Origin of the sequence: Micromonospora rhizosphaerae (assembly GCF_900091465.1) — a bacterium.
GTDB lineage: Bacteria > Actinomycetota > Actinomycetes > Mycobacteriales > Micromonosporaceae > Micromonospora > Micromonospora rhizosphaerae.
In genome coordinates this window covers 1,009,979-1,911,834 of sequence record NZ_FMHV01000002.1, presented here as the reverse complement: position 1 = coordinate 1,911,834, position 901,856 = coordinate 1,009,979, and the positions used below count along the sequence as shown (strand labels likewise).

Sequence of the window (901,856 nt, the reverse complement as noted above, 5' to 3'; positions counted from 1 at the left end):
GGCAGCCTCGGCCGGTAGGTCGAGGGCTGTGACAGTCCCATGGGTTGCTGTACTTCTGTCTGTACGGCGACCAGGCTGAGCTGGAGCTCGACCCCCGCCGGGGGGAGGGAACCGAATACATGCTGTCGACGAGTGAGGTTCAGCGCTGAGCCGCGCTGGTGGGCATCTGCTGCGCGCCGTTGGTTGACAAGCCGCCACAGTCACCGCCAAGGCTTTCACAGCGCCCTTGCTGCCTCGGCCTCGTTCCCCTGGTTGGGGCGATGGCAAGGGGTTTGACAGGTACATGCCCTGCCCAATGGTCGTTGGATCAGCCCTCCGGGCCGATCACCCGCTCCCGGCGCAGCCAGTCGGCGAACCCGCACCGTCGACACCCGGCGGCCCGCCACGACGTCCACATCGCCACCACCGCCACCAGCACAAAGCCCAAGGGCGGCACGAAGAAAACGAAGAACTCCAATAGCCCAAGGCCGCGCCGCACAGGTTAAAGATCAAGCTAGTTGCGGCCGCGTTCCGGTGCCTATGATCTCCGCTGCACAGCTTCGAGACAGGAGTCGGCAGTGACGCAGTTGTGGATCGCGGGCCAGCACGTCGCGGGGACCGGAACCTCGGTTACGGTGATCAACCCGGCGACCGAGGAGGTCGTCGCCGCCGTCGGATCCGCGGTTCTTGAGCAGGTCGACAGCGCGGTCCGTGCTGCCCGCGACGCCGCCGACGGCTGGCGGCGTACCCCCGCGGCCGAGCGGGCCGACCTTCTGCACGGGATCGCCACCTGGCTGCGTGAACACTCCGACGCCCTTGCGCGGCAAATGTCGATCGAGGGCGGCAAGCCACTGATCGAGAACTCCGACGAGGTCGGCTGGTCGGCGGCCTGCTTCGACTACTACGCGGAGCTGGGCCGGCACGAGCGGGGCCGGGTGCTGCCGCCGGTGGAGGACGGGCAGCTGGCGCTCGTCCTCAAGGAGCCGCTCGGCGTGGTCGCCGCGATCGTGCCGTGGAACTATCCGCTGCTGCTGCTCGCGTGGAAGCTCGCTCCGGCGCTTGCTGCAGGGAACACGGTCGTGGCGAAGCCCTCGCCCTACACGCCGTTGTCGACGCTGATGCTTGCCGGGGCCTTTGCCGAGCTGTCGCCGGGTGTTGTGAACCTGGTGACGGGTGGTGCCGAGGTCGGGGAGGCCCTGGTGGTGCACCCCGGTACGGATCTGGTCGCCTTCACCGGTTCCACGGCCGCCGGGCTGCGCATCGGCGAGCTGTGCGCGCGTCAGGTCAAACGCACGCACCTGGAGTTGGGTGGCAAGGACGCCTTCATCGTCTGCGAGGACGCCGATCTCTCGGTCGCGGCGCCAGGTGCCGCGTGGGCCGCGTACCTCAACGCCGGGCAGGTCTGCACCTCGGCCGAGCGGTTCTATGTCATGGACTCCGTCTACGACGAGTTCGTCGAGCGGATGGTCGCCGAGGCGGCCGCGGTCCGGCTCGGCGATCCGTTGGCGGCCGGGACCGACATGGGCCCGATGATCGCCGAAGTGCAGCGGGCGAAGGTGGAGGGCCAGCTCGCCTCGGCCCGTGACGGTGGCGCCCGCATCCTGGTCGGCGGCGATCGGGGCGGGTTCGAGCGCGGCTGGTTCCTCTCTCCGTCCGTCGTCGTGGACGCCACCGACGACCTGCCGCTTATGCGGGAGGAGACATTCGGGCCGGTCGCGCCGATCGTGCGGGTCTCCTCGCTGGACGAGGCAATCGCCCGCGCCAACGCGCTGCCCTACGGTCTGGGCGCCAACGTCTACACCAATCGCACCGACTACGCGTATCGCTGCCTGGACGAGTTGAAAGCAGGCACGGTCTGGATCAACGATCCGCTCACCGACAACGATGCCGGGCCCTTCGGCGGCATGAAGGCGTCGGGCAACTCCCGTGAGCTGGGCCCGGAGGGTCTGGAGGCGTTCCGAGAGACCAAGCACGTGCATTGGGACACCCGCGCCGAGCGCAAGCCCTGGTGGTACCCCTACGCGTAGGGAATTGCGCTACGAGCCACCACGCTGCGCAGGCCGGTCTCGATTACGTGCCTCGATCTCCTACGAAAGCAGTTCACTGTGGCAACGTCGGCCATCGTCAACGGCGGCGTCTCCTTTTGGTCTGCGGCGCTGGGGATGCCCACCCCGCGTCCGCGATCAGGGCGGTGCCCAGCACGAGCGCGACGATGCCTGTGACCCAACCGATGAGCATGCCCAGTCCGAGGCTGCGATCCCCGCGTATGACCATCACACTGCCGCGCGAGCCTGCCGAGATCCGCCGCTGGCCTGATCGACTGCTACACGCTTCTTATCCACTCGCTGACCCTGGGCACCGGCATTCGACTGTTCGAAGGCCCCGCCCCACTGACCGAGTTCGACCTGACCGAGAGCGCCACAACCACCAAGGGCGTGATCATCGCCCGCTACACCCGCCTATGTGGCAGGGACTGCTAAACGTCCCGTCATGCCGCGATCACTCACCCCGAATCAAGTTTGAACCAGTTCACGCCGGCAGCCTGTCGTACTCCGCTTGATCCGTGACAGGTTGGCTTCAGTTGATGGGTGACACTCCGCCGAGTGCTGGTCGAGTTGACCATGCTGGCCAGGCGCGAGCGGGATGAGGGCCTGGACGGGTTGGCAGATGTCGCACGCGCGCATGCTCATCGCGCCAGCCGAGAGGTCGAAGTGGGGTATCTGCGACCTGCGCCGAAGTCATGCGTGGTGGCCAGCGGCGGCTGCCGGGTTAAGTGTGAATCCGGACCTGCCGGATGTTGGGCGAACAAGATGGGCCTATGAGGCACATCTTCCGGGCCGGGGCGCCGGTGCCGACCGAGGAAACCCATCGGACCACGCCGTTCGAGGTGTTCTTCGACCTGGTGTTCGTGTTCGCCTTCATCCGGGTGGAGACGTTCACGGCACGGGCGCCGACGCCACTCGGGCTGGCGCATAGCCTTGTGCTCCTGCTGCTGCTGTGGTGGCCGTTCACTAACTACGCTTGGTTGGCCAACCAGGTCCGCGCCGACGTGGGCCTGGTCCGCGCCGGAAACTCCGCTGTGATGGCCGCGATGTTCGTGGCCGCCCTGGTCCTCCCCGAGGCGTGGCGGCACGGCAACCAGTCACTGGCCGCGCCCATGACTCTGGCCCTCGTCTACATCGTCGTCCGGGCGGTATATCTGGCCCTCGTCTGGCACATATCGGCCGGTAACGCGCGGCTACGCGCTTCGCTGCGCTTCCGGGTCATCCCGGTCTCGGTGGGCTTGATTGCGCTGGTGTTCGGCGCGGTGTTCGGCGGCGCCGCGCAGACGCTGTTGTGGGCCGCAGCGTTCCTCATCGACTGCATCGGCGGCCTATTCATCGCGGTCTATGCCGGACACGCTCTGTTGCCCAGCCCCAGCCATTTCGCCGAGCGGCACGGCCTGATAGTAATCATTGCTCTGGGCGAGTCGCTGATCTCGGTTGGCGTCGGCGCCGGATCGGCGGTCACTCGTTGGCCGGTCCTGATCGCTGCGCTGCTCGCCCTGACCACGGCGCTGGCCCTGTGGTGGCTGTACTTCGAAAACACCGCCGCACCTGCCGGGCAAGCCCTGGCGCGGATCCCCGCTCCGGACCGGACTCGGACCGGCAGCATCGCCTACAGCTTGGCTCACTTCGTGCTCATCGCCGGGATCATCTACCTGGCCCTCGGCATCAAGGTGGTCCTCGCCAACATGGCCCAACACCCACTCCAGCAGCCCGCTGGGACCCCGCTGGACTGGTCTTCGACCGCAGCTCTGTTCGGCGGCCCCGCCCTCTACCTCATTGGTCGGGCTCTGTTCCTCCGACTTACCGTCCGGCACACCCCACCCGCCCCGATCCTCGCGGCCGGCACCATCCTCGCGCTGGTGCCCGTCGCCCGACACCTTCCCGCCCTCGCTGCCCTCGCTCTAGTCGCCATCATCTTGATCGCCCTGGTCTGCTATGAACGGATCAGTTGGCAGCCAACCGCCGCGGCGAAATGACTACGTATCCAGGCCTGCCGAACCCCCGAAGACCGGCAATCTGGCCAAGCTTCGTTCTAGCCGGAGTCGTCACGCATCATGTGGCGTTAATCTGTCACGGATCAAATGGAGCCGGACATCGCGCCGGCAGCCGGCCGGATCGAACGTGTGTTCGATTAAGCCGCTCCGGGTGGTGCTGCGTGATCGCAGGTGGAATGAGGCACGGGCCGCGGCGGCGGGACATCTGGGTGGCGATCGGTCAGACGAGGCGCGGTGCCGCGCCCGTTCCGACAGACTGCGCTGAGGACGTCACGATTCGATAATCGAGGAGTCACGAATGCGCCTGACCAAGTACGGCCATTCCTGCATACGCATCGAGCATGACGGGGGAGTGCTGGTCATCGATCCGGGAGTGGTCAGCGAGCGGGAGGCCCTGGACGGCGTGGACGCCGTGCTGATCACCCACGAGCACACTGACCACCTGCACGTCGAGGCGCTGACCGCGCAGCGCGAGCGGCGCCCGTTCACCCTGCACGGGCCGGCGTCGCTGACCTCCACTCTGGACGGCCTAGCCGACCTCTTCGAGCCGGTGGAGCCGGGCTCGGGGTTCGCCGCCGCCGGCATCCCGGTGCGGGCCTACGGCGGGCGGCACGCCGTGATCCACCCCGACATCCCGGTGGTGGACAATCTGGCGTACCTGGTCGACGACCGGGTCTACCACCCCGGTGACTCGCTGGTCGTGCCGGACGATGTCCAGATCGACACCCTCTTCCTGCCCATTCACGCCCCGTGGACGAAGTTCTCCGAGTCGCTGGACTTCCTCCGGGCGGTTGGCCCGCGCCGGGCCTACGCGCTGCACGACGGGTACCTCAACGACAACGGGCTGGGCGTGCTGAACGGCAACTTCAGCCGGCTCCACGAGGGGGAGTACCGCTGGCTCGAACCGGGCACCCGTGTCGACGCCTGACCCGGCGATGCCCGGCCCACCCCGAGAGCTGGTGCAGCAGCTCTACCGCACGGCGCCCGACCAGTTCGTCGCCGCCCGCGACACGGCGGTCGTCGATCGATCGAACGCCTGTTCGAGTATGCTGCGACTGGTGGAGGTACGCGGTCGCTGGTGGAACAGGTCGTGGGGCCGCATGGCCCGGCGGGACATCTGGCTGCTTTCCGACGATCGGCTCTGGCGGGTGCGTGGCCGGTGGTGGACAACCTCTGATGTAGCGGCGCACCTCGGTGTCAAGGTCGCGACCGTCAGGAACTACCGGAAGCGGGGTCAGATGCCCGAGCCGGACGCGACGGTCGGGCGCACTCACATGTGGCGCCCGAGTCGGGTCGTGTCTTGGCACGAGAGCCCTCCACGCCCAGGCGTCGGCGGTCGCCCACGGCAAGCAAGCGGGGGCGGAGACGGCAACGGCGTCAGCTCGCGCTGAGGGCTCGCACCTCATCGAGATACGAGACGGCCTCCGGCTCCTTCGGATACCGCTCCCGCAGCAGTGTTGCCAGCTCCTTCGAGCACATCAGCAGAGATGGGAGAGATTTGCGATCCCCCTCTACTTTCCGCCTCGGAACGACAAAGGGCGTCCGTCATGACTGACGAACGCCCTGATCGTGAAGGGTGGAGCCGAGGGGACTCGAACCCCTGACCCCCACACTGCCAGTGTGGTGCGCTACCAGCTGCGCCACGGCCCCTTGCTGTCGTCCCCGGTCGCCCCGGGCACGCAGGCAACTATACACACGCCGACCGGCATGGTCATATCGCGGGGGTCCCCGCCGTGGGGCTCAGTTCAGGGTCACGTCCGGGGGGAAGTGGGCGATCGCCGCCATCATCCCGCCCTGCCGGCGCAGCACCATCGGCCAGAGATCGTCCGGCCGGTCGACGAAGGCGTCCCCGGGGAGCGCGTCCAGGACGAACCAGGACCCCTCCTCGATCTCCCGCTCCAGCTGCCCCGACCCCCAGCCCGAGTAGCCGGCGAAGACCCGGATACCGCCGATGGAGTCCCGCAGCCGCTCCGGGTCCACCGAGAGGTCGATCGTGCCCACCGCGCCGGAGATCCGCTGGAAGCCCTTCATTGGCTTGATCGGGTGACGCATCCGGGCCAGGCAGATGGCCGAGTCCGGCTGCACCGGGCCGCCCTCGAAGAGCACCGCCGGGTGGCGGGCCAGGTCGCTCCAGTCGCCCAGAACGTCGGCGACCGGCACCTCGGTGGCTCGGTTGAGCACCACGCCGAGGGCGCCGCCGGGCTCGTGGGCGACCAGCAGCACCACCGTACGGTCGAAGTTGGGGTCCTTCAGCGCCGGAGTCGCGACCAGCAGCCGTCCGGTCATCGACTCCATGGCTCGGCCACCGATCGCCTGTCCTTCTCCCTGCATGTCGAACATCCGTCAGCCGTGCGCCGCGACACCGACGCCGTGGACCATCCACGCTGTGAACGCCATGCCTGGCACCATAGCCTGCGCCCCGCACGCTGGCTAAGGTCTGACGGGCGGGGAAGCGAACGGGATCGAGGGAGGGCCGATGGGGCCAACGGCCGACCTGGCGGTGATCGGTGGGTCCGGGCTCTACGCCCTGCTCGACAAGGCCACCGAACACGTGCTCGAGACGCCGTACGGCCAGCCGTCGGACCCGGTCACCATCGCCGAGATGGGCGGCCGCCGGGTGGCGTTCCTGCCCCGGCACGGGCGCGACCACCGGTACCCGCCGCACCTGATCCCCTACCGCGCGAACCTGTGGGCGCTGCGCTCCCTCGGCGTACGCCAGATCATCGCCCCGTGCGCGGTCGGCGGCCTGCGCCCGGAGCTGGGCCCGGGCACGTTCGTGGTGCCGGACCAGCTCATCGACCGCACCAGCGGGCGGGCCCAGACCTACTACGACCGGGGCGCGGTGCACGTCTCCTTCGCCGACCCGTACTGCCCCGTCGGCCGCCGTACGCTGCTCGCCGCGGCGGCGGGCCGGGGCGTGCCGGCGGTCGACGGCGGGACGGTGGTGGTGGTCGAGGGGCCGCGCTTCTCCACCCGCGCCGAGTCCCGCTGGTTCGCCTCGATCGGCGGGACGGTCGTCAACATGACCGGCCACCCGGAGGCGGTGCTCGCCCGCGAGCTGGCTCTCTGCTACACCTCGATCGCGCTGGTCACCGACCTGGACGCGGGGGTGGAGGGCGGCGACTCGGTCACCCAGGAGGAGGTGTTCCGGGTCTTCGCGGAGAACACCGACCGGCTGCGCGGGGTGCTGCTGGACGCCGTCGCCGCGCTGCCGACCGAGCGGGACTGCCCCTGTGGCCACGCGCTCGACGGGATCAAGCTCCCCTTCCCGCTGCCCTGACCGTCGCCGACGTCGCCGCGCTGGCCGGTCCCGTCGCGGCGGCGCAGCAAAGCGCCCGAAAAGCCCGGCTGGCCCCGATAGATTCAGCTGGTCGGGGACTGATCGCGAGCCGTCTCCGGCGCAGGGCAGCAGACGGAGGCAGTCGGCCATGGCAACGGTGCGGGAGACGACGTACGACCTGCTCCGCGACCTGGGCCTGACCACCATCTTCGGCAACCCCGGCTCCACCGAGGAACCCTTTCTCCAGAATTTCCCCGCCGACTTCTACTACGTGCACGCCCTGCAGGAAGCGTCGGCGATGGCCATGGCCGACGGCTACGCGCAGGCCACCGGGCGGCCCGCGCACGTCAATCTGCACACCGCCCCGGGCACCGGCAACAGCATGGGCAATCTGGTCACCGCCTGGCACAACAAGACCCCGCTGATCGTCACCGCCGGCCAGCAGAACCGGGAGATGCTGCTGATCGAGCCCCGGCTGGCCAGCGTCCGCCCGGCGGAGCTCACCCAGCCGTACGTGAAATGGAGCTATGAGCCGGTCCGCCCGCAGGACATCCCGGCGGCGCTGATGCGGGCGTACGCGACGGCGGTCCAGCCTCCCGCCGGTCCGGTCTTCCTCTCCCTGCCGATGGACGACTGGGACCAGCCGGCGGACCGCCCGCCGCAGGTGCGCCGGGTGGCCACCCGGTTCGCCCCCGACCCCGAGCGACTGCGCGACTTCGTTGCCGCCCTGGCCGGCAGCCGCGCCCCAGCGCTGGTGCTCGGCGCGGCGGTGGACCGGGCCGGCGCCTGGTCGGCAGCGATCGCCCTGGCCGAGCGGCTGGCCGCCCCGGTCTGGGCCGCCCCGGCGCCGGAGCGGGCCGCCTTCCCCGAGGACCATCCGCACTACCGGGGCGTGCTGCCGTACGCGATCGGACCGCTCGCCGAGGCGCTGCATGGGCACGACACGGTGCTGGTCGTGGGCGCGCCGGTGTTCCGCTACTACCCGCACGTGCCGGGCGACTACCTGCCGGCCGACGCGCGGCTGCTGCACATCACCGACGACCCGGACGAGTCGGCCCGGGCCCCGGTCGGGGACAGCCTGCTCGGCGACGCCGGACTGGCGCTCGCCGCCCTGCTGGAACTGCTGCCGCCGGCGGACCGGCCGCCCCCGCCCCCGCGCCCCGACCCGCAGCCACCGGAGGAGTCGAGCCCGCCGAGCGCCGACGCGCTCTTCGCCGCGCTGGCCCGGCACTGGCCCGGCGAGGGGGTGCTGGTGCAGGAGTCACCGTCCAACCTGGCCGCGTTGCGCCGCCGGCTGCGGGTGACCCGGCCGGGGTCGTACTTCACCATGGCCAGCGGAGGTCTCGGCTTCGGCCTGCCGGCGGCGGTCGGGATCGCCCTGGCCGAGCGGGACACCGGACGCCACCGGCCGGTGGTGGCGGTGGTCGGCGACGGCTCCTTCCACTACTCGGTGCAGGCGCTCTGGACCGCCGCGCAGCTGCGGCTGCCGCTCGCGGTGGTCGTGCCGGTCAACCACCAGTACGCCATCCTCAAGGCGTTCGCCGAGCTGAAGCACACACCCGGGGTGCCCGCCCTCGACCTGCCCGGGCTGGACGTCACCGCGATCGCCCGGGGCTACGGCTGCGCGTCCGCCGTGGTGGACCCGCTGGACCGGCTCGGCGAGGCGCTCGACGCCGCGCTGGCCGCCGACCGGCCGACGGTGCTGCCGGTGCCCATCAGCACCGAGTTGCCCCGGATCCTCTAGTCGGCGGTCGGCGCGGATTCAGCGGCCGCCGACGGCGAGCGGCCTGCCGGTGAGCACGTCGAGCACCGGCCGGGCACCCAGCGGGGCCTTGAGCGTGACGGTGACCGGTTCGAGTTTCAGCAGGGCGATGCAGGGGCTGGTCGACCGGGTCACCCCGCCGCCGACCACCACCACATCCTCGCGCTCCAGCACCAGCGGGGTCTTCCCGGTGTCGCACGCGCCGACCCCCAGCCGGTAGGTCAACCGTGCCCCCTCGACCGGCGGGACGAGATCCTGCGCACCGACCACGCCGTCGGGCGCCGGCCGGGTCGGCGCAACCCCTCGGGTACGGCGGTGGTCGCGCTCGCCGCGACGGCGAGCCGGGCGACGGGGGCGGTCAACCCCGCCACGGTGAACAGCCAGGCCGGCACCTCGGCCATCCCCCGGCTGGTATGCACCGAGGCGGTCCCCAGTTTCACCGCGGTGACGGTGAGCGGGATGCAGGCGGTCTGCACCGGGCTGCTCACCGGACCGTCCGGCCCTGGCTCGATCGTCGGGCCACCGTCCTTCGGTCGACCCGGCCCACCCGTCGGCCCGGGTTCCTGGGGCCGGCCGTCGCACGGCGGCGGGTCGCCCTGGTCGAGCTGCGCGTACGCCTCGGCGGCGCTGACCAGTGGCACCCGCAGCGTGCCGTCGGGAAAGCGGATGCTGCCGTCCGCCGGCTTCGCGCTCGGCATCTCGATCTGGTCGCGGTACCAACCGGCCCGGAATGCCGTCTCGGTCTCGGGGTTGAAGCCGGGGTCGCCGGTCAGCACGGTGGCTTCCTGGAGCGGGACGTATCCGCTGGTCCAGGCCGGACCCGGGCGCCAGGCCTCGGCGACCTCCACGGCCCGCTGGTCGAACGCCTCCCACCGGTGGCCGGGGCTGCCGGCGGACGGGCCGGAACCGGCCGGGGCGCAGCCGACGGCCAGCAGGAGTAGCAGGCCCAGCGGGGCGATCCTGCGACGCATACCCCTTGGACGCGTCGCCCGCCCCGCCGGTTCCGCGGCCGCGTCGCACTGCCCGCCGGGGGGCCGGCTGAGGGCGAGGGGCTGGGCGTGTCGGCGCCGGCCATAGGCAACGGGCCCGCGAGCCACCCAAGCCGTGACAAGGCGGGCGGGGACGAGCCGAACCGAAGCTCAGGTCTCCCCGCCGAGGTCGGCCTGGTACGCCTCCCAGAGCAGGTCGGCGCCGCGCTGCCGGTGCCGGGAGAGCGCCCGCAGCAGGTGCCCGGCCCGCCCGCACAGCTCCTCGGCCGGTACGCCGGGCAGCTCGGCGGCGTGCTGGAGGGCGGCGATCGCCGCGGCGATGGCGCCGTGCTCCCGGGTCAGCAGTCCCACCCTCCGGTGCAGCCGCGGTGCCTGGTGGAGCAGCTCCGCGTAGAGGCCGGTGGGTCCCTCGGTGAGCTGGACGTGCTCGGCGAAGCCCTGTCGGACCGGGTCGAGGTGGAGGACCAGGCGCTCCCGCCAGTGGGGCTCCCCGGCCGGCGCCATGAGCGCCCGGAGGAGGGCGTGCACGTCGGCCAGGAGGTTGGGCCGGTGCTGGCCCGCGACGGACGGACGGGCCGTCGCGGCGACGGTGGACGGCTGCTGGATCGGACCGGTGACCATGGGCACCTCCCGCGCTGCTGCGCTACCGCGTACAGCGATGGTGGACCCCGGCGAAAAGCCTGTCCAGGGCTCAGGCGCGGCTCATCAGGCACATCTACCCCAACAGCCTCCCCAGTCTCATCCGGCTCACCCGCCCAGGGGATTGCCGGCCATCGTGCGGAGCCGGCCGGCAAGGGCGTGCGCCTCGTCGTGCCGGCCGCCGGTGGGGCGGCCTGCGGTGATCGCGTCGGCGAGCGCCCGCAGCTCGTGCGGCGGCAGCGTGGCCAGCCCCATCCCCCGCAACGGGATGGTGACCCGGCGGCCGGTGCCGGGGTCACGCGCGACGAGGGTCGGCACCCGCACCACGGCTTCGTCCCCGGCCCGGTACCCGACAGCCCCTGCGGTGACCTCGGCGGCGGCCAGGTCGACCGCGCGGGTGCCGAGCACGCCCCGGACGTGCGCCCGGGTGCCCTCCAGCCATGCGGCGGTGCGCAGCACCCGGAGCACGAGATAGAGACCAAGCAACGCGAATGGGATCCCGCAGAGCCCGACCAGGCGGCCCGGTCCCAGCCCGGCGCTCGGGGAGCCGCTCAGGTCCGGCGGGAGCATGCCGGGCGGCAGGTCCCGCGCATCCTCGTACGAGGGCAGCGGATCGCCGAAGCCGGTGATCCGGCGCAGCAGGCCGTCCGCGAGCATGGGGAGCAGCACGAACGCCGCGCCGATGGCGGTGAACAGCACCCCCACGATCGCCGCGAAAACGCGTTGACCGGGTGAAGCGCCCACCGACAGCGGCAGCTTCTCGTTCGTCACACGCGGCAGCCTAGATCGCCTCGGCAACGGGGGCGAAAACGACTGTGCGCCCCGGTCCGGGTGGACCGGGGCGCACAGGTCAGGTGGTGGAGGTGCCGGGAATCGAACCCGGGTCCTTCGCCGCCTTGTCAGGGCTTCTCCGAGCGCAGCTCGCTGTGCCTCTACTCGGCCCCTCCGATCACGCGAGCGAGTCGGTGTGACGGGCCCAGTCGCTGATTGATCTCGCCGCACGGACCCCGCGACCGGGTCCGATTGGCCAGCCCTCTAGCTGATGCCGGCTAACTGGGTCGAAGGCGCTCCCAGGCCGACAGACTTGCTACTCGCCTCAGGCGGCGAGAGCGAAGTCAGCGCGATTGTTCTTGGCGCTTATTGGTTTCCGACGAACGATTCTCGAGACGACGTCGGCTTCCTCGGCTCGCTTCCCCTGCCGCAACGTACGAAGTCGAAACCTGTCACCCCCTCGATGGGCTGCCGCTGTTGGCAGCACCATCAAGCCTAACGCCTGCCGCAACCGGATTCATCCCCGAGCCCCGGCCGATCATGGAACCGGTCAGTCCGGGACGAATCAGTCTTCCATCCCCTTGCCGCGCCGGCCGGCCACACGGGCCATCTCCCGCTCGGCGTCCCGCTTGGCGAGGTCCTGCCGCTTGTCGTACGACTTCTTACCCTTGGCCAGGCCGATCTCCACCTTGGCCCAGCCGTCGGAGAAGTAGACCTGCAGCGGCACCAGGGTGAGCCCGCTCTCCCGGGTCTTGCCGATCAGCCGGTCGATCTCCAGCCGCTTGAGCAGCAGCTTGCGGGTACGCCGGGGCTCGTGGTTGGTCCAGGTGCCCTGGGTGTACTCCGGGATGTGCATGCCGTGCAGGTAGAGCTCGCCGTTGCGCTCCTGGGCGAACGCGTCGACCAGCGACGCCCGCCCGGCCCGCAGCGACTTGACCTCGGTGCCGGTCAGCGCCATGCCCGCCTCGTACGTGTCGAGGATGGCGTAGTCGTGCCGCGCCTTCTTGTTGGAGGCGACCACCTTGCGACCCTTTTCCCGTGGCATCGGCGCCACCTCCTTTCCGAACGATCCGCGACCTCCGGCCGCAGGGCGGAGATCATGCTACCCGAATGACAAGGGCCCTCCCGCGCCGTTTATTCCGGCGCGGGAGAGCCCTCGGAGAGCCGCCGCGGTGACTAGACCCGCAGGTAGAAGCGGAGGGTGAACCAGGCGGTGACGGCGCTGACCAGGCCGCCGACGCCGGCCATGACCGGGAACATGAACAGGATGTCGCCCCAGCTGACCGGGGAGAGGAGGCCCTGCAGGGCCTTGAGCGAGCCGTCGAAGAGGAGGAACTTCGCGGCGACCAGTGCGCCCAGGCCGAGCAGCGAGCCGATCAGACCGGCAACGACGGCCTCCAGCACGAAGGGCGCCTGGATGAACCAGTTGGACGCACCGACCAGCTTCATGACCGCCACCTCGCGCCGCTTGCTGTAGGCGGCCACCTGGATGGTGTTGGCGACCAGCAGCAGGGCGGCGATCGCCATGACGGCCGCGGCGGCGAGAGCGATGTTCTGGATCGAGGTGAGGATGTCGAAGATCTTGTCGAGCAGCCGGCTCTGGTCGACGATCTCGTCGACGCCCGCGGTGTCCTTGTACTGGTTGTAGATGGTCTTGTACTGCTCCGGGTTGACCAGCTTGAGTCGGTACGACGGCGGCAGGCTGTCCGGCTTCACGGCGCTGATCAGGTCCGGCGCGTCCTGGAACATCTCCTGGAACCGCTTGTACGCCTCCTGCTTGTCGACGTACACGACCTTCGCCACCAGCGGGTCGCTCTCCAGCTTGGCCTGCAGCGCCTGCCGCTCCGGCTCAGCGACGTCCGTCTTCAGGAAGATCGAGACTTCGATGTTCTTGTAGTAGAGGTCCTTCATGTCGCCGACCTGGCGATACATCAGACCGCTGGCGCCGAGCATGGTGAGCGACACCGCCATCGTGATGATCATCGCGACGGTCATGGTGACGTTGCGCCACAGTCCGACCAATACCTCGGACAGGACGTACTTCATCCGCATCGGGAATTCCTCCGGCTCTCCGGCGTGAGGTGTTCGTCGTCAGGATGTACGGCAGGGGTGGAGCGTCGGCTCACCCGTAGACGCCGCGGTGCTGGTCGCGCACGATGCGGCCGCTCTCGATCTCGACGACGCGGCGGCGCATCTGGTTCACGATGTTGGAGTCGTGCGTGACCATGACGACGGTCGTGCCGGTGCGGTTGATCCGATCCAGCAGGCGCATGATCTCGATCGAGGTGTCCGGGTCCAGGTTTCCGGTCGGCTCGTCCGCCAGCAGGATCAGCGGACGGTTCACGAACGCCCGGGCGACGGCGACCCGCTGCTGCTCACCACCCGAGAGCTCGTGCGGGTAGCGGTGCTCCTTCCCACCGAGCCCGACCAGCTCCAGCACCTCCGGCACGACCCGGCGGGCGACCGCCTTGGTCTTCCCGATCACCTCGAGGGCGAACGCCACATTCTCGTAGGCGGTGCGGTTAGGCAGCAGCCGGAAGTCCTGGAAGACGCAGCCGATGGAGCGCCGGAAGTGGGGTCGCTTCCAGGAGCGCATCGAGGTGACGTCCTTGCCGTTCACGATGACCCGCCCCTTGTTGGGGCTCACCTCGTGCAGCAGCATCTTGATGATGGTGGACTTGCCGGAGCCGGATGGGCCGATGAAGAAGACGAACTCGCCCTTCTCAATGCCGACGGACACGTTGTCGAGCGAAGGCCGGGACGCCTTCGGGTACGTCTTCGTCACTTGCTCAAGCTGAATCACGGGTCGAGAGTCTACGCGGTGTAACCGGAGAGCCAAGCCCCCCGCCCCCACCGGAACGAAGCGCGTCATTCAATTAGTGCGTGATGCGGAGATCAAGGACGCGCTCCGCCCGCGGTCGATTACGCAGCGCTTTCCGCGAGCTGCTGCTGCTTGCGCCACCGGATCCCGGCCTCGATGAAGCCGTCCAGTTCCCCGTCGAAGACCGCGGACGGATTGCCCGTCTCCTGCTCCGTTCGCAGATCCTTCACCATCTGATACGGGTGCAGGACGTACGAGCGCATCTGGTCGCCCCACGAGCCGGCAGCCTCGGTCTTGAGGCCCTGGAGCTTGGCCTGCTCCTCCTGGCGCTTGCGCTCCAGCAGCCGGGCCTGGAGCACCCGCAGCGCGGAGGCCTTGTTCTGCAGCTGGGACTTCTCGTTCTGGCAGGTGACCACGATGCCGGTCGGGATGTGCGTGATCCGCACCGCCGAGTCGGTGGTGTTGACGCTCTGCCCACCCGGGCCCGAGGAGCGGTAGACGTCGATCCGCATCTCGTTCTCGGGGATGTCGATGTGGTCGGTCTGCTCGACCACCGGCAGCACCTCGACGCCGGCGAAGCTGGTCTGCCGGCGGCCCTGGTTGTCGAACGGGCTGATCCGCACCAGCCGGTGGGTGCCGGACTCGACGCTGAGCGTGCCGTAGGCGTACGGGACCTTGACCGTGAAGGTGGCGGACTTGAGGCCGGCCTCCTCGGCGTACGAGGTCTCGTAGACCTCGGTCGGGTAGCCGTGCCGCTCGGCCCAGCGCAGGTACATCCGGAGCAGCATCTCGGCGAAGTCCGCCGCGTCCACGCCGCCGGCGCCGGCCCGGATGGCGACCAGCGCCTCCCGGGAGTCGTACTCGCCGGACAGCAGGGTACGAACCTCCATCTCCTCGATGGCCTTGGTCAGCCCGGCGATCTCCGTCTCGACCTCGGCGAGCACCCCCGGGTCGGACTCCGCCTCGGCCAACTCCAGCAGGACACCGGCGTCGTCGAGCCGGGAACGGAGGCTGCCGAGCTTGTTGATCTCGCCGTTGACGTACGACAGCTGCGAGGTCACCTTCTGCGCCTTGGCCTGGTCGTCCCAGAGGTCCGGCGCGGAGGCCTCCTGCTCCAGCCGGGCCTTCTCCTCGTGCAGCTTGTCAAGGTTGAGGACGGCCTCGATGTTGCGCAGGGTGGCGTCGAGTTCCTTGAGCTGTTCGGCGTAATCGGCAGCGGTCACGACAAACAAGCGTACTGCGCGGGCGAGGAGTGAGCTTGCGAGCCCCGCAGTCCCGCGCGAAACGTCCGCGCTGCGCGTTCCGCGGGCTGCTCAGGTCACCTGGCCGAGTCCGGTCAGCCGCCGACCGGGGCGGTCTTGAGCCAGGACAGGGCGGCCTTGTGGTAGGCGACGGCGAACTCCAGCGCGCTGGCGTCGTACGTCTCCCCCTCCTTCTTGGCGTTCTTCACCTGCTCCCGGACCCGCGCCAGCGCCTCGGTGTGGTACTCGTTCGCCGTGGTGTACAGGTTCTTCAGCTGATTCGGCGAGTGCAGCTCGCCGAAGGCCATCCGCAGCGCGATCGGGTTGCGGATGGTGTCCCGCCCCGGGTTCTCCGCCAGCCACTTGGTAAATGTCCGTTTTCCGGCCGCCGTGATCGCGTACGGCTGGCTCATCCGCGGCCCCGGCTTGCCGAGCCGCACCAGACCCTTCTCGGCCAGCACCGGCAACTCGCGGTAGACCTGACTGCGGGTCATCGACCAGTACGGCGCCAACCGGCGCTCGGCGGCGGCCATCAGCTGGCCGCCTGTCATCGGGCCCTCGTGCAGCAGGCCCAGCAGGGCCGCCGCCGTGGGGTTGACTCCGGATTCCGCCATGCCCTCTAAGCTGCCACTTTGCCGACCCGGCGTCCAGGATTTGCCGTTTTCGCCACCCGGTAGGGCTTCCAATGTGCACTGTCGGCGGACGACTGTCCGCCGGGGACCATCCGTGCCCTCAGCCGGACGTCGGCCGGCCGGGTCAGAGCCGGCTGCGCAGCTCCCACAGCTCCGGATAGAACCGGGTCTCCACCCGCGACCGCAGGTAGGCGCCGCCGGCCGAGCCGCCTGTACCCGGTTTGGTGCCGATCTGCCGTTCCGCCATCAGCACGTGCCGGGCCCGCCACAGCGAAAATGCCTGGTCATGGGCGACCAGCGCCTCGGCCAGGTCCCAGAGCGGCCCGTGCCGCTCCCGGTCCGCGGCGATCCGCTGGTACGCCCCGAAGCGCGCCTCCGGGTCGGTCACGTCGAAGCCGGCCCGGCCGAGCACGGCGAGGAAGCCGTCCCAGAGGCTCGGCTCGGCCAGCCGGCGCTCCAGCCGCTCCCGCTCGGGGCCGGACAGGCCCCGGAACCGGCGCAGGAAGTGCGGGTCCTTCAGCCCGGAGAGGAACTCAATCTCCCGGAACTGGACGGACTGGAAGCCCGAGGCCGGGGCGAGCTTGGTGCGGAAGACCAGGAAGTCCTGCGGGGTCATCGTGTCGATCACGTCGACCTGGCCGACCAGCACGCGCTCCACCACATGGCAGCGCTCCAGGCGCATCCGGGGCAGGTAGGTCTCCCCCGCCAGCATCCGGTCCCGGGCGTCGGTCAGCTCCGCGAGCAGCAGCTTGAACCAGAGCTCGTAGACCTGGTGGATGGTGATGAAGAGCAGCTCGTCGTGGGAGGCCGGGTCGGACTCCGGCACCTGCGCGGCGAGCAGGTCGGCCAGCCGGAGGTAGTCGCTGTAGGTGAGCTGGCCGCCCTGCTCACCGAACCGGGCATCGGGCGCGGGGGTCACCTCGGTCACGCTGGTCACGCTACCGCCGGGCGGACACCCCCGCCGCCCACCGGTTAGGAGGGGCCCCCTCCTATACAGAATCCGTTAACAGGGGGCCCCTCCTTACACCTCAGCCCATGTGCGGGTACGTGTGGTCGGTCGGCGGGACGAAGGTCTCCTTGATCGTCCGCGGCGACATCCAGCGGACCAGGTTGTGCCAGGAGCCCGCCTTGTCGTTGGTGCCGCTGGCCCGGGCGCCGCCGAAGGGCTGCTGCCCGACCACCGCGCCGGTCGGCTTGTCGTTGATGTAGAAGTTGCCGGCCGCGTACCGCATCTTCTCCGCCACCGCGTCGACCACCTTGCGGTCGGTCGCGAAGATCGACCCGGTCAGCGCGTACGGGGCGATCGACTCGGCCTGCGCGACGACGTCCTCGAAGCGGGCGTCGTCGAAGACGTGCACGCCGAGGATCGGCCCGAAGTACTCGGTGGTGAACGTCTCGTGCGCCAGGTCGGTGCACTCGAAGAGGGTCGGGCGGACGAAGTAGCCCACGGAGTCGTCGGCCGTGCCGCCCGCCAGGACCGTGCAGGTCTCGTCGTCGCTGATCAGCTCCAGGGCGGCGGTGTGCCGGCTGTACGCCTTCTCGTCGATCACCGCGCCGCCGAAGTTGCTGAAGTCGGTGACATCGCCGTAGCGGAGGGCGTCCGTGGTGGCGGCCAGCCGGTCGCGCAGCCCGCCCTCCCAGATCGACCGCGGGACGTACGCCCGCGACGCGGCCGAGCACTTCTGGCCCTGGTACTCGTAGGCGCCCCGGATGAGCGCGGTGTGCAGCGCGTCCACGTCGGCGCTGGCGTGCGCGACGACGAAGTCCTTGCCGCCGGTCTCGCCGATCAGCCGCGGGTAGCCCCGGTAGCCGGCGATGTTCTCGCCCACCGTCCGCCAGAGGTGCTGGAACACCTTGGTCGAGCCGGTGAAGTGGATGCCGGCCAGGTCCGGGTCGGCGAGCACCACGTCGGAGACCTCCTCGCCGCGCCCGGTCACCATGTTGATCACACCGGGCGGCAGGCCGGCCGCCTCGAAGAGCCGCATGGTGAAGTGCGCGGCGAACTGCTGGGTCGGGCTCGGCTTCCAGACCACGGTGTTGCCGAGCAGGGCCGGGGCGGAGGGCAGGTTGCCCGCGATCGCCGTGAAGTTGAACGGCGTGATCGCGTAGACGAAGCCCTCCAGCGGGCGGTGGTCGAACCGGTTCCACACCCCGGGCGAGGACATCGGCTGCTCCTCCAGCAGCTTCCGCGCGAAGTACACGTTGAACCGGAGGAAGTCGATGAACTCGCAGGCCGAGTCGATCTCGGCCTGGACCACGGTCTTGGACTGGCCGAGCATGGTGGCCGCGTTGAGCGTGTCCCGCCACGGGCCGGAGAGCAGCTCGGCCGCGCGGAGGAAGATCGCGGCGCGCTCCTCGAACGGCAGCGCGCGCCACATCGGGGCGGCGTCCTTGGCGGCCTTGACGGCGGCGCGAGCGTCGTCGTGGGTGGCGTGGCCGGTGACGCCGAGGACGTGCGCGTGCTTGTGCGGCTGGCGCACGTTGATCGAATCGCCGCCGGCCATCCGCTGTTCACCGGCGATGGTCATCGGCAGGTCGATCCGCTCGGCGGCCAGCTCGGTCAGCCGCCGCTCGAGCCGCTCCCGGTCGGCGCTGCCCGGCTCGTAGGTGTGTACCGGCTCGTTGCGCGGCTCGGGTACGGAGAACACGGCGTCCATCACAGGCTCCTGTGCGATCTCGACGGCGGTGGCGAAATCGGACCCGCGGGCACCGACCGGACGGCCGGACGCCGGACACCGCGCGGTGGACCGGTCGCGGCGGCGGGACCTCGGCCGATTCTCCCATGCGGCACCCCGCACGCCACCCCACCCCGGCCCCACCGCCCGCCGGCCGCCGCGCTGCCGGACAAGCAGGGGGACGGACCACCACACAGCGGACCTTCGGTGGACGCTGGGGTGGACCCGGTCAACCGTCGGCCGGGTGGATTTCACGCCTGCGATTCGTCGGCCCCGGCGAGGCGCCGGGTGACGGTCGCGGTGGGTGGCTCCGGCCGACGCGTACGCTGGAGGGCCGTGACCCGCCCGGCCCGTGGCGGCCGATCCGGCGTTCCGTCGAAGGGGAGACGATGAGCAACCAGCCCGGCAGCTCCACGGCCGCGGAGCCGGACCAGCCCGAGGCCGCCGCGGTCGACGACGAGGCTGGCCGGGCGGACGTGGCCGCGTCGGCCGACGTGGCCGGCCGAGCGGCCGACGTCACCGACCCGGCGGCCGACGGGCGGGCGCCGGGCGCGGCGGCGCTCGCGCTGCTGGCCGTCGCCTGGCTGGCGGCGATGCTCTGGTCCACCCGGGCCGCCATCAGCTCCGCCGCGGCCGGTGTCACCGCGATCAGCCTCTCCGCGTTCGCGCTGCCGGGCGTCATCTCGGCCGCGCTGGTCGCCGGCGCCGGGGTCGCCCTGGCGGTCACCAACGTCCTCGCCCGGCGCACCGACCGGGCCACCGTGCGCTTCCTCGCCGCCGTCGGCGCCGGCCTGCTGGTCGGGCTGGTCGCTGCGGTGGCGATCAACCTGACCTACGCCGACAACGCGACGACCAACACGATCGCCGGCACCACCGCCGCCGCGGCCATCATCGGCGGCGCGGCGGCCGGCGCGCGCAACGCCCGGGTGGTCGGCGCGATCGTGAGCGCCGCCCTGGCCGCGCTGATCTTCGTGGTGGCGTTCAGCCGCGCCCGGGACCCGCTCTCCGACCTCTTCGGGGCGGGCGACACCCAGGAGTCCGTGATCAGCGCCGCGAAGTGGGTGTCCCGGACGGAGTCCCTGCTGGCCGGACTGATCGCCGGGCTGGTGGCCTTCGGCTACCTGACCTGGGCCCGTCGGCGCGCGGTCCGGCGGGAGCCGGCCGCCGCGGAGCCGCGCTGGCCGGCGTACCTGCTCGCCGGGGCGGGCCCGGGCCTGCTCCTGCTGCTCACCGAGGTGATCATCCGGGTCGGCGGCCGGTCGCTGCTCGACCTTGCCGCCGCGCTCAGCGAGGCGGACGCCGTCGCGCAGACCTCGCTCGGCACCTCGCGAGTGGACAACGGCATCTGGGTGCTCTTCGTCGGGGCGCTGGCCGCGCTCATCGCGTTCGGCCGCACCCTCGGCCCGGCCGCCGGCGCGGACGAGGCGGAGCCGGCCGAGGACGAGCCGGAACGCTGACCGCCCGGCCCGGCGGATGGGGTCAGGAGACCGAGCGGAGCAGCAGGTCCAGCTCGGTCACGTCGTACCACTCCAGCTCGTGGTCCTCGGCGCTGTCGACGGTGAACTGGGCATCCGGGTCCCCGGCCTGCGCCTCCGCGACCACCTCGGCGGCGGCGGCCACGTCGTCCGCGGCCTCCGCGCCGTCGACGTGGATCGCGGCGACCGCGCTCACCGGCACCGGCTCGGTCAGCCGGACGGCGCTGGACCCGAGCTCCCCGTCGACCCGGCCGACGGCCCGGGCGGGCAGGTCGACCGATACCACGACCCGGCGCCGGGGCGCGCTCGGGTCGGCCCGGAGCAGCAGCAGCGCGTCCTGGGCGGCCCGGGTGAAGGCGACGTACTCCAGTTCCTCCTCGTCACCCTCGGCGTACCACTCGCGCAGGGTCGGGGTGACCGCGTGCGCCTCGCCGGCGGTGAGTCCCTGCTCGCGTAGCCGCGACAGCATGGGGACCGTCGCCGGTACGTACACCCGGACAAGCTCGTCGGTCACCGGTGTCTCCCCTGCTCAGGCCCGGACCGGCGGACGCCGGCCCCGGGCGCCGATCATGCCGTACGCCGTGACCGTCATACACCCAGCACCGGTCTCGGGAAAGTTCCCGGCCGGTGTGTCCCTCCGCCGAGCTGTGCCCGGGGCGAACGGACACCGCTGGGTTACGTCAGCCAGTGATGGCAAACTGAGGCAAACGACGCCAACCCCCGGGAGTTCACCGTGGAGCCGAGGTTCCTGCTCCTGTCCGACGTGGCCGCGGAGCTCAACGTGTCGGACTCGCAGGTCTACCACATGGTGCGCAGCGGAGAGCTGCCCGCCATCAAGATCGGCGGGCGGGGACAGTGGCGGGTCGAGCGCGCCCGGCTGGAGGAGTACATCCAGCAGAAGTACGCGGAGACCGCGGAGTGGGTACGCGGCAACCCGCTCAGCGATCGCGACACGGAGTAACCCGACCGTCCCCGACGGCATTGACGGTGGGCGCTGCCATGTCGGAGGATGAAGCCTGTCGGAGGCAAACGAAGGCAAACGAAACGAATAGGGGTTGATGATGGTCGACACCCGTCGCCCGCCGGCGCCGCGTCCCCCGGTCCGTCTCCGTCCCGCGCCGCCGATCGACCCGCCCTTCGCCGACGAGGGCGATCCCTGGTTCCGCCTCAGCCCCGACCAGCTCACCCTCGACCTCTTCGACCCGCGCCGCCGCGATCCCGGCCGCCCCGCCGGGCGGCACGTCGACGTCCGACCGACACCGACGGGGCCGGGCCGCCACGGCTCCGCCCCACCGCCGAGCGCCCTGGTCACGGCAACGCCCGAAGCGGCCCGGGCGGCGCACCGGTTCGTCCGGACCTGCCTGGAGATCCTCAACGGCTACCGGCCGCCGGGGCAGCTCAGACCGTTGAGCCATCCCGGCAGCGCGACCGAGGTGGCGGCCCAGCTGGCCCGGGCCGCCCAGCGTGTCGGCCCGGTACGCCGCCGGTCGACCCGCCCGACCGCCCAGCTCCGCCGGCTGCGCGTCTGCGAACCCCGGGCCGGCGCGGTGGAGGCGGCGGCCGTGCTCGCCGGTCCGGCCGGTGCCAGCTGGGCGATGGCCCTCCGCCTGGAGCACCGCCGCGGCAGTTGGCTCTGCACCACCCTCCAGGTCCTCTGACGCCGACCCCGCCGGCCCGCGTCCGGCTGGCGGGGTGATCGACTCTGTATGCGGCACAACGGGCCATTCCGGTGGCGCGACAGCCCCAGTTTGCGCAAGCGGTGTGGATCGTGTGAAGCCCGACGGGCCCCGGCCGAGCGTGGCCGGGGCCCGTCGAGCTGGCGGGAAAGGGCTGGTCAGGCGCCGTTGTTGGGGGCGCCGTGGCAGCGCTTGTACTTGCGGCCGGAGCCGCACGGGCAGGGGGCGTTGCGGGACGGGCCCTCACCGGCGTCCACCTGGCCCGGCGCCGCCCGCCGGGCGGTGCTCGCCGCGACGGCCTGGCCGTTCATCCCGGCGGCCGCCGGGCGCCGCGGGGTGCCGGACGGGGACGGGGCGGCGGGCCGGGCGGTCTTCTCCGGGCGGCCGATGCCGAGGGCCGGCGCCTGCTGGTCGGCCCGCTCGACGGCGACCGCGCCGCCGCCCGCCTCACCGTCGATGGTGGGCGCGGAGTACTGCAGGCCCTGCTGCTGCGGCGCGCGGTTGAGGCCCTTGGCGCGGATCTCCACCGGCTTCTCCAGCAGCTGCACCTCCTCGGCCTCCGGCTCGGCCTCCTGGATCTGGACCTCCAGGTTGTAGAGGAAGCCGACCGTCTCCTCCTTGATGCCGTCCATCATGGTGGAGAACATGTCGAAGCCCTCGCGCTGGTACTCGATCACCGGGTCGCGCTGGGCGTACGCCCGCAGGCTGATGCCCTCCTGCAGGTAGTCCATCTCGTAGAGGTGCTCACGCCACTTGCGGTCGATGACCTGGAGCAGCACCATCCGCTCGAGCTGGCGTACCGCCTCCTCGCCGAGCTGCTCCTCGCGCCGGTCGTACGCGGCGTGCGCGTCCTCCTTGAGCCGGGCGAGCAGGAAGTCCTGGTCGAGGCCGGCCCGCGAGCCCACCTCCTCCTCCAGCTCCTCGACGGAGACGCCCACCGGGTAGAGCTGCTTGAGGCTGGACCAGAGCTGGTCGAGGTCCCAGTCCTCGGCGTAGCCCTCGCTGGTGGCGCCCACGACGTACGCGGTCACCACGTCGTCGATCATGTTGCGCACCTGCTCGGAGAGGTCCTCGCCGTTGAGCACCCGGAGGCGCTCGGCGTAGATCACCTGGCGCTGCTTGTTCATCACCTCGTCGTACTTGAGGACGTTCTTGCGGATCTCGGCGTTCTGGCCCTCGATCTGCGCCTGCGCGCTCTTGATCTGACGGGTGACCATCTTCGACTCGATCGGCACGTCCTCCGGGATGTTGAAGCGCTCCATCACCGCCTCGACCGCACCGGCCCGGAAGCGCCGCATCAGCTCGTCCTGCAGGGAGAGGTAGAAGCGGGACTCGCCCGGGTCACCCTGCCGGCCGGCCCGACCGCGCAGCTGGTTGTCGATCCGGCGGGACTCGTGCCGCTCGGTGCCCAGCACGTAGAGGCCACCGGCCGCGGCGACCTCCTCGGCCTCGGCGTCGCAGGCCTGCTTCCACGTGGGCAGGACCTCCTCCATCGCCTTGGCGTACTCCTCCGGCTGCTCGACCGGGTCGAGGCCGCGCTGGCGCAGCTCGTTGGCGGCGAGGAACTCGGGGTTGCCGCCGAGCAGGATGTCCGTACCACGGCCGGCCATGTTGGTGGCGACGGTGACCGCGCCCTTGCGCCCGGCCTGGGCGACGATCTCCGCCTCCTTGGCGTGGAACTTGGCGTTCAGCACGGAGTGCGGGATGCCCCGGCGGCGCAGCAGCTGGGAGAGGATCTCGGAATTCTCCACCGAGACGGTGCCGACCAGCACCGGCTGGCCCTGCTCGTGCCGCTCGGCGATGTCCTCCACCACGGCGTTGAACTTGGCCTTCTCGGTCTTGTAGATGACGTCCGCCCGGTCGAGGCGGATCATCGGCCGGTGCGTCGGGATGGTCACGACGCCGACCTTGTAGACCTTGTTGAACTCGCTCGCCTCGGTCTGGGCGGTACCGGTCATGCCGGAGAGCTTCTCGTAGAGGCGGAAGTAGTTCTGGAGGGTGATGGTCGCCAGAGTCTGGTTCTCCTGCTTGATCTCCACCCCCTCCTTGGCCTCGATCGCCTGGTGCATGCCCTCGTTGTAGCGCCGGCCGTGCAGGATGCGGCCGGTGAACTCGTCGACGATCAGGACCTCGCCGTCGCTGACGATGTAGTCCTTGTCGCGCTTGTAGAGCTCCTTGGCCTTGATCGCGTTGTTCATGTAGCCGACGAGCGGGGTGTTGACCGACTCGTAGAGGTTGTCGATGCCGAGCCGGTCCTCGACCTTGGCCACACCGCGCTCGGTGACCGCGATGGTCCGCTTGGCGTGGTCGACCTCGTAGTCACCCTCGCCGTCGGTGCCCGGCTGCATCCGGGCCACCACGCCGGCGAACTCCTGGTACCAGCGGGCGGAGTGCTCGGCCGGGCCGGAGATGATCAGCGGGGTCCGGGCCTCGTCGATGAGGATCGAGTCGACCTCGTCGACCACCGCGAAGTTGTGGCCGCGCTGGACCAGCTCGTCCTTCGACCAGGCCATGTTGTCGCGCAGGTAGTCGAAGCCGAACTCGTTGTTGGTGCCGTAGGTGATGTCGCATTCGTAGGCGGCACGGTGCTCGCTGGCCGGCCGGTTGGGCAGCACCACGCCGACGGTCAGGCCGAGGAACTCGTGCACCCGGCCCATCCAGGCGGCATCGCGCTGGGCCAGGTAGTCGTTGACCGTGACCACGTGCACGCCGTTACCGGAGAGCGCGTTGAGGTAGACCGCCATGACCGAGGTGAGGGTCTTGCCCTCACCGGTCTTCATCTCGGCGATGTTGCCGAAGTGCAGCGCCGCGCCGCCCATCACCTGGACGTCGTACGGGCGCTGGCCGAGCACCCGCGCCGCCGCCTCGCGCACCGTGGCGAAGGCCTCCGGCAGCAGGTCATCGAGGGTCTCACCATCGGCGAGCCGCTCGCGGTACTGCTCGGTCAGGCCGCGCAGCTCCTCGTCGGTGAGGTTGACGTAGTCGTCCTCGATCGAGTTGACGGCGGCGGCGATGGCCTTGAGCCGGCGCACCATGCGGCCCTCGCCCGCGCTAAGGACCTTTTCCAGAATCGACACGGATCAACGCTCCCCTAGACAGTCTCGAACCATCGTAGGCGCTCCAGCGCGGCAGCGGTCACTGGTGGCGGCGGTCCGGACCGGCGAAACCGACATAACGCACGGCACGGGCGATGACCGGCGGTAATCGGGTTACGCCCAACGCGAACGATCCGGCACGATGGCTCGGGTGGAGCCTGTGGAGATCACCGAGGACGGCCTGCTGCTGCGACCCTGGCGGGCGGCGGACGCCGACGCGGTGCACCGCGCCTGCCAGGACCCGGACATCCAGCGCTGGACCACCGTACCGCGCCCGTACCTGCCCGAACACGCCCACGACTTCGTGACCGGGAAGGCTTCGGCGGCCTGGGCGGACGGCACCGGGGCGCCGTTCGCGGTCTGTGACGCGGCCACCGGGGAGCTGCTCGCCTCCTGCGGCCTGGTCTCGATCGACCGGGGCCTGGGCTCCGGCGAGGTGGGCTACTGGACCGCTCCCTGGGCCCGCGACCGGGGCGTCGCGGTCCGCGCCACCCGGGCGGTCGCCCGCTGGGCCTTCGACGCGCTCAAGCTGCGCCGGCTGATCTGGCAGGCCGAGGTCGGCAACCACGCCTCGCGACTGGTCGCGCTCCGCGCCGGTTTCCGGATCGAGGGCGAGCTGCGGCTCGCCCATCCGGCCGTGAACGGTCGCCCGGAGGGCTGGATCGGCTCGCTCTTCCCCGGCGAGGTGCCGGCGGTCGGCGAGCCCGGCCCCGCCGGCCGGGGCACCCTGGAGGCCCGCCGGGCCGCGGTCTTCGGCCGGCCGCAGCCCACCCTCTTCGCCGCTGCCGGCGCCATCGAGCTGCGGCTGCGTCCGATGGAGGAGCGCGACCTGGACAACATCGTGACCACCTGCCGCGACCCGCAGACCATCGCCTGGACCACCGTGCCGGCCCCGTACGAGCGGGAGCACGCCGAGGGGTTCAAGCGGGACTTCGCCGAGGCGGCGTGGGCGCGCGGCACCGGCGCGTACTTCACCATCGCCGACGGCGACGACCGGTACGTCGGCTCGGTGGACCTGCGAATCTCCAAGGCCGACCCGCTGAACAGCGATGTCGGCTTCATGACCGCCCCGCACGCCCGCGGCCGGGGCTACCTGCCGGCCGCGCTCGGCGCGCTCACCGCCTGGGGCTTCACCACGCTGGGCCTGGCCCGGATCGAGTGGCGGGCGCTGGCCGGCAACACCGCGTCCCGGCGGGTCGCCGAGAAGGCCGGCTTCGCCTTCGAGGGCACCGCCCGGGGCGTTCTGCCCACCCGGGACGGCCGGGGCGACGCCTGGGTGGCCGCGCTGCTCGCCGAGGACCTGGCGTGACGCCCGAGCTCGTCGAGGCGTACGGGGTGCGACTGCGGCTGTTTCGCCTCGACGACGCGGCCGACACCGCGGCGGGCTGCGCCGACCCGGTCACCCAGCGCGGAATCTCCGGCATGCCGTACCCGTACACCGAGGAGACCGCGCGGTGGTGGATCACCGAGGGCGCGCCGGCGGCCTGGGCTGCCGGCGGCGCCGCGTACGCGATCGCCGATCCGGCCACCGACCGGCTGCTCGGCGGCATCGGCCTGAGCCAGGTGGTACCCGCCCGCGGCCAGGCGGAGATCGGCTACTGGGTGGCGCCCTGGGCGCGCGGCCGGGGCGTGGCCACCGCCGCCACCCGGGCGCTGGCCGAACAGGCGTTCGCCGCCGGCACCGCCCGGCTGGAGCTGCTCACCAACGACGAGAACACCGCCAGCCAGCGGGTCGCGCTGGCCGCCGGCTTCCGGCACGAGGGGGTACGCCGGGCGGCGAACCCGAGTCGGGGCGGCGGCCGGCACGACCTGATCGCCTGGGTACGCCTCGCCGACGACCCGCCCGGGCCGACCGCGCGGCTCCTGCCGGACCTGCCCGGCGGGCGGCTCACCGACGGCGTGGTGACCCTGCGCCGGATCGCCCCGGGCGACGCCGACGTGATGTTCCGGCTGCACACGCTGCCGGAGGTGGTGGCCAACCAGGCGCCCCCGGTGCCGCCGACCCGGGCCGCGATCGACCGGCGCTGCCGGCTGGCGGAGACCGCCTGGCTCACCGGCAGCCTGGCCCGGCTGCTGATGCTCGACGCGGCCACCGGCGAACCGGCGGGCAGCTGCGGGCTGTCCTACAGCGATCCGGCGGCCGGCGAGGCGAGCGTCGGCTACGCGCTGCTGCCCGCCTGGCGCGGGCGCGGGTACGCCTCCCGGGCGGTACGGCTCCTTGCCGTCTGGGCATTCGGCCTGCCCGGGATCACCCGGCTGGTCGCGGGGACCCTGCCGGACAACACCGCGTCGCACCGGGTGCTGGAGAAGGTGGGCTTCCGCCGGGAGGGGCTGCTGCTCGGCCGGCTGCCCGGACTGAACGGCGGCCGGATCGACGACCTGGTATTCGGGCTGCTCGCGGCGGATCTGCGGGCCGGGCACTGAGCCGGGCGGCACAAACGTCGCGGGAAACGGGACTGGAAACGGCGAGGAGCCGCGGTGGTCGCCCACCTCGGCTCCTCGGCTGGTGTCACAGGGATGGTCAGGGGTTGGTGTCGAGCGAGATGATCCCGTAGTCGTATGCGTGGCGGCGGTAGACGACGCTCGGCCGGCCGGACTCCTTGTCCTGGAACAGGTAGAAGTCGTGGCCCACCAGTTCCATCTGGAACAGCGCGTCGTCGATGGTCATCGGCTCGGCGGGGTGCACCTTCTCCCGCGCGATGTGCCACGGCTGGTCGTCGTAGTCGTCGAGTGTTTCCTCGGGGCGTTCGGCGACCGCGGTGGCCGTCCGATGGCCGTTGGCGAGCGCGGCCAGCGGTGGCTCGCCGAGGTCGGCTACCGGCAGGCCGGCAGTGGCGGCGGCGACGGAGAGCGGCGCGTGCCGCCCCCGGTGGACCCGGCGCCGGTCGGCCAACCGGCGCAACCGGGTGTCCAGCTTCGCGATGGCCGTGTCCAGTGCGCTGTAGAAATCACTCGTGCAGGCCTCGGCCCGGATCACCGGGCCCCGTGAGACGCAGGTGATTTCCACCCGCTGGCAATGATCGGCCTGGCGCGGATTGCGCTCGTGGAACAGCTCGACATCGACACGAATGAGCTTCTGGTCGTAGCGTTCGATCTTCGCGAGTTTCTCGGCTACGTGCACCCGGTAATGGTCCGGAACCTCGACGTTACGGCCCTTGACCACGATATCCACGTGACCTCCCTTGTTCGGACGGTCGTTCGGTCCGGTCATCCCGGTCGGTACGCCCTGGGAGATCCCCTGCTCGGCGTCGACCGGGTCAGTACGGCTACGCCTCCTTTCACCGCCGGGGGCGGGTGGGACACCTCGTACCCCCGACACGAGAAAGCTAACTCCTGTCCGCCCGGCAGTCACCCCTCGTTGTCGGGACGGCCCAGGAATTTTCACAGCTCATACACCAAGGGGTGAAACGGAAACACGAAGCGTTACCAATGGCGTCGTTTTTGCGTTGCGGCGAGCACCGCCGCGGCCTTTGGCGGCATTCCCGCGGCGTGCAAGACCCGGCTTACCGCGGCCAGCGTCACCCCGGTGGTGACGATGTCGTCGAGCACCACCACGGCGCTGTCCCGATCGGCCAGGGACGGCCCGCCGAACCGGCGCAGCCGGAAGGCCGCGTCCGCCGCCGCGGCCCGGCCGGCGCTGTCCAGGGCGACCGAGTCCGGCCGGGGCAGCGCCCGCAGCGGTCGGAGCACCCGGACCGGCCAGCCGGCCGCACACAGCCGCGCGGCCGCGTGGGTGGCCAACCGGTCGAGGTGGTCGCCGTACCGGGCCCGGGCCGCCGGTGCGGTGTCCGGAACCGGCACCAGGGCCACCGGCCGGGGTGGGCCTGGGACCGCCGCCGCCACCACCTCCGCGAGCAGTCCGCCCAGCGGCCGGGCCAGCCCGTGCCGGCCCCGTTCCTTGTACGCCAGCAGCGCCTCCCGCAGCGCACCCGCGTACGGGCCGAGGGCCACGCAGGGCGGCAGGGCGGGCGGGACTGGGCTGGGGCGGGCGGGACCGGGGCGCAGCGACTCCAACTCGCGGACGCAGCCGGGGCAGAACCCCTGCCGGGCGCCCGACGTCCGCTCCCCGCACCCGGCACACCCGGCCGGCAGCACCAGGTCGGTCAGGTCCGCCCAGAGCCCGCCCAGGTCCCGCACCGGCGCCTCAGTAGAGGAAGAAGGGAGCAGTCGGGTTGGAGGCGCGGACCCCCGCCGCCGGCGCCGTCACGTTCAACACCTGGTCCCGCTTGATGGTGTCGAACGGGTTGCTCTGGTAGGCCACCTTGTTCGCTTCGTACATGTACGCACCGGTGGGCAGCGGCCCAACCGAATCGGCGGCGTAGGCGGACAGGTGCGTCACCCGGGCACCGATGTCCTGCTTGCGCGGCGACTCCTCGGCGCCGTCGACACCCGTCTCGTAGATCGCGGGCCGCCCCTCGTAGCCGGCGATGATCAGCTTGTTCTCGCCGCTCCAGTCGACCGCCGAAAGGTCGGCCAGCTTGGTGACCAGCCGGCGGGGCTGGCCGACCGCCACCACACCGCCGTCGAGGCTCACCGCGGCGACGTAGAGGGCGCCGTCGACGATCAGCGCGATCCGGTGCCCGTCGAGGGAGGCGGCCACCGCGGAGACCGTGCCGGAGACGGCGAGCGACACCTGGCTCATCCCGCCGTCCCCGTCGAACCGGTAGAGCCGCCCGTCGGCCACCACCAGCCCGTACGGTTGCCGCGGATCGGTGGACCGGAGCCAGGTCGGCCGGCCGATCGAGCCGTACCAGCCCTCGCCCTTAGGCTTCGAGACCGGCTGCGGCCCGTGGCCGACCACCAGCCGTTGCTTCCGGTCGGCCCGGGTCACCACCAGCGCGGCGAGGATCCCGTCGCCCGCGCGGCTGAGCGCCGCCGAGACGACCGCCTTGTTCGCGGCGGCGGCCAGCGGCACGCTGCCCCTCGGCTCGCCGGCGAAGGAGAGCGCGTGGATCGCGCCGTCGTAGACACAGAAGCGCTGCGGGCTCCCGCTGGTCGGATACGCCGGATTGGTCAGCCGTTCCTGCTCGAGGTCGACCGTACGCCGGCTCTGATTCCCGATCTTGAGATCGAGCTGCTTGGCGAACTCCGGCAGCGACCAGGCGAGCTGGGTGGCGAGCCGGGTGAGCCGTTTGTCGTTGGCGCCCGGCATGTTGAGGTTGATCTCCCACCGTCCGTCGTCCGACCCGGTGGCATTGTTGATCAGGGAGGTGCTGTCCGGCAGCCGGGTGACGCCCGGGGCCAGCCAGTCGGGCGGCCCGCCGGCGAGCCACCTGACGATCTCGGTGACCCGCCGCTCGGCGGGCACCACCACTGGCAGGTAACGCTGGTCGGGCACCAGGCGGGTCTGGTCGGAGTTCCAGAAGTAGATGGTGTGCGTGCCGTAGTAGTACTGCAGCGCGTCCTCGCTGAGCAGCAGCACGTTCTGCGGGGTGGTGAGAAGCAGCCCCGGGTCGCCGGTGTCGGCCGGGCGCAGCTTGAACAGGTACTGGGTCTCGGTCAACACCGGGGGCGCGAGGGTGCCATCGGCGCGGAGCACACCGACCTGCTGGACCTTGACCCGGACGTCGCTCGTGCCGTCGCTGTTCGCCGTGTCCTCCGGGTTCTCCCGGAGCCGGACCACGTGCAGCGTCACCTCGCTGCCCTGCTTCTCCCGGACCCGGCTCCTCGCCTCGGGCGCGATGAACTGCTTGACCCGTTCGTACGCCCCATCCCGCTCCCCGGCTGCCGCGGCCAGGTAGTTGAGGACGAACTGCTTGGGATCGTCGCTCGCGGTCCGGGTGGGCGGCTGCGCCGCGGCGCCGGCGTACGGCCCCGACTCCACCGCCGGGCCCTGGCCGTCCATCTGGACGCCGGAGCTGTCGGGAATGCCGCAGCCGGTGAGCCCGGCGGGCAGGAGCACGCCGCCGAGCACTGCGGCCAGCAACCGGCGCCTCACGACGAAACCTCCGCCCGGTCGCCCCCGGTCGGGGCCGGGCCGATGGCCAGGGTGCCGCCGTCACCGGGACCGATGGCCAGCAGGCCGCCGTCGCGGGGACCGCCGAACGGCAGCTTGGCGTCGGCCGGCACCAGGCGCAGCGGGGAGGTGGTGAGCCGGTCGCCGGCCCGCGCCGGCAGGGTCAGCCGGAACTGGGCGCCCTGCCCGGGTGCCCCCCACGCCTCCAGCCAGCCGCCGTGCAGTCGCGCGTCCTCCAGGCTGATCGACAGGCCGAGCCCGGTGCCGCCGGTCTGCCGGGCCCGGGACGGGTCGGCCCGCCAGAACCGGTTGAAGACCAGCTTCTCCTCGCCGGGCTTGAGCCCCACCCCATGGTCCCGGACGGTGATCGCCACCGCGCTCTTGTCCATCGCGAGCGTGATCAGCACCGGCTTGGCCTCGCCGTGCTCGACCGCGTTGCCGACCAGGTTCCGCAGCACCCGCTCGACCCGGCGCGGGTCCACCTCGGCGATCACCGGCGTGGCCGGCACGTCCAGCTCGATGGTGACGCCCACCCGCTCGGCCAGGCCGGCGAGCCGGTCGGCCACCCGGTGCACCACCGGCACCAGGTCGGTCGGCTCGGCGTCCAGCATCGCGAACCCCGCGTCGAACCGGCTGATCTCCAGCAGGTCGGTGAGCAGCTCCTCGAACCGGTCCAGCTCGGCCTGGAGCAACTCGGCGCTGCGGGCCACCGCGGGATCGAACTCGTCGCGCTCGGCGAAGATCAGGTCGGCGGCCATCCGGACCGTGGTCAGCGGGGTGCGCAGCTCGTGGGAGACGTCGGAGGTGAACCGCCGCTGCAGCCGGGACATCTCCTCCAGCCGGAGGATCTGCCGCTGGAGGTTGGTCGCCATCTGGTTGAAGGAAGCCGCGAGCAGGGCGAGGTCGTCCTCGCCGTTGACCGCCATCCGCTGGTCGAGCAGGCCGGCGGAGAGCCGCTGGGCCGTCCGGGCGGCAACCCGGACCGGGGTCACCACCATCCGGGTGACCAGGGCGGCGAGCAGGCCGAGCAGGAGCACCAGGGCGACGCCGGTGGCGATCACGGTGGCCCGGGCGTCGGCGGCGGTGGCGTCCTGCCGGGCCAGTGGCAGGAAGTAGTAGAGCTCGACCTGGCCGAACCGGGTCGGCACCGGCGAGCCGTAGACGAGGTATTTCGTGCGCTCCCCGGTCAGTCGGCCGGTGCCGATCTGGTGGGCGATGTTGCCCTCGGCGACCGCGGTCCGCAGCTCCCGACTGATCAACGGCCGGACGTCCGCGTCCGGCGCCGTACGCGGCTTGATGATGCCGGGGTAGTTGTCCGCGGTGATGGCGACCACCACCCCGCTGGTCTGCGCCGGGTCGCCGCCGGCCAGGTAGTTGACCGTGCCGTCGATGGTGTCCTGGAGCTGCGCCTCCTGCGGCTGGCTGTACAGGGAGAACTGCTTGGCCGCGTAGTCGCTGCCGCTGGAGAGGCGCAGGCGCGCGTCCGTCACGGCGTTCTGCACCAGAATGCTGGTGATCTTGTCGGCGATCAGGTAGGCGAACCCGCTGACCAGGAGGCTGGACGCCACCAGGGTGATGGTGACCACTCGGACCTGCAGCGACCGGCGCCACGTCTGGTGCAGGCCGGCGACCAGCCGGGCGGACCGGCCCGCCAGCATGCGCCACAGCGCCCGCACGGCCTGCAGCCAGCGGTACGCGGTGGTCGGCGAGTCGGGGCGCGGGGAGGTCACCACAGTGCGACCAAGGCTATCCGGTACCCGCCTTGTAGCCCACGCCCCGAACGGTGAGGATGATTTCCGGTCGCTCCGGATCCGGCTCGATCTTGGCCCGCAGCCGCTGCACGTGCACGTTGACCAGGCGGGTGTCGGCGGCGTGCCGGTAGCCCCAGACCTGCTCCAACAGCACCTCGCGGGTGAAGACCTGCCGCGGCTTGCGGGCGAGCGCGACCAGCAGGTCGAACTCCAGCGGGGTCAGCTTCACCTCCTCGCCGTCCCGGCTCACCGTGTGCGCCGGCACGTCGATGGAGATCTGGATGCCGGGCGGCCCGATGGTGAGCATCTCCGGCGCCACGTCCTCGCCCCGGCGCAGCCGGGCGCGCATCCGGGCCACCAGCTCCTTGGGCTTGAACGGCTTGACGACGTAGTCGTCGGCCCCGGACTCCAGGCCGAGCACCACGTCCACCGTGTCGCTCTTGGCGGTCAGCATGACGATTGGCACGCCGGACTCGGCCCGGATCGCGCGCGCCACGTCGATGCCGCTCATGCCGGGCAGCATCAGGTCGAGCAGGACGATATCGGGCCGATTGTCACGGAAAGCGGCCAATGCCCGTTCCCCGTCCGCGACGAATGCGGGCACGAAGCCCTCGCTGCGCAGGACGATGCCGAGCATCTCGGCGAGCGCTGGGTCGTCGTCGACCACCAGTACCCGGGCTCTCATGGGGTTTATCGTTCCATCCCCGTTCGGTTAGGAGGGTTCGGCGTTATCACGGCACGGTACTGCGGCGGGCGACCACACACCACAGCTGACGGGCCGGACGCTGCGCGTGGCGCGGCCCCCCTGCGGGTCCACCGGATCGGACCGGCCGTGTCACGATGATCCCTCGGGGGCGCCGCCGCCCGCCACCACCGCTCGTCCGCCAGGGAGTACGCGTGTCCGACGCCGGCCCGACCGCCGTGCTCCCGCGCCGCCCGCTGACCGTGGGCGAACTGCTCGACTCCGCCGTCCTGCTGCTGCGCGGCCAGGCCCGGCTGCTGGTCCCGCTCGCCGCCCTGCTGGCACTGGGCGAGCAGCTGCTGCTCCACCCGCTGCGGACGCTGGCCGGCACGCACCCGCCGACATACTGGTTCAACGACGATCGGCTGGGCTGGTACTGGCTGCTGCTCGCGGTGGGCGCCGGCACCGAGGCGACGATCATCGCGCTGCTCGGCAACCCCGCCGCGCGGGGCGCGGGCGCGGCACTGCTCGGGCGCCGGGCGGGGCCGCGCGAGCTGCTCCGACCCGCCGGCGCCCGATGGGCCGCCACCGTGTCGCTCGCGCTGCTGGCGGGCCTCGTCGTCCTGATGGCGTCGCTGTTCGGGCCGGCCTGGTTCGTCGCCTACGGGCTGCTCGGCGCGCTCACCCCCGCATTGGTGGTGGACCGGCTCCCCGCGCCGCGGGCACCATTGCGCGCGCTCGGGCTCGCGGTCCGCTCGGGGGGCCGGGCGGCCGGCATCCGGCTGCTCGGTTACCTCGGCTGGTGGCTGATCCGGCTCGGGATCGGGTTGGGCCTCTTCTACGGGCTGGCGTCGCTGGACCTGCTCGACCTGGGTGACCTGAGCTGGGCCCTCCCGGTCGCCACGGCCGCCTGGGTCGCCGTGAACGCGGTCGCCTACCCGGCGCTGGCCTGCCTCGACGCGGTGCTGCACCTGGAGACCCGGATGCGGACCGAGGGCCTGGACATCCGGCTCTCCCGGGCCCCGGCCGGCACGCCGGAGCCGGTCCTGCTGGCGGTCGAGCGGTGAGCCGGTGGTGGACCGAGGCGGTCGCGGCCCTCGGCGACGTGGTACCGCTGCCACTCGCCACGCTGCTCCTGCTGCTCGTCGCGCTCCTGGTCGCCCTGGGCTGGTACTTCTTCCCCGCCTGGGTGCCCCGGCGGCTGCCCCGGCTCCCGCGGCTGCGGTTGCCCCGGTTCCGGTTCCCGCGGCTGCCCCGCTGGCGGCTCCCGCGGCTGCGCCGGCTCCCCCGCCGCCGACGGCGCCCCAGGACGACCGCCGAGGCGCCGACCGTGCCCGCACCCCGGGCCGGCGCGCCGGAGCAGCCCGCCGCCGCGCACGCCTCGCTCGCCGACCGGCTCGCCGCCGAGGGCCGGTACGCGGAGTCGGTCCGGGAGCGGCTGCGCGACATGATCCGTGAGCTGGTCGTCGGGCGGGTGGTCGAGCACCGCCCCGGGATGACCGTCGCGGAGCTCACCGCGGCGGCGGCCCGGGTCCGGCCCCGGGTGCACCCGCCCCTGCACGCCGCCGGCACGATCTTCTCCGACCTCTGGTACGCCCAGCGCCCGGCCACCCCGGAGCACGACCGGCGGATGCGCGAACTCGCCACCGACCTGCACCGGGAGCTCTCCGGTGACCCCGAGGACGGTGAGCGCCGGTGACCAGCACCATCGAGGCGACGAGGACGGTCCCGGAGCGGCCGCGCCAGGCCCGCCGTCGTCGGCACCGGCTGCTGATCCCGCTCGGGCTGGCCCTCCTGCTGATCGCGGTCACCCTGGTGGCGCACGCGGTCGACCAGCCCGACCCGGCCGACCGGGGCTTCCTCTCCCCCGTCGCCACCGATGACGACGGGGGCAGCCGGCTCGCCGCGGCGCTGCGCGGGCAGGGCGTGCCCGTACGGCGGGAGACCGACACCCTGCGGGCACTGCTCGCCGCCCGGCCCGGCCCGGCCACGCTCTTCGTGCCGGCTCCGGAGCTGGTGCACCCGGACACCGTCGCCGCCCTGGCCGACCTGCCCCTCGGCAGTCGCCTGGTGCTGGTCGACCCGTCCCGCCGGGTGCTGGAAGGCCTCGGCGCGCCGCTCGTGCCGACATCGCGCCGCTGGGCCACCCGGGCCATCGCCCCGGACGCCGACGGCCAGCCGTGCACGCTGCCCGAGGCCCTCGGCGCCGGGACGGCCGCCGCCGACCGCCAGCGCTACGCCGGCCCGCCCGGCCGGGCCGTCGTCCCCGACCGCTGCTACTCGGGTGGACTGTTCCGGGTGTCCTGGCGGACCGAGGTGGTGGTGATCGGGGCCAGCGACCCGTTCCGCAACGACCGGATCGACGAGCTGGGCAACCGCGCCCTCGCCACCGGCCTGCTCGGCGGCCCCCGTCCGCTGGTCTGGCTCGACCTGGACGGCCCGGCGCCCGCACCGAGCTTCGGCACCGGGCCCGACGGCGAGCCGGGCTGGTCCCCCACGCCGGGCGGCTCCACCCGCGGGGAGAACGGCGGCCGGCCGGGACGCGACGGGACGCCGAGCCGGGGCTCCGACGGGCAGGACGAGGCCGGCGGCCGGTCACCGCAGAATCCGCTCTGGACCGCCTTCCCCGTCTGGTTCTGGGCGCTGCTCGCCCAGCTCGCGCTGGCCGGGCTGCTGGTGGTGCTCTGGCGGGCCCGCCGACTCGGCCCGCCCGTGTTGGAACCGCTGCCGGTGACCGTCCGCTCCGCCGAGACGGTGCTCGGTCGGGCCCGGCTCTACCGGCGCGCCGGCGCCCGCGGCCCGGCGGCGGCGACCCTGCGCGCGGCCGCGCTGGACCGGCTGCTGCCCCGGCTCAACCTGCCGCCGACCACGCCACCGACCGAGGTGGCCGCCCGGGTCGCCGCGCGCGCCGGCATCGGCTCCGACCAGGCCGAACAACTGCTCTACGGCGACGAGCCGGCCACCGACCAGGAGCTGCTGGAGCTGGCCCGCGCGCTGGACCGGGTGGCCCGCACGGTCGCCGCCCGTCCCGACCACCCGACCGAAGGAGATCTCCGGTGACCGGACCCATGACCGTTCCGTCGGCCGTCGACCAGCACGACGCCCGCGCCGCCCTGCACCGGCTGCGAGCCGAGGTGGCCAAGGCGGTCGTCGGGCAGGACGCCGTGGTCACCGGGCTGGTGATCGCCCTGCTCTGCCGGGGGCACGTGCTGCTCGAAGGCGTGCCCGGGGTGGCCAAGACCCTGCTCATCCGCACCGTGGCCACCGCGCTGGACCTGGAGTCCAAGCGGGTCCAGTTCACCCCGGACCTGATGCCCGGCGACGTCACCGGGTCGCTGATCTTCGACCCGCACACCGCCGCCTTCACCTTCCGGGAGGGGCCGGTCTTCACCAACCTGCTGCTCGCCGACGAGATCAACCGGACGCCCCCGAAGACCCAGTCGGCGCTGCTGGAGGTGATGGAGGAGCGGCAGGTCTCCGTCGAGGGCGAACGGCGGGTGCTGCCCGACCCGTTCATCGTGGCGGCCACCCAGAACCCGATCGAGTACGAGGGCACCTACCCGCTGCCGGAGGCGCAGCTCGACCGGTTCCTGCTCAAGCTGACCGTGCCGCTGCCCAGCCGGGACGAGGAGCTGGGGGTGCTCCGCGCGCACCACGCCGGCTTCGACCCGCGCGACCTGGGCGCCGCCGGCGTACGGCCGGTGGCCACCGCGGCCGACCTCGCCGCGGCCCGGGAGGCGGTCCGCCGGGTGTACGTGGCCGAGCCGCTCTTCGGCTACATCGTGGACCTCTGCCGGGCCACCCGGGCCACCCCGGCGCTCGAACTGGGCGCCTCGCCCCGCGGCGCGACCGCCCTGCTCAACACGGCCAAGGCGTGGTCCTGGCTGGCCGGCCGCGACCACGTCACCCCGGACGACGTGAAGGCCGTCGCGCGGCCCACCCTGCGGCACCGGCTCCGGCTGCGCCCCGAGGTGGAGCTGGAGGGGGTCGGCGTCGACTCGGTGCTGGACACGGTGCTGGCCACCGTGCCGACGCCGCGATGACCTGGCGGGCGGCGCTGCTGCTCGGGGCGGGCGCGCTGACCCTGCCGGCCTGGCCGGCGCCGTTCGTCGGCGTGGCGGCGATGACCGGCCTGGTGCTGCTGCTGGTCGCCCTCGACTGGTCGCTGGCGGCGCCGCTGCACGCGCTCACCGCCACCCGGACCGGCGACCGGGCGGTCCGGCTCGGCGGCACCGCCACGGTCACGCTGCACCTGGCCAACACCTCCGCCCGTACGCTGCGCGCCCAGGTGCGCGACGCCTGGGTGCCCTCGGCGGGCGCCCGTCCCGACGTACCGCCGCGGCGGCTGTTGCTGGTCGAGCCGCGCGGCACGGCCACGCTGCCCGTACGGCTCACTCCGTCGCGCCGGGGCGACCGGCCGGCGGTGGCGCTGACCGTACGCTCCTTCGGGCCGCTGCGGCTGGCGTTCCGGCAGCGGGCCGGCCGCCCCGACACGCCACCGTGGGCGCTGCGGGTACTGCCCCGCTTCGACTCCCGGCGGCACCTGCCGGAGAAGCTGGCCCGGCTGCGGATCATCGACGGCATACAGGTCACCCGGGGTCGGGGCCAGGGCACCGAGTTCGACACCCTGCGCGAGTACGTGGTCGGCGACGACGTGCGGTCGATCGACTGGCGGGCCAGCGCGCGCCGGTCCGACGTGCTGGTCCGCACCTGGCGGCCGGAGCGGGACCGGCGACTGGTCTGCGTGCTGGACACCGGTCGCACCTCGGCGGTACGGGTCGGCGACCAGCCCCGGTTGGACACCGCGATCGACGCGGCGCTGCTGCTCACCGCGCTCGCCGCCCGGGCAGGCGACCGGGTCGACCTGCTGGCGGCGGACGCCGTGATCCGGGCGCGGGTGACCGGCAGCGGCCGGCCGGCCCTGCTCTCCCGGCTGGTCGACGGGGTCGCCCCGCTCCACCCGGCGCTGGTGGAGACGGACTTCGAGCTGATCGCCGGTGAGGTGCTGCGCCGGGAGCGGCAGCGCAGCCTGGTGGTGCTCTTCACCGCCCTGGAGGCGGGCGCCCTCGGCGAGGGCCTGCTGCCGGTGCTGCCCCGGCTGGCCGCCCGACACAAGGTGGTGATCGCCGCGACCCACGACCCGGTGCTGACCGGGCTGACCGTCGCCCCGCCCACCGGCCCGGAGGACGCCTACGCCGCCGCCGCGGCCTGGCGGGCGCTGGCCGAACGGGACCGCGTCCGCGCCGCGCTGGCGAGACACGGGGTGACCGTGGTCGACGCCCCCGCCGACCGCCTCGCCCCCACGGTCGCCGACACCTATCTCCGCCTCAAGTCCCTGGGCCAACTCTGACCCACCACCGCGCCCCCGCGGCTCCGGCCCGCGCTAATTCACGGATCAGTGGCTATTCCGCGCCGAAAAGGCCCTCATTCCGTGAATTTGCGGTCACGGGAGGAGGCGGGGGCGCGGACGAGGGCGGCGATGTCGGGGAGCGGGCGGCGTGGCGGCCGAGGAGGAGGGCGTACGAGAGGAAAGCGAGCCACACGGCGGCGCCGACCGCCACGCGGACCGGGACCGGCACGGGCGCCGGGGTGACGAACGCCTCGAGCAGGGCGGAGACGGCGAAGAGCCCGACCAGGCCGACGGCGACCACGATGGACGAACGGCCCGCCTCGGCGACCGCCCGCCCCCGGCTGAGGTGGGCGGGCGGCGAGATCCACGCCCAGCCGGTACGCAGACCGACTCCGGCGGCCACGAAGATCCCGGTCAGCTCCAGCAGCCCGTGCGGGGTGATCAGGCCGAAGAAGACGTCAGCCCGGCCGTAGGAGACCATCACCCCGCCAACCACGCCGATGTTCAGCGCGTTCTGCCAGAGCAGGTAGAACACCGGCACGACCAGCACCCCGGAGGCCAGGCACTGGGCGGCGATCCAGGCGTTGTGCGTCCAGAGGTGGAAGGCGAAGGTGGGCGCGGCGAACTCGGTGTAGTAGCCGGCGAAGCCGGAGTCGACCAGGTCGGCGGCGGCCTCATTGCCGATGAACGCGGCGGCGGTGTCCGGGTGGCCGGCGACGAACCAGATCAGGAAGCCGCTGAGCGCGCCGAACCCGGTGGCCACCCCGCACCACCAGGGCCACGCCCGGTAGAGGGCGGCCGGCAGGTCGGCGGTGAGGAACCGCCGCAGCGCGGCCCAGGACGCCCGGGGGCGGCCGGTGATCCGGGCCCGGGCGGCCAGCACCAGGTGGGAGAGGCGGTTGACCAGCGCGGGGTCGGGTGAGCGGCTGCGCAGCACGGAGAGGTGGGTGGCCGCCCGCTGGTAGAGCGCGACCAACTCGTCGACCTCGGCGGCGTCCAGACGACGGCGCCGGGCCAACTGCTCCAGCCGTCGCCACTCGCCGCCGTGCTCCGCCACGTACGCGTCGAGATCCACTCATCCTCCCCCGTCCGGCGCTCATAGTGTTCACTGTCGGAGTGAGAGCGCAACCTCCCGCACCGGCGCACGGCGGGGACCGGTGGGCCGACGCCGGTCTGGTCAGCGGCGAGGCGGTGGAGTTGGATGTCCGAGCCGCCCGGCTCGGCTCCCGGGTGCTCGCCCTGCTGATCGACCTCCTGGTCCAGGTGGGCGTGGCGATGCTGCTGTCGATCGGGCTGTCGCTGCTGCTGCTGGTCCTGCCCGCCGGGGTGGTGGACGGGGCGCTCGAGGGCGCGTTGCAGACGGTCCTGCTGGTCCTCGTGCTGGTCGGCTACCCGGTGCTGATGGAGCGGTTCGCCGGCGGCCGGACGGTCGGCAAGCTGGTCGTGGGACTGCGGGTGGTGCGCGCCGACGGCGGCCCGGTCGGCGTCGGCCAGTCGCTCACCCGGGCCCTGGTCGGCGTGGCGGTGGAGTGGCCGGGCCTGGTGCTGCCGCTGTTGAGCTGGGCGGCGAGCGTCACGGTGATGCTGACGGACCCGCGCGGGCGGCGCCTCGGTGACCTGGTGGCCGGCACGATGGTGGTGCACACCCGGGGCGCCGGGGTGTGGCGGCCCGCTCCGCTGGCCGTGCCGCCGCTGATGGGCTGGGCGCAGACGCTGGACCTGACCCGCCTGGACGACGGGCTGGCCCTGGCCGCCCGGCAGTACCTCGCCCGGGTGCACCAGTTCGTCGAGCCGGAGCGGGGCCGGCTGGGGCGGGCGCTCTGGGCCCAGATGGCCGCGGTCATCTCCCCGCCGCCGCCGTGGCGCGCGCCGGAGGCCGCCTACCTGGCCGCCGTGCTGGCCGAGCGGCACCGCCGGGCGGTGCACCGGCTCGGCCGTACCCGGGGCGTCACCGCGACGCTCTGGCCCGAGCTGACGCCGGCGCCTCCGCCGCCGGCCGCGCCGCCGCAGGCACCGCCGGCGACCCCCGCCCCGCTGCGGCCCGCCGCCCCGGCGATCGCCGTCCCCACCCAGGCCGATCCCACGGCGGTACGCCCCGGGCCCGCCGCGATCAGCGCCGAGCGCCCGCGCGGCTGACCACCGGCGCCCCGCACCACCGATGTCCCGTGCGGGCCGGCCGCTGTCGCGGGCTCAGGCGAACAGCGCGCGGCCCCAGAAGTCGGCGGCGTCGCGTACGCCGGGCGGGCAGGCGAACAGCGCGCTGGAGACGTGCCGCAGGTACTCGTTCATCGCGTCGTTCCGGGAGAGCCCGGTCTGGATCGGCACGAACTGCTTACGCGGGTCCCGCTGGTACGCGATGAAGAAGAGCCCGGCGTCGAGCCGGCCCAGCCCGTCCGAGCCGTCGACGAAGTTGTAGCCGCGGCGGAGCAGGCGCGCGCCGTTGTTCTGACTCGGGTGGGCGAGCCGGACGTGCGAGGTCTCGGCGATGACGGGCTCGCCGCCCTCGCCCTTCGCGGCGAAGTCCGGCTCGTCGAACTCGTCGCCCTTACCCAACGGCGCGCCGGCGCCCTTGGACCGGCCGACGATCTGCTCCTGCTCGGCCAGGGGGGTGCGGTCCCAGGTCTCGATCAGCATCCGGATCTTGCGGCTGACCAGGTACGACCCGCCGGTCATCCAGTCCGGCCCGTCGCCCGGGTGGGCCCAGAGGTGGTCGCGGAGCAGGCCGGTGTCCTCGGCCTTGAGGTTGGCGGTGCCGTCCTTGAAGCCGAAGAGGTTGCGCGGGGTGGCCTGGCCCCGCGAGGTCGACGAGGTACGCCCGAAGCCGAGCTGGGACCAGCGGACGCTGACCACACCCATGCCGATCCGGGCCAGGTTGCGGATGGCGTGCACCGCCACCTGCGGGTCGTTGGCGCAGGCCTGGACGCAGATGTCGCCGGCGGAGATCTCCGGGCGCAGCGCGTCCCCGGCGAAGTGCGGCAGGTCGGCCAGGGCGGGCGGGCGCCGGTCGGCGATGCCGAACCGGTCCCTGCCCTGGGCGTCGCGGAAGAGCATCGGGCCGAAGCCGATGGTGAGAGTGAGCTGCGCCGGGGGCAGCCCGAGCGCCTCGCCGGTGTCGTCCGGCGGGGCCTCCGGCATGCCGTTCACCGCGCCGATCAGCCCGGCGTCCCGGCCGGCGGTCATCCGGGCGGCGGCGGCCGTCCACTCCTGCAGCAGCGCGACCAGCCGGGCCCGGTCCTTGGTGATCACGTCGAACGCGACGAAGTGCAGCCGGTCCTGGGCCGGGGTGGTGATGCCGGCCTGGTGCTCGCCGTGGAAGGGCACCGCCCCGGCCGCCACGTCGTTCGCCGCCGCGTGGTCCGCGCCCCGGACCAGCGCGGTGGCGCCGGCGGCGACCCCGGCCACCCCGGCGACCCCGACGCCGGCGAGGGTGATGGCCCGGCGCCGGGACAGGCGGCTGCCGTCGGCGGGCGCTGCCTCGATGTTCTGCTCGCTCATCGGCTCTCCTGCGGGATTCGTCATCGCGCGACGACCGCGGCGACCTTGCTGATCGGCTCGGCGAGAGCGTTGATGCTGTCCGAGAGCTCCTTCAGCTCGGTCTTGCTGAGCGCGGTGTGCAGCTTCCAGCCGTCGCCGTCGCGGTGCTTGCCGAGCGTCTTCTCCACGTTGGCGAACTCGGTGTCGAGCTGGGTGACCAGCTCGGGCGAGCGCTGCTCCAGCGCCGGGCGCAGCGCGGCCATGGCGGCCTTGGAGCCCTCCAGGTTGGCGCTGAAGTCCCACAGGTCCGTGTGCGAGTAGCGGTCCTCCTCGCCGGTGATCTTGCCGCTGGCCACCTCGTCGAGGAGCTCCTTGGCGCCGTTGGCGAGCTGCAACGGCGAGAGCTTCTCGGCGTTGGCCTTGGCCACGATCTCCTTGACGTCGGTGAGCAGCTGGTCGGCGATCGGCCCGTCCTTGCTGATGTCGCCGGTCGTCCAGAGGTCCTTCTCGATCCGGTGGAAGCCGGTGAACTGCATCCCCTCCTCGACGACCTCCTCGCGGCCGTCGATCTTCGGGTCGAGGTCGCCGAAGATCTCCGCGACCGGCTCGATCCGCTCCCAGTAGGTGCGGGCGACCGGGTACAGCGCCTTGGCCTTCGCCGCGTCGCCGGCCTTGACCGCGGCCACGAACTCCTCGGTCTTGGTCAGCAGGGCGCCGGTCTGACTGGTGACGTAGCGCTGGTAGCTGGCGGTGGCCTGGCTCAGCGCGGCGTCCGGGGCGGCGCTCGCGGCGGTGCCGCTGACCTTCAGCGCGCCGCGGATGCCGCGGCCGCTCATCCCCGGCTTACAGGCCGTCTCGTACGTCCCGGCGGGCAGTTCGACCCGCAGCTCCCGGCTCAGCCCGGGGGCGATGTTCTCCACCTCGCCCATCACCCGGTCACCGGCGGCGTACACGTAGAACTCGTTCACCTTGGTGCCCGCGTTGGTCACCTTGAAGGTGACGTGGCCGGCGTCGACCTCGGTGGTGCCGACCTCGCAGGCGCTGTCGGTGGCCTTGACCGCGATCGGCCCTCCGGCGGCGTCGGCCTTCTTGTCGTCGCCGCCACCGCAACCGGCCAGGCCGGACACGGCGAGCAGACCGGCAGCGGCGGGCACCAGGAAACGGATGGTACGCATTCGGTTCTGTCTCCTCGGAGAAGGTGGGTCAGGCGCTCTGGGGGGCGGAGGTCGGGGCGTCGTCGGTCGCGGTCGTCGGATCGCTCGACGTGTCCGTGGCGGCCGGCTCGGGGGTGGCGGCCGCCGGCTTGGCCGGGACAGCGGGCTTGGCGGGGGCGGCCGGCTTGCGGAGGAAGAGCAGCAGCACCGGCACCGCGTAGGCGACCCAGGCGACCATCTCCAGCACACTCGGGGTGGCGGTGATGTTGAACATGCCGCCGAGCAGGGCGGCGTACCAGGTACTGGGGTCGAGCACCGAGGAGATGTCGAAGGCGTGCTGGCTCAGGCCGGGCAGCACGCCGGCCTCCTGGAAGTCATGCACGCCGTATTTGAAGATGCCGGCGGCGACCAGGATGAGCAGCGCGCCCGTCCAGGTGAAGAACTTGCTCAGGTTGATCTTCAGGGCGCTCTTGTAGAGCAGGAAGCCGATCACCACGGAGGTGGCGATGCCGCCGATCAGCGCGAGCAGCGCTCCCCGCCCCGCGCCGCCAGCCGCGCTCTGCGCGGCAGAGTAGAAGATGAGCGCGGTCTCCAGCCCCTCCCGGATCACCGCCAGGAAGGACATCCCGAGCACCGCGAGGGAGCCCACGGCGAGCGCCTCGCTGAGCTTGCCCCGCAGCTCGCCGGCGATCGTCCGGGCCGCCTTGCGCATCCAGAAGATCATCCAGGTGACGAAGACCACGGCCGCGACGGAGGTGACCGCCTCGAACAGCTCACGGTCCTCGGAGCGGGCGAGCAGCGAGGTCGAGGTGTACTCGATCAGCCAACCGAAGAAGACGGACAGCGCCACGGCAAGGCCGACCCCGGCCCACACCTGCGGCAGCCGGTCCCGCCGCTGCGACTTCACCAGGAACGCGACCAGGATGCTGACCACCAGGGTCGCTTCCAGGCCCTCCCGCAGGCCGATCAGGTACGTGGCGAACATCGGTACTCCGTGATCAGTTAGGCACGCCTTAGTTAACTTAGGGCAGCCATACCTTCCTCCTGATCCGGCACCCAGTCAAGTCGTTCACGAGAACTTCACCCGGCCCCGCACCGGCCTTTAGCGACGGGCGCGGGGGCCTCCGGCGCGCCACTCCTGTGGCAGGATCCGGCACACGCCCCCTCGTCAGACAGGACGGCCGTGGCCGACGACCTCTTCACCCCCACCATCACCCCCGCCGCGTACGAGCAGCGACGCCCACCGTGGCGGCCCGGGTCGCTGCTCTACCCCGCGGTCTTCGGCGGGGTTGCGGCGGTCACCGTGCTGGCGCTGATCAACTCCACCCGGCTCCGCCTGCCCGGCCGGGCCGTGCTGGCGATCGTCGGGGCCGGGCTGGCCGCCCTGGCCGCCCGGGTGCTGGTCACCCTCACCCTCCTCGACGGCCAATCGGGCGGCGCGGCCCGCCTGGTCGGCGCGCTCGCCGGGGCGCTGGTCTGGCTGGTGGCCAACCTGGTGCAGAAGGGACGGTTCCGGGCGTACCAGCTGCGGGGCGGGACACCGGCCTCACTCTGGGGGCCCGGCGTCGCCGCCGTGCTGCTCTTCGGGTTCGCGGAGGGGTTCCTGATCCTGCTGGCGGCCGGCTCGTGAACGGCGTCGGTTCCGCCGCAGGCCGACCCGATCGACCAGTTGTCGACCGCGCCTGCGCCGGGAGCGCCCGGTGACCGCGCCGGATCGGCAGCTCGACCGGGTGGCCGCCCTGCTCGACCTGAACCGGCCGGAGCAGGCCCTGGAGGAGCTCGGGCGGCTCTCCGGCGGGGTGGCCACCAGCCGGCAGGCGTTCCAGCTCCGGGCGGCCGCGCTCTCCGCCCTCGATCGGTGGTACGCCGTCGCCGACGTGGCCCGGCAGGGGCTGGCGGAGACCGGCCCGGACGCGGAGCTGTTCGGCCGGCTCGGCCTCGCCCTGCGGCACCAGGGCGAGCTGGCCCCGGCGGAGCGGGCGCTGCTGGACGGGCTGGCGATCGAACCGCAGCACCCGTGGCTGCTCTGCCAGTACGCCGACCTCTGCTCGGCCGTGGGCCAGACCGACAAGGCCGCCCGGCTGCTCGCCCGGGCCGCCGAGCTGGCCCCGGAGTCGCCGGCCGTCTACGCCGGCCGCTTCCAGCTCGCGTACGCCCGCGGTGACGACCGGGAGGCCGAGCGGGTGGCTCGGGAGTTCCTCGGCCGCTGGCCGGAGCACCCGGCGGCGCTGGCCCTGTACGGCAGCATGGCCTCCGAGCGGGGCCGGGTCGGCGAGGCCCGTCACTCCTTCGGTCGTGCGGTGGCGCAGGACCCGGGCGACCCGGACTACGCCGAGGCGGCCTGGGAGGCTCGGCTGTACGCCCACCCGCTGCTGGTCCCGCTCCGACCGTTGTTCCGGCTGGGCGTCCTGCGCACGTGGCTGATCGCGGTCGGCACCATCGCGGCGCTCAACCTGGCCGGCTTGAAGGGGCCAGCGGCGCTGGTCGGGCTGGCCTGGGTCCTCTACTGCGTCTATTCATGGATCGCCCCGCCGCTGGTCCGCCGGGTGGTGAGCCGCCGGTGGCAACGTTGAAGGGCCTGCTGCCCTGGCTGGCGGTGCTGGCCCTGGTGATGCTGCTCAGCGCGCTGCGGCTGCGCCTGCTGGCCACCGCCGTTTCGCTGGCCTGGCTCGCCTGGTGCGTCTGGACCTGGATCCGCCCGACCCGCCGCCGCTCCCGCCCGGACTGACCCGACCACGGTCCGCCTCGCCTCACCGCCGCTTGCCTGCGGAGCGCGCCCTGACCCGCCTGCTTCAGCCCCTTTGCTCTGCTGCAGTCCAGGCAACACCGAAGCGCTCCCAGTGTTGCGTCTGCTGCAGCAGAGCAAAGCGGGTCGGCCGGCCCGCGAAGGCGGAACCGGGCCGGCCGCGGGGGCGGCCGACCCGGTTCCGGGGTGTCGATCAGTAGCGGTAGTGCTCGGGCTTGAACGGACCCTCCTGCGGCACGCCCAGGTAGGCGGCCTGGTCCTTGGTGAGGGTGCTCAGCTTGGCGCCGAGGGCGTCCAGGTGCAGCCGGGCGACCTTCTCGTCCAGGTGCTTGGGGAGCACGTAGACGCCGACCGGGTACTCCTCGGTCTTGGTGAAGAGCTCGATCTGGGCGATGGTCTGGTTGGAGAACGAGTTCGACATCACGAAGCTCGGGTGCCCGGTGGCGTTGCCCAGGTTCAGCAGACGCCCCTCGGAGAGCACGATGACGGCGTGGCCGTCGTCGAACTTCCAGAGGTCGACCTGCGGCTTGATGTTCTCCCGGGTGACGTCCGGGCGCTTGGCCAGGCCGGCCATGTCGATCTCGTTGTCGAAGTGCCCGATGTTGCCGACGATGGCCTGGTGCTTCATCCGGGCCATGTGCTCGTTGGTGATGACGCTGAAGCAGCCGGTGGCGGTGACGAAGATGTCCGCCTGCTCGACCACGTCGTCGAGGGTGGACACCTGGTAGCCGTCCATCGCCGCCTGCAGCGCGCAGATCGGGTCGACCTCGGTCACCACGACCCGGGCGCCCTGGCCGCGCAGCGACTCGGCGCAGCCCTTGCCCACGTCGCCGTAGCCGAGCACGACGGCCATCTTGCCGCCGATCAGCACGTCGGTGGCCCGGTTGATGCCGTCGATCAGCGAGTGGCGAGTGCCGTACTTGTTGTCGAACTTGCTCTTGGTCACCGAGTCGTTGACGTTGATGGCCGGGAAGAGCAGGGTGCCGGCGCGGTGCATCTCGTAGAGCCGGTGCACACCGGTGGTGGTCTCCTCGGTCACGCCCTTGATACCGGCGCCGATCCGGGTCCAGCGCTGGCCGTCCTCGGCGAGCGAGCGGTGCAGCAGCTTGAGGATGACCGCGTACTCCTCGGAGTCGGCGGACTCGACCGGCGGGACGACCCCGGCCTTCTCGAACTCGACGCCCTTGTGGACGAGCAGGGTGGCGTCACCGCCGTCGTCGAGGATCATGTTGGGGCCCTGGCCGTCCGGCCAGGTCAACACCTGCTCGGTGCACCACCAGTACTCCTCCAGGCTCTCGCCCTTCCAGGCGTACACCGGGACGCCGGCCGGCGCCTCGGGGGTGCCGTTGGGGCCGACGACGATCGCGGCGGCCGCGTGGTCCTGGGTGGAGAAGATGTTGCAGGACGCCCAGCGGACCTGCGCGCCGAGCGCGACCAGGGTCTCGATCAGGACGGCGGTCTGGATGGTCATGTGCAGCGAGCCGGTGATCCGGGCACCGGCGAGCGGCTGCGCGTCGGCGAACTCGCGCCGGAGTGCCATCAGGCCGGGCATCTCGTGCTCGGCGAGCCGGATCTCCTTGCGCCCGAACTCGGCGAGCGACAGATCCGCCACCTTGTAGTCGCCCTCAGCGAGGGTGCTCGGCCGGGCCTCGGACGGCGCGCCGCTGGGGGCAGCCGGGAGGGTGCTGGTCATGGAAGCTCCTGTCGAACGATGTGCTGCGCAGCCTTCCACCTTACGCTCGCGGGCTGACGGAGCACGGCCCGGTCGGCGGACAGCGCACGGGGCGGTCGGTCGTGAACGGACTTTCCGTCCAGCAGCCGGCCGCCCCGTGCATCCCCCCGGTTTGGTTCCCCGCGCGCTCTCGGACCTTCGTCGCGACAACGCTGCGTACCCATAGAGTCACACTGAGCGAGGGTGGCGTCAAGTCATTTCGGGAAAGTCGGACTTGCGCTGCGAACCGGTCCCGCAGCTCAGCGGCCGCAGGTGGCGACGTACGCCTCGCCCTCGCCACCGATCACCAGCGCCCCACCGGAGGCGGTGCCGACGGCCGCCTGTCCCGGCCCGAGGGTGACCGTGCCCACGCCGTCGTCGATGGCGAGCTTGCCGGCGCAACAGAGCACCACCCGGGGACCGGGCAGCGCGAGCCGCACGGCGGCGGTCCCCGCCTCCACCGTCACCTCGTGCAGCGCGAAGTCGTCCACCGGCACCGGCCAGGTCACCACGCCCGGCGCCACCGGGACCGGCGCGACGACCGGCTCGTGGAGCACCTCGAAGCGCAGCACCCGCAGCAGTTCCTCCACGTCGACCCGCTTGGGGGTCAGTCCGCCGCGCAGCACGTTGTCGCTGGCCGCCATGATTTCCACGCCGGTGCCCCGCAGGTAGGCGTGCAGGTTGCCGGCCGGCATCCAGATCGCCTCGCCCCGTTCCAGCTGTACGTGGTTGAGCAGCAGCGCCACCAGCACCCCGGGGTCGGCCGGGTAGTGGACGGCCAGCCCACGGGCCAGCAGGGCGTCCGGGCCGGCGACCTCCGCCGCCAGCATCTCCGCCACCAGCCCGGCGCGCTCCGTCGCGGGCCAGCTCAGCAGCAGGCGTACGGCCTCCCGCAGCCCCGTCGGCCCGGCGCGCAGCGCGGCCACCACCGGTTCCAGGGCGGGTACGCCGAACGCGGCGAGCGCCGCGGCCGACGCCGCCGGGTCGCGGAACCCGCAGAGTGCCTCGAACGGCGAGAGCGCGACCAGCAGTTCCGGCTTGTGGTACGGGTCGACATAGTTGACGCGTTCGGCGTCGGCGGCGTACCCGGCCCGGGCCTGCTCCGGGTCCGGATGGGCCTGCAGGCTCAGCGGGGCGTCGGCGGCGAGCACCTTGAGCAGGAACGGCAGCCGGGTACCGAACCGGCCGACCAGCCGTTCGCCCAGCCAGTGCGCCGGCTCGGCGACCAGCAGGTCGGTCAGGCTGACCGGGGTGCCGTCCCGGTCGACCGTGGCCGGGGCGCCCGGGTGGGCGCCCAGCCACAGCTCCGCCTCCGGCCCGTCGCTCGGCACCGGACGCCCCTGGAGCTCGGCGATCGCCGACCGGGAGCCCCAGGCGTAGTCGCGGATCCGACCCTGCAAGAGCTCCACGGTCAGCTCCCGGGCCGCCCGGCGATCTGGCCCGGCTCGGTCTCCGACTCGGGCACGGCGGTGTGAGCGGCGCTCCCGGTGCCCGCCTGGTCGGCGGCGGCGCTGTAGATGTCCGGCTCCAGGTAGATGACCCGGGCGTGCGGCACGGCGGTGCGGACTCGGGCCTCGACGGCGTTGATTCCCCGGGCCACCTCCTCCGCGTAGTCGCACGGCGGCACCGCGATCTTCGCCGCGACCATCAGCTCGTCCGGCCCCAGGTAGAGCGTCTTCATGTGGATGATCCGCTCGACCTCGGGGCCCTCGGTCATCGCCTTCTCGATCGCCGCGACCTCGTGCGCCTCCGCGCCCTCACCGAGCAGCAGGCTCTTGGTCTCGATGGCGAGGATGATCGCGATGGTGACCAGCAGCACGCCGATCGCCGCGGTGCCGACCGCGTCCCACCTGCCGTCGTGGGTGATCAGCGTCATGCCGACGCCGAAGAGCGCGAAGACCAGACCAACCAGGGCGCCGAGGTCCTCCAGCAGCACCACCGGCAGCTCCGGAGCCTTGGCCCGGCGGACGAAGTGCACCCAGGACTGCTTGCCCCGGGTGTGGTTGGACTCCCTGACGGCGGTCCGGAAGGAGAACGCCTCCATGACGATCGCGATCACCAGCACGGCGACCGGCACCCACTGCCAGTTCTCGATGGGGTGTGGCTCGGCCCACTTGTGGTACGCCTCGTACAGCGCGAAGAGACCACCGACGCTGAACAGCACGATGGAGACGATGAACGCGTAGATGTAGCGCTCGCGGCCGTAGCCGAAGGGGTGCTGCGGGGTGGCCGCCCGCTTGGCCCGCCGGCCACCGAGCAGCAGCAGCCCCTGGTTGCCGGAGTCGGCGACCGAGTGGATCGCCTCCGCCAACATCGACGACGAGTTCGTCAGCGCGAACGCGATGAACTTGGTGACGGCGATGCCGAGGTTCGCCAGCAGGGCGGCGATGACCGCCTTCGTCCCCCCATTAGCGCTCACTGGTTTGCCAGCTCCTTCATTTCCGTGATGGCCGGAACCGCCATGGGGTCCAGTCCGTGCGCGAGTGCGAGGTAGATCGAGGCGAAGTCTGGCACGGCGATCAGCGAGGCGAGCCGTTCCAGCGCAGAACCCCCCTCGGCGGTGACCACGTCGCAGCGCACCCCGCGCCGCTCGGCGAGGGTCTGCACGGCCTCCGCCCGGCGCTCCTCGACCACCAGCGGCTCGTCGGTGTCGTCCTCGGCGTTGAGCCCGCCGTCGCGAAGCAGAACCAGCCGCAGCCGGGTGGCGCCGCCGTCGGTCTCGTCCGGGTCGGCGAAGATGTCCCGCTCCCCCTCGGCCAGCCCGCCGAAGACGCCGTCCAGCAGGCCGACGCGACCCCGGCCGGCCTCGCCGAGCGCCCCGGCGACCACCGGGTAGCGGGCGTTGGCAGACAGGGTGTCACCGAACCGCCGCGCGGCCACGGTGGCGAGCGGGGACGAGCCCCAGACGATCGGGATCGAGCCGGCCAAGCCCAGGGCCAGCGACTTGGCTGGGTTGACGAAGGACTCGGCGGTCGGGCGGCACCGGTCGGCGTCCGCGTCCAGCCGGGCCGCGGTCTCGGCCAGGTCCGCCTCGTTCACCTTCACCAGCCCGAGCGTACGGGCGGCGAGCAGCACGGGCACGGTAAGCGCCCAGAGACTCGCCCGCGCCGGGGCGCGCCGCGGCACCGGGATGAACGGCGCCCGGGCCCGCTCGGCCACCGACTGGAGCTGCGAATCCGGGGCGCCGACGGCGACCAGCCGGGCGCCACGGCGGTGCGCCGCCTCAGCGGCGCCGAGCGCCTCGGGGCTGCGACCGGAGGCGCTCACCGCGATCACCACGTCCGCCGCACCGACCCAGCCGGGTACGCCGGCGCTGCGGTGCGGGATGACCGGCACCGGGCAACGCGGCCCGGCGACGGTGGCGAGGATGTCACCGGTACGCCCCGCGGTGCCGATGCCGGCGATGACGACCGCCCGCGGACGCCCCTCGTCGGCGAGGATGCTCAGGTTGGCCTCGGCCGCCAGGGCCGCCGACTCGCGCACCTGGGCGCCCGCCGATGCGGTGAACCGGAGCATGCCGCCCGGGTCCTGCTCGTTGAGCGCGTCCGGGTTGTCCAGGAACGACTCGTCGGCGTACCGGTGCCCGCTGACCCCGGCCGTACCCTCCATCACCGCTGCGACGCGGAGCCGCCGCGCGGGTTCTCCGCCGCGGGCCCGCCGCGCGCCTCATCCAGCAGGAGCACCGGCACGTCGTCGCGGACCTCGAAGATCCGACCGCACTCGGTGCAGGTCAGCGTCTGCGACTGCGCGTCGTAGTCGAGCGGGGCGTGGTGTGTGTCCGGACAGGCGAGGATCTCGAGCAATTGCGGGTCCAGGGCCACGGCGCGGCTCCTTCCACGTATGCGGTCTCACCGTCGGCGGTGCCGACCGGCGCACGCGATCTTATCGGCGAACCCGGTCGGACACCTTATGACGCATCCCGGCCCGGCGGCCGTCACGTCTCCACCACGGGCCGTCACCGCACCTGAGCCTAACGGAGCGGCTTGCTCCGTCCCGGCTCAGCCGGGCAGGCGGGGCATGACCGTGGTGTCTCCGCCGCCGGCCGGCGCCGGGGGCTCGCCGCCGGCCGGGCCACCGTAGACGTTGCCGGTCGGGCCGGACGTCGGCGTCCCCCCGTAGACGCCGGGGGTGGGCGTACTCCCGTAGACGCCGGGGGTGGGCGGCTGCTGCCCGTACAGGGTCGGCGTGCCGGAGCGGTAGGTGGTGCCGCCGGGATTGCTCGCCAGCGGTACCTCCGGGTAACCGGCGGCGCTGTCGTCGACCTTGTCCGCGCGGTTGTTGCGGACCAGCAGGACGATCAGGGCGATGCCGACCAGCACCAGCGCGATGCCGAAGAACATGATCGGGGAACCTCCAGAGGACTCTTCGGCGGCGCGCTGCCCGGTGGCCGGGAGCGCGGCGCCCACGGCGGATGCGTCGGCGCTCGCCGGCTCGGTCACCACGGCGCTCGGCGTCGGCGATGGCTTCTTCGTCGGCGTCGGCGAGGGCGCCTTCGCCCCGCCGACCACCCGGGACGTGTCGGCGGCCCGGCCGAGCAGCCGGCCGCGAGCGGTGACCGCCTCGCCCACGACCGTCAACCGACCGTCGGGTGCGCCGGCCAGAAAGGCGATTCGGTAACGGACCGTGATGCCCTTGCCCTTGCAGAGGGTGGGGTTGGCCGGCGAGGTGTAAGCGGTACTCACGGTGCCGCTGTCACCGGAGACCCCGACCGGCCACCACCGGCCGCCGGCGTTGACCTGCGCCTGGACCTGGTTGGCCTGGAGGCCGTCGAGCCGCAGGCCCAGCCCGGTCCGCAGCAGCACGCAGCCGTCGGTGCGCTTGCGCACCTCGATCGCCACCGTGCCGGGCGATCCGCCGGCCGTGAAGCTGCTCGCCGCATGCACCTCCACCCGGTCGTCGTCGGCCAGCGCCGGAGACGCTCCGACGGCCACCAGGCCGCCCAGCATCGCGCCGACCATGGCCAGCCGTGCCGCGTGCCGCCGAACCGACATGTCCACCTCACCGTTTCTTCCCCGCCGGGGTCCGCGGGTAGGTTACTACCGGGCCAGGGTGACTCCCGCTCATTGAGCGCTCCCCATGTGTGCAGCGCCACCCGGCGGGTGGGCTCCGCCTGTGCGGCTTGATCCACTCCGTACAGCGTATGTAGGTGTCCCGGCGCCCGGACACCGCCACGTCGCGCACCTGGTGTGGATCAACCGCGCGCCGCGCTCGCTCCCGCGGCCCCCCGCAGCCCGGTGCTGGCTGGCGGCGAGGGCGGTCGGGGGTGTGTCAGCGCGGCCGGGCCGCCAAGGCGGCCCGGCAGAGCCGGTCGGCGGTCCGCGTGGTCTCCGGCAGCCGGTAGCGCGGCGTCAGCGCGAGCACCCGGTCGACGGCGTTGTCCAGGCTCATCCGATGGCCCACGCTGACGAAGACCGGCTTCACCCCGTCCCGGGTACGCAGCACCCGACCGACCACCTCGCCGCCGTCCCGCAACGGCGTCGACGCACCCCGCCGCGGGCCCGGCTCGTCCCACTGGCCGACCAGCGGCGTCTTGCCCACCCCGATCGACGGCAGGCCGGTGACCACGCCAAGGTGACAGGCCAGCCCGAACCGGCGCGGATGGGCCAGCCCGTGCCCGTCGCAGACCAGCAGGTCGGGCCGGACGGTCAGCCGATCCAGGGCGTCCAGCAGCGCGGGCAGCTCGCGGAAGGCGAAGAGCCCGGGCACGTACGCGAAGGCGGGCCGACCGACGCTGACGGCTTCGTCGACCACGGCGAGGGTCGTCGCGTCCAGCACGGTGACGGCCGCCGCCAGCCGGTCACCGCTCTCCGCGTACGCGACATCGAGGCCGGCCGCCGTCGCGGGCGCCGTCGGCCCCGGCCCCACCAGGTCCACCAACGGCCGCAACTCATCCTGTATGCGCAGCGCCTCCGCCACACTCCCCGGGCTCCGCCCGTTGATCATGAAGTTATTGTCGGCTGGTCCGGAGTGTTGCGACAACAATTTCATGGTCATCGACAACTACTGACCTACCCGGCCGTCGATCCGCTCGCGCAGGAGGTCGGCGTGGCCGCAGTGCCGGGCGTACTCCTCGACCATGTGCAGCAGCACCTCGCGCAGCGAGATGGTCCCGCCGTCACGCATACGCCCCCGGACCCCGAGGTCGGGCGATTCGGCCACCAACTGCTCCGCGAACTTCACCTCGGACCGCCAGGTGTGCCACGCCTCGGCGACCACCTCCGGATCGGCCGCCGCACCGTTGAAGTCCCCGTCCGAGTCCTCCTCGGTGGCGTAGATCCTCGGCGCGTCCTGTCCGGCCATCACCCGGCGGAACCAGTTGCGCTCCACCTCGGCCAGGTGGCGTACCAGCCCGAGCAGCGACATGGTCGACGGCGGCACCGAGCGGCGGGCCAGCTCCTCGGGCCCCAGCCCGGAGCACTTCATCTCCAGCGTCAGGCGATAGTCGCGCAGGTAGCCGATCAGCATGCTGCGTTCGTCGTCGTAGCTCTCAGTTGAGCGCGGGTCCTCGTCGGGGTGGACGAACATGTCGGACCAGCCGAACTGGCGGGCGGGCTGGTCGTCGGTGTCTGCGGTCGTACGCGCGTCAGCCATGCCGGGACCCTCGTCCACCCCTCACCCGCCCCGCAACGCAATTACGCCGGGCTCGGTGGCCGGTAGAACGTGCTCTGGCCACCGAGGCGGATGGTCACCAACCCGGCTTTGAGGTCTGCCTCGGAGTACTCCCCACCGTCCTGCTCGGAGACCTGTAGGCGGTAGCGGTCATGCCCGGCCGGTACCTCCCTGACGGCAAACCAGAACCGGCACGTCCCGTCGGTAAGGAACCGTCCGTCGGTCAGCTGACCGACGGCGGAGTCTCGATCATCAACGTAGATGACGACCGGCGCACCGTCGCGGATGTTGGCGTAGTCACCCCCGCCGGCGCAGCCGCCGCGCCCGTCGCGGCTGAACGACTCGCCACTGGTGTCGGCGATCACCACGGCTCCGGACACGACAAACCTCGGGCCAGCGAGCGGGCCCGGACCTGTGCCGGTCGCAGCTTGTCCGCCACTGATGAGGACGGCGCTGATCGCGCCGGGCGTGAGTGCCAGAGCCGCTGCGACGGCCCAGTGCCATAGCCGGCGTCGTGCCGGGACGCGGTCGGCCTCCTCGATCATGACGGGAGTCTCGCACAGGTCCCGAGAACCCGGCTGCCACTGCCCCGCCGGCTAATCTGCCTGCTCAGATCCGCCGCCGCCGGAACCGTGGCCGCTCGCCGGCCAGGTGGCGCTCCGTGTGCTGGTGGACCTGCTCGTCGCCCCGCACCCACCCGACGAAGCGCTGATGCAACTGCCCGGCCGGCACGCCGACCAGGTCCTCGGCGGCCCGCACAAAGTGGGAACTCATGTAGAGGGCCAGCGAGACGGGCGCATCCTCGAACTCAGCCCGCAGCTCGCGCCGCCGCGTCGGGCAGGGCCATCCGACGCCGCAGCCGGCGCAGTTCCACAGCGGCGGCACCGGCGCATGGGCGGTCACCGGAGGCCGCCGAGAAACCGCGCGGTGATCGCTCGCGCCTGCCGGCTGGTCGCCCAAAGGACCTGCCAGCAGGGGTACGGCGACAGCCGCGACCACCACAGCCTGCACCCGACGCACGTGCCGTCGATGGCCCGAACGTGGGCCGCGAGGATCGCCCGCACCGACTCGTCGTTCACTGCTCCTCCCCCGACCAATGGCCACGATTGATCGGGACCGAATGCCGCGCTCGGCAGGGCAGTTCCTCGCCGCAGCGGCAGACGCGCCGCCACCGCCGCCAGCACCAGACCGGCCGATGTCGCCGCGCCAGGGTCAGCGCGACCGCGAGCAGGTACTCCTCGTACGAGACGCGCCGCATGCCACCTCCCGCCGAGTCGGGACGGTGCCGCGGGTGCCCGCCCGGGACGGGGGTTTCCAGGTCAGACACCCACGGCGGGGCGTCTGGCCGCCAAGCTCAGGAGCCCCACGAGCAACATAGTGCACATAGTGCGCCGCATCAACATTAAGTACATTGCGTTGTAGGTGAGCCGCCTCGTGTGGTCTCCTTGGTCCCAGCCGCCAAGCTGGGAGCACCACCTGTGTCCGAACCTGCGTACCTTCAGGTCGCCCGAGACATCCGCGAGCAGATCAGCTCCGGGAAGTTGAAGCCGGGCGACAAGTTGCCGTCTTTCAGCGCCCTGTGCGAGCACTACGGCGCCAGCAGCACCGTCATCAGGTCAGCCATGCTCGTGCTGAAGGCTGAGCAGTTGATCGACGGTCGCCAGGGCAAGGGCGTCTACGTCGCGGACCCACTGCCCAAGCACTAGCTGCTCGTGGGGTCGAGGATCTCGGCCAAGGACTTCTTCGAGCCGGGCGAGGCGGTGCCCGCGACCTCGTTCGGGCACGTCATCGGTGACGGGTACGTCATCGTCAACTACCGGCCGGACCTGACCGCCGAGCAGGTTGCCCAGGTGCGCGCCTTCGTCACCGACTACGTCTCGGGCCGGGTCGTCGGCGGCCCCGCTCCCGGTCAGAGCGAGGCGGTCAAGGCCGTGCACGCCTACCGGACGGTCGCCTGCGACACCGTCGACATCGACGCGGTCCGCCAGTTCACCCGGGACTGGTTCGCCGACCCGCGCTCCAAGCCCATCGAGTAGCTCAGTCGTGCTCCGGCCTGCCGGTCACCCGGTGCGACGCCGCGTGCATCACCTCGGTCACCAGCCGGCGCACATGCCCGCCCTTGGCGCGATAGAGGGCGCGGCGGCCCTCACGTCGTACGCTCACCAGCCCGGCCAGCCGGAGCTTGCCAAGGTGCTGAGACACCGCCGGCCGGGCCATGCCCACCGCCGCCACCAGCGCGGTCACGTCGTGCTCGCCTTCGCTGAGTAGATACATCAGCCGCAGCCGCGTCCCGTCGGCCAACATCCGCAGCATCTCCGTCGCCGCCTCCACCTCCGGCCCGCCAGGAAGGCGTTGTTGCAGGTCACTGGCATCTGCAACGTTGTCGCGTGCGTACATGAGCACATATTATCGCCGGTAGCCGGGGTAAACGGACCGTCCGTGCGGCCGGGAAGGCTGGGGGAGCGGTGAAGAGCCACGATCACGAGCACGGTCACAGCCATGACCACGGCCAGGACCACTCGCACGATCACCACGAACACGAACACGACCACCACCACCGCGGCTGGCTGGCGAGCTTGTGGCACCGGCTGAGTCACGCTGTCGTCCCACACTCGCACGACTCCCAGACCAAGATCGACCCCGCGCTGGAGACCTCCCGCGAAGGGCTACGCGCCCTGTGGATCTCGCTGGTCGGCCTCGGGATCACCGCCCTCGCCCAAGCGATCATCGTCGTGCTCTCCGGCTCGGTCGCCCTGCTCGGCGACACTCTGCACAACGTCGCCGACGCCCTGACCGCCGTACCGCTCGGGATCGCGTTCCTCCTCGGCCGGCGGGCCGCCACCCGCGCCTACACCTACGGCTACGGCCGCGCCGAAGACCTCGCCGGCATCATCATCGTCGTCGTCATCGCCGCGTCCGCCGTCGCCGCCGCCTGGACCGCCATCACTCGGCTGCTGCATCCCGCAGAGGTGACCCACGTGCCGTGGGTGGCAGCCGCCGGCCTGGTCGGATTCCTCGGCAACGAGCTCGTCGCCCAGTACCGCATCCGCGTCGGCCGACGCATCGGCTCCGCGGCACTGATCGCCGACGGCCTGCACGCCCGCACCGACGGTTACACCTCCCTCGCCGTCCTCGCCGCCGCCGGCGGCGCAGCCCTCGGCTGGCGGTGGGCCGACCCGGTCATCGGCCTGGTCATCGCCGCCGCCATTACCTTCGTCCTCAAAGACGCCGCCCGCGAGGTCTACCGACGCCTCATGGACGCCGTCGACCCCGCCATCGTCGACCAGGCCGAAACCGCCCTACGTGCCGTCGAAGGCGTCCAAGACGTGGCATCGGTCCGGCTCCGCTGGATCGGCCACCGACTGCACGCCGAAGCCGAACTCGTCGTGGACGCCAACCTCACCGTCATCGCCGCACACGAGATCGCGGCCGACGCCGAGCATCAACTCACCCACGCCGTGCCCCGGCTGACCAGCGCTACCGTTCACACCGACCCTGACAGCCATCCCGGCCGGCATCACCACACCGACCTGTCCCACCGGCGCCGCCAGCCCTCCCGTCGATCGAAGCGGGTGGCTTGATCGCTTCGATCGAACGCGGGCACGGCGCATCAGCTGCTGTGATCCATCGTCATAGTGCCCGGCTTACCGTGGCCGCTCAGGGTGCCGGCACCGGGCGATGGGCTTTGATCAGGAGACCCGCGGTAGGCCGCTTCACTCGTGATGCGTCGCTGGCGCCTGGCCCATCGCCTCGGCTACGGAGGTCATCCCGTAGCGGTGAGCGAGAGTTTTCAGGACTTCCCCTTCGGTCCGGACGGGACCTGTCCTGCCGGATCGCGCCCTGAGAGCGGCGACCGCAGCCGTACGTGCCTTCCAGCCCTTCCCAGCCCTTGATCTCCGCGTCGTCGAAGCTGCGCCGCATCTGCTCAATGAGGTGCGAGGCTCGCCGGACCGCCTCGACCTCGTCCACGCCCCGCCTGATCCACTTCGCCCTTTCCTCGTACTCCAGCTCATCGAGGACGACCGAACTCCACACAGGTCGGTACATGCCTTCGACCGCAAGCGAGAGAAGGAAATCACGCTGAAGACTGGGCCACAGGACACATGTGTCGAGGAGGGCTGTGAACACCGCGTCATTCTGTCAGGCCCCTGCGACGGCGCCCGATCGCTCGACGCGCGTCGCGGAGCTGTTGCAGCATCGCATCGAGGTCCTCTTCGTCGTCGACGCTGACGGATGTCGCCTCAAGCGCGGCGTACTGGTCGGCGCGGCGCTGTTCCCGGTACGCAAGCAGGTCCGGTAGCAGTACCCGGCGGTGAGTCCCCACGCGTTCGAATGGGATCTTGCCTTCGTCGAGGAGCTTGACCACGGTCGGCCGACTGACCCCGAGCAGATCGGCGGCCTGTTGGGTCGTGAGCGTCAGGGTACGGGGTGCCACAGTCACCGCAAGGCCTCGTTGCAGCGCTTCGACCACCTGTCGAAGCGCCGCGTACAGCTCAGCCGGAAGCTCAACTTGGTCTCCTGGCTCGGCTCCGGACAGGAAATAACGTGGCTTCAACGGTCCGAGTCCGGCCTCCTCGTGAGCTCTCACGAAGTCGTACACCCGGGCGAGCTGCTCCCGACCATCCGGCAGGTAGGTCTCTTCCCTCAGCACAGCCGCGGCCATTGCCTCTCCTTGCGGAACGTTTGGAGCCGGTAGTCTGAACGAAGGTATCGTAACTCCCTTCGTTTCTTGCGTCTATCGGGACGTTGAGGTGAGAGGAAGATTTTGCGCCGCTAGGGGGAGCCGAGCTGTCGTGCCGCGTCCTGGTAGAACGACACCAGCTCGGCCAGCGGGACAGCCTTCCGGGACACCAAGCGTGCCAGGGGAGGGCTTAGAGCGTCACCCCGGTCAGCACCAACACCCGCGGTTCGGTGTAGTCCTCCATCGCGCTGCGCAGCCCTTCCCGCCCGACGCCACTCCCCTTCACCCCGCCGTACGGCATCTGGTCGGCGCGGTACGACGGCACGTCCCCGACGATGATCCCGCCGACCTCAAGGGTCCGCGCCGCCGAGAAGGCCGTCTGCAGGCTGTGCGTGAACACCCCAGCCTGCAACCCGTACGCCGAATCGTTGACCTCGGCGAACGCGGCGTCGTCGCTCTCCACCGGGCCGACCACCAGCACCGGCCCGAAGACCTCCTCGGTGCAGACCTTGGCGTCCTTCGGCACGCCGCTCAGGACGGTCGGCGGGTAGGTGGCACCCTCGCGCCGGCCGCCGACGTGCAGGTTGGCCCCGGCGGTCACCGCCTCGTCCACCCACTCCTCCACCCGGAGCGCCGCCTCCTCCGACACCAGCGGCCCGACATCCACATGCGAGTCGAAGGGGTCACCCGTCCTGAGCGCCTCGACCGACGCGATCAGGCGGGGCAGGAAGCCGTCATACACCCACTCGTGCACGTACACCCGCTGCACCGCGATGCAGGACTGCCCGGCCTGGTAGTTGGCGAAGGTCGCGATCCGGTGTGCGGCGAAGGTCAGGTCCTCGTCGGAGATCCAGTCCTCGCAGATCACCGCCGCCGCATTGCCGCCCAGCTCCAGCGTCACGTGCTTTTCCGGCACGGACCGGCGGATGGCCGCGCCGACCGGCCCGGAGCCGGTGAACGACACCACCGGCAGCCGCGGGTCGGCGACCAGTTCGGCGGCGCGCTCGTTGGGCAGCGGCAGCACCGAGAACATCCCCTCCGGCAGCTCGGTCTCGGCCAGGATCTCGCCGAGCAGCAGCGCGGACAGCGGGGTGGCCGGGGCCGGCTTCACGACGATCGGCGCGCCGACCGCGATGGCCGGGGCCACCTTGTGGGCGACCAGGTTGAGCGGGAAGTTGAACGGCGCGATGCCCAGCACCGGCCCCCTCGGCACCCGCCGGACCAGCGCGATCCGCCCGGTCGCGGCCGGGTCGGTGTCGAGGCGCTGCAGCTCGCCGGAAAACCGTCGCGCCTCCTCGGCCGCCCACCGGAACGTGGACACCGCCCGACCCACCTCGGCCCGCGCCCACTTGATCGGCTTGCCGTTCTCGGCCGTGATGAGCTGGGCGACCTCCTCGGCCCGCTCGCCGAGCCGCCGGGAGACGTGGTCCAGGGCCGCCGCCCGGACGTGCGCGGGCAGGGCCGCGGCCTCCGCGGCCACCCCGGCCGCTGCCGCGACGGCGGCCTCGACCTGGTCGGCCGTGGCAAAGGTGGTACGCCCCACCGTCCGGCCGTCGTACGGGTGGGTGACGGTCAGCTCGCCCTCGCCGTGTGCGGGGCGGCCGGCGACGAAGAATTCGGTCGGCTCCACACCTCGGCAGCGTAGACGACGTCCGCCCGCGCGGAAACAGTTGCTCAAGGCCTTGTCTGCCGCGAATTCAGTAGCCAAGATGGCAGTCAGATTGCGATAACCTCCGCTGACCTCACCCCCGGCCATCCCTCGGAGACTTCTGATGAGCGACCAGCAGCAGCTGCGCAACTTCGTCAACGGCGAGTACGTCGACCCGGTGGACGGCGGCTACGCCGACCTGATCGACCCGTGTACCGGCGCGGTCTTCGCCCAGGCACCGGTCTCCGGCGCGGCGGACGTGGACGCGGCGATGAAGGCCGCCGCCAGCGCCTTCGAGACCTGGCGGGACACCACCCCCGCCGAACGGCAGAAGGCCCTGCTCAAGCTGGCCGACGCGGTCGAGGCCCGGGCCGCCGAGCTGGTCGACGCCGAGGTACGCAACACCGGCAAGCCCCGCCAGCTCACCGCCGACGAGGAGCTGCCGCCGGCCGTCGACCAGTTCCGCTTCTTCGCCGGCGCCGCCCGCCTCCTCGAGGGCCGCTCGGCCGGCGAGTACATGGCCGGCCACACCTCGTACGTGCGGCGGGAGCCGATCGGCGTCTGCGCCCAGGTGACGCCCTGGAACTACCCGCTGATGATGGCGGTCTGGAAGATCGCCCCGGCCCTGGCCGCCGGCAACACCGTGGTGCTCAAGCCCTCCGACACCACCCCGGTGTCGACGCTGCTGCTGGCCGAGATCGCCTCCGAATTCTTCCCGCCGGGCGTGTTCAACGTGGTCTGCGGCAACCGGGACACCGGTCGCGCCCTCGTCTCCCACCCGACCCCGCAGCTGGTGTCGATCACGGGCTCGACCCGCGCGGGCATGGAGGTCGCCGCGGCCGCCGCGCCGGACCTCAAGCGGACCCACCTGGAGCTGGGCGGCAAGGCCCCGGTGGTGCTCTTCGACGACGCGGACATCGCCGCGGCGGCCGAGGCGATCGCGATCGGCGGCTACTTCAACGCCGGCCAGGACTGCACCGCCGCCACCCGCGTGCTCGCCGGCCCCGGCATCTACGACGACTTCGTGGCCGCCCTCGCCGACCAGGCCCGCAACACCAAGACCGGCGCGCCGGACGACGAGGACGTGCTCTACGGCCCGCTGAACAACGCCAACCAGCTCGCCCGGGTGCGCGGCTTCCTGGACCGCCTGCCGGACCACGCGAAGGTCGAGACCGGCGGCTCGCAGGTCGGCGAGCGCGGCTACTTCTACTCCCCGACGGTGGTCTCCGGCGTGCAGCAGGCCGACGAGATCATCCAGGACGAGGTGTTCGGGCCGGTCATCACCGTGCAGCGCTTCTCGGACGAGGACGAGGCGGTGCGCTGGGCCAACGGCGTCGAGTACGGCCTGTCGGCCTCGGTCTGGACCAAGGACCACGGCCTGGCGATGCGCATGACCCGCCGGCTCGACTTCGGCTGCGTCTGGGTGAACACCCACATCCCGTTCATCTCGGAGATGCCGCACGGCGGCTTCAAGCACTCCGGGCACGGCAAGGACCTCTCGGTCTACAGCCTGGAGGACTACACCCGGATCAAGCACGTCATGCACAACATCGAGGCCTAGTGAAGCGCGAGGAGTGAGCCGGGTTTGCGAGCCCCGCAGTCGCGAACGAAAGAAGGCACAGTTCATGGCATCGTCTGAGGAACTGCACAAGCGGCGCGGGGCGGCGGTCGCCCGGGGCGTCGGCAGTGTCATCCCGTCCTACGTGGATCGGGCCGGCGGCGGCACCATCACCGACGTCGACGGCCGGGAGTGGATCGACTTCGCCGCCGGCATCGCGGTGACCAACGTCGGCAACTCCGCCCCGCGGGTCGTCGAGGCGGTGAAGGCGCAGGTCGAGCGCTTCACCCACACCTGCTTCATGGTCGCCCCCTACGAGTCGTACGTGGCGGTCTGCGAGCAGCTCAACGCGCTGACCCCGGGGAACTTCGAGAAGCGCTCGGCGCTGTTCAACTCCGGCGCCGAGGCGGTGGAGAACGCCGTGAAGATCGCCCGGCACGCCACCGGGCGGCCGGCGGTGGTGGTCTTCGACCACGCGTACCACGGTCGGACCAACCTGACCATGGCGTTGACGGCGAAGAACATGCCGTACAAGCACCGGTTCGGACCGTTCGCCGGGGAGATCTACCGGGTGCCGATGTCGTACCCGCTGCGCGACGGCGGCCTGTCCGGCGCGGACGCCGCCGCGCGGGCCATCGAGATGGTGGAGAAGCAGGTCGGCGCGGAGAACGTCGCCGCGCTGCTGATCGAGCCGATCCAGGGCGAGGGCGGCTTCGTCGTACCCGCAGAAGGGTTCCTGCCGGCGCTGCGCACGTGGGCGACGGCGGCCGGGGTGGTCTTCATCGCCGACGAGATCCAGACCGGGTTCTGCCGGACCGGCGACTGGTTCGCCTGCCAGCACGAGGGCGTCGAGCCCGACCTGATCACCCTGGCCAAGGGCATCGCCGGTGGCCTGCCCCTCGCGGCGGTGACCGGGCGGGCGGACCTGATGGACGCGGTGCACGTCGGCGGCCTCGGCGGCACCTACGGCGGCAACCCGATCGCCTGCGCCGCCGCGCTGGCCGCCATCGAGACCATGCACGAGCTGGACCTGGCCGCCGCGGCCCGGCGGATCGAGTCGGTGATGGGCGCCCGGCTGCGTGCCATCGCCGAGCGCGACCCGCGCGTCGCCGAGGTACGCGGCCGCGGTGCGATGCTCGCCGTGGAGCTGGTGCAGCCCGGCACCCTCATCCCCGACCCGGCCGCCACCGCGGCGGTCTCGGCGGCCTGCCACGCCGCCGGCCTGCTCACCCTCACCTGCGGCACGTACGGCAACGTGCTGCGCTTCCTGCCCCCGCTGGTCATCTCCGACGACGACCTGGCCCGCGGACTGGACATCCTGGACGCCGCTTTCGGCTGAGTCGAGCGGACCGACGGGCGTCGCGCCGGCACCGCGCGGCGCCCGTCGCCGTTCCACCCTCGTGCGACCCGCCTGGGGAATCCGGCCGGTGGAACGCCATGGGTGTCTCCCGTCCTCCGTGACACCCATCGCGTGCCACTCACCGCCGTCGCCGGGGGCGGATCGCCGCCCACAGCGCCGCGACCAGCACCGCCGGCTCCACGTTCGACCGTATGCCCTTCCCTGACACGCCAGGTCGTTGACAGAACGGCTCCGCCCCGCCATGCTGCCCCATAGTCTTACTGTCGTAGGACAATAGAGGGGTTGGTCCTGGGTGATCGAGTTCGTGCTGGACGGCCGGTCCAAGGTGAACACCTACGTGCAGCTGATCCAGCAGGTGAAGCAGGCCCTGCGGGTGGGGCTGCTGGCGCCCGGCGACCAGCTGCCCAAGGTCCGCGACGTCGCGCAGTCGCTGGCCATCAACCCCAACACGGTGCTGAAGGCGTACCGCGAGCTGGAGATCGAGGGTCTGGTGGAGGGGCGCCCCGGGGTGGGCACCTTCGTCCGCCGCACCCTCGCCGGTTCGTCCCTGGCCGATCAGGCCGAGCTGCGCGAGGAGCTGGTGGCCTGGCTGCACCGCGCCCGGGCCGCCGGTCTCACCCCCGAAGACGTCACCGCCCTGGTCGAGACCACCATGCGGGCCGCGCCGGCCGCCGAGACGCCGCGCGCCGAGCCCGCCTCAGCAGGATGAGAGGACACCCGATGGAGATCGCGTTGGAGGCCGAGCAGCTCGGCAAGCGGTACGGGAGAACCTGGGCGCTGCGGGACTGCTCGCTGCGCCTGCCCGCCGGGCGGATCGCCGCCCTCGTCGGCCCCAACGGCGCCGGCAAGAGCACGCTCCTGCATCTCGCCGTCGGCCTGCTCCGGCCGGACGCCGGCGCGGTGCGCGTCTTCGGCCAGTCGCCGTACGACAATCCGGCGGTCCTGCCGGAGATCGGATTCGTCGCTCAGGACACCCCGCTCTACCGCGACTTCACCGCCGCCGAACTGGTCCACCTCTGCGGCCGGATGAACAAGCGCTGGGACGCCGCGCTGGCCCGCAACCGGCTCGCCCAGCTCGGCATCCCACCGAACCTGCCGGTCGGCAAGCTCTCCGGCGGCCAACGCGCCCAGGTCGCGCTGGCGCTCGCGCTGGCGAAACGGCCCCGGCTGCTGCTGCTCGACGAACCGGTCGCCAGCCTGGATCCGCTGGCCCGTCGGGAGTTCCTGCAGTCGCTGATGGGCAGCGTCGCCGATTCCGAGACGACGGTGCTGCTCTCCTCGCACCTGCTGGCCGACCTGGAACGGGTCTGCGACTACCTGATGGTGCTGCACGCCGCTCGGGTGCAGCTCGTCGGCGCGGTCGACGACCTCGTGGCCGGGCACCGGCAACTCGTGGGCCCCCGCAACGGCGGCCGTTCGCCCAGCGGAGTCGAGGCCGTGGTCCGGGAAAGCCACACCGACCGTCAGTCGACGCTGCTGGTCCGTACGGGCGGCGCGATCGACGATCCCTCCTGGTCCGTCCGCGAGGTCGGCCTGGAGGACATCATCCTGGCCTACCTGGCCGACGGCGACACGACGTCGCGTCACACCGAGTGGGGGGTGCCCGCGTGATCTGGCTGGCCTGGCGGCAGCACCGCAAGCAGCTTCTGTTCACCCTCATCGGGTTCGCGGCCCTGGCCGCCCTGATGATCCCGATCGGCCTGTCGATGCGGCACACCTTCACCGAGCTCGGGCTGCCGGACTGCGTCCGCCAACTGGCCGCCACGGACGTGACCCCGGCGACCGTTGACGGCTGCGAGGCAGGCTTCCGCCGATTCACCAACCGGTACGGCAGCCTGAACCTCGTCGCCGTCCTGCTGCTCGTCCTGCCGATGCTCGTCGGCCTGTTCTGGGGTGCCCCGCTGGTCGCCCGGGAGGTGGAGCACGGCACGCACCGGTTCGCCTGGACCCAGAGCGTCGGCCGGACGCACTGGGCCGTGGTGAAGCTCGGGCTGGTCGTCGCGGTCACCGTGACCGCAGCGGTCTGCTACGGGCTGGGCATGTCGTGGTGGGTCAGCCCGCTGACCCACGCCGCACGCGAGGGCCGGCTCGGCTTCATCGTCTTCGACCTGCAGGGCGTCGCCCCGATCGGCTACACCCTCTTCGCCGTGGCGCTCGGCATCTTCGCCGGCACGCTCTGGCGCCGGATGTTGCCCGCCATGACCGTCACCCTGGTCGGGCTCATCGGCGTACGCGCGGCGGTGGCGATCCTGGCCAGGCCGCACTACCAGCCCGCCCGTACGCTCACCTTCCCCATCGAGGGGACCGAGCTGCTGAGGGAGAGCCGGGGCGACTGGATCCTCGCCAGCGGGGTCCGCGCCGCCGACGGGAAGATGGTGGCGGCCGACACCCAGATCATGTGTCCGCCGGGTGCTCAGGGGCCGGGCGGCGGTGCCTGCGGCGCGGAGCTGGGTGTCGGACCGGGCGCCTACAACTGGCAGCTCTACCAGCCGGCGGATCGGTTCTGGCTGTTCCAGGGCATCGAGACCGGCATCTTCGTCGCCCTGGCCGCGCTCCTGCTCTACCTCGCCTTCCGCCGCATCCGCCGCATCGCCTGACCCCGCCGCCTGGGCGGGTCCGCGCCCCCGACGCTCCGACCGCGAGGCCGCGTCGCCGCGACCGGCGCGCCTCGGTGGAACAACATGGGTGCCACAGCGCCAGGAGACACATGGTGTTCCACCCAATGCCCCGCGCCGCCGGATGGCGGGCGGGTGTGGCGCACGGCGCGACACCCGCCCGCCTCCGGCTCAGCGGAGCAGCTCCACCACGTTGCGGCGGATCAGGTTCTTGCCCGGCTCGCGGACGAGGTCCATCGCCGTGGCGTTGAGCAGCACACAACTGCCCGAGGGGCCGGTCACCGTCACCGTCACGGCCTTGCCGTTGTCCAGGTTGGTCACCCGCAGCCGGGTCCCCACCGGAAACCGGTCGCTGGTCGCGGCCGGCGCCCCACCCTCGCCCGAGAACGTGATTGCCCCGGCACACACGCTGCGCCCGGCCGCCCCGCCCGCCTGCCCGCCGCCCTGGGCGCCGCCCGACTGCCCACCGCCCTGGGCGCCGCCGGCCTGGGCGCCGCCGGCCTGGGCGCCGCCGGCCTGGGCGCCGCCCGGCTGCTGCGCGTTGCCCGGCCGGGCCTGCCCGCCGGCCTGCGCTCCGCCGCCCGGCCGGGCCGCTCCACCGGGCTGCGCCGCGCCGCCGTCCAAACGTTCCACCAGGTTGCGCCGGATCACGTTCTTCCCCGACTCCCTGACCAACTCCATTGCGGCCACGTTGAGCAGCACGCAACTGCCCGACGGACCGGTCACCGTGACGGTCGCCGCCTTCCCGTTGTCCAGGTTGGTCACCCGCAGCCGGGTCCCCACCGGGAACCGGTCGCTCGTCGCCGCGGGCGCCCCGCCCTCCGCCGAGAACGTGACGGACCCCTGGCAGGCGCTCGGCCGGGTGGGTGTGGTGTCGGCGAAGCCGAACCCGGTCCCGACCGCCACCACCGCCGAGGCGACCACCGCCACCCCCGCCGCCAGCACGTGCTTCCGCTGTACCTTCACTGCGCCTCCAGTCGTCCGACGATCTCGGTCCGACGTCTGGTACGGACCGGGAGCACCGTCCGTTCAGTGGCACATCCCACGGTAGGCAGCCAGGCACGCTCCGGCGCCACCGCTCCCACCACCCTGGATCGCCAGGTCACGCTGACCGACGATCCAGCCCGGTCACCGCTACCGGCGGATGCCCAGGGTGCTCTGCGTGGGCAGCATTCCGGAGGCGACCACCGCCCGGGTGACCGGCGCGACCAGCTGGGCCAGCCGACCGGCCGCCGGGCCGAGCGCCCGCCACGGTGCCGCGGCGAGTTCGTCCGTACGCCGCTCCACCTCGTCGCGCAGCCGGTGACCCTCGGGGGTCGCCACGCCGGCGGCGTCGACCAGGCCACGGGTGGCGAGCCGATCACGCGCGGCGGCCCACTCCTCCTCGGTCCAGCGGCGGCTGGCGAAGACCTCGACCGGCGCGGCCCCGACGGCGGCGAAGGAGACCAGCGCCTCGGTCGGGTCGAGCCCGGCGGTCAGCAGGGCGGCCACGTGCCCGTCGCCGCGGTGCTCGCGCAGCACGGTGGCGGCCTGCCAGAGCACCAGGTGCGGCGCGTCCGGCCAGGGCAGGTCGGCGTTGGCGGCGGCCAGCGGACGCCCGGCGACGTCGGCGGCCTCGGCGGCCCGGCGGGCCAGCGCGGCGGCCTCGGCCAGCTCCGGCGAATGGACCCGGTCACCTAGCAGGGCGCGCAGCGCGCGGTCCACCCCGGAGAGTCGCGCGTCGAGGACCTTGGCGGGATCGGCGGTCGACCAGATCGCCGGCACGTACTCGGCGACCATTCGGGGGCTGAAGCTGTAGTAGGTGGCCGTGACCAGCTGCGGCCCGGCCGGGCCGAGCGGGGCGGACCGCCAAGCGAAGTAGCTCGGCCACCGCTCGTCGGTCGGCAGGCCCAGCGCGGCCGCCTCCTCGGTCAGCTCCGGCGCGTAGTAGAGCAGCGCGTGCACCGGCTCGATGAGCTGCCACATCTGCCGGACCATCTTCGGTTCCATCTCGACCTCCCCGAGCCTCATCTTGTCATCGTCAAGTTAGCGGAGCGGCCGCAAACTTGTCAATGCCTAGATCGGCGCGCCTCACCCCCGTCCGCGATCTTGCAGTTTGGGTTGCCCTTTTGCGTTGTACTTCCTTTATGTGGCCGCCAAAACTGCAAGATCGCGGGGCACTGGTGGATGAGGTCAGGGAGTTAGGGCGGCGCGGATGGTGGCGACTACGTGGCTGGGGCGGCGGTAGAGGTCGCGGTCGGTGAAGTAGCGCATCGTCCAGCCCTGGGCGTCGAGCCAGTTGGCCCGGTCCCGATCGTGCCGTAGGCGATCCCGGTCGAGGTGGGAGACGCCGTCGTACTCGATGCCGATTCTTTTGGCCCGATAGCCCAGGTCAAGCCGGTACCGGCCGACTCCCTCTGAGTCGTACACCCAGATCTGAGGCTCGGGAGCAGGTAGCCCACCATCGAGGAGCACCAACCGCAGCTGGCTCTCCTGCCGGCACTCAGCCCTGCCATCGGCGAGCCGGACGAGTTCCCTGGCCTGGCGGACGCCCTTGAGCCCACCATGTCGGCACACCTCGGCCTGCAGGTCGTCCGGATGTGCCAGCCCCGCCCGCAACACCGCGTCGAGCAGTGGCAGGGCATCCGGTCGCCGGACCGCTCGCGCCAAGTCCACTGCGCACCGGGCCGGCGGGACGCAAGGCACTCCCCGCAGCATCACGGGCGCCGTCACCGGCAGAACACCGTGATGGACCACGAGTCCTGGCAACCGAGGGCGCGCGATGTTCGGAGGCAGATGAACGTGAACCCACCCGTCGCCCGGGAGCGGGATCCCGTAGCGCCGCAGGGCGGACCCGCCCGTCAGCAGTGCCTCAGGAGGAAGGCAGAGAAACAACGCGCGCAGGCAGTCCTCGTCATCAGGCACAGCTGCGGCGTAGATGCCGCGTCGGACGCGTACCAGGTCGCCGCCAGCCGCTCGCGTCCGTACCGCCTGCCGACTCGATCCGCTGATCAGATCGGCACCGCGCCAAAGCTCCTGCCCCATGCCGGCACGGTGCCCTGCCGCACCACCAATCCAGAGCGCCCCCCAACCGCCCTGTGCACAACACACCCTCCTGTGGAAACCCCCCACCCAGCCCCGTGATCTGCTAGCGCCAACCACCCGACGCACCCGCGATCTTGCAGATCTGGTTAGCCATTTATCCCTTTTGGCCGCAAAAATTCCCACCACAACTGCAAGATCGCGGGGGAAAGGGGGCGCGGTTAGCGGGCGTCGAGGAGGGGTTGGTGGGGGTTCCAAGGGGGGTTGCCGGGGGTGGCGTCGTGGCGGCGGCGGGCTATGGCGGAGAGGGCCTCCAGGACCACGCGGTTGCCCAGGTACGCGGTGATGTCGGCGTGGTCGTAGGGCGGGGCGACCTCGACCACGTCCACTCCGACCACCGGGAGTTCGTAGCAGACCCGGCGGACGGCGTCGAGGAGCTGGCGCGAGGTGAGGCCGCCGGGCTCGGGGGTGCCGGTGCCGGGGGCCATGCCGGGGTCGACGACGTCCACGTCGACGGAGAGGAAGACCCCCTCGCACTCGTCGGTGGCGATCTCGAAGGCCTCGGTCAGACACTCGTCCAGGCCACGCGAAACCAGCTCGGTCATCTCGTACGACCGCATCCGCTGTTGAGCCATCCAGGTCAGGGTTTCCGGGCCGGGCCAGTACCCGCGCAGGCCGATCTGGAGGAAGCGGTCGCCGCGTACCGCGCCGGACTCGATCAGCCGGCGCATCGGCTGGCCGTGCCCGTGCAGCGAGCCGAACTCGATGTCCCCGGTGTCCGCGTGCGCGTCGAAGTGCACCAGCGACACCCGGCCGAGCCCGTGCTGGCGGGCCACCCCGGTGGCGTCGGGCAGGGCGATGGAGTGGTCGCCGCCGAGCACGATCGGGATCGCCCCGGCGCGCGCCACCGCGAAGACGGCCGATTCCAGGGACGACAGGGACCGCTCGATGTCGCCCGAGAACATCTCCACGTCACCCGCGTCATAGACGCGCAGGTCCTGCAGGCCGTCGACGCGCAGGGCGAGGGACGGGCGGGAACCGTCGTGCGGCAGGTAGCAGGCCTGCCGGATGGCCGACGGGCCGAAGCGGGTGCCCGGCCGGTGCGAGGTGCCGCCGTCGAACGGCGCGCCGACGATGACGATATCGGCGTCCACGTAGGTGGAGGGCTCCTCCAGCGTGCACCGCGGAACCCCGAGGAACGTGATGTCCGGGCCGAACATCGGGCCGTAGCGGTTCACCGCTCCTCCATCCCCCACGGCGAGCCGTAGCTGGTCAGCAGGTCGAGGAAGGGCTTCGGGGGCAGCGCCTCGGGACCGAGGACGCCCGCGCCGGACCAGGCGCCGGTGGCGAGCAACTCGAGGGCGACGACCGGGTTGATCGCGGTCTGCCACACCACCGCCTGGTGGCCGTACTCCTTCATGGACCACTCGTTGTCGACCACGTGGTACAGGTAGACCTTCCGTGGCCGGCCGTCGACCCCGGTGCCGGTCACGAACGTGCCGGCGCAGGTCTTGCCGCGCATCCTGTCCCCCAGCGTCGCCGGGTCGGGCAGGCAGGCGGCGACCACGTCGCGCGGGGAGACCTCAACGCCCCGGACGCTCACCGGCGTCGTCGAGTCCAGGCCGAGCTTGTGCAGGGTCTTGAGCACCTCGATGAACTCGTCGCCGAGGCCGTACTTGAAAGTGACCCGCCCGGCCCGCACCCAGCGCGGGATCAGCAGCACCTCCTCGTGCTCCACGTTGACGCACTCGACCGGGCCGATCCCCTCCGGGAAGTGGAAGACCTCCGGCTCGGAGAAGGGCGCGGTGGTGTACCACCCGCGGTCCGACTCCCAGATCACCGGCGGGTTCAGGCACTCCTCGATGGTGGTCCAGATGGAGAACGACGGCGCGAAGTCGTAGCCGTCGACGGTCAGGTTGGCGCCGTCGCGTACCCCGATCTCGTCGATCTCGGCGAACAGTTCGTCCGCGGCGTAGCGGGCGAAGACGTCCGACAGGCCCGGCTCGATGCCGATGCCGCAGAGCGCCAGCCGCCCGGCCTCGCTCCACCGCTCATCAGCAGCGAACTGGTCGTCGCCGAGCTTCACCCCCGTCTCCTCGTACGGCCGCGACGGGTGCGGGTGGGAAAGGGACATCGCCATGTCGAGGTAGTCCGCCCCGGCGGCGAACGCACCGTCGAAGATCGGCATGACGAAGCGCGGGTCGACCGCGTTCAGCACGTGGGTGATCCGGTGCTCCCGGCAGAGCGCGGCGACCGCGTCGGCCGAGGAGGCGTCGACGTGGGCGGCGACGAAGCGGGAGTCATGCTCGGCGATCGCCCGCGACGCGCGGCCGAGGTCGTAGTCGGCGACCACCATGGTCTCGAAGAAGGAGCGGCGGGCGGCGATGGCGACGGCGGCCGAGCCGACACCGCCGGCCCCGACGAGCAGGATGCGCATCAGGAATCAAACCCCAAACCAAAACGATCAAGAGTACGGAGCCAGAGGTTGCGCCGGCCCTCGCGCGCGTCGGCGCGGGCGAGCGACCAACGGGTGAGGTTGATGCCGGCGGCCCGGAACGGTTCCGGCGGGAACGGCAGCGGCTTGCTGCGCACCAGGTCGAGCCGGGTCAGCGGGGTCTCCTCCCCGCCCAGCAGGTCCAGCATCACCCGGGCGCCGAACCGGGTCGCCCCGACGCCGAGCCCGGTGAACCCGGCGGTGTACGCGAGTCGCCCCTCGTACGCCGTGCCGAAGAACGGGCAGAACCGGGTGCAGGTGTCGATGACCCCGGCCCACCGGTGGGTGAAGCGGACATCCGAGAGCTGCGGGAACGTGGTGAAGAAGTACTCGGCGAGCGCGGTGAAGGTGGCCCCCCGCTGTTCCAGTTCCGGTGCCATCCGGTTGCCGTAGTGGTAGACGGCGTCGTACCCGCCGAACAGGATCCGCCCGTCGGCGGTGATCCGGTAGTAGTGGAACTGGTTGCCGGTGTCCGCGAGCCCCTGCCGGTTGCGCCAGCCCACTGCGTCCCGCTGGGACGGCGACAGCGGCTCGGTCATCAGCGCGTAGTCGTAGACCGGGACCAGCCAGGCGCGCAGCCGCCGCAGCAGCGGCGGAAACGCGTTGGTGGCCAGCGCGACCTGCCGGGCACGAACGGAGCCCGGTGCCTCGCCCGGACCGCCGACCGTCAGCGCCCGCAGCGACCCGCCATCCCGGCCCAGGCCGGTGACCCGGGTGTGCTCGTGGATCCGCACGCCGAGCGCCAGGCAGGCCCGCCGCAGCCCCCAGGCCAGCCTCGCCGGGTCGAGCATGGCCACCCGGTCCCGGTCCCACATCCCACCCAGGTACGTCGGCGAGTCCACCTCGGCGCGCACCTCGTCCCGGTCGAGCAGACGGACGTCGTGGCCGTATCGCCGGGCCAGGTCGGCGTCCTCAGCCAACCCGGCGAGCTGGTACGGCTCGACCGCCACCGCCAGCTCACCGCTGCGTTCGAGGTCGCAGTCGATGCCGTACTCGTCGACCGTGGCGGCGATCGCGTCTAGGTTCTCCCGGCCCAACCGTTCCAGCACCTCGATCTCGCCCGGGAAGCGGTCCACGCCGTTGGCCAACCCGTGAGTGAGCGAGGCGGCGCAGAAGCCGCCGTTGCGCCCCGACGCCGCCCAGCCGCAGGTGCCGGCCTCGACCAGGAGCACGTCCCGATCGGGATCCGCCCGCTTGGCGAGCAGGGCGGTCCAGAGCCCGGCGTACCCGCCGCCGACCACCAGCAGGTCGGTGCTGTCGGCACCGGTCAGCGGCGGCAGCGGGTCGGGGCGTTCCGGACGGTCGAGCCAGTACGGCACGGGCGCCGCGTCGGCCAGCGCCCGGCCGGTATGCGGGAGGTTCATGACAGGCGCTTCGCCCGTCGCCCACGCAGCGAGCTGACCCCGACCAGCAGCACCGCGATCACGAACATGGCCGTGCCGATGACGTTCACCTGCGGCGGGATGCCGCGCTGGGCGGCGCCCCAGACGTACATCGGGAAGGTGACGGTGGTACCGGAGTTGAAGTTCGTGATGATGAAGTCGTCGAAGCTGAGCGAGAAGGCGAGCAGCGCGGCGGCGACGATGCCGGGCAGCACGAGCGGCAGGGTGACCCGCCTGAACGTCTGCCACTCGTTGGCGTACAGGTCCATCGCGGCCTCCTCCAGCCGGCTGTCCATGCCGGCCAGCCGCGCCTTGACCGTCACCACCACGAACGACACGCAGAACATCACGTGCGCGATCACGATGGTCCAGAAGCCCAGCGGCACACCGGCGGCGACGAAGAGGGCGAGCAGCGAGGTGCCCATCACCAGTTCGGGGGTGGCCATCGGCAGGAAGATCAGCAGGTTGATCCCGGACCGGCCGGAGAACCGGTGCCGGACCAGCGCGAACGCCATCAGCGTGCCGAGCACGGTGGCGACCACGGTGGCGATGAAGCCGATCTGCACGCTGCGGACCACCGCGTCGCACATGTCCGAGCTGGCGCAGGGGTGCCGCCAGTTGTCCAGGGTGAACTCGTTGAAGTCGTAGGAGAGCCGGCTGGCCGGGCGGTTGAAGGAGAGCCCGGCCACCACCAGGATCGGCAGCGAGAGGTAGCCGAGCACCAGCAGGGCCACGCCCATCACCCAGCGGTCGGCGATCCACCGCGACAGTCGGGTCATCAGAGCCCACCTTCATTCGCGACTGCGGGGCTCCGCTTCGCTGCACTCCTCGCGCTCATCAGAGCACCTCCTCCGTGCCCGCCTTGAGCAGGTAGACGAAGACCACCAGGAGGATCGCCGCCATCAGCAGGAACGACAGGGCCGCGCCCTGCGGGTAGTCCAGCCGGACCAGGAACGCCGAGTCGATGACGTTGCCGATCATGTATTCGTTCGGGGTGCCGAGCAGCTCGGCGTTGATGTAGTCACCGGTCGCCGGGATGAAGAAGAGCAGCGTGCCGGCGATCAGGCCGGGCATCGACAGGGGCAGGGTGACCTTCTGGAACGCGCGCAGCGGGCTGGCGTAGAGGTCGCTCGCCGCCTCCAGCAGCCGGTGGTCCAGCCGCTCGAGGCTCGCGTACAGCGGCAGCACCAGGAACGGCAGGAAGTTGTACGTCAGGCCGAGCACCACCGCCACCGGAGTGGCCAGCAGCCGGCCGTCGGGCCCGAGCAGGTGCACGTCCCGCAGCAGCCCGACCAGCCAGCCGTTGTCCGACAGGATGGTCTTCCAGGCCAGGGTGCGCACCAGGAAGCTGGTGAACATCGGCGCGACCACGCAGACCAGCAGCAGGTTCTTCCACCGGCCGGCCTTCTGCGCGATCGCGTACGCCAGGGGGTAGCCCATCAGCAGGGCCAGCACCAGCGCGATCGCGGAGTAGACGAACGACCGGAGGAAGTGCGGCCAGTACGCCTCCAGCGCCGTGGGATAGTTGTCGATCGCCCAGGTCATCGCGTACCCGGTGGAGAGCGAGCCGCTCGGGTCGTAGAGGCTGGCCGCGGCGAGCTGGAGCAGCGGCACGGCGAAGAAGAGCAGCAGCCAGGCCGCGCCCGGCAGCAGCAGCAGGTACGGCAGCAGCCGATGCCGCCCGCGCCGGGGCGCCGGCGGTGCCGCCGACTGCCCCGATCCGGTCGGTACGTGCGCGAGAGCGGTCATGACGCCACGACCACCGTCGGTTCGTCGAGCAGCGGGGTGGTGCGGTCGTCCTCGCCCGGCTCTCGGCGCAGCAGGAAGGCGTGCCGCGGGTCCCAGTGCGCCACCACCGGAGCGCCCACGGGGAGCTGCCCGCCGAGGCCGCTGTTCGCCGCGAACGCCGACAGCTCGCTGCCCCACGCGGTGCGGACCAGGTACTGGGTGCTCACCCCGACGTAGGAGGCGTCGGACACCACGCCGCCGATGTGCTGGTGCCCGGCCGGCACCTCGCCGGTGCTGGCGACCAGGTGCAGCTTCTCGGGGCGTACCCCGAGGAAGACCGGCCCGCGGCCGACGCGCGCCCGCCTGGTGGGGACCGAGAAGCGGCCGCCGTGCGCGGAGACCAGCACGTCGGAGCCGCTCGTCCCGCCGGCCTCGCCGGCGAGCAGGTTGGACTGCCCGAGGAAGTTCGCCACGAACGCGCTGGCCGGGAACTCGTAGATTTCGGCGGGGGCGCCGAGCTGCTCGATCCGCCCGGCGTTCATCACCGCGACCGTGTCGGCCATGGTCATGGCCTCCTCCTGGTCGTGGGTGACGTGCACGAAGGTGATGCCGACCTCGGTCTGGATCCGCTTCAGCTCGATCTGCATCTGCCGGCGCAGCTTCAGGTCGAGCGCGCCGAGCGGCTCGTCCAGCAGCAGCACCTGCGGGTGGTTGATCAGGGCGCGGGCCAGCGCGACCCGCTGCTGCTGCCCGCCGGAGAGCTGGGCGGGCCGACGCCGGCCGTAGCCTTCGAGCTGCACCAGCGCGAGCATCCGGTCGACCTGGTCGGCGACCTTGCGGATGCCCCGCCGGCGCAGCCCGAAGGCCACGTTCTCGTGGATGTCCAGGTGCGGGAAGAGCGCGTAACTCTGGAACACGGTGTTCACCGGCCGCTTGTACGGCCGCAGCCGGGCGATGTCCCGGTCACCGAGCAGCACCTGCCCACTGGTCGGCTCCTCCAGCCCGGCGATCATCCGCAGGGTTGTGGTCTTGCCGCAGCCGGAGGCGCCGAGCAGGGCGAAGAACGAGCCCTGCGGAATGGTCAGGCTGAGGTCGTCGACCGCGGTGAAGCTCCCGAACCGCTTGGTCAGGTTGGCCAGCCGCAGATCGCCGGCCGGTGCATCGTGTCCCATCGTTCTCACGCCCCGATGACCTGCTGGAACTTGGCCTCGTACTCCTTCTCCTGCTTCTCGTCCAGGGCCATGAAGACCTTGGACTTCGACAGCATGTCCTCGTCCGGGAAGATCAGCGGGTTCTTCGCCAGGTCGGGGTCGATCTTCTCCATCTCGGCCTGGGCGCCCTTGACCGGGCAGATGTAGTTCACGTACGCGGCGAGCTTCGCGGCCACCGCCGGGTCGTAGTAGTAGTTCATCAGCTCTTCGGCGTTCGCCTTGTGGGTGGCCTTGTTCGGCACCAGCATGTTGTCCGACCAGAGCATCACGCCGGACTCCGGCACCACGAACTTGATCTTGTCGTTGTCGAAGCCGAGCTGGATCACATCGCCCGACCAGGCGATGCAGGCGGCGATGTCGCCCTTGTTGAGGTCCTGGGTGTAGTCGTTGCCGGTGAACTTCCGGATCTGTCCGGAGTCGACGGCCCGCTTGAGCTTCGCCAGCGCGTCGTCGAACTGGGCGGTGGTGAAGTTCGAGGGGTCGTGGCCGTTGGACTGCAGCAGCAGGCCCATGGTGTCCCGCATCTCGGACAGCGCGGTCACCTTGCCCTTCAACTCGGACTTGGTGAGCAACTCGTCGATGGTCTTGATCTCCTTGGCCACCTTGCCGTTGTAGGCAATGCCGGACAGGCCGGACTGCCACGGGATGGCCAGCTGCCGGTCCGGGTCGAAGGAGCGGTTGCGCAGCGAGCCGAGCAGGTTGGCATCGACGTTGGGGAGCTTGGCCTTGTCCAGCTTCTGGATCCAGCCGAGCCGGATCATCCGGGCCGCCATCCAGTCGGTGAGGACCATGATGTCCCGCCCGGTGGGCTGGCAGCCGGCGAGCTGGTTCTGCACCTTGCCGAAGAACTCGTTGTTGTCGTTGATGTCCTCGGTGTAGGTGACCTGGATGCCGGTCTTCTTGCCGAAATCGTCGACGGTCGGCCGCTTGGACTCGTCCTTCTCGTCGACGTCGATGTACTGCGGCCAGTTCGAGAAGGCCAGCTTCTTCTCCGTCGCGGAGAGATCGTCGCTCTTACACCCGGCCTCGGTCTGCTGGGCGCCCTTCGTGCCGCAGCCGGCGAGGGTGCCTGCGGTGGCGAGCAGCGCGGCCGAGCCGAGGGTCCCGGTGAGCAGACCGCGGCGGGTGAGGGACCGGAGGGTACTTCGCATATGACGACTCCTAGGGGGGTCATCGTCGGCGGCGGGACGGGGATGGCGCGCCGACGGGAGGGTCAGTGGCGATGGACGACTGATCCTGACATGGAGTGACCTGCCTTACAAGGGATTCCGTTGCGGGATTAGCCATGGGCCACGAAATACGCCACACTGCGCCGGAACACTACGCTCAGCGGCAAGGAATCGGACATGGGGAGCGGAAGATGAACAACCGGCACGTGGAGAGCGGAAACGGCTCACGTCGCGTCACCGTGCGTGAGGGTGCGAGTCACGCTCTGCTCGACGACGTGGCCAAGCAGATCATCGAGCAGCTCCAGGAGGACGGCCGGCGGCCGTACGCGGCCATCGGCAAGGCCGTCGGTCTCTCCGAGGCGGCGGTACGGCAGCGGGTGCAGCGCCTGCTCGACGCCGGGGTGATGCAGATCGTCGCGGTGACCGATCCGCTCCAGCTCGGGTTCCCCCGGCAGGCCATGATCGGCCTACGCACCGACGGCGACCTGGAGACGGTGGCCGACCGGCTCGCCGAGTTCGAGGAGATCGACTACGTGGTGATCACCGCCGGCTCGTTCGACCTGCTGGCCGAGGTGGTCTGCCGCAACGACGCCCACCTGCTGGAGATCCTGCAGCGGCTGCGCGCCGTCGACGGCGTGCTGGCGACCGAGGCATTCGTCTACCTGAAGCTGCGCAAGCAGACCTACAGCTGGGGCACGGCCTGATACGGATTCCGTTGCATTAACAAACGCTCCGTGCTGATTCCGTCGCCAAAGCCGCCGGAGACTTGCCTTCTTCGCATCCCTTGTGCGATAACCGTTGGCAGAGCGGCCGGTGTCACCCCTGACCGGCCCGAGACCCGATGGGGCTGACATGGCCAACGCCACCGACCACCTCTGGATGCACTTCACCCGGATGGCCAGCTACTCGGCCGGCGAGGTACCGACCATCGTGCGCGGCGAGGGCACGTACGTCTGGGACTCCCAGGGCCGGCGCTACCTGGACGGACTCGCCGGGCTCTTCGTCGTCAACGCCGGCCACGGGCGCACCGAGCTCGCCGAGGCGGCCGCCAAGCAGGCGGGCGAGCTGGCCTACTTCCCGCTCTGGTCGTACGCCCACCCGAAGGCGGTGGATCTGGCCGAGAAGGTCGCCGCGCTCGCCCCCGGCGACCTGAACCGGGTCTTCTTCACCACCGGCGGCTCCGAGGCCGTCGAGGCGGCGTGGAAGCTGGCCCGGGCCTACTTCAAGCGCACCGGCCAGCCCAACAAGTACAAGGTGGTCAGCCGCTACATCGCCTACCACGGCACCTCGATGGGCGCGCTGTCGATCACCGGCCTGCCCGGCATCAAGAGCGACTTCGAGCCGCTGGTGCCCGGCGGCATCAAGGTGCCGAACACCAACTTCTACCGGGCCCCCGAGCACGGCGATGACCCGGAGGCGTTCGGCCGCTGGGCCGCCGAGGAGATCGGCCGCGCGATCGAGCGCGAGGGGCCGGACACCGTCGCCGCCGTCTTCCTCGAGCCGGTGCAGAACTCCGGCGGCTGCTTCCCGCCGCCGCCCGGCTACTTCGAGCGGGTGCGGGAGATCTGCGACGCGTACGACGTGCTGCTCGTCTCCGACGAGGTGATCTGCTCCTGGGGCCGGCTCGGCGAGTACTTCGGCGCCACCCGGTACGGCTACCAGCCGGACATCATCACCACCGCCAAGGGCCTCACCTCCGGGTACGCCCCGCTGGGCGCGATGATCGCCAGTGACCGGCTGATGGAGCCGTTCCTGACCGAGACCGCCATGTTCGCGCACGGGGTGACCTTCGGCGGCCACCCGGTCTCCTGCGCGGTGGCCCTGGCCAACCTGGAGGTCTTCGCCCGGGAGGACCTGGTCGGCCACGTCCGAGCCAACGAGGGCGCCTTCCGGTCCACCCTGGAGAAGCTCAACGACCTGCCGATCGTCGGCGACGTCCGGGGCGACGGCTACTTCTACGGCATCGAGCTGGTCAAGGACAAGGCGACCAAGGCGACCTTCGACGAGGCCGAGTCGGAACGGCTGCTGCGCGGCTTCCTCTCCACCGCGCTCTTCCAGGCCGGGCTCTACTGCCGCGCCGACGACCGGGGCGACCCGGTGGTGCAGCTCGCCCCGCCGCTGATCGCCGAGCAGCAGCAGTTCGACGAGATCGAGCAGATCCTGCGGGCCGTACTGACCGAGGCATGGGCACGTCTCTGACCGGTGGGTCAGGGTCGACGCCCGACGGGGCCGGTCCCCGGGACACCGGGGACCGGCCCATCACGGTCGTCGTACCCGCCACCGGCGACACCGGGGACCGGACCGCGAGCACCGAGGCCATCACGGTCGTCGTACCCGCCACCGGCGACACCGGGGACCGGACCGCGAGCACCGAGGCCATCGGTGGCACGCCGCGCACGCGGATCCGCCGGCTGCCCGACCTGGCCGTGCACAACCGGGCCGCGCTGCACGCCGTCCTCGACGCCGGCCGGGTCGGCCACCTCGCCATCGCCGACGGCCACCAGCCCTTCGCGCTGCCAGTGGCGTACGCCCGCGACGGCGACCGGGTGCTGGTGCACGGCTCCACCGGCAGCCGGCTCTTCCGGCACCTCGTCGCCGGCGCGCCGGCCTGCCTGACCGTGACCCTGCTCGACGGCCTCGTCCTGGCGCGCAGCGCCTTCGCGTCCTCGATGAACTACCGGTGCGCCATGGTGCTCGGCGAGCTGACCCGGCTCGACGGCGAGGACAAGCTGGCCGCCCTGGAACGCCTCTCCGAGCACCTGCTGCCCGGCCGCTGGGCGGTGATCCGGCCGCCGTCGGCCAAGGAGCTGGCCGCCACGCTGGTGCTCGCCCTGCCGCTCGACGAGTGCTCGGTGAAGATCAGCGCCGGGCCGCCCGACGACCCCGAGGACGACCTCGACCGGCCGGTCTGGGCCGGTGTGGTGCCGGTCGTCGAGTCCCTCGGTATCCCGCAGCCCGACCCGCGGCTGCGCGTCGACCTGCCCCCACCGGAGTGGTGATGCGCTACCAGGAGCTGTCGTACTGGCTGTCCAGTCTGGACGAGCCGCTGACTCCGCGTCCGGCGCTGTCCGGCGACGCCGACGCCGACGTGGTGATCGTCGGGGCCGGCTACACCGGGCTGTGGACGGCCTACTACCTCGCGGTGGCCGACCCGACGCTGCGGATCACGGTGCTGGAGAAGGAGATCGCCGGGTACGGCGCCTCCGGGCGCAACGGCGGCTGGTGCTCGGCGCTCTTCCCCACCTCGCTGCCCGCGCTCGCCCGCCGCTACGGCCGGGACCCGGCGCTGGCGATGCAGCGGGCCATGCATGAGACCGTCCGCGAGGTCGGCCGGGTGGTCGCCGCCGAGGGCATCGACTGCGACTGGCAGCGCGGCGGAACGGTGGTGCTGGCCCGCACCGAGGTCCAGCTCGGCCGGGCCCGGGCCGCCGTCGCCGAGGCTCACCACCACGGCCTCGACCCGGCGGACCTGGTGCTGCTCGACGCCGCCGAGGCCGCCGCCCGCTGCTCCGCCGAGGGGGTACGCGGTGGGACGTACACCCCGCACTGCGCCGCCGTGCATCCGGCCCGGCTGGTCCGCGGGCTGGCCCGGGCGGTCGAGCGCCGCGGGGTGACCATCTTCGAACGTACGCCGGTGACGGCGGTCCGGGCCGGGGCGGCGGTGACCCCGGCCGGGGTGGTCCGGGCGCCGGTGGTGGTCCGGGCCACCGAGGGGTTCACGCCCGCCCTGCCCGGGCAGCACCGGACCGTCGCGCCGGTCTACTCGCTGATGGTGGCCACCGAGCCGCTCCCCGAGGAGACCTGGGCCCGGATCGGGTTGGCCGAGCGGGAGACCTTCTCCGACTACCGGCACGTCATCATCTACGGCCAGCGCACCGCCGATGGCCGCCTCGCCTTCGGCGGCCGGGGCGCCCCGTACCACTTCGGCTCCCGCGTCTCCCCCGGGTACGACCGGGAGCCGCGGGTCTTCACGGCGCTGCGCCGGGTGCTCGGCGAACTCTTCCCGGTGCTCGGGCCCGAGGTGCCGGTCAGCCACACCTGGGGCGGACCGCTCGGGGTGGCCCGCGACTGGGCCGCCTCGGTAGGGCTGGACCGGGCATCGGGACTCGCCTGGGCCGGCGGCTACGTCGGCGACGGCGTCGGCACCAGCAACCTCGCCGGCCGTACGCTTGCCGACCTGATCCGGGGCGTGGAGAGCGACCTCACCGCGCTCCCCTGGGTCAACCACCGCTCCCCCAGATGGGAGCCCGAGCCCCTGCGCTGGCTCGCCGTCAACGCTGGCCTCAAGCTCATGTTCTCCGCCGACGAGGCCGAGGCGCGCTCGGGCCGCCCCTCCCGCCGCGCCGCCGCCTTCTCCCGCCTCCTCGGCCACTGATCCCCCGCCTGCCGCCTCCTGCCCCCACAGCCGGTGGCCCCGCCGCCGACGACGCGGTAGCCCGGTTCCGCGGCGTCGGCGTTGATCATGAAGTTGTTGTCATGACACGCCGATCCGGCTGGTCATAACTTCATGATCAACCCCAGCTCCGCGGCGGGAGGGTGGCAAGGGGCGGGGGTCAGTGGGTGGGGGGGATTACCCGGAGGTGGCCGCGGCGGCCGGTCGGCTGGGGGTGGTGGAGGTCCTGGTCGTCCTCCGGGGGGCGGGGGGCCACCGGGCGGGCGGCCTCGCGGACCGCCTCGGCCAGGGCGACCAGGTCGTCGGTGGTGGGCGGCGGCGGCTCGAACTCGCCCTCGTGCCGGACCACGTCCCAGCCGCGCGGTGCGGTCAGGTTACGGGCGTGCGGCTCGCAGAGGTCGTAGGTGTGCGGCTCGGCAAAGGCGGCCAGCGGACCCACCACGGCGGTGGATTCGTTGTAGACATAGGTCAATGTGGCGACCGCTTGCCGGGGGCAGCCGTTACGGGAGCAGCGCCGTGGTGACCTCACGGCCGCAGGGTATCTCCATTACCGGCTCCGGCGCACTGCTTCGCGCTGCGACACGCCCGTCATGGTGATCACAATTCGTCCGATCGGATCACCGGCACGCCGCACCAGCAGCGCAGCGGCGGTCGGGCCGGAAGCGGGGGCTACTCTCTTCCTCATGACGAGCCCGGAAAACCGTCGCCCCGGCTCCGGCCGGCGCACCAACCGCGACCGCCACGGTCGAGGGCTGCGCGGGCGGCTGGTGCCGGCCACCGTGCCGCTGGCGCGGACCAAGGCGGAGGTCTTCGACGACCTGGTGCTGGACACCGTGGAGACGCTGGAACGACGCTTCGCCAAGGAGTTGGCCGGCGTCGAGTTCGCGGTCGAGGACGTCCCGCCGGAGCTGAACGTCTACGACTCCGACGTACTGGAGGACGGCGAGGTGCCGCTCGCCCGGCTGCTGCCGGGTCGCCCGGGGCGGCAGGAGGTGCCGCCCCGGATCGTGCTCTACCGCCGACCGTTGGAGTTCCGTGCCATGGACCGCGAGGACCTCGCCGATCTCGTGCACGACGTGATCATCGAGCAGGTGGCGAACCTGCTCGGGGTCGATCCCGACGAGCTGGCCTGAGGGCGGGATTCCCGCCACACAGACCCTCGCCGCGCCGCCGGCCCGGCCGGCCCCCACCGGAGCTGTGGGCCCGCCCCGGCCGGCCCCCACCGGCCGAGCTATCGGCCCGAACCCGGCGGCCCCCACCGCCCTGGCCCGGCACCGCTTCAGGCGGCGACCCGCCGCTTGAGCTTGCGCCGCTCCCGCTCGGAGAGCCCGCCCCAGATGCCGAACCGCTCGTCGTGGCCGAGAGCGTATTCCAGGCACTCCGTCTTCACTTCGCACCGCGAGCAGATGCGCTTCGCCTCGCGGGTCGAGCCGCCCTTCTCGGGAAAGAACGCCTCCGGGTCGGTCTGCGAGCAGAGCGCCCGCTCCTGCCACTCCGGCGCGTTTCCGAGCAGGTCGGCCACCTCGAGCTGGCCGTCCATCAGATGCCTCCTTGTCGCGCACCGGCGTCATCGCCGCTGCAACCCCCCACGCGAAAGGCGTGCTTGTCCGTCCGGTCACAATTTGTTGCGTTCCGCGCGAACAACCCCATTCAAATTACACGCGTGTAATGCGTGCGCCGTCAAGCCAAACTTGATAATGGAGTCGCCCTCCCGACACGTTCCGGCCGGCCATCCGAGCCGCCCGAGCCTCGCAACCTGCCCTATCGATTCAGACCCCGAACGAGTAACGCCCTTCCCGGCGAGTTGCCCGAGTTTTCTGCCGTGGCGGGCATGGCATCGACACCGTCCGCGGCCCCCGGTGGAGGCTTCGGCGGGCCGTACCCCGGTGGCCGGAGCGGCACCGTCCAAGATCAGGATTGTGGTGGAGCAAAGGTTAACCCGAGTCCGGAGCAACCGCCCGTCGAGCGGGAACCCGCCGACGGCGCCCCGTCCAGATGGTGGACGGAGCGCGGTGGCCGAAGAGGGTCGGTGGGCTCAGTTCGCCGCCCGCGGCCCACTGGTCGGCCAGACGAACTCGGCGATCGCGCCACCCCGGACGGTGACCGCTCCGGCGGGCGTGTGATCGTCCCACCAGACGGTATAGAGCCCCGCCTCCAGGTCCGGGTACACGGCGCTGTGAAGGACGCCGTCTCGGACGTGGCGCTCCCGTACGGCCGAGTGGCTGCGCGGCCCGGCCGCCCGGTCGGCCCGGCTGATCTCGATCTCCCGGCCGCGCAGCTCCCGTCCGGTGTAGATGATCAGGGCGCCCGAGTTTCCGCCGAGGTGCAGCAGGACGCTGCCGCTCTGCGACGGCCCGTGGCCGTGACGCGCGTGCACGGCCCGCTCCTCAGGACGACGCCGGCGGGTTGTTGAACCCGTCGTACGGGGTGCCGAGGAAGGGAAAATCGCCGAGGAACGACGCCGTCACATCCGCGGCGCTGAGCCCCGGGGTGACCGCACCCGCCGCCGCGTCCGGGCTGAACTCCTTGTCCACCAAGGGCACCGTGACTCCGGCGATCGCCCGCAGCGCGATACTGACCACGTCATCGCCGACCCGGCGGCCGTTGGGAAAGCCGGCCAGGTCGCCGCCGAGCACCCCGAACCGGTTCGGCTTGCGGTTCGGCCTGATCGCGGTGTTCAACCGCAGCATGTCGGCCGGTACGTCGCCGGTGGCGTTGGTGAAGCCGTCGATCAGGCCGGCCGGGATTCCGGTCAGCAGGATCGCCGCGAGGTCGGCGCGGGGCTTCCTGGACTTGTTCAGCGTGTCCAGGTTGGGGAAGACCCCCGGGTAGAGCGCCGGTAGCAGGGCGGCCAGTTCGGGATGCTCGACGAACTGGGCGAACCGCTTGTCCTCCGACGGCGGCAGCGAGTTCCACAGGTCCTTCTTGGACATCGGGACGATGACCTCGTTGAACAACGGGTTGCCGAGCCGGGACACCTGCGTGAACGGTCCGGCCGGGGTGTCCGCGGCGGCCCGGTCGCCGAGCACCCGGACCTGCTGGCGGGACGCGGCGGTCCACACCCCGATCACCGAGGCCCGGTCGCCGGAGCCGTACCGGCTGGCGTTGTGGCGCACCCGGGTCAGCGGCACCTGGACGGCGATGCTGTGCACGTTCATCCGGTCCAGCGCGTTCACCGGCTCCCCCTCGGCCTTGAAGATCTTCTTGCCGGCCACGTGCAGCTGCTGGAACGGCCGCAGCGTACCGAGGTCGAAGATCGAGCCGAGGTCGACGAAGAAGCCGTCCGCCCGCTGCCCGGCAAAGACCTTCTCCCCGGTGGAGAGGCGGTAGGTGGCCTGCCGGACCAGGTCCTGGTATTTCGGGGTGGAGAGCGGGCCGACGTTGCACGGCGGGCAGGGCAGTTTGTGCGCCAGCACGCGCTCCTTGCCGTCGGCCACCCGGGTCAGCCGGTAGAACTGCCGCCGGTTCCAGTTCTTGCTCTCCAGCGACTCGATCGGACCGGTGTTGTAGAGAAAACTGTTCGGATTCCTGATCTCGGTGGTGAATTCAAACCGGTAGGTCACGTCGGGATAGCCGTCGCCGTCGTTGTCGATATGAATCTCGTACCGCACGTCGTCACCGAACTCGAAGAAGTTCGGCCCGCCCGAGGGGAGTTGCACCGGCACGTAGTTGGCGATCAACGTGACCGTGTCCGGATGGTCGGGACTGACGAACGCGTACAGGTCGGAGCTGTCGGCGACCGGATCCTTGGCTATCTCCGGGGCTTCACGATGGGAGGACATGGCGCACCACCTTCGCGTCAGGGGATCGGGAGTCGAACGGGATCGCCGGCGCCGAGAGCACGCGCCGGTCAGGGTCGCGCCGCCGGGCGGCGCGGGCGGGTCAGCGTCGACCGGCGGCGCGCCGCAACCGGTCCGCCAGGGCGCGGTCGCGTACCTCGATCCGGGACGTGCCGACGAAGACGTCCATGGCGCCGGAGGCCGCGTCGCGCAGGTGGACCACGATCGGGTCGTCCCGGCGGCCCGCCGAGGGGGTGTTCTGTGCGGCCGAGAGGCCCGGCACGGTGAGGGCGGCGGCGCCGAGGGTGGCGCTCGCGGCGGCGGTCAACGTCTGCCGGCGGGTCAGTCGCGGCCAGGGCCGCTTCCGCTGATCACTGGTCATGGGCAACCTTTCCGGACCGGCGCGTCAGCGCCCGCGGTGGTCGGGAGGCCCCGTGCGCTGCGCCGTGGCGGGGCGCCGCCGGGTCCCCCACGGGGGCTGCCGGCGGCGGTCCTCGCCACAACCGCCGCCGGCACGCACTGGTACGGCCGGCGGCGGGGAAAGGTTCGACGCTACGAGCCGGCGTGACCGTACGCGGTCGTCCGCTTGCGGGCCGGTCTGCCCGCCGCCGCCGCGATGCTCCGCAGCTGCTCCTCCGTACGCGCGGAGCCGTTGGCCGAGCCGGCCATCCGGGAGATGGTCTCCTCCATCAGCGTGCCGCCCAGGTCGTTGCAGCCGCCCTTCAGCATCGCCACGGTGCCGGAGTCACCCAGCTTGACCCAGGAGCACTGGATGTTGTCGATCCGGCCGTGCAGCAGCAGCCGGGCCATCGCGTGCACCGCCCGGTTCTCCCGCCAGGTCGGCCCGGGCCGGGCGACGCCGGCCAGGTAGATCGGGGCGTTTGTGTGCACGAAGGGCAGCGCCACGAACTCGGTGAAGCCGCCGGTGCGATCCTGCACCCCGGCCAGCACCCGGAAGTGGGCGAGCCACTGGCCGGGGTGGTCGACGTGGCCGTACATCATCGTGGAGCTGGACCGGATGCCCAGCTCGTGGGCCGTGCTGACCACCTCGACCCAGGCGGCGGCCGGCAGCTTGCCCTTGGTGAGCACCCAGCGCACGTCGTCGTCGAGGATCTCGGCGGCGGTGCCCGGGATGGTGTCCAGCCCGGCGTCGCGGAGCTGGATGAGCCACTCCTTCACCGGCACCCCGGCCTTGGCCGCGGCGGTCACGATCTCCATCGGCGAGAAGGCGTGCACGTGCATCCCCGGGACCCGCGTCTTGATCGCCCGGACCAGGTCGGCGTAGCCGGTCACCGGCAACTTCGGATCGATCCCGCCCTGCAGGCAGACCTCGCTCGCGCCGGCCGCCCACGCCTCCTCGGCCCGGTCGGCGACCTGCTCCACGGAGAGGCGGTACGCGTCGGCGTCCCGTTCCCGCTGCGCGAAGGCGCAGAAGCGGCAGCCGACGTAGCAGACGTTGCTGAAGTTGATGTTGCGGTTGACCACGTAGGTGACGTCGTCGCCGACCGCGTCCCGCCGGACGTCGTCGGCGATCCGGCAGAGCTCGTCGAGCGCCGGCCCGTCCGCGCCGAAGAGCGCCAGCGCGGCGTCGGCGTGCCGGGGCTCCAGCAGCGCCGCCGGATCGTCGGCCGCCAGCCGCAGCCCGGCCCGCAGGTCGGGATCGGTCCCGCTCGGCGCGGCGGGCGCCGGGGCGGTGGTGAGCTTGCCGGCCACCTCCGACCAGTCGCCGTAGACGCTGTCGAAGTCGCCGCGCCGGTCGCCGGTACGCCCGGTGGTGTCGATGGTGGCGTGCAGGTCGGTACGCCCGCCGAAGACCTCCTCCGGCTCCTGCCACGGGCGGCCGACCGGGCGGGCCGACTCGACGGCGAGGCCGGTCTCCGGGTCGGCCAGCGCGGTCACGTGCGGCAGTAGGCGGGGATCCAGCCACGGGTCGCCGGCCCGGACGTACTCCGGGTAGATGGTGAGCCGCTCGCGGAGGGTGAAGCCGGCCTTCGCGGTGTGCCGGGCCAGCTCGTCGAGCTGCGGCCAGGGGCGTTCCGGGTTGACGTGGTCGGGGGTGACCGGGGAGACGCCGCCCCAGTCGTCGATGCCGGCGCGCAGCAGCAGGTCGTACTCGCCCTCGATGAGGTTGGGCGGGGCCTGGATGCGGGCCCTCGGGCCGAGCAGCACCCGGGCCACCGCCACCGTGGCGGCCAGGTCGTGCAGCTCGGCGTCGGGCATGCCGCGCATCGCCGTGTCCGGCTTGGCGCGGAAGTTCTGCACGATCACCTCCTGGAGGTGGCCGTACTCCCGCCCGGAGCGGCGGATCGCGAAGAGCGCGTCGACCCGCTCGGCCCGGGTCTCGCCGATGCCGATCAGGATGCCGGTGGTGAACGGCACCCCGACCCGGCCGGCGTCGTCGAGGACCCGGAGCCGGACCGCGGGCTCCTTGTCCGGTGAGCCGTAATGCGGGCCGCCCGGCTCCGACCAGAGCCGGGTCGCCGTGGTCTCCAGCATCATCCCCATGCTCGGCGCGACCGGCTTGAGCCGCTGCAGCTCCGACCAGGACAGCACGCCGGGGTTGAGGTGCGGCAGCAGCCCGGTCTCCTCCAGTACGGCCACCGCGCAGGCGCGCAGGTAGTCCAGGGTGGAGTCGTAGCCGCGCTCGTCCAGCCACCTCCGGGCGGCCGGCCACCGCTCCTCCGGCCGGTCGCCGAGGGTGAACAGGGCCTCCTTGCAGCCCTGGGCGGCGCCCTCCCGGGCGATGGCGAGGACCTCGTCCCGGTCCAGGAACGCCGCCGGGAGCCGGTGTGGCACGGTGGCGAAGGTGCAGTAGTGGCAGCGGTCCCGGCAGAGCCGGGTCAACGGGATGAAGACCTTCTTGGAGAAGGTGACCACGCCCGGCCGGCCCGCCTCGCGCAGGCCGGCGTCGCGTACCTCACCGGCGATCCGGAGCAGCTCGTCCAACGCGTCGCCCCGGGCGCTCAGCAGCGCGGTCGCCTCGTCGACGTCCAGCGCCCGCCCGGTGGCGGCCCGGCGCAGCGCCCGCTGGACGCTCGCCGTGGTCGGGGCGGACTCGGTGCGATCAACCATCCGCCCAGCCTATGCGCTCACCCGCCCGCCCCGACCGCACGCCCGGATCGCCCGGATGGCGGAGCCGCAGTTTCACGGAAAGAGTGGCCTCCCGACGGTGGAAGGCCACTCTTTCCGTGAAGTTGTGCCCGCGGAGCGCCGGCCGTCAGCGGGGGTAGTTCGGGTCGTCGCGGTGGAAGCGCCGGGTGCGGTCGTCGTCGTGGGGAGTCGGGTAGCCGTAGTCGGCGGGCTGCCGGGGGACGGCCTGCGTGGGATCCGCGGAAGGCGGCTGGCCGAACGGCGGGGCGGCGTGCGGATCGCCGTACGGCGGGGCCGACTGGGGGGCGTTGCCGTACGGCGGGTTCGGCTGGCCGTACTGGCCGGGCGGCGGGTAGCCGCCGGCGGCGGGGTAGCCGCCCTGGCCGGGGGGCGGGTAGCCGCCGGGCTGGCCCGGGGGCGGGTAACCGCCGGGCTGACCGGGGGCCGGGTAGCCGCCGTGCTGCTGCGGCCAGCCCTGCTGCGGCTGGCCGTAGACGCCGGCCTGCGGCTTGGGCTTCGGGGTGTGGTAGAGCGTCCGCCAGATCCGGTTTACCAGGTACCCGGCGACCGCGAAGACCGCCAGCCAGGCGACCCGGGTCAGCATGCCGAGCAGGGCGTCGAGCAGCTCGCCCTCGGCGAGCCGGCCGACCAGCCAGATGAGGAAGGTCAGCGCGCCGAAGAGCGCGCCGGCGGTGTACTCCCCGAGGGCGACCTGGGTGATCAGCCGAGCCTTCGGCACCACCGGTCGCAGGTGGGTGGCGAGCAGTACGGCCAGCAGTGGCAGCACGGTCGACTCGACGCCGACGAAGGCGAAGAAGGTGCTCCCCGCCCGGTCGGTGAAGGTGCCGAATCCGTCCGCCGGCACCAGCAGCCGGATCAGGCCGACGAAGAGGAGCACGGCGTTGGCGCCGAGCAGGACGAGCGCGGTCAGTTCGCGCAGCGGCTTGGTCACCTGGCTGGCCTGCGTCGCGTCACCGGACGCACGCTCGGCGGGGCTGGTCACGAGATCCCCCTAGGGATGAAAACGAACAGTTGCCGACGTGAGCCTAGTCTGCTTCCTACTGGTTGCTCGTTTTTGAGCGGTTCGGATGGTTCGCTCTCCGCTCGGCGGTGGCCGGGCTGGAGTCCTGGACCGGCAGTCTGGTCCGGTGGCGATCGGTCCTGTCCCGCAGGATCTGCTTCACCCTGTGGTGCGGGGTGTGCAGGGCGATGTCGGGGTCGTCAGCTCGGTGCAGGATGTTGATCGCGGCGTTCACGTCGGCCTGCCACACCACCCCGCACCAGGTGCAGTGAAACCGGTCCCCGCTACGGCGACCCAAGCCGGCGCAGCGGCCTGAGACCGGATTGTCAAGCATCTAGTGGGAATAGATAGTCACAGCTTCCCGTCCACCCGCCGACCGACGGCGGCGGGTGCGGAAGGATGGACGCCATGCGCATCGTGGTTCTGACCGGCGGGATCGGCGGCGCCCGGTTCCTGGTCGGCGTCCGGGCGTACGCCCGGGAGGTGGGGGCCGAGGTGACCGCCGTGGTCAACGTCGGCGACGACCTGCTGCTGCACGGCCTCAAGGTCTGTCCCGACCTGGACAGCGTGATGTACACGCTGGGCGGGGGCGCCGACCCGGAGCGGGGCTGGGGCCGGGTGGGCGAGACCTGGACGGTCAAGTCCGAACTGGCCGCGTACGGCGCCGAGCCGACCTGGTTCGGCCTCGGCGACAAGGACATCGCCACCCACCTGGTCCGCACCACGATGCTCAACGCCGGCTACCCGCTCTCCGCCGTGACGCAGGCGCTGACCACCCGCTGGGAGCCGGGCCTGGACCTGCTGCCGGCGACGGACGACCGGCTGGAGACCCACGTGGTCGTGGACGGGGACCAGGGGCAGCGGGCGATCCACTTCCAGGAGTGGTGGGTGCGGTACCGGGCGGACATCCCCACCCACCGGTTCGTCTTCGTCGGCGCGGAGACCGCCAGGCCGGCACCCGGCGTGCTGGAGGCGATCGGCTCGGCCGACGTCGTGCTGATCGCACCGAGCAATCCGGTGGTGAGCATCGCCCCGGTGCTGGCCGTGCCGGGGCTGCGGGACGCCGTCGCCGACGGGCGGGCCCCGGTGGTCGGTGTCTCGCCGATCATCGGCGGCGCGCCGGTCCGCGGCATGGCCGACCGCTGCCTCGCCGTGGTCGGCGTGGAGTGCAGCGCGGCCGGGGTGGGCGGGCTCTACGGTGGGCGGTCGGCGGGCGGGCTGCTGGACGGCTGGCTGGTCGCGCCGGAGGACGAGGGCACCTTGGTGCGGGAGGTGACGGTACGGTCGGCGCCGCTGCGGATGACCGACGAGGCCGCGACGGTGGAGATGGTGCGGGCCGCATTGGAGCTGGTGTGAGGCTGGAGATCCTGCCGGTGCCGGGCATCGGCGACGTGACCGAGGGCGACGACCTGGCGGCGCTGATCGCCACCGCGGCGCCCTGGCTGCGCGACGGCGACGTGCTGGTGGTGACCAGCAAGATCGTGTCCAAGGCGGAGGGCCGGCTGGTCGACGTACCGGCGGACGGCCCGGAGCGGCTCGCCGCCCGGGACGAGGTGCTCGCCGCGGAGACCGCCCGGGTGGTGGCGTCCCGGGGGGCGACCCGGATCGTGCAGACGCACCACGGCTTCGTGATGGCCTCCGCCGGGATCGACGCGTCCAACGTCGACAAGACGCGGCTGGTGCTGCTGCCGAAGGACCCGGACGCGTCCGCCCGGGCGCTACGCGCCGCGCTGCGCGAGCGCCACGGCCTCGACGTCGCGGTGATCATCAGCGACACGATGGGCCGGCCGTGGCGCAACGGCCTAACCGACGTGGCGCTCGGCGTGGCCGGGATGCCCGCCATCCGGGACCACCGGGGCGAGATCGACCCGTACGGCAACGAGCTGCAGCTGACCCAGATGGCGGTGGTCGACGAGCTGGCCGGCGCCGGGGAGCTGATCAAGGGCAAGTGCGACCAGGTGCCGGTCGCGGTGGTCCGCGGCTACCCGGGCGTCGCCCGGGCCGACCACGGCGAGGGCGCCCGGGCGCTGGTCCGCGACGCCGCGCTGGACCTCTTCTCGCTGGGCACCGCCGAGGCCACGGCGGCCGGGCTGCGCGCGGCCGCCACCCTGGCCGACGGGCCGGGGCCGGCGCCGGCCGACCCGGCCGCGGTCGAGCGGGCGATCGCCGCGGTCGCCGAGGTGGTCGCGCCCGACACGGTCTTCACCCATGTCACGGACGAGGAGGTACGCGCCGGCATGGTGGCGGCGGTGCCGGGCTGGCCCGAGCGGGCCACCGGGCTGATCCTCGGCGCTCCGCCGGCGCCGGTCGACCAGGCGGACCTGGTGCGCTTCGGGGCCGACCTGCAACGGCTGCGGACCGCGCTGGCGGCGGAGGGCATCTCCTCCGCGCTCCTGCCGCCCCCGCCCGGCAGCCCCGCCAGCGCCGCCCTGGCCATCTGACCGTTGCCTCTCCCTCCCACCCCCCAACCTCACGGCATTCCCGGAAAGAGGGGCTGTTCCGCGGCGGATGGCCGCGCTTTCCGGGAAAGAGGGCGGGGGCCGGTCAGGCGTCGAGCATGGCGCGGCCGAGTGGGGTCAGGGTGTGCAGCACGGTGTTGCGGTCCCGCTGGCTGACCAGCAGCCCGGCGTTGCGCAGCACGGTGGTGTGCTGGCTCGCCGCAGCCGCCGAGATCTGCAGCCGGCGGGCCACCTCACCGGTCGTGGAGCCCTGGTCGGTGGCCTCGAGCACGGCAGCGCGGGTCCGGCCGAGCAGCGCGGCCAGCGCCTCCCGGTTGGTGCCGTCCGGCACCGGCCCGGCGCCCCGGCCCGGCTCCCGGAGGAGCCCGCCGAGCCGGTCGACCGGGTAGACCAGCACCGGGGGCAGGGCCGGGTCGAGCAGCGCCACCGGGGTCCGCGCGCAGAAGAAGGACGGGACCAGCAGCAGGCCACGGCCGTCCAGGTGCAACTCCCGGGTGTCCGGGTAGTCGAGCACCTCGAGCACGCCGGCGTCCCACCGCATGGCCGGGCGCAGGCTGGTCAGCAGCCCCTCCACGCCGCCGTCGAGCAGCGCCCGGGCCCGGCGGGTCCGGTCGGCTTCCACGGCGGCCTGGATGCGCGGCCAGTACGGCGTGATCGCCAGCGTCTGGTACTGGACCATCGAGTCGGTGAGGTGGCGCAGCACCTCCGGCTCGCCCCGGGCCAGCGCCGACGCCGAGGAGGGCAGCTCGTTCTCGCCGGCCAGCACGGTCAGGTCCCGGTGCAGCGTCTCGGCCGGCATGCCGCGGAGCGCCTCCAGCCCCGCCTCGAAGCCCTGCAGGCTCTGATACGGGGTGAGGAAGTCGGGGAAATAGCCCCGGGGCGGGTTCAGCGCGAAGAGCAGTCGAAGCCGGTCGGAGGCGCTGTCCTGGTGCAGGCCGCGGGCCACCGTGCGCCGCCAGTTCGCCATCAGCGGATCAGCGCTGCGGCCCTGCAGCAGGTGCAGGCTGAGGACCAGTTCCCAGACGGGGTCCGCGGCGGGGGCCATCCTGGTCCGAAGGATGTCCTCGCTCGAGAAAAAGATCCTTAGCATGGAGCGCTCCCGGGGGCGGGCCGAGGGAGTGCCCGCCGACCACTCGTACTCTACCCGCCGGTAGTTACCTCCATCTTTAAGCGTGGGCTGAAAAACCTCGACGGAGGCCGGGCCGGTTGGGCATGCTTCCCTTGCCCGTCAGGCGCCGGGACGTCGGCGACGTCGCCAACGCCCGGGCGACCGGGGGGCCGGGGAAACGGCGACCGGGGCGGCACCACGAGGGTCTGCGGCCCATGTTCCGCAGAGGTGTCACCCGGTCGTCCACCGGTACGTCCGAGGTGTCAGCCCACCCAGAGCGCCACCCGATGGTCCTCGTCGGTGACGTAGAAGCAACGCCCCTCCAGCTCGGCCAGGCCCTCCACGTGGTGGAACGGCGCCAGCTCGGCCACCAGCTTTCCCGCCACCCGCGCGTCCGGCGTGATGTCGAGCCGGAACCGGACGTGGCGCGAAGTGACCGCACCGCCCGCGGGATGGTCGTCGAGCAGCACCGAACCCTTGCCCAGCGCGTCGATCGAGCCCACCACTGCCGCGTACCCGCCGTCGGCGGTCGGGGCGATCGCCCGGAAGCCGGTCAGCGCGCCGGGCGGCGTCACCCCGGTCAGCGCGTACGCCCCGACCGCCCGGGGCCAGCGCGGGTCGGCGGAGAACATGTCGGCCACGCCGGCCAGCTCGACCAGGATCGGCTCGCCCTCGGCGGTGACCGGGAACCGGAGCCCGAGCAGCACCGTCCCGGTCGGCGTGAAGACGGCCGCCTCGACGTTCAGCGGCAGGTCGTCCTCGGCCAGCCGGCTCACCCAGCTCTTGGCCCGGGCGGTCCCCCGGGCCAGGGTCTCCACGATGAACCGGTGTCGGACCCGGTCGCCGGGCGGCAGCGGGGTCAGCGGCGCGGCGGCGAGCGCGTCGTTGATCGCCCGGTGCAGCCGGAATCGGTTGCGCACCACGTGCAGCGGCACCGTCCCCGTCGCGGCGTCGTCCTCCCGGAACCGGGCCACGAACGCCCGCCGCGGCCGCAGCGGCCCGGCCTTCGACCCGAAGTGCGAGCCGAAGACGTACACCCAGCCGTCGTGGTGGGCGAGCGCCTCGCCGTCCTCGGTCCGGCCGTTCTCTTCCCCGGCGTCGGCGGCCACGTGGTGGGCCACCCACTCGCCGTCCTCACGTTCCAGCAGCAGCGCGAGGCACCGTTCCACCGGGCCCTCGTCGAGGACGGTCCAGAAGCCGCGCCGGGCGCGGTGCGCGCGCAGCAGGGCCGACGAACGGACCGGCAGCAGGTCGCTGGCCTCGTTGCCGGCCACGACGAACTCGACGAGTCGCAGGGTCACCGAACCAGGGTACGGAGGCGGCGCTCGTAGAGTGTCGGAGTGCCCGACGCCTCGACCACCGCCGCGACCCCCGATCTCTCCCGGTACGCCGACCTGTACGCCGACGCCACCGCCCTGCTGACCGGCTGGACGCCGACCGGCCCGGCGGCCGCGGCGGCCCGGAACCGCACGCTGGAACTGCTGAGCGCGGGCCCGGTGGCGATGAGCCGGAGCCACCGGGCGGGCCACGTCACGGCCAGCGCCCTGGTGCTCGACGCCACGGGCGGGCGGGTGCTGCTCTGCCTGCACGGCAAGTTCCGCAAGTGGGTGCAGCTCGGCGGGCACTGCGAGCCCGGCGATCGGACGCTCGCCGGCGCGGCGCTGCGCGAGGCCACCGAGGAGTCCGGGATCACCGACCTGGTGGTCGATCCCACGCCGATCGACGTGGACATCCATCCGGTGGCCTGCCAGGGCGGCTCGCTGCACTACGACGTCCGGTTCGCGGTCTTCGCGCCGGCCGGCGCGGTGGAGCGGGTCAGCGACGAGTCCGAGGCGCTCGGCTGGTTCCCGGCGGACCGGCTGCCCGAGCCGCTGGCCGACGCCACCGCCCAACTCGTCGCGCCGGCCCTGGCCGCCCTGCGCCGGGCCGGCCGCTGAAGCCCGGCTGGTCGCTGGAAGCCGGGGCGGACCCGCTCGGCCGGAGGTCCGGCGGGCCGTCCGGGGAGCGGTCAGACGTAGCCTTCCTCGCCCCGCTCCTTCAGCTCGTCGACCAGCTTCTTGACGTCCTGGGCGCGGTCGCGGGGACAGACCAGCACCGCGTCCGGGGTGTCCACCACGATCAGGTCGTGCACGCCGAGGACGGCCACCAGCCGCCCCGACTGCGGCACCACCACCAGACTCTTGCTGTCCCGCAGCAGGACGCCCGGCTTCCCGTCGACGCCGAGCACGACGTTGCCGCACGCGTCGGCCGGGAGCACCTCGCCGAGGGTGTGGAAGTCGCCGACGTCGTTCCAGCCGAAGTCGCCCGGCACGGTGGCGACCCGGCCGGCGGTCGCCGCACCCTCCATCACCGCGTAGTCGACGGAGATCTTCGGCAGCGTCGGCCAGACCGTGCCGAGGATGTCGTCCTGCTCCGGCGTGCCCCAGGCCGCGGCGATCGCGGTGATCCCGGCGTGCAACGCCGGCTGCTGCCGGGCCAGCTCGGCCAGGAACACGTCCACCCGCCAGACGAACATGCTGGCGTTCCAGAGGTGGCGACCCGAGCGGAAGTACGCCTCGGCGACCTCGGCGGCCGGCTTCTCCTTGAACTCGATCACCGGGCGCAGTGGACCCTCGCCGACCGGCTCACCGGTCTCCAGGTAACCGTAGCCGGTCTCCGGCCGGGTCGGGGTGATCCCCACCGTCATCAGCAGCCCCTGCTCGGCGCCGCGGATCGCCTCGCGCACCGTATCCGCCCAGCGGGCCGGGTCACCGATCAGGTGGTCGGCGGCGAACGAACCCATCACCGCCTCCGGGTCGCGCAGCGCGATCACCGCAGCGGCCAGCGCGATCGCCGCGCAGGAGTCACGCTGCGAAGGCTCGACGAGGATGTTCTCCTCCGGCAGGCCAGCCAGTTGCCGGGCCACCGCCGCGACGTGCGCGGCCCCGGTGACCACCAGCGTGCGCTCCGGGGTGGTCAGCGGCTCCAATCGGTCCACCGTGGCCTGGAGCAGCGAGGCGCGGGTGCCGGTCAGCGGGTGGAGGAACTTCGGATGGCCGGCACGGGACAGTGGCCACAACCTCGTGCCACTGCCACCCGCCGGGATGACGGCGTAGAACATCAGCACATCATGCCCGAACCGCCATGGTACGGACGCTCGGTCGGCCGAACCGGCGGCGGGTTGTCAGGAACGCGCCCGACTCCACGCCGCGATGTGCACCTCGGCACTGGACTCCCAGGTGAACTCCTTGGCCCGGTCGAACCCGGCCTTGGCCAGCGAGAGCCGACGGTGCTCGTCGTCCAGCAGGGCGGCCAGGTCGATGGCGATCTGGGCCGGATCCTCGCTGGTGTAGGCCACCGCGTCGCCGCCCACCTCGGGCAGGGAGAGCCGGGGCGTGGTCAGCACCGGCGCCGCGCAGGCCATCGCCTCCAGGATCGGCAGGCCGAAGCCCTCGCCGTACGACGGGTAGGCGGCGACCAGCGCGCCGCCGAGGAAGCCGGGCAGGTCGGCGTAGCGCAGGTAGCCCGGGCGCAGCAGCCGCAGGTGCGACGGAACCTCGGCCACCGCGCGGTCGATGTCGTCGTCGTGCCCCTGGCCGCCGGCGATGACCAGGGCCGGCGGGTCGGTCCGGTCGGCCACCGCGCGGGCCCAGCCGCGGATCAGGTTGGGTACGTTCTTCCGCGGCTCCTTGGCGCCGAGGAAGGCGATGTAGCTGCTGCTGCCCAGCCCCAGCCGGGCCCGGACCCGGGCCTTCTCCTCCTCGCTGGGCGCGTGGAAGGCGGCCTGGTCGACGCCGTGGTAGGCCACGTCGATCCGGGTCGGGTCGGCGTCGAGCAGCCGGATCAGCTCGTCGCGGGTGGCCTTGCTCGGCACGATCACCCGGTCGGCGCGACGCAGCGAGGTCTTGATCGCGCTGCGGAAGAACGTGCGGCGGGACTTGTCGTAGTGCTCCGGCTCGGTGAAGAAGGTCGCGTCGTGCACGGTGACCGTGACCGGGCAGCCGGCCCGCAGTGGACACGTGTAGAAGGGCGAGTGCAGCACCTCCGCGCCGACCTGCTGGGCGAGCAGCGGCAGTCCGGTCTGCTCCCAGGCGAGCCGGGCGGGACGGTGCGCGACCGCCGCCGGGGCGGGGATGACCTCGGCCCCGGGCAGCATCCGGGTGTAGCGCTCCAGATCGGTGCGGAGGCTGACCACGGCCAGGTCCACGCCGGAGCCGCACACCTTGCCGAGGGCGCCGAGCAGGCCGTCGACGTATCTACCGACGCCGCCACGGTCGGCGGGGACACTCGTGGCGTCGATGAGCACGCGGGGCGGGCTACCGGGGGTCACGGGGCGACTCCTCAGGCTGGCGGGTCTGTGGCAAGCAACACTGTCGGCAAGCCTACGCCGGGGCGGGGTTCCGACGCTGACTGCGACCCGACGGTACGCCGACTTGTCGTTGTCTTCGAGTACGGGTGCCGGAGGCGTATCGTTCGCGCCGATGGCCGACAACATTGCCCGGGTTTTCGCCGACGCGATCGCGAGCGACCCGACCCGACCGCTGCTGACCTGGTACGACGACGCCACCGGCGAGCGGACCGAACTCTCCGGCGCGACGCTGGCGAACTGGGTGGCCAAGACGGCCAACCTGCTCGTCGACGAGGTCGCGCTCGCCCCCGGCGACACCGCCGGTGTGCTGCTCCCGCCGCACTGGCAGACCGCCGCGGTGCTGCTCGGCTGCTGGTCGGCCGGGTTGGCCGTGGTCGACACGCCGGGTGACGTGGACGCGCTCTTCGCCGCCGCGGACCGGGTCGCCGAGGCGGACGCCTGGTCGGCCGGCGAGCGGTACGCCCTCGCGCTCGCCCCGTTCGCCGCCCCGCTGCGCCAGGTGCCGCCCGGCTTCGCCGACTACGTGGTCGAGGTACGCGGCCACGGCGACCAGTTCACCGCGTACCCGAAGGGCGGCCCGGCCGACGCGGAGCTGCTGGCCCGCGCGGCCGACCGGGCGACGGAGCTCTGCCTCGCCGCCGGCGACCGGGTCCTGGTCGACGCGGCGGTGCACCCCGACCCGGTCGACTGGCTGCTGGCACCGCTTCGGGCCGGCGCCAGCATCGTCCTCTGCGGCAACCTCGATCCGTCCCGCCTCGACGCCCGCATCGCGACGGAGAAGGTCACCCGCTCCCTCACCTGACCGGGCGCGGGCCGCCCTCAGCCGGTGGGTGCCGACTCGTCCTCGGTGGCGCGGCGCTGGGCGAAGGCGGCGAAGGCGGTCAGGGACTCGGGGTTGGCCAGCGCACCCTTGGCGGCGGCCGAGTCGACCGGGGTGCCGGTGAGGATCTTCTTGACCGGGACCTCGAGCTTCTTTGCGGACAGGGTGCGCGGTACGGCGCGGACCTGGTGGATCTCGTCGGGCACGTGGCGCGGCGACAGGGCGGTACGCAACTCGCGGCAGATCTTCTTCCGCAGCGCGTCGTCCAGCTCCAGCCCCTCGGCCAGCACCACGAAGAGCAGCAACTCGCCCGCGCCGCCCTGGTCGTCCTCCAGGTGCACCACCACCGAGTCGAGGACCTCGTCCAGCCCCTCCACCACCGAGTAGAACTCCGCGGTGCCGAGGCGGACGCCGCCCCGGTTGAGGGTGGCGTCCGAGCGGCCGGTGATCACGCAACCGCCGCGCTCGTTGACGGTGATCCAGTCGCCGTGCCGCCACACACCCGGGTAGAGCTCGAAGTACGCCTCCCGGTAGCGGGTGCCCTCCGGGTCGTTCCAGAAGCCGACCGGCATGCTCGGCATCGGCTCGGTGATCACCAGCTCGCCCAGCTCGCCGATGACCGGGGTGCCGTCGGCGGAGCGAGCCTCCACCTTGGCGCCGAGCGCCCGGCAGGTGATCTCCCCCGCGTGCACCGGCAGCAGCGGCACGCCGCCCACGAAGCCCGTGCAGACGTCCGTGCCGCCGGAGAGCGACTGGAGTTGGAGGCGGTCGCCGACGTTCTCGTACACCCAGGTGAAGCCCTCGGCGGGCAGCGGGGCGCCGGTCGAGCCGACCCCGCGCAGCGCGGCGAGGTCGGCGATCTCCGCGGGCTTCAGGCCGGCCTTGCGGCAGGCCAGCAGGAACGGCGCGGAGGTGCCGAAGTACGTGGTGCCGGCCTCCTCCGCCATCCGCCAGAGCGCGCCCAGGTCGGGGTGGCCCGGGTTGCCGTCGAAGAGCACGATGCTCGCGCCCACCGCCGGCCCGGAGACCAGGAAGTTCCACATCATCCAGCCGGTCGTGGTGTACCAGAAGAACCGGTCGGCCGGGCCCAGGTCGTGGTGCAGGGCGAGCATCTTCAGGTGCTCCAGCAGGATTCCCCCGTGGCCGTGCACGATCGGCTTGGGCAGCCCGGTGGTGCCGGAGGAGTAGAGCACGTAGAGCGGATGGTCGAACGGCACCGGGGTGAAGGTCAGCGGCTCGTCGGTCTCCGCCGCCAACTCATCCCAGGAGATCGCGCCCTCCGGCGCGGCCTTCATTCGGTCCGGAGCGCCGCCTAGCGGCGCGAAGGCCGAATTATGGCCGCCAGTCCCGGTGGGGTCGAGGTACGCGATGCCGACGGTGTGCTGGAGCGACGGCAGCGCGGCCCGGATGGCGGCCACCTCGCCGCGCCGGTCGACCGGCTTGTCGCCGTACCGGTAGCCGTCGACGGCGACCAGGACCTTGGGCTGGATCTGCTGCCAGCGGTCGGTGACGCTGCGGGTGCCGAACTCGGGCGCGCAGGAGGAGAAGATCGCGCCGAGGCTGCTGGTGGCGAGCAACAGCACGAAGGTCTCCGGGATGTTCGGCGCGTACGCCGCCACCCGGTCGCCGGGGCCCACGCCGAGCCGGCGCAGCCCGGCCGCGACCCGACGGACCTGCTCGCGCAACTGCGCCGCGGTGAGCGTGGCCGGCGGCCGGGTCTGGCCGTGCGCGATCACCACCGGGTCGTCGTCGGCGCGGCCGGGCATCCGCAGCACGTTCTCGGCGTAGTTGAGGGTGGCGCCGGGGAACCAGCGGGCGCCCGGCATCGCCCGGTCGGTCAGCGTGGCCGTCGGCGGGGTGTGCGCGACGACCTCGAAGTAGTCCCAGATCGACCGCCAGAACGCGTCGAGGTCAGTGACCGACCAGCGCCACAGCGCGTCGTAGTCGGCGAACTCCAGCCCCCGGTGCTCGGCCAGCCAGTGCAGGTAGTCACCGATCCGGGACCGCTCGCGCACGTCGGCCGGCGGCGTCCACAGCACGTCACCCACTGCTCCACCCTCCCTCGGGCCCGGTCACGACACTGTGCATGGGCCGTGGCGCCATCTTGCCCTACCTCGCAGCGCCATTGTCCGCACCGGGTGCCGGTCAGGGGGCGTGCCCTGCCCACACCCCCTGGCCGCCGGCTATGTGGATGGGGGTAAGGAAGGGCCCCTTGTTAACGCCTGGCGTTGTAGAGGGGCCCCCTCCTAACACCTCAGCCGGCGCGGTGCGCCTGGATGGCGCGCCGCCTGGCCAGCCGGTGCGCGCGGCGGATCTCCGCCTCCCGGTAGCGACGCTCGTCCTCCGAGGTCTCCGGCAGCACCGGCCGGACCGGCCGCGGGGCGCCGCCCACGTCCACCGCGACGAAGACCAGGTACGCGGTGGCGACCGCGACCGGCTCGTCCTCGGCCGAGTCCCAGCGCTCGGCGACCACCTTCACCCCGACCTCCATCGAGGTGTTGCCGGTCCAGTTCACCTGGGCGTGCGCGTGCACCAGGTCGCCGACCCGGACCGGCTCGGAGAAGACGATCTCGTCGATCGACGCGGTGACCGCGGTGCCGCCGCTGTGCCGGGCCGCGGCGGCCCCGGCCACGTCGTCGACGAACTTCATCAGCACCCCACCGTGCACGGTCCCGTACAGGTTGACATCGACGGCGGTCATGATCCGGCTCAGCGTGACGCGGGAGTACGAGGTCGGCTTGCCGGCCGACACGGTCGGGGGATGATCTGTCATGTCAAAAACGGTACGGTGCGCGGATGCGACATCTCTGGAGCTTCCTCGCCGGGTTGGTGGTGGCGCCGCTCACCTGGGCGCTCGTCACCCTCGGTCAGGACGGGTCTGGACGCACCGTTCACCGCTGGGTGGAGATCGGTACGTACAGCACGCCCAACCTGATCGAGCCGGCCGTCTACCTCTGCGTCGCCGGCATCCTGCTCGGCCTGCTCGGCACGCTTCGCTTCTCGCCGCTCGGTCCCATCGTCGCCGGACTGCTGCTGATCACCCCGTACGTCGGGATGTTCGTCGCGCCATTCACCGTCCGTGACTGGATTCCCGAGAGCTGGAAGGCGCTCGGGGACCCGATGCCGCTGCGCCAGCCCGTGGAGAACGGCACCCTGTTCCTGATCGGCGTGCTGCTGCTGATGGCCGCCCTCAGCGCGCAGCGTTGGCGGCGGTGGCCGAACGAGCCGGCGGCCGAGGCGGAGCTGACCTCGACCGACAAGCCCGTCGAGAACACCTTCTCGCTCAGCGACTGGCCGCCTTCCGGCGCGAAGACCGAGCGGGAAACCGCCCCCATCACCGTCGGCTATTCCGCCGACCAGACCTCCGCCGAACCCCTGCCCCGCCGTACCGGCGAGTCGCCGTGGTCCGCGCCGCCCCGCGCCACCACCCGACCGGCCGGCACCACCGGAGCCTGATGACAGCCGCGGGCGGGCCGGAAACCCCGGCCCGCCCGCCTGACCGCGTCCGCCGCGTCAGCCCTTGAGCAGCTGGCGCGCCATGACGACGCGCTGGACCTGGTTGGTGCCCTCGTAGATCTGAGTGATCTTGGCGTCCCGCATCATCCGCTCGACCGGGTAGTCGCGGGTGTAGCCGTACCCGCCGAGCAGCTGCACGGCGTCGGTGGTGATCTCCATGGCGGCGTCCGAGGCGAAGCACTTCGCGGCGGCACCGAAGTAGGTCAGGTCCGCGTCGCCGCGCTCGGACTTGCCGGCCGCGGCGTAGGTGAGCTGCCGCGCCGCCTCCAGCTTCATCCCCATGTCGGCGAGCATGAACTGGATGCCCTGGAAGTCGGCGACCGGCTTGCCGAACTGCCTGCGCTCCTGGACGTACCCCTTGGCGTAGTCCAGCGCGCCCTGCGCGATGCCGACGGCCTGGGCGGCGATGGTGACCCGGGTGTGGTCCAGGGTCCGCATCGCGGTGGCGAAGCCGGTCCCCTCGGCGCCGATCATGCGGTCGGCCGGGATCCGGACGTTGTCCAGGTAGACCTCGCGGGTCGGGGAACCCTTGATGCCCAGCTTCTTCTCCGGCGCGCCGAAGCTGACCCCGGCGTCGGACTTCTCCACGACGAAGGCGGAAATGCCGCGCGAGCGGGCTGTGGGATCGGTCACAGCGAAGACGGTGTAGTACTCCGACACCCCGGCGTTGGTGATCCACCGCTTCACGCCGTTGAGCACCCAGTGGTCGCCGTCGCGCACCGCGCGGGTGGTCATCGAGGCGGCGTCGCTGCCCGCCTCCGGCTCGGAGAGGCAGTACGAGAACATGGCGTCGCCGGCCGCCACCGGGGTCAGGTACTTCCGCTTGAGCTCCTCGGAGCCGGCCAGGATCAGCGGCATGGTGCCCAGCTTGTTGACCGCCGGGATGAGCGAGGACGAGGCACAGGCCCGGGCCACCTCCTCGATCACGATGGCCGTGGCCAGCGCGTCCGCGCCCGCGCCGCCGTACTCGACGGGGATGTGCGGGGCGTGGAAGTCGGCGGCCCGCAGCGCGTCGTACGACGCCTTCGGGAACTCACCGGTCTCATCCGCCTCCGCGGCGTGCGGAGCCACCTTCGCCGCACAGACCTCACGGACCGCCTCCCGGATCGCCTCGTGCTCCTCGGGCAATCGGTAGACGTCGAACGACTGCTCTGCGGCCATACTGGCCCTCCCCTTCACCGCTATCATGCGCAGTCTGTAGCGACTCCCTGAACCGCCGGCCGCGCCGACTGAAGGATAGCGACCGGGGTTATGGGTCTCCTGACCGCCGCGTAGGCTCGTGCATGATGGGCGTCGACGCCGACCGGCGACCACAAGAAGACAAGTCCCCCACCGGTGCCCGGCCAGGCGCCGCAGCCGATTGCGACGCAAGGAAGCGCCGCCAGCGCGAGCGGAGAAGACAGGCGTGACCATCCCGTACCCGAACACCCAGCCGATGCCGGCCATCGCCGCGGTGACCCCGCCCTCCGGCGCGGCCCGGCCCCGGGTGACCTTCCTGGGCACCGGTTACCTCGGTGCGACGTACGCCATCTGCTATGCGGAGCTTGGCTACGAGGTGCTCGGCTTCGACGTCGACGCGGACAAGATCGCCAAGCTGAACGCCGGCGAGGTGCCGATCCACGAGCCGGGCCTGGACGAGCTGCTCCGGCGCAACCTGGCCGCCGGCCGGCTGCGCTTCAGCACCGACATCGCCGAGACCGCCGAGTTCGGCGACGTGCACTTCATCTGCGTCGGCACCCCCCAGCGCGCCGACGGCATGGGCGCCGACCTGTCGTACGTCGAGGCGTCGGTGACCAGCCTGGCCCAGCACCTGACCCGCAAGGCGCTGATCGTCGGCAAGTCGACCGTGCCGGTGGGCACCGCCGAGTGGGTCGAGCAGCTGGTCGACAAGCACACGCCGGCCGACCTCGGCATCGAGGTGGCGTGGAGCCCCGAGTTCCTTCAGGAGGGCTTCGCCGTCGACGACGTGTTGCGGCCCAACCGGATCGTGGTCGGCGTCAAGAGCGAGTGGGCCAACGGCATGCTCTACGCCGCCCACAAGGGCGTCTTCGACCTGGCCGCCACCGAGGACCGCGAGGTGCCGCTGGTGGTCACCGACTTCGCCACCGCCGAGCTAGTCAAGGTCGCCGCGAACGCCTTCCTGGCCACCAAGATCTCCTTCATCAACGCGATGGCCGAGGTCTGCGAGGCGGCCGGCGGCGACGTCACCCAGCTGGCCCGCTCCATCGGCTACGACCCCCGGATCGGCAACCGCTTCCTCCAGGCCGGTCTCGGCTTCGGCGGCGCCTGCCTGCCCAAGGACATCCGGGCCTTCCAGGCCCGCGCCCAGGAGCTCGGCGCCGGCGAGGCGTTGCGCTTCCTGCACGAGGTCGACCTGATCAACCTGCGCCGCCGGACCCGGGTGGTCCAGCTCGCCGCCGAGCTGCTCGGCCGCCGGTCCGGCCCGGCCGGCCCGGACCTCTCCGGCACCCGGATCGCGGTGCTCGGCGCCACCTTCAAGCCGAACACCGACGACGTCCGCGACGCCCCGGCGCTCGCGGTCGCCTCGCTGCTCGGCAAGGCCGGCGCGGACGTGCACGTGTACGACCCGCAGGGCACCGAGAACGCCCGGCGGGCGGTACCCGAGCTGACCTACGAGGAGAGCATGAACGACGCCGTCAGCGGCGCCGATCTGGTCTGCGTGCTCACCGAGTGGGCCGAGTTCCGCAACGCCGACCCGGTCGCCCTGGGCGAGCTGGTCGACGGCCGCCGGGTGGTCGACGGCCGCAACTGCCTCGACTCCACACTGTGGACCCAGGCGGGCTGGGAGTACCGCGGCATGGGCCGCCCCTGACCCCGACCGTTTCGGCTCGGCGCGGCTGACGCCGCGCGCGACCCGGAACCGGTCGGCCGCACGTAGCGGCCGGCCGTGGCACTCCCGCCACGGCCGGCCGCTTCCATTTGTCGCCCCGAACGCGCCGGCAACGGTCGAAATCCGCGCCTGCTCAAGGCATGCTGCGACAGTGGAGGTCCACAGTGCGGGCCGGCCGGACGGAGGGGTGTCGTGCAGAGCTACAAGTGCGCCTCGTGCGGCCAGGAGATCAAGCCGGCCGCCCAGTGCCCGCACTGCGGCGCGGACCAGCCTCAGTGGATCGAGCACGTGGCGGAGATCGAGCGCTCCATCGCCGAAATGAAGGCCCGCGAGGCCGCCATCCTCGCCGAGCAGCGGCAGATCGCCGCCAAGATGCAGGCCGCCCTCTTCCAGCGGGACATCCTCGCGCACGCCGGTGAGGAGCGGCTGAAGCAGACCACCCGGCCCCGCCGGGTGTTACGCCGGCGTCCCGGCCGGCGCCCACCGACGGCCGCCACCGGCGCGCCGCCCCGGGTGCCCCGGCAGGGCACCGCGCCGCCCGGCCAGGAGGATGGCCCGCCACCGCCGCCCCGGTCCACCGCGCACTGGCTCGACGTCGACGACCCGGAGCACCCGCCGGAGGCCTCCTCGCGAGAGGTGCAGAACATCCCGCTCGGGCTCGGCGCGCTGCTGCTCGGCGTCGCCGCGGTGGTCTTCGCCGCGGTCGCGACCAGCTCGATGGACGCGCTGGCCCGGCTCGGCGTGCTGCTGGTCGCGACGGTGCTGATGCTGCTCGCCCCGCCGGTGCTGGCCCGGCGGGGGCTCACCTCGACCGCCGAGACGATCGCCGCGGTCGGTCTGCTGCTGGTACCGCTGGCCGGGTACGCGCTCTGGGCGGTCGACCGGGTCGGCGGCGCCGCCTCGGGCTCGGTCTTCGCCGGGTCCATCTTCGCGGCGACCACCGTGGTGGCCTTCGGGTACGCCCGCTGGACCGGGCTGCGCGCACCCCGGTTCGCCACGGTGCTCGCCGCCCAACCGGTGCTGCCGCTGCTGGCGTACGACGGGATCGCCGGGCCGGCCGGCTGGGCGCTGGTGCTGACCGTGGTCGCCGTCGTCGACCTCGGCCTGGCCCGCTCGACGGTGGTCGTCGAGCGACCGGTCCGCCAGGACCTCCCCGCCCCACCACCGGCGCCGACCCCGCCCCGGCAGCGCTCCGCCGAGGGCCGGCCGGAGGCGGATCCCGAGGAGGCCGACGAGGTGCTCGCGGCGGACGCCGCCGATTCGACGCCCGAGCCGGCCCGCCCGGTGCCCTGGCTGCCCGAGCTGACCTGGGTGCTGCACGGCGGGATGGTCGCCGTCGCCCTGGCGTACGCGGTCACCGCGCTGCTGCGCGCCGACACGGTGCCGGCCGCCGCCCGAGCGGCTGCCGTGCTGCTGCTCGCCGCACTGGTCGGGCTGGCCGGCACGCTGGTGCTACGTCGACCGCCGCTGCCCGACGTCGGCGCCGGCATCGTCACCCTCGCCGTCATCGGCGCGCTCGGCCGGGTCGCCTCGGTCGCCCTCCCCGGCCGGTCCCTGCTGCTCATCGCGGCCGTCATCACGCTCACCGGGGTGGCCGTGCGGGCCGTACCGGAGTGGGCCCGGCGCGGGCCCCAGCTGGCCTCGGCCGTGGCGCTGACGGTCAGCGGCCTGGTGGTCGCCGGTGGCGCGCTACGGGCCGGGCTGGCCCCGGTCCGCGCCGCGCTGCCCGCCTGGGCGGCGGACCTGGACCGGTGGCACGCCGTACTGTCGGCCGCGGTCGGTCCGGCCGCGTGGCAACTGGCCGCCAGCGCCTTCCTGCTCACCATCGCCGCGGTGCTGGCCCTGCCGCCGGAGATCCGTCGGGACTTCGCGGTGGTCGGGGCGGCGTTGACCGCGCTCGCCGTGCCGGCCTCCCTCGGGCTGGGCTGGGCGACCGCCCCCTGGCCGATGCTGCTGACCGCGGTGGGCATTGGCCTGCTCGGGCTCTCCGTGGGCACCGAACGATCCGCGCAGGTGCACGCAGTCACCGCGGCCGCGCTGGGCCTCGTCGGGGCCGGGGCGGCGCTCGCCCGCCCGGCGTTGACCACCGCCGCCCTGGTCACCCTCTTCATCGCCGGCGCGCTGATCTCGCTGGCGCCCCGGGCCCGGCCCGCACCGAGCCCGGCGGACGCGCTCTCCGGCTGGGCGGCCGGCGGCGCGGCGTTCGCGCTGCCGGGGGCGGTGGCCGCGTTCGTCGCCGCCACCGTGCCGACCGACCCGACGCCCACCCCGGCCAGCCTGCGCGACGTCACCGTCGCGGTGCTGGCGGCGAGCTTTCTCGGGGTCTGCGTCACCCTCGGGTACGCCGCCATCCTCCAGGTGGCGGAGCGGCACATCAGCCTGCCGCACGCGGTCGGCACCGGGCTGGGCGCGCTGGCGGTCGCCGCGGCCGCGTTCGGGGCCCCCGGGACCACCACCGCCGACGCCTGGGTGGGTGCGCTGCTGCTGGTTGCCGCGGTGCTGCTCTTCCTCGCCCCGTCCATCGACCGGGGTCGCCGCTCCGACCTCACCCTGGACGGCTCCGACCTGGCCGCCGCCGCGACCACCGCGGCGCTGATCGCCACCCTGGTCCGGATCGCCGCCGTGCTGGCCCCCGGCGGTCAGCTCGTGGTGGCCGCCGCGCTGGTCCTGGTGGTCACCGTGGCGGTCCGGGCGCTGCCGCAGGAGTGGCGGCGCGGACCGGTCCTCGGCACCGCGATCGGCGCCACCCTGATCGGGCTGATCGCCGGCTGGAGCGCGCTGCGCGGCGGGGTCGGGGTGCTCGCCACCCCCGGTCCGATCTGGGCGGGCGACCTCACCGGCTGGCCGGCCGCGCCGACCGGCGGGGAGACCTGGCAGGCCCCGGTCGCGCTGGCGCTGCTGGCCGTCGCCGCCGGCATCCTGCTGCCGCCACCGTGGAAGTATGACGTGGCCGGCGCGGCCGTCGTGCTGGCCACCATCGGCACCCCGGCCGCCTTCGACCTGCCCTGGTGGTCGCCGGTGCTGGTGGGGGCGGCGGTCGCCACGGTCTACGGCATGGCGGCGGTGGCCGCGGTCGATCCCCGGGCGGCGCTGTCCCGGGCCACGGTGGCCGGGGTGGTCGCCCTACACGCGACCGGCGCCGGGCTGGTCCGCCCGTGGACCACCGCCCTGGCGCTCGGCAGCATCGCGCTGATCGGGGTGGTGGTGGCCGCCCTGGCCCGGGTGCTCGCGCCGCCGCTGGTCGAGGATATCGAGACCGAGGGGATGCCGCCGCACCTGGTACAGGTCGGGGGTGCGGCCGCGGGCGCCGCCCTGCTCGCCCTTCCCGGCGCGGTCGCCGCCCTGGCCGCCGAGTCCGGCCGCTCGGCGGAAGTGGTGCTCACCGCCGCGCTGGCCGCGTCCAGCCTCGGCCTGGCCGTGGTGGCGGTGGTCCGCCGTCAGGTCCCGGCGTATCTCCCGTACGCGAGCGCGGCCGTGGTCGGCGCCGCGACGGTCAGCGCGCTGGTCGCCATCGGCACCGGCCTGCCCGCCGGGGTGTATGCGGCCGCCGCGGCGCTGCTGGGCGTGCTCGCCGAGCTGGTCCGGGCCGTCACCACGCCACCCGCCGGCTCCGCCCAGCCGGTCCGGCGCTGGTCGGTGCTGCTGGACGGGGCGCTGCGCCGGCTCCCGGACGACGGCACCCAGCTGCGCTGGCGGGTCAGCCCGGCCGCCGGCGCGCTGGCCGCGGCGGTGCTGCCCACCGCCCTCGCGCTGGTGTCGCTGGCGCCACCGCTGGTGGTCGCCCTGGTCGAGCCGTTCCGGTCGCTGTCCCGGATCTGGCAGGGGCCGCCGCCGGAGCTGCTCACCCCGCCGGCCGACGCCGTCGGCCGGACGCACGTGCTGACCGCGCTGCTGCTCACCGCGACCGCCGCGCTCGCCGCCACCGGGTTCAGCGGCGGGCGACGGTCCCGGGCCGTGCCGGTGGTGCTGCCCGGCGCGGCGGTCACCCTGCTGATCACACCGGCGGCGCTCGGTCACGGCTGGCCGGAGACTGTGCTGGCCGGGCTGGCGGTCTTCACCATCTCGATGCTCGGGCTGGCCCTGACCCCACCCCCGCTGCTGGTCGAGCCAGCCCGGTCGTTGCGGGTGACCCGGGTGCTGGTCTTCGCGATCGGGCTGGCCGCCGGGGGCGCCGGGCTGGCCGGCAGCCTCGCCACCCGGGAGCTGACGCTGTTCACCCTGGGCGGGGCGGTCGGCGTCGGCACGGTCGCCGCGCTCTTCGGCACCACCCAGCGGGCCCGCATCCTCGGCTGGCTCTTCGCCTCGCTGATGGCCGAGCTCTTCGTGCTCACCCTGGGCCTGGTGGCCGGGCTGGCGGCGGTCTGGTCGGCGTTCGGGGTGCTGGCGGTCGGGGCGGCCCTGCAGGTCTTCGCCGCGACCCTGCCCCGGCTGCGCCAGCCCGAGGCGTACCGGGAGGCGGCCACCGTGGAGTGGAGCGGCTACGCCGCCGCGCTCATCGCCCTGGCCCTCGCGTTCGACTCGCCCCGGCACATCGCCGCGCTGCTGGCCGCCTGGGGCGCGGTCCTCGGGGTGGCCGCCAGCCGGCCGGGCCGACGGCCCGTGGAGCGGCGGATCCTGTTCTGGGCGGTGGTGGGATGCGAGATCAGTGCCTGGTGGATCCTGATGCGGGTGGCCGACGTGGCGCTGCCCGAGGCGTACACGCTCCCGTTCGCCGTGCTCGCCCTGCTGGTCGGGCTGCTGGAACTGCGCCACCGGCCCGACCTGTCGAGCTGGGTGGCGTACGGGCCGGCGCTGGTCGCCGCGTTCCTGCCGACCCTGGCGATCGTGCTGGCGACCGACACCAGCATGCTGCGGCAGGTGCTGCTGCTGCTCGGCGCCGTAGCGGTGCTGATCTTCGGCTCGACGAGCCGGCAGCAGGCACCGGTGATCGTCGGCGCCACGGTCACCGCGATCGCGGCGGTGCACGCCCTGGTCAGCCTCGGGCCGTGGCTGGTGCTGATCCCGTTCGGCTTCCTGCTGCTGGTGCTCGGCGCCAGCAACGAGCGCCGCCGCCGGGCCCAGGAACGCCTGCAGACGGCGCTGCGCGGCATGAGGTGAGAACGGAGGGTCATTGGACCACCGTCGCGGTCGGGCAGAGGGGTCCGGCTACGAGCGTGACCGCCGGCAGAGGGGTCCGGCTGGTTGAGCTGCCTCCGCAGCTCACTCCGCGGGTCCGCGCCTGTCACTGTCGGTGTCGGCCAGGGAGGTAGTCAGCCACCTCGTACCGCCCTTTGCTCTGCTGCAGCCCACGCAACAGCTACCGATGGTGAACGCTGCCCCCGCGCCTCGGCTTCTGAACGAACAGGAAACACGAGCTCAGGGGATGTGTTGCGTGGAGGGCAGCAGAGCAAGGCGGTATGGGAGGCTCGGGGTGCCGACACGCCGACCACGATGAGTAATTCCGCCACCGATGTCACTCACGTCGCGAGCCCCGCCGAGTCGCAGTCCCGCCGCCCATCCCGCGGCCCCCCGCCCGCGCAGGCGGCGGGGGACAGCCTCAGCCGAGGGTGGCGCGCAGGGCGGCGTCCTTCTCGGCGACCAACTCCTCCAGGCTCGCCTGGTACACGGCCATCCGCTCGAGCAGCGCCGGGTCCGAGGCGGCCAGGATGCGCACGGCGAGCAGCCCGGCGTTGCGCGCATTGCCGATCGACACGGTGGCCACCGGGACGCCGGCCGGCATCTGCACGATGGACAGCAGGGAGTCCATCCCGTCGAGGTACTTCAGCGGGACCGGCACGCCGATCACCGGCAGCGGGGTGACTGAGGCGACCATGCCGGGCAGGTGGGCGGCCCCACCCGCCCCGGCGATGATCACCTTGACGCCCCGGCCGGCGGCGGCACGGCCGTACTCGATCATCTTGACCGGGGTCCGGTGCGCGGAGACGACGCCGACCTCGTAGGGCACCTCGAACTCGTCCAGCGCCTCCGCGGCGGCCTTCATGACCGGCCAGTCGGAGTCGCTGCCCATGATGAGACCGACGGTGCTCACCGGGCCCGCCTTTCGTTCGCCGACTGCGGGGCTCGCAAGCTCACTCCTCGCGCTCACCGGGCCCGCCTCTCGTTCGCGACTGCGGGGCTCGCAAGCTCACTCCTCGCGCTCACCGTCACCCTCCCGGAGCCGGCGGGCGGCTCGCGCGGCCCGCGCCCGGACGTCCGCCAGGTCGTCGCCGAGCACCGTGACGTGCCCGATCTTGCGGCCCGGCCGCACCTGCTTGCCGTACAGGTGCACCTTGGCACCGGGCTCGGCCGCGAAGAGGTGGTGCAGCCGCTCGTCGATCGACATCCCGCCCGGCTCGCCGCCGAGCACGTTCGCCATCACCACGACGGGCGCGGTCAGCGAGGTGTCCCCCATCGGGTAGTCGAGCACGGCGCGCAGGTGCTGCTCGAACTGCGACGTGCGGGCCCCCTCGATGGTCCAGTGCCCCGAGTTGTGCGGGCGCATCGCCAGCTCGTTGACCACGATCGCCGGCCGGCCGGTCGCGTCGGTCACCTCGAACAGCTCGACCGCGAGCAGGCCGACCACGCCGAGCGCGGTGGCCAGGTCGATGGCGAGCTGCTGGGCGGCGACCGCCAGCTCCTCCGACAGGCCGGGGGCGGGGGCGAGCACCTCCACGCAGATGCCGTCCCGCTGCACGGTCTCCACCACCGGGTACGCCGCCACCTGCCCGAACGGCGACCGCGCGACCTGCACCGCCAGCTCCCGGCGCAGCGGCACCCGCGCCTCCACGATCAGCGAGGTGCCGCCGGCGAGCAGCGTGCCGGCCAGCTCGGCCGCCTGCGTCGCGTCCTCGACCATCCAGACGCCCCGGCCGTCGTAGCCGCCCCGGGCCGCCTTCAGCACCACCGGCCAGCCGATCTCGTCGCCGAAGCCGACCAGGTCGGCGGGCTCGGTGACCGGCCGCCAGGCGGGGTTCGGGGCGCCCAGCTCACCGAGCCGCTCCCGCATGATCCGCTTGTCCTGCGCGTGCAGCAGCGCGTCGGCCGATGGGAAGAGCTTCACCCCCTCGTCGGCGAGGGTGCGGAGGTGCTCGGTCGGCACGTGCTCGTGGTCGAAGGTGACCACGTCGCAGCCCTTGGCGAAGGTGCGCAGCGCGGCCAGGTCGGTGTGGTCGCCGTACTGGACGTCGGCCGCGACCAGCGCGGCGCCGTCGTCCGGGGCGAGTGCCAGCACGCGCAGCGACTGGCCGAGGGCGATCGCGGCCTGGTGGGTCATCCGGGCCAGCTGCCCTCCGCCCACCATGCCGACAACAGGCAGTCCGGTACGGGAATCCATAGCGGCCCCAGACTATCCGGGAAACCGACGCCCACCGTCGGCGAGGGCCGGACCGGCCGCCGACTGGCACGACGGTAGGACGGGCAAATCCTCGATGGTGGCCGGCTTCGCCGGACGCCGACCGACCGTCCCGGCGCTCCCGGTGATCGTCCGGCGTCCGCTGCGGGTCAAGCCGCGCGGAGCATCTTGACCGCCGCGGCGGCACCGTGCTCAGCGATCAGATGCACGACCGACGGGTTGCTGAGCCCTCGGCCGGTGCGCGGCGCCGTCCAGCGCTGGATCTCGATTTCGACGCCGGCGCGCCGGAACGCCTCCTGGTCGAGGTACGTCGCCCCTGGCTCGCCGGTGACGTATCGGGTGCCGCCGACCCGCTGGACGAGCTCCAGCATCAGCTCGCCCTTGGCCGAAACCGGATTGAGCGTCGAGCTGCGCACTACCCGCGTGGGATTCCCGAAAAGCTTCGTCACCTGCTCGAAGCTCCGCCAGCACACCTCCTCGATACGGCTGACCTCCGAGCCGTACACCGCGTCCATTGCGGGCTCGAGCTCGTGCCAACCGATGGCCTTGCCGTAGCAGTGGCGCATCGTGAGACCGTGTTTGCGCCACCCGTCGTTAAGGCCCGCATCCCGCCACGGCACGTTACGCGTGCCCCGCAGCGGCAGGCGCAGGCAGATGGGCTCTCCGGCGCGCGACTCCACGACCGTGCGGTCCTCCCACTTGGTGCGCGACCGCGCGAACTGCACATGATCCAGCCAGACGAACACATCGGCGTTCAGGTAACGGTTCCAGAAATGGCACCGGGCCCAGTACGTCGGCTGGAGAATCATCACCCGCACGGCGCCACCTGGCGTAGCACCCGGAATCCCTCGGCGAAGGGGAGTCCCACGGCCTCGCCGCGCAGACGCGCCCACGCGTCCACCACCTCCCGGGTCACCATGTCCCGGCCCTGCTGCGACCGTTCGTAAACGGTGATTGCATCCAGCTTGAGCTTGTGCACGCCGGTGGTGTCGACGAAGTAGTTCAGCTCCGACTCGCGCCCGCTGCGGCTCCACGCCGAACCGGGATACTCGTACGTCGCCACAAACGGCGCGGTGTAGCCGCGGCGCGACAAGGGACGGGTCGCGGCGATGCCGCACTCATACACGGTGACGTGGTCCTGGTGATAGGACGGCTCGGGGATCAGCACCTGCTGGGGTCGTTCGTCGTGCAGCACGTCCTCGAACCGGCGGATCAGCTCCGACCGGTCGACCTGCTGCAGTCTGGAGTCGTACTCCTTTTCATAGAGCACCTTGTAGCGGAAACCCAGCAGCTGTGCGACCTCGTCGATGTCGCTGTCGGGCACGTTCGTACGGACGGCGAAGACCACAAGGGGGTCGCTGGCGAGCGCGAGGAGACCGCCACAGCCGAGCGTCTCGTCGTCCATGTGCGGAGCCAGAATCACGAGATCGGACAACGTTCCTCCATCAGGTCTGATGCGCTGGGTGAGCTGCGGGTCGGCGATGCGACCTCGTCGCCACAATACCCGCAATTCGCGCAGAACCGGACGGAAAGCCCATCAGGCCCTTCTCGGGCGCAACCGCAGCTCGGCTGTCAGCCGGCTTCCACTACGACGCGGCGGGGGCCGCGGGTCACCTCACGGGCGGTCCGGCGGGCGATCAGGACCGAGCCGATCACGGTGGGCGCCAGCCAGGCGACGGGGTTGCCGTCGGTCATCTGCACCGCGAACCCGGTGACGAAGGCGATCACGGTGCTGCCCATCAGGTTGAGGTGCCAGATCCGCCAGCCCCGGCCGCCGAGGCCGCGCGGGCGGCGGCGGGCGAACCAGAGCCCGCCGACCAGCCAGCCGAGGGTCAACGCACCCAGGAGGGCCAGCCCCCAGAGCCGGGCCGGGTCGAAGGCGAAGAGGCCGAAGGCGCTCAGGCTCAGGCCGACGGCGGCCCCCGCGTAGACCCGGCCGAGCAGGGTGTGCCGGCCCCGGCGCTTCGGGGCGAGCAGCACCGGCAGGGCGAGCAGCAGCCCGATGGTGCCGCTGACGGCGTGGATCAGGACGAGAACGGTGTGCATGACGCCCTCCCCTGACATCCCACTGTGGGAGGTCGATGCGTTTCATCCTCCAACCTGACACAATGGGATGTCAAGTGAAATCGAAGGAGTCCGCCATGACCACCCGGCCGTTGAACGCCACCGCCGCCTCGCTGCTCGGCTTCCTGCACGACGGTCCGATGACCGGGTGGGACCTGGTGGCGGTCGCGGAGCAGCGGATCGGCGCGTTCTGGTCGCTGACGCAGAGCCAGGTCTACCGGGAGCTGGCCGCGATGGGCACGGCCGGACTTGTCCGGGCGGGCGAGCGCGGCCGCCGCGACCGGCAGCCGTACGAGATCACCGACGCCGGCCGGGCCGCCTTCGCCGAATGGGCCGCCCGACCGCCGGCCGAGGAGACCATCCGGTTCCCCCTGCTGCTCACCGTGCTCTTCGGCCGGCACCTGCCGCCGGGCCGGCTGGCCGACTTCCTCGCTCAGCACCGGGCCGCCCATGCCGAGCGGCTGGCCGGGTACGAGCAGGTCGCCGCCGCGCTGCCGGCCGACGCGGCCGCCGTCGACCCGTACTCGGTGGCCACCCTGCGCTTCGGCCTGGCGTACGAGCGGGCGGCGCTCGACTGGTTCGACGCCCTGCCACCCGCGCTGCGCGGCCCGACGGCCGCCCCCGAGGATGCTCGGAGCGACGCCGCAAGCGGACCGGCGGCCGACGGCGGCAACCCGCGCCGAGGCGAGCGGAGTCGGCGGCTGGGATGATCGTGGGATGATGACCACCCGCGAGATGCTTCGCGCCCTGCCGGTGCTGGCCCAACAGATGCCCTCCTTCGACCCGGCCACCGTGCCGGCGGAGCCGACGGCGCTCTTCGCCGACTGGCTCGCCGAGGCCGTGGCCGCCGGCGTGGACGAACCGCACGCGATGACCCTGTCGACCGTCGACGCCGACGGCGCGCCGGACGCCCGGGTGCTGATCCTCAAGGACCTCGACGCCACGGGCTGGCACTTCGCGACCAGCTCGGTCAGCGCCAAGGGACGCCAGCTCGCCACGAATCCTCGGGTCGCGCTCAGCTTCCACTGGCGGGAGCAGGGCCGCCAGGTCCGGGTACGCGGCACCACCGTGCCGGCCGACCCGGACGTTTCCCGGCAGGACTTCCTGGCCCGGCCGGAGGGCTCCCGGATCGCCACCCTGGCCGGTCGGCAGAGCGCCGTCCTCACCGACCGGGCCGAGCTGGACCGGGAGCTGGCCGACGTGCGCGCCCGGCTGGCCGCCGAACCCGGCCTGGTCGCCGAGTCACACACCGTGTACGCGGTGGCGCCGGAGACGGTCGAGTTCTGGCAGGCCGACCCCGAGCGCCGGCACGTCCGGCTGCGCTACCGGCGGACCGACCACGGGTGGGAGCGGGAGCTGCTCTGGCCCTGACCCCCGGATCAGCGCAGCTGCGCGACCAGGTCGTCGACGGAGGTCACCGGCCGGTCGCAGACGAAACCCCGGCAGACGTACGCGGTGGGCCGGTCGTCGAGGGTCGGCCGGTCGGCGAGGAGCGGCACCCCCGGCTGGTCGGTCCGGCCCGCCACGACCACCGCCCCGGGCGGCGCGTGCCGGTGCGCCGCGGCGACCAGCGGATCACCGGCCGGATCGTCGGTGACCACGGCGATCTCGTACGGCCCGGAGAGCAGTGCCTCGCCGACCGCCGCCGCGTACCCGGTGAACCGGGCGTGCCGGCTGACGAGCGGCGCCACGGTCGACAGGGCCGCCTCGGCGGCCTCCCGGTAACGCACCTGCCCGCTCAGCGCCGCGTACGCGACCAGCGCCGCCACGATGGCGGAGCGCCCCGCGGGGGTGGCGTTGTCGGTCGGGTCGGCCGGCCGGGTGACCAGCCGCTCGGCGTCGTCGGCAGTGTCGAAGAACCCGCCGTCCGGGGCGGCGAACCGGGCCAGCGCGACCTCGAGGAGCTGACCGGCCAGTTCCAGCCAGCGCCCCTCGCCGGTGAGCTGGTGCAGCGCGCAGAACGCCTCGGCGACGCAGCCGTAGTCCTCCAGCACGCCGGCCGGCTCGCCGACCGCCTTGTCCCGGGAGACCCGGCGCAGCCGGCCGTCCACGATGTGCACCCCCGCCAGATGCTCTGCCGCGTCCCGCATGGCGCCGTCGGCGACGATGGTGACGCCCTCCATCAGGTTCACGTCCTCGTCCTCGGGCGACGCGTACAGGGCGACGACCTGCTGGAACTCGGCGATCGCGGTGATCGCCAGGCCGTTCCAGGCGGCCACCACCTTGTCGTCGCGGGCCGGCTGGGGCCGGTTGTCCCGCGCGGCCAGCAGCCGGCCGACGACGTCCTGCCAGCGCCGACGCACCGCCGGGTCGGCGTCGTCGATGTCCCGAGCCAGCCGCAGCACGCTGGTGCCGCCCTCAAAGCTGCCCTCGTCGGTGACGGCGAAAAGGTCGGCGGCCCACCGGCCGTCCTCCTCCCCCAGCACCTCGACCAGCTGGGCCGGCGTCCAGACGTAGGTGAGCCCCTCCACGCCCTCGGTGTCCGCGTCCAGCGCCGAGGCGAAACCCTCCCCGGGCCGGTGCAGCTCGTCGGCGAGGAACCGCGCGGTGTCCCGAGCCACCCGCCGGGCCAGCGGGTCGCCGGTGAGCCGCCAGAGCTGGGTGTAGACCCGCAGCAGCAGCGCGTTGTCGTAGAGCATCTTCTCGAAGTGCGGCACGGTCCAGTGCGCGTCCACGGAGTAGCGGGCGAAGCCGCCGGCGAGCTGGTCGTGGATGCCGCCGCGGGCCATCGCCTCGCAGGTGTGCCGGACCATCTCCAGACTCCGCTCCGAGCCGGTGCGCTGGTGGTGGCGGAGCAGGAAGAGCAGGTTCATGTGGGGCGGAAACTTCGGCGCCCCGCCGAACCCGCCGTTGGTCTGGTCGTACTCCGTGGCGAGCTGGCCGGCCGCGGCGTCGAGCAGGTCGGCGGTGAGCGGCGCGGTCAGGCCCCCCACGGCCTGGGCGCCGCCGATCGCCTCGACCACCGCGGCGCCCTGCCGGAGCACGTCCTCCCGCTGGTCCCGCCACGCGGTGACGACCGAGCCCAGCAGCCGGATGAAGTTGGCCCGGGGGAAGTAGGTGCCGCAGAAGAACGGCGTGCCGTCCGGGGTGGCGAAGACGGTCATCGGCCAGCCGCCCTGCCCGGTCATCGCCTGGGTGGCGGTCATGTAGACCGCGTCGACGTCCGGCCGCTCCTCGCGGTCCACCTTGATCGACACGAAGCTGTCATTCATCAGTTCGGCGACGCCGTCGTTCTCGAACGACTCGTGCGCCATCACGTGACACCAGTGGCAGGCCGCGTAGCCGATCGAGATGATCACCGGCACATCCCGCCGCTTCGCCTCGGCGAACGCCTCGTCGCACCAGGGCCACCAGTCCACCGGGTTGTTGGCGTGCTGAAGCAGGTAGGGCGAGGTGGCGTTCGCGAGTCGGTTCACCCGACGACCATAACCAGCAGCAGGCGTCCCCGCCGGGCGCTCCAGGGGTCGGCGGCGGGTCAGGAGGCGCCGTCGGCGCGAAGCGGGAAGACGTTGCCCTGGGCAGAGTCGAGCAGCGACCCCAGCACCGCGCCGATCTTGTCCGCCGGCATCGGCTTGAAGAAGTGGTAGCCCTGGGCGGCCGTGCAGCCCAACTCGGCCAGGGCGGACCGCTGCTCGGCGGTCTCCACCCCCTCGGCCACCACCCGCAGCCCCAGCTCATGGGCGAGCCCGACGGTGGTCCGGACGATCGCCGCCGCCTCCGGCGAGTCGACCATCCGGATCACGAAGGAGCGGTCGACCTTGAGCTCGTCCACGGCGATCCGGGTCAGGAAGGTCAGCGACGAGAACCCGGTGCCGAAGTCGTCGACCGAGAGCCGCACTCCCATCGACCGAAGCGTGGCGAGCACCTCGTCGATGATTTCCAGTTCGCTCATCACGACGGTCTCGGTGATCTCCAGGACCAACCGGCGCGGCGGCACCTGGTGCCGGCGCAGCGCCTCGGCAATCTCCGCCGGCAGCCGGGGATCGAGCAGGCTACGCGCCGAGAGGTTCACCGAGATCGGCACGTCGAGCCCCTGACGGGCCCAGTCGGCGGCGACGGCGAGCGCCTTGTCCAGCACGTACCGGGTGAAGGCGCCGAGCTGCTCGCTGTTCTCCACCGGCCGGATGAAGTCGGCCGGGCCGAGCCAGCCACGCCGCGGGTGCCGCCAGCGGATCAGCGCCTCCACCCCGGTCGGGGCGCCGGTGGTCAGGTCCACCGCCGGCTGGAGGGCCAGCACGAGCTGGTCATCGGCATCCAGGGCCTCCCGCAGCTCCGCGAGCAGCGCCAGCTGGTCGGTACTCGCGGCGTCCCGGGAGCTTTCGTACGCGGCGACGCTGCCGCCGCCCTCCTTCGCCTGGTACATCGCGATGTCGGCCCGACGCAGCAGCTCGGTCAGGTCGGCGGTGCCGGCGTCGGCGACCACCACCCCGACGGAGACCTCGACGGACATCCGCACCCCGGACACCTCGGTCGGTGCGGCGAGCCGCTCGGCGATCTCCCGGGCCTGCCGCAGCGCGTACGCCATCGGGGCGGTCCGGTTGCCGACCACCGGCACCGTGGTCAACAGCAGGGCGAACTCGTCGCCGCCGAGGCGCGCGAGGAGGTCCCCCGGGCGGGCGAGCGCCCGCAACCGGCTGGCGGTCAGCCGCAGCAGCTGGTCACCGGCCGCGTGCCCGAGCGTGTCGTTGACCTCTTTGAACTGATTGATGTCGAGGAGCAGCAGCGCGACCGGGTGGTTGTGGGCGAGCTGCCGCAGCGCCTGGTCGCCCTTGCTCAACATGGCGGCCCGGTTGGCCAGCCCGGTGAGCTGGTCGTGCACCGCCTCGTACGAGGAACGCGCGGTGACCAGCCGCAGCTCGCGGTGGGTCGCGGCGTCGTGCAGCGCGGCGGCCAGGGCGTCCCCGAAGGCGGCAACGGCGTCCCGTTCCCGGGCGGTGGGCGGGGCGGACCGGGGAAAGTGGACCCGCAGCTCGCCAACCACGACGCTGCCCACGGTCAGCGAGCGGACCAGCTCGTGCTCGCTCGGCTCGGTACGCCCCGGCGCCTCCACCTCACGGTCGCGCACCTGACCACCCAGGTCTGCCCGGTAGCACCGCCACCGGCCGTCGCCCCGGGCCACGTCCACATCGACCAGATCGGCGCCGAACAGGCTGCGGGCACCGGTGACGGCGGCGGTGGCGACCCGACGCTCGTCGAGCTGGTTGAGCGCGGCCGTGGCCTCCGCGAACGCCTGCCACGTGCGCCGCTCCTGGTCAGCCCGGAGCCGGTGGCGGTAGGTCTGCTGAAGCAACCAGAGCGGCGGCGGGAGCAGCAGCAGCCAGCGGGCGTCGATCTCCAGCAGCGCGACGACCACCAGGCCGACGGCCACGTTGCCGACGAACATGAGCAGCTTGCCGCGGAGCGCGGCGAGCAGCGGCGGTCCGATCGGGACGCCGTGCCGCAGCGCCAGGGACGCCCCACCGAGCCAGGCGGTCGCGAGCAGGTACGTCACCGAGCCGGCGCTCAGCGCCAGCGCGAGCGCCGGGGTCGGCGCGGCGAGCAGCGGCTGCCCCAGCGCGCCGGCCACCGCGACGGCGAGCGCGGTGGCGGCGGTCAGCGAGGTGGCGATGCGGACGAGTTCGACCACGGGCCGACGGTCCGCGAGCAGGGACATGGCCGTCCAGGCGATCCCGGTGCCGAGCAACGCCGCCGCCGGCAGCCAGCCGGCCGGCACCAGGTAGAGGCAGATGATGAGGGCAGCCTCGCCCCAGGTGATGCTGACCATCCCGGCCGCGGTGCGAAACTGGAGCCGGGCGAGCTGGGCGGCGGCGAACACGGCGACGGCGACGCCGAAGCGGGCGGGCGCCGGGAGCGGGTCGTCCGGGGGGAGCGACACGGGAACGGTCAGGCCCACCACGGCGGCCGCCAGGGCGGCGACCGTGACGACGGCGGTCAGCAGGAGCACCCGGGGCGGGGTCCCCCGCAGGCCCAGCCGATCGGGCGGATGGTCGTCGCCGCCGGGGGTCACGGATCCACTCCGGCTGCCGACGGTGCGAGCTCACGGCGGGGGGCCGCGGTCACGATGGTCATCGGCGCCCCCTTCCGCGCACGGCTCGGGGACTTTTGGTCCCCCGGCGGAAGGCTAAGCCAAAGCCGGTGGTCGCAACAGGGGGCGACGACCGGCTTCGACGTGAATCATGCGTTGACTACCCGTTTCGGCGCTGCTGGGAGCCGTTGGGAGCGTTGGTGGGTGATTCCTGCGACGCGGTCCCGTCTGCCGGATCGACGACCGCCGCCTCGGTCCGCCCGCCGTCGGCCGGAGCGGCCTGCTCGGGGAACCGGTCCGGCAGTCGACGCAGCCGGGCGTTCATGTTGCGGATCAGCAGGACGGTGGCGGTGCCCAGCAGCAGGATGAGGAAGAGGCCCATCGGCCCGGCCAGACTACCCGTGCGGGTGTCACCGAAGTTGTTCTCCGCGAGCACCTGGGCAGCGGTCAGCATGGCGTTCCTCCGATGTGCGGTTGTCCACCAGCGTAGCCCGGCCGCCGATCAGCGGGCATGGCACGTCTCGCGGACGCCGGCGAACAGGTCCGACTCCGGCAACGGGCTGTCGACCAGCGAGCGGGCGAGCTGGAAGTCCTCGGTCGGCCAGGCGCGCCGCTGGAGCTCCATCGGGACGTGGAACCAGAAGCCGTCCGGGTCGATCTGGGTGGCGTGGGCGCGCAGGGCGTCGTCGCGGACCGGGAAGTACTCCGCGCACTCGACCCGCGTGGTGATGCGGGGCCCCTTGTCGGGACGGTCCTCCCAGCGCTCGAGCCACTCCTCGTACGGCGAGGCGAGACCGGCGGCGAGCATGCCCTCGTGCAACGCCATGATCTTGCCCTTGGAAAAGCCGATGTCGTAGTAGAGCTTGAGCGGCTGCCAGGGCTCGCCCAGCTCCGGGTAGCGCTCCGGGTCGCCGGCGGCCTCGAAGGCGGCGACGGACACCTTGTGGGTCATGATGTGGTCGGGGTGCGGGTACCCGCCCTCCTCGTCGTACGTGGTGACCACGTGCGGGCGGAACTGCCGCATCAGCCGCACCAGCGGACCGGCCGCGACCTCCACGTCCTGCAGGGCGAAGCACCCCTCGGGCAGCGGCGGCAGCGGGTCGCCCTCGGGCAGCCCCGAGTCGACGAATCCGAGCCAGGCCTGCTCGATGCCGAGGATCGCGCGGGCGGCGTCCATCTCGGCGCGGCGGATCTCCGCGATGTCGGCCCAGACCTCCGGCCGGTCCATCTTGGGGTTGAGGACGCTGCCCCGCTCACCGCCGGTGCACGTCACGACCAGGACATCCACCCCCTCGGCGACGTATTTCGCCGTGGTCGCGGCGCCCTTGCTCGACTCGTCGTCGGGATGGGCGTGCACGGCCATGAGACGCAGTTGCTCTGCCACCTTTGGCGCTCCTCGTCTTTGCCCGCCGGCGGACCCGAGGGTCGGGTCGACCGGCTGACCTGCCGGAATCTCCCCCGCGCCCGGAAATCCCCGTGCTGACCTGTCAACGTCACCGCTGACCTGCCATCCTTGGCTCAGCGCCGGGCTGGGAAGATGGACTCTGCCATTCTTGCCGATGCCGCCGACAACAACGCCAGGAGATACCCGCCGGTGACCGAGACGCACGCCACAGTCGCACCGGGTGCGCCGATTTTCCCACCCGGTCGGTACGGTCGCCGCCGGGAACCGGGACGCCGCCGCCCGCTGCTGGCGGCGCTGCTGGCCGCCGTCCTGGTGGCGGCGCTGGGGCTGCTGACGGTCAAGCTCTACACCCAGTACGGCGACCCCGAGTACGACGCCCAGGTCATCACCTACACGGGGATCACGGACACAGAGGTGCTGGTCGACTTCCGGGTCACCGTGCCCGAGGGCGGCTCGGCGACCTGCGTGCTGCGGGCCCGCTCCGCTGACGGCGCCGAGGTGGGCCGCGAGGAGGTCACGGTGACCGCGCGCCCGGGCGAACGGCAGGTCACCACCCGGCACCGGCTCGCCACCAGCGCCCGCCCCTTCATCGGCGAGGTGCTGCGCTGCCGGCCGGCGGCCTGACCTGCCCGGACACCGCCACCACCGGTCCCGTCACCGGCATCGCGGCGTGATCGGCGACACCTGGACACGTCCCGCACTGGTAACTTGGTAGTTCACCTGTCAGCCAGTCCCGCACAACCGAGGAGACCGCCTGTGTCCACCAATGACAACGAGGCGCCCGCCACCTGGCTGTCCCAGGACGCGTACGACCGCCTCCAGGCCGAGCTCGACGAGCTGATCGCCAACCGGCCGGTCATCGCCGCCGAGATCAACGCCCGGCGCGAGGAGGGCGACCTGCGGGAGAACGGTGGCTACCACGCCGCCCGCGAGGAGCAGGGCAAGGCGGAGGGGCGCATCCGCTACCTCCAGGAGCTGCTCCGCACCGCCAAGGTGGGCGAGGCCCCGAAGGCCGATGCGGTGGCACCCGGGATGGTGGTGACGATCTACTTCGACGACGACAAGGACGACACGGAGACCTTCCTGCTCGGCTCGCGGGAGATCGCCTCCACCACCGACCTGACCGTCTACAGCCCGGAGTCCGCGCTGGGCAAGGCGATCCTCGGCGGCCGGGCCGACCAGACCTGCACCTACACGGCCCCGAGCGGCGCCGACATCAAGGTGACCATCGTCAAGTTCGAGCCCTTCTCCGGCTGAGCCCGACCCGGACCCGTGCCGACAGGCCCGGGTCCGACCCCGACCGAGGCTGACAGGCCCGTCGGACCCAGCTACACCGCCCGCCCCGGCCGTCGTACGGCCCGGGGCGGGCGCGTGTCCAGGCCCGCCGGTCGGCGCCTCGGCGCTCTCGCAGCCTCACCCCTCGCCGGCGAAGACCACCTGGTAGCCGCTGGCCCGCAGGGCACTGATCAGGGTGTCGGAGTGCTCCACGCCCCGGGTCTCCACCGACAGCGCCACCTCCACCTCGCCCAGGCGCAGGTGCGGGTTGGCCCGCTGGTGCTCCACGTCGACCACGTTGGCCCGGTGCTCGGCGATCTCGGTGAGCAGCGAGGCGAGCTGACCCGGCCGGTCCGAGCACCGCACGGTGAATCGCAGATAGCGGCCGGCCGCCGCGAGACCGTGCTCGATCACCCGGAGCATCAGCAGCGGATCGATGTTGCCACCGGAGAGCACCGCCACCGCCGGGGCCGCCACCTCGACCGCGCCGGCCAGCAGCGCGGCCACCCCGACCGCCCCGGCCGGCTCCACCACCTGCTTGCCCCGCTCCAGCAGCATCAGCAGCGCCCGGGAGATGTCCTCCTCGGAGACGGTGACGATGTCGTCGACGAGCTTGCGGACGTGGGTGAAGGTGAGGTCGCCGGGACGGCCGACCGCGATGCCGTCGGCGATCGTCGAGAACGAGGGCAGGCGGACCGGCTCGCCGGCGACCAGCGAGGGCGGGAAGGCCGCCGCGGTGGCCGCCTGCACCCCGATCACCCGTACGTCGGGGCGAAGCGCCTTGGCCGCCACCGCGATCCCGGAGATCAGGCCGCCGCCGCCCACGCCGGTGACGATGGTCTTCACGTCCGGACACTGTTCGAGGATCTCCAGCGCCACCGTGCCCTGGCCGGCGATGACGTCCGGGTGGTCGAAGGGGTGGATCAGCACCGCCCCGGTCCGCTCGGCGAAGGTCTGCGCGGCGACCAGCGACTCGTCCACCGTGTTGCCGACCAGCTCGACCTTGGCGCCGTATCCCTTGGTGGCGGCGACCTTGGGCAGCGGCGCGTTCACCGGCATGAAGACCGTGGCGTGGGTGCCCACCAGCCCGGCGGCGAGCGCCACCCCCTGCGCGTGGTTCCCGGCGCTTGCGGCCACCACGCCGCGCGCCCGCTCCTCGTCGGAGAGCCGGGAGATCCGCACGTACGCGCCGCGCACCTTGTACGACCCGGCGCGCTGCACGTTCTCGCACTTCAGCCACGCCGGGCCGCCGAGCGCCGCGCTGAGCGGCCGGGAGGGCTCCAGCGGGGTGGTACGGGTGACGCCGGCGAGCAGCTCCCGCGCGGCCTGTACGTCGGCGAGACCGACCAGTTCAGTCATGCCCCGATCGTGCCACCCGAGGCCCCGGGTGCCGGCGGCGACGCCACGGTCCCGCCTGCCGACACCTGCGGCGACGACACGGTCACCGGCTGCGGCGCCTCAGTCGAAGTCCTGCGCCTGGTCGGCCAGCAGCAGGTCGGCCTTCGCGGCCGCGAGGCTGGTGAGCAGGTCCGTGACTACGAAGGCCAGCCAGGCCAGCCACCAGACGGCGACCAATGCGCGCAACCGGACGCGCCCGAGGCTGTCCCGGACGATGCGCGCCATCACGACGAAGGGCACGACGAGGCTGGCCACGGGCACCCACCAGCCGGTGATCGCCCAGTGGGCGGCGAGCTGCGATCGCGCGCCCGGGAAGGCGTCGGTGTTCTTCCGCGCCCGGAACATCCAGATCATGACCAGCGCCCCGGTGGTCAGGTAGACCGCCAGGTGCGCCAGGGACAGGAGACCGCCGGCCAACGCGGTGACCGCCGTCAGCTCCGGGTCGTCGGCCGTCGCGCCCCGCCGGGCCAGCACCGCGGCGACGGCCGGCGAGAGCGCCTGCAGCACGTACAGCAGCATGGTGAGGCCGAGGCCGATCGCCGCGGCGAGCCCGATGCCGCGTACCGAATAGGTCGCGATCCCCGGCCGACACGGCCGGCGGGTCGTGCGGGGTACCGCAGTTCCGGCAGTCGCCGAAGACCTGAGCGACGTCGGCCCCGCAGTTGGTGCACCGCATGTGTGTCCCCCATGTGCGCGTGAGAAGGTGCGCACACGGGGGACGATCATGCGGCGGCCGGCGAGCCCGTTCCGACCCGGGGGTAGCCGGGGGCGTGCCGCTGCCAGGGGGCCTGCAGCTCGAACTGCCCGGCGATGCCGAGCAGCAGCAGCTCCGAGCCGGGCGGGCCGACCAGCTGCACCGCGACGGGCAGGCCGTCCGGGCGCCGGCCGACCGGCACCACGACGGCCGGCAGGCCGGCCATGTTCCACGGCGCGGCGTACGGGGCGTATCGCATGTTGGCCTTCATGTTCGCCGCCCAGGACCGGCCCGACCAGCCGGCTGCCTCGGGCGGCGAGCCGGCCAGCGCCGGGGTGAGCAGCACGTCGATCGAGTGGTCGGCGAAGAAGTTCACCGACCGCTCACGCCACACGGTCCGGTCCGCCTCGCGGACGTACCCCCGCCGCTGCGCCCACTCGCCGAGGGCGACGTGCCGGCGACTGCGCCGCTGCAGCCCGCGCCGCTCCACACCGGCGGCCCGCAGGTCGGCGGCGGCCGCGGCGAACCAGGTGGCGACGACCTGGAGACCGAGCGGGACCGGGTAGACCGGATCGGCGGGAAGGGTGTCGTGCCCGGCGGCGGCGAGCAGCCGGCCGGCTGCGGCGACGGCGTCCCGGTTGGGTGCGTCCGGCGAGACGCCGGGGAGCGGCGAGCGCAGCGAGACGCCCACCCGCAGCCGCTGCGGCGGGACCAGCTTGTCGGGGCGGCGGCCGGCCAGCACCGCGAAGCCGACCGCCGCGTCGGCGACCGTGGTGGCCAGCATCCCGTGCTCGGCGAGGCCGAACCAGTCGTCGGCGCCGAGCTGGTAGGGAATCACCCCGCGGCCGGGCTTGAGCCCGACCAGGCCGCAGCAGGCGGCCGGGATGCGGATCGAGCCGAGCCCGTCGTTGCCGTGCGCGATCGGCACCAGGCCGGCGGCCACCGCGGCGGCCGCGCCGCCCGAGGAGCCGCCGGAGGTACGCCGGAGATCCCACGGGTTCCGGGTCACCCCGGTCTCGTCGTCGGTGATCGCCCAGAGGCCGAGCTCGGGCATCCGGGTCACCCCCAGGATCACCGCGCCGGCGCCGCGCAGCCGCCGGACCACCTCGTGGTCGGCCTCCGCCACCGGGGTACGCATGGCGGCCGACCCGTTCCAGGTGGGCAGCCCGGCCACGGCGGTGTTCTCCTTGACCGCGATCGGCACCCCGGCGAGCGGGAGGTTGGCCAGGTCCTCCTGCTCGTCGACCTTCTCCGCCTCGGTGATCGCCTCCCCGCCGCGTACCGTGCGGAACGCGGCGAGATCGGCGTCGACCTGGGCGATGTGGTCCAGGTGGTCGGCCACGACCTGGGTGGCGGAGACGTCACCCCGGCGTACGGCCCGGGCGATCTGCCTGGCGGTCGCCCCCACCCAGGTCGGCATGATGTCCTGCACGGCCACCCTCCCCAGCCAGCGGTCAGCCCAGCGCCTGCTCCAGATCGGCGAGCAGGTCGTCGACCGTCTCGATGCCGACAGACAGTCGCACGAGATCGCCGGGAACTTCAAGCGGTGAGCCGGCAGCACTTGCGTGTGTCATCCGGCCCGGGTGCTCGATCAGGGATTCCACGCCGCCGAGCGACTCAGCGAGCACGAACAACCTGGCCCGGTTGCAGATCTCCACGGCGTGCTCCTCGCCCCCGGCGGCCCGGAACGAGATCATTCCGCCGAACCGGCGCATCTGCTTGGCCGCCACCTCGTGCCCTGGGTGCGCGGGCAGGCCCGGGTAGATGACCTGGCCGACCTTGGCGTGCCCGTCCAGGTACGCGGCGATCCGCTCGGCGTTGTCGCAGTGCCGGTCCATCCGTACGCCGAGGGTCTTGATGCCGCGCAGGGTGAGCCAGGCGTCGAAGGGTCCGTTGATGGCGCCCATCGCGTTCTGGTGGTAGCGCAACTCGTCGCCGAGCCCGGCGTCGGCGGCGATCAGCGCACCACCGACCACGTCGGAGTGTCCGCCGATGTACTTGGTGGTGGAGTGGACGACCACGTCCGCGCCGTGCGCGATCGGCTGCTGCAGGTACGGCGAGGCGAAGGTGTTGTCGACCACCAGCAGCGCGTCGGCGTCGTGCGCGACGGCGGCCAGGGCGGCGATGTCGGCGATGCCGAGCAGCGGGTTCGTCGGCGTCTCCACCCAGACGATCTTCGTCCTGCCGGGGCGGATCGCGGCCCGCACCGCGACCGGGTCGGAGACCTTGGCCGGGGTGTAGTCCAACCCCCAGCGCTCGGCGACCCGGGCGAAGAGCCGGTAGGTGCCGCCGTACGCGTCGTCCGGGATCACCACGTGGTCGCCCGGCCTGCAGACGGTGCGCAGCAGGGTGTCCTCGGCGGCCAGGCCGCTGGCGAAGGCGAGTGCCACCGGGCCGCCCTCCAGCGCGGCGAGGCATTCCTGCAGGGCGTCACGGGTGGGGTTGCCGGAGCGGCTGTATTCGTAGCCCTGCCGCGGCGCGCCGACGGCGTCCTGGGCGTAGGTGCTGGTCTGGTAGATCGGTGGGATCACCGCGCCGGTGCGGGCCTCGGGGTCCTGGCCGGCGTGGATGGCGAGCGTCTCGAAGCCGTGACTCATTCCCGAGACGTTAGTCCGCCGCCGTACCGGGCCGGGCGGAACCCGGCGGGCATCACATCAGTCGGCGTGTCGGAGGGTGGGCCATACTGGCCGGGTGACATCGCCCGCGCCCCTACCATCCCGCTTGATCGGAGCGGCTGACCGGATCCCGGTCGCACTCGCGCTGCTGAGGGGGCCTGGCCACGGAAGGGTCAGTCTTCCGGTGCGGCTGGCTTGGTCAGGCGTAACAGAATTCGACGTCAGCGATCCTCGTGAGCGGCTCACGCTCTACTGCCTGCTGCTCGACTGCGGCCAACGAGACGACATCATCCGGTACGTCAACCCCGGGCTGCTCCGGCGGGACTGGCCCCGCATTCGGCGGCTGACCGCTCGTCGTCTTATCGCCCTATGGGAGCGCCGGCTGCCTGAGCTGTCCGCCAGCTGATGGATGCCCTACATCGCCGGCTCCTCGAGGTCGGCTTCAATGCGGGTGATGATCTCGGCCTGGTGCTGGCAGGCGGATATGCCATGTGCGCGCACGAACTGGGTTGAGCATCGGCCCGGTTCTCGCGTTCGAAGACGCGGTCGGGCTCAAGGTGCGGGCCCTGCACGACCGGGCAGCGCATCGGGATTTCATCGATATCCACGCGGCGAATACCCAGCTCAGCTGGATCGAGCTGGAGACTCTCGGTGCACGTCACACGGCGGGATTCTCTCTGGAGGAGCTGGCCGATCGGCTTGGTGCGATCGGCGAACGCGATCCTCGCGCCTTCTTGTCCTATGGGCTTAGCGAGTCGGACATCGACGAGCTGCGTAGCTGGGCATGGCGGTGGGAGTCGGACATCCGGACGCGGCTCGCAAGCGGCGAGACTGGTCCCGAGGGCCCACCGGAGGGCGAGTGGGACAGCTACCTCGACGAGCTTTAGTCGGGCGGGCGTACCCGGACCGTCGGTACTAGCCTGTGCCCGATGAACGGGTGCGTGTTCTGCGGGATCGTGGCGGGCGAGGTGCCGGCGTTCCGGGTGGTTGACGAGCCGGACGGCGTCGCGTTCCTGGACACCCGGCCGGTCTTCAAGGGCCACGTGCTGGTGGTTCCGCGGACTCACCTGGTGACGCTGGCGGACCTGCCCGCCGATGCTCTTGCCGGCTATTTCGGGCTGGTCCGGCGGCTCGCCGCGGCGGTGGAGACCGGGCTGGGGGCCGGAGGGACCTTCGTGGCGATCAACAACAAGGTGTCTCAGTCCGTCCCGCACCTGCACACGCACGTCGTGCCCAGGACCAAGGGAGACGGCCTGCGTGGCTTCTTCTGGCCCCGCACCCGGTACGCCGACGACGCCGAAGCCCGGGAGTATGCCGACCGCATAGCCGCCGCTCTCCAACCCGCCTGATCCATCCCGAGCAAGACGGGCGCACGGATGGCGCAGCTCCAAAGGAAGGCAGGGAGATCCTGAGCCCCCGAGCGGCAGCCTGAGTGCGGTCTCTGCGGGTAAGGAAACGGGGACCGGCGGTGTTGCAGGCGGGGAGAGGCAAGAGAGGAGTCCCACCGTGTTCCTTCGCCGTATGAAGGCCGAGCTGCCCACCCCCGACCAAGCCCTGCCGGGCCGGCCGATCGCGATGCCGATCGGTGACCGGCACGAGGTGCTCCCCTCCTCGCTGAAGGGCCCGTTCCCGGCGGGCTCGCAGGTCGCCGTCTTCGGGATGGGCTGTTTCTGGGGTGCCGAGCGGCTGTTCTGGACCCTGCCGGGCGTGATCACCACGTCGGCGGGTTACGCGGGTGGCATCACCCCGAACCCGACCTACGAGGAGGTCTGCTCGGGGATGACCGGGCACGCCGAGGTGGTCCAGGTGGTCTACGACCCCAAGCAGATCAGCTACGAGGACCTGCTCAAGGTCTTCTGGGAGAACCACAACCCGACCCAGGGCATGCGCCAGGGCAACGACGTCGGTACGCAGTACCGCTCCGCGATCTACACGACCACCGACGAGCAGCTCGCCACCGCGCAGGCGTCCCGGGACGCGTTCGCGCCGATCGTGGCGCGGGCCGGCAAGGGTGAGATCAGCACGGAGATCGCCCCGCTCGGCGAGTACTACTTCGCCGAGGACTACCACCAGCAGTACCTGGCTCCGACCAAGAACCCGATGGGTTATTGCAACCACGGGCCCAACGGCATGACCTGCCCCGTGGGCGTGGCGAAGATCGCCTGACCTTGCCGAACCCCTGGCGTGGGTCCGTGGATCCGCGCCAGGGCCGTCGGACGTCGCGTCGGACGCCAAGATTTTTCAGCCCGAGGTGTCGCATCGGCCCGACGCCGTTCGTAGCGAAGATAGGGGCGAACAGAGGGTCCGCCCGAGACGAGGGAGCAGACATGGCCGAGTACCTCATCTACTTCAACCAGCAGTGGGTTGGTGACCACACCGAGGAGTGGTTTCGCGGGCGCGGGCCACTCGCCAAGGCGGTCGTGGACGAGATCAAGGCGGCCGGGGCGTATGTGTTCGCCGGGGGCCTGGAAGAGGACGCCCCCGTCTTCAGTGCCGACGCCACGAGCGGCACATTGATGTTCACCGACGGGCCCTACGTCGAAACCAAGGAGTGGCTGGGCGGGCTGACCGTTGTGGACGTGGCCGACGAGCAAACGGCCCGGATGTGGGCCGGCAAGCTCGCGGAAGCCTGCGGCTGGCCTCAGGAGGTCCGACGGTTCGGGTCGCAGCCCGCAACCCAGTGATGAGGTGAGTGGGGAGTCGGCCGTCCCAGCGGCTAAGTACTACACCCTGCGCGAGAGTCCAAGAACCCGAACGGCTACTGCAACCACGGCCCGAACGGGCTGAGCTGCCCGGTCGGCGTGGCGTACCGCCGGCTGACCCCTCGATGTCCGTTTCCGGGCCTGCGGTGTTATTCACACCGCAGGCCCGGTTCAATTCGGGCATCCCGCCGACCCGGGGCAGGATTCCCGCCCGGCGCGGCCGGTTCGGCTAAAGGTTGCGCATGCTAGCAAACGCGTAACCCCGGAACATCAGCTCAACGGGCGAACTCCAGCAGGCTCTGGCAGCATGGCGTGGCATGTGCGGACTGGCTGGGGAGTTCCGTCGGGACGGCTCGCGCGCCGACGTCGCGGCGGTGGAGCGGATGGCGGCCACGATGAGTGACCGGGGACCGGACGGCAGCGGGGTCTGGTCACAGGGCGCCACCGCCCTGGGACACCGGCGCCTGAAGATCATCGACCTCTCCGCCGCGAGCGGTCAGCCGCTGGTGGACGCCGCCTCCGGCCTGACCGGCGTCTTCAACGGCTGCATCTACAACTACCGCGAGCTTCGCGAGGAACTGCAGGCCAAGGGCCACCGCTTCTTCTCCTCCGGCGACAGCGAGGTCGTGGTCAAGGCGTACGCCGAGTGGGGGCTGGACTTCGTCGACCACCTGTTCGGCATGTTCGCCGTGGCGATCAGCGAGCGGGACACCGGCCGGCTGGTGCTGGCCCGGGACCGGCTCGGCATCAAGCCCCTCTACCTGGCCGAGACCCCGGGTGCGGTCCGCTTCGCCAGCACCCTGCCCGCCCTGCTGGCCGGTGGCGGCGTGGACACCACCATCGACCCGGTCGCGCTGGCCCACTACCTGAGCTTCCACAGCATCGTGCCGCCGCCGCGGACCATCCTGCGGGGCGTCACCAAGCTGCCCCCGGCCACCGTGCGCGTCTACGAACCGGACGGCTCCAGCCACGAGCGGGTGTACTGGGACCCGTCCTTCACCCGCGCCGCAGAGCGGGCCGACTGGTCCGAGCAGGACTGGCAGGACGCGCTGCTGGAGTCGCTCACCACCGCGGTGCGCCGCCGAATGGTCGCCGACGTCCCGGTCGGCGTGCTGCTCTCCGGCGGACTGGACTCCAGCCTGGTCGTCGCCCTGCTCGCCGGGGAGGGACAGCGGGGCCTCGCCACCTTCTCCATCGGCTTCGACTCGGTCGGCGGCCGGGAGGGCGACGAGTTCGTCTACTCCGACCTGGTGGCGAAGACCTTCGACACCGACCACCACCAGATCAAGGTGCCGACCGGCGACCTGGTCCCGCCCCTGGAGGCGGCGGTAGTCGCGATGAGCGAGCCGATGGTCAGCCACGACTGCGTGGCGTTCTACCTGCTCAGCCAGGAGGTCGCCCGGCACGTCAAGGTGGTCCAGTCCGGCCAGGGGGCGGACGAGATCCTGGGCGGCTACCACTGGTACCCGCCGCTCGCCGAGGTCGACCGGGAGCGGGCGCTCGAGACGTACGCGAAGGCGTTCTTCGACCGGGACGCGGCCGGCCTGGCCCGGGTGCTCAACCCGGCGTGGCTGGCCGACGGCGACCCGGCGCGGGAGTTCGTCGCCGCGCACCTGGCCCGGCCCGGCGCCCAGACCGCGGTCGACGGGGGCCTGCGGATCGACACCCAGATCATGCTGACCGACGACCCGGTGAAGCGGGTGGACAACATGACCATGGCGCACGGGCTGGAGGCCCGGGTGCCGTTCCTCGACCACCAGTTCGTGGAGCTGGCCGCGAGCTGCCCGCCGGAGCTGAAGCTGGCCCAGGGCGGCAAGGGCGTGCTCAAGGAGATCGGCCGCCGGGTGCTCCCGCACGAGGTGATCGACCGGCCGAAGGGCTACTTCCCGGTGCCGGGCCTCACCCACCTCGAGGGCAAGCTCCTCGACCGGGTACGCGACGCGCTCTCCGCGCCCGAGGCCCGCCATCGCGGCCTGTTCCGCACCGACTACGTCGGCACGCTGCTCGCCGACCCGAACGCCGAACTGACCCCGTTGAACGGAAACAAGCTGTGGCAACTGGGACTCCTGGAAATGTGGCTCCAGAGTCACGGAATCGACTGACCGTGACCGACACACTGGCGACCGGCACCGCGCGTACCGACCGGGAACGGGTGCTCGGCCGACGCCGGGAACGGGTCGGCCCGGGCGGCGACCCGGTGGCGCCCGGCGCGACGGAGGCGACCGCCGCGCCGGACGCCGGCGTGGTGCTGGACTGCGGCTGGGGGCGGCTGGTCTTCGGCCAGACCTTCGGCGACCAGGCGGCGGTGGCCGCGGTGCTCCGCTCGGAGGCGGCCGGGGCCCGGGACATCTGCATCTACCTCCGGGACCCGCACGTGCTGGTCGCCCGGCTCCCCGACGAGCTCTTCATCGACCCGTCGCTGACCTACCGGCTGCCGCTGGGCGACCGGCCCCGCGATGAGCAGGCGGAGATCCCGGGGCTGCGGATCCGGCGGCTGCGCGACGCCGAGGACGCGGACGCCGTGAACCGGATCTACGCCCGCAACGGCATGGTCACCGCCCCGGTCGACGTGCTGGTCGCCAACGCCCGGACCGACGGCTTCCTGCACCTGGTGGCCGAGGCGGCGACCGGGGAGATCGTCGGCACCATCACCGGCGTCGACCACGTGGCCGTCTTCGACGACCCGGAGAACGGCGCCAGCCTCTGGTGCCTGACGGTCGACTTCAACGCCGCGCCGCCCGGCACCGGGCAGGCGCTGCTGACCGAGCTGGCCGCCCGGCTGACCGCGCGCGGCCGGGCCTTCGTCGACCTGTCGGTCCTCGCCGAGAACACCGGGGCGATCCGGCTGTACGAGCGGCTCGGCTTCTACCGCACCGCCACGCTCTGCGTGAAGCGGAAGAACCCGATCAACGAGCGGCTCTTCCTGCCCGCCCTGCCTGAGGGGTACGACCAGCTCAACCCGTACGCGAAGATCGTCGCGGACGAGGCGATGCGCCGGGGGATCCGGGTGGAGGTGACCGACCCGCGCTGGGGCGAGCTGAAGTTGACCAGCGGCGGGCGGAGCATCCACACCCGGGAGTCGCTCTCCGAGCTGACCTCGGCGGTGGCGATGAGCCGCTGTGACGACAAGCGGGTCACCCGCCGGATCCTCGCCGACGCCGGCTTGTCGGTGCCGAGCGGGCGCACCGCCGCCGGCGACGCCGACGACGTCGCCTTCCTGGCCGAGGTGGGCCAGGTGGTGGTCAAGCCGGCCCGCGGCGAGCAGGGCAACGGCATCACGGTCGGGGTACGCACCCCCGAGGCGTTGACCGCGGCCGTCGAGCTGGCCCGCCGGTTCTGCCCGGACGTGCTGATCGAGGAGCTGCGTACCGGCGAGGACCTGCGGGTGGTCGTGATCGACCACGAGGTGGTGGCGGCGGCCGTCCGCCGCCCCGCCCAGGTCACCGGCGACGGGGTGCACGACATCGCCGAGCTGATCGAGCGGCAGAGCCGCCGCCGGGCCGCCGCCACCGGCGGCGAATCCCGCATCCCGCTCGACGACATGACCGGCGAGGTGGTCGCCGAGGCCGGGTACGAGCTGCACGACGTGCTGCCGGAGGGGACGGTGCTGGCCGTCCGGCGGACCGCCAACCTGCACACCGGCGGCACCATCCACGACGTCACCGGCGAGCTTCATCCGGCGATCGCGGAGGCGTGCGTGGCGGCCAGTCGGGCGCTCGACATCCCGGTCACCGGGCTGGACCTGCTGGTGCCCTCCCCTGAGCGGCCCGAGCACGTCTTCATCGAGGCCAACGAGCGGCCCGGCCTGGCCAACCACGAGCCGCAGCCGACCGCCGAGCGCTTCGTGGACCTGCTCTTTCCGGGGACCCGGGCACCGCAGCGGCTCTGGTCGCCGGCGGGTGCGGGAGATGCCGGGTGAGCCCGAAGCCGTTGGCCATCGACCTGGACTACCTCCGGCAGGTGCTGGTGGAGCTGCTGGAGATCCCGAGCCCGTCGGGGCGTACCGACCACGTGCAGCAGTACGTCGGCGAGCGGCTCTCCGCGCTCGGCATCTCCTCGACGCTGACCCGACGCGGCGCGCTCAGCGCCTGCCTGCCGGGCCCGAGGGCGACCGGCGCGGACCGGGCGATCGTGGTGCACACCGACACCATCGGCGGCATGGTGAAGCGGCTGAAGGAGAACGGGCGGCTGGAGCTGAAGCCGATCGGCACGCACAGCGCCCGGTTCGCCGAGGGCGCACACGTGCGGATCTTCACCGACGACCTGGACCGGGTGATCACCGGCCAGGTGCTGCCGCTGAAGGCCAGCGGGCACCGCTACAACGAGGGCGTCGACCTCCAGGGCGTCGGCTGGGAGCTGGTCGAGGTACGGGTCGACGAGCCGGTCTCGGACATCGCCGGGCTGCGGGCGCTCGGCATCGACGCCGGCGACTTCGCCGCGCTGCTGCCCCAGCCGACCATCACCCCCGCCGGGTACGTCAAGTCCCGGCACCTGGACGACAAGGCGGGCGTGGCGGCGGTGCTGACCGCGTTCAAGGCGATGGTCGACGCCGGGGTGACCCCGGCGGTCACCGCGCATCTGCTGGTCACCGTGACCGAGGAGGTCGGGCACGGGGCCAGCCACGGCCTCGACCCGGACGTCGCGGAGATCGTCTCGGTGGACGCGGCGGTGGTGGCCCCGGGGCAGCAGTCCCGGGAGGACGCGGCGACCCTGGCGATGGGCGACGGGGTGGGCCCGTTCGACTACCACCTGACCCGCAACCTGGCGTCGATCGCCCGGGAGCACGGTCTCGACCTGGTCCGGGACGTCTTCGACTACTACCGGTCCGACGTGGCGGCGGCGGTCGAGGCGGGCGCGCACGCCCGGGTGGCGCTGCTCGGCTTCGGCGTGGACGCCACCCACGGGCACGAGCGCACCCACCTCGACGGGCTGCGCCACCTGACCCAACTGCTCTGCCTCTACCTCCAGAGCGACCTGGTCTTCCCCGAGTGGGACGCCGAGCCGGAGGGCGACCTGGCCGACTTCCCGTCGCTGGCCGTCCAGCCGGCCTCCGAGGAGGGCCCGCGCGAGGGCCCGATCGGCCTCGAGTGACCCGATCGCATTCCCACCGCCCTGTGATCGAAATCCGTTGCCCGGCCCGTCGAGAAGTGGATAGCGTGGCGGTACACGGGAAAGGAGGTGGTCCAGACTTGTATAGCAATCGGACTCGTGAGGTGGCTGTCCGCTAGCCGCTGTCCTCGACAGTAATCCCCGTCCGCCGCGAGGCGGGCGCAGGCACAATCGTCGAGACCGTGTGGCAGCGGTGCGGCGAATCCACGACAGCCACCCGACCCCCGGGGTGCCGGCCCAGTCCAGCCGGCCCCGCGCGCGAGCGCGGCAGCCCCGGGGGTCGCTTCATATCCGGCGGAGGAGACTCGTGTCGATGCGCGAGCTGGTGGTGCTCGGGACGGCCAGCCAGGCGCCGACCCGGCACCGCAACCACAACGGCTACCTGCTGCGCTGGGACGACGAGGTGCTCCTCTTCGACCCGGGCGAGGGCAGCCAGCGGCAGATGCTGCACACCGGGATCTCCGCCACCGACCTGACCCGGATCTGCGTCACCCACTTCCACGGTGACCACTGCCTGGGCCTGCCGGGCGTCATCCAGCGGCTCTCCCTCGACCGGGTGCCACACCCGGTGGCGGCTCACTTCCCCGCCGGCGGCGCAGAATACTTCGCCCGGCTGCGGCACGCGTCGAGCTTCTACGAGACGGCGGAGCTGCGCCCCGAGCCGGTGGACGCCGACGGGCAGCGGTTCGCCACCCGGGTCGGCACCCTGGAGGCCCGCCGACTGCGGCACCCGATCGAGACGTACGGCTACCGGCTCATCGAGCCGGACGGCCGGCGGATGGTGCCGGAGAAGCTGTCCGCGTACGGGATCGCCGGGCCGGCGGTGGGCGAGCTGCTCCGCGTCGGCCACCTCGACCTGGACGGGCGCCGCGTCACCCGGGACGAGGTGAGCGTGACCCGGCCCGGGCAGCGGTTCGCGTTCGTGATGGACACCGGCCTCTGCGACGCGGTGTACGCGCTCGCCGAGCTGGCCGACCTGCTGGTCATCGAGTCGACGTTCCTGGAGTCGGAGGCCGCGCTCGCCGCCGATGTCGGCCACCTCACCGCGGCGCAGGCCGCGCGGGTGGCGGCCGAGTCGGGGGTACGCCGGCTGATGCTCACCCACTTCTCCCAGCGGTACGCCGACGCCGGCCGCTTCGCCGACGAGGCCCGTCAGCACTTCGACGGGAACCTGGTGATCGCCGAGGACCTGATGACCGTCCAGGTCCCGCCCCGGCGGGTAGCCTCGGCCGCGTGACGGTCACCCTGCGCCCCGCCACCGAGGCCGACCTGATGCCGGTCGGCGCCCTGCACCAGCGGTCCCGGGTCGCGGCGTACTCGTCGTTCCTGCCGCCGGAGGCGCTGGCCGAGCCGACGCCGGAGGCGCTGGGGCGGTACTGGGTGGAGCGGTGGGCCTGGGAGCGGGACGAGCACCGGATGACCGTCGCCGAACGGGACGGCCGGCTGGTCGGGTTCAGCTACCTGGGCCCGGACGACGAGGGCGATCCGGCGACCGGCCTGCTGAACGCCATCCATCTCGACCCGGACGAGCGCGGCCGGGGCACCGGACGCGAGCTGATGATCGACGCGCTGGCCGCGATGCGGTCGCGCGGCTGGTTCCGGGCGGTGCTCTGGGTGCTGCGCGAGAACGCCCACGCGCGCGCCTTCTACGAGCGAGGCGGCTGGACGCCGACCGGCGCCGAGCGGGACGAGAACATCGGCACCGCCCGCGCCGCCCAGGTCCGCTACAGGCGGGAGCTGTAAGGAAGGGCCCCCTGTTAACGCCTTCGGTAGAGGAGGGGCCCCCTGTTAACACTCGAGTGGCGTTCGCTGTGAGCGGATCCGGGCATGCCCGTCGATCCGCCGGCGTTGTCCGGGTCATGGACATCGAGCACACCGAGCGGGCGGAGGACGCCGCTCTGGACGCGTACTCCCGGGTGGTCACCGGCGTGGCGGCCCGGGTGCTGCCCAGCGTGGCCGCCCTGTCGGTGCGGACCGCGCGCGGGGCCGGCGCCGGCTCCGCGGTGGTCGTCGGTGCGGACGGCCTGCTGCTGACCAGCGCGCACGTGGTGCAGGGCGCCCGGGACGGCTCGGCCGCCTTCGGCGACGGCACCGAGAGCCGGTTCCGGGTGGTCGGCGCCGACCCGCTGTCGGACCTGGCGGTCCTGCGGGTCGAGGAGGCGCCCGTGCCGCCGGTGGAACTGGGCGACGCCGACGGCCTGCGGATCGGCCAGCTCGTGGTGGCGGTCGGCAACCCGATGGGGCTGGCGGGCTCGGTCACCGCCGGGGTGGTCTCCGGACTGGGCCGGTCGCTGCCGGCCCGGGACGGACGGCTGGTCCGGCTGATCGAGGACGTCATCCAGACCGACGCCGCGCTCAACCCGGGCAACTCCGGCGGCGGGCTGGCCGACTCGGCGGGTCGGGTGGTCGGGGTGAACACGGCCGTGGCCGGGTACGGGCTCGGGCTGGCCGTGCCGATCAACGCCACCACCCGGCAGATCATCGCCGACCTGACCACCGACGGCCGGGTCCGCCGGGCCTGGCTAGGCGTGGCCGGCGTGCCGGTGCCGCTGCCGCCGGAGATCGTCGAGCGCACCGGCCAGCGGCGCGGGCTGCGGGTGGTCGAGGTGGTGCCGGGCAGCCCGGCCGGCGTTGCCGGGATCTACCTCGGCGACGTGATCCTCTCCGCGGGCGGCCGGCCGGTCAGCGACGGCCAGGGCCTGCAACGGCTCATGCTGGGCCGCGCCATCGGCACCCGGCTGCCGGTGACCGTGCTGCGCCGCGGCGCCTTCGTCGACGTGGTCGCCGTCCCGACCGAGCTGACCCGCTGAGGCATCGCGCCCGGCCCGGTGTTAAGAAGGGCCCCCTGCTATACGCGAGGCGTTAACAGGGGACCCTTCCTTACAGCTCAGCGGGCGCCGAGGTGGGCGAGCAGGTCCTGTCGGGTCAGCACGCCCTTGGGCTTGCCGTCGACCAGCACCAGGGCCGCGTCGGATTTCTCCAGCAGGGCGACCGCTTCGCTCACCGGCTGACCGCCGCCGATCATCGGCAGCGGGTCGGCCATGTGCCGCTCGATGGTGTCGTGCAGGTGCGCCTGCCCGGTGAAGAGTGCGTCGAGCAGGTCCTTCTCGGCGATCGAGCCGGCCACCTCGCCGGTGACCACGGGCGGCTCGGCCTTGAGCACCGGCAGCTGGGAGACGCCGTACTCGCGCATGTAGTCGATCGCGTCCCGGACCGTCTCGGTGGGGTGGACGTGCACCAGCTCGGGCAGGCCGCCCGGCTTGCCGGCCAGCGCCTCCGCCACCGTGGGCTCGGAGCCGGAGTTGTCCAGGAAGCCGTACCGGGCCATCCACTTGTCGTTGAAGATCTTCGACAGGTAGCCCCGGCCGCTGTCCGGCAGCAGGACCACGATCACATCGTCCGGGCCGGCCTTGCGGGCCACCTCCAGGGTGGCCACCACGGCCATCCCGCACGAACCGCCGACCAGCAGCCCCTCCTCGCGCGCCAGCCGCCGGGTCATCTCGAAGGACTCCTTGTCGGAGACCTCCACGATCTCGTCGGCGACGCCCCGGTCGTACGTCTCCGGCCAGAAGTCCTCGCCGACGCCCTCGACCAGGTACGGCCGGCCGGTGCCGCCGGAGTAGACCGAGCCCTCCGGGTCGGCGCCGATGACCTTGACCCGCCCCTCGGAGGCATCCTTCAGGTAGCGGCCGATGCCGGAGATGGTGCCGCCGGTGCCGACGCCCGCGACGAAGTGGGTGATCCGACCCTCGGTCTGCTTCCAGATCTCCGGACCGGTGGTCTCGTAGTGCGAGCGGGGGTTGGCCGGGTTGCTGTACTGGTTGGGCTTCCAGGCGCCGGGGATCTCCCGGGCCAGCCGGTCGGAGACGTTGTAGTAGGAGCGCGGGTCCTCCGGCGCCACCGCGGTCGGGCAGACCACCACCTCGGCGCCGTACGCGCGCAGCACGTCCTGCTTGTCCTGGCTGACCTTGTCCGGGCAGACGAAGACGCACTTGTAGCCCTTGAGCTGGGCCACCAGGGCCAGCCCGACGCCGGTGTTGCCGCTGGTCGGCTCGACGATGGTGCCGCCGGGCTTGAGGATGCCCGCCTTCTCGGCGTCCTCCACCATCCGCAGCGCGATCCGGTCCTTCACCGAGCCGCCCGGGTTGACGTACTCCACCTTCGCCAGCACGGTCGCCTGGATGCCCTCGGTGACGTTGCGTAGCCGTACCAGCGGGGTGTTGCCGATCAGCTCGACGACGTTGTCGTAGTACTGCACCTCGTTGTGCCCTTCTCCTCCGGCGCCGCCGGTGGCGGCCGGGCAGACGTTCATTCGATGCCCAGGGTACGTGCCGTCAGGGCACCACATGCCCGGGGATGACGGAGCTGCGACGTGCCTCCCACTCCAGGAAGCGCTCCGTCTCGGCGAGCACGCTCCCGGCCAGCCAGGTGACCATCACCGCGTCGTCGGCCAGGCCGAAGACCGCCAGCGGCAGCTCCGGGAGCAGGTCGATCGGCGAGACGATGTACGCCGTGGCGGCGGTCATCAGGGCCAGCCGGAGGCCGCCGTCGTACTCCCCCCTGGCGGTGGCCCGGATCATCCGGGGCAGCGCCGCCAGCCGGGCGCCGAGTGACGGCCCGCCCCGCGCGCCCGCCATCAGCGCCCGGGCCAGCGCGGTGAAGGCCGCGCTTCGCTTCAATGTCTTCCCCATCTCCGGTGCCCCTTTCCGCTTGACCAGGGTGCCGCCCGGGCGCAAGCCCGACCCGACGGACGCCCCCGCGACGGCCCGTCGGGAGTGGTACCCAGAACGCGTGTCGCGCAGCCCTGGAGCGGCTGCCACGACGAGCGCGGCGTGTCGCGCCGGCGCGATAATGTCGCTTCATGGGGGACGCTGGTTCCGTCGTACCGGCCGGCTGGCGACGCGCCCGGCGGATCGCCCGCCTGGCGGCGATCGGCACGGGCGCCACCGTGGCGGCCACCGCCGCGACGGGTGGCGTGCTGCTCGGCCAGGCCCGCCAGGCCCGGCGCACCATCCCGATGGCCGAGGCTCCCCCGCCGCGCTGTGACGGGGTGTACGGCGCGAAGTTCCCCGGCCCGCCGATCACCATGGTGATCCTCGGCGATTCCTCGGCCGCCGGCTACGGCGTGCACCGCCGTCGGGAGACCCCCGGTGCGCTGCTGGCCACCGGCCTGTCCCGCCGGCTGCACCGGCCGGTCCGGCTGTGCCGGTTCGCCGTGGTGGGCGCGCTCTCGGCCGGGCTCAAGCCGCAGGTGGAGTCGGCCCTGGAGAGCGAACCGGACGTCGCGGTCATCCTGATCGGCGGTAATGACGTCACCAACCGCACCCCGCCGGCGGTCGCCGTGCGCTACCTGGTCGAGGCCGTCCGCTCGCTGCGCGCGGCCGGCTGCGAGGTGGTCGTCGGCACCTGCCCCGACCTGGGCGCGATCCAGCCGATCCAGCCGCCGCTGCGCTGGCTGGCGCGGCGCTGGAGCCGGCAGCTGGCCGCCGCCCAGACGGTGGCGGTGGTCGAGGCCGGCGGCTGGACGGTGTCCCTCGGCGACCTGCTCGGTCCCCGGTTCGCCGCCGAGCCGGCCCGGATGTTCGCCTGGGACCGGTTCCACCCGTCCGCCGAGGGGTACGCGGTGGCCGCGGCGGCAATGCTGCCCACCATCCTCTCCGCGCTCGGCGCCGGACCGGAACGCCGGCCTACGCTCGCCCGCGGCGAGGGGGTACGGTCGCTGCCGGAGGCGGCCCACGAGGCGGCCCGGCACGCCGGCACCGAGGTCAGCGGCACCCAGGTCAGGGGCCGTGACCGGGGGCCGGGCGGTCGCTGGGCGCAGCTGCGGCGGCGCGCGTTCTTCGGCGTCGGCGCGGTGCCGCAACCCGGCCCCGCCGCCGACTCACCCACACTGGAGGGACTGGCATGAGCGAGCCCAGCGAGCGAACCGAGCGCAATGACCTCGTGGTCCGGCTGGGACGGGCCGCGGCGCTGTCCCTGGTCGCCGGCACGGTGGGCGGGGCCGCCGTCCTCGCCGGCCAGGCCATCGCCGCCCGCAACCGCCGGTACGCCCAGCCGGAGCTGGGCCTGGCCCTGCGTGCCACCGTCGGCCGGGCGGGCGCCCCGCCGCTGCGGCTGGTGCTGCTCGGCGACTCCTCGGCGCTCGGGGTCGGCGTGGAACGCTTCGAGGAGACCATCGGCGGCCAGCTGGCCCATCTGCTCGCCGAGGGCCCGACCGGTCGGCAGGTGCACCTCTCCAGCGTCGGGGTCTCCGGCTCCCGCTCCACCGACCTCGCCACCCAGGTGGCCCGGGCACTGCTCGGCGAACGTCCCGACGTGGCGGTGATCCTGGTCGGGGCCAACGATGCCACCGCGCTGGCCCGCCCGGGCGACGCGGCGGCCTACCTCGGTTCGGCCGTCCGTCGGCTGCGCGAGGCGCACGTCGAGGTGGTCGTGGGCACCTGCCCGGACCTGGGCGCGATCCGCGCGGTGGCGTCCCCGCTGCGGCACGTGCTCGCCTGGTCGGGGCGGCGAATCGCCCGCGCCCAGATGGCGTCCGTGCTCGACGCCGGCGGCACCGTGGTCGACCTCTGCACCGAGGCCGGTCCGGTGTTCCGGGCGGACGCCGGGACGCTCTGCCACGACGGCTATCACCCCTCCGCCGACGGCTACCGGGTCTGGGCGCACGCCCTGCTACCGGCGGTCGAGGCGGCGGCGAAGGTGGCCTTCCGCCACCACTGACCGACCCGGAAGGCAGCCGCGGTGGGGTGACATTTCCCGCCGTCCGCGCTGCTTCCGCGCCAAGTTACCCGCGGGTTAACGTTGGTTCATGCCGATTGAGTCGTCCCGCGACGCCGTCATCGTCGCCACCGCCCGGTCCCCCATCGGCCGCGCGTTCAAGGGTTCGCTGCGTGAGGTCCGCCCGGACGACCTCGCCGCCACCATCATCCAGGCCGCCCTGGACAAGGTCCCCCAACTGGACCCGACCGAGATCGAGGATCTCTACCTGGGCTGCGGCCTGCCCGGCGGCGAGCAGGGCTTCAACATGGCTCGGGTGGTCGCCACCCTGATGGGCCTGGACGGCCTGCCGGGCGCCACCCTGACCCGCTACTGCGCCTCGTCGCTGCAGACCACCCGGATGGCCATGCACGCGATCAAGGCCGGCGAGGGCGACGTCTTCATCTCCGCCGGCGTGGAGACGGTCTCCCGGTACGCCCGCGGCAACTCGGACACCCTGCCGCCGGAGGCGCAGGCGCTGGTCGGCGGCGGCTGGGAGAACCCCCGCTTCGCCGAGGCCCGCAAGCGCTCGGCGGCCCGTGCCCAGGGCGGCACGGAGGTGTGGACCGACCCACGCGAGGACGGCCGGCTCCCCGACATCTACCTGGCCATGGGCCAGACCGCGGAGAACCTCGCCCAGGTGTACGACATCACCCGCGAGGACATGGACGCCTTCGGCGTGCGCAGCCAGAACCTGGCCGAGAAGGCGATCGCCGACGGGTTCTGGGCCCGGGAGATCACCCCGGTCACCACGCCGAACGGCACCGTGGTCAGCAAGGATGACGGCCCGCGCCCCGGGGTGACCCTGGAGGCGGTCGCCGGCCTGAAGCCGGTCTTCCGGCCGGACGGCCGGATCACCGCCGGCAACTGCTGCCCGCTCAACGACGGCGCCGCGGCCGTGGTGATCATGAGCGCCCAGCGGGCGAAGGACCTCGGGCTCACCCCGCTGGCCCGGATCGTCTCCACCGGCGTCACCGCGCTCTCCCCGGAGATCATGGGCCTCGGCCCGGTCGAGGCGTCCAAGCAGGCCCTGAAGCGGGCCGGGATGACCATCGACGACGTCGACCTGGTCGAGATCAACGAGGCCTTCGCCGCCCAGGTGATCCCCTCCTACCGGCAGCTCGGCATCCCGGAGGAGAAGCTGAACGTGATGGGCGGCGCGATCGCCGTCGGCCACCCGTTCGGCATGACCGGGGCCCGGATCACCGGCACCCTGCTCAACGCCCTGGAGTGGCACGACAAGACCATCGGCCTGGAGACCATGTGCGTCGGCGGTGGCCAGGGCATGGCGATGGTGCTCGAGCGGCTGAGCTGAGCAGCGGTTCGCCGGTGGCACCCCGGGGTACCGGATCATCATGGCCAGCGTCGTGGAGCGGGAGCGCAAGTACTCCGGGGGCGAGGGGTTCCGACTGCCGGACCTGACGGGCTGCGGTGGCGTCGCGACGATGTCGGACGCCACCGCGCTCGATCTGGACGCGGTCTACCTGGACACCGCCGACCTGCGGCTGGCCCGCAGCGGGTTCGCGCTGCGCCGGCGTACCGGGGGGCATGACGCCGGCTGGCACCTCAAGGTCGGCGCAGCCGGCGGCGACCGGACCGAATACCAGTTCCCGGCCGGGGCGGACGACGCGGACCCGCCCGCCGAGCTGGCCGCGCTGTTCCGGGCCGCGTCCCGGGGCCGACCGGTCGCCCCGGCGGCGCGGATCACCACCCGCCGGATCGAGCGCCGGCTGCTCGACGAGCAGGGCCGGGCGCTGGCCGAGGTCGCCGAGGACACCGTCGAGGGGCGGGACCTGGTCACCGGCGAGCGGCAGGCGTGGCACGAGATCGAGGTCGAGCTGGTCGACGGCGACGACCGGCTGCTCGACGCGGTGGACGCGCGGCTGCGCGACGCCGGCGCCCGCCCGGTGCCCGTCTCCAAGTCGCACCGCGCCCTCGCCACCCGGCTCGCCGCCGCGCAGCTGGAACGCACCACCGATCCGGGGGCGGCACCCGTCCTCGACTACGCACGCGCCCAACGCGACGTGCTGATCGCCAACCATCCCGGCGCCCGGGACGGCGACGAGGAGGCGGTGCACGACATGCGGGTCGCGGTCCGCCGGCTGCGCGCCACCCTGCGGACGTTTCGTGGCCTGTGGGACCGGCGGGCGAGCGAACCGCTCCGCACCGAACTCCGCTGGCTCGGCGGCCAGCTCGGGCCGATGCGGGACGCCCAGGTGCTGGCCGCCCGGCTGGCCGAGGCGGTGCACGCCGAGCCTGCCGACCTGGTGCTCGGGCCGGTCGCCGCGCGGATCGCGGAGCGCTTCGCCGCCGACGAGGCCACGGCCCTCGACGGGCTGCGCCAGGCGCTCGACTCCGACCGGTACATCGACCTGCTGACCCGGCTGGACAAGCTGCTCGAGGGGCAGACCGCGCGGACGGTGGACGCGCGCTGGGTCGCCCGCCGGGTGCGCCGGGCGGTGGCCAGGGCGGACGATCGGCTGGACCGGGCCCTGGACGGGCCCGGCGAGGAGGAGGCCGTCGCGCTGCACGAGGCGCGGAAGGCGTACAAGGCGGCCCGGTACGCGGTCGAGGTCCGTGAGCCGGCCGCCGGGAAGCCCGCCGCCGCCCTGGGGGACCGGCTCAAGGACCTCCAGGACCTGCTCGGCGCGCACCAGGACTCGGTGGTCACCCGCGAGGTGCTGCGGCGGCAGGCGCTGCGCGCGAACGCCGACGGCGAGAACACCTTCACGTACGGGATCCTGCACGCGCGGCAGGCCGCGGCGGCCGACCGGGACCTGCGGGGCCTCGGCCGGGCCCGCGACCGGGCCCGGCGGCGGAAGGTGCGGCGCTGGCTGAAGGGATGATCGGTCAGAGCGCGGAGCGGGTCGCCGCCACCGCGGCCGCGGCCCCGGCCAGCACGGCATCCGGCGGGCCCGCCGCCACCAGGTCGGCGGCGACCACCCGGAGCTGGTCGGGCAGGGCCAGGTCGTTGTCCAACCGGGGTACGTCCCGGCGCGGCTCACCCTCGACGTCCGCCGCGAGGTTGGCGATCTCCTGCACCAGCTTGTGCACCAGGTCGGCGCGGGACACGTTGCCGCCCTCGGCCGCGGCGGACCAGCGCGGCTGCTGCCAGTGCCCGACCTGACGGACCAGCAGCTCCACCGCCCGGTCCAGTTCCACTGCACTCATCGCCGCCGAGTCTAGGGGCCGCCCCTCACCGGCGCAGGTAGCTGAGCAGGCGGAGGATCTGCCAGTACAGGAAGATCAGCCCGACCAGCAGGCCGAACGCGCAGAACCAGGCGTAGCGGCGGGGCAGGCCGGCGCGGACCGAGCGCTCGACCAGGTCGAAGTCGAGGATGAAGCTGAACGCACCGGCGATGATCGCGACCACCGAGAAGGCGTACGGCAGCCAGCCGACCTCGGTGGTGAGGCTGTAGACCTCGAGCCCCTGCCGGCCGGTGAGCAGGTAGGTCACCAGGTTGACCAGGCTGATCGCGACGATGCCGATCAAGGTGCCGGTGACCAGCCGGGCCAGCCGCGGGGTGGCCCGGATCAGCCGCGCCCGGTAGAGCAGGGCCATGCCGAGGAAGACGCCGAACGTGCCCGCCACCGCCTGCACCACGATCCCGGGGTAGATCATTTCGAAGGCCCGGCTGGCCACGCCGAGCAGCAGACCCTGGAGCACGGCGTACCCGGCGATGAGCAGCGGGTTGGTGATCTGCTTCAGCGAGATGACCAGCACCAGCACCAGACCGGCCAGCGCGGTGCCGGCCAGCGCCGCCGAGATCCACACCGCCTGCGGCACGACCGCCCAGGTGACCCCCGCGGTGACGCCGGTGAGCAGCAGCAGGCCGACCGTCCGGACCACGACGTCGTCCACGGTCATCGCCTCGGCGGCCCCGACCGCTGCCATCTGGCGTTCGGTCCCGCTGACGTCGTCCAGTCGGGTCAGCACCGGGTTGGCACTTTGCACCGCGACCTCCTCGCCGACGTACCCGGGGTCCACTCTGCCCCGGACGGCTCGGTGGGGACGGGAAAACGACGGCGCCCGCCGCCGCTGTCGCGGAGGCGGGCGCCGGGGTCGTACGGCGAACCGGTCAGTCGTCGCCCTGGAAGTAGCTCAGCAGGCGCAGGATCTCCAGGTAGAGCCAGACCAGGCCGACCACGATGCCGAAGGCGGCGGTCCAGGAGTAGCGCTGCGGGAGCCCCATCCGGACGCCCTCTTCGATCTCGTGGAAGTTGAGCACGAAGCTCAGCGAGGCGACCACGATGCAGACCAGGCTGAAGCCGATGGCCAGCGGGCTGCCGTCGCGCAGGTGGGTGTTGATGCCGAAGAGCGCGAGCACCAGGTTGATCAGCATGGCCGCGAAGAGGCCGACCATGATCGAGATCATGATCCGGGCGAACCGCGGGGTCGCCCGGATAACCCGGGCCTTGTAGATCATCGCCATCAGGAAGAAGACGCCGAAGCTGGCCACCACGGCCTGGAGCACGATGCCGTCGTAGAGCGACTCGAACGCCTTGCTGACCATGCCGACGAAGACGCCCTCGACGATCGAGTACGCCACGACCAGCGCCGGGTTGGCCATCCGGGAGAACGAGATGATCAGACCGAGCGCCAGGCCGACGACCGCGGCGCCGATCCAGGCGACGCTGACCAGGGCGTCCGGCACGAGCACCCAGGCGGCCGCGGCGGAGGCGCCCAGGATGCCGAGCAGCATGACCGTCTTGACGACGACGTCGTCCAGGGTCATCGGGGTCACGGTGGGCGGCGCCGCCGGGTAGCCGCTCGCCGTCGGGTACTGCGGCGGGGCGTAGCCGCCCGTCGGGTACTGGTACTGCTGGGGGTAACCGGGCTGTCCGTACGGCCCGGGCTGGGCGTACCCCGCCGCCCGCTCGCGCTCGGCCGCCTGGCCGAGCCGGGCGAGCACCGGGTTCGTGGTCTTCACTTCTCAGGCCTCCCTCAGGGGGTCAATGCACGTCAACGTGCATCCTCCAGGGTAAACGGGGCCGCCAGCCCCGCGCTGAGCGCAAAGCTGTGCAAAGGCTGAGAGTCTCGGTGCCCGGGGCGGGGGTCGAACCCGCACGCCTTGCGGCAGCCGCTTTTAAGGCGGCCGTGTCTGCCGTTCCACCACCCGGGCGGGTGACACCGGCGCGCCGACACGCGGCGGTGCCGTCTCACCGTAACCGTTGTGCGCCAACCCGGCGTACCCCGAGGTGTTCCCGCCACTAGGGTCGAGGCCGTGACCACCACAGCCCGCACGGCCCCCGGGCCCGACCCGGAGCGGGCTGTCCGCACCGAGCCGGCGGTGGTCCGCCCGTCCTGGTTGGCCCGGCTGCTGGCCACCGCGGTCCGCTACCGCGCGGACCTGCTCGTCGGGCTGGTATTCGTGCTGCTCGCCTGCTGGCTCACCGAGGGGCTGTGGCCGGCGCCGGCGCAGCGGATGCTGGCGCTCAACCCCGAGGACCAGACCCTCTACGAGTGGTTCCTGGCTGTGGACTCGCGCGCCCTGCTGGGCGACTTCAGCCTGCTCACCGACCGGCTCAACGCGCCGGACGGGGTCAACCTGATGACCAACACCACGGTGATCGCGCTCGGCGTGCTCTTCGCCCCGGTCACCCTGCTGCTCGGCGCGCCGGTCACCTTCGCGCTGCTGGCCGCGGCGAACCTGGCCGGCACGGCGGTCGCCTGGTATCTGCTGTTCACCCGGACGCTCCGGGCCCGCCGGCTCGCCGCCGGCCTCGGCGCCGGGCTCTGCGGCTTCGGGCCGGGAATGGTCTCGCAGACCAACAGCCACCTGCACATGACCGCGCAGTGGCTGGTCCCGGTGATCGTCTGGCTGGTGGTCCGGCTGCTCCGGGCCGCCGACCCGGACGCCACCCCGGGCGGACCTGACCGGCTCCGGCTCGCCGCCGCGGCGGTCGGGCTGGCCGCCGCGGTCACCGTCCAGGTGTTCATCGGCGAGGAGGTGCTCTTCCTCGCCGCGGCCGCCCTGCTGGTGATGGCGGTCGCGTACGGGGCGACCGACCGGGCCCTGCTCCAGCGGGCCCTGCCCGCGTTCGGCGGCGGGCTGATGGTCGCCGCCGGGCTGGCGCTCGTCGTGCTGGCGTACCCGCTGTGGTTCCAGTTCGCCGGGCCGCAGGGGGTGGCGGACGGGATGTTCAGCCCGTACTACTTCTCCGCCGACCTGAGCAGCTGGTGGACCATCTCCCCGCTCTCGGTTTTGGGCAGCGACTCCTCGGCCCGGCTGACCACCGGCCCGGCCGAGTACAACACCTTCCTCGGCTGGCCGCTGCTGCTGGTCACCGTCGGCTGCGCGGTCTGGCTCGGACGCCGCCGGCTGGCCGTCGCCTGCGTCGCCGCGGCGCTGGTGATGGGCGCGCTGTCGCTGGGCCCCGAGGTGGTGATCGGCGGCGAGCGGACCGCGCTGCCCGGCCCGTACGCCCTGCTGGCCGGCCTGCCGGTGGTGGACGGCGCGCTGCCGATGCGGTTCGCCCTCGCGGTGCTGCCGCTGGCCGGCACCCTGCTGACGCTCGCGGTGGACCGCGCCCTGCGGGAGCGCGGCCGGGCCCGCCGGCTGGTCCCGCTGGCCGTCGCCGCCGCGCTGCTGAGCGTCTTCCCGGCGCCCCTGCCGACCACCGACCGCCCGTCGGTCCCCAAGTTCATCACCGCCGGGCACTGGCGGCAGTGCGTACGCCCCGGCGGGGTGCTCGTCCCGGTGCCGCTGCCCACCCCGCAGGATCCGTGGCCGATGCGCTGGGCGGCCGCGGCGGACGCGGAGTTCGGCATGCCCGAGGGCTTCTTCATCGGCCCGTACGGCCGGGACGGGTCGGCCACCATGGGCACCTACAAGCGCCCCACCTCGTCGCTGCTGGCCGATGTCGCCAAGCGGGGCATCCAGCCGCCGGTCGGCGACGAGCAGCGTCGGCAGGCCGCCCGGGACGTCCACTTCTGGGGCGCGTCCTGCCTGGCGCTGACCGACGACGCACCGCACGCGCAGAGCCTGCGCGGGACGCTGGAGCAGCTCTACGGCCCGGGCACCCGGATCGCCGACGCCTGGATCTGGCGTTTCTGAAAAGGGCCCTTCCCGTCCGGGAAGGGCCCTTCACGAAGCTCAGCTCAGCCGCGAAGCGCGCCGACCGGCTGGGAGGCCTCGGCGAACTCCTCGCGCGGGTCGTGCAGCTGGCCCAGGGCCACCACCTCACGCTTGAGGAAGAACGCCAGCGACCAGTCGACCACTACCCGGACCTTGCGGTTGAACGACGGGATCCGCGACATGTGGTACGTCCGGTGCATGAACCACGCCGGCCAGCCCTTCATCTTGATCCCGTAGACCTGGGCGACGCCCTTGTGCAGGCCGAGGCTGGCCACGCTGCCCGCGTGCTTGTGCTGGTAGTTGACCGGCTCGCGGCCGCGGATCACCTGCACGATGTTGTCGGCCATCCGGGCGGCCTGCCGGACCGCGTGCTGGGCGCTCGGCGAGCAGAAGTTGCCGGGCTCCTTGGTCAGGTCCGGCACGGCGGCGCAGTCGCCGGCGCTCCAGGCGCCCTCGACGACCCGGTCGCCGTCCACGATCTGGAGGGTGGGCAGGCAGGTGATCCGCCGCCGCTCGTCGCGCGGGAAGTCGGTCGCGTCCAGCATCGGCGACGGCTTGACGCCAGCCGTCCAGACGATGGTGTCGGCGCGGAAGCTGTCCCCGTCGGAGAGCTTGACCACCCCGTCGACGCAGGACTCCAGCCGGGTGTCCAGGCGGATGTCCATGTTCCGCTTCAACAGCTGCTGCACCGTGTAGGCGCCCATGTCCCGATCGACCTCGGGCAGCACCCGCTGGGTGGCCTCGACCAGGACCCAGCGCATGTCCTCCGGCTTCAGCTCCGGGTAGTAGCGCAGCGCGTCCCGGGCCATGTCCTCCATCTCGGCCAGCGCCTCGATGCCGGCGTAGCCGGCGCCGACGAAGACGAAGGTCAGCGCGCGGCGGCGGACCTCCGGGTCGGTCGTGGCGGCCGCCACGTCGAGCCGGTCCAGCACGTGGTTGCGCAGGTAGATGGCCTCGCCGATGGTCTTGAACCCGATGCCGTGCTCATGCAGGCCAGGGATGGGCAGCGTACGGGACACCGAGCCCGGGGCGACCACCACGTGGTCGTACTGAATCTCCCGGGTCGGGCCGCTGATCGGCTGTACGATCGCGGTCCTGCGCCCGTGGTCGATCCGGGTCACCGCGCCCGCCACCACCGTGCACCTGCGCAACTCCCGTCGCAGCGGCACCACGGAGTGCCGGGGCGAGATGTTGCCGGCCGCCGCCTCCGGGAGGAACGGCTGGTAGGTCATGTGCGGCTGCGGGTCGACGACGATGACCTCGGCCTCACGGGAGCTCAGCTTCTTGGACAGGCGCAGAGCTGCGTACAGGCCGACATGCCCGGCACCCACGACAAGGATCCGCTTCGGATTCACGTCATCTATCTTTCCCCGGGCGGCTCGGCTAATCCCGATCGAGACCCCCTTCTGTGACCGAGCACAACCGCTGTGACCTGCGCAACGTGACCGCGCGTTCCCGCTATCGACGACGCAGCAGCCAGCCCAGCAGCGCGCTCAGCGCCACGGCGACCAGCAGTCCGGCGACCGTGGCCGCCTGGAAGCCGCGGTCGGTGCCGGCCCCGCCGACCTGCACGAGCAGGATGCCGAGCACCGCGCTGGCGAGCACCACCGCGCCGGCCCGGCTCAGCCAGCGCACGATCAGCTCCGGGTCGACCACGGCGTCGAAGGGCAGCACCGCGGCGAGCGTACAGAACGTGTGCGCCAGATAGAGCAGCGTCGCCACGGCGAGCAGCCGCCAGAGCGCGATCGGCCGGTCGAACCCGGCCGTGGCGAGCAGCCAGCCGCCGACCGTGACCAGCGCCGCGACCGTCGGCCACACCCGGCGCGGTCCGGCCGCCGGCAGCACGGCCACGACCGTCAGGGCCAGCAGCGACCGCCCGTTGAACACCTCCACGGGGTACGCCAGCAGCAGGCCGACCAGCACGGTGAGGAAGACGCCGACCCGGACCAGCAGCGGGGTCAGGCTGACCCGGTTGGCCGCGTACCGCACCGCCCGGACCCGTTCGGTCAGCCCCTCGAGCAGCTCGCTCATCGGTGCTTGCCTTCGTTCGCGACTGCGGGACTCCGCTTCGCTGCATTCCTCGCGCTCACGGATGCCCGCCTTCGTTCGCGACTGCGGGACTCCGCTTCGCTGCATTCCTCGCGCTCACGGATGCCCGCCTTCGTTCGCGACTGCGGGACTCCGCTTCGCTGCATTCCTCGCGCTCACCTGGCACCGACCCTCGGGGCGGTGGCCAGCCGGGCCACGTCCCGGAGCACCTGGTCGAGGCTGCCCGCGCCGGCCCAGCGCACCACCGGCACGCCGTGTTCGCGGAGCTGGCCGATCATCGTGTCCCGGTCCAGCCGCCACAGCCGGTACGCCACCTCGGCCCAGCCCCGCTCCGTCGGCGGGCTGAGATCGGCCGGCAGGGTGTCCACCGCCACCACGAACCGTCCGCCCCGGGCCAGCCGGGCCAGCATTTGCGCCGACCGCTCGTCCAACAGCGGGGTGAGCACCACGACCAGCGCGTCGGCGGACAGCAGCTGCGGCCCGAAGACCTGGTCGTACGGCTCGTGCGGGGAGGACTCGGCCTGGACGTCGAGCAGCCACTCCAGCACGGTCAGGTACTGCCGGCGGCCGGTGGCCGGGCGGAGCCGGCGGGCGGCCGGGCCGTACTCCAGCATCGCCACCCGATCGCCGCGGTGCAGGTAGTGCTCGCCGATCGCGGCGGCCGCCCGGACCGTGGTGTCCAGCACCGACGCGGCGCCGTGGACGCCCCCCGATCGACCCGCCTCGGCCAGCACGTCGAGCAGCACAACCACCTCGGCGTCCCGGTCGGAGAGGGTGGCCGCGACGTGCAGTTGCCGGGCCCGCAGCGAGACCCGCCAGTCGATCCGGCGCAGCCGGTCACCGGGGGCGAAGATCCGTACACCGGCCAGCTCGCCGCCCTCCCCCGGCCGGCGCGAGTGGTGCGCGCCGACCAGCCCGGCGGCCCGGGGCATCGCCTCCACCGCCTCGAAGGGCTCGGTCATCGGGTAGACGCGCATCCGCACGGGTTCGGTGATCACCGCGCGGGAGACCAGCAGTCCGTCCGCGGCCGCCACCCGGACGCCGGCCGGGCCCACCGGATGCCGCCCCCAGCGCAGCGCTGTCCCGGCCAGTCCCAGATCGACGGCCGAGCCGGTCGGCACGGAGGTCGCGAACGGGCGGTCGGCCCCGGCGCGGCTTAGGTCCACGCCGACGCCACCGAAGGCGACCTTCTCCACCCGCAGCCAGGGCGACATCCGGGTCCGGACCACGGCCACGTCGTACGAGACGGTGTCCGGGTTGCCGACGGTGATCGTGGAGCTCATCGCGCCGCCCTCGACCAGGTGCGCGTCCTCCGTGGTGATCTCCAGCAGCGGGCTCGCGGTGGGGCGGCGATGCAGCGCGTACGCGGTGCCGACGGCGAACGGCGCGGCCAGCACCACCAGGTCGATCCGGCCGAGCAGCACCGCGGCGATCAGCAGCAGCCCGGTGAGCAGCACCGCCCGGCCGAGCGCCCAGGTGGGTGCCCAGCCGGCGGCCAGCCCTTCTTCGGTGGGCACGGCGATCAGAACCCCGACCCGCCGGCCGCGTAGCTGGGCAGCGCGCCGCTGGCCGGGGCGGGTGTCTGCTCCAGCACCTCGCCGACCACGAAGGACGGGTCCACCCGGCGCAGCCACATCTCCGGGCGCAGCGTGATCCGGTGCGCCAAGGCGGGCACCGCCACCTCCTTGACGTCCTCCGGCACCACGTAGTCCCGGCCGTCGAGGACCGCCCGGACCCGGGCCAGCAGCAGCAGCGCCAGCGAGCCGCGCGGCGAGGAGCCGACCAGCGCGGACGGGTGCTCCCGGGTGGCCGCGGTCAGCGCGACGATGTAGCGGCCGACGGAGTCCTCGACCACCACGTCCTCCAGCGCCGCCTGCATCGCGCGCAGCGTGGCTGCGTCCACCACCGGCTTGATCTCGGCCTCCTCGCGGCGGCGGGCCATCCGCCGGCGCAGCACCTCCCACTCCTCCTCGTGGTCCGGGTAGCCGAACGACACCCGGAGCAGGAACCGGTCCAGCTGCGCCTCCGGCAGCGGGTACGTCCCCTCGTACTCGATCGGGTTGGCGGTGGCGAGCACGTGGAACGGCTCGTCCAGCCGGTAGGTGACGCCCTCGACGGAGACCTGTTTCTCCTGCATCGCCTCCAGCAGCGCCGACTGGGTCTTCGGCGGGGTCCGGTTGATCTCGTCGGCGAGCAGCAGGTTGGTGAAGACCGGGCCGGCCCGGAACGAGAAGTCGCCGCTGCGCTGGTCGTACAGGAAGGAACCGGTGACGTCGGCGGGAAGCAGGTCGGGGGTGAACTGGAGGCGGCGGAAGTCCAGCCCGAGGGCCTGCGCGAAGGAGCGCGCGGTCAGCGTCTTGCCCAGCCCGGGCAGGTCCTCCAGCAGCACATGTCCGCCGGCCAGGATGCCGGCGAGGACCAGCTCCAGGGCCTCCCGCTTGCCGACCACGATCGCGCCGACCGCGTCCAGCACCGCCTGGGCCAGCCGGCCGACCTCGGCGGGGGGCATGCTCGGGTCCACGTCGTTCATCACAGCTTCTCCAGTTCGGCGACGATCGCCGCGAGGTCGCGCGGCGACGGGGGGCGGCGGGAAGGCGTGCTGAGGAACGTCCACAGGGGCTCCCCGAGCAGGATGCGGGCCCGGGCCGGGTCGGACTCGCGGGTGACGCCGTGCTTCTGGCGCAGGCGCTCGTCGGCCAGTTCGCCGATCCGGGGCAGGATGCGCTCGGCGAACCGCTCCGGACGGCCCGAGGACCAGTCCAGCGGGCGTTCCCACCCGTTGATCGCGGCACGCAACGCGTCCCGCGCCGCCCAGTTCCAGATGCTCGGCTCCTCGCCGGCGGGCGCCCGGTTGCCGGCGTGGGGCGGCGGCGGGGGTGACAGGGCACGGGTCACGCGACGGACGGCGAGCAGCGCGAGCACGCCCGCCACGATGATCCAGAGGGAGACCTGAAGGCCGACCACCCGCAGGCCGGCGACGACCACCACGACGATCGCCGCGGTGACGGCGAGAGTACGCAGCACCCCGCGCACCGGCCCGCCCCGGTCCGCCGCGGCCCGCGCGGCCGGCTCCTCCTCGAACGTGAGCAGGTCGTCGATGCTGGTGCTCATGACGCCACCTCGTCGGTGGCGGCGAGGGCGGTGAGTTCACCGCGCAGCCGGCGCAGCGCCGCCCGGGCCTGATCGCGCATCCGCTCGTCGACCGTGTGCGTGGCGTACCGGGCCTCGCGGTAGACGTGCGCGAACCCGTCCAGCACGTCGGCGCTGGCGATCGCCGGGACGCCGGCCGCCGGGTCGCCGCGCAGCAGCCGGCTGACCAGGTCGGTGGGGGTGTCGCCGGCGAGCCGGGGCACGCCGGTCTCCTCGGCCGCCTCCTCCAGGCGGACCCAGCAGGCGATCACCGCTCGCCGCGGGTCGGTGTCGCGGTCGTCCAGCTCCACCAGGCCGGCGTCGAGCGCGGCCACCACCTCCCGGGCGGTGCCCTCGGCGGTGCGCCGGGTCCGCTGCGCCGGGACGGCCCGGGTGGTCCGGCGCAGCGCGCCGCGGACCAGCGTCCAGATGACGTACCCGATCGCGACCAGGCTCGCCAGACCGAGCACGACGATGGCGACGGCGGCGATCCACTGGGGGATCTGGGCCTGGGTGGCCTCGGCGCCGTCGCGCGGCTCGATCGGGATGGAGGGCGCGGGCTGGGCCGAGGGGTATTCCGGCACGTAGGGGATGTTGTCCGCGGCGGGTGGGATCCGGCTTGCCCCGATCGAGGAGTGTCCGGCGGCGAGCGCGGCGACCGCCAGCAGGATGGTCACCGCCGCGAGGGGCCACCACCTGCGCAGCACGCCGAGGTCCATCCCACCGCCCCACGCATCCTCAGTCCACTCCGGCCAACTGCTTCGCCCGGGCGAACACGTCGTCCAGCATTCCTGGTGTCAGCCGCCCGGTAAAGGTGTTCTGCTGGCTGACGTGGTAGCAGCCGAGCAGATCCGGAGCGGACCCGCCGGACCAGTGTGCCCCATGGCCGAAGACCGGGCGCGGACTGGGCGGGCGCACGCCGTACACGTCGCGCAGGACCGGCCACCACCCGGCCCAGGCAAAGGACCCGAGCGCGACCACGACCCGCAGGGTGGGCCGGATCAGCGCGACCTCGCGGTGCAGCCATGGCGCGCAGGTGTCCCGCTCGGCCGGGGTGGGCTTGTTGTCCGGCGGCGCGCAGCGCACGGCGGCAAAGATGCGGGTGTCCCGCAGCGACAGCCCGTCGTCGCGCGCGACGCTGGTCGGCTGGTTAGCCAGGCCGGCGCGGTGCAGCGCGGCGAAGAGCACGTCGCCCGAGCGGTCGCCGGTGAAGATGCGCCCGGTGCGGTTGCCGCCGTGCGCGGCCGGCGCCAGACCGAGGATGGCGATCCGGGCGTCGGCCGCGCCGAAGCCCGGCACCGGCCGACCCCAGTAGTCCTGATCCCGGAAGGCCGCCCGCTTCGTGCGGGCCACCGCCTCCCGCCACTCGACCAGCCGCGGGCAGGCGAAACAGTCACTGATGGCGCCGTCGAGGTCGGCCAGGTCGGTCGCCCGCGCGGCGCGGGCGACCACCTCCTCCGGGGTACGGGGCTCAGCCAAGCTTGGCCCGGAAGAGTTCCAGGGTGCGGGCCCAGGCGGTGGCGGCGGCCCGCTGGTCGAAATTCTCCGGCCGGTCCTCGTTGAAGAAGGCGTGCGCGGTGCCCGGGTAGTCGTAGAGGGCGCAGCTGCCGCCGGCCTCCTCGATCGCCGAGCGGGCGGTCTGCACGCCTTCGCTGGCGGACGTGCCGTCTGCCTCCGCGCAGTGGATGACCGTGGCCTTGCCCGCGTAGTCGGGCCAGTCCCGACGCATGCCCTCCCACGGGAGCCTGGGGTAGAAGGCGGCGGTGGCGACGATCCGCTCGGAGCGGGTGGCCGACCAGAGGGCCAGGCTGGCACCGGCGCAGAAGCCGGCACAGCCGACCTTGCCGGTGACCTCGGGCCGCCCGGCCAGATAGTCCGCCGCCGCGGCGATGTCCATCGCCGCGTCGTCCATCTGCGGGCCGTTCAGCATCTGCCGAGGCTCGCTCGGCTTGGCGGCCGGTTGGCCGTGCCGGAAGTCCGGGGCGAGGGCGACGAAACCGGCCTCCGCGAAACGGTCCACGACCGCCTGGACGTGAGGGACCAGCCCCCACCAGTCCTGAATGACGATGACCGCCGGGCTGGCCGCACCGCCGGAGGGTATCGCGAGATACCCCTCGCGCGTCCCTCCGTTGCTGGTGAAGCTCACCATCTCGCCCATGGCCTGTCCTCCTAGCGGTCAGTCATCGTTGGCTGGTCGCACAGTGGTCCTACGTGCCGGTAGCCTGCCACGCCGCCACCGCACCGGGGAAGACGCGAGAACAGTGGCATTCACCTCCTGTTCACTGGCACCGGACACGCCGACGGCGGCGCGGATCTGCACCGCGCCGCCGTCAGCGGTCGTCGTCCGGCCCGTCAGGCCTTCTTGGTCAGGCAGAGCAGGTAGTACTTGCTGCCGGCCCGCTGGGGACCGGAGAAGACGTAACCGTCTTCGCCCTCCTTGAAGTACTGGTTGCACGCGTCGCCGGACTTGGCCTGGGCCTCGGTCTGGTCGTTCACCCGGCCGACCACGGTGAACGCCGCCTCGGTAGAGGTGCACTCCACGACCTTGGCGCCGTCGACGTCCTTCTGCTCGCCGTCGGCCACCTCCGGCAGCTGCGCGATGCAGTCACCAGCCTTCGCCTCAACGGTCTCATCCTGGTTCAGGAACGACTTGAGGCCGAACTTGAGCCCGGCGATCACGATGACGGCGACGATGATGCCGATGATGCCCAGCACCTTGCGGCCACCGGACTTCTTGGCCGGGGGCGGCGCCTGGACGGCCGGCTCGGGCTGGCCGGGGTACGGCGCGGAGGGCGGTGCGACCTGCTCTGACACGGGTGTTCCTTCCGAGGGGTTGTTGAGCAGACGACACCATAATGATCAACCTCGGTGGCCGCTACCCCGAGCCCATCATCCGTTCAGCCAATTCCCAGCTTCAGTGCCATGCGGGGCTCCCCGCCGGTCGGCGGAAGCCCCGCATTCCGCTCAGCGGGTCGGGCTCGGCACGGGCGCCGCTCCGGTCGGTGCCGGCGCCGCCGTCGCCGTGGGCGTGGCGGCGGTGGTCGGGGACCCGCTTGCCGTCACGCCCGGCGGCGCCGGGGTCGAGGCGGGCGGCCGGGGCTGGAACGGCGCGAGTTCGGGGCAGTACGGATAACCCTGCCGTACGCTGCGGTAAGCGCTCGATTGGCGCGGGTCTGCGCAGACGGGGTAGCCGAGCCGGATCGGTACGCCGTTCTGGTCGAAGAGCTGGGCGTTCTCCACCAGCCGCCCCTCGCTGTCGTAGACGAAGACGTCCTCGACGCGGTCGTACGGGTTGCCGACCGACACCTCCTGGTAGCCGAAGTCCTCTGAGCTGGCGTGCTGGTCCACATTGACCAGCATGGCGAAGGAGAAGAGCACCAGCGCCGCCGTGCCGAGGCGCAGCAGCCGCCGGGGCCAGCCGCGCAGCCGCTCCGAGCGATGCCCCAGCCAGATGGAGGCGAGGACGCCGCCGACGAGCAGGAACAGGCCCGCCACCGCACTGTCGCCGAGCCGGGGCAGCAGCCCCGACGGCTCACCGAGCGCGGCGGAGACCAGCAGCGCCGCCAGCCAACCGCGCAGCACCCACCAGGCCGGCCGGAGCAGGCGGAGGAAGTCGGTCGTCGAGGCGTACCCGAGGAGGGGGCCCAGCCGGGTGTCGAGGGCACGGAGCCGGGCGCCGAGCCGGACCCGGGCGGCGGCGAGGCGCCGGTTGCCGGCGGGCGCGTCCGCGCCGGCGGCGGCCCGCAACTCGGCGGCGTACGCCTCGGGCTCGCCCAGCCGGTCGACCAGAGAGCCGTCCGCCTCGGCGGCCACCTCGGCGAGGTGCTCCGGCAGGTCCTCGGTCAACTCGTCGCGGACGGCGGGCGGCAGGTCGGCCAGCGCGGCCCGCACCCGGTCGACGTAGTCCGCGATCTCCTGCCCAGTGACGGTCATGCCGCCATCCCCCGATCGTCGAGCAGTGCGTCCATGGTGGTGGCGAAGGAGCGCCAGACCTTGCCGGAGCGGGCGAGCTGGTCCCGACCGGCGGCGTTGAGCGCGTAGTACTTACGGTGCGGGCCGGACTCGCTCGGCACGACGTAGGTGGTCAGCAGGCCGGCGGCGAAGAGTCGGCGCAGCGTGCCATAGACCGAGGCGTCGCCGACCTCCTCGAGACCGGCCTCGCGCAACCTGCGCAGGATGTCGTAACCGTAGCCGTCCTCCTCCTTGAGCACGGCCAGAACGGCGAGGTCGAGCACGCCCTTCAGGAGCTGCGTCGTATCCACGCTTCGACGCTACTGTGCGATGCGTAGTACCGTCAAGCGCATACTAGCGATCGACGGCCCCGTATCCGGGCCGGTCGTAGGGTGGACGCATGTCGTGGAGCAGCTACGGGTCGTTCCTGGTCTTCGCCACGGTGCTGATCCTCATCCCCGGCCCGGACTTCGCGGTGGTCACCCGCAACACCCTGGCCGCAGGTCGACGCCGCGGCGCGTGGAGCGCGATCGGGGTGAGCGCCTCGAACGCCGTGCAGGGCGTGGCGGCGGCCGCCGGGCTGGGCGCGCTGATCGTCCGCTCCCAGCCGCTGTTCGAGACGATCCGCTGGGTCGGCGTCGCCTACCTGACGTACCTCGGCGTGCAGGCGTGGCGCTCGGCGCTGCGCGGCCGGTACGCGCCGCTTGCGGACGATGCCGCCACCCCGCCCGGCCAGGCGCTGGCCGGCTTCCGGCAGGGATTCCTGTCCAACATCACCAACCCCAAGGTCCTGGCGTTCTACCTGGCCGTGCTGCCGCAGTTCGTCGGCGGCTCGGCGCCGCTGGCAGTGCTGCTCGTCTTCGCGCTCAGCCACGCGGTGCTGTCCCTGGCGTACCTGCTGGTGCTGGTCGGGGCGCTGAACCGGGCCCGGGAGCTGCTGTCCCGGCGTCGGGTGCGGCGCTGGCTGGACGGGCTGACCGGGGTGGCCCTGCTCGGCTTCAGCGCCCGCCTCGCCACCGAGCGGGTCTGAGCGCAACTTCTCCAAGAGCATCCACACCGCCAAGGTTTAGCAATCGCTATACTCCCCACATGGCCGGTGGCGAGTGGGAGATCTACGTCGTCGACGAGGTACGCCAATGGATCAAGACGCTCGACGAGGCGACCTTCGCCCGCGTCGTGCAGGCGCTCGACCTTCTGGCCGAAGTCGGGCCCGGCCTCGGACGGCCGCTCGTTGACACCATCCACGGATCGTCGGTCGCCAACTTGAAGGAGCTGCGGCCCGGCACGGTACGTATCCTCTTTGCGTTCGACCCGTGGCGATCCAGCATCCTCCTCGTTGCCGGCGACAAGTCGGGGCAGTGGAATGCCTGGGTATCGCGAGGCCATCCCGCTCGCGGAACACCGCTACGAGCTCTACCTGAAGGAACGGACACGACAGGAGGGGGGAGCAGGATGAGCGACTACTCGCGCTGGAAGGACATCCGCGCCGAGCACGTCGCGCGTGCCGGCGGCGAGGAGGCAGTCGAGGCGGGCAAGCAGGAACTGCTCGCCAAGGTCATCGGACACCGGCTGGCCGAGGTACGTAGGTCGCGCGGCTTGACCCAACAGCAGGTGGCCGACCGAATGGGCGTCACCAAGGGCCGGGTTTCTCAGATCGAGCAGGGCAAGATCTCCGGTCAGGAGATCGTCGCGCGCTTCGCTGCGGCCTTGGGCGGCCGACTTCACCAGGCCATCTACTTCGACGACGGGGACATCGCCGCAATCGCGTGACCCGGTTTCCTGACGCTCGTGGCGGTCGCCTGGCCGCAGGCTCCGGATCCTTCCGGCGAGGTCACGACCGGGACTTAAGCCGGTCCACCCCCAGCTCTAGTCGCCCGCACACGTAACGAGCTCGCCGAGGCAGTAGTCGAGGGCATCCTCCAGGGTCTTCGCGTCGGTGCGGATGAGGCCCCGCTCGCCGAGGCCCGGCCCGGACGGCAGCATCGTCCAGGGCTTGCCGATGAAGTCCGCCGTCCGCTCGTGGTCGACCTTGAGCAGGACGGACACTCCCGCCCGCCCCAGCTCGTCCATCAGCAGCTCGACGTCGATCACCTGGTCGATTCTCAGGCCAGGCTCCAGGCGATGCCGTCCGGCATCTGCGACAGAATTTGCGCGATGGATCAGACGTAGAGCTTGCGGAGCTCGCGGGCGATGTCAGAGACCTCGGTGAGGGTGCCGCTGGCCACCGACATCACCAGAGCCTCGGCCTGATCAACGTTGACATCCTGGATCTGCACCTCATTGAGGGCCAGAAACACACGCGCCGCCGCCCAGGCGAGACGCTTGTTTCCATCGATCAGGGCGTGGTTCATGCAGACCGAGTGCAGCAGCGCGGCGGCCTTGCTCCAGAGATCGGTGTAAGCCTCCTGGCCGAACGCCACGGTGGCCGGGCGGACCACCGCCGACGAGAGCAGACCGAAATCACGGACCTGCGGCGTCTCACCCAACACGATCGAGGCGATCTCCACGAGGTCGTCGACCTCGAGATAATTGATCACTCCGCCAACCGCCGCAGCAGCTCGGCGTCGCGCTCGGCAACCTCCCGCGCAAGATCCCGCACACGGGCACGGTGACTGCGGGCCGAGACATACTCCTCGACCGCCACAACGATGGTGGCATTCATCGACCGGTGCTCCTGCTCGGCGAGCTGCTTGAGCCGCTCATGCAGCCCATCAGGCAGATTGACCGTGGTGACCATATGGAAATCATACCGCCCATACGCAGGGAAAACCAACCTATCCCGAGGTCTCCGCAAGGCTCCAGGCGATGCCGTCGAGGATGTCGTGCTCGGAGGCGATCACGGACGACATTCCGGCGCGTTCCATGATCACTCGCAGCACCAGGGCGCCCGCGCCGATCACGTCGGCCCTGCCCTTGTGCATCACCGGGATGGCGAGCCGCTCCTCGCAGGTCTTCGCCAGCAGGTCGGCGGTCACGTCGGCGACCTGCTCGTACGACACCCGGGCGTGGTGGATGCGCTCCGGGTCGTACTCCTGGAGGCCCTGAGCGATGGCGACCACGGTGGTGACCGAGCCGGCGAGCCCGACCAGCGTGGCGGCCTCGCGGCCCGGCACGGCCGCTAGCGCCCGGTCCACCGCGACCGCGATGTCGGCCTGGGCGGCGGCGGTTTCGTCCAGGCTCGGCGGATCGCCATGCAGGTGCCGCTCGGTCATCCGGACGCAGCCGATGTCCATCGAGACCGCGGCCTGCACACCGCCCTCGCGGGTGCCGACCACGAACTCGGTCGAGCCGCCGCCGATGTCGACCACCAGGTACGGCGGCTTGGCGTCGGCGGGCAGCCCACGCACGGCCCCGGTGAAGGAGAGCCGGGCCTCCTCGTCGCCGGTCAACACCTCGGGCGTCACGCCGAGGGTCTGCTCGACCATCGCCCGGAAGTCGCCGGCGTTGGCGGCGTCCCGGGTCGCCGAGGTGGCGCACATCCGCACCCGCTCCGCACCGAACTTCTCGATCTCGGCCGCGTAGTCGGCGAGCGCCACCCGGGTGCGCTCGATCGCCTCCGGGGCGAGCCGGCCGGTCTTGTCGACGCCCTGGCCCAGCCGGACGATCTCCATCCGCCGGCTCAGGTCGACCAGCGGCGCCGTCGGGCCGGCGGACGGGTCGGGCAGGTCGGCGACCAGCAGTCGGATGGAGTTGGTCCCACAGTCGATGGCGGCCACGCGCGTCGTCACGGCAGCAACCATACGGCAGCCAGACGGTCCCGCCCCGCGGTACAACCTGACCCGCGCCCGGGAGACGGTGACCCATGGAGCGATATGCCTACGAGTCATAAATATGACCGACAGGCATATCCCTCGTGAGCGTCATGTCGCCGGCAGGTCGACACGGCGAATGCCGAAGCGGCGCAGCTGGGGGCCGGGCCGCTCAGCACTCGGGACGGTCGGCAACTGCGGCACCGGGGAACTCGCCGAGCAGGTGTGCGCCGAGCGGTGTCAGCCGGTGCTGGACCGCCGCGCCGGTGCGGTCGGTGGTGATCAGACCGGCGGCCCGCAGGGCCGTCGCGTGCTCCGAGGCCGAGGAGAGGCTGACCCCGACGGCGCGAGCGAGCGCGGTGGTGGTGTGCCGTCCGGGCTCGGCGAGGCGACGCAGCACCGCCGCCCGGGTGCCGTTCAGCAGGCGACCGAGTGGCTCGGCGGCCGGGTCGGCGGCCCGCCGCGGCATCGCCACGGGGTAGACGAGCAGGACCGGCCGGCGGGGCTCGACCAGCACCCGCGGGAGCGGACCTGCCAACGGCGAGGGCAGCAGCACGAGGCCCTGGCCGGTCCCGGCCATTTCCCCACCCCACCAGGTCCGCACCTCCAGCACGGGTGGCCGCCAGCGGATCGCCGGGTGCAAGCCACGAAACAGGCCCTCCAGTCCGCGCATCGCCAACCGGTGGGCTGCTCGCCGCGCCGGATGCGGGCCTGGTGGCCACCGACCTGATCTGGGACTTCTTCGCGGCCCACCCCCGGCGGGCCTGACGCGGCGGCGGTGGTCGCACCTGGCGTCAGAGGCGCAGCAGCATGCGGGTGTTGCCGAGGGTGTTGGGCTTGACCCGTTCCAGGTCCAGGAACTCGGCCACGCCCTCGTCGTACGACCGGAGCAGCTGCTCGTAGACCGGATGCGGCACCGGCGCGCCGTCGATCTCGCGGAAGCCGAACGAGCCGAAGAACCGGGTCTCGAAGGTGAGCACGAAGATCCGGGCCACGCCCACCTCCCGGGCCGCGTCGATCAGCTCGCCGACGATCCGGTGGCCGATCTTGCGGCCCCGCCAGGTCGGGTCCACCGCGACGGTGCGGATCTCGGCCAGGTCCTCCCACATCACGTGCAGCGCGCCGCAGCCGACGACCGTGCCGTCGGGCGTCACCGCGACCCGGAACTCCTGCACGTCCTCGTAGAGGGTGACGGTGGCCTTGCTGAGCAGCCGCCGGTCGTCGGTGTAGGTGTCCACCAGCCGCCGGATCCCACGTACGTCGCTCGTCCGGGCCCGGCGGACCACGATCTCGTCCCCGGTCACTGCTCCGCCGGGACGTCCACGCACGGGCCGGTGGCCCACCACTTCTCCACCAGCGCCAGCGTCTCGTCGCCGAACGGGTTAACCCCCGGGCCGGCGGCGAGCGCGTGCCCGAGGTGCACGTGCAGGCACTTCACCCGGCCGGGCATGCCACCGGCCGAGATGCCGGAGATCTCCGGCACGTGGCCGATCGCCTCCCGGCGGGCCAGGTAGTCCTCGTGCGCCGCCCGGTACCGGGCGGCCAGCTCCGGGTCGGCCGCCAGCCGGTCGGCCATCTCCCTCATCAGCCCCGCCGACTCCAGCCGGCTGCACGCGGCGGTCGCCCGCGGGCAGGTCAGGTAGAACAGCGTCGGAAAGGGCGTGCCGTCGGCCAGCCGCGGGGTCGTCTCCACCACGTCGGGCAGGCCGCAGGGACAGCGGTGGGCCACCGCCCGGGTGCCCCGGGGCGGGCGTCCGAGCTGCGCGGCCACCGCGGCCAGGTCGGCCTCGGTGGCCGGTTGCCGCTCCGGCGGGGGTACGGAATCCGCCGCCGGGTCGGGCGGGGGTACGACGGTCACGGTGCCCATCTCTCGTTCGGTGCTGGGGTGATGCTCACTTGTCGGGCTGATCGGCGTTGGCCGCCTGCACGCTCGACCACAGGGTGCCGTACCAGGGATCCGGCCCCTTCGGCGGCGCCGGCATGGCGCCCGCGTCCTTGGCGGCGCCCTCCGGGTCGGAGAGCACCACCAGCAGGGTCTCCCCGGGCTTGCCCATGAAGAACCGCTCCCGGGCCTGGCTCTCGATGTACGCCGGGTCCTGCCACTTGGCCGCCTCGGCGGAGAGCTCCTCGATCCGCTTGCGCTGGTCGGCCTGGGACGCTTCCATCCGCTCGATGTCGGCCTGCTGGTCGAGGTAGACGCGCACCGGGTAGGTGTACGCCAGGGCGAGGGCGATCAGCACCGCGAAGAGCACGGTGGCCCGCCCGGTGAGGCGCCGGGGGTGGGGTGCGACGAGCCGCTTGACGGTGCCGCCGGCCGCGGTACGCCGAGCGGCGGCGGGCCGGCTCGCGGAGCGTACGCCCTCCGCGCCGCGGGCCGCGCCGGGCGACCGGCCGGCGGCGCCGCGCGGCTCGGCGCGGACGCCACCCACCGACGATCGGGTCCGGGCCGCACCCGCCGTCCGGCCGGCCTGACCCGGCCGGCGGGCGGGACGCTGACCACCCGGTGTGCGGCGCTGCTGCATCGTCACACCCCTCCCCCGGAGCTTCGCGCGTCAGGCGGAACGGTAGCGCGGGAAGGCGCTCGCGCCGGCGTACCGCGCCGCGTCGGCCAACTCCTCCTCGATCCGCAGGAGCTGGTTGTACTTGGCGACCCGGTCGGAGCGCGCCGGGGCACCCGTCTTGATCTGGCCGCAGCCGGTGGCCACCGCCAGGTCGGCGATGGTGGTGTCCTCGGTCTCGCCGGAGCGGTGGCTCATCATGCACTTGAAGCCGGCCCGGTGGGCCAGGTCCACCGCGTCCAGGGTCTCGGTCAGCGAGCCGATCTGGTTGACCTTGACCAGCACCGCGTTGGCGGTCTTCTCGGCGATGCCGCGGGCGATCCGCTGCGGGTTGGTGACGAAGAGGTCGTCGCCGACGATCTGGATCCGGTCGCCGATGGCGGCGGTCAGGGTGGCCCAGCCGCTCCAGTCGTCCTCCGACAGCGGGTCCTCAATGGACACGATCGGGTAGTCGCCGACGAGCTTGGTGTAGTAGTTGCTCATCTCCTCCGCGGACTTGGTCGCGCCCTCGAAGGTGTAGCTGCCGTTGTCGAAGAACTCGGTGACGGCGACGTCGAGGGCGAAGACGATGTCGGTGCCGAGCTTGTAGCCAGCCTTCTCCACCGCCTCGGCGATCAGGTCCAGCGCGGCGGAGTTGGTGGGCAGGTTCGGGGCGAAGCCGCCCTCGTCGCCGAGCCCGGTCGAGAGGTCCTTCTTCTTCAGCACCGACTTGAGCGTGTGGTAGACCTCGGCGCCGGAGCGCAGCGCGTCGCGGAAGGTCGGCGCGCCGATCGGCGCGATCATGAACTCCTGGATGTCGACGTTGGTGTCGGCGTGCGCGCCACCGTTGAGGATATTCATCATCGGCACCGGCAGCAGGTGCGCGTTCGGGCCGCCCAGGTAGCGGAAGAGGCTCAGCTCGGCGCTACCCGCGGCAGCCTTGGCCACCGCCAGCGAGACGCCGAGGATGGCGTTGGCGCCCAGCTCGGACTTGGTGTCCGTGCCGTCGAGGTCGATCATCTTCTGGTCGATCAACCGCTGCTCGCTGGCCTCGTACCCGATGAGCTGGTCGACGATCTTGTCCTCGATGTTGGTGACCGCCTTCTCCACGCCCTTGCCCTGGTAGCGGTCGGCGTCACCGTCGCGCAGCTCGAGCGCCTCGAAGGCGCCGGTGGAGGCGCCGGACGGCACCGCGGCGCGGGCGATCGTGCCGTCGTCGAGCCCGACCTCGACCTCGACCGTCGGGTTGCCTCGCGAGTCCAGAATCTCCCGGGCGACGATTCCCTCGATGGTTGCCACTGAGTCGCTCCTCGTTTGTGTGTTCCGGTCCGGCATGGGCCGCGACGGTGCGGCTGGGGCAGGTGTTGAACGCAGCGTATCGGGCGACGGCTGGGCGCACGTCGTGGCCCGGCGCGCTGGGCCAGGACGACCTTCGCCGCCTCGCCACGACGGACATTCCCGAATTCTCGTACGTCAACCGGCAACGAGTTTGCACGACGTTGCCCCGATCAACGAGGCTGGGCGGCATGCCCGCCCCCTCGACCACTCTCCGCGTGCTCGCCGCCTCGGTCATCGCGTCGCTCACGGTCACCGGGTGCCAGGCCCTCGACGACGCCGGACAGGCTCTCGGGCGGGCCGACCTGGTCAACGACCTCGCCGCCCGGATGGACCGGGCGCTGGAGCAGACCTGGGCCGCCGACTACCAGCTCGCCGGTGGACGGACCGCCTCGATCGCCCAGACGCGGGACCCGCTCCAGTCGGCGTACAGCTGGCCGGACGGCAAGATCGTGGTGACCCAGCAGGCCCTGACCCGGTGCGAGACCGCCACCGGGCACACCTCCTGCACGGTGCTGCCGCCGGTGCTGACCGCCGGGCGGCCCTCGGTGATCGTCTACACGGAGATCGGCAGGCACGGGCTGGTCACCCCGCCGGCCGTGATCCGGCTGCTGACCGACGCCGCCCTCGATCCTGCGGCGACCATCATGCAGAGCGACACCACGCTCGCCGGGCACCACGCCACCTGCGTCGACGTCACCCGGTCCGGCGACAGCTTCACCGCCTGCGTCACCACCGAAGGTGTGCTGGGCAGCTTCACCGGGACTCTCGACGGCAAGCCGGCGGAGGCGGCCCTGAGCCGCTACACGGAGACGGTGGACCCGGCCGCCTTCGACGTGCCGCCCGGGGCCGGCGTCGTCGACCGCCGCTCCCCGACCCCATGACCGAGCCGTCGCCCGATTCTCGCGGAGGCCCCGCACCGGGCGCCCCCGCCCGCCCGGTGGCTGCCGCCCGCGGGTTCGTCCCCGGCGCGGCCGCCGGTACACCGCCGGCGCCGACCGACATCGCCCTGCCGGTTGCCGGGCGCAAGCTGCTGACCGGACCGGACGGGCACTTCCCATGGGTCGGCGACCTGCCGGCGGGGACCGACTGGGTGCCGGTCGGCACGCTGGACGGCGTACCGGCCTGGGCGGCCGAGGTGGCGGACGCCGAGGATCTGCCGGGGCGCTGGCGGAGCTGGCGGGCGCTCGCCGCCGAGCTGCCCGAGCCGCCGGTGACGCTGGCCGGGCGGGCGTTGGCGGTGCTGACCTGGCGGCGTACCCACCGGTGGTGCGGGGCCTGCCGGGCGGAACTGGCCGACGTGCCCGGCGAGACGGCGCGGCGCTGCCCCGACTGCGACCTGTACGTGCCGATGCAGCTCTCCGCCGCGGTGCTGGTCGCGATCACCCGCCCCGGCCGTGGCGGCCCCGACGAACTGCTGCTGGTCCGCCACGCGTACGGCCCGACCGGGCTGTGGGCCCTGGTGGCCGGCTTCGTCGAGGCGGGCGAGTCGCTGGAGGCGGCCGCCCACCGGGAGGTCGCCGAGGAGGTGGGGCTCGCCATCGCCGAGCCGACCTACTTCGGCAGCCAGCCCTGGGCGATGTCCGGGCCGGGCACCCTGCTGGCCGGCTTCACCGCCACGGCCATCGAGCCGAGCGCCGAACCGGTGGTCGACGGTAGGGAGCTGGCCGAGGCCCGCTGGTTCCCGCTGGACGCGCTGCCGGCGGAGCTGCCGCCGGCGTACTCCATCTCGCGCTGGCTGATCGACGCGGTCGCCGTCCGCCCGCGGCGCTGACCGCCGCCGTCCGCGCCCGGCGGGGTGTTGACAGGGGACCCTGCTCTACGGGGGGCGGCCCTTACCCGCCCAGCAGGGTGCGCAGGTGGCGCGGCGGCGGGCAGTCGTGGGCGAGCATCGCGTCGTGCCACTCCCGCATCGAAACCCCGTCGGGGCGGGCGGCGGCGATGTCGGCCATCTCGCTCCAGCCGACGAAGTAGGTGGAGAGCTGGGTCGAGGTGAGCAGCGCCCGCCGCCACTTGCCGGCCGCCTCGCCCTCCTCCTGGAAGCCGCGCCCGGTCATCAGCGCCATCGCCTCGGACTCGGGCAGCTCCTCGCAGTGCACCAGCCGGTCGAGGAGCGCGTTGATGGTCATCCGCAGCTGCATCTTGAGCTGCTGCAGGCGCACCGGCAGGCCGCCGAAGCCGACGCCGGCCATCAGCTCCTCGGCGTAGACCGCCCAGCCCTCGACGAACACCCCGGACTCGGTCAGCGGGCGAACCCGGGTCGGGCCGGTGTGCCGACGGGCGTGGGCGAGCTGGAGGAAGTGGCCCGGCATCGCCTCGTGCACGGTCAGGTTGCGGATCATGTGGTCGTTGTACTCGCGGTAGAACGACTCGACCCGGTGCGCCGGCCAATCCGCCGGGGTGGGCGCGATGCAGTAGAAGGTCGGCACGTTCGCCGTCTCCAGCGGGCCCGGCGAGTCGCAGTACGCCACCGCCACGCCCCGGGCGAACTCCGGCATCTCCTGGATTACGCAGGGGTCGTCGACCAGGGTGATCAGATCGTGGTCGCGGACGAAGTCCGTCGCCTCGTCCAGGGTGATCGAGGCGAGGTCCACGATGGACTGGTCGTTCGGATGCTCGGCGGCCAGCAGGTCCAGCGCCCGGCGTACGGTCTCGTCGTCGGCCGGGCCGCCGACCAGCTCGACGGCCGCCTCGCGGATCTCCGCGGTGACCCGCTCCAGGTTGGCCCAGGCGCGGCGCTGCACCTCGGCGGCGCCCAGCTCGGTGTCGAGGGTGTGCCAGAGCCGTGCCTCCCAGCGGGGCCGGCCCAGCCGGGGGTCGCGCCCCGGCCCGGCGTCGGCGGCCAGGCCGATCCGCAGCCAGGCCACGAACTCCTCGAGCGCGGCGATCGCCGCGGTCGCCGCCGGCTCGACCCGGTCGTACAGCCCGGGCGCCTCGTTCAGCAGCACCGACACCTCGTCGCGGATCAGCGCGGCCGTGCCGGTGAACTGCCCGACCGCCGTCTCGGCGTGGATCCGCGGCATGTCGCGCAGCGTCGCGCGCGCGGTCGCCAGGGCGTCCGGTACGGCCGCCAGCCGCCCGGCCAGGTGGGTCAGCCGCACCTCGGCCGGGGCGTACGGGCGGGCGAGCAGGGCGTGCAGCAGCGGGCCGGGGTTGTGCCGCAGCGGGTCCCACTCGTGCGCGCGGATCTCCGTCGCCTCGAACAGCTCCCGGTCGACCATGCTGCTGAGCAGCGCATGGTCGACCTGCTCATCGACGTCGAGAGAGTCCGGGTCGATCTCCGAGAGCGCGTCGGCCGCGTCCTTGAGCATCGCCTGGTCGGCGGCGAGGGCGTCGGCCGAGAGGTCGGGCAGCCGATCGTCGTACCGGTGGTCGCCCGCAGACGACGCGAGCCCCGGCCGGCTTTCCAGCAACGCCTCCACGATCCGCTCGGCGAGCGGCACGAACGACTCCATGCCCAGACCCTACCGATCTCCCCACCCGCCGAGGCCCCGCCGCAGCCTGCGGTGATCAAAGAAGTTAGCGTCAGCGAAAGCACGTCTCCCGACGCAAACTTCTTGATCAACTCGGCTGGTCGGGGCCGGAGGGCCGGAGGGCGCGTTCGGCCGTGCGGATGGCGTCGGCGTGGGCGAGGGTGGCGCGGCGGAGGGCGGCCTCGGGGTCGAGGCCCTCGTTGCGGGCCGCCGCGACGGTGGCCAGGAGGGTGGCGCCCAGTCTCGCCGCGGCGTCCGGCTGGGCGTCGGTCATCGGGAGGGGCACGGCCAGGTGGACGCGGGCGGCTCGGTCCAGGATCTTGGCGGCCAGGGCGAGCGCCGGCTGGCTCAGCGCGATGCCGTTGAGCACCGACTCGCGGGCCTTCTCGGCCCGCTTGATCCGCTCCCAGTTCGCAGTGATCTCCTCCAGCGTGCCGGCCTGCTCCCCCGCGAAGACGTGCGGATTGCGGCGGACCATCTTGTCGACCAGGCCGCCGGCCACGTCGTCGACGGTCCACCGCTTGCCCTCGGGCAGCTCCTCGGCGAGCCGGGCGTGCAGCAGCACCTGGAGGAGCACGTCACCCAGCTCCTCGCGGAGCGCGTCGGTGTCGTCGGCGCTGATCGCGTCGTACGCCTCGTAGCACTCCTCGAGCAGGAAGCCGGCCAGGCTGCGGTGGGTCTGCGCCCGCTTCCACGGGTCGCCGCCCGGCGAGGCGAGCCGGTCCATCACCTCGACCGCGTCGAGCAGCCGGGCCCCGGGCGGATCCCACGAGCCGTACATCAGCTCCAGCTCGGCCAGGCCCGGCTCGCGGGCCAACCGCAGCCCCAGCTCCCGGGCCAGCGCCTCGTCGCCGGTCGGCCCGGCCAGCCAGACCGCCGTGCCGTGCGCGGCGGCCGCGTCGAGCAGCGCCTGGGTCGCCCCGCTCGCCACCAGGGTGACCTCGGCGTCCGCCGCGCGGATCGCCGCACTCAGCTCGCTCTCCGAGCCGGCCAGCACCGGGGCCTGGCGTACGACGTCCCAGGCGGCCGCGGTCAGCAGGCCGGCCGGCAGCCGGGGCGAGGTGACCAGCAGGACGATCCGCGCGGTCATGCTCAGGAGGCGGCCGGACCGGTCGGCTCGGTGGCCACCGGCTCCGGGGTGGAGATGTCGGTGACCTGCCGGTTGCCCTCGACGTACGGCAGGTCGTACTGGCGGAAGCCGTTCTGGGTCTGCAGCAGCGCCGGAATCTCCAGGGCGGGGAACCGCGGGTTGACCGTGACGTCGAGCTTCTTCACCTCGTCCTGGAGCGCCGCGCTCACCGCGGAGACCTGCCGGGTGAACGCCGCCTGCTCGAACTGCTTGGCCTGCTCCTCCGCGGACCAGCCGGCCGGGGCCACGCCGGCCTTGACCAGCGCGTCGTAGAGCTTGCCGCGCGAGTCGTCGGTCAGCTCGGCCGGCGGCAGGCCGGCCTGCAGCGCCAGGTAGATGTCGTACCACTCGGCGGCGAGCTTGGCGTACTCGGTGTTCGGCACGCCCAGCTCCCGGCCGAGCTGCTCGGCACTGAGCTGGTCCTGCACCTGGACCTGCTTCTCGGCGGCGATCCGCTTACCCAGGTCGATGCCGACCAGCAGGTTGAGGATGTCCTGCCGGTCGACGTTCAGCCGGAGCTGGTCCGGGCTCGGGGTCAGCCCCCGCTGCTGGGCCTGAGTCCGGACCGAGTCGGCGTACGTCGCCTGGGCCTCGTCGTGGATGGCGTCCACCCGGTCGACCGAGTAGGTCGTGTCCCCGACGTACGCGGCGACGTTCGGCGCGGACCGGCCGCAGGCGGCGAGGGAGAGGACAGCGAGGGCCGCGACGCTGGCGGCGGCGATGAGACGGCGAGCACGCATGCCGGCAACTCTCTCACGCCCCGTCGCGGCCTGTGGCGCCGCCCACCACGCCGCGCCGCCCCACGCCGAGGCGAGCCGCCCCGCGCCGATGATCATGAAGTTGTTGCCGGCCGCTCCGGCGTGTCGCGACAACAACTTCATGATCAGCCGGCGGTCGGGGGTCAGCGGGCGGCGGCGACGGCCGGCTCGACCGGCGCCGGGTCGCCGAGGACGTCGGAGAGGAGCTGGGCGCACCACTCCAGCAGGGCCTGGTCGCGCAGCGGCTCCCCGCCGATCCGGCGGCTGCTCGGGCGCGGGACGCTGACCTGGTCGAGGGCCTGCTTGTAGACCGAGTCCGGGTGGTAGCGCTTGAGCCGCAGCTGCTTGGAATCGGGCAGCGGCAGCGGGCTGAACCGGAGGTGCTTGCCCTGCATGGACACGTCGGTGAGGCCGTACCGGCGGGCCAGCAGCCGGAACCGGGCCACCGCGACCAGGTTCTGCACCGGGACGGGCGGCTCGCCGTACCGGTCGGTCATCTCGGCGACCACCTCCCGCAGCCGCTCCTCGTCGCGGGCCTCGGCGAGCTTCCGGTACATCTCCAGCCGCAGCCGCTCCACCCCGACGTAGTCGTGCGGCAGGTGCGCGTCGACCGGGAGGTCGATCTTGACGTCGACCTCCTCCTCGGCACGCTCGCCCTTGAACGCCGACACCGCCTCGCCGACCATCCGCACGTACAGGTCGAAGCCGACGCCCTCGATGTGGCCGGACTGCTCGCCGCCGAGCAGGTTGCCGGCGCCCCGGATCTCCAGGTCCTTCATCGCCACGTACATGCCGGCGCCCAGCTCGGTGTGCTGCGCGATGGTGGCCAGCCGCTCGTGCGCGTTCTCGGTCAGCGGCTTGTCCGCCGGGTAGAGGAAGTACGCGTACGCCCGCTCCCGGCCCCGGCCGACCCGGCCCCGGATCTGGTGCAGCTGGGCCAGGCCGAGCAGGTCGGCCCGCTCCACGATCAGGGTGTTGGCGTTCGGGATGTCGATGCCGGACTCCACGATGGTGGTGCAGACCAGGACGTCGAACTCCTTCTCCCAGAAGCCGACCATCACCTTCTCGAGCGCGTCCTCGCTCATCTGGCCGTGCGCCACCGCGACCCGCGCCTCGGGCACCAGCTCGCGGAGCTTCCGGGCCGCCTTCTCGATCGACTCGACCCGGTTGTGCAGGTAGAAGACCTGCCCGTCGCGGAGCAGCTCGCGGTGGATGGCGGCGGCCACCTGCCGCTCGTCGTACGCCCCGACGGAGGTGAGCACCGGGTGCCGCTCCTCCGGCGGGGTGGCGATGGTGGACATCTCCCGGATGCCGGTGATGGCCATCTCCAGCGTCCGCGGGATCGGGGTGGCCGACATGCTCAGCACGTCGACCGAGGCCCGCATGGTCTTCAGGTGCTCCTTGTGCTCGACCCCGAAGCGCTGCTCCTCGTCCACGATGACCAGGCCCAGCGACTTGAACCGGGCGGCCGACTGGAGCAGCCGGTGGGTGCCGATGACGATGTCGGCCGTCCCGTCCGCGGCCATCGCCAGGGTCTGCTCGGCCTCCTTCGGCGTCTGGAAGCGGGAGAGCTGCCGGATGGTCACCGGGAACTGGCTCATCCGCTCGGCGAAGGTGTTGTAGTGCTGCTGCACCAGCAGCGTGGTGGGCACCAGCACCGCCACCTGCTTACCGTCCTGCACCGCCTTGAACGCGGCCCGGACCGCGATCTCGGTCTTGCCGTACCCGACGTCGCCGCAGATCAGCCGGTCCATCGGGACGGTCTGCTCCATGTCCCGCTTGACCTCCTCGATCGCGGCGAGCTGGTCCGGCGTCTCCTGCCACGGGAAGGCGTCCTCCAGCTCCCGCTGCCACGGGGTGTCCGGGCCGAAGTTGTGCCCCTTGGACGCCTTGCGGGCCGCGTAGAGCTGGATGAGCTGTGCGGCGATCTCGCGGACCGCCTTGCGGGCGCGCGCCTTCGACTTCTGCCAGTCCGAACCGCCCATCTTGTGCAGCGTGGGCTGCTCGCCGCCGACGTACCGGGAGAGCTGGTCGAGCTGATCGGTCGGGACGAAGAGCCGGTCGCCGGGCTGGCCGCGCTTGCTCGGGGCGTACTCGATGACCAGGTACTCCCGGGACGCGCCGTTGACGGTGCGCTGCACCAGCTCGACGTACCGGCCGATGCCGTGCTGCTCGTGCACTACGTAGTCGCCGGCCTTGAGCTCCAGCGGGTCGATGGTGTTGCGCCGCCGGCTCGGCATCTTGCGCATGTCCCGGGTCGAGGTGCCCCGGCCGCCGGTGACGTCGTTGCCCGTGAGCAGCACGAACCGGGAGGCCTCGTCGACGAAGCCGGCGGTCAGGCAGCCGCAGCTGACCAGCAGCTCACCGGGGGCGGGCGCGGTCGGCACCTCCTCGGTGAGCCGGGCGCCGAGGCCGGCGTCGCGGAGCACCTCCACCGCCCGCTGGGCCGGACCGTGCCCCTCGAAGACCAGGGCGATCGACCAGCCCTCGCCGGCCCAGCGCTTGAGGTCGTCGACCACCCGGGCGGTCTCGCCGTGGTACAGCGGGGCGGGCTGGGCGGCCAGGGTCACCGCAATCGCGTCGTCGGGGGTGACGTCGACCTCGGTCGGCTCGTCCTCCCAGGGCTGCCGGGCGGGAGCAGCCTCCGCCTCGACCAGCCCGAACGGCGACAGCGTCCACCAGGGCTGGCCCAGGGTGCGGGCCGCCGCGCGTACGTCGGCCAGGGTCTTGAAGGCGGCGGCGCCGAGGTCGACCGGGGCCTGGCCGCCGACGGCGGCCGCGGCCCAGCTGGCCTGGAGGAACTCCTCGGAGGTACGGACCAGGTCGTGCGCCCGGGTCCGGATCCGCTCCGGGTCGCAGAGGAGCACGTGGGTGCCGGCCGGCATGGCGGCCAGCAGCAGCTCCATCGAGTCCGGGCCGATCAACGCCGGAGCGAGCGACTCCATCCCCTCGACCGGGATGCCCTCGGCCAGCTTGTCGAGGATCTCGGCCAGCTCCGGGTGCTCCTGGGCCAGCGCGGCGGCCCGCTCGCGCACCGACGGGTTGAGCAGCAGCTCCCGGCAGGGCGGCGCCCAGAGCTGGGGGACCAGCTCGATGGTCCGCTGGTCGGCGACGGCGAAGGTGCGGATCTCCTCCACCTCGTCGCCCCAGAACTCGACTCGGGACGGGTGCTCGTCGGTGGGCGGGAAGATGTCCAGGATGCCGCCGCGGACGGCGAACTCGCCCCGCTTGGTGACCAGGTCGACCCGCGCGTACGCCATGTCGGTGAGCCGGCGGGCGACCTCCTCCAGGTCCGCCTCGTCGCCGGCGGCGAGCTGGACCGGCTCCAGGTCGCCCAGCCCCCTCAGCTGCGGCTGGAGCAGCGACCGGACCGGCGCCACGACCACCCGCAGCGGACCGCTGCGCCCGTGCGCGTCGGCCGACTCCGGATGCGCCAGCCGGCGCAGCACCGCCAGCCGCCGGCCCACGGTGTCCGAACGCGGGGAGAGCCGCTCGTGCGGCAGCGTCTCCCAGGACGGGAAGACCGCCACCTGCTCGGGCGGGAGCAGGCTGCCCAGCGCCGAGGCGAGGTCGTCGGCCTCGCGGGTGGTGGCGGTCACCGCGAGCACCGGCCGGCCAGCGCCCCCGCCCGGCCTGCCGTCGGCGCCGGCCTCGCCCGGCTCGGCCGCGACCGCGGCGACCGCGAAGGGGCGCAACGCCGCCGGAGCGGTCACGTCGAGCCCGTCGACCTGGGCGGCACCGGAGCGCGCCAGGTCACGCGCCCGGGCCAGCCCGGGGTCGGCCAGGGCGGCGGAGAAGAGTCCGGTGAGCATGTGTGATCACTTCCAGGGAGGTCGCCGGTGTGGGGCGGGGCGCACGACAGATACCCCGCGTCCGGCCGGACGGGGGGTGCACGCCCACCAGCCTATCTCCGCCCACCGACCTTCTCCCCCTTCCCGCCCCCGCTCGTCCGCCACCCACCGCCCCGCCGCATGCCGCCCGGCGCGGTCACCCGGCGCGCGGGGCCCGGGGCGCCTGGGGCGTCCGGGGCGCGCGGGGCGCGCGGGCCCGGGGCGCCCGGTCGCGGGGCCCGACGCGGCCAGCAAATTCAGGGAAGGCGTGGCCTCGGGGCGCGGAGTGGCCACTCTTTCCGTGAATTTGCGTGGATCTTGACGTGATGACCCGCCCATGATCGGGTCGAGGGCATGGCAGCAGAGGAGTGGCGGGCGCTGTTCGACGCGGAGGTCAGCTTCGCCAACGGTGGCGGGCTGCGGACCGAGGGGTTCCGGCTGGACATCCCGGGCCCGGAGATCACCGACGAGGAGTTGGCCGGGCTCCTCGTCCGGCATCTCGGGCTGCTGATGGTCGCCGAGGTGCGGATCAGCGGCAAGACGATCGTCGCGGAGCCGCACAAGGGTGGCCGGGGCACCGGCCGGCCGCGCGCCACCGAGCCGGCCGGCGAGACCGGCGCCGGGCATGTCCGGGGTCGGGGCGGCGCACCGCCTCGACGGCTGCTCGAGTTGAGCCACGTGATCACCAATGGGATGACGACCCTGCCCGGCTGGCCGGCGCCGCGGATCAGCGACTGGTTGACCCGGGAGGCGTCCCGGGCCAACTACGCCCCGGGCACGGAGTTCCACGTCGCCCGGATCGACATGATCGCGAACACCGGCACCTACCTCGACACCCCCGCGCACCGCTGGGCGGAGGGCGCGGACCTCGCCGCTACGTCCGTGGACCGCCTCGCCGACCTGGCCGGGCTCGTGGTCCGGGTGCCGCCCGGCACCCGCGCGGTGGACCGGCTGATGCTCGCCCCGTACGACGTCGCGGGGCGGGCGGTGCTGCTGCACACCGGTTGGGACGCGCACTTCGGCACCGAGCGGTACGCCGGGCATGAGGCGCCCTACCTGACCGGCGACGGCGCGCGGTGGCTGGTGGAGGAGGGGGCCGCCCTGGTCGGCATCGACTCGATCAACATCGACGACATGAGCCCGGCCGCCGCCGGCGAGCGCCCGGCGCACAGCACTCTGCTCGCCGCCGGCATCCCGATCGTGGAGCACCTGACCGGCCTGGACGCCCTGCCTCCCGACGGCGTCCGTTTCACCGCCGCCCCGCCGATGGTGGCCGGCATGGGCACCTTCCCGGTCCGCGCCTTCGCCGTCGTCGACTGAGCCTCCCGCCGCCGACCGCCCCGCTAGGAGGGCAAGGTCCACTCCGCTTGCGGCATACGGCGGGTTCCGGCGCGCCTGGACACCGCGACGTGCGGCAACCGGAGTCGATGTTGCGACTTGAGGAGCACTCAGGCGGCCCGAACCGACCCCGGGCCGAGCTGGCGCACCAACCGGCGGGACAGATGGGCCAGGGACCGGGACTGGGCCAGGTCGATCGGCCAGCGTTCGACGTCACAGCCGGCGGAGAGTTCCAGCAACAGGCCGGATGGCGGGGTCGGACCCACGTCCATCCGCCACAGGCCGATCCTGGCCTGGATCACCTCGTCGCCGCGGACGGCCGTGCCGATGAGGCGGGACAGGTGCAGATCATTCGGACCGGCGCAGGCGGGGCCCTGTGGACACCAGGGCGGATGGACCGAATTCGGTAGGTTGCTCATGGGCCGGGGTCCTTTCCCGGTCAAGGCCCGGGGAGCGGAGTGCCACCTCCACCCCCGGGCCGCCGTGTTGAGTTGAGGGGACCTGCCACGGCCACCCCGCTGCAACCTACGACTACCTGTCATGCCAGGTCAATACCTGCCACCACATTTCATTGACGCTCCGCCTCCACCCGTGATCACATGGGCGTACCTGCCACGGAAGTCAGCCCATGCCTGCGTACACCAAGAAGCAACGTCTCATCGACACCCTGACCCAGCGCATCGAGTCAGGTGAATACCCGCCTGGCGCGAAGCTGCCCTCCGGTACCGAACTCTGCGCTGAGTTCGACGTGTCCCGTCAGGTGGTGCGTTCCGCCATCGACTGGCTCAAGGCACGGGGCCTCGTCGAAGGCGCGCCGGGCGCCGGCGTCTTTGTACGGGCTCAGGATCCCCATTAACACTCACTGCCTCGGCACGTGTCGGTGGAACGCCATGGGTGTCAACTGGCCCAGGTGACACCCATGGCGTACCACTGAGCGGCGGACTCGCTCACCAGCCGAACTGCTCCGGGCCGAGCAGCGCCCCGCCGGCCACCGCCGCCAGCCACTCCGCCCGCTCCCGCTCGCCGGCGCCGACGTGCACGAAGACGGTGTGCCCATCGGCGGGCTCGGTGGCCCAGATGTCCGTGGCGTTGAGCACCAGCTGGACGTACGCGTGCTTTGCCTGCCGGCCCAGGTCCCGGCACGGCACGGCCGGCCAGGCGTAGTGCCACCAATCCAGCCGCGCCTGGTCGGGCCCGACGGTCTCCGCCAACCGCCCCTCCACCAGGCCGAGGCCGCACACCAGCACCTCGACGTCGACCAGCGGATCCGCCGGGTCCTGTGGACCGGTCTCCTTCTCGCACGCCACGTCCACAAACATCCGGTCGTCGCCGTCGGCCCGCAGCCAGTGGCCGTACGCGTCGAGGTAGCGCGGCAGGCCCGAGTGCCGGCCTGTGCGCGCCCAGAGCTGCACCTCCGTGTCTCGCAGGTCGGCCACGCTCAGCAGGTGGCCGACGGCGTGCAGCGCCCGGCCGACATCCGGCGTACGCAGGACCGGGTACGCCCGCGAGTTGCTCATGTCAGTACCGCACCGAGATGCGACGCTCGACGGCGTCGACGCGGATCTCGCCGCCGTACGGGATGATCAACTGCGGGTCGGTGTGGCCGAGGTCGACGTCGAAGACCACCACGGCGTCGGGGTTGTAGGCGGCCAGCGCCCGGGTCACCGCGTCCCGCTGCGCGTCGGCCCACTCCCGCCGCTGGTCGAGCGTGTGCGGGCGGTCGAACTCCCACGCCTTCGCCCGGCCGACGAGCACCGCCGGAAGGCCGGCGAGCAGGCCGCGCTCCCCCATGTTGCGCAGGATGCGGAAGACCTCGGTGGCCGAGGGCAGCTCCTCCGAGGTCTCGATGATCAGCACCTCACCCGCGTGGTCCGACACCGCACCGACCCGGTCGGCGGCCATCAGCCAGTGCAAGATCTCCAGGTTGCCGCCCCAGGTACGCCCCTGCACCACCCTCGCCGGACCCTGCCAGCGCCAGCCCTCGCCGGGGAACATCACCGGCTCGTGGGCCAGGGTGGACGGGTCCCGCCAGTCGTTCGGCTGGTCACCCCATTCCTCGGCGGGGGTCAGGTCGTACCAGCCGGAGGTGAAGAGGGCGGCGCGCAGCGAATCGAAGGTCAGTGGGTGCGGCTTCCCGGGGCGGCCGAGATGCACCAGCACCGATCCGCCGTGGTACGCCACCATGCCCAGCCGGTACAGGTGGTTGAGGACATTGGTGTTGTCCGAGTAGCCGAAGTACGGCTTCGGGTTCGCTCGCAGCACCTCGTCGTCCAGGTGCGGGGTGACCGTGATCAGGTCGTCCCCGCCGACCGTGGCCAGCACCGCGGTGATCGTCGGGTCGGCGAACGCGGCGGTCAGGTCCCGCGCCCGGTCCCGCGGGTCCGCGCCCATCACCCGGGTGGTCGGGTACTCCACCGGCTCCAGGCCGAACTCCTCGCGCAGCCGGCGCAGCCCCAGCTCATAAACGTGGGGGAAGAGACCCGGCAGTCCGGCGGAGGGAGAGACCACGGCCACCCGGTCGCCCGGCCGCGGCTTGGCGGGATAGTTCAGCGGCGTCATGATCCGAAGCTATCGGGCGGGGCCAACGGGTTTTCAGACGGTCTGGCCGACCTCGATCAGGTGCCCGTCCGGGTCGCGCAGGTAGCAGCGGATGCCCTCGGTCGGGATCGGCGGGCCTTCGCGCGCCATGCTGCCAGCGTGGCACCGCCACGAGCGGAGGGCGGCGAAACCCCACAACCGGGGCGAATCGCCGCCCTAGGCTGGCCACGTGGACGACGAGGCGCAGCTCGCGGTGCGCGACTGGCTGCCGCGTACCGCAGCGCTGCTCGTCGGCACGCTGGTCCTGGCCACCGCGTTCATCGCGGCCTACGTGGGCGCGCTGCACCAGCCCACCCCGCGCGACGTACCGGTCGGGGTGGTCCTCGGCGACCAGCGCGCGCAGGCGGTGATGACCGCCCTGCGCGCGCGGACCGACAAGATCGAACCCATCGAGTACGACAACCCGCAGGCCGCCGACGACGGCCTGACCGCCCGCGAGGTGTACGGGGTGCTCGCCTCCCGACCGGACGGCGGGTTGCGCCTCACCACCGCCAGCGCCGCGGCGCCGGCCGCCACGGACGTGGTCGCCCAGGTGCTGACCCAGGCCGCGCAGCAGGCCGACCTGCCCCTTCAGGTCACCGACGAGGTGCCGGTCGCGCGGAGCGACCCCCGCGGGCTGGTGCCGTTCTACCTGGTGGTCGGCTACGTGCTCGGCGGCTACCTCGCCTCCACCGCCCTCGGGCTGAAGACTGGCACCGCCCCGGTGAGCCTGCCCCGGGCCGGGCTGCGGATCGCCGCGTTCGCGGTCCACTCGATCGTGCTCGGGATCGTCGGCGCGACGATCGTCGGCCCGGTGCTGGACGTCTGGCACCACGACGTGCCGGCCGTCGCCGCGGTCGGCGCGCTGACCGTCTTCTCCGCCGCGATGGTGGCCTCCGCCGTGCAGGCCTGGCTCGGCCTGCTCGGCACCGGCATCGTGATCCTGCTGCTGGTGGTGCTCGGCAACCCCGGCTCCGGCGGCATCTACGCCCCCGAGTTCCTCCCGGACTGGCTGCGCGGGATGCACCGCTGGAACGTGCCCGGGCTGGCCACCGATCTGATCAAGTCGGCGGTCTACTTCGACCGTCGGTCGATGGGCTGGACGGTGACCGGTCTCGCCCTCTGGACGCTGCTCGGGGTGCTCGGCCTGGTCACCGCCACGATCTTCCAAGGCCACCGGCGGTCCGTCCGCGCCACCCGCGCCGCCGCCGACCGTCCGGAGCCGCCCGCCCCGGCCCTCTCGGACAGATGAGCCGACCGTCGGGGGCCCGCGCCCTGGAAGGGGATCACGCGGGGCCCCTCCTTACCCGGGGGGCAGCGCGGATACGATCCAGAGAGTCGGACAGCGCTGTCCTTCGTACTCACGTAAGGAGCGCACCGTGACCGACCAGCACGACCACGACGGCCCGGACGCCGCGCTGCGGGCCGACATCCGCCGCCTTGGCAGGCTGCTCGGGCAGACCCTCGCCCGGCAGGAGGGCCGACCGCTGCTCGACCTGGTCGAGGAGATCCGAGCCCAGGTCCGCTCCGATGCCCCGGCCGCCGCGCAGCGGCTCGGCGGGCTCGACGTGACCACCGGTACCAAGCTGGCCCGGGCCTTCTCCACCTACTTCCACCTGGCCAACATCACCGAACAGGTGCACCGGGCCCGAGACCTGCGCCGCCGCCGGGCGATCCACGGCGGCTGGCTGGACCAGGCGGCCAGGATGATCGCCGAGCGTGGAGTGCCGGCCGAGGAGATCGCGGGGGTGGCCCGCCGGCTCGCGGTACGCCCGGTCTTCACCGCGCACCCCACCGAGGCGGCCCGGCGATCGATCCTCTCCAAGCTCCGGGCGATCGCCGACGAATTGGACGCCGAGACCACCAACGCCATCCTCTACGGCGCCAGCGACGAGGGGCCGGCGAACCGGCGCCTGGCCGAGCTGCTGGACCTGATGTGGCAGACCGACGAGCTGCGGCTGGACCGGCCGGATCCGACCGACGAGGCCCGCAACGCCATCTACTACCTGCGGGATTTGTACTCCGAGGCCGCCCCGCAGGTCCTCGACGATCTCGCCGACACGCTGCGCACCCTCGGCGTGGAGACCTCCCCGACCGCCCGGCCGCTCACCTTCGGCACCTGGATCGGCGGCGACCGGGACGGCAACCCGTTCGTCACCCCGGCGGTCACCCGCGAGGTGCTCCATATTCAGCACGAGCACGGCATCTCCGCCACCGAAAAGGCGATGGACCACCTGATCAACGAGGTCTCCGTCTCCCGGCGGCTGCGCGCGGTATCGCTGGACCTCTCCGCCAGCCTCGCCGCCGACCTCGACGCGCTGCCCGAGGTGGCGCCCCGGTTCCGGCGGGTCAACGCCGAGGAGCCGTACCGGCTCAAGGCCCGCTGCGTGAAGGCCAAGCTGGCCAACACCCGGCAGCGGCTGCGTCAGGGCACCGCGCACGTGCCGGGGCGGGACTACCGCGGCTCGGCGGAGCTGATCGCCGACCTGGAGCTGCTGCGCGCCTCGCTGGCCCGCAACTCCGGGCAGCTCACCGCCGTCGGCCGGCTCGCCTCCACCATCCGTACGGTCTCCGCGTTCGGCCTGCACCTGGCGACCATGGACGTACGCGAGCACGCCGAGGCGCACCACGCGGTGCTCGCCCAGCTCTACGCCGCCGTCGGCGAGGTGTCGGACTACCCGTCGCTGACCCGGCTGGAGCGGACCAAGCTCCTCGCCGACGAGCTGGCCGGCCGCCGGCCGCTCTCCACGCTGGACACGCCGCTGACCGAGAACGCGCGGAAGACGTTCGACGTGTTCGCCACGATCCGCGAGGCGCAGGACCGGTTCGGCGTCGAGGTGATCGAGTCGTACATCATCTCGATGACCCTCGGCGTGGACGACGTCCTCGCCGCGGTGGTGCTGGCCCGGGAGGCCGGCCTGATCGACGTGCACAGCGGCCGGGCCCGGATCGGGTTCGTGCCGCTGCTGGAGACCCCGGCCGAGCTGAACGCCGGCGGGGAGCTGCTGGACGAGCTGCTGTCGCTGCCCGCGTACCGGGCGCTGGTGACGGCCCGGGGGGACGTGCAGGAGGTGATGCTGGGTTACTCCGACTCCAACAAGGAGGCCGGCATCACCACCAGCCAGTGGTCGATCCACCGGGCGCAGCGGGCGCTGCGCGACGTGGCCGCCCGGCACGGCGTGCACCTGCGGCTCTTCCACGGCCGGGGCGGCACGGTGGGGCGCGGCGGCGGTCCCACGCACGACGCGATCCTGGCCCAGCCGTACGGCACCCTGGACGGCGCGATCAAGGTCACCGAGCAGGGCGAGGTCATCTCCGACAAGTACACCCTGCCCGCGCTGGCCCGGGAGAACCTCGAGCTGACCGTGGCCGCGGTGCTCCAGGCGACGCTGCTGCACACCGCGCCCCGGCAGCCGGCCGAGATGCTGGAACGCTGGAACGCCACGATGGAACTGATCTCCGAGGCAGCGTTCCGGTCGTACCGGTCGCTGGTCGAGGATCCGGACCTGCCCGCGTACTTCTGGGCCTCCACCCCGACCGAGCTGCTCGGCGCGCTGAACATCGGCTCCCGGCCGGCGAAGCGGCCGAACACCGGGGCCGGGCTGGCCGGCCTGCGGGCCATTCCATGGGTGTTCGGCTGGACGCAGACCCGGCAGATCGTGCCGGGCTGGTTCGGGGTGGGCTCCGGGCTGGCCGCCGCCCGGGCGGCCGGGCTGGAGGACGTGCTCGCCGAGATGCACCGCAACTGGCACTTCTTCCGCACGTTCCTGTCGAACGTCGAGATGATGCTGACCAAGACGGACCTGAACATCGCCCGTCGCTACGTGGAGACCCTGGTCCCGAAGAAGCTGCACCCGATCTTCGACAAGATCCAGCAGGAGTACGAGCTGACCAAGCAGGAGGTGCTGGCGGTCACCGGCTCCCCCGCCCTACTGGAGAACTCGCCGGTGCTCCAGCGCACCCTGGCGGTGCGGGACACCTACCTGGAGCCGCTGCACCACCTCCAGGTGGCGCTGCTGCGCCAGTACCGGGAGTCCGGCGCCGCGGGTCGGGCGGTGGCGACCGCGCCGGGTGGCCGCCGCGCTCCCAGCGACGGTACGGCTTTGGAGCGGGCGCTCCTCACCACCGTCAACGGCATCGCCGCCGGCATGCGCAACACCGGCTGAGCGGTAAGGAAGGGGCCCCTTGTCATCGCATTTCGCGTAACAAGGGGCCCCTCCTAACGCCTGCGCCGGGCGCGGACCGGCGTCACCAGTCGCCGCCGCCGCCGAAGTCCCCGCCGCCGAAATCGCCCCCACCGAAGTCGCCGCCGAAGTCACCGCCGCCGTAGTCACCGCCGCCGGAGAAGTCGGCGCCCTGGTCCCCGCCGAAGTCGCCGCCGTCGTTGTTGTCGCCGTAGTCGGCGCCGTCCTGGAAGCCCTCCTGGTAGCCGGCCTCGTAGCCGTAGCCCGGGTCGGCGAAGGCGGGCGAGAAGAGCGCGTCGGCGATCAGCATGCCGCCGAGGACCCCGGCCCCGGCGCCGAGCGCGGTCTTCCACCACGGGGTCGAGTACCAGCCGGCCGGGACCGGTCGGCCCTGCCAGTTGCCGCCGGGGTAGTAGTAGGGCGTCCGGTCGCCCGGCTGCGGGCCGGCCCGGTAGGTCTGCCCCTGGACGTTGACCTCGCGCTCCTTGGTGAGCATGCCGGCGCCCCGGGCGGCGGCCAGCGGCGGCAGCTCGGGGCCGGGGTCGATGCCCATCGCGGTGCGGGCGGCCCGGATGTAGGCCAGCCCCTCCAGCGCGGTCTCCCGGGCCAGCGCGAACTGGTGCGGGGTGCGGGCCTGCTCCAGCTGGGAGCCGGCCGCGTTGTAGCGCTCACCGGCGTCGGCCAGCGCCTGGCGCACCGCCGGCGCGTCGCCGTGCAGGTTCATCAGCTGCCCACCGAGGCGCTCGTACCAGCGCTGCGCCTCCGCGCGGGCGTCGGCCAGCTCGGTGGCCTTCCGCGACCTGCTCCCCCACCGCCAGAACACGTACACACCTCCGAGCATCAGCACCAGGACGAGCCAGAGCGCAATTTCCATGACTCGACGGTACCCACCCGGGTCACGTCGCACCCATTTGGCAAGCTGCGGTGATGAGCTTCTCGACGCTGGCCGTGGTGGTCGTCTGTCTCGCCGCGGGCGGCGCACTGGGCTGGCTCGCCGCCCGGTCCCGCTCGGCGGCCGAGATCGCCCGGCTGGAGGCGACGCTGCAGGCCACCCGGGAGGGCGAGGGGCGGCTGGAGCAGTCGATGCGGGCGCTGAGCTACGAGGCGACCGCCCAGTCGCAGGAGGCGGTGGCCCGGGCGGTGGCTCCGCTGCACGACACCCTGCGCCGCTACGAGCAGCGGGTGGCCGAGCTGGAGCGCGACCGGGTCGACGCGTACGCCGAGCTGCGGGAGCAGGTCCGGGCCATGAGCACGGTCTCCGGCGAGCTGCGCACCGAGACCAAGCAGCTGGTGGCCGCGCTGCGCGCGCCGCAGGTGCGCGGCCGGTGGGGCGAGCACCAGCTCCGCCGGATCGTCGAGGCCGCCGGCATGCTGGAGCACTGCGACTTCAACGAGCAGGTCACCGCCGCCACCGACCACCAGGGGGTACGCCCCGACCTGGTGGTCCGGCTGCACGGCGGGCGCACGGTGGTGGTCGACGCCAAGGCGCCCTTCGACGCGTACCTGACCGCGATGGAGGCGCGCGACGAGCGCGGTCGAGACAGCCACCTCGACGCGCACGCGAAGCACCTGCGGGCGCACGTGGACGCGCTGGCCGCCAAGTCCTACTGGGCGGCCTTCGACTCGGCGCCGGAGTTCGTGGTGCTCTTCGTGCCGGCCGACCCCTTCCTCGACGTGGCGCTGCAGCGGGACCCGGCGCTGCTGGAGCACGCGTTCGCCCGCAACGTGGTGCTGGCGACGCCGGCCACCCTGGTGGCGCTGCTGCGCACGGTCGCCTACTCGTGGCGGCAGGAGGTGCTGGCCCGCAACGCGGTCGCGGTGCACTCGCTGGCCCGCGAGCTGTACGGGCGACTGTCCACTCTCGGCGACCACGTCGGCAAGCTGGGCGCCTCGCTCGGCGGGGCGGTGACGGCGTACAACCGGGCGGTCGGTTCGCTGGAGGCGCGGGTGCTGGTCAGCGCGCGCAAGCTGGCCGAGCTCGGCGTCTCCGACCAGGAGCTGGTGACGCCGGCCCAGGTGGAGCTGGCGCCGAGACAGCCGCAGGCGCCCGAGCTGACCGGAGATGCCTTATCTCCAGCACTTTCGGAGTTCCGCCATGATCGTCCGGCTTGACGCAATCGACGTCCTTATCAGCCGATAGGACGGGTCGGAAGTAGACGATCGACAGGCGGTTTCGACTGAGCTCTATTGCCGTCGCGCAACTATCTGGGCCATTGTTACGGGGCCGGTCGTCTACGTCACGACCCGGTCACAAACGATCGCTGGAGTAGTGACAGCGGCGCGTGCGACCCGAAAGATCCCGTCACATGCGCCCCCGGCACGTCCAGGGCACCCCTTGCTCTCCCCACGGAGGACAGAGATCGTGAGCAAACCCCCCAGCCGGAGTCTGCGCGCCTCGGCGGTGCTGCTGACCTCGGCCCTGACCGCCACCGGCGCCTTCTGGTTCGCCACCGGCGGCACCGCAACCGCGAACGCACAACCGGTATCCGACGCCCAGCGGCTCAAGACCACCCCCGCCGACACGCTGGGTTCGCACGACATGGAACTGCTCGCCAAGGCCAAAGCCGCGGGCGAGACGAACGTCACGCTCATCGTCGCGACCGAGAAGGGCCAGGCGCACGCCGTCGCCGCGAGCCTGAAGAAGCTGGGCGGCAAGGTCGTCAAGCAGTTCGACGAGGTGGGCTACGTCCGGGTCAGCGTCCCCACCAGCGCAGTGGTCAAGGCGGCGAAGCTGCCCGGCATCATCGCCGTCGACCTCAACGAGACGCTCACCATTCCCGATCCGCGGCCGCAGTCCGCCGCGGGCGCCGACGCGACGGCAACCGTGGCCGGCCCCGGCGCGGACACCCCGGCAGCGAACGCCTACATGCCGACCAACGAGACCGGCGCGGTCGCCTTCAAGGAAGCCCACCCCGAGTGGGACGGCCGCGGCGTGACCATCGGCATCATGGACACCGGCATCGACCTGGACCACCCCGCCCTGCAGAAGACCACGACCGGCGAGCGCAAGATCGTCGACTGGGTCACCGCCACCGACCCGATCTACGACGGTGACGGCAGCTGGCGCGCCATGCTGACCAAGGTGAGCGGACCCACGTTCAGCTACGCGAACGGCACCTGGACCGCGCCGAAGGGCAGCTGGCTGGTCAACCGCTTCTCCGAGTCCACCACGGACGGCGGCAACCCGCCCGAGGTGGCCGGCGACGTCAATCGGGACGGCGACAAGACCGACGTCTTCGGCATCCTCTACGACCCGAACAGTCACGACATCCGGGTCGACGCCAACCAGAACCGTGACTTCACCGACGACCCGGTGATGCGGCCGTACGGCGAGAAGTTCCAGGTCGGCCACTTCGGCAAGGACAACCCGGACACCGGCGTGCGCGAGCAGATGGCGTTCGTGGTCGAGTACCGCGAGGACGTCGACCTGAGCCCGTACGGTGGCGCGTACGTCGGGCAGAAGGCCGACTTCGTAAACATCGGCATCGTCGCGGGCGCGCACGGCTCGCACGTCGCCGGCATCACCGCCGCCAACGACCTGCTCGGCAACTCCAACTTCGACGGTGCCGCTCCCGGCGCCAAGCTGGTCTCCTCCCGCGCCTGCGCGTTCAACGGCGGCTGCACCGCCGCGGCGCTGACCGACGGCATGGTGGACCTGGTGGTCAACCGCAAGGTCGACGTGATCAACATGTCGATCGGCGGCCTGCCGGCCCTCAACGACGCCAACAACGCCCGGGCGCGCCTTTACGACCGGCTGATCAACGACTACGGCGTCCAGATGTTCATCTCGGCCGGCAACTCCGGTCCCGGCCTGAACACCGTGGGTGACCCGTCCGTCGCCACCGACGTGGTGAGCGTCGCGGCGAGCGTCAGCAAGGAGACGTGGCTCGCCAACTACGGCTCCGAGGTGTCGAAGGCGAACAACCTGTTCAACTTCTCCTCCCGTGGTCCCCGCGAGGACGGCGGACTGAAGCCCAGCATCTCCGCACCGGGCTCGGCCATCTCCAGCATCCCGATGTGGCAGGCCGGCAGCCCGGCCGCCGAGGCGGGCTACTCGCTGCCGGCGGGCTACGGGATGTTCAACGGCACCTCGATGGCCGCACCGCAGGCCACCGGCGCCGCCGCGCTGCTGCTCTCGGCCGCCAAGGCCAAGGACGTGGGTATCACGCCGGCCGCCCTGCGCCGGGCGATCCACACCTCGGCGAAGCCGATCGAGGGCGTGCCGACCTACGGCCAGGGCTATGGCATGTTCGACGTGCCGGGCGCCTGGAAGCTGCTCGACCAGGACGTCAAGACCCGCGACTACACCTCGGTCGCGCCGGTCTGCACCGAGCTCTCCGGTTACCTGGCCACGGCCGACCGGGGCACCGGGCTCTACAACCGCTGTGGCGCGGACAAGGGCGGGCAGAAGGTTGGCGAGTCGAAGACCTACACGGTCCAGCTGACCCGTAAGAGCGGGCCTGCGACGGCGATCACCCACGCCATCACGCTGCGGGGCAACGACGGCACGTTCAGCGCTCCGGCGCAGGTCGTGCTGCCGCTGAACAAGACCGTCTCGGTGGAGGTCACCGCCAAGCCGACCTCGGCCGGCGCGCACGGCGCCATCATGACGATCGACGACCCGGCGACCTCGGTGATCGACTTCGAGGTGTCCACCGTCATCGTCGCCTCCAGCACGGTCGAGAAGCCGGATTACGCGTTCTCGACGGAGGGATCGGTCCAGCGCAACTCGTTCACGTCCTACTTCGTGAACGTTCCGGCTGGCGCGTCGGCTCTGCAGGTGAATCTGTCGGGCGTCGCGGCGGGGTCGCAGACCCGGTTCATCGCCTTCAACCCGTACGGCGTCCCGGTGGAGAGCACCTCCAGCCTGGGCTGCTTCACCAACTTCTCCAACCCGGCGACCTGCAAGCCGGAGGAGCGGGACTACCAGAACCCGATGCCGGGCGTCTGGGAGATCGAGGTCGAGTCGCGGCGCACCTCGCCGCTGCTCGACAACCCGTTCCAGCTGACCGCCCGCGTCCAGGGTGTCAAGGTGGAGCCGGCCGTCGTCGAACTGCCGAGCGTCACCGCGGGTCAGGCCACCCCGGTGACCTGGACGGTGACCAACGAGTTCGGTCCGGTCACCGTGTCGGGCAAGGGTGGCCCGCTGGGCAGCGCGGCGGTCAAGCGCCCCACCATCGCCAACCACGAGGTGCTCACCTACGAGGTGACGGTGCCCGAGGGCGCCACCAGGCTCGACGTCGCGATCGGCAAGACCAGTGACCTCGGCGCCGACCTGGACCTGTACGTGCGCCGCGGCACCACCGAGGTCGGCCGCTCCGCGGACGGCGACTCGGAGGAGGCGGTCTCGCTGGCAAACCCGGCGGCCGGCGTCTACACCATCGAGATCGACGGCTACTCGGTTCCGGCTGGCACCACCGAGTTCGACTACCGCGACGTCTTCTACTCCGCGTCGCTGGGCTCGGTCTCGGCGCCGTCCACCACGCTGACGCTGGCCAACGGCGGCACCGGCACCATCACCGGTTCCGTCACCGCGGACGCCGCTCCGGCGGCGGGTCGCCAGCTCTTCGGTGAGCTGCTCGTGGTGACCGACGAGGGCGCGACCGTCGGTCGCGGCAACGTCTCGGTCGGCGCGGTCAACTGATCAACCGCTGAAACGGCAGGAGCCCGTCCCCGGTTCACGGGGGCGGGCTCCTGTCCGTCTGACTTCCGGTCGGCCGGGCATGGCCGCCGACCCGCCGGCGCAATGTGGACGCTGCGGCCGGGTTGTTGCGCGGTACCGCCGCCGCCACTCACGCCGGTCTTGCGGTCTCCACCACGAACGGGGTGCCCTGCTGGCAGGTGGTCATCAAGTCCGGCTGCGAGCGACCGGTGACGATGACCCGGGCACCGGGCCTGAGCACGTCCCGCGGGCCACCGAGCAGCAGGTTCCCGTCGAGCAGCAGGCAGTTCGGCTCCACCCCGGCCTGAATGGTGCCGGTGAGCGTGGTGGCGCCGGCCGGGGGCGGCTTGATCGGCCCGGCGGTGCCCTTCGGCGGCGCGGTCGGCATCGGGTCGACCGGGTTGACCGGGTCGCTCGCGGTCGGGTCCGGGCTCGGTTGGCTGGTCACCGGGGCAGCTCCCGTCGGGGTCGCGGCGCCGTCCGAAGCACCCTGGCCGCCGCAGGCGCTCAGCGCCGCACAGACAATCAGGGCGGAGGCGGCGAGCCGAATGGTCCTCATACCGGTCTCAGACGTACGACGGCGGCGGCCCGTTCCCACCAGGCCGCTCAGCCGCGCGCGGCCGCCGCGGCGGCCTTCATGTCCCGCTTGAGCTCCTGCGGCAGCGAGAAGGTCAGCCGCTCATTGGCGGTGGTGACCTCCTCGACGTCGGTGAAGCCCCGCCCGGCCAGGTGCGCGAGCACCTGCTGCACCAGCTCGTCCGGCACGCTGGCGCCGGAGGTGACGCCGACCGTGCCGGCGCCGGCCAGCCAGGCGTCGTCGATCTCGTGGGCGAAGTCGACCAGGTGCCCGGCGCGGGCCCCGGCGTCGAGGGCCACCTCGACCAGCCGCACGGAGTTGGAGGAGTTCCGCGAGCCGACGACGATCACCACGTCGCACTCGGGCGCGATCTCCTTGACCACGTGCTGCCGGTTGGAGGTGGCGTAGCAGATGTCGTCGCTGGGCGGCGACTGCAGCAGCGGGAGCCGCTGCTTGAGCCGGGCGACGGTCTCCAGCGTCTCGTCCACGGAGAGGGTGGTCTGGGAGAGCCAGACGACCTTGTTCGGGTCGCGGACGGTGACCTTGTCCACGCTCTCCGGGCCGTCGACGAGCTGGATGTGCGCGGGCGCCTCACCGGCGGTGCCGATGACCTCCTCGTGCCCCTCGTGGCCGATCAGCAGGATGTCGTAGTCCTCGGCGGCGAACCGCTTGGCCTCCTGGTGCACCTTGGTGACCAGCGGGCAGGTCGCGTCGATCGCCTTCAGCGAGCGGGCCCGGGCCTGCTCGTAGACCTCGGGGGCCACGCCGTGGGCGGAGAAGATGACTGTCGCGCCCTCGGGCACCTCCTCGTTCTCCTCCACGAAGATCGCGCCCTTGGCCTCCAGCGTCTGCACCACGTGCCGGTTGTGCACGATCTGCTTGCGCACGTAGATCGGGGCGCCGTAGAGCTTCAGCGCCTCCTCGACGGTCTGCACCGCCCGGTCCACGCCCGCGCAGTAGCCGCGGGGCTTGGCCAGGAGCACGCGCTTGCCGGTCCGGGGAGTCGTCTCAGCCTGAGTCACCCGCCCATCGTACGTGCCCGGTTTTCCGGCGGCAGCGCCTGCAACCCGTACCACTGTCGGGGCACCGGGCTGCAGAATGGGCGGACCGGCAGCGCGCGGGGCCACCGGGAGACCCCCTTTTCGGGTACGAGAGGACGCGCGCCACGGTGATCCAGAAGAATCCCGACGAGATCGAACTGGTGGCCGGGCCGGAGCCGTCCTGGCCGAGGTGCACGAGGTGCTGGCCGAAGCGGTCGGTACGCCGCGCTGTGGCGGGGCATCTGGCCTGACCCCCCTCGTTGATCATGAAGTTGTTGCCTGTGACACGCCGTCAGGAGGGCAATAACTTCATGATCAGCGGGCCCGGGGCGGGGGGCCGTAGGGTGGGCGGGTGAGTACGGGCGAGGTGGGGCGGAGCACGTCCGAGGAGCCGTGGCCGGTCCGGGTGGTCAGCCAGAAGGTGGGGGCCTGGATCGCGCGGCTCGGCTGGGTCTGGGTGGACGGGCAGGTCGCGCAGATCAGCCGCCGGCCCGGGGCGAGCACGGTGTTCCTCACCCTGCGCGACCCGTCCGCGGACCTCAGCCTGACCGTCACCACCAACCGGGACGTGCTCGACGCCGGCGCGCCGGAGCTGCGCGAGGGCGCCCGGGTGGTGCTGCACGCGAAGCCGGAGTTCTACGCCGCCCGGGGCACGCTGAGCCTGCGCGCCGACGAGATCCGCCAGGTCGGGCTCGGCGAACTGCTGGCCCGGCTGGAGAAGCTCAAGAAGCTGCTCGCCGCCGAGGGGCTCTTCGACCGGGCCCGCAAGCGTCGGCCACCGTTCCTGCCCGGCCGGATCGGGCTGATCACCGGCCGCGCCTCGGCCGCCGAACGGGACGTGCTGACCAACGCTCGGCGCCGCTGGCCCGCCGTGGAGTTCCGCACGGTCAACGTGGCGGTGCAGGGGCCGAGCGCGGTCCCGCAGATCATCGACGCGCTGAAGGTGCTCGACGCCGACCCGAGCATCGACGTGATCATCCTGGCCCGGGGCGGCGGCAGCATCGAGGACCTGCTCCCGTTCTCCGACGAGGCGCTCTGCCGGGCCGTCTTCGCCTGTCGTACGCCGGTGGTCAGCGCGATCGGCCACGAGACGGACGCGCCGCTGGTCGACTACGTCGCCGACGTCCGCGCCTCGACGCCGACCGACGCGGCCAAGCGGATCGTGCCCGACCTGACCGAGGAGGTACGCCTCATCGGCCAGGCCCGGTCCCGGTTGGAGCGGGCGGTACGCAACCTGGTCGACCGGGAGTCGCACCGGCTCGACCTGCTCCGCTCCCGCCCGGTGCTGGCCCGTCCGCAGGTGATGGTCGACCAACGGGCGGCCGAGGTGACCGCGCTGCGCGACCGGACCGGACGCTGCCTGGACCACCGGCTCGGCGCCGCCGCCGACGACCTGCGACACACCCTGGCCCGACTGCGCGCCCTCTCCCCCGCCGCCACCCTCGACCGCGGGTACGCGATCGTGCAGCGCGCCGACGGCCACGTGGTGCGCGCCGCGTCGGAGGTGACCAAGGGCGATCCGCTCCGGGTACGCCTCGCCGAGGGCGAACTCGCCGCCACCGTCGATGGCTGACCCAGCCGACCCTGCGGCCGCCGGGTGGTCCGTGGCGTGAATCGAATGTGGTGGGATGGTGGCGATGACTGAGGAGATGAAGGCCGGGCCGGACGAGCGGCTCAGCTACGAGCAGGCCCGTGCCGAGCTGGCGTCGGTGGTCGAGCGGTTGGAGGCCGGCGGCACCTCACTGGAGGAGTCGCTGGCGCTGTGGGAGCGCGGCGAGCAACTGGCCGAGATCTGCCAGCGCTGGCTCGATGGCGCCCGGGCCCGGATCGACGCCGCCCGCCAGCGCGCCGAGGACTGACCGCCGGGGGACACCGAGCCGGGCCGGGGAAACGGCGGGCGGGGCGGCCGGAGCCGCCCCGCACCTGCTCGTTTCGCTCACTTGAACAGGTTGTAGAACTCCGGCGGCGCCTCGACGACCTGGTCCGCCGGCGGCTTCTGCGCGGGCGTGGCGTTGCCGTAGTCCGAGTAGGTGATCTTGATGTCCTGCGCGGCGTTCTGGCCGGCGGCCGGGACCTGGATCACCATCTCGCTGAGCCGACCCTGCGGGTCCAGCTTCGCGGTGAACGGCACGGACTTCGCCTGTCCGCCCAGGGCGGTGATCACTGCGGGGTCCATCGAACCGGCCTCGGCCGCCTTCGACACGTCGAGCGTGCCGGCGTACGTGCCCTCGCCGGTCTGCCGGACGTCAGTGATGCCCTGCGTCAGCACGTCGCTGCCGGCCGGGTCGACCTGGTCGAAGCCGAAGCCGAGCGACCGGTTGCCCTTGATCCGGGTCTGGTCCAGGTGCTGGTACTTGCCCAGGTTGAGCTTCTGCACGCCCGGGATGCTGCCGGCCGACCTGCCGCCGAGCTCAAGCTTCACCCAGCTGTCGGGCTTGAAGTGGATCAAATCCAGCTTCATCATCACGTCGGAGGACGGGTCACCGATCGTCATCCGCATCTCCGCGCTCTGGCTGGGCTCGTGCACCTGTCCCTCGGCGGTGGAGCCCGCCCCGGACATGGTGAACCGGAAGTTGCCGTTCCGGATCTCGTTCGTGGAGTTCAGCAGGGCCTGCTTGGCGTCGCCGGTGCCGGGCGAGCCCGGGGCGACGCTGCCGGAGACCGTCGGGGACGCGGAGGCCCCCGCCTCGCCGGTCCCGGTGCTGTTGCAGGCGGCCAGACCAGATGTGAGCAGCGCTGCGGCGAAGGCTGCCGCGCTGAAGCGTCGAATCGTCATGTGAATCTCTCCAGGTGGGTCATCCGGCCCACGGCAGGCGCCGGAGGCGTGGCGCCGCAGCCCTGACGCCGGCTCCGGCGCACGAGCCGCCTCCGGCCGACGGCGCGACCCGGCGAGCTCGTGCACCCTTCTGTTCCCTGAAGCGGCCTTCCGCAATCCCTGTCCCCGGATCGGCCCGGACGCGTCAGGCGTCCGGGTGAAGCGAGCCGGGGCGGCCCAGCGGAAATGCCCGGGGTCGGGAGGGGACGCGGGTCAGCGGAGCGCGCCGGCGAGCTGGCGCAGCTCCCGCTCCCGGGCGTCACCGACCACGATCACCGTCCGGCTCGGCTCGAGCAGCACGAGCGCCTGCTCGTTGCCCCGGGCGGTGTAGCGCTGCCAGCTCTCCCCGGCCAGGTCGGCCGGGCCCTGCGGCTGCCCGCCGCTCAGCTCGGCCGGCAGCAGCCGGTCGGCGGGCAGGTTGCTCTGCACGAGCTGCACGCCACGCCCCTCCGGGGTCAGGTAGCCGATCCGCAGCGTCGACCCTCCGTCCTGCGCCTGGTAGTGGGCGCTGACCGTACGCCAGTCGGAGCCGAGGCCGTTCGGCTGGCTGACCGGGAAGGCGTTGGCCGCTCGCGCCTGCTCCACGGCGGGCGTCGGGTCGACGGTGGAGGGCTGGTCGCCACCGAGGACGCCCCGGTAGAAGGCGAGCAGCAGCGCGATCGGGACCAGCAGCACCAGCAGCGAAAGCGCCATGTCCTTCGGCGACCGCTCGGAGCGTTGCTTGTCCAGGCGGGCGGGCGGCGCGGGGTAATCGCCGGAAAGCCCCGGGTCGATGCTCGCCCCAGCCCGGGCCGCTCCAGGGACCGGCTCGACCTGCGCCGGCTCACCCGCCCCGGCGCGGGGCGCCGGCTCGCCGCCGGTGGCTGGAGCCGTGGGCTCCACCAGTGCCGGCTCCCCGGCCGGCGGGGCCGGCTCGGCGACCGGCCGGACCGGCGGCTGGCCGTCCGGCGGGGTGGTGTCGGCGGGCTTGCGGTCGGCGGGCTGTGCGGGTTCCACCCGCCCATTCTCGCAGCCCCCGATCGGCGGCCAGCGGGCCACCGCCGCGGCCGGCGAGGGCGCCGCGGCGATCGCCTGGAGGAGCACGCTCCCGCGGCCGCCCGGTTGGCGGGAACCGGGCGATCCCCGCCCCGGCCCAGCGCTACGTTGGCCATCGTGTGAGGATCAGCGACAAAGCCGGCAGCGGCGACGGCCGCATCCTGCCGGTCCACCCCGCATCGTCGCGAGGAGGAAGCCGTCATGACGAACACCAGGACGCGGATCCCCCAGGATCTCGACCGTAACCTTGCCCTCGACCTGGTCCGGGTCACCGAGGCCGCGGCGATGGCCGCCGGCCGGTGGGTCGGCCGCGGTGACAAGGAGGGCGGCGACGGGGCAGCCGTCGACGCCATGCGCAAGCTGATCAACTCGATCCCGATGCGGGGCGTGGTGGTGATCGGCGAGGGCGAGAAGGACAACGCCCCGATGCTCTTCAACGGCGAGGAGGTCGGTGACGGCACGGGCCCCGAGGTGGACGTGGCGGTCGACCCGATCGACGGCACCACGCTGATGAGCAAGGGCATGCCGAACGCCCTCGCGGTGCTCGCGGTGGCCGAGCGCGGCGCGATGTACGACCCCAGCGCCGTCTTCTACATGGAGAAGCTCGCCGTCGGCCCGACGTACGCCGACGTGGTCGACATCAACGCCGGGGTGGCGGAGAACCTGCGCCGGATCGCCAAGGCCAAGGGGACCGACGTCTCCGAGGTCCGCGTCTGCGTGCTGGACCGGCCCCGCCACGCCGACCTGGTCAAGGAGATCCGGCGGACCGGCGCGGGGATCCGCTTCATCACCGACGGCGACATCGCCGGCGCCATCGCGGCGGCCCGCGGCGAGTCCGACGTTGACGTGCTGATGGGCATCGGCGGCACCCCGGAGGGGATCACCGCGGCCTGCGCGCTCAAGTGCATGGGCGGCGCCATGCAGGCCAAGCTCTGGCCGCGCGATGACGAGGAGCGCGCCAAGGCCATCGCCGCCGGGCACGACCTGGACCGGGTGCTCTCCACCGACGACCTGGTCACCGGGGACAACTGCTTCTTCGTGGCGACCGGGATCACCTCCGGCGACCTGCTGCGCGGCGTGCGCTACCGGGCCGGCGGGGCGTACACCCAGTCGATCGTGATGCGCTCCAAGAGCGGCACCATCCGGGTGATCGACTCGTACCACCGGCTGGAGAAGCTGGCCCTCTACTCGGCGGTCGACTTCGACGGCCGTCCGCTGGCCGAGCAGGAGTGAGCGCGACCGGGATCGCGGCACCCCCCACGCTGCCGACCGCGCGGCGGATCGCCGGCATCGGGCTGGCGACCGTCTCCGGGGTCGCGGTGGCCGTTCAGTCCCGGATCAACGGCGAGTTGGGCGTACGGCTGGCCGACGGGATCGCCGCCGCGGTGGTCTCGTTCGGCCTGGGCCTGCTGTTGCTGCTGGTGCTGCTCCCCGCCACCCCAGGCGGCCAGGGGGGCCGGCCGCCTGCGGGGGGTGCGGGCAAACGGGTCGCTACGCCCGTGTCAGTGCTTCGGCGGGGTCTGGGCGCAGGCCCGCGATGGTCTCCGCGAGGGCGTCGTCCAGCGGGGTCGGCTTGATGCCGAAGGCGTCGGTGGCGGCGGCGGAGTCGAGCACGAACGGCCGGTCGAACTGGTAGGCCATCTCCCGCATCTCGCGGGCGGTCGGGTCGAACAGCCCGGCGAGCCGGAGCGCCGCCGCCGGCATCCGGGACAGCTTCGGCGTCGGAGCACCCGCCAGCTCCGCCGCCCGGGCCGCGATCGCGCGCGGCGACACCGCCGGTCCGGTCGGCACGTGCCAGGCCCGCCCGTGGGCGCGCTCGTCGCCGGCCGCGGCCACCACGGTCCGGGCCACGTCACCGACGTACGTCCAGCTGTGCGGCGCGTCCAGGTCCGCCGGCACGAAGGCCCGCTTCCCGGCGAGCACCCGGGGCAGGACGAGGACGGTGACGACCGACTGGGCGCCCGCGCCGAGGTAGTCCGAGCCGCGCACCTCGGTGACCCGCACCCGCCCGGCCCGGTGGGCGGCCAGCGCCTCCTGCCACATCCGCACCCGCACCTGCCCCTTGACGCTGCTGGGGCGCAGCGGGGTCGCCTCGCTCATCGGCACGTCGACCGGGCCGTACCCGTAGAGGTTGCCGACGGTGGCGAGCACGGCGCCGGTCCGCTCGGCCGCGGTGAGCAGCGCCCCGGCGAGCGGCGGCCAGTCGGTCGGCCACCGGTGGTACGGGGGGTTGGCGCAGTTGTAGAGGGCAGCTGCGCCCTCGGTCAGCGCGGCCAGCTGGTCCGCGTCGGTGGCGTCCGCGGCTACCCGCTCGACGGCGGGGTGCTCGGGTCCGGCGCCCCGGCGGGTCACCACCCGCACCCGCTCGCCCCGCTCGACGAGCAGCCGGGCGGTGGCGGTGCCGACGGGTCCGGCGCCGACGATCACGTGCAGAGCCATGGGAGGCCCACCTTCCAAAGCAGGGATCCGATTCGAGAGCACTGCTCTCGTTGCGACGGCATCAGCATGACGGTCGAGGCGCCGCCAAGTCAAGAGCGGTGCTCTCGGTTTTGATTGGCGCTCTCAAGCATGGCAGAGTGGGTGCATGGTCGCCCACTCCCTCCGCGCCCGGGTCCGCGCCGGCATGATCGACGAGATCAAGGCCGTGGCCCGCCGCCACCTGGCCACCGACGGCGCCAACCTGTCGCTGCGGGCGGTCGCCCGGGACATGGGCATGGTCTCGTCCGCGATCTACCGCTACTTCTCCAGCCGGGACGACCTGCTCACCGCGCTCATCCTCGAGGCGTACGAGGCGCTGGGCGCGGCGGTGGAGGCGGCCGACGCCGCTCTCGACCGGCGCGACCTGCGCGGACGCTGGCATGCCGCCTGCCGGGCGGCCCGCGCCTGGGCGCTGGCCCACCCGGCCGAGTACGCCCTGCTCTACGGCAGCCCGGTGCCCGGCTACGCGGCCCCCGAGGACACCGTCCGGCCAGCGCAGCGCCCCCCGGTTGTGCTGGTCGGCATCCTGAACGACGGATTGGCCAGCGGCCAGCTCACGCCGCCCGACGACGACCTGCCCGAGCCGGTCCGCGCGGACCTGGCGGAGATCGCCGCCGGCTTCTTCCCCGGCCTGCCCGAGGCGGTGCTGGCCCGCGGCATGGCCGGCTGGACCCAGCTCTTCGGGCTGATCAGCTTCGAGCTCTTCGGCCGGCTCAACCGCTCGGTCCCGCACCGGGACGAGTACTTCGACCACCAGACCGGCCTGATGGCCGACCTGATCGGCCTGCCCTGAACTCAGGTCAACGGGCCGGTTCCTCCGGCACCGCGGGCCGCACCGGGTACGACGGGTCGGGGGTCGGAGCGGGCGGTCCGATCGCGAGCCCCGGCGGGTACGGCGGATCGGGGGTCGGGGCGGATGGCCCGACCAGCCGGGCGGCCCGCCAACCGAGCATCAGCCCCGGCACCGTGGCCAGCGCGGCGAGCGCCACCGCGGTCGAGGCGTACGCCGGACGACCGTAGAGCCACCCGACGAGCGGCAGCCCGGCCAGCACCAGCGTGAGCGCGGCGGCCAGCAACACCTCGGCGGTCCATCGGCCGGACCAGTGCCGCACCCAGTTCGGGACCAGGGCGAGAAACGGCGCGCCGAGCAGCAGGACGACACAGCCGAAGACCGCCGCCACTGTCGGGAGGTCGTCGCTCAGCCAGACCGCAGCCAGCAGCGGCACGGTGACGACCGTGACCGCAGCGAGCAGGGACGGCAGCCAGACACCGTTCCCGACCGCCTGCCCGGCCCGCGCACCCGACACGACGAGCACCAGTTCGGCCAGGGCGAGCGTCAGCAGCACGGCGCGGAGCGGATCGGAGTGGCGGTCCGCGGGTGCGCTCGTGCCGAGCGGCGGTGGGCTGCCGCTGAAGGGGTGGTCGGCCACGGGGGCGCTGGGGAAGCCGATCCGCCGCCAGTCGCCGTCCGGCCCGCGCACGGCGAAGCCGTCCCGGCCGTTCGCGACCAGCACCACGTGCCGGCCACCGCCGACGTCCAGCACGGCCACGTCCTGGCTGGCGATCCGCTCCCCGTTCGGTCCGGCGTCCTGGTACTGCCGGTTCAGGATCGCCCGCTGCTCCTCGGTGACCTCCCAGGCCGGTCGCCAGGTCCGGCCGGCGTCGTCGCTCTCCTCCACCCGGATCCGCCCCGGCACCAGGCGGTAGCAGCGCTGCGGCGTTGCGGCCGAGCAGTTCTGCCGGGCCGGCAAGGAGGGCAGCATGGAGGGCAGCGCGGACGGCGGCGTAACGCCGGGCGACGGCGAGAACGGCGGGTTCAGGACCTGCTCCTCGGCGGGTGTCGGATCCCGCCACGTCTCGCCCCCGTCGTCGCTCACCCGCCAGGCCTCGACGGGCGACACGTTGTCGGCATCCCAACTCGACCCGGTACCGGCGGCCAGCCGGCCGTCGACCACCGTCGCCCGCAGCGCGTCGGGATACCAGATCGGGCTGGTGGCCGCCACGGCGAGCGTCGCCGCCGGCAGCAGCACCAGCAGCCGGACCAGCCGGGCCGACCGGCGCCCCACCGGATCGCGCCGGGCCCGGCGCCAGCTCCACCCGGCCAGGGCCAGGGCCGGCAGGGCGAGCAGGTCGGTCCGGTCGGCCCGGACCAGCGATGGCCCGCTGACCGCGCTCCACGCCGCCGAGGCGGCTGCCGCGGCGTACCCGCTGGTCTTGACCACGGTGAAGCCGACGCCGACCAGACCCAGCCCGAGCCCGACAGCGGCCCGGGCCGGCAGCCGGGGCACGGTCAGCGCGACGAGCGTCGCGACCAGCGGCGGGGCGAGCACCAGGCCGGCGACGTCGCTGAGCTTGCCGGTGAGCCAGCCGGGCTGGGCGGCCTTGAGCACGTGGTCGTTGAGCACCAGCACGACCAGCGCGAGCACCGTGACCGGATGGCCCAGCCAGGCCAGCGCGACGCGGGCGGCATCGGGCCGTCGTTCCGGTCGTTCCATCCGTCCACCGTGGCAGCGGCCGGTCTCGATCCGGCCACGCTCCGGCCTGGATCGGGGCTCAGCTGGCGTCGGAGGAGTGGCCGGGGAAGAGGTGGGCGCTCGGGTCGATGGCCACCGCCGCGTTGTTCACCGCGGTGGCGGCCTCGCCGAAGCCGGTCGCGATCAGCCGGACCTTCCCCGGATATTCGGTGATGTCGCCGGCGGCGAAGACCCGGGGCAGGTTCGTCGCCATCGCGCTGTCGACCACGACGTGCCGGCGGTCCAGCCGCAGCCCCCATTCGGCGAGCGGCCCGAGGTCGGCAGTGAACCCGAGGGCGGCGATCACCGTGTCGACCGGCAGAAGCTCGGCTGTGCCACCCCGGATGGTGATCTCCGCGCCGGTCACCCGATCGTCGCCGTGCAGCCGGGTCACCTCGGCGTTGACCACCACCCGGACCGGCAGACCCAGCACCCGGGAGACGGTCGACGCGTGGGCGCGGAACTTCTCCCGACGGTGCACCAGGGTCACCGAGCGGGCCAGCGGCTGGAGCGTCAGCGCCCAGTCGAAGGCGGAGTCCCCGCCGCCGACGATCAGCACGTCCCGGTCGGCCAGCTCGGCCGGCTGCGGTACGAAGTAGACGATCCCGGTGCCGGCGAAGCTGTCGGCCACCGGCAGCGGCCGGGGCGTGAAGCTGCCCAGCCCACCGGTGATGATCACCGCCCCGCAGCCCAACTGCTGCCCGCCGGCGAGGCCGAGCACCGGCCGCCCGTCGGTGTAGGAGAGCTTCTCCGCCCGGGTGCCGAGCAGGTAATCCGGCGCGAAGGGCGCGGCCTGGGCGACCAGGTTGGCCACCAGATCCCGCCCCTTGATCGTGGGGAGGCCGGCGACGTCGAAGATCAGTTTCTCCGGGTACATCGCGGTGATCTGACCGCCGGGCTCGGGCAGCGCGTCGACGACCGCGACGGAGAGCCCGCGGAACCCGGCGTAGTACGCGGTGAAGAGCCCGGCCGGACCGGCCCCGATCACGGCGACATCGACCTCGCGCATGACGTACCGTCACTTTCGCCTCACGGATCAACGCGTGCTGATGCCGACGGTAGGCGGGCGGGCGACCCCGGGCAAGCATCTCCGACCTGTTCGGACGTGGCGCGGGCCCGGCGTCAGAGCAGGGTGAGCGGGGACTCCGACTGCTGGGGCGCGGCCAGCTCGGGCCGGCGCCGGCGAAAGAGGATCGCCGACACCACCCCGCCGAGCAACCCGAACAGGTGCCCCTGCCAGGAGATGCGCTCGTCGGTGGGGAGGATGCCGAACAACTGCCAGCCGTAGAGCAGGCCGACCAGCAGGACCACCGCGAAGTTCCACCAACTCCGCTCGACGATGCCGCGGGTGAGCAGGATGCCCAGATAGCCGAAGATGACGCCGCTGGCGCCCACCACCACCGAGTTGGGCGAGCCGGTGAACCACACCCCCAGCCCGCTGACCAGAACGATCACCATGGTCGACCAGAGGAACCGGCGGGTGCCGGCGGCGAGCACGAAGGTGCCGAGCAGGATCAGCGGGATGCTGTTGCTGTAGAGGTGGGTGAAGTCGGCGTGCAGGAACGGCGAGAAGATGACGCCGTCCAGCCCCTGGATCCGGTGCGGGATGATGCCGGCGGCCAGGTCGAGGTTGGCGTGCAGCCCGACGTCGAGCGCCTCGATGAGGAAGAGGACCGGCACCACCGCGCACATGGCGACGAAGGCCCGGCCGAGCGAGGCGTAGAACGCCTCGGTGCCGAACCGGTGGGGGTCGTCGCCCGTCGGGCCACTGCGCCAGGTCACTTACTAAGAGCTATCAGCAATCGCGGCCGCCCGCCACTTGTCGTGCCGCGCCACACCGCGACACGACGACGGCGGGGTGTGCATTCCACACACCCCGCCGTCGTCGACGTCAGGTCAGTACCAGCCGCTGCTCTGCGAGTGCTGCCAGGCGCCGCACGGGTCGTCGTACCGGCCCTCGATGTAGCCGAGGCCCCACTTGATCTGGGTGGCCGGGTTGGTCTTCCAGTCGTCGGCGACCGTGGCCATCTTGCTGCCGGGCAGGGCCTGCGGGATCCCGTACGCGCCGGACGAGGCGTTGTAGGCCTTGTGGTTCCAGCCGCTCTCCTTGGTCCAGAGCTTGTCCAGGCACGGGAACTGGTCGATGCCGAAGCCCGCCTCGAGCATCAGCGCGCAGCCGATCTGCCGGTTGCCGCTGTACTCCTCACAGGAGGTGGGGATCGGGCCGTCGTACGGCTTGGTCGCCGCGTCCGCCTCGCGCGCCTTCTTTCGGGACGCCGCGGCGGCCTCGGCCTCGCGGGCCCGCTCGGCGGCCTCCTTCGCCGCCGCGGCGGCCCGCAGCTTCGCCTGGTACTCGGCGGCCCGCTGCTTGGCCGAATCGATGCGGTGGTCGGCCTGCCGATCACGCTGGTACGCGTACTCCGCCTGGTCGACCTCCAGGCCGACCTGCGCGGTCAGGCCCTCCTGCTGAGTCTGTCGGTCTTCGCCCAGGTAGAAGCCGCCGGCAACGCCCAGGGAGAGCAGTGCGACAGCGGCCGTGCGGGCGCCGAACCGGCTCCACAGCCGACTCACGAAGTGGTCCCTTCGTCGGGGGCAAGGACACGACGCCAGGCGTGGCCGTCCGTGGCCGCGCCGCCGCCGTGAGCGCCCCGACCCACGGTCGCAGCCGACGCACTGGCGCTCGCCGATCTTCGTCATCGTGTGACGAAACGACCGTCAACGATCTTGCCGGTGCGTGGGCGCTCGTTGGACACCATTGCGCACAGTGAGGCTGATGGGAAACCAAGAGGCCCTTTTGTGACCTGCGTCACAAAGTGAACACCCGCAAATGCGGACAGAACTGACACGGTTTGGGTGTCAGAGCGGAATATCCTCCAACAGATCCGTCACCATCGCGGCGATGGGTGACCGCTCCGAACGGCTGAGCGTGACGTGGGCGAAGAGGTGATGGCCCTTCAGCGCCTCGATCACCGCGGTCACCCCGTCGTGCCGCCCGACCCGCAGGTTGTCCCGCTGGGCGACGTCGTGGGTGAGCACCACCCGCGACCCCTGGCCGATCCGGGACAGCACGGTGAGCAGTACCCCGCGTTCCAGCGACTGCGCCTCATCGACGATGACGAAGGCGTCGTGCAGGCTCCGGCCCCGGATGTGGGTGAGCGGGAGCACCTCGAGCAGGCCCCGGGAGGTGACCTCCTCCAACACGTTCTCGTGCACCACCGAACCGAGGGTGTCGAAGACCGCCTGGGCCCAGGGCGACATCTTCTCGGACTCCGAGCCGGGAAGGTAGCCGAGCTCCTGACCGCCGACCGCGTAGAGCGGACGGAAGACGATCACCTTCCGGTGCCGGCGGCGCTCCATCACCGCCTCCAGCCCGGCGCAGAGCGCCAGAGCCGACTTGCCGGTGCCCGCGCGCCCGCCGAGCGAGACGATGCCGATGGACTCGTCGAGCAGCAGGTCGAGGGCGATCCGCTGCTCGGCCGAGCGGCCGTGCACACCGAACGCCTCCCGGTCGCCGCGGACCAGTCGTACGGTCTTGTCGGGCAGCACCCGGCCGAGCGCCGAGCCACGGGGCGAGTGCAGCACCAGCCCGGTGTGGCAGGGCAGGCCGGCCGCGTCGTCCAGGTCCACCTTCTCGCCCGCGTAGAGCTGGGCGATCTGCTCCTCACCCAACTCGAGCTCGGCCATCCCGGTCCAGGTGGGATCGCTGGCCTGGCCGTGCCGGTACTCGTCCGCCCGCAGGCCCACCGCGGCCGCCTTCACCCGTAGCGGCATGTCCTTGCTGACCAGGGTGACCTCCCGCCCCTCAGCGGCGAGGTTGAGCGCCACGGAGAGGATCCGGGCGTCGTTCGAATCGGTGCGATAGCCAGGGGGCAGCACTCCGTCGTCGGTGTGGTTGAGCTCCACCCGGAGCGTGCCGCCCAGATCGTTGGCGGGCAGGGGCCGGTCCAGCCGGCCGTGCTTCACCCGCAGCTCGTCGAGCATGCGCAGCGACTGCCGGGCGAACCAGCCGAGTTCGGGGTGGTGCCGCTTGCCCTCCAGCTCGGAGATGACCACGAGGGGCAGCACCACCTCGTGCTCGGCGAAGCGGTGGAACGCCGCAGGATCGGAGAGGAGGACCGACGTGTCCAGGACGAAGGCCTGGCCGCCTGGTCGGGGCTCCTTCGTGCCGGCCGACGCGGCGGCCGCCGTGCGGCGGCTCCGGGTGGTCCGGCGGGTCGTGGAGGTCGCGGCCGGGGTCTGGTCGGTACCGGCGGGGGTACGGCGAGTCGTCACAGGCCTGCTCCGCGGATGGGCACCCGGCCACCCGTGTTCCGCCTCGTCCGGTGCCCGGTGGACACGGGGTCGGATGCGGGCCCCGTGCGCGAGGTCGCAGGTCCGGGCTGTCCGGCTGACCCGGGAAAACCCCGTGCCATGCCTAGACGCTAGTGGCACGGACGCGCCTCGGCTAGTGCCGACTCTGTAGCGATCGACCGGAGCGTCGTCGTAGCCGTCGGCGATCAGGGTGGTGACGTCGAAGAGCGCCGGGTCGAGCACCGGGCCCAGTTGCGCCGCCACCCGGCCGGGATGACGTGCAGGTGTCCGTCGGGGCCGCAGCTCTGCCGGATCACAGCGTTCGCGGTGGCGGGCTCGATTCTCGCCCGGGCCGCAGCCGGAGCCGGTGGCTTCGACGGTGACGCGGTCGCCGGTCAGCAGGGTGAGCGTGGCGGAGGAGGGCGGCGGCGTGGCCGGGGCACCCCAGTGACCCAGATCACTCGGGATGAACTTTCACCCGCCGGTCACGTCCGGAGCACCCGGAAACCTCTCGCTTTCCTCCAAGGAGAATGATGAGATCAGTTCGCAAGATATCGGCGCTGGCACTGCTGGTGCTGGGCGTCTCGGCGGTGGCTCCGGGCGGTTCGCCGGCGTCGGCGCAGCCCCGGGCCGCGAAGCCGGCGACCACACCCGCGGTCGCGTCCGCGAAGCCGGCGACCACACCCGCGGTCGCGTCCAAGCCCCGGACGGTCACTCTGCTCACCGGCGACACCGTCCACGTCAGCACTGTGGACGGCCAGACGGCAGTCGACGTCGTGCCGGGCAAGGGACGGGAACGGATCCCGTTCATCACCCACAGCGCCGGCGAGGACGTGCGGGTCATCCCCGCCGACGCCGTCGGCCTGCTCAACCGGGGCAAGCTCGACGAGCGGCTCTTCGACATCTCGACGCTGGTCGGCTTCGGCTACGACGACAGCCGGGCCACCCTGCCGCTCATCGTCCAGCACGGCAGCGCTGCCCCCGCCCGCATCGCCGGCGGCCGGACCACCCGGGAGCTTCCCGGGGCAAGCGCGGTCGCGGAGAGCCGCGCGGACGCGGTGTCCTTCTGGAACACCATCACGTCCGCCGCGAGTGGCACCGAGCGGCAACTGCGGGCCGGGGTCGACAAGATCTGGCTCGACGGCCTGCGCCACCCCACCCTCGACGTGAGCGTCCCGCTGACCGGCGCGCCGCAGGCCTGGCAGGCCGGCTGGACGGGAACGGGGGTGAAGGTCGGCGTGATCGACACCGGCATCGACCAGACCCACCCCGACCTGGCCGACCGTGTCGCCGCCGCGCAGAACTTCACCTCTGACCCGGACACCCTTGACCGGGTTGGCCACGGCACCCACGTCGCCTCGACCATCGCCGGCACCGCGGCCGCTTCGCAGGGCCGTTACAAGGGCATGGCGCCCGGCGCGACCCTCTACAGCGCCAAGGTCTGCGTCGAATACGGCTGCCCGGAGTCGGCGATCGTGGCCGGCATGACCTGGGTGGCGCAGCAGGGCGTCAAGGTCGCCAACATGAGCCTCGGCGGCCCGGACAGCCCGGAGACCGACCCGATCGAGGCGGCCCTGGCCGACCTCACCCACCGCTACGGCGTGCTCTTCGTCGTCGCCGCGGGCAACAGCGGCGAGGCCGGCGAGTCCACGGTGAGCTCGCCCGGCGACGTGGAGGAGGCGCTGACCGTGGGCGCCGTTACCAAGACGGGCGAGCTGGCCGAGTTCTCGAGCCGGGGACCGCGCACGGCCGACGCCGGCATCAAGCCGGACATCACCGCGCCCGGCGTCGGCATCGTCGCCGCCCGTAGCTCGACCTCCGACCGGTTCCCGTACCCTGAGAATCCGCAGTACACCAGCCTCTCCGGCACCTCGATGGCGACTCCGCACGTGGCCGGCGCGGCGGCGATCCTGGCCCAGCAGCACCCGGACTGGGCGCCTGAGCGGATCAAGTCCACGCTGATGGCGGCCGCGCAGCCGAGCGACGCCATCGGTGTCTACGAGCAGGGCGCGGGCTTCCTCAATGTCGCCCGGGCGATCCAGCAGCCCGTCACGGCGAGCCCGGTCAGTGTCGCCTTCGAACGGACCACCGCTGCGCAGCAGCGCACGGTCACGTACGCGAACAGCGGCTCTTCTGACCTCACCCTCGCTGTCTCCCTCGACGCCAAGGACGCCGACGGCGCCCCGGCGCCGGCCGGCCTGTTCAGCCTCAGCGCCTCCTCGGTGACGGTGCCCGCCGGCGGCACGGCCACCGTGACCGTCAACGTGCAGGCCGGCGGGGACCTGCCCGACCGCTACTTCGGCGGTGAGGTGACCGCCACCGGCGGCGGCGCGCAGGTGCAGACCCCGGTGGCGCTCGACGTCGCTCGCCACGAGCTGGCCCTCAAGCTCGTCGGGCCGGACGGCGGAGCGCCCACGGCCGAGCAGGGCTGGGTGACTGTCCTGCTCGACCTGGACCGGCAGACCATCCTGGTGCTCGGCGACCCCGCGGCCACCAGGTACCGGGTCCGCGCGGGCCGCTACCTGGTCCAGACCTACATGGTGAGCGGCGACCCGCTCCATCCGGACATCACGTCGCTGGTGCGCCCGAGCCTCGACCTCACCACGGACCAGGCGCTCACCATGGACACCCGCCTGGCGAAGGCGATCGCGGTGTCGGTGCCGAACCCGAAGGCCACCGCGGTCTGGCAGGAGTCCGGCTGGACGATCCGGACCGAGCAGCCGCAGATCTGGGGCAGCAACGACCCGTACGCCGTGCTGATGAACGTCCCCTTCGACCGCGTACGGACCGCGCAGATCGGGGCCGGCAAGACGCCCGGCTTCGTCTCCTACGTCCACGGGATGTGGGGCCAGGTGCGCCAGGGCAGCCTGCACAACAGCCCGTACGCCTACCGGGTCTACCTCTACCAGCCGGAGGAGATGATGACGGGGCTGACCCGCAAGCTGGGCGTGGGCGACTTCGCCACGGTCCGCTCCCAGATCAGCGCGGACGTGGCCGGGGTGCCGGTTGCGCGGACCGCGGTCGCGCACGCGCCCGGCAACTCGCCGATCTACCGCGACGAGCGCAACGTCCCGCCCTGGTTCACCTATGACGTGCCGAGCACCATCACCGAGTACTACAACCAGGACAAGCAGGCGGTGTGGCAGTCGACCTCGGCCCAGCCGAGGTACACGTACTACCAGTCGGCGTGGACCAGCTTCCAGCCCGGGCGCACGTACAACGTGAAATGGGCCAACGCGGTGGCCGGGCCGGTCTTCCCGGAGCCGAACTTCGGCCAGCAGTTCGCCACCCGCTACTGGGGCGACAACATCGGCGGGCCGGGGCCGCTGCACGGCGACGGCACCGGGCACATGGGCTTCCGGTTCGCTCGCGGCGGCAGCGTGCAGGTGAACCTCTACCGCAACGGGGTCAAGGTCGGCGACGCGAACCAGACCCCCTGGGTGTGGAACGTGCCTGCGGAGACGGGTGACTACCGGCTGACCGCGACCTTCCGCAGCGACCCGGCGTTCACCCTGTCGACGGTGGTCGACGCGGAGTGGACCTTCAAGTCCGGGCACGTCAGCGACGGTGAACTGGTGAAGCTACCGATGACGGCGATCCGGTACACCCCGGAGCTCAACATCAACAACCGGGCGCCGGCCAACCAGCTGTTCGCGATCCCGGTCTCGCTCGACCGTCAGATCGGGGCGGAGCCGGGCCAGGCCACGAGCTTGACCGTCGAGGCGTCCTTCGACGACGGCAAGACCTGGCAGCAGCTGACCGTGCAGCGGTCCGGCGAGAAGGCGGTCGTCTGGGTGCACAACCCGGCCGGCACCGGCTTCGTCTCGCTGCGCGCCGCCGCGACGGACACCAGCGGTAACACGGTCAAGCAGACCATCATCCGCGCCTACCGCTACTGAGGGTGGGCCCCGGACGCGGCGCCCACCGGCGCCGCGTCCGGGTCACCGGTGCCAGAGCAGCCGGTCGCGGATCCGCCGGGCCAACGGCGAGTCCGTCCCGTCGAGCTCGGCGAGGGCCTCGCTCCACGCCTGCCCGGCCACGGCCGGGTCGCCGTTGGCGGAGTGGAAGTCGCCGATGGAGACCAGCACCTCCGCAGTGTGGTAGCGGGCCCGGGCGCCGCGGAAGGTGTCGATCGCCTGCTGCCAGATCGCCAGCGCGTGCGGCACGTCGTCGATCATCGAGTACGTGTGTGCCAGCCAGGCCTGGCTGGTACCCACCCCGTGCAGGTCGCCGAGGGCCTCGAACTGCCGCCGCGCCTCGGCGAACATGCCCAGCGCCTCGGCGTGCCGGCCGAGCCAGCCCTGTGCCCGCGCGATGGCCAGCAGGGCGTTGGTGGCGCCCCGCACGTCGCCCTCGGCGCGAAAGAGCGCCCGCGCGGCCTCGGCATGCTGGATCGCCTCGTGGTAGCGCCTCTGGTCCAGCCGGATCTCGGCGATGTTGTTCTCCACGTGGCCCTGCTCGGTGCGCCGGCCGAGCCGGTCGAAAAGCGCCCGGGCGTGCTGCAGGTGCGACAGCCCGCGGTCCAGATCGGCCAGGAAATAGCAGGCGCCGGCGAGGCTGCGGTGCAGCAGGGCCTGGGCGGCGCGGTCGTCCCCGGTCGCGGCGAGGCCGGCGCTCACCACTGCCGCCCACTGCTTGAACTGTGCAGTGTCCTGGAAGAAGTTCTGCAGGGCCAATGCGATCTGCCAGGCCGTGCGAGGTCGGCCGCGCTCCTTGGCCCGCGCGACGATGTCGGTCAGCACCCGCTGCTCGACGGCGAACCAGGCCATCGCGTCGGCCCGGCCGGTGAAGCCGCGCCCGGTGACCCCGCGCTCGGACGGCTCCGGCTCCGGCAGCGGCACCTGCGGCTGCAGTGGCAGGTGCGCCGCGTACGCACTGAGCTGGTAATAGTCGTAGACCCGCTCGATGGCAGCGTCCCGCTCGGCCGCGTCGTCGTGCTCCTCCCCGAGCTCCACGGCGTAGGCGCGCAGCAGATCATGCATCCGCCACCGGCCGTCGCCGGGCTGAACCAGCAGCTGCGTCCCGAGCTCGACGAGCAGGCCGCGGGCGGAGCGCAGGGACAGGCCGCCCAGGGCGGCCGCCGCTTCCGTGCTCAGCTCCCCGGCCGGGTGCAGGGGCAGCAGCCGGAAGAGCCGGGCGGCCTCGGGAGTCAGGGCCCGGTAGGACCAGGAGAAGATCGCCTCCAGATCGGCGCGGGCGTCCCCGAAGCCGGCCAGCCGGCCGTCGGCCTCGGCCAGCTCACCAGCGACCGCGGACAGGCTGAGACCGGGCCGGCCGACGGTGCGGGTGGCGACCAGCGCCAGGGCCAGCGGCAGCCGGCCGCACCGCGCGATGATCTCGTCGACGGCGGCCGGGTCGGCGGCCGCCGCGTCGCCGAGCCGGCGGGTGAGCAGCTCGCGGGCCTCGGCGTCGGTCAGCAGGTCGAGGTGCAGCGGGTGGGCGCCCGCCGGGCCGGCCACGCCGGTGATCCGGCGGCGGCTGGTGGCGATGACGAGACTGCCACCGGTGCCGGGCAGCAGGTGCCGGATCTGATCCCAGTCGCGGCAGTTGTCGAGCAGGATCAGCATCCGGCGCTCGGCCAGGATGCTGCGATAGAGGCCGGCCTGGGCGTGCAGCTCGGCCGGGATGGCGGCCGGCGCGGCCCCGAGGGACCACAGGAAGCCGCGCAGCGCCTCCGCCGGTGTCATCACCGACTCGCCGGAGCCGAAACCGCGCAGGTCCGCGTACAACTGCCCGTCGGGGTAACGGGCGGCCAGCCGGTGGGCCAGGTGCACCGCGAGGGTGGTCTTGCCGACGCCGGGCATTCCGTCGATGACCAGCGCGGTGGTCCGTCGGTCTCCGGCCAGCAGCTCTTCCGCGGTGGCCATGACGCCGCGGCGGCCGGTGAAGTAGCGGTGGTCGGCCGGCAACTGCGCCGGCGGCTCGGCCCGGGTCGACTGCGACAACTCCAGCTCGGCTGGCGGCCATAATTCGGCCTCCGCGCCGCTAGGCGGCACTCCGGACCGAATGAAGGCCGGGCGGCCAAACCCGGCCTCCGCGCCGCTAGGCGGCACTCCGGACCGAATGAAGGCCGGGCGACCAAACCCGGCCTCCGCGCGGCTAGGCGGCACTCCGGGCCGAATGAAGGCCGGTCTGACGCCGCGCCGCGACCTGGAGCCGTCGGCCGGGGCGTCGTGGTCGAGCAGGCGGTCCCGGGCCGCGCGCAGCTCGCCGCCCGGCTGGATGCCGAGCTCGTCGGCGAGCCGGTGCTCGATGTCGGCATAAGCCTTGAGGGCCTCGGCCCGCCGGCCGTCCGCGGCGAGCGCGAGCAGCAGCCGCGCCTGCAGTGCCTCGTCCAGCGGCTCGTATTCGGCGGCCAGCCGGATCGCGGGCAGCACCGCGTGGACGCACCCGGCCCGCAAGGCGGCGTCGGCCGCCGCCCGGACGGCCGCAAGCCGCTCGCCGTCGACAGCGACGAACTCCGGATGGGCCCGGCCGCCGGCCTGCAGGCCCGAGGCGCACCGGTCGCGCCACAGCGCCAGCGCCTCCCGGTAGAGCTCGACGGCCGGCTCGCCGGAGCTGCCACCGGCCTCGGCGACCAGGCGCCGGAAACGCAGCAGGTCGAGCGACTCCCCGTCGATCCGCAGCCGGTACTCGGCGCCGTCGCGGATCAGCACCGAGCCCGCTGCCCGCGTCGGCAGTCCCGGCTCGAAGCGCCGCCGGAGCATCCCGACGTGCCGCTGCACCACATTGACCGCGCTGGGCGGGGGGTCGGACTCCCAGAGCAGGTCGACGAGCTCGGCGACGCTGACCGCGCCGCCGGCCCGGGCGAGCAGCAACGCCAGGATCAGCCGCTGCTGCCGGGTGCCCGGGTCGATTTCGGACTGGCCGCGCCAGGCCCGCACCGGGCCGAGAACGGCGAAAGAGAGCGGGCTCGTCATCTTGATGCGATCCATGAAGGGCTGGTTGCCACGATCGCCATAGCATGCCAGGGCCCCGGACGCGCGTTGCGGCAAGGTGAGCTTCGGCTCAGCGGCCGGATCGCCGGCCGGGCGGAGTCGTCCCTGCTCAGGCCGCCTCGAGGCCGGTGCGCAGGGCGCGCAGCGCATAGTGGGTCCGGGACTTCACCGTGCCGATCGGCACTCCCAGCCGGCCCGCGACCTCTTCCGGTGACCGCCCGACCAGGTAGACCTCGGAGAGCAGACTGCGCTGCGCCGGGCTCAGCCGGCCGAGCGCGTGCCGAATGGCGTGCGCCGCCAGCGCGGTGCCGGTGGTGTCGTCACCAGCGGGAATCCAGGTCATGTCGACGAGATGGACCTCGGCCGGGCGGCCCCGCCGCAGCCGAACGCCGTCGATGACGAGCCGCCGGGCGACGGTGTAGAGCCACCGGCGGGCGGCATCGGGCTCGGCCGGCACCGAGTCGAGGTGCCGCCAGGCCCGCAGCATCGTCTCCTGGAGCAGATCCTCGGCGGTCTGCCGCTGCTCGCGGGTCAGCACGAGCAGGAGACGCAGCACGGCACGGGCGTGGTCCGCATGCAGCGCGGTCATGCGCTCGGCCCGGCCGGCCGGTGATCCGTCGGGTGCCCGCAGCACGATATCTCCCCACAGGCAGGAGCAACGGTGACTGAGGCACGAGCCTAGGGACGATCGATGCGAATGGACTGACAGGTAAGTGCGGATCGAGTGCCGTCGCCGATCGCAATCGGTCACGGACGCGACGTGACCGCCGCGAGCAGGCCGGCCAGCCGCCGGCCGGTCCGGGTCTGCGCGTACGGGATCAGGGCCAGCGCCTCCTGCCACGCCCGCACCGCGGCGTCCTGGTCGCCTGCGGCGGCGAGGGCATCGCCGAGCAGCGCCAGCACCTCCGCGGCCGGCGCCGACGCCGAGGCCTCCTGGTATGCGACGGCCGCCTCGCGCCAGCAGTCGACCGCCTTGCCGAGCTCCCGGCGGGCGGAATGCACCTGGCCGAGCACCTCCCACGCCTCGGCGATGCCCAGCCTGTACTGCGCTCCGCGCGACAGCGCCATCGCCCGCTCGGCGCAGCGCACGGCCTCTTCCTCCCGGCCCAGTTCGGCGTTGCTCGCAGCCATGATCACCAGGGCGTCCGCCAGCAGTTTGTCGTCTCCGGCCGCCCATGGCCCCAGCGCCGCGGAAAGCGTCCGGACGACCTCCTCGTGTCGCCCCTGGGCGCCCAGGATCATCGCCCGGTTGATCCCGGCCCGGGTCATCTCGTCGTGCAGGCCGAGCCGGGCGAGCAGCTCGAGCGCCTGGTCGAGATGCCCGACCGCGGTCTCGTGCTCGCGCCGGAAGTAGGCCGCCCCGGCCAGGCTGCGGTGCATCCGGGCCTGCCCGACCAGGTCGCCGCCCGCCCGGGCGGCCTCGAGGGCCACCTCGCCGGTCGTCGTCCAGTCGGCCCACCGGCCGCTGCGGTCGAAGAAGTGCTGCATGCCCAGGGCGAGCTGCCAGGCGTCGGTGTGCCGGCCCTGCCGGGCGGCCCGGCCGACCAGCGCGATCAGGACCTGCCGCTCGGCGGTGAACCAGCGCATGGCGTCGCCGTGGCCGGCGAAGCGCAGCGGGGTCTCGCCCGGCCCCGGCTCGATCATCGGATGGTACTCGGAGGCCAGCAGCCGCCGGTCCGCCTGATAGCAGGTGGCCCGGTAGAACTGCAGGCAACGCAGCTCCGCGGCGGCGCGCTCGGCCGGGCTGTCGTGCTCCTCGCCGAGCTCCGTGGCATAGGCCAGCAGCAGGTCGTGGGTGCGGTAGCGGCCCGGCAGGTCCTCGCTGATCAGGTGCGCGCGGCTCAGCTCGCCGATCAGCGCCCGCCCGGTCCGCAGCGGGACGCCGGCCAGGCCCGCCGCCCCGGCGATCGAGATGTCGGGGCCGGGATGGATCGGCAGCAGCCGGAAGAGCCGGGCGGCCGGGGCGGAGAGTGCCTGGTAGGACCAGGAGAAGACGGCACGCAGGCCGGTCTGCGGGTCGTCGCCGTCGAAGCCGTCCAGGCTCCCGGGCGCCTGGGCCAGCTCGGCGGCGATCTGCGCCGGTGGCGTCCGCGGCAGGCTCGCCGCGCGGGCGGCCACCACGGCCAGCGCGAGCGGCAGCCGCCCGCAGCTGGCGATGATGGCGTCGATCGCGGCCGGGTCCGCTGCGACGCGGCCGGCGCCGAGCGGCCCCAGGAGCGCCGCGCGGGCCTCGTCGACGCTCGGCAGGCCGACCGGCAACGGGTGGGCGCCGGCCGTGGTCAGCAGGGTGCTGAGCCGGCTGCGGCTGGTAACGATCACCAGACAGCCGGGGCTGCCCGGCAGCAGGTGCCGGATCTGCTCGGCGTCCCGGCAGTTGTCGAGCACGATCAGCAGGCGCCGGCCGGCAAGGCTGCTGCGGTACATGCCCGCCTGGGCGTGCAGCTCGTCGGGAATGCCCTCCTGGGGCACCCCGAGCGAGCCGAGGAAGCCGCGCAGCGCCTCGGCCGGGCTCATCGCCGGCTCCCGCCCGTCGTATCCGCGCAGGTCGACATACAGCTGCCCGTCCGGGTAGCCGGCGGCGAACTCGTGGGCAAGGTGGACGGCGAGGGCGGTCTTGCCGATCCCGGGCATGCCGTCGATCGCGAGCACCGCCGGCCCGCCCGGGCGCGCTACCGCCGCGCGGGCCTCGGCGATGAGGTCGTCCCGGCCACTGAAGAAGGGCAGGTCCGGCGGCAGCTGCACGGGCCGGGGGAGTGGCGACGGCGACTCGGTACGCGCCGGCCGGGTGCGCTGGTGCAGCACCCGGTCGTACGCCTCCCGCAGCTCCTCGCCCGGATCGATGCCCAGATCGTCGGCGAGCCGGCGGCGCACCACCCGGTACATCTCGACGGCTTCCGCCTGGCGGCCGTCGGCGGCGAGCGCCAGCAGCAACCGGCTCTGCAGCGACTCGTCGAGTGGGTGCTGCTCGGCGGCCTGCCGCAACGACACCAGCACGGCGCTCAGCCGGCCGCAGCGCTCGGCGGCGTCGGCGGCCTCGCGCACGGCCTGGGCGCGTTCGGCCTCCACGGCGAGGAACGCGGGATGCCGGCGGGAGGCCGGTTCCAGGCCCGCGGCGCACCGGCCGCGCCACAGCCGCAGCCCGTCGAGGGAATGCCGCAGCGCCGACTCCGGGTCGCCGTCCTGCAGGCTCCGGCCCGCCAGCCGGCTCAGCGACCGGAACTTCAGCAGGTCGAGGGACTCCTCGTCGGCGCGCAGCCGATAGCCGGAGAGCTCCCGGAGGATGTGCCGGCCCGCCGACCGAGTGGGCAGGCCGGGCTCGAGCAGCCGCCGGAGCACCCCGACGTGCCGGTGCACGACGTTCGCGGCGCTGGCCGGGGCGTCCTCGTCCCAGAGCAGGTCGACCAGCTCGGCCAGGGAGACCGGGGAACCGGCCCGGGCCAGCAGCAACGCGAGCACCAGGCGCTGCTGGCGGGCGCCCAGATGCAGCTCGGCGCCGGCGCGGACGACCCTGATCGAGCCGAGCACCGAGAAACGGATCGTCTCTCCCGCCGCCGCTCGCACACCGGCAACGGTAACCGGCCGATCCGCCACCGGAGCTTGCGGCCACAGGCCCAGGGGCGAGACTGGGTCTCCGGGACGGCGACGGGAGAGGCAGGGCCGATGACGACGGTGGTCAGTTCGATGGCCGAGCGCGTCCGGCAGGGCGTCGTCGGCGAGGTCGGCCTTTTCGACGGGCCGTACGGTGTGTTGGAGGTCAACGCGTGCCGGCGTCGCCGCAGCGACGCGGCGCTGGTCGGCTGTCAGGAGTTGTGCCGCGAGTTGGCCGCGTCCGGGTCGGGCACGCTCGCCGAATAAGTGAACGAGGCGCGGCGGACCGGCCGGGATGCATGCCCCCTGCGCGCATCCCGGCCGGCGGGACCAGCGTCACCGGTCTGACGTGGCCCCGACGGTGCGTGTCCGCCGCGGACGACGCACCGTGTCCATGGTGGACCTCAGCCCTGCCGGCGGACCAGGGTCCCGGTCGGGTGTCGCCCGCTGATCGTGCCGACGGAGGCCGCGAACGAGGATCCGGTGTAGGTGGTGCCCTGCCGAGCGCCGGCGCCGCCGAGTCTGGCCGTCGCGCCGCCGCGCGCCCCGGGGCCGGGCGATCCGAAACCGGGCGTGGCCGGGTTGCCGCGCGACACGGGGGCCGACGTCGCCGTGCCGCCGACCCGCACCGGGGCCGACGTCGCCGTGCCGGTGAGCGGCACCGGGGCGGGGTGCGGCGGAGCGGCGACCGGGCCGGCCCCCGCCGAGGCGATGACGGCCTGGGCGTCCCGGCGACGCCGGTTCCAGGCGCCCCGGTCGCCGTCGAAGTAGCCCTGGCGGTAGCCGAAGCGGTAGCCGATCCGGTAGCTGAGCTGGCCGTGCAGCCGACCGGCCGCGTAGCTGGTCGAGGCGAGGACGAGAACGAGGACGACCGCGAGGAACGGGCTCATCCGGCCGCTCCCGCCGGCGCGGGCACGCCGGGCCGTACCGCGGTGGCGCGCTGGGTCATCGCTCCTCCGGCTCGACCGAATCGACGACCAGCAACCGCTCCAGATCGGCCGTGCTGACCTCCTCGACCAGCTCGACGCTGATCCGGCAGCCGCCCAGCACGACCTCGGCGACCGAGGAGCGCCGGATCTCGCCGCCGGCGTCGTAGACCCGGACGCTCAGTTCGGGACAGCCGAGGTGGGTACGCCAGGCGTTCCACTCTGCCCGGTCCCCGACGCTCAGCGACAGGTAACGACAGCCCCGGGCGAGATAGAGGCGCCATGGCGCGCTGAGCCCGGCGGCCACGCCCTCGGCGATCAGCCCGAAGGCCTGGGCGCGGGTGGCGAGTTCGGTCACCGCACCCTCCCGGCACTCGCGGAGTGACGCATATGAGCACTGATCGTCTCATGCACGTGACACACCGTAAGTTGTCTCATGAGCGTGACAGTATCAGCTTTTCGTCTGTTTGCTGCCGTACTCGCGGGCATCTATTCTGCCCGGGTGACACCCCTCAGGAACAGCGCTGGATCGTTAGCCGGAAGTTCGGTCGCCCCGTCACGTAGGCGTGACAGTGGCGTCCCCGGCCATCCCGGGACGGGCGACTGGTCGTACCGTCACGGGGTGACCGAGACCGCCAACGCACGGAAGATCGCGTTCGCCACCTTCGTCCGCCGGGCGCTCGACGACGCCCGGGCCATGCGGGCCTGGAGCGGCACCGAGGTCTCCCGACGCACCGGCGTCTCCCGCCAGACCATCAACCGCTGGGTCCGCGGCGACTGGGCCAGCGATCCGGAGGTCGAGCGGGTGGTCGCCTTCTGCGACGGGCTCGGGCTCAATCCGGCCACCGCCTTCACCGCGCTCGGCTGGGACCGGACGGCTCCGCCGCGCAGCGCCCCGCACCCCCCGCCGATGGATCCGGACGTCGAGGCGCTGCTGCGCCGGCTGGTGGACCCGAACGTCTCGGACGCGGAGAAGTTCCACATTCGGGAGACCATTCGCTACCTCGCCTACCGTCCGACGATCCCTCTCGATGCCGGAAAACGAGGCAGGCGGGCCGGGTAGTAGGCAAGCCGGGCAGTTCCTCAGATGGCGAAAGAACGGTAGGACAGACCCGGCAGTTCCGCTCCGGGGCCGGAACGGGCGCGCTAGCGTCCGTATCCGTACTGCTTGGGCTCGTCTTCGGCGGGGGGACGGGACAAGGCCGAACCAGCCCTGCGGGACAGAAGGAGGGGTCGTTCATGACCCTGAAATGGTGGGCCGTCGTGGTCGCGGTGGTGTCGGTGACATTCTGCGTGACCGGCAACGTGGTGGCCGGCGTGGTCGACGGCGGGCAGCTTCCTCTGGTCGTCAATCTCTTCGCGCTCACCATGGCCGGCACCGCGGTGGTCCTCGCCGTCGTCGCCGAGCTGCACGACCGGCTCAACGACCGGGTCAGCGCGCTCACCGAGTTCCTGGTGGCCCGGCTGAACGAGATAGAGGCGCACACCGGCGACCGGAACACCGGCTTCGTGGAGGGCTACCTGCTCAGCCAGGGCCAGGAGGCGGCGGTGCTGCCGTTCGGCCGCCGGGGTCGGGGAGCCGCCGAACGGTGAGTCGCCGCGGCGGCTGAGCGTCACGTCTCGGCCACGATTGAGCGACCTCGCCCGGGGTACGCTGTCGCGCGTGCCGCCGTTGAATCTGGGGAACCAGCCGCCGAAGACCCCGTTGGACGTCGAAGACGCGTGGCGCGCCACCGCCGAGCGGGCGGCCGATATGGTGCTCTCCTTCGACTTCGACGGCACCCTCGCGCCGGTGGGCGACGACCCGACCGCGGTCCGGCCGGCCCCGAAGGTGCTCGCCGCGCTGCAGGCGCTCGCCCCGGTCGTAAGCCGGATCGCCATCGTCTCCGCGCGACCGGTGGAGTTCCTCCGCGACCAGTTCGGCGGCCTCGCCGGGATCGACCTGTACGGACTCTACGGCCTGGAGCACAGCCACTCCGGTGGCGAGACGGTGACCGAGCCGGCCGCCCTGCCCTGGGTGCCCACCATGGCCGAACTGGCTGACCAGGCCCGGGCCGAGCTGCCGCCGGGCGCGCTGGTGGAGTTCAAGCGGCTCTCCGTCGCGCTGCACTGGCGGACCGCGCCGCAACTCGGCGACCTGGTGCAGGAGTGGGGCCGCGCCCAGGCCGAACGGCTCGGGCTGCGCTGCCAGGCCGGCCGGATGGTGCTGGAGCTGAAGCCCCCGGTCGACCGGGACAAGGGCATGGTGATCGGCGAGATCGTCCGGGAAGCCGGCGGCGCCTGGTACTTCGGCGACGACGTCTCGGACATCAAGGCCTTCGCCGCGCTGCGCGCCCGGGCCGCCGCCGACCCGCACTTCATCGGCGTCTGCGTCGCCGTGGCCAACCCGGAGACCGGTCACGAGGTCGCCGACGCCGCCGACCTAACCCTCGACTCCCCCGCCGCCCTAGGCGACTTCCTCACCCGAGCCCTCCCCCACCTAGCCTGACCGCCCCACCACCCTCCCGTCCCCGCGATCTTGCAGTTTCGGTGGGGACGAAAGCGGCGAGGCCCACAAAAGGGCAACCCAAAGTGCAAGATCGCGGGGGGCGGGGGGTGGGGGGTGGGGGGTTGGTCAGACGCCGAAGCGGCGTTGGCGGGTGGCGTAGGAGCGCAGGGCGCGGAGGAAGTCGACCCGGCGGAAGTCGGGCCAGTTCAGCTCGCAGAAGTAGAACTCCGAGTGGGCGCTCTGCCAGAGCATGAAGCCGGAGAGACGCTGCTCCCCGCTGGTCCGGATGATCAGGTCCGGGTCGGGCAGGCCCTTGGTGTAGAGGTGCTCGGAGATGTGGTCGACGTCGATCGAGTTGGCCAGCTCCTCGATGGTGCCGCCGCCCGCCGCATGCTCCAGCAGCAGCGAGCGGACCGCGTCGGCGATCTCCCGCCGGCCGCCGTACCCGACCGCGATGTTGACCTGGGCGCCGCCGCTGCGCCCCCGGGTGCGCTCCTCGGCGGCCTTCAGCGCGGCCGCGTGGTGCGCGGGGAGCACGTCGAGCGCGCCCACCATCCGCAGCCGCCAGGGGTTGCCCTCCTCGGCCAGCTCCGTGGTGAGGTCCTCGATGATCTGGAGCAGCGGGTCCAGCTCGGCGGCCGGCCGGGACAGGTTGTCGGTGGACAGCAGCCAGAGCGTGACGTGGCCCACCCCGGCGGCGTCACACCAGCGCAGCAGCTCCTTGATCCGCTCGGCGCCCATCCGGTGGCCGTCGTTCGGGTCGACGAAGCCCATCTCCCGGGCCCATCTGCGGTTGCCGTCGCACATGACGCCGACGTGCCGGGGCACCGGCTTGCCCGCGAGCTTCGCCGTCAGCCGGCGCTCGTACACGGAGTAGAGGAGTTTCCGCAGAGTCATCACCTTGCAGGGTAGCGACCCCGGTTGAAGATCAGCGCCGCGGTGCTTGATCCCGCATCGGGAGACCGATGCCGATCATGGCGAGGGTCCGCGCGTCGAGCCGCCCGTCGCCCAGGCCCAGCTCGACCACGTTCCGGTAGACCCGGTCGTCGCGGCGGGCCGCCCGGACGGCCGCGTCGACCACTCGCCGCCGCCGGGCCAGCCAGGCCGCGACCGTGCTGTGCCGCAGGTGCGTGCCGAGCCGCCGGCGCAGCGTGTCGGCGTACCGGCGGGCCGCCTGCCCCGGGGCGCCGGCCGCCGCCGCGCCAGCCAGTGCGCCGGAGCGCAGCGCGTAGAAGATCCCCTCGCCGGTGAACGGATTGATCAGCGAGAACGCGTCACCGGCCAGCACCACCCGGCCCCGCCCCGGCGCCGGCCGGTGCGTGGAGAGCGGCAGGTGGTGGGCGCGCAGCCCGGTCACCGCGGCCAGGTCCGTGCCGGGGAGCAGGGCGGCGAGGCGGTCCAGCAGGTGCGCCCGGGTCAGCGGCTCGCCGCGCAGCACCTCCCCGTACCCGACGTTCGCCCGGCCGTCACCGATCGGGAAGGACCAGGCGTACGCCGGCCAGCGCGCCGCCGAGGTGACGATGAGCTGCTCGGGCGGGCCGGCCAGCGCCGGAGCGTACCCCCGGATGGCCAGCGCCAGGTGGCGGTCCGGGTTCACCGGCTGGCCGAGCGCCCGGCGGACCACCGAGCCGGCGCCGTCCGCGCCCACCACGGCCCGCCCGGACAGCTTCCCGTCCAGCACCACCCGGTCTTCGCGGACCTCCAGCCGGCGGACGGTGTGCCGGCGCAACTCCGCTCCGGCAGCGACCGCCGCCGCCACCAGCCGGGCGTCGAAGACCTCCCGGGGCACGGTGTACGCCGGCCGGGGCAGCGCGCGGGCCACCGCTCCGCCGCCCGGCCCGACCAGCCGCAGCGCGGGCAGCGGGGCGTAGCCGGCGACCGCGTCGGTCACGCCCAGCTCGGCGAGCACGTCGAGGGCGTGCGCGGCGACGCCGTCCCCGCAGGCCTTGTCCCGAGGGAAGTCGTCCCGGTCGAGCAGCAGCACCCGGGCTTCGGCCCGGCGGGCGGCGAGCGCGGCGGCCGACCCGGCCGGCCCCGCCCCGACCACGATGACGTCGAACTCGTCGCCCACGAAGCACTCCCTCCGCGGCCGCCGCCGCGCGCCCGGCTCCTGATCGCCCACCCCGGCCCATCCTCCCCCGCCCACGCTCACACACGCCGATCCCCCACCGGACCGCCCCACCGCCAGCCCCGCCCGACGGGTTGATCAAGAAGTTTGCGTCTTTGACCGACCAGGATCGCGACCAAAACCTCTTGATCAGCTCGCGGTCCGCGCGGGCAGGCGCAGGCGGCGGGTCGGGCGCGGGGGTCGGGCTAGGCGGGCACCGGGGGAGGCTCGGCGGCGCGGGCGGCCCGCCGGAGGCCGTACAGGGCGAGGGTGGCGGCGGCGACCAGGGGGCCGCCGTCGCGGATCAGGCCGTCGAGGCCGAGCAGCCACCAGCAGAGCGGCAGGTCGACGGCGAGCACACCGAGCGTGACGGCGACCAGCATGGTGCGCGCCCAGGCCCGGCCGCGCATCAGGAACAACGTGCAGAACAGCACCAGGTAGCTGACCGCGATGCCGGCGACGAACCAGAACAGCACCGCCGGCACCGCGCTGAGCCGGCCGTCCAGGATGGATCCCCCGGCCACCAGGGCCGGGACCAGCATCAGCGGGCTGTAGGTGAAGGCGGCGACCCGGCTGGTGAGCAGCCAGCCGGTGACCGGCGGCCGCTTCGGCGCCGACTCCCGCCAGGAGATGGTGCCGCCCTCCACCACGAGCGTCTTCCGGTGCCTGACCAGGTGCCCGCCGACGGCGTCGGAGCGGTAGAGCAGCGCGACCACGGCCACGCAGAGCGCGGTGAGCAGACCGAAGCCGAGCAGCCCCGGCAGCGGCGGCACGCCCTGCCGGGGTACGACCAGCCGGCCGACCGCGAAGACGGTGGTGACGGCGAGGATCAGCCCGAACGGCCTGGCACCGGTACGACCGCGGTTGACGTGCCCGATCAGCACCAGGAAGCCGAGCGAGCGCAGCATGGCCCAGCCGGTGCGTACGGCCAGGCCGAACTCCTGCTCCGGGGCGTACCACCAGTTGAGCAGCTCGACCACGACGGTGGCCGCCGCCGTGACCGCGAGCAGCGTGGTGAGCGCCCGGACGGCGGACGGCCGCCGGACCTCGGTGGTCTCGGCGGCCGTCCTCATGGGATCCGATGATGCCCGGTCCGGGCTCGGATCACACCTGTCGCTGTGGCTGCTCCGCGTCGAGCCGGGCGCGCAGCGCGTCCAGCTCCGCCCAGAGGACGCCGGGGAGCTTGTCCCCGAACTTCTCGAACCACTCGGTGACCAGCGGCAGCTCCCGGCGCCACTCCTCCGGGTCGACCTTGAGGGCGATCCGGACGTCCTCCGCCGTCATGTCCAGACCCTCGACGTCGAGCGAGTCCTGGGCCGGGACCATGCCGATCGGGGTCTCGACGGCCTCGGCGCGCCCCTCGAGCCGCTCGATGACCCACTTGAGCACCCGGGAGTTCTCGCCGAAGCCCGGCCAGAGGAAGTTGCCCTCCGGGTCCTTGCGGAACCAGTTCACGTAGTAGATCCTGGGCAGCTTCGCCGCGTCGCCGTCGGCGCCCTTGCCCATCTCGATCCAGTGCCGGAAGTAGTCGCCGGCGTGGTAGCCGATGAACGGCAGCATCGCCATCGGGTCGCGCCGCACGACGCCGACCGCGCCGGAGGCCGCCGCGGTGGTCTCCGAGGAGAGGGTGGCGCCCATGTAGACGCCGTGCACCCAGTCGCGGGCCTCGGTCACCAGCGGGACGGTGTCGCGGCGGCGGCCACCGAACAGGATCGCGTCGATCGGCACCCCGTTCGGGTCGTAGTAGTCCTCGGCGAGGATCGGGCACTGGATGATCGGGGTGCAGAACCGGCTGTTGGCGTGCGAGGAGAGCTCCCCGCTCTCCGGCGTCCAGTCCCGGCCCTTCCAGTCGATCAGGTGGGACGGCGGGTCACCCATGCCCTCCCACCAGACGTCCCCGTCGTCGGTGATGCCGACGTTGGTGAAGACCGAGTTGCCGCGCTCGATGGTGCGCATCGCGTTGGCGTTCGTCTTCCATCCGGTGCCCGGCGCGACGCCGAAGAGGCCGTACTCCGGGTTGATCGCGTAGAGCCGGCCGTCGGGGCCGAACCGCATCCAGGCGATGTCGTCGCCGATGGTCTCGACCTTCCAGCCGGGGATGGTCGGCTCGAGCATGGCGAGGTTGGTCTTGCCGCAGGCCGACGGGAACGCGCCGGCCACGTGGTAGACCTTGCCCTCCGGCGAGGTGATCTTGAGGATCAGCATGTGCTCGGCGAGCCAGCCCTCGTCCCGCCCCATCACGCTGGCGATGCGCAGCGAGTAGCACTTCTTGCCGAGCAGCGAGTTGCCGCCGTAGCCGGAGCCGAAGGACCAGATCTCCCGGGTCTCCGGGAAGTGCGAGATGTACTTCGTCTCGTTGCACGGCCACGGCACGTCCTGCTGGCCGGGGGCGAGCGGGGCGCCGATCGAGTGCAGTGCGTGCACGAAGTCCGCGTCGTCGCCCATCGCCTCAAGAATCTTGGCGCCCATCCGGGTCATGATCCGCATCGAGGCGACCACGTACCCGCTGTCGGTGATCTCGACGCCGAACATCGGGTTCTCGGCCTCGGTCGGGCCCATGCAGAACGGGATGACGTACATGGTGCGTCCGCGCATCGAACCGCGGTACAGGTCCGTCATGGTCCGCTTCATCTCGTCCGGCGCCATCCAGTTGTTGGTGGGGCCGGCGTCCGCCTCGTCCGCGGAGCAGATGTAGGTGCGCTCCTCGACCCGCGCGACATCGCCCGGGTCGGTACGCGCGTAGAACGAGTTGGGCTTCTTCTCGGGATTCAGCCGGATCAGGGTGCCGTTCTCGACGAGCTCGTCGGTGAGGCGGCGCCACTCCTCATCGGACCCGTCCACCCAGACGACCCGGTCGGGGGTGGTCAGTTCCGCGACCTCTCGGACCCAGGCGAGCAGTTTGGGGTGGGACGTCGGGGCCTGTTCGATACCCCGAACCGTGGCCGGAGCAACCATGTCACATCTCCTTGTGGTCGACGCTGACCTATCTATGGGATGCACGAGTTCTGGCGAGCGAGTCAGTCGCCGTCGTGAAAACCTGGGATTGGGCTCAGCGTAAACCGGGCTGCCTCGCCAGTCAGTGGGACTGGTTGTGAAGAACTGCACAAGGTACGGCCACGCTGCGGCATCGCGAGCTAATACCCGCTTTCGCGCGCAGTTTCACGCAAATCCTGTGGGCAACCTTCGGCGGGCACGCTCGTGCCGACCCGCTGCCGGTGCACCATGAGCGGAAGAGCGCGCCGGTGCCGCGACCGACGATTCGGCGATCCGGCCCGCAATCCTCCACAGTCGGTTACGCTCTGCTCACGGGAGACCGGAACGGCGCCACGCCGCTCGGGCGGTCGGCGGTCGCACGCTGTCACTGGACGGGAGGCGCTCGGTGTCCACGGCGCGCGCCAGCCGGATCCGCTCGTGACGCGGGCGATGTCCGCCCGTGGTTGGTACCCGTCCCGCGCGCCGACACCCGGTAGGCTCGGCGGGTGGCCGCGACGATGACCGGGGACAAACCAACCCCTTCGCAGACCCGCCCGGGTCTGGTCCGCTCCCTCATCGACCGCTTCGGTCATCTCGTCCGCGAGCTGAGCAAGTTCGCCACGGTGGGTGGGCTCGCGTTCTTCGTCGACTTCGCGCTCTTCAACTACCTGGCCAGCGTCCAGCACGTCCCGCCGCTCGCCGCGAAGACCATCTCCACGGTGGTCGCCGCGACCATGGCGTTCCTCGGCAACCGGTTCTGGACCTGGCGGCACCGCCAGCGCTCCAACCCGGCCCGCGAGTACGCGCTCTTCTTCTTCTTCAACGGTGTCGGCCTGGGCATCGCGGTCGCCTGCCTCGCGATCAGCCGGTACGGGCTCGGCAGCATCTGGCCGGGGGTGTTCCAGACCCCGCTGGCCGACAACATCGCCAGCTTCCTCGTCGGCACCGGCCTCGGGACGCTGTTCCGATTCTGGTCGTACCGACGGTTCGTTTTCGTGGAAGCGGGAACTCCCCCCGCTCCGGGAACGAGCCACGACCGAGACTCCGGGGCGTGACCTACCGCCCAACCCGTCCCGCCGGGCCGAGCCGGCCCTGCCCGCTGCCCTAAGGTGTTCCGCATGCGTCTTGTCCGTCTGCTGCCCGAGCGCTGGCAGAAGTTCATCCACGAGGCGCTCAAATTCGGCATCGTCGGCGGCATCAACACCGTCATCAATTACGCGGTGTTCAATGCGCTTGCACTCACCGTTTTCCGCAACGGCCAACTGAAGGCGACGGTGATCGCGACCATCGTGGCCACGATCACGTCGTATCTGATGAATCGGCACTGGACGTACCGGGACCGACCCAAATCCGCCCTGCGGCGCGAGTACGTCCTGTTCTTCCTGTTCAACGCGACCGGCCTACTCATCGAACTCGGCGTGCTGGCGGCGGCCAAGTACGGCCTCGGCGTGACCAGCCTGCTCGCGCTGAACGTGGCGAAGACCGGTGGCGTGCTGCTGGCCACCCTTTTCCGCTTCTGGTCGTACCGGACCTTCGTCTTCCAGCCGGCTCCCGCGCACGCCGCCAAGACCTGGCACACCATTCCCCGAGACGAATGGGACACCATGGCGGAGATGGACCCGGTGGCGGAGCTGGCCGAGTCGATCAGCGAGCTGGAGGAGGTCCAGCCGCAGCCCGGCGAGTTGCGCACCCGCGCGAACGGGTGGCGGGGGGCCGCCGACTACGGTGCGCCGAGCCAGGGCCGCCCCGCCCCGGCGGACGCCGGGCTGGGCCGCACCCTGGGCGACGACCTGGACGCGGAACTCGCCGCGGAACTCCACGCCGGCACCACCCGCCGCTCCCCCCGCCGCTGATCGGGGCCGGGCCCGCCCGTCGACCTGATTCGGAGGCTTGCGCCCTCGGATCGGGCGCAACCCTCCGAATCAAGCAGAAGGTCAGGAGGTGGGGTCGCGGAGGGGTTTGCCCTCACGCATGTCGGCGAGGATCTCGCGCATCTCGCCGTCGCCGAGGGAGTGCTTGTCGTGGTGGGCCTCCACCAGCTCGTACAGCTTGGTCTGCACCCGGTCCACCCGGGGGACGTCCCGCAGCACCGACTGGCCCCGCTCGCCGGCCGACTCGATGGTGAGCGTGCCGCAGCCGAGCAGCCGCTCGACGAAGCGCTGGTGCATCGAGTGGTCGTTGATCCGGGTCAGCGGGAGGTCCCGCCGGTTACGGGAGAAGACGCCCTCTTGGAGCAGCACCCGCTCGTTCGTGAAGAGGTAGTGCGTGGTACGCCAGAGCAGGAACGGCCAGAGCCCGAGCCAGAGCGTCAGGACCAGGCCGAGGGCGGCGATCGCGTAGAGGGCGATCGTCCCGCCGTCGCCCTCGGGCAGCAGGATCCAGCCCGCCACCACCAGCGCGACGGCGAGCACCAGCACCAGGATCGGCCGGATCAGCGCCTTCCAGTGCGGGTGCAGGTGCAACACGACATGCTCGTCCTCGGAGAGCACGTCTTCGGGGAACGCCACGGAAACCTCCTCGCAGAACAGGACGCGCTGACCGTAACCGGTCAGCGCTCGTCGGCGGATCAGCCGCGCGGCGGGTGTTGTGACCGGGCTCCTGCCGTCACCGCAGGTGCAGCACGTCGCCGGCGGCCAGGCGGAGTTCACCGTCGGCGGTGTCGACCAGGAGCTGACCGTCGAGGTCCACTCCGGTGGCGGTGCCGGTGAGCTGCCGGCCGTCCGGGAGCAGCACCCGGACCTCGCGCCCGACCGTGGCGCAGGCGGCCAGGTAGGCGTCGCGCAGGCCGCTGACCTCCGCGTCCCCGCCGGCCGAGCGCCAGCGGTCGTACCAGTCGGCGAGCGAGCGGAGCAGGGCGCGCAGCAGCGGGTCCCGGTCGGTCGCCGCGGCTCCGGCCAGTTGCAGCGAGGTGGCCGGCAGCCCGGTCGGGTTCTCCGGCAGCTCGTCCGCGCGGAGCGTGACGTTGAGGCCGATGCCGACCACGATCGCCGGCGGTTGAGCCGGGGACGTCCCGGGCAACGCCTCGGCGAGCACCCCAGCGCACTTGGCGCCGTCGATCAGCAGGTCGTTGGGCCACTTGAGGCGGGCCTCCAGCTCGGCGAGCCGGGCCACCGCCTCGACCAGCGCCACCCCGGCGAGCAGCGGCAGCCAGCCGTACCCGGTGGGCGGGACGGGCCACCAGTCGCGCTCCGGGACCGCCTCGCCGGGCCGGAGCAGCACGCTGGTCGCGATGCCGGCCTGCGGCGGGGACTGCCAGACCCGGCCGCGCCGGCCCCGGCCGGCGGTCTGCCGCTCGGCGACCACCACCAGGCCCTCCGGCTCGCCGGCCCGGGCGGCCTCGACCACGTCGGCGTTGGTGGAGCCGGTCTCCGCGCGCAACTCCAGCCGCCGCCACGGGCCGTGCGGGGCGACCAGCGCGCGCCGCAGCCGGGCCGCCGACAGCGGCGGGCGGTCCAGATCGGTGTACGGCGAGCCGGGCATCCCGCCAGCCTACGGCCCCGCCCCGGCGCGTCGGGCGGATGCCGCCGACTGGTGGCGGGCGGCGGCCGCGGCGCACTGAGGCGAACTGCACAGCGGCGCCCACCTGAACCATCGTTATATTCCCTGGGTGACTACCGAGACCGGGATCAACATCCACAGCACCGCGGGCAAGCTGGCGGACCTGGAGCGCCGGGTCGACGAGGCGGTGCACGCCGGGTCGGCGCGCGCGGTCGAGAAGCAGCACGCGAGGGGCAAGAAGACCGCGCGGGAGCGGATCGAGATGCTGCTCGACGAGGGCTCCTTCGTCGAGCTGGACGAGCTGGCCCGGCACCGGTCGACGAACTTCGGGCTGGAGAAGACCCGCCCGTACGGCGACGGCGTGGTGACCGGCTACGGCACGGTGGACGGCCGGCAGGTCTGCGTCTTCGCCCAGGACTTCACCGTCTTCGGCGGCTCGCTCGGCGAGGTCTTCGGCGAGAAGATCATCAAGGTGATGGACCTGGCCATGAAGATCGGCTGCCCGGTCATCGGCATCAACGACTCCGGCGGCGCCCGGATCCAGGAGGGTGTCGCCTCGCTCGGCCTCTACGGGGAGATCTTCTTCCGCAACGTGCGGGCCAGCGGCGTCATCCCGCAGATCTCGCTGATCATGGGCCCGTGCGCGGGTGGCGCGGTCTACTCCCCGGCGGTCACCGACTTCACCGTGATGGTCGACCAGACCTCGCACATGTTCATCACCGGCCCCGACGTGATCAAGACGGTCACCGGCGAGGACGTCGGGATGGAGGAGCTGGGCGGCGCCCGGACCCACAACTCGCGCAGCGGCAACGCACACTACCTCGGCACCGACGAGGAGGACGCGATCGAGTACGTCAAGGCGCTGCTGTCCTACCTGCCGTCGAACAACCTGGACGAGCCGCCGGTCTTCGAGGCTCCGGCCGACCCGACGATCACCGACGAGGACCGGGAGCTGGACACGCTGATCCCGGACTCGGCCAACCAGCCGTACGACATCCACCGGGTGATCGAGCACGTCCTGGATGACGGCGAGTTCCTCGAGGTGCAGCCGCTCTACGCGCAGAACCTGGTGGTCGGCTTCGGCCGGGTCGAGGGGCGTCCGGTCGGCGTGGTGGCCAACCAGCCGATGCACTTCGCCGGCACGCTGGACATCGCCGCCTCCGAGAAGGCGGCCCGGTTCGTGCGCACCTGCGACGCCTTCAACATCCCGGTGCTGACCTTCGTGGACGTGCCCGGCTTCCTCCCCGGCACCGGGCAGGAGTGGGACGGCATCATCCGCCGCGGCGCCAAGCTCATCTACGCGTACGCCGAGGCGACCGTGCCGAAGGTCACCGTGATCACCCGCAAGGCCTACGGCGGCGCGTACGACGTGATGGGTTCCAAGCACCTCGGCGCGGACCTGAACTTCGCCTGGCCGACCGCGCAGATCGCGGTGATGGGCGCGCAGGGCGCGGTGAACATCCTCTACCGCTCTGAGCTGGCGAACGCGGAGGACCCGGCCGCGCTGCGCGCCGAGCTGATCACCGAGTACGAGGACACCCTGGCCAACCCGTACATCGCCGCCGAGCGCGGCTATGTCGACTCGGTGATCCCGCCGCACGAGACCCGTACCCAGATCGTCCGCGCGCTGCGCGTGCTCCGCACCAAGCGCGAGACCCTGCCCCCGAAGAAGCACGGCAACATCCCGCTCTAGGAGTCCGCCGAGGGATCCCCGCGTCCGCCGCGGACGCGGGGATCCCTCCTCAGCAGGGCGGGTTCGCCGCCGGGCACATCCGACCCGCGGCGGTCCTGCCCAGCGCTGCCAAGTCGGCGTAGCTCAGGCCGGGGCCGCGTCGGGGGCCGTCGACCGTGTCCTCGAGCGTGTCCGGACCGGTCGCGATCACGGTGACCAGGTCGCCGACCCGCACCACCATGCTGACCTCGATCGGCGGGGTCGCGGCCACCGTCGTCCCGTCGGCGCGGCTGCGGGGCGCGAGCGACACGTGGCGCAGCATCACCGACTCGTCACCGGCGAAGTTGGTGATCGGCGTCTCCCACCGGTGCGTGCTCACGGTCGGCACCGTTCGGCCGGCCAGGACCACGGATCCGGTGTGCTGCCACTCGGCACAGGCGTCGAGCAGCAGCGAGACGGTACCGAAGAGCAGGCGGCTCCGGTCCGGATCGATGCGGTAGACGTCCTGGGTGAGGACCGGGCCCGGTGCCGCCGTCCGGTCGGCCGCCGCCCGCAACAGGGTCTGCGACCGTGAATAGCGGGAGGTGGGTTCGGTCGACGGCACGCCCCGGTCGCGGCCGCACGACTCCAGCACAGGGTCGACCCGTACCGTCTCCCCCAGGCCGGTCTCGCCGAGTCGCACACCGGTCTTCAGCGGCACGTCCCGCGGGATGAGCAGGGCCTCCTGCGGGATCTCGGCCGGCGCGGCGGTCACCGTCGACGCGGGCGTGGCGGCGACCGGCGGTGCCGGCGTCGCCGACCGCCCGGCCGCCGCGTACGCGGAGCTCGACACCACGGCGAGCACGGCGGCGGCGGCCGCCACCACCGCACGCCGGGTGCGGCGGCGGGCCCGGGCCCGGATCTCGGCCGGCTCGGCCCAGCGGACATCCCGCAGGTCCCGGCGCAACCGTTCGGCGAACGTCAGGTCGTCACGCATCGGCGGCCTCCTCCAGATCAACCACCGCGAGCAGTCCGGCGAGCGCGGCGCGCCCCCGGGAGAGCCGGGCCTTCACCGTGCCAACCGGGGCCGCGGTCTCCCGGGCCACCTCGGCGACCGGCATGCCGAGCAGGTAGTAGAGGGCGATGGCGACGCGCTGCTCCTCCGGCAGCCGACGCAGCGCCGCCACCACCTCAACGGTGTCGGTGCTCGGGGCCGGGCTGATCTCCTCGGCCCCGTGCCGCAGGTAGGCGCGGGCCCGACTGCGCAGGCTGCGCCAGCGGCTGACCGCGATCCGGCTGGCCACCACCCGCACCCACGCCTCCGGGTCGTCGTACCCGCTCACCGTCGACCAGCGCTGCCAGGCCCGGATGTACGCCTCCTGGACCGCGTCCTGGGCCTCGGCGAGGTTCCCGGTGAGCACGTAGACGAAGCCGAGCAGCCGTTGCCGGCTGCCCCGGTAGAACTCGTCGAACCCGTCGACGTCCGGCACCTGCTACCTCCCCCGTGGCGGTCGCAGGGGACACGCCTGATGTCGTGGCCCCGGTTGCCGCTCAGCCGATCATTTTCTCCAGCTCCACCAAGGGGAAGCCGCCGGCGGGGATCCGCTCACGTGCCGCCCGGCGGACGGCGAGCTGGACGGCCGCGTTCGCCGGCGTCGGTACGCCGTGCAGCCGGCCGAGCAGCACGATCTCGCCGTTGAGGTGGTCGGCCTCGGCCGAGCCGGTGCCCCGGGCCAGGCTCTGCCAGGTGGACCCGCCGGCCCGCTCCTCGCCGTCGACCGGCCGGTGTCGCACCTTGTCGCCGCGCTCGGCCGCCTCCTCGTCGGGCGAGGTGTGCGCGATCCCGGCCGCGGCGAGCGCCGTCACGCCCTCGGCCCAGACCCGCTCGGCAAGCGACTCCGGGATGTCCTGGCCGAGCAGCGCCTGGAGTCCGTTGCCGAGGTTGCTCAGCAGCTTGCCGTACTTCCAGCGCATCACGTCGTCCCGCACCGGGGCGACGAACCCGGCGGCGGTCAGGTCGGCGCCCACCGCCCGGCTGGTGTCGTCCGATCCGGACGGATAGCGGCCCAAATGCAGCATCCCCGGGTGCGGGTGGCCGCTGGCGACGACCACGCCGGGCTCCAGGTGGGTGGCGGGCAGCCACACGCAGACCGGGTGGACCCGGGCGAAGAGCCGCAGCGCGGCCCGCTCGTTGGATACCCCGTTCTGCGCGGTGAGCAGCGGCAGCCGCTCCCCCGCCGTCCCGCCGCCGTCGACCGGGGCGTCCGCCCAGGCGGCCAGCGCGGCGGCGGTGTCCTGCGACTTCACGGTCAGCACCAGCACGGCGTCGGCGGGCAGCGGCCGGTCGTCCGGTCCGGCCACTGCGGGCAGCCGGGCGGTCACCGTACCGTCCGGGGAGCGCAGGGTGAGCCCACGCTCGCGGATCGCGTCCAGGTGCGCGCCGCGGGCCACCAGCGTGACGTCGCGGCCGGCCTCCGCCAGCCGTACGCCGATGGTGCCGCCGACCGCGCCCGCTCCGATGATCACGTATCGCATGCGTCCGATTCTGCCGGGTCGGTGAGGGTGGCCAGGTGAACCAGCCACGGCTGACCACCGGGCGAGACGTACCGCTCCCGTCGCAGCGGGGTGAATCCGGCGTCGGCGAGGAGGCCGTGGACTCGTCGGGGTCGTAGCGGGCGAAGAACCGGTCGACGTCCTGGCCCGGCCATCGGGTCCAGATGTCAGACGCTCAGGCCGGCGTCGGTGAGGATCGGCCCGGCCAGCAGCGCGGCGCCGACGACCAGCGCGAGCAGATTCATCAGGAAGAAGACGGCCACCCAGAACAGGGCCGGGAACGGGGTCAGCCGGGCGAGCTGGTCGGCATCGGACTGCGGCATCCGGCCCCGGCCGCGCAGGCGTTGCAGCTCCACCACGGGGCGTACGCCGCCGAGGAGCAGGAACCACACCGAGGTCCAGGCGAAGGCGGCCTGCACCTGCGGCGAGGCGTACCAGGAGACGGCGAGCACCACGCCGCCGGTGATCAGCAGCGAGACCACGCCGAAGACGTTGCGGATCATCACCAGCATGGCCAGCAGCAGCGCCACGGCCACCCAGAGCAGCAGCGTGATCCGGTTGCCGCCGAGCAGCCAGGCCCCGGCGAGGCCGACCAGTGAGGGGGCGACGTAGCCGGCGAGCAGGGTGAGGATCATTCCCGGGCCGGTGGGACGACCGGCGGAAAGGGTGAGGCCGGAGGTGTCGGAGTGCAACCGGATGCCGCGCAGCCGGCGGCCGGTCAGCAGCGCCATGAGGGCGTGCCCGCCCTCGTGGGCGATGGTGACGGCGTTGCGGGCGATCCGCCAGGGCAGCCGGGTGGAGACCACCACCAGCGCGACCACGGCGGTGAGCAGGACCAGCAGCGGCGGCGGATCGGGCTGTGCGCCGAAGAGCTTGTCCCAGAGGGTGGTCAGGCCGTCGATCAGGGGCATGGGGCGCGAGCCTACCGGCCCCCGCCGCGCCGGTCAGCACCTGTCGCACCGGCCCACCGCGGTTACGCTGAGCGTCATCGATCGATCAATGTCATGACGGCGAATGTCTATGAAAAGTTCTTTAGGACCTCTTGCGATCTAGGGCAGTTAACTCCAAAGATAGTCGTCAATCAATTGACGTCCCTGGAGGCATCAATGGCCCGTACCAGACTCCCCGTACGCCGACTCCTCGCCGCCAGCCTCACCATCGTCGCCACCGCGGCGGCGGCCCTTGTGGCCACCGCCGGACCGGCCGCGGCGGCCACCACCCCCGGCATCGACGTCTCTCGCTACCAGGGCACCATCAACTGGACCAGCGTCCGCAACGCCGGCATCCAGTTCGCCTTCATCAAGGCCACCGAGGGCACGAGCTACAAGGACCCGAACTTCAACAGCAACTACACCAATGCCTACTACGCCGGGGTGATCCGGGGGGCGTACCACTTCGCCCGGCCGAACATCTCCGGCGGCGCGGCCCAGGCCGACTACCTGGCCAGCAACGGTGGCGCCTGGTCCGCCGACAATCGCACCCTGCCGGCCGCGCTCGACCTGGAGGCCAACCCGTACAGCGGGGGCTACTGCTACGGCAAGACCACCTCGGGGATGCGCACCTGGATCAGCGACTTCCTCAACCGCTACAAGTACCGCACCACCCGGTACGCGGTCATCTACACCACCACCAGCTGGTGGAACCAGTGCACCGGCAGCTGGACGGGCCCGTGGGCCAACCACCCGCTCTGGATCGCCCGCTGGTCCACCTCGCCCGGTACCCTGCCGGCCGGCGCGCCGGTCTGGAGCTTCTGGCAGTACACCAGCACCGGGACGGTCTCCGGGATCAGCGGCAACGTCGACCGCGACTACTGGAACGGTGACCGGACCCGGTTGCTCGCCCTGGCCAACAACACCCCCTGACCCGCCCGGGGAGACAGGTCGGCGGCAGCGGGACCGACCATCACCGTACGGTCGATGGTTGGTCCGGCTGCCGCCACCGTCTGTCGTACGCGGGTCAGGCCCGCCGTCGCGCGGCGACCGGCCCGGGCATCCTGCCCTCCCCGGCCAGGGCGGTCCGCCGCGCCAGGCGCCAGGCCGCCACCCCCGCGACGGTGACGGCCACGACACCGATCAGCGCGACCAGCGCAGGGACGCCGGCGCTCACCAGCAGGAGGACGATGTCGCCGAGCGCGACCAGCATCCACAGTGCCAGCCGGGGTCGGCCGTCCTTGCACCGGTAGCCCATGTCGTACCTCCTTCCGTCGTCGAGGGATCAATTACCCCGTCCTACGGAAGGCCATGCGGATCACTTCCGCGGTGGCGGAATTTCCGGTCTCAGTTCACCCGATCCGGCTTGAAGCCCTTGGTGATGACGCCCCAATTTGCCACGTTGGTCTCCCAGTCCTTCACCGGCACCTCCCAGCGGAGGGCGTAGCCCCGGTTGCTGGCGGTGGCCATGCCACGGTTGCGGACGTGGATCCGGGTGCCGTCCCGGTCCTCCAGCCAGTCCCAGTCCGCACAGGTGCGATAAGCGTCGCAGCGGGTGATGCCGAGGTACTCGTAATTGCTCACGTAGTTGCGGCGGTACGGCTCCTGCGCCTTCCAGTCGGCGTACGCGTCCTTCTTCGGCGAGTCGGTCCACTGGACGTACAGCCTCCGCAGGCCGCCCGGCTCGGAGAAGGTGACCGAGTTGCGGCCGTTGCTGCTCCGCCAGCCGTCCGGAAGCGGGACCCGGAAGCCGTTCGGGCCCCGGTAGTAGCGCCAGCCGGCGGGCAGGGCGCTACCGGAGGAGGCGCTGGCCGAGGGCGCTTGGCTCGAGGGCTCGATGATCGGTGGCGGAGCGGCCGGCTCGGAAGTGGGCTCCGCCGCCGACGGCTCCACCGAGGCGGTCGCATGGGTCTGCTGACCGCCCTCGTCCTGCGGATCGTCGCCGCTGTTGAGCAGCGGGACGGCCACCACCAGCCCGAGCAGCAGGAGCGCGACCAGCCCGGCGATCAGCAGGTTGCGCCGGTTGCGGTCCGGCCTCGTTCCCGGGACGACGGCGGCCCGCCCGGCCGACGGCGCCGGGCTGCCCGGGGCCGGCATGACGGAAGTCGGGTTCGGCTTTTGCGGCGGAGGCGCGTCGACCCGGGTGTCGTCGACGGCGGCCGGCTGCGGGGCGTCGACGCGGGTCTCGTCGAGGGCGGGCGTCGGCGTGCCGACCTTCGCCGTCGCGTCGGCGTCCGGGGTGGACACCGACGGCTCGACCGTGGCGGGTACGTCCGATTCGGCCAGCCCCTTGGCAGCCGCACCAGCGGCGGCACCCGTACCGACGTCGGGCTTGCGCGGAGCCGGCGCCGCGGTCCGCCGGCCCGACCCATCCTCGGCCGGGCGTGGCGCGGGCACCAGCGGCGGGCGCGGTACGCGGGGACCGTTCGGACCCGGCCGGCGTACCCCGTCCAGCAACGGGATCCCCCTGGTCCGCTTGCCGCTGGCCCGGCGGAGCAGGCGCTCGGCCACCTCGGCGGTGATCCGCTCGGCCGGGTCCTTGCGCAGCAGGCCGCTGAGCACGGGCTTGAGCGGCCCGGCGTTCTTCGCCGGCGGCAGCGGCTCGGTGGCCAGCGCAGCCAGGGTGGCGATCGCCGACGGCCGAGCGAACGGGGCCTTGCCCTCCACCGCCGCGTAGAGGGTGGCGCCGAGCGACCAGAGGTCGGCCTCCGGCCCGGCCGTGCCGTCCCTGGCCCGCTCCGGCGCGATGTACGCGGGCGAGCCGAGCACCATGCCGGTCCGGGTGACGGTGGGGTCGCCGGGGACGGTGGCCAGCCCGAAATCGGTCAGCACCACCCGGCCGTCCTTGCCGAGCAGCACGTTGCCCGGCTTGATGTCCCGGTGCATCACGCCAGCCTTGTGCGCGGCCTTCAGTGCGCCGAGCACGCCGAGCCCGATCTCGACCGCCTTGGCCGGCGACACCGGCCCGTCTTCGGCGAGGGTGTCCTGCAACGACTTGGACGGCACGTACTCCATCACGATCCACGGATCGCCGTCGGTGCGCAGCACGTCGAAGATGCGGACCACGTTGACGTGGTTGAGCCGGGCGATGGCCCGGGCCTCCCGCAGCGAGCGTTCCCGCATCTCGCGGCGCTCCTCGGGGGTGAGGGTGGGCGGCGGGACGAGTTCCTTGATGGCAACGTCCCGGTGCAGCACCTCGTCGCGCGCCTTCCACACTCGACCCATGCCGCCCTGGCCGAGCGGCGAGATGAGCCGGTATCGGCCAGCGACGAGTTGGGGAAGCGCGTTCGACATCGCTGAGACGGTACCCGGGACCGCCGACCGTCACACCGTCGGCACGCCACTGTGCGGCGAAGGTCAACTTCTCGGCGCGTACGCTGAGGCCATGTCTGCCGAAGAGCCGCTGGTCCGGGTCGTCCGGGGCGTGCCGACCGCCGAGGAGCTGGCCGCGCTGGTCGGCGCGATCGTCCTCCGGTCCCGCCCGACCGCCGCCCCCGCCCCGGTCGCCGTTTCGACGTGGGCGCGCAGCGCTCGCCCGGCGGGCGCGACGCCCGTCGCCGGTCCGGGCGCCTGGCGCGCCTCCGGCCTGCCGCGCTGACGCTCCCGGGGTACGACACGCCTGAGCTGGGGCGGGGTCATCAGGACTGCCCACATCGCGTCGCAGCCATTAACCTCACTCAGGGAAACCGTGCGGTGACTGGCAGGGAGGGTCGATGATCCCCGAGGAGAACCGGCCAGCGGGCTGGTTGCGTGGCTACGGCGGCATCGAGGCCGACATCCGACAGATGCGCGAGTTCGCCGATCGGCTCCAGGCGGAGGTCGAGCGGAACTACACCCCCCACCTGTCGTACATCGCGGACGACCTGACCGCACCGATCCCCAACCCGGCCGACGCGTTCGTCGAGCTGGTCCACTTCCTGCAGGCACACCACGAGACCCAGAAGGCGACCGCCGAGGTGGTCTGGGGCGTCGCCGGCGCGACCGGCCGGCTGGCCGGCGCGGCGGGCCGGATCGCCGACGACTACGCCCACTCCGACGCGTTCTCCTCAGCCCGGGTCGCCGACGTCGAGCGCGCCCTCGCCGATCCGTCCCCGTCCGCGTCGCGCCCCCTGCCGGTGCTGCCGGATCAGGCGGGGCCGGAGAGCGGGCGGGTGGTGCTGCCGTGATCGAGCGGGGCAGCGGCCGGACCTCCGGCCTCACCGACTGGCAGCTGATGGACGTGCTCAGCATGTGGGCCTGCCTCCAGGACCACGACACCACGGGGCATTGGAAGCAGGTCGCCGGCTGGCGCAAGGTCGGCGACCTCGCCCTCACCCACCTGAGCCGACTCCAGGAATATCGCCGCGGGCTCGCCGAGGCGTGGCCGCCGGAGACCAACGCCGCCGCCCGGGCCTACATCGGCGAGCTGGACCAGCTGATCGAGAAGGTGCAACGCACCCACGACGCGGCCGCCGCGAACTACGACGCGCTCGCCGCCGCCACCCGCGCCATCAGCAGCACCCGCGCCGAGCTCAAGCCGATCTACGACCAGTACGCGGCCAAGCTCCAGCAGAAGCAGGCGTACGAGGCGACGGTCGCCGACCCCAAGGCGGTGGCGGGGAGCCGGCTGCCCGACCAGCCGCCGGTTACCGACGACGACCTGGAAGGGCTCAACATCCAGGCGCGCAGCCTGATGACGGGCCTCAGCAGCGAACTCCAACAAGCCCAGGTAATGCTGCAAAAACCGCCTGCAATGCGGCCTTCAGTGCACTCGGGTGACCCCGACGTCTATGGCAATAGCGCTGCCACAGCTCCAGTCATCCCGCCGATTGTGCCGGTTCCGATGGCCCCTTCCGGCGGTGTACGGTCGGTGCGCCGGTCTGCGACGCCGGCGCCGGTACCCACACCGACCACCCAAGGGGTCGGCCCAATCCTTGGTGGGGTTGCCACCGGGCTGGCACAGACCCCCGCCAACCCCGGCCTTCACGGCGCCACGCCGGCCGTGCCACCAGCGTCGCCACCCGGGATGGGGCTGACACCGACCCTGCCAGCCATTTCCGGTTCACCGACTCGGCCCGGCACGCCCAGTACGCTACGGAAGCAACCGGGACCGGTGGGCCGCTCGGTCGGCGATGGTGTGAATAGGTCGCTGCACCCCACTCCGCCTCGACCGATGCCGCCCGGCGGCTTGATCGGCGGCACCCCGGCGCTGGGGCTCGGTCCTCCGGGCGGAGCCACGCCTCCGCGTCGGGTCAACCCCGTCGGCGGGATAATCGGAGGTGGCGGCGCTGGCACCGCGCCGACGGGCGCGGCCGGCTCACGTCCAGGTGCGGGGCGTGCTTCGCAAACTGGCGGGATGCACGGCATGTCGCCGATCGGCGGCGCCCCCGGTTCGGGCAGCACCTCAGGTCTTGGCAGCCCACCCCGACGGCCAGGTTGGCAGGAACCCGGGGATTCCGAATCGCGCCGTTGGGACCCAGACCAGCCATGGAAGATCGACGAGGGGGTGCCTCCGGTGGTGCGCCCACTCGAGGGGGAGGGGCCTATCGATCCGGGGCCCGCCATCGGCTTCGACCGGTGACACGGCCCGGCAGCCGGGCAGCCTTGGCCGCTTTGCTCCTATCAGCGGCAGCCCTGCCTCCGGTCGCACCTGCCGCAGCTGAATCGCAGCCATCTGGGCCCGATCGAATCCGAGTTGATCAATGGCACCTGCGTTATCTGAAGGTCGACGAGGCGCATCGACTCAGCCAGGGTGACGGGATCATCGTCGCAGTGCCGGACACTGGCGTAGACCGCCACCCTGATCTCCGAGGCAACCTTCTTCCCGGCACCGACATTATTTCTGGCGGCAGCGGCGACGGCCGCCAGGACCGGGACAGCCACGGCACCGCCATGGCTGGCCTGATCGCCGCTCATGGCCGAGACGACGGCACAGGGGCCCTCGGTATTGCCCCCAAAGCCAAGATCCTGCCGATCTTCGCCTCTCCTCCACGTGGCGACGGTGATCCCGATGCCCTGGCCGAGGGCATCGAGTACGCCATATTGCACGGCGCCGATGTAATCAGCATTTCGTCTGTTGGTGGACGCAGTTCGCGACTCACTCAGGCGGTAGACAGTGCCCTCAGCGCGAACATCATCGTTGTCGCGGGCGTAGGCAACCGCCCACGCGACCAGATAGTCGGCTATCCCGCCAGCCACCCCGGCGTCATAGGCGTCGGCGGAGTCGACGAGACGGGCGAACATGCCTCTATATCGGTCAAGGGCCCCGAAGTCGATGTCGTAGCGCCAGCAGTGAATATTTTCAGCACCAGCTTTGACGGCAATTACTCAAAGGCCACCGGCACATCCGACGCCACTGCGATCGTCGCCGGGGCCGCCGCATTAATCCGGTCCAAGTACCCCTACCTGCCCGCTCAGGAGGTCGCCCACCGGCTCACCGCCACCGCCATCGACAAGGGCCCACCCGGCCGCGACGACGAGTACGGCTACGGCGTCATCGACCTGGTCGCGGCGCTGACGGCAGACGTACCTCCGCTGGGTTTCGAATCGGCGACGGCGAGCGCGCCGACGACCGCGGCGGCGGAGCCGGCGGGGGGCGACGGCGAGGACGATGGCGCGACAGCGCGCGGGCTGGCCACGCTCGGCGTGCTGGTGGTGGCCGCCGGCGGCTACCTGCTCGTCCGGCGGCGTCGACGTGCCACCGACCCGCCGCCTCGGATCAGCCGGTAGCGTCAGCGACGTGCTGAACTCCGTACCGCTGCGCCTCGTGCTCGCCTCCCAGAGTCCTGCCCGTCGCAAGCTGCTTGAGGCCGCCGGAATCGAACCCGACGTGCTGGTCAGCGGGGTCGACGAGTCGCAGGTGGTCAGCGACCGGGCCGAGGACATCTGCCTGGAGCTGGCCCGGCTCAAGGCGCAGGCGGTGCTCGGCCGGCTGCGCCCCACCCCGGACGAGCGCACGCTGGTGCTCGGCTGCGACTCGGTGCTCGCCTTCGATGGCGAGATTCTGGGCAAGCCGGCCGATGCGCCGGACGCGACCCGGCGGTGGGAGCGGATGCGCGGGCGCAGCGGCGTGCTGCACACGGGGCACTGCCTGATCGACGCGACCCGCGAGTCGCGGGCGGAGGCGGTCGCTTCGACGACCGTGCACTTCGCCGACATCAGCGACGACGAGATCGCCGCGTACGTGGCCACGGGCGAGCCGCTGGCGGTGGCCGGGGCGTTCACCATCGACGGCCTGGGCGGACCGTTCCTGACCGGGATCGAGGGCGACCCGGGCACGGTGGTCGGGCTCAGCCTGCCGCTGCTGCGCAACCTCCTCGGCGAGCTTGAGCTGAGCATCACCGATCTGTGGACGAAGGTCGCGCCGGGGGGCCAGGAGATCGAGCACCTGGGTTAGCGTCCATAGATGACCACCAAGTCGCTGCCGCTCACCCCGGAACTGCACGCGTACCTCGTCGCGCACGGCTCCGCGCCGGACGAGGTCGTCCGTGAACTGGCGGAGGAGACCCGGGCCGCCCTGCCCGCGCAGGCCGGCATGCAGGTGGCGCCGGAGCAGGCCGCGTTCCTGACCTTCCTCACCCGGCTGCTCGGGACGCGGCAGGCGGTGGAGGTAGGCACCTTCACCGGGCTCTCCGCGCTGGCGATCGCTCGGGGGCTGGCCGACGGCGGCCGGCTGACCTGCTTCGACATCTCCGAGGAGTACACGAGCATCGCCCGCCGCTACTGGGTCCGCGCGGGCCTGGAGGATCGGATCGAGCTGCGCATCGGCCCGGCCGGGGAGACGCTGCGCGAGCTGCCGCGGGAGCGGTACCTGGACTTCGCCTTCATCGACGCCGACAAGGTCGGCTACCCGGTCTACTGGGACGAGTTGGTGCCCCGGATGCGGCCGGGCGGGATCATCGCGGTGGACAACACGCTGCGCGGTGGCCGGGTGCTCGCCCCGCAGAACGCCGACGACCGGGCGATCGCGGCGTTCAACGACGAGATCCTCGCCGACGTCCGGGCTGACGTGGTGATGCTGCCCATCGCCGACGGCCTGACCCTGGCCCGGGTGCACTGACCGGCCGCCAGACGGCCGCGGCGCCTCGATTTGCGGCATGTCGGCGCTTCGGCCGGGCGGGAAAGGGCAACATGCCGCAAGTCGAGCGACCAAGGGGCAAGCGCCGCGTCGGTCAGGCGGGAAAGCGCAACATGCCGCAAGTCGGGCGGCCAAGGGGCAAGCGCCAGCCGGGCGGGCGGGCGGAAAGCACACGATGCATCAGGCCGGGCCCGGCAAGCCCAAGACCGGGCGGGACGGGGCCAGGCGCGGTCAGGCGGCCACGGTGGCCGGTGTGCGGCCCTCGGTCGGGCGGGGCGCGCGCAGGGCGCGGCCGAGCCGCACGGTGAGCAGCACGGCCGCCGTGATCAAGCCGGGCAGCAGCAGGAAGGCCAAGTGCGGGCCCACCCCGTCGGCCACCCACCCCAACGCGACCGGCGCGATCCCGAAGCCCACCCCCATCGAGTACGACGCCCAGCCGGCCGCCCTGTCGGCGGCCGGCCCGGCCACGGCGAGGGCGATGGAGATGGCCAGCGGGTAGTGCAGCGCGTTGCCCAGCCCGAGCACGACCAGGCCGGTGACCGCGAGCCAGCCGACCGGGGCGGCCCAGAACAGGCCGAACCCGACCAGCGACACGGTCAGCGCGGCCAGCAGCAGCGGCACCGGCGGCCAGCGCAGGGCGAACCGGCCGCCGACCAGCCGCCCGACGAACATCCCGCAGACGATTGCGGCCACCGCCGCGGAGGCGCCGCCGGCGCTCAACCCGGCGTGTGAGCGGAGCACGTCGGCGGTCCAGAGCGACAGGCACACCTCGATCGAGCCGGTGACCGACATCAGCACCCAGGCGATCCAGTACGCGCCGGGCAGCCGGTGCGCGGCGGCGCGAGGGTGCTCCACAGGGGTCACCTCGACGGGGCCGGCGGCAGCCGCGGCAGCGGGGGCGGCCTGCGGGAGGCGTACCCGGAAGGCCAGGGCGGCGAGGGCGACCAGCGCGATCAGCCCGACCTCGACGGCCATCACCGGCCGCCAACCGAGGCCGGCGTCCACGGTCGCGCCGATGACCAGCGGGGCGAGGATGCCCATGCCGGCGCAGGCGGCGTTGGCCTCGGTGAGCGCGGCGGGCGCGGCGGGGCCGTGGTGGGCGGTGAGTACGACGCTGACCCCGCTGATCACCATCATGCCGAAGGTGGCGATCACCGCGACCGCGGTGATGGTCGCGGGCAGCGGGTGCAGGGTGCTGAGCGCGGCGACGCCGGCGGCCACCCCGGCAAGGCCGAGCCAGATGGCGGGCCCGCGGCCGAGGCGGCGGGCGAGGGGTGCGAAGAGCGCGCCGCCGAGCAGCGCGCCGACGGCGATGCCGGTGCTGTGCAGGCCGGCGACGGCGGCGCTGGTGCCCTGCTCGTCCCGGAGCAGGGGTACAACCGGGCCGAAGCCGTAGAGGAAGAAGCCCCACAGCCCCAGCTGGGCGTAGGTCAGCCAGGTGATCTTGTCATGGGTGAGGCGGGGCACTGGCCTTACGCTACAAGCGGGTGGCCGGTGCCCCGCCTCAGGTGAGGGGCAGGTCTCTTCTCAGCGGACGCTGCGGGCGAACTGCCGGGCGGCCCAGACCACGCCGGCAACGGCGAGCACCGCGACGATGGTCAGCCCCTGCCAGACCTTGTCGTTGCCGAGGTCGCCGGCGAAGAGCGCCCGGGTGCCGTCAACCGCCCAGGAGAACGGGTTCCAGTCGGCGATGCCCTGCAGCCAGCCGGGGGCGAAGGTGAGCGGCAGCAGGATGCCGGAGAGGAGCAGCACCGGCTGGGCGACGGTGTTCATCAGCGGGGCGAGCGCGTCCTCGCTCTTGACCTTGAGCGCGACGCCGTACGAGACGGCCGAGGTCATCAGCGCGATCAGCGCGAGCATCAGGTACGCCAGCAGCAGGTCGCCGATGAACACGCGCAGGTCGAACAGGAGCGCGAGCAGGGTGATGATGGCCGCCTGCGCGATCAGCGAGACGACGTCGCGCAGGGAGCGGCCGAGCAGCAGGGCGAGCCGGCTGACCGGGGTGACCCGGGAGCGTTCGATGACCCCGGCGCGCAGCTCGGCGATCAGGCCGAAGCCCTGGAACAGGCCGCCGAAGATGGCCAGCAGCACCAGCAGGCCGGGCACGAAGATCTTGTAGGCCTCGGCCTGGGTGGGCGCGTTCAGCGCCGGCTTGAGCAGCGGGGCGAAGAGCAGCAGGTACATCACCGGCTGGAAGACGCCGACGAAGACCCAGACCGGGTTGCGCAGCAGCAACTGGATCTGGCGCTGGAAGATGAGCCAGGTGTCGCGGGCGAGTTTCATGATCTGTCTCCGGAAGGTGGTCAGGACTCGCGCAGCGAGCGGCCGGTCTTGGTGAGGAAGACGTCGTCGAGGCTGGGGCGGTGCAGCTCGATCGAGGAGAGCGTGAGCCCGGCGCCGTCGAGGCGGCGCAGGATCTGCGGGATGGCGGTGGCGCCCTCGTCGACGTAGAGGCGCAGGCCACCCTCGTCGGCGGTCTCCAGCTTGTTGACGGACGGCTCGCCGTCGAGCAGCTGCGCGGCCTGCGGGGTGGTCGCCAGGTCAAGGCCGACCAGCACCACGTCGCCGGAGATCTCGCGCTTGAGCTCGGCCGGGGTGCCCTCCGCTACCACCTCGCCGTGATCCATGATCGCGATCCGGTCGCAGAGCGCGTCCGCCTCGTCGAGGTAGTGCGTGGTGATGAAGACGGTCATCCCCTCGGTGCGCAGCCGGCGGATCTCCTCCCACATGTGCGCGCGGCTCTGCGGGTCCAGGCCGGTGGTCGGCTCGTCGAGGAAGACGATCTTCGGCTCGTGGATGATGCCGAGGGCGATCTCGACGCGCCGCCGCTGGCCGCCGGAGTAGGTCTTGCACTTGCGGTCGGCGTACTCGCTGAGCTGGAAGGCGTCCAGGGCATCGGCGGCGCGCCGGTGGGCCTCGGCCTTGGAGATGCCGTACAGCCGGGCCTGCAGGACCAACTCCTCGCGGGCGGTGGACTCGTCCCAGGTGCTGCCGCCCTGGGCCACGTAGCCGATCCGGCGCCGCACCTCGGCCGGGTCCGTGCGCAGGTCGGCACCGGCGATGGTGGCCTCGCCGCCGTCCGGCTCGATGAGCGTGGCGAGCATCCGCAGGGTCGTGGTCTTGCCGGCGCCGTTCGGGCCGAGGAAGCCGAAGATCTCCCCCTCGGCGACCTCGAGGTTGACGCCCCTGACCGCGTCCACCGTCTTGGTCTCGCGGCCCGCCCGTGAGCGGAACGACTTCCGCAACCCCCTGGTCTCGATCATGTCTGCTCCTGGTCGTCCGGGCCGGACGTGACCGGCCGCCGTTCACGCATGGAGGAGACGCGCTACTCCCCCCCGTTCACGCTGAGGCTAACGCGATATAGCTCTTGTGGTCAACGTTGATTATTGCGTGTGACTGTCGGGTTTCCGGCCCTCCGCGGTGCGCTCCCGCCACTCGGCCCAACCCTCCGCATCCGTCAGCTCAGCAGGCAGGTACGACACTCCCGACTCGACCCGCTCGGCGATCCGCTCGCACCAGGCGATCTCCGCCTCCGCCCGGCCGGCCCACAGCTCGAACATCCAGCCCACGTACACAGGCCGGGTGGTCCGCAGCCACTCGGAGTCGAGCGCCGCCCGGATCGACTCCACAGTGGCCCGGAGCAGCATCGCCCGGTTGCGCAGCGCCGCGGCCGCCTCCTCACGAGGGAGCGCCGGCAGGAAGGAGAAGGCCGCGGAGAACGGGTCGGTCCGCTCCTCCAGCCTCCACCACAGGCCCCGCAGCAGCGTCTCGAACTCGTCGACGCCCTTGTCGGTGATCTCGTACGTGGTCCGCGCCGGTCGCCCACCGACCTGTTCCGTGGCGACGGTGCGCAGCAGCCCCTCCTCGGTCAACTTCCGCAGCGCGTGGTAGATCGAGCCGGGTTGCACGTTGGCCCATTGATCGGCCTTCCAACTCAGCAGCTCGCGACGCACGTCGTAGCCGTGCACCGGCTGCATCCACCTGACCAATCCGAGAATCATCATCCGGGTTGCCGACACCGGACAAGCGTAATAAACAAATTTGACTAGAGCCGGGTGTGGCAGTGCGGCATCCCACACTGAGCGATCGTTAGGGCGACGAGGGCGGCCGATACACTCCCGGCATCGACCTCCCGGGAGGAGCCACCAAGGTGCGCAAGGTACTCATCGCCAACCGCGGCGAGATCGCCGTCCGCGTCATCCGCGCCTGCCGCGACGCGGGCCTGGGCAGCGTCGCGGTGTACGCGGACTCCGACCGGGACGCCCTGCACGCCACCCTCGCCGACGAGGCGTACGCCCTCGGCGGGGACACCGCGACCGAGACGTACCTGCGGATCGAAAAGCTGATCGACATCGCCGGGAAGTCGGGCGCCGACGCGGTCCACCCGGGCTACGGCTTCCTCGCCGAGAACGCCGACTTCGCCCACGCCGTCATCGACGCCGGGCTGACCTGGATCGGCCCCACCCCGCAGGCGATCCGGGACCTCGGCGACAAGGTGACCGCCCGGCACATCGCCCAGCGCGCCGGGGCGCCCCTGGTCCCCGGCACCCCCGACCCGGTCGGCAGCCCGGACGAGGTGATGGCCTTCGCCGTCGACCACGGCCTGCCGGTCGCCATCAAGGCGGCCTTCGGCGGCGGCGGCCGCGGCCTCAAGGTGGCCCGCACCATGGAGGAGATCCCGGACCTGTTCGAGTCGGCCACCCGCGAGGCGGTGGCCGCGTTCGGCCGGGGCGAGTGCTTCGTCGAGCGGTACCTGGACAAGCCCCGGCACGTCGAGGCGCAGGTCCTCGCCGACCAGCACGGCAACGTGATCGTGGTCGGCACCCGGGACTGCTCGCTGCAGCGCCGGCACCAGAAGCTGGTCGAGGAGGCCCCCGCGCCGTTCCTCACCGAGGCGCAGCGCGCCCAGATCCACGTCAGCGCCAAGGCGATCTGCCGGGAGGCCGGCTACCACGGCGCCGGCACGGTGGAGTACCTGGTCGGCGCGGACGGCACCATCTCCTTCCTGGAAGTCAACACCCGGCTCCAGGTCGAGCACCCGGTCACCGAGGAGACCGCCGGCATCGACCTGGTCCGCGAGCAGTTCCGGATCGCCGACGGCGAGAAGCTGCGGTTCAGCGAGGACCCGACCCCGCGCGGGCACTCCATCGAGTTCCGGATCAACGGTGAGGACCCGGGCCGCAACTTCCTGCCTGCCCCGGGCACGGTCACCGCGCTGCGGCTGCCCACGGGCCCCGGTGTCCGGGTGGACACCGGCATTTCGGCCGGCGACGTGATCGGCGGCAACTTCGACTCGCTGCTGGCCAAGGTGATCATCACCGGCGAGACGCGTACCGAGGCGATCGAGCGGGCCCGCCGGGCGCTCGACGAGATGGTCGTCGAGGGCATGGCCACCGCGCTGCCGTTCCACCGGCTGGTGGTCCGCGACGAGGCGTTCACCGCCGAGCCGTTCACCGTGCACACCCGGTGGATCGAGACCGAGTTCGACAACACCGTTCCGCCGTTCACCGCGGCCGCCGGCGCCGCCGAGGCGCCGGCCGAGCGCGAGACCGTCGTGGTCGAGGTGGGTGGCAAGCGGCTGGAGGTCACCCTCCCCGCCGGCCTCGGCGCCGGTACGACCACCGCCGCGCCGGCCGCCAAGAAGCCCGCCCGCCGGGGCGGCGGGGCCAAGGCCGGCGCCGCGGTCAGCGGCGACGCGCTCACCTCCCCCATGCAGGGCACCATCGTCAAGATCGCCGTCGCCGACGGGGACACCGTCGAAGAGGGCGACCTGGTCGTGGTGCTGGAGGCGATGAAGATGGAGCAGCCGCTGCACGCGCACAAGGCGGGCACGATCAGCGGACTCTCGGCCGAGGTCGGCGCGGTCATCACCGCCGGCGCGGTGATCTGCACCATCGCCTGACGGCGGCGGGTGGGGTGGTTTGGGCCACCAGCGGCGGCGGGACCGGGCGGGAGCAGGAATGATGTCCGGGTGCAGTTCCTTCATGGCGCGGTTCCCGCGCACGACCTGACCTACAACGACGTCTTCATGGCGCCGGCCCGCTCCGAGGTGGGCTCACGGCTCGACGTCGACCTGGCCACAAATGACGGCACCGGTACCACCATCCCGCTGGTGGTGTCGAACATGACGGCGGTGTCCGGCCGACGGATGGCCGAGACCGTGGCCCGGCGCGGTGCCATCGCGGTGATCCCGCAGGACATCCCGATCGAGGTGGTGGCCAACGTCGTCGCCTGGGTCAAGGAGCGACACCTGGTGCACGACACGGCGATCACCCTCGGCCCGACCGACACCGTCGGCGACGCGATCCACCTGCTGCCGAAGCGGTCGCACGGGGCGGTGATCGTGGTCGACGAGGCCGGCCGGCCGGTCGGCGTGGTCACCGAGGCGGACACCGTCGGCGTGGACCGCTTCGCCCAACTGCGGCACGTGATGTCGACCGAGTTGCACACCGTGCCGGCGGACGCGGACCCGCGTACCGGCTTCGACCGGCTCTCGGCCGGACGGCGGCGGCTCGCCCCGGTGGTGGACGCCGAGGGCCGGCTGATCGGGGTGCTCACCCGGCAGGGCGCGCTGCGGGCCACGCTCTACAAGCCGGCCGTGGACGACAAGGCGCGGCTGCGGATCGCGGCTGCGGTGGGCATCAACGGCGACGTGACCGGCAAGGCCGCTGCGCTGCTGGAGGCCGGCGTGGACACGCTGGTCGTGGACACCGCGCACGGCCACCAGGATCGGATGATCTCCGCGCTGCGGGCGGTCCGCGGGCTCGACCCGGCGGTGCCGGTCGCGGCCGGCAACGTGGTCACCGCCGAGGGCGTACGCGACCTGGTCGAGGCGGGCGCCGACATCATCAAGGTCGGCGTGGGCCCGGGCGCGATGTGCACCACCCGGATGATGACCGGCGTCGGGCGGCCACAGTTCTCCGCGGTGCTGGACTGCGCAGCGGCGGCCCGGGCGCTCGGCCGGCACGTCTGGGCCGACGGCGGGGTACGGCACCCCCGCGACGTGGCGCTGGCGCTTGCCGCGGGCGCGTCCAACGTGATGATCGGCTCCTGGTTCGCCGGCACCTACGAGTCCCCCGGTGACCTCTACACGGACCCGGACAGCCGGCGGTACAAGGAGAGCTTCGGCATGGCGTCGGCTCGGGCGGTCAGCGCGCGTACCGCCGAGGACAGCGCGTACGACCGGGCCCGGAAGGCGATCTTCGAGGAGGGCATCTCCTCGGCCCGGATGTACCTGGACCCGGCCCGCCCCGGCGTCGAGGACCTGATCGACGAGATCATTTCCGGGGTGCGCAGCGCCTTCACCTACGCCGGCGCCCGCAATCTGGAGGAGTTCCACGAGCGGGCGCTGGTCGGCGTGCAGAGCACGGCCGGCTACACCGAGGGCATGCCGCTACCCACCAGCTGGTGAGCTGACCGACGGGCCGGTGGCACACCGGCCGACGACGCCTATGGAGCTGCCCGCACGGACGGGGCGCGGACGCGGCGTTGCCCGCATCGGCGGGGCAGGTCCAATGGACGTCACCGGCATTCCGCCAGCCCTCACGGCGGCGCGGGCTCCAACCGCACGGAGGCCGCGGGGGCCGGACCGCTCCACCCGGCCCTCACGGCACCGGCGCGGGCTCCAACCGCACCGAGGCCGCGGGGGCCGGACCGCTCCACCCGGCCCTCACGGCACCGGCGCGGGCTCCAACCGCACCGAGGCCGCGGGCGGCCTCGACCGCTTTGGTCGGGCGGTAGGGAGCGCGAGGCTGGCGAGGAGGCCGAGCAGCGGGAAGCCGGCCGGGTTCACTCGAAGAGCCGGCGGATCACCGAGCGCGCGACGACCTCCGGGTCCCGGCCGGTGCCGGCCGGGAGGGCGCCCGCCAGCCAGAGCGTCGCGAAGCCGTGCACGATGGACCAGGCGGCGAGCGCGTCCCGGTCGGGTTCGGCGGCCGACCGCGCCGGCAGGGCGGACAGGCCCCCGCGCAGCGCCTCCCCGGCCCGCGTACGCGCGGCCACCACCTGGGGATCGTCCGCGCGGTAGAGCTCCGGCCGGAACATCACCTCGAAGTGGGCCTGGTGGTCCACCGCGAACCGGACGTAGGCCACCCCGATCTCGAGCAGGTCGTCGCCGGCCCGCCCCAACGCGTCGGCGAGGAGGTCGAAGCCCTCGACGGCGAGCGCGGTGAGCAGACCGGCCTTGTCGCCGAAGTGATGTGCCGGGGCGGCGTGCGAGACGCCGGCCCGGCGGGCCAGGTCGCGCAGGCTCAACGCGGTCGGCCCGGACTCGCCGATCGCCTCGACCGCGGCGCCGAGCAGCGCCCGCCGGAGGTCGCCGTGGTGGTAGCCGCGCATCGCCATGCCGGCGAGCATATCTTGCCAACGACAAGATTAAGAGTCCGGGAAATAGTTTGGCCCCTGACGGTCCGGGGGCTAAGTTCAACTCCGTGCAGATGGAACCACTGGCCCGCTTCCCCGACGTGCTGCGCCACGCGCCACTCGGCCGGCTGCTCTCCGTCGCCGGCAAACTCGTGGAGCAGCGCTGGGGGCGCTATCTGGCTGAGCACCACGGCCTCACCTCGGCCGGGATGCGGGTGCTGTTCATCCTGTCCGGGATGGGCGAGACCACCCACCGGGACGTCGCCGAGCGTTGCTTCGTCCGACCCGCCACCCTCACCGGGATCGTCGACACCCTCGAACGCGACGGCTTCGTCGAGCGGCGCCGGGACGCCGCCGACCGCCGTACGGTGCGGGTCGCGCTGACCGACAAGGGCCGCGAGCACGCGCGGGCGCTCACCGACCTGATCCACAGCGACAACCCGCTCACCTCAGTGGACGCCGACCCGGCGAAGAAGGCGGTGATCCGGGAGTTTCTGATCGAACTCATCACGACCATGTCCGACGGGGACGTCGGCAGGTTGAACCCAGACCAGGAATCCACCGACGAGACGACACCGGGGGGCCGTCCGTGCTGATCCGCCTGTTGCGCACCTATCTGCGCCCGTACCACCGGCTGTTGGCGGCCGTGGTGGCGCTCCAGTTCGTCGGCACCATGGCCTCGCTCTATCTGCCGAGCCTCAACGCCGACATCATCGACCGCGGCGTCGCCGTGGGCGACAGCGGTCAGATTCTGCGTACGGGCGGATGGATGCTGCTGGTCAGCCTGCTCCAGATCGCCTGCTCGGTCGCCGCGGTGTACCTCGGCGCGAAGACGGCGATGGGGTTCGGGCGGGACGTCCGCGCGGCCATCTTCGGCCACGTCAACCGGTTCTCCGCGCGCGAGGTCGCCCGGTTCGGGGCGCCCTCGCTGATCACCCGGAACACCAACGACGTCCAGCAGGTGCAGATGCTCGTCCTGCTGAGCTGCACGATGCTGGTGGCCGCCCCGATCATGAGCGTCGGCGGGGTGGTGATGGCGCTCCGCGAGGATGTCGGGCTCTCCTGGCTGCTGCTGGTCAGCGTGCCGGCCCTGGCGGTCGCGCTGGGCCTGATCATCCGGCGGATGGTGCCGGGCTTCCGGCTCATGCAGACCCGGATCGACACCGTCAACCGGGTGCTGCGCGAGCAGATCAGCGGGATCCGGGTGGTCCGCGCCTTCGTCCGCGAGCCGTACGAGACGGAGCGCTTCGGCGTCGCGAACGCCGACCTGACCGCGACCGCCCTGCGCGTCGGCCGGCTGCAGGCGCTGATCTTCCCGACCGTGATGCTGGTGCTCAACGTCTCCAGCGTCGCGGTGCTCTGGTTCGGCGCGGCGCGGGTGGACGCCGGTCAGATCCAGGTCGGCGCGCTCACCGCCTTCCTCCAGTACCTGATGCAGATCCTGATGGCGGTCATGATGGCCACCTTCATGCTGATAATGGTGCCCCGGGCGGCCGTCTGCACCGAACGCATCGTCGAGGTGCTGGACACCAAGTCGTCGGTTGTGCCGGCAGCGCAGCCGGTGACCGAGGTGTCGGGCCACGGCTCGCTCGAGCTGCGGGGCGTCGGCTTTCAGTACCCGGGGGCGAGCGCCCCGGTGCTGCACGACATCTCGCTCCGGGCCGCCCCCGGCCAGACCACCGCGATCATCGGGTCGACCGGTGCCGGCAAGACCACCCTGCTCACGTTGATCCCCCGGCTGGTCGACCCGACCGCCGGCGCGGTGCTGGTGGACGGGGTGGATGTCCGCGACCTCGCGCCGGACGAGCTGTGGCGCCGGATCGGGCTGGTGCCGCAGCGGCCGTACCTGTTCACCGGCACGGTGGCCAGCAACCTCCGGTACGGCAACCCGGACGCCACCGACGCCGAACTCTGGGCGGCGCTGGAGATCGCCCAGGCCCGGGAGTTCGTCGCCGAGATGCCCGGCGGGCTGGACGCCGCGATCGCCCAGGGCGGCACGAACGTCTCCGGCGGTCAGCGGCAGCGGCTGGCGATCGCCCGCGCGCTGGTCCGCAAGCCGGAGATCTACCTGTTCGACGACTCGTTCTCGGCGCTCGACCTCGGCACCGACGCCCGGCTGCGGGCCGCGCTGAGGCCGGTCACCGCGGACGCGGCGGTGGTGATCGTGGCCCAACGGGTCTCCACGATCGTCGACGCCGACCAGATCATCGTGCTCGAAGACGGAGGCGTCGTCGGGATGGGCCGACACGAGGAACTGCTGGAGACCAGCCCGACGTACGCCGAGATCGTGGCGTCGCAGCAGACCGCGGAGGTGCCGGCGTGACCGCGCAACCCGTACCCCAGCAGAAGCCCGCCGCCGAAGCGCGGACGCCGAAGCGGCTGCCGCCCGGCGGCCAGCGCGGGGGGCCGCCGTGGATGGGCGCCGGGATGCCCGCCGAGAAGTCGATGAACTTCGGGCCGTCGGCCCGGCGACTGCTCGGCCGGCTGCGGCCGCACCGCCCGCAGCTGGTCGCGATCGTCGCGCTGGCCGTGGTGAGCGTCGGGTTCAGCGTGACCGGCCCGAAGATCCTCGGCCACGCCACCGACCTGATCTTCAGCGGGGTGATCGGCCGGCAGCTTCCCGCCGGGACCACCACCGAGCAGGCGGTGGCGGCGGCCCGGGCCGCGGGCAACGACAACTTCGCGGACATGCTCGCCCGGATGGACGTGGTGCCCGGCGTCGGGATCGACTTCACCCGGCTCGGCCGGGTGCTCGCCCTGGCGCTGGCGCTCTACCTGGCCGCCAGCCTGCTGTTGTGGTGGCAGGGCTGGCTGCTCAACGGCGTGGTGCAGCGGACCGTGCTGCGACTGCGCGCCGAGGTGGAGGAGAAGCTCAACCGGCTGCCGCTGCCCTACTTCGACCGGCAGCCCCGGGGCGAGCTGCTCAGCCGGGTCACCAACGACATCGACAACATCTCGCAGACCCTGTCGCAGACGCTGAGCCAGCTGCTCACCTCGCTGCTCACCGTGGTCGGCGTACTGGCCATGATGTTCTGGATCTCACCGCTGCTGGCGCTGGTCGCGCTGGTCGCGGTGCCGCTGTCGGTGATCGTGACCGGTCAGATCGCCAAGCGGTCGCAGCGCAAGTTCATCGCCCAGTGGACCCACACCGGCGAGCTGAACGGGCAGATCGAGGAGGCGTTCACCGGCCACGAGCTGGTCAGGGTCTTCGGCCGGCAGCGCGAGGTGGAGGCGGCCTTCCACGCCAAGAACGACGAGCTGTTCGAGGCCAGCTTCGGCGCCCAGTTCATCTCCGGGATCATCATGCCGGCGATGTTCTTCATCGGGAACCTCAGCTACGTGGCCATCGCGGTGGTCGGCGGGCTGCGGGTGGCGTCGGGGGCGATGAGTCTCGGCGACGTGCAGGCGTTCATCCAGTACTCGCGGCAGTTCACCCAGCCGCTCACCCAGGTCGCCTCGATGGCCAACCTGCTCCAGTCCGGCGTCGCGTCGGCCGAGCGGGTCTTCGCCGTCCTCGACGCCGAGGAGCAGACCCCGGACCCGGCGACGCCGGCCCGGATCGTCGACCCGCACGGCCGGGTCGAGTTCGAGCACGTCTCCTTCCGGTACGCCCCGGAGAAGCCGCTGATCGAGGACCTGTCGCTGGTGGCCGAGCCGGGTCATACGGTGGCGATCGTCGGGCCGACCGGCGCCGGCAAGACCACCCTGGTCAACCTGATCATGCGGTTCTACGAGCTGGACGCCGGCCGGATCACCCTCGACGGGGTGGACATCACCACGATGCGCCGGGACGAGCTGCGCGGCCGGATCGGCATGGTGCTCCAGGACACCTGGCTCTTCGGCGGCACCATCCGGGACAACATCGCGTACGGACGGCCGGACGCCACGGAGGAGGAGATCATCGCCGCCGCCCGGGCCACCTTTGTGGACCGCTTCGTGCGCAGCCTCCCCGACGGGTACGACACGGTGATCGACGAGGAGGGGAGCAACGTCAGCGCCGGCGAGCGGCAGCTCATCACCATCGCCCGGGCGTTCCTGGCCGAGCCGTCCCTGCTGATCCTGGACGAGGCGACCAGCTCGGTGGACACCCGGACCGAGGTGCTGCTCCAGCGGGCGATGGCGGCGCTGCGCTCGGACCGGACCAGCTTCGTCATCGCGCACCGGCTCTCCACCATCCGCGACGCCGACCTGATCCTGATGATGGAGCACGGCCGGATCGTGGAGCAGGGCACCCACGAGGAGCTGCTCGCCGCCCACGGCGCGTACGCCCGCCTCTATCAGTCCCAGTTCACCGCGGCGGTGGTCGACGACGAGGTCGACCCGCTGCGCCAGCCCGCCGCGGCGGGAAACTGACGGTGAGCGGCGCGACCGCCCCGACGCCGGGCCCCGTCCGCGGAGGACGGGAGCCGGTGCCGGGGCGGTCCTCGCCGGGGCGGCGCGATCCCGGCGAGGCCGCCGGTTCAGTCGGCCGGGAGGAGGTCGGCCGAGCGAGCGGCGACCACCGCACCGACCAGCCCGAGGGCGTCCGCGACGGACATCGGGGCGAGCGACCGACCGTCGCGCAGGCGCAGGGAGAGCGACCCCTCGGCCGCCTCCCGGGGGCCGATCACCCCGACGTACGGGATCTTGCGGCCGGCCGCGTTGCGGATCCGGGCGCCCAGGGAGCCGGCCGAGTCCACCTCGGCCCGCAGCCCGGCCGCCTCGGCCCGCCGGACCAGCTCGACCGCCGGGCCGAGCTGCCCGTCGTCGACCGGGAGCACCACCAGCTGCACCGGGGCGTACCAGGCCGGGAAGGCGCCCGCGTGCACCTCGATCAGGTACGCGAAGAGCCGCTCCATGCTGCCGACCAGGCTCCGGTGCACCATCACCGGCCGCCGCCGCGCCCCGTCCGAGTCGACGTACGACAGGTCGAGCCTCTCCGGCTTGTCGAAGTCGAGCTGGATGGTGGAGATGGTCGACTCCCGGCCGGCCGCGTCCACGATCTGGATGTCGATCTTCGGGCCGTAGAAGGCCGCCTCGCCGGGGCCCTCGGTGTAGTCCACCCCGTCGAGCGCGGCGCGGAGCAACTCCTCGGCCCGCGCCCACTGCGCGTCGTCACCGACGTACTTCTCCCCCGGCCCACGCAGCGACAGCCGGAACCCGGCCGGCCGTACGCCGAGCGCGGCGTGCGCCTCGCGGATCAGCCGGAGGATCTCCCGGACCTCGTCGCCGACCTGGTCAAGGGCGCAGAAGTTGTGCGCGTCGTTGAGCGAGATGGCGCGTACCCGGGTCAGCCCGCCGAGCACGCCGGACCGCTCCGCCCGGTACATCCCGCCCAGCTCGGCGATCCGCAGCGGCAGCTCCCGGTAGGAGCGGCCGCGGGCCCGGAAGACCAGCGCGTGGTGCGGACAGAGCGCCGGTCGCAGCACGAACTCGTCGTCGGCGCCCAGCCGCATCGGCGGGAACATGTCGTCGGCGAAGTAGCCGAGGTGGCCGGAGAGCTCGAACAGCTCCCGCTTGCCCAGCGGCGGCGAGTAGACGTGCCGGTAACCGGCCCGGCGCTCCAGGTCCCGGACGTACTCCTCGACGGCGTGCCGGGCGGCGGCGCCGGCCGGCAGCCAGATGGGCAGGCCGGAGCCCGCGAGGGGGTCGGAGACGAACAGCTCCAGCTTCCGGCCGAGCCTGCGGTGGTCGATCATGTCGCTCTCCTTGATCGGGTACGACCCGGAGGCGAGCTGGCCCGGAACGCCGCGAGGCCCCGGGGCGGTTCGCCCCGGGGCCTCGTCGACGGATACGTCAGTGCGGCGCGCCGGGGATTCCCGGCGTCGTGGTCACCACCGCGCTGCGCATGCGGCAACGGTATCCGCGCACCGTCGCGGCGCGCACCCGGATTTGGGGCGGGTCGCCGGCACGGGACCTGCCGACGACCCGCGGCGGCCCGGGTCGCCAGGAACGGGGGACCCGACGTCCATGGGGCCGCGCAGCGACAACGGTACGCCGACCAGCGCCGATCCGCCGCCCGCCACCGTGCTCGGCGCCACACCGACGTCCCGTCACATCCGGCGTCGTCGTGTCGTTGACATCCAGTGGCCCTGCCGTGTCAGCGGTCACCACCGGCCAGGGCTCTGCCCGGTGACGCCGGACACGCCGTCAGGCTTGGTGCAGGCTATCGGGGGGCGAGGTGGCAGTCGTGCCCGAACTTCTCACTGACGTCACGTCGCCGACGTGGGCGTACCTCGCGCTGCTGGGGCTGCTGGTGGCCGACGCCTTCGTGCCGGTCATCCCGACACAGCTGGTCATGATCACCAGCGGTGCGCTCACCGTCTACGGCGGACTGAGCCTGCCGCTCACCATCGCCGTGGGTGCGCTCGGCGTCTTCGTCGGCGACCTTACCTGCTACCTGCTCGGCCGGGGCGCGCCCGACCGCCGGGCGGGGCGGCACGCCGAGTTCGGGCGGGCGCGCCGGGTGGCCGGCCGGGTCACCCGGGGGCTGCGCGAGCCGGGGCCGCTGGTGATCCTGCTCTGCCGGTTCGTGCCCGGCGGCCGGATGGCGGCCTGCTTCTCCGCCGGACGCCGCCGCTACCCGTACCGGCTCTTCCTGAGCTACGAGGCGGCCGCGGCGGCCGGCTGGGCGACGTACGGGACGCTGGTCGGACACCTGGGCGGTACGGCGCTGACCGAGTCGGCCTGGCGGTTGGCGGTGATCGGGGCGGCTGCGGCGGCCGGGTTCGCGGCGGCCGGTTGGGCGATGACGGCGATCAGCGCCCGCGCCGCCCGCACCGAGTTCCCATCGACCGACGACGTGGACCGGGTGCCGCTGCGGTCGTCGTCGGGGCAGCGGGAGACGCACGCGCGGAACCGTTCCCTCTAGGGGTGGTCCCGGGGATCGAAGTCGGTGGCGCTCCCGGATCCGCTTCGGGTGGCCGCGGCGACAGGCTGAGGCATGCCTGGAACCCGGAAGAGTGGACTGCTGGCCCTCGGCGGGATCGCCCTGGCGGCGGTGCTGGCCGTGCTCGGCCACCTTGAGGTGAACGACGACCTGAGCCCCTGGTCGCTGACCGTCAGCGACTTCGCCGTCTCCGACCGGGGCGGCCTCATCGACACGGCCATGCTGGTGCTCGCCGCCGCCACCGCCGTACTCATTCCGGCCCTGCGCCGGCCCGACGCTCCGGTTTCGGCCGGGCCGGCCGGGTCCCGGCCGTCGACCGGCCGGGGCGGGTCGGCCGGGCCGGGCGCCGGCGCCCGGGGGTGGGCCATGGTCCTGCTCGCGGCGTGGGTCGCCGGGCTGGTGACCGCCGCCGTGGTCCCGACCAACGAGCCCGGCCTGCCCATGGACACCGCCGCCTACCTGCACCGGTACGCCTCGGTGGTGGCCTTCGTCGCCCTGCCGCTCGCCGGCTGGCTGCTGGCCGAGCCCCTCGGCGGACGCGCCGCCGGCTGGTTGCGCACGCTCACCCTGACCAGCCTGGCCCTGGCCGGCGCGATGGTCTGGTCCGCCTACCCCGGCGACCGGGTCCTGCTCGGCCTCGCCGAACGCCTGCTCATCCTCTCGGAGGTCGCCCTGCTCACCGTCGTCGCCGTCCGCCTGGCCGGGACCGGCGATCATGGAGTCATGGCGCCGCACGACGGGCTCGAACCGGTACGGGGCGGGCGCCACAACTCCATGATCGGCGCGTGACCTGGGGTTACTCCAGCTCGTGGAGCATGAGTTGGCGGGCCGCTTCGGTGACCGAGCCGGAGAGGCTCGGGTAGATGGTGATGGTGTGGGCCAGCTCGTTGACGGTGAGGTTGTTCTCCACCGCCATGGTGATCGGAAGGATCAGCTCGCTCGCCTTCGGCGCCACCACCACACCGCCGATGACCTGGCCGCTCGCCGGCCGGCAGAAGAGCTTGACGAAGCCGTCGGCCAGGTCGTCCATCTTCGCCCGGGCGTTGCCGGAGAGCGGCAGCATCACCTGGCGGGCCGGAACCTTGCCGGCGTCCACCTCGTTCTGCGAGACGCCGACCGTGGCCAGCTCCGGGTCGGTGAAGGCGTTCGCCGCGACGGTACGCAGCCGCAGCGGCCGGACCGCCTCGCCGAGGGCGTGCCACATCGCGATCCGGCCCTGCATGGCGGCGACGCTCGCCAGCGGCAGCACCCCGGTGCAGTCGCCGGCAGCGTAGATGCCGGGGACGTTGGTCCGGGACACCCGGTCGACCGTGACGTAGCCGCCCCGGGCCAGCTCGACGCCGTACTCGGCGAGGCCCAGGTTGGCGGTGTTCGGGATCGAGCCGACCGCGATCAGCGCGTGTGAGCCGTACACCTTGCGGCCGTCGGAGAGCTCGACCTCGACGCCGTCGTCGGTCCGGCGCACCGCCTCCGCGCGGGAGTTGTTGAGGATGCTCATGCCCCGGTTGCGGAAGACCCGCTCGATGGCCATCGCGGCGTCGGCGTCCTCGTGCGGCATCACCCGGTCCCGGCTGGAGACCAGGGTGACCTCGACGCCCATCGCCAGGTACGCGCTGGCGAACTCGGCGCCGGTCACGCCGGAGCCGACCACGATCAGCTGCTCGGGCAGCTCCGGCAGGTCGTACACCTGGCGCCAGGTCAGGATGCGCTCACCGTCCGGTACGGCGGTGGGGAGCCGGCGCGGGGTGGCGCCGGTGGCGATCAGCACGGTCGACGCGGCGATCGAGTACTCCTCGCCGCCGTCGGCCGGGGTGACGATCACCCGGTGGGTGTGACCGAGGGTGTCCTCGCCGAGCCGGGCGGTCCCGGCCACGAAGGTCACGCCGGCCTTGATCAGCTTGGCGTAGACGTCGGCGGACTGCGCCAGGGCGAGCCGCTTGACCCGCTCGTGCACCGCCGGGGCGTCGACGGTGATCGCCTCCAGCCCGTCGGAGTGCACCCCGAACTCCTCGGTGTCCCGATACCCGGTGACCACCTGGGAGCTGGCGATGAAGGTCTTCGACGGGACGCAGTCGGAGAGCACGCAGGCGCCGCCGGCCCCCTCGGCCTCCACCACGGTCACATCAGCGTCCAGTTGGGCGGCGACCAGCGCCGCCTCGTACCCGGCCGGCCCCCCGCCGATGATCACGATCTGGCTCACAGCGCTCGCCCCTCGTCAGTGCTCACAGTGACTTTCTTCTCCCATCGCGCTCGACACGCACCGTCGTATTCTCCCCCACCCGCCGGCCGGGCTATCGTCATCGCCGTGCGTCATTACGCCGCTTACGGCTCAAACCTGGACCCCGCCCGGATGCGCGCCTACTGCCCGCATTCGCCGATGGTGGGCACCGGCTGGCTGGAGGGGTGGCGGCTCACCTTCGCGGGCGAGGGCGTCATCGGCTGGGAGGGCTCGGTCAGTACGGTGGTCGAGTCCCCGGGCGACCGGGTCTTCGTGGCGCTCTACGACATCCACCCGTACGACGCGGCGCAGCTCGACGAGATCGAGGGTGTGACCGCCGGGACGTACCGCAAGCTCACCGTCCGCATCTCGACCCTGGACGGCGACGTGACCGCCTGGGTCTACGTCTTCGACGGGTACGAGGGTGGCCTGCCGACGTCGTGGTACCTGTCGGAGATCGCAAACGCGGCCGAGAAGGCGGGCGCGCCGGACGACTACGTCACCGAGCTGCGGTCCCGCCCCACCGGCACCGCGTCGGCGTAGCGCGTATCGCACGCATCCAGTCTCCTACCAGGCCCGCGCCGCCACCCGCCGGGCCCGGTCCGGGTCGTCCATCACACACCGGCGGCCGGCACGATCCGTTCGCACATGTCGGTCCAGCGCACCTCGCGCAGCCCCACCGAACGGTAGAGGGTCACCGGGGCGGTCGGATTGGTCAGGTCGACGCCGAGGCCGGCGGAGCTGCGGCCCTTGGCCGCGTAGGTGGCGAAGGCGCGGCGCAGTAGGGCCGCCCCCACCCCGCGCCGCCGATACGCGGGCAGCACCGACAGGGTGCGCACCCAGCCCATGTCCTGCTCCAACGCCTGGTCCGAGGACTGCAGCGCGCCGGCCGGCTCGCCGTCGACCTCGGCGACGAACCACTCGTCCCAGGTCTTTCCATACGGCGGGAGCTCCTGCCGCCACCGGTCGAAGCCGACCGGTTCGTAGTCCGGGGTGTCCCGGAACGCGATGTCGAAGATCCGGTAGAACGCCCGCAGGTCGGCCTCGTCGTCGGCGCGCAACGGCCGGACGGTGACCCCGGGCGGGGGCGGCGGCTCGGCCGGCAGGTCGGCCAGCGGGCGGGTCATCCGCACGTACCGCTTGATCCGGGTGAAGCCCGCCTCGGCCAGCTCGGCCGCCCATTGGGTCTCCGGGGCGAAGACCGCGCAGCGGACGGTCAGCGCGGGCACCCCGCGCTCGGCTGCCCGCTCGGCGACCCGGTCCAACTGCCGGGCGAGCAGCGGGGCGCGCAGGTCGGCGCCGCGGTCGGGGTCGACCAAGACCTCGACGAACTCCCGGCCCACCCCGGTCGGGTTGTCCAGGATCGCCCAGGCGACCGCGGTGTCGTCCTGGTCGGTGACCAGCCACGAGTCCCGGGCCGGGTCGACGAAGGGAGCGGTCAGCGCGGCCCGGACGTCCTCGGCGTCGAAGTCCGGGTACCCGAGGGCGAAGGTGTCGGCGGCGTGCACCACCTTGAGGAGCGCCGGAACGTCGTCCAGGGTGGGTCGGCGGGCGGTCCAGCCGGCGGGAAGCGTCACGCCGCAGATCCTGGCAGGCCACCCGCCCACCGCGCCGCCCATTTATCGCCACCCGGCCCGCAGGCGAGTGCCGTGCACGGCTCCGGCGGGCTCAGCCGGCCGGGACGGGGCGGCGCAGGTGCAGCCGGGCGGCGCTGAGCAGGTCGAGGAGTTCCTCCCCCTCGCCGGGGGCGAGCGCCCGGAAGGCGGCCGAGGCGAGCCGGTCGGTCACCGCCTCGGCCCAGAGCCGCCGCCGGACCAGCGGCCCGACCGGCGGGTACGGCGGCGGCCAGCCACAGGCGGCGGCGCCCGCCTCCCCCTCCGGTCCGGCCAGCACCGCCTCCAGCGGGTTCATCCCGCTGGCCCGGACCGCGAGCAGGTGGGCGCCGGCGAAGTGCTCGCGGAGCAGGAGCAGCCCGACCGCGAGCCGGGCCCCCGGGGACCGGTCCGGCACCGGCATCGCCCGCCAGGCGGCGAAGAGCGGCATACCGCTGGCGTCCGCCGCATCGACCGTCCGTTCCACCAGTGCGACCAGCCGGGTCACCGCCGGCGCGTCGTCGAGGTGCTGGGCCCCCCAGCGGCAGCACTCGACCAGGTTCGCCGCGGCCACCTCGACCGGCCGGACCGTACGGGCGGCGCCGTCCCAACCGTCGGCCACCGCGTCCGGGGCGATGAAGCCGAGGGCGGCCGCCACCGTTTCGGCGCGCACGTCGCCGAGCGCCCCGGCCCGACCGGTGATGTAGAAGGCCCAGCCGGAGATGCCGAGCAGCCGGGCCCGGCGCAGTGTCCCCGGGCAGCGGCTGAACGCCTCGCCGAGCTCCAGCACGAGCGGTTTGCTGGCGGCGGCGACCTGCTCCGGGGTCATCCGGCCGCCCGTCCACCGTGGTCGTCCATTCCGGTCAGTCTGCCCGCCGGCCGCCCTCGGCGGCATCCCCCTCTTCGGCGTCCAACGCCTCCACCGCGGCCTCGACCTCGCCGGTGCGCCGGCGGGCCGCGGTGAGCGACCGCTCGGCGGAGCGTCGGGCCAGCTTGGCGCGGCTCAGCTCCTGCTCGGCGACGGCCCGTCGACGTTCCAGCTCGGCGAGCTCGGTCTCGATCTGGTCCAGCGTCGCCGCACCGTCCTGTTCCGACCGCGCCGCGTCGGTCAGCTCCGACTCGGCCCGCTCCTGGTCGGCCCGGGCCTTCGCCAGTTCGCGTTCCAGGGCCCGGCGGCGCTTCGCCCGTTCCGCGCTGGCGGCCCGCTCGGCCGCCCGCTCGTCGCGCGCCCGCCGGGCGTCGGCCCGCTCGACCTGCTGCTCCGGTACGGGCGCCTCCTCGGCTCCCCCGGTGACCAGCCGCAGCTTCGGCCGTGGCACCTCGCCGAACCCGGCGTAGTTGGTGGCCCGCAGCACCCGGCCGGAGCGGACCTGCTCGGCCACCTCGGCGTCGGATAGCGCCGCGTTGAGGGTGGCCTCCACCTCGGCCAGCGGCAGCTTCCCGGCCGACGGGGCGCCGTCAATTCCGGCCGCCAGCTTCCGCACCTCCGCCACCAGGCCGCCGACCACGGCCCGCCGCTGCGCGGAGAGCTCGCGCAGCCGGGGGCCGCGCAGCTCACGCTGGGCCGAGCGGAGCGCCTCGGAGAGCTGCGCCAGTTCGGCGACCAGTTCCGGCCGGCGGATGGCCAGCAGGTTGACCAGCCAGGCCGCCACGGTCGGCCGGCGTAGTCGGGCGATCTCCCGGGCGGTGGCCCGGTCACCCGCGCCGCGCGCCTCCTCGGCGGCGGCGTCCCGGGCCGCGACGAACCGGTCCGGCGGCGTCGCGTAGAGCCGCTCGACCAGGTCGCGGGAGGGGTGGGCCACGGGGGTCAGACGTCGAACCGGGTGCCCGGTTCGAGCCGCTGGTACTCGGTGTTGGACAGCGCCGTGTACTGCCGGTCGAGCACGGCGAACCCGTTGCTGTTGAGCAGGCCGTCGTGCAGCGCGTACGCGCGGCGCGGGGCGACCGCCCGGATGAAGTCGACCACCTCGGAGAACTTCGACCAGGGCGCGTGGATCGGCGCGAAGAGGGTGTCCACCTGCTGGACGTCCTCGGGGACGACCAGCGAGTCCCCCGGGTGGTAGACCACGTCGTTGATCAGGTAACCCAGGTTCTCGATCACCGGGATGTCCGGGTGGATGACGGCGTGCTGGCCGCCGTACGCGCGAACCGGTACGCCGGCCGCGGTGAACGACTCGCCCGGCCCAACCACGGTGAGCGCCTCGCCCGCGTCACCGAGGACGCCGGCGAGCGAGGCCGGACCGTTGATGGTGAACGGGCGGCGCTCCAGCGCCCGGGCGAGCGCCTCGGCGTTCACATGGTCCGGGTGCTGGTGGGTGATCAGCACCGCGTCCGCCCCGTCCAGCGCCTCGGGCTCGCTGTACCCGCCGGGGTCGATGACGAGCACTCCCCCGTCGTGCTGCACCCGAAGGCAGGAGTGGGCGTACTTGGTGACCTGCATCGTGACTCCTCGATTATCGAATCGTGACGTCCTGAGCGCAGTCTGCCGGAACCGACGCGGTGCCGCGTCGCGTCCGACGTATCGGCCCCGGAGCGGGCCACGAGGATCGGAGCGGGGATGAGCGTACGAGAAGGACGTCGTCGGGGCGTACCCCTGATGGCGGTGGGGTTGGTCGCGGTGCTGCTCGCAGGGGGTTGCGGCGCGGGAGGTTCCAACGGCGGCCGCGGTACGGCCGCCGAGGCGCCGGCCGGCGGGGCGGCGGAACGGGACCAGGCGGCGCCGGGCCAGGCCGGCGCGGGCGCGCCGGACCTTCGGGTGGATCAGCGGTCGATCATCTACACCGGAACGATGCAGGTCCAGGTGGACGACGTGGAGCGGGCGGCCCGGGACGCGATCGCCACGGTCACCGCAGCCGGCGGGTTCGTCGGCGGCGACCAGCGGCGCAGCGAGGCGGCGGACGCCCGGGCCGAGCTGGAGCTGCGGGTGCCGGCGGCGAAGTTCACGGCGGTGATCGACGAGCTGGCCAAGCTCGGTCGGCAGCAGCGGCGCGAGGTGCACACCCAGGACGTCACCGAGGAGACGATCGACCTGGACGCGCGGATCACCAGCCAGCGCGCCCGGGTGGAGAACGCGCGCAAGCTGCTCGACCGGGCCGGCTCGATCAGCGAACTGGTGTCGCTGGAGGGTGAGCTGGCCAAGCGGGAGGCCGACCTCGCCTCGCTGGAGGCGAAGAAGCGCCGGCTGGGCGACCTGACCACGCTCTCCACCATCACGGTGACCTTCGTCGGGCCGGACGCCTCGACCGCCGAGGAGAAGACGGAGATCGGCTTCCTGGTCGGGCTGCGGGGTGGCTGGGAGGTCTTCCTCGCCTCGATGACCGTGCTGCTCACCGTGCTCGGCGCGCTGCTGCCGTGGCTGGTGGCGCTCGGCGTACCGCTGGTGCTCCTGGTCCGGGTGTGGCGCCGGCACCGCCGGCGGCGGACGCCGCCGGCCGGTCCGGCGCCGGTCGGCGCGCCGCCGGTCGGTCCGCTGCCGACCGGCCCGCTGGGTGGCCCGTCGCCTACCGCGCCGCCGCCAGTGCCCGCAACGCGGTCTGCACCATGAGGCGTACGCCGACCGGGATGGCGCGCTCGTCCACGTCGAACGAGGCCCGGTGCAGGTCCACGTTGGGACCGGCCCGTCCGACGCCGAGGCGGGCGAGCGCGCCGGGCACGTGCTCGAGGTACCAGGAGAAGTCCTCACCGCCCATGCTCTGCGGGGTCTCCGCGATCCCCTCGGGGCCGAGCGCGGCCGCGGTCGCGGCGGTCAGCACGCCGATGGCGCGGGCGTCGTTGCTGACCGGCGGGCGGCCACGGAGGTATTCCAGGTCGACGGTCGCGCCGGTGGGCGCCATGACGTCCTGGACCACCTGAGCGACGATCTTGGGGGCCTGCTCCCAGGTGTCGCGGTCCATCACCCGCAGGGTGCCGGCGGCGCAGGCCTCGGACGGGATGACGTTGTAGCGGGTGCCGGCCGAGGCGTGGCCGAAGACCAGCAGCAGCCCGCTGTTGGCCGGCACCCGGCGACTGACCAGGGTCGGCACCTCGGTGACCAGCCGGCCGAGCGCGTCGACCAGGTCCACGGTCAGGTGCGGGCGGGCGGTGTGTCCGCCCGGGCCGGTGAGCCGGACGGTGACGTTGTCGGCGGCCGCGGTGATCGGGCCGACCCGCAGGCCGATCTTGCCGACCGGAAGGTTCGGGTCGCAGTGCAGGGCGAAGATCTGCACCACGTCGTCGAGGCCACCGGCCTCGATGACCTCCAGCGAGCCGCAGGGCAGGATCTCCTCGGCCGGCTGGAAGATGAGCCGGACCCGGCCGTCGAGCTGGCCGAGGTCGGCGAGCTGGGCCAGCAGCATGCCGACGCCGAGCATCACCGCGGTGTGCACGTCGTGCCCGCAGGCGTGGCAGACGCCGTCCACCGTGGATCGGTACGGGACGTCCTTCGGGTCGGTCAGCGGCAGCGCGTCGATGTCGGCGCGGAGCGCGATCACGGGGCCGTCCGGGCGCCCGTCGATGTCGCAGATGACGCCGTTGCCCTTGGGCAGCAGGCGCGGGTTCAGCCCGGCCAGGGAGAGTTCCCGGGCGATCAGGGCCGCCGTCTCGAACTCCTCACCGGAGAGTTCCGGGTGGGAGTGGATGTGACGGCGGGTGGCGATGAGGCCGGGTACCCGGAGGGCGAGCAGATGGTCGAGCTCGAAGGGCAGGGGCTGGGACCCGGATGGCGCCTCCGGCCAGGACGACGCCAGCTGGCTGCCCGCGGGCAGCGTCAACGCACTCGTCACGTCGAATTCTCGATCACTAGTGATGGATGGATCTTCGGGAAGAACAGCAGACAGCCTAGACCTCCGGCGGTGACGCTGCGCAACATCTTTCCTGTAGCGGTCGGACCGCACAGCGTCACGAATGCCCAGGTAAGGGGGCTGCAATATCTGCGGGACAGCAGGTAGATCGCGGTCGAACGCCGTCATCTGCCCCACACCTCCTACAACGCGTAACCGATTCGGCGGTCACGAAATCAGCGTCGGCACCGGAGCCGTCGTTCCGAATTGTCGCATTAGTCGCTTCGATTAACTGCCAGTCGGGCAATTAACCGACGACGCTCGGCGGCCGGGCGACTCCCGAAGGTGACATGGCAGCCTCGCGCGCGATCGCACACGCTGTCCGTCCCGTTCACCCGGACGGGTTACCCGTAAACCCGAGGGGCACACGCAACGTGCGGCGGGCCGCGCTGCCCCGGACCCGGCGGACTCGGCCGGGCGACGTCGCCCGGGAGGTCCGGCCGGTAACCACCGCTCCGCTGAACGTGCGGGGAGACCATCGACTGTAGCGCTCCCGAGCGACGTCCGGCGAGGCCGTTCCCGCAGCTCAGCAAGCGGACGGCGGCCTCGCGCCGGCGCCGTCGCGGGCACCGGCGTCCGGCCGCCGTCGGCGGGACGTCAGAACCGGTCGCTCGGCCGGTACGTCCCCCACACCTCGCGCAGCGTCCCGCAGACCTCGCCGACGGTGGCCCGGGCCCGCAGCGCCTCCTTCATCGGGTAGAGCACGTTCTCGGTGCCCGAGGCGGCGGTCCGCAGCTCGGCGAGGGTCCGCTCCACCGCGGCGTTGTCCCGCTCCGACCGGAGCCTGGCCAGCCGCTCCGCCTGGGCCGCCTCGATCGCCGGGTCCACCCGCAGCGGCTCGTACGGCTCCTCCTCGTCGATCTGGAACCGGTTGAGCCCGACCACCACCCGCTCGCCGGAGTCGATCTCCTGCGCGATCCGGTACGCGGACTGCTCGATCTCCCGCTTCTGGAACCCGGCCTCGATGGCGTCCACCGCCGAGCCGTGGTCGAAGACCCGCTGCATCAGGTCGTCGGCGGCCGCCTCGATCTCGGCGGTCATCGCCTCCACCAGGTACGACCCGGCGAACGGGTCGACGGTGGCGGTCAGGTCGGTCTCGTACGCCAGCACCTGCTGGGTACGCAGCGCCAACCGGGCCGCCTTCTCGGTGGGCAGCGCGATCGCCTCGTCGAAGCTGTTGGTGTGCAGCGACTGGGTGCCGCCCAGCACCGCGCCGAGCCCCTGGATCGCCACCCGGACCAGGTTGACCTCGGGCTGCTGGGCGGTGAGCTGCACGCCCGCGGTCTGGGTGTGGAACCGCAGCATCATCGACTTCGGGTCCTTGGCCCCGAACTCGTCGCGCATCAGCCGGGCCCAGATCCCCCGGGCCGCGCGGAACTTGGCGACCTCCTCGAGCAGGGTGGTCCGGGCGACGAAGAAGAACGACAGCCGGGGCGCGAAGTCGTCCACGGCCAGCCCGGCGGCGAGCGCGGCGCGGACGTACTCCACGCCGTTGGCCAGGGTGAAGGCGATCTCCTGCGCGGGCGTCGCGCCGGCCTCGGCCATGTGGTAGCCCGAGATGGAGATGGTGTTCCACTTCGGCACCTCCTTGCGGCAGTAGCCGAACGTGTCGGCGACCAGGCGCAGCGAGGGCTTCGGCGGGAAGATGTAGGTCCCCCGGGCGATGTACTCCTTGAGGATGTCGTTCTGGATGGTGCCGCTGAGGGCCGAGCCCGGCACCCCCGACTCCTCGGCGACGAGCTGGTAGAGCAGGAGCAGCACCGAGCCGGGCGCGTTGATCGTCATCGAGGTGGAGACCTTGTCCAGCGGGATGCCGTCGAAGAGCAGCCGCATGTCCTCGATGGAGTCGATGGCGACGCCGACCTTGCCCACCTCGCCGTGCGCGATCGGGTCGTCGGAGTCGTAGCCCATCTGGGTGGGCAGGTCGAAGGCGACCGAGAGGCCCATCGTCCCGGCCCGCAACAACTGGTGGTACCGCGCGTTGGACTCGGTGGCGGTGCCGAAGCCGGCGTACTGCCGCATCGTCCACGGACGGGAGGTGTACATGGTGGGGTAGACCCCACGGGTGTACGGGAACTCGCCCGGGGCGCCCAGCCGGGAGTCCAGGTCCTCCGGAAGGTCGGCCGCCGTGTAGACGCCCTTGATCGGAAAACCGGACTCGCTTGACCGCCGTTCGCTCATTACCGGATGGTAGGACGCGGCGAGGCGTCGATGGGTGAGGGATACCGCACACCCACGTCGACAGAGATCGACGAGCGGTCAACACCTGACGACGTACCGTCCAGTAGGTGAACGTCGGCCGCGTCGGGTTTCGCTTCGGCCGTTGGAACCAGCAAGATAGGGGGGTTGTGTGCCAGCCCCCTCGACATCCCCCGGTGGCCTTTCTGTGACTCAGATCCCGACGTGGAACGGCGGACCAGTCAGTCCCCCCAACGGACGCGCGGCACCCGGCACCACCATCGGTGGTCGCTACTCGCTGCGCTCGGCGGTCGGCAACGGCGGCATGGGCACGGTCTGGCGTGCCACCGACACGCTGTTGCGCCGCGATGTGGCGGTCAAGGAGGTCGTCCTCCCCCCGGGGCTGGCCCCGAGCGACCGCGACGCGATGTACGAACGCACCCTCCGCGAGGCCCGCGCGGCCGCCGCGATCCAGCACCCCGCCGTGGTCCAGGTCTACGACGTGGTCACCGAGGGTGGTCGGCCGTGGATCGTGATGGAGCTGCTGGACGCCCGCAGCCTCGCCGACATGGTGATCGAGGACGGGCCGATCGCGCCCCGCGTGGTCGCCAAGATCGGCATCGCGCTGCTCGGCGCGTTGGAGGTGGCGCATGCGATCGGCGTGCTGCACCGCGACGTCAAGCCGGCCAACGTGCTGATCTGCTCCGACGGGCGCTGCGTGCTGACCGACTTCGGGGTGGCCCGGATGCCCACCGACGTGCAGCTCACCACCCCCGGCATGGTGCTCGGCTCGCCGCACTTCATCTCCCCGGAGCGGGCGATGGGCCAGGATTTCGGCCCGCCGAGCGACCTCTTCTCGCTGGGCGTCACGCTCTACACCGCCGTGGAGGGGCGGCCCCCGTTCGACAAGGGCGACCCGATCGAGACCATGCATTCCGTGGTCGAGGACCCGCCGGCCACGCCGCAGCGTAGCGGCCCGCTGACCCAGGTGCTGATGGGGCTGCTGGAGAAGGACCCGGCCCGCCGGCTGGACGTGCACACCGCCCGGGGGATGCTGCGCGAGCTGCTGGCCGGCCCGCTGACCAGCACCGCCACCGCGGTCAACTCGGTCACCGACCCGTACGCCGTGGTGCCGGCGCAGCGGCTGTCCGCGCCGCCGCCCGTGGCCGCGGCGGAGCCGAAGCCGACCGGCCAGATCGGCGGTCGGGCCATGATCGCCCCCGGCGAGTCGCTGACCGACCGGCTGGCCGCGCTGCGCCGGGGCGAGCGCCCCGAGTCGGCGGCCGCGGGTGCCGCCGCGCTCGACGAGACCAGCGCGGACGCGCTGGCCGGTCCCCTGCACACCCCGACGGGCGCGATGCCGGGACGCGCGGGCGCGCCCGCCGCGACCCAGCGGATCGCCCCGGACGTGACCCAGCGCTTCGGGCAGGGTGCGGCGGCGGAGGCCACCCAGCCGGTGTACGGCCGCGCCGCCGAGGCCACCCAGCCGGTGTACGGCGGCGGCCAGTGGTCCGTGCCGGGCAGCGGGCAGCCGTGGACCTCGCCAGCCACCGCGCCCGGCTCGGCCAACTCGATCGGCGCGGTGAAGGGTGCCGGCGGGCGGCTGGTCGGCACGGTGAAGGGCTGGCCGCGCAAGGCCAAGCTCGCCGCGGCCGGCGGACTGGGTGTGCTGCTGCTGGTCGCCGCGGTCGCCCTGTTCAGCGACGGTGGCCAGCCGAACCGGCCGATCGTCACCACGCTGCCCACCGCGACCGCCCCGGCCGGGCCGGGCGTGGAGATGCAGGAGCACTCGGCCAAGGGCGTCACGATCCAGGTGCCGAAGGGCTGGGAGCGCAAGAGCGCCGGCAACTGGGTGGACTACATCGACCCGGAGGACAGCGGCCGCAAGGTGCGCATCCTCGCCGAGCCGTGGTCGGGTTCCTCGGAGCGCTGGGCGGAGTCCGCCTCGAAGAATCTCAAGGACCGGAGCAAGTCCTGCGCCGAGCCGTACAACCAGCTCTCCACGTCGCAGCCGGAGCTGGCCGGCGAGCCGGCGGCCGAGTTCGAGTACACCTGCGGCGAGGGCGACACCATGCGGCACGGGGTGTGGCGCGGGGTGGCGCACGACGGCAAGATCTACTCGTTCTACCTCACCTCGACGGACGCCAAGTTCGGCGACAGCAAGCCGATCTTCGACGCGATGGTGAAGTCCTTCCAGTTCACCGCGGCCAACTGAGCCGAGGGCAACGGACCGTGGTGATCCGCCGCCGTGCTATCAAGAGGCCATGGCGGCGGAAACCACTGACCTTGACGAACTTCGCGAGCAGGCCCGGCGTTGGCTCGACGACGACCCGGACCCGGCCAGCCGGGACGAGCTGCGGGCGGTACTCGACGAGCTGCCGGCCAGCGCGCGGGAGCTCGCCGACCGGTTCGCCGGGCCGCTGAGCTTCGGCACCGCCGGGCTGCGCGGCCCGCTGCGCGCCGGGCCGAACGGGATGAACCTCGCGGTGGTCACCCAGGCCGCCGCCGGGCTGGTCAACTGGCTCGCCGACCAGGGCGCCACCGGCCCGCTGGTGATCGGGTACGACGCCCGGTACGGTTCCCGGGCGTTCGCCGAGCGCACCGCCCAGGTGGCCACCGGCGCGGGCCGACCCGCGCTGCTGCTGCCCCGGCCGCTGCCCACCCCGGTGCTGGCGTACGCGGTCCGGCACCTCGGGGCGGTGGCCGGCGTCATGGTCACGGCCAGTCACAACCCGCCCCAGGACAACGGCTACAAGGTCTATCTGGGCGCACAGCTCGGCGGGGAACTCGGCGCGGGCGCGCAGATCGTGCCGCCGGCCGACGCCGGCATCGAGGCCGCGATCCGGTCCGTCGGTCCGCTGACCCAGGTGCCGCTCGGCCCGGCCGGCGAGGTGCTCGGCGACGACCTGGTCGCGTCCTACGTGGAGCGGGCCGCCGCGGTGATCGCCCCGGACGGGCCGCGGGACCTGAAGGTGGCGTACACGCCGCTGCACGGGGTGGGCGCCTCGGTGCTGACCGCCGCCTTCGCCCGGGCCGGTCTCGCGATCCCGGGCATGGTGCCCGAGCAGGCCGAGCCGGACCCCGCCTTCCCCACGGTCAACTTCCCCAACCCGGAGGAGCCGGGCGCGGTGGACAAGCTGGTGGCGCTGGCGGACTCGACCGGGGCGGACGTCGCCATCGCCAACGACCCGGACGCGGACCGCTGCGCCGTCGCCGTGCGGGACGCCGGCGGGGGCTGGCGGATGCTCCGCGGGGACGAGGTCGGCGCCCTGCTCGCCGACCACCTGATGCGCCGGGGCGTCCGTGGCCTCTACGCCACCACCATCGTGTCGTCGTCCCTGCTCCGGGCGATGTGCGCCGCGCGGGGCCTGCCGTACGACGAGACGCTGACCGGGTTCAAGTGGATCGTCCGGGCCGGTGGCGGCGCCGAGCCGCTGGTCTTCGGCTACGAGGAGGCGCTCGGCTACTGCGTCGCGCCGGACCACGTCCGGGACAAGGACGGCATCACCGCCGCCCTCATGGTCGCCGAGCTGGCGGCGGGCCTGAAGGCGCAGGGGCGCACCCTCACCGACCGGCTCGACGAACTGGCCGCCGAGTTCGGCGTGCACCACACCGACCAGCTCTCGGTCCGGGTCGAGGACCTGCGGATGATCGCCGGGATGATGACCCGAATCCGGGCGGCCACCCCGCGGACGCTGCTCGGGCAACCGGTGACCGAGTCGACGGACCTGCTCCCTGAGGCCGACGTGGTGATCCTGCGGACCGAGGCGGCCCGGGCGGTGATCCGACCCTCCGGCACGGAGCCCAAGCTCAAGGCGTACCTCGAGGTGGTGGAGCCGGTCGCGGACGGCGACGTGGCCGCGGCCCGGCAGCGGGCGACCGCCGCGGTCGCCGCCCTCCGCGCGGAGACCGCCACCGCCCTCGGCCTCTGACGTACGGTCCGGGGCGTGTCTCGGCGCGCGCGTCCGGGCCGCGTCCCCGCACACGCCCCGGGACGCCGTCCCCGCCCGCGTCCGAGACGCTGACCCCGCGCACGTCCGAGACGCGGCACGGTTCCGCGGGATCAGTCCCGTCTGCCGAGCGCGGCGTCCACCGCCTGACCGAGGGCCGCGACGACCAGGCCGACGGACGGGCGGACCACCGAGTCGTCGAGGCTGATGTTGCCGGCGAAGCCGGCGCCGCCGGCGATCTCCTCCAGCCGGCGGCGGGCGTCCCGGGCGTCGTCGCCGGTCAGCCCGAGCGCCGGCTCCATCCGCAGCACCGCGACCAGGGTGGCCAGCGCGGCCGTCCGCTCGTCCGGCAGCTGGCCGCTGGTGAGCGCCTCGGCCAGCCGGCGGCGGATGTCCGCCTCGACTGAGGCGTCGGCGACCGGGTAGCGGTGGACGTGGATGAAGCCCAGCTCGGTCTCGTCGACGTCCCGAACCACGCCCTGCCGGCACAGGTCGCCGAGGATCCGGTCGCGCAGGCCGTGCCGCAGTCGCTGTACCCAGGACGACGGGGTGTGCGGGGTGTCGGCGGCGATCCGGGCGAGCACCTCGTCGGCGACCGGCTCGCCGATGGGCGTGGGGTCGGTCACCGCCAGGGATCCCTCGGCGTACGCGATCCGGCCGGCCAGGGCCAGCTCGATCAGCACCGCGGCGGCCATCCCCAGGTCCAGGCTGATCCGCGGCATGGTCGCCTTGCCGGTTTCGTCGTCATAGGCGAGGAGCAGCAGCTCTTCGGCGAGCGCAACACCAGTCATGGCCCGAGACGGTAGCGCCTGCCCGCGCCCCCTCGCACCGACTCGCCCACGAGCCGGCCCGGGCTCGACTGATTCACGGAATGAGGGCGCATCCCCCGCGGAATGGGCCCTCATTCCGTGAATCTGCCCCGCCGAGAGGCGGCGCGGCAGGCGCCCCGAGGGGCCGCGGCGGGTCAGAAGCGGGGCATGCCGCCGAACTGACGGTCACCCGCGTCGCCGAGGCCCGGGACGATGAACATCCGGTCGTTGAGGCCCTCGTCGATCGAGGCGGTGACCAGCCGCAGCGGCAGGCCGGACTTCGCCAGCCGCTCGATGCCGACCGGCGCGGCGAGCACGCAGAGCACGGTGATGTCGGTGCAGCCACGGTCGGCGAGCAGCCGGCAGCTGTGCTCCAGCGAGCCGCCGGTGGCCAGCATCGGGTCGAGCACCAGCACCGGCAGGCCGGTCAGGTCGCGCGGCAGCGACTCCATGTACGCGCGCGGCTCGAACGTCCGCTCGTCGCGGGCCAGGCCGACGAAGCCCATCGACGACTCGGGCAGCAGCGCGAGGGCGGCGTCGGCCATGCCGAGACCGGCCCGCAGCACCGGCACCAGCAGCGGCGGGCTGGCCAGCCGGGTGCCCTCGGCGGCGGTGACCGGGGTCTGGATCGAGTACTTCTCGACCGGGAAGGAGCGCGCCGCCTCGTACACCAGCATGGTGGTGAGTTCGTGCAGCGCGAACCGGAACGACGCGGAGTCGGTCCGGGCGTCCCGCATGGCGGTCAGCCGCGACTGGGCGAGCGGGTGGTCAATGACGTGTACGTCCACGATCGCTCAACCTACCGGTCCGCACCCGTCGGCACCGCCACTGCGGGGTCACCAGCGATGCCGCTCACGTGTGGCGCTTCACGGAGGTGACCGTGATCAAGATCACTCGTCCGGAGGATGCGTAGTATTCGGAGCATGACGGCGACAGCGACGTCGGCCCGGTCGGAACTCTCCGAGCTGGGACGATCCGAGACCGCTCTGCGGACCTTCCTGCACGGCCTGCCCGGCGTGGACCAGGTCGGCGCGGAGCAGCGGGCGGCACAGCTCGGCACCCGCTCCATCAAGACCACCGCCAAGGCCCAGGCCATCGACCTGGCCATCCGGATGGTCGACCTGACCACCCTCGAGGGCGCGGACACGCCCGGCAGGGTGCGCGCGCTCGCTGCCAAGGCGCTGCGCCCCGACCCGGCCGACCTGAGCTGCCCGCACGTCGGCGCGGTCTGCGTCTACCCGACGATGGTCCCGTACGTCGCCGAGGTGCTGCGCGGATCCAGCGTGCACCTGGCCAGCGTGGCGACCGCGTTCCCGTCCGGTCAGGCGCCGCTGGAGGTCAAGCTCGCCGACACCCGGGCGGCCGTCGAGGCCGGTGCCGACGAGATCGACATGGTCATCAACCGGAGCGCGTTCCTGGCCGGCCGCTACAAGGAGGTCTACGACGAGATCGTGGCCACCAAGGAGGCGTGCGGAGACGCCCATCTCAAGGTGATCCTGGAGACCGGCGAGCTCGCCACGTACGACAACGTGCGCCGGATCTCGTGGCTGGCCATGCTGGCCGGCGGCGACTTCATCAAGACCTCCACCGGCAAGGTCCCGATCGCGGCCACCCCGCCGGTGACCCTGGTGATGCTGGAGGCGGTCCGCGACTTCCGCGCCGCCACCGGGCGGCAGGTCGGCGTGAAGCCGGCCGGCGGCATCCGGACCACCAAGGACGCCATCAAGTACCTGGTCATGGTCAACGAGACGGTCGGCCCGGACTGGCTGGACCCGGACTGGTTCCGGTTCGGCGCCTCCAGCCTGCTCAACGACCTGCTGATGCAGCGCACCAAGCTGAAGACCGGCGTCTACTCCGGTCCCGACTACTTCACCCTGGACTGACAGCGATGTTCGAATACGCACCCGCCCCTGAGTCCCGCTCGGTGGTGGACATCAAGCCCTCGTACGGGCTCTTCGTCAACGGGGAGTTCGTGGACCCGACCGACGGCGGCAGCTTCAAGTCGATCAACCCGGCCTCCGAGGAGGTCCTGGCGGAGGTCGCCGAGGCCGGCCCGCAGGACGTGGATCGGGCGGTCCGCGCCGCCCGCGAGGCGTACCAGAAGGTCTGGGGTCCGATGCCGGGCCGCGACCGGGCCAAGTACCTGTTCCGGATCGCCCGGATCATCCAGGAGCGCTCCCGCGAGCTGGCCGTGCTGGAGTCGCTGGACAACGGCAAGCCGATCAAGGAGTCCCGGGACGTCGACCTGCCGCTGGTCGCCGCGCACTTCTTCTACTACGCGGGCTGGGCCGACAAGCTGCCCCACGCGGGCTTCGGCCCGAACCCGCGGCCGCTCGGCGTGGCCGCCCAGGTCATCCCGTGGAACTTCCCGCTGCTGATGCTGGCCTGGAAGATCGCCCCGGCGCTGGCCGCCGGCAACACGGTGGTGCTGAAGCCGGCCGAGACCACCCCGCTCACCGCGCTGCTCTTCGCCGAGATCTGCCAGCAGGCCGACCTCCCGGCCGGCGTGGTCAACATCGTCACCGGCGCCGGCGACACGGGCCGGGCGCTGGTCGAGCACCCGGGCGTGGACAAGGTCGCCTTCACCGGCTCGACCGAGGTCGGCCGGGCCATCGCCCGCGCGGTCGCCGGCAGCCGCAAGAAGCTCACCCTGGAGCTGGGCGGCAAGGCCGCCAACATCGTCTTCGACGATGCCCCGGTCGACCAGGCGGTCGAGGGGATCGTCAACGGCATCTTCTTCAACCAGGGGCACGTCTGCTGCGCCGGCTCCCGCCTGCTGGTTCAGGAGTCGGTCGCCGACCGCGTACTGGAGTCGCTCAAGCGGCGGATGGCCCAGCTCCGGGTGGGCGACCCGCTGGACAAGAACACCGACATCGGCGCGATCAACTCGGCCGCCCAGCTGGAGCGGATCCGGGAGCTCTCCGAGGCCGGTGCCGCCGAGGGCGCCGAGCGCTGGTCGCCCCCGTGCGACCTGCCGGACCGGGGCTTCTGGTTCGCCCCGACCATCTTCACCGGGGTCACCCAGGCGCACCGGATCGCCCGCGAGGAGATCTTCGGCCCGGTGCTCTCCGTGCTCACCTTCCGCACCCCGGCCGAGGCCGTGGAGAAGGCCAACAACACGCCGTACGGGTTGTCGGCCGGGATCTGGACCGACAAGGGCTCCCGGATCCTCTGGATGGCCGACCGGCTCCGCGCCGGGGTGGTCTGGGCCAACACGTTCAACAAGTTCGACCCCACCTCGCCGTTCGGCGGCTACAAGGAGTCGGGCTACGGTCGCGAGGGCGGCCGGCACGGGCTGGAGGCGTACCTCAATGTCTGAGCGGGTCGCGGTACGCAAGACGTACAAGCTCTTCATCGGCGGGAAGTTCCCGCGCAGCGAGTCGGGACGGTCGTATCTCGTGCAGGACTCCAACGTCGTACTGGCCTCCCGCAAGGACGCGCGGGACGCGGTGGTCGCCGCCCGGGCCGCCGTGAAGGGCTGGGCCGGGGCGACCGCGTACAACCGGGGTCAGATCCTCTACCGGGTGGCCGAGATGCTGGAGGGCCGGCGCGACCAGTTCGTCGGCCTCGGCGTCCCTGGTGACGAGGTCGACGCGGCGATCGACCGCTGGGTCTGGTACGCCGGCTGGTCCGACAAGCTCCCCCAGGTCTACGGCGGCGCCAACCCGGTCGCCGGGCCGTACTTCAACCTCTCGGCGCCGGAGCCGACCGGCGTGGTGGCCGTGGTGGCCCCCGAGCAGCCGGCGCTGCTCGGCCTGGTCAGCGTGATCGCCCCGGCGATCGTCACCGGCAACACCGTGGTGGTGGCGGCCTCGCCGTCGCAGCCGCTGGCGGCGGTGACCCTGGCCGAGGTGCTGGCCACCTCCGACCTGCCCGGTGGCGTGGTCAACCTGCTCACCGGGAAGATCACCGAGACCGTGCCGACGCTGGCCGGGCACATGGACGTCAACGCGATCGACCTGACCGGGGTGACCGACGCCGAGCTGGCCGCGGAGCTGGAGGTCAAGGCGGCGGAGAACCTCAAGCGGGTGCTGCGTCCCGCCCCCGCCGACCACGACTGGTTCGCCGACCCGGGCATCACGCGGATGACCACCCTCCTGGAGACCAAGACCGTCTGGCATCCCAAGGGGGTGTGAGTCGCCTCGGAAGAGGTTCTACTACGGGGGGTAGGATTGGGGCGTGACGCGGCTTGGGGATCTTGAACGTGCGGTGATGGACGTGCTGTGGGACTCGGTCCCGAGCACGTCGAACGGGGTGACCGTGCGGGAGGTGGCCGACGCGTTGGCCGGCCGCGAGCTGGCGTACACGACGGTGATGACGGTGCTGGACCGGCTCGCCGGCAAGGGCATGGTGCAGCGCGAGCGGGAGGGGCGGGCCTGGCGGTACCGGGCAGCGGCCAGCCGCGAGGCGCACATCGCCCAGCTCATGCTCGACGCGCTCGATCTCGGCGGCAGCCGCGACGCGGCGCTGGTGCGCTTCGCCCGCTCGGTCACCGGCACCGAGGCGGAGGTGCTCCGGGCGGCGCTGGGCGCCGAGGCCGGGCTGGCCGGCTCCGGGCCGGCCGACCGCCAGGCCGGGCCGACCGACCGGGTCGAGACTGAACTGGCCGACCGCATCGAGTCCCCTCGGGCCGGGCGGGCGGCGCCGGCCGACGAGGCCACGGACCGGTAGGGCGGCCGCCGTGGCGTACGCCGTGCACTTCGCCGCGACCATCCTGGCCTGCTGGTTGACCGCGCTGGTCCTCGCCACCTCCACCTGGACCTGGCGCGCTCCCCGCGTGGCGATCGTCTGCTGGCAGGCGGTCGGACTGGCGCTCGGCCTCTCCGCGATGGGCCTGCCGATGGCGCTCGGCCTCACCGCGTACGACCTGCCGACCGGGAGTGCGCTGCTCGCCCTCGTCAACGACCTGGCCCACGGCAGCCTGCCGGCCGGGCTGGGCGCGGCGCACCTCGGCCTGGTCGGGGTGGGCTTCGGCATCGGCGCGGTGCTGCTCACCACGACCGTCCGCAGCATCCACGGCACCGTACGCGCCCAGCGCCGGCACCGGGACCTGCTCACCCTGGTGGCCCGTCGGGACCCGACCGTGCCCGGCGCGCTGGTGCTCGACCATCCGAGCGCCGCGGCGTACTGCCTGCCGGGGGTGAAGCCCCGGGTGGTGGTCAGCGCCGGGACGCTGAGCCTGCTGGACCGGGCCGAGCTGGCGGCGGTGCTGACCCACGAGCGGGCGCACGCGCAGGAGCGGCACGACCTGGTGCTGCTGCCGTTCACCGCGCTCCGCCGGGCGCTGCCCTGGCTCCGCTGGGTGCGCGCCGCACAGGAGCGAGTGGCGCTGCTGGTCGAGATGCGCGCCGACGACAAGGCCCGCGAGCTGCACGCCGAGGAGCCGCTGGCCGGTGCGCTGCGCCGGTTCGCCGCGGCCGGTCACCGGATCACGCCGGCCTGCGCGCTCGGCATGGGCGACGGCGACCTGGACGTGCGGGTGCAGCGGCTGCTGGTCCCCGACCGTCCGCCCCGCCTGATCGGCGGCGCCGCGCTGACGGTGGCGACCATGCTGGTCGCGCTGCCGATATCCCTCTTCCTGAGCTGATTCACCCGGGCTTCTACTACGTCATGTCGTAGTCTTTAATACGACAGAGCGTAGTAGGTATAGGTAGATAATCTACGTGTAGGCTCGCTACGAAAAGCGAGCCAACCGTTGGAGAGCGGCCATGGACACCCTGCTCCTCGCCCGTCTGCAGTTCGCCACGACCACCTCGATCCACTTCCTGTTCGTGGTGGTCACCCTGGGGCTGGTCACCCTGCTGGTCGGGCTGCAGACCGCCGGGTTCCTCACCGGCAAGCCGGTCTACGAGCGGCTGACCCGCTTCTGGGGTCAGCTCTACGTGATCAACTACGTGCTCGGGATCGCCACCGGCATCGTGATGGAGTTCCAGTTCGGACTGAACTGGAGCGGGCTGTCGCGCTACGTCGGGAACGTCTTCGGCGCGCCACTGGCGATCGAGACCCTGGTCGCGTTCTTTCTGGAGTCCACGTTCCTCGGCATGTGGATCTTCGGCTGGCACCGGCTGCGCCGGGGCGTCCACCTCGCGCTGCTCTGGGGCGTCGCGCTCACCGCGTACGCCTCGGCGTTCTGGATCATGGTGGCCAACTCCTGGCTCCAGCACCCGGTCGGCTACGAGCTTCGCGACGGCGTCGCCCACCTGACCGACTTCGGCGCGCTGCTCACCAACCCCACCCTCGGCTTCGCCTTCGGGCACGTGGTCGCCGCCGCGCTGCTCACCGGCGGGATGCTGATGGCCGCCGTCAGCGCCTGGCACCTGATCCGGCGTACCCCCGACTTCGACCTCTTCCGGAAGTCGCTGCGGATCGGGCTGGTCACCGCGGCGCTCGCGGTCACCCTGGTGCAGGGCTTCGGCTTCGCCCAGTTCGGCCCGGTCGGGCAGGTGCAGCCCACCAAGTTCGGCGCCGGCCCCGAGCGGGACGCGCTGGTCGCGGAGTGGACGGCGCGGTTCGGCCCCGGCGACTACACCCCGCCGGCCCTCGCGAACGTCGGCCTGGGCTTCATGATCCTCATCGGCTTCACCCTCGGCTGCGTGTGGCTGCTGCTCCCGCTGGTCTGGCGGGACTGGGTGATCCGGCTGCGCTTCCCGCTCTGGCTGATCCTGCTCGCCGTGCCGCTGCCCTTCGTCGCGGTGATCCTCGGCTGGATCGCCCGGGAGGTGGGCCGCCAGCCCTGGGTGGCGTACGGCCTGCTCCCCACCGGGCAGGCGGTCTCCCCGGTCGGCCCCGGGGTGATGCTGACCTCGCTGATCGGCTTCAGCCTGCTGCTCGGCACGCTCGCCGTCACCAACTGGGTCCTGCTCGTCCGGCACGCCGCCCGGGGCGCGCATGATCCCGCCCTCGGCCGCCCGCCCGAGCCGGAGACCGACCCCCGTCCCCGTACCGTCTTCGCCTGAGGGAGCCCGCCGTGGAACTCGCCTGGTACGCCCTGCTCGGCCTCTTCTTCGCCACCTACCTCGTCCTCGGCGGCTACGACTACGGCGTCGGGCTGCTCCTCGCCCGGCGGGACAGCCCCGCTGCCCGACGGGCCGCGCTCAACGCGGTGGGACCGTTCTTCCTCGGCAACGAGGTCTGGCTGGTGGCCGCCGTCGGCATCCTCTTCGGCGCCTTTCCCACCCTGGAGGGCGAACTGCTCTCCGGGCTCTACCCGGCCGTGATCGGGGCGCTGGCCGGGGTGGTCCTGGTGACCGCCGGCGTCCAACTGCGCAGCCGACCGACCGCCGAGTGGGCGCGGGCCGGCTGGGACCGGGTGGTGGTCGCCGGCAGCGCGCTCGCCGCGCTGGGCTGGGGCGCGCTGCTCGCGGGCCTGCTCCAGGGCGTACCGCTGCGAGCCGACGGCCACGTGGACGGGGTGACCCACCTCTTCACCCCGTTCGTGGCCGCCGCCGGGCTCGCGATGGTGGCGCTGGTCGCGGCGCACGGTGCGACCTTCCTCACCCTCCGGCTGCCGGCGGCCGACGCCGCGCCGGTCGCCCGGCTGGCCCGCCGGCTGGTGCCCGTGGCGGTCACCGCGGTCGGCGCGGCCACCGTCCTCGGCCTGCTCTCCGACCGGGTACGCGGCGCCGCGCAGCAGCCGCTGGCCGCCGTACTCCTGCCGTTGCTGCTGGTCGCGGCTTTGCTGGTGGCGCGGACGGCGCTCGGCCGGGGGCGGCCCGGGCTGGCCTTCGCCGCCACCAGCGCGGCGCTGGCGCTGCCGGTGGCGCTGGTCGGAGCGGCCCTCTGGCCCTGGGCGCTGGTCTCCACGGTCGAGCCGGCGGGCGGCCTGACCGTGGCCGACGCCGCCGCGAGCGGGCCCACCCTGCGGCTGCTGGGCTGGCTTGCGCTGCCGCTCCTGCCGGCACTACTAGGCTTTCAGGCGATGTGCTGGTGGGTGTTCCGGGGACGGATCGACGGCAGGGCACCGGTGTACTGGTGAACCGCCGCCCGTTCGACCCGCGTCTGCTGCGCCGGGTCCCCGCGGCCCGGCGCGACCTCGCCGTGCTCGCGGTGCTCGGCGGGCTGACCGCGCTGCTGGTCGTCGCGCAGGCCACCGCGCTGGCCACGCTGCTGGCGACCGCGGTCGACGGGCAGCTGCACCGGCCGGCGCTGGCCGGCTTCGTCGCGGCGGTCGCCGCTCGTGCGCTGGTCAGCTGGGCCCAGGGCACGGTGGCGGCGCGGGCGGCGGCGACGGTGAAGGCGGCGCTCCGCGCGGACCTGCTCGGCGCGGTCGGCCGGCACGGCCCGGGCTGGGTCGCCGGCCAGCGGGCCGGGCAGCTCGCCACCCTGGCCGGGCGCGGGCTGGACGCGCTGGACGCCTACTTCACCGGCTACCTCCCCCAACTGGTGCTCAGCGTCACCGTGCCGCTCGCCGTGCTGGCCCGGATCGTCCTCGCCGACTGGAGTTCGGCACTGATCATCGCGCTGACCATCCCGCTCATCCCGGTCTTCGGCGCCCTGCTCGGCTGGCAGGCGCAGGCCGCCACCGAACGGCAGTGGCGACGGCTGTCGCTGCTCGGCGGGCACTTCCTCGACATGGTCGCCGGGCTGCCCACGCTGCGAGCGTTCGGCCGGGCCCGGTCGCAGGTCGACGTGGTCCGCCGGATGGCCGACGGCCACCGGGTGGCCACCATGCGGACGCTGCGGATCGCCTTCCTCTCCGCGCTGGTGCTGGAACTGGTCGCCACCCTCTCGGTGGCGCTGGTCGCGGTGCCGGTGGGCATCCGGCTGCTCGGCGGCGGGATCACCCTCTCCACCGCGCTGCTGGTCCTGCTGCTCACCCCGGAGGCGTACCTGCCGCTGCGGGCGGCCGGCAGCCGGTTCCACGCCAGCATGGAGGGGCTCACGGCGCTGGACGAGGCGCTCACGATCTCCGCCCCTCCGGCCGGCCCCGCGCGGACCCGCGAGCCCGTTCCGGCACCCGACGGCCGCCGCGAGATCCGCTTCGAGTCGGTGACCGTCGAATACGAGCGGACCACCGCGCTGCGGGACGTCACGCTGACCATCCGCCCCGGCGAGCGGATCGCGGTCATCGGGCCCAGCGGCGCCGGCAAGAGCACTCTGCTCGGCCTCTTGCTCGGCTTCGTCACGCCGACCGGCGGCCGGGTCACCGTGGACGGGGTGGACCTCGCCGAGGTCGACCTCGAGGCCTGGCGTCGCCAGGTGGCCTGGGTGCCCCAGCGGGCGCACCTCTTCGCCGCCTCGCTGGCCGACAACATCCGCCTCGGCGCCCCGGACGCCCCCGACGCCGCCCTGGCCAGGGCGGTCACCGATGCGGCGCTGGACGAGGTCGTCGCCGCCCTGCCTGACGGGCTGGCCACCGTGCTCGGCGAGCGCGGGCACGGCCTCTCCAGCGGCCAGCGGCAGCGGGTCGCGCTGGCCCGTGCCTTCCTCCGGGACGCCCCGGTGGTGCTGCTGGACGAGCCGACCGCCCGGTTGGACACCGCCAGCGAGGCCGTCGTGCTGGCCGCCACCCGGCGGCTGGTCGCCGGGCGCACCGCGGTGCTGGTCGCGCACCGGCCCGCGCTGCTGGAGGACGCCGACCGGATCCTCCGCGTCGAGGACGGCCGGGTCACCGAGCTGACCCCGGCGCCGGCCGGAAGGGCGAACCGATGAGCACCGGACCAGCGCGCCCGGACCCGTCCGAGCCTGGGACCGCCGGACGCGCCCGGGCAGCGACTCCCGGGGGCGGTGGCACGGCCGCCGAGCGGATCGTGCTGCGGCTGGCTCGGCCGTACCTGGGCCGGCTGGTCGGGGCAGGCTTGCTCGCCACCGCCACCGAACTCGCCGGGCTGGCCCTGATGGCCACCGCCACCTGGCTGCTGATGAGCGCCGCCGGCCGGCCGCCGCTGGACCGGTTGACCGTGGCGATCGTCGCGGTCCGGGCGCTGGCGATCAGCCGGGGCGTGTTCCGCTACAGCGAACGGCTCGCCGGACACGACGCCGTGCTCCGCATGATCACCGACGTGCGGGCCCGGGTCTTCGGCACGCTGGCGGTCCGGCGAGACGCGGCGATACAGCGTTCCGGGGACGCGCTGAGCCGGCTGGTGTCCGACGTGGAGACGGTCCAGGACCTGCTGCTGCGGGTGCTCGTACCAGGCGCGGCCGCCGCGCTGGTGGGCGTGCTCGCGGTCGGCGGGGCCGCGCTGATCTCGCTCCCCGCCGCCGGCGTGCTCGCCGTCGGGCTGCTGCTGGCCGGCGTGGCGCTGCCGATCCTGGCCGCGGCGGTGACCCGGCGCAGCGCCGACGAGGTGGCCCCGCTGCGCGGGGCGCTCGCCGTGGACGCCATCGACCTGACGCACGGGGCCGCCGACCTCGCCGCCTTCGGCGCGACCGGCCGAGCCCTGGCGGCCGCCGACCGCCGGGCGCAGCGCCTGGCCCAGCTGGAACGTCGGCTCGCCGCGACCGGCTTCGCGGTCGACGCGGCCGGCGTGCTGGTCGCCGGGGCCACCGCCGCCGCCGTGGTGCTCGTCGCCCTCCGCGCCGGGGTCGACGGAGTGCTGATCGGCGTGCTGGCCGTCGGCACCCTGGCCGCCGTCGAGATCGCGCTGGCCCTGGTCGGCGCCGCCCGGCAGCGGACCCAGCTGCGCGCCGGCCTGAACCGGGTCGCGGCACTGCTCATCGAGCCCGCCCCGGCTGCGGTGTCGGAGGCCGGACCGGCGACGGTGCGTCCCGACCGGCCGCACGACGTGCGCTTCGACCAGGTGAGCGTGCGCTACCGCGAGGGGGCCGCGCCGGCCCTGGACCGGTTCAGCCTCGATCTGCCGGCCGGCCGCCGGATCGCCGTGGTCGGCCCGAGCGGCGCCGGCAAGAGCACTCTGGCGGCCGTGCTGACCGGCGCGGTACGCCCCGACGCCGGCCGGGTCACCCTGGACGGGATCGACCTGTCCGCGTACCCGGCCGAGGAGGTGCCCCGGGCGATCGGCGGACTGCTCGCCGAGGCGTACGTCTTCCACGCCTCGGTCCGGGACAACCTGCTGCTAGGCCGCCCCGAGGCGGACGAGGAGGAGCTGGCCGCCGCGACCCGCGCGGCGGGGCTGCTGGACTGGGTACGCGCCCAGCCGGAGGGCTGGGACACCGTGGTCGGCGAGGAGGGCGGGCAGCTCTCCGGCGGCCAGCGGCAGCGGCTCGCGCTGGCCCGCGCGCTGCTGGCGGCGCCCCCGGTGCTGGTGCTGGACGAGCCGACCGAGGGGCTCGACCCGGCGGCCGCGGACGCGGTGCTCGCCTCGGCGCTCGCCGCCACCCCGACCGGGCACTCCGTGCTGCTGATCAGCCACCGGCTCAGCGGCCTGGCGGAGCTGGACGAGATCGTGGTGCTCGACGCCGGCCGGGTGGTGCAGCGCGGTCGGCACGCCGAGCTGGTCGCCCAGCCCGGCTGGTACCGGGAGCAGTGGCTGCTCCAGGAGGCGGCAGAGCGCGGCTACCTGGCCCTGACCCCCTGAGCAATGTTTCTCGGGGATATTCCCGGACGCGTCGCCCCGGCCGCGGATGGCAGGGTGGGGCCATGCGGGGGTTCGACGACGTGCTGGTGGAGGAGCGCCTGAGCGAGTTGGCCGGCCGCCTGCGTGGGCCGGCCCGGCTCAAGGCGGACCTGCTCACCGAGGCGCGGCACGCGCTGCTGGACGCCGCCGAGGCGTACCGGGAGGGCGGGCTGCCGGCGGCGGAGGCGGAGCGGCGCGCGGTGGCGGAGTTCGGCAGCGCCGCCCAGCTCGTCCCCGGCTACCAGACCGAGTTGGCGGCCGCGGCCCTGCGCGGGCTGGCGCTGCGCGCCCTGGCGGTGGCCTTGGCGCTGGTCGCCGCAGGCGACCTCACCTGGCGTGGGTCGAGTTGGAGCGACGGCCCCCGGCCGCCCGCGATCTACCTACTGCTCTCCGCGTCGCTGAACTGGATCTGGCTGGCCGTCGCCGGGTTCGCCCTGGCCAGCCTGGTGCTCGGGACGCGGGCGGCGCGACGAGGCGAGATCGGCGCGCCCACCGCCGCGCGCGTGCTGGGGCTGGGCCTGACCGGCGCGCTCGCCCTTGGCTCGGTCGCCGGGGTCGCCCTCTTCGCCTGGTCGGTCGCGCTCTGGGACGCCGCCCTGACCTGGCCGCCGATGATCGTCGGCGCGGTGTTGGTGGGGGCTGCCTATTTCTCGCTGGGACGCGCCGCCCGGTCCTGGCTCGCCACCACTCGCTGACCCAGCCCGCCGGCGGCACCGCCGACCCCCGGCCCGGCCCGGCCGGGCCCGGCCCGGCTGGGCTGGCTGGGCTGGGCTGGGCTGGGCTGGGCCCATGATCGTCTGCACTCCTCCGAGCGTCTCGCCGGCGTGTCGTGGCGGGGAAGTGCAGACGATCTTTGCGATGGGTGGGGCGGGGGTGCGATGTGCGCGGGACACCGGGCAGGGTCAGGCCGGTGCGGTGGGTGGCTGCTCAGGGCCGAGGAAACGGCCGACGGTGGCGCTGAACTCCTGCCAGCCGGCCCGCTCGCCGGCCAGCGCGCGCCCGCCCGCCTCGGTGAGCTGGTAGGTCCGCCGCTCCCGCCCGCTGACCGTGCTCCACGAGCTGGTGACGTACCCGGCCCGCTCCAGCCTGCGGAGCGCCGGATAGATCGTGCCGGTGGGCAGGTCCAGCGTGCCGCCGCTGCGCGCCCGGAGCGCCTCGATGATCGCGTAGCCGTGCAGCGCGCCCTGCTCCAGCACCGCCAGCAGCAGCGCGTCCAGGTGTCCATGCAGCGCCTGGGCCTTCATGCGTAGCAACGCTACTTGTCCGCCGGACGGGACGCCACCGGGGTGCGGTCCCGGCCCCGGTGGGTGGCCCACTAGGGTATGTGCCCAGAGTCACTCGGCGGCCGAGGCGTCGCCGGGTGGGCAACCCGACAGCACACGGAGGTCAGCGTGGCCCGCCAGTCGCCCCAACGGCCCGACGCCGACGAGCCCGAGCTCGACGACACCACCGAGCCGGCCGCAGACGAGGTCGACGCCGACCGCTCCGCGGCCGCCCGCGCGCTCTGGGACGAGCTGCGGATCGACCCCGTGGAGATCGCCCTGCCCGCCGGGACCGGCCTCACCCTCCGGGCGTACCGGCCGGCCCGGGAGCTGACCCCGACCGACGTCACCGAGCGCGACGAGGAGGACCCGTTCCTGGCCCGTCGCCAGGTCGTCGAGGCCGAGGAGGACGAGGAGGTGGTGATCCTCGACGAGGAGTTCGCCGCCCTGTCCGCCGAGGACGAGGAGGAGCGGCGGGAGGGCCGCCAGCGCGCCGAGGCCGAGGAGGAGGAAGACGAGGAGGCCGAGGAGGCGGCCGGCGACGAGGAGGTGCCCGTCTTCCTCAGCCAGCGGGGCCGGCTGCTGCTGTTCAAGACGCCGGAGTCGCTGGTCAGTTTCATCCGATCCGGTGCGCCCAACGACCTGTCTCAACTGGACAGTTGGAGTGAACTGTCCGAACGGGTGGAACCGGCCGACATCGCCCCGCTGGACGAGGACACGTACGAGCTCGACCTGGTGGTGGAGAACCTCCGCGGCGGCCACGACACGTGGGATCCCACGCTCCTGATCGAGGCCGGCGAGATCGCCCGTGACGTTGCGTACGCACTGCGCCTACCAGCCGTGCTGGACATGCTCTCCGCAGGCTCCAGCCTGGACGACCTGGACGAGGCGCTGCGGGCCACTGTCAACGGCGGAATCGGTGGTTTCCTGGGCCGGCGGCGCCTGAAGAAAATCGGGGCACAAACCGCAAGTTTGGGTTGGCGCACCATTGTCGGCAAGATCTCTGCCGTCGTGGACTGGCGCGACTGACCCGTAGCGGGGAGCATCAGTCTCTGGCAGAGAAAGCCCTGTGTCCCGGGAGGAGGACGACGCCGTGGCGCTCGTGCGCGTGTACTGCGGTCTGGCCTCGGCGGATCCGGCCGACCGACCGGCTTCGGCCGGTTCGACGCTGACGTCCGCTGTGGTTGACGACGCAGGCCGTCTGCTGCATGTCTGCGAGGTCGGCGACGACCCGGCTGGCTATGCCCAGCTGGTCGCGCTGCTCGTGGAGCGGTCGGGCGGGCCGAGCGGTGCGGCGATCGCCGCCGACAGCGACGACCACACGGTCACCTCACTGCTCAGCGCCGCGGGCCGTCCGCTGGCGATCGCGGACGACGACTCGGTCGACGACTTCGCGGAGCGCTTCGCCGACGACGACTCGCTGGAGGAGATGCAGTCCCCGCCGGCCGAGCGCCGGGCGGTCGGGCTGGCCCGAGCCCTCCAGGCCGGCGCGCTCTCCGCGGTCACCCTCCCGGCCCCCCGCAACCTGGCCGGCTACAAGCAGGTCCTCGCCGCGCACGCCGCGCTGGCCAGCGGGCGCCACTCCGCCGCGGTGGCGCTGCGCGAGGTGCTCCGCGAGCTCTACCCGGCCGCTCTGCGGGCCTACCCGGACCCGGCCGAGCCGGTCTCGCTGGCCGTGCTCGACGCGTTGCCGGAGCCCGGCATGCTCAGCGGCGGCAACGGTCGGGGCCGGGGGGTCCCGGCCGCCGCGGACACCGTCGCCGCGCGCCTCGCCGCCGAGGGGGTCGCCGGCGCCGACGAGATCAACGACGCGGTGACCGCCCTGCGGGTCGCCATCTCCGAGACGCCGCTGCGGGCGGCGGTCAACCAGGCACTCACCTCCGCCGTGGCGGAGACCGTCCGGCAGGCGGTCGCCTCCGTCCGGGCCTGCGACGCCGGTTGCGACTCGCTGGTCAACGCGCTCACCGCCCGGGCCAGCACCCCGGCCCCTGGTCGCCGGGCCGCCGCCCGGCGCGGCGAACCGGTCGGCGAGCTGCCCGGCCCGAACAGCAGCGGTGCCGGGCTGCGGGCGGTCCGCTCGGCGGAGCCCGAGCCGGTGGGCCGCCGCGGTCGTCCGGAGCCCGTCTCCGGCGGGCCCGCGCCGCTCCCGCCCCGGCCGCTCGGTCCGCCACCGGTCGCCCCGGCCCCCGTCGCGCCGCCGCCGGTCGCCCCGGCGCCGGTCACCCCGGCCGCCGCGAACGGCAGGCCCATCTCCGCGCCGCCCTCGCGGGGCGAGCCGATCACCCCGCCCAGCAACCGTCCGGTCTCCGCGCCGCCTCCGCCGCCGCCCGGGATCACCCCGATCGCCCCGGCGCAGCGGGGCACGGTGCCACCGGCCGAGGCCGGCGAGCCGTTCCGGCCCACGCTGACCACGGCGGCCATCAACAGCGCCCGTGCCGAGCGGCAGCGGAGCATCATTCCGCCACGGCCCAAGACCACCACCGAGAAGGCGCCGCCCACCGGAGGCTTCAGCGCGACCGACCTGAGCATCCCGGTGCCGGCGCCGCGCCCCGGCCAGCAGTCCGCCCCCCCGGGATCCCGGGCCAACTGGCCGCTGGTCAACAACAGCGACGACCTCGCCGACAGCCCGGCCGACGCTCCGCCCGCCTACCCGTACGGTGACCGGGGCGGGCGAAAGGTCGACGCGCCGACCGATCCGGGCGCGGGTCGGGTCACTCCACCGTGGCTCGCCGACGACCTGCCCCAGGAGCCGCCGATGCTGCGGCTCGTCGAGCCACCGCCGCTGGCCGACCGGGCGCTGCGGGACAATCTGAACCCGCCGACCGACCCCGGCCTGGACACGCCGCCGTTGCGGCTGGTCGAGCGGGAGGAGGCCCCCCGCAACGGCCGGCCGGTGTCCCGCGCCGAACTCCCGATGCCGGCGGAGCGCCGACCCGCGCCGAAGGAGCACCGGCCGCCGCCCGTCTCCGACGAGGGCGATGGCGACCTGCTCATCTTCGCCGCGGCCAAATCCGCCTGGTTCATCGGGCACGACGACTCCGACCTGGACTGGTCGACCACCGCGGACACCGGCTGGCAGGCCGCCGAGCAGGCCGCCCGCCCGTCGGTGGGCGAGGCGACGTCGGCGGGTCTGCCGAAGCGGGTCCCCCAGGCCAACCTGGTCCCCGGTTCGCCGCTGCGCGAAGAGCGTCCACTGCGGATCGTCCGGAACGCGGCCAGCATCGCCGAGAACACCACCGGCTACTTCCGCGGCTGGCGCCGGGGTCAGGAGATCGGTGGGTTCGCGGTCGGCGGCCGCCCCGGCCGGGAGTCGGCCGGCGGCTGGGACTTCAGCCGCGACACCGGCGATCGGGACGACGACCGGGAGTACGAGTACCGCTCCGCCGGCTACCGTTCCTGACCGTCGCGGAGACGCCTTCCAGCTGCGTGTTCCTGCCCACACCCGGATAACTTGACGCCGGGTCGTGGCGGCCGGAGACCTTCCGGCGGTACAGCCGGCGGCGGGCGTCGCCGGGGTGGGAAGGCGACTCCTGATGGCGACCGGCGATCGATTCCTCCGTGCTGAGCCGTCGGGTTGTCCTCGCCGCGGCGACGAGCACCCTGCTGCTCAGCGCCTGCGGGTAGGGCCACCACCCGGACGACGCGCCGGAAACGCCAGGACCGGCAGCACGGCCACGACCCAACGGCAGCTGGACCCTGTACTCCTGACCGTCCACCCCGGTCGGTCCAGCGTGGTCGCCACGGCGGACGGAGCGACGGCGGTGCGTCCACGCCGGGGCTGGACAGCGAGAAGCGCCCGGTGACGGCCGAGGCTGTCACCGGGCGCGGGCGGCGCCGATCAGGCGGGCGCGACCGCCCGGGAGCGACGCATCGTGAGCACGTACTCGACCAGCGAGATCAGCACGTGCTTCGTCGACTCCCGGTTCCGGGCGTCGCAGGCCACCACGGGGACGTCGCTGGAGATCGCCAGCGCGTCCCGGACGTCCTGCGGATCGTGGTACTGCATGCCGTCGAAGCAGTTGATGGCCACCAGGTACGGCAGCCGCCGGTGCTCGAAGAAGTCGATCGCGGCGAAGCAGTCGGCCAGCCGGCGCGTGTCGACCAGCACGATGGCGCCGATGGCACCACGGACCAACTCGTCCCACATGAACCAGAACCGGGTCTGACCCGGCGTACCGAACAGGTACAGGATCAGGTCGCGGTCGATGGTGATACGGCCGAAGTCCATCGCCACCGTGGTGGTCGTCTTGCCCGGCACCTGCCGGTTGTCGTCGACGCCCACGCCGGCGGAGGTCATGATGGCCTCAGTCGTCAGCGGCGTGATCTCCGAGACCGAGCCGACCAGCGTCGTCTTCCCGACGCCGAATCCACCGGCGATAACGATCTTCGCCGACGTCACGCGCCCGCTCGGGGTCGGCGGCCGGTGCGACATGTCAGAGCCTGCGAAGTCCACTCAGCACCCTCTCCAGCAGTTCAGTGCCCACCGCGTCGTCCGAGTCGTCCAAAATGGTCGGCTCGTGGACCGCGACCAGGCCGTCCGTCGCCATGTCGGCGATGAGCACCCGGGCCACGCCGAGCGGAAGCTGCATCCGCGCCGCGATCTCGGCGAGCGACTGCACGCGCCCGTCGCATAGCGCGGCGATGTACTGGTGCTCCCGGCCTTGGCCGCCATTGCCATTGGCAGCGGCCCGACCGCGCACCGTCGTCTCGACGAGCGCCTCCAGGGCGATTTCGAGTCGGGGACGGGTACGACCACGGGTAACGGCGTATGGACGGACCAACGCGCCGGTCGGCTCGTCACGATCGGCCATGTCGCCGCTCACCTCCTTCGTACCCGGCACCGGCTCGCCCCGGCGGAACCCGTCGTTGTTGTTGTTGCCGCTCCTGACCCACCGGCCAGCGCGTCGATCAGCCCATCATCCCGACAGCCGTCCGCGGCTGCGGGGTCAGTGCCTCGCCCACCCGGTCGACGAGCAGGGCCATCTCGTAACCGACCTGGCCGACGTCGCAGCTGCGCGCGGCCAGGACCGCGAACGACGAGCCGTCCGAGATGGACATCAGGAACAGGAATCCATTGTCCATCTCGACGACCGTCTGCAGCACCGCTCCGCCCTCGAAGCAGCGGGCCGCACCCTGGGTCAGGCTGACCAGACCGGACGAGATCGCGGCCAGCTGGTCGGCCCGGTCCCGCGGAAGGTCACGAGACGACGCGAGGAGCAGGCCGTCCGCCGAGACGGCGACCGCGTGCGCGACACCGGGCACCCGGTCGGCGAAGTTGGCCAGCAGCCAACCGAGATCCTGCGTAGTAGTCATCCTTGTTGCTCCTTCTGCCCGCTCCCGGCCACCGGGCCTGAGCCAGACTGCGAGGACTGCTGCCCGCCCGGAGTCGCCTCCGAGCCGGTCGAGTTGCTGTCGGTCGGTTGGTTACGCCCCCGCTGCACGCCCCGATGGTAGGCCGAGAGCAGGCCCCGCACCGCCTCCGGCGTACGCCGCTGTACCGAGGTGGTCGGCTTCTCCACGCCGCCGGGAACCAGCTGCGCCATCGGCGTCCGCTTGGGCAGCCCCTTCTGGGTGGTCTCCGCCACCGGGACCTCTGTGGCGGCGGACGCGGCGCGCCAGCCGTCGTCGGCCGCGGTCTGCCAGCCGCCGGTCGGCTGCTGGGTAGGCCGCCGGTTGGGCAGAGCCTCGGCGTAGCCGGGGTGGCCGCCCCCGTTCGTCGTCGGCCCGTTGTCGCGCGGCGCTCCGCCGGCCGTCGGAGTGTGTGCCATCGGTGCGTTACCTGTCGTCCCGGGTGGTGTCTGCTGGACGGCCCGACCGGCGGCGTCAACCCTGGCGAACTGCTGGGTCGCGGCACCGCTCGCCGCCCCGGCCTGCGTGGCGGCCGCCTCCTCCGGACCCGGCCGACGGGTGCGGAACCAGGCCGACTCGAGCTCCCGGAAGATCGGCAGCTCCATCGTCTCGTCCGCGTACCGCTGGCGGTTCGCGGCCTGCTGCGGCGGCCGGTTCGCGGCCGGCGCCGGCGGCCGGCTGCCGGCCGGCGGCGTGGCGGCTGCGGCCGGCGGCCGGCTGACGGCCGGCGGCGTAGCGGCCGGGGTGTCCGTGCGCGCGACCCGCGGGAGCTCGCTGGTCATGTCCAGGGCGGCGGCGAACCGCTCCGGCACCGGCGGGGTAGCCGCTTCCCGGTCTGGCGCGGCGACCGGCGGCCAGACCGGCGGCGCGCCGGCGCTCGGCGCGGGGGCCGGTGGAGCCGGATACGGCGGCGTCTGGCCGGTAGGCGGTGCGGAGACCGGCTGGCCCGGAGCGGGCGCGGCCGACATCGGATGACCCGAGATCGGCGCGGCCGATACCGGATAGCCGGACACCGGCGACGAGGACACCGGGACGCCGGAGACCGGCGGCAGTGGCGGGGCCGACATCGGCGGCGGGTTGTAGGGACGCGCCTCCGGGCTGCTCGGAAGCTGCCGCGGGACGGGTGGCTGCTGGCCGGTGCTGGCCGGGTCGCCGACGCCGGGGGCGCGGCGCTGCGGCAGCGGGTCGATCGGCTGGCCGTTGGAGCTCCGGGGCGTGAACGAGTCGCCGCCGTTGACCCCGCTGGCACCGGTGAGGTCCGACCAGGCGGGCATCGAGCGCATCGTGCCGGCCGAGGCCGGGGTCCCGGCGCCGTTGCGCGGCTCCGGGTCGAAGGGGCGACCGCCGAGGGTCACCTGGTTGCCGGACTCGCCGGGACGCGGGGCCGGCGGGGTGGCCGGACCCTGGCCCAGGGCCGCCAGGGCGCCGAAGGCGGGCGCCGGGCCCGCGTGCTGCTGGCCGGTGGTCGCCGCCGGGAGGGCCGGCGCCTGCTGTACCCGACCGGCGAGGGCGCGCGGCACCAGGACCGAGGGGGGCAACGTGACGTCGGCAACGGTGCCCCGGTCGGCGCCGGGCCGCAGCTCGGCCTTGACGCCGTGCCGGGCGGCCAGCCGGGCGACCACGACCAGGCCCATCATCCGGGAGACCGCCACGTCCACCTGCGGGGGCGTGGCCAGCCGCTCGTTGAGCTCGCGCAGCTGCTCGCCGCTGATGCCGATACCCCGGTCCTCCACGTAGAGCGAGGCACGGTCGCCAACCCGGCGGGCCTCCACGGTGACGTGCGAGTCCGGCGGGGAGAAGGCGGTGGCGTTGTCGAACAGCTCGGCGACGAGGTGCACCAGGTCGTTGACCGCGTGCGCGGCGACCTCGATGTCCCGGTCGATGACGCCGAACTCGATCCGGGTGTAGTGCTCGACCTCGGACTGAGCGGCGCGCAGCACGTCGATCAGGGCGGCCGGCTCGCGCTGCACGCGGGTGGAGTCCGCGCCGGCGAGGACCAGGAGGTTCTCGTCGTTGCGGCGCATCCGGGTGGCGAGGTGGTCGAGCTGGAACAGCTCGGCCAGCCGGTCGGGGTCCTCCTCGCCGCGCTCGAGCCGGTCGAGGTGACCGATCAGCCGGTCGACCAGGATCTGCGAGCGGCGGGCCAGGTTGACGAACATCGTCGCGACGGACGCCCGGAGCGCGGCCTGCTCGGCGGCGGTGCGGACCGCCTCCAGGTGGACCGCGTTGAACGCCTCGGTCACCTGGCCGAACTCGTCCTTGCTCCGGACCGGCAGCGGCTCGGCGATCTGGTTGGCCAGCTGCACCGGGGAGAGCTGCCCGGTGACCTGCGGGTCGCGGAGCCGGGCCACCGCCTGCGGCAGGCCGTACTGGGCCACGGAGAGGGCGCCCTGCCGCAGATCACGCAGCGAGCGGGCCATCGACCGGGCGACCAGGTAGGCGAAGAGGATCGCCAGCAGCAGCATGCTGAGCAGCAGGCCGGTCTCCAGGAAGACCTGCCGCTGCACGTTCGACCGCAGCTTGTCGGCCTGCTTGACCACGTCGCCGTCGAGCTTCGACTCGACGGTACGGATCAGCTTGGCGTTGCCGACCATCGCGGTGTCCCACTGGTCCGGCCCGAACGAGAGGGTCGTCAGCTCCCCGGTCTCGTTGCTGTTGATCTGGCCCTGGTAGGACAACACCTCGCGCAGGTCGCCCCCGGCGACAGTCTGCTGGTAGAACTCGGCCTCGGACCGATTGGCGATGGCGGTGAAGGCCTCCTGCGCCTGCTGCTCGGCGGTGACGCTGGCGATGTAGTCCTGGCGCAGGCTCGGGCTGAGCTGGCCGAAATCAAATGCGCGGTGCACGACCACCCGGCGCTCGGAGAGGAACTCCTTGGTGCGGGCGATGGCGGCGGCGGCGCGCATCCGGTCACTCAGGTCGCTGTCGCCAGCGAGCTGGGTGCTCGAGTCGCGGACCGCCAGCAGGTCGCTGATCAGGCCCTCGTACACGTCGGTCGCCCTGCTGGTCGCGATCTTGCCGTTGAAGACCTGACTGCGGGTGCCGGGCAGGTCGGTGAGGTTCTGGTCGATCCCGTCGAGGAGTTTCTGCAGCGTGGCGGGCAGGTTGTCCAGCTCGACGCGCTGCTGCAGGTACCGATCCTTGGCCTTGTCGGCCTCCTGGTTCACCTGGTCGTACGCCTCGGTGTACCGCTTCTTGACCTGCGAGGTGTCGGCACTCAGCAGCAGCACGGCGGCGGTCCGCTCGTCCTGCAGCCGGTCGACCAGGTCACCGGAGTAGCCGATCAGGTTGGCCAGGTTGCCGGCCCGGTTGGCATTGTTGAGTGTCTGCAAATGGTCGACCAGGCCGGTGCTGCCCACCACGACCGTGGCGATGGTCGGCACGATCATGATCAGACCGAGCTTGGACCAGATCGGCATGTCGCGGAGCCGGCTGGCTGGCCGGCGCAGCCACGACAGGGAGGAGCCCGCCGTCTTTGGCCGTTTGCTCACGTCACCGTCCTCGCATCACAGCGTCCGCGCGTTGCGCTGGGCAACGCCGAGCGACCGACCCGGACGGGTCGGACCTCCGAGATTCCATCACGCCGCTCCGCAAAGAGAAAGCCCAGGTTCTGCCTTGCCCAAGGTGTGATGAGATGTTGATGCAATTTGATAGCAATCCGTCTGTCCGGAGTCACCCAAAGTAATGGAACACCGTCACCACGTCGTCCTGCTCGCTGGCCCTTCCGGCTCCGGAAAGTCGTATATCGCGCAGCGAACCGGACTCCCTGTCCTCTGCCTCGACGACTTCTACAAGGACGGCGACGACCCTACGTTGCCACGTCGCAACGGAGAGGTGGACTGGGAGTCACCCCAGTCCTGGGATGCCGAAACGGCGGTGGCAACGATTACCCGACTCGCCCGGCACGGCAAGGCCGATGTGCCGGTTTATGCGATCGGCGCGGACCGCCGGGTGGCCAGCCGGCCATTCGATCTGGCCGGATCGCCACTTTTCGTCGCCGAAGGGATTTTCGCCGCCGAGATCGTCGAGGAGTGCCGCCGACGGGGGCTCCTCGCCGGGGCGTACGCGCTGCGCCGGCCGCGGGGGGCGACCTTCCTCCGTCGACTCGCCCGGGACCTCGCCGAGCAGCGCAAGGCACCCAGGGTGCTGATCCGGCGCGGGCTCACGCTGCTGCTGGCGGAGCCGGCGGTGCTGCGCCGGCAGACCGGGCTGGGCGCCGAGGCGGCCCGGGCCCGGGAGGTGCTGCGCCGGGTGGCGGCTTTGCTCGCCGGCCACCCGCAGCAGCAACGGTGATCAGCCGACCAGCTTCGCGTACGCCGGCTTGATCACCTCGTCGATGATCGCCAAGCGCTCGTCGAACGGGATGAAAGCGCTCTTCATCGCGTTGATCGTGAACCACTGGAGTTCCTTCCAGCCGTAGCCGAAGGCCTCCACAAGCAGCGCCATCTCCCGGGACATCGAGGTACCGCTCATCAGCCGGTTGTCGGTGTTCACCGTCACCCGGAAGCGCAGGTCGCGCAGCAGCCCGATCGGGTGTTCGGCGATCGACGCGGCCGCGCCGGTCTGCACGTTCGAGGAGGGGCAGAGCTCCAGCGGGATCCGCTTGTCCCGGACGTACGCGGCCAGCCGGCCGAGCACCGGCGGCGGGCCGGGCGTGATGTCGTCGACGATCCGGACCCCGTGGCCGAGCCGGTCCGCGCCGCACCACTGAATGGCCTGCCAGATCGAGGGCAGCCCGAACGCCTCCCCGGCGTGGATGGTGAAGTGGAAGTTCTCCCGCTGCAGATACTCGAAGGCGTCCAGGTGCCGGGTGGGCGGGAAGCCGGCCTCGGCACCGGCGATGTCGAAGCCGACCACCCCGGCGTCCCGGTGCCGGACGGCCAGCTCGGCGATCTCCTGTGAACGGGCGGCGTGCCGCATGGCGGTGAGCAGGGTGCCGACCCGGATCGGGGTGCCCGCCTCGGCGGCCAGCGCGCTCCCCTCCACGAAGCCGGCGACGACCGCCTCGACCACCTCGTCCAGGGTCAGGTCGCGTTCCAGGTGCTGCTCCGGGGCGAACCGGACCTCGGCGTAGACCACCCCGTCGGCGGCCAGGTCGAGCGCGCATTCCTTGGCCACCCGGTGCAATGCCGGCGCGGTCTGCATCACCGCCACGGTGTGCGCGAAGGTCTCCAGGTAGCGCTCCAGCGAGCCCGAGCTGGCCGCGTCGACGAACCAGCGGCCCAGCGCCTCCGGGTCGGTGGTGGGCAACTCGTGGCCGATCTCCGCGGCCAACTCGACGATCGTCGCGGCCCGCAGGCCGCCGTCGAGGTGATCGTGCAGCAGCGCCTTCGGAACCTTGACGATGTCCTCGTACCGGATCGCGACCATGCTCAGACACTAGTCAGCCGGGGTCGGGCGCGGCGACGGGCCCGGCCGGCGTTCGTCACGGCCGCCAGCCGTACACCCGCGCCACGGAAAAACGGATCACCAGGCGGCGGTCGGCGACCATCGCCGCCCGGTAGTCCGCCCAGTCGGGGTGCTCCCCCCGGATCCGCCGGTAGACGTCGACCAGCTCCTCGACGGTCGCGTCGTCCACGGCCGCGGCCGGCGGGGTGAGCGTCACGGTCCCCTCCGCCACCGCGTACGCCCCGCCGTCCGGGGTGCTGACGTGGAAGCTGGCCCGCGGATCCCGCCGCAGGTTGCGGACCTTCGCCCGGTCGCTGGTGGTGGAGCAGCGGATCAGCCGCGGCTCGGCCAGGTAGTCGACGTTGGACAGCTGCGGTCGGCCGTCCCGGCGCAGGGTCACCAGCACCCCCCGTCCGCGCTCGCCGAACAGCTCCCACAGTCTCGTTGACATGTCATCGACCGTAGGGAGACTTCGATGACATGTCAACCAACCGGTAGGATCGGCGCATGGACGCACCGCGCTGGCTGGACGAGCGGGAGGACCGCGCCTGGCGGGGTTACCGCCGAATGCGCCGGCTGCTCGACCTGGAGCTGGCCCGGGAGCTGATGCAGGACGCCCGCCTCTCCGAGCCGGACTACGACGTGCTCTCCGACCTCTCCGAGACGCCCGACCAGCGGCTGCGGCTCAGCGAGCTGGCCGACCGGATGCTCTGGTCGCGCAGCCGGCTCTCCCACCACCTCAGCCGGATGCAGCAGCGCGGCCTGGTCACCCGCGAGGAGTGCCCGTCGGACGGGCGCGGTTCGATCGTCGTCCTCACTCCCGCCGGTCGGCAAGCCATCGAGGCGGCCGCCCGCGGTCACGTGGCCGCCGTCCGCCGGCACCTGATCGACCTGCTCACCCCCGACGAGGTCGAGGCGCTCGCCGCGCTGACCCACCGGGTGGTCGACCACCTCAACCAGCCGGACCGGCCCGGTGACGACCGCCGCCGCGCCGCTCCGGGGGCCTGACGTGGACGCCCGCATCCTCGACCGGCTGCGCTGCCCGGTGTGCGGGGAAACCCTGGCCGAGACGACCGCCGGCACCGCGCGGGCGCTGCGCTGCCCGCGCCGGCACAGCTTCGACATCGCCCGGCAGGGGTACGTGAACCTGCTCGCCGGCCGCGCCCCACACGCGGGGGACAGCGCCGAGATGGTCGCCGCCCGCGCCGACTTCCTCGCCGCCGGGCACTACGACATCATCGCCGCCGCCCTCGCCGCCACCGCCGAGGCCGTCGTGCCCGTCGGGGCGTACCCGCTGGTGGTGGATGCCGGGGCCGGGACCGGGCGGTATCTCGCCGCGGTGCTGGCGGCGCTGCCGGACGCCGTGGGTCTGGCCCTGGACGTCTCCAAGCCGGCGCTGCGCCGCGCGGCCCGGGCCCACCCGCGCGCGGCAGCCGCGCTCGCCGACACCTGGCAGCGACTGCCGCTGGCCGACGCCTCCACCGCCGTGCTGCTCAACGTCTTCGCCCCGCGCAACGGCGCCGAGTTCCGCCGGGTGCTCGATCCGGCGGGCGCGCTGCTGGTGGTCACCCCGGCCGAGGACCACCTCGCCGAACTGGTCGACGCCCTCGACCTGCTGAAGGTGGACCCGGCCAAGGCAGAGCGGGTGGCGGGGAGCCTCGCCACGCACTTCACCGAGGAGTCGGCGACCGTGCACCGGGCCCGGCTCGCGCTCACCGGGCCGGAGGTCGCCACCCTGGTCGGCATGGGCCCGAGCGCCTGGCACACCGACCCGGCCCGGCTCGCCGAACGGATCACCGCACGGCCCGAGCCGGTCCCGGTGACGGTCGCGGTCCGGCTGAGCGTGCACCGACCCCGCTGAACGTCAGGTGGAGAGGTCGACCTCTTCCCAGCCCGGCGGCTCATCGTGGTACGGCCCGCGGAGGATCACCGCCCACTCCAGCGCCCACCGGCGCTGCCCGATGGCGTTCGCGTCCACCAGCCCGGGCGGCCTCCGCCCGGCCCGCTCCGTCTCCAGGTACGCCCAGTCCAGGCAGTAGTGCAGGTCGAGCAGGGCCGCCGCGTCGGCCGGGTGCTGCGGGGCGGCCAGGATCCGGGACCGCCACGCGGTGAAGGTCTCGCCGGCCGCGAGGTGGGGCATCCGCTCCACCAGCCGCTCGTCCACCGGCACCGTGGGATCGAGTTCCTTGGTCAGCCCGAGCACCCAGGCCAGCGAGAACAGCGCGTCATGATGCAGCACGAACGACCGGTGGTCCCCCTTGCCGCCCATCACGAACTGCCACTCCGGCGGGGTGACCGTGTCCACCAGGCGCGAGCCGAGCAGCCAGCCCATCGCCGCCTGCGGGGGCATCCCGAAACAGCGGGCCAGGATCACGTGCAGCACCGCGATCCGGGCCTCGATCTCGGCGGTGGGCCGCAGCTCGATCTCGTCGCCCGGCTCCCAGACGAGCGGGAACTGGGGCGGCGGCAGCGGCAGGCCCAACCGGGACAGCTCGTCGAGGCTCGCCTCACGAACGTCCCGGGGGTTGGGGGCGGATACACGCACGGCTCAGGTCCCTGTCTCCTCGCATCGGCTCAGCGCCGGTCGGTCATCCCGCGGCAGGGAGGATAGCGGCTCGCGGGGACCAGCACCACGGCACCGCAAGACCGGAATTGATCAGCCGATCCGCTCGATGACCAGCGGCATCGCCGCCGGCTCGTCCGGCGCGATGCGGACCGCGCGCGCCGCCTCGGCGAGCGCCGCCGGGATCCGCGCCGCCTGCTCGGCGCGCAGCTCGTAGAGGGGTTCACCGACCCGGACCCGGTCGCCCGGACGCTTGTGCAGCACCACGCCGGCCGGGATGCTCACCGGGTCCTCCTTGCGGGCCCGCCCGGCGCCGAGCCGCCACGCGGCCACCCCGATGGCGTACGCGTCGATCTCCGCGACGAAGCCGTCCTCGGCGGCGCAGACGATCTCGACCTCGTTGGCCGTGGGCAGCGGGGCGTCCGGGTCGCCGGCCTGGGCCCGGATCATCGTCCGCCAGACGTCCATCGCCCGGCCGTCGCGCAGCGCCGCCTCCGGGTCCGCGTCCGGCAGCCCGGCCGCGTCCAGCATCTCCCGCGCCAGGGCCAGGGTCAGCTCCACCACGTCGGCCGGGCCACCGCCGGCCAGCACCTCGACCGACTCGAGCACCTCGACGGCGTTGCCGACGGCCAGGCCGAGCGGGGTGGACATGTCGGTGAGCAGGGCGACCGTCTTCACGCCCTGCGCGCCGCCCAGCTCGACCATGGTCCGGGCCAGCTCGCGGGCGTCGTCGACGGACTTCATGAACGCGCCCGAGCCGACCTTGACGTCGAGCACCAGCGCGCCGGTCCCCTCGGCGATCTTCTTGCTCATGATCGAGCTGGCGATCAGCGGGATCGCCTCCACCGTGCCGGTCACGTCGCGCAGCGCGTACAGCTTGCGGTCGGCCGGGGCCAGCCCCTCGCCGGCCGCACAGATCACCGCGCCGACGTCGCGGAGCTGGGCGATGAACTCCTCGTTGCTCAGCGCGGCCCGCCAGCCCGGGATCGACTCCAGCTTGTCCAGGGTGCCGCCGGTGTGGCCGAGCCCGCGCCCGGAGAGCTGCGGCACGGCGGCGCCGCAGGCGGCGACGAGCGGGGTGAGCGCCAGGGTGATCTTGTCGCCGACTCCGCCCGTGGAGTGCTTGTCCACCGTGGGGCGGGCGACCGAGGAGAGGTCCAGCCGTTCCCCGCTGGCGATCATCGCGGCGGTCCACCGGGCGATCTCCGGCCCGGTCATGCCGCGCAACAGGATCGCCATGGCCAGCGCCGACATCTGCTCGTCGGCCACCAGCCCCTTGGTGTACGCGTCGACCACCCAGTCGATCTGGGCGTCGCTCAGCACACCCCCGCCCCGCTTGGTCCGGATGACGTCAACCGCGGTGAACTCACTCATTCATGTTCCTTCTCAGCCGCCCCAACGGGTCGGGATCTCCATCGGCGGCTCGCCCTCACCGGCCCAGAAGATGGTGCCCGCCGCGTCGACCACCACCACCCGGGGCGTACGCGCGAGCCCCCAGGTGATCGCCTCGGCCGGGTCATCCCAGGTCGGGCCCTCCTCCAGCACGCCGGTCTCGGCGCCCTCGGTGTCCCCGGCGGACCGCTCCCAGTACGCCGTCCAGACCTGCTGACCGGCGGAGAGGTCCGGGTGCACGAAGACCGTGCCGCGCCCCCGCCAGGCGGCCAGCCGCTCCGGCACCACCGGCACCGGCGTCTCGCCGACCACCGCCTCCAGATCCTCGACGCCGAACGCGTGCGGCAGCAGCTCGGCCATCCGCAGCGGGCCGCCCTTCGCCTCGACCAGGCACTCCGGGCCGCCGTTCTCCCAGAGCAGCTGGCGGCACCGGCCGCACGGCATCAGCGGCTCGCCGGTGGCGTCCACGCAGGAGAGGGCGACCAGCCGACCACCGCCGGTGGCGTGCAGCGAGGAGACCACCCCGCACTCGGCGCAGAGCACCACGCCGTACGCGGCGTTCTCCACGTTGCAGCCGACCACCACCCGGCCGTCGTCGACCAGGGCGGCCGCCCCGACCGGGAACTTCGAGTACGGCACGTACGCGTGCCGCATCACCTCGGTGGCCGCGGCCCGCAGCCGGGCCCAGTCGATCTCCATGAGCTTCCCCCATTAGCCCTTGATGTACGGCTTGCCGTCCGCCGCCGGCGCCCGGACCCGGCCGACCAGCCCGGCCACCGCCAGGATCGTCGCCAGGTACGGCAGCATGGCCAGGAACTGGCTCGGGATGATGCTGTTGATCGCGCTGAGGTACGTGCCGAGCTGGTCGGCGAAGCCGAAGAAGAGCGCCGCGAGCAGGGCCCCGGTGGGGCTCCAGCGGCCGAAGATCAGCGCGGCCAGGGCGATGAAGCCCTTACCGCCGATCATGTTCTTGGTGAAGGAGTAGAGCGCCAGCGTGTAGGAGGCGCCACCGATGCCGGCGACCATCCCGGCCACGATCACGTTGCGGTAGCGCAGCGCCTGCACCCGGACGCCCAGGGTGTCCGCGGCGGTCGGGTGCTCGCCGACCGAGCGGGTCCGCAGGCCCCACCGGGTGCGGAACAGCCCGATGTGGATGACCAGGACCAGCAGCAGGCCGAGGTAGAGGAAGATGTTGCCGCGGAACAGCGCCGGCCCGACCACCGGGATGTCCTTCAGCAGCGGGATCTCCCAGTTGGAGAACCGGGGCGCGCTGTTGTATCTCTGTGCGTCCGTCTGCATCAGCCGCTCGTAGAGGAAGCCGGTGATGCCCACCGCGAGCAGGTTCAGTACGACGCCGATGACCACCTGGTCGACCAGGTAACGGATCGCGAAGACCGCCAGCAGCAGCGAGATGAACGCGCCGCCGAGCGCCGCCGCGACCAGGCCCACCCACACGTCGCCGGAGATACTGCCGAAGAGTGCCCCGGCGAAGGCGCCCATCAGCAGTTGCCCCTCGATGGCCACGTTGACCACGCCGGTGCGCTCGCAGAGCACGCCGGCCAGCGCGCCGAAGATCAGTGGCAGGGCCAGGATGAAGGTGCCGCGGACGATGTTGACCAGCGGCATGAAGTTGCGGCCCGCGGGAGCGGCGGAGACCTGCCAGCAGAGGAAGCTGAGCACGAAGGCGACGAGGCCGACGCCGAGCACCAGGGTGAACCAGCGCTTCGACAACCCCGCCAGCAGGGCGGCGCCGGCCGCGGCGGTGATGATGCCGAAGGCGATCGCGCCGGTCGTGCCGTTGACCGACAGCGCCGCGCCGCCCTCGGTCTCGCTGAGCGTGAAGCGGGCCTGCTGGTTGGTGGCGAGCGCGCCGAAGAGCACCGCGGCGAGCACGCCCAGCGCCAGCAGGAACGCGCCGACCTTGCGGGTGCGGTTCCAGAACCCCTCATCGACCGGGGCGACGGCGACGTCCGGGACAGCCATGGTCGACATCCGTTACCAGCCCTTCGCCAGGCTCGTCTGCAACCGGGCGGCACGCGCGGCCCGGAGCTGGAAGATCGCCTTTACCAGGGCCGGCGCGGCGATGAAGATGACGATCAGCGCCTGGAGCACGGTCACCAGCTCCAGCGAGATCCCCGAGTACGACTGCATCCGGTTGCCGCCCGCCTGAAGCGCGCCGAAGAGCAGCGCGGCGAGCAGAACGCCCCACGGCTTCACCCGGCCGAGCAGGCTGACCATGATGCCGTCGAAGCCGATCTGCGCGATCACCAGCGGAGTGAGCGCGTTGGCCGTGGAGCCGAGGACCATGTTCGAGCCGCCCAGACCGGCGAGCAGGCCCGAGATCACCATGATCAGCACGTACGTCCGGGTCACGCTGATGCCCGCGGTCCGCGCGGCGCTCGGGTTCTCGCCCACGGCGCGCAGCTCGAAGCCGATCGTGGAGCGGTTGAGCAGCCAGGCGACGGCCCAGGTGACCAGCACGGCCAGCAGGATGCCGGCGTGCACCCGCAGGTTGTCGCCGAGCAGCCGGGGCAGCTGGGACGAGGACTCGACCGGCTTGCTGATCGCGTCGGCGCGGTTCGGGTTCTGCACCCCGTTCTGGACGATGAGCCAGGCGAGGAAGTAGACCGCGACGTAGTTGAGCATGATCGTGTTGATCACCTCGTGGGCGCCGGTGCGCGCCTTGAGGATGCCCGGGATGAAGCCCCAGATCGCCCCGCCGACCGCGCCGGCGATCAGCGCGACGAGCAGGTGCAGCCCCGAGGGCAGCGGCAGCGCGAAGCCGACCAGCGCGGAGAGGATGGCGCCGATCGTGGCCTGGCCCTGCGCGCCGATGTTGAACAGGCCGCCCCGGAAGGCGAGCGCGACCGACAGGCCGGTGAAGGCCAGCGGGGCGGTGTACGTCAGCGTCTCGGAGATCGGGCCGAGCGCCCCCTGCCAGCCGGTCGCCGCCGGGTCGTAGATCGCGCCCTTGAACAGGTTGGCATACGCCTCGCTGACCACGGACCAGCTGGAGGTGATCGCGTCCGCCGGCCGGGCGGTGAGGTAGCCGTAGGTCGACAGCACCTCCGGGTCCGAGACGATGATCAGGATGGCGCCCACGATCATCGCGAGGACCAGCGCGAGCACCGTGACGGTCACCGTGTTGGCGGCCCAGAGGTTGTCCAGGAAGAGCCGGCCCAGCGAGGGCCGCGGCTGCGGCTCCGGTGCGGTCGCCGGGGCGGCCCGGTCGGAGTTGCCGGCGGCTATCCGCGCCGCCTGCGCCTCGGTCGCCGGCTCCTTCTCCGGGGAGCCCGACACCGGGTTGGGGTTGGTCATGCCTCGTCCTTGCTGGCTGGGCCCTCGGCGGTCGGGGCCGCGCTGCCGGGGTCGCTGGTAGTACCGGTGCCCGTCGCCGGGGCCGCGCCGGCCGAGTCGGGGGTGATGCCGGCCATCAGCAGGCCAATCTCTTCGCGCGGGGTGTCCGGGCCGACGATGCCGATGATCCGGCCGCGGTACATCACCGCGATCCGGTCGGCCAGGCCGAGCACCTCGTCCAGCTCGCTGGAGACGACCAGGACGGCGGTGCCGATGTCCCGCTCGCGGATCACCCGGCTGTGGATGAACTCGATCGAGCCGACGTCGACGCCCCGGGTGGGCTGGGCGGCGACGAAGAGCTTCAGCGGCCGGGAGAGCTCCCGGGCCACGATCACCTTCTGCTGGTTGCCGCCGGACAGGGTGCCCACCGGCGCGGCCGCGGAGGAGGTACGGATGTCGAACTGCTCGATCCGCTCCTTCGCCGACTTCGCGATCGCGTCCGGCTTGAGGGACAGTCCCCGGCCGAATGGGGGCCGGTCGTAGATGTCCAGCACCAGGTTCTCCGCGACGGAGAACTCCTTGACAAGGCCGTCGACGCTGCGGTCCTCCGGCACGTAACCGACCCCGGCGCGGAGCACCTTCTTGGTCGGCCAGCCGTGCACGGCCTCGCCGTCGACGGTCACCGTGCCGGCGAGCGTCGGCCGCAGGCCCATAATCGCCTCGATCAGCTCGGTCTGGCCGTTGCCCTGCACGCCCGCGATGCCGAGGACCTCGCCGGCGTGCACGGTCAGGTCCACGCCGTCGACCGCGCGAACCTGCCGGTCGTCGTCCACGACCAGCCCGGAGACCTCGAGGATCGGCTTGCCCGGGGCGGCCGGCTTCTTGTCGACGGTCAGTCGGACGTTGCGGCCGACCATCAGGGCGGCCAGTTCGTCCCGGCTGGCGGTCGGCGAGGCGGTGCCGACCGTCTTCCCGCGCCGGATCACGGTGATCCGGTCGGCGATCGCCTTCACCTCGCCGAGCTTGTGGGTGATGAAGACGATCGACTTGCCGGCGGCCTTGAGCGACCGCATGACCGCGAGCAGCTCCTCGGTCTCCTGCGGGGTGAGCACCGCCGTCGGCTCGTCCAGGATCAGCAGGTCGACCTCGCGGGTGAGCGCCTTCACGATCTCCACCCGCTGCTGGACGCCGACCGGCAGGTCCTCGATCACCCCGTCCGGGTCGACCCGAAGGTTGTACCGCTCGGAGACCTCGGCGACCTCGCGCCGCGCGCGCCGCCGGTCGAGGAAGCCGGCGATGCCGCCCTTCACCCGCTCGTCGCCGAGCATCACGTTCTCGGCGACAGTGAAGACCGGCACCAGCATGAAGTGCTGGTGCACCATGCCGATCCCGGCGGCGATCGCGTCCGACGGGCCCCTGAGCTTCAGCGGCTTGCCGTCGACCAGGATCTCGCCCTCGTCGGGCTGGTAGAGCCCGTAGAGCACGTTCATCAGGGTCGACTTGCCGGCGCCGTTCTCGCCGAGCAGGGCGTGGATCTCTCCAGGCTCCACCGTCAGGTCGATGTGGTCGTTGGCGACCAGGTCACCGAACCGTTTGGTGATGCCGCGCAGTTCGAGTCTCAGCGCAACCTCCTGGAGTGCGAGCGATGGTGCAGCCTAGCCGCTGTCGCGCCGGGCACCGAGCCGGCCCGGGGTGGAGCGGATCGGCCGCCCCGGCGGCACGGGTGGTGTCCCCGCGTACGCCGAGGCGGCCGGATCGTCATGCGTGGTGCCCGCCGGCCTCCGCTGTCGATGATCTCACCGCGGCGGCCGGCGGACCGGTCACTTGGTCGGCTGGGCCTTCGAGGTGACCGTGATGGTGCCGGCGGCGATGTCCGCCTTGATCTTGTCGACCTCGGCCTTCAGGTCCGCCGGGACCTTGCTGTCGAAGTCGTGGTACGGGGCGATCGACACACCGTTGTTGGCCAGGGTGCCCACGAAGCCCGGCTTGGCCTGGAGCTTCTCGCCACCAGCGGCCTTGAGCACGGCCTCCTTGACGGCGTCCGGGATGTTCTTGACCACGGTGGTCACCAGCGTCGGGCAGTTCGGGGTGCTCTCGCAGCCGTCGACGTCCACCCAGATGACCGAGTACTTGCCGTTCGAGGCCTGGGCCGCGGCGGTGGTGCCGAGGCCGGCGCCGCCGGCGACCGGCATGATGATGTCCGCGCCCTGGGCGACCAGGGTGTCGGAGACCTTCTTGCCCTCGTCCTGCTTGACGAAGTCGTTGGTGAAGGAGCCCTTCTGGGTCGCCTTGTCCCAACCGAGGACCTGGACGTTCTTGCCCTTGGCCTTGTTGTAGTACGCGACACCGTCGGCGAAGCCGTCCATGAAGATGGTCACCGGCGGGATCGGCAGACCGCCGTAGGTGCCGACCTTGCCGGTCTTGCTCATCCCGGCGGCCAGGTAACCGGCCTGGAAGGCGGCCTGCGCGGTGTCGAACTGCATCGGGTAGACGTTGTCCACACCCGGGTTCGAGTCGACGATGGCGAACTGCTGGTTCGGGTTGGCCTGGGCGGCCTTCTTCGTGGCGTCGGACATCAGGCCGCCGACGGCCAGGATGAAGTCGCACTTCTGGTTGACGAACCCGGTCAGGTTGACCTCGTAGTCCGCCTCAGCCTTCGACTGGACGTTCTTGATGTCGATGTTGTCGTTGGCCTTCTTGGCCTCCTGCAGGCCCTTCCAGGCCGAGGTGTTGAACGACTTGTCGTCGATGCCGCCGACGTCGGTCACCATGCAGGCGCTGTACTTCTTGGCGGCGGTGCCGCCGCCCTTGTTCTCCTCGGGGGCCTTACCGCACGCGGCGGCGCCCAGCACGAGCCCACCCACCGCGAAGACGGAGGCGATCCGCATCCCACGCACAGAGCGCAAGACGTCTCCTTCCCATTGCTCACCGCTCCATGTGCGGTGGCAGCCCATAAGCCGGCCTGCACGGTGCCGCCGGCTTGTCCCACGTTACGGACGGGAGCGTACGCCCGCGCCCACCGACCGGCCGACAATCGTGCACGACTGTTGAGTGGCTGTTACCCGCATGTAACCCTTGGGTGGGACAGATCACTATCCGTGCTGCCAGCCAATCGGCCGGGCGAGGCGAAACGCTTGTTTCCCGCGGCCCTCCCCTAGTCCGGACGTTACCGCCAGAAGACCGCCACCGCCGCGTTCAGCAGGGTCAACCCGATGATGGCGAGGAAGTGGCCGCGGTTGACCGACTCCCGCTTCCGGGAGAAGAAGACCATGACAAAGATCAGCAGCGCGAGCACCAACTTGGTAACAAGTTTGGCGGGTGCCGGCTCGGGGCCTTCGCGCAGCGGCGCGGAGAGACCGATGCCGGTCAGCAGGCCGATCACCGAGCCCCACAGCATGGCCGCGTTGATCCGCAGTCGGCCGCCGACGTACTGGGCGACCGCGCCGCCGAGCAGCAGCGCGAACCCGATCAGATGGACGTAGAGAAGTACCAGCCGAAGAGCTTCCACGCCGACATCCTCCCCCATCAACGACGCCGCGTAGTAGGCGGCTCGCCAAGCGAGCTCATACCGTGATCTCGGCCGGCCGCCGCTCCGGCACCGCCGTTCCCACCTTCCCGGCCGGCCGGAACCGGCCGACCAGGACCAGGACCAGCCCGACGGCGGCGTAACCCGCCAGCACCGCGAGCGACCGGGTCGCGCCGGCCCCGCCGAAGAAGGCCGCGGAGCGGAGCAGGGTGCCACCGGCGCCGACCGGCAGGAACTGCCCGACCGTGCCCCACGGCCGCGGCAGCAGCTCCGGCGCGGCGCTGACCGCGGAGAGCGGGTTGCCGACCAGGAAGACCAGCAGGGCGCCGAGGCCGATCCCCGGACCGCCGAGCAGCGCCCCGAGTCCGCCGACGATGCCCGCCGCGGCCAGCGCGAAGAGGCCGATCGCCCCCGCCTCCCGCCAGAGGTCGCCGTCCAGGACGCCGAGCCAGCCGTGCAGCACCGCCGCGCCCACCAGGCCGGCGAGGACGGCGTAGCCGAGCAGCCCGAGCAGCCGGGCGCCCCGGTGCGCGACCAGGAAGGTGAGCAGCGCCCCGGCGAGCATGCTGGTCAGCGCGAAGGGCAGGAAGCCGGCGGCGAAACCGGCGCCCCGGGGGTCGTCCGGGTCGGCGGGGACGACCTGCACCACGGGCACCGGACGTCCGGCGGCGAGCTGGGCCGAGGCCTCGGTGAGGAGGGCGGCGACCGTAGGGCTGGCTGCCGGGGCGGTGTGCAGCGCGATCCCGTCCGGGCCGGCGACGAAGGCCGCGTACACCTCGCGGTCGCGCAGCGCCCGGTCGGCCGCCGCTGCGTCGGGCAGCGTGGTCACGTCGAACGCGCCGGGCCGGGCGGCGGCCAGCCGGCCGGCGAGTTCGGTGGTCGCGGGCGCCGGCCCGGCCACTGCGACCGGCAGGTCGCGCGGCGCCAGGTGGGCCGCCGGCGCCGCGAACAGCGGTACGAGCAGCGCCTGCACCCCCGCCGCCAGGGCGGCGAGCAGCACCGCGAGCAGCCAGGGCGATCGGGTACGGGTGCCTTCCATCTCAACTCCTAAAACGAACGCTCGTTCTCTTGGAATGAGAGTGCGCCCCTGCCCGATCGCGAGTCAAGAACGAACGTTCGCTTTAGAATGTGGGTCGTGCCACGCGTATCGGACGAACACCGCGCCGCCCGCCGCCAGCAGATCCTCGACGCGGCCCGGCGCTGCTTCCTGCGTGACGGCTTCCACAACACCTCGATGCAGGACGTGATCGCCGAGGCCGGCCTCTCGGTCGGCGCGGTCTACCGCTACTTCCCGAGCAAGAACGACCTGATCACCTCGATCGCCGAGTCCGTGGTCGGCCGTGCGGAGGAGGTCTTCGCGGAACTCGCCCGGCACGACCCGCCGCTGCCGCTGATCGAGGCGCTGGACCGCGCGCTGGCGTACGTCGACACCCAGACCGGCGAGGACGGCGTGCTCCGCCTCGCGATCCAGGTCTGGAGCGAGGCGCAACGCGACCCGTCGCTGGCCGAGTTCGTGGCCGCGACGTACACGGGGCTCCGCCGGCACTACGCGTCCGTCGTGCGGCGGGCGCAGCAGGCCGGCGAGGTGCCCGCCGACGCCGACCCGGAGGCGGTCGGGGCGGCGCTGTTCGGCCTGGTGCCGGGCTACTTCATGCAGCGCATGCTGACCGGCTCCCCGGACCGGGAGACCTACCTCGCCGGCGTCCGGACGCTGCTCGCGGCCCACCACCCGGCACCCCGCTGACCCGCCCGCCCCGGCGCACCGGCGGACGAGCACCAACCCCCGCCAAGATCGCGCTCGACCAATGAGTAGCGGCCTCCGAAGCGCTGGGAGTCCACTACCTCCCGGTTCGAGTGTGATCTTGAGACGGTCGAGCGGTCAGCCGAGGCGCCAGACCTGGAACGTGGGGCCGTCGGCGGGCAGGGTGACCACGCCGTCGGCGTCGGGGCGGAGCGCCGGCGCACCGCCGTACACGTTGTCACCGGCCGGCAGGCCGGCCAGCCGGACCGGGGCGGCGGCCGCGCGCCGGGCCAGGACCAGCACCGTCCCGGTCGGCGCCTCGCGGAGGAAGACCAGGGTGTCGGCGTCCGCGTGCACCCAGCGCAGGCCGCCGTGCCGGAGCGCGGGCTCGCCGCGGCGCAGCGCGAGCAGCCCCCGGTACGCGGCGAAGGTCCCCTGGTCCCAGCTCTCCGGCCGGTGCCACGGCATCGGCGTACGCGACCCCTCCCCGTTCGTGCCGGTCAGCCCGAGCTCGTCACCGGCGAAGATCACCGGGGTACCCGGCATGGTGGCGAGCAGGCCGGCGGCGACCTCCTGCCGCGCGGCGTCGCCGACCACCGTCCGGATCCGGGCCGAGTCGTGCGACCCGAGCAGCTGCCACGAGTGCACGTACGACCGCCAGGAGATCAGCGACCGGTAGGTGTTCATGGTGGCCAGCACCGCGCCCGCGGCCCGCCGGGGCACCCCGCCGGGGGTGCCCAGGAAGTTCGGCACCGGATCGTCGCCGTGCCGCAGCCAGGACCAGACCGGGTCGGTGAAGCCGACGTAGTTCATCGTGCCGTGCCAGCCGTCGCGGTCCAGATCGCCGGTGTGGTCGTGGCCGTGCTCCGCCAGCAGCAGGCCGTCGGGGCGGGTGTCGGCGACCACCTCGCGCAGCAGCTTCGCCACCTCGTGGGTGTACCCGTCCGCGCCGCGCCGGCCGGTCATGTTGGCCACGTCGACCCGCCAGCCGGCCAGCCCGTACGGCGGGCGCAGCCAGCGGCGCAGCAGCGAGTCCTCGGCGGTGGCGAAGCGGCGACGCAGCTCGGTGCTGCCCCAGTTCAGCTTCGGCAGCGACTTGACCCCGTTCCAGGACTCGTACGACGGCTCCAGGTCCCAGCGCGGCGTCAGACCGGCCTTCATTCGGTCCGGAGCGCCGCCAAGCGGCGCGGAGGCCGAATTGTGGCCGTCAGCCGAGCTGGAGTTGTCGCAGCCGGTCACCTCGTCGAAGTAGTACAGCTCCCGCTCGGCGGCGTGCACGTCCGCGGCGGCGGTGGTGAACCACTCGTGCGCGTCGCCGGTGTGGTTGCTGGTGATGTCGCCGAGCAGGCGCCAGCCCCGGGCGCGGACCGCGTCGGCGAGCCGCACCAGCGCGGCGTCCCCGCCGAGCAGCGGGTCGACCCGGTCGAAGCTCGACGCGTCGTACCGGTGGTTGGAGCGGGCCGGGAAGATCGGGGTGAGGTAGAGGGTGTTCACGCCGAGCCGATCCAGGTGGTCCAGCCGCTCGGTGATGCCGTCCAGGTCGCCGCCGTAGAACTGGTACGGCGTCTCCGGGCCGCGCCCGATCACCGGGGTGTCCCAGTCGCACGGGATGGCCCAGTCCGGCCCGGTCCGGCCGTCGGCGGCGGCCGAGCGGGCGAACCGGTCCGGGAAGATCTGGTAGATCAACGCGTCCCGGGCCCAGGCGGGCGGCGGGGCGTAGCTGACCAGCTTGAAGTCGCCGTTGTCCGGCACGTCGTGGTCGACCAGGCCGGCGGCGTTCAGCCAGCGGTAGCCCCGCGCCCCGGAGAGCATGAACCGGTAGTTGCTGACCGGGTTGCGGACCTCGACGTCGGCCCGCCACCACACGTCGCCGCCCTCGCGGCGGTCGACGGTGGCCTCGGCGAAGCGCGGCTCGCCGTCACCGGTGGTCCGCACGTGCACCTGGCGCACGTCGGCGCCGGCCGGTACCCGGACGAAGACCGGGACGGTCTGTCCGAGCGCGGGCTCCTGCTCCGGGACGTAGGTGGCGGATCCGTCATGGTGCGGCTGCAACGACATGGTCATCCCTTGACCGCCCCAGCCGTGAGGCCGGAGACGATGTAGCGCTGGAGAAGCTGGAACACCAGCACCGTGGGGATCGCGGTGAGCAGGGTGCCCGCCGCGAACATCCCGAAGTTGTTGTTCCGCTCGCCGGCCACCATGCCGAACATGCCGACCGCGAGCGTCTTCGACTCGGTGTCGGTGAGGAACACGTTGGCGATCATGAACTCGTTGATCGTGCTGATGAAGGAGAGCAGCGCGGTCACCGCCAGGATCGGCGCCACCAGCGGCAGCATGATCCGGAAGAAGATCTGGGCGTGCGTGGCGCCGTCCATGGTCGCCGACTCGTCCAACTCGCGGGGCAGGGTGTCGAAGAAGCCCTTCATCAGCCAGGTGTTCACGCCGAGCGCGCCACCCATGTAGAGCAGGAACAGGCCCCACGGGGTGTTGAAGCCGATCGCCGGCCACAGGTCGGTGACCGTGGTGAAGATCAGGAAGATCGCCACGATCGCCAGGAACTGCGGGAACATCTGGATCAGCAGCAGAGTGAGCAGCCCGAACCGCCGTCCGGCGAACCGCATCCGGGAGAACGCGTACGCCGCCAGCGCCGACAGGAAGATCGATACGAAGGCGGCGGCCCCGGCGATCAGCAAAGAGTTGAGGAACCAGTGGCCGAAGGCGAACTTGTCGAACAGGTTGGTGAAGTTCTCGAACGACACCCCGCCGGTCGGCACCAGGTCCGTCGAGGAGAGGGTGCCGAGCGGGTTGAGCGCCGCCGAGAGCACGAACAGGATCGGGAACAGGCTGAACACCACCGCCAGCATCCCGACCAGGTGCCGCCACCCCACCCGGGCGAACCAGCGGTTGCGCCGCTGGCGGGTGGCGTTGCGGCTGGCCACGGGGACGTCCGCGTGGGTCGTCACGAGTACACCTCCTCCAACTGACGGGTGCGCCGGAAGCTGATCGCCGACACCGTCGCCACGATCGCGAAGATGAAGATCGAGACCGTGGCGGCCATGCCGTACTCGGCGCCCTGGGCGCCGAAGGCCAGCCGGTAGGTGTAGGTGATCAGCAGGTCCGTCGCGCCGTTGGTCGGGTTGTCCGGCGCGAACGGTCCACCCTCGGTGGTGAACCAGATCGCGTTGATGTTGTTGAAGTTGTACGCGAACGACGCGATCAGCAGCGGGGAGAGCGCGACCAGCAGCAGCGGCAGGGTGACCGTCCGGAACGACTGCCACGGGGACGCCCCGTCGACCGAAGTGGCCTCGGTCAGCTCGCGCGGGATCGCCTGGAGCGCGCCGGTGGTCACCAGGAACATGTACGGATAGCCCAGCCAGAGCTGCACCAGCAACACCGCCGCGCGCGCGGTCCAGTCCTCGCCGAACCAGTCGACCCCGAGCCCGAACAGGTTGTTGACCAGGCCGAAGTCGGTGTTGAACATGTCCCGCCAGACCAGCAGCATCGCGAACGACGGCATGGCGTACGGCAGGATCAGCAGCACCCGGTAGAAATTGGTGCCGCGCATCCGGGGCGAGTGCAGCGCGAGCGCGATGGCCATGCCGAGCAGGAAGGTGAGCCCGGTAGAGCCGATCGCGAAGGCGAAGTTCCAGAGGAGCGTGCCGAAGAACGGGCCCGAGATGTTCGGATCGGTCAGCACCCGGTTGAAGTTCTTCAGCCCGAGGTTGACCTTCCACCCCTGGGCCAGCCGCTCGCCGTCGGCGGCGACGAAGGAGCCCGTCGCTTCGTCGGCGGTCCAGGTCTTGCCGGTCTCGCTGTCCTTGATGCAGTCGCAGCCGGCGTCGTACGCCCGGACCGCCTTGCCTTCGTAGGCGCGGGTGAGGCCGGTGGACCGGATCGCGCCGCCGGAGGTCGGCACGACAAGGTCCGTGATCTCCTTGCTGCGGAGGCTGGCCTGACCGATGTTTAGCACGGTGTAGCCGTCGGCCGCGGTGACCTTGCCGCCCGGCGCGACGGTGACCGAGCTGGCGTCGAGCTGGCGGAGCCCCTCACTGTCACCGGCGGAGACGGTGCCGGTCTTCGGGTCGGTGACCAGGAAGACCAGCGGCGCGGTGGCCGGGTCGCCCTTGGTGGCGATGGAGAGGGTGTACTCGGTGGAGCCGGGCACCTGCTTCACCGAGGAGCTCTGGATGGCGACGATCGCGTCGTCCCTGCTGCCACGGTGGCCGTCGCCGAAGTTCGTGAACGCGGTGCTCGCCGTGTAGAGCACCGGGAAGACCTGGAAGGCGATCAGGAAGAGCGTGCCGGGGACCAGGTACTTCGCCGGGATGTGCCGGGGGGTGAGGTAGAGGTAGAACAGGCCGGCGGTGGTGACCGCCAGGATGGCCAGCCCGACCCACATCTCGGCCTCGATGAGCGGGAAGGCCGCCCAGATCGCGATCCCGGCCACCAGGCCGAGCAGGATCACCTTGATGACGAGGCCGGTCGCGGTGATCGGCGCGGGGTTCCGCGCGTTACGGGACGTGCGCGGGAGCCCGGAGCGAACGAGCTCCCGGCCCGGGGCCTGCGTGGCAGACCCCGGACCGGACAGCGACCTGCTCATCTACTTGATCTGACCGGCGATGGTCGTGCCAGCGGCGGTGATCGTCTTGGCCGGGTCGGCGCCACCGATGATGTTGGCCTCCGCCTTGCCGAACGGGTCCCAGATCGCGGCCATGGCCGGGATCGCCGGGAGCACCTGGCCGTTCTTGCCGGCCTCCTGGAACTTGGCCAGGTCCGGGTCGGTGCCCTTGACCTGGTCGAAGGCGGCGGTCAGCGCGGGCGGACGGGGCTCGGCCTGGTACAGGGCAACGGCCAGGTCGGGCTTGGTCACGTAGTTCGCGACGAACTCCTGGGCCAGGGCCTTGTTCTTGCCCTTGGCCGCCACGTAGAACGCCTGGACGCCCACGAACGGCTGGGCCTCCTTGCCACCGGCGAAGCCGGGGACCGGGGTGATGTCGTACTTGATGCCGGCCTTCTTGGCGTCGGCGATCGCCCACGGGCCGGAGACCAGGAAAGCGCACTTCTTGCCGGTGAAGGTGGCGATGGAGTTCTCGCCGGTGATGGAGCGCTTCAGCGCGCCCTCGCCCTTCTCACCCAGCTTCGCGATCTTCTGGAAGGCCGCGATCGACTCCGGCTTGCCCACGCCCAGGTCCTTCGGGTCGTAGTCGCCGCTGGCGGTGGTGCCGAAGAGGTAGCCGCCGCCGGAGGTGTACAGCGGGTAGATGTGGTACGCGTCGCCGTTCTGGCCGGACTGCAGGCAGAGGATCTCGCTGGCCTTCTTCTCGGCCTTGAGCTTCTTGCCGGCGGCGACCAGGTCCTCAATGGTCTTCGGCGCCTCGGGGGCCAGCTCTGTGTTGCGGATCAGGGCGACGTTCTCGGTGGCGTAGGGGACGCCGTAGAGCTGACCGTTGAAGGTCACCGCCTTGATCGCGGTCTCGTTGAAGGCGCTCTTCTGCTCGGCGGCCAGCTGCACCGGATCGATGGCGCCGTTCTGCACCAGGTTGCCGATCCAGTCGTGCGCGCCGACCACGACGTCCGGGCCGCTGCCCTGCTGGGAGGCGGTGACGAAGTTGGTCTGCAGGTCCTTGGAGACGGCCTGCACCTCGACGGTGACGCCGTTCTCCTGGCCGAACTTCTCGGCGAACGGCTTGAGGACGGCCGTGCGCTTGTCGTCGGCCCAGATCACCAGCTTGCCGGTGGCCGCCTTGGCGGACTCCTTGGCAGCCGGCTTGTCGCTGTCACTGCCGCCGCAACCCGAGGCGGCGAGCGCCAGGCCGAGGACAGCGACCACACCCGCGGTACGGATGCGCATCGGTACTCCTGTCGTCATGGCGGGTCCGCGGGGGAAGGACGGCCCGCCAGTGGAAACCTCTGAAAGTTCTTGCCAACCGGCGCTAGGGTGCCGCGCCGCTGATCACGCGTGTTGCGGGGACGTTAGCAAGACGTTGCAGAGAATGGAAGAGATTGCAGGAGTGTACGAAAGAACTTGCCGGTGAGCTAAAGTGCCGCCATGCGCGCTCGACTGTCCGACATCGCCCAGCAGGCCGAAGTCAGCGAGGCCACGGTGTCGCGGGTGCTCAACGACCGCCCCGGCGTGGCCCCCGAGACCCGGCAGGCCGTCCTGACCGCCCTTGACGTGCTCGGCTACGAGCGCCCGGCCCGGCTGCGCAAGCGCAGCGCCGGGCTGGTGGGCCTGGTGGTGCCGGAGCTGGACAACCCGATTTTCCCGGCCTTCGCCCAGGTCATCGAGTCGACCCTGGCACAGAGCGGCTTCACGCCCGTGCTCTGCACCCAGACCCCAGGCGGGGTCACCGAGGACGAGTACGTGGAGATGCTGCTGGACCGGCAGGTGTCCGGGATCGTCTTCGTCTCCGGCCTGCACGCCGACACCGCCGCCAACCACGACCGCTACCGGGCGCTGATCGCCCGGCCGCTGCCGATCGTGATGATCAACGGATACGTCCCCGGCATCGCCGCGCCCTTCGTCTCCTGCGATGACCGGGAGGCCGCCGAGCTCGCCGTCGCCCACCTGGTGGCCCTCGGGCACCGCCGGATCGGTCTGATCACCGGTCCGGACCGGTTCGTGCCGGTGCAGCGGAAGGTGGCCGGCTGGAAGGCCGCGATGAGCCGACTCGTCGGCGCGACCGAGAGCGAGCTGGCCGAGCTGGCCGAGCTCTCCCTGTTCGGTGTGGAAGGCGGCGAGGCCGCCGCCGGCCGACTGCTCGAGCGCGGGGTCACCGGCGTCGTCTGCGGCTCCGACCTGATGGCGCTGGGCGCGATCCGGGCGGCCCGCCAGCGCGGCCTGGCGGTCCCCGCCGACCTGTCGGTGGTCGGCTACGACGACTCCCCGCTGATCGCCTTCACCGACCCGCCGCTGACCACCATGCGCCAGCCGGTGATCGCGATGGCGGTCGCCGCGGTGCGGGCCCTGGTCGACGAGATCAACGGCCACGCCGCCCCGCACACCGAGTACCTCTTCCGCCCGGAGCTGGTGGTCCGCGGCTCGACCGCGGTCGCCCGGCAGGCCACCACGCCGCCGGCCGCCGGCGGGCCCGAGCCGGGGCGCCCCGCCCCGCCCGCGCTCGCCGTGCCGGCATAGCGGCTCGACCCCGGGTGACGGCCGTCATTCCTTGCGCAAGGACTGCTTGATTCTTGCAGCATGCCGGCGGCATTCTGCTCAGACACCCGCGCCTCTCACCCACGCACACGCGCAGTGCCGCCGTCCCAGAGAACGGGGATCGTCACCGATGACCGCCGCCATCAACCGCACGCCGCTGGCCTCCGACGACGACTGGTGGCGCTCCGCGGTCGTCTACCAGGTCTACGTCCGCAGCTTCGCCGACGCGAACGGCGACGGCGTCGGTGATCTCCAGGGCATCCGGGAGCGCCTGCCGTACCTGCGCGAGCTCGGCGTGGACGCGCTGTGGCTGACCCCCTTCTTCACCTCGCCGCAGATCGACGGCGGGTACGACGTGGCCGACTACCGGGACGTCGACCCGATGTTCGGCACGCTCGCCGACTTCGACGCGATGATCACCGACGCGCACGCCCTGGGGCTGCGCATCATCGTGGACCTGGTACCCAACCACACCTCCAGCGCGCACCCGTGGTTCCGGGCGGCCCTCGCCGCCCGCCCCGGCTCGGCCGAGCGGGAGCGCTACCTCTTCGCCGACGGCAAGGGCGAGCAGGGCGAGCTGCCCCCGAACGACTGGGAGAGCATCTTCGGCGGCCCAGCCTGGACCCGGGTGGCGGACGGCCAGTGGTACCTGCACCTGTTCGACCCGGCCCAGCCGGACCTGAACTGGCGCCACCCCGAGGTGCGCGCCGAGTTCGAGGACGTGCTGCGCTTCTGGCTCGACCGGGGCGTGGACGGGTTCCGGATCGACGTGGCGCACGGCATGATCAAGGCCGAGGGGCTGCCGGACGTCGGCTTCAACTCGATGACCACCGGCCGGCGCCAGTCCGAGCTGCTCGGCAAGGGCCGGCTCCCCTACTTCGACCAGGACGAGGTGCACGACATCTACCGCGCCTGGCGGCCCATCCTGGACAGCTACCCGGGTGGCCGGATGGCGGTGGCCGAGGCCTGGGCGGAGACGCCGCAGCGGCTGGCCCGCTACATCGGCCCGGACGAGCTGCACCAGGCGTTCAGCTTCGACTTCCTCGACGCCACCTGGTCGGCGGACTCGTTCCGCAAGGTGATCGACACCGCGCTGGCCGAGTCGACCATCGTCGGGGCCCCGACCACCTGGGTGCTCTCCAACCATGACCGGCAGCGACACGTCACCCGGTACGGCGACGGCGAGGTCGGCCTGCGCCGCGCCCGGGCCGCCGCCCTGCTGATGCTGGCCCTGCCCGGCTGCGCCTACCTCTACCAGGGCGAGGAGCTGGGCCTGCCGGAGGTGCTGGACCTGCCGGACGAGCTGCGTCAGGACCCGGCCTTCCTGCGTACCGGGGAGAGCCGGGACGGCTGCCGGGTGCCGATCCCGTGGAGCGGCGAACTGGCCCCGTACGGCTTCAGCCCGGAGGGCTGCGAGCTGAGCTGGCTGCCGGCCCCGGCGACCTGGCGTGCCCTCTCGGTGGCCGCCCAGACCGGCGTGCCGGGCTCCACGCTGGAGCTCTACCGCGCGGCGCTGCGGATCCGGCACGAGCACCCCGCGCTGGCCGGCACCGCCGGCGCCGTCACCTGGCTGGAGGCCGGGCCGGGCGTGCTGGCGTTCCGCCGCTCCGCCGGCGACACCGTGCTGACCTGCGCGGTCAACGTCAGCGGCGCCGAGGTGGTGATCGACGGCTACGGCCGGCCGATCGTCGCCAGCGCTGAGCTCACCGAGCAGGGCGGCGGACATCTCCTGCCGGTTGACGCAGCTGCGTGGTTCGAACGGCGCTGAGCCGGGTAACCCGCCATTGACCTGGTCGTCCGTTGTGCCCCGCGCCGACGGGCGGCTGGGCAACCGACCCCTTGTGGTGGGGGGTGAGGTGGCACCGGCGCCTCGGGGAGCGGACTCCCCGAGGCGCCGGCGTCCATCGGGGACGCTGCCGTCACCGCGGCGCCGGACCCGACCGCCGGGGTCAGCCTTCCTTGCTGGTCAGCAGCTTGGCGATCCGGGCGAAGCCGGCCCGCAGCTCGGCCTCGGTCGGCGCGGGGAGCGGCTCGGCCACCGGCTCCTGCTCGGCGGCCAGCTCCAGTTCCTCGTCGATGGTGTCCTCGAAGTCGCCGTAGAGGTCGGCCTGGTCGATCCGGGCCTCCTCGTCCTGGGCGGCGATCTGCGCGGCGGCGATCTCGCTTCGGATCTCGTCGGCCGACAGCGCCGGCAGCAGCGGCTCGACCACCGCCATCAGCTGCTCCTCGGCGACCACCGCCTCGGCCAGGGCCAGCGCATGCGGCCGCTCGTACGGCCCGCAGACCACCGGCTCCCACTCTTCGACGTCGCCGAGCGGCCCGAAGGTGATGATCCACGGCAGGCCGAGCATCGGCGAGTCTTCCGGCAGGTCCAGTGTCACGAGTGCGCCCACGAGCTCATCATGGTCGCTCCCGTCCTCGAGATGGGTGACATTCGTCCCAAACGCCGCATCTCCAGCTGTCACGCTCATCGCATCCCCTCGGGATCTGCCGGGTCAGGTCGGGTGGGTGGCGTCGAGGGCGGCGCGGACCAGGGCCAGCGCCCGGTCGGCCGGCACTCCGAGCCGGACCGCCTCGGCAGCGTACTCGGCGGCCGCCCGGTGCAGCCGGTCCGTCGCGTCGTCGCGACCCGGGGCCACCACGGTGCCGTGCCGACCCCGGGTCTGCACCAGGCCGGCCCCCTCCAGCTCCCGGTACGCCCGGGCCACCGTGTTCACCGCCAGGCCGAGGTCGGTGGCGAGCTGGCGGACCGGGGGCAGCCGGGTGCCGACCGGCAGCCGACCGGCACCGATCATCCGGGCGAGCTGCCCGCGCACCTGCTCGTACGGGGGCACCGCCGAGGCCGGGTCGATCCGGATCTGCATGTCAGCCCGCCCCTCCCGGCGTACCCGGCTCGATCTCGTCGTCAAGCTCCACGTCCACCTCCGCGGCGGAGGGGCCCTCGGCCAGGTCCACCACCCGGCCGTGCCGGCTGGTCGCCGCCAGCGCGGCGCCGAAGAGCACCAGTTGGTTGAGCAGGTAGAGATAGAGCAGCAGCCCCACCGCGGTCGCCACCACCGTGTACGCCGGGTTTCGCTCGGTACGCACGACGTAGTAGCGCCCGACGGTGTTGAGCAGGGTGATGCCGACGGCGACCACCAGGACGGCCGGCCGCAGCCGGCCGCGGCTCATCCGCAGCCGGGGCACCGCCACCAGCAGCGCGGCGGCCAGCACTGCGTTGACCAGGACGCTGAGCAGCGCGCTGACCGTGATCAGCCCGACCGACCCGGTGCTGCGCAGCAGGAAGCGCAGCAGCGACTCCAGCGCGTCGACGGCCGCCACCGAGACCCCGAGCAGGACGAAGATCGCCACCAGCACGCCGAGGTCGACCAGACGCCGCACCACCAGGTTGCCGGGCTGCTGATTGAAGCCGTACACCAGCCGCTGCGAGGAGCGGATCGCCTCCACCCAGCCGATCCCGGTGAAGACCAGGATGATCAGACCGATCACCCCCACGGTGTTGCTGCTCTGCGCGATCTGCTGTGGATCGATGAAGGGCAGGTTGTTCCGGAGGAAATCGGCCGCCGCCCGGCTGACCTGATCGTTGTCCTGGAGGATCGCGCCGAAGATCCAGTACGCCACCAGGGCGAGCGCGAAGACGGCGAAGAAGCCGTAGTAGGCGATCGCCGCGGCGAGCCGGCCGCCCAGCACGTCGGTGTAGCGCGTCCCGGCCCGCCACAGGTGGTCGAAGGCCGGCGATCGGCGACGCGCGGTGTCCACCCGGCGGCCGAGGGCGGCCTCGATCCGGCCGATCACGTTCACCACGTCATCCTCGCCGATCCGGCGCCGGGGCGCGGGGAGCCGGGCCGTGGGCAGCCCCCGCCTCAGCTCGGCCTGCGCGGCCGCCCGTCCCGATCAGCTCAGCCGCCGAGCCGGAAGTCCCGGCGCGGCTGCCACCGCGTCTGCCCGCTGTGCGAGAAGAGGGTGAAGGACTCCACCTCGAACAGCGCCGAGAAGTCGGCCAGGTCCTCGTACGCCTTGTCCAGCGCCTCCGGGGCGACGTCCTGCGCCACCGTGACGTGCGGGTGGTAGGGGAAGCGGGTCTCCCGGCGCAGCTCCGGCGCGGCCCGGATGGCACCGGCCAGCAGCTCGCACTCGCTGATCCCGGCCGCCACGGCGACGAAGACCACCTGGGTCACCGGCCGGAACGTGCCGGTGCCCCGCAGGTGCAGGGTGAACGGCAGGTGGACCGCGGCCACCGCGGCAAGGTGCTTCTCCACGGCCGGCAGCGCCGTCACCGGGATCTCGGTCGGCCCGAGCAGCGTGACGTGGGCCGGGACCGCCTGCGGGTCACCGGCCTCGATCCGGCGCCGGGTGAGCATCCCGCCCCACGGCTCGGGGATGTCCACCGCGATCCCGATCTGGACGGTGTCGCCGGCGTCCGGCGCCCCTTCCCTGCGATCCACGCTCCGCGCCACCCCTCCGGCCACCGACTGCGTCCCCACCCGTCGCGTCCGGACCGCTACTGGAAGCGGACCGGCGGGAAGAACCCGACCCGCTCGTACGCCGTCCGCAGCGTCGGCGCGGCCACCGCGCGGGCCTTCTCCGCACCGTGGGCGAGCAGCTTGTCCAGCTGGGCCGGGTCGTCGAGGTAGGTGCGGGTGCGCTCCTGGATCGGGGTGACGAACTCCCGGACGACCTCGGCGAGGTCCTTCTTGAGGTCGCCGTAGCCCTTGCCCGCGTACGCGGTCACCAGGTCGTCGATGCTGCGGCCGGAGAGCGCGGAGTAGATCGTGAGCAGGTTGGAGATGCCCGGCTTGGTCTCGGCGTCGAAAACGATCTCCCGGCCGGTGTCGGTGACCGCCGAGCGGATCTTCTTGGCCGAACGGGCCGGGTCCTCCAGCAGGTCGATGATGCCGGCCGGCGAGGAGGACGACTTCGACATCTTGGCCGTCGGGTCCTGCAGGTCGGTGATCTTCGCGGTGTCCTTGACGATGTGCGGCGCCGGCACCGTGAAGGTCTGGCCGAACAGCGAGTTGAACCGCTGGGCCAGGTCCCGGGAGAGCTCCAGGTGCTGACGCTGGTCCTCGCCGACCGGCACCGCGTTGGCCTGGTAGAGCAGGATGTCGGCGGCCTGCAGGATCGGGTAGGTGAAGAGGCCCACGCTGGCGCGCTCGCCGCCCTGCCGCTGCGCCTTGTCCTTGAACTGGGTCATCCGGCTGGCCTCACCGAAGCCGGTGATGCAGCCGAGCACCCAGGCCAGCTGCGGGTGCTCCGGCACCTGCGACTGGACGAAGAGGGTGCTGCGCTCCGGGTCCAGCCCCACCGCGAAGAGCTGCGCGGCGGCCACCCGGGACCGCTGCTTCAGCACCTTCGGGTCGTGACCCGCGGTGATCGCGTGCAGGTCGACCACGCAGTAGAACGCGTCGTGGGTCTCCTGCAGGGCCACCCAGTGCCGCACCGCGCCCAGGTAGTTGCCGAGGTGGAACGAGTCGGCCGTCGGCTGGATGCCGGAGAAGACACGGGGGCGGGCGGGAACGTCGGACATGCCGGCAATTCTGTCAGCAAGGCTCGGCGTACGTCATGACGGGCCGGGGGGTCGCCGCTCCGCCGGCGCCGCCGGGGCGGTGATCTCGCGTCGCTGCTCGGGCAGGCGCACCGCGGAGACCGCGAGCCGGGACACCCGCCGCCCCTCCAGGGCGAGCACCCGCAGCAGCCAGCCACCGAGCGGGTCCTCCGGATCGGGACCGCCCACGCCGTCCGGCGCGGGGGCCACCGGCACCTCGTCGCCGGCGACCGGGAGCCGGCCCAGGGCGGCCATCACGAAGCCGCCGACCGTCTCGTACGGCCCGACCGGCAGCGGCACGCCGGTGCGTTCGGCGAAGTCGGCCAGGTTGAGCCGGCCGTCGACGACGGCGGGCAGGCCGGCGTGGGCCGGGTCGGGCGGGGCGTCGTACTCGTCGTGGATCTCCCCGACCAGTTCCTCGATCAGATCCTCCAGCGTGACGATGCCGGCCGTGCCGCCGTACTCGTCGACCACCACGGCGAGGTGGTGCCCCTCCCGGCGCATCTCGGTCAGCGCGGCGAGCACCCGCTTGCTGCCGGGCAGCCGCTTGACCTCGCGGGTCAGTTCGCCGACCGTGATGCAGGGGTCGAGGTCCGGCCGGAGCAGCACGTCCCGCAGGTGGACGAAGCCGACCACGTCGTCGTGGGTGCCGTCGACCACCGGGTAGCGGGTGTGCGTCTCAGCGCGGACCAGCCGCTCCGCCTCGGCGATGGTCAGCCCGGCGGAGAGGAAGACGACCTCGATGCGGGGCATCATCACCTCGCGGACCAGGCTCGCCCCGGCCACCAGCACCTCGTCGATGATCCGGCGCTCGTCCGGATCGAGCACCGTGTTGGCGGCGACCAGGTCGCGCAGCTCCGCCTCGCTGATCCGCTCGCGGCCCTCCGCCGGGCTGGCGCCGAGCAGATCCGTGACCAGCCTGGTGGCCCCGTCGGCGGCCCGGACCACGAGCCGGGCGACGGCCCGGGCGATGGGGCCCGGTTCGCGCCGCGGCCGCCCCGACGGTCGTCGCCGGAGCCCGGGACCGCCTCCATCCCGCATGACAAGGATGGTAGACAGCACCGTCCGCACGCCCGCTCGGATGTGCGGGTCTGTTGAATAATGGCCGATTATGAGGGAGTGTCGGTGACGGCGAGGCGAGCCGGTCCCCCGCCCCATCGCCGTAGGGTTCAGCAGAGGGCCGCGCCGCCGGCCAGGTAGGAGGAACCCGACGTGAAACTGCTCGTCACCGGAGGCGCCGGCTACATCGGCAGCGTGGTGACCCGGATGCTGCTCGACAACGGCCACGACGTGACGATCCTGGACGATCTGCGGACCGGCCACCGGGAGGCGCTCGCCCCCGAGGCCACCCACGTCGAGCTGCCGGTCCACGAGGCCGCCCGGGTGCTCACCCCGGACGCCGGATTCGAGGGCGTGCTGCACTTCGCCGCGCTGATCGCCGCCGGCGAGTCGATGGTCAAGCCGGAGCTCTACTGGCACACCAACGTGGTCGGCTCGCTCGCCCTGATCGACGCGGTCCGGGCCGCGCGGGTGCCCAGGTTGGTCTTCTCGTCCACCGCGGCCGTCTACGGCAACCCCACCGAGCTGCCCATTCCGGAGACCGCGATCAAGGCTCCCACCAGCACCTACGGGGCTACCAAGCTGACGGTGGACATGGCGCTGACCTCCGAGGCGATCGCGCACGACCTGGCCGCCGTCTCGCTGCGCTACTTCAACGTGGCCGGGGCCTACCTGCACGCCGGGCGGGCCATCGGCGAACGGCACGACCCGGAGAGCCACCTGATCCCCATCGCGCTCCAGGTCGCCGCCGGCCGGCGGGAGAAGCTCCAGCTCTTCGGCGACGACTACCCCACCGTCGACGGCACCTGCGTGCGCGACTACATCCACGTCGAGGACCTGGCCCGAGCCCACCTACTGGCGCTGGACGCCGCAGTCCCCGGCCAGCATCGGATCTACAACCTCGGCAACGGTAACGGCTTCACCAATCGGCAGGTGGTCGAGGTGGTCCGGGAGGTCACCGGGCGCCCGGTGCCGGTGGAGGTGGCACCGCGCCGCGAGGGCGACCCCATCGAGCTGGTCGCCTCCTCCGCACTGGCCCGCGCGGAGCTGGGCTGGGTGCCGAAGAAGCCGACCCTGCACGACATGGTCGGCGACGCCTGGGCCTTCTACCGCACCCATTTGCTGGAACGGCCGTGACCGGAGCGACCATGGGCGTCGCGACGCCGACCGCACCGGCGGGCGACGTCGCGGCCCGCGCCACCGCCGGCTTTCGGCAGTGGTACGGCGCGGAGCCGGCGGGCCGCTGGGCGGCGCCCGGCCGGGTCAACCTGATCGGCGAGCACACCGACTACAACGACGGCTTCGTGCTTCCCTTCGCGCTGCCGCTGCATACCGTGGTCGCCGCCGCGCCGCAGGACGGCGAGCGCTGGACGGTCTGCTCGGAGCACTCCGACGCACCGATCGAGTTCGGGGCCGCCGAGGCCGACGAGCCCGGCCGGGTCACCGGCTGGGCCGCCTATGTCGCCGGGGTGGTCTGGGCGCTGCGCGCGGCCGGTCACGCCGTGCCGGGTGCCCGGCTGGCCATCGCCTCCGACGTGCCGCTCGGCTCGGGGCTCTCCTCCTCCGCCGCGCTGGAGGCGGCGGTCCTCGCCGCCCTGGTCGACCTCGGCGGGCTGGACCTGCCCGCCGAGCGGCGCCCCCGGCTGGCCCAGCGCGCCGAGAACGACTACGTCGGCGCGCCGACCGGGATCATGGACCAGTCCGCTGCGATCCGCTGCCGGGCCGGGCACGCGCTCTTCCTGGACTGCCGCACCGAGTCCGTCGAGCACATCCCGTTCGACCTGGACGCCGCCGGGCTGGCCGTGCTGGTCATCGACAGCCGCGCCCCGCACCGGCACGCCGACGGCGAATACGCCTCCCGCCGGAAGTCCTGCGAGCGCGCCGCCGAACTGCTCGGCGTGCCGGCGTTGCGCGACGTCTCCGCCGACCACCTCGACGAGGCGTTGGCCCGGCTGGACGACCACGAGACCCGCCGCCGGGTCCGGCACGTGGTCACCGAGGACCAGCGGGTGCTCGACACCGTCGCGCTGCTCCGTGCCGGCCGGGTACGCGACATCGGGCCGCTGCTGACCGCCTCGCACGTCTCGATGCGCGACGACTTCGAGATCACCGTGCCCGAGATCGACACCGCGGTCGAGGCGGCCCTGGCCGCCGGGGCGTACGGCGCTCGGATGACCGGCGGCGGGTTCGGCGGCTGTGTCCTCGCCCTGGTCGACGCCGACGCCGCCACGACGGTGGCCGCCGCCGTGACGGCCGCCTACGCCGACCGGGGCTTCCCGCCCCCCACCCACGTCACGGTCATCCCGGCCGCCGGCGCCCACCGCCTGGACTGACCCCTCGCGCACCCCCGGTGCCTCATTCACGGAAAGAGTGGCTATCCGCGCTCGGATAACCACTCTTTCCGTGCATCCGCGCCGGATCGGGCGACCGGGGGGCGGGGGCGTGGGGTCAGCTGGCCTCGACGATCATGCCGGCGCCGACGGTGCGGTTGGTGGTCTCGTCGATGATCACGAAACCGCCGGTGGTGCGGTTCCGGCGGTACTCGTCCGCCAGCAGCGGCACCGTGGTCCGCAGCCGGACCCGGCCGATCTCGTTGAGCTTCAGCTCACCGGCCGTCTCGTCCCGGTGCAAGGAGTTGATGTCCAGCCGGTAATGCAGCCCACGGACGATCGCCCGCGCCGCCCGGGTGGTGTGCTTGATCGCGTACTTGCCGCCGACCTGCAGCGGACGGGTCTCGTCCATCCAGCAGACCATCGCCTCGATGTCCTGCGCGACCGCCGGGGCGTTGTTCGGCCGGCAGATCATGTCGCCGCGGGAGATGTCGATCTCGTCGGTCAGCCGGACGGTCACCGACATCGGCGGGAACGCCTCGTCGACCGGCCCGTCGGCGGTCTCCACCGAGGCGATTCGGCTGGTGAAGCCGGACGGCAGCACCATCACCTCGTCGCCCGGCTTGAGCACGCCGGAGGCCACCTGACCGGCGTAACCCCGGTAGTCGGTGACGGTGGTGGACTGCGGCCGGATCACGTACTGCACCGGGAACCGGACGTCGACCAGGTTGCGGTCGCTGGCGATGTGCACGTGCTCCAGGTGGTGCAGCAGCGACGGCCCCTCGTACCAGGGCATGTTCTCCGAGCGGGCGACGATGTTGTCGCCCTTGAGGGCGGAGATCGGCACCACGGTCAGGTCCGGCACGTCCAGCTTGGCGGCGAACGCGGTGAACTCGTCGGCGATCCGCTCGAACACCTCCTGCGACCAGTCCACCAGGTCCATCTTGTTGACGCAGAGGACCAGGTGCGGCACCCGCAGCAGCGAGCAGAGGAACGCGTGCCGCCGGGACTGCTCCACCAGGCCCTTGCGGGCGTCCACCAGGATCAGCGCCAGGTCGGCGGTGGAGGCGCCGGTGACCATGTTCCGGGTGTACTGGATGTGCCCCGGGGTGTCGGCGATGATGAACTTCCGCCGGGGGGTGGCGAAGTAGCGGTACGCCACGTCGATGGTGATGCCCTGCTCCCGCTCGGCCCGCAGGCCGTCGGTGAGCAGCGCCAGGTTGGTGTATTCGTCGCCCCGCGCCGCGCTGACTGCCTCGACCGCGGCCAGCTGGTCGGTGAAGAGGGACTTCGTGTCGTACAGCAGCCGACCGATCAGGGTGGACTTGCCGTCGTCGACGCTGCCCGCGGTGGCGAACCGCAGCAGGTCCATCGGCCGCCCCTCGGCCGGCCGGGTGTCGGCGGCCGGGGCCGCGGTCTCGACGCTCATCAGAAGTAGCCCTCCCGCTTGCGGTCCTCCATGGCGGCCTCGCTGACCCGGTCGTCGCCGCGGGTCGCGCCGCGCTCGGTGATCCGGGTGGCGGCGACCTCCTCGATCACCTTCTCCACCGTGTCGGCGTCCGACCGGACGGCGGCGGTGCAGGAGGCGTCGCCCACCGTGCGGTAGCGCACCTGCGCCTTGAACGGCTCCTCGCCCGCCCGCGGGCGGAAGAACTCGTTGACCGCGTAGAGCATGCCGTCTCGCTCGATCACCTCGCGCTGGTGCGCGTAGTAGATCGACGGCAGTGGGATCCGCTCCCGGGCGATGTAGTGCCAGACATCCAGCTCGGTCCAGTTGGAGAGGGGGAAGACGCGGATCGACTCGCCCGGGTGGTGCCGGCCGTTGTAGAGCGCCCACAGCTCCGGACGCTGGTTCTTCGGGTCCCACTGGCCGAACTCGTCGCGGAAGCTGAACACCCGCTCCTTGGCCCGGGCCTTCTCCTCGTCCCGGCGGGCGCCGCCGAAGAGCGCGTCGAAGCGGTGCTTCTCCACCGCGTCGAGCAGCACCGGGGTCTGGATCCGGTTACGCATCCCGTCCGCCGACTCGCGGACCAGCCCCTTGGCCAGGGCCGCCGGCACGCTGGCCACGATCAGCTGCAGGCCCAACTCGGCGACCCGCTGGTCGCGGTACTCCAGGACCTCCGGGAAGTTGTGGCCGGTGTCCACGTGCATGACCGGGAAGGGGATGTTGGCCGGGGCGAACGCCTTCTGCGCCAGCCGCAGCATCACGATCGAGTCCTTGCCACCGGAGAAGAGCAGCACCGGGCGCTCCATCTCGGCGACCACCTCGCGCATCACGAAGATGCTCTCCGCCTCAAGCGCGTCGAGGTGGGAGACCTGGTAAGCGGCGGCCGCGGTCATGACACGGGCTCGATTCGCTCGGATCCGCACATGGGATTCCAGACCTTTCCGGTCGGACTCGTGAAGAAGAACGCTCAGGCTACCCGGAATGCCGCTGCAGCGCTGCAAGCAACCGACTGGCGAGATCCTTGCGGCAGACCAGCAGGTCGGGCAGGCGCGGGTCGGCCTCGTTGTATTTCAGCGCAGAACCGTCGATCCGGGAAGCGTGCAGGCCGGTGGCCGTCGCCACAGCGACCGGAGCGGCCGAATCCCACTCGTACTGACCGCCCGCGTGGATGTACGCGTCGACCTCACCGGTGACCACCGCGGCGATCTTCGCGCCCGCCGAGCCCATCGGGACCAGATGAGCGCCGATGTCCTCGGCCAGATCGGTCAGGAAAACCGGCGGACGGCTACGGCTGGCCGCCAACCGGATGGCCCGCACGCCGCCCGAGGTCGCCGCCTCCACCGTCATCGGCGGGTACGCCGGCGGGTAGTCCGTGGCCAGCACCCGGTGCTGCGCCGGCAGTGCCACGGCGCCGGCGACCAGGCCGTGCGGGGTCGGCGCGTTGCGCGCCCAGAGCGCCACGTGCACCGCCCAGTCCGAGCGCCCCTCCTCGGAGAACTCCCGGGTGCCGTCCAGCGGATCGATGATCCAGACCCGGTCGGCGTTCAGCCGGGACACCGCCTCGGTGGTCACCTCCGCCGTCCAGGCCAGCCGGGAGCCCTCGTCCTCCTCGGAGAGCACCGCGTCACCCGGGCGCCACTGCGCCAGCTGCGTCCGGATCAGGTCGTGCGAGACCTTGTCCCCGGCCGACTTCAACGCCCCCGGGTCCGCGAAGCCCATCTCCGACCGCAGGTTGACCAGCGCCTGCCCGGCCCGCGCCGCCAGCCACCGGGCGAACGCGCCGTCGATCATCGGAGGATTGCCCATACCGCTCTCCCGTCGCCTCGCCGCGACCCGCGTCGTCGGCATCCGCCACGCCAGAAAGGCGCAGACTACCCGCCCGGATCAGCCCGTTCCGGTACGCCCCGCCCGGCTCAGGCCCCGTGGTAGAGGTTCTGCGTCGGCTCCACCCCGCGGGTGACCACCGACTCCACCATGTCCGCCGCCCGGTCCACCAGGAACTCCAGCTCCTTGCGCTCGACGGAGGAGAAGTCCGACAGCACGTAGTCGGCCGGGTCCTGCCGCCCCGGTGGCCGCCCGATACCGAACCGTACCCGGACGTACTCCTTCGTCCCGAGCGACTTCGACATCGACCGCAGGCCGTTGTGCCCGCCCTCGCCGCCACCGCACTTCACCCGCAGCTGCCCGTACGGGATGTCCAGCTCGTCGTGCACGGCGATCACCCGCTGCGGCGGGATCTTGTGGAACTGCGCCAGCGCGGCGACCGGCCCGCCGGAGAGGTTCATGTACGTCAGCGGCTTCACCAGCACCAGCTTCGGGCCGCCGAACCCGAGCCGCCCCTCGGCGACCTCTGCCACCGCCCGCTTGTGCCGGCCGAACTTCGCGCCCAGCCGACCGGCGAGCAGGTCCGCCACCATGAAGCCGACGTTGTGCCGGTTACCCGCGTACTCCCGACCGGGGTTGCCCAGGCCGACCACCAGCCACGGCCCCGCCTCGTCCGTCACGCCACGCCCCTCCCGCTCTCAACCGCGCCCGCGCCGACGGGCGGACGCCGCCGCCTCCCGGCGGCCGTCCCGATACGCCGACAGGCGCCCCCGACCAGCCGGGAGCGCCTGTCGCACGAACTGCGGACCGATCAGGCCTGGGTCGACTCGGTCGGGGTCCCCTCGCCCTCGGCCGCAACGGCCTCGGCACCCTCGGCGGTGGTCTCCTCGCCGACCTCGGCCTCGGCCTCCTCGGCGGCCTCCTCGACCTCGGGGAGGGTGGCCTCGAGCTGCTCGGCGGTCGGCGCGGCGGTGACCGTGGCGACCGGCAGCTCCGGGTCGGCGGCCAGCTCGACGCCGCTCGGCAGCTTCACGTCGGCGGCGGTGACCTGGACACCCGGCACCGCGCCCTCGATCGAGGCCTCCAGGTGGTCCGGCACCCGGGCGGCGTCGGCGGTCACCGAAAGGGTGTCGTGGTCGTGCACGATCAGGGTGTCCCGGACGGGCTCGCCGGTCAGCTCGACCGGGACCTCGACGGTGACCTTCTCGCCGCGGCGGACCAGCAGCAGGTCGACGTGCTCGAAGGTGTCCTTGATCGGGTCACGCTGGATCGCCTTCGGCAGCGCCAGCACCTGGGTGCCGTCGCTGACCTCGATCGCGAAGAGCTGGTTGGCGCCGCCCTTGCGGATCGCGGCGGCGAACTCACGCGCCGGGAGCGCGATGTGCTTGGGCTTCTCGCCGTGGCCGTACAGCACGGCGGGCACCTTGCCGGCCCGGCGGGTACGACGGGCACCACCCTTGCCGAACTCGGTACGGGGCTCGGCGCTGATCTTTACCTCGGACACGGGGAAACTCCTGATGCTTCGCTGCGGCGGCTTGTCGTCTGGCGGTGCTGGGGCGAGGGGCTCGCTGGGGTCATGCGTCGTGAACGACTGCCCGGAGCACCGCGTCGATAACGGCGCCTCCGTGCGGTGCTTTTCAGCGGCCCGCCGGGCACCCTCGCCGTGGCAACCGCACCAGTCTACCCGAGGGGAATTCGAGCTTTCCGGCAGTCCCCGGATCACCGTTCCCGCCGGCGCCCAGGCCGGCGGGAACGAGCGTCCCAGGGTGCTGCGGAGGTCAGCTCAGGCCGCCGAAGAGGGTGGTCACCGAGCCGTCGTCGAAGACCTCCCGGATCGCCCGGGCCAGCAGCGGCGCGATCGACAGCACGGTGATCTTGTCGAGCTGCTTCTCCGGCGGCAGCGGCAGGGTGTTGGTCACCACAACCTCGCTGATCGGGCTGTTCTTCAGCCGCTCGGTCGCCGGGTCCGACATCAGGGCGTGGGTGGCGGCGACGACGATCTCCGCCGCACCGGCCTCCTTGAGGATGTCGGCGGCCTTGGTGATCGTGCCACCGGTGTCGATCATGTCGTCGACGACCAGGCAGACCCGACCCTCGACCTCCCCGACCACCCGGTTCGCCACCACCTGGTTCGGCTTCATCGGGTCACGGGTCTTGTGGATGAACGCCAGCGGGCAGCCGCCCAGCCGGTCCGTCCAGCGCTCGGCCACCCGCACCCGGCCCGAGTCGGGGGCGACCACGGTCATCGGCCGGCCCGCGTACCGGTGCTCGACGTACTCGGCCAGCGTGTCCATCGCGAAGAGGTGATCCACCGGGCCGTTGAAGAAGCCCTGGATCTGCGCGGTGTGCAGGTCGACGGTGAGGATCCGGTTCGCGCCGGCGGTCTTCAGCAGATCGGCCACCAGCCGGGCCGAGATCGGCTCCCGGCCGCGGTGCTTCTTGTCCTGCCGCGAGTACGGGTAGTACGGCAGGACCACGGTGATCCGCTTCGCCGAGCCGCGCTTCAGCGCGTCGATCATGATCAGGGTCTCCATGACCCACTTGTTCACGCCGTGCGTGACGGACTGCACGACGAAGGCGTCAGAGCCACGAACGGAGTCCTTGTACCGCACGAACAGCTCGCCGTTCGCGAACTCGTATGCGGAGGTGGGCGTCGGCGCGACGCCGAGCACCTCACCGATCTCCTTGGCCAACTCTGGAAAGCCACGTCCGGAGAAGAGCATCAGGCTCTTGCGGTTTTCGGCGACGATGCTGCCCATGGGCGCGTCTGCTCCCGTTTGTCGGTGGTCCCGGCGGCGGTGGGCCGGAGGTTATTCAGTTGCAGTATCCCCCGAGCCGGACGCCGGTCCCGCCGTCTCGGCGCTCCCGTGCGGTGGCTCACCTTCCCTTGCGGTAGCGGCCCCGCCCGACGCACCCTCGGTGGCCTGCCGTGCCCGCTCGGCCGCCTGCGCGGAGGCGGTGCCGGCCCGCTTCCGGGCCACCCAGCCGTCGATGCTGCGCTGCGGGGCCCGGGTCACGCCGAGCGCGCCCGGCGGCACGTCCTGGGTGATCGCGCTGCCGGCGGCCACGTACGCCCCGGCGCCCACCTCGACGGGGGCGATCAGGCTGGTGTCGCAGCCGATGAAGGCCGCCTCACCGACGGTCGTGTGGTGCTTGTTCACCCCGTCGTAGTTCACGAAGATCGTCGCGGCGCCGATGTTCGCCTTCGCGCCGATCGTCGCGTCACCCACGTACGACAGGTGGGGCACCTTGGCACCCGCCCCCAGCTCGGAGTTCTTCACCTCGACGAACGTGCCGACCTTGGACTTCTCGGCGAGTCGCGCGGCCGGCCGCAGGTAGGCGTACGGGCCGACGCTGGCGCCGGCGCCGACCTCGGCGTTCACCGCGTGGCTGCGCAGCACGGTCGCGGCCGGGCCGACCACCGTGTCGATCAGCGTCACGTCCGGCCCGACGACCGCCTCGGCGCCGACCACGGTCGCCCCGCGCAGCTGGGTGTTCTGGTCGATCACCGCGTCCCGCTCGACCGCCACCGTCACGTCGATCCAGGTGGTCTGCGGGTCGAGGATGCTCACCCCGGTCCGCATCCAGCCCTCGTTGACCCGGTCGCGCAGCAGCCGGCGCAGCGCCGCCAGCTCCACCCGGTCGTTGCAGCCCAGGGTCTCCACGTAATCGGCGGCGACGTGCACGGCCACCGGCTCGCCCGCGTCGTTGAGCAGCCGGAAGACGTCGGTGAGGTACTCCTCACCCTGCTCGTTGTCCGTGGAGAGCTTGCCCAGCGCCTCGCGCAGCCGCGCCGCGTCGAACGCGTAGATGCCGGCGTTGATCTCCCGCAGCGCCCGCTGATCGGGAGTGGCGTCGCGCTCCTCGACGATCCGCTCCAGCCGCCCGGCGGAGTCCCGCACGATCCGGCCGAGGCCGGTCGGGTCGGGCACCTCGGCGGCGAGCACGGTCGCCGCCGTGCCCGCGTGCTCGTGCGCCTCGACGAGCGCGGCGACGGTCTCGGACCGCAGCAGCGGCACGTCCCCGTTGATCACCACGACGGTGCCGGTGGCGTTCGGTGCGGCGTCCAGCGCGATCCGCACCGCGTGGCCGGTGCCGAGCTGCTGGGCCTGGAGCACCGGGGTGGCGTCCGGGGCGATCTCGTCCAGGTGGGCCCGGACCTGCTCGGCGCCGTGGCCGACCACCACCACAGTGCGGTCCGCGCGCAGCGGCGCGGCCGCGGCCAGCACGTGGCCCAGGAGGGTACGACCGAGCAGCGGGTGCAGCACCTTGGGCAGGGCCGACTTCATCCGCTTGCCCTCACCGGCGGCGAGCACGACAACGGTGCGGGGGTGGGGCTGGGACACGACGTGGCTCCCGTCGGGACGGCGACAGTCTCGCCGTCATGCTAACCACGCGGCCGCAGGCAAACAGCAGAAGCTCCCGGGAGAGGATTCGAACCCCTATAATCAGGACCAAAACCTGACGTCCTGCCATTAGACGACCCGGGACGGTCGAAAACGGGCAAAAGACACCCGCTCGGCGGTTGCCTACACTTTACCGTTCCCGACGTCGGTCCTCATCGGCCATTCCCTTCATGATCCCTTCGATCTTCCAGTAGAGCCGGCTCGACCGGAGGACGTCGACGGTTAGGCAGCCGTGATAGTCCTGACCGACGTTCTGTCGCGTGGTCACCGGCCGATGCCTCTTCAGCGAGGTCCGCTGAAACTGCTCCGGCGGCACGCCGACCAGCTCAGCCCACCAGCGCACCGCCTCTGGCACGTCGGCGCTCTCGTGGATGCTCACCCGGAATCGCAGCGCCGCGCGCGGAACTCCGAGCGCGTCGAGGAAGCGCAGAAAGAGGGTCACCAGCAGCGGGTCGCTGTTGATGAACTTGACCCGGCAGTCGTGCGGGCGCCAGGGCTTGGCCTTGCCCCCTTCGCACCAGTAGATCGCCGCACCCAACAGCACGAGCTCCCGATAGCGGAGCCGGCGGACCCATGCGGCCGTGGCAGCGACGGTGGCGGCCCGGGCGGCGTCGCGGGCGGCACGGTGCGCGCTCCACTGCGCATCGGTCATGGCCCGCGAATGGGACCGCCGCCGCTCCCGGACAAGTTCCGGATCCAACGGCAGATGTCGCGTCCACAGGTAGGCCGTCGACTTCGATACCCCGACGCGCTCGGCAATCTCCCCAACTGGGCGACCCTCTCGGCGCAAGGCGAGAGCCTTCTCGTACAGGTCCGGCTTGCGCCCTCGGTAACGGCGGACGCCGTCGGGAGGAACGTCGGAGGCGGCAAGGGAATCGGTCACGGCCAGCAGGTTAGAACGCCCGTACGACAGCCTCGTCCATCCACGATCGGAACTGTCCCATGCGATCTCCGCATCCCTAAGTTACGGTGACGTAGGCGTAACTGCGTCCCGCTGGGAGATGCCATGTCGACCGCCCTCACCGACCCGAACGCCGCCGGACCCAAGCCGCTGACCCAGGGCCAGCAGTCCCGGGGCATCTTGATCGCCCTCTGGGCGTTCGTCGTGATTCCGTTCCTCGCCCTGCTCGCCGCCGTCCCGGTCGCCTGGGGCGGTTGGCTGGGCTGGACGGACATCATCATCGCCGGCTTCTGGTACGTGCTGTCCGGGCTCGGCATCACCGTCGGCTACCACCGCTACTTCACCCACGGCTCCTTCAAGGCGAAGCCGTGGCTGCGGGTGGTGCTGGCGGTGGCCGGCTCGTTCGCGGTGCAGGGCGAGATCATCCAGTGGGTGGCCGACCACCGCCGGCACCACGCCTTCTCCGACCAGGAGGGCGATCCACACTCGCCGTGGCGGTTCGGCGAGAGTGTCGGGGGGCTGGCCCGCGGTCTGTTCCACGCCCACGTCGGCTGGCTCTTCAACCGAGAGCTCTCCAACCGCGAGCGGTTCGCCCCGGACCTGCTCGCCGATCCGGCCACCCGTCGGGTCGACCGGCTCTTTCCGCTGCTGGTGGTCACCTCGGTGCTCGGGCCGGCGCTGATGGGCGGGCTGCTGACCTGGTCCTGGCAGGGCGCGCTGACCGCGCTCTTCTGGGGCGGCCTGGTCCGGATCGCGCTGCTGCACCACGTGACCTGGTCGATCAACTCGGTGTGCCACGTCTACGGAGAGCGCCCGTTCGCGGTCCGCCAGGGCGACCGGGCGTCGAACTTCTGGCCGCTGGCCGTCCTGTCGTTCGGGGAGAGCTGGCACAACCTGCACCACGCCGAGCCGACCAGCGCCCGGCACGGGGTGCTGCGCGGGCAGATCGACATCTCCGCCCGGGTGATCTGGCTCTTCGAGAAGATCGGCGCGGCCTGGGCGGTGCGCTGGCCGAAGCCGGAACGGATCACGGCCAAGTTGGTGAAGCCGGTCGCGGAGCGGTAAACCGGTCAGTGTCACCCGCGGTCGCCTGGCAGGATGGCCGGGTGACCGAGCGGAGCGGAAGCATCGGACGGCTCGGGGGCACCGCCTCCCGGCGCCACGCCGGTACGGTCGGACGGTGCGGCTGTGCCGGTGAGGTGACGACGTGAGCAAGCACATCCCACGGCAGGGCGTCACCGACCACCAGCGAGGTGACGAGATGACCGACGGCAACGACGCCAGCACCGCCCGGCGGCGGGCGGTCGCGGCGGCCAAGCCGTCCTCGCGGGTACGGATGTCCGCGACGCAGCGCCGCGAGCAGCTGATCTCGATCGCCCGGCAGATCTTCGCCGAGCGCGGCTTCGACGCCACCTCGATCGAGGAGGTGGCCGCCCGGGCCAAGGTCTCCAAGCCGGTGGTCTACGAGCACTTCGGCGGCAAGGAGGGGCTCTACGCCGTGGTGGTGGACCGGGAGGTCCGCTCGCTGCTGGACCGGATTACCACGGCGTTGACCGCCGGGCATCCCCGCGAGCTGCTGGAGCAGGCGGCGTTGACCCTGCTGACCTACATCGAGGAGGAGACCAGCGGGTTCCGGGTGCTGGTCCGGGAGTCGCCGCTGATGTCGGCGACGGGCAACTTCAGCAGCGTGATGAACGACGTCGCGCACCAGGTGGAGCACATCCTGGGGGCGGAGTTCTCCAGCCGGGGGTACGACCCGAAGCTGGCCGAGCTCTACTCGCAGGCGCTGGTCGGCATGGTGGCGTTGACCGGGCGCTGGTGGCTGGAGGTGCGCAAGCCGCGCAAGGAGACGGTCGCCGCCCACCTGGTCAACCTGGCCTGGAACGGGTTGTCGCACCTGGAGGCGAAGCCGGGCCTGATCACGGTCCGCAAGCCGGGCTGACCGACGGGGTCCGGCTGGGTCAGCGGGTGCCGGCCTCGGAGATGGTGTGGTTACGGTGGCGCCGCTCGTCCTCGGCGTGCTCGGGCGGGCCGACCTTGTCGTACAGGCCGGTGCCCAGCAGGATCAGCCCGAACAGCATCGACACGATGACGGTCGACATCGAGAAGTTGAGGAAGTTCGCCGTGGTCTGCAGCACGGCCATCATCAGGATGGCGGTGAGCAGGAAGACGCCCCCGGCGGTCAGGTTCATGTAGTGGCCGAGGTTGGTGCGCCGGGTCGCCCCGATCAGCAGGAAGGCGCCGAACACCACGGAGACCAGCGAGAACGCCAGGTTGGTGCGGAGCCCGAGCACCCAGTCTCCGTCCCGCGCGAAGAGCCCGTCGCCCCAGGTCAGGAACGTCCCATACACGCCGAAGACCAGGATGTAGAGCCCGATGAGTCCGGAGAGGACCCGGTAGAACGGGCGCGCGGGGTGGTTCACCGGAAAGTGCGGCATGAGCTTCTCCGTCCAAAGGACCGATTTCGCCACATTGTCACTTGACCCGGACGACGTTGTCCCCAAAACGCCGAAGGCCCGGCAATCAGCCGGGCCAGAGCGCGATCAGAGGTCAGAGGACGAGCCGGGCCTTCTCGAAGGCCTCCTGCTCCTTGTCGGTGCCGACCTTGCCGTACATGCCGACCATCAGCAGCACCAGGGCGAGGACCAGGAGCACGATGTCCGTGGCGATGCTGAAGTTGAAGATGTTCGCGTCGGTCCGCATGAAGGCCAGCTCGGCCAGGCCGAGGACGATCAGCGCGTACGCCAGGAACTGGTTGATCGCCACGTCGAGATTGCGGCCGATGGTGATGCCGGCCAGGATCACGATCCCGAGCAGGACGGCGAACAGCGAGTAGCCGAGGTTCGTGCCCTGGCCGAGGATCTTGGTGTCGTCCTGGGCGAGGAAGTCGTTGCCGGCGCTCCCGATGCTGCCGAGCACGCCGAAGACCACGAAGTACAGACCAATGAGCCCGCCGATCGCCCGGTAGATCGGCCGCGCGGGGTGGTTGACGGGGGTGTGGGCCATGTCTGAGTCTCCAAGACCGTTCGGGTGAGGGGTCGCCCGCGATTGTCCCGCATGCCGGGCTGTGACGCCGCACACCCCCACCCGTGGCGAGGTCAGCCCGTCGGCAGCTCCTCGGCGAGAGTGAGCCAGGTCTCCTCGGTCCGCTCCCGCTCGGCCCGCAGCTCCTTGAGCTGAGCGTCGAGCTCGGCGACCTTGGCGTAGTCGGTGGCGTGCGCGGCGAGCTGGTCGAGCAGGGTGGCCTCCTTCTGCTCCAGCTTGCCGATCTGCCGTTCCAGCTTGGCGAGCTCCTTCTTCGCGACCCGGACCTCGGCGGCGGACATCCCCGCCGGCGTGGCGGTCGCCGACGCTGCGGCGGGCGCGGCCTCGCCGCGCGCCGCGCCGGGCCGGTCGGCGGCGGCCTGCGCCAGGTACTCGTCGACCCCGCCGGGCAGGTGCACCAGCCGTCCGTCGCCGAACACCCCGTACACCGAGTCGGTGACCCGTTCGATGAGGTACCGGTCGTGGCTGGCCACGATGATCGTGCCGGGCCAGGAGTCGAGCAGGTCCTCGAGCGCGGCGAGGGTGTCGGTGTCCAGGTCGTTGGTGGGCTCGTCGAGGAGGAGCACGTTCGGCTCACCGGCGAGCAGCCGGAGCATCTGGAGGCGGCGCCGCTCGCCGCCGGAGAGGTCGCTGACCGGGGTCCAGAGCCGGCGGTCGTCGAAGCCGAAGATCTCGGCGAGCTGGGCGGCGGAGATCTCCCGGTCGCCGAGCTGCACCCGGCGGGCGACCTCCTCGACGGCTTCGAGGACGCGCAGGTGGCCGGGGAGTTCGGCCAGCTCCTGGGAGAGGAACGCGGGCCGGACGGTGGAGCCGGCGGCGAACCGCCCGCCGTCGGGGCGGGTGACCTGGGCCAGCATCCGCAGCAGGGTGGTCTTGCCGGCGCCGTTGCGGCCGAGGATGGCGATCCGGTCGCCGGGGCCGACCTGCCAGGTGACGTCGTGCAGGATCTCCTTGGGGCCGGCGTGCAGGGTGACCTGCTCCAGGTCGTACACCTGCTTGCCGAGCCGGGCGGTGGCGAGCCGCTGCAGCGACATGGTGTCGCGCGGCGGCGGCACGTCGGCGATGAGCGCGTTGGCGGCCTCGATCCGGAACCGCGGCTTGGAGGTGCGGGCCGGCGCGCCGCGGCGCAGCCAGGCGATCTCCTTGCGGAGCAGGTTCTGCCGGCGGGCCTCGGTGGCCGCGGCGACCCGCTCCCGCTCGGCGCGGGCGAGCGTCCAGGCGGCGAAGCCCCCCTCGTACGCCCGGACGGTCTGGTCGGCGACCTCCCAGGTGGTGGTGCAGACCGCGTCGAGGAACCACCGGTCGTGGGTGACGACCACCAGCGCGCCCTTGCGGTTGACCAGGTGTTTCGCCAGCCAGTCGACGCCGCCGACGTCGAGGTGGTTGGTGGGCTCGTCGAGGATGAGCAGGTCGGCGTCGCGGACCAGCAGGGCGGCGAGCGCCACCCGGCGGCGCTCGCCGCCGGACATCGGGCCGACCGGCTGGTCGAGGCCGAGGTGCGGCATGCCGAGGCCGTCGAGGATGGCCCGGACGCCGGCGTCGCCGGCCCACTCGTGCTCGGCGCCCATGCTCTCGCCGAGCCAGGCGGTGCCGAGCACCACGTCGCGGACGGTGGCGTCGGGGGCGAGCGTCAGGCTCTGCGGCAGCCAGGCGACGCGCAGGTCGCGGCGGTGGGTGACCCGGCCGTCGTCCGGCTCCTCGGTGCGGGTGAGCAGCCGGAGCAGGGTGGACTTGCCGGCGCCGTTGAGGCCGACCACGCCGATCCGGTCGGCGTCGTCGAGGCCGAGCGAGACGTCGGTGAGCAGTGGCCCGGCGGCGCCGTAACCCTTGGACACCCGGTCCAGGTTGACGATGTTGGCCACGACCTCACCTCCCATGATCAAGGCGTCCCGGTGCTGGGGCACGTGGGACGCCTGCGACGTTTCAGGGTACGCGGGGCACGCTGGCGTCCGGCCCGGCGTCGCACCCGTGTCGGTCAACCGGCCCAGACTCCCGCTTGTTCCGTCCCGGCCGCGGCGGACCGGCTCAGACGACGCGGACGGGCCGTGACCGGGCCCGGGCTGGCCCCTCGATCGGCCCAGACGACGCGGAGCACCGCCGTAACCGGGCCCAGGATGGCCCTCGGCCGGCTCAGACGACGCGGGCGCCGGCGACCGGGCCGTGCGCCACCCGCGCCTCCCGGCACACCCCGGCGGCCGCAAGATCGGCGGCGACCCGGCCGGCGTGCGCCTCGTCGGTGGCGAGGAAGACGCAGGTCGGCCCGGAGCCGGAGACGATCCCGGCGAGCGCGCCGGCCTGCTCCCCCGCCTTGAGCGTCTCGGTCAGCGACGGGCGCATGGTCAGGGCCGCGTCCTGGAGGTCGTTGCCGAGGGTGGCGGCGAGCACCCGGGGGTCGCGCTGGCGCAGCGCGGCGAGCAGCGCGTCGGTGCTGCCCAGCGGCTCGCCGGCGGTGCCGGCGTCGCGCAGCCGGTCGAGCTCCCGGTACGCCGCCGGGGTGGAGAGGCCACCCTCGGCGATCGCCACCACCCAGTGCCAGGAGGTGGGGCGGGCCAGCACCGGGCTGACCGCCTCGCCCCGCCCGGTGCCCAGGGCGGTGCCGCCGTGGATCAGGAAGGGCACGTCGGAGCCGAGGTCGGCGGCGATCCCGGCCAGCTCGTCGCGGGACAGCCCGGTGCCCCAGAGCGTGTCGCAGGCGACCAGCGCAGCGGCGGCGTCGGCGCTGCCGCCGGCCAGCCCACCCGCGAGGGGGATCTGCTTGCGCAGGTGCAACCGGGCGTGCGGCGGCACCCCGGCGTACCCGGCGAGGGCGTGGGCGGCCCGGATCACCAGGTTGGAGTCGTCCAGGGCGAGCTCGCCAGCGCCCTCCCCCTCCATGGTGAGGGTGAGGGTGTCGCCGCGCCGGGCGGTCAGCTCGTCGTAGATCGAGATGGCGTGGTACACGGTGTTCAGCTCGTGGTAGCCGTCGCGGCGCAGCGGGCCCACCCCGAGGTGCAGGTTGACCTTGGCGGGCACCCGTACCTTGACCGGCCCGCTGGCCCCCCGCCGCTGCTGCTCCTCCTCCTCGTCCGGTCGCCAGGCCTCGGTCACGGGGTGATGTCCCGGACGCGCAACCGGATGTCGAACGGCTTTTCCACGATCAGCTCCTCGGCGGAGTCGGCGGCCAGCTCGTACCGGCCGTCAACCAGGTCGTACGCGTACACGTGCACGGGATTCTGCTCGATCCGCCAGTAGTGCGGGATGCCGGCGTCGGCGTAGTCCGCCGGCTTCTCCAACCGGTCCCTCCGCCGGGTACCTGGCGAAACGACCTCGGCCGCCAGGATCACCTGCTGGGCGTCGAAGTAGTGGCGATCCCCCGACACGGGGCGTTTGAGCAGCACGACATCCGGCTCGAAAGTGTTCCGGTGGTCGATCGCCACGCCGACCGCGGTCGCCGGCGCCAGGTCGGTCGGCGCATGCTGGTGCAACCACATCCAGAGCAGGTTCCCGATGTTCTGGTGGCCGTAGGTCGGGGAAGGGACCACGACGAGCACTCCGTCACGCAGCTCGACGCGCGGGGCTTCGTCGGGCAGGGTTAGCACGTCCTCGATGGTGTAGTCGGCGAGGCGCTGACGGACCGGATCGGGGTACCACATGCCTGCGGCGGCGGGGTCGATCGGCTGCGCGGTCACTCGTACACCTCCTCGGCGGGCACGGCGTCAGCCTACTGCTCGGGAGCCGCGACGGTCGGAGCCGACGCGGTGATGGCGGCGAACTGCTCGACGGTGAGCGACTCGCCCCGGGCGCCGGGATCGACGCCGGCGGCGGTCAGCGCGGCGGCGGCCCGGTCCGCGCCGCCGGCCCAGCCGGCCAGCGCGGCGCGCAGGGTCTTGCGCCGCTGCGCGAACGCCGCGTCCACCACCGCGAAGACCCGTTCCCGGGGTACGTCGTGGCGGGGCGGCTCGCGGCGGGTGAAGGCGACCAGGCCGGAGTCGACGTTCGGCACCGGCCAGAAGACGTTCGGCGGCACCCGGCCGGCGGCCCGCGCCCGGGCGTACCAGGCGAGCTTGACCGACGGGACGCCGTACACCTTGGAACCGGGACCGGCGGTCAGCCGGTCGGCGACCTCCTTCTGCACCATCACCAGGCCGTGCCGGAGGCTGGGCAGCTCGGCGAGGAGGTGCAGCACCACCGGCACCGCCACGTTGTAGGGAAGGTTGGCCACCAGCGCGGTCGGCGCGGGGTCGGCCAGCTCGGCGGCGCGGACCCGCAGCGCGTCGGCGCGGTGCACGGTGAGCCGCCCGGCGTCCGGGCCGACGAACCGGGCGGCGGTCTCCGGCAGCGCGCCGGCCAGCGCCGGGTCGATCTCCACGGCGTGCACGTGGGCGGCCACCGGGAGCAGGGCCAGGGTGAGCGAACCGAGCCCGGGGCCGACCTCCAGCGCCACGTCGTCCGGGGTCAGCCCGGCGGCGGTGACGATCCGGCGGACGGTGTTCGGGTCGTGCACGAAGTTCTGGCCGAGCTTCTTGGTGGGGACGACGCCCAGGCGGGCGGCCAGTTCCCGGATCTCCGCCGGGCCGAGGAGACCGGTCATACGGTGCAGCGTAGCCGCGCGGCAGCGGCCTTCCCGGTTCCGGGCGCGGGCCCGGTCACCACGGGCCGAAGACGCGGTCGCCGGTCACGGAGATCGCCGCGCAGAGCTCGTCGAGGTCCGCGCCGGTGGTGCCGGCCAGCGACCGGACCGTCAGCGGGATCAGGTAGGACGCGTTCGGCCGTCCCCGGTGCGGCATCGGGGTCAGGTACGGGGCGTCGGTCTCCACCAGCATCTGGTCGATCGGGGTGACCGCGGCGGCCTCGCGCAGCGCCCCCGCGGTGCCGAAGGTGACGGTGCCGGCGAAGCTGAGCAGGTAGCCCCGGCGGACGCACTCGGCGGCGAACTCCGCGTCGCCGGAGAAGCAGTGCAGCACCACCGTGTCCGGGGCGCCCTCGTCGTCGAGGATGCGCAGCACGTCGGCGTGCGCGTCCCGGTCGTGGATGACCAGCGCCTTGTCGTACCGCTTGGCGATCGCGATGTGGGCGCGGAAGCTCTCCTCCTGCGCGGCTCGCCCCTCGTCGCCGGTACGGAAGAAGTCCATCCCGGTCTCGCCGACGCCCCGGACCCGGTCCCGGGCGGCGAGCGCCTCGATCTCGCGCAGCGCCTCGTCCAGGTCGGCCAGCCGGGGCGCCTCGTTCGGGTGCAGCGCGACGGTGGCCAGCACCGCCGGGTACTTCTCCGCCACGTCCGCGCTCCACCGGGAGGACTCCACGTCGACGCCGACCTGGACCAGCCGGTCCACGCCGACGCCGGCGGCCACCTCGATCGCCGCGGCGACCGGGTCGTCCGCGCTGCCGCCGCCCGGGACTCCCGCCTCGCTGACGGTGATGTCCAGGTGGGTGTGGCTGTCCAGCACGGGACGGGGCAGCGGCTCCGGGGCGGGCGGGAACTCCCCGGCCCGGCGGGCGGCCCGCTGCTTGCGTGATTCGTTCGGCTCGGTCATCGCGGCCAGCATCACACACCGCCGCCGGACCACGTCTCCGGACCGCCATCGACTGTTCATCAGTTCGGCACCTGTAGCGCTTAGTGTGCCGGGAGTGAGCGTCACCCCTCGGGCCAACGGCACCGCGTCGGAGCGGACCGGGTTGCATGTGACGTACGACGGCCGCGTCCACCCGGCGGAGGAGATCGCCCGGGGCGCGGCGTACGAGCTGTTCAGCGCCGATGAGGCGCCGGGTTTCGAGTGGGCGCCCCGGCCCGGTGTGCCGCTACCGTGGCGCAAGTTCGTGCACGTCACCGAGGTGACCGCGGTGCACGGGGCGGCCGAGCCGGTCGAGGAGGCGGACGCGCCGCTGCTGGTGCCGTTGCACCGGGAGCGGGGCTGGCCGCAGGTGCACCAGCTGAGCCAGCAGCCCGGGGCGGCCGCCGACCCCATGCTCGCCGCGGTGCGCGTCTCGGCGGTGATCCGGCCGGGCACCCGGATGGTCAAGGTGCTCTCCGCCCGCCAGCTCTCCGGGTACGTGCGGGGCTGGCTGCCGCACGGCTTCTGCTACCGCGAGCACGACGTCGCGCACCTGCGTACGCCCGCCGCGATGGCGGTGCTGCGGGGCGACGGCGAGGGCGGCCGGGACGGCACCGACGTGACGTACGCGCTGCGCTGGCGGGCGGTCCACCCGGCCGACTACGACGTGCCGGTCGGCGCGGCGCACCGGGGCCTGACCACGCTGCCGCCCCGGGACCGGCTCGGGCCGCCGGTGCTGGGCACCGGGTTCGTGCCGAGCAACGCCCAGCTCATCCCGGAGTTCGTCACCCGGGACTTCGCCGACCTGCCGATGCCGGCGAACGCCACCCTGCTCGCCTACCCGGCAGAGGGGGTGGAGGTGGTGCTCTACAGCTACCAGGCGGAGCAGCGGGGCTGGCTGCGAATGGTCGGCCCGCAGTGGCGGCACCTGCTGGCCGCGGTGCCGGGGCTCTCCCCCGACCAGGAGTACGTCCCCACCGGCGACGCCCCGCGCTCCACCCAGCTGGTCGGCAGCTACAACGGCGCGGAGTACGAGGCGGTGGCCGACCTGCCCGGCGGGTTCCGGGTGCTGGCGATGACCCGGGCGGCCCGCTACCCAGTGGACGCGGCGGCCCGCCGGCTGCGCCACGGCACCTGGCGGGGCGTGCCCTGCCTGGTCCTCCGGGAGGAGGCCGGCTGGCTGCGGTTGCGGCTGCGCCGACCGGATCCGGACGCCGTGCTCGCGACCGGCGCGCAGTGCCACGAAAGGGGCGTCTACGAGGCCTGGGCGCCGGGCGCCGAGGTGACCGACGACCGGGTGGTCGACCTGCCGTATCCGCTGGCATAACAGGGGACTTGTCGGGAAAGCGCGGGCGTCCGAGACGCCCGCACCAGGAGACGAGCATGCCCTTCATCACCGTGGGGACGGAGAACTCCGCGCCCATCGACCTGTACTACGAGGATCACGGTTCGGGTCAGCCCGTCGTGCTGATCCACGGCTTCCCGTTCAGCGGGGCCACCTGGGAGAAACAGGTCCCCGCCCTGCTCAGCTCGGGATACCGGACCATCACCTACGACCGGCGCGGTTTCGGCAATTCCGCACAGCCGGCGGCAGGGTACGACTACGACACCTTCGCGGCCGACCTCGACGTGCTGATGACGGAGCTGGACCTGCGCGACGCGATCCTGGTCGGCCACTCGATGGGCACCGGCGAGGTGACCCGCTACCTCGGCAGATACGGCTCGGACCGGGTGAGCAGGGCGGTGCTGCTGGCGCCGCTCGCGCCGTTCCTGCTCAAGACGGCGGACAACCCGGAGGGGGTCGACCAGAGCCTCTTCGACGGGTTCAAGCAGGCCATCCAGCACGACCGGTTCGCCTTCCTCACCCAGTTCTGCAACAACTTCTTCAACTGGGAACAGAACAAGGGGAAGCTGGTCACCGAGGAGGCGTACCGGGCGCACTGGCAGATCGGTGCACGGGCCTCGGCGATCGGGACGTTGCAGAGCGTGGACGCCTGGCTGACCGACTTCCGGGGCGACGTGTCCCGGATCGACGTGCCCGTGCTGATCGTGCAGGGCACCGAGGACAATGTGCTGCCGTACCCCGCGACCGGGCAGCGGTTGCAGCCGCTGCTGGCCGGCAGTCAGTTGATCACGCTGAACGGGGCGCCGCACGGCACCCCGTGGACGAACGCCGCCGACGTCAACCACGCGATCCTGGAGTTCACCGGCGCCCCGGCGATGGCCCGGGCCTGACCGCTTACCGCGGCGCGGCCCCGGAAATGCCCCGGGGCCGCGCCGACGTGCGTGCCGTCAGCCGGCCAGCCGGGCCAACTCCTCCTCGACGATGGACGGGTCGAGCTTGCGGAACACCGGCTTCGGCGCCGCGAGCGCCCGACCCACCTCCAGCGGTACGGACTCCCAGCGCGCGCCCTGGGTGTAGTCCCCGGTCAGCACCGGGTACGCGGGCCCGCCGTCGAGGTCCTCGACCTCGACGATCGACGGCATGGGGGCGTGCACCCCGGTGCCGCCGAGCAGCTCGTGGATCTTCTGCGCGGAGTGCGGCAGGAACGGGGTGAGCAGCGTGTTGGCGTCGCTGACCACCTGGAGGGCGACGTGCAGGATGGTGCCCATCCGCGGCTTGTCGGCCTCGCCCTTGAGCTTCCACGGGGCCTGCTCGGAGAGGTACCGGTTGGCCTCGGCGACCACCTTCATCGCCTCGCCGATCGCCTGCTTCTGCCGGTGCCGGGCGATCAGGTCGCCGACCGCGGCGAAGCCGGCCCGGGCGGTGGCGAGCAGCGCCTCGTCGGCCTCGGTCAGCCCGGCCGGATCGACCGGCGGAATCACGCCGAAGTTCTTCGCCGCCATCGAGACCGAGCGGTTGACCAGGTTGCCCCAGCCGGCGACCAGTTCGTCGTTGTTGCGGCGGAGGAACTCGGCCCAGGTGAAGTCGGTGTCGTTGCTCTCCGGGCCGGCGACCGCGATGAAGTAACGCAGCGCGTCGGCGTCGTACCGCTCCAGGAAGTCCCGGACGTAGATGACGATCCGGCGGGACGAGGAGAACTTGCGCCCCTCCATGGTCAGGAACTCGCTGGACACCACCTCGGTGGGGAGGTTGAGCCGGCCCAGCTCGCCCGGCTCGCCGTCCCGGCTGCCCTCGCCGGAGTAGCCGGAGAGCAGCGCCGGCCAGATCACCGAGTGGAAGACGATGTTGTCCTTGCCCATGAAGTAGTAGGCCCGGGCGTCCTTGCCTTCCCCGTCGGCGGACCACCATCTCCGCCACGCCTCGGGGTCGCCAGAGCGGCGGGCCCACTCGATGGAGGCCGACAGGTAGCCGATCACCGCGTCGAACCAGACGTAGATCCGCTTGTCCGGGCGGTCCCGCCAGCCGTCCAGCGGGATCGGCACCCCCCACTCCAGGTCGCGGGTGATGGCCCGGGGCTGGAGATCGTCGAGCAGGTTCTTGGAGAAGCGCAGCACGTTGGGCCGCCAGCCTTCCCGGGTGTCCAGCCACTGCCGCAGCGCGTCGGCGAGGGCCGGCAGGTCCAGGAAGAAGTGCTCCGTCTCGACGAACTTGGGCGTCTCGCCGTTGATCTTCGACCGGGGGTTGATCAGGTCGATCGGGTCGAGCTGGTTGCCGCAGTTGTCGCACTGGTCGCCGCGGGCGCTGTCGTAGCCGCAGATCGGGCAGGTGCCCTCGATGTAGCGGTCGGGCAGGGTCCGGCCGGTGGACGGGGAGATCGCCCCCATCGTGGTCTTCGGCACGATGTAGCCGTTCCGGTACAGCCCCAGGAACAGCTCCTGCACCACCGCGTAGTGGTTGCGGGTGGTGGTCCGGGTGAACAGGTCGTAGGAGAGCCCGAGGCCGTGCAGGTCCTCGACGATCACCCGGTTATACCGGTCGGCCAGCTCGCGGGGGGTGACGCCCTCGGCGTCGGCCTGCACCTGGATCGGCGTGCCGTGCTCGTCGGTGCCGGAGACCATGAGCACGTCGTGGCCGGCCATCCGCATGTATCGGGCGAACACGTCGGAGGGAACGCCGAAACCGGAGACATGGCCGATGTGGCGCGGGCCGTTGGCGTACGGCCAGGCCACCGCCGCGAGAACGTGACTCATGACCAGCAAGCCTAGTGACCGCTCCCGGGTACCCGCGAACCAATACGCGCCGCGGGGCGGTGGGTCACGTCCCGGGCCGGCGGCACCCCGTCCGATTTGTCGCCGACACGCGGACAGAGTTGCCCGGCCCCTCCCCCGTGCCGGTGTCCAATGAACGTCGTGACCAGCAGACCAGCGGCACGCCCGCCCGGCCCGTCCGGCGGGTGGACGACCCGCGGCGGCCGGCGGCGGGGCCTGGTCGGATCGGCCAGCGGTCGATCCCTCGCCCCGCAGCCCCGGCTGGTCCCGCCGATCGAAGAGGTGCCCGGCACGCCACCGCGCCGACCGGAGCGGTCGCCGGGTCGCCGCCCGGCCACCCCGCGCCCGCCCCGCCCGCCGGAGCCGCTGCCCGGGCTGGCCGCGCTGGTGACGTTGAGCCTGCTGGCGACCTTCTTCGCCTGGGTCAGCGCCGGACCGTTCTGGCTGGCGGTCGGCCACTCCACCGCCGGCACGGCGGTGATCGCGGAGTGCACGGGCGGCGGGCTGACCCAGCGCTGCCGGGGGAGCTTCCTCGCCGACGGCGGGCGGTACGTCGCCCACGGCGTGCGGATCAGCGGGGTGCCGGCCGAACGCACCAGCACCGGCACGGCACTGCCGGCGCAGATGACCGGGGCCGACGCCGCCACCGCGTACGCCGACTTCGGGGCCGGCCGGCACCTGCGCTGGCTGCTCGGGCTGCTGCTGGTGCTGGCCTGCGGCGCCGGGATCGCCCGGTGGACCGGTGCGACCCGGCTGTCGGATCGGCGGGGTCGCCGCTGGGCGGTGAGCGGTGCGCTGGCCGGGCCGCTGCTGATCGCCCTGGGCTTCCTCGCCGCCGCCTGGTGATCCGCCCGGCGCCGGTCAGCCGTGCACGACGCTGTAGACCTCGCGGCGGCGCAGCCCGTACTCGGTGGCGACCTCGGTGATGGCGTCCCGCCGGGACAGCCCGGCGGCCTCCCGCTCGGCCACCGCCGCGCGCAGCGTGTCGTCGTCGGGCCGGGCCGCGGCGGTCGGCGACGCGCCGGCCACGACCAGGGTGATCTCGCCCCGGGGCTCGCCCTCGGCGGCCCACTTGGCCAGCTCGCCCAGCGGCCGGCGGACCACCTCCTCGTACGTCTTGGTCAGCTCCCGGCAGAGCGCGGCGGGCCGGTCGGCGCCGAATTCGGCGGCGAGGTCCGCCAGCGCGCCGGCGATCCGGTGCGGCGCCTCGAAGAGGACCAGGGTGCGTTCCTCGGCGGCCAGCGCGCGCAGTCGGGACCGGCGGGCGCCGGCCGTGCGGGGCAGAAAGCCCTCGAAGCAGAACCGGTCACTGGGGAGCCCGGAGAGGGCGAGCGCGGTCGTCACCGCGCTCGGGCCGGGGGCGGCGGTGACCGGGACACCCGCGTCGAGCGCGGCCCGGACCAGCCGGTAGCCGGGGTCGGAGACGCTCGGCATGCCGGCGTCGGTGACCAGCGCGACCACGTAGCCGGCGGCGAGCACCTCGACCAGTTCCGGGGTACGCCGCGCCTCGTTCCCCTCGAAGTAGGAGACGATCCGGCCGCCGATGGTGACGTCGAGGTCCCGGGCCAGCCGGGTGAGCCGGCGGGTGTCCTCGGCGGCGACCACGTCGGCGGTCGCGAGCACCTCGCGGAACCGGGCCGAGGCGTCGGCGGGGTTGCCCAGTGGCGCGCCGAGCAGGATCAGGCGCCCAACCTCGGACATTTCACCCACGGGAATCCGCTCCTTCATCGACGGCGGTGCCGGTTTCGGAGACGACGGACGCCACCCGGCACCTTCGCAGCCTACGATCGCCGGGTGACGAGTGCCTCGACAGCACAGAGCGCGAGCGCGGGCCAGGTCGGATGGGAGCGGACGACGACCGGCGACCCCACCGACCAGGCCCCCGACACCGCGGCGACGAACGGCGCCAGCATCCCGGCCATCGTCCGCCGCCGGCTGGCCACCGTCGACGCCCGGCTCGACGTGCACGCCTGGCTGGCCACCGCGGTCGTGGTCGCGATCGCGGCGATCCTGCGGTTCGTCGGCCTGAGCGGCCCCAAGGGCAAGATCTTCGACGAGATCTACTACGCCCGCGACGCCTACGGGCTGATCGACCGGGGCGTCGAGTGGAACTACAAGGACAACGGCCCGTCGTACGTGGTCCACCCGCCGCTCGGCAAGTGGCTGATCGGGCTCGGCGAGTGGGCCTTCGGCTACCAGGACGCCGAGACGAAGATCTCCGTCCCGGGGCACCTGATGACCACCGCCCCGGAGTTCGGCTGGCGCTTCGCGGCGGCCGTCGCCGGCACGCTGTCGGTGCTGCTGCTGGTCCGGATCGGGCGGCGACTGTTCCGTTCGACCACGCTGGGCTGCGCGGCCGGTCTGCTGCTCGCCCTGGACGGCTTCCACCTGGTGCTCTCCCGCACCGCGCTGCTCGACATCTTCCTGCTGCTGTTCGTGCTGGCGGCGTTCGGCGCGCTGGTGCTCGACCGGGACGCCCGGCGCCGCCGCTGGGCCCGGGCGCTGGACGCCGGGCTGGACCCGGCCCGCCCCGGGCGGGCCGGGCGGCCGCCGTCGGGCTGGCGGGACTGGCCCTGGTGGCGGCTGGCCGCCGGGGTGCTGCTGGGCTGCGCCTGCGCGGTGAAGTGGAGCGCTCTCTACTTCGTGCCGGCCTTCGCGCTGCTGGTGATCTTCTGGGAGGTTGGCGTCCGTCGCTCCGCCGGCGTACGCCACCCGTGGCGGGACGCCCTCCTCGATGAGCTGCCCTGGCTGGTGCTGGCCGGGGCGCTGATGGTCGGCACCTACCTGGCCACCTGGTCGGGCTGGCTGCTCAGCGACGACGGCTACTACCGCCTGGCCAGCCGGTACCCGAACACCCCCGGCCTGAGCGACACCCCGGTCATCGGCGCGCTGATCAACCTGTTCGAGTACCACAAGGCCGCGTTCGACTTCCACACCCAGTTGGACGACCCGCACAAGTACCAGTCCTGGCCCTGGCAGTGGCTGCTGCTCGGCCGGCCGGTCGCCTTCTACTGGTCCGGCGAGGGCAACTGCGGCGCGCCCAGCTGCGCGTCCGAGATCCTGCTGCTCGGCACGCCGGTGCTCTGGTGGTCGTTCCTGCCCGCGCTCGGGGCGCTGGTCTGGCTCGGCGCGGCCCGGCGGGACTGGCGGGCCGGGGCGATCCTGCTCTCCGTGGCCGCCGGCCTGCTGCCCTGGTTCTGGTTCGCCCTGGACGGGCGGACGATGTTCTCCTTCTACGCCGCGCCGGCGCTGCCGTTCCTGGTGCTGGCGGTGGTCTACGTGCTCGGCGCGATCATCTCGCCGGCCACGGCCGGCGCGGCTCGGGACGAGGACGCCGCCGACCGCCGGATGGTGGGCGGCATCGTCGCGGGCGCGTACGTGCTGCTGGTGGGGCTCTGCTTCGGGTACTTCTACCCGATCTTCGTCGGCCGGCTGATGCCCTACGCGGACTGGTCCGCCCGGATGTGGCTGGACGGGCGCTGGATCTGACCGACGGAGCGGACAGAAAAGCACGCCCCGATCGCCTGCCACGGGGGAAGCGGGCGATTGGGGCGCGCAACAGAAAGCTTAGCCACCCCGCAGCACAGGCACAACGGGTCGTCCCCGGTCAGATTCGCGACGGATGCATCCTCGCGGATCGGTTTACGTCCGACATCTAACCCACCGTCATTCGTCCGGGACATTACGAACGTCCTACCGCCTCGGCCGTCCGGCGCCCCCGATCGGCGAGGCGATGATCAGCAACTGCGAGCCCGGGGCATTGGGGATTTCGGCCCTATGCCCATTAAAGACTGGATGTGCGGATGGCGAAATATCCGCGGACCAGCGCCCGCCCCGGCGCGGGATCGCCCGGGGAAGGCACTCGTACCACCCACCGGCGCCCCGGCCGAGGGCACGTCGGCCGATACGATGCGGCGCAACGACGTGACGTCGCGACGGTGACCTACGAGCACCGGCGGCTGCCGGGCGGAGGTGGCGCGGATGACCGCACTCGAACGGCTGCAGGCGATCTGTTCGGCGCTGCCCGAGGTGACCGAGCGGCCCAGCCACGGCGCGCCCACCTGGTTCGTCTGCGGCAAGAAGGCCTTCGTCATGCTGCACGCCGACGGCCACCACGGGAACGAGTTCCCGCACCTGTGGTGCGCCGCGCCGCCGGGCGGGCAGGAGGAGCTGATCGCGGTGAACCCGGGCCGGTTCTTCCGCCCGCCATACGTCGGCGGCCGGGGCTGGCTCGGGGTACGCCTCGACGGCGAGGTGGACTGGGCCGAGGTCGCCGAACTCTGTCAGGACGCCTACCGGGTGATCGCTCCGAACCGGCTGGTGGCGCTGCTGGAGTGAGCATTCGGACCCGGCGCGACCACCTCCCCAATGATCACCAGAGGTCGCCGCTCCACACGGGCGAAGCAGCCCCGGGGCCTACCGGCTCAGTAGGCCCGCCGGCTCCGCGGCACCCAGCCGATGAACCGGTCCTGGAGCGCCGACACCGGGGCCGAGCGCAGGTCCTGCGTGGCGGCGGCGAGGCACGATCCGAGATAGACGCTGAGCGAGGCCCGGTCCACCTGGAACTCGCGGAGCAGGCGGCTCCGCTTCGTGGCGCACGGCCACTCCTCACCGCAGGAGCCGCAGGTCCAGTCGGGGGTCACCGGAGCGTGTTCGTCCGGCCGTGACCCGGACGGTCCCCCACCACCCGTCATCGCATTCCTCTCCCAGCTCCCCGACGGCGAGGTGCGAGGCAGCTCACGCCGTCAACTGTCGATGACCGTCGACTCCCCAGTGACGCCCCAACAGCGCTCCGGAACGCTCCGGCGTTACCTCGTTGCGGTACGTTCCCCACTCATGGCCGTCTGGAATCTGACCGTAGACCAGGTCCTGGCCTGGCGGGAGAGCGTCAGGGCGGCCCGGCTACGCCCGCGCCGCCGATGTGGACGAGCTTGCCGGTCGTCCGGCTCTGGCCCGAGTCGCCGCCGGTGCCGGCCGACCAGCTCGACGCCGAGACGGCCCGGCTGCGTTCGTACCTGAAGCAGGCCACCGCACTGCACTGACGCCGTCGCCGGGCGGCTGCCCCCCATCGACGTCCACGGGCAGAAGCGGCCGAATCCCGGACCAGCTCCTGCAACCCGGCCCTTCGATCCACGATCAGCCCGGCACGCCGGCCAGGTCGTCGGCGTACCGCAATGCCTGATCGGTGGTCTTCGGCGCGGCGGGCAGGAGCGGCAGGCGTACGGCCGGGGTCGGGATGCGGCCCTGCGCGTGCAGGACCGCCTTGACCACCGAGGGGTTGGGCTCGGCGAAGAGCGCCGCCGAAAGGGCGGCGAGCCGGTGGCCGAGGGGCCGGGCCCGGGCGAGGTCGCCGGCTCGCCACGCCTCGATCAGCGCGACGAAGTCGGCGGTGGCTACGTGCGCGGACGCGAGGATGCCGCCGTGTGCGCCGAGGGCGAGCAGGGGTGAGATGAACGCGTCGTCGCCGCCGAGCACCGCGAAGCCGGACGGGACGTCGGCGAGGAAGGCCACCGTCTCCGCGTCGATCCCGCCCACGGCGTGCTTGATCCCCGCGAGGCCGGGCAGCTCGGCCAGCCGCCGCAGGGCCGCCGCGGAGAGGGGCTGCCCCGTGCGGTACGGGACGTGGTACGCGACCAGCGGCACCGGAGCGGCCTGGGCCAGGTGGGCGAAGTGGGCGAGCGCTCCGGCCTCCCCCGGCCGCACGAACGGCGGCACCAGGCAGAGCGCGGCGCCCACCTCGTCGCCCAGCGCCCGCAGCGACTCCACGGTGCTGGCCCCGACCAGCAGGTGCGCGCGGCGTTCCCGGCAGACCGAGGCGACGACCTCGACCACCGCGCGTCGTTCCGAATCGTCGAGCGCTGTCGGCTCCCCGGTGGTGCCGAGCGCGACCAGCCCGGCGGCTCCGGCGTCCAGCACCTGGTGGGCGAGGGCGGTCAGCGCATCAAGGGCGACCGCCCTGCGCTCGTCGAACGGCGTGATCAGCGGGACGTACAGGCCGGTGAGTGTCATGACTCCAGCCTCTGACCCGGGACCGTGAAGAACCAGTTCAGCTTCCTCAACGGATACCTAAGCTGAACTGATGCTTGACGTCCGCCGCCTGCGCCTGCTGCGCGATCTGGCCCGGCTGGGCACGATCGCCGCGGTAGCCGAGGCGCACACCTACACGCCCTCCGCCGTCTCCCAGCAGCTCGCGGCGCTGCAGCGGGAGGCGGGCGTCCGGCTGCTGGAACGCGCCGGCCGCCGGTTGACCCTCACCCCGACCGGGGCCGCGCTCGTCCAGCACGCCGAGGTGGTCCTCGCCGCCCTGGAGGCGGCGGATGCGACGCTGGCCGCCGCCCGGGGCGGGCTCTCCGGCCGGGTACGCATCGGCGCGTTCCCCAGCGCGGTGCGCACCCTGCTGCCGGCGGCCCTGGTCGCGTTGGCGCGGGATCATCCCGCGCTCGACCTCATGGTCACCGAACTGGACCCGGTCGACGTGCCCGCCGCGCTGCGGGACCGGCGACTCGACGTGGCGCTCCTGCACGACTACGACATCGTGCCGGCCGAACCGGATCCGGCGCTGGATTCGGCACCGCTGCTGGACGAGACGGTGTTCCTCGCCCTGCCCGCCGGCACCGAGCCCGAGGGCGACCAGATGCATGCCGCGCGCGACGCGGACTGGATCGTGGGCAGCCCCGGCACGCTGTGCCATTCGGTGGCCCTGCACGCCTGCGAGCTGGCCGGCTTCCGGCCGACCGTGCGGCATCACGCCGACGACTTCACCGCCATGCTGGCCCTGGTGGCCGCCGGTCAGGGGGTCGGGCTGGTCCCGGAACTCGCCGTCGGGGAGCCGCCCCTCGGGGTACGCCTCGTCCCGCTCGCGCTTCGCCGGCGTACCCGGGTCGCGTACCGGAGGGGCGCCGGCAGCCATCCGGCGGTGGCCGCGTGCGTCGCGGCGCTGCGCGCCGCCACCCGCGACCACCCTCGCGGACAGCTACCGAGCGGGGTGGCGTGGTCCGGTCAGGTCAAGCATGATCGCTGAATGACCTCCTCCCCTCGCCTGGCACTGGTCGGAGATCGCCTGCTCGATGCCGCGGCACAGGAGCCGGTCGCCCGTGCCGTCGCCGCGCTGGGCTCGCATGTGGAGGCCACCTGGATCCCGACTACCGCGGTCGACGCGTCGCTGGCGGACTTCGACGGGGTGTGGCTCACCGGGAGTCCTTACGAGAGTGAACCGGGGGTCGTCACCGCCGCGGGCATCGCCCGTCGGGCCGGCGTACCACTCCTGGGCACGTGCGGTGGTCTGCAGTTGGCGGTCACCGAGTTCGCCATCCAGGTGGCCGGCCTGGCCGAGGAGGACGTGCTGGTTCCGCTCTCCTGTTCGTTGGGCGGCGACGAGTGCGTCGTGCTCGCGACCGAGGGCTCGCTGTTCGAGCGGGCGCTGGGTGCCGAGCGGACCAGGGAGCGGTACCACTGCTCCTACGGGCTGAACCCGGCGACCGTGCAGGTGCTGACCGACCACGGCCTGCGGTTCACCGGATTCGACGACGAGGGCGTCGTACGGGTCGCGGAGCTGCCGGGGCACCCGTTCTTCCTCGGCACCCTGTTCCAACCCGAGCTCGCCGACGGCCCCGAGCCGCACCCGATCATCCGGGCGTGGGCAGCTGCCGCCGAGGCAGCGAACCGGACGACGAAACCTTCCCGATAGGACTCGTCGGGGGACCCGCGGACCTGTTTGGACCATTGGCCTGCGGTTCTTCGGTTCATACGGTTCCGGCATGGCGTACCTCGACGGGCTGGTCGTCGACTGGGAGTCGATGTACAAGGTGTCCGACACCTACAAGGGCCGCTACGACCTCGGCTTCACCGCGGTCCACGGGGCCGGGATCAGCCCGGCTCCGCCGGTGGGCGGTGCCGTCCTTGACCTCAACGCAGGCGTCGGGCTATGCGGCGAAGTCGCGCCGCGGGTCGAACAGGCTGATGGGGTGTGCGGTCGAGCCGCTTGTCGCCAGGTCGGCGAGGATCTCCCCGACCACGGGGACGAACTTGAAGCCGTGGCCGGAGAATCCGCAGGCGACGGTGGCCTGCGGGTGCTCCGGGTGCGTCGCAATCACGAAGTGCTGGTCCGGTGTGTTGGTGTACATGCAGGTCGCGGCCCGCAGGAACCGGCCCGGAAGGGCGGGCAAAAGTTCCGCCGAATGTTCCCGCATGTCTCGGATCTCCTCCGGGTGCACCTGCCGATCGATCGTCTCGGGGGTGCAGACCTGACCGCCGCGGCGGAAGAACGCCACCTTGGCGCCGCCGTGGGGCCCGTCGATGGCCGGGAAGCCGTAGATCTGCGTGCCGGCGCCGTCCTCGTGGATGTAGATGGGATGCCGCTCGGGCTGGAACGGGCCCACCCCTGTCTCCGGCTGGAACCAGTACATGATCTGCCGTTCCACAGTGAACGGCACACCGAGGTCGGCGAGGAGTTCCGGCGCCCAGGCCCCCGGGCAGATCACGATCCGCTCGGCGGTGTAGGAAGCCTCCCCGGTCGCCACTCGCACGCCCCCGTCGGGCAGCGCCTGCCAGCCCAGTACCGGCTCGCCGTAGCGCAGGTCGGCGCCGTGCCGGGCGGCGAGTTCGAGGTGAGCGGCGACGGTCGCCTCGGGGCGAACGAAGCCCGCCTTGGCCTCGAAGAGCGCTACCTCGTCGTCACGGGGACCGAACGTCGGGAAGCGGCGGCGCAGTTCGTCCGCGTCGAGGATCTCGTGCGGCAGGTCCCACTCGCGCGATGCGCGCAGACTGCCGGAGAAGGTGAGGCTCTCGGGCCGGCCGACAAAGACGCCACCGGTGAGCGTAATGATCTCCCGTCCGGCGTCGCGTTCCAGCTTCTCCCACAGCTCGTACGCCCGAAGCAGGAGCGGCACGTATGCGGGGTCCTCGAAGTAAGACTGCCGGATGATGCGCGAACCGCCGTGGCTGGACCCGCGGTCGTGCGCCGGCCCGAACCTCTCCAGACCGAGCACGCGCTGCCCCCGCGCGGCCAGGTGATAGGCGGCGCTGCTACCCATCCCACCGAGCCCCACGACGATGACGTCATAGACCGCCATCTCTACCGCCTCCAGCCTTCGGGCATCGTCGGCCAGAACGCTGCACGCCTGGCCCGCCGCTGCCGTACGAGGCGACGCGTCGAGGGGCCCTGGGGGCGGCGGGCGAGCCACACGGCCTTCACCCGACGCTAATAAACCTAGCACGGGCTGATGATTCCCGGTATCGGCCGGCCGACTGATTACAAGTCAGTGCAACCTCGCTAAATTCGCCGAGCTAGTCGGACGGAAGGATCCCAAATTCGTGCAGGCCCTGCGAAGTCACAAAGCTAGTCAATCTTTCGGACGAGAGCCGGTCGACAACGAAGGGCGAGAGCGATCGACGTTGGTCCGACGCGGACTGATCCCTGAGACGCGTCCGCAGCGGATTCTCGCGTTGGCGACGTTCGTCAACATGATTGGCAGTGGCGTCTTCATGGTCAGCGCCGCGCTCTTCTTCACCCGCGTCGTCGGTCTCCCATTAGCACAGGTCGGACTAGGAATGGGCGGCGCGGCTGCCGTTGGCCTTTTTGCCGGCGTACCGGTCGGACATCTCGCTGACCGACGAGGGCCGCGAGAGATTTACCTGTGGATGCTCGTCATGCAGGGTCTGGCGATGGCCGCGCTGGTACTCGTGCAGTCGTTCTGGCTGGTCCTGGCGGCGCTCTGCCTGGGTGAACTAGCCCGTTCAGCGGGGGGAGCGGCGCGTGGCCCGCTGGTTCGCGGAATCGGCGGTGCCGACCTCAGCAGGTACCGCGCTTACCTGCGCTCGGTCGCAAATCTCGCCGGGAGTTGCGCCGCCATGGCTGCCGGCTTCGCCGTGCAGTTGGACACGCGTCCGGCCTACCTGGCCCTGGTGCTGGGTAATGCGCTCAGCTTCGTGGCCAGTGCCGCCATCATTGCCGCGCTGCCGTCACTACCGCCCGTGCCCGCGCCGCCAAGGGCCGACCGCTGGCAGGTGTTGAAGGACCGGGGGTACGTTGCCATCACCGTGCTTGACGGCATCATGTCGATTCACCATCAGGTGCTGCTATTCGCACTGCCACTCTGGATCGTGGGGCACACCGGCGCACCCCGGTGGCTGGTTGGCGCGGCAGCACTGGTCAATACCGTTCTTGTGGTGCTGCTCCAAGTCAGGGCCAGTCGAACGGTCAATGACAGCGCCAGCGCCGGGAAAGCGATGCGCCGTTCGGGTGTGGCGTTCTTCGTCGGCATGGCCGCGATTGCCGCAGCGGCAGGACTTCCCTCGTGGCTCGCGCTCATCGGCATCGTCGTCGGCATCTTTGTCCACACCATCGGTGAACTTTGGCACACGGCGGGCTCGCTGGAACTGCGATTCAGCCTCGCTCCCGCCCACGCGCAAGGGCAGTACATGGGGCTGTTCGGGTTCGGGGCCGGCCTGGCCAATGTGGTGGCTCCCACCGTACTGGCACTGTTCTGCATCACCTGGGGAGTGCCTGGTTGGCTCCTGCTCGGCGGCGTGTTCGTCGTAGCGGGTCTGGTGACGCCGTACTTCGTGCGGTGGGCGGAGCGGACGCGCCCGTACGCGGAGCAACCCGCCCAGCTGACCTAGGCGATTTGGACCCCTGACCCCCTCGATGCGAGAGTTGACACGCCGACGGGGCGGCGTACGCCGACGCGGTGTCGGAGTACGCCGCCGTCGGGCGGGACGAGTTGCGGGAGGCGCCCCGCGCTGTCATGGCGGTTACTTCGGGTCGCGGTTGAACTTCGAGGTCGACCAGAAGTAGCCGAGCACCGCGAGACCCAGGCACCAGACGACCGCGAGCCACCCGTTGTGGCCGATCTCGCTGCCGAGCAGCAGGCCCCGGAGGGTTTCGATGGCGGGCGTGAACGGCTGGTACTCGGCGATCGGCTGGAACCAGCCGGGCATGGCGTCGACCGGGACGAATGTGCTGGAGAGGAGCGGCAGCAGGATCATCGGCATCGCGTTGTTGCTGGCGGCCTCGGCGTTCGGGCTGATCAGGCCCATGCCGACCGCGATCCAGGTGAGCGCCATGGCGAAGAGCACGAGCAGCCCGAACGCCGCCAGCCACTCCAGGACGCCGGCATCCGTAGACCGGAAGCCGATGGCCACGGCGACTGCGCCCACGAGGACCACGCTCATGATCGACTGCAGCACGCTGCCGACGACGTGCCCGACGAGCACCGCACCGCGGTGGATCGCCACCGTGCGGAAGCGGGCGATGATGCCCTCGGTCATGTCGTTGGAGACGGACACCGCGGTCCCGATCACGGTGCTGCCGATGGTCATCAGCAGGAGGCCCGGGACGACATACGCGATGTACTCGGAGCGGTTCGCACCGGCGCCGCCGATGCCCGAGCCCATCACGTCGCCGAAGACGTAGACGAAGAGCAACAGCAGCATGATCGGGGTCAGCAGCAGGTTCAGGGTGAGGGACGGATAGCGCCGCGCGTGCAGGAGGTTGCGGCGCAGCATCGTGGACGAGTCGCGTACGGCCAGGGAGAGGGAGCTCATCGGACGGCCTCCTTGGGCTGGTGGGGGACGCCGGCGCCGCCGGTCAGGGCGAAGAACACGTCGTCGAGATCGGGGGTGTGCACGGTCAGCTCGTCGGCCTCGATGCTGGCCGAGTCCAGCCGGTCGAGGATGGAGCGAAGCTCGCGCTGGCTGCCGTCGCTGGGGATCCTCAGCGCGAGGGACTCGTCGTCGCGGGTGGCGTCGCGAAGCGCGAAGGCCGCGGACTGGTACGAGGCCGGGTCGGTGAAGCGGAGCCGGACGTGCCCGCCGGGGATGAGCCGCTTCAGCTCCTCGGCGGTGCCCTCGGCGGCGATCTTCCCGTCGTTGAGCACGGCGATACGGTCGGCGAGCTCGTCGGCCTCCTCCAGGTACTGGGTGGTGAGGAAGACGGTGGCGCCGTCGGAGACGAGCTCGCGGATGATCTGCCACATGTTGTGGCGGCTGCGGGGGTCGAGGCCGGTGGTCGGTTCGTCGAGGAAGATGATCCGCGGGTTGCCGACCAGGGTCATGGCGAGGTCGAGGCGGCGCTTCATGCCGCCGGAGTAGGTGGAGGCGGGCTTCTTCGCGGCGTCGGTGAGGTCGAAGCGTTCCAGGAGCTCGGCGGCGGTGCGGCGGCCTTCGCCCTTGGACAGGTGGTGCAGGTCGCCCATGAGGAGCATGTTCTCCTCGCCGGTGATCAGGTTGTCGACGGCGGAGAACTGGCCGGTGACGCCGATCGCGGCGCGGACCGCTTGGGGGTCGGTGGCGAGGTCCTGGCCGCCGACGCGGATGTCGCCGGAGGCGGGGTCGGGGGAGATGAGGGTGGAGAGGATCTTGACGGCGGTGGTCTTGCCGGCGCCGTTCGGGCCGAGCAGGGAGAAGATCGTTCCTTCGGGGACGGCCAGGTCGACGCCGTCGAGCACGACTTTGTCGCCGTAGGACTTGCGCAGCCCGTTCGCCGCGATGGCCAGGTTGGTCATGATGGGTGCTCCTCAGAGGCTGCGGGCGACGATGTCGCCGTGGGCGGTGGTCGCGTGGATGTTCAGGCCGGCGGCGCCTTCGGTGTTCTTGAGCGCGTTGTGAATCCGGCCGTAGGTGGTGCCGGCGTCCAGGGAGGCGGAAACTCCGTGGGCGGCGCCGACCGACACGTCGCCGGCCTGGGTGCGCAGCACGACCGTGCCGCGCACGGCCTCGGCGATCCGGATGTCGCCCTTTGCGGTGCTGATCTCCGCGGGGCCGTTGAGGCGGCCGACCGAGACGTCACCGGCGAGGGCGGTGAGGCGGACGCTCGCGGCCTCGTCGAGCTTGATCGCGCCGTGCGCGCCGTCGACGGCGACGTCGCCGAACCGTCCGACGGCCCGGAATTCGGCGCTGGCCGCCTTCACCTTGACCCGGGAACCGGCGGGCAGCTGGACCGTCACCTCGATGGATCCGGAGCTTCCGAGGATCTGGTTCTTCGCCGAGGCCTCGATCCGCAGGACGCCGTCGCCGTATTCGACCCTGGTCTGCTCCGCCACCTTCACGTCGCGGCCCTTCGAGGCGTCCGCGGGCAGGACCTCGACCGTGGTGTCGGCCCGGTCGGCGGCGATGAACTGGACGCGCCCCGCGGGGATGTCGAGGACGGCGGAGATCGGGGTGGGGGTGTCGAACTTCTGCATCGTGCTCTCCTCCTGCGCTTGTTGTTTCTGACGCCGGAAACGCTACGTTGCGTTCGACAATCGCGCAACAAGCTCGTTGCATGTAGTCGGCGTTGATGCAGGTAAAAGGCCAGTTATCGTTGCAACGGTATTAGTTTTAACGCAACGGCGGGCACCCGGTTCGTTGCATTGGCTGGGGAGTGAACGCTATGCTGGAAGGCAGCAAGGGAGCATGAAGGGAGATCGCGATGCCGGGAGGCAGGCTCACTCAGCAAGAACGCCAGCAGATCGCGCTGGGGCTGGCCGACGGGCTCGCCTACGCGGAGATCGCCAGACGTCTCGACCGCCCGACCTCGACGATCACGCGTGAGGTGATGCGGAACGGCGGCCCCACCGCCTACCGTGCCGACCTGGCCCACCGCGCCACCGAACGCCGCGCCCACCGGCGCAGGCAGGCTCCCCGAGGGCCGCAGGCGCCCCCGCAGGCCCACGGACGCGACGCCGAGGCCGTGCGCGAGTACGAGGAGATGTTCACCACGCTCCTCGTGCAACAGGGCCTGCCCAAGATGATGTCCCGGGTGCTGACCTGCCTCTACACCACCGACGCGGGCAGCCTCACCGCGTCCGAACTCGTCCAGCGCCTCCAGGTCAGCCCGGCGTCCATCTCCAAAGCGATCACGTTCCTCGAAAGCCAGGGCCTCATCCGCCGGGAACGCGACGAACGCCGCCGCGAGCGCTACGTCGTCGACGACGACGTCTGGTACCAGGGCATGATCGCCGGCGCCCGATCCAACGCCCAGCTCGCCGAGACCGCACGGCAGGGCGTCAGCATCCTCGGCCCCGACACCCCGGCCGCCGCCCGCCTCGAGAACATCGCCCGCTTCGTCGACTTCGTCGCCGAGAGCATCACCCGCGCCGCGGAGCAGGCCCGCGAGATCCTCTACACGAAAACCGAAGCGACCTCAGGCGGCACTGCCACGCCAAGTTCAGATCGCGGATAGACAGCCGTCTTGATGGTCACAGCTAGTGGTGCCCGCGCCGGTTCCTTCAACCTGAGCCGACCCCATCGCGCGCCCGCCAGGCGGCCTCGTTCCTGCGGGTCGGTGAGGTCGGCAAAGTCCTTCATCGCAGCCGAGTCTTCGGACGCCAACCTGCCCCTGCCGGCCATCTGCGCCACCGCCCTACGCTCCCGCCAGGAAGATCAAGAGCGCATGAACATCTACAGCGAGGCCACCTCGGAAGCCGCCCAGACGGCGCTCAAGCGCCTCGGCGAGCAACTACACACACCTGAGCTGCTGTACGGCGCTGCTGTACAAGATCGAAAAAGCCGTCCCCCAACACCGGGAGACGGCTTTTGAACTGGGTGGAGCTGAGGGGATTTGAACCCCTGACCCCCTCGATGCGAACGAGGTGCGCTACCGGACTGCGCTACAGCCCCTCCGCCGGCGAGCCGGCATCGGTCCCACCCGGCATACACCGGGCGGGCCGGCGACAAGGCTAACAGGTAACCCGCCCCCGCAGCGAATCACCCCACCGGCTCACCCCTTGCAGCCGCCGATCATGGAGTTGTGCCTGCTGACGAGGCGGACATACAGGTGCTGAACGGTCACGACAACTTCATGATCGATGCGAGGCAAAGGCAGGTCAGGCCGTGTGGGAGCCGCGGCCGGCCTCGTAGGCGCGGCCGCGGAGGCCGCCGGCGCGGCGGTAGGAGACCGAGACCCCACTCGCGGCGGGGTGGTCCAAGCCCATCGCCGTACGCCGGACCGCCTCGCGCTGGGCCGCCAGCCGGCGCTGCGCCTCCCGCCGGGCCGCCGCCCGCCGCGCCTGCTCCCGCCGCACCTCGGCCTGCCGGGCGGCCAGCCAGGCCGCCTCCCGGGCCTCCGCCCGCCGCCGCCGGCGTTCGGCCAGCGCCCGCTGCCGCAGGTGTACGACGTACGCCACCAGCAGCGTCCCGGTGACCGAGAAGCCGATCCAGAACCCGGGGCCGACCACCGCCACGCCGATCAGCTCGACGCCGTTGAGCAGCAGCAGTGCGGCAAGCACCCGGCGGCGGCGGTAGATCGCCGGGGTGTGCTGGCGCCGCTTCGGCGGGTGCCGCCGACGGGACCGGTTCGGGCCGGGGGACACCGCCCGCAGCCGGTTGGTCCGGCGGGAGGCGGGCGGCGCGGAGACCGGGGCGCGCAGACTCCCCGTGGCCAAGTCTTCACTGAAGGTGACGACGAGGGTCCGGGGCGGATTGATCGGCCGCCGTCCCGGCACAGTCCGGCGCCGGCGGCGGCGCTGGAGCACCCGCGCCGTCGACTGCGCCCGCTCCGCCACCAGCCGCTCGGTCGCGTCGTACCGGCGAACCAGCGCCGGCGCGAGGGCGAGCAGGCCGGCAGCGGCGAGGACGGCGAGGAGCACCGAGGTCGGCACCCTCACCCCTCCCGTCACCGAATTCGGGGCATTCGCCGGCCGGCCGCAGGATCTTCCACGGAACGTGGTCCACGGCGCAGATCTTGCGGGCGGGCGGCGCTTGCCCGAGCTTGCAGTTACTTGAGGTTACGGGCCGCCAACCGTGATGCCGGCGCGCCGCGCCGATCCCGCCCGGGGGACGGCTCACCCGGCGGAGCGGATCCGGTGCCAGCGGGCCAGCAGCCCACCCTCGGCGGCCACGTCCTCAGTGGTCATCGCGTATCCGATGTGGTCCCGCCAGGCGCCGTCGATGTGCATGTAGCGGACGTGGTACGCCTCCTCGCGGAAACCCAGCTTCTCCACCACCCGCCGGGACGGCCGGTTCTCCGGCCGGATGTTCACCTCGACCCGGTGCAGCCCGCCCGGGCCGAACGCGTGGTCCACCGCGAGCGCCACTGCGGTGGGGATGATCCCGCGACCGGCCACCCGGGAGTCCACCCAGTAGCCGACGTACCCGGAGCAGAACGCCCGCCGGACGATGCTGCCGATGTTGATGTGCCCGACCAGCCGCTCCCGGCCGTCCTCGCGCAGGCAGACGGCGAACGGCATGCCCTCACCGGTGCGCGCGGAGCGCCGCTGGTCCTTGTGGACGAAGCGGAACGACGCCGGGGAGTTGAGCTCATCCCAACTGCCGGGCAGGTGCGACTCCCACGGGGAGAGCCAGGCCTGGTTGGCGCGGCGTACCTCCGACCAGGCGGCGGCGTCCGAGCGCCGGTACGGCCGCAGCACCACCGGACCGTCCACCAGCACCGCCGGCCAGCCCGGCGACCGTCCCGACCCGAACAAGCTCACCGAGCCTGCCTTTCGCTCGCGACTGCGGGGCTCGCAAGCTCACTCCTCGCGCTCACCGAGCCTGCCTTTCGCTCGCGACTGCGGGGCTCGCAAGCTCACTCCTCGCGCTCACCGAGCCTGCCTTTCGCTCGCGACTGCGGGGCTCGCAAGCTCACTCCTCGCGCTCACCGACGCCGGTCCAGCAGGAGGACGTCGACCGTGGAGCCCGCCGCGGCGGTGGTCACCCGCTCGCCGAGCACCAGCAGGCCGTTCGCCTCGGCCAGGCCGGAGAGGGTGAAGGGCCCGCCGCTGAGCGGCTGCACGGTGTAGCCGCCGCCGCGCCGCTCGGCGACGTGCGCCGGGCGGAACTCGCGCAGCCCCACCGGGGACGAGATCGTCTCCAGCAGGTGTGCCCGGACGCCGGGCCGGAACACCGGCTCCGCCCCGGCCAGCAGCTGGATGACCGGGCGGGCCAGCACCTCGAAGCCGATCATCGCCGCGCCGGGCTCACCGGGAAGACAGACCACCGGCACCTCCTCGGCGCCGACCGTACCGAATCCGAGTGCCGTGCCGGGATAGAGGGCGACCTCGGTGAAGGCCACCGGTCCGGCCCGGCCGCCTTCCCGTCGGGACAGGATCCGGCGGACCATGTCGCCTGGCCCGGTGCCGGTGCCGCCGGTCGTGATGATCAGGTCGGCCCGCAGGGTCTGGTCCTCCAGCAGGCCGCGCAGCGCCTCCGGGTCGTCGTCGCAGATCCCGACCCGGTACGCCAGCGCGCCGGCCTCGGCCGCGGCGGCGGTCAGCGCGTGCGAGTTCGTGTCCACCACCTGGCCGGGCTGGCTGCCCCGGCCAACGTCGACCAGCTCGTCGCCGGTGGCCACGACCACCACGCGGGGGCTGGGCCGGACCACCACGTGCCCGATCCCGGTGGCGGCGAAGACGGCGACCAGCGCCGGCGAGACGTACGTGCCGGCACGGGCGAGCAGGGTACCGGCGGGCAGTTCCTCACCGGCTCGGCGGACGCCGTACCCCCGATTGGGGGCGCGGAAGATCTCCACCGCGGCCATGCCCTGGTCGGTCCACTCCACCGGGACCACCACGTCCGCGCCGATCGGCAGCGGCGCCCCGGCAGCGACCGAGAAGCACGAGCCCGGGGTGAGCCGCACCGGTCGCCAGCTCGCCGCGCCCAGGTCGCCGACCACGTTCAGCCGGATGCTCCGCCCACCGGGCGTGCCGGAGGGGGCCGGGACGTAGCCCTGGCCCCGGCTCCCTCCGGAGATGTCCTCCCAGCGCGCGGCGTACCCGTCCACCGAGGCCTGGTCGAAGGCGGGGAACAAGTGCGGCGCAACGACGTCCTCGGCGAGGACGTTGCCGTACGCCTGGGTGAGGTCGAGGTCGAGCGGAGGCAGCGCACGTAACCTGCGCAGCACGCTGCCCAGGTAGTCGGCGAGGGGCGTCAACTCGTTCGCGGCCGCCTCGGCGTCGGCCGTCGCGGTCATCTACTGGAACCGCCCGACAGGTCCGTGTTGACGAACTCGACCAGCCACTTGCGGAACTCGGGGCCCAGGTCCTCGCGCTCGGCGGCGATCTGCACCACCGTCTGCAGGTAGCCCAGCGGCATGCCGGTGTCGTAGCGGGTGCCGCGGTAGACGATCGCGTGCACCGGCGTGCCCTCGGTACGCAGCAGCTCCATCGCATCGGTCAGCTGGATCTCGCCGCCGCTGCCCGGCTTCGTCCGCCGGATCGCATCGAAGATCGTCCCCGGCAGCACGTACCGGCCGAGGACGGCCAGGTTGCTCGGCGCGTCCTCCGGCTTCGGCTTCTCCACCATGCCGGTCACCTTGACGACGTCGCCGATGTCGTGCAGCTCGGGCTCGGCCGGCGCCACCGAGGCGATGCCGTAGCGCTTGGTCTCGGCCGGGTCGACCTCGAAGAAGGCCAGCACGACGCCGCCGGTACGCGCCTGCAGCTCCATCATGGCCGGCAGCAGCGGCTCGTCGAGCTTGACGAACTCGTCGCCGAGCAGCACCGCGAAGGGCTGGTCGCCGACGTGCGACTCGGCGTACCCGACGGCGTGGCCGAGCCCCAGCTGCTCGGGCTGCCGGCAGGTGAAGATCTCGGCCAGCTCGCTCTGGCGCTGCACCGCGGCCAGCAGCTCGGGCTTCCCCTCCAGCTTGGCCTCCAGGTCCGGGCGGCGGTCGAAGTGGTCCACCATCGACGTCTTGCCGCGGCCGGTGATCAGCAGCACGTCATTGATCCCGGCCTGGGTGGCTTCCTCGACGATGTACTCCAGCACCGGCCGGTCGACCACCGGCAGCAGCTCCTTGGGTACCGCCTTGGTGGCCGGCAGGAACCGGGTGGCCAGGCCAGCGGCCGGAATGACGGCCTTGACCGCGCGCGGACGGCCGGTCGCGGCGGCCGTTGAAGGATTCGCTGAGTGCTCCGACATGCCGCGAGACTATCGGCCACGGCTCTGCCGTGGCGGGTGAGGACCGGAAGACGCGCCACCCGTGGCCCCACCCGCGGTGTCCGGGCCGCCGGCCCGGGCCGGTCCGTCCGGCGGGCTCGCCGCCCCGGCCGGCACCGGGATCTCCCGCGCCGGCGGCCGGCTCCCCACCTGGGCCACCCGGTAGCCGTCCCGGCCGGCGGCCTTGGCCGCGTAGAGGGCGTCGTCCGCCGCGTCGAGCACCTGCTGCCCGCTGGTGGCGTGATCGGGGTAGACGGCGATGCCGATGGAGACGGTCACCGGCACCCGCACCGGCTCCTCCGAGTGCCCGTTCACCGGGACCGGGCTGTCCCGGACCACCGCGCCGAGCCGCTCGGCCACGATCGTCGCGCCGCGGGCGTCGGTCTCCGGTAGCAGCACCACGAACTCCTCACCGCCCTGCCGGAAGGCCAGGTCCACCTCGCGGATCTCGCCGCGTACGCGGCGGGCGAACTCCACCAGCACGGCGTCGCCGGCGGCGTGGCCCCAGGTGTCGTTGACGTCCTTGAACCGGTCCAGGTCCAGCGCCAGCACGCTGAGCATCCGGCCGAACCGGTTGGCCCGCTCGACCTCGCGCCGGATCGACTCGCGCAGGTAGCGGTAGTTCCACAGCCCGGTCAGCGGGTCGGTCAGCGACAGCCGCTGCGCCTCCTCGTGCACCCGCACGTTGTCCACCGCCACCGCCGCGTGCCCGGCGAAGGTCCGCAGGGTGACCAGATCGTCGTCGTCGAACTCGTCGGCGCCGAGCCGGTCGTAGAGGGCCAGCACGCCCAGCGCGCCGCCGCCGGCCGTGCCGCCGTCGCCGTCCCCGCCGGCCGGCGGATGCCCGGGCCGGTCGGCACCGCCGCGCCCGCCCAGCTCCGCCGCCCGGGGCGCGGCGAAGGGCACCGCGATGTACGTCTCGCACTCCGGCTCTCCGGTCGGGGTCGCCGAGGGCGCCCACCGGCCGCGTCGCGGCTCCCCGGTGGCCACCACCGCGCCGATCACACCGGCGCCGACCGGCACCCGCAACGTCGCCGGGTCCGACGGATCGCCGCTGGGCCAGCGCCCCTCCAGCCCCTCGGTGCACTGGCCGACCAGCACGCCACCGGCGTCGAGCAGCAGCACCGCCCCGGCTCGCGCGCCGGTCGCCGCGATCGCGCTGTGCAGGATCAGCCGCAGGATGCGTTGCAGGTCGTGGGTGCTGGCCAGGGTGTCGCCGAGCACCGCAAGGTGCCCGCGCAACTGGTCCCGGCTGCTGGTCAGCGCCGCAACGTAGCTGCCGGTCTCCCGGGTCATCCGGTTGAACGCACTGGCCAGCCGACCGATCTCGTCCCGGCTGCGGACGGGCACCCGGGCGGTCAGGTCGCCGTCCGTCACCCGGTCCACCGCCCCGGCCAGCTCGACCAACGGCCGGGTGGTCACCCTGGCCAGCCGCCAGGCGGCGAACACGGCGAGCAGCGCCGCCAGCACCACCGCGCCCAACAGCGCGGCGTTGAGGCCGGGCGGTCGCTCCCCGGGGACCGAGAGCACCAGGGGCAGCGGAAGCCCCGGGAACGGGCCGACCCGGCGGACGTACCGGCCGTCGGCGGCCTCGGTGACCCGGTCCCCGTCGACCGTGCGGGCGGCGGCGAGCACCGCCTCGCGTTCCTCCCGGTTCTCGGTGGTGTGGGTGACCCGGTCGAGGTGGTCGCCGTCGTCGAGCAGGGTGACCGCCACCCCGGTCACCGCGGCGAGCCGGGCGACGAAGGCCGGGTCGACGGGCTGGGCGGCGGAAACTGTGCCCAGGTCGGCGCCGGTGGGGTCGCGGAGCTCGACCCGGGCGGCGAGCGCCCGGACCGGGCCGGTGGCCGGCGGGGGGCCGGAACAGTCCTGCCAGGGAGCTGCCGGCCCACCGGCCGTGGCGTGGACCGTCCGGCCGGCGGTGTCGCTGACCAGCACGGCCGCGGCCAGGCCCCGGCCGACCACCTGAGCGGCCGCGCCGGGCCGGGCGGCGGGCTCGGCGACGAGCGCGACCGCGTCGGCCGCCGCGCGCAGCTGCTGGCAGAGGGCGTCCACCGAGGTACGCACACCGGCGGCGGCCAGCCCGAGCCGTTCGATGGAGCGGCTGCGATCGACGGCGGCCATGGTGGAGCCGACGAAGAACGCGCCGAGCAGGACGGGGCCGAGCACCACCGTGAGGAAGGCCGCCGTCAACCGCACGCGTAGCGTCAAGCTTCCCCCCGGAAGGTCCGCGCTCGATGCAGCGATGCTGACACAGAGCGACGGGGAGGCAAGCGTTGCGTCAGGAGTGTTGCGTGCCGGAATTTTCTGATGAAGCGGAAGTGACCCATGAGGCGAAGCGGGACGTCCGGATCGCGCTGCTCGCCCACCGCCGGTCGCTCCCCGCTCCGCGCCGGGCCGAGGCGGCGGCGCGCGTCCAGGCCGAGCTGGTCTCCCTGGTACGCCGGCTGCGCCCCGCCCGGATGACCGCGTACGTCCCGGTCGGCTCGGAGCCCGGTGGCCCGGACCTGCCGGCGGTGCTGCGGTCGGCGCTCCCGCCGGAGGCCGAGCTGCTGCTGCCGGTGCTCCTCGACGACCTAGACCTGGACTGGGCGCCGTACACCGGGTCGGAGTCGCTGGTCGCGGCGGGCCGGGGGCTGCGCGAGCCGACCGGCCCCCGGCTGGGCCGGGCGGCGGTGGCCGAGGCGGAGCTGGTGGTCGTCCCGGCGCTGGCGGTGGACCACCGGGGGTTCCGGCTGGGCCGCGGCGGCGGCTCGTACGACCGGGCGCTGGCCCGGGTGCCCGCGACGACCCTGACCGTGGCGCTGCTGCACGATGGGGAGCTGGTCGAGATGGTCCCCGCCCAGCCGCACGACCGCCCGGTCCGCGCCGTGATCACGCCCGCCGCGGGGCTGCGTACCCTGGCCGGGGCGTCCGGTGTCTGACGGCACACTTCCGCTGGACGAATGCTCGCCGATGACGCACCATTGGCACTCGAAAGCGTCGAGTGCCAACCGGCCGTGCCAGATCCGGAGGAGAACGTGCCCACGTACCAGTACGCCTGCACCGCGTGCGGCCACCAGCTCGAGGCGGTGCAGTCCTTCTCTGACGAGCCGCTGACCGAGTGCCCGGCGTGTGAGGGGCGGCTGCGGAAGCTCTTCAACTCGGTGGGCATCGTGTTCAAGGGGTCAGGCTTCTACCGCACCGACTCGCGCTCGTCCGGCTCGGACAACGCGACCAGCACCGCGAGCAAGCCGGCGAAGGCCGAGTCGTCGAGCAACGGCTCGTCCAACTCCTCGACCGGGTCGAGCAACGGCTCGTCCGCCTCGACCAACGGCGGGTCGACCAAGGCCCCGGCCGCCAGCGCCGCCTCCTGACGCCCACCGCAGCGTGCGCCGACGGCCCGGTCGGCTCGCGGACCCTGCGTAGCAGACTTCGACGCCGAGCGGGCGTTGTCCACGGTGAGATGCTTCGTCCCGCCCGGTCGGCCATGATCGTCGTGCTCCCGGCGCTGGTCTGACTCTTTATCCACCTGGCGCCTCGGCTGCCCTTCGCCTGATTTGTCGGCCGCGCCGGGTGCACGCGCCGAACGGACGGGTGTGACCTGACAGGAGCCTGTGCAAGAGGTCCCATCACCGTGCTGTCCGTCCGCCCGACGGTGCGTGCTGCCCCGGTTGGTCACCTGGAAGGACAGCACTCCCACCATGACAGATCACCAGTTCGAAGTCATCGGCGGCGTTGACACCCACGCCGATACCCACACCGCCGTGGTCATCGACGAGGTCGGCCGGATGCATGGCCATCGCCAGTTCCCCACCACGGTGGCTGGCTACCGGGCGCTGCTGGCGTGGATGAGCGAACACGGTCCGGTGCGGTCGATCGGGATCGAGGGCACCGGCAGCTACGGCGTCGGCCTGGCCCGCTACCTGCGCGCCCAGGGCGTGCATCTCGTGGAGGTCGACCGGCCCAACCGCAAGATGCGCCGTCAGCGCGGCAAGTCCGACCCGATCGACGCCGAAGCCGCCGCTCGGGCGGTGCTGGCCGGCACCGCGTCCACCACCCCAAAGAACCGAGACGGGCAGGTGGAGGCCATCCGGGTCATCCGCGTGGCCCGCACCTCAGCGGTGAAGTCGCGCACCGCGGCGCTCAACGCCCTGGTCGGCATGGTCCGCACCGCCCCGGAACCGTTGCGCACCCAACTGCTGGACCTGCGCAACTCGGAGCTGATCATGACTGCTGCCGCGTTGCGGCCGGCCCTGGACATCGCCGACCCGATCGCGGCGACCAAGACCGCGATCCGTCGGCTGGCGCGTCGCATCATCGACCTGGACCGCGAGATCCGGGCCGCCGACGTCGACCTGCAGGTGCTGCTCAAGCAGGCCGCCCCGCAGCTGCTGGAGTTGCCCGGAGTCGGCCCTGAAGTCGCCGCGCAGCTGCTCATCACCGCCGGCGACAACCCGGAGCGGATCCGCGACGAGCGGGCGTTCGCCGCACTCTGCGGGGTCTCACCCATCCCCGCCAGTTCCGGTCGCACCGACCGGCACCGCCTCAACCGAGGCGGGGACAGGATGGCCAACAGGGCGCTCTACATCGTGGCGGTCAACCGGATGCGCTGCCATCCCGAGACGCAGACCTACGTCGAGCGCCGACGCGAGCAAGGACTGAGCAACAAAGACATCTCCCGATGTCTGAAGCGGTACATCGCGCGTCAGGTCTACCCGCTGATCTTGGAATCCCTGCGCATCCGGCCCCCGTCATCCACAGCCCTCGCAGAGCTCTGACCAGCCCGGCTTGCATTACAGGAGCATCAGGCAGGCCGTTTGTCCACAGCTCGCCCGCCAGCGCCGGCGTTGCCGGCGTCCAGCCCCCTAGCCTGCTGACCGGGCGTCGGCACGCGGGTGCCGCGCGGCCGCCGAGGCGGGGAGGCACGGGTGACGGCGAGCGAGGGATCACTGCGTCCGGTGCGCTGGCGGGGACTGCCCCGCAGCGGGACGCTGCTGCGGGCGGCGCTGGTCGCCATGCTGCTCGGCCTGGCCGCAGCCGTCCTGCAGACGCCGTCCGACTGCCCGCCCGGCGCGACGCCGGTCACCCCGCCCCCGACCGCACCGGCCAGCGGTGACGGCAGGCCGCCGGAGAACGGTGCTCGGGGCGAAGCGCTGCCGCTGCCCAGCGGCTCGGTGGGCGTACCGATCCGGCTGGCCGAGCCGGCCGCGCTCGCGGTGCTGCGTCCGGGTGCCCGGGTGGACCTGCTGGTCGTACCGCCGGGTAGGGCGACAGCCGAGATCGCGCTCCTCGCATCCCGGGCGCTGGTGCTTGACGTCGTCGGCGCGGAGGCGCCGGATGGATCGTCCGCGCTCTACCTGGCGCTCGCGCCCGAGCAGGCACAGCGCGCCGTCGGATTACCCGAGGGAAGCCGCTTCGCGGTCGTCGTCCGCGGCTGAGCCCTCCAGGCCGAGGCCCTGCGGGCTCCCGGAAGTCACTGACAGGGCCTCTGTCCGCCGTCGCGGGCGATATTGCAACCCAGAGTGATCGGCTCACCGTGGAGGCCACCGTTGTTGCCACGGCACCTGCCCGGCACACGGGCTGTGTGTCCCGGGGGTGGCAGGGATGACGCGGGGGATCCGGCCGATGCGCGGGACGGACGGGACGAGCAACGTTTCGGTGGAACGCCACGAGCGGCGGCAGCCGGACCTCAACCCGCATCCGTCGCCGGCCCGCGGACCGGACTGAGGGCATCCGCGCCGACCGCCGGCCCGGGCGGCCGGCAGCAGGCAGCGATGGCAGGTCAGTCCCAGTGCGGGGGACGCTCGGCGAGCAGCCAGTCGTCGTTGCTGCCGTTCCGCTCCCCCCAGCCACGGTCGGTGTCGTCCGCCGTCTGCTCGGGCAGCACCACGAAGTCGTCGCTGAGGTCGATCGTGCGGTCGTCATCGCCGCGCATACTCTGCGTGCCGGGGTCCACGGTGCTCACGAGCGGCAAGAATACCGTCCGGTCCGGCCCCACCCCAGCGATCCGGCCGCCCGGCAGACCCCTCGCAACGGCTGCCCGCAAGGCAAGGGTCCCGGGCAGCGCCCGCACGCCGGGCCCGATCGCCTGTCGCGTCGAGCCGCCGGTGGGCCGAGGCGTTGGTAGCGTCGGACGGCGTGACGACGCCCAGCGGTGCCAGCTCCGAGGACGACTTCTGGCGACGCCCGGCGCCGGACCAGCCGACCGGCGGGGCGCCCGGCCAGCCGAGCGGTGGCGCGTCAGACCAGTCCACCGGTGGCGCACCCGGCCAGCCGACCGGCGGCCCCGGCTACGCCGGCCCGCCGCCCACCACTCCACCGCCGCCCGGCTGGCGGCCCCCGGTGCACCTCCAGCCGGCGCCGCCGCGACAACTGCCGCCGCAGGACATGGCCGGCATGGACGCGGCGGAGCAGCGGGCTCAGCGGCTCACCTACAGCTTGGGAGCGGTGGCCGGGGTGGTCCTGGTGATCCTGCTCTGCCTGCTCTGCTCCCGGGTGCTCTTCTGAACCGTCCTGCCACCACCCCGCGCCCGGCCGGTCAGACGATGTCGCTCCAGACCATCCTCGCGCCGGTGTCGCCGGTCTTGTAGACATAGACCAGCGCGAACAGCGCGAGGACGGCGACCACCAGCGTCAGAGCCGGGGCCGGCCAGGAGGGCAGTCGCCGCACCCGTTCGTGGCCGCTGGTGAGCACCAGCAGCAGCAGCGCCGCCACGGCGAGGCCGATCGTGAACCAGAGCAGCGTGCCGCCGTACTCGGAGTGCTCCTGGATCTTGCGCAGGCCTTCCGGGGGGTAGCCCCGCCCCTTGAGCACCGCCTCCAGTTCTTCGCCCGACTCTTTGGCCACGAAGGTCATGATCGGGGTCAGCACGGCGAGGACCGCCACCGCCCACCCGAAGCGGGTCCGCCACGGGGGCAGCACCCCGTACGCGACGGAGAGCAGCGCCAGCAGCGGCACCAGCACCACGACGGCGTGGATGACCAGGACATGACCGGGCAGTCCGTTGATTTCCCTGAACACCGACACCTCCGGCAAGTGGGGTGGGTAGCGGCAGTCAGCGTACGACGGGTGCCGTCGTCGCCGTTCGTCGATTCGATACACGCGGCTGCCCCGGATCCGGTTCACCGCACGCCCGGGCAGGTCACTCGGCCGCTGTGTCGCGGGCCACCCGCTCCCGAGCTAGCTTGTCGCTCCCGTGGCGTCGTGCTGTCATTAGCTCATGTCCAGTGGCGAGGAACTGCTCCGGTCGAGGGGCCTGCGGGTCACCCGACCGCGCCTCGCCGTGCTGGACGTGCTCGCGGCCGGCGGCCACCTGGAGGTCGACGAGATCACCCGGCGGGTCCGCGAGCGCCTGGACTCCGTCTCCACCCAGGCTGTCTACGACGTGCTCGGCGCGCTCTCCCGGGCCGGGCTCTCCCGCCGGATCGAGCCGGCCGGCAGCCCCGCCCGGTACGAGGCCCGCGTCGGGGACAACCACCACCACGTGGTGTGCCGGGGCTGCGGGGAGATCGCCGACGTCGACTGCGCGACCGGCAACGCCCCCTGCCTCGACCCGAACACCGCGCACGGCTTCGAGGTGGACGAGGCGGAAGTGACCTTCTGGGGCCTCTGCCCCGCCTGCCAGGCCCGCCGCTCCACCGACGACTGACCCCGCCGCCGACCGCGCGACGGCCCGGGCCGCCACCCCTGCCGTGGCACTCTTGGGCGGTGGACTCCGATGACCTCGGCCTCTTCGGTCCGGGATCGGTCACGTGGAAGGTGCACGGGGAGCCGATCCTGTTCGTTGCAGGCCTGCGTTCGCTCTACCTCCAGGCGCTGCATCCCCGCGCGATGGCCGGGGTCGCCCAGAACAGCAACTACCGCACCGACGCCTGGGGTCGCCTGATCCGCACCGCCACCTACGTGGCCACGACGATCTACGGCACCACGGCCGAGGCCGAGGCGGCGGGCCAGCGGCTGCGTACGCTGCACGCCCGGATGCGGGCCACCGACCCGTTCACCGGCGAGGAGTTCCGGGTCGACGACCCGGAACTGCTGCGCTGGGTGCACGTCGCCGAGGTCGAGTCCTTCGTCAGCACCGCCCGCCGGGCGGGTCTGGCCCTGACCGATGCCGAGGTGGACGGCTACTACACCGAACAGCGCCGGGCGGCGGCCCTGGTCGGGCTGAGCCCGACCGAGGTGCCGGGCACCGCCGACGAGGTGGACGACTACTACCGGCAGGTCCGCGGCGACCTGCGGATGACGAAGGAGGCGGCCGAGACGGCCCTGTTCCTCACCGCTCCACCGATCCCCTGGAAGCTCAGCCTGCCGGCCCGGCTCGGCGTGGACCTCGGGCCGCCACGCTGGGCGTACCTCGGCATCGCCGGCACCGCGCTGGGGCTGCTGCCGGCCTGGGCCCGGCGGCTGTACGGCGGCCTCGGGCTGCCCACCACCGCGCTCTCCGCGGACCTGAGCGTCCGCGCGCTCCGGCTCGCCCTCGCGGCGCTGCCCCGGCGCTACCGGGAGGGCCCGAGGCAGCAGGCGGCCAAGGAACGCGCCGCCCGCCGCACCGCCGCCGCCGGCTGAGCCAGCCTTGGTGGTGAAGACCGACGCGGGTTGCGGCAATCCAGGGCGTCCGGCCGCCCGGATTGGCCGCATCCCACGACCGCCGGCCGACCGCCGACCGCCGGTCGGCCACGACGACGAGTGCCGGACGTGGTCAGTCCTGGTCGGAGATGGTCTCGGCCGGTAGGTCCACGGCCGCCCACGGGTCCTTGCCCGGAGTCTGCGCCCCGGTCGGGCAGGTGCGGCGGTAGTCGCACCAGCCGCAGCGCGGCCCGGGTGTGGTCGGGAACGCCTCGTCCGGGTCGGCGCCGTCGGCGACCGCCCGCTCGGCGGCCATGATGTCCCGGGCGGTCTCCTCGGCCCGGGTGACCTGCCGGGCCAGCGACTCGGGGGTGTGCTCATGCGCGGCGACCGTGCCGGTGGGCAGGTGGTGCAGCTCGACCCGGCGGCACGGCCGGCGGAACACCCGCTCGGCGGCGTACGCGTAGAGCGCGAGGGCCTGCGAGCCGCGCGCGTCGTCGGCGTCCAGGCCGGTGCGGCCGGTCTTGTAGTCCACGATGACCAGCTCGGGGCCGTCCGGGCCGGGCCGGGCGTCGATCCGGTCGGCGCGGCCGTTGAAGGCGAGCACCGCGGTCTTGACCGCCACCACCCGCTCCACCCCGACCGGCTCGACGCCGGGCTCGAGGCCGGCGACGTACGACTCCAGCCAGCTCAGGGCCCGGCGGTAGGCCTCCCGCTCCTGCTCGTCGTCGCGATAGCCCTCGCGCACCCAGGTGCCCTTGAGCAGCGTGGCCAGCGCCTCCGGGCGGCGGCGCTCCGGGGCGAGCGCGTACCAGTTCTTCAGGGCGGTGTGGACGCTTGCGCCGAGCGAGTTGTGCGCCCACGGCGGCCCCTTCGGCGGCGCGGGACGGTCGACGTACGAGTAGCGGTAACGGCGCGGGCAGTCCGCGTAGGCCCCGAGCTTGCTCGGCGTGCAGACGAAGAGCCGCTCCGGCATGCCCTCGAAGCCGAGCTGCTCGGCGCGCGGGTGGGGGGCCCGGCCGCCGGCGGCCGGTCGTCCGGTCGGGGAGGGTCGTCGCACGCCTGAGATCCTGCCACCCCGGTACGACACCCCGCGACGACGGCGGGCCGGGCGAGGAGGCGGTCAGCGCATGCTGACGTATTGGGTGACGAAGGCGGCCACCGCGTCGGCGATGAGCTGCACCGCGATGGCGGCCAGCAGCAGACCGGCGATCCGGGTCAGCACCTCGATGCCGGCCGGCCGGAGGATCCTGACGATGACTCCGGAGAAGCGCAGCACGATCCAGACCGCGACCATCACCGCGATGATCGCGGCGGCGATGGCGACGTAGTCGGTCAGCCCCTCGGCCCGCTGGACGAAGAGCATGGTGGCCACGATGGCGCCCGGGCCGGCCAGCAGCGGGGTGCCCAGCGGCACCAGCGCCACGTTGGACGTCACCTGCTGCTTCGGGTCGTCGGACTTGCCGGTCAGCAGCTCCAACGCGACCAGCACCAGCAGCAGCCCTCCGGCCGCCTGCAATGCCGGCAGTTTGACGTGCAGGTACGCGAGCAGGGTCTGCCCCGCCACCGCGAAGATCACGATCACCCCGAGCGCCAGCGCGACGGCCTGCCAGGCGGCCCGGTTCCGGTCGCGGGCCGGCAGCGGCCCGGTCAGCGCGACGAAGATGGGCATCATGCCCGGCGGGTCGGTGATCACCAGCAGGGTCACGAAGACCTCGCCGAAGAGCTTGAGATCCACCCGCACACGGTAGCCGCGCCCCCGGAGCCGGAAACGCGGATCAGCCGGAAGCGACCGGGGTCACCCCACTGGACGCGGCGACGATCCGCTCGTACGCCTCCGGGTCGGTGGTGTTCGCGCCGAGCTGGACGGTCTTGTGCGTGCCGTGGAAGTCCGACGAGCCGGTGACCAGGAGACCCAGCTCGGCGGCGAGTCGGCGTACCTGGGCCCGCTCGGCGGGCGAGTGGTCCTCGTGGTCGGCCTCCAGGCCGGCCAGCCCCGCCGCCGCCAGCTCGACGATCAGCTCGTCCGGCACGATCCGTCCCCGCCGGGTCGCCCGGGGATGGGCGAAGACGGGCACCCCGCCGGCCGCCCGGACCAGCCGCACCGCCCGGAAGACGTCGATGTCCTCCTTGGGCAGTCGGTACCGCTCCCCCAGCCAGTCCGGCCCGAACGCCTCGGTGGTCGTCGCCACCAGCCCGGCCCGGATCAGCGCCTGGGCGATGTGCGGCCGGCCGACCGTCCCGCCGCCCGCCCCGGCGAGGATCTCCCGCCAGCTCACCTTGATCCCGTCGGCCTGCAGCAGCCGCACGATCCGCTCGCCGCGCTCCTCCCGGGCGAGCCGTACCCGGGCCAGCTCGGCGACCAGTTCCGGCTCCTCCGGGTCGAAGAGGTACGCGAGCAGGTGCAGCGGGATCGCCGGCTCGACGCCGTACCAGCGGCAGGAGAGCTCAGCGCCGCGGACCAGGCTGAGCCCGGGCGGCAGCGCGCGTACCGCCTCGGCCCAGCCGCCGGTGGTGTCGTGGTCGGTGATCGCGACGATGTCCAGCCCGACAGCGGCGGCGGCGCGGACCAGCTCGGCCGGGTTGAGCGTGCCGTCGCTGGCGGTGGAGTGGGCGTGCAGGTCAATCCGGGCGGTCGCGGCGGTGGTCATCGTCCGACGCTACCGGGTCCCGGTGACCCGACGGGGACGGTGCACGGCCCGGGTGGTCAGGAAGGTGGGTCGCTCACCACGACTGGGCGGTCGCCCGGCGCGACGCCGTCCACCGGAGTCGGCTTCGGCCGCTCGCCGGCCAGCACCCGGTCGACCCGTACCCGGACCAGCCGGCCGGCGCCGTCGACGTGGAGCGCCGCGCCCGGAGTCCAGGCCACGGCGCCGCTCACCGCGGTACCGGCGGGCCGGGCCGACACGCCCGAGTCGAGCGTGGTCAGGTCGACCAGTAGGGCGTCCTTCTTCGCGCCGTTCACCAGCAGCCAGCGTCCGTCCGCCGAGACCGCGCCGCGGCCGTCGGTGCCCAGCTCCGGGCCGCAGCCCGTCCGCACCGAGGCCAGGCCGTGGGCCGCGTCGAGCACGGCCAGGCAGGGCCGGCGGGGCGTGCCCGCGGAGACCTGCCCGACCACCCGGCCGTCGGGCAGCACGCCGTACACGTTCAGGACGTTCCGCTCGGCGGACGGCGGCAGCGCACCGATCGACCGCCGCCAGACGGTGAATCCGCCCTGCTGGGGCTGCCGCACCAGGACGGCGTCGTTGCCGGCGAAGCCGACCGGCACCGCCCCGTCCGGGGCGGCGGTCCGGGCGGTCGCGATGAGTTGGCCGCCGACCAGGCCGGCGGCGAAGATTTCCCCGCCGTCGCGCCAGGCGACCTGCCGTCCGTCCGGCGCCAGCGCGATCGCGTCCGCGCCGGCGAGCAGGATCTGGGAGGGGCTGCCGTTGGGCGGCAACCACCAGAGGGTACGGCCGGCCGCGGTGACCGCCGAGGTGATCAGCCAGCCCCCGTCGTCGGGGACGCGCTGTGCCCGGTCGACCTGCCCCACGCCGGTCAGCTCCCGCCGCTCGCCGCCGCTGGTGTCGATCCAGGAGCCGATGATCAGGTCCACCTCGGCGCGGACCAGCCCGTTCGCCGGCGGCCCGGGCAAGGGCGTGGTCGGCAGCGGCGACGCCGACGAGCCGCGTGGGTCGCCGAGCACCACCGTCGGGGTGCCGTCGCGGGTCGGCTGCTCGCCGAGCCGGGCCATGCCGGTGGTGACCAGCACCGTGGCCACCCCCGCCAGGGCCAGTCCGGCCAGCGCCCGGCGGCGGACCGTCCGGTTTGCCTGCCGGATGGCCACGCCGGCCGGGTCTGCGGCGAACGGCCGCGGCACGGCGACCCGACGGGCGAAGCTCTCCCGCAGTGCCCGCTCCAGCTCGTCCTGCGTCACGGGGAATGGACGCTCCGGACCGTCCGTCTGGTTGTCGCAGGCCGTCTGGTTGTCGCAGGCATGGTGCGTCCGGCTCATCGGGTCTCCGCCGCGACGGCGGCGGCCGGCCGGGCAGTGGCCGGGCCGCGGGAAAGGGGGGCTGGGCGGACCGCCGGCGCGCGTTCGACCGGTGGCACCGGGGCGGCCGCCGGGGCCGGGGACGCCGCGGGTCGCGGGCGGACCGGGGTACGGGCGGCCGGCCGGGCCGAGGGCGCCTCCTGCTCCGTCGGCAGGCCGAGGGCGGCCTCCGAGCCCAGCCGGCGGCGCAGCGTGGACAGGGCCCGGGAGGTCTGGCTCTTCACGGTGCCCGGGGAGATCTCCAGCAGGGCCGCGGTCTGCGCCTCCGACATGTCCTCGTAGAAGCGCAGCACCAGCACGGCGCGCTGCCGGGCAGGCAGCGCCCTCAGGTGCCGCCAGAGCGCGTCCCGGTCGAGCTGCTGCTCGATCTCGTCGACGCCGGCCCGTTCCGGCAGCACCTCGGTGGGACGCTCACCGTGCCAGCGGCGGCGCCACCAGCTCGTGGAGGTGTTGACCAGGACCCGGCGGGCGTACGGCTCGATGGCCTCGATCCCGCCGAGCCGCTTCCAGGCCAGGTAGGTCTTGGTCAGCGCGGTCTGGAGCAGGTCCTCGGCGGTCGCCCAGTCCCCGGCGAGCAGATAGGCGGTACGCAGCAGGGCACCGGAGCGGGCCGCGACGAACTCGCGGAACTCCTCCTCCAGCGGGTCCCTCCTCGCCACCGTTCACCTCCACACCCGTTCTCCCTGGCAGGCTGCCATGACCGGGGAGGTCCGGTCGACGGCAAAAGGTGCGCCGTTCATCCGATGTTCGGACAAAAAGTTTCACGCACCGTCGTCGGCCTTGGCCTCGTCCGCCTCCTTGCCCAACCGCGCCTCGACCGCCTGCGGCTCGTACATCTCCTCGACCACGCGCAGGTAGAGCTCGTTCGGTCTGGGCAGACTCTTGATCTCGCGCAGCGCCTGCTCCTGACCGGCCGATTCCAGCACGAAGGTGCCGTAGTTGAGCGCCCGCCCGGCCGGTGACTGCTCGTACTTCATGTCGGTGACCCGGACCAGCGGCATCATCGCCACCCGCCGGGTGATGATGCCGTCCACCACCATCACCCGCTTGTTGGTGAGGATGAACCGGTTGTACCACCATTCGGCGACCTGCCACGCGACCCAGCCCATCAGCAGGAACCAGAGCAGCACGGCGACGGTGGTCAGCGAGCCGACGTCGCGCCCGGCGAGGAAGCCGGAGAGGTACCCGAGGACGAAGGTGGCAAGGATGCCGATGAGCAGCGGCTTGGCGATGTAGATCCAGTGCCGCTTCCACTCGCCCCGGAACCGCTCGGTGGGGAACAGGTAGCGCGCGGCCAGCGGGCTCGGCTCGTCGTCGAGGGGCATTACCCGCCGGGTGCCCGTCGGCATGCCGGAGGCGTCCACCCGCAGGCCGGCCAGCTCCTCCTCGGTGATCTGCGGCTGCTGGTAGCCGGCCTCGGGGTCGCGGACCCAGGCCCGGCCGGACCCGCCCTCGCCCGCGTAGCCGGGGCCGGGGCCGTAGCCGACGTCGTCCGAAAGGGAGGGACCGTCGCCGAGGCCCGCGCCGCGGCCGAAGCCGGGACCGTCGTCGGGCCCGATCGGAGGGATCGGCTCAGTGTCGCGCTCCCGGCGCTCCCGGTCGGGGTCGTCGGGGTCGAAGGGGGGACCGGCGGGGCTGCCCATCGACGGCTAGGCGACCAGGCTGGTGAAGAAGTCGCCGAAGCCCTGAGCGATGTCCATGATGCCGCCGCCGAGCGACTTGGCGACGTCCGCGGCGGAGTTGGGCCGGTAGGCGATGAAGAAGATCAAGAACGCGACCAGGGCCCAGGTGAGGAGCTTCTTGACCATGGTGGGCCATCCTCTCGCGTGGCGCCGGGTCCCATTATGGCCGGGGCACCCAGGGTATCAGCATCGTGTCGTACAGTGAATATCCGCGCCCCGTTCCCCGACCCGCCCGGCGGGCCGGTCAGGCCTTGCCGTGCAGATACGGAGATGGTGCGCCGTACACGAGTTCGGGCGGAGTCCACTCGGTGAGGTCGTGCAGCGCGACTTCTTCCGCGAGGAGGTGACCCGCACTCGCCGGCCAGGCTATCGCATGGAGCCACATACCCCGAGCCTCGCCCGCGTACGCGCTTCGATCCCTCGGAGAATTCACCAACCACAGTGGAGTGGGGTGCCCGCCCACCCGGATTTTGGCGTGCGGCAGGCGTTCGGGGTGACCTGGGCCGGGATCCGTCAACGCCTCCTCGAGCTGCGGTCCCGGGTCCGGGCCCGGCACCCCCGCGAAGCGGTTGCCCAGGCCGACCCCCGGCTCCTCGGCGACGAAGAGCAGGTCCGCCGGTCCACCGTCGAATGGGGCCGGACCGGCGCAGGCGGCCGCGGTGGCCCGGATGCCGCCCCGGTCGTCCCCGGCCCACGCCACCCCGGTCAGGGTCCAGCCGGGCGGCAGGGGCCATGGGCACCACAGCGGGACGCCCGGCCGCTGGGGCGGGTCGGCGTCGGCGGCGATCCGCTCCACCACGCTCGCCACGATCTCGGCGCCGATGTGCTCGGGCACGTGCAGCGGGGGGACCGGGCCGCAGCGCAGGCACCGTGACTCACTGTGCATCAGGTCCGGCTCCCGGATCGGGCCCGCGCACCTCGGACAACTCACCGCGACACTCACATCTTTACCGTCACCCCGCACCGTCGGCCCGTCAAGCGGAGCGGACGGACCGGGGCGGATTCAGTCGGGCGGCGGACCGGCGTGGGCCCGGACCCAGGCGTGCATCGCGATGCCGCTGGCCACTCCGGCATTGATGGAGCGGGTCGAGCCGTACTGGGCGATGGAGAAGAGCTGGTCGCACGCGGCCCGCGCCGGGTCCGACAGGCCCGGGCCCTCCTGGCCGAAGAGGAGCGCGCAGCGGCGCGGCAGGGTGGTGGTCTCCAGCGGCCTGGCGCCGGGCAGGTTGTCGATGCCGACCACCGGCAGCCGCTGCGCCGCGGCCCACTCGACGAACTCCTCGATGCTCGGATGGTGCCGGACGTGCTGGTAGCGGTCGGTCACCATGGCGCCCCGCCGGTTCCACCGGCGCCGGCCGACGATGTGCACCTCGGCGGCGAGGAAGGCGTTGGCGTTGCGGACCACCGTGCCGATGTTGAAGTCGTGCTGCCAGTTCTCGATCGCCACGTGGAAGTCGTGCCGACGCCGGTCGAGGTCGGCCACCACGGCCTCCCGCCGCCAGTAGCGGTAGCGGTCGACCACGTTGCGCCGGTCGCCCTCGGCGAGCAGCTCCGGGTCGTACCGTGGGTCGTCCGGCGGGTCGCCGGGCCACGGCCCCACACCCACGTCGAGCTGCTCACCGGTCACGGTTTCCAGAGGGTACGGCCCCTCCGCGCCGCCTCGGCCGGGACCCGCCCCGCCGCTCAGCGCAGCCCCAGGGCACTGCCGACCCGGTCGAGGAAGCGCCGGTCGGCCGGACTCGAGTCGGCGACGGAGGCTCGACAGACCCGGGCCGCTACCGACTCCACCCACTGCCGGTACGCCGCCGAGTCGGCCGGATCGGCCCGCCGCTGGAGCACCCGCACCGCCGCGCGGCAGGCCGCCAGCAGGTCCACCATGTCGGTGAGGCGCTCGTACCGCGCCGAGGCGCCGTCGTGGCGGGCGTAGATCGCGGCGACCACGGCCCGGACCAGATCGCTGTCGAAGCCCCGGCCGGCCGCCACGGCGTCCAGACCGGCGAGCCCGGCGGCGACCCCACGGGACGGGCGCCCGGGCCCCGGCGAGGCGGCGGCGACGAGGACCCGGCCCGGCAGGTCGGTCAGCAGGTCCCACTCCGCGGCGGAGTAGACGGCGGTGGTCGGCGGTGCGGAACGGCGTCCGGCAGAGGGCGGCTCTCCGGCGACGGAGTGGCTCATGGGGACCTCCGGCGTCAGCATATGCCCCGGGTCACGGAAAGGGCCCCTTCCCCACCAGAACACGGCGGGCAAGGGGCCCTCGTCCCACGACGGGCCTCAGCGGGGCTCGGGGAAGCTCGGCCGCTCCGGGTCGACGCCCTCGGGCACGGCGGCGGCCGCGTACTCCTTCTTGGGGACCATGACCTTGCGGCGGAAGACGCAGACCAGCGTGCCGTCCTGGTTGTAGCCGCGGGTCTCCACCGCGACCACGCCGCGGTCGGGCTTGGAGGAGGACTCGCGCTTGTCCAGCACGGTCGTCTCGCCGTAGATGGTGTCCCCGTGGAAGGTCGGGGCCACGTGCCGCAGCGACTCGATCTCCAGGTTGGCGATCGCCTTGCCGCTCACGTCCGGCACCGACATGCCGAGAAGCAGTGAGTAGATGTAGTTGCCGACCACCACGTTGCGCTTGAACTGGGTCGCCGACTCGGCGTAGTGCGCGTCCATGTGCAGCGGATGGTGGTTCATGGTGAGCAGGCAGAAGAGGTGGTCGTCGTACTCGGTGACCGTCTTGCCCGGCCAGTGCCGGTAGACCGCGCCGACCTCGAACTCCTCGTAGTAGCGGCCGAACTGCATCCTTGTCCCCTTCGACGGGCGGCGATGGAGTTCGGCACAGCATGCCTTACCGCTTGTTAAGGAGACGACGGGGGCGCTGGTGATGAGGAAATGTCACATCGGCCACAACCGAGGGCAGACGCAATGAGCGGCGGGGCCCTCCCCGGCACCCGCCGCCCACGCTCTGATGGAAGGAATTCTGCCGTACGTCCATACTGCTCGGACAGAGACCGGCGTCACATTTATCGTTTTGTAACAACACGCAGAGTGACGAGCACGGGGCCGGCAAGCGATCTCTGCAGCTGAAGTCGGTCCTTGTCAATAGGTAAGTTACCGGTTCGTAGCGGTCGGCCCCGACGATCTCCTTGGAAGCGCTCCCATTACGGTCCGATCACGTCGACCACTCGTGGCCCGAGCGTCGCGGCGCGGAGACGCAGATTCCGCTCGATGGATCTGAGCGTGACCGGAGCGCTGCGCAGCGTTTCGGGGCGCTCCCCTCGGGAATTGAAGGGCACCCGCCCTGGTTTCCAGTGAAGACAAGCAATGCGCGCTGATCGGAGAGTGCAATGGCAACGGTTGAGGTGACCACGGCCAACTTTGACGAGGTGACCGAGAAGGACGGCACGGTGCTGCTCGACTTCTGGGCTGACTGGTGCGGCCCGTGCAAGCGGTTCGCCCCGGTCTACGAGCGCTCGTCCGAGAAGCACCCGGGCATCACCTTCGGCAAGATCGACACCGAGGCGCAGCCGGAGCTCAGCGCCCAGTTCAACATCCGCTCGATCCCGACGGTGATGGCGATCAAGGACGGCGTGATCGTCTACAACCAGCCGGGTGCACTGCCCGAGTCCGCCCTGGAGAACCTGATCGAGCAGGTCGAGAAGCTCGACATGGACGAGGTGCGCAAGCAGATGGCCGAGCACAAGCACTGATCCACCACCGCTCCGGCGCCGGCCGGGTCCCCGCTCGGGGGCCCGGCCGGAGTCGTCTCCGGATGCCCCGGCGCTCGTCCCCTCGGCCACGGCCGCGAGCTACCCGGTCGGCGAGGAGTGGACGACGGAATGGCACCGCTGGGCTGCCCAGATCCCGTATCGTCACCAGCCGATGGAGACCTTGACCAGCCGCGGGCGCGCCGTGCGGCTCGCCGCCACCGCGCTCGGGTTGGCGCTGTTGCTCGCCGGCACCTTCCGAGGCACCGACGACGACTTCCCGTTCGGGCCGTTCCGGATGTACTCCACCTCCGACCCGCCGGACGCGCCCGCCCCGGACACCCGCGTCGAAGGCGTCGACCGCACCGGCACGGTGGTCGATCTCGGCCAGGATGCCACCGGCATCCGCCGCGCCGAGATCGAGGGCCAGCAGAGCCGCTACGTCGCCGACCCCGCACGCCTGCGCCAGGTCGCCGACGCGTACGCCGAACGGCATCCCGCCGGCCCCGACCTGGTCGAGGTCCGCATCGTGATCCGCTGGTACGACATCCGGGGTGGACGCCCGACCGGCCGGTGGACCGACGAGACCGTCGTGAGCTGGCAGGCGACCCGATGAGCGGCTGGCTCACCGAGGCCGTCCCCCGCGGTCGGGTAGCCGCCTTCCGCACCCTGGTCTACCTCTTCGTCGCCGCCGACCTCGTCGTCTTCACCCCCTGGGTACGCACCCGGGTGGCCGTGCCCGGCGAGCTCTACCAGCCGCTACTGATCGGCCGGCTGCTCCCGCTGCCGCCCCCCACCCCCGCGCTGGTCGGCGTGATCTTCTGGGCCCTGCTGCTGCTCGCCCTGCTCGCCGCGACCGGCCGGGCGCCCCGGCTGCTCGGCTTCGCGGTCTTCGCGCTATACCTCGAGTGGATGATCATCGCGATGAGCTACGGCAAGGTCGACCACGACCGGTTCGGGCTGCTCGTCGCGCTGGCCGCGCTCCCCACCGCCGGCCGCGCCCGGCACGGCGATCCCACCCGGACCGAGGCCGGCGGCTGGGCCCTCCGGGTCACCCAGATCGCGGTGATCTGCACCTACTTCCTGGCGGCCTGGGCCAAGCTGCGCTTCGGTGGCCTGGACTGGGCGACCGGGTCGGTGCTGGCCAAGGCGATCATCCGGCGCGGCACCGAGCTGGCCGACCTGATCGCCCAGGTCCCGCACCTGCTGATCGTCGCCCAGTTCGGCATCCTCGCCTTCGAGCTGCTCAGCCCGGTGGTCTTCGTGCTGCCCGAACGGTGGCGGCTGGCGGCCGTCGGCTTCTTCTACTCGTTCCACCTGGTGACCATCGCGACGATCACGATCTCGTTCGCTCCGCACCTGGTGGCGATGACCAGCTTCCTGCCACTGGAACGCGTCCGCCCGGTGGTGTGGGCGCGCCGCCTGCTCGGTCGGCGTCCCGACGCGCCAGGGCGGAACCACGACGACGCCACACCGGCGGCTCCGCTCACCGGCCCCGAGCCGGTGGTGGGCCCGGCCACGCCGTAGCCGGACGGTCAGGCGTTGGTGGTCGGGCGACCGGCCGGGCCGTAGAGGCGTTCCCGGGCCTCCTGGGGAAGCGAGCACGCGGCGGTGCCGCCGGGCAGCCGGTGCCGGTTGCGGGCCACCCAGCGGTACGCCGGCCGGGCGGCCGCCCGGACCGGCGGGAAGCGCAGTCCGGCACCGGCGACCCGCCAGAGCGGCGAGCTGCCGCCGAGCAGCCGGGCGATCGCGTCCGGCCCCGACGCGCGGGAGCCGTCGGCGCCGACCCACTGCACCGCCTCCTCGCACTCGGCCTCCGTCAGGCCGAGCGCCCCGAGGTCGGCGAACTGCCAGGGCACCACTCGCGCACCGGTCGGGATCCGACGCTCGATGAACTCGGCGCAGCGGCTGCAGAAGGCGCAGTCGCCGTCGTAGACGAAGGTCGACGTCTCCATGCCTCCCATCCTCCACCTGCCGGGCGCGCTCCGGGCACCGGTGTCCGGCGGGTCACTTGCGCTCTTCTCGTACGCATGTTCGAATGATGGCCATGCGCTGGGACAACCTCTCCGCTCCCCCGGACGAGGGGATTCCCGACGGGGCAGCGCCAGCGACTCCACCCCTGCCGCTGGCGCTCCCCGGCGCGATCGCCCGCACGTTCGACACCCCCGGCTTCGCCGGGATGACGTTCTACGAGGTGCGCGCCAAGTCGATCATCAACCGGGTGCCCGGCACATCCCGCGTCCCCTTCGAGTGGACGATCAACCCGTACCGTGGCTGCAGCCATGCATGTAAATATTGCTTTGCAAGGAACACTCACACCTACCTCGATCTCGATGCAGGGGCGGACTTCGACCGGAAGGTGATCGTCAAGGTCAACGCCGGCGAGCTGGTCCGCCGCGAGCTGGCCGCCCCGCGCTGGCGCGGCGCGCACATCGCCATGGGCACCAACGTGGACTGCTACCAGCGGGCTGAGGGGCGCTACCGGCTGATGCCGCCGATCATCGAGGCGCTGCGCGACTTCGCCAACCCGTTCTCGATCCTGACCAAGGGCACGCTGATCCTGCGGGATCTGCCGCCGCTGCGCCAGGCCGCCGAGGTCACCCGGGTCGGCATCTCGTACTCGGTGGGATTCGTCGACGAGGAGCTGTGGCGGGCGGTCGAGCCGGGCACGCCCAGCCCGCGCCGTCGACTGGACGCCGTCCGGCAGCTGACCGACGCCGGGTTCGAGGTGGGGGTGCTGATGGCGCCGATCCTGCCCGGGCTCAGCGACGACGACGAGTCGATCGACGCCACCGTGGCCGCGATCGCCGCATCGGGGGCCACCAGCGTCACCCCGCTGGCGCTGCACCTGCGCCCCGGCGCCCGGGAGTGGTACGCGCAATGGCTGGCCCGGGAGTTCCCGCAGCTGGTCCCCCGCTACCGGCAGCTCTACCGGGCCGGGGCGTACGCGCCGCAGGCGTACCAGCGGGAGCTGACCGCGCGGGTGCGGATGGCGGCCCGCCGACACGGGCTGGACCGGGGCGAGCGGGGCGACAACCGGCGGCTGCCGGAGCCCCCGTCCGCAGCACCGGCCGAGCAGCTCACCCTGCTGTAACGGCGGCCCGGCGCTACAGTCGCGGGGTGCGTACCGCTCAGCAGATCCTCGCCGACTCCGCCGTGATCGCCGTCGTGGGCGCGTCCCGCGACCCGGGCAAGGCCGCGCACCGGGTGCCGCTGGAGATGCAGCGCCACGGCTGGCGGATCATCCCGGTGAACCCGACGGCGGACGAGCTCTTCGGCGAGAAGGCGTACCCGTCGCTGGCCGACATCCCGCACCCGGTCGACCTGGTCGACGTGTTCCGTCCCGCGCGGGACGCGGTCGACGTGGTCCGGCAGGCGGTGGCGATCGGCGCGCCGGCGGTGTGGTTGCAGCTCGGGATCTTCTCGGCGGAGGCACGGCGGATCGCCGAGGAGGCGGGGATCGACTACGTCGAGGATCGTTGCCTGATCGTGGAACGGGCGGCCGCCGGGCTGAGCCGGCTCGGCTGACCGGGCCGGTCAACTTCCGGGCGCCTCGGGCCCGAGGACCAGGTCCAACTGGGCGTCAAGCGCGCCGAGGGCGGTCTCCGCAGGGATGTGTCCGCCGAGCAGGTACATCCCGAGCCCTTCCATGACAGCCAGCAGACCTACTGCGGCGCGGTCCGGGTCGACGCGTCGGTCTGCCGTACCTGCCAGTTGGCCGGCGCGGACCTGCCCGGCGATGAAGGCCAGCATCCCGGCCGTCTCCTGGTGCAGCGCGGCGGCGACGGTTGGGCGTACCGCCGTGTAGGCGAGGAAGGCCAGCGCCACCCGACCGTCCGCCCGGCGCACCTCGTCGAGGGGCAGCAACTCGGCCAGCATGGTCCGAAGGAGCGTGCGCGGGGAGGGGTCGTCACCCAGCGCCGCGACTGCCCGGGTCACCCGGGCCTCGCTGTGTTCGCGGACCACGGACAGCGCGAAGGTCATCATCTCGTCCTTGGTGCGGAAGTAGTGCTGCACCATCCCGGAGGAGACGCCGGCCTCCGTCGCCACGTGACGCAGGCTGACCGCTTCCAGCCCGTGTTCGGCGGCCACCCGCATCAGTGCGTCGGCGATCAGCCTGCGGCGCTCCCGGTGATCGACCCGTTTCGGCATGGCCCCATGCTTTCACAATGCGACTGCATTGACACCCTGCCGCCAGTCGGTTACGTTGCAACTGCAATGTAAAGGACCTGGAGGGCAAGGTGACCGTGCGGAAGCAGAGTCGCCCCGTCGCGTTGCTGCGGCGCGCGGTCGTGTACGAGGTGGGCATGTGGCGCAGCCTCTTCCGCTGGCTCCTGCGCCGGCCGCTCGTGCTGCCGCCCGGGGCCGAGGCGTTCAGTTACATCGGTGTGGTGAAGCCGATCCTGGTTACCTTCATCGTCCTGTCGGCGATCGAGATCCCGATCTTCGACTTGATCATCCGGCACACCGTGCCGTGGCCGTCGGTGCGGGACGCCGCGCTGGGGCTCGGCATCTGGGGCCTGTTGTGGATGATCGGCCTCTTCGCCAGCCTGCGGATCCACCCGCACGTCGCCGACGCCGCCGGTCTGCGCGTCCGCAACGGCTTCTCGGTCGACTTCATGGTGCCCTGGGCGGCCGTCGCACGGGTCGAGGCCCGCTACCGCTCCCTGCCCTCCAGCCGAACCGTCCAGCTCGAGTTGGACGACGCGGGAGCGGTGCTGAACGTCGGCACCGGCAAGCAGACCAGCGTTGACGTCGTCCTGCGCGAGCCGCTCTCCGTACGGCTCCCCAAGGGCCCGAGCGAGCCGGTCCGCGAGATCCGCCTCTACGCCGACGACCCCGCCGCGCTGGTGGCCCTGACGCGCCGGCATCTGGCGGTACGGCTTCCCGGCTCGGACGTTTAGGCGGGCCCGGAACCGCCGCCTCACCGTGGAGCTGCCGCCACGGCCTCCACCCGGCTCGGCTCACCGCTCGTTGGGCGGATGGACCAGGGGCTAGGGGCGGCCGGTCACCGCGCCGGAGCCGGCCGTCGGGCCGGCCGCCGCGTGACCGGCGCACACCGTCAGAGCTTGTACTCCTTTAGCAGGCCTCGGGAGATGATGGTCTTCTGGATCTCCGAGGTGCCCTCGCCGATGAGCAGGAACGGCGCCTCCCGCATCAGCCGCTCGATCTCGTACTCCTTGGAGTAGCCGTAGCCGCCGTGGATGCGGAACGCCTCCTGGACCACCTCGGCGCAGTACTCGGAGGCGAGCAGCTTGGCCATGCCGGCCTCGACGTCGTTGCGCTGGCCGGCGTCCTTGAGCCGAGCGGCGTTGACCATCAGGGCGTGCCCGGCCTCGATCTTGGTGCCCATCTCGGCGAGCTTGAACGCGATGGCCTGGTGCTTGGCCAGCGGCTGGCCGAAGGTGCGGCGCTGCTGGACGTACGCGACGGCCAGCTCGAAGGCGCGGATCGAGATGCCGCAGGCCCGGGCGGCCACGTTGACCCGGCCGACCTCGATGCCGTCCATCATCTGGTAGAAGCCGCGGCCGAGCTTGTCGGCGCCGCCGAGGATCGCTGACTCGGGGACGATCACCCCGTCGAGCACCATCTCGGTGGTCTCGACGCCCTTGTAGCCCATCTTGTCGATCTTGCCGGGGATGGTCAGGCCGGGCGCGGTCTCGCCGAAGCCGGGCTCCTTCTCCAGCAGGAAGGTGCTCATGTTGCCGTAGACGGAGTCGGCGCCGGTGTCGGTCTTGACCAGGGTGGCGACCACCGAGGAGTACGCCCCGTTGGTCAGCCACATCTTCTGGCCGTTGATGACGAAGTTGTCGCCGTCGCGGACCGCCTTCGACTTGATCGCCGAGACGTCCGAGCCGCACTCCGGCTCGGACATCGAGAAGGCACCACGCACCTCGCCGGTGGCCATCCTCGGCAGCAGCCGGGCCTTCTGCTCCGCCGAGCCGTGCTGGGAGATCAGGTACGCCACGATGAAGTGGGTGTTGACGATCCCGGAGATCGACATCCACCCCCGGGACAGCTCCTCGACCACCAGGGCGTAGGTCAGCAGGGACTCGCCGAGCCCGCCGTACTCCTCGTCGATGGTCAGGCCGAAGAGCCCCATCTCGCGCATCCCGTCGAGGATGTCGGTCGGGTACTCGTCGGCGTGCTCCAGCCGCTGGGCGTGCGGAATGATCTCCTTGTCGGCGAACTCCCGGACGGTTTCCAGGATCGACCGCTGCACATCGGTCAGGCCGGGCGTCTGGGCGAGTCGGGCCATCTCAGCCTCCGGGGGGATCGGCGCATTACTCATGGGTAACTGAACGCTCGGTCAGTATCGGTCCCGCGACCGGCGAGGCCAAGGTGACCAGTCCACACAACCGCTGTGAAAAGGTTCACCGCTGCGGGTAGCGTCCGCAAGAGAGGGGCCGTTGACCTGCGACGGAGGGGGCGAGCGGGCGTGAGCCAACCACCACCCAGGGAGCCGGATCAGCCGCCGTCGCCGTACGAGCCGCCCTCCTACGGCCAGCCGTACGGGCAGCAGCCCGGCCCGCAGTACGGGCAGCAGCCGCAGTGGGGGCAGCAGCCCTCGTACGGGCCGCAGCCTCCGTACGGGCAGTACGGGCCGCCGGGCGAGGGGCCGCGACCGGGCGGCACGCCGAACGTGCTCGCCATCCTCTCGCTGGTGTTCGCTTTCGTCTTCGCCCCGGCCGGCATCGTTCTCGGGCACCTGGCGAAACGGCAGATCCGGCAGACCGGCGAGGGGGGTGACCAGCTCGCCACCTGGGGCCTGGTGCTCAGCTACATCTTCACCGCGATCGGCTTGCTCGCCTGCTGCGGCTGGATCGCCGTGGCGTACTGGGCCAACTCCCAAGGCGACACCTACAGCTGACCGGGACCGGCTCCCGCCCGATCGGCGAAGGCGGCCCCGGCCGACTCAGCGGAACTGCGCCTCCCGGACGCTGTTGCCGCCGTCGACCACCAGCATCTGGCCGGTGATGTACGAGGCGGCCGGCGAGCAGAGGAAGGCGATCGCCGCGGCCACCTCGTCCGGGGTGCCGGGGCGGCCGACCGGGGTGCCGAGCCCCTGCTTGATCTCGGACCAGGTGGACGCCGCCGTATAAATGGTGCCGGGCGCGACCGCGTTGACGGTCACCCCGTCGGCGATCATCTCCATCGCCAGTGCCCGGGTCAGCCCGACCACGCCGGCCTTCGCCGCCGCGTACGCGGCCTCGGTGGGCAGGGCGTTGACCGGACCGGCGGTCGCGGCGAGGTTGACGATCCGGCCCCAGCCGCGCTCGGCCATCCCGCTGATGAACGCCCGGCTGCACAGGAAGGCGGTGGTCAGGTTCCGGTCGATCTCGCCGCGCCACTCCTCGTAGCTGAGCTGGGCCACCGGCCGCAGCACCTCGGGGCTGGCCCGGCTGGCCAGGCCGGCGTTGTTGACCAGCACCTCGACGTCACCGAGCTGCTCGGTCACCGCGTCGGCGAGCGCGCCCACCTCCGACTCGTCGGTGAGGTCGGCGACGAAACCGGTGACGCCGAGCTCGCCGGCCCGCTCATGGATGCGCCGGGTGGTGGAGACGATGGCGACCCGGGCGCCCAGGTCGGCCAGTCGGCGGGCGGTGGCGTACCCGATGCCGTCCGGACTGCCCGCCCCGGTGACCAGCGCGACCCGCCCGTCGAGCCGCATGGTGACCGGCTCGGCCAGCGGCTGCGCCTGGTCGTGGTCGGCGGTCAGCGTGGCGGCCGGGAACGGCTCGCGGGTCAGACCCGGGCGGCCCGGTCTCGATCGGCTGCCGGAGCGTTCCTCGGGGCGCGCGTCGGTTGCCATGCGCAGATCCTGCCCCCTCCGGCGAGTCCGGGCAATCCGGCACCCGGTATCGCGGGACGCCAGTTTTCGCCCGCCGTGGCTACCCTGGCGGCGCACCCGCACCTAACGGAGATGAAACCTGATGACCTATCCCCCACCGCCCGGTGGTTGGCACGACCCGTCCGTGCCCGGCCAGCAGTCGACGCCGCCGGCCGACCCGACCCAGGGCGGCAACCCGATCCCCGCCCAGCCGACCCCCGCCGACCCGTACGCCGCCCCCGGCTACCCGCCGCCGACCGCCGACCCGTACGCCGCCGCAGGCTACCCGCCGCCCATGGGCGACCCGTACGCCGCGGCCGGTTACCCACCGCCGGGCTACCCGGGATACGCCTACCCGGCGTCCGCGAAGACCAACACCCTGGCCATCGTGGCACTGGTGCTCTCGCTGGTCGGCTTCGCCTCCTGCATCACCGCGCCGATCGGCGCGATCCTCGGCCACGTGGCACGCAAGCAGATCCGGGAGACCGGGGAGCAGGGCGAGGGCATGGCGAAGGCCGCCATCATCGTCGGCTGGATCCTCACCGGCCTGCTGGTGCTGCTGATCGCCTTCTACGTCGTGGCGATCGTGTTCGCCATCAGCCAGAGCAGCTCCGGCAGCAGCTACTGAAGACGAAACGGGCCGTCCCGTTCGGCCGGGACGGCCCGACGCCGCCCCGGCGAGGCGGCCTCCGCTCACTCCGAGGGCGGGGTGAAGCTCGACGTGCGGGTCATGCCAGCCGCGCGCCCCTTGGCGGCGATCACCAGGGCCATCTTGCGGGACGCCTCGTCGATCATCTCGTCGCCGAGCATCACCGCGCCGAGTCTCCCGCCCGCCTCAGAGGTGGAGTAGTCGTACGCGTCGAGGATCAACTCCGCGTGGTCGTAGTCGGCCTGGGCCGGCGAGTAGACCTCGTTCGCCGCCTCGATCTGGCCCGGGTGCAGCACCCACTTGCCGTCGAAGCCGAGCGCGGCCGAGCGCTTGGCCACCTCGCGGAACGCGTCCACGTCCCGGATCTGCAGGAACGGACCGTCGATGGCCTGCTTGTCGTGCATCCGGGCGGCCATCAGGATCCGCATCAGGATGTAGTGGTAGGGGTCGCCCGGGTAGTCCGGGATCAGCGCCCCGACGACCAGCGACTTCATGTTGATGGAGGCCATGAAGTCGGCCGGTCCGAAGATGATGGTCTCCACCCGGGGCGAGGCGGCCGCGATGGCGTCGACGTTGACCAGGCCGGCGGCGTTCTCGATCTGCGCCTCGATGCCGATCCGGCCGACCTCCAGGCCGAGGGTCTTCTCGATCTGGGTGAGCGTCAGGTCCAGCCACTGCACCTGGGCGGTGTTCTGCACCTTCGGCAGCATGATGCAGTCCAGGTTGGCGCCGGCACCCTCGACCACCTCGATGACGTCCCGGTACGTCCATGGCGTGGTGAGGTCGTTGACCCGGACCACCCGGGTCTTGCCGGCCCAGTCACCCTCGTTCAGGGCGGCCACGATGTTCTTCCGCGCGTCGGGCTTGGCCAGCGGGGCGACCGCGTCCTCCAGGTCCAGGAAGACCTGGTCGGCCGGCAGGCCCTGGGCCTTGCCGAGCATCTTGACGCTGGAGCCGGGTACCGCGAGGCAGGACCGGCGGGGGCGACCGACAGCGGCCATGGATGCGCTCCTTCCAGCGTCCGGCGACACGCCGACGCCACCTGACATGAAACCGAGAACTTAACGATCCCAAAGGGATTTGTGACGCCACGGTAACCTCGTGCCGTGACCGGGGTGAATGGACCTGTGGAAGATCTCACTGAGCGTCGGACCGTGGTGGTGACGGGCGCCAGCTCCGGCATCGGACTGGCCGCCGCCGTCGACCTGGCGCGCCGGGGTGACCGGGTGGTACTGGTCGGCCGGGACCCGGCCCGGCTCCAGTCCGCCGGGGACCGGGTCCGGGAGGCCGCCGGCGAGCGGCCCGAGCTGTTCCGGGCCGACTTCGCGGTCCTCGACGACGTCCGGCGGCTCGCCGACCAGCTGCGCGCCGCGTACGACCGGATCGACGTGCTGGCCAACAATGCCGGCGCGGTCGTGCTGCAACCGGTGACCACGGTCGACGGTTTCGAACTGACCATGCAGGCCAACCACCTGGCCCCGTTCCTGCTCACCAACCTGCTCCGCGACCGGATCGGCCGGATGGTGGTCACCGCCTCCGGCGCGCACCGCAGCGGCGCACTCGATCCGGACGACCTCAACGCCGCGCTGCGCCGCTACCGGCCGATGCGCGCGTACGGCACCAGCAAGCAGGCGAACATCCTCTTCGCCGCGGAGGCGGCCCGGCGCTGGCCGGACGTGCCGGCGTACTCCTTCCATCCCGGCGTGGTGCGGACCCGGTTCGGCAACGAAAGCCGACTGGTCGCCCTGGGCATGCGGCTGCTGCCGTTCCGCAGCCCGGAGAAGGGCGCGGAGACGCTGGTCTGGCTGGCCAACCAGGATCCCTCCCGGCTGGTCGACGGCGCGTACCACCACGACCGGCGGCTGCGCCGGCCGCTGCCCAAGGCGGCCGACCCGCAGCTCGCCGCCCGGCTCTGGACGGCCAGCGCCAAGGCCGTCGGCACCGGCGAGTGACGGGTTTTCCGGTGGCGTCCCGCCGCGGCCGGGTGCCACACTCCGCGCCATGACCACGGGGAACGACACCGGGACCGGCAGCGCAGACCCGGGCCGGGCCGACGGCGCGACCCTGCGGGTGGGCGGCGCGGACGCCGAGCTGGAGGCCCGGATCGGGCGGGAACTGACCGCGTTCAACAACGCCGCGACCGGCGCCGACGACGAGGCCGACCTCTCGGTACGGGTCACCGACGCCGACGGCGAGCTGGTCGGCGGGCTGACCGGCTGGACCTGGGGCGGCCGGGCCGGCATCAACACCATGTGGGTGCGCGCGGACCAGCGGCACCGCGGCTGGGGCGGAAGAATGTTGGGGGCCGCCGAGGAGGAGGCCCGCCGGCGCGGCTGCACCGAGATCTCGGTGGCGTCGTTCTCGTTCCAGGCGCCCGCGTTCTACCGGCGGCACGGCTACACCGCCACCGGGATCCGGGACGGCATCCCGGGCGGCCACGTCGACCACCAGTTCTGGAAGTCGCTGGTCGACGACCCGGCGGGGGTGCTCCGGCTGGTCGCCCTGGTCGACCTGCGCGCCGACCCCGAGGCCGGTCGGCGGTACGAGGACGCGGTGCTCGCCCTGCTCGGACGGCACGGTGGACGGCTGGAACGGCGGCTGCGTACCGGGGACGGGCGGACCGAGGTGCACGTCATCCGGTTCGCCTCGCGGGCGGGTTACGACGGGTACCTGGCCGACTCGGAACGGGCCGCGCTCCGGGCCGAGCTGGGCGACGTCGCGCCCACCGCCCGGGTGCTGGAGGTCCACGACATCTGACCGGCCCCTCCTCCTGCGGGTTACGTCTTTGTCGGCAGCCGGAGCTTCTCGTGCTCTTGCTGAACTGTCCACGCTTCAGTCTGGTTCGGCCACGGCCCCGGCGATTCCGCGGGGCCGACCTGCCCGTGCCCACAGCCGGTAGAACACCGCGGCGACGAGCAGTGCGGCGGCCAGCGACGCGATCGGGTAGCCGCGGGCGAGGTTCACCGCCAACGTGAAGGAGACCCCGAGAGCACCTACGAGGCTGACCGCGAGCTGCACGGGCCGCCGTTCGCGACGGAAAAATACCGCCATGGCGGCCAGACCGGCCAGGAAGCTCAGGAACACCGCGACGGCGTAGAAGACCACCAGACGCTGCTCACGAGCGTCGACGGCGACAGTCACGACAGCCGACATGGCGATGAACAGCAGTAGACCCCAGAAGGGCGTGTGGTGAACGTTGGTACGTCCCAGCGGGGCCGGCAGGATCCCGGTCGTCTGGCCCTCGGACAGAGTCTGGCGAGCGAGTGCCTTGAGCAGCCCGGGTCCGGCCTGGAAGGAGGAACAGGCGGCAGCCAGGAGCAGCAGTGCGGTCATCAGCTGGAAGGCGGCGAACAGCGGGCCGGGCGCGGCGACGCGGGCCAGCTCGGCGATCTGGGTCGTGTTCTCGTGCGGCTCCCCGATTCGTAGTCGGCTGGCTTCGATCGTCAGGCCGAGGGTGATCGTGCCGACGATGCCGAGAGTCAGCCACAGCGTGATTCGCCCGAACCGGCGCCGTCCGGCACCGACGAGCTGGCCGAGCTGGGCGATGGCCGAGGAGGGCGCTTCGACTCCGGTGGCCAGGGCCATGGCGACCGGGAACGCCAGCGCGATCGCCACCGGCGGCGGGTGCGGTGCGGTTCGGCTGACAGTGCCGGTGGGGTGAGGTTGGGCTACCGCCCCGTAGACCAGCACCAGCAGGGCCGCGGCGATGAATCCCACCGTCATGGCCGCGAACACTGCCCGGCCGAGGTGCCCGAACCAGGTCAGGCCGGCGACGGCGACGATGAGCGCGAGCGTCAGGGGTACCCGCCACGGCGCCAGGGCCGGCAGGTAGGCGATCAGCGCGGCGGCCGCCGCGGCGCAGCTGATGGCGATGGTGAGCACGAAGTCCACGATCAGCGCGCCCATCGGCACGAACGCCCAGGCCTCGCCGAACGCGTCCCCCGCCGCGGCCGCCGCCCCGCCGCCCTCCGGGTACCGGGCCACCAGCTGGTGGTAGTTGAGGATCACGAGGGCGATCAAGCCCAGGACCAGGCACATCGTCGGCAGGAGCAGCGACAGGTCGCCGTTCAGTGCCCGCAGCGCGGCTTCGATGGCGTACGCCACCGAGGAAACCGGGTCGGCCATGATCGCGAACGCGAACGCGAACAGAAGGACGGGACGGCTGTGCAAACCCATCAGACGGCGCGGAGGCTGCCGCAGTCTCCTGGCACTGCTGGACACCGGAACCTCCGCCGGCCGCGAACAGGACTCGTCCAGACTTCCCAGGACGCCGAGCCGTAGTCCGCTCGAGCGGCTGCTCGTCCCTGACCGCCCGGCCTGCAGATACTCCTCACCACGCGATATTGAGCAACGTCGACTGCTGTTCAGTGTTGTGGAGTGCAGTTGGCGGGGGTTCAGACGGGAACTTCAGCACTCAGGACGATGGTGCGTTCGTCTGGCAGGTGGAGAAACTCGGCTTGACTGGCGGCGTTGTGGGCGAGGCCGATGAACAGGCGCTTGCGCCAGATGGCCATACCGGGGCGGCGGGTGCAACGCAGGGTGATCCTGGAGACGAAGTAGGAGACCTGGTCAAGGGCGATTCCTTCGGCGAGGGGGTGGGTGGCGGCGTGGCGTAGGACCTCGGGGAAGTCGGTGGGGTCCTGGAAGCCGAAGACGGCGGTGATGTGGACGATGCCGTCGTTGGGGTCGCCGAGATCGTCGATGGTCAGTCGCTGGTCCCAGGGGATGTGCGGGACGTTCGCGGTACGACCGGTAATGATCACAATTCTCTCGTGCCGGACGTGGTTGTGCGCGACGTTCGCGCGCAGTGCCAGCGGCGTCGTCTCCTTGTTCGGATGCGGGAACACCGCGGTGCCCGGCACGAACGGGATGTTGGCGGCGTGCAGGTCGTTGATGAAGGCCGGTAGTGGGCCTTCCCGTTCGATCCGTCGCGGGGTGACCAGCTGGGCTCCGCGCCGCCACGTCACCAGGATCGTGAACACGACGATCGCGATGAGCAGGGTCAACCAGCCACCGTGGCTGACCTTGGCCAGGTTCGCGGTGAAAAAGATCAGCTCGATGCTGCCGAAGACGACCCCGAACAGCACCACGCGCCGGGTGGACCAGCGCCACAGTGCCCGCGCGACGACCAGGAACAGGGTCGTGGTGATCAGGAATGTGCCGGTGACCGCCACCCCGTAGGCGGCGGCAAGTTTCGTGGATGACCCGAACGCGAACACCACCAGCAGGACGGCCGCGAACAGGCTCCAGTTCACCCCGGGCGCGTAGATCTGCCCGTACTCGCGGTGGGAGGTCTGCCGGATGCGCAGGTGCGGCAGGAAACCCAGCCGCATCGCCTCCCGGGACACCGAGAACGCCCCGGAGATCACCGCCTGGGACGCGATCACGGTGGCCACGGTGGCCAGGACGACCATCGGCAGCCGCGCCCAGCCTGGCAGCAGGAGGAAGAACGGATTGGCGCGGCTGTCCGGTGTCCGTAGGATCAACGCGCCCTGGCCGAGGTAGTTGAGTGTCAACGCGGGAAACACGATCGCGAACCAGGCCCGGCGGATCGGGGCGCGGCCGAAGTGGCCCATGTCGGCGTAGAGCGCTTCGGCGCCGGTGATCGCCAGCACCACCGCGCCCATCGCGACGAACGCGATCACCGGGTGGTGCACGACGAACAGGGCCGCATACGTCGGTGACAGCCCGGCCAGGATGCTCGGGTGACGTAACACCTCGGCCGCGCCGGCGACGCCCAGGCAGGCGAACCAGAACAGCATGATCGGCCCGAACACGGCTCCGACCCGTGCGGTACCCCATCGTTGGACGGCGAACAGCAGGGTGAGGATCGCCGCCGATACCGGCAGCACGACCACCGCCCACTGCGGGGAGGTGACCTCCAGTCCCTCCACCGCCGACAACACCGAGATCGCCGGGGTGATCACGCTGTCGCCGTAGAACAGGGCGGCGCCGAGCGCCCCGAGCGCCAACACACTGGCGGCGCGCCTTCCGTTGGTGTTGAGCAGCGCCCGTCGGGCGAGGGCGGCCAGGGCCATCACGCCGCCCTCGCCGTCGTTGTCGGCCCTCAGGATGAAGATCACGTACTTGATTGACGTGATCAGGGTGATCGACCAGAAGACCAGCGAGATCACGCCGAACACGTCGCGGGCGTTCGGTTCCAGGTTGCGGTCAAGGGTGAAGACCGTCTTCAGCGCATACAGCGGGCTGGTGCCGATATCGCCGTACACCACACCCAACGCGCCCAGAAGCAGCGACAGCCCCGCCGCCTTCCCCGCCGTCGGGTGACCCGTCAGCGGTGTCTGGGACGCCGTTCCACCGTCCTCCGTCGGCCCGTTGCCGCCCACCGAAGGCTGCTCGTTGTTCGCTTGCTCCCACACCCCACAGGCATACCAACCCGCACGCCGCTCCGTACACCCGATCTCCGAAGCGCGCCGACCGCCCACATAGCCAGCGACGGCTGGTGGCGCCATGGCGACGATACGTGGCGTACCTGTGACGCTCACTCGGCGAGGTGGACTGGGACGCTGGTGACCACCACGCCGGGCAGGGCTTGCAGGGCCTTGCGCAGCCGCTGCTCGGCCCGGCTGTGCAGCGGCCGGTGCCAAAGCCGGCGCAGCACCACCTCCGGCACGATCACGGTCAGCGTCAGATCCGTCCGGGAGGCGTGCAGCGCCTCCAGGTAGTGCGCCAGCGGCCCGATGACCGCCCGGTACGGCGACACGATCGTCTCCAGCCGCACGTGGTCGCCCCATGCCTCCCACTGCTCCCGGAACCGGTCGGCTTCCTCCTCCTCCGGCGCGATGTGCACGGCGAGCGTCGGCTGACCCAGCGAGGACGCGTACGCCAGGCCGCGCAGCGATGCCCGGTTCAGCCGGGCGACCGGCACGATCACCAGGTGGCGTACCTGCTGGGGTAGTTCCTCGACCTCGGCGGGCGCGGTCTCCGGCGCGGACCCGGTCGGCGCCGCTCCCGGCGCGGACCCGACCGGGGGCGGCGCGGGGCCGGCCCCCGGCGGCGGGCGCAGCGCCAGCGTCCGGTGCAGCGCGGCGTAGTGCTGGTGGATCCGGCGGAAGAGCAGGACGAGCAGGGCCACCGCGACGACCACCACCCAGGCGCCCTCGGTGAACTTCCCGATCGCGGCGGTCAGCAGGACCACCGCGGACATGGCGGCGCCGATCGCGTTGATCGCCAGCCGGTGGTGCCAGCCGGACCTTCGCCGGCGCCACCAGTGCACCACCATGCCGGCCTGGGAGAGGGTGAACGCCAGGAACACGCCCACCGCGAAGAGCGGGATCAGGGCTTCGGTGTTGCCGCGGAAGGCGACGAAGATGACCGCCGCCGCGACGGCGAGCGCGACCAGCCCGTTGGTGAACGCCAGGCGGTCCCCCAGGTGCAGGAACCGGCGGGGTGCGTGCCCGTCCCGCGCCATGAAGAAGAGCAGGCGGGGAAAGTCGTTGAAGGCCGTGTTCGCGGCCAGCAGCAGGATCAGCGCGGTGGCCGCCTGGATCAGCCCGTACCACGGGCCGGTCGGGAACGTGGCGCGGGCCAACTGCGACAGCAGGGTCTCGCCGGGCCTGGGCACCAGGCCGGACAGGTGGATCAACCCGACCAGGCCGGCGAAGAACACCACCAGCATGCTGACCATCCAGACGAGGGCGGTCCGGGCGTTACGCCACTCCAGCGGCCGGAACGCCGGCACCGCGTTCGACACCGCCTCAATGCCGGTCATCGACGTCGCACCGGAGGAGAACGCGCGCAGCACCAGCAGCAGGCTCAGTCCTTCGACGGCCGGCATCGGTGGCGGGGGCAGCGGCGCGAAGCCCCGGCCAGCCGCGCGGAGCCAACCGACCGCCAGCAGCGCGACGAGCGCGACGATGAAGGCGTACGTGGGCAGGACGAAGATGTTGCCGGCGGTGCGTACCCCACGCAGGTTTCCGGCGAGCAGCACGGCGATCACCAGCACGCCGAGCGGCACGGTCTCCGGGGCGAGGCCGGGCAGCGCCGAGGTGACCGCGTGTACCCCCGCCGCCACCGAGACCGCCACGGTCAGGACGTAGTCCATCATCAGCCCGGCCGCCGCCATCAGCCCGGAAGCGGCGCCGAGGTTGTCGCTGGCCACGATGTAGGAGCCCGCGCCGTGCGGGTAGGCGGGGATGGTCTGCCGGTACGACAGGCCGACCGCCACCATCAGGACGACCAGCGCGGCCCCCAGCGGCAGCGACAGGTGCAGGGTCGCGGTCCCGGCGAGCAGCAGGACGGCCAGCATGGCCTCCGGCCCGTACGCCACCGAGCTGAGCAGGTCCGAGGAGAGGATCGGCAGGGCAACCAGCTTGCGCATCCGCTCGTACAGCACGGCGGTGCTGCTCAACGGCGGGCCGAAGAGCGCTCGACGGAGCCGGCTGAGGCCCCGGCCGAGCCGGGAGCCGGGCTGGTGGGCCGCCTCGGTGGCGACCAGCTCGTCCTGCTCCTCGACCATGAACATCTCGATCGGCGCGAGCCGGCCGAAGCGGGTGGGGGCCGGCCGGCGCCGGTTCCGGCCCAGGGTCGGGTCCACGGGCAGCTCGTCCCCGCCGGGGCAGCGCGGGGTGCGCCACCGTTCGCCGATCCGGCTCAGCGCGGCCAACTCGTCCGGGTCGAGCGGGGGGAACTCGGCCGAGGGCGTGACGACGGTGCCCCGCTCGGCCTCGTCGTCCTCGCCTCCACCCCGCCGCCTCATCCCACCCCCTCCTCCGCACTTTCACGGAAAGTGGACCCTCCGGCTGCGGAATGGCCACACTTTCCGGGGAAGTGCGCGACCGGCTCAGTCGCCGAAGGGGGCGGGGTCGGCGGGGAGGGGGACCGGTTCGGGGCGGCGGGCGGTGCGGGCGCCGCCGAGGACCACCACGGCGACGCCGGCCAGGAGCAGCGCGAGCCCGGGCAGGGCCAGCGGGCGGGGCAGCTGGCCCAGCCACGCCCAGCCGATCAGGGCCGCGCCGGGCGCCTCCAGCAGGATCAGCACGCTGACCGTGGTGGCGGAGATCCGCCGCAGCGCGTAGTTGAACATCGAGTGGCCGAGCAGTTGGGCGCCGGCCACCAGGGCGAGGATGGCCAGCCAGGTGCGGCCGTCGTAGCCGTGCAGGCGTACCCCGCCGACCAGGCAGACCACCAGCAGGATCAGCGCGCAGACGCCGTAGCAGATGGTGGTGTAGGTGGTGGTGCTGATGGTGGCCCGGGCCCGCTCGCCGAACGCGGTGTACACGGCCGCGAACATGCCGCCCGCGACGGCGAGCAGGTCACCGGCGAAGGCCCGGCCGGAGACGGCGAAGTCGGCGCCGGTGGCCAGCACCGCGCCGAGCACGGCCACCGCGATGCCGGCCCAGACCGCGAGCGGCAGCCGCCGCCCCTGCCAGCGGGCGATCAGCCCCTGCCAGACGGGCTGGGTGGCGCCCAGCGCGGTGGCGGCGGCGACCGAGGTGAGCTGCGCGCTCGGCATCCAGGTGGCGAAATGCGCGGCCAGCGCCACCCCCGACAGTACGCAGTGGAAGCCCTCCCGTCGGCCGGCGCCGACGGTCAGCGATCGGAACTCGGCCCGCCGCCGGGCCAGCGAGACCGGGCCGAGCAGGGCCACCGACAGCAGGTTCCGCCAGAAGGCGATGGCCAGGGCCGGGGCGGCCGCGAAGGCGACCAGTGGGGCGGACGACGAGACGGCGGCGACGGCGACCACGACCACGCCGACGGTCAGCGGGTCCAGGGGCGGGCGGTGCGGAGCGGAGGACACGGAGAGCAATCCTCACACGAGACGGGTCAGCACGGATCGTCAGTGCTCCGTTACCATCAGCGCGTCCCCGCCGGCGACCCCCTCGACGCCCGGAGGCGCTCCCCCATGCCCACGTTCCAGGCGGTGCTGTTCGACTTCTTCGGCACGCTGACCCGTTCCGTTCAGCGCGGCTCGGGCCACCGCTCCACCGCGGAGCTGCTGGGCTGCCCGAGCGAGACCCTGGTGGAGGTGCTCGACCGCACCTACTACCAGCGGGCCACCGGGCTGCTCGGCGACGCCGAGGCGACCCTCCGGTGGGTCTGCGCCCAGGCCGGCGTAAACCCGTCGGACGCGGCGATGCGGGCCGCCGTCGCCGCCCGGCACCGGGCCGTACGGGCCGACACCCGGCTGCGGGCCGAGGCGGTGCCGGTCCTGTCGGCGCTGCGCCAGCGGAACGTACGGACCGGGCTGATCAGCGACTGCACCCACGAACTGCCGGCCTTCCTGCCGCAGTTGGCGGTCGCCCCGCTGCTCGACGTACGGGTCTTCTCGGTGCAGGTGGGACGCTGCAAGCCGGATCCCGCGCTCTACCTGACCGCGTGCCAACGGCTCGGCCTGGTCCCGGCCGACTGCCTCTACGTCGGTGACGGCGGCAGCCAGGAACTCACCGGCGCGGCACGGGCCGGGATGACCGCGGTGCGGCTGGCCGCCCCGGACCTGGCCGAGCACATGGTCTTCAACGCCGAGCCGGCCTGGGCGGGGCCGGTGTTGAGTTCACTGACCGAGGTACTGGAGCTGGTCGAGCCGGTCGACTGCCCCGCCCCGTGAGCCACCCGGGTCAGCGGCGGCGGACCTTGTGCAGCCGAAACGGCTTGCGGGTGGCGCGCACCACGGGCGCGTCCCGGGGAACCTCCGCCAGCGAGTCCGCCGGCAGGTCGGAGCCGGACACCGGGGTCCCCGCCGGTTCCAGCCGGTTCAGCGCGCAGCCCTCGGCCGCCCACCGTTCGATCAGGTCAGCGCTCGGCCCGGGGGCGTTGAGCCGCTTCGCCGCGACCAGCGGCGCGGTAGCGTTCCACTCCTCGGTGCCGGGGGTCAGCCGCGTCACCCGGGCCTGCCAGGTGACGATCCGTCCGCCGTGGTCGCCCCGGAGGGTGACCTGCGCCTCGGTGGCGTCCGCCAGCCCGGGCGCCGACTGCTCGCCCGGGCCGGTGACCACGAGCAGCGCTCCCTCCAGCGGCAGACACCACAACGCGTACGCCGGCCCGCCGGCCACCGCCACCCAGGCGACGGCCGCCTTCTTCACCGCCTCCTCCACGAGGGGCGGGGTGATCCGCTCGTCCACCTCGTCGCTCACCCCGGCATCCTCCCGCATTCCTGCCGACCAGTGCCGACCGGCTGTCAACAGGGGCCCCCAGCGCTACCGGAGGCGTTAAAGGGGGCCCTTCCTTCCACCTCAGCCGACGAAGGGTGGGACGGCGATCTCGCCGCGGGCCACCGGCATCACCTGCCCGGCGACGGTCGCGCCCACGGCCACCCCACCCGCCGCCGTGACCGTGCAGGCCAGCGAGGACGGGCGGTTGATCTCGACGCCCTGACGGACCGCGTACGCCGAGCGGCCCTCGCCGGGCAGCAGCCCGCTGGCGACCAGCCATACCCCGAGCCCGAGGGCGGCGGAGCCGGTCGCCGGGTCCTCAGGTACACCGAGCCCCGGTACGAAGACCCGGGCGTGCGCGGTTTGCGTGTCGGCGTCCCAGGAGAAAACGCTGACGTGCTCCACGCCGTACCGCTCCGCAGCCGCCGGGTTGACCCGCGCGCGGGCCACCGCGTCGGGGCGTACCGGAAGGTAGGGGAACTCCAGGCCGCAGCCGGCGACCCGCGGCGGCGGGCCGGCGTGGTCCGCGACGGTGAGGCCGGCCATTTCCAGCAGCGGCTCCGGGTCCAACTCGGGGCCGAGGGTGGGGGCGCCGCCGGTCAGCGTCGCGCCCGTGGCGGTGATCTCGACCGGGAGCACCCCGGCGCCGCACTCCTGGGTGACGCTGCCCACGCCGAACATCCCGCGTCGGCTCGCGGTGACGGCGGCCCCGACGCTCGGATGGCCGGCGAACGGCAGCTCCTCGACCGGGGTGAAGATCCGCGCCCGGTACGTCGCACCGACCTGCGTGGGCGGCAGCACGAACACCGTCTCGGACAGGTTGAATTCAAGGGCGAGCGCCTGCATCTGCTCGGTGGCCAGCCCTTCGGCGCCGAACACCACGGCCAGCGGATTGCCGGCGAACGGGCGGTCGGTGAAGACGTCCACGATCTCGTAGGCCAAGGTCGACATGTTGATAAACACTAGGCCTTTAGGCTGGTGCCCGTGAGTACGCCGAACCGGGTCTACATCGCCCGGCTCGCCGGAGTCGCCGTCTTCGACCCCAACGGCGACCAGGTGGGCCGGGTTCGTGACGCGGTGGCCCGGATCCGGCCGGCCCAGCGCCCGCCCGAGGTGGTGGGCCTGGTCGCCGAGATGCCGATGCGGCGACGGATCTTCCTCTCCATCAACCGGATCACCTCAATCGACGCCGACGCCGTCGTGCTCGGCACCGGCACCCTCAACCTGCGCCGCTTCGAGAAGCGCCCGAACGAGGTGCTGGTGCTCCAGGAGCTGCTGGACCGGCGGGTGCAGGTGGAGCCGGACGGCTGGCCAGGCATGGTCGTCGACGTGGCGATGGAGCGCAGCCGCAGCGGCGAGTGGTCGCTGACCCGGGTCGCCGTCCGCGAGCAGACCGGTCGGCTCACCCGCCGCGGCCACCTGCAGCAGGTCGAGTGGGACCGGGTCCGGGGGCTGAGCGGCATCAGCGACAAGCGGGGTACGGCCAACCTGCTCGCGGTGCTCGAGGAGATGCGCCCGGCCGACCTGGCCAACGCGCTGCAGGACCTGCCCGACGCGCGGCGCAACGAGGTGGCGGCGGCGCTGGACGACGAGCGGCTGGCCGACGTGCTCAGCGAGCTGCCCGAGCACGACCAGGTGGAGATCCTCGCCGCGCTGGACCGGGAACGCGCCGCCGACGTGCTGGAGGAGATGGACCCGGACGACGCCGCCGACCTGCTCAACGAGCTGCCCCCGCCGGAGCAGGACGTGCTGCTCGACCTGATGGAGCCGGACGAGGCCAACCCGGTACGCCAACTGCTGCGGTATGCCTCCGGCACGGCCGGCAGCGTGATGACCTCCGAACCGGTGATCCTGCCCCCGGACGCCACCGTGGCCGAGGCCCTCGCAAGGATCCGGGAGCCGCAGCTCTCCCCCGCCGTGGCCGCGCAGGTCTTCGTGACCCGCGCGCCGATGACCACCCCGACCGGCCGCTACCTGGGGATGGTCCATTTTCAGCGGCTGCTCCGCGAGCCCCCGGCCGACCTGCTCGGCGGGGTGGTGGTGAACGACATCGATCCGCTGCGGCCGACCACCCCGCTGCCGGAGATCACCCGTCGGATGGCCACCTACGACCTGGTCGCCATGCCGGTGGTGGATCGGACCAACCGACTGGTCGGCGCGGTCACCGTGGACGACGTGCTGGACCATTCGCTGCCCCGTGACTGGCGGGAGCGGGACGCCGTACCTTCCCCGGGCCCCGCCGACGAGGCGGTGGGTGGCGCCGATGGCTGACCAGCGACGGGCCGAGCGGCTGGACCAGCCGCGCGAGCCTGGGGGCGTCAAGCTGCCCCGGTTCGACCCGGAGGCGTTCGGCCGGTGGTCCGAGGGGATCGCCCGGGGCATGGGGACGGCGAACTTCATCGTCTACATGACCGTGGTGATCACGGCCTGGTTCGTCTGGAACACCCTCGCCCCGGCCCAGCTGCAATTCGACCCGTACACCTTCACGTTCCTGACCCTGGTGCTCTCCCTCCAGGCCTCCTACGCGGCGCCGCTGATCCTGCTCGCGCAGAACCGTCAGGCGGATCGGGACCGGCTGGCGTTCGAGGAGGACCGGCGGCGGGCGACGGCGCAGAAGGCCGACACCGAGTACCTGGCCCGGGAGATCGCCGCGCTGCGGATCGCGATGGGCGAGGTGGCCACCCGGGACTTCGTCCGTTCCGAGCTGACCCGGCTGGCCGAGGAGCTGGACGAGGCCGCCCAGCGCCGGCAGAAGTTGGAGCGCCGGCAGCGGGAGAAGGCAGCCCAGCGCTCCGGCGGTGGCGAGCCGCTGGACGAGCCGCGGGACGACCTGGACGGGGACCTGGCCGGGGACCGCCGTCCGGAGGGCTGAGTCCGCGGGCCGGAACGTCTGAACGCCGCTCGCCTCAAGGGGCCAGGCGGGCGGCGTTCGCGTCGATCGTCCCACTTCGTGGCGTATCCTGTCCATCCCTCGACGGCGGGCCGGCGGCGTCATCGATTCGCTCACACCGGACCCGCCAGCGGCGGCCGCCGATGACCACCGACGTAGCATTGCGGGCATGTCAGCACCCGTCAGCACCGTCTCCGACGCGATCCAGGCCGCCCTGGCCACCGTCAACGACCCGGAGATCCGTCGGCCGATCACCGAGCTCGGCATGGTCCGTTCCGCCGTGGTCGGCGACGACGGCGTCGTCCGGGTCGAGCTGCTGCTCACCGTGGCCGGCTGCCCGCTGAAGGACAAGCTGCGCACCGACATCACCGCCGCCGTGGGCGCGGTGCCCGGCGTGACGGGTGTCGAGATCGAGTTCGGCGTGATGAGCCCGGAGCAGCGCCAGGAGCTCCAGTCGAAGCTGCGCGGTGGCGGTGCCACCGCCGAGCCGGTCATCCCGTTCGCCCAGCCCGGCTCCCGTACCCGGGTGTACGCGGTGGCCAGCGGCAAGGGCGGCGTCGGCAAGTCGAGCGTCACGGTCAACCTGGCCGCCGCGCTGGCCGCCCGGGGCCTCTCCGTCGGCGTGGTCGACGCGGACATCTACGGCCACTCGGTGCCGCGGATGCTCGGCGCGGACGGCCGCCCGACCCGGGTCGAGGACATGATCATGCCGCCGCAGTCGCACGGCGTGAAGGTGATCTCGATCGGCATGTTCACCGCCGGCAACGCCGCGGTGGTGTGGCGTGGCCCGATGCTGCACCGGGCGCTGCAGCAGTTCCTCGCCGACGTCTACTGGGGCGACCTGGACGTGCTCCTGCTGGACCTGCCCCCGGGCACCGGCGACGTGGCCATCTCGCTGGCCCAGCTGCTGCCGAACTCCGAGATCCTCGTGGTGACCACGCCGCAGGCCGCGGCCGCCGAGGTCGCCGAGCGGGCCGGCGCGATCGCGCTGCAGACCCACCAGCGGGTGGTCGGCGTCATCGAGAACATGTCCTGGCTGGAGCTGCCGGACGGCTCCCGGATGGAGCTCTTCGGCGCGGGCGGCGGCCAGACGGTCGCCGAGTCACTGAGCCGGACGATCGGCGCGCAGGTGCCGCTGCTCGGGCAGATCCCGCTGGACACCCGGGTCCGCGAGGGCGGTGACGCCGGCACGCCGATCGTGCTGGCCGAGCCGGCGGCCCCGGCCGCGAAGGCGCTGAACCAGGTCGCCGACCGGCTGGCCCTGCGGCGCGAGTCGCTGCTCGGCAAGCCCCTGGGCCTCAAGCCCGCCAGCCGCTGACCCCGGCCGCGCCCCACACGCTCCCACCGACCCTCCCGGCCCGAACCCGGGAGGGTCGGTCTCGTTGATCATGAAGTTGTTGTCATGACACGCCGACGCGCCGGACAACAACTTCATGATCAGCCGCCGGAAGGACGGGCTGGAGAGGGCGGGTGAGCCGGGTCCGTCAGGTGGCGTCGTCGTAGCTGGGGCGGGGGGCCGGGGCGGGGGCGTTGGCGGTGGTGGGGTGGGTGCCGTTGGACCGCAGGTCCGCCGCCTTGGCGACGTCCTTCAGCTCGTCGTGCACGCCGGTGACGTCCGACCGCAGGTTGTCGTACATGCCCTGCAGCGGCTTCCGGATGGCCTGCTCGTCCTCCTCGCTCAGCAGGTGCTTCCGGATGAACGCCTTGGGGTGCAGGTCCTCGAGCTGGATGTCCGTGCCCAACTCGCGGCTCAGGTCACCCGTGGCGTTGCGGGCCATGTTGCGCAGGTTGCGGACCATCCGGAGGCCGTCGTTGATCACCGCGGGCAGCCGGTCTCCGAAGATCAACAGCGCCAGGAGCAGCAGCGCGCCGACCTCCCACACGTTCAGGTTCTCGAACACGCCCTCGGCCTCCTCGTCGGCTTCAGGCCAAGACTACGCACGTCGGAGCCCGGTCCGGGAGGGGGTGACCGGTGCTCACTTGGCGTCTGCGGCGAGCGTCACCGAGGCGTTCTGCCGGCTCGACCCCCGCCGGTACTCCACGGTCACCACCGAGCCGGGGGCGTACTTGCGGACCAGCGCGACCAGATCGGTCGGCTCGGTCATCGGCCGGCCGTTCAGCCGCAGGATCACGTCGCCGGCCCGGAGCCCGGCCGCGGCCGCCGGGCCGGACGGCTCGACCGCCGACAGGCGTACGCCGGTGCCGTTGGTCGCACCGCCGACCTCGGCGCCGATCACCGTACGGCGGGCCTTGCCAGTGCCGATGATCTCCTGGGTCACCCGCTTGGCCTGGTTGATCGGGATGGCGAAGGCGAGCCCGATGTTGCCGGCCTCCTGCCCCTCGGCGACCAGCGACTTGATGGTCGAGTTCACCCCGACCACCCGGCCGGCCCCGTCGACCAGCGGGCCGCCGGAGTTGCCGTGGTTGACCGCCGCGTCGGTCTGGATCGCGGCGTAGTAGCGCACCGGCCCACCCGGCTCACCGGCCTGCATGGTCCGGTCCAGGGCGCTGACGATGCCCGCGGTGACCGTGTTGGCCAGCGAGAGCGGCGAGCCGATGGCGAGCACCGGGTCGCCCACCGCCAGCGCATCGGAGTCGCCGAACTCCACCGGCTTGAGCCCCTTGCGGGACACCTTGATCACCGCGATGTCCGACTCCGGATCCTGCCCGACCACGGTGGCCGGTGCGGTAGTGCCGTCGTTGAATACCACCGACGCCTTGCCGGTGCCGCCCGTGACCACGTGGTCGTTGGTGATCACGTGCCCGTCCTCGCTGACGATGAAGCCGGAGCCCTCGCTGGTCCCGCCGAGGCTGCTCACCCGGACGGTGACCACGCTGGGCAGGACCCTCTCGGCGACGCCGGCGAGTGACTCGGGCTTGCGCTGGGCCAGCGCGGGGCCCTCGGCGGGGCGGGCGCCCAGCACCGTGGCCCCGGCGCCACCGCGCAGGAAGGCGTAGGTCAGCGCGCTACCGAGGGACCCGGCCAGCAACGCCGTGACCAGCGAGATCAGCAGGATCTGCCGCAGCTTCGGGCGGCCGGGGGCGTCCGGGTCGCTGACCGGCTCCGGTTCCGCGCCGCCGGTGGAGGCGGCCGGGATCACCACTGCGGCGGGAGCGTACGGGTCGCGCCACGGGTCGGCGAGCGCGTCGGACCACCAGGGCGAAGTCGTGCCGCTCGCGGCACCGTGCGGCGTCGTCCGCGGTGACCCGGACACCGGCCGCTCCGCCGGTTCCGGAGTTCCACCGGGCTGGCGCCAGTCCCAGCCGTCGGTCACGTCGGTGCCTCCCAGTCCGTCCCGCCTCCCGCGCCGCGATCCGGCGGAACCGAGGCGATCACGCCGCGCGGGATACCGTCCAGGATTGCACGGATGCCGCGCGTGGAGTCAGCGGTTGCCGGCCGTGATCGACCAGTGGCGGACTCGCGGCTGCGCCCCTCGGGTCCCGCCTCTAGGCTCATACCGCCAACCCGCCCCCCGCTACCACTCCTCGCCGCCCGGAGGTGTCCCATCGCCACGGTCGCCAGTTCCGGCAACTCGATGGCCCAGGCTCTGCAGTTCGCCGAGTCGTACGTCACCGAGGATCTCGTCCTGCGGACCGCCCGCAGCCTCGCCCGGGAGGTCGGCGTCGACGCGGTGACGCCCGGGGCCGGTGCCGCGCTGCGGCTGCTCGCCGCCGCCGGGAACGCCCGCGCGGTGGTCGAGATCGGCACCGGCACCGGGGTCAGCGGCGTCTGGCTGCTGCGCGGCATGCGGGCCGACGGGGTGCTCACCACCATCGACGTGGAGGTGGAGCACCAGCGGATCGCCCGGCGGATCTTCGCCGAGGCGGGCTTCCCGTCGGGGCGTACCCGGATCATCACCGGCCGCGCGCTCGACGTGCTGCCGCGGCTCGCGGACGGCGCCTACGACCTGGTCTTCGTCGACGCGGAGGCGACCGGCTTCACCGCCTGCGTGGACGCGGCGCTGCGGCTGCTGCGTCCCGGCGGGGTGCTCGCGCTCAACGGCACGCTGGCCGGCGGGCGGATCGGCGACCCGGCCGCCCGGGACGTCGAGACGGTCACCGTCCGGGAGACGATCAAGGCGATCCGCGAGTCGGAGCAGTGGATCCCCGCCCTGCTCCCGGTGGGCCACGGCCTGCTCGCCGCGGTGAAGTGCTGAGCCGGCCCGGCCGGACGCGCCGATAGGTCCGCCGGGCGCGAGCCGGACCCGGGCGGTCAGCCCAGCGTGCCCAGCCAGCGCAGCAGCCCGCGTACGCCCCAGCCGGTCGCGCCCCGGGTCAACTCGGCATCGTCGCCCTCGGCCCAGGAGGGGGCGGACATGTCCACATGCACCCAGCGGTTCCGCAGGTCACCGGTGAATTCACGCAGGAAGAGCGCGGCGACCACCGAGCCGGCACCCCGATCCGGCGAGCTGTGCAGGTCGGCCAGGTCGCTGCCCAGGTACTCCACGTAGTCGGCCGGCAGCGGCATCCGCCAGGCGGACTCGCCCGCCGCGTCGATCGCGGTCAGCAGGTCGGTGGCGAGTTGGTCGTTCTCGCTGTAGAGGGCGCCGTGCCGCTTGCCCAGCGCGACCGCGTTCGCGCCGGTCAGCGTGGCGAGGTCGACCAGGAGGTCGGGCGACAGCTCCTGGGCGTACGCCATCGCGTCGGCGAGCACGAGCCGCCCCTCCGCGTCCGAGTTGGTGGTCTCGCTGGTCACCCCGCCGTAGTGGCGGACGACGTCGCCGGGGCGGAACGCCGCCCCGCTGACCATGTTCTCCGCGAGCGGCGCCAGGGTGGTGATCCGGACCGGCAGCCGCAGCGCGGCAGCGCCCAGCGTGGCGGCCACCACCGCCGCCGCCCCGGCCATGTCCTTGCGCATCAGCTTCATCGCCGGCACTGGCTTGATCGAGATGCCGCCGGAGTCGAAGGTGATCCCCTTGCCGACCAACACCACGTGGGTACGCGCGTCGGCCGGCCGCCAGTCCAGCTCGACCAGCCGGGGGCCGCTCGCCGAGCCACTGCCGACGGCGAGGATGCCGCCGAAGCCCCCGGCCTCCAGTTCCTCGGGCTCACGGACCCGCAGGTGCAGGTCCGGCTGGCCGGCCACGGCCGCCTCGACCTGCTCGACGAACCACTGCGGGTTCTTGACGGAGGAGGGGGTGTTGGTGAGATCCCGGGCCAGCCGGGTCATCGCGGCCGTGGTCCGGGCCGTCTCCAAGGTCGACGTGAGCCGGTCCGGGTCGCTCACCACGACGTCCACCTCGGTCAACGCGGGTGCCTCGCCGTCGTCGGCCATCCGGAACCGGTAAGACCCCAGCAGCAGGCCCTCGACCAGACCACGCAGCGCCCCGGCCCCGTCGGCCGGCAGCGCCACCGTGACGTGCATCTCAGCCTTGGCGGCCCGCGCCAGCGCCGCGCCCGCCGTCCGCCAGCCCCGCTCGTCGCCGTCGCCGACGCCGAGCAGCAGCAGCCGAAGCGGGGTGCCCGCCGGCCGCAGGTGCTCCCGCACCTCGCCGGCACGCCCGGTCAACCGGGCGGCGGGGACCAGCGCGGTCGCCTCGGTCAGCACGTCGCCGGGAGGTGCCGGTGTGGTCGGGACCAGCGCGACCGGGGCGTTCGGCCCCTCGGCCGGTCCAGCGGGACGGATGGGCAGGACGAGGGTGTCGAGCCGCTCGGGCTCAGCCACCAGACGGATGGCCAGCACGCTGGACCGTACCTCCAGAAAAGATCACGAAGCGGGACGCACCGCCGCTTCCAGGGCTATGAAGGCCCTGAGCCACCGGCGGTGCCGGTGGCTCAGGGAAGGACGAACCACCCGCGCGGCTTGCGCCGCTCGGACCGCTCCTCGATCAGCCGGCGGCTGCCTTCAGCGCGTCACCGAGCGCGTTGGCCTCGTCGGGAGTCATCTCGACGACGAGCCGGCCACCACCCTCCAGCGGGACCCGCATGACGATGCCCCGGCCCTCCTTGGTGACTTCCAGCGGACCGTCGCCCGTCCGCGGCTTCATCGCCGCCATGTTGTCTCCCCTCAGACCTACACCAGGGTCGGTGGGTTGCCCCACAGCCTCTTCGCCTAACCACCGCAGCGTTTCACTGGGGTGTCGACCAACGATTTTCCCTGATGAACACCGCCGGACCCAAACCCAGGCAGCATTGATGTAACAGCATCTAGCTTATCTTGGGTAGGCCTGTCACAATGTGCGGTCATGCAGGCACGGTCGGCACTCTTCGACCTGTACGGCGACCACCTCCGGGCCAGGGGTGGTCGCGCACCAGTCGCCGCCCTGGTCAAGCTGCTGGCACCGCTTGGCATCGCGCCTCCGGCCGTGCGGACCGCGGTCTCCCGGATGGTCCGCCAGGGGTGGCTGGAACCGCTTCGGCTGGCCTCCGGACCGGGATATTCGATCACACCGAAAGCCGCCCGACGACTAGACGAGGCGGCCGCCCGGATTTACCGGACCGGGCGGATCAGCTGGGACGGGCGCTTCGATTTGGTGGTACTGGAAGCCCCCGCCTCGCGGCGGGAACGCCAGCGGCTCGCCGCGAACCTCACCTTCCTCGGCTACGGCGCACTCGACGACTGCAACTGGGTGGCGACCCGGCCGGGCGAGGACGTGGACGTCCTGCTCAGCGAGGCGGGCGTGCGCTACGAGCGGTTCGGCGCCGCGCACGTCGCCGGCACGCCGGGCGCCATGGGGGTGGTCCGCCGCGCCTGGGACCTGGCCGAGATCGGTCGGGCGTACGAGCGGTTCGTCGCCGAGCAGAAGCCCCTGCTGGCCGGGGTGACCGTGCGCAGCAGCGACGAGGAGGCGTACGCGGCCCGGTTCCGGCTGGTGCACGCGTGGCGTACCTTCCTCTTCCGGGACCCGCAGTTGCCCCCGGCGCTGCTCCCCGAACGCTGGCCGGGCACCAGCGCGGCCAGTTTCTTCGACCGGCACGCGGCCCGGCTGCGGCCGGCCGCCGACCGGCACGTCGAGCACTGCCTCGACGCCAACAACCGCCACGCCCGACAGAAGGGTCGTTAGAAACGTGACCGAGCCGCTGCTCGTCGACCGCACTGACGCCGTCGTCACCCTGACGCTGAACCGTCCGACGGCGATGAACTCGCTCGACGTGGCGCTCAAGGAGGCGCTCCGGGACACCCTGGTCGAGCTGGAGACCGACCGGTCCTGCCGGGCGGTGGTACTGGCCGGGGCGGGCGGGTCGTTCAGCGCCGGGCAGGACCTCCGCGAGCACGTGCAGACCCTCGAGTCGGCCGACGCCGACCCGCTGGCCACCGTGCGGGCCCACTACAACCCGATCGCCGCCCGCCTGGCCAACCTGCCCAAGCCGGTGATCGCCGCGGTCCGGGGCATGGCCGCCGGCGCCGGCGCCTCGCTCGCCTTCCTGGCCGACTTCCGGATCGGCGGACCCAAGACCCGCTTCCTGATGGCCTTCGCCGGCGTCGGGCTCGCCGCCGACACGGCGGCCTCCTGGACGCTGCCCCGGCTCGTCGGCCACGCCAAGGCCGTCGAGCTGCTGATGCTCGCCGAGCCGGTGGGCGCCGAGGAGGCCAGCCGGCTGGGCCTGCTCACCAAGCTGGTGGACGACGACGAGCAGGTGCTGCCGACCGCACAGGAGCTGGCCGCCCGGCTCGCTGCCGGTCCGACCGTCGCGTACGCGGCGATCAAGCGGCAGCTCTCCATCGCCGACGCTGGCACCCTCGCCGACGCGCTGGCCGCCGAGGCGCAGGCGCAGTCGATCTGCGGGGCGACCGCCGACCACCGGTCCGCCACGATGGCCTTCGTCAACAAGCAGAAGCCGGTCTTTGAGGGCCGCTGATCGGACCGGCTTACTGCGCGGGGCGCGGAGGGATCAGCGGGCGACGTAGCCGCCGTCGATCGGGATGGTGTGGCCGGTGATCCAGGCGGCCTCGTCGGAGGCGAGGAAGGCCACCACCCCGGCGATGTCGTCCGGGGTCGGGATGCCCGGCTTCGGGTTGAACGACTCCATCTGCCGCCGCATCTGCCCCGGGTCCGGCGCGCTGTTGATGAAGTGCTCGACCAGCGGGGTCATCACCACCGTCGGGGCGACCGCGTTGACCCGGATGTTGCGGGCCGCGTACTCGATGGCCGCCGAGCGGGTCAGGCCGACGATGCCGGCCTTGGTGAAGGTGTACGGGGAGATGTTCTCCTGGGCGGCCAGCGCCGTGGTGGACGAGGTGTTGATGACCGCGCCGCCACCGCCGCGCAGCATCGCCTCGATGCCGTACTTGAGGACGTGGAAGACCCCGTCACCGTTGATCCGGCGGACCCGCTCCCAGTTCTCCACGTCCATCTCGTGCAGCGGCTGCTGCTGCCCGTCGATGCCGGCGTTGTTGAAGATGATGTCGATCCGGCCGTACCGCTGCATCGCGTCGGCGATGCCCTGCTCGACGGAGGCGGCCTCGGCGGTGTCCACGACCACCGGGTACGCGTCGGGCAGCGCGCCGGCGACCCGCTCGGCGCCCTCGGGGTCGACGTCCGCGATCACCACCTTCGCGCCCTCGGCGGCGAAGCGCCGAGCGGTGGCCTCGCCGATCCCGGACGCGCCGCCGATGACGAATGCGACCCTGTCCTGGAACCGCATCGAACCCCCTCGGGCGGCCGGCCGGCACCGGCCCTCCCCGGCACCGTAACCGCACGGCCGTTCGTCAGTCGTCCTCTTCCGGATCCTGGTTGGCCTCCGCGCCGAGCACGAACGCCTGCATCGCCAGCTCGTTGCCGGCGGGGGAGACGAACGCGGGCAGCTCGCGCGGGCCCAGCTCCTGCACGTACGACCAGAAGAGCCGGACCGCGTCGGCGGCCGACGCCGCCTCGATTGGCAGATCCAGGCTGACCAGCCAGGAGCGGCGCGGCGGCGGTGGGCCGAGCCGGTCGGCCAGCTCCCGCCAGGCGGCGACGTCCAGGGCGGTGACCGGCCCGGCCAGGGTCAGCCCGTGCGCCGGCGCCGGCTCGTCGAAGGCCCGCCGGGTGTACGTCACCACGAGCTCCCTCGGACCGACCTCCGACTGCGGATCGTCCGGATCCTCCCGGATCTCCGCCGTCGCCCTGGCGATCCGGCCCAGCGCCACCACCCGGGGCGGCTCGTCGACCAGCACCGCGACCGGCTCACCGGGCCGGGGGCGGGCGGCGCCGTCCAGGCCGGTCAGCTCGAGGGTGTCGTGGTGCACGAGCCGCTCGGCCTCGTACCGCTCGGCGGGCAGGAGCACCGCCCAGGCCCCGTGCCCGCTGCCGGCGTCGATCGTCCCGCTCGCGCGGAGCTCGGTGTCGGTCATGGGGCAATCCCATCACGCCGCGCCGGCGCCGGTCCCGTCACGTCGGCCGGAGGGCGCCCGCGTCACGTCGGGTCGACCGTCACATGGCAGCCGGCGAGGTGGTCGTCGACCATGCCGGTCGCCTGCATGAGCGCGTACGCGGTGGTGGGGCCGACGAAGCGGAAGCCACGCTTCTTGAGCGCCTTGGCCATCGCGGTCGACTCGGGGGTGAGCGCCGGCACCTCCGCGAACGACCGCGGCCGGGCGGCCCGGGGCGGTGGCGCGTACGACCAGAGCAGAGCGGAGAGCCCGTCGGGCAGCTCCAGCGCGGCCCGGGCGTTGGCGATCGCCGCCTCGACCTTGGCCCGGTTGCGCACGATGCCGGCGTCGGCGAGCAGCCGCGCCACGTCGGCCTCGCCGTAGCCGGCGACCTTTTCGATCCGGAACTCGTCGAAGGCGAGCCGGAACGCGGGGCGCTTGCGCAGGATGGTCAGCCAGGAGAGGCCGGACTGGAACGCCTCCAGCGTCAGCCGCTCGTAGAGCGCGTCGTCGCCGCGCAGCGGCCGGCCCCACTCCCGGTCGTGGTAGGCGGCGTAGTCCGGGGTGCTCGCACCCCAGGCGCAGCGGGTCAGCCCGTCGGGGCCGGTCACCAGGTCAGTCACGGCCTACACGGTAGGGCAGCCCACCGACAGCGGGCCGCGGCCGGCCGCGCCGGGCACGGTAGTCGGCCCGCGGCGGTCAGGGCAGCCGGCCCTGCTCCACGAGCCGGGCGAACTTCTTCAGGGCCTGGGTGAGGCTGAACTTCGAGCCGGGCCAGAGCAGCGGCCAGGCCACCCGGCCGGCGGTGCCGCCGGGCAGGTGGAACCACTCGTGCCAGACCACCTGGGTCCGGTCCCGCTCTATCGGGGTGCAGCGCAGCACGCCTGGGCCGCGCAGCAGCCGCCCGCAGTGCACCACGCCGACCTCGTACGGCGCGTCGACCCGGACCACCCGCATCTCGTCGCGGATCACCGCCGGGCCGAGCGCGGTGATCGCCTCGACCAGAGTGCCCTCGCCACCGTCCCCCTCCACCACCCGGACGGTGGTCAGCGGGATCCAGTCGGACTGCCGTTCCCACGCGGTCAGCGCCGCGAAGACCCGCTCGGCCGGGGCGTCGACGATCACCGTCGCCGTCACCTCGCCAGCACCCGGTTGGGCCGCCTCGACCAGGTCGTCCGCGCCCTCCGGCTCGGTCACGCCGACTCCGAGCGGACCACCGCGCCGGGCTCCCGGGCCCAGCCCTCCTCGCCCTCCGCGTCCCCGGACGCGGCCTCGGTGCCGGCCCGGCCGTTCGCCGCCGACTCGGCGTCCGCGGCCGTGGGGTCCGTGGCCGGGGAGAAGGTGGGATCGGCGGGCGGGCGGAGGGTGGCGTCCGGCTCGCCGGCCTCCGGCGTGGTCGCGGCATCGGTCTCCGGCCGCGCGGTCTCCGGCGCGCCGGTCGGCGCCGGGGGCCGGTCGGCGGCCGGCTCGCCCTCCGGGGAGGTTTCCTCGACGGCGGCCGGGCCGATGCCGGCCGCCTCCGCACGGGCCCGGCGCAGCGCCTCGGCGTCGGCCGTCCGCCCCTCCCGCAGGGCGCGGACCTCCGCTTCGAGCACCCCGATCAGCTCGGACTTGTAGCCGATGTCGTAGGCCGCCCGGCGCATCGCCTGGTCGACCTGGGTCATCCGGTAGCCGCGCAGCGCCGTGTCGAACCGGACCTCGGCTAAGTCCGACTCCTCCAGTGGGCGGGTGCCCGGCAGTGGTACGGCCCGTCCGTCCGGCTCGGCCGGCGCCAGGCCGGGATCGCGCCCGGAGACCAGCACCGTCACCCCGAACACCACCGCCGCGACGGTCAGCGCCACCACCAAGAGGAGCAGAACCTCACCCATGGGGAGATCGTGGCATGCGGACCGGCCCCGAGCGAGCCCACCACCCGCTCCGATCATTGAATCGCAACCGGCCGTACCGGCCGGGCCGGCCGGCGACGGACGGGATAGCGTCGGCAGCGGCCGACGGCGGGCGGAGATCAGGAGGTGGGCATGGCCGGGGCGCTGCGGCTCGGTGGGCGGACGTTCTCCCCGGGCGAGCTGGTGGTGATGGCGATCGTCAACCGCACGCCTGACTCGTTCTTCGACCGGGGCGCCACGTTCGCGGCCGACAGCGCGCTGCGCGCGGTCGAACGCGCGGTGACCGAGGGCGCGGAGATCATCGACATCGGCGGGGTGAAGGCCGGGCCGGGCGACGAGGTGGACGTGGCCGAGGAGATCCGCCGTACGGTTGCCACCATCGCCGCGGTCCGGGCGGCCTTCCCCGACGTGGTCATCTCCATCGACACCTGGCGGGCGGAGGTCGCGGTGGAGGCGGTGGCCGCCGGCGCCGATCTGCTGAACGACACCTGGTCGGGGGCCGACCCCGCGCTGGCCGGGGTCGCCGCGGAGACCGGCGCCGGGCTGGTCTGCTCGCACGCCGGCGGGCTCATCCCGCGTACCCGGCCGCACCGCGCCGCCTTCGACGACGTGGTGGCCGACGTGATCGGGACCGTGACCGGGCTCGCCGAGCGCGCGGTCGCCCTCGGCGTACGCCCCGACGGCATCCTGATCGATCCGGCGCACGACTTCGGCAAGAACACCTGGCACTCGCTGGAGATCACCCGCCGGCTGGCGGAGCTCTCCGGCACCGGCTGGCCGCTGCTGGTCGCCCTGTCGAACAAGGATTTCATCGGCGAGACACTCGACCTGCCGGTGCCCGAACGCCTCGAGGGCACCCTGGCCGCGACGGCCGTCTCGGCGTGGCTCGGGGCCCGGGTGTTCCGCGCCCACCAGGTCCGCGAGACCCGTCGGGTGCTGGACATGGTCGCCTCGATCAAGGGCGACCGCCCGCCCACCGCGACCCGCCGCGGCCTGGCCTGACGGCAGCGGCCGAAGCGGCGCGGACCGGGTCAGGTCCAGCGGAGGATGTTCTTCCGCCAGGCGTAGAGGATGCCGAGCGCCACCACGGCCACGAAGATCGCCATCTCAACCACGGTGGTCACGCCGAACCCGGGCCGGTCGAAGACCAGCGCCCAGGGGAAGAGGAACACGGCCTCGACCGCGAAGAGCACGTAGAGATACGCGTAGACGTAGTAGCGGATCTGCATCTGGGCCCAGTCGCCCCCGACCGGGTCGAGCCCGCACTCGTAGCTGGTCCTCTTGCCCCAGGGATCGGCCGGACGGCCAGGACGTAACACCCGATTGGCCGAGAACGCCGTAACGAAGAAGAGAACGCTGGCGAGCAGGAGGAGACCGAGCGTGGCGTACGAGCCGAGGTAACCGGTCACGATCGGTCAGCCTACCGGGTCGGCCCTCATCGCCGTACCGGACACGTTACGGACTTGTTTCTTCCGGGACTAGTGCCGCGCGACAACTATTACCGAATAATGAGAGCTCACTGATCGTCACGGAGGACAGATGGCCCGCCTGCCCGTACGCCCCGATCGGCGGGTCGCTGACCGACGTACCTCCGTACTGCTCGCGGCGTCGCTCGCCGCCGGTCTCGCGGCGGCGGTCGCGCTGGCGCCCGAGTGGGCGGCCGCGTCGCCGACGGTCACCGGCGTGGTCACCGCCGCCACCGATCCGGCGGGTGAGTCCGGCACCGACCCGACGGATCCCACGCCCACAGTGGATCCGCCGGAACCGGCGCCAACCACGGCGCCACCGACCGAGAGCGCGCCGCCGGAGACGACACCGCCGGCGCCGCCGACGACCGAGCCGGCGCCGGCCACCACCGCTCCCAACCCGGTCCCGACCACGACGGCACCAACCGCGTCGGCCCCCGCGCCCCCGCCCCCGGCCAGATCCGGGGCCGGCCAGCCGCCCGCCGGTCAACTCGGCGTCCGGGTGACCACCGAGGACATCTCGCTCACCCCGGCCTACTGGAACGCCCGCAGCACCGTGACCACGCTGCGGGTCACCGTCACGAACACCGGGACCGCACCGGAACGGCTCCGCCTCCGGTACACGCTGCCGGCCGGGGTGAGCGACGCCGGGACCGCCGGATGCGCGGCCGCCGGTGGCGGCAATTACCGCTGCGGCGAGTGGACCACCGCCCCGGGCGCCCGGTTCAACGCCTCAATCCGGGTCCGGGTCAGCGGGACCGCCTGGCGTTCCATGCCGCTCAGCGGGTCGGTCCGGGTGACCGCGACCGCCCCGGGCGTCACCGGCTCGGCCGAGGACGGCGAGGGCTTCGCCGTGCTCTTCCCGCCCGGCCCGCCGGTGCCCGGCATCTCGCTCCGCGCCGACGAGGTGGTCTTCGACATCAACGGCGGCCCGAGCAGCCTGGCCGTGCGCCTCGGCAACACGGGCAAGATCCACGCAGCCGGCCGGGTCGAGGTGACCCTCCCCGACGGGGTGACCGCGTCCAGCCCGCCACCGGGCTGCGTCGCGGTGACGCCGGAGCGGACCCGGTGCGACCTCGGCACCGTGCCGGCGGGACGCGACGCCACCCTGCGGCTGCCGGTGACCGCGACGCCGGAGGCCCAGCGCCGGGCCCCGCTGGCCGGCGCGGTCGTCGGCCGGTTGGATCCGCGCAGCGGCCGGAGCCGACAGGTGCAGATGAGCTTCCGGATCACCGCGGCGGCGGCGCTGTCCACCCCGCCGATCGGCACCCCCGTCCCGACCGGCTCCCAGGGTGTGCTCGCCGTCGCCGAACAGGGTGCCGAAGACGACGGCCTCAGCTCGGTGCAGCGGACGGCGATCACGCTGATCGCGGTCTCCGGACTGCTGGTGGTGCTCGCGCTCGCGCTGGCCACCATCTCGCTGCGCCGACGGATGACCGAGCCGGCGCCCGACCCGGCCGCGGGGCCCGCCAGCTCGGAATGATCCGCGTCCGCCCGTCCCGTCCTCCCCGGCCGACCAGGTCATTCGGGCGTGCGGTGATCTGGGTTACGGCTGCTGGTACTAAACACCACAAAGCCGGGCATACAGCGGCCCGATGGGGTCTCATACGGCGGACCTCCACCAAGGTCGCCCTAACGGACCGACGTAGGCTCTGACGTGAGGAATCGAGCGGGCCGGACGGGCTTCGGATGGCCGGCGGCAGCAGCGTGTCAAGGAGGTCACGTGGCCGGGCAAGGCGGGGTCACCAACATGTTCAGCCACCCGTGCGACGGCGCTGAGCGAAGCGAGGTGGGGGCGTGACCAAGCAGATCCGTCAACTGGACCGGGTGGTTATCCGGTTCGCCGGCGACTCGGGCGACGGCATGCAGCTCACCGGTGACCGGTTCACCTCCGAAACCGCGCAGTTGGGCAACGACATCTCGACGTTGCCGAACTTCCCGGCCGAGATCCGGGCGCCCGCAGGCACCCTCCCCGGCGTGTCGAGCTTCCAGGTGCACTTCGCCGACTACGACATCCTGACCCCGGGTGACGCCCCGAACGTGCTCGTCGCGATGAACCCGGCGGCACTGAAGGCCAACCTGACGGACCTGCCGCGCGGCGCGGACATCATCGTCAACACCGACGAGTTCACCAAGCGCAACCTGGCCAAGGTCGGCTACGCGGTCAGCCCGCTGGACGACGACTCCCTCACCGGCTACGTGGTGCATCCGGTGGCGCTGACCTCGATGACGGTCGGTGCGCTGGCCGGGCATGACGTGTCCAAGAAGGACGCCGAGCGGGCCAAGAACATGTTCGCTCTCGGCCTGCTCTCCTGGATGTACTCCCGGCCGTACGAGTCGACGCTGCGCTTCCTGGAGCGCAAGTTCGCCGCCCGGCCCGAGCTCGCCGCGGCGAACGTGGCCGCCTTCCGGGCCGGTTGGAACTTCGGCGAGACCACGGAGAACTTCTCGGTCCGCTACGAGGTCAAGCCGGCGAAGATGGTGCCGGGCACCTACCGGAACATCACCGGCAACGCGGCGCTCTCGCTCGGCCTGGTGGCCGCCGGGGTCCGCTCCGGGCTGCCGGTCTTCCTCGGCGCGTACCCGATCACCCCGGCCTCGGACATCCTGCACGAACTGAGCAAGCACAAGCGGTTCGGCGTGATCACCATGCAGGCCGAGGACGAGATCGCCGCGGTCGGCGCCGCGCTGGGCGCCTCGTACGGCGGTTCGCTCGGCGTCACCACCACCAGCGGCCCCGGCGTGGCGCTGAAGAGCGAGACGATCTCCCTGGCGGTGGCGTTGGAGCTGCCGCTGGTGATCGTCGACGTGCAGCGGGCCGGGCCGTCCACCGGCATGCCGACCAAGACCGAGCAGGCCGACCTCAACATGGCCCTGTACGGCCGGCACGGCGAGGCCCCGGTCGCGGTGATCGCGCCGAAGTCCCCCGCGGACTGCTTCCACGCCGCCCTGGAGGCGGCCCGGATCGCGCTCACCTACCGCACCCCGGTGATCCTGCTGTCGGACAACTACGTGGCCAACGGCTCCGAGCCGTGGCTGCTGCCGGACGTGGAGTCCCTGCCCGACCTGCGGGTCGAGTTCGCCACCCAGCCCAACGGCGAGGACGGCACGACCTTCCTGCCCTACCTGCGCGACCCGGAGACCCTGGCCCGGCCGTGGGCCATCCCCGGCACGCCGGGCCTGGAGCACCGGATCGGCGGTCTGGAGAAGGCCGACAAGACCGGCGACATCTCGTACGACCCAGCCAACCACGACTTCATGGTGCGGACCCGGGCGGCCCGGATCGAGACGATCCCGGTGCCGGACGTCGAGGTGGAGGACCCGGACGGCGACGCCCGGGTGCTGGTGCTCGGTTGGGGCTCGACGTACGGGCCGATCGGGGCGGCCTGCCGCGGCCTGCGGCAGCGCGGCTTCTCCATCGCCCAGGCGCACCTGCGCCACCTGGCTCCGATGCCGGCCAACCTCGGCACGGTGCTGCGCTCGTACGACCGGGTGGTGATCCCGGAGATGAACCTCGGCCAGCTCGCCCACGTGATCCGGGCGAAGTACCTGGTCGACGCGATCGGCTACAACCAGGTCCGCGGCCTGCCCTTCACCGCCGCGGAGCTGGAGACGATGCTGGAAGAGGTCCTGAAGAATGTCTGAGCCCGTCGCCCTCAAGCTCACCGCCAAGGACTTCAAGTCCGACCAGGAGGTGCGCTGGTGCCCCGGCTGCGGTGACTACGCGATCCTGGCCGCCGTCCAGCAGTTCATGCCGGAGCTGAACATCCCGCGGGAGAACATCGTCTTCGTCTCCGGGATCGGCTGCTCGTCGCGCTTCCCGTACTACATGAACACCTACGGGATGCACTCGATCCACGGCCGCGCCCCGGCGATCGCCACCGGCCTGTCGGTGTCCCGCCCGGACCTGTCGGTCTGGGTGGTCACCGGTGACGGCGACGCGCTCTCGATCGGGGGCAACCACCTGATCCACACGCTGCGCCGCAACGTCAACCTCAAGATCCTGCTCTTCAACAACCGGATCTACGGCCTGACCAAGGGTCAGTACTCCCCGACCTCCGAGGTCGGCAAGATCACCAAGTCGACCCCGGTGGGCTCGGCGGACGCGCCGTTCAACCCGCTCTCGCTGGCGCTCGGCGCGGAGGCGACCTTCGTCGGCCGGACCATCGACTCCGACCGCAAGCACCTGCAGTCGGTGCTGCGGGCCGCCGCCGAGCACCAGGGCTCCGCGTTCGTGGAGATCTACCAGAACTGCAACATCTTCAACGACGGCGCGTTCGACCAGCTCAAGGAGCCGGCCACCCGCGACGACTTCCTGATCCGGCTGGAGCACGGGCAGCCGATCACCTTCGGCAAGGACGGCCAGTTCTGCGTCGTCCACCCGCCGGGCGGGTTCGGCCTGGAGGTACGCGAGACGGCGACCACCCCGGCCGAGGAGATCGTCGTGCACGACGCCACGGTCGCCGACCCCGCCTACGCCTTCGCGCTGTCCCGGCTGCCCGGGCACGACCTGCGCAACACCCCGATCGGGGTGTTCCGCTCGGTGACCCGCCCGTCGTACGACACGGTCGTGCAGGAGCAGGTGACCACGGCCCGGTCGACGGTCACCGAGACTCAGGAGCAGCAGCTTGCCGGCCTGCTCGCCAGCGGCGACACCTGGACGATCCTCTGACCCGTCGCTGCGCCGCTCATCGGAAAGGGTGGTCACTCCGTGCGGAGTGACCACCCTTCCGTTCGTCTCAGCGCGGTCAGACCGCGGCGGAGGCCGGCAGCCAGAGCTGGTCGATCTCCCGCTCGGCCGTGGCGAGGCTCGCCTCGTGCAGGGGGATCAGCTCGGCCATGGCCGGGTTCACCGGAGCGAGCGTCAGCTCGGCGGAGATGAAGCGCGGCTCCAGACCGGTCATGGAGATGCCGTGCGGAAGCCATGGCTCGGCGTGGTCCCAGCCCTCGCGCGGCGTGCCGGGGCCGTAGCCACCACCCCGGCTGGCCAGCACGATGAACTCCCGGCCACCCAGCAGACCCGTGCCGGTGCCCGGGTCGTACGCGATCCCCGGCGCGATGAGGTGGTCGACCCAGGCCTTCACGCTGCTCGGTGTGCCGTAGTTGTAGAGCGGGAGGCCCAGCAGGACCGTGTCGGCCCGCTTCACCTCGTCCACCAGGTGCTCACTCAGTTGCCAGGACGCGCGCTGCGCCGGCGTGTGCTGCTCCGGCGGCACCATGCGCGCCAGGCCGCCCGCCTCGTCGAGGTGCGGCAGCGGCTCCCTGCCGAGGTCTCGGTAGGTGACCGTGCCACCCGGGTGGGCGGCCCGCCAGGCTGCGGCGGCGCGGGCGGTGAGCTGCCGGCTGACCGAGTGCTCGCCCCGGATGCTCGAATCGATGTGCAACAGGTGTGGCATTTGGCTAATCCTCCACGGATCGTTTGTGTAGCGCCAACCATTTATAGCAGGCCCATGTTCTGCGGTCCGGGTAAACTGGGTCACATGCCTGCCGTGCCGGTCGACCAGTCGGAGCGCCGCTCCGGGGCGCTGCTCGACTACCTCGCCCGGCGTATGCGGCTGCGGTCGGAGTCGGTGCTGGCGCCGCTCGGCCTGCGGCCCCGGCACCTCGTCGCGCTCACCGTGCTGCGCAGCGCGGGCGACATCAGTCAGCAGGCCCTGGCCGGCACCCTGCAGATCGACGGCACGAACGTCGTCGGGCTGCTCAACGACCTGGAGGCGGCGGGCCTGGTCGAGCGGCGGCGCTCACCCGAGGACCGTCGCCGGCACGTGGTGAGCCTCACCGAGACCGGTGCGAAACGCCTCAACGAGGCGGAGTGTGGCCTCGCCGCCGCCGAGGACGAGGTGCTCGGCGCACTGGATCCGGCCGAGCGCGAAACGCTCTACGAGCTGCTCCGGCGGGCGGCCAGCGGGTCGCCGGTGACCTGCGCCGACGCGTCGGCGGCCTGCGCCGGTGCGATCACGGACGACCGGGAGCCGGGCGCCGCCTGCTGAGTGCCCGCGCCACCCCGGCGCTGCGCCGGCGGCGAGCGGACGCTGCGGCGCGCCGGCCGGCCCGGCAGCGGATCGGGACGGTCAGATGACGGGTGTCGACTGGGGACGGTCGTCGCGGACGTGCACCAGCATGTCGCCGGTCTCGATCATCGCACCGGCCTTTTCGTTGAGGGTGACCACCTTGCCCCGCCGGACCAGGGCGATGACCAGCGCATCCAGCTCACGAGGGGAGCGCCCCACCTCGTCACGCTCGGCGGAGCGCATGGCCAGCGCCATGCCCTGCCCCGGGGTGAGCAGATCCTCCACCACGTCGATCAGCGGCGGGGCGGAGGTGGAGAGGCCGAGCAGGCGGCCGGCGGTGGCGGAGGAGACGATGACGTGGTGCGCGCCGCTCTGCTTGAGCAACGGTGCGTTCTCCGCCTCGCGTGCCGCCGCGATGATCCGGACCTGGCCGGCGGTGAGCTGCCGGACGGTCAGCGCCACCAGCACCGAGGCGTCGTCGCTGTCGGTCGCGATGATCACCGCCTTGGCGGTCCGGACGTGCGCCTCCTCCAGCACTGAGGAACGGGTCGCCGAGCCCTCGATGGCGACCAGACCGGCCGAGGTGGCCTGGCGCAGGGCCGCGCCGCTGCGCTCCACCACCACGATCCGGGACCTCTCCAGCCCGTTCTCCAGCAGGGCGGAGACCGCACTGCGGCCCTTCGTGCCGTAGCCACAGATGATGACGTGGTCCTTCACGGTCCTCCTCCACCGCGACAGGCGACGGCCGGTCCGGTACTGCTCGGTCAGGACTTCCAGGGTGGTGCCGACCAGGATGATCAGGAAGAGCACCCGGGCCGGGGTGACGAACAGGACGTTCACCAGCCGCGCCGAGGGCGCCGCCGGGGTGATGTCGCCGTACCCGGTGGTGGAGAGCGAGACCACCGCGTAGTAGAAGCAGTCGAGGAGGGTCAGCCCGTCCTCGTTGACGTCGCGGTAGCCGTCCCGGTCGATCCAGACCACGGCGACCACGGCGAAGACCAGGGCCAGGGCGGCGAGCAGGCGCAGACTGAGCGCGCCGAGCGGCCCCCGCCGTTGCGCGGGAAAATGGATCACCGGCGGTCCTGCCCCGACTCCGTCGTCGCCTGCACGAGCACAACATAGCGGGTACGGCTCGTCTGGCGATGAGCGCGGCCGGCCCGGGCACACGGGATTCGGCCGGGCCGGTGCACCGCGTGCGTACGCGGCATGATGGACTCCCAGGACGAGGACCGCGAGGAGGCCCGCATGTCGTTGCTGCGACGGGTGATCGGCGGGGTGCTGCGGCGGGTGCGGCTGCGGCAGGGCCGCACGTTGCGCGAGGTGGCGGCGGCGGCCGGGGTGTCGCTGCCCTACCTGTCAGAGGTGGAACGCGGCCGCAAGGAGGCCTCCTCCGAGGTGCTCGCGGCGATCTGCCGGGCGCTCGGGCTCAACCTCTCCGACCTGCTGGAAGAGGCCCGCGACGAGCTGCGCCGGGTCGAGCGGCGGGTCCCCGCGACGTCCGGGGTGAGCCTGGCTCGGCTCGAACGGGTGCCGGCCGCCCGGGCCGACGCCGCCGGTCCGCGCCTGCGGATCGGCTTCCACCCGGACGGCTCGGCGCCGCAAGTGGACGCGGTGACGCCGCACGTGTGCGGCCTGAGCCTGAACGCGGGCGACCGCCTGCTCCGGGTGGGCGACGCAGGCGGGCGCTCGCGCCACGTCGGCGGGCCGAGCCTGGGCATCGGCGAGCCCGTCCTGTCCGTGGGCGGGGCAGCGCCGCACCTGGGGCCGTCGCTCGGCGGGGTCGGCCTGCGCATCCGGCTGATCCCCTCCGCACCGGCCGGGCGCCCCCGACCGCGTACTGCGAAGGCGCTGGCCCGCAGGCGGGGCCGGCCGGGCCGACGGCGGCTGACCGCCGCGTAGCCCGGCCGGGTTCTGCCCACGGCCGATCTGCCGCAGGCAGAATCGCTGGGCCCGTGACCGACGCCCGCCGGAGGCTGGAGACCGCCGGTTCCCCGGGCGGTCCGTCGCCCGCCGGCAGCGTGGGAGGGCGGTCGCGATGATCGGGTACGACATTCGGATGCTGGACGGCGGGCAGCAGTCCTTCGGTGACCAGGTCTTCGAGCGGTTGCTCAAGGAACGCATCATCTTCCTCGGCACCGAGGTCACCGACGCCACGGCGAACCAGATCTGCGCGCAGATCCTGCTGCTCGCGGCCGAGGACCCCAAGCGGGACATCTTCCTCTACATCAACTCGCCGGGCGGCTCGGTCAGCGCGGGCATGGCCGTCTACGACACCATGCGTTACGTCAAGAACGACGTGGCCACCCTGGCGCTCGGGCTCGCCGGCTCGATGGGGCAGTTCCTGCTCTGCGCGGGGGCGGCCGGGAAGCGCTTCGCGCTCCCGCACTCGCGGATCATGATGCACCAGCCGTCGGGCGGGATGGGCGGCACGGCCGCCGACATCACCATCCAGGCGGAGAACATGCTGCACGTGAAGCGGACGATGCAGCAGCTGATCGCCGAGCACAGCGGCCGAGCGCTGGACGAGATCCAGCGCGACTGGGACCGGGACCGGTGGTTCACCGCCGAGCAGGCCCGCGAGTACGGCCTGATCGACCAGGTCATCACGCACGCCGAGCAGATTCCCGGCTGACGACGCGGGTCCCGCCGGCCGGCACGGGGGTGGCCGGCGGAGTGGGAAGCGAGCCCGGACACGACGGCGGCCGTCGCCGCCGAGCTCGCTGTCCCGGGTCAGCCACTGCTGCTGTGAGCCGTTGATGGTGATGCCGTCGACCTTGGAGTCGGCGATGTAGCCGCCGCTGGAGTAGCCGCCGTTGCGGGGCTCCAGCCAGAGGATGCCCCGGATGGGCACCCGGCGCATCGGCGAGGCCTGGGAGACCGCCCACTGGTTCGACCAGTCCTCGTCGGCGTCGGGCGGCGCGGCCGAGGCCGGCGCGGGCGCCAAGGGGATGGGCTGTTCCTACCCCGTCGGCATCGATCGCGCCAGGTGCGCGAAGTCCCTCAGCGGGCGTCGTAGCGGGCCCGGGCGGCTTCCACCTCGCCGAGGTGGGTGGTCGCCCACGCCTCCATGCCGGCGACCAGGTCGAGCAGGCTTCGCCCGAGGTCGGTCAGCGCGTAGTCCACCCGGGGCGGGACGCTGGCGTGCACCGTCCGGGTGACGATCCCGTCGCGCTCCAGACCACGCAGGGTCTGGGTGAGCATCTTCTGGCTCACCCCGTCGATGCGCTGGGCCAACTCGCCGTAGCGCTGCTCGCCGTGCGCGAGGGCGAGCACGATCAGGACACTCCAACGGTCACCGATCCGGTCGATGACCTGGCGGCTGCCGCAGTTGCGGTTGAACGGGTCGGCCTTCACCTGTTCACTCTCCATCAGTGCGTGACAAACTTCAAGGTGCCTACTCTCCAACGGGAAGTAACGCTGCGATGTTCCCGTTGCTGTGCGAAGACAGTTCTTGTACGCGACCACCGGGAGTCCCCATGTCCATCGTCGTCACCGGCGCCACCGGCCAGCTCGGCCGCCTGATCATCGAGTCGCTGCTCCGCCGGGGCGTATCGGCCGACCAGATCGTGGCGGTCGGCCGGGACATCGACCGCCTGGCCGACCTTGCCCAGCGCGGGGTGGTCACCCAGCGGGCCGACTACGACGACGCCGAGTCGCTGCAGGCCGCCTTCGCCGGCGCCGAGAAGCTGATGTTCGTCTCCGGCAGCGAGGTCGGCCGACGCGTGGTGCAGCACGGCAACGTCGTCACCGCCGCCAACGAGGCCGGCGTCGGGCTGATCGTCTACACCAGCATCGCGAAGGCGGACACCTCCAGCCTCGTGCTCGCCGCCGAGCACAAGGCGACCGAGCAGCTGATCCTGGACTCCGGCCTGCCCTACGCCTTCCTGCGCAACAGCTGGTACCTGGAGAACTACACCGCCCAGCTCCCGACGTACCTGCAGCACGGCGTCGCGGGCGCGGCGGGTGACGGCCGGGTGAGCGCGGCCACCCGCGCCGACTACGCCGAGGCCGCCGCGGCGGTGCTCACCACCGAGGGCCACACCAACCGGGTCCTCGAGCTGGGGGGCAACCCCTTCACGCTGACCGAACTGGCCGCCGAGATCTCTCGGCAGACCGGCACCGCGGTCTCGTACATCGACCTGCCGGTCGACAAGTACACCGAACTGCTGGTCGCGGCCGGCGCGCCCGAGGGGTACGCGGCCGTGCTCGCCGACGGCGACCGCGGTCTCGCCCAGGGCGAGTTGGAGGTCGGGGACGACCTGGCGAAGCTGCTCGGCCGCGCGCCGACGACGCTCGCCGAGGCGATCCGCGCCGCGCTCTGACGTCCTAACACCGCCCGCCCCGGGTCCCTGACCCGGGGCGGCGCTCGGCGTTCGGCGGGCTAGGCGCGGTCCGCGCGCTGCTTGACCAGGTCGTCGACGAGAGCCTCGACGTAGTCGGCGGTCTCCTGCCAGCAGGTGACGGCGAAGCACTGGATGCCCATCGCCTTGACCGGGTAGTCGTTGCCGCCCTCGTCCAGCCGGTCGCCGACGAAGAGCACGTTGTCGAGCTTCAGGTCCAAGCACTCCAGCAGCTTGCGCATGCCGTACGCCTTGTCCACGCCCTTGCGGGTGACGTCGATCGACGTCGAGCCGCCGCCGCGCACTTCGAGGTCGGGGAGCTTCGCCGCGACGGCGTCCCGGAGCCGCTGCTTCTTCGTGCCGTCGGGGTCCCAGCCGTACTTCTCGGCCGGCGGCGCGGACTGGCCCAGCGCCGAGAAGGTGATCTGGCTGCCCCGGTCCTCGATCACGTCACCCCAGGTCTTCGTCTCCCAGAGGTTCAGCGCCTTCGCCGACTCGGTGAGCACCTCCACTACCCGGGCCTTGTCCTCGGCGCTCAGGTCCTCCGCGTACACCTGCCGCCAGGCCGAGCCCTGCCAGCGGTAGTAACGGGTGCCGCAGGTGGGCATCAGGTGGAGCCGGCGCCGCTGCTCCTCGGTGAGGTCCAGATGTGCGAGCACCTGCGTCTCGAACTGCTCGAAACGGCCGCCGGAGATGATGCAGACGTCGACTTCGGCGAGCAGGTGGGCGAGCAGATCGGCCATGCGACGATCGATCTGGGACTTGGAGACAGCCAGGGTGTCGTCCAGGTCGAACGCCACCACTCGAAGATCGCTCATCAGGTACCACCATGTCGTCGTACGAAGGCCGGGACCTAGCAGGGTACCGACCGTGCGGGTCAGGCACCCGGAAGGCCCGAGCCGGCGGCAGGCCGAGGGCGGATCATCACGCTCCGCAGCCCTTCCCGACGGAGGGTAACAGCCGGACATGCTCCGTTCGTGGCGGGTCGGCAATCTGCCGCCGTGACCGTCCCTCGACGAGAGGCACTTCTACGAGCGGGACATGGCGCCGACGCCCTTGCCGGTCTGGCGGGCCTCGAAGCGCTGCCGCCGCTGGAGGCCCGGCCGGTCATCGGCGCGCTCGGCGACGACCCGGACGGGCCGTATGCGGGATCGCCGCCAGGACCGGCGCCTACCTCGACGAAGTGCGCGCAGCCGCGGCTCGCTCGCCCGGCGGGTGACGCCGTCCGGGAGGCGCTGGCGGGCGCGCCGTAGCGGCATCGTCCTACAAGGAGGGTCCTTGCCGCCGCTCTCGGTCGCCCAACTGGCGCCGGCCCGCAATCAGCGTTACGGCGGCGCTCGCCGGCCTGGTCGTGCCCACACTCGAGATTGCCGCCAACCGGCGTCCGGCTGGGAGAGAAATGCCGGCACCCGGGCGGCGAGGACGGGTCCCAGGCCGCGCCGGGAGCGGTAGATCTCGACTGGTGCTCACCCGCACCGGTACGAGATGCCACGCCCGCTGCACGAGGAGGCCCACGGCGCGCTAGACGACGGCGTGGCCGACGTCGTCGCATTCGCCGAGGCGTGCCTCGCCAACCCCGACCTGCCGAGCCGGATCGCCCGCCAGGGCCCCTACAACCAGCCGGACCCGACCACGTTTTACGGCGGTAATACGGGCTACACCGACTACCCGTTCCTGAAGAACAGCCCCGAGACGTGAAAGGTACAGGACAATGCGCGGACTCAAGGACAAGGTTGCCATTGTCGCCGGTGCGGCGCCCGGCAACATCGGCGGCGCGACAGCGGTCCGCCTCGCCGAGGAGGGCATGCTGGTCGTCGCGGCGGATCTGAACGAGGCCGCCGCCCAGGCCGTGGTCGAAGGGATCACCGGCTCCGGCGGAACGGCCGTGGCACGCGGCTTCGACATCGCCGACGAGGGTTCGTACCGAGACCTGGTCACCTTCACCGTCGAGCGGTTCGGTGGCCTGCACGGCCTGTTCAACGTGGCCGCGGACCTCTCGCCGCGAACCCTAGGGCGGGACACCGACGTCACCTCGGTGCCGGTCGATGTGTGGCAGCACACCATCGACGTCACACTCACCGGCTACATGTACGGCGTCCGGCACGCCCTGCCGATCATGATCAAGCAACGCGTGGGCTCCATCATCAACACCATGTCGAGCTCGGTGTGGATGGGTGAAACCGAGCGGGTCGCATACCAGGCCGCCAAGAGCGGCCTGGTCGGGCTTACCCGGCACACCGCGACCCTCGGTGGCAAGCACGGCGTCCGTACCAACCTCGTGTCGCCCGGCGTGATCCTCACCGGGGCCGCGCTCAACGCCACCACGGTGGAGTGGCGCGACCAGATTCTCGCGACCGTACGCTCGCCGCGACTGGGAAAGCCGGAGGACCTCGCCGCCATGGTGGCGTTCCTCTTCTCCGACGACGGCGCCTACATCAACGGCCAGTCCCTGCTCGTCGACGGCGGCGCCAACTTCACCTGATCCCCTATGGTTCACGATCCTGGAAGCCTCAATCGCGGCCGTTCTCCTCTACGCGCTGAGCCTGTTTGTCCTCTACTGGGTGATCCGACTAGCTGTTCGGCACGCGATCCAGGACACCGACAAGCGCCGGTCACGGGAGTGGGTCGTGAACGTCGGAGCCCGCTTTTCACGCGAGCGTCGGATCTGAGCCCAGGACCTCAGTTTGGAAGAGCGCGCTCGACCGGTCGTGCTGCCCGAAAATGCCGCTCGCGACGGCTGGCCCGCTAACAGCTCGTGGCCGCTCGTGACCTCTGGGCCTCGTAGCTACTGGCCCGTGAACGGCCCACGGTCGAGGGCTGTGATAGTCCCATGCGTTGCTGTACTTCTGTGCTGTACGGCGACCAGGCCGAGTCGGAGCTCGACCCCCGCCGGGGGGAGCCGGAGCGACGTTGTCAATAGCTGCTGTCCGGCAGCAGGAAGCGTTGAGACGCGCAGCTCATAAGGGGCGCCTCAGGCTTCGTCCGGCGTCGGCCACAGTCCGCGTAGTGGCTGCATGCCATCGTCGACGTATTTTGCGATCGGGTCGGCGCCACCGTCCAGGTACCACTGTTCGAGCGCGGCGAAGTAACCGAACACCAATGCGTTTGCGGCCACACGCGCCTGCGTCGTGGTCATCCCACCACTGGTCACCAACATCGGCGCGATCCGCTGACTTGCTCGGTCGAGCGCCGCACACGCAGCCATGCGCACCGATGGCACCTTGAAGAAGTACCGCACTCGACGTTGGGGTGTCTGCTCCGCTGTCGCTTCGTACTTGACCACGGCCCGTAGCAGGCTGCCGACCGGATCGTTCACGTCCAAGATGCCCTCGAGCGTCTCTTGGCTCATGCTGTCGAACTCGTCGGCGACGAGAAGCCCTTCCTTCGTTCCGAAGTAGCGGTACACCGAAGACGGGGACACCTCGGCTGCGGCAGCGATCTCCTCGATGGTGACGGCGTCGAACCCTCGCGCGTCGAAGAGATCGAGCGCCCGCTCTTGGATCGTGCGCATGGCATTGATCCGCCAGCGTTCACGGAGCCCGTTACCCATGCGCCGAGGCTAGCAGACAGCCACATGCTTCAGAGAGTGACTCTCTAAATGCTCTTGACTCTCAGATCCGGTGTTCATAGAGTCACTTTCTATGAGACAGTCACTATCCGAAAACGAGAGGGCCGCCCCTGCCGCCCGCGCCGTGTGGGTGGCGGCCGCGCTGTCCGCCGTCCTGGCGGTGGCGGCGATGATCGACCAGCTCGGCGTGCACAGCCTCACCGATCACGCGAACGCCATGTACGAGCCGTACGGCAAGCGGCCGGATCCGGGCCTGTTGTACGGCCTCGTGTACGCCGTTGCGGTAGTGGGGGCATTGTTGTGGCTGCCCGTGATTCGGGTCGTGCGGTCACGCAGCCGGCTGGCTCCGGTCCTGGCCGTCGTGGTGATCACGGTCACGGCCGCCCTTGCCGTGCTCCTGCTCGTGTCGACCGAGTACGACGCACAGATCTTTCCGCCCCTGTGGGGCACCCTGGCGATCCTGCCGCCCGCCGTCGGAGTCCTCGCGGTCGTGCTGCTCTTTCGCCGCGCCTCCGGACATGTCCAGTAACCAAGCACGAGACGTGGGCGACCTGCTGCACCGGTACAGCGTCGATGGCCTGCTGCTCGAGCCGCCCCACCCGATGACCGACTGGTCCCACCGGCCCCTGGACGAGATCTACGCCGCGGTCAACGCCGCCGCGGCCCGGGGGCGTTCGACGACCTCGCGGACAAGTGGGGTGGACGGTATCCGGCGGTGATCAGGTTGTGGGACAACGCCTGAGCCGAGTTCCCACCCGTCACGGTCTGCGGCCCGGATCCACCCACCGCCCACCCGGTGAGCTCCGGTAGCCCTGTCCCCGCTTGGCCGTCAGGTCGGTAGGGCGTCACCGATCGGATCGTGCAGTGAGGTCGGGGAGAGCAACGGCTGGAGTGGGCCGTCGTCGACGATCCCCGGCAACCGCCGGGCCACCCCGGCGAGCAGGTCGGCAACTTGGACGCGCGGATCGTCCCGGGAGTCGACCATCACCAGCCCGGCCAGCGGCGACCCCCCGGCCGGCGACAGTCCGGCGCTGTCGGCCAGTACCTGCTGGAGGCGACGCAACCGGTCGGCCGTGAGGGCGCTCTGCTCGTCGTGGATCACCAGCACCCGCCGCCCCCCGCCGCTCCAGAACAGGACGGTCTCGGCCAGCGCCGGCAGCATCGGCTCCAGCGGTGGCGGGATCGATCGGTCGTCGTCGCTCAGCCTGGCCAGGATGATGCAGACCCGGGTCCGGCTGAGTCCGTAAAGGATAGCCTCGGCCTGCGCGCCCAGCCCGTGTCGTACCAGCGCATCCCGTGCCTGGAAGAACCGTTCCACGGTCCGCTGATCCGGCCGGTGTCGCCGCTTGATCCGGAGCATCTCGACGAAGGCCGCGAGGAAGACCCCCCAGTCGGAACCGGCCGAACGTCTGGCCCGATACAAGGCGAGGGCGGCCGAACGGTGTTCCTGGGTCAGGCGGGTACCGGCCGCGTACGACGGCTCGGTCAGCAGCAGGTCGACGATGCGGGTGACGAGGAAGTACTGCTTGTCGACCAGGTGGACGTGCGCCCGGCCGCGCAGCGCCGCCAGGAACCACTCCAGCACCTCACCCGCTTCGGGCCGGCGGAGGAACTGCCGGGACTTGAACTCGTTCGGCGAGAATCGGAAACCGGACCGCAGTGTCGCGATCAGCCCAGCCGCCTCCCCGCCGCGCAGCTCGACACTCGCGTGTGTGATCACCGGAGTGGCTGGATCGAGCAGATTGGTGCCGGAAAACCCCGATTCGTCACAGGCGATCTCCACGACTGTGCCGGCCACCGCATCCACCGGCGGCAGCCCGCCCTGAAGCGGCAGCCTCATGCCCGGTCCCTTGCCATGTCGACTATGGTCGCCGACCCATCCCGATTGGACCACCCAGTTAGGCCCCACGGGCTTGCGCAGGATGCCGCGTTGGCCGCGGCACGTGGGGCGTACTCGACCTGGGCGTCGAAAAGGACAACCCATGGGCACGGGCGCTGTATGAACGGCTCGGCTTTACGGTGACCGGCGAGACAAGCAGCGAGTTCGGATGCGATGGACGGACAGTTGACGGCGAGCGTAAGACGAGATGAGGCCGTGGTCGGGATGCGGTGCGTGTTGTGGTCGGGCAGGCCGGGGCCTGCCCGGTGGTAACCGGCCCGAGGTCGCAGAGGCTCCGGGGTCAAGGGCGGCCCGTAGGGTCGTCGCGGAGCGACCAACCGCCGGCAGACTCGCTAGGTGCCTGTCGATCATGGGAGCCAGATGATGGCAGCGATGAGGACCCCGCTGGGTCGGTAGCGGAATGCCCGTTTGGCGTATCGGGTGGCCAGGTGACGCCCCTGGGCAGGCGATCGGCGATACGGTCACGTCGACCGCCGGCGACAAGCAGGCCACGGCACGGTGGGTGGTGAGCCTGTTTCCTGCACCAGCTCGCGGAGAGCTACCTCGTTCCAGCAAGGAGACGACAGTGCGGATTTTCGTCGCGGGGGAACAGGGGTCTTGGGTCGGCCCCTCGTTGAGGCGCTGGTGGACCGGGGTCACGAGGTCACGGCCAGCACCCACCGGAGTGAGAACTTCTCCGTCATAGACGCACTCGGGGCGCGGCCGGCATTGATGGACCGGCTGGACGAGGCTGCGGTGCGTCAGGCGGTCCTCGAGGCCGAACCGGAGGTGATCATCAACGAGATCACAGCGCTGTCCGCGCCGTCTCGTGACTACGGGAAGTGGCTGGAGGTGACCAACCGGCTGCGGAGCGAGGGAACGAAGACACTGATGATGGCGGCTCGTGAAGCTGGCACCCGTCGGGTTGTTGCACAGAGCGCCAGCTTCATGACCCAGCCGGTCGGATCGGGGCTCACGGACGAGTCGACGCCGCTGTATCTGGATGCCCCGGAGCCGATCCGAAGCCACATACAGGCGAACATCGCGGCCGAGACACTGGTGTTGGGCACACCGGGGATCGAAGGCGTCGTCCTTCGATACGGCTTTCTCTACGGTGAGGGCACCGCGATCGGGCCGGGTGGAGAATGGGCAACAGGGGTCAAGTCGGGCGACGTGCCGATTGTCGGCGAGGGCGCGGGCCGGTATCCGTTTGTTCACGTCCGCGACGCGGTGTCGGCCACTGTGCAAGCGGTCGACAGGGGAAGCCCCGGTATCTACAACGTCGTGGGGGACGAGCCCGCCCCGCAGGCTGAGTGGCTGCCCTATCTGGCCGAGACCCTGGACGCCCCTCCGCCGCGGCGCGTCTCTGAGGAGGAGGCCGAGGAACAGATCGGCGTTCAAGCCGTGTACTACGGTACCCAGCTCCGCGGCCAGCAACGCCAAGGCCAAGTCCGCGCTGGGGCTGAACCTCGAGTACCCGTCGTGGCGGGCGGGGTTCCGAGAGCTGTTCAGTTGATCGCGCCGTGGGGGTGGGCCGGGAGCCCGGGTCGGGGTCGGCGCGGGGAGAGGAAGGCGGGCGCTGGAGTCAATGAGCCCGCCACCTCCGGCTCGGTAGCCGCCGGACAGCTTCATATGCCGATGACCGGCGAACGGGTGCCTCAACCGCCTCAGCAGTGGCGTGACCTTGCCACCGGATACGCCAAACGGCATTCCTCTACCGACCCAGCCTCGAGGTCTTCCCTGGTCCTGGTCGTCCATCAGCGTGGCCGGTCGGCCCGGCCGATGCCGGCCTGAGGTCGCCAGCAGGCCGGGGCCGGGCCGCCGCGGCCCGCCTGCGGGCCGCCGCCGCTGGCGCATGACAGAATGCTCCAAACTGGGCAAAACCGGCAGGACGGGCGAGCCGATGACGACGAGCAAGGCGGCCGAGCTGGTGCGGAGAGCCGGGGATCCACAGCGGGCTACGTTCCTGGAACTGTTCTTCGACCTGGTGTTTGTCCTCGCGCTCGCTCAGCTCTCGCGCGGCCTGGCTGAGGATCTCGGGTGGAGCGGTACCTTCCGGACGCTGGTGCTGTTGGGGGCCATGTGGTGGGTCTGGTCCAGCACCGCGTGGCTAACCGACCGGACGGACCCGCAACGACCGGTAATCCAGGCGCTGGTCATCGCGACCATGGTCGGCAGCCTGGTGATGGCGGCCGCGGTGCCCGAGGCATTCGGCGACACGGGCCTGATCTTCGCGGGCGCCTACGTCGCCATCCAGCTCGGCCGCGGGCTCGTCCTCGTGGCCGTTCTGCGTGGCCACGAGCTGCAGCGCACCGGCGTGCGCGGGCTGTTCTGGTACGGCCTGTCGGCGCTGCCGTGGATCGCGGGGGCGCTCGTGGACGGTACGGCGCGCGGTGCGTTGTGGGCATTCGCGGTGGTCCTTGACCACACGGCAGGCAGAATCGGCTTCCCCACCCCGGGGGCTGGTCGTACGCCCAGCGAAGACCTTGTGATCTCGGGCGAGCACCTGTCCGAGCGCTACCGGCAGTTCTTCATCATCGCGCTCGGCGAGCTGATCCTGGTTACCGGACTGGCGCTGAGCAGCAGCGGCTTCGCGCCGGACGGGGTCGCCGCGTTCGGCGTGTCGATGGCGACCACCGTGCTGCTGTGGCGGATCTACATATACCGCGCTGGGCAAGTCCTGGCGGAAGCGATTGCCGTGTCTGCAGACCCGGTCCGCCTCGCCCGATCGGCGTCATACGCCCACCTGGCCATGGTGGCCGGCGTGGTCGCTGCAGCCGTCGGCGACGAACTTGTCATCGCCCATCCATTCGGGCACACCCCACCGGCCTGGATCGCCGTCATCCTCGGCGGACCCGCGCTGTACCTGGCCGGGCGTGCCAGCTTCGAGTACGCGGTGTTCGGCCGCGTGTCCCGGTCCCGGCCGATCGGCGTGCTTGTGCTGGCCGCCCTGACACCGGCGATGCTCCCCCTGCCGCCAGTCGTGGTCGCCGCCGCTGCTGCCCTCGTCCTGACCGGGATCGCCATATCCGACGCAGCCCGCGCCCGAGGACGCCCACCCGAGCCGCCCTCACCACCTGGCTAGTGTCCTGAGTCGTTAATTCGGCGGCAGATAGTAGGCTGTGGGAGTGGCTGGTCGTCCGCGTGGTGTGGTGGAACTGACTGATGACGAGCGTGCGTGTCTGATCCGGTGGGCGCGGCGGGGCAAGTCGTCGCAGGCGTTGGCGTTGCGGTCGAAGATCGTCCTGTTGTGCGCCGACGGCCTCGTGAACATCCATGTTGCGGAGCGGTTGGGCGTGTCACGGGACATGGTGGGCAAGTGGCGCAGGCGGTTCCTCGCGCGCCGGTTGGAGGGGCTGGTCGACGAGCCGCGGCCGGGGGCGCCTCGCCGGATCACCGATGACCGGGTCGAGGAGGTGATCGTCAAGACGTTGGAGCAGCAGCCGGCCAACCAGGACAGTCACTGGTCGACGCGGTCGATGGCGAAGGAGACCGGGCTGTCGCAGACGGCGGTGTCGCGGATCTGGCGGGCGTTCGGGCTGAAGCCTCATCTGGTGGACACGTGGAAGCTGTCGGCTGACCCGATGTTCGTGGAGAAGGTCCGTGACGTGGTGGGCCTTTATCTCGATCCGCCGGTCAAGGCGATGGTGCTGTGCGTGGACGAGAAGTCGCAGATGCAGGCCCTGGAACGGACCCGGCCGATGCTGCCGATGATGCCCACGGTCCCCGCCCGGCAGACCCATGACTACGTCCGTCACGGGGTGGCGAGCCTGTTCGCCGCGTTCGACCCCGCCACCGGCCAGGTCATCGGGCAAGTGCACCGCCGGCACCGCCATCAAGAGTTCCTGAAGTTCCTGAAGGTCATCGACGCCAATACCCCCGCCGAGGTGGATCTGCACCTGGTGCTGGACAACTACGCCACCCACAAGACCCCGGCCGTGCAACGCTGGCTGGCCGCGCATCCCCGTTTCCACCTGCACTTCACCCCGACCTCGGCGTCCTGGCTCAACCTCGTCGAGCGGTGGTTCGCCGAACTGACCAACCGCAAGCTGCGCCGATCCAGCCACCGCAGCCTCGCCGACCTCGAAGCCGACGTAGGGGCCTGGATCGAGGCGTGGAACAACGACCCGAAGCCATTCGTCTGGACCCGAACCGCCGACGAGATCCTGAACAGCCTCGCCACATACTGCGGCCGAATTAACGACTCAGGACACTAGTATTCCAACGTCACTTGGTTTCGGCGTTGGGCGTGGCGTGGGCATGAGGACGGCCACCGCGTTGATCATCGATGGTTTGTGAGGACGACCGAAGATCGTGCGATGGCCGTGGGCCACAGCGTAGACCCTGCCGGCTGGCGGGTCATCCTCGATGAGGCGCAGACGCGTGTCGCTGACCGATTCGCCCGCGTGGAGCCGCGTCGGACCGCGGCGGCGTTCGTCGGACCGACACACCGCTGCACACGGCACTTCATTGGCGCAGAGCTATACACCCTGTTCATACTGCAATTTCGCTGATCTTTGAGGTGCCCCCGGCAGGATTCGAACCTGCGACACACGGTTTAGGAAACCGTTGCTCTATCCCCTGAGCTACGAGGGCGCGAGTGCCCAGCTTACCTGCCACCCGATACCAACGAGCGCCCAGGAGTTCCGGTGCTCGTCAAGACCGGAGTGGGTGGCCCGGGCGTGGAAAAGCGGCGGCTGGGTGGGTGGCTCGTGGCCGCTCCGGCCGGCGGTCGTAGGGTGGTGGGATCATGGCAAATCGCCGCACCCACAACCTTCGTGCCGTTCTCGCCGTGCCCGCGTTCCGCCGGCTGCTGGGAGTGCGGCTGGGTGGGCAGTTCTCCGACGGGGTGTTCCAGGCGGCACTGGCCGGCAGCGTGTTGTTCAACCCGGACCGGCAGGCGACCCCGACGGCGATCGCGCTGGCCGCGGCGGTGCTCGTGCTGCCGTACTCGCTGGTGGGGCCATTCGCCGGGGTGTTGTTGGACCGGTGGAGTCGCCGGTCGGTGGTCGTCTGGACGAACCTGCTGCGGGCAGTGCTGGTGCTGCCGATCGCCGCCCTGGTCCTCGCCGGTGACGAGGGCGGGCTGTTCTTCGTCGCGACGCTGGTGGTGATCGGGCTGGGGCGACTGCTGCTGTCCGGCCTGTCGGCGGCGACGCCGCACGTGGTGGCCGACGAGCGCCTCGTCACGGCGAACGCGGTGGCGGGCACGGCCGGATCGGTGGCGTACTCGGTCGGGCTGGGCTGCGCGCTGGCGTTGCTGCGGACCGTCTTCCCCGCCGGGGACAGCGGGTACGGCGCCCTCGCGCTGCTCGCTCCAGCGGGGTACGTGGCCTGCGCCGTGCTGGCCCGGGTCTTCTTCGCCCGAGCGCAGTTGGGTCCGGACGAGGTGGTGCCACACCGTCCGGGCCTGGCGGGTGAGGCGATGGCGGTGTTGCGCGGGATGGTCGACGGGGTGCGGCATCTCGGGTCGGCGCGCGGTGCCGCGTACGCGATGGCGGCGCAGGCCGGATTCCGGGTGCTGTTCGGCGCCCTCGCCCTGGCCTTGCTGCTGCTCTACCGGAGCGCCTTCCGTGCCGACGACCTGACCGGGGTGTCGACGCAGCTGGGGTTGGTGTTCACCGCGGGGGCGGCCGGCGTGCTGACCGCCGCCGCGATCACCCCGCCAGTGTCCCGGCGGATCGGGGGCTGGCGGTGGGTGGCCGCGCTGCTCGCAGCGGTCGCGGTGGCGATGCCGGTGTTCGGGTTGCCCCTTTCGCCCCCGCTGCTGGTGCTGCTCGTGCTGGTGGTCAACATCGCGGGGCACGGCATCAAGATCGTGGTCGACACGATGGTGCAGCACGAGTGCGCCGACGCGTTCCGGGGCCGGGTGTTCGCGGTCAACGACACCGTGTTCAACCTCGCCTACGTGCTCGGCATGGTGGGCGTGTCGGCGGTCCTGCCCGCGGACGGACGATCACCGGCGCTGCTGATCGGCTCCGCCGCCGGCTACGCCTGCCTCGCCGGCGGCTACGCGGTCGCCGCCGGCCGGTGGGCCCGCTCTGTCGGCGACGACATCTCCGAGCCGGGACGCCTGGCGGTGGTCGCGCACCACTGATCCCCCGCAGCGACACCTGTGCCGTCCCGCTGCCATCGAACACCGCCTTCACCAACCGCAACACGAGCACCAGTGCGCGCCCGGGCGGCCCGCCGCCCGTCCAGCGCCTCCTCGTCCGGACCTTCGGAAGCGATCAACGTAGCCCCACCCGCACATCGGGGCATTCCCGCCGCCGATCTGGGAACCACCCGCCGGTGCCCGACCTGACCGCCCCACCCTGGCCGCTGGCCTGGAGTGTCGGCGTGTTCCTGCTCGCCGGTGCGGTCACCGTCGCCGGCAGCGTCCGCCTCGCCGGCCTCGGTGACGCCCTCGCCGACCGTACCGGCTGGGGCGAGGCGCTGTTCGGCGTGCTGTTCTTCGGCATCGTCACCGGCCTGTCCGGCATCATCATGACCGTCGTCGCCGCCGCCACCGACCAGCCCAGCCTCGGCTACAGCAACGCGGTCGGCGGTATCGCCGCCCAGACCACCGCCGTCGCCCTCGCCGACGCCTTCCACCGCCGTGCCAACCTGGAACACGCCGCCGCCTCGCTGTCGAACCTGCTGTCGGGCTGCCTGCTCATCGCCCTGCTCGCCCTCGCCCTGCTGGCCAGCTACATCCCCGAGACCACCATCGCCGGCGTCGACCCGATGTCCGCCGTCCTCGTCGCCGCCTACGTCGGCGGGCTGGTCCTCATCCGCCGCGCCGGCGCCCAACCCATGTGGCAGGCCATCGCCACCGCCGAAACCCGACCCGACGTCCCGCACAACGAAAACCCGCTCAACCGGCATCCGCTCAGGTGGTTGTGGAGTCGCTTCACCGTGATCGGGCTACTGGTCGCCGCCGGCGGGTGGCTCGTCGCTCGCGCCGCCGAAAGCCTTGTCGAAGTCACCGGACTCACCGCCGGATTCGTCGGCGGGGTGCTCATGGGCGTCGTCAACGCCCTCCCGGAAACCGTCACCGCGATCGCCGCCGTACGCCGCGGCGCGCCCACCCTCGCCATCGCCGCCGTCCTCGGCGGCAACATCCTCGACGTGCTCACCCTCGTCGCCGGGGACCTCGCCTACCGGCACGGGTCGATCTACCACACCGCCGGGAGCCAGGAACTGCTCGCCACGACCACCAGCCTGTTCATGGCCACCACCCTGCTCGGCGGCCTGCTCATCCGCCAGACCTGCGGCTGGGGCCGCCTCGGCTTCGAAGGCGTCCTGCTCCTGGCCAGCTACGCCGCCATGACCGCCATCCTCGCCCTGTAGCGCGGGCAACGCCCGCGAGAGGTCATGGACGCGCCGCAACCGCAGCTGCGACAGCGCCCACGGGAGTGCGGGAGGACATTCATGCCGCGGTCGTTGGCGCGGCTTCCCGCCCGTGTCCGCAGACGTCGGTTCGACCCCAGCGGCCACGGACGTCCAGCAGCCCGAGCCAACCGATCTTGGGCGGTAGCACCGGGTTGACGGTCAACCGGTCACCATACGGCTCCAGGCCGAGCATCGTCCGCAGCAACAGCAGCGGAGCGCCAGTGGAGTAGGCCTGCGGGCTGGACGCAGCCGGGTACGGGACCGGGTACTTGGTCAACCGCCGTTCGTAGCCGCCGAAGGCCTCGGGCAGCCGACCGTCGAAGAACTGGGCCGCATCGAGGAGGCCCTCGGCGATCCGCGCCGCCTCCGGTTGCCGGTTGTAGCGCGTGAGTCCCCAGGCGATGAACGAGTTGTCGAACGGCCAGACCGTGCCGACCTGGTGCCCGATCGGGTTGTACCTTGCCTCGCCCACAGCCAGCGTGCGCACCCCCCAGCCGGAGTACAGGCGCGGTCCGAGCAGGTGTTGCGCCACCTTTCCGGCTCGGGACTGGTCGACGATGCCGCTCCACAGCAGGTGCCCCATGTTGGACGCCAGCGCGTCCACCTGCCCGCCGTCGGCATCGAGCGCGAGCGCGTAGTATTCCCCGTCCGCTATCCAGAAGTCGCGGTTGAAACGCTGCCTGAGGTCGGCCGCGTCCCGCTCCAGCCGGTCGGCCAACCCGGGGTCAGACCAGAACTGACGGGCGAGGCGGGCGCCGCGCAGCTTCGCGTCGTACGCGTAGCCCTGCAGTTCGCAGGTCGCGCGGGGCAGGCCGGGCAGCCGGCCGTCTCGGTAGGAGATCGCCTCTCGTGATTCCTTCCACGACTGGTTGACCAGGCCGGTCGTCTCGTTGCGGCTCAAATACCAGAGGTAGCCGTCCTCCATGACGTTGCCGTAGCTGTCGATCCAGTCCAGGGCGGCTCGCGCCTCGCACTCGAGCAGGCGCACCAGGGCGGCGTCGCCGGTCCAGCGCTCGTACTCGTCGAGCAGGATCACAAAGAGCGGGGTGGTGTCGGCGCTGCCGTAGTACGGCGAGTGGGGCCGCTCCTCGAACGCGGAGGTCTCGCCGTAGCGGAACTCGCGCATGATCTTGCCCGGCTCCTCGTCACGGAAGTCGTCCAGCCGGGTGCCCTGCAGCGCCCCGAGCACGCGCAGCGTCGTGACGGCGAACTCGGGGGCGAACGGCAGCACCTGCAAACTGGTGAGAAGGCTCTCCCGGCCGACGATCGTCATCGACCAGGGCACGCCGCCCGCGGGCAGGTATCCCGTGGGGAACGTCATGGGGGAATGTCGTAGCGCGGCGAGGTCGACCAGGCTGCGCCGATAGGTCGTCGACATCGGCGCCCAGTCGCAGCTCAACTGGGGCATCCGGGCGAGCCATTGGTCGAGGTCCTGCTCGATCTCCGCCTTTTTCCGCGAATGGAAGCCCTGGACACTCTGGCGGAAGTCGCGCTCGTGCGGCCCGATAACCACGGCGTCGACATGCAGGTCCGCGATCCACTGCCCGTTGGGTTCGACGCGGACCGAGTACGTCAGTCCATGCTCGTCGATCCGGGCCGGCGCGCTCGTCGAGACGATCGTCTCGCGGCGGAAGTTCTTCCGTCGGTAGCCGAGCCGCAGGCTCTTCTCCTCGACCTCCGCGTAGTGCTGTCCCACCCGTGCCCCGTCGCCCTGCTCCCGCAGAGCGATGATCTCGACCGCGTCGGCGAAGTCGCTGCCGACCTCCAGTCGAATGGTGAAGTCGATCGCCTCGTCGTCGTAGTTGAATACGGTCAACCGTTCAGCCATGCTGCGGCCCACGTAGCGCTCACGGACGACCGAGACCTTCGCCTCCACGTAGTGCGTCCGGGCACCGGGCACCAGCAACAGGCGCGTCTCGAAGTACTTGCTGTCGTCGACCGCCATCGCCTGCATCCGCTCACCGTTGACGGTCAACTGCCACCTGGACAGGAAGCGGGTGTCGAAGGAGAACAGCCCGTGCTCGGCCGAAATCGAGGAGTCCAGATCGCCCCGGTCGTCGCTGATCAGGAACGTGTTCCCGTCCAGGATCTTGATGAGGCCACTCTTCATGGCTGCCGCCTCCGTTCGCGCGCCACGTCCCGCGGATCTCGCGCCCCCGGTGGCCCAGGAAGCAGCCGCTCGAACATGATGAACAGCGAGAGCTTTCCCTCGACCCGTATGTCGTTGCGCACCATCGCCGTCAACGGCTTGGCCTCACCGGCCACAACCCGCCCGAAAAAGTCGCGATCGGAGTAGAGGACGCAGTCGGCGTCGCGCGCCTCCCGGGACACGCTCAGGTCCCCGCCGTCGATCGCCAGCACCCAATGTTCGACTTGCTCCCCACACGCCAGGTCGAAACGCATAATGCCGCTGCGCTTCTCAAGCCGACGTTCGTGCCCACGCCGGTAGAGCCCGTCGAAAAACTCCGCTATCGGATCCGTCATGAAACACCTACCCCGAGGTGCAGGGTCGCGCGGACTGGTGGGTGCTGGCATCACCCCCGGAGGATGAACTTCATTGCCGCACGGCCTTAGTCGCTGGTGAGGATGTCGTACGTACCGGCCACCCGCATCTGCCGCGCCACGAATTCGCTGGGGTGGCGCACCACGAACGAGATACCGAGCCGCCGCGCGTCGCGGTACGCGGCAAGGAGGGTGTTCAGACCCGTCGAATCGAGAAAGGTCACGTGCAACATGTCCACGACGAGCCGTGGTGGTCGGCGGCGGGTGACCTCGTCCACGAGGGCGGAAAGCAATGCATCGCAGACCGAGACGTCGATTTCGCCGCGGAGGGCGACCACTGTTGTACCGTCCGCCAGAACGGACGTACTGATGGTCAGGTTACCCACGGGTCGCGTGCTCTTTCCCCTGAAGCAGGCTCCTCGACCCGCCTGTTTTTCACACCATAGCCTCCGCAGCGGCCGCGCCACCCGGTTCCGCGCGTGGTTTGCCTGGCGCGGGGCACGGGAAGGCAGGCAGTTCCGACGGGAGCTGTCCGGTTCCCACAGCAGACACGGGGAGGTCGACATGGCCGAACGCAAGGAACTTCACGACCTGCGCCAGCAGGGCCACCAGGCCGGCATCGGCGGCAGCTCGAAAATGACCGAGCCCCAGCTGCGCGAAGCCCTCAAGCAGGTCGGCAAGGGGGCCGACCCCCAGAGGGCGAAGCAGGAGGCCAAGGCCAGACGGTGACGCCCAGCACCGACGCCAGCACCCGACCGGGTGCTGGCGTCGGTGCCTGGCCAGTTGACGGTGAGCAGCGGGTCGCGGCCGCGCCGCGGACGAAATTCGGTTTGTGAGAGACGTGGCGAGGCCTAGCCTGGCGGCACGTCCGTCCCGATGAGCCGAAGAGGGTGTTTCTGTGCTGGTGCCGAGCGTGCTGATCCGAGCGGATCAGCGTCAGCCCCACCTCACCCCTGCTTCGACCGTCGGGAGTCACCGCCGTGGATCTGCCACGTAGCTTCGTCATCCGCGAGGGCGACCTTCGCATCCTCAACCCGTTCGACGCAGAGAAGTTGGCCGCCCTTGGGCGGGCCGTCAAGCTACGCCCCGGCACGTCGATCCTCGACCTGTGCAGCGGCAAGGGCGAGCTGCTCTGCACCTGGGCGCGCGACCACGGCACTGTCGGCACCGGGGTGGACATCAGCACCGCCTTCACCGCCGCCGCGCGGGAGCGGGCCGCCGCCCTCGGGGTGGCCGACCAGGTCCGCTTCGTGCACGGCGACGCCGCGGTGTTCGTAGCCGATCAGCCCGTCGACCTGGCCGCGTGTGTCGGCGCGACCTGGATCGGCGGCGGCGTTCCCGGCACCCTCGAGATCCTCGAACGCAGCCTGCGCCCCGGCGGCATGCTGCTCGTCGGGGAGCCGTACTGGCGGCTGGACCCGCCGGACCAGGAGACCGTCGCGGCGTGCCACGCTCGGTCGAGGGACGAGTTCCGGGACCTGCCGGGGCTGGTGGGGATCTTCCAGGAATGCGGCTGGGACCTGGTGGAGATGGTCCTCGCCGACCAGGACAGCTGGGACCGGTACGCGGCCGCGCACTGGCTGAACCTCCGCCGCTGGCTGGACGACAACCCTGACGACGAACTCGCCGGCGAGCTGCGCCGGGAGCTGACCGAGGACCCGGTTCGCCACGTCCGCTACCAGCGGGAGTATCTCGGCTGGGGGGTCTTCGCGCTGATGCGGCGCTGACACCCACCGTGTCGCCCGCTGTCCGGAATGGACGGATAACGTGGGATGGTTCCGCTCAGCGGACGGCTGCGCAGGGTAGAGCAGGACCATGGGACAGCTGCGCACGTCGCCGCCACCTCCGCGGGCCACCGAACTCGAGACGTGGCAGCTCGGCACCGCCAAGGAACTGCGCGGCCTGCGGGCCTCGCTGCGCGCGGCGTTGAACCGGTACGGCCTGGTCCAGGGCACATCTGGGCCTCGTTCCCCCGCTGACCGGTGCACCGGCATCTGGGGTCGGCGGTGCAGGCCGCCTTCCCGCCGGGCACGCCCACCCACATCGATATCCGTCTCTCGCGGCGCCCGGTGGTGCACGCAGGAGCGCGGACGCCGGGCCCGGTCGGTTGCCCCGGCGGGGACGGAATCCCGGCCGATCATCGGCCGTGAGGGCGCTCACGGGTCGTCGCGCCCGGCATGCCGGTAGCGTTCCGGCGGGTGAGCGGCCCGCCGCCCGGGGAACACGCCGGTCGCCCGCACCGGAGCGACCGTGGAGAGGGGAAACCGCCCGTGCCGGACGCCGAGGACCTGGTCGCCGACGCCCTCGCGGCGGCGCGCGGCACCGACGTACGCGAAGCGGAGCGGGCGCTGGACCGGCTCGTGATCGGCGCCGGCCCGGCGGTGGACGCCGCCCTCCTCGCCCGCCTGGTCCGCGGCATCGGCCGCCTCTGGCCGCGCGGCTGGCAGCCGGTCGACCTGGACCGGATCGCCACCCGGCGGCTCGACCCGCGCGCCGCCCGGCTGGTCGGGGACGCGGTGGCTGCCCAGCGACGCGACCAGCCCGGCCCGGTGCCGCAGTGGTTCGACGACCAACTCCGCGAGCTGGACGCCCGGTGGGACGGCGACGCCGGCTGGCTGGGCCGATGGGCGACCCGGGAGGGGGTGGACCGGATCACCGCGCTGCGCGACGCGGTCGACGCCCTCGTCCTGGTCGAGGGGCTGCCGCCGATCGCGGTGCTCCGCCCGCCCCCGGGCGGTCCGGCCGCCGCCCCGCGGGTCACCGCCCCGGCGTCCGGGTCCCGGATGCTGGACCGGGTCCGGGCGCTGCTGGCCAAGGCGGAGTCGACCACCTTCCCGGCGGAGGCGGAGGCGTTGACCGGCAAGGCCCAGGAGCTGATGGCCCGGCACAGCATCGACCGGGCGCTGCTCGACGCGACAGCCGAGCGGCCCGACCAGCCGGGCGGCATCCGGCTGAGCACCGACGCCCCGTACGCGGCGGCGAAGGCACTACTGGTGCAGGAGGTGGCGGCGGCCAACCGGTGCGAGTCGGTCTGGTCCGACGACCTCGGCTTCGCCACCGTGCTCGGCTTCCCCGCGGACCTGGCGGCGGTCGATCTGCTGCACACCTCCCTGCTGGTGCAGGCCACCGCCGCCATGCTGCGCGGTCGGGGCGAGCGGCGGACGAAGGTCGCCGGTCGGCGCACCCGCGGGTACGACGAATCCTTCCTGAACGCCTTCGCGCTGCGGATCGGCGAACGCCTCCGGGCCGCCACCGAGGCGGCGAACCAGGAGGCCGCGGCGGAGCGGGGCAACGACCGGCTGCTCCCGGTGCTGGCGGCCCGTTCGGACGCGGTTCGGGAGCGCCTGGACTCGCTCTTTCCCGGGGTGACCCGGGAGCGGCTCACCGTCCGCGACGCCGAGGGCTGGGCTTCCGGCACCTCGGCCGCCGACCGGGCCTCCCTCGACGCCGGCGGCTCCGCCCGCAAGCCGGTACGCCGGGGCCGGTGACCCCCTTTTTCGGAGTTGCTCGGGCGAGGATGTCGGGAACGGCGCCTCGGCTCCGACCCGTCACCGAGAGGCGCCGCAGCCGTGGCCCATACCGCGAGGAGTGCACCGTGAAGTACATGCTGCTGATCTGGAACCGTCCTGGCTTCGTAGCGGAGCTGTCCGAGCAGGAGCGGAACGCCCTGTTCGGCGAGGTCGACGAGATCATGAAGGAGCTCACCGAGTCCGGGGAGCTGGTCGGCGGCCAGGCGCTGGCCGACCCGTCGCAGACCCGTACCGTCCGGTCCGTCGGCGGGCGGGCGGAGATCACCGATGGCCCGTTCATGGAGAGCAAGGAACAGTTCGCCGGCTACCTGATGGTCGACTGCGACAGCTCGGACCGGGCCGCCGAGATCGCCGCGCGCTGGCCGGATGTCCGGATGGGCTTCGGTGTGCTGGAGGTGCGGCCGGTGATGGACGAGGCCGGGACGGAGATGTGACCGGTGGCGACCGGAGTGTCGAGGACCTGCTGCGCGACCTGGCGCCGCAGGTCCTCGGCGTCCTCGTCCGACGGCACGGCCAGTTCTACGCCTGCGAGGACGCCGTCCAGGAGGCGCTGCTCGCCGCGGCCGTGCAGTGGCCGGAGCAGGGCCTGCCGGAGCACCCGCGCTCGTGGCTGGTCACCGTGGCGAGCCGCCGGCTGACCGACGAGTGGCGCAGCGAGCGGGCCCGCCGGGACCGGGAGGTCGCGGTGGCGGTCCGGGAGCCGGCGTACGCGACGGTGGCGCCGCCCGCCGACGAGGAGCCGCCCACCGGGGACGACACGCTGAAGCTGCTCTTCCTCTGCTGTCATCCGGCGCTGACTGTCTCCGCCCAGGTCGCGCTGACCCTGCGCGCGGTCGGCGGTTTGAGCACCGCGCAGATCGCCCGGGCGTACCTGGTGCCGGAGGCCACGATGAGCCAGCGGATCCGCCGGGCCAAGCAGCGGATCGAGGCGGCCGGGGCCCGCTTCGTCATGCCCTCGCCGGGCGAACGCGACGAGCGGTTGCACGCCGTGCGGCACGTGCTCTATCTGATCTTCAACGAGGGCTACACCGCGTCCAGCGGCGCCGACCTGCACCGCGCCGAGCTGACCGGGGAGGCCATCCGGCTGGCTCGGGAACTTCACCGGCTGCTCCCCGACGACGGCGAGGTGACCGGGCTGGTGGCGCTGATGCTGCTCACCGACGCCCACCGGGCCGCCCGGACCGGGCCGACGGGCGAGCTGATTCCGCTGGCCGAGCAGGACCGCAGCCGCTGGGACCGGGGCGCGATCGAGGAGGGGATCGCCCTGGTGACCGAGGCGCTGACCTGGTCGCCGCCGGGCCCGTACCAGCTGCAGGCGGCGATCGCCGCGGTGCACGCCGAGGCGCCGTCGGCGGCGGAGACCGACTGGCGACAGATCGTCGCGCTCTACCGGCTGCTCGCCCGGGTCGCGCCGAACCCCATGGTCACCCTCAACCAGGCCGCCGCGGTGGCCATGGTCGACGGTCCCCGCGCCGGACTCGCGCTGCTGGCGCCGCTGGACTCCGACGAGCGGACGGCCGGGCACCACCGCCTCGCCGCCGTCCGCGCCCACCTGCTCGAGCTGGCCGGCGACCAGGAGGCGGCGCGGGCCGCATACCTGACCGCCGCCCGGGGCACCACCAGCCTGCCGGAGCGGCGCTATCTGGAGGTACGCGCCGCCCGGCTGAGCGTCCACCGATGAGTTCACCCGCCGAGGAGAGTCCACCGGACATGGGAACCGTGAGCAGTCAGATGTCGATGTCGCTGGACGGGTTCGTGGCGGCGCCGGGCCAGAGCCGACAGGATCCGCTGGGCCGGGGAGGCCTGCGGCTCCACGACTGGTTATTCGCCACCGAGAGTTGGCGCGCCCAGCACGGGCAGGTCGGCGGTGAGCGCAACGCGGACGCCGACGTGGTCGACGAGATGACCCGGGACATCGGGGCGTACGTGATGGGGCGCCGGATGTTCGGCGGCGGCGACGGGCCGTGGGACGAGAGCTGGACCGGCTGGTGGGGGGACGACCCACCGTTCCACGTCCCGGTCTTCGTGCTGACCCACCATCCCCGGGAGTCGCTGAGCATGCGCGGCGGCACGCAGTTCCACTTCGTCACCGAGGGGATCGAGGGCGCGCTCGAGCGGGCCCGGGCGGTGGCGGGCGACCGGGAGGTCTCCGTCTCGGGTGGGGCGAGCGCGGTGCGGCAATACCTCGCGGCCGGGCTGCTGGACACGCTCTGGCTGCACCTGGTGCCGATCGTCCTGGGTGGCGGCACCCGGCTCTTCGACGGTGTGGGCGAGGTACGGCTGGAGCCGGTGAAGGTGGTCGCGGCGCCGACCGTCACCCACGTCAAGTACCGGGTGCTGCGCTGATCGGAACAGCGGGCGAGAGTGGACGGACGCCGGTCAGACGCGGCACTCCTTGGCGAGCCGTTGGGGGATGCCGACGAACGTCGAGTTCAGCCACTTGACCGGGCTGGAGGACTCGGCGCCGGTGTCGATCCGGTCGGCCGTCTCGCCGATCAGCGCCTTGATCTGCGGGTCCTGCGCCCGGGCGGCCTGCCCGCGTACCTCGTCGGCCAGGTCGGCGAGGTTGCCCTTGAGCTGGGCGTTGACCTGTTCCGGGGTCAGCTGCCGGCGGGTGGCCGCGGCGGAGTCCTGGACGATCTCCTGACTGCCCGCGATGATCAGCTTGTCCACGGCGGCGCACACGGCCGCGGTGTTCGCCGCCGTCACCGGGGACGGCGAGGCGGAGGGGGTCGGAACGGCCTCGGCGGAGGCGCTCGGTGCGGCGAAGGTGCCGGCCGGTGACGAGTTCTCCTCGTCCGTCGGCTGACAGCCTGCGCCGAGCAGGGTGAGCGCCCCCAGAGCGGCGACCCGGATCACTGTTGTACCGGACATCGTTCTCCCGTGGAGTCGTCGGCCGTCGACGGACGGCCGTGGTCGAGCTGGGCGTGGCTCCGGCGCTGCCGCGCCGCGCGCCCCGGGAAGAACGAGCGGCGACAGGTCGTCCAGCCTACGAGATGGCGCTTCAGCGGCACACGCGCGCCCGGGCGAGGGCTGCCCTGGGCGCGCGGCGCCGGGCCGGCTCCTGCCGGCCCGGCGTGGGCAAGCCGTAGGTCAGCTCTTGAAGGCGTCCTTGACCTTCTCGCCAGCCTGCTTGAGGTTGGCGTTGGCCTGCTCATTACGGCCCTCGGCCTCGATCCGCTCGTCGTCGGTGGCCCGGCCCAGGCCCTCCTTGATCTTGCCGGCGGCGTTCTCCGACGCGTTGTCGATCTTGTCATCGATACCCATTGGAACCTCCACTCAGCAGCTTCGTTACCGCCGTGGATGTACCCCGCCGTCCGGTTGCTCAACCGTCTGTCACCAGTGGTGCTCACCGACGGTGATGCCCGTGCCGCCGCTCCGGTCCGGACAGTGCCGCCGGCCCCGGAGGTACCGGGGCCGGCGGCGTCGTCGTCGGATCAGCCGACCGGGCGGAAGCGGCGCAGCCGGAGGCTGTTGGCCACCACGAAGACCGACGAGAAGGCCATCGCGGCGCCGGCGATCATCGGGTTGAGCAGGCCGGCGGCGGCCAGCGGCAGGGCCGCCACGTTGTAGGCGAAGGCCCAGAACAGGTTGCCCTTGATGGTCCCGAGGGTCCGCCGGGAGAGCCGGATGGCGTCCACCGCGGCCATCAGGTCGCCCCGGACCAGGGTCAGGTCGGACGCCTCGATCGCCACGTCGGTGCCGGTGCCCATGGCCAGCCCCAGGTCGGCCTGGGCCAGCGCAGCGGCGTCGTTGATGCCGTCGCCGACCATCGCCACGGTCCGCCCCTCGCCCTGGAGCCGCTTGACCACGTCCACCTTGTCGGCCGGCAGCACCTCGGCGATCACCTCGTCGATGCCGACCTCGGCGGCCACCGCCCGGGCGACCGTGGCGTTGTCGCCGGTGAGCAGCACCGGGGTCAGCCCCAGCTCGCGCAGCCGCGCGACCGCGGCCCGGCTGCTCGGCTTGACCACGTCGGCCACCGCGAGGACGCCGCGGACCCGGCCGTCCCAGCCGGCGAGCACCGCCGTCCGCCCGGCGGCCTCCGCGTCGGTCACCGCCCGCTCGATCTCCTCGGGTACGTCGAGACCCCGCTCCCGCAGCAGCCGGAGCCGACCGACCACCAGCTCCCGCCCGTCGACCGTGCCGGTCACGCCGAGCCCCTCGAGGTTGGCGAACCCGGTCACCGCCGGCAGGGCACCCGCCTCGGCCGCGCCGGCGGCGATCGCCTGGGCGATCGGGTGCTCCGAGGCGGCCTCCAGCGCGCCGGCCAGCCGCAGCAGCTCGTCGGCATCCTGGCCGGCGGCGGGAAGCACGTCGACCAGGGTCATCTTGCCGGTGGTGACGGTGCCGGTCTTGTCCAGCACCACGGTGTCCACCTGACGGGTGGACTCCAGCACCTCCGGGCCCTTGATCAGGATGCCGAGCTGGGCGCCTCGGCCCGTGCCGACCAGCAGCGCGGTCGGGGTGGCCAGGCCGAGGGCGCAGGGGCAGGCGATGATCAGCACGGCCACCGCCGCGGTGAAGGCGGCGGTCGGCCCCGCTCCGGCTCCGAGCCACCAGCCGAGCGTGCCGGCGGCGAGAGCGATCACGATCGGGACGAAGACTCCGGAGATCCGGTCGGCGAGCCGCTGCACGGCCGCCTTGCCGGTCTGCGCCTGCTCGACCAGCTTGGCCATCTGGGCGAGCTGGGTGTCCCCGCCGATCCGGGTGGCCCGGACGACCAGCCGACCGCCGGCGTTGACGGTGGCGCCCACCACCGTGTCGCCCGGCCCGACCTCGACCGGCACCGACTCGCCGGTGAGCATGCTGGCGTCGACCGCCGAGGTGCCCTCCTCGACCACGCCGTCGGTGGCGAGCTTCTCGCCGGGCCGGACCACGAACCGGTCGCCGACGACGAGCCGGTCCACCGGCACCCGGGTCTCCACCCCGCCGCGGAGCACCGCCACGTCCTTGGCGCCCAGCTCGAGCAGGGCGCGGAGGGCGGCGCCGGCGGTCCGCTTGGAGCGGGCCTCGAAGTAGCGGCCGGCGAGGATGAACACCGTCACCCCGGCCGCCGCCTCCAGGTAGATGTTGCCGGCGCCGTCGGTGCGGGTGATGTCGAACCGGAACGGGTGGGTCATCCCCGGCATCCCGGCGTCGCCGAGGAAGAGCGCCCAGAGCGACCAGCCGAACGCGGCCAGCGTGCCCAACGACACCAGGGTGTCCATGGTCGCCGCGCCATGGCGGAGGTTGATCCAGGCGGCCCGGTGGAACGGCAGCCCGCCGTAGCCCACGACCGGGGCGGCGAGGGTCAGCGACAGCCACTGCCAGTAGTCGAACTGCCAGGCCGGCACCATGGCCAGCAGGATCACCGGCACGGCCAGCGCCACCGACACCCACAGCCGGGTACGCAGAGCGCGCAGCTCGTCCACCGGCTCGGCGGTGGCCTCGGTGCCGGCCGCGGTCGGCCGGGGCGGCACGACGGCGGTGTAACCGGTCTTCTCCACCGTGGCGATCAGATCGTCCGGGGTGACCTCGTCGGCGTACCGGACGGTGGCCTTCTCGGTGGCGTAGTTGACCGTGGCGGTCACGCCGTCCATCCGGTTGAGCTTCTTCTCGATCCGGGCGGCGCAGGAGGCGCAGGTCATGCCGCCGATCGCGAGTTCGATCTGGTTCGGCGCGACCGGCAGGGACTTGGCGGTCGATGTCATCGCTGCACCTCCTGTCAATTGTGCCCGTGACCCGGGGTGCCATGACCGGCGTCAGGGGTCGGGGAGCTGGTGGCGGCCGGCGCGCTGGTCGCCGCCGGGACGCCCGGGTCGCCCGTCGGGGCCGGGGAGCCGGCCACGACGGTGAACGCCGCGGTGTGCACGGCATCGCCGTGCCGGAAGTCCAGGAAGAGGCGGTAGCTGCCGGCCGAGGGGATCTCGGCGGCGAAGGTGATCGCCGGCCCGGCCGGGGTCCGCCCGTCGCCGGGGGCGCCGTCCGGGTGCACATGCAGGTACGCCAGGTCGCCCTGTCGCAGCGCAACCAGGTGCCCGTACGCCCCGAGGTAGGGCTGCAGGTCGGTGACCGGCCTGCCGTCTCGGCTCACGGTCAGGGTCAGCTCGGCGGTGCGGCCGGACTGCGGGGCGCCGGTGAGGGTGACTGTGTAGCCGTCGACGGTGGTGCTGGCGGCCGGCTCGGGCAGCGGCCGGGCGTCCAGCGCGCCGGGGACGGTCACGTCGACGCCGAGGGTCAGCGACTCCCCGCCGGTGGGGGTGAAGTCGGCGAACGCCCGCCAGACGCCCGGCCCGGCGAGTGGCGAGGCGACCCGCCAGGTGCCGTCGGCGGCCATCTCCGGGTGCACGTGCCGGAAGCCGGAGAGGTCGCGGCGGGCGACGATCAGGTGCATCCGCTTGTCGTGCTCGATCTCGTACCCGGTGACCGGCCGGCCGTCCGGGCCGGTGATCCGGAAGGCGAACCCTCCGGCCGGGGCGGCCATCGGTTGCATCGTGTAGCCGCGGTCGGAGACGAGCAGTCCGCCGGGCAGGTGGGTGGCGGCGCCGGCCTGGTGGCCACCGTCGGAGTGGCCGGCGTCGGTGGGGTCGTGGCGGGTCTCGGCGGCGGGTGCGACGGGGCCGGCCACCTGGCCGACCCCGTACGCCGCGCCGAACACCGCCGCGAGGCCGAGGGCGAAGCCGCTCAGCTTCGTCGCCGTGTTCATCGTGGTACCTCAGTTCTCCGGTTCGTCGGACCCGTCACGCCCCAACGAGGTCGTACCCGGCCTCGTCCACGGCGGCGCGCACGGTGTCCGTGTCCAACGGGCTCTCACTGGTGACGGTGACCCGGCCGGAGGCCAGGTCCACCTGGACGTCGCTGACGCCCGGGAGCGCGCCGACCTCGGCGCTGACCGAGTTGACGCAGTGCCCGCAGGTCATGCCCTGCACCTGGTACGTGGTGGTGACCATCGCAACTCCCCTCTCGCGGCCATCCTATACCCCCCGGGGTAGCAGGAAGAGAGACCGCTGCCATTGTCGCCACCGTTACCCGGTGGGGGTATCGGCCAGCAGCAAGGACCGTACCATACCCCCGAGGGGTACGCTATCCTGGATTTCATGACCGCACCGACGACCCCCACCCGGGGCTACACGGCCAGCAAGGACCAGCTGCTCGCGCGGCTCCGCCGTATCGAGGGCCAGGTCCGCGGCATCGAGAAGATGGTCGAGGACGACCGTTACTGCATCGACGTGCTGACCCAGATCTCCGCGATCCAGGCCGCCCTCGACAAGGTCGGCCTCGGCCTGCTGGACGGGCACGCCCGGCACTGCATGCACGAGGGCGCCGCCGAGGGGCGCGCCGACGAGATGGCCACCGAGATGATGGCCGCAGTCGGCCGGCTGATGAAGCGCGGCTGACCACCGGCAGCCCGGGCCCGCGTCGCGGGCCCGGGCACCGGCGCGCCGGCCTCAGAGCCGGGCGAGGATCTTGTTCATGGTGTCGATCTCACCCTGCTGAGCGGTGATGATCTGCTGGGCCATCGCCTTGGCGTCCGGGTTGACGCCCTTGGCCACCTCGTCCTTCGCCATGGTGATCGCGCCCTCGTGGTGGGCGATCATCATGGTCAGGAACTGCTTGTCGAAGTCGGTGCCGGACGCCGCCTCCAGCTTGGCCATGTCGGCGTCGGACATCATGCCGGGCATGCCGTGCGCCATCCCCGGCATCCCGTGACCGGTGCCGGCCGACGGGGCCGGCCGGCCCCAGGCGGCGAGCCAGCCGGTCATGGTGGCGATCTCCGGCGCCTGGGCCGCCTTGATCTGCCCGGCCAGCTTCTTGACCTCCGGGTCGGCGGCCCGGGTATCGGCCAGCTCGGCCATCCGCACGGCCTGCCGGTGGTGCGGGATCATCATCTGGGCGAACATCACGTCGGCGTCCCCGAAGGACGCGGAGGCGCCCGCGGAGGGCGCGCCGGTGCCGCCCATGCCCGGCATGTCGTGGCCGGAGCCGGACGTCGAGTGGTCGGAACCGCCGCAGGCGCCCAGCGCGAGCGCGGCGACGGCCGTCACGCCGGCCAGGGCGGCACGACGCGCGATGATGCGAGTGAACACGAAGAAGACCTTTCGGTGTCGGAACGTGCGCAGACGGGATTCAGGACGCGGGTGACCGGACGTTTGCCGTCCACCCGCGCCGGGGCGTCCTATCTGCGCAGCACCGACGCCGTCGCCAGGCGCAGTCCGAACGGCCGGGGCGGCGGGGCCCGCGGCCCCGCCGCGAGCCGGAGCGCCCCGCGGAGGGCCGGCCCGACCACGCGCGACCGGGCCCGCAGCAGCACGGCGACCAGCAGCGCCACCGCGAACGCGCCCAGCACGGCCAGGCAGACGGTCCAACCGGACGGGTCGTCGCCGAGGTCGCCCAGCGGCAGCACAGCGGCGTGCCGGCAGTCGTCGGCCGCACAGCCGTCGGTCATCCCGACCTCGTCCGGCGCGGCGGCCGGCCGGGCGCCGTGCTGCGCCTCCGCGTGGCCCGCCGAATGCCCGCCGGGCGCGTGCGCGCCGTGGCCGAGGGTGTGCATGGCGGCCAGCCCGACCAGGGTGCTGAGCAGCAGCAGGAGCCGGACCCACCGCCCGGTCGACACCGCCGCCTGCACACCCACGCCACCACGCTAGCCCGCCCGCCGTACGGGCCGGGCCCGGTCCCGACGTTAGGTGCGAATCGCCGCTGCCACGGCCCGCGTCGCCTGCGACCGCGAGCCGTGCTCGCTACCATTCCGGCGACGACCCTCCGGCCACCGCCTCACCGCGGCGCCTCCCGGCCCGGTGAACCGACCGGCCCGGTGACACGTACCCGCCTGAGAATCGTTGGGAGACTCACCTTGGGCGCCGACCATTCCCGTCCCGCTCCGTCCGCCCCACCCCGGGTACGACGGATCCTCCTCGCGACCGTGGTCCCGCTGTTCGTGATCACCGTGCTGGCCACGCTGGTGCTCTGGCCTCGGGACACCCCGGAGCCGGAGCAGGGCCCCGACGTGCCCCGCTACCACGGCACGGTCACCCGGGTGCTGACCGAGCCCTGCCCGCCCGCGGCGGAGGTGCCCGAGGGCACCCCGGGCGGGTCGCGGGGGCCCTGCGGGACGGTCACCGTCAAGGTCGAGCAGGGCCCGGACGCCGGCCGCCAGGTGGAGGCCCCCGTCCCCGCCGGCCCCGGCGCGCCCACCGTGCAGGTCGGCGACAAGATCATCCTGGTGGAGCTGGTCGACCCGGCCGACCCCGCGGCGAAGAGCTACAACATCGCCGAGCACCAGCGAGGCAAGCAGCTGTTCTGGCTGGCCGCGCTCTTCGCCGTCGCCATCGTCGCGTTCGGCCGCTGGCGCGGGCTGGCCGCGCTGGCCGGCCTGGCCGCGAGCTTCGCCATCCTGCTGGGCTTCGTGTTGCCGGGTATCGGCGCCGGGCAACCGCCGCTGCTGGTGGCGATCGTCGGCTCGGCGCTGATCATGTTCGTGGTGCTCTACCTGACCCACGGGATCACCGCGCAGACCTCGGTGGCGGTCCTCGGTACCCTGGGCAGCCTGGTGCTGACCGGGGTCCTCGGCACCCTGGCCACCGCCGCCACCCACCTGACCGGGTTCGGCAGCGAGGACGCCACCACGCTGTCGATGTTCCAGCGCGACGTCGACCTGCACGGGCTCCTGCTGGCCGGGATCATCATCGGTTCGCTCGGCGTGCTGGACGACGTGACGGTCACCCAGGCGGCCACCGTCACCGAGCTGGCGCACGCGAACCCGGGGCTGTCCCGGGTGCAGCTCTACCGGGCGGCCACCCGCGTCGGCCGGGCACACATCGCCTCCACGGTCAACACCATCGTGCTCGCGTACGCGGGCGCCTCGCTCCCCCTGCTGCTCCTGCTCGTCGCCGACTCGCGCGCGGTGAGCGAGATCCTCACCACCGAGTTCATGGCCCAGGAGATCGTCCGGAGCGCCGTGGCCACCCTCGGACTGATCGCCGCCGTACCGCTCACCACCGGTCTGGCCGCCCTGGTGACCACCGCCGGTCGGGGCGGGGTCGTGGCCGACCGGCCGACGGCGCCGACCTCCCGGCCCCCTGCGGACCGGGACGACGCGCTGGAAGCGCTCAGCGGCCGGGCAGGAAACCCGCCCCCGCCCGCCCCCGCCCGGTGGCCCGGACCGGAAACGAGCACGGACGTCGCATGGTGACACTCCGCAGCGTGACCGCTCAGGTCGAACGCGACGCCGGTCACGAAGCACCATGGCGAAATCACGCCTTTGGTCGGCTTCCCGACGTAGCTCGCGGGGAGGACTCTCGGGTAACCTCGCTGCCGGTCACCGCCGAAGGCGCGCAGCGGCGCCTGCGGTGCCGCCGCCCAATCGCCGCACGGCGAGCCGGGGAACCAGGTACCTGGGGTGAATCCGCGCCAGCGGTAGGGGCCACTTCCGTCCCGAACCCGGCAGCTAACCCGGTCGGCGGTCGACGGAAGGGAACACTGTGACGCCACCCCTGCGCCGCTGGTTGACACCCGTGGTGGCAGTGCTCACCGCGTTCGCCATCGTCACCGGCCCCACCCCGGCGACCGCGGCGCCCTCGACCCCCACCCCCTCCGGGCACGGGGAGGACAACGACCCTCCACTGATCACCGACGTCATCGAGGCCGCCAACCGCGGCTACGTCCAAGCCAAGGCGAAGCTGGCGAAGTCCAAGCAGCGCCAGCTCCAGCTGGCGCTCGAGGTGAACGCGGCGCAGAACCAGCTGGAGGCCCTCCGCCCGCAGGTCAACCAGATCGCGGCGCAGTCCTACCGGACCGGCCGGATCGGGCCGGTGACCATGCTGCTGGAGAGCAACACCCCGGACTCGTTCGTCCTGCGCGCGGCCGCGCTCGACGAGCTGAACATGGTCAACGCACAGAAGCTCGCCGAGGTGAACGCGGCCAAGCGGCGCGCCGAGCAGGCCAAGCTGGCGGTCGAGGCCGAGCTGCGCGAGCAGCAGAAGCTGACCAACGAGATGGCCCGCAAGAAGCGCGACGCGGAGAAGTCCCTCGCCCTGGTCGGCGGGCTGGGCTTCACCGGCGGCCTGGTCTCGGCCACTTCGCCGGTCGCCCGGATCGGCCCCGGCCGGACGGCCGACGGGGACTGGCGTCCCCAGTCGTGCAGCGAGAACGACCCCACCACCTCCGGCTGCGTCACCCCGCGCACGCTGCACATGTACAAGGAGGTCAGGCGGGTCGGCTTCAACCGCTTCGCCGGCTGTTACCGGCCCAGTGGCCCCTGGGAGCACCCGAAGGGTCGCGCCTGCGACTGGTCGTTGCAGAAGAGCGGGTTCGCCCCCTGGCACAACAACGACACGCGCATGTACGGCAACAACCTCGCCGCCTTCGTGATCCGCAACGCGGACCGGCTCGGCGTCTACTACGTGATCTGGAATCGGCAGATCTGGTTCCCGGCGACCGGCTGGAGGTCGTACAGCGGGCCGTCGAACCACACGGACCACGTGCACGTGTCGATGCTCTGACCGACGGCGTACCCGATCGAGGGGCCGTCCCGCCGACGCGCGGGACGGCCCCTCGTCCGTCCGGGGGTGTGGTGGCCGCGGTCAGCCGGCGACGGCGGCGGATCGGTCGGCCGGCGCGGCCGGGCCGGGCAGCGTCGCGGTCCGGCCGCCGGCCGGCACGGTGGCCACCGTCCGCACCTCGCCGGCGCTGAGCCGGTACGACATGCCGACCACCGCGCACCGCCCGGCGGCCACCTGCTCGGCGAGCACGGTGGAGTTGGCCAGCAACGCCTCGACGGTCTGGGCGATGTGGATGTCGACGATGCCGTCGATCTCCTCGACGCCCTCCTCGGCCGCCCGGCGCAGGCTGGGCACGACAGCGTCCACCACCGCCCCAAGGTGACCGGCGGGGGGCGTGCCGGTGGCCACCGCCTCCCGGGCGGCCTGCACCGCCCCGCACGAGTCGTGCCCGAGCACCACCACCAGCGGCGTGCCGAGCACCGTCACGGCGTACTCGACGCTGCCGAGCACCTCCGGGCCGACCGTGTGACCGGCGGTGCGGACCACGAAGAGGTCACCGAGGCCGCGGTCGAAGATGATCTCGGCGGCCAGGCGCGAGTCGGAGCAGCCGACCATCACCGCGAAGGGGTGCTGCCCGTCCGCGACCGCCGCCCGGTGTCCGGCGTCCTGGTTGGGGTGGCGCGGGACGCCGGTGACGAAGCGCCGGTTCCCGGCGTGCAGCTCGGCGAGCGCCTGCTCCGGAGTGGTCGGGGTCATCCCCTCACCTCGTCCCTCACGCGAAACGACCTGGTCAACCCGGCCGGCAGCGGAGGCGGCCGCGCCACTCACCGTCACACGAAGCCCAAGGCACGTCAAGATTTACGTGATATACATTTCATGCTTCGGATGCCCATGTGGTCGAGCCGAGCCGCGCCGGGCATCGCCGACACGGCCCGGAACCGTCGGCGCGAGGGGACGGCCGGAAACCCGACAGGTGGTCATACGATGACGGACATGGCGACGACAGCAGGCGAGAACGGGAGCAGCCGGAACTGGACGTTTCTCACCAACCACGGGCACGTGCTGCTCGCCATCGCCCGCAACCCCACCACCCGACTGCGTGACGTCGCCGACGAGGTGGGGGTGACCGAGCGGGCCGCCCAGGCGATCGTCGCCGACCTCGAGGCCGGCGGCTACCTGCGCCGGACCCGGGTGGGCCGGCGCAACGAGTACACGATCAACCCGAGCGGTCACTTCCGCCACCCCGCGGAAGCCGACCAGCAGGTGGGCGCCCTGCTCGCTCTCTTCACCGGCGAGCCGATCGGCAACTCCACGGTCAACTCCTGACGCTGGCCGGGCCGGACCGGTCCGCCGCCCGGCGCTGACCGCGCGCCTCCGGCCATCGGCCCGCGGAACCCCGGCATCGGCGACGGCCGATCTGACCCGGCGCTCCCGTCACCGCACGGCCGGCCAGGCGACGGTGAACGCCCCTACGCCACGCCGTCTGGTTCGGTGCAACGGAAGCGGCCGACGGTGAGCAAAGGGGTGCGGTCCCGAAAGCGTCTGTCCACACCGCTGCGTGGGCGGCGTCACGCCGACCAGTGTGGTCAAGAGCCTGCACGAGGCGGATCGGACCGATAGGTTGAAGTGGTGCAGTTCGAAGCGCTCGCCCCACATTTCTGGGCGGCGATGCTGCGCACCCTGCGGAAGCTGACCCGCCTGGCGGTCACCGCCCTGGTGCTCGCCGTCGGTCTCGGCGCCGTGGCAACCCCTCCGACCACCACCGCCCTCCGGCCGGCCGTCGTGACGAGTCGGGTGGCCGAGCTGCGCGTCGACCGGAGTCCGGTCAGCGAGCGCGCCGGCCACGCCCCGACCGAGCCGGTGTCCGGGGCCCCGATGGGGCGGACGGGCCGAGGTGAGCTCCGTCCCCGGCCGACGACCGCGGTCCCGGTGGCCCTCGCCGACCCGGGCCGGGACGCCGCCGGCCGACGCGGTCCCCCGCGGGTCTGATCCGGCCGGCCGCCAGCGCGCCGCCCGGATGATTCCCCGCCGGCCCGATGGGGTACGGCCTTGCGGACCGCTCCGCATCACCGTCGCGTCGCGCGAACCCCGCCCGTCGACCGGGCCACGACCGTCCGATCCGAACGCTCCATCACGAGGTGCTGGTGATACAGACCGTCTTCTCCACCGTCCTGCCCGACGTACCCCAGGCCGCCGGGATCTGGCTGGCCCTGCTCGCCGTTGCCGCGTTCGCCGTCGCCGGGCTGATCGTCTTCCCGGCCCGGTTCCGGTCGGTGTTCGGCGACCGGATCAGCGAGGCCGCCATGCCGAGCAGCCTGGAGCTGGCCGAGGAGGACCGGGAGCGGGCCCGCTACGCGCAGGAGGTGGCGGTGGCCGCGAAACGCGCGGCGAACACCGCGGAGCGGCGCCGGGCCGAGTGGCTGGCCGCCCAGGAGGAGGTCGAGGAGGCGTGGCGGGCGTACGAGGCGGCCGAGCAGGACGTTCGCCGGCTGACGGCCGCCGCCGCACTGCCCCTGCCGCGAACCGCCCGGACGCCGGCCGAGTACGCCGACCGGGAGCGCTGGCTGCACCGGGCGGCACGGGACGCGCAGCGGTGTGGGGAGATCACCGTGCGGCAGCTCAAGGACATCCTGAGCCACCGCGGCTGGGACCCGCGCCGGCACCCGGTGGAGCAGGAACTGCTGCTGCGGCGGCTCGTCCGGGACAACCTGCTCGCCCGGCAGCAGACCGCCCGGGAGCGGGAGCAGACCGCCTGGCGGGCCGCCGAGCTGGCCACCGCCGCCGCGCGCAGCCTGCGCGACGAGGCGTACGCGGCCACCGGCCGGGTGCCGGAGGCACGGTCGCTGCTCTCCACCGTGGACCTGCCCGGTGCGGCCATCGAGAACCGGGAGAGCACGGCGGCGGCCCGGGGAGCGACCGAGAACACCCGGGAGACCGCGACCGTGGCCCGCGGCCGGGCCGTTCCGGCGTACTGACACCGGCGGCGAACGGGCCGTCGCTCCGCCGGCGGAGGGTGGCCGGCGGGGGTGGCCGGGCTCGGCTAGCGTTGCGGTGTGTCCCGGGAGATGTGGATCCTGGTCGTGCTCGTCGGCATCGTCGCGCTGGCGACGCTGGTCGGTGCCGTGCTGCTCGCGGTCCGGGTGGTCCGCACCCGCCGGCTGCTTGGCGCGCTGGGCGTGGGCGGCAAGGTCGCCTTCTACGGGGCGCTGATCTACACGATTCTTCCGGTCGACATCCTCCCCGATCCGATCTATTTGGACGACATGGGTGTTCTGGCCGGTGCGCTGATCTACCTCACCCGACTCGCCCATGAGCACCGGGCGGCACAGCGACGACTGTCCGACCAGCTAGGTCGCGGTGACCAGGCTTTCGGGCGGTCTGGCACCGACCGAATCTTCTGACCGGACCGACTGACGCGAGTTCTGTCCGGTTCCGACCCGGCCGCCCGGATCGGCGGTGACCGACGGCATCCGACGGGCGGAATCGGGCCGCTCCCCCAGGTCGTTTAACCCTTCGTAGACGGAGGAGCTGGCCGGGCCGCGGGCCCGGCGCCGGAATGACGGTGAGCCCCCGGCCGTTGCACCACCCGATGCCGGGTCACCCGGCCCCGGCGAAATGCCGGGCGGGGCCGGGCCGTTGACACCCCGGTACGCCGCAGGGACCAGCCGCGGCGATCCCCGTGAACAAGCCGAGCGCCTTCCCGGTGCTTGCACGTCTCCGTACCCCGGAGACGTCAAACCCCCCGAATGGAGCTTCGACATGAACACGATCTTCCATAAGAGCATGCTGTCGGTCGCCGGTCTGGTCATGTCCGGCGGTGTCATCGCCGGTCCGGTCGTCGCCGCGCACGTCGCCCCGGCCGAGGCCAAGCCGGTCACCTCGGTGACCGTCGACAAGGGCAACGGCAAGGGTGCGGAGAAGAGCAACAACCGGGCCAACTTCGAGTACCAGGCCCAGCCGAACTACTTCTACTGCGGCCCGGCCTCGACCCGGATCGCCCTGTCCGCCGAGGGCAAGGCGGTCAGCCAGGACGAGCTGGCGCAGAAGCTCGGCACGACCGAGAACGGCACCGACTCGGCCATCGACATCACCCGGGTGCTCAACGAGTACACCGGCGGCAAGTACAAGACCACCGAGATCCGTGACGACGTGGCCACCAAGGAGCAGGTCGAGCGCCTGCGGGCCGACGCGAAGGCCGCGGTGGACCAGGGCCGTCCCGTCGTCGCCAACATCCTGGGCGGTGCGGTTGACGCCGACGGCGTCGAGCACAGCTACCCCGGTCACTACCTGACCGTGGTGGAGTACAAGGACAACGGCAACACCGTGAAGATCGCCGACCCGGCCGACCCGGCCGTCCAGGAGTACTGGATGGACGTCACCGAGCTGGCCAACTGGATCGCGGGCCGCGGTTACAGCTCCTGATCCAGCCGGCATGACCGACGAGGGCCGGTCTCCCCACAGGGGAGGCCGGCCCTTCGTCATGTCCGGCTCCCGGTTCCGGCCTGGGCCACGTCGTGGTCAGGCCGGGCGCCAACCGCTACCCACCGGTCCGGCGCGGTAACATCCGGCGATGCCGGTTCCGGTGATCTTCGATCTCTTCCACACCCTGATCCACGGCGCGGACGCCGAGCGCGACCGGGTCGTCGCGGAGATGGGCGCGATGGTGGGGGTCGACCCGCCCGCCCTGGTCGCGGCCTACCACGCAACCTGGCGGCAGCGACTCGTCCGGTGGAACGTGGAGGAGACCGTCCGCCTCCTCGCGGGGAGACTCGGCGGCTCACCCTCGAACGACCAGATCGCCCGCGCCGGGGCGCACCGCCACGCACTGGCCCGCCGGGTACTCGCGGCCGCCGCGCCGTCCACTCTGGACGTACTGGACGCACTGCGCGCCGACGGCCACCGGCTCGCGCTGGTCAGCAACGCCACCTCGGAGACGGCCGAGGCGTGGCCGCACAGTGCCCTGTCCCGGCGCTTCGACGTCGTGGTTTTCTCCTGCGAGCTCGGCGTGGCCAAGCCCGACCCGGCCATCTACCGCGCGGCGGCGGACCGGCTCGGCGTCGCACCGACCGGCTGCGTCTTCGTCGGCGACGGCGCGGACGGCGAACTCGCCGGCGCGGCGGCGGTCGGCATGACGGTGATCCGGACGACGGAGCACAACGACACGGACCCGACCTGGGACGGCCCGATGGTCGCCGCCCTCGGCGACCTGCCGGCGCTGCTCCGCGAGGCGGAATCGGCTGGCCGGCCCTGACGGCGACGGCTAGCGTCCGGGCATGATGCCGCACCATCGAGCCGAGATGGCGAGGGCGGATCGGCTGGGCGCGCAGGCTGTACCTGACCGGAGAGCTGCACGTCCGGATCGAGGGCGAGTACGGCCGGCGCAAGTACGCCGAGGTGCGGTGGGGTCGCTGAGCGGACCTTCTGCTCAGCGACCCCACCCGAAAGCGAGGCGACCTCAGCGCTTCTGGCCACCCTCGCCGGTGCGCTGCTTGGCCGTCTCGACGCCCTTCTTGATCTGCTCCTCGTACTTGCCGCCGGTGCGCCGGTTGGCCGTCTCCCCGGCCTTGTCCATCGCCTGGTCGACCTGCTTCTCGTACCGGTCGGCGAAACCCTTGGCCTTGTTCATGAAGTCACGCACGTCGTTCTCCCCTCACCTCGGATCCTGATACCTTCCCGAGGTCCGTAGGCACAAACGCCCAGCCGTCCGGCCCGCCTCCACGGGAACACGCCGACGCGGGTGTCGGATGGACCCGGGCCGGGTACGGTGCGCCGGGATCGAGGAGGGCCGACGTGGGCGAGGACGGTAGCGGGCGGACGCCCGAGCTGACGACAGAGCGCGCCCGTACGGCGGGGCCCCGTCAGGCCTGGGCCGGCCTGCCCTGGCCGGTCCAGACGGCGGTGACGTGGAGCGCCTGCCTGGTGGTCGTGGTCACCGGGCTCTGGCTGCTGGGCAAGATCGCGGTACTGCTGGCGCCGCTGGCCATCGCGCTGGCTGGCACCCTGTTCCTCACCGCGCTGCTCGACCCGGTGCTGCTCCTGCTGCGCCGGCTCCGGGTACCGGCCGCACCCGCGGCCCTGCTCACCATCCTGCTGCTGCTCGGCGTCCTGGTCGGGGTCGGCGCACTGGTGTGGAACCTGACCGCGAGCCAGTTCGGTGAGCTGAGCCAGCAGCTCGACCAGGGTGTGGAGCGCAGCCGGGACTTCGTCACCTCCACCCTGCCGGTCACCGAGGCCCAGTTGGACAGGTTGATTCAGCAGGCCCGGCAGGGGCTGAGCGGCGGTGCCCCCGACCCGATCCGCGGCGCCCGGACCGCCGCCGAGGTGGCCGGCTCGCTGCTGTTCGCGCTCGTGCTGCTCTTCTTCCTGCTCAAGGACGGCCGGTCGATGTGGCGCTGGGTGCTGCGCCGGATGACCGGCCCGAACCGGGCGGTCACCGCCGAGGCCGGCCGGGTGGGCTGGCGGACGCTCGGCTCCTACAGCCGGGGCACGATGATGATCGCGGCGATCGACGCGACCGGCATCGGTCTGGCGCTGGTGGTGCTCCGGGTACCGTTGGCCCTGCCGCTCGCACTGATCACCTTCCTCGGCGGGTTCGTGCCGATCATCGGGGCGACGGTGGCCGGTGCGGTGGCGGTGCTGGTCGCCCTCGCCGCGAACGGCCCCACCACCGCGCTGCTCACCCTGGCGGCGGTGATCGCGGTCCAGCAGATCGAGGGCAACCTGCTGGAGCCGCTGATCATGAAGCGCCAGGTGCAGCTGCATCCGGCGGTGATCCTGATCGTGGTCACGGCCGGCACGCTGATCGCCGGCATCGCCGGCGCCTTCGTCTCGGTGCCGATCGCCGCCGTCACCTGGCGGGTCATCGACACCGTCCAACGCCACCGCTCCCCCGCACCCGCCTGACGGTCACGCGGCGCGGTGCACGGGCACCAGATGGCGGGAGAACCAGGAGGCCGCCTGGTCGGCGACCTGTTCAAGGGTGCCGGGCTCCTCGAAGAGGTGGGTGGCGCCGGGGATGATCCGCAGCTCGGCCACGTCCCCCTGCTCGCCCCTGGCCTGCTCGTTGAGCGCGATCACCTGCTCGTCGAGACCACCGACCAGAAGCAGCGTCGGTGCCCGGACGGACGACAGGGCCGGACCGGCCAGGTCGGGCCGGCCGCCACGGGACACCACCGCGCGGACCCGTTCCGGACGGGCGGCCGCGGCGACCAGGGCGGCGGCGGCACCGGTGCTGGCCCCGAAGAGACCGACCGGCAGCGGGGCCAGCATCTGCTCGGTGCCCATCCAGTCGACGATGGCGGCCAACCGGTCGGCGAGCATTCCGATGTTGAAGCGCAGCTCGGCGGTCACCGCGTCGACCCGGTCCTCCTCAGGGGTGAGCAGGTCGACCAGCACGGTGGCGAGCGACCGGTCGTTGAGTTCGTGGGCGACGGCGACGTTGCGCGGACTGTGCCGGGAACTGCCGCTGCCGTGCGCGAAGAGCACCACCCCTTGCGGGTGGTCCGGAAAGTTCACGTCGGCCGGTAGCCCACCGTCGGCCACCGGGATCGTCACCTCGCGTATCTCCATCTCCGCCCTCCGCAACCGCCGGGTACGCGCCGGCTACGCCCGGCATACCCGGTTGGTGACCGCGCTCACCTGTTGCGTTGACGCCGGCGACAACGTTTAGCGTGGCGGCGAGGGCGGGCGAGGGAGGTCCGGATGCTGATCGGTGAGCTGGCGGAACGAGCCGGGACGAGTACCCGGACCCTGCGGTACTACGAGACCCACGGGCTGGTACGACCGCGCCGTTCCGCCAACGGCTACCGGATTTACGACGAGGCGGAGCTGCGGGTCGTGCACGAGATCCGGGCCCTGCTCGCGGTGGGCTTCGGGCTCGACGACATCCGGCCGTTCGTGGCCTGCCTTCGCGCCGGCAACAGCTCCGGCGACGTCTGCCCGGACTCGGTTGCCGTCCTGCGCCGCAAGCTCGCCGAGGTGGACGACTACCTCGACCGGCTCGGCACGGTACGGCGGCAGCTGCACGCCCAACTCGCCCGCGCGATCGCCCATCGGGAGGAAACATGCCTCAGGACACGGAACAGGCCCGGCTGACCACGGTCACCGACGGGACGTTCGCCGCGACCGTGCTGGCCAGCGCCCGGCCGGTGGTGGTGGACTTCTGGGCGGAGTGGTGCCCGCCCTGCCGGGCGGTCTCCAAGCACCTCGCTGAACTCGCCGAGGAGTTCGGCGACGCAATCCTCTTCGCCACGCTCAACTCCGACGAGAACCCGGTGACCACCCGGGCGTACGGGATCATGTCCATGCCCACCCTGCTGGTCTTCCGGGACGGCGAGGTGGTCGGCTCGATCGTGGGCGCCCGGCCGAAGAACCACCTCCGGCTGAGCTTCGGCCGGCACCTGGAGGCGTGACCCGCCGGGCCGTTTGCCGCGGGGCCGATCGGGAAGGCGCAGGGTGACCGTAGATCGGCGCAGCCGCGCCCCGACGGATCGCGAGGGTCGTCATGGCGAAGAAGGACAGATCCCGGCAGCAGGCCACCGAACAGGAGCAACGCCGCAAACAGGACATGAGCCGCTCGCCTGAGTGGGCGGACCGCGCGGCGTTGGCACGTACCGCCGACGACTCGCGGGCGACGGCCCCCCGGGACACCGGTGGCCGTCCATCCAACGGCCGCCAGTTCTGACCGTACGACGCGTCCCGGCCCGCCCGGGCCGGGACGCGTCGGCGTTCGGCGGCGTCCCAAGGCGTCAGCCGGACTCCTCCGGCAGGTGCAGCAGTGGGGACCGCCCGGGCGGCTGCTCCGGCTCCGGGGCGGACGGCTGGGCCGGCGGCACCGGCACGGTGACCGGCTGGTTCCGGGTGACCCGGACCGGCTCGCCGTGATGGCGCAGCTCCACCACCGCGTCCGGCCCGTCGTGGCGCACCGTGTACGTCGTCTGGTGCGGCCGGACGTCCACCCGCAGCCGGATCGACCGCCACTGCAGCGAGAACTCCAGGCGGCTGAGCCGGCTGGAGAGCCGGGGTGAGAAGGACAGCGTCCCGTCGTGATCGCGCAGGCCGCCGAAGCCGGCCACCAGGGCGATCCAGGCGCCGGCCAGCGAGGCCATGTGCACACCGTCGCGGGTGTTCTCGTTGAGGTCGTGCAGGTCCATCAGCGCGGCCTCGCGCAGGTAGCGGTGGGCCAGTTCCGGGTGGCCCACCTCGGCGGCCATGACGGCCTGGCTGCAGGCGGAGAGGGAGGAGTCCCGGACGGTCCGGCGCTCGTAGTAGTGGAAGTTGCGCACCTTCTGCTCCGGTGCGAAGGCGTCCCCCCGCCAGTGCATGGCCAGCACCAGGTCGGCCTGCTTGACCACCTGCTTGCGGTACAGGTCGAAGTACGGGTAGTGCAGCAGCAGCGGGTACTTGTCCGGCGGGGTGTGGTCGAAGTCCCACTCCTGCAGCCGGGTGAAGCCCTCCACCTGCTCGTGGACATCGATCTCCTCGTCGTACGGGATGTGCATGGCCCGGGCCGCGTCCCGCCAGGCCGCCGCCTCCTCCTCGGTCACGCCGAGGTCGAGCGCCTGGTCCCGGCGCCGCATCGCACACTCCGCGGCGGTCAGCAGGTTCCGCTGCGCCATCAGGTTCGTGTAGACGTTGTCGTCCTTCACCGCGGTGTACTCGTCCGGGCCGGTCACCCCGTCGATGTGGAACTGGCCGTGCCGGTCGTGGTGGCCCAGCGAGCGCCACAGCCGCGCCGTCTCCACCAGCAGTTCGAGGCCGATGTCCGTTTCGAGCTGGTTGTCCCCGGTGACCAGGAGGTAGCGCCGCAGCGCGTCCGCGACGTCGGCCGCGACGTGGAAGGCCGCCGTCCCGGCCGGCCAGTACGCCGACGACTCGGGGCCCTCGATCGTCCGCCAAGGGAAGGCGGCGCCCTCCAGGTTCAAGGTCCGGGCCCGCTCCTGGGCCAGGTGCAGCGTGCTGTGGCGCCAGTGCAGGGCGTCCCGGACCGCGGTCGGCTGGGTGTAGGTGAGCACCGGCAGCACGAACATCTCGGTGTCCCAGAAGGCGTGCCCGTCGTAGCCGGGTCCGGTCAGGCCCTTCGCCGAGATCGGCCGGCGCTCGGCCCGGGCGCCGGCCTGGAGCACGTGGAACAGGCCGAACCGCACCGCCTGCTGCACCTCCGGGTCGCCCTCCACCCGGACGTCGGCGGCGTCCCAGAATTCGTCGAGGTACTCCCGCTGGGCCCGGCGGAGCCCGTCCCAGCCGTCCAGCTGGGCGGCGGCCAGCGCCGCGCCGACCTGGTCGCGCAGCGCCGGCAGCGACCGCTTGCTGGACCAGCCGTACGTCAGGTACTTGACAACCCGCAGCGTCTCGCCCGGCTTGACCACGCACCCAACCGTGGTACGGACCCAGTCCTGGTACCCCTCGGACTCGATGGTGGTGCGCCCCGGGGCCTCCACGTCGTGCGCCATCGCGGCGGCGATCCGCAGCCCGCTGACCTTGGTTCGGTGGATCAGCAGGCCGCCGTCGTCGGTGGTCAACTCCTCCTCGGCCTGCAGCGGCGACTCCAGCACGGCGGCCACCCGCGGGTCGCGGCTCTGCGCCGGCAGGGTCTCGTTCGCCACCAGTTCCGACTGCAGGATCAGCCGGAGCGGCCCGTCGACCGCTTCCACCTCGTAGTTGATCGCGGCGGCCGCCCGCTGGGTGAAGGAGACCAGCCGGGTGCTGCGCACCTTGACCTCCCGGCCCGCCGGGGAGCGCCAGTGCAGCTCCCGGTGCAGGGTGCCGGCGCGGAGGTCGAGGACCCGCTCGTGGGCGAGGAGTTCGCCGTACCGGACGTCGAGCGGCTCGTCGTCGACCATCAGCCGGATCAGCTTGCCGTTGGTGACGTTGACGATGGTCTGGCCGGACTCGGGGAAGCCGTAGCCGGCCTCCGCGTACGGCAGCGGCCGCAGCTCGTAGAAGGAGTTGAGGTACGTGCCGGGCAGGCCGTGCGGCTCTCCTTCGTCGAGGTTGCCGCGCAACCCGACGTGCCCGTTGGAGAGGGCGAAGACCGACTCGGACTGGGCGAGCACGTCCATGTCGAGCCGGACCTCCCGGACGTGCCACGGTTCGACTGGATAGGCGCGTTCCCGAATCATGTCGTCCGCTCCTCGAGCAGCTCAGCCAAGTCGTTGACCACGATGTCGGCGCCGTGTGCGCGCAGTTCCTCGGCCTGGCCCACCCGGTCGACGCCGACCACGTACCCGAATCCGCCCGCCCGGCCGGCGGCCACCCCGGCCTGCGCGTCCTCGAAGACGGCGGCGTTCGCCGGCGGGACGCCGAGCAGCTCCGCGCCGGCGAGGAAGGTGTCCGGGTGCGGCTTGCCGCGCAGCCCCTGCGCCCGGGCGACCAGGCCGTCGACCCGCACCTCCAGCAACCGGTCCAGCCCGGCCGCGGCGACCACCTCCCGGCAGTTGGCGCTCGCCGAGACCACCGCCCGGCGCAGCCCGGCCGCGGCCGCCGCCTCCAGGTAGGCCACCGAGCCCGGGTAGACGTCCACCCCGTCGGTGTGGATCCGCTTCAGCAGGATGGTGTTCTTCCGGTTGCCCACCCCGTGGACCGTGTCCACGTCCGGCGGGTCGTCGGGCGCGCCCTCGGGCAGGGTGATGCCGCGCGAGGCCAGGAAGGAGCGCACCCCGTCGGCCCGCGGCTTCCCGTCCACGTACCGGTTGTAGTCCGGCCCCGGGTCGAACGGCCGGTACGGCTCGCCGGTGGCGTTCGCGTGTGCCCGCAGGAACGCGTTGAACGTCTCGGTCCAGGCGGCGTTGTGCACCTTGGCGGTCTGCGTGAGCACACCGTCCAGATCGAAGAGACACGCGGTCACGGGAGCGGGTAGGCCCAGCACAGTTCGAATCTATCCGTCGGGCCGACCGGGCAAACCCGATTCGCTCCGGGCGTCAGCGGTTCGGGCGCAGCGTCCAGATCACGGTCATCGCCGAGGTGGGCGTGCCGTCGGAGGTGGTGATCTCCACCTCGACCGGGAACTCCGGCCGATCACCGGCCTCCAGTTCGGCGATCACCTCGGCGGGCGGCCGGCCCAGCCGCGCGGTCGCCAGGACCGGGCCCAGGGCCAGCTTCCGGTACGCGATCTGCGCGGAGACGGCCAGCGGCACCGCCCGGTCGAGCAGCTGCCCGAACGCGGCCAGCACCACCGCGCCGGAGGCGGTCTCGCCGAGGGTGAACATCGCCCCGGCGTGCGGGCCGCCGAGGTGGTTGTGGGTGGCCGGCGAGTCGGGCAGCCGGACGACCGCCCGGACCCCGCCCTGCGCCTCGGGAGCGACCTCGACGAATTCGATATCGAGAGTGCGGGCGAACGGCACGGCCTCGAGGATCCCGGCCGCCACCTGGCGTGAGTCGATGGACATGCCCAGACGCTACTTGCCGGTAACTTCCCCGGCAAGACCCATCCGCCCCGGGCCTCACCGCCAGCCGATGTCGATCCGGTCACCGCGCTCGTTGAAGAAGTGCAGCGCGTCCATGCGTACCCCGACCGCCAGCGGGTGACCCGCGGAGACCGCCGGGTACGGGGCGAGCCGGACGGCCAGTTCCGCCGGGCGGCGGTGGTGCCGGCCCGGGTCGTTGAGGACGCTGGTCCGGCTGCCGTCGGCGCTCGACACGGCGGCCGGCGCCTCGCCGGCCCGACCGGCCAGCCGCTGCATGACCTGGCCGAACCGGCGCAGACCCCGCTGGCCGCTGACGCCGGTCTCCACCGGGCCGCTCATCTCGTCCACCACGATCGAGGTGGCACCGATGTCGAGGAAGGCGAGCGACTCGTGCCCATGGTGCTCCAGGTAGCGGATCCGCCCCTGCAGGACGTCGCCAGGGGTGTCCGGGGCGACCGGGGTGAGCGCCTCGGCCCGCATCCCGACCACGATCCGCTCGCCGTGGTAGTGCGCCACTGCCCGGCTGCGGAGGTCGTCCCAGGGCAGGTAGAGCGACTGCTCGCCGAGGTTGAGCGTGACGTACCGGTCGAGGTGGACGTAGACCGAGGCCTCCAGCAGGTTCATCCGGGGGCTGCCGAGGAAGGCGGCGACGTAGAGGGTGGCCGGGCGTCCGTACACCTGGGTCGGGGTGCCCACGTCCTGGAGCACGCCCCTGCGCATGATTGCGACCCGGTCGGCCATGGTGAGCGCCTCGGCCTGGTCGTGGGTGACGTAGATGGTGGTGACGCCCAGCTCGCGGGTCAGGCCGGAGATCTCGGCCCGCAGCTCGGCCCGGAGCCCGCTGTCCAGATTGGACAGCGGCTCGTCCATCAGGAACAGCCCGGGTCGGCGCACTATCGCCCGCCCCATCGCCACCCGCTGCCGCTGGCCGCCGGAGAGCTGGTTCGGCTTCCGGTCGAGCAGTTCGCCGATGCCCAGCGCGCTGGCCACGTCGGTGACGCGCTCGCCGCAGGGCGTCGGCTCCACCCCGGCCAGCCGGAGCGGGAAGGCGATGTTGTCGCCTGCGGTCATGTGCGGATAGAGCGCGAAGTCCTGGAAGACCATGGCGACCTTCCGCTCCCGGGGCTGCAGGCCGTTGGCCAGCTCACCGTCGAGCATGATCGCGCCGGAGGTGGGATACTCCAGGCCGGCTACCATCCGCAGCACAGTGGACTTGCCGCAGCCCGACGGGCCGAGCAGCACCATGAACTCGCCGTCGTTGACGTCCAGATTGAGGGTGTCGACCGCGACTGTCCCGTCCTGGAACATCTTGGTGACATCCTTGAGCGCGACGGTGGTCACCGTCTCCTCCCCAGCTGGTCGACCGAACCCGGGAATGACTGTGACGAGGATCACGCCGTGAGCACATCGGGTAAACGTGCCATGTTCAACTCGTGACAGCCCTGTTACGTGTCATCGGCCGGTCACGGCGGTGCTCCGAGCCGGCGGGGGCGGGCCAGGCCGGCTCGTCGAGAAAGACCCGGCGGACCACCCGCTCGGCGGCGTGCCCGTCGTCCAGCGCACAGAACCGGGCCCGGAACCGTTTCCGGGCCTGCTCCGCGCGCTCCGACCGGACCGCGCCGGAGCGGAACAGGTCGAGCAGCGCGGGGAAGTCGAGGGCCACCTCGCCCGGGGGCTCCGCCGTCAGGTCGAAGTAGACACCCCGGGCCAGCCGGTACGCCTCCCAGTCCGGCGCGTAGACGACGATCGGCCGATCCAGGACGGCGTAGTCGAACATCGCCGACGAGTAGTCGGTGACCAGCACGTCGGCCGCGAGGTAGAGATCCTCGACGCGGTCGTGCGCGCTGACGTCCAGCAGCCGTCCCGCCGCCGTCCCTCGGGGGCGTCGGTCCCGGTCCTCGAAGTAGTGGCTGCGCATCAGCAACCGCCCGGACGGACCCAGCACGTCGAGCAGCCGGTCCGGGTCGAACGGCGGCCGGTAGCCGGGCAGGTGCTCGCGGTGGGTCGGGGCGTAGAGCACCACCCGCTCGTCCGGGCCGATGCCCAGCTCCGCCCGGACCTTTTGGACCTCGCCCGCGGTGGCCAGCACCAACCGGTCGTTGCGCGGGTAGCCGACCTCCAGCGTGGTGTACGCGGCCGGGTAGGCCCGCTCCCACATCTGGGTGGAGAAGCTGTTCGAGCTGACGCTGTAGTCCCACCGGTCCACCCGGCGCAGCAGCTTGGCGAAGTCCATCCCGACCGCGCCGACCGGGTAGCGCTGCTGGTCCAGCCCCATCACCTTCACCGGCGTGCCGTGGTGGGTCTGCAGGTGCACCGAGCCGGGCCGCTTGCGGACGAAGTCGGGGAAGTTGACGTTGTTGACCAGCCAGCGGGCCCGGGCCAGGGCCCGGTAGTAGGCCCGGCTGCCGGCGACGACGTACTCCACCCCGGGCGGGAGCGTGTCGACCCCGTCCCGCCGGACGATCCACACCCCGCGTACCTGCGGCGCCAGGCGACGGGCGGCGGCGTAGATGGCGGCCGGGTTGCAGGCGTACCCCCGGTACCAGTAGGCGGCGTAGACGGCGAGCGTCGGGTCGAGCGGCCGGCGCAGTTCGGCCCGGTAGTACTCGCGCAGCACCGCCTCCCGGGTCACCCCGGCGGTGACCCGGGCCACCGGCAGCACCCGCCGGCCGGCCCGCCGCACCGAGCGCCGGGCCGCGTCGCGGGCGTGGCTGGCGCTGCGCAGGACGCTGAAGGTACGCCACCGCCCGGCCGCCACCAGCCGGTGCTTCACCCCCTCGACCCCGGCCGGGACGGGGTAGCCGACCGGCGGCCGAAACTGGACGTAGTCGGCGTGGATCTGGGCGAAGAAGGCGGGCCGCAGCTCAGGGGCGATCCGCCTGCCGTTGCCCAGCACCGTCAGGTAGTGCCAGATCATCCGCTCGAAGACGGCGGGGCGTAGCTCCTCGACCGCCGGTCCCCACTGATCCATCAGCCGGAACACCCGGTGCCACTGGGCGAACACCTCGAAGTGCCGGTCGCCCCGGGTGCGGGTGATCGCCCCCGACCGCCGCTGGCGGTAGTTGAGGCAGACCCAGTCCAGCACGCCGATCCGCTCGGCGGCCATCAGGACGGGGTAGCTGAACGAGACGTCCTCGTACCAGCCGGGTTCGAACCGCACCCCCAGGCCGGCCAGGAACTGCCGGCGGACCAGCCGGTTCCACGCGGTGTGCAGCAGCCGCATGGTCTCCGGCCGGTCCCGCAGCCGGAACGTCGCCTCCCCCGGCGGCTCCGGGAACATGTCGGCCATCACGCTCGGGGTGCCGAGGTTGTTCCAGTGCGCCCGGATGTGGTCGACCATCAGCACGTCGGGCCGGGTGGTGAGCAGGCGCTCGGCCACGTGCGGCAGGCAGCCGGGGACCAGCCAGTCGTCGCCGTCGACGAACCAGACGTACTCGCCGACGGCCCGGTCCAGCCCGATGTTGCGGGCCGGACCGAGGCCGACGTTCTCCGCCAGGCGTACCGGGCGGACCCGGGCGTCCCGGCCCGCGTACTCGGTGAGGATCTCGCCGCTGCCGTCCGGCGAGGCGTCGTCGACTCCGATCACCTCCAGGTCGCCGAACGGCTGGCCGAGGATCGAGTCGAGACATTCCCGCAGGTAGCCCTGCACCCGGAAGGCCGGTACGACGAAGCTGATCAGAGTCATCCGGCTGGCCCTCCGTCAGCCCGGGACGCGGTCACCTCCGCCCACTGTGGGCGGCGTCCGTCGCGTGCGGGCCGGCAGGACCACCCAGGCCAGCACCACGCTGGCGACGAAAACCACGAGAAGGTACGTACCGAGTGTAGCCATGCCGATACTGGCGAATCCGGCGAATGACGCCACCGCGAGGAGCGCCGACCGGCCGTCCCAGCCGAACGTGGCGGCGTGCAGCGGCGGCGCCGGCTGCCGCTTCTCCAGCCGGGCGGTCAGGTCGTAGTGGTGCAGGGTGAGCACGAAGACGTACCCGAAGATCAGCCAGGCGGGCACGCCACCGGCGAGCCCGAGCGCGATCGCGTACAGGTACTCCCCGGCCCGCAGCGCGGCCGGCACCAGCCAGTCCAGCGGTCCGTCGTGTGCCGCCCTCGCCCCGAGCCCGGCGGCGAGCAGCACCAGCAGCGCCAGCGGCACCGCCCAGCCGGGCGCCGCCTCGTCGGCCCGGGCCGCCAGCAGCCCCTTGACCAGCAGCGCCGCCCCGCCCAGCACGCCGAGCACCGCCAGCGGCAGCGGACCCGGCCGCCGCAGCGGCGGCAGCCACCGGACCAGCGGCCCGTCGTCGCGGTGCAGCGTGGCGTCAACCGTCGACATCACCGGCACCCGCATCCACCGGGCCCGCAGGGTCCGCAACGCGCCGGTGTACGCGAACGCCAGCACGCCCCAGACCAGCACCGCGCACAGCGCGACCCGCTGATCGAAGAGCGCCACGGTGAGCGCGATCAGCGCCCACCGTTCGCCGATCGGGAAGACCACCGTCCGCTTCAGCCAGTACGACACCGAGCCGGTGTCCGCCTGCACCCGGGTCGACGCGGCGTTCAGCCGCCCACCGAGGCCACCGGCGTCGGTGGTGGCCGCGCGGGGCCGCCGAGCCGCCTCGTCGTGCAGGACGCCGTACCAGGTGTCGGTCATGTGCCGGACGGTCTGCAGGGTCATCGCGGCGATCGCCAGCGCCCAGCCGTACCGGAACCCGGCGTGCGTGGCCCCGTAGCCGAGGCCGGCGTAGACCAGGTACTCCTTGGCCCGGTCGGCCATCGTGTCCAGCCAGCCGCCCCAGGCGCTGAAGCGGCGGGTGTAGCGGGCCAGTTGGCCGTCCACGCAGTCCAGCACGAAGCCGAGGTAGAGCAGCGCCGCCCCGGCGACCAGCGCGGGCCGCCCGTCGACGCCGAAGAGCACGGCGGCGGCCACCGCGAAGAGCACCGAGATCATGGTGACCGCGGTCGGGCCGAGCCCGAGCCGGGCGGCGGTCCGGGTGACGTACGGCGACCAGGTGCTGACGAAGAACGTGGTGAAGAAGTCGTCCCGCTCCTTCACCGAGAGCCGCAGTTCGGCCTTGTCCTCGTCGACCGCGGCCACCGCCGCCTCCGCGGCGGCCAGCTCCGCGGGAGTGGTGACCCGGTGCGCGACCAGCAGACGTACCCGGTGGGCGAAGGTCAGGGTGCCGCGCGCCGTGAGTTCGGCGAAGAGCCGGTCCACGGCGGAGCCGTCCGCTGCGGCGGCGGCTGCGCGGGCGGCGGCCGCCAGCGCCGGGAGGTCGGCCGGGCCGACCCGGAGCGCGCCGCCGAAGATCCCGGTCGCCGCCTCGCCCAGCTCGCCGGGCGGCCCGGCGGCGACCACCTGGCCGCGCTCCTCCCGGACCGCGACCTGCCCGGGCGCGGGCGGGTCGGTGAGCACCAGCGCCACCGTCGGACCGACCGGGCTGGTGGCCAGGTGCTTGAGGACGGCGGTGTGCGCGACCAGGTCCGCGCCGCTGACGATCACGGGCCCGGTGGCGGCCGCCGCCAGCGCGGCCAGCTCACCCGGGTCGGCGGCGACGCGGACGTCGGCCACGCCGGCCCGGCGCCACTGCCCGGCCAGCCGGTCGGCCAGGCTCTCCCCGCCGCCGGTCCGCAGGCTCGCCGCCGGCTCGCCGGCGAGCACGATCGCGAGCGTCACGACTGCGCCGCGCCGGCGTATGCCTGCAGCGCCTCGTCGATCGTCCCGTCCACGGTCAGCCGCCCGGCGTCGAGGTAGAGCCCCCGACGGCAGAAGCGGGTCAGATCCTTTTCGTTGTGTGACACCAGCACCAGCGTGCGCCCTTCCGCGAGAAGTCGCTCGATGGTCGCATAGCACTTCGCGCGGAATTCCGCGTCCCCGACCGCGGTCACCTCGTCCACGAGCAGGATGGGGTGCGGCAGGTGGGCGATGACGGCGAAGCCGAGCCGGACCTTCATCCCGGACGAGTAGTGTCGGACCGACGTGTCGATCGAGCGCTCGATCTGCTCGCCGGCGAACGAGACGATCTCGTCGAAGTGCCGGCGCAGGTAGCCGGTGGAGAGCCCGTGCAGACCGCCGACCAGGTAGAGGTTCTCCCGGCCGGTCAGGTCGTTGGAGAAGCCGGCGGAGAGCTCCAGCAGCGGGGCTACGTCGCCGTTGACCCGGATCCGGCCCTCGTCGGGGATCAGCACCCGGGCGATGAGGCGCAGCAGGGTGCTCTTGCCGCTACCGTTGCGGCCGACCACCCCGACGGTCTCGCCCGGCTCGATCCGGAACGACACGTCGCGCAGCGGCCAGAACTGGCCGGCGGCGAGGTTCCGCCGGCCTCGGTGGATGAGCAGCTCCCGCAGCCGCAGCTGGCGGCGCCGGTTGCGGACGAACCGGATGCCGAGGTCCTCCGCCTCGATGATCACCGACATCTACAGTTCCTTGAGCACCGCGGGTTCGAGCCGGCGGAACGACCACCAGCCGACCGCCAGCACCAGCAGGCTGCCCAGCACGCTGGTGGCGAGCAGCCGGGCGTCCGGGAACTCGTCCGGGTACCAGATCGCGTGCTGCAGCTGGAAGATGCCGACCAGCGGGTTCAGCTCGTAGCCGACCTTGACCCAGGTCGGCATTCCGGAGTCCCGGACCAGGCTGAGCGGATAGATGATCGGGGTGGCGTAGAAGAGCACCCGGATGATCAGCCGCATGAACCGCTCGATGTCCCGCATCAGCACGTTGAGCGCCGACAGCAGCAGCGAGATCCCCACCAGCAGGATCAGCTGCACCGCGACGGCGAGCGGCAGCGAGAACAGCGTCCACCCCGGATGGATCTTCCCCTGCGCGGCGTACACCGCGGCGATGCCGATCAGGATGGGCAGGCCGGCGGCGTACTCGGCGAACCGGCCGGTGACCCGGCCGATCGGGAAGACCTGGCGGGGCACGTTCATCGTGGTGATCAGCCGGGCCTGGCCGGTCAGCGCGTTCGTCGCCTCGCTGATCGCCGAGCTGGCCCACATCCAGGCGAAGATGCCGGTGATGAGGAAGAGCGGGTACGAGTCCGCCGCGTCCCCCAGGTGCCGACGAGTGTCACCGGAATAGAGCACGCCGAAGACGAACCAGTAGATCGCGCCCATGCCGAGGGGCTCGATCAGCGACCAGAGGTAGCCCAGGACGGACTGCTGGTACTTGACCGCCAGATCCCGCTTGACCAGGATGCGCAGCGGGTGGCGGGCCGACCAGAGCGCCCCGACGCCTGACGTCACCGCCCCTCCTCGCCGACCTTTGGGGTGCGAGAGGGTCACCCCGGCGGGCTCAGCACTCGATCACGTTGACCGCGAGGCCGCCCCGCGCCGTCTCCTTGTACTTGACCTTCATGTCGGCGCCCGTCTCCCGCATGGTCTTGATGACCTTGTCCAGCGAGACGGCGTGCACCCCGTCGCCGCGCAGCGCCAGCCGGGCCGCCGTGATCGCCTTGATGCTAGCCACCGCGTTCCGCTCGATGCACGGGATCTGCACCAGGCCACCCACGGGGTCGCAGGTGAGCCCGAGGTTGTGCTCCATGCCGATCTCGGCCGCGTTCTCCACCTGCTCGGGGGTGCCGCCCAGCGCCTCGGCAAGCCCGGCGGCGGCCATCGAGCAGGCCGAGCCGACCTCGCCCTGGCAGCCGACCTCGGCACCGGAGATCGACGCGTTCTCCTTGAACAGCACGCCGATCGCCCCGGCCGCGAGCAGGAAGCGGACCACCCCCTCGTCGGAGGCGCCCGGCACGAACCGGGTGTAGTAGTGCAGCACGGCCGGGATGATCCCGGCGGCCCCGTTGGTCGGCGCGGTGACCACCCGACCGCCGGCCGCGTTCTCCTCGTTCACCGCGAGGGCGAAGAGGGTGACCCAGTCCATCGCCCGCAGCGGGTCGGGTGTGCCGGCATCCGCCTCCAGGCTGCGGCGCAGCTCGGCCGCCCGGCGCCGCACCTTCAGCCCGCCGGGGAGTACGCCATCCCGCTCACAGCCCCGCTCGACGCACTCCCGCATCACCCGCCAGATCTCCAGCAGCCCGGCCCGCACCTCGCCCCCGGTACGCCAGGACAGCTCGTTGGCGAGCATCACCTCGCTGATCGACAGCCCGTTGCCGGTGGTGACCGCCAGCAGCTCCGCGCCGGTGAGGAACGGGTACCGCACCCGGGTGGTGTCCGGAGTGATCCGGTCCGCCCCGGCGGCCGCCTCGTCGACCACGAACCCGCCGCCGACCGAGTAGTAGGTGCGGCCGCGCAGCTGCTCGCCCTTGCCGTCGTACGCGACGAAGGTCATCCCGTTCGGGTGGTACGGCAGGGAGCGGCGGCGGTGCAGCACCAGGTCCCGGTCCGGGTCGAAGTCGATCTCCTGGGCACCGAGCAGGCTGATTCGTCGCTCGGCCCGGATCCGGGCTACCCGCGGCCCGACGCTGTCGGTGTCGACCGTCTCCGGCGCCTCGCCCTCCAGCCCGAGCAGCACCGCCCGGTCGCTGCCGTGGCCGTGCCCGGTGGCGCCCAGCGACCCGAAGAGCTCGGCCTGCACCCGGGCGGTGTCGGCGAGCAGCCCGTCGGCCTTGAGCCCGGTCACGAACGTCCGGGCGGCCCGCATCGGCCCCACGGTATGGGAGCTGGACGGCCCGATGCCGACGCTGAAGAGGTCGAAAACACTGATCATGGCTGCACTTCCTCGCCGTCATACCCATTGTGCGGGTCCGGCCGGGTCGCGACCGCCCTGGTCGGAACGGTCGTCGGGAGCCGCCGCCCGGGGTGTGGGCGGCGCCGACCGGCGAGCCTACCCGCCGCGGTGAGCGCCTGTCCCCCGGACGGGGTAAGTCCCTACGGGTCCGATGGTCGCCGATCCTCCTCGGGACCGAGGGCGCGGTGGGCACCCCTTCCTACCGTTGATTCCAACGCGGCGGATCGCCGCAGAGTGGGAGATCGACGATGAGTCGCAAACTGGTCCGGCCCCGCCAGGGGCGCATGATCGCCGGCGTCTGCGCCGGCCTGGCCCAGCGGTTCGGCGTGTCGGCCGGCATGGTCCGGCTGCTGTTCCTGCTGTCGCTGCTGCTGCCCGGCACCCAGGTGATCGTCTACCTGATCCTCTGGGTCCTCATGCCCAACGAGGACCGCTACCCGGCCACCCGCTACTGACGCACCGCCCCGCGCCCGCCCCCGGGTCTTCCCGGCGGGCGCGGGCGCGTACGGGGTCAGGGGGCGGTGTAGCTGACGGTGATCTTTTCGTAGCCCAGGGAGCGGAGCAGTCCTTCCAGCATCTTGCGGGTGTTCTCCTCGGCGCGAGCGGTCAGCCCGCTCTCCCGGGCGGCGGCGGTGATCCGCTCCTCGGCCAGCCGGTAGACCTGCTGCTGCCGGTTCGGGTCGCCGGCCACCAGGTCGCTCAGCCGGTTGAGCAGGCCGCGCTGCTCGGCGAAGACGTAGCTCTTCTCCAGGTCGAGGTTGGTCTCGCCGAGCTGCGGCGCGGGCAGCTTGATCTCCACCGACTTCCCGTCGGGGGACACGACCACCGCCCCGTCGGAGATCCTGGCGAAGTCGACGTACGCCTCGATCGTGCCCGCCCCGACGAAGAGCGTCCGCTGGTTGAGCAGGAACTCCGGCACGTTGTTGCGGTCGTGCTGCAGGTCGACCACCACCTGGAAGTTGCCCTCGGCGGCGACGTAGCGGCTGAGGTCGCGGATGGACTTGAGCAGCGGCGGCTGGCTCCGGTCGGTCTGCTGCTTGGCGAACGGGTTGCGGAACTCCGGCAGGATCCCGGTGGCCTGCACGCCGAGCAGCACCACCACCGCCAGCGCGACCGCGCCGAGCACCCCGAGCAGGCCCCGGGCCGGCCCGCCCGACGCCGGAGCGCCCGGCGCCGGCTCGGGGGTGACGTCTTCCGACCGGGCCCGCACCGACTCACCGGTCGGGTAGCCGGGGAACTCCCTGGTGGGCTCGTTGATCTCACCGTCGCGGGCCATGGCCCTCACCGTCCTCGTCAGAACGTCGCCTGATGATGACGGTACGTCCCCGGTACGACGCGCGCGCGGCGAGCGATCCGCAGCGATGAAAGCGCAGGTCAGGCGAACGCCGAGAGCCCGGTCAGCCGCTGCCCGATGACCAGCTGGTGGATCTCCGAGGTGCCCTCGTAGGTCAGCACGCTCTCCAGGTTGTTGGCGTGCCGCATCACCGGGTACTCCCCGGAGACGCCGTTGGCGCCGAGGATCGTCCGGCACTGCCGGGCGATCGCGAGCGCCTCCCGGACGTTGTTCAGCTTGCCCACGCTGACCTGCTCGGGACGCAGTCTGCCGGCGTCGGCGAGCCGACCCAGGTGCAGCGCCAGCAGCAGGCCCTTGTTCCACTCGACCGCCATGTCGGCGAGCTTGGCCTGGGTGAGCTGGAAACCGGCCAGCGGCCGGCCGAACTGGGTCCGCGTGGCCGCGTACGACAGGGCGGTCTCCAGGCAGTCGCGGGCCGCGCCGAGCGCGCCCCAGACGATGCCGTGCCGGGCCTCGTTCAGGCAGCTCAGCGGCGCCTTGAGCCCGATCGCCTCAGGCAGCCGGGCGTCGGCCGGGAGCCGGACGTCGTCGAGGGCGATCTCGCCGGTGACCGACGCGCGTAGCGACATCTTGTGCCGGATCTCCCGCGCCGTCACCCCGGGCGTGTCCATCGGTACGGCGAAGCCGCGCACGCCCTCTTCGGTACGCGCCCAGATCACCGCGACGTCGGCGATCGGCGCGTTGGTGATCCACATCTTGGTGCCACTGAGGATCCAGTCGTCGCCGTCCCGGCGGGCCCGGGTGGCCATCGAGGCCGGGTCGGAGCCGTGGTCCGGCTCGGTCAGCCCGAAGCAACCGATCGCCTCGCCGACCGCCATCGTCGGCAGCCAGCGCTGCTTCTGCTCCTCGCTGCCGTACCGCCAGATGGCGTACATGGCCAGCGAGCCCTGCACCGAGACCAGCGAGCGGACGCCGGAGTCGCCGGCCTCCAGCTCCAGGCAGGCCAGCCCGTACGCGACCGCCGAGGCACCGGCGCAGCCGTACCCGGTCAGGTGCATGCCGAGCAGGCCGAGCTTGCCGAACTCCCGGGCCAGCTCGCGGGCGGGCACCTGGCCCTCCTCGTACCAGCCGGCGACGTGCGGGCGTACCCGATCATCGACGAGCTGGCGCACGACGGCGCGGATCTGCCGCTCCTCCTCGCCCAGCGACGCGTCGATCTCCAGCAGGTCAAGGGGTGCGGTCATGGGGGCCACCTTAACGATTCTTCAGGCGGTCGTCACTCGGCGTCGCCGCTGAGCACCAGGACCCGGGCGTGGATCTGGTTGCGCTGCTGGAGCGCCGCGCGCAGCGCCCGGTGCAGGCCGTCCTCCAGGTAGAGGCCGCCGTTCCACTGCACCACGTGCGGGAAGAGATCACCGTAGAAGGTGGAGTCCTCGGCGAGGAGCTTGTCCAGGGCCAACTCCCGCTTGGTGGTGATGAGCTGGTCCAGCCGCAGCGGACGCGGCGGGATCTCCGCCCACTGCTTGAGCGTGAGGTTGTGCTCCGGGTAGGGACGCCCGTCCCGGACCGCCCTGAAGATCACGGCACGCTCCCCTCCCCCTGGCCCGGCCGGCCCCGAACGCCGCGCCGGGTGATGGCGTGGCGCCGGGGCTGAAGATGTCCGTGCCAGCCTAGCCGCCCTCGCCGCATCGCGTTTTACTCCCTCATGTCTGGTTCCCTGAGCCGGCACTCAACGGCGGTCCGGCCCGAACCGGGACCACCCGCCGCCGATCAGCTCCACCGCCCCCGCCGGACCACCTCGCCGACCGGCCGCCGCCCACGCCGCAGCGACGGCGATCGGTGGTCGGGAGCCCGGTAACCCACCGTCACCGCGCCGATCGGCTGGTACTCCTCGGGCACCCCGAACGCCGCCCGGTAGGCGTCGATCCGGTGCGGGGGGATGCCGAAGAAGCACGCCCCCAGCCCCTCGTCCACGGCGGTGAGCAGCATCAGCAGGGCGGCGAAGCCGGTGTCGACGTACCAGTAGGGCACCGGCCAGCGTTCGGTCGACCGGTCCGCCCAACCCTTGTCCGGCTCGGCGTACCGATCCAGATAGGCGGAGCGATTCGCGTGCGGCACGACGATCAGCGGGGCCTTCCGCATCCCGGCCAGCCAGCGCTCCCGCCCGCCGCCACCCGGGGTGGCCGCCGTCCAGAACCGCTCCCGGTCCTCCGGAGTCTCCAACACCAGGAAGCCCCAGCCCTGAGCGAAGCCCGCCGACGGCGCCCGGATCGCGTGATCCAGCAGCCGATCCACCACGTCGGGCGGGACCGGGCGGTCCGGGTCGTAGTTGCGCACCATCCGGCGACGCCGGACCACCTCGGCGAACTCCATGCCGCCCCCCGCGCCGCTCAGGCCCCGGGCCGGACGCCCCAGGCGCCCCGCCAGGTGTCGCCCGGCTTCAGGATGATCAGGTCCTTGCCCGAGCGGAACGCGTCCGGCGGGCAGGTCATCGGCTCGACCGCGACCGAGCGGCGGCGCCGCTCCCCGCTGAGCGTGTCCCCGCTGAAGACCTGCCACCACCCGAACTCCCGGTCCGCCCAGACGCGCACGGCGGCGGAGTTGTCAAGGGCGGTGAGGGTCACCGACGAGCCGCCGTCGTCGTCCCGGATCACGTCGCCGAAGGCCGTGTCGAGCACCGCGGGGCCGACCGGGCGGGGTTCGGTGAAGTCGTACTCGGTGCCGGCGACCGCGGTGGTGCCGATCGGCAGCAGCCGGTTGTCCACCAGCACCCGGCTACGCCCCGGCACCCGCATCGACAGGTCGTTCACGGCGACACCGGGCAGCCGCAGGTACGGGTGCGTCGAGTAGCCGAACGGGCAGGGCTCGTCGCCGACGTTGGTCGCCTCCTGCTCCGCGCGCAGGCCCGCCGGCCCCACGCTCCACCGGGTACGCAGCCGCAGCGGCCACGGGTAGCCGGGGCTCGGCGGCAGGTCGTAGCCGACGGTGACGGCGTCGGCGGACCGCTCGACCAGGTGCCAGGAGACCCAGTTGACCAGGCCGTGGATGGCGTTGTGCCGGGCCGGCTCGCTCAGGTCGAGCTGCAACGACCGCCCGCCGAAGGTGTACGCGCCGTCGCGGATCCGGTTCGGCCACGGTGCCAGCACCTGCCCGGCGCAGCCGGGGCAGATCTCGTCCGCCGCGTACCCGTCGACGTAGTCCACCCCGTCGTGCCGGTACGCCCGCAGCCCCCCGCCGACCTCGACGACGACCGCCTCGTGGCCGTGGCCCGCGATGGTCCACTGAATCCCCGAGGGTGACGGCTGCACGGCGCTGTCCATGCCGGCGACCTTAGTCCGTCGCCCGCACCCCACGCTGAACCCGGCGACCCCGCCTCCCCGCCGGCCGGGCGGCGCCGGGCCCTCCGGCATCCGGAGCCGGATCAGTCCCGGCTGGCGGACGGGTGGCGGCGCGGTAGCGCAACAGCGCCGGGAAGGCCACCACCAGCAGCACGGCGAGGACGGCGGAGACGAGGCCGCCGCCGACCCAGGCGACGGTCGTGCCGAACCCGGCAGCCACCATGCCGGCCCGCAGGTCGCCGAGGCGCGGGCCGCCGGCCACCACCACCGTGTTGACCCCTTGCAGCCGGCCGCGCATCCGGTCCGGTGCGTAGACCAGGAGCATCGACTGCCGCAGCACCGAGCTGACCAGGTCGGCCGCCCCGGCCAGGGCGAGCAGCAGCACCACCAACCAGAGCTGGCGGGCCAGCCCGGCCAGGGCGATCGCCACACCCCAGCCCACCACGGCCACCACCAGCGCCAACCCCTGCCTCCGGAGCCGGCCGATCCACCCGGAGGTGAGGCCACCCACCATCGCCCCGATGGCGATGGCGCTGTAGAGCCAGCCGACCGCTCCGCCACCGCCGAGCCGCTCCTGCGCCACCTCCGGGAAGAGCGCCCGGGGCATGGCCAGGATCATCGCGATCAGGTCGATGGCGAACGAGAGCATCAGCACCGGCGTGGTGGCCAGGTAGCGGAAGCCGTCCACGATGCTGGCCAGCCCCGCCCGGTGCGGAGTGCCATCGCCCTCCGGGTCCGGCTCCGGCGGCATCGCCGGCAGCCGCAGGGTGGCCCAGAGCGAGACGGTGAAGAGCAGCGCGTCCACCGCGTACGCGATCGGCAGTCCGACGTCGGTCCGCCAGGTGGCGAAGATCAGGCCCGCGGCCAGCGGCCCGAAGACGGAGGTCGCGGTGAACGTGGTGAAGTTCAGCGTGCTGGCCGCCGGGACCAGGTCGTCCGGCACCAGCCGCGGCAGGATCGCGCTGCGGGCGGGCGAGGTGATCGCGAACGCGATCGACTGCACCGCCACCAGGGCGAGCAGCAGCACCGGGCTGCCCACCCGGAGCAGGGACTGGGCCAGCAGCGCCAGGGTCGACGCCCAGAGCAGCGCGCCCCCCGCCAGCAGCACCCGGCGCCGGTCCCGGGCGTCGGCGACCGCGCCGCCCCAGAGCCCGAAAACCAGCAGCGGCAGGAACCCGGCCACGCCGAGCAGACCGACCCAGAACGACCCCCCGGTCAGGGCGAACATCTCCACCGGTACGGCCACGGCGGTGAACTGGAAGCCGAACATCGCCACGCCGTTGCCGAGCCAGACCCGCCGGTAGGCGGGCACGCCCAGCGGGCGCAGATCGATCGCCCAGCGCCGTGCCCCGCGCGGCCGGGCCTCCTTGACTCCGGTCACGGCGCCAGCCGCTCGGTGACCCAGTCGCCGTGCTCGGTGCGCCGGAACCGCAACCGGTCGTGCAGCCGGCCGACCCGGCCCTGCCAGAACTCCACCGACGCGGGGCGTACCCGCAGCCCACCCCAGTGCGGCGGCGGGGGGATCTGGTCCACGTCCGCGAAGCGCTCCGCCACCGCCCGGTAGGCGTCGTCCAGCGCGGCCCGGTCCGGGATCACCTGCGACTGGCTGCTCGCCCAGGCACCGAGCTGGGAGCCGCGGGGCCGGGTGGCGAAGTACGCCTCGGTCTCCGCCCGGTCGATCCGCTCCACCCGGCCGGCGACCACCACCTGACGCTGCATTGGGAACCAGGGGAAGACCAGGCTGGCCCACGGGTTGGCGGCCGCCTCGGCACCCTTGCGCGAGCCGTAGTTGGTGAAGAACACGAAGCCGTCCGGGTCGTAGCCCTTGAGCAGGACGGTGCGGCCGCTGGGACGGCCGGCGGCGTCGGCGGTGCCGACGATCATCGCGTTCGGCTCAGGGAGGGGGAAGGCCACCGCGTCGGCGAACCAGCGGTCGAACTGGGTGTACCAGTCGGCTGCCAGGTCCGTCTCGGAAAGGCCCTGGTCGGCGGCGTACTCGTTACGCATGGCCGCAGGCGCCGGTGTGTCGCCGGTCACGTTCCTTCTCCCCCTCGCCGGGGCGCCCGCGTCCCCCGACGCTGGCCAGACCCCACCGCCCAGTCTGGCCGAGAGGGTGAGCTTGTCCACCCGCGGGGATGTCACGTGCAGCACAGTCGCGGCGGGTCGCGCACTCGGTTACCTGCCAGGCAAGATGTCACGAACACATCCCTGTGGGTCGCCCAAGGTTCGGCCGGAGGAGGCCGCGGCGGGCGTACCGAGCCGGAAGCCAGGAGACGACATGTCCGACTTCAAACCGGGCCTCGAGGGCGTCGTAGCCTTCGAGACCGAGATCGCCGAACCGGACCGCGAGGGCGGCGCGCTGCGCTATCGCGGTGTCGACATCGAGGATCTGATCGGCCAGGTCTCCTTCGGCAACGTCTGGGCGCTGCTGGTCGACGGGCGCTTCGGCCCCGGCCTGCCCCCGGCCGAGCCGTTCCCGGTCCCGGTGCACTCCGGCGACATCCGGGTCGACGTGCAGTCCGCCGTGGCCATGCTCGCCCCCTACTGGGGGCTCAACCAGCTCCTCGACATCTCCGACGAGCAGGCGCGCGAGGACCTGGCCCGGGTGTCGGTCACCGCGCTCTCCTTCGTCGCCCAGTCCGCCCGCGGCCTCGGCCTGCCGGCGGTGCCGCAGAAGGAGATCGACAAGGCGGAGACGATCGTCGAGCGCTTCATGAAGCGCTGGCGGGGTGAGCCGGACCCGCGGCACGTCAAGGCCGTCGACGCGTACTTCATCTCGGCCGCCGAGCACGGCCTGAACGCCTCCACCTTCACCGCCCGGATCGTCGCCTCCACCGGCGCCGACGCCGCGGCCTGCATCTCCTCCGGCATCGGCGCCCTCTCCGGCCCGCTGCACGGCGGCGCGCCGTCCCGGGTGCTCAACATGCTCGAGGCCGTCGAGCGCAGCGGCGACGCCGAGGGGTACGTCAAGGGCGTCCTCGACCGGGGCGAGCGGCTGATGGGCTTCGGCCACCGGGTCTACCGGGCCGAGGACCCGCGCGCCCGGGTGCTCCGGCGGACCGCCAGGGAGCTGGGCGCGCCGCGCTTCGAGGTCGCCGAGGCGCTGGAGCGGGCCGCCCTGGCCGAGCTCCAGGCCCGCCGCCCGGACCGGGTGCTCGCCACCAACGTCGAGTTCTGGTCCGCCGTGGTGCTGGACTTCGCCGAGGTGCCGGCGCACATGTTCACCTCGATGTTCACCTGCGCCCGGATGGGTGGCTGGAGCGCGCACATCCTGGAGCAGAAGAAGCTCCAGCGGCTGGTCCGCCCGTCGGCCCGCTACGTCGGCCCCGGCCCGCGGAAGCCGCAGGAGGTCGAGGGCTGGGACGCCATCCCGCACGGCGTCTGATCCGCGTACCCGGCGAGGGGTCCCGTCCGCGCGGACGGGACCCCTCGCGCGTCCTGTGGCGCACGCCTCACCGCGGGACGTGGGACCAGCCGTCGGGCAGGCCGACCAGGGTGCAAGGATGAAGGCCGGCAGTGTCGCCGGACCGGGCCCGGATCCCGGCCGCGCCGTGTGCCCGCACGCGTCCGCCGTCGATCCGCGCCCGCTGAACTGGCCCGCCCTCGCCATGCGGAAGGATCTCGACAACCGTGGCTGACGCACCGACCATCCGGATTCCCGACGACATCAAGCCCGCCGACGGGCGGTTCGGCTGCGGGCCGTCCAAGGTCCGTCCGGCGGCGGTCTCCGCCCTCGCCGACGTGGCCACCAGCTACCTGGGCACGTCGCACCGGCAGAAGACGGTCCGCGACCAGGTGGCCCGGCTGCGCCGCGGCATCGCCGAGTTCTTCTCCCTTCCCGAGGGCCACGAGGTGATCATCGGCAACGGTGGCACCACCGCCTTCTGGGAGGTCGCCACGTTCGGCCTGATCCGCGACCGGGCCCAGTTCGCCAGCTTCGGCGAGTTCGGCGCCAAGTTCGCCAAGTCGGTGAAGGACGCGCCGTTCCTCGGCGAGCCGACCATCCGCAAGTCCGAGCCGGGCACCGCGCCGGCGCTGGTCGCCGAGGCCGGGGTGGACGCGTACGCCACCCCGCACAACGAGACCTCGACCGGTGTCGCCGTGCCGATCAGCCGGGTGGCGGGCGCCGACGAGGGCTCGCTGCTGCTGGTCGACGCCACCTCCGGCGCCGGCGGCCTGGAGGTCAACGTCGGCGAGACCGACGTCTACTACTTCGCCCCGCAGAAGTGCTTCGGCTCCGACGGCGGTCTCTGGCTGGCCCTGATGTCGCCGGCCGCGCTGGAGCGGGCCACCGAGATCAAGGCGTCCGGCCGCTACATCCCGGCCTTCCTCGACCTGGTCACCGCGATCGACAACTCGCGGCTGGAGCAGACGTACAACACGCCCGCGCTGGCGACCATCTTCCTGGCCGCGGAGCAGACCGACTGGATGAACTCGCAGGGCGGCCTGGCCTGGGCCGCCAAGCGCACCGCCGAGAGCGCCGGCATCGTGTACGGCTGGGCCGAGCGGTCCGAGGTGGCCACGCCGTTCGTCGCCGACCCGGCGCTGCGCTCCAACGTGGTCGCCACCATCGACTTCGCCGACGGGGTGGACGCCTCGGCGATCGCCAAGGCGCTGCGCGCCAACGGCATCGTGGACACCGAGCCGTACCGGAAGCTCGGCCGCAACCAGCTCCGGGTCGCGCTCTTCCCGGCGGTCGAGCCGGCCGATGTGGAGGCGCTGACCGCCTGCATCGACTACGTGGTGGCGCGACTCCAGTAACCCGTCACGGTGGGTGTCCGTCCGAGCCCCGGCGGCCACCGACCGTGATCATCGCCGCAGCTCAATCGCGACATGCCGGGTGTCGCATCCCCCACCTCCGGGCAGATGCGCGTACGGTGGTGCGAGACGCCCGGGTGGCCGGCTCGTGGCGTGACGGCCAGCGAAGCGGGACGGAGGCAACGCCATGCGCCCAGTACGCTTCGTCGCCCTCTCCGAGGACGGCCAGGCTCTGGTGCTCGCCGACGAGGTCGGGCGCCTGCTCGCCCTCCCCATCGACGAACGCGTCGCCTCGGCGATGCACGCCGAGCCCGGCGCGGCACCGCTCGCGGTGGTGCCGGCCCCCGCCGGTCCGGCGCCGTCACTCTCCCCACGGGACATCCAGCACCGGATCCGCTCCGGCGAGTCCGCCGAGGACGTCGCCCGGATCGCCGGCGTCCCGGTCGACCGGGTCCTGCGGTACGCGGGCCCGGTGCTCCAGGAGCGGGCCATGCTGGCCCAGCACGCCCGGCGCGCCCGGCTCAAGGGCGCGGAGAAGCCCACCCCGCTGGCCGACGTGGTCAACGGTCGGCTGGCCCAGCACGGGATCGACACCGAGAAGATCTCCTGGGACGCGTACCGGCGCGACGACGGCACCTGGCGGATCATCGCCACCTGGCCGTCGGGCAAGGCCACCGCGCAGGCGGTCTGGGATCTCGACAAGACCCGGCAGAGCGTCGCCCCGCACGACGACATGGCGCAGTACCTCTGCGTCGAGCGTCCCACGCCGATCCTCGGTCAGGAGCCGGCGCCGGAGCGGGGCGGCCACGCGCTGCCCGGCCCGTCGCGCGGCGAGCCGAGCCGGGGCGGGCACGGCCTGCCGGCCGCGGCCGAGCACGCCCGTCCGGGTCGGGACCCGATCCGCGCCGGGCGGGACGCCCTGCTCGCCTCCCTGGACCGGCCGGTCGGCTCCACTTCGGGCCGTGGGCTGGACCCGCGTACGCCGGCCGCGCTGGCCGGCCCGGAGGCACCCCGGCAGCGGGCGGTCGGCGGCGGCGCGGCAGCGCTGCTCGGCGGCGGTCAGGGCTCGGCGTTCGACGACGACTCGGACGCGCCGAAGGAGGTCCCGGCCGTGCCGTCGCTGGCCGTGCTCCGGCCGCGCCGGACGGGCGCCGCGGCGGCCGCCGGTGGCGGCGAGTCGACCGACGCCGCCGGCAAGCCGCGCAAGCGGCTGCCGAGCTGGGACGACGTCCTCTTCGGCAGCGGCCCGGCGGCCCGCGAATCCTCCTGATCCAGGGCACACCCTGGCATGGCGCGACGGCTCCAGATCGCAGCGCGGCGCCAGACCGGCCTTCATTCGGTCCGGAGCGCCACCAAGCGGCGCGGAGGCCGAATTGTGGCCGTCAGCCGAGCTGGAGTTGTCGTGAGGCACTCTAAGTGCCCGCGTGCCAGGGTGGACCCATGGAGTACACGAACCTGGGACGCACCGGTCTCTCGGTGAGCCGGCTCTGCCTCGGCACGATGAACTTCGGGCCGCAGACCAACGAGCCGGACAGCTTCGCCATCATGGACCGGGCGCTGGAACACGGGATCAACTTCTTCGACACCGCGAACGTCTACGGCTGGAAGCTCGGCGAGGGGGTCACCGAGCAGATCATCGGCCGCTGGTTCGCCCAGGGCGGCGGCCGGCGCGACAAGGTCGTCCTGGCCACCAAGGTCTACGGCAAGATGAGTGACTGGCCCAACGACCAGGGCCTCTCCGCCCGGCACATCATCCGGGCCTGCGAGGAGTCGCTGCGCCGCCTCCAGACGGACACCATCGACCTCTACCAGATGCACCACATCTCCCGGACCACCCCGTGGGAGGAGATCTGGCAGGCGATGGAGACCCTGGTCGCCCAGGGCAAGGTCATCTACGTCGGATCGTCCAACTTCGCCGGTTGGCACATCGCCCAGGCGCAGGCGGCGGCGGGCCGGCGCAACTTCCTCGGCCTCGTCTCCGAGCAGTGCATCTACAACCTGATGACCCGGCACGTCGAGCTGGAGGTCATTCCGGCCGCACAGCACTTCGGGCTGGGCATCATTCCCTGGTCGCCGCTGCACGGCGGGCTGCTCGCCGGGCTGCTGCGCAAGATGGCCGAGGGCAGCGCCGCGCGGGGCGCCAGCGGCCGCGCCGCCGACGCGCTCGCCGAGCACCGGCCGACCATCGAGGCGTACGAGAAGCTCTGCGCGGACCTCGGCCACGACCCGGCCGATGTGGCGCTGGCCTGGCTGCTCTCCCGCCCCGGGGTGACCGCCCCGATCATCGGCCCGCGCACCCTCGACCAGCTCGACCGCAACCTGGCCGCCCTAGAGGTCAAGATCGACGACCCCACCTCGAAGCGCCTGGACAACCTCTTCCCCCCGCTCGGCACCGGAGGCCCCGCCCCCGAGTCCTGGGCCTGGTAACCCCACCCCCCGCTCGCGCCGATCTTGCACTTGTGGCGAGGGGTTCGCACCCTGTGCACCTTTTGTCGGCACCACAGGTGCAAGATCGGCGCGCTGAGGGGTGGCCGGTCAGATGGGCCAGGCGGCGAGGCGGTCGTAGGTGGGGCGGGGGCCCTGGTGGCTGCGGACCAGCGCCAGCTCGGTCGCGGGCCACTCCGGGCCGAGGTATTCGGCCAGGGTCTCGCGGTCGGCGAGCACGTCGGCCCGGTCGATCCGGTCGCCCGGCCGGGCGATGGTCAGGTGGGCCCGGAACGGCCGCTCGTCGTGCGGCAGCCGGGCCCGGCGCAGCCCCATCCGGATCAGCCGGGACAGCGTCGCCAGCGCCTCGACCTCACCCCGCAGGTCCACCCAGAGCACGGTGAACCGCCCCCGCCCGAAGCTGCCCCCGCCGCCGAGGCGCAGCCTCGGGGAGCTGTCCCGGCCGTTCCGGAACGTCTCGGCGGCCAGGCCGAGCGCGCTCTCCACATCAACCAGCCGATCCTCCTCGACCTCGCCGAGGAATGCCAGGGTGAGGTGCGCCTTGGCCGGGTCGGCCAGCCGTACGTTGGTCCCGGCGGCGGACGCGAGGCCGACCTGGAGCCGCGCCACCTGGAGGGTCAGGTCCTCGACCGCCGCTGGGGGCGGATAGACCGCGACGAAGAGCCGCACCCGGTACGCCGTTCAGCGGTGCCGCTGGCGGTGCCCGGCCCGGGCGGCGGGCAGGGTGAGCCCGGCGGCGTGCAGCAGCCCCTCCACCCGCACCCGTTCGATCTCCCGGTCCACGCCGTCCAGCTCGGCCAGATGCTCGGCGATGCCGAGCGCCCGACAGGCGGCCCGCAGCCGCTCGTCGTACGCGTCGATGACCGCCCCGTGCCAGATGACGGAGCGATCGGAGGCGGCGAGCCGGTGCCCGCCGAGCCGCCGCAGGTCGACGGCGATCTGTTCCAACGGGCGCCGGCCGTCCCGGTCGAACTCGGTCAGGTCGATGTCGCGGGTGAGCGAGTCCGCCTCGATCGCCCGGTCCAGCCGGGCGACGGTGCGTCGTTCGCGGCGTCCCTCCCGCCACTCGGCCCAGCGACAGGCCACCCGGTCCAGGATCTCGTCGGCGCAGAAGAGCAGCGCGAAGACGGCGGGCAGGCAGCAGACGGCGACGATCGCCAACACCAGTAGCAGCCCCCGTCCGACTCCCATGTATCGACGCTACGGCCGAAGGTGGCGCGCCGCCACAGGATTGCCGGTATTGGGAGGCCGGGAAACGGAATGGCCGGCCTCCGGGGACGGAGACCGGCTTTCCCACCCGGGTCGCGCCCGCGACGTCACTCCGCGGTCGGCGAGACCACGTAGAAGCGCGGCATGGGCAGCATCCGCAGCCGGAGCCGGGCGCCGGAGCGGCGCAGCTGCCAGGTGAGCGCGAGCAGCGCGGCGGCCAGCGACATCAGTCCGCCGATCCAGATGCTGGCTCCGGCGCCGAAGGTCTCCGCCACCCAGCCGATCACCGGTGCGCCCACCGGGTTGGTGCCGAGGAAGACCAGCACCCAGAGCGCCATCACCCGGCCACGGAAGGCGGCCTCGACGCCGAGCTGCACCCGCTGGTTGGCCGCTTGGGCGAAGAACACCATGAAGAACCCGGTCGGCAGCAGCAGCGCCACCACCAGCCAGTACGTCGGGGCGAGCCCGACCAGGGTGCCGAAGGTGGCGCACCCGACCGCCGCGCCGAGCACCAGCCAGATCGAGGGGCGGCTGCGCCGCCCGGTGCCGGCCAGCGCCCCGACCAGGGCGCCGACCGCGAGCGCGGTGGTGAACAGGCCGAACGAGGCCGCCCCGGTGCTGAAGACGGTCTTGGCCAGCGCGGCGAGGGTGAGCTGGAAGTTGAACAGGCTCATCCCCATCACCGACATCAGCGCCATCGGCAGCAGCAGGTCCGAGCGGCGCCAGACGTAGCGCAGCCCGTCGATCACCTTCGCCTGGTCGCGCTGGCCGACCGGCGGGAGGCCCTTGCGGTGCAGCTCGGCCGGGCGCATCCGGACCACGTTGACCAGCGGGGCGATCGAGCTGAGCGCGGAGACCAGGAAGACCGGACCGACGTCGAAGGCGGCGATGGCCAGGCCGGCGACGGCCGGCCCGATGATCCGGGCCGAGTTGAAGGTGGCCGCGTTGAGCGAGAGCGCGTTCGGCAGCAGCGACACGCCGACCAGCTCGGAGACGAAGGCCTGCCGGACCGGGGTCTCCACGGCGTTGGCCACGCCGAGCAGGGCGGCGAAGGCGAAGACGTGCCAGAGCTGGACCAGGCCGGTGATCACCAGGACGCTCATCGCCAGCGCCAGCACCGTCCAGAAGGCGTTGGCGGCGAAGAGCAGCAGCCGCTTGTCGTACCGGTCGGCAAGGCGGCCGGAGAGCAGGGTGAGCAGCAGTACGGGGGTGAACTGGAGCGCGGTGACGACGCCGAGCGCCGTGGCGGAGTTGTCGGTGAGCTCGAGGACGAGCCAGTCCTGGGCGATGAACATCATCCAGACGCCGATCAACTTGATCAGCTGTCCGGTGGCGAAGAGTCGGTAGTTGCGGACTCGTAGGGACTGGAACATCGTGCTCAGCTTCGCCTGCACTCTTGGTGCGCCTCCTTGCGGTCGTACGCGTCATCGACGTCGGACGGCGCGGACCCGGTGGCGCGGGCGTGGCTCAGGCGTGGGCGAGCTGCTGGAGGATCTCGGCGGCCCGCTGCAGCGTGTCGCGTTCCTCCTCGGTGAGCGCGGCCAGGCGGCTGGCCAGCCACTCGTTGCGGGCCCGCTCGAACTGGTCGAGCACGGCCCGTCCCCCCTCGGTCGCCGCGAGGATGACCTGCCGGCGGTCGGTCGGGTGGGGGGTGCGCTGCACGAGGCCGCGCTCCTCCAACTTCGCGACGATCTTGGTCATCGTCGGTGGCTGCACCCGCTCGATGTCGGACAGCTCCCGCGGCGTCAGCGCGCCCGCCAGCTTGAGGCTGGTCAGCGCGGAGAGCTGGGTGACCGTGAGGTCGCCGACCGGGCGGGCCTGGCGGACCCGCCGGTTGAGCCTTGTGATCGCATCACGCAGCTGGGGTGCCAGCTGCGCCGGTGGCACGCGTTTCGCCGTCACCGTCCGCTCCGTCACGATAGTTAGCTTAACTAATGAGCCTGGCTAACGACATGCGATATGACCACGCTCACGAGGAGTTCGCCCCGGCCAGGCCGGGGATATCCGGTTCGACCCCCCGGCCCCGTGTTACGAGTCCTACCGCAGCGCGGACTCGATCGGCCCGCGCAGGAAGTACAGGATGAAGAGCACCGCCACCCCGTACAGCAGGGGGTGGATCTCCCGAGCCTTCCCCCTCGCCAGCTTGAGCACCACATAGGTGATGACGCCCGCGCCGATGCCGTTGGAGATGGAGTAGGTGAACGGCATCAGCACGATGGTGAGGAACGCCGGGATGGCGATCTCGTAGTCGGTCCAGTCGATGGTCCGCACCGCGGTCATCATCAGGAAGCCGACCACCACCAGCGCCGTCGAGGCCGCCTCGAACGGCACCACCAGCGACAGCGGCGCCAGGAACATGGCCAGCAGGAACAGGCCGCCGGTGACCAGGTTGGCCACGCCGGTGCGGGCACCCTCCGCGACACCGGCCGCGCTCTCGATGTACGACGTGTTGCTGGAGACGCTCGCCGCGCCACCCGCCGCGGCGGCGATCGAGTCGACCAGCAGGATCTCCTTGGCCCTCGGCGGGGTGCCGCGCTCGTCGAGCATGTCCCCCTCCTGGCCGATGGCGACCATCGTGCCCATCGTGTCGAAGAAGTCCGTGATCAGCAGGGTGAAGACGAACATCAGCGGGAGCAGCCAGCCGGCCCGGCTCCAGGAGTTCAGCACGTTGAAGTGGCCGAGCAGGGAGAGGTCCGGGATGTCCACGATCTTCTCCGGCAGCGTCGGCACGTTCAGCGCCCAGCCCTTCGGGTTGGGCTTGCCGTTCACGAAGGACGGACCGATGTGGCCGATCGCCTCCACGATGATCGCGATGACGGTGGAGACCAGGATGCCGATCAGGATCGCACCGCGCACCCGGCGTACCACCAGCACCAGCGTCAGCAGCAGGCCGACCACGAAGACCAGCATCGGCCAGCTGACGAGCTTGCCCCCGATGCCCAGGCCGACCGGGACGGTGGTGTTCGCGATGTCCGGCACCCGCCGGACGAAGCCGGCGTCGACGAAACCGATGATGGTCAGGAAGAGCCCGATGCCGACGCCGATCGCGGTCTTCATCTGGGTCGGCACCGAGCGGAACACCGCGGTACGCAGGCCGGTGAGCACGAGGATCGCGATGATCACACCCTCGATCACCACCAGGCCCATGGCGTCCGCCCAGGTCATCTCCGGGGCGATCTCGAACGCCACCAGCGCGTTCACGCCCAGGCCGGCGGCGAGCGCTATCGGGAACCGCGCGACCACGCCCATCAGGAGGGTCATCAGACCGGCCACCAGCGCGGTAGCGGCGGCGATCGCGGGGATCGAGAGCTTACTGCCGTCCCCGTCGACGGCGCTACCCAGGATCAGCGGGTTGAGCACCACGATGTACGCCATCGTGAAGAAGGTGGCCAGGCCACCTCGTACCTCGCGGCTCATCGTGGAACCGCGGGCGGAGATCTCGAAGAAGCGGTCGAAACCGGTGCGGGGCTGGGCGGGCGGAGTGCCGTTGTCCGGCGGCGGAGCGATGGCCATCGGGTCCTCGCAGGTGATCGTCCGTCTGTAGCACGCATCGTCCCAGATCACCGGCCGACAGCGAAAGTGGATCGCGTACGCTTTGCGGGTGCCACAGGAGCAACCGCCGCGGCCGGAACCGCTTGATCCCCCGATGGTGCCGTTCGCCGTCGTCGGGATGGTCGCCTGGGCGGTGGTCGGGCTCGTCCTGCTGCTCTTCTTCCGCGATTGGCTCACCGAGCACGGTCACCAGAACTGGCTCTGGACCTGCCTGGCCGGTTTCCTGTGGGGCTTCCCCGGTCTCGCGGTGATGATGCGGCACGACGCCAACCGGCGTCGCCGACGGGCAGCGGCCGAGCGCCGCTGACCTCGGGCGACCGGCTCAGTCGTCAGGAGTGGCCGTACGGCTCCGCCGGCTCGGCGGACTCCACCGAGCCGGGGGCCCGGCTCACCGACACGGCCTCGACCGCGCTGTCGTCGTAGACGGTGGGCAGTTCGTCGACCGGGGTCTCGGCCGTCTCGACCAGGGTCTCCGAGTGAGCGCCGCAGCCGTGGTCGGCGCTCACCACCCGGCCGTCGTCGGGGGCGTAGAAGTTGCCGCAGGCACCGAAGGCCTGCCGCATCGCGCCGGCCAGCGGCAGGTAGAAACCGCAGGTGCCGCAGCGGGCGGCGGCCGGCGCGGCCACCGAGATCGGGGCGGCGGGGCCGTGGTCGCCGTCGTACCAGCGCTGGGCGGCCTCGGAGCGACCCTCGCGGGAGAGCACCCGGGGCCGGCCCAGCCCGAGCTCCCACGCGGTCTCCTCCACAGCCGGGTCGTCGGAGAGCACGTAGCCGGGGGCGAGCCGCTCGTCGTCCGGCGGGGTCGGCAGCAGGTCGCCGGGGCCGAGGTCGCCCGGCTTGAGCCGCTCCTGCCAGGGCACCCAGGTCGGGGCGAGCAGCGCGTCCGGGCCGGGGAGCAGGACGGCCTCACAGATGGTGACCTTGCGGCTGCGCGGCGCCCGGGTCACCGTGACCGCCCAGCGCCACCCGTGGTAACCGCCCAGCCGGCATTCGAAGTAGTGCGTGACGAGCCGGTCGCCCTCGGCAACGGCCTTCAGGTGGTCGCCGACACCGGCTGGGTCCACCTCGGTGATGCCGTCGCGGGCCTCCTCGACGGCGGCGGCGCAGACCTGGTCGAGACGGGCGGCGCGGGCGGAGACGGGCCTGGTCACCCGCCCATTGTTCCCCATGCCGGCGGTGGGCACACAGGCACTCCCCGGAGTTGTTTCTCACTGGGTGCGGCGGCACCGGTGGATCAGATGGGCGAGGATGGTGCACATGCCGCTGTCCTCCCGCTCCGGGCGCTCCGTCCTCGGGCGGACCGTCGGCACGGGCATCCGCGCCACCCGCCTGCTGCTCAGGGGCTCGATCAGCAGCGGCCGCTGGATGACCCGGCGGGCCGGGAGGGCCCGGGCGCGCAGCGCCGGCAACGAGGTCGGCATGGTCCGCCTCTTCGACCTGCACGCCCTCTCCTGCGCCGGGGACACGCTGATCGCGATCGGCCTGGCCGGGACGATCTTCTTCGACGTCCCGCTCGGCGAGGCCCGCAACAAGGTGGCGCTCTACCTGCTCGTGACGATGGTGCCGTTCGCCATGCTCGCCCCGGTGGTCGGGCCGCTGCTCGACCACTTCCGGCACGGGCGGCGGTACGCGCTGGCGGCGACCATGCTCGGCCGCGCCTTCCTGGCCTGGTTGATCTCCGACTACATCGGCGGCTTCGGCCTCTATCCGGCCGCGTTCGGCGTGCTCGCCCTGTCCCGGGCGTACGGGGTGGCCCGCTCAGCGGCCGTGCCCCGGCTGCTGCCCGAGGGGCTCGGGCTGTCCCAGGTCGGTGCCCGGGCCAGCGTCTACGGCACGGTGGCCGGCGCGCTGGTCGCCCCGATCGGCCTGGCCGCGTTCTGGCTCGGGCCGCAGTGGCCGCTCCGGGTGGCGTCGCTGATCTTCCTGGTGGGCATGGTGATCTCGCTGCGCCTGCCCCCGCGGGCCGACTCCGAGCCGCCGGAGCGGGTGCCGCGGCCGCTCCGGGCGCTGTGGCGCCGGGACGGCGAGCGGCCGCTGGGCCGTGGCCACCCGGCCGGCCGACTGGTGATCGCCACGCTGATCGGCGCGGCGGCCCTGCGCGGGCTCTACGGCTTCCTGCTGCTCTTCCTCGCCTTCGCCCTCAAGGCGGGCGACCTCACCACCGACTTCTTCGGGCGGAACCTGGCCGCTGAGGGCGCGCTGGGCCTGATCGGCGGCGCCCTGGCCGTGGGGAGCTTCCTGGCCACCGCCGTCGGCACCCGGCTGCGCATTCACCGGCCAGCCGCGCTCCAGTCCAGCGGCACCGTCATCGTGGCCGGCGTCGCGGTCCTCGCCGCGGTGAAGTTCTCCCTGCCCATGGTTGCGCTGCTCTGCCTGGTGACCGCCCTGATCAGCGGGATCTCCAAACTGGCGGTCGACGCGTCGATTCAGGAGCGGATCCCGGAGCGGCTGCGGGCCAGCTCGTTCGCCCACTCCGAGACCGCGCTGATGCTCGCCTTCGTGGCCGGCGGCGGGCTCGGGCTCGTACCGTTCGACGGCCGGATCGGGGTCGCGGTCGCGGCCGGCGTGGCCGCCCTGGTCGCTGCGCGGGGCGTGGTGGTAGCCGGTCGGCTGCGCACCGAGCGGCTGGTCGGCCGGGCGCTCGGCGATGACGAGATGGCCGCCGAGCAGACCGAACGGCTGGGCACCGAGCAGACCGAGCGCCTGGGCCCCGAGGCGCCGGACGCGACGCGCCCGTTCGCGCATCTGGCGCCCACCTCGCCGGCCCCACCCCACGGCGGTACGCCGGCACCCGTCGACGACGATCGGCTCGCGCCGCCGGGCTACCACATCTACCGTCCCTCGTCCGCGGTGCGCGGCTCGGGCGGCGGCGCCGAGGACGAGAACAGCCGGGAGCACCGGGGACCGGTCGGGTGAGCGGTCTGCTGGTGGTGACCGCGGTGCCCGCCGAGGCGGAGGCGGTGCGGGCGGGCCTGACCGATCCGACGGTCACCGTGACCCCGATCGGGGTGGGCCCGGCCGTTGCCGGCGCCGCCACCGCCCGGCTGCTGGCGTTGGCCGAGGCGGCCGGCCGGCCGTACCGGGCGGTGGTCAGCGCGGGCATCGCCGGCGGCTTCCCCGGTCGGGTGGCGATCGGTGGGACGGTGCTGGCGACCCGCAGTGTGGCGGCGGACCTGGGCGCCGAGTCACCGGAGGGCTTCATCCCGGTCGACCAGCTGGGCATGCCGCCGGAGCTGCTGGGCGGCGGCACGGCGGTCCCCGCCGATCCCGGACTGCTGGGCGCCCTCCGCACGGCCCTGCCGGACGCGGCGGTCGGCGCGGTGCTCACGGTCAGCACGGTGACCGGCACCGCCGCGAGCACCGAGGCGCTGGCCGACCGGCACCCGGACGCGGTGGCCGAGGCCATGGAGGGGTACGGCGTGGCCGTCGCCGCCGCCCAGGCCGGACTCCCCTTCGCCGAGCTGCGCACCGTGTCCAACCCGATCGGCCCGCGCGACCGGGGAGCGTGGCGGATGAAGGAGGCCTTCGCCGCCCTCACCGCGGCTGCTGCGGTGCTGCGCTGACCGGTGGATCGAGCCGGGGCGCTGCGCCGGCCCGGCGATCGAGCCGCAGGGCCGCCGGCCGGCTGGCCTGCAGCCGGTATCCGCACGCGATCAGGAACCCGATACCGCCGAACTCCGCGACGGCATGGGCCGTGGTGACGCCCGCCCGGTCCATCTCCGCGGAGAGCGCTTCGACCAGCCGACGTCCGATGCCGAGCTGACGGTATGCCCCGGCCACGAGGACACCGTCGAGCACGATCTCCCGCCCGCCGCCCACGTCATGCCCGAGCAGCAGGTCGACGCCGCGCTCGTGCGCCCGCAGCTCGCCGACCAACTCGCTGTCGGGCAACTCCGCCACGAACCGCCATGACGTGGAGGGCAGACCATCCCCCGTGTACCGCCGAATCCGGACCTCGCGCCGCACCCGTTCGCCGCGCCGGCGCCGATCCCGCTCGCCGCGATCCCGCACGTACGTCGCGGCGGGTAACGGGACCCGCCACCGCTCGGGTGGCAGGTCGTACCAGCGCGCCCACCAGGCGCCCGGCCAGTCCCAGGGCTGGCGCACCTCTCGCGCGTCCAGATGCGCGGGGCAGTGCCGCCCCGCCGCGTCGCGCACCTTTTCGTGCGGTACGGCGGGCAGTGAGCAGGTGGCATCGGCAGCGGCCTGCGAGGTGTGCCCGGCGACGGCGATCGTGATGCGGCCGGCCACGGCACCCACCAACCGTTCGACGGTCCGGAAGTTCGGATCGCTGGTCTTCCCCGACTCGATCCGCGCGATCGTGGCCTGGGGGACGCCGGACTTCTCGGCCAGTTCCCGCTGGCTGAGGTCGGCCGCCCGGCGCAGCGCCCGCAGCGTCGCACCCAGCTCGATCCGGGGCATGGACTCGGTCACGCCACCATGCTCGGCGTGACCGAGGGCCGTCCTCAACACCCGCCGCCAACCTGTGGACAACCCTGTGGAGAACGTCCCGGGCTGGGGATGAAGACCGGTGAGAGACGCTACGAATCTGATGACGTGAACGAATCACTCACCCACCCGGGTCACTCCCCGAAGCCGCGCATCGCCCGGATGGTGAATGAGCGACGCCCGATGTCGTGCTGCTGGATCGCACCGGTGGAAACGAGGACCGGCGTTTACGCCCCCGACGACGGTCGGGGTGAGCACCGACCACGGCTGCGGCGCCCATGGTCCATGCCGTCGCCACCGACCCGCATGTCCCACGCGAATGCGCGCCCTGATCCACTCACGTCATCAGACTCGTAGCCCCCTGCCCAGACGCGGCCTGCTTGCGGCCCGGCCGGAACATCCGCAGTCGGGGAAGGCGCGAGCCGGGCGGCGGGCAGGCTCACAGTGACGTGGGCGCGGCGCGGCGGTCGATCGGGGCGGGGTTAACGTGGGGGTGTGGCGCTCTCCCTGGCGATCTCGCCCTGCCCCAACGACACGTTCGTCTTCGACGCCCTGGTGCACGGGCGGGTGCCCGGCGCACCGCCGGTCGAGGTGACCTACGCCGACGTGGACGTCACCAACACCGCCGCGGAGCGGGGGGCGTTCGACCTGGTCAAGGTGAGTTACGCGGCGCTGCCGTGGCTGCTTGACGACTACCACCTGCTGCCCTGCGGCGGGGCACTCGGCCGCGGCTGCGGCCCGCTCGTGCTCACCCGCGGCGACCGGGCCGGTGGGGCCGACCGGGCCGGACGGCCGGACCGGGCCGGCCTCACGGGCCCGGACCGGACCGACCTCACGGGGGCGACCGTGGCGGTGCCCGGCGAGCGGACCACGGCGTACCTGCTCTTCCGGCTCTGGTCGGCGGAGCGGCCGCCGGCGCGGATCGAGGTGGTGCCGTTCCACGAGATCATGCCGGGCGTCGCCGCCGGGCGGTACGACGCCGGGCTGGTGATCCACGAGGCCCGCTTCACCTACCCCCGGCACGGGCTGACCGCCCTGGTCGACCTCGGCGAGTGGTGGGAGGCCGACACCGGCCTGCCGATCCCGCTCGGTGCCATCCTGGCCCGCAAGGGCGCGGTCGACCCGGTCGAGGCGGCCGGCTGGATCCGCGAGTCGGTACGCCAGGCGTGGGCCGACCCCGCGGCCAGCCGGGAGTACGTCCTCTCCCACGCACAGGAGATGGAGCCCGACGTGGTGGACCGGCACATCGGCCTCTACGTCAACGAGTTCACCGCGGACCTGGGGGACGCGGGAATCGCCGCCGTCGAGGCGTTGCTGGGCCGGGCCGCCGACGCCGGGCTCGTGCCTCAGACCTCCAGCTCGCGGGCGACCGCGTGGACCAGCTGAGCGATCTTCTGCGCGGTCTTCCGGTCCGGGAAGCGACCCCGGCGCAGGTCCGGCTGGACCTTCGCCTCGAGCACCTTGATCATGTCCTCGATCAGCCCGTGCAGCTCCTCGGCCGGCCGGCGGCGCAGCTCCGCCACGGACGGCGGGGCCTCCAGCAGCTTGACCCCCATGGCCTGGGCGCCCCGGCGGCTGTCCACCACGCTGAAATCGACCCGCTGGCCGCCCTTCAGGTCGCTGACGCCCGCCGGTAGCGCGCCCTTGGGCAGGAACACGTCGCCACCCTCGTCACTGGTGACGAACCCGTATCCCTTGGCCGCGTCATACCACTTCACTCGACCCGTCGGCACCTGAGAACCTCTGTTTCGCTTGAGACGTCTACTGCTCCAAGGCTAGCCGGATGATCCGGTCCAGCGCCGCCGGGAATTCGGTGAGGTCGTCCAGGACCACGTGCGCCCCGGCACTTTTCAGCTCCTCGTGGGAACACGGCCCGGTGGCCACCCCCACGCCCGGGACCCCCGCGGCCTCCGCGGCCACCATGTCCGCCACGTGGTCCCCGACGTAGAGCGTGGCCCCGTGTTCCCGCAGTGCCGTCGCCTTCTCCTCCGCGAACAGGTCGCCGGCCAGTTCGTCGACCGCCAGCCCGAGGTGGTCCAGGTGCAGCTTGGCCAGCCGGCCGATCTTCGAGGTCACCAGCATGACTCGGCCGCCGCCGGCGTGCACGGCCTCGATCGCCGCGAACGCGCCGGGCATCGGCACGGTCGGGGTGATCGCGTACGCCGGGTAGAGCTCGCGGAACACGCGTACCCCCTCCTCCACCCGCTCCGGCGGGAACCAGCGGGCGATCTCGGTGCGCAGCGGCGGACCCAGCCGGGACACCGCCGCGTCCGCGTCCACGTGCACACCGGTGAGCTCGGTCAACGCCCGGTACGTCGCGGCGATGCCGGGACGGGAGTCGACCAGGGTCATGTCGAGGTCGAATCCGACCATCAGAAGGGGCATGCGGAGAACGTACCCGCCCAACCCCGGCCGAGCCGGGCGTCCGAGGGGCGGGACGGCCCCCCGCCGGGCTAACTTTGAACGACGATGACCACCTCACTCGCCGACCATCTGCGGACCCTGCCCGACGAGTCCCTGGCCGCCCTCCTCCAGCTGCGGCCGGACCTCGTCGTGCCGGTACCGGCCGACCTCTCCGCGCTGGCCATTCGCGCCCAGTCCCGGGTCTCCGTGGCCCGCGCCCTCGACGGGGTGGACCAGTTCACCCTCCAGATCCTGGACGCCGCCCGGCTCACCCGGGACCCGGCGGAGGGCGGCACCTCCGTCGACGCGATCCTGGCCATGGCCACCGCCGGTCCGCGCCCGCCCGCCCCGACGGCCGTCCGCGGCGCGGTGAACAAGCTGCGCGCGCTCTTCCTGCTGTACGGCCCGGAGCACGACCTGCACGTGGTGGCCGGCGTCGACGAGGTGTCCCCGTACCCGGCGGGGCTGGGCCGACCGGCGGCGGAGCTGGACCCGCGGACGGCGGCGCTCTGCGCGGACCCGGCGAAGCTGCGGCGGACCCTGTTGGCCGCTCCCCCCTCAGCCCGGGCGATCCTGGACCGGCTCGCCGCCGGGCCGCCGGTGGGGAGCGTGCCACCGGGTGCGCTGCAGGCGCCCGCGGTCGGCGCGGAGGACACCCTCCCCTCGGACGCCACCAACGGCGGCGCGCCCACCGGTTCCCCGGTGCGCTGGCTGGTGGACCACCGGCTGCTCGTCCCCGTCCCGACCGGCAAGGGCGGCGGCGCCGGCACGGTCGAACTCCCTCGCGAGGTCGGCCTGCTGCTGCGCCGGGACAGCGGCCCGCTCGGTCCGCTGCGCACCAGCCCGCCGCTGGTGGCCAGCCCGCCGCGCGAGGCGAAGGCCGTCGACTCCGCCGGGGCCGGGCAGACCATGGAGGCGGTACGCCACACCGAGGCGCTGCTGGAGAGCCTCGCCGCCGACCCGGTGCCGGTGCTCCGCTCGGGCGGCGTCGGCGTACGTGACCTGCGCCGGCTGGCCAAGGGCCTCGGGCTGGACGAGCCGACAACCGCGCTGCTCTTCGAGGTCGCGTACGCGGCCGGACTGATCGGCGAGCTGGACCTGACCGGCGCCGCCAGCACCCGGTACGGCGGCGACCAGCAGGTCCTCCCCACCGGCGGGTACGAGGTGTGGCGGGCCAGTTCGCTGGCGCAGCGCTGGGAGCAGCTGGCCCGGGCATGGCTGACCATGACCCGGCAGACGGGCCTGGTCGGCCAGCGGGACGACCGGGACCGGCCGATCTCGGTGCTCTCCGCCGAGGCGGAGCGGGCCGGCGCGCCGGCCGCCCGACGGGCGGTGCTCGAGGTGCTGGCCGGCCTGGAGCCGGCCACCGCGCCGACCCTGGAAGAGGTGCTGGAGCTGCTCGACTGGCGGGCGCCGAGGCGCAGCCGGGGCCGGGAGGCCGCGCACCAGGAGGTGCTGAGCGAGGCGGCCCAGCTCGGCGTGACCGGGCTCGGCGCGCTCACCTCGTACGGGCGGCTGCTGCTGGCGGACGTCACCGAGGCCGACGATCGGGGCGCGGACGACCCGCTGGGGCTGCGCGCGGACGCCCAGTCGGGTGAGCCGTCCACCGCCATCCGGGCGCTCGACGCCCTGCTCCCCGCCCCGGTCGACCACTTCCTGGTGCAGGCCGACCTGACCGTGGTGGTGCCGGGCCCGCCGGACCCCGCCCTGGCCGGTGAGCTGGAGGTGGTGGCCGAGCACGAGTCGGCGGGTGCCGCCAGCGTGCACCGGGTGACCACGGCCAGCGTCCGGCGGGCCTTGGACGCCGGCTACTCGGCCGACGACCTCCACGCGCTGTTCCGGCGCCGGTCGCGTACCCCGGTGCCGCAGGGGCTGACCTATCTGGTGGACGACGTGGCCCGCAAGCACGGCGGGCTGCGGGTCGGCTCCGCCGGCGGGTACGTCCGCAGCGACGACGAGGCGCTGCTCACCGAGGTGCTGGCCGACAAGCGGTTGGAGCCGCTGGCGTTCCGCCGGCTGGCCCCGACGGTGCTCTCCACCCCGTACCAGGTGGGGCGGATGCTGACCGCGCTGCGCGACGCCGGGTACGCGCCGGTGCCGGAGGACGCCAGCGGCGCGACCGTGCTCTCCCGGCCGAAGACCCGGCGGGCTCCGGCGCGGGGCCCGGTCGCCACCCGGACCCTCGATCCGCTGGCGGCACCGAAGTTGCCCATGCCGCGGCTGCTCGGCGTGGTGGAGCAGATCCGGCGCGGCGAGGCGGCGGCGCGCGCGGCCCGGCGGGCCCCGGCGGTGGTCCGCCCCGGCGCGGTGCGGACCGGTCCGGTGCCCGCGCACAGCCACAGCGACGCGCTCGCCGTGCTGCAACAGGCGGTCCGGGACAAGGCGCTGGTCTGGGTCGGGTACGTCGACGCGCACGGGGCGACCGCGTCCCGGCTGGTCCGTCCGGTGTCGATGGGGGCGGGTTACCTGCGGGCCGAGGACGAGCGGACGGAGATGCTGCACACCTTCGCGCTGCACCGGATCACCGCGGCGGTGCTGGAGGACTGAACGGCGGCGGTCGGGGCGGCGCGGGCGCGGGTCAGCGGCGGCTGCGGCGTACCGTGCCGATGATCGAGACGGCGAGCAGCAGGGCGAACCCGGCGCCGGCGGACTCGCCGACCGAGTCGACGAAGCCCTGCCGCTGCACCAGCAGCCCGAAGAGGAACCAGCCGACCAGGCCGGCGGCGGCGACCGCGTAACCGACCAGGGCGGCCGTGGAGACCTCGTCGGCCGGCTCCGGATCATTGTCCGGGATCACCTTGCGGTCGACCGTCATGCCCAGCCCCTCCCGCCCGTCCGGACCTGGACCTCCAGCGTGTCACCCGAGGGACAGGGGTGACAGGGGATAAACCCCTGATCCGGTCGCGCCGGGGCGGCTCAGGTGCCGGGGCGGCGGCCGAAGACGACCACCCGGGTGCCGATCCGCCCGAGCTCCCAGAGCCGGACGGCGTCGGTGTGCAGGAGGTTGACGCAGCCGTGCGAGCCGATCGAGCCGTTGTGCAGGTAGGTGGTCGTCTCGTGGAAGCCGATGCCGCCGTTGAACTGCTGCCAGTACGGCAGCCAGACCTCGTACGGGTTGGACCACTCGCGGAGGTTGCGGCCCCCGACCCGGTAGGTGCCGGCGGGTGTCGCGTACCCGGCCATGCCGGTCCGGGTGACCGTCGGCTTCATGACCACCGTGCCGTCGCGCATCGCCCAGACCGTCTGCCGGGTCAGGTCGACGCAGAAGGTGGTGCCGGAGCCGGCCCGGCAGCGGTGCACGTCGGTGGTGGCCAGCCGCTTCGCCACCTCGTACGTGCTGGGGCCGGCGCGGCCCTCGGCCGGGCTGATGCCGTACCGGCGCTGGAACTTCTTGATCGCCTTGCAGTCGGCGGCGGACTGCCGGCCGTCCACGGTCACCGTGCCGAACCCGCCCAGCCGGGCGAGGTACGTCTCCACGGCCCGCTGGTGCTGGCCCTGCGGGCAGCCGACGGCCGCCGGCGAGGTGGGGGCGCTCGGTCGCGGGGTGGTGCTCGTCGTCGGCTTCGGCGGCGCCGTCCGGCTCGGCGTCGGCGACGCGGGCCCGCTCGGCTGGCCCGGCGTGGGCGTGCCGCTCGCCCCCGTTACCTGCTCCGCCACTCCGACGGGCGCCGGCGCGCCGCCGCCGGCACCCTCCGATTGCGGATCGAACGTACAGGCACCCACGCCGACCAGCATGACCACTGCCAGGGCGACCGCCCGGACCGTCGACCGGACATGCTTCATTAAGCCCCTCCCCCGCACAGTTGTCGCTTTGCTAGACGCGTGCGGGCGCCATCCCGTTGCGTCGGCTGTGCGACTTTTCGGTAACAACCTTTCTCGTGCAACACTGGATGGTCCGCCTTCGGCAGGTCAGCCGGCGGTCGGGCGACAGATCCGGCAAGGGGAGAGGGTGCTGGCGTGAGCGGTGGACCACTGATCGTGCAGTCGGACAAGACCCTGCTGCTGGAGGTCGATCACCCCGACGCGCAGGCCTGCCGGATGGCGATCGCCCCCTTCGCCGAGCTGGAGCGCTCTCCCGAGCACGTGCACACCTACCGACTCACCCCGCTCGGGCTGTGGAACGCCCGGGCCGCCGGCCACGACGCCGAGGGCGTGGTGGACGCGCTGATCAAGTACTCCCGCTACCCGGTGCCGCACGCGCTGCTGGTCGACGTGGCCGAGACCATGGACCGGTACGGCCGGCTCCAGCTCGCCAACGACCCGGCGCACGGCCTGGTGCTGCGCGCGCTGGACCGGGTGGTGCTGGTCGAGGTCGCCAAGAGCAAGAAGCTCGCCGGCATGCTCGGCGCGAAGATCGACGAGGACACCATCCAGGTGCACCCGTCCGAGCGGGGTCGGCTCAAGCAGGCGCTGCTCAAGCTCGGCTGGCCGGCGGAGGACCTGGCCGGGTACGTCGACGGTGAGGCGCACCCGATCGAGCTGGCCGAGGCGGGCAAGGACGGCCGCAAGCCGTGGAAGCTGCGGTCGTACCAGCGGGAGGCCGTCGATTCGTTCTGGGCCGGCGGGTCGGGCGTGGTGGTGCTCCCCTGCGGCGCGGGCAAGACGCTGGTCGGGGCGGCGGCGATGGCCGAGGCGAAGGCGACCACGCTGATCCTGGTGACCAACACGGTCGCCGGCCGGCAGTGGAAGCGGGAGCTGATCGCGCGCACGTCGCTGACCGAGGAGGAGATCGGCGAGTACTCGGGCGAGCGCAAGGAGATCCGCCCGGTCACCATCGCCACGTACCAGGTGCTCACCTCGCGCAAGAAGGGCATGTTCACGCACCTGGACCTGTTCGGCGCCCGCGACTGGGGCCTGGTCATCTACGACGAGGTGCACCTGCTGCCCGCGCCGATCTTCCGGTTCACCGCGGACCTCCAGGCCCGCCGCCGGCTCGGCCTGACGGCGACGCTGGTCCGCGAGGACGGCCGGGAGGGCGACGTGTTCAGCCTGATCGGCCCGAAGCGGTACGACGCGCCGTGGAAGGACATCGAGTCGCAGGGCTGGATCGCCCCGGCCCAGTGCACCGAGGTACGGGTGACGCTGACCGACGCCGAGCGGATGGCGTACGCGACGGCGGAGGCCGAGGAGCGGTACCGGATGGCGGCGACCGCCCGGACCAAGCTGCCCGTGGTCAAGGCGCTGGTCGACCGGCACCCGGGCGAGCAGGTGCTGGTGATCGGCGGGTACATCGACCAGCTGCACCAGCTCGGCGAGTACCTGGACGCCCCGATCGTGCAGGGCTCGACCACCAACAAGGAGCGGGAACGCCTCTTCGACGCGTTCCGCTCGGGTGAGCTGCGCACCCTGGTCATCTCCAAGGTGGGCAACTTCTCCATCGACCTGCCCGAGGCGGCGGTGGCCATCCAGGTCTCCGGCACCTTCGGCTCCCGCCAGGAGGAGGCGCAGCGCCTCGGCCGGGTCCTCCGGCCGAAGGCCGACGGCCGGCAGGCGCACTTCTACACGGTGGTCTCCCGGGACACCATCGACACCGAGTACGCCGCCCACCGGCAGCGCTTCCTCGCCGAGCAGGGGTACGCCTACACCATCATCGACGCCGACGACGTCCTCGGTCCCAAGCTCCCGAGCGTCGACTGAGGCTGACCGCCCGGGTGCCCGCGCCGAGGGCTGACGCCGCTCGTGCGGTGGGCCGCCCCATCCGGGGCGGCCCGCCGCGTCAACGCCTGGTCAGGAGAAGTTGACCAGGAAGTAGTAGTTCGTCGTGTCGGTCCATGCCCCGTCGGCCGTACGTCCGCGCACCACCATGGTGTGCGAGCTCGCCGAGGTCGGCGTGTAGCTTGCGGTGGCAACCCCGGCGGCATTCGCCGCCACCATCACCGGCTGGCCGTCATCGACCGTGTACTCGAACTCCACCACGCCCGGACTGCCCTGGGTGAAGGTGAACTCACCCGGCACGCCCACGCCTCCGGCCCACTGGTTGGCCGGGTAGGTACTCGACGAGACCAGCGGCGCCGTGCCGACCAGGAAGGGGTAGTCCGTCTGTGGCGTGTACTCGCCCGCCGCGGTTCGGCCCCGCACCGAGAAGACGTTCGCGCCGTTGCGATCCATGGTCACCGAGATGTCGGTCACCAGCGCGTCGGGAGTCTTCGGCACGCTCTGCCAGGCGCCGCCGTTGAGCTGGTACTCGAAGGTCGTCACCTCGCCGATCTCGGTGTAGACCCCGAACCTGCCGATCGCGCCGATCCCGCCACGGGGGATGTACTCGTCGTACGCGCTAATCACATTCACGCGCGGGTCGCGTACGCGGAAGTAGTACCGCCGCTCCGCGCTAACCGTGCCATCGGCCGCCCGGCTGGTTACCGTCAACAGGGTGTACCCGGGATGCGTCGGCGTGATCTCGATCGTTGCCTTACCGTCCGTTCCAGCGGCCACAACCTGCTCTTCGCCGCTGTACTCCAGCACGTAGCGGTACTCCATCACGTCGGAGCGGCCCGGGTTGAAGGTGAACCGACCCGGCTGGCCGGGCTGACCGGCGGCGTCGTTCTCGGGGTAATCGCTGGACGTCACCACCGGTGCATCGCTGACCTCAAAGGTGTAGGTCCGCGTCGGCGAGAAGGACCCGTCCAGGAAACGCGTACGTACCGTCAGCGTGTTGCTGCCGGAGCGGTCAGGGGCGAGCGTCACCTGAGCCCAGCTGTACTCCGGGTCGGCGATCTGCTCGGGCCCGTCGTTGAGCCGGTAGAGGTAGACGTCCACGTCCGGCATCGCGGTGTCGAAGTTGAACTCGCCGGGGATGCCCACGCCGCCCCACGCGCCGTACTCGTAGTACGTGCTGGAGTAGACGGTGGGTTTGGTATCGATGACGTTGAACTGGTACTGCTCGATCTCGGAGACGGTGCCGTCGGCGCTGATGCTGCGCACGTTCAGCACGTACCAGTTCGGCTCCGTCGGCGTCCAGCGCAGCACCGCGGTACCGTCTGCTCCCGCCTCGATACGTTGCATGTCCTCGTAGAGGAACGCGTACTCGTACGCCACCACCCCGGCGCGGCCGGGCCGGAAGGTGAAGCTGCCCGGACGATCGACCACACCGTCGTGGTCCGGGAATGCGAAGTCGGCCGACTCCACGAACGGGGTGTCGCGGACCGACACATCCTCCGTGTGCGCGCCGACGAGCTCGGTTCCGGCGTAGCTGCGCACCTGGAGCTTGATGGAACCAGGCTGCGTGAACACCACCGGGACTTCCGCCGTGCCATCGGCGCTCGCCGGGACCCTGACCTCGTCGCCGTCGCCGATCTTGTAGCCGAACTCGGTGACCCCCTCGACATTGGTCGAGATCGCCAGCTGGCTGGGCAGTCCGACACCACCCACCGTCACCCGCACCGCCGGTGCCGTGGATTTCACGTAGAACCGGTACTCGGTCACCTCGGAGGAGTTCGAGGCGCTGTCCACGCTGCGCACGCTCAGGTACTCGACGAACGAGGTCGGCGTGTATTCAAGCGTGACGTCTGCGCCCGGTGCGGGCGCGGGGATGTAGTTGTACGTCTCGCCGAAGCGCCCCCAGTAGTAGCCGACCACGTCCGGCGATCCGTTTGCCGTGAACGTGAACGTGCCCGGAACTCCCGTACCGCCATGCGGCTGGCCGTCATTCGGGTACTTGGCCGAGGCGACCACGGGTGCGGCCGGCGGCTGGCCGTCCACCTTCACGTAGCACGGCTCGGCCCACGTCGAGTAGTCGTGACCGTCGTAGGCACGGGCGGTCCAGGCCACCACGGTGCCGTGCGGGTACTGCGACATGTCCCAGCCGACCTTGGCGAGGGTGCGTCCGTAACTCGATCCGAACCGCTCGGAACGCTGGTCCTCATGGCCGACCGGCCAGGCGGCGAACTGCCCGTTGAAGTTGGAATCGTTGCTGTCCGCGTCCGCGCCCCGGAGCATCAGGCTGTAGTAGCGCGGCCCCACGGGCTGCGGGTTCTCCTTGGAACCGCAGGACCACGACGGAAACTCGAGCCCGATCTGCTCCACCGTCGGTGCGTGGTTGGCCACACTGTGGATCACCGGGAACGGGCGGAGCTTACGGCCGTGGGAGAGCTTGCCTTCGTAGCCATGCGGCACGCGGATCTCGATGGTGAGGGTCTGCTCGTCCTGGTTTGCCAGCTTCTGCAACGCGGGCATGATGTCCCACACCAGATAGCCGGGGCAGGTGGCCGCGCCGCCGGCCTGGACGGTGCCGAGCAGCTCACGGTGGCGCGGGGTTGACTCCCAGCTCGTGGTCGCCTTGATCGGATCAGTGCGCCAGAGCTCGACCGGCTGGGCCGACGCGCAGTCAGCCGCCGATCGCTCCGCGATGACGAGGTCCGCCTTGTGGATGACGGCTCCACGGAAGCGCGAGATGTCGAAGGTGAAGTAGGACCGGGACTTGTGCTTGTTTCCGCCCGCATCTGCCCAGGCGCCGATTGGCGCGTCTCCGGAGGGGTTGACGAACGACTGGTCCGGCAGGTGAGAGTCCGTGTAGGCCCAGCCGGACTTGCCCACGTCCCGCTGCTCGTAAGCCTGTGCCGGCATGGCGATGACGCTGACGACACCCGCACCAAGCATGATCCCGAGTGATGCGGCCAGCAATCTTCGTGCGCGCACGAACAATGCACCTCCCCCGTAGGCGACGGCGTGCTTCGCCATCGAGGTGCCCGAGCATATCGAGGTACGGCAAGGTTCCACGTACCCGATTTCGCGTTGCCTCCGACCGTCGCCCGACGCTGAGGAATGACTGAGGTCTCGCCGGGTACGCGGGCTGCGATACCGGCGAAGGATCAGGCCGATGGTCCCCGCGCCGCAGCCAGGCTGGGCCGTGGCCCGGCGCGGAATCGCGATGGCCGATCTGACATACGGGAGAAGAGAGGCATGCGATGAGGGACAGGATCCTCCAAGGGTTGAAGAGGCGGACAAAGTCAATCATGGTGCGCCGCAGGGGCAGGGATTCCATCATCGCCAAGCGGGGCCGCTCCAGAAGGCCCGGCAGGCGTTTTCAATAAGCGCCTCGGTTCGCGGATACGAAAGGGGTTGACGAGCCGCTGGCCGCGGCCCGTCAACCCCGACTGCCCATCAAGGCCTGGTTACTTGACGCCTCCGGCCCGGAATGCCAGCCAGGCGTCACTCATCCGGTCCGCCTGTCCTGCGGTGAACATGTCCATGCAGGAGTCCTGCGTGTAGTCCATGAAGTTGTGAATGGGGTCCAGCCCGGGTGCGGTGCAGGTGTCCGCGCCCACCGGGCAGTTGAACTGCGGCGCCGCCTCCCGCGGAGTGTCCGCGACGTAGTCGCCGGAAGCGGAGCAGCCGTGCGCGAAGGTGTGCTCCAGCATCAACCAGTGCCCGACTTCGTGCGTCAGCGTGTCACCCAGGGCGTACTTGCCCGCCGTTCCGCCCGGCATCGACTCATCGAGCATCACCACGCCGTCGATGTAGTCGCGGCCGTTGTTGTAACCCTTCGGGAAGTACGCCCAGCCGAGGAGCCCGCCGCCGATGTTCGCGGCGTACACGTTCAGGGTGCGGGAGTCGCCGGTGTACAACGCCTGCTTCATGTCCCGCTCGTTCTTGCCCGGCACGACCGTGTACCAGTCGCTGTTCACCGTCCATGTGGTGTCGGCGAGCGAGAACCGGAACGGCGTGTCGGAGGCGTTCGCGGACGTGCGGCCCGCGAACGAATCGTTGAGCACCGTCATCTGCGCGGCGATCAGGGTGTTCCACCGGTCCGTCTCGGCCGCGCTGAAGGGGTGGTCGGAGATCATGTGGAAGATCGTGGGCACGGTGACGCTGCCGTTGGGCAGCCGCGGCGAATCCTTGATCACGCCGTAGGCGTTTGCCTCATTCTTGGAATACAGCTCCGGCTCCTGTGCGGTGGCGCCCTCGCTCACCCGCGCCGCGCTGTGCCCTTCGGCGCCCGGCCCACACGCCGCGACACCCGCGGAGGAGGTCACGGACGCTGCCGTGCCCACCGCCGCAGAGGCTCCACCGGCCGCAAAGAATGTCGCAGCGGTGGCGGTCAGGACTGCCAGTTGGAACGTCGGTCTCCTGTGCATCGTTGCACCTTTCACGCATGGGGGATGGAGGCGGAGCGGGATGGACGAGGGTCTCCGCAACAAGGCCAATGACGTGGTCGTCTCGGTATAAGAACACGCCATTGGCGCTGACAACAGACCCCAGGAGAGGGAACGCATCCCAGATCGGGATCGCCGCCGAGCGGATGGCGTACCCACCATCATCGACGACGCCGACGATGTCCTCGGCCCGAAGCTCACGACAAGTGGACTGACGGCTGACAGGTGGCCTAGAAATCATGTGCCGCAAAATCCGAGGGGCATCGGCATACTCAGCGCATGTCGTTTGAAGCTGGCCAGACGGCGATCATCGTCGCGGTGCCGGAAGCGGGCCACCTGGTGGATCGATGGCGACAGCTGTACGACAGCTCGGCCCCGCTAGGAGTCCCAGCCCACGTCACCATCCTGTACCCGTTCCTGGAGATCGGCCGAATCGATGAGTCGGTGGTGGAGCAGCTTCGCCAGCTGTTCGCTCGTCAGCCGGCGGTTCAGGTGAAATTTCACCGCTGCGGCAGGTTCCCGGACGTCCTGTACCTGGAGCCGGAGCCGGCTGACACGTTCAAGAGTCTTACCGCCAGCATCGTCGAGCACTGGCCGGAGGCTCCCCCGTATGGCGGGGCCCATGACGAGGTTGTTCCCCACTTGACCGTTGCAGGCGGCATCGATGAGGAAACCTTGGCGCTGATTGAAGGTGACGTTGCCGCCCGGTTGCCGGTGCAAGCGGCCGTTACGGAAGCCCGCCTCATCGCATTCGACGGCAGCCAGTGGGCAACCCGCACCCGGTTCCCCTTCGCTCGCCGGTGACCGACTGTCCATCACCGTCGTGGACCGAGGCTGACCGTTGTCACCGCTGCCGTCGGGTGGTGCGAGGGCGAGCTGCCGGCCATGCAGTCGTCGTTCTTCACCACCTTCAACGCGTACGACCCAATGTGGCCGACCAAGCCGCTCTTCGGAGTCGGTGGTGCGTTCGACATCGCCTCCCTCAGGAGGTGGCGGAGGCGTTCCTCAGCGGCCTGCCGGACAGTGCACGCCGAGAGTGGCATCGCTACGTGCACGTGTTCAGGGTGGTGGCCGAAGAGAACGGCCGCCGACGGCGGCACAGCCTGGCTGTCTTCCTTACCGAGTCGGACGCCGAGGTGGCGAAGCGGCTGGTCGAGCCCCACGTGGCCAGCGACCGGCCGAACTAGCGTGTTGGGCACACAAAGTGACCGGAGGCTTACCCGCGAAGGCCCAATGTCGACTTCTCCCGCCTGATGTCGACCGATCGTCGGATCTAGATCGGCCTCCGAGTCATTACAATCGGCGCGATTCGCGGCCAAGGAACGGAGACGCAGTGCAGCAGAAGCTTCAGACCCGTGCGTTCGAGCAGGTGACGCCGATCCTGCAGTCCGGTGAGCAGCCGGTCGTGGCGACGCGGGCCATGGTCGGGAAGTTCTCGTCCAGTCGACTCGGGACGGTCGTCAGCCAGGCGGTCAGGCTTGAGGGTGGCGGAGCGTTGTTGGGGGCGGCGCTGGCATCGACCCGTAAGCAGTTCGTCGTGCTCACCAACCGTCGACTGATCTTCTTGCCGCAGACGTTTCTGGGGGGCCCCGGAAAGAAGGTCCTCGGTGAGGTGCCCCGTGAACACGTGTCGCTGGCCGAGGCCAAGATGGGCGTCGTGAGCCTGCTGCGCCTCGCGTTCGGTACTGCGGGCGACGGCGTGGCTCTCACCTTCCCCCGGGTGGACAAGAAGAACGCCGAGGCGCTCGCGGAAGCCCTGCGGCAGGCTCCGGCCGCCTGATCACCGGGCCTGTCCGCTGCCGGCGTGTCGCCTCTCAGGACGTTCGTGACAGAACAGTCTCGGGACGTGGGTGGCACTTTCCGGCTAGCCGGGTGGTGACGGCGGCTCGGGTGGGCGTCCGCGGGCGCGTGCTGCGTCGGCGATGGCGATCCCGGTGAGGACCGCGATTGCGGCGATGGCGGCCAGTAGCGGCGGCAGGAGGAGCATCGGCGGTGTCAGGGCGACCAACACGAGCAGCCCGATCACCCGGTCCCGGGACACGCGGCTGAACACCGCGTACTCGAAGAAGGAACGCCCGACCAGGAACAGCGCGGGCCCGCCGAGGATGACGGCGACCCAGGCCGGCCGTGTGTGCCCGAGTGGATGGGCGATGACGAGTTCGTCGCCCACTGCGGTCGCGACGATGCCGGCCATCATGAGCAGATGAGCGGTTAGCGCCGACACGCCTAAGCGGTCTGGGTGGGGCGCCGCTGCGATGGCAGCCGGCAACAACTCTCCCGAGCGGTAGATGTAGATCCGCAAGAACAGCGCCGTGCCGACGAACGACACCACGAACGCGCGGTCCGATCAGCCGCGAAGCCGCTGCCACTGAGGGTCAACGCGATGTCCAGGATCAACTCGCCGAGCGCGATGACGAAAAGCTGCCGGTACCGCTCGGCCAGATGCTCGGCCACGATCGGGAACTCCGACTCGGGCGAGCGACCCAACCCCGGCGTGGGGAAGCGGAATCCGCGTGCCGTGTAGTCCACGGCCACCGCCAGCGTCCACAACGCCCCACGCGCCGCACCGTGCGCGAGCGCCCCCGCGATCCACGGCACCGCCGACACACCAAACCAGAACAACACCCGCACGCTTCTGCGCTGCAATTCATGGCCACGCAGAGTGAGGACGAGGAAGATCTGGCGGCCGACATGGATGGCGGCGTACATGCCTGCGAAGACCAGACCTCGCTCGCCGAAGGCATCGGGCAGCGCGACCACCATCACCAGACTGCCGAGCATGCTCGCGGTCACCAGCAGCTGTATCGCCGACCGCTGCGGGTCGTATAAGTCGGTTACCCACGCCGTGACGGACCAGACCCACCACATCGCCAACAGCAGCACCAGCGTCTGGAAAGCGCCGCTCCACGTGAGATCCTGGACCAGCCCGTTCGAGAGCTGGACGAGCGCGACGACGAACACCAGGTCGAAGAACAGCTCCAGGAAGTTCGCCCGCCGCGGCTCCTCGGGTCTTCGCAGCAGCTTGGCACCGCTCGTCGTCATCAACCCGCCCGTTCTGCCTGCTTTGTCTCAGGCTTGAAGCATTCGTACCACGCCGCAGCGCCGGTGAATTCAGATACGCGGCCCTGGCCTGGAACCGGGCGGCCCCCGCTGCACGGGCGGCCTCGGTCCAGGCGGCCACTTCTTCCTTCTACCCGCCACCGCCGGTCCGGATCAGCTCGTCGACCATGGCGGTTACAGTCGGTGACATCTGAGCGCCTGCGGGTGCACTCACATGCCGAGTTGAGTGCGCTGCCTGACGTCGAGATCGCGGCAGGTTCAGCCAAGCTGGAACCGCTGTAATCCAGTGCGGCCGAGAAGGGTGCCCGTCGCTTCGGCCATCGCCTGAGCGGCCGGACCGATGCGGTAGCCAGTAAGCCGTCTGCCATTCTGATCTTTGATGCGAGCCGGACGAGTGGTGGCTATCAGCACCGACCGAACCGCCCGTGTTTGCCGCAGGAGGACCTGGTGTGTGTCGGCACCGACTTCGTCCTCGAACCAGCTAGCGGCCAGCCTGCCGGCATCAAAGTACGCACCGCCTTCCGGGTGCTGGTACCCGGCGTCGTGATCGCAGTACGTACCGCCGGAGTCATGTCGGCGCGTCGAGCGCAGGAGTTGAACAATGGCAGCGACCGGTGGCCCGTCCGGCAGTGGGACGCCGTCGGCAAGCGTGACGGTTGATGGCAGGCTTGCGCCGATCGGCAGGTGCAGGAACGCCTGAACTCCCCGGCCGCCGCAGGCCATCGCGTTTGCCAGCGAGCCGTGCAGGTGGACTGGGTGAAGTCCCAGCGGTCCCGGTTGCGAGCACCGCCACGCGGCGCCAGGAAACGCGTCGCGCAACGCCAGGTCGAACGCGTCTTCGTCCTCGGGCAGCAACCAGGTTCCGACATTTATGGTCCGGGAGCCCGCGTACGCCATCACCAGACGGTATGTCATGCCGATCGCCCATGATTCGGTGCACTCTCATGCCGCGATTCGAGCGCTACGTAGCGTCACGCCGAGTTGGCCCGGTTGCCGTCCGGAGGTGCCGAGCAGAGGATGCGGTGAGCGGCACGAGTTGCGGTCGTCCGGGCGCGCAGGAAACCGTCGGAGTCTTGTGTATGCCAATACGACCGCACCAGCCGCAACCGCCTTATTCGATCGGCGCTGTCCGGACATCGGGCGTCGCGGCCAGCAGGAGCGCCGACACGGCCCCGAAAGCGGCCGCACCGACGAAGACCCAACCCGGTGATGCGTACGCCAGCGACCACCCGAACGCCGCACCGGCCGCAACCGGCACCACGGTCTCCGCGACGGCGCCGATTCCGGTCAGCGCGCCCTGCACGGTCCCCTGCTCGTTGGCCCGGACGCTGCGAGAGATCCACGACTGCGCGGCCGCACCGCCGACCGAGCCGAGCACGCCGACCGCCTGCAGGACGTAGAGCATCCACGGCACGGACACGAACGCCGTACCTACCAGCGACGCGACGCCGAGCAGGCTGCCGGCCACCGCGGCACGCTTGTCGCCGAGCAGGCGGACGACCGGGCCGACGGCCCGGGCCTGGAAGACCGCGCCAGCGAGCGCGCCCGCCGCCATCACGACGCCGATGTGCGCGGTGCTCCAGACGAACTGGTACGTGAGGAAGAACGTCCAGATCGACTGGTGGGTCATGCGGGCGACGTCGGCGCAGAAGCGGGCGTACGCGAGCCTCCCGAGCACTGGCCGGCGCAGGACGACGGCGAGGGAGCCGACCGGGTTCGCCATCCGCAGGGTCAGCGGGGTCGTCCGGTCTCCGGGCCGCGACTCGGGAAGAACGAACCAGCCGTACGCGACGTTGGCGAAGGACAGCGCGGCCGCGGCGAAGAACGGCAGGCGTACGTCGACGGCGCCGAGCAGGCCGCCGACGGTCGGGCCGGCGACGAAGCCGAGCCCGAACGCTGCGCCGATCAGCCCGTACGCGCGAGCCCGCGACTCGGGTTCCGTGACGTCCGCGATGTACGCGTTGACCACGGTGCTCGTACCCGCGCACGCACCGGCGAGGGCGTGGAACAGCAAGAGGGTCCAGGGGCTGGGTGAGATCGCGTGGGCCAGCCAGTCGACGCCGAGGCAGGTCAGCGACGCGAGCAGGATGGGACGCCGGCCGTACCGGTCGGAGAGCCGTCCGAGCAGCGGCGAGACGACGAACTGCAGCAGGCCGTAGATCGAGCCGAGCAGGCCGGACCAGCGGACAGCGGCGGTGGCGTCCTCGGTGACGGCCGTCATCAGGGCGGGCACGATCGGCACGATCAGGCCGAGCCCGAGCATGTCGAGGAAGACGGTGACGAGGAGAAAGGAGAGGGCGGGCGCCCGGCGCATTGCGGCTCCTGAGTGTCGAGAGGGCAGGGCCCCCTCGCGACTCACGGTCCGCCGGAAGTACGGAGGATCAGACTATCGCCGCTGTCAAATCGTTTTTCACCATCGCACTGCGGGCGCGCCCGGTGACAACGAATCGGTCATTATCATGTTGCGGTGATTCGACGGTGCTGCGGTGAACGGCCTCCGGTTCGAGCCGCCCAGCCGATGACCGGCATCCGGATCTGGCCGCTGACAACGCGTCGAGACGACCAGATCTGCCGAAAGTAGAGCGACGCCCCAGCTCGGGTGTGTGGTGTGGCGGGGCGGTCAGTCGCGCCGCAACTGGCGGGCACCGGCGGCGGCGATGGTGGTCACAACAGCAGCCCGGCGGCGATCAGGGCGTAGGCGAACCAGACCGACGCCCCAACTGGGTGGAACGCTGACTGCTGCCCGAGGTCGATGACCGGCAGGATCAGGTCCAGCGTGTATATGGACGCGACGAAGTCGGGCGCCTTGCCGGGCTCGACGGCCCGGGGTGGATTCAGCCCGAGCATCGTGGTGCCAACGACGAGCAAGGCCGCAAGCCATCCGGCGGCCCGGACCGGTCGGTAGCCGTATCCAACGGTCAGGTCCTGCAGACCCCCCCAACAACCGTCCTGGCAGGGCAAGGATGTCACGCCGGTGGCGCTCACCGGCGAGCAGCACAGTACGCGCAACGTCGTCGCGGCCCACGCTGCGATATACCTGCGCCAACTGCGTGTACGCCTGAGGCCGGAATCCGTGTGGGTCCAGCCGCAGCCACCGCAGCCGGTCAGCCCCGTTGTCGAGCTCGGCCAACGTCTCGTACGTCAGCCCTCCAGGTGCAGGGCCGACGGCCAGGTCGCCGGGTCGTCACGCAGCAGCCCGATCCGCGCATGGCTCAGATCCACGACGCCATCGGGTGGCTCAGCGGGCAGCAACACCAGCTCCCGGGCGACGACGTGGCGGCAGTCCAACGCGGTCCTCCCGACGGGGACGGTCAACGTGGCCCGCTCGAAGCACAACCAGCTGTTGATCTCGGCATAGCGCAAACGGACCGCCCCGTTGGCGCTGAACCCGTCACACAGGTCGGCGTTCGCGCCGACCCGCAGGTCCTGACCGGAGAGTGCGGCGCCATCGGGATTTTCGAGGACGGCGCCTTCCCAGCGGAGAGAACCACCGATCTCGGCGTTGTCGAGCCGCAACGCCCCCCGGCAGGTGAAGCCGTCCTGAGCGAGCACGTCGGTGCCAGCACGGAGCCAAGTGCCATCGAGCGCCGTCACCGGGCCGGTCAACTCCGCCCCGTTAAGGAACAGAGCACCGCCGATCCGAGCGCCCACCAGACTGATCTCGCCGGTGCTCTGGCCGGACCGGCCAGCCGAGCCCGACGCGACGCACTGTCATGCTCGTCACGCAAGGTAACCAGCTCACGGGTGCACGCATCCGGACGTGCCGATGACAGGACGTCTCGGATGCCGCCGGGGTGCGGGCCGCCGTTGGTCAGCTGCGGATCATGATCTGGAACTCTCGCATCTGGTCATTTATGAGAACGGCTGTGCCCTGCCGGGCCGTCTATCGGGGCCGTCAGGCTGATCCATCCGCCCCATCGAGAGGGGCCCGGACCGGTGGGGTCGCGTGACCAACCGTCGGGAGTTCCTTTGGCATGATGGCAGTGGCCGGGTGTGTTCATCGGGGCGCGGCGGGCTGTAGGTCGTTCCGGCCTCAGCGGCTCACGGCGGTCTCCCGCTCCACACGCGACAGCTTCTCGGGATTGCGCACATGGTAGAGGCCGGTGACGCATCCGTTCTCGACCCGCACCGCCAGCACGCCGTCGATCTCTCCATTGACTCGGACGAGCAGCCCCGGGCCACCATTGACCTGTACCGGCTCGACCGACCTTTCGACGCCGCGCTTGTACCAGCCGCTAGCCAGCAAGCGAGCCACCTTGCCGGCCCCCACGACGGGCCGCAGCAGGGCATGTCTGACTCCGCCGCCGTCGCTCAGGGCGACGACATCTGGCGCGAGGATGTCGAGCAGGGACTGCAGGTCGCCGGTTTCGACCGCTCGTTGGAAGGCCTGGAGCGCGGCTCGGGTCTCGGCCGGGGAGACGCTGACGCGTGTTCGGCGCGCGGCGACGTGTGCCCGTGCCCGGTGGGCGATCTGGCGTACGGTGGCGGGGGTCTTGTCGACGGCCTCGGCGATCTCGTCGTACTCCAGATCGAACACCTCGCGCAGCACGAACACCGCCCGCTCGATTGGCCCGAGCGTCTCCAGCACCAGCAGCATCGCCATCGAGATGCTGTCGGCCAACTCGACGTCCTCGGCCACATCAGGCGCGGTCAGCAACGGCTCGGGCAACCACGGCCCGACGTAGGACTCCTTACGCCGATCGAGCGCGCGCAGCCGGTCCAGCGCCTGCCGAGTGACGATCCGCACCAGGTAGGCACGCTGCTCCCGCACGGTGTCGAGATCGACGCCCACCCATCGCAGCCAGGTCTCTTGCAGGACGTCTTCGGCGTCGGTGGCCGAACCGAGCATCTCGTAGGCGACGGTGAACAGCAGGTTGCGGTGGGCAACGAACGCCTCGGTGGCGGAGTCCACGCGGTCGGCACGATCGAGCGGCTCGGCGGTATCCGTAGTTCCTTCGCTGAGCTCGCTCATGCCCGGCTCCTGCCTGCTCGCTCTAAGCCCTGCCTTACCAAGACGCCGGTCTCGACCGCTGTGTGACACCCCATGATCGGTGGCCCGCATCACACGATCACAGCTGTCACGGGGATCGGGTCGCCGGCGTCTCGTGTTTGTCCGGCCGCCGCGCGAACGATCCGGGCGGCAAGCAACACCACGAGTGAGATTGAGAAGGGAAGACCTCGCCATGTCCACATCCACGACGACCGACACGACGACTCGCTCCGGCTGAGGCTCGGCATGGGCGACATGGACGGCCAGCCAGCCGGTCAGCTTGCCGGCGACCGCGACCGAGCACTCCCGAAACAGCCTGTCGTGAAAACGTCACCCAGGTACATGCCCCTGTTCTCGGAGGTGCTGAGCTGGCCGTACGTCACGGCCTGGCCCTCGTTCTCGCAAGCTCACGGCCCAGGAGCATCCGAGAACAAGGTCTCTCGGAACCTCGCCGACCTCGCCCAACGCCAGATGATGCGGCGTGAGGAGTCGCGGACGAGTACATCGACCGCCTGGTCGACGAGGTCCTGATGTCCAGCCTCGCCCGTCTCAATCGGCGCTGAGCGGCAACGCCGTCGCCGACGCGCCGCACCGTGCCGCAGTGCGGTAGCGACCCACTGCGATCGACCCGAATCGACCCCGAGCCCACACGTAGAAGGTAGCCCGATACATGGCCGACATAGCCCTGCCCGAAAACGGGCCAGAACGCCCCGTCAGCATCGACATATCACTGGGCAAGGGGGGAGCCGCCCCGCCGCCCCCCGACCCCCGCCGCTGGTGGGGCCTGGTGGTCATCGCCCTCGCCCAGCTGATCGTGGTTCTGGACATGACCATCGTCAACATCGCCCTGCCGTCCGCCCAGCAGGACCTCGGCATGACCGACGGCAACCGGCAGTGGGCCATCACCGCCTACACCCTCGCCTTCGGTGGCCTGCTGCTGCTCGGCGGACGCCTCGGCGACCTGTTCGGACGCAAGCGCAGCTTCATCATCGGCCTGATCGGCTTCGCCGGGGCCTCCGCGCTCGGCGGCGCTGCCACCGGCCCCGGCATGCTCTTCGCGGCCCGAGCCCTGCAGGGCGTCTTCGCCGCGCTGCTGGCCCCCGCCGCGCTGTCCCTGATGACCACGACCTTCACCCACCCGCGCGAACGCGGCAAGGCGTTCGGCGTGTTCGGCGCCATCGCCGGCGCCGGCAGCGCCATCGGCATGCTGCTCGGCGGCTTCCTGACTGAGTACCTGGACTGGCGGTGGTGCCTGTACGTCAACGCCCCGGTGGCCGCCCTCGCGGTGATCGGCGCGATCGTGATGCTCAAGGACCCGGGCCGCAGGACCGGCGCCCAGCTGGACATCCTCGGTGCCGTGCTGGGCACCGCCGGCGTGCTGTCCATCGTCTACGGCTTCAGCGAGGCCGGGTCCCGCGACTGGGACGACACCCGGGTACTGACCCTGCTGATCGGCGGCGTGGTGATCCTCGGGATCTTCTGCCTGTGGCAGACCCGCGCCCGGACGCCGCTGCTGCCCCTGCACATCGTCAAGGACCGCCAGCGGGCGGGCGCCTACCTGACGATGGCCCTGGTCACCATCGCCATGTTCGGCGTCTTCCTGTTCCTGACCTACTACCTGCAGGGCATCAAGGGCTGGTCGCCGCTGAAGACCGGTGTGGCCTACCTGCCGATGACCGCCTGCATGATCATCGGTTCCACGCAGATTTCGGCGCGGCTGCTGCAGAAGGTGCCGGCCCGGGCGCTGATCATGCCCGGTCTGACGCTGGCCGCCGGCGGCTTGGCCTTCCTGGCCTCCATGGACGTCGACGCCACCTACCTCAGCCACGTCCTGCCCGGAATCTGCATGATGGGCCTCGGCATGGGCGCCACCTTCATGGCGGCCATTTCCACGGCCACCAGCCGCGTCGCCGCGCACGAGCAGGGGGCGGCCTCGGCGACCCTCAACACCATGCAGCAGGTGGGCGGGTCGGTCGGCACCGCACTGCTCAACACGATCGCGGCCAGCGCGACCACGGACTGGCTGACGGACCACCGGGTCAACCCCGCCCAGCAAACGCTGCAGGCGAAGGCGGCACTGGCCGAGGCGACGGTGCACGGCTACTCCGTGGCGACCTGGATCTCCGCGGGCATCATGCTGCTGGCCGCGGTGGTCGCGGGCGTCTTCATCAACGCCAAGGCGCCTAGCCGGCAGGCCGGCGCGGCGGCGGCCGGCCCGGCGGGCGGTGACCGCGAGGCCGGGGCCGTCGAGTCGCTGGTCCACGCGGGCTAGCCGCCGGCAGGTCCCGACCATGTGGGGCCCGAGTCAGGCCCCGGCCCTTCTTCTGGCGCCGGGGTCAGTACTTGGGCTCCACATGCGCATCCATGAGCACGATGGACGCTTTTCGGGCGACGGAGACGCCGTTGCCCAATCCGCGGGATCAGCACGGACGCGGGATCGTCGGCCGACCGACCAGGGTGTTCCTCGCGGCCGCGGGGCGGCTGTCGGAGCCGAAGCCGATTAGGGCAACGGAGTCCATCGCGCCGAGGACGGGACTGAACGTGGGCAGCGGACCGCGAGCCTGGTCCAGCATCCAGTCACGGAGACGGCGTCCAGCTCGCCCGCCCAGCCATCCGAGGAGTAGAACTGGACGAAGTCTTCCGGCAGCGCCACACCCACGGCGTTGAGGCTTGTGTTGAGACGGGTCAAAACGCTGACGTTGTCAGCGTTGTGCTGTCCCCGATCGCCAAGCCAGCGGAAGCCGCCGAGAGCGTCAAATACGGGAGGCACGCTGTTGAGCGGGTACCGCTCGTAGGTGTACCGGCATGGGCGGTAGACCCCGAGATCTGTCGCACACCAGGAAGACGCCAACTCCACCGACACGCAACCATCCTAAAGATCCTTACTCCACCGGCTAGGCTGCCCGAGCCGCCGAGGTTAGCGTCCGCACATCAGCGTAAGTCGTTTTGTGTCAAGCTTCTGGTCGGTGCCTCGGCCGTCGTCTGTCCCTGCATAGCGGTGATGGGGTTGGTCCCCAGCAACGTGTAATCGGGTTGATGGGACGACGGGCCGGGGCTGCCCATGATGTGCGTCGAGATCAGGTTGTGTCTCAATGCCGCGTAGGGCTCGCCCCGACCGTCGGCTTGAACGCCGCACGGCAGAGTCAGGCGGCCAGAGCCAGCTGCCGGCGGCCGTTTGCACCGTGAGTTGCGATGTGGGGATCCCAGGCCTGGCCGGTGGTGATCACGGCGTGCAACTGGCGCAGGATCGCCGCGGCGATCACGGTCTGGGCTTGGGTTGCGGTGAGCCTGTTGGTCTCCCGCGTCGTCAGATGGTGGTAGCGGGCCGCGTAAACGGCGTTGCCGCGCTGGGCGCCCCAGACCGCCCGCCAGGCGGCCAGACGCAGCGCGGGCCGGCCCTGGCCGGTGAGTTTGGTGCGACCAACGAACGTGCCCGACAGCTTCTCCCGCGGCGCGAGGCCGGCGTGCTTGACCAGGGCACGGGCGGTGGCGAACCGGTTCGGGTCACCGGTCTCGGCGAGGATCGCCGCGGCGCCGACGGCCGATAGGCCGGGGATGGAGGTGACCAGTTCGGTCAGCTTGAGCTCGTCGAGGACGTCGGTCATCCGGGTCTCGGTGTCGGCGAGCTTGTCGGCGGCGGCCTGCCAGTCCTGCAGCAGGAACGCGACCCGCTCCAGCGCGCCGGGCCGGTGGGCGGTCACCCCGGTGGGGTCGGTCAACGCGGTGAACAGGTGCCGCAGGATGCGCAGCGAGGGCTTGCACCCACCCCGGCGGGTGATCTCACGGCGCACCGCCTGCTCGAACCGGGCCGCGCCGAGGCGTCGGGTGCGGGCGAGGTCACCGCCGTCACGATCGCAGATCACCGTCATCGCCGCCGCCCAGGTGCGGGAGCGGAACGGCTGCTTGGCGGTATCGAGCGCGGCGGGCCAGACGCACTCCAGCAGCGCGCGGATCTGCTGGATTTGGCTGACCATCTCGATGACGAGCTGTTCGCGGCGGGCGCCCAGATGCCGCAGCCGGCCCCAGGTCTCATCGACCGGCTCGGGTACGTAGCAGCGCAGCTGCGCGGTCAGCCGGGCGATCAGCACCGCATCCTTCTCATCGGTCTTGTCCGAGGTCAGGTCCTCACTGCGCCGCGCCCACGACGTCAGCATCGGCTGCACGCACACGAACGGCATCGCCCGGTCCGCGGCCAGCTGCCCGAGCACCCGCCACCGGTGCCCGGTCGGCTCGCACGCCACCGTCACCCCCGCCCAGCCTTTCACCGCGGCCCGCTCAGCGGCCCAGTCCAACGCCGCACCCAGATCCCACGCCCGACACCTGAACGTCTTGCGCGCCAACACCTTCGAGTCATGATCGGTAACCACGACCATCTGCTTCTTATCTGCCAGATCAATGCCGACGATCGCGTTCGTGGCCGGGACCAGCACCCGCAACCGAGCAAGCCGCGCGTTGCGGTTGCGGTCACCCCGGGACACGCCGCTACCGTTACCCATGAACGTCCTCCTCCTGCGATGGGACACCAAGCCCGACAAGCGCATCAGGGGGACGTTCCTACGTCCTGCATCGACACGCAGAACGTCTTTCTATGCCGCTGATCGGGCGCTGGTCGCGCCGGACATGGTGCACGGTCATGCCGATGACAGAGCGTTGGGTGGGCGATGGTAGACCGCCAGCTGCGGCATCATGGTCGCCGTGACTCCGTTCGAGGAACTCATCTCCGCATTGGAAGATGCGGGGCTGTGGTCGGGACATCGCTGAGGATCACAGGTGCGCCTTGATGCAGGCCCTGTCCTCCGGCGAAGACGTGATGTGGACCGCTGGGGGTGCGTGGCGCGCGGATGGTGAGGACCTTGCCGATGGGGAGGTGGATGCGTGGCTAGGCGGCATATCGGCCGCGCTCAATGACTGCGGCGTTGAGCTGCATCTGGCTACGGTCACCGGACCCTTCGACGAAGACTCGGCCGGTTATGCCTTGGCAGTGAACGGCACGCCCCGCTATCTCTACATGTATGCCGCGGATGAGCCTAAGGTGCCCGCAACAGAGGATCCCTGGATGGAGTGCTCCATCGCCCCTGCCGCTGAGGTCAACCGACTCCTTGAGGTGGCCGGGAGTAGCCGTCGTTTGGCGTTGTTCTGGCCCGGGGGCAATGACGGGTTCTCAGTACTCGGCGAGGAGAGTGTTCTTCGGCGTGCCGGCGAGCGAGGCCTGACCTCGGGCTCCTGGGACTGCGTCATCCCGTAGCCTCGCGCTGCGTGATCACCTAGCGGTAATCAACGCTTCGGTCTCCGAACGCACGGACATGCCGCGAAGCGCTCGTCACGGAAGGTAACCGGATCGCGAATGCCTGCATCCGGACGTGCCGATGAGAGTGCGCCGTGCGGCGCTATTGCAGAGCCTCTGCCCCATGCCTGCACGTCAGTTTGGGGGCCGCCGGAATACGGCAGAAAGGGGCCGCGGGGGCGATCGGCGCGTGGTCGACGCCCAGCTCGCCGACCCGCCCCTCAGTGCTCGGCACCAGGACAAAAATGGGTGGTCTCGCCAGCCCGCCCCGCCCTACCTTGTAACTGGATCTTCTTCTCCGACCTCACGAGAGGACTTCACCCCGCGTGACGCCGCCTGCTCTTTAGACCTGACACCTTCCCCGTGCATCGGTCGCCGACGTCGCCGTCGGCTCTTTTCCCATGCCTTCCGTCAGGTCTTCAGAGAGATCATGTCTACGCGTCCTCATATCGTTCTGTCCTGGACCGTTCGGCGCACGCGCCTTCCCCTGCTCGCGTTCCGCTGCGTCCACTGCCATTCCGGCCTCGCCAGCACCGGCGACGGGAAGTTCCGCGTCGATGCCAACGGCAAACTCCTCGACATCTGGCTCCTGGTCGCCTGCGTTTCCTGCGACCGCAGCAGCAAAATCACCGCTCACGATCGCGTCCCGGTCCAGTACCTGGATCCGATCCTTCTGGAGGGCTGCTCCGGCATCTTCTCTGCCCTCGTCGCCCGCGTCCTTCTCGACCCGCTGATCGCCCGGCGCAACCGGTTCGCCCTGGAGTGGGACTCATGCCGGGAACTGCTCGCCCCGTCCCCTCCCGAAAGCCCCTGGCCCATCCAGGTTTCGGTCATCTTCGACGAGCCCGTGCCCCCTTCGCCCCGAACGGCTCATCGCCCAGGGGCTGGGCATCAGCCGCGGGGAGATCGCTCGCCCCGTCAAGATCGGCGTTCCGCTGAACCGCAGAACTCACAGGGACTTCTCATTCGTCCTGCAATGAGCCGCCGCCGTGGGCCTGAGCCGGGGCGAGAGGCACGGTGGCCTTGCCCCGGACTGCATCACGCGGCGGTCCGCGCGCGGTCGCTCATGACCGGGCGCGAACGAAGGTCAGGGCCGGCCCGATACCGGCGACGAAGGTGAACGCCCCGACTCCATCGTCGACCCTGACGGGGTCGGGCCACGGATCGGGGGTTGAGACTGACTGGCAGGCTCCGTTGATCGAGTAGTCGGAATTCACCTCATCAACGCCGTCAGAGTGACGCTCTGTCACGGGCCGAGACCTGCGCCGTCCGCGCCGAGCATCCGCATCTGCCGATGACAGTGCATCCGATCCTGCGGATGACAGCGTGAGCCCGTGGTGCAGCTTGAGCGCTGATTCGGGATGATCGATTCCGCGAGGTTGACCGAGTTGTGGAACTTCGGTGGCGGCCCGCTGGTGTCAGGCGTCGTTGGGTACGGCAGCAGCGTGACCTCGTGCGTAGGCACCCGAGCGCCGAGGCCGTGACTGTCGATTAGGAGGGCTGTGGGCTCTTGGCTATGCCCGGGTGACGGGGGCCGAGATCGTTAGGACTAATCGTCTTCGCAACCTCGCTCAGGTCATTGTCCAGCTGGTGATCGCGCCCGGGCAGCCGGTGCAGCTGTGCATGCGGGATGGCGCGGGCGTACAGGGCAGCATGCGACGGTGGGGCAGTCTCGTCCTGGAGCCCATGGAACACATGCACCGGCACGCCTTGCGGCAGCCTCGCGCCGAGGTCGTGCGGCAGCTCGAACTCGTCGCCGGGCCAGCCGCCCGCACCGACGAACGGAGCGGCGATCAGCACGATTGCCCTGAGCTCCGGCTCCGGTGGCCGCTCGGCGAGCGCGTTGATGAGGATCGTCGCGCCCACCGAATGGCCGGCGACGACCGCGCCGTCGTCCAAGGCCGTCATCTCACGCCGGATGGCCGCGCTCCACCTGGCGTAGCTCGGGTCGTCCTCGTCGGGCATTCGCGGGTAGCGGACCTCGTACCCGTCCCCGAGCTCCCGCTTCAGGCTGTCGAACAGCTTGTCGTCCCATTCGTCGTGCGCGCCCGCGCCGCCGCCCTGGATGAACAGGATCTGCCGGGTCCCTGCCATGACGATCCTCCTTCGCGCCCTCATGACGATTCGGTTCGATACCCGCTGCCGGCCCGTGCGAAGCCCGGCGACCCACCGGGCCCGTTCCAGCCGCGCCCAACCTATGCACAAGGTCCCACTGCTGCCGCGCTCAGGCGGCGTTGATGCCCTCATCTTGCCTGACGGGTCCGATAGTCTTGCGGACTTCGTCCTCGAGGTGGGCCTGGGCGGCCAGCGCGGGGTCGGCGTCGTAGGCCCTCAGCCGTGGCGTCGTCCATCGGGATCCTCTTGCCATGGCGACGTCAATTGTCCATCGGCGATCCTCTCCGCCAGCGCAGGTTCGATCCGCAATTGGGACGACCGGATTTGCCGCTGGTCGGGTGCCCCATGTCGCGGGCGTGCTGCATCGGGCAACGCGGGCGCGGAGTCCAGAGAAGGCGGATGAGCATTCAGAGCAAGCGGCGGCTCGACTGATCATGCATCGATGGCGCCCGACATGCTGAGCACAGCACCAGGCATGCTTGGCTTGTGAGCGACTCGTACATCCGCCTGATCCCGACGAACCCGGGCTGGCAGCCCGCCCACGACGCGGCCGCCGCCGTTGCCTACGTTGCGAGCTTGTTCTCGGGCCACGACGACGCCGTCGACGAGGTGGAATACAAGTTCTACGACCGGATGACCCTCATCGACGCCGGCGAGAACACCAGCCAGATCACGTGCTCGCGCTGTGGTCGGGATATCGGTCTGGACTGGCTCGGGGACGTCGTCAGGGCAAATGGCAGCCTGAGCTTCGACCACCTGGACGTGACGGTGCCCTGCTGCGGTGCGGTCGTACCCGCTGAACAGCCTGCACTACGACTGGCCCATCGGTTTCGCACGGTTCGAGGTGAGCGCCATGAACCCGACTCGATCGCAATACGAACTCGACGCAGAGGAACTCGCCAAGACGGCTGATCTCCTCGGCCACCCAGTTGCGCAGATCCTCGCTCACTACTGACCGCAAGGCCAAGAGGCAGCCGGCGCTGCCGTCGCACGTCCTTAGCAGCGGATGCGCGCATCTGCCGCTGAGTGTGCGCGGAACTGCCGATGAGCGCGCACCTGATCCGGGCGCTTTCCGGTCTGGTCGGTGATGCAGACGTCCGTGTTGGTCGTTGTCAGAGCCACGGTGTGAGCGCATGTCGCGCTGCCGATGTTAAGTTCGCCAGCATGACGGTGCAGATCACCGCTGGGCGATTCCACGCGGCCGACGGTGTCGAGGACTGGCGCTCTCTCTACCATGTGGTCTCGGCCTACTTCCGGACCGGCACGCTGGCCCTCGGCATCGCGCTCGTCAATGAAATCGGCCGACTCGTCGGCGAAGCCGAGCAGCAGTACCTCAACGTCGACCTGCGCTACGCCGGCGTTACGGTGTCCCTGTCCCGGCGCGACATCGCGCTGGCTCGACGGATCTCGGCCGCCGCCAAGGCACTGCACATCCCAGCCGACCCGACCGCTGTGCAACTCATCAACATCACCCTGGACGCACTCGTCGGCGCGGACGTGCTGCCGTTCTGGCGGGCGCTGCTTGGGTATCACCAGATCGGTGACGATTACTTGGCTGATCCGGCGCGCCGCGGCCCCAGCTTCGGTTTGCAGCCAATGGAGGAGGCGCGCCCGGAGCGTAACCGCATGCACCTCGATGTCGCCGTTCCGCACGATCAAGCCGAGGCTCGCATCACCGCCGCCCTGGCTGCCGGCGGCCGCCTCGTCTCCGAAGCGCACGCGCCGATGTGGTGGGTTCTGGCAGACGCCGAGGGCAACGAGGCGTGCGTTGCCACCTGGGTTGGCCGCGAATAGGGCTCTGCTCGCACCCCAAGGATGATCGTGCTTACATGTCCTCCGCCGGTTCCCGGCCGCACGGGCATCCGGATCTGCCGCGTTCCGCTCGCCCGTACGGAACGTCATTCCGCTGCGCCCCGGCCTTGGCACTCAAGTCGGGCGCGGACGTCTCGGTCACCGTGCGCTTGGACGCCAAGGTCAAGACTGCGATCTCCTCGATCCCCGAGGACGCCTGGACCACGATGGAGTACACCGACTGTCTACGACGAACAGACCAGCCGTTTTTCCCGCTCGATGTCACATCCGCGGCCCGGCCGGTGTCTCCATGGCGTGACGACCTACCAACCCGTCGGCACAGCCACCGACACAGCCACCGACACAGGAGGAGACATGGAGCACACGACCCGCATCCCCCCGGCCGAGATCACCGGCGTCAAGGGAGCGCTGATCAAGCGGATGATCGAGAAGAAACTGGGCAAGGTGCCGACGGCGGTGGGCGTCTACTGGCACAACCCGAAGGTGCTGTTCGCCAGCTTCGGCCTCGGCGGCAAGCTGCAGAAGTGGGACGCCTGCGACGAGGGCCTGAAGTCGTTCGCCCACATGGCGGTCGCGTCGCTAGTCGGCTGCACGTGGTGCCTGGACTTCAACTACTTCGAGACCCGCAACAAGGGGCTCGACGTGGAGAAGGCGCGCGAGATCCCGCGGTGGCGTGAGGCGGACGTCTTCACTCCGCTGGAGCGGGACGTCCTGGAGTACGCCGAGGCGATGAGCCAGACACCGCCGACCGTGACCGACGAGCTGGTGGACCGGCTGCACGCCGAGCTGGGACCTCCCGCCGTGGTCGAGCTCACCTCGGTGATCGCATTCGCGAACATGAGCACGCGTGGCAACGTGGCGCTCGGCATCGAGTCCGACGGCTTCGCCGCCGCGTGCGGCTTAAAGCCGCTGGCCGAGCGACCGGGAGTAGCGTCCGCGTCATGAGCGAGGACCCCTTCGTCGTCCACCGCAGCCTGCTGTTCACCGTCGCCTACGAGATGCTCGGCTCGGTCGCCGACGCCGAGGACGTGGTGCAGGAGACCTGGCTGCGGTGGGCAGCCTTGGTCGACGGCGAGCGCTGCGAGGTCCGGGACCCCCGGGCGTACCTCGTGCGGATCGTGACCCGGCTCTGCCTCAACCGGCTGCGCACGCTCGCGCGGCAGCGCGAGGAGTACGTGGGCGAGTGGCTGCCCGAGCCCCTGCTGACCAGCCCGGACGTCGCCGAGGACGTCGAGCTCGCGGAGAGCGTGTCGATCGCCATGCTGGCGGTACTCGAGACGCTGCTACCGACGGAGCGCGCGGTCTTCGTGCTCCGCGAGGTCTTCGACGTGCCGTACGACGAGATCGCCGAGGCGCTGGACAAGTCGCCGGCGGCGGTGCGCCAGATCGCGACGCGGGCCCGCAAGCACGTGGCGGCGCGCCGGCCGCGGATGTCGGTGAGCCGCACCGAGCAGGAGCAGGTGGTCGAGCGGTTCCTCGCCGCGCTGACCACCGGCGACGTGCCCGGACTGCTCGAGGTGCTGGCTCCCGACGTGCTCGTCGTGGGCGACGGCGGCGGCCTGGCCCCGACAATCCCGAAGCCGGTCCGCGGGGCCGCGAAGCTCGCCCCGGTGATGGCCCGCTTCGCCGAGGTCGCGCCCGGCGCCACGGCTTTCATCGTCGACCTCAACGGCGGCATCGCGGCGCGCATCGACCCCGGCGGCGAGAACGACACGGCCGTGTCGTTCGTCATCGACGACGGCCGGATCACTCAGATCTACGCGATCCGCAACCCGCACAAGCTCGAGCGGCTGGGCGAGGTGGCCGAGCTTCGACGGTGAGTCGCACGTGGGTCACCTCGCGGTCGATCTTTCCCGATCCGCGGGCGCCAGCCAACGTATTTGCCCGTGACCCGTGCCGCCGATCGGGTCGCCGTGGTGTGCACGCTCACTGCGCAGACTCTTCCTGTCGGCGGTCTCGTCGGGCACCGTGTCTGGTGCCGGCGATCTCGGGTCGTCGGCGCACCTGGTCTCCACCGGGCCACCGCCTTGCACGCTTGACCGTCAGAGGTCCGGCATGAGTTCCGCGGGGCCCGGTGGTCCCAGGACACGTATGACTGGCGACAGGGCTGAGCGCCGTCGAGCGCCGATCAGTGAGCGACCGGCTTCCGTGTCCTGAGACCACTGGGTGCCCACCTGCTGCTGCAACAGCAAGGAGGACACTATGAGTGTCGGACACGACTCCTCGATGCGTCGACCCACTGCGGGCATCGACTGGGCCAGTAGTGAGCACGCCCTCGCGGTCGTTGGCCCCGACGGTGTTGAGGTTCAACGGATGCTCGTCGAGCACACCGCTGCGGGGCTGCGGAAGCTGCTGCGATGCCTGCAGCAAGCCGCTGTGCTCGAGGTCGGTATCGAACGCCCCGACGGGCCCATCGTCGAGGCCCTCCTCGATGCGGGGCTCACGGTCTTCGTGATCGCCCCGAACCAGATCAAGCACCTGCGCCGCCGCTACGGCGCAGCCGGCAACAAGGATGACCGCTTCGATGCCTACGTCCTGGCCGACACCGTCCGCACCGACCGCCATCGCCTGCGTCCCCTCACCGTCGACTCTCCCGCGACACTCACGTTGCGGATGACCGTCCGCGCCCGCAAGGACCTCATCGCCGCCCGTGTCGCGATGGCCAATCAGCTCCGCGCCCACCTCGAACACGTTCTGCCCGCCGTGATCGGGCTGTTCCGCGACATCGACTCCGCGATCACCCTGAGTTTCCTCACCCGGTTCGCGACTCAGGACAAGGTCGACTGGTTGTCGCCACGCAGACTGCAGAACTGGCTGCGCAGCGTCTCCTACCCCAACCCGGCACGAGCCGGGCTGCTGCACGCCCATCTGCGTGCGGCTACCCGCGGGACCACCGGTCCTGAAGCCACCGCCCGGGCGCACGTCACCGCTGCGTTGGTGGCTGGGCTTACCGCCCTGCGGGAGCAGATCAACGCGCTGGAAGAGCAGATTGAGCTCCAGCTGCTGCAGCATCCCGACGCGGCAGTGTTCACGTCCCTGCCCCGGGCGGGGATCGTGCGAGCGGCCCGGCTTCTGGCTGAGATCGGTGACGCCCGCGGCCGCTTCCCGACGCCCGAGGCACTCACCTGCCTGGCCGGCGCCGCGCCCTCGACCAGGCAGTCCGGGAAGGTGAAAGTCGTCAGCTTTCGCTGGGCCGTCGACAAACAACTCCGTGGAGCAGTCATCGACTTCGCCGGCGACTCCCACCACGCCAACCCCTGGGCCGCCGACCTCTACCGGCGGGCCCGGGCTCGAGGCCACGACCACCCCCACGCCACTCGAATCCTCGCCCGCGCCTGGCTGCACGTGATCTGGCGCTGCTGGCAAGACCGTGTCGCCTACGACCCCACCCGCCACCGAGCTCTGCAGGCCGTCCTCGCCCCTCCCGCTTGACACAGGGCTACTCATGCCGCACTGCGCGCTCGTGCCGAGATGAGTATGTAGTAGATCGTTGCTCTAGCGAAGATATCGCCCGCCATAGAAGCGACAAGCAACAGCAGTATGTTGATAGTGCTCTGGGGCGACAGACCGGCCTGTGGTGCGGTCGCAAGGCTGCTTAAGGACCTGCCGCATCGGCGGTCGATCTCATCGATCCCCACCTAGGGGTTGCAACCAGGGTAAGACTCCCAAACCAAAACGAAACGGTACTAGACGTATCGCCCAGTACGGTGGACTGGCGGAGCCATAGCCCTTATATGACACGCTCCTTCCTGTAGCAGGTCCCATGCTTTTAGCGGTAGGGATGGTCGAGGAGGCCGTCAGCGTCACTACGCGCGTGTAGGTAGTCGGCGAAGGTGACCGTGCCGCGGTCACCATCGGCGAGCAGGTGGCCGCCCACGCCGAACCCCGCGCCCAGCCTGCCCCACAGGGGGATCTTGATGACTGGGCGGCGGCGCTGTGCATCGGCGAGATAGGCACGCATCAGGTCCGCCATCGACTCGACCTTCGGCCCGCCGAGCTCGCGAACGCGGCCTGCCGCAGGCCCCATGACGAGTTCGGCCATTCGCTCGGCGACATCGCCCACGTCGACTGGCTGGAACAGTGACTTCCGCGGCACCACGGCGGCCGGACCTTTGGAGAGTCGTGTCAAAAACATCAGCATCAGATCATGGAACTCGGTGGCCCGCAGGATCGTCCATGGCAGGCCGGAGTCTTCGACGAGCCGCTCGGTGTCTAGCTTGGCCTGGAAGAACCCGAACCGAACCCGGTCCACTCCGACGATCGAGACATACACCAGGTGCGGCCGCGCTCCACCTGTCGCGTCGAGGAGCTGCCGGAGCTGGGTCACGTCCCGTTGCGGTCGCCGGTAGTCGGCCGCACTCGCGCAGTGGGCGATCGTATCCACATCCTCGACCGCTGCGGCCAGGCCCTCGCCGGTCTCGAGATCACCCTGGACGAACCCAGGTCCCTGAGATGGGCGACGGCTCAACACCCGCACCTCGGTCCGATCCTGGAGCCGACGTACCAGCTCGCGACCCAGCACGCCGGTACCGCCAGTGACGAGCACCCTTCCTGGACGTGTCATAGCCCCCTCCTCACCCTGGAACGGCTGGGCCAGTGGGTGAAGGCGGTGATGCGGTGGCCGCGGCGAACGCCTAGGTTGAGGATGTGGCGGCCGGTACGGCCCGTCGAGTCGAACACAGTGATGGTCATTGGAGTCTCCACCGGTTGTCGTCAGGCATTGGATTCGGCCGCGGTGGAGCGATGCGCGGGGCCGCGTTCGCCTTGTTCACGGCCCTTAGACAGGCCGCGGTCCAAGACGAATACCAGCGCATACGCCTCGGCGAAGGCGCATACCGCCCACATCGCCCAGGCCACGACGCTGAGGTTCACGGGCTGGTGCAGCACGTTGAATGGGCCCATGAGCTCGGCGAACACGGTGCCCAGCCACACGATGAGGCCGAGCCGCCATGCCCTGCTGTGCAGGCCCGTCGTCCACGCAGGAGCGATGGACCGGTAGACGAAGGCGTAGCCGATCCCGAACGCGAGTATCCCGCCGAGGATGATCAGCGGATTCTCCAGAATCCGTGGAAGTGGCTCCAGTTCCTTCCACACGGTGATGACCTTGGGATGCTGGGTGTCGGGGTCGAACAACAACCCTTCCGCGCCTAGACGTGAACCGCCGAGCAGGCGGAATGTGACGAACGTGCCTAGCACGAACGCGATGCCTCCGGCGAGGCCGGCAGCGAGTGTTCGCCAGATCGAGATGGTGTGTCGCATCGCTCTCCTTCCTGAGTTGGGGTGCCGTGAAGGAAGCTGCTACCAAGTGTCACGTAGCGCTGCGTGACTGAATGCCTGCTGAATTGGCGCTCGCCGGTAAGTCTGCGGCTGAGGGTAGCTACCCGAGCAGGAGGCTGGGGCGGACGCGTACGGCGCGCTGGAACTTGGTGCGGCGGTCTTCAGGCAGACCCGAACGCGCGCGTATTCGCCGCGGTCAGGCGGTCAGCCGGTCAGCCGGTGCGGCGGGAGCGGGCCCGAGCCAGCCCACCAAGGACCATGGCGATCATCCCCAGCGCCAGGGCCAGGTAGCCACCGGCGATCCCGTTGCCGGTGCCGAGACCACCGTCGGCGGTGACCACCACCAGCCCGCCATTGACCACGGCGATCAGCCCCGCCACCAGGGCCACGATGGCCCCCCTTCCCCCGTCGCCGTTGCCGATACGACCGGCGGATCGGGCCAGAGCCAGGCCGCCGATGACCACGCCAACCAGCGCTAGTAGCGCGGCCGCAGAGCCCCAGATTCGCTCGGGGGTCCAGCCGTAAGCACTGGCCGGCTGGGCCAAGACGTGCGCGGCCGCTGGTGTGGCAGGGCCGAAACCCACGAGCAGTGCGGCGGCGGCTGCGGTAAGCAGGCGACGGACGGACATGAGGTTCTCCGTTTCTTCCTACGACTGGACGTCGTCTGATCCTGTCCGCCGGACTCACCTCCTGTCGTCCTGCTGACGTGGGCACTTCACGCTGCCGCAAGCGGCGCATCCGGCTGCTGCGGATGCCGCAGAAGCTGGGAAGGTACCGCGTGTGCGGTAGGCGGCCGATCGTCCGCGCGCATGAGTCCCCCGGGCAGAAAGCCGGTTAGGGTGCGCGCATGAGCAGGGGACGCATCGGTGTCGAAGACTGGGCGATCGCCGCCGGCGTGGCGGTGATCCTGCTGGTCACCGGGCTGTCTGGGCAGCACGCCGCCACCACTCTCGACCTGCTCGGCTACGCGCTGCTGGCGGCCGGCGGCCTGGCGCTGGCCGCGCGCCGCCGCGCTCCGGTTCCCGTGCTGGCCGTCACCGGGCTGTGCGCGGTGGGTTACCAGGCGGTCGGTTTCGATGTGCCTGCCGTCGCGTACCTGTTCGCGGTGTATGCCGCCGTGCGGGCGGGACACCGCAGTATCACGGTGGCGGCGAGCGTGATTATGCTGGCCGCTCTCCCCCTCGCGGCCATGGCCTCGGGCCTGCACGATACGGGCGAGGCGTTCGCGCAGGCCCGAGGTGTCCTCGAGCTGGCCTGGCTGATCGCCGCCGGTGCGGCGGGTGAAGCGCTGCGGCAGGCCGAGCGCCGGGCGGATGAGGCCGAGCGCACCCGGGAGGAGACCGCACGGCGCCGTGCCAACGAGGAGCGGCTGCACATCGCGCGGGAGTTGCACGATTCGCTCACCCACCAGATCTCCGTCATCAAGGTGCAGGCCGAAGTCGCCGTCCACCTGGCCCGTAGGCGGGGTGAACAGGTGCCGGAGGCCCTGTTGGCGATCCGGGAGGCCGGTCGCGAGGCGGCCCGGGAACTGCGGGCGACCCTGGAGGCGCTGCGCGACGACGACAAGAACCCGCCGCATGGGCTCGACCGCGTCGCGGAACTGGTGCAACGGGCTCGGACGACTGGCCTGGACGCGACGCTGACGATCGAGGGACAACGACACGATGTGCCGGCTGCGGTGGACCGGACCGTCTACCGGATCGTTCAGGAGTCGCTGACCAACATCGCCCGTCACGCCGCCGCCGCTACGGCGTCGGTCCGGATCGACTACCGTCCCGACGCCCTGGCCGTACGGGTCGATGACGACGGCAAGGCCACGCCGGACACCGCGCCGGTGCCCGGCGTCGGGCTGCTCGGGATGCGCGAACGAGTCACCGCCCTCGGAGGTCACCTGCGGGCGGAACCACGCAGCGAGGGCGGCTTCACCGTCCAAGCCGAACTTCCCGTGGATCAACCGTCATGATCCGTGTCCTGCTGGTTGACGACCAGCCGCTCCTTCGCAGCGGATTCCGCGCGCTCCTCGACGTCGAGGACGACATCGAGGTGGTGGCCGAGGCCGCCGACGGGAAGGAGGGCCTGGCTCTCACCAGGAAATACCTGCCCGACATCGCGCTCATCGACATCCAGATGCCGGTCATCGACGGCATCGAGGCGACCCGGCGCATCGCCGCCGACCCGACCCTGGCCCGGGTGCACGTCGTCATCCTCACGAACTATGGATTTGACGAATACGTCTTCAACGCGCTTCGCGCCGGCGCCGCCGGATTCCTCGTCAAAGACATCGTGCCGGAAGACTTCTTGCACGCCGTACGTGTCGCCGCGCGCGGCGACGCCCTACTCGCACCGTCGATCACCCGCAAGCTGATCGACCGGTACGTCACCGAGCCGCTCCACACACGCGCCGACACAGGGCTGAAAGGGCTGACCAACCGCGAACGCGAGACCGTCGCCCTGGTCGCGCAGGGCCTATCCAACGACCAGATCGCCGAACGCATGGTGATCAGCCCAATGACCGCCAAAACCCACATCAACCGGGCCATGGCCAAGCTCCATGCCCGGGACCGCGCCCAACTCGTGGTCCTCGCCTACGAATCCGGCCTGGTAACCCCACGCAACCGCTGACATCGATACGGCGGCGCGGCCGGATCCAAGATCAGGTGCGCTCTTCTGCCGCCGTCCGCGCTTGCCGATCGATCACGAGCGATCACGGTCAGTAGTTGGCGTCTGAGTCGAGCGGGCATCCTGAGCTGTCGATGTGCGGACGTTATACCGGGCGCAACGGAAACGCAGCCTCGGCGGCTGCGGACGCCCGACCGGGCCAGTAGCGCAGGCCGAAGCAACCCGAATCTCTTGCCTCCGCAGTTGCCAGTACGGCAACACGTGGGGGTCGTGTTGGACTCCGCACGTGCTGTCCTGGGGTCTTCACCTGAAGGCGCGTCGGCCTCGGTGCATCAGCCGCGGTGCAGTGTCCGGCCATCGGGCAGCGCGCGGCCGCTCAGAAGTGCCACCAGCGAACCGCTGTCGGCGCGAACGAGCTGGCCGCTTCCCCAGCTCCAGTCGGTGTCGATGGCCTCGAGCCTGACACCGGTCAGGTCGATCCCGAACCAGGTGCCGTTGGCGGCGGTGAGCTGGTCGAGGACGGCGATCGCAGCCTCTCTCGGTGCGACCGCAGGCCGGTCGAGCGCGATCGTCACATCCAGGGAGTGGATGACGGCATGGCTCAGTGCACCGGCAGCACCGCCGCCCGGCGGCTGCCACGCGTGCAGTCTCGGCGATCGGAGCTGCGAGGGAGGTGAGGAAGCCGGCGCGGGCCTCGGGCATGCGCATCGCCTCGGGCACGGACCGCTGATGGATGACGACCGCGGTTCTGCCGTCGCCGAGGTCGGTGAGCGTGCTGGTGGTGTGCATACCGCTCGCCGGCTCGACCCAGGCGAGCCGCTCGGGCGGGACGACGTCGGTCAAGGTGGCGACCATCCGGTGGCTGCCGTGCTCGCCGAGCATCAGGGTCTCGAAGCGGCCGCCGGGGTGGAGTTCGACAATGATGCCGTCGATCGGGGTGGCCATGCCGCGCGGGCCCCAGAAATGCGCGAGCTCGGCGGGCTCGGTGAGGCACCGCCACACCAGCTCGCGCGGCGCGCGGAAGACCCGCCGATAGACGAGCTCGTCGTCGTTCACTGGTTCTCACGCTTCTGCAAGCAGGCGAGGTGCGTCTCCAGCCGGTCCATTCGCTCTGACCACGTGCGCCGGCTCTCCTCGATCCACGAGACTGCGGCCTCGAGCGCCGCGGGTTCGAGCCGACACGGCCGAGTTTGCCGGTGCCGCCCCCGGCTGATCAGGCCGGCTGCATGGACGTCTTTCTGCTCTGAGGCGTACGCCAGGCCAAGACGAGGTGAAAAAAGACGGGACCGTCTGTGCCGCGCCTGCCCGCGCCAGCCGTCGGCGGTCAGCGCCGGGTGGACTCCGCAACGAAGACCCCTCGACCCGGGCGGCCGACCAGCACGCCCTGCTCCCGCAGAGTCGCGATCGCCCGCTGGATGGTTGAGTGCGAGACGTCGTAGGAGGCGGCGAGCGCGCGACCTGAGGGCAGCTGGGTGCCCGGCGGATAGGTCCCGTCCTCGATCTTGCTTCGCAGATCATCTAGCAGCTCGTCCATAGTGGGCGGAATAGGCACGATGCGGCCCCTTGCAGTCGGTTGGCCCACCCAGTATTGATCCACACTCTCGAAGTAGGCAACGCATCTACTGAAAGAGGTGACAGCGGTGACATAGCTGATGGTGATGATGGTTCGGCATAAGACGAAGGAGCGGTACTTGACGTAGGTGATGCTGCATCGGTAGCGTCGCTCTCGGTGATGCGGTGCCGCTGCGGTCGGTTGGCGCCTCTCGTACCGGTCTCGCATCGCCGCCGAGACCTCACCCTCCGCGCTCCCCCGGCGCGGCCCTGCTGTCGTACCCGCCGATCGAGGCTGCGCTGGCAGGGCGGGCGGTCTTCGCCGACAAAACCGGCAGGAGACCGCCCCTTCCACCTCGACCCGATCCGACGAAGGGCGGGCACCCGTGCGCAACCTGGTCCGTCGGCTGGCGAGCCGACGCGAGGAACGACGTCCCACGGAAAACGCCGGCCCACCCCAGGGTCGGTCTCCCCTCCGGCCCTGGCAGATCCGCGACCGGTGCTTCAATGTCCGCCGGCGCGGCCTCGACCCGGTCGAGATCCGCGCCTTCCTGCACCGCGTGGCCGACGAACTCGCCGTCGCGCAGACCGCCCTGGTCGCGGTGCAGGAAGAGAACGTACGGGTCAAGAACGCCCTGCGTGCGTGGCAGAGCGCCCAGTCGGCCAACCATCACTACCGATGACCGACCGCTGGGTGATCCACCTGCCGATCACCGCTCCGGACCTGCACCGCGCCCGGATCTTCGCCCGTACCGCCGCTCGGGTGCTGGCCCGGCTCAGCGCCCGCGTCGAGCCGGGCGGGGTGACCGTCTCGGCCGAGGACCAGCAGAACGTACGCCACTGGGTCTTCTGCGACCGGCTGCTGCCCGACGGCGGCGGGCGATGTGCGCTGCCGGTCGACCACACCTCGCCCTGCGCGCGGCGCGCGCCGTGGCTCAACCGTCGGTGAAGACGGTCGTCCACAGTGCGGGCAGGTGGGCCTCGGTCATGGCCAGGTCGCCGCGCGCCCAGGCCCGGGCGAGCTCGATCGCCCGCCCGGGCTAGTCGTCGTCAGGGCGTTCCGTCGCGGGGCAGGTCAGCCGTCACCGCATGCGGACCTGCACCGCACGTATCGGCGACTCCGCGCCGGTGTACGCCGTGGAACCGGGGTAGATCCACTGGTAGTCGGTGCTGGCGCTCGGCGTGTGACTCAGCGACACATCTCCGGTGCTGCTGCTCGTCGCCGTGCCGACCAGCGACCAGATGGTGAACCCCTCTCGCCGCGCGTACAACTGCACCGATGCCCCAGGGATCGCCGCCCGGGTGTCCGACCGGGTCAACCGACCGGTGACCGACACCGGGCTGCCGTAGTTCACCGTCTTCGAACTGCTGGAGATCGTCACGGCCGAGCCGGGCAACGTCACCGTGCTGGCGGTGCTCAGCTTGCCCGACCGGTCCCGCACCCACGCAGCGAACGTGTACGTCACCCCCGCGGTCAGGCCGCTCGCCGTCACGCTCGACCCGGAACCCGCGTACACGGCGGTGCCCGACGTCACCGATGAGGGTGCCGTCGTGCCGGTGGCCATGCGCACGATCACCTGATCGAAATCCGCGATCGGCGGCACGGTCCACGACAGGGTGGCCTCCCGCATCGCCCCGGTCGCCACGAAGTTGCTCACCGGATCCGGCGCCGTGTCCACGGTGCTGAACGTGCTGGTGAACCGCTCGGTCTGGGTCTCGCCCGTGGTGTCCCGCACCCCCTCCACCACCAGCCGGTACGGGGTGTCGTCCTGCAGCGCGACCGCCGGCGTCACCCGCGCCGTGTGCGACCCGGCGTCGTACGACACGGTCGCCGCCACCGCCGCCCCCGTGCGGCCGTTCAGCAGCCGCACCGTCGACGACGACACCGACTCCGCATCCACGGCACGCTGGAAGGTCACCGACGGGACCGCCGCCGACGCCACCTCAGATGCGAAATCAGCGGGCGCGACATCCCGCACCCACATCTGCGGCCCACCCCGCGTCGGGCCGTTGTTGTTCCGGAGCACCACCAGGCCGTCGTTGTAGTCGGCCATGACCGCGTCCGTACGCCCGTCGCCGTCGATGTCGCCCAGCGCAAGGCCCTGCGTGGTGAAGCTGGACGCGCTCGCCCTGGTGTCGGTCCTGACCGGCGCGCCGAGGGTGCCGTCGGCAGTCTGCGGCAGCACGCTCAGCGCTGCCCATCCCCCGTGGACGGTGACCGCGTCGAGGCGGGAGTCACCGGTGACATCGGCCGCCTCGATCGGCTCGGGGATGTCCCAGACCGGGTAGAGCGCGGGGGTGTCGAAGCCACCGGTGGCATTCTGCCGGAGCACGCTGACCTGCGAACTCGGCTTGTTGCCGCCGAACGTGGCGAGGATGTCGGCGCGACCGTCCCCGCTCACGTCGGCGACCTCGATGCCGCTGACGGTCTCCGGCGAGGTCATACCCGTCGGATGGTTGGTACGCGTCCAGCCGGCCTCGGTGGGGTGGTAGACGTAGATCGGCGCGTTACCGAGGTACACCGGCGGCGCGGCGACGATCTCGATCTTCCCGTCACCGTCGACATCGCCCACCTCCACCTCGCCCACGTCGTCGGTGGTGACGGCGGTGGGCGTGAAGGTGCCATCGTCGCCCTGCGTCAGCAGGGTGGTGCCCACGCCGGAGGCGGTGGCGACCAGATCGCTGTCGCCGTCGCCGTCCATGTCCCCGGCCACCGGGCAGCCCTTGGTCGGTAGCAGCCCCGCGCTCTCCAGCGTCCCGGACGCATTCTGCCGCAGGACGTTGATCCCGCTCACCGTGTTGATCGCGACGTCCTGGCGACCGTCGCCGTTGGTGTCGAGCACCGCGAAGCATTGGTGGGGGACGGCGTCGGTGCCGTAGCGCACCGGCGGGGCGAGCGTGCCGTCCGGCCGCTGCGCGTAGACGAAGAGCTTGTCGCCGTTCTCCGAACCGGTGGAGTAACTCGTCGCGAGCAGGACGTCCTCGCGGCCGTCACCGGTCACATCCGCGATGTCGACGGTGCGTGCCTCCGCGCCGATGTCGGTCTCCACCGGCGGCTGGAACAGGGAGGCCGTTCCGGCGCCGACCGCGAGGGTGTACGAGCGGCTGTCGGCGGCTCCGTTGTAGTTGCTGACCGCGACGTAGTAGGTGCCGGTGTCGGCGACGAAGCTCAACGTCTCCGCGCCACCCCGGCCCGCGCTGTCTACCCTGCCGATCAGCCGCAGGTCCCGGTCGTACACCGCCAGGATCGGGTCGGCGTTCTGAGCGATGTTGGTGTCGCGTGCCGGCGGCGTCACCGTCACGTCGACAGCCTGCTGTCCGGCCGAGTCGAAGCGGTACCAGTCGACGTCGCCCTCGGCCGCCAGGGTGCCGGTGACCGAGGTGGCGACGGCGGTCGCCCGGGCCGGCGCATCGTTCGGCTCGTTCGCACCCAGAGCCCGCGCCGGGAACTCGCCACCCGGCGTGCCGCCCACCGCGTGGTACGCGTCGAGCACCCCGTACCCGTAGTACGAGTCGATGCCCCGCGGGCCGGCGTCCCGGGCCGTCGCCCGCAGCCGATCGATCACCTGCTGCGGGGTCCATGACGGGTTCGCCGTACGCACCAACGCCGCCACGCCGGAGGCGATCGGCGCCGCGAACGACGTCCCGTCGCCCACGACGTACGTCTGATCCCGGCCGGTGGACACGATGTCGAATCCGGGCGCCGCCACGTCGATGTGGTCGCCCCATGAGCTGAAGTCGGTCAAGTTGCCGGCCTTGTCCGTGGCGCCGACGGCCAACACCTCGGGGTATGCCGCCGGATACAGCGGTAGCCCGCTCCCGTAGTTGCCGGCCGCCACGACCACCAGGGCACCCTTGCCCGTGGCGTACGTGACCGCATCGTGCAGCAAGGGGCTGTCGGCGGGGCCGCCCAGCGACAGGTTCACGATTGTGGCGCCGTGGTCGGCGGCCCACGTGATCCCGGCGGCGATGTCGGAGTCGTAGCCGCTGCCACTGACACCGAGCACCTTGACCGGCATCACCCGTGCGGTCCAGGCCGCGCCGGCGATGCCGATGCCGTTGCCGGTGTTGGCCGCGGCGATACCGGCCACCATCGAGCCGTGACCGTTGTCGTCCGAGTTCGTGCCGGCCGCGACGGCCGCCCCCGTGATGGCGTTGTAGCCGTCCACCGTCACGCCCTGCAGATCAGCGTGCAGACCGTCGACGCCGGTGTCCACCACCGCGATGATCTGGCTGGTCGAGCCCTTGCTCAGGTCCCAGGCCTGCTGCAGGCGCACCGTGTCCAGATACGACTGGCTGCCCGCGAAGTACGGGTCGTTCGGCAGGGCCGCCGTCCGCCGCTGGTAGTCGAGCGACACCTCGGCCACCGCCGGGTCGTTGCGCAGCCGGCGCAGCAGGTCCGGCGCAGCTCCCTTGGCCCGCACCTCGACGTACCCGGTGCCGCGCACCTCGCCGACCCGGCTGGCGCCGCGGCTCGTCAACGCCCGATCCTTCGCCGCCGCGGAGGCGCCGCTCTTGAACCGGACGAGAACCGAGTGCGGATCGAACTCGCGATCCTTGACCTCGCGCGGCCGCTCCGGCCTCGGTAGATGCTTGGCCGCGTCCTTGACCGCCGACATCTGGTTCGACTGCGCCGCGTGCGCGACCGGGACCCCCGAACCGAGCAGCACCAGTGTGGACGCGGCGACGACTGCGTTACGAAATCGCATTGATCCCCCGTCGTTGATAAGTACGACTTGGGGAGTCTGCCAGAAACGCGCCGTCCCAACAGACCCGACCAATAGATAGCTATCGTTGGACTGATCCATTTCCCGGGCGTCGCGGCGGGCAGGGTCGAGGTTGGCGGCGCAGGTGTTCGGGCAGGTGGCCGCAGCTCAGGCGAGTGCGATCACGCGCTCGCGTACCGGTGGCAGGCAGGTGCTCGCGCTGCACGCGCCGTACGTCACCACCACCTCGGCCGGACCGTCCGCCGTGGACCGGATCGGCAGCGTGACGGTGACCGGGCCGTCCGGATAGACGGGCAGCGTCACGTTCAGCTCCTCGATCCGCAGCTCGTTGACCGGCTTGTCGGCACTGGGCGTACCGATCGCGTCGAGGCTGCCGCGGACGGCGACGACCGTTGGGATGCCGAGCCCCTGCACCCCGTCCGGTGGCAGGTCGATGCTGTACACGTGGAATCCGGGCCGCTGCGGGCGAAAGGTCGCCCGCACCTGCCCGTCCGCGAGGACAGCCTCCACGGTCACCCCGCCGGCCTCCAGCCGGCCGCTGCGTTCGGCCGCGGGCGACGGCTCGGCGGAGCGGGCGCATGCTCCGGCGAGGAGTACGCCGGCCAGCGCCGCGACCAGCAGCGCACCGCGACCGGTCAAGGCTTCGGCGCCCACTTGGTGAGGAACGCGTTGACCTGCTCGCTGTCCATGTTGCGGGCGTTGCCGAAGGAACCGTCGTTGGTGGCCACCCGCACCTTCCCCTCGGGGGTCAGCACCACCAGCGCGGGGATGCCGCTGCGCTCCAGGTTGACGTACTTCCCGGCGAACTTCAGGTTGTGATCGAACTCGCCGACGTCCACCGCCAGCAGGTGGTAGTTCTGCTCCAGCAGCGGCTTGGTCTCCGCCGACTGGAACAGCTCGTGCAGCACGTGGCAGTCCGGGCACCAGTCCGCGCCGAAGTCGATCAGCACCGCCTTGCCGTCCGCCTTGGCCAGCGCGAGGGCGGCCTTCAGGTCGGCGGCGGGGTTCCGCTTCGGGTCGTACCGGTCAGGCAGCGTCACCTTGGGGGCGGTCGGGGACGCGGCGGGGGTTACGGCCGCCGTGGTGGGTGCCGCACCCTGCGTCGTTGGGGCATCCTGGCCGGCGCAGGCCGTCAGGAGCAGTGCCATACCGGCCACGGCCGCGACACCGACGCGTCGCAGCATCACCACAAGTCACCCCCGTGAACTGGTCAGGCGCCGGAGGATAGCCCACCGCAGCCTCGTGCCGCTGCCCCGACGGTCAGAAGGTGGAACACTCCGTGATCATGGAGGGCGGGGCCATCGTCGGCGGTCACGAGCGGCGGCGCAGGTAGCGAGCGCGGCGGCCGGCGTCGCGGAAGCCGAGCCGCCGGTACAGCGCGGCGGCCGGGTTGTTGTCGTTCACGCAGAGCCACGCCTCCCGGGCACCATCCGCGGCCAGCGACCGCAACGCGGTCGCCACCAGGTACGCCCCGACCCGTCGGTGCCGCCAGCCGGGGACGACGCCCACCTGGTCGACCCAGTTGTCGATGACGTTGAGGAAGCCGATGGCCGTGCCATCCGGACCGCGGGCGATCAGCGACAGGTCCGGCCGGTACTCGGCGTCCTCCCGCAGCTCACCCAGCCAGTCCTCGGCGCTGGGCTCGGCGAAGCCGGGTCGGTCGGCGAAGGACGCGCGGTAGGTCTCAAACAGCTCGGGTCCGATCTCCCAGGTCACCGGCTCGATGCGTACGCCGTCGGGGCGCACGATCTCCGGGAGGGCGGTGAGGTCGTGCCGCAGTACCCACTCGGCGAAGGTCCGCTCGAAGCCGAACGCCGTGAAGAGGGCCTCCGCGCCCGGAGTCCAGGACTCGGTGGTCAGGAGCAGGTCGGCGTCGGCCTGCTCCTCAACCCAGCTCAACAGCCGGCTGCCGAAACCCCGCCCCCGCCAGGCCGGGTGCACCAGGCCGGTGCTGGTGGCCAGTTGCCCGGCGGTGCCAACGCCCACCGCCGCGACCAGGCCGCCGTCGTGCCAGGCGCCGAGGGTACGGGTCTGGAGCAGCCGCGCCCGCAGCAGCGGAGGTTGGGCGAACAGTGGCAGCCCACCGTCGGCGGCCAGGCACGCCTCGGCCAGTTCCATCAGCTCCGCGAGGTGCCCCTCGCCGAACTCTTTCCAGGTGAGAGCGTCCCCGCCCGGTTCCGTCCGGTCCACCATGATCCTTTGCCCCTGTCGCCTGCTGCCGATCGCACGTCGTCCGGCCGGGCCGGCTGGTGCCGGGCCGGCGCGACGGCACCCGGTCGGCTAGTAGGCACGCCGACCCGGAGCAGCGTCAACTGGTTTCGATTCCGTCGACGGCGAGACCTACGAGACGTCGAACAGGCGCAGCCCGTCGTACTCGGCGAAGTCGGCGTAGTCCTTGCTGTTGAAGGTCGCCAGGGGCAACCGGTCGACCAGGCAGCAGGCGGCGATCCAAAGCCCGCGTCCTGCACGTGGTGAGCCGACACGCCGGCAAGGTCGCCCCCGGACCGAAGGCCGCGGCGGCGGAAGACTCACCGCCCTCAGGCCGGCCCGCGGCTGTCGGCCCCGGCCGAGTACGGTTGCGTCGGTCAAGAACGTCAGACTTGCAACGACGAGCGGCGACAATGGACTCCCGGCTGCCCGCGCCGGACGCCTCACAGGACCCGGGTGACCTGCTCGGCGGCGACGCGGGCGTCCCGGCGGGCGGGGGCGAGGTTCGCGCAGATCACCACGGACGCGCCCGCGGCGAGCGGGGCGAGCAGCCACTTCAGCGGCTGCTCGTGCTCGACGGCGTCGATCAGCAGCCGGTCGCCGGCGCGCAGGTCGAGCTGGCCGGCCATGGCCCGGGCGACCCGGCCCCACTCGTCGTAGCTGGTGCCGTCTGGGCTGGCCGGGTCCGACGGGTGGATGGCCTGGTAGTCGGGAGTGGCGTCGGTGTGCCGGAGCACCTCGGTGGACCAGTCGAGCCAGCCCGGGGGCACCTCGGCCAGCGAACCGGGGTTGGTGCCGACCAGGTAGCGGTGCGTCCCCTCCGGCACGTCCTCCAGCCAGTCGTCGAGGCGTTCCGGGGTCACGAACACCGCGTCGTACGGCCGATCGCCGCGCGGTTCGAGGACCGGCAGCCCGGCGGTGGCCCGGGGCCGGAACGACACGGACATCCCGACCGCCCAGGCGCCGAGCAGCACCGCGGCGGTGCGCCAGTGTGGCGGCAGCAGCACGGCGACCCGGTCACCGGCGCGCAGTCCGCAGTCGTCCCGCAGCAGGCCCGCGCTGCGGGCCGCCCAGCCGCCGAGCTGGTGCGCGGTCAGCTCGGTCCGCTCCCCGGTCGCGTCGTCGTAGTAGGTGAGCAGCGGAAGGTCGGCCTCGCGTAGCGCATCGGCCGGAACGGGTTCGGGCGTGTGGACAGCCATGGGGACACTCCTCCTGCCGGTCCGCCCACCCTAATCGCCCATCGGCCGCGGACCGGTCAGCCGGCGAACCGGTCCACCAGGAGCGCCAGCCGCCGATCGTGGTCCGCACGGCGGAGCCGGCCGCTGCGCATGAGCGTGACGAGGCCGTGCAGCCCGCTCCAGAAGGTCTCGGTGAACGTCTCCAGGTCGTCGCCGCCGGCGATCGGTCGCAGGGTCTCGGCCAGCTCGGCGAAGGCCCGGGCCAGGTCGACCGGTACGTCCTGGCTGGCGAACGGCAGATCGACCGCGAGGGTGAACATCGCGTCGTAGAGCGCGGGCCGCCGTGCGGCGAAGGCGGCGTAGGCGGCGGCGACGTCGGCCACCGCCTGCCGCTCGTCGGATGCGGCGGTACGGGCCGCGGCCCCCGACTTCGACAGGTCCGTCATCGTCCGCGCGGCCGACGCCTCTCCACCCAGCGGGTCACCCTGACCGACGGCGCGGACGGTCCCGCCGCAGAGCCTGCTGGAAGTGCAGGAGCTGTACGACACGTACGCAGCAGCGCCGCCTGGGACGCCGCCCGCCGCTGATCCTCGGACCCGCACTGCCCCGACGGCTGCGCCAGCTGCTCGGCGCGACCGCCCTGCTGTGGCGCTACGGGCGTCGGTACGCTCCGCCGGGCGGTGGCGGTTTCGGTGTGCTGGGGCGGAAGCGCCAGGAGATGGTGTCCGAGGCGGCGATCGCGGTAAGGATGACAACGGCCACGACGGCGATCAGGATCGGTGACAGGAACGCCACCACGGGTGACAGGACGACGAGCAGGAGTAGACCGATCACTCGGGACACGGCGACCTTGCTGAACGACAGGTAGTCGAGCCGGGCACGGCCGGCCAGGTAGATCGCGGGCCCGCAAAGAATGACGGCGGACCAGACCAGGTTGGCCTCGGCGAACGGGTGGTTGATGACGATCTCGTCGCCAACCGAGCTGAGTACGATGCCGCCGGCCATGATTAGGTGGGCGTACGAGGCGGACCGGCTGAAGACTGCCGGCGCGGCGCTGGCCGCGATCGCAGCTGGGAGGAGCAGGCCCGCGCGGTAGAAGTAGATCCGCCATAGCAGCGTGGTGATGGCGAACGCCAGCACGAACGCGATCAGCCGGTCCCGTTCGAACCCGAACGCGGCGAACTGCCCGCCTGCTGCCAGGATCGTCTCACCGAACGCGACGATCATGATCTGCTGGTAGCGCTCGGCGAGATGCTCCGCGGAGATCGCCTGTGTGGTGATCCGGGCCGGGCCGAGCTTGGGCAGCCGGAAGTCCAGCCTGCTCATGGTGTAGCCAAGGACCGCCGCGAGGAGCCAGATCACTACCCGGCTGGTGCCCTCGGTCAGTGCGCCCGCGATCCACAGCACTCCTGCGAAGCAGTTCCAGATGAGCTGCTGCAGCGAGCCGATCGCCACCTCCGGCCGGCGGCGCATCGCGGATGTGACGATGAGGGCCCGGCCGACCTGGATGATCACGTATGTGGCGGCGAAGATCATGCCATCCCCGCCGAATGCAGTGGGCGCCGCGCCCGCCATGATCAGGGTGCCGAGCATGATGGGGATGATCACGACCTGGATCGCGGGCTGGGCAGGGTCGAGGCGGTCCGTGGTCCAGGTGGTGAAGACCCAGACCCACCAGAACGCGGCGAGCAGGATCACGGTGTGCAGGGCGCCGAGCCAGGTGAGGTCGGTGAACAGGGTGTGCGACAGCCGGGTCAGCGCGAAGACGAGGATGACGTCGAAGAAGAGCTCGACGTAGGTGGCGCGCTGCGGCTCGGCGCGATCCCGCAGCAGGTCGCTCGTGTTGCCGGCGGTCATCGGCGCGCCCGTCCTGTCAGTTATGCCGCATTTATGCCGTCAGTCGTACCACGCGCCCCGCAGCCCGAGACCCCCTGCGGGGAATCCAAGCGGGTCGACACGCCACGAACTGGCCGCGCCGCCGGGCATTCCACTGCGGGCGCCGCGCCAAAAACCGGCTGTCGTCAGGATTCGGGGAGTTCGGGGCCTCCGTCCAGCAGCGGGGCGAGCAGGTCCCCCTGCTTCTCCACCCGCTTGAGCACCTCGCCCGCCGGGTACGGCTTCGTCGACGGCCGCTTGCCCGCCGCGCCCGCCTTGACCTCGTCCCAGGTCAGCGGCGTCGAGACCGACGGCACCGCCTGAGCCCGCAGCGAGTACGGCGCCACCGTCGTCTTCGCCGCGTTGTTCTGACTCCAGTCGATGAAGACCTTCCCGGGCCGCAGGTTCTTCGCCATCTTCGACACGATCAGCTTGGGATGCGCCCGCTCCAACTCCTGCGCGATCCGCTTCGCGTAGGCCGACACCTCGTCCGAGGACTGCGTCCCCGCGATCGGGCAGCAGAGCTGCATCCCCTTCTTCCCCGACGTCTTCGGGTACGCCTCGATCCCGTCGTCGGCCAGCCGGTCCCGCATCAGCAGCGCCACCTCGCAGCACTGCTTCAGCGCCGCCGGAGCCCCCGGGTCCAGGTCGACGACCATCATGTCCGGGTGCTCGCCGACCTTCCACTGCGGGGTGTGCAGCTCCAGCGCGGCGAGGTTGGCCAGCCAGACCAGCGTGGGCAGTTCGTCGGCGACCACGTAGTCGATCGTCTCCCGGCCCTTGGTCGACCCAGGTGCGGGCAGCGTCTCGACGCGTACCCAGTCCGGCGTCGAAGCGGGCTTGTTCTTCTCGAAGAACGAGCCACCGTCCACCCCGTTGGGGTAGCGGATCCGGGTCAGCGGGCGGTCCCGCAGGTGCGGCAGCAGCACCGGGGCGATCCGGGTGTAGTAGTCGATCACCTCGCCCTTTGTGAAGCCGGCCGCCGGATAGAGCACCTTGTCCAGGTTGGACAACTCCAGGGAGCGGCCCTCGACGGTCACCTTGAGCCGGTCAGCCGGCATCCTCGACCTCCTCCGGCGGCTTGTCTGGGCGCAGGCGCAGGATCCGCGGGAACCGCAGCCGCCCGTCCGGCGTGCGCTGCCCGTACTTCACCTCCACCACGACCTGGGGAGTTACCCAGATCGCGCCCCGGGCATCCTCGCGCGGCACGTCCCCGGCGAACGGCGACGCGCCGGAGCGCAGCGGTTCCAACTCGCGCAGCAGCTCCCGTTCGAGGGCAGCGCCGATGCCGCCGCCGACCCGCCCCCGGAAGGTGAGCCGTCCGTCCGGCCGGGGCACCCCGACCAGCAGCCCGCCGATCTTCCGGGCGCCGGGCCGCCAGCCGCCCACCACGAAGTCGCCGGTCACCTCCAGCTTGACCTTGAGCCAGTCCGCCGAGCGCACCCCGGGCCGGTAGATCGAGTCGGCCCGCTTGGCCATCACCCCCTCCAGCCCGTGCTCGCCGGCCGCCTCGTAGGTGGCCGGCCCGTCGAGGAAGGCCGGCGGCACCGCCCACCGCGCGGCCCCCAGCCCGAGCGCCTCCAGGGCCGCCCGCCGCTCAAGGTAGGAGTGCCGGGTCAGGTCCTCGCCGCGCAGGCGCAGCAGGTCGAAGATCATGTACGTCACCGGGGCGGTCGCCGCCAGCCGGGCCGCCTTCACCGGGTCCCGCACGTGCATCCGCTCGGCCAGCGCGGTGAACGACGGCTGCCCGGTCGCGCCGAGCAGCACCACCTCGCCGTCGAGCAGCGCGTCGTCGACCTGGTCACCCAGGGTGATCAATTCTGGGTACGCTACGGTGATTTCCACGCCGGAGCGGGCGTACAGGTGCTGGCGGCCGCCGGAGATGTCCGCGAGCGCCCGGACCCCGTCCCACTTGAACTCGTACGCCCAGCCGGCACCCGCCGGGAGCTGCCCGGTCATCGCGAGCATCGGCTTCAACGGCGCGCCGGGCACCCTACGACTGTAGTTGGCGACGGAAGCGCGTGCGTCCGCTTCGATCAAGTGCAATTCTGGTCAGAACCGGGGAGAGGAGCGCGGGATGCGGGCCATCTGGAAAGGAGCAGTGTCGTTCGGGCTGGTCTCGATCGGGGTGAAGGTCTACTCGGCCACCGAGGAGAAGGACATCCGCTTCCACCAGGTGCACCGGGACGACGGCGGCCGCATCCGCTACAAGCGCACCTGCCAGGTCTGCGGCGAGGAGGTCAGCTACGACGACATCGCCAAGGGGTACGACATCGGCGGCGGCGAGATGGTGATCCTCACCGACGAGGACTTCGCCGACCTGCCGCTGGCCACCTCGCACGCCATCGACGTGCTGGAGTTCGTCCCGGCCGAGCAGGTCGACCCGATCCTCTACAACAAGGCGTACTTCCTGGAGCCGGAGGGGGCGGCGACCAAGCCGTACGTGCTGCTGCGGGACGCGCTCGAGGACTCGGAGCGGGTGGCGATCGTCAAGGTGGCGCTACGCCAGCGTGAACAGCTCGCCACCCTGCGGGTACGCGAGGGCGTGCTGCTGCTCAACACCATGCTCTGGCCGGACGAGGTGCGTACCCCGGACTTCGGCTTCCTGGACGAGGACCTCAAGGTCCGCGCCCCGGAGCTGGCGATGGCCAGCTCGCTGATCGACTCGATGGCCGGCGATTTCGAGCCGGACGCCTTCACCGATGACTACCGGGCGGCGTTGCAGGAGGTCATCGACGCCAAGGTCGAGGGGCGCGAGGTGGTCCAGCCGGAGGAGGTGGAGGCCGCGCCGGCCGCCGCGGTGGACCTGATGGCCGCGCTCAAGGCATCGGTCGAGCGGGCCCGCGCCGCCCGCGGCGAAGAGCCCGCCGGGGGCGCGGCCGAGCCGACTCCGATCACCTCGGCGCGGTCCGCCCAGAAGGCCGCCAAGGCGGCCAAGACGGCGAAGGCGCCCGCGAAGAAGGCGCCCGCGAAGAAGGCGGCCCCCGCCAAGAAGGCCGCGGCCAAGAAGGCGGAGCCGGCGAAGAAGGCGGCCGAGAAGAAGACCGCGGAGAAGAAGGCGGCCAAGGCCCCCGCGAAGAAGGCGGCCGAGAAGAAGGCCGCCCCCCGCAAGACCGCCTGACTTCCCCTCAGCCGCGGCCGAGCTTCTCGGTGGGGGTGATCCGGACGATGACCCGCTCCTCGCCCGGCCGGCGGAACGGGTAGGTGTCCTGCCCGAGGTACTTCTTCGCCATCCGGTCGATGTGCTCGTCGGCCCCCTCGGTGGCGAGTTCGGCGGTGCCCTTCACCCAGAGGGTGCGGAAGTCGTTCGCCTTGTCCACCACGGAGACCGCGACCACCGGGTTGCGGGCGATGTTGACGTACTTCTGCCGGCCCTTCGCGGTGTTGAACACGATGTGCTCGCCATCGGTGTCCACCCACACGGGGGTGACGTGCGGGGTGCCGTCGGCCTCGACGGTGGCCACGTGGGCGAGCTGCGGTTCGGTGAGCAGGGCCAGGTCTTCTTCGGTGAGGATCGCCATGGTCGAGAACCTACTCCCGAAAAGTGACACCTACCGGCGGGTGTCCGATCCGCGCGGGCGAGGGGGCGCCGAGGGCGTTCCGCCGGGGTACCGTGTGCGCTGGTCTCGGCAGCGGCCGCCGGGCCGCACCCACCACCCAGCAGGGAGTCGACGTGAGCGAGCGCACGCAGAACCGGTCGGGCCAGGGCCCGGGCACCAAGGCGGAGCGGCGGCTGGCCGCCCAGCTGGCGGCGAAGAAGGCCGCCGAGGCGAAGCGCCGCCGGCAGTCGCTGCTCGGCGCGCTCGCCGGTGTCGCCGTCGTCGCGGTGCTGATCGGCGTCTTCGTCTGGGTGAACGGCGGGGACGACGACGCGAAGAAGGCGGCCGGCACTCCGTCGGCCGGCGCCAGCGCCCCGGCGGCCGAGCCCACCGCGCCCGCCGCCCCGCAGCTCCCCGAGGGCACCGACCCGGCGCTGGCCACCAGGCCGCAGGTCGGCCCGGGCAAGGGCGAGCTGACCAAGCTCACCGTGACGACCCTGATCAAGGGCAAGGGCCCGGCGGTGAAGGCCGGCCAGCAGATCACCACCAACTACGTGGGCGTCTTCTACAAGGACGGCAAGGAGTTCGACGCCTCCTGGAACAGCGGCCAGCCGGCCACCTTCCCCATCGGGGTCGGCCAGGTCATCCCGGGCTGGGACCAGGGCCTGGTCGGGGTGACCGTGGGCAGCCGGGTGCAGCTCGACATCCCGGCCGAGCTGGCGTACGGCAACGACTCCTCCGGCGGCCGGCCGGCCGGCCCGCTGCGCTTCGTCGTTGACGTGCTGGCCGCGCAGTAGATCACACTCGTCTTCCTTCCCGCCGCCTACCCGCAGTAGGTTCAACGTCACCGTGGGCGGTCCGGCCCCCACGGTGATCTGCCCACCGACGCGGAGGTGCACGTGGCGGCGCTGGACGACCCCGGGCTCGCCCGGGTGATGTGGACGCACTTCGAGCCGGTCCACGCGGTGACCTACTTCCACCCCCGCGCCCGGGCCGCGTACGAGGCGGTCGGGCTGCGCGGCTACTGGCGGGGCTACTTCGCCGGCCGGGCCGCCCCGCTCGGCCCGACCGACGCCCCGCCGGTGATCGCGGCCTTCTTCAGCTTCGCCCCGCGGATGGTGGCCCGGGCACTGCCCTCCGTCTGGCGGCTGGCCACCCCGCAGGAGGCGCTGCGCGCCCGGCTCACCGGCGCCGTCCAGGCGCTCGCCGAGTTCACCTACGAGCTGCCCGAGGCGCATCTCGCCGAGGCCGCCGACCTGCTGGAGGCGGCCGCCGCCCGGGTCGAGATCGCCGGCCGGGTGCTGGGCGCGGTCAACGCCGCCCTGCCCGCCGGTGAGTACCCGCTGGCCCGGATCTGGCAGGCCGCCACCACGCTGCGCGAACACCGGGGCGACGGGCACGTCGCCGCGCTGGTCGCCGCCGGGCTCGACCCCGTGGAGGTGCTGGCCTGGCGGTGCCGGACCGACCAGTCGCGCGAGTTCCACCAGCCCGCCCGGGGCTGGACCGACGAGGAGTGGACCGCCGCCGAGGAGCGGCTGGTCGAGCGGCGCTGGCTGACCGCCGACCGCGAGCCGACCGAGCAGGGCAGCACCGCGTTCCGGGCGGTCGAGGAGGCCACCGACCGGGCCGCCCTCGGCCCGTGGCGGGCACTCGGCGCCGAGCGCACCGAGCGGCTGCGCGAGCTGCTCGAACCGGTCGCCCGCCGCTGCCACACGGTCATTCCCCGGCAGAGCCCGATCGGCCTGCCGGTGGCACAGTCGAACTGATCCCATTGCGGGTGTCGAGGTCGTCCGGGTCCGGGAGTGGGCTCCCTTCCTGACCTGATTCCGGCCCGGGCCGGTCGCCCCGGCCGGCCCGACGGCGGCCGGTGGTTCGGGCAGGATGGGGTACGTGGTGGACGCGGTGCTCTTCGACCTGGACGGCGTGATCGTGGACTCCGAGCCGGTCTGGGAGGAGGTCCGGCGGGCGTACGTGGCCGCGCACGGCGGGACCTGGCAGCCCGACACCCAACGCCGGCTGATGGGGATGAGCACCGGCGAGTGGGCCGCCTACCTCAGCGGTGAGCTGGGCGTCGACCGGAGCGCCGAGCAGGTCGCCGCGGAGGTGGTGGCGGAGATGACCCGCCGGTACGCGGAGCACGTACCGCTGATCGACGACGCCGACGCGGTGGTGCGCCGGATGGCCGCGCGGTGGCCGCTGGGGCTGGCCAGCTCCTCGCCCACCCGGCTGATCGAGGCGGCGCTGGCCGCCACGGGCCTGGCCGACGCCTTCGGCGCGACGCTGTCGACCGAGGAGACCGCCCGGGGCAAGCCCGCGCCGGACGTCTGGCTGGGCGTCGCCGCGCGGCTCGGCGTCGACCCGACCCGTTGCGTCGCCATCGAGGACTCCTCCAACGGCGTACGCTCGGCGGCCGCCGCCGGCATCCGGGTGATCGCGATACCGCACGGGTCGTACCCGCTGGACCCGGACGCCGAGGCACTCGCGGCCGTGCTGCTCCCCTCGGTCGACGCGCTCACCCCCGAGGTCGTGGATCGGCTGGGCTGAACCGGCTTCTGCCTTTGCGTGCCCGGTTGTACGGTTTCCGAGGGGATCGGAATGATCAGGGACCGGCCGGGTACCGCAGGCCGCGGTGCGGCCTCGGGCGTGAAGGAGACGGGATGAAGGCGATCGTGTACGAGCGCAACGGCGACCCGTCGGTGCTCGAGCTGGTCGACCGGCCGGTACCGGAGCCGGGCCCCGGCGAGGTGCTGGTGCGGATGGCCGTCTCCGGGGTCAACCCGACCGACTGGAAGGCGCGCCGGCAGTGGCCGCTCCCGGCCGGCTGGCAGATCCCCGGGCAGGACGGCGCCGGGGTGGTCGAGGCGGTGGGTGAGGGTGTCGACCAGATCCTGATCGGCTCGCGGGTCTGGCTCTGGGAGGCCGCCTGGCAGCGGCCCTGGGGCACCGCCGCCGAGTACACAGTGGTCCCGGTCCGGCACGCGATCCGCCTCGGCTCCGCCTCGTTCGACCTGGGCGCCTGTCTCGGCATCCCGTTCATGACCGCGCACCGCTGCCTGACCGCCGGCGAGTACATGCCGAGCCGGCTGCACGCCGGCGCGCTCGGCGGCCACGTGGTGCTGGTGCAGGGCGGGGCCGGCGCGGTGGGCAACGCGGCGATCCAGCTCGCCCGCTGGGCGGATGCCTGCGTCATCGCCACGGTCAGCAGCCCGGAGAAGGCCCAGCTCGCGGCGGCGGCCGGCGCCTCCCATGTGATCAACTACCGGGAGCAGGACGTGGTCAAGGAGGTCCGCAAGATCGCGCCCGACGGGGTGCACACGATCGTCGAGGTCTCCGCGGCGCGCAACGCCGCCACCGACGTCCAGGTCCTCATGAACGGCGGCGCGGTGTGCGTGTACGCCGACGACGGGGGCCCGGAGGTCACCCTGCCGATCCGGCCGCTGATGGTGCCGAACGCTCGATGGCAGTTCGTGCTGATCTACACCGCACCGAAGGCGGCCAAGGCCCAGGCGGTGGTCGACCTGCAGGCTGCGGTGAACCAGAACGCGATCCGAGTGGGCGAGGAGGCGGGTCTGCCCCTGCACCACCACCGGCTCACCTCGGCGCAGGGCGCACACGAGGCGGTGGAAGCCGGGGCGGTCGGTAAGGTGCTCATCACCACGAGCGAGACGTAAGAGCGCGAAACGGATTTCTCCGTCAACGGGACAGAGGCGAACAACTTTCGCGACAATGACGGTGCGGGTCGCCCCCGCAATGGAACGGGCGGCCCCGGCGCGGTGCGAACGCCGGGGCCGCCCCTGGGGAGGGATGTCCACAGGGATCAGTCCCTACCCATTGCAGCGACAGTACGTCGGAAAGTGTTACGACGCCGTCAGTTCCCGCACCTCCAGGCCACCCTCCGCGTACCGGGAGCGGACCACCTTCTTGTCGAACTTGCCGACGCTGGTCTTGGGCACCGCGTCGATGAACGCCCAGCGCTCCGGCAACTGCCAGCGGGCCACCGACTTCGACAGGAAATCGCGCAGCTCCTCGGCCGTCACCGAGGCGCCCTCCCGGACCACCACGGTCGCGAGCGGACGCTCGTCCCAGCGCTCGTCCGGCACGCCCACCACGCACGCCTCCAGCACCGCCGGGTGCGCCATCAGGGCGTTCTCCAGCTCGACGGAGGAGATCCACTCGCCGCCCGACTTGATCACGTCCTTGGCCCGGTCGGTGAGGGTGATGTAGCCGTCCGACGAGAGCGTGCCGACGTCACCCGTGCGCAGCCAGCCGTCGCGGAACTTCTCCTCGTCCGGGGTCTCGTCCCCGACGTACCGGGCGGTCACCCACGGCCCACGGACCTCCAGCTCGCCGACGGACGTCCCGTCGGCGGGCAGCGGCTCGCCGAGCGGGCCGACGATCCGCGCGCCCACCCCGGCCGGCACCCGGCCCTGCGTGTAGCGGTAACGCCAGGCATCGTCGCCGGTCGCGCCGGCCGGCGGCCGGGAGACCGAGCCGAGCGGGGACATCTCGGTCATCCCCCAGGCGTGGATGACGTCGATGTGGTGCCGCTCGTGGAACGCGTGCATCAGCGCCGGGGGGCAGGCCGAGCCGCCGACGATCACCTCCTTGAGCGAGGAGGTGTCCACCTCGTGGCTGTCCAGGTACGCCAGCAGGTCGGTCCAGATGGTCGGCACCGCGCCGGCCAGGGTCGGCCGCTCGGCGGCGATCATCTCGGCGATCGGGGCGGCCTGGAGGAACCGGTCCGGCATGATCAGCGACGCCCCGGAGAGGAACGCCGCGTAGGGCAGCCCCCAGGACATCGCGTGGAACATCGGCACGATGGCCAGCTCGCGGGCATGGGGGCCGAGCCCGAAGCTCTCTGGCATGCACACCTGCAAGGAGTGCAGGTAGATCGAGCGGTGCGAGTAGCCGACCCCCTTGGGGTTGCCGGTGGTGCCGGAGGTGTAGCAGAGGGCGGCGGCGTCGCGCTCGTCCACCTCGGGCCAGTCGTACGAGTCCGGGCGGTCCGCCAGCAGGGCGTCCCAGTGGTGTACGGCGATCCGGTCGCCGGCCGCGGCCACCAGCGGGGCCGGGTCTCCCCCGCCGACCACCACCACGTGCCGCACCGTGGTCATCTCGCCGATCACCCGGGCCAGCAGCGGGATCAGCGTCGTGTCGACCAGCACCACCCGGTCCTCGGCGTGGTTGGCGATGTAGGCGACCTGGTCGGGAAAGAGCCGGATGTTGAGGGTGTGCAGCACGGCGCCCATGCTCGGCACGGCGAAGTAGGTGACCAGGTGCTCGTTGTTGTTCCACATGAACGTGGCGACCCGCTCGTCGCCGGTCACCCCGCACTCGTCGCGCAGCGCGTGGGCCAGCCGGGCGGCGGTGCGGCCGACCTCGGCGTACGACATCCGGCGGGGTTCGGCACCGGTCCAGGTGACCACCTCCGCCGTGCCGTGCACGGTGGAGCCGTGTTCGAGGATCCGGGCGACCTGGAGGGGGGCGTCCATCATCGTGCTACGCATGGGTAGCAAGTTAGTGTCGCCGGTCACACCTTGGGAACCCCCGGAAAGCCGGTCCGCCCCGGCGAACCTGCGTAAATTGTCCGAGTGAGCATCTCTTGGGCCGACTCGTACGTGGGCCAACTGCGCGCCCTCGCCGGTGACCGCACCCTGATGTTCGTCGGCGCCCGCGCGGTGGTCCGGGACAACGCCGCCCGCGTGCTGCTGATCCAACGCTCGGACAACGGGCACTGGGCGATGCCGGCCGGCGCGATGGAGCTGGGCGAGTCGATCGCCGACTGCGCGGTCCGCGAGGTACGCGAGGAGACCGGGCTGCGCGCCCTGCGGGTCAGCGCGTTCGCCCTCTACACCGGGCCGGACCGCACCCACACCAACATGTACGGCCACACCTACCAGATCTTCACCACCGCGTTCCGGGTCGACGAGTGGGACGGCGAGCTGCTCAGGGTCACCGACGAGACCACGGACGCGGACTTCTTCCACCCGGAGGAGCTGCCCGCCCCGCTCTCCGCCAGCGTCCCCGAGACCCTCGCCGACCTGGACGTCTTCGAGCAGACCAACCGCCTGATCCTCAAGTGACGGCGCCGACCCCCGCGGGCCGCTCGCTGGGCACCCCGGAGTCGTCGCCCCGCCCGGCGGCTGGCCGGGCGCCGGACCGTTCCGCGCCGATCCCGGCGACCACCACGAAGGCGATGCCGGCCACCGCGCCGACGCCCGGCACCTGACCCAGCGCGACCAGGCCGACGACCAGGGCGATGGCGGGCTCCAGGCTCATCAGCGTGCCGAACGCGGCGGCGGTGAGCCGGCGCAGCGCCAGCAGTTCCAGCACGAACGGAACGACGGGCAACAGGACGGCCAGCCCGAGGCCGGCCAGGAGCACCTGCCAGGTCAGGTTGCCGAACGTCGAGGGACCGACGACCAGGGTCGCGACCACGGCGGCCACCGGCATGGAGACCGCCAGGCCGCGGATGCCGGAGACCTCGTCGCCCACCCGCTGGGTGAGCAGGATGTACGCGGCCCAGCAGGCCGCCGCGCCGAGCGCGTACGCCACCCCCACCAGGTCCGAGCCGCCGTGCCACGGCTCGGTGAGCAGCAGCACCCCGACCGCCGCGAGCGCCGGCCAGAGCTTGGTGCCGCCCCGACCGCGGGCCACGGCCACGCCCAGCGGCCCGAGGAACTCCAGCGCGCTGGCCGTACCGAGGGGCAGCCGGGCCACCGCCGCCATGAACAGGATGGTGACGCCGGCCGTCACCACGCCGAGCGCCAGGCAGGCCCGCAGGGCGGAGCGGGTGAAGGCCGACAGGCGGGGCCGGACCACGACCGCTAGCAGCACCCCCGCCCAGGCCAGGCGCAGCCAGGCGGCGCCCGCCGGACCGACCCGGTCGAACAGCCCGACCGAGGCGGCCAGCCCGAGTTGGACACACGTCATCGAGGCGACCGCCATCGCGGTTCCGGCACGGGCAGAGGTCGCGGTGGTCATGCGGATAGTAGAGCCGCTGGGGACCGTTCGCGTCCACGTTCCATTTCTGGACGAAACATTCGGCGATCGTGAACAATAACCCTCGTGGACCTGCGTCGCCTGCGCCTGCTGCGCGAACTGGCCCGGCTCGGCTCGATGCGCCAGGTCGCCGACGAGCTGCACGTCACCACCTCGACGGTGTCGCAGCAGCTGGCGGCGCTGGCCCGGGAGGTGGGCACCGAGCTGGTCGAGCCGCACGGTCGCCGCGTCCGGCTCACCCCGGCCGGCCGCCGGCTGGCCGAACACGCCGTGACGATCCTCGCCGCGGTCGACGCGGCCCGGCTCGACCTGGACCCGCGGGCCGAGCCGGCCGGCACGGTACGCGTCGCCGGCTTCGCCACCGCCGTCCGGCGCTCGCTGCTGCCGCTCACCGCCCGGCTGGCGACGGACCACCCGCGGGTGCGCCTCCGCATCCACGAGCACGAGCCGGCCGAGGCGTACGCGCTGCTCGCGGCCGACGAGGTCGACCTCGCGCTCACCTACGACTACAACCTGGCCACCCTGTCCGCGGACCAAGCGCTGGAGGCCACGTCGCTGTGGTCGGTGGCGTGGCACCTCGGGGTGCCGACCGACGCGGCGCCCGGCCCGGCGGAGGACGCCCCGACGGTCTTCGACCGGTTCCGCGACGAGGACTGGATCGTCAACTCGCGCAACACCGCCGACGAGGTGGTCGTCCGCACCATCGCCTCGATCGCCGGCTTCGAGCCCCGGATCGTGCACCGCGCGGACAGCCTCGAACTGGTCCAGGACCTCATCGTCGCGGGACTCGGCGTCGGTCTGCTCCCCGGCGACCAGCCGACCGTGCCCGGCGTGCGCCTGCTGCCCCTCACCGGACCGCAGGCCCTCCTGCGCGCGTACGCCGTGACCCGCCGCGGTCGGGCGGCCTGGCCGCCGCTGGCGCTGATCCTCGACCTGCTCACCGCCCACCCGGATCCGCCCCAGGAGGTCCCTCCCGGAAGGACTGCTCCGCCTGCTCGCTTCACGGGAAGGTGAACCCGCGATCAACGGCGGCCGGTCAGAGCATCGTCTGGGACTTCGCCTCCATCTCGGCAGCGGCCTCCTCCTTCGACTCCCTGGTCAGCGGCTTGCCGCCGGGGGCGGCCGCCTTGCCGCCGAGCGGGTCTGCGCCGCCGGTGGCCCCCTGCGGGCCGGCGCCGCGCAGCTTGTCGTTCGGCAGGGCCAACGTGACCAGCACCGCCAGGATGGCGATCAGCCCGGCGGTCAGGAAGACCAGGTGCAGCGACTCGACGAACGCGGCCTGGATGGCGGCGCGGACCGGGCCGGGCAGGGCGAGGATGGTCGCCGGGTCGTTGATCGAGATGTTCGCCCCGCCACGGGCCGCCACCGCAGCCCGCTGATCGGGCGGAAGCTGCGCGATGGCGCCCGGCAGCCGGTCGGCGAGCTGGCCGGTGAGCTGCGACGACAGCACCGCGCCCAGGATGGCCACCCCGAAGGATCCACCCAGCGACCGGAAGAAGGTCGCCGAGGAGGTGCCGGCGCCCAGGTCCCGCGGGGCCACCGCGTTCTGCACGGCCAGGATCAGCGACTGCATGCAGAGGCCCAGCCCGACGCCGATCACCACCATGAAGCCGAAGGCCACCCAGAGCGAGGTCTCCACGTGCAGGCGGGTGAAGAGCAGCATGCCGGCGAGCAGCACGACCGAGCCGGTCACCGGGAACCACTTGTACCGCCCGATCTGGCTCATCGCGCGGCCGGTGAGCACCGAGGTGAAGATGATGCCGGCCATCATCGGCAGCATCAGCAGACCGCTGCGGGTCGGCGAGGCGCCCTTGACGATCTGCAGGTAGAGCGGGATGAAGATGATCGACCCGAACATCACCAGACCGAGCACGAAGCCGGCCAGGTTGGCCAGCGTGAACGTCGCCTGGCGGAACAGCCGCAGCGGCAGGATCGGCTCCGGCACCCGGGCCTCCTGGAGCACGAAGAGCACCCCGAACACCGCGCCGGCCACGAAGAGCCCGATGATCACGCCGGAACTCCAGGCGTACCGGTTGCCGCCCCAGCTCAGCGCGAGCAGCAGGCAGCTCACCCCGGCCACCAGCAGCCCCGCGCCGAGCCAGTCGATCGCGTGCTCGCGCCGCTCGAACGGGATCAGCCGCATGACGTGGTAGCAGACCACGATCGCCAGGATCGCCAACGGCACGTTGATGTAGAAGATCCAGCGCCAGTTGGTCTCCGCGAAGTAGCCGCCGACCAGCGGGCCGGCCACCGACGAGATGCCGAAGACCGCGCCGAAGAGGCCCTGGTAGCGGCCGCGTTCCCGGGGCGAGACCACGTCCGAGATGATGGTGAACGCCAGCGTCATCAGGCCGCCGGCGCCCAGCCCCTGCACGCCCCGGGTGACGATCAGCTGGGTCATGTTCTGCGACAGGCCGGCCAGCAGCGAGCCGAGCAGGAACGTGCCGATCGAGAAGATGAAGACCGGGCGGCGCCCGTACAGGTCGGCCATCTTGCCGTACAGCGGGGTGGACGCGGTGGAGGCGAGCAGGTACGCGGTCACCACCCAGGAGTAGTGGTTGATGCCGCCCAGTTCGCCGACGATCGTGGGCAGGGCCGTACCGACGATGGTCTGGTCGAGCGCGGCCAGCAGCATCCCGGTCATCAGACCGAACATCAGCAGGCGGATCTGGCCGGCGTGCAGCGCCGGCCGGGCATGGGCTTCGGTCGTCACCCCGCCTTCTTTCCCGCACCGGCCGGAACATGCCCCCGAAGCCGGTTGATCATGAAGTTGGCGGCGATGTCGATCTCGGCTACCGCCGCCAACCTTATGATCAACGAGGTCAGACGGGGCGGTGCTTCCCCTCGGCGAACTCCTCGACGATCTTGGCACAGAAGGCCGGGAGGTCGTCGGGCTTGCGACTGCTGACCAGGCCGTTGTCGGTGACGCACCGCTCGTCGACCCAGTTGGCGCCGGCGTTGGTCAGGTCCGTGCGCAGGCTCGGCCAGGAGGTCAACCGCCGGCCCCGCACCACGCCCGCCTCGATCAGCGTCCACGGCCCGTGGCAGATCACGCCGACCGGCTTGCCGGCGTCGAAGAACGCCCGCACGAACCGGACCGCGTCGGGGTCGGTGCGCAGGAAGTCCGGGTTGGCCACCCCGCCGGGCAGGACCAACGCGTCGTACGCCCCGGCGTCGGCCTGGGCCACCGTCACGTCCACGTCGTACGTCTTGCTCTGGTCGAGGTGGTTGAAGGACTGGATCGAGCCGGGCCGGAGCGAGACCAGTTCGACCCGGGCACCGGCGTTCTCGACCGCCTCGCGGGGCTGGACGTACTCGACCTCCTCGACTCCGTCGGCGGCCAGGAAGGCGATCCGCTTGCCCTGCAGCGTCGCTGCCATGGTTTTCTCCTTTCCGGGGGGTCAGCTGAACCCGTTCCCGACGCCAAAAGCCCGAAACGCACGGCCGGCGTGGGCGGGCGGCGAGCGGGCAGGTTTGGCCCGGGAGCCTCGGGGGACCCGGGAAGGCATGGCAGGAGCAGCAGCGGAAGAGCGCCGGCTCGCCACCGTCGTGGAGAGCTGGCTGGGGCGTCCCGTGCTGGTCGTCGGCGACGCCATGCTTGACGAGTGGCGGTTCGCGGAGTCCGAGCGGCTCTGCCGCGAGGCACCCGCCCCGGTTCTCACCCTGCGCCGGCGCATCTCCGCCGCCGGCGGGGCGGCGAACACCGCCGTCAACCTCTCCACCCTCGGCGGCCGGGCCGTGCTGGTGGCCCCGGTCGGCGCCGACGCGGCCGGCGACGAACTGCACGACTGCCTCGACCGCGCGGGCGTCTGGGACCGGACGGTCAACCAGCCCGGCCGGCCGACCCCGGTGAAGCGCCGGATGCTCGCCGGCAACCAGATCCTGCTGCGCGAGGACTCCGGCGAGCCGGAGGAAGCGCTCGACGAGGACGGGGTAGCCCGGCTGATCATCGCCCTGGACTGTGCGACCGAAGAGCTGAAGGCGGTCGCCGACGGGGCCGCGCCCACCCTGGTGGTCTGCGACTACGGCCTGGGCGCGCTCCCGGCGGCGGTAGGCGCCTGGCTGGTCGCCAACCGGGACCGCTACGCGACCGTGGCACTCGACGCGCACGATCTGGTCCACTGGCGGGGCCTCAACCCGACGGTGGTGACCCCGAGCTTCGCCGAGGCGGCCCGGCTGCTCGCCCGCGCCGCGGCCGGCTTCGGCGCGGCGCCCCGCCCGGCCGGACGCGGCGGCAGCGGCCCCGACCTGCACCTGGACCACCCGGTCGCCGACCCGGCCGACGGCCCGTCCGAGCTCACCGTCGGCGCCGCACCCGGCGGCGCCGGCGAGTGGTCGGCCGGGCCGGACGGTTCCGACCTCGGCGCGGCCCCAGAGGGCGAGCGCGGCCAGGCCGAGCAGGAAGGCCACCCGGCCGGCCAAGACGCCAACCTCGGCCCGCTCGGCGCGGGTTTCCCGGGGGCCGGCGGCCCCACCGGGGAGCCGACGCCCGGGGAGGACCGGGTGGCGATGACCGGCGACGGGCTCACCGTGACCGGCAGCGGCGTCACCGTGAACGCGACGGCCGGCGAGGGCGTGGACCGGGCCGAGCTGGCCGAGTCGCGCCTGGCCGAGCTGCGGGCGCACACCGGCGCCGACGTGGTGGCGGTGACCCTGGACACCGAGGGCGCGGTGGTCGGCGGGGCCGACGGCGAGCCCCGGCGCAGCCACAGCACCCCGGTCCCGGCCAGCCACGCCGTCGGCGCCGGGGACGCGTACCTGGCCGCGATGACGCTGGCCCTGGCGGCCGAGGCGACGCTGCCGACCGCCGCCCAGCTCGCCCAGCTCGCCGCGACCATCACGGTCTCCGACACCGGCACCTGCGTGTGCCGGCGGGAGGACCTGCTCGGAGCGCTGGGCAGCGGGCCGGACGAGACCGGGCACCCGACCGTGGTCGACGCCGAAGAGCTGAGCGCGATCGTCGACGACCACCGGCGCGCGGGCCGCTCGGTGGTCTTCACCAACGGCTGTTTCGACGTGCTGCACCCGGGACACGTGCGCTACCTGACCCAGGCCCGCGCGCTCGGCGACCTGCTCATCGTGGCGGTCAACTCCGACGACAGCGTACGGCGGCTCAAGGGGCCGGACCGCCCGGTGAACCCGGTCGAGGACCGGGCGGCGCTGCTCGCCGCGCTGGAGTGCGTGGACCACGTGGTGGTCTTCGAGGAGGACTCCCCGAGCCGCCTGATCGAGGCGGTCCGCCCCGACGTCTACGTCAAGGGTGGCGACTACCCGCCGGAGATGGTCCCGGAGGCGCCCCTGGTCCGCCGGCTGGGCGGCCAGGTCCGCACCCTCGGCTACGTGCCGGACCGCTCCACCTCGGCGATCATCGAGCGGATCCGCGCGCAGTCGGTTGCTCGGCCCGGCTCGGCGCCGAAGAGCTCTCCCGCCACCGGCAGGCCGACGTGACTCGACCGCTCGACCCCGGCGCACCCGAGCGGTTCCGCCGGCCCCGGCAGCTCGACGTGCTGATCCCGACCCGCAACCGCCCCGCCGAGCTGGCGGTCACCCTCTCCGGGTTGGCCGCTCAGGAGGGCGTACCGGACTTCGGGGTCGTGGTCAGCGACCAGTCCGACGACGAGCCGGCGTACGCAGATCCGGCGGCGGCCACCATGGTCCGGGTGCTGCGTCACCGGGGGCACCGGGTGCTGCTGACCCGGCGGCTGCCCCGGCGTGGCCTGGCCGAACACCGGGCCTACCTGCTGGATCGGTCCGTCGCCCGGTACGTGCTCTGCCTCGACGACGACGTCTGGCTGGAACCGGGCACGCTGTCCCGGCTGGTCACCGCGATTCGGGAGCTGGGCTGCGGGTTCGTCGGCAACGCCGTGCACGGCCTGTCCTACTCGGACGACGTGCGGCCGGAGACGCACGGGCACTACGAGGAGTGGAACGGCCCGCCCACCCCCGAGCTGGTACGCCCCGGCACCCCCGCCTGGGACCGGGCGCAGATCCACCCGGCCGCGAACCTGCTGCACGTCACGGAGAAGCTGCGCCTGCCGGCGGGCGCCTGGCGGGCGTACAAGATCTCCTGGATCGGTGGCTGCGTGCTGTACGACCGGGTCAAGCTGGTCGACGCGGGCGGTTTCGAATTCTGGCGCCGGCTGCAGGAGCGGCACCAGGGCGAGGACGTCGCCGCGCAGCTCGCGGTGATGGCCCGGCACGGCGGCGCGGGCATCCTGCCCAGCGGCGCCTACCACCTGGAGTCGCCGACCACGGTGACCGAGCGGGACGTGGAGGCGTGGGAGGTCGTCCTCGCCGACTCCGACACCCCGCAGCCCGCCTGAGCTCAGCTCACCCCTGCAGCAGCTCGCGGGCGGCCTCGAGCACCTCCACCAGCGGGACGTCGGTGACGAACGACTCGCGGTGCGGGCACTCCCCGTCCCCAGGGCGGTGCGGATAGATCCCCGGGGTGCAGTCGACGCCACAGACCGGGCAGTGGGTCGTCCACGAGGCGATCGGTCGGTGCCGGGCGCGCAGCGGGGTGGCCGCGTTGATCAGGTTGCCGACCCAGAAGATCCCCACCGTCGGGGTGCCGACCGCGGCGGCCAGGTGCACCGGGCCGGAGTCGTTCGAGACCAGCAGCTCACAACCCTCGAGGCAGGCCGCCAGCCCGCCCAGGCCGAGCGTGCCGACCACTGGGCGCACTCCCGCGCCGGCCGTCGCGACCACCGTCTCCACCACCTCGCGCTCGGCGGGCATGCCGGTCACCAGCACCTCGTACCCGTCGCCGACCAGCGCACGGGCGACCTCGCCGAAGCGGTCCGGGGGCCACCGCCGGCGGGTGTCCGTGGCCCCGGGGTGCAACACCACCCGCGGCCGGTCCGGCTCGCCGAGCACCTCGCGCGCCTCGGCCCGGTCGGCGTCGGTGACGGCCAGCCGCGGGGTGATGGTGGTGGCGGGCGCCCCGACCAGCCCGGCCACCTCCAGGGCGCGGATCACCTCGTGCTGGTAGTAGACGTACCGGATCCAGCGGTCCAACGGCGGGGCGTCCTCGGCCCGCAGCCCGGCGGTGACCCGGGCGCCGAGCCCGGAGACGACCGGGTTGGAGTTGCCCCCGCCGCCGTGCACCTGCAACGCCAGGTCGAAGCGCTCCTTGCGGGCCGCAGCCAGGAAGTCGTCCATCGAGGACTCCGGTTCACCCGGGTCGGGGCCCCGGATGCCGGGCGCGGGCGGGACCACCAGCACCCGGTCCACCGGGCCGGGCCGGTCGCGCCAGAGCTTCGCGTGCCAGGGCGCGCCGAGCAGCACGATCTCCGCCAACGGGTACGCGGCCCGCAGCGCCTCCAACGCGGGCAGGACGAAGATGAAGTCGCCGAGCGCGTTGGCCCGCAGCACGGCGATCCGCTCGACGTCGGGGACCGGCTCGGCGACCGGGCCGAGCGGGGACGCGGTGACCACCCGACCCGCTACAGCCGGTCGATCTCGTCGGCCGTGGTGTCCGGGTGGTGCATCTCCCGGTCGGCGGCCGGGTCGGCGAGCCTGGGCGTACCGGGGCGGGCGGGTCGGGGGCCGGCGCGGCCGACGGTGATCGTACGCGGCGCCGGCCGGGTCGCCCGGGGTAGCCGGACTCGCAGCAGGCCGTGGTCCATCACCGCGTCGATCCGGTCCGGGTCCACCCGGGACGGCAGGTCGATCCGGTACTCGAAGCCCCGCGTCTCGAACCCACCGGGGATGCCCTGGTCGGCGTTGACCTCGGCCTCCGAGCGGGCCCGGACGCAGAGTTCCCGGTCGTTCAGTTCGACGGCCACCTCCTCCGGCGCCACCCCGGGCAGCCGGACGATCACCTCCCACCCGTCGGCGGCCTCGGTGAGGTCGACCTCTGGCGCGCCGGCGCGGCCACCGACCAGGCGGCTCAGCTCCGAGCGCAGCGACTGCAGCTCGCCCATCGGGTCCCAGCCCTGCTGCCGGCCGCGCCAGACACGGCCGAAGCCACCACCTCTGGACTGTTCCGTCATCGCACCTCTCCGATCCGCTGGGTCGCCGCGGGGGGTCGCAGCGAGCTGGGCGCGTCCAGGCCGGCCTCCGGGTCGACGCCGACGCCGAGCCGGTCGACCAGCTCACCGCCGAGCCAGGCGCTGACGCCGAGGATCGCCACGGCGACCACCTCGATGGCGATCAGGGCGCCCCCGGCGGCCCGGGAGTCGGCGTTGAGCCGGACCACCCAGACCGCGGCGAAGAGCAGGATCACCGCGAGGTTGGCGGCGGCGTGGGTGAGCCCCACCCGCTTGGCGCGGGTGCCGGTGGGGATGGCGAGCAGGTCGACGGCGCCGGCCGCCGCGGCCAGCAGGCCGCCGATCAGCCCGACGGTGATGTTCCAGTACGCCACCTCGCCGAGGAAGTCCGGCCCACCGACCGTGTCCACGATGTCGAAGATCACCGCGGTGACCAGGAGCGCCACCGGGAACATCACCAGCATCGGGTGCACGGGGTGACCGAGCAGCTTCAGTCGGCTCTCCATCTCCGGCCTCCATCGGTCACATCCGGCGCGCTGCGTGTGAGGCGGTACCCCACGGACCTGTGGGCAAACCTCGCGTTCGACGCGCTCTCCTAGGCTGGCGGTGGCGAAGTCCGGGCCACTGCTCTGGCACCGGCCGCCACCCGGCTCAACGGACGGGAGAGGATCACGTGACGGCGGAGATCACTTCGCACGAGGAACTGCGCGAGCTGCTGGGGACGCCGATGCCCCGGGCGGTCGCCAAGGAGCGGACCGCGCTGCACGAACGGGACCGGCAGTGGCTCGCCGCCTCGCCGTTCTGCCTGGTCGCCACCGCGGGCGCGGACGGCAGCTGCGACGTCTCGCCGAAGGGCGACCCGCCCGGCTTCACGCTGGTGCTGGACGACCGGACCATCGCCATCCCCGAGCGGCCGGGCAACCGCCGCGCGGACGGCTACCGCAACATCCTCGACAACCCGCACGTCGGGCTGATCTACCTGATCCCGGGCCGCACCGACACGCTGCGGATCAACGGCCGGGCCCGGCTGGTGCGGGACGCGCCGTTCTTCGACCACATGGTGGTCAAGGGGCACCGGCCGGTGCTGGCCGTGGTGGTGGAGATCGAGCAGATCTTCTACCACTGCGCGAAGGCGTTCCTCCGGTCCCAGCTGTGGCAGCCGGAGACCTGGCGGCCGGACGTGCTGCCGTCCCGCGCCCAGCTGATCAAGGAGGTCGAGGCGCCGGCGGAGAGCCTGGCGGAGCTGGAACGCCACTACGGCCCGGAGTACGTCAAGACCATCTACGCCTGATCCACCGGTCCCGATCCGGTCTGGTCGTTCGCTGCATCGGGGTCCGACCGGCGCTCTGGATCGCCACGGCCGGGGCGCTCGGCGGCCTGCTCTGGGTGGCCTTCTCCCCGGTACGCACCCTGCACGACCTGCCGACGGAGGACGCCTGACGTTTGGGCGGTCGGCTGAGGGTACAGATCAAGGGACGGCCCACCGCGTCATGCGGCGCTGTAACCCCTGGACACGGGTCGAGGAAGGATGATGTTCGATGCCCACGAAGAGCAACTCGGGGCGCGGCAGCGGCTCGACCGCGACCAAGAACCCGCCGGGCAACCAGACCCCGAACACCCCCGACATCAACGAGAGCGAGATCGCCCGGCTCAAGGTGGACGAGCTGCGCGACCGGCTTCGCCGGCGCGGTGTCACCGACACCGCCGACATGCGTAAGGACGACCTGGTCAAGGCCTTGGTCAAGAGCATGGGCGACGGTGCGAAGAAGAGCACCTCCGCAGGCGCCGGCCGGTCAACAGGCGCTAGCCGGTCAACAGGCGCTAGCCGGTCAACAGGCGCTAGCCGGTCAACGACCAAGGGCGGCATCCGCACCGGCGCGCACAGCTCCAGGTCGGTGAAGTACTCCCAGGAGATCACCTCGGTCGACGACGAGCCGGAGCGCGCTGGGCGCAGCCTGGTCACCACCGACCACGACGTGATCCGGCGGTGGGCCGAGGCGCGCAAGGGCGTGCCCTGCACGGTCGACGGCAGCGAACACGACGGGCACCCCGGGGTGCTGCGCTTCGACTTCCCGGCCAACGGCCGCGAGCAGCGGCTGCGGGAGATCGGCTGGGAGGAGTGGTTCCGCGCCTTCGACGAGCGCCGGCTCAACTTCATCTACCAGGAGGAACGCTCCGACGAGAGGCAGAGCAACTTCTTCCGGCTGGAGAGCCCGGACCGCGAGGACGGTTGAGCTTCCTCGTACGAACGGAGGCCCAGGTCAGCGTTGACCTGGGCCTCCGGCACGTCATCCGACGGTCTCCTCCAGCCGGATCCGCCGCGCGCCCCATCGATCATCATGTTTATGCAGGTGACGGGCTGGATATCAGGAAGCTCTTCAGCGATTCACTTTGGAGGGTCCGATGAGTCAGCCGTCGTACGCGGAGCACCCGCAGACCGCCGCCGCCCCGGCGCCCCAGGTCCGCGGCACCAACGTCATGGCGATCCTGTCCCTGGTGTTCGCCTTCGTCTTCGCCCCGGTCGGTATCGTTCTCGGTCACATCGCCAAGAGGCAGATCCGGCAGACCGGCGAGCAGGGCGGCGGACTGGCCACCGCCGGCCTCGTGCTGAGCTACATCTTCACGATTCTCGGCATCCTCATGTTCGTGTTCGTGTTGATCCTTGCCGCCAACTCCGGCAACACCGCCGGCTGATCCCACGTCGGCAGTGCGCCGAGGGGCAGGAGAGGGATCCGGTCGTCGGGGGCCCGTGATCGAGGAGACTCGACGCGGGCCCGTCCCTTGTGCACGGGTCCTTGTGGTTAGGCGCTCTTTCTCCGGGTAGGAACTCTGATGACCGAGGAGAGCCCTCCTGAAGACGACAAGGATGAGGAGTGCTGATGACCACCAAGGTCGAGAAGACCATCGAAGTCAACGTTCCGGTGAGCACCGCGTACAACCAGTGGACGCAGTTCGAGGAGTTCCCCCGGTTCATGGGGGGCGTCGAGGAGGTGCGCCAGCTCGACGACAAGCGGATGCACTGGGTCGCCGAGATCGCGGGCGTGAAGCGCGAGTGGGACGCCAAGATCCTGGAGCAGGTGCCGGATCGGAAGGTCGCCTGGGCGGCCACCGACGGCGCGACCAACGCCGGCGCCGTCTACTTCCAGCCGGTCGACACCGACCGCACCCAGGTCCGGCTCTCGCTGGAGTACGAGCCCGAGGGGCTGGTCGAGAACGCCGGCGACAAGCTGCACATCGTGGAGAAGCGCGCCGAGGCGGACTTGGAGAAGTTCAAGTCGTACATCGAGGGCCGGGGCGTCGAGACGGGCGCCTGGCGCGGCACGATCCACGAGGGTCGTACCCTCGGCACGCCCGGCGTGGAGTACGCTGCCTCCTCGATGGGTGACGACGGCAAGGCCGGCGTCTCCGGCACGGCTTTCCCGGCCGATCCGGCCGACCCGCGCCGCAACTTCTGACGCACGTCCTCCCTGCCGAAAGGCCCGGCGGGCGCGGCCCACATCCTGGGCCGCGCCCGCCGGGCCGCTTGAGATCCCCACTAGGCCGGGCGGCGTACGCCGGCTGGCATACCGAGGATCCCCGGCAGGGAGACGGATTGGTCGTCGATGTTCGCCGGGTTGACGCTCCAGGCGCCCCGCCTAGTCCTCCTATCGCGGGCCAACCGACATCGCATCCGGGTCCGGGCGGTCGAGCTTCGAAAGCTGCACCTCGGTCGGCCAGTCGGCGCGCTGCGGGTCGTTGACAGTAGGGCGGGACTCCTCATTGCCGGCGAGCGGTCGAGGGAGGAAGAACCGTGCTCTGCCCTCTTCAGCCAGGGGCGCCTGGCGGACTTCTGCCAGCGCGCTACGAAGCGTCGCGCGCACCCACCGCATACCGGGCCGCTCGATCAGCCGGTGCACCATCCATGCAATGAAAAGCATGGCGGCGACGAGACCCAGCAGCAACAGAGTGGGAGGAACCATGCCCTCGAGGACCCGGATCACCTCCCAGCCGATGTATTCGTGCAGGAGGTAGAGGGGATACGTGAGAGCACCAGCAACCGGAAGCCATCGCCATCGCACCCAGGACAAGCGGCCGGTCGCGACCAGCGCCATGATGAGGAAGAAGGCGACGACAAGGACGAGGACGGGCCAGTCCGGGACGTCATAGCCGATGTTCCGCTCCGCGCGGCCCTGCTTGATGAGGGCGAATCGTTGGGCGGCGAGGAAGCACCCGGCCACGATGCCGACCAGTAGCGCTGTGGGACGGAACCGGTACATCAGGAAGAAGGCGATCCCGGCGATGAAGTACCAGCAGATGTCCGGCATGAGCAACTGCTTCAGCGGGCTGTCGTCGTACTTGGTCATGATCATCGCCGCGGCCGCCCAGAGGAAGCAGAACATGACCGCGCGGCGGTACGTCAGGCCCCGCCACACCACGAGCGCGAAGAGCAGATAAAAACGGATCTCAGCCCACAGCGTCCAGTAGACGGCATCGACGTCCTTTGCATTGAGCGGCTGCTGGAGCATGGTGAGGTTGACCAGGACGTCGCGGACGGGCTTCGGACCGATCCCTCCCGGCACGAGGAACACGATCGCGGTCGTGGCGAGAACGGCGAAGAGGTAGGCCGGGAAGAGGCGAGCGACCCGTGACGTGAAGAACTCGCCGAGCGACCGACCCCAGCAGCTCATGCAGATGACGAAACCGCTGATGAGGAAGAACAGCTCCACACCGAGCCAGCCGTACGCGGCGGGCAGGTGTGCCGTCGGAAACACGTCCTGCACCGGCGCGGCCCAGCCTCCGCCGAAGGCGATGTAATGGTAGGCGACGACCATAAGCGCGGCGAGAAGCCGTAGGCCGTCCACCACACGGATCCGGTCACCGCTGACGGTGACGCGGGGGGTTGCTCCGGTGCGGCTGTATGTGAGAGCGGGAGATTCGGCAGGCACGGCGGCCACCCTAGCGGCCGGTCCACGCCACCGGGGGGCCTCCCCGACCCCGCAACCGGCGCTGGTCCTGCTGCGCGCGCGAATTTGGCTAACCACCTCCGGTATATGTCGTACTTACGACGGCGACACCTTTCGGAGGAGGCACTCATGGGCGAGCGCGGTGGCCTCGATTCGTTCCTGACCGGGCTGGACAGCCCGATGTTCATCGTCACTACCGTCCATCCGCGGTCTGGTGAGCGTGCGGGCTGCCTGGTGGGATTTGCCTCGCAGTGCAGCATCGAACCCGACCGGTTCGTGGTCTGGCTCTCCCAGAACAACCACACTTACCGCGTCGCCATGGCGGCTGAGCTCCTGGCCGTCCACGGCCTGGCCGACGACCAGCGCGAACTAGCTGAGCTGTTCGGCACCCGGACCGGCGACGAGGTGGACAAGTTCGCCCAGTGCACCTGGCAACCGGACCCGTCCGGTGTGCCGATCATCGGCAACTGCCCACGCCGGTTCGTCGGCAGGATCCTCGACCGGACTGCGTGGGGCAATCACACCGGATTCCTGCTCGAACCGATGTGGGCTGCAGGGGAGCCGGACCCGCCACCGCTGATGTACTCCGCCGTCAGGCACCTTCGTGCCGGCCACCCGGCCTAGAACCCATGCGGCTCGATGGTTATCGCTGTTCCCAGAGGTCCTGGAGCGCGAGAGCGCGAGCCTCGATGAGACGCATCCGAGGCATCCACTCGCTCGGCTTGGTCCAGTCGGCCTGGCCGGTGATCTGGTCCGGATGCCTGCGGTAGAGCAGGCCGGGTTCGCCGATGAAGTAGCCATCGGCGATCACGGACGCGCCGAGCAGCAGACCAGTGTCCTCGCCACCAGGAAGAGCCGTCCAGCCGCCGAGCGCCAGCACCAGTTGCCTGCGGATGCACAGTGTGGCGGGGTGGACCGGCAGCCGGTAGTTGTTCTGCTGGAAGTAGTTCAGGATGTGGGTGCGGGTGAACTGACCTTCGGGCGGGTCCGCGCGTTCCCATCCGACCGTCGAGCCGTTGCACGCGCAAGCGCCATATTGCGGGTAGTCCCGGCGCCCCCCTTCCGTCCCGTGTCGGCGGATATGCGCGGGTCCTCTGGCAGTACTGCCGAAGCCGCTCCAATCCGGCCATCCTCCTGCACGACCCACTGCCATGCCCAACCTGCTGGCATCTCCTGGGACGCAAGCGATTCGTAGGCGTCCACCAGGTGCGGCACACTGGGCGGGTGCACCGGAGTGATCACGGATATCACGTTTGTCACGGTGGTCACTGGTTCAGCTAGGTGGTGTTGTCGAACTCCGTGCGATCCGCCGGTATCACCACGTCAGACAATTCGACGCTACCGCTGCCGCCCGCGCTGTTGGCGGCCTTGCTTCAAAGCGAGCATCAAGAGAAGGCTCAGGTCATGATCGCGGCGTGAACATTGCGATCCTCGGGGAGTTGGCCGAGCCGTCGCTGGTGGTGCGCGTGGTGCTCGGCGTCGGCCCAGGTGGGGTACCAGCCGAGTTCGACGCGTACGGCGAGGATTCGTCGGCACGGGTGCGCGCCGAGCGACTCGACGAGGCGCTGACCGTTCTCTCCGCGCTCTGGTCGGGCTCCCCGGTCCACCACCGCCGGCAGCACTACCGGGTAAACGGGGTGACGCGGGCGCCTCCCGGTGCAGCGGCCACGGGTACCAGTCTGGATCGGCGGTAACAGCCGCGCCGTACCTCGGGGAATGCGGTGGGACGGGGGCGGTCGCGCTGGTCGGCTCGTCCCGGCCGTCGGACGGGGCAATGGTCCGCGGCTACGCGAAGCCGGGCGCGACATGGTGGCTGGAACAGCGAGATCGCGGGCGCGTCATGGCCGAACACGTTAAGCCCAAGCCGAGTCGCACCCCCTTCCCGTGCCACCGCCTCTACGGCCGCAAGGATCGCTCTCCCATACCCGGATCGCCGGTAGGGCTCTCCCACACTGATGTCGTGGAGCCAATCCCTGCGGCAGATAATGATGCTGGTTCCTCGAGTAGGCGTGTGGTCCTTCTTATCCGTAAATTCCCAAGACCGCTTTCAGGCCGTCCATCATTGTTGTGCCGTCGGATGCTGCGCTGTTCTACTCCGCCCGTGGAACCACAGGATCAACCACATGACGCTGGAGACGATGCCCGCAGCGGCGAACACCGTTCCTACGAGGAACATGAGGTCATCGCCCTTGCTTCTAGGCTCGAAGAGGACATCGCTGAGGGCCATGGTGGCGAAGAACAGCCCGAGGCACAGATGGAGGCAGGCAAAGAGCCGCGGTGCGACCAGGCGCTGCCCTCGCCAGCGAATCGCCCCGGGCTGGTGGCGGCTGCGCACCAGCATCGCAACACCGACGGCGACGTTCAGGCCGGCAACGACGCCGGCGCCGACGGCGAAACCTACGTCCAGCGCCTCCATGGCTGCAGGGTATGGCACCACCACGACGAGCGGCACCTGCCGGTGGCACGCGCGAACGCCTGAAAGCAGCGACCTGACCCCGCACGCTCGTACTGGTTCTGGAGATCCACGGACCGTATGCTTCGGGCGTGTCACAGCCGGGATCCCGTTTCGTCGCGGCGCGGTTGCTCGTGGTCGGGCAGCTTTCGATGGTTGCGCTCTATCTGGCGGGCGCGGTCGTCCCCTACCTTGTGAGGTTCACCTTCCAAGGGACCGATCACTGCTCGCTGACGACCGGATGCCAGGCGCCCGGCGACGTATTCGGCGGGCCGATGTTGGTGCTGCTGATTCCAGCCATGGTCATCACGATTGTGGGACCGATGACCGCGGTCCTCTTCCTGCTGATGTCGTTCACCTCGCTGGCCAGGTGGCGTCGGGAGATGTCCGACGCGCTGCGGCGCTGGGTGTTCGGGGCGGCCGGGCTCACGCTGGCCTTCCTCGTCTTCACACTGCTGCCGCCGGGCCGGCTGCTGCTGAACTGGGTGCTGGACTGATGACGAACGGACTGTGGCGCACACAGCTGGCCCTGGTGTGGGCTTTCGGGCTCGCGGTTTTCATCTTCCTCTTCGGGCTCCTAGGCGGGCCGCACGGCGGGAACAGCAACAGCGTGTACGACATGGTGTACGCGCCGCTGGGTGAGGGGCAGTCGGTGCGCGGCTCCCTGGCTCATCCGTTCGCCTGGTTCACCATGCTCGCCATGGCGGTGGCCTGGCTGGCCCCGCTGTTCGCAGCGTTTCTTGCCTGGCGGGGCCGGCGCGCGCTGAGGGACGAGGGAGAGCAGGCACTGCGGGACCGGATCGGAGCCGGCACTGTCGCAGCATTCGTCATCGTGGCGTCCTACCTGACGCCGGTCGGCTGGACGCTGGTCTACGGGCTAACACGCTGGACGATCATGAACATCTGGGGCGAGGGCCCGGACGCGGCACAGTTGGGCTGAGCGGACTTCCCCGGGAAGCCCTGCCGGAACTGAGAGAGGGCATGATGCCAGTCACTCTCATCCCTCCGACCGTAAGGCGAGCGGCCTCGCGGATCGGGCTCGTCGCAGCCGTAGTCGCGGTGGCCTACGCAGCGGGCGTCATACCGACGCCCGCTCGGGTCGCAGTGGACCACTGCTACGTCACCTACGACCAGTTGGAGAGGCAGCAAAGTCGGTGCGTGGGGCACTGGAGCCGGGTGGGTCTGATCGCTTCAGGACCGGTGCACGGCTCGCCCGTCAGCACACGGTGGCAGGTACTGACCACGGATCCGGACGAAAACTACGAATGGGAAGTCACCGTCCCCGAAACCTCGCGTCATCACACCGCCCTCACTGTTCTGAGGATCGCATGGGTTACCCCGTGGTCCATACAGGTCCTGCTCACGGCTCTCACCGTCACGGCAGTTGCCTATCTTGCTTGGACAACCGTCGGCCGGCTGCGACGACTGCCCGGTGCCGGCCGGTCCCGGCGTGACCCCCGCCGCCCACCCCGGGCGGCGCGAGGATCGGTTGGCCCGCGGAGGCCCGCCACACCACCCAGTGGGGAGTCGCTCGCCCGAACGGCGAGGATCCACAACACCCACCGCAAACCTGGTGAACGTTAGTGGACACCGCACTGGACATGATCGTCTCGCCATTGCTACCGGCGTGGGGATGCCAGGAGCGGGTCGGAGGACCGTCGCATCAACTGCGATCGTCCGACTTCCTCCGTGAAGCCCCATCGTCGGTAGAACGGCAAGAGCTCGGGCTGGCAGACAAGCTCGATGCTGCGCACCTGGGTCAACCGGGGGGTCGTTGACGATCGCGTCGAGCAGCATGCGGCCCACACCCGAGTCTCGGGCATGCGACGCAACGATCACGTCGAGTACGACTGCCAGGTAGACGCCATCCGTGAGAACCCGGGCGAACCCCACGAGCCGATCGGCTGACCGCTGGACCAGGGCGAAGACCAGATCGGAGGCCGTCAACATCGCCGTCACGTCGTCTGGGCTCCGCTCTGCGGTCCACCATTCCGAGGCGAACAGCTCCATCAGCTGCGCCAGGCGGTCCCCCTCGACAGCGTCTCTGACGTCGAGGTCCGAACGATCCACGGCGACAGCTTGCCAGGCTGATGACGACTCGGGTATCTAGGCCGGCCATCAAGCATGTCCTGGGAGGATTCACTGTCAAGCATGTGGTGGGACTAATGGCACGTGGATGGCACGCAAGTTCTAGCCCGGATCGAGTGGGCTGTGTCAAGGATCTTGGACAGTGCCTCGTGGGTTTGCTGGTCAGGCTGCGATGCGGGTCTGGGATTCGGTGAGGGCTTCGGCTGGGGTGCGGTAGTCGAGCGCTGAGTGCAGGCGCTGGCGGTTGTAGAAGATTTCGATGTATTCGGCGACGGCGAAGCTGGCGCGGGCGCGGGTGTCGAAGCGTCGCCGGTGGTACATCTCGTTTTTGAGGGTGGCGAAGAACGATTCCGCGGCGGCGTTGTCCCAGCAGACGCCGGTGCGTCCGACGCTGGTGCGTATCTTGTTGGCGGTGCAGAACCGGGCGAACTCGGCCGAGGTGTATTGGGCGGATTCAACTGGTCGTCGCAACACCTTGTCGGAGAGGTGAAGCGATGGCGTATGGGCTGGGGCAGAAGCGGGTTCGGGAGTATCGGGGTCAGATTCCTTCGCCGGGACGGCCGACGGTGGCGTGGCGTGAGGACCGGGTCAGGTTCTGGGCTGCGATCAGTCGCGGTGTGATGACCGAGGACGCGGCCGCGGCGGCGGGCGTGTCCTCGCCGGTCGGGTTCCGGTGGTTCCGGCACGCTGGCGGCGTGAATCCTGCGTTGCCGCCGAGGGTGTCGGGCCGCTATCTGTCGTTCAGCGAGCGCGAAGACATCGCTCTGTCGCGGGCGCAAGGCATGGGCGTCCGCGAGATCGCACGCCAGCTCGGCCGGGACCCGTCGACGATCTCGCGGGAGTTGCGGCGCAACGCCTCGACCAGGACGTACCGCCTGGATTACAAGGCTTCGACTGCGCAGTGGCATGCTGAGCGTCGAGCCCGCCGGCCGAAGACCGCGAAGCTGCTGGCCAATGAGCGGCTTCGAGAGTACGTCCAGCAACGGCTTGCGGGTGCGATCCGGACAGCGGGCGGCCGACTGGTCGCTGGGCCGCAGGGCCCGCAGTGGAAGGGCCGCAACAAGCCTCACCGTGGTGATCGGGCATGGACTATCGGATGGAGCCCGGAGCAGATCTCCCGCAGGCTCAGGGCCGAGTTCCCGGAGGATGAGTCGATGCGCATCAGCCACGAGGCGATCTACCAGGCGCTCTACGTCCAGAGCCGCGGCGCCCTCAAGCGCGAACTCGTCACCTGCTTGCGGACCGGGCGGGCGCTTCGCGTTCCCCGGGCACGCGCGAAGCAACGCGCGTGGGCGCACGTCACCAGCGACACGCTGATCAGTGAACGTCCCGCTGAAGTCGCGGACCGTGCCGTGCCCGGGCACTGGGAAGGGGATCTGATCATCGGTTTGCAGCGTTCCGCGATCGGGACACTGGTCGAGCGGACGACGAGGTTCACGATGCTGATCCACCTGCCTCGTGAGGACGGCTGGGGTGTGATCCCGCGGACGAAGAACGGGCCGGCTCTCGCCGGCTATGGGGCGATCACGATGAGCAAAGCCCTCGCCGCGACAATCACCCAACTGCCCGAGCAGCTCCGCAGATCGCTGACGTGGGACCGCGGCAAGGAGTTGTCTGCGCACGCACGCTTCACGGTCGAAACCGGCGTCCCGGTGTTCTTCGCCGACCCCCACAGCCCCTGGCAACGCGGCACCAACGAGAACACCAACGGGCTGCTGCGGCAGTACTTCCCGAAAGGCACCGACCTGTCCAGATGGAGCGCCGACGAGATCAACGCCGTCGCCCACGCCCTCAACAGCCGACCCCGGAAAACCCTCGACTGGAAGACCCCAGCCGAAGCCCTCGACGAACACCTACGATCGCTCCAACAACCCAGTGTTGCGACGACCGATTGAATCCGCCTTGACAGCCGCGATCGCTGTGGAACACGGCGCCGGGGCGTAGATGTCCGTGTCGTTTCGCCATGGCGAGGGCGTCGATGACGAGGCTGGCGCGCATGTGGTCGGCGGTCTGCCAGCCGACGACCATGCGGGTGGCCAGGTCGATGACGGTGGCCAGATACAGCCAGCCCTGCCCGGTGCGCAGGTAGGTGATGTCGCCGACGAGCCGGGTGCCGGGCTGGACGGCGGTGAACTCGCGGGCGATCAGGTCGGGGCTGGAGACCGGCTGCTGGCCGGGCACGGTGGTGCGCTTGTAGGCGCGTGGCTGGCAGGCCTGCAAGCCGAGTTCACGCATCAGGTCGGCGACCAGCCCGACGCTGCAGGCGATGCCCTCGCGGTTGAGCGCCGCGGTCACCCGCCGGCACCCGTAGGTGCCCCGCGAGGCGTCGAACACCCGCCGTACCTGCTCGGCCAGCTGCCGCCGGCGGGCCGTGGTCGCGGTCTCGGCCCGGTTACGCCAGGCGTAGAACGTCGAGCGGGGCACGCGCAGCATCCGGCACATCCACGCGACCGGGTAGGTGGCCTTCTCCGCGTCGATCAGCGCGCACCGCACCGCTACGGGTGCGTCCGGGCGAAGAAGGCCGCGGCTTTTTTTAGAAACTCGTTTTCCATCCGCAGCCGGCGGATTTCTTCTTCCATCTCCTTCACGCGGGCACGCTCCGTGGGGTTGACGGGCTGGTCCGGCTCCGGGTGCTCACGGCGCCACGCGTTCACCCAGTTGCCCAGGGTGCCGTCATGGATTCCGAGTTCACGAGCGACCACGGCGATCGGTTTCCCGGTCTCGATCACCATCTGCACGGCCTCGGCCTTGAACTGCGGACTGAACCGACGACGCTGCTCGGGCATGGACTCATCCTCTCAAGTCGGAGGACATGTCCAAGATCCTTGGTACACCTCAGAGAAGACCGGGGAGTCCTTCTATGGGCCGTACACGCCGGTCGAGGAGCAGTGGGCGGCCGAGTACCCGGCCGGGACAGACTCGTCGGATCCCACGGCCACGCTGCACCCTGTCGGTGATGGCACTCTGTGCGGTCATCGATGAGACCAGGTGACGGTTTACCGGCACCAATTCGACCCAGCCCGGAAGCGTTGACCAGCACGGGTGACATTGGTCGACCTCTGCATGACGGGGAAGTTCACCGCGCTGGGAGGGCTGCGCGCATTTGGCTGAGCCCGGCGTCAGCTCGTCGTCGGCTTCGGGTTCCTGGCTGAGGATTCCGCGGTGACCACCACCTGCGAGACATCGATGTGCACGGCTTCGGCGGTCCGTGCGCGCAGCAGGTCGAAGGTGGCGCGGTCGATGGCCGGTCCGACGTACGTGGCGCGTACCCAGTTGACCCAACGTTTCTGTGCGTCACGGTGCCGCCCGCTGGCGGAGCCGTTGAGGCGTATCCCCTCGAGGTCGATGACCGGTGGCATTCCGTTGCCGGAGACGGCGGGGCCGGTGGCCGACACGGTGAACCACAGGCCGGGCACCTCGACGACCCGCGCGTCTTGCACGCCGTCGAGCTTGCGCAGGTTCGCGGCGGCGTGCTCCAACTCAGCTCTCGTGACCGACTGATCGATGGCGATGGCCGGGCCACCGACCGGAGCGTCGGGAAAGACCGTCCGCAAATCGTTGAGCTGGGAGAAGTCGTGATCCCCCGGGCCAAGCGCGGAGAACACCGCCGTAAGGAACTCGTTCGTGGAAGACACGGCCGACGCCGTGCGTCCCGCGTCAGGCGTCCAGGTCAGGATCGGGATTTCTGTCCAGTACTCGCGCAACGACGGGTCGAGGGCGGTGGCCGACGCGGCCGGCCGCGGGCGGTCCTCGTCCCGGTCAGGCCCGGCACCGGTGACGGCCGCCACCCCGATCGCCAGGAAAAGCACGACCCCGAACACGCCGGCCGTCGCGACCTTCGCGGTACGGCGGCGCCGTGCCAGACCCTGGACCAGGTCGCACGGCGGCACGATCGCCCGGCGCGTCGCGTCGTCGGCCGCGTCCCGGAGCATGGTGTCCAGGCCGGGCAGCGGGCTTTCCAGGGCAGGCTTCCCGGCCACGGGGCTTTCGAGCTCGCGGCTCTCTCGGTCGGGGTATTGGCGTTCAGGCATGACGACGCTCCAAGGTTATGATGTCGTCCGATCGGTCGGACCGGCCCGGCGTGCCGGCCCGCGGCTCGCCCGCGAGGGGCGTGGAGCCGGAGTCCGGCCGGCTCCACGGATGCGAGGCATCCGCCTCGTCGAGGATCTGTCGCAGAGCGGACCGCCCGCGCGACAACCGGGCCTTGACCGTTCCGGCTGGCACCCCCGTCTCTGCGGCGACTTGATCGACGGACCGATCGCACAGGTGGTGCAGCACGATCGCGCGCCGCTGCTCCTCGGGCAGACGTTGCAGGGCCGCCACGATCAGCGGAGTCTCGACGCCGGGCGCAGGCACGTGTGGAACCGGCCCGTGGCGCCGCCACGCCGCCAACCCGGACCGTGCGGAGCGCCAACGGCTGACCGCGATCCGGCGGGCGACGGTTCTGATCCACGCCTCCGGCTCGTCCCCGTCGGCGAACCGGCGACGTCTGCTCCAGCCTCGGACAAACGCCTCTTGAACGGCGTCCTGCGCCTCAGCAAAGTCGCCGGTCAGCAGATACACCTGACCGACCAACCGCGCGAACGCCGATGCGTAGAAGGCCCGGTAGTCCTCCTCTGTCACGCCGACCCCACTCTCCTCGGTGGCTGCTCCTCCCACTCACGCAGCAGAGCGACGCCACGGTTGCACCGGATCGAGAAAATGTCCGGGGGCTGGTTCACCCCGGGTTGACGATGCTTGCCTGGGGAGGGGGCGGGTTGATGATCACCCACTCCCATGCCGGGTGGGCCGTCGTGCCAACTGACGCGCATCGCTGCCATCCGGTCTGCCGTCGGCCCGCCCACCCGTGGGAGCTGGCCGGCGACATCTCGCTTACCAGGCGCTTTCGGCGAGAGTCGGTTGCGTCCGCTGACGTCCATTGGGTTCGGGCCGGAGGCGACAACCTTACGCAATCGTGCGGAACGGGTGAGCGCCATTTTCGCGGCTAGCAGCGAGCTGGCTCGGCTGCCTGCCTTTCTCTAATCATCGCCCCTGCCGCTGTCGGTGCGTGTTACGACGACTGCACCAAGGCATCAAGCGGACGGGTGATCATGTGGAACAGTAGCCTCGCCGAACCGAAGCCCGCCGGCGCTCATCCGAAACAGGCGACGTTCCTCGAACTCTTCTTCGATTTGGTGTTCGTGTTCGCGCTGACCCGGATCGTCGCGCGGGCGTACGAGAACCTGGCCATCGAGCCGGGCGGAAGCGCGCTGTCTCGGGCGCTGCCCGGCGCCGGCAAAACCCTTCTGCTGCTGCTCGCGCTGTACGCCCTCTGGCAGGGCACCGCCTGGACGACCAGCCGCTACGACCCGGACTCGACGGCCATTCAGGTGGTGGTCATGGTGGCGCTCGGAGCCGGCCTCGTGATGGGCGTGACCATCCCGCGGGCCTTCACCGGGTACGCGGAGGCCTTCGCGTTTGCCTACGTCATCGGCCACCTCACCCGGCCGCTGGTGCTCCTGCTCGCCCTGCGGGACCGGCAACGCCGACTGCTGAAAGTCCGGATGCTCATTACCTACTGCGCCACGGGCGTACTCTGGATCGTCGGCGGGATCATCAACGGCCTGAGCCTCATCCCACTATGGATACTAGCCCTCGGAGTGGAGTACGCCGCTGGGCGCTTCGGCTGGCCGACGCCGCGGCTGGGCCGCTCCACCATCTCCCGCTGGGATATCGCGGGCGAGCACCTCGCCGAGCGGTACCACCAATTCTTCCTCATCGCCCTCGGCGAGACGATCCTGGTAATCGGCCTGACCTACAGCACCGGGCCCTTCGACCGGGACCATACGGCCGCCTTCGCCGCCGCCGCGTTCACCTCAGTGCTCCTCTGGAGAATCTACTTCTACCGCGCGGGCCACATCCTCTCTGAGGCGATCACCAAATCGAGCAACCCAGCCCACCTCGCCCGGTCAGCCGCCAACTCACACCTGGTCATGATCATCGGTGTCGTGGTCACCGCCCTCGGGTACGAGATCACGATTGAAGACCCCTTCGGCCACGCTCCGCCAACCTGGATCGCGCCCATCCTGCTCGGCCCGGCCCTATTCATCGCTGGCCGCGCCCGCTTCGAATACGAGGTGTTCGGTCGGGTCTCCCGCGCGCGCGTCGTCACGCTGATCGCGCTGATCCTGCCCTACCCGGCACTGCTACCCGCCCCACCGCTAGCCGCCACGATTGTCACCGCCGTCGTGCTTGCCGGAGCGGCGGCCGCCGACGCCCGCCGCGCGTGGAACCTGCCCCCGGAACCCGCTAAACCACCCATTTAGGCATGTTCGGGTCGGTGTCGCGTCGGTGAGCTTCGGCTGCTCGTTTGGCTGCTCGGCCTCGCGACGGCACGAAGAAGGCCCAGGTCGTGATCGGCGATCAAGCCGGTGACCTGGGCCTTCCAATGGAGTCGCCTGACGGAATCGAACCGTCGACCTACGCATTACGAGATCAAGATGCCGCCTCCCATGACCTGGACGCATGGGGTTCTACGCGAAGGAGCTGCGACCCCGCCCGGGGGAGTCGGCGTCAGACGATGATGAACTCGCCGACGAGCCCGAACGCTGAGAGCAGGCCGACGACGGTGAGGCCGACCGTCGCCGCGGCCGCGGTGCCGGTCCACCAGCGCCGGTCAGGCCCGGGGCCCAGCGCGATCCAGGCGAGTCGGCGAAGCCGAGTCCCTCCAGCAGGAACCAGGGTTCGTTGAACAGCAGGTCCTGCAGGTCGGTGGTCCGAGTGTTGATCGAGGCCCAAACCGACGCCCGATACTCGATGTGCAGCAGGCCGGGCAGGCTGAGGATCCGCTGGGTGGCGTTGATCAGCGCATGCATGACGCAACCAACTGCGACCGTCCAGCACAGCCCGAGCGCCGCCCGCCACACCACCCCCCGCCGTTGCCACAATGGCAGGATCGCGAACGGTGTCACGGCGGCGACGACCAAGATGATTACCGCGGCGGCGTTGATGAGCCGAAACTGAGCCGGGTCGGCTGGCCGACCGGGGAGGAACCAGGTACCGCCGGCCGCGTAGTAGCCGCGGTATCCCGTGTAAAACAGGCTCCATAAACTCACTGCCGTGCTGGCCAGCACGAGCCGGCGGCTAGGAGCGCTACCCACGTGGCCGGATGGCTGCGTACGATGCACCGCCCGAACGTACTCAGGTGCAGTGGCACGCCTACGCCACCTTGCTGGTCACCGACGGCATCCCGGCCAACCTCGCCCCCTGTGTGCCCACACCGCCGGGCCGTCTCGCGGCGTTGGCCCCGTCGCGGTCACTGCTGTGTGCCGCTCGCCGTGGCGTCGCTGACGGCTTCGACTTCCGGGTCGCCGTGCGTCGAGGATACGGAGCTGTTGCTGGGCGATCCCGTCGTGCCCGATGAGGTCGTGCGGTCGCGGTGACCGTTCAGCCGCGGCGGCGGCCGTCGCCCGCGCGGGAGCGGGGGAAGGGCGGGCCGACCGTCTTCACTGACCGAGCTTTGCGACTGTCAGCAACACCACCGCGTCCTCGTGGGCGACCAGGCGGTGCCGCTCCGGTGGCACGACGATCAGGTCCCCCTGGCGTCCGGTCCAGCTTGCCGCGGAACCGATCAGTTCGACCCGCCCCCGTAGCACCAGCACTGTCGCCTGGCCCGGGTTCTCGTGCTCGCTGAGCTCGACCCCGCGACGCAACGCGAGGATCGTCTGTCGCAGCATCCGTTCATGTCCGCCGAAGACAGTCTCGGCGCTGCGACCGGACCCGGATGCCGCCGCCCGCTCGCTATGCTCGCGGGCCAGCGCATCCAGGCTGAGTTTCTGCACCTGTCGCCCACCTGTCTGTTCAACCGGAACGACGCCACCGCCTCGGCGGATGCCGGAACGTCGTACCTGACGGCGTCGGATAGGGCGAGAATACCGATCTCGAGCCGCCAGCCGGTGTGGTCGGCGGAAGTCGTCAGCGCAGCCGTAGGGGCGCCGTTGCATTATCGGATCGACGGACGTGTTGAACCTGTGCCGGGTCTGCGGTCAGATCGCGTGGGTGAGTTCGGTGAACGCAGCGGCGACCCGCAGAGCGGGCGGGGTGTCGACGGCGAGTTTTCGTAGTGTCCGCGTCGGAGGTTCTGCATGAACGCGTTGAGCTGGCTGTGATCAGCCTCGATCGGGTTGGTCGCGTACTGCTCGACGTGAGGCTACGCGGACGGGATCAGCTCATCCAGCACCCTGGGGTAGACCGCGACGGCGTCGGTGACCACCTCCGCGGGTGTCACCTTCAACGCCGACAATGCTCGTCGGACGAACCGTCGGGCCGCGCCGGCGTCCCGGCGAGCCGACACCAGCACGTCGATGACCTGCCCGTACTGGTCGACCGCCCGGTACACGTATCCGGCGGGGTCCGTCCGTGTCTGCGACCTCGGGCGACCGTCCGCGCCCGGCGGCCGGCGGCTGCCCACGTCCCGGCCCGCTGCTGTCACGGTTGCTGTCGACAGCAGGTTTGGCTGCTCGACCTCGCGACGGCACGAAGAAGGCCCAGGTCGTGATCGGCGATCAAGCCGGTGGCCTGGGCCTTCCTATGGAGCCGCCTGACGGAATCGAACCGTCGACCTACGCATTACGAGATCAAAACACCCGCGCCGCCGACCTGGGCAGATGGGCGTCTAGCAGCGGAAACGCTTCTCGATATCTCCCACCACTCCCCCGCTGTCGGTCGGCCTCTTGCGGACTAGATGCGGACTGCGCGGGTCGGGCGGCACGGAGCGTCAGTTTGGAAGGACGAAGATCATCGCCAGCTATCACGAGGTGGTCCAGGTCACGGCGGGAGGCGTGTGACCGTTCGTGCCCGCGGGTGACCATCGGGGGTACCGGCTACTGGCACGAGGATGGCACGGTGACCGGAATTATGAGATCAAACTGTCCGTCCCGCCGACCTGGGCGCGTGGTGGTCTAGCAGCGGAATGTCCTCCGTACTTTTCACCGCTCCCTCACCGTCAACGGGCCTCTTGCGGACTGGATGCGTACCGTTCCGTTGACGCGGCGACCCGCAGCATTCAGTGAATTGCCCATACATCCAACTGATGATCCAGACGACGGCGATGCCGGCCGCCGCTATGTAGACTGCGGCGATCAGGAGCAGATCAGGACTGAGCAGTTTGCTCACGGATGCCTCCAGGGCAGGGGGCTACGGATGGTGGCGGCGAGCGGAGGGTTAACAGTGACGAAACGGTGCCATGTGCACGGCACCGTTTCGATCAAACTCACAGCGTACGAATCAGCCCGTGCGTGATTCCGTCGAGTTCTCAGCCTCCGGCGACGCATCAAACGGCGGCGACCCTGGGGTTTCGGTGTTCATGGAGGCGGTCGGGAGGGGCCCGCTGAGGGTTGAGCGGTCGACGACGCAGCGGGGGCCCGGCTGCTGATACCGAACGAAATTAAGCGTCGGCTCACTCGCGCCATCGGTCAGTGTGGATCCGGGAACTAGGATCAGCACTTGTCCGGCGGGGATCAGTGCGGGTCGGAGCTTCACGAAATTGTCCGGAACTGGCGGGTCGACGTCGAGATAGCTACGCCCTGACACCACGCTGTACGCGCTACTGAGACTCTCAGGAAGGACTGTGCCTCGGTCCTCAGCCGGGCAATCAGCAGCGGGCGTGGGTAGCATGATTACGGCCGGTACCCCGGCCTGACGGAGAGTTTCGTTGGCGGCCGCGGGGTCATCGAGGTAGTTGACGGTCACCGTGATGGTTCCGTCCTGACCTTCACTCACCGCATAGGCGGGTGAAACCGGCTGAGCCAGGGTCACTGCGATTGCGCTGACCGCGGCTGCCATCGTGAACGCCCCTGCCATAACCAGCCGCCGGTGCGTCGTACGGCGTTCTGCCATCACCGGACTGCTAGTTGCCTTGCTATGAGGAAGCTCCTCGGCTCGCTGCGCCACATTCTGCCGCAGTTCCATCAGGAGCCGATCTTCGAAACGCGCTGCCTCGAAATGCTGCTGCTTCATGATTCCACCTCAAGAGCGAATGCCAGCTGGGAAGGGTGTTCGTCACCACGCACGGCTAGTTGATCGCGAAGGAAACGGCGTGCTCGATAAAGCCGTACCCTGGCAGCAACACCGCCGATTCCGAGTGCTCGCGCGGCCTGAGCCACGGTCAGCCCGTCGAGGGCAACAAGCTCAAGCACCGCTCGTTCGCCATCCGAGAGCTGGTCCATCGCCCGATAGAGCACACGCGACTGCCGTTCGGCGTCGATGCGGTGCTCCAGCCGGGCATAGTCCTCGTCATCGACGAACCGACGGCCGGCCAATCGATCCGCGGCCCTACTCTCGCGTTCGCTTCGGCGGTACTCCGACGCGGCAGCTCGCCGCGCGATTCCATACAGCCAGGCAATGGGCGTCCCCCGATCGGGGTCATAGGTTGACGCGGAGTCAATCGCAGCCAGGAAGACATCAGCGGTAAGGTCTGCCACGAGATACGGGCCTGAGACGCGACGTGCCAGGAAGCTTTGCACCGCATCGATGTGCTGCCGATAGAACGCCTCAAACACGGCTGGATCGATGCCGACACGCGTCACGTCGATCTCCTGCCCGGATGGATCATCAACCACTCGTTGCCACCTCCTCTCGTCATGCCGAATTGGTATACACCCGTACTTGGTCGGAGCCGACAAGACTGTTACCTGAAGATCCACATCCGGGTCGCCGAACCAGACGAGCCATGCGACAAGAGCGCCCCCAGGGGTAGATGAGGTACGGCGGAGCGGATCTCCTCGTCGGGCAGTCGTAGACCGTCCAGCCTCCCCAGACCGGGACAAGGTGGAGCGCCTCACCAGCCGAACGACCTTGGCCCGGTCTGGGGAGGCTGGTAGCCCTTGTGGTGCCCGATGAGGGGATCCGCGGCGGCATCTCTGAGGAGGGCCGGGGTTCGGGGCGGAGCCCCGAGGTCTTCAAAGATCCTGCGTCTGTCAGCGTGGCCGGCCGGTCCGGCCGATGCCGGCCGGAGGTCGCCAGCAGGCCGGGGCCGGGCCGGCGCGGCCCGCTTGCGGGCCGCCTTGATCGACCCCGCTCGGGCGCGGGTGACCGTGGGCGCCTGGGCGGCGCAGTGGATGGCCGCTCAAGTGCAGCTCAAGCCGTCGACCCGTGCCCGGTACGAGTTGGCGCTACGGCGGCAGATCCTTCCGACCTGGGAGGACATCCCGCTTTCGGCAGTCTCGTACGCGGAGGTAGCGGCCTGGGTGCAGCGGCTCACCGCCTCCGGCCTCGCCCCGGCAACGGTCCGGTACGCGCACCGGGTGCTGTCGCTGGCCCTGGCGCACGCCGTGCGGGACGGCCGGATGTCCCGGAATCCGGCAGATGCCGTCCGGCTGCCTCGGGTCGTGCGGGAGGAACCGGTGTTCCTTGACCACGACCAGGTGGCGAGGCTCGCGGAGGCGTGCGGGCGGTACGGGCTGCTGGTGCGGTTCCTGGCTTACACCGGGCTGCGGTGGGGTGAGGCGTCGGCGTTGCGGGTGTCGCGGCTGGATCTGCTGCGGCGTCGGGTGACGGTGGCGGTGGCGTTCGCGGAGGTCGGCGGGGAGCTGGTCGAGGGCACACCGAAGAACCATCAGCGCCGGTCGGTGCCGATTCCGCGGTTCCTCGTCGACGAGCTGGCCGCGCACGTCGCCGGCAAGCGTCGGGACGCGCTGGTGTTCACCGCTCCGAACGGCGGGCCGCTGCGTAACACCAACTTCCGGTCGCGGGTCTTCGCGCCGGCGGCGGCGTCGGTCGGGCTGGCTGGGCTAACTCCGCACGACCTGCGGCACACGGCGGCGAGTCTGGCCGTGGCGGCGGGTGCCAACGTCAAGGCGGTGCAGCGGATGCTCGGGCACGCCTCGGCGTCGATGACCTTGGACGTGTACGCGGGGCTGTTCGGTGACGACCTGGACGCGGTCGCCAACCGGCTGGATGAGGCGGTCAACGCACGGGACAAGGACTATTCAAGGACTCGGCCCGCCAGCGGCGACGTGATCGACCTCGGGAAACGGCGAAGCCCAGGCCGGTGACCTGGGCTTCTGTACCGAGCCGCCTGACGGAATCGAACCGTCGACCTACGCATTACGAGTGCGTCGCTCTGCCGACTGAGCTAAGGCGGCAACGATCGTCAAGTGTACGGCACACCCCGGCCTCCGGCCGAACCGGATCCCGGGGACGGGGATCCGGGCATCGAGGAAGGTTTGGTACGTTCGCGGGACACCGCTCGCACTCGGCCCGGACTACCCTGCCCGAGGTGAGCGATGATCACGTACCCGAGGAGCCCGCACCGATCCCCGAGGCGCACCCGGGCGAGCGGGCGGTCCGCCGGCCACTCAGCACCGATCCGCTGGAGCTGGGCTTCACCCCCCGCAAGCCGGTCCCGTGGCTCGCGCCGTTCCTGCTGATCAGCACCGGCATCCGTACGCTGCTGGCGATGCTGTTCGGGGCGTACCTGGACAAGCGGGAGCTGCAGGGCGCGCTGGACTCGAAGATCGGGAAGCAGGTCGGGCCGGACGGCGGGCTCTGGCTGGACTACGTCGCCGACCTGGGTGACGGCTTCGACGCCACGTACTCGATCGCCTACCTGGTCGCCCAGCCCGAACTGGAGGTGGACGGGCACCGGCTGCCCCGGGCGCAGACCCTGGTGATGGGGGGCGACCAGGTCTACCCGTCGGCGGCCTACGAGGCGTACGAGGATCGGTGCAAGGGGCCGTACCAGGCCGCGCTTCCGGTGGCGCCGCCCGAGCGGCCGACGCTCTTCGCGGTCCCCGGCAACCACGACTGGTACGACGGCCTCACCGCCTTCCTGCGGCTCTTCGTCCGCTCCCGGGACCGGCACTTCGCCGGCTGGAACACCGGCCAGTCCCGCTCGTACTTCGCCATCGAGCTGCCCGCCGGCTGGTGGCTGCTCGGCCTCGACGACCAGTCCGGGTCGTACCTGGACGACCCGCAGCTCGCCTACTTCGACGCGGTGGCCCGCAAGCTCACCCCGCAGTCCCGGATCATCCTCGCGGTGGCGGCGCCGACGTGGGTCAAGGCCGTCGACCACCCCACGGCGTACGACTCGATCGACTATTTCATCCGTACGATCATCGCCCCCACCGGGGCGCAGGTGCGGCTGCTGATCTCCGGCGACCTGCACCACTACGCCCGCTACACCGGCCCGGACCGGCAGCTGATCACCTGCGGGGGCGGCGGCGCCTATCTCTACCCGACGCACAAGCTCCCGGAGCGGCTCGAGGTGCCCCCGCGGGACACCCTCGCCCGCCGGGCCAGCCGCAGCCGCCCGTACGACCTGGCGGCCCGCTACCCGGACAAGGCCCGCTCCCGGCGCTACGGCTGGGGTATCTTCGCCCGGCTGCCGTTCCGCAACCCCGGCTTCACGACCCTGCTGGGCACACTGCACACGCTGCTGATGCTCGCCATGGCGGGGGTGGCGGCGAACCGGGTGGGGACCACCGAGCAGCGGCTGCTCAGCGTGCCGCTGGTGATCATGCTGGTCGTGACGCTGCTGGGCGCGGCGTTCTTCGCCAAGCCGCCGAGCGCCGGCGGGAAACGGCACTCCCGGCACTGGATCCTCGGGGTCGGTCACGGGCTGTCGCACGTCGCCCTGGCCGCCGCCGGCACCTGGGCCTGGCTGGGGCTGCCCTTCTACGACTGGCCGTGGCCGCTGCCGGTGGCCGCCGCGGCGGTGCTCTACGGGCCGGTGATCGGCCTGGTGTCCAGCCAGGTGGTGGCGGCGTACCTGCTGATCGCCGGGGCGTTCGGGGTGAACGTCAACGAGCTCTTCGCCGGCCAGGGCATCGAGGACTCGAAGGCCTTCCTCCGCCTCCGCATCGACCCCGACGGCACCCTCACGATCTACCCGATCGCGCTGGACCGGGTCTCCCACGCCTGGCAGCTCAACCCCGACCAGTCCCCCACCACCTCCTGGCTCACCCCCAAGCGGCCTCTCACTCCCCGCCTCGCCGAACCCCCCATCACCCTCACCTGACCCGACCGCCTCCCGCCCGCGGGGCGGGGCGTGATGCGGGCGGGGGAGTCAGGGGGTGTAGTGCTGGTCGTGGGCCTGGCGGGGGGCGCAGACGGAGGCTCGGCTGCAGGAGCAGCGGGAGCCGTCGGCGTCCAGGCGGATCGTGACCGAGTCGCGGGGGACGCTGTGGCCCACCACCCTCCCGTCGCCCTCCGGCGTGGAGACGCGGGCGCCGATCGCCGGGGCGGACTCCTGGAACCTTTGGTAGAGCGGGTGCTCGTACTTGAGGCAGCACATCAGCCGCCCGCATGCGCCGGAGATGCGTAGCGGGTTGAGCGGCAGGTCCTGGTCCTTGGCCATCCGGATGGTGACCGGTTCGAAGTCGTTGAGGAAGGTGGCGCAGCACAGGTCGCGGCCGCAGGAGCCGATCCCACCCTGCACCCGCGCCGAGTCGCGGGCGGAGAGCTGCCGCAGCTCGACGCGGCAGTGCAGGGTGGCCCCGAGGTCGCGGACCAGCGACCGGAAGTCCACCCGGTGCGGCGCGGTGAAGTAGATGGTGGTCCGGTCACTGCCGGCCTCCGGGACGCCGAGCACGTGGTCGACGGCCACCACCTTCATCGGCAGGCCGTGCTCGCGGATCAGCCGCTTGGCGGCGACCTTGGCCTCGGCCTTGCGCCGGCGCAGCAGCTCGTCGCGGCGCAGGTCCTCCTCCTGGGCCAGCCCGGCCAGCTTGGGAAAGCCGTCGGTGTCCTCGGAGACCCACTGCGCGGCCCAGACGCACTCGGCCACCTCGGGTCCGTCGCCAGTCGGCACCAGCACCCGGTCGCCCACCTGCGGGCGCAGCTCGCCCGGGTCCAGGTAGTAGAGGCGCCCGTACCGGTTGAAGCTGACCGCGCAGAGCATGCCCATGCCCTTCACCCTACGACGCGACGCGGTTCCCGGCCCGGCCGGGCGTTGCCGGATCGTCACCCGGCGCAGCGATTCACGATCGTCGAATCGTCCGACCCGCCCCCACCCGTCGTGTCGTTGATCCTCGCCCATACGGCTGAATCGTCGCCGGCACGGAGGACATTCGCCCTCCGGGGGCGTTGAGTGGAGGCAGACCTGCGGGGGGTGCAGGGGATGGCTACGGCGTCGCCGCCCGGTCGGCTCCCACCGACCGCGGAGCGGCGACGCCGTGGCACACCCGGCGCCGTCGAGCCCTGAAGCCCCCGGGTGCCAGGCCCGGACTGAGCAGGTCAGCCGATGCGGAGCGAGGCGTCCTGGTGGGACCCGCCGCCCGTCCGCTCCCGCCACGTCGACTCGGCCAAGCCCGGCGACCAGTGCCGCAGCAGCGTCTCCGCGCCGTCGTACGCCACCCCGAGCACCCCCAGCACCCGTACCGCGATCTCGGCCGCCGCGAGCACCCCGGCCGAACCGGTCTCGCCTCCCCGCGGGGCGGCGGCGAGCACGGTCACCGCCTCGGCGGAGCGCAGCACCTCGGCCAGCGCCCGCGCCAGGGCGAGTCGGCTCCCCGCCACCCAGTCGGCCAGCGCGTCGGCGTAGCCGGCCGTCGACTCCAGCCGCCCGACCAGGCTCTCCGGCCCCTCGTCGAGGTGGCGCAGCAGGGCCGCGCGGGCCTCGTCGTACGCCGAGGCGGCCGGCCCGGACCAGGCGACCGGAGCGGCCAGCGTGGCGCAGGCGTCGTCGTACCGCCGGACGAGCCGGCGCACCGCGTGGCCGGCGGTGGCCAGCGGCGCCGGGTGCAGGTCGAGGAACTCGCGCACCGCGTCGCCGGGGAGAACCTGCATGCGGCGCAGCAGCGGCCAGATCCGGTGCCCCTCCGGGACGCCGGCGGCGAGCAGCGTGTCGACCCGGACGAGCAGGTCGAGGCCGGGCTCGGCCAGGCGGTCCAAGGCGTCCATCAGGCCTCCCGGGCCAGCCGTCGCCGGGCGGCGTCGTCGGTGCTCGCGTAGCGGTCGGCGGCGCCGCGCAGGGCGGCCGCGGCGGCGGCCAGCCGGGCCGCGGCGGCGCCGGCCTCCCGGGCCCGGTCACCGGTGGCGGTGGTCCACTGCCGATGCAGGGCCCGGCCGATCTCGCCGGGTCGGCCCGTCGCGTGGGCGCCGAAGGCGGGGTGGGCCGGGTCGCCGGCGGTCACCGTGTGGGCGAGGGTGGCCAGTGTGGCGCTCGCCTCGTCGAGCCGGGCGGCCAGGGCGCGGAGCGGGTCCATGTCACGCCCCCGCCAGCGGCCGGTACGCCGCGAACGTCTCGTTGTGCAGCTTCTCCCGGGCCCACTGCGCCGCGTCGGCCGCGGCGGTCACCGCGGCCTGCACGGAACCGGCGACGTCCCGGGGGTTGCGGGTGTGCAGCGGGCCGAGGAACCGGACGTCGGTGATCCGCCCACCCGCGGTCACCACCACCTCCACCAGCCCGTCGGGCGAGCGGACGGTGACCTCGACCGTCGCCACCGCCCGATCGAACTCGGCCTGCAGCGACTCGATGCGGCGGTAGCGCCGCACCGCCTCCTCGATCCAGGCCTCGTCGATCTCCCCGTGCGGCATCGGCGGACTCCTCCCGGCAGACCCCTCACTGAGCGTGCCGCCACCGTCACCGCGGCACACCGGACCGTACCGCACACCAATCGCGCGTGTCGATGCCCTGTGGACAGCGGCCAACCGCCCGCGGAGTCAGCCCTTCCAGAGGGCGAGCATCATCGCCTCCACCGCGATCCGCGGCTTGACGTTCGCCTCGATCGCCGTCCGGCACTCCAGCACGGCCTCCAGCCGGCGCAGCGCCCCCTCGGCATCCCACTTCTGCGCGCCCGCCTCGGCGAGCGCGGCGGTGTCGGTGTGCACCGGCGCGACCGGCGCCCGCAGCGCCATGGTGAGCGCGTCCCGGTAGAAGCCGGCCAGGTCGACCAGGGCCCGATCCAGGGCGTCCCGCTGGGCCCGGGTGGCCCGCGACTTCTGCCGCTTCTCCAGGTCCTTGAGCTGACCGGCGGCCCCGCGCATCACCCCGGCCGCGCCCCGGCCGGTGCCACCCGCGCCGAGCGCGGTCTGCAACGCCGCCCGCTCGGCCGCGTCGACCTCCGCCACCGACGCCTCGGCCTCCGCCTCGGCCGCCTCGATCAGCGCGGCGGCGGCGTCGAACGCCGCGCCCACCCCGGTCAGCCGGCGGGGCACCGCGAGCACCGCGTCGCGGCGCTGCCGGGCCTCCGGGTCGCGGGCCAGCCGCCGGGCCCGGCCCACGTGCCCCTGCGCGGCCGCCGCGGCCCATTCCGCCACGTCGGGCGCGATCCCGTCCCGGCGGACCAGCACCTCGGCCACCGCGGCGGCCGGCGGCTGCCGCAGCGGTACGACCCGACAGCGCGACCGGATGGTGACCGAGATGTCGTCCGGGTGGGTGGAGGGGGCGCAGAGCAGGAAGACGGTCCGCGGCGGCGGTTCCTCGACCGCCTTGAGCAGCGCGTTGCCGGCCGCCTCGGTGAGCCGGTCGGCGTCCTCGATGATGACGATCTGCCACCGCCCGCCGGACGGGGTGCTGGCCGCCCGGAGCACCAGGGCGCGCATCTCGTTGACGCCGATGGAGAGCCCCTCCGGCACCACCAGCCGCACGTCGGCGTGGGTGCCGGCCATGGTGGTGTGGCAGCCCGGGCACTGCCCGCAGCCGGTGCCGTGCACGCACTGGAGCGCGGCGGCGAAGGCGCGCGCCGCCACGGACCGGCCGGAGCCGGGCGGCCCGGTGAAGATCCAGGCATGGGTCATCCCCGCCCCGGGGTCCACCCCGGCCCCGGCCGCAACCTCGCCGCCGACCGGGCGCTCGGCCTCGGCCTCGGCCTCCGCCGCGAACGCGTCCAGCTCGTCGTCGTCGCCGGTGGCGGGTCGGCCGGTGCCGGCCGGGATCGCGGCGGCCGAAGCGCGCAGCAGGGCGGCGGCCGAGGCGGCGGCGCGACGCAGCGTCGCGACCGCCTCGTCCTGCCCGACCAGATCGGCGAAGACGTCCGGCATCAGGTGCGGTGCTCCATGGTCACCAGCTCCTCGTCGGATAACTCCGGCTGGACCGTGGTGTCCGGCCCGTGGGCCGGGCGGGGGTGCACGATGCCGGCCGGGTCGGTCAGCAGCTCCTCCACCCGGTGAGCGACCGCCTCGGCGATCTGCTCGGGCGGGCGGGACGCGTCGAGCACCAGGTAGCGCTTCGGGTCGGCGGCGGCGAGGTCGAGGAAGGCGTACCGGACCCGCTCGTGGAAGGCGATCGACTCGGCCTCCAGCCGGTCGGCGCCGTGGCTGCGGGACTCGACCCGGGACAGGCCGGTGTGCGGGTCGACATCGAGGAGCACCACCAGGTCGGGCTTGAGCCCCCCGGTGGCCCACGAGGAGAGCCAGGAGACCTCCTGCACCGGCAGCGTACGACCGGCGCCCTGGTACGCCAGGGACGAGTCGACGTACCGGTCGCTGATCACCACCGCGCCCCGGGCCAGCGCCGGCCGGACCACGGTGGCCACGTGATGCGCCCGGTCGGCGGCGTACAGCAGCGCCTCGGCACGGGGGGACGGCGCCTCCACGCCCTCGGTCTCCAGCACCAGCGAACGGATCCGCTCGCCGACGGCGGTGGCGCCCGGCTCCCGGGTCACCACCACGTCCCGGCCCTGCTCGCCCAGCCGCTCGGCGAGCGCCGCGAGCTGGGTGGACTTGCCGGCGCCCTCGCCTCCCTCGAAGACCACGAAGAGACCGCTGGAGACGAACGGCTCGGCCGGCGTCAGCGGACGACCCCGGATCGAGCCCCAGAGGTCGGCGAGGACCGGCACGCCCTTCTTGTCGTCCATCTGACCGAACGCGCTGATCCCGGCGAAGATGCCGGCGGCGCCGGCGGCGAGCAGCAGCAGCCGGGTCGAGGAGACCGAGATGCCGAGGTCGGCGATGGTCAGCTTGCGCGAGCCGCCGACGCCGACCAGGAGACTGCTCAGCGCGATGGCCAGGATCAGCACGAGCCGGGTGCCGATCTGCACCACCGCGAAGACCCGGCCGCGCACCTCGTCGGCGACCTCGCCGCCGAGCAGCGTGGTGCCGGCGAGGAAGGCCATCCCGGCGCCCGCGCCGACCAGGATCGCGCCGAGCATCGCCATGGACAGGTGGATGGCGAAGGCGAGCACCAGCACCGAGGCGCTGGCCAGCACGATGCTCATGCCGAACCAGCGGCGCCGGGACATCTCCCGCACGATCATCGGGCCGAGCCCGATCCCGATCGCCAGACCGATGAAGATGGCGCCGAAGAGCAGGTAGAACGCGGCGTCACCGGCGCCCAGCGAGGCGGCGAAGAACTTGGCCGTGCCGATGACGATGCCGCCGCCGGCGAACGCGCCGAAGATGCCGAGCACCAGGCCGCGGACCAGTGGGGTCTGCCTGATGAACTTCCAGCCCTCGGTGAACTCGCGCAGCATGGTCTGCTCGGCGCGCTCCCGCTCCCCCTTGTGCGCCCGGCTGATCTCCTTGATGCCGAACGCCACCACCAGCGCGGTGGCCAGCCGGGAGGCGGAGTTGAACCAGAGCGCGAGCTGGGCCGGCTCGGCCCACGAGGGCACCTCGCCGTCGGTCAGCCCGCGGACAGTGCGGTCGAGCACGGAGAGGCTGATCGCGGCGAGCACCGGGGTGAGGCCGTACGTGGTGATGAGGGTGAGCTGGTTGGCGGTCTCGAGCCGAGCGCGCGGGATCAGGTTCGGGACCGCGGCCTCCTTGGCCGGGATCCAGAGCAGGGTGATCGTCTCGATCAGGAAGGTGGCGACGGCGGCCCAGCTGACCACCAGCCCGCCGCTGGCCCCGGTCAGCGCGAGCAGCGGGATGGAGGCGAAGAGCAGGAAGCGCAGCAGGTCGCAGATGACCATCGTCCAGCGCCGGTCGAACCGGTCGGCGAAGACGCCGGCCAGTGGGCCGAGCACCAACGCCGGCAGCAGCCGGACCGCGATCAGGCTGCCGAAGGCGGCACCCTTGGCGGTGCTTCCCTGCACCTGCGCCGCCGCGAAGACCGAGGTGGCGAGCAGGCCCAGCCAGTCGCCGAAGGACGCCGCGCCGAGCACGATCCAGAGCCGGCGGAACGGCCGGATGCGCAGCACGGAGCGGATCGCGGCGGCTCCAGACCGGTCGCCCTGGCTGGCGGCCGACGACACGCCGGACGACTCGCCGTTCTTCTGGCTTTCGATGGCCGTACCTCCACGTGCCGGCCCAGAGCTGGGCATCCCCGATGGAACACTCTAGTCCCGGCGGGGAGACACCCCGGCCGCGACATTCCCCTGCTCGCCGAGCCTAGGCCGCCAGCGCCACCGCCGGCAGCTCGGACAGACGCGAGGGTATTTCGCATTGGCGCCCAGACAGTTAGCGTGCAGACGTGGCCACCGAAAGTGACAGACTTCGCGACCGCCTGGATCGGGCGACCGTCCACCTGGACCCGCCCTACGCCGTGGTCGACCTCGCCGCCTTCGACGCCAACGCGGCCACGCTGGTCCGCCGGGCGGCCGGCAAGCCGCTCCGGCTGGCCAGCAAGTCGGTCCGCTGCCGGGACCTGCTGACCCGCACGCTCGACCGGCCGGGCTGGCGGGGCGTGATGGCGTTCACCCTGCCCGAGGCGATCTGGCTGGCCCGCACCGGCGGCTGTGCCGACGTGCTGGTGGCGTACCCCACGGCCGACCGGGGCGCGCTGGCCGAGCTCGCCGCCGATCCGGTGCTCGCGGGCGCCGTGACGCTCATGGTGGACGGCACCGAGCAGCTCGACCTGATCGACGACGTGTGCGCCCCCGGACGCCGCCCGGAGCTGCGCGTCTGCCTCGACCTGGACGCCTCCTGGCGGCCCCTGCGCGGGCGGGTGCACGTCGGTGTGCGCCGCTCCCCGGTGCACAGCGCCCAGGCGGCCGGCGCCCTCGCCGCCGCCATCGCCGGCCGGCCGGGCTTCCGGTTGGTCGGCCTGATGGCGTACGAGGCGCAGATCGCCGGCCTGGGCGACGCGCCGCCCGGGCAGGCGGTGCTGGGCACGGCGATCCGGCTGGCCCAGCGCGGGTCGTACCGGGAGCTGCTGGCCCGGCGCGGCGCGGCGGTGGCCGCGGTACGCGAACACGCCGACCTGGAGTTCGTCAACGGCGGCGGCACCGGCAGCGTGGCCGCGACCAGCGCAGATCCCGCGGTCACCGAGGTCACCGCGGGATCCGGCCTGTACGGGCCCACGCTCTTCGACGCGTACCGTGCCTGGCGCCCCACCCCGGCGGCGTTCTTCGCCTGTGCGGTGGTCCGCCGGCCGGCGCCCGGGCTGGCGACCGTGCTCGGCGGCGGCTGGATCGCCTCCGGCCCGGCGGCCGACGGCCGGCTCCCCCGCCCGTGGCTGCCGACCGGGTTGAAGCTGCTCGGCACCGAGGGCGCGGGCGAGGTGCAGACCCCACTCGCCGGCGCGGCGGCTGCCACCCTCCGGGTCGGCGACCGGGTCTGGTTCCGGCACGCCAAGGCCGGCGAACTCTGCGAGCACGTCAACGAGTTGCACCTGGTCGACGGGGACGCCGTCGTGGCGACCGTGCCCACCTATCGGGGCGAGGGCCGCGCGTTCCTCTGACGCGTGCCGCCCGGTCGCACCCCCCGGGCGGCCTGGCTGGTCAGCTCGGCTGCCCCGCCTCGGCCCGGGCGTCGACCTGCCGGTGCAGGTACTCCCGGATCAGCGCCTTCGCCTCGGCCAGCACCCGCTCGTCGCCCTCGGGCTGCCGCCGGAAGGCGAGCTTGATGAGCGCGTCGGCGGCCTCGACCGCGATCTCCAGGCAGAACCGCAGGCGCGGCTCGTCGGCCATGCCGAACCGTTCGGTCAGCACCCGGGCCAACTGGTCGGCGATCACGCCGTTGTTGTCCCGCTGCTCGTCGAGCAGGTGCAGGTCGACCACGTCGCCGAAGTGCAGGGTGCGGAACCCCGGGACGGTGCGGTGCATGGTGATGTACTCGTCGATGCCGGCGTCGACGCCGTCCCACCAGTGGGTCAGGTCGTCGGAGGCGAACCGCTCATTCAGCCGCTGGAGATACGACTCCATCGTGCGCAGGGTCAGCGCCTGCACGATCGCCCGCTTGTCCGGGAAGAACTGATATACGGACCCGATCGCCACCTCGGCGCGCTCGGCGAGCAGGGTCGTGGTCAATCCCTCGTACCCCACCTCGTCGACGAGCTCGGCACACGCGTCCAGCATGCGCTGGACCCGCGCGACGCTTCGACCCTGAACCGGCACCCGGCGCAGCGGTCCGGCTGTGGCGGCTGGTGTGGACACTCGGCGCCACCCCCCTTCGACCGATCAACATATCTGCAGGTCACTAAACCGTGACTACCGGTACTAACGAGCAGATCGTGAACTGGGTGTTTACCGTCCATAACGATCCTGATATGAAGGTGGCTCATATTCATCTTGAGGAGCGCCGATGGCCGGTACGGTAGTCACCTGGTCCAACTGGGCCGGCAACCAACGCGCTACCGCAACCGACTTGTCGCGTCCTCGGACGGTCGACGAGGTCAGCGAGGCGGTGCGCGCCGCGGCCGCGGCCGGCGGGCGGATCAGGGCGGTCGGCAGCGGTCATTCGTTCACCGACGCCGCGCTCACCGACGGGCACCGGATCGAACTGGCCGAACTGGACACCGGGGTCACCGTTGACGCCGCACGCCGGCTGGTCACCGTGCCCGCGGGGATGACCCTGCGCGCGCTCAACAACCTGCTCGCCGGGCACGGCCTGGCCCTGCCCAACCTCGGCGACATCGACGCGCAGACCGTCGCCGGCGCGATCTCCACCGGCACCCACGGCACCGGCGCGCGCCTCGGCTGCCTCTCCACCTTCGTCACCGCGCTGACCCTGGTCACCGGGACCGGCGAGGTGCTGCGCTGCTCCGCGGACGAGCACCGGGACGTCTTCGCCGCCGCCCGGGTGGGGATCGGCGCGGTCGGGGTGCTGGTCGAGGTCACACTGCGCTGCGTCGACGCCTTCGTGCTCCGCGCGCACGAGCGGCCGGCGCCGCTGGACCCGGTGCTGGCCGACCTGCCGGCACTGGTCGAGGGGCACGACCACGTCGAGTTCTACTGGTTCCCTTACACCACTCGGGTGCAGGTCAAGACGAACGACCGGGTGCCGGCCGACGACCGGCCGCTGCCCCGGTGGCGCGGCTGGCTGGACGACGACTTCCTGGCCAACACCGTTTTCGCCGGCGCCTGCCGGCTCGGCCGGGCCGCCCCGGCGCTGGCCCCGACCATCAGCGCGGTCTCCGCCCGGGCGCTCACCGAACGCACCTACACCGGCCGCTCCGACACCGTCTTCTGCACGCCGCGGCGGGTCCGTTTCGTGGAGATGGAGTACGCCCTGCCGCGCGCCGCCCTGCCGGAGGCGCTGGCCGCGCTGCGCCGCATCGTCGCGGGGCTGCCGTTCAAGGTGCTCTTCCCGGTCGAGGTGCGGTTCACCGCCGCCGACGACATCTGGCTCTCGCACGGGTACGGCCGCGACTCGGCGTACATCGCCATCCACCAGTACGTCGGCATGCCGTACGAGCCGTACTTCCGGGCCTTCGAGGAGGTGGCGACGGAGCTGGGCGGCCGCCCGCACTGGGGCAAGCTGCACTACCGCGACGCGGCCTCGCTGGCGCCCGCGTACCCGAGGTTCGGCGACTTCCTGGCGGTCCGCGACCGCCTCGACCCGCACCGGGTCTTCACCAACGCCTACCTCGACCGGGTCCTCGGCGGCGCTCAACCGCCCGGCGTCACCACCTGATCCGCACCGAGGGCCCGCACGTAGCCCAGGACCCGCTCGTACGCGGCCCGGTAGTCGCGCCGCGCGCCCGCTGCGGTGGCGGGGTCGGCCAGCGCCGCCGCCAGGTCGACCAGCCGGAGGTCCGGCGAGAGGTCGGTCCAGGTCGGCAGCGCCTCCATCCGGGTCACCGTCCAGTGGCCGGGCGCCACCTCGGTGAAGGTGGCCCGGGCCATCACCCCCTCGCGGTTGTCGTTGATCGGCTCGGCGTGCCGGGCCAGCTCGTTGCCCATCCCGAAGACCACCCACTTGTCCCCGAAGCGCTGGAACGGCTGCACCGCGTGGGCGTGGTGCCCCAGGATGAGGTCCACGTCGGGCGAGGAGATCAACTGCCGTGCCCAGGCCTGCTGGTCGGCGTCGGGCAGGTGCCGATACTCCGTACCCCAGTGCATGCTCAGCACGACGATGTCGGCGCCGGCGGCCCGCGCCCGGTGGGCGGCGGCGAGGATCTCGGGCGGGTCGATGAGGTTGGCCAGCCACGCCTGGCCGGGCGGACGGCTCAGCCCGTTGAAGTTCAGGCTGTACGCCAGGTGGGCGACGCGGACCCCAGCGACCTGATAGATCCGGGGGGTGCCCGCCTCGGCGGCGCTCCGGGCGCTGCCGGTGTGGCCGAGCCCGGCCGCGTCGAGCGCCCGGATGGTCCGGACCACCCCGTCGGCGCCCTGGTCGAGGGTGTGGTTGGAGGCGGTCGAGCAGCCGTCGAAGCCGGCGGACCGCACCCCGGCGAGCACCTGCGGGGGCGCGTTGAACGACGGATAGCCGGCGAACGGCCCGGCCGGGTCGGCCAGCGGCGTCTCCAGATGACACAGCGCCAGGTCGGCACGGCTGACGGCCGGGGCGACCCCGGCGAACATCGGAGCGAAGTCCAGGCCTCCCGGCCGGCCGGACCGGACGGCGTCCCGGCGGGCCTGCGCGGTGACCTCCGGATGGACCAGGACGTCACCCGCCGCGACCAGCCGCAGGACTCGCCGGCCGGCCGGATCCCGACCGGGCGCGGGGGGTGACCCGGGGGCGAGAGTCTGCTGCTGGACCGGTGACGGGCCGGTCTCCGGCGGCGGCGCCGGGCCCAGCGCCTTCGCGCCGAGCGCGGCGAGGGCCAGCAGCACCAGGGTCGCGGCCGCGCCGAGCAGCACCCGGGGCCGGCGCCAGGCTGCGGATACGGACATGCCGTCACGGTAGGCGGGCAGCGCCCACCGACCGGGGGTTGAAACGCGCAGTTACCCCGTTAGGGGCGCGCTGCGGCACGTCCCGCCGCGGTCCGCGCGCACCGCGGCGGCCTGCGCCGCCGTCGACCCGTCACCGCCCGGCTCTGGATCCGCCCGGTCGGTCACTCCTCCGCGGCGCTGCCGGTGGCGGCCTTCCTCGGGGCCGCCTTCTTGGCCGCGGCCTTCTTCGCCGTGGTCGCCTTGGCGGTCGTCGTCTTCTTGGCCGCCGTTGACTTGGCGGCCGCCGCGGTCTTCTTCGCCGCCGCCTTCTTCGCCGGGGCGGCCTTCTTCGCCGCCGCCTTCTTCTTCGGGGCCGGACCCTTCGCCCGCTTCTCGGCGAGCATCTCCGAGGCCTCTTCCAGGCTCAACGCCTCCGGGGTCTGCCCCCGGCGCAGGGACGCGTTGGTCTCTCCGTCGGTGACGTACGGCCCGAACCGGCCGTCCTTGATCACCAGTGGCTTCTCGGTCAAGGGGTCGGCGCCCATCTCCCGCAGCGGAGGCGCGGCGGCCCGCCGCTGCCGGGTCTTCGGGGCGGCCAGCAGGGCCAGCGCCTCGTCCAGCGTGACGGTGAACATCTTCTCTTCCGAGTCCAGCGAGCGGAACTCGTCACCACGCTTGACGTACGGGCCGTAGCGGCCGTTGTTGGCGAAGACCTCGTTGCCCTCGGGGTCGGTGCCGATCAGCCGGGGCAGGCTGAGCAGCTTCAACGCCTCCTCGAAGGTGAGCGAGTCGGGCGACTGCGAGCGCAGCAGCGAGGACTTCCGCTCCCCGCTGGCCACGTACGGGCCGAACCGGCCGGACTTGAGCACGATCGGCTCGCCGGTCGCCGGGTCGTCGCCGAGCTTGCGCTCGCCCCCGCCACCGAGGAACAGCTCGTGCACCTTCTCCGGGGTCAGCTCGTCGGGCGCCAGCCCCTCGGGGATCGGCGCCCGGTCGCCCGGGGCGCCGCCCTCCTCGCCCTCGGCCTTCGGGGCCGGCTGCTCGCCCGGCACGGTCCGCTGAAGATACGGCCCGAACCGGCCGACCCGGACGACGACCTCGCGCCCCTCGTCGTCGGTGAAGAGCGGGATCGAGTTGACGCTGCGGGCGTCGATCTCGCTGAGGTTCTCGGTGACCAGCTTCTTCAGCCCCCCGGAGCGGGCGATGGTCCGGTCGCCGGCGCCGTTGGCGCTGCCGAAGTAGAACGAGGTGAGGAAGTCGGTCGCCGCGTGCTCACCGCCGGCGATCTCGTCCAGTTCGTTCTCCATGCTGGCGGTGAAGTCGTAGTCGATCAGGCGCGGGTAGTGCCGCTCCATCAGCCCGATCACCGCGAACGCCAGGAACGACGGGATCATCGCCTGGCCGCGCTTGAAGACGTACCCGCGGTCCTGGATGGTCTGCATGATCGACGCGTACGTCGAGGGGCGGCCGATGCCCAGCTCCTCCAGGGCCTTGACCAGCGACGCCTCGGTGTAGCGGGACGGGGGCTGGGTGTGGTGGCCCTGCGCGGCCAGCTCCTCGGCGGTCAGCGGCTGGTCCTTGACCAGCGTGGGCAGCCGGCGCTCGGCATCCTCGGCCTCGGCGTTCTCGTCGTCGCTCGACTCGACGTACGCCCGCAGGAAGCCCGGGTCGGTGATGGTCTTACCGGTCGCGCCGAAGTCGGCCTCCTCCTGCGCGGAGGAGACCGCGCGGATGCGGACCGAGACGCTGGAGCCGACCGCGTCGGTCATCTGCGAGGCGATGGTCCGCCGCCAGATCAGCTCGTAGAGCTTGAACTCCTCGGCCGACAGCTCCTTGGCCACCTCGCCCGGGGTGCGGAAGTTGTCCCCCGCCGGACGGATCGCCTCGTGCGCCTCCTGCGCGTTCTTCACCTTGCCGGTGTAGCGGCGCGGCTCCGGCGGCACACAGCGCTCGCCGTACAGCTCGATGATCTGCCGACGGGCCGCCGCGATGGCGGTCTCCGACAGGTTCACCGAGTCGGTACGCATGTAGGTGATGTAGCCGCTCTCGTAGAGGCGCTGCGCGGTGCGCATCGTCTGCTGGGACGAGAACCGCAGCTTGCGGGCCGCCTCCTGCTGGAGCGTGGAGGTGATGAACGGCGCGTACGGGCGACGGCGGTAGGGCTTCTCCTCGACCCGGGTGACGGTGAAGGGTCGCCCCTCCAGCCGGGCGGCGAGCCCGCGCGCCCCGCCCTCGTCGAGGTGCACCACGCCGGCGCCGGCCTTCACCCGACCCGTGGTCGGCTCGAAGTCCTTGCCGGTGGCGATCCGGTCGCCGTTCACCGCGACCAGCGTCGCGTTGAAGTTGCGCGGCCCCTCGCCGCGGTTGGCCACCGCCAGCGTGGCCAGGATGTCCCAGTACTCGGCGGTGCGGAAGGCCATCCGCTGCCGCTCCCGCTCGACCACGATCCGGGTCGCCACGGACTGCACCCGACCCGCCGACAGCCCGCTGCGGACCTTGCGCCACAGCACCGGGGAGACCTCGTAGCCGTAGAGCCGGTCCAGGATGCGCCGGGCCTCCTGGGCGTCCACCAGGTCCTGGTCGATCTCCCGGGGGTTGGCGACCGCCGCCTGGATCGCCGGCTTGGTGATCTCGTGGAAGACCATCCGCCGGACCGGCACCTTGGGCTTGAGCGTCTCCACCAGGTGCCAGGCGATCGCCTCGCCCTCGCGGTCCTCGTCGGTGGCGAGGAAGATCTCGTCCACCTCCTTGGCCAGCGACTTCAGCTTGGTGATCTGCTTCTTCCGGTCGGGGCTGACCACGTAGAGCGGGGCGAAGCCGTGGTCGACGTCCACGCCGAGCCGGGCCCACGGCTTGTCCTCATATCCCTGGGGCACCTCGGCCGCGTTGCGCGGGAGGTCCCGGACGTGGCCGAAGCTTGCCTCCACGACGTACCCCGGGCCGAGGTAGCCCGAGATCGTCTTGGCCTTCGCCGGTGACTCGACGATGACCAGACGGGTGGTTCCAGCATTGCTCGGCACGTCTCTCTCCGACCTCACTCCTGCTACATGCCCGTTTCAGGCCGCGTTGCACCCGCCGGACCCGCCGATCCGGATGTCCAACGTAACGCGCCGCCCGCGTTTCGGGTTTCGGGGGCGGCAAACCGATCAGTTGTGGCGACCACCGGCCGGCCCGCGCGGATCTCCCGCCGGACGGCGCCACCGTACACCGTGGGTAGGGCGCCGAGCGGGCCACTGTGACGATCGCAAACCCTCGGCCGAGGGGACACCCGGCCGTTTTCCCGCCCAAACCGCCGGACCGCGTGTCCAGGATCGGACAGCCGGCGGGGGTTGCCCCGGGGCCGTCGCGGGAGTGCCGGGCCAGTCGCGCGCGGGGCGCTCAGGCGGGGGTGCCGGGCCGGGTGCGCCGGGGCGCTCAGGCGGGGGTGCCGGGCCAGTCGGTGGCGGGCGCGGCGGGTGGCCGGTCACCCACCAGCTCGGCCAGCCGGGCCAGCCGCCGCCGGCCGATGATCCGGTACGCCGGCCCGCCCGCCTCCGGATCGAGGAGCGCCCCGGGCAGGCCGACCGCGGCCAACGCCGCCCTGACCTGCGCCCAGCAGGGCTGGTCCGTCGCGCCGAGCCGGAGCAGGAAGCCGGGTGGGTCGGCGGCCCCGGCGGCGGCGAGCCAGAGCCGCAGCCGGCGCCCGTTGAGGTGGAACGCGGGCGGCGGCCGCTTCGCCGTGCCGCGCAGCCAGGCCACCGCGAGCGGGGCCAGGGTGCTGGCGTACGCGGTGCGGACCAGATGCCGCCCGTCCTCGGTCGGCTCCCAGCTCGCCGCCACGCCCCGGGCGGCCAGCTCGGCCACCAGCACGTGCACCCGCCACGCCGCGTCCACCACCACCGACAGCCGGGCCGTGCCGCCCATCCGGACCACCTCTCCCGGCCCGGCCAGCAGGCCGGCAAGGTCCGCCAGGGACGGGTCGGCCGCCTCGGTGCCGAACAGCGAGAGCTGACGGACCGGGTCGGGGGAAGGGGGCGTCAGCGACACTCCGGGACCTCGTCGAAGGCCTGTTTGAGCTCTTCCGAGTTGAGCCTGCTGGTGTCCAGCGCGCTCGCGTCGTACTCCTTGTTGAGGGTGTCCACGGCGGCCCGGACCCCGTCGTAGAAGGCAGTGGCCTGACCGGTGTCCAGCCCGTCGATGGTGTCCCGGGCCTGCCCGTAGGCGTCTCGGACCTTGCTCAGCGAGGCCCGGAAGCCGGCGGAGATTTCCTCGCCGTGGTCGGTCTCCGGCACGCCGGCCTCCTCCACCTCGCGCCGGGCGGTCTCGCTGGCCTGCTCCGCGCCGGCGAAGAGCCGGACCAGGTTCTCCTTCGCCTGCGCAGGGGTGGTCTGCGCGGTCATCTGCTGCTGGGTGCTGCTGGTCAGCTTGTTGATCTCCGCCCGCCACGGGGCGAGCGCCTCGCAGACCGACGCGGCCCAGGCCCGGGGGCTGGGACCGCCGCAGCCGGCGACCACGAGGACCAGCGTGGCCAGGACCACCGTGAGCTTTCCGGCGGTTGCCGCCCGGCGCGTACGCATGCGAAGCAGCGTACGGCCTTCCGGTGGAAGTGCCACCGGTCAGGTTTCGCCGGACAGGCCCCGGACGGCACGGTTCCCGGCCGGCGCGTGCCGACCGGGAACCGCTGCCAGTTCAGGCGCGCTCAGGCCGTGACCGGCTCCGGGCGCTCCTCCTCCTCGGGGCTGCCCGCGCCGGTGCCGGCGCCGGAGTCCGACATGGCGACACCCTTGCGCTTGCTGAACACCACCGCCGCCACGATGACCAGCGCGGCGACGATCGCGATCGTCACCCGCAGGCCGGTGTTCTGGTCGTCGCCCACGCTCCAGGCCACCACGGCCGGCGCGATCAGCAGCGAGACCAGGTTCATCACCTTGATCAGCGGGTTGATCGCCGGGCCGGCGGTGTCCTTGAACGGGTCGCCGACGGTGTCACCGATGACGGTCGCGGCGTGCGACTCCGAGCCCTTGCCGCCGAACGCGCCGTCCTCGACCATCTTCTTGGCGTTGTCCCAGGCGCCACCGGAGTTGGCCAGGAAGACCGCCATCAGGGTGCCCGCCCCGATCGCACCGGCCAGGTAGGACGCCAGCGCACCGGGGCCGAGGCCGAAGCCCACCGCGATCGGCGCCATGATGGCCAGCAGACCGGGGGTCATCAGCTCGCGCTGCGCATCCCGGGTGCAGATGTCGACGACCTTGCCGTACTCCGGGCGCTGGGTGCGGTCCATGATCCCGGGCAGCTCGCGGAACTGCCGGCGGACCTCCATCACGACCGCGCCGGCCGAGCGGGAGACCGCGTTGATGGCCAGGCCGGAGAAGAGGAAGACCACCGCCGCGCCGACGATCAGGCCGACCAGGTTGCGCGGGTTCGCCACGTTCAGCAGGTCGGCGATCGCGGCCTCGACGTTCTGCACCTTCGCGTCGCCGTACGCGTTCTTCAGCGTGTCGGTGTACGAGCCGAACAGCGCGGTCGCGGCGAGGACCGCGGTGGCGATCGCGATGCCCTTGGTGATCGCCTTGGTGGTGTTGCCGACCGCGTCCAGCTCGGTCAGCGTCCGCGCGCCGTGCTCGTCGATGTCGCCGGACATCTCCGCCACGCCCTGGGCGTTGTCGGAGATCGGGCCGAAGGTGTCCATCGCGACGATCACGCCGACGGTGGTGAGCAGGCCGGTGCCGGCCAGCGCGACCGCGAAGAGCGAGAGCGTGATGGAGCTGCCGCCGAGCAGGAACGCCCCGAAGACGCCGGCCCCGATCAGCAGCGCCGAGTAGACCGCCGACTCCAGGCCGACGCTGATGCCGGCGAGGATGACCGTGGCCGGCCCGGTCTGCGAGCTCTTGCCGATGTCCTGCACCGGGCGCCGGTTGGTCTCGGTGAAGTAGCCGGTCAGCGCCTGGATCGCGGCGGCCAGCACGATGCCGATCAGCACCGCGCCGATGGCCACCAGCCGCGGGTTGCGGTCGATGCCGGTCAGCCCGCCCTCCAGCTCGGCGAAGGTCGCCGGGAGGTAGGCGAAGGCCGCGATCGCCACCAGCACCGCGGAGATCAGCGCGGAGAGGAAGAAGGCCCGGTTGATGGCGGTCAGGCCGTTGCGGTCGGAGGCGCGCAGCCGGGTGATGAAGACGCCGACGATCGCGACGAGCACCCCGATGGTGGAGATGATCAGCGGGAAGACCAGACCGGTCTCGCCGAACGCGGCGCGGCCCAGGATCAGCGCGGCGACCAGGGTGACCGCGTACGACTCGAAGAGGTCGGCGGCCATGCCGGCGCAGTCGCCGACGTTGTCGCCCACGTTGTCGGCGATGGTGGCGGCGTTGCGCGGGTCGTCCTCCGGGATGCCCTGCTCGACCTTGCCGACCAGGTCGGCGCCGACGTCGGCGGCCTTGGTGAAGATGCCGCCGCCGACCCGCATGAACATGGCGAGCAGCGCGGCGCCGAAGCCGAAGCCCTCCAGCACGGTCGGGGCGTCGCCCTTGTAGAGCATGACGACCAGCGCCGCGCCGAAGAGGCCGAGGCCGACGGTGAGGAAGCCGACCACGCCGCCGGTCCGGAAGGCGATCTTCATGGCGCCCTCGCGGCCGCCCTCGCGCTCCCGGGCCGCCGCGGCGACCCGCAGGTTGGCGCGGGTGGCCAGCCACATGCCGGCGCCGCCGATGAACGCGCTGAACCCGGCGCCCACCACGAAGAAGGCCGACCGGCCGATCTTCACCAGGGTCTCGCTGCCGTCGGTGTCGTGCACCGGCAGCAGGAACAGCAGCACGACGGCGATGACGACGAAGATCGCCAGGGTCCGGAACTGCCGGAGCAGGTACGCCGACGCGCCCTCCTGCACGGCCCCGGAGATCTCCTGCATGTTGGTGGTGCCCTTACCGGCTGCCAGCACGGCCTTGGTCAAGGCGGCGGCGAAGACGAGCGCCACCAGCGCGATGACCGCGGCGATGACGACGTACGTCAGGTTTCCTCCGGAAAGGGACAGTGCGCCGCCGTCGGCGGCCAAGGTCCCGGACATCTATGTCCTCCTGTACCGAACACTCGCGCCGGTCCGTGGAGACGCACGGGCCGACGCCTGGATGCGGACTCGCCAGCGCGCCAACCCGCCCCGGCGGACCAGCGACCCGTTCCCGCTGGCTGCGGGAAGGATCACTTGCTGACAACCCGCGTACTGTAGCCCCACGCAGTGTTCGAGGTCACACCGAGGGTGCGCCCTGCCCGGATGATCTTCATCGCTGTGATATGAGGAGAAATCTGATATAAAGGCCGGTCAACACGATGAGGCCGCGTTCCCGGGGCGGGAACGCGGCCTGCGCGGATGAGACTCAGGTCAGCGGCCGACCGGCCAGACCATCCGGACCTCGGTGCCGATGCCCTCGTCGACCGGACGGACCTGCAGGTCCTCGACGAAGCCGGCGAGCAGGGCGAAGCCGACGCCGGTGGTCAGCGCGTCCTCGCTGAGCGACTCCTTGGCCAGCTCGTCCGGCGGCAGCGCGGCGAGACCGATGCCGGCCTCGATCGGGGCCCGGTCCACCACCCGCACCGTATACGCGCCGGTGTCGGACATCTCCACCAGCACCGGATCGGGCAGGCCGTACTGCCGGTGCAGGGCGACCGCCCGGGTGCACGCCTCACCGATGGCCAGGCGGACCTCGTCGAGCAGATCCTCACGTACGCCGGCGCGGCGGGCCACCGCGACGCCGACCAGGCGGGCGGTGCGGACGTGCACCGGGGCGGGCGAGAAGGAGAGCCGGACCGTCGCCATCACGCGCCGGTGCCGGTCGGGTCGGCGCTGACCGCCGCGTCGACCGTCGGGTGCAGCGGAAAGACCTGGTCCAGCGCGGTGATCCGGAAGATCTTGAGCAGCGGCTCCTTGTCGCAGACCAGGGCGAACGAACCGCCGGCGGCGCGGAGCCGCTTGAGCGCCCCGACCAGCACGCCGAGGCCGGTCGAGTCGAGGAAGTCCACCCGGCCCAGGTCGACCACGACCTGGCGGGCACCACCGTCGATCAGTTCGAGGAGCCGTTCCCGGAGGCGCGGCGCGGTGTAGACGTCCACCTCACCGCCGACCTCGAGCACCGTGTGCTCCCCCACGGCGCGGGTCGCCAGCGACAGCTCCATCGGTCCCTCCTCGAGCCGTAAACTCTCCTGGGCATCTAACCATCCCGGCCGATGACCCCCATGGCCACCGGCGCAGGCTTCCCATATCCACGCCCCCCGGGTTTCCATCTCCGAACACCAGTGCGAGAGTGCAGGACGTGACCTCCGACAGCTTCAGCTCGACGCGTCTATCGCCGCGCCGCGAGCTGAAGCCGTCGTCCGCAGCCACCGTATCCGCCGGCGCCGGCCCCGGCCGACCGCCGGCCGAGCTGCTTCGTCGGCTGCGCGCCCGGCACCACGGCGCCGACCCGGTCACCCACGTCGAGCGGGTGCCGGCCCGCGCCGGCGAGCCGGCGCCGTGGCCGGAGTGGGCCCCCGAGGAGCTGCGGGCGGCGTTCGCCCGGCGCGGCGTGGTCGCCCCGTGGCGGCACCAGGCCGAGGCCGCCGAGCTGGCGTACGCCGGGAAGCACGTGGTCGTGGCCACCGGCACGGCGTCCGGCAAGTCGCTGGCGTACCAGCTCCCGGCGCTGACCACCCTGCTCGCCGACCCCCGGGCCACGGTGCTCTACCTGGCGCCGACCAAGGCGCTCGCCGCCGACCAGTTGCGCGCGGTCGCCGCGCTGGAGCTCGACGGGGTACGCCCCGCCTGCTACGACGGGGACACCCCGCGCGCCGAACGGGAGTGGATCCGCCGGCACTCCCGGTTCGTGCTGACCAACCCGGACATGCTGCACCACGGCATCCTGCCGGGCCACGCGCACTGGTCCGGCTTCCTGCGCCGGCTCGCGTACGTGGTGATCGACGAGTGCCACACCTACCGGGGCGTGTTCGGCTCGCACGTGGCGCACGTGCTGCGCCGGCTGCGGCGGCAGTGCGCGCGCTTCGGTAGTACGCCGGTGTTCGTGCTGGCCTCCGCGACGTCGGGCGACCCGGCGACGGCGGGCGGCCGGCTCACCGGCCTGCCGGTGAGGGCCGTCACCGAGGACACCTCGCCGCGCGGCGGGGTGACCTTCGCGCTCTGGGAGCCGCCGCTGCTGCCGCATCCGGCGATGGACGAGGCCGCCGATCTGGCGCCGGTGCGTCGATCCGCGCTGCGGGAGACCGCCGACCTGCTCGCCGACACGGTGGTCGAGGGGGTACGCACGCTCGCCTTCGTCCGCTCCCGGCGCGGGGCCGAGGTGGTGGCCGCGACCGCCCGGCGCGCGCTCGACGAGGCGGTCCCCGGGCTGGGTGACCGGATCGCCGCCTACCGGGCCGGCTACCTGCGGGAGGAGCGGCGCGAGCTGGAACGTGCCCTGCTGGACGGCGAGCTGCTCGGGCTCGCCTCGACCAACGCGCTGGAACTCGGCGTCGACCTGGTCGGGCTGGACGCCGTGCTGATCTGCGGCTGGCCGGGCACCCGGGCCTCGCTCTGGCAGCAGGCCGGGCGGGCCGGGCGCTCGGGCGACGAGGCGCTGGCGGTGCTGGTGGCGCGGGACGACCCGCTCGACACCTACCTGGTGCACCACCCGGAGGCGCTCTTCGGGCGGCCGGTCGAGGCGACCGTGCTCGATCCGGCCAACCCGTACGTGCTCGTCCCGCAGCTCGCCTGCGCCGCGGCCGAGGCCCCGCTCACCCCGGCCGACCTGGACCTCTTCGGCGACGGCGCCAAGGAGGCGGTCGAGGAACTGGTCGCGGCCGGGGCACTGCGGCAGCGGCCGACCGGCTGGTACTGGCGGCACCGGGAGCGGCCCGAGGTCGACCTGCGCGGCGAGGGCGGCGCGCCGGTCTGTGTGGTGGAGGCGTCCACCGGGCGGCTGCTCGGCACCGTCGACGGTGGCTCGTCGCACTTCCTCGTCCACCCCGGCGCCGTCTACCTGCACCAGGGCGTCTCGTACGTGGTCGACTCGCTGGACCTCGAGGACGGGTGCGCGCTGGTGCATGCCGAGGAGCCGGACTGGTCCACCCACGCCCGGGACGTCACCTCGCTGTCCGTGGTGTCGGTGCGGTCGTACGTGGACGCCGGGCCGGTCGGGCTCTTCCTCGGCGAGGTGGACGTGACCAGCCAGGTGGTGTCGTACCAGCGGCGACGGATCGCCTCCGGCGAGGTGATCGACACCCGGCCGCTCGACCTCCCGGCCCGGGAGCTGCGCACGGTGGCGGTCTGGTTCACCGTGTCGCCGGAGTCGCTGGCTCTTGCCGGGGTGGCGCCTGCCGACGTCCCGGGCGCGCTGCACGCCGCGGAGCACGCCGGGATCGGACTGCTCCCGCTGATGGCCACCTGCGACCGCTGGGACATCGGGGGCCTGTCGACCGCCGTCCACCCGGACACCGAGGCGCCGACCGTCTTCGTCTACGACGGGCACCCGGGCGGGGCGGGCTTCGCCGAGCGGGCGTACGGGACGGCGGCGGCCTGGCTGCGGGCCACCCGGGATGCGATCGCCGAGTGCGGCTGCGAGTCGGGCTGCCCGTCCTGCGTGCAGTCCCCGAAGTGCGGCAACGGCAACAACCCGCTCTCCAAGCCCGACGCGGTGAAGGTCCTCGACGTGGTGCTCGCGAACCTCCCGTCAGAGGCAGACGCCGATGAGGGGCGGGGGCCGGCGCTGCCGCGCCAGGACGAACGGGCGGCAGCCGCCAGCTGATCAGGGCCTGGACGAGTTGTCGAGGGCGGACAATAACGCCCGAGCTGTGCGAGACTCCGGCGTTCCCCTTCGAAGGAGATCCCATGCAGCTCGACAGCCTGCAGAGCCAGCACCAGTTCCTCATCCGGCAGCGGATCCGGATGATGGTCAACCAGTACGAGGTCCATGCCGTGGCGCCGGACGGCTCGGAGGGCGAGCTGCTCGCGTTCGCGCAGCAGAAGCGGCTCGCCTTCAAGGAGCAGGTGACGATCTACACCGACGACTCGAAGCAGCACCCCCTGCTCGGCTTCAGGGCCCGGCAGCGGCTCGACCTCGGCGCCACGTACGACGTAACCGACCACGCCGGCAACCCGATCGGGCTGTTCCGCAAGGACTTCGCCCAGTCGCTGCTGCGGTCCACCTGGCATGTCGAGCAGCCGGGTCTGCCGCAGATCACCGGGCAGGAGCGCAGCCTGCCGGTAGCGCTGCTGCGCCGGTTCGTCGACTCGCTCTCCTGGCTGCCGTACCACTTCGACTTCGTCGCCGGGGGCCAGCCGGTCTTCTCGGTGGTCAAGAAGTGGGGCCTGCGCGACCGGTACGTCGTCGAGATCCAGAACCCGCAGATCGACCGGCGCCTCGTCATCGCCATGGCCGTCGGCCTGGACGCCCTCCAGGCCCGCTGATCCCGACCCCGGTCGGGGCGCGGCACCTCGCTCGCGCCCCGACCGGCTCCGTCCGCCCTGCGGTCCCGGCTCCGTCCGCCCTGCGGTCCCGGCCCGGTCCGCTCGCGCACTAGACCCGCTCCGCCCGCACGCGCCCGACCCGCGCTGCCCATACGCGCCGGACCTGCTCCCCACGCAGGCCGATCCGGTACGCCGGCCCGGGCCCCGTTCATATCCGTCAGCCGCGAACCGGGCCGGCGCGGGACGTGGCGCTGGCGGTGCGGCTCAGCCCGGGCAGGGGGTTGACCGTGACCTCCGCCGTAACCACGACGTCGAGCCCGTCGAGCCGGCAGGCGGACAGCCGTGCGCCGTTGGCGCGGGCCAGCTCCCCGGCGTCTCCGCAGGCCGTCGCCTGCCCGTCGAGCGCGCGACCGGCACCGGCGAGCGCGCCGAAGTCCGCCGCGACCCGGGCCTGCTGCCGGGCCACCCGGACCGCGCCGAGCGCCGCTCCGAAGAGGCCGACCAGCACGAACACCAGCCCCACGGCGAGCAGACAGATCGTCGCGCCGCCCCGGTCAGCGGTCGACCTCGCCCGCGTCGAGCCGACCCGATCGAGCCGCGTCATGGTCGTGGTCCCGGCGCACCGGGCTCGACCGCCGCGACGGCGGTGGCGGACACGGTGATCCGGGGCAGCCGCGCGCCCAGCGTGCGGACCGGCACCCGGACGGTCGCGGTGACTCGCTCGCCGGCGACGGTGACCGAGACATCGGCGCCGGGCGGGGCGTAGCGAGCGCCGGCGGCCGTACCGGCCTCGCCCCGCGAGGCGGCGAGCGCCGCCTCCCGGGCCGCGTCCAGGCAACCGGCCCGCGCGGTCACCGCGTTGACCGCGGTGAGGCCGGCGAACAACAGCAGGACCAGCGCCGGCAGGCCGGCCGCGAGCTCGGCGGTGAACGAGCCACGGTCGCGGGCGAGTCCGTGTGGCCGACGGCCAGGCCGGACCACCGCGTCTCGCTGGTCCGCTGGCCTGCCGACCCGCTCGGCACCACGGGCACCGCCAGCTGTCAGCGACGGGGTGCTGGAGCCGTGGCGGCGGCCGACCCGCCGGCGCCGGGTCACTTCAGCGCCCGGTCGATGACGGCGGTCAGCGCGGACTGCACGTTGCCGGAGGTGAGCACCTTGAGCAGGATGCCCGCGAACGCCACCGCGGCCAGCGTGCCCACGGCGTACTCGGCGGTGTTCATCCCGGCGTCGCCGCGCAGGCGGGCGATGAGTTTGCGCATGTCTTACCCCTTCTCGTTGGGTCAGAGCACGTCGCCGAGGACGGCGACGATCACCGGCACCAGACCGGCGAGAATGAAGGCGGGCAGGAAGCACAGCCCGAGCGGCAGCACGATGAGGACCCCCGCCCGCCGGGCCGCCGCCTCGGCGGCGGTGGACCGGTCGGCCCGCAGGTCGTCGGCGAGGCGGGTGAGCGCGCCGGCTAGGGCCGCCCCGCTATTGGCCGAGCGGAGAGCGGCGGCCACCAGGCGGTCCGCGCCGGACACCGCAAGCAGGTGTGACCAGGCCTCCGCCGGCTCACCGCCGAGCAGCATCGTCCGGCCGACCCGCCCGAGCCGGTCGGCCAACGGCCCGCCGAGTGCCTCCGCAACCGCCAGCACCGAGCGGTCGACCGGCGCTCCGGCCCGGAGGGCCGCCGCCAGCAGGTCGGCGGCGAGCGGCAGGTCCGCGGTCTCCCGCAGTCGCCGGTCCCGGACGGCGCGCGGTTCGATCCGGCGCAGCAGGCGGTCCGCCGCGAATGCGGTCAGCGCCCCGGCGAGGAGGCCCGCCGGGCCACCGACGACGACCACGGCGGCGAGACCGGCCAGCCCTGCGCCGAGCCGGATCCGGTCCGGCCACCAGGACGGCCGCGTCCGCTCGGCCGTCTCCTCTGACGGAGGCCGGAGCCGGCGGAGGCGCCGGCCCGGTCGGGTAGCCGGCGCGCCAACCGCGACGACGAGCAGCGCCGCCCCGACCAGGCAGCCCGCCGCCAGTGCCTGCGGGAACATCAGTCGGCCCATCCGGGCGACGCGCCGAGCCGCTCCGCCCAGAGCAGCCCGCCGATCTGCAGCGCGACGGCCAGCACTGCGCTGCCGCCCCCGATTGGCGTGTGCACCAGCACCGCGACCGGGTCCACCCCGATGGCGTAGCCGAGCGCGATGCCACCGAGTGGAAGGGCGGCAAGCAGCCATGCCGTCGCCCGCGCCCCGGCCGCCTGCGCGGCGGCCGCGGCCAGCCCGCGGTCGGCCGCTCGGGCGTCGGCCTCGATCCGCTCCAGCAGCTCGGCCAGGGGCGCCCCGGTGTCGTCGGCCAGGCGTACGGCGGCCCGGGCCAGGTGCCTGATCCGGGCCGGGCCGTCCGACGGGGTGAGCCCGGGACCCTCGGCGGACGAGAAGCACGGCTGGCGCACCGGGCGGGCGCGAGCCGACCCGTCGACCGGGCGAGAACCCGGCCCGCCCGCGTGCGACCCGTCGACCGGCCGGGACTCGGGTTCGCCCGCCAGCGGCCCGTCCACTGCGGCCGTGACCGGTAGCCCCGCCCGCAGATCGGCGGCGAGGGCGCAGAGCTGGTCCAGACTCTGCCGGCGGGCCCGGTCAGCCCGCCGGCCGGCCTGACGGCGCAGGACCGCCCGGACCCCCAGCGCGGCGTAGGCGCCGAGGACGACCGCGGCCACCGGGCCGGCCAGTGCCCCACCGATCCCACCGCCCACCAGGGCGACCAGCAGCAGCGTCCGCCGCGCGGAGCCCGCCCCGATCGGGGCGAACCACCGCCGCCCTCCCTCGAGCCCGTCCGGATGAGCCGACACCGACCTGACGGACGTCCCGGAACGGACCCCGACCCGAGCGCCGGCAGCCGGTACGGGAAGCAGCGCACCGGACGGGCCCGGGTTGACCAGCAGGGCACCGGGGGCACTGCCCACGGCATGGTCGAGAAGCAGACCCGGAGCGGCACTGCCCGGCGTCGGCTCGAAAATCGGCGCACCGGCTGCAAACACCGGGCCGAGAAGCGAGGCTCCGACCGGACGGGACGGGTCGACCCGCCCCGGCGGCCTCGTCGGCAGCGGCCTGGCGACCATCCCGAAGGGACCGCCGTGTCGACCGCCCGCCGCGTGTCCCAGCGGGATCGCCCGCACCCGCGCTCGAGTCACCAAGCGCCCCTCGGCACCGGTGCGTGGGGTGGCCCATGTCCGCCCCCGACGCACCGTCGTGGCCGCATCGGGAGCGGGCCGGCGCGCCCACCCGAGGACCGCGCGACGCCGCGTCCGGCCGCTCCGCGCCGGCCAGGCCACCATCGCCGCGGCCGTCGTCAGGAACATCGTCACCAGCCAGGCCGTCCCGGTCACGACGGACCGGCCGAGCCAGGCCACGCCGCACAGAGGATCGGCGGCACATCGACACCCCGGTCCCGCAGCAGCGCCCCGAGCGCCCGGGCGGCGAGACCCAGCCCGCGCCCGCGAATCCAGGCCGGTACCACGGTCACCAGTCGATCCGGCCCTTCCGGCAGCAACAGGCTGATCGACTCCAGGACCCGCCCCTGGGCGCCGCGGCGCACCTGGAGCAGCACCTGCAGCGCGGCGGCGACCTGGGCGTGCAGCGCCGCCCTCGGCAGGCCGCCCAACAGCCCGAGCGCCTCCAGCCGGGCCGGTACGTCCGCCGGGGCGTTGGCGTGCAGCGTCCCTGCGCCACCGTCGTGGCCGGTGTTCAGCGCGGCGAGCAGATCGACCACCTCCCCGCCCCGGCACTCCCCAACCACCAGCCGGTCCGGGCGCATCCGCAGCGCCTGCCGGACCAGGTCGCTGAGCCCGACCGCGCCCGAGCCCTCCACGTTCGACGTGCGGGCCTGGAGCCCGACCACGTGCGGGTGCACCGGATGCAGCTCGGCCGCGTCCTCGACCAGCACGATCCGCTCGGTGGCCGGCACCAGCCCGAGCAGGGTGTTGAGCAGCGTGGTCTTGCCGGAGCCGGTGCCACCGGTGACCAGATACGCCAGCCGGGCCGCCACGACGGCGGCGAGCACCGGAGCGACCGGCCGGGGCACGGTGCCCTGCCGCACCAGCTCATCGAGGGTGAACGGCCGTTGCCGGAAGGTGCGCAGGGACAGGTAGGGCCCGTCGGTCGCCACCGGAGGCAGCACGGCGTGCAGCCGGGTCCCGTCGGGCAGCCGGGCGTCCGCGTACGGGGAGGCGTCGTCCAGCCGGCGCCCGGCGGAGGCGGTGAGACGTTGCGCCAGCCGGCGTACGTCATCGGCCGAGCCGAGCGGCACCGCGACCTGGTGCAACCCCTGCCCCCGGTCGACCCAGACCCGGGTGCCGTTCACCAGTACGTCGGTCACCTCGGGATCGGCCAGCAGCGGGGCGAGCGGACCGGCGCCGACCAGGTCGTCGTGCACCTGGTCGGCGATCCGCAGCAGGGCGGTGTCGCCGAGCACGGCGGCGGCCGGCTCGGCCCGTACGGCGGAGACGATCGCGGCCGGGGTGACCGGGGTGGCCGCGGCGGCGAAGCGTTGCCGGACGCGCACCGCCAGCTCTCCGGCGTCGGCGGGGCCGGTCATGCCGCACCCGTTGCCGGTAAGCCGGTCAGCTCGGCGACGATCCGCTGACAGAGCGCGGCGAGCGGACCCCGACCGGCGGCGGCGGGCGCCTCGCCCCGTTCCAGCCCCCGGCAGAGCGCCGGCTCAGGGCGGAGCGTGCCGGCGAGTGGCAGCCCGAGTGCCCGCGCCACCTCGTCGGCCTTGAGCCGGCCCGGCGCCGGACCGCGGACGATTACCGCCAGGTCGGCGCAGTGCGGCGCGGCGTTGGCCACCACCCGGGCCGCGGCGGCGGTGGCCCGCAGCTCGGCCGGTACGACCACCAGGGCCCGATCCGCCGCCTGCAACGCGACCACGGCCGCGTCGTCCAGCTGCCGGGGCAGGTCGACGACCACGAAGTCGCGGCCCCGGCGCGCGGCGTCGACCGTGGCGGCCATCGCCTGGGCGGGCAGGTGCAGCAGGTCGCCCCGGTCCCAGGAGAGCACCACCAGATCGCCCCGGCTGGGCAGGGCGCGGACGAGCGACGGGGGGTCGACCCGACCGTCGGCGTCGGTGAGCGCGGGCCAACGGAGCCCTTCGAGTTGCTCCCAGCCGAGCACCAGGTCAAGCCCACCGCCGAGCGGGTCGGCGTCCACCAGGAGGGTGCGCAGCCGAGCGCGAGCGGCGGTGACGGCGAGACCGCCGGCGAGCACGCTGGCGCCGGCGCCGCCCCGACCACCGAGCACCGCCATGATCCGTGCCGTCCCGTCGGACGCGCTTGACACGCACTCGGCGAAACGGTCGACCAGCCACGGCTCGGCGGCGGGCAGCGTCGCCACGTGCTCGGCGCCGATCAGCTCGGCGATCTCCGCACCGGGGTCGAGCTGGCCGGAGCGGGCCACCAGCACCATCCTGGACCGGCGCGGCAGCCGGGCCCGCAGGCAGGCCTGCGCCTGGTCGCTGCCGACGAGCACCAGGGGCGCCGGCAGCCAGCGGGCTCGGGCGGCGGCCGGGTCGGCGGCGAGCTCGACCTCGGTGCCACCCGCCGCGGCCAGCCGGAGCAGCTCGTCGAGGAGGTCGCCGTCGGCGGTCACCAGCAGGGGGAGCCGGCGGTGGGGTGGAAGCGGGGTACGGGGCGGCATGGCGGCCTCCAGCGGTCGGGCTCGGGTGCTGGCGGTGAGCCTGCTGCCGGTCGCGCCCGATCCGCCGCCCGCCATTCGCCGGCTGTGGACAACCGCGCCCGCTGATGCTCCTGTAATGCAAGCCGGGCTGGTCAGAGCTCTGCGAGGGCTGTGGATGACGGGGGCCGGATGCGCAGGGATTCCAAGATCAGCGGGTAGACCTGACGCGCGATGTACCGCTTCAGACATCGGGAGATGTCTTTGTTGCTCAGTCCTTGCTCGCGTCGGCGCTCGACGTAGGTCTGCGTCTCGGGATGGCAGCGCATCCGGTTGACCGCCACGATGTAGAGCGCCCTGTTGGCCATCCTGTCCCCGCCTCGGTTGAGGCGGTGCCGGTCGGTGCGACCGGAACTGGCGGGGATGGGTGAGACCCCGCAGAGTGCGGCGAACGCCCGCTCGTCGCGGATCCGCTCCGGGTTGTCGCCGGCGGTGATGAGCAGCTGCGCGGCGACTTCAGGGCCGACTCCGGGCAACTCCAGCAGCTGCGGGGCGGCCTGCTTGAGCAGCACCTGCAGGTCGACGTCGGCGGCCCGGATCTCGCGGTCCAGGTCGATGATGCGACGCGCCAGCCGACGGATCGCGGTCTTGGTCGCCGCGATCGGGTCGGCGATGTCCAGGGCCGGCCGCAACGCGGCAGCAGTCATGATCAGCTCCGAGTTGCGCAGGTCCAGCAGTTGGGTGCGCAACGGTTCCGGGGCGGTGCGGACCATGCCGACCAGGGCGTTGAGCGCCGCGGTGCGCGACTTCACCGCTGAGGTGCGGGCCACGCGGATGACCCGGATGGCCTCCACCTGCCCGTCTCGGTTCTTTGGGGTGGTGGACGCGGTGCCGGCCAGCACCGCCCGAGCGGCGGCTTCGGCGTCGATCGGGTCGGACTTGCCGCGCTGACGGCGCATCTTGCGGTTGGGCCGGTCGACCTCCACGAGATGCACGCCCTGGGCGCGCAGGTAGCGGGCCAGGCCGACGCCGTAGCTGCCGGTGCCCTCGATCCCGATCGACCGCACCGGACCGTGTTCGCTCATCCACGCCAGCAGCGCCCGGTAGCCAGCCACCGTGGTGGGGAACTGGCGATGGCCATGCATCCGGCCGACCTCGTCGATGACCACGGCGGTGTGGGTATCGGCGTGGGTGTCAACGCCGCCGATGACTTCGAACTGGTGATCTGTCATGGTGGGAGTGCTGTCCTTCCAGGTGACCAACCGGGGCAGCACGCACCGTCGGGCGGACGGACAGCACGGTGATGGGACCTCTTGCACAGGCTCCTGTCAGGTCACACCCGTCCGTTCGGCGCGTGCACCCGGCGCGGCCGACAAATCAGGCGAAGGGCAGCCGAGGCGCCAGGTGGATAAAGAGTCAGACCAGCGCCGGGAGCACGACGATCATGGCCGACCGGGCGGGACGAAGCATCTCACCGTGGACAACCCTCGCCGAGGGAGTCGATCTGTTATGGACGAACCGCTGGCAATCGGAGTGTGCGCGCGGCGTAGAGGTTCGGCGGGGCCGCCCGGGTAGCGTGTGATCATGACGGCGGAGGACGCGGGCCGACACTGTCGCCGACCAGCGGGCATGGCATGACGCCGACGCGGCGACCTGACGTTCACGCCGCCGCAGATCTGACCGCCACCGGTGCAACTTAAGCCCGCCCGAGTCGGCGCCCGTCGCCACGCGTACAGAAGTAGGCCGAGGCAGGCGCCGAGTCCGACGACGACCAGCCACCGCCTCGCAAGCCAAGCACTGGTCGACGTAGCGTGAACTTCGCTGCGGTGCATTTGCCACTGTTGGCCGCAGTCCGCCGTATCACCGGGCACGATCGGGCACTGGTGCTGGCTACACTGTCGCGAATGTCAGTCAGTTATCCGGTGTTTCTCGTCATCGTTGGCGGCATGCTCTTCGCCGGGGTGTTCGCGATACCTACCGGCGTTCTCGCCATCCGCTTCGGCGCCGCCCGCGGCATCAAGGTCATCGGCACGATGATCATGCCGGTGGTGGGACTTGGCGCGGGCACCGGACTGCTTTGGGTGAACCCCATCGAAGGCGAATACAAGGTGGGGATCTGGTTCCTTCTCCTGGGCGTGCTCGGACCCTTCGCCGCCGTCTATGACCTGCGCCGGGTATTCGAACACCGGCGGGAGGCGCGAGCGGAGGCGGAGCGTGCGGCGCGGCGCCCATCCTACGAGCTGAGCAAGGTGAGACTGCCGCCCATGGACTGATTGGTAGATCGGGGCCCCAGTTGATGGTCACGCGGGCCTTGAGCATGCCGGGCACTGAGCCTTTCCGCGCAACCGGTTGATGCCGTTGAGTGGTCAGGTAATTCGGTCGCGCAGACGTGCCGACGAAAGCTGTGAGCACCTGCCGCTCACGTGTGTTGTTGCAGCAGGGCCTTTGACCTGCGGTGATTGCTCAAGGTCCAAGAGGGCTGCTGCAGGTGCGTGGACCGACGTGCTCGGCGACCGATTGAGCAAGACCTGGCTCGCTTCGCGATCTTCGCAGGCAGGGTCAGCGCGGGACTCCGGCCAGGTCGGCCATCAGGGCCATGTGGTGGTCGAAGTACTCGGCACGTGTCTCGATCGTGCCGTCCAGGCGGCCGAACACCTCAAAGTTGATCAGGCCGAACAGGTGGGTCCAGCCGACGAACACGCGGTCGAGCCGTTCCTCCGGCAGGTCGCCCGGATGTTGGTCGATCAGACGGCGCAGGTCGGCGCGGACAGGTTCGGGGACCGGCGACGACACTGGCTCCAATTGTTCAGAGCCATCGATGACGACGTCCACGAGCAGGGATACCACTTTCGCTGCCAGCGCAACGGTCCTCTGCGGCGCGGCGTAACCGGGTACTGGGCTGCCGTAAAGCAGGCCGTCCTCGGCCGGATGCGAGAGCGCCCACGTACGCGCCGCGCGGCAGACGGCTAGCCACCGGCCGCGTAGGTCGTCGCGAGGCACGCCCGATTCGGCTTCGGTCGCCGCCGTGCCCAGCGCCTCGTACGCGTCGATGATCAGCGCGGTGAGCAGGGCGTCGCGGCTCGGGAAGAGGGTGTTCCCCGCATGTCCCTTCACGTCATCATCGGAGCCGGGCCGGTCGGCTTGGCCACCGCACGGTTGCTCGCTGGTAAAGGCGAGCGAGTCCGTCTTCTCACCCGTAGTGGTGCCGGGCCGGAACAAGATGGGATCGACCGGATCGTCGCGGACGCCAATGACTCCGACGCTCTCGCCCGGCACGCCGAAGGCGCCATCGCGCTGTACTGCTGCGCAGGCCCGGCATATCACCGCTGGTCCGCCGACTGGCCGCCCCCCGGCGCGGCACTCGTGCGTGCCGCGGAGGCGAGCGGGGCAGTGCTCGTCACCACCGGTAACCTCTACGGCTACGGCCAGGTCGATGGCCCGATGACCGAACAGCTGCCGCTGCGTCCCAACTCGGTGAAGGGCGAGGTGCGGGTCAAACTGTGGGCCGACGCACTGGCAGCGCACGAAGCCGGGCGGATCCGGACAGCCGAGGTCCGCGGATCGGACTACCTGGGTGCGGGCACGGTCTCCTCGTTCAACGTCATGGTGCTACCCAAGGTGCTCGCCGGTCAACGCGGTTCGGTGCCCGCCGACCTGGACGCGCCGCACAGCTGGACCTACGTCGGTGACGTGGCCCGCACGCTGGTCGCAGTCGCGGCCGACGAGAACGCGTGGGGCCGACCGTGGCATGTGCCCACCGCGCCGCCGCTGTCCATCCGTGCGCTTGCCACCCGTGCCGCCGAACTGGCGAAGGCGCCAGTCGCCCAAGTGGCCAAGATGCCCAGCTTCGCACTCCGCCTCGCAGGGTTCTTCAATCCGGCTGCGCGGGAGATGCTTGAGGTCCAGTACCAGCTACAACGGCCTTTTGTACTCGACTCGTCCGCCGCCACGGCCGCCTTCGGGATCGAACCGACCTCGACCGACGAAGCGCTGCGGGAGACCATCGAGGGCTTGCGCGCACAAGCTGCGCGCTGACTCGAGCGCAACGACCAACTGAGCCTCTCCGCGTGACCATTCCGGCGCGTAGGCAGTCAGCCGGGTCGGGCGGTTGGACACGCCGGATCCGTCGCGGTGCAACGAAAAGACGCAAAACCCGGTATGAAGATGGTCCTCTCACCGACCAACTTCACAGGGCCCCGCGTCGCCATGAGTGTTGTAAACCGCGCCACCCTGTCCGTGCGCGAGGAGATCGTGCTGCTCGTCTCGGGTCTACTCAACGCCGAGCGCCTCCGCGGGACCCGCGCCGGCACCCGCTCCCTGAGCAAACGGCTGAGCACGGCAGCCGTATCGACCGTGACGGTTCTCTACCTACTGCTGGCGACCGTCTTGCTGCCTCCTGGCTGCCTCGCCTCCATTTCTAGGCTCAGAGGCCGCTCGGTGTGCCCCCATCACTACCGAAAGGCCAGGCTGTCGCTGCCCATGGGATGTCTGTCACCGTTGCTAATGAGAGCCACCCGGCTCCTAGTGTCGACTGTGGTGCGCCGGCCACAGTACCTGCGCGTACACAACGACGCGGTTCGTGTGGACCGCTTCCGCCAAATCGATCGCCGCCAAGCTCCGCCGTGGACGTTTTGCGCTCGAACAAGTGGTCCGTCAGAACTCGGACAGGGACACCGGCTCCGCACGCATCGATCACGAAATGTCAGCTCTCCTGTCCTTTCCGGCTTGGCGATGACAGGATAAACGGGGTGGAGGCAACCTTCTCTTAGGTTCGCTATGGAGGCGCAGCATGGAGCAGAGCAAGCGGGGTCCATTGTGGATAGGGCTTCTGCTTGCAGTGTTCGCGCACTCACTAATTGTTGTCACTGTCGACATGGTTCCGCGTGCTAGCGACATGTTTATCGCCTGGTTTGCCTGGTACCTGATGCTAGCTATCTTTCCCCTAGTGGTGACTCTGGTGGCTGGTTTCATCGTGAGCTTCCGGAAGGGCGCCCGGCACTTCGGGACTGGTCTCATCATCGGAGCCCTTGCCGCGCCTGCACTATGGGTTGCCGGTGCTGCGATTCAGGCCGCCGCTTGGCGGCAATAGCTTTGTACCTAATGCCCGTCGGCGCTGCGATGGATCATCGACAACCTGGCTAAGGAGCGGGCGGCGCAGCCGGCATCCCATCACGACGCCTCGGCGAGCTGGACCGCAAGGATTCAACCCGCATCACGCTCTCCGGTAGAACGGCCCCATGACACCTCACGGGCCGCCCAGTCGCTCCTTCCCGTCCGTCAACGTCGAATAGCGGCGTGTCTGCTGACTCGCTGCTGACTCCGCCTACAGGTTGACGGACCGCTATACGCACTCGACCCGTGACCGGGATCGCAGGGTGCTCGCGTCGTTGCTGCCTTCTCGCTGCCTTCGAGGGAGTAGATAGATCAGCGGGCGACATCTCTGCAGCACATGCGCCACCCCGCTACGCCCGGCTGGTCACTCGGCGGTAGGGGGCGGCAATACGGCCGGTGCGGAAGCTAGGTCCTGCTGGACCCGCTCGCGGACCGCGGCCGGATCGACGCCGAGGGCGCGCAGGATTGCAGCGGCCTCGCCGGCGTCGTCCTCGACCAGCGAGAGCAGGAGGTGGCTGGTACCCGTATCACGGTGCCGGTAGGCCAGTGAGATCTCCCTGGCCCGATCCAGGCCGGCGGCGACCTCGGCCCCCTCGAACGGGTCGCTCTCGATCGGATCACCCTGGCCGCTGCTCAAGAACTGGCCCACCTCGGCGTGACCGCCAACGCCATCGATCCGGGTCCAACCGATACCGGCTGGATGACCGCAGAGATCAAGGCTGCCGTCCTACGGTCCACGCCGCTCGGTCGCCTCGGGCGCCCACAGGACTGTGCGAACCTCGTCGCGTTCCTGTGTTCACCCGACGGGGGCTGGATCAACGGCCAACTCTTACGCAGCGACGGCGGCATCTCCTAACCAAACGTTGCGCCTTCGAAGTTGGCAGGGCGTCAAGCGTCCAGCGAGGCCGTTTCGATGCTCCTATGGATCGTCAAGTGGTCATGAGGGCTGGCCCCTCGCTGGTCCGTGCCGGGCTGCTCGGCCAGGTCGTCACGACCGGTCCGCATCGGTTCCGCGCGGTCTGGCCTGATGGCGAGGGCATGGAGTGGTCGGCGGAGTTCACTCACCACCGAGCGGGAGGCGGTCACGTGCGTGGCTGCCAAGGCCGTCGGTGGGATGCGGTTCCATGACCTGCGGCACGCCTACGCCACGTGGCTGGTCACCGACGGTGTCCCGATCAACCTGGTACAGCGGGTCATGGGCCACGAGCAGGCGTCCACCACGCTCAATCGTTATACGCACACCCCGGACGACTATGCCGCTCGGATCTTGGATGCCTTCACGCTGTCTGCTGACGATTTGCTGACTCCGGGCCAGGAAGCGCCGGCGGGGAAGGCCCTAGACGAGGACGAGGAGGGCCTGTGACCTGCGCCGGAGCAGTACCCCACAAAGGGACGACCCCCGCCGGGGGGAGACGGGGGTCGTCGGGAGGTTCGGCTCCGGGGGGTCGAGCCGAACCAACTCAGCGGTCACGGGGGGTGCAACCGCCGAGAGCCTGTCGGGTTGATGAGACATGAACACCTGCCGCGAGCACAAGCATGCCGCAGCGGACCCTTATACGTCGAGTGGTCTGCGCTCTACCCACCGCTAATTTGTGTTCGTAGAGTGTGATCACCTTCACTCTGCGCAGCGGTGACCTGAGGGGTGATCGTGACCAGGGCCCCGGGGACCCGCCCGCCACGGCCGGTCGGGCTAGACTTTCGCGCCGTGGGCCGAAGTGCCGCTTTCTTCGATCTGGACAAGACCGTCATCGCCAAGTCCAGCGCCTTGGCGTTCGGTCGGCCGTTCTACCGGGACGGCCTGATCACCCGACGGGACGTGGTCAAGTCGGCGTACGCGCAGCTGATGTTCCGGCTGGGCGGCACCGACGAGCAGACCATGGCCCGGACCCGGGACTATCTCGCCACGCTCTGCAAGGGCTGGCAGGTGGAGCAGGTCCGCCAGATCGTCGCGGAGACGCTCCACGAGCTGATCAACCCCTACGTGTACGCCGAGGCCGCCGCCCTCATCGAGGAGCACCAGGCCGCCGGGCGGGACGTCGTGCTGGTCTCCGCCTCCGGCGAGGAGATGGTCCGCCCGATCGGCGAGCTGCTGGGCGTGACCGACGTGATCGCCACCCGGATGGGGGTCGAGGACGGCCGGTACAGCGGCGAGGTCGAGTTCTACGCGGCCGGCCCGAGCAAGGTCGACGCGGTCGGCAAGCTGGCCATCGAGCGCGGCTACGACCTGGCCGACTCGTACGCCTACTCCGACTCGTACAGCGACCGGCCGCTGCTGGAGTGCGTCGGTCATCCCACGGCGGTGAACCCGGACCGGGCGCTGCGCAAGCTGGCGGTGGAGAACGCCTGGCCGGTGCTGGAGTTCCGGCACCCGGTCCCGCTGGGCCGGCGGCTGCGTCAGCGTCCCGCCGTGCCGGTCGCGGCGGCCGCGCTCGGTGTGGGTGTCGGGGTGGCCATCGGCATCGCCTGGTATGGCCGCCACCGCCGCACCCGCGACGCCAGCACCGCCCCTGCCTGAGCGCCCCGGTCAGGAGGCGGCGAGGACCTCGTCGCCGATCACCGTGAGCTGGTCGGCGCCGATCTCCACCGCCGTCATGTAGTGCCGGAGCCAGGAGCGCAGCCCGTCCGGGGTGCCGGTGGCGAAGGCGCCGGCCGACCCGACGTACTCCGGTTCCCGCTCCCGGTGGCCGACGTCGACGGCGACCAGCCCGCGCGGGTCGGAGCCGGTGGAGAGCAGCACCAGCCGGGCGGCGGCCCGGGCCACCACCCCGGACGGCCCGGCGAACGGGCGCAGGTTCAGCAGCTCGCCGTGCACCACCGCGGCCAGCACCAGCGGGGAGACCTTCGTGCCGCCGGCGACCAGGCCGGCCAGCGTGTCGAGGCGAGCCGCGACCACCGGATCGGCCACCGGCCGGCCCAGCTCCGATTCCGCCACGACGTCCCGCGCAGCGAGCACGTGCAGCCTGGCGAGGGCCTGCCGGGGGGCCTTCGGCCAGAGCTCGGTCAGCCCGGGCAGCGCACCGGCGACCCGCAACGCGCCCTGTAGCAGGGGGTCGGTGACCGTGCCGGCGCGTACCGCCTCGAGCTCGTGCGCGCGCCCCTCCAAGGCGGCGCTGGCCACCGCGGAGCGGAGGCTGACCTCGGCCGCGACCTGGCCGCCGTGCCGGCGCAGGGCCCGGTGGCGGTGGGCCTGGTCGACCCGGTCGCGGGCGCGCTCGACGGCGGGCGCGATGTCGGCGAGCGCGAGCAGCGGGGCGAGCGGGTCCGTCGTCACCCCGCCACGCTATCGACCCGTGAACCCCGGCCGCCCGGCACCCGCCCGAAGGGGGACCTGCGCCACCGCCCACCTACCCTGGACTCGAGATGCGGTATCTCGGTCCGTCGCGCGCCCCGGACACCGCGACATGCCGCAACCCGCGTGGTGCGGGCGAGGGGCGCCACCCCGGGACGCCGGGCGAGCCGCGCCACCCCGGGGCGCCGGGCAAGGGGCGCGCCACCCGGCGCGTGCTGGGGGCCGCTGGGCGCGCAGTGGGTGACCGGGTTGTCGCGGGTGGCTGGCCGCGCGACTAACCTCAGCCGAGTAGGAGACGCAGGTCACGCGACGAAGGAGTCACCGCATGAGCGAGGCATTGGCCAACTTGCTGAACGAGACGCGCCAGTTCCCGCCGCCGGCCGAACTCGCCGCGCAGGCCAACGTCAAGGCCGACGCGTACGCCGAGGGCGAGCGCGACCGGCTCGGTTTCTGGGAGCGCCAGGCCGGGCGGCTGAGCTGGGCGAAGCAGTGGGACCAGGTGCTCGACTGGTCGACCCCGCCGTTCGCCAAGTGGTTCGTCGGCGGGCAGCTCAACGTCGCGTACAACTGCCTGGACCGGCACGTCGAGGCCGGCCGGGGCGACAAGGTGGCGATCCACTGGGAGGGCGAGCCGGGCGACACCCGCACCCTCACCTACGCCGACCTGCACAAGCTGACCTGCCAGGCGGCGAATGCGCTGACCGAGCTGGGCGTCACCGCGGGCGACCGGGTGGCGATCTACCTGCCGATGATCCCGGAGGCGGCGGCCGCCATGCTGGCCTGCGCCCGGATCGGCGCCACGCACAGCGTGGTCTTCGGCGGCTTCTCCGCCGACGCGCTGACCAACCGGATCCAGGACGCCACCGCCAAGGTCGTGATCACCGCCGACGGCGGCTACCGGCGGGGCAAGCCGTCGACGCTGAAGCCGACCGTGGACGAGGCGGTGGCGAAGTGCCCGTCGGTGGAGCACGTGCTGGTGGTCCGCCGCACCGGCCAGGACGTCGCCTGGTCGGAGAAGGACCACTGGTGGCACGAGACGGTGGAGACCGCCTCGCCGGAGCACGCCGCGCAGCCGTTCGACGCCGAGCACCCGCTCTTCATCCTCTACACCAGCGGCACCACCGCCCGGCCGAAGGGCATCCTGCACACCACCGGCGGCTACCTGACCCAGACCTCGTACACCACGCATGCGGTCTTCGACCTCAAGCCGGAGACCGACGTCTTCTGGTGCACCGCCGACATCGGCTGGGTGACCGGCCACTCCTACATCGTCTACGGCCCGCTCTCCAACGGCGCCACCCAGGTCATGTACGAGGGCACCCCGGACACCCCGCACAAGGGACGGTTCTGGGAGATCGTCGACAAGTACAAGGTCACCATCCTGTACACCGCGCCGACCCTGATCCGCACCATGATGAAGTGGGGCGAGGACATCCCGGCCGGCTACGACCTGTCGTCGCTGCGGCTGCTGGGCAGCGTCGGCGAGCCGATCAACCCCGAGGCGTGGATCTGGTACCGGCAGTACGTCGGCCGGGGCGAGCTGCCGGTCGTGGACACCTGGTGGCAGACCGAGACCGGTGCGATCATGATCTCGCCGCTGCCCGGCGTCACCGAGGCCAAGCCCGGCTCGGCAATGACCCCGCTGCCCGGCATCGTCGCCGACGTCCTGGACGACCAGGGCCAGTCGGTGCCGAACGGCGGCGGTGGCTACCTGGTGCTCCGCGAGCCGTGGCCGTCGATGCTGCGCACCATCTGGGGCGACGACAACCGGTTCATCGAGACGTACTGGTCGCGGTTCGGCGCCGGCGCCGGGGGCGGAGACGAGTGGATCTACTTCGCCGGCGACGGGGCGAAGAAGGACGACGACGGGCACATCTGGCTGCTCGGCCGGGTCGACGACGTGATGCTGGTGTCCGGGCACAACATCTCCACCACCGAGGTGGAGTCGGCGCTGGTCTCCCACCCGTCGGTGGCCGAGGCGGCGGTGGTCGGCGCGACCGACCCGACCACCGGCCAGGCGATCGTCGCGTTCGCCATCCCGCGCGGCAGCGCCGAGACCTCCGGCGAGGCCGGCGAGCAGCTCATCGCCGACCTGCGTAACCACGTGGCGAAGACGCTCGGCCCGATCGCCAAGCCCCGGCAGATCATGCTGGTGCCCGAGCTGCCGAAGACCCGCTCCGGCAAGATCATGCGTCGGCTGCTCAGGGACGTGGCGGAGCGCCGGTCACTCGGCGACGTCACCACGCTCCAGGACTCCTCGGTGATGGACCTGATCGCCTCCGGCATGGGCGGCGGCAAGTCCGACGAGGACTGACGACAGGCGTACCCATCGGTGGGTGGCGGTCCGCACGGACCGCCACCCACCGTCGTTTCGGTGGACGTCCGCCGACCTGATCGGATAGTCACCGCGGCCCACCTCTTGTCATTCGACAACTTTCTGATTTACGTTCACGCAGGTCGAACCCGAGCGGACAACTCCGCCGTCCCGCGGGGGCCGGGTTTCGGCATTTCCCCCCATGCCCCGATGAATTGGAGTGGCATGCAAAACGCCGTCCCTCGAACAGGGTCGCGCCGGCGCCTACTCGTCGCGCTACCCGCCATCGCGCTCGCGGCCACGACACTGACCGTGTCGAGCAGCGCTGCCGCACAGAACGCTGGTCCGATGCAGGCCACCATCGGATCGGACGAGTACTACATCAACTACTCCGAGCCTGCGGTGCAGCCGGACAACAAGCGCCCCGAGGTCAAGGGCAAGGACGGCATCTACACGTCGGCGGCCGACGAGGCGCGCGCGTTCGACCGCAAGTACGCCGGTGGCAACCCGGTGACCGCCAAGCAGCTGGCGAAGCTCGAGGCCAAGGCGATCAAGACCGGGCAGAACCCGCGCCAGATCAAGCAGGCCAAGGGCACCCAGACCGCCAAGCTGCTGACCCTGCTGGTGGAGTTCAACGACCAGGCGAACGACGACTTCACCAACGTCATGGTGCCCAAGACGGTCTTCGAGGACCGGGCCTGTGTCCCCGGCACCGTGCAGAACGGACCGCTGCACAACAACATCCCGAACCCGGCGAGCCTGCCGCACGAGGACAACAACTCGATGTGGGTACCGGACTTCTCGCCGCAGCACTACGACAAGATGCTCTACACCAAGGAGGGCATCACCGAGCGGGTCCGCACGGACCTGACCGGGCCGGACGGCAAGCCGGGCATCAGCCTGGCCGGCCGGACCATGCACAACATGTACCTGGAGATGTCGAAGGGTGCGTACACGGTCGACGGGCAGGCCAGCCCGTGGATCAAGGTGCCGCACTCCGAGGGCTGGTACGCAGCTTCCCGCTGCTTCCAGGACGAGGACGGCAACTGGGTCGCCGGCCGCATGCAGTCGATGAACGGACACCCGGACAACCCGCTCGGCGCGGGCAAGCTGGCGACCGACGCGATCGACACGCTGGCCAAGATGGACCCGGACTTCCCCTGGGCCGACTACGACATCGAGGACCAGGGCGACCGGGACAACGACGGCAACGTGTTCGAGCCGGACGGTGTGATCGACCACCTGGTGCTGGTGCACGCCGGCCAGGGCAAGTCGCGCGGCGGCGGTGACCAGGGCGTGTACGCCGTCTGGGCGCACTCCTCGGCGGTTGCCGGCGGCTACACCATCCCGGGCACCCAACTGAAGGTGTCGAACTACATCGTGCAGCCGGAGGACGCCGGCGTCGGCGTCTTCGCCCACGAGTTCGGCCACGACCTCGGTCTGCCGGACCTCTACGACACCTCCGGCAACGCCGACTCGGACGTCGACTTCTGGGACCTGATGGCCTCGGGCTCGCACTCCGGTGAGGTCTTCCAGGCGCTGCCGACCCACATGGGCCTCTGGGACAAGTGGGTGCTCGGCTGGGCCGACCCGCTGAACGTCAACCCCGGCTCGGACCCGCGGGACGTGCAGCTGGGCCAGACCTCCCGTACCCCGGTGGGCACCAGGGACGGCATCAAGATCAACCTGCCGAACAAGGTGATCACCATCGCGCAGCCGCACAGCGGCGGCAACATGTGGTACGCCGGCGCCGACCAGGACTGGGCCGATGTCAAGCTCACCCGCGAGGTGGCCGTCCCGGCCGCGGCCGACGCCAAGTTCTGGATGTGGAACAACTACGTCATTGAGGAGGACTGGGACTACGGCTTCGTCGAGGTCTCGACCGACGGTGGCGCGAACTGGTCCGAGCTGAAGGTCTACGACGCCAGTGGCAAGCTGGTCAGCACCGACGACGGCTACTCCGACCCGAACGGCCGGATGGCCGACTACGGCAAGGGGGAAGGCCGGGAAAGCAAGAAGTACGGCCTGACCGGTGACAGCCACGGCTGGCGGCACGACTACGTCGACCTGTCGGCGTACGCGGGCAAGACGGTACAGCTGCGGCTGCGCCAGGCGACCGACGCCGGCTTCCTGGAGCGCGGCTGGTTCGCCGACGACTTCTCGGTCACCGGCGGCGGGGCCACCACCTGGAGCGACGACGTCGAGAACGGCGCCAACGGCTGGACCCAGACCGGCGGCACCTGGACCGACACCACCGGGGCGGGTTGGCACATCGACTCGGGCACCTCGGTGAAGGCCCACTACTACCTGGCGGAGTGGCGCAACTTCGACGGCTTCGACAAGGGCCTGAAGTACGCGTACGACACGGTGTACTCGCACGAGGCGTGGAAGGTCGACAAGCTCTCCTACAACGCTCCCGGCATGCTGGTCTGGTACCGGGACACCACGTGGGGCAACGTCAACCACGCCACCGCGCAGCTGACCGCGCTGCCGAGCTACGGCGCCAAGGGTGGGCTGATGATCGTCGACTCGCACAACCAGCCGCTGCGCCGGCAGGGCGCGGCGGCCGAGAAGGACCCGGAGATTCGGGACAACCTGGACAGCCGCCCGCAGTCCTCCAACGCGGCGTTCTCGCTCAACTCGACGTACCCCTTCAAGGAGTGCCTGGAGGCGGCGGGCGAGCCGTACAGCGAGTACTGCACCAGCTTCGCGTCGCTGCCGGGGGTGCCGGCCTTCACCGACGCCAAGGGCTGGTACCCGGGGCTCGAGGTGCGGACCGTCAACGGCCAGCAGCGGCTCTACGCCCGCGACGCCGACGCCTCGGTGGTGATCCCGTCGCAGGGCAACGCGCCGTACACCACCCGGATCACCAACCCGGACGGCACCCCGGCCACGGGCCTCTACGGCACCGACCTCGGGTTCACCGTGCTGGGCTCGGGCGACCCGGGCGACCAGAACGTGGCCTACGGCGTCACGATCACCATCCTGAAGACCGCGAAGGACAACTCGTACGCCACGGTGCACGTCACCGCGGCGACCCCCTGACCTGAGCGGCCCGTCGGGCACGACGGGACACCCGGCGGGGCCCGTCCGGAGCACACTGCTCCGGGCGGGCCCCGTCGTTTCTTACACCGCGGATATCCGGTCGACATCCCGTGTGACATTTTCTCGGCCCCGGACGCTCCCTGACGGGGACTCCATAATCACCGTCACGCTATGTGATCGTGACTGAAACGTGACGTGAATGGCCCTTCGCCCGGCTCACCCATTGATCCTGATTTGTCGGTGAAAGATGGAAGATCGTTCAGTAATTGACCCGTGACAACCATGCAAACCTCTGCCATTGTGAGGGACGCATCACATGACAGTCCTCGCTCCGGCCTGTCCTGTCATGTAACAGATCCACAAAGGAGGAGGACCTTTGAGGAGACGAGTCACAGCCGGCCTGGCTTCGGCCGCGGCCGCGCTGCTGGCGGCGGGAGTCGTTGCGACTCCGGCTTCCGGCGCCCCGGATGCCGGGACGGCCCCCGGTTCCGACAAGGGGAAGCAACAGCGCAAGGACAACCTGCCTGACCCGCTCGCGGATCAGCAGCGGGAGGTCAAGAAGCAGGCCATCGCCGACCTGCTCCAGGGCAAGGCCAAGCTTCAGACGCGCAACGGCTCGAAGGTCATCCAGGTCAAGGACGACCTGTTCGTCGAGTACCAGCAGGCGCCGAAGGTCGACCCGATCTTCACGATCCTGGCCAACTTTGGCGACAAGACCGACCCGCGTACCGGCGGCACCCCCGGGCCGGCGGTCAACCAGATCCCCGAGCCGGACCGCAACTGGGACGGCAGCTCCACCGACGACAACAGCACCCTGTGGCGCTCCGACTTCAGCCGGCAGCACTACATGGACATGTTCTACGGTGAGGGCGAGGAGTCGTTCCGGGACTTCTACCTGAAGCAGTCCGGCGGGCGGTACACGGTCGGCGGCGACGTCAGCGACTGGGTCACCGTGCCGTACAACGAGGCCCGGTACGGCAGCAATGCCATCCCCGAGTCCGACGGTGCCTGGAACTTCGTCGGGGACAGCCTCAAGGCGTGGTACGACTCCCAGGTCGCGGCCGGCAAGAGCCTCGACGAGATCAAGCAGTACCTCACCCAGTTCGACAAGTGGGACCGGTACGACTACGACGACGACGGCAACTTCAACGAGCCCGACGGCTACATCGACCACTTCCAGGCGGTGCACGCGGGTGAGGGCGAGGAGGCCGGCGGCGGTGCCCAGGGTGCGGACGCCATCTGGTCGCACCGGTGGGCCGTGATGACCCCGGGCGGCCCGTCGTTCAACAAGAACGGCGGCGTGCAGATCGGCGACACCGGGTTCTGGATCCGTGACTACACCACGGAGCCGGAGAACGGCGGTCTGGGCGTCTTCGCCCACGAGTACGGCCACGACCTCGGTCTGCCGGACCTGTACGACACCGCCGGTGGCGACAACGGCGTCGGCTTCTGGAGCCTGATGGCGTCGGGTTCGTGGCTCGGCCACGGCACCGATGACATCGGGTCGACCCCGGGTTACATGGACCCGTGGTCGAAGCTGTACCTCGGCTGGCTGAACCACTCGACGGTCGACTACAAGAGCGGCACCACCCAGGTGACGCTCGGGCCGGCCGGCGACAGCGACGGGCCGAAGGCCCAGGCCGTCGTGGTCAACCTGCCCTCGCAGGAGGCCACGGTCGACTACAACACCCCGTACTCGGGCTCGAACGAGTGGTGGGGCGGCAGCGCCGACGACCTGAACAGCCGGCTCACCCGCTCGATCGACCTGACCGGGGCGACGGCGGCGTCCATCACCGCCAAGGCCCAGATCGACACCGAAGAGGACTACGACTTCTTCTACGCCGAGGTCTCGACCAACGGTGGTGTGGACTGGACGCAGCTGGGCAACTCGCTGATCGACGCCGGCGAGAAGGGCATCGACGGCGCCACCGGGCGCAAGTGGATCGACCTGACGTACGACCTGTCGGCGTACGCGGGGCAGAACGTGCTGTTCCGCTACCGCTACGAGACCGACGGTGGCATCCACTTCAACGGCGTCTTCCTCGACAACATCTCGTTGGTCAAGGACGGCGTCACGGCGTGGACCGACGACGCGGAGACGCAGTCGCCGGAGTGGACGACGACCCGCGGCTGGAGCCGGATCAACGGCTCCGTGCACGGCGTCTACCCGCGCTTCTACATCGCCGAGAACCGGACGTACTTCGGGTACGACGACACGCTGCGTACCGGCCCGTACAACTTCGGTTTCAACAACACCCGGCCGAACTTCGTGGAGCACTTCCAGAACCACCAGGGTCTCCTGGTCTGGTACGTGAACTACGCGTACGGCGACAACAACACCTCGGCGCACCCGGGCTACGGCCTGAACCTGCCGGTCGACGTCCGGCCCGGTTCGATCAAGGTCAACGGGGTGGGCAGCCTCACCAACCGGCGTAACGGCTACGACGCCACGTTCAGCCTGTACGCCAAGCCGGCCCAGACGTTCCACCTGAACGGCAAGCCGGTGACCGTGCCGCAGCTCGCGCCGGTGCCTGTCTTCGACGACACCCGGGCGAACAGCTACTGGACCGGAGAGAACAGCTGGAACTCGGTGAAGGTGGCCGGCCTGGGCACCCGGATCGAGATCCTCCAGCAGGGCACCACCCCGACCAGCGACATGGTCGTCAAGGTCACCAACTGATCGGGTAACACAACAGGTCCGGAGGGGCCGGTGGCGGAGACGCCACCGGCCCCTCGCTTTGCGCAGGCGATCGATCGGTGCGGATGTGACGCTGAGCAGCGATTCCGACAAGGATCTGCAACAAAATCGCCGCAGCCGTCTTCACACCCGTCGCAAGAGTGTCTATCTTCACCAGTGGCCCCACAGTGGACCGTCCGCCGGCCCGTACCCCCGTTGGGCCGGCTCCCCTCACACCGGAGGTACTCACGTGCGCAAAGTCGCAGTGGGTCTGCTCGGGCTTTCGTTGACGGCGACGGGACTGGTGGCGGGCACGACCGCCAGCGCCGCGCCGCAGTCGACGTTGCCGGCAGCCGCCCCGTCGGTTGCCGAGCAGGCTCAAGCGGACCACGATCTGCCGGACAAGCTCGAGGACAAGCGCCGCGCGCTGCGGCAGGAGGGCCTGAGCGAGGTCCTGTCCGGCCGGGCGAAGCCACAGAAGATCAACGGCAGCACCGTCGCCAAGGTCGGCGAGACCGCCGGCGGCGCGGCGGCCGCGGCCGGCGCCCGGACCGCAGCACCGGGCAGGGCAGGCAAGAAGGACCAGTACGTCGAGCTGGCCCGGGAGCGGACCGACCGGATCTTCGTGATCCTCGCCGAGTTCGGCGACGAGCGGGACCCCGCCTACCCGGACAAGGACATCGACCCGGACACCCCCGGCCCGACCCGGTTCGACGGGCCGCGGCACAACGAAATCCCGGCGCCCAACCGGGCGGTGGACAACTCCACCGTCTGGCAGGCCGACTACAGCCCGGAGCACTTCCGGCAGCTGTACTTCGGCACCAAGCCGGGCGACGAGTCGCTCAAGCAGTACTACGAGGCTCAGTCGTCCGGGCGGTACACCGTGGACGGCATGGTCACCGACTGGGTGAAGGTCAAGTACAACGAGGCCCGGTACGGCCGCTCGAACGACCCGATCCCGGACGACCAGCCCGACAACCCGGCCAACGACCCGGCGGTCTGCGACAGCATCGTCTGCCAGAACACCTGGGACCTGGTCCGGGACGCCGCCAACCAGTGGGTCGCCGACCAGAAGGCCAAGGGCCGCACCGACGCCCAGGTCAAGGCCGACATGCAGTCGTTCGACCGGTGGGACCGGTTCGACTACGACGGCGACGGCAACTTCAACGAGCCGGACGGCTACATCGACCACTTCCAGATCGTCCACTCCGGCGGCGACCAGGCCGACGGTGACCCGCACCAGGGCGAGGACGCCATCTGGAGCCACCGCTGGGCGGCGTACAACACCTCGCAGACCGGTCCGGCGAACTTCCCGATCGGCGGCACCGAGATCGGGAACACCGGCGTCTGGATCCGCGACTACACGATCCAGCCGGAGAACGGTGGCCGCAGCGTCTTCTACCACGAGTACGGGCACGATCTCGGCCTGCCGGACGACTACAACATCCTCAACGGCGGGGACAACAACAACGAGCACTGGACCCTGATGGCCCAGAGCCGGCTCAGCGGCAAGAACGACGGCGGCATCGGTGAGCGCGGTGGCGACCTGGGCGCGTGGAACAAGCTCCAGCTCGGCTGGCTGGACTACGAGGTGGTCAAGGCCGGGCAGAAGCGCACCATGACGCTCGGCCCGCAGGAGTACAACTCCCGCAAGCCGCAGGCCGCCGTGGTGGTGCTGCCGCAGCGGGAGTACACCTTCAACAACGGCAAGCCGTTCGAGGGCACCAAGCAGTACTTCTCCGGCAACGACGACGACCTGGACAACACCATGACGAGGACGCTCGACTTCACCGGGAAGTCGGCGGCGGCGCTGTCGATGAAGGGCCGCTACTCCATCGAGTCCGGCTTCGACTACCTCTTCTTCGAGGCGTCGCTGGACGGCGGCAAGACGTGGAGCGCGCTCCCCGGCACGGTCGACGGCAAGGCCCTCCCGCCGGTCTCGACGTCCGACCCGCGGCCGGCGCTGAGCGGCAGCAGCGGCGGCAGGTGGGTGGACATCAACATCCCGATGGATGCCCTCGCCGGCAAGGTCGTGCAGTTCCGGTTCCACTACCTCACCGACGGCGGGCTCTCCGCCGGCGGCTTCTTCGGTGACGCCATCACCGTGACCGCCGACGGGCAGACCCTGCTCAGCGACGGCGCGGAGAACGGCGCCGGCGACTGGGCGCTCACGGGGTGGAGCATCGCCGAGGAGACCTACACCCGGCTCTTCGACAACTACTACATCGCCGGCAACCGGACGTACGTCTCGTACGACCAGTACCTCAAGACCGGCCCGTACTACTTCGGTTACCTGAACAGCCGGCCGGACTGGGTCGACCACTACGCGTACCAGCAGGGCCTGCTGATCTCGTACTGGAACCTGCGGTGGGCGGACAACGACACGTTCGAGCACCCGGGTGAGGGTCGCAACCTGATCATCGACGCGCACCCGCGGCCGATCTACAACCTGACCGGCAGCCCCTGGCGGGCCCGGGTCCAGGTCTACGACGCGCCGTTCAGCCTGCGGAAGGCGGACTCGTTCACGCTGCACATCAACAGCCAGCCGCAGTACATCCGCGGCCAGGCCGGGCAGCCGCTGTTCGACGACACCCAGCAGTACTGGTACCCGGAGCTGCCGAACCACGGCGTCAAGCTCCCGGCCACCGGCACGAAGATCCGGGTGCTGGAGCAGAACGGCACCTCGGTGAAGGTCCGCTTCTCCTGACCCGATGTCGGATCAGCAGCAGGTGATGCCCGGGCAGGAGTCCTGCCCGGGCATCACCGCTTCCGGCCGCGGGCGACCCTGACCCGCGTCCCGGACATTCCCCTGATCCCCGCCACCTGCGAGGTCGTGGTCGGGACGCCGGGCCCTAGGCTGTGGCACATGACCGAGCGCCGTGGCGGACCTGCCGACGAGTCCTGCGTCCTGACCGAGGGGCCGTGGACGCACCGGTTCGTCGGCGCCAACGGCAGCCGGTTCCACGTCGTGGAGGCCGGCACCGGCCCGATGGTGCTCTTCCTGCACGGCTTCCCCGAACACTGGTGGGCCTGGCGGGAGATGCTGCCGGCGGTCGCCGACGCCGGCTTCCGGGCGGTCGCGGTCGACCTGCGTGGTTACGGCGCCAGCGACAAGCCACCCCGGGGGTACGACGGTTACACCCTCGCCGCCGACGTGGCCGGCCTGATCCGGGCGCTCGGTGAACGGTCGGCGACCGTGGTCGGCACCGGAGCCGGCGGCCTGATCGCCTGGACGGCCGCGTCGTTCCACCCCACCCTGGTCCGGCGGCTGGTGGTGCTCGGCGCGCCGCATCCGCTGCGGTTGCGCGCCGCCATCTTCGCCGACCCGCGCGGCCAGTTCGCCGCCGCCACCCCGACGCTGAAGTTCCAGCTACCCCGCTACGAGCATGTGCTGACCCGGAACGGCGCCGCGGAGGTGGAGGCGATCCTGCGCCGCTGGGGTGGGCCCCGCTGGGTGAACGGCCCGGATTTCGAGGCGTACGCCCGGTGCTGCCGGGAGGCGATGCAGATCCCGCAGGCGGCCTTCTGCGCGCTGGAGGGCTACCGCTGGGCGTTCCGGTCGGTGCTCCGGCTGCACGGCTACCGCTTCGTCCGGCTGATGCAGAGGCCCCTGGTCACGCCGACCCTCCAGCTGCACGGCGCGCTGGACACCGCCTCCCTGGCGCGCACCGCGCAGGGCTCCGGCCGGTACGTCACCGCCGCCTACGAGTGGCGGCTGCTCGACGGGGTCGGCCACTTCCCGCACCTGGAGGCGCAGGACGTGGTGCTCGGCGAGATCCTGCGCTGGACGAAGTCCTGACTCAGACCCGCTGCTCGCGCAGGTCGGCGACCTGATTGGCCGGCGCCCAGCCCTGGTAGACGCCGAAGTCGAAGGCCTCCAGGCCCATCTCACGGACGACCGGCCACCGTCCGCCGGTGTACTCCACCCGCAGCCAGCCCTCGTGCTCGCCCAGCACGATGAACGGCTGCCCCTGCCAGGTGCAGGTGGTCCGGACGTACGCCAGGTCGTCCACCTCGGACGCCGGCACCACCCGGACGTACCGGCCGGGGCGTACCTCCTCGAAGCCCTCGCCCGGCTCCGACTGGTAGAGCCGGACGTCGTCGCCGTCCGGGCTGGCCTGGTATTCCCGCCCTTGCCAGCGGGCCACGAAACCGTCGCGCATCACGCCTCACCGACCTGTCGCCAGAGCAGCGCGTCGCTGTCCAGGATCGCGATCACCCGCTCGGTGCCGTCCGCGCCGATCCGCCAGAGCTGCGCCCCGTGCGGCAGCCGGGCGCTGTCCACCTTGAACTCGGCGACCACGTCGCTGCTCTCGCCCGGGGCGAAGCCGTTGCCCCGGAACGGCGGACGCTCGATGACCCAGCCCTCCATCGCGCGCATCGCGGCCTCGTTCTGCCCGCCGTAGGGGATGCGGTAGAGGCTCGGCCGGTGCGCCGGCCAGCGGATCACGTAGATCTCCTCGGCGTCCCGGGAGAAGGGCGAGTCCGGGTGGCCGAGGCCGAGCGCGTCGTACAACTGCTCCGGGGTGGTGAGGTGGGCCAGCTCGCTGGCCCGGTGCACGAAGCCGGAGACCCGGTCGTAGCCCCGCTCCAGGTAGTAGGCGAGCTGACTCGGGGCGACCGCCTTCTGCATGGTCACCGGACGGGTCGGATCCGGGGCCGCCGCCGGTTGCCGGGCGCTCGCCGGCTCCGCCGCGGCGGGCGGCTCCGGCTCGCTCTCCGGGTCGTCGCCCAGCCCCACCTCGGCGGCCCAGTTGGCCAGCCCGATGATCTGCTCGCCGGGGTACTTCGCCCCGACCGGGGTGCCCGGGTTGACCGCGAACGACCAGGTCTCGTCCGGCCAGCGCCGGATGAGCTGGACGAACTTGACCCGCACCGTCTCGACCGGCCCGTCGGCCCGTTCCGCGAGCCGCTCCGGCGAGGTGTAGACCACCACGTACGGCTCGCCGTCCAGCTCCTCGGTCCGCCAGACGAAACCGGGTTCGCCGGGTCGGCTGCCCGGCGCCGAGTCCGGTGCGATCGGCAGCAGTACCCGGGCCAGCAGGAGCGTGGAGAGGAAGCTGTCGGTGCTGCCGCTGCCCGCCGCGCCGAGCAGGTCCTCCTCGACCTCGTTCGCCGGCACGAAGTCGGCCGGCGCCGGTTCCTCCCGCCCGCTGCTCCCGGCCGCAGGGGTCGGGCCGACGGCGTCGGCCGACGCGGGACGGGCGGCCTCGACCGGCACCTGCTGGCCCGCTCGGGGCGTCGCGGGCACGTCCCGCGCGGCCAGCGACACCGTCCGCTCAGCACCCAGCGACACCGTCCGCTCAGCACCCAGCGAGACGGTCTGCTCGGCGGCGGGCAACACGGTCGCGGCAGAGCCGGCCTGGGGGGCGGTGGGCTCCTCGTCGACCGGCGACGCGGTCGGCGTCGCCGAGGCCGCCGACTGGGCGGAGGCCGCGGGGGCGGTCGGCACCGCGGACGGCTCGGGGGCCACCCCGTCGGTGCCCGCCGACCTGGTGCGGGGCGGCCGCTCGGCCCACGGCGTACGAGCGGCGGGGCGAACCGCCTCGGTCTCGGTGAGGTCGCGGGACTCGATGACCGTGCCCTCGATGACGATCGGCGAGAAGGTGCGCCGCTGCGCGGGTGGCCCGGAGACCGGCTCGGCGATCGACGGGGGCAGCTCCTCCGGCTGCTCGGGGGCGGCGAAGTGCGCGGTGCGGCCAGACGGACCAGGCAGCTGCTCGGTCCGTTGGTCCGCCTCGGGCACCTCGGCTGACGGGGGGCGACGGCGGGGCAGCGCCTGGGTGGCCTCGTCGCCGGCCGCCGGGCCGGTGACCCGGATCGCCCTGGTCGGCTCCTCTGAGACGGGCTCGCGGCGCGGCGGGGCCAACGCCCGCGTCGTCTCCTCGGCCGGCGCGTCGACCCGGATGGCCCGGGTCGGCTCCTCGGCGAGCGACTCGGGGCGTGAGTGCGGAAGCGCCTGCGTCGTCTCCGCTGCGGGAGGGTCGAACCGGAACGCCCGGGTCGGCTCCTCCGGCACCGGCTCGTTCAGCGGTCGACGGCGCGGGAAGGGTTGGCCGCCCCGGCCGAGAAGGGACGGCGGCACGGCCCGTTCACCGGCCCGGTACGGCTGGTCGAGCGGCGACCCGCGGCGGAGAGAGCCCCCCGACGCGGGCTCGAAGAACGACCGGCTCCCGCCCCGCTCGGCGGCGGGCAGGCTGGTGCCCGGCCCGCCGGGCCGGCCGGCTCCGGTGTCGATGGCCGGACGGGGCGGGGCCGCATCGACCTCGGCCGGACCATCCGCCCGGCGGGCGGGCACGGCGTCCCCGACGCCCTCGGTCGGGCGGATGGGCGTCACCCGGGCGGACGCCGGCACGCGCAGGGGCTGGTCGGCCGCCGGCGGATCCGGCTGCCGTTCTGCCGGGGTCGGAGGCCGGGTCGGCGCGGCCGCCGCAGGAGGAAGCGACGGTGGGGTCGCCGTGGGCTGGACCGGGGACCGGGCCGGCGCGGTAGGGGCCGTCGGGGGCACGGTCGACGGCTCCCCCGGCGCAATGGGGACGGACCGACCCGGGGCCGGGACGACGGGCGCGCCCGGGGCCGGCGCCGGGTCCTGACCGGACGCGGTGGTGCCGGCCTGGGCCCGGGCGGCCGTCTCGGCCCGTGCCAGGCGGGCGCGGGCGCCCATGGTGCGGCCGGGCAGCCGGACGTCCCCCCGGGAGAGCTGCGCGACGAACCACGCGGGCAGGTAGCCCTCGATGGGCAGGCCCGGGTTGACCGCCAGCCACCATTCGTGGTTGGGCCAGTCGGCGGCCAGGTCGGCGAAGGCGATGCGGCGGCTGGTGCCGGCGCTCTCACCGAGGCAGGCACGCAACGCGGTGGCGGAGGTGAATGCCAGCACGTGCGTCCGCCCGCCAGTGGACCAGGTGCCCCACCCCATCGGCGCCTGCCCGGCGAGCGCCTGGGCGGAGACCGGCAGCAGCAGGTCGACGCGGGTCAGGATGCGGAAGTAGAGCTCCTGGTCCTGGGCGCGCAGCGCGTCCCGCATCGCCACCTCGGCCTCGGTGGCCGGCTCCCATCCGGTCACGGCCACCTCTCCTTTCGCGAACAGGCCACAGGCATCGCGTACAACCTACAAGGTGGTGACAAGATCATGGCTGGCCATCGGCGGTCCACCGGCCCGCGAATGAGGCGATAACATCCCGTTCCGGAGTCGACACGATACGGAGGCGGTCGATGCCCCGGCCCACCGCGCGCCCAGCCCTGGCCGCCCTGGCGGCGGTCCTCGGCGTCCTGCCGGCCGCGCCGTCGGCGGCCCGGGCGGCACCGGCCTGCTCCGCGCCGCCCGCGCCGGCTCGCCCGGTGGCGGACCAACCCTGGCCGCAGCAACGGTACGCCCCGGACCGGCTCGCCCCGCTGGCCACCGGGTCCGGAACGGTGGTGGCGGTGATCGACTCGGGGGTGGACCGTCGGCACCCGCAGTTGGCCGGACGGGTGCTCCACGGCACCGACTTCCTCGACCCCGGGGGTGACGGCACCCGGGACTGCGCCGGACACGGCACCGGGGTGGCGAGCATCATCGCGGGGGCGCCGCGCCCCGGGGTCGCGTTCCAGGGGCTTGCCCCGGACGCCCGCATACTGCCGGTACGGGTCAGCGAGCAGCAGGTGCTCGAGGGGCGGGAGTCGGGGCGTACGGTCGACGCGGCCGACTTCGCCCGGGCGATCCGCTGGGCGGTGGATCACGACGCCGATGTGCTCAACCTCTCCGTCGTGCTCTACGCGGACCGCCCGGCAGTCCGGGAGGCGATCGCCTACGCGGCGCGCCGGGACGTGGTCGTGGTGGCCGCCGCGGGCAACCTGCACGACAGCGGCGACCCCCGCCCGTACCCCGCCGCCTACGACGGGGTGCTCGGCGTGGGCGCGATCGGGGCGGACGGCAGCCGGGCCCCCTTCTCCCAGACCGGCCCGTACGTCGACCTGGTCGCGCCGGGCAGCGACGTGCTGATGGCCGCCCCGGAGCAGGGGCACCAGCGGGCGGAGGGGACGAGCTACGCAACGCCGTTCGTGGCGGCCACCGCGGCGCTGGTCCGGCAGTACCGCCCGGGGCTGACCGCGGACGAGGTGGCGCGGCGGATCGTCGACAGCAGCGACCCGGCCCCCGGGCACGGCGGCTACGGCTCTGGGGTGCTGAATCCGTATCGCGCGGTCACCGAGGCGCCGGGGCGGGTGGCCGGCGGGCCGCGCCGGGCAGCGGCCCTCGCGGTGGACCGCGTCGAACCCGCCGCCACCGCGCAGCAGGCCCGGCGGGAGAAGGCCCGGCAGCGAGCGCTGCTGGTGGCCGCCGCCACCGGGGCCGCTGCGACGGTCGCGGTGTTGCTGGCCGTGGTGCTGCCCAAGGGGCATCGCCGGCGCTGGCGCCCGGCCTGACCTGGGCGGCCTGGCCGGACTCACCTGACCCGGACGCGCCGGGCCACCGGAGACGTGAGCAGCGGCGGCGCGGCCGGGAGTCGTCCGGTACCGCCGCCGCGCGGGCCTCACTGGAACAGGTTGACGTTCTTCTTCTCGGTGTCGAGGTAGTCGGCCGCGGAATCCTCCACCGCCAGCTTGATGTCGCGCAGCATCGACTGGAGGTCCTGCGAGGCGGACCGCCACCGTGCCTGCCGCTGCTCGTACGCCTGGCGGGCCTCACCGGCCCAGCTCGCCACCAGAGGCGCGGCGTCCCGCTCCAGCTGGCCGAGCTGGCTGTCGAGGGTGTTCAGCGCCTTCTGGATGTCCGCGCTGGCCTGCTGCAACGCGGCGAAGTTGACGACCAGCACACCGTGGTCCATCGGATCTCCCCTCCCCGTGGGTCAGAGCGGCAACTGCATGCCGCGGTCGGTGCCGGCGACCCGGCTGGCGGCCTCGGTGTCCGAGACGTCGTACTGCTGGCCGGCCGTGCGGATGGCGCTCGCGGTCTCCCGCAAGGCCCGCTGCAACGCCGCCTGGTCTGCCGCCCACCGCTGCTTGACCTGCTCGAACGAGCGCCCACCGGCGCCCCGCCAGGCCTGCTGCAACACCTCCAGCTCGGCCATCAGGCCGCTCAGCATCGCCTGCAACGACTGGTCCACCTGCTCGAACTTCGCTGCGGTCTGCTGCATCACCGCGGCTTCTGCCTGGGTCTGGGACACCCGGACGTCACCTCGTCTCCTCGGTCGTGGCTGGCCGCCGGAACGACCATCGTGGACGGGCCGTGGCGCGGGGCCGGCGTCGTGGGACGCAACGGCGGCGCGCTCGGCGGAACTCGTCGCTGACGGTAGCCGCCCGATCCCCGTTGTGCTACCCCCCGCCCTCCCCTGTGGACAACCATTCCGTCGCCGCACCATTACGATGAGCCATGCCAGCGTGACGATCGGCGGAGGAGGCGCGGTGACGGCGATCACGACCGGACGCCCGGCCGCAGCGGCCACCCGGCAGCCCCTCCCTCCACAGTTGAGGTCGGCCGGCTCGCGGCCGGGACCGGGGGTGCGGGCGGGTCAGGTGGTGGCGGCGCAGGTTGCCGTAGCGCTGCTCGCCGCGGCCGTCGGCCGGGGTGTCGCCGCGACCGTCGGCGCCCTGCTGCTGGCCGCCCTGCTGCTGGCTGGCGCCTGGGTGCGGGTCCGCGGCCGTTGGCTCTTCGAGTGGCTGGCCGTCGGCCTGAGCCACCTCACCCGGCGGCGGGGCCTCCCGCCGGCCGCCGCGCCGGCCGCGCTGCTGGGCCTGGTGGACCCTGGGGCCGCGGTGCGCTCCGCCGAGCTGGCCGGCCGTCCGGCCGCAGTGGTCGACGACGCCGCCGGGATGACCGCCCTGCTGGAGATCGGCGATCCCAGCGACCTGCTGGGCGACGGCCAGCGGGCCCTGCCGTCACCGCTGGCCCTGCTGCCGACGCCGGGTCCGGAGAGCCCGCCGGTCCGGATCCAGCTCCTGCTCTCCGCCTCGCCCGCGCCGGCGCCCGCCGCCGCGTCCGGCACCGCCGGGACGTCGTACCGGCAGCTCACCGACGGGCGGCTGGCGGGCAGGCAAGGGGCCGTGCTGGCCGTCCGGGTGCTCCGGCTGGACGGCTGGTCGGACGAGGAGTTGCGCCGCACCCTCTCGGGCACGGTCCGCCGGATCCTCCGCCGGCTCGGGCCGCTGACCGGCCGCCCGCTCGGCGAGCCCGCGGCGCTGCGGGCGCTCGCGGAACTGGCCCACCACGACGCCGGCGCGCCGACCCGGGAGTCCTGGCAGACGGTGCGGTCCGGCGGGCTGCTGCAGGCCACCTTCCGGCTACGGCGCTGGCCGGACCCGCGCACCGACGCCGGGCGCCGGCTGGTGCCGCGGCTGCTCGCGCTGCCGGCCACCGCCACCACGGTCTCGCTCTGCGTCGGTCCGCGCGTCGGCGCCGACCCCGCCCCGGTGCCCGCCGAGCTGACCGTACGACTGGCCGCCTGGACGGCCGGCGAGCTCTCGGTCGCCGACCGGGCGCTGCGCCGGCTCGTCGCCGACCTCGGCGGTGCGCTCCGCCGCCTCGACGGCGAGCAGCTGGCCGGCCTGGCCGGCACCCTGCCGCTCGCGGTGGCCCGGGCCGGCAAGGTGCCGGGCGGGGAGGCGTTGGACGCGCTGGAGCTGACCCTCGGCGAGGCCGGGCTGATGCTGGGTGCCAACCGGCACGGCGACGCCGTCACGGTCCGGGTGTTCCGCCCCGAGGCGGCGACCCGGCTGATGCTCGTCGGCGGGGTACCGGCCGCTCAACTCGTCGCGCTGCGCGCGATGGCGCTCGGCGCTCGGGTGGTCGTGCAGACCGCCCGGCCGCGGGTCTGGGAGCCGTTCGTCCGGGGCGTCGGCACGGTCCCGCTGATCCCGCCCGGGCGGCCGGTGGGCGGGGTGGCCGCCTCCCCGTTGCAGCCGTTGCTGCTCGTCGTCGACGCCCTGCCGGCCGCGGCCGTACCGGGGCCGCCATGGCAGTCCACCCTGGCTGTCCGGGACGAGCTGACTCCGGCGGACGTGGCCGCCCTCGCCCGGGTCGATCTGGCGATCCTGCAGCCGCTCGACGCGGGCGAGGCGGCGTTGGCCGGCGCCGCCCTCGGGCTGGGCGAGTCGGCGGTGTGGCTGACCCGGATCCGGGACGACATGGTCGCCGTGGTCAACCGCCGGGCGCTGCGCTGGGCGCTGCTGTCCCCGACGCCGATCGAGTCGCACCTGGTGGGCCGCCCCGCCCGCCGCTGAGCCGCAGATTCGTCGATCTTCACGGGTTCCGCCGGTCGACGGTCCGTGGCACGATCCCCGCCATGGGTTTTCTGAAGGGCCTTCTGATCCGGCTCGCCTCGACGGCGGTGGCCTTCTGGCTGGCAACTCTGGTCATCCCGGGCATCTCACTGAACTCCGAGTCGGTGACCGAGACGGTGACCACCCTGGTGCTGGTCGCCGCGATCTTCGGCGTGGTCAACGCCGTGCTCCAGCCGATCATCAAGACCGTCGGCTGCGGCTTCTACCTACTGACCCTCGGCCTGATCGCGCTGGTGGTCAACGGTCTGCTCTTCCTGCTCACCAGCTGGATCGCCGGCGAGGCGGGGTTGCCGTTCCACGTGGACGGCTTCTGGCCGGCCGCGGTGCTCGGCGCGCTCTTCGTCAGCATCGTCACCTGGATCCTCGGCGCCATCCTCGACCGCGACTGACCACCGCCCCGCCGATTCCCGCCCGCCGGCCCAGGCCAGTGGGCGGGAATTGGCTGGTGAGGCCAGGTTGAGCCGCAACTAGGGTCGAAGGCGTGTTCACCCTGACCCGCGCCGACGGCTACCAGCTCAGCACCGATCCCGCCCGCATCGACCTCGACCGGGTGCACCGGTGGCTCTCCACCGACGCGTACTGGGCGATCGGGCGGGACCGGGAGACGGTCGAGCGCTCCTTCGCCACCTCCATCGGGTTCGGGGTCTACCGGCCCGGGGACGGCCGCCAGGTGGCGGTGGCTCGGGTGGTCACCGACCGGGCCACCTTCGGTTGGCTCTGCGACGTCTACGTCGACCGTGGCGAGCGCGGTCGCGGGCTGGGCACCTGGCTGGCCGGCACGGTCCGCGATCACCTGGCCGAGCTGGGCGTACGGCGGATCGTGCTGGCGACCGAAGACGCGCACGGGGTGTACGCCAAGGTCGGCTTCACCCCGGTCGAACCGGACCGGTGGATGAAGTGGGCTGGGCCGGTGAGCCAGGTCACCGGAAAGGAGCGAAGGGCCGCTCCACCACTTACGGTAGAGGCGTGAACGAGATCCGCCTCGGCTACCTGTACGGGCTCGGCGCGTACCTGCTGTGGGGCTTCTTCCCGCTCTACTTCAAGCTGCTGCGCCCGGCCGGGCCGGCGGAGATCCTCGCCCACCGGATCGTCTGGTCGGTGGCCTTCGTGGCGCTGCTGCTGGCCGCCGCGCGCAACATCGGCTTCCTCCGCACGCTGCTGCGCCGGCCCCGGGCCCTGGCGGGCATCGTCGCCGCCGCTGCGGTGATCGCGGTCAACTGGGGCACCTACATCTACGGGGTGAACTCGGACCGGGTGGTGGAGACCGCCCTCGGCTACTTCATCAACCCCCTGGTGTCGGTGCTGCTCGGGGTCCTCGTGCTGCGGGAGCGGCTGCGCCCGGCCCAGTGGGCGGCGCTGGGCGTCGGCGCGCTGGCGGTGGCCGTGCTCACCGTCGACTACGGCCGGCTGCCGTACCTGGCGCTCACCCTGGCCTTCAGCTTCGCCGGGTACGGGCTGGTCAAGAAGCGGCTCGGGCTGCCCGCCGCGGAGGGGCTCTTCGTCGAGTCCGCGGTGCTGGCGCTGCCCGCGCTGGCCTACCTGGGATGGCTGGTGTGGCGGGGCGAGTCGACGTTCGGGCACGTCTCGGCCGGGCACACCGTGCTGCTGGTGCTGGCCGGCGCGGCCACCGCCATCCCGCTGCTGCTCTTCGCGGGCGCGGCGAACCGACTGCCGCTGTCCGCGCTGGGCATGCTGCAGTACCTCGCCCCGATCCTCCAGCTCGGCTGCGGGGTGCTGATCTTCCACGAGCCGATGCCGCCGGCCCGGCTGGCCGGCTTCGCCCTGGTCTGGCTCGCGCTGATCGTCTTCACCGCCGACGCCGTCCGCCACGCCCGCCGTACCCGCGCCGAGGCACGCACGCGGACCCCGGTCGCCGCCGGCGCCCGCTGATCGGGGATCAGCGGGCGTCGTAGGCCAGCACGGGGGTGTTGTCCCCGCGGAGCAGTTCCAGCCGGACCAGCTCGCCGCCGGTGAAGCGGGTGGCGCCGGTGAGTCGGACATCCTCGCCGGGGGCGGCCAGCCAGGAGCCGACCTGCTCCGTCGCGCCGTCCGGGCCGTGCGCCACCAGCCGGAAGGTCCACGCCTGGCGGCGGCCGCCCCACTGGTCGTAGCCGCAGTGCATGGTGACCTGGGTCCCCCAGTCGGTGCGGGTCAACCCGATCTCGGCGTGTACGGGCACCGTGCCGGCGACCGGCCGCATGGCCACCATCGGTACCTCCGCAGGGGTGGCGGCGTCCGGACGGGCCAGGGTCACGCCGACCCCCACCAGCACGGCGAGCACGGCGGCGGCGAGCGCGGTCAGGGCGTACCGCCGACGGGACCTGGACCGCTCGCGGCGCCGGCGGTCTCCGGCGGCGGCGAGCAGCGCGGGCAGCCGCGAGGTCTCCGACGCGGACGGTAGGAACTGCTCCAGCCCGGCCGGGTCGAGCCGGCCGAGGAGCCCGGGCAGCACGGCGATCTCGGCCACCGCCTCCCGGCAGGCCGCGCAGCCGGCCAGGTGCCGCTCGTAGGCGGCGCGCTCGCCGGGAGCGAGGGCGCCCAGCACGTACGCGCCGTCGTCGTGCGCGAACTCGCACCGGGTCATCGGGTCACCCCCATCTCGGCCAGGACCAACCGTAGTGAGCGCAGCGCGTAATGGGTGCGCGACTTCACCGTGCCCGGCGGCACGCCCAGCCGGGCGGCCGCCTCGGCCACCGACCGCCCCTGGTAGAAGCACTCGACCAGCACCTCGCGGTGGGTCGGGCTGAGCTGGTTCAACGCCTCGGCCACGGTCCACGCCTCCACCGCGCGCTCCGTTTCGTCGACCGTGTCGGCGGGCTCGGGCAGCTCGTCGGTGTAGACCTCGCCGACCCGGGTCGACCGGCGCCGCCAGGCGTCGATCGCCAGGTTCCGCGCGGTGGTGAAGAGCCAGGCGCGGACCGAGCCGCGCGTGGGGTCCAGCGCCTCCGGGTGCCGCCACGCCCGCAGCAGCGTCTCCTGCACCAGGTCCTCGGCCCGTGACCGGTCGCCGTTGACCAGCCGGAGGGCGTGCGCGAAGAGCGCGTCGGCGTGCTCGTCGTGCAACGCGCGCAGCAGTTGGGCGTCGTGGTCGCTGATGGCGCTCTCCTCCCTCGCTACGTCGACTCCGGCAGGCGGTGCGGTCGTGAGTGCATACGTGCGGTTACGCCGATCGGTTCAGCGCAGGTCAGGCCGTAGGTGTTCAGATCCGGTTGACGTCCCCGCCGAACGTACTCACCGCGCCCGGGCAGCGTCCGCCGGTATGCGCGGGCGTCAGGTCTCGGCGGCAATGCCGTCGGCGACGGCCCGGGCGACGGTGAGCAGCTTGGCCCGGACCACCCGGGCGGAGGTCATCATCTCGCTGGCCGGCAGCGCGCAGGCGAGCACCACCCGGCGCTCGATGTCCTTGTCCGGGGTGACCAGCACCGCGGCGCAGGCCACCCCCTGCCGGAACTGCCCCAGCTCCAGTTGCATGCCGCGCCGGTCACCGGCGGCGAGGTCGGCCTCGATCGCATCCACAGTGGTCAGCGTGGCGTTGGTGAACGGGCGCATGCCGTACTCCCGCAGGTAGCGGAAGCGCTGCTCGGGGGTGAGGGTGGCGAGCAGGCTCTTGCCCAGCGCGGTGGCGTGCGCCCCCTCGTCGAAGCCGGGCACCAGATCCTCCAGGTACGGCGTACGCGGCCCCTCGGCGACCGCGGTGACCGCCACCTGGCCGCCGACGAAGCGGCCCAGGAAGTGGCTGTAGCCGGTGTCCGCCGCCGCCCTCCGCAGGCTCTCGCCGACGGCGGGCGGGCCACGGAACGCGGTCACCAGCTCGCGGTATCGGTCGGCCACCTCCAGCCCGACGATGTACGTGCCGTCCTCGCGGCGGATGACGTAGCCCTCGTACGCCAGGGTGCGGACCAGGTGGTAGGTGGTGGCCACGGTCAGCTCGCAGCGGCGCGCGATCTGTTTGACGGTCAGGCCCCTTGGTGCACGGCCGACCGACTCAAGGACTCGAAGCGCACGGGACACGCTTCGGATCAGATCCGAAGGTTCCGCCAAGGGGTCGCGCACAACCACCTCCGCCGCCGCCGGGGACTTACACCATATGAAAAACTTGCCCAGCGCGAAATGCCTGTTCGGATCGAGGATGCCAGATCACCGGGCACCGGCCGGGCACCGACAGCCACGATCCGCTGCCGAAACGTGACCGGCGTAGGTTTGCCTGACGATGACCCACAGCGTGCTCGACCCCTCGCCTCCCGCGCGTGCCGTCCGGGCCAGCGCGGGCGCCATCGCCACCACCATCGCCTGCGTGCTGCCCGTCTTCCTGGTCGGCGGCCTCGCCGTTCAGATGAGCGATGACCTCCACTTCTCCCCCGCCGGGCTGGGCCTGGCCGTCTCGATCTACTTCGGCATCAGCGCGTTGGCCTCGGTACCGTCCGGGGCGCTGGTCGAGCGGTACGGGCCCGCCGTGCTGGCCCGCGCCGGCATCCTGCTCTCCGCCGGCTCCCTGCTGGCCGTGGCGGCGCTGGCCCGGTCGTACCCGATACTGGTCGGGCTGCTCGGGCTGAGCGCCGCGGCGAACGCCCTCGGCCAACTCGCCAGCAACGCCGCGCTGGCCCGGCACGTACCCGCCCACCGGCAGGGGCTGTCGTTCGGGGTGAAGCAGGCCGCCATCCCGGTCTCCACCCTGCTGGCCGGCGCGGCGGTGCCGACCATCGCCCTGACCGCCGGCTGGCGCTGGGCGTTCGTGGCCGCCGCCGTCGCCGCGCTGGCCGCGCTGCCGGCCGTACCCAGGCAGGAAGCTGGCCGGGCCCGCCGGGCCGCCAGAACCCGCGCCGGACGGGCCACGGTGGCGCTGGTGGTGGTCGGGATGGCCGCGACGCTGGCCGCGGCGGCCGCCAACGCGCTGGGCACCTTCGTGGTCGACTCCTCGGTCGGCCGGGGGCTGCCACCGGGTCTGGCCGGCCTCACCCTGACGCTGGGCAGCGCGGTCTGCGTGGCCGCCCGGGTCGGCGCCGGCTGGCTCGCCGACCGCCGGGAGACCGGCCACGTCGCGGTGATCGCCGGCATGCTGGTGGTCGGCGCGGCCGGACTGGGCCTGCTCGCGCTGGCCGGGCCGGTGCCGCTGGTGGTCGGCGTGGTGCTCGGCTTCGGGCTCGGCTGGGCCTGGCCCGGGCTGGTGAACTTCGCGGTGGTCCGGCTCCACCCCCAGGCCCCGGCCGCCGCCACCTCGATCACCCAGACCGGGGTGTACGCCGGCGGCTGCCTCGGCCCGCTCGGCCTCGGCGCCGCGGCCGCCCACCTCGGCTATCCGACGATGTGGGCGGTTGCCGCCGTCGCCATGCTCCTGGCCGCCGCCCTCATGCTCACCGGCAGCCGCCTCCTCACCCACCCCTGACACGCCCCGGCCCGGACCCGCCCGCCCGAGACCCGGTGATCATGAAGTTATGACCAGCGACACCAGGTGTCATGGCAATAACTTCATGATCACGCGCAGCAGGCGCCGGGCCGGGCGGAGGGCGGGCCGGGGGTGGGGGAGGGTGGGGTCAGCTGGTGCGGTCGGCGATGTAGTCGCAGAGGGATTCGAGCGCGCGGCGGGCCGGGTGCTGCGGCAGCGGGGCGAGCTGGGCGCGGGCGTCCTCGGCGTAGCTGCGGACCGTCTCCCGGGCACGCTTGAGCGCGGGGGACTCGCGGAGCAGGCCGAGGGCCTCGGCGTGCAGGTCGTCGTCGACCAGCGGACCGGTGGCCAGGATCTTCCGCAACCGCACGGAGGCGGCATCGGAGTCGTCCGAGGCGAGCGCGTACAGCACCGGCAGGGTGGGCACCCCCTCGCGCAGGTCGGTGCCGGGCGTCTTGCCGGACTGCACCGACTCGGAGGCGATGTCGAGCAGGTCGTCGGAGAGCTGGAAGGCCACCCCGATGGTCTCGCCGTACCCGGCCAGCGCCTCGATGTGCTCCTGGGACGCCCCGCCGAACATGCCGCCGAACCGCGCCGAGGTGGCGATCAGCGAGCCGGTCTTCCCGGCGATCACGTGCAGATAGTGGGCGACCCGGTCGTCGCCGGCCCGGGGGCCGACGGTCTCCGCGATCTGACCGTGCACCAGTTGGGAGAAGGTCCGCGCCTGCAGGCGTACCGCCTCCGGGCCCAGGTCGGCAGCGATGTCGGCGGCCCGGGCGAAGAGGTAGTCACCGACCAGGATGGCCACCGAGTTGGTCCACCGGGAGTTGGCGCTCGGGGCGCCCCGGCGTACGGCCGCCTCGTCCATCACGTCGTCGTGGTAGAGCGTCGCGAGGTGAGTGAGCTCCACCACCAGCGCGGCCGGTACGACCTCCTCGCGGGTCGGGTCGCCGAACTGCGCACCCAGCGCGACCAGCAGGGGCCGGAACCGCTTTCCACCGGCCTCCACCAGGTGCCGCGCGGCCTCGGTGACGAACGGGTCGGCACTGGTCACGGTGGCCCGCAGCTCGCCCTCGACGGCCTCGAGCAGGCCCAGCACGGACGCCTCGACGCGGGGGTCGGCGAGGTACAGGCCGAGCGCGCTGAACTGACCCGTGCCCTCCGGACCCCGACGACCGCCGGAGCCGGTGGCACCTGAACGCTCGCCAGCCGGAATCACCACGTCCTCAACCATGCCACACCCGTTCGACCTGCCCGGAGAGGGGGATACGGACCGGGGGCCGGTACGCCACGGCGTACCGGCCCCCGGTGGGAGAACCTCTGTCATCGCACGAATTCGGCGGCACCGTTGGCCAGGTCGAGCAGCGGTGCCGGCGCGACGCCCAGGACCAGGGTGGCCAGCACGCCGATCACCAGGGCCGCCGAGGTGAGCGCGCCCGGCACGGTGACCGTCGGGGTGGCGTCGCCCGGCTCGGAGAGCCACATCATCACCACGACCCGCAGGTACGGGAAGGCCAGCACCATGCTGGTCAGCACACCGGCGATCACCAGCCAGGCCTGGTTCGCGTCCAGCGCCGGGGCGAAGACGGCGAACTTGCTGGTGAACCCGCTGGTCAGCGGGATGCCGGCGAAGGCCAGCAGGATGAAGGTGAAGACCGCGGCGAAGAACGGCGACCGCCGGCCCAGCCCGGCCCAGCGGGACAGGTGGGTGGCCTCCCCGTTCTCGTCCCGGACCAGGGTCACCACGGCGAACGCGGCGAGCACCGAGAAGCCGTACGCGACCAGGTAGAACATCGTGCCGGAGAGCCCGTCCTTGCTCGGCGCCAACACGCCCACCAGCAGGTAGCCGGCGTTCGCGATCGACGAGTAGGCCAGCAGGCGCTTGATGTCCGTCTGGGTGACCGCCAGCACCGCGCCGACCAGCATGGTCAGCACCGCCACCGCGCCGAGCACCGGGGTGAAGTCCCAGGCGGCGCCGGAGAAGGCCACGTGGAAGACCCGAAGCAATGCGCCGAACGCGGCGACCTTGGTGCAGGCGGCCATGAAGCCGGTCACCGGCGTCGGAGCGCCCTGGTAGACGTCCGGCGTCCAGACGTGGAACGGCGCCGCGGCGGCCTTGAAGAGCAGGCCGATGGCGAGCAGGGCCATGCCGGCGAAGAGCAGCACCGGGCTGGCCGGCGAGTCGGTGACCGCGGCGTGCACGGTGGCGAAGTCGACCCCGGCCACCCGGCCCGGGATGCCGGAGGTGAAGCCGTAGATCAGGGCCACGCCGAAGAGGAAGAACGCCGAGGCGTACGCGCCGAGCATGAAGTACTTCAGCGCGGCCTCCTGGCTCAGCAGCCGCCGGCGGCGGGCCAGCGCGCAGAGCAGGTAGAGCGGCAGCGAGAAGACCTCGAGCGCGATGAACATGGTCAGCAGGTCGTTCGCCGCCACGAAGATCAGCATGCCGCCGATGGCGAACGTGGCCAGCGGGTACACCTCGGTGGCGCCGCTGGCGCGCGCGGCCTGGCGCCGGTCGTCGAGCGACTCGGCGGTGACCGCGGCGTGCGCCACGAACGCCCCGCCGCGCTCGACCGAGCGCTCACCGATGAGCAGCAGCGCCATCGCGGCGAGGACCAGGATGGCGCCCTGGAGGAAGAGCGTCGGCCCGTCCACGGCGATCGCCTGGCCGGCGGTGAGCAGGCGGTCGTCGGCGTTCAGGATCACCATGGTCAGCGCGCCGAGCACGGCCAGCAGGGCGAGCAGCAGCTGCACCCCGTTGCGCAGGCGCCGCGGCACGAACGCCTCGACCAGGACGCCGACCAGGGCGGCGCCCAGCATGATCAGGATCGGAGCGAGCGCCGCGTAGTCGATCGACGGCAACTTGAGCTCGGTCACTTCGCGGCCTCCTGGACGCTGCCGACCTCAGGGGCGGGATCGGTCTTGCCGACGTCCTGCATGGTCGCCCGGACGGCGGGGTTGATGACATCGGTGACCGGCTTGGGGTAGAAGCCGAGCAGCACGATGAGCGCGATCAGCGGGGCGACCACGACCTTCTCGCGCAGGCTGAGGTCCCGGCGCATGCCCTCGACCTCCTCCAAGGCCGGGTTGAGCGTGCCCTGGGTGGTGCGCTGCACCATCCACAGCACGTACGCCGCGGCCAGGATGATGCCGAGCGTGGCGATCACCGCGGCCGGCTTGTTGGTGGTGAAGGTGCCGACCAGCACCAGGAACTCGGAGACGAACGGCGCGGTGCCGGGCAGCGCCAGCGAGGCGAGACCGGCGAAGAAGAGCACCCCGGCCAGCAGCGGCACCAGCTTGCCCGCGCCGCCGAAGTCGCTGATCAGGGCCGACCCGCGGCGGGCGATCAGCATGCCGACCACCAGGAAGAGCAGGCCGGTGGCCAGGCCGTGGTTGAGCATGTAGAGCACCGCGCCGGTGCCGGCCTGGGTGGTGAAGGCGAAGATGCCGACCCCGATGAAGCCGAAGTGCGCGATCGAGGTGTAGGACACCAGCCGCTTGAGGTCGTTCTGGCCGACCGCCAGCAGCGCGGCGTAGATGATGCCGATCAGGCCCAGCGCCAGCGCCCACGGGGCGAACCATTTCGACGCCTCGGGGAACAGCGGCAGGCAGTACCGCAGGATGCCGAACGTGCCGACCTTGTCCAGCACGCCGACCAGCAGCGCCGCGGCACCGGCCGGGGCCGCGCCACCGGCGTCCGGCAGCCAGGTGTGGAACGGGAAGAACGGCGCCTTGATCGCGAACGCGAGGAAGAAGCCGAGGAACAGCCAGCGCTCGGTGCCGGTGGAGATGTCCACCTGGCTCAGCGCCTGCCAGTCGAAGGTCTTCCCGCCGACCACCCAGAGGCCGATCACCGCGGCCAGCATGAACAGGCCGCCGACCAGCGAGTAGAGGAAGAACTTGACTGCCGCGTACTGCCGCTGGTGGCCGCCGTAGCTGCCGATGAGGAAGTACATCGGCACGAGCATGACCTCGAAGAATACGTAGAACAGGAAGACGTCGGCGGCGGCGAAGACGCCGATCATCGTGCACTCGAGGACGAGCAGCAGGGCGAAGTAGACCGGCACGGACCGCCGGGACGACTCGGCGTCGTGCCAGGAGGCCAGGATCACCAGCGGCACCAGCACCGCGATCAGCATCAGCATGACCAGCGCGATGCCGTCGGCGGCGAAGGTGAAGTTGACGCCCCAGTTCGGGATCCACGGGTACGACTCGCGGAACTGGAACCGGTCACCGTCGGTCTGGAAGGTGATCCACATGATCACCGACAGCACCAGCACCAGCAGCGACCAGCCGAACGCCACCTGCTTGGCCAGCTCCGGCCGGCGGCGTGGCAGGAGCGCCACGACCAGGGCGCCGACCAGCGGTGCCACGGTCAGCACCGAGAGGAACGGGAAGTTGGACATTATTCGGCCTTACCTCCGTCGTCACTGCGTGGTCCGCCGGCGGGGGCGGCCGGGAAGAGGTCGATCACGCCAGCCACCCCGCCTGCACCGCCAGGAACGCCGCCAGCACCAGCAGCGCGCCGGTCAGGATCGAGGTCGCGTACGACCGCACGAAGCCGGTCTGCAGCCGCCGGAGCCGGCCGGAGCCACCGCCGACCGCGGCGGCGAGGCCGTTGACCAGCCCGTCGACGCCCCGGTTGTCGAGGTAGACCAGCGCTCGGGTGAGGAAGACGCCCGGCTTCTCGAAGACCGCCTCGTTGAAGGCGTCGGTGTAGAGGTTGCGGCGGGCGGCGGTCACCAGCACCCCGGCCGGCTGCGGCTCGGTGGCCGTGCCGGCGCGGAACAGGAACCACGCCAGCCCGGCGCCGGCGACCGTGACCAGGATGGAGAGCACGGTGATCAGCCAGTGCGCGAGGACCGGCTCGTGCGCCGCCTCCTGACCGCCGAGCCCGGCGGTCGCCTCGAGCCAGTGCGGGACCGAGCTGGCCATCAGCGCACCCGCGGCGACCGAACCGATCGCCAGCAGGATCAGCGGAACGGTCATCAGCCTCGGCGACTCGTGCGGGTGCTCGATGTCCTCGGTCCAGCGGGCCGGGCCGTGGAAGGTGAGCACGAAGAGCCGGGTCATGTAGAAGGCGGTCAGCCCCGCGCCGAGCAGCGCCGCGCCGCCGAAGAGCCAGGCGGTCCAGCCCTCCCGCTCGAACGCGGCCGCGATGATCGGCTCCTTCGAGAAGTAGCCGGACAGCGGAGGGATGCCGATGATCGCCAGCCAGCCCATCATGAAGGTCAGCCAGGTGGTCTTCATGTACTTGGACAGGTTGCCGAAGCGGCGGATGTCCACCTGGTCGTTCATGCCGTGCATGACCGAGCCGGCGCCGAGGAACATGTTGGCCTTGAAGAAGCCGTGCGCCAGCAGGTGGACGATGGCCAGCGCGTACGCCGCGCCGCCGAGCCCGACGCCCAGGAACATGTAGCCGATCTGGCTCACCGTGGACCAGGCCAGCACCCGCTTGATGTCGTCCTTGGCCGCGCCGATGATGCAGCCGATCAGCAGGGTCAGCGCGCCGACGCTGACCACCACGAGCTGCAGCGTGTGGTTGGCCGAGAAGATCGGGTTGGAGCGGGCGATCAGGTACACGCCCGCGGTGACCATGGTGGCCGCGTGGATGAGCGCCGACACCGGGGTCGGGCCCTCCATCGCGTCCGGCAGCCACGCCTGCAGCGGGAACTGACCGGACTTGCCGGTCGCGCCGAGCAGCAGCAGCAGGCCGAGCACCAGCACGGTGGTCGCGGTCAGGGAGCCGACCCCGTTGAAGACCTCGTCGTACTGGGTGGTGCCGAGGGTGGCGAACATGATGAAGATGCCGATGGCCAGGCCGGCGTCGCCGACCCGGTTCATCAGGAACGCCTTCTTGCCGGCGGTGGCCGCGCTCGGCCGCCCGTACCAGAAGGAGATCAGCAGGTACGACGCCAGACCGACGCCCTCCCAGCCGAAGTAGAGCATCACGTAGTTGTTGCCCAGCACCAGCAGGAGCATCGCGGCGACGAACAGGTTGAAGTACCCGAAGAACCGTCGCCGGCCCTCGTCGTGCGCCATGTACTCGACCGCGTACAGGTGGATCAGGAAGCCCACCCCGGTGATCAGGAGCACGAAGACCGCGGCCAGCGGGTCGAAGAGCAGGCCGAAGTCAACCTTGAAGTCGCCGACCGCGAGGAAGTCCCAGAGGCTCAGCTCGACCTGCTTGTTCTCCAGGCCGCCCAGCTGGAAGAAGTAGGTCAGGCCCAGCACGAAGGCGAGGCCGATGCTGGCCACCCCCAGCCAGTGCCCCCAGCGGTCGGCCCGCCGGCCGAGCAGCAGCAGGATCGCCGCACTGACCAGCGGGATCGCCACCAGCAGCCAGACGCTGCCGAGCAACCCACTGGCCGAAGCAAACTGCACAGTCTCTTCCACCGCAGGCCCCTCTAGTACTTCAGCAGGTTGGCGTCGTCGACGCTCGCGGAGCGCCGAGTCCGGAAGATCGACATGATGATCGCGAGCCCGACCACGACCTCGGCCGCGGCTACCACCATCACGAAGAACGCCATGATCTGGCCGTTCAGGTCGCCGTTGATCCGGCTGAAGGTGACCAGCGCCAGGTTGGCCGCGTTGAGCATCAGCTCGACGCACATGAACAGGACGATCGCGTTACGCCGGATCAGCACGCCGACGGCACCGATGGTGAACAGCACCGCGGCGAGGATCAGGTAGTAGTCCGGGGTCACTTCTTGTCCGTCCCCTTCAGCGAGGTCTCCTCGGCGCTCAGCTCGCGGGCCGGCAGGATCTCCGGGATGCTGCGCTCGGTCAGCCGGCCGTCGGGCAGGCGGGCCGGGGTGGCCACCGAGGTTGAGGTGGCGAAGACACCCGGACCGGGCTTCGGGCCGGGGTAGTTGCCGGGGCGGAACCGGGCCTTCATGGTGGCGACCTGGTCCATCCGGTCCTCCTTGCGCCGCTCGACGTGCGCCAGCACCATCGCGCCGACGGCCGCCGTGATCAGCAGCGCCGAGGTCAGCTCGAAGGCGAAGACGTACTTGGTGAAGAGCAGCCGGGCGATGCCCTGCACGTTCCCCTCGGCGTTGGCCTGTTGCAGGCCGACCGCCTGGACGCCGTTGAGGGCCCGGTAGATGCCGCTGCCGACCAGGCCGGCGAAGCCGAGCCCGAGCACCACCGCGGCGGTCCGCTGCCCGCGCAGCGTCTCGATCAGCGAGTCCGAGGCGTCCCGGCCCACCAGCATCAGCACGAACAGGAAGAGCATCATGATCGCGCCGGTGTAGACGATGATCTGCACCATGCCGATGAACGGGCCCGCCTGGAGCACGTAGAACACGCCCAGGCAGAGCATGGTCAGCACCAGCCAGAGCGCCGAGTGAACCGCGTTGCGGGCCCACACCATGCCGATCGCGCCGATCAGCGCCAGCGGGGCGAGGATCCAGAAGGTCACCGCCTCGCCGCCGGAGACCGAGGCCGCCTCGGCGAGCACAGTCTGCGTGGTCATGCCGTGTCTCCCTTGCCTGCCGCAGCCCGCTGGGCGGCCTGCTCGGCGCCCGGGAACGTCACGCCGGGGTGCTCGTCCAGCTGGTACCGGCCCGGCCCCATCGGGGAGTGCTCGGCACCGGCCGAGGTACCCGGGTTGGTCAGCCCGCCGACGTAGTAGTCCTTCTCGCTGTCGCCCAGCCGCATCGGGTGCGGCGGCTGCTCCATCCCCGGCAGCAGCGGCGCGAGCAGCTGCTCCTTGGTGAAGATCAGGTCCTGCCGGTTGTCCCGGGCCAACTCGTACTCGTTGCTCATGGTGAGCGAACGGGTCGGGCAGGCCTCGATGCAGAGCCCGCAGAAGATGCAGCGGGCGTAGTTGATCTGGTAGACGCTGGCGTACCGCTCACCCGGGGAGAAGCGCTGATCCTCGGTGTTGTCGCCACCCTCCACGTAGATCGCGTCGGCCGGGCAGGCCCAGGCGCAGAGCTCGCACCCGATGCACTTCTCCAGCCCGTCCGGGTGCCGGTTGAGGATGTGCCGCCCGTGGTAGCGCGGCGCCGAGACCGGCGGCTTGAACGGGTAGTCGGTGGTGACGACCTTCCTGAACATGTGCGAGAAGGTGACCCCGAAGCCCTTGAACGTTCCGGTGATCGCGCCCACGTCACACCTCCCTGGAGTCCGAGCCGGCGGCGATGTTGGCCGGCTCCCGCTCGGCGACCACGCGCTTGGTGCGCGGGCTCGGTGGTACCTGCAGGTCCATCGGGGGCAGCGGGAAGCTGCCGTGCGGACGGCTGTTGACCTGTTCCTGGACCGTCGGCTTCGGTTCCTTCTTCCGGCTCGGCCAGAAGAGCGTGGCCAGCAGCAGCACGCCCGCGCCGATCGCGGTGGCGAGCAGCCGGTCCCGGGTCTGCCAGTCCTCGACCGAGCGCAGCCCGGAGAGGACCAGGATCCAGACCAGGTTGATCGGGAGCAGGACCTTCCAGCCGAAGCGCATGAACTGGTCGTAACGGAGCCGGGGCAGCGTGCCCCGCAGCCAGACGAAGACGAAGACCAGGATCAGCACCTTGCCGAAGAACCACAGCATCGGCCACCAACCCGAGTTGGCGCCCGACCACAGGGTGATCGGCCAGGGTGCCCGCCAGCCGCCGAGGAACAGCGTGGTGGTGACCGCGGACATGGTCACCATCGAGACGTACTCGGAGAGCATGAAGAGCGCGAACTTCAGCGAGCTGTACTCGGTCATGAAGCCCGCGACCAGCTCCGATTCCGCCTCGGGCAGGTCGAACGGCGCCCGGTTGGTCTCACCGACGGTGGCGATGAAGAAGATGATGAAGCTGGGCAGCAGCAGGATCGCGTACCAGCCCGGCGCCGGGATCTCGGTGCCCAGGACGGTCAGCCGGGTGGCGTCGCCCTGCGCGGCGACGATCCCGCTGGTGGACATCGTGCCGGCGGTCATGAACACCGCCACGATGCTCAGCCCCATGGCGACCTCGTACGAGATCATCTGGGCGCTGGACCGCAGACCACCGAGCAGCGGGTACGTCGAGCCGGAGGCCCAGCCGCCGAGCACGATGCCGTAGATGCCCATGGAGGAGCAGGCGAGAATCACCAGCACCGCCACCGACACGTCGGTGACCTGCAGCGGCGTGTGGTGGCCGAAGATGCTCACCATCGGGCCGAACGGCACCACCGACAGCGCGGTGACCGCGCAGATCACCGAGATGGTCGGCGCGAAGAAGAAGACCACCTTGTCGGCCGTCCGCGGGAGGATGTCCTCCTTGAAGGCCATCTTCAGACCGTCGGCGAGCGTCTGCAGCAGGCCGAACGGGCCGACCTGGTTGGGGCCGGGCCGCACCTGCATGAAGCCGACGACCCGCCGCTCGAACCAGACGCCGAGCAGCGTGGCCAGCAGACCGAAGACGAAGGCGAAGAGGATCTTGCCGAGGACCAGCCACCACGGATCCTTGCCGAAGTCGGCCAGCGTCGGGTCCTGCGCGGCGAGATAGAGGTTCACTGGACACTCCCGGAGTTGAGGAGCGGACCCGGGCGACCGGCCACATCCGCGGCGACCGGGCCGGTCGCGGCGGGAGCGGAGATCCGTACGACCGCGCCGGACGTCGCGCCGAGGCTGCGCCGCACGGTCGAGCCGGGTGAGTTCGTCGGCAGCCAGACGACGCCGTCCGGCATCTCGGTGATCGCCGCCGGCAGGGTCACGGCCCCGCGGTCGGTGCCCACCGTCACCGGGTCACCGTCGGCGACGCCGATCGCCTCGGCGGTGCCCTTGCCCAGCCGGACCACCGGCGGGCGGGCGGTGCCGGCGAGGTGCTCGTCGCCGTCGGTCAGGCTGCCCAGGTCGATCAGCTGGTGCCAGGTGGCCAGCACGGCCTCGCCGGCGCCGGGCTGCGGCACCGCCGCCGGCGCGACGGACGGCGCGGCCGGGCGGTCCACCCGGGTCGGCGGCAGGGCGCCCAGTTCCCGGCGGACGCCCATCACGTCACCGGTGCCGAGCCGCACGTCGAGCTGCGCGGCGAGCGCGTCCAGCACCCGGCCGTCGGTCATCGCGCCGGTCTCCAGCACCGCCTCGAAGGTGCGCAGCCGGCCCTCCCAGTCCAGGAAGCTGCCGGCCTTCTCGACCACCGGCGCGACCGGGAAGACCACGTCCGCCCGGCGGGCCACCGCGCTGTTCCGCTGCTCGAGGCTGACCAGGAACGGCACCGCGTCCAGGGCCTGCTCGGCCAGGCGCGGGTCGGCCAGGTCGGCCGGGTCGGCGCCGGCCACCACCAGCGCGCCGAGCTGGCCGTTCGCGGCCGCGGCGATGATGCCGTCGGTGTCCCGGCCGGCCTGGCTCGGGATAACCCCGGCCGCGATGTCCCAGGCCTCGCCGAGCTCGGCCCGGGCGGCCGGCTCGGTGACCAGGCGGCCACCGGGGAGCAGGTTGGGCAGGCAGCCGGCGTCGATCGCGCCGCGGTCGCCCGCGCGCCGCGGCACCCAGGCCAGCTTCGCCCCGGTACGCCGGGCGACGTCCGCCGCGGCGGAGAGTCCGCCCGGCACGGAGGCCAGCCGCTCGCCGACGATCAGGATCGCGCCCTCGGCGCTCAGCGCCTCGGCCACCGTGGCGTGCTCGGCCAGCACGCTGGCCTCCTCGCCCGGCACCACCCGGGCCAGCTTGGCCCCGAGCTTCTCCAGGCCCCGCGTCGCGAACGGCGCGATCGCGTACACCGTCAGCTTCTTCTTCAGGTACGCCTTGCGCAGGCGCAGGAAGAGGATCGGGCACTCCTCCTCCGGCTCCAGGCCGACCAGCACCACCGCGGGCGCGTTCTCCACGTCCGCGTAGGTGACGTCGGTGACCCCGGCGACGTTGCTGGCCAGGAAGTCGGCCTCCTCGCGGGAGACCGGCCGGGCCCGGAAGTCGATGTCGTTGGTGTTCAGCGCGACCCGGGCGAACTTCGCGTACGCGTAGGCGTCCTCGACGGTCAGCCGGCCGCCGGTCAGCACCGCGGTGCCCTGGCCAGAGTCCCGGGCGGCGCGCAGCCCCTCGGCGGCCCGGGTGAGCGCCTCGCTCCAGGACGCCTCGCGCAGCTCGCCGGTCCGCTCGTCGCGGACCATCGGGGTGGTGATCCGGTCGAAGGCGCGGGTGTACTGGAAGCCCCACCGCCCCTTGTCGCAGTTCCACTCCTCGTTCACCGCCGGGTCGTCGCCGGCCAACCGGCGCAGCACCTTGCCGCGCCGCCAGTCGGTGCGCTGGGCGCAGCCGGCGGAGCAGTGCTCGCAGGCACTCGGGGTGGAGACCAGGTCGAACGGGCGGGCCCGGAACCGGTACTGGGTGCCGGTCAGGGCGCCCACCGGGCAGATCTGCACGGTGTTCCCGGAGAAGTACGAGTTGAACGGCACATCCCCGGAGTCGCCGTCCTCGCCGTACGCGTCGTCCCGGTAGATGTTGATCTCCTCGGCGGACGACCGGTTCATCAGGTCGATGAACTTGTCACCGGCGATCTCCTCCGAGAACCGGGTGCACCGCTGGCAGAGCACGCAGCGCTCGCGGTCGAGCAGCACCTGGGTGCTGATCGGCAGCGGCTTCGGGTACTCCCGCTTGTGCTCGTGGAACCGCGAGTCCGTCCGGCCGGTGGACATCGCCTGGTTCTGCAGCGGGCACTCACCGCCCTTGTCACACATCGGGCAGTCGAGCGGGTGGTTCACCAGCAGCAGCTCCATGATCCCCTCCTGCGCCTTCTTGGCGACCGGAGAGGTGAGCTGGGTACGGACCACCATGCCGTCGGCGACGGTCTGCGTGCAGGAGGCGACCGGCTTGCGCTGGCCCTCCACCTCCACCAGGCACTGCCGGCAGGCGCCGGCCGGGGCCAGCAGCGGGTGGTCGCAGAAGCGGGGGATCTCGGTGCCCAGCTGCTCCGCGACCCGGATCAGCAGGGCGCCCTTGGGGGCGGTGACCTCGACGCCGTCGATGGTGAGGGTGACGGTCTCGGTCTGCTTGGCTACGTCGGTCATTAGTGGGCTCCCACCAGCTGCTTGTCCGACAGCTTCGGCGCGGTACGTCCCTCGATGTAGTCGAGGTAGTCCTGCTTGAAGTACTTCAGCGACGAGGTCACCGGGCTGGTCGCACCGTCACCCAGGCCGCAGAACGAGCGGCCGAGGATGTTGTCGCAGGTGTCGAGCAGGGTGTCCAGGTCCTCGTGGGTGCCCTGGCCGGCCAGGATGCGCCGGTAGACCCGGACCATCCAGTAGTTGCCCTCGCGGCACGGGGTGCACTTGCCACACGACTCGTGGTGGTAGAACTCCAGCCACCGGTAGGTCGCGTACACCGGGCAGTCCTGGTCGGAGAAGATCTGGGTGGCCGTGGTGCCCAGGATCGAGCCGGCCGCCGCCACCCCCTCGAAGTCCAGCGGCACGTCCAGGTGCTCGGCGGTGAGCAGGGGGGTGGACGAACCGCCCGGGGTCCAGAACTTCAGGTTGTGCCCGGGCTGCATCCCGCCGGCCAGCTCGATCAGCTCGCGCAGGGTGATCCCCATCGAGCACTCGTACTGGCCCGGGTTGGCGATCCGGCCGGAGAGCGAGTAGATCATCGGGCCGGACGACTTCTCCGTCCCCATGGTCTTCCACCAGTCCGCGCCGCCCAGCACGATGTACGGCACGCTGGCGATGGTGCCGACGTTGTTGACCACGGTCGGGCTGGCGTACAGGCCGTGGGTCGCCGGGAACGGCGGGCGGAGCCGGGGCTGGCCCCGGAACCCCTCCAGCGAGTCCAGCAGCGCGGTCTCCTCACCGCAGATGTACGCCCCGGCGCCGGAGTGCACCACCAGCTCCAGGTCGAAGCCCAAGCCGAGGATGTTCTTCCCGAGGTAGCCCCTGGCGTACGCCTCCTGGACCGCGTTGCGCAGCCGGCGGGCGGCGTGCACCGCCTCGCCCCGGATGTAGATGTACGCCCGGTTGGCCCGGATCGCGTACGACGCGATGATCACGCCCTCGATCAGCGAGTGCGGGTCGTGGGTCATCAGCGGCAGGTCCTTGCAGGTACCCGGCTCGCCCTCGTCGGCGTTGACCACCAGGTAGTGCGGCTTGCCGTCGCCCTGCGGGATGAACCCCCACTTGAGACCGGTCGGGAAGCCGGCGCCGCCCCGACCGCGCAGCCCGGAGTCCTTGATCAGCTGGATCAGGTCGTCCGGGTGGGCCTTGAGCGCCTTGCGCAGGGCGGCGTAGCCGTCCAGCTTCTCGTAGGTGTCGAGCCGCCAAGCGTCCGGCGAGAGCCAGCGCTTGGTCAGCACCGGGGTCAGCTTGGCCAGCGTCTCGGGCCGAGGCGTCGTCACTTCTGAGCCTCCTTGAGGTTGCGCTCCTGCGCCCCGGCCTCGTCGCCGGCGGGCTTGGCGTCACCGGCCGGCGGGTTGGCCGCCGCGCCGGCGGCCTCCGCCTTCTGCGCGTCGCGCGGCGCCGGGGGCACGCCGTCCGCCGGGACCTTGGTGCCGGGGGCGTCCGGCACGGCGGTCTTCGCGTCCGGCTGCCGGGTCTCCGCGGTACGCACCTGCGGCGACTTGTCGTCCGGCGCCTTCACGTCCGGCGCGGTGCTGCCGGTGGCCGGCTCCGGCTTGGCGGCGGCCTTCGCCTGCTCCGCGGCCCTGTCGGCCTCGGCCTTGCTCCGGATCGGGGTGTTCGGGTCGAAGCCCGGCACCGAGACGCCATGCTGCTCGGCCAGGCGCAGGCCGCGCAGGCTCGGCTCGCCCGGCCCGCCGTCGGCGACCGCGCCCTGGCGCTCGTCAGCGAAGCCGGCGAGCTGCACCGACATCTCCTTGAGCGTGCAGAGCCGGGCGCCCCGGGTCGGCATCGGCCGCCCGCCGGCCCGCAACTCCTCGACCACGCCGACCGCGGTCTGCGGGTCGACCCCGTCGAAGAAGTCGTAGTTGACGGTCATCACCGGGCCGTAGTCGCAGGCCGCCAGGCACTCGGCGTGCTCCAGGGTGATCTTGCCGTCCTCGGTGGTCTCGTCGTGCCCGACGCCGAGGTGCTCGACGAGGGTGTCGTAGACCGCCTGGCCACCGAGCACGTTGCACATCGTGTTGGTGCAGACGCTGACCAGGTAGTCGCCGGTCGGCTTGCGCTTGTACATGGTGTAGAAGGTGGCCACCGCGCCGACCTGGGCCTTGTTCAGCCCGAGCACCTCGGCGCAGAACTCGACGCCGGCCGGGGAGACGTAGCCCTCCTCGGACTGGACCAGGTGCAGCAGCGGCAGCAGCGCCGAGCGGGACCGGTCCGCCGGGTACCGGGCGATGATCTCCCGCGCCCGCTGCCGGGTCTCTTCAGTGAAAACACTCATCAGAGTCGCCTTCCGTTCGCGACTGCACAGTCCTCAGCCCGCGACTGCGGGGCTCGCTCCGCTCGCTCCTCGCGCGGGCGCCTGGGGCTGGCAAGCTCACTCCTCGCGCTCACCTGTCACAACCACCCATCACGGGGTCCAGCGAGGCGCCACCGGCGATCACGTCGGCGATCAGGCCGCCCTCGGCCATCGCCGGAAGGGCCTGGAGGTTGACGAAGCTCGGCTCCCGGTAGTGCACCCGGTACGGCCGGGTGCCGCCGTCGGAGACCGCGTGCACGCCCAGCTCGCCCCGGGGCGACTCGACGGCGACGTACACCTGGCCCGGCGGGACCCGGAAGCCCTCGGTGACGAGCTTGAAGTGGTGGATCAGCGACTCCATCGACTGACCCATGATCTTGGCGACGTGCTCCAGCGAGTTGCCCATGCCGTCCACGCCGATGGCGAGCTGCGCCGGCCAGGCGATCTTCCGGTCGGCGACCATCACCGGGCCTGGCTTGAGCCGGTCCAGCGCCTGCTCGACGAGCTTGAGCGACTCCCGGATCTCGGCGAGCCGGACCTGATAGCGGCCCCACACGTCGCCGTCGGGGTGGGTCGGCACGTCGAACTCGTACGTCTCGTAGCCGCAGTACGGCATGGTCTTGCGCAGGTCCCACGGCAGACCGGCGGAGCGCAGCACCGGGCCGGTCACGCCGAGCGCGACGCAGCCGGTCACGTCGAGCACCGCGACGTTCTTCGTCCGCTCGACCCAGATCGGCTGGCCGGAGAGGAGGTCCTCGTACTCCTTGAGCTTCTTCGGCATCAGCTTCAGGAACTCGCGGATCTTGACGATCGCCTCGTCCGGCACGTCCTGCGCCACGCCGCCCGGCCGGACGTACGCGTGGTTCATCCGCAGGCCGGTGATCATCTCGAAGATCTCGAGGATGTGCTCCCGCTCCCGGAAGCCGTACAGCATGATCGAGATCGCGCCCAGCTCCATGCCGGTGGTGGCCAGCCAGACCAGGTGCGAGGAGATCCGGTTCAGCTCCATCATCAGCACCCGGATGGTGTTGGCGCGCTCGGTCACCTCGTCGGTGATACCGAGCAGCTTCTCCACCGCCAGCGCGTACGCCGTCTCGTTGAACAGCGGGGAGAGGTAGTCCATCCGGGTCACGAAGGTCGAACCCTGGACCCAGTTCCGGTACTCGAGGTTCTTCTCGATGCCGGTGTGCAGGTAGCCGACGACCGAGCGGGCCTCGCGGACCGTCTCACCCTCCAGCTCCAGGATCAGCCGGAGCACGCCGTGCGTCGACGGGTGCTGCGGACCCATGTTGACGACGATCCGCTCGTCGTTGATCGGGTCGGTACCGGACACGACGGTGTCCCAGTCCCCACCGGTGACGGTGAAGACCTTGCCCTCGGTCGTCTCGCGCTCGGTCGCGTAGTTCGAAGTGGTCACTGGTACGACCTCCGCTGGTCCGGCGGTGGAATCTCCGCGCCCTTGTACTCGACGGGGACGCCGCCGAGCGGGTAGTCCTTGCGCTGCGGGTGCCCCTCCCAGTCGTCCGGCATGAGGATCCGGGTCAGGTTGGGGTGGCCGTCGAAGACGATGCCGAACATGTCGTACGTCTCCCGCTCCTGCCAGTCGGCGGTCGGGTAGAGGCTGGTGACGCTCGGCAGGTGCGGGTCCTCGGCGGAGACCGCGGCCTCCAGCCGGACCCGGCGCCGGTAGGTCATCGAGGTGAGCTGGTAGACCACGTGCAGCCGGCGCTCCTCGGCGCCCAGGTAGTCGACTCCGGACACCGACGAGCAGAGCTCGAAGCGGAGCGCGAGGTCGTCCCGCATCACCTGGCAGACCTCGACGATCCGCTCCGGACGGACGTGCAGGGTCAGCTCACCCCGGTCGACCACGACCTTCTCGATCGCGTCGCCGAAGGCGGGGTACGCCTCCTCCAGCGCGTCGCGGACCTCGTCGAAGTAGCCGCCGTACGGCCGGGGGCTCTCCTCGATCGGCTTGCGCTGACGGACCAGGCCGCCGAAGCCGGAGACGTCGCCGGTGCCGTGGGTGCCGAACATGCCGCGCCCGGCCGGGCTGGCCGGCGGATACTCCGCCGGGGCGCCGCTGGTGGCGCCGGCCGGTGGCACCGGCACCGGTACGCCGCCGTTGTTCGCCTTGTCGTCAGGTGCGGTCACTTGTTCACGCCCCCGTGCTGCAGGTGGTTCTGGGCCTTCATCCAGTTCTCGATCCGCAACTGCTCCTCGCGCCCCTCGCGGACGGCCTGCGTCCACTCGGCGCGCCGGGCCTTGTCGTTGCGGTACGACGACGGCATCGAGCCGTACGGCACGACGGGCACGTCACCGCGCTCCTTGCGGGCCGCCAGCATCTTGCGGCCGTTCGGACCCAGCGGCTCGTACATGATCTTCTCGCGGAGCTTGAGGATCGCGTCGATGAGCATCTCCGGCCGGGGCGGGCAGCCCGGGAGGTACATGTCCACCGGCACCACGTGGTCGACGCCCTGCACGATCGCGTAGTTGTTGAACATGCCGCCGCTGCTGGCGCAGACGCCCATCGACAGCACCCAGCGCGGCTCCGCCATCTGGTCGTAGATCTGGCGCAGCACCGGGGCCATCTTCTGGCTCACCCGACCGGCCACGATCATCAGGTCCGCCTGGCGGGGCGAGGCACGGAAGACCTCCATGCCCCAGCGGCCCATGTCGTAGTGCGGACCACCCGCGGCCATCATCTCGATGGCACAGCAGGCCAGGCCGAAGGTGGCGCCCCAGACGGACGACTTCCGCGACCAGTTGACCAGCTTCTCCACGGAGGTGAGCAGGACGCCGGCGGGAAGCTTCTCCTCGATACCCATCTGACGTTCCTCCCTCAGTCCCAGTCCAGGCCGCCGCGCCGCCAGACGTAGGCGTACGCGACGAAGACCGCGACGATGAACAGGACCATCTCCACGAAGCCGAAGATCGGCAGGGCGTCGAAGGAGACCGCCCAGGGGTACAGGAAGATGATCTCGATGTCGAAGACGATGAAGAGCATCGCCGTCAGGTAGAACTTGACCGGAAACCGGCCGCCGCCGACCGGCTGCGGGCTCGGCTCGATGCCGCACTCGTACGCCTCGAGCTTGGCCTTGTTGAAGCGCCGGGGACCGGCGAAGCGGGCGGCGGCCACGGAGAACAGCGCGAACCCCGCGGCCAGGGCGAACAGCCCGATGATCGGTGCGTAAGGCGAGAGCGTCATCGTTGTCTCCTGCTCGTCCTTCCCTGCCCTCGGTGCTTGGCGAAAAATCACACTATTCACGTCCCCGGTGACCTCGGCCACCGGGGGGTCGATCTCTATACCGCCGGAGCCACCCTGGTCATCGCGTTGATGACCCGGTCCATCGCGTCCCCGCCGCGCGGATCGGTCAGGTTGGCCAGCAGCTTGAGCACGAAGCGCATCAGCATCGGGTGCGGCAGGCCGTGCTTGGTGGCGATCCGCATGATCTCCGGCCGGCCGATCAGCTTCACGAAGATCCCGCCGAGCCGGTAGTAGCCGCCGAACCGGGCCTTCAGCTCGGTCGGGTACGCCATCAGCGCCCGCTCCCGCTCGGCGCCCGCCGGCCGGGCCAGCGCCTGCACCGCGACCTCCGCGGCCAGCTCGCCGGACTCCATCGCGTACGCGATGCCCTCGCCGTTGAACGGGTTGACCATGCCGCCGGAGTCACCGACCAGCAGCACGCCGCGGGTGTAGTGCGGGACCCGGTTGAAGCCCATCGGCAGCGCGGCGCCGAGGATCGGCCCCTCCGCGTTCGCCTCGTCGGTCATCCCCCAGTCCTCCGGGGTGTTGGCGAGCCAGTCGGTGAGCAGCCGCCGGTAGTTCGTCTTGCCGAAGGCGGAGGAGGAGTTCAGGATCCCCAGACCGACGTTGACCCGCCCGTCACCCAGGCCGAAGATCCAGCCGTACCCGGGGAGCAGGTTGTCGCTGCCCTTGCCGCGCAGCTCCAGCCAGGACTCGAGGTAGTTGTCGTCGTGCTTGGCCGGCGACCGGTAGTAGCGCCGGACCGCCACGCCGATCGGCCGGTCCTCCCGCTTGGCCAGCCCGAGGGCGAGCGGCAAGCGGCCGGAGACGCCGTCCGCGGCGACCACCAGCGGCGCGTGGAAGGTGGCTGGCTCCCTCTCCGGGCCGACCTCGGCCCGCACGCCGATCACCCGGTCGTCGGCGTCGAGCACCGGGCCGGTCACGTTCACGCTGGTCCGCAGCTTCGCCCCGGCTGAGACAGCACGCTGGGCGAGCAGGTCGTCGAAGTCCAGCCGGGTGCGGACCAGGCCGTAGTTGGGGAAGGTGGCCAGGTGGGGCCAGTCCAGCTCGAGGCGTACGCCACCGCCGATCACCCGCAGGCCGCGGTTGTGCAGCCAGCCGGCCTCGGGCGAGGTGTCCACGCCCATCCGGACGAGCTGCCGGACCGCGCGCGGGGTCAGCCCGTCACCGCAGACCTTCTCCCTGGGGAACTCGGTCTTCTCGAGCAGCAGCACCCGGACGCCGTGCCGGGCCAGGTGGTACGCCGTGGCCGATCCTCCGGGACCGGCGCCCACGACGATCACGTCGGCGTCGTTCTCCACCGCGGTCATCTGCGCCTCCTCCCGCATGCTCGTGAAATCCTTCACAAGCCGATCGGGTTGGAGTCTATGACCGGGGTTACAGGGGCGCCCGGTGAGGGGTACCTAACTTCGTGGAAACGCGCCGGTCGGCGTCCATTTCGGCGTCAGGGGCGGGCCGGCGCGCGGGCGTCCAGGCCGGCGTCGGCCCGGATGGTCGCCGGCAGGTGCTCGCGCAGCGCTCCCCCGGCGGCGCGGTCGAGCGCGGCGAGGACCTCGGCCACCACCTGACGGACGTCGGCGGGATCCGCGCCGGCCAACTCCTTGAGTTGCGCGATGAGTTCCGCGGCGTCGTCGTCGGCGGCCGCCGCCTCCGCCTGGTCTGGTCCCGTCATGCGGGCGAGCCTACGGGGCAAAGTAGACTAAAAACGGATATTCACGAAACGGGCGGATTTCCGATGCGGGTCGGGCTCCGCTACTCGCGGATTCCCCGATGCAGCGCGACGATCCCGCCGGTGAGGTTGCGCCAGGCGACCCGACCCCAGCCGGCCGCGCCGATCCGCTCGGCGAGGGCCGCCTGGTCGGGCCAGGCCCGGATCGACTCGGCCAGGTAGACGTACGCGTCGGGGTTGCTGGAGACGGCCCGCGCCACCGCCGGCAGGGACCGCATCAGGTACGACAGGTAGACCGTGCGGAAGGCGGGGTTGACCGGGGTGCTGAACTCGCAGACCACCAGCCGGCCACCGGGCCTGGTGACCCGGGCCAGCTCGCGCAGCGCGGCGTCGGTGTCGTTGACGTTGCGCAACGCGAAGGAGATGGTCACCGCGTCGAAGACGCCGTCGGGGAAGGGCAGCCGAAGCGCGTCACCGGCCAGCAGCGGCACCTGCGGACGGGTCCGCTTGCCGGCGTGCAGCATGCCCAGCGACAGGTCGGCGCCGACCGCGTACGCCCCGGAGTGGGCCAGCTCCTCGGTCGAGACGCCGGTGCCCGCGCCCACGTCGAGCACCCGCTCGCCCGGGCGCAGGTCGAGCGCGGCCCGGGTCGCCCGCCGCCAGGACCGGTCCTGCCCGAAGGAGAGGACGGTGTTGGTCAGGTCGTAGCGGGCCGCCACGCCATCGAACATCGCGGCGACCTCGTGCGGCTGCTTGTCCAGGCTGGCGCGCTGGCCCTGGGGGGTACGGCTCACCCCTCCACTCTGCCAGCCCGCCTCCGCGCGGCGGCCGACGGGTGCCGTCCACGCGCAAGGGCGGGGTGGTGGCCCACCCCGCCGTTGCGAACCCGGTCCGGCTCGACTGGCTGAATCCGTCCGTCCGGCGAGGACGGAGGACAGCGGGGGCGGGATGGTCATCCATCCCGCCCCCGCTGCCGTGCGTTATGTGAACGGCCCTCGCGGGCCGATGGAGGACGACCGTCAGGCGGTCGGCTTCTCGTCGCCCGGGGTCACCAGAACCACCCGGCGCCGGCGGGCGACCAGGAACATCGCGCCGCCCGCGGCCACGACAGCGGCGCCGATGCCGCCGATCAGACCGGCCTTCGCGCCGGTCAACGGCAGGCCACCCTCGTCGCCCTCGCCACCGCCGGAGCCGCCCTGCGCGGCCACGACGACAGCGTAACCGTCGGTGTTGTCGCTGGCGTCGAGGTCGTCAACCCGGACCGGCGTCATGTTGTCGGGCAGATTCTTGACCTCCGCGGCCTGCGGGGCGGCGCCCGGGGCCGGCATGATCGGCTCGACCGAGACGGTGCCGCCGGTCAGCGCGCCCGCCTTGACGTCCTCGCCCACCGAAAGCAGGTGGTAGAAGCGGCCGCCGGAGGTGACGTTGTCACCGTCCTCCTTGTCCTGAAGCCACGGGACGAACGGCGCGTTGGCGTACGTGCAGACGAGCGAGGTCTTGTCCGCGTTGTACTCGCAGTCCTCCTCGGTCTCGGTGAAGGTCACGCCCTTGGGCAGCTTGACCGAGATCTTGAGGCCGGCGGTGGCCACGTCGCCCTGGTTCCAGGCGGTGTAGATGAGCGCGGCGGTGTCGCCCGCGTGCAGGTCGCCGGCGAGCTTGAAGCCACCGTTCGTGACCGTGACGGCGTTCTTCACGTCGTCGGCCAGCACGGTCAGGTCGGCACCGCTCTCCTTGGTGAACTCGACAGTGGCCGACTTGGTGTTGTTGTCCTCGTTGGTGTCATCGGCGGAGATGATCGTGAAGGTCACCGGGGCGCTGTACGGCGCGTCCAGGGACTCGACCAGCTTGATGAGCACGATCGGCAGGTCGGTGGTCTCACCCGGGCCGGGCAGGCCCGCGGTGGTGGCGTGGCAGACGAAGGCGGTCGGCTTCTCCTCGGTGCCCTCGAGGTCGCAGCCGTCCTCGACGCCCGGGAACGCGGCGACCTTGGTCCAGTCGAGCTTGGAGACATCGGCGCGGACGGCCAGCTCGGACGGGGTGTTCGCACCCTTGTTCGTCACCTTGACGAACGCGAGCTTGCCCTGCGCGCCATCGGCGACCCGGGTGCCCACCACGTCGAGCGAGAGGTCCGTCTCGGTGCCCGCGGCCTGGGCGGGCGCGCCGAGGGCGGTGAACGCACCGGAGGCCAGCAGCGCGGCGGCGCCAAGCCGCACCAGTGGACGGTTACGGAAGATCATGGAAGGAGCCCCCGTGGGGTGAAGGGAAAGGTTCGAGGCGGCACGTTAGCGGTCCGCCATCACCCCCGCCACCCCCCACGCCAGACCTTCATCATCTGCACGGCTAAGAGTCACTTAAGGATTGTCCGGATTGATGGGTCTTGCTGCGGACTACCCAGTGAACCCTCCCGCGAACGGCCTGGAAGAACCCACCCATTGGCGGGCAACCGCTGGCCGTTCGGCGGATCATCCCATCGAAACGGGACGATCACCGAGTGTGCGGAAGGGGCGTCGCCGAATGTGGGCGGACGCGGTCAGTTGACCTCGACGAGCGGCAGGGATTTACCGGCGCCCCCGCCCGGCAGGGCGATCGAGGAGAAGTGGGAGACCACCCGGTCATCGCTCGGATCGTCGGCCGGCGTCCAGTGCACGGCGAGCCGGTTGTAGAGGGTGTCCCGCTGTGCCGGGATCCGGTCGGCGGAACGGATCATCCCGATCAGCTCGTGCAGGTTGGAGCGGTGCCGGGCGCCCGCCGAGGAGATGACGTTCTCCTCCAGCATGATCGAGCCGAGGTCGTCCACGCCCATGTGGAGCGCCAGCTGGCCGACGTCCTTGCCGGTGGTCAGCCAGGACGCCTGGAGGTGCGGGACGGCCTCGAAGAAGAGCCGGGCCACCGCGATCAGCCGCAGGTATTCCAGCGTGGTGGCCTGGGTGCGGCCCTTGAGGTGGTTGTTCTCCGGCTGGTACGTCCACGGGATGAACGCCCGGAAGCCCTGCGTACGGTCCTGCACGTCGCGGATCATCCGCAGGTGCTCGATCCGCTCGGCGTTGGTCTCGCCGGTGCCCATCATCATCGTCGCGGTCGACTCGATGCCCTGCCGGTGGGCCAGCTCCATGACCTCCAGCCAGCGCGCGCCGGACTCCTTGAGCGGGGCGATCGCCTTGCGGGGCCGGTCCGGCAGCATCTCGGCACCGGCGCCGGCGATCGAGTCCAGCCCGGCCGCCTTGATCCGGGCGATGGCCTCGTCCAGGCTGACGCCGGAGACCTTGGCCATGTGCAGGATCTCGCTCGGCCCGATCGAGTGGATGGCGAGCTGCGGGTACGCCTGCTTGACCGAGGAGAAGAGCTCCTCGTAGTACTCGACGCCGTAGTCCGGGTGGTGGCCGCCCTGGAGCATGACCTGGGTGGCGCCCAGCTCGACCGCCTCGCCGCAGCGGCGCAGGATCTCCTCGGTCGAGTGGGTCCAGCCCTCGCGGTGCTTCGGCGCCCGGTAGAAGGCGCAGAACTTGCACGCCGTCACGCAGACGTTGGTGTAGTTGATGTTGCGGTCGATCAGGTACGTGACGACGTTGTCCGGGTAGCGCCGCCGGCGCACCGCGTCCGCCGCCTCGCCCAGCGCGTGGAAGGGCGCCTCGGTGTAGAGCAGCAGGGCCTCCTCGGGCGTGATCCGCCCGCCGTCCGCGCCGCGCTGCAGGATGTCGTCGATCTCCCGGCTCACCGTCACGCCCCCGAGCCTACGTTGCCCCCAAGAACCCGCCCCCACAGTGCCCACCCCTGTCGCCCATCCCACGCCCCGCTCTCCGCGATCTTGCACTTTCGGCCAGGCATTCGTCCGGATAGCGGCATAAGTCGGGGCCGTAACTGCAAGATCGCGGGAAGAGGCGGTGGGCGTCAGGCGTCGTAGTCGACCGTGAGGGTGTCAGTGGTCGGGCTGGACTGGCAGGTGAGGACGTAGCCGGCCGCCACCTCGTCGGGCTCCAGGGCGTAGTTGCGGGCCATCGTCACCTCACCCGCCACGACCTTTGCCTTGCAGGTCGAGCAGACGCCGCCCTTGCAGGCGTACGGCAGCTCGCCGCGGACCTTGAGCGCCGCGTCCAGCACCCGCTCGTCCCGGCCCATGGTGAAGCTCGACGAGCGGCCGTCCAGCACGATCGTCACCTCGGCGCCGGCGCCGGGCTCGTCGGCCGGGCGGCGCGGCGGCTCCGGCGGCGCGTCGACGTGGAACAGCTCGGTGTGCACCGCCGACTCCGGCAGGCCCCGCGCGGTCAGCACCGCCTTGGCGTCCACCACCATCCCGTACGGGCCGCAGAGGAACCACTCCTCGATGGCGTCCCCGGGCACGATGGTGTCCAGCAGCCGGCCCAGCCGGTCGGCGTCGATCCGCCCGGAGAGCAGCGGCGACTCGCCCTGCTCCCGGGAGAGCACGTGCACCAGGTGCAGCCGGGTCGGGTAGCGGTCCTTCAAGTCGGCCAGCTCCTCGGCGAACATCACCGTGTTGGCCGTGCGGTTGCCGTACACCAGGGTTAAGGTGCTGGCCGGCTCGACGGCGAGCGCGGTCGCCACCAGCGCGAGCACCGGAGTGATGCCGGAGCCGGCGACCACCGCGCCGTAGTGGCGGACCCGGGCCGGGTCGAACGCCGTGGTGAAGTGGCCGAGCGGGGGCAGCACCTCGACGGTGTCGCCGCCGCGCAGCGCCCCGCAGGCGAACGCGGAGAAGGCGCCGCCGGGGATCTCCCGCACCCCGATCCGCAGCCGACCGTGCCGGGCCAGGTCGTCCGGGGTCGAGCAGATCGAGTACGACCGCCGCACGTCCTCCCCGTCCTCCGCGGTGCGGCGCACGGTCAGGTGCTGACCGGCGCGGAACGCGAAGGTCTCCCGCAGCTCCTCCGGCACGGCGAAGGTGATCGCCACGGCGTCGTCGGTGAGCCGGTCGACGGCGGCGACGGGCAGCGGGTGGAAGGCCGGCCGGCGACGGACCGGTCGGGTGATGGTGACAGTCACAGCGCCTTCACATGGTCGAACGGTTCCTGGCAGGAGCGGCAGCGCCAGAGCGCCTTGCACGCGGTGGAGCCGAAGCGGCTGACCTGCTCGGTCTCCGGCGAGCCGCAGCGCGGGCAGCGGACGGCGAGGGTGAGCGGCACGACGCTGCCGGCCCGTACCGGTGCGGGCGGGGCGATGCCGGCGGCGGCCAGCTTCGCCCGCCCGCTGTCGGAGATCCAGTCGGTGCTCCAGGCCGGGCTGTAGACCGTGCGGATCTCGGCGTCCCGGTGGCCGGCGGCGGCGAGGGCCCGGCGGATGTCGGCGCGGATCACGTCCATCGCCGGGCAGCCGGTGTAGGTGGGGGTGATGGTCACGACGACCCGGCCGGTGGCCGGATCCTCGTCGACCGCCCGCAGGATGCCCAGCTCGTCGATGGTGATGACCCGGATCTCCGGGTCCACCACCGCCGCCACGGCCTCCCTGGGCGTGCTCACCAGTGCCACCTTTCGTTCGCGACTACGGGGCTCCGCTTCGCTGCACTCCTCGCGCTCACCAGTTCGCCCCCGGGTGGGCCCGGTGCAGCACCTGCATCTCGGCGAGGAGATAGGAGAGGTGCTCGGTGTGCAGGCCGTCCCGACCGCCGGCCGGCGCCCAGCTGGTCTCGGGCCGGGTCAGGGTCGCCTCGGTGAGCACCGCGTCCACCGTCGCGTCGAACTCGGCCCGCAGGGTCGCCGCGTCGACCGGCGCCGCCGGGTCCGGCGTGAAGAGCTCGTGGACGTACGGCCAGACCTGGTCCACCGCGTCCTGCATCCGCCGATGCGACTCCTCGGTGCCGTCGCCGAGCCGCTTCACCCACAGCGAGCTGTGGTCGAGGTGGTAGGCCGACTCCTTGCGCGCCTTGGCCCCGATCGCGGCCAGCCGCTCGTCGGCGCAGCCGGCCAGCGCGGTGTAGAGGGGCAGCTGGTAGGCGGAGAGGAAGAACAGCTTGGCCATGGTCACCGCGAAGTCGCCGTTGGGCAGCTCGACCAGGAGACAGTTGCGGAACTCCCGGTCCTCGCGGCGGAACGCCAGCGCGTCCTCGTCCCGGCCGGCACCCTCCAGCTCGCCCGCGTACGTCAGCAGCAGGCGGGCCGCGCCGAGCTGGTCGAGGGCGATGTTCGCCAGCGCGATGTCCTCTTCCATCTCCGGCGCGCTGCTGGTCCACTCGCCGAGTCGCTGAGCCGCGATCAGCGCGTCGTCGCCGAGCCGGAGGGTGAAGTCGAAGGGGCCGGTCACAGGTGGGCCACCCCGTCCGGCACCTGGTAGAAGGTGGGGTGGCGGTAGACCTTGTCCGCCGCCGGGTCGAAGAAGGCGTCCTTCTCGTCCGGGCTGGACGCGGTGATCGCGCTCGCCGGCACCACCCAGATGGAGACGCCCTCCTGGCGGCGGGTGTAGAGGTCCCGGGCGTTGCGCAGCGCCAGCTCGGCGTCGGGCGCGTGCAGGCTGCCGACGTGGGTGTGCGACAACCCGCGCCGGGCCCGCACGAAGACCTCCCACAGAGGCGAAGGTTCACTCATGCTGACCTCACCGGTTCGCTCGCTGCGCTCGCTCACGCCGCTACCTTCTCCTTCTTCTCCGCCCGCTTGGCGGCGTACGCCGCGGCGGCCTCGCGTACCCAGGCACCCTCGGCGTGGGCGCGGCGGCGGTGCTCCATCCGCTGCCGGTTGCACGGCCCGTTGCCCTTGATCACCTGCATCAGCTCGTCGTAGTCCGGCTGGGTGTAGTCGTACGACTGCCGCTCGTCGTTCCACCGCAGGTCCGGGTCCGGGATGGTCAGGCCGAGGATCTCGGCCTGCTGCACGCACATGTCGACGAAGCGCTGCCGCAGCTCGTCGTTGGTGAAGCGCTTGATCTTCCACGCCATGGACTGCTCGGAGTGGGTCGAATCTCCGTCCGGCGGCCCGAACATCGCCAGTGACGGGTACCACCAGCGGTCGACCGAGTCCTGCGCCATCGCCTTCTGTGCCGGGGTGCCGTGCGACAGGGCGTAGAGAATCTCGTACCCCTGACGCTGGTGGAACGACTCCTCCTTGCAGACCCGGATCATCGCCCGCGCGTACGGCCCGTAGGAGCAGCGGCAGAGCGGGACCTGGTTGACGATCGCCGCGCCGTCCACCAGCCAACCGATCGCGCCCACGTCGGCCCAGGTGAGAGTCGGGTAGTTGAAGATCGAGCTGTACTTCTGCCGCCCGTCGAGCAGGAGCTGCACGAGCTCGTCGCGGCTCACCCCGAGGGTCTCGGCGGCGGCGTAGAGGTAGAGGCCGTGGCCGGCCTCGTCCTGCACCTTGGCCAGCAGGATCGCCTTCCGCTTGAGCGAGGGCGCGCGGCTGATCCAGTTCCCCTCCGGCTGCATGCCGATGATCTCGGAGTGCGCGTGCTGGGCGATCTGCCGGATCAGCGTCTTCCGGTACGCCTCCGGCATCCAGTCGCGCGGCTCGATCTTCTGATCGGCGTCGATCACGTCGGCGAAGTACGCCTCAAGGTCCTCGTCCGGGGCCGGTCCGCCGCGCCGGGCCCGGGCCGCGGCCTCCCGCAGCGCCGTCTCCGCCGCCTCCACCTCGCCCAGCAGGCCGCCGCCGGACGCGTCCTCCGGCGCGGCGAAGTCGTTGCCATACATGAGGTCAGTGTTACAGCTTTCGACCGAGGACACCAGAGGGTGTAACAGGAATCCGCGCATACCTTCCGTCACGGGATGACCGCTTCGAGTAGGAGGGGCGTCCTGCCCTAAACCTGTGAATTGGGCCACCCATGGAATACAAATCCTCCCAAGCACGGCAACCCGGTCGAATGTCTCGCCTGCACGGCGAGTCGACAGGCGTCAGGTTCTGGCGTGCCGGCTGTCCGGACGTAGACTTCCCCCCTGCACGCCGATCGGCCTCTGACGATCGCCATCAGTACGCAGGCCATCCCCCCGGCCTCGGCGGTCAGGCCGACCCAAATCGGAAACAGCCGGTCCCCCCGGCCTGACATTGGAGTTCACCCACTCATGCGACCTCGCGTGACCATGGTGCTCGCCGTCGTGGCGGTCCTCCTCGGTGGCGGCATGCTGGTTCCCGCCGCGTACGCCCGCCTCTCCGGCGGTGACGGCCTCCCGAGCATCGGCGGCATCGGCGGCGGCGAGAACGTCCCCGCCCCCGCCCCCGCACCCACCGCGCCGCCGCCGCCGACCCTCGCCGCCGGGCCGGTCTCGGTGAACTTCAGGGGCGAGTTCTTCTCCTGGGCGCTGATGGACCGGGCGACCGGAGAGATCAGCGGTGCCGAGAACATGACCGAGACGAACTCGACCGAGTCGATGATCAAGATTTGGTTCGCCTCGGACTACCTGAAGCAGCTCGGCAGCAAGCCGCTGAGCACGGAGCGGAAGCGGCAGATCACCACCGCGATCCGGGACAGCAACGACGACTCGGCCAACAAGCTCTACGAGGCGGACGGCAAAGCGGCCTCGATCAAGCGGATGATCAAAACCTGCGGGCTCACCGACACCAAGCCCGGCACAGTCCCCGGCTACATCGGCTGGTGGAGCTTCACCCGAATGTCCCCGCAGGACGCGGTCCGGCTCGGTGACTGCGTCGCGGACGGCAAGGCCGCCGGATCCAAGTGGACCAAGTTCGTGCTGGACGAGATGGCCAAGGTCCGGGGCAGGGTCGACGACCAGCAGGAGCGATCGGGCGGGGGTCGCTGGGGGATCATCGACGGCCTACCCGAGTCGATCACCAGCCAGGGCCCGGTCGGCATGAAGAACGGCTGGACGCGGCTCAACTACGACGGCAACTGGCACGTCAACTGCCTCGCGGTGACCGACAAGTGGAGTCTCGTGGTGATGATGCGCTACCCGGGAAGCAGCGGGCTGAAGTACGGCGCGAAGGTCTGCGCCAGCGTCGCCACCCAGTTGGTGACCCCGCAGCCCGGCGCCGCCCTGAAGGTGCCGCAGCAGCCGGTGGGGAAGCTCTGATGGCCGGCGCCCGACGCCGTCCGGGCCGCCGCAGCACGCCCCTGACGTTCGCCGCGGTCGCCGCCATCCTGGTCGGCCTGCTGCTCGTCTCACTCCGGCTGCTCCCCGGCTCCCCACTGCGCAACACGGCCCATTCACCCTCGTCGACCAGCCGGTCCACCGGCGCGCCCACCGACCGCAACAGCCGGCCGCAGCCCACCCCGTCGCCGACCCCCTCGCTGGAGCCGCTGCCGTTCCAGGCCCAGGAGCTCGACCTCGACATCAAGGGCTGGTACGCCTGGAGCGTGCTGGACAAGCGGACCGGCGAGATCATCGGTTCGAAGAACATGGCCCAGACCAGCACCACGGCCTCGATGATCAAGTCCTGGATCGTCGCGGACTACCTGCGCCGGGCGGACGCGGCCGGGCAGACCCCGAGCGACGCCAAGCTCGCCGACGCCACCCGGATCATCCGGGACAGCGACAACACCCGGGCCGAGCAGTTCTACAACAGCGTCGGGCGGTCCGCCTCGATCAAGCGGCTGATCTCGATCTGCAAGCTGACCGACAGCAAGCCGGCCGCCGACGGCGGCTGGAGCCGGACCAACCTGTCGCCGCGGGACACCGCCCGGCTCGGGCTCTGCATCTCCGACGGCCGGGCCGCCGGTCCGAAGTGGACCAAATGGCTGCTCAACGAGATGCGGCTGGTCCGGGGCACGGGTGACTTCGGCATCCGCAAGGCGTTCCCGGCTGCCGAGCGGAAGACCATCGCCATCAAGAACGGCTGGATCGACCGGACCAGGGAGCAGGAGATGCACGTCAACTGCCTGGCCATCGGCGACACCTGGACGATGGGCGTGATGGTCCGCTACCCGATCGGGATGGGCTACGAGTACGGCATGAAGAACTGCCAGAAGATCACCGAGGCGCTGCTCCGCCCGGCCCCCTGAGCGCTGTCACCCCACGTGGCGGTGTCCCGACCCGGGGCACCGCCACGATGCTGTCCGCTTGCCGTCGGCATGCCCGCCTGCCCCGCCGGCCGGGAGCGGGTGGGGAGGCCGGCACGGTCTCAGCCGGCGAAGAACCCCGGACCGCCGTCGGGCAGCGCCGGCGCCTCGCCGATCGCGGCGGCCCGCCGGGCGAACTCGCGTAGCCCGGCCACCTGCCGCTCGCCCAGCGAGAAGTCGAGGGTGCGGAAGTAGGTCGCCAGCGTCGCCGCGTCGAACGGCTCCCACCGGGCGGCCGCCTCGGCGACCTGGTCCAGCTCGGCCAGGCAGAGGTCGCGCGAGCGCAGGAACGCCTCGTGCACCTCCTTGACCAGCCCGGGGTGGGCGGCGGCGAACTCCCGGCGTACCGCCCAGACCGCGAAGACCATCGGCAGGCCGGTCCACTCGCGCCAGGCCTGCCCGAGGTCGGTCACCGCCAGGCCCCGGCGGGGCGCCTCGTAGAGGGCGCGCAGGGCCACGTCACCGATCACGACCCCGGCATCGGCCTCCAGCAGCATCTGGGTCAGATCCGGCGGGCAGCGGAAGTACTCGGGACGGACCCCGTACCGCTCGCCGAGCAGCAGCTGAGCCAGGAGCACGCCGGTCCGCGAGGTCGAGCCGAGCGCGACCCGGCGACCGTCCAGCTCGGCGAGGGGCCGGGTGGAGACCACGTTGACCGAGAGCACCGGGCCGTCGCTGCCGACCGCCAGATCCGGCAGCAGCAGCAGCTCATCGGCGTGGCGCAGGTACTCCACCTGCGAGATCGGCCCGATGTCCAGGTCGCCGGCGACGAGCGCGGCGTTGAGCCGGTCCGGGGAGTCCTTGTGCAATTCGACGTCGATCAGCGCGCCGGACCGCATCAGGCCCCAGTAGATCGGTAGGCAGTTCAGGAACTGGATGTGTCCGACCCGGGGGCGGGCGACGCGGTCAGTCATGACCCGACCGTATAGCCGCCGCCCACCGCCCGCTCAGCGGGTGGGCACCAGAGTGGCCAACTCCGCACCCGCCTCGATCCGGCCGGCACCGCTGACCGCGGTGAGCCGGGCCGCCCGCTCGGCGCGGACCGCGCGGCGGACCGGGAGCGCGACGGCGGCGACCATCAGCAGGCCGGCGACCCCGCAGCCGGCGACCAGCGGTCGGGGTGCGGCCACCTCCAGCAGCAGGCCGCCGACCAGGAAGCCGGCCATCCCGGCGCCCTGGACCGCCGCCCCGAACACCGCGAACGCCCGAGCCCGGTCGGCCTCGGGGACCCGGCGGGCCAGCAGCAGGTTGTTGAACACGTTGTCACCGCCGTTGGCCACCCCGCCGGCCAGCCAGATCGGCACCAGCAGCGATGCGGCGGGCACCGCCGCCGAAGCCAGGACGGCCAGGCAGCAGCCGCCGAGCAGGGCCAGGCCAGCACCGAGCAACGCCCCGTCGTCGGCGAGGCGCCGGGCGAGCCGCGCGAAGAGCCAGCCGCCGACCACGACGCCGAGCGTCCACGAGCCGGTAACCAGCCCGTACAACGTGGTCGAGCTGCCCAGCGTCTCCCGGATGAAGAAGACCTCGACCACGTTGATCGCGCCGACCGCGGCAACCACTGCGGCGAGGGTGCCGACCATCACGACCAGCAGCGGATCCCGGCGCAACCGCCAGGTGGTGGCCGGGGTCGCGTGGCCTTCCGTCGGCTCCGCCCGCCGGGCCCCGCCCCGTCGGGTACAGATGAGCAGCCCGGCCGCGACCAGGGCGAGGTAGCTGCCGGCGTCGATGAGCAGCGGCACCCGGGAGCCGAACTCGCCGACCAGGACGCCGGCCAGCGCCGGACCGGCGAGCGCGCCGAGCGTTCCGGCGGTCTGGTTCAGCGCGCTGGCCCGGGGCAGGTCCTCGGCTCGCACCATGGCCGGCACCAGCGCGGAGAGCACCGGCTGAATGACCGCCAGGCCGGCGGCGAGCAGCGCCACCAGGCCGATCACCAGGGCCGGATGCCCGGCGTACGCCAGGGCGAGGCAGATCCCGGCCTGGGCAAGCCCGGCGGCCACCAGCAGGAGCCGGCTGTCGACCCGGTCGGCGAGCCGCCCGGTCAACGGGGCGAGTGCCACCAGCGGCAGGGTGGCGGCGAGCAGCAGGCCGGAGACGGCCAGCCCGCCGGCCCCGGCGGACTGAAGGGCCAGCGTAAGGGCGCTCGCGGCGAGGAAGTCCCCGCAGGTGGAGACGCCCCGGGCTGCGGTGGTGATCCAGACGTCGGACCAGCGCGACGGACCAGATGTGAAGGACATACTTCGAAAGTAATGCTTCACATCTGGTTCGCACAAGCCCTCAATCGATGGGCAGCGCCCGGTACTGGACCGCAACGGTGCGCGCCTCCGCTGGCGGGTTCTTGCGGATCCGCCGGCGGTAGGGCTCGAACAGCTCGTGAACGGCCACGTTCAGCGCCGCCAGTTCCTCGGCGGTGAGCAGCAGCAGGCTGTCGCTGAGCCGGGCCGCGTCGTACCACTCCTGTGGCTCCTCAACCGCCCGGCTGATCCAGTCGAGGGTCCGCTGCGCGTCCCGGGCGGTATGCGCCTCCACCAGGGCCATCTCGGCGGCCCGCGCCTCCGAGCCGGCCGACCGTCCGGGCTCGACGTAGTAGGACGGGCTGAACGCCCGCCACACCCGCTCGCGGGCGTCTCCCCGGCTCGGAGCCGGCTCGATCAGCCCGAACTTCGCCAACGCCCGCAGGTGATAGCTGGTCGCGCTCGGCGACAGGCCGGCGATCTCGGCGCACTCGGTGGCGGTCGCGCCGCCCTCCAGCGAGCTGAGGTGTTCCATGATCGCGAGTCGGGCCGGGTGGGCCAGCGCCCGCATCACCTGCGGGTCGCTGATCGTCACCCGGCGCTGCTCGGGACGCGCCTCGGTCATGCCCCCATGATCCTGCCCAGTTCGAAGAGACACCATCGACCCACCGTCGCCCGCCTAGGCTCACCCACGCGCGGTCCAACGGAGGTGCCATGAAGACGTCGGTGACGATCGGCCAGATCCCGACCAGCTGGGACATCGAGAAGAACCTCGCGATGATCGACCAGGTCCTGACCGAGAGCGGGCCGGACGACGTCGTGCTGGCGCCCGAGGGCGCCCTGTCGGGCTACGACCCGGACCTGTCGCCGCTGCGCAACCTCTACCACCCGCGCTGCTGACAGAGAGCTGCCGGGCGGCGGCCGGCGGATCAGCCGGGCGGAAATGCGTGGCCGCCGGCGGCGACGAGGCGTAGTGTGGACGGCCGCGCGCATCGCCGCGCCCTTTTCTGCCACCGGGCACAGCCGGCACCGCGACTGACGGAGCGCCGGGCGGCCCAGGTCAACCGATCACACGAACGCACCGGAAGGTTGCCTCGGATGACCCTTGCCGCCAGACGCCACCCTGCCACCGACCGCGACGACAACCCGCGGGCTCTCGCTACCGAGCCGGCGCACACCGCCGAGCGCGATCTCGACGAAGTGCTCGCGGCCGAGCGAGCCCACCTGGACATCTCCCGCGTCGCGCTGCGCCGGATGCGCGAGCGCGCCGAGGCCCTCTTCGCCAGCGGCGCCCAGGTCGCCGGCGACCCGTTCGCGGCCGAGACGCTCGGCCGTACGCTCTCCCGGCGGGTCGCCGAGCTCGCCGACGATCCGACCACCCCGCTCTTCTTCGGCCGGCTCGACTTCGGCGGGAGCGCCGACGGCCAGCACAGCGGCACCGCCGACCCGGACCACGCCGGGCGGGAGTACCACGTCGGCCGTCGGCACGTCACCGACGACGCGGGCGAGCCGCTGGTGCTGGACTGGCGGGCACCCGTATCCCGTTCGTTCTACCGGGCCAGCGCCCGCGACCCGCAGGGCGTGGCGACGAGGCGGCGGTTCGGGTTCAGCGGCGGCGTGCTGACCAGCTTCGAGGACGAGCACCTCGACCGGGGCGAGGAACTCGGCACGGCCAGCCGGATCCTCACCGCCGAGATCGAGCGCCCCCGGGTCGGCCCGATGCGGGACATCGTGGCCACCATCCAGCCCGAGCAGGACGAGCTGGTCCGGGCCGACCTGGCCGATTCGATCTGCGTACAGGGGGCGCCGGGCACGGGCAAGACGGCGGTCGGGCTGCACCGGGCCGCGTACCTGCTCTATCTGCACCGGGAGCGGCTGCGCCGATCCGGCGTGCTGATCGTCGGGCCGAACCGGGCGTTCCTGTCGTACATCGCGGCGGTGCTGCCGGCCCTCGGCGAGGTGGAGGTCGAGCAGGCGACGGTGGAGGACCTGGTCGCCCGGGTGCCGGTCCGCGCGGTCGACGACCCGGCCGTGGCGACCCTCAAGCACGACGTACGGATGGCCGAGGTGCTGCGGCGCGCGGTCGACGCTCACATCGGCGCGCCGACCGAGCCGATCATGGTCTCGGACGGGTCGTTCCGCTGGCGGATCGGCCTCGACCCGCTGCACCGGGTGGTAGAGGAGACCCGCCGGGAGGGGCTGCCCTACGCGACCGGCCGGGAACGCGTCCGAGCCCGGGTGGTGGGGCTGCTGCAACGCCAGTCCGAGGCGCGCCGCGCCGAGTCACCGAGCGACGCCTGGCTGCGCCGGATGGGCAAGGTCAAGCCGGTCACCGCGTTCCTCGACGCGGTCTGGCCGGCGCTCACCCCGGAGGGGCTGCTGCACACGCTGTTCACCGACCCCGACGCGCTCGCCACGGCGGCCGACGGGCTGCTCGCCGCCGAGGAGCAGGCGCTGCTGTTCGGCGCGCCGGCCACTGTCGGCCGGCCGGCCGACGCGGCGGGTGCCGGACAAGTGACCCACCCGACGGCGACCAACGGCCTGCCGGCCGACCTGCCGGGCGCCGGGCGACCGAGCGACCTGACGGCCGCCGAAGGCCGACCGGTCGACTCGGAGGGCGCCGGGCAGCGGAGCGTGCCGACAGCCACCGGCGGGCGGCGGAGGGGCACCGCGCCGGCGGCCGGGACGAAGCTGGGGCGCACCCCGAAGGCCACCAAGTGGACCGCCGCCGACGCGGTGCTGATCGATGAGGCGGCCGGGCTGATCGAACGGCCGGGCGGCTTCGGGCACGTGGTGGTGGACGAGGCGCAGGACCTTTCCCCGATGCAGTGCCGGGCCATCGCCCGGCGTAGCGAGCACGGGTCGATCACCCTCCTCGGCGACCTGGCCCAGGGCACCGCGCCCTGGGCCGCCACCGACTGGCGGGAGTCCCTGGCCCACCTGGGCAAGCCGGACGCGGCCGTGGTGCCGCTGAGCGTCGGCTTCCGGGTGCCCGCCGCGGTGGTCGCGTTCGCCAACCGGCTGCTGCCGGCGCTCGCCGTCGACGTACCCCCGGGGGAGTCGCTGCGCCGCGACGGCGCGCTGGACGTGCGTACCGTCGACGACCTGGCGGCGGCGACGGTGGCGGAGGTGCGGGCGGCGCTCGCGCACGACGGCTCGGTCGGCGTGATCGCCGCCGACGAGGCGGTCGACCGGCTCCGCGCGGCGCTGGCCGCCGCCGGCGTCGAGACCGCGACCGCCGACGACGTCGAGGCCGCCACGCGGGTCACGGTGGTCCCCGCCACCCTGGTCAAGGGCCTGGAGTACGACCACGTCGTGGTCGTCGAGCCGGCCGCGATCGTGGCCGCCGAGCCGCGCGGCCTGCACCGCCTCTACGTGGTGCTGACCCGGGCGGTCTCCGGGCTCACCGTGCTGCACAACGCGCCGCTGCCCGCGCCACTCGGCTGATCCCGGCTCGCGCTGCCGCACGGCGCGCTGCTGCCGGCCCCACCACTCACCTGAGCCCGGTCACCAGTTCGGCCGGCGGCCCGCCGCGGCCTCCGGCCGGCCGACGCCCTCAGCGCCAGGCCAGCCGGGCTACCCGGCCCTGCTCCCCGGAGGCCCAGCAGCCGCCCGTCGGAGTGCACTCCACCGCGTCGAAGCTGCCGGTGTCGAAGCGCTGCCAGGTCCGGCCGCCGTCGCGGCTGATGTCGCTGCCGGTCGGTCCGACCGCGAGGGCGGTCATGCCGTCCGCCCAGGCCGCCCCAGAGCGGTACTCGCCGGGCTGCTCGGCGGCGACGGACCAGGTGCGCCCGCCGTCGGCGGTCCAGGCGGCGCCGTCCGGCGCGCTGGTCGGGGTGGTGAAGTCGCCGCCCAGCGCGACGCCGTGCCCCGGATCGCGGAAGGCCAGCGAGTAGATGCCAGCGGACGGGCCGCTGGGCACCGGGGTGTCGGTGACCTGCCAGGTGTGCCCACGGTCGTTCGTGCGGAACACCCGCGCGGTCGACCCGCCACCGGTGGCGAACCAGGCGCTGTTCGCGCCTTGGTCCGCGGTGGCCAGGCAGGTGCCGCTGGCGGCGAACGCGAACTCACCGGGCAGTGCGGCCGGCATGCCGTCGGTCGGCAGCACCGACCACGAGCGGCCGCCGTCGGCGGTGGAGATCAGCCGGAACCGGCCGTCCACCGGATCGGAGAGCGCCAGCCCGTGCCGGTCGTCGAAGAAGGCCAGGCAGTCGTAGAAGGCCCGGTCGTCGTCGTTGCGGAAGGTCTCGGCCCAGCTCCGACCGCCGTCGTCGGTGCGGTAGACGCGCGACTCGCCGCCCGGCCCGATCGACAGGATCACCGCCCGGTACGCGTCGAACGCCTCGATGTCCCGGAACTGCAGCGGTACGTCGGTGGTCGGCCCCACCTGCTCCCACTCGCGTCCACCATCGACGGTCCGCAGCACTGTGGAAGCGCTGCCGCTGGCCCACGTCACCCGACCGTCCACCGGGGACAGTCCGCGCAGCCGGGCGGTCACCCCGGTGTCGCTGAGCTGCCAGGTGGGGCTCGGGCGCCAGGCGGCCCCGGAGCTGGTGGCGACGACGGCGGCGGCCAGGACGAGGGAGGTGAGCGTACGCATCCGCATGCGCCGGAACCTACCGGAGATCGGCGACAACCGATACTCCCGGCGGGCCGAGGGGAGGTCTCTTCACCTGACCTTTTGTCCGATTCCGGCCCACCGGCTCCCGGGACGGTGCCACGATGCCCGCAGGGCGTGCCGCCGGGGCCGCCCCCTGCCGAGAGGGGTCAGCGTGAGCACCGTCGAGCCGGGCACGCCCTGCTGGACCGACCTGGCCACGCCGGACCTGGAGGACGCGAAGCGGTTCTACCCGCAGCTGTTCGGCTGGACCGGCCGCGTCTCCCCGCAGCCCGAGGCGGGCGGCTACACCGTCTTCCTGAAGGACGGCCGCTCGGTGGCCGGGGCCGGGCCGCCGGCCAGCCCCGACCAGGTCCCGATCTGGTCGACGTACGTGTCGACCGACGACGCCGACCTGGCGGCAACCCGGGTGGAGGAGGCCGGCGGGCAGGTGGTGGTGTCCCCGTTCAACGTCTTCGACCAGGGGCGGATGGCGGTCTTCGCCGATCCGGCCGGGGCGGTGTTCAGCGTCTGGCAACCGATGGCGATGCCCGGCGCGGAGCTGTTCAACGTCCCCGGTGCGATGAGTTGGAACGAGCTGGTCACTCCCGATCCCGACCGCGCCAAGGAGTTCTACGGGCTGGTCTTCGGCTGGCAACCGGAGGACCAGCCGATGGGCCCGGTCACGTACACCGGTTGGCGGTGCGGCGCCCGGATCGTCGCCGGGATGATGCCGCCGCTGGAGGAACTTCCGGCCAACCTGCCGGCGTACTGGTCGGTCTACTTCGCGGTGGCGGACGCCGACACCGCCGCCGCCCGCGCCGCCGAGCTGGGCGGCACCATCCTGGTCCCGCCCCGGGACATCCCCGCGGGCCGCATCGCGGCCCTCCGCGACCCCCAGGGCGCCCTCTTCAACATCACCGCCCTCTCCTGACCCGCCGCCCCACTTGCGCCGATCTTGCACTTTCGGCCAGGGATACGTCGCTTATGACCCTTTGGTCGGGGCCGAAAGTGCAAGATCGCGGAGGGTGGGGGTGGGGGTCAGCGAGGGCGGACGGGGACGACGAGGGGGCCGTGGTCGCCCTGGACGACGCGGACGTGGGCGCGGTAGTGGGTGGCGAGCAGGTGTTCGGTGAGGACCTCGCGGGGTGGGCCCGCCGCGGCGACCCGGCCGTCGGCGAGCAGGACCAGGCGGTCGGCGTACTCGCCGGCGACCGAGAGGTCGTGCATGGTGGCGAGCACGGTCAGGCCGTGTTCCCGGCGGAGCTGGTCGACCAGTTCCAGCACCTCCTGCTGGTGGCCGATGTCCAGCGCGCTGGTCGGCTCGTCGAGCAGCAGCAGGGTCGCGCCCTGGGCCAGCGCCCGGGCCAGGAAGACCCGCTGCCGCTCGCCGCCGGAGAGCGTGGCCAGTTCGCGGTGTCCGAAGGCACCGAGGTCCAGCCGGTCCAGCACCCCGTGCACGGCGGCCAGGTCGGCGGCCGACTCCCGGCCCAGCGGCGGGATGTACGGGGTGCGGCCGAGCAGCACGTAGTCCAGCACCGACATGCCGGCCGGCACCACCGGGGACTGCGCGACGGTGGCCACCACCCGGGCCCGGTCCCGGCGGCGCAGCGCCTGGATCGGCGTACCGAAGAGGGAGACCGCACCCGGCGCGGAGCGCAGGCCGCCGACGGCGCGCAGCAGGGTCGACTTGCCGGCGCCGTTCGGGCCGATCACGGTGACCCACTCGCCGGCGGCGACGGTCAGGTCGACGCCGGCCAGGATCGGCGCGCCGCCCAGGCTGACGTGCAGGTCGCGCACCTCGACCGCGAGCGGGTTCATGTGAGCACCCGCCGGGAGGTGCGCAGGACCAGGACGAAGAACGGCCCGCCGAGCAGCGCGGTGACCACGCCGATCGGGATCTCGGCCGGGGCGGCGGCGGTCCGGGCGACCACGTCGGTCAGCGCGAGGAACGCCCCGCCGAAGAGCATGGAGAGCGGCAGGATCACCCGGTAGCTGGAGCCGGCCAGCAGCCGTACGGTGTGCGGCACGATGATGCCGACGAAGCCGATCAGCCCGGAGGCGGAAACGGCGGCGGCGGTGCCGAGCGAGGCGGCGGCGATCAGCAGGTAGCGGGAGCGCTGCGGGTGCAGCCCGAGGCTGGTCGCCTCGTCGTCGCCGACGGAGAGCACGTCGAGTTCCCGCCGGTGCAGCAGCACGACCACGGCGGTCAGCACGAAGTACGGCAGGACCAGCCGGACGTCCTGCCAGCCGGCGGTGGCCAGCCGGCCGAGCAGCCAGGAGTAGACCTGCTGGATGTCGTCAGAGTTGCGCTGCAGCAGGTAGGTCTGGCCGGCGGCGAGGAAGGCGGAGACCGCCACCCCGGCCAGGATCAGCGTCGCCGGGGAGCGGTCCCGCCCGCCGGCCGCGCCGAGCAGGTACGTCAGGGCCACCGCACCGAGCGAGCCGACGAACGCGGCCAGCGGGATGGTGACCGGCAGCCCGGTCAGCGCCCCGCCCGCCCCGACGCCGAGGGCGATCACCGCGGTCACCGCCAGCCCGGCACCGGCCGCCACGCCCAGCAGGTACGGGTCGGCCAGCGGGTTGCGGAAGACCCCCTGGTAGCAGCCGCCGGCCAGGGCGAGCAGGCCACCGACCAGCAGGCCGAGCACCACCCGGGGCAGCCGCAGCTCGGTGACGATGGCGACGTCCCGCTCGGTCAGTCCGCTGTCCAGGTGCACCCCGGGCAGCAGGTTGAGCAGTTCGGCGGCGACGCTGCCGGGCGGCAGGCTGACCGGCCCGAACGACACCCCGGCGACCAGCGCGACCAGCACCGCGCCGAGGCCGGCGGCGAGCCAGCGCTTGCGCAGTGCGGCTGGCCGGGCCGGGCCGCCGGCACCCGGGGCGGGGGCGGACCGCGTGACCGCCGGACGGCCGGCCTCGACGCCCGGACCGGACGCGGCGCCGGCGCCCTGCGCGGGTACGCCGGTGGGCCGGGACGCGTCGGGCGTCCCGGCCGGCCGGGGTTCGGTGGGTCGCACGGTCATCGACGGGAGACCGTCACGCGGGCACCTTGGCGGTGGCGTCGACGATCGACCGGAGCAGGTCGACCACGCGCGGGCCCCAGCGCGAGGCGATGTCGTCGTCGAGGGCGACGATCTGGTTGTTCTTCACCGCGGTGACGCCGGCCCAGCCGCTGCGCGCCTTGACCGTCTCCGCGGTCTGCTGGCAGCACTTGGTGTCGGCCAGGAAGACGAAGTCCGGGTTCGCCTTGACGATGACCTCCTGGGAGAGCTGCGGGTAGCCGCCGTTCTTGCCGTCGGCGTCCGACGGATCGGCGATGTTCTCCAGGCCGGCGAGGGCGTAGATCGAGCCGATGAAGGTCTTGCTGGTGGCGCTGTACAGCTCCGGGCCCAGCTCGTGGTAGTAGGTCAGCTTCTTCGCCCGCTGCGGCAGGTCCTTCGTCAGCTTGGCGATGTCGTCCTTCATCCGCCGGGTGACGTCGGCGGCCTCGGTCGGGTGGCCGGTCAGCGCGCCCAGATCGGTGATCTGCCGGTAGGTGTCGTCCAGCGTGCTGGCCGCCGGGGCGAGCAGCACCGGGATCTTCAGCGTGGTGAGCTGGTCGACGATCTTGTTGGTGTCGTTGGAGAGCACCACCAGGTCGGGGCTCTTACCGGCGATCGCCTCGGCGTTCGGCTGGAAGCCGGACAGGTCGCTCTTCGGCGCCTCCGGCGGGTAGTTCGACTGGTCGTCGACGGCGGTGACCTGCCTGCCCGCGCCGATGGCGAAGAGCATCTCGGTCGCGGTCGGCGAGAGCGAGACGATCTTCTCGGGGCGCTTCTCCAGCGTCAGCTTGCCGACGGTGACGGGAAAGGCGGCGGCCGCCGAACTGCTGCCGGCGGCGGGGGTGTCGGACGTCTTCTCGGCGCAGGCACCGAGGGCGAGCGCGACCACCGCGAGGGTCGCGGCGAAGAGCCGGGGGGTACGTCTGGACATCGGTCCTCCTGTCGGTCGAGGATTCTGGTGCTTCGCCGACAGGGACCGCGTACGCCGCCCGCCCGCGAGGCGCCCTTCCTCGAGAGCGCGTGTCGCGACCGCGCCACAGGCGACCTGGCTCGTCCCCGCGGTCGGCGCCGGCGTGGGGCCGACGAGCGGGGCATCACAGTTGCGGGACAGCGCCGGTTTCACACCGGCTTCGCTGCGGGTTGGTCGGTAGCACGGTAGCGCACGACCGGTCGAGATCGCCCGCACGGGCGGGGTGGGGCCCGCGCGTCGGCAACGATTTTCCATCCATGAACATCTGGCGAAAGTTCCTTCCAAGCGGGACAGTGAACGGCAACGACGCCTCACTCCTGTGGAGCTGCCATGGCCACGAAACCCTTGCGTGCGGTCGCCCTCGCCGGCGTGACCGCGCTCGCCCTCCTCGGCACCACCGCCCCCGCCGGGGCCGTCACCGCCGACGAGGCGGTGACCCACGACGAGCAGATCACCTGGCAGGGCTGGTCCGGCGACGCCGACTGGCAGGCCGGCACGGCCGCCGGCACGGTGGTCACCCCCGCCGGCCTCACCCTCGGCACGCCGGTCGGCACGACCCAGTACAAGGACCCGCACAGCAAGAGCAAGCGGACCTGGGCGTACGGCACCTGGACCTCCCCGCTGACCGAGGTCGGCTTCGACGCCAGCGAACTGGTCGCCTCCTGGAACGCGGAGACCCCCGCCGGCACCTGGATCCAGGTCGAGCTCCAGGGCACCTACACCACCGGCACCCGGACCCCGTGGTACGTCATGGGGCGCTGGGCCTCCGGCGACGCCGACATCAAGCGGACCACCGTCGACAAGCAGGGCGACAAGACCTCCAGCATCTGGACGGACACCTTCGCCATCAACGATGAGACCGCCGGGGTGCTGCTGCGGGCGTACCAGCTCCGGCTGACCCTCTACCGCGACCCGGCGCAGACCGCGTCGCCGGTGGTCCGCTCGCTCGGGGCGATGAGCTCGTACGTGCCGGCCCGGTTCACCGTGACCCCCAGCGCCGGCCACATCGCCTGGGGCGTCGAGCTGCCGGTGCCGCGCTACTCGCAGAACATCCACGCCGGCCACTACCCCGAGTACGACGGCGGCGGCGAGGCCTGGTGCTCGCCCACCTCGACCGAGATGGTGGTCGAGTACTGGGGCCGCAAGCCCTCCGCGCAGGACACGTCCTGGGTGGACCCGACCTACCCCGACCCGACGGTCAACCACGCCGCCCGGATGGTCTACGACTACCAGTACGACGGCGCCGGCAACTGGCCGTTCAACACCGCGTATGCGGCCAGCTTCCCGGGCCTCGAGGCGAAGGTGACCCGGCTGCACTCGCTGGACGAGCTGGAGCACTTCATCGCCGCCGGCATCCCCGTGGTGACCAGCCAGTCCTTCCTCGCCAGCGAGCTGGACGGGGCGGGCTACGGCACCTCCGGGCACCTGATGGTGATCGTCGGCTTCACCGCCGACGGCGACGTCATCGCCAACGACCCCGCGTCGTCCAGCAACGAGGCGGTCCGGAACGTCTACCAGCGGGAGCAGTTCGAGCAGATCTGGCTGCGGACCAAGCGGACCACCGCCAGCGGCGGCACCGGCAGCGGCTCCGGCGGCATCGTCTACCTGATCAAGCCGACCGACCGGCCCTGGCCGGTGGTGCCGGGCTCGACGAACTGGTGACAGTCCACTCGTGAACGACGAGCCCGGCACGGTGCACCGTGCCGGGCTCGTCGTTCGAACGTGTCGTCGTCGGCCGGTCGGCCGGGCTCAGCGCGACGGGGCGAACGAGGCCGGCGGGGCCGGGGGCTCCGCCGGCTGGCGCCGCCGCCGGATCATCCGGACGATGATGACCACCCAGGCCACGGCGGCGGCGAGGCCGGCCACGGTAAGCCCGGTGACCAGCAGGTACGTCGACCCGCCGGTGGTGGAGAAGACGCCCTTGCGGGCGCCCGTGTCGCGGGCCGGGGCGGTGCTGCCCTGGGACAGCCCGTCCGGCGCGTCGTAGAGGATGACGTCGGCGCGCTTGGCGCCGCCCTCGGTGGCCACGAAGTCGCCGTGCCACTCACAGTTGCGCCGCCCGCATTCCTCGTTCACCGCGGTGAACGTGCCCGACGTGCCGCCACCGTTCTTCGCCTCCCAGGCGGGAGCGAGGTCGGTGGCACCCAGCATCAGCCCGATGGCGGCGATGACCGGAAGGCCGATCCAGACGAAAACCTTGCTCCGCCAGCCATTGATCTTGTCCATAGCACTCACGCCGGCCGACCCTAGCGGTCCGGCTCCGATCGCGCTGCCCCGCTTCGGTGCTGCATGGTCCCGGTCTCAGCGAGGCTGCTCGCCGGGCTCACCCTCGCCGGGCTGCTCCTCGCCGGCCAGCGCGGAGCGGAGGCGCTCCTTCTCCGCGCGACGACGCTCCGCCGACTCGGCCATCTCGCCGGCCATCTCGTCCCGCCAGCCCCGCAGCAGGAAGAAGGAGAGCGCGGCGGAGAAGGCCAGCGCCAGCATCAGCCGGAGGAAGATGTTCATCTCGATCGGCCAGAGGGCCGCGAGCACCAGGACGAACAGCCCGATCCGGCCCAGCGTGTACTTGACCGCCGCGCTCACGTTCGCACTCCGTTCTCCGCCACCCGACCGTCGGGGGCGGGAGGTTCAGCCCGTCCGCCGGGCCAGCCAGTGCACGCCATGAAACCAGATCACCGCGTACGTCAGGGTGAAGACCGCCGCAGCCAGCGCGCCGGAGACCAGCGGCGGCAGCCCGGCGGCCAGGCCGGCCGCCAGCAGCCCGGCGAACACCCCGACCACGCCGGCGACCAGCGCCGCGACCACCCGGGCCGCCCCGAACTCCCAGGCCCGGAAGTCGTCCCAGAACAACCACAACGGCAGGATCACCGCCAGCCAGCCGTTGGTACGGCCGAAGCCACCGGCCCCGATCGAGGCGAACGCCCACTCGAAGAGCACCAGCGCCAGCACCCCGATCACCAGGCCGGCGAGGCTCACGCCGAGCAGGTCGCCCAGGGTGAGGATGCGTCCCTCGGCGTCCCGCCGGGGGAAGGCCCGCTGCTGCTGTTCGCTCATCGGTCCGCGGTCAGGCCCAGACCTGCTGCGGCTCGGAGCGGCGCTCCACCAGCGACGGGGCGGCGTCGTACTCCCGGACCACGTTGTAGCGGGTGTCCCGCTCGACCGGGCGGAAGCCGGCGTCCCAGATCAGGTGCAACAGGTCCTCCCGGTGCATGGTGTTCGGCGTGCCGTACGCGTCGGCGTCGTGGGTGATCTTGTATTCCACGACCGAGCCGTCCAGATCGTCCACACCGAAGTTGAGCGAGAGCTGGGCGACCGACAGGCCGTGCATCACCCAGAAGCACTTCACGTGCGGCACGTTGTCGAAGAGCAGCCGGGAGACCGCGAAGGTCTTCAGCGACTCGGCCGGCGAGGCCATCGTGGTGCGGGCCTGGATCCGGTTACGGATCTTGCCATCCGCCGAGTCGACGAAGTCGTGCTGGTAGCGCAGCGGAATGAACACCGCGAACCCACCCGTCTCGTCCTGCAGCTCGCGCAGCCGCAGCACGTGGTCCACCCGGTGCCGGGGCTCCTCGATGTGGCCGTAGAGCATGGTCGACGGGGTCTTCATGCCCTTCGAGTGGGCCAGCCGGTGGATCCGCGACCAGTCCTCCCAGTGGCAGGCGTGGTCGACGATGTGCTGCCGGACCTCCCAGTCAAAGATCTCCGCGCCACCGCCGGTGAGCGACTCCAGGCCGGCGTCCATCAACTCGTCGAGGATCTCGTCGGCGGAGAGGCCGCTGATCTTCTCGAACCACTGCACCTCGGTCGCGGTGAAGCACTTGAGCTTGACGTTCGGCAGCGCCGCCTTCAGCTCGCGCAGCACCTTCGGGTAGTAGCGCCAGGGCAGGGTCGGGTGCAGGCCGTTGACGATGTGCAGCTCGGTGAGCTGCTCGTCCTCCATCTCCTTTGCCTTGCGGACCGCCTCGTCGATGCGCATCGTGTAGGCGTCCTTCTCCCCCGGCTTGCGCTGGAACGAGCAGTACGCGCACGAGGCGGAGCAGACGTTGGTGAGGTTGAGGTGCCGGTTGACGTTGAACATCACCCCGTCGCCGTTGAGCTCGGTGCGCCTGTGGTGGGCCAGCCGCCCGAGCCAGGCGAGGTCGTCGCTGTCGTAGAGCGCGATTCCGTCCTCACGGGTCAGCCGCTCCCCCGCGTACACCTTCGCTTCGAGCTCGCGCTTGAGTCCGGCGTCCATCGAAAGCCACGTCCCTTCCACCTGAAGTCCCGGTCGAGCGTACGTCTCTCCTCCGACGAACCGACGGCCCGGTCAACCCCAGCGACCTACTTCACCGGACTTCCAGCCGGTCGTCACGCTCCGCGCATCGACATCCCTGCGTCCGTGAGGTAAGACAGGATGGGGCGGGACACACACACTGGTACCGTCCCAGGGCACACCAGACCGGACGGGGAGCGGAATGGCCGACAGCGAGCAGGGGCGGCGGCAACGACGCAGGAGCCCGGTGGTCTCGCCGGTGCTGCGTCCCGCGCTCTGGTCCGCTCTGCTCGGCGCCGTCGCCGCGGCGGCCCTCGCCGCCCCGGCCTGGGCCGAGCCGCCGCTGCCGAACACGGTTCCCGACACCGGCTCCCGCCCGGCCCCCGCCGCCGGTTGGCGGCTGCCCGGCTCGGTCCCGGGCCTGCCCGGCACCGCGGTGCCCGGCGCCCCCGGCACGGCGTCCGCCAACCCCGTTGGTGGCCCGCTCATCGCCCAGATCGAAGCCCTCGACGCCCAGGTCGGCCTGCTCGCCGACCAGCTGCTGCAACTACGCGACCAGCGCACCGAGGCGCAGTCCCAGCTGGCCCTCGCGGCGGGTGAGCTCAAGCGGGCCGACGAGGCGCTCGCCACGGCGCAGGCGGGCGCCGACGCCGCGGCGGCCGAGGCGGTCAAGGCCGCGGCCGCCCTCCCGCCCGGCGAGTTCGGCGAGGACCTGCACGACCTGAGCATGCTCCAGCGGATCACCCGCGGCGACAAGGCCGAGGGGGCGACCACCGCCGCGGCCGGCGAGCTGGCCCGGGCGCGCGCCGCCGAGCAGATCGCGCGTGAGGCGTACGCCGCCGCCGAGTCGCGGGCGCGCAACGCCGACGAGCAGTACGCCGCGGTCGAGAAGGCACACCACGAGCAGGAGGCCCGGCTGCTGAAGCTGCGCCGGGACAACGCGGCGCAACTGCTCGAGGCGGAGCGGCGTGAGGAGGCCGCCGAGCAGCTTCTCGGCAGGTCGTACGTCGGCAATCAGAGCGTGAGCGGGCTGGTCGCCGACCCCCGGGCCCTGGCCGCCGTGCGGTACGCCCTGGCCCAGCTCGGCGACCCCTACCTGTGGGCGGCGGAGGGGCCGGACCGGTTCGACTGCTCCGGCCTGGTCCTCGCCTCGTACCTGTCGGCCGGCTACCGCGACCTGCCCCGCGTCTCCCGGGACCAGTACTACGCCACCCGGAGCCGGACCGTGGACCCCAACTTCCTGCTCCCGGGTGACCTGCTCTTCTTCGCCTCGGGCAGCAGCTGGACGACGATCCACCACGTCGCGATGTACATCGGCGGCGGCAAGATGGTGGAGGCGCCACGCAGCGGCGACGTCGTGAAGATCTCCACCGTCCGCTGGAGCCGGCTCTACGCCGCCACCCGGGTCATCGGGGCAATGCCCGCTCCGGCACGCCCGGTGCCCGCGCCGACACGGACGACCACCCAGCCGAGGCCGACGCCGACGCCGACGAGGACGGCCACGCCGAAGCCCACCCGTACGCCGACGCCGACGCCCACGACCACCACGCCGAGCCCGACCACCAGCCCGTCCACCTCGCCGTCGCCCACGCCATCGCCGACCACCCCGCCGCCGACCACTTCCGCCCCCGAGACGACGTCGCCGGCGGAGACGAGCGAGCCGAGCCCGACGACGAGCAGCAGCACATCGGAGCAGGCCTCGGCCAGCGCGAGCGCCGGCGGCTGACGGCAACCGTCCACTCCGACTGTGCCGCCGGGCCGGAATGTGGCACGGTGAGATTCAGGCACTCCCGGCCCGACACCACGGTCCGGGTGCGAGCGCAGGCGCGGAGGGCGAGCATGGGCGAGCAAGAGGTTCCGGCGGAGACGGTCCACCCCGGATCCGCGCCCGGCTCGGCCGACCGAGCGGCCGACGTTACGCCTGACCCGGCCGCCGCCGGCTCCAACCCGCAGACCGGATCCCCCGCGCCGAGCCCGGCCGCTGTCGTCCGGGGTCGGGTCAGCGTCGCCAGCGTCGCCGCCTCCGACGGTGAGCGGCCGACCGCCCCGGCGACCGCGACGACCTACCGCGCGGGCGCGCCGGCCGAGGTGCCACCGCAGCCCATCCCGCCCCTGGACCGGCGCCGCCCCGGTGCCACGGTGACGCCCTCCACCTGGTCCGGCTTCGCCGCCGCCGACGCGCCGGCCGGGTCCGAGCCGGACGCGTCGGGCGGGGCCGTGCCGGGCCGGCGCGACCCCGTGGCTCGTCCGGCCCGCGCCAGTGCCTCCGTACCGGGGCAGAGCCGGATCCCCGCCGACGATGCGGGAGCGGCCGGTGGCGCGCTGGTGGCGAAGGCGGGCGGTACCAACGTCTACCGCTCGGGTCCGGTCAATCCCGAGCCCCCCGAGCCGGCGCAGCCGCCCGAGCCGGCCCAGCCCCCGAAGCCGCCCACGCCCGAACCCGAGCCGGCCCCCACGCCCGTGCCGGGACCGACTCCACCCTCGCCGGCGCCGCCCGTGCCGGAACCCGAGCCGCCGTTCCCGCCGGTGCCGCCGAAGCCCGCGCCGCGGCCGGCTCCCCGGCCCACCCCGGGGCCGGTCCCACCGGTTCCCGAGCCGCCCGTGCCGCCGCCCGGTCCGCCGGTGCCCCCACCCCCGCCGCCACCGGGCCCGATGCCGGCCCCACCGTTCCCGCCCCCGCCCGCCATGGCCACCCCGGCGGGCGGGCCGGTCTCCGCCCCGCCGGTGATCCCCGCGCAGGCGGGCCGGCCGGTGTCCGCGCCGCCGGTGGTGCCCGCGCCGGCACTGCCCACCTGGCCGCCGTCCACCAACCCGGCCGACCATCTGGACGGCGGGGCCGCCCGGAGCGGCGTGCCCGGGTTTCGGACGAGCGCGCCACCGGCGACGGACCGGCAGGTCAGCGGGGTGCCGGCCGGCGGACGCCCCGGGCGGACCAGCTACCAGGGCGGTCCGGACCTGGCCGGCACGGCGTACGGCGGCGCCGACGGACCGGGCTTCGCCACGGTGTCCTTTCCCCGGGGCAACCCGCTGGAGAACTCCGGCTCCCTGACCGGGCACATCCTGGCGCAGGGGTGGACGGAGGACCGCCGGACCACCCGGTCGAGGAACGCTCGCGTGGTGATCGTCCTGGCCGCGTCCCTGGGTCTGCTGGTGGCGATCAGCGTGCTGGTCGTGCTGCTGGCCGACGACGCGCTGAGCGGGCTGACCGGCAACCTGCTGAGCAGGTGACCGGCCCGGCGGCGGGATGGTGAGCCCGCCCACTACGGCATCGCAGCGCGGTGGCACGTTCGTCGCGCCGCCGTACACTTGTGGAGATCACTGACCCGGCGCGCGTGTCGCGCGCCCATGGGCGATCTTGCGGGCGATTCGGCGGCGTTTGAGCTGCGGCGGGCCATCGCGAAGATGCGCCCCGCTCGAAAGGCTTTTCTTGACCAGCTCTGCTGACCCCGGCACGTCCCCGTTCGCCCACGACACCTCGGTGGAGAAGCTCTCCACCGGCACCGACACCCCCGACTTTGCCGCGCTGGGGCTGCCCCAGCCGCTGGTCGGCGCGCTCGCCCGGCAGGGCATCACCACCCCGTTCGAGATCCAGCGGGCCACCCTGCCGGACGCCCTCGCCGGCCGGGACGTGCTGGGCCGGGGCCAGACCGGCTCCGGCAAGACCCTCGCCTTCGGACTGCCGGTCCTCGCCCGGCTCGCGGACCGCAACCGGGCCCGCCCGCTGCACCCGCGCGCCCTGGTCCTGGTCCCCACCCGGGAACTCGCCATGCAGGTCAACGACGCGCTGATGCCGCTCGGCAAGGCCGTCGGAGTGTTCCTCAAGACCGCCGTCGGCGGGGTTCCGTACGACCGGCAGATCGACGCGCTCCGCCGAGGCGTGGAGATCATCGTCGCCACGCCGGGCCGGCTCGGCGACCTCATCGCGCGGGGCGTCTGCCACCTGGACGACGTCGAGGTGACCGTGCTCGACGAGGCCGACCAGATGGCCGACATGGGCTTCCTGCCCGAGGTGACCGAACTGCTGGCGAAGACGCCGGCGGACGCCCAGCGGCTGCTCTTCTCGGCCACCCTGGACGGTGACGTCGACGCGCTGGTGAAGCGGTTCATGACCGACCCGGTCACCCACTCGACCGCGCCGCCGACGGCCGCCGTGTCCACCATGGACCACCACATGCTGCTGATCCCGCCGCACGACAAGTTCGCGGTGGCGGCGTCCATCGCGGCCCGCTCGGGCCGGACGATGCTCTTCGCCCGTACCCAGCTCGGCGTCGACCGGCTGGTCGAGCAGCTCGCCGCGGTCGGCGTACGCGCCGGCGGGCTGCATGGCGGAAAGACCCAGCGGATGCGTACCCGGACCCTGGCCGAGTTCCGCGAGGGCCGGATGAACGTGCTGGTCGCCACCGACGTGGCGGCCCGGGGCATCCACGTCGACGGGGTCTCCCTGGTGCTGCACGTCGACCCGCCGAAGGACCCGAAGGACTACCTGCACCGCGCGGGCCGTACCGCCCGAGCCGGCGAGTCCGGCGCGGTGGCGACGCTGGTGCTGCCGAAGCAGCGCCGGACCACCCTGGCCATGCTGGAGAAGGCCGGCGTCGAGCCGGCGCAGACCCGGGTGCGGGCCGGCGACCCGGCGCTGGCCGAGCTGACCGGCGCGCGGGAGCCCAGCGGGGTGCCGGTCCGCGACGAGCCGCGCGAGCAGCGCCGGTACGGCGACCGCCCGGCCGGCCCGCGCCGCTTCGGCGACCGGGACGGCCGCGGCGAGCGCCGCTCCTTCGACCGCGACGGTCGGGGCTCGTTCGACCGCGACGGTCGGGGCTCGTTCGACCGCGACGGTCGGGGCTCGTTCGACCGCGACGGTCGGGGCTCGTTCGACCGCGACGGTCGGGGCTCGTTCGACCGCGACGGTCGGGGCTCGTTCGACCGGGACGGTCGGGGCGAGCGCCGGTTCGGCGAACGGGACGAACAGCGCTTCGGCCGCCCGTCCGGTGAGCGCCGCTTCGGCGACCGCGAGGCGCGTGGCGATCGCCGCTTCGGCGACCGCGACGGCCGCGACGACCGGCGGTTCGGCGACCGGCCGACCGCAGAGCGGCGCTTCGGTGACCGGTCGACCGGGGACCGGCGCTTCGGCGACCGGGACGCCCGGGGGGAGCGCCGGTTCGGCGAGCGCGGCGGGGACTTCCGCTCGGCTGACTTCCGGGGCCGTCCGGAGGGGCGGGGCCGGGACGACCGGCCGCGCGACGACCGGCGCGGCTTCGGCGGGCGACCGCCGGCGCGTACCCACTGAACTGAACCCGGACGCCGCCGTGGAGCGCACGCTCCGCGGCGGCGTTTCCACATCCCGTGCCGCTGTCCGCGTGGTCGCGTAACGTCCGGTTCATGCCGACCAAGCCGAAGTCGCTCTTCTGGACCAGGACGGACACCGCCGGGGCCGAACACGTCGTTTTCGACGACGGTCAGGGTCTCGTCGCGCGGGGCGTGGTGCTGGCCGTCGACCCGATCCCGTACACCTGCCGGTACCAGCTGACCGCCGGGCCGGACTGGGCGACCACCCGGGTTGAGGTGGAGGTCGAGGGGGCGGGCTGGTCGCGCAGTGTGCGCCTGGAACCCGGCGGCGGGCGGTGGCGGGTGACCACCGGAGAGCAGGGCGACCTGGACGCGGCGCTGCGCGCCGCCGGTCATCCGCCGGCCGGGCTGCCGGGCACGGACGACCCGGACCGGCTGGCCGACGCGGTCGACGTCGACCTGGGCGGCTCCACCCTCTTCAACATCCTGCCGATCCGCCGCCTCGGTCTGCAGCGGGCGCCAGCGGAGAGCGCGCGGCGGATCGCCGTGGCGTGGGTGCTGGTGCCGAGCCTGGTGGTGGTCCCCGCCGAGCAGGTCTACACGTCGCTCGGACCCGGCCGGGTGCGCTTCGCCAGCGGCACCTTCACCGCCGACCTGGACGTGGACCCCGACGGCTACGTGGTGCGCTACCCGGGCCTGGCCGAGCGGATCGACCCCCGCTGACGCCGGGCCCCCGCTGACGGCGGCCGCTCTGGGGGCGGGCGCTGACGGCGGGCGGACGGTCAGGCCGGCCAGGCGCCGGTGGCCAGGAAGCGGTCGATGGTGGCCAGGTGCGGGGCGAGATCGAGCCCCTGCCCCGTCACCCAGCCGTCCGCGTAGTACGTGTCGGCGTAGCGGTCGCCGGCGTCGCAGATCAGCGTGACCACCGACCCGGTCCGCCCGGCGGCGAGCATCTCGGCGATCAGCCCGAACGCGCCCCACAGGTTCGTGCCGGTGGACCCGCCGACCCGGCGGCCGAGCACCGCCGAACCGGCCCGCATGGCGGCCAGGGACGCGGCGTCCGGCACCTGGACCATCCGGTCCACCGCCGAGGGCACGAAGGACGCCTCCACGCAAGGCCGGCCGATCCCCTCGATCCGCGAGCCGCGGTTGGTGCGGATCGACCAGTCGCCGGCCTGCCAGGCGGGGTAGAACGCCGAGTTCTCCGGGTCGACCACGCAGAGCTTGGTGGGCAGTCGCCGGTAGCGGACGTACCGGCCGATGGTCGCGCTGGTGCCGCCGGTCCCGGCGCCCACCACGATCCAGACCGGTACGGGGTGCCGCTCCAGCGCGAGCTGCGAGTGGATCGACTCGGCGATGTTGTTGTTGCCCCGCCAGTCGGTGGCCCGCTCGGCGTAGGTGAACTGGTCCATGAAGTGGCCGCCGGAGTCCTCCGCCAGCCAGCGCGCCTCGATCACCACCTTCGCCGGGTCCTGGACCAGGTGGCAGCGCCCGCCCTGGAACTCGATCTTGGCGATCTTCTCCTGCGAGGTGGAGGCGGGCATCACGGCGATGAAGGGCAGCCCGAGCATCCGGGCGAAGTACGCCTCGGAGACCGCGGTCGAGCCCGAGGAGGCCTCCACGATGGTGGTCTCCGGGCCGATCCAACCGTTGCAGAGCCCGTAGAGGAAGAGCGACCGGGCCAGCCGGTGCTTGAGCGAGCCGGTCGGGTGCACCGACTCGTCCTTGAGATAGAGGTCGATTCCCCACTCCAGCGGCAGGGGGAAGGGCAGCAGGTGGGTGTCGGCGGACCGATTGGCGTCCGCCTCGACGATGGCGATCGCCTCGGTCACCCACCTCCGGGTGGCCTCGTCGCACCGGTCCAGATGAGTCACGTCGGCAACGTTACAAGCGAGGTCAACTCGCCCCCGTCCCGACTCGGCGACGCTGCCGGCGCTGCCCGACCCGGCCGGCGGCCCGGACCACTGGGGTCAGCGCGAGCGCCAGCCGGGGCAGCGCATCGAGGAGCCGGACCTGGGCGCCGCGCCAGCGCGGCAGGGTGACCACCGGCCGCGGACGGCGGGCCAGCCGGACGGCCCGGGCGGCCACCCGCTCCGGCGTCAGCAGCGACCCGGTGAAGGAGGCCAGGGCGCCGGGGTCGTCGAGCCGGTCGTGCAGCATCGGCGTCCAGATCCCGTCCGGGCAGAGGCACGACACATGTACGCCCCGAAGCCCGGCCATCCGCAGGTCGGCCAGGGTGCCGAGACTGAACGCGAGCAGCGCGTGCTTGCTCGCCGCGTAGACCGTCTCGCCGGGCGGGGCGACCAGTCCGGCCAGCGAGACGACGTTGAGCACGTGCCCGTGCCCCTGCGCCCGCATGATCTCCAGCGCGGCGAGCGTGCCGGTCATCGCGCCCAGCGCGTTCACCTCGACCACCCGCCGCCGGGTCGCCCCGTCGTGCTCCCAGGACGGCCCGGTGACCAGGATTCCGGCGTTGTTCACCCAGAGCCCGAGCCCGCCGGGCGCGCGCCGCGCAGCCTCGGCGGCCACCGCCGCGCAGCCGGCCTCGTCCCGTACGTCGAGCGGGCGGGACCAGCCGCCCAGTGGCGCCGCAGCGGCGGCCACCGCGTCGGCGTCCACATCGGTGAGCAGCACCGGCCATCCGTCGGCGTGCAGCGCTGCGGCGATCGCCCGGCCGAGCCCGCCGGCCGCTCCGGTGACCACGGCCGCTCCGGGCACTGGCGTCGTCATCGGCGCACCGTATCGCCGCGAGCCGGCCGGCGCCAGAGCAGCCGTTCGGACCGATTCCGTCGCGACCGGGCGGGCCCGGGTTCGCGGCGCGACCCGGGCGGACAGCCCGGCCCGGGGTCAGGAGGTGGGGAGCTCGATCGGCTGGGGGCGGTTCTCCCACTTGGTGGACAGGGCGATCCCGGTACGGGTGGAGGCCACCCCCGGGGTGCGGTTCAACCGCACGATCAACTGCTCCAGCTCGGCGATCGTGCCCACCCGCGCCTTCAGCAGGAACGACTCGACCCCGGCCATGAAGTAGCAGGACTCGATCTCGGGCATCTGCCGGAACGCCTCGAGCACGTCGTCGGTGTCCCCGCCGGAATCCTCGACGATGCCGATCAGCGCGGTGACCCCGAGCCCGATGGCCTCCGGCTCCACCTCGGCCCGGTACGCCCGGACGACGCCGCTCGATTCCAGCTTGCCGACCCGCTCGTGCACCGCCGGGGCGGAGAGACCGACCTGGCGGGCCAGCTCGGCGTAGGACAGGCGGGCGTTGCCCCGCAGCAGCTCAACAAGGCTCAGGTCGATCGCGTCCACGACCCCCGACCCTAGCCGCCCGGCCGTAACGTGCGGCATTCGGCATCCGTTGAACATGACAGCACGTATCTGTTCGCGGACTCGTCGTGAAGGGGGCCGGGCAGGCGTAATATTTCCTAACTTCCCACTCAGTGCGTTTTTCGCGTTTGGCGGACAGGCCATGTCGCTGGTGCTGTAATTGCCATACGTCCCTCATGACGGCTCTGGGCTCGCACCGGCCGGGGGCAGTGTGTTCAGCCGGGGGCTTCGTCGAACGCGAGGAGGGGGCTGTGGACACTGGAGATCGCCTGCTGACACCGGGTGAAGTTGCCGCCTTGTTTCGGGTTGACCCGAAGACTGTGACGAGATGGGCGGCGGCCGGCCGGATAGGCAGCATCCGGACTCCAGGCGGGCATCGCCGGTTTCGGGAATCCGAGGTGCGGGCCCTGCTTGAGGGGGAGGGCATGCTGGAGGAGGGGGAGGAGATGGGCAAGTCGCGCAACATGGGCCCGACTGCCTCGACCGGCCCCGGACCAGCCAACGCCGGCATGTACTGAGTGGTGTCTATCGGCACGCGGGCCGGCCCCAAGGCCCGGTCCGCGTCCCGTTGACCCGACAGGTCAGGAACGGTCGGCGGCCAGCTCGCCGGACCAGCGGCGGAAGAGCGTGTGCGGTACGCCGAGCGCGTCCAGCACCTTGCCGGCCACGAAGTCGACCAGTTGCTGCGCGGAGGCCGCCGCACCTGCGCCGTAGAAGCCCGGGCTGGCCGGCAGCACCACCGCACCGGCGTCGTGCAGCGCGATGAGGTGCTCCAGGTGGCTGCGGGTCACCGGGGTTTCCCGGGGCACCACCACGACCGGCCGCCGCTCCTTGAGGTTGACCTCGGCGGCCCGCTGCAACAGGTCCTTGGAAAGGCCGATCGCGATGCCTGCGCAGGCCGCGGTGCTGGCCGGGACCACCGCCATCCCGCGTACCGGATAGGAGCCGCTGCTCGGCCCGGCCGCCAGGTCGCCCGCGGACCAGTGCCGCAGGTCGGCGTCGGCCAACTCGCGACCCAGCCAGACTGCCAGGTCGTCGGCCCAGTGGCCGTCCCGGAAGGGCCGGCTGGTCTCGTCGAGGATGGTCAGCCGGGCGGCCCGGGAGACGATCAGGTCCACCGCCTCGCCGGCCTCGAGCAGCCCCCGGATCACGGCCGCCGCGTACGGCGTGCCGGAGGCCCCGGAGACGCCGACCACCCATGGTTCGCGCATACCGTCAAGCCTGCCTGGTCCCCGGGGCGGACGGGCGGGCACCCCCTTTGCGCCGGGTCCGAAAGGTCCGCATTGTCCCGGGACAACCCCGTTGTCCCGCCGGGCATCGACCGGCCGGCCGACCTGCCATGCTGCCGTCGGCGATCCACATCGGAAGGGATCGGTGATGACGGAGGCCGTGCTCCGATCGCTGCGGTCCGACTGCCCGATCCCGCCCCGGCTCTCCCCGTACGCGGATCCCGTGCAGGAGTGGCTGGTCGACCGCCTGTTCCAGCTCGGCCTGCCGCTGGACCCGGCCGCTCTGGACCGGCTGGCCCGGGCCGGCTTCGCCCGGTACGCCGGCCGGCTCTACGCGGACGCGACCGAGCCGGACCTGCGCGCGCTGGCCGCCCTGTTCACCTGGTTCTTCCTGGTCGACGACGCCTGCGACGGGCCGGGCCGGCTCACCCCGCCGCAGATCCGCGCGCTGCGGGACGGGGCGCTCGCCCTGCTCCGGGCAGGCCCGCGGGTCCGCCATCCCGGCTTTTCCGGGCCGCTGCGCCGCCTGCTGGTGCAGGCGTGGCGGGAGCCGCGACGGCGGATGCCGGCCCGCTGGCGGCTCCGGTTCGCCGACGCGGTCGGTCACCATCTCGACGGCGTCTGGCGCGAGGCGGTCGCCAGGGCCGCGGGCCGGGCGCCGGCGGTCGACGAGTACGTCGAGCTGCGGCGGGCCACCTCGGCGGCGTACGTGTCGTACCCGTTGATCGAGTTCGCGACGGGCCGGCCGCTGCCCGACCCGGTCTATCACCATCCCGCGCTGCGCCGGATCGCCGACCTCGGCAACGACCTGCTCTCCTGGTTCAACGACCTGGCCTCATTGGAGCGGGACCGGGCCACCGCCGGCGGCCACAACCTGGTGCTGGCGGTGGCCGCCGAGCGGGGCGTGCCGGTGCGGACCGCGGTGGAGTTGGTGGCCGAGCGCTGGCGGGCGGCGATGGGCCGGTTCGTGGCGCTCCGCGCGGCGGTGCCGTCGTTCGGCCCGGCGCTGGACGAGGCGGTCACCGCCCACCTCGACGGGATCGCCGACGCGGTCCGCGGCACCGTCGACTGGACGCTGGAGAGCCCCCGCTACCCCGTCGGTGAGCAGGGGCCCCTTGTTGACGCCTCCGCTGGAGCAGGGGCTCCCTCTTGACGACCACGCCGGCGGCTCAGGGGCGCAGGCCGAGGCGGATCACCAGGTCGAGCAGAGCGAAGACGAAGAGCGCGATGCCGACGAAGCCGTTGGCGGTGAAGAAGGCCCGGTTGACCCTGCTCAGATCGGTGGGGCTGACCACGAGGTGCTGGTAGCCGAAGGCGACCGCGGTGAGCGCGAGCCCGATCCACCAGAGCCAGCCGAAGCCGACCAACGCGCCGAACCAGATGAAGAGCGCGAAGGTCACCACGTGCGCGACGGTGGAGGTGTGCAGCGCGAAGCGCCGCCCGTAGCGGGCCGGCACGCTGTGCACGCCGATCTGCCGGTCGACGTCGGCGTCCTGGCAGGCGTAGATCAGGTCGAAGCCACCGATCCAGAGGCCCACCGCCGCGCCGAGCAGCCAGGCCGGCCAGGAGCCCTCGAGGGTGCCGGTGACCGCGAGCCAGGCGCCGACCGGGCCGACCGCCTGGGCGAGCGCCAGGATGGCGTGCGGCCAGTTGGTGAACCGCTTGCCGTACGGGTAGACGACCAGCGGGACCACGGCGAGCGGGGCGAGCGCCAGGCAGAGCGGGTTGAGCAGGGCGGCGGCGGCCAGGAAGACCACCAGGGCGACCGCCGCGCCGGTCCAGGCCGTGCGCAGGCTCACCGCCCCGGTGACCAGCTCCCGCCCGGCGGTACGCGGGTTCCGCGCGTCGATCCGCCGGTCGAGGATCCGGTTGGCGGCCATCGCGAACGTCCGCGCCCCGACCATCGCCACGGTGATCAGCAGCAGGTCCCCCCAGCGCACCCGGCCACCGTTGGCCTGCATCGCCGTCAACGCCGACAGGTACGCGAACGGCAACGCGAAGACCGAGTGCTCGATCGCGACCAGCTTGAGGAAGGACTTGACCCGGCCCGGGCGTTCGACCGGCTCCACGACGGCGGTCATCAGATCCCGTACTCCTTCCAGCGCTTGTCGACCAGCGAGACCACCTCGGGCGACATCGACATCTCCTCCGGCCAGCCCCGGGTGTAGCCCTCGCTCGGCAGCTTGCGGGTCGCGTCGATGCCCGCCTTACCGCCCCAGAACTGCTGGTACGACGCGTGGTCCAGGTGATCCACCGGGCCCTCGGTGAGCAGCAGATCCCGGGCGTAGTCGACGTTGCCGAAGGCGCGGAACGCCACCTCGTTGTAGTCGTGCACGTCGCAGTCCTCGTCGACGATCACGATCAGCTTGGTCAGCGACATCAGGTGCGCGCCCCAGATCGCGTTCATCACCTTCTGCGCGTGCTTCGGGTAGCGCTTGCGGATCGACACGATCGCGCAGTTGTGGAAGACCCCGGCGGCCGGCAGGTCGTAGTCGACGATGTCCGGGATCAGCAGCTTGAGCAGCGGCTGGAAGATCCGCTCGGTGGCCTTGCCCAGGCCGTGGTCCTCCTGCGGCGGCTTGGAGGTGACGATCGAGTGGTAGACCGGGTCGCGCTGCATGGTCATCGTCTCGACGTGCAGCACCGGGAACGGCTCGACCGGCGTGTAGAAGCCGGTGTGGTCGCCGAACGGCCCCTCGGGCAGCCGCTCGCCGGGCTCCAGGTAGCCCTCCAGCACCACCTGGGCGTGCGCCGGCACCTGCAGCGGCACGGTCAGGCAGTCGACCATCTCCACCCGCTCGCCGCGCAGGAAGCCGGCGAACAGGTACTCGTCGATGTCGCCGGGGAGCGGCGCGCTCGCCGCGTAGCTGACCACCGGGTCGCAGCCGATCGCGATCGCGACCGGCAGTCGCTGGCCGAGCCGCTCGGCGACGGCGTGGTGGGCGGTGGAGTCCTTGTGGATCTGCCAGTGCATGCCGAGGGTGTTGCGGCTGTGCTGCTGGAGCCGGTAGAGCCCGAGGTTGCGCTTGCCGGTCTCGGGGTGCTTGGTGTGGGTCAGCCCGAAGTTGTGGAAGATCCCGCCGTCGCCCGGCCAGACCTGGAGCCCGGGCAGCCGGTTCAGGTCGACGTCGTCCCCCTTGTACACCACCTGCTGGCAGGGCGCCGTCTTCACCTTGCGCGGCGGCACCGACTTGAGCTGCATGACCTTGCCGAGGCCCTCGCGGATGCCGGACCAGCCGACCGGCAGCTCCGGCTTGATCAGCGCGCCGATCCGCTGGCCGATCTCGTCCAGCGAGTCGACGCCCAGCGCCGTCGCCATCCGCTTCTCGGTGCCGAAGAGGTTGATCGCGACGGGCATCTCGCCCCGGGTCGGCCGCTCGAAGAGCAGCGCCGGGCCGCCCGCGCGGACGGTCCGGGTGACCACCTCGCTGATCTCCAGGGTGGGGTCGACCGGGACGCTCACCCGCCGCAGCTCGCCCTCGCGTTCCAGCGCCGCGAGGAAGTCCTTGAGATCGGTGTACGGGAAGCCACGAGCCGCCATGGCAGCCAGTCTCCCGCACCCCCGACTCGGCCGCCCACGCCGGGTGGCCGCCGCGCGTCGTGAGATGCGGCATGTCGCGGCGTTCCGGCGCTGGGACGCCGCACGATGCCGCATGCCGCGCACGGTCAGGCGGCCGGCTCCCAGGCGTACGCGACCAGGGGCGGGTCGAGCGGCGCGTCGGTGAGCCGGTTCGCGAAGGTCGAGATCGTGTACGTCCCGACGCCGAGCACCACGTCGAGGGCGTGCCGGGGCCGGAAGCCGGCGTCCAGGAAGGCGCTCAGCTCGTCGTCCGGCACCGCGCCCCGGTGGTCGAGCACGGCCAGGGTGAACCGGCGCACCGCCTCCAGCCGCGCATCGGGCAGCTCCTCCCCGGCCCGCAGCGCCTCGATCAGCTCCGGATCGGCGCCGTGCCAGGTCAGCGTGGCGGTGTGCATGGCCACGCAGATGTGGCACTCGTTGCGGGTGGCGACGGTCAGCACGACCACCTCCCGCTCGACCGGGTCGAGGTCGGTGGACTCGAAGGTGGCGTTGGCGGTGAGGAAGCCCTTGAGCAGCTCCGGGGACTCGGCCATCAGGGCGACCCCGGTGGGCAGGTGACCGAGCTTCCGGCGTACCCCGGTCATGGTCGGCCGGGCGGCGGCGGGCGCGGTGTCGGGAGTGTGGGCGGTGAAGACCGGTCGGGACATGGCGACCCTCTCGCATACGATAGTCAACGTGGTTGACCAGATAGTAAATGTGGTTGTCGAATATGCCAACACCTGACCGCCCCGGCTTCGCGCTGCCCCTGCTGCTGCTCGCGGGCTTCCGTACGCTCATCGACGACCTGCACGCCGAACTGGCCCGACAGGGGCACCCGGAGCTGCGGCCCGCGCACGGCTTCGTCCTCCAGGCGGTCGGCGTCGACGGCACCACCGCATCCGAGCTGGGTCAGCGGCTCGGCGTCTCGAAGCAGGCCGCCGGCAAGACGGTGGACCGCCTGGTCGCCCTCGGCTACCTGGAACGTGCGGACGACCCCGCCGACGCCCGCCGCAAGCTGGTCCGGATGACCGAGCGGGGCCTCGACGGTCTGCGCCGTTCGGCGGTCGTGTTCGACCAGCTGCGCGACCGCTGGGCGGCGACGCTCGGCGCCGATCGCGTCGCGGCGATGGAGGACGACCTGCGGACGGTCGCCGAGCCAAACTTCTTCCGCCTCGACGTCTCCGGTTGGCTCGGGCCCTGAGGACCGCTCCCGTCCCGGCGTGAACCCGGAACCCCGCTCACGGAGAGACAGGGTGTCAGATCACCAGCGGACAGGAGGTCCATCGTGAGTCAGCCCCGACAAGCCGCACCACTGTGCTGACGGTGGTGTCGGGCCGCGCCGTCAGCGACGCCACGGCCATCGCGGCGTCCCGCCGGGACGCCGAGGAGTTCGGCGTGCTCTACGACCGGTACGCGGCGCAGCTCTACCGGTACGCGTACCGGCGGGTCGGGCCGGAACTCGCCGAGGACGTCGTCGCCGACACCTTCCTCGCCGCGTTCCGCCGGCGCAGCTCGTACGACCTGGCGCGGACCGACGCCCGCCCCTGGTTCTTCGGCATCCTGACCAGGGAGATCGCCCGGCACCGGCGGGCCGAGGAGGCCCGGTGGCGGGCGCTCGGACGCGCCGGTGTCGACGACGTCGCGGAAGGCTTCGCCGACCGGGTCGCCGCGTCGGTCACCGCCCGCTCCACCCGCCGGCCGCTCGCCGAGGCGCTGCGGCGGCTCTCCCCCGGAGACCGGGACGTGCTGCTGCTAGTCGCGTGGAGCGACCTCAGCTACGAGGAGGTGGCCGAGACCCTCCAGATCAAGATCGGCACGGTGCGCTCCCGGCTGCACCGCGCCCGCCGCAAGCTGCGCGCCGCGCTCGGCGACAGCAACCCGACCGACATCACCGAGGTGGACCGATGAACGACCTGAAGACGCTGGACGATCTGGGCCGTACCCTCGACCCGCCCGGCCCCACCCCGCCGGCACGCCTGCGGCACCGGGTCCTCACCGAGGCGACCCGGCCCGCCCGCCGCACCGCCAGGTTCGCGCGCCCCCGGTTCGGCTGGCGGCTGGCGGCGGTCGGCGGGCTCGCCGCCGCGCTGACCGTCGGCGTGCTGGCCACCCAGGTGGTCTCCTTCGGGGAGCGGACCCCGGTGTCCACCGCGTCCGCCGCCGAGCGGATCCTCGCCAGCGCGGCCGCGCAGGCGAGACGTCAACCTGCCCGGCCCGTCCGCGCCGACCAGTTCATCTACGTCGAATCCCGCACCGTCACGATGAGCGTGCACGAGGGCGGTTCGGAACGGGTGACGATCAGCCCGGCCCACCGGCGGGTGTGGCTCTCCGTCGACGGCACTCGGGACGGGCTGCTGCGGGAGCAGGGCGACCCGGCCTCCGGCCGGGACAATCTGGTCCTGCCGGGGTGCCAGGACGGTACGAGCACCCAACGGAAGTACGGCAAGGCTGTGCAGGTCGAGTGCACGCCCACCCCGGGTTACCGCGCCGACCTGCCCACGGACGCCGACGGCATGTTGGCCTACCTGTATCGCGGCGCGGACGGGACGAAGAACCCGCGGGACCAGGAGGCGTTCACCGCCGCCGGCGACCTGATCCGGGAGGCGTACCTCTCGCCGGCGTCGCTGGCCGCCGTCTTCGAGGCGGTCGCCCGGATCCCCGGCGTAAGGGTGGTCGGTGACGTCACCGACGAGGCCGGGCGTGCCGGAGTCGCCCTCGCCCGGGACGACGTGCAGGGTGTCCGGGCCGAGCTCATCTTCGACCGGAAGACGTACGCGTTCCTCGGCGAGCACGAGGTGCTGACCCAGGAGGCGTACGGGCTCAAGGCCGGCACCTCGATCAACTCAACCGCCGTGCTGAAGGTGGCGGTGGTCGACCAGGCCGGCCAGCTTCCCTGACGGCCACCTCACCACCCGCCGGGCGGAGTCCTCCTGCCCGGCGGGTCGGCGTCTGCAGAGGCGGGCCGAAGACCTCAATTCGCGTAGAGCCGCGCGACATCGACCAAGACCGTGTCGGACAGTTCAGCCGCCGTTCGCCGCAGATCGTCGGTGAAGCCCTCCGCGCTCGCCAGCAGCAGCCGCGCCCCGGCGGCGTCCACACCGGGTCGCCGGAGCAATAGGCCACGCACCCGCCTCAGCCGGTCCAGATCCGGTACGCCCAGACGGCGCCCCCACTTCACCTCACCGATCGCGAGCAGCGGGCGCGGTCCGTCACCGAGCGGCGGCTCACCGAGCGCGACGAGATCCATCTCGTGACTGGTCCGACTGGACGGATCGGTCAGGATTGCCGCGCTGGCCTCTGCGACGATCCCGCCGAAGACATCGGGGTCGGCGAAACGGATAGCCCACTGCCGGACGATGTCCTCGAAGCGGGGACCGAGGACGGCGCTGAGGTACCGACGCTGCGACCTGCGCCAGACGTCCGCACCACGACGCTGTTCCAGCGCCGTCCAGGCGGGTCGCATGATGGCCTGATAGAAGGTGATGAGCGGTTCCGTGATCCGGTAGCTGCTGCGTCCGCTTCGCAGCGGATCCGGTTCTCGCAGCAACAGGCCGGCGTCCTCCAGCACGGTGAGCGGATGTTGCAGGTCGGTCGCCTTCCGCCCGATGTAACCGGCGATCCCCCCACGACTGGCGTTACCCTCCGCAACCGCCGCCAGCACAGAGTGGTAAAGCGCGACATCACGCAGGTCAGGGTCCTCTGCAAGCAGGTAGCGCGCTTCCCGGAACAACGGCCGCGCCGGGTTGAGTACCGTCCGCACGACCCAGCCGTCGAAGTCGTCCGGGCCGGTCGGCGCGTCGTCCTGAACGTATTCGCGCCGGTAGGCCGGCGTACCACCCACAATGGCGAACACCTTGATCGCCAGCGACGGATCCTCGATGCCCCAGAACGTTGCCGCGGCCCGGTAGTCCAGTGGCTGCACCGGCAGCTCCAGGCCGGCCCGCCCGCGCAACGGGGCGGAGCCGGCGAGCAGGCCACCCATGAAGGACAGGGCCGAGCCGCAGAGCAGCAAACGTGTTCGCGATTCCGTACGTTCCGGCCTGCCCGGCGTGAGCGCGTGCTGGATGATCGACGGGAGGTCCCGGGCGGCGCGCACCAGATAGGGGAACTCATCGATGACCACAGTCACGCGGCGCTCCCGCCCCAGGGCGAGCAGGGCATCGACCGCCGCGCTCCAGTCGGCCAACTGAACCGGCCCCGGCGCACCCGTGTAGGCGCCCAGCGCCTCGCCCAGCCGCCGGAGCGACTCGGTCGCCGTTGCCTCGGTGGCGCCGAAGTAGAACCCGCCGCTGGCCCGGGCCAGCTCGTAGAGCAACAACGTCTTGCCCTGTCGGCGGCGACCGCTGACGACCCCGAGGGTCGCGCCCGGACGGTCGTCGGCTGCGAAGCGGGCAAGCTCGGCCCACTCGAGCTCCCGGTCGAAGATCCCCTTCGGCTTCGCGAGTTGGGTCACCTGCCACCACATTTCGTAGAACCACAGTTATTAGAAGTGTAGTCCTACGTTTTGCAGTGCGGAGCACGACACGAACGGCTCGTGCCGAGACGATACGGGGATGAGTGACGCGTACGTGGTGGGCGACCCCGACGGGCTCTCCCCGCTCCAAGCGGAGATCCGGGACGCGGTCGCAAAGGAGCTGCACGCCCAGTTGGCCATGCGAGCCGACCGACTCGACCTGGCCGACCTGCCCGAGGTGGCGTATCAGATCACCCTGCGCGTCGACGGCATCCTGAGCCGGCGACCACCGCGAAGGGGGACCACCCGCGTCAGCACCTCCCCTTAGGATCGGCGCGCCGACCGAACCGGTCGGTCCCCCCGTTCCCCAAGGAGTTCGATGAGACCGTTGCGCGTCCCTCGCGCGACCCGGCTCGGTGCGGCCACGCTGGCCGCGCTCACCACGGTCGCCGCCCTGCCCGCCCCCGCCTCGGCCGACACCGGCCCCGGCTGGGTCAGCGGCTGGCTCGGCGACACCACCATCGGCGCGTCGGGAGCACCCGGCCGCACCGCCCTGTTCAACCTCAGCAGCAGCGCCGACGCGGTCAGTCCGCGGGCGACCTTCGACGTGGCCGGCCTCGCCGGCGTCGCCACCGCGACCTTCCCGGACTGGTGCGTCACCGGCGCGAGCACCGTCACCTGCCCGATGCCGCCGGACGCCACACAGGACGAATGGGGCATCAACGGGAACGTGCCGATCGTCCTCCGCGCGCTGCCCGGCGCGGCTGACGGCGCCAGCGGCACTATCGGCTACACCCCGCTGGCCGACGGCCTCGACGCCTGGGCGCAGCAGGCCACCGTGACGGTGCACGCCGGGCCGGACGCCATCGACCTGGTCGACGAGTACATCGACGGTGCCGACACCGGCGACCGGCTGGCCATGCCGGTGGCGGTGCTCAGCGCCGGCGACCAGCCGGTCGACGACCTGCGGATCACCTTCCGCTTCCCGGTCGGCCTGGAGCCCGCCGCCTACCGCAACTGCCAGTACGGTGCCAGAGATCAGCTCAGCACGATCGTGGTCTGCAAGGTCGGCGGCTTGCTCGCGCCGGGCGCCCGCTACGAGGTGCCGGGCGGGTTCGCCACGACCGTCGGCCCGGCGGCGGTCGGCGACAAGCGGATCGTGCAGAGCGTGGCGCCCGCCGACAGCGCCGGGCCGCTCCCCGAGGGCGTGACGTTCAGCCGGCGCGACGCCGACCAGTCGCTGCGACTGCGCCAGGCCGCCGAGCCGGTGGACGTGATCGGCCCCGACCACCAGTACGCGTCCGGCCAGTACTACCTGCGCGACATCCACGGCGCCTTCGACGTCGTGGCCCTCGGCGCGTCCGCCACGGGTGCGGTCGGCGACACCGTCCGGGTCCAGGTCGGCCTGCGCAACGACGGTCCGGGAGTGCCGGACGGCACCATCTCCGGCGACAACGCCGCCCGCTTCGTCTTCACCCCGCCCGCTGGGACCACGGTCACCGGCAGTCCGGCCGGTTGCTGGCTGTGGGGCGACGAGGAGAGCGACGAGGTCTCGACGACCTGGTACTGCCCGAAGCCGGGTGGGGTCTTCGCGGCCGGCGAGACCTTCCTGGTCGCCTTCGACCTGCGGATCGACGGACCGACCGGTGCACCCGGCGAGGTCCGCCTTCAGAGCCCCTACCCGCGCACCGACGACAACCCGGCGAACGACATTGCCCCGGTGACCGTCGGCTGACCCTGAAACGACGCGACCGCCGGAAGCCTCCGGGCTTCCGGCGGTCGGTGCTTCAGGGGTCAGCTGATGCCGGCGTACGAGTGCAGGCCGGTGAAGAAGAAGTTCACCCCGAACAGGTTCATCAGCATGGTGAGGAAGCCGAGCACGGAGATCCAGGTGGCCACGTTGCGCTTGACGCTCGGGGTGGCCCGGGCGTGCAGGTAGCCCGCGTACACCACCCAGGAGATGAACGCCCACGTCTCCTTCGGGTCCCAGCCCCAGGCCCGGCCCCAGGCCGCCTCGGCCCAGATCGCCCCGGCGATCACCGCGAACGTGAAGATCGGGAAGGCGAAGGCGTGCAGCGCGAAGGTCAGCCGCTCCAGGCCGGCCGCCGCCGGCAGCCGGCGGGCCAGCGTGTACGGGAAGCTGCGCCGGCCCTGCTCCCAGCCGGCCCGCATCAGGTACGCCACCGCCGGCACCACGCCCAGCAGGAAGATGCCCGAGGCGAAGACGATCGTCGACACGTGGATGACGAACCAGTACGACTGCAGCGCCGGCATCAGCGGCGTCACCTGCACGTAGAGCTTCAGCTCGGCGAAGGCCAGCAGCAGCACCATCACCAGGGTCAGGAAGAGCCCGAGCCGGCGCAGCGAGGGGCGCTGCCAGAGCACCGCCAGCCAGGCCGCGGTCCCGATGAAGGTGACCGTCAGCACGAACTCGTACATGTTGCCCCAGGGCATCCGCTCGGCGGCGCCGCCTCGGGTGACCAGCGCGCCGAGGTGCAGCGCGGCGGCCAGCACGGTGACCCAGGCGGCGATCGCCCCGGCCAGCCGGGCGCGCTCCGCCGACCGGCTCCGCCGGGCCGCGCCGGTGGCCGGCGTGGCGGGGGCGTCGATCGTCCCACCGGCGGCGCCGACCCCCGCGCCGACCAGTTCCCGGGCCGGTGCCGCCTGCGCGGACACCGCGCGGGCGTTGCCCAGCGCGTACTCGACGGCGTGGCCGATCATCGCGACCAGGTACGCCAGGATCGCGAACGTGACCAGCTGGTCGGAGAGTGCGGACATCACTCGACTCCTTCTCGCGCCGGCCTGTCGGCCCGCCCGTCGTCGCTCACCGCGGCGACGAGCTGCGCGAACTCGTCGGCGAACCCTGGATGCTCGGTGCGCGGCAGCCCACCGGCCTCCACCAAGCTACTACCGCTCGTCGGAGATCCGCCGTCCGGGTCCGGGGCGGTCACCCGGAACCAGACCCGTCGCCGCCGGACGAAGAGCGAGCCCATCAGTCCGGCCAGCAGCACCACGCAGGCGCCGAGCATCAGCGTCTGCCCGGGGGCGTACCGGACCGAGAGCGTGACGTACGGCTTCGTGCCGAGGAACTCCAGGGTGCTGCCGTCGTCCAGTGTCCATTTCTCGCCGACCCCGAGCTTCTTGTCGCCGACCTGCTTGAGCTTGCCGTTGGCCACCTGGCGCTGGTCCAGCTTGTAGACCGAGCCGGGGATGCCGGCATCCATCCCCAGGTTGCCCCGGTACGCCACCAGCACCACCGCCGGGTTCCGCTCGGTGGGGAACCTGGACGACACGAAGGGCGGGGTGTCCGGCGCGGTCGGCAGGTAGAGCCCGTCGAAGGCCACCTGCTGGTCGGACTCGCGCTTGCCGGTCTTCGGGTCGACGTTGGCGTCCGGGAAGGCGGCCACGCCCTCGCTGGTGAGGTTCGTGTCGCCGGTGGTCAGGAACGGCACCGTGCTGGTCTGGGTGCGGCCGTACCGGTCGGTGTACTTCAGGATCGGGGCGTACCCGTGGCCGAGCAGGTAGACGTTGGCGGAGCCGAGCCGCAGCGGAGAGTTGACCGAGAAGCCGGCGGTCCGCTTCGACCCGTCCGGCTCGTCCACCGTCACCGTGGCCCAGAAGCTGGCCGGCTGCCCGGACGGGAGGAACCGGGCGTCGAAGTCGTCCAGGGTGAGGCAGAACGGCGGCAGGTCGGCGCTGTCGACGCGCGGGCCGAGCGCGGCCTCGCTGTACTGCTGACGGGTGTTGCAGAAGGCGTTCTCCTCGCCCGCCACCAGCAGCCGGTTGCCGTGCCAGCCGTACCAGGAGCCGAGCGCGACCCCGAGCAGGACGGCGACCAGCGAGGTGTGGAAGAGCAGGTTGCCGGTCTCCTTGAGGTAGCCCTTCTCGGCGGAGACCTCGTTGCCGCGTACCTCGACCCGCCAGCGGCGGCGGCGCAGCACCGCGGCGATCGCCGCCGGGTCGGCGGCGGCGGGGGCCTCCAGCACCGCGTGCTGTGGCAGCCGGTCCAGCCGCCTGGGCGCGGCCGGCGGGCGGGAGCGCAGCGTCCGGAGGTGGTCGCGCATCCGGGGCAGGATGCAGCCGACCAGCGAGGTGAAGAGCAGCAGGTAGATCGCGGAGAACCAGACCGAACCGAAGACCTCGAACATCCCGATCCGATCCAGCCGCGGGGCCAGGTCGGGATGGTCGACGAAGTACTGGTTGACCTTCTCCGGGTTGACGCCGCGCTGCGGCAGCACGGAGCCGGGGATGGCGCCGACCGCGAGCAGGAAGAGCAGGATCAGCGCGGTACGCATGCTGGTGAGCTGGCGCCACGAGTTGCGCAGCAGGGCCAGCACCGGGTTGACCCGGCGCCGGGGCGCCCCGGCGGGCGGAGCGGCCGGCCGGTCGTCCACGGTCGTCATCAGATGCTCACCTCGCCCACGCCCACGGTCGTCTGCAGCCAGATCACGAAGTTCTGCCACCCGCCGGTGACCAGCGCCAGGCCGATCATGATGAGCAGGGCGCCGCCGATCCGGGTTACCCAGCGGCTGTTGCGCCGGACGGCGCGGAAGACCCCGAGCAGGCGGTGGAAGCCCAGCCCGAAGACGACGAACGGTACCCCCAGCCCGAGGCAGTACGCCACGGCCAGCACCACCGCCCGGTCGGTCCGACCGCCGGCCGCGGCCATGCCGAGCACCGCGCCGAGCGTCGGGCCGGTGCACGGCAGCCAGCTGAGCGCGAAGACCGCGCCGAGGACCGGCGCGCCGAGCAGCCCGGCGGCGGGCAGCCGGTGGATCCGGAGTTCGCGCTGCATCCCGGGGACCACGCCGAGGTAGCCCAGCCCGAGCACCACGACCAGCGCGCCGATGACGATCTCCAGCGTCCGCTCGTGCTCGAAGAAGATCCGGCCGAACCCCGCGAAGAGGATCGCGGTGGAGGTGAAGACCAGGGTGAAGCCGGCGATGAAGAGCAGCGTCCCGGCCAGCACCCGCCCCTTGACCGCGGCCGTCGGCCGGCTGACGACGACGCCCGTCGCGACGGTCACCCCACCGCCGGTCGGCGCCTCGGCCGCGCCGCCGGCCGTGCGGTCGCTTCCGGCCCCGCCCGCGCCGTCGCCGGCCGGGCGCGCCTCGGTCCGCGCGCGCCCCTCCAGGTCGGCCCCGGCCAGGCCGGTCACGTACGACAGGTAGCCCGGCATCAGCGGCAGCACGCACGGGGAGAGGAAGCTGACCAGGCCGGCGAGCGCCGCCGCGCCGATGGCCAGCAGCAGCGGCCCGGACTCGGCGACCTGGCGGAACGTCTCGCCCATCAGCGGGACCCGGACGCCGGCTGCTCCGCGGCGATCCGCTCGACGATCGGCTGCAGGCCGTCCTGCTTCACCGCGGCCCGGACAACCGTGGCGATCCGGCCGTCCCGGTCCAGCACGACGGTGGCCGGGATCGTGTTCGGCGGGATGTCCAGGGCCAGCGCCAGCCGGCTCGCCGGGTCGAAGAGGCTCGGGTAGGTGACCCGGCCCTCCTCGAACGCGACCGCCTTGTCCTTGCTGTCCTGGACGTTGACGCCGAGGAAGGTCACCCCTGAGCCCTTGGTGGCCTGGTAGGTCGCCTCCAGGTCGTCCGCCTCGGCCCGGCAGGGCGCGCACCAGGAGCCCCAGAAGTTGAGCACGACCACCTGGCCGCGGGCCTGCGAGACGTCGTAGTTGCCGCCGGTGAGCAGCTCACCGGCGATCTTCGGAGCCGCCGAGCGCTGGTCCGGGGCGCACTCGATGATGCCGCCGTTGTTGGCGCACCGGCTCTCCTCGCTCCCGGAGGAGCAGCCGACCAGCGCGGTCACGGCGGTGACGGCGGCGAGCAGCGCGGCGATCGGCCTCCGGGACGGCATCAGGCCCCCTTGGCCGTCCGGGCGGTCGGCGAGATCGCGACGAGGTGCGCGGCCGGCTCGCTGTACCCGATGCCGACGACCTTGGCCCCATCGAAGTGGAACGAGGTGAGGCTGGCCAGCCCGCACTGCCGCTTGCGCGGGTCGTGCCAGAGCCGCTTGCGCTCGACGTACCGCCGCAGGGTCCAGATCGGGAGCTGATGGGAGACCAGCACGGCCTCCCGTCCCTCGGCGGCGACCCGGGCGGCGTGCAGGGCGGCGAACATCCGCTCCGCGATCGCCCGGTACGCCTCGCCCCAGGACGGGGTCACCGGGTCGCGGAGCACCCACCAGTTGCGCGGGTCGCGGAACGAGCCGTCGCCCGGGGAGACCCGCTTGCCCTCGAACCAGTTGGCGCTCTCGATCAGCCGCTCGTCCACCCCGACCGGCAGGCCGAACTGCGCGGCGATCGGCTCGCCGGTCTGCTGGGCACGCTCCAGCGGGCTGGCCACCACGTGCACGACGTTCCGCTCGGCGAGCGCCTGCGCGGCCGCCTTGGCCATCTGCACGCCCAGCTCGGAGAGGCGGAAGCCGGGCAGCCGGCCGTAGAGGATCTTGTCCGGGTTGTACACCTCACCGTGCCGCAGCACGTGCACGACCGTCTCGCTCACGATCCCTGCCCCCCGTGACCCGCCGCTGCCGCCGCCGTCGCCGCGCCCGGCAGGGCGGCGGCGATCTGCTCCAGGGCGGCGTCGTCCAGCGCCGCCGACACGAACCACGCCTCGAACGCGCTCGGCGGCAGGTAGACGCCGGCGGCGAGCATCGCGTGGAAGAACGCCTTGAACGCGGGCACCTGCTGGGTGCGCGCGCTGTCGTAGTCGAGCACGTCGGCGTCGGTGAAGAAGATCGAGAACATGTTGCCCGCGTACGACAGCAGGTGCGGGACGCCCGCGGCCGCCAACGCGTCGGCGGCGAGCTTGCCCACGACGGCGGCCGTCTCGTCGAGCTTGCGGTAGAGCGCGTCGTCGGCGAGCCGCAGCGTGGCCAGGCCGGCGGCGCAGGCCAGCGGATTACCGGAGAGGGTGCCGGCCTGGTAGACCGGGCCGGCCGGGGCGAGCTTCGCCATGATCTCCGCGCGCCCGCCGAAGGCGGCGGCGGGCAGGCCACCGCCCATGACCTTCCCGTACGTCCACAGGTCGGCGTCGCAGGCGTCGAGGCCGTGCCAGCCGGCGCGGGAGACCCGGAACCCGGTCATCACCTCGTCGACGATCAGCAGCGCGCCGTGCGCGTGCGCGATCCGGGCGAGCTGCTGGTTGAAGCCGTCGCGCGGGGCGACCACGCCCATGTTGCCGGCGGCCGCCTCGGTGATCACCGCGGCGATGTGCCGACCCTCGGCCGCGAAGGCCTCCTCGACGGCCCGGACGTCGTTGTACGGCAGCACGATGGTGTCGCTCGCCGCCGCGCCGGTCACCCCGGGGGAATCGGGCAGGCCGAAGGTGGCGACGCCGGAGCCCGCCGCGGCGAGCAGGCCGTCGGAGTGGCCGTGGTAGCAGCCGGAGAACTTGATGATCTTGGCGCGACCGGTGTAGCCCCGGGCCAGCCGGATGGCTGACATGGTCGCCTCGGTGCCGGAGTTGACCAGCCGGACCTGCTCGACCGGAGTGCGGTCGACGATCTCGGCGGCCAGCTCGACCTCACCGGGGGTCGGGGTACCGAAGCTGGTGCCGTGCGCGGCGGCGGACTGCACCGCCTCGACCACCGCGGGGTGGGCGTGGCCGAGGATCAGCGGGCCCCAGGAGCAGAGCAGGTCGACGTAGCGCCGGCCGTCGGCGTCGAAGAGCCACGGACCCTCCCCCCGGACCATGAAGCGGGGGGTGCCGCCCACGGCGCGGAACGCGCGCACGGGGGAGTTCACCCCGCCGGGCACGAGGGCCTTGGCGCGGTCGAACAGGGCCTCGGAGGCCGGCGCGTCGGCCGGGTAGCGGCCGGATCCGGCGGAAAAGTTATCGGTCACGATGCCGCCATTGTGTCAGCGCCGGACGGCGAATCGGCACCCACCCCGCAGCGGGGTTACCGGGCTCACCCGCGGCCCCATGGGCAGCGCAGCGGTCACCGGGCCGAGGCGCGTCGGGGGACCGCTCGACGGGCCCGGTGGTCGAGATCGCGATAGGCTGACCGGGTGGATCGTGCCGAACTGTCCATCACGGTACAGCGGACGGGCGATGAGGCCGTGCTTCGTCTCGCCGGTGAGATCGACATGCTCACGGCCACCCAACTGTCGACCGTCGTCAACGAGGTGCTGACCGAACCCCCGCCGCGCATCGTGCTCGACCTGGGCGGGGTCACCTTCTGCGACTCCCAGGGCCTCGGCACCCTCGTCGTGCTCAGCCGCAAGGCCAGCCACTCGCAGAGCCTGCTGGTGCTCAGCAACGTCGGCGACTTCCTGCTCCGCGTCCTCGACATCACCGGCCTCCGCTCGGCCCTGATGATCCGCAACGAAACCGCCCCCTGACCCCCGCCCCACCCCGTCCCTGCCCCGCCCGGTCCCGCCCGGTCCCGCCCCGGTGATCATGAAGTTATTGCCAGGACACGCCGAGGCGGGCAGCAATAACTTCATGATCAACGCGGGTCAGGAGCGGGTCAGGGCCGGGGCCGGGGGGCAGAGGGCCGGGTCAGGTGACGGGGACGTCGCGGCGGCGGAAGGCGGTCAGGCCGGCGAGCGCCATCAGCAGGGCCAGGGCGGCCAGGACCAGCAGCGGGGTAGCGCTCCAGTGGTCACTCAGCACCTGGGGGGTGTGGGTGAACGGGGAGACGTCCAGCAGCCACTGGCTCAACTCCAGCACCGCGCCGAGCTGGCCGAGCAGCACGCAGACCGCGAGCACCGCCCAGGCCACCGGGGCGAGCCGGGGCAGCAGCCCGTAGAGCAGCACCGCGAGGCCGGCCAGCACCCACGCCGCGGGCACCTGCGCCAGCCCGGCGCCGATCATCCGGGTCAGCTCGCCCGGCACGTCGTGGACGCTGATCCCGTAGGTCAGGCCGGTGGCGGAGCCGGTCACGGCGAGCACCACCACGGGTCCGAGCAGGGCGAACACCAGGTGCGAGAGGAGCCAGCCGGACCGGTGTACGCCGGTCGCCAGCAGCGGCTCGGCCCGCCCGGCGGTCTCCTCGGCCCGCATCCGCAGCGCCGCCTGGATCCCGTAGCCGGCCGCGGCCAGCCCGGCCAGGCTCAACGTCGCGCCGAGGTACGCCTCGGCCAGCCCGGATGCGCCGCCGATTCGGGACATGATCTCTTCCAGCTGCGGGTTGCCCTCGACCGACTTGCCGGCGGCCTCCGCCGCCCCGCCGAGGATCAGCCCGAGCAGGCCGAAGCCGACCGACCAACCGAGCAGCTGACCCCGGTGCAGGCGCCAGGCCAGTCCGAACGATCCGGAGAGGGCACGCCTGGCGGTGGCCGGCCCCAGCCGGGCCGGGAGCAGCCCGGCGCCGAGGTCCCGCCGCACCGACAGCGGGTACGCGACCGCGGCGAGCAGCACGCTCAGCGCGACCGGCAACAGCAGCACCCACCAGTGCTCGCCCTCGTACGCCCGGATGCGCGGGGCCCAGCCCAGCGGGGACAGCCAGCTCAACCAGTCCCGCTCCGCGGCGTCTCCGGCGAGCCGGAGCGCGAAGGCCAGCCCGAGCACACCGATTGCGATCCCCCGGGCGCCGCCGGCGCTCTCGGTGAGCTGGGCGGCGAGCCCGCCCACGGTGGCGAAGGCCACGCCGGCCAGTGCCGCGGCGAGCCCGTACGCCAGGGATCCGCCCGCCGGCAGGCCGGTGGAGGCCAGCCCGGCGGCGGTGAGCAGGCCGAGCAGCAGGTCCGCCGCGTACGTCACCAGCAGCGCGGCGGTCAGGCCGGCGTACCGGCCGAGCACGCTGCCGCCGAGCAGTTCCCGGCGCCCGGCCTCCTCCTCGGTGCGGGTGTGCCGGATGACGGTGAGCAGGCTGAACAGCCCGATGATCACGGTGAGGAACCCGCCGCGCTGGGCGGTCAGCGCGCCGACGCTGTCCCCGTACACCGGACCGAGCAGTGCGATGATCGACGGGTTCCGGGCGGTGCCGGCGGCGTACGCGGCCCGCTCGGCGGCTGTCGGGAAGAGCTCGAAGAAGCTGGTGGCGTACGTCATCGGCAGGAGGGACAGCACCAGTACCCAGAGCGGCAGCAGGACGCGGTCCCGGCGCAGGATCAGCCGGACCAGGTGGCGGGTCCCGGTGAGGGTGCTCATCGGGTCGCCTCGGCCGGCTCGCCGGTGGCCTCGTAGTGCCGCAGGAAGAGTTCCTCCAGCGTCGGCGGCTTGCTGACCAGGCTGCGTACCCCGATCTCGGTGAGCCGGCGTAGCGCGGCGGGAAGGGCCGGGCCGTCCACGTCGAAGCGGACCCGGTTGCCGTCGAGCCGCAGGTCGTGCACTCCGGCGAGTTCGAGCAGGCCGTCCAGCGGACCGGTGAGCTCCGCGTCGATCGAGGTGCGGTGCAGGTGGCGGAGCTCATCGAGGGTGCCGGTCTCGACACTGCGGCCGTTCCGGATGATCGTCACCCGGTCGCAGAGCGCCTCGACCTCGGCGAGGATGTGGCTGGAGAGCAGCACCGTGCGCCCGTCCCGCTTCGCTCGGCCGACCCAGTGCTGGAAGACGTCCTCCATCAACGGGTCGAGCCCGGAGGTCGGCTCGTCGAGGATGAGCAGCTCGACGTCGGAGGCGAGCGCGGCGACCAGGCCGACCTTCTGCCGGTTGCCCTTGGAGTAGGTCCGCCCCTTCTTGCGCGGGTCCAGCTCGAACGACTCCAGCAGTTCGGCGCGGCGCTTCGGGTCGAGCCCGCCGCGCATCCGGCCGAGCAGGTCGATCACCTCTCCGCCGGAGAGGTTGGGCCAGAGGGTGACGTCGCCGGGGACGTACGCCAGGCGGCGGTGCAGGGCGACGGAGTCCCGCCAGGGGTCGCCGCCGAGCAGACGGACGGCCCCCGCGTCCGCCCGCAGCAGACCGAGCAGCACGCGGATGGTGGTCGACTTGCCGGCGCCGTTGGGGCCCAGGAAGCCGTGCACCTCCCCGGCGCGGACGGTGAGGTCGAGTCCGTCGAGAGCTCGGGTCCGGCCGAAGGTCTTGACCAGGCCGGACACCTCAATTGGAGTTTCCATGCTTCGGAAGTTACGCTCGCTTCACAAACTTGTGAAGACCGTGAGATCTGAGGCACCATCATTTTCACGACATTTTCACGGGAGGAGCGACCGCCGATGCCTGACGACCACCGCCCGGCCCGGAACGACGAGGAGGTCCACCTCTTCGTCGAGCGTATGGCGATGGCCTTCGCGGACGTCGGCTTTCCCCGGATGGCCGGCCGGGTGCTCTTCACCGTGATGAGTGCGGACGACCCGCTGACCGCCGCCGAGATCGGCGAGCGGCTCGGGGTCAGCGCAGCCGCCGTCTCCGGCGCGGTCCGCTACCTGACCCAGTTCGGCATGCTGGTCCGCGAGCCGGTCAAGGGCTCCCGGCGGGACCACTACCGGATGCCGGACAACCCCTGGTACGAGGCCACCATCACCAAGACCGGCCTCTACAAGAACTTCATCGACATCGCCACCGGCGGCGTCGACGCGCTGGCCGGGCGGGGCACCCCGGCCGGGGAGCGGGTGGCAGAGATGCGGGACTTCTTCCTCTTCGTACAGGAGGAGATCGACGCGCTCGGCGAGCGGTGGCGGGCCCGGCGGGCGGCGACCGGCCACGCGGACAAGGCGAGCTGAGCCGGCGGCCGGCAGATCGTCGTCAAGCGGGCGCGGCTTCCGACCTGCGGCGGATCAGGGATGCGCGCCCCAGCGGGCCTGCTCCAGCAGCTCGACCGCGCGGTCCCGGGCGTCCGGGTCGTCCGAGCGCAGCAACCCCGTCGCCTCGTCCACCGCGTCGGTGAGGACGCGCCACTGGGCGTCCCGCTCCCGTACCAGGTCGGACTGGGCGGCGAGCTGCCGGGTCTTCACCCACAGCTCCACGAAGACCGACACCTTCGCCCGCAGCACCCACGGGTCGAACGGCTTCGTCAGATAGTCGACCGCGCCGACCGCGTACCCGCGCAGGGCGAGCTGGGCGTCCCGGTCCGCGGCGGTGAGGAAGATGATCGGCACGTGCCGGGTCCGCTCCCGCCGCTTGATGTGGGTCGCGGTCTCGAACCCGTCCATTTCCGGCATCTGCGCGTCCAGCAGGATCACCGCGAAGTCCTCGACCAGCAGCTGCTTCAGCGCCGCTTCGCCGCTCTCCACGGCCACCGACTGCACCGGGAGCCCCTGGAGGATCGCCTCCAGGGCCATCAGGTTCTCCCGTCGGTCGTCCACCAGCAGCGCCTTGGCCGTCTGCGTCACGAGCTCTCCTTGCCCCGGCTGCCGCTGATCCAGGACGCCATCAGCTCGATCAGCTCGTCCAGATCAACCGGCTTGGTGATGTAGTCGCTGCCACCGGCCGCGAGCGCCGACTCGCGGTCGCCCGGCATCGCCTTCGCGGTCAGGAAGACGATCGGCAGGTCAGCGAAGCGGTGGTTGCGCCGGATCTGCCGGGTGGTCTCGTACCCGTCCTGGTCCGGCATCATCGCGTCCATCAGCACGATGTCCACCTCCGGATGCTCGGCCAGCAGGCGGACCCCGTCCGCCCCGTTGTCCGAGTACAACACGGTCATACCGTGCAGTTCCAACGCGCTGGTCAGGGCGAAGACGTTGCGGACGTCGTCGTCGACGATCAGCACGGTGGCGCCCTCCAGTCGCCGGGTCGCCGGGGTCTCCGGCGGCGCCGGCAGCTCCATCGGCATGAGCAGCGACGACGGCAGGCCCGCGCGGGCCGGCGACGGCGGCTGCGGCGCCACCACCGCGTCCGGTGCCAGCACGTCGGGTACGAAGAGGGTGAAGGTCGAGCCCTGCCCGGGCACCGACGACACCGTGATCGTGCCGCCGATCAGCCGGGCCAGGTCGCGGCTGATCGACAGGCCCAGCCCCGTGCCGCCGTACCGCCGGCTGGTGGTGCCGTCCGCCTGCTGGAACGCCTCGAAGATCAGCGACAGCTTGTCGTCCGAGATGCCGATGCCGGTGTCGATGACCGTGAACGCGATCACCTGCCGGGCGTTGGTCAGCGCCGGCACGTCGAAGATCGCGTTCTCCGGGGCCGGGGCGATCCGCAGGGTCACCCCGCCGGCGTCGGTGAACTTCACCGCGTTGGAGAGCAGGTTGCGCAGGATCTGCTGCAACCGCAGGGCGTCGGTGACCAGGGACGGCGGCAGGTCCTTCGCCACCCGCACCTGGAAGTCGAGGCCCTTCTCCTCGGCCTGCGGGGCGAACGCCTGCTCGACGTAGCCGCGGATCTCGGAGAAGCGCACCTCGTTCGGCTCGACGTCCATCCGGCCCGCTTCGATCTTGGACAGGTCGAGGATGTCGTCGATCAGCGAGAGCAGGTCGGAGCCGGCGCTGTGGATCGTCCGGGCGAACTCGATCTGCTTGGGGGTGAGGTTCTGCTCCGAGTTCTCCGCCAGCAGCCGGGCCAGCAGCAGCAACGAGTTCAGCGGCGTACGCAGCTCGTGGCTCATGTTCGCCAGGAACTCCGACTTGTACGCCGACGCCCGGGTGAGCTGCTGCGCCTTGTCCTCCAGGCCGAGCCGGGCCAGCTCGATCTCCCGGTTCTTCGTCTCGATGTTGCCCTTCTGCTCGGAGAGCAGCTTGGCCTTGTCCTCCAGCTCGGCGTTGGTCCGCTGCAGCTCCGCCGACTGCTCCTGCAGCTCCTGGGCGAGCCGCTGGGACTGGGCCAGCAGTTCCTCCGTACGCCGGTTGGCCTGGATGGTGTTCACCGCCAGGCCGATGGTCAGCACCAGCCGCTCCAGGAACGACAGGTGCAGCTCGGAGAACGGGGTCACGCTGGCGAACTCGATCACGCCGAGCAGCTCACCCTCGAAGAGGATCGGCAGCACCACCAGGTCGGCCGGGGGCGTCTCGGCCAGCCCGGAGCGGATCGTGAGCCGCCCGTCCGGCTGCGCCTTCACCCGGATCGTCCGGCGGGAGAGCGCCGCCTGCCCGACCAGCCCCTCACCGGGCGCAAAGGTGACGTCGCGTCCCCGCGCCACGTAGCCGTACGAGGCCGTCAGCCGCAGCCGCAGGCTGCCCTCGGAGGTGTCCGCCAGGAAGAACGCGCCGAGCTGCGCGTCGACCAGCGGGGTCACCTCCAGCATGATCATGCGGCAGACCTCGCCCAGGTCGCGCTGGCCCTGCAGCAGACCGCCGATCCGGGCCAGGTTGGAGTCCAGCCAGCCCTGCTCGGCGTTCTTCTTGGTGGTCTCCCGCAGGGTGACGATCATCTGGTTGATGTTGTCCTTGAGCTCGGCGACCTCGCCCTGCGCCTCGACCGCGATCCGCTGGGTCAGGTCGCCCCGGGTCACCGCGGTCGACACCTGGGCGATCGCCCGCAGCTGGGTGGTGAGCGTCGAGGCGAGCTGGTTGACGTTCTCCGTCAGGTCCCGCCAGGTGCCGGAGACGCCCTTGACCTGCGCCTGACCGCCCAGCTTGCCCTCGGTGCCCACCTCGCGCGCCACCCGGGTCACCTCGTCGGCGAACGACGACAGCTGATCCACCATCGTGTTCACCGTCGACTTCAGCTCCAGGATCTCGCCCTGAGCGTCGACGGTGATCTTCTGGCTCAGGTCGCCCTTGGCGACGGCGGTGGTGACCGAGGCGATGTTCCGCACCTGGCTGGTCAGGTTCGACGCCATCGAGTTCACGTTGTCGGTCAGGTCCCGCCAGGTCCCCGAAACCCCCTTGACCTGCGCCTGACCGCCCAGCTTGCCCTCGGTGCCCACCTCGCGCGCCACCCGGGTCACCTCGTCGGCGAACGACGACAGCTGATCCACCATCGTGTTCACCGTCGACTTCAGCTCCAGGATCTCGCCCCGGGCGTCCACCGTGATCTTCTGCGACAGGTCGCCCTTGGCCACTGCGGTGGAGACCTGGGCGATGTTGCGCACCTGGGCGGTGAGGTTCGACGCCATCGAGTTCACGTTGTCGGTCAGGTCCCGCCAGGTGCCGGCCACACCGCGTACCTGGGCCTGACCGCCGAGCTTGCCCTCGGTGCCGACCTCGCGGGCCACCCGGGTCACCTCGTCGGCGAACGACGACAGCTGATCCACCATCGTGTTCACCGTCGACTTCAGCTCCAGGATCTCGCCCCGGGCGTCGACGGTGATCTTCTGGCTCAGGTCGCCCTTGGCGACGGCGGTGGTGACCGAGGCGATGTTCCGCACCTGGCTGGTCAGGTTCGACGCCATCGAGTTCACGTTGTCGGTCAGGTCCCGCCAGGTCCCCGAAACCCCCTTGACCTGCGCCTGACCGCCGAGTTTGCCCTCGGTGCCCACCTCGCGGGCCACCCGGGTCACCTCGTCGGCGAACGACGACAGCTGGTCCACCATCGTGTTCACCGTGTTCTTCAGCTCCAGGACCTCGCCCTGGGCGTCCACGGTGATCTTCTGCGAGAGGTCACCCTTGGCGACCGCGGTGGAGACCTGGGAGATGTTGCGGACCTGGCTGGTCAGGTTGCCGGCGAGCTGGTTGACGTTCTCGGTGAGGTCGCGCCAGGTGCCGGAAACGCCGCGTACCTGGGCCTGACCGCCCAGCTTGCCCTCGATCCCCACCTCGCGGGCCACCCGGGTCACCTCGTCGGCGAACGACGACAGCTGGTCCACCATCGTGTTGACGGTGTCCTTGAGTTCCAGGATCTCGCCCTGGGCGGCGACCGTGATCTTCTGGGACAGATCGCCTCGGGCGACCGCCGTGGAGACCTGGGCGATGTTGCGCACCTGGGCGGTCAGGTTGGACGCCATCGAGTTGACGCTGTCGGTCAGGTCCTTCCAGGTCCCGGCGACGTTCGGCACCTCCGCCTGACCGCCGAGCTTGCCCTCGGTGCCCACCTCGCGGGCCACCCGGGTCACCTGCTCGGCGAAGAGCCGCAGCGTGTCGGTGAGCGCGTTGATGGTGTGCGCGAGCTCGGCGACCTCGCCCTTCGCCGACACGGTGATCTTCTGCGACAGGTCGCCCTTGGCGACCGCCGTGGAGACCTGGGAGATCGACCGCACCTGGTACGTCAGGTTCGACGCCATGGTGTTCACCGAGTCGGTGAGGTCCTTCCAGGTGCCGGCGACGCCGCGGACGTTGGCCTGGCCGCCCAGCTTGCCCTCGGTGCCGACCTCGCGGGCCACCCGGGTCACCTCGTTGGAGAAGGACGAGAGCTGGTCGACCATGGTGTTCACGGTGCGGCCGATGCGTAGGTACTCACCGCGCAGCGGACGACCGTCGATCTCCAGCGCCATGTGCTGGGAGAGGTCGCCCTCGGCCACCGCCACGATCACCCGGGCGATCTCGGTGGTGGGCCGGCCCAGATCGTCGATCAGCGAGTTGATCGCCCGCTGACCCTCCGCCCAGGAGCCGTCGAAGCCCTCCTCGTCAAGGCGTTCGGTGAGGCGGCCGTCCCGGCCGACGATCCGGCTGATCCGGCGCAGGTCCAGGTGCTGCCGCTCCTGCAGCGACACCACATCGTTGAAGGCGTCGGCCACCTCGCCCGCCGTACCGGCGCGTCGGGGCAGCCGGACCTTCAGGTCGCCGCGGCGGACCCGCCGCAGCGCCTCCGCCAGTTCGGCGAGCAGCACCTCGTGATCGGGGGCGGACGGGTCCGCGGCTACCGAATGTTTCGCCGTGGTCATCATTCCTCGCTCAGCTCGGGGCATACAGCTCGTGCCGACTTGGCCATCCCACCATTCTGCCCGCGCCGCCGTCGAGGCCACGGCTGCGACGGCTCGCCACGCCCACGCGTCCCGGCCCAGCGAGTCCGGACGCCTCGCCGTGGTCGTCCGTGGGCCGCAACCCCCACGGTGGCTGAAGTTGGCGCCTCGGCGCGTGGTGGAGCCCCCTACCTCCGAGTTTGTGCAAATCTTGCTCCTCTGGGGTCGCGCGAGGTGGCTGGCGGTACGACGCCCGGGATGCCCCGATCCGGGCCGGGACGCCGGTGGTACCGCGTCACCGGCCCGCCGCGAGGTCGGTGGACCGGCTTGGCACCCGGGGTGGCGGCGGTGGAGGATACGGAGGTGTCAGCGGCGGAGGCGGGGCCCGCGATGACCGGCGGCTCGGACGAGCATGTCCGGCGGGTCAGGCTCCCCGCGGACCGGCGTACCCCCGCCGCCGCCCGTGCCCTGGTCCGCTCCGTGCTGGCCGATGCGGGACTCGACGAGCTGCTCAACGAGGCACTGCTGCTCACCACAGAGCTTTCCACCAACGCCGTCGAGCACGCGCGCACCGAACTGGACATCGAGGTCGCCGCGGACGAGATCGGGCTGACCGTGACCGTCTCCGACTTCGCCGTGGGCCCGGTGGACGAGCTGGTCGTCGGCGTCCGCAACCTGTCGTCCGACATCAGCGAGGTGGCCGAGCGGGGTCGGGGGCTGCTGCTGGTGGACCACTTCGCCAGCCGCTGGGGTACCACCTACCTGCCCACCGGGAAGGGCGTCTGGTTTCGGCTGGACCGGCACCCGGCCGACCCGCCGGCCGGGGACGCGGAGGCCGAGGAGCCGCTGGCGCCGCATACCTCGGCCCGGGGCGCGAACAGCGCGGCCGGGGAGAGTTCCGGGCCGAGCGCCGCCGGGATCAGCGAGCTGATGCAGACCAGCCCCGACCCGTACGCGGACGACCCGCTGCCGGAGTTCGCCAGCGCGCTGCTGACCCGACTCGGCGAGATGGTCGGCGCGGCCGGTGGCGTGGTCCGGCTGGACCGGGGCGATGGACGGGGCCCCCAGGTCCTGGCCCGGTACGGGCGGCAGCCCCGGGAGGGCAACGAGCTGCTCCGGGTGCCGCTGGCCGTGCATCGGCCGTACGCCGGGGAGCTGGAGCTGGACGCGGCGCCGTCGGCCTACGCCCGGCCGCTCGCCGTGCTGGCGGCCGAGCGGCTCTCGCTGCATCTCGAGAACGACCGGCTGCGCCGGGCGGACGTCCGCCGGCAGGGCTGGCTGACCTTCCTGGCCGAGGCGAGCGAGCTGCTCGCCCAGTCCCTGGACGTCGAGCTGACCATGGCGCTCATCCCGCAGCTCGTGGTGCCGCGGCTCGGGCAGTGGTGCGCGGTGCACGCCACCGATGAGTGGGGTCGGCTGCGGCTCGCCGCGTCCAGCCACGCCGACGAGTCGAAGCTGCCGGCGCTGCACAAGGTGCTCCAGGAGACCGGGCCGGAGTCGATCCAGGCCCGGCTGCGCGAGGCGTCGCGGAACGCCACGCAGGTGCCGCTCGGCGCCCCGATGGAGGGCTTCGCCGTCCCGCTGATCGCCCGCGGCCAGCGGCTCGGGACCCTGGCGGTGGGGCGTCACCAGCGGCACCGGCACGACCCGGACGAGGTCTCGGTGCTGGAGGACGTGGCCCGGCGGGCGGCCCTGGCGATCGAGAACGCCCGGATCCACGCCGAGCGCCGCCGGGTGGCCCAGACGCTCCAGCAGTCGCTGCTGCCGCCGGTGCTCCCGGTGGTCTCGGGGATCGGCTTCGCCGCCGAGTACGTCCCGACCGGCGGAGACGCCGACGTCGGGGGCGACTTCTACGACGTGGTGCCGCTGCCGGACGGCCGCTGGCTGGTGGTGGTCGGGGACGTCTCCGGCAAGGGCGTCCAGGCGGCGGCGGTGACCGGCCTGGTCCGGGACGTGATCCGGGCGCTGGTCGGCGACGGCAAGCCGCTGCCCGAGGTGCTGAGCCGACTCAACGAGACGCTGGTCGAGCGGGGCGGCGGCCGGTACTGCACGCTGGCGCTGGCCGCGGTCGGGCCGGGCGAGGGCGACCGGCTCGACGTGGCCCTGCACCTGGCCGGGCACGACCGGCCGGTGCTGTTGGGCGGCGGCGGTGGCGCCGCCTTCGTCGGGGCCGGCGGCACCGCCCTCGGGCTACTCGACTCGATCAGTACGCCGACCGCGGAGATCCCGCTCGGGCCGGGGGACGCCCTGATCTTCTACACCGACGGGGTGACCGAGCGGCGGCGCGGCCGGGAGCTCTTCGGCACCGAACGGCTGCGCGAATCGGCCGCCCCGCTGGCCGGCTACTCGGCGGACGTGGTGGCCGCCCGGCTCCGCGCCACCGCGATCGGCTTCTCCGTCGAGGCGCCCCGCGACGACATCGCCATCCTCGTCCTCCGCAACGACGCCCTCTGACCCGCACCTGATTCCCCGCCACCCCGGAGCGCCCGCGCCGAGCCCTGCCCGCCCGCCGCCCCCGGTGATCATGAAGTTGTTGCTGCGACACGCCGTGCCGGATGACAACAACTTCATGATCACCAGGGCCAGGGAGGGGGTGGGCGGGTCAGAGGCCGCCGGGGAGGCGGCCGGGGGCGAGGCGCTGGTGCGGGTCGAGGTGTTCCTTGGCCGCGCGGAGGCGGGGCAGCGTCGGCAGCTCGCCCCAGAGGTCGACCGCCCAGCGCACCGGCGCGGGGGCGGCCACCACGACGCAGCGGCCCTGCCGGGCCAGCAGCACCCCGCGGACGGCGGCGAGGATCGACGCCACCCGGTCGGGCGCCAGCGCGCCGGGCAGGGCGGCGTGCACCGTGCCGACCCCGGCGGAGCCGCGGATCGGCACCGGGCCGCCGGCCGCGTCGCGCAGTGCGTAGACCGCCGCGTGAAGATCGCTGATGGGCACCTCGATCCGGAGTGCGGTGTCGCCCGGACCGAACGGGTACCGCCCCCACCACTCCGGCGCGGCGTGGCTGACGACGGTTTCCCGACCGAGGAGGGCGACCAGCCGCTCGGCCCGCTCGACCACGTCGGCCGGGCCGCCCTCCAGCAGCACCAACAGGCTGCCCGCCGCGGCCGGTCCACCGGCGCGGCGGGCCGTCGCGGGATGGTCGGGCCGGCCGCTGACCGACGGGTGATCGGGATGGACCCGCCGGCGCGGCAGGGGCACCGGGACAGGCAGGTCCAGCTCGATCGCCGCCGGGTCGAGCCGGGCGGCGAGCACCGTCCGGACCAGGTCGTGCACCTCCAGCGGCGTCCAGACCGGCCGGGTCACCCAGAGCCGGCCGGCGGGGACGGCCTGCACCCGCATGGTCGCCGAGACCAGCACGCCCAGGCCGCCCTGGGAGCCGCAGAGCAGCCGGGCGAGGTCCAGCCCCGGCAGATCACCCGCCCCGAACAGCGCCGCCGCGCCGCCACCCGGCCCGGCCCGGCCCGACGGGACGGTGCCGCCGCTGCCGCCACCCACCACCGGAGCGGCCCGGCCGAGCAGCGCGGCCCCGGCCTCGCCCAGGCTCACCAGCTCGCCGTCGGCGTCCAGGTAACGGACCCCGACCAGTTGGGCGCACGGGCTGCCGTGCCGCTGCCGCAGCGGGCCGGCCTCGTCGGCGGCGAGCACGCCGCCGAGGGTCGCCCCGGGGGACGGGGGATCCACCGGCAGCCGCTGACCGGTGCGTTCCAGGGTCGCCTGGACCGCCCGCAGCGGGGTCCCGGCGCCGACCTCGGCCGTCGGCGACCCCTGCGGCTCGTGCCAGACCCCGGCGAGCCGGCCGGTGTCCAGCATGATGTCGAGCTGCGCCGGGGCGGCACCCCAGTCGATCTTGGTGCCGGCGCCCCGGGGAACGACGGTGAGGTCGTGCGCGGCGGCCAACCGCAGCACCTCGGCGGCGGCGTGCGGGCCACCCGGCACCGCCACCCAACGGGCGGGCCGGCCGGCGACCTCGTCGGCCGGGCCGGCGAAGCGGGCGAAGGGCGGGCCACAGATCTCCGCCAGTCGCCGAGTGATCTCGAGGGCTCCGGGCCGGTCGGTCGAACTCGCTGCTGCCGCCATGCCGGCCATCGTACATGTGTTCGAACACCGACGGCGGCGAATCCTGCGACAGGACCGGTGAGCTGCTAAAACCTGCCGGCAGCCCACCGTACACAGAGCAGACTCGTCGGCTCGGACCGCAGATCCGGCGCGGCTCAGCGCGACGACAGCTCGCGGTCGGCAAGCCGGGTCGCGGCGGTGATCTCGACCTCGATCAACGTAGCGTCCGCCGGCGGTGACCCGGCTGCTCACCGTACTCGCGGCGACGGCCGCCGAGCTGTGGCCGGCCGAAGACGAACCTCGCGAAGCCGGTACGCGATCCGGGTAGCTCAGGTGCGATCCGCACCAGCCGCGTATCGACGGGTCCGACCGGCCGGGCCGGTAACGTGACGGGCGTGACCACCGAGACCCCCGTGCCCGCCGCCAAGCGTGTCCCGACCGAGCGCACCCACCACGGCGACACCGTCGTCGACGAGTACGCCTGGCTCGCGGCGAAGGACGACCCGGAGACGATCGCCTACCTGACCGCGGAGAACGCGTACACCGAGGCGCGGACCGCGCACCTGGCGGGGCTGCGGGCGGAGCTGTTCGAGGAGACCCGCCGCCGCACCCAGGAGACCGACCTGTCCGTGCCCACCCGCAAGGACGGCTACTGGTACTACACCCGCACGGTCGAGGGGCAGCAGTACGGCGTGCACTGCCGCCGAACCGTCCGCGACGGCGAGACCGCACCCCCGGTCAGCGCCGACGGCGCCCCCCTGGAGGGCGAGGAGGTGCTGCTCGACGGCAACCAGCTCGCCGAGGGGCACGACTTCTTCGCCCTGGGCGCGTTCGACGTCAGCCCGGACGGGCGCTGGCTGGCGTACTCGACGGACTTCGCCGGCGCCGAGCGGTTCACCCTGCGGGTCAAGGACCTGCAGACCGGAGAGGTGCTCGCCGACGAGATCCGGGACACCTTCTACGGCACGGCCTGGTCGACGGACGCCTCGGCGCTCTTCTACGTCACGGTCGACGACGCCTGGCGGCCGAACCGGGTCTGGCGACACACCGTCGGCCGGCCGTCGAGTGAGGACGTGGTGGTCCACCAGGAGGACGACGAGCGGTTCTGGGTCGGTGTCGAGCTGACCCGCTCCGAGCGGTTCGTGGTCATCGACATCCACAGCAAGATCACCAGCGAGGTCCGGGTGATCCCGGCGGCCAACCCGACCGGCGAGCCGGCCATCATCGCCCCGCGCCGGCAGGGCGTCGAGTACTCGGTGGAGCACCACGGACACCGGTTCCTGATCCTGCACAACGACGGCGCGGAGGACTTCGCGCTCGCGTTCACCTCGGCGGACGCGCCCGGCGACTGGACGCCGCTGATCGAGCACTCCCCGGGCACCCGGCTGGAGGCGGTCGACGCGTTCGAGAACTACCTGGTCGTCTCCCTGCGCAGCAACGGGCTGACCGGGCTGCGGGTGCTCCCGGTCGGCGGCGGCGACGAGTACGACATCGACTTCCCCGAGCCGATCTACAGCGTCGGGCTGGACGCCAACCCCGAGTACCGGACCCGCGAGCTGCGGCTGCGCTACACCTCGCTGGTCACCCCGGACTCGGTCTACGACTACGACCTGCTCACCCGGCAGATGGTGCTGCGCAAGCGGAAGCCGGTGCGGCCCGGGCCGGACGGGCGGGCGTACGACCCGGCCGACTACGAGCAGCACCGGGACTGGGCGCTCGGCGACGACGGCACCCGGGTGCCGATCTCGCTGGTCTGCCGCAAGGACAGCCCGCGCGACGGTTCCGCCCCCTGCGTCATCTACGGCTACGGCTCGTACGAGGCCAGCATGGACCCGTGGTTCTCAATCGCCCGGCTCTCCCTGCTCGACCGGGGCGTCATCTTCGCCGTGGCGCACATCCGCGGCGGCGGCGAACTGGGCCGCCGCTGGTACGACGAGGGCAAGCTGCTGGCCAAGAAGAACACCTTCACCGACTTCGTGGCCTGCGCCCGGCACCTGGTCAAGGCCGGCTGGACGGCCAGCGACCGCCTGGTGGCCCGGGGCGCCTCGGCCGGCGGTCTGCTGATGGGCGCGGTGGCCAACCTGGCTCCGGACGCGTTCGCCGGCATCGTCGCGCAGGTGCCCTTCGTGGACGCGCTCACCTCGATCCTCGACCCGTCGCTGCCGCTGACCGTCACCGAGTGGGAGGAGTGGGGCAACCCCCTGGACAACCCCGACGTGTACGCGTACATGAAGTCGTACACCCCGTACGAGAACGTGGCCCCGGTCGACTACCCGGCCATCCTCGCGGTGACCAGCCTGAACGACACCCGGGTGCTCTACCACGAGCCGGCCAAGTGGATCGCCCGGCTGCGGGCGGCCGCCCCGCAGGGCGACTACCTGCTCAAGACCGAGATGGGCGCCGGGCACGGCGGCCCCAGCGGCCGGTACGACGCCTGGCGCGAGGAGGCGTTCATCAACGCCTGGATCCTGGACCGCCTCGGCCGCGCCTGACCCCGACCCGCCTCGCCCCGCCCACGCGCACCGTGCCCGGCGGCGGCACGAGGGGGGTTCAGGGGGCGGTGACGACCTGGGCGAGCAGGGTGGGGTCGACGTTGCCGCCGGTGACCACCGCGACCGTACGGCCGGACGGCAGGTCCGCGCTGCGGAAGAGCCGGGCGGCGACCGCCACGGCGGCGCTCGGCTCGACCACCAGGCGGGCGTCGCGGACCAGCCGGCCCATCGCCGCGCCGATCTCCTCCTCGGTCACCGTGACGATGCCGTCGAGGCGTTCCCGCAGGTGGGCGAGGGTCAGCGCGGACAGGTGGGTACGCAGCCCGTCGGCACTCGTCCGGTAGGTCCGCTCGACGTCCCAGACCACCACCTCGCCGACGGCGAGCGACTCCCGGGCGTCCGCGGCGAGCAGCGGCTCGACCCCGATCACCGCGGTGGACGGGCGGAGCCCCTTCACCGCCGTGGCCACTCCGGAGGAGAGGCCACCGCCGCCCACCGGCACCAGCACCACCTCCACGTCGGGCAGATCCTCGACGATCTCCAACCCGACGGTGCCCTGCCCGGCGATGATCCGCCGATCGTCGAAGGGCGGCACCAGGGTGGCACCGGTCCCGGCGACGATCCGCTCCGCCTCGGCGAGCCGACGGGCCGGCGGGACGAGCACCACCTCGGCGCCGAGAGCCCGGATCCGGTCGACCTTGACCCGCGGCGCCCCCTCCGGCACCACCACGGTGCACGGGACGCCGGCCGCCCGGGCGGCGTACGCCAGCGCCTGCCCGTGGTTACCGGACGAGTGGGTCACCACGCCCCGGAGCCGCACCGCCGGGTCGAGCCGGGCGACCGCGTGGGTCGCGCCGCGCAGCTTGAACGAACCCACCGGTTGCAGGCTCTCCGGCTTGAGCCACAGCGCCGCGTCCCACGGCGTGGGCATCAGCGGAGTACGCGTCACGACGCCCGCGATGTCGACGGCGGCGGCCCGGATGTCGGCGAGCGAAACAAGACCCATCGCCCCATCCTGCCGCGAGGCGGCGGGCACCCGCAGACCCCGGTCGCCGTCACAGGTGAAGGTCACTCTCGATCAGGGAACAGTCCCCTCGGCCCGCGCAGGAGGCCACTACTTCCAGGATCGAGCGCGATCTTGCGGGTCGGGCGCGCTCGGTTGGGTCCGGGATGGTCGGGGTGCGCCCAGGGTGGGACGAACCCGACCTAGACTGCCGGGATGATCGGGGCCGCGCGGTGAGCGACGACGAGGAGGCGGCCGGGGCTGACGTACCGCCGAGAGCGCGAGCCGGCGCGGCCCGGCGCGGGACGGCCTGGGTGATCCTCGGCGTGGTCGCCGCCGCCCTGTTGATCTGCTGCTGCTCCGCCGTCATCGGCCTGGCGCTCTCCTGGTCGGCGGGCCTCCTCAACGCCCGCTGACCCGGCCGCCCGACGGCCCGTTCGGGCGCCCTGACCGCCGCCGTGCGGCGGGCCGGGCCGGGCCGCCAGCGAAAGCGTCAGCGGCCCGTGGGAGCCGAGTCGACCAGCGCCGCCGCCTCCCCGGTACGCACCATCCGCTGCCAGCGCAGCCGGTTGCCGACCACCGCGGTGACCACCGACTGCACCACCACCAGGTACATCACCTGCCGGTAGACCAACTGCTGGAACGGCAGCGACCAGAGCGGGCCGAGGCGCTCCCGGTCCAGCCGCAGCGCGTACGCGGCGGTCAGCGCCTGGAGCAGCAGCAGCGCCACCCAGGCCAGCGCGAGCGACGACCAGGGCAGGAAGAGCAGCCCGTAGAGGGCGAAGACGTCGACCGCCGGTGCCGCCAGCGGCAGCACGATCTGGAACACGGTCAGGTACGGCAGGCCACGCCGGCCCAGTTTGCCACCGGCGTCCTGCTCGCGGAGCGCGTGCCGGTGCTTCCACATCGCCTGCATGGTGCCGTAGCACCAGCGGTACCGCTGCCGCCAGAGCTGACGCAGCGACGACGGCGCCTCGGTCCAGGCGATCGCGCCCTCCTCGTACACCACCCGCCAGCCGGCCCGGAGCACCTTCATGGTCAGGTCCGTGTCCTCGGCGAGGGTGTCCGAGGGGACGCCGGCCACCCCGAGCAGCACCTCCCGACGGAACGCGCCGATCGCGCCGGGGATGGTCGGCATGCACTCCAGCACGTCGTACATCCGGCGGTCGAGGTTGAAGCCGATCACGTACTCCAGGTGCTGCCAGCGGCCGAGCAGTCGGCGCCGGTTGGCGACCTTGGTGTTGCCGGAGATCGCTCCGACCGTCGGGTCGGCGAAGCCCTGCACCAGCCGGTACACCGTGTCCGGCTGGAACACGGTGTCCCCGTCCACCAGCACAAGCAGCTCGGCCCGGGCGGCCCGGATGCCGGTGTTCAGCGCGGCCGGCTTGCCGGCGTTGGCCTGCCGGATCACCCGCACCCCGCGTAGCCGCATCCGCTCGACGATCTCCGCGGTGCCGTCGGTGGAGCCGTCGTCCACCACGATCACCTCCAGCGCCGGGTACGCGCTGGCCACCAGCGACCGCACGGTGGCGGCGATGTTCGCGGCCTCGTTGTACGCCGGGACGATGACCGAGACCGGGCCGTTCACCTCGGGCCGGCGGCGGCTCGGCCGGCGCACCCGGCGCACGTGCAGCTGAGCGCAGACCACCTGCACCGCGAGCCGGGCGACGCCGAGCGCCAGCGCGACGCCGAGCAGCACATTCATCGCCGAGGCCAGCCAGCCGGCGCCGACCTGCGCCCAGCGCAGGGTCGTGCCGCTCAGCCGGGCGCCGGCGCCGGCCGGCACCATCGAGCTCGGCGCGCCGATCCCCTCGGAGACGGTGGTGAACCGGTAGCCCTCCCTGGTCAGCCGGGGCAGCAGCCGGTCGAGGGCGGCCACCGTCTGGCTCCGGTCGCCGCCGCCGTCGTGCATCAGCACGACCGCGCCCGCCCCGGCCTGCGGGCTGGCCGCCTGGACGATGGCGGGGACACCCGGCCGCTGCCAGTCCTTGACGTCCCGGTCGGCGAGCACGGCCACGTGCCCGCTGCCCGCGGCGTCCCGCAGCGCCTGGTACTGCGGCGCGGTGAGCGACGTCGTGGTGGACGAGAACGGCGGCCGGAGCAGCGTCACCTCGCGGCCGGTGACACCGGCGATCGCCGTGCGGGTCCAGGAGAGCTCGGACGCGGCCCGCCAGGCCGGCACCGCGCTCAGCTCCACGTGGGTGAAGGTGTTCGAGCCGATCTCGTGCCCCTCGGCGAGGATCCGCCGCACCAGCTCCGGGTGCTCGTTGACCCGGGCGCCGACCAGGAAAAACGTGGCGTGGGCGTGGTGCCGGCGCAGCACGTCGAGCACCTGCGGCGTCCAGCGCGGGTCCGGCCCGTCGTCGAAGGTCAGCGCGATGATCCGCGCCGGTATCCGGCGGGCGATCGGCGTAGGGCTGTCCAGCCGCAGCACCGGCCCGCCGGTGGTGACCGCTCGCGGCGCGGGCGAGGCGTGGGCGTTGGACGGGCCGCTGCCGCCGGTGACGTTGGTGACCATGGCGTTGAAACTGAGCGCGGCGAGCAGGACGGCCATGCCGAGCAGGAGCAGCAGCCAGTGCGCCCGGGGATCTCGGCGGGCTACGTGTCGGGCCATCGTCAGGGCTTGCCGGGCGTTCTGCTCGGCTTGGCGGTGCTGCGCCGCTCGTCACCCTGGCCGGGCACCGTGGAACCGGACGGCTGGGGGGCGGGTGCGGTGCTCCTGGTCGTGGCGGTGCTGCCGCCCGCGGAGGTGGGCGAGAGCGACGGCACGGGCACCGAGGTGCTGGTCGCCGGCGCCGGCCCGGGGCTGGGGCTGGCGTGATCGCCCCGCCCGCCCGGGGCGTCCACCCCGGCCTCGATCGGCGGCTGCTCCTTCGTCTCCGACCAGCCGGGCAGCGACACCGACGAGTCGAAGAAGAGGCCGGCCAGGATCAGGCCGAGGCTGGTGAGCAGGCCAACGCCCATCACCGTGCCGGCAATCACGGTAAGCCGGCGACGCCGCCCGGTCCGGTCGACGAACACCGGCGGCGCGCCGCCGGGCTGGTTCTGCATGCTGTTGGTCTCCCGCTGTTCCGCTCTCCGCCGTCCCCGCGCGGCCCGGCACGGGGACCCGCCGGGGGCGGGCCTCCGCGTTCAACAGCGTAGCGGGCGGCCGCCGCGTCACAGCTCCTCCACCGCCGTGCTGGACCGGAGGAGGAGCAGGCCGACACCGACGGTCGCCAGCACGGCGGCTCAGTGAATAGCGGTGTCAAGGACGGCCGGCGCGGCAGGACGGCACCGGCCGGTGTGCTCAGGCGGTAGGAATCCAGGCGGGGTTGCGGCCGGTGCGGCCGAGGAGGCGGTCGAGGTCGGTGGCCTCCCCGGTGGTGGGGACGGGATCGGCGAAGGCGCCCATCTGCCGGCCGGTGGACCCCATCCGATCCATGAAGCCGTGCAGCGCCCCCAGCACCTCCGGCTCGGCGTCCAGCCGCTGGCCGGTGGCCCGGGCCAGGTCCCAGCCGTGCACGGTCAGGTCGGTCAGGGCCATCTCGCCGACCGTCTCCTGCGGCAGGCCCATGCCGGGCGAGACGCCCTCCAGCGCGGCCGGGTCGGACCACGCCTCGATCAGCCGCCCGGTCTCCGCCTCGAACCCGTCCCGCCAGCCCTCGGTCAGGTGGTCGGTCTTCGCCGACCAGTCCACCTCCCGTCTGCGGGCAAGCGCCTGGAAGTTGACCACCACGTCGTACAGGTGGTTGAGCAGGTCGCGCACCGAGTAGTCGGGGCACGGGGTGGGCAGTTCCAGCTGATCGGCGGAGATGCCGCGGACCACCGCCACCGTCCGTGGTGCGGCGGCGGCCAGCAGCTCACTAGTCTTTGTGGCCATAGGGCCAGCGTATGAGGGCGGTCTTGAAGAAATGCGACAGCAGCCGCGGCGGGACAGTCGGGGGATCCTCGACCCCGGCCGGCTGCTGCGGCAGGTCCGGTTCCGCCGGCGGCTGCCCGCCCCGGCGCTGCGCCGCTACGTCGAGCACTACTGGCTCATCGACTGGGAGCTCGCCGAGCCGCACGAGCAGCGGGTGCTGCCCCACCCGGCGATCAACGTGGTGTTCCACGGCCAGGCCGGCGGCCCGGAGACCGCCGAGGTGGCCGGCGTGGGGACCCACCTCTTCACCATCACGCTGCGCGGCACCGGCCGGGTCAGCGGGATCCAGTTCCGCCCGGGCGGCTTCCGGCCGTTCTGGCGACGTCCGGTCGCCGAGCTGACCGGCCGGCGGGAGCCGCTCGCCGCCGTCGGGCTGCCCGCCGGCGGTCCCGTCTGCGCCGGTACGGACGACGACCGGTGCCAGCGGTTGGACACCCTGCTCACGAGCTGGAAGCCCGAGCCGGACCCGCTGGCCGCCGAGGCGACCGCACTGGTCGAGGAGATTCGCGCCGACCGGGGCATCCTGCGGGTGGACGACTTCGCCCGGCGGCACGGCGTCTCCACCCGGCGACTGCAGCGGCTCTTCCTCGACCACGTCGGCGTCGGTCCGAAGTGGGTGATCCGGCGCTACCGGCTCCAGGAGGCGATCGAACGGGCCGCCGGCGGGCCGCTCGACTGGGCGACGCTCGCCGCCGACCTCGGCTTCAGCGACCAGGCCCACCTGGTCCGCGAGTTCACCGCGGTCACCGGCCTCTCCCCGGCCGCGTACGCCCGCTCGCTGGCCTGATCCGGGCGGTCAGCGGCGACGGACGGCGACCACGGCGACGTCGTCCTGAACCTCCGGCGGCGCCAGCTCGACCAGCAGCCGCTGGCAGAACCGGTCCAGGTCGTCGTCCACTCGGGACGCGACCGCGCCCAGCGCCGCCATCCCCTCGTCGATGGTGGCGTCCCGCCGTTCGATGAGCCCGTCGGTGTAGAGGACCAGCGTCGCGCCGGCCGGGAGCACGAACTCCAGGTCCGGTGGGCGGGGCGCGCGGACGCCGAGCGGCGGCGCGGGCTGCTGGACGAACTCGGCCCGGCCCTCCACGCTGACCAGCGCCGGCAGGTGCCCCGCGCTGGCCAGCCGGACCAGACCGCTGCTCGGGTGCACCAGCAGCACGCAGATGGTGGCCAGTTCGTTCGGCAGCAGGGTCCGCATCAGCTCGTTGACCCGGTCCAGGATCACCCCCGGCTGGTGCCCCTCGACCGCGTACGCCCGCACCGCGTGCCGCAGCTCGGCCATCACGGTCGCGGCGTGCAGCGAGTGCCCGGCGACGTCGCCGATCGCCATCAGCAGGTGCCCGTCGAGCATCACCAGCTCGTAGAAGTCGCCGCCCACCTCGGTCCGCGCGCTCGCCGGCTCGTACCGGACGGCCAGGTCGAGACCGCCGATCTCGGGGAGCCGGCGTGGCAGCAGGCTGCGTTGGAGGGTCACCGCGATCCGGTGCTCCTCGTCGAAGGAGCGCTGCGCCTCCACAGCCGACGCGACCGCCTGCGCGAGCTGCACCAGCACCGGCGTCCGTACGGTCTGGGTGTGCGTCGGCACCACCACGTAGAGCGGTGGCCGGTCCTCGCGCAGCCGGGCCGCGGCCACGGTCACCGTGTCGCCGGCCGGCCAGTCGACCAGGTCCCAGACGCCCGGGTCGTCGATCCGGACCGTGGCGCCGATGGGCACCCCGGTGTCCTCGACCCCCCACGGGACGACGGACGACTTCGCCCCCGGCGCCGGCGCCACACCGGCCAGGCAGTCGCCCTCGAAGGTCTCGGCGATCACCGCTGCGGGCGACTTGAAGATCTGCGCCGCGCCGGCCGCCGCCGCCTCGAGCAGCCGCACGAAGTTCGGCGCGGCGTGCATCGACACCGTCGCGTCGGCCAGCGCGGAAAGGCGATCGGCGAGGAGCTCGGCTCGTTGCCGCGCCTGGTAGTAGCGGAGCACCGCGTGCGCGGTGGCGACCAGTTCCTCCGGCTCGATCGGCTCGGCCAGGTAGGCGTCCGCGCCCCGGGTCAGCCCCTGCGTTCGATCCACCACATCCACCGCGTGCGCGGAGACGTGGATGACCGGCATCGCCGGAAGGGCCGCCTTGATCCGTTCGCAGACCTCGAAGCCGCTGAGGTCCGGCAGCCGTACGTCGAGCACCACCAGGTCGACCGGATCGATCTCCACCCGGGCCAGCGCCTCGGCGCCGTTCTCCGCCTCGATGGTCTTGAAGCCGGCCCGGGTCAGCCAGCTGACCAGCAGGTAGCGCTTGGTACGACTGTCGTCGACCACCAGCACGGTCGCCGCGCTGCCCTCCACCGTCACGCTCCGCCCACCGGAAGGCTGACCTTGAAGGTGCTGCCCCGGCCGGGCTCGCTGGACAGCTCCAACGTCCCGCCGAGCAGCTTCACCAGCCGGCGCGCGTACGGCAGGCCGAGGCCCGTGCCACCGACCCGGGTCGCCCCGGGCACCTGGTAGAACTCCTCGAAGATCCGCTCGTGCAGCTCGGGCGGGATGCCGACGCCGGTGTCGGAGACCGACAGCGACCAGCGGTCCTCGTGCCGGTCCGCGCGCAGCCGGACCTCGCCCCGCTCGGTGAACTTGAGACCGTTGTGCAGCAGGTTGCGCAGCACCTGGGCGAGCAGCACCTCGTCGGAGCGGATGGTCGCCGGCCGTGGAAGCTCCTCCACCACCAGGTTGACGCCCGGCCTCGTGGCCAGCGCCCGGACGGTGCCCCGGAGCTGCCCGAAGAGCGCCCGCAGGTCCACGTCGGCCCAGTTCGGCTCGATCCGGCCCGACTCCGCCTTCGCCAGGTCGAGCAGCTCGTTGACCAGCGTGAGCAGGTCGGACGCCGACGAACGGATCAACCCGACCTGCCGGGCCTGCTCGACGGTGAGCGGATCGGACGCGGAGTCGGCCAGCAGCCGGGCCAGCCCGATGATCGCGGCGACCGGGGCACGCAGCTCGTGGCTGACATTGGCCAGGAAGCGGCTCTTCGACTCGCTCGCCGTCCGCAGCTGGGCCGACTTCTCGTCCAGTTCGGCGTAGAGGGCCACCACGCCGCGATTGGTCTCCTCCAGCTCCTCGGTCAGCTGGTTGTAGAGAGCCATCACGCCCCGATTGGTCTCCTGGAGCTCCTCGTTGAGCACCTCCAGCTCGTCGCGCTGGCTGCGCACCTCGTCGAGCGCGGCGATGAGCTGCTCGTTCTGGGCGGCGAGCTCGTCCAGGGCGCTGCCCGGTGCGCTCTGGCTCAGCTCCGCGCGGAGTTCGGCGAGTCGCACCGGGGTCAGCGCCTGCGCGTTGGCCGGGACACGTCGGGACATCCTCACGACCGTATCCCCATCGGCGGGGACTACGGCCAGCATGTCGACCAGCCGCGCCACCGCGCCGGACTGCGGCTCGTACCGGCCGTCGGGCAGCGGACCCACCGGCGCGAGGTCCACCCGCAGCACGGAGCGGCCGGCGGCGAGATCGAAGACGACCGAGAAGGTGACGTCCGCGCCGCCGACCGAGTGCAGCAGGTCTCGGGCCACCTCGCTCAGCGCGGTGGCGATGCGTACCTGGTCCTGGTGCTCCAGGCCGACCGCGGCGGCCGCCTCCCGGCCGCGCTGCCGGACGAGGAAGATGTCCTGTTCGATCCGGAGCGCCATCTGGAGCAGCGGCAGAGTGTCTGCGGGATCGGTCATGACTCCGCCCGGGCGACCAGGACGCAGGCGTCGTCGCGGCGGATCCCGGCGTCGCGGAGCAGGGTCGCCGCCGTCACCAGGGGCGCCCGCCCGTCCAGACCCGGGTAGTCGGCGAGGTCCCAGCGGTCGACCACCCCGTCGCTGTGCATGACCAGCGTCGCGCCGGCCTGCCACGGGTAGTCGTACTCCCGCACGGCCGGACGCCGGTGGCCGGCGATGCCGGGCAACGAGACCAGGCTCCGGCGCCGCTCGCCCCCGACCACGATCATGGCTGCGATGTTGCCCAGCCCGGCGTACCGGAGCAAGCCCGCGGCCGGATCCAGCTCGGCCACGGCGAGCGCGGCGCCCCGGGTGTGCGACATCGCGCGGTGCAGATGCAGCACCACGGCGCCCGGCGGCCCGGCCGGCGCGGCCCGGAACGCGGCGAACGCGGCATCGGTGGCGGCGGCGGCCAGCGGCCCGTGCCCCAGACCGTCGCAGACCAGCACCTGGTGCCGGCCCTCGGCGACCCGGACGGCGTACCCGTCGCCGCTGACCTGCTCGCCGGTGATCGGCCGGGTCAGCCCACCGGCCCAGGACGGCTCCGGCGCCGGCCCCGACCAGACCTGTACGGCCAGCACGGTGCCCCGCCCCGGCAGCGAGTACCCGTCGAACCAGCTCGCCTGCCGGGCGATCGCGCCGAGACCGATGCCGAGCGTCCCGGTGGTGGAATGCCCGTCCCGCGACGACACGGTCAGGTCGGCCATGCCGGGCCCGGAGTCGATGGCGATGAGCTCCACGCCGGCCCGTCCACTCCGGCGCACCGGCCGGAGCAGCAGGCTCCCCTCCTCGGCGTGCTTGACCAGGTTGCTGGTCAGCTCGGCGGCGACGATCGCCAGGTCGGCGGTCCGGGACGCGCCCAGCTCCAACTGGGTGCCGAGGCGCTCGGCCGCCCGGCGTACCGCGCTGGCCGCGCTGCTGCTCTCCACCCGGAACCAGATGCCGTGGTCGGAGAGCAGGTCCCCGCTCATCGGGACCACTTGGTGATGGTGATCCGGGTCCCCTCGCCGACGGCGGTCCAGACATCGAATTCGTCGACCAGCCGGCGGGCCCCGCTCAGCCCCAGGCCGAGCCCGTTGCCGGTGGTGTAGCCGTCGGTCAGGGCCAGCTCGATGTCGGCGATGCCGGGCCCGGAGTCGGCGAAGAGGATCCGCACCCCGCGCCGGCGGTCGTCCTCGACGGTGACCACCTCGGCCGTGCCGCCGCCGCCGTAGACCAGGGTGTTGCGGGCCAGCTCGCTCGCGGCGGTGACGAGCTTGGTCTGGTCGACCAGCGAGAGCTTTACCGCGACCGCGACCGTACGCACCAGCTGGCGGACCCGGACCACGTCCTCGTCGCTCTGGATCGCCTGGATCTGCGGCACGCCCAGATCGACACCGGCGGTCATGTGGTGGCCGTCGTCTCGGCATCCTCGTCGGCGTCGACCTCGTCCCACTCGTAGACCCGCGCCGCCGCGATCAGCTCCATGCCCCGCTCGACGTTCAGCGCGGTCCGGATGCCGTTGAGCGACAGGCCCAGTTCGACCAGGGTGATGGCGACGGCGGGACGCATCCCGACCACCACGATCTCGGCGTCCAGCACCTTGGAGATGGACGCGATGGTGGAGAGCATCCGGCCGACGAACGAGTCGACGATGTCCAGCGCGGTGATGTCGATGATCACACCGTGGCTGCCGGTTGCGACGATTCGTTCGGCCAGGTCCTCCTGGAGCTGGACCGCCGTCTGGTCGGACATGTCGACCTGGATGGAGACCAGCAGGATGTCGCCGATCTTCAGGATCGGCACCCGCTCCATCAGGACTCCCGACGCGGCTGCCGGCGGGTGGTCTCGACGCCGGTCAGCCGCAGCACGTGGCGCAGGGCGTCGGCGAGGCTCGCCTTGGTGGCGATGTCGCCGAACTCGATGCCGAGGGCGACGATGGTCTGCGCGATCTGCGGCCGGATGCCGGAGATGATGCAGTCGGCGCCCATCAGCCGGGCGGCCACCACGGTCTTGAGGATGTGCTGGGCGACCTGGGTGTCCACCGCCGGGACGCCGGTGATGTCGATGATCGCGTACGGCGATCCGGTGTCGACCAGGGTCTGCAGCAGCCGCTCCATCACCACCTGGGCGCGGGCCGAGTCGAGCGTGCCGACCAGCGGGACGGCGACCACGCCCTCCCAGAGCTTGACCACCGGGGTGGAGAGTTCGAGCAGCTGCTCGGCCTGGTCGGCGATCAGGCTCTCCCGGGTGCGGACGTAGCTCTCGAAGGTGAAGAGCCCCATCTGGTCGATCAGCCCGGAGAAGGCGACGTAGTCGCGGAGGGTAGCCGCGTCCTGGCCCTCCTCCATCAGCTCGAGCAGGGCATCCTTCAGCGCGAAGACGCTGATCGCGGTCTCGGTCGCGGTGAAGCCCTGCCGGGCGCGGCTTCGGGAGAGCTCGGCGAGCACCGCGCGCAGCTCACCGCCCTGCTCGGAATCCAGGTCGGTGATGCCGTTCTCGCCGGCGTCGATCATGCTACGGCGCAGCTCCTGCACCTGGCGGGCGAGCTCCGCCTGGCTGAGCCGTCCGCGCAGCGACGCGCCGACGACCTCCGTCCACCGCCGGGTCAGCTGCTCGGCATGCTGGCTCAGCAGGCCGGCGAGCCGGCGACTCTCCTCCGGGTGCAACGCCACGGTGAGACCTCCCTTGACCTGGACCGGTGCCGGACTCTATCACCGCAGCCCTGCAACTATTGCCGCGAGGCAAGAATGATCGTCGGAACCCGCACCGGCTCCCGTTCTGCGTGTCCCCCACTTCGTGGGATACCGTTCCACCGAACACAGGAGGTCGGCGAATGTCCCTGACGGTGCAGACGGAACAGCGCGGCGACGTGGTCGTCGTGTCGGTCGCGGGCGAGTTGGACATGGCGACCGCACCGCAGTTGCAGGACCAGATCACTGATCTGCTGGACAAGGGGCGCAACCGCCTCGTCTTCGACCTGGCGGACGTGTCGTTCTGCGACTCCACCGGGCTGTCCGTGTTCGTACGGGCCAAGAACAGCTGCGACGAGGCCGGCGGCGTCGTCCGGCTGGCCGCCCCGCAGCGCGGCGTGCTGCGCATCCTGGAGGTCAGCGGCCTGGTCGAGGTGCTGCACACCTACCCGACGGTCGAGCAGGCCGTCGCGGGCGACCCGACCCCGGCCTCCTCCTGATCGTCCCCTCTCAGCGCTCGTCCTCGATGTGCCGGGGACGGGCGATCACCATGCCCGCGGTCGTCTGCACCGCGAGCGCCGCCAGCAGGAACCCGAGCGGCAGCCGCCAGCCCCCGGTCGCCTCGTAGAGGATGCCGACCAGCAGCGGGCCGAGCGCGGCGATGAGGTAGCCGACGCTCTGGGTGAAGGCGGACAGCGACACCGTCCCCTCGGCGGTCCGCGCCCGCAGGCCGATGGTGGCCAGGATCAACGGGAAGGCGCTCTGCCCGATGGCGAGCAGGACGACCCAGAGCAGCGCGCCGGCGGCCGGGACGACTGCCAGCCCGAGATACGCGAGCGTCATCGCGGTCGAGAGCGACAGGATCAGCGGACGCAGCGTGCGCACCCGGGCGGCGAGGGCCGGCATGACCAGGGCGATCGGCGTGCCGAGCGCGGTCACCCCGGCGAGCAGGAGACCGGCCGTCTCCGGGCGGTAGCCGGCGTCCCGGAACAGCTGAGCCAGCCAGCCCATGATGGCGTAGGCGCCCAGTGACTGCGTACCGAAGTAGGTGGCCATCGCCCAGCCCAGCCGGGTCCGCCCCGGCCGGATCCGGGGCCGATCGACCCTCGCCGCCGTTGGGCTCGCCGCCCGTCGGGACGCGCGGGCGCGCAGGGCCAGCGGCACCCACGGGAGTACGGCCACCGCGGCCAGCCCGGCCCAGACCGCCAGGCCGGCGCGCCACGAGCCGAGCGCGTGCGCGACCGGCACGGTAGCGGCGGCCGCCACGGTGGCGCCGACGGTCAGCGCCATCGAGTACGCGCCGGTGACCAGCCCGAGGCGGCCCGGGAAGTGCTGCTTGACCAGCATCGGCAGCAGGACGTTCGCCACCGCGATCCCGGCCAGCGCCACCGCGCTGGTGACCAGGAAGACCGCCGACGAGTCGGTGAGGACGCGCAGCACCTGTCCGGCGACGAGCGCCAGCATCGCCACGATCAGCACCCGGGCCGACGAGTGGCGGCGGACCAGCCGCGGAGTGACCGCCCCGAAGACGGCGAACGCGATGGCGGGCAGGGTGGTGACGACGCCGGCCATCGTCCCGGAGAGGGCCAGACCGGTGCGTACCTCGTCGAGCAGGGCGCCGAGGCCGGTGATCGCGGCGCGCAGGTTCAGCGCGACCAGCAGCATCCCGGCCAGCACCAACAGGCCGCCCGTGGCGGGGGACGCCGGCGGGGCCGGCGCGGGTGCCGGTCCCGGGGTGACGTCGACGCTCGGAGCGGGCGGCGCAGCGACCGTGGTCGGGTCCGCGCAGGCGGTCGGTGGCGGGGTCATACCCTCGAACCTACAATCATGGGATGAATTCCGGACGGGGGATGTAACCAGTGACACCGCCGGTGGATTCCGTCCCCGTACCGCCCCGCGGGCACCGGGTGCGGCAGACGATCGAGCAGCTCCGGGCGCGCATCCTCGGTGGCGAGTGGCCGGTGGGCGGCCGCATCCCGACCGAGCCGCAGCTCGTCGCCGCGCTCGGGGTAGGGCGGAACACCGTCCGGGAGGCGGTCCGCGCCCTGGTCCACGCCGGCGTGCTCGAGTGCCGTCAGGGCTCCGGGACGTACGTGGTGTCGACCGACGAACTGGCCCCGGTGGTGGCCCGCCGGTTCACCGACGAGCGGATGGCCGAGGTGGTCGAGGTGCGCCGCGCCTTCGAGGTGGAGGCGGCCCGGCTCGCCGCCGTCCGACGTACGCCCGCGGACCTGGCGGCGCTCGACGACGCGCTCGCCGCCCGCGAGGCGGCCTGGCGCTCCGGCCGGGTCGACGAATTCGTGACGGCGGACGCCACGCTGCACACCGCGGTGGTGGCCGCCGCGCACAATGCCATGCTCGCCGAGCTGTACGCCTCGGTCGGCGCCGCGCTGCGCGGCACCGTCGCCCAGGCCATGGGCGGCGCGCTGGAGCCCGAGCGGTACGTCGATCATGATCGGCTCGTGGCGGCGATCCGGGACGGCGATCCGGAGCGGGCGGCGATCGAGGCGGGTGCCTTTCTGGAGCCGCAGTCCACGGCATAGGTTGTCCCGGACGCAGAATCGGACAGCACAGGAGTGCGGATGCTCAAGGGCTTCAAAGACTTCATCATGCGCGGAAACGTCGTGGACCTGGCGGTCGGTGTCGTTATCGGTGCGGCCTTCACCGGCGTGGTCACCCAGCTCACCAAGTCGTTCCTGGAACCGCTGATCCGGGTCTTCGTGCTGCTGCTCACCGGCAGCCGCGACGGGATCGCGGGCACCGCTCCCGACTTCCGGGGCATCCCGTTCGACTGGGTGGCCTTCGTCAACGCGGTGATCACCTTCCTACTCACCGCGGCGGCGCTGTACTTCCTGGTCGTCTACCCGATGAACCGGCTCGCCGAGCGCCGGCGGCGCGGCGAGGAGCCGCCGCCGAAGGCGCCGAGCGAGGAGATCAAGCTGCTCACCGAGATCCGGGACGCGCTGGTCGCCGCCGGCCACCACACGCCGGGGCAGCAGCGGGGGGCGCTGGACGAGGTGCTGGGCCGCCGGAACGAGCCGCCGGTCAACCGCTGACGTACCGCCTGCACATCGGCCCCTGCGGGAATCCCGCAGGGGCCGTCCCATGTCGTACATGTGTTCGATAGAGTTCCGCCATGGAACAGCGCAGGCACTGGTGGAACGGGAAGTGGGGGCGGCTGGCCCGGCGGGACGTCTTCCTCCGGGTGGACGCGGACCGCTGGCACGTCGAGCAGCGGGCCGGCGGCGCGGAGGGGGTCTCCCAGTTCTACGAGTACGACAGCGCGGACGAGGCCGAGGAGACCGTCCGGGCGCTGCTGGCGGGCCCGGACACCTGGCGCGAACTCTCCCCGCGCCCGCCGAGCGGCTGGACCCCGCCTGTTTAGCGCACGGGCGGCCCGGGAACCGCGCCTGAATGAACCAGCAGGGTACGCAGCAGGCGACCATCTCCCGGGTCACCACCGGCATGCGGGTGGTCGACTCCACCGGCGTCGAGGTCGGCACCGTGGATCTCGTCCAGCGCGCCGACCCGAACGCGGTGACCGTGCAGGGACCCCCGACCGCCGACCCCGGCAGCAGTCTTGACGAGCTGATCGAGTCGACGGCGGTCGAGGAGCCGGACGTCCCCGCCGACCTGGCCGCCCGGCTGCTGCACGGCGGCTACCTGAAGGTCTCCACCGAGCTGGCCCGCACCGGCGCCGTCTACGTGCTCGCCGACCAGATCGCCGCCGTCACCGACGGCCAGGTACGCCTCGACGTCCCCGCCGCGCAGCTGTCGGCTGAGGAGTGAGCCGGGTCCGTGGTGGGGGCGCCTCCCGGATCCCCGGCGACCGGCCCGGCTGCCGCCGAAGGGCTGGGGCAACCCGTACCAGGAGGGGATCCTGCGGCTGATCAGCCTCACCGAGGCGGGCGGGGCCGACACCGACTCCCGTCGTCGGACCAGCGGGCCCCTCCCGGCGCCGCGGCTCTACCCGGTCGCGCCCACCGGCCGGGAAGGTCAGCCGGGCGGCGCCGAGACCGGCAGCCGGCGCCGCACCGCCCAGAGCGCCGCCTCGGTACGCGACGCCGAACCGGTCTTGCGCAGCAGATTCGACACGTGCACGGTCACCGTCCGCACCGAGATGCCGAGCGCCCGGGCCGCCTGCTTGTTGGACATCCCGGCGACCAGGCAGCCGAGCACCTCGATCTCCCGGCCAGTCAGCTCCGCGTCCGGCGGCTCCGCGTCCGGCGGGGCCGCCGGCCGGGGCACCGGCGGCCGAAGATGCTCCGGCAGCGGCTGGTGAACCAGCCCCTCCGGGCCCGCCCCGGCGTGCGCGGCGAGCAGTTCGGTCAGCACGTACGGGTTGCCGCCGGTGCGCTGCCAGACCGCGGTGGCCACCGGCTCGGCGGGGCGCGTCCCGCCGTACACCTGGGTCAGCACCTCGGCCACCTCGGCCGCGGTCAGCGGGGCGAGGTGCTGGCGCACCGCGCCGCGTACCCCGCAGAGGCGGGCCAGCGCGCGGACCGTGAGGTCCGGCGCGACCGCGTCGGCCGGCGGCCGGCTGACCACCACCAGCAGGGCCGGCAGCTCCGGGGTGGCGGCCAGCTCACACAGCAGGTTGAGGCTGGCCGGATCGAGGGCGTGCAGGTCCTCGACCACCAGCACCGCCGGGCCGGCGCCGACCAGCAGCCGCACCGTGCGGACGGCGAGCCGCAGCAGCGTGCCCGGTGCGTAGCGCTCGCGCGGCGCGGTCGGTTGCTGGGCGAGCCAGGCGAGGGCGTCGGGCGGCAGGTCGAGGCCGCTGGTGTCCCGCCCGCTGAGCACCGCCGCCAACCAGTCGTACGGGGCCGGGTCGTGCACCCGGGCGGCGCCCGCGAGGACCATCGCCGGGCGCGGGGCGAAACCCTCCAGGGCGGCCGCGACCAGCAGACTCTTGCCGACTCCGGCGGCGCCGGTGATCACCGTGACGGTGGGTGCCGGCCGGTCACCGGAGACCACGGTGCACCATGCCCGGTCGAGCTCGGCCAGCTCGCCGGCGCGCCCGACCATGGACACCGGCATCATTTCTCCCACCCTACGCAGTAGTGCGTAGAGACGGCGGCAGGGTCTTCTTGGCAAGCTAGGCCCATGACGCTCATCCTCCGCTCGGCCCTCCTCAACGACGTCGGCCTCGTCCGGACCAACAACGAGGACTCCGCCCTCGCCGGTGACCGCCTGCTGGCGGTGGCCGACGGCATGGGCGGGCTGCCCGCCGGCGAGGTGGCGAGCGAGATCGTCATCCGCATCCTGGACGAGCTGACCCCGCCTACCGTCCCCGACGAGGCCGCGGACGCGCTGCGCGCTGTGGTGAGCACCGCCAACCAGCGGATCCGCGCGGCCATCACGGTGGACCCGGCCCGCGACGGCATGGGTACGACGCTGACCGCCGCACTGCTCGCCGGCGACACCCTGGTCCTCGCCCAGGTCGGCGACTCCCGCTGCTACCTGCTACGGGACGGCGGGCTGGCCCAGCTCACCCGGGACGACACCTTCGTCCAGGCGCTGGTCGACCAGGGCGCGCTCTCCCCCGACCAGGCCCGGCACCACCCGCAGCGGTCGCTGGTGACCCGGGCCGTGCAGGGCTTGGACGCGCCGCCGGCGATCGGGACGCTCACCGTCCTCGCCGGCGACCGGCTGCTGCTCTGCAGCGACGGCCTTTCCGACTACGTCGACGACGCGGCGATCGCCGCCGCGCTCGGCACCTACGGCGACCGGCAGCAGTGCTGCGAGCATCTGGTCAAGCTCGCCCACCAGGCCGGCGCGCCGGACAACGTCACCGTCGTGGTCTGCGACCTCACCGAGGTCTGACCCGATCGCCCGCCAGCGGGACCGGGACGACCGGTGGCTGCTCACCGCCGTCCGGGACGGCGAGACGCTCGGCGCGGTCACCTACCGGATCGACGACCACGGCGGCACGCTGCTCGCCGACGACCTGCTGGCCACCGACCCGCAAGCTGGAGCTGCAGCCGGGCGACAGCACCGCCGTGGACAGCGTCCCGACCGCGAGGCTCACCGCCGCCGGGCTCTCCGCGCTCGCGTACGGGGTGCTCGACCCGGCCGATGTGGACATCCGTGGTCTCGGCGTGGTGCCGGGGGACGCGGCGGCCGAGCTGCGCCAGCTCTTCCCTCGCCGGCTGCCCTACCTGTTCGCCGACTTCTGACTGCGGTCAGGTGGTCCGGTCGGGAGCCGTGTTGGCGCTGGCGGCGGCGGGCAGCAGGTGCCGCACCTCCGGTTCGCCCTCGGCGAGTTCCTTGGCCCGCTCCTCCGCCTCCTGATCCGCTCCCGTCAGCCGGCCGCCGTGCTGGCGCAGGTGTTCGTCCCAGGACGGCACCATGTAGACCTCGGCGAACCGGTTCGTGGTCTCGCCCTCGCGGAACAGCCCCCAGCGCATCGCCCCGGTACGCTGTCGGAAGCCCCGGACCAGGTCCATCGCCTTCAGGAACTCCTGCTCCCGCTCCTGCCGCACGGTGTAGGTCACCTCCACCAGCACCGGACCCACCCGGGGATCCGGTTCGAGCGCCAGTTCCAGTCGGGGCAGGTAGGCGGTCGGGTCCTTGCTCACCCCGCGCAGGTCGGGCAGCGGCCAGATCTGGGACGTCACCGCGCCGACCAGCATCAGCGCGGCCGCCACGTAAAACGCGGTGACCAGCCCGGCGGTGTCGGACAAAACGCCCCAGGCGAACGCGCCCACGGCCTGCCCGCCCCCCTGGACCACCTGGTAGACGGCCAGCCCGCGGGCCCGTACCCAGCCAGGCAGGAAGAGCTGGATCTCGGCGTTGACGTTGGCGAGCACGGTGACCCAGGCCAGCCCGGCCGGGAGCAGGGCGACCAGCACCACCGGGACGACGCGCACCGTCGCCACCACGATCAGCGCCGCGCCGTAGAACGCCCCGGCCACCAGCAGGAACTGGTTGGCCGTTATCCGGGTGCGGATCCACGGCATCAGCAGGCCGCCCAGGATGGCACCCACGCCGAGGGCGGCCAACAGCAGGCCGTACCCGCTGGAGTCCATGCCGAGGCGACGGCTGGCGATCAGCGGCAGCAGCGCCCACAGGGCGCTGGCCGGTATCACGAAGACCAGCGCCCGGCGCAGCAGCCGGCGCACGACCGGAGAGTGCCGCACGTACCGACCGCCGGCGCGCAGCGCGGCGGTGAACCGCTCGGGCACCTCGACGGCGCGAGCGTTGCCGGGCCGCCACCGGAACAGCGCGAGGGCGAAGATCAGATACGCCGCGGCGTTGAGGGCGAAGACCGGAGCGGCGCCCGCCTTGGCGATCAGCACGCCGGCGGCGGCCGGGCCGACGGCCCGGGCCACGTTGACGCTGATCGAGCCGAGCGCGGACGCCGCCCGCAGCTGATCGCGCGGTACCAGCTCGGGAATGACCGCCGCCCAGGCCGGCAGGGTGAGCGCCTGCCCGACCCCGAAGGCGAAGGTGAGGGTGAGCAGCAGCGCCGGCGGCATCCGCCCGGTCGCGGTGAGCACGGTCAACGCCCCGGCCACCGCGACCATGAACAGCTGCACCGAGATCAGCAGGTGCCGGCGGTCGAAGGTGTCCGCGAGCGCGCCCGCCGGCAGGGCCAGCAGCAGCATCGGCAGCAGGCTCGCCGTCTGCACCAGCGACACCAGCGTCGAGGCGTTCGGCTGGTGGACCAGCAGCCACTGCGCGCCGACCGTCTGCATCCAGGTGCCGATGTTCGCGGCGAGCAGCGCCAGCCACAGGTTGCGATAGACCGCGGTGCGCAGCGGCGACCAGGCCGAGACCGGTGCCTCGACGGAGGTGCCCGCCGCCGTTACCACCGCCCGTCCGCCCGCAGCACCCGCTCCCCCGAGACGTACAGGTCGTCCGGATCGAGCAGCAGCAGCCGGGTCACCTCCGGGGCTACCTGCTCGGGCAGGGCGTAGACGTGGTCCAGGAACTCGTCACCGACCCGCTCCTGCAACCGGGTCGGCATCGGCCCCGGATCGACCTCCATCACCTTGATCTGGTTGCTGTGCTGCGCCTCCGCCAGCGACTCCACCAGGCTCTGGCCGTAACTCTTGGTCGCCCGATACACCGGGATACCGGGCCTGGGTCTGGTCACCGCCATCGCCCCGACGTACACCAGGTTGCCGAACCCCTGCCGGCGCAGGTGCTGCAGCGCCTCCCGGAACACGTACGTCGTGCCGAGTGCATTGACCTCCACGGCCCGCCGGATGCGCTCCGGGGGCAGGTCCACCAGATCGCCGCCCGCCCACACCGAAGCGCACGCCGCTACCCCGTCCACCGTGTCATACCGGTCGATCACCTCGGCGAACGCCTCCCGCACCTGGTCGTACGAGGACGTGTCGCACACCACGCCCGCGCAGCCCAGCTCGCCGGCCACCGCGGCGACCTCCTCCGGCCGGTCGCCCAGCACCGCCACCCGGTGCTCCTCAACGAGCAGGCGGGCCACCGCCAGGCCGAGCCCGCTGGTGCCACCGACCACCACGAAGGTTCTGGCGCCCATGTCCCTCCAGCCGTCGGTTGCTCGACGGCTCGGCGTTCCCGGTTTTGCGCCCGACACACCGGTGTACGGTCCATCTCATGCCGGGCTGGTTGCAGGCGGGCGGCTGGGGACTGCTGGCCGGATCCGCCCTGTTGGTCGGGGCGGCGCTCGGCTGGTTCGCCAAGGTGTCACGGCGGGTCATCGCGTCGATCATGGCGTTCGGGGCGGGCGTGCTGCTCTCCGCGGTCTCCTTCGACCTGATCGCCGAGGCGCACGAGCGGGGCGGGCTGACGGCGACCACGATCGGGGCCGCCGGCGGCGCGTTGGCGTACACCGGGGCGAACGTGCTGCTGGCCCGAGGCGGCGCTCGGCACCGCAAGCGCTCCGGCGACCAGCAGCCCTGCGAGCAGGAACAGCCCGGCTCCGGTTCGGCCATCGCCGTCGGCGCGCTGCTGGACGGCGTACCGGAATCGGTGGTGATCGGCGCGAGCCTGCTTGCCGGCGGTCCGGTCAGCCTGGTCACCGTGGTCGCGGTCTTCCTCAGCAACGTTCCGGAGGGGCTGTCCAGCGCGGCCGGCATGCGCCGGGCCGGCCGGTCGAGGCGGTACGTCTTCCTGCTCTGGACGGCGATCGCGCTGGTCAGCGGGCTCGCGGCGCTGCTCGGCTACACACTGCTCGGCGGCACGTCACCGGCGGTGCTGGCCACGATCACCGCGCTGGCCGCCGGTGCCATCCTGGCCATGATCGCCGACACCATGGTCCCCGAGGCGTTCGAGGACGCCCACCTCCTGGTCGGGCTGATCACCGTGCTGGGGTTCCTCACCGCCTTCGCCCTCTCGCACGCCTGACTTCCGCCGCTTGAGCTGCCGGTCAGCCGCTTGACGGCGGGTGTGGGGTGCGTCAGTAGGGGTTGCCGTGACCGGGGGTGCGGGCTTTCCGGAGCGCCGCGGGGCGGCCAGGCAGGTCGGCGTCGGCCGACATGGGTGGGGCGTCGGTGCCGACCCGATGTGCCATGCCGGCGAAGAGTTCCTTGAGGGCGGTCAGCGCGTCGATCCTCGGCGTCCAGCCAAGCTCGGTCTCGGCTCGGTCGCTGGACATCAGCGGCGCGTTCAGGGCGAGCTCCACCCAGCCGGCGTCGACCGGTTGCAGCCGCGCCCGCCAGGTGAGCGCCGCCGCGACGCGCAGCACCGGGGCGGCCACCGGCACCGTCCAGCCGTGGAAGTGCCGGGCGACCAACTCCGGGGTCAGCACCGGGTCCGCGGCGATGTTGAAGGCGCCTCGAGCCTCACCCAGCACCGCCCTCGCGTACGCGTCGGCGACATCGTCGGCGTGCACCGCCTGCATCCGTAACCGGCGGTGGGCGGGGACCAACGGGATCCGGCCGAAGCGGAGCAGCCGGACCGGGGCCAGCGGCCCGAGGAAGTAACGGGTGATCTCCGTGCCGGCCTCGCGCTGGAAGGTCAGGCCCGGCCGCAGCCGGACCACCCGCAGTTGCGGGTGGTCGCGGTCGACCGTGTCGAGCATCGCCTCCACCTCGGCCTTGTCCCGGCTGTACGACGACCCGGGCACCCCGGTCGCCGGCCAGCGCTCGCTGATCGGGTGGTCCTTCGGGCCGGACGCGTACGTGCCGACCGACGAGGCGTACACCAGGGCCGGCACGCCGGCCCGGACGACCGCGTCGATCACGGCGCGGCTGCCGCCGACGTTGGTCCGGTGCAGGGTGTGCTGGTCGTGGCTGGGCTGAATCTGCCAGGCCAGGTGGACCACCGCCCGCGCGCCGGCGAAGATCGCGGCCAGCCTGTCGGCCGCGCCGGGCGCCCCGATGTCGCAGGAGTGCCACTCCACCCGGTCGTACGGCTCACCGGCGTCCGGGCCGGGCAGCCGACGGGCCACCCCGACCAGCTCCGGCCCCGGCTCCTGGCGCAGCCGACGCAGCAGCGCGGTCCCCACGTTGCCGGTGGCTCCCACGATCACGATCCGCATGCGAGATGCGGTACCCGCTGAACCGGACTCCAACCCCTGATCGGTCAGGGGCGGGGCGAGTGGCGCACCCAGCCCTTCTCCTGCCGGCGGCGCCCCTGAGTGGCGGCCAGGCAGCGCGGGCAGATGAAGCCGACCGGGTCGGCCTCGGTGAGCACGTCGGTCGAGGCGTAGTCGAACGGCACGTGCGGAAAGCGGCGCAGCCGGGTCCGGCTGAGCGGGAGCCCGCAGACGGTCTGGTTCCGCCCCGGCAACCAGGCGTGCACCTCGCCGCCGGGCTGCCGTACGCCGTCCGCGCCGACCTCCTCGCTCGACGCCGCCACCGCCGGCGTGCTGCTCATCCTCATGCCGGTCACGGTTCCCCGCTGGCGGCACCCCATGCGGGGCCGTGTCGTCCGGCTGCGCGCCGACATGGTAGTCGCCCAGCCGGTCGGACATGCCAGGTCGCGGTGGCGGACCACACGGGGCCGGGGTGCTGGCCGGCATCCGCCTGTTCCCCTTTGGGGCTGCCCGCACGGATGGGGTGGTCGCCGACGCCGACGCCGGGCCCGGGGCGGCCGGGCCCCTGCCGGCTTTCCTTTGGAGCTGCCCGCACGAACGGGGCGGTCGCCGACACCGGGCCCCAGGTGCCGCCGGCCACGTGCCGGCTTTCCTTTGGAGCTGCCCGCACGAACGGGGCGATCGCCGACACCGCACCCCGAGTGCCGCCGGCCATCCTCAAGGGCCTCGCACCCATACGCGGTCGCCTCGGCGTCGGCTGGCGGACATCGACGGGCGGCGGGAAGCCGGAAGGCCCGCGCGGCCGGGTTCCGGTAGCCTGGGCGGGCGGGCCGCTAGCTCAATGGCAGAGCTGTGGACTTTTAATCCATAGGTTCAGGGTTCGAGTCCCTGGCGGCCCACTCAACCGCTGGTCAGCGACCGTGACCGGGGTCGTCGATGCCAGCTATGCCCGGTCGGCGGGCGGCTGCAGGCAAGCCGCTGGTTCGGTCGCTGCGCCATTGGCTCCGTCGAAGCTTGGGACGGTCGGGCAGATCGGCTGTCCTGCCCCGTCTGCTGCGGACACCGGGAGAGGATGAAGACGGAGCGGAGCCATCGGGTGACGGTGCTGCCCGGACTTCGACAGAGAGAGGATTTTTGTGCAAGCGATCACTGTGCGGGACCAAGAGGCCGGATTGGCCGGGCTGACCCTGACCGAGGTGCCGTACCCGCACCTGGCGGAGAACGAAGTCATGGTGCGCGTGCACGCGGCAGGGTTCACTCCCGGGGAGTTGACCTGGCCGGGGACGTGGACCGACCGTGCCGGGCGGGACCGCACCCCGTCCGTTCCCGGACACGAGGTGTCCGGTGTCGTGACCGAGCTGGGCTACGGCACCACTGGGCTGAGCGTGGGGCAGCGTGTGTTCGGTCTGACCGACTGGACGCGCAACGGCTCTCTGGCCGAGTACGTGGCCGTCGAGGCCCGCAACCTCGCCCCGCTGCCCGCGGACGTGGACCACGCCGTGGCCACGGCCACGGTGATCTCCGGACTCACCGCCTGGCAGGCCCTCTTCGTCCACGCCCGCATCGAAGCGGGTCAGACTGTCCTGATCCACGGCGCCGCGGGTGGTGTCGGCTCGATCGCAGTCCAGCTCGCCCGCGAGGTCGGAGCACGAGTGATCGGCACCGGCCGCGCACGAGACCGAGACACCGCGCTGAAGCTTGGTGTCGACGCGTTCGTAGACCTCCAGAACGACACTCTTGAGGACGTCGGACAGGTCGATGTGGTCTTCGACGTGATCGGCGGAGACATCCGCGACCGCTCCACCGCACTCGTGCGTCCCGGCGGCACGCTCGTCACCATCGCTAGCCCGCCGGAGATCCAGCCGCAGAACGGTCGCGCGATCTTCTTCGTCGTCGAAGCCGACCGCTCCCAGCTCACCGAACTGGCCACGCGACTGCGCGACGGACGGCTCACCCCGAACGTCGGAGCCACCCGGCCCCTGTCGGAGGCAGTGGCCGCATTCGGGCCCGACGCCCCCCGAGTGCCCGGGAAGACCATCATCCGCGTCACGAACGACGATTAACCGGGGCTCCCTCCTCCCGAGTGCAGGGAGGGGAAGGAATCACCTGAGCCCACAGCAGGCGGGCGCCCAGCCGCACCCTCGGTGCTTGTGGCGGAACCCAGCGGGTAATGGTCCCCACAAGCCGGCCGCCGACACAGCGACTAGGAGCGAGCGGATGGGCACACGACACGCCTCGGCAGATGGCCTCGCTTCCGTAGGCTTCTCGGTCCTACGCTCCGCACTGGCGACGAACATATTGTGGATCGGTGCGCTCAAGTTCAAGCAGTACGAAGTCGAAAACGACGAGCCCCTGGTCACCTCGAGTCCGCTGTTCTCGCGATTCCGCCAGAAGCTGGGCGCACAAAAGCTCAACCGACTCATCGGGGTCACGGAGATCACCATCGGCTCTCTGATCGCCGCGAAGCCGCTTGCGCCCAGAGCGTCGGCGATCGGTAGCTTCGGGGCGGTGGGGATGTTCCTCACCACGCTCAGCTTCCTGGCCACGACGCCCGAGGCTCGGCAGGAAGGGCAGGGGATGTTGAGCCTTTCCCAACTGGGGCAGTTCCTGTTGAAGGACACCGTGCTCCTCGGTGCCGCTCTCCTGACAGCCGTCGAGTCGCTGCACGCGGCCCGCCACCGATAAAGATCCGGACTATTCGCGGAATTTCCTGGTGGGAGGACCCGAATGGCCCCGGCGACCGCACGGTCGCCGGGGCCGGTTCTTCCGGTACGGCTCAGGACTACACGGTCGGGACGAGGCCGATGTCGACGAACGTCTGCTCGGCGTCCTTCACCTCGACCACCGCGCTCCAGCCCCGGTTGTAGTAGCCGCCGGTGCTGCCGACGATGTCCGAGTCGGTGGCGTCATCGCCGACGTCCGGGGTCGTGAAGCTGTACGGCACCCCGTCCTGCAGGTAGACGTTCGCCACGTACCGGCCGGGCTTCAGGCGGGTGGAGTAGATGCCATTCTCGTTGAGGCTAGCCGTCGGAACGTCCCAGCTCGGTCGGGTGCCCTCCAGCACGAACTCGATCCTGCCGATCTTCCCGTACGCGCCCGGCTCGTCCGCGTCGCGCTGGCCGTCGCGGTCGGTGTCGATCCAGGCGTGGCCGGTCATGATGCCCTCGGCGACGTAGACGGTGCTGCCCTGGGCGGTGTTGTTCTCGGTGGTCTCCTCCGTGCTCGTGGTGGAGGCGGTGGCGGTGAAGGTCAGCGGACCGTCCGGGGTGCCCGGGCCAGCCGTCATCCGCAGCCGCAGCCGGTTGTACGGCTGGGAGATGTCGTACGCGCCCTCGCGGGCACACTCGACGGCCCGGTCCGCGGTCTCGTCCACCACGGCGCAGGTCCATCCGGGGAACTCGGGGTCGAGGGACGCCATCTGCACGGTCGGGGCCAGCGGCACCCGGACCTTCACGTTCTCGGCCGGGCTGCCGCCGATGTTGTCCATTTCGACGTACACGTCGAACTGCTCGTTCGCTTTGACCTGGTAGTTGGGGACGACGGACACCCAGGCCACGACGATGTCCGCCGGGCGGGGCACGACGTACCGGAACGCGGTCTCACCGCCGTTGTTGGTCAGCGACCGCTCAGTCGCGGTGGTCGAGACCGACCCGGCCATGGTCAGGGTGTCGCCCACCGTGCCGGCCGGGAAGTAGACCGACAGGTTCAGGTACTCGCTCTGCCCGACCTCGACCCCGCCGGGCCCGGTGCAGACCCAGGTCGGGGACGACGCATCGCACTTCCAGCCATAGAGCTCGGCCTCGGCCGGGTCCATCCGGGCCCCCGCCGGCGGGGTGAAGCGGAAGGTGACATCCGGCGCGGCCACCGTGCCGACGTTGGTGGACACCGCCTGGATGAAGGCTCGCGCGCCCATGCCGCCCAGGTACGAGATCTCGGTCAGCTCAGGCCGGAACTCGAAGTTGAGGTCCGGCTGGACGACGTAGCGGACCGCGGTCGTGCCGGTGTTGTTCGCCGTCGACGACTCGTGGCTCTGGGTGCCGGCGGTCGCCGTGATCGTCGCCTTCTGGTCGTGCTCGCCGGCCGGCAGCGTGACGTACAGGTACAGCGTGGGAGCGGCGACATTGGCAGCGAGGTCGCCGTACTTGCACTTGAGGGCGTCGGCGTCGCAGGTCCAGCCGGTGGCCAGCTCGCCGTAGCCCATGGTGGCGTTGTCCGGCAACGTGATCTTCACGGTGGTGTCGGCGGCCTCGGCGCCCCCCGCGTTGCGTACCGAGACGTCCAACCGGACGATGTCGCCCGCCGGGCCGACCTCGGTTGGGTCGGTGGCCAGGCCGACCACCAGGTCGGCGGGGCTGGGAGCGGCGGAGGCGACACCACCGGGAAGAAGCGTGCCGAGCGAGGTCGCAACCGCGAGGGTGGCGAGCGCGGCGCGACGCGCCCGCGCGAGTGTGGATGAACCGGTCATGGTCTCCCTGACTGACGAGGGGTACTGGGCAGGACGGGCAGCACTATCCGGACCAGCGGCGGCGGTCATCGGAAACGTGGCCCGATCCACCTATCAGGCGTCCGGACCATCGAGGGGGTTACATCCGGGGACCGATCAGCCGTCCACCTGGGACCCATCAGTGCAGGAGGACCGGCGGGTCGGGCGGCGGAGGAGACACACCGCCGGCCCTCGCGTCCATGGTCCGGCTGCACCGGCCCTCCACCTGGTACGACGGTTTAGCCACCGACCGTCGAGGAGGTACCCGATGACCAGCAAGCGGGAGACCGTGGAGGTCGACCCGGTCGTGTTCCGCGCCGTCTACGACTCGCCCGCCTCCCTGCCGGGCCGGCACCGCTGGACCACGCCCGAGTCGGACGTCCGTCGGCTGGAGAAGCTGCTCAACATGCCGGCGCGCAGCATCGGCGCGCCGCTCTGGGTCAGCGGCGACGAGCCGGACTGCCCGAAGTGCGGTCGCCGGGTGAACTGGTACGACATCGTCTCCTCGGCGCTGCACGGCGTGCACGACCGGGCGATGATCGCCCGGGTGATCCTGGGTGAGCGCAAGTACGTCAACACCGAGGTGCCGGACGCGATCCCCGGGGTGCACTGCGCCGACTGCCGCACGCCGATCACGGGGTTGCGCAGCTTCAAGTGCCACAACTGGGCGTACGCCTTCGAGGACCTCGAGGCGCTCGTGGAGCGGATGTCCGGCCTGCCGGGCCAGCGGTCAACAGCCGGGCCGGGCGGCCCGCAGGTCCCGGACGTGACGTAGGCCGGGGCGGCCATCGAGCATCACCTCGTCGACCGGCGTGAACCCGGTGCGTCGCAGCACCGCGAGGGAGCCCGCGTTGTCCACTGCGGCGGCGGTCACCGCATCAGAGTCGGCTGTGAGGCCCCTGAGACTTGGCTGCCCTCCCCCTGATTCCCACGGCAGCGGGCAGGTGAGCCGAGTATGAACGGTTGGTGAGGTGATTCATGACTGACACCGTTATGACCGGCGTTCCCGACATCAGCGCCGACTGGTACCACGACATCGTCGAGTTCGCCGACGGCACCCCGCAACCGGTGCAGGGGTTCGCCGCGCACTTCACCGAGGGCGCGATCCTGCTGCTCGGTGTGCTGCTGGCGCTGGCCGCCGTGACGCGGCTGCTCGGCGGCGACGTCCGCGCCCGGGCACTCGCCCTGGCCGCGCCGGTGTCGGTTCTGCTCGCGTACGGTGGCAGCGAGGGGCTCAAGAGCCTGGTGGCCGAGGAACGCCCCTGCCGCAGCCCGGCCGACCTGGTGATCGTCGCCGGCCACTGCCCCCCGGTGGGCGACTGGTCCTTCCCCAGCAACCACGCCACGATCGCCGGGGCGCTGGCCGGCGCGACGCTGCTGCTGCACCGCCGGATCGGGCTGATCGCCGCGCCGTTGGCCGTGCTCGCCGCGCTCTCCCGCACCTTCATCGGCGTGCACTACCCGCACGACGTGGCCGCCGGTCTGCTCCTGGGAGTGCTGGTCACCACCCTGATCACCCCGCTGGCGGCCCGCCCCACCGCCGAGATGCTCCGGTGGTGGGTCCGCCGGTCGGCCCGCCCGGTGGTCGACGCCCGCGGCCCCGCCCGCCGCTGACCGCGGGGCACCCCGGCCAGCACATGCCGGACGGGCGTCAGTCAGGGCAGCCGGGTCTGGAGGACGCCGTCGATCACCCGGGTCGGCAGGACCTGCTGGTCGTTCGCGGACGGCCCGTGCACCACCTCTCCGCCGTTGAGCCGGAACGTGCTGCCGTGCCAGGGGCACACCACGCAGGCGTGGCCGTCGATCTCCTGCACGTCGCCCTGGCCGAGCGGGCCGCTCTGGTGCGGGCAGCGCTCCAGCATCACGGTGACGTCGTCACCGTGCCGGTAGAGGATCACCGAGACGTCGTCCTTCACCTGGCGGGTGACCAGCTCCCGCTGCGGCAGGGCGGCCATGTCGGCCAACGCGTGCCAGCCGCCGGCCATCCGGTGCAGCTCGGAGTTGCTCTGGCTGACCTGCGCCCCCTGCTTGTACGCCAGGTGGCCGCCCAGGTAGGCCCCGGTGCTCGCGGCGGTCAGCCCCAGGTAGCCCAGCGTCCGGCCCAGCCGGTGCTGCCCGCTCAGCCGCGCGGCCAGCGAGCCGACGTAGAGGGCCACCCCGACGCCGTTGGTAGTGGCGTGCACCAGGCCGACCCGGCGCTGGTCGCGGGAGAGCGCGGCCCAGTCATTCAGCCCGGCCACGGCCGCCGGCACCGCGCTGGCCGTACCGATCCCGACCAGGGTGGTGGCCGCCCGGCGCTGATCGGGGAGCATCAGGTCGACCATGGCGGCAGACATCCAGGCGCCCACCGGCACCTGCACCAGCGCCGGGTGCAGCGGGTGTCCCAACCAGACGCCGTGCAGCAGGTCCCTAACCCGTTGCGGACGCAGAATGCCCTGCACGACGCGCTGCAGCCGGTCGCCCACCCGGTCCAGCGCCGAGGCCTGTTCGAGTTTCGTCAAGAGTGCTCGCACCCGGTCCGACTTCCCGGCAGGAGCGGCCCGAAACCGGGCGGCGATGACAAATCCGCCGCCCGGCCCGCGTCAGCGCCAGTCCTTGACCTTCGGATAGAGGGTGGCGTCGCGGAAGAGACCGTCCAGATTCCCGCCGAATGCTCGCAGGGTGGCCTTGTCGTGCGCGGTCAGCTCCACATAGAGGCCCTGGACGCCGTACACCTGGAGGCTGGCGCCGCCGTCGATGGACGAGCGGCGGCGGGCCGGGTGGCCGTCGAGGGTCGAGTCGGGGTCGGCGAGCACCGCGTTGTCGCCGGAGGCCGAGGTCCGGGGAATCACCATGACAACGAGCGGCCAGTCCCCGTACCGGGTCCGCCGGCCGGCGCCGTACGACAGCTCGACGCCCCAGGTACCGTCCGCCGTCATGGTCACCCGGTACGACACGGGCTTCAGGCCGACCGGGAGGGGCCCGAGGCGCACCGGCAGCCGGACCGGCGAGTTCAGGCCGTACCGCACGTCGAGCGCGATCCGGCGGGCGAGCGCCCTGGGGTCGTCGCCCTCGGCGACGCCGTGCACGATCACCTCGGCCCAGGCGTCCGGGGCGTACTCCCAGCGCAGGGCGGCGGCTCGGGGTTCGGGGGTGGGGGTGGTGTTCCATCGCGCGGTCCGGCCGTTCACCGGGTCGGCGGGTTCCAGCCCGGCCGAGCCGGCCCGGCCGCTGGGGAGGGCGAAGTCGCTGGACATGTCGTGGGCAATCTCGCGGCCCGCCGGCACGATCCGCAGGTCGACCATGAGCCCGGCGGGGTCCGCACCGGTCCCCTTCACCGGCGTCGACGCGTTCAAAGCGAGCTGAGTGGTTCCAGTCGTGACGGTCCGCTCGGTCGGCCCGTCCGGGAGCCAGCCGAAGTCCGCGTACTGCCTCTTCGGGTCGAAGGCGGCCGGAGCCCGGTCGGGCATCGGCGCCACGGGGGCGGTCGGCGTCGTCGCGGGCAGGACGGGTTCCGGCGACCCGGGCCGGGCGAGGAGCGCGGGGGCGGCGGCCAACACCCCGACCACTGCGAGCCCCACGCCGCACGCCGCGGCCATCCGGCGCCGCCGCATCCGCCGGCGCCCGTCGCGGACCGCCCGGTGCAGGTCCACGCCGGACGGCGGAAGCGGTACGTCCCGCAGCGGCGTGAGCAACTTCTCCTCCATCACTTCCCCTCTCCGGTGATCGCGTAGGAGGCGGTACCGAGCAGGCGGCGCAGCTGGGCCAGACCCTGCGAGGTCTGGCTCTTGACGGTGCCGGCGGTGCAGCCGAGGATCGCCGCCACCTCGTCGACGGGCCGATCGTCGAGGAAGCGGAGCACCAGCACGGCCCGTTGCCGAGGCGGCACCTGAGCGAGCGCGGCGCGCAGCAGTGCTCGGTCCTCGACGGCGTCGTCGGGTGGCGCGGGCACCCGCTCGGGCGGGGTGTCCACCAGGCGTACCCGGGACCAGAGCCGGCGCCTCTCGTCGAGGAAGACCCGGACCAGCACCGTCCGGACGTACGCGTCGAGGTTGTCGGCGGCGCGGGCCCGGCGCCAGTTGACGTAGATCCGGGTGACCGCGGTCTGGACCAGATCGTCGCCGCGGTGCGCGTCCCCGGTGAGCTGGCAGGCGATCCGGCGCAGCGCCGCCAGCCGCGCGGTGACGTACTCGACGTACTCCTGCTCCAGGTCCGCCCGCATCCACCCACCCCGTCCGTGAACCATTCCACCCCGGTGACGGGGTCGGCCTTCCTCCAGGTTGTACGCCCGGCGAATTTTCTCGGCGAGGCGACACGCCCACATCATCTGGTGTGCTGGCTTTTGCTCGACCACTACATCTAGGATCACTCTCACTGCTGGTTCGACCTTGTGGTCAGCCAGGCGTCGGCGCCCGCCAGGCGTCGCGCCGAACAGGGAACCCGGTGCGAATCCGGGACTGCCCCGCAGCGGTGAGCGGGAACGACCGCCGTCACGAGCACTGGGCCCGACGGGGCCTGGGAAGCGACGGCCAGTAGGCGAACGCGGAACGCGTCAGCCCGCGAGTCCGAAGACCTGCCAGCAGGGCGCGCCAACCCGGCGCGCATACCACCTCGGGGCCTCGCGGGAGGGCCGTCGAGCCGTACGGACACCACCGGCACACCGACCGGCGGCGTTCCGGCGTGCCGTCGTGCCCTCCCGCGGGGTCCACACCGACCACCCAGGAGAGCACGTGACGGCGTCATCCACCCTTGCCCCGCCCGCAGTCGAGGCGGTGCGGGACCTGCTGCACCGGCACCACCACGACCTGCCCGACACCGACCCGGACCGGATCCTGGCCCTGGTGGAGTCCGGGCGTACCGCCCGGGCCGACGAAGCGGAGCTGACCGAGCTGGCCATCGCGGCGACGGCCGGCCTGAGCGCCGAGGAGCCGGCGTACGCAAGACTCGCCGCGCGCCTGCTCGCCGGGCGAATCGCGCACGAAGCGACGGCGCAGGGCATCGACACGTTCAGCGACAGCGTCGCGGCCGCGTACGCCGAGGGGCTGCTGGACCCCGGCTTCGCCGGCTTCGTCGCGACGCACGCCGACGCCCTCGACCGCCTGGTCGACCACGCCCACGACGACGCGTTCGAGTACTTCGGCCTGCGCACGCTGTACGACCGCTACCTGCTGCGTCACCCGGGCAGCCGGAGGGTGCTGGAGCGGCCGCAGCACTTCTGGCTGCGGGTGGCCACCGGTCTGTCGGACACCGTCGAGGAGGCGGGCGAGCTGTACCGGCTGATGGCGCGGCTGGCCTATCTGCCCAGCTCACCGACGCTGTTCAACGCCGGCGCCCGGCACCAGCAGCTCTCCTCCTGCTTCCTGGTGGACTCGCCTCGGGATGAGCTGGAGTCCATCTACGAGCGCTACACGCAGGTTGCGAAGCTGTCCAAGTTCGCCGGTGGGATCGGCATCTCCTGGTCGCGGGTGCGCTCGCGTGGCTCGCTGATCCGGGGCACCAACGGCCGCTCCAACGGCATCGTGCCGTGGCTGCGCACCCTGGACGCGAGCGTGGCCGCGGTCAACCAGGGGGGTCGCCGCAAGGGCGCCGCCTGCGTCTACCTGGACACCTGGCACGCCGACATCGAGGAGTTCCTGGAGCTCAAGGACAACACCGGCGACGAGGCCCGGCGTACGCACAACCTCAACCTGGCCAACTGGGTGCCGGACGAGTTCATGCGCCGGGTCGAGGCGGACGCCGACTGGTCGCTCTTCGACCCGAAGGAGGCACCGGAGCTGCTCGACCTCTGGGGCGAGGAGTTCGACTCGGCGTACCGGGCGGCGGAGGCGGCGGGCAAGGCCGTGCGGACACTGCCGGCCCGCACCCTGTACGCGCGGATGATGCGCACCCTGGCGCAGACCGGCAACGGCTGGATGACCTTCAGGGACGCCGCGAACCGCACCTGCAACCAGGTCGGCGCGGGCGGTGGAGTGGTGCACCACTCCAACCTCTGCACCGAGATCCTCGAGGTGACCAGCGACGACGAGACGGCGGTCTGCACCCTCGGCTCGATCAACCTGGCCGCGCACCTGCTGCCGGCCACCGGATCCGAGGCAGAGACCGGCACCGGACCCGAGGCCGGGTCCGACGCCCCGTCCGGCGCCGCGACGGCCTCCGGCGTCGACTTCGTGACGCTGGCACGCACCGTCCGGCTGGCGGTCGGGGCGCTGGACCGGGCGATCGACCGGAACTGGTTCCCCACCGAGCAGGCGGCCACCGCGCACCGGCGCTGGCGACCCCTCGGGCTGGGCGTGATGGGGCTGGCCGACGTGTTCGCCGCGCTGCGGCTGCCGTTCGACTCCCCGGAGGCGCTGGCGCTCTCCACCCGGATCGCCGAGGAGATCGCGCTGGCCGCGTACGAGGCCTCGGCCGATCTGGCGGCGCTGCGCGGGGCACATCCGGCGTACCCGCTGACCCGGGCGGCCGGCGGGGTGCTGCACCCGGACCACTGGCCGGACGCCCGGCCCACCCGGCCGGACGCCTGGGCGGCGCTCCGCGAGAAGATCGCCCGGCACGGGCTGCGCAACTCGCTGCTGGTGGCGATCGCCCCGACCGCGACGATCGCGTCGATCGCCGGCTGCTCCGAGTGCGTCGAGCCGCTGGTCTCCAACGTCTTCAAGCGGGAGACCCTCTCCGGGGAGTTCCTCCAGGTCAACCGGCACCTGGTCGCCGACCTGAAGCGGCTGGGCCGGTGGACGCCGCAGACCCGGGACGCGATCAAGCGGGCGGACGGCTCGGTGCAGGGCCTGGACCTGCCCGCGGAGCTGAAGGCGTTGCACCGCACTGCCTGGGAGCTGCCGCAGAGGGCGCTGATCGACCTGGCCGCCGCGCGGGCGCCCTACGTGGACCAGTCGCAGTCGCTCAACCTGTTCCAGGCCAGCCCGACCATCGGCCGACTCTCCTCGATGTACGCGTACGCCTGGCGGGCCGGCCTGAAGACCACCTACTACCTGCGCTCCCGTCCGGCAACCCGGATCGCCCAGACCACCGTCGCCGCGGCCCCGGCCACCGTGCCGGTGCCGGCGCAGCCGCAACCCGCCGCGCCCACCCTGCTCACCCTGACCGTCGGCGACGGCGACGCGGTCGCCTGCTCGCTGGAGAACCCGGAGATCTGCGAGGCGTGCCAGTGACGATGCTGCTCGACCCCGGCATGGACCTGACCCTGCGACCGATGCGCTACCCGGACTTCTACGAGCGGTTCCGGGCCGCCATCCGCAACACCTGGACGGTGGAGGAGGTGGACCTGGCCTCCGACGTACCCGATCTGGCGAAGCTCTCCGACGGCGAACGACACCTGGTCCACCGCCTGGTGGCGTTCTTCGCCACCGGCGACTCGATCGTGGCGAACAACCTGGTGCTCAACCTCTACCAGCACGTCAACGCGCCCGAGGCCCGGCTCTACCTCTCCCGCCAGCTCTACGAGGAGGCGGTGCACGTCCAGTTCTACCTGACCCTGCTCGACACCTACCTGCCCGACCACGACGAACGGGCGAAGGCGTTCGCCGCGGTCGAGCACATCCCGTCGATCCGCGACAAGGCAGAGTTCTGCTTCCGCTGGATCGACTCGATCGGGTCCCTGCACCGGCTGGAGAGCCGGGCGGACCGGCGGGCGTTCCTGCTCAACCTGATCTGCTTCGCCGCCTGTGTGGAGGGGCTGTTCTTCTACGGCGCCTTCGCGTACGTCTACTGGCTGCGCTCGCGTGGCCTGCTCTCCGGGCTGGCCACCGGCACCAACTGGGTGTTCCGCGACGAGTCCATGCACATGGAGTTCGCCTTCACGGTGGTGGACACCGTCCGGGCGGAGGAGCCGGACCTCTTCGACGACGAGATGGCCGCGCAGGTGCGGACCATGCTGGACGAGGCGGTCGCGGCGGAGCTGGCCTTCGCCCGGGACCTCTGCGGCGACGGCCTGCCCGGCATGAACACCGCCGACATGCGCCGCTACCTGGAGTACGTGGCGGACGCGCGGCTCGCCCGGCTCGGGCTCCCACCGGTGTACGGATCGACGAACCCGTTCCCGTTCATGGAACTGCAGGACGTGCAGGAGCTGACCAACTTCTTCGAGCGGCGGGTCTCGGCGTACCAGGTGGCGGTGGAGGGGACGGTGGCGCTGGACGAGGCGTTCTGACCGCCGGTCAATGTCGGCGGCGCCGGGGGTCGGCCGGGCGACAGGGTGCCGGGTCTCGGCCCTGGCGCGCCGGCACGCCGCGGCGGCATGCTGGGGCGATGGGCGTACGGGTGGAGCACGACGGACCGGTGACCACGGTGATCCTGGACCGGCCGGCGGCCCGGAACGCCGTCGACGGTCCGACCGCCCGGGCGCTCGCCGACGCGTTCCGCGCCTTCGAGGCCGATCCGGAGGCGGCGGTCGCCGTGCTCTGGGGCGCCGGCGGCACGTTCTGCTCCGGCGCCGATCTCAAGGCCATCGGTACGCCGAGCGGCAACCGGGTCGAGCCGGAGGGCGACGGCCCGATGGGTCCGACCCGGATGCGCCCGTCCAAGCCGGTGCTCGCCGCGATCTCCGGGTACGCCGTGGCCGGCGGACTGGAGCTGGCGCTCTGGTGCGACCTGCGGATCGCCGAGTCCGACGCGGTGCTCGGGGTGTTCTGCCGACGCTGGGGCGTCCCGCTGATCGACGGCGGCACGGTACGACTCCCCCGGCTGATCGGCGAGAGCCGGGCGATGGACCTGATCCTCACCGGCCGACCGGTCCCCGCCGCCGAGGCGTACGCGATGGGTCTGGTCAACCGGCTGGTCGCGCCGGGTGAGGCCCGGGCGGAGGCCGAGCGGCTGGCGGCGGAGATCGCCCGGCACCCGCAGACCTGCCTGCGCAACGACCGGGCGGCGCTGCTCGCGGGTGCGGACCTGCCCGAGCCGGAGGCGATGGCCACCGAACTGGCCTTCGGCATGGAGTCCCTGGCGACGGACGCGGTCGCGGGCGCCGCACGGTTCACCGCCGGAGCCGGCCGGCACGGCGCCCCGGCGGACTGACCCGCGCTCACCTCAGCGTGCCCAACGCGGCCTCGATGGCGCGGTGGAAGGTCGGGTAGGCGTAGATCATGTGCCGGAGCTGGCTGATCGGGACCGCCGCGTGCACCGCCACCACCAGCGCGGACAGCACCTCGCCGCCCGCCGGGCCGACCGAGGTGGCCCCGACCAGCACGCCCTGGTCGGCGTCGGCGACCAGCTTGATGAAGCCGTCGTTGCCGGCCTTGTGGATCCAGCCCCGGGCCGACGACGTCAGGTCGGCGTACCCGATCTGGACGTTGATGCCGCGCTCACGGGCCTGCTTTTCGGTGAGGCCGACCGCGCCGACCTCGGGGTCGGTGAAGGTGACCCGGGGCAGCGCCCGGTAGTCGGCGCGCGGGACGCTGCCCGGCGCGGCGGTCGACCCGCCGGCGCTCATCGCCCCGCCGACCGCGCTGGTCGCCCCGGCCGCTCCGCCAACCACGCTGGCGGTGCCGCTGGGGTCCGGCCCGCCCTTGGTGAGCCGCATGTGGTCGAGCATGTCGGTGACGACGATCGCCGCCTGGTACATGGCGATGTGGGTGAACGCGCCCTCGCCGGTGAGGTCGCCGACCGCCCAGATCCCGTCGGTGACGTGCATCCGCCCGTTCACCGGCAGGTAGCGCTGGGAGGCGTCCACGTCGACGGTCTCCAGGCCCAGCTCCTCCAGGTGCGCCCGGCGGCCGGTCACCACCAGCAGCTTCTCGCCGGTGAACTCGGTGCCGCCCGCGTGCACGGTGAAGGTGGAGCCGTCGTGGTCGACCCGCTCGGCCTTCACCCCGGTCTCGATGGTCACCCCGTCGGCGCGGAGCGCCTTCGCGGCGATCTCGGAAGCCTCCGGCTCCTCGATGGCGAGCACCCGGTCCGCCGCCTCCACGACGGTCACCCGGACACCGAAGCGGGCGAAGGCCTGGGCCAGCTCCAGCCCGATCGCGCCGCCGCCCAGGATCAGCAGCGACTCCGGCAGCTCCTCGACCTCGATCGCCTGGTGGTTCGTCCAGTACGGCGTGTCGGCCAGCCCGTCGATCGGCGGGATCGAGGGGCGGGTGCCGGTACCCAGCACGATCCCGTACCTGGCCTGGAAGACCTGCTCGCCGACGCGTACCCGGCCGGGGCCGTCGAGCCGGCCGCTGCCCCGGACGAACCGCCCGCCCTTGCCGGTGAACCGCTCCACCGCCACCGTGTCGTCCCAGGTGTCGGTGGCCTCCTCGCGAATCCGCTTCGCCACCGGCGCCCAGTCCGGTCGCACCTGCGCCGCGCCGGCCAGCTCGTTGACGCGCCGTGCCTCGGCCAACGCGTTCGCGGCCCGGATCATCATCTTGCTCGGGATGCAGCCCCAGTACGGGCACTCCCCGCCGACCAGGTCCCGCTCGATCCCGACGACGGTGAGGCCGGCCTCGGCGAGCCGCCCGGCCACCTCCTCGCCGCCGACCCCAAGCCCGACCACGACCACGTCCACCAGCTCCGGCTCCGCCATGCCGCCAGCATTTCGCACCGGCGGGCCCGGGGCCACCGCACCGGACCGGAATTCCCCCGCTCGTAATGATCCCGACGGCTACGGTGGCCGGATGCACGCGCGCTTCGCCCCGGTGCGGGACTGCTTCCACGACCTCTTCACCACCGGCCGGGAGACCGGCGCCGGCCTGACCATCTGGTACGACGGCGAGCCGGTGGTCGACCTGGTGGGCGGTGGGTCTGCCGGGCGGGAGTGGCGGCCGGACACGCTGGTCAACGTCTACTCGGTCGGGAAGCCGGTGGCCGCGCTGTGCCTGCTGATGCTGGTCGACCGGGGTGGGATCGACCTCGACGACCCGGTCGCCGAGCACTGGTCGAGGTTCCGCACCCCCGCGACGGTGCGGCAGGTGCTCAGCCACACCGCCGGGCTGCCGGCCTTCCCGGTGCCCCGGCCGGCCGAGGCGGTCGCCGACTGGGCGCTGCTCTGCGCCGACCTGGCCGCCGCCGAGCCCGAGTGGGAGCCCGGGTCCGTCGCGGGCGAGCACGCCTGGACGTACGGACACCTGGTGGGCGAGCTGGTCCGCCGGGTGGACGGGCGGTCGGTGGGGCGGTTCCTGGCCGAGGAGATCGCCGGGCCGTGGCGGCTCGACCTGGGTTTCGGTCTCGGCGCGGCGGACCAGCGGCGCTGCGCCGACCTGTCGTACGCCGATCCGGGGTGGCCGGCTCGGATGCTGGGTGAGCCGGGGTCGCTGCGGGCCCGGGCGGTGGGCAACCCAGCCGGCGGCCTGGACCTGGCGGTGCTGAACAGCTCGCTCTGGCGGGGCGCCGAGGTGCCGGCGGTCAACCTGCACGGCACCGCGTCCGCCCTGGCCCGGCTCTACGCTGGCCTGCTGGCCGGGGGCACCCTCGACGGGGTACGCCTGTTCAGCCCGGAGCTGGTCGCCGAGGCGACCCGGGTCCAGTACGACGGCCCGGACCTGGTCCTGGACCGCCGGGCGTGCTGGACGCTGGGCATGCAGTGGGAAACCGACGGCAGCTGGGGCATGGGCGGGATCGGCGGCAGCAGCGCCTGGGCCGACCCGGAGCGGGGCTACACCTTCGCGTACGCGACCGGCCGCCTCGCCGACCACGACCGGGTGGACGAGCTGGTCGAGGCGCTGCACTCCTGCCTCTGACGGTTGTGCCTCCAACCGGTCGCACGGCGATGCCCGGTACATGAGTCGGGACAGCCGACACGGGCCACTGAGCGTGGCGCCCGCGCCCCGGCCACCGCCCCTCAGGCTCAGGGGACCGGGACGGGGTGGGCAACCACGCCGGGGACCGCGACCGGGGTGCCGGGCGGGGTGAGCAGGGCTCGGGCCGCCACCGCCAGCCGTCGCCGCTGGGGTACGCGGGCCCGCCGCAGGAAGACGTCGTAGTCCTGGGCGGCCACCTCGTCGAGGATCGCGCCGTAGAGCGCGTACGCGGTGCGCATGCAGGCCTGCGAGGCGGGCGCGAGCAGGGTGATCCCCGGCGCGGCGGCGGCATAGTGGGCCTGGGCGCGGGTCACCTCGTACTCGATCAGGTCCCGGATCTTCGGCGTGCTCCGGCCGCGGACCTTCGCCGCCAGCAGGTCCTCCGGAGCGACGTCGAACTTGGCCAGGTCCTCGTCGGGCAGGTACGTCCGGCCGCGGTCCAGGTCCTCCGCGACGTCCCGGATGAAGTTGGTGAGCTGGAAGGCGACGCCGAGCTGGCGGGCCGGCTCGCGGGCGGCCGCCGGGTCGGAGCTGCCCAGGATCGGCAGCATCATCGTGCCGATGGCAGCCGCCGACCCCTCCATATAGTCGAGCAGGTCGTCGTAGGTCGGGTACGCGCCGACCGTGAGGTCCATCGCCATGCTCTTGAGAAACGACGCAAAGTCGGCGTGATCCAGGTCGAAGATGGCGATGGTGTGCAGCACGGCGGGGAGCAGCGGGTCGTCGACCGGCTCGCCGTGCAGGCCGGCGAAGAAGCGAGCCGACCACTCGGCCAACCGGGCGGCGCGGTCGGCCGGCGGAAGATCCTCGGTCCGGTCGACGATCTCGTCGGCGTAGCGCGTGAATCCGTACAGGGCGTGCACGTGCCGCCGCTTCCAGGCCGGGAGCAGTCGGGTGGCCAGATAGTAGGTGCGGCCGTGACGTCGATGCAGCTCGCGGCAACGGTCGTAGGCAGCGGTGAGATCGGGGTTCACCGGCCCTCCTCGGATCGACGCGGCAATCGACGCAACTCGTAACCCTAGGGTACGCTCGCCCGCATGGCCAACCACGCAGCCGGGGGTGACCCGCTCCGCCTCCCGTCGGCACCGCCGGACGATCCGGTCCGCGGCGTCCTGGCCGCGTTTACGAAAGACCTGGTCAAGGGGGTCGAGGATACCCTCGCGACCCCGGCCGCCGAGGCCGGGAAGGAGGTGGTGACGTGCGGACCGTGAGCGGACCGACGGACCGAGTGGTGATCGTCGGCGCCGGGCTCGGCGGGCTGGCCTGCGCGCTGCACCTGGCCGGCAGCGGCCGGCGGGTGACCGTCCTGGAACGCGAGCCGGTGCCCGGCGGGCGCGCCGGGCGGCTCAGCGTCGACGGGTACGAGTTCGACACCGGGCCGACCGTGCTCACCATGCCCGACCTGATCGCCGAGGCGCTCGGGGCGGTCGGCGAGGAGCTGCGCGACTGGTTGGACCTCACCCCGCTCGACCCGGCCTACCGCGCCTGGTACCCGGACGGCTCGACGCTGGACGTCATCACCGACACCACCCGGATGGCGGCCGAGATCTCCCGGGTCTGCGGCCCCCGCGAGGCCGACGGCTACCTACGCTTCGTCGAGTACGCCCGCCGGCTGTGGCAGCTGGAGCGGGCCGACTTCATCGAGCGCAACCTCGACGCGCCGACCGACCTGCTCACCGCCAACCTGCTGAAGCTGCTGGCCGCGGGGGCGTTCCGGCGGCTCCAGACGAAGATCAATCAGTTCTTCCGCGATCCGCGTACCCAGCGGATCTTCTCCTTCCAGGCGATGTACGCCGGCCTCGCCCCGCACGACGCGCTGGCCATCTACGCGGTCATCGCGTACCTCGACTCGGTGGCCGGGGTCTCCTTCCCGCGCGGCGGCATCCACGCGGTCTCCCGCGCCATGGCCGGCGCGGCCGAGAAGCACGACGTGCAGATCCGGTACGGCACCACGGTGACCCGGGTGGAGACCGCGAACGGCCGGGCCACCGGCGTGGTCACCGCGGACGGGGAGTTCGTCCCGGCCGACGTGGTGGTGCTCAACCCGGACCTGCCGGTCGCCTACCGGGACCTGCTCCCCCCGGGGCGGCGGCGGAAGCTCACCTACTCGCCCTCCTGCGTGGTGCTGCACGTGGGCTCCCGGCAGGGCTACGCGAAGATCGCCCACCACAACATCCACTTCGGACAATCCTGGAAGGACACCTTCGACGAGGTGATCCGGCGAGGCGAGCTGATGACCGACCCGTCGCTGCTGGTGACGAACCCGAGCCGGACCGACCCGTCGGTGGCCCCGGTCGGCCGGCACACCTACTACGTGCTCGCCCCGGTGCCCAACCTCGACCGGGCGCCGTTCGACTGGCGCGGCGGCCTCAGCCGCCGCTACACCGACCAGCTGATCGAGACGCTGGAGGAGCGGGGCTACGTCGGCTTCGGCGACGGAGTGGAGGTGCTGCGCACGGTCACCCCGGCCGAGTGGGAGGAGCAGGGGATGGCCGCCGGCACGCCGTTCGCCTCCGCGCACAGCCTCTTCCAGACCGGCCCGTTCCGCCCGGGGAACCTGCACCGGACGCTGTCCAACGTGGTCTTCACCGGCTCCGGCACCCAGCCCGGGGTCGGCGTGCCGATGGTCCTCATCTCCGGCAAGCTGGCCGCCTCGCGTATCACCGGAGGCCGGCCGTGACCTCCCGGGAAGGACACCTGGTCGAGCTGGTCGACGACACCGGGCGGGTGCTCGGCCAGACCACCGTGGCCGCCGCCCACCAGTCGCCGGGCCGGCTGCACCGCGCCTTCTCCGTAGTGCTGGTCGACCCGGCGGGCCGGGTGCTGCTCCAGCAGCGGGCCGCCGTCAAGACCCGGTTCCCGCTGCGCTGGGCCAACGCCTGCTGCGGCCACCCGGCACCGGGGGAGTCGCTGGTCGAGGCCGCCAACCGCCGGCTCGGCGAGGAGCTCGGCGCGGGCCCGGTCACCCTGACCGAGGTCGGGGTGTACGCCTACTACGCCGAGGACCCGGCCACCGGCCGCGTCGAGTTCGAGTACGACCATGTCCTGCGCGCGGACGTACCCGCCGACCTGCACATCGCGCCGGATCCCGACGAGGTGGCCGACCTACGCTGGGTCGACCCGATCCAGCTGCAGGCGGACCTCGACGTCGACCCCCGCGCGTACGCACCCTGGCTGGGCGGGGTGGTGAGCCGGCTGCTGCACCCGGCCACGGGCGCCGCCGACGCGGTCGCGTTCCCGTCCGGCGTTCCCACGGATGAGGCGTCGGAGCGGCCAGGTGGCCGATGAGGCGCTGAGCGCGGGGGCCGCCGCGCGCCGGCTGGGGGTCGCGGTCACCACCCTCCGCACCTGGCACCAGCGCTACGGTCTCGGCCCCAGCGAGCACGTACCGGGGCACCACCGGCGCTACACGCCGGCCGATCTCGCGCGCCTGGAGATCATGCGACGGCTCACCGCGGAGGGGGTCACCCCGGCCGAGGCGGCCCGCTGGGCCCGGCAGACTCCCGCCGGGAGCGCGGCCGAGGTCGGCGTGCCGCAGGCCAGCCGGGGTGCCGCTCGGGACGGCGGTGGGCAGACCATCCCGGTCGGCCGGGCCGGGCCGGCCGCCCGGGGGCTCGCCCGGGCCGCCATGCGCCTGGACTCGGTGGCGATCGGGGAGACCATCGCGCACGCCCTGGCCACGGACGGGGTGATCGGCACCTGGGACGGGCTGCTGCGGCCGGTCCTCGCCGGGCTCGGCGAACGGCACGCGGCCACCGCCGGGTTGATCGAGGTGGAGCACCTGGTGTCCCGGTGCGTCTCGGAGGCGTTCGCCGCGGTGGCCCGGGCGCACCCGGCCACCGGTCCGGCCCGCATCCTGCTCTCCTGCGCGGACGAGGAGCAGCACACGCTGCCGCTGGAGGCGCTGGCCGCCGCGCTGGCGGAGGCCGGGGTCAGCTACCGGATGCTCGGCGCCCGGGTGCCGGTGGAGGCGCTGGTCGAGGCGGTCACCCGGACCGGGTCGGCCGCCGTCGTGATCTGGTCGCACAGCCCGGCCACCGCCGACCCCCGGCAGCTCTCCGCCCTGCTCGCGGCGCCGCGCCGACCGCTGCTGGCGCTCGCCGCCGGCCCGGGCTGGCACCCCGACACGCTGCCCGCCGGCGTGGTCCGTCCGGCCGCCCTGGCCGAGGCGGTCTCGCTGGCGTTGGCCGTACGGGACTCGCTGGATCGGTCGCCAGCGGACTGACCGGCCCTCCCGGTTCGGCGCGACGTCCACTACGGTCGGAGCGTCCGCGTACCCCGACCCCCCTTCGGGAGCGACGATGCGTTCACGCGCCGTGCTGGCGTTCGGTCTCGGCCTGGTCCTCCTCCTGACCGGCTGCGGAGATCCCGCCCGGAGCCCGGCCCAGGCGGCCGGCCCTTCCCCGGCCCCCTCGGCACCTCCGAAGCCGAAGCCGACGGCCTCGCCGCGACCCACCCGGACCACCCCGCCCAAGCCCCGGCTGCGGCCGATGCCGACCACGCTTCCGGCCGGCCTGCGCCGCAGCACCGGCGACCGGGCGGTGGCGCTGACCTTCGACGACGGTCCGGACCCGCGGTGGACGCCGAAGGTCCTCGACCAGTTGCGCGCGGCGCGGGTCACCGCGACGTTCTGCCTGATCGGCAAGCAGGCGCAGCGCTACCCAGCGCTGGTCGCCCGGATCGCCCGGGAGGGACACCAGCTCTGCAACCACAGCTGGCGGCACGACATGAACCTCGGCCGACGGCCGCTGGCGGAGATCCGGGCCGACCTGGTCCGCACCGACCGGGCGATCAAGGCGGCGGTGCCGAACGCCCGCATCCCCTACTACCGGCAGCCGGGTGGCCGCTGGACCCCCGAGGTCGTGGCGGTGGCCCGCCAGCTCGGCATGCGCTCCCTGCACTGGAGCGTCGACCCGCAGGACTGGGCCCACCCCACCGCCGAGACGATCATCGAGCGGGTGGAGTCGGCGGTCCGGCCCGGGGCGATCGTGCTGCTGCACGACGGCGGCGGCGACCGGCGGCAGACGCTGGCCGCCTGCCAGCGCCTGATCCCCGACCTGAAACGCCGATACGGGATCTCCCGGCTCCGGTAAGACCGCCGCTGGCCTGCGGTTTTGCGCACTGATGTGCCCAGCGCCATACCGGTTTGGTCGACCGGCCGGCCATCACGTATGCTTTCCAAGCCTCCGGCGGGGCCGGATGGGAGCAAGTCCGCTTGAAGTTGCGAGTGTGCAATGATGGCGGGGCCGCCCTCATCGTCTAGCGGCCCAGGACGCCGCCCTTTCAAGGCGGTAGCACGGGTTCGAATCCCGTTGGGGGCACGGTCCGGCTTCGGTCGGATGCAACAGAGCCAGGTCCTGTGGAGCAGTTGGAGTGCTCGCCGCCCTGTCAAGGCGGAGGTCGCGGGTTCAAGTCCCGTCAGGACCGCAAGCGCTGACGCCGCGCGGATGATGCGCGGCGTTCTGCGTATCGGAGCGTGTGACCCTCTCGGCGGTGACCCCGCCGCTCCGGGTAGCATGGACCGAGCACCATGGCCAGGTAGCTCAGTTGGTACGAGCGTCCGACTGAAAATCGGAAGGTCGGCGGTTCGACCCCGCCCCTGGCCACATAGCCTTTCGCCGGGCTACAGCAGCGCCGACCAGCGGAAACGCCGGTCGGCGTTTTGCTTTGTGGATCCGCACGTGTCATCGGATGTCCGTTTCGTCACCGCGCTGACGGCAGTCTGACGACAACGACTCCTTGCTGATGCGCTCGTCGAGCCGGGCCAGTGCGCGGTATTTCTCCTCTAGCGATGTGTGTGCGTAGATCGTCATGGTGACGTCCAGCGCGGAGTGGCCCGCGATCTCTCGGACGATCTGCGGCGGGACGCCAAGCTCCAGGAGCAGGGTTACGCATGTGTGGCGCAAGTCATGGAAGCGGAGCTGAACCCCCGCCGCGTCCTTGATCCGTTCCCAGCTCCGGCGAAGGTTGTCCGGGCTCCATCGGTGCCGATCCTGCTCGGGAACACCAGCCTATGATCTTTCCAGTCCCTGCCCCTGTCGGCGCGTTGCTCGGCCTGACGCTTCGCGTGATCTTTTAACGCCGCGACGCAGACGGGCGGCAGCGGAACGGTGCGACGGGAGGTCCGGGTCTTCGGGGGCACGAACTGAAGCTGACCCCTGACCCGCTGTAGCGTCTGCTTGATCTCCAGGGAGGGGTAGCGACCTGGGTCTGCGTCGAGGATGAGGTCTTGCCAGCGCAACCCAAGTAGTTCAGCCCGACGCAGCCCGAGGTAGAGGGCGAGTACGTAGAGCGCGTGCGGGGACTCCCCCTCGGCAGCCTTGAGCACTCGGTGAGCCTCGGTAGCGGACAGGCCGCGGCCCGGCCGATCGTCGGGGGTGGCGACCTGGACCAGCTTGGCGACGTTACGAGCGAGTAACTCCTCCCGCACGGCGTGCTGGAGCGCGGCTCGCAGGACAGCATGGACGAGCTGGACCATGCGCGTCGAGAGCTGGAGTCCGAAGACCTGGGTTGACCACATGGGCCGGCCCGTTCCCTTCTCCGACTTCTGGTTGCCGTTCGGGGTCGTTCTTCGGCGCCGGGTCCTTCAAGCGGGATGGCCCCAGAGCTTGTTGTTGATCATCGGCACGACGAGCGTTGGAAGACGGGTGCCGAGCGCTGAACAGAGGACGCCGAGTGCGTATGTGTCGGAGGCCCCAGCAGCAGCCTTGTTGATCGTGTTGAACGTTGCGGGACACACCACGATCGCCTCTGGATCCGGTCCGGTCTTTGGGGTAGACGGTTCCCTGTAGTCGAACCGGACCGGCCGATTGGTCACGGACACGACAGCGTCAACGTCCAGCCAGGGCGCGGATGCGGGGGTTCCCACGACGGTTGTGTCCCAGGTGTCGGCTACCAACGCGGCCGCGATGTCGGCGGCCCGCGAAGCGAGCGGTGCTCCGCACACGATCAGAGTGAGTGGGCGTGCCACAGCAGGCTCTCAGTCGAGCACGCCGGCAGGGCGCAGTCCAAGCGAAGTTGGCGTCGTGCCCAAGCACCGCCGCCAGGTCCTCAGCCACAGCGAGCCTCCGCCAGGCTTCCGCACGGTCGGTACGGCGAGCAGCAATCACGGCCGCAATCAGCCACAGCGCGCCAGCCACTGAGACGAGGTCGGGCACGTCCGCTCGCGCGTGTCGCTGGACCTGCTCCGCCATGCTGATTGCTAAACCCTCGGCGTCCTCGGGACGGTCAGCCCGCAGGAGGGCGCAGACGACTTGATAGGCCGCCATTCCACGAGCCTCGACAGAATCTGCCTCGATGGCTGCCGTTGCGCCGCGGTCGGACGCCAGCAACGCGAGGTCCCCTGCCCCCATCTTCGTCAAGAGCTTCGCGGCGACGACGTAGGCAGAGACATACGCAAGCAGTAGGTCGCGACGAGCAGCGCCCTGAGTGCCTCGATGTACTCGCGCTGGGGCTTGCAACCGGTGGGGCGGCGCTCCCCGGCAAGGAGACCAGGGGCGGAGGTGGTGTCACGCAGGTCCCGAGGCCGGACAGCCGGCTGCCGGCGTGTCGAGTCTCAGGACCTGGGTGACAGAACAGTCTCGGGAACGTGGGTGACACTTCCGGGCTAGCCGGGTGGTGAGGGGGGCTCGGGTGGGCGTCCTCGGGCGCGGGCCGCGTCGGATATGGCGATTCCGGCCAGAACGAGGGCAGCTGCCAGGGCGACCACCAGCGGCGGCAGGAAGAACGCCGCCGGCGATATGGCGGCGAGGACGAGCACCCCGATCGGCCGGGAGCGGGAGACCCGGCCGAACACCGTGTACTCGAAGGCGGCCCGTCCGGCGAGGAACAGCGCGGGTCCGCCGAGGATGACGGTGACCCAGGCCGGTGGTGTGTGTCCGAGCGGGTGGCCGATGACAAGTTCGTCGCCGATGGAGATCGGGACGATGCCGGCGACCATGACCAGGTGGGCGTATATCGACGGGATGACCACGCGGACCGGGTCGCGGGCGGCGGCGATGGCCTCCGCGAGCAGGGACCCGGCGCGTTGGATGTAGATCTGCCATAGCAGCGCCGTGGTGGCGAACGCGACGACGACCGCGGCGATCCGGTCGGGCTCGTACCGGCCGCGGCTGAAGGTGAAACCGGTGACTAGAATGAGCTCGCCGAGCGCGATGATGAAGAGCTGCCGGTGGCGTTCGGCCACATGTGGGGCGGAGATCGCGAGCTCTTCCGCCCTCGCGAACACGTGACGCAGCCGCGGTGTGGGCAAGCCGAATGCGATTGCCGTGTGCTCAATGGCTACCGCCAGCGCCCACAGCACGCCGCGCGCCGTGTCGTGCGTGACAGCGCCGGCGATCCACGGCACCGCGGACACGCAGGACCAGAAGAGTGGCCGCACGAAGGCCACCCGCGCCTCGTGGCCCCGCAGCACGAGCACGGCGCCGGCGCTGCGACCGATCTGGATGGCAACGTACAAGCCTGCGAAGAACAGGCCATGCTCGCCGAACGCCTGCGGCGCTGCGGCGGTCATCAGCAGAGTGCCGAACATGGTCCCGATCACCAGCAGCTGTATCAGCGGCTGCTGCGGGTCCAACCTGTCCGTGAGCCCCGCCGTATAGGTGTAAACCGCCCACCCGGCGAGCAGCAACACCAGCGTCTGGAGCGCGTCGCTCCAGTTCAGATGCTCCAGCAGCCCCTGCGAGAGCCGCGCGAGCCCGAAGACGAACACCAGGTCGAAGAAGAGTTCCAGGTACGTCGCTCGTGGGTCCTCGGGTCGTCGCAGGAGCCCGGCTGCTCCGCCCGTCATCTCCTCGCCCGTTTCTGCGGTTTCTGTCTAACTTTTCGGTAATTCGTACCACACGGCCGTCAGATGCGGATGTGCTGCGGTGGTCCGGGTTCGAGCGGCTCCGTTTATCCGTCGGGCGGCGATAGGGGTCGTGAGTTCCTTCCATCCGCGCCGCCCGCGCTGCCCGAGGTCGCGTACGTTGACGGACGTTGCCTGACGGAGCGCACAGGACTTGTAAGCGAGACGTCACGGGGGCGCTCCAGGGATGATCACGAGCAGGGCCCCGGCGATCCCCGTCTATGATCCAGTGGCAGTGCGACCGTGACGGGGAACGCAAGTGATCGATGCGATCTTTTTTGATATCGGCGGGACGATTCTCGACGAGTCCCGCGAGTTCGAGACCTGGGCGGACTGGTTCGGGGTTCCACGGCATACGTTTTCGGCGGTCTTCGGTGCGGCGATCGCCCGGGGTCTGGACTGGCAGGAACCGTTCCGGGTCTTCCGGCCCGGTTTCGATCTCGCGGCCGAGCTCGAACGCCGAGCAGCCGCTGGCAAACCGGAGTCGTTCGGCGAAGAGGATCTCTACCCCGACGCGCGATCGTGCCTGACCTCCTTGAAGGATCAGGGCCTGTTTGTGGGCTTGGCTGGCAACCAGCCAGCTCATGCTGAGGCGATCCTTCGTGCTCTCGACCTGTCCGTGGATGTGATCGGCACGTCGGACGGTTGGGGCGTGGCGAAGCCGTCACCGGCCTTTTTCGAGCACGTCATTCGTGAAGGCGGTGGCGATGCGTCTTCGATCCTGTACGTCGGCGATCGGCCCGACAACGATGTACGCCCGGCCAAGGAGGCCGGTATGAAGACGTGCCTGATCCGGCGCGGTCCGTGGGGTTACATCCTCGACATGCCAGCCGTGTCTGAGCAGTGCCTGTTCCGCATCGATTCGCTGGACGAACTTCCGAGCCTGGTTGAGAAGCACAACGCGGAAAGCGGCTAAAGCTGGACGTCACGTACACAAGGATGCCGGTGGGAAAGTTCGAGGAGGGCGCAGCCGCGTCCGTAGCGGCGGCGGACCCGCGGGCTGTGGTCGTCTTGCCGCTGCCCGAGTTTCCGCGGATCACGACCAGCGTGGGAAGAGCCTTCTCGGTCACGGTGTCTCCTCCCGACATCAGGGTGACTGCGACGGGTGGTAATAGAACCACGAGCCTGGATAGACCGGTCGTTCCTGAGCTGACTGGCTCGCGTCTTCCGACTCACACCACCGGCAGGCCTCCGGCTCGCCGAGCAGCCGAGCGAGCAGCCAAACCCGCGAGCAGCGGCGGACAATCGCGGACCGAGGCACCAAAGCGAGTAGGAGGAACGGGCGCCGGACCAGCGCGTGGCTACCGACTCGTAATGCGTAGGTCAGCGGGACAAGTGCCAAGCGAAGTAGGTTCTGTCTCGGAATCATCCGGACGCTGCGGCCGACCTCGTCCGTGACCTCATCGGTCGCGGGTTGCTGGCGGTAAGCGAGGCGCGTTACTGGCACGAGGGCCAGCACGACGACGATGCGGCAAGCCTGTTGGACTTCTCGCTGCACTTCGAGGACAAGCCGGCGTTGATGGCTCACGGGTGCGGCGAGCACCTTAGAGGTCGCGCGGACTGGTTGGTGATCATCAGCGGCGGGTGGGGCGGTGGTCCCACCGGTAGAGGATCCGTGCGCGTCGGATAAGGCTACGGACGGTGATGATCGCGTCGGCCAGGTCGAAGAACGCGTCGATGACCTTCTCGGTCCGTTCGTAGCAGCGTTGCAGCCGGTTGAACGCGTTGTGCCAGCTGTCCGTCCGCTCGACGTGCCACCGTTGGCTTGCCTGGATGGGCGCCTTGTCAATGTGGGCGATCTCGCCGGTCGGACACTCCACTCGGCCTGGGCGACGGAGGGGTTCGAGGCGTCGGCAACGGGTAGACCGCGGTCTGGCCGAGAGGAGGATCCAGGTGGTCTACGAGGATTTTGTTGAGGCAGTGGCCAGGCGGACAGGGGTGTCGGCCGATCAGGCGGAGACGATAGCCCGGGCGACGTTGGAGACGTTGGCAGATCGGATCAGCGGAGGCGAGGCGAGTGATCTCGCCGATCAGCTTCCCGAAGGGCTTGACGATCCCCTGCGCAAGACTCGGGAACACCCCGAGTCGTTCGGGCTCGGGGAGTTCGTTCAGCGGGTGACGGCACGCGCCGGCGTCGACGGTGTGCTCGCCAGTGCCGGCGTCCGCGCGGTGCTCACCACACTGCGTGAGGCTGTCCCGGCTGAGGAGTTCCAGGACATGGTGGCTCAACTCTCGAAGGACTTCTGGCGGGTGGTCGAACCGGTGGGCCTCCGTCCCGGTGAACGACGGGCCCGCTAGTGGCAACGCCGTTCAGTTAGGCCGTTGAGTGAGCTGTCAAGGTTCGGCGGTGAGGTTCGATGTTGATGGTGGCGGGACACGCTAGACGGAACCTGCCGAGGCTCGATGTATGGCACCGGGCTCCCCCTCGGCCGAGGTCATGCCGCCCGCGAGCCGGGAGCAGTAGCAGGGGCGGCCTGACATCAGTCCCTGACATCAACCCTGGCGGCCGACCCCGGACACGTCCGTACGGATCTCGGCTCTGTCGCCGACCCAGTGGACGTCAGCGGACGCTGCGACTCTTGCCGTAAACGCCTTGTAAGCGAGATGTCAGGCAGCATCTCGTCGAGCTCCGGGTCGTGCTGGAGCCCCAACCCAGCCAGCCGCAGCTCTCGACCTGCACAGGAAGCCGTGAGTAACCGCCTCGCCGACAATCCAAGGATTCAGGACGACTGAAGGTCGTGGGGATTGCCTGAGAGTCAACGCTGAATGGTGGTTAGCGACACGCGGGCTCACGCCTCGAGGTTCTTCTTGAGCAGCGCGAGGTTTCGAGGCAGGCCCTTGCGGGTCTCGGGCTTGACGAGGAGGGGCACCAGGAGCTTGCCGATCCCGCGGCCCTCGAAGTCGAGTTCGACAGTCACTCGGGAACCGACCGCTGTCGGCTCGACTCGCGTGTCAACGAGCGGCCGGACCGGGCCATCGACCCCCCTCATCGACCAGCTGTGCGGGGCGTCGTAACTGGTGAACTCCATCGTCATGGGCTGCTCGCGCTTACCCACGCGACGGACGGTGATCACCTTGCCGCCGACGGCGAGCTCACCCTCCTGGGATGCCGACACGACGTTCTCCTGCCAGGCCGACAGATTCGCCGGGTCGATCGCGTAGGCGAAGACCTTCTCGACGGGCACGTTGATCTCGATGCTGGCGATTACGGCGGCCATGCGGGCTCCTCGGTCGGCGGCAATCGTTTGGAACTCTAGTCGCGCACTGCCGGACCCGCGCCAACGCTGTGCTGCCGGGCAAGGCACCCGGCTCGCCCCTCAACACATCCAGGTAGTGGTCCAGGTCCACGCTCTGCCCGCCGCAGGTGATCAGCCGCGGATGTCGGGCGATGACGGTGCGGCCGTCGAACAGCGGAGGTCCGGTCGACGGCTGGTCCTTGCTGGTGCCCGTCATGCCTGCAGCGTGAAGATCAACGGGCACAGATCCGGCACAACTCATGTCGAGCAGAGCCGGCAAATGATGTCAGACGATGGAGGTCTTCCCGCAGCTCGGCACGGCGGACCATCCGATTGAAGGCGATCGCTGCCAACCTCGGGTCTATGGGATTCAAATCCCCCCAGGCCCCACCCAGGTCAGAGGCCGTTTCCCGCAGCGGGAGACGGCCTTTGCGATATGACGATGAGGGTATGTTGGACCAGCGTAGAGGGGTACGCCGTATTCCAACACTGATCTTGTTCGGCCTTGTCCTCGGCCGCTGGTGGCGGTCAGCACTCGCCGCCGCCGCGCTGGGATAGCCAGCCTTGCTCTTGGCTACCGACGTGATCAACGTCGAGCCGGGCTTGCTCGGCGCGTCTTGGCTCGCCATAGCCAACACCGGCGTTGGCGTGCTGCTTCATCAAGGCACCCTGCGAATGATCCGGAAGCCTACCGGCCTCGGTGTCCTGCTGCGGTGTTGGCCACCCGCGGTCAAGCCTGACCGCCACCGTCGCGCCGAGGCTTCGTCTCGGCGATTTCGCCCCGGATCGGCAGCCAGTAGAAGGGAATGAAGGCGGCGATCACAGCCACGCCAAGAGCGGGAAGCAGGGCGCCCAGCAGGGTTCCGGTGGCGATCCAGGTAAGGGCGAGCCGGAAGCGCCGGCTGATGGCCCTCGCACCGGCGGAATCCATGGTAGTCACGAGCAGCCGGCGATGACGACGTGCGTACTCCCAGATGGCGTTGAACAGCATGGCTGCCAATTCGAACGCGATGCCGTGGAAGACGACGGCAGAGCGCTGCCCCTGTCCGTCGCGGAACGCCTGGGCCAGAACGGAGGCGGCGAACGGCAGGAACGCAATGTCCATCAGCAGCACGGTGTTCAGGAACAGCACCATCCGGTCGGCGATGCGGATCTGGTCGAACATGACGTGGTGATTGGCCCACACCTGCCCGATCAACATGAAGGTGACGACGTAAGCCAGGTAGGACGGCCAGAGCGTGGCGAGGCCGTGGACCAGGTGCCGGGTATCCTGCGGCGGGCGGATCTCCAGGACGAGCAGGGTGACGGCGATGGCGATGACCGCATCGCTGAACGCGACGACCCGCGAAGGATCGCGCTCCATGCCGAACGGCGTTGACCTTCCTGGTCCACGAACAGGTTCTGTCACCGTCCAAGCGTCGGGCACCAGGCGCCGCGGCACGCGAAGCCGAGCGGCGTGTCATCCAACGGCCCCCAGCCAGCGTCACTCTTACAAGGGACTCGTAGTTGCCGCTCACCCGAACGTCAGAGGCGCTATTCGGGAGGGCACGTGGTATTGGTGAGCAGCCAAGCGGCGTCGATCAGGGCGATGTGCGAGAACGCCTGGGGGAAGTTGCCCAGCTGCTCGCCGGTCCGCGGGTCGATCTGCTCGGCGAAGAGGCCCAGATCACTGGCCCGTCCGGCGAGGCCTTCGAACATCGCGATGGCCCGTTCACCCTCGCCAACGAGGGCCAGGCACTGCACCAGCCAGAAGGAAGCCAGGAGGAAACCCGCCGGATCGCCGGGCCAGCGCCGGACCAGGCCACCGCTGGACAGTCGCTGTTCAATGAGTTCGATCGTGGCGCGCATCCGCTCGTCGGTCGCGGGAAGGAAGCCAACCAGCGGCATGATCAACACGCAGGCGTCCAGCTCGTCGGAGCCGAACGCCCCGGTGTAGGCGCCGACCTCGGCGCGCCAGCCCTGTTGCAGGACCGCTGCGCGGACCTCGTCTCGGGCCGATGCCCACCGGGCAAGATCCTCGGGACTGCCCAGCGCGGTGCCGAACCGCACCGCCCGGTCAAGTGCCACCCAGCACAGCACCTTCGACGACACGTGGTGCCGTTCGACGTCCCGCGCCTCCCACATCCCGGCGTCCGGCTGGCTCCAATCCCTGGCGGCCGTGTCGGCCAGCGCCGCCAGTAGCTGACGGACGTCGGCCGGCATCGGATCCAGCTGGTTCCGCAGCGTCCATGCTGCATCGAGGACCTCGCCGGGCACGTCCAGTTGACGCTGTCGCCAAGCGTCGTTGCCAACCCATACCGGCCCGCTGCCGCCGTATCCGCGCAGGGTCTCCAGCTTGCGTTCGGTCAGATCGCGTTCGCCCTCGACGTCGTACATGATCGGAGTGGGTTGGTTGCCCGGCTGGCCGACGGCTTGGGCGACCCGGGTGAACAGCCGGCCCGCCTCGTAAGGGCAGGCCGCCACCTTCAACGCCCGCAGGGTCAGGGCGAAGTCGCGCACCCACGTGTACCGATAGTCGTAGTTGCGGTCCGAGCCCAGCTTTTCGGGCAGCGATGTGGTCGCCGCGGCAACGACCGCCCCGCTCGGCTGATAGGTCAGGCCCTGCACCACCAACGCACTGCGCCGGACAAGCTCCGGGTAGCGACCCGGGTAATTGTGCGCCCGACTCCACGATTCCCAAGCTTCGATCGTATCGGCGAGCGCGGCGCCAACGTCCGTCATCGGCGGCTGCCCCCCGCCGTACGTCGGGGTGTAGGCCAGCGCGAACGTCTCCCGTTGCCCTTCACCGACGGTGACCTGCGCTGACGCGTCACCGTCGCGGCACTCCAGGGGAACGCTGGCACTCATCGTCAACGTCGTCGGCCCGGCCGTGACCGCCACGCCACTGTCGTGCTGCGCAAGATACGCGGTCACCCGACCGTACTCGAACCGTGGGGCGAACGACATGACGACCGGGACCCTGCCGGACAGTCCTTCCACCATCCGTAGCAGTACCCGGGGCGGCCGCAGCCCAATGTGCACCCGAGCACCGGGTTCCAGGGCCAGCGCGTCGGTCAAGGCGACCGTGCCCTGCTGTGTGGTGAAGACCGTACGCAGGACCAGGGTGTCACCCAGGTAGGAGCGGTCGGCGTCGAACTGGTCGCCCGGCCGCACGAACCAGTGTCCGCCGTCGTCATCGAGCAACCGGGCGAACACCGAAGGTCCGTCGAACCTTGCAGGGCACCACCAATCCACCGACCCGTCGCGACTGACGAGCGCCGCGGTCAGGCCGTCGGCGAGAAACCCGTGCTCACCGATCCGCTCGTTGCTCACCGAACGACCCGCGACTGCGGACAGATCCCGACCGGCCCTGCCGCAGGACCCCTGCACCGAACGGACATGATCACCCCAAAGGCGCTCGGCGTTCTCCCTCAGCGCTGGGCGACTACCCCTGGCCCCCGGTTCTAACCCCGGAACTAATCGGTGAACGGGCTCAGCATCGGGCCCCGGCAGTGATCACCTTTCCGCCTGCTGGCTGGCATTCTTGAGCGCGATGTCGCGCCCTCGGTGTGTGCGGCGGGTCGCAGCGGGTAAGGGTCGCCCGTCGACGCAGGGACTTAGGAGTGAGCGATGCGCACACGGCACGCCTCCGCCGATGATCTCGGCTCCGTAGGCTACGCGTTCCTGCGCTCCGCACTGGCGACGAACATCTTGTGGATCGGTGCGCTCAAGTTCAAGCAGTACGAGGTCGAAAACGACGAGCCCCTGGTCACCTCGAGTCCGCTGTTCTCGCGGTTCCGCGAGAAGTTGGGCGCACAAAAGCTCAACCGGCTTATCGGGGTGACAGAGATCGCCCTGGGCTCTCTGATCGCCGCGAGGCCGCTTGCGCCCAGAGCGTCGGCGATCGGCAGTTTCGGGGCGGTCGGGATGTTCCTCACCACGCTCAGTTTCCTGGCGACGACGCCCGGGGCTCGGCAGGAAGGTCAGGGGATGTTGAGCCTTTCTCAGCTGGGGCAGTTCCTGTTGAAGGACACGGTGCTCCTCGGTGCCGCTCTCCTGACAGCTGCCGAGTCGTTGCGCGCCGCCCGCCCTCGGTAATCCCCGGCAGGGCGCTCGGGAACAACAGATCCACTGGCACGGATGGGTCCGGGTGAGGCTGGCTGTCCCTGGCCACCGAAAGCCGTATGTGAGGGGCCGCACGGAGTTATCGCTACTGCCGACGTGGAGACCGCGATCGCTGCGGCGCGGGCGGCTACGGGTTGCCTGCCGGGCGTTGGGTTTGTCGTCGGCGCATCACGCCGTACATCGCGCGGGCGGTAGGCGGCGCCGGGGCGGGCTCGGTGTTGTCGGCGCGGTACGAGGAGATCATTAGCGTGGCGAAGCGGCGCCAGGCGTCGGGGGCGACGTCGCCGGTGACGCTGATGAGGCCCGCGTTGGCGATGAGCAGCATGGCGATGTCTTCGGCGGTGAAGTCGGCGCGGACCTGCCCGGCGGCCTTCGCGCGGCTGATCAATTCGGTCACTGCCCGATAGGCACGCTGGCGCTCGGCTTCGACGTGCTTGGCCTGCGGCTGTGCCGTGATCAGCACGTCGCTGAAGCCTTGGTCGTCGGCCTGCCACTGGCACATGCGGTGCAGCAGCCTGGTGAGCCCGTGCCACGGGTCCGGGTCGGCGAGCGCTTCTTCGGCGGCATCGGCGTAGCTGGCCATGTTCGCCGTGAAGATCGCGGCGATGAGTTCGTCGCGGCTGGCGAAGCGGCGGTAGAGCGTGCCGACGCCGACGCCGGCGCACTCGGCGATCTCGGCCATCGGCACGTCCAGGCCGTGCTTGGCGAACATGCGGCGGGCCGCGTCGATGATCCGGGCCCGGTTGCGGGTGGCGTCGGCGCGCAGCCCGTCGGGCTGTCGGCCGGCTGTGGTCGAGGTCATGTCCACCATCGTACCGACAACCGGAATATGTGTGTCCGGTTGCGTGCTACGGTTCACGCAACCGGACGAGACCATTCCGGATCGCTTGCCGAGTCTTGAGGAGAGACGAACATGCGCGCAATCGTGGTCACCGATTTCGGTGCCACCCCGGTCCTGACCGACCTGCCCGAGCCGACGCCCGAGCCGGAGGAAGTGCTGGTGCGGGTTACCGCATCGTCGGTGAACGGCATCGACGCGATGGTCGCCGCCGGGACAACCAAGGGGATGATGGAGCACCGCTTCCCGGTCGTCGTCGGCAAGGACTTCGCCGGCACCGTCGCCGCCGTCGGCTCGGGGGTGTCGCGGTTGACGGTCGGTGACCCGGTGTTCGGCGCGGTGATCAAGCCGGCCCTCGGCGACGGCGCGTTCGGCGAGTACGTCACCGTCCCCGCTGGCTACGTGACCAGAATTCCGGCCGGGCTGGACCACACCGCCGCGTCCGCGTTGGCTTTGGCCGGCACCGCCGCCCTCAACTCGGTCGACGCGGTCGCTCCGACCGCCGGTGAGACCGTGCTCATTGCCGGCGCGACCGGCGGCGTCGGGGCGTACGCGATCCAGTTCGCCGCCGCCCGCGGCGCCACCGTGATCGCCACCGCCAAACCGGGCGCGGAGGCCGAGTTCGTGCGCGACCTCGGCGCCGCGCACACCGTTGACTACACCGGCGACCTGCCCGCGCAGGTGCGGGCGATCGCCCCGGACGGCGTACCCGCGGTGCTGCACCTGGCCGGCGACGCCACCGCACTGGCCGACCTGCTCGCCCCCGGCGGACGCCTGGCCTCCACCCTCGGCTTCGGCCCGGACGCGCTGAACCGCCCCGACGCCACCGCGACCGCCATCTGGGCCAACCCCGACCAGGCCACCCTCGACACCCTCGCCGAACACGCCGCGGCCGGACGGCTCCGCATACCGGTCACCGCCAGCTATCGCCTCCACGAAGTACCCAAGGCGCTGGCTGACTTCGCCGCCGGCACCCTCGGCAAACTCACCATCACCATCGACTGACCCGTCAAGCGGCTCGCCGGCCACACCGGCGAGCCGCGGTCTACGGGGGACGAGATGCGGCAGCAGCCGGCCGTAAAGCCGGGTGCTGTCCGGGAAGCCGTGCATAGCGCAACTCACTCAGCGGAGCGAGAGTTCTGCTAATTCACGCGATCGAGGGAACATCATGACTGAGGAACGTTTTCGCAATTTGTTTCGCCCGACCGCGCTGCGCCGCGGTCATAAAGTGGCGCTGCTGTCGGCTGCGCTGGTAACCGCCGCGATGGCCGCCACCGCAGGCGCACTCGGGCATGAGCCCACCGCTCCCGGCGCGGCAGCCGCCTCGGGTTCGCTGCTCACGGCCGATGTTGCGCCCGCCACGGCCACGGCCGCGCCCGACCCGGACACGGCCACCGCTCAACCCGCGGCTCCGGCGGCCCCATCCGAGAAGATCCTGGACACCTCGTTCGAGTATCAGATCAACTTCTACTACTGCGGCCCGGCCGCGGTGCACAACGCCCTGACTGCCCGCGGCATCGACGTCAGCCAGGAGAAACTCGCCAGCGGGCTGGGCACGACGGTCCACGGCACGGATTCCGCCTTCGACACGACCCGCATGCTCAACGGCGCGATCGGCGCCGACGTGTACCAGACGAAGGAGATCACGGGTCAGGAAGCCACACCCGCTCAGATGGACCAACTGCAGGCTGACGTCGTACACGCGATCAGCAACGGCCATGCCGTGGTGGCCAACATCATCGGCGGCGCGACCGACGCCAGCGGGGTCCGGCACGACTTCTCTGGCGGCCACTACGTCACCCTCGTCGGCTACAGCGACGACGGGCGTGCCGTGAAAGTCGCCGACGCCTCCGGCATGTACGGCTCCAACACCTACTGGATGAACACGATCAACATGGCCAACTGGATCGCCACCCGCGGCTACTCCGCCTGACCGCACCACGCCGCGCGCGGCCGAATGTGTGCCCGCTGAATGCGCTCGGCGCAGGCGTCGTACCGGTCCAGAGCCGATCATCCTCCTTATAGCGGCCTAACTTGTTCGAATCACGGGGCAGTGCGCTTTCGAATAGAATGGGCCGGGCGCTATCTGGTCAGGCCATTGTCGGCACAGCGTCGCGGCAGGTCGATGTCGGGGTTACCTGGCACGCCCCGGCCGCACTCGCGTCGACGAGGTTCGTCAGCCTCTCCATGAGCCCGACTTTCGATATGATTCGATTTTACGCTCGTCAATGGACGCCTACGCATTATTGAGAGACCGGAGAAATGGTTACCGTGAACAGAAGTCTTCACGCCGACATTCTCGTCATCGGCTTCGGCAAGGGGGGTAAGACCGTCGCCGCGAAGATGGGCCGGCTCGGCAAGCGCGTCGTGCTCGTGGAGCAGTCGGACCGCATGTACGGCGGCACCTGCCCCAACGTGGGCTGTGTACCGACGAAGGGACTCGTCCACCGTTCCCACAAACGCCGGCCGGACGACCCGGCGCAGGACTGGTACCAAGAGTCTGTCCGGGAGGTCCAGGCAATCCGAGAGATGATGCGCCGCGGCAACTTCGACGCGTTGAACAGCATCGAGACCGTGACGGTGCTCACGGGGCGTTCCACCTTCACCGACCCACACTCCGTCAGCGTCATGACGGCCGACGAGCAGCTCACCGTCACCGCCGACACCATCTTGATCAATACCGGCTCCGAGCCGGCCATTCCCGACATTCCCGGCCTTGCTGGCAGCAAGCGCGTCCTGACAAGCACCGATCTGATTGAGACAACGATCCTGCCGGCGCGACTCGCGATCCTCGGCGGCGGGTACCTCGGCATCGAGTTCGCCTCCATCTACCGCGCGTTCGGCTCCCAGGTCACCATGTTCGTGCGCGCTGCCAGGCTCCTGGGTCGGGACGACGATGACATCGCCGCCGTGGCCGAGAGCATCCTGGCGGGCGACGGGATCGAAATCGTCACCGGTGCACAGGTAACGCAGGTACGCGACGGCGACAGCGGCGCGACGGTCGTCTACGACAAGGACGGCCAGCAGCACAGCGTCGAAGTCGACGCCATCCTCGCCGCCGCCGGCCGCGTGCCGGCAACGCGCGACCTCGGGCTGGACGCCGCCGGCGTCCGCACCACCGAGGCAGGAGCGATTGAGGTCGATGAGTACCTGCGGACGAGCCAGCCGCACATCTACGCCCTCGGCGACGTCAAGGGCGAAGCAGCGTTCACCACCTATCTCTCGCTCGACGACAGCCGCATCGTCCTCGACCAACTCACCGGCGAGGGCCGGCGCACGACGACCGACCGGGTCGTAGTCCCCCGCACTCTGTTCATGACCCCGCCACTGGCGACCGTGGGGATGACAGAGAGAGAAGCCCGCCAGGCTGGGCACCGGGTGAAAATCGCGAGCCAACCCGTCGCCGAGATCGTGGCGATGCCTCGGGCATACGCCGTCGAGGAGACCCGCGGCGTGATGAAGTTCGTGATCGACGCCGAAACAGACGAGATTCTCGGCGCCGCCCTGCTGAGCGTCGACGCGCAGGAAATCATCAACACGGTCGCACTCGCCATGCGGCACGGGATCAAGGCAGCCGAACTCCGCGACGCCGTCTACACCCACCCGAGTTCGACCGAAGCGTTCAACGACGTACTCGCCACCATCGTGCGAGTCGACGAATCGTAGGAAGCAGTTCCTGGTCGCCCGGGCGCACCCGATGCTGTCCTGTGATTTCTTCACCGTCGACACCCTGTGGCTCAAACCTGCTGATGGACCTCGACCAGCGGGTGACCACCTTGCGGTTCCTGCTTCGCGACGGCGATACGAAAATCACCGCGGCCTTCGACGCGGTGTTCACCGCCGCAGGCATCGACGTGATCAAGACTCCGCCGCAGGCGTCCCGGGCGAAGGCGTTCGCCGAGCGTTGGGTGGGCAGGGTACGCCGGGACTGCATCGACCGGATGCTCATCGTCGGCGAGCGGCATCTTGCGGCGGTGCTCGGCGAGTAATCAGATCATGCGTCGTAGCGCGGTCTCCACGGCATCGATCAGCGGATCACCTTCGGTCCGTGGGTGCCGTGTGAGACCGAGCTCGACGTCCGGCAGGGTGGGCAGGGCGTCCGCGTCGTGGCAGGCCATGACCGGTTCGAGGTTCGCGGGCATGAGCGCCGCGACGCCGAGACCGGCCCGTACCGCGGCGAGCACACCGACCAGGCTGTTGCTTTCGAACGCCACCCGCCAGCGCCGATCGGCACGTTCGAGCGTTTCCAGCACTGACGTACGCCAGAAGCACGGGTTCGAGAACAGCACCACCGGCAGCGGATCGGCAGCCACGTCCACACCCTGGCCGATCGCCCAGACCAGCGGGCGGCGTACCGTCCAGCGCGGCGGCCCGGGAACGTACGGCACCTCGTCGAGCACGAGTTGGACGCGGCCCGCGTCGTAGGCCTCCCGCATCGCGGCGTTGGAGAAGGTGAGCACCTCGAGCGTGGCGCCGGGGTGCACCCGGGCGAGGTCGGCGAGGGCCTGTGGAAGCTGGGACGCGGCGAGGTCTTCGAGCAACCCGACGCCGCAGTGGCCGGTAAGCGCGCGCCCGGTTTCGGTGAGTGCCTGTGCGGAGAGCGAGAGAATGCGTTCGGCGTACGGCAGGAGTTCCTCACCCGCCCGGGTCGGCGAGACCCCAGACGTCGACCGGTAAAGCAGCGGACGGCCGACGGCCCTCTCGAGCTTGCGCAACTGCTGGCTGAGCGCGGGCTGGGTATGTCCGAGCGCGGTCGCGGCGCGGCTGATGCTGCCCGTCCGCACGGCGGTGACGAAAGTCCGCAGCAACGCCGTCTCAAGATCTCGGGCCATAAGCATCCATTATGCCAGGTCCAATGAATTTACCACTTCCTATGATGTGACGGAAAATCTAGCGTCACGCAGGTGACCAGATACCGACAGGTACTCGCCGTGCCAGGGATGGCATCGCTGCTGGGCGTCTCGCTGCTCGCCCGTGCCGCGATCACGGCTGACGTGATGGCGCTGACGATGTATGTCGTGCTGGGTCTGGACATGAGCTACGCGGCAGCGGGTGGTGTCGCGGCGGCTCTGACCGCCGGGGTGGCGCTGGGCGGGCCGCTGCTTGGCCGCATGATCGACTGGCGGGGCCTGCGTCCCGTGCTGCTGGTAACTGTCGTACTGCAGGTCGTGTTCTGGCTGAGCGTGCCGATCCTGCCGTACGGGATCCTGCTGGGCGCCGCCTTCGCGGCGGGTCTGCTGATGGTGCCGGCCCAGCCGGTGACCAGGCAGGCGATCGCCGCGATGACGACGGCGGGACAGCGCCGGGCCGCGTTCGCGCTGGAATCGGTGCAGGGCGAACTGTCGTACATCGTGGGCCCGGCTGTAGTGATCCTTTGTGCGGCGAAGATGTCCCCCGATGTGGTGACGTGGGGGGTCGGCGCCACGATCGCGGCTGGCGGAGCCGGGATCGCCTTGCTCAACCCGCCGCTGCGTGCCGAGGACGAGGCGGATGCCGGCGCGGCCGGACGGCCCCCGCGCCGGGAGTGGCTGGGCGCCGGGATGATTGCCGTACTGACGATGGCGTTCGGCGCCACGACGCTGCTCAGCGGCGTCGACCTCGCCATCGTCGCCACGCTCGAAGAAGCAAATCAGATGTCGTGGGCCGCCGTGGTCGTAGCCGTGTTCGGCGTGGCCTCCGTCGCCGGCGGGCTGATTTATGGCGCGCTGCCCCGGCCGCTGCCCACGTGGCTGCTGCTCGGCTTGCTCGGGCTCGTGACGATTCCCGCCGGGCTTGCCCACGACTGGCCCTGGTTGTGCGTGGCCGTTGTCGGCGCCGGGCTTCTCACCGCGCCGGCCCTTTCCACGGTGGCCGACGCGGTGAGCCGGCTGGCGCCGGCCAGCGTGCGGGGTGAGGCGACAGGTCTGCAATCCTCGGCGCAGAGCGCGGGTTTCGCGCTCGGATCCCCGATCGTCGGGGTGGCGATCGACGTCTCGGTGCCAGCGGGCGGCTTCGCGGCGGCCGGGCTGGCCGGCCTCGCCGCCGCGCTGGCTGGATGCCTGCTGTCCCGCCGCTCGCCCGCCCGAACGCGGTCTCCGCTCAGCGATCTCGGCCGCGCCGGGGCACCGGACCTTGAGCCGTGCGGGGCCGGCGCCCGGCCTGCGCATGAGGTACGGGCCCGTGCCGACGGCCGCGCCGCTCCGGTACGAGTTCCGCACATCGGCTGTGAGTGCGACCACGACTGCGGGTTGCCGGCCCAGCAGAGAATCGGCGCGTCCGCGACTCCTTGCTGATGCGCTCGTCGAGCCTGGCCAGCGCGCGGTACCTCTCGTCCGGCGACGCGTGCGCGTAGATCGTCATGGTGGCGTCCGGCGCGGAGTGGCCCGCGGTCTCTCGGATCGCAGTGGCGGACCACCGCCTACAGGTCAACGCGCAGCTGTTGGGCGTTGCTGGTCAACGTCTCGAGGAGACAGCTGATCAGGGGGTGTTGGCGGGTGCCGGGGCGGATGGCGGCGTACAGGGTGCGGTGGATGTGAGGCCGGCGGACGGATAGCAGCCTGATCGGGCTGTGGTGCCCGGTTGTGGTGGGTATGGCGGTGCTGGGGAGCAGGGTTACGCCGTGGCCGGCCGCAGCCAGGGCGGCGGCCACGGCGAAGTCGGCGCAGTGTGCCACCACGTGGGGTTCGTAGCCGGCCAGGGCGCAGGAGCGCTGCAGGATCGTTTCGCAGGAGCTTCCGGCGGCCGGGGCGATCCAGCGCTCGTCGCGCAGCTCAGCGAGGTCGACGTCGGGCCCGGTGAGATGGTGGTCGGCGGCGACTGCGACCAGCAGCGGCTCGGTGAACAGGTCGATGCGGTCTTGGTGTACGGGCCGCCGGTGCGGCGCGAGGCCGTATTCGCCGGCCAGTGCAAGGTCGAGCTCGCCGCGGGTCAGGGCCGGCAGGCTGTCCTCCGGTTCGCGCTGTTCGATGCGCAGATCCACTTCCGGTGCAGTGACCCGCAACGTGGCCAGCACGGCAGGCACCAACGCGACACCGAGCGTGGGGATCGTGCCGATGGTGAGCGTTCCGCGCAGCGTGCCACCGATGGTCGCCATGTCGGCCTCAGCGGCCTCCAGCGCGGCAAGCACCTGACGGGCATGTCCGGCCAGGCGGTGACCGTTCGCCGTCAACCGGGCGGTGCGGCCGCTGCGGTCGACCAGCGGCAGGCCGACCTGACGTTCGAGCGCGGCGATGTGCTGCGACACCGCCGGCGGGGTGAACGTCAGGGCCCGCGCGGCGGCGGCGACGCCACCGTGCTCGGCCACAGCCAGTAGGACCCGCAGGCGACGAACGTCGAGCATAAAGCGACGCTACAAGATAGCTACAAGACTTGTTAATGGCACTTACGGGACGGCCTCGGCAAGCTAGCGGCATGATCGGTAATCAACGAGTCGCTGCCGCGGTGGCAGTGACCCTGACGCTGTGGGCCTCGGCGTTCGTGGCCATCCGGGTGGCCCTGCCCGGGTTCGGCGTGGCAGGCCTGTCGGTTGGGCGCCTCGTGGTGGCGTCGCTGATGTTGGCGGTGATCGCCCCGCTGCTGGGTGTGCGCCGACCTGCCCGCTCTGACCTGGCCCGCATCGTCGGCTGTGGCCTGACCGGCATGACGGCCTACCAGATCCTGCTCAACGCCGGCGAACGCAGCGTGCCGGCTGGCACCGCCAGCCTGCTGGTCAACACCGCGCCGATCGTCGCCTCCGTGCTCGCCGTGATCCTGCTGCGTGAGCGCCTGCCCCGGCGCACCGTCGTCGGTCTGGCGCTGGGATTTACCGGCGCCGCAGTCATCGCCCTCGCCGAAGGTGCCGGATTCACGCCCACAAAGGACGCGCTGCTCGTCCTCGGCGCGGCCGTCGCCCAAGCATCGTTCTTCGTGCTCCAGAAGCCCCTACTGGTTCGTTACCGAGGGCTGGAAGTTACCTGTTACGTCGTGTGGTCGGGCACGGCGCTGTCCCTGCCGCTGGCTCCTGCTCTGGTTCGCCAGGCCTCGCAGGCCTCCGGCGACGCCGTCATAGCGCTCCTCTTCCTCGGCATCGCTCCCAGCGCCCTCGGCTTCGTCACCTGGGCCTACGCCCAAGCCCGCCTGTCGGTGGCCGCGGCTGCCACCTCCCTGTACCTGGTGCCGGTACTGGCCATCGGCATCGGTTTCGTCATCCTCGGCGAGAACATCTCCCCTGCGGCGCTGCTCGGCGGCGCGGTCGTGCTCGTCGGTGCCGCGATCAGCCGCCGGAAAGGCACGGTCGCAGCGGTGGGTACCGACGCCGGCCCGGGACCGCAGACGCCATCCGCAAGTTTGGCCCGACCAGCCCGTCAGGTCACCGACGTCGCCCACTCGCAGCACTAGATCAGCAATCGCAGGTAGGAAAGGATGCCCACCATGGATCTTGTTGCTTCACTGCCCGCTTTTGTCGCTGCGGTCGTGCTGATCTCAGCGTCACCAGGTCCAGCGATGGCGTTGATTCTGCGCCGCGCCGCCATGAAGGGGTTTTCCGGCGCCGTCCCGACCGTGCTCGGCCTGGAGGCCGGCCTCTACCTCTGGGCGTTGTTCGCCGCCGCCGGTCTGGCGGCTCTGGTCGCGGCGTCTGAGGTTGCCTTCATCGTGCTTCGTGTCGTCGGTGCAGGCTTCCTGCTGTATCTGGGAGTGAAGGCGTGGCGGACGGCGTGGCTCAGCCGCAAGGCCGGTACGGGTCTGGAACTCCATGACGGCACGCCATCGAGTTCGACACATGGCTGGTCGAAGGCGTTCGGTGAGGGCGCGGTGGTGATGCTGGCGAACCCCAAGGCCGCCGCATTCATGATCGCGTTCTACCCGCAGTTTGTACCCGGGGACCGGCCCTTGTTTGCCACGACTGCACTCCTCGCCCTGCTTCAGGTCGTTATCGAGATCGCCCTGTACCTCACGCTGGCCGCAGTGGTGGGGCGTGCCGGCGCGTGGTTCCGCCGGCCAGCGGTCCGCCGTCGACTCGATGCCGTCAGTGGAACTGTTCTCATCGCCCTCGGCCTACGCATGGCCGCTGAGACCCGTTAACCAACGATCAGCGTCTTCGCGCCAGAGCCCCACCAACCCGCATGGGCCGGTGAGCTCTGCTGTGGTCAAGATCGTGGTGCATATGGGCAGATTCAGCGGCTAGTTGCTGGCTGTGACAGTTCGCCGACCTCCGAGCGCGGCAGGTGGGTGCAGTGCGCAACCGTGGCGTCGTCAGGGACCCGAGCATCGGGGCCGCCGGAGGTGCGGGCTTCGGCCTGCCGGACGCGGCGGATGATATCGGCCGGCCCGTTGGCGCCGAGCAGTTCCAGTACGCCGGGCCAGTCGGTCAGGCCGTACGGGCTGACGATGCGGCTGGCGCCATTGCTGAGCAGCGCGACGCTGTCCAGGTCATGAAGGGGCCGGCTACCGGTTAGGGCTTCCTCCGCCGCGTGCGGATCATCCTTGGCGATCCAGTAGCCGCCCGGCTGGTTCCGGCGAGCCTGCAGCGCCTCGATGCAGGAGTCTCGGATGCGGTCGTACTCCGGCGTTCCACAAGGAACGCCGTCCAGGGACGCTGAGCAGATGCGCCTGGTGGTGACCTCACGCTCGTCGGTGATGACCTGCGGGCCGCCGCAGACCGGGTCGAGGACGAGGAAGGAGTCCGCGAGCAGGAGATAGTCCAGGCGGCCCCGGTGGGCGCGGACAATCACCACGGTCGCCTGCGGGCTGCTGGGGTTCGTGATGTCGCAGGTGCCGCGATGATCGGCGGCTATCTCGCCGATCGTGGCGGCGAGGATCGCCGCGAGGTCTCGCCCGTCGTCACGCGACAGCCGGCCGAGCAGCGCGCCGCCGAGACGGTGCGTATACCAGGCGACACCGTGGGAGCAGATCGACTCGGTTCCCGGGATGCCGGCGCCGTCCAGCAGTACAGCAGCGCCGGGAACAGCGCCGGCAAAATCCTCGTTCGGCCGGCCGGCCTTACCGGCGCTAGTCGCCATGCTGACGCGCACCCATGAGCTCCTCAAGTCAGGGATAGCCGTACCTCAGCATGATCCCGGTCTGAGTTCCGCTTCAACCTCTGACAGCAACGCGGACAGCGACCCGGCAAAGCGCGTGCATGACCAGAGGCCTGGATCTGAAGATCGGAAGGTCGGCGGTTCGACCCCGCCCCTGACCACATAGCCTTTCGCCGGGCTACGGAAAGCCCCTCACCTGCGGCAGCGCGGTGGGGGCCGTTCGCCGCTCCCGGGCCCGCTCAGGGTTGATACCGGGGATATATCCCGATGGTTCGGCTGTGGGCACCGGAGCAGACTGGCGGCATGACCTCAGCAGGACACGTACGACACGTTCTCGGCGGGATGTCGACGGTGTGGCGGGTCGCGTACGGCGCGGAGACCCGCCGCCGGCTCGCCTGGTCGGTCGTCGCCGTGCCGCTCGCCCTGGCTGCGGCGCTGCGCGCGGCCCGCCATCCGGGCCGGCTACGGGCGCTGGCCGCCGCCCTGTTGGCGATCCCGGTCGCGGTCGCCTCGTCCGCGCTGACCGCCGCCCTCGCTTTCCTGGTGCTGATCAACGTGCTGGCCTACCCGTTCCGCCCCTGGCTCGGGTTGCCCGGCTCGACGGACGACATCTGGGCCAGCCGGTACGCCGACTCCTGGGGCGGGCCCACCCTGGCCGGCGCCTGGGCCACCCACGCCGGCCTCCTCCTGCTGTTGGGGGTCCCGGTCCTGGCCTGGGCCGTCCGCGCCCTCGCCGGCCTCCAGCGGCGGCTCACCGGCCGGCGAGCCGGAACCGCCACACCGGCGACTGGCGACGTTCTGCCGGTCACCGCGCTCGCCAAGGGTCCCGCTCTCCCGGGCGACACCTCGGCCAACGGTCCCAGGCTGCCGGGCACCGCGCCCGCCGCGGATCCCCGGCTGCCGGGCACCGCGCCGGTCGGCGCTGCGCGCGTCCGGGGTTTCTTCGCGCCGACCCCGACCAGGGGCGCCGCGGGGGCCTACCGGTCCCGGGGTTCGGGCGGAGCGTCGCGGCCGTTCCGGACGGCTGGTGCGGCGGGGTGGACGGGCCGCCGGGTCGGGGCAGTGCTGGCGGCGGTGGCGCTTCTCGTCACGTCGTCCCTGACCGCGCACGCGGCCGGGATCGGCGACAACCTGCTCTGGACACCGCGGGGCGCGGTCAGCACGGCCGCCCTGGCGGTCACGCTGGCGCCCGTCGCGGCGCTGCTGCTGGTCCGGCGGACGGCCTGGTGGCGGGGCGGCCCGCAGCCGCACTGAGCGCGCCCCGCCGCCCGGCCGCGGCCATCGGCGGGTTTCTGCCGCGGGCGCGGGTTTGGACCGCGCGGGCGCGGGTTTTTGGCCGCGGGCACGGTCGTCAGGGGGCGCCCACTACCGTCGCGGGCGTTGCTGGCCCATCCCGCCCTGGATCGCCTCCCAGACGCTCCGACCGGCCTGACGCAGCGTCTCACTGGCCTGACCGGCCAACTGAGCCGCCCCGGCGCCAGCCGACTGCGGTCGGCCGCCGCTCTGCTCCCCCTCCGGTCGCTCACCGTCCGCGCCGCCGGGCGGCTGACCACCCGCGCCGCCCGCCCGACCCGTCTCACCCGCCGGTCGCTCCTCCCCGGCGGACGGCCCGCCCGGCGCGGGGCGCGGCTCCTTGCCGGCCTGCCCGCCGGACGGCTGCTGGGCGGACCCCGGCGGCTGCCGCGCACCGGTCGGTGGCTCGGGCGGTCCGGCTCCGGCGGACGGCGGCGACGGCGCCGCTTCTCTCGCCTGCTCCCGCAGTTGGTCCCCGACCATGCCGACCTGCTGCCCCAACCGGTCCACCACCGGCGCCGGACCGGCCCCGGCGATCTGCTGGGCCGCCCGGTTGACGTCGTCGATGCTGACCTGGGCCGTGCGGGCCAGCGCGTCGATGAGCTGCGGGTTCTGGCCGATCGCGGCGAACGCCCGGTCCAGGATCGTCGCCAGCGTCTCCAGCCGCACCTTGAGCAGCGCCTCGGCGCTGACCCCCGTGACGTCCAGTTCCATGCCCCGCACGTGCACCCGTACGCCGGCGTCGAGCTGGAGCAGGTTGGCCAGCCGGGCGCGCAGCGACAGGTCGGCGTCGAGCCCGTCGACCGCCAGCCGTATCTCGTCGACCGTCACCTGCGGGACGTCGAGCAGCACGTCGGGCTCGTCGGTGCCGCCCCGGTGGGCCGGCCGCTCGCCGGTGCGGTCCGGTTGCCGTTCCGTCGCTCCGCTCTCGCTCATGCTCCCCGCTCCAAGCTGGCCCCGTTCCGCGGGCCGGATCAGCCGGATTACCCGATTTCCCGCGGGCCATCCGTCCCGGCCTGCGCGCCGGCACGACCCACTTGGAGCTTCCGGCCGTACGGTGCCGGGCGACCTGCGAGCGGCGGTCCGGATGCGGGCACACGCGAAGCTGCGTACCCGGGCATCAGCCGGTATGGTCCGGGCCTATGGGACAGGAGATGGCCGACCCGGATGAGGTTCGTCAGGACGTCGGCAGGTTCTCCCTACGCAGCAACCTCCTCGCCCCAGCCTCCGCGGAACGGGCGTTCGCGGTGTTCACCGAGGCGCTGACCGACTGGTGGGTGCCCGAATACACCTGGTCCGGGCCGGAAGCGCTGGCCGCACTGGGAGTCGAGCCCCGTGCGGGCGGCATGCTCTACGAGATCGGCCCGTACGGCTTCCGGGGTGACTGGGGTCGCGTGCTCACCTGGGACCCACCTCGTCGGCTGGTCTTCACCTGGCAGATCGGGCCGGACCGGGTGCCGGTGCCGGACCCGGCGCGGGCCAGCGAGGTGGAGGTGCTCTTCGTCCCCGAGGGGCCCGACGGCACCCGGGTGGAGGTCGAGCACCGGCACTTCGACCGGCACGGTGCGGCCGCCGAGGGCTACCGCAAGGCGCTCACGGCCGGCTGGCACGAGCTGCTCTGCCGGTACCTCGCGACGGTCGCGCGGAACGGCTCCCGGCCGGCCTGAGCCACGCGGCGGCTCACGCCGGATGGCCGACGGCTCAAAGCGGATGGCCGGCGGCTCAGGTCAGGTGGGCGGCGGCCACCCGCTTCGGCACCACCATCCGCCACGCCTCCACGACGATCTCCCGCAGCTCGGGCTCGTCGATGGCGGCCAGCCGGACCCGCACCCAGTTGAACCGCTCGTCGGCGGGCTCGGGCATCAGGAACTTCGCCGGCTCGGCGGCGACGAGGGCGGCCCGCTCCGCCCGCGGAAACGCGAAACCGAGCAAGGTCTCGTCCCGGGAGAGCGCCAGGTAGACGAGGCGGCCGACCCGGAACTTGACCCGGTCCCGGACCAGGGCCTCCTCGGTGCGGGGCAGGCCGCGGGCGATCGCCCGGACCTGCTCGACGGTCACCATCCGATGCCCGGTGTCGGCACCGGCCCCGTGGTGACCCCCGTGCCGGCCAGGTCGGCGCGGCGACCCGCCTCGGCGCCGGAACCAAATCCGCTGCCGGCCAGCCGCCGGGGCGCCGCGGTGCGCAGTCGCGGGTAGATCTCGGCGAGCCGGCGCTGCACCCGGTCAGAGCGGTCGGCCAGCACCAGCGCCACCGACGGCGTCCCGGATCCCACCACCGCACCGGCCTCGGCCGCCCAGAGCCGACCACTGACCACCTGGGCGAAGCCGGCCAGCCAGGAACGGCGGAAGGCGGCCGGCTGCTCGCCGGCCGGGACGACCGCAGCGGCCAACCCGTGCGCCGCCTGCACCAGAAGCGAGGTGAAGAGCAGGTCGACCCGTTCCAGGTCGCTGGCGAAGCCGAACAGGTGCATGGCGAAGCCACTGCCCTGCCGCCGGCGTACGCAGCGGCAGCGCAGCGGGTCGGCGACCGCGGCGAGTAGCCCGGCCTTGTCCCGGGCGTACGGGGCGACGAGGTCGACCACCCGGTCGCCGACCGGGTCGGTGCTCGGGTCCTCGGCCGCGAGCAGGGCCCGGTCCACCCCGTAGCGGGCGATCAGCTCGGTCGCCTTCGCGGTGAAGGCCGCGGACTCGGCGGGCGTGCAGGCCGGGTCCTCGGCCTGGGCCAGCAGCTTGCGCACCTTGCTCAACATCGCCTGGGACATGCCACCAGAGCTACCACACGGGTCGGACGCCGCAGTGGACAGAAGCTCCCGGCCAGCGGGCCGGTCGGTCAGCCGGCCCGGCTGCGCAGGGTCGCCACCGTCGAGCCGGCCAGGGTGAGCAGGCAGTCCGGCAGTTGGCCGTCGGCCACCGCCGCACCGAAGAGCGCCTCGCCGGTGTCCGCGTCGTCATTGGCGTACGCGCTGACGAACCGGGCCACCCATCGGGTGTCGTAGCCGGCCTGATCGATGCCGGGGAAGTCGAGCTCGCAGGCCCCCACCGGCGTCGCGTCCCCGACCATGGTGGCGGCCAGGCACCAGGCCACCTCGTACGCCCCGGCCAGGCCGGACCGGTCGACCACCGCGTCGAAGGTGCCCACCACCGCGTCGCCGTCTCCGGCCAGCGCCGAGCGGAGCACGGCGGTCGCGTCATCCAGCGTCTGCTGTGCTTCGTCGGTCACCTGCCGCACGGTACGACGGCCGGTCAAGCGGTGACCAGGACACGGCCCGACCGTCACTCTCCGTAGGATCCGATGTCGACCTGCCGACGGACCGGCCTCCACGGTCCCACCGCCGACGCCGGCACGCTATGGTGCGCAGCGGACCTTCGCGGGAGGAAGGACGAACATGCTCGTATCACGCGGTTCACGCGCGGCCACAGTCACGGCCTGCGCGGCGCTTCTGCTCGCCACCAGCGCATGCGGGAGCGACAAGCCCGGGGGGGCGACCACCACCACACAGGTGCGCCTCTACGGCTCCGACGGCAACATGCTGAACTCATTCGCCACGGAGCTCAAGGATCGAGCCGGCCTCGTGAACGGCATGAAGGGCACGACTCCGCTGACCCAACTGCCGGAAAACTTCAAGGGACGGCTACGCACCGTAGACCCCAAGCTGACGGACTACCTCTACTCGGCGGAGACGTACGACGCGGTGGTGATCAGCGCGCTGGCCGCCCAGCTCGCCGGCACCACCGACCCGGCCGCGATCACGAAGCAGATCGTCGGGGTGACCACCAACGGCGAGCGCTGCGAGGACCCGGCGACCTGCCTGCAACTCGCCCGGCAGGGGCGGGACATCGAGTACCGGGGGGTGTCGCTGACCCGGGCCGGGTTCACCGACGCGGGCGAGCCGGCCACGGCCAGCTACGCCACCCTGAACTTCGATGACCAGAAGATCGACGACGGCAAGACCGAGTTCGTCGGCGCCGGCGACGAGTCGGCCGCGAGCACCAAGACACCGCCCCGGGCGAAGAAGCAGCGGGCCGGCGAGAAGGCCAAGGACGCCCCGCTGATCCTCGGCGGACTGCTGCCGCAGACCGGTGACCTCGCGCTGGCGAACCCGCCGATGGCGGCTGGCGCGGCGCTCGGGATCAAGGACGTCAACGCGGCCGGCGGGGTGCTCGGCAAGCCGGTGCTCTGGATCGACGGCGACGACGGCACCAACCCGGACGTCGCGAAGAGGACCGTGGCCTCGCACATCGGACGGGGCGTCCAGGTCATCATCGGCGCGGGCGCCTCGGGCATCTCCCGGGCGGTCCTGCCGGACGTGGTCGCCGCCGGCCGGGTGCTCTTCTCCCCGTCGAACACCGCAGCCGAGCTGACCACCGTGGACGACAAGGGTCTCTACTTCCGCACCGCGCCGCCGGACAGCCTCCAGGGCCGGGCGCTGGCCGACGTCATCCTGCGGGACGGGCCGCACAAGATCGCCATCGTGGCCCGCAAGGACTCCTACGGCGAGGGCCTCCAGGAGAACGTCCGCGCCGAGCTGGAGCGGGCCGGCATGGGCGCCGACCAGATGAAGCTGCTGACCTACGTGCCGCCGGCCGACGCCAAGGCGCCGCCGGTGGACTTCAGCGGCGGCGCCAAGGAGATCAAGGACTTCGGGGCGGACGCCGTACTCATCATCGGCTTCGGCGAGTCGGCCCACGTGGTCACCGCGCTGGCCGACGCCGGGGTGCAGATCCGGCACTGACCCGTGACACACCACGGCCGCGTCGGCGCTCGCCGACGCGGCCGTGCCGTGTCCGCGCCTAACGGGAGCGACGCCGCTCCAGGAACTCGGTCATCCGCCGATGCTTCTCCTCGTCCTCGAAGAGCACCGCCTGGCTGAGCAGGTCGAGCTGCGGATGGGCGGCCGGTGGAGCGTCCACGGCGAGCTTGGTCAGCCGCAGCGCCAGCGCCGATCCCTTCGCCATCTCGTCGAGCAGCTCGTGCGCGGTGGGCAGCAGCTCCGTCGGCTCGGCCACCACTCGGTTGACGAGCCCGATCCGCAGCGCCTCCTCGGCGTCCACCCGCCGGCCGGTGAACAGCAGTTCCTTGGCCCGGGCCTCACCGACCAGCGCCGGCAGGCGGTACGTCGCGCCCGCGCCGGCCAGGATGCCCAACCGCACCTCGGGCTGGCCGAAGACCGCCCGGGCCGTGCAGACCCGCAGGTCACAGGCGTACGCCAGCTCGGCCCCGCCGCCCAGCGCCGGCCCGTCCACGGCCGCCACGGTCGGCATCGGCAGCGCCCGGATCCGGGCGAAGGCGGCCTGGTTGATCGCGGCGAGGGCGTCCAGCCGGCCGCGCTCGCGCAGCTGGCCGATGTCCGCCCCACCGGCGAAGATGCCCGCGGCGCCGCCGGTGAGCAGCAGCAACCGCGGCCGCGCCTCCAGCTCGGCGCAGACCCTGTGCAGCTCGGCGATCAGGTCGGCGTCGATGGCGTTGCGCTTCTCCGGCCGGTCCAGCGTCACCACCAGCCGGTCGGGCAGCTCCTCGATCTTCAGCCCGGTCACTGCTTCACGCCTCCTTCCCAGCGGTAGAAGCCCTGGCCCGACTTCTTGCCCAGCTTCCCGGCGGCCACCATCTCCGTCAGCAGCGGCGGCGGCGCGAACCGGTCCCCGTACGCGGCCTGCAGGGTCCGGGCGATGTCGAGCCGGACGTCCAGACCGACCAGGTCGGTCAGCTCCAGCGGCCCGACCGGGTGCCGGTAGCCGAGCACCATCGCCTTGTCGATGTCGGCGGGGCTGGCCACCCCGTCGGCGACCATCCGGATCGCCTCCAGCCCGAGCGTGACCCCGAGCCGCGAGGTGGCGAAGCCCGGCATGTCGCGTACCACGACGGGGTCCTTGCCCAGCTGGCCCGCGAGCGCGACGGCCGCCATGGTGGTCTCGTCGGTGGTGCCCGGGCCGACCACGATCTCCAGCAGCGCCATCGCCCAGACCGGGTTGAAGAAGTGCAGCCCGAGGAAGTCCTCCGGCCGGTCCAGCCCGGCGGCGAGCTCGGCGATCGGGATGCTGGAGGTGTTGCTGCCCAGCAGCGCCGGGCGCCGGGCGGCGGCCTCCCGGAGCACCGCCCGCTTGAGGTCGAGCCGCTCGGGCACCGCCTCCACGACCACGTCGGGTCCCTCGGCGACCTCGGTGAGCGCCGGGCGGAGCAGCACCCGCTCCCGGTTCGCCGCCGCCTCGTCGGCGGTCAGCTTGCCCCGCTGCACGCCACGTTCCCACAGCTCGCCGAGGCGCCGCCGCGCGGCCTCTCCGCGTGCCGGATCGACCTCGACCAGCTCGACGGTGTAGCCCGCGCCGGCCGCCACGTAGGCGATGCCCAGGCCCATCGTGCCGGCCCCGACGACCACAAAACGACCACTCATGACGTCCCCTCGCCGCGCGCGGCGACGCGCGGGGTCTCCGCCGCGCCGGGCCGCCCGCTCCGCTCGTTCATTGCTGCGACCCTAGGCGGCGCGGGTCGGCCGGCCATGCGTGGGGCCCGACCGGATCGGGTACAGACGGCCGTCAACGCCGAGGGAAGATCGGAGTCGAGATGAGCCAGGAACCGGAGAGCGTGGAGCGCACCGAGACCGTGGAGACCCGCGGCGACGAGCGCGTGGACCTGCTGCGCGCGGACACCAACAACGACGGCCGGACCGACGTGTGGGTGGCCGACACCGACGGCGACGGCAAGGCCGACCTGTTCCAGTTCGACACCGACCATGACGGCAAGGTGGACATCACGATGGTCGACATCGACGAGGACGGCACCCCGGACGAGGTGGTCGACGGCGACGGCGGCCTCCCGCCGGAGCAGCACTCATCGACCGTCCAGGTGTGACTTGCAAGGAGGGTCCCCTGGCCAACGCGTGCGGTGACGCAGAGGGTCCCAGTTGACGCGCCTGTCAGGCGGCCAGCTTCAGCGTGGCCAGGTAGTAGGGGTGGTCGCCGTCGTCCACGTCGACCAGTCGCCACGGCGAGCCGTGCACCAGCTCGGCCAGCTCGTCGACCGAGCACACCAGGTAGTCGAACCACTCAGTGCCGAGTTCCCGGTAGCGCAGCCGCAGCCGCAGCTGGCCGCCGAGGCGGCCGCGCCGCCGGTTGAGCTCGTGGTAGCCGGTGTGCACCGCATCGCTGGTGCCGTACGGGTCGGTGCCGTGGGCGATGACCTGCGCGCCCGGCCGGGCCAGCGCGGCGAGCGCGGCCAGGAACCCGGGGGCCCGCTCCCGCCCCTCGATGAGCCCCAGGTTGTTGCCGAGCAGCAGGAACGTGTCGTACCGCCGATCGTCGGCCGCGTGCGCGTCCACCGTGCCGTGCACCAGGTCCCGCACGCCGCGCTGGCGGCAGACGCGGAGCGCCCCCGCCGAGGTGTCCAGGCCCGTGACTGGCACGCCGCGCTCCTGGAGGTGCAGCGCGATCCGGCCGCCGCCGACCCCGATGTCGAGCGTCCGGCCGCGGACCCGGTCCACCGCGCGGTGGTCGTACGGCTGCCAGTCCCGCGGTCCGTCCAGGTAATGGGCGGCGGGTGCCCCGTTGATGAGGCCGTCGTCCCGTTCGATGATCTCGATGACCGGGCGGGGCAGTCGCCCGCCGACCAACGGGCGGGGACCGATCCCGGTGGCCACGGCGTACGCGTCGCGGATCATCTCGCCGAACGCGTCGCCGATCCTCGGTTCCCCGGTCACGGTGGTCACGCTATCCGGGCGTCGATCCGCTGTCGCGGCCTTATTCTGGGCGGCGTGACCACGCTGGACCGCCTGGCGGCGGAGAAGTACGTCCTGCTGACGACGTTCCGTAAGGACGGCCGTGCGGTGCCCACCCCGGTCTGGGCGGTCCGCGACGGGGACGCGCTGGGGGTGTGGACCGTGTCGGACTCCGGCAAGGTCAAGCGGATCCGGCGCGACAGCCGGGTGACCGTGGCCCCGTGCGACGTGCGCGGCCGACCGCACGGCGGGGAGGTGCCGGGACACGCGACGATCTACGACCTGGCCGGCACCCGGCGGGTACGGGACCTGTTGAAGCAGAAGTACCGGATGCTCGGCCGGCTCAGCCTGCTCGGCAGCCGGCTGCGCCGGGGCGAGCGGGGGACGGTCGGGCTCCGGATCACCCTGGACGAGTGACCCCCGGACACGATTCAGGGGCGGCGGATCGTCGCTGTCGCGTACGCCCGGCCGCCCCTGATCGGAACGCCTGGTGAAACGTCCGGCTCGTCAGTCTCCCTGACGCTGCTGCGGGATCTGCCCCTGCAACAGGGCCCGGACCTCCGACTCGCGGTAACGGCGGTGGCCGCCCAGCGTCCGGATGGCGCTGAGCTTTCCGGCCTTGGCCCACCGGGTCACCGTCTTCGGGTCGACACGGAACATCGACGCCACCTCGGCCGGCGTGAGTAGCGGCTCTGGTTCGTGCGTTCGCGATGCCATCGGTCACTCCTCCACATGTATAGACATCGGCCGGGGTCCCGCCGGCCGACGCGTCTCCCATGGTCCGGCTAGTCCCCGATGTCCGACATGGGCCGAACGGGTGAAGGTCCCTAGACGGACGGATGAACCATGCCCGATTTTTACGACTTTTATGTCGCAGACAGTACCTTATTCGGACTCATGATCACGGTTCGCAAAGCACCAACTACGAGGCAGCCTCGGAATTTGCGCACCCCGTGGCCGGATTTGCGACTAGTTGCACCGCTCCAGCAGCTGCACCGCACGCCACCGGGCAACGAGCTTGTCGTACGCCGCCGAGGCCTCCTCGGCCTCCCCCCGGGAGAGCCCGGCCAGGCCCTTCGCCACCAGCTCGGTCGAATCGTCCGCGGCCAGCATCTCGTCCGGCAGCAGCTGCACCAGGCCGCCGTAGTCCAGCTCCACCACCGAGCGCGGGTGGAACTCCTCCAGCCAGCGGGCGGCCTCCTCGACCGCCTCCGTGATCGGCGCCTCGCCGACCGACTTGCGCAGTACGGACAGGGCCCGCGACGACCGCCGGCGAGCCTTGGAGATCTCCGTCCGGTAGCGCAGCGCCCGTCGGCCCGGGTGGGTGACCAGGTGGCGCTCCTCGGGTTCGAAGAGCACGAACCAGCGCAGCGGCACACCCCAGGTGGCGATCTGCTCATGCACCCGCGGCACCCCGTGCTCCAGCACCCGGGCCCCGCTGCGCCAGTCGTCCACCACCGCCTTGGCCTGACCGGCCAGGATCGGCGGCACGAACGCGTCGGCCAACACCGACGGCACCCCGTCCCGGGCGCTCAGCGCCGCCTCGGCCACCCGGATCCGCAGGTTCCACGGGCAGACCAGCAGGCTGTCGTCGGTCTCCAGCACGTACGCCTCGTCCGGCAGATCGGGCAGCCGGGTCCAGCCCGCGCCGAGCGCCTCGATCACCGCGGTGCGCTGCCGGACGGGACCCTCCATCGGGGCGACCGCCCGGCCCTCGTTGACGTACCGGCGCCAGAACGACTGCCGGTCCCGGTCGAAGGCGGTCAGCGGCTCGTACACGCGCAGGTAAGAAGCGAAGAGCGACGGCACGGCGCGATCCTCCCACGAGACGGAGCCCGCACGTCGTCAGCGTGGCGGGGACACGTGGCGCGGGCGTCAGTACGGCTTCGGCCGATATTAGGCTCAGCAGCACCGGCACCATCCCGCCGGCGTGCCACCAGGTCCGTGTCCCACAAGGGCGCACACCGACACAGGAGTCAGCAATGGGCGTTTTCGCCAGCACCGAAGACCCGGGATCGACCGGTCACGAACAGGTCGTGTTCTGCCAGGACAAGCAGTCCGGCCTGAAGGCGATCATCGGGATCTACTCCACCGCGCTGGGCCCCGCGCTCGGCGGCACCCGGTTCTACCCGTACGCCAGCGAGGAGGACGCGCTCGCCGACGTGCTCGACCTCTCCCGCGGCATGGCGTACAAGAACGCCCTGGCCGGGCTCGACCTGGGCGGCGGCAAGGCGGTCATCTGGGGCGACCCGGAGCAGATCAAGAGCGAGGCGCTGCTGCGCGCGTACGGCCGCTTCGTCGAGTCGCTCGGCGGGCGCTACTACACCGCCTGCGACGTCGGCACCTACGTCGCCGACATGGACGTGATCGCCCGGGAGACGAAGTACGTCACCGGCCGCAGCGTGGAGCACGGCGGCGCCGGCGACTCCTCCATCCTCACCGCCTGGGGCGTCTTCCAGGGCATGCGTGCCGCCGCCGAGCACGTCTGGGGCACCCCGAGCCTCGCGGGCAGGCGGGTCGGCGTGGCGGGCCTGGGCAAGGTCGGCAAGTACCTCACCGGCCACCTGCTGGACGACGGCGCCGAGGTGGTCGCGACCGACGTCAACCCGAAGGCCCTGGAGTGGGCGCGGGCCACCCACCCGCAGGTCGAGCTGGTGGACGACGCCGCCGCGCTGGTCACCGCCGACATCGACGTGTACGCCCCGTGCGCGCTGGGCGGCGCCCTCAACGACGACACCGTGCCGGCGCTGCGCGCCAAGGTGGTCGCCGGGGCGGCCAACAACCAGCTCGCCCACCCGGGCATCGAGAAGCTCCTCGCCGACCGGGGCATCCTCTACGCCCCCGACTACGTGGTGAACGCCGGCGGCGTGATCCAGGTCGCCGACGAGATCGAGGGCTTCAACTTCGAGCGGGCCAAGCTGCGGGCCACCCGCATCTACGACACCACCCGCGACATCCTCCGGCTCGCCGACGACGAGGGTGTCCCGCCGGCGGTGGCCGCCGACCGGCTCGCGGAGCGGCGGATGGCGGAGGTCGGCCGACTCCGCACCATCCGCCTGCGCTGAATTTCACACCCCGGGGGCGGGCCGCGGTTTCCGCCCCCGGGCAGCGGGCGGCCGAGGGCGGCGTTAAGCTGGAAATTGGGACGCTTCGTACCGGTTTGACCGCTGTCACGGCTGGCCCGGCACCCGCTCCTTACCGGGTACAATTTGTGACGGCCGGATAACTGCGACGCGCAGGCCCGGCTGACGGTAACCCGAGGTGCCGAACGGTGGCATCCCCATGTACCGTAAGAGCCACGAGAGATGCCTGACGTCATCGGGGCCCGCCTTCGGGCTGCCCCGCATTCTGTGCGAGGGGGTCGAGCCATGGGGCGCGGCCGTGCTAAGGCCAAGCAGACAAAGGTGGCCCGGGAGTTGAAGTACCACTCCCCGAACACCGACCTCGCCGCCTTGCAGCGAGAACTCGGCGGCAGCGGCAAGTCGGACCGCGACTTCGACGACGACTACAAAGAGTATGTCGACGACGATGACGAGGACCACGCGGACGAGGACCCGGACACCTGGGTCCGTCCGACCCGCTGACCTCCGGTCACATCTGAGCACGCGGTAAGCCCCGCGTGCTCACGCATGTGCTCAGCGGAAGCCGGCGTATCGACCGACGATCAGGGACCTGCCGCACCGGACGACCATCCGGCGCGTCCGGCAGGTCCTTGATCTCGGATTCGTACCGTCAACGGGGCCGATTGTTCCAGTTGTAGAACGTCGGGATGTTCTCGAAGTGGTTCCAGGCGCAGACCGCACTGGCACCATCGCCGCCCGCCACCTCCGCCCGCAGTCGGCGCGCCGCCTCCGCCTCGTGAAGCAGGGCGGTCAACCCCACGGCGGCTTCCCGCACCCGGTCACCGACCGGATCCGAGGCGGCTTCCCCGACGCGCTCAGGCTGCCGGTGACTGGTGGTCTCGGGCATGCTCCAACACTCCCTCCAGTAGGCGGATCTTGCTGTTGCGGCAGTGCTCGGTCTCCGTACCGTCAAAACGCCCCTGCTCGAAGTAGCGGTTGGCCGCGTGGCCGCCGCCGCAGAAACCGAAGTAGGGGCAGGACGACCGGCACGCCTCCACCCCGACGAGGAACTCCCTCACCCAGGGCGTTCGGCCGGCTTCGGTCAGGATCTCAGCCAACGGGGTCGCCAGCACGTTGCCGCTGCTGAAGTCGCCGTACCGGGGATCGGTGAAGCCCGCCAGCTCCGGGGAGAGCACGATCACCGAGCCGTCGTGGCCCACGGTCGGGATCGGGTCGAGGCGGCGGGGCAGCAGGTCGTCCGCCGTACCGTCCAGGACCGCCCCCGCGTACCGCAGCGACCACTCCACCTCCCGCACGTGGATCCGGGGATCCCGACGCCAGGCGGCGACCAGCTCCGCCCAGAACGCCGTCACCGCGGCGGCGTCGTGGGCGTTGCCGCGGGTGTTGACCCCCTCGGTCTCCTCGATGTTGACGCCGAGCACGTCGCAGCCGAGGTCGAGGAAGTACTCGTACAGCTCGGCAGCCAGGCCCGGGACGGGCCGGGAGACCACGGCGAGCGCCGAGAAGGGCAGCCCGTGCCGGCGCAGCGCCGCCACCCCGGCCAGGATCCGGTCGTACGCCGGCCGGCCGCCCCGGGTGACCCGCTCGGCGTTGCGCTCCCGCGGCCCGTCCACGCTGACGCTCACCCGGATCCGGTGCTTTGCGAAGAACTCGCACCAGGCGTCGTCGATCAGCGTGGCGTTGGTCTGGATGTGGTGCTCCACCTCCGGCCCGAACGGCGCCAGCAGCGCGGCCAGGTGCTCCCGACCGGCCGCGAGGGGCTCCCCGCCGTGCCAGACGACGGAGAAGCGACCCGCCGCCGCCCACGGGTTGACCGACGCCGCCACCGCCTCGGCGACCGACACCGGCATCCGCCGATCGGCCGCTCGCATCGGCAGGTAGCAGTAGGCGCAGTCGAGGTTGCAGAGGGTGGTCGGCTGCATCACCACGTACGAGGGAACGGTCGCGATCCCGCGCATCCCGGTGTGCCTGTGAGCAGCCATCAACCCTCCTCCGCCTGGCCCGAAGTGACCTTCAGGCTAGGCGGCGGTGGCCACTCGGGTGAACCCCCGATCAGGTGCCCGGATGATCACCAGAGCGTGATCATCCCCGGGTGTGGTGGCCGATCATCTGCACGTTGCCGGAGCCCTCGATGATCTCGCCGGCCTGCCAGGCGTCCACGCCCCGGCCGGTCAGGGTGGCCAGCGCGCGGTCGGCGTCCTCGGCCGAGACGATCGCGAACATGCCGACGCCCATGTTGAAGGTCGCCTCCATCTCCTGGTCCTCGATCCGCCCCTTGGACTGGATCAGGTCGAAGACGGGCTGCGGCTTCCAGGTGGAGCGGTTGACGACCGCATCGACGTGCTCCGGCAGGATCCGGACCAGGTTGCCGGGGATGCCGCCCCCGGTGACGTGGGCCAGCGCCCGCACCTCGGCCTCGGTGATCAGCTTGAGGCAGTCCTGCGCGTAGATCTTGGTCGGGGTGAGCAGCTCCTCGCCGAGGGTCCGCTGCCGACCGAAGTCCTCGATCACCACGTCCAGCCGCATCCGGCCAGCGCCGAGCAGCACGTGCCGGACGAGTGAGTAGCCGTTGGAGTGCAGACCCGAGGAGCGCATCGCGATCACCACGTCGCCCACCTCGACCCGCTCCGAGCTGAGGATCTCGCTCTCCTCCACGACGCCGACGCCGGTGGCGGAGATGTCGTACTCGTCCGGCCGGAGCACGCCCGGGTGCTCGGCGGTCTCACCGCCGAGCAGGGCACAGCCCGCGTACCGGCAGCCGTCGGCGATGCCCGCGCCGATCTCGGCCACCTTGTCCGGCACGACCTCACCGGTGGCGATGTAGTCGAGCAGGAAGAGCGGCTCGGCGCCGCAGGCGACCAGGTCGTCGACGACCATCGCGACCAGGTCGATGCCGACCGTGTCGTGGATGTCGAGCTGCTGGGCGATGACCAGCTTGGTGCCCACACCGTCGGTGGAGGAGGCCAGGATCGGGTTCTTGTACTTCTTCGTGTCCAGCCGGAACAGGCCGGCGAAGCCGCCCAGGTCGCCCATGACCTCCGGCCGCCGGGTCTGCCGCACCTTGGACTTCAGCAGTTCGACCGCACGGTCGCCCGCCTGGATCGACACACCGGCGTCCGCGTACGAGACCGAGCGTTTGCGCGTGGTGCGGCTGGTGCCGGCCGTCCAGAGCTGGCGGTCGCCGCCGGCGCCCGTCGGGCTGTTTCCTGCGCCGCTGCGCTCGGACACGTGGGTCACGGTTCTCCCCTTTGTGGTTCTCGCGGGCCGGCGCTGGTGGCGGGACCCGCGTCGGGTGGTGCTATGGGCGGTGTGTGGCGACGCCGCCCGGAGTGGCGACGAGCGGAGCGGTGGTGTGCCCGGTGGCGTCGGGCGCGCCGGTGGCGACCCGCCGTCCCAATCCCTCGAGCACGTGCTTGCCGATCAGGTTCCCCGCCGGCAGCTCGATCGGGTACTCCCCATCGAAGCACGCCCGGCAGAGCCGGGTCTTCGGCTGCTCCGTCGCGGCGATGAGACCGGGGAGCGAGACGTAGCCCAGCGTGTCGGCGCCGATGGAGCGCCGGATGCCCTCGTTGTCCAGCCCGTTGGCCAGCAGCTCGGCGCGGGTGGCGAAGTCGATGCCGTAGAAGCACGGCCAGCTGACCGGCGGCGAGGAGATCCGGACGTGCACCTCCAGCGCCCCGGCCTCGCGCAGCATCCGGACGATCGCCCGCTGGGTGTTGCCGCGCACGATCGAGTCGTCGACCACGACCAGCCGCTTCCCCCGCACGTTCTCCCGCAGCGGGTTGAGCTTGAGCCGGATGCCGAGCTGGCGCAGTGTCTGTGACGGCTGGATGAACGTCCGCCCGACATACGGGTTCTTCATCAGGCCGGCGCCGTAGGTGATGCCGGAGGCCTCGGCGTACCCGATCGCGGCCGGGGTGCCGGACTCCGGCACCGGGATGACCAGGTCGGCCTCGACCGGGTGCTCCTTGGCCAACTGCCGGCCGATCTGCACCCGCGCGGCGTGCACGTTCCGTCCGGCGACGGTGGCGTCCGGGCGGGCGATGTAGACGTACTCGAAGAGGCAGCCCTTGGGCTCCGGCGCGGCGAACCGGCTGGAACGCAGGCCGTCCTCGTCGATCGCAAGCAGCTCGCCCGGCTCGACCTCGCGGACCACGCTGGCGCCGACGATGTCCAGCGCCGCCGTCTCGCTGGCGACCACCCAGCCGCGCTCCAGCCGGCCGAGCACCAGGGGACGTACGCCGTGCGGGTCCCGGGCCGCGTAGAGCGTCGACTCGTCCATGAAGACGAAGCTGAACGCCCCGCGCAGCTGGGGCAGTACCTCCAGGGCGGCCGCCTCGACCGAGAGATCCGGCCGGCTGGCCAGCAGCATGGTGACCAGCGAGGTGTCGTTGGTCGAGCCGTCGGAGTCCATCCCGCGCTCGGCCACCTCGCGCTGAAGATCGGCGGTGTTGACCAGGTTGCCGTTGTGGGCCAGGGCGATGGTCGTGCCGGAACTGGACGACCGGATGGTCGGCTGGGCGTTCTCCCAGGTCGAGCCGCCGGTCGTGGAGTAGCGCGTGTGCCCGATCGCGACGTGCCCGCGCAGGCTGGCCAGGGTCGGCTCGTCGAAGACCTGGGCGACCAGGCCGAGGTCCTTGTAGACCACCACGCCCGAGCCGTCGCTCACCGCGATGCCGGCCGCCTCCTGGCCGCGGTGCTGGAGGGCGTAGAGCCCGAAGTACGTGAGGTTGGCCACCTCCTCCCCGGGCGCCCAGACGCCGAAGACGCCGCAGGCGTCCTGGGGGCCGGGTCGCTGGGGGTCAAGGTCGTGGCTCAGCCGGCCATCGCCTCGGGGCACCTGCCGCTCCCTCATGCTGGTCTGGACTGGCCTGGGCGGAGTCAGGGAAGAACTCCGCACGGTCGGCCGGGACCGTCGTCGCCTGACAGTGTACGCGAACAGGAGTCGGTACAGATAGTCACGATTTGGACGCTCATCGTGACGGTTCTTCCAGCATCCAGACAGCTAGAGCGGGAGGTGCGCGGAGAGATCCGCCCGGATTCCGCTGACCCGTACGCGACCCTCGGTGATGGCCTCCGCCCAGCCGAGGCGACCGGTGGCCAGCGCGAGCCAGGTCTCGGGGTCCATTTCCACCACGTTCGGGGGCGTACCGCGGGTGTGTCGCGGACCGGCTACGCACTGCACCGCACCGTAGGGTGGGACACGCACCTCCACCGATCGGCCGGGGGCGCGCTCCGCGAGGACGGCCAAGAGAGTACGGACCGCCTCACGGAACACCGGCCGTTCGGGCGTACGCCCCTCGTCGAGCGCCGTCAACGCCGCCGCCACTGCGGCGGACTTAATGTACGGAGAGGACACGACGGGACGATACGACCCGACACCGCCACGCTCGACGCTGGCCCTGGGTCGCGCTCATCGGGTCAGACAAGGCATAGTTGCCGACGGCGTATTCGTACCGTGATGATCCCCGGCCCGCAACCGACAGCCAGGGAAGTCAGACCGGAAGGCGGTGGACGTGTCAACACACCGACGTGCCTGGAAGCATCGGGCCGGTGTGGTCGTAGCGCTGGTTGTCGGCGCTCTGCTCGCCGTCCCCGCCACACCAGCCCTGGCCGCGGAGGCAACGGTCAGCCCCCGCTCGGTCACGGTCAACGCCGGCAGCGACGCCACGGTGAGTGTCACCATCACGCCCGACCTGAGCGACAAGGGCGGCGACATCAGCCTGACCGGCCTGCCGTCGGGAGTCAGCTGCACCAGCGGCTGCGGCAGCTTCCAGTTCAACGGGCCGCCCGGGTCGTCCAGGACGGTCCTGCTGACCCTGAAGGCGAACGACAACGCGGCCGACGCCAGCGCCAGCGTGACCGTGCGGGTCGTCCCGGACAGCTCGGGCCCCGCCACGCCGACGTTCTCGCTGACGGTGAAGGCGAAGGCAGCGGCGCCTCCACCGCAGGACCAGACCGTCCAGTCGGTCTCCGGCAAGGTGGTCATCGCGAGCAACGGCGATCCGGTGCCGAACGCCACCGTGATGCTGCTCGACTCGCAGCAGCACCGCTACAGCGCCACCAGCGACAGCAGCGGCAACTACCGGTTCAGCGGCTCCGCCTCCAACCCGATCACCCCGGGCCGGATCGAGCTGGGCGCGAGCAAGAACGTGAACGGGAAGGACGTCTACGCCACCAAGACGGTCAACGCGAGCGCGGGGCAGAGCCTGACCGGCCAGCGGATCAGCCTGGACATCAAGGTCCAGGCCAGCCCGAGCGCCAGCGCGTCGGCGAGCGAGGAGGCCTTGGCGACCGACGAGGCGACCGAGGAAGCCACGGAGGAGGCGTCCACCGAGGCCGGGCCCGGCCAGCAGGCCGCCGCCAACGACGACTCCGGCGGCTCCTGGCTGCTGATCCTGCTCGGCGGTCTCTTCGTGGCTGTCGGTGTCGGCACCATCGTGCTGCTCTACATGCGGCGCAAGAACGAGGGCGACGACGGCGACGGGGACGCGGTCGGCGTCGGCCCCGGCCCCGTGCCAGGCGCCCGGGGCGGCTACCGGGGTGCGGACGACCAGACCCGGGTGGTGAACGGGATGGGCGCCGGGGCGGCGCCGACGATGGTCGGCGGCAACTCGCTGAGCGACGCGCCGACCATGATGCACCGCCCGGTCGTCGACGACGTTCCGCCGGACCCGTACGGCGCTCCTCCGCCCGCGTACGGCTCGGGTGGGCAACAGGGTTGGGCCGGCAGCGGCTACGGCAACGAGACGGCCGCTCAGGGCGGCTACGGCGGCGGCTACGGCAACGCTCCCTCCTCCGGCGGCGGCTACGGCAACGCCCCGTCGTCGGGCGGCGGCTACGGCAACGCGCCCTCGTCCGGGGGTGGCTACGGCAGCCGGGACTACGGTGCCGGCGCCGCGGGCTACCCGCCGGCCCAGGGCGGTGGCGGCTACGGGGAGCCGACCCAGGGCGCCGGCGGCTACGGCGAGCGGTACGACGAGCCGACCGGCCGCTACACCGGTGACAGCACGGCGTACACCCCGCCGGCCGACCCGTACCCGACCAGCACCTACCAGCCCCAGGCGGACCAGGGGCGGGGCTACGGTCAGCAGGACGCCGGCCAGTACGGCCGCGGTCCCGAGCCGACCAACGGCTACAGCGCGGGCGGCGGGTACGGCGCTCCGGCCGGCGGCGGCTACGACGGCGGCCAGCGGGGCTACGACGGCTACGACCAGCGCGGCGGCTACGGAGACGGCTACGACCAGCAGCAGTCGGGCGGCTACGGCCAGCCGGGCGGCTACGGCCAGGAGCCGCCGCAGCAGCGCGGCGGCGGCTACGACAACCACGGCTACGAGCAGGGTGGCTACTACGGCGACCCGGCGCAGGCCGGCCGGGGCCGTCCGGACGGGCCGCAGGAGCGGGCCGGTCGCCGGCTGGACTGGCTGGACGACTGACCGACCGGGGCCGACCGCCCCACATACCTAAAGCAGTGGCCGCCCGGAAGACCGGGCGGCCACTGTCGTCGCCGGGGGTTACCCGGGATGGCGTCGCGCTGACCGGCATGGCCTGCCGGCCCACAGTGCTCTTCGGCGTCCCCGCAGCCCCGTCTCAGGCAGCGGAGAAGACGCCCTGTCGCAGCACCGGCACCACGTCCGAGACGTCGACCTGGACCGCGACCTCCACGTCGACGGCGAAGCCACTCTCGATGAGCTCCCGGCCGGAGACGCACCCGCGAATGGCCGCCGGTACGTCAGGCGTGCTGGCCAACGCGGCCAACGTCATCGCCGCCTCCACCGACAGCCCGCCCGGCACGCCGGAGAGGGCGTCCAGCACGCTGGCCGCCCCGAGCTGGTCCTCCACCGACGGGCGCAGCGAGCCGTCCGGCCAGCGCTCGCCGGCGGCGACCACGCCCACCGGGGCGTCGGTGGAGCCGTACCCCTCGCGGCGCAGCCACCGCCCGACGGCGCGGGCGTTGCGCAGGCACGCCGCGACCACCGGCAGCCCGGTGGCGCTGGCGGCGGCGCTGATCGCCGAGCCGTTCGGCGAGGGGAGCACCAGGTCGGCGACGACCGGCGCGGTGCGCAACGCCGCCGGGGAGAGCGACCACGGATGCTCCGGGGTCATCCGCCGGCGGCCCACCGCGGCCACCGCGCCCACCCGACGGGCGTACTCCGCCGCCTGCTCGCCCCAGGGAAACGGGTGCACCCGCATGCCGCGGCTGACCGCCACCTCGACGGCGGTGGTGAACGAGAGGACGTCCACCACCACGAGCGCGGCACAGACCCGGCCGAGTTCGGCCGCCCCGGTCAGCCCCCAGTCGAACCGGGCGCCGGATCCGGGTTGGGCGTAGACGGCCGCGGCCAACGCGTCAGCGCTGATCGGGCTCGGCGGACTGGTCCGGGTCACCGGCGGCCGTCGCATCCGAGCCGGCCTCGGCGGGCTCGGTCGCCGTGGCTTCGGGGGCGCCGCTGATCGACTGCTCCGCGGCCTCCGACCGACCCTCGTCGGCCGGCCCGTCCTGGGACGGTTCGACCGTCGGCTCGACGCCCACCGGCTGGGCGGCGATGGCGGTCTCGGTCTGGGACGCCTCCGCCTCCACCTGGGCCGCCTCCGGGCCGCCGAAGAGCCGGGGCAGGGTCGCGGTGTGCGCCTCCCGCAGCTCGTCGAGACCGATCCGGAACTGGCCGTGCACCTCCAGCGCACCGCCCGCCGGGTCGGTGACCCCGATGAACTCCCACGGCACCCCGCGCTCGGCGCAGAGGGCGGTGAACGCCTTCTCGTGCCCGCGCTGCACCGATACCAGCACCCGTCCGGCGGACTCGCTGAACAGGTAGACGAACGGCATCGACCCGCCGCCGAAGCGCTCCGGCACGGCGATCCGGGCACCGACGCCACGCCGCAGGCAGGACTCGACCAGCGTTTGGGCGAGACCACCGTCGGAGAGGTCGTGCGCGGAGCTGAGGTGCCCGACCCGGGCCGCCTCGGCCAGCAGCTCGGCGAGCTGCCGTTCGCGGGCCAGGTCCACCTGCGGCGGGATGCCACCCAGGTGCTCGTGGGTCACCCAGGCCCACTCCGAGCCGGAGAGCTCCAGCTGCGTCTCACCGAGCAGGAAGAGCTGGTCGTGGGCGCCGCCGGGACGCGGCACGAAGCCCATCGACACCCGGTCGGCAACGTTGTCCAGCACGCCGAGCACGCCGACCACCGGGGTCGGGTGGATCGGCGCCGCGCCGGTCTGGTTGTAGAAGCTGACGTTGCCGCCGGTCACCGGGATGCCGAGCTCGGCGCACCCGTCGGCCAGGCCGCGGACCGCCTCGGCGAACTGCCACATCACGCCGGGATCCTCCGGCGAGCCGAAGTTCAGGCAGTTGGTCACGGCGATCGGCTTCGCGCCGGTCACCGCCACGTTCCGGTACGCCTCGGCCAGCGCCAGCTTCGTGCCGTTATACGGGTCGAGGCGCGCGTACCGGCCGTTGCCGTCGACGGAGAGGGCCACGCCGAGGCCGGTCCGCTCGTCGATCCGGATCACGCCGGCGTCCTCCGGCTGGGCCAGCACGGTGTTGCCCAGCACGTACCGGTCGTACTGCTCCGTGACCCAGGTCTTGTCGGCCAGGTTCGGCGACGCGACCATGCGCAGCACGGTCTCCCGCAGCGCCTCCGGGTTGTTCGGCCGGGGCAGCGTCTCGGCCCGGTCGGCCTGGAGCAGGATCAGGTCCGCCGGCTCGCGCATCGGACGGGCGTAGACCGGCCCGTCATCGACCAGCGAGCCCGGCGGCACGTCGACCACCACGTGGTCGCGCCAGGTGATCAGCAGCCGGCCCGGCTGGCCGTCCGGCGCCGGCGGGGTGACCTCGCCGATGGCGGTGGCGAGCACGCCCCACTTCTCGGCGGTCTTGAGCACCGCCTCCAGCTTGTCCGGGGCGACGACCAGCAGCATCCGCTCCTGGGACTCGCTGGCCAGGATCTCCTGCGGCTCCATCGACGGCTCGCGCAGCGGCACCCGCTCCAGCCAGACCCGCATGCCGGTGCCCGCCGCGGCGGCGGTCTCGGTGAGCGCGCAGGTGAGGCCCGCGCCGCCGAGGTCCTGGATGCCGACGACCAGTTCGCCGTCGTACAGCTCCAGGCAGGCCTCGATCAGCAGCTTCTCGGTGAACGGATCGCCCACCTGGACCGACGGGCGGCGCTGCTCGCTGCCCTCGTCGAAGGTGGCGCTGGCCAGCACCGACACGCCGCCGATGCCGTCCCGGCCGGTCTTGGCGCCCATCAGCACGACGATGTTGCCCGGACCGGCGGCGGCCTTGTTCTGCAGCCGGTCCACCGGGAGCACGCCGAGGCAGAGCGCGTTCACCAGCGGGTTGCCCTGGTAGCAGGGGTCGAAGACGACCTCGCCGCCGATGTTCGGCAGGCCGAGGCAGTTGCCGTACCCGCCGACACCGGCGATCACGCCGGGGAGCACCCGGGCGGTGTCCGGGTGGTCGGCCGCACCGAAGCGCAGCGGGTCCATCACCGCGACCGGACGGGCGCCCATGGCGAGGATGTCCCGGACGATGCCGCCGACGCCGGTCGCCGCGCCCTGGTACGGCTCGACGAAGCTCGGGTGGTTGTGCGACTCGACCTTGAAGGTCACCGCCAGCTCGTCGGAGACCCGCACCACGCCGGCGTTCTCACCGATGCCGGCGAGCAGCCGGTCGCTCGGCGGGGCCTTCTCGGCGAACTGGCGCAGGTGCACCTTGCTGGACTTGTAGGAGCAGTGCTCGCTCCACATGATCGAGTACATGGCCAGCTCGGCCTGGGTGGGCCGGCGGCCAAGGATGTGCCGGATCCGGTCGTACTCGTCGTCCCGGAGGCCCAGCTCGGCGTACGGCTGAAGCTCCTCCGCCGTGCCGGCGGCCCGGGACACGGTGTCCACGCCGAGGACCCAGTCGTCGGCGGGGCCGGCGTGCTGAACGGCGTCGACCGGGCCGGCCTGCGGCACCACGGTGGCCGCACCGGGCTCCGGCGGGGCGGCCGGCGTCTCCCGTACCGCCGGGTCCGGATGGGTGGTCATGACCTCTCCTCGCTGCGCTCGCCGCCGTAGCGGCGGGTGAGCCGACCGATGATCCCGCCGCGCACGGTCACGCCGGCGTCCCCACCAGGTGCTTGAGCACCGAGGTGAAGCAGCCGAGACCGTCCAGGGAGGGGCCGGTGAGCGCCTCCACCGCGTGCTCAGGATGCGGCATGATGCCGACCACGTTGCCGGCCGGGTTGGTGATCGCCGCGATGTCGCGCTGCGAACCGTTGGGGTTGCCGCCGAGGTAGCGGGCGACGACTCGACCCTCGGCCTCGAGCTGGTCCAGCGTCGCGGGGTCGGCGACGTAGCAGCCCTCGCCGTTCTTGACCGGGATCAGCACCTCCTGGCCCGGCTGGAACGCGTTGGTCCAGGCGGTGCCGACGGTCTCGATGCGCAGGACCTGGTCCCGGTTGCGGAAGTGCAGGTGCTGGTTGCGGGTGAGCGCGCCGGGGAGCAGGTGGGCCTCGCAGAGGATCTGGAAGCCGTTGCAGATGCCGAGCACCGGCAGGCCGCCTCGGGCCGCGTCCACGATCGTCTCCATCACCGGGGCGAACCGGGCGATGGCGCCGCAGCGCAGGTAGTCACCGTAGGAAAAGCCCCCGGGGAGGACGACCGCGTCCACCCCGTGCAGCGTCGGGTCGCCGTGCCACAGTCGGACGGGCTCGGCGCCGGCGATCCGGACGGCACGGGCCGCGTCCCCGTCGTCGAGCGAGCCGGGGAACGTCACCACACCGACCCGGGCGGTCACCGGTGCGCGTCCACGGTCTCGTCGGTCTCGACCAGGCGGACCGTGAAGTCCTCGATGACCGGGTTGGCGAGCAGCTTGTCGGCGATCTCCCGGGCCCGGTCCAGGTCCGGTTCACCGGTGAACTCGATCTCGATCCGCCTGCCGATCCGGACCGAGGCGACGTCGCTGACGCCGAGCCGGGGCAGCGCGTTTGCGACGGCCTGGCCCTGCGGATCGAGGATCTCGGGCTTGAGCATGACGTCGACGACGACGCGAGGCACGGGGCACTCCTGACTGTGTACGCAGTTGGGTGCCGACCCACAACGGGCGAGCGCAGCCAGCCTACCTGGCAGATACCGCCCCGGCCGCACCGGCCGGGCGCGGTCCAGGCAGTGATCGACGTTGCCGACCGGCGGTGGGTGCGCGGGACGCTCCGACGTGCGCGGAACCCGCCGTTACCAGGCATTTTGCGTCGTCCACGGAGTCCGAATCGTTACATCGTCTGACCTCGATATTTGACCTCGGATCGATTGCCGAGGGCTTGGTCGTCATAGTCGGCCTTCGATCGGGAGGTGGCCAGGATCGGGTCTCGCGGTTGCCCGACAAGTGTCCGGTCGAGCCCGATGGCCGCTCCCGCCCTAGTCAGGGCGGTTCCGACGTGGATGGTCGGGCTCGGGTGCCGCCGTCGCCTCCCGCCCGTACGGTCCCGCCGGGGGCGATTGCGACTGGAATGGGCGCTGCTGGTGCCGCCGGAGCCGCCTCGCGCCCCTTGCGGTGCCCACGGCCGGATCGTCCGGGCCGCGCCGTTTTGCAGCATCCGATTATGTGAACAACCCTCGCGAAGACTCCGCTCTCCGGCTGACAGCATCGGAAGGGTGCTGGTCGTGACGACGGATCAACTGCCCGGCTACGAGATCCGCCAGATCCTCGGCGAAGTGGTGTCCTCGATGGCCCGGACCCGGAACCCGTACCGCGAGGGGGTCAAGAACCTGCGCGGTGGCGCCTACGACCCGATGGCGCCGGACAACCTCACCCGCTGGCGTACGGACTCGGTGGCCCGGCTCGGCGAGGAGGCCATGCGGCTCGGTGCGAACGCGGTGATCGGGATGCGCTTCGACAGCCGGGACTGCGGCGAGATGTGGATGGAGATCTGCGCGTACGGGACCGCGGTGATCGTCGTACCCAAGATGCCGGACGTCATGCCGCCCGACCAGCCGATGGTGGCGGCGGACACCGCCCACGAACCGGAGATCGCCGAGGCCCCCGGTGGCATCGCCGAACCGGCCAGCGCCCCCAACCTCGGCACCGCCGCCGAAACCCCCACCCCCAAAACCTGACCCGCCGCGCCCCGGGCCCGCCTAGCCCGTGTTGATCAAGAGGTTTGCGTCCGACCTGATCTCCGTTTCGGACGTAAACCTCTTGATCACCGCGCTGGCCGGGGCGGCGGAGGGGAGGGCGCGGGGCGTCAGAGGATGGGGGGTGGGGAGTAGGCGGCGGCGTCCGGGTGGGCCGTCACGATGTCGGCGATGCGCGTGGTGATCCGGTCGACCTGGGCGGGGGCGGCGCCGACGAAGGCCGTGCGGTCGGCGACCAGGGCGTCGATCTCGGCGCGGGACAGGCCGAGGCGGCTGTCCGCGGCGAGGCGGTCGAAGAGATCGTTCTCGGCGGCGCCCTTCTCCCGCATGGCGAGCGCGACGGCCACCGCGTGCTCCTTGATCACCTCGTGCGCGACCTCGCGGCCGACGCCCCGCCGGACCGCCGCCACCAGGATCTTGGTGGTGGCGAGGAACGGCAGGAAGCGCTCCAGCTCCCGGTTGATCACCGCCGGATACGCCCCGAACTCGTCCAGCACGGTGAGGAAGGTCTGGAACAACCCGTCGGCGGCGAAGAACGCGTCCGGCAGGGCGACCCGGCGGACCACCGAGCAGGAGACGTCCCCCTCGTTCCACTGGTCGCCGGCCAGCTCGCCGACCATCGACAGATAGCCTCGGATGATCACCGCGAAACCGTTGATCCGCTCCGACGATCGGGTGTTCATCTTGTGCGGCATCGCGCTGGAGCCGACCTGGCCCGGCTTGAAGCCCTCGGTGACCAGCTCCTGGCCGACCATCAGCCGGATCGTGGTAGCCAGCGACGACGGCCCGGCGGCCACCTGGGCGAGCGTGGAGAGCACGTCGAAGTCCAGCGAGCGCGGGTAGACCTGGCCGACGCTGTCCAGCACCCGGCTGAACCCCAGGTGCTCGGCCACCCGCCGCTCCAGCTCGGCCACCTTCTCGGCGTCGCCGTCGAAGAGATCGAGCTGGTCCGCGGCGGTGCCGACCGGGCCCTTGATGCCGCGCAGCGGGTAGCGGCCGATCAGGTCCTCCAGCCGCTCGTACGCGATGAGCAGCTCCTCGGCCGCGGAGGCGAAGCGCTTGCCCAGCGTGGTGGCCTGCGCGGCGACGTTGTGCGAGCGGCCGGTCATGACCAGGCCCGAGTACTCGTGGGCGTGCCAGGCCAGCCGGGCCAGGGCGGCGACCACCCGGTCCCGGATCAGCTCCAGCGAGGCGCGGATCTGGAGCTGCTCGACGTTCTCGGTGAGGTCCCGCGAGGTCATCCCCTTGTGCACGTGCTCGTGGCCCGCGAGCGCGCTGAACTCCTCGATCCGCGCCTTCACGTCATGCCGGGTGACCCGCTCCCGCGCCGCGATCGAGGCCAGGTCGACGTCGTCGACCACCCGCTCGTACGCCTCGACCACCCCGTCCGGCACCGGCACGCCGAGGTCCCGCTGGGCCTTCAGTACGGCGAGCCAGAGCCGCCGTTCCATCCGTACCTTCTCCTCCGGCGACCAGAGGGTGACCAGCTCGGGCGAGGCGTACCGGTGGGCGAGCACGTTCGGGATCGTCGTCACGGCGCTCAGTCTGTCATGGGCGACGGTTGGCCCCTTGCGTCCACCCCGACCGCGTTTACGCGGCCGTATACTGGCGCGTATGACGACGATGATGCGGGTGAGCCCGGAGACCCGGGAGCAGGTGCTCCGGGTGGCCGCCGAGGACTACGGCGGGGTGAGCGCCGACGAGGCCGTCCGGCGGCTGCTGGAGGAGCACTGGCAGGCCAAGGCGGTCGCCGCGATGGACCATTACCGCGCCGTCGACCCGGAGGGCTGGGCGGATTACCTGGTCGAGGCCGAGCGATGGCACCGCGCCGACGCGCCGGTCGGCGACCCCTGGGACGAGGAGGCGTGAGCCGCTGGCTCAAGCCCTGGGAGGTCTGGTGGCTCGACTTCGACCCCACCGCCGGCCACGAACAGCGGGGTCACCGCCCCGCGCTGGTCGTCTCCTCCCCCTTCCATCTCGCGCTCACCGGCGGCGCCCTGGTCAGCGTGCTGCCGTTGACCTCCCGGGAGCGCCCCGGCTGGCTGCACCGGGTCCGGATCGACATCCCCGGTCACCGGGCGGGCTGGGCGATCACGGAGCAGATCCGGACGGTGTCCGCCGCCCGCCTCACCGGCCGGACGCCCATCCATCGACTCACGCCCGAGCAGGTGGCGGAGGTGCGCTCGGTCCTCCGCCAGATGATCGACCTCTGAGCGGGGGCTCGCCCCACCCCCGCTCGACGGCGTCGTCAGGGGAGCATGCCGAGCAGGTCGGGATGCGCGGCCAGCTCGGTGACCTGTTCCAGGGTGAGCGGGGGCGTGGCACCCCCTGACCTCAGCCCGTAGGCCCACGCGCTGCGCGGCGTACGGCCCGACTCCTTCGACGGGCGGTTGTCGAGCCGCACCTCGGTGAAGGTTCCGTCTGGCCGCTGCACGAACACGATGTATAACTTGGCACCTTACTGATCGACTCATCGTCGACTGGGATGAAAGTCCCTTATGCGGGCGGGGGCAACGGGACACAGAGCCGGTGCAGGATCATGGGCTACGACTCTCTCCCGGCCCAGTGCCGGGCTCCTTCCTCCTCTACCGAGGACTCGCATGCAAAGACCCTCCCTCGCTGGCCTGGCGACTCTCGCCCTGACCGGTGGTTCCCTGCTCTCCCTCGCGTCCCCGGCTCAGGCCGCCGACGCCACGGTCCTCTACGTCCGCCAGCAGTCGACCGTCTGTTCGGACACCGGACCGGGCACGCTGGAACAGCCCTTCTGCTCGATCGCACCGGCCGCCGCGATCGTCACCGCCGGCCAGACCGTCGACATCGGCTCGGGGACCTACGCGGAGCGGCTCACCGTCTCCCGCTCCGGCACCCCGGACCAACCGATCGTTTTCCTCGGCAGCGCGTATGCCACCCTGACGGGCTCCGGTGCCGGCGGAGGCGTCACGATCGACGGCCAGCACGACATCGTGGTGCAGAACATGAACGTCCGCGGCAGCACCGACACGCCTGCCCTGGACCTGCGGAACGCCACGGACGTCACGATCGAGCGTGGCATCTACCCCATGGCGGCCGGCTCGACCGCACCCGCCCTACGACTCACCGGGGTGACCCGTTCGACCCTGAAGGGGGTCACCGCCATCGGCAGCGCGCTCAAGGCCGGTCTCACCATGGATGCCGCCACCAGCGGTGTCTCGGTCCGGCTGGGCAATATCGTGAGCTCGAGCAGCGACAACTTCGCCGATCACAGTCACGGCATCCACATCGAGGGGCCGGGCAACAGCGTCGTCGGGGTGAACGTCAACGGCTTCACCGGCGCCGCCATCGCCGTCGAAGCGGGGGCGACCGGCACGGTGGTGGCCAACACCCAGATCAGCGGTGGCGCGGGCTACGGCATCCACAACCACGGCGCCACCGGCACGGCTATCAGCAACAACAGCGTCCGAAGCCGCTGCCGGGACGGTATCCGGGTCGACGGCGCCTCCACCGGTGTCTCCGTGCAGAACAACGTGCTGAGCTCGAACGGGATGTTCGGGCAGAGCTACTGCGACCCGAACGGTGAGCCGGGCGCGGAGATCGGCCTCTACGGCGACGCCAGCCGGGACACGGTGGCCGACTACAACAACGTCTACCACCACGCCTCACCCTCCGCGTCGGCGTACTCCTGGAACGGCACCCCGATGGGTCTCGCCGCGTTCCGTACCGCATCGGGCCAGGCCGCGCACGACAAGGACACGCCCTGGACCTACGACGCGGAGGATGCCGCCAACTCGGCCGCTCCCGGCTATCCGAGCACGGATCGGATCGGCAATCCTCGAGCGGACAACCCGGCCCGGCCGGATTCCGGCGCCGGGCCGGTCACCTACGCCGACCGTGGTCCGGTGGAAACGCTCGGCAGTCCCGCCTCCCGGTTCAACGTGGCGCTGGACCTGGGCACCACGTCGGTCACGGTCGACGCCAGCGCCTCCACCCCCGGCTACGTGCCGATCACCTCGTACGTGATCGACTTCGGTGACGGCACGGTGGTCACCCAGGCCACCCCGGTCGCCACGCACCGCTACCCGGCCACGGGCACCTACACCGTCTCGGTGAAGGTCTCCGGCAGTGACGGTCGCGCGCACGACAGCCGGCAGAGTGTCACCGTGGCGCGGCGTAGCGGCACGGTTGCGCTGCTCGCGCAGTCCGGCCTCCGCTACGTGGCGGCGTCGGCCAACGCTGGCCTGATCGCCGACCAGGCCGCGCCCGGGGGCACCGCCCAGTTCGACCTGGCGGACATCGGCACCGGCCGCGTCGCGCTCTTCTCCCGAGCCACCGGCCGGTACGTGACCAGCAGCAACGCGCTTGTCGCCAACGGCACCTGGGTCGACACGACCGGCTGGTTCCGCCTGCTTCGGAACACGGACGGGACGGTCAGCCTCCGCTCGACCGGGAGCACGTACGTCAGCGCGCCCTCCACCACTTCTCCGCTGACCGCGAACGCCACCACGATCGGCACCCGGGAGAAGTTCTACCTGGTCAACGTCACCGACGCCGACCGGTCGCTCAAGGCGAAGGCGAACGGCCGGTTCGTCACCGCGGAGAGTGGCGGCAACCGGCCCCTGATCGCCAACCGGACCGCGGTCGGCCCGTGGGAGCGATTCGACATCGTCGACCTCGGCAGCGGGCAGGTCGCCCTCTTGGCCCGGGCCAACAACCGCTTCGTCTGCGCCGAGAGCCGCGGGACGCTACCGCTGATCGCCAACCGCACCGCCGTCGGCGCATGGGAGCGGTTCAGCCTCGTTCGCAACAGCGACGGCACGGTCAGCCTCAAGGCTGCCATCAACGGCCGCTACGTGACGGCGGAAAGCGGCGGCGCCAAGCCGCTCATCGCCAACCGCACCGCCATCGGCCCCTGGGAGAAGTTCACCCTCGGCTGAGCCGGCGTGACCCGTCCGGCGCCCGCCAGGCAACCGTCCTGGCGGGTGTCGGCGCGTCCGGGCTCCGGAACGAGACTTCGCCGGGTCAGCGTTCCAGGATCGCCGTGACGCCCTGGCCGCCGGCCGCGCAGATGGAGATCAGCCCCCGGCCGCTCCCCTTCTCGGCGAGGAGCTTGGCGAGGGTGGCGACGATCCGGCCGCCGGTGGCCGCGAACGGGTGCCCGGCGGCCAGCGAGGAGCCGTTGACGTTGAGCTTGTCCCGGTCGATCGCGCCGAGCGGGGCGTCCAGCCCCAGCCGGTCCTTGCAGAACTCCGGCGACTCCCAGGCGGCCAGGGTGGCCAGCACCTGCGAGGCGAACGCCTCGTGGATCTCGTAGTAGTCGAAGTCCTGCAGGGTCAGCCCGGCCCGGGACAGCATCCGGGGCACCGCGTACGCCGGGGCCATCAGCAGCCCCTCGTCGCCGTGGACGAAGTCGACGGCGGCCGTCTCCGACCAGCTGAACCAGGCCAGCACCGGCAGGTGGTGCTCCCGCGCCCACTCCTCGGAGGCCAGCAGCACCATGGAGGCGCCGTCGGTGAGCGGCGAGGAGTTGCCCGCGGTCATGGTGGCCCGCTCGGCGTCCGCGCCCCTCGTGCCGAAGACCGGCTTGAGCGAGCCGAGCTTCTCCAGGCTGGTGTCCGGGCGGAGGTTCTGGTCCCGGGTCAGTCCCAGGTAGGGCGTCATCAGGTCGTCGAAGAAACCCCGGTCGTACGCGGCGGCGAGCCGCTGGTGCGAGCGGAGCGCCAGCTCGTCCTGGGCTTGCCGGTCGATCGCCCAGCGCACCGCCGTCCGGGCCGCGTGCTCCCCCATGGACAGCCCGGTACGCGGCTCCGCATTGCGCGGGATCTCCGGTTTGAACGGCTGGTGCGGGCGCAGCTTCGCCGCGATCCGCAGCCGCTCGCCCAGGCTCCGGGCGGAGTTGAGCTGCAACAGCGTGCGCCGCAGGTCCTCGTTGATGGCCAGCGGCGCGTCCGAGGTGGTGTCCACGCCGCCGGCGATGCCGACCTCGAGCTGCCCGAGGGCGATCTTGTTGGCGACCAGGATCGCCGCTTCGAGCCCGGTGCCGCAGGCCTGCTGGATGTCGTACGCGGGGGTGTGCGGGTCGAGCCGGGAGCCGAGCACCACCTCACGGGTGAGGTTGAAGTCGCGGGAGTGCTTGAGCACCGCGCCGGCGACCACCTCACCGACCCGCTGCCCGGCCAGGCCGAACCGGGCCACCAGACCGTCCAGTGCGGCGCCGAGCAGGTCCGCGTTGGACGCGTGCGCGTAGCGCGAGTTGGACCGGGCGAAGGGGATGCGGTTGCCGCCGATGACCGCGACCCGCCGGACACTTTGCACGATCGGCCTCCTCGAAGGTGTTGCCCGAACCCTACTCGCCAGTAGGCTACGCCTATGACCGACAGGTACGCGAGCTTCGTCCAATCGGGGGCCGGCCGCGCGCTGGTCAAGCGCCTCGGACTGCCCGACCCGCCTCGACTGCGCCGGCACACGCCGGGCGATCCGCTCGTCCCCGGGCCCGTCCTGCTCGGCTCCGCGGCCGGCGGCCGGCTCGCCGAGCCGGTCGGCAAGATCCTGGCCGCCGCCGGGGTCGAGCTGCCCGACCCGGCCGCGGCCACCGACGCCACCTCGCGGCACGCCGCCCTGGTGTACGACGCCACCGGCATCACCGACTCCACCGAGCTGCGGCAGCTCTATGACTTCTTCCACCCGCAGGCCCGGGCACTGCTGCCCAGCGGCCGGGTGATCGTGCTGGGCACCCCGCCGGCCGAGTGCGGATCGCCGCGCGAGGCCACCGCCCAGCGCGCCCTCGAGGGGCTGACCCGCAGCATCGGCAAGGAGTTCGGCCGCGGCGTCACCGCCCAACTGGTGTACGTCACGCGCGACGGCGACGCGGGCACCCTGACCAGCCTGGAGTCCGCGCTGCGCTTCCTGCTGTCCGGCCGGTCCGCGTACGTCTCGGGGCAGGTGATCCGGGTCGGTGCCGGCACCGCCCAACCCCCGGCCGACTGGGACCGGCCACTGGACGGGCAGGTCGTGCTGGTCACCGGGGCCGCCCGGGGCATCGGCGCCGCGCTGGCGCGGGTGCTCGCCCGCGACGGCGCCCGGGTTGTCGCGCTGGACATCCCGGCCGCCGGGGACACGCTCGCCGCGGTGGCCAACGAGATCGGCGGGACCGCGGTCCAGCTCGACCTGACCGCGCCGGACGCCCCGGCCCGGCTCGCCGAGCACCTCGCCACCCGGCACGGCCGGGTCGACGTGGTGGTGCACAACGCCGGCATCACCCGGGACAGGACCCTCGGCCGGATGGACGCCGACCGCTGGGACTCCGTCATCGACGTCAACCTCTCCAGCCAGGAGCGGATCAACGACGTACTGCTGGAACGCGGCCTGATCCCGGCCGGCGGACGGATCGTCTCGGTCTCCTCCATCGCCGGCATCGCCGGCAACCGCGGCCAGACCAACTACGCCACCAGCAAGGCCGGGGTGATCGGGCTGGTCGAGTCGCTGGCCCCGGTGCTGCGCGAGCGCGGCATCAGCGTCAACGCGGTCGCCCCCGGCTTCATCGAGACCCGGTTGACCGCGCGCATCCCGCTGCTGCTGCGCGAGGCGGGCCGCCGGATGAACAGCATGTCGCAGGGCGGCCTGCCGGTGGATGTCGCCGAGACCATCGGCTGGCTGGCCTGGCCGGCGACCGGCGCGGTGAGCGGCAACGTCGTCCGCGTCTGCGGCCAGAGCCTCTTGGGGGCGTGATGGCGAGGCGAAAGGACCAGCCGGCGGACGGCCCGGCCGACAACCTGTCGGTACACGAGCTGATCGACGGACCGACCCAAGAGATCCCCGAGTACACCCCGGCAGTCGAGGCGACGCAGGACCTCTCCACGCACGACCTGAGCCTCGGCGCCACCCAGGACCTGTCCGGACTCGACCCGACCAGCGGGACGGCCCCGACCGCCCCGGCGGGGGCCGGGACGGGCGGGCGGGTGCTGATCGAGCTGCCCCGGATGCCGGCCGGCGGCGCGCTCTACCGGCGGGCCCTGCTCGGCGCGCTCCCGGTCCAGGGCGGCCGGCGGAGCGACACCGTGCCCGAGGTCGAGCTGACCGTCACCGGCGTCACTGTCGACCGGGCCCATCTCGCCGACTACGACCGGGTCTGTGGGTTCCGCCTCGCCGACCGGCTGCCGGCAACGTACCCGCACGTCATGGGCTTTCCGCTGGCGCTGCGGCTGATGACCGCCCCGGAGTTCCCCATCCCGCTGGCCGGCGTGGTGCACGTCGGCAACCGGATCACCGTGCACCGCCCGATCGACGCCGCCGAGACCATCGACTTCACCGCGTACGCCGAGAACCTGCGCCCGCACGACCGGGGTCGGCAGCTCGACGTGGTGCTGGTCGGCTCGGTCGCCGGGGAGGAGGCCTGGCGCGGCGTCTCGACGTACCTCGGCAAGGAGCGGAAGCCGGGCGGCGGCGGACGGCGCGAGCAGGGTGAGCGGCCACCGGCGCCGGCCGGCTCGGCCCGCTGGCGGGTCGAGCCCCGGGTCGGCCGGGACTACGCGCGGGTCTCCGGCGACCACAACCCGATCCACACCTCCCGGCTCGGTGCCCGGCTGCTCGGATTCCCCCGGCCCATCGCGCACGGCATGTGGAGCAAGGCCCGCTGCCTGGCCGCGCTGGAGAACCGGCTGCCGGACGCCTACACCGTGGAGGTGGGGTTCAAGCTGCCGGTGCCGCTGCCCAGCACGGTGAGCTTCAGCGTCCTCCCGGCCGGCGGGTTCGCCCTGCACGACCTGCGCGGTCGCCCGCACCTGGCCGGCGCCGTGCGCTGATCCGCCGACTCGGTCACCGCTCCACCTCCACCCGGCGAGCATGAGGGCATGGAGTCCGTGCTCGACCTGGTCCGGCAGACGGTCGCCTCGCCGTGGGTGTACCTGCTGATCTTCGGGCTCACCGCGGTCGACGCGTTCTTCCCGATCGTGCCCGGCGAGGCGGCGGTGATCACCGCCGCCGTCCTTGCCACCGCTGGTGATCCCAACCTGGTCGGGGTGATCGCCGCGGGAGCGCTCGGCGCACTCGCCGGCGACCATGTGTCGTACGCGATCGGCCGCGGCGGCCGGGCGCACCGGCTGATCCGCCTCCGCCCGGACAGCCGGCGGCGGGCCGGTTCCGAGTGGGCCCGCCAGGCGGTGCACCGGCGCGGCGGACTGATCCTGATCGTCGCCCGGTACGTCCCGGGCGGACGGACCGCGGTGACCGTCACCATGGGCGCGGTCCGCTATCCACCCCGGTCGTTCCTGCTCTTCGACGGGATCGGGGCGGTGTGCTGGGCGATCTACTCCGCCATGCTCGGCTACTTCGGCGGGCTGGCCTTCCACCGCGACCCGCTCCGCGGCGTGCTGGCCGGCCTGGGCGTCTCGGTGGCGATCGCGCTGCTGGTCGAGACCGTCCGCTGGCTGCGCCACCGGGCCCACCGTTCGGCCGCCCACCGCAGACCGCGCGACGGTCCGTGGTGACCGGTCAGGGGGCGGGCGGGTGCCAGACGGTGCCACGGAGGAGCTGGGCGGCGCCGACCCACGCCACGTTCATCATCCGGGTGGCGGTCTTCTCCGGGTCCGCCTCCGGGTGGTCGGCGAGCCAGTCGGCCAGCGACTCGGTCGCGCCGACCAGGGCGTACGCGACCACCTCCAGATCCGTGGCGCCCACCTCGCGCCCCTCGGCGCGCAGCGCGTGGTCGAGCATGCCGGCGACCACCTCGACCAGCCGGCCGCGCATGGTGGCCAGCTCGGCGGCGAAGGGCTGCGAGCCGCGGGCCTGCCGGTAGAGCACCGCCCAACCGTCCCGGTGCGCCCCGACGAAGCCGAAGAACGCCCGCAACCCCCGCCAGAGCCGCTCGTCGGCGGGCAGGTCGGGGGCGGCCGCCCCGGCGATGGCCTCCATCATCCGGGTGCCCTCCCGGTGCAGGCAGGCGACGAAGAGCTCCTCCTTGGTGCCGAGGTACGCGTAGACCATGGGCTTGGAGATGCCGGCGTCGTCGGCGATCTCGTCCATGCTCGCGGCGTGGAAGCCGCGCCGGGAGAAGACCTTGACCGCCGCGTCGAGCATCTGCTGCTCGCGTACGGCCCGGGGCAGGCGCTTGAAGGTGGGTGTGCCGGACACTCTTGCGAGCATACCTACTCGTGCGTAAGGTTACGCGAGAGTAACCAAAGTCGGCCCCGCCCCGAGAGGTGCATTCCCCCATGACTGACTTCGACCCGGCCAACCTCGCCAACGTCGGCCCCAAGGAGTTCGCCCAGCTGGTCAAGTCCACCCCCGACGACAAGATCGCCGAGGTGATGTCCGGCGACCTGCGTGGCAAGATCCTGAGCGAGGTCTTCGGCCGGATGCCGTCGCTGTTCCGCGCCGATCGCGCCGGCTCCACCAACGCGGTGATCCACTGGAACATCACCGGCCGCCCGGACGGTGGCACCGACACCTACGAGGTCGTCATCGCCGACGGCACGTGCACGGTCAACGAGACGCCGCAGCACGACCCGAAGCTCAGCCTCACCATGGGCCCGGTCGAGTTCCTGAAGACCGTCTCCGGTGGCGCCAACCCCGTCATGATGTTCATGACCGGCAAGCTCAAGGCCAAGGGCGACCTGGGCCTCGCCGCCAACATCGCCAACCTGTTCGACATCCCCAAGGCCTGAGATGGCCGAGTTCTCGCTCGACCTGAACGAGGAACAGCGGGATCTCCGCGACTGGGTGCACGGCTTCGCCGCCGACGTCGTGCGCCCGGCCGCGGCCGAGTGGGACGCCCGGGAGGAGACCCCCTGGCCGATCCTCAAGGAGGCGGCGAAGGTCGGCCTCTACGGCTTCGAGTTCCTCGCCACCTGCTGGGCCGACCCCACCGGCCTCTCGCTGCCGATCGCCAGCGAGGAACTCTTCTGGGGTGACGCCGGCATCGGGCTGAGCATCTTCGGCACCTCCCTCGCGGTCGCCGCCATCTACGGCGCGGGCACCCCGGACCAGCTCGTCGAATGGGTGCCGCAGTGCTTCGGCTCCCTGGACGAGCCGGCCGTCGCCGCGTTCTGCACCAGCGAACCGGAGGCCGGTTCCGACGTGGGGGCGATGCGCACCCGGGCGGTGTACGACGAGGCCACCGACGAGTGGGTGCTGCGCGGGCAGAAGGCGTACGCCACCAACGGCGGGATCGCCGGGGTGCACGTGGTCACCGCCTCGGTCGACCCATCGCTCGGCTCGCGCGGGCAGGCCGCGTTCGTCGTACCGCCGCAGACGAAGGGGCTGGACGCGACCCGCAAGCTGCGCAAGCTGGGGCTGCGCGCGTCGCACACCGCCGACGTCTTCCTCGACGACGTACGCGTCCCCGGGCGCTGCCTGCTCGGCGGGCGGGAGGCCCTGCTGGAGCGGCTCGACCGGGCCCGCTCCGGGCAGCGCGCCTCGGGGCAGGCCGCGATGCGGACCTTCGAGCTGTCCCGCCCGACGGTCGGCGCGCAGGCGCTCGGCGTGGCCCGGGCCGCCTACGAGTACGCCCTGGACTACGCGAAGGACCGGGTCCAGTTCGGACGGCCGATCATCGAGAACCAGGCCGTCGCGTTCGCGCTGGCCGACATGAAGATGGAGATCGACGCCGCCCGGCTGCTGGTCTGGCGGGCCTCCTGGATGGGCCGCAACAACCGGCCCTTCACCGCGGGCGAGGGCTCGATGTCCAAGCTCAAGGCGGGCGAGGTGGCCGTGTCGGTCACCGAGAAGGCGGTACAGCTGCTCGGCGGCGCGGGCTTCCTGCGGGATCACCCGGTCGAGCGCTGGTACCGGGACGCGAAGATCTACACCATCTTCGAGGGCACCTCCGAGATCCAGCGGCTCGTCATCTCGCGGGCCATCTCCGGAATGCAGATCCGCTGACCGGGCTGCCCGGCGCGCTCGGGCTGCCCGGCCGCGCTGCGCTGCCCGGCGCGCTCGGGCTGCCCGGCCGCGCTGGGCTGTCCAGCGCGGCGGGTGCATGATCGAGAGGACACGCTCGGCGTGGAAGGGCTCCTGCGGGGGCCCTTCCAGGCTGCCGGAAGGAGGGTTGCGGCTTGGACCTGCCGTTCATCGTCGCCACGCTGACCCGTCGCGGGCTGCTCAACCCCGGCCGTCCGATCCGGGTCGCCTCCCAGCTCGGCGCGCTGCGTAAATGGGGCTGGAGCCTCGCCGGTGAGCTGCGCCAGGCCGCCGCCCGCGACCCGGACCGCACCGCCATCGTGGACGAGCAGGGCGGTGAGCTGACCTATCAGGAGCTGCTCGACCGGTCCGAGCGACTGGCCCGGTCGATGCGGGCCGGGCTCGGCGTGCAGGCCGGAGACCGGGTCGGGGTGCTCTGCCGCAACCATCACGGGCTGATCGAGGCGGTGGTCGCCGCGATGCTGCTCGGCGCGGACGCCGTACTGGTCAACACCGGGCTCTCCGCCGCGCAGCTCGCCACCGTCGCGGATGAACAGTCGCTGCGGGTGCTGGTGCACGACACCGAGTTCGCCGAGCGGATCCTCGGCCTCCCCGCCGACGTGCACCGGATCGACGAGCGGGTACAGGCGGACCTGATCGCCGGCGCGCTGCCCGGGGAACTTCAGCCTCCCGAGCGGGACGGCCGGACCATCGTGCTCACCTCCGGCACCACCGGCGCCCCGAAGGGCGCCCGGCGCCCCACCCCGAACGGTTTCGGTCCGCTGGTCTCCATCATCGACCGGATCCCGTTGCACGCCCGCGACCGGATGATGATCGCCGCGCCGCTCTTCCACACCTGGGGGTACGCGGCCCTCCAGGTGGCCTTCGCGCTGCGGGCCACCATCGTGCTGCACCGCCGGTTCGACCCGGCTGCCACGCAGACCGCGCTGGTGGCGCAGCAGTGCGACGCGCTCTTCGCCGTACCGGTGATGCTGCAGCGGCTGCTCGAGGTGCCACCGCCGAACCCCCGGCCGCCGCTGAAGGTGGTCGCGGTCAGCGGCTCGGCCCTGCCCGGCGGGTTGGCCCCGAGGTTCATGGACGTCTACGGCGACGTCCTCTACAACCTGTACGGCTCGACCGAGGTCTCCTGGGCGTCCATCGCCGGCCCGGCCGACCTGCGGGAGGCGCCGACCACGGCGGGTCGGCCGCCGCACGGCACCCGGCTGGAGATCCTGGACGAGGCCGACGAGCCGGTCCGGGACGGGCGGGTCGGGCGGATCTTCGTGGGCAACGAGATGCTCTTCGACGGGTACACCTCGGGTGCCCGGCGGGAGACCCACGACGGCCTGCTGGACACCGGCGACCTGGGCCGGATCAACCCCGACGGGCTGCTCTTCGTCGACGGGCGGGCCGACGACATGATCATCTCCGGCGGCGAGAACGTCTTCCCCTCGGAGGTGGAGGACCTGCTCTCCCGGCTGCCGCAGGTCCGCGAGGCCGCCGTGATCGGGGTGCCCGACCCCGAGTACGGCCAGCGGCTCGCCGCGTTCCTCGCCCTGCACGCCGGCGAGACGCTCGACCCGGAGGCGGTCCGCGAGTACGTCCGGCACTACCTGGCCCGCTTCTCCGTGCCCCGCGACGTGATCTTCGTGAAGTACCTGCCCCGCAACGCCACCGGCAAGGTGCTCAGCCGGGAGCTGCGCCGCTACTACGGCTGAGGCCGGGGCCAGGGCCACACGGGACAGACGGGACGGGCGGCCGGTGGTACCTTCTCATCCGCCGCCGGTCCCGGCAGGTCCGCTTTCCCGTCCTGGAGCTGCCCGATGTTCCGACTCCGCCGGCGCTGGGCTCTCGGTCTGCTCGCCGGCGGCGCGTCCGCCGTGGCGCTCGGCACCACCGAGCCGGCCCTCGGGGAACATCACGCCGGCCGCCTGGCCCGGCGCGAGCCGCCCCCCGTGGAGCTGGAGAACCAGGCGGTCGGCGAACCGTGGTGGCCGCCGCAGGACGCTCGGCGGAACGCCGACGACCGGCACCGGCAGATCCAGGGGTACGCCTCGGCCACCAGCGTCGCCCCCGGTGAGACCATCGACTTCCACGTCGCGGTCAACCCCGCCGGCCGGTACCGGATCTCCGTCCACCGGCTCGGCTGGTACGGCGGTGCGGGTGCCCGGACGCTGGTGACCAGCCCGGAGTTCGACGGCGTACCGCAGCCGGTGCCCGCGGCCGACCCGGCAACCGGGACCATCGCCTGCCGCTGGCCGGTGTCCTGGACGCTGCGGGTGCCGGAGGACTGGACATCCGGCCTCTACCAGGCGGTCTTCACCTCGGCCGACGGTTGGCGCGCCTGCACGCCGTTCGTGGTCCGCGACGACCGGCGGGCCGCCGCGCTCTGCGTGGTGCTGCCGGTCACCACCTGGCAGGCGTACAACCAGTGGCCGATGGACGGACGGACCGGCAAGAGCCTCTACAACGGCTTCGGGTCGAACCGTCGCCGCGATCCCCGGGTCCGCGCGCTGGAGGTCTCCTTCGACCGGCCGTACGCCGACGCGGGCATCCCCATCCAGCTCACCCGGGATCACGACGCCATCCAGTGGCTGGAACGCAACGGGTACGACGTCAGCTACGCCACCAGCTTCGACCTGCACTCCGGACGGCTCGACCCGACCCACCACCGGGGGCTCGTCTTCGCCGGGCACGACGAGTACTGGTCGCTGGCGATGCGCCGGGCCGCGGAGCGGGCGGTGGCCGCCGGGACGAGCCTGGCCTTCCTCGGCGCGAACAGCGTCTACTGGCACATCCGGGTGCGGCCCGCCGCCGACGGGCGGCCCGAGCGGGTGGTCGCCTGCGCCAAGACCATGCCGGATCCGGGACAGGACGCCGCCGGCCCGACGGTCAAGTGGCGCAGCCTCGGGCCGGCCGAGCAGGCGCTGCTCGGGGTGCAGTACAACGGCATCGTCGGCGCCCCGCAGCCGCTGGTGGTCCGGGCGGCGGACCACTGGTTCTGGGCCGGCGCCGGGGTGGCCGACGGCGACCGGATCCCCGGCGTGGTCGGTGGCGAGGCGGACGGCGTCAACCCGGGCGGCCCGCGCCCCGCCACCGCCAAGTCCGCCGTGCTCAGCGCGTCGCCGTACCGGACCAGGGAGGGTGGGCAGCAGGTGCAGAACGCCCACCTGTACGAGACGCCGCAGGGCGGCCTCGTCTTCGCCACCGGCACGCTCTGCTGGACGATGGCGCTCAACCGCCCCGGGCACCGGGACGACCGCATCGAGCGGGCCACCGCCAACCTGCTGGACCGGATGACCGGCCGGAGCCAGGGCTCGGCCGGTCGGCCGGGACCGGGGCCGGCGGCTCAGGGATAGCCGTCGACATCCACCGGCAACCCGGCCACCTCCTCGCCTCGCCGCTTTGGAGGGAGGCGACGGGGCCGGGGTTGCCCGGTCAGGCCGGAATCGTGATCCGGCCGTCCTGCGCCGCAGCGGCGATGTCGGTGCGGTGGTGCGAGCCGGCCAACTCGATCCCGTCGACCAGCGCGTACGCGGCGTCCCGCGCGGCGGCCAGGTCGGGGCCGGTGGCCGTACCGCAGAGGACCCGGCCGCCGGCGGAGAGCAACGCGCCGTCGGAGGCCCGGTGGGCGGTGCCCGCGTGGATGACGCCGGGACGGTCGGCGCCGGCGATCACGTCGCCGGTGCGCGGCGCGGCCGGGTAGCCCTCGGCGGCCACCACCACGGTGACCGCCGCGCCGTCCCGCCAGCACAGCGGCGGGTGCGCGGCCAGCGTGCCGGTCGCGGCGGCGTGCAGCAGCCCGGCGAGCGGCGTCTCCAGCAGCGCGAGGACGACCTGCGTCTCCGGGTCGCCGAACCGGGCGTTGAACTCGATCACCCGCGGCCCGGCGGCGGTGATCGCCAGCCCGACGTAGAGCAGCCCGGCGAAGGGCGTGCCCCGGCGGCGCATCTCGGCCAGGGTCGGGTGCACGACGTCGCGCACGACCTCGCCGACCAGACCGGGCGGCGCCCAGGGCAGGGGCGCGTACGCCCCCATGCCGCCCGTGTTCGGGCCGGTGTCACCGTCGCCGACCCGCTTGAAGTCCTGCGCGGGGAGCAGCGGCAGCGCGGCCTCGCCGTCGGTGACCACGAAGAGCGAGACCTCGGGTCCGGCGAGGTACTCCTCGATCACCACCCGGCCGCACTCTTCGGCGTGCCGCAGCGCGGCGGCGCGGTCCTCGGTGACCACGACGCCCTTGCCCGCGGCAAGCCCGTCGTTCTTCACCACGTACGGCGGCCCGAACTCGTCGAGCGCTCGGCACGTGCTCTCCGCGTCGGTGCAGGTGAAGGCGCGGGCTGTCGGTACACCGGCGGCGAGCATCACGTCCTTGGCGAAGGCCTTGGAGCCCTCCAGCCGAGCCGCCTCGGCGGACGGGCCGAACGCGGGGATCCCCTTGGCCCGCACCGCGTCGGCGGCCCCCGCCACCAGCGGCGCCTCCGGCCCGATCACCACGAGATCGGCCCCCACCTCGACGGCCAGGGCGGCAACGGCCGACGGATCGGTCGCGTCCAAGCTCCGCAGCTCGGCGAGCGCACCGATGCCAGGATTCCCCGGCGCCGCGATCAGCGCCTCAACGGAAGGATCGGCCGAAAGCCCGAGCGCGAGCGCATGCTCCCGCCCCCCACCACCCACAAGAAGAACCCGCACGACCCCGCATCCTACCGGCCCCCTTGATGCCCCCGTTGATCATGAAGTTGTTGCCACGACACGCCGAGCCGGTGGGTAACAAGTTCATGATCGACGATCCCGTGCGGCGGCCATGGCCTGCCGGACCATCCACGGGATGTAGTCGGGGCGGAGGGTGTCGGCCCAGGTGAAGCGGAGGACGGCCCAGCCGGCGTTCAGCAGGCGGTTCTGGCGGTGGCGGTCGGCGAAGAGGGCGTCCGGACTTCCTTGCGCGGCGCGGCCGTCAGCCTCGGCGATGATGCGCGAGGCACGCCACCCCATGTCGCCGATACCGATGAGGTAGCCATCATGGTCCCGTACCTCGAGTTGGAGGGCATCCGGTGGGACCTTTCCATCGACGCAGCGCAGCCGGGTGCGCGTCTCCAGCGGAGACTGTGCCCGGCCGTCCGCCTCCGTCAGGTAGGCACGGGCGGCGACCGCGCCTCGTCGGCCTCGAAGCAGCGACGGCACCAGTTGCAGATCCTCCGGCCGCAGCAGGCCTCGATTCAACGCGGAATCGAGCAGGGAGACCGCGGTATAGCGCTGTTCGCGAAGGATGAGGTCCGAGACCGTTCGCAGCGGATCGGTGGCCATGATGCCGGCGACCCGTCCGAACTGGCCTGGCGCGATGAGCAGCTGGTGAACCACCACCTCGGGGTGAGCCAGTCGGGCCGGCCGGGCGGCCGGACCCGGTACCGAGAGGTGAATGGAGTCACTCGGGCGCAAGCCCTCGATCCGGTGCAGCTCGGCGGCCGTGCCGAGCACGACCGCCGCCCCGGGACCGAACGAGGCGACGGCGGCTCGGATGCGAGCACGTCGAGGAATCCCGTCGTAGCGGTCCGCGTCCACGAGGTATCCGCCCCTGGCAATGGCCCGCCACCGGCCGGCCCGGCACAACCGCTGCACCTCGTGCACACTGAGCCCGGCTGCCCGCGCCTGAGCCAACGTCACCACGCCGTCCCGGCCGGCAGCCACCCGCCGCACGATCGTCAGAGCATCCATGCCCGCCGACGATCCACCCCCACAGAGATCGACAAAACCCCCTGTGGATAACCGCGCCACCCCCTGTGGACAACGCCCTGCGCAAGCCTCGGTCGATCATGAAGTTATTGCCACTGACGCCGGCGTGTCAGCGCAATAACTTCATGATCACGGGAGTGAACCGGGGCGGGCGGCCGGGGGGTGGGTCAGGGGAGGAGGGGGTGGCGGAGGACGTTTTCTTCGCGGCCGGGGCCTACGCCTACCACGCTGACGCGGGTGCCGGTTAGGTCTTCGATGCGGGCGATGTAGCGCTTTGCGTTCTCGGGGAGTTCGTCCTCGGTGCGCGCCTTGGTGATGTCCTCCCACCAGCCGTCGAGCTCTTCGTAGATCGGCTTGGCGTGGTGGAAGTCGGTCTGGGTCATCGGCATGTCGTCGAAGCGTTCGCCGTTGATCTCGTAGCCGACGCAGATCGGGACTCTGGGCAGGCCGGTGAGCACGTCCAGCTTGGTGACCACCAGGTCGGTGACCCCGTTGAGGCGGCAGGCGTACCGGGCGACGACGGCGTCGAACCAGCCGGTGCGGCGCTCCCGGCCGGTGGTGGTGCCGTACTCGTGGCCGATCTTGAGCAGGTGCTGGCCGTTGTCGTCGAAGAGCTCGGTCGGGAACGGCCCCGCGCCGACCCGGGTGGTGTACGCCTTGCTGACCGCGATCACCTTGCTGATCGCGGTCGGCGGGATGCCGGCGCCCACGCACGCCCCGCCGGCCGTCGGGTTCGACGAGGTGACGAAGGGGTAGGTGCCGTGGTCCATGTCCAGCATGGTGGCCTGGGCGCCCTCCAGCAGCACGGTCTCGCCGCGGTCCAGCGCGTCCCAGAGCATCACCCGGGTCTCGACGATGTACGGCTTGAGCCGCTCCGCGTACTCCAGGTACTCCTCGATCGTCGCGTTGACGTCGATGGCCTTGCGGTTGTAGACCTTGAACAGCACCTGGTTCTTCTCGCGCAGCGCGAGCTCCAGCTTCTTGCGCAGAATGCCGGGGTCGAGCAGGTCCTGGAGCCGGATGCCCATCCGGGCGACCTTGTCGCCGTACGCCGGGCCGATGCCCCGGCCGGTGGTGCCGATCCGGGACGAACCGAGGTAGCGCTCGACCACCCGGTCCAGCGCCCGGTGGTGCGGCATGATCAGGTGCGCGTCGCCGGAGATGCGCAGCCGGGAGACGTCCACGCCGCGCTCGGAGAGCCCGTCGATCTCGGTGAGCAGCACCTTGGGGTCGACCACCACACCGTTGCCGATGACGATCATCGCGTTCGGGGAGAGCGCCCCGGACGGCATCAGGTGCAGCGCGTACTTCTGGCCGTCCGGCGTGATCACCGTGTGCCCGGCGTTGTTGCCGCCCGAGTAGCGCACGACGTAGTCGACCCGCTCACCCAGCAGGTCGGTAACCTTGCCCTTGCCCTCGTCGCCCCACTGGGCGCCGAGGAGCACGATCGCTGGCATCTTCTCCGCCTCCAGAAGGCTCGGGTGCCAGGTGGCGACCGGTTGGCGAGCCCGGGGTGTCAGGCTAACAAGTAGTGACGGCGCGGCTGGCAGGGGTCGCGGCGAGAGGCAGGAGGCTCTACCCGTGTACGACGTGGTGCTGCTCACCCTCGGCTCGGCGCGGGACGCTCCCGGTGGAGGCTGCGGCAGCGGCGGATCCTGCTGCGGCGGCGCCTCGGCGGACGGCCCGGAGACCGAGGAGCGCTGCGAGACGCCGCGGGTACCGGTGCTGGCCTGCGCGGACGCGCTGACCGGCCGGGGCGCGCGGGTGGAGACGGTCACCGCCCGTTCCGACGCCGAGATCGACGAGGTGCTGGCCCGACTCGACGGCCCGCCCCGCCCGGACGGCCTCACCTGGCCCGATCCCGATTCCAAGACCCGGCTCGTGGTGGCCACCGCCAGTGACGGACAGTTGCGCGCCGTCCTGCGCCGGCTGGTCCGCCGGTACGCCCCACCGCCCAGCCGCCGCCCCGAGGACCTGCCCGGCAACCGGACGGTGCCGGACCTGCCGCCGATCGGCGTACTCCCGCTGGACCCGGCGCGCAGCACCACCCACCGTGACCTGGCGGCCCAGCTCGGGCTGCCCCGCGACCCGGCGGCGGTGGCCGCGGCCGTGCTGGACGGCACCGCCCACCGGCTCGACCTGCTGCGCAACGACGGCGGCTCGGTGACCCTCGACGGCGTGCTGCTCGGCGCCGCCGACGACGCCGGCCGGCCGCTGCACTGGCGGGGCCGGGTCGAGGTGGACGACGTGGTCCTCTCCGCCGGCGACGACCCGCTGCTGGCCTGCGCGATCGGCAACGCCGGCGGGTACGCGCGCCTCGACGACGTGGCGCTGCTGGCCGACCCGGACCCGACCGACGGCCGGGTCGAGGTGGCGGTGGCGGTTCCCGTGGTCACCCGCTCGGCGTTCGGCAGGAAGCGGGTACGCCTGGAGGTACGCCGGGCCCGGGGTCGGGCCGTCGCCGTCGTTCCGCGCGACCCGAAGGTGCCCTTCCTCGACGACGGCGTCGAGGGGGAGCTGGGCCGGAAGCGGTCCTGGTGGATCGAGCCCGGCGCCTGGGCGGTCTGGACGGCCTGACCCCTCGATCCGCGGAGTGGCCGCCGGCGGAAACCGGACGGCCTATCCTCGGCGGGAGGAATGGGGAGGAAGCGTCGTGCACGAGAACGCCGACCCGGCCCACGTGCCGGGCCAACAACCGGCGCCCGAGCGGGACATCGAACCGCTCTGGCCACCCGATCCGACCGACCCCGCCGCCCCGGGCCCGCCGTGGGCCGCCCCACCCCCGCTGACCGGGAACGGATGGGCTTTCGCCGCCGCGGCGCCGCCCCAGCCGCCGAGCACGCCCGGCCCGCCCGCGCCGGAGCCGCCGATCCCGCCTGTTCCACCCGAGCCGGAACCGCCGCCCCCGCCGGGTAGGCCCGTGCCCGCGCCGGAACCGCCGATCCCGTCGGGTCCCCCCGTGCCCGAACCGCCGATCACACCCGGCCCTCCCGTGCCCGGGCCGCCGACCCCGCCACCGCCCGCCGTGCCCGAACCGCCGATCAGGCCGGGACCGCCGGTGCCGGAGCCGCCGACCCCGCCGGGTCCACCCGCGCCCGAACCGCCGGCCCAGCCCGGCCCGCCGGTGCCCGAGCCACCGATCACGCCGGGTACACCCGTGCACGAGCGCCGGGCGGGACAGCCGGCGGGGCCGGTGGACCTCGACCTGCCGTTCACCCTTGACCAGGCGGTGGCGACCCCGGCCGGGGCGACCGGTCGCAGCCCGGGCGGCTCGCCCTGGGCGCAACCGCCACAGCGGCCGACGAGCACCGGTACCGTCCCGACCGCCGGAACCGAGGCAGCCGAACCGGGATCGGTGACCACCATCCCGGCCGCCGCCCCCACCCACGTCGGCGACCCGGGCGGCCCGGACGTCGCTTCCGCCCCCGGCGGGCCGGCGGAGAGAGCGGGCGACGAGCACCGGGCCCCGCTCGAGCGGGCGCCGGGCGGGGCGGAGGCCGCTCCGCCGCGGCTCGGTCCGTTCCCGCCCGCGCCCGGGACACCGGTGCACCCGCCGACGCCGCCGTACGACGGAGGCGGTTACCCGCCGCCGTACGGCCCACCGCCGCTGGGAACGCAGCCACCGGTCATGCCACAACACCCGCAGGCGGTGGATCCGGTGCCGCCGGTCACCGGCTGGTACCCCCCACCCTGGCCCCAGCAGGGCGCGCCGGGACCGCAGCAGGCGCCGCCCGGGACCACTCCGGGCTGGCAGCAGCCACCGCCCGGGGTCAGCCCGGTGCCGCCGCAGCCAGCGCCCACCCACCCGGACCCGGGCTGGGCGCCGGAGGCCCGTGCCACCCCGACCGCCGAGGAGTTCGCCCGGCGCCGCCAGGCCAAGCCGGTCGATCCGGTGGCCACCATGGGCGTCCGGGCGGTGGTGAACCGGCTCGGCCTGGTCCGGCTCGCCCCCGGGCGGCACGAGCAGGAGCTCAGGCGGGACATCGAGATGGTCCGCCGCAACTTCGGCGGACTACGCCAGGTGACCGTGGTGAACCCGAAGGGCGGCGCGGGCAAGACCGTGGCCATCCTGCTGCTGGCCATGACGTTCGGGCAGAAGCGCGGCGGATACGTGCTGGCCTGGGACAACAACGAGACCCAGGGCACCCTGGGGATGCGGGCCCAGCAGGACTTCCACTCCCGTACGGTCCGGGACCTGCTGCGCGACCTGGGCCAGTTCCAGGGTGCGCACGGCCGGGTCGGCGACCAGTCGCAGTACGTCCGCTCGCAGGGCGAGGGGATGTTCGACGTGCTCGCCTCGGACGAGTCGGCCACCGGCGGGGAGATGCTCACCGCGGCGGCGTTCGGCGAGATCCGCGAGGTGGTCAGCCGCTTCTACAAGCTGATCTTCGTGGACACCGGGAACAACGTGCGGGCGCAGAACTGGCAGGCCGCGATGGACGCCACCGACCAACTGGTGGTCACCATGTCGGGCCGGAACGACTCGGCCGAGACCGCCGCCCGGATGCTCGACCACCTGGAGCAGAGCGGCCGGCAGCGACTGGTCCGGCAGGCGGTGACGGTGGTGTCGATGCCGCCGTCCCGCAAGGAGATCGACCTGCCGGCGATCCAGCAGCACTTCGCCGCCCGCACCCGGGCGGTGCTGCTCGCGCCGTACGAGCGACTGATCGACACCGGCGAGCCGATTCGCTACGGCCAGCTCTCCTCGGCCACCCGGGACGCCTGGCTGAAGATCGCCGCCGCGGTCGCCGAAGGACTCTGACCACGCACGACGGCCGGCCCGACCAGCGGCCGGACCGGCCGTCGGAGCGGGTCAGTGGCTGGCCAGGGCGTCGCCGGCGGCCGGGTCGCAGTCGCGCAGGAACTGGGCGCAGCGCGCCGCCTCGTCCGCCTCGCCGATCTCGCCGGCGGCCCGGGAGAGCAGGTAGAGGCAGCGCAGGAAGCCCCGGTTGGGCTTGTGCGACCAGGGCACCGGGCCGTGCCCCTTCCAGCCGCTGCGGCGCAGCTGGTCCAGGCCCCGGTGATACCCGGTGCGCGCGTAGGCGTACGCGGGGATGACCTGACCCGCGGCGAACGCCCGGGCGGCCAGCGCGGCCCAGGCCGCGCTGTAGGCCGGGAAGCGGGCGGCGACATCGGCGTACGCCTCGTCGGTGTCCTGCTGGGCGGCGGCCGCCAGGGCGGCGTCGGCCTCCTCGTTCGCGGGCAGGAGGGTGGCCGGTGGCTCAGGCAACAGGTTCTGCATCGCCCCATTCAACCCGCTTCGCCCGCGGGCGCGCGAGGGAGTCGGGCGACCTGGTCGGCCGAACGGTTGAGGCTTTCGTCACGCCTGCGGTCCATGCCGCCCGGCGATGTTCTCCATTACAACTAATGGTCCGGAGCCTCCCCAGGACCCGGTTACGCAGGAGCCCGGCGGCCACGTCGCCGGGCTCCTGCCCGTTACGGCACCCTCCCGGCCGGGTTTGGCCGATTTGCCGCCCAGGGGCAGGATGATCTGGTGCCGACCCCACCTCCCGCGGACGTCATCGAGCCGCACGACACCAGCGTTGACGAGATCGAGACCCGGGCCGAGTTCGACGGGCGGCTGGCGACCGGCAGCCTCGCCGGGCTGACCGTGCAGGGGCTACGCCTCGACCTCCATCCGGTGCCCGACCTGACCGGCGTCGAGGTCGCCGGCACCCTCTTCGTGGGCTGCCGGTTCACCAACCGCGAGGTCGGCGCCGACCTGGTCCGCCGCGGCGCGAACGTGGTGCCGCCCTTCTCCGGGCTGCCCTACTCGACCCAGCCGTCCCACCTCTACACCCCGGACGACCTGGCGGCCGGCTTCGCCGACGCCGGCTTCGCCGGCATGTACGACACCCGGGTGTACGAGCACTTCCGCGCGCACGGCGGCGCGCTGCCGGACGTCCGCGAGGCGCTCGGCCAGCGGCTGCACGACCACGGGGTGGACAACGCCCTGGTCGACGCCACCCGGTCCTGGCTGGCGGAACACGGCCCACAGTCCGTGGTCGGGGTGATGGGCGGGCACGCCGTGCCGCGCGGCAGCGCCGCGTACCGGATGGCGGCGGTGCTGGGCTGGGAGCTGGCCCGGGCCGACCGGCTGGTGGTGACCGGCGGCGGTCCCGGCGTGATGGAGGCGGCCAACCTCGGCGCGTTCCTGTCGGCCTGGCCGGCGGAGGAGCTGACCGGTGCGATCGACCTGCTCGCCACCGCCCCGGACTTCACCGACCACGACCGCTACACGGCCGCCGCGCTGGCGGTCCGGCAGCGGTACGCGCCCGGGCCGACCCTGCCTGCCCAGCGCCCCGCCGCGACCGGCACCGAGTGGGCGCGCTCGGGCGGTCTCGCCATCCCCACCTGGCTGTACGGGCACGAACCGGCGAACCTCTTCGCCGGACGGATCGCCAAGTACTTCTCCAACGCGATCCGGGAGGACACCATCCTCCGGCTGGCCCGGGGCGGGATCGTCTTCGCGCCGGGCCGGGCGGGGACGGTGCAGGAGGTGTTCCAGGCGGCCACCAAGACCTACTACGGCACCGACGGCGCCAGCGGCGCGTACGTCTTCCTGGACCGGACGTACTGGACGACAGAGCTGCCGATCGAGTCGCTGCTGCGGCCACTCCTCGCGGCGTCCCCGTTCGGCGACCTCGCCACCACCGTGCACCTCACCGACGACGTCCGGGAGGCGGTCCGGGTGCTGACCGCGACGGCCTGACCGGCCGGGAACGCGACGGCCGGCTCCCGCACGGGGAGCCGGCCGTCGGGACGTGCCGGTGGACTACTTGCTCATCCTGGTGCCGGTGGAGCGCAGCGCCTCGCAGGCCTCCACGACCCGGGCGGCCATGCCGGCCTCGGCGGCCTTGCCCCAGACCCGCGGGTCGTACATCTTCTTGTTGCCGACCTCGCCGTCGACCTTGAGCACACCGTCGTAGTTGCGGAACATGTGGTCCGCCACCGGCCGGGTGAAGCAGTACTGGGTGTCGGTGTCGATGTTCATCTTCACCACGCCGTAGTCCAGCGCCTCCCGGATCTCGGAGAGCAGCGAGCCGGAGCCGCCGTGGAAGACCAGGCTGAGCGGCTTCTCCTTGTTGTGCTTGGCGCCGACCGCCATCTGGATGTGGTTGAGCACCTCGGGGCGGAGCTTGACGTTGCCCGGCTTGTAGACGCCGTGCACGTTGCCGAAGGTCAGCGCCGCCATGTAGCGGCCCTTCTCGCCGAGGCCCAGCGCGTCGACCATGGCCAGGCCGTCCTCGACGGTGGTGTAGAGCTTCTCGTTGATCGCGTTCTCGACGCCGTCCTCCTCGCCGCCGACCACGCCAACCTCGATCTCGAGCACGACGGCGGCCTTGGCGGCCTCGTCCAGCAGCTCAGCGGCGATCTCCAGGTTCTCCGGCACCGGCACGGCCGAGCCGTCCCACATGTGCGACTGGAACAGCGGCTCCTCGCCGCGCTGCACCCGCTCCTGGGAGATCTTCATCAGCGGCCGGACGAACTTGTCCAGCTTGTCCTTCGGGCAGTGGTCGGTGTGCAGGGCGATGTTGACCGGGTAGTTCTTCGCCACCTCACGGGCGTACAGGGCGAACGCGGTCGCGCCGGTGACCATGTCCTTCACGGACGGGCCGGAGAGGTACTCGGCGCCACCGGTGGAGACCTGGATGATGCCGTCGCTCTCCGCGTCGGCGAAGCCCTTCAGCGCCGCGTTCAGCGTCTGGGAGGAGGTCACGTTGATCGCGGGGTACGCGAAGTGACCGGCCTTGGCGCGGTCCAGCATCTCCGCGTAGGCGTCGGGGGAAGCGATGGGCATGTCAAACGCTCCTTACTTACCGCTCTCGGCCATGCTGGCCGCTGTCTTCCATGGCTGCGCCGGACCGCGCTGTCCACCGCCGGAAGTATCCCGTAGTTGGTGGCGGCGGGCACAACCGACCCGGGACAAGGCCACCGCCTTTACTCACCGCGCCTCCAGTCTGTCCGGCAGGGCGACGCTGATCAGCCAGCTGACCACCGCCACCACGATCGCGCCCCAGAAGGCGGCCCAGAAGCCGTCCACCCGGAACGGCAGGTCCAGGCCCCGGGCGATCCGGTCGGTCAGCAGGAACAGCAGCGCGTTCACCACGAGCGCGAAGAGGCCCAGGGTGAGCAGGTAGAACACGCAGCCGAACACCTTGATGACCGGCTTGAGGACCGCGTTCACCACGCCGAAGATGAGGGCCACCACGACTAGGGTGAGCACCGTGTCCGCCGTCGACCGCCCGGTCACTTCGACCCCGGGCACGATCAGGGTCGTGATCCACAGCGCGATCGCGGTGATCACCAGTCGGATCAGGAAGCCCACGGCATCATCCTGGCACCGTAGGCCCCACCCGGAGTGACAATCCGCCGACTCTGCGCCGCGGCAGGCGACGTGTGAGCGGAGCGGCGGGCGGCGGCGCGGTTCGGCCCGGCTCCGAGCGGGGAGGGGGCACAGCCCGTACGGTGTGTGGGTAGCTGTCCGCACCGAGATCCAGGGAGGGACGATGGGTCAGCCCGACGAGGACTTCGCCCCCAGCGACCACCTCGCTCCGGAGGAGCGGGACCTGGAGGCGGAGCCGGCCGACGCGGTCGAGCAGGCGCTGGTGGCAGCCCCGGGCGACGGCGACTTCGAGCCGCAGCGTGGCTTCGAGGTCGACGACTGGGACGCGGTGGAGCAGGCCCGGGTGGTCGTCGCCGACGAGGACGACTACCGCTGACCTGGCGGGAGGGGCCACGGGGTGGCCCCTCCCGCGTCAGCGCAGCCTGGTGACCTGATCGGGGTGAGCGGCGCTCCACTCCCCGAGCCGGTCGGTCCGGAGCGCGTCGAGGAATCCGGGGGCCAGCTTGGGGTCGAGCCGGAATCCGTACGGGCGTTCCTCCACATACCGGACCGGCAGCCCGAGCGGGACCGGCTCGGCGACGGCCGCCTTCCTGGCCGCCGAGATCAGCGCCGGCAGGGACGTGTCGCCGGTGTCGGTCACCAGGCCGGAGCCGGCCTGACCGATCAGCTTCGAGACCAGCACGGGATCCGTCAGCCCGTCCCGCTCCTGGAGCCGGCGGAGCAGCCCGGCCGCGTACCGCTCCGCGTTACGGTCGCGGTCCAGGCCGCCGTCGGGCATGTCGAAGCGCTGCCGGAGCACGTCCACTGCGGCGGCGCCGTCGAGCTGCTGGCAGCCGGCGGGGTAGACCCGCAGGGTGTGGTGCGAGCGGATGCTGGCCGGCAGGCAGACCGGCACGCCGTCGACCGCGTCGGTGAGTTCCCGCGTCGCCCGGTAGGTCAGTACCGCACCCGCGTCGATCCGTATGCCGGTGAACTGGGCGACCACCTGCCGGGTGAGGTCGTAGCCACGGACCAGCTCGGGATTCGCCGATGTGGCGCCGTAGGCGAAGGCGTGGTTGAGCTTGTCCTCCCCGTGCCCGGGAATCGGCACCAGCAGGTCACGCGGGAGGGAAACGAGGTAGAGCCGGCTCCGGTCCGCCGGAACGTGCACGAGCAGGATGGAGTCGGCCCGCCGGGTTTCGTCGGGGCCGGCGGCGTCGACGCCGAGCAGCAGCACGTTCAGCGCGCCGGTGGGCGTCGGCGGTGCCGGCTCACCGAGCAGGTTCGGGGTCTCCGGCTGCCGCGGCGCGACCGCGGTGAACCCGGCCAGGGCGGCGGCGACCAGCGCCAACGCCGTACCGCCGAGCCGCAGGCGGAAGCGGCGACGCCGGCGGCGGACCACGGTCCGCTCGATGGCGGCCCGGACCGGCCCGGTGGGCGGGGTCAGCGGCTCGTGCCGGGCGAAGGCGGCCCGCAGCTCGTCCTCGATCATGAGCAGACCTCCACGTACTCGGCTCGGAGGGTGGCCAGGGCGCGCGAGATGCAGGAGCGGACGGTGCCGACGGCGCAGCCGAGGATCTCGGCGATCTCGGCGTCCGGCAGGTCCTCGTAGTACCGCAGCACCAGCGTGGCCCGCTGGCGGCGAGGCAGCCGCGAGAGCCAGGACCAGATCTGGTCCCGGTCCACCGCGGACTGGGCGTGGTCGGTCGGCGCCGGCACCGCCTCGTCCGGCTCGCCGCGCAGCAGCACCCGGCGGGCCCACGAGCCGCGCCGCCAGTCGACGTACTGGTTGGTGAGCATCCGGCGGACGTACCGCTCCGGGGAGTCGGTCCGCGCCACGCGGCGCCAGTTCAGCTGGACCCGCACCATGGTGTCCTGCACCAGGTCCTGCGCCTGGTGCGGATCCCCGGTCAGCATGACCGCGTACCGCAGCAGGGCGCCCAGCCGCGAGTCGGCGAACTCCTCGTACGTCACTGCACCTCCCGGTGTCCCGCCCTGTTGACGGGTACGGCACTGCGGAAGATTGCATCGTCCGAGCTCAACCTTTCAGCCGGTTCAGCGAGCCGACCAGCCGGCCAGGGCTGCGGAGAGAGTTAAGGGTTCTTTAAGCTCCACGGGCTCCACCTGAAATTTCACGGGAGGAACCCCCACATGCTCAAAAACTCCACCCGGCGCTGGCTCGCCGGGTTGGGCGTCGCAGGCGCGTTCGTCGCCGCCTCCGCCACCCCCGCCCTCGCAGCCGACCCCACCATCGCGGACGCAAAGGGGGCCGAGGGCTTCGCGCTGTACGCGAACGACGTCATCGTGGCTCCGGGCGGACCGGAGAAGTGGATTTCGCTCTACTCGCTGGTGGACGAGCCGTTCACCGACTACACGGTCAAGGTGGACCGGAGCGCCGTCGACGGCTTCGCCGACGTGCAGGCGCCGGACGGTTGCACCCCGGCGGACGCCATCCTGACCTGCACCGTCAAGAACGACGGGGAGCCGGACCTGGACCTGCTCTCCCTCACGGTGCTGCCGCGGGACGGAGCCAAGGCCGGGCAGGAGGGCCAGCTCGCGTTCACCGTCACCACTCCCAACGCCGGGAGCGCCAGCTACCGCTCCACCGTCACCGTGGGCGAAGGGGTCGACCTGACCTCGGAGCCCTTCGTTCAGTTGACCGGCACCCCGGGCAGCACGGTGAAGTCGCCGCTTGCGGTGGGTAACCAGGGCAAGACCGACGCCAAGGGTGCCGTGCTGTTCTTCTTCGGCTCTTACGCACTCGCTCCAGCCAAGCGGTACGAGAACTGCGAGTACTTCGAGGACAACTTCGACACCTACGCCTACGCGTGCACCCTCGACGCCACAGTGGCGGCCGACGGCAGCGCGAAGCTGGACGACTCGTTCGGCTTCGCCATCCCCGGTGACGCCTGGGCGCCGAACACCGACCACGGCTTCGCGATCTGGATGACCCCCGCGGACTGGCAGGCTTTCCGGTCGCAGGTGCCCGACTTCGGCAAGAGCGCGAAGGGCGACGAGGGCGTCCTGCAGCTCACGCCGTCCGCTCCCGCTCCGGCTCTGGCCCGCGCGATGGGGCAGACCGACGTCGACCCGACCAACAACGAGACCATGATCGAGCTGACGGTCAAGGGCAACCAGAAGGCCGACGTGGCGGCCAGCGGTGCCACGGTGGATGCCTCGGTCGGTGCCACCGTCCCGGTCACGGTCGGCTTCACCAACAACGGCCCCGCGGCCATCAACGCCGGTGGCGAGAACGGCATCTACACGCTGGCGCTGGTGACCGTGCCCAAGGGCACCACGGCGGTCAAGGCACCGGAGTCCTGCGTGGACGCCGAGGGCGAGTTCGGGGAGGACCCGGGTAAGCCCGGTGCCTCGGTCTACGCCTGCTTCCTGCCGGAGGTGATCGGCAAGGGCAAGAAGGCGCAGTTCCCGTTCTCCCTCCGCATCGACAAGGCCGGCAGTCTCGCCGGCAAGGTCGAGCTGGTGCACGGTGGCCCGGACGAGACTCTGCTCAAGGACCTGAACCCGGCCAACGACACCGCGCAGATCCTGGTCAACGCGGCCGCCGGCAACGGCGGCGGCGACGGTGACGGTGACGGTGACGGTGACGGCGGCACCCTGCCGCTCACCGGTAGCTCCACCGGCCTGATCGCCGGCATCGGCGGCCTGCTGTTGCTCGCTGGCGCCGGCGGCTACCTGGTGGCCCGCCGCCGCCGCACCCACTTCGTCGCCTGACACCCGCACACCACTCAGCAACACCGGTGCCCCGCCGACCCCCGGTCGGCGGGGCATCGTCGTTCCCGGGGCACCCGAAGCACACCCCGCTCCGAAGCGCCACCCCACCAGGCCATTCGGAAGCCTCAGCGCGACTAGGACGAAACCGGGACGACACAAGATCGACAACCCTGAGACCATCGACGAGTGCTGCTCACCCTGACCACGACCCACCGCCCCGCGACCGACCTCGGCCACCTTCTCGTCAAGCACCCGGACCGGCTGCAGAGCTTCGACCTGCCGGCCGGCACCGCGCACGTGCTCTACCCCGAGGCGGATGACCAGCGGTGCACGGCGGCCCTGCTGGTCGAGGTCGACCCGCTGCGGCTGGGCGGCGGGCGCGGTCGCGGAAAGGCCCAGGCGGCCACCCCGGACAGCTTCACCCTCGGCCAGTACGTCAACGACCGGCCGTACGCCGCGTCCAGCCTGCTCTCCTCGGCGCTGGCCAAGGTGTTCCGGTCGGCGCTGCGCGGCGAGTCCCGGGATCGCCCGGAGCTGGCCGCCACGGCGATCCCCCTGGAGATCCGGGTGCCGGTGCTGCGCTGCCGGGGCGGTGCCGAGCTGGCTGTCCGGGTCTTCGCCCCGCTCGGCTGGACGGTGACGGCCACCCCGATCCCGCTGGACGAGGCGTACCCGGCGTGGGGCGACAGCCGGTACGTGGACCTGACGCTGACTGGCACGCTGCGGGTCGCCGAGGCGCTCAACCACCTGTACGTCCTGCTGCCCGTGCTGGACGACGCCAAGCACTACTGGGTGGCGCCGGACGAGATCGAGAAGCTGCTCCGGGCTGGCGCCGGCTGGCTCGCCGACCACCCGGAGCGGACCCTGATCACCCGCCGCTACCTGGCGCACCGGCGTGCCCTGGCCGGTCAGGCCCTGGCCCGCCTCGCCGAGCTGCGCCTGGCCGACGAGCCCCCGGCCGACGACAGCATGCCCGACGAGGACCAGATCGCGCCGCCTCCGCGCGCCTCGCTGGCCGTACGGCGGCGGGAGGCGGTGCTCGCCGCGCTGGCGGCCAGCGGCGCCACCCGGGTGCTGGACCTGGGCTGCGGCGGCGGCGCCCTGCTCACCGCGCTGGTCGCCGACCGGCGGTACACCGAGATCGTCGGCACCGACGTCTCCACCCACGCGCTGACCCTGGCCGCCCGCCGGCTGCGGCTGGACCGGCTCCCGGAGCGGCAGCGCGACCGGATCCGGCTGTGGCAGTCCGCGCTGACCTACCGGGACGACCGGCTGCGCGGGTCCGACGCGGCGGTGCTGATGGAGGTCATCGAGCACGTGGACCCGCCGCGGCTGCCGGCGCTGGAGGACGCCGTCCTCGGTCACGCCCGACCGGGCACGGTGGTGGTGACCACCCCGAACGCCGAGTACAACGTCCGCTACGAGGGGCTGGGCGCGGGCCGGTTCCGGCACGCCGACCACCGTTTCGAGTGGACCCGGGCCGAGTTCGCCGACTGGGTCGACCGGGTCACCGCCGCGTACGGCTACACCGCCACCATCAGCGGGATCGGCGACGACGACCCCGAGGTGGGAACCCCCACCCAGATGGCCGTGCTGAGCAGGAAGGAGGAGAGCACCCGATGAGCATTCTCGACATCCCTGAACTCGCCCTGGTGGCGCTGGTCGGCGTCTCCGGTTCGGGCAAGTCCACCTTCGCCCGGCGGCACTTCCTCCCCAGCCAGGTGCTCTCCTCGGACGACTTCCGGGCGATGGTCGCCGACGACGAGAACGACCAGTCAGCCTCAGCCGACGCGTTCGACGTGCTGCACTACGCCGCCGGCAAGCGGCTGCGCGCCGGGCGGCTCACCGTGGTGGACGCGACCAATCTTCAGCCGCACGCCCGGGCGGCGCTGGTGAAGGTGGCCCGGGAGCACGACGTGCTGCCGGTGGCGATCGTGCTGGACGTGCCGGAGGCGCTGGCCTGGGAGCGTACCGGGGCGCGGGCCGACCGGACCTTCGGCCGGCAGGTGCTCACCCGGATGCAGCGTGACCTGCGGCGGACGTACGGGCAGCTGGCCCGGGAGGGCTTCCGCAAGGTGCACGTGCTGCGCGGCGTCGAGGAGATCGACGCCGCCGAGATCCGGTACGAGCGGCTCTACAACGACCGGCGGGAGCTGACCGGGCCGTTCGACATCGTCGGTGACGTGCACGGCTGCCGCGAGGAGCTGGAGGCGCTGCTGCTCCGGCTCGGCTACGAGCTGCGCCGCGACGACGCGGGCCGCCCGGTGGACGCGGCGCACCCGGCTGGTCGTACCGCGGTCTTCGTGGGTGACCTGGTGGACCGCGGCCCGGACTCGCCCGGGGTGCTCCGCCTGGTGATGGGCATGGTGGCGGCCGAGCACGCGATCTGCGTGCCGGGCAACCACGAGCAGAAGCTGCTGCCCAAGCTGCGCGGCCGGGACGTGCGGCTCACCCACGGCCTGGCCGAGACGATGGCCCAGCTGGCGGCGGAGCCGGAGAGCTTCGTCGCGGAGGTCGCGGCGTTCGTCGACGGCCTGGTCAGCCACTTCGTGCTGGACGGCGGCCGGCTGGTGGTCGCGCACGCCGGGCTGAAGGAGGAGTACCAGGGCCGCGCGTCCGGCCGGGTCCGCGCATTCGCGCTCTTCGGGGAGACGACCGGCGAGGCCGACGAGTACGGCCTGCCGGTCCGTTACCCGTGGGCGGGCGACTACCGGGGCCGGGCCATGGTCGTGTACGGGCACACCCCCAACCCGGAGCCGGAGTGGGTGAACAACACCATCTGCGTCGACACCGGCTGCGTCTTCGGTGGGAAGCTGACGGCCCTGCGCTACCCGGAGAAGGAGCTGGTCTCGGTCCCGGCGGTCAAGGAGTGGTACGCCCCGGCCCGCCCGCTGGTCCCCCCCACGCCGGCCCGCCCGGACACCGTGCTGGACCTGGCCGACGTCACCGGTCGCCGGCACGTCGAGCACGCGTACGGCTCGCTGACCGTGCCGGCGGAGAACGCCGCCGCGGCGCTGGAGGTGATGAGCCGGTTCGCGGTCGACCCGGGTCGGCTGGTCTGGCTGCCGCCGACCATGGCGCCCTGCTCGACCTCGACCGTCGACGGCTTCCTGGAGCACCCGGCGCAGGCGTTCGCCGACTACCGGGCGGCGGGGGTCGACCGGGTGGTCTGCGAGGAGAAGCACATGGGCTCGCGGGCCGTGGTGCTGGTCGAGCGGGAGCCCGGACGGTTCGGCGGCGGGGTGGTGCACACCCGCACCGGCCGGCCGTTCTTCGGTCCGCCGCTCGACGACGAGCTGCTGGAGCGGGTTCGGGCGGCGGTGACCACCGCCGGCCTCTGGGCCGAGCTGGAGACGGACTGGCTGCTGCTCGACTGCGAGCTGCTGCCCTGGTCGGCGAAGGCGGGCGGGCTGATCCGCGAGCAGTACGCGGGCGTCGGCGCGGCCGGCCGCGCCGCGCTGCCCGCGGTGCTCGCCACGCTGGACGCGGCGGCTGGTCGGGGCCTGCCGGTGGGCGAGCTGCGCGGCCGGATGGCCGACCGGGCGGCGGAGGTCGAGGCGTACTCGGCGGCGTACCGGGCGTACGTCGGGCCGACCGAGGGGCTGCGCGGAGTGACCCTCGCGCCGTTCGCGGTGCTGGCCGGGGCCGGGGCGAGCTACGCGGACCGGGACCACGGCTGGCACCTCGACCTGGCTGACCGGCTCTGCGCCGCCGACCCGGAGTTCTTCACGTCGACCCGGCGGCGGGTGGTCGACCTGACCGACGCCGCGGCGGTGGCGGCGACGACCGACTGGTGGCTGACGCTCACCGCCACGGGTGGGGAAGGCATGGTGGTCAAGCCGTACGCGGGCCTGGCCGCCCGGTCGCCGAAGGGGTCGCTGCTCCAGCCCGGGATCAAGTGCCGGGGCCGGGAGTACCTGCGGATCATCTACGGTCCCGGCTACACCGGGCCGGGGCAGCTCGCCGCCCTGCGCCGCCGGTCGCTGGGCCGCAAGCGCGGCCTGGCCCTGCGCGAGCACGCCCTCGGCCTGGCCGCCCTCCAGGCCCTGGCGGAGGACGCCCCGCTCTGGCGCCGCCACGAGTTGGTCTTCGCCATCCTCGCCTGCGAGTCGGAGCCGGTCGACCCCCGCCTCTGAACCGTCCTGGCCCGGTCCGGCGCGACGCCGGACCGGGCTTCGGTACCCTTTGTGGCCGTGGACACAGCAGAGAAGACCCGGATCGTCTCCGAGAGCGTCGCCCTGAATCCGCTCGACCCGAAGGACCTGATTCACACCTTCGGGCTGGTCGGCGTCTGGGTGATCCTGTTCGCCGAGACCGGCCTGCTGGTCGGCTTCTTCTTCCCGGGCGACTCGCTGCTGTTCCTGGCCGGCGTGGCCGCGTCGCCGGTGGCGGACGCCATCTTCGGCAGCGGCACCCGGCTCTCGCTGGCCGGCCTGCTGATCGGCGGGCCGCTCTGCGCGATCGTCGGGGCCCAGCTCGGGCACTGGCTCGGAGCCCGGTACGGCCGCCGCATGTTCGACCGCCCCAACTCCCGCCTGTTCAAGCGGGAGTACGTGGAGAAGGCCGAGTACTACTTCCAGAAGTTCGGCCCGGCCAAGGCCGTGGTGCTGGCCCGGTTCATCCCGATCGTCCGCACGTTCCTCAACCCGGTCGCCGGGGTGCTCGGCATGCCGGCCCGGCAGTTCCTGCTCTGGAACATCGTCGGCGCGATCCTATGGGTGGACGGCATCCTGCTGATCGGCTACCTGCTCGCCGACCAGATCTACAACGCGATCGGCGACAAGATCGACCGGTACATCCTGCCGGTGGTCGCGCTGATCATCCTGATCTCGGTGCTGCCGATCGTCTTCGAGTTTCTCCGCGACCGGCGGGCGCGCAAGCGCGGCGAGGCGGTCGCGGTGGTCGCCGCGTCCAGCGCGGCGGGCGCGGTCGACGCGGTCCGGGACGCCCTCGAGGACGACGACCTCCGGCGCCGCGGCCAGCAGGGCCGCTGATCCCACATACGCCGATGGCCGACCCCCTCTCAGGGGGCCGGCCATCGGCGTATGACCTGTCGATCTGCGGGTGGTACGGAAGACGGCAGCCGTCACCGTCCGGTGGCGCCACCCCTGGCACGCCACCCGACGCCGCCCCGATGCGCAGGGGCATCGGGACGTCGGACACGTTCGGTGTCAGCGAGCCTTCTTGGTGGCCCGCTTGCGCGGCGGGGTCAGCAGATCCGCGATCGTCGCGATCGCGCTCGGCACCAGCCGGTAGTACGCCCATACCCCGCGCTTCTCCCGCTCCAGCAAGCCGGCCTCGGTGAGGATACGCAGGTGGTGGCTGACCGTCGGCTGCGAGAGGCCGAGCGGCGCGGTCAGGTCACACACGCACGCCTCGCCCTCGGGGGCCGACTGGATCAGGCTGAGCAGCCGCAGCCGGGCGGGATCCGCGAGGGCCTTCAGCACCCCCGCGAGCCGCTCGGCATCGGCACGTTCGATCGGCTCGCCGGCAAGCGGCGAGATCTGAGGCATGGTCATTTCAGCCAACGCAGTTCCCACGTATTCCATCCTTCCACCAGCAGCATCGATCCGCCTGCATATCAGCAGATCCGAATCGGCAAACTTTTACGCCACAAGGCCGAGGTCAGCCAACGTATAGGCCGCCCGATACGGCAGTCCGGCGGCTCGCACCGCGTCGCCGGCGCCTCGATCAACAATAACCGCCACACCCACCACCTCCGCCCCGGCCTCGCGCAGCGCCTCGACGGCGGTCAGCACGCTGCCGCCCGTGGTCGACGTGTCCTCGACCGCCAGCACCCGGCGCCCCGCGACGTCCGGCCCTTCGATGCGGCGCTGCAGGCCGTGCGCCTTGCCCGCCTTGCGGACCACGAAAGCGTCCAGCGGCCGATCGGCCGCGGAGGCCGCGTGCAGCATCGAGAGGGCGACCGGATCGGCGCCCAGGGTCAGGCCACCGACGGCGTCGTACTCCCAGTCGGCGGTGAGGTCGAGCAGCACCCGGCCGACCAAGGGCGCCGCCCGGTGATGGAGCGTGACGCGACGCAGATCGACGTACCAGTCCGCCTCGCGACCCGAGGAGAGCACCACCCGGCCATGGACCACCGCCAGGTCGGTAACGAATTTACGCAGGTCGTCGTGGGCCTCCATGGCGATAGAGGGTACTGCGCAAGTCTGGGAGCCGGATGCGGGGTCCACCCGGGTCAGCCCTGCGGGCGACCGACGGCTGGCGATATCCGACTACCCTTCGCAACCGTCCATCCGGATCGACCCCGTCATATCCCGCCGACGGGACAGCCGTCCGGTCCGCCGACGGTCAGCGGTCGTCCCGACCTACCCGGCCCCGGGTGTCCCGGGAGACCCCGCGCAGCAGCCGCCGCGGCGCGTGCCGCAGGCCCGCCACGGCCAGCTTGTACTTCCACGTCGGCACGCTGACCAGCTTGCCTTTTCCCAGGTCACGCAGTCCTTCGTCGACCACGTCGTCGGCCTTGAGCCACATCCACCGGGGCGTGGACGACATGTCGATGCCGGCCCGCTCGTGGTAGCCCGTGCGGGTGTAGCCGGGGCAGAGCGCCATCACCCGCACCCCGAGCGGGGCCACCGACTGACCGATCGATTCACTGAAATTCGTCACCCACGCCTTGCTGGCCGAGTACGTCGACCCGGGCATGACCACGCCGAAACCGGCCACCGAAGAGATATTTATCACTGTCCCGCTGCGTCGCGCGGTCATCGGGCCGAGGGCCGCGTGGGTCAGCCGCATCACCGCGAGCACGTTCAGCCGCAGCAGCCGGGCCTCGTCCTCGACCGCCGACCGCAGGAAGGGCGTGTTGAGGCTGATCCCCGCGTTGTTGACCAGCAGCTCGATCGGCGTGCCCGTGGTGAGCCGCCGTTCCACCGTCGCGCAGCCGTCGTCGGTGGACAGATCCGCCGAGATCGTCTCGACCTCGCGGCCGTACCGGCCGGTCAGCTCGGCGGCGGTGGCGTCGAGCCGGGCGAGGTCCCGGGCGACCAGGACGAGGTGCCATCCGTCGGCGGCGAGCCGGCTGGCGAAGGCGGCCCCGATCCCGGAGCTGGCGCCGGTGATCAGGGCCCGTCGTACGGAGGGATGCTGGTCGGACGTCACGGGCGGTCCTCAGGGGGCGGCGTCGGGCCGGGTGGCGCCGACGCGGGCGGAGGGGTGGGCGCCGTCCCCGGCGCGGGCGGGCCGGAGGGCGGCCCGTAGGTCGGCGGGGTCGGCGTGGGGCCGTAGGTCGGCGGAGCCGACGTGGGGCCGTAGGTCGGCGGAGCCGACGTGGGGCCGTAGGTCGGCGGAGCCGACGTGGGGCCGTAGGTCGGCGGAGCCGACGTGGGGCCGTAGGTCGGCGGAGCCGACGTGGGGCCGTAGCTCGGCGCGGTCGATGCCGGTCCGTAGCTCGGCAGGGTCGGGCCGGCCGGCGGCATCGGCGGTGCCGTCCGGCGGTGGAAGAAGGCCTTCGCCGCGGGCAGGGCGAGCAGCGCGGCGACCACCAGGTAGCCGAGGATCTGCGCCACCGACAGGACCGCGTTCAGCGGGATCCACCAGGTCGGGTACGCGTCGGCGAGCAGCGCGAGCAGGTCGGCGGTGACCGCCTCGTCGGCGCCCGGCCGCAGCGGTGTGGACCGCTGCCCGACCAGCACCGCCAGCCCACAGCAGCCGCAGAGCAGCCCCAGCCCGCAGACCACCCAGGTCGTCACCCGCGCCCCGGGGCGGCCCGCGAGCAGGCCCAGGGCGAGACCGACGAGCAGCAGCCCGACCAGCACGGTAACCACCGCCGACAGCACGGTGGAGGCGCGCAGCAGCGCCACCACCCCGTCGACCTCGCGGCCACCGGCTCCGGTCCCGCGGGCCACCGACCGGAAGCGGTCCACAGTGCCGCCCAGGGTGAGCAGGCCGGTGACGGCGTACGCCCCGGCACCGATCGCCATCAGCACCAGCACCGCCGCCGCCGAGACGACCGCCGCGGGACGACGTGCCGGCGCCTGATCGAGGTACGACACGACAGATCCCTCCGGTAGGCGTCGGCTTGCAACCTACTCGGAGGGACCGTTGGCGTCGCTCTTATCCGCCGGTCAACTTCCCGCCGGCGGATTGGGGTCGGGCCGGTCGGACGGCGGCTTCGCATCGCCGGGCCGGTCGGACGAGGCCGGCGGCTGACCGGGCGCTTCCGGAGCGGACGGCTGCTGCCACTGACCGGGCGCGGGCGGCTGGCCCGGCTGCTCCGGCGCCGGCGGGTAACCCGGAGTGGGCGGGTAACCCGGAGTGGGCGGGTAACCCGGAGTGGGCGGGTAACCCGGGGCCGGCGGGTAGCCGGGCTGCCCGGGAGCGGGCGGGTAGCCGGGGTAGCCCGGGTAGGCGGCGCCCGGCAGGGGCGGCTCCCAGGCCTGCTGCGGCTTGCGGAAGAACTCGTTCGCCGGCGGCAGCGCCAGCAGGATCATCGCGGCGAGCAGGGCCAGCAGGCCGATGACGCCGAGCAGCGTGGTGACCGGGCCGTACCAGGAGGGCAGAGCGGCGTCGAGCCGGCGCTGGATCTCCTCGGCGCTCGGCACGTCACCGGTGCTCGGGCCGCCGCCGGTCAGCCCGCCGGTCGCGTTGCTCACCAGGCTGCCGCCGGTGCAGCAGATCATGATGCCGCCGAGCACCCAGGTGGTGATCCGGGCGCCGTTCTTCCCGCGGTTGTTGAGCAGCGCCAGGACGACCAGACCGATCGAGATCAGCACCGTCAGGATGCTGCCGCCGATGGCGGCGGCGAAGGCGAAGTCGGCAATCCTCTCCATGCCGTTGGTCGAGGTGCCGCGGTACGCGTCCCGCAGCACGTCGCGGATGGTGCCGATGGTGGAGAGCGTCAGGATCAGGTTGAGCAGCTGAATGGCGGCGAAGAGGATCAGCAGGTAACTCGAAATCGTCACCACGCCCGGCCGCGTGCGGGCCGGTGTGCCGTGGGCATCGACCATGGTTCTCCCTCCCTAGATCACTCGCACACCGTATCGACATCGGGCCACCGGAGCACGGCACGCCGAGCGGGAGCCGCCGGGCCGCCGGACAGCCGTGGCGGCGACCAGCGCCGTCAGCCAACGGCGGGCGGCTCCTGCCGGCAGAGCCGTCGGTACTCGGCGGTCACCACCGCGAGCAGGAAGAGGTCCACGCCGAGCGCGAAGACCGCGCCGAACTGGTTGACGGTGAAGCTGAAGATCTGCCCGAACAGCAGGTCCACCAGGAGGGCGAGTTTGAACAGCCGGAAGGCCCGCACCCGGTCGCGAGGCAGCAGCAACGCCCCGCGGATGCTGAGCACCGCGGTGATCAGCGCGGAGACCGACACCCCGAGCACGGCACCCCATTCCCGCTGGTCGGGCAATTGGCCGGTGATCGCCTCCTGCACGACGCGGAGCACGACGACGAACGGCTCGCCGACCACATAGAGCACCACCAGCGACACCACCCACCGGTGGGTGGTCACCCAGACGGCCGCACGGCGGGCCCGGACCAGCCAGGGCTGCCAGAACCGGGGTGCGGGTGGCTCGCGTCGGGGCACCGCGTCGAGCAGCTTGGCCACTGCCTCCTCGACGTCCGGGCCGCAACCGCGGACCAGCCGCATCACCGCCGCCCGGCGCCGAGCGGTGAGGCCGGTGCCGAGCCCGCCGACCACCGTGTACAGCGCGTTCGCCGTCCGCTCGGGGCCGGAGAGGCGGGTCCGGCCGCGGATCGCCTGGGTGATCACGACCAGCAGGGCGAAGGCGCCGTAGATGATGCTGGCGGCCGGGGCGTAGAAGTAGTCGGTCCCGGCGGTGACGAACTTGCCCACCTCGTCGATGAAGAGCCCGAACCCCATCCCGCCCAGGATCGCGCCGAGGATTCGCGCCGCGCTGCCGAGGAAGACCAGGGCGGCACCCAGGCCGGCGGTCATCAGCAGCCCACCCCAGAGCACGTGCGCGATGTGCAGCCCACCGCCGCCGAGCCGGGGATAGCCGGCCGCCTGGAGGAACGCCCGGGTGACCAGCACCGTCACCACCCCGGACAGGACGAACGCCTGCAGGTACGACGGCGCCTCCAGTACCCGGGGCGGTATCGACCGGCGGGACGGACGGGCAGGCATGACCCCGACGCTAGTGCGGCGCCACTCCGCGCGGGCGTACTCCAGCACCCTGGGCTGCGACAACGTGGCGCAGTTCCAGCACCGGCGCGGCCGCCCCCGCTCAGTCCACGCTCTCCGTCCCCGACGTGGTCGCCCCGGCTGAGCCGCCCGGTCCGGTCGGGGCGGTCGTCTCCGGTTCGGTGTGCGGGTGGGCCAGGTGCAGTGCGGGATCGGGACAGATCATGTAGCCCGGTGGAACGACCGGGCCGTAACCCATCGGCGCGGGGTGTCCGAACGCCGGGGACGCTGGATGGCGGGGCTTGAAGTACCGGTTGGCCTGCGGCAGCGCGAGCAGCAGCACCACCGTCGCGGTGAGCGCCAGCACCGCCAGCACCGCAATCCCGCCGGCGGCGAAGACCACGTCCGGCGGGTCGCCCTGCGAGTAGAGGGTGTGGAGGAACTTCGACTCCTGCCAGTCGGCGCCGTCCGGCGGCACGTCACCGGACGGGTCGAAGCCCGGATCGGTGGCTCCGGCGGCCAGCGCGAGCGGGATGAGGAAGACCCCCGAGCAGCCCTGGGCGAGGCACAGCAGCAGTTGGGCACCGGCGGCCACGAAGACCAGGATCCGGCCGGTGTTGCTGCCTCGGCGTACGGGCAGGGCGGTGGCGGCGAGCCAACCGGCCAGGAGCAGAGCGGGGACGCCGATGGACGCCGCCATGAAGATGTTGCTCATCCGCTCGTCCGACACCTCCATCGGGTCGGCGTCGGGAACCAGGCGCAACGCCCGGTCGATCTGCCCGTCGTAGTGCACCGCCTCGGCCACCACCAGCCCGATCAGTCCGAGCAGGACGACGACGGCGGCGAGTTGCAACCAGAAGGCGACGGTGACCACGGTGGGCCGCGCGGGACGTGGCGGCTCGGCGTCGGGCAGGATCATGGCTGGCACGGTAGGGCGGGCGCGCCAGCCGCCGGGAGGACCGATCGGGCAGGGTCGATCGGCGAGTGGATCAATTGCCGGCGAGCCGTTCCGTGGCGTACTCACGCAGCGTGGCGCGGCCCATGATGCAGCCGCTGAACGTGGTGAACTGGCCCTCGTCGTCGTGCAGCCTCGTCCAGGCCGCCCGGCCGGCCTCCGCGTCGACCCGCTCCAGCAGCGTCGCCGCGTACGCCTTGCCGGCCGGCGAGCCGTGCTCGAGCAGCCAGTCGACCTTCTTCCGGGCCTCCTCCGGGTGCTCGTCGAGCGCCCGTTCCACGTGCCGGTACGCCTCGGTCGCCGGCAGCAGCGTGGCGGCGATGCCCACCCCGCCGAAGGCGAGCGTGTCGGCCTTCGCCAGCTCCTTGACGGCCGCGTCCAGCTCCCGGTCCCTGCTCTTCCCGATCCCCAACATGCCTCCCTATTGCCCCGCGCCCCGGGCCCTGACCCTGTTGATCAAGAAGTTTGCGTCCGCGGAACCGTCGCTCCGGGACGCAAACCTCTTGATCACGACGGGCGGGTCCCGCGGGAGCCGGGACCCGCCCGGGTGGGACGGGAATCAGGCGGCGGTGACCGTCAGGCCTTCCTTGCTGTCGGCCAGGTCGACCTTGACCGTGTCGCCGTCGCGGATCTGGCCGGCGAGCAGCGCCTTGGCGAGCTGGTCACCGATGGCGGACTGGACCAGGCGACGCAGCGGGCGGGCGCCGTAGATCGGGTCGTACCCGTGCTCGGCGAGCCAGGTCCGCGCCGCCTCGGTGATCTGCAGGCCGAGCCGGCGGTCCGCCAGCCGCTTGCGCATCCGCGCCAGCTGGATGTCCACGATGGCCCGCAGGTCGTGGCCCTCCAGGTCGGCGAAAACCACGATGTCATCCAGGCGGTTGAGGAACTCCGGCTTGAAGTGCGACCGGACCACCGCGAGGACGCCCTCCCGGCGCTCCTCCTCGGTCAGGGTCAGCTCGCTGATCACCGACGACCCCAGGTTGGAGGTGAGGATCAGGATCGCGTTGCGGAAGTCCACCGTGCGGCCCTGGCCGTCGGTGAGCCGGCCGTCGTCGAGCACCTGAAGCAGGATGTCGAAGACATCCGGGTGGGCCTTCTCCACCTCGTCCAGCAGCACCACCGAGTACGGGCGGCGGCGCACCGCCTCGGTCAGCTGACCGCCCTCCTCGTAGCCGACGTAGCCGGGCGGGGCACCGACCAGGCGGGCGACGGAGTGCTTCTCGCCGTACTCGCTCATGTCGATGCGGACCATGGCCCGCTCGTCGTCGAAGAGGAACTCGGCGAGCGCCTTGGCCAGCTCGGTCTTGCCGACACCGGTCGGGCCGAGGAAGAGGAAGCTGCCGGTCGGGCGGTCCGGGTCGGCGACGCCGGCCCGGGCACGGCGGACCGCGTCGGAGACCGCGGCTACGGCCTCGGACTGGCCGACCACGCGGGCCCGCAACGACTCCTCCATCCGGAGCAGCTTGGCGGTCTCGCCCTCCAGCAGCCGGCCGGCGGGGATGCCGGTCCAGGAGGCCACCACGGCGGCGATGTCGTCTGCGCCGACCTCCTCCTTGAGCATCGCGCCGTCGGCCTGGAGCCGGGCCAGCTCCTCCTCGGCCCGCTTCAGCTCGGCATTGAGGGCCGGGATCCGGCCGTAGCGCAGCTCGGCGGCGCGTTCCAGCTCGCCGTCGCGCTCGGCGCGCTCGGCCTCGCCGCTGAGTCGCTCCAGCTCCTCCTTGGCGGTGGAGAGCTTGGTGATGTGGCTCTTCTCCAGCTGCCAGCGCTCGGAGAGCGCGGTGAGCTGCTCGCGCTTGTCGGCCAGCTCCTTGCGCAGCCGCTCCAACCGCTCGGCGGAGGCGGCGTCCGGCTCCTTGGCCAGCGCCATCTCCTCGATCTCGAGCCGGCGCACCGCCCGCTCGATCTCGTCCACCTCGACGGGACGGGAGTCGATCTCCATCCGCAGCCGGGACGCGGACTCGTCGACCAGGTCAATCGCCTTGTCCGGCAGGAACCGGTCGGTGATGTAGCGGTCGGAGAGGCTGGCGGCGGCGACCAGCGCGGCGTCGGTGATCCGTACGCCGTGGTGCACCTCGTAGCGCTCCTTGAGGCCGCGCAGGATGCCGATGGTGTCCTCGATGGTCGGCTCGCCGACCAGCACCGGCTGGAAGCGGCGCTCCAGCGCCGGGTCCTTCTCGATGTGCTCGCGGTACTCGTCGAGGGTGGTCGCGCCGACCATCCGCAGCTCACCGCGGGCCAGCATCGGCTTGAGCATGTTGCCGGCGTCCATCGAGCCCTCGCCCTTGCCGGCGCCGACGACGGTGTGCAGCTCGTCGAGGAAGGTGATGACCTGGCCGTTGGAGTTCTTGATCTCCTCCAGCACGGACTTCAGCCGCTCCTCGAACTGGCCGCGGTACTGCGCGCCGGCCACCATCGCGCCGAGGTCGAGCGAGACGAGCTTCTTGTCCCGGAGCGACTCGGGCACATCGCCGGCCACGATCCGCTGGGCCAGGCCCTCGACGATCGCGGTCTTACCGACGCCGGGCTCACCGATCAGCACCGGGTTGTTCTTGGTACGCCGGGACAGCACCTGGATCACCCGGCGGATCTCCGAGTCCCGGCCGATGACCGGGTCGATCTTGCCCTCCCGGGCGCTGGCGGTCAGGTCGACGCCGTACTTCGCCAGGGCTTGGTAGGTCTGCTCCGGGTCGGCGGTGGTGACCCGCCGGTCCCCGCCGCGGACCGTCGGGAAGGCGGCGACCAGGTTCTCCTCGGTGGCCCCGGCGGCCTGGAGCGCGCTCGACACCGCGCCACCCACCTGGGCCAGGCCGGCCAGCAGGTGCTCGGTGGAGGTGTACTCGTCACCCAGCGGCCGGGCGATCTGCTCGGCGGCGCCGATAGCGTTGACGAACTCGCGAGCCAGGGTGGGCTCGGCGATGCTGGAGCCGCGCGCGGCGGGCAGCGCGTCGACCGCGCGCTGGGCGACCCGGCGCAGCTCGGCGGGATCGGCCCCGACAGCGCGCAGCAGGCCGGCCGCGGTCGAGCCCTCGGTGTCCAGCAGCGACAGCAGCAGGTGCCAGGGCTCCACGGTGGCGTGGCCACGCTGGTTCGCCAGCGCGACGGCACCGGTGATGGTCTCGCGGCTCTTGGTGGTGAGACGTTCCGTGTTCATGGGCTCCCCCGGATCGGCTTGTCCACTAGGACAGACACAACCAGAGTTGAGCGTATTCCGCTCAACTCCGGAGGTGTGACCTGGGTCACTCGGCACACAATCGCCCGCCTGGTCGGGCATGCCCAACACCCCAGCCCCACGTGTGATGCATCGCCTTTCGAGCTGCCTCGTTGGTGCTATCGCCGCTGGCAGCGCCGGGACCGGTCAGCGCGGCAGGCGCGCGGTGCAGGGGGTTTCGTGGTCCGCGCACAGGATGCAGCGTCGGGCGTTGTCGAGGCGGCGGTCGCAGAAGGCCCGGTGGCGTACCCCCTGGTTGTCCTCGGCGGAGACGGTGGTCTCGCCGGGGGTCGACGTGGGTGAGGAAGGCCAGCGAGCGGGCGGCGGTCCGAGCCAGGATCCTGGCCCGGGCGAGGTCGGCGGCGGTGATCGGCAGGTGAATGACGTACCGCTTGGTCACGGACGCCGGGCCAGGTCGGGCATGGTGGGGCTTGGCGGGACTGCCACTCGCGAAGGGCGTCCTTGATCCTGGCGGTTTCCGCCCGACCGCGAGCCACCTCGGCGTGGGCGCTCGCGAGGTCGCCGCCCGGCACCAAGCTGCCGAGTCGTTCGCAGCTGTGCAAGGAATACGGCGTGTCGGACACGGTCGTCGGCAAGGCCATGATGATCCTGCGCGCGACGGGCCTGACCGAGACCCTGGAAGGGGTCGGAGTGTTCGTCGCCGAGCCGAAGTAGCTTGTCGCGGCTCTGGCAGTCGCTTGATGACGTGAACCATTCAGCTCAATACGGGCCGAAGGTTCGGCCCGGGATGCGGTAGCACAAGCGGGGCAACTCCAGAGCGGGTCGCGAACTGGGCGACCACGTCCACGGCGACCTGACTGGTCGTACCCAGGCGGGACGGCGACCCGGACGCGGCATACCTCGACCGCCTCGGCCTCCTTCTACGGCGCTGGCGCCAGGACGGGGCTCGGTGACGGCTGCCGGGGGTCGACGATCGTGCAGGCCGCCAGGAACGGCAGCAGCACGATCAGCGGGCAGCGTCTTCGCGGGGTCATCCGGCCTCCGGCACAGGTAGCCTCGCCTGCGTGCGAGTACGTGTCGAACAGACTGCCCTACCGGGGATCGGCGTACGTCACGACCTGGTGACGGAATCCGGCCGCCGGATCGGCGTGGTCTCCCACCGCAACGGCCGCCGTGACCTCGTCCTGTACGACCCGGACGATCCGGACTCCTGCCAGGCCGACATCCCGCTGACCGATGACGAGGCGGAGGCGCTCGCCGACATCCTCGGCGCGTCGCTGATGCTCGGTCAGCTCGCCGGGCTGCGGGAGCAGGCCGCGGGGCTGCTCACCGAGCAGATCGCCATCCCGGCCGGTTCCAAGTACGTCAACCGGCCGCTGGGCGACACGCGAGCCCGCACCCGCACCGGCGCCTCCATCGTGGCGGTGCTGCGCGACGGCGAGGTCATCGTCTCGCCGGACCCCACCTTCCGCTTCGCGGTCGGTGACGTGGTGGTCGTGGTCGGCACCCGCCAGGGTCTCGACGGGGTGACCGCCATCCTCGCCGACAGCGACCCGGACGGCTGAGGCGGATGCACGGAACCACGACGCTGCTCGTCGAGGTCGGCGCGCTGCTGCTGCTGCTCGGTCTCCTGGGCCGGCTCAGCCGTCGGGTCGGCCTCTCCCCGATCCCCCTCTACCTGCTCGCCGGTCTCGCCTTCGGCCACGGCGGCCTGCTGCCGCTCAGCGCCAGCGAGGGGTTCTTCGCCGTCGGCGCGGAGATCGGCGTGATCCTGCTGCTGGTCATGCTCGGGTTGGAGTACAGCGCCAACGAGCTGGTCGGCAACCTCCGCTCGGCCGCACCGGCCGGCCTGATCGACGCGCTGCTCAACGCCCTGCCCGGCTTCGCCTTCGCGCTGCTGCTCGGCTGGGGCTGGGTGGCCGGCGTGGTGCTGGCCGGCGTCACCTGGGTCTCCTCGTCGGGGGTGATCGCCAAGGTCCTCGGCGACCTGGGCCGGGTCGGTAATCGGGAGACCCCCGTGATCCTCTCCGTCCTCGTGATCGAGGACCTGGCGATGGCGCTCTACCTGCCGCTGGTCACCGCGCTGCTGGCCGGCGTCGGTTTGGTCAAGGGCGGGATCTCCCTGGCAGGCGCCATTCTCACCGTCGTCGTGGTGCTGGCGGTCGCCATCCGGTACGGCAACGTCATCTCCTCGGCGCTCTCCGCCCGGGACCCGGAGGCGCTGCTGCTCGGGGTGCTCGGGCTGACCCTGCTGGTCGCCGGCATCGCGGCCAAGCTCCAGGTGTCCGCCGCAGTCGGCGCGTTCCTGGTCGGCATCGCGCTCTCCGGGCCGGTGGCGCACCACGCGACCGAACTGCTCTCCCCACTGCGGGACCTCTTCGCCGCGGTCTTCTTCGTGTTCTTCGGGCTGACCACCGACCCGATGGAGATGCCCCCGGTGCTGCTGCCCGCGCTGGCGCTGGCCCTGGTGACCATGGGAACCAAGCTGGCCACCGGCTATCTGGCCGCCCGGCGGGCCGGGATCGCCGAGCCGGGCCGCTGGCGGGCCGGGTTCGCGCTCACCCCGCGCGGCGAGTTCTCCATCGTCATCGCCGGGCTCGCGGTCGCCGCCGCTCAACCGGTCGAGCCCCGGCTGGCGGCGCTCGCCACCGCGTACGTGCTGATCACCGTGGTGACCGGGCCGATGCTGGCCCGGCTGCCGGACCTGCCCTGGTTCAAGCGCTGGCTGCGCCGGCGCGGCCCGGTGCGACGGCCGGCACCGGCGCCGGCACCGGACTGAGCCGCGGCGCTCCCAGGCCGGGTCGGCCGTACGGTGGACCCGGCCCGGCCAACGGTCGCCGAATTGCTCCCTGACAGGTCTTCCGCTGCTCCGCGAAACCGCGTTACCGTGTCGGCCCAGCAGCCAGGGGCCGCGGGTGGCTGGTGCCCCCGCCAGCGGAAGCGGAAGGTTGGCCGGTGAGCGTGCAGGAGTCGACGTTTCACGGCTTCGCCAACCCCGTCGATCCGTCGGCGGCGGAGCTGCGGGCGTGGGCGTACCAGCCGGACTCGGTGCCGCTGACCTCGATGCCCCCGGACTGGGACCTGCTGGTCGCCGGGGACCACCTGGTGACGACGCTCTTCGAGCTGGCAATGGACCAGGCCTGCCCGGCCCGGCGGTTCGCGCTGCACTGCCTCTACATCTACGCCGCCGACGGCATCCGGACGAATTTCCGGGCCCACCCGAAGCGCCGCTTCCGCAAACTGGTCGAGCAGGCCGAGCGGTCCGGTGACGAGCTGATGCGCAACTGGGCACACAACAGCCGGGTGCTGCTGGCCCGGCCGAACCTCTTCGTCTACCGGGACTGGTGCGAGGGTGGCCTGGTCCGGGAGAACCGCCGCATCGGCTGACATCTCAAAACGGCGAACGGGCCGGGACCCCCTGCCGGCGTCACTGCGTCCCGGCCCGCGTCTCAAACGCGAACGGGCCGGGACCCCCCGTGGGTCCCGGCCCGCACGTCGGCGCCACCGGTCGTCAGACCGATCCGCCCTGCTCCCTGCGCTTCACGTCCGCCCGTCCCCGGTCGATGCCCCGGTCCACCTGATCGGCGAACAGCCCGTCCTTGATCCGGTCCGCGAAGCGCCCCTTGAGGAGGTCCTCGAACTTCCCGCGGATGTTCTCGGCCACCTTCTCCAACTGGCCCTCCGCCTGCTGCCTCCCCTTCTTCGGCTGTTCCGCCATGGCTCCCCCTCGCCAGTCGGAAAGATCCGGTTTGAGCGGCTTGTTCACAGGCTAACTGAAGCGGCCCGGCCCGCGCCGGGGTTTCCGGCAACGCGGACCGGGCCGGTGTGGCTCGGGATCGGAGGTCAGCGGTCCGAGGTGCGGCGGGGCCGCCAGACCACCAGCGCGGTCGAGGTGCGGTTGGTGGGCACCAGGTCACGGCCCGGAAAGGAGGCCAGCGACTCCAGCTCGGCGATCCGCCGGTAGGCGGCGTCCAACTCCGCCTCCAGCCGGGCCACCCGCTGCTGCGCCTGCTCCAGCAGCCGCTCCAGGCCGATGATCCGCTTGACCCCGGCCAGGTTGATGCCATCGTCCTGGCTGAGCCGCTGCACCTCCCGGAGCAGGACCACGTCCCGCACGCTGTAGCGGCGGCCGCCACCGGCCGCCCGGCCCGCCTGCACCAGGCCCAACCGGTCGTACTGGCGCAGCGTCTGCGGGTGCATCCCCGCCATCCGCGCCGCGACCGAAATCATCAGCACCTTGGCCTCGTAGGCAGGGTCACCCGAGTCGACGAACCCCTGCGACATCCCCGCTCACCTCCGCAGCACTCCACCGCATCAACTGAACCGACGCACCCGCGCGTCGAGATGTTCCCTCGCGGCGGGCGGGGTCTGCTCCGCGAACGCCTCCAGCGCCGCCCGCGCCTCGTCCGACAGCTTCGCCGGCACCACTACGTCCAGGGTGACCAGCAGGTCGCCGACTCGCCCGTCCTTTCGCACCACGCCCTTGCCCCTGGCCCGCAGCACCCGACCGCTCGGAGTACCCGGTGGCACCCGCAGGGTCACCGTGCCGTCCAGGGTCGGCACCCGCAGATCGGTGCCGAGGACCGCCTCGGCGAAGGTGATCGGCACGGTCAGGGTCAGGTCGTCCCCGGTGCGCCCGAACAGGTCGTCCGGGCGGACCTTCACCTGGACGAAGAGATCACCGGCCGGACCGCCCCGCTCGCCGGGCTCGCCCCGGCCCGCGAGCCGGATCCGCTGGCCGTCGGCCACCCCGGCCGGAAAGCGGACGTTCAGGGTGCGGGTCTTGGTGACCCCGCCGGTGCCCTGGCACTCCGGGCACTTCTCCTCCACGACCGTACCGACGCCCTGGCAGTTGCGGCACGGCTCGGAGAAGCTGAACGACCCCTGGTTGCGGGTGGTCAGCCCGGCGCCGTGGCAGACCGGGCAGGCCACCGGCTGGGTGCCGGGCTTCGCCCCGCTGCCGTGACAGGTGTCGCAGACGCCGGGAGCGCGCAGGGTCAGCGGCAGGGTCACGCCACGTACCGCGTCCTCGAAGTCGAGGGCGACCTCGGCCTCCACGTCCCGGCCGCGGGCCGGACCGCGGGTGCGGGCCGGACCGCCGCCACCCGAGAAGATCGAGCTGAACAGGTCGGTGAAGCCGCCACCACCGAACCGGGTGTCGGCTCCGCCGGCCGCTCCGCCGAACAGGTCGGAGACGTCGAACGGCATCCCGCCGGGCTGCCCGCCCGCGCGGGCGTTGCGCCGAAACGCGCCCGAGCCGAAGAGCGAGCGCATCTCGTCGTACTCGCGGCGCTTCTTGTCGTCGCCGAGCACCGCGTACGCCTCGGAGACGGCCTTGAACCGCTCCTCGGCCTTCGGGTCACCGGGGTTGTGGTCCGGGTGCGATTCCCGGGCCAGCTTCCGGTACGACTTCTTGATCTCGTCCGAGGAGGCGGACTTCTCCACGCCCAGCACGGCGTAGTAGTCCTTCTCAAGCCAGTCCTTGGAACTCACCGGTCCACCCCCTTCCGAATGACCTGGTCTGTTCGTCCCGTCCGCCGGATGCCGGCGGACGGGACGAACAGGTGACGCTGTCGCACTATTCCGGGTCGGCCACCGCGACCAGTGCGGGCCGCAGCAGCCGCTCGCCGAGCTGGTAGCCCCGGCGCATCACCTGGACGCAGGTCGGCTCCTCGACGTCGGCCGAGGTCTGGTGCGCCACCGCCTCGTGCCGCGTCGGGTCGAACGGGTCACCCTGCTCGCCGAACGGGGTGAGCCCGAACTTGCCCAGCGCCGTGATGAGCTGCTCGGCCACCGTGCCGAACGGACCCACCAGGTCGCCGTGTTCCCGGGCCCGGTCCAGATCGTCGAGGATCGGCAGCAGCGCGGCCAGCACGGAGCCGGTCGCCTGCTCCTGGACCAGGCCGCGGTCCCGGTCCACCCGCTTGCGGTAGTTGGCGTACTCCGCCGACACCCGCTGCAGGTCGCGGGTCCGCTCCTCCAGCTGGGCGCGGAGCGCCTCCACTTCGGCCCCGAGCGCCTCCTGCTCGGCGCCGAGCGGCGCGGCTTCGCCCTCCGCCGGCTGGGCCGGGGCGTCCACCACGGGTGGGGCGCCGGGCGCCTCGCCCTCCTCCGCGGCCTCCTCGACCTCGATCTCGTCGACGACGACCTCGGCCTCCTCGACCAGCCCCTCGGCCGGCTTGTCGGCCGCCGCGTCGGCGGCGGCCGGCTCGCCGGTCTTGCCGATCTTGCGGTTGTTACGGATGACGACCCGCGGCTCGTCGCCGGCGGCCTGCCCGGCGGTCGCGGAGCCACCCGGCGCCGACCCGGTGGCGCCCGGGTCGGCGGCTCGTGGCTTCTCCGTCATGCGGCTACCTCATCCCTCTGCCGTGAGTACGTGTCCGGGGCGGAACGTCACTTCTTGTCCTCGTCCACGATCTCCGCGTCGACCACGTCCTCGCCGCCGCCGGCCTGAGCGCCACCGGCCTGAGCGCCGCCGGTCGCGCCGGCACCCGGCTGCCCGCCCTGCTCGGCCTGCTGCTGGGAGTAGAGCAGCGACCCGGCCTGCTGAGAGACCTGCGCCAGCCGCTCGTGGGCCGCCTTGATCTTCTCGATGTCCTGGCCGCCGAGCGCGCTGCGCAGCTCGCCGAGGGCCTCGTTGATCTGGTCGCGGTTCTCGCTGGGCAGCTTGTCACCGCTCTCGGCGAGGAACTTCTCGGTCTGCCACTGGAGCGCCTCGGCCAGGTTGCGGGTCTCCGCCTCCTCGCGCCGACGCTTGTCCTCCTCGGCGTGCTCCTCGGCGTCCCGGCGCATCCGCTCGATGTCGTCCTTCGGCAGCGAGGAGCCGCCGGTGATCGTCATCTTCTGCTCCTTGCCGGTGCCCAGGTCCTTGGCGTGCACGTTCACGATGCCGTTGGCGTCGATGTCGAAGGTGACCTCGATCTGCGGCACGCCACGCGGCGCCGGGGGGAGGCCGGTCAGCTCGAAGGTGCCGAGCTTCTTGTTGTAGGCCGCGATCTCCCGCTCGCCCTGGAACACCTGGATCAGCACCGACGGCTGGTTGTCGTCCGCCGTGGTGAAGACCTCGGAGCGCTTGGTCGGGATGGTGGTGTTGCGCTCGATCAGCTTGGTGAAGATGCCGCCCTTGGTCTCGATGCCCAGGCTCAGCGGGGTCACGTCGAGCAGCAGGACGTCCTTCACCTCGCCCTTGAGGACACCGGCCTGCAGGGCGGCGCCGACGGCGACGACCTCGTCCGGGTTGACGCCCTTGTTGGGCTCCTTGCCGGTGAGCTGCTTGACCAGCTCGGTCACGGCCGGCATCCGGGTCGAGCCGCCGACCAGGATCACGTGGTCGACGTCCGAAACCTTGATCCCGGCGTCCTTGACGGCCTGCTCGAACGGGCCCTTGCAGCGGTCCAGCAGGTCCTGCGTCATCCGCTGGAACTCGGCGCGGGTCAGCGTCACGTCCAGGTGCAGCGGGCCGGCGGACCCGGCTGTGATGTACGGCAGGTTGATGTTGGTGGTGGTGGCGGCCGAGAGCTCGATCTTGGCCTTCTCGGCGGCCTCCTTGAGCCGCTGCATCGCCATCTTGTCCTGAGACAGGTCGATGCCGTGCTCGCCACGGAAGGTCTTCACCAGGTGGTCGATGATCCGCTGGTCCCAGTCGTCACCACCGAGGTGGTTGTCACCGCTGGTCGACTTGACCTCGATGACGCCCTCGGCGAGCTCCAGCAGGGAGACGTCGAAGGTGCCACCACCCAGGTCGAAGACCAGGACGGTCTGCTCCTTGGAACCCTTGTCCAGCCCGTACGCCAGGGCGGCCGCGGTCGGCTCGTTCACGATCCGCAGCACGTTGAAGCCGGCGATCTCACCGGCCTCCTTGGTGGCCTGGCGCTGGCCGTCGTTGAAGTAGGCGGGGACGGTGATCACCGCGTCGGTGATCTGCTCGCCCAGGTAAGCCTCGGCGTCCCGCTTGAGCTTCATCAGCGTGCGGGCCGAGATCTCCTGCGGGGTGTACTTCTTGCCATCGATGTCGACGGTCCAGTTGGTGCCGATCTCCCGCTTGACCGACCGGATGGTCCGGTCCGGGTTGGTCACCGCCTGGCGCTTGGCGACCTCACCGACGAGCACCTCGCCGTTGCGGGCGAACGCGACGATCGAGGGGGTCGTCCGCGAGCCCTCAGCGTTGGCGATGACGGTGGGCTCACCGCCCTCAAGAACGCTGACGCAGGAGTTCGTCGTGCCGAGGTCGATGCCGACCGCACGTGCCATGTTCGCTTCCTCGCTTCGTAACGGTGAGCAGGTCAGCGGCAGTGCCCACTGAGCTGCCCGGCGGGTCGCCCGCAGCGACCGCACCACAAGTTGAGTGAACCGGACTCAATACTGCCACGCCGGCCGGAAACCGCAAGTCGAGGTTGAGTCGACCCGACGCAACCCGACCGTTATTACCGTCCGGTTGTCTTCCCTTGCGTCGGTCGGGCACGCTTTAGCAGTGACGACGCATGGCGATCCCGCCACCCATTCCGGCGCGCCCGCCGTCGCAGCCCGCACCGGATCGCCGGATGCCGGGGAGGACCCCCCGCCCGCCACCAACGCGGAGGGTCTGCCGGCCGCGCTCGCCGGCCTGCGTGCCGCGATGGGGTCGGCCCGCTTTCCGCTGACCCTGCCCTCGGCCGAGCCGGCCCGACACGTCGCCGCCCGCCTCACCGACCAGTTCGACGACTACCTGCTGCCCCGGCTGGCCCGGCTCGACGCGCCGCTGTTGGTGGTCGTCGGCGGCTCCACCGGCGCCGGCAAGTCGACCCTGGTCAACAGCCTGGTCCAGGCGCGGGTCAGCGCCGCCGGCGTGCTCCGCCCGACCACCCGCTCCCCGGTGCTGGTCTGCAACCCGGCCGACGCCGCCTGGTTCCGCCAGGGCGAACTGCTCCCCGGCCTGACCCGGACCAACCAACCCAGCGAGAACCCGGGCACCCTGCACCTGGTCACCGCACCGGCGCTCCCGGCGGGGCTGGCCTTCCTCGACGCGCCCGACATCGACTCGGTGGTCGACGCCAACCGGGCGCTCGCCGGGCAGCTCCTGGCCGCCGCCGACCTCTGGCTCTTCGTCACCACCGCCGCCCGGTACGCCGACGCGGTCCCCTGGGAGCTGCTGCGCAGCGCCCGGGCCCGGGGCGCGGTGATCGCCCTGGTCCTCGACCGGGTGCCGCCGGAGGCGGCCGACGAGATCTCCGCCCACCTGTCGGAGATGCTCGAAGCCCAGGACCTGGGGGCGGCGCCGCTCTTCGTGCTGCCCGAGACCTGGGTCGACGGGCAGGGGCTGCTCCCCGAGAAGGTCACCGCCCCGCTGAGCGCCTGGTTCTCCCGGCTCGCCGCGGACGCCGACGCCCGGGCCGCCGTGGTCCGGCAGACCCTGTACGGCGCGCTCGCCGCCCTGCACCCAGCAGTGGAGGGGCTGGCCGACGCCGCGGACGAGCAGGTGGCTGCCGCCGACGCGCTCGACGAGCGGGTCCGGGCGGCGTACCGGGGGGCGCAGCGCACCGTCGAGCAGGGGTTGAAGGACGGCCGGCTGCTCCGCGGCGAGGTGCTGGCCCGGTGGCAGGAGTTCGTCGGCACCGGCGAGCTCTTCCGGACCCTGGAGGCGCGGATCGGTCGACTGCGGGACCGGGTGGTCGCCGCGGTGACCGGGCGCCCGGCGCCCGCCGCCGAGCTGCGCAGCGCCATCGAGTCGCAGTTGGTCACCCTGCTGCGGGGGGTGGCCGCCGAGGCGGCGGAGAACGCGTACACCGGATGGAAGGCGCACCCGGCCGGGGCCGCGTTGCTCGAACCCGCGCTCGCCCACTCCTCCGACGACCTGGCCGCGCGCGCCGAGCGGCTGGTCCGGGACTGGCAGCGCGGGGTGCTGGAGCTGGTCCGGGCCGAGGGCGGCGACCGCCGCTTCGTCGCGCGGACGGCCGCGTACGCGGTGAACGCGACCGGCCTGACCGTGATGATCGCGGTCTTCGCCTCCACCGCCTTCATCCCCACCGGCCTTGAGGTGGCCACCGGGGCCGGCACCACGGTCGCCGCGCAGGCGGTCCTCCAGGCGATCTTCGGCGACCAGGCGGTGCGCAACCTGGCCAACAAGGCCCGGGGGGACCTGCTCGACCGGGTCGGCGCGCTGCTCGACGAGGAGGCGGCCCGCTTTCTCGTCCGGACGGCCGAGGCCCGCCCGGCGGTGGACACCGGCGCCACGCTGCGGGAGGCCGCGAGTCGGGTGGAGCTCGCCCGGCACCGCAGCGGGCTTTCCCGCGCCGACGGACCGGCGCTGCCCGCCGCCACCGACGACGGCGGTCGCCGGTGAGCAACATCGTCGGTCGGATGCGCGAGGCGTTCCGGGGTGACCAGCGGGTCGACCCGGACGGCCTGATCGCCCGCCTTGAGGCGCTCCGACAGTTCCTCGGCGCGGTGGACGGCCAGGTACCCGATGCCCAGCTGGTCGCCGCGCACACGGTGGTCGAGCGCGCCGGCACCCGGCTCGCCCTCTCCCGGGACCACACCGTGGTCGCCCTGGCCGGTGCCACCGGCAGCGGAAAGTCCAGCCTGTTCAACGCGCTGGCCCGGCTGGACCTCTCTCCGGTCGGGGTGTGCCGGCCCACGACGGGCGTGGCGCACGCCTGCGTCTGGGGCCCGCTCGGCGGCGCGAGCCGGCTGCTCGACTGGATCGGGGTGCTCCCCCGGCACCGGTTCGTCCGGGAGAGCCCCCTGGACGGCGACGACGAGTCCGGCCTGCACGGCCTGGTCCTGCTGGACCTGCCGGACTTCGACTCGGTGCAGCGGACCCACCGGCTGGAGGTGGACCGGCTGCTCGGCCTGGTCGACCTGGTGGTCTGGGTGGTCGACCCGCAGAAGTACGCCGACCGGGTGATCCACACCAGCTACCTGCGCGAGTTCCACCGGCACCGGGACGTCACCGTGGTCGTGCTCAACCAGGCCGACCGACTGCCCCCGGCCGAGCTGCCCCGGGTCCTGGACGACCTGCGCCGGCTGCTCGACGCCGACGGGCTGGCCGGGGTCCCGCTGCTGCCCACCGTCGCGGTCGACCCGGACAGCCTGGACGGGCTGCGCGCCGCGCTGGAGCGTACGGTCGCCGAACGGCAGGCGGCCCTGCGCCGGCAGGCCGGCGACGTGGACGCCGTGGTGGCCGAGCTGGCACCTCTGGTCGCCGCCGAGCCCCCGCGCACCGGGCCGGACGACGCGTCGGCGCGGGAGCTGACCCGGGCGCTGGCCGGGGCGGCCGGGGTGCACGCCGTGGCGGACGCGGTCGAGTCCGCGTACCGGCACCGGGCGGGCGGGACGACCGGCTGGCCGCTGGTGCGGGGCTGGCGCAGACTGCGACCGGATCCGCTGCGCCGGCTGCACCTGCCGGGCTCGGGCGCGGATGCCGACGAGCCGGCGGAGAGCCTGGTCGCCGCGACGTCCGTACCCGATCCGACCGCCGCCCAGCGCTCGGCGCTCGGGCTGGCGATCCGCGCGGTGGCCGACGGTTCCGGCGCCGGCCTGCCGGCGCCCTGGCCGACCGCGGTGACCGCCGCGGCCCGGTCCCGGCTCGGCGACCTGCCGGACGCGCTGGACCGCGCGGTGGCCGGCACCGACCTGGGGATGGACCGGCGACCGGCCTGGTGGCGGGTCGTCGGCGGTCTCCAGTGGCTGGTCACCCTCGCCGCGGTGGCCGGGCTGGGCTGGCTCGCGCTCGGCTACGGCCTGCGCGCGCTCGGCCTGCCGGCGCTTGAGTATCCGAGGGTCGGCGAGGCCCCGCTGCCGACCGTGCTGCTGCTCGGCGGCCTGCTCGCCGGGCTGCTGGTGGCGGCGTTGACCAGGCCGGTCATCCGATGGGCGGCGCGGCGCGCCCGCCACCGGGCGGAGAAGCGACTCATGGTCTCCGTCCGGAACGTCGGCGAGGAGTACGTGCTGGTCCCGGTGCGGGCGGTGCTGAGCCGATACGGCCGGGCGCGCGAGGCGCTGCAGGACGCCGCTCGCCGCTGACCCCCGCCGCACCCGGCGATCGGGAGACGCGCCGAGCGGGCTCGAAGCGCTCGCCGTGTCCAGGTCGGCCCAGCGGCGTAGGGTCGGGGCATGGCCACGCCACAGACCCCCTACGAGGCGGTGCTGCACGCCGCCCGCGACGTGACGAGGCTCGACTGCGCGCTCGACGCGGAGATCCTCGGGGCTGCCCTGCTGGGCAGCGTCTACGCCGTCGCGGAGACCGACCGGGACACCGCCGTCCGGGAGTTCGTGACCGGCTTCCTCGCCGCCACCTCCCGCCGCCGCAGCGCCGCTGCGACCACCATCCGCGCCGTCTTCGCCGCACTGGTTCCGGACGCCCAGGGCGTCGGCCGGGTTCGCCCCGGCGCGCAGGCCCCGGCCTGGTCCGGCCAGCTCGGCCGGGTCCATCTCACCGGCACCTGGGCCTACGGCGACGTGTACGGCGACCAGACCTCCTACCTGGCCACCTTCGCCTACGACGAGGCCGAGGGCGGCCCGGAGCACGCGATGGTGGCCCTGGTCGACCACAACATCGGCATCACCAAGGACGTCTTCGTCGGCGGCCCCGCCGGGCGGATTCTGGACCAGGTGCGGGAAATGTGCACCGCCGACGACCTGACCTGGTTCCGCACCGAGGACCCGGCCCGGATGCACGGCGAGGTGACCCGCCACCTGGCCGTCACCGACGACCTGGGCGAGCTGCCGGCCGGGGGCTCGTTGGCCACCGACCGGGCCCTGGTCGGCGCCCGGCTGGCCATGCTGCCCACCGCCCCGGCGGAGACGACCGGGGTCGGGGCCGGCGAGCCGCTGACCGGCGATGAGCGGACCCGGCTGATCCGGGGCTTCCTCGGCTCGCCGGAGGCGGCCCGGTTCGACCTGGACACCGTCGACGATCCGGGGCTGGCCTCGCTGCACTTCTGCCTGGGCCTGCTGCTCGACCACGCGGAGAGCTTCCCGGACGCCGATCCGATGCGGTGGAGCCCGACCGTGGCCGAGCTGTTCCTGCTCGACTGGGTGCACCGGCGGGCCGTGCTGGACATGGACGACGCCGCCATGCTGCCCCGGGTTCTCCGCGGCTGGGCGGCGTACGCGGCCCGGCAGCGGGGGCTGCCGGAGGCGGCGGCCCGGCGGACCGACGAGGTGATCGAGGCGATGGTCCCCGAGTTCGCCCGGCTCTACAGCACGGGCGAGCGGCGCAGCCCCGCGACGGCGGCGGTCGCCCAGCTGATGGCCGACGGCGTCGACCCGGACGACCCGGCCGCCCTGGACGCCTGGATCGAGGCCAACCGCCACCGCCTCACCGACGACAACGCCTGACCCTCGCCGCTCGACGAGGGCTAGTCGGCCTGGGGGCGACGCCGATGAGGCGCCGGCCGTAGCTCGACGCCAGGCGGTCGATCTCCACGCCGGCGCTCAGCCCAGCGCGGCGTAGACCACCCCGACCACCAGCCGGATGAGGCTGTCGTCGCCGAGCCCTACGGGGGACCAGCCGGCCGCCGACGCCGGGGCCGTGCCGGCACCACGGCCTTCCGTCCCCGGCACCGGGCGCTGCGGCGACGGGCTGGGCAGCACGAACGGCGACGTCGGGATCGGGCCGAGGATCGGCGCGGGCGACGCGGGAGGGCGCTGCAGCAGCCTGCCCGCAGCCGGCGTGGGCGAGGGGTGGGGCACCGGTACGACGGGTGGGCGGCTCGGCCCCGGCGACCGGTCCGGTCCCGGCGACTCCGACCAGGAGGGCATCGGCGAGGGGCGCGGCGAGGGGGTCGGTGACGCGGCGACCCGGGTCGGCCCAGGGCTGGACGCGGGCGCCGAGGCGGCCGGTTGCGGCCGTCGCGCCGAGCCGGGATCGGACGGGCCCGGCGGGATCCGGGCGGCCGGGAGCAGCGGCGGCGGGGTGCCGGCGACGGTCGGTCGGATGGTGAAGGTCCGGGACGGGCTCACCCCCGGCTGGCCGGTCGCGGGGATCACCACCGGACCGACCGAGGGCGTCGGGATGAACGGCGTGCTGTTGTCCGGCAGCGCGGTGCTGCCGATCGTGGCCGACCCGGCGCTGATCGCGGCGAGGATCGGCATCGACGCGGTGCCGGCGAGCAGCGCCACGGTGAAGAGGTAGCCCCGGCTCGGGCCGCCGGGGCCGTGGGCGCGGTGCGCACCGACGAGCCGCCGGTAGCCGCCGGGGACGGTGCGGGAACGGCCGAGGAGCGGAGCACCGGGACCTTCGACTGGCTCGGACACCGGCGGACTCCTCGTCATCGACGCGGGCAGGGACGGTCGGCGGGCCTCCGACACCCAACGACCGGACAAAAGGCGCATCCGGCCCCCAGTCAGCTTGAACCAGTAACGCTCAGTTCACCACCCAGCACAGCGTGTCGACACACAAGTTGTCCGTCGCCCGTCGGAGGTTCGAGCGACAAAAAGCTCATGCGTCGCGAAGCAGGCGGAACGTCGCCGACGCGGAGGGCCGTACTGTGGGCCCGCTCACCTCCTCTGCAATCATTCAGGCACGACGGCAACGCAGCCGCCACCTCCGCGCACCCGGCGGCAGGTGCGGAACGGCGCCGGCGCTCCCGAACCGGGTTCCCCAGAATCCGGCTCACGCCGCGCGGCAACCCTCACCGGGGCTAGGCGCGGCCGCCAGGAACCAGCCCGGCACCAGCCGGGCGGCGCACGATTTGCGCGGCACGGGTCACCCCCGGCGCCGGCGCAGACACGACAGGGAGAGACGGATGGCAAAGGGCGACCCCGGGGTCACCACCCGCGGCCGGCGGGCCGCACCCCGTTCCAAGCGAGCCGCCTCGGCGGGCGCCGGCGACCCGGCACTCGTACAGCTGCTGACGCCCGAGGGCGAGCGGATCGAGAGCGCGACCGGCCCGGACGGGACCGAGTACCGCGTCGACTTCACCGACGAGGAGTACCGCGGGCTCTACCGCGACCTCGTGCTGGTGCGCAAGCTCGACGCCGAGGCGACCGCGCTGCAGCGGCAGGGCGAGCTAGGCCTCTGGGCCAGCCTGCTGGGCCAGGAGGCCGCGCAGGTCGGTTCCGGCCGCGCGCTGCGTGCCCAGGACATGGCCTTCCCGACCTACCGGGAGCACGGCGTCCTCTACTGCCGCGGCATCGACCCGATCATGCCGCTGGGCCTGTTCCGCGGCGTCGACCAGGGCGGCTGGGACCCGAACGAGTTCAAGTTCAACATGTACACGATCGTCATCGGAGCGCAGACCCTGCACGCGACCGGGTACGCCATGGGCGTCGCCATGGACGGCAAGACCGGCGGCGACGACGGCGAGGCGGTGATCGCCTACTTCGGTGACGGTGCCACCAGCCAGGGCGACGTCAACGAGTCGTTCGTCTGGGCCAGCGTGTTCAACGCGCCGCTGGTGTTCTTCTGCCAGAACAACCAGTACGCCATCTCCGAGCCGCTGGAGCGGCAGACCCGGGTCCCGCTCTACCAGCGGGCGGGCGGCTTCGGCTTCCCGGGCGTCCGGGTGGACGGCAACGACGTGCTCGCGTCGTACGCGGTGACCCGGCACGCGCTGGACAACGCGCGGTACGGGCAGGGCCCGAGCCTGATCGAGGCGTACACCTACCGGATGGGCGCCCACACCACCTCGGACGACCCGACCCGCTACCGGATCGCCAGCGAGGTCGAGGCCTGGCAGGCCAAGGACCCGATCGCCCGGATGAAGGCGTTCCTGGAGAAGCAGCAGATCGCCGACGCGGACTTCTTCGCCTCGGTCGACGAGCAGGCCCGCGCCGAGTCGGTGCACCTGCGCGAGCGGGTGCTCGCCATGCCCAACCCCGAGCCGGCGACGATGTTCGACCACGTCTACCCCAACGGGTCCCCGGAGCTCGACCAGCAGCGCGAGCAGTTCACGAAGTACATGGAGTCGTTCGAGGGGAGCGCGCACTGATGGCCACGGAGACCCTCACCCTCGGCAAGGCCCTCAACACCGGCCTGCGCAAGGCCCTGGAGAACGACCCGAAGGTCGTCATCATGGGCGAGGACGTCGGCAAGCTCGGCGGCGTCTTCCGGATCACCGACGGGCTGCAGAAGGACTTCGGTGACCGGCGGGTGATCGACACCCCGCTCGCCGAGTCCGGCATCATCGGCACCGCGGTCGGCCTGGCCATCCGCGGCTTCCGCCCGGTCTGCGAGATCCAGTTCGACGGCTTCGTCTACCCCGCGTACGACCAGATCGTGTCGCAGGTGGCGAAGATGCACTACCGCTCGCAGGGCAAGGTGCGGATCCCGATGGTCATCCGGATCCCGTACGGCGGTGGCATCGGCGCGGTCGAGCACCACTCCGAGTCGCCCGAGGCGTACTTCGCGCACACCGCCGGTCTGAAGGTGGTGAGCTGCGCCAACCCGCAGGACGCGTACTCGATGATCCAGCAGGCGATCGCCTCGGACGACCCGATCATCTTCCTGGAGCCGAAGCGGCGTTACTGGGAGAAGGGCCAGGTCGAGCTCGACGCCCCGCTGTCGGAGGCGTACCCGCTGCACTCGGCCCGGGTCGCCCGGGCGGGCACCGACGCCACCGTGCTGGCGTACGGGCCGATGGTGCGGACCTGCCTGGACGCGGCGACCGCCGCCGCCGAGGACGGCCGGGAGCTGGAGGTCATCGACCTGCGCTCGCTCTCCCCGCTGGACCTGACCACCGCGTACGAGTCGGTGAAGCGCACCGGCCGCTGCGTGGTGGTGCACGAGGCCCCGGGCAACCTGGGTCTCGGCGCCGAGATCGCGGCCCGGATCACCGAGGAGTGCTTCTACTCCCTGGAATCCCCGGTGCTTCGGGTGACCGGCTTCGACACCCCCTACCCGGCCGCCCGGGTGGAGGAGGAGTACCTGCCCGACCTCGACCGGGTGCTCGACGCCGTCGACCGCACCTTCGGCTGGTGAGTGGAATGTCGCGGATCAAGGAGTTCAACCTCCCCGACCTGGGCGAGGGCCTGACCGAGGGCGAGATCCTCGCCTGGCTGGTCAAGGTGGGCGACGTCATCGAGCTGAACCAGCCGATCGTCGAGGTGGAGACGGCCAAGGCGGCCGTCGAGATCCCGGCGAAGTGGGCCGGCCGGGTGCAGGCGATCTTCCACCCGGAGGGGAGCACCGTCGAGGTCGGCACCCCGATCATCGCGATCGACACCGACCCGGACGCCGGCCCGATCGAGCCGTCGACGCCCGGGGCGGCCGGCGAGGACCTGCCGACCCCGTCGGCGGCCTCGCTGGCCGCGGTCGAGATCGCGCCGAAGGAGGGCATGGTCGAGCCGGGCCTGATCGGGGGTGCCGCCCCGGGTGGGCGTACCGCCGTGCTGGTCGGTTACGGCCCGCGGACCACGGCGGCCAAGCGTCGACCGCGCAAGGGCGCCGCCCCGGTGCCGGCCCAGGCCAGCACGGCCCCGGCTCCGGTCGCGCCGGCCCCGGCCGCGCCGGTGTCGCCCGCACCGGCGGTCAACGGCGGCGGGCCCGTGCTGGCCAAGCCGCCGGTACGCAAGCTCGCCAAGGACCTCGGCGTCGACCTGGTCACGCTGACCGGCTCGGGCCCGCTGGGCTCGATCACGCGGGAGGACGTACAGCGGGCGGCGAGCGCGACCACCACGGCCGCCGAGCCGCTGACGGTGGCCGCGCCGGCCACGACGGCCGCGAGCTTCGGCGCGGACCGCGAGCAGCGCATCCCGGTCAAGGGGGTACGCAAGCTCACCGCCGAGAACATGTCCCGCTCGGCGTTCACCGCCCCGCACGTGACGGAGTTCCTGACCGTCGACGTGACCCGGGCGATGAAGGCCCTGGACCGGCTCCGCAACCGACGGGAGTGGCGGGACGTCCGGGTCTCGCCGCTGCTGCTGGTCGCCAAGGCGATGCTGCTGGCGGTCAAGCGCCACCCGATGGTCAACTCGACCTGGGCCGGCGACGAGATCGTGGTCAAGGAGTACGTCAACCTCGGCATCGCGGCGGCCACCGAGCGCGGCCTGATCGTGCCGAACATCAAGGACGCCGGTCGGCTCTCGCTGCGCGAGCTGGCGGACGCGATGACCGACCTGGTGCAGACGGCGAAGGCCGGACGCACCTCGCCGGCCGACATGTCCGGCGGCACGCTGACGATCACCAACGTCGGCGTCTTCGGCGTCGACACCGGTACGCCGATCCTGCCCCCGGGCGAGTCGGCGATCCTGGCCTTCGGCGCGGTCCGCGAGATGCCCTGGGTGCACAAGGGCAAGGTGCGCCCGCGGCAGGTCACCACGCTGGGCCTCTCCTTCGATCACCGGATCATCGACGGTGAGCTCGGCTCGAAGTTCCTCCGCGATGTCGGAGACTTCCTGGCCGATCCGGAGGCGGCGCTGCTCGCCTGGACCTGACGGTCCACGTCACCAGGCCACGGCCGGTGTGCCACGGGTGAACGCCCGGCACACCGGCCGTGTCCGTTGGGGGAAGAAAACTTCGGCCCTCGCGGCTCCTGGCCTACGATTCTTCGGCAGGTGTCACAGCTCACCTAATAATCGATGGAAGTTGGCGGCGTTCTGCTGTTCAATAGAGACATCAAGGGGCTGACAACCGAATAGCCAGGAGAGAGACCCAGATGAGCATGATCGAGCGCATTCGCAACCGCCGCGACGCCAACCGCCGCGCCCGCGCCATCGAGCACGCGCTGCGTTCCGCCAACTCCCCGGCGGTCCGCGACGAGCTGCTCGCCATCGCCCAGCGTCACATGAGCTGACGCTCCACGACATTCCTCACCTCCTCCAGTTCGAAGGCCCGCCCGGTTCAGCCGGGCGGGTCTTCGGCGTTACCGGTCGATTGAGACCGGAGTTCCACCCCGCCGCACCGCCCGGTACGGTGGGGCTCGGTCGCCACCCACCCGCCCCGGGGCCCGATCGCGCCGATAGAAGCCGATCGACACCGCCCGGTAACGGTGAGTGACGACCGATGCTCCCCGGATGCCTCCGGGCGGCCACCGGATACGGTGCGGGGAGCCTGCACGGCCGGTACCCCCGGCGACGCCGGCAACCATGCCGACGGTCCCGATCGGCATCGGCGGCCGACATGTGATGGAGGAGGCCCACCCATGACGTCCGAGGCCCCGCACCGCCACGGCCAGGAGCCGGGCGAGGTGTCGCCGGGCGCCGGCGGACCGGCGCCGTACGGCGACCGCCCGGCGCAGCAGGACAACGGGTACCCCGGCGCCCCCGACCTCGGCTGGGCCCCGCCCGCCGGTCGGCCGAGCCAGCCGGCCCCCGCCTGGGCCGCACCGGACGACCAGGCACCCGCCCCCGCCTGGGCCGCGCAGGAGAACCAGCCGCCCGCCCCGGCCTGGGGTCCGCCGAGCGGTCAGCCGCCGGCCGCCACCTGGGCCGCGGGCCAGGCGCCGCAGCAGGACGAACCGGGTGCCTGGGCCCCGCCGGCCGGCTCGACCCAGCCCGCCTGGGCGACCCCGGAGCAGGCGGGTCCCGCCTGGCCGGCCGCGCCCGCGTCCGGCGCCCCGCAGGGAGAACAGTCCCCGCCGGCGTGGGCGACCCCGCCCGAGCAGGCGGGCCCCGCCTGGGCCGCCGCCCCCGCGCCCGGTGCCGCACCGCAGGGAGAGCAGCCGGCCTGGGCGCAGGCCGGTGAGCCGAGCGCCCACGGCGCGGCCCAGGTGCCGACGCCCGCCGGGCACGACGACCCGGCCCGCTCCGGCGGCTGGACCGCCGCGCCAGCACCGCAGCAGGACGACGATCCCGCCCGGTCCGGCGGCTGGAACCCGGCCGGTGCGCCGCAGGACGACCGCCCGGGTGGCTGGGCCGTCGGGGCCGCCGCCCAGCGGCAGGACGATCACCCGGCCTGGGCGGGCGAGCAGTCCGCGCCCGCGTGGGCGCCCGGCGAGTCGACCGCCCGCGGCGCCGCGCAGGTGCCCACGCCGGCCGGGCCGCCGCACGACACCTGGTCCACGCCGGACGACCCGGCCCGCTCGGGCGGCTGGACCGCCGGCACGTCGGCCCAGCAGGACGACCCGGCCCGCTCGGGCGGCTGGACCGCCGGCGCGCAGCAGGACGAATCCGTCCGATCCGGCGGCTGGGAAGCTGGTGCGACCGCGCAGCACGACGACCCGGACCGCTCTGGGGGCTGGACCGCCGGTCGGGCCGCGGCGCGGGGCGAGGATCCGCAGCAGCCGGCCTGGGCCGGGCAGGACGATCAGGCTCCGGCCCGCGGGTGGAGCGGCGCCGCCGCCGTACCGCAGCAGCACGACGACCGACCCCGCCAGGACTGGGCGGCGGCCGAGGAGCCGGCGCAGGCCGGCGCCTGGGGCGCGGCATCCGTGTCGGCGCCGGGCGACCGGCCGGAGGCCGCCGGCTGGACGCCGCCCGAGCCGGCATCAGCCCGGGCGAGCGCGTCGGTGCCGTCCCCGGATGGCACGCCGGCCTGGGGCGCCAACCAGGACAGCCCGCCACAGTGGACCGTCGGTGACCGCCCCGCGATCCCGGACGCCGAACCCTGGGCCCCCGGCGAGGCGTGGGGCCGGGCCGCCGAGGCGGAGCCCGCCCAGCCGCAGTCGAACGGCTGGGAGCCGGGCCGCGCCGAGGAGCCGCCGGTCTACCAGCCGGCGCCGGGTCCGGGAATCTCGCCGGCCAACGCCATGCCACTGCCGCCGCAGGAGCAGCGGGTGCCGGGCGCCAGCCTGGCCGCCTCGCCGCCGGCCGACTACGCGCCACCGGCCCAGTTCTCTTCGCCCGCCGAGGGGCACGCCGAGCCGGTCGGCCGGGAGCCGCAGGCGCACCAGTCGGAGCAGTCGGGCGTTCCCGGATGGGCCGGGCCCTCGCCCGAGGAGCCGCAGGCGCCGGCCGGGCCGGTGGTGCCTGCGCCGCGTACGTCCCCGGAGTCCGGGGTCGCCGCCCGGGCCGCCGTACCCTCGGCGGAGGCCGGCGCGGCCGGGAGCGTCTCCGCAAGCGCCGCGGTGCCGCTGGCCAGCCGGGTGACGCCTCCGGCGGACCAGCCCCTGCCCGCCGGCGCGCCGGCCCCGCAGCCCCGGGTCTACGGCCGGCCGACCCGGCCGGAGCCGGAGGACGCCCCCGAGCAGAGCGGCCCGAACGGCTACCCGGAGCAGGGCCCGCGCTTCGACGAGCATGGCGGGCAGCCCCGCTTCGACGACCACGACCGTCCGCCGCCGCCGAACGCCTTCGAGGCGCCGCCGGTGCCGTCCGCCCCGCCGTCGTCGCCCGCGGGCCCGCCCCCCTTCCCGACCGGCGTGCCCTCCTTCATGAACCCGGCCGGCAACAACCGCCCGGTCAACGGCGTGCACCCGCACAGCGGCGACCGTCCGGCCGAACCGTTCGGCGGTCCGGGTGACCCGTTCGCCGGCCAGGCTGGTCCGGGCGACCCGTTCGCCGGCCCCGGCGACCCGTTCGCCAACCCGGGTGGTCCCGGCGGCCCGTTCGCCGGCCCGGCCGGTGGGCGCGCGTCGGTGAACGCCGCGCCGGGCCACGGGCCGGCGATGAACGAGCAGGCCCAGGGCGCTTTCCCGCCCGCCTTCCCGCCGCCGCCCCAGCAGGCGCCCCCGGCCTGGCAGCCAGGCCCCGGCGCCGACCCGGACCAGGGCCGGTTCGACGCGTTCAAGCCCGAGTCCGAGCCGGCGACCGAGGCCCCGACGCCGAAGGTGCGCAACGGCCGGGTGCTGGCCGCCGTGCTGATCACAGCGGTGCTGATCCTGGCGGTTCCGCTCGGCCTGCTGGCGCTGCTCGGCAAGGTCGGCGGCGACGACAAGCCGGCCGGGTTCGACCCGGCCGTGGGCTCGTGCGTCAAGCAGTCCGGCGGGGGCGCGGTGGCCGCCAACTGCGGCGAGCAGGGTGCCTTCACCGTGGTCTCCCGGGTCGACGCCAAGGAGAAGTGCGCCGACCCGACCCAGCCGCACGTGGTGCTGCCGGGAGGCGGGGCCGACCGGGTGCTCTGCCTGAAGCCGGCCGGCAAGTAGCAGTTCCGCGACGGCGGGGCCACGGACGATCCGTGGCCCCGCCGTCGTACGTCCGGATTGTGATCGAGTCCCTCTGGGGTGCGGCCGATTGGGCCGGTCCGGTCCGGCAGACTGAAGGCATGAGCGCACGAGTACGGGCCCCTGAGCTGCGCGGTCGGGGCTGGCTGAACACCGGCGGGCGGGACCTGAAGCTGTCCGATCTGCGGGGCAGGATCCTGTTGATCGACTTTGGGAAGTCCTAGAAGAGACTTGCAACTCCCCCGCCGAGGGCCCTAACGTCCTCGGCATGTCTCATCACGAACACCTCGCCGATCTGTACCTGCGTCTATCCCTCGACCGCGAGGGAAAGACCGCCATTGAACGCCAGGAGGCCGACTGTCGGGCCTGGTGTGCCCGTAACGGGCTGGAAGTCCGCACGGTCCACATTGACCGGGGCCGGTCCGGCTACAAGGCCGTAGACCGCGCCGGGTTTGACGCCGCTATCTCCGCGCTCACGACCGGGACCGTCGGGACCCTGGTTGTCTGGAAGGTCGACCGGCTGTCCCGCCGTGGCATGGGCCAGGTCGGGCAAGTCCTGGACCAGGTCGAGAAAGTCGGGGGCCGGATTGTCTTCGTTCAGGACGGCCTAGACACGTCGCACCAACAGTCCCGGCTAGTTCTGGCGCTGCTGTCCGAGGTCGCCCGCAGCGAGTCCGCGAACATCGGCCTACGGGTCGCCTCGGCGAAGGCCCACCTTCGCAGCCTCGGCCGTTGGATCGGCGGTCAGCCGCCGTACGGCCTGTCGGTCGCCGAGGACGGGAAGCTAGACCACGACCCACGCACCGCGCCGATCGCCCGGGAGATCGCCGACCGGGCCCTGTCCGCCGAACCGCTGGTCCGTATCGCCCGTGACCTGAACGCCCGCGAGGTCCTGTCCCCGCGCGGCGGTAACTGGGGCGTCGGAACGCTGTCGGCCATTCTCAAGTCGCCCGCGTTCGCCGGGTTACTCCCCGAGACCGTCAAGCGCGACGGGAAGTACACGGCGAAGGTTGTCCCCTGGCGCGACCCCGAGACGGGCGAGACGGTCGAGATCGGCCGGGGGATCATCACGCCCGCCGAACAACTGCAAGTCGTCCGCATCCTGGAAGACCGCACCGCCGCCGACAACCTCGGCCGCGCCCGGGGCGTCCGCGCGCAGGTATCCCACCTCCTGACCGGCTTCCTCCGCTGCGGCGGTTGCGGCGGCCGTATGTCGGCCCTTGGCAAGTCTTACGTCTGCCAGGCACAGCGCCTCGGCCACCCGTGCCCGGCGCACACCACGGCGTTTATCGCCGCCGTAGACCGTGCCGTGGTCGAGGCCTTCATTAACCGCCTGGCCGCGACCGAACCGGGCGACCCGTTGCTAGACGCCGTGGCGGAGCGGTGGGTGGCCCGGCATGACCCGGACATCATCCGCGAGCGGGCCACCATCACGGCCGCGCTCGAAGACGCTAACGCCGCCCTGGTCGACCTGGAAGACGCCCGATACCTGCGCGGGGAGTTTGTCGGCCCCGAGGCGATTCAGCGGTGGAACCGACTACACGAACGCCTGACCGCCCGTGTCGCTGGACTGCGCCGCAACCTGGCCGACTTCCCGTTGCCCGAGGCCGATATCTCCCCGCTACTCGACCCGGTTCTAGCGCGGGAAGCGTGGGAGGCCGCCATCGTCGCCGACCGCCGCGGCCTCCTCGGCCTGGCCCTGAACGCCGTAACCGTCGCCCCGGCGAACGGCCGCCGGGGCGTGCGGTTCGACCCTCACGCCCGCCTCCGCTTTACGTGGGCCCACGAATCCGACCCCGCGCCCCTGGACGCCGACCACGCGCCCACCGACGCCTGACAGACCTCACTCACAACCAAATAAGGCAGGCCCCGGCCGAGCGATTCCGCCGCCGACCGAGGCCCTAACGGAAGAGGAGTCCTTCCGCTATGTCCACCGTACCTGCGCGCCGTCCACCGTACCTGCGCGCCCTGCGCGCCTGATCGCCGCGTACGCCGGCAAGGCGTCCGGCCTCGCCGCCTACCTGGCCACCCTCGCCACCCGGCGGAACGGGGGCGACGCGCGATGAACCCGAACCAGCTGGCCGCCCTGATCCGGCACGGCTTCGCCCGTATCGAGTACCTGTCCCCGCGCCACGCCGAGGAAGCCCGCGAAGAACTGGCCCTGGGCGCGCCGCGCTGGTCGCGCGCCCGCCTCGGCCGAGACCGTCACGCCGACCCTTCGCGGCGAAGACCTCCCGCCGTTCCGACCGTCCGACTTCGCGCGCCGTCCGGCGATCGGCTGGACCGCCTCGGCGTTGTGGTCGGCCGCCTGGTCGTACGCCTACACGCACGGCGACGGGTCCCGGGGCGTAGCCCTGGCCGCCTTCCACGCCGCCGCTTCCCCGCGCATCCACCGCGAGGACGTCCGCGCCCGCCTCGCCGCGGTCAACTTCTCGGCCGGACCGGAGGTCGCCGAGTGACCGTCTACCGCATGTCCGAGGCCGCGCGGTCCTACCGCGTACTGCCGACCGCCCCCCAAGCGCCACGACGACGGCCAGGCCGTGAAGGCGTTCCGGCTGGACGAAGACCGTCTAGCGGTCTGGTATCCGCTTGGCCCGGACGCCGTCCGCGCGGAGATCGCGCGCCAGCTGGTCGCCGAGTACGGGCCCCGCGTGACCACGCCCGGCGAGTACCGGTTGCTGGTCCGCTGGTTGCGTTATCGCGTCGCGGGGGAGATGGCCCGCCGATACCCCGAGGCAGACCCTCAGAGCGCCGAGGAGGTCGCACCCTGGCCCGAGGTAGCCGCCGCTTAGTTCGGCCGCCTACGGTCGCCCCTCGGCGGGTAGACGGCCCGCCCTCGCCGCACACGACGAACGCCCCCGATCCTGGTCCGCGCGCCGGGGTCGGGGGCTTTCTGCGTTTACACGCCCGGGCCGTCATGGCATCGACCTGCCACAATTCTGGTCGTGCTAACTCTGACCTTGCTGGGTCTCGCGTTGACACTCGCCGGGACCGGATGCGCCTGCGTGGCCTTGTGGCGCGACCACACGCAGTACGGCGACGGTCCGCTATGGCCGTTGCTGGCGAGGGCCTGGCAGTGGCTGCGCGTGCAATCGTTCCGCCTCATGCCCTGGCGACGACGAAACGCGACCCTCCAGGCGCAATCCATCGGCGTATCGGTCTCCGTAGGGACGGCATGGGCGACGTTCGTTGGACCGGAGATTCCGGAGGATGCGCCCCTAGAGAAGCAAGTGATGCTGCTGGTCCAGCGCGTCAACAACATCGAGAAGGCGGCCCGCGATGATCGAGGGCGGCATAACCAGGACGTCAAGGCCGTACACGACGAGATAAATAAACTGGGCGAGCGCCTAGACCAGGCGGATCGGGACGTGGAGAGGCTGGCGAAGGACGCCGTCGTCGGGACAGCCCGACTTCAGCTATCCGGCCTACTGCTCGTCGGCATGGGCACAGTCCTCATGGCGATCCCGGCAGTCCTGAGCCTGCTCTGAGGATTACCGGGGGCCCCGCCTGACCATCGGCCGCGTCCAGCCGCCCCCGGCGACGCGCCCGGGTCGGCCGGGCTCTCCTCGGCCACCTGACCGCCCCGCCGGACGTCCCCGGCGACGCCGTGACAGGCTTGCCTAATGACCGCTTCAGCCCGCGTCCGTGCGCCCGAGCTACGGGGCCGCCAGTGGCTTAACACTGGGGGACGAAACCTGACATTGCGGGACCTTCGAGGTCGCTGCGTCATCTTGGATTTCTGGACCTTCTGCTGCATCAACTGCCTGCACGTGCTCGACGAGCTGCGCCCGCTCGAGGAGAAGTACGGCGACGTGCTGGTCGTCATCGGCGTGCACTCGCCGAAGTTCGAGCACGAGAAGGACCCGGACGCGCTGGCCGCGGCGGTCGAACGGTACGGCGTGCACCACCCGGTGCTCGACGACCCCGAGCTGGGCATGTGGCAGCAGTACGCGGCCAAGGCCTGGCCCACCCTGTCGGTGGTCGACCCCGAGGGCTACGTGGTGGCCACCATGGCCGGTGAGGGGCACGCCGAGGGGCTGTCCCGGCTGATCGACGAGCTGATCGCCACCCACGAGGCGAAGGGCACCCTGCACCGCGGCGACGGCCCTTACGTCCCGCCGGCCGAGCCGGAGACCACGCTGCGCTTCCCCGGCAAGGCCGTGGTGCTCGACGGCGGCAACCTGCTGGTCTCCGACTCTGCCCGGCACTCGCTGGTGGAGCTGGCCCCGGACGGCGAAAAGGTGCTCCGCCGGTTCGGTTCGGGCACCCGGGGCGACGACGACGGCCCGCCGGAGACGGCGACCTTCTCCGAGCCGCAGGGGCTCTGCCTGCTCCCCACGCACGTCGCCGAGGTGGCCGGGTACGACCTGGTCGTCGCGGACACCGTCAACCACCTGCTGCGCGGCGTCCGACTGGCCAACGGCGAGGTGGTCACGGTCGCCGGTACCGGCCGGCCGTGGCGCGCGACGGTCGACGACCACGCGCACGACGCGCGCTCGGTCGACCTCTCCTCCCCCTGGGACGTCGCCTGGTACGAAGACAAGGTCATCATCGCGATGGCCGGCATCCACCAGCTCTGGTGGTTCGACCCGATCAAGCGGACCGCCGGGGTGTACGCCGGCACGACGGTCGAGGCCCTCCGCGACGGCCCGTTGCCGGACGTCTGGATGGCGCAGCCCTCCGGCCTCTCCGTCTCCGCCGACGGGGCCCGCCTCTGGATCGCCGACAGCGAGTCCAGCGCCATCCGGTACGTCGAGAACGGCGTGCTGGGCACCTCGGTCGGGCAGGGGCTCTTCGACTTCGGCCATGTCGACGGCCCGGCCGATCAGGCACTGCTCCAGCACCCGCTGGGGGTGTGTGCGCTGCCGGACGGCTCGGTGCTGATCGCCGACACCTACAACGGCGCGGTCCGCCGCTTCGACCCGGAGACCGACCAGGTCTCCACGGTTTCGGACGGGCTGGCCGAGCCGAGCGACCTGGTGCTCACCCCGGAGGGGGAGGTGCTGGTGGTCGAGTCCGGCGCGCACCGGCTGACCCGGCTGGCCCCCGGCGCGCTCTCCGCCGCCGGCGCCGGCACGGTGGACGGGCCCCGGCACCGCACCGAGCGGAAGCCGACCGACGTGGCGGCCGGAGAGATGACGCTCGACGTGATCTTCACCCCGGCACCGGGACAGAAGCTGGACGAGACGTATGGCCCGTCCACCCGGTTGGTGGTCTCCGCGTCCCCGCCGGAGCTGCTGCTCGAGGGTGCCGGCACCACCACGGATCTGTCCCGCCGGCTGGTGGTCAACGGCGAGGTGTCCGGTGGTGTGCTCCAGGTGACCGCCCAGGCGGCCACCTGCGACGCCGAGGTCGAGCACGCGGCCTGCCACCTGACCCGGCAGGACTGGGGCGTCCCGGTACGCGTGGTCGAGGGGGCGGCCACCCGGCTGCCGCTGGTCCTGCGCGGCCTGGACGCCTGACCGGGCGGTCCGATCGAGCGCCGGCCCCGGGTGGCCGGCTCACGCGCCGAAGTCCCGCCGCTCCCGAAGTCCCGCCGCTTCCGAAGGCACATGCCCCGCGAGCGATATGCCGGAGCGTCATAAACATGCCGCTTCGTCATATCGCCCATGGGGACATGCGCCGCCGGGTCACGACACGCCGCCGTCCGCTCCCGACGCGTCGAGCGTGGGAAAGCTGACCGGGATCAGGCGAACGGCTTCGGGGTGATCCCCGCGTCGATCAGCGTGGCCCGGACCATCCCGGCGGACCGCACCGCACCCGGAGAGTCGCCGTGCACGCAGATCGACTCGACCTGAAGCGGAATGACAGTGCCGTCGACCGCCACCACGGTGCGTTCGGTGGCCATCCGGACGGCCCGGGCGGCCACCTCCTCCGGGTCGGTCACCAGCGCGTTGGCGGCCGTCCGGGGCACGAGCGAGCCGTTGGGCAGGTAGTTCCGGTCGGCGAAGCCCTCGGCGACCACCCGCAGTCCCGCGCCGACCGCGAGCTGGGCGAGCACCGAGCCCGGCGCGCAGAGCACCGGCAGCTCGCGGTCGTACGCACCGACCGCGGCGACCACGGCCGCGGCCTGTGCCTCGTCGGACGCCGCGGCGTGGTAGAGCGCGCCGTGCGGCTTGAGGTAACGCACCCGGGTGCGGAACAACCGGCAGAACCCGTCCAGCGCGCCGAGCTGGTAGGTCACCTCGTCGCGCAGCTCGGCGAAGCCGTACGCGATGTGCCGGCGGCCGAAGCCGGCCAGGTCCCGGTAGCCGACCTGGGCGCCGATGGCGACCCCGCGTTCGGCCGCGCCCGCGCAGACTCGGCGCATGGTGGACGGGTCGCCGCCGTGGAAACCGCAGGCCACGTTGGCGGAGGTGACCAGCTCCAGCAGCGCCTCGTCATCGCCGAGCCGCCAGATGCCGAATCCCTCGCCGAGATCAGCGTTGAGGTCCATGGAACCTCACCGTAGTCCCCGGGCGGGCCTGCGCGAGGGGTGCTACTTCGTCCACCACCCCGATGACGGGGTATCCGCCGGTGGTGGGGTGGTCGGCGAGGAAGATCAGCGGCTGACCGTCCGCCGGGACCTGCACCGCGCCGAGCACCAGCCCCTCGCTGGGCAGCTCGTCGGCCACCGCGCGGGGCAGCGGTGCGCCGACCAGTCGCGCGCCGACCCGGTTGCTCAGCGGACTGACCGCGTACGGGGTGGTCAGCAGGAGGTTCAGCGCGGCCGGAGTGAACCAGTCGTGCCGGGGGCCGAGCCGCAACGTCAGCCGCAGCTCGTCGGTGACCGGCGCCGTGACGGTCACGTCGACCGGGGCGGGGTTGCCGACCGGGGAGCCGAGGGGCAGCCGGTCGCCGTCGCGTACCGGGGGCGGGCCGAGGCCGGAGAGGGTGTCGGTGGCCCGGCTACCGAGCACCGGAGGCACGTCGAGCCCGCCGGAGACGGCCAGCCAGTTGCGGACGCCGGTACGGGCGGGACCGATCCGCAGGACCGCCCCGGCCGGCACGGAGAGCGGCCGGCCGACGTCCGCCGGCCGCCGGTCCACCCGGATCTCGACGTCGGCCCCGGTCACCGCCACCGTGGCGGCCCGGGTGAACCGCAGTTGGCAACCGGTCAGCGTGATCTCCAGCCCGGCGGCGGCCTCCGGGTTGCCGACCAGCCGGTTGGCCAGCCGCAGCGCCGCCGGGTCGAGCGCCCCGGACCGGGGCACGCCGAGGTGGGCGAAGCCGGGTCGGCCCTGGTCCTGCACGGTGGTGAGGGCGCCGGCCCGGAGCACCTCGATCATGCCGACACCAGCCGGACCCGGGTGCCGGGGATGAGCCGGGCCGGCGGGTTCGCGTGCACGTCGAAGAGGGTGAGCCCGGTCCGCCCGACCAGCAGCCAGCCGCCGGGCGAGGCGGTCGGATAGATCCCGGCGTACGGGCCGGCGAGGGCAACCGATCCGGCCGGCACCCGGGGCCGCGGGCTGGGCAGCCGGGGCACCGCCAACTCCGCGGGAAGCCCGGTCAGGTACGCGAAGCCGGGTGCGAAGCCGCAGAAGGCCACCCGGAACTCGGTGCTCCGCAGCCGCTCGACCACCCCCGGCACGTCGACGCCCCAGTGCTCGGCGACGGCCGGCAGGTCCGGGCCGTCGTACACGGTGGGCACCTCGACCTCGCCGCCAGCGGTCGCGGTGGCGACTGGCAGCGGCGTCCAGCCGGCGATCAGCGCGGCGGTCGACGCCGGATCGGGTACGCCGTCCAGCAGCACCGTGCGGGCCGCCGGGACGATCTCCACCGCGCTCAACTCGCCCGACTCGCGGCGACGCCACAACTCGGCGCGCCACCCCTGCACCTGGTCGGGGTCGTCGCAGTCAAGCAGCAGAGCGTGCGCGCCGACGGGCCGGATCCGCATCCCGCCATACTCGCGGATCCGAGGCTCCACAAGGGCCCTCCGTCCGGACCGAAGGCGTGACGGGCCACACTACTTACAAGTAACCTACGGTGCCGTAACCTATTGCCGTGACCACCTCCGCACCGCTTCGGCTCAAGCCGGTCGACATCGGTAAACCCCGGATGCGCGGCTGGCTGCACACCTACGCGTTCTTCGTCGCACTCGTCTGCGGCATCGTGCTCTGCTCGATCGCCGCCGCCCGGCCCGGCTGGGCGCCGCTGGTCAGCTGCCTCATCTACAGCCTGACCGTCTGCGGGCTCTTCGGCACCAGCGCCCTCTACCACCGGCGGGTGTGGTCGGAGCGCGGCTACCAGATCATGCGCCGGATGGACCATTCGATGATCTTCGTGTTCATCGCCGGCACGTACACGCCGTTCTGTGCCCTCCTGCTGGGCACCCGGCAGGCCGGCATCATGCTCAGCCTGGTGTGGGGTGGGGCCCTGGCCGGCGTGGCACTGAAGCTGATCTGGCCGCACGCGCCGCGCTGGGTCTCTGCGCCGCTCTACCTGGCGCTCGGCTGGGTCGCCGTGGCGATGCTGCCGCAGATCCTGCACTCGGGCGGGGTCACCGCCCTGGTCCTGCTGATCGTCGGCGGCGCGATCTACAGCGTCGGCGCGGTCTTCTACGCGCTGCGCCGGCCGAACCCGTGGCCCACGGTCTTCGGCCACCACGAGTTCTTCCACGCCTGCACCCTGGTCGCCGCGATCTGCCACCACATCGCGATCTACTTCGCCCTGTTCGCCTGATCATGGGCACGCTTCGGGGGCCCCGCGCCGTTGCGGGACCCCCGACGTGTGTGCGGTGCTCAGGCGGGGTAGCCGGGGCGGCGCACCTCGCGGTACTCCTCCCGCACCACCCGGTCGTCCTGCACCGGGACCACCCGGTCGGCCACGACCCGGTCCTCGCGCACCGGGGTGGCGACCACGGTGCGGCGGCGGGTGTTCCAGAAGTAGAGGGTGGTGATCAGGCCGACGACGCCGACGAGCATCAGCACCCAGCCGACGACGTTCAGGTCGAGCCATCCCAGATTGGCGTCGATGGCGAACGCGAAGATCGCGCCGAGCGCGATGAGGAAGATGCTGGCACCGATGCCCATGATGTCGCCTCCTTGGCGTTCAGCTGGCGTTTCCTACCCGCCGCGGCCATGGATGAGGTAGCGGCATCCATCGACTTACCCAGGCGCTCCGATCGCCAATCAGGCAAGCTGAGCCCATGACGGACGGCAGGAACCAGGAGCGGACACTGGTGCTGCTGCGGCACGCCAAGGCCGAGCAGTCCTCGGACACCCCGGACGCGGAACGGCCGCTGACCGCGCGCGGTCACGCCGACGCGGCCGCAGCCGGCGCCTGGCTGGCCCGGCACGCCGTGCTCCCCGACGTGGTGCTCTGCTCGAGCGTCCGGCGGACCCGGCAGACCTGGCACGACGTGGCGCTGGGCATGACGGGGTCCCCGCCGGAGGGGGGACCGGCGGGGTCCGCGCCGGTGGTGCGGTACGAGGGCGCCGCGTACGAGGCACGCCCGGAGGACCTGCTGGGGCTGGTCCGGACGGTCGACCCGGCGGCGGGCGTCGTGCTGCTGATCGCCCACAACCCGGGCATCTCGCTGCTCTCGGCGCTGCTGGACCCGGAGCGGGCCGACCCGGACGGGCTGCGCACCACGGACCTGGTGATGCACCGGGCGACGACGCCCTGGGCCGAGCTGGCACCGGGCGGCGGCCCCATCGTCAACCGGCACACCGCGCGCGGCTGAGGTGAAAGGAGGGGCCCTCTGTTGACGGTTTCCGTTGCACCGGGGCCCCTCTTGACGCGGCGGGCGACTGAACAGCTCAGGACGGCGGTGCCGTGGGCGGTGGCGGGTCGGGCGGCGGGGGCATCATCGCGGTCGGATGGGAGAGCCGGTTCTCCTCCACGATGAGGGTGCGGGCCCGCCTGCGCCGGTCCTGCCAGAACCAGAGCGTGGTGAGCAGAACGGCCAGCCCGGCCAGAATGAGTACCCAGCCGACCGCACGCAGGTCGATCCACCAGACGTTGGCCCGGATGGCGAAGGTCAGGATCGCCCCGATGGCGATGAGAAAGATTCCACTACCAATGCCCATGTGCGCTGCACTCCCCCGTGCGGTG

General features: G+C 72.2%; 850 protein-coding genes, 10 tRNA genes, 1 other RNA gene, 21 pseudogenes and 3 riboswitches. Of the genes and pseudogenes, 367 read left to right on the top strand and 515 right to left on the bottom strand.

What is annotated here, in order from left to right:
- Positions 1-307 precede the first annotated feature (307 nt).
- Positions 308-478, bottom strand: a complete 171-nt coding sequence (locus GA0070624_RS34640) for a hypothetical protein (RefSeq protein ID WP_176731636.1) — start codon at positions 476-478, stop codon at positions 308-310.
- Between the two features lie 79 nt (positions 479-557).
- Here GA0070624_RS34640 and GA0070624_RS09290 point away from each other — a divergent pair, with 79 nt between their 5' ends.
- From GA0070624_RS09290 to GA0070624_RS09275, 3 genes are all read left to right on the top strand, one after another.
- Entirely contained in the window at positions 558-2,006 is a 1,449-nt protein-coding gene (locus tag GA0070624_RS09290) for an aldehyde dehydrogenase family protein (protein WP_218105127.1), read from the top strand.
- Between the two features lie 767 nt (positions 2,007-2,773).
- Entirely contained in the window at positions 2,774-4,003 is a 1,230-nt protein-coding gene (locus tag GA0070624_RS09280) for a low temperature requirement protein A (RefSeq protein ID WP_091338998.1), read from the top strand.
- Positions 4,004-4,319: 316 nt separating this feature from the next.
- A complete protein-coding gene (locus tag GA0070624_RS09275; protein WP_091338994.1) occupies positions 4,320-4,949 on the top strand; it encodes an MBL fold metallo-hydrolase in 630 nt (209 codons plus the stop codon).
- 649 nt (positions 4,950-5,598) lie between these two features.
- Here the strand turns inward: GA0070624_RS09275 and GA0070624_RS09270 are convergent.
- Positions 5,599-5,671, bottom strand: a tRNA-Ala gene (locus tag GA0070624_RS09270).
- Positions 5,672-5,761: 90 nt separating this feature from the next.
- A complete protein-coding gene (locus GA0070624_RS09265) occupies positions 5,762-6,352 on the bottom strand; it encodes a YqgE/AlgH family protein (RefSeq protein ID WP_091348460.1) in 591 nt (196 codons plus the stop codon).
- Between the two features lie 145 nt (positions 6,353-6,497).
- Here GA0070624_RS09265 and GA0070624_RS09260 point away from each other — a divergent pair, with 145 nt between their 5' ends.
- Both GA0070624_RS09260 and mdlC read left to right on the top strand, forming a co-directional pair.
- Complete coding sequence (locus tag GA0070624_RS09260; RefSeq protein ID WP_091338991.1) at positions 6,498-7,301, top strand: S-methyl-5'-thioadenosine phosphorylase; 804 nt, start codon at positions 6,498-6,500, stop codon at positions 7,299-7,301.
- 148 nt (positions 7,302-7,449) lie between these two features.
- The gene (mdlC, locus tag GA0070624_RS09255) at positions 7,450-9,045 is read left to right on the top strand and encodes a benzoylformate decarboxylase (protein ID WP_091338989.1); all 1,596 of its coding nucleotides are present in this window, start codon (positions 7,450-7,452) and stop codon (positions 9,043-9,045) included.
- Between the two features lie 18 nt (positions 9,046-9,063).
- On the opposite strand, the pseudogene GA0070624_RS09250 reads toward mdlC, so the two are convergent.
- The 11 genes and pseudogenes from GA0070624_RS09250 to pruA all read right to left on the bottom strand — a co-directional run bounded on the left by GA0070624_RS09250 (position 9,064) and on the right by pruA (position 18,813).
- Positions 9,064-10,034, bottom strand: a pseudogene (locus tag GA0070624_RS09250) (hypothetical protein).
- 168 nt (positions 10,035-10,202) lie between these two features.
- The gene (locus GA0070624_RS09245; RefSeq protein ID WP_091338986.1) at positions 10,203-10,673 is read right to left on the bottom strand and encodes a hypothetical protein; all 471 of its coding nucleotides are present in this window, start codon (positions 10,671-10,673) and stop codon (positions 10,203-10,205) included.
- Positions 10,674-10,799: 126 nt separating this feature from the next.
- The gene (locus GA0070624_RS09240) at positions 10,800-11,462 is read right to left on the bottom strand and encodes a hypothetical protein (protein WP_091338983.1); all 663 of its coding nucleotides are present in this window, start codon (positions 11,460-11,462) and stop codon (positions 10,800-10,802) included.
- An 84-nt stretch (positions 11,463-11,546) separates the two neighbouring features.
- Positions 11,547-11,922, bottom strand: a transfer-messenger RNA (tmRNA) gene (gene ssrA / locus GA0070624_RS09235).
- A gap of 105 nt (positions 11,923-12,027) precedes the next feature.
- Positions 12,028-12,507: an SsrA-binding protein SmpB gene (smpB, locus tag GA0070624_RS09230; RefSeq protein WP_091338980.1), complete on the bottom strand. Its 480-nt coding sequence runs from the start codon at positions 12,505-12,507 to the stop codon at positions 12,028-12,030.
- A 131-nt stretch (positions 12,508-12,638) separates the two neighbouring features.
- A complete protein-coding gene (gene ftsX, locus GA0070624_RS09225) occupies positions 12,639-13,514 on the bottom strand; it encodes a permease-like cell division protein FtsX (protein WP_091338978.1) in 876 nt (291 codons plus the stop codon).
- 70 nt (positions 13,515-13,584) lie between these two features.
- Positions 13,585-14,265 carry a cell division ATP-binding protein FtsE gene (gene ftsE / locus GA0070624_RS09220; RefSeq protein WP_091338975.1) on the bottom strand — a complete coding sequence of 227 codons (681 nt, stop codon included), beginning with the start codon at positions 14,263-14,265 and terminating at the stop codon, positions 13,585-13,587.
- A 119-nt stretch (positions 14,266-14,384) separates the two neighbouring features.
- On the bottom strand, positions 14,385-15,506 hold the full coding sequence (prfB, locus tag GA0070624_RS09215; protein ID WP_091338972.1) for a peptide chain release factor 2: 1,122 nt from the start codon (positions 15,504-15,506) through the stop codon (positions 14,385-14,387).
- 113 nt (positions 15,507-15,619) lie between these two features.
- The gene (locus tag GA0070624_RS09210; protein ID WP_091338969.1) at positions 15,620-16,138 is read right to left on the bottom strand and encodes a PadR family transcriptional regulator; all 519 of its coding nucleotides are present in this window, start codon (positions 16,136-16,138) and stop codon (positions 15,620-15,622) included.
- 142 nt (positions 16,139-16,280) lie between these two features.
- Positions 16,281-17,084, bottom strand: a complete 804-nt coding sequence (locus GA0070624_RS09205; RefSeq protein ID WP_245718715.1) for a tryptophan 2,3-dioxygenase — start codon at positions 17,082-17,084, stop codon at positions 16,281-16,283.
- A gap of 100 nt (positions 17,085-17,184) precedes the next feature.
- Entirely contained in the window at positions 17,185-18,813 is a 1,629-nt protein-coding gene (gene pruA / locus GA0070624_RS09200) for an L-glutamate gamma-semialdehyde dehydrogenase (protein WP_091338966.1), read from the bottom strand.
- A gap of 407 nt (positions 18,814-19,220) precedes the next feature.
- On the opposite strand from pruA, the gene GA0070624_RS09195 reads away from it, so the two are divergent.
- Positions 19,221-20,288: a hypothetical protein gene (locus GA0070624_RS09195; protein WP_091338963.1), complete on the top strand. Its 1,068-nt coding sequence runs from the start codon at positions 19,221-19,223 to the stop codon at positions 20,286-20,288.
- A gap of 22 nt (positions 20,289-20,310) precedes the next feature.
- Here the strand turns inward: GA0070624_RS09195 and GA0070624_RS09190 are convergent, their stop codons facing one another.
- Entirely contained in the window at positions 20,311-20,820 is a 510-nt protein-coding gene (locus GA0070624_RS09190) for a DUF6912 family protein (protein ID WP_091338960.1), read from the bottom strand.
- 219 nt (positions 20,821-21,039) lie between these two features.
- On the opposite strand from GA0070624_RS09190, the gene GA0070624_RS09185 reads away from it, so the two are divergent.
- Positions 21,040-21,267, top strand: a complete 228-nt coding sequence (locus GA0070624_RS09185; protein WP_091338957.1) for a helix-turn-helix transcriptional regulator — start codon at positions 21,040-21,042, stop codon at positions 21,265-21,267.
- A 100-nt stretch (positions 21,268-21,367) separates the two neighbouring features.
- Positions 21,368-21,964 (top strand): Rv3235 family protein, encoded by a 597-nt coding sequence (locus GA0070624_RS09180; protein ID WP_091348453.1) that lies wholly within the window; start codon positions 21,368-21,370, stop codon positions 21,962-21,964.
- A gap of 176 nt (positions 21,965-22,140) precedes the next feature.
- Here the strand turns inward: GA0070624_RS09180 and secA are convergent, their stop codons facing one another.
- Positions 22,141-25,059: a preprotein translocase subunit SecA gene (gene secA, locus GA0070624_RS09175; protein WP_091338953.1), complete on the bottom strand. Its 2,919-nt coding sequence runs from the start codon at positions 25,057-25,059 to the stop codon at positions 22,141-22,143.
- A 160-nt stretch (positions 25,060-25,219) separates the two neighbouring features.
- Here secA and GA0070624_RS09170 point away from each other — a divergent pair, with 160 nt between their 5' ends.
- Positions 25,220-26,386 (top strand): GNAT family N-acetyltransferase, encoded by a 1,167-nt coding sequence (locus tag GA0070624_RS09170; RefSeq protein WP_176731634.1) that lies wholly within the window; start codon positions 25,220-25,222, stop codon positions 26,384-26,386.
- Positions 26,383-27,501 carry a GNAT family N-acetyltransferase gene (locus GA0070624_RS09165; RefSeq protein ID WP_091338950.1) on the top strand — a complete coding sequence of 373 codons (1,119 nt, stop codon included), beginning with the start codon at positions 26,383-26,385 and terminating at the stop codon, positions 27,499-27,501. Before GA0070624_RS09170 ends, GA0070624_RS09165 begins: the two co-directional genes overlap by 4 nt.
- A 97-nt stretch (positions 27,502-27,598) precedes the next feature.
- Here the strand turns inward: GA0070624_RS09165 and hpf are convergent, their stop codons facing one another.
- The 5 genes from hpf to mtrA form a co-directional block, all read right to left on the bottom strand.
- Positions 27,599-28,249: a ribosome hibernation-promoting factor, HPF/YfiA family gene (gene hpf, locus GA0070624_RS09160; protein WP_091348445.1), complete on the bottom strand. Its 651-nt coding sequence runs from the start codon at positions 28,247-28,249 to the stop codon at positions 27,599-27,601.
- A gap of 251 nt (positions 28,250-28,500) precedes the next feature.
- A complete protein-coding gene (locus GA0070624_RS09155; protein ID WP_176731996.1) occupies positions 28,501-29,172 on the bottom strand; it encodes a ComF family protein in 672 nt (223 codons plus the stop codon).
- A gap of 49 nt (positions 29,173-29,221) precedes the next feature.
- On the bottom strand, positions 29,222-31,015 hold the full coding sequence (locus GA0070624_RS09150; RefSeq protein WP_091338943.1) for an LpqB family beta-propeller domain-containing protein: 1,794 nt from the start codon (positions 31,013-31,015) through the stop codon (positions 29,222-29,224).
- Positions 31,012-32,691, bottom strand: a complete 1,680-nt coding sequence (mtrB, locus tag GA0070624_RS09145; RefSeq protein WP_091348441.1) for an MtrAB system histidine kinase MtrB — start codon at positions 32,689-32,691, stop codon at positions 31,012-31,014. The genes GA0070624_RS09150 and mtrB overlap by 4 nt, the downstream gene beginning before the upstream one ends.
- Before the next feature lie 88 nt (positions 32,692-32,779).
- Entirely contained in the window at positions 32,780-33,469 is a 690-nt protein-coding gene (gene mtrA, locus GA0070624_RS09140; protein WP_091338941.1) for an MtrAB system response regulator MtrA, read from the bottom strand.
- A 212-nt stretch (positions 33,470-33,681) separates the two neighbouring features.
- On the opposite strand from mtrA, the gene GA0070624_RS09135 reads away from it, so the two are divergent.
- Genes GA0070624_RS09135 through GA0070624_RS09115 form a run of 5 tightly spaced genes read left to right on the top strand, consistent with a single transcriptional unit; the run spans position 33,682 to position 38,816 of the window.
- On the top strand, positions 33,682-34,533 hold the full coding sequence (locus GA0070624_RS09135) for a hypothetical protein (RefSeq protein WP_091338938.1): 852 nt from the start codon (positions 33,682-33,684) through the stop codon (positions 34,531-34,533).
- Complete coding sequence (locus GA0070624_RS09130) at positions 34,530-35,165, top strand: DUF4129 domain-containing protein (protein WP_091338937.1); 636 nt, start codon at positions 34,530-34,532, stop codon at positions 35,163-35,165. The genes GA0070624_RS09135 and GA0070624_RS09130 overlap by 4 nt, the downstream gene beginning before the upstream one ends.
- Positions 35,162-36,526 carry a DUF4350 domain-containing protein gene (locus tag GA0070624_RS09125; RefSeq protein ID WP_091338935.1) on the top strand — a complete coding sequence of 455 codons (1,365 nt, stop codon included), beginning with the start codon at positions 35,162-35,164 and terminating at the stop codon, positions 36,524-36,526. Before GA0070624_RS09130 ends, GA0070624_RS09125 begins: the two co-directional genes overlap by 4 nt.
- An 8-nt stretch (positions 36,527-36,534) precedes the next feature.
- Positions 36,535-37,509 (top strand): AAA family ATPase, encoded by a 975-nt coding sequence (locus tag GA0070624_RS09120; RefSeq protein ID WP_091348436.1) that lies wholly within the window; start codon positions 36,535-36,537, stop codon positions 37,507-37,509.
- Positions 37,506-38,816, top strand: coding sequence for a DUF58 domain-containing protein (locus tag GA0070624_RS09115; protein WP_091338933.1), 1,311 nt, complete (start codon positions 37,506-37,508; stop codon positions 38,814-38,816). The genes GA0070624_RS09120 and GA0070624_RS09115 overlap by 4 nt, the downstream gene beginning before the upstream one ends.
- A gap of 52 nt (positions 38,817-38,868) precedes the next feature.
- On the opposite strand, the gene GA0070624_RS09110 is transcribed toward GA0070624_RS09115, so the two are convergent.
- Positions 38,869-39,891 carry a stage II sporulation protein M gene (locus GA0070624_RS09110; RefSeq protein WP_091338929.1) on the bottom strand — a complete coding sequence of 341 codons (1,023 nt, stop codon included), beginning with the start codon at positions 39,889-39,891 and terminating at the stop codon, positions 38,869-38,871.
- A gap of 23 nt (positions 39,892-39,914) precedes the next feature.
- On the opposite strand from GA0070624_RS09110, the gene GA0070624_RS09105 reads away from it, so the two are divergent.
- Positions 39,915-40,952 carry an RDD family protein gene (locus tag GA0070624_RS09105; protein ID WP_091348433.1) on the top strand — a complete coding sequence of 346 codons (1,038 nt, stop codon included), beginning with the start codon at positions 39,915-39,917 and terminating at the stop codon, positions 40,950-40,952.
- Between the two features lie 54 nt (positions 40,953-41,006).
- Here the strand turns inward: GA0070624_RS09105 and efeB are convergent, their stop codons facing one another.
- The 3 genes from efeB to efeU are packed head-to-tail and all read right to left on the bottom strand — an operon-like array spanning position 41,007 to position 44,429.
- Complete coding sequence (gene efeB / locus GA0070624_RS09100; protein WP_245718713.1) at positions 41,007-42,311, bottom strand: iron uptake transporter deferrochelatase/peroxidase subunit; 1,305 nt, start codon at positions 42,309-42,311, stop codon at positions 41,007-41,009.
- A gap of 20 nt (positions 42,312-42,331) precedes the next feature.
- Complete coding sequence (gene efeO, locus GA0070624_RS09095) at positions 42,332-43,465, bottom strand: iron uptake system protein EfeO (RefSeq protein WP_091338923.1); 1,134 nt, start codon at positions 43,463-43,465, stop codon at positions 42,332-42,334.
- 28 nt (positions 43,466-43,493) lie between these two features.
- Complete coding sequence (gene efeU / locus GA0070624_RS09090) at positions 43,494-44,429, bottom strand: iron uptake transporter permease EfeU (RefSeq protein WP_091338920.1); 936 nt, start codon at positions 44,427-44,429, stop codon at positions 43,494-43,496.
- A 198-nt stretch (positions 44,430-44,627) separates the two neighbouring features.
- On the opposite strand from efeU, the gene GA0070624_RS09085 reads away from it, so the two are divergent.
- The 3 genes from GA0070624_RS09085 (at position 44,628) to GA0070624_RS34635 (ending at position 46,172) form a co-directional block, all read left to right on the top strand.
- Positions 44,628-45,074 (top strand): hypothetical protein, encoded by a 447-nt coding sequence (locus GA0070624_RS09085; RefSeq protein WP_091338917.1) that lies wholly within the window; start codon positions 44,628-44,630, stop codon positions 45,072-45,074.
- Between the two features lie 70 nt (positions 45,075-45,144).
- On the top strand, positions 45,145-46,017 hold the full coding sequence (locus GA0070624_RS09080) for a tetratricopeptide repeat protein (RefSeq protein ID WP_091338915.1): 873 nt from the start codon (positions 45,145-45,147) through the stop codon (positions 46,015-46,017).
- On the top strand, positions 46,005-46,172 hold the full coding sequence (locus GA0070624_RS34635) for a hypothetical protein (RefSeq protein ID WP_176731526.1): 168 nt from the start codon (positions 46,005-46,007) through the stop codon (positions 46,170-46,172). The genes GA0070624_RS09080 and GA0070624_RS34635 overlap by 13 nt, the downstream gene beginning before the upstream one ends.
- A gap of 211 nt (positions 46,173-46,383) precedes the next feature.
- On the opposite strand, the gene ahcY is transcribed toward GA0070624_RS34635, so the two are convergent.
- The 11 genes and pseudogenes from ahcY to GA0070624_RS35625 form a co-directional block, all read right to left on the bottom strand.
- Positions 46,384-47,883: an adenosylhomocysteinase gene (ahcY, locus tag GA0070624_RS09075; protein WP_091338912.1), complete on the bottom strand. Its 1,500-nt coding sequence runs from the start codon at positions 47,881-47,883 to the stop codon at positions 46,384-46,386.
- Between the two features lie 278 nt (positions 47,884-48,161).
- On the bottom strand, positions 48,162-49,310 hold the full coding sequence (gene manA / locus GA0070624_RS09070; RefSeq protein ID WP_091338909.1) for a mannose-6-phosphate isomerase, class I: 1,149 nt from the start codon (positions 49,308-49,310) through the stop codon (positions 48,162-48,164).
- Between the two features lie 2 nt (positions 49,311-49,312).
- Positions 49,313-50,320: a cation diffusion facilitator family transporter gene (locus GA0070624_RS09065; protein WP_091338906.1), complete on the bottom strand. Its 1,008-nt coding sequence runs from the start codon at positions 50,318-50,320 to the stop codon at positions 49,313-49,315.
- Positions 50,317-51,513, bottom strand: coding sequence for an SIS domain-containing protein (locus GA0070624_RS09060; RefSeq protein ID WP_091338903.1), 1,197 nt, complete (start codon positions 51,511-51,513; stop codon positions 50,317-50,319). Before GA0070624_RS09060 ends, GA0070624_RS09065 begins: the two co-directional genes overlap by 4 nt.
- Complete coding sequence (locus tag GA0070624_RS09055) at positions 51,510-51,722, bottom strand: Trm112 family protein (protein WP_091338899.1); 213 nt, start codon at positions 51,720-51,722, stop codon at positions 51,510-51,512. Before GA0070624_RS09055 ends, GA0070624_RS09060 begins: the two co-directional genes overlap by 4 nt.
- A 177-nt stretch (positions 51,723-51,899) precedes the next feature.
- Positions 51,900-52,892, bottom strand: coding sequence for a hypothetical protein (locus GA0070624_RS09050; RefSeq protein WP_091338895.1), 993 nt, complete (start codon positions 52,890-52,892; stop codon positions 51,900-51,902).
- 277 nt (positions 52,893-53,169) lie between these two features.
- The gene (gene nfi, locus GA0070624_RS09045) at positions 53,170-53,844 is read right to left on the bottom strand and encodes a deoxyribonuclease V (RefSeq protein WP_091338891.1); all 675 of its coding nucleotides are present in this window, start codon (positions 53,842-53,844) and stop codon (positions 53,170-53,172) included.
- Positions 53,845-53,901: 57 nt separating this feature from the next.
- Positions 53,902-54,492: a DinB family protein gene (locus GA0070624_RS09040; RefSeq protein ID WP_218105126.1), complete on the bottom strand. Its 591-nt coding sequence runs from the start codon at positions 54,490-54,492 to the stop codon at positions 53,902-53,904.
- 41 nt (positions 54,493-54,533) lie between these two features.
- The gene (locus GA0070624_RS09035) at positions 54,534-54,890 is read right to left on the bottom strand and encodes a hypothetical protein (protein ID WP_091338888.1); all 357 of its coding nucleotides are present in this window, start codon (positions 54,888-54,890) and stop codon (positions 54,534-54,536) included.
- 229 nt (positions 54,891-55,119) lie between these two features.
- Complete coding sequence (locus GA0070624_RS09030) at positions 55,120-55,413, bottom strand: hypothetical protein (RefSeq protein ID WP_245718712.1); 294 nt, start codon at positions 55,411-55,413, stop codon at positions 55,120-55,122.
- A pseudogene (locus GA0070624_RS35625) lies at positions 55,410-55,766 on the bottom strand (hypothetical protein); the annotation flags it as partial. The pseudogene GA0070624_RS35625 and the gene GA0070624_RS09030, both read right to left, overlap by 4 nt.
- Positions 55,767-55,988: 222 nt before the next feature.
- Here GA0070624_RS35625 and GA0070624_RS09020 point away from each other — a divergent pair.
- Positions 55,989-56,216, top strand: coding sequence for a winged helix-turn-helix domain-containing protein (locus GA0070624_RS09020; protein ID WP_091338885.1), 228 nt, complete (start codon positions 55,989-55,991; stop codon positions 56,214-56,216).
- Between the two features lie 6 nt (positions 56,217-56,222).
- A complete protein-coding gene (locus tag GA0070624_RS09015) occupies positions 56,223-56,546 on the top strand; it encodes a DUF3105 domain-containing protein (protein ID WP_176731632.1) in 324 nt (107 codons plus the stop codon).
- A 1-nt stretch (position 56,547) separates the two neighbouring features.
- On the opposite strand, the gene GA0070624_RS09010 is transcribed toward GA0070624_RS09015, so the two are convergent.
- Positions 56,548-56,907 (bottom strand): ArsR/SmtB family transcription factor, encoded by a 360-nt coding sequence (locus GA0070624_RS09010; protein WP_091338878.1) that lies wholly within the window; start codon positions 56,905-56,907, stop codon positions 56,548-56,550.
- A gap of 68 nt (positions 56,908-56,975) precedes the next feature.
- Here GA0070624_RS09010 and GA0070624_RS09005 point away from each other — a divergent pair, with 68 nt between their 5' ends.
- Positions 56,976-58,091 carry a cation diffusion facilitator family transporter gene (locus tag GA0070624_RS09005; protein ID WP_091338876.1) on the top strand — a complete coding sequence of 372 codons (1,116 nt, stop codon included), beginning with the start codon at positions 56,976-56,978 and terminating at the stop codon, positions 58,089-58,091.
- A gap of 551 nt (positions 58,092-58,642) precedes the next feature.
- Here the strand turns inward: GA0070624_RS09005 and GA0070624_RS08995 are convergent.
- Positions 58,643-59,173: a helix-turn-helix domain-containing protein gene (locus tag GA0070624_RS08995; RefSeq protein WP_091338873.1), complete on the bottom strand. Its 531-nt coding sequence runs from the start codon at positions 59,171-59,173 to the stop codon at positions 58,643-58,645.
- A 208-nt stretch (positions 59,174-59,381) separates the two neighbouring features.
- Positions 59,382-60,821, bottom strand: coding sequence for an aldehyde dehydrogenase family protein (locus GA0070624_RS08990; protein WP_091338870.1), 1,440 nt, complete (start codon positions 60,819-60,821; stop codon positions 59,382-59,384).
- Between the two features lie 142 nt (positions 60,822-60,963).
- Here GA0070624_RS08990 and GA0070624_RS08985 point away from each other — a divergent pair, with 142 nt between their 5' ends.
- From GA0070624_RS08985 to GA0070624_RS08965, 5 genes are all read left to right on the top strand, one after another.
- On the top strand, positions 60,964-62,400 hold the full coding sequence (locus GA0070624_RS08985) for a gamma-aminobutyraldehyde dehydrogenase (RefSeq protein ID WP_091338868.1): 1,437 nt from the start codon (positions 60,964-60,966) through the stop codon (positions 62,398-62,400).
- Between the two features lie 64 nt (positions 62,401-62,464).
- Complete coding sequence (gabT, locus tag GA0070624_RS08980; protein WP_091338865.1) at positions 62,465-63,736, top strand: 4-aminobutyrate--2-oxoglutarate transaminase; 1,272 nt, start codon at positions 62,465-62,467, stop codon at positions 63,734-63,736.
- 313 nt (positions 63,737-64,049) lie between these two features.
- Positions 64,050-64,466, top strand: coding sequence for a GntR family transcriptional regulator (locus GA0070624_RS08975; protein ID WP_091338862.1), 417 nt, complete (start codon positions 64,050-64,052; stop codon positions 64,464-64,466).
- 11 nt (positions 64,467-64,477) lie between these two features.
- Complete coding sequence (locus GA0070624_RS08970) at positions 64,478-65,368, top strand: ABC transporter ATP-binding protein (protein ID WP_091338859.1); 891 nt, start codon at positions 64,478-64,480, stop codon at positions 65,366-65,368.
- Positions 65,365-66,354 (top strand): transporter, encoded by a 990-nt coding sequence (locus GA0070624_RS08965; protein WP_091348427.1) that lies wholly within the window; start codon positions 65,365-65,367, stop codon positions 66,352-66,354. Before GA0070624_RS08970 ends, GA0070624_RS08965 begins: the two co-directional genes overlap by 4 nt.
- A 189-nt stretch (positions 66,355-66,543) precedes the next feature.
- Here the strand turns inward: GA0070624_RS08965 and GA0070624_RS35620 are convergent, their stop codons facing one another.
- From GA0070624_RS35620 to GA0070624_RS08915, 10 genes are all read right to left on the bottom strand, one after another.
- Positions 66,544-67,338, bottom strand: a complete 795-nt coding sequence (locus GA0070624_RS35620; protein ID WP_091338856.1) for an RlpA-like double-psi beta-barrel domain-containing protein — start codon at positions 67,336-67,338, stop codon at positions 66,544-66,546.
- 168 nt (positions 67,339-67,506) lie between these two features.
- On the bottom strand, positions 67,507-68,382 hold the full coding sequence (locus GA0070624_RS08955; RefSeq protein ID WP_245718711.1) for an SCO6745 family protein: 876 nt from the start codon (positions 68,380-68,382) through the stop codon (positions 67,507-67,509).
- A gap of 162 nt (positions 68,383-68,544) precedes the next feature.
- Entirely contained in the window at positions 68,545-69,027 is a 483-nt protein-coding gene (locus tag GA0070624_RS35615) for a DUF559 domain-containing protein (RefSeq protein WP_245718710.1), read from the bottom strand.
- 587 nt (positions 69,028-69,614) lie between these two features.
- The gene (gene speB, locus GA0070624_RS08945; RefSeq protein ID WP_091338851.1) at positions 69,615-70,631 is read right to left on the bottom strand and encodes an agmatinase; all 1,017 of its coding nucleotides are present in this window, start codon (positions 70,629-70,631) and stop codon (positions 69,615-69,617) included.
- Entirely contained in the window at positions 70,628-71,830 is a 1,203-nt protein-coding gene (locus tag GA0070624_RS08940) for a saccharopine dehydrogenase family protein (protein WP_091338848.1), read from the bottom strand. Before GA0070624_RS08940 ends, speB begins: the two co-directional genes overlap by 4 nt.
- Positions 71,830-73,251, bottom strand: a complete 1,422-nt coding sequence (locus GA0070624_RS08935; protein WP_091338847.1) for an NAD(P)/FAD-dependent oxidoreductase — start codon at positions 73,249-73,251, stop codon at positions 71,830-71,832. The genes GA0070624_RS08940 and GA0070624_RS08935 overlap by 1 nt, the downstream gene beginning before the upstream one ends.
- Positions 73,248-74,048 (bottom strand): ABC transporter permease, encoded by an 801-nt coding sequence (locus GA0070624_RS08930; protein WP_091338844.1) that lies wholly within the window; start codon positions 74,046-74,048, stop codon positions 73,248-73,250. Before GA0070624_RS08930 ends, GA0070624_RS08935 begins: the two co-directional genes overlap by 4 nt.
- 58 nt (positions 74,049-74,106) lie before the next feature.
- Positions 74,107-75,018, bottom strand: a complete 912-nt coding sequence (locus GA0070624_RS08925) for an ABC transporter permease (protein ID WP_091338841.1) — start codon at positions 75,016-75,018, stop codon at positions 74,107-74,109.
- Entirely contained in the window at positions 75,015-76,169 is a 1,155-nt protein-coding gene (locus GA0070624_RS08920) for an ABC transporter ATP-binding protein (RefSeq protein ID WP_091338840.1), read from the bottom strand. Before GA0070624_RS08920 ends, GA0070624_RS08925 begins: the two co-directional genes overlap by 4 nt.
- Positions 76,170-76,174: 5 nt before the next feature.
- A complete protein-coding gene (locus GA0070624_RS08915) occupies positions 76,175-77,359 on the bottom strand; it encodes an ABC transporter substrate-binding protein (protein ID WP_091338837.1) in 1,185 nt (394 codons plus the stop codon).
- 209 nt (positions 77,360-77,568) lie between these two features.
- Between GA0070624_RS08915 and GA0070624_RS08910 the strand changes: the two genes are divergently transcribed.
- The 4 genes from GA0070624_RS08910 (at position 77,569) to GA0070624_RS08895 (ending at position 81,752) form a co-directional block, all read left to right on the top strand.
- Positions 77,569-78,081: an Lrp/AsnC family transcriptional regulator gene (locus tag GA0070624_RS08910; RefSeq protein ID WP_091338835.1), complete on the top strand. Its 513-nt coding sequence runs from the start codon at positions 77,569-77,571 to the stop codon at positions 78,079-78,081.
- Between the two features lie 148 nt (positions 78,082-78,229).
- Entirely contained in the window at positions 78,230-79,576 is a 1,347-nt protein-coding gene (locus GA0070624_RS08905) for an aspartate aminotransferase family protein (protein ID WP_091338833.1), read from the top strand.
- On the top strand, positions 79,561-80,376 hold the full coding sequence (locus tag GA0070624_RS08900) for a pyridoxamine 5'-phosphate oxidase family protein (protein WP_091338829.1): 816 nt from the start codon (positions 79,561-79,563) through the stop codon (positions 80,374-80,376). Before GA0070624_RS08905 ends, GA0070624_RS08900 begins: the two co-directional genes overlap by 16 nt.
- A complete protein-coding gene (locus GA0070624_RS08895) occupies positions 80,376-81,752 on the top strand; it encodes an NAD(P)/FAD-dependent oxidoreductase (RefSeq protein WP_176731631.1) in 1,377 nt (458 codons plus the stop codon). The genes GA0070624_RS08900 and GA0070624_RS08895 overlap by 1 nt, the downstream gene beginning before the upstream one ends.
- A 178-nt stretch (positions 81,753-81,930) precedes the next feature.
- Here GA0070624_RS08895 and GA0070624_RS08890 read toward each other — a convergent pair whose 3' ends face one another.
- Positions 81,931-82,299: a DUF3499 domain-containing protein gene (locus tag GA0070624_RS08890; protein ID WP_091338826.1), complete on the bottom strand. Its 369-nt coding sequence runs from the start codon at positions 82,297-82,299 to the stop codon at positions 81,931-81,933.
- Positions 82,300-82,453: 154 nt separating this feature from the next.
- On the opposite strand from GA0070624_RS08890, the gene GA0070624_RS08885 reads away from it, so the two are divergent.
- Positions 82,454-82,903, top strand: a complete 450-nt coding sequence (locus GA0070624_RS08885; protein WP_091338823.1) for a metallopeptidase family protein — start codon at positions 82,454-82,456, stop codon at positions 82,901-82,903.
- A 146-nt stretch (positions 82,904-83,049) separates the two neighbouring features.
- Here the strand turns inward: GA0070624_RS08885 and GA0070624_RS08880 are convergent, their stop codons facing one another.
- The 7 genes from GA0070624_RS08880 to GA0070624_RS08850 form a co-directional block, all read right to left on the bottom strand.
- Positions 83,050-83,310, bottom strand: coding sequence for a WhiB family transcriptional regulator (locus tag GA0070624_RS08880; protein WP_013284161.1), 261 nt, complete (start codon positions 83,308-83,310; stop codon positions 83,050-83,052).
- A 495-nt stretch (positions 83,311-83,805) separates the two neighbouring features.
- Positions 83,806-84,147, bottom strand: coding sequence for a phospholipase (locus GA0070624_RS08875; protein WP_091338821.1), 342 nt, complete (start codon positions 84,145-84,147; stop codon positions 83,806-83,808).
- Positions 84,148-84,157: 10 nt separating this feature from the next.
- Positions 84,158-85,552, bottom strand: coding sequence for a DUF4331 domain-containing protein (locus tag GA0070624_RS08870; protein ID WP_091338817.1), 1,395 nt, complete (start codon positions 85,550-85,552; stop codon positions 84,158-84,160).
- A 100-nt stretch (positions 85,553-85,652) separates the two neighbouring features.
- Entirely contained in the window at positions 85,653-85,931 is a 279-nt protein-coding gene (locus GA0070624_RS08865; RefSeq protein WP_091338813.1) for a hypothetical protein, read from the bottom strand.
- A 170-nt stretch (positions 85,932-86,101) separates the two neighbouring features.
- Complete coding sequence (locus GA0070624_RS08860; RefSeq protein WP_091338810.1) at positions 86,102-88,621, bottom strand: bifunctional FO biosynthesis protein CofGH; 2,520 nt, start codon at positions 88,619-88,621, stop codon at positions 86,102-86,104.
- Positions 88,622-88,766: 145 nt separating this feature from the next.
- Complete coding sequence (locus GA0070624_RS08855) at positions 88,767-89,642, bottom strand: hypothetical protein (protein WP_091338807.1); 876 nt, start codon at positions 89,640-89,642, stop codon at positions 88,767-88,769.
- A gap of 55 nt (positions 89,643-89,697) precedes the next feature.
- A complete protein-coding gene (locus GA0070624_RS08850) occupies positions 89,698-89,994 on the bottom strand; it encodes a zinc ribbon domain-containing protein (RefSeq protein WP_091338803.1) in 297 nt (98 codons plus the stop codon).
- Positions 89,995-90,068: 74 nt separating this feature from the next.
- Here GA0070624_RS08850 and cofD point away from each other — a divergent pair, with 74 nt between their 5' ends.
- Together cofD and GA0070624_RS08840 are read left to right on the top strand one after the other, a co-directional pair.
- Positions 90,069-91,016, top strand: coding sequence for a 2-phospho-L-lactate transferase (gene cofD, locus GA0070624_RS08845; RefSeq protein ID WP_091338799.1), 948 nt, complete (start codon positions 90,069-90,071; stop codon positions 91,014-91,016).
- Positions 91,013-92,101, top strand: a complete 1,089-nt coding sequence (locus tag GA0070624_RS08840) for a coenzyme F420-0:L-glutamate ligase (RefSeq protein WP_091338796.1) — start codon at positions 91,013-91,015, stop codon at positions 92,099-92,101. The genes cofD and GA0070624_RS08840 overlap by 4 nt, the downstream gene beginning before the upstream one ends.
- 103 nt (positions 92,102-92,204) lie before the next feature.
- Here the strand turns inward: GA0070624_RS08840 and GA0070624_RS08835 are convergent, their stop codons facing one another.
- A complete protein-coding gene (locus GA0070624_RS08835; RefSeq protein WP_245718708.1) occupies positions 92,205-93,164 on the bottom strand; it encodes an ArsR/SmtB family transcription factor in 960 nt (319 codons plus the stop codon).
- A 326-nt stretch (positions 93,165-93,490) separates the two neighbouring features.
- Positions 93,491-94,528 carry a hypothetical protein gene (locus GA0070624_RS08830; protein WP_091338788.1) on the bottom strand — a complete coding sequence of 346 codons (1,038 nt, stop codon included), beginning with the start codon at positions 94,526-94,528 and terminating at the stop codon, positions 93,491-93,493.
- A gap of 93 nt (positions 94,529-94,621) precedes the next feature.
- Here GA0070624_RS08830 and GA0070624_RS08825 point away from each other — a divergent pair, with 93 nt between their 5' ends.
- Complete coding sequence (locus tag GA0070624_RS08825; RefSeq protein WP_425413544.1) at positions 94,622-95,164, top strand: NUDIX hydrolase; 543 nt, start codon at positions 94,622-94,624, stop codon at positions 95,162-95,164.
- 71 nt (positions 95,165-95,235) lie between these two features.
- Here the strand turns inward: GA0070624_RS08825 and GA0070624_RS08820 are convergent, their stop codons facing one another.
- Together GA0070624_RS08820 and GA0070624_RS08815 are read right to left on the bottom strand one after the other, a co-directional pair.
- Positions 95,236-96,327 carry a mannose-1-phosphate guanylyltransferase gene (locus GA0070624_RS08820; RefSeq protein ID WP_091338780.1) on the bottom strand — a complete coding sequence of 364 codons (1,092 nt, stop codon included), beginning with the start codon at positions 96,325-96,327 and terminating at the stop codon, positions 95,236-95,238.
- Between the two features lie 63 nt (positions 96,328-96,390).
- Complete coding sequence (locus GA0070624_RS08815; RefSeq protein ID WP_091338777.1) at positions 96,391-97,536, bottom strand: glycosyltransferase family 4 protein; 1,146 nt, start codon at positions 97,534-97,536, stop codon at positions 96,391-96,393.
- A gap of 151 nt (positions 97,537-97,687) precedes the next feature.
- Between GA0070624_RS08815 and GA0070624_RS08810 the strand changes: the two genes are divergently transcribed.
- Complete coding sequence (locus GA0070624_RS08810; protein ID WP_091338774.1) at positions 97,688-98,377, top strand: TIGR03089 family protein; 690 nt, start codon at positions 97,688-97,690, stop codon at positions 98,375-98,377.
- A gap of 17 nt (positions 98,378-98,394) precedes the next feature.
- On the opposite strand, the gene GA0070624_RS08805 is transcribed toward GA0070624_RS08810, so the two are convergent.
- On the bottom strand, positions 98,395-100,443 hold the full coding sequence (locus tag GA0070624_RS08805) for an acetoacetate--CoA ligase (protein WP_091338770.1): 2,049 nt from the start codon (positions 100,441-100,443) through the stop codon (positions 98,395-98,397).
- A 206-nt stretch (positions 100,444-100,649) separates the two neighbouring features.
- The gene (locus tag GA0070624_RS08800) at positions 100,650-101,168 is read right to left on the bottom strand and encodes an acyl-CoA thioesterase (protein WP_091338766.1); all 519 of its coding nucleotides are present in this window, start codon (positions 101,166-101,168) and stop codon (positions 100,650-100,652) included.
- 23 nt (positions 101,169-101,191) lie between these two features.
- Here GA0070624_RS08800 and GA0070624_RS08795 point away from each other — a divergent pair, with 23 nt between their 5' ends.
- Positions 101,192-101,851 (top strand): hypothetical protein, encoded by a 660-nt coding sequence (locus tag GA0070624_RS08795; protein ID WP_091338764.1) that lies wholly within the window; start codon positions 101,192-101,194, stop codon positions 101,849-101,851.
- A gap of 57 nt (positions 101,852-101,908) precedes the next feature.
- On the opposite strand, the gene GA0070624_RS08790 is transcribed toward GA0070624_RS08795, so the two are convergent.
- Positions 101,909-103,072, bottom strand: a complete 1,164-nt coding sequence (locus GA0070624_RS08790; RefSeq protein ID WP_091338762.1) for an acyl-CoA dehydrogenase family protein — start codon at positions 103,070-103,072, stop codon at positions 101,909-101,911.
- Between the two features lie 244 nt (positions 103,073-103,316).
- On the opposite strand from GA0070624_RS08790, the gene GA0070624_RS08785 reads away from it, so the two are divergent.
- Both GA0070624_RS08785 and GA0070624_RS08780 read left to right on the top strand, forming a co-directional pair.
- Positions 103,317-104,744 (top strand): UDP-glucose dehydrogenase family protein, encoded by a 1,428-nt coding sequence (locus tag GA0070624_RS08785; RefSeq protein ID WP_091338758.1) that lies wholly within the window; start codon positions 103,317-103,319, stop codon positions 104,742-104,744.
- A gap of 210 nt (positions 104,745-104,954) precedes the next feature.
- On the top strand, positions 104,955-109,859 hold the full coding sequence (locus tag GA0070624_RS08780) for an SCO7613 C-terminal domain-containing membrane protein (RefSeq protein WP_091338755.1): 4,905 nt from the start codon (positions 104,955-104,957) through the stop codon (positions 109,857-109,859).
- Positions 109,860-110,298: 439 nt separating this feature from the next.
- Here GA0070624_RS08780 and purE read toward each other — a convergent pair whose 3' ends face one another.
- The 5 genes from purE to GA0070624_RS08755 all read right to left on the bottom strand — a co-directional run bounded on the left by purE (position 110,299) and on the right by GA0070624_RS08755 (position 114,138).
- Positions 110,299-110,790: a 5-(carboxyamino)imidazole ribonucleotide mutase gene (gene purE / locus GA0070624_RS08775; RefSeq protein ID WP_091338753.1), complete on the bottom strand. Its 492-nt coding sequence runs from the start codon at positions 110,788-110,790 to the stop codon at positions 110,299-110,301.
- Between the two features lie 96 nt (positions 110,791-110,886).
- Complete coding sequence (locus GA0070624_RS08770; RefSeq protein ID WP_091338750.1) at positions 110,887-112,074, bottom strand: 5-(carboxyamino)imidazole ribonucleotide synthase; 1,188 nt, start codon at positions 112,072-112,074, stop codon at positions 110,887-110,889.
- Between the two features lie 167 nt (positions 112,075-112,241).
- Positions 112,242-112,901 carry a WbqC family protein gene (locus GA0070624_RS08765; RefSeq protein ID WP_245719134.1) on the bottom strand — a complete coding sequence of 220 codons (660 nt, stop codon included), beginning with the start codon at positions 112,899-112,901 and terminating at the stop codon, positions 112,242-112,244.
- A complete protein-coding gene (locus GA0070624_RS08760) occupies positions 112,901-113,527 on the bottom strand; it encodes a PIG-L deacetylase family protein (RefSeq protein ID WP_141714962.1) in 627 nt (208 codons plus the stop codon). Before GA0070624_RS08760 ends, GA0070624_RS08765 begins: the two co-directional genes overlap by 1 nt.
- A gap of 137 nt (positions 113,528-113,664) precedes the next feature.
- Entirely contained in the window at positions 113,665-114,138 is a 474-nt protein-coding gene (locus GA0070624_RS08755; RefSeq protein ID WP_091338740.1) for a hypothetical protein, read from the bottom strand.
- 95 nt (positions 114,139-114,233) lie between these two features.
- Here GA0070624_RS08755 and GA0070624_RS08750 point away from each other — a divergent pair, with 95 nt between their 5' ends.
- Both GA0070624_RS08750 and GA0070624_RS08745 read left to right on the top strand, forming a co-directional pair.
- Positions 114,234-114,866 (top strand): PadR family transcriptional regulator, encoded by a 633-nt coding sequence (locus tag GA0070624_RS08750; protein ID WP_091338736.1) that lies wholly within the window; start codon positions 114,234-114,236, stop codon positions 114,864-114,866.
- Between the two features lie 10 nt (positions 114,867-114,876).
- The gene (locus GA0070624_RS08745) at positions 114,877-115,527 is read left to right on the top strand and encodes a pyridoxine/pyridoxamine 5'-phosphate oxidase (RefSeq protein WP_091348419.1); all 651 of its coding nucleotides are present in this window, start codon (positions 114,877-114,879) and stop codon (positions 115,525-115,527) included.
- A gap of 8 nt (positions 115,528-115,535) precedes the next feature.
- Here the strand turns inward: GA0070624_RS08745 and GA0070624_RS08740 are convergent, their stop codons facing one another.
- From GA0070624_RS08740 to mca, 4 genes are all read right to left on the bottom strand, one after another.
- A complete protein-coding gene (locus tag GA0070624_RS08740) occupies positions 115,536-117,572 on the bottom strand; it encodes a thioredoxin domain-containing protein (RefSeq protein WP_091338732.1) in 2,037 nt (678 codons plus the stop codon).
- Positions 117,573-117,631: 59 nt separating this feature from the next.
- Entirely contained in the window at positions 117,632-120,127 is a 2,496-nt protein-coding gene (locus GA0070624_RS08735; RefSeq protein ID WP_176731992.1) for a putative bifunctional diguanylate cyclase/phosphodiesterase, read from the bottom strand.
- A gap of 214 nt (positions 120,128-120,341) precedes the next feature.
- Positions 120,342-120,635: a hypothetical protein gene (locus tag GA0070624_RS08730; protein ID WP_091338723.1), complete on the bottom strand. Its 294-nt coding sequence runs from the start codon at positions 120,633-120,635 to the stop codon at positions 120,342-120,344.
- Between the two features lie 48 nt (positions 120,636-120,683).
- Positions 120,684-121,565, bottom strand: a complete 882-nt coding sequence (mca, locus tag GA0070624_RS08725; protein ID WP_091338719.1) for a mycothiol conjugate amidase Mca — start codon at positions 121,563-121,565, stop codon at positions 120,684-120,686.
- Positions 121,566-121,775: 210 nt separating this feature from the next.
- Between mca and GA0070624_RS08720 the strand changes: the two genes are divergently transcribed.
- Positions 121,776-122,210: a DUF4307 domain-containing protein gene (locus GA0070624_RS08720; protein WP_091338716.1), complete on the top strand. Its 435-nt coding sequence runs from the start codon at positions 121,776-121,778 to the stop codon at positions 122,208-122,210.
- A 132-nt stretch (positions 122,211-122,342) separates the two neighbouring features.
- Positions 122,343-122,843, top strand: coding sequence for a transcription elongation factor GreA (gene greA, locus GA0070624_RS08715; RefSeq protein WP_091338713.1), 501 nt, complete (start codon positions 122,343-122,345; stop codon positions 122,841-122,843).
- Positions 122,844-122,999: 156 nt separating this feature from the next.
- On the opposite strand, the gene ilvA is transcribed toward greA, so the two are convergent.
- The 4 genes from ilvA to GA0070624_RS08695 form a co-directional block, all read right to left on the bottom strand.
- On the bottom strand, positions 123,000-124,220 hold the full coding sequence (gene ilvA, locus GA0070624_RS08710) for a threonine ammonia-lyase (RefSeq protein WP_091338711.1): 1,221 nt from the start codon (positions 124,218-124,220) through the stop codon (positions 123,000-123,002).
- A gap of 99 nt (positions 124,221-124,319) precedes the next feature.
- A complete protein-coding gene (locus GA0070624_RS08705; protein WP_176731629.1) occupies positions 124,320-124,778 on the bottom strand; it encodes a DUF4328 domain-containing protein in 459 nt (152 codons plus the stop codon).
- Between the two features lie 203 nt (positions 124,779-124,981).
- Positions 124,982-126,391, bottom strand: a complete 1,410-nt coding sequence (locus GA0070624_RS08700; RefSeq protein ID WP_091338705.1) for an amidase — start codon at positions 126,389-126,391, stop codon at positions 124,982-124,984.
- 16 nt (positions 126,392-126,407) lie between these two features.
- A complete protein-coding gene (locus tag GA0070624_RS08695; protein WP_091338703.1) occupies positions 126,408-127,550 on the bottom strand; it encodes a cystathionine gamma-synthase in 1,143 nt (380 codons plus the stop codon).
- 527 nt (positions 127,551-128,077) lie between these two features.
- Here GA0070624_RS08695 and GA0070624_RS08685 point away from each other — a divergent pair.
- From GA0070624_RS08685 to GA0070624_RS08640, 11 genes and pseudogenes are all read left to right on the top strand, one after another.
- On the top strand, positions 128,078-128,455 hold the full coding sequence (locus tag GA0070624_RS08685; RefSeq protein WP_091338696.1) for a nucleotidyl transferase AbiEii/AbiGii toxin family protein: 378 nt from the start codon (positions 128,078-128,080) through the stop codon (positions 128,453-128,455).
- Positions 128,456-128,497: 42 nt separating this feature from the next.
- A complete protein-coding gene (locus GA0070624_RS08680; protein WP_091338693.1) occupies positions 128,498-128,917 on the top strand; it encodes an HIT family protein in 420 nt (139 codons plus the stop codon).
- A gap of 157 nt (positions 128,918-129,074) precedes the next feature.
- Positions 129,075-129,734: a peptide-methionine (S)-S-oxide reductase MsrA gene (gene msrA, locus GA0070624_RS08675; RefSeq protein WP_091338688.1), complete on the top strand. Its 660-nt coding sequence runs from the start codon at positions 129,075-129,077 to the stop codon at positions 129,732-129,734.
- Between the two features lie 161 nt (positions 129,735-129,895).
- Positions 129,896-130,252, top strand: coding sequence for a YciI family protein (locus GA0070624_RS08670; protein ID WP_091338684.1), 357 nt, complete (start codon positions 129,896-129,898; stop codon positions 130,250-130,252).
- Positions 130,253-130,309: 57 nt separating this feature from the next.
- A pseudogene (locus tag GA0070624_RS33825) lies at positions 130,310-130,375 on the top strand (peptide-methionine (S)-S-oxide reductase MsrA); the annotation flags it as partial.
- Between the two features lie 212 nt (positions 130,376-130,587).
- Positions 130,588-132,372, top strand: a complete 1,785-nt coding sequence (locus tag GA0070624_RS08665) for an N-acetylglutaminylglutamine amidotransferase (protein WP_091338681.1) — start codon at positions 130,588-130,590, stop codon at positions 132,370-132,372.
- Positions 132,373-132,374: 2 nt separating this feature from the next.
- Positions 132,375-134,189 (top strand): N-acetylglutaminylglutamine synthetase, encoded by a 1,815-nt coding sequence (gene ngg / locus GA0070624_RS08660; protein ID WP_091338677.1) that lies wholly within the window; start codon positions 132,375-132,377, stop codon positions 134,187-134,189.
- Positions 134,186-135,361 carry an osmoprotectant NAGGN system M42 family peptidase gene (locus GA0070624_RS08655; RefSeq protein ID WP_091338674.1) on the top strand — a complete coding sequence of 392 codons (1,176 nt, stop codon included), beginning with the start codon at positions 134,186-134,188 and terminating at the stop codon, positions 135,359-135,361. The genes ngg and GA0070624_RS08655 overlap by 4 nt, the downstream gene beginning before the upstream one ends.
- A 325-nt stretch (positions 135,362-135,686) precedes the next feature.
- Positions 135,687-136,616 (top strand): ribonuclease Z, encoded by a 930-nt coding sequence (locus tag GA0070624_RS08650; RefSeq protein ID WP_091338671.1) that lies wholly within the window; start codon positions 135,687-135,689, stop codon positions 136,614-136,616.
- Entirely contained in the window at positions 136,613-137,122 is a 510-nt protein-coding gene (locus GA0070624_RS08645; RefSeq protein ID WP_091338667.1) for a GNAT family N-acetyltransferase, read from the top strand. Before GA0070624_RS08650 ends, GA0070624_RS08645 begins: the two co-directional genes overlap by 4 nt.
- A 116-nt stretch (positions 137,123-137,238) precedes the next feature.
- Entirely contained in the window at positions 137,239-138,189 is a 951-nt protein-coding gene (locus GA0070624_RS08640) for a S1C family serine protease (protein ID WP_091338663.1), read from the top strand.
- Between the two features lie 77 nt (positions 138,190-138,266).
- Here GA0070624_RS08640 and GA0070624_RS08635 read toward each other — a convergent pair whose 3' ends face one another.
- Both GA0070624_RS08635 and GA0070624_RS08630 read right to left on the bottom strand, forming a co-directional pair.
- Complete coding sequence (locus GA0070624_RS08635) at positions 138,267-139,637, bottom strand: cystathionine beta-synthase (RefSeq protein ID WP_091348415.1); 1,371 nt, start codon at positions 139,635-139,637, stop codon at positions 138,267-138,269.
- A 76-nt stretch (positions 139,638-139,713) separates the two neighbouring features.
- On the bottom strand, positions 139,714-140,070 hold the full coding sequence (locus GA0070624_RS08630; RefSeq protein ID WP_091338660.1) for a YkvA family protein: 357 nt from the start codon (positions 140,068-140,070) through the stop codon (positions 139,714-139,716).
- Between the two features lie 170 nt (positions 140,071-140,240).
- Here GA0070624_RS08630 and GA0070624_RS08625 point away from each other — a divergent pair, with 170 nt between their 5' ends.
- From GA0070624_RS08625 to GA0070624_RS08610, 4 genes are all read left to right on the top strand, one after another.
- Positions 140,241-141,287, top strand: coding sequence for an SGNH/GDSL hydrolase family protein (locus GA0070624_RS08625; protein ID WP_091338657.1), 1,047 nt, complete (start codon positions 140,241-140,243; stop codon positions 141,285-141,287).
- Positions 141,284-142,099, top strand: a complete 816-nt coding sequence (locus GA0070624_RS08620; RefSeq protein WP_091338654.1) for an SGNH/GDSL hydrolase family protein — start codon at positions 141,284-141,286, stop codon at positions 142,097-142,099. The genes GA0070624_RS08625 and GA0070624_RS08620 overlap by 4 nt, the downstream gene beginning before the upstream one ends.
- Positions 142,100-142,187: 88 nt before the next feature.
- Positions 142,188-143,450 (top strand): acetyl-CoA C-acetyltransferase, encoded by a 1,263-nt coding sequence (locus tag GA0070624_RS08615; protein WP_091338650.1) that lies wholly within the window; start codon positions 142,188-142,190, stop codon positions 143,448-143,450.
- A gap of 40 nt (positions 143,451-143,490) precedes the next feature.
- Positions 143,491-144,981 (top strand): CYTH and CHAD domain-containing protein, encoded by a 1,491-nt coding sequence (locus GA0070624_RS08610; RefSeq protein WP_091338646.1) that lies wholly within the window; start codon positions 143,491-143,493, stop codon positions 144,979-144,981.
- Positions 144,982-144,985: 4 nt separating this feature from the next.
- Here GA0070624_RS08610 and GA0070624_RS08605 read toward each other — a convergent pair whose 3' ends face one another.
- The 4 genes from GA0070624_RS08605 to GA0070624_RS08590 form a co-directional block, all read right to left on the bottom strand.
- The gene (locus GA0070624_RS08605; protein ID WP_091338643.1) at positions 144,986-145,306 is read right to left on the bottom strand and encodes a hypothetical protein; all 321 of its coding nucleotides are present in this window, start codon (positions 145,304-145,306) and stop codon (positions 144,986-144,988) included.
- A 25-nt stretch (positions 145,307-145,331) separates the two neighbouring features.
- Positions 145,332-146,090 (bottom strand): Bax inhibitor-1/YccA family protein, encoded by a 759-nt coding sequence (locus GA0070624_RS08600; protein ID WP_091348411.1) that lies wholly within the window; start codon positions 146,088-146,090, stop codon positions 145,332-145,334.
- Positions 146,091-146,214: 124 nt separating this feature from the next.
- Complete coding sequence (locus GA0070624_RS08595; protein WP_091338641.1) at positions 146,215-147,066, bottom strand: Bax inhibitor-1/YccA family protein; 852 nt, start codon at positions 147,064-147,066, stop codon at positions 146,215-146,217.
- 111 nt (positions 147,067-147,177) lie between these two features.
- A tRNA-Leu gene (locus GA0070624_RS08590) sits at positions 147,178-147,258 on the bottom strand.
- 102 nt (positions 147,259-147,360) lie between these two features.
- Between GA0070624_RS08590 and GA0070624_RS08585 the strand changes: the two genes are divergently transcribed.
- The gene (locus GA0070624_RS08585) at positions 147,361-149,193 is read left to right on the top strand and encodes a hypothetical protein (protein ID WP_176731628.1); all 1,833 of its coding nucleotides are present in this window, start codon (positions 147,361-147,363) and stop codon (positions 149,191-149,193) included.
- Between the two features lie 44 nt (positions 149,194-149,237).
- Here GA0070624_RS08585 and GA0070624_RS08580 read toward each other — a convergent pair whose 3' ends face one another.
- The 11 genes from GA0070624_RS08580 to GA0070624_RS08530 all read right to left on the bottom strand — a co-directional run bounded on the left by GA0070624_RS08580 (position 149,238) and on the right by GA0070624_RS08530 (position 158,654).
- Positions 149,238-150,569, bottom strand: coding sequence for an NAD(P)/FAD-dependent oxidoreductase (locus tag GA0070624_RS08580; protein ID WP_091338636.1), 1,332 nt, complete (start codon positions 150,567-150,569; stop codon positions 149,238-149,240).
- A gap of 103 nt (positions 150,570-150,672) precedes the next feature.
- A complete protein-coding gene (locus GA0070624_RS08575; protein WP_091338633.1) occupies positions 150,673-151,245 on the bottom strand; it encodes a hypothetical protein in 573 nt (190 codons plus the stop codon).
- A 173-nt stretch (positions 151,246-151,418) separates the two neighbouring features.
- Positions 151,419-152,789 (bottom strand): DUF58 domain-containing protein, encoded by a 1,371-nt coding sequence (locus tag GA0070624_RS08570; RefSeq protein WP_091348408.1) that lies wholly within the window; start codon positions 152,787-152,789, stop codon positions 151,419-151,421.
- Positions 152,786-153,793: an AAA family ATPase gene (locus tag GA0070624_RS08565; protein WP_091338631.1), complete on the bottom strand. Its 1,008-nt coding sequence runs from the start codon at positions 153,791-153,793 to the stop codon at positions 152,786-152,788. The genes GA0070624_RS08570 and GA0070624_RS08565 overlap by 4 nt, the downstream gene beginning before the upstream one ends.
- Positions 153,793-154,374 (bottom strand): hypothetical protein, encoded by a 582-nt coding sequence (locus tag GA0070624_RS08560; RefSeq protein WP_091338626.1) that lies wholly within the window; start codon positions 154,372-154,374, stop codon positions 153,793-153,795. The genes GA0070624_RS08565 and GA0070624_RS08560 overlap by 1 nt, the downstream gene beginning before the upstream one ends.
- Positions 154,371-155,111, bottom strand: coding sequence for a DUF4129 domain-containing protein (locus GA0070624_RS08555; protein ID WP_091338623.1), 741 nt, complete (start codon positions 155,109-155,111; stop codon positions 154,371-154,373). Before GA0070624_RS08555 ends, GA0070624_RS08560 begins: the two co-directional genes overlap by 4 nt.
- 19 nt (positions 155,112-155,130) lie before the next feature.
- Positions 155,131-155,844: a uracil-DNA glycosylase gene (locus tag GA0070624_RS08550; protein WP_091338620.1), complete on the bottom strand. Its 714-nt coding sequence runs from the start codon at positions 155,842-155,844 to the stop codon at positions 155,131-155,133.
- 19 nt (positions 155,845-155,863) lie between these two features.
- Positions 155,864-156,550, bottom strand: coding sequence for a dienelactone hydrolase family protein (locus tag GA0070624_RS08545; RefSeq protein ID WP_091338617.1), 687 nt, complete (start codon positions 156,548-156,550; stop codon positions 155,864-155,866).
- A 194-nt stretch (positions 156,551-156,744) separates the two neighbouring features.
- Entirely contained in the window at positions 156,745-157,206 is a 462-nt protein-coding gene (locus GA0070624_RS08540; protein ID WP_091338614.1) for an LppU/SCO3897 family protein, read from the bottom strand.
- Positions 157,207-157,356: 150 nt separating this feature from the next.
- Complete coding sequence (locus tag GA0070624_RS08535; RefSeq protein WP_091338611.1) at positions 157,357-158,325, bottom strand: HAAS signaling domain-containing protein; 969 nt, start codon at positions 158,323-158,325, stop codon at positions 157,357-157,359.
- The gene (locus tag GA0070624_RS08530; protein WP_091338608.1) at positions 158,322-158,654 is read right to left on the bottom strand and encodes a PadR family transcriptional regulator; all 333 of its coding nucleotides are present in this window, start codon (positions 158,652-158,654) and stop codon (positions 158,322-158,324) included. The genes GA0070624_RS08535 and GA0070624_RS08530 overlap by 4 nt, the downstream gene beginning before the upstream one ends.
- A gap of 89 nt (positions 158,655-158,743) precedes the next feature.
- Between GA0070624_RS08530 and GA0070624_RS08525 the strand changes: the two genes are divergently transcribed.
- The 3 genes and pseudogenes from GA0070624_RS08525 (at position 158,744) to GA0070624_RS35605 (ending at position 160,113) form a co-directional block, all read left to right on the top strand.
- Entirely contained in the window at positions 158,744-159,373 is a 630-nt protein-coding gene (locus tag GA0070624_RS08525) for a LysE family translocator (protein WP_091338604.1), read from the top strand.
- A 59-nt stretch (positions 159,374-159,432) separates the two neighbouring features.
- Positions 159,433-159,799 (top strand): annotated as a pseudogene (locus GA0070624_RS35610) (type II toxin-antitoxin system RelE/ParE family toxin).
- Positions 159,796-160,113, top strand: a complete 318-nt coding sequence (locus GA0070624_RS35605; RefSeq protein WP_245718707.1) for a helix-turn-helix domain-containing protein — start codon at positions 159,796-159,798, stop codon at positions 160,111-160,113. The pseudogene GA0070624_RS35610 and the gene GA0070624_RS35605 overlap by 4 nt, the downstream one beginning before the upstream one ends.
- 96 nt (positions 160,114-160,209) lie before the next feature.
- Here GA0070624_RS35605 and GA0070624_RS08515 read toward each other — a convergent pair whose 3' ends face one another.
- From GA0070624_RS08515 to eno, 9 genes are all read right to left on the bottom strand, one after another.
- Positions 160,210-160,434: a hypothetical protein gene (locus tag GA0070624_RS08515; protein ID WP_218105125.1), complete on the bottom strand. Its 225-nt coding sequence runs from the start codon at positions 160,432-160,434 to the stop codon at positions 160,210-160,212.
- A gap of 68 nt (positions 160,435-160,502) precedes the next feature.
- Positions 160,503-160,880 (bottom strand): type II toxin-antitoxin system death-on-curing family toxin, encoded by a 378-nt coding sequence (locus tag GA0070624_RS08510; protein WP_091338598.1) that lies wholly within the window; start codon positions 160,878-160,880, stop codon positions 160,503-160,505.
- Complete coding sequence (locus tag GA0070624_RS08505) at positions 160,877-161,080, bottom strand: ribbon-helix-helix domain-containing protein (RefSeq protein WP_073824963.1); 204 nt, start codon at positions 161,078-161,080, stop codon at positions 160,877-160,879. The genes GA0070624_RS08510 and GA0070624_RS08505 overlap by 4 nt, the downstream gene beginning before the upstream one ends.
- 37 nt (positions 161,081-161,117) lie before the next feature.
- Positions 161,118-162,059, bottom strand: a complete 942-nt coding sequence (locus GA0070624_RS08500; RefSeq protein ID WP_091338595.1) for a Ppx/GppA phosphatase family protein — start codon at positions 162,057-162,059, stop codon at positions 161,118-161,120.
- Positions 162,060-162,264: 205 nt separating this feature from the next.
- The gene (locus tag GA0070624_RS35215) at positions 162,265-162,765 is read right to left on the bottom strand and encodes an ArsR/SmtB family transcription factor (RefSeq protein WP_091338593.1); all 501 of its coding nucleotides are present in this window, start codon (positions 162,763-162,765) and stop codon (positions 162,265-162,267) included.
- Between the two features lie 121 nt (positions 162,766-162,886).
- On the bottom strand, positions 162,887-163,396 hold the full coding sequence (locus tag GA0070624_RS08490; RefSeq protein ID WP_091338589.1) for an amino-acid N-acetyltransferase: 510 nt from the start codon (positions 163,394-163,396) through the stop codon (positions 162,887-162,889).
- Positions 163,393-163,950, bottom strand: coding sequence for a DUF501 domain-containing protein (locus GA0070624_RS08485; RefSeq protein WP_091348401.1), 558 nt, complete (start codon positions 163,948-163,950; stop codon positions 163,393-163,395). The genes GA0070624_RS08490 and GA0070624_RS08485 overlap by 4 nt, the downstream gene beginning before the upstream one ends.
- Before the next feature lie 34 nt (positions 163,951-163,984).
- On the bottom strand, positions 163,985-164,614 hold the full coding sequence (locus GA0070624_RS08480) for an FtsB family cell division protein (protein ID WP_091348397.1): 630 nt from the start codon (positions 164,612-164,614) through the stop codon (positions 163,985-163,987).
- Between the two features lie 30 nt (positions 164,615-164,644).
- Positions 164,645-165,928: a phosphopyruvate hydratase gene (gene eno, locus GA0070624_RS08475; RefSeq protein WP_091338586.1), complete on the bottom strand. Its 1,284-nt coding sequence runs from the start codon at positions 165,926-165,928 to the stop codon at positions 164,645-164,647.
- Between the two features lie 227 nt (positions 165,929-166,155).
- Between eno and GA0070624_RS08470 the strand changes: the two genes are divergently transcribed.
- Both GA0070624_RS08470 and nudC read left to right on the top strand, forming a co-directional pair.
- A complete protein-coding gene (locus GA0070624_RS08470; protein WP_091338582.1) occupies positions 166,156-166,848 on the top strand; it encodes a hypothetical protein in 693 nt (230 codons plus the stop codon).
- Between the two features lie 56 nt (positions 166,849-166,904).
- On the top strand, positions 166,905-167,738 hold the full coding sequence (nudC, locus tag GA0070624_RS08465; RefSeq protein WP_245718706.1) for an NAD(+) diphosphatase: 834 nt from the start codon (positions 166,905-166,907) through the stop codon (positions 167,736-167,738).
- A 61-nt stretch (positions 167,739-167,799) separates the two neighbouring features.
- Here the strand turns inward: nudC and GA0070624_RS08460 are convergent, their stop codons facing one another.
- The 4 genes from GA0070624_RS08460 to mfd form a co-directional block, all read right to left on the bottom strand.
- The gene (locus GA0070624_RS08460; protein WP_091338575.1) at positions 167,800-169,419 is read right to left on the bottom strand and encodes a DUF885 domain-containing protein; all 1,620 of its coding nucleotides are present in this window, start codon (positions 169,417-169,419) and stop codon (positions 167,800-167,802) included.
- A gap of 106 nt (positions 169,420-169,525) precedes the next feature.
- Entirely contained in the window at positions 169,526-170,527 is a 1,002-nt protein-coding gene (locus GA0070624_RS08455) for a nucleoside triphosphate pyrophosphohydrolase (protein WP_091338571.1), read from the bottom strand.
- Positions 170,528-170,529: 2 nt separating this feature from the next.
- Positions 170,530-171,438: a hypothetical protein gene (locus GA0070624_RS08450; protein ID WP_245718705.1), complete on the bottom strand. Its 909-nt coding sequence runs from the start codon at positions 171,436-171,438 to the stop codon at positions 170,530-170,532.
- Positions 171,439-171,467: 29 nt separating this feature from the next.
- Positions 171,468-175,136 carry a transcription-repair coupling factor gene (gene mfd / locus GA0070624_RS08445; RefSeq protein ID WP_091338567.1) on the bottom strand — a complete coding sequence of 1,223 codons (3,669 nt, stop codon included), beginning with the start codon at positions 175,134-175,136 and terminating at the stop codon, positions 171,468-171,470.
- Positions 175,137-175,508: 372 nt separating this feature from the next.
- Here mfd and GA0070624_RS08440 point away from each other — a divergent pair, with 372 nt between their 5' ends.
- On the top strand, positions 175,509-176,474 hold the full coding sequence (locus GA0070624_RS08440; protein WP_091338565.1) for a cyclase family protein: 966 nt from the start codon (positions 175,509-175,511) through the stop codon (positions 176,472-176,474).
- 128 nt (positions 176,475-176,602) lie between these two features.
- Here the strand turns inward: GA0070624_RS08440 and GA0070624_RS08435 are convergent, their stop codons facing one another.
- Positions 176,603-176,911 carry a hypothetical protein gene (locus GA0070624_RS08435; protein WP_091338562.1) on the bottom strand — a complete coding sequence of 103 codons (309 nt, stop codon included), beginning with the start codon at positions 176,909-176,911 and terminating at the stop codon, positions 176,603-176,605.
- A gap of 209 nt (positions 176,912-177,120) precedes the next feature.
- Here GA0070624_RS08435 and GA0070624_RS08430 point away from each other — a divergent pair, with 209 nt between their 5' ends.
- The gene (locus GA0070624_RS08430) at positions 177,121-177,348 is read left to right on the top strand and encodes a winged helix-turn-helix domain-containing protein (RefSeq protein ID WP_091338558.1); all 228 of its coding nucleotides are present in this window, start codon (positions 177,121-177,123) and stop codon (positions 177,346-177,348) included.
- Positions 177,349-177,439: 91 nt separating this feature from the next.
- Here the strand turns inward: GA0070624_RS08430 and GA0070624_RS08425 are convergent, their stop codons facing one another.
- The 3 genes from GA0070624_RS08425 to GA0070624_RS33815 are packed head-to-tail and all read right to left on the bottom strand — an operon-like array spanning position 177,440 to position 179,180.
- Positions 177,440-178,009, bottom strand: a complete 570-nt coding sequence (locus GA0070624_RS08425; RefSeq protein WP_091338555.1) for a hypothetical protein — start codon at positions 178,007-178,009, stop codon at positions 177,440-177,442.
- Position 178,010: 1 nt separating this feature from the next.
- A complete protein-coding gene (locus GA0070624_RS08420; RefSeq protein WP_091338552.1) occupies positions 178,011-179,051 on the bottom strand; it encodes a S66 family peptidase in 1,041 nt (346 codons plus the stop codon).
- 33 nt (positions 179,052-179,084) lie between these two features.
- Entirely contained in the window at positions 179,085-179,180 is a 96-nt protein-coding gene (locus GA0070624_RS33815) for a VOC family protein (protein ID WP_141714960.1), read from the bottom strand.
- Positions 179,181-179,259: 79 nt separating this feature from the next.
- On the opposite strand from GA0070624_RS33815, the gene GA0070624_RS08415 reads away from it, so the two are divergent.
- Both GA0070624_RS08415 and ppc read left to right on the top strand, forming a co-directional pair.
- Positions 179,260-180,321, top strand: coding sequence for an ABC-2 transporter permease (locus GA0070624_RS08415; RefSeq protein ID WP_091338547.1), 1,062 nt, complete (start codon positions 179,260-179,262; stop codon positions 180,319-180,321).
- Between the two features lie 127 nt (positions 180,322-180,448).
- Positions 180,449-183,235, top strand: a complete 2,787-nt coding sequence (gene ppc, locus GA0070624_RS08410; protein ID WP_091338545.1) for a phosphoenolpyruvate carboxylase — start codon at positions 180,449-180,451, stop codon at positions 183,233-183,235.
- Positions 183,236-183,317: 82 nt separating this feature from the next.
- On the opposite strand, the gene GA0070624_RS08405 is transcribed toward ppc, so the two are convergent.
- Positions 183,318-184,127, bottom strand: coding sequence for a hypothetical protein (locus tag GA0070624_RS08405; protein ID WP_091338542.1), 810 nt, complete (start codon positions 184,125-184,127; stop codon positions 183,318-183,320).
- Between the two features lie 53 nt (positions 184,128-184,180).
- Here GA0070624_RS08405 and rmuC point away from each other — a divergent pair, with 53 nt between their 5' ends.
- Both rmuC and GA0070624_RS08395 read left to right on the top strand, forming a co-directional pair.
- A complete protein-coding gene (gene rmuC, locus GA0070624_RS08400; RefSeq protein ID WP_091338539.1) occupies positions 184,181-185,365 on the top strand; it encodes a DNA recombination protein RmuC in 1,185 nt (394 codons plus the stop codon).
- A gap of 250 nt (positions 185,366-185,615) precedes the next feature.
- Positions 185,616-188,897: a S8 family serine peptidase gene (locus GA0070624_RS08395; RefSeq protein ID WP_091338536.1), complete on the top strand. Its 3,282-nt coding sequence runs from the start codon at positions 185,616-185,618 to the stop codon at positions 188,895-188,897.
- 148 nt (positions 188,898-189,045) lie between these two features.
- On the opposite strand, the gene GA0070624_RS08390 is transcribed toward GA0070624_RS08395, so the two are convergent.
- Together GA0070624_RS08390 and GA0070624_RS08385 are read right to left on the bottom strand one after the other, a co-directional pair.
- Positions 189,046-189,474 carry a hypothetical protein gene (locus GA0070624_RS08390; protein WP_091338534.1) on the bottom strand — a complete coding sequence of 143 codons (429 nt, stop codon included), beginning with the start codon at positions 189,472-189,474 and terminating at the stop codon, positions 189,046-189,048.
- Positions 189,475-189,521: 47 nt separating this feature from the next.
- Positions 189,522-190,514, bottom strand: coding sequence for a 4-hydroxy-3-methylbut-2-enyl diphosphate reductase (locus GA0070624_RS08385; RefSeq protein ID WP_091338531.1), 993 nt, complete (start codon positions 190,512-190,514; stop codon positions 189,522-189,524).
- 370 nt (positions 190,515-190,884) lie between these two features.
- Here GA0070624_RS08385 and xseA point away from each other — a divergent pair, with 370 nt between their 5' ends.
- Together xseA and GA0070624_RS08375 are read left to right on the top strand one after the other, a co-directional pair.
- Complete coding sequence (xseA, locus tag GA0070624_RS08380; protein WP_091338527.1) at positions 190,885-192,105, top strand: exodeoxyribonuclease VII large subunit; 1,221 nt, start codon at positions 190,885-190,887, stop codon at positions 192,103-192,105.
- Positions 192,106-192,169: 64 nt separating this feature from the next.
- Positions 192,170-192,391, top strand: a complete 222-nt coding sequence (locus GA0070624_RS08375) for an exodeoxyribonuclease VII small subunit (protein ID WP_091348388.1) — start codon at positions 192,170-192,172, stop codon at positions 192,389-192,391.
- 77 nt (positions 192,392-192,468) lie between these two features.
- Here the strand turns inward: GA0070624_RS08375 and GA0070624_RS08370 are convergent, their stop codons facing one another.
- Both GA0070624_RS08370 and GA0070624_RS08365 read right to left on the bottom strand, forming a co-directional pair.
- Positions 192,469-193,308 carry a hypothetical protein gene (locus tag GA0070624_RS08370; RefSeq protein ID WP_091338524.1) on the bottom strand — a complete coding sequence of 280 codons (840 nt, stop codon included), beginning with the start codon at positions 193,306-193,308 and terminating at the stop codon, positions 192,469-192,471.
- A 252-nt stretch (positions 193,309-193,560) separates the two neighbouring features.
- The gene (locus tag GA0070624_RS08365) at positions 193,561-194,343 is read right to left on the bottom strand and encodes a DUF4245 domain-containing protein (protein ID WP_091348385.1); all 783 of its coding nucleotides are present in this window, start codon (positions 194,341-194,343) and stop codon (positions 193,561-193,563) included.
- A 240-nt stretch (positions 194,344-194,583) separates the two neighbouring features.
- Here GA0070624_RS08365 and glpX point away from each other — a divergent pair, with 240 nt between their 5' ends.
- Positions 194,584-195,615 (top strand): class II fructose-bisphosphatase, encoded by a 1,032-nt coding sequence (glpX, locus tag GA0070624_RS08360; RefSeq protein WP_091338521.1) that lies wholly within the window; start codon positions 194,584-194,586, stop codon positions 195,613-195,615.
- Positions 195,612-195,942: pseudogene (locus tag GA0070624_RS35600) on the top strand (DMT family transporter); the annotation flags it as partial. The gene glpX and the pseudogene GA0070624_RS35600, both read left to right, overlap by 4 nt.
- Here GA0070624_RS35600 and GA0070624_RS35595 read toward each other — a convergent pair.
- Positions 195,874-196,821: an NAD-dependent epimerase/dehydratase family protein gene (locus GA0070624_RS35595; protein WP_245718704.1), complete on the bottom strand. Its 948-nt coding sequence runs from the start codon at positions 196,819-196,821 to the stop codon at positions 195,874-195,876. The pseudogene GA0070624_RS35600 and the gene GA0070624_RS35595 sit on opposite strands and share 69 nt — an antisense overlap.
- 145 nt (positions 196,822-196,966) lie before the next feature.
- Between GA0070624_RS35595 and GA0070624_RS08350 the strand changes: the two genes are divergently transcribed.
- The gene (locus GA0070624_RS08350) at positions 196,967-197,653 is read left to right on the top strand and encodes a TetR/AcrR family transcriptional regulator (RefSeq protein ID WP_091338518.1); all 687 of its coding nucleotides are present in this window, start codon (positions 196,967-196,969) and stop codon (positions 197,651-197,653) included.
- Between the two features lie 7 nt (positions 197,654-197,660).
- Here GA0070624_RS08350 and GA0070624_RS08345 read toward each other — a convergent pair whose 3' ends face one another.
- The 5 genes from GA0070624_RS08345 to phoH2 form a co-directional block, all read right to left on the bottom strand.
- Positions 197,661-199,355, bottom strand: coding sequence for a hypothetical protein (locus GA0070624_RS08345; protein WP_091338483.1), 1,695 nt, complete (start codon positions 199,353-199,355; stop codon positions 197,661-197,663).
- A gap of 58 nt (positions 199,356-199,413) precedes the next feature.
- Positions 199,414-200,382 (bottom strand): NAD(P)/FAD-dependent oxidoreductase, encoded by a 969-nt coding sequence (locus GA0070624_RS08340; protein WP_091338480.1) that lies wholly within the window; start codon positions 200,380-200,382, stop codon positions 199,414-199,416.
- Between the two features lie 113 nt (positions 200,383-200,495).
- The gene (locus GA0070624_RS08335; protein ID WP_091338477.1) at positions 200,496-201,155 is read right to left on the bottom strand and encodes a rhomboid family intramembrane serine protease; all 660 of its coding nucleotides are present in this window, start codon (positions 201,153-201,155) and stop codon (positions 200,496-200,498) included.
- 114 nt (positions 201,156-201,269) lie between these two features.
- Complete coding sequence (locus GA0070624_RS08330; protein ID WP_091338474.1) at positions 201,270-201,944, bottom strand: aggregation-promoting factor C-terminal-like domain-containing protein; 675 nt, start codon at positions 201,942-201,944, stop codon at positions 201,270-201,272.
- Between the two features lie 285 nt (positions 201,945-202,229).
- Positions 202,230-203,645, bottom strand: coding sequence for an RNA 5'-3' helicase PhoH2 (gene phoH2 / locus GA0070624_RS08325; protein WP_091338471.1), 1,416 nt, complete (start codon positions 203,643-203,645; stop codon positions 202,230-202,232).
- 551 nt (positions 203,646-204,196) lie between these two features.
- Between phoH2 and GA0070624_RS08320 the strand changes: the two genes are divergently transcribed.
- Positions 204,197-207,562, top strand: coding sequence for a S8 family peptidase (locus GA0070624_RS08320; RefSeq protein ID WP_091338467.1), 3,366 nt, complete (start codon positions 204,197-204,199; stop codon positions 207,560-207,562).
- Between the two features lie 42 nt (positions 207,563-207,604).
- Here the strand turns inward: GA0070624_RS08320 and GA0070624_RS08315 are convergent, their stop codons facing one another.
- From GA0070624_RS08315 to GA0070624_RS08305, 3 genes are all read right to left on the bottom strand, one after another.
- Entirely contained in the window at positions 207,605-210,583 is a 2,979-nt protein-coding gene (locus GA0070624_RS08315; RefSeq protein ID WP_176731626.1) for an AfsR/SARP family transcriptional regulator, read from the bottom strand.
- 127 nt (positions 210,584-210,710) lie between these two features.
- Positions 210,711-211,235: a sigma-70 family RNA polymerase sigma factor gene (locus GA0070624_RS08310; protein WP_141714959.1), complete on the bottom strand. Its 525-nt coding sequence runs from the start codon at positions 211,233-211,235 to the stop codon at positions 210,711-210,713.
- Between the two features lie 113 nt (positions 211,236-211,348).
- Complete coding sequence (locus GA0070624_RS08305; protein ID WP_141714958.1) at positions 211,349-214,162, bottom strand: AfsR/SARP family transcriptional regulator; 2,814 nt, start codon at positions 214,160-214,162, stop codon at positions 211,349-211,351.
- A gap of 99 nt (positions 214,163-214,261) precedes the next feature.
- Here GA0070624_RS08305 and GA0070624_RS08300 point away from each other — a divergent pair, with 99 nt between their 5' ends.
- Positions 214,262-214,456, top strand: a complete 195-nt coding sequence (locus GA0070624_RS08300) for a hypothetical protein (protein WP_091338455.1) — start codon at positions 214,262-214,264, stop codon at positions 214,454-214,456.
- A 137-nt stretch (positions 214,457-214,593) separates the two neighbouring features.
- Here GA0070624_RS08300 and GA0070624_RS36790 read toward each other — a convergent pair whose 3' ends face one another.
- Together GA0070624_RS36790 and GA0070624_RS08290 are read right to left on the bottom strand one after the other, a co-directional pair.
- Positions 214,594-215,079, bottom strand: coding sequence for a hypothetical protein (locus GA0070624_RS36790; protein ID WP_091338452.1), 486 nt, complete (start codon positions 215,077-215,079; stop codon positions 214,594-214,596).
- A 55-nt stretch (positions 215,080-215,134) separates the two neighbouring features.
- A complete protein-coding gene (locus tag GA0070624_RS08290; protein WP_091338449.1) occupies positions 215,135-215,473 on the bottom strand; it encodes a hypothetical protein in 339 nt (112 codons plus the stop codon).
- Between the two features lie 264 nt (positions 215,474-215,737).
- Between GA0070624_RS08290 and GA0070624_RS08285 the strand changes: the two genes are divergently transcribed.
- The 3 genes from GA0070624_RS08285 to otsB all read left to right on the top strand — a co-directional run bounded on the left by GA0070624_RS08285 (position 215,738) and on the right by otsB (position 217,603).
- Positions 215,738-216,178 carry a helix-turn-helix domain-containing protein gene (locus GA0070624_RS08285; protein ID WP_091338446.1) on the top strand — a complete coding sequence of 147 codons (441 nt, stop codon included), beginning with the start codon at positions 215,738-215,740 and terminating at the stop codon, positions 216,176-216,178.
- Between the two features lie 176 nt (positions 216,179-216,354).
- Positions 216,355-216,708, top strand: coding sequence for a hypothetical protein (locus tag GA0070624_RS08280; RefSeq protein WP_091338443.1), 354 nt, complete (start codon positions 216,355-216,357; stop codon positions 216,706-216,708).
- A 70-nt stretch (positions 216,709-216,778) separates the two neighbouring features.
- A complete protein-coding gene (gene otsB, locus GA0070624_RS08275) occupies positions 216,779-217,603 on the top strand; it encodes a trehalose-phosphatase (protein ID WP_091338440.1) in 825 nt (274 codons plus the stop codon).
- 126 nt (positions 217,604-217,729) lie between these two features.
- Here otsB and GA0070624_RS08270 read toward each other — a convergent pair whose 3' ends face one another.
- The 4 genes from GA0070624_RS08270 to GA0070624_RS08255 form a co-directional block, all read right to left on the bottom strand.
- Entirely contained in the window at positions 217,730-218,500 is a 771-nt protein-coding gene (locus GA0070624_RS08270) for an isoprenyl transferase (RefSeq protein ID WP_091338438.1), read from the bottom strand.
- Positions 218,501-218,531: 31 nt separating this feature from the next.
- Positions 218,532-219,674, bottom strand: a complete 1,143-nt coding sequence (locus tag GA0070624_RS08265) for a geranylgeranyl reductase family protein (protein ID WP_091348381.1) — start codon at positions 219,672-219,674, stop codon at positions 218,532-218,534.
- Positions 219,675-219,916: 242 nt separating this feature from the next.
- Positions 219,917-220,783: a hypothetical protein gene (locus GA0070624_RS08260; RefSeq protein ID WP_091338435.1), complete on the bottom strand. Its 867-nt coding sequence runs from the start codon at positions 220,781-220,783 to the stop codon at positions 219,917-219,919.
- A gap of 31 nt (positions 220,784-220,814) precedes the next feature.
- Positions 220,815-222,665, bottom strand: a complete 1,851-nt coding sequence (locus GA0070624_RS08255; protein WP_091338430.1) for a phosphoenolpyruvate carboxykinase (GTP) — start codon at positions 222,663-222,665, stop codon at positions 220,815-220,817.
- A 536-nt stretch (positions 222,666-223,201) separates the two neighbouring features.
- On the opposite strand from GA0070624_RS08255, the gene GA0070624_RS08250 reads away from it, so the two are divergent.
- On the top strand, positions 223,202-223,738 hold the full coding sequence (locus tag GA0070624_RS08250; RefSeq protein ID WP_091348377.1) for a GtrA family protein: 537 nt from the start codon (positions 223,202-223,204) through the stop codon (positions 223,736-223,738).
- A 63-nt stretch (positions 223,739-223,801) separates the two neighbouring features.
- Positions 223,802-224,536 carry a GtrA family protein gene (locus GA0070624_RS08245; RefSeq protein WP_091338426.1) on the top strand — a complete coding sequence of 245 codons (735 nt, stop codon included), beginning with the start codon at positions 223,802-223,804 and terminating at the stop codon, positions 224,534-224,536.
- 81 nt (positions 224,537-224,617) lie between these two features.
- Here GA0070624_RS08245 and GA0070624_RS08240 read toward each other — a convergent pair whose 3' ends face one another.
- Together GA0070624_RS08240 and GA0070624_RS08235 are read right to left on the bottom strand one after the other, a co-directional pair.
- Positions 224,618-225,190, bottom strand: coding sequence for a PH domain-containing protein (locus GA0070624_RS08240; protein ID WP_091348374.1), 573 nt, complete (start codon positions 225,188-225,190; stop codon positions 224,618-224,620).
- Between the two features lie 97 nt (positions 225,191-225,287).
- Positions 225,288-226,163, bottom strand: a complete 876-nt coding sequence (locus tag GA0070624_RS08235; RefSeq protein WP_091338423.1) for a biotin--[acetyl-CoA-carboxylase] ligase — start codon at positions 226,161-226,163, stop codon at positions 225,288-225,290.
- A 127-nt stretch (positions 226,164-226,290) separates the two neighbouring features.
- Between GA0070624_RS08235 and GA0070624_RS08230 the strand changes: the two genes are divergently transcribed.
- Complete coding sequence (locus tag GA0070624_RS08230) at positions 226,291-227,874, top strand: acyl-CoA carboxylase subunit beta (RefSeq protein ID WP_091338421.1); 1,584 nt, start codon at positions 226,291-226,293, stop codon at positions 227,872-227,874.
- Between the two features lie 49 nt (positions 227,875-227,923).
- Here GA0070624_RS08230 and GA0070624_RS08225 read toward each other — a convergent pair whose 3' ends face one another.
- The 4 genes from GA0070624_RS08225 to GA0070624_RS08210 form a co-directional block, all read right to left on the bottom strand.
- Complete coding sequence (locus GA0070624_RS08225) at positions 227,924-228,829, bottom strand: hypothetical protein (RefSeq protein WP_091338417.1); 906 nt, start codon at positions 228,827-228,829, stop codon at positions 227,924-227,926.
- A complete protein-coding gene (locus tag GA0070624_RS08220; protein WP_091338414.1) occupies positions 228,822-229,322 on the bottom strand; it encodes a SigE family RNA polymerase sigma factor in 501 nt (166 codons plus the stop codon). The genes GA0070624_RS08225 and GA0070624_RS08220 overlap by 8 nt, the downstream gene beginning before the upstream one ends.
- Positions 229,323-229,383: 61 nt before the next feature.
- Complete coding sequence (locus GA0070624_RS08215) at positions 229,384-230,367, bottom strand: ketopantoate reductase family protein (RefSeq protein WP_091338411.1); 984 nt, start codon at positions 230,365-230,367, stop codon at positions 229,384-229,386.
- 185 nt (positions 230,368-230,552) lie between these two features.
- Positions 230,553-231,296: a M50 family metallopeptidase gene (locus tag GA0070624_RS08210; RefSeq protein WP_091338408.1), complete on the bottom strand. Its 744-nt coding sequence runs from the start codon at positions 231,294-231,296 to the stop codon at positions 230,553-230,555.
- 195 nt (positions 231,297-231,491) lie between these two features.
- On the opposite strand from GA0070624_RS08210, the gene GA0070624_RS08205 reads away from it, so the two are divergent.
- The gene (locus GA0070624_RS08205; RefSeq protein WP_091338405.1) at positions 231,492-232,247 is read left to right on the top strand and encodes a GH25 family lysozyme; all 756 of its coding nucleotides are present in this window, start codon (positions 231,492-231,494) and stop codon (positions 232,245-232,247) included.
- 94 nt (positions 232,248-232,341) lie between these two features.
- On the opposite strand, the gene GA0070624_RS08200 is transcribed toward GA0070624_RS08205, so the two are convergent.
- Both GA0070624_RS08200 and GA0070624_RS08195 read right to left on the bottom strand, forming a co-directional pair.
- Positions 232,342-232,572 (bottom strand): hypothetical protein, encoded by a 231-nt coding sequence (locus GA0070624_RS08200; RefSeq protein ID WP_091338403.1) that lies wholly within the window; start codon positions 232,570-232,572, stop codon positions 232,342-232,344.
- Positions 232,573-232,661: 89 nt separating this feature from the next.
- On the bottom strand, positions 232,662-234,608 hold the full coding sequence (locus GA0070624_RS08195) for a serine/threonine-protein kinase (protein ID WP_091338400.1): 1,947 nt from the start codon (positions 234,606-234,608) through the stop codon (positions 232,662-232,664).
- A 91-nt stretch (positions 234,609-234,699) separates the two neighbouring features.
- On the opposite strand from GA0070624_RS08195, the gene GA0070624_RS08190 reads away from it, so the two are divergent.
- From GA0070624_RS08190 to GA0070624_RS08165, 6 genes are all read left to right on the top strand, one after another.
- Positions 234,700-234,912 (top strand): acyl-CoA carboxylase subunit epsilon, encoded by a 213-nt coding sequence (locus GA0070624_RS08190; RefSeq protein WP_091338397.1) that lies wholly within the window; start codon positions 234,700-234,702, stop codon positions 234,910-234,912.
- A 115-nt stretch (positions 234,913-235,027) separates the two neighbouring features.
- Positions 235,028-235,480, top strand: a complete 453-nt coding sequence (locus GA0070624_RS08185; protein WP_091338394.1) for a hypothetical protein — start codon at positions 235,028-235,030, stop codon at positions 235,478-235,480.
- The gene (locus tag GA0070624_RS08180) at positions 235,477-236,874 is read left to right on the top strand and encodes a hypothetical protein (protein ID WP_091338391.1); all 1,398 of its coding nucleotides are present in this window, start codon (positions 235,477-235,479) and stop codon (positions 236,872-236,874) included. The genes GA0070624_RS08185 and GA0070624_RS08180 overlap by 4 nt, the downstream gene beginning before the upstream one ends.
- A complete protein-coding gene (mycP, locus tag GA0070624_RS08175; RefSeq protein WP_091338389.1) occupies positions 236,871-238,022 on the top strand; it encodes a type VII secretion-associated serine protease mycosin in 1,152 nt (383 codons plus the stop codon). The genes GA0070624_RS08180 and mycP (GA0070624_RS08175) overlap by 4 nt, the downstream gene beginning before the upstream one ends.
- Before the next feature lie 10 nt (positions 238,023-238,032).
- Positions 238,033-238,689 carry a Maf family protein gene (locus GA0070624_RS08170; protein ID WP_091348370.1) on the top strand — a complete coding sequence of 219 codons (657 nt, stop codon included), beginning with the start codon at positions 238,033-238,035 and terminating at the stop codon, positions 238,687-238,689.
- A 9-nt stretch (positions 238,690-238,698) separates the two neighbouring features.
- Positions 238,699-239,352 (top strand): O-methyltransferase, encoded by a 654-nt coding sequence (locus GA0070624_RS08165; protein WP_091338386.1) that lies wholly within the window; start codon positions 238,699-238,701, stop codon positions 239,350-239,352.
- A gap of 249 nt (positions 239,353-239,601) precedes the next feature.
- Here the strand turns inward: GA0070624_RS08165 and GA0070624_RS08160 are convergent, their stop codons facing one another.
- The 4 genes from GA0070624_RS08160 to GA0070624_RS08145 all read right to left on the bottom strand — a co-directional run bounded on the left by GA0070624_RS08160 (position 239,602) and on the right by GA0070624_RS08145 (position 243,374).
- A complete protein-coding gene (locus GA0070624_RS08160) occupies positions 239,602-240,837 on the bottom strand; it encodes an MFS transporter (protein ID WP_091338383.1) in 1,236 nt (411 codons plus the stop codon).
- 60 nt (positions 240,838-240,897) lie between these two features.
- Positions 240,898-241,653 (bottom strand): ABC transporter permease, encoded by a 756-nt coding sequence (locus GA0070624_RS08155; protein ID WP_091338381.1) that lies wholly within the window; start codon positions 241,651-241,653, stop codon positions 240,898-240,900.
- A gap of 20 nt (positions 241,654-241,673) precedes the next feature.
- Positions 241,674-242,633 carry an ATP-binding cassette domain-containing protein gene (locus GA0070624_RS08150; RefSeq protein ID WP_091338379.1) on the bottom strand — a complete coding sequence of 320 codons (960 nt, stop codon included), beginning with the start codon at positions 242,631-242,633 and terminating at the stop codon, positions 241,674-241,676.
- A gap of 120 nt (positions 242,634-242,753) precedes the next feature.
- Entirely contained in the window at positions 242,754-243,374 is a 621-nt protein-coding gene (locus GA0070624_RS08145) for a PadR family transcriptional regulator (protein ID WP_091338376.1), read from the bottom strand.
- A 146-nt stretch (positions 243,375-243,520) separates the two neighbouring features.
- Between GA0070624_RS08145 and GA0070624_RS08140 the strand changes: the two genes are divergently transcribed.
- Together GA0070624_RS08140 and GA0070624_RS08135 are read left to right on the top strand one after the other, a co-directional pair.
- Entirely contained in the window at positions 243,521-245,272 is a 1,752-nt protein-coding gene (locus GA0070624_RS08140) for an acetyl/propionyl/methylcrotonyl-CoA carboxylase subunit alpha (RefSeq protein WP_091338375.1), read from the top strand.
- A 69-nt stretch (positions 245,273-245,341) separates the two neighbouring features.
- On the top strand, positions 245,342-246,781 hold the full coding sequence (locus GA0070624_RS08135; protein WP_091338372.1) for a GuaB1 family IMP dehydrogenase-related protein: 1,440 nt from the start codon (positions 245,342-245,344) through the stop codon (positions 246,779-246,781).
- A 377-nt stretch (positions 246,782-247,158) separates the two neighbouring features.
- Here the strand turns inward: GA0070624_RS08135 and GA0070624_RS08130 are convergent, their stop codons facing one another.
- On the bottom strand, positions 247,159-247,707 hold the full coding sequence (locus tag GA0070624_RS08130) for a TetR/AcrR family transcriptional regulator (RefSeq protein WP_091348368.1): 549 nt from the start codon (positions 247,705-247,707) through the stop codon (positions 247,159-247,161).
- Between the two features lie 98 nt (positions 247,708-247,805).
- Here GA0070624_RS08130 and GA0070624_RS08125 point away from each other — a divergent pair, with 98 nt between their 5' ends.
- The 3 genes from GA0070624_RS08125 (at position 247,806) to GA0070624_RS08115 (ending at position 252,084) form a co-directional block, all read left to right on the top strand.
- Complete coding sequence (locus GA0070624_RS08125; RefSeq protein ID WP_091338370.1) at positions 247,806-248,327, top strand: MarR family winged helix-turn-helix transcriptional regulator; 522 nt, start codon at positions 247,806-247,808, stop codon at positions 248,325-248,327.
- On the top strand, positions 248,321-250,054 hold the full coding sequence (locus tag GA0070624_RS08120; RefSeq protein ID WP_091338367.1) for an ABC transporter ATP-binding protein: 1,734 nt from the start codon (positions 248,321-248,323) through the stop codon (positions 250,052-250,054). Before GA0070624_RS08125 ends, GA0070624_RS08120 begins: the two co-directional genes overlap by 7 nt.
- A 92-nt stretch (positions 250,055-250,146) precedes the next feature.
- Complete coding sequence (locus GA0070624_RS08115; RefSeq protein WP_425413543.1) at positions 250,147-252,084, top strand: ABC transporter ATP-binding protein; 1,938 nt, start codon at positions 250,147-250,149, stop codon at positions 252,082-252,084.
- Between the two features lie 107 nt (positions 252,085-252,191).
- Here GA0070624_RS08115 and thrS read toward each other — a convergent pair whose 3' ends face one another.
- Entirely contained in the window at positions 252,192-253,424 is a 1,233-nt protein-coding gene (gene thrS / locus GA0070624_RS08110) for a threonine--tRNA ligase (protein WP_281181044.1), read from the bottom strand.
- 476 nt (positions 253,425-253,900) lie between these two features.
- On the opposite strand from thrS, the gene GA0070624_RS08105 reads away from it, so the two are divergent.
- Both GA0070624_RS08105 and GA0070624_RS08100 read left to right on the top strand, forming a co-directional pair.
- Positions 253,901-254,581 carry a DedA family protein gene (locus GA0070624_RS08105; RefSeq protein WP_091338355.1) on the top strand — a complete coding sequence of 227 codons (681 nt, stop codon included), beginning with the start codon at positions 253,901-253,903 and terminating at the stop codon, positions 254,579-254,581.
- A gap of 72 nt (positions 254,582-254,653) precedes the next feature.
- A complete protein-coding gene (locus GA0070624_RS08100) occupies positions 254,654-255,388 on the top strand; it encodes a DUF998 domain-containing protein (protein ID WP_091338352.1) in 735 nt (244 codons plus the stop codon).
- Between the two features lie 7 nt (positions 255,389-255,395).
- Here the strand turns inward: GA0070624_RS08100 and GA0070624_RS08095 are convergent, their stop codons facing one another.
- The gene (locus GA0070624_RS08095) at positions 255,396-256,799 is read right to left on the bottom strand and encodes an NAD(P)H-quinone dehydrogenase (RefSeq protein ID WP_091338349.1); all 1,404 of its coding nucleotides are present in this window, start codon (positions 256,797-256,799) and stop codon (positions 255,396-255,398) included.
- A gap of 105 nt (positions 256,800-256,904) precedes the next feature.
- Between GA0070624_RS08095 and GA0070624_RS08090 the strand changes: the two genes are divergently transcribed.
- Entirely contained in the window at positions 256,905-257,360 is a 456-nt protein-coding gene (locus GA0070624_RS08090; protein ID WP_091338344.1) for a gamma-glutamylcyclotransferase, read from the top strand.
- Positions 257,361-257,431: 71 nt separating this feature from the next.
- Here the strand turns inward: GA0070624_RS08090 and GA0070624_RS08085 are convergent, their stop codons facing one another.
- The 4 genes from GA0070624_RS08085 to GA0070624_RS08070 form a co-directional block, all read right to left on the bottom strand.
- Positions 257,432-258,394, bottom strand: a complete 963-nt coding sequence (locus GA0070624_RS08085; RefSeq protein WP_091338341.1) for a GNAT family N-acetyltransferase — start codon at positions 258,392-258,394, stop codon at positions 257,432-257,434.
- Positions 258,395-258,485: 91 nt separating this feature from the next.
- On the bottom strand, positions 258,486-259,238 hold the full coding sequence (locus GA0070624_RS08080; protein ID WP_091338338.1) for an SCO6745 family protein: 753 nt from the start codon (positions 259,236-259,238) through the stop codon (positions 258,486-258,488).
- 34 nt (positions 259,239-259,272) lie between these two features.
- Entirely contained in the window at positions 259,273-260,211 is a 939-nt protein-coding gene (locus tag GA0070624_RS08075) for a hypothetical protein (RefSeq protein ID WP_091338334.1), read from the bottom strand.
- A 5-nt stretch (positions 260,212-260,216) separates the two neighbouring features.
- Positions 260,217-260,849, bottom strand: coding sequence for an MBL fold metallo-hydrolase (locus tag GA0070624_RS08070; RefSeq protein ID WP_091338332.1), 633 nt, complete (start codon positions 260,847-260,849; stop codon positions 260,217-260,219).
- Positions 260,850-260,966: 117 nt separating this feature from the next.
- Here GA0070624_RS08070 and GA0070624_RS08065 point away from each other — a divergent pair, with 117 nt between their 5' ends.
- Entirely contained in the window at positions 260,967-261,953 is a 987-nt protein-coding gene (locus GA0070624_RS08065) for a DUF4349 domain-containing protein (RefSeq protein WP_091338329.1), read from the top strand.
- On the opposite strand, the gene GA0070624_RS08060 is transcribed toward GA0070624_RS08065, so the two are convergent.
- Together GA0070624_RS08060 and GA0070624_RS08055 are read right to left on the bottom strand one after the other, a co-directional pair.
- Positions 261,910-263,169: an amidohydrolase gene (locus GA0070624_RS08060; RefSeq protein ID WP_091338325.1), complete on the bottom strand. Its 1,260-nt coding sequence runs from the start codon at positions 263,167-263,169 to the stop codon at positions 261,910-261,912. The two genes, GA0070624_RS08065 and GA0070624_RS08060, sit on opposite strands and share 44 nt — an antisense overlap.
- A 654-nt stretch (positions 263,170-263,823) precedes the next feature.
- Positions 263,824-265,407 carry an acyl-CoA mutase large subunit family protein gene (locus GA0070624_RS08055; protein WP_091338323.1) on the bottom strand — a complete coding sequence of 528 codons (1,584 nt, stop codon included), beginning with the start codon at positions 265,405-265,407 and terminating at the stop codon, positions 263,824-263,826.
- Between the two features lie 205 nt (positions 265,408-265,612).
- On the opposite strand from GA0070624_RS08055, the gene GA0070624_RS08050 reads away from it, so the two are divergent.
- Together GA0070624_RS08050 and GA0070624_RS08045 are read left to right on the top strand one after the other, a co-directional pair.
- Complete coding sequence (locus GA0070624_RS08050; protein WP_091338320.1) at positions 265,613-267,619, top strand: serine/threonine-protein kinase; 2,007 nt, start codon at positions 265,613-265,615, stop codon at positions 267,617-267,619.
- 49 nt (positions 267,620-267,668) lie between these two features.
- A complete protein-coding gene (locus tag GA0070624_RS08045) occupies positions 267,669-269,336 on the top strand; it encodes a phospho-sugar mutase (RefSeq protein WP_091338318.1) in 1,668 nt (555 codons plus the stop codon).
- 131 nt (positions 269,337-269,467) lie between these two features.
- Here GA0070624_RS08045 and GA0070624_RS08040 read toward each other — a convergent pair whose 3' ends face one another.
- Both GA0070624_RS08040 and upp read right to left on the bottom strand, forming a co-directional pair.
- Positions 269,468-270,145, bottom strand: coding sequence for a GOLPH3/VPS74 family protein (locus GA0070624_RS08040; protein ID WP_091338314.1), 678 nt, complete (start codon positions 270,143-270,145; stop codon positions 269,468-269,470).
- A gap of 173 nt (positions 270,146-270,318) precedes the next feature.
- Positions 270,319-270,951 carry a uracil phosphoribosyltransferase gene (gene upp / locus GA0070624_RS08035; RefSeq protein WP_091338311.1) on the bottom strand — a complete coding sequence of 211 codons (633 nt, stop codon included), beginning with the start codon at positions 270,949-270,951 and terminating at the stop codon, positions 270,319-270,321.
- Between the two features lie 135 nt (positions 270,952-271,086).
- Between upp and deoC the strand changes: the two genes are divergently transcribed.
- From deoC to GA0070624_RS07985, 10 genes are all read left to right on the top strand, one after another.
- Positions 271,087-272,046, top strand: a complete 960-nt coding sequence (gene deoC / locus GA0070624_RS08030; RefSeq protein WP_091338309.1) for a deoxyribose-phosphate aldolase — start codon at positions 271,087-271,089, stop codon at positions 272,044-272,046.
- Between the two features lie 5 nt (positions 272,047-272,051).
- Entirely contained in the window at positions 272,052-273,482 is a 1,431-nt protein-coding gene (locus GA0070624_RS08025) for an aldehyde dehydrogenase family protein (RefSeq protein ID WP_091338306.1), read from the top strand.
- Complete coding sequence (locus tag GA0070624_RS08020; RefSeq protein WP_091338304.1) at positions 273,475-274,299, top strand: aldehyde dehydrogenase family protein; 825 nt, start codon at positions 273,475-273,477, stop codon at positions 274,297-274,299. Before GA0070624_RS08025 ends, GA0070624_RS08020 begins: the two co-directional genes overlap by 8 nt.
- 43 nt (positions 274,300-274,342) lie before the next feature.
- The gene (locus GA0070624_RS08015; protein ID WP_091338301.1) at positions 274,343-274,834 is read left to right on the top strand and encodes a BlaI/MecI/CopY family transcriptional regulator; all 492 of its coding nucleotides are present in this window, start codon (positions 274,343-274,345) and stop codon (positions 274,832-274,834) included.
- Positions 274,835-274,844: 10 nt separating this feature from the next.
- Positions 274,845-275,750, top strand: coding sequence for a M56 family metallopeptidase (locus GA0070624_RS08010; protein WP_091338298.1), 906 nt, complete (start codon positions 274,845-274,847; stop codon positions 275,748-275,750).
- Positions 275,751-275,871: 121 nt separating this feature from the next.
- Positions 275,872-277,119 carry a cytochrome ubiquinol oxidase subunit I gene (locus GA0070624_RS08005; RefSeq protein WP_091338296.1) on the top strand — a complete coding sequence of 416 codons (1,248 nt, stop codon included), beginning with the start codon at positions 275,872-275,874 and terminating at the stop codon, positions 277,117-277,119.
- A gap of 11 nt (positions 277,120-277,130) precedes the next feature.
- A complete protein-coding gene (locus GA0070624_RS08000) occupies positions 277,131-278,138 on the top strand; it encodes a cytochrome d ubiquinol oxidase subunit II (protein WP_091338293.1) in 1,008 nt (335 codons plus the stop codon).
- Complete coding sequence (gene cydD / locus GA0070624_RS07995) at positions 278,135-279,814, top strand: thiol reductant ABC exporter subunit CydD (RefSeq protein ID WP_091338290.1); 1,680 nt, start codon at positions 278,135-278,137, stop codon at positions 279,812-279,814. The genes GA0070624_RS08000 and cydD overlap by 4 nt, the downstream gene beginning before the upstream one ends.
- Positions 279,811-281,640 carry a thiol reductant ABC exporter subunit CydC gene (gene cydC, locus GA0070624_RS07990; protein WP_091338288.1) on the top strand — a complete coding sequence of 610 codons (1,830 nt, stop codon included), beginning with the start codon at positions 279,811-279,813 and terminating at the stop codon, positions 281,638-281,640. Before cydD ends, cydC begins: the two co-directional genes overlap by 4 nt.
- 62 nt (positions 281,641-281,702) lie before the next feature.
- Positions 281,703-282,374, top strand: coding sequence for a permease prefix domain 1-containing protein (locus GA0070624_RS07985; protein ID WP_091338286.1), 672 nt, complete (start codon positions 281,703-281,705; stop codon positions 282,372-282,374).
- Between the two features lie 207 nt (positions 282,375-282,581).
- Here GA0070624_RS07985 and GA0070624_RS07980 read toward each other — a convergent pair whose 3' ends face one another.
- A complete protein-coding gene (locus tag GA0070624_RS07980; RefSeq protein ID WP_091338283.1) occupies positions 282,582-282,923 on the bottom strand; it encodes a PadR family transcriptional regulator in 342 nt (113 codons plus the stop codon).
- Positions 282,924-283,001: 78 nt separating this feature from the next.
- Here GA0070624_RS07980 and GA0070624_RS07975 point away from each other — a divergent pair, with 78 nt between their 5' ends.
- Both GA0070624_RS07975 and GA0070624_RS07970 read left to right on the top strand, forming a co-directional pair.
- Positions 283,002-283,970: a DNA primase gene (locus tag GA0070624_RS07975; protein ID WP_176731625.1), complete on the top strand. Its 969-nt coding sequence runs from the start codon at positions 283,002-283,004 to the stop codon at positions 283,968-283,970.
- A 40-nt stretch (positions 283,971-284,010) separates the two neighbouring features.
- Positions 284,011-286,341, top strand: coding sequence for a transposase (locus tag GA0070624_RS07970; protein ID WP_091338276.1), 2,331 nt, complete (start codon positions 284,011-284,013; stop codon positions 286,339-286,341).
- 438 nt (positions 286,342-286,779) lie between these two features.
- Here the strand turns inward: GA0070624_RS07970 and GA0070624_RS07965 are convergent, their stop codons facing one another.
- The 4 genes from GA0070624_RS07965 to GA0070624_RS07950 form a co-directional block, all read right to left on the bottom strand.
- Positions 286,780-287,373: a GTP-binding protein gene (locus GA0070624_RS07965; protein WP_091338272.1), complete on the bottom strand. Its 594-nt coding sequence runs from the start codon at positions 287,371-287,373 to the stop codon at positions 286,780-286,782.
- 1 nt (position 287,374) lies between these two features.
- Complete coding sequence (locus tag GA0070624_RS07960) at positions 287,375-287,752, bottom strand: DUF742 domain-containing protein (protein ID WP_091348364.1); 378 nt, start codon at positions 287,750-287,752, stop codon at positions 287,375-287,377.
- Positions 287,753-287,849: 97 nt separating this feature from the next.
- Entirely contained in the window at positions 287,850-288,254 is a 405-nt protein-coding gene (locus GA0070624_RS07955; protein WP_091338268.1) for a roadblock/LC7 domain-containing protein, read from the bottom strand.
- Positions 288,251-291,781: a sensor histidine kinase gene (locus GA0070624_RS07950; protein WP_091338265.1), complete on the bottom strand. Its 3,531-nt coding sequence runs from the start codon at positions 291,779-291,781 to the stop codon at positions 288,251-288,253. The genes GA0070624_RS07955 and GA0070624_RS07950 overlap by 4 nt, the downstream gene beginning before the upstream one ends.
- Positions 291,782-292,166: 385 nt before the next feature.
- On the opposite strand from GA0070624_RS07950, the gene GA0070624_RS07945 reads away from it, so the two are divergent.
- The gene (locus GA0070624_RS07945) at positions 292,167-292,583 is read left to right on the top strand and encodes a uridine kinase (RefSeq protein ID WP_245718702.1); all 417 of its coding nucleotides are present in this window, start codon (positions 292,167-292,169) and stop codon (positions 292,581-292,583) included.
- Here GA0070624_RS07945 and GA0070624_RS07940 read toward each other — a convergent pair whose 3' ends face one another.
- Complete coding sequence (locus GA0070624_RS07940; RefSeq protein ID WP_091338258.1) at positions 292,584-293,660, bottom strand: adenosine deaminase; 1,077 nt, start codon at positions 293,658-293,660, stop codon at positions 292,584-292,586.
- A 55-nt stretch (positions 293,661-293,715) separates the two neighbouring features.
- The gene (locus GA0070624_RS07935) at positions 293,716-294,129 is read right to left on the bottom strand and encodes a PPOX class F420-dependent oxidoreductase (RefSeq protein ID WP_091338254.1); all 414 of its coding nucleotides are present in this window, start codon (positions 294,127-294,129) and stop codon (positions 293,716-293,718) included.
- A gap of 56 nt (positions 294,130-294,185) precedes the next feature.
- Here GA0070624_RS07935 and GA0070624_RS07930 point away from each other — a divergent pair, with 56 nt between their 5' ends.
- The gene (locus GA0070624_RS07930) at positions 294,186-294,686 is read left to right on the top strand and encodes a MarR family winged helix-turn-helix transcriptional regulator (protein WP_091338251.1); all 501 of its coding nucleotides are present in this window, start codon (positions 294,186-294,188) and stop codon (positions 294,684-294,686) included.
- 1 nt (position 294,687) lies between these two features.
- Positions 294,688-295,539 carry a putative RNA methyltransferase gene (locus GA0070624_RS07925; RefSeq protein WP_091348361.1) on the top strand — a complete coding sequence of 284 codons (852 nt, stop codon included), beginning with the start codon at positions 294,688-294,690 and terminating at the stop codon, positions 295,537-295,539.
- A 3-nt stretch (positions 295,540-295,542) separates the two neighbouring features.
- Here the strand turns inward: GA0070624_RS07925 and GA0070624_RS07920 are convergent, their stop codons facing one another.
- From GA0070624_RS07920 to GA0070624_RS07880, 9 genes are all read right to left on the bottom strand, one after another.
- Positions 295,543-296,223: a DUF4272 domain-containing protein gene (locus GA0070624_RS07920; protein WP_091338248.1), complete on the bottom strand. Its 681-nt coding sequence runs from the start codon at positions 296,221-296,223 to the stop codon at positions 295,543-295,545.
- A 111-nt stretch (positions 296,224-296,334) separates the two neighbouring features.
- Positions 296,335-297,615 carry a thymidine phosphorylase gene (locus GA0070624_RS07915; RefSeq protein WP_091338245.1) on the bottom strand — a complete coding sequence of 427 codons (1,281 nt, stop codon included), beginning with the start codon at positions 297,613-297,615 and terminating at the stop codon, positions 296,335-296,337.
- A gap of 12 nt (positions 297,616-297,627) precedes the next feature.
- A complete protein-coding gene (locus GA0070624_RS07910; RefSeq protein WP_091338241.1) occupies positions 297,628-298,332 on the bottom strand; it encodes a cytidine deaminase in 705 nt (234 codons plus the stop codon).
- Positions 298,333-298,344: 12 nt separating this feature from the next.
- Positions 298,345-299,625, bottom strand: a complete 1,281-nt coding sequence (locus GA0070624_RS07905) for an ABC transporter permease (protein WP_091338237.1) — start codon at positions 299,623-299,625, stop codon at positions 298,345-298,347.
- A gap of 3 nt (positions 299,626-299,628) precedes the next feature.
- A complete protein-coding gene (locus GA0070624_RS07900; protein ID WP_091338234.1) occupies positions 299,629-300,951 on the bottom strand; it encodes an ABC transporter permease in 1,323 nt (440 codons plus the stop codon).
- Positions 300,948-302,492, bottom strand: a complete 1,545-nt coding sequence (locus GA0070624_RS07895) for an ABC transporter ATP-binding protein (protein ID WP_342672763.1) — start codon at positions 302,490-302,492, stop codon at positions 300,948-300,950. The genes GA0070624_RS07900 and GA0070624_RS07895 overlap by 4 nt, the downstream gene beginning before the upstream one ends.
- 258 nt (positions 302,493-302,750) lie before the next feature.
- The gene (locus tag GA0070624_RS07890) at positions 302,751-303,818 is read right to left on the bottom strand and encodes a BMP family lipoprotein (RefSeq protein ID WP_091338229.1); all 1,068 of its coding nucleotides are present in this window, start codon (positions 303,816-303,818) and stop codon (positions 302,751-302,753) included.
- A gap of 278 nt (positions 303,819-304,096) precedes the next feature.
- Positions 304,097-304,438 (bottom strand): hypothetical protein, encoded by a 342-nt coding sequence (locus GA0070624_RS07885; protein WP_091338225.1) that lies wholly within the window; start codon positions 304,436-304,438, stop codon positions 304,097-304,099.
- A 55-nt stretch (positions 304,439-304,493) separates the two neighbouring features.
- A complete protein-coding gene (locus tag GA0070624_RS07880; RefSeq protein ID WP_091338220.1) occupies positions 304,494-305,495 on the bottom strand; it encodes a hypothetical protein in 1,002 nt (333 codons plus the stop codon).
- Positions 305,496-305,591: 96 nt separating this feature from the next.
- Here GA0070624_RS07880 and GA0070624_RS07875 point away from each other — a divergent pair, with 96 nt between their 5' ends.
- Positions 305,592-306,200, top strand: coding sequence for a TetR/AcrR family transcriptional regulator (locus GA0070624_RS07875; protein WP_176731624.1), 609 nt, complete (start codon positions 305,592-305,594; stop codon positions 306,198-306,200).
- 135 nt (positions 306,201-306,335) lie between these two features.
- On the opposite strand, the gene GA0070624_RS07870 is transcribed toward GA0070624_RS07875, so the two are convergent.
- From GA0070624_RS07870 to GA0070624_RS07855, 4 genes are all read right to left on the bottom strand, one after another.
- A complete protein-coding gene (locus GA0070624_RS07870; RefSeq protein WP_091338212.1) occupies positions 306,336-308,255 on the bottom strand; it encodes a glycoside hydrolase family 13 protein in 1,920 nt (639 codons plus the stop codon).
- A gap of 2 nt (positions 308,256-308,257) precedes the next feature.
- Entirely contained in the window at positions 308,258-309,061 is an 804-nt protein-coding gene (locus GA0070624_RS07865) for a sugar ABC transporter permease (RefSeq protein ID WP_425413542.1), read from the bottom strand.
- 95 nt (positions 309,062-309,156) lie between these two features.
- The gene (locus tag GA0070624_RS07860; RefSeq protein ID WP_091338204.1) at positions 309,157-310,797 is read right to left on the bottom strand and encodes an ABC transporter permease subunit; all 1,641 of its coding nucleotides are present in this window, start codon (positions 310,795-310,797) and stop codon (positions 309,157-309,159) included.
- Entirely contained in the window at positions 310,798-312,048 is a 1,251-nt protein-coding gene (locus GA0070624_RS07855; protein ID WP_091338201.1) for a sugar ABC transporter substrate-binding protein, read from the bottom strand. It abuts the gene before it with no gap.
- A 198-nt stretch (positions 312,049-312,246) separates the two neighbouring features.
- Here GA0070624_RS07855 and GA0070624_RS07850 point away from each other — a divergent pair, with 198 nt between their 5' ends.
- Together GA0070624_RS07850 and GA0070624_RS07845 are read left to right on the top strand one after the other, a co-directional pair.
- Positions 312,247-313,335 (top strand): LacI family DNA-binding transcriptional regulator, encoded by a 1,089-nt coding sequence (locus GA0070624_RS07850; RefSeq protein ID WP_091338197.1) that lies wholly within the window; start codon positions 312,247-312,249, stop codon positions 313,333-313,335.
- Positions 313,336-313,483: 148 nt separating this feature from the next.
- The gene (locus tag GA0070624_RS07845; protein WP_091338194.1) at positions 313,484-315,121 is read left to right on the top strand and encodes a glycoside hydrolase family 13 protein; all 1,638 of its coding nucleotides are present in this window, start codon (positions 313,484-313,486) and stop codon (positions 315,119-315,121) included.
- Between the two features lie 181 nt (positions 315,122-315,302).
- Here the strand turns inward: GA0070624_RS07845 and GA0070624_RS07840 are convergent, their stop codons facing one another.
- From GA0070624_RS07840 to GA0070624_RS07815, 6 genes are all read right to left on the bottom strand, one after another.
- Entirely contained in the window at positions 315,303-315,746 is a 444-nt protein-coding gene (locus GA0070624_RS07840) for a hypothetical protein (protein ID WP_091338191.1), read from the bottom strand.
- A gap of 102 nt (positions 315,747-315,848) precedes the next feature.
- A complete protein-coding gene (locus GA0070624_RS07835) occupies positions 315,849-316,217 on the bottom strand; it encodes a GntR family transcriptional regulator (RefSeq protein WP_091338186.1) in 369 nt (122 codons plus the stop codon).
- A gap of 1 nt (position 316,218) precedes the next feature.
- Complete coding sequence (locus tag GA0070624_RS07830) at positions 316,219-317,154, bottom strand: YihY/virulence factor BrkB family protein (protein WP_091348357.1); 936 nt, start codon at positions 317,152-317,154, stop codon at positions 316,219-316,221.
- Positions 317,155-317,252: 98 nt separating this feature from the next.
- Entirely contained in the window at positions 317,253-317,837 is a 585-nt protein-coding gene (locus tag GA0070624_RS07825) for a 2'-5' RNA ligase family protein (RefSeq protein ID WP_091338182.1), read from the bottom strand.
- Positions 317,838-317,854: 17 nt separating this feature from the next.
- Positions 317,855-318,880, bottom strand: coding sequence for a tryptophan--tRNA ligase (trpS, locus tag GA0070624_RS07820; RefSeq protein ID WP_091338178.1), 1,026 nt, complete (start codon positions 318,878-318,880; stop codon positions 317,855-317,857).
- Between the two features lie 33 nt (positions 318,881-318,913).
- Positions 318,914-319,939, bottom strand: coding sequence for a hemolysin family protein (locus tag GA0070624_RS07815; RefSeq protein ID WP_091338175.1), 1,026 nt, complete (start codon positions 319,937-319,939; stop codon positions 318,914-318,916).
- A gap of 171 nt (positions 319,940-320,110) precedes the next feature.
- Here GA0070624_RS07815 and galE point away from each other — a divergent pair, with 171 nt between their 5' ends.
- On the top strand, positions 320,111-321,094 hold the full coding sequence (gene galE / locus GA0070624_RS07810; RefSeq protein ID WP_091338172.1) for a UDP-glucose 4-epimerase GalE: 984 nt from the start codon (positions 320,111-320,113) through the stop codon (positions 321,092-321,094).
- Between the two features lie 11 nt (positions 321,095-321,105).
- Positions 321,106-322,290 (top strand): galactokinase, encoded by a 1,185-nt coding sequence (gene galK, locus GA0070624_RS07805; protein ID WP_091338168.1) that lies wholly within the window; start codon positions 321,106-321,108, stop codon positions 322,288-322,290.
- A 115-nt stretch (positions 322,291-322,405) separates the two neighbouring features.
- Here galK and cysN read toward each other — a convergent pair whose 3' ends face one another.
- From cysN to GA0070624_RS07760, 9 genes are all read right to left on the bottom strand, one after another.
- On the bottom strand, positions 322,406-323,716 hold the full coding sequence (gene cysN, locus GA0070624_RS07800) for a sulfate adenylyltransferase subunit CysN (protein WP_091338165.1): 1,311 nt from the start codon (positions 323,714-323,716) through the stop codon (positions 322,406-322,408).
- Positions 323,716-324,627, bottom strand: a complete 912-nt coding sequence (cysD, locus tag GA0070624_RS07795; protein ID WP_091338162.1) for a sulfate adenylyltransferase subunit CysD — start codon at positions 324,625-324,627, stop codon at positions 323,716-323,718. The genes cysN and cysD overlap by 1 nt, the downstream gene beginning before the upstream one ends.
- Before the next feature lie 79 nt (positions 324,628-324,706).
- Positions 324,707-325,540 carry an inositol monophosphatase family protein gene (locus GA0070624_RS07790; RefSeq protein ID WP_091338159.1) on the bottom strand — a complete coding sequence of 278 codons (834 nt, stop codon included), beginning with the start codon at positions 325,538-325,540 and terminating at the stop codon, positions 324,707-324,709.
- 107 nt (positions 325,541-325,647) lie between these two features.
- Entirely contained in the window at positions 325,648-326,238 is a 591-nt protein-coding gene (gene pth, locus GA0070624_RS07785) for an aminoacyl-tRNA hydrolase (protein ID WP_091338156.1), read from the bottom strand.
- Positions 326,239-326,369: 131 nt separating this feature from the next.
- Complete coding sequence (locus GA0070624_RS07780) at positions 326,370-327,062, bottom strand: 50S ribosomal protein L25/general stress protein Ctc (RefSeq protein ID WP_091338153.1); 693 nt, start codon at positions 327,060-327,062, stop codon at positions 326,370-326,372.
- A gap of 274 nt (positions 327,063-327,336) precedes the next feature.
- On the bottom strand, positions 327,337-328,317 hold the full coding sequence (locus tag GA0070624_RS07775) for a ribose-phosphate diphosphokinase (RefSeq protein WP_091338150.1): 981 nt from the start codon (positions 328,315-328,317) through the stop codon (positions 327,337-327,339).
- A 51-nt stretch (positions 328,318-328,368) separates the two neighbouring features.
- The gene (glmU, locus tag GA0070624_RS07770; protein WP_091338147.1) at positions 328,369-329,904 is read right to left on the bottom strand and encodes a bifunctional UDP-N-acetylglucosamine diphosphorylase/glucosamine-1-phosphate N-acetyltransferase GlmU; all 1,536 of its coding nucleotides are present in this window, start codon (positions 329,902-329,904) and stop codon (positions 328,369-328,371) included.
- Between the two features lie 73 nt (positions 329,905-329,977).
- A tRNA-Gln gene (locus GA0070624_RS07765) sits at positions 329,978-330,048 on the bottom strand.
- Positions 330,049-330,094: 46 nt separating this feature from the next.
- Complete coding sequence (locus GA0070624_RS07760; RefSeq protein WP_141714957.1) at positions 330,095-330,847, bottom strand: helix-turn-helix domain-containing protein; 753 nt, start codon at positions 330,845-330,847, stop codon at positions 330,095-330,097.
- 123 nt (positions 330,848-330,970) lie between these two features.
- Between GA0070624_RS07760 and GA0070624_RS07755 the strand changes: the two genes are divergently transcribed.
- Both GA0070624_RS07755 and GA0070624_RS07750 read left to right on the top strand, forming a co-directional pair.
- Positions 330,971-331,930, top strand: coding sequence for an acyl-CoA desaturase (locus GA0070624_RS07755; protein WP_091338143.1), 960 nt, complete (start codon positions 330,971-330,973; stop codon positions 331,928-331,930).
- Positions 331,931-332,126: 196 nt separating this feature from the next.
- Positions 332,127-332,807, top strand: coding sequence for a TetR/AcrR family transcriptional regulator (locus GA0070624_RS07750; protein WP_141715236.1), 681 nt, complete (start codon positions 332,127-332,129; stop codon positions 332,805-332,807).
- 19 nt (positions 332,808-332,826) lie between these two features.
- On the opposite strand, the gene GA0070624_RS07745 is transcribed toward GA0070624_RS07750, so the two are convergent.
- The 7 genes from GA0070624_RS07745 to GA0070624_RS07715 all read right to left on the bottom strand — a co-directional run bounded on the left by GA0070624_RS07745 (position 332,827) and on the right by GA0070624_RS07715 (position 339,435).
- On the bottom strand, positions 332,827-333,303 hold the full coding sequence (locus tag GA0070624_RS07745) for a DUF4383 domain-containing protein (RefSeq protein ID WP_091338137.1): 477 nt from the start codon (positions 333,301-333,303) through the stop codon (positions 332,827-332,829).
- 112 nt (positions 333,304-333,415) lie between these two features.
- A complete protein-coding gene (locus tag GA0070624_RS07740) occupies positions 333,416-333,871 on the bottom strand; it encodes a DUF4383 domain-containing protein (RefSeq protein ID WP_091338133.1) in 456 nt (151 codons plus the stop codon).
- A 92-nt stretch (positions 333,872-333,963) separates the two neighbouring features.
- Positions 333,964-335,772, bottom strand: a complete 1,809-nt coding sequence (locus tag GA0070624_RS07735) for an ABC-F family ATP-binding cassette domain-containing protein (protein WP_091348349.1) — start codon at positions 335,770-335,772, stop codon at positions 333,964-333,966.
- Between the two features lie 268 nt (positions 335,773-336,040).
- Positions 336,041-336,997 (bottom strand): 4-(cytidine 5'-diphospho)-2-C-methyl-D-erythritol kinase, encoded by a 957-nt coding sequence (locus GA0070624_RS07730; RefSeq protein WP_091338130.1) that lies wholly within the window; start codon positions 336,995-336,997, stop codon positions 336,041-336,043.
- Complete coding sequence (locus GA0070624_RS07725) at positions 336,994-337,578, bottom strand: Uma2 family endonuclease (RefSeq protein ID WP_245718701.1); 585 nt, start codon at positions 337,576-337,578, stop codon at positions 336,994-336,996. The genes GA0070624_RS07730 and GA0070624_RS07725 overlap by 4 nt, the downstream gene beginning before the upstream one ends.
- 32 nt (positions 337,579-337,610) lie before the next feature.
- Positions 337,611-338,480 carry a 16S rRNA (adenine(1518)-N(6)/adenine(1519)-N(6))-dimethyltransferase RsmA gene (gene rsmA / locus GA0070624_RS07720; RefSeq protein ID WP_091338127.1) on the bottom strand — a complete coding sequence of 290 codons (870 nt, stop codon included), beginning with the start codon at positions 338,478-338,480 and terminating at the stop codon, positions 337,611-337,613.
- 55 nt (positions 338,481-338,535) lie between these two features.
- Positions 338,536-339,435: a TatD family hydrolase gene (locus GA0070624_RS07715; protein ID WP_091338123.1), complete on the bottom strand. Its 900-nt coding sequence runs from the start codon at positions 339,433-339,435 to the stop codon at positions 338,536-338,538.
- A gap of 82 nt (positions 339,436-339,517) precedes the next feature.
- Here GA0070624_RS07715 and GA0070624_RS07710 point away from each other — a divergent pair, with 82 nt between their 5' ends.
- Positions 339,518-340,768, top strand: coding sequence for a hypothetical protein (locus tag GA0070624_RS07710; protein WP_091338120.1), 1,251 nt, complete (start codon positions 339,518-339,520; stop codon positions 340,766-340,768).
- Between the two features lie 56 nt (positions 340,769-340,824).
- The gene (locus GA0070624_RS07705; protein WP_091338117.1) at positions 340,825-341,676 is read left to right on the top strand and encodes an alpha/beta fold hydrolase; all 852 of its coding nucleotides are present in this window, start codon (positions 340,825-340,827) and stop codon (positions 341,674-341,676) included.
- Positions 341,677-341,733: 57 nt separating this feature from the next.
- Here GA0070624_RS07705 and metG read toward each other — a convergent pair whose 3' ends face one another.
- Complete coding sequence (metG, locus tag GA0070624_RS07700; protein ID WP_091338114.1) at positions 341,734-343,536, bottom strand: methionine--tRNA ligase; 1,803 nt, start codon at positions 343,534-343,536, stop codon at positions 341,734-341,736.
- 150 nt (positions 343,537-343,686) lie between these two features.
- On the opposite strand from metG, the gene GA0070624_RS07695 reads away from it, so the two are divergent.
- Entirely contained in the window at positions 343,687-344,400 is a 714-nt protein-coding gene (locus tag GA0070624_RS07695) for a hypothetical protein (RefSeq protein ID WP_425413497.1), read from the top strand.
- 15 nt (positions 344,401-344,415) lie between these two features.
- Here the strand turns inward: GA0070624_RS07695 and rsmI are convergent, their stop codons facing one another.
- Positions 344,416-345,282 carry a 16S rRNA (cytidine(1402)-2'-O)-methyltransferase gene (gene rsmI / locus GA0070624_RS07690; protein WP_425413496.1) on the bottom strand — a complete coding sequence of 289 codons (867 nt, stop codon included), beginning with the start codon at positions 345,280-345,282 and terminating at the stop codon, positions 344,416-344,418.
- Between the two features lie 183 nt (positions 345,283-345,465).
- Between rsmI and GA0070624_RS07685 the strand changes: the two genes are divergently transcribed.
- Together GA0070624_RS07685 and GA0070624_RS07680 are read left to right on the top strand one after the other, a co-directional pair.
- Positions 345,466-347,043, top strand: a complete 1,578-nt coding sequence (locus GA0070624_RS07685) for a dolichyl-phosphate-mannose--protein mannosyltransferase (RefSeq protein WP_425413541.1) — start codon at positions 345,466-345,468, stop codon at positions 347,041-347,043.
- A gap of 492 nt (positions 347,044-347,535) precedes the next feature.
- Positions 347,536-347,892, top strand: coding sequence for an MmcQ/YjbR family DNA-binding protein (locus GA0070624_RS07680; RefSeq protein WP_091338102.1), 357 nt, complete (start codon positions 347,536-347,538; stop codon positions 347,890-347,892).
- An 86-nt stretch (positions 347,893-347,978) separates the two neighbouring features.
- On the opposite strand, the gene GA0070624_RS07675 is transcribed toward GA0070624_RS07680, so the two are convergent.
- Entirely contained in the window at positions 347,979-348,197 is a 219-nt protein-coding gene (locus GA0070624_RS07675) for a hypothetical protein (RefSeq protein ID WP_245718699.1), read from the bottom strand.
- Positions 348,198-348,473: 276 nt separating this feature from the next.
- Here GA0070624_RS07675 and GA0070624_RS36335 point away from each other — a divergent pair, with 276 nt between their 5' ends.
- Positions 348,474-348,596 (top strand): hypothetical protein, encoded by a 123-nt coding sequence (locus GA0070624_RS36335; protein ID WP_281180952.1) that lies wholly within the window; start codon positions 348,474-348,476, stop codon positions 348,594-348,596.
- A gap of 94 nt (positions 348,597-348,690) precedes the next feature.
- Here the strand turns inward: GA0070624_RS36335 and GA0070624_RS07670 are convergent, their stop codons facing one another.
- Complete coding sequence (locus GA0070624_RS07670; RefSeq protein ID WP_091338096.1) at positions 348,691-349,563, bottom strand: dihydrodipicolinate synthase family protein; 873 nt, start codon at positions 349,561-349,563, stop codon at positions 348,691-348,693.
- 70 nt (positions 349,564-349,633) lie between these two features.
- Here GA0070624_RS07670 and GA0070624_RS07665 point away from each other — a divergent pair, with 70 nt between their 5' ends.
- The gene (locus GA0070624_RS07665; protein WP_091338094.1) at positions 349,634-350,575 is read left to right on the top strand and encodes a LysR family transcriptional regulator; all 942 of its coding nucleotides are present in this window, start codon (positions 349,634-349,636) and stop codon (positions 350,573-350,575) included.
- Entirely contained in the window at positions 350,576-351,241 is a 666-nt protein-coding gene (locus GA0070624_RS07660) for a glutamine amidotransferase-related protein (RefSeq protein WP_091338090.1), read from the top strand.
- A gap of 235 nt (positions 351,242-351,476) precedes the next feature.
- On the opposite strand, the gene solA is transcribed toward GA0070624_RS07660, so the two are convergent.
- Positions 351,477-352,625 (bottom strand): N-methyl-L-tryptophan oxidase, encoded by a 1,149-nt coding sequence (solA, locus tag GA0070624_RS07655; RefSeq protein WP_141714956.1) that lies wholly within the window; start codon positions 352,623-352,625, stop codon positions 351,477-351,479.
- 373 nt (positions 352,626-352,998) lie between these two features.
- Here solA and GA0070624_RS07650 point away from each other — a divergent pair, with 373 nt between their 5' ends.
- Positions 352,999-354,174, top strand: coding sequence for an MFS transporter (locus GA0070624_RS07650; RefSeq protein ID WP_245718698.1), 1,176 nt, complete (start codon positions 352,999-353,001; stop codon positions 354,172-354,174).
- A gap of 132 nt (positions 354,175-354,306) precedes the next feature.
- On the opposite strand, the gene GA0070624_RS07645 is transcribed toward GA0070624_RS07650, so the two are convergent.
- Genes GA0070624_RS07645 through GA0070624_RS07635 form a run of 3 tightly spaced genes read right to left on the bottom strand, consistent with a single transcriptional unit; the run spans position 354,307 to position 356,735 of the window.
- Positions 354,307-355,098, bottom strand: coding sequence for an ABC transporter permease (locus GA0070624_RS07645; RefSeq protein WP_091338082.1), 792 nt, complete (start codon positions 355,096-355,098; stop codon positions 354,307-354,309).
- Complete coding sequence (locus GA0070624_RS07640; RefSeq protein ID WP_091338078.1) at positions 355,095-356,057, bottom strand: ATP-binding cassette domain-containing protein; 963 nt, start codon at positions 356,055-356,057, stop codon at positions 355,095-355,097. The genes GA0070624_RS07645 and GA0070624_RS07640 overlap by 4 nt, the downstream gene beginning before the upstream one ends.
- A 12-nt stretch (positions 356,058-356,069) precedes the next feature.
- Positions 356,070-356,735 (bottom strand): DUF4097 family beta strand repeat-containing protein, encoded by a 666-nt coding sequence (locus tag GA0070624_RS07635; RefSeq protein ID WP_091338075.1) that lies wholly within the window; start codon positions 356,733-356,735, stop codon positions 356,070-356,072.
- Positions 356,736-356,962: 227 nt separating this feature from the next.
- Here GA0070624_RS07635 and GA0070624_RS07630 point away from each other — a divergent pair, with 227 nt between their 5' ends.
- Together GA0070624_RS07630 and GA0070624_RS34625 are read left to right on the top strand one after the other, a co-directional pair.
- On the top strand, positions 356,963-357,715 hold the full coding sequence (locus tag GA0070624_RS07630) for a GbsR/MarR family transcriptional regulator (RefSeq protein ID WP_091338072.1): 753 nt from the start codon (positions 356,963-356,965) through the stop codon (positions 357,713-357,715).
- A 210-nt stretch (positions 357,716-357,925) separates the two neighbouring features.
- Positions 357,926-358,072, top strand: a complete 147-nt coding sequence (locus GA0070624_RS34625) for a hypothetical protein (RefSeq protein ID WP_176731623.1) — start codon at positions 357,926-357,928, stop codon at positions 358,070-358,072.
- 6 nt (positions 358,073-358,078) lie between these two features.
- On the opposite strand, the gene GA0070624_RS07625 is transcribed toward GA0070624_RS34625, so the two are convergent.
- From GA0070624_RS07625 to GA0070624_RS07600, 6 genes are all read right to left on the bottom strand, one after another.
- Positions 358,079-358,152: transfer RNA gene (locus GA0070624_RS07625), tRNA-Ala, on the bottom strand.
- 206 nt (positions 358,153-358,358) lie between these two features.
- Entirely contained in the window at positions 358,359-359,138 is a 780-nt protein-coding gene (sepX, locus tag GA0070624_RS07620; protein WP_176731622.1) for a divisome protein SepX/GlpR, read from the bottom strand.
- Positions 359,139-359,315: 177 nt separating this feature from the next.
- On the bottom strand, positions 359,316-359,963 hold the full coding sequence (locus tag GA0070624_RS07615; RefSeq protein ID WP_091338066.1) for a GNAT family N-acetyltransferase: 648 nt from the start codon (positions 359,961-359,963) through the stop codon (positions 359,316-359,318).
- Between the two features lie 164 nt (positions 359,964-360,127).
- Positions 360,128-361,441 carry a molybdopterin molybdotransferase MoeA gene (locus GA0070624_RS07610; protein ID WP_091338062.1) on the bottom strand — a complete coding sequence of 438 codons (1,314 nt, stop codon included), beginning with the start codon at positions 361,439-361,441 and terminating at the stop codon, positions 360,128-360,130.
- The gene (locus GA0070624_RS07605; RefSeq protein ID WP_091338057.1) at positions 361,438-362,391 is read right to left on the bottom strand and encodes a UTP--glucose-1-phosphate uridylyltransferase; all 954 of its coding nucleotides are present in this window, start codon (positions 362,389-362,391) and stop codon (positions 361,438-361,440) included. Before GA0070624_RS07605 ends, GA0070624_RS07610 begins: the two co-directional genes overlap by 4 nt.
- Positions 362,392-362,400: 9 nt before the next feature.
- Positions 362,401-364,620 (bottom strand): sensor domain-containing diguanylate cyclase, encoded by a 2,220-nt coding sequence (locus tag GA0070624_RS07600; protein ID WP_176731621.1) that lies wholly within the window; start codon positions 364,618-364,620, stop codon positions 362,401-362,403.
- A gap of 83 nt (positions 364,621-364,703) precedes the next feature.
- Between GA0070624_RS07600 and GA0070624_RS07595 the strand changes: the two genes are divergently transcribed.
- The 4 genes from GA0070624_RS07595 to GA0070624_RS07580 all read left to right on the top strand — a co-directional run bounded on the left by GA0070624_RS07595 (position 364,704) and on the right by GA0070624_RS07580 (position 367,829).
- On the top strand, positions 364,704-365,333 hold the full coding sequence (locus GA0070624_RS07595; RefSeq protein WP_091338054.1) for a 5-formyltetrahydrofolate cyclo-ligase: 630 nt from the start codon (positions 364,704-364,706) through the stop codon (positions 365,331-365,333).
- 21 nt (positions 365,334-365,354) lie between these two features.
- The gene (locus GA0070624_RS07590; protein WP_245718697.1) at positions 365,355-365,765 is read left to right on the top strand and encodes an FmdB family zinc ribbon protein; all 411 of its coding nucleotides are present in this window, start codon (positions 365,355-365,357) and stop codon (positions 365,763-365,765) included.
- Between the two features lie 327 nt (positions 365,766-366,092).
- Positions 366,093-367,169: an IS110 family RNA-guided transposase gene (locus GA0070624_RS07585; RefSeq protein ID WP_091348255.1), complete on the top strand. Its 1,077-nt coding sequence runs from the start codon at positions 366,093-366,095 to the stop codon at positions 367,167-367,169.
- 150 nt (positions 367,170-367,319) lie between these two features.
- The gene (locus tag GA0070624_RS07580) at positions 367,320-367,829 is read left to right on the top strand and encodes a flagellar biosynthesis protein FlgA (protein WP_091338048.1); all 510 of its coding nucleotides are present in this window, start codon (positions 367,320-367,322) and stop codon (positions 367,827-367,829) included.
- A 344-nt stretch (positions 367,830-368,173) separates the two neighbouring features.
- Here the strand turns inward: GA0070624_RS07580 and GA0070624_RS07575 are convergent, their stop codons facing one another.
- On the bottom strand, positions 368,174-368,356 hold the full coding sequence (locus tag GA0070624_RS07575) for a hypothetical protein (protein ID WP_091348340.1): 183 nt from the start codon (positions 368,354-368,356) through the stop codon (positions 368,174-368,176).
- Positions 368,357-368,529: 173 nt separating this feature from the next.
- On the opposite strand from GA0070624_RS07575, the gene GA0070624_RS07570 reads away from it, so the two are divergent.
- On the top strand, positions 368,530-368,898 hold the full coding sequence (locus GA0070624_RS07570) for a hypothetical protein (RefSeq protein ID WP_091338044.1): 369 nt from the start codon (positions 368,530-368,532) through the stop codon (positions 368,896-368,898).
- Positions 368,899-368,929: 31 nt separating this feature from the next.
- Here GA0070624_RS07570 and GA0070624_RS07565 read toward each other — a convergent pair whose 3' ends face one another.
- Positions 368,930-369,412 (bottom strand): DUF2231 domain-containing protein, encoded by a 483-nt coding sequence (locus tag GA0070624_RS07565; RefSeq protein WP_091348338.1) that lies wholly within the window; start codon positions 369,410-369,412, stop codon positions 368,930-368,932.
- A gap of 199 nt (positions 369,413-369,611) precedes the next feature.
- Here GA0070624_RS07565 and GA0070624_RS07560 point away from each other — a divergent pair, with 199 nt between their 5' ends.
- Positions 369,612-370,040 carry a Fur family transcriptional regulator gene (locus GA0070624_RS07560; RefSeq protein ID WP_091338041.1) on the top strand — a complete coding sequence of 143 codons (429 nt, stop codon included), beginning with the start codon at positions 369,612-369,614 and terminating at the stop codon, positions 370,038-370,040.
- A 59-nt stretch (positions 370,041-370,099) separates the two neighbouring features.
- Positions 370,100-370,957: an oxygenase MpaB family protein gene (locus GA0070624_RS07555; protein ID WP_091338038.1), complete on the top strand. Its 858-nt coding sequence runs from the start codon at positions 370,100-370,102 to the stop codon at positions 370,955-370,957.
- Positions 370,958-371,090: 133 nt separating this feature from the next.
- Here the strand turns inward: GA0070624_RS07555 and GA0070624_RS07550 are convergent, their stop codons facing one another.
- The 11 genes from GA0070624_RS07550 to GA0070624_RS07505 form a co-directional block, all read right to left on the bottom strand.
- On the bottom strand, positions 371,091-371,933 hold the full coding sequence (locus GA0070624_RS07550; RefSeq protein WP_245719132.1) for a RecB family exonuclease: 843 nt from the start codon (positions 371,931-371,933) through the stop codon (positions 371,091-371,093).
- A 147-nt stretch (positions 371,934-372,080) separates the two neighbouring features.
- Entirely contained in the window at positions 372,081-372,695 is a 615-nt protein-coding gene (locus GA0070624_RS07545) for a MarC family protein (protein ID WP_091348335.1), read from the bottom strand.
- A 40-nt stretch (positions 372,696-372,735) separates the two neighbouring features.
- The gene (locus tag GA0070624_RS07540) at positions 372,736-373,608 is read right to left on the bottom strand and encodes a PHP domain-containing protein (protein ID WP_091338030.1); all 873 of its coding nucleotides are present in this window, start codon (positions 373,606-373,608) and stop codon (positions 372,736-372,738) included.
- 56 nt (positions 373,609-373,664) lie between these two features.
- Positions 373,665-374,951, bottom strand: coding sequence for a TolB-like translocation protein (locus GA0070624_RS07535; protein WP_091338027.1), 1,287 nt, complete (start codon positions 374,949-374,951; stop codon positions 373,665-373,667).
- The gene (locus GA0070624_RS07530) at positions 374,948-375,649 is read right to left on the bottom strand and encodes a SigE family RNA polymerase sigma factor (RefSeq protein WP_091338024.1); all 702 of its coding nucleotides are present in this window, start codon (positions 375,647-375,649) and stop codon (positions 374,948-374,950) included. Before GA0070624_RS07530 ends, GA0070624_RS07535 begins: the two co-directional genes overlap by 4 nt.
- A gap of 102 nt (positions 375,650-375,751) precedes the next feature.
- Positions 375,752-376,633, bottom strand: a complete 882-nt coding sequence (locus GA0070624_RS07525) for a PH domain-containing protein (RefSeq protein ID WP_091338021.1) — start codon at positions 376,631-376,633, stop codon at positions 375,752-375,754.
- A 6-nt stretch (positions 376,634-376,639) separates the two neighbouring features.
- On the bottom strand, positions 376,640-376,798 hold the full coding sequence (locus GA0070624_RS34620) for a hypothetical protein (RefSeq protein WP_165823053.1): 159 nt from the start codon (positions 376,796-376,798) through the stop codon (positions 376,640-376,642).
- A gap of 118 nt (positions 376,799-376,916) precedes the next feature.
- Entirely contained in the window at positions 376,917-377,603 is a 687-nt protein-coding gene (locus tag GA0070624_RS07520; protein WP_342672743.1) for a DUF6758 family protein, read from the bottom strand.
- Between the two features lie 72 nt (positions 377,604-377,675).
- Positions 377,676-378,299, bottom strand: coding sequence for a TrmH family RNA methyltransferase (locus GA0070624_RS07515; RefSeq protein WP_091338016.1), 624 nt, complete (start codon positions 378,297-378,299; stop codon positions 377,676-377,678).
- Between the two features lie 56 nt (positions 378,300-378,355).
- Entirely contained in the window at positions 378,356-378,847 is a 492-nt protein-coding gene (locus tag GA0070624_RS07510; protein ID WP_091338014.1) for a hypothetical protein, read from the bottom strand.
- 96 nt (positions 378,848-378,943) lie between these two features.
- A complete protein-coding gene (locus GA0070624_RS07505; protein WP_091338011.1) occupies positions 378,944-379,459 on the bottom strand; it encodes a MaoC family dehydratase in 516 nt (171 codons plus the stop codon).
- 545 nt (positions 379,460-380,004) lie between these two features.
- Between GA0070624_RS07505 and trxA the strand changes: the two genes are divergently transcribed.
- The 3 genes from trxA (at position 380,005) to GA0070624_RS07490 (ending at position 381,891) form a co-directional block, all read left to right on the top strand.
- Positions 380,005-380,367, top strand: a complete 363-nt coding sequence (trxA, locus tag GA0070624_RS07500) for a thioredoxin (protein ID WP_091338008.1) — start codon at positions 380,005-380,007, stop codon at positions 380,365-380,367.
- 172 nt (positions 380,368-380,539) lie between these two features.
- Complete coding sequence (locus GA0070624_RS07495; RefSeq protein WP_091338004.1) at positions 380,540-380,980, top strand: hypothetical protein; 441 nt, start codon at positions 380,540-380,542, stop codon at positions 380,978-380,980.
- Positions 380,977-381,891: an HTTM domain-containing protein gene (locus tag GA0070624_RS07490; RefSeq protein ID WP_091338001.1), complete on the top strand. Its 915-nt coding sequence runs from the start codon at positions 380,977-380,979 to the stop codon at positions 381,889-381,891. The genes GA0070624_RS07495 and GA0070624_RS07490 overlap by 4 nt, the downstream gene beginning before the upstream one ends.
- A gap of 8 nt (positions 381,892-381,899) precedes the next feature.
- On the opposite strand, the gene GA0070624_RS07485 is transcribed toward GA0070624_RS07490, so the two are convergent.
- On the bottom strand, positions 381,900-382,319 hold the full coding sequence (locus GA0070624_RS07485) for a thiol-disulfide oxidoreductase DCC family protein (RefSeq protein ID WP_091337997.1): 420 nt from the start codon (positions 382,317-382,319) through the stop codon (positions 381,900-381,902).
- 92 nt (positions 382,320-382,411) lie between these two features.
- On the opposite strand from GA0070624_RS07485, the gene GA0070624_RS07480 reads away from it, so the two are divergent.
- Positions 382,412-383,458 (top strand): Rv2578c family radical SAM protein, encoded by a 1,047-nt coding sequence (locus GA0070624_RS07480; protein ID WP_091337994.1) that lies wholly within the window; start codon positions 382,412-382,414, stop codon positions 383,456-383,458.
- A gap of 26 nt (positions 383,459-383,484) precedes the next feature.
- A complete protein-coding gene (locus GA0070624_RS07475; protein WP_091337990.1) occupies positions 383,485-383,892 on the top strand; it encodes a CoA-binding protein in 408 nt (135 codons plus the stop codon).
- 9 nt (positions 383,893-383,901) lie between these two features.
- Here GA0070624_RS07475 and GA0070624_RS07470 read toward each other — a convergent pair whose 3' ends face one another.
- Positions 383,902-384,516, bottom strand: a complete 615-nt coding sequence (locus GA0070624_RS07470) for a TetR/AcrR family transcriptional regulator (protein ID WP_091337987.1) — start codon at positions 384,514-384,516, stop codon at positions 383,902-383,904.
- 95 nt (positions 384,517-384,611) lie between these two features.
- On the opposite strand from GA0070624_RS07470, the gene GA0070624_RS07465 reads away from it, so the two are divergent.
- Positions 384,612-385,268 (top strand): PH domain-containing protein, encoded by a 657-nt coding sequence (locus GA0070624_RS07465; protein WP_245718696.1) that lies wholly within the window; start codon positions 384,612-384,614, stop codon positions 385,266-385,268.
- 158 nt (positions 385,269-385,426) lie between these two features.
- Here the strand turns inward: GA0070624_RS07465 and GA0070624_RS07460 are convergent, their stop codons facing one another.
- Positions 385,427-386,623, bottom strand: coding sequence for an acyl-CoA dehydrogenase family protein (locus tag GA0070624_RS07460; RefSeq protein WP_091337983.1), 1,197 nt, complete (start codon positions 386,621-386,623; stop codon positions 385,427-385,429).
- 180 nt (positions 386,624-386,803) lie between these two features.
- Between GA0070624_RS07460 and GA0070624_RS07455 the strand changes: the two genes are divergently transcribed.
- Positions 386,804-387,235: a DUF4190 domain-containing protein gene (locus GA0070624_RS07455; RefSeq protein ID WP_091337980.1), complete on the top strand. Its 432-nt coding sequence runs from the start codon at positions 386,804-386,806 to the stop codon at positions 387,233-387,235.
- A 45-nt stretch (positions 387,236-387,280) separates the two neighbouring features.
- Here the strand turns inward: GA0070624_RS07455 and GA0070624_RS07450 are convergent, their stop codons facing one another.
- Positions 387,281-388,177 carry an SDR family NAD(P)-dependent oxidoreductase gene (locus GA0070624_RS07450; protein WP_091337977.1) on the bottom strand — a complete coding sequence of 299 codons (897 nt, stop codon included), beginning with the start codon at positions 388,175-388,177 and terminating at the stop codon, positions 387,281-387,283.
- 121 nt (positions 388,178-388,298) lie between these two features.
- Here GA0070624_RS07450 and GA0070624_RS07445 point away from each other — a divergent pair, with 121 nt between their 5' ends.
- Positions 388,299-388,823, top strand: a complete 525-nt coding sequence (locus tag GA0070624_RS07445) for a DUF4190 domain-containing protein (RefSeq protein WP_091337973.1) — start codon at positions 388,299-388,301, stop codon at positions 388,821-388,823.
- Positions 388,824-388,888: 65 nt separating this feature from the next.
- Here GA0070624_RS07445 and GA0070624_RS07440 read toward each other — a convergent pair whose 3' ends face one another.
- Entirely contained in the window at positions 388,889-389,845 is a 957-nt protein-coding gene (locus tag GA0070624_RS07440; protein ID WP_091337968.1) for an HpcH/HpaI aldolase/citrate lyase family protein, read from the bottom strand.
- 126 nt (positions 389,846-389,971) lie between these two features.
- Between GA0070624_RS07440 and GA0070624_RS07435 the strand changes: the two genes are divergently transcribed.
- Together GA0070624_RS07435 and GA0070624_RS07430 are read left to right on the top strand one after the other, a co-directional pair.
- Positions 389,972-390,796, top strand: coding sequence for an SDR family NAD(P)-dependent oxidoreductase (locus tag GA0070624_RS07435; protein ID WP_091337966.1), 825 nt, complete (start codon positions 389,972-389,974; stop codon positions 390,794-390,796).
- Positions 390,797-390,845: 49 nt separating this feature from the next.
- Positions 390,846-391,601 (top strand): GNAT family N-acetyltransferase, encoded by a 756-nt coding sequence (locus GA0070624_RS07430; protein ID WP_091337963.1) that lies wholly within the window; start codon positions 390,846-390,848, stop codon positions 391,599-391,601.
- A gap of 75 nt (positions 391,602-391,676) precedes the next feature.
- Here the strand turns inward: GA0070624_RS07430 and GA0070624_RS07425 are convergent, their stop codons facing one another.
- The 4 genes from GA0070624_RS07425 to GA0070624_RS07410 all read right to left on the bottom strand — a co-directional run bounded on the left by GA0070624_RS07425 (position 391,677) and on the right by GA0070624_RS07410 (position 398,604).
- The gene (locus GA0070624_RS07425) at positions 391,677-393,020 is read right to left on the bottom strand and encodes an APC family permease (RefSeq protein ID WP_091337959.1); all 1,344 of its coding nucleotides are present in this window, start codon (positions 393,018-393,020) and stop codon (positions 391,677-391,679) included.
- A gap of 218 nt (positions 393,021-393,238) precedes the next feature.
- The gene (locus tag GA0070624_RS07420; protein ID WP_245718695.1) at positions 393,239-395,224 is read right to left on the bottom strand and encodes a potassium transporter Kup; all 1,986 of its coding nucleotides are present in this window, start codon (positions 395,222-395,224) and stop codon (positions 393,239-393,241) included.
- A gap of 122 nt (positions 395,225-395,346) precedes the next feature.
- A complete protein-coding gene (locus GA0070624_RS07415; RefSeq protein WP_091337953.1) occupies positions 395,347-397,563 on the bottom strand; it encodes an APC family permease in 2,217 nt (738 codons plus the stop codon).
- Positions 397,564-397,647: 84 nt separating this feature from the next.
- Entirely contained in the window at positions 397,648-398,604 is a 957-nt protein-coding gene (locus GA0070624_RS07410) for a DMT family transporter (protein WP_091337949.1), read from the bottom strand.
- 105 nt (positions 398,605-398,709) lie between these two features.
- Between GA0070624_RS07410 and GA0070624_RS07405 the strand changes: the two genes are divergently transcribed.
- Complete coding sequence (locus GA0070624_RS07405) at positions 398,710-399,411, top strand: HAD family hydrolase (protein ID WP_091337945.1); 702 nt, start codon at positions 398,710-398,712, stop codon at positions 399,409-399,411.
- Between the two features lie 10 nt (positions 399,412-399,421).
- Here the strand turns inward: GA0070624_RS07405 and GA0070624_RS07400 are convergent, their stop codons facing one another.
- Entirely contained in the window at positions 399,422-399,955 is a 534-nt protein-coding gene (locus GA0070624_RS07400; protein ID WP_091337941.1) for a hypothetical protein, read from the bottom strand.
- Between the two features lie 81 nt (positions 399,956-400,036).
- Positions 400,037-400,906: a PhzF family phenazine biosynthesis protein gene (locus GA0070624_RS07395; protein WP_091337938.1), complete on the bottom strand. Its 870-nt coding sequence runs from the start codon at positions 400,904-400,906 to the stop codon at positions 400,037-400,039.
- A 33-nt stretch (positions 400,907-400,939) separates the two neighbouring features.
- Here GA0070624_RS07395 and GA0070624_RS07390 point away from each other — a divergent pair, with 33 nt between their 5' ends.
- The 3 genes from GA0070624_RS07390 to GA0070624_RS07380 all read left to right on the top strand — a co-directional run bounded on the left by GA0070624_RS07390 (position 400,940) and on the right by GA0070624_RS07380 (position 404,163).
- Positions 400,940-402,226, top strand: coding sequence for a magnesium transporter MgtE N-terminal domain-containing protein (locus tag GA0070624_RS07390; protein WP_091337935.1), 1,287 nt, complete (start codon positions 400,940-400,942; stop codon positions 402,224-402,226).
- Positions 402,219-402,827 carry a DUF1003 domain-containing protein gene (locus GA0070624_RS07385; RefSeq protein WP_091348330.1) on the top strand — a complete coding sequence of 203 codons (609 nt, stop codon included), beginning with the start codon at positions 402,219-402,221 and terminating at the stop codon, positions 402,825-402,827. Before GA0070624_RS07390 ends, GA0070624_RS07385 begins: the two co-directional genes overlap by 8 nt.
- 187 nt (positions 402,828-403,014) lie before the next feature.
- Positions 403,015-404,163: a P-loop NTPase gene (locus GA0070624_RS07380; RefSeq protein WP_091337932.1), complete on the top strand. Its 1,149-nt coding sequence runs from the start codon at positions 403,015-403,017 to the stop codon at positions 404,161-404,163.
- Between the two features lie 166 nt (positions 404,164-404,329).
- Here the strand turns inward: GA0070624_RS07380 and GA0070624_RS07375 are convergent, their stop codons facing one another.
- Positions 404,330-404,746 carry a twin-arginine translocase TatA/TatE family subunit gene (locus GA0070624_RS07375; RefSeq protein WP_091337929.1) on the bottom strand — a complete coding sequence of 139 codons (417 nt, stop codon included), beginning with the start codon at positions 404,744-404,746 and terminating at the stop codon, positions 404,330-404,332.
- Positions 404,747-404,821: 75 nt separating this feature from the next.
- The gene (locus GA0070624_RS07370; RefSeq protein WP_176731990.1) at positions 404,822-406,135 is read right to left on the bottom strand and encodes a S1C family serine protease; all 1,314 of its coding nucleotides are present in this window, start codon (positions 406,133-406,135) and stop codon (positions 404,822-404,824) included.
- Between the two features lie 246 nt (positions 406,136-406,381).
- Here GA0070624_RS07370 and GA0070624_RS07365 point away from each other — a divergent pair, with 246 nt between their 5' ends.
- Complete coding sequence (locus tag GA0070624_RS07365; protein WP_091337923.1) at positions 406,382-407,002, top strand: O-methyltransferase; 621 nt, start codon at positions 406,382-406,384, stop codon at positions 407,000-407,002.
- A gap of 56 nt (positions 407,003-407,058) precedes the next feature.
- On the opposite strand, the gene GA0070624_RS07360 is transcribed toward GA0070624_RS07365, so the two are convergent.
- Together GA0070624_RS07360 and GA0070624_RS07355 are read right to left on the bottom strand one after the other, a co-directional pair.
- The gene (locus GA0070624_RS07360) at positions 407,059-408,528 is read right to left on the bottom strand and encodes a leucyl aminopeptidase family protein (protein ID WP_091337920.1); all 1,470 of its coding nucleotides are present in this window, start codon (positions 408,526-408,528) and stop codon (positions 407,059-407,061) included.
- 145 nt (positions 408,529-408,673) lie between these two features.
- Positions 408,674-408,841, bottom strand: a complete 168-nt coding sequence (locus GA0070624_RS07355) for a DUF3117 domain-containing protein (protein ID WP_007455245.1) — start codon at positions 408,839-408,841, stop codon at positions 408,674-408,676.
- A 189-nt stretch (positions 408,842-409,030) separates the two neighbouring features.
- Between GA0070624_RS07355 and GA0070624_RS07350 the strand changes: the two genes are divergently transcribed.
- Entirely contained in the window at positions 409,031-409,849 is an 819-nt protein-coding gene (locus GA0070624_RS07350; protein ID WP_091337918.1) for a PaaX family transcriptional regulator, read from the top strand.
- A gap of 4 nt (positions 409,850-409,853) precedes the next feature.
- Positions 409,854-410,645, top strand: coding sequence for an enoyl-CoA hydratase-related protein (locus GA0070624_RS07345; RefSeq protein ID WP_091337916.1), 792 nt, complete (start codon positions 409,854-409,856; stop codon positions 410,643-410,645).
- Positions 410,646-410,678: 33 nt separating this feature from the next.
- Here GA0070624_RS07345 and GA0070624_RS07340 read toward each other — a convergent pair whose 3' ends face one another.
- From GA0070624_RS07340 to GA0070624_RS07320, 5 genes are all read right to left on the bottom strand, one after another.
- Positions 410,679-411,431, bottom strand: a complete 753-nt coding sequence (locus GA0070624_RS07340) for an SDR family NAD(P)-dependent oxidoreductase (RefSeq protein WP_091337913.1) — start codon at positions 411,429-411,431, stop codon at positions 410,679-410,681.
- Between the two features lie 64 nt (positions 411,432-411,495).
- Positions 411,496-412,119 (bottom strand): hypothetical protein, encoded by a 624-nt coding sequence (locus GA0070624_RS07335; protein WP_091337910.1) that lies wholly within the window; start codon positions 412,117-412,119, stop codon positions 411,496-411,498.
- Positions 412,120-412,181: 62 nt separating this feature from the next.
- Entirely contained in the window at positions 412,182-412,760 is a 579-nt protein-coding gene (locus GA0070624_RS07330) for a DNA-3-methyladenine glycosylase I (protein ID WP_091337906.1), read from the bottom strand.
- 76 nt (positions 412,761-412,836) lie between these two features.
- Positions 412,837-413,334: an SRPBCC family protein gene (locus GA0070624_RS07325; RefSeq protein WP_091337903.1), complete on the bottom strand. Its 498-nt coding sequence runs from the start codon at positions 413,332-413,334 to the stop codon at positions 412,837-412,839.
- Positions 413,331-414,005: a DivIVA domain-containing protein gene (locus tag GA0070624_RS07320; protein ID WP_091337900.1), complete on the bottom strand. Its 675-nt coding sequence runs from the start codon at positions 414,003-414,005 to the stop codon at positions 413,331-413,333. The genes GA0070624_RS07325 and GA0070624_RS07320 overlap by 4 nt, the downstream gene beginning before the upstream one ends.
- A 150-nt stretch (positions 414,006-414,155) precedes the next feature.
- Here GA0070624_RS07320 and folP point away from each other — a divergent pair, with 150 nt between their 5' ends.
- A complete protein-coding gene (folP, locus tag GA0070624_RS07315) occupies positions 414,156-415,025 on the top strand; it encodes a dihydropteroate synthase (protein WP_091337897.1) in 870 nt (289 codons plus the stop codon).
- Positions 415,026-415,054: 29 nt separating this feature from the next.
- Here the strand turns inward: folP and ndhC are convergent, their stop codons facing one another.
- Positions 415,055-415,432 (bottom strand): NADH-quinone oxidoreductase subunit A, encoded by a 378-nt coding sequence (gene ndhC / locus GA0070624_RS07310; protein ID WP_091337895.1) that lies wholly within the window; start codon positions 415,430-415,432, stop codon positions 415,055-415,057.
- A gap of 130 nt (positions 415,433-415,562) precedes the next feature.
- Here ndhC and GA0070624_RS07305 point away from each other — a divergent pair, with 130 nt between their 5' ends.
- From GA0070624_RS07305 to GA0070624_RS07295, 3 genes are all read left to right on the top strand, one after another.
- The gene (locus GA0070624_RS07305) at positions 415,563-416,972 is read left to right on the top strand and encodes a hypothetical protein (RefSeq protein WP_091337892.1); all 1,410 of its coding nucleotides are present in this window, start codon (positions 415,563-415,565) and stop codon (positions 416,970-416,972) included.
- 314 nt (positions 416,973-417,286) lie between these two features.
- Entirely contained in the window at positions 417,287-419,134 is a 1,848-nt protein-coding gene (locus tag GA0070624_RS07300) for a 2-oxoacid:acceptor oxidoreductase subunit alpha (RefSeq protein WP_091337888.1), read from the top strand.
- Positions 419,127-420,161 (top strand): 2-oxoacid:ferredoxin oxidoreductase subunit beta, encoded by a 1,035-nt coding sequence (locus tag GA0070624_RS07295; protein WP_091337886.1) that lies wholly within the window; start codon positions 419,127-419,129, stop codon positions 420,159-420,161. Before GA0070624_RS07300 ends, GA0070624_RS07295 begins: the two co-directional genes overlap by 8 nt.
- A 76-nt stretch (positions 420,162-420,237) precedes the next feature.
- Here the strand turns inward: GA0070624_RS07295 and GA0070624_RS07290 are convergent, their stop codons facing one another.
- The gene (locus tag GA0070624_RS07290) at positions 420,238-420,885 is read right to left on the bottom strand and encodes an FMN-dependent NADH-azoreductase (protein ID WP_091337883.1); all 648 of its coding nucleotides are present in this window, start codon (positions 420,883-420,885) and stop codon (positions 420,238-420,240) included.
- Between the two features lie 84 nt (positions 420,886-420,969).
- Between GA0070624_RS07290 and GA0070624_RS07285 the strand changes: the two genes are divergently transcribed.
- Complete coding sequence (locus GA0070624_RS07285) at positions 420,970-421,479, top strand: MarR family winged helix-turn-helix transcriptional regulator (RefSeq protein ID WP_176731620.1); 510 nt, start codon at positions 420,970-420,972, stop codon at positions 421,477-421,479.
- 81 nt (positions 421,480-421,560) lie between these two features.
- Here GA0070624_RS07285 and GA0070624_RS07280 read toward each other — a convergent pair whose 3' ends face one another.
- On the bottom strand, positions 421,561-422,574 hold the full coding sequence (locus GA0070624_RS07280) for a potassium channel family protein (RefSeq protein WP_091337876.1): 1,014 nt from the start codon (positions 422,572-422,574) through the stop codon (positions 421,561-421,563).
- 171 nt (positions 422,575-422,745) lie between these two features.
- Between GA0070624_RS07280 and GA0070624_RS07275 the strand changes: the two genes are divergently transcribed.
- Both GA0070624_RS07275 and GA0070624_RS07270 read left to right on the top strand, forming a co-directional pair.
- Complete coding sequence (locus GA0070624_RS07275; RefSeq protein WP_091348327.1) at positions 422,746-423,399, top strand: helix-turn-helix domain-containing protein; 654 nt, start codon at positions 422,746-422,748, stop codon at positions 423,397-423,399.
- 136 nt (positions 423,400-423,535) lie between these two features.
- Positions 423,536-424,132, top strand: coding sequence for an ATP-dependent Clp protease proteolytic subunit (locus GA0070624_RS07270; protein WP_091337873.1), 597 nt, complete (start codon positions 423,536-423,538; stop codon positions 424,130-424,132).
- Between the two features lie 368 nt (positions 424,133-424,500).
- On the opposite strand, the gene GA0070624_RS07260 is transcribed toward GA0070624_RS07270, so the two are convergent.
- Entirely contained in the window at positions 424,501-424,869 is a 369-nt protein-coding gene (locus GA0070624_RS07260) for a winged helix-turn-helix transcriptional regulator (protein WP_091337870.1), read from the bottom strand.
- A 107-nt stretch (positions 424,870-424,976) separates the two neighbouring features.
- On the opposite strand from GA0070624_RS07260, the gene GA0070624_RS07255 reads away from it, so the two are divergent.
- Positions 424,977-425,822: an SDR family oxidoreductase gene (locus tag GA0070624_RS07255; protein ID WP_091337866.1), complete on the top strand. Its 846-nt coding sequence runs from the start codon at positions 424,977-424,979 to the stop codon at positions 425,820-425,822.
- A 59-nt stretch (positions 425,823-425,881) separates the two neighbouring features.
- Here GA0070624_RS07255 and GA0070624_RS07250 read toward each other — a convergent pair whose 3' ends face one another.
- Positions 425,882-426,658, bottom strand: coding sequence for an HAD-IIB family hydrolase (locus GA0070624_RS07250; RefSeq protein WP_091337863.1), 777 nt, complete (start codon positions 426,656-426,658; stop codon positions 425,882-425,884).
- 667 nt (positions 426,659-427,325) lie between these two features.
- Between GA0070624_RS07250 and GA0070624_RS07245 the strand changes: the two genes are divergently transcribed.
- Positions 427,326-427,538, top strand: a complete 213-nt coding sequence (locus tag GA0070624_RS07245; RefSeq protein WP_091337860.1) for a hypothetical protein — start codon at positions 427,326-427,328, stop codon at positions 427,536-427,538.
- A gap of 13 nt (positions 427,539-427,551) precedes the next feature.
- Complete coding sequence (locus tag GA0070624_RS07240) at positions 427,552-428,322, top strand: SDR family NAD(P)-dependent oxidoreductase (RefSeq protein ID WP_091337856.1); 771 nt, start codon at positions 427,552-427,554, stop codon at positions 428,320-428,322.
- A gap of 489 nt (positions 428,323-428,811) precedes the next feature.
- Here the strand turns inward: GA0070624_RS07240 and GA0070624_RS07235 are convergent, their stop codons facing one another.
- Complete coding sequence (locus GA0070624_RS07235) at positions 428,812-429,390, bottom strand: TetR/AcrR family transcriptional regulator (protein WP_218105124.1); 579 nt, start codon at positions 429,388-429,390, stop codon at positions 428,812-428,814.
- A 148-nt stretch (positions 429,391-429,538) separates the two neighbouring features.
- Here GA0070624_RS07235 and GA0070624_RS07230 point away from each other — a divergent pair, with 148 nt between their 5' ends.
- A complete protein-coding gene (locus GA0070624_RS07230) occupies positions 429,539-429,937 on the top strand; it encodes a hypothetical protein (protein WP_141714955.1) in 399 nt (132 codons plus the stop codon).
- Positions 429,938-430,043: 106 nt separating this feature from the next.
- A pseudogene (locus GA0070624_RS36785) lies at positions 430,044-430,147 on the top strand (transposase); the annotation flags it as partial.
- Positions 430,148-430,237: 90 nt separating this feature from the next.
- Here the strand turns inward: GA0070624_RS36785 and GA0070624_RS07225 are convergent.
- Together GA0070624_RS07225 and GA0070624_RS35590 are read right to left on the bottom strand one after the other, a co-directional pair.
- Positions 430,238-431,248, bottom strand: a complete 1,011-nt coding sequence (locus GA0070624_RS07225; protein WP_091337843.1) for a DUF3800 domain-containing protein — start codon at positions 431,246-431,248, stop codon at positions 430,238-430,240.
- Positions 431,249-431,655: 407 nt separating this feature from the next.
- Positions 431,656-431,748 (bottom strand): annotated as a pseudogene (locus GA0070624_RS35590) (IS5/IS1182 family transposase); the annotation flags it as partial.
- A gap of 58 nt (positions 431,749-431,806) precedes the next feature.
- On the opposite strand from GA0070624_RS35590, the gene GA0070624_RS07220 reads away from it, so the two are divergent.
- Genes GA0070624_RS07220 through GA0070624_RS07210 form a run of 3 tightly spaced genes read left to right on the top strand, consistent with a single transcriptional unit; the run spans position 431,807 to position 435,504 of the window.
- Complete coding sequence (locus tag GA0070624_RS07220; RefSeq protein ID WP_091337839.1) at positions 431,807-433,081, top strand: NAD-dependent epimerase/dehydratase family protein; 1,275 nt, start codon at positions 431,807-431,809, stop codon at positions 433,079-433,081.
- The gene (locus GA0070624_RS07215) at positions 433,050-434,372 is read left to right on the top strand and encodes a low temperature requirement protein A (RefSeq protein WP_245718693.1); all 1,323 of its coding nucleotides are present in this window, start codon (positions 433,050-433,052) and stop codon (positions 434,370-434,372) included. Before GA0070624_RS07220 ends, GA0070624_RS07215 begins: the two co-directional genes overlap by 32 nt.
- 37 nt (positions 434,373-434,409) lie before the next feature.
- The gene (locus GA0070624_RS07210) at positions 434,410-435,504 is read left to right on the top strand and encodes an IS630 family transposase (protein WP_176731618.1); all 1,095 of its coding nucleotides are present in this window, start codon (positions 434,410-434,412) and stop codon (positions 435,502-435,504) included.
- A 306-nt stretch (positions 435,505-435,810) separates the two neighbouring features.
- On the opposite strand, the gene GA0070624_RS07200 is transcribed toward GA0070624_RS07210, so the two are convergent.
- Positions 435,811-435,883 (bottom strand) — tRNA-Arg (locus tag GA0070624_RS07200).
- A 154-nt stretch (positions 435,884-436,037) separates the two neighbouring features.
- Between GA0070624_RS07200 and GA0070624_RS07195 the strand changes: the two genes are divergently transcribed.
- Positions 436,038-437,384 (top strand): MFS transporter, encoded by a 1,347-nt coding sequence (locus tag GA0070624_RS07195; protein ID WP_091337823.1) that lies wholly within the window; start codon positions 436,038-436,040, stop codon positions 437,382-437,384.
- Positions 437,385-437,578: 194 nt separating this feature from the next.
- Positions 437,579-438,619, top strand: coding sequence for a sodium:calcium antiporter (locus GA0070624_RS07190; protein WP_091337821.1), 1,041 nt, complete (start codon positions 437,579-437,581; stop codon positions 438,617-438,619).
- Positions 438,620-438,698: 79 nt separating this feature from the next.
- Here the strand turns inward: GA0070624_RS07190 and GA0070624_RS07185 are convergent, their stop codons facing one another.
- From GA0070624_RS07185 to GA0070624_RS34610, 3 genes are all read right to left on the bottom strand, one after another.
- The gene (locus GA0070624_RS07185) at positions 438,699-440,771 is read right to left on the bottom strand and encodes an amylo-alpha-1,6-glucosidase (protein ID WP_091337818.1); all 2,073 of its coding nucleotides are present in this window, start codon (positions 440,769-440,771) and stop codon (positions 438,699-438,701) included.
- A complete protein-coding gene (locus tag GA0070624_RS07180; protein WP_176731617.1) occupies positions 440,768-441,145 on the bottom strand; it encodes an SCP2 sterol-binding domain-containing protein in 378 nt (125 codons plus the stop codon). Before GA0070624_RS07180 ends, GA0070624_RS07185 begins: the two co-directional genes overlap by 4 nt.
- Before the next feature lie 86 nt (positions 441,146-441,231).
- Positions 441,232-441,549, bottom strand: coding sequence for an STAS domain-containing protein (locus tag GA0070624_RS34610; protein WP_176731616.1), 318 nt, complete (start codon positions 441,547-441,549; stop codon positions 441,232-441,234).
- Positions 441,550-441,727: 178 nt separating this feature from the next.
- Between GA0070624_RS34610 and GA0070624_RS34605 the strand changes: the two genes are divergently transcribed.
- The 6 genes from GA0070624_RS34605 (at position 441,728) to GA0070624_RS07145 (ending at position 447,039) form a co-directional block, all read left to right on the top strand.
- Entirely contained in the window at positions 441,728-441,892 is a 165-nt protein-coding gene (locus tag GA0070624_RS34605; protein WP_176731615.1) for a hypothetical protein, read from the top strand.
- Between the two features lie 251 nt (positions 441,893-442,143).
- The gene (locus GA0070624_RS07170) at positions 442,144-442,890 is read left to right on the top strand and encodes an SAM-dependent methyltransferase (protein WP_091337810.1); all 747 of its coding nucleotides are present in this window, start codon (positions 442,144-442,146) and stop codon (positions 442,888-442,890) included.
- Between the two features lie 543 nt (positions 442,891-443,433).
- Positions 443,434-444,651, top strand: a complete 1,218-nt coding sequence (locus GA0070624_RS07160) for a DUF2786 domain-containing protein (protein WP_091337807.1) — start codon at positions 443,434-443,436, stop codon at positions 444,649-444,651.
- Between the two features lie 116 nt (positions 444,652-444,767).
- Positions 444,768-445,127 (top strand): YciI family protein, encoded by a 360-nt coding sequence (locus tag GA0070624_RS07155; RefSeq protein ID WP_245719130.1) that lies wholly within the window; start codon positions 444,768-444,770, stop codon positions 445,125-445,127.
- Positions 445,124-446,374 carry an RNA polymerase sigma factor gene (locus GA0070624_RS07150; protein WP_091337799.1) on the top strand — a complete coding sequence of 417 codons (1,251 nt, stop codon included), beginning with the start codon at positions 445,124-445,126 and terminating at the stop codon, positions 446,372-446,374. Before GA0070624_RS07155 ends, GA0070624_RS07150 begins: the two co-directional genes overlap by 4 nt.
- Positions 446,371-447,039, top strand: a complete 669-nt coding sequence (locus tag GA0070624_RS07145; protein ID WP_245718692.1) for a dihydrofolate reductase family protein — start codon at positions 446,371-446,373, stop codon at positions 447,037-447,039. The genes GA0070624_RS07150 and GA0070624_RS07145 overlap by 4 nt, the downstream gene beginning before the upstream one ends.
- Before the next feature lie 33 nt (positions 447,040-447,072).
- On the opposite strand, the gene GA0070624_RS07140 is transcribed toward GA0070624_RS07145, so the two are convergent.
- The 5 genes from GA0070624_RS07140 to GA0070624_RS07120 all read right to left on the bottom strand — a co-directional run bounded on the left by GA0070624_RS07140 (position 447,073) and on the right by GA0070624_RS07120 (position 451,625).
- A complete protein-coding gene (locus GA0070624_RS07140) occupies positions 447,073-447,567 on the bottom strand; it encodes a hypothetical protein (protein WP_141714952.1) in 495 nt (164 codons plus the stop codon).
- Positions 447,568-447,786: 219 nt separating this feature from the next.
- A complete protein-coding gene (locus tag GA0070624_RS07135) occupies positions 447,787-447,960 on the bottom strand; it encodes a CsbD family protein (RefSeq protein ID WP_091337792.1) in 174 nt (57 codons plus the stop codon).
- A 170-nt stretch (positions 447,961-448,130) separates the two neighbouring features.
- Positions 448,131-450,386 carry a heavy metal translocating P-type ATPase gene (locus GA0070624_RS07130; protein ID WP_091337788.1) on the bottom strand — a complete coding sequence of 752 codons (2,256 nt, stop codon included), beginning with the start codon at positions 450,384-450,386 and terminating at the stop codon, positions 448,131-448,133.
- A gap of 14 nt (positions 450,387-450,400) precedes the next feature.
- Entirely contained in the window at positions 450,401-451,381 is a 981-nt protein-coding gene (locus GA0070624_RS07125; RefSeq protein WP_091337784.1) for a hypothetical protein, read from the bottom strand.
- Between the two features lie 34 nt (positions 451,382-451,415).
- On the bottom strand, positions 451,416-451,625 hold the full coding sequence (locus GA0070624_RS07120) for a heavy-metal-associated domain-containing protein (protein WP_091337781.1): 210 nt from the start codon (positions 451,623-451,625) through the stop codon (positions 451,416-451,418).
- Between the two features lie 147 nt (positions 451,626-451,772).
- Between GA0070624_RS07120 and GA0070624_RS07115 the strand changes: the two genes are divergently transcribed.
- A complete protein-coding gene (locus tag GA0070624_RS07115) occupies positions 451,773-452,072 on the top strand; it encodes a metal-sensitive transcriptional regulator (RefSeq protein WP_046568942.1) in 300 nt (99 codons plus the stop codon).
- A 51-nt stretch (positions 452,073-452,123) separates the two neighbouring features.
- On the opposite strand, the gene GA0070624_RS07110 is transcribed toward GA0070624_RS07115, so the two are convergent.
- Both GA0070624_RS07110 and GA0070624_RS07105 read right to left on the bottom strand, forming a co-directional pair.
- Positions 452,124-452,762, bottom strand: a complete 639-nt coding sequence (locus tag GA0070624_RS07110; protein ID WP_176731614.1) for a DUF305 domain-containing protein — start codon at positions 452,760-452,762, stop codon at positions 452,124-452,126.
- A gap of 89 nt (positions 452,763-452,851) precedes the next feature.
- On the bottom strand, positions 452,852-453,307 hold the full coding sequence (locus GA0070624_RS07105; RefSeq protein WP_091337777.1) for a DUF6153 family protein: 456 nt from the start codon (positions 453,305-453,307) through the stop codon (positions 452,852-452,854).
- Between the two features lie 219 nt (positions 453,308-453,526).
- Between GA0070624_RS07105 and GA0070624_RS07100 the strand changes: the two genes are divergently transcribed.
- The gene (locus GA0070624_RS07100; protein WP_091337773.1) at positions 453,527-454,864 is read left to right on the top strand and encodes a YibE/F family protein; all 1,338 of its coding nucleotides are present in this window, start codon (positions 453,527-453,529) and stop codon (positions 454,862-454,864) included.
- Positions 454,865-455,018: 154 nt separating this feature from the next.
- Positions 455,019-455,149: riboswitch (cyclic di-AMP (ydaO/yuaA leader) on the top strand.
- 4 nt (positions 455,150-455,153) lie between these two features.
- Positions 455,154-456,173, top strand: a complete 1,020-nt coding sequence (locus tag GA0070624_RS07095; protein WP_091337770.1) for a coiled-coil domain-containing protein — start codon at positions 455,154-455,156, stop codon at positions 456,171-456,173.
- An 81-nt stretch (positions 456,174-456,254) separates the two neighbouring features.
- Here GA0070624_RS07095 and GA0070624_RS07090 read toward each other — a convergent pair whose 3' ends face one another.
- Positions 456,255-456,929: a carbonic anhydrase gene (locus tag GA0070624_RS07090; RefSeq protein ID WP_091337766.1), complete on the bottom strand. Its 675-nt coding sequence runs from the start codon at positions 456,927-456,929 to the stop codon at positions 456,255-456,257.
- A 228-nt stretch (positions 456,930-457,157) separates the two neighbouring features.
- Between GA0070624_RS07090 and GA0070624_RS07085 the strand changes: the two genes are divergently transcribed.
- The 6 genes from GA0070624_RS07085 to GA0070624_RS07060 all read left to right on the top strand — a co-directional run bounded on the left by GA0070624_RS07085 (position 457,158) and on the right by GA0070624_RS07060 (position 461,424).
- The gene (locus tag GA0070624_RS07085) at positions 457,158-457,499 is read left to right on the top strand and encodes a helix-turn-helix transcriptional regulator (protein ID WP_091337763.1); all 342 of its coding nucleotides are present in this window, start codon (positions 457,158-457,160) and stop codon (positions 457,497-457,499) included.
- 303 nt (positions 457,500-457,802) lie between these two features.
- The gene (locus tag GA0070624_RS07080; RefSeq protein ID WP_141714951.1) at positions 457,803-458,162 is read left to right on the top strand and encodes a hypothetical protein; all 360 of its coding nucleotides are present in this window, start codon (positions 457,803-457,805) and stop codon (positions 458,160-458,162) included.
- A gap of 158 nt (positions 458,163-458,320) precedes the next feature.
- Complete coding sequence (locus GA0070624_RS07075) at positions 458,321-459,148, top strand: hypothetical protein (RefSeq protein ID WP_091348320.1); 828 nt, start codon at positions 458,321-458,323, stop codon at positions 459,146-459,148.
- 78 nt (positions 459,149-459,226) lie between these two features.
- On the top strand, positions 459,227-459,574 hold the full coding sequence (locus GA0070624_RS07070) for a YkvA family protein (RefSeq protein ID WP_141714950.1): 348 nt from the start codon (positions 459,227-459,229) through the stop codon (positions 459,572-459,574).
- 358 nt (positions 459,575-459,932) lie between these two features.
- Positions 459,933-460,595 carry a C39 family peptidase gene (locus tag GA0070624_RS07065; protein WP_091337752.1) on the top strand — a complete coding sequence of 221 codons (663 nt, stop codon included), beginning with the start codon at positions 459,933-459,935 and terminating at the stop codon, positions 460,593-460,595.
- A gap of 148 nt (positions 460,596-460,743) precedes the next feature.
- Positions 460,744-461,424 (top strand): HAD family hydrolase, encoded by a 681-nt coding sequence (locus tag GA0070624_RS07060; protein ID WP_091337749.1) that lies wholly within the window; start codon positions 460,744-460,746, stop codon positions 461,422-461,424.
- Positions 461,425-461,628: 204 nt separating this feature from the next.
- Here GA0070624_RS07060 and GA0070624_RS07055 read toward each other — a convergent pair whose 3' ends face one another.
- The gene (locus GA0070624_RS07055; RefSeq protein WP_091337745.1) at positions 461,629-461,811 is read right to left on the bottom strand and encodes an antitoxin; all 183 of its coding nucleotides are present in this window, start codon (positions 461,809-461,811) and stop codon (positions 461,629-461,631) included.
- A gap of 152 nt (positions 461,812-461,963) precedes the next feature.
- On the opposite strand from GA0070624_RS07055, the gene GA0070624_RS07050 reads away from it, so the two are divergent.
- Positions 461,964-463,076, top strand: coding sequence for an AI-2E family transporter (locus GA0070624_RS07050; protein WP_245718690.1), 1,113 nt, complete (start codon positions 461,964-461,966; stop codon positions 463,074-463,076).
- A 3-nt stretch (positions 463,077-463,079) separates the two neighbouring features.
- On the opposite strand, the gene GA0070624_RS07045 is transcribed toward GA0070624_RS07050, so the two are convergent.
- Positions 463,080-463,742 carry a dienelactone hydrolase family protein gene (locus GA0070624_RS07045; RefSeq protein ID WP_091337742.1) on the bottom strand — a complete coding sequence of 221 codons (663 nt, stop codon included), beginning with the start codon at positions 463,740-463,742 and terminating at the stop codon, positions 463,080-463,082.
- Positions 463,743-463,874: 132 nt separating this feature from the next.
- Here GA0070624_RS07045 and GA0070624_RS07040 point away from each other — a divergent pair, with 132 nt between their 5' ends.
- Together GA0070624_RS07040 and GA0070624_RS07035 are read left to right on the top strand one after the other, a co-directional pair.
- Positions 463,875-464,267 (top strand): MerR family transcriptional regulator, encoded by a 393-nt coding sequence (locus tag GA0070624_RS07040; RefSeq protein ID WP_091337739.1) that lies wholly within the window; start codon positions 463,875-463,877, stop codon positions 464,265-464,267.
- On the top strand, positions 464,237-464,584 hold the full coding sequence (locus GA0070624_RS07035) for a thioredoxin family protein (RefSeq protein WP_091337736.1): 348 nt from the start codon (positions 464,237-464,239) through the stop codon (positions 464,582-464,584). Before GA0070624_RS07040 ends, GA0070624_RS07035 begins: the two co-directional genes overlap by 31 nt.
- Before the next feature lie 336 nt (positions 464,585-464,920).
- Here the strand turns inward: GA0070624_RS07035 and GA0070624_RS07025 are convergent, their stop codons facing one another.
- From GA0070624_RS07025 to GA0070624_RS06985, 9 genes are all read right to left on the bottom strand, one after another.
- Positions 464,921-467,293 carry a glycoside hydrolase family 65 protein gene (locus tag GA0070624_RS07025; RefSeq protein ID WP_091337727.1) on the bottom strand — a complete coding sequence of 791 codons (2,373 nt, stop codon included), beginning with the start codon at positions 467,291-467,293 and terminating at the stop codon, positions 464,921-464,923.
- The gene (locus GA0070624_RS07020; protein ID WP_091337723.1) at positions 467,290-468,039 is read right to left on the bottom strand and encodes a beta-phosphoglucomutase family hydrolase; all 750 of its coding nucleotides are present in this window, start codon (positions 468,037-468,039) and stop codon (positions 467,290-467,292) included. Before GA0070624_RS07020 ends, GA0070624_RS07025 begins: the two co-directional genes overlap by 4 nt.
- Before the next feature lie 52 nt (positions 468,040-468,091).
- Positions 468,092-468,559 (bottom strand): DUF4442 domain-containing protein, encoded by a 468-nt coding sequence (locus GA0070624_RS07015; RefSeq protein WP_091337720.1) that lies wholly within the window; start codon positions 468,557-468,559, stop codon positions 468,092-468,094.
- 54 nt (positions 468,560-468,613) lie between these two features.
- Entirely contained in the window at positions 468,614-469,918 is a 1,305-nt protein-coding gene (locus tag GA0070624_RS07010; RefSeq protein WP_091337717.1) for an ABC transporter ATP-binding protein, read from the bottom strand.
- A gap of 85 nt (positions 469,919-470,003) precedes the next feature.
- Positions 470,004-472,262, bottom strand: coding sequence for a bifunctional glycosyltransferase/CDP-glycerol:glycerophosphate glycerophosphotransferase (locus GA0070624_RS07005; RefSeq protein WP_091337713.1), 2,259 nt, complete (start codon positions 472,260-472,262; stop codon positions 470,004-470,006).
- Positions 472,263-472,277: 15 nt separating this feature from the next.
- On the bottom strand, positions 472,278-474,242 hold the full coding sequence (locus GA0070624_RS07000; RefSeq protein WP_091337710.1) for a DUF5941 domain-containing protein: 1,965 nt from the start codon (positions 474,240-474,242) through the stop codon (positions 472,278-472,280).
- Complete coding sequence (locus GA0070624_RS06995; protein WP_091337707.1) at positions 474,239-474,982, bottom strand: ABC transporter ATP-binding protein; 744 nt, start codon at positions 474,980-474,982, stop codon at positions 474,239-474,241. The genes GA0070624_RS07000 and GA0070624_RS06995 overlap by 4 nt, the downstream gene beginning before the upstream one ends.
- A complete protein-coding gene (locus tag GA0070624_RS06990; protein ID WP_091337704.1) occupies positions 474,983-475,810 on the bottom strand; it encodes an ABC transporter permease in 828 nt (275 codons plus the stop codon).
- Between the two features lie 49 nt (positions 475,811-475,859).
- Complete coding sequence (locus GA0070624_RS06985) at positions 475,860-477,230, bottom strand: L-serine ammonia-lyase (RefSeq protein WP_091337701.1); 1,371 nt, start codon at positions 477,228-477,230, stop codon at positions 475,860-475,862.
- Positions 477,231-477,499: 269 nt separating this feature from the next.
- Between GA0070624_RS06985 and GA0070624_RS06980 the strand changes: the two genes are divergently transcribed.
- Positions 477,500-477,706, top strand: a complete 207-nt coding sequence (locus GA0070624_RS06980; RefSeq protein ID WP_091337698.1) for a PspC domain-containing protein — start codon at positions 477,500-477,502, stop codon at positions 477,704-477,706.
- A 56-nt stretch (positions 477,707-477,762) separates the two neighbouring features.
- Here GA0070624_RS06980 and GA0070624_RS06975 read toward each other — a convergent pair whose 3' ends face one another.
- The 7 genes and pseudogenes from GA0070624_RS06975 to pdxH form a co-directional block, all read right to left on the bottom strand.
- Positions 477,763-478,527, bottom strand: a complete 765-nt coding sequence (locus GA0070624_RS06975; protein ID WP_091337695.1) for a DUF4230 domain-containing protein — start codon at positions 478,525-478,527, stop codon at positions 477,763-477,765.
- 98 nt (positions 478,528-478,625) lie between these two features.
- Positions 478,626-479,789: an acyl-CoA dehydrogenase family protein gene (locus GA0070624_RS06970; protein ID WP_091337692.1), complete on the bottom strand. Its 1,164-nt coding sequence runs from the start codon at positions 479,787-479,789 to the stop codon at positions 478,626-478,628.
- A gap of 32 nt (positions 479,790-479,821) precedes the next feature.
- Positions 479,822-480,127: a type II toxin-antitoxin system VapB family antitoxin gene (locus GA0070624_RS06965; protein WP_091337689.1), complete on the bottom strand. Its 306-nt coding sequence runs from the start codon at positions 480,125-480,127 to the stop codon at positions 479,822-479,824.
- A gap of 188 nt (positions 480,128-480,315) precedes the next feature.
- Positions 480,316-480,918, bottom strand: coding sequence for a nitroreductase family protein (locus GA0070624_RS06960; protein WP_091337686.1), 603 nt, complete (start codon positions 480,916-480,918; stop codon positions 480,316-480,318).
- A 17-nt stretch (positions 480,919-480,935) separates the two neighbouring features.
- Positions 480,936-481,865 carry an aldose 1-epimerase family protein gene (locus tag GA0070624_RS06955; RefSeq protein WP_091348312.1) on the bottom strand — a complete coding sequence of 310 codons (930 nt, stop codon included), beginning with the start codon at positions 481,863-481,865 and terminating at the stop codon, positions 480,936-480,938.
- A gap of 124 nt (positions 481,866-481,989) precedes the next feature.
- Positions 481,990-483,264: pseudogene (locus GA0070624_RS06950) on the bottom strand (MFS transporter); the annotation flags it as partial.
- A complete protein-coding gene (gene pdxH, locus GA0070624_RS06945) occupies positions 483,261-483,890 on the bottom strand; it encodes a pyridoxamine 5'-phosphate oxidase (RefSeq protein ID WP_091337681.1) in 630 nt (209 codons plus the stop codon). The gene pdxH and the pseudogene GA0070624_RS06950, both read right to left, overlap by 4 nt.
- Before the next feature lie 271 nt (positions 483,891-484,161).
- Here pdxH and GA0070624_RS06940 point away from each other — a divergent pair, with 271 nt between their 5' ends.
- The 4 genes from GA0070624_RS06940 (at position 484,162) to GA0070624_RS06925 (ending at position 489,068) form a co-directional block, all read left to right on the top strand.
- Positions 484,162-485,268, top strand: a complete 1,107-nt coding sequence (locus GA0070624_RS06940) for a citrate synthase 2 (protein ID WP_091337679.1) — start codon at positions 484,162-484,164, stop codon at positions 485,266-485,268.
- A 245-nt stretch (positions 485,269-485,513) separates the two neighbouring features.
- Positions 485,514-486,644, top strand: a complete 1,131-nt coding sequence (gene serC / locus GA0070624_RS06935; RefSeq protein ID WP_091337676.1) for a phosphoserine transaminase — start codon at positions 485,514-485,516, stop codon at positions 486,642-486,644.
- Between the two features lie 184 nt (positions 486,645-486,828).
- Positions 486,829-487,911 (top strand): septation protein SepH, encoded by a 1,083-nt coding sequence (gene sepH, locus GA0070624_RS06930; protein ID WP_091337674.1) that lies wholly within the window; start codon positions 486,829-486,831, stop codon positions 487,909-487,911.
- 170 nt (positions 487,912-488,081) lie between these two features.
- Entirely contained in the window at positions 488,082-489,068 is a 987-nt protein-coding gene (locus GA0070624_RS06925) for an aldo/keto reductase (protein ID WP_091337672.1), read from the top strand.
- Positions 489,069-489,176: 108 nt separating this feature from the next.
- Here GA0070624_RS06925 and thpR read toward each other — a convergent pair whose 3' ends face one another.
- From thpR to GA0070624_RS06900, 5 genes are all read right to left on the bottom strand, one after another.
- The gene (thpR, locus tag GA0070624_RS06920) at positions 489,177-489,755 is read right to left on the bottom strand and encodes an RNA 2',3'-cyclic phosphodiesterase (protein ID WP_091337670.1); all 579 of its coding nucleotides are present in this window, start codon (positions 489,753-489,755) and stop codon (positions 489,177-489,179) included.
- Between the two features lie 12 nt (positions 489,756-489,767).
- Complete coding sequence (locus GA0070624_RS06915; RefSeq protein ID WP_091337669.1) at positions 489,768-490,277, bottom strand: hypothetical protein; 510 nt, start codon at positions 490,275-490,277, stop codon at positions 489,768-489,770.
- Positions 490,278-490,402: 125 nt separating this feature from the next.
- Positions 490,403-491,689: an MFS transporter gene (locus tag GA0070624_RS06910; protein WP_091337667.1), complete on the bottom strand. Its 1,287-nt coding sequence runs from the start codon at positions 491,687-491,689 to the stop codon at positions 490,403-490,405.
- A gap of 73 nt (positions 491,690-491,762) precedes the next feature.
- The gene (locus GA0070624_RS06905) at positions 491,763-492,212 is read right to left on the bottom strand and encodes a MarR family winged helix-turn-helix transcriptional regulator (protein WP_176731613.1); all 450 of its coding nucleotides are present in this window, start codon (positions 492,210-492,212) and stop codon (positions 491,763-491,765) included.
- Between the two features lie 120 nt (positions 492,213-492,332).
- On the bottom strand, positions 492,333-493,808 hold the full coding sequence (locus tag GA0070624_RS06900; protein WP_091348310.1) for an NCS2 family permease: 1,476 nt from the start codon (positions 493,806-493,808) through the stop codon (positions 492,333-492,335).
- Positions 493,809-493,896: 88 nt separating this feature from the next.
- Between GA0070624_RS06900 and GA0070624_RS06895 the strand changes: the two genes are divergently transcribed.
- Complete coding sequence (locus tag GA0070624_RS06895; RefSeq protein WP_091337663.1) at positions 493,897-494,154, top strand: DUF2530 domain-containing protein; 258 nt, start codon at positions 493,897-493,899, stop codon at positions 494,152-494,154.
- A gap of 22 nt (positions 494,155-494,176) precedes the next feature.
- Here GA0070624_RS06895 and GA0070624_RS06890 read toward each other — a convergent pair whose 3' ends face one another.
- A complete protein-coding gene (locus tag GA0070624_RS06890) occupies positions 494,177-495,016 on the bottom strand; it encodes a DUF3027 domain-containing protein (RefSeq protein ID WP_091348304.1) in 840 nt (279 codons plus the stop codon).
- Between the two features lie 88 nt (positions 495,017-495,104).
- Here GA0070624_RS06890 and GA0070624_RS06885 point away from each other — a divergent pair.
- Both GA0070624_RS06885 and GA0070624_RS06880 read left to right on the top strand, forming a co-directional pair.
- Positions 495,105-496,506, top strand: a pseudogene (locus GA0070624_RS06885) (MFS transporter); the annotation flags it as partial.
- Positions 496,507-496,759: 253 nt separating this feature from the next.
- On the top strand, positions 496,760-497,410 hold the full coding sequence (locus GA0070624_RS06880; protein ID WP_091337660.1) for a futalosine hydrolase: 651 nt from the start codon (positions 496,760-496,762) through the stop codon (positions 497,408-497,410).
- Here GA0070624_RS06880 and GA0070624_RS06875 read toward each other — a convergent pair.
- The gene (locus GA0070624_RS06875) at positions 497,382-498,281 is read right to left on the bottom strand and encodes a GNAT family N-acetyltransferase (protein ID WP_245718689.1); all 900 of its coding nucleotides are present in this window, start codon (positions 498,279-498,281) and stop codon (positions 497,382-497,384) included. The genes GA0070624_RS06880 and GA0070624_RS06875 overlap by 29 nt on opposite strands.
- 510 nt (positions 498,282-498,791) lie before the next feature.
- Between GA0070624_RS06875 and GA0070624_RS06870 the strand changes: the two genes are divergently transcribed.
- The gene (locus GA0070624_RS06870; protein WP_091337659.1) at positions 498,792-499,682 is read left to right on the top strand and encodes a 1,4-dihydroxy-6-naphtoate synthase; all 891 of its coding nucleotides are present in this window, start codon (positions 498,792-498,794) and stop codon (positions 499,680-499,682) included.
- Here GA0070624_RS06870 and GA0070624_RS06865 read toward each other — a convergent pair.
- On the bottom strand, positions 499,643-500,029 hold the full coding sequence (locus GA0070624_RS06865; RefSeq protein WP_091337657.1) for a cold-shock protein: 387 nt from the start codon (positions 500,027-500,029) through the stop codon (positions 499,643-499,645). The two genes, GA0070624_RS06870 and GA0070624_RS06865, sit on opposite strands and share 40 nt — an antisense overlap.
- 28 nt (positions 500,030-500,057) lie before the next feature.
- Positions 500,058-500,681, bottom strand: coding sequence for an HAD family hydrolase (locus GA0070624_RS06860; protein WP_091337655.1), 624 nt, complete (start codon positions 500,679-500,681; stop codon positions 500,058-500,060).
- 84 nt (positions 500,682-500,765) lie between these two features.
- Between GA0070624_RS06860 and GA0070624_RS06855 the strand changes: the two genes are divergently transcribed.
- A complete protein-coding gene (locus tag GA0070624_RS06855) occupies positions 500,766-503,246 on the top strand; it encodes a helicase-associated domain-containing protein (RefSeq protein WP_091337654.1) in 2,481 nt (826 codons plus the stop codon).
- Between the two features lie 31 nt (positions 503,247-503,277).
- Here the strand turns inward: GA0070624_RS06855 and GA0070624_RS06850 are convergent, their stop codons facing one another.
- Both GA0070624_RS06850 and GA0070624_RS06845 read right to left on the bottom strand, forming a co-directional pair.
- Positions 503,278-503,514 (bottom strand): hypothetical protein, encoded by a 237-nt coding sequence (locus tag GA0070624_RS06850; protein WP_091337653.1) that lies wholly within the window; start codon positions 503,512-503,514, stop codon positions 503,278-503,280.
- Positions 503,515-503,615: 101 nt separating this feature from the next.
- On the bottom strand, positions 503,616-504,482 hold the full coding sequence (locus tag GA0070624_RS06845) for a L,D-transpeptidase family protein (RefSeq protein WP_091337651.1): 867 nt from the start codon (positions 504,480-504,482) through the stop codon (positions 503,616-503,618).
- A 174-nt stretch (positions 504,483-504,656) separates the two neighbouring features.
- Here GA0070624_RS06845 and GA0070624_RS06840 point away from each other — a divergent pair, with 174 nt between their 5' ends.
- Positions 504,657-506,336 (top strand): DNA repair helicase XPB, encoded by a 1,680-nt coding sequence (locus tag GA0070624_RS06840; RefSeq protein WP_091337649.1) that lies wholly within the window; start codon positions 504,657-504,659, stop codon positions 506,334-506,336.
- Positions 506,337-506,426: 90 nt separating this feature from the next.
- On the opposite strand, the gene GA0070624_RS06835 is transcribed toward GA0070624_RS06840, so the two are convergent.
- Positions 506,427-509,261 carry a hypothetical protein gene (locus GA0070624_RS06835; protein ID WP_245718688.1) on the bottom strand — a complete coding sequence of 945 codons (2,835 nt, stop codon included), beginning with the start codon at positions 509,259-509,261 and terminating at the stop codon, positions 506,427-506,429.
- A 548-nt stretch (positions 509,262-509,809) separates the two neighbouring features.
- A complete protein-coding gene (locus GA0070624_RS06830) occupies positions 509,810-510,670 on the bottom strand; it encodes a zinc metalloprotease (protein ID WP_245718687.1) in 861 nt (286 codons plus the stop codon).
- A gap of 399 nt (positions 510,671-511,069) precedes the next feature.
- Here GA0070624_RS06830 and GA0070624_RS06825 point away from each other — a divergent pair, with 399 nt between their 5' ends.
- The 3 genes from GA0070624_RS06825 to GA0070624_RS06815 all read left to right on the top strand — a co-directional run bounded on the left by GA0070624_RS06825 (position 511,070) and on the right by GA0070624_RS06815 (position 512,570).
- Positions 511,070-511,594, top strand: coding sequence for a 2'-5' RNA ligase family protein (locus GA0070624_RS06825; RefSeq protein WP_091337645.1), 525 nt, complete (start codon positions 511,070-511,072; stop codon positions 511,592-511,594).
- Positions 511,595-511,779: 185 nt separating this feature from the next.
- Entirely contained in the window at positions 511,780-511,977 is a 198-nt protein-coding gene (locus GA0070624_RS06820) for a hypothetical protein (RefSeq protein WP_091337644.1), read from the top strand.
- Between the two features lie 146 nt (positions 511,978-512,123).
- Positions 512,124-512,570: a hypothetical protein gene (locus tag GA0070624_RS06815; protein ID WP_091337642.1), complete on the top strand. Its 447-nt coding sequence runs from the start codon at positions 512,124-512,126 to the stop codon at positions 512,568-512,570.
- Positions 512,571-512,654: 84 nt separating this feature from the next.
- On the opposite strand, the gene GA0070624_RS36330 is transcribed toward GA0070624_RS06815, so the two are convergent.
- From GA0070624_RS36330 to GA0070624_RS06785, 7 genes are all read right to left on the bottom strand, one after another.
- Entirely contained in the window at positions 512,655-513,119 is a 465-nt protein-coding gene (locus GA0070624_RS36330; RefSeq protein ID WP_281181043.1) for a low temperature requirement protein A, read from the bottom strand.
- A complete protein-coding gene (locus tag GA0070624_RS06810) occupies positions 513,017-513,832 on the bottom strand; it encodes a low temperature requirement protein A (RefSeq protein WP_281180951.1) in 816 nt (271 codons plus the stop codon). The genes GA0070624_RS36330 and GA0070624_RS06810 overlap by 103 nt, the downstream gene beginning before the upstream one ends.
- Before the next feature lie 276 nt (positions 513,833-514,108).
- Positions 514,109-514,765, bottom strand: a complete 657-nt coding sequence (locus tag GA0070624_RS06805; RefSeq protein ID WP_218105122.1) for a hypothetical protein — start codon at positions 514,763-514,765, stop codon at positions 514,109-514,111.
- 196 nt (positions 514,766-514,961) lie between these two features.
- On the bottom strand, positions 514,962-516,164 hold the full coding sequence (locus GA0070624_RS06800) for an MFS transporter (RefSeq protein ID WP_091337640.1): 1,203 nt from the start codon (positions 516,162-516,164) through the stop codon (positions 514,962-514,964).
- Positions 516,165-516,514: 350 nt separating this feature from the next.
- Complete coding sequence (locus GA0070624_RS33805) at positions 516,515-516,718, bottom strand: hypothetical protein (RefSeq protein ID WP_141714949.1); 204 nt, start codon at positions 516,716-516,718, stop codon at positions 516,515-516,517.
- A 273-nt stretch (positions 516,719-516,991) separates the two neighbouring features.
- On the bottom strand, positions 516,992-517,501 hold the full coding sequence (locus GA0070624_RS06790; RefSeq protein ID WP_091337636.1) for a hypothetical protein: 510 nt from the start codon (positions 517,499-517,501) through the stop codon (positions 516,992-516,994).
- A 382-nt stretch (positions 517,502-517,883) separates the two neighbouring features.
- The gene (locus GA0070624_RS06785; protein WP_091337634.1) at positions 517,884-518,822 is read right to left on the bottom strand and encodes an RNA polymerase sigma-70 factor; all 939 of its coding nucleotides are present in this window, start codon (positions 518,820-518,822) and stop codon (positions 517,884-517,886) included.
- A gap of 688 nt (positions 518,823-519,510) precedes the next feature.
- Between GA0070624_RS06785 and GA0070624_RS06780 the strand changes: the two genes are divergently transcribed.
- Complete coding sequence (locus tag GA0070624_RS06780; protein WP_091337633.1) at positions 519,511-521,112, top strand: MFS transporter; 1,602 nt, start codon at positions 519,511-519,513, stop codon at positions 521,110-521,112.
- Between the two features lie 871 nt (positions 521,113-521,983).
- Here the strand turns inward: GA0070624_RS06780 and GA0070624_RS06775 are convergent.
- Positions 521,984-523,336: an IS110 family RNA-guided transposase gene (locus GA0070624_RS06775; RefSeq protein ID WP_176731612.1), complete on the bottom strand. Its 1,353-nt coding sequence runs from the start codon at positions 523,334-523,336 to the stop codon at positions 521,984-521,986.
- A 284-nt stretch (positions 523,337-523,620) separates the two neighbouring features.
- Here GA0070624_RS06775 and GA0070624_RS06770 point away from each other — a divergent pair, with 284 nt between their 5' ends.
- Positions 523,621-524,085, top strand: coding sequence for a hypothetical protein (locus GA0070624_RS06770; protein WP_141714947.1), 465 nt, complete (start codon positions 523,621-523,623; stop codon positions 524,083-524,085).
- A gap of 382 nt (positions 524,086-524,467) precedes the next feature.
- Here GA0070624_RS06770 and GA0070624_RS35580 read toward each other — a convergent pair whose 3' ends face one another.
- On the bottom strand, positions 524,468-524,761 hold the full coding sequence (locus GA0070624_RS35580; protein WP_245719223.1) for a hypothetical protein: 294 nt from the start codon (positions 524,759-524,761) through the stop codon (positions 524,468-524,470).
- On the opposite strand from GA0070624_RS35580, the gene GA0070624_RS06765 reads away from it, so the two are divergent.
- On the top strand, positions 524,705-525,244 hold the full coding sequence (locus GA0070624_RS06765) for a DUF1062 domain-containing protein (protein ID WP_245719127.1): 540 nt from the start codon (positions 524,705-524,707) through the stop codon (positions 525,242-525,244). The genes GA0070624_RS35580 and GA0070624_RS06765 overlap by 57 nt on opposite strands.
- 371 nt (positions 525,245-525,615) lie before the next feature.
- Here the strand turns inward: GA0070624_RS06765 and GA0070624_RS06760 are convergent, their stop codons facing one another.
- The gene (locus GA0070624_RS06760; RefSeq protein WP_091337629.1) at positions 525,616-526,218 is read right to left on the bottom strand and encodes an alpha/beta fold hydrolase; all 603 of its coding nucleotides are present in this window, start codon (positions 526,216-526,218) and stop codon (positions 525,616-525,618) included.
- A gap of 507 nt (positions 526,219-526,725) precedes the next feature.
- Between GA0070624_RS06760 and GA0070624_RS06755 the strand changes: the two genes are divergently transcribed.
- From GA0070624_RS06755 to GA0070624_RS06730, 6 genes and pseudogenes are all read left to right on the top strand, one after another.
- Positions 526,726-527,151 carry a hypothetical protein gene (locus GA0070624_RS06755; RefSeq protein WP_091337627.1) on the top strand — a complete coding sequence of 142 codons (426 nt, stop codon included), beginning with the start codon at positions 526,726-526,728 and terminating at the stop codon, positions 527,149-527,151.
- Positions 527,152-527,283: 132 nt separating this feature from the next.
- Positions 527,284-528,033: a VOC family protein gene (locus tag GA0070624_RS06750; protein ID WP_245718686.1), complete on the top strand. Its 750-nt coding sequence runs from the start codon at positions 527,284-527,286 to the stop codon at positions 528,031-528,033.
- A 128-nt stretch (positions 528,034-528,161) separates the two neighbouring features.
- Positions 528,162-528,333, top strand: a pseudogene (locus tag GA0070624_RS36780) (IS1380 family transposase); the annotation flags it as partial.
- Positions 528,334-528,405: 72 nt separating this feature from the next.
- The gene (locus GA0070624_RS06740) at positions 528,406-528,996 is read left to right on the top strand and encodes a carboxymuconolactone decarboxylase family protein (protein ID WP_091337621.1); all 591 of its coding nucleotides are present in this window, start codon (positions 528,406-528,408) and stop codon (positions 528,994-528,996) included.
- The gene (locus GA0070624_RS06735) at positions 528,993-529,871 is read left to right on the top strand and encodes an RNA polymerase sigma-70 factor (RefSeq protein WP_091337620.1); all 879 of its coding nucleotides are present in this window, start codon (positions 528,993-528,995) and stop codon (positions 529,869-529,871) included. Before GA0070624_RS06740 ends, GA0070624_RS06735 begins: the two co-directional genes overlap by 4 nt.
- Positions 529,872-530,253: 382 nt before the next feature.
- A complete protein-coding gene (locus GA0070624_RS06730; protein ID WP_218105121.1) occupies positions 530,254-531,483 on the top strand; it encodes an IS110 family RNA-guided transposase in 1,230 nt (409 codons plus the stop codon).
- A gap of 337 nt (positions 531,484-531,820) precedes the next feature.
- Here the strand turns inward: GA0070624_RS06730 and GA0070624_RS06725 are convergent, their stop codons facing one another.
- From GA0070624_RS06725 to GA0070624_RS06715, 3 genes are all read right to left on the bottom strand, one after another.
- Positions 531,821-532,615: an SDR family oxidoreductase gene (locus tag GA0070624_RS06725; protein WP_091337616.1), complete on the bottom strand. Its 795-nt coding sequence runs from the start codon at positions 532,613-532,615 to the stop codon at positions 531,821-531,823.
- Positions 532,616-532,764: 149 nt separating this feature from the next.
- Positions 532,765-533,310, bottom strand: coding sequence for a hypothetical protein (locus tag GA0070624_RS06720; RefSeq protein ID WP_091337614.1), 546 nt, complete (start codon positions 533,308-533,310; stop codon positions 532,765-532,767).
- A gap of 230 nt (positions 533,311-533,540) precedes the next feature.
- The gene (locus GA0070624_RS06715; protein ID WP_091337612.1) at positions 533,541-533,957 is read right to left on the bottom strand and encodes a DUF6223 family protein; all 417 of its coding nucleotides are present in this window, start codon (positions 533,955-533,957) and stop codon (positions 533,541-533,543) included.
- Between the two features lie 218 nt (positions 533,958-534,175).
- Between GA0070624_RS06715 and GA0070624_RS06710 the strand changes: the two genes are divergently transcribed.
- Entirely contained in the window at positions 534,176-535,291 is a 1,116-nt protein-coding gene (locus tag GA0070624_RS06710) for a sensor histidine kinase (protein WP_091337610.1), read from the top strand.
- Entirely contained in the window at positions 535,288-535,950 is a 663-nt protein-coding gene (locus tag GA0070624_RS06705) for a response regulator (RefSeq protein ID WP_091337608.1), read from the top strand. The genes GA0070624_RS06710 and GA0070624_RS06705 overlap by 4 nt, the downstream gene beginning before the upstream one ends.
- Before the next feature lie 329 nt (positions 535,951-536,279).
- On the opposite strand, the gene GA0070624_RS35575 is transcribed toward GA0070624_RS06705, so the two are convergent.
- The 3 genes and pseudogenes from GA0070624_RS35575 to GA0070624_RS06685 form a co-directional block, all read right to left on the bottom strand.
- On the bottom strand, positions 536,280-536,522 hold the full coding sequence (locus GA0070624_RS35575) for a hypothetical protein (protein WP_245718685.1): 243 nt from the start codon (positions 536,520-536,522) through the stop codon (positions 536,280-536,282).
- Positions 536,523-536,625: 103 nt separating this feature from the next.
- Positions 536,626-537,003 (bottom strand): annotated as a pseudogene (locus GA0070624_RS36775) (SRPBCC family protein); the annotation flags it as partial.
- Positions 537,004-537,271: 268 nt separating this feature from the next.
- The gene (locus GA0070624_RS06685) at positions 537,272-537,481 is read right to left on the bottom strand and encodes a winged helix-turn-helix domain-containing protein (RefSeq protein ID WP_091337606.1); all 210 of its coding nucleotides are present in this window, start codon (positions 537,479-537,481) and stop codon (positions 537,272-537,274) included.
- A 403-nt stretch (positions 537,482-537,884) separates the two neighbouring features.
- Here GA0070624_RS06685 and GA0070624_RS06680 point away from each other — a divergent pair, with 403 nt between their 5' ends.
- Together GA0070624_RS06680 and GA0070624_RS06675 are read left to right on the top strand one after the other, a co-directional pair.
- The gene (locus tag GA0070624_RS06680) at positions 537,885-538,181 is read left to right on the top strand and encodes a DivIVA domain-containing protein (RefSeq protein WP_091337604.1); all 297 of its coding nucleotides are present in this window, start codon (positions 537,885-537,887) and stop codon (positions 538,179-538,181) included.
- A complete protein-coding gene (locus GA0070624_RS06675) occupies positions 538,178-538,447 on the top strand; it encodes a hypothetical protein (protein WP_091337602.1) in 270 nt (89 codons plus the stop codon). Before GA0070624_RS06680 ends, GA0070624_RS06675 begins: the two co-directional genes overlap by 4 nt.
- A 133-nt stretch (positions 538,448-538,580) precedes the next feature.
- Here the strand turns inward: GA0070624_RS06675 and GA0070624_RS06670 are convergent, their stop codons facing one another.
- From GA0070624_RS06670 to ligD (GA0070624_RS06625), 9 genes are all read right to left on the bottom strand, one after another.
- The gene (locus tag GA0070624_RS06670; protein ID WP_176731611.1) at positions 538,581-542,207 is read right to left on the bottom strand and encodes a S8 family serine peptidase; all 3,627 of its coding nucleotides are present in this window, start codon (positions 542,205-542,207) and stop codon (positions 538,581-538,583) included.
- Between the two features lie 165 nt (positions 542,208-542,372).
- Complete coding sequence (locus GA0070624_RS06665) at positions 542,373-542,864, bottom strand: protein-disulfide reductase DsbD domain-containing protein (RefSeq protein ID WP_176731610.1); 492 nt, start codon at positions 542,862-542,864, stop codon at positions 542,373-542,375.
- Entirely contained in the window at positions 542,861-543,409 is a 549-nt protein-coding gene (locus tag GA0070624_RS06660) for a thioredoxin family protein (protein WP_245719126.1), read from the bottom strand. Before GA0070624_RS06660 ends, GA0070624_RS06665 begins: the two co-directional genes overlap by 4 nt.
- A gap of 127 nt (positions 543,410-543,536) precedes the next feature.
- A complete protein-coding gene (locus GA0070624_RS06655) occupies positions 543,537-544,415 on the bottom strand; it encodes a GNAT family N-acetyltransferase (protein WP_425413495.1) in 879 nt (292 codons plus the stop codon).
- Between the two features lie 461 nt (positions 544,416-544,876).
- Positions 544,877-545,632: a TIGR03089 family protein gene (locus tag GA0070624_RS06645; RefSeq protein ID WP_091337591.1), complete on the bottom strand. Its 756-nt coding sequence runs from the start codon at positions 545,630-545,632 to the stop codon at positions 544,877-544,879.
- A 56-nt stretch (positions 545,633-545,688) separates the two neighbouring features.
- Entirely contained in the window at positions 545,689-546,057 is a 369-nt protein-coding gene (locus tag GA0070624_RS06640; protein ID WP_091337589.1) for a TetR-like C-terminal domain-containing protein, read from the bottom strand.
- A 205-nt stretch (positions 546,058-546,262) separates the two neighbouring features.
- On the bottom strand, positions 546,263-547,468 hold the full coding sequence (locus GA0070624_RS06635) for a low temperature requirement protein A (protein ID WP_091337587.1): 1,206 nt from the start codon (positions 547,466-547,468) through the stop codon (positions 546,263-546,265).
- A 164-nt stretch (positions 547,469-547,632) separates the two neighbouring features.
- A complete protein-coding gene (ligD, locus tag GA0070624_RS06630; RefSeq protein ID WP_091337585.1) occupies positions 547,633-548,547 on the bottom strand; it encodes a non-homologous end-joining DNA ligase in 915 nt (304 codons plus the stop codon).
- Positions 548,537-549,478, bottom strand: a complete 942-nt coding sequence (gene ligD, locus GA0070624_RS06625) for a non-homologous end-joining DNA ligase (protein WP_091337583.1) — start codon at positions 549,476-549,478, stop codon at positions 548,537-548,539. The genes ligD (GA0070624_RS06630) and ligD (GA0070624_RS06625) overlap by 11 nt, the downstream gene beginning before the upstream one ends.
- A gap of 85 nt (positions 549,479-549,563) precedes the next feature.
- Here ligD (GA0070624_RS06625) and ku point away from each other — a divergent pair, with 85 nt between their 5' ends.
- The gene (gene ku, locus GA0070624_RS06620) at positions 549,564-550,607 is read left to right on the top strand and encodes a non-homologous end joining protein Ku (RefSeq protein WP_091337581.1); all 1,044 of its coding nucleotides are present in this window, start codon (positions 549,564-549,566) and stop codon (positions 550,605-550,607) included.
- 7 nt (positions 550,608-550,614) lie between these two features.
- Here ku and GA0070624_RS06615 read toward each other — a convergent pair whose 3' ends face one another.
- Complete coding sequence (locus tag GA0070624_RS06615) at positions 550,615-551,007, bottom strand: PPOX class F420-dependent oxidoreductase (protein ID WP_091337579.1); 393 nt, start codon at positions 551,005-551,007, stop codon at positions 550,615-550,617.
- Positions 551,008-551,159: 152 nt separating this feature from the next.
- Here GA0070624_RS06615 and GA0070624_RS06610 point away from each other — a divergent pair, with 152 nt between their 5' ends.
- The 4 genes from GA0070624_RS06610 (at position 551,160) to GA0070624_RS06595 (ending at position 554,696) form a co-directional block, all read left to right on the top strand.
- On the top strand, positions 551,160-551,822 hold the full coding sequence (locus GA0070624_RS06610; RefSeq protein WP_245718684.1) for an FKBP-type peptidyl-prolyl cis-trans isomerase: 663 nt from the start codon (positions 551,160-551,162) through the stop codon (positions 551,820-551,822).
- A gap of 138 nt (positions 551,823-551,960) precedes the next feature.
- Positions 551,961-552,791: an SCO6745 family protein gene (locus tag GA0070624_RS06605; protein WP_091348289.1), complete on the top strand. Its 831-nt coding sequence runs from the start codon at positions 551,961-551,963 to the stop codon at positions 552,789-552,791.
- Between the two features lie 124 nt (positions 552,792-552,915).
- Complete coding sequence (locus GA0070624_RS06600; protein WP_091348286.1) at positions 552,916-553,569, top strand: HAD family hydrolase; 654 nt, start codon at positions 552,916-552,918, stop codon at positions 553,567-553,569.
- Positions 553,570-553,682: 113 nt separating this feature from the next.
- Positions 553,683-554,696 (top strand): NADPH:quinone reductase, encoded by a 1,014-nt coding sequence (locus GA0070624_RS06595; protein ID WP_091337577.1) that lies wholly within the window; start codon positions 553,683-553,685, stop codon positions 554,694-554,696.
- Between the two features lie 186 nt (positions 554,697-554,882).
- On the opposite strand, the gene GA0070624_RS06590 is transcribed toward GA0070624_RS06595, so the two are convergent.
- Complete coding sequence (locus GA0070624_RS06590; RefSeq protein ID WP_176731988.1) at positions 554,883-556,517, bottom strand: fatty acid--CoA ligase; 1,635 nt, start codon at positions 556,515-556,517, stop codon at positions 554,883-554,885.
- Positions 556,518-556,616: 99 nt separating this feature from the next.
- On the opposite strand from GA0070624_RS06590, the gene GA0070624_RS06585 reads away from it, so the two are divergent.
- Entirely contained in the window at positions 556,617-557,108 is a 492-nt protein-coding gene (locus GA0070624_RS06585; protein ID WP_091337573.1) for an NUDIX domain-containing protein, read from the top strand.
- Here GA0070624_RS06585 and GA0070624_RS06580 read toward each other — a convergent pair.
- The gene (locus GA0070624_RS06580; protein ID WP_091337571.1) at positions 557,101-558,009 is read right to left on the bottom strand and encodes an EamA family transporter; all 909 of its coding nucleotides are present in this window, start codon (positions 558,007-558,009) and stop codon (positions 557,101-557,103) included. The genes GA0070624_RS06585 and GA0070624_RS06580 overlap by 8 nt on opposite strands.
- Before the next feature lie 84 nt (positions 558,010-558,093).
- Between GA0070624_RS06580 and GA0070624_RS06575 the strand changes: the two genes are divergently transcribed.
- Entirely contained in the window at positions 558,094-559,041 is a 948-nt protein-coding gene (locus GA0070624_RS06575) for a LysR family transcriptional regulator (RefSeq protein ID WP_091337569.1), read from the top strand.
- A gap of 22 nt (positions 559,042-559,063) precedes the next feature.
- Here the strand turns inward: GA0070624_RS06575 and GA0070624_RS06570 are convergent, their stop codons facing one another.
- Complete coding sequence (locus GA0070624_RS06570; protein ID WP_091337567.1) at positions 559,064-560,740, bottom strand: MDR family MFS transporter; 1,677 nt, start codon at positions 560,738-560,740, stop codon at positions 559,064-559,066.
- 109 nt (positions 560,741-560,849) lie between these two features.
- Positions 560,850-561,407, bottom strand: coding sequence for a type 1 glutamine amidotransferase domain-containing protein (locus GA0070624_RS06565; protein ID WP_091337565.1), 558 nt, complete (start codon positions 561,405-561,407; stop codon positions 560,850-560,852).
- Between the two features lie 127 nt (positions 561,408-561,534).
- On the opposite strand from GA0070624_RS06565, the gene rfaE2 reads away from it, so the two are divergent.
- On the top strand, positions 561,535-563,475 hold the full coding sequence (rfaE2, locus tag GA0070624_RS06560; protein WP_091337563.1) for a D-glycero-beta-D-manno-heptose 1-phosphate adenylyltransferase: 1,941 nt from the start codon (positions 561,535-561,537) through the stop codon (positions 563,473-563,475).
- Complete coding sequence (locus GA0070624_RS06555; protein WP_091337561.1) at positions 563,472-564,350, top strand: glycosyltransferase family 2 protein; 879 nt, start codon at positions 563,472-563,474, stop codon at positions 564,348-564,350. Before rfaE2 ends, GA0070624_RS06555 begins: the two co-directional genes overlap by 4 nt.
- Positions 564,351-564,357: 7 nt before the next feature.
- Here GA0070624_RS06555 and GA0070624_RS06550 read toward each other — a convergent pair whose 3' ends face one another.
- The 3 genes from GA0070624_RS06550 to GA0070624_RS06540 are packed head-to-tail and all read right to left on the bottom strand — an operon-like array spanning position 564,358 to position 566,524.
- On the bottom strand, positions 564,358-565,464 hold the full coding sequence (locus GA0070624_RS06550; RefSeq protein ID WP_091337559.1) for a glycosyltransferase family 9 protein: 1,107 nt from the start codon (positions 565,462-565,464) through the stop codon (positions 564,358-564,360).
- Positions 565,465-565,472: 8 nt separating this feature from the next.
- Positions 565,473-566,021 (bottom strand): Hsp20/alpha crystallin family protein, encoded by a 549-nt coding sequence (locus GA0070624_RS06545; RefSeq protein WP_091337557.1) that lies wholly within the window; start codon positions 566,019-566,021, stop codon positions 565,473-565,475.
- Positions 566,018-566,524 carry a DUF2231 domain-containing protein gene (locus GA0070624_RS06540; protein ID WP_091337554.1) on the bottom strand — a complete coding sequence of 169 codons (507 nt, stop codon included), beginning with the start codon at positions 566,522-566,524 and terminating at the stop codon, positions 566,018-566,020. Before GA0070624_RS06540 ends, GA0070624_RS06545 begins: the two co-directional genes overlap by 4 nt.
- 167 nt (positions 566,525-566,691) lie before the next feature.
- On the opposite strand from GA0070624_RS06540, the gene GA0070624_RS06535 reads away from it, so the two are divergent.
- The 4 genes and pseudogenes from GA0070624_RS06535 to GA0070624_RS06520 all read left to right on the top strand — a co-directional run.
- On the top strand, positions 566,692-567,309 hold the full coding sequence (locus GA0070624_RS06535; RefSeq protein ID WP_091337552.1) for a pyridoxamine 5'-phosphate oxidase family protein: 618 nt from the start codon (positions 566,692-566,694) through the stop codon (positions 567,307-567,309).
- A gap of 247 nt (positions 567,310-567,556) precedes the next feature.
- A complete protein-coding gene (locus tag GA0070624_RS06530; RefSeq protein ID WP_091337550.1) occupies positions 567,557-568,252 on the top strand; it encodes a hypothetical protein in 696 nt (231 codons plus the stop codon).
- 217 nt (positions 568,253-568,469) lie between these two features.
- Positions 568,470-568,712, top strand: a pseudogene (locus GA0070624_RS06525) (DUF4190 domain-containing protein); the annotation flags it as partial.
- Positions 568,713-568,897: 185 nt separating this feature from the next.
- Positions 568,898-569,344: pseudogene (locus GA0070624_RS06520) on the top strand (SRPBCC family protein); the annotation flags it as partial.
- A gap of 318 nt (positions 569,345-569,662) precedes the next feature.
- On the opposite strand, the gene GA0070624_RS06515 reads toward GA0070624_RS06520, so the two are convergent.
- Positions 569,663-570,943: an acyltransferase family protein gene (locus GA0070624_RS06515; RefSeq protein WP_141714944.1), complete on the bottom strand. Its 1,281-nt coding sequence runs from the start codon at positions 570,941-570,943 to the stop codon at positions 569,663-569,665.
- Between the two features lie 147 nt (positions 570,944-571,090).
- Here GA0070624_RS06515 and GA0070624_RS06510 point away from each other — a divergent pair, with 147 nt between their 5' ends.
- A complete protein-coding gene (locus GA0070624_RS06510) occupies positions 571,091-571,585 on the top strand; it encodes a flavin reductase family protein (protein WP_091337543.1) in 495 nt (164 codons plus the stop codon).
- 19 nt (positions 571,586-571,604) lie between these two features.
- Here GA0070624_RS06510 and GA0070624_RS06505 read toward each other — a convergent pair whose 3' ends face one another.
- On the bottom strand, positions 571,605-572,114 hold the full coding sequence (locus GA0070624_RS06505) for a hypothetical protein (RefSeq protein WP_245718683.1): 510 nt from the start codon (positions 572,112-572,114) through the stop codon (positions 571,605-571,607).
- Between the two features lie 262 nt (positions 572,115-572,376).
- Between GA0070624_RS06505 and GA0070624_RS34595 the strand changes: the two genes are divergently transcribed.
- Entirely contained in the window at positions 572,377-572,655 is a 279-nt protein-coding gene (locus GA0070624_RS34595) for an LLM class flavin-dependent oxidoreductase (protein WP_176731608.1), read from the top strand.
- Between the two features lie 119 nt (positions 572,656-572,774).
- On the opposite strand, the pseudogene GA0070624_RS36580 reads toward GA0070624_RS34595, so the two are convergent.
- Both GA0070624_RS36580 and GA0070624_RS06490 read right to left on the bottom strand, forming a co-directional pair.
- Positions 572,775-572,930 (bottom strand): annotated as a pseudogene (locus GA0070624_RS36580) (GNAT family N-acetyltransferase); the annotation flags it as partial.
- Positions 572,931-573,020: 90 nt separating this feature from the next.
- Positions 573,021-573,377, bottom strand: coding sequence for a hypothetical protein (locus GA0070624_RS06490; RefSeq protein ID WP_091337537.1), 357 nt, complete (start codon positions 573,375-573,377; stop codon positions 573,021-573,023).
- Positions 573,378-573,505: 128 nt separating this feature from the next.
- Between GA0070624_RS06490 and GA0070624_RS06485 the strand changes: the two genes are divergently transcribed.
- Positions 573,506-573,910 (top strand): hypothetical protein, encoded by a 405-nt coding sequence (locus GA0070624_RS06485; RefSeq protein WP_091337535.1) that lies wholly within the window; start codon positions 573,506-573,508, stop codon positions 573,908-573,910.
- Positions 573,910-574,353 carry a hypothetical protein gene (locus GA0070624_RS06480; RefSeq protein WP_091337533.1) on the top strand — a complete coding sequence of 148 codons (444 nt, stop codon included), beginning with the start codon at positions 573,910-573,912 and terminating at the stop codon, positions 574,351-574,353. Before GA0070624_RS06485 ends, GA0070624_RS06480 begins: the two co-directional genes overlap by 1 nt.
- A 251-nt stretch (positions 574,354-574,604) precedes the next feature.
- Here the strand turns inward: GA0070624_RS06480 and GA0070624_RS36770 are convergent, their stop codons facing one another.
- The gene (locus GA0070624_RS36770; protein ID WP_425413540.1) at positions 574,605-575,363 is read right to left on the bottom strand and encodes a GNAT family N-acetyltransferase; all 759 of its coding nucleotides are present in this window, start codon (positions 575,361-575,363) and stop codon (positions 574,605-574,607) included.
- 300 nt (positions 575,364-575,663) lie between these two features.
- Positions 575,664-575,945, bottom strand: a pseudogene (locus tag GA0070624_RS06475) (integrase core domain-containing protein); the annotation flags it as partial.
- A 50-nt stretch (positions 575,946-575,995) separates the two neighbouring features.
- Between GA0070624_RS06475 and GA0070624_RS06470 the strand changes: the two are divergent.
- Positions 575,996-577,396, top strand: coding sequence for an IS30 family transposase (locus tag GA0070624_RS06470; RefSeq protein WP_091337528.1), 1,401 nt, complete (start codon positions 575,996-575,998; stop codon positions 577,394-577,396).
- On the opposite strand, the gene GA0070624_RS06465 is transcribed toward GA0070624_RS06470, so the two are convergent.
- The 4 genes and pseudogenes from GA0070624_RS06465 to GA0070624_RS06450 form a co-directional block, all read right to left on the bottom strand.
- On the bottom strand, positions 577,293-577,994 hold the full coding sequence (locus GA0070624_RS06465) for an IS3 family transposase (RefSeq protein WP_091337525.1): 702 nt from the start codon (positions 577,992-577,994) through the stop codon (positions 577,293-577,295). The two genes, GA0070624_RS06470 and GA0070624_RS06465, sit on opposite strands and share 104 nt — an antisense overlap.
- A gap of 2 nt (positions 577,995-577,996) precedes the next feature.
- The gene (locus GA0070624_RS06460) at positions 577,997-578,287 is read right to left on the bottom strand and encodes a transposase (protein ID WP_091337523.1); all 291 of its coding nucleotides are present in this window, start codon (positions 578,285-578,287) and stop codon (positions 577,997-577,999) included.
- A 333-nt stretch (positions 578,288-578,620) separates the two neighbouring features.
- Entirely contained in the window at positions 578,621-579,532 is a 912-nt protein-coding gene (locus tag GA0070624_RS06455; protein WP_141714942.1) for a hypothetical protein, read from the bottom strand.
- Between the two features lie 118 nt (positions 579,533-579,650).
- Positions 579,651-580,124 (bottom strand): annotated as a pseudogene (locus GA0070624_RS06450) (SigE family RNA polymerase sigma factor); the annotation flags it as partial.
- 467 nt (positions 580,125-580,591) lie between these two features.
- On the opposite strand from GA0070624_RS06450, the gene GA0070624_RS06445 reads away from it, so the two are divergent.
- Entirely contained in the window at positions 580,592-581,806 is a 1,215-nt protein-coding gene (locus GA0070624_RS06445; protein WP_091337518.1) for a low temperature requirement protein A, read from the top strand.
- 207 nt (positions 581,807-582,013) lie between these two features.
- Here the strand turns inward: GA0070624_RS06445 and GA0070624_RS06440 are convergent, their stop codons facing one another.
- From GA0070624_RS06440 to GA0070624_RS06425, 5 genes and pseudogenes are all read right to left on the bottom strand, one after another.
- Positions 582,014-582,613 carry a hypothetical protein gene (locus tag GA0070624_RS06440; RefSeq protein ID WP_091337516.1) on the bottom strand — a complete coding sequence of 200 codons (600 nt, stop codon included), beginning with the start codon at positions 582,611-582,613 and terminating at the stop codon, positions 582,014-582,016.
- Between the two features lie 372 nt (positions 582,614-582,985).
- Positions 582,986-583,321 carry a cupin domain-containing protein gene (locus tag GA0070624_RS06435; protein ID WP_091337514.1) on the bottom strand — a complete coding sequence of 112 codons (336 nt, stop codon included), beginning with the start codon at positions 583,319-583,321 and terminating at the stop codon, positions 582,986-582,988.
- 204 nt (positions 583,322-583,525) lie between these two features.
- A pseudogene (locus GA0070624_RS35565) lies at positions 583,526-583,881 on the bottom strand (DDE-type integrase/transposase/recombinase); the annotation flags it as partial.
- Positions 583,882-584,765: 884 nt separating this feature from the next.
- Positions 584,766-585,497 (bottom strand): hypothetical protein, encoded by a 732-nt coding sequence (locus GA0070624_RS33790; protein WP_141714941.1) that lies wholly within the window; start codon positions 585,495-585,497, stop codon positions 584,766-584,768.
- Positions 585,494-586,099, bottom strand: coding sequence for an RNA polymerase sigma factor (locus GA0070624_RS06425; protein ID WP_245718680.1), 606 nt, complete (start codon positions 586,097-586,099; stop codon positions 585,494-585,496). The genes GA0070624_RS33790 and GA0070624_RS06425 overlap by 4 nt, the downstream gene beginning before the upstream one ends.
- Before the next feature lie 498 nt (positions 586,100-586,597).
- On the opposite strand from GA0070624_RS06425, the gene GA0070624_RS06420 reads away from it, so the two are divergent.
- Entirely contained in the window at positions 586,598-587,533 is a 936-nt protein-coding gene (locus tag GA0070624_RS06420) for a tyrosine-type recombinase/integrase (RefSeq protein ID WP_218105120.1), read from the top strand.
- Positions 587,534-587,550: 17 nt separating this feature from the next.
- Here the strand turns inward: GA0070624_RS06420 and GA0070624_RS06415 are convergent.
- A tRNA-Thr gene (locus tag GA0070624_RS06415) sits at positions 587,551-587,623 on the bottom strand.
- A gap of 134 nt (positions 587,624-587,757) precedes the next feature.
- On the opposite strand from GA0070624_RS06415, the gene GA0070624_RS06410 reads away from it, so the two are divergent.
- The gene (locus tag GA0070624_RS06410; protein ID WP_091337510.1) at positions 587,758-589,497 is read left to right on the top strand and encodes a metallophosphoesterase family protein; all 1,740 of its coding nucleotides are present in this window, start codon (positions 587,758-587,760) and stop codon (positions 589,495-589,497) included.
- A 48-nt stretch (positions 589,498-589,545) separates the two neighbouring features.
- On the opposite strand, the gene GA0070624_RS06405 is transcribed toward GA0070624_RS06410, so the two are convergent.
- The 6 genes from GA0070624_RS06405 to tmk form a co-directional block, all read right to left on the bottom strand.
- Positions 589,546-590,385, bottom strand: a complete 840-nt coding sequence (locus tag GA0070624_RS06405) for a PSP1 domain-containing protein (RefSeq protein WP_091337509.1) — start codon at positions 590,383-590,385, stop codon at positions 589,546-589,548.
- A 329-nt stretch (positions 590,386-590,714) separates the two neighbouring features.
- Complete coding sequence (locus GA0070624_RS06400; RefSeq protein ID WP_091337507.1) at positions 590,715-591,380, bottom strand: hypothetical protein; 666 nt, start codon at positions 591,378-591,380, stop codon at positions 590,715-590,717.
- Positions 591,380-591,685: a type VII secretion target gene (locus tag GA0070624_RS06395; RefSeq protein ID WP_091337505.1), complete on the bottom strand. Its 306-nt coding sequence runs from the start codon at positions 591,683-591,685 to the stop codon at positions 591,380-591,382. Before GA0070624_RS06395 ends, GA0070624_RS06400 begins: the two co-directional genes overlap by 1 nt.
- A 1-nt stretch (position 591,686) precedes the next feature.
- Complete coding sequence (locus tag GA0070624_RS06390) at positions 591,687-592,016, bottom strand: YbaB/EbfC family nucleoid-associated protein (protein ID WP_091337503.1); 330 nt, start codon at positions 592,014-592,016, stop codon at positions 591,687-591,689.
- Between the two features lie 126 nt (positions 592,017-592,142).
- On the bottom strand, positions 592,143-593,462 hold the full coding sequence (locus GA0070624_RS06385) for a DNA polymerase III subunit delta' (protein ID WP_091337501.1): 1,320 nt from the start codon (positions 593,460-593,462) through the stop codon (positions 592,143-592,145).
- A complete protein-coding gene (gene tmk / locus GA0070624_RS06380) occupies positions 593,462-595,684 on the bottom strand; it encodes a dTMP kinase (protein ID WP_141714940.1) in 2,223 nt (740 codons plus the stop codon). The genes GA0070624_RS06385 and tmk overlap by 1 nt, the downstream gene beginning before the upstream one ends.
- A 149-nt stretch (positions 595,685-595,833) precedes the next feature.
- Between tmk and GA0070624_RS06375 the strand changes: the two genes are divergently transcribed.
- Positions 595,834-597,042, top strand: a complete 1,209-nt coding sequence (locus GA0070624_RS06375; RefSeq protein WP_091337500.1) for an amino acid deaminase/aldolase — start codon at positions 595,834-595,836, stop codon at positions 597,040-597,042.
- Between the two features lie 40 nt (positions 597,043-597,082).
- Here the strand turns inward: GA0070624_RS06375 and GA0070624_RS06370 are convergent, their stop codons facing one another.
- Entirely contained in the window at positions 597,083-597,658 is a 576-nt protein-coding gene (locus GA0070624_RS06370; protein WP_091337498.1) for a TetR/AcrR family transcriptional regulator, read from the bottom strand.
- Positions 597,659-597,884: 226 nt separating this feature from the next.
- Here GA0070624_RS06370 and GA0070624_RS06365 point away from each other — a divergent pair, with 226 nt between their 5' ends.
- Entirely contained in the window at positions 597,885-599,216 is a 1,332-nt protein-coding gene (locus GA0070624_RS06365) for a D-arabinono-1,4-lactone oxidase (RefSeq protein ID WP_091337495.1), read from the top strand.
- Here the strand turns inward: GA0070624_RS06365 and GA0070624_RS06360 are convergent.
- The 7 genes from GA0070624_RS06360 to GA0070624_RS06330 form a co-directional block, all read right to left on the bottom strand.
- Complete coding sequence (locus tag GA0070624_RS06360; protein WP_091337493.1) at positions 599,192-600,418, bottom strand: CapA family protein; 1,227 nt, start codon at positions 600,416-600,418, stop codon at positions 599,192-599,194. The genes GA0070624_RS06365 and GA0070624_RS06360 overlap by 25 nt on opposite strands.
- 161 nt (positions 600,419-600,579) lie before the next feature.
- A complete protein-coding gene (gene topA, locus GA0070624_RS06355) occupies positions 600,580-603,417 on the bottom strand; it encodes a type I DNA topoisomerase (protein WP_091337491.1) in 2,838 nt (945 codons plus the stop codon).
- Positions 603,418-603,811: 394 nt separating this feature from the next.
- Entirely contained in the window at positions 603,812-604,423 is a 612-nt protein-coding gene (locus GA0070624_RS06350; protein WP_091337489.1) for a hypothetical protein, read from the bottom strand.
- Positions 604,414-604,953 (bottom strand): hypothetical protein, encoded by a 540-nt coding sequence (locus GA0070624_RS06345; RefSeq protein ID WP_091337487.1) that lies wholly within the window; start codon positions 604,951-604,953, stop codon positions 604,414-604,416. The genes GA0070624_RS06350 and GA0070624_RS06345 overlap by 10 nt, the downstream gene beginning before the upstream one ends.
- 122 nt (positions 604,954-605,075) lie before the next feature.
- The gene (locus tag GA0070624_RS06340; protein WP_091337484.1) at positions 605,076-607,436 is read right to left on the bottom strand and encodes a sodium-translocating pyrophosphatase; all 2,361 of its coding nucleotides are present in this window, start codon (positions 607,434-607,436) and stop codon (positions 605,076-605,078) included.
- Positions 607,437-607,748: 312 nt separating this feature from the next.
- Positions 607,749-608,183 carry an ATP-binding protein gene (locus tag GA0070624_RS06335; RefSeq protein WP_091337482.1) on the bottom strand — a complete coding sequence of 145 codons (435 nt, stop codon included), beginning with the start codon at positions 608,181-608,183 and terminating at the stop codon, positions 607,749-607,751.
- Entirely contained in the window at positions 608,183-608,539 is a 357-nt protein-coding gene (locus GA0070624_RS06330) for an STAS domain-containing protein (protein WP_091337480.1), read from the bottom strand. Before GA0070624_RS06330 ends, GA0070624_RS06335 begins: the two co-directional genes overlap by 1 nt.
- Positions 608,540-608,724: 185 nt before the next feature.
- Here GA0070624_RS06330 and GA0070624_RS06325 point away from each other — a divergent pair, with 185 nt between their 5' ends.
- Together GA0070624_RS06325 and GA0070624_RS06320 are read left to right on the top strand one after the other, a co-directional pair.
- Complete coding sequence (locus GA0070624_RS06325) at positions 608,725-611,139, top strand: DEAD/DEAH box helicase (RefSeq protein WP_091348270.1); 2,415 nt, start codon at positions 608,725-608,727, stop codon at positions 611,137-611,139.
- Positions 611,140-611,222: 83 nt separating this feature from the next.
- Positions 611,223-611,801, top strand: coding sequence for an LURP-one-related family protein (locus GA0070624_RS06320; RefSeq protein ID WP_091337478.1), 579 nt, complete (start codon positions 611,223-611,225; stop codon positions 611,799-611,801).
- Between the two features lie 217 nt (positions 611,802-612,018).
- On the opposite strand, the gene GA0070624_RS06315 is transcribed toward GA0070624_RS06320, so the two are convergent.
- From GA0070624_RS06315 to GA0070624_RS06280, 8 genes and pseudogenes are all read right to left on the bottom strand, one after another.
- Entirely contained in the window at positions 612,019-612,405 is a 387-nt protein-coding gene (locus GA0070624_RS06315; protein WP_091337476.1) for an Rv3654c family TadE-like protein, read from the bottom strand.
- Positions 612,402-612,782, bottom strand: a complete 381-nt coding sequence (locus GA0070624_RS06310) for a TadE family type IV pilus minor pilin (protein ID WP_091348265.1) — start codon at positions 612,780-612,782, stop codon at positions 612,402-612,404. Before GA0070624_RS06310 ends, GA0070624_RS06315 begins: the two co-directional genes overlap by 4 nt.
- Positions 612,783-612,892: 110 nt before the next feature.
- Positions 612,893-613,060, bottom strand: coding sequence for a DUF4244 domain-containing protein (locus tag GA0070624_RS06305; RefSeq protein ID WP_081883916.1), 168 nt, complete (start codon positions 613,058-613,060; stop codon positions 612,893-612,895).
- Positions 613,061-613,081: 21 nt separating this feature from the next.
- Positions 613,082-613,825, bottom strand: coding sequence for a type II secretion system F family protein (locus GA0070624_RS06300; RefSeq protein ID WP_091348262.1), 744 nt, complete (start codon positions 613,823-613,825; stop codon positions 613,082-613,084).
- Positions 613,825-614,391: pseudogene (locus GA0070624_RS36765) on the bottom strand (type II secretion system F family protein); the annotation flags it as partial. The gene GA0070624_RS06300 and the pseudogene GA0070624_RS36765, both read right to left, overlap by 1 nt.
- A gap of 764 nt (positions 614,392-615,155) precedes the next feature.
- Positions 615,156-616,367: a TadA family conjugal transfer-associated ATPase gene (locus tag GA0070624_RS06290; protein WP_091337473.1), complete on the bottom strand. Its 1,212-nt coding sequence runs from the start codon at positions 616,365-616,367 to the stop codon at positions 615,156-615,158.
- Positions 616,364-617,416, bottom strand: coding sequence for a septum site-determining protein Ssd (gene ssd, locus GA0070624_RS06285; protein ID WP_176731986.1), 1,053 nt, complete (start codon positions 617,414-617,416; stop codon positions 616,364-616,366). The genes GA0070624_RS06290 and ssd overlap by 4 nt, the downstream gene beginning before the upstream one ends.
- Positions 617,417-617,595: 179 nt before the next feature.
- Positions 617,596-618,672 carry an IS110 family RNA-guided transposase gene (locus tag GA0070624_RS06280; RefSeq protein ID WP_091348255.1) on the bottom strand — a complete coding sequence of 359 codons (1,077 nt, stop codon included), beginning with the start codon at positions 618,670-618,672 and terminating at the stop codon, positions 617,596-617,598.
- Positions 618,673-619,344: 672 nt separating this feature from the next.
- Between GA0070624_RS06280 and GA0070624_RS06275 the strand changes: the two genes are divergently transcribed.
- On the top strand, positions 619,345-619,713 hold the full coding sequence (locus GA0070624_RS06275; RefSeq protein WP_141714939.1) for a hypothetical protein: 369 nt from the start codon (positions 619,345-619,347) through the stop codon (positions 619,711-619,713).
- A 286-nt stretch (positions 619,714-619,999) separates the two neighbouring features.
- On the opposite strand, the gene GA0070624_RS06270 is transcribed toward GA0070624_RS06275, so the two are convergent.
- Positions 620,000-620,554, bottom strand: a complete 555-nt coding sequence (locus GA0070624_RS06270) for a TetR-like C-terminal domain-containing protein (RefSeq protein WP_218105119.1) — start codon at positions 620,552-620,554, stop codon at positions 620,000-620,002.
- Here GA0070624_RS06270 and GA0070624_RS06265 point away from each other — a divergent pair.
- A complete protein-coding gene (locus GA0070624_RS06265; RefSeq protein ID WP_091337469.1) occupies positions 620,543-621,475 on the top strand; it encodes an NAD-dependent epimerase/dehydratase family protein in 933 nt (310 codons plus the stop codon). The genes GA0070624_RS06270 and GA0070624_RS06265 overlap by 12 nt on opposite strands.
- 754 nt (positions 621,476-622,229) lie before the next feature.
- Positions 622,230-622,529, top strand: coding sequence for a hypothetical protein (locus GA0070624_RS06260; protein ID WP_091337468.1), 300 nt, complete (start codon positions 622,230-622,232; stop codon positions 622,527-622,529).
- A gap of 387 nt (positions 622,530-622,916) precedes the next feature.
- Here GA0070624_RS06260 and GA0070624_RS06255 read toward each other — a convergent pair whose 3' ends face one another.
- The gene (locus GA0070624_RS06255; RefSeq protein WP_176731606.1) at positions 622,917-623,189 is read right to left on the bottom strand and encodes a Clp protease N-terminal domain-containing protein; all 273 of its coding nucleotides are present in this window, start codon (positions 623,187-623,189) and stop codon (positions 622,917-622,919) included.
- Positions 623,190-623,207: 18 nt separating this feature from the next.
- On the opposite strand from GA0070624_RS06255, the gene GA0070624_RS06250 reads away from it, so the two are divergent.
- From GA0070624_RS06250 to GA0070624_RS06240, 3 genes are all read left to right on the top strand, one after another.
- Positions 623,208-623,408: an SDR family oxidoreductase gene (locus GA0070624_RS06250; RefSeq protein ID WP_245718678.1), complete on the top strand. Its 201-nt coding sequence runs from the start codon at positions 623,208-623,210 to the stop codon at positions 623,406-623,408.
- Between the two features lie 234 nt (positions 623,409-623,642).
- A complete protein-coding gene (locus tag GA0070624_RS35560; RefSeq protein ID WP_245718677.1) occupies positions 623,643-623,915 on the top strand; it encodes a tyrosine-type recombinase/integrase in 273 nt (90 codons plus the stop codon).
- A gap of 342 nt (positions 623,916-624,257) precedes the next feature.
- Positions 624,258-625,067: an HAD family hydrolase gene (locus GA0070624_RS06240; RefSeq protein WP_091337464.1), complete on the top strand. Its 810-nt coding sequence runs from the start codon at positions 624,258-624,260 to the stop codon at positions 625,065-625,067.
- Positions 625,068-625,076: 9 nt separating this feature from the next.
- On the opposite strand, the gene GA0070624_RS06235 is transcribed toward GA0070624_RS06240, so the two are convergent.
- A complete protein-coding gene (locus GA0070624_RS06235; protein ID WP_091337462.1) occupies positions 625,077-625,823 on the bottom strand; it encodes a Fic family protein in 747 nt (248 codons plus the stop codon).
- A 343-nt stretch (positions 625,824-626,166) separates the two neighbouring features.
- Between GA0070624_RS06235 and acs the strand changes: the two genes are divergently transcribed.
- From acs to GA0070624_RS06210, 5 genes are all read left to right on the top strand, one after another.
- On the top strand, positions 626,167-628,155 hold the full coding sequence (acs, locus tag GA0070624_RS06230; protein WP_091337460.1) for an acetate--CoA ligase: 1,989 nt from the start codon (positions 626,167-626,169) through the stop codon (positions 628,153-628,155).
- Between the two features lie 348 nt (positions 628,156-628,503).
- Complete coding sequence (locus GA0070624_RS06225) at positions 628,504-631,200, top strand: immune inhibitor A domain-containing protein (protein WP_245718676.1); 2,697 nt, start codon at positions 628,504-628,506, stop codon at positions 631,198-631,200.
- Between the two features lie 376 nt (positions 631,201-631,576).
- Complete coding sequence (locus GA0070624_RS06220; protein WP_091337455.1) at positions 631,577-633,880, top strand: immune inhibitor A domain-containing protein; 2,304 nt, start codon at positions 631,577-631,579, stop codon at positions 633,878-633,880.
- A 262-nt stretch (positions 633,881-634,142) separates the two neighbouring features.
- Positions 634,143-636,584, top strand: coding sequence for an immune inhibitor A domain-containing protein (locus GA0070624_RS06215; RefSeq protein ID WP_091337452.1), 2,442 nt, complete (start codon positions 634,143-634,145; stop codon positions 636,582-636,584).
- Between the two features lie 159 nt (positions 636,585-636,743).
- Positions 636,744-637,676, top strand: a complete 933-nt coding sequence (locus GA0070624_RS06210) for an alpha/beta fold hydrolase (RefSeq protein WP_091337450.1) — start codon at positions 636,744-636,746, stop codon at positions 637,674-637,676.
- Position 637,677: 1 nt separating this feature from the next.
- Here GA0070624_RS06210 and GA0070624_RS06205 read toward each other — a convergent pair whose 3' ends face one another.
- Positions 637,678-638,043 carry a hypothetical protein gene (locus GA0070624_RS06205; protein ID WP_091337449.1) on the bottom strand — a complete coding sequence of 122 codons (366 nt, stop codon included), beginning with the start codon at positions 638,041-638,043 and terminating at the stop codon, positions 637,678-637,680.
- Positions 638,040-640,940, bottom strand: a complete 2,901-nt coding sequence (locus GA0070624_RS06200) for an SseB family protein (protein ID WP_245718675.1) — start codon at positions 640,938-640,940, stop codon at positions 638,040-638,042. The genes GA0070624_RS06205 and GA0070624_RS06200 overlap by 4 nt, the downstream gene beginning before the upstream one ends.
- Before the next feature lie 149 nt (positions 640,941-641,089).
- Here GA0070624_RS06200 and mycP (GA0070624_RS06195) point away from each other — a divergent pair, with 149 nt between their 5' ends.
- Positions 641,090-642,280, top strand: a complete 1,191-nt coding sequence (gene mycP, locus GA0070624_RS06195) for a type VII secretion-associated serine protease mycosin (protein WP_091337447.1) — start codon at positions 641,090-641,092, stop codon at positions 642,278-642,280.
- Between the two features lie 107 nt (positions 642,281-642,387).
- Here the strand turns inward: mycP (GA0070624_RS06195) and GA0070624_RS06190 are convergent, their stop codons facing one another.
- Both GA0070624_RS06190 and GA0070624_RS06185 read right to left on the bottom strand, forming a co-directional pair.
- The gene (locus tag GA0070624_RS06190; RefSeq protein ID WP_091337445.1) at positions 642,388-642,681 is read right to left on the bottom strand and encodes a WXG100 family type VII secretion target; all 294 of its coding nucleotides are present in this window, start codon (positions 642,679-642,681) and stop codon (positions 642,388-642,390) included.
- A gap of 21 nt (positions 642,682-642,702) precedes the next feature.
- Complete coding sequence (locus GA0070624_RS06185; protein ID WP_091337443.1) at positions 642,703-643,020, bottom strand: WXG100 family type VII secretion target; 318 nt, start codon at positions 643,018-643,020, stop codon at positions 642,703-642,705.
- 238 nt (positions 643,021-643,258) lie between these two features.
- Here GA0070624_RS06185 and eccE point away from each other — a divergent pair, with 238 nt between their 5' ends.
- The 4 genes from eccE (at position 643,259) to rarD (ending at position 647,023) form a co-directional block, all read left to right on the top strand.
- On the top strand, positions 643,259-645,073 hold the full coding sequence (gene eccE / locus GA0070624_RS06180; protein WP_245718674.1) for a type VII secretion protein EccE: 1,815 nt from the start codon (positions 643,259-643,261) through the stop codon (positions 645,071-645,073).
- Between the two features lie 62 nt (positions 645,074-645,135).
- Positions 645,136-645,522: a phage holin family protein gene (locus tag GA0070624_RS06175; RefSeq protein ID WP_091337438.1), complete on the top strand. Its 387-nt coding sequence runs from the start codon at positions 645,136-645,138 to the stop codon at positions 645,520-645,522.
- 92 nt (positions 645,523-645,614) lie between these two features.
- Positions 645,615-646,103 (top strand): GNAT family N-acetyltransferase, encoded by a 489-nt coding sequence (locus tag GA0070624_RS06170; RefSeq protein ID WP_091337436.1) that lies wholly within the window; start codon positions 645,615-645,617, stop codon positions 646,101-646,103.
- The gene (gene rarD / locus GA0070624_RS06165) at positions 646,100-647,023 is read left to right on the top strand and encodes an EamA family transporter RarD (RefSeq protein ID WP_091337434.1); all 924 of its coding nucleotides are present in this window, start codon (positions 646,100-646,102) and stop codon (positions 647,021-647,023) included. Before GA0070624_RS06170 ends, rarD begins: the two co-directional genes overlap by 4 nt.
- A gap of 7 nt (positions 647,024-647,030) precedes the next feature.
- Here the strand turns inward: rarD and GA0070624_RS06160 are convergent, their stop codons facing one another.
- The 3 genes from GA0070624_RS06160 to GA0070624_RS06150 form a co-directional block, all read right to left on the bottom strand.
- Positions 647,031-647,717 carry an anti-sigma factor family protein gene (locus GA0070624_RS06160; RefSeq protein WP_091337432.1) on the bottom strand — a complete coding sequence of 229 codons (687 nt, stop codon included), beginning with the start codon at positions 647,715-647,717 and terminating at the stop codon, positions 647,031-647,033.
- Positions 647,714-648,208 carry a sigma-70 family RNA polymerase sigma factor gene (locus GA0070624_RS06155; protein WP_245719125.1) on the bottom strand — a complete coding sequence of 165 codons (495 nt, stop codon included), beginning with the start codon at positions 648,206-648,208 and terminating at the stop codon, positions 647,714-647,716. Before GA0070624_RS06155 ends, GA0070624_RS06160 begins: the two co-directional genes overlap by 4 nt.
- 195 nt (positions 648,209-648,403) lie before the next feature.
- Positions 648,404-649,186 carry an IclR family transcriptional regulator gene (locus GA0070624_RS06150; protein WP_091337428.1) on the bottom strand — a complete coding sequence of 261 codons (783 nt, stop codon included), beginning with the start codon at positions 649,184-649,186 and terminating at the stop codon, positions 648,404-648,406.
- Positions 649,187-649,343: 157 nt separating this feature from the next.
- Here GA0070624_RS06150 and GA0070624_RS06145 point away from each other — a divergent pair, with 157 nt between their 5' ends.
- Positions 649,344-650,516 carry an MFS transporter gene (locus GA0070624_RS06145; RefSeq protein ID WP_091337427.1) on the top strand — a complete coding sequence of 391 codons (1,173 nt, stop codon included), beginning with the start codon at positions 649,344-649,346 and terminating at the stop codon, positions 650,514-650,516.
- A 148-nt stretch (positions 650,517-650,664) separates the two neighbouring features.
- On the opposite strand, the gene GA0070624_RS06140 is transcribed toward GA0070624_RS06145, so the two are convergent.
- The 25 genes from GA0070624_RS06140 to paaA all read right to left on the bottom strand — a co-directional run bounded on the left by GA0070624_RS06140 (position 650,665) and on the right by paaA (position 677,376).
- Entirely contained in the window at positions 650,665-651,750 is a 1,086-nt protein-coding gene (locus tag GA0070624_RS06140; RefSeq protein WP_091337425.1) for a polyprenyl synthetase family protein, read from the bottom strand.
- A gap of 89 nt (positions 651,751-651,839) precedes the next feature.
- Entirely contained in the window at positions 651,840-653,393 is a 1,554-nt protein-coding gene (gene nuoN, locus GA0070624_RS06135) for an NADH-quinone oxidoreductase subunit NuoN (protein WP_091337424.1), read from the bottom strand.
- Positions 653,390-654,922 (bottom strand): NADH-quinone oxidoreductase subunit M, encoded by a 1,533-nt coding sequence (locus GA0070624_RS06130; protein WP_091337422.1) that lies wholly within the window; start codon positions 654,920-654,922, stop codon positions 653,390-653,392. Before GA0070624_RS06130 ends, nuoN begins: the two co-directional genes overlap by 4 nt.
- Positions 654,923-654,986: 64 nt before the next feature.
- Entirely contained in the window at positions 654,987-656,912 is a 1,926-nt protein-coding gene (nuoL, locus tag GA0070624_RS06125) for an NADH-quinone oxidoreductase subunit L (protein ID WP_091337420.1), read from the bottom strand.
- A gap of 11 nt (positions 656,913-656,923) precedes the next feature.
- Positions 656,924-657,223, bottom strand: coding sequence for an NADH-quinone oxidoreductase subunit NuoK (gene nuoK, locus GA0070624_RS06120; RefSeq protein WP_091337418.1), 300 nt, complete (start codon positions 657,221-657,223; stop codon positions 656,924-656,926).
- Positions 657,220-657,993, bottom strand: a complete 774-nt coding sequence (locus GA0070624_RS06115; protein ID WP_091337417.1) for an NADH-quinone oxidoreductase subunit J — start codon at positions 657,991-657,993, stop codon at positions 657,220-657,222. The genes nuoK and GA0070624_RS06115 overlap by 4 nt, the downstream gene beginning before the upstream one ends.
- A complete protein-coding gene (nuoI, locus tag GA0070624_RS06110; RefSeq protein ID WP_091337415.1) occupies positions 657,990-658,631 on the bottom strand; it encodes an NADH-quinone oxidoreductase subunit NuoI in 642 nt (213 codons plus the stop codon). The genes GA0070624_RS06115 and nuoI overlap by 4 nt, the downstream gene beginning before the upstream one ends.
- A 1-nt stretch (position 658,632) precedes the next feature.
- Positions 658,633-659,985: an NADH-quinone oxidoreductase subunit NuoH gene (gene nuoH / locus GA0070624_RS06105; RefSeq protein WP_091337413.1), complete on the bottom strand. Its 1,353-nt coding sequence runs from the start codon at positions 659,983-659,985 to the stop codon at positions 658,633-658,635.
- A complete protein-coding gene (locus GA0070624_RS06100) occupies positions 659,982-662,474 on the bottom strand; it encodes an NADH-quinone oxidoreductase subunit G (protein ID WP_091337412.1) in 2,493 nt (830 codons plus the stop codon). The genes nuoH and GA0070624_RS06100 overlap by 4 nt, the downstream gene beginning before the upstream one ends.
- Complete coding sequence (gene nuoF / locus GA0070624_RS06095; protein WP_091337410.1) at positions 662,474-663,790, bottom strand: NADH-quinone oxidoreductase subunit NuoF; 1,317 nt, start codon at positions 663,788-663,790, stop codon at positions 662,474-662,476. Before nuoF ends, GA0070624_RS06100 begins: the two co-directional genes overlap by 1 nt.
- Entirely contained in the window at positions 663,787-664,791 is a 1,005-nt protein-coding gene (gene nuoE / locus GA0070624_RS06090) for an NADH-quinone oxidoreductase subunit NuoE (RefSeq protein WP_091337408.1), read from the bottom strand. The genes nuoF and nuoE overlap by 4 nt, the downstream gene beginning before the upstream one ends.
- 109 nt (positions 664,792-664,900) lie before the next feature.
- Positions 664,901-666,226, bottom strand: a complete 1,326-nt coding sequence (locus GA0070624_RS06085; protein ID WP_091337407.1) for an NADH-quinone oxidoreductase subunit D — start codon at positions 666,224-666,226, stop codon at positions 664,901-664,903.
- A complete protein-coding gene (locus tag GA0070624_RS06080) occupies positions 666,223-666,960 on the bottom strand; it encodes an NADH-quinone oxidoreductase subunit C (RefSeq protein ID WP_091337405.1) in 738 nt (245 codons plus the stop codon). The genes GA0070624_RS06085 and GA0070624_RS06080 overlap by 4 nt, the downstream gene beginning before the upstream one ends.
- Positions 666,957-667,634 (bottom strand): NuoB/complex I 20 kDa subunit family protein, encoded by a 678-nt coding sequence (locus GA0070624_RS06075; RefSeq protein ID WP_091337403.1) that lies wholly within the window; start codon positions 667,632-667,634, stop codon positions 666,957-666,959. Before GA0070624_RS06075 ends, GA0070624_RS06080 begins: the two co-directional genes overlap by 4 nt.
- Before the next feature lie 14 nt (positions 667,635-667,648).
- On the bottom strand, positions 667,649-668,014 hold the full coding sequence (locus GA0070624_RS06070) for an NADH-quinone oxidoreductase subunit A (RefSeq protein ID WP_091337402.1): 366 nt from the start codon (positions 668,012-668,014) through the stop codon (positions 667,649-667,651).
- 95 nt (positions 668,015-668,109) lie between these two features.
- On the bottom strand, positions 668,110-669,384 hold the full coding sequence (locus tag GA0070624_RS06065) for a geranylgeranyl reductase family protein (protein WP_091348252.1): 1,275 nt from the start codon (positions 669,382-669,384) through the stop codon (positions 668,110-668,112).
- Between the two features lie 134 nt (positions 669,385-669,518).
- A complete protein-coding gene (locus GA0070624_RS06060; protein WP_091337400.1) occupies positions 669,519-669,746 on the bottom strand; it encodes a hypothetical protein in 228 nt (75 codons plus the stop codon).
- Positions 669,747-669,826: 80 nt separating this feature from the next.
- Positions 669,827-670,537, bottom strand: a complete 711-nt coding sequence (locus tag GA0070624_RS06055; RefSeq protein ID WP_091337398.1) for a demethylmenaquinone methyltransferase — start codon at positions 670,535-670,537, stop codon at positions 669,827-669,829.
- Positions 670,538-670,762: 225 nt separating this feature from the next.
- Positions 670,763-671,956, bottom strand: a complete 1,194-nt coding sequence (locus tag GA0070624_RS06050) for a hypothetical protein (RefSeq protein WP_091337396.1) — start codon at positions 671,954-671,956, stop codon at positions 670,763-670,765.
- Positions 671,957-672,273: 317 nt separating this feature from the next.
- Entirely contained in the window at positions 672,274-673,464 is a 1,191-nt protein-coding gene (gene mqnC / locus GA0070624_RS06045; protein WP_091337394.1) for a cyclic dehypoxanthinyl futalosine synthase, read from the bottom strand.
- A 167-nt stretch (positions 673,465-673,631) separates the two neighbouring features.
- Positions 673,632-674,741 (bottom strand): 1,2-phenylacetyl-CoA epoxidase subunit PaaE, encoded by a 1,110-nt coding sequence (gene paaE, locus GA0070624_RS06040; protein WP_091337392.1) that lies wholly within the window; start codon positions 674,739-674,741, stop codon positions 673,632-673,634.
- Complete coding sequence (gene paaD / locus GA0070624_RS06035; protein ID WP_091337390.1) at positions 674,738-675,214, bottom strand: 1,2-phenylacetyl-CoA epoxidase subunit PaaD; 477 nt, start codon at positions 675,212-675,214, stop codon at positions 674,738-674,740. Before paaD ends, paaE begins: the two co-directional genes overlap by 4 nt.
- A 55-nt stretch (positions 675,215-675,269) precedes the next feature.
- The gene (paaC, locus tag GA0070624_RS06030) at positions 675,270-675,995 is read right to left on the bottom strand and encodes a 1,2-phenylacetyl-CoA epoxidase subunit PaaC (RefSeq protein WP_091337388.1); all 726 of its coding nucleotides are present in this window, start codon (positions 675,993-675,995) and stop codon (positions 675,270-675,272) included.
- Entirely contained in the window at positions 675,992-676,312 is a 321-nt protein-coding gene (gene paaB, locus GA0070624_RS06025) for a 1,2-phenylacetyl-CoA epoxidase subunit PaaB (protein WP_425413494.1), read from the bottom strand. The genes paaC and paaB overlap by 4 nt, the downstream gene beginning before the upstream one ends.
- Positions 676,309-677,376, bottom strand: coding sequence for a 1,2-phenylacetyl-CoA epoxidase subunit PaaA (paaA, locus tag GA0070624_RS06020; RefSeq protein WP_091337386.1), 1,068 nt, complete (start codon positions 677,374-677,376; stop codon positions 676,309-676,311). The genes paaB and paaA overlap by 4 nt, the downstream gene beginning before the upstream one ends.
- 369 nt (positions 677,377-677,745) lie before the next feature.
- On the opposite strand from paaA, the gene GA0070624_RS06015 reads away from it, so the two are divergent.
- Together GA0070624_RS06015 and GA0070624_RS06010 are read left to right on the top strand one after the other, a co-directional pair.
- The gene (locus tag GA0070624_RS06015; protein WP_091337384.1) at positions 677,746-678,711 is read left to right on the top strand and encodes a hypothetical protein; all 966 of its coding nucleotides are present in this window, start codon (positions 677,746-677,748) and stop codon (positions 678,709-678,711) included.
- Positions 678,711-679,640, top strand: coding sequence for a serine hydrolase (locus tag GA0070624_RS06010; RefSeq protein WP_091337382.1), 930 nt, complete (start codon positions 678,711-678,713; stop codon positions 679,638-679,640). Before GA0070624_RS06015 ends, GA0070624_RS06010 begins: the two co-directional genes overlap by 1 nt.
- Positions 679,641-679,759: 119 nt before the next feature.
- Here the strand turns inward: GA0070624_RS06010 and GA0070624_RS06005 are convergent, their stop codons facing one another.
- Genes GA0070624_RS06005 through GA0070624_RS05995 form a run of 3 tightly spaced genes read right to left on the bottom strand, consistent with a single transcriptional unit; the run spans position 679,760 to position 682,553 of the window.
- The gene (locus GA0070624_RS06005; RefSeq protein WP_091337380.1) at positions 679,760-680,611 is read right to left on the bottom strand and encodes a menaquinone biosynthetic enzyme MqnA/MqnD family protein; all 852 of its coding nucleotides are present in this window, start codon (positions 680,609-680,611) and stop codon (positions 679,760-679,762) included.
- A gap of 33 nt (positions 680,612-680,644) precedes the next feature.
- Complete coding sequence (locus tag GA0070624_RS06000; protein WP_091337378.1) at positions 680,645-681,931, bottom strand: MFS transporter; 1,287 nt, start codon at positions 681,929-681,931, stop codon at positions 680,645-680,647.
- 40 nt (positions 681,932-681,971) lie between these two features.
- Positions 681,972-682,553, bottom strand: a complete 582-nt coding sequence (locus GA0070624_RS05995; RefSeq protein WP_091337376.1) for an ArsR/SmtB family transcription factor — start codon at positions 682,551-682,553, stop codon at positions 681,972-681,974.
- An 89-nt stretch (positions 682,554-682,642) separates the two neighbouring features.
- Here GA0070624_RS05995 and GA0070624_RS05990 point away from each other — a divergent pair, with 89 nt between their 5' ends.
- Together GA0070624_RS05990 and GA0070624_RS05985 are read left to right on the top strand one after the other, a co-directional pair.
- Complete coding sequence (locus GA0070624_RS05990; RefSeq protein ID WP_091337374.1) at positions 682,643-682,828, top strand: hypothetical protein; 186 nt, start codon at positions 682,643-682,645, stop codon at positions 682,826-682,828.
- A gap of 198 nt (positions 682,829-683,026) precedes the next feature.
- Complete coding sequence (locus GA0070624_RS05985; RefSeq protein ID WP_176731605.1) at positions 683,027-685,375, top strand: HelD family protein; 2,349 nt, start codon at positions 683,027-683,029, stop codon at positions 685,373-685,375.
- Positions 685,376-685,484: 109 nt separating this feature from the next.
- On the opposite strand, the gene GA0070624_RS05980 is transcribed toward GA0070624_RS05985, so the two are convergent.
- Entirely contained in the window at positions 685,485-686,534 is a 1,050-nt protein-coding gene (locus GA0070624_RS05980; protein WP_218105118.1) for a WD40/YVTN/BNR-like repeat-containing protein, read from the bottom strand.
- Positions 686,535-686,700: 166 nt separating this feature from the next.
- Here GA0070624_RS05980 and GA0070624_RS05975 point away from each other — a divergent pair, with 166 nt between their 5' ends.
- Entirely contained in the window at positions 686,701-687,459 is a 759-nt protein-coding gene (locus GA0070624_RS05975; RefSeq protein ID WP_091337372.1) for a VOC family protein, read from the top strand.
- A gap of 107 nt (positions 687,460-687,566) precedes the next feature.
- On the opposite strand, the gene GA0070624_RS05970 is transcribed toward GA0070624_RS05975, so the two are convergent.
- Genes GA0070624_RS05970 through GA0070624_RS05960 form a run of 3 tightly spaced genes read right to left on the bottom strand, consistent with a single transcriptional unit; the run spans position 687,567 to position 690,500 of the window.
- Positions 687,567-688,346, bottom strand: coding sequence for an ABC transporter ATP-binding protein (locus GA0070624_RS05970; RefSeq protein WP_091337371.1), 780 nt, complete (start codon positions 688,344-688,346; stop codon positions 687,567-687,569).
- Positions 688,343-689,551 (bottom strand): FecCD family ABC transporter permease, encoded by a 1,209-nt coding sequence (locus tag GA0070624_RS05965; protein WP_091337369.1) that lies wholly within the window; start codon positions 689,549-689,551, stop codon positions 688,343-688,345. Before GA0070624_RS05965 ends, GA0070624_RS05970 begins: the two co-directional genes overlap by 4 nt.
- A gap of 13 nt (positions 689,552-689,564) precedes the next feature.
- Positions 689,565-690,500, bottom strand: coding sequence for an ABC transporter substrate-binding protein (locus tag GA0070624_RS05960; RefSeq protein ID WP_091337368.1), 936 nt, complete (start codon positions 690,498-690,500; stop codon positions 689,565-689,567).
- Between the two features lie 113 nt (positions 690,501-690,613).
- Positions 690,614-690,698, bottom strand: a riboswitch (cobalamin riboswitch).
- A gap of 171 nt (positions 690,699-690,869) precedes the next feature.
- Between GA0070624_RS05960 and GA0070624_RS05955 the strand changes: the two genes are divergently transcribed.
- Positions 690,870-692,201, top strand: a complete 1,332-nt coding sequence (locus tag GA0070624_RS05955) for a C39 family peptidase (RefSeq protein ID WP_091337365.1) — start codon at positions 690,870-690,872, stop codon at positions 692,199-692,201.
- Between the two features lie 87 nt (positions 692,202-692,288).
- On the opposite strand, the gene GA0070624_RS05950 is transcribed toward GA0070624_RS05955, so the two are convergent.
- The 4 genes from GA0070624_RS05950 to mqnE all read right to left on the bottom strand — a co-directional run bounded on the left by GA0070624_RS05950 (position 692,289) and on the right by mqnE (position 694,773).
- Positions 692,289-692,774: a hypothetical protein gene (locus tag GA0070624_RS05950; protein WP_141714938.1), complete on the bottom strand. Its 486-nt coding sequence runs from the start codon at positions 692,772-692,774 to the stop codon at positions 692,289-692,291.
- A gap of 66 nt (positions 692,775-692,840) precedes the next feature.
- A complete protein-coding gene (locus tag GA0070624_RS05945; protein WP_091337361.1) occupies positions 692,841-693,122 on the bottom strand; it encodes a DUF4229 domain-containing protein in 282 nt (93 codons plus the stop codon).
- A 45-nt stretch (positions 693,123-693,167) separates the two neighbouring features.
- A complete protein-coding gene (locus GA0070624_RS05940; protein ID WP_091337359.1) occupies positions 693,168-693,593 on the bottom strand; it encodes a hypothetical protein in 426 nt (141 codons plus the stop codon).
- A gap of 10 nt (positions 693,594-693,603) precedes the next feature.
- Positions 693,604-694,773 carry an aminofutalosine synthase MqnE gene (mqnE, locus tag GA0070624_RS05935; protein WP_091337357.1) on the bottom strand — a complete coding sequence of 390 codons (1,170 nt, stop codon included), beginning with the start codon at positions 694,771-694,773 and terminating at the stop codon, positions 693,604-693,606.
- Between the two features lie 220 nt (positions 694,774-694,993).
- On the opposite strand from mqnE, the gene GA0070624_RS05930 reads away from it, so the two are divergent.
- The 4 genes from GA0070624_RS05930 to GA0070624_RS05915 all read left to right on the top strand — a co-directional run bounded on the left by GA0070624_RS05930 (position 694,994) and on the right by GA0070624_RS05915 (position 700,797).
- The gene (locus tag GA0070624_RS05930) at positions 694,994-696,517 is read left to right on the top strand and encodes a C40 family peptidase (protein ID WP_091337355.1); all 1,524 of its coding nucleotides are present in this window, start codon (positions 694,994-694,996) and stop codon (positions 696,515-696,517) included.
- A gap of 113 nt (positions 696,518-696,630) precedes the next feature.
- Positions 696,631-698,019, top strand: a complete 1,389-nt coding sequence (locus GA0070624_RS35555) for a hypothetical protein (RefSeq protein WP_091337352.1) — start codon at positions 696,631-696,633, stop codon at positions 698,017-698,019.
- 199 nt (positions 698,020-698,218) lie between these two features.
- Positions 698,219-700,075: a DEAD/DEAH box helicase gene (locus GA0070624_RS05920; protein ID WP_483819066.1), complete on the top strand. Its 1,857-nt coding sequence runs from the start codon at positions 698,219-698,221 to the stop codon at positions 700,073-700,075.
- A 92-nt stretch (positions 700,076-700,167) separates the two neighbouring features.
- Entirely contained in the window at positions 700,168-700,797 is a 630-nt protein-coding gene (locus GA0070624_RS05915; protein WP_091348238.1) for a putative glycolipid-binding domain-containing protein, read from the top strand.
- A 59-nt stretch (positions 700,798-700,856) separates the two neighbouring features.
- Here the strand turns inward: GA0070624_RS05915 and cds1 are convergent, their stop codons facing one another.
- The 3 genes from cds1 to GA0070624_RS05900 all read right to left on the bottom strand — a co-directional run bounded on the left by cds1 (position 700,857) and on the right by GA0070624_RS05900 (position 703,380).
- A complete protein-coding gene (cds1, locus tag GA0070624_RS05910) occupies positions 700,857-701,948 on the bottom strand; it encodes an L-cysteine desulfhydrase Cds1 (RefSeq protein ID WP_091337349.1) in 1,092 nt (363 codons plus the stop codon).
- A 22-nt stretch (positions 701,949-701,970) separates the two neighbouring features.
- Positions 701,971-702,804, bottom strand: a complete 834-nt coding sequence (locus tag GA0070624_RS05905; protein ID WP_091337347.1) for an SDR family NAD(P)-dependent oxidoreductase — start codon at positions 702,802-702,804, stop codon at positions 701,971-701,973.
- Positions 702,805-702,921: 117 nt separating this feature from the next.
- A complete protein-coding gene (locus GA0070624_RS05900) occupies positions 702,922-703,380 on the bottom strand; it encodes an Lrp/AsnC family transcriptional regulator (RefSeq protein ID WP_091337345.1) in 459 nt (152 codons plus the stop codon).
- Between the two features lie 269 nt (positions 703,381-703,649).
- Here GA0070624_RS05900 and GA0070624_RS05895 point away from each other — a divergent pair, with 269 nt between their 5' ends.
- Entirely contained in the window at positions 703,650-703,916 is a 267-nt protein-coding gene (locus GA0070624_RS05895; protein ID WP_091337343.1) for a BldC family transcriptional regulator, read from the top strand.
- Positions 703,917-703,979: 63 nt separating this feature from the next.
- Here GA0070624_RS05895 and GA0070624_RS05890 read toward each other — a convergent pair whose 3' ends face one another.
- Positions 703,980-704,609, bottom strand: coding sequence for a UbiX family flavin prenyltransferase (locus tag GA0070624_RS05890; protein WP_091337341.1), 630 nt, complete (start codon positions 704,607-704,609; stop codon positions 703,980-703,982).
- A gap of 166 nt (positions 704,610-704,775) precedes the next feature.
- On the opposite strand from GA0070624_RS05890, the gene GA0070624_RS05885 reads away from it, so the two are divergent.
- Positions 704,776-705,780: a terpene synthase family protein gene (locus GA0070624_RS05885; RefSeq protein ID WP_091337339.1), complete on the top strand. Its 1,005-nt coding sequence runs from the start codon at positions 704,776-704,778 to the stop codon at positions 705,778-705,780.
- 16 nt (positions 705,781-705,796) lie between these two features.
- Here GA0070624_RS05885 and mqnP read toward each other — a convergent pair whose 3' ends face one another.
- The 3 genes from mqnP to GA0070624_RS05870 all read right to left on the bottom strand — a co-directional run bounded on the left by mqnP (position 705,797) and on the right by GA0070624_RS05870 (position 708,854).
- Positions 705,797-706,708, bottom strand: a complete 912-nt coding sequence (gene mqnP / locus GA0070624_RS05880) for a menaquinone biosynthesis prenyltransferase MqnP (RefSeq protein ID WP_091337337.1) — start codon at positions 706,706-706,708, stop codon at positions 705,797-705,799.
- On the bottom strand, positions 706,708-708,168 hold the full coding sequence (locus tag GA0070624_RS05875) for a menaquinone biosynthesis decarboxylase (RefSeq protein WP_091337336.1): 1,461 nt from the start codon (positions 708,166-708,168) through the stop codon (positions 706,708-706,710). The genes mqnP and GA0070624_RS05875 overlap by 1 nt, the downstream gene beginning before the upstream one ends.
- A gap of 125 nt (positions 708,169-708,293) precedes the next feature.
- Positions 708,294-708,854 (bottom strand): carboxymuconolactone decarboxylase family protein, encoded by a 561-nt coding sequence (locus GA0070624_RS05870; RefSeq protein ID WP_091337334.1) that lies wholly within the window; start codon positions 708,852-708,854, stop codon positions 708,294-708,296.
- A 62-nt stretch (positions 708,855-708,916) separates the two neighbouring features.
- On the opposite strand from GA0070624_RS05870, the gene GA0070624_RS05865 reads away from it, so the two are divergent.
- The 3 genes from GA0070624_RS05865 (at position 708,917) to GA0070624_RS05855 (ending at position 711,083) form a co-directional block, all read left to right on the top strand.
- Positions 708,917-709,387, top strand: coding sequence for a MarR family winged helix-turn-helix transcriptional regulator (locus GA0070624_RS05865; protein ID WP_091337332.1), 471 nt, complete (start codon positions 708,917-708,919; stop codon positions 709,385-709,387).
- Between the two features lie 125 nt (positions 709,388-709,512).
- Complete coding sequence (locus tag GA0070624_RS05860; protein WP_245718673.1) at positions 709,513-710,094, top strand: RNA polymerase sigma factor; 582 nt, start codon at positions 709,513-709,515, stop codon at positions 710,092-710,094.
- Complete coding sequence (locus GA0070624_RS05855; protein WP_091337328.1) at positions 710,091-711,083, top strand: CU044_5270 family protein; 993 nt, start codon at positions 710,091-710,093, stop codon at positions 711,081-711,083. The genes GA0070624_RS05860 and GA0070624_RS05855 overlap by 4 nt, the downstream gene beginning before the upstream one ends.
- A gap of 74 nt (positions 711,084-711,157) precedes the next feature.
- On the opposite strand, the gene GA0070624_RS05850 is transcribed toward GA0070624_RS05855, so the two are convergent.
- Entirely contained in the window at positions 711,158-712,639 is a 1,482-nt protein-coding gene (locus GA0070624_RS05850) for an AAA family ATPase (protein ID WP_245718672.1), read from the bottom strand.
- 100 nt (positions 712,640-712,739) lie between these two features.
- Between GA0070624_RS05850 and GA0070624_RS05845 the strand changes: the two genes are divergently transcribed.
- On the top strand, positions 712,740-712,967 hold the full coding sequence (locus GA0070624_RS05845) for a hypothetical protein (protein WP_091337324.1): 228 nt from the start codon (positions 712,740-712,742) through the stop codon (positions 712,965-712,967).
- A 51-nt stretch (positions 712,968-713,018) separates the two neighbouring features.
- On the top strand, positions 713,019-714,374 hold the full coding sequence (locus tag GA0070624_RS05840; RefSeq protein ID WP_091337322.1) for a hypothetical protein: 1,356 nt from the start codon (positions 713,019-713,021) through the stop codon (positions 714,372-714,374).
- A gap of 59 nt (positions 714,375-714,433) precedes the next feature.
- On the opposite strand, the gene ccsB is transcribed toward GA0070624_RS05840, so the two are convergent.
- The 6 genes from ccsB to hemL are packed head-to-tail and all read right to left on the bottom strand — an operon-like array spanning position 714,434 to position 720,491.
- Positions 714,434-715,417: a c-type cytochrome biogenesis protein CcsB gene (gene ccsB, locus GA0070624_RS05835; RefSeq protein ID WP_091337321.1), complete on the bottom strand. Its 984-nt coding sequence runs from the start codon at positions 715,415-715,417 to the stop codon at positions 714,434-714,436.
- On the bottom strand, positions 715,417-717,042 hold the full coding sequence (gene resB / locus GA0070624_RS05830; RefSeq protein WP_091337319.1) for a cytochrome c biogenesis protein ResB: 1,626 nt from the start codon (positions 717,040-717,042) through the stop codon (positions 715,417-715,419). Before resB ends, ccsB begins: the two co-directional genes overlap by 1 nt.
- A complete protein-coding gene (locus GA0070624_RS05825; protein ID WP_091337317.1) occupies positions 717,042-717,929 on the bottom strand; it encodes a cytochrome c biogenesis CcdA family protein in 888 nt (295 codons plus the stop codon). Before GA0070624_RS05825 ends, resB begins: the two co-directional genes overlap by 1 nt.
- Positions 717,929-718,501, bottom strand: a complete 573-nt coding sequence (locus GA0070624_RS05820) for a TlpA family protein disulfide reductase (protein ID WP_091337315.1) — start codon at positions 718,499-718,501, stop codon at positions 717,929-717,931. Before GA0070624_RS05820 ends, GA0070624_RS05825 begins: the two co-directional genes overlap by 1 nt.
- Positions 718,501-719,148 (bottom strand): histidine phosphatase family protein, encoded by a 648-nt coding sequence (locus tag GA0070624_RS05815; RefSeq protein WP_091337313.1) that lies wholly within the window; start codon positions 719,146-719,148, stop codon positions 718,501-718,503. Before GA0070624_RS05815 ends, GA0070624_RS05820 begins: the two co-directional genes overlap by 1 nt.
- A complete protein-coding gene (hemL, locus tag GA0070624_RS05810) occupies positions 719,145-720,491 on the bottom strand; it encodes a glutamate-1-semialdehyde 2,1-aminomutase (RefSeq protein ID WP_091337311.1) in 1,347 nt (448 codons plus the stop codon). Before hemL ends, GA0070624_RS05815 begins: the two co-directional genes overlap by 4 nt.
- Before the next feature lie 165 nt (positions 720,492-720,656).
- Between hemL and GA0070624_RS05805 the strand changes: the two genes are divergently transcribed.
- Positions 720,657-720,989, top strand: a complete 333-nt coding sequence (locus tag GA0070624_RS05805; protein ID WP_091337309.1) for an STAS domain-containing protein — start codon at positions 720,657-720,659, stop codon at positions 720,987-720,989.
- A 160-nt stretch (positions 720,990-721,149) separates the two neighbouring features.
- Here the strand turns inward: GA0070624_RS05805 and GA0070624_RS05800 are convergent, their stop codons facing one another.
- On the bottom strand, positions 721,150-722,742 hold the full coding sequence (locus GA0070624_RS05800) for an ABC transporter permease (RefSeq protein ID WP_091337307.1): 1,593 nt from the start codon (positions 722,740-722,742) through the stop codon (positions 721,150-721,152).
- Positions 722,739-723,647, bottom strand: a complete 909-nt coding sequence (locus GA0070624_RS05795) for an ABC transporter ATP-binding protein (protein WP_091337306.1) — start codon at positions 723,645-723,647, stop codon at positions 722,739-722,741. The genes GA0070624_RS05800 and GA0070624_RS05795 overlap by 4 nt, the downstream gene beginning before the upstream one ends.
- Before the next feature lie 96 nt (positions 723,648-723,743).
- On the opposite strand from GA0070624_RS05795, the gene GA0070624_RS05790 reads away from it, so the two are divergent.
- Positions 723,744-724,250: a GbsR/MarR family transcriptional regulator gene (locus tag GA0070624_RS05790; RefSeq protein WP_091337304.1), complete on the top strand. Its 507-nt coding sequence runs from the start codon at positions 723,744-723,746 to the stop codon at positions 724,248-724,250.
- Positions 724,251-724,304: 54 nt separating this feature from the next.
- Here GA0070624_RS05790 and GA0070624_RS05785 read toward each other — a convergent pair whose 3' ends face one another.
- Both GA0070624_RS05785 and GA0070624_RS05780 read right to left on the bottom strand, forming a co-directional pair.
- Positions 724,305-724,859 (bottom strand): response regulator, encoded by a 555-nt coding sequence (locus GA0070624_RS05785; RefSeq protein WP_091337301.1) that lies wholly within the window; start codon positions 724,857-724,859, stop codon positions 724,305-724,307.
- Positions 724,856-729,220, bottom strand: coding sequence for a hybrid sensor histidine kinase/response regulator (locus GA0070624_RS05780; protein ID WP_091348236.1), 4,365 nt, complete (start codon positions 729,218-729,220; stop codon positions 724,856-724,858). Before GA0070624_RS05780 ends, GA0070624_RS05785 begins: the two co-directional genes overlap by 4 nt.
- A 408-nt stretch (positions 729,221-729,628) precedes the next feature.
- Here GA0070624_RS05780 and GA0070624_RS05775 point away from each other — a divergent pair, with 408 nt between their 5' ends.
- Positions 729,629-731,692 carry a SpoIIE family protein phosphatase gene (locus GA0070624_RS05775; protein WP_091337299.1) on the top strand — a complete coding sequence of 688 codons (2,064 nt, stop codon included), beginning with the start codon at positions 729,629-729,631 and terminating at the stop codon, positions 731,690-731,692.
- A gap of 148 nt (positions 731,693-731,840) precedes the next feature.
- On the opposite strand, the gene GA0070624_RS05770 is transcribed toward GA0070624_RS05775, so the two are convergent.
- Positions 731,841-733,316: an FAD-binding oxidoreductase gene (locus GA0070624_RS05770; protein ID WP_091348233.1), complete on the bottom strand. Its 1,476-nt coding sequence runs from the start codon at positions 733,314-733,316 to the stop codon at positions 731,841-731,843.
- Positions 733,317-733,690: 374 nt separating this feature from the next.
- On the opposite strand from GA0070624_RS05770, the gene GA0070624_RS05765 reads away from it, so the two are divergent.
- Positions 733,691-735,787, top strand: coding sequence for a S9 family peptidase (locus tag GA0070624_RS05765; protein WP_091337296.1), 2,097 nt, complete (start codon positions 733,691-733,693; stop codon positions 735,785-735,787).
- Positions 735,788-735,845: 58 nt separating this feature from the next.
- On the opposite strand, the gene GA0070624_RS05760 is transcribed toward GA0070624_RS05765, so the two are convergent.
- Positions 735,846-736,793 carry a threonine ammonia-lyase gene (locus GA0070624_RS05760; protein ID WP_091348229.1) on the bottom strand — a complete coding sequence of 316 codons (948 nt, stop codon included), beginning with the start codon at positions 736,791-736,793 and terminating at the stop codon, positions 735,846-735,848.
- 230 nt (positions 736,794-737,023) lie between these two features.
- On the opposite strand from GA0070624_RS05760, the gene GA0070624_RS05755 reads away from it, so the two are divergent.
- On the top strand, positions 737,024-737,206 hold the full coding sequence (locus GA0070624_RS05755; RefSeq protein WP_091337294.1) for a hypothetical protein: 183 nt from the start codon (positions 737,024-737,026) through the stop codon (positions 737,204-737,206).
- 77 nt (positions 737,207-737,283) lie between these two features.
- Here the strand turns inward: GA0070624_RS05755 and GA0070624_RS05750 are convergent, their stop codons facing one another.
- The 3 genes from GA0070624_RS05750 to GA0070624_RS05740 form a co-directional block, all read right to left on the bottom strand.
- Positions 737,284-739,404, bottom strand: a complete 2,121-nt coding sequence (locus GA0070624_RS05750; RefSeq protein WP_091337292.1) for a bifunctional polysaccharide deacetylase/glycosyltransferase family 2 protein — start codon at positions 739,402-739,404, stop codon at positions 737,284-737,286.
- A 2-nt stretch (positions 739,405-739,406) separates the two neighbouring features.
- Complete coding sequence (locus tag GA0070624_RS05745) at positions 739,407-739,841, bottom strand: superantigen-like protein SSL4 (RefSeq protein WP_091337290.1); 435 nt, start codon at positions 739,839-739,841, stop codon at positions 739,407-739,409.
- Between the two features lie 238 nt (positions 739,842-740,079).
- Positions 740,080-740,652, bottom strand: coding sequence for a TIGR03086 family metal-binding protein (locus GA0070624_RS05740; protein WP_091337288.1), 573 nt, complete (start codon positions 740,650-740,652; stop codon positions 740,080-740,082).
- Positions 740,653-740,683: 31 nt separating this feature from the next.
- Between GA0070624_RS05740 and GA0070624_RS05735 the strand changes: the two genes are divergently transcribed.
- Positions 740,684-741,478 carry a helix-turn-helix domain-containing protein gene (locus GA0070624_RS05735; RefSeq protein WP_091337286.1) on the top strand — a complete coding sequence of 265 codons (795 nt, stop codon included), beginning with the start codon at positions 740,684-740,686 and terminating at the stop codon, positions 741,476-741,478.
- 9 nt (positions 741,479-741,487) lie between these two features.
- Here GA0070624_RS05735 and GA0070624_RS05730 read toward each other — a convergent pair whose 3' ends face one another.
- The 6 genes from GA0070624_RS05730 to GA0070624_RS05705 are packed head-to-tail and all read right to left on the bottom strand — an operon-like array spanning position 741,488 to position 747,086.
- Entirely contained in the window at positions 741,488-743,032 is a 1,545-nt protein-coding gene (locus GA0070624_RS05730; RefSeq protein ID WP_425413493.1) for a SpoIIE family protein phosphatase, read from the bottom strand.
- Positions 743,029-744,393 (bottom strand): sensor histidine kinase, encoded by a 1,365-nt coding sequence (locus GA0070624_RS05725; RefSeq protein ID WP_091337282.1) that lies wholly within the window; start codon positions 744,391-744,393, stop codon positions 743,029-743,031. Before GA0070624_RS05725 ends, GA0070624_RS05730 begins: the two co-directional genes overlap by 4 nt.
- Positions 744,390-745,403: a SpoIIE family protein phosphatase gene (locus tag GA0070624_RS05720; protein ID WP_091348225.1), complete on the bottom strand. Its 1,014-nt coding sequence runs from the start codon at positions 745,401-745,403 to the stop codon at positions 744,390-744,392. The genes GA0070624_RS05725 and GA0070624_RS05720 overlap by 4 nt, the downstream gene beginning before the upstream one ends.
- Positions 745,400-745,819: an anti-sigma regulatory factor gene (locus GA0070624_RS05715; RefSeq protein WP_091337280.1), complete on the bottom strand. Its 420-nt coding sequence runs from the start codon at positions 745,817-745,819 to the stop codon at positions 745,400-745,402. Before GA0070624_RS05715 ends, GA0070624_RS05720 begins: the two co-directional genes overlap by 4 nt.
- Entirely contained in the window at positions 745,816-746,226 is a 411-nt protein-coding gene (locus GA0070624_RS05710; protein WP_091337278.1) for an STAS domain-containing protein, read from the bottom strand. Before GA0070624_RS05710 ends, GA0070624_RS05715 begins: the two co-directional genes overlap by 4 nt.
- Positions 746,226-747,086 carry an STAS domain-containing protein gene (locus GA0070624_RS05705; protein ID WP_091337277.1) on the bottom strand — a complete coding sequence of 287 codons (861 nt, stop codon included), beginning with the start codon at positions 747,084-747,086 and terminating at the stop codon, positions 746,226-746,228. The genes GA0070624_RS05710 and GA0070624_RS05705 overlap by 1 nt, the downstream gene beginning before the upstream one ends.
- A gap of 161 nt (positions 747,087-747,247) precedes the next feature.
- Here GA0070624_RS05705 and GA0070624_RS05700 point away from each other — a divergent pair, with 161 nt between their 5' ends.
- On the top strand, positions 747,248-747,604 hold the full coding sequence (locus GA0070624_RS05700; RefSeq protein WP_091337275.1) for an STAS domain-containing protein: 357 nt from the start codon (positions 747,248-747,250) through the stop codon (positions 747,602-747,604).
- A 10-nt stretch (positions 747,605-747,614) separates the two neighbouring features.
- On the opposite strand, the gene GA0070624_RS05695 is transcribed toward GA0070624_RS05700, so the two are convergent.
- Positions 747,615-748,913, bottom strand: a complete 1,299-nt coding sequence (locus tag GA0070624_RS05695; protein WP_091337273.1) for an MFS transporter — start codon at positions 748,911-748,913, stop codon at positions 747,615-747,617.
- Between the two features lie 50 nt (positions 748,914-748,963).
- Between GA0070624_RS05695 and GA0070624_RS05690 the strand changes: the two genes are divergently transcribed.
- The 4 genes from GA0070624_RS05690 (at position 748,964) to GA0070624_RS05675 (ending at position 750,893) form a co-directional block, all read left to right on the top strand.
- The gene (locus GA0070624_RS05690; RefSeq protein WP_091337271.1) at positions 748,964-749,647 is read left to right on the top strand and encodes a FadR/GntR family transcriptional regulator; all 684 of its coding nucleotides are present in this window, start codon (positions 748,964-748,966) and stop codon (positions 749,645-749,647) included.
- A gap of 39 nt (positions 749,648-749,686) precedes the next feature.
- Entirely contained in the window at positions 749,687-750,160 is a 474-nt protein-coding gene (gene mscL / locus GA0070624_RS05685) for a large conductance mechanosensitive channel protein MscL (protein WP_091337269.1), read from the top strand.
- 80 nt (positions 750,161-750,240) lie between these two features.
- A complete protein-coding gene (locus tag GA0070624_RS05680) occupies positions 750,241-750,489 on the top strand; it encodes a hypothetical protein (protein WP_091337267.1) in 249 nt (82 codons plus the stop codon).
- Positions 750,490-750,518: 29 nt separating this feature from the next.
- Entirely contained in the window at positions 750,519-750,893 is a 375-nt protein-coding gene (locus GA0070624_RS05675; RefSeq protein ID WP_091337266.1) for a hypothetical protein, read from the top strand.
- Between the two features lie 207 nt (positions 750,894-751,100).
- Here GA0070624_RS05675 and GA0070624_RS05670 read toward each other — a convergent pair whose 3' ends face one another.
- Complete coding sequence (locus GA0070624_RS05670; protein ID WP_091337264.1) at positions 751,101-752,147, bottom strand: AAA family ATPase; 1,047 nt, start codon at positions 752,145-752,147, stop codon at positions 751,101-751,103.
- A 63-nt stretch (positions 752,148-752,210) separates the two neighbouring features.
- On the opposite strand from GA0070624_RS05670, the gene GA0070624_RS05665 reads away from it, so the two are divergent.
- Positions 752,211-752,930, top strand: a complete 720-nt coding sequence (locus tag GA0070624_RS05665) for a PP2C family protein-serine/threonine phosphatase (protein ID WP_091337262.1) — start codon at positions 752,211-752,213, stop codon at positions 752,928-752,930.
- Positions 752,931-753,106: 176 nt separating this feature from the next.
- A complete protein-coding gene (locus GA0070624_RS35550; protein WP_245718671.1) occupies positions 753,107-753,283 on the top strand; it encodes a hypothetical protein in 177 nt (58 codons plus the stop codon).
- Between the two features lie 6 nt (positions 753,284-753,289).
- Here the strand turns inward: GA0070624_RS35550 and GA0070624_RS05655 are convergent, their stop codons facing one another.
- Both GA0070624_RS05655 and GA0070624_RS05650 read right to left on the bottom strand, forming a co-directional pair.
- The gene (locus tag GA0070624_RS05655) at positions 753,290-754,921 is read right to left on the bottom strand and encodes an MFS transporter (protein ID WP_091337260.1); all 1,632 of its coding nucleotides are present in this window, start codon (positions 754,919-754,921) and stop codon (positions 753,290-753,292) included.
- Complete coding sequence (locus tag GA0070624_RS05650) at positions 754,915-755,610, bottom strand: SDR family NAD(P)-dependent oxidoreductase (protein WP_091337258.1); 696 nt, start codon at positions 755,608-755,610, stop codon at positions 754,915-754,917. The genes GA0070624_RS05655 and GA0070624_RS05650 overlap by 7 nt, the downstream gene beginning before the upstream one ends.
- A gap of 77 nt (positions 755,611-755,687) precedes the next feature.
- On the opposite strand from GA0070624_RS05650, the gene GA0070624_RS05645 reads away from it, so the two are divergent.
- Positions 755,688-756,437 (top strand): ZIP family metal transporter, encoded by a 750-nt coding sequence (locus GA0070624_RS05645; protein ID WP_091337256.1) that lies wholly within the window; start codon positions 755,688-755,690, stop codon positions 756,435-756,437.
- A 52-nt stretch (positions 756,438-756,489) separates the two neighbouring features.
- Here GA0070624_RS05645 and GA0070624_RS05640 read toward each other — a convergent pair whose 3' ends face one another.
- Together GA0070624_RS05640 and GA0070624_RS05635 are read right to left on the bottom strand one after the other, a co-directional pair.
- Positions 756,490-757,572, bottom strand: coding sequence for an NAD-dependent epimerase/dehydratase family protein (locus tag GA0070624_RS05640; RefSeq protein ID WP_091337254.1), 1,083 nt, complete (start codon positions 757,570-757,572; stop codon positions 756,490-756,492).
- Between the two features lie 44 nt (positions 757,573-757,616).
- Entirely contained in the window at positions 757,617-757,916 is a 300-nt protein-coding gene (locus tag GA0070624_RS05635) for a hypothetical protein (protein ID WP_091348222.1), read from the bottom strand.
- A gap of 480 nt (positions 757,917-758,396) precedes the next feature.
- On the opposite strand from GA0070624_RS05635, the gene GA0070624_RS05630 reads away from it, so the two are divergent.
- From GA0070624_RS05630 to GA0070624_RS05620, 3 genes are all read left to right on the top strand, one after another.
- Positions 758,397-758,468 (top strand) — tRNA-Lys (locus GA0070624_RS05630).
- Between the two features lie 237 nt (positions 758,469-758,705).
- A complete protein-coding gene (locus GA0070624_RS05625) occupies positions 758,706-759,632 on the top strand; it encodes an NADP-dependent oxidoreductase (RefSeq protein WP_091337252.1) in 927 nt (308 codons plus the stop codon).
- Between the two features lie 154 nt (positions 759,633-759,786).
- On the top strand, positions 759,787-760,254 hold the full coding sequence (locus GA0070624_RS05620; protein WP_091337250.1) for a YkgB family protein: 468 nt from the start codon (positions 759,787-759,789) through the stop codon (positions 760,252-760,254).
- 97 nt (positions 760,255-760,351) lie between these two features.
- Here GA0070624_RS05620 and GA0070624_RS05615 read toward each other — a convergent pair whose 3' ends face one another.
- Positions 760,352-762,034, bottom strand: coding sequence for an SdrD B-like domain-containing protein (locus GA0070624_RS05615; protein WP_091337248.1), 1,683 nt, complete (start codon positions 762,032-762,034; stop codon positions 760,352-760,354).
- Between the two features lie 286 nt (positions 762,035-762,320).
- Here GA0070624_RS05615 and GA0070624_RS05610 point away from each other — a divergent pair, with 286 nt between their 5' ends.
- Both GA0070624_RS05610 and GA0070624_RS05605 read left to right on the top strand, forming a co-directional pair.
- Entirely contained in the window at positions 762,321-762,827 is a 507-nt protein-coding gene (locus tag GA0070624_RS05610) for a hypothetical protein (RefSeq protein WP_091337246.1), read from the top strand.
- A gap of 203 nt (positions 762,828-763,030) precedes the next feature.
- Positions 763,031-763,666 carry a phosphatase PAP2 family protein gene (locus GA0070624_RS05605; protein ID WP_091337244.1) on the top strand — a complete coding sequence of 212 codons (636 nt, stop codon included), beginning with the start codon at positions 763,031-763,033 and terminating at the stop codon, positions 763,664-763,666.
- 41 nt (positions 763,667-763,707) lie between these two features.
- Here the strand turns inward: GA0070624_RS05605 and GA0070624_RS05600 are convergent, their stop codons facing one another.
- From GA0070624_RS05600 to GA0070624_RS05590, 3 genes are all read right to left on the bottom strand, one after another.
- Positions 763,708-764,565, bottom strand: coding sequence for a Rieske (2Fe-2S) protein (locus GA0070624_RS05600; RefSeq protein ID WP_091337242.1), 858 nt, complete (start codon positions 764,563-764,565; stop codon positions 763,708-763,710).
- A 69-nt stretch (positions 764,566-764,634) separates the two neighbouring features.
- Positions 764,635-765,738, bottom strand: a complete 1,104-nt coding sequence (locus GA0070624_RS05595; protein ID WP_091337240.1) for a hypothetical protein — start codon at positions 765,736-765,738, stop codon at positions 764,635-764,637.
- A complete protein-coding gene (locus GA0070624_RS05590; protein WP_091337238.1) occupies positions 765,738-766,253 on the bottom strand; it encodes a SigE family RNA polymerase sigma factor in 516 nt (171 codons plus the stop codon). Before GA0070624_RS05590 ends, GA0070624_RS05595 begins: the two co-directional genes overlap by 1 nt.
- Before the next feature lie 167 nt (positions 766,254-766,420).
- Positions 766,421-766,626: riboswitch (cobalamin riboswitch) on the top strand.
- Positions 766,627-766,761: 135 nt separating this feature from the next.
- On the opposite strand from GA0070624_RS05590, the gene GA0070624_RS05585 reads away from it, so the two are divergent.
- The 3 genes from GA0070624_RS05585 to GA0070624_RS05575 all read left to right on the top strand — a co-directional run bounded on the left by GA0070624_RS05585 (position 766,762) and on the right by GA0070624_RS05575 (position 771,061).
- Entirely contained in the window at positions 766,762-769,200 is a 2,439-nt protein-coding gene (locus GA0070624_RS05585) for a ribonucleoside-diphosphate reductase subunit alpha (protein ID WP_245718670.1), read from the top strand.
- Between the two features lie 2 nt (positions 769,201-769,202).
- The gene (locus GA0070624_RS05580) at positions 769,203-770,198 is read left to right on the top strand and encodes a ribonucleotide-diphosphate reductase subunit beta (RefSeq protein WP_091337234.1); all 996 of its coding nucleotides are present in this window, start codon (positions 769,203-769,205) and stop codon (positions 770,196-770,198) included.
- 98 nt (positions 770,199-770,296) lie between these two features.
- Positions 770,297-771,061: a crotonase/enoyl-CoA hydratase family protein gene (locus GA0070624_RS05575; RefSeq protein ID WP_091337233.1), complete on the top strand. Its 765-nt coding sequence runs from the start codon at positions 770,297-770,299 to the stop codon at positions 771,059-771,061.
- Between the two features lie 7 nt (positions 771,062-771,068).
- Here the strand turns inward: GA0070624_RS05575 and GA0070624_RS05570 are convergent, their stop codons facing one another.
- Entirely contained in the window at positions 771,069-772,553 is a 1,485-nt protein-coding gene (locus GA0070624_RS05570; protein WP_091337231.1) for a dihydrolipoyl dehydrogenase family protein, read from the bottom strand.
- Between the two features lie 91 nt (positions 772,554-772,644).
- On the opposite strand from GA0070624_RS05570, the gene GA0070624_RS05565 reads away from it, so the two are divergent.
- A complete protein-coding gene (locus tag GA0070624_RS05565) occupies positions 772,645-773,706 on the top strand; it encodes a serine hydrolase domain-containing protein (protein WP_091337229.1) in 1,062 nt (353 codons plus the stop codon).
- A gap of 107 nt (positions 773,707-773,813) precedes the next feature.
- Here the strand turns inward: GA0070624_RS05565 and GA0070624_RS05560 are convergent, their stop codons facing one another.
- Entirely contained in the window at positions 773,814-774,740 is a 927-nt protein-coding gene (locus tag GA0070624_RS05560; RefSeq protein ID WP_091337227.1) for a phytoene/squalene synthase family protein, read from the bottom strand.
- Between the two features lie 63 nt (positions 774,741-774,803).
- On the opposite strand from GA0070624_RS05560, the gene GA0070624_RS33780 reads away from it, so the two are divergent.
- The 8 genes from GA0070624_RS33780 (at position 774,804) to GA0070624_RS05525 (ending at position 779,372) form a co-directional block, all read left to right on the top strand.
- Entirely contained in the window at positions 774,804-774,977 is a 174-nt protein-coding gene (locus tag GA0070624_RS33780) for a hypothetical protein (RefSeq protein WP_245718669.1), read from the top strand.
- Positions 774,965-776,446, top strand: coding sequence for a phytoene desaturase family protein (gene crtI / locus GA0070624_RS05555; RefSeq protein ID WP_091337225.1), 1,482 nt, complete (start codon positions 774,965-774,967; stop codon positions 776,444-776,446). The genes GA0070624_RS33780 and crtI overlap by 13 nt, the downstream gene beginning before the upstream one ends.
- Positions 776,443-777,054 carry an isopentenyl-diphosphate Delta-isomerase gene (gene idi / locus GA0070624_RS05550; protein ID WP_091337223.1) on the top strand — a complete coding sequence of 204 codons (612 nt, stop codon included), beginning with the start codon at positions 776,443-776,445 and terminating at the stop codon, positions 777,052-777,054. Before crtI ends, idi begins: the two co-directional genes overlap by 4 nt.
- A complete protein-coding gene (locus tag GA0070624_RS05545) occupies positions 777,044-777,991 on the top strand; it encodes a MerR family transcriptional regulator (protein ID WP_091337221.1) in 948 nt (315 codons plus the stop codon). The genes idi and GA0070624_RS05545 overlap by 11 nt, the downstream gene beginning before the upstream one ends.
- A gap of 76 nt (positions 777,992-778,067) precedes the next feature.
- Positions 778,068-778,859 carry a polysaccharide deacetylase family protein gene (locus GA0070624_RS05540; protein WP_091337220.1) on the top strand — a complete coding sequence of 264 codons (792 nt, stop codon included), beginning with the start codon at positions 778,068-778,070 and terminating at the stop codon, positions 778,857-778,859.
- 155 nt (positions 778,860-779,014) lie between these two features.
- A tRNA-Glu gene (locus tag GA0070624_RS05535) sits at positions 779,015-779,087 on the top strand.
- Positions 779,088-779,119: 32 nt separating this feature from the next.
- Positions 779,120-779,193: transfer RNA gene (locus GA0070624_RS05530), tRNA-Asp, on the top strand.
- 105 nt (positions 779,194-779,298) lie between these two features.
- Positions 779,299-779,372: transfer RNA gene (locus tag GA0070624_RS05525), tRNA-Phe, on the top strand.
- Positions 779,373-779,450: 78 nt separating this feature from the next.
- Here the strand turns inward: GA0070624_RS05525 and GA0070624_RS36755 are convergent.
- The 3 genes and pseudogenes from GA0070624_RS36755 to GA0070624_RS05510 form a co-directional block, all read right to left on the bottom strand.
- Positions 779,451-779,753 (bottom strand): annotated as a pseudogene (locus tag GA0070624_RS36755) (tyrosine-type recombinase/integrase); the annotation flags it as partial.
- Positions 779,754-780,352: 599 nt separating this feature from the next.
- Positions 780,353-780,712, bottom strand: a complete 360-nt coding sequence (locus GA0070624_RS36750) for a flavoprotein (protein ID WP_425413539.1) — start codon at positions 780,710-780,712, stop codon at positions 780,353-780,355.
- 660 nt (positions 780,713-781,372) lie between these two features.
- On the bottom strand, positions 781,373-782,554 hold the full coding sequence (locus GA0070624_RS05510) for a low temperature requirement protein A (RefSeq protein ID WP_091337215.1): 1,182 nt from the start codon (positions 782,552-782,554) through the stop codon (positions 781,373-781,375).
- Between the two features lie 316 nt (positions 782,555-782,870).
- On the opposite strand from GA0070624_RS05510, the gene GA0070624_RS05505 reads away from it, so the two are divergent.
- Entirely contained in the window at positions 782,871-783,527 is a 657-nt protein-coding gene (locus GA0070624_RS05505; protein ID WP_091337213.1) for an HAD family hydrolase, read from the top strand.
- Between the two features lie 658 nt (positions 783,528-784,185).
- Here GA0070624_RS05505 and GA0070624_RS05500 read toward each other — a convergent pair.
- A pseudogene (locus tag GA0070624_RS05500) lies at positions 784,186-784,416 on the bottom strand (IS5/IS1182 family transposase); the annotation flags it as partial.
- An 88-nt stretch (positions 784,417-784,504) separates the two neighbouring features.
- On the opposite strand from GA0070624_RS05500, the gene GA0070624_RS05495 reads away from it, so the two are divergent.
- Positions 784,505-784,909: a DUF2267 domain-containing protein gene (locus tag GA0070624_RS05495; RefSeq protein WP_091337211.1), complete on the top strand. Its 405-nt coding sequence runs from the start codon at positions 784,505-784,507 to the stop codon at positions 784,907-784,909.
- A gap of 491 nt (positions 784,910-785,400) precedes the next feature.
- Here GA0070624_RS05495 and GA0070624_RS05490 read toward each other — a convergent pair whose 3' ends face one another.
- From GA0070624_RS05490 to GA0070624_RS05475, 4 genes are all read right to left on the bottom strand, one after another.
- Positions 785,401-785,829, bottom strand: a complete 429-nt coding sequence (locus tag GA0070624_RS05490; protein ID WP_091337209.1) for an SRPBCC family protein — start codon at positions 785,827-785,829, stop codon at positions 785,401-785,403.
- A 546-nt stretch (positions 785,830-786,375) separates the two neighbouring features.
- Positions 786,376-786,507 (bottom strand): hypothetical protein, encoded by a 132-nt coding sequence (locus GA0070624_RS36325; protein ID WP_281180948.1) that lies wholly within the window; start codon positions 786,505-786,507, stop codon positions 786,376-786,378.
- Positions 786,508-786,577: 70 nt separating this feature from the next.
- Positions 786,578-787,210, bottom strand: a complete 633-nt coding sequence (locus tag GA0070624_RS35190; RefSeq protein ID WP_218105115.1) for a TMEM175 family protein — start codon at positions 787,208-787,210, stop codon at positions 786,578-786,580.
- A 170-nt stretch (positions 787,211-787,380) separates the two neighbouring features.
- Entirely contained in the window at positions 787,381-789,159 is a 1,779-nt protein-coding gene (locus tag GA0070624_RS05475; RefSeq protein ID WP_091337207.1) for a glycoside hydrolase family 15 protein, read from the bottom strand.
- A 297-nt stretch (positions 789,160-789,456) separates the two neighbouring features.
- Between GA0070624_RS05475 and GA0070624_RS05470 the strand changes: the two genes are divergently transcribed.
- Complete coding sequence (locus tag GA0070624_RS05470; RefSeq protein WP_091337205.1) at positions 789,457-789,924, top strand: YkgB family protein; 468 nt, start codon at positions 789,457-789,459, stop codon at positions 789,922-789,924.
- A 154-nt stretch (positions 789,925-790,078) separates the two neighbouring features.
- Here GA0070624_RS05470 and GA0070624_RS05465 read toward each other — a convergent pair whose 3' ends face one another.
- Positions 790,079-790,828, bottom strand: coding sequence for a TetR/AcrR family transcriptional regulator (locus tag GA0070624_RS05465; RefSeq protein ID WP_218105114.1), 750 nt, complete (start codon positions 790,826-790,828; stop codon positions 790,079-790,081).
- Between the two features lie 36 nt (positions 790,829-790,864).
- Between GA0070624_RS05465 and GA0070624_RS05460 the strand changes: the two genes are divergently transcribed.
- From GA0070624_RS05460 to GA0070624_RS05445, 4 genes are all read left to right on the top strand, one after another.
- Positions 790,865-791,794: an NADP-dependent oxidoreductase gene (locus GA0070624_RS05460; RefSeq protein WP_091337203.1), complete on the top strand. Its 930-nt coding sequence runs from the start codon at positions 790,865-790,867 to the stop codon at positions 791,792-791,794.
- A gap of 82 nt (positions 791,795-791,876) precedes the next feature.
- A complete protein-coding gene (locus GA0070624_RS05455; protein ID WP_245718668.1) occupies positions 791,877-792,722 on the top strand; it encodes a C39 family peptidase in 846 nt (281 codons plus the stop codon).
- 338 nt (positions 792,723-793,060) lie between these two features.
- A complete protein-coding gene (locus GA0070624_RS05450; RefSeq protein ID WP_218105113.1) occupies positions 793,061-794,455 on the top strand; it encodes an FAD-dependent oxidoreductase in 1,395 nt (464 codons plus the stop codon).
- Positions 794,456-794,538: 83 nt separating this feature from the next.
- Positions 794,539-794,778, top strand: coding sequence for a hypothetical protein (locus tag GA0070624_RS05445; RefSeq protein WP_091337197.1), 240 nt, complete (start codon positions 794,539-794,541; stop codon positions 794,776-794,778).
- On the opposite strand, the gene GA0070624_RS05440 is transcribed toward GA0070624_RS05445, so the two are convergent.
- Positions 794,779-795,621 carry a LysR family transcriptional regulator gene (locus GA0070624_RS05440; RefSeq protein ID WP_176731604.1) on the bottom strand — a complete coding sequence of 281 codons (843 nt, stop codon included), beginning with the start codon at positions 795,619-795,621 and terminating at the stop codon, positions 794,779-794,781. It abuts the gene before it with no gap.
- Between the two features lie 72 nt (positions 795,622-795,693).
- Here GA0070624_RS05440 and GA0070624_RS05435 point away from each other — a divergent pair, with 72 nt between their 5' ends.
- A complete protein-coding gene (locus tag GA0070624_RS05435; RefSeq protein WP_218105112.1) occupies positions 795,694-797,061 on the top strand; it encodes an MFS transporter in 1,368 nt (455 codons plus the stop codon).
- Positions 797,062-797,186: 125 nt separating this feature from the next.
- On the opposite strand, the gene GA0070624_RS05430 is transcribed toward GA0070624_RS05435, so the two are convergent.
- Complete coding sequence (locus GA0070624_RS05430; RefSeq protein ID WP_091337193.1) at positions 797,187-798,107, bottom strand: LysR family transcriptional regulator; 921 nt, start codon at positions 798,105-798,107, stop codon at positions 797,187-797,189.
- A 107-nt stretch (positions 798,108-798,214) separates the two neighbouring features.
- On the opposite strand from GA0070624_RS05430, the gene GA0070624_RS05425 reads away from it, so the two are divergent.
- Together GA0070624_RS05425 and GA0070624_RS05420 are read left to right on the top strand one after the other, a co-directional pair.
- Positions 798,215-799,144: a DMT family transporter gene (locus GA0070624_RS05425; RefSeq protein WP_218105111.1), complete on the top strand. Its 930-nt coding sequence runs from the start codon at positions 798,215-798,217 to the stop codon at positions 799,142-799,144.
- A 33-nt stretch (positions 799,145-799,177) separates the two neighbouring features.
- Positions 799,178-799,828 (top strand): LysE family translocator, encoded by a 651-nt coding sequence (locus GA0070624_RS05420; protein ID WP_091337189.1) that lies wholly within the window; start codon positions 799,178-799,180, stop codon positions 799,826-799,828.
- Between the two features lie 92 nt (positions 799,829-799,920).
- Here GA0070624_RS05420 and GA0070624_RS05415 read toward each other — a convergent pair whose 3' ends face one another.
- The gene (locus GA0070624_RS05415) at positions 799,921-800,778 is read right to left on the bottom strand and encodes a hypothetical protein (RefSeq protein ID WP_176731603.1); all 858 of its coding nucleotides are present in this window, start codon (positions 800,776-800,778) and stop codon (positions 799,921-799,923) included.
- Between the two features lie 309 nt (positions 800,779-801,087).
- Here GA0070624_RS05415 and GA0070624_RS35545 point away from each other — a divergent pair, with 309 nt between their 5' ends.
- A complete protein-coding gene (locus GA0070624_RS35545) occupies positions 801,088-802,038 on the top strand; it encodes a hypothetical protein (protein WP_245718667.1) in 951 nt (316 codons plus the stop codon).
- Positions 802,039-802,149: 111 nt separating this feature from the next.
- On the opposite strand, the gene GA0070624_RS05405 is transcribed toward GA0070624_RS35545, so the two are convergent.
- The gene (locus GA0070624_RS05405; protein ID WP_091337185.1) at positions 802,150-803,013 is read right to left on the bottom strand and encodes a hypothetical protein; all 864 of its coding nucleotides are present in this window, start codon (positions 803,011-803,013) and stop codon (positions 802,150-802,152) included.
- 206 nt (positions 803,014-803,219) lie between these two features.
- Between GA0070624_RS05405 and GA0070624_RS05400 the strand changes: the two genes are divergently transcribed.
- Positions 803,220-803,744, top strand: a complete 525-nt coding sequence (locus GA0070624_RS05400) for an SRPBCC family protein (RefSeq protein WP_091337182.1) — start codon at positions 803,220-803,222, stop codon at positions 803,742-803,744.
- A gap of 55 nt (positions 803,745-803,799) precedes the next feature.
- Here GA0070624_RS05400 and GA0070624_RS05395 read toward each other — a convergent pair whose 3' ends face one another.
- From GA0070624_RS05395 to GA0070624_RS05385, 3 genes are all read right to left on the bottom strand, one after another.
- Positions 803,800-804,138, bottom strand: coding sequence for an MmcQ/YjbR family DNA-binding protein (locus tag GA0070624_RS05395; RefSeq protein WP_091337180.1), 339 nt, complete (start codon positions 804,136-804,138; stop codon positions 803,800-803,802).
- Positions 804,132-804,839 (bottom strand): DUF2786 domain-containing protein, encoded by a 708-nt coding sequence (locus GA0070624_RS05390; RefSeq protein ID WP_091337178.1) that lies wholly within the window; start codon positions 804,837-804,839, stop codon positions 804,132-804,134. Before GA0070624_RS05390 ends, GA0070624_RS05395 begins: the two co-directional genes overlap by 7 nt.
- Positions 804,840-804,907: 68 nt before the next feature.
- Positions 804,908-805,297, bottom strand: a complete 390-nt coding sequence (locus GA0070624_RS05385) for a hypothetical protein (RefSeq protein ID WP_091348214.1) — start codon at positions 805,295-805,297, stop codon at positions 804,908-804,910.
- Between the two features lie 166 nt (positions 805,298-805,463).
- Between GA0070624_RS05385 and GA0070624_RS05380 the strand changes: the two genes are divergently transcribed.
- Positions 805,464-806,810, top strand: a complete 1,347-nt coding sequence (locus GA0070624_RS05380) for an ABC transporter substrate-binding protein (RefSeq protein ID WP_091337176.1) — start codon at positions 805,464-805,466, stop codon at positions 806,808-806,810.
- Between the two features lie 58 nt (positions 806,811-806,868).
- Here GA0070624_RS05380 and GA0070624_RS05375 read toward each other — a convergent pair whose 3' ends face one another.
- Entirely contained in the window at positions 806,869-807,612 is a 744-nt protein-coding gene (locus GA0070624_RS05375) for an enoyl-CoA hydratase/isomerase family protein (RefSeq protein ID WP_091337173.1), read from the bottom strand.
- Positions 807,609-808,466 (bottom strand): 3-hydroxyacyl-CoA dehydrogenase family protein, encoded by an 858-nt coding sequence (locus GA0070624_RS05370; RefSeq protein ID WP_091337171.1) that lies wholly within the window; start codon positions 808,464-808,466, stop codon positions 807,609-807,611. Before GA0070624_RS05370 ends, GA0070624_RS05375 begins: the two co-directional genes overlap by 4 nt.
- Positions 808,467-808,636: 170 nt before the next feature.
- Between GA0070624_RS05370 and GA0070624_RS05365 the strand changes: the two genes are divergently transcribed.
- Positions 808,637-808,924, top strand: a complete 288-nt coding sequence (locus tag GA0070624_RS05365) for a hypothetical protein (protein ID WP_091337169.1) — start codon at positions 808,637-808,639, stop codon at positions 808,922-808,924.
- A gap of 64 nt (positions 808,925-808,988) precedes the next feature.
- Here GA0070624_RS05365 and GA0070624_RS05360 read toward each other — a convergent pair whose 3' ends face one another.
- Positions 808,989-809,768 (bottom strand): class I SAM-dependent methyltransferase, encoded by a 780-nt coding sequence (locus tag GA0070624_RS05360; RefSeq protein ID WP_091348211.1) that lies wholly within the window; start codon positions 809,766-809,768, stop codon positions 808,989-808,991.
- A 54-nt stretch (positions 809,769-809,822) separates the two neighbouring features.
- Here GA0070624_RS05360 and GA0070624_RS05355 point away from each other — a divergent pair, with 54 nt between their 5' ends.
- On the top strand, positions 809,823-810,203 hold the full coding sequence (locus GA0070624_RS05355; protein ID WP_091337167.1) for a PPOX class F420-dependent oxidoreductase: 381 nt from the start codon (positions 809,823-809,825) through the stop codon (positions 810,201-810,203).
- Between the two features lie 90 nt (positions 810,204-810,293).
- Here the strand turns inward: GA0070624_RS05355 and GA0070624_RS05350 are convergent, their stop codons facing one another.
- Positions 810,294-810,503 (bottom strand): BldC family transcriptional regulator, encoded by a 210-nt coding sequence (locus tag GA0070624_RS05350; RefSeq protein ID WP_007073996.1) that lies wholly within the window; start codon positions 810,501-810,503, stop codon positions 810,294-810,296.
- Between the two features lie 252 nt (positions 810,504-810,755).
- Complete coding sequence (locus GA0070624_RS05345) at positions 810,756-811,595, bottom strand: DUF8083 family protein (RefSeq protein ID WP_091337165.1); 840 nt, start codon at positions 811,593-811,595, stop codon at positions 810,756-810,758.
- Positions 811,596-811,768: 173 nt separating this feature from the next.
- On the opposite strand from GA0070624_RS05345, the gene GA0070624_RS05340 reads away from it, so the two are divergent.
- Both GA0070624_RS05340 and GA0070624_RS05335 read left to right on the top strand, forming a co-directional pair.
- Positions 811,769-812,851, top strand: coding sequence for a Glu/Leu/Phe/Val family dehydrogenase (locus GA0070624_RS05340; RefSeq protein WP_091337163.1), 1,083 nt, complete (start codon positions 811,769-811,771; stop codon positions 812,849-812,851).
- A 303-nt stretch (positions 812,852-813,154) separates the two neighbouring features.
- Entirely contained in the window at positions 813,155-813,370 is a 216-nt protein-coding gene (locus tag GA0070624_RS05335; RefSeq protein ID WP_091200132.1) for a DUF3073 domain-containing protein, read from the top strand.
- A gap of 148 nt (positions 813,371-813,518) precedes the next feature.
- Here GA0070624_RS05335 and amcA read toward each other — a convergent pair whose 3' ends face one another.
- The 5 genes from amcA to GA0070624_RS05310 form a co-directional block, all read right to left on the bottom strand.
- Positions 813,519-813,755: a multiple cyclophane-containing RiPP AmcA gene (gene amcA, locus GA0070624_RS05330; RefSeq protein WP_091337161.1), complete on the bottom strand. Its 237-nt coding sequence runs from the start codon at positions 813,753-813,755 to the stop codon at positions 813,519-813,521.
- Positions 813,724-814,827, bottom strand: a complete 1,104-nt coding sequence (gene amcB / locus GA0070624_RS05325) for a cyclophane-forming radical SAM peptide maturase AmcB (RefSeq protein WP_091337160.1) — start codon at positions 814,825-814,827, stop codon at positions 813,724-813,726. The genes amcA and amcB overlap by 32 nt, the downstream gene beginning before the upstream one ends.
- A 124-nt stretch (positions 814,828-814,951) precedes the next feature.
- The gene (gene purM, locus GA0070624_RS05320; RefSeq protein ID WP_091337157.1) at positions 814,952-816,106 is read right to left on the bottom strand and encodes a phosphoribosylformylglycinamidine cyclo-ligase; all 1,155 of its coding nucleotides are present in this window, start codon (positions 816,104-816,106) and stop codon (positions 814,952-814,954) included.
- Positions 816,107-816,167: 61 nt separating this feature from the next.
- Positions 816,168-817,709 (bottom strand): amidophosphoribosyltransferase, encoded by a 1,542-nt coding sequence (purF, locus tag GA0070624_RS05315; protein WP_091337154.1) that lies wholly within the window; start codon positions 817,707-817,709, stop codon positions 816,168-816,170.
- A 165-nt stretch (positions 817,710-817,874) separates the two neighbouring features.
- Entirely contained in the window at positions 817,875-818,198 is a 324-nt protein-coding gene (locus GA0070624_RS05310) for a sterol carrier family protein (RefSeq protein WP_425413538.1), read from the bottom strand.
- 187 nt (positions 818,199-818,385) lie between these two features.
- Between GA0070624_RS05310 and GA0070624_RS05305 the strand changes: the two genes are divergently transcribed.
- On the top strand, positions 818,386-820,305 hold the full coding sequence (locus GA0070624_RS05305; RefSeq protein WP_091348208.1) for a carboxypeptidase-like regulatory domain-containing protein: 1,920 nt from the start codon (positions 818,386-818,388) through the stop codon (positions 820,303-820,305).
- A 154-nt stretch (positions 820,306-820,459) separates the two neighbouring features.
- Here GA0070624_RS05305 and GA0070624_RS05300 read toward each other — a convergent pair whose 3' ends face one another.
- From GA0070624_RS05300 to purS, 4 genes are all read right to left on the bottom strand, one after another.
- Positions 820,460-821,215, bottom strand: coding sequence for a 2-phosphosulfolactate phosphatase (locus tag GA0070624_RS05300; RefSeq protein WP_176731981.1), 756 nt, complete (start codon positions 821,213-821,215; stop codon positions 820,460-820,462).
- 4 nt (positions 821,216-821,219) lie between these two features.
- Positions 821,220-823,895, bottom strand: a complete 2,676-nt coding sequence (purL, locus tag GA0070624_RS05295) for a phosphoribosylformylglycinamidine synthase subunit PurL (RefSeq protein WP_091337150.1) — start codon at positions 823,893-823,895, stop codon at positions 821,220-821,222.
- Positions 823,896-823,962: 67 nt separating this feature from the next.
- On the bottom strand, positions 823,963-824,646 hold the full coding sequence (purQ, locus tag GA0070624_RS05290) for a phosphoribosylformylglycinamidine synthase subunit PurQ (RefSeq protein ID WP_091337148.1): 684 nt from the start codon (positions 824,644-824,646) through the stop codon (positions 823,963-823,965).
- Complete coding sequence (gene purS / locus GA0070624_RS05285; protein WP_091337146.1) at positions 824,643-824,906, bottom strand: phosphoribosylformylglycinamidine synthase subunit PurS; 264 nt, start codon at positions 824,904-824,906, stop codon at positions 824,643-824,645. The genes purQ and purS overlap by 4 nt, the downstream gene beginning before the upstream one ends.
- A 507-nt stretch (positions 824,907-825,413) precedes the next feature.
- On the opposite strand from purS, the gene GA0070624_RS05280 reads away from it, so the two are divergent.
- The gene (locus GA0070624_RS05280) at positions 825,414-825,962 is read left to right on the top strand and encodes a YbjQ family protein (protein WP_176731980.1); all 549 of its coding nucleotides are present in this window, start codon (positions 825,414-825,416) and stop codon (positions 825,960-825,962) included.
- Positions 825,963-826,090: 128 nt separating this feature from the next.
- Here GA0070624_RS05280 and purB read toward each other — a convergent pair whose 3' ends face one another.
- Positions 826,091-827,515 carry an adenylosuccinate lyase gene (gene purB, locus GA0070624_RS05275; RefSeq protein WP_091337144.1) on the bottom strand — a complete coding sequence of 475 codons (1,425 nt, stop codon included), beginning with the start codon at positions 827,513-827,515 and terminating at the stop codon, positions 826,091-826,093.
- A gap of 79 nt (positions 827,516-827,594) precedes the next feature.
- On the opposite strand from purB, the gene GA0070624_RS33770 reads away from it, so the two are divergent.
- Both GA0070624_RS33770 and GA0070624_RS33765 read left to right on the top strand, forming a co-directional pair.
- On the top strand, positions 827,595-827,849 hold the full coding sequence (locus tag GA0070624_RS33770; protein WP_141714936.1) for a hypothetical protein: 255 nt from the start codon (positions 827,595-827,597) through the stop codon (positions 827,847-827,849).
- Complete coding sequence (locus tag GA0070624_RS33765; RefSeq protein WP_176731602.1) at positions 827,846-828,193, top strand: type II toxin-antitoxin system PemK/MazF family toxin; 348 nt, start codon at positions 827,846-827,848, stop codon at positions 828,191-828,193. Before GA0070624_RS33770 ends, GA0070624_RS33765 begins: the two co-directional genes overlap by 4 nt.
- Before the next feature lie 35 nt (positions 828,194-828,228).
- Here the strand turns inward: GA0070624_RS33765 and GA0070624_RS05265 are convergent, their stop codons facing one another.
- Positions 828,229-828,414, bottom strand: coding sequence for a hypothetical protein (locus GA0070624_RS05265; RefSeq protein ID WP_141714934.1), 186 nt, complete (start codon positions 828,412-828,414; stop codon positions 828,229-828,231).
- Between the two features lie 166 nt (positions 828,415-828,580).
- Between GA0070624_RS05265 and GA0070624_RS05260 the strand changes: the two genes are divergently transcribed.
- On the top strand, positions 828,581-830,890 hold the full coding sequence (locus GA0070624_RS05260) for a PKD domain-containing protein (RefSeq protein ID WP_176731601.1): 2,310 nt from the start codon (positions 828,581-828,583) through the stop codon (positions 830,888-830,890).
- Positions 830,891-830,975: 85 nt separating this feature from the next.
- Here the strand turns inward: GA0070624_RS05260 and GA0070624_RS05255 are convergent, their stop codons facing one another.
- A complete protein-coding gene (locus GA0070624_RS05255) occupies positions 830,976-832,268 on the bottom strand; it encodes an acetyl-CoA C-acetyltransferase (protein WP_091337136.1) in 1,293 nt (430 codons plus the stop codon).
- Between the two features lie 54 nt (positions 832,269-832,322).
- Here GA0070624_RS05255 and GA0070624_RS05250 point away from each other — a divergent pair, with 54 nt between their 5' ends.
- The 3 genes from GA0070624_RS05250 to GA0070624_RS05240 all read left to right on the top strand — a co-directional run bounded on the left by GA0070624_RS05250 (position 832,323) and on the right by GA0070624_RS05240 (position 835,438).
- Positions 832,323-833,681: a 3-oxoacyl-ACP reductase gene (locus GA0070624_RS05250; RefSeq protein WP_091337135.1), complete on the top strand. Its 1,359-nt coding sequence runs from the start codon at positions 832,323-832,325 to the stop codon at positions 833,679-833,681.
- 251 nt (positions 833,682-833,932) lie between these two features.
- A complete protein-coding gene (locus GA0070624_RS05245) occupies positions 833,933-834,754 on the top strand; it encodes a MaoC family dehydratase (protein ID WP_091348200.1) in 822 nt (273 codons plus the stop codon).
- A gap of 48 nt (positions 834,755-834,802) precedes the next feature.
- Positions 834,803-835,438, top strand: a complete 636-nt coding sequence (locus GA0070624_RS05240) for a DedA family protein (RefSeq protein WP_091337133.1) — start codon at positions 834,803-834,805, stop codon at positions 835,436-835,438.
- A gap of 4 nt (positions 835,439-835,442) precedes the next feature.
- Here the strand turns inward: GA0070624_RS05240 and GA0070624_RS05235 are convergent, their stop codons facing one another.
- On the bottom strand, positions 835,443-836,081 hold the full coding sequence (locus GA0070624_RS05235; protein ID WP_176731600.1) for a TetR/AcrR family transcriptional regulator: 639 nt from the start codon (positions 836,079-836,081) through the stop codon (positions 835,443-835,445).
- Between the two features lie 80 nt (positions 836,082-836,161).
- Between GA0070624_RS05235 and GA0070624_RS05230 the strand changes: the two genes are divergently transcribed.
- From GA0070624_RS05230 to GA0070624_RS05215, 4 genes are all read left to right on the top strand, one after another.
- The gene (locus GA0070624_RS05230; protein WP_091337129.1) at positions 836,162-836,614 is read left to right on the top strand and encodes an SCP2 sterol-binding domain-containing protein; all 453 of its coding nucleotides are present in this window, start codon (positions 836,162-836,164) and stop codon (positions 836,612-836,614) included.
- 1 nt (position 836,615) lies between these two features.
- Positions 836,616-837,830 (top strand): acyl-CoA dehydrogenase family protein, encoded by a 1,215-nt coding sequence (locus tag GA0070624_RS05225; RefSeq protein ID WP_091337127.1) that lies wholly within the window; start codon positions 836,616-836,618, stop codon positions 837,828-837,830.
- 173 nt (positions 837,831-838,003) lie between these two features.
- Positions 838,004-839,566 carry an AMP-binding protein gene (locus tag GA0070624_RS05220; protein WP_091337125.1) on the top strand — a complete coding sequence of 521 codons (1,563 nt, stop codon included), beginning with the start codon at positions 838,004-838,006 and terminating at the stop codon, positions 839,564-839,566.
- A gap of 105 nt (positions 839,567-839,671) precedes the next feature.
- Complete coding sequence (locus GA0070624_RS05215) at positions 839,672-841,207, top strand: N,N-dimethylformamidase beta subunit family domain-containing protein (RefSeq protein ID WP_091337122.1); 1,536 nt, start codon at positions 839,672-839,674, stop codon at positions 841,205-841,207.
- Positions 841,208-841,286: 79 nt separating this feature from the next.
- On the opposite strand, the gene purD is transcribed toward GA0070624_RS05215, so the two are convergent.
- The 3 genes from purD to GA0070624_RS05200 form a co-directional block, all read right to left on the bottom strand.
- On the bottom strand, positions 841,287-842,537 hold the full coding sequence (gene purD / locus GA0070624_RS05210; RefSeq protein WP_091337120.1) for a phosphoribosylamine--glycine ligase: 1,251 nt from the start codon (positions 842,535-842,537) through the stop codon (positions 841,287-841,289).
- Between the two features lie 84 nt (positions 842,538-842,621).
- Positions 842,622-843,557, bottom strand: a complete 936-nt coding sequence (locus GA0070624_RS05205; protein WP_091337118.1) for a type IV toxin-antitoxin system AbiEi family antitoxin domain-containing protein — start codon at positions 843,555-843,557, stop codon at positions 842,622-842,624.
- 185 nt (positions 843,558-843,742) lie between these two features.
- Complete coding sequence (locus GA0070624_RS05200; RefSeq protein WP_091337115.1) at positions 843,743-845,032, bottom strand: adenylosuccinate synthase; 1,290 nt, start codon at positions 845,030-845,032, stop codon at positions 843,743-843,745.
- Between the two features lie 124 nt (positions 845,033-845,156).
- Here GA0070624_RS05200 and GA0070624_RS05195 point away from each other — a divergent pair, with 124 nt between their 5' ends.
- Both GA0070624_RS05195 and GA0070624_RS05190 read left to right on the top strand, forming a co-directional pair.
- Positions 845,157-846,152, top strand: a complete 996-nt coding sequence (locus GA0070624_RS05195) for a diacylglycerol kinase family protein (RefSeq protein ID WP_091337113.1) — start codon at positions 845,157-845,159, stop codon at positions 846,150-846,152.
- A gap of 481 nt (positions 846,153-846,633) precedes the next feature.
- The gene (locus GA0070624_RS05190) at positions 846,634-848,337 is read left to right on the top strand and encodes a MinD/ParA family ATP-binding protein (protein WP_425413492.1); all 1,704 of its coding nucleotides are present in this window, start codon (positions 846,634-846,636) and stop codon (positions 848,335-848,337) included.
- Positions 848,338-848,388: 51 nt separating this feature from the next.
- Here GA0070624_RS05190 and GA0070624_RS05185 read toward each other — a convergent pair whose 3' ends face one another.
- Entirely contained in the window at positions 848,389-848,817 is a 429-nt protein-coding gene (locus GA0070624_RS05185; protein ID WP_091337109.1) for a DUF3151 domain-containing protein, read from the bottom strand.
- Positions 848,818-849,069: 252 nt separating this feature from the next.
- On the opposite strand from GA0070624_RS05185, the gene GA0070624_RS05180 reads away from it, so the two are divergent.
- The gene (locus GA0070624_RS05180) at positions 849,070-850,287 is read left to right on the top strand and encodes an LOG family protein (RefSeq protein ID WP_091337107.1); all 1,218 of its coding nucleotides are present in this window, start codon (positions 849,070-849,072) and stop codon (positions 850,285-850,287) included.
- A gap of 63 nt (positions 850,288-850,350) precedes the next feature.
- Here the strand turns inward: GA0070624_RS05180 and fbaA are convergent, their stop codons facing one another.
- Both fbaA and GA0070624_RS05165 read right to left on the bottom strand, forming a co-directional pair.
- The gene (gene fbaA / locus GA0070624_RS05175) at positions 850,351-851,376 is read right to left on the bottom strand and encodes a class II fructose-bisphosphate aldolase (protein WP_091337106.1); all 1,026 of its coding nucleotides are present in this window, start codon (positions 851,374-851,376) and stop codon (positions 850,351-850,353) included.
- 144 nt (positions 851,377-851,520) lie between these two features.
- Positions 851,521-851,904 (bottom strand): phage holin family protein, encoded by a 384-nt coding sequence (locus GA0070624_RS05165; RefSeq protein WP_091337102.1) that lies wholly within the window; start codon positions 851,902-851,904, stop codon positions 851,521-851,523.
- Between the two features lie 181 nt (positions 851,905-852,085).
- On the opposite strand from GA0070624_RS05165, the gene GA0070624_RS05160 reads away from it, so the two are divergent.
- The gene (locus GA0070624_RS05160; protein ID WP_091337100.1) at positions 852,086-852,298 is read left to right on the top strand and encodes a hypothetical protein; all 213 of its coding nucleotides are present in this window, start codon (positions 852,086-852,088) and stop codon (positions 852,296-852,298) included.
- 36 nt (positions 852,299-852,334) lie between these two features.
- Here the strand turns inward: GA0070624_RS05160 and GA0070624_RS05155 are convergent, their stop codons facing one another.
- Both GA0070624_RS05155 and GA0070624_RS05150 read right to left on the bottom strand, forming a co-directional pair.
- Positions 852,335-853,393, bottom strand: coding sequence for an LCP family protein (locus GA0070624_RS05155; RefSeq protein ID WP_091337098.1), 1,059 nt, complete (start codon positions 853,391-853,393; stop codon positions 852,335-852,337).
- Entirely contained in the window at positions 853,390-853,875 is a 486-nt protein-coding gene (locus GA0070624_RS05150; protein WP_091337096.1) for a SigE family RNA polymerase sigma factor, read from the bottom strand. The genes GA0070624_RS05155 and GA0070624_RS05150 overlap by 4 nt, the downstream gene beginning before the upstream one ends.
- 177 nt (positions 853,876-854,052) lie before the next feature.
- On the opposite strand from GA0070624_RS05150, the gene GA0070624_RS05145 reads away from it, so the two are divergent.
- The 4 genes from GA0070624_RS05145 (at position 854,053) to GA0070624_RS05130 (ending at position 860,630) form a co-directional block, all read left to right on the top strand.
- The gene (locus tag GA0070624_RS05145; protein WP_091337095.1) at positions 854,053-855,636 is read left to right on the top strand and encodes an LPXTG cell wall anchor domain-containing protein; all 1,584 of its coding nucleotides are present in this window, start codon (positions 854,053-854,055) and stop codon (positions 855,634-855,636) included.
- Between the two features lie 186 nt (positions 855,637-855,822).
- Entirely contained in the window at positions 855,823-857,259 is a 1,437-nt protein-coding gene (locus GA0070624_RS05140; RefSeq protein ID WP_091337093.1) for a 3' terminal RNA ribose 2'-O-methyltransferase Hen1, read from the top strand.
- On the top strand, positions 857,256-859,772 hold the full coding sequence (locus GA0070624_RS05135) for a polynucleotide kinase-phosphatase (RefSeq protein ID WP_091337091.1): 2,517 nt from the start codon (positions 857,256-857,258) through the stop codon (positions 859,770-859,772). The genes GA0070624_RS05140 and GA0070624_RS05135 overlap by 4 nt, the downstream gene beginning before the upstream one ends.
- A 51-nt stretch (positions 859,773-859,823) precedes the next feature.
- Positions 859,824-860,630: a DedA family protein gene (locus GA0070624_RS05130; protein WP_176731599.1), complete on the top strand. Its 807-nt coding sequence runs from the start codon at positions 859,824-859,826 to the stop codon at positions 860,628-860,630.
- Between the two features lie 177 nt (positions 860,631-860,807).
- Here the strand turns inward: GA0070624_RS05130 and GA0070624_RS05125 are convergent, their stop codons facing one another.
- The 10 genes and pseudogenes from GA0070624_RS05125 to GA0070624_RS05080 all read right to left on the bottom strand — a co-directional run bounded on the left by GA0070624_RS05125 (position 860,808) and on the right by GA0070624_RS05080 (position 870,304).
- Positions 860,808-861,185, bottom strand: coding sequence for an ArsR/SmtB family transcription factor (locus tag GA0070624_RS05125; protein ID WP_007454255.1), 378 nt, complete (start codon positions 861,183-861,185; stop codon positions 860,808-860,810).
- A gap of 57 nt (positions 861,186-861,242) precedes the next feature.
- Positions 861,243-861,782: an orotate phosphoribosyltransferase gene (gene pyrE, locus GA0070624_RS05120; protein WP_091337087.1), complete on the bottom strand. Its 540-nt coding sequence runs from the start codon at positions 861,780-861,782 to the stop codon at positions 861,243-861,245.
- Positions 861,783-861,948: 166 nt separating this feature from the next.
- Positions 861,949-862,758: an SDR family NAD(P)-dependent oxidoreductase gene (locus GA0070624_RS05115; RefSeq protein WP_091337085.1), complete on the bottom strand. Its 810-nt coding sequence runs from the start codon at positions 862,756-862,758 to the stop codon at positions 861,949-861,951.
- On the bottom strand, positions 862,755-863,651 hold the full coding sequence (locus GA0070624_RS36745; protein WP_425413491.1) for a hypothetical protein: 897 nt from the start codon (positions 863,649-863,651) through the stop codon (positions 862,755-862,757). The genes GA0070624_RS05115 and GA0070624_RS36745 overlap by 4 nt, the downstream gene beginning before the upstream one ends.
- A gap of 72 nt (positions 863,652-863,723) precedes the next feature.
- Complete coding sequence (locus tag GA0070624_RS05105) at positions 863,724-864,605, bottom strand: hypothetical protein (protein WP_091337083.1); 882 nt, start codon at positions 864,603-864,605, stop codon at positions 863,724-863,726.
- A gap of 113 nt (positions 864,606-864,718) precedes the next feature.
- Positions 864,719-865,744: a hypothetical protein gene (locus GA0070624_RS05100; RefSeq protein ID WP_425413490.1), complete on the bottom strand. Its 1,026-nt coding sequence runs from the start codon at positions 865,742-865,744 to the stop codon at positions 864,719-864,721.
- 100 nt (positions 865,745-865,844) lie between these two features.
- The gene (locus tag GA0070624_RS05095) at positions 865,845-866,660 is read right to left on the bottom strand and encodes a hypothetical protein (RefSeq protein WP_091337081.1); all 816 of its coding nucleotides are present in this window, start codon (positions 866,658-866,660) and stop codon (positions 865,845-865,847) included.
- Positions 866,661-866,730: 70 nt separating this feature from the next.
- Complete coding sequence (locus GA0070624_RS05090) at positions 866,731-867,111, bottom strand: hypothetical protein (RefSeq protein ID WP_245718666.1); 381 nt, start codon at positions 867,109-867,111, stop codon at positions 866,731-866,733.
- A 144-nt stretch (positions 867,112-867,255) separates the two neighbouring features.
- Complete coding sequence (clpB, locus tag GA0070624_RS05085; protein ID WP_091337079.1) at positions 867,256-869,847, bottom strand: ATP-dependent chaperone ClpB; 2,592 nt, start codon at positions 869,845-869,847, stop codon at positions 867,256-867,258.
- Positions 869,848-870,051: 204 nt separating this feature from the next.
- Positions 870,052-870,304 (bottom strand): annotated as a pseudogene (locus tag GA0070624_RS05080) (hypothetical protein).
- Positions 870,305-870,369: 65 nt separating this feature from the next.
- Here GA0070624_RS05080 and GA0070624_RS05070 point away from each other — a divergent pair.
- From GA0070624_RS05070 to GA0070624_RS05055, 4 genes are all read left to right on the top strand, one after another.
- Positions 870,370-870,579: a GntR family transcriptional regulator gene (locus tag GA0070624_RS05070; RefSeq protein WP_425413537.1), complete on the top strand. Its 210-nt coding sequence runs from the start codon at positions 870,370-870,372 to the stop codon at positions 870,577-870,579.
- A gap of 350 nt (positions 870,580-870,929) precedes the next feature.
- The gene (locus GA0070624_RS05065) at positions 870,930-871,430 is read left to right on the top strand and encodes a cation:proton antiporter regulatory subunit (protein WP_091337077.1); all 501 of its coding nucleotides are present in this window, start codon (positions 870,930-870,932) and stop codon (positions 871,428-871,430) included.
- A gap of 5 nt (positions 871,431-871,435) precedes the next feature.
- The gene (locus GA0070624_RS05060) at positions 871,436-872,644 is read left to right on the top strand and encodes a cation:proton antiporter (RefSeq protein WP_091337075.1); all 1,209 of its coding nucleotides are present in this window, start codon (positions 871,436-871,438) and stop codon (positions 872,642-872,644) included.
- Positions 872,645-872,820: 176 nt separating this feature from the next.
- On the top strand, positions 872,821-873,252 hold the full coding sequence (locus GA0070624_RS05055; protein WP_091337073.1) for a hypothetical protein: 432 nt from the start codon (positions 872,821-872,823) through the stop codon (positions 873,250-873,252).
- Between the two features lie 124 nt (positions 873,253-873,376).
- Here GA0070624_RS05055 and GA0070624_RS05050 read toward each other — a convergent pair whose 3' ends face one another.
- The 5 genes from GA0070624_RS05050 to dnaK form a co-directional block, all read right to left on the bottom strand.
- Positions 873,377-873,583 (bottom strand): hypothetical protein, encoded by a 207-nt coding sequence (locus tag GA0070624_RS05050; protein ID WP_091337071.1) that lies wholly within the window; start codon positions 873,581-873,583, stop codon positions 873,377-873,379.
- A gap of 125 nt (positions 873,584-873,708) precedes the next feature.
- On the bottom strand, positions 873,709-874,149 hold the full coding sequence (locus GA0070624_RS05045; RefSeq protein ID WP_091337069.1) for a heat shock protein transcriptional repressor HspR: 441 nt from the start codon (positions 874,147-874,149) through the stop codon (positions 873,709-873,711).
- Positions 874,150-874,179: 30 nt separating this feature from the next.
- Entirely contained in the window at positions 874,180-875,358 is a 1,179-nt protein-coding gene (gene dnaJ, locus GA0070624_RS05040) for a molecular chaperone DnaJ (RefSeq protein ID WP_091337068.1), read from the bottom strand.
- A gap of 85 nt (positions 875,359-875,443) precedes the next feature.
- Complete coding sequence (gene grpE / locus GA0070624_RS05035; protein ID WP_091337066.1) at positions 875,444-876,211, bottom strand: nucleotide exchange factor GrpE; 768 nt, start codon at positions 876,209-876,211, stop codon at positions 875,444-875,446.
- Between the two features lie 47 nt (positions 876,212-876,258).
- Positions 876,259-878,115, bottom strand: coding sequence for a molecular chaperone DnaK (dnaK, locus tag GA0070624_RS05030; protein WP_091337064.1), 1,857 nt, complete (start codon positions 878,113-878,115; stop codon positions 876,259-876,261).
- Between the two features lie 220 nt (positions 878,116-878,335).
- Here dnaK and GA0070624_RS05025 point away from each other — a divergent pair, with 220 nt between their 5' ends.
- From GA0070624_RS05025 to GA0070624_RS05015, 3 genes are all read left to right on the top strand, one after another.
- Entirely contained in the window at positions 878,336-880,183 is a 1,848-nt protein-coding gene (locus GA0070624_RS05025) for a GTPase domain-containing protein (RefSeq protein ID WP_091337062.1), read from the top strand.
- Between the two features lie 17 nt (positions 880,184-880,200).
- Positions 880,201-881,865, top strand: coding sequence for a GTPase (locus GA0070624_RS05020; RefSeq protein ID WP_091348190.1), 1,665 nt, complete (start codon positions 880,201-880,203; stop codon positions 881,863-881,865).
- A 90-nt stretch (positions 881,866-881,955) separates the two neighbouring features.
- Complete coding sequence (locus GA0070624_RS05015; protein WP_091337060.1) at positions 881,956-883,182, top strand: hypothetical protein; 1,227 nt, start codon at positions 881,956-881,958, stop codon at positions 883,180-883,182.
- Positions 883,183-883,278: 96 nt separating this feature from the next.
- Here the strand turns inward: GA0070624_RS05015 and GA0070624_RS33760 are convergent, their stop codons facing one another.
- Positions 883,279-884,100, bottom strand: coding sequence for a hypothetical protein (locus GA0070624_RS33760; protein WP_141714933.1), 822 nt, complete (start codon positions 884,098-884,100; stop codon positions 883,279-883,281).
- Between the two features lie 491 nt (positions 884,101-884,591).
- On the opposite strand from GA0070624_RS33760, the gene pdhA reads away from it, so the two are divergent.
- The 11 genes from pdhA (at position 884,592) to GA0070624_RS04960 (ending at position 897,283) form a co-directional block, all read left to right on the top strand.
- On the top strand, positions 884,592-885,776 hold the full coding sequence (gene pdhA, locus GA0070624_RS05005; RefSeq protein WP_091337053.1) for a pyruvate dehydrogenase (acetyl-transferring) E1 component subunit alpha: 1,185 nt from the start codon (positions 884,592-884,594) through the stop codon (positions 885,774-885,776).
- Positions 885,776-886,765 carry an alpha-ketoacid dehydrogenase subunit beta gene (locus GA0070624_RS05000; protein ID WP_091337051.1) on the top strand — a complete coding sequence of 330 codons (990 nt, stop codon included), beginning with the start codon at positions 885,776-885,778 and terminating at the stop codon, positions 886,763-886,765. The genes pdhA and GA0070624_RS05000 overlap by 1 nt, the downstream gene beginning before the upstream one ends.
- A 5-nt stretch (positions 886,766-886,770) precedes the next feature.
- Entirely contained in the window at positions 886,771-888,219 is a 1,449-nt protein-coding gene (locus tag GA0070624_RS04995) for a dihydrolipoamide acetyltransferase family protein (protein WP_091337048.1), read from the top strand.
- A 221-nt stretch (positions 888,220-888,440) separates the two neighbouring features.
- On the top strand, positions 888,441-888,578 hold the full coding sequence (locus GA0070624_RS34590; protein WP_165878079.1) for a hypothetical protein: 138 nt from the start codon (positions 888,441-888,443) through the stop codon (positions 888,576-888,578).
- A 348-nt stretch (positions 888,579-888,926) separates the two neighbouring features.
- Positions 888,927-891,803: an LppU/SCO3897 family protein gene (locus GA0070624_RS04990; RefSeq protein ID WP_091337046.1), complete on the top strand. Its 2,877-nt coding sequence runs from the start codon at positions 888,927-888,929 to the stop codon at positions 891,801-891,803.
- Between the two features lie 119 nt (positions 891,804-891,922).
- On the top strand, positions 891,923-892,045 hold the full coding sequence (locus tag GA0070624_RS36320) for a thioredoxin domain-containing protein (protein WP_281180947.1): 123 nt from the start codon (positions 891,923-891,925) through the stop codon (positions 892,043-892,045).
- A 44-nt stretch (positions 892,046-892,089) separates the two neighbouring features.
- Entirely contained in the window at positions 892,090-893,658 is a 1,569-nt protein-coding gene (locus GA0070624_RS04980) for a recombinase family protein (protein WP_091337043.1), read from the top strand.
- A gap of 457 nt (positions 893,659-894,115) precedes the next feature.
- The gene (locus GA0070624_RS34585; RefSeq protein WP_176731598.1) at positions 894,116-894,280 is read left to right on the top strand and encodes a hypothetical protein; all 165 of its coding nucleotides are present in this window, start codon (positions 894,116-894,118) and stop codon (positions 894,278-894,280) included.
- A gap of 81 nt (positions 894,281-894,361) precedes the next feature.
- A complete protein-coding gene (locus tag GA0070624_RS04970; RefSeq protein ID WP_091337039.1) occupies positions 894,362-894,613 on the top strand; it encodes a hypothetical protein in 252 nt (83 codons plus the stop codon).
- Positions 894,614-894,766: 153 nt separating this feature from the next.
- A complete protein-coding gene (locus GA0070624_RS04965) occupies positions 894,767-895,309 on the top strand; it encodes a hypothetical protein (protein ID WP_141714932.1) in 543 nt (180 codons plus the stop codon).
- Between the two features lie 135 nt (positions 895,310-895,444).
- Positions 895,445-897,283, top strand: coding sequence for an NHL domain-containing thioredoxin family protein (locus GA0070624_RS04960; protein WP_091337037.1), 1,839 nt, complete (start codon positions 895,445-895,447; stop codon positions 897,281-897,283).
- 224 nt (positions 897,284-897,507) lie between these two features.
- Here GA0070624_RS04960 and GA0070624_RS04955 read toward each other — a convergent pair whose 3' ends face one another.
- Genes GA0070624_RS04955 through GA0070624_RS04945 form a run of 3 tightly spaced genes read right to left on the bottom strand, consistent with a single transcriptional unit; the run spans position 897,508 to position 899,697 of the window.
- Positions 897,508-898,257 (bottom strand): LamB/YcsF family protein, encoded by a 750-nt coding sequence (locus GA0070624_RS04955; protein WP_091337035.1) that lies wholly within the window; start codon positions 898,255-898,257, stop codon positions 897,508-897,510.
- A complete protein-coding gene (locus GA0070624_RS04950; protein WP_091337033.1) occupies positions 898,241-899,089 on the bottom strand; it encodes a 5-oxoprolinase subunit C family protein in 849 nt (282 codons plus the stop codon). The genes GA0070624_RS04955 and GA0070624_RS04950 overlap by 17 nt, the downstream gene beginning before the upstream one ends.
- Positions 899,086-899,697 (bottom strand): 5-oxoprolinase subunit B family protein, encoded by a 612-nt coding sequence (locus GA0070624_RS04945; RefSeq protein ID WP_091348186.1) that lies wholly within the window; start codon positions 899,695-899,697, stop codon positions 899,086-899,088. Before GA0070624_RS04945 ends, GA0070624_RS04950 begins: the two co-directional genes overlap by 4 nt.
- 107 nt (positions 899,698-899,804) lie before the next feature.
- On the opposite strand from GA0070624_RS04945, the gene trhA reads away from it, so the two are divergent.
- Positions 899,805-900,482, top strand: coding sequence for a PAQR family membrane homeostasis protein TrhA (gene trhA / locus GA0070624_RS04940; protein WP_091337031.1), 678 nt, complete (start codon positions 899,805-899,807; stop codon positions 900,480-900,482).
- Positions 900,483-900,541: 59 nt separating this feature from the next.
- On the opposite strand, the gene GA0070624_RS04935 is transcribed toward trhA, so the two are convergent.
- Complete coding sequence (locus GA0070624_RS04935; RefSeq protein WP_091337030.1) at positions 900,542-900,832, bottom strand: DUF6458 family protein; 291 nt, start codon at positions 900,830-900,832, stop codon at positions 900,542-900,544.
- Positions 900,833-900,948: 116 nt separating this feature from the next.
- On the opposite strand from GA0070624_RS04935, the gene GA0070624_RS04930 reads away from it, so the two are divergent.
- The gene (locus GA0070624_RS04930) at positions 900,949-901,485 is read left to right on the top strand and encodes a SixA phosphatase family protein (protein ID WP_091337029.1); all 537 of its coding nucleotides are present in this window, start codon (positions 900,949-900,951) and stop codon (positions 901,483-901,485) included.
- 76 nt (positions 901,486-901,561) lie between these two features.
- Here the strand turns inward: GA0070624_RS04930 and GA0070624_RS04925 are convergent, their stop codons facing one another.
- The gene (locus tag GA0070624_RS04925) at positions 901,562-901,831 is read right to left on the bottom strand and encodes a DUF6458 family protein (RefSeq protein ID WP_091337027.1); all 270 of its coding nucleotides are present in this window, start codon (positions 901,829-901,831) and stop codon (positions 901,562-901,564) included.
- Positions 901,832-901,856 lie beyond the last annotated feature (25 nt).

Bases quoted from the DNA above. Each gene is read 5' to 3' on its own strand.
- GA0070624_RS09280 (WP_091338998.1), top strand. From the start codon at position 2,774: ATGTTGGGCGAACAAGATGGGCCTATGAGGCACATCTTCCGGGCCGGG.
- GA0070624_RS09275 (WP_091338994.1), top strand. From the start codon at position 4,320: ATGCGCCTGACCAAGTACGGCCATTCCTGCATACGCATCGAGCATGAC.
- GA0070624_RS09265 (WP_091348460.1), bottom strand. From the start codon at position 6,352: ATGCAGGGAGAAGGACAGGCGATCGGTGGCCGAGCCATGGAGTCGATG.
- GA0070624_RS09260 (WP_091338991.1), top strand. From the start codon at position 6,498: ATGGGGCCAACGGCCGACCTGGCGGTGATCGGTGGGTCCGGGCTCTAC.
- mdlC (WP_091338989.1), top strand. From the start codon at position 7,450: ATGGCAACGGTGCGGGAGACGACGTACGACCTGCTCCGCGACCTGGGC.
- GA0070624_RS09245 (WP_091338986.1), bottom strand. From the start codon at position 10,673: ATGGTCACCGGTCCGATCCAGCAGCCGTCCACCGTCGCCGCGACGGCC.
- smpB (WP_091338980.1), bottom strand. From the start codon at position 12,507: ATGCCACGGGAAAAGGGTCGCAAGGTGGTCGCCTCCAACAAGAAGGCG.
- ftsX (WP_091338978.1), bottom strand. From the start codon at position 13,514: ATGCGGATGAAGTACGTCCTGTCCGAGGTATTGGTCGGACTGTGGCGC.
- GA0070624_RS09210 (WP_091338969.1), bottom strand. From the start codon at position 16,138: ATGGCGGAATCCGGAGTCAACCCCACGGCGGCGGCCCTGCTGGGCCTG.
- pruA (WP_091338966.1), bottom strand. From the start codon at position 18,813: ATGGACGCCGTGTTCTCCGTACCCGAGCCGCGCAACGAGCCGGTACAC.
- GA0070624_RS09195 (WP_091338963.1), top strand. From the start codon at position 19,221: ATGAGCAACCAGCCCGGCAGCTCCACGGCCGCGGAGCCGGACCAGCCC.
- GA0070624_RS09180 (WP_091348453.1), top strand. From the start codon at position 21,368: ATGGTCGACACCCGTCGCCCGCCGGCGCCGCGTCCCCCGGTCCGTCTC.
- GA0070624_RS09170 (WP_176731634.1), top strand. From the start codon at position 25,220: ATGGCTCGGGTGGAGCCTGTGGAGATCACCGAGGACGGCCTGCTGCTG.
- mtrB (WP_091348441.1), bottom strand. From the start codon at position 32,691: ATGCTGGCGGGCCGGTCCGCCCGGCTGGTCGCCGGCCTGCACCAGACG.
- mtrA (WP_091338941.1), bottom strand. From the start codon at position 33,469: ATGAGAGCCCGGGTACTGGTGGTCGACGACGACCCAGCGCTCGCCGAG.
- GA0070624_RS09120 (WP_091348436.1), top strand. From the start codon at position 36,535: ATGACCGTTCCGTCGGCCGTCGACCAGCACGACGCCCGCGCCGCCCTG.
- GA0070624_RS09115 (WP_091338933.1), top strand. From the start codon at position 37,506: ATGACCTGGCGGGCGGCGCTGCTGCTCGGGGCGGGCGCGCTGACCCTG.
- efeB (WP_245718713.1), bottom strand. From the start codon at position 42,311: ATGAGCGAGCAGAACATCGAGGCAGCGCCCGCCGACGGCAGCCGCCTG.
- efeO (WP_091338923.1), bottom strand. From the start codon at position 43,465: ATGCGTACCATCCGTTTCCTGGTGCCCGCCGCTGCCGGTCTGCTCGCC.
- efeU (WP_091338920.1), bottom strand. From the start codon at position 44,429: ATGTTCGCCACGTACCTGATCGGCCTGCGGGAGGGCCTGGAAGCGACC.
- ahcY (WP_091338912.1), bottom strand. From the start codon at position 47,883: ATGACCAGCACCCTCCCGGCTGCCCCCAGCGGCGCGCCGTCCGAGGCC.
- GA0070624_RS09050 (WP_091338895.1), bottom strand. From the start codon at position 52,892: ATGTCGGTTCGGCGGCACGCGGCACGGCTGGCCATGGTCGGCGCGATG.
- nfi (WP_091338891.1), bottom strand. From the start codon at position 53,844: ATGATCAACGGGCGGAGCCCGGGGAGTGTGGCGGAGGCGCTGCGCATA.
- GA0070624_RS09040 (WP_218105126.1), bottom strand. From the start codon at position 54,492: ATGGCTGACGCGCGTACGACCGCAGACACCGACGACCAGCCCGCCCGC.
- GA0070624_RS09010 (WP_091338878.1), bottom strand. From the start codon at position 56,907: ATGTACGCACGCGACAACGTTGCAGATGCCAGTGACCTGCAACAACGC.
- GA0070624_RS08995 (WP_091338873.1), bottom strand. From the start codon at position 59,173: ATGGCCGCGGCTGTGCTGAGGGAAGAGACCTACCTGCCGGATGGTCGG.
- GA0070624_RS08985 (WP_091338868.1), top strand. From the start codon at position 60,964: ATGAGCGACCAGCAGCAGCTGCGCAACTTCGTCAACGGCGAGTACGTC.
- gabT (WP_091338865.1), top strand. From the start codon at position 62,465: ATGGCATCGTCTGAGGAACTGCACAAGCGGCGCGGGGCGGCGGTCGCC.
- GA0070624_RS08970 (WP_091338859.1), top strand. From the start codon at position 64,478: ATGGAGATCGCGTTGGAGGCCGAGCAGCTCGGCAAGCGGTACGGGAGA.
- GA0070624_RS08955 (WP_245718711.1), bottom strand. From the start codon at position 68,382: ATGAGGCTCGGGGAGGTCGAGATGGAACCGAAGATGGTCCGGCAGATG.
- GA0070624_RS08940 (WP_091338848.1), bottom strand. From the start codon at position 71,830: ATGCGCATCCTGCTCGTCGGGGCCGGCGGTGTCGGCTCGGCCGCCGTC.
- GA0070624_RS08935 (WP_091338847.1), bottom strand. From the start codon at position 73,251: ATGAACCTCCCGCATACCGGCCGGGCGCTGGCCGACGCGGCGCCCGTG.
- GA0070624_RS08930 (WP_091338844.1), bottom strand. From the start codon at position 74,048: ATGACCCGACTGTCGCGGTGGATCGCCGACCGCTGGGTGATGGGCGTG.
- GA0070624_RS08925 (WP_091338841.1), bottom strand. From the start codon at position 75,018: ATGACCGCTCTCGCGCACGTACCGACCGGATCGGGGCAGTCGGCGGCA.
- GA0070624_RS08920 (WP_091338840.1), bottom strand. From the start codon at position 76,169: ATGGGACACGATGCACCGGCCGGCGATCTGCGGCTGGCCAACCTGACC.
- GA0070624_RS08915 (WP_091338837.1), bottom strand. From the start codon at position 77,359: ATGCGAAGTACCCTCCGGTCCCTCACCCGCCGCGGTCTGCTCACCGGG.
- GA0070624_RS08910 (WP_091338835.1), top strand. From the start codon at position 77,569: ATGAACAACCGGCACGTGGAGAGCGGAAACGGCTCACGTCGCGTCACC.
- GA0070624_RS08905 (WP_091338833.1), top strand. From the start codon at position 78,230: ATGGCCAACGCCACCGACCACCTCTGGATGCACTTCACCCGGATGGCC.
- GA0070624_RS08900 (WP_091338829.1), top strand. From the start codon at position 79,561: ATGGGCACGTCTCTGACCGGTGGGTCAGGGTCGACGCCCGACGGGGCC.
- GA0070624_RS08895 (WP_176731631.1), top strand. From the start codon at position 80,376: ATGCGCTACCAGGAGCTGTCGTACTGGCTGTCCAGTCTGGACGAGCCG.
- GA0070624_RS08885 (WP_091338823.1), top strand. From the start codon at position 82,454: ATGACGAGCCCGGAAAACCGTCGCCCCGGCTCCGGCCGGCGCACCAAC.
- GA0070624_RS08880 (WP_013284161.1), bottom strand. From the start codon at position 83,310: ATGGACGGCCAGCTCGAGGTGGCCGACCTGCTCGGAAACGCGCCGGAG.
- GA0070624_RS08870 (WP_091338817.1), bottom strand. From the start codon at position 85,552: ATGTCCTCCCATCGTGAAGCCCCGGAGATAGCCAAGGATCCGGTCGCC.
- GA0070624_RS08865 (WP_091338813.1), bottom strand. From the start codon at position 85,931: ATGACCAGTGATCAGCGGAAGCGGCCCTGGCCGCGACTGACCCGCCGG.
- GA0070624_RS08860 (WP_091338810.1), bottom strand. From the start codon at position 88,621: ATGGTTGATCGCACCGAGTCCGCCCCGACCACGGCGAGCGTCCAGCGG.
- GA0070624_RS08850 (WP_091338803.1), bottom strand. From the start codon at position 89,994: ATGCTTGACAATCCGGTCTCAGGCCGCTGCGCCGGCTTGGGTCGCCGT.
- cofD (WP_091338799.1), top strand. From the start codon at position 90,069: ATGCGCATCGTGGTTCTGACCGGCGGGATCGGCGGCGCCCGGTTCCTG.
- GA0070624_RS08835 (WP_245718708.1), bottom strand. From the start codon at position 93,164: ATGGCCCCCGCCGCGGACCCCGTCTGGGAACTGGTCCTCAGCCTGCAC.
- GA0070624_RS08820 (WP_091338780.1), bottom strand. From the start codon at position 96,327: ATGTTCTACGCCGTCATCCCGGCGGGTGGCAGTGGCACGAGGTTGTGG.
- GA0070624_RS08810 (WP_091338774.1), top strand. From the start codon at position 97,688: ATGGCCGACAACATTGCCCGGGTTTTCGCCGACGCGATCGCGAGCGAC.
- GA0070624_RS08800 (WP_091338766.1), bottom strand. From the start codon at position 101,168: ATGACAGATCATCCCCCGACCGTGTCGGCCGGCAAGCCGACCTCGTAC.
- GA0070624_RS08795 (WP_091338764.1), top strand. From the start codon at position 101,192: ATGCGACATCTCTGGAGCTTCCTCGCCGGGTTGGTGGTGGCGCCGCTC.
- GA0070624_RS08790 (WP_091338762.1), bottom strand. From the start codon at position 103,072: ATGGCCGCAGAGCAGTCGTTCGACGTCTACCGATTGCCCGAGGAGCAC.
- GA0070624_RS08770 (WP_091338750.1), bottom strand. From the start codon at position 112,074: ATGGATTCCCGTACCGGACTGCCTGTTGTCGGCATGGTGGGCGGAGGG.
- GA0070624_RS08765 (WP_245719134.1), bottom strand. From the start codon at position 112,901: ATGATTCTCCAGCCGACGTACTGGGCCCGGTGCCATTTCTGGAACCGT.
- GA0070624_RS08755 (WP_091338740.1), bottom strand. From the start codon at position 114,138: ATGCACACCGTTCTCGTCCTGATCCACGCCGTCAGCGGCACCATCGGG.
- GA0070624_RS08750 (WP_091338736.1), top strand. From the start codon at position 114,234: ATGACCACCCGGCCGTTGAACGCCACCGCCGCCTCGCTGCTCGGCTTC.
- GA0070624_RS08745 (WP_091348419.1), top strand. From the start codon at position 114,877: ATGACCACCCGCGAGATGCTTCGCGCCCTGCCGGTGCTGGCCCAACAG.
- GA0070624_RS08730 (WP_091338723.1), bottom strand. From the start codon at position 120,635: ATGCTGACCGCTGCCCAGGTGCTCGCGGAGAACAACTTCGGTGACACC.
- ilvA (WP_091338711.1), bottom strand. From the start codon at position 124,220: ATGACTGAACTGGTCGGTCTCGCCGACGTACAGGCCGCGCGGGAGCTG.
- GA0070624_RS08705 (WP_176731629.1), bottom strand. From the start codon at position 124,778: ATGCTGCTGTACGTGCTGCAGGCGCTCTCGCCGGCCGTCGCCGCGGTG.
- GA0070624_RS08695 (WP_091338703.1), bottom strand. From the start codon at position 127,550: ATGAGTCACGGCTTCGAGACGCTCGCCATCCACGCCGGCCAGGACCCC.
- GA0070624_RS08680 (WP_091338693.1), top strand. From the start codon at position 128,498: ATGAACGGGTGCGTGTTCTGCGGGATCGTGGCGGGCGAGGTGCCGGCG.
- GA0070624_RS08670 (WP_091338684.1), top strand. From the start codon at position 129,896: ATGGCCGAGTACCTCATCTACTTCAACCAGCAGTGGGTTGGTGACCAC.
- GA0070624_RS08665 (WP_091338681.1), top strand. From the start codon at position 130,588: ATGTGCGGACTGGCTGGGGAGTTCCGTCGGGACGGCTCGCGCGCCGAC.
- GA0070624_RS08640 (WP_091338663.1), top strand. From the start codon at position 137,239: ATGGACATCGAGCACACCGAGCGGGCGGAGGACGCCGCTCTGGACGCG.
- GA0070624_RS08630 (WP_091338660.1), bottom strand. From the start codon at position 140,070: ATGGGGAAGACATTGAAGCGAAGCGCGGCCTTCACCGCGCTGGCCCGG.
- GA0070624_RS08625 (WP_091338657.1), top strand. From the start codon at position 140,241: ATGGGGGACGCTGGTTCCGTCGTACCGGCCGGCTGGCGACGCGCCCGG.
- GA0070624_RS08620 (WP_091338654.1), top strand. From the start codon at position 141,284: ATGAGCGAGCCCAGCGAGCGAACCGAGCGCAATGACCTCGTGGTCCGG.
- GA0070624_RS08615 (WP_091338650.1), top strand. From the start codon at position 142,188: ATGCCGATTGAGTCGTCCCGCGACGCCGTCATCGTCGCCACCGCCCGG.
- GA0070624_RS08610 (WP_091338646.1), top strand. From the start codon at position 143,491: ATGGCCAGCGTCGTGGAGCGGGAGCGCAAGTACTCCGGGGGCGAGGGG.
- GA0070624_RS08605 (WP_091338643.1), bottom strand. From the start codon at position 145,306: ATGAGTGCAGTGGAACTGGACCGGGCGGTGGAGCTGCTGGTCCGTCAG.
- GA0070624_RS08575 (WP_091338633.1), bottom strand. From the start codon at position 151,245: ATGAGCGAGCTGCTCGAGGGGCTGACCGAACGGGTCCGGGCGGTGCGG.
- GA0070624_RS08565 (WP_091338631.1), bottom strand. From the start codon at position 153,793: ATGAACGACGTGGACCCGAGCATGCCCCCCGCCGAGGTCGGCCGGCTG.
- GA0070624_RS08560 (WP_091338626.1), bottom strand. From the start codon at position 154,374: ATGAGCACCAGCATCGACGACCTGCTCACGTTCGAGGAGGAGCCGGCC.
- GA0070624_RS08555 (WP_091338623.1), bottom strand. From the start codon at position 155,111: ATGGACCTCGGCGTGCTGCGCAGGTGGTGGCCCCTCGCGGCGGTGACC.
- GA0070624_RS08545 (WP_091338617.1), bottom strand. From the start codon at position 156,550: ATGGGCGAGATGGTGAGCTTCACCAGCAACGGAGGGACGCGCGAGGGG.
- GA0070624_RS08535 (WP_091338611.1), bottom strand. From the start codon at position 158,325: ATGACCGTCACTGGGCAGGAGATCGCGGACTACGTCGACCGGGTGCGG.
- GA0070624_RS08525 (WP_091338604.1), top strand. From the start codon at position 158,744: ATGTCGTGGAGCAGCTACGGGTCGTTCCTGGTCTTCGCCACGGTGCTG.
- GA0070624_RS35605 (WP_245718707.1), top strand. From the start codon at position 159,796: ATGAGCGACTACTCGCGCTGGAAGGACATCCGCGCCGAGCACGTCGCG.
- GA0070624_RS08505 (WP_073824963.1), bottom strand. From the start codon at position 161,080: ATGGTCACCACGGTCAATCTGCCTGATGGGCTGCATGAGCGGCTCAAG.
- GA0070624_RS35215 (WP_091338593.1), bottom strand. From the start codon at position 162,765: ATGCGCGGACTGGAGGGCCTGTTTCGTGGCTTGCACCCGGCGATCCGC.
- GA0070624_RS08480 (WP_091348397.1), bottom strand. From the start codon at position 164,614: ATGCAGCAGCGCCGCACACCGGGTGGTCAGCGTCCCGCCCGCCGGCCG.
- GA0070624_RS08470 (WP_091338582.1), top strand. From the start codon at position 166,156: ATGCCCGCCCCCTCGACCACTCTCCGCGTGCTCGCCGCCTCGGTCATC.
- GA0070624_RS08460 (WP_091338575.1), bottom strand. From the start codon at position 169,419: ATGGAGTCGTTCGTGCCGCTCGCCGAGCGGATCGTGGAGGCGTTGCTG.
- GA0070624_RS08455 (WP_091338571.1), bottom strand. From the start codon at position 170,527: ATGACCGCGCGGATCGTCCTGCTGGTCACCTCGCCCCGGCTGCCGGCC.
- mfd (WP_091338567.1), bottom strand. From the start codon at position 175,136: ATGCTCACCGGACTCTTCTCCGCCGCCCTGGCCGACCCCGGGCTGGCC.
- GA0070624_RS08440 (WP_091338565.1), top strand. From the start codon at position 175,509: ATGGCAGCAGAGGAGTGGCGGGCGCTGTTCGACGCGGAGGTCAGCTTC.
- GA0070624_RS08435 (WP_091338562.1), bottom strand. From the start codon at position 176,911: ATGAGCAACCTACCGAATTCGGTCCATCCGCCCTGGTGTCCACAGGGC.
- GA0070624_RS08430 (WP_091338558.1), top strand. From the start codon at position 177,121: ATGCCTGCGTACACCAAGAAGCAACGTCTCATCGACACCCTGACCCAG.
- GA0070624_RS08425 (WP_091338555.1), bottom strand. From the start codon at position 178,009: ATGAGCAACTCGCGGGCGTACCCGGTCCTGCGTACGCCGGATGTCGGC.
- GA0070624_RS08420 (WP_091338552.1), bottom strand. From the start codon at position 179,051: ATGACGCCGCTGAACTATCCCGCCAAGCCGCGGCCGGGCGACCGGGTG.
- GA0070624_RS33815 (WP_141714960.1), bottom strand. From the start codon at position 179,180: ATGGCGCGCGAAGGCCCGCCGATCCCGACCGAGGGCATCCGCTGCTAC.
- GA0070624_RS08405 (WP_091338542.1), bottom strand. From the start codon at position 184,127: ATGGAAATTGCGCTCTGGCTCGTCCTGGTGCTGATGCTCGGAGGTGTG.
- rmuC (WP_091338539.1), top strand. From the start codon at position 184,181: ATGAGCTTCTCGACGCTGGCCGTGGTGGTCGTCTGTCTCGCCGCGGGC.
- GA0070624_RS08390 (WP_091338534.1), bottom strand. From the start codon at position 189,474: ATGAGGACCATTCGGCTCGCCGCCTCCGCCCTGATTGTCTGTGCGGCG.
- GA0070624_RS08375 (WP_091348388.1), top strand. From the start codon at position 192,170: ATGACTGAGGAGATGAAGGCCGGGCCGGACGAGCGGCTCAGCTACGAG.
- GA0070624_RS08370 (WP_091338524.1), bottom strand. From the start codon at position 193,308: ATGACGATTCGACGCTTCAGCGCGGCAGCCTTCGCCGCAGCGCTGCTC.
- glpX (WP_091338521.1), top strand. From the start codon at position 194,584: ATGACGAACACCAGGACGCGGATCCCCCAGGATCTCGACCGTAACCTT.
- GA0070624_RS35595 (WP_245718704.1), bottom strand. From the start codon at position 196,821: ATGGCTCTGCACGTGATCGTCGGCGCCGGACCCGTCGGCACCGCCACC.
- GA0070624_RS08350 (WP_091338518.1), top strand. From the start codon at position 196,967: ATGGTCGCCCACTCCCTCCGCGCCCGGGTCCGCGCCGGCATGATCGAC.
- GA0070624_RS08345 (WP_091338483.1), bottom strand. From the start codon at position 199,355: ATGGAACGACCGGAACGACGGCCCGATGCCGCCCGCGTCGCGCTGGCC.
- GA0070624_RS08340 (WP_091338480.1), bottom strand. From the start codon at position 200,382: ATGCGCGAGGTCGATGTCGCCGTGATCGGGGCCGGTCCGGCCGGGCTC.
- GA0070624_RS08320 (WP_091338467.1), top strand. From the start codon at position 204,197: ATGAGATCAGTTCGCAAGATATCGGCGCTGGCACTGCTGGTGCTGGGC.
- GA0070624_RS08315 (WP_176731626.1), bottom strand. From the start codon at position 210,583: ATGACGAGCCCGCTCTCTTTCGCCGTTCTCGGCCCGGTGCGGGCCTGG.
- GA0070624_RS08300 (WP_091338455.1), top strand. From the start codon at position 214,262: ATGACGACGGTGGTCAGTTCGATGGCCGAGCGCGTCCGGCAGGGCGTC.
- GA0070624_RS36790 (WP_091338452.1), bottom strand. From the start codon at position 215,079: ATGAGCCCGTTCCTCGCGGTCGTCCTCGTTCTCGTCCTCGCCTCGACC.
- GA0070624_RS08280 (WP_091338443.1), top strand. From the start codon at position 216,355: ATGACCCTGAAATGGTGGGCCGTCGTGGTCGCGGTGGTGTCGGTGACA.
- GA0070624_RS08270 (WP_091338438.1), bottom strand. From the start codon at position 218,500: ATGACTCTGCGGAAACTCCTCTACTCCGTGTACGAGCGCCGGCTGACG.
- GA0070624_RS08260 (WP_091338435.1), bottom strand. From the start codon at position 220,783: ATGAGGACGGCCGCCGAGACCACCGAGGTCCGGCGGCCGTCCGCCGTC.
- GA0070624_RS08255 (WP_091338430.1), bottom strand. From the start codon at position 222,665: ATGGTTGCTCCGGCCACGGTTCGGGGTATCGAACAGGCCCCGACGTCC.
- GA0070624_RS08250 (WP_091348377.1), top strand. From the start codon at position 223,202: ATGACCGGGGACAAACCAACCCCTTCGCAGACCCGCCCGGGTCTGGTC.
- GA0070624_RS08245 (WP_091338426.1), top strand. From the start codon at position 223,802: ATGCGTCTTGTCCGTCTGCTGCCCGAGCGCTGGCAGAAGTTCATCCAC.
- GA0070624_RS08235 (WP_091338423.1), bottom strand. From the start codon at position 226,163: ATGCCCGGCTCGCCGTACACCGATCTGGACCGCCCGCCGCTGTCGGCG.
- GA0070624_RS08225 (WP_091338417.1), bottom strand. From the start codon at position 228,829: ATGCGTGACGACCTGACGTTCGCCGAACGGTTGCGCCGGGACCTGCGG.
- GA0070624_RS08215 (WP_091338411.1), bottom strand. From the start codon at position 230,367: ATGCGATACGTGATCATCGGAGCGGGCGCGGTCGGCGGCACCATCGGC.
- GA0070624_RS08210 (WP_091338408.1), bottom strand. From the start codon at position 231,296: ATGCCCCTGATCGACGGCCTGACCACCCTCTGGGACAAGCTCTTCGGC.
- GA0070624_RS08205 (WP_091338405.1), top strand. From the start codon at position 231,492: ATGGCCCGTACCAGACTCCCCGTACGCCGACTCCTCGCCGCCAGCCTC.
- GA0070624_RS08200 (WP_091338403.1), bottom strand. From the start codon at position 232,572: ATGGGCTACCGGTGCAAGGACGGCCGACCCCGGCTGGCACTGTGGATG.
- GA0070624_RS08195 (WP_091338400.1), bottom strand. From the start codon at position 234,608: ATGTCGAACGCGCTTCCCCAACTCGTCGCTGGCCGATACCGGCTCATC.
- GA0070624_RS08190 (WP_091338397.1), top strand. From the start codon at position 234,700: ATGTCTGCCGAAGAGCCGCTGGTCCGGGTCGTCCGGGGCGTGCCGACC.
- GA0070624_RS08185 (WP_091338394.1), top strand. From the start codon at position 235,028: ATGATCCCCGAGGAGAACCGGCCAGCGGGCTGGTTGCGTGGCTACGGC.
- GA0070624_RS08165 (WP_091338386.1), top strand. From the start codon at position 238,699: ATGACCACCAAGTCGCTGCCGCTCACCCCGGAACTGCACGCGTACCTC.
- GA0070624_RS08155 (WP_091338381.1), bottom strand. From the start codon at position 241,653: ATGAAACTCGCCCGCGACACCTGGCTCATCTTCCAGCGCCAGATCCAG.
- GA0070624_RS08150 (WP_091338379.1), bottom strand. From the start codon at position 242,633: ATGATCGAGACCAGGGGGTTGCGGAAGTCGTTCCGCTCACGGGCGGGC.
- GA0070624_RS08145 (WP_091338376.1), bottom strand. From the start codon at position 243,374: ATGATGATTCTCGGATTGGTCAGGTGGATGCAGCCGGTGCACGGCTAC.
- GA0070624_RS08130 (WP_091348368.1), bottom strand. From the start codon at position 247,707: ATGCGCGGCTACCACCACGGCGACCTCCGGCGGGCGCTGCTCGGCGCC.
- GA0070624_RS08125 (WP_091338370.1), top strand. From the start codon at position 247,806: ATGGAACCACTGGCCCGCTTCCCCGACGTGCTGCGCCACGCGCCACTC.
- GA0070624_RS08115 (WP_425413543.1), top strand. From the start codon at position 250,147: ATGGGCGCCGGGATGCCCGCCGAGAAGTCGATGAACTTCGGGCCGTCG.
- GA0070624_RS08100 (WP_091338352.1), top strand. From the start codon at position 254,654: ATGCCTGGAACCCGGAAGAGTGGACTGCTGGCCCTCGGCGGGATCGCC.
- GA0070624_RS08080 (WP_091338338.1), bottom strand. From the start codon at position 259,238: ATGACCCCGGAGCAGGTCGCCGCCGCCAGCAAACCGCTCGTGCTGGAG.
- GA0070624_RS08070 (WP_091338332.1), bottom strand. From the start codon at position 260,849: ATGCAGGTCACCAAGTACGCCCACTCCTGCCTTCGGGTGCAGCACGAC.
- GA0070624_RS08065 (WP_091338329.1), top strand. From the start codon at position 260,967: ATGAGCGTACGAGAAGGACGTCGTCGGGGCGTACCCCTGATGGCGGTG.
- GA0070624_RS08055 (WP_091338323.1), bottom strand. From the start codon at position 265,407: ATGAGCGAACGGCGGTCAAGCGAGTCCGGTTTTCCGATCAAGGGCGTC.
- GA0070624_RS08045 (WP_091338318.1), top strand. From the start codon at position 267,669: ATGGCGGCGGAAACCACTGACCTTGACGAACTTCGCGAGCAGGCCCGG.
- GA0070624_RS08040 (WP_091338314.1), bottom strand. From the start codon at position 270,145: ATGACTGGTGTTGCGCTCGCCGAAGAGCTGCTGCTCCTCGCCTATGAC.
- deoC (WP_091338309.1), top strand. From the start codon at position 271,087: ATGACGGCGACAGCGACGTCGGCCCGGTCGGAACTCTCCGAGCTGGGA.
- GA0070624_RS08025 (WP_091338306.1), top strand. From the start codon at position 272,052: ATGTTCGAATACGCACCCGCCCCTGAGTCCCGCTCGGTGGTGGACATC.
- GA0070624_RS08020 (WP_091338304.1), top strand. From the start codon at position 273,475: ATGTCTGAGCGGGTCGCGGTACGCAAGACGTACAAGCTCTTCATCGGC.
- GA0070624_RS08005 (WP_091338296.1), top strand. From the start codon at position 275,872: ATGGACACCCTGCTCCTCGCCCGTCTGCAGTTCGCCACGACCACCTCG.
- cydC (WP_091338288.1), top strand. From the start codon at position 279,811: ATGAGCACCGGACCAGCGCGCCCGGACCCGTCCGAGCCTGGGACCGCC.
- GA0070624_RS07985 (WP_091338286.1), top strand. From the start codon at position 281,703: ATGCGGGGGTTCGACGACGTGCTGGTGGAGGAGCGCCTGAGCGAGTTG.
- GA0070624_RS07980 (WP_091338283.1), bottom strand. From the start codon at position 282,923: ATGAAGGCCCAGGCGCTGCATGGACACCTGGACGCGCTGCTGCTGGCG.
- GA0070624_RS07975 (WP_176731625.1), top strand. From the start codon at position 283,002: ATGTGCCCAGAGTCACTCGGCGGCCGAGGCGTCGCCGGGTGGGCAACC.
- GA0070624_RS07965 (WP_091338272.1), bottom strand. From the start codon at position 287,373: ATGTCGCACCGGCCGCCGACCCCGAGCGGGCGCGTGACGTCGGCGAAG.
- GA0070624_RS07960 (WP_091348364.1), bottom strand. From the start codon at position 287,752: ATGGCCGATCGTGACGAGCCGACCGGCGCGTTGGTCCGTCCATACGCC.
- GA0070624_RS07955 (WP_091338268.1), bottom strand. From the start codon at position 288,254: ATGACTACTACGCAGGATCTCGGTTGGCTGCTGGCCAACTTCGCCGAC.
- GA0070624_RS07940 (WP_091338258.1), bottom strand. From the start codon at position 293,660: ATGGTCGCGATCCGGTACGAGGACATCGTCAAGGTTCCGAAGGCGCTG.
- GA0070624_RS07935 (WP_091338254.1), bottom strand. From the start codon at position 294,129: ATGTCAACGAGACTGTGGGAGCTGTTCGGCGAGCGCGGACGGGGGGTG.
- GA0070624_RS07930 (WP_091338251.1), top strand. From the start codon at position 294,186: ATGGACGCACCGCGCTGGCTGGACGAGCGGGAGGACCGCGCCTGGCGG.
- GA0070624_RS07915 (WP_091338245.1), bottom strand. From the start codon at position 297,615: ATGAGTGAGTTCACCGCGGTTGACGTCATCCGGACCAAGCGGGGCGGG.
- GA0070624_RS07910 (WP_091338241.1), bottom strand. From the start codon at position 298,332: ATGGAGATCGACTGGGCCCGGCTGCGGGCCGCGGCCACCGAGGTGATG.
- GA0070624_RS07905 (WP_091338237.1), bottom strand. From the start codon at position 299,625: ATGTCGACCATGGCTGTCCCGGACGTCGCCGTCGCCCCGGTCGATGAG.
- GA0070624_RS07900 (WP_091338234.1), bottom strand. From the start codon at position 300,951: ATGACCAACCCCAACCCGGTGTCGGGCTCCCCGGAGAAGGAGCCGGCG.
- GA0070624_RS07890 (WP_091338229.1), bottom strand. From the start codon at position 303,818: ATGCGGATCGCCTCCGTCTTCGCGGTGGGTGGGCTCGTGCTGGGCGCC.
- GA0070624_RS07880 (WP_091338220.1), bottom strand. From the start codon at position 305,495: ATGGAAGGCACCCGTACCCGATCGCCCTGGCTGCTCGCGGTGCTGCTC.
- GA0070624_RS07870 (WP_091338212.1), bottom strand. From the start codon at position 308,255: ATGTCGTTGCAGCCGCACCATGACGGATCCGCCACCTACGTCCCGGAG.
- GA0070624_RS07865 (WP_425413542.1), bottom strand. From the start codon at position 309,061: ATGCTGGCGGTGGTGTTCAGCCTGTTCCCGATCCTGTTCGTGCTCTCG.
- GA0070624_RS07860 (WP_091338204.1), bottom strand. From the start codon at position 310,797: ATGAGCAGGTCGCTGTCCGGTCCGGGGTCTGCCACGCAGGCCCCGGGC.
- GA0070624_RS07855 (WP_091338201.1), bottom strand. From the start codon at position 312,048: ATGCGCATCCGTACCGCGGGTGTGGTCGCTGTCCTCGGCCTGGCGCTC.
- GA0070624_RS07850 (WP_091338197.1), top strand. From the start codon at position 312,247: ATGCGCGCTCGACTGTCCGACATCGCCCAGCAGGCCGAAGTCAGCGAG.
- GA0070624_RS07845 (WP_091338194.1), top strand. From the start codon at position 313,484: ATGACCGCCGCCATCAACCGCACGCCGCTGGCCTCCGACGACGACTGG.
- GA0070624_RS07835 (WP_091338186.1), bottom strand. From the start codon at position 316,217: ATGCAGATCCGGATCGACCCGGCCTCGGCGGTGCCCCCGTACGAGCAG.
- trpS (WP_091338178.1), bottom strand. From the start codon at position 318,880: ATGTCCGACGTTCCCGCCCGCCCCCGTGTCTTCTCCGGCATCCAGCCG.
- GA0070624_RS07815 (WP_091338175.1), bottom strand. From the start codon at position 319,939: ATGCGGGATGGAGGCGGTCCCGGGCTCCGGCGACGACCGTCGGGGCGG.
- galK (WP_091338168.1), top strand. From the start codon at position 321,106: ATGGGCGTCGCGACGCCGACCGCACCGGCGGGCGACGTCGCGGCCCGC.
- cysN (WP_091338165.1), bottom strand. From the start codon at position 323,716: ATGAGCGTCGAGACCGCGGCCCCGGCCGCCGACACCCGGCCGGCCGAG.
- cysD (WP_091338162.1), bottom strand. From the start codon at position 324,627: ATGACCGCGGCCGCCGCTTACCAGGTCTCCCACCTCGACGCGCTTGAG.
- GA0070624_RS07790 (WP_091338159.1), bottom strand. From the start codon at position 325,540: ATGGGCAATCCTCCGATGATCGACGGCGCGTTCGCCCGGTGGCTGGCG.
- GA0070624_RS07775 (WP_091338150.1), bottom strand. From the start codon at position 328,317: ATGGGCAGCATCGTCGCCGAAAACCGCAAGAGCCTGATGCTCTTCTCC.
- GA0070624_RS07755 (WP_091338143.1), top strand. From the start codon at position 330,971: ATGTCGACCGCCCTCACCGACCCGAACGCCGCCGGACCCAAGCCGCTG.
- GA0070624_RS07750 (WP_141715236.1), top strand. From the start codon at position 332,127: ATGACCGACGGCAACGACGCCAGCACCGCCCGGCGGCGGGCGGTCGCG.
- GA0070624_RS07745 (WP_091338137.1), bottom strand. From the start codon at position 333,303: ATGCCGCACTTTCCGGTGAACCACCCCGCGCGCCCGTTCTACCGGGTC.
- GA0070624_RS07740 (WP_091338133.1), bottom strand. From the start codon at position 333,871: ATGGCCCACACCCCCGTCAACCACCCCGCGCGGCCGATCTACCGGGCG.
- rsmA (WP_091338127.1), bottom strand. From the start codon at position 338,480: ATGACCGGTCTCCTCGGCCCGGCGGAGATCCGGGAACTGGCCGCCCGC.
- GA0070624_RS07715 (WP_091338123.1), bottom strand. From the start codon at position 339,435: ATGCTGGCCGCGATGACCGAGCCGAACGAATCACGCAAGCAGCGGGCC.
- GA0070624_RS07705 (WP_091338117.1), top strand. From the start codon at position 340,825: ATGCCCTTCATCACCGTGGGGACGGAGAACTCCGCGCCCATCGACCTG.
- metG (WP_091338114.1), bottom strand. From the start codon at position 343,536: ATGAGTCACGTTCTCGCGGCGGTGGCCTGGCCGTACGCCAACGGCCCG.
- GA0070624_RS07695 (WP_425413497.1), top strand. From the start codon at position 343,687: ATGAACGTCGTGACCAGCAGACCAGCGGCACGCCCGCCCGGCCCGTCC.
- rsmI (WP_425413496.1), bottom strand. From the start codon at position 345,282: ATGAAGGAGCGGATTCCCGTGGGTGAAATGTCCGAGGTTGGGCGCCTG.
- GA0070624_RS07680 (WP_091338102.1), top strand. From the start codon at position 347,536: ATGACCGCACTCGAACGGCTGCAGGCGATCTGTTCGGCGCTGCCCGAG.
- GA0070624_RS36335 (WP_281180952.1), top strand. From the start codon at position 348,474: ATGTGGACGAGCTTGCCGGTCGTCCGGCTCTGGCCCGAGTCGCCGCCG.
- GA0070624_RS07670 (WP_091338096.1), bottom strand. From the start codon at position 349,563: ATGACACTCACCGGCCTGTACGTCCCGCTGATCACGCCGTTCGACGAG.
- GA0070624_RS07665 (WP_091338094.1), top strand. From the start codon at position 349,634: ATGCTTGACGTCCGCCGCCTGCGCCTGCTGCGCGATCTGGCCCGGCTG.
- GA0070624_RS07660 (WP_091338090.1), top strand. From the start codon at position 350,576: ATGACCTCCTCCCCTCGCCTGGCACTGGTCGGAGATCGCCTGCTCGAT.
- solA (WP_141714956.1), bottom strand. From the start codon at position 352,625: ATGGCGGTCTATGACGTCATCGTCGTGGGGCTCGGTGGGATGGGTAGC.
- GA0070624_RS07645 (WP_091338082.1), bottom strand. From the start codon at position 355,098: ATGAGCTCCCTCTCCCTGGCCGTACGCGACTCGTCCACGATGCTGCGC.
- GA0070624_RS07640 (WP_091338078.1), bottom strand. From the start codon at position 356,057: ATGACCAACCTGGCCATCGCGGCGAACGGGCTGCGCAAGTCCTACGGC.
- GA0070624_RS07635 (WP_091338075.1), bottom strand. From the start codon at position 356,735: ATGCAGAAGTTCGACACCCCCACCCCGATCTCCGCCGTCCTCGACATC.
- GA0070624_RS07630 (WP_091338072.1), top strand. From the start codon at position 356,963: ATGCCGGGAGGCAGGCTCACTCAGCAAGAACGCCAGCAGATCGCGCTG.
- GA0070624_RS34625 (WP_176731623.1), top strand. From the start codon at position 357,926: ATGAACATCTACAGCGAGGCCACCTCGGAAGCCGCCCAGACGGCGCTC.
- GA0070624_RS07610 (WP_091338062.1), bottom strand. From the start codon at position 361,441: ATGACCGCGACGGCCGACGCCGAGGCGGCCGCGAACGAGTTGACGCCC.
- GA0070624_RS07605 (WP_091338057.1), bottom strand. From the start codon at position 362,391: ATGTCGGAGCACTCAGCGAATCCTTCAACGGCCGCCGCGACCGGCCGT.
- GA0070624_RS07590 (WP_245718697.1), top strand. From the start codon at position 365,355: ATGCTCGCCGATGACGCACCATTGGCACTCGAAAGCGTCGAGTGCCAA.
- GA0070624_RS07585 (WP_091348255.1), top strand. From the start codon at position 366,093: ATGACAGATCACCAGTTCGAAGTCATCGGCGGCGTTGACACCCACGCC.
- GA0070624_RS07560 (WP_091338041.1), top strand. From the start codon at position 369,612: ATGTCCAGTGGCGAGGAACTGCTCCGGTCGAGGGGCCTGCGGGTCACC.
- GA0070624_RS07550 (WP_245719132.1), bottom strand. From the start codon at position 371,933: ATGCCGGAGCGGCTCTTCGTCTGCACGCCGAGCAAGCTCGGGGCCTAC.
- GA0070624_RS07540 (WP_091338030.1), bottom strand. From the start codon at position 373,608: ATGACCACCGCCGCGACCGCCCGGATTGACCTGCACGCCCACTCCACC.
- GA0070624_RS07535 (WP_091338027.1), bottom strand. From the start codon at position 374,951: ATGAGCCGGACGCACCATGCCTGCGACAACCAGACGGCCTGCGACAAC.
- GA0070624_RS07525 (WP_091338021.1), bottom strand. From the start codon at position 376,633: ATGGGCAGCCCCGCCGGTCCCCCCTTCGACCCCGACGACCCCGACCGG.
- GA0070624_RS34620 (WP_165823053.1), bottom strand. From the start codon at position 376,798: ATGGTCAAGAAGCTCCTCACCTGGGCCCTGGTCGCGTTCTTGATCTTC.
- GA0070624_RS07510 (WP_091338014.1), bottom strand. From the start codon at position 378,847: ATGAGCCACTCCGTCGCCGGAGAGCCGCCCTCTGCCGGACGCCGTTCC.
- GA0070624_RS07505 (WP_091338011.1), bottom strand. From the start codon at position 379,459: ATGCAGTTCGGCCGCTACTACGAGGAGTTCGAGGTCGGCGCGGTCTAC.
- trxA (WP_091338008.1), top strand. From the start codon at position 380,005: ATGGCAACGGTTGAGGTGACCACGGCCAACTTTGACGAGGTGACCGAG.
- GA0070624_RS07495 (WP_091338004.1), top strand. From the start codon at position 380,540: ATGGAGACCTTGACCAGCCGCGGGCGCGCCGTGCGGCTCGCCGCCACC.
- GA0070624_RS07490 (WP_091338001.1), top strand. From the start codon at position 380,977: ATGAGCGGCTGGCTCACCGAGGCCGTCCCCCGCGGTCGGGTAGCCGCC.
- GA0070624_RS07485 (WP_091337997.1), bottom strand. From the start codon at position 382,319: ATGGAGACGTCGACCTTCGTCTACGACGGCGACTGCGCCTTCTGCAGC.
- GA0070624_RS07480 (WP_091337994.1), top strand. From the start codon at position 382,412: ATGCGCTGGGACAACCTCTCCGCTCCCCCGGACGAGGGGATTCCCGAC.
- GA0070624_RS07470 (WP_091337987.1), bottom strand. From the start codon at position 384,516: ATGCCGAAACGGGTCGATCACCGGGAGCGCCGCAGGCTGATCGCCGAC.
- GA0070624_RS07460 (WP_091337983.1), bottom strand. From the start codon at position 386,623: ATGGCCCGACTCGCCCAGACGCCCGGCCTGACCGATGTGCAGCGGTCG.
- GA0070624_RS07450 (WP_091337977.1), bottom strand. From the start codon at position 388,177: ATGGCAACCGACGCGCGCCCCGAGGAACGCTCCGGCAGCCGATCGAGA.
- GA0070624_RS07445 (WP_091337973.1), top strand. From the start codon at position 388,299: ATGACCTATCCCCCACCGCCCGGTGGTTGGCACGACCCGTCCGTGCCC.
- GA0070624_RS07440 (WP_091337968.1), bottom strand. From the start codon at position 389,845: ATGGCCGCTGTCGGTCGCCCCCGCCGGTCCTGCCTCGCGGTACCCGGC.
- GA0070624_RS07430 (WP_091337963.1), top strand. From the start codon at position 390,846: ATGACCACGGGGAACGACACCGGGACCGGCAGCGCAGACCCGGGCCGG.
- GA0070624_RS07425 (WP_091337959.1), bottom strand. From the start codon at position 393,020: ATGGGTTTGCACAGCCGTCCCGTCCTTCTGTTCGCGTTCGCGTTCGCG.
- GA0070624_RS07415 (WP_091337953.1), bottom strand. From the start codon at position 397,563: ATGAGGCGGCGGGGTGGAGGCGAGGACGACGAGGCCGAGCGGGGCACC.
- GA0070624_RS07405 (WP_091337945.1), top strand. From the start codon at position 398,710: ATGCCCACGTTCCAGGCGGTGCTGTTCGACTTCTTCGGCACGCTGACC.
- GA0070624_RS07400 (WP_091337941.1), bottom strand. From the start codon at position 399,955: ATGCGGGAGGATGCCGGGGTGAGCGACGAGGTGGACGAGCGGATCACC.
- GA0070624_RS07395 (WP_091337938.1), bottom strand. From the start codon at position 400,906: ATGTCGACCTTGGCCTACGAGATCGTGGACGTCTTCACCGACCGCCCG.
- GA0070624_RS07385 (WP_091348330.1), top strand. From the start codon at position 402,219: ATGGCTGACCAGCGACGGGCCGAGCGGCTGGACCAGCCGCGCGAGCCT.
- GA0070624_RS07380 (WP_091337932.1), top strand. From the start codon at position 403,015: ATGTCAGCACCCGTCAGCACCGTCTCCGACGCGATCCAGGCCGCCCTG.
- GA0070624_RS07365 (WP_091337923.1), top strand. From the start codon at position 406,382: ATGGCCCAGGCTCTGCAGTTCGCCGAGTCGTACGTCACCGAGGATCTC.
- GA0070624_RS07355 (WP_007455245.1), bottom strand. From the start codon at position 408,841: ATGGCGGCGATGAAGCCGCGGACGGGCGACGGTCCGCTGGAAGTCACC.
- GA0070624_RS07350 (WP_091337918.1), top strand. From the start codon at position 409,031: ATGCAGGCACGGTCGGCACTCTTCGACCTGTACGGCGACCACCTCCGG.
- GA0070624_RS07340 (WP_091337913.1), bottom strand. From the start codon at position 411,431: ATGCGGTTCCAGGACAGGGTCGCATTCGTCATCGGCGGCGCGTCCGGG.
- GA0070624_RS07335 (WP_091337910.1), bottom strand. From the start codon at position 412,119: ATGACCGACACCGAGCTCCGCGCGAGCGGGACGATCGACGCCGGCAGC.
- GA0070624_RS07320 (WP_091337900.1), bottom strand. From the start codon at position 414,005: ATGGGTGAGGTTCTGCTCCTCTTGGTGGTGGCGCTGACCGTCGCGGCG.
- folP (WP_091337897.1), top strand. From the start codon at position 414,156: ATGGCCGGGGCGCTGCGGCTCGGTGGGCGGACGTTCTCCCCGGGCGAG.
- GA0070624_RS07305 (WP_091337892.1), top strand. From the start codon at position 415,563: ATGGCCCGCCTGCCCGTACGCCCCGATCGGCGGGTCGCTGACCGACGT.
- GA0070624_RS07295 (WP_091337886.1), top strand. From the start codon at position 419,127: ATGTCTGAGCCCGTCGCCCTCAAGCTCACCGCCAAGGACTTCAAGTCC.
- GA0070624_RS07290 (WP_091337883.1), bottom strand. From the start codon at position 420,885: ATGCCACACCTGTTGCACATCGATTCGAGCATCCGGGGCGAGCACTCG.
- GA0070624_RS07285 (WP_176731620.1), top strand. From the start codon at position 420,970: ATGCCTGCCGTGCCGGTCGACCAGTCGGAGCGCCGCTCCGGGGCGCTG.
- GA0070624_RS07275 (WP_091348327.1), top strand. From the start codon at position 422,746: ATGTCGTTGCTGCGACGGGTGATCGGCGGGGTGCTGCGGCGGGTGCGG.
- GA0070624_RS07270 (WP_091337873.1), top strand. From the start codon at position 423,536: ATGATCGGGTACGACATTCGGATGCTGGACGGCGGGCAGCAGTCCTTC.
- GA0070624_RS07260 (WP_091337870.1), bottom strand. From the start codon at position 424,869: ATGGAGAGTGAACAGGTGAAGGCCGACCCGTTCAACCGCAACTGCGGC.
- GA0070624_RS07255 (WP_091337866.1), top strand. From the start codon at position 424,977: ATGTCCATCGTCGTCACCGGCGCCACCGGCCAGCTCGGCCGCCTGATC.
- GA0070624_RS07250 (WP_091337863.1), bottom strand. From the start codon at position 426,658: ATGAGCGATCTTCGAGTGGTGGCGTTCGACCTGGACGACACCCTGGCT.
- GA0070624_RS07245 (WP_091337860.1), top strand. From the start codon at position 427,326: ATGCCACGCCCGCTGCACGAGGAGGCCCACGGCGCGCTAGACGACGGC.
- GA0070624_RS07240 (WP_091337856.1), top strand. From the start codon at position 427,552: ATGCGCGGACTCAAGGACAAGGTTGCCATTGTCGCCGGTGCGGCGCCC.
- GA0070624_RS07235 (WP_218105124.1), bottom strand. From the start codon at position 429,390: ATGGGTAACGGGCTCCGTGAACGCTGGCGGATCAATGCCATGCGCACG.
- GA0070624_RS07225 (WP_091337843.1), bottom strand. From the start codon at position 431,248: ATGAGGCTGCCGCTTCAGGGCGGGCTGCCGCCGGTGGATGCGGTGGCC.
- GA0070624_RS07195 (WP_091337823.1), top strand. From the start codon at position 436,038: ATGGCAAATCGCCGCACCCACAACCTTCGTGCCGTTCTCGCCGTGCCC.
- GA0070624_RS07185 (WP_091337818.1), bottom strand. From the start codon at position 440,771: ATGAAGAGTGGCCTCATCAAGATCCTGGACGGGAACACGTTCCTGATC.
- GA0070624_RS07180 (WP_176731617.1), bottom strand. From the start codon at position 441,145: ATGACGGATCCGATAGCGGAGTTTTTCGACGGGCTCTACCGGCGTGGG.
- GA0070624_RS34605 (WP_176731615.1), top strand. From the start codon at position 441,728: ATGGCCGAACGCAAGGAACTTCACGACCTGCGCCAGCAGGGCCACCAG.
- GA0070624_RS07155 (WP_245719130.1), top strand. From the start codon at position 444,768: ATGCTGCTGATCTGGAACCGTCCTGGCTTCGTAGCGGAGCTGTCCGAG.
- GA0070624_RS07145 (WP_245718692.1), top strand. From the start codon at position 446,371: ATGAGTTCACCCGCCGAGGAGAGTCCACCGGACATGGGAACCGTGAGC.
- GA0070624_RS07140 (WP_141714952.1), bottom strand. From the start codon at position 447,567: ATGTCCGGTACAACAGTGATCCGGGTCGCCGCTCTGGGGGCGCTCACC.
- GA0070624_RS07135 (WP_091337792.1), bottom strand. From the start codon at position 447,960: ATGGGTATCGATGACAAGATCGACAACGCGTCGGAGAACGCCGCCGGC.
- GA0070624_RS07130 (WP_091337788.1), bottom strand. From the start codon at position 450,386: ATGACATCGACCGCCAAGTCCCTGCCGGTCGCGCCGAACCAGATCGAA.
- GA0070624_RS07125 (WP_091337784.1), bottom strand. From the start codon at position 451,381: ATGAACACGGCGACGAAGCTGAGCGGCTTCGCCCTCGGCCTCGCGGCG.
- GA0070624_RS07120 (WP_091337781.1), bottom strand. From the start codon at position 451,625: ATGGTCACCACCACGTACCAGGTGCAGGGCATGACCTGCGGGCACTGC.
- GA0070624_RS07115 (WP_046568942.1), top strand. From the start codon at position 451,773: ATGACCGCACCGACGACCCCCACCCGGGGCTACACGGCCAGCAAGGAC.
- GA0070624_RS07090 (WP_091337766.1), bottom strand. From the start codon at position 456,929: ATGACCCCGACCACTCCGGAGCAGGCGCTCGCCGAGCTGCACGCCGGG.
- GA0070624_RS07085 (WP_091337763.1), top strand. From the start codon at position 457,158: ATGACGGACATGGCGACGACAGCAGGCGAGAACGGGAGCAGCCGGAAC.
- GA0070624_RS07065 (WP_091337752.1), top strand. From the start codon at position 459,933: ATGAACACGATCTTCCATAAGAGCATGCTGTCGGTCGCCGGTCTGGTC.
- GA0070624_RS07060 (WP_091337749.1), top strand. From the start codon at position 460,744: ATGCCGGTTCCGGTGATCTTCGATCTCTTCCACACCCTGATCCACGGC.
- GA0070624_RS07045 (WP_091337742.1), bottom strand. From the start codon at position 463,742: ATGGAGATACGCGAGGTGACGATCCCGGTGGCCGACGGTGGGCTACCG.
- GA0070624_RS07040 (WP_091337739.1), top strand. From the start codon at position 463,875: ATGCTGATCGGTGAGCTGGCGGAACGAGCCGGGACGAGTACCCGGACC.
- GA0070624_RS07035 (WP_091337736.1), top strand. From the start codon at position 464,237: ATGCCTCAGGACACGGAACAGGCCCGGCTGACCACGGTCACCGACGGG.
- GA0070624_RS07025 (WP_091337727.1), bottom strand. From the start codon at position 467,293: ATGATTCGGGAACGCGCCTATCCAGTCGAACCGTGGCACGTCCGGGAG.
- GA0070624_RS07015 (WP_091337720.1), bottom strand. From the start codon at position 468,559: ATGTCCATCGACTCACGCCAGGTGGCGGCCGGGATCCTCGAGGCCGTG.
- GA0070624_RS07005 (WP_091337713.1), bottom strand. From the start codon at position 472,262: ATGACTCTGATCAGCTTCGTCGTACCGGCCTTCCGGGTGCAGGGCTAC.
- GA0070624_RS06995 (WP_091337707.1), bottom strand. From the start codon at position 474,982: ATGTCGGTGATCATCGAGGCGGAGGACCTCGGCATCCGGTTCGTCCGC.
- GA0070624_RS06985 (WP_091337701.1), bottom strand. From the start codon at position 477,230: ATGATCAGTGTTTTCGACCTCTTCAGCGTCGGCATCGGGCCGTCCAGC.
- GA0070624_RS06980 (WP_091337698.1), top strand. From the start codon at position 477,500: ATGAGTCGCAAACTGGTCCGGCCCCGCCAGGGGCGCATGATCGCCGGC.
- GA0070624_RS06975 (WP_091337695.1), bottom strand. From the start codon at position 478,527: ATGGCCCGCGACGGTGAGATCAACGAGCCCACCAGGGAGTTCCCCGGC.
- GA0070624_RS06970 (WP_091337692.1), bottom strand. From the start codon at position 479,789: ATGACCGCACCCCTTGACCTGCTGGAGATCGACGCGTCGCTGGGCGAG.
- GA0070624_RS06960 (WP_091337686.1), bottom strand. From the start codon at position 480,918: ATGGAGTTCGCCGAGGTGGTCCGGCGTCGCCGGATGGTGCGCAACTAC.
- GA0070624_RS06955 (WP_091348312.1), bottom strand. From the start codon at position 481,865: ATGGACAGCGCCGTGCAGCCGTCACCCTCGGGGATTCAGTGGACCATC.
- pdxH (WP_091337681.1), bottom strand. From the start codon at position 483,890: ATGCGTAACGAGTACGCCGCCGACCAGGGCCTTTCCGAGACGGACCTG.
- GA0070624_RS06940 (WP_091337679.1), top strand. From the start codon at position 484,162: ATGTCCGACTTCAAACCGGGCCTCGAGGGCGTCGTAGCCTTCGAGACC.
- sepH (WP_091337674.1), top strand. From the start codon at position 486,829: ATGCGCCCAGTACGCTTCGTCGCCCTCTCCGAGGACGGCCAGGCTCTG.
- GA0070624_RS06925 (WP_091337672.1), top strand. From the start codon at position 488,082: ATGGAGTACACGAACCTGGGACGCACCGGTCTCTCGGTGAGCCGGCTC.
- GA0070624_RS06915 (WP_091337669.1), bottom strand. From the start codon at position 490,277: ATGGGAGTCGGACGGGGGCTGCTACTGGTGTTGGCGATCGTCGCCGTC.
- GA0070624_RS06900 (WP_091348310.1), bottom strand. From the start codon at position 493,808: ATGGCCATCGCTCCGCCGCCGGACAACGGCACTCCGCCCGCCCAGCCC.
- GA0070624_RS06890 (WP_091348304.1), bottom strand. From the start codon at position 495,016: ATGGGGAACAATGGGCGGGTGACCAGGCCCGTCTCCGCCCGCGCCGCC.
- GA0070624_RS06860 (WP_091337655.1), bottom strand. From the start codon at position 500,681: ATGCCCCTTCTGATGGTCGGATTCGACCTCGACATGACCCTGGTCGAC.
- GA0070624_RS06855 (WP_091337654.1), top strand. From the start codon at position 500,766: ATGACCACCTCACTCGCCGACCATCTGCGGACCCTGCCCGACGAGTCC.
- GA0070624_RS06850 (WP_091337653.1), bottom strand. From the start codon at position 503,514: ATGACGGTCGACCGCAAGGTGATCCCGGACAATGATCCGGAGCCGGCC.
- GA0070624_RS06845 (WP_091337651.1), bottom strand. From the start codon at position 504,482: ATGAAGCATGTCCGGTCGACGGTCCGGGCGGTCGCCCTGGCAGTGGTC.
- GA0070624_RS06835 (WP_245718688.1), bottom strand. From the start codon at position 509,261: ATGCCGGCACAGGCTTACGAGCAGCGGGACGTGGGCAAGTCCGGCTGG.
- GA0070624_RS06825 (WP_091337645.1), top strand. From the start codon at position 511,070: ATGTCGTTTGAAGCTGGCCAGACGGCGATCATCGTCGCGGTGCCGGAA.
- GA0070624_RS06810 (WP_281180951.1), bottom strand. From the start codon at position 513,832: ATGACGACGAGCGGTGCCAAGCTGCTGCGAAGACCCGAGGAGCCGCGG.
- GA0070624_RS06805 (WP_218105122.1), bottom strand. From the start codon at position 514,765: ATGACATACCGTCTGGTGATGGCGTACGCGGGCTCCCGGACCATAAAT.
- GA0070624_RS06800 (WP_091337640.1), bottom strand. From the start codon at position 516,164: ATGCGCCGGGCGCCCGCCCTCTCCTTTCTCCTCGTCACCGTCTTCCTC.
- GA0070624_RS06785 (WP_091337634.1), bottom strand. From the start codon at position 518,822: ATGAGCGAGCTCAGCGAAGGAACTACGGATACCGCCGAGCCGCTCGAT.
- GA0070624_RS06780 (WP_091337633.1), top strand. From the start codon at position 519,511: ATGGCCGACATAGCCCTGCCCGAAAACGGGCCAGAACGCCCCGTCAGC.
- GA0070624_RS06775 (WP_176731612.1), bottom strand. From the start codon at position 523,336: ATGGGTAACGGTAGCGGCGTGTCCCGGGGTGACCGCAACCGCAACGCG.
- GA0070624_RS06770 (WP_141714947.1), top strand. From the start codon at position 523,621: ATGCAGGCCCTGTCCTCCGGCGAAGACGTGATGTGGACCGCTGGGGGT.
- GA0070624_RS06760 (WP_091337629.1), bottom strand. From the start codon at position 526,218: ATGGCAGGGACCCGGCAGATCCTGTTCATCCAGGGCGGCGGCGCGGGC.
- GA0070624_RS06750 (WP_245718686.1), top strand. From the start codon at position 527,284: ATGAGCGCGCACCTGATCCGGGCGCTTTCCGGTCTGGTCGGTGATGCA.
- GA0070624_RS06740 (WP_091337621.1), top strand. From the start codon at position 528,406: ATGGAGCACACGACCCGCATCCCCCCGGCCGAGATCACCGGCGTCAAG.
- GA0070624_RS06735 (WP_091337620.1), top strand. From the start codon at position 528,993: ATGAGCGAGGACCCCTTCGTCGTCCACCGCAGCCTGCTGTTCACCGTC.
- GA0070624_RS06730 (WP_218105121.1), top strand. From the start codon at position 530,254: ATGAGTGTCGGACACGACTCCTCGATGCGTCGACCCACTGCGGGCATC.
- GA0070624_RS06725 (WP_091337616.1), bottom strand. From the start codon at position 532,615: ATGACACGTCCAGGAAGGGTGCTCGTCACTGGCGGTACCGGCGTGCTG.
- GA0070624_RS06720 (WP_091337614.1), bottom strand. From the start codon at position 533,310: ATGCGACACACCATCTCGATCTGGCGAACACTCGCTGCCGGCCTCGCC.
- GA0070624_RS06715 (WP_091337612.1), bottom strand. From the start codon at position 533,957: ATGTCCGTCCGTCGCCTGCTTACCGCAGCCGCCGCCGCACTGCTCGTG.
- GA0070624_RS06710 (WP_091337610.1), top strand. From the start codon at position 534,176: ATGAGCAGGGGACGCATCGGTGTCGAAGACTGGGCGATCGCCGCCGGC.
- GA0070624_RS06705 (WP_091337608.1), top strand. From the start codon at position 535,288: ATGATCCGTGTCCTGCTGGTTGACGACCAGCCGCTCCTTCGCAGCGGA.
- GA0070624_RS06685 (WP_091337606.1), bottom strand. From the start codon at position 537,481: ATGGACGAGCTGCTAGATGATCTGCGAAGCAAGATCGAGGACGGGACC.
- GA0070624_RS06675 (WP_091337602.1), top strand. From the start codon at position 538,178: ATGACCGACCGCTGGGTGATCCACCTGCCGATCACCGCTCCGGACCTG.
- GA0070624_RS06670 (WP_176731611.1), bottom strand. From the start codon at position 542,207: ATGCGATTTCGTAACGCAGTCGTCGCCGCGTCCACACTGGTGCTGCTC.
- GA0070624_RS06660 (WP_245719126.1), bottom strand. From the start codon at position 543,409: ATGCTGCGACGCGTCGGTGTCGCGGCCGTGGCCGGTATGGCACTGCTC.
- GA0070624_RS06645 (WP_091337591.1), bottom strand. From the start codon at position 545,632: ATGGCTGTCCACACGCCCGAACCCGTTCCGGCCGATGCGCTACGCGAG.
- GA0070624_RS06640 (WP_091337589.1), bottom strand. From the start codon at position 546,057: ATGACGGACCTGTCGAAGTCGGGGGCCGCGGCCCGTACCGCCGCATCC.
- GA0070624_RS06635 (WP_091337587.1), bottom strand. From the start codon at position 547,468: ATGACCGCCGGCAACACGAGCGACCTGCTGCGGGATCGCGCCGAGCCG.
- ligD (WP_091337585.1), bottom strand. From the start codon at position 548,547: ATGCCGGCTGACCGGCTCAAGGTGACCGTCGAGGGCCGCTCCCTGGAG.
- ku (WP_091337581.1), top strand. From the start codon at position 549,564: ATGCGGGCCATCTGGAAAGGAGCAGTGTCGTTCGGGCTGGTCTCGATC.
- GA0070624_RS06615 (WP_091337579.1), bottom strand. From the start codon at position 551,007: ATGGCGATCCTCACCGAAGAAGACCTGGCCCTGCTCACCGAACCGCAG.
- GA0070624_RS06605 (WP_091348289.1), top strand. From the start codon at position 551,961: ATGTGGACGCACTTCGAGCCGGTCCACGCGGTGACCTACTTCCACCCC.
- GA0070624_RS06595 (WP_091337577.1), top strand. From the start codon at position 553,683: ATGAAGGCGATCGTGTACGAGCGCAACGGCGACCCGTCGGTGCTCGAG.
- GA0070624_RS06590 (WP_176731988.1), bottom strand. From the start codon at position 556,517: ATGGACGCCCCCCTCCAGGTCGCCCGGATCCTCGAACACGGCTCCACC.
- GA0070624_RS06580 (WP_091337571.1), bottom strand. From the start codon at position 558,009: ATGACCACCGCGACCTCTGCCCGTGCCGGAACCGCGATGGCGGTCGCC.
- GA0070624_RS06565 (WP_091337565.1), bottom strand. From the start codon at position 561,407: ATGGCAGCGACGCTGCAGGGCAAGCGGATCGCCTTCCTGGCCGCCGAC.
- rfaE2 (WP_091337563.1), top strand. From the start codon at position 561,535: ATGGCAGGAGCAGCAGCGGAAGAGCGCCGGCTCGCCACCGTCGTGGAG.
- GA0070624_RS06545 (WP_091337557.1), bottom strand. From the start codon at position 566,021: ATGACGGAACAGTCCAGAGGTGGTGGCTTCGGCCGTGTCTGGCGCGGC.
- GA0070624_RS06540 (WP_091337554.1), bottom strand. From the start codon at position 566,524: ATGGAGAGCCGACTGAAGCTGCTCGGTCACCCCGTGCACCCGATGCTG.
- GA0070624_RS06530 (WP_091337550.1), top strand. From the start codon at position 567,557: ATGCCCACGAAGAGCAACTCGGGGCGCGGCAGCGGCTCGACCGCGACC.
- GA0070624_RS06510 (WP_091337543.1), top strand. From the start codon at position 571,091: ATGGGCGAGCGCGGTGGCCTCGATTCGTTCCTGACCGGGCTGGACAGC.
- GA0070624_RS06505 (WP_245718683.1), bottom strand. From the start codon at position 572,114: ATGGCAGTGGGTCGTGCAGGAGGATGGCCGGATTGGAGCGGCTTCGGC.
- GA0070624_RS06490 (WP_091337537.1), bottom strand. From the start codon at position 573,377: ATGGAGGCGCTGGACGTAGGTTTCGCCGTCGGCGCCGGCGTCGTTGCC.
- GA0070624_RS06480 (WP_091337533.1), top strand. From the start codon at position 573,910: ATGACGAACGGACTGTGGCGCACACAGCTGGCCCTGGTGTGGGCTTTC.
- GA0070624_RS36770 (WP_425413540.1), bottom strand. From the start codon at position 575,363: ATGTTGACGGCCTCCGATCTGGTCTTCGCCCTGGTCCAGCGGTCAGCC.
- GA0070624_RS06470 (WP_091337528.1), top strand. From the start codon at position 575,996: ATGGCGTATGGGCTGGGGCAGAAGCGGGTTCGGGAGTATCGGGGTCAG.
- GA0070624_RS06460 (WP_091337523.1), bottom strand. From the start codon at position 578,287: ATGCCCGAGCAGCGTCGTCGGTTCAGTCCGCAGTTCAAGGCCGAGGCC.
- GA0070624_RS06455 (WP_141714942.1), bottom strand. From the start codon at position 579,532: ATGCCTGAACGCCAATACCCCGACCGAGAGAGCCGCGAGCTCGAAAGC.
- GA0070624_RS06445 (WP_091337518.1), top strand. From the start codon at position 580,592: ATGTGGAACAGTAGCCTCGCCGAACCGAAGCCCGCCGGCGCTCATCCG.
- GA0070624_RS33790 (WP_141714941.1), bottom strand. From the start codon at position 585,497: ATGAAGCAGCAGCATTTCGAGGCAGCGCGTTTCGAAGATCGGCTCCTG.
- GA0070624_RS06420 (WP_218105120.1), top strand. From the start codon at position 586,598: ATGGCCGCTCAAGTGCAGCTCAAGCCGTCGACCCGTGCCCGGTACGAG.
- GA0070624_RS06405 (WP_091337509.1), bottom strand. From the start codon at position 590,385: ATGGGCATGCTCTGCGCGGTCAGCTTCAACCGGTACGGGCGCCTCTAC.
- GA0070624_RS06400 (WP_091337507.1), bottom strand. From the start codon at position 591,380: ATGGACGCCTTGGACCGCCTGGCCGAGCCCGGCCTCGACCTGCTCGTC.
- GA0070624_RS06395 (WP_091337505.1), bottom strand. From the start codon at position 591,685: ATGGACCCGCTCCGCGCCCTGGCCGCCCGGCTCGACGAGGCGAGCGCC.
- GA0070624_RS06390 (WP_091337503.1), bottom strand. From the start codon at position 592,016: ATGCCGCACGGGGAGATCGACGAGGCCTGGATCGAGGAGGCGGTGCGG.
- GA0070624_RS06385 (WP_091337501.1), bottom strand. From the start codon at position 593,462: ATGCCGGACGTCTTCGCCGATCTGGTCGGGCAGGACGAGGCGGTCGCG.
- tmk (WP_141714940.1), bottom strand. From the start codon at position 595,684: ATGCCCAGCTCTGGGCCGGCACGTGGAGGTACGGCCATCGAAAGCCAG.
- GA0070624_RS06370 (WP_091337498.1), bottom strand. From the start codon at position 597,658: ATGCTGGACGCGTGTGCCGAGCTCGTCGACGAGGTGGGGTACGAGGGA.
- GA0070624_RS06365 (WP_091337495.1), top strand. From the start codon at position 597,885: ATGGCCGGTACGGTAGTCACCTGGTCCAACTGGGCCGGCAACCAACGC.
- GA0070624_RS06360 (WP_091337493.1), bottom strand. From the start codon at position 600,418: ATGTCCGTATCCGCAGCCTGGCGCCGGCCCCGGGTGCTGCTCGGCGCG.
- GA0070624_RS06345 (WP_091337487.1), bottom strand. From the start codon at position 604,953: ATGCGTACGCGCCGGGCGGCAACCGCCGGAAAGCTCACGGTGGTCCTG.
- GA0070624_RS06340 (WP_091337484.1), bottom strand. From the start codon at position 607,436: ATGTCCGGGACCTTGGCCGCCGACGGCGGCGCACTGTCCCTTTCCGGA.
- GA0070624_RS06335 (WP_091337482.1), bottom strand. From the start codon at position 608,183: ATGGCGACGGTCCGGCTCTCCTTCTCGCCCGCCCCGGTGCACGTCCGC.
- GA0070624_RS06330 (WP_091337480.1), bottom strand. From the start codon at position 608,539: ATGGAGCTGTCGCTGGCGACCCGCGCCGTGGGGGAGCACACGGTGCTC.
- GA0070624_RS06320 (WP_091337478.1), top strand. From the start codon at position 611,223: ATGCAGCTCGACAGCCTGCAGAGCCAGCACCAGTTCCTCATCCGGCAG.
- GA0070624_RS06315 (WP_091337476.1), bottom strand. From the start codon at position 612,405: ATGACGCGGCTCGATCGGGTCGGCTCGACGCGGGCGAGGTCGACCGCT.
- GA0070624_RS06305 (WP_081883916.1), bottom strand. From the start codon at position 613,060: ATGCGCAAACTCATCGCCCGCCTGCGCGGCGACGCCGGGATGAACACC.
- GA0070624_RS06300 (WP_091348262.1), bottom strand. From the start codon at position 613,825: ATGTTCCCGCAGGCACTGGCGGCGGGCTGCCTGGTCGGGGCGGCGCTG.
- GA0070624_RS06290 (WP_091337473.1), bottom strand. From the start codon at position 616,367: ATGACCGGCCCCGCCGACGCCGGAGAGCTGGCGGTGCGCGTCCGGCAA.
- GA0070624_RS06280 (WP_091348255.1), bottom strand. From the start codon at position 618,672: ATGACAGATCACCAGTTCGAAGTCATCGGCGGCGTTGACACCCACGCC.
- GA0070624_RS06275 (WP_141714939.1), top strand. From the start codon at position 619,345: ATGTCAGTCAGTTATCCGGTGTTTCTCGTCATCGTTGGCGGCATGCTC.
- GA0070624_RS06265 (WP_091337469.1), top strand. From the start codon at position 620,543: ATGTCCCTTCACGTCATCATCGGAGCCGGGCCGGTCGGCTTGGCCACC.
- GA0070624_RS06260 (WP_091337468.1), top strand. From the start codon at position 622,230: ATGGAGCAGAGCAAGCGGGGTCCATTGTGGATAGGGCTTCTGCTTGCA.
- acs (WP_091337460.1), top strand. From the start codon at position 626,167: ATGAGCGAGGCATTGGCCAACTTGCTGAACGAGACGCGCCAGTTCCCG.
- GA0070624_RS06225 (WP_245718676.1), top strand. From the start codon at position 628,504: ATGCAGGCCACCATCGGATCGGACGAGTACTACATCAACTACTCCGAG.
- GA0070624_RS06210 (WP_091337450.1), top strand. From the start codon at position 636,744: ATGACCGAGCGCCGTGGCGGACCTGCCGACGAGTCCTGCGTCCTGACC.
- mycP (WP_091337447.1), top strand. From the start codon at position 641,090: ATGCCCCGGCCCACCGCGCGCCCAGCCCTGGCCGCCCTGGCGGCGGTC.
- GA0070624_RS06190 (WP_091337445.1), bottom strand. From the start codon at position 642,681: ATGGACCACGGTGTGCTGGTCGTCAACTTCGCCGCGTTGCAGCAGGCC.
- GA0070624_RS06175 (WP_091337438.1), top strand. From the start codon at position 645,136: ATGGGTTTTCTGAAGGGCCTTCTGATCCGGCTCGCCTCGACGGCGGTG.
- GA0070624_RS06160 (WP_091337432.1), bottom strand. From the start codon at position 647,717: ATGACCCGGTGCGAGTTCGCGCACGACGACGGCGCGTACGTGCTGGGC.
- GA0070624_RS06145 (WP_091337427.1), top strand. From the start codon at position 649,344: ATGACCCACAGCGTGCTCGACCCCTCGCCTCCCGCGCGTGCCGTCCGG.
- GA0070624_RS06140 (WP_091337425.1), bottom strand. From the start codon at position 651,750: ATGGTTGAGGACGTGGTGATTCCGGCTGGCGAGCGTTCAGGTGCCACC.
- GA0070624_RS06130 (WP_091337422.1), bottom strand. From the start codon at position 654,922: ATGTCCAACTTCCCGTTCCTCTCGGTGCTGACCGTGGCACCGCTGGTC.
- GA0070624_RS06115 (WP_091337417.1), bottom strand. From the start codon at position 657,993: ATGACCACGCAGACTGTGCTCGCCGAGGCGGCCTCGGTCTCCGGCGGC.
- GA0070624_RS06100 (WP_091337412.1), bottom strand. From the start codon at position 662,474: ATGACCGACGTAGCCAAGCAGACCGAGACCGTCACCCTCACCATCGAC.
- nuoE (WP_091337408.1), bottom strand. From the start codon at position 664,791: ATGAGTGTTTTCACTGAAGAGACCCGGCAGCGGGCGCGGGAGATCATC.
- GA0070624_RS06075 (WP_091337403.1), bottom strand. From the start codon at position 667,634: ATGGGTATCGAGGAGAAGCTTCCCGCCGGCGTCCTGCTCACCTCCGTG.
- GA0070624_RS06070 (WP_091337402.1), bottom strand. From the start codon at position 668,014: ATGACGCTCTCGCCTTACGCACCGATCATCGGGCTGTTCGCCCTGGCC.
- GA0070624_RS06065 (WP_091348252.1), bottom strand. From the start codon at position 669,384: ATGACCGCGGTGGAGAACGACGCCGACGTGATCGTCGTGGGCGCCGGT.
- GA0070624_RS06060 (WP_091337400.1), bottom strand. From the start codon at position 669,746: ATGACGGGACCAGACCAGGCGGAGGCGGCGGCCGCCGACGACGACGCC.
- paaA (WP_091337386.1), bottom strand. From the start codon at position 677,376: ATGTATGGCAACGACTTCGCCGCGCCGGAGGACGCGTCCGGCGGCGGC.
- GA0070624_RS06015 (WP_091337384.1), top strand. From the start codon at position 677,746: ATGCGACCTCGCGTGACCATGGTGCTCGCCGTCGTGGCGGTCCTCCTC.
- GA0070624_RS06010 (WP_091337382.1), top strand. From the start codon at position 678,711: ATGGCCGGCGCCCGACGCCGTCCGGGCCGCCGCAGCACGCCCCTGACG.
- GA0070624_RS06005 (WP_091337380.1), bottom strand. From the start codon at position 680,611: ATGACTGACCGCGTCGCCCGCCCCCGGGTCGGACACATCCAGTTCCTG.
- GA0070624_RS06000 (WP_091337378.1), bottom strand. From the start codon at position 681,931: ATGTCCTTCACATCTGGTCCGTCGCGCTGGTCCGACGTCTGGATCACC.
- GA0070624_RS05995 (WP_091337376.1), bottom strand. From the start codon at position 682,553: ATGACCGAGGCGCGTCCCGAGCAGCGCCGGGTGACGATCAGCGACCCG.
- GA0070624_RS05990 (WP_091337374.1), top strand. From the start codon at position 682,643: ATGAAGACGTCGGTGACGATCGGCCAGATCCCGACCAGCTGGGACATC.
- GA0070624_RS05985 (WP_176731605.1), top strand. From the start codon at position 683,027: ATGACCCTTGCCGCCAGACGCCACCCTGCCACCGACCGCGACGACAAC.
- GA0070624_RS05980 (WP_218105118.1), bottom strand. From the start codon at position 686,534: ATGCGGATGCGTACGCTCACCTCCCTCGTCCTGGCCGCCGCCGTCGTC.
- GA0070624_RS05970 (WP_091337371.1), bottom strand. From the start codon at position 688,346: ATGAACCCGCTCGCGGTCGAGGTGCGCGACCTGCACGTCAGCCTGGGC.
- GA0070624_RS05965 (WP_091337369.1), bottom strand. From the start codon at position 689,551: ATGACCGTGCGACCCACCGAACCCCGGCCGGCCGGGACGCCCGACGCG.
- GA0070624_RS05960 (WP_091337368.1), bottom strand. From the start codon at position 690,500: ATGTCCAGACGTACCCCCCGGCTCTTCGCCGCGACCCTCGCGGTGGTC.
- GA0070624_RS05955 (WP_091337365.1), top strand. From the start codon at position 690,870: ATGGCCACGAAACCCTTGCGTGCGGTCGCCCTCGCCGGCGTGACCGCG.
- GA0070624_RS05940 (WP_091337359.1), bottom strand. From the start codon at position 693,593: ATGAGCGAACAGCAGCAGCGGGCCTTCCCCCGGCGGGACGCCGAGGGA.
- mqnE (WP_091337357.1), bottom strand. From the start codon at position 694,773: ATGGACGCCGGACTCAAGCGCGAGCTCGAAGCGAAGGTGTACGCGGGG.
- GA0070624_RS05930 (WP_091337355.1), top strand. From the start codon at position 694,994: ATGGCCGACAGCGAGCAGGGGCGGCGGCAACGACGCAGGAGCCCGGTG.
- GA0070624_RS35555 (WP_091337352.1), top strand. From the start codon at position 696,631: ATGGGCGAGCAAGAGGTTCCGGCGGAGACGGTCCACCCCGGATCCGCG.
- GA0070624_RS05915 (WP_091348238.1), top strand. From the start codon at position 700,168: ATGCCGACCAAGCCGAAGTCGCTCTTCTGGACCAGGACGGACACCGCC.
- GA0070624_RS05905 (WP_091337347.1), bottom strand. From the start codon at position 702,804: ATGACGACGCCAGTGCCCGGAGCGGCCGTGGTCACCGGAGCGGCCGGC.
- GA0070624_RS05890 (WP_091337341.1), bottom strand. From the start codon at position 704,609: ATGCGCGAACCATGGGTGGTCGGCGTCTCCGGGGCCTCCGGCACGCCG.
- GA0070624_RS05885 (WP_091337339.1), top strand. From the start codon at position 704,776: ATGACGGAGGCCGTGCTCCGATCGCTGCGGTCCGACTGCCCGATCCCG.
- mqnP (WP_091337337.1), bottom strand. From the start codon at position 706,708: ATGACCGCCGTCGTGGAGCCGGTCGAACGCCCGGGCCGGGTCAAGTCC.
- GA0070624_RS05875 (WP_091337336.1), bottom strand. From the start codon at position 708,168: ATGGCGGCTCGTGGCTTCCCGTACACCGATCTCAAGGACTTCCTCGCG.
- GA0070624_RS05870 (WP_091337334.1), bottom strand. From the start codon at position 708,854: ATGTCCCGACCGGTCTTCACCGCCCACACTCCCGACACCGCGCCCGCC.
- GA0070624_RS05865 (WP_091337332.1), top strand. From the start codon at position 708,917: ATGCCAACACCTGACCGCCCCGGCTTCGCGCTGCCCCTGCTGCTGCTC.
- GA0070624_RS05855 (WP_091337328.1), top strand. From the start codon at position 710,091: ATGAACGACCTGAAGACGCTGGACGATCTGGGCCGTACCCTCGACCCG.
- GA0070624_RS05845 (WP_091337324.1), top strand. From the start codon at position 712,740: ATGAGTGACGCGTACGTGGTGGGCGACCCCGACGGGCTCTCCCCGCTC.
- GA0070624_RS05840 (WP_091337322.1), top strand. From the start codon at position 713,019: ATGAGACCGTTGCGCGTCCCTCGCGCGACCCGGCTCGGTGCGGCCACG.
- ccsB (WP_091337321.1), bottom strand. From the start codon at position 715,417: ATGTCCGCACTCTCCGACCAGCTGGTCACGTTCGCGATCCTGGCGTAC.
- resB (WP_091337319.1), bottom strand. From the start codon at position 717,042: ATGACGACCGTGGACGACCGGCCGGCCGCTCCGCCCGCCGGGGCGCCC.
- GA0070624_RS05825 (WP_091337317.1), bottom strand. From the start codon at position 717,929: ATGGGCGAGACGTTCCGCCAGGTCGCCGAGTCCGGGCCGCTGCTGCTG.
- GA0070624_RS05820 (WP_091337315.1), bottom strand. From the start codon at position 718,501: ATGCCGTCCCGGAGGCCGATCGCCGCGCTGCTCGCCGCCGTCACCGCC.
- GA0070624_RS05800 (WP_091337307.1), bottom strand. From the start codon at position 722,742: ATGAGCACCCTCACCGGGACCCGCCACCTGGTCCGGCTGATCCTGCGC.
- GA0070624_RS05795 (WP_091337306.1), bottom strand. From the start codon at position 723,647: ATGGAAACTCCAATTGAGGTGTCCGGCCTGGTCAAGACCTTCGGCCGG.
- GA0070624_RS05790 (WP_091337304.1), top strand. From the start codon at position 723,744: ATGCCTGACGACCACCGCCCGGCCCGGAACGACGAGGAGGTCCACCTC.
- GA0070624_RS05780 (WP_091348236.1), bottom strand. From the start codon at position 729,220: ATGACCACGGCGAAACATTCGGTAGCCGCGGACCCGTCCGCCCCCGAT.
- GA0070624_RS05775 (WP_091337299.1), top strand. From the start codon at position 729,629: ATGACCGGCGGCTCGGACGAGCATGTCCGGCGGGTCAGGCTCCCCGCG.
- GA0070624_RS05770 (WP_091348233.1), bottom strand. From the start codon at position 733,316: ATGGCGGCAGCAGCGAGTTCGACCGACCGGCCCGGAGCCCTCGAGATC.
- GA0070624_RS05760 (WP_091348229.1), bottom strand. From the start codon at position 736,793: ATGGGTCTTGTTTCGCTCGCCGACATCCGGGCCGCCGCCGTCGACATC.
- GA0070624_RS05750 (WP_091337292.1), bottom strand. From the start codon at position 739,404: ATGGCCCGACACGTAGCCCGCCGAGATCCCCGGGCGCACTGGCTGCTG.
- GA0070624_RS05745 (WP_091337290.1), bottom strand. From the start codon at position 739,841: ATGCAGAACCAGCCCGGCGGCGCGCCGCCGGTGTTCGTCGACCGGACC.
- GA0070624_RS05740 (WP_091337288.1), bottom strand. From the start codon at position 740,652: ATGGCCACAAAGACTAGTGAGCTGCTGGCCGCCGCCGCACCACGGACG.
- GA0070624_RS05735 (WP_091337286.1), top strand. From the start codon at position 740,684: ATGCGACAGCAGCCGCGGCGGGACAGTCGGGGGATCCTCGACCCCGGC.
- GA0070624_RS05725 (WP_091337282.1), bottom strand. From the start codon at position 744,393: ATGACCGATCCCGCAGACACTCTGCCGCTGCTCCAGATGGCGCTCCGG.
- GA0070624_RS05720 (WP_091348225.1), bottom strand. From the start codon at position 745,403: ATGAGCGGGGACCTGCTCTCCGACCACGGCATCTGGTTCCGGGTGGAG.
- GA0070624_RS05715 (WP_091337280.1), bottom strand. From the start codon at position 745,819: ATGACCGCCGGTGTCGATCTGGGCGTGCCGCAGATCCAGGCGATCCAG.
- GA0070624_RS05710 (WP_091337278.1), bottom strand. From the start codon at position 746,226: ATGGAGCGGGTGCCGATCCTGAAGATCGGCGACATCCTGCTGGTCTCC.
- GA0070624_RS05700 (WP_091337275.1), top strand. From the start codon at position 747,248: ATGTCCCTGACGGTGCAGACGGAACAGCGCGGCGACGTGGTCGTCGTG.
- GA0070624_RS05695 (WP_091337273.1), bottom strand. From the start codon at position 748,913: ATGACCCCGCCACCGACCGCCTGCGCGGACCCGACCACGGTCGCTGCG.
- mscL (WP_091337269.1), top strand. From the start codon at position 749,687: ATGCTCAAGGGCTTCAAAGACTTCATCATGCGCGGAAACGTCGTGGAC.
- GA0070624_RS05680 (WP_091337267.1), top strand. From the start codon at position 750,241: ATGGAACAGCGCAGGCACTGGTGGAACGGGAAGTGGGGGCGGCTGGCC.
- GA0070624_RS05675 (WP_091337266.1), top strand. From the start codon at position 750,519: ATGAACCAGCAGGGTACGCAGCAGGCGACCATCTCCCGGGTCACCACC.
- GA0070624_RS05670 (WP_091337264.1), bottom strand. From the start codon at position 752,147: ATGATGCCGGTGTCCATGGTCGGGCGCGCCGGCGAGCTGGCCGAGCTC.
- GA0070624_RS05665 (WP_091337262.1), top strand. From the start codon at position 752,211: ATGACGCTCATCCTCCGCTCGGCCCTCCTCAACGACGTCGGCCTCGTC.
- GA0070624_RS05650 (WP_091337258.1), bottom strand. From the start codon at position 755,610: ATGGGCGCCAGAACCTTCGTGGTGGTCGGTGGCACCAGCGGGCTCGGC.
- GA0070624_RS05645 (WP_091337256.1), top strand. From the start codon at position 755,688: ATGCCGGGCTGGTTGCAGGCGGGCGGCTGGGGACTGCTGGCCGGATCC.
- GA0070624_RS05640 (WP_091337254.1), bottom strand. From the start codon at position 757,572: ATGCGGATCGTGATCGTGGGAGCCACCGGCAACGTGGGGACCGCGCTG.
- GA0070624_RS05635 (WP_091348222.1), bottom strand. From the start codon at position 757,916: ATGAGGATGAGCAGCACGCCGGCGGTGGCGGCGTCGAGCGAGGAGGTC.
- GA0070624_RS05620 (WP_091337250.1), top strand. From the start codon at position 759,787: ATGGGCACACGACACGCCTCGGCAGATGGCCTCGCTTCCGTAGGCTTC.
- GA0070624_RS05615 (WP_091337248.1), bottom strand. From the start codon at position 762,034: ATGACCGGTTCATCCACACTCGCGCGGGCGCGTCGCGCCGCGCTCGCC.
- GA0070624_RS05610 (WP_091337246.1), top strand. From the start codon at position 762,321: ATGACCAGCAAGCGGGAGACCGTGGAGGTCGACCCGGTCGTGTTCCGC.
- GA0070624_RS05605 (WP_091337244.1), top strand. From the start codon at position 763,031: ATGACTGACACCGTTATGACCGGCGTTCCCGACATCAGCGCCGACTGG.
- GA0070624_RS05595 (WP_091337240.1), bottom strand. From the start codon at position 765,738: ATGGAGGAGAAGTTGCTCACGCCGCTGCGGGACGTACCGCTTCCGCCG.
- GA0070624_RS05590 (WP_091337238.1), bottom strand. From the start codon at position 766,253: ATGCGGGCGGACCTGGAGCAGGAGTACGTCGAGTACGTCACCGCGCGG.
- GA0070624_RS05580 (WP_091337234.1), top strand. From the start codon at position 769,203: ATGCTGCTCGACCCCGGCATGGACCTGACCCTGCGACCGATGCGCTAC.
- GA0070624_RS05575 (WP_091337233.1), top strand. From the start codon at position 770,297: ATGGGCGTACGGGTGGAGCACGACGGACCGGTGACCACGGTGATCCTG.
- GA0070624_RS05570 (WP_091337231.1), bottom strand. From the start codon at position 772,553: ATGGCGGAGCCGGAGCTGGTGGACGTGGTCGTGGTCGGGCTTGGGGTC.
- GA0070624_RS05565 (WP_091337229.1), top strand. From the start codon at position 772,645: ATGCACGCGCGCTTCGCCCCGGTGCGGGACTGCTTCCACGACCTCTTC.
- GA0070624_RS33780 (WP_245718669.1), top strand. From the start codon at position 774,804: ATGGCCAACCACGCAGCCGGGGGTGACCCGCTCCGCCTCCCGTCGGCA.
- GA0070624_RS05540 (WP_091337220.1), top strand. From the start codon at position 778,068: ATGCGTTCACGCGCCGTGCTGGCGTTCGGTCTCGGCCTGGTCCTCCTC.
- GA0070624_RS05510 (WP_091337215.1), bottom strand. From the start codon at position 782,554: ATGACGGGCGGAGCAGCCGGGCTCCTGCGACGACCCGAGGACCCACGA.
- GA0070624_RS05490 (WP_091337209.1), bottom strand. From the start codon at position 785,829: ATGGCCGCCGTAATCGCCAGCATCGAGATCAACGTGCCCGTCGAGAAG.
- GA0070624_RS36325 (WP_281180948.1), bottom strand. From the start codon at position 786,507: ATGAAGCAGCACGCCAACGCCGGTGTTGGCTATGGCGAGCCAAGACGC.
- GA0070624_RS35190 (WP_218105115.1), bottom strand. From the start codon at position 787,210: ATGGAGCGCGATCCTTCGCGGGTCGTCGCGTTCAGCGATGCGGTCATC.
- GA0070624_RS05470 (WP_091337205.1), top strand. From the start codon at position 789,457: ATGCGCACACGGCACGCCTCCGCCGATGATCTCGGCTCCGTAGGCTAC.
- GA0070624_RS05465 (WP_218105114.1), bottom strand. From the start codon at position 790,828: ATGGTCTCGTCCGGTTGCGTGAACCGTAGCACGCAACCGGACACACAT.
- GA0070624_RS05460 (WP_091337203.1), top strand. From the start codon at position 790,865: ATGCGCGCAATCGTGGTCACCGATTTCGGTGCCACCCCGGTCCTGACC.
- GA0070624_RS05445 (WP_091337197.1), top strand. From the start codon at position 794,539: ATGGACCTCGACCAGCGGGTGACCACCTTGCGGTTCCTGCTTCGCGAC.
- GA0070624_RS05440 (WP_176731604.1), bottom strand. From the start codon at position 795,621: ATGGCCCGAGATCTTGAGACGGCGTTGCTGCGGACTTTCGTCACCGCC.
- GA0070624_RS05430 (WP_091337193.1), bottom strand. From the start codon at position 798,107: ATGCTCGACGTTCGTCGCCTGCGGGTCCTACTGGCTGTGGCCGAGCAC.
- GA0070624_RS05420 (WP_091337189.1), top strand. From the start codon at position 799,178: ATGGATCTTGTTGCTTCACTGCCCGCTTTTGTCGCTGCGGTCGTGCTG.
- GA0070624_RS35545 (WP_245718667.1), top strand. From the start codon at position 801,088: ATGACCTCAGCAGGACACGTACGACACGTTCTCGGCGGGATGTCGACG.
- GA0070624_RS05405 (WP_091337185.1), bottom strand. From the start codon at position 803,013: ATGAGCGAGAGCGGAGCGACGGAACGGCAACCGGACCGCACCGGCGAG.
- GA0070624_RS05400 (WP_091337182.1), top strand. From the start codon at position 803,220: ATGGGACAGGAGATGGCCGACCCGGATGAGGTTCGTCAGGACGTCGGC.
- GA0070624_RS05395 (WP_091337180.1), bottom strand. From the start codon at position 804,138: ATGGTGACCGTCGAGCAGGTCCGGGCGATCGCCCGCGGCCTGCCCCGC.
- GA0070624_RS05390 (WP_091337178.1), bottom strand. From the start codon at position 804,839: ATGTCCCAGGCGATGTTGAGCAAGGTGCGCAAGCTGCTGGCCCAGGCC.
- GA0070624_RS05380 (WP_091337176.1), top strand. From the start codon at position 805,464: ATGCTCGTATCACGCGGTTCACGCGCGGCCACAGTCACGGCCTGCGCG.
- GA0070624_RS05370 (WP_091337171.1), bottom strand. From the start codon at position 808,466: ATGAGTGGTCGTTTTGTGGTCGTCGGGGCCGGCACGATGGGCCTGGGC.
- GA0070624_RS05365 (WP_091337169.1), top strand. From the start codon at position 808,637: ATGAGCCAGGAACCGGAGAGCGTGGAGCGCACCGAGACCGTGGAGACC.
- GA0070624_RS05350 (WP_007073996.1), bottom strand. From the start codon at position 810,503: ATGGCATCGCGAACGCACGAACCAGAGCCGCTACTCACGCCGGCCGAG.
- GA0070624_RS05340 (WP_091337163.1), top strand. From the start codon at position 811,769: ATGGGCGTTTTCGCCAGCACCGAAGACCCGGGATCGACCGGTCACGAA.
- GA0070624_RS05335 (WP_091200132.1), top strand. From the start codon at position 813,155: ATGGGGCGCGGCCGTGCTAAGGCCAAGCAGACAAAGGTGGCCCGGGAG.
- amcA (WP_091337161.1), bottom strand. From the start codon at position 813,755: ATGCCCGAGACCACCAGTCACCGGCAGCCTGAGCGCGTCGGGGAAGCC.
- amcB (WP_091337160.1), bottom strand. From the start codon at position 814,827: ATGCGCGGGATCGCGACCGTTCCCTCGTACGTGGTGATGCAGCCGACC.
- purL (WP_091337150.1), bottom strand. From the start codon at position 823,895: ATGACCACCCATCCGGACCCGGCGGTACGGGAGACGCCGGCCGCCCCG.
- GA0070624_RS33770 (WP_141714936.1), top strand. From the start codon at position 827,595: ATGACGACGATGATGCGGGTGAGCCCGGAGACCCGGGAGCAGGTGCTC.
- GA0070624_RS05260 (WP_176731601.1), top strand. From the start codon at position 828,581: ATGCAAAGACCCTCCCTCGCTGGCCTGGCGACTCTCGCCCTGACCGGT.
- GA0070624_RS05250 (WP_091337135.1), top strand. From the start codon at position 832,323: ATGACCGACAGGTACGCGAGCTTCGTCCAATCGGGGGCCGGCCGCGCG.
- GA0070624_RS05245 (WP_091348200.1), top strand. From the start codon at position 833,933: ATGCCGGCCGGCGGCGCGCTCTACCGGCGGGCCCTGCTCGGCGCGCTC.
- GA0070624_RS05240 (WP_091337133.1), top strand. From the start codon at position 834,803: ATGGAGTCCGTGCTCGACCTGGTCCGGCAGACGGTCGCCTCGCCGTGG.
- GA0070624_RS05230 (WP_091337129.1), top strand. From the start codon at position 836,162: ATGACTGACTTCGACCCGGCCAACCTCGCCAACGTCGGCCCCAAGGAG.
- GA0070624_RS05225 (WP_091337127.1), top strand. From the start codon at position 836,616: ATGGCCGAGTTCTCGCTCGACCTGAACGAGGAACAGCGGGATCTCCGC.
- GA0070624_RS05215 (WP_091337122.1), top strand. From the start codon at position 839,672: ATGTTCCGACTCCGCCGGCGCTGGGCTCTCGGTCTGCTCGCCGGCGGC.
- GA0070624_RS05205 (WP_091337118.1), bottom strand. From the start codon at position 843,557: ATGGATGCTCTGACGATCGTGCGGCGGGTGGCTGCCGGCCGGGACGGC.
- GA0070624_RS05200 (WP_091337115.1), bottom strand. From the start codon at position 845,032: ATGCCAGCGATCGTGCTCCTCGGCGCCCAGTGGGGCGACGAGGGCAAG.
- GA0070624_RS05185 (WP_091337109.1), bottom strand. From the start codon at position 848,817: ATGCAGAACCTGTTGCCTGAGCCACCGGCCACCCTCCTGCCCGCGAAC.
- fbaA (WP_091337106.1), bottom strand. From the start codon at position 851,376: ATGCCCATCGCTTCCCCCGACGCCTACGCGGAGATGCTGGACCGCGCC.
- GA0070624_RS05160 (WP_091337100.1), top strand. From the start codon at position 852,086: ATGGGTCAGCCCGACGAGGACTTCGCCCCCAGCGACCACCTCGCTCCG.
- GA0070624_RS05155 (WP_091337098.1), bottom strand. From the start codon at position 853,393: ATGATCGAGGACGAGCTGCGGGCCGCCTTCGCCCGGCACGAGCCGCTG.
- GA0070624_RS05145 (WP_091337095.1), top strand. From the start codon at position 854,053: ATGCTCAAAAACTCCACCCGGCGCTGGCTCGCCGGGTTGGGCGTCGCA.
- GA0070624_RS05135 (WP_091337091.1), top strand. From the start codon at position 857,256: ATGAGCATTCTCGACATCCCTGAACTCGCCCTGGTGGCGCTGGTCGGC.
- GA0070624_RS05125 (WP_007454255.1), bottom strand. From the start codon at position 861,185: ATGGAATACGTGGGAACTGCGTTGGCTGAAATGACCATGCCTCAGATC.
- pyrE (WP_091337087.1), bottom strand. From the start codon at position 861,782: ATGGAGGCCCACGACGACCTGCGTAAATTCGTTACCGACCTGGCGGTG.
- GA0070624_RS05105 (WP_091337083.1), bottom strand. From the start codon at position 864,605: ATGGTCGATGCCCACGGCACACCGGCCCGCACGCGGCCGGGCGTGGTG.
- GA0070624_RS05100 (WP_425413490.1), bottom strand. From the start codon at position 865,744: ATGCCTGCCCGTCCGTCCCGCCGGTCGATACCGCCCCGGGTACTGGAG.
- GA0070624_RS05095 (WP_091337081.1), bottom strand. From the start codon at position 866,660: ATGATCCTGCCCGACGCCGAGCCGCCACGTCCCGCGCGGCCCACCGTG.
- GA0070624_RS05090 (WP_245718666.1), bottom strand. From the start codon at position 867,111: ATGTTGGGGATCGGGAAGAGCAGGGACCGGGAGCTGGACGCGGCCGTC.
- clpB (WP_091337079.1), bottom strand. From the start codon at position 869,847: ATGAACACGGAACGTCTCACCACCAAGAGCCGCGAGACCATCACCGGT.
- GA0070624_RS05060 (WP_091337075.1), top strand. From the start codon at position 871,436: ATGCACGGAACCACGACGCTGCTCGTCGAGGTCGGCGCGCTGCTGCTG.
- GA0070624_RS05050 (WP_091337071.1), bottom strand. From the start codon at position 873,583: ATGGCGGAACAGCCGAAGAAGGGGAGGCAGCAGGCGGAGGGCCAGTTG.
- GA0070624_RS05045 (WP_091337069.1), bottom strand. From the start codon at position 874,149: ATGTCGCAGGGGTTCGTCGACTCGGGTGACCCTGCCTACGAGGCCAAG.
- grpE (WP_091337066.1), bottom strand. From the start codon at position 876,211: ATGACGGAGAAGCCACGAGCCGCCGACCCGGGCGCCACCGGGTCGGCG.
- dnaK (WP_091337064.1), bottom strand. From the start codon at position 878,115: ATGGCACGTGCGGTCGGCATCGACCTCGGCACGACGAACTCCTGCGTC.
- GA0070624_RS05020 (WP_091348190.1), top strand. From the start codon at position 880,201: ATGCGCGAGGCGTTCCGGGGTGACCAGCGGGTCGACCCGGACGGCCTG.
- GA0070624_RS05015 (WP_091337060.1), top strand. From the start codon at position 881,956: ATGGCCACGCCACAGACCCCCTACGAGGCGGTGCTGCACGCCGCCCGC.
- pdhA (WP_091337053.1), top strand. From the start codon at position 884,592: ATGGCAAAGGGCGACCCCGGGGTCACCACCCGCGGCCGGCGGGCCGCA.
- GA0070624_RS05000 (WP_091337051.1), top strand. From the start codon at position 885,776: ATGGCCACGGAGACCCTCACCCTCGGCAAGGCCCTCAACACCGGCCTG.
- GA0070624_RS04995 (WP_091337048.1), top strand. From the start codon at position 886,771: ATGTCGCGGATCAAGGAGTTCAACCTCCCCGACCTGGGCGAGGGCCTG.
- GA0070624_RS34590 (WP_165878079.1), top strand. From the start codon at position 888,441: ATGAGCATGATCGAGCGCATTCGCAACCGCCGCGACGCCAACCGCCGC.
- GA0070624_RS04990 (WP_091337046.1), top strand. From the start codon at position 888,927: ATGACGTCCGAGGCCCCGCACCGCCACGGCCAGGAGCCGGGCGAGGTG.
- GA0070624_RS36320 (WP_281180947.1), top strand. From the start codon at position 891,923: ATGAGCGCACGAGTACGGGCCCCTGAGCTGCGCGGTCGGGGCTGGCTG.
- GA0070624_RS04980 (WP_091337043.1), top strand. From the start codon at position 892,090: ATGTCTCATCACGAACACCTCGCCGATCTGTACCTGCGTCTATCCCTC.
- GA0070624_RS04960 (WP_091337037.1), top strand. From the start codon at position 895,445: ATGACCGCTTCAGCCCGCGTCCGTGCGCCCGAGCTACGGGGCCGCCAG.
- GA0070624_RS04955 (WP_091337035.1), bottom strand. From the start codon at position 898,257: ATGGACCTCAACGCTGATCTCGGCGAGGGATTCGGCATCTGGCGGCTC.
- GA0070624_RS04950 (WP_091337033.1), bottom strand. From the start codon at position 899,089: ATGATCGAGGTGCTCCGGGCCGGCGCCCTCACCACCGTGCAGGACCAG.
- GA0070624_RS04945 (WP_091348186.1), bottom strand. From the start codon at position 899,697: ATGCGGATCCGGCCCGTCGGCGCGCACGCTCTGCTGCTTGACTGCGAC.
- GA0070624_RS04935 (WP_091337030.1), bottom strand. From the start codon at position 900,832: ATGGGCATCGGTGCCAGCATCTTCCTCATCGCGCTCGGCGCGATCTTC.
- GA0070624_RS04930 (WP_091337029.1), top strand. From the start codon at position 900,949: ATGACGGACGGCAGGAACCAGGAGCGGACACTGGTGCTGCTGCGGCAC.
- GA0070624_RS04925 (WP_091337027.1), bottom strand. From the start codon at position 901,831: ATGGGCATTGGTAGTGGAATCTTTCTCATCGCCATCGGGGCGATCCTG.